Source organism: Rhodococcus sp. Leaf233, assembly GCF_001426165.1.
Classification (GTDB): domain Bacteria; phylum Actinomycetota; class Actinomycetes; order Mycobacteriales; family Mycobacteriaceae; genus Rhodococcoides; species Rhodococcoides fascians.
The window spans coordinates 400254-1117500 of the sequence record NZ_LMRO01000001.1 but is presented as its reverse complement, the minus strand read 5'-3'; the positions used below and the strand labels follow the sequence as shown (position 1 = coordinate 1117500).

The 717247-nt window shown below is 65.0% G+C and carries 706 protein-coding genes, 4 tRNA genes, 1 rRNA gene, 3 pseudogenes and 2 riboswitches (2 of these 716 only partly in view); of the genes and pseudogenes, 279 read left to right on the top strand and 435 right to left on the bottom strand.

Annotated elements, in window-relative coordinates:
• Together ASH04_RS05430 and ASH04_RS05425 are read right to left on the bottom strand one after the other, a co-directional pair.
• A 16S ribosomal RNA gene (locus ASH04_RS05430) occupies positions 1-359 on the bottom strand (it extends 1478 nt beyond the left edge of the window).
• Between the two features lie 878 nt (positions 360-1237).
• On the bottom strand, positions 1238-2647 hold the full coding sequence (locus ASH04_RS05425) for a plasmid pRiA4b ORF-3 family protein (protein WP_032364876.1): 1410 nt from the start codon (positions 2645-2647) through the stop codon (positions 1238-1240).
• A gap of 107 nt (positions 2648-2754) precedes the next feature.
• Between ASH04_RS05425 and ASH04_RS05420 the strand changes: the two genes are divergently transcribed.
• Positions 2755-3642, top strand: coding sequence for a LysR family transcriptional regulator (locus ASH04_RS05420; RefSeq protein ID WP_032364898.1), 888 nt, complete (start codon positions 2755-2757; stop codon positions 3640-3642).
• A 55-nt stretch (positions 3643-3697) separates the two neighbouring features.
• Here the strand turns inward: ASH04_RS05420 and ASH04_RS05415 are convergent, their stop codons facing one another.
• From ASH04_RS05415 to ASH04_RS05395, 5 genes and pseudogenes are all read right to left on the bottom strand, one after another.
• On the bottom strand, positions 3698-4396 hold the full coding sequence (locus tag ASH04_RS05415) for an SDR family oxidoreductase (protein WP_032364877.1): 699 nt from the start codon (positions 4394-4396) through the stop codon (positions 3698-3700).
• A 102-nt stretch (positions 4397-4498) separates the two neighbouring features.
• The gene (locus ASH04_RS05410; protein ID WP_057472880.1) at positions 4499-5047 is read right to left on the bottom strand and encodes an LpqN/LpqT family lipoprotein; all 549 of its coding nucleotides are present in this window, start codon (positions 5045-5047) and stop codon (positions 4499-4501) included.
• Between the two features lie 170 nt (positions 5048-5217).
• Positions 5218-6057, bottom strand: a complete 840-nt coding sequence (locus ASH04_RS05405) for an HAD family hydrolase (RefSeq protein WP_027497968.1) — start codon at positions 6055-6057, stop codon at positions 5218-5220.
• A gap of 28 nt (positions 6058-6085) precedes the next feature.
• Positions 6086-7304, bottom strand: a pseudogene (locus tag ASH04_RS05400) (metallophosphoesterase).
• Between the two features lie 101 nt (positions 7305-7405).
• Complete coding sequence (locus ASH04_RS05395) at positions 7406-12340, bottom strand: AAA domain-containing protein (RefSeq protein WP_057472879.1); 4935 nt, start codon at positions 12338-12340, stop codon at positions 7406-7408.
• Between the two features lie 216 nt (positions 12341-12556).
• Here ASH04_RS05395 and ASH04_RS05390 point away from each other — a divergent pair, with 216 nt between their 5' ends.
• The 3 genes from ASH04_RS05390 (at position 12557) to ASH04_RS05380 (ending at position 19737) form a co-directional block, all read left to right on the top strand.
• Positions 12557-13159 carry a dihydrofolate reductase family protein gene (locus ASH04_RS05390; RefSeq protein WP_057472878.1) on the top strand — a complete coding sequence of 201 codons (603 nt, stop codon included), beginning with the start codon at positions 12557-12559 and terminating at the stop codon, positions 13157-13159.
• A 14-nt stretch (positions 13160-13173) separates the two neighbouring features.
• A complete protein-coding gene (locus ASH04_RS05385; RefSeq protein WP_057472877.1) occupies positions 13174-13845 on the top strand; it encodes a TetR/AcrR family transcriptional regulator in 672 nt (223 codons plus the stop codon).
• 414 nt (positions 13846-14259) lie between these two features.
• Positions 14260-19737: an ATP-binding protein gene (locus ASH04_RS05380; RefSeq protein ID WP_057472955.1), complete on the top strand. Its 5478-nt coding sequence runs from the start codon at positions 14260-14262 to the stop codon at positions 19735-19737.
• Between the two features lie 139 nt (positions 19738-19876).
• Here the strand turns inward: ASH04_RS05380 and ASH04_RS05375 are convergent, their stop codons facing one another.
• From ASH04_RS05375 to ASH04_RS05360, 4 genes are all read right to left on the bottom strand, one after another.
• Complete coding sequence (locus ASH04_RS05375; protein ID WP_032383864.1) at positions 19877-20092, bottom strand: hypothetical protein; 216 nt, start codon at positions 20090-20092, stop codon at positions 19877-19879.
• Positions 20093-20188: 96 nt separating this feature from the next.
• Positions 20189-21064 (bottom strand): pseudouridine synthase, encoded by an 876-nt coding sequence (locus ASH04_RS05370; RefSeq protein WP_057472954.1) that lies wholly within the window; start codon positions 21062-21064, stop codon positions 20189-20191.
• Positions 21065-21067: 3 nt separating this feature from the next.
• Complete coding sequence (gene trhO, locus ASH04_RS05365; protein ID WP_057472876.1) at positions 21068-21910, bottom strand: oxygen-dependent tRNA uridine(34) hydroxylase TrhO; 843 nt, start codon at positions 21908-21910, stop codon at positions 21068-21070.
• A gap of 18 nt (positions 21911-21928) precedes the next feature.
• Positions 21929-23581, bottom strand: a complete 1653-nt coding sequence (locus ASH04_RS05360) for an alkaline phosphatase D family protein (protein ID WP_057472875.1) — start codon at positions 23579-23581, stop codon at positions 21929-21931.
• Between the two features lie 127 nt (positions 23582-23708).
• Here ASH04_RS05360 and ASH04_RS05355 point away from each other — a divergent pair, with 127 nt between their 5' ends.
• Both ASH04_RS05355 and ASH04_RS05350 read left to right on the top strand, forming a co-directional pair.
• Complete coding sequence (locus ASH04_RS05355; RefSeq protein ID WP_057472874.1) at positions 23709-25181, top strand: cryptochrome/photolyase family protein; 1473 nt, start codon at positions 23709-23711, stop codon at positions 25179-25181.
• 574 nt (positions 25182-25755) lie between these two features.
• The gene (locus tag ASH04_RS05350) at positions 25756-27183 is read left to right on the top strand and encodes an HNH endonuclease signature motif containing protein (RefSeq protein WP_057472873.1); all 1428 of its coding nucleotides are present in this window, start codon (positions 25756-25758) and stop codon (positions 27181-27183) included.
• 163 nt (positions 27184-27346) lie between these two features.
• Here ASH04_RS05350 and ASH04_RS05345 read toward each other — a convergent pair whose 3' ends face one another.
• Positions 27347-28393, bottom strand: a complete 1047-nt coding sequence (locus ASH04_RS05345) for an iron-siderophore ABC transporter substrate-binding protein (protein ID WP_032371648.1) — start codon at positions 28391-28393, stop codon at positions 27347-27349.
• 101 nt (positions 28394-28494) lie between these two features.
• Between ASH04_RS05345 and ASH04_RS05340 the strand changes: the two genes are divergently transcribed.
• Together ASH04_RS05340 and ASH04_RS05335 are read left to right on the top strand one after the other, a co-directional pair.
• On the top strand, positions 28495-29319 hold the full coding sequence (locus ASH04_RS05340) for an SDR family NAD(P)-dependent oxidoreductase (RefSeq protein WP_032371649.1): 825 nt from the start codon (positions 28495-28497) through the stop codon (positions 29317-29319).
• The gene (locus tag ASH04_RS05335) at positions 29316-29810 is read left to right on the top strand and encodes an SRPBCC family protein (RefSeq protein WP_027497982.1); all 495 of its coding nucleotides are present in this window, start codon (positions 29316-29318) and stop codon (positions 29808-29810) included. The genes ASH04_RS05340 and ASH04_RS05335 overlap by 4 nt, the downstream gene beginning before the upstream one ends.
• A gap of 3 nt (positions 29811-29813) precedes the next feature.
• Here ASH04_RS05335 and ASH04_RS05330 read toward each other — a convergent pair whose 3' ends face one another.
• Positions 29814-30323: a mycothiol transferase gene (locus ASH04_RS05330; protein WP_057472872.1), complete on the bottom strand. Its 510-nt coding sequence runs from the start codon at positions 30321-30323 to the stop codon at positions 29814-29816.
• A gap of 97 nt (positions 30324-30420) precedes the next feature.
• Between ASH04_RS05330 and ASH04_RS05325 the strand changes: the two genes are divergently transcribed.
• Positions 30421-31455, top strand: a complete 1035-nt coding sequence (locus ASH04_RS05325; protein WP_057472871.1) for an NADPH:quinone reductase — start codon at positions 30421-30423, stop codon at positions 31453-31455.
• Between the two features lies 1 nt (position 31456).
• On the opposite strand, the gene ASH04_RS05320 is transcribed toward ASH04_RS05325, so the two are convergent.
• Positions 31457-31930, bottom strand: coding sequence for a phosphoribosyltransferase (locus tag ASH04_RS05320; protein WP_027497985.1), 474 nt, complete (start codon positions 31928-31930; stop codon positions 31457-31459).
• A gap of 84 nt (positions 31931-32014) precedes the next feature.
• On the opposite strand from ASH04_RS05320, the gene ASH04_RS05315 reads away from it, so the two are divergent.
• The 3 genes from ASH04_RS05315 to ASH04_RS05305 all read left to right on the top strand — a co-directional run bounded on the left by ASH04_RS05315 (position 32015) and on the right by ASH04_RS05305 (position 34709).
• Positions 32015-32683 (top strand): class I SAM-dependent methyltransferase, encoded by a 669-nt coding sequence (locus ASH04_RS05315; RefSeq protein ID WP_082519158.1) that lies wholly within the window; start codon positions 32015-32017, stop codon positions 32681-32683.
• Positions 32684-32693: 10 nt separating this feature from the next.
• Positions 32694-33056, top strand: coding sequence for a VanZ family protein (locus ASH04_RS05310; protein ID WP_032401297.1), 363 nt, complete (start codon positions 32694-32696; stop codon positions 33054-33056).
• Positions 33057-33209: 153 nt separating this feature from the next.
• Positions 33210-34709: a stealth family protein gene (locus ASH04_RS05305; RefSeq protein ID WP_027497987.1), complete on the top strand. Its 1500-nt coding sequence runs from the start codon at positions 33210-33212 to the stop codon at positions 34707-34709.
• On the opposite strand, the gene ASH04_RS05300 is transcribed toward ASH04_RS05305, so the two are convergent.
• Entirely contained in the window at positions 34706-35617 is a 912-nt protein-coding gene (locus ASH04_RS05300; RefSeq protein ID WP_032371934.1) for a phosphodiesterase, read from the bottom strand. The two genes, ASH04_RS05305 and ASH04_RS05300, sit on opposite strands and share 4 nt — an antisense overlap.
• A gap of 158 nt (positions 35618-35775) precedes the next feature.
• Here ASH04_RS05300 and ASH04_RS05295 point away from each other — a divergent pair, with 158 nt between their 5' ends.
• Positions 35776-36585 carry an alpha/beta hydrolase gene (locus tag ASH04_RS05295; RefSeq protein ID WP_057472953.1) on the top strand — a complete coding sequence of 270 codons (810 nt, stop codon included), beginning with the start codon at positions 35776-35778 and terminating at the stop codon, positions 36583-36585.
• A gap of 69 nt (positions 36586-36654) precedes the next feature.
• On the opposite strand, the gene ASH04_RS05290 is transcribed toward ASH04_RS05295, so the two are convergent.
• Together ASH04_RS05290 and ASH04_RS05285 are read right to left on the bottom strand one after the other, a co-directional pair.
• A complete protein-coding gene (locus ASH04_RS05290; RefSeq protein ID WP_032375479.1) occupies positions 36655-37782 on the bottom strand; it encodes an acyl-CoA dehydrogenase family protein in 1128 nt (375 codons plus the stop codon).
• A gap of 16 nt (positions 37783-37798) precedes the next feature.
• A complete protein-coding gene (locus ASH04_RS05285; protein WP_027497991.1) occupies positions 37799-38974 on the bottom strand; it encodes an acyl-CoA dehydrogenase family protein in 1176 nt (391 codons plus the stop codon).
• A 78-nt stretch (positions 38975-39052) separates the two neighbouring features.
• On the opposite strand from ASH04_RS05285, the gene ASH04_RS05280 reads away from it, so the two are divergent.
• Genes ASH04_RS05280 through ASH04_RS05260 form a run of 4 tightly spaced genes read left to right on the top strand, consistent with a single transcriptional unit; the run spans position 39053 to position 42377 of the window.
• Positions 39053-39607, top strand: a complete 555-nt coding sequence (locus ASH04_RS05280; RefSeq protein WP_027497992.1) for a histidine phosphatase family protein — start codon at positions 39053-39055, stop codon at positions 39605-39607.
• 14 nt (positions 39608-39621) lie between these two features.
• Positions 39622-40104, top strand: a complete 483-nt coding sequence (locus tag ASH04_RS05275) for a RidA family protein (protein WP_027497993.1) — start codon at positions 39622-39624, stop codon at positions 40102-40104.
• Positions 40105-40143: 39 nt separating this feature from the next.
• The gene (locus ASH04_RS26045; RefSeq protein WP_072692235.1) at positions 40144-41634 is read left to right on the top strand and encodes an ABC transporter permease subunit; all 1491 of its coding nucleotides are present in this window, start codon (positions 40144-40146) and stop codon (positions 41632-41634) included.
• Entirely contained in the window at positions 41631-42377 is a 747-nt protein-coding gene (locus tag ASH04_RS05260; protein ID WP_032371654.1) for an amino acid ABC transporter ATP-binding protein, read from the top strand. Before ASH04_RS26045 ends, ASH04_RS05260 begins: the two co-directional genes overlap by 4 nt.
• 16 nt (positions 42378-42393) lie before the next feature.
• Here the strand turns inward: ASH04_RS05260 and ASH04_RS05255 are convergent, their stop codons facing one another.
• From ASH04_RS05255 to ASH04_RS05240, 4 genes are all read right to left on the bottom strand, one after another.
• Entirely contained in the window at positions 42394-44460 is a 2067-nt protein-coding gene (locus tag ASH04_RS05255) for a xanthine dehydrogenase family protein molybdopterin-binding subunit (protein ID WP_057472870.1), read from the bottom strand.
• Positions 44457-45470, bottom strand: coding sequence for an FAD binding domain-containing protein (locus ASH04_RS05250; RefSeq protein ID WP_032392502.1), 1014 nt, complete (start codon positions 45468-45470; stop codon positions 44457-44459). Before ASH04_RS05250 ends, ASH04_RS05255 begins: the two co-directional genes overlap by 4 nt.
• Positions 45467-45967, bottom strand: coding sequence for a 2Fe-2S iron-sulfur cluster-binding protein (locus tag ASH04_RS05245; RefSeq protein ID WP_057472869.1), 501 nt, complete (start codon positions 45965-45967; stop codon positions 45467-45469). Before ASH04_RS05245 ends, ASH04_RS05250 begins: the two co-directional genes overlap by 4 nt.
• A gap of 98 nt (positions 45968-46065) precedes the next feature.
• Positions 46066-47868 carry a DEAD/DEAH box helicase gene (locus tag ASH04_RS05240; protein ID WP_032364895.1) on the bottom strand — a complete coding sequence of 601 codons (1803 nt, stop codon included), beginning with the start codon at positions 47866-47868 and terminating at the stop codon, positions 46066-46068.
• A 277-nt stretch (positions 47869-48145) separates the two neighbouring features.
• On the opposite strand from ASH04_RS05240, the gene ASH04_RS05235 reads away from it, so the two are divergent.
• Complete coding sequence (locus tag ASH04_RS05235; protein ID WP_057472868.1) at positions 48146-49933, top strand: AMP-dependent synthetase/ligase; 1788 nt, start codon at positions 48146-48148, stop codon at positions 49931-49933.
• A gap of 106 nt (positions 49934-50039) precedes the next feature.
• Here ASH04_RS05235 and ASH04_RS05230 read toward each other — a convergent pair whose 3' ends face one another.
• A complete protein-coding gene (locus ASH04_RS05230) occupies positions 50040-50657 on the bottom strand; it encodes an alpha/beta hydrolase (protein WP_032375181.1) in 618 nt (205 codons plus the stop codon).
• An 81-nt stretch (positions 50658-50738) separates the two neighbouring features.
• Between ASH04_RS05230 and ASH04_RS05225 the strand changes: the two genes are divergently transcribed.
• A complete protein-coding gene (locus ASH04_RS05225; protein WP_057472867.1) occupies positions 50739-54188 on the top strand; it encodes a TM0106 family RecB-like putative nuclease in 3450 nt (1149 codons plus the stop codon).
• Here ASH04_RS05225 and ASH04_RS05220 read toward each other — a convergent pair.
• Positions 54158-55372, bottom strand: coding sequence for an alanine racemase (locus tag ASH04_RS05220; protein WP_057472866.1), 1215 nt, complete (start codon positions 55370-55372; stop codon positions 54158-54160). The two genes, ASH04_RS05225 and ASH04_RS05220, sit on opposite strands and share 31 nt — an antisense overlap.
• A gap of 83 nt (positions 55373-55455) precedes the next feature.
• On the bottom strand, positions 55456-56097 hold the full coding sequence (locus ASH04_RS05215; RefSeq protein WP_027498003.1) for a TetR/AcrR family transcriptional regulator: 642 nt from the start codon (positions 56095-56097) through the stop codon (positions 55456-55458).
• A gap of 75 nt (positions 56098-56172) precedes the next feature.
• Between ASH04_RS05215 and ASH04_RS05210 the strand changes: the two genes are divergently transcribed.
• Complete coding sequence (locus tag ASH04_RS05210) at positions 56173-57486, top strand: D-arabinono-1,4-lactone oxidase (protein WP_057472865.1); 1314 nt, start codon at positions 56173-56175, stop codon at positions 57484-57486.
• 61 nt (positions 57487-57547) lie between these two features.
• On the top strand, positions 57548-59035 hold the full coding sequence (locus ASH04_RS05205; RefSeq protein WP_057472952.1) for a molybdopterin-dependent oxidoreductase: 1488 nt from the start codon (positions 57548-57550) through the stop codon (positions 59033-59035).
• 1 nt (position 59036) lies between these two features.
• Here ASH04_RS05205 and ASH04_RS05200 read toward each other — a convergent pair whose 3' ends face one another.
• Together ASH04_RS05200 and ASH04_RS05195 are read right to left on the bottom strand one after the other, a co-directional pair.
• Positions 59037-59978 (bottom strand): adenosine deaminase, encoded by a 942-nt coding sequence (locus ASH04_RS05200; protein ID WP_057472864.1) that lies wholly within the window; start codon positions 59976-59978, stop codon positions 59037-59039.
• A 10-nt stretch (positions 59979-59988) separates the two neighbouring features.
• Positions 59989-60780: an enoyl-CoA hydratase/isomerase family protein gene (locus ASH04_RS05195; protein WP_032382504.1), complete on the bottom strand. Its 792-nt coding sequence runs from the start codon at positions 60778-60780 to the stop codon at positions 59989-59991.
• Positions 60781-60865: 85 nt separating this feature from the next.
• Between ASH04_RS05195 and ASH04_RS05190 the strand changes: the two genes are divergently transcribed.
• Positions 60866-62011 carry an acyl-CoA dehydrogenase family protein gene (locus ASH04_RS05190; RefSeq protein WP_027498008.1) on the top strand — a complete coding sequence of 382 codons (1146 nt, stop codon included), beginning with the start codon at positions 60866-60868 and terminating at the stop codon, positions 62009-62011.
• Between the two features lie 52 nt (positions 62012-62063).
• On the opposite strand, the gene ASH04_RS05185 is transcribed toward ASH04_RS05190, so the two are convergent.
• The 3 genes from ASH04_RS05185 to ASH04_RS05175 all read right to left on the bottom strand — a co-directional run bounded on the left by ASH04_RS05185 (position 62064) and on the right by ASH04_RS05175 (position 64617).
• On the bottom strand, positions 62064-63527 hold the full coding sequence (locus ASH04_RS05185) for a DHA2 family efflux MFS transporter permease subunit (RefSeq protein ID WP_057472863.1): 1464 nt from the start codon (positions 63525-63527) through the stop codon (positions 62064-62066).
• Complete coding sequence (locus ASH04_RS05180; protein WP_052054800.1) at positions 63524-64141, bottom strand: PadR family transcriptional regulator; 618 nt, start codon at positions 64139-64141, stop codon at positions 63524-63526. The genes ASH04_RS05185 and ASH04_RS05180 overlap by 4 nt, the downstream gene beginning before the upstream one ends.
• Before the next feature lie 272 nt (positions 64142-64413).
• Entirely contained in the window at positions 64414-64617 is a 204-nt protein-coding gene (locus tag ASH04_RS05175) for a cold-shock protein (protein ID WP_008714360.1), read from the bottom strand.
• A 194-nt stretch (positions 64618-64811) separates the two neighbouring features.
• Between ASH04_RS05175 and ASH04_RS05170 the strand changes: the two genes are divergently transcribed.
• The gene (locus ASH04_RS05170) at positions 64812-65555 is read left to right on the top strand and encodes a GNAT family N-acetyltransferase (RefSeq protein ID WP_082519156.1); all 744 of its coding nucleotides are present in this window, start codon (positions 64812-64814) and stop codon (positions 65553-65555) included.
• 63 nt (positions 65556-65618) lie between these two features.
• A complete protein-coding gene (locus ASH04_RS05165) occupies positions 65619-66632 on the top strand; it encodes a glutathione S-transferase family protein (protein ID WP_057472862.1) in 1014 nt (337 codons plus the stop codon).
• A gap of 9 nt (positions 66633-66641) precedes the next feature.
• Here the strand turns inward: ASH04_RS05165 and ASH04_RS05160 are convergent, their stop codons facing one another.
• Together ASH04_RS05160 and ASH04_RS27410 are read right to left on the bottom strand one after the other, a co-directional pair.
• Positions 66642-67022, bottom strand: coding sequence for a VOC family protein (locus ASH04_RS05160; RefSeq protein WP_057472950.1), 381 nt, complete (start codon positions 67020-67022; stop codon positions 66642-66644).
• Complete coding sequence (locus ASH04_RS27410; RefSeq protein WP_268793665.1) at positions 67019-67150, bottom strand: hypothetical protein; 132 nt, start codon at positions 67148-67150, stop codon at positions 67019-67021. The genes ASH04_RS05160 and ASH04_RS27410 overlap by 4 nt, the downstream gene beginning before the upstream one ends.
• A 97-nt stretch (positions 67151-67247) precedes the next feature.
• Between ASH04_RS27410 and ASH04_RS05155 the strand changes: the two genes are divergently transcribed.
• The 6 genes from ASH04_RS05155 (at position 67248) to ASH04_RS05130 (ending at position 78695) form a co-directional block, all read left to right on the top strand.
• Positions 67248-67967: a hypothetical protein gene (locus tag ASH04_RS05155; protein WP_057472861.1), complete on the top strand. Its 720-nt coding sequence runs from the start codon at positions 67248-67250 to the stop codon at positions 67965-67967.
• 43 nt (positions 67968-68010) lie between these two features.
• Positions 68011-68850 carry an LLM class F420-dependent oxidoreductase gene (locus tag ASH04_RS05150; protein WP_032365400.1) on the top strand — a complete coding sequence of 280 codons (840 nt, stop codon included), beginning with the start codon at positions 68011-68013 and terminating at the stop codon, positions 68848-68850.
• A gap of 107 nt (positions 68851-68957) precedes the next feature.
• Positions 68958-70016 (top strand): ATP-binding cassette domain-containing protein, encoded by a 1059-nt coding sequence (locus tag ASH04_RS05145; protein ID WP_032365399.1) that lies wholly within the window; start codon positions 68958-68960, stop codon positions 70014-70016.
• Positions 70017-70024: 8 nt separating this feature from the next.
• Complete coding sequence (locus ASH04_RS05140) at positions 70025-70783, top strand: hypothetical protein (protein ID WP_235579927.1); 759 nt, start codon at positions 70025-70027, stop codon at positions 70781-70783.
• Between the two features lie 251 nt (positions 70784-71034).
• On the top strand, positions 71035-74772 hold the full coding sequence (locus ASH04_RS05135; RefSeq protein WP_057472949.1) for an ABC transporter ATP-binding protein: 3738 nt from the start codon (positions 71035-71037) through the stop codon (positions 74770-74772).
• A 110-nt stretch (positions 74773-74882) separates the two neighbouring features.
• On the top strand, positions 74883-78695 hold the full coding sequence (locus ASH04_RS05130) for a multifunctional oxoglutarate decarboxylase/oxoglutarate dehydrogenase thiamine pyrophosphate-binding subunit/dihydrolipoyllysine-residue succinyltransferase subunit (RefSeq protein ID WP_080729385.1): 3813 nt from the start codon (positions 74883-74885) through the stop codon (positions 78693-78695).
• Positions 78696-78958: 263 nt separating this feature from the next.
• Here the strand turns inward: ASH04_RS05130 and ASH04_RS05125 are convergent, their stop codons facing one another.
• Positions 78959-79606: a TetR/AcrR family transcriptional regulator gene (locus ASH04_RS05125; protein WP_032371667.1), complete on the bottom strand. Its 648-nt coding sequence runs from the start codon at positions 79604-79606 to the stop codon at positions 78959-78961.
• Between the two features lie 69 nt (positions 79607-79675).
• On the opposite strand from ASH04_RS05125, the gene ASH04_RS05120 reads away from it, so the two are divergent.
• The 3 genes from ASH04_RS05120 to ASH04_RS05110 are packed head-to-tail and all read left to right on the top strand — an operon-like array spanning position 79676 to position 83043.
• On the top strand, positions 79676-81244 hold the full coding sequence (locus tag ASH04_RS05120; RefSeq protein WP_027498020.1) for a flavin-containing monooxygenase: 1569 nt from the start codon (positions 79676-79678) through the stop codon (positions 81242-81244).
• The gene (locus ASH04_RS05115) at positions 81241-82074 is read left to right on the top strand and encodes an SDR family NAD(P)-dependent oxidoreductase (RefSeq protein ID WP_057472859.1); all 834 of its coding nucleotides are present in this window, start codon (positions 81241-81243) and stop codon (positions 82072-82074) included. The genes ASH04_RS05120 and ASH04_RS05115 overlap by 4 nt, the downstream gene beginning before the upstream one ends.
• A gap of 12 nt (positions 82075-82086) precedes the next feature.
• On the top strand, positions 82087-83043 hold the full coding sequence (locus ASH04_RS05110; protein ID WP_027498022.1) for an alpha/beta hydrolase: 957 nt from the start codon (positions 82087-82089) through the stop codon (positions 83041-83043).
• Here the strand turns inward: ASH04_RS05110 and ASH04_RS05105 are convergent.
• A complete protein-coding gene (locus ASH04_RS05105; protein WP_027498023.1) occupies positions 82999-83892 on the bottom strand; it encodes a glycine betaine ABC transporter substrate-binding protein in 894 nt (297 codons plus the stop codon). The two genes, ASH04_RS05110 and ASH04_RS05105, sit on opposite strands and share 45 nt — an antisense overlap.
• A gap of 209 nt (positions 83893-84101) precedes the next feature.
• On the opposite strand from ASH04_RS05105, the gene ASH04_RS05100 reads away from it, so the two are divergent.
• From ASH04_RS05100 to ASH04_RS05085, 4 genes are read left to right on the top strand one after another with little or no spacing between them, the layout of a single operon-like run.
• Entirely contained in the window at positions 84102-85076 is a 975-nt protein-coding gene (locus ASH04_RS05100) for an ABC transporter substrate-binding protein (RefSeq protein WP_032365502.1), read from the top strand.
• Positions 85076-86227, top strand: coding sequence for an ABC transporter ATP-binding protein (locus ASH04_RS05095; protein WP_057472858.1), 1152 nt, complete (start codon positions 85076-85078; stop codon positions 86225-86227). Before ASH04_RS05100 ends, ASH04_RS05095 begins: the two co-directional genes overlap by 1 nt.
• Positions 86224-86886, top strand: a complete 663-nt coding sequence (locus ASH04_RS05090) for an ABC transporter permease (protein ID WP_032365390.1) — start codon at positions 86224-86226, stop codon at positions 86884-86886. Before ASH04_RS05095 ends, ASH04_RS05090 begins: the two co-directional genes overlap by 4 nt.
• Positions 86883-87575: an ABC transporter permease gene (locus ASH04_RS05085; protein WP_027498027.1), complete on the top strand. Its 693-nt coding sequence runs from the start codon at positions 86883-86885 to the stop codon at positions 87573-87575. Before ASH04_RS05090 ends, ASH04_RS05085 begins: the two co-directional genes overlap by 4 nt.
• A 79-nt stretch (positions 87576-87654) precedes the next feature.
• Here ASH04_RS05085 and ASH04_RS05080 read toward each other — a convergent pair whose 3' ends face one another.
• The 4 genes from ASH04_RS05080 to ASH04_RS05065 form a co-directional block, all read right to left on the bottom strand.
• On the bottom strand, positions 87655-88854 hold the full coding sequence (locus tag ASH04_RS05080; protein WP_032371946.1) for an NAD(P)-dependent malic enzyme: 1200 nt from the start codon (positions 88852-88854) through the stop codon (positions 87655-87657).
• A 245-nt stretch (positions 88855-89099) separates the two neighbouring features.
• Entirely contained in the window at positions 89100-89393 is a 294-nt protein-coding gene (locus ASH04_RS05075; protein WP_052053095.1) for a hypothetical protein, read from the bottom strand.
• Positions 89390-90004: a MarC family protein gene (locus ASH04_RS05070; RefSeq protein ID WP_027498030.1), complete on the bottom strand. Its 615-nt coding sequence runs from the start codon at positions 90002-90004 to the stop codon at positions 89390-89392. The genes ASH04_RS05075 and ASH04_RS05070 overlap by 4 nt, the downstream gene beginning before the upstream one ends.
• Positions 90001-90837, bottom strand: coding sequence for a PHP domain-containing protein (locus tag ASH04_RS05065; RefSeq protein WP_027498031.1), 837 nt, complete (start codon positions 90835-90837; stop codon positions 90001-90003). Before ASH04_RS05065 ends, ASH04_RS05070 begins: the two co-directional genes overlap by 4 nt.
• A 79-nt stretch (positions 90838-90916) precedes the next feature.
• Here ASH04_RS05065 and ASH04_RS05060 point away from each other — a divergent pair, with 79 nt between their 5' ends.
• Entirely contained in the window at positions 90917-92005 is a 1089-nt protein-coding gene (locus ASH04_RS05060; protein ID WP_027498032.1) for a magnesium and cobalt transport protein CorA, read from the top strand.
• Positions 92006-92080: 75 nt separating this feature from the next.
• Here ASH04_RS05060 and ASH04_RS05055 read toward each other — a convergent pair whose 3' ends face one another.
• Positions 92081-92674, bottom strand: a complete 594-nt coding sequence (locus ASH04_RS05055; RefSeq protein WP_174557311.1) for a suppressor of fused domain protein — start codon at positions 92672-92674, stop codon at positions 92081-92083.
• A 70-nt stretch (positions 92675-92744) separates the two neighbouring features.
• Between ASH04_RS05055 and ASH04_RS05050 the strand changes: the two genes are divergently transcribed.
• The 3 genes from ASH04_RS05050 to ASH04_RS05040 all read left to right on the top strand — a co-directional run bounded on the left by ASH04_RS05050 (position 92745) and on the right by ASH04_RS05040 (position 95875).
• Positions 92745-93461, top strand: coding sequence for a metallophosphoesterase family protein (locus ASH04_RS05050; RefSeq protein WP_027498034.1), 717 nt, complete (start codon positions 92745-92747; stop codon positions 93459-93461).
• Positions 93451-94314, top strand: coding sequence for a hypothetical protein (locus ASH04_RS05045; protein WP_027498035.1), 864 nt, complete (start codon positions 93451-93453; stop codon positions 94312-94314). The genes ASH04_RS05050 and ASH04_RS05045 overlap by 11 nt, the downstream gene beginning before the upstream one ends.
• A 124-nt stretch (positions 94315-94438) precedes the next feature.
• Positions 94439-95875 (top strand): MFS transporter, encoded by a 1437-nt coding sequence (locus ASH04_RS05040; RefSeq protein WP_057472857.1) that lies wholly within the window; start codon positions 94439-94441, stop codon positions 95873-95875.
• Between the two features lie 66 nt (positions 95876-95941).
• Here the strand turns inward: ASH04_RS05040 and ASH04_RS05035 are convergent, their stop codons facing one another.
• The 6 genes from ASH04_RS05035 to ASH04_RS05010 all read right to left on the bottom strand — a co-directional run bounded on the left by ASH04_RS05035 (position 95942) and on the right by ASH04_RS05010 (position 101954).
• Positions 95942-97111, bottom strand: coding sequence for an ABC transporter ATP-binding protein (locus ASH04_RS05035; RefSeq protein WP_032375493.1), 1170 nt, complete (start codon positions 97109-97111; stop codon positions 95942-95944).
• Between the two features lie 5 nt (positions 97112-97116).
• The gene (locus ASH04_RS05030; protein WP_027498037.1) at positions 97117-97950 is read right to left on the bottom strand and encodes a carbohydrate ABC transporter permease; all 834 of its coding nucleotides are present in this window, start codon (positions 97948-97950) and stop codon (positions 97117-97119) included.
• Positions 97950-98894 carry a carbohydrate ABC transporter permease gene (locus ASH04_RS05025; protein WP_032406323.1) on the bottom strand — a complete coding sequence of 315 codons (945 nt, stop codon included), beginning with the start codon at positions 98892-98894 and terminating at the stop codon, positions 97950-97952. Before ASH04_RS05025 ends, ASH04_RS05030 begins: the two co-directional genes overlap by 1 nt.
• Complete coding sequence (locus tag ASH04_RS05020; RefSeq protein WP_057472856.1) at positions 98891-100213, bottom strand: ABC transporter substrate-binding protein; 1323 nt, start codon at positions 100211-100213, stop codon at positions 98891-98893. The genes ASH04_RS05025 and ASH04_RS05020 overlap by 4 nt, the downstream gene beginning before the upstream one ends.
• Before the next feature lie 196 nt (positions 100214-100409).
• A complete protein-coding gene (locus ASH04_RS05015) occupies positions 100410-100898 on the bottom strand; it encodes a general stress protein (protein WP_027498040.1) in 489 nt (162 codons plus the stop codon).
• Between the two features lie 99 nt (positions 100899-100997).
• Positions 100998-101954, bottom strand: a complete 957-nt coding sequence (locus tag ASH04_RS05010) for an HpcH/HpaI aldolase/citrate lyase family protein (protein ID WP_057472855.1) — start codon at positions 101952-101954, stop codon at positions 100998-101000.
• 60 nt (positions 101955-102014) lie between these two features.
• On the opposite strand from ASH04_RS05010, the gene ASH04_RS05005 reads away from it, so the two are divergent.
• The 6 genes from ASH04_RS05005 to ASH04_RS04980 all read left to right on the top strand — a co-directional run bounded on the left by ASH04_RS05005 (position 102015) and on the right by ASH04_RS04980 (position 108365).
• The gene (locus tag ASH04_RS05005) at positions 102015-103289 is read left to right on the top strand and encodes a magnesium transporter MgtE N-terminal domain-containing protein (protein WP_027498042.1); all 1275 of its coding nucleotides are present in this window, start codon (positions 102015-102017) and stop codon (positions 103287-103289) included.
• A 20-nt stretch (positions 103290-103309) separates the two neighbouring features.
• On the top strand, positions 103310-103840 hold the full coding sequence (locus tag ASH04_RS05000) for a DUF1003 domain-containing protein (protein WP_045840756.1): 531 nt from the start codon (positions 103310-103312) through the stop codon (positions 103838-103840).
• A gap of 125 nt (positions 103841-103965) precedes the next feature.
• Positions 103966-104838 (top strand): lytic transglycosylase domain-containing protein, encoded by an 873-nt coding sequence (locus ASH04_RS04995; RefSeq protein ID WP_027498044.1) that lies wholly within the window; start codon positions 103966-103968, stop codon positions 104836-104838.
• Positions 104839-104908: 70 nt separating this feature from the next.
• Entirely contained in the window at positions 104909-106045 is a 1137-nt protein-coding gene (locus ASH04_RS04990) for an Mrp/NBP35 family ATP-binding protein (RefSeq protein ID WP_057472854.1), read from the top strand.
• A 92-nt stretch (positions 106046-106137) separates the two neighbouring features.
• Positions 106138-107595: an amino acid ABC transporter substrate-binding protein/permease gene (locus ASH04_RS04985; protein WP_027498046.1), complete on the top strand. Its 1458-nt coding sequence runs from the start codon at positions 106138-106140 to the stop codon at positions 107593-107595.
• Positions 107592-108365, top strand: coding sequence for an amino acid ABC transporter ATP-binding protein (locus tag ASH04_RS04980; protein ID WP_051365249.1), 774 nt, complete (start codon positions 107592-107594; stop codon positions 108363-108365). The genes ASH04_RS04985 and ASH04_RS04980 overlap by 4 nt, the downstream gene beginning before the upstream one ends.
• A gap of 162 nt (positions 108366-108527) precedes the next feature.
• Here the strand turns inward: ASH04_RS04980 and tatB are convergent, their stop codons facing one another.
• The 4 genes from tatB to sigE all read right to left on the bottom strand — a co-directional run bounded on the left by tatB (position 108528) and on the right by sigE (position 111570).
• Positions 108528-108992 carry a Sec-independent protein translocase protein TatB gene (gene tatB / locus ASH04_RS04975; protein WP_057472853.1) on the bottom strand — a complete coding sequence of 155 codons (465 nt, stop codon included), beginning with the start codon at positions 108990-108992 and terminating at the stop codon, positions 108528-108530.
• A gap of 18 nt (positions 108993-109010) precedes the next feature.
• Complete coding sequence (locus ASH04_RS04970) at positions 109011-110516, bottom strand: S1C family serine protease (protein ID WP_032383844.1); 1506 nt, start codon at positions 110514-110516, stop codon at positions 109011-109013.
• A gap of 84 nt (positions 110517-110600) precedes the next feature.
• On the bottom strand, positions 110601-110927 hold the full coding sequence (locus ASH04_RS04965) for a hypothetical protein (protein ID WP_057472947.1): 327 nt from the start codon (positions 110925-110927) through the stop codon (positions 110601-110603).
• 16 nt (positions 110928-110943) lie between these two features.
• Positions 110944-111570, bottom strand: a complete 627-nt coding sequence (sigE, locus tag ASH04_RS04960; protein WP_045840779.1) for an RNA polymerase sigma factor SigE — start codon at positions 111568-111570, stop codon at positions 110944-110946.
• A 239-nt stretch (positions 111571-111809) separates the two neighbouring features.
• On the opposite strand from sigE, the gene ASH04_RS04955 reads away from it, so the two are divergent.
• Positions 111810-112421: an O-methyltransferase gene (locus ASH04_RS04955; RefSeq protein ID WP_032365496.1), complete on the top strand. Its 612-nt coding sequence runs from the start codon at positions 111810-111812 to the stop codon at positions 112419-112421.
• 61 nt (positions 112422-112482) lie between these two features.
• Here ASH04_RS04955 and glgC read toward each other — a convergent pair whose 3' ends face one another.
• Entirely contained in the window at positions 112483-113697 is a 1215-nt protein-coding gene (glgC, locus tag ASH04_RS04950; protein ID WP_027498053.1) for a glucose-1-phosphate adenylyltransferase, read from the bottom strand.
• A gap of 76 nt (positions 113698-113773) precedes the next feature.
• On the opposite strand from glgC, the gene glgA reads away from it, so the two are divergent.
• Positions 113774-114937, top strand: a complete 1164-nt coding sequence (gene glgA / locus ASH04_RS04945) for a glycogen synthase (RefSeq protein ID WP_027498054.1) — start codon at positions 113774-113776, stop codon at positions 114935-114937.
• Here the strand turns inward: glgA and ASH04_RS04940 are convergent.
• From ASH04_RS04940 to ASH04_RS04915, 7 genes are all read right to left on the bottom strand, one after another.
• Complete coding sequence (locus tag ASH04_RS04940) at positions 114907-115785, bottom strand: methyltransferase domain-containing protein (RefSeq protein ID WP_057472852.1); 879 nt, start codon at positions 115783-115785, stop codon at positions 114907-114909. The two genes, glgA and ASH04_RS04940, sit on opposite strands and share 31 nt — an antisense overlap.
• Positions 115786-115942: 157 nt before the next feature.
• The gene (locus tag ASH04_RS26040) at positions 115943-116110 is read right to left on the bottom strand and encodes a DUF3117 domain-containing protein (RefSeq protein WP_008714277.1); all 168 of its coding nucleotides are present in this window, start codon (positions 116108-116110) and stop codon (positions 115943-115945) included.
• Positions 116111-116206: 96 nt separating this feature from the next.
• Entirely contained in the window at positions 116207-116815 is a 609-nt protein-coding gene (locus ASH04_RS04935) for a DNA-3-methyladenine glycosylase I (protein ID WP_057472851.1), read from the bottom strand.
• Positions 116812-117207, bottom strand: coding sequence for a DivIVA domain-containing protein (locus ASH04_RS04930; RefSeq protein WP_057472850.1), 396 nt, complete (start codon positions 117205-117207; stop codon positions 116812-116814). The genes ASH04_RS04935 and ASH04_RS04930 overlap by 4 nt, the downstream gene beginning before the upstream one ends.
• 55 nt (positions 117208-117262) lie before the next feature.
• The gene (locus ASH04_RS04925) at positions 117263-118192 is read right to left on the bottom strand and encodes a glucosyl-3-phosphoglycerate synthase (RefSeq protein WP_027498057.1); all 930 of its coding nucleotides are present in this window, start codon (positions 118190-118192) and stop codon (positions 117263-117265) included.
• Positions 118189-119049 carry a dihydropteroate synthase gene (gene folP / locus ASH04_RS04920; RefSeq protein WP_057472849.1) on the bottom strand — a complete coding sequence of 287 codons (861 nt, stop codon included), beginning with the start codon at positions 119047-119049 and terminating at the stop codon, positions 118189-118191. The genes ASH04_RS04925 and folP (ASH04_RS04920) overlap by 4 nt, the downstream gene beginning before the upstream one ends.
• Positions 119046-119483 carry an ester cyclase gene (locus tag ASH04_RS04915; RefSeq protein WP_057472848.1) on the bottom strand — a complete coding sequence of 146 codons (438 nt, stop codon included), beginning with the start codon at positions 119481-119483 and terminating at the stop codon, positions 119046-119048. Before ASH04_RS04915 ends, folP (ASH04_RS04920) begins: the two co-directional genes overlap by 4 nt.
• 54 nt (positions 119484-119537) lie before the next feature.
• Between ASH04_RS04915 and ASH04_RS04910 the strand changes: the two genes are divergently transcribed.
• A complete protein-coding gene (locus ASH04_RS04910) occupies positions 119538-120182 on the top strand; it encodes a TetR/AcrR family transcriptional regulator (RefSeq protein WP_051365251.1) in 645 nt (214 codons plus the stop codon).
• Here the strand turns inward: ASH04_RS04910 and ASH04_RS04905 are convergent.
• The 6 genes from ASH04_RS04905 to ASH04_RS26410 form a co-directional block, all read right to left on the bottom strand.
• The gene (locus ASH04_RS04905; protein ID WP_057472847.1) at positions 120172-121947 is read right to left on the bottom strand and encodes a long-chain-acyl-CoA synthetase; all 1776 of its coding nucleotides are present in this window, start codon (positions 121945-121947) and stop codon (positions 120172-120174) included. The genes ASH04_RS04910 and ASH04_RS04905 overlap by 11 nt on opposite strands.
• Positions 121948-122038: 91 nt before the next feature.
• Positions 122039-122602 (bottom strand): TIGR00730 family Rossman fold protein, encoded by a 564-nt coding sequence (locus ASH04_RS04900; protein WP_235579925.1) that lies wholly within the window; start codon positions 122600-122602, stop codon positions 122039-122041.
• Positions 122599-123369, bottom strand: coding sequence for a TIGR00730 family Rossman fold protein (locus ASH04_RS04895; protein ID WP_045840749.1), 771 nt, complete (start codon positions 123367-123369; stop codon positions 122599-122601). Before ASH04_RS04895 ends, ASH04_RS04900 begins: the two co-directional genes overlap by 4 nt.
• Positions 123370-123379: 10 nt before the next feature.
• On the bottom strand, positions 123380-124465 hold the full coding sequence (gene dapE / locus ASH04_RS04890; RefSeq protein WP_032365377.1) for a succinyl-diaminopimelate desuccinylase: 1086 nt from the start codon (positions 124463-124465) through the stop codon (positions 123380-123382).
• 10 nt (positions 124466-124475) lie between these two features.
• Positions 124476-125396 carry an SMP-30/gluconolactonase/LRE family protein gene (locus ASH04_RS04885; RefSeq protein WP_235579924.1) on the bottom strand — a complete coding sequence of 307 codons (921 nt, stop codon included), beginning with the start codon at positions 125394-125396 and terminating at the stop codon, positions 124476-124478.
• Positions 125397-125465: 69 nt separating this feature from the next.
• Positions 125466-125609, bottom strand: coding sequence for a hypothetical protein (locus tag ASH04_RS26410; protein ID WP_155288421.1), 144 nt, complete (start codon positions 125607-125609; stop codon positions 125466-125468).
• Positions 125610-125813: 204 nt separating this feature from the next.
• On the opposite strand from ASH04_RS26410, the gene dapD reads away from it, so the two are divergent.
• Positions 125814-126767: a 2,3,4,5-tetrahydropyridine-2,6-dicarboxylate N-succinyltransferase gene (gene dapD, locus ASH04_RS04880; protein WP_032383853.1), complete on the top strand. Its 954-nt coding sequence runs from the start codon at positions 125814-125816 to the stop codon at positions 126765-126767.
• A gap of 110 nt (positions 126768-126877) precedes the next feature.
• On the opposite strand, the pseudogene ASH04_RS04875 reads toward dapD, so the two are convergent.
• From ASH04_RS04875 to ASH04_RS04850, 6 genes and pseudogenes are all read right to left on the bottom strand, one after another.
• Positions 126878-127829: pseudogene (locus ASH04_RS04875) on the bottom strand (DUF222 domain-containing protein); the annotation flags it as partial.
• Between the two features lies 1 nt (position 127830).
• Positions 127831-128379: DUF222 domain-containing protein (locus ASH04_RS27110; protein ID WP_235579923.1), on the bottom strand; the 549-nt coding region annotated here is incomplete at its 3' end.
• A 118-nt stretch (positions 128380-128497) separates the two neighbouring features.
• Positions 128498-128866 (bottom strand): nuclear transport factor 2 family protein, encoded by a 369-nt coding sequence (locus tag ASH04_RS04865; RefSeq protein ID WP_235579922.1) that lies wholly within the window; start codon positions 128864-128866, stop codon positions 128498-128500.
• A 28-nt stretch (positions 128867-128894) separates the two neighbouring features.
• Positions 128895-129350: a 6,7-dimethyl-8-ribityllumazine synthase gene (locus ASH04_RS04860; RefSeq protein WP_032383855.1), complete on the bottom strand. Its 456-nt coding sequence runs from the start codon at positions 129348-129350 to the stop codon at positions 128895-128897.
• Between the two features lie 10 nt (positions 129351-129360).
• Complete coding sequence (locus ASH04_RS04855) at positions 129361-129792, bottom strand: DUF1810 domain-containing protein (protein ID WP_032375462.1); 432 nt, start codon at positions 129790-129792, stop codon at positions 129361-129363.
• A gap of 46 nt (positions 129793-129838) precedes the next feature.
• Positions 129839-130423 (bottom strand): TetR/AcrR family transcriptional regulator, encoded by a 585-nt coding sequence (locus ASH04_RS04850; protein WP_057472842.1) that lies wholly within the window; start codon positions 130421-130423, stop codon positions 129839-129841.
• Between the two features lie 61 nt (positions 130424-130484).
• Here ASH04_RS04850 and ASH04_RS04845 point away from each other — a divergent pair, with 61 nt between their 5' ends.
• On the top strand, positions 130485-131246 hold the full coding sequence (locus tag ASH04_RS04845) for an SDR family NAD(P)-dependent oxidoreductase (RefSeq protein WP_037219506.1): 762 nt from the start codon (positions 130485-130487) through the stop codon (positions 131244-131246).
• A 3-nt stretch (positions 131247-131249) separates the two neighbouring features.
• Here the strand turns inward: ASH04_RS04845 and ASH04_RS04840 are convergent, their stop codons facing one another.
• The 5 genes from ASH04_RS04840 to ASH04_RS04820 form a co-directional block, all read right to left on the bottom strand.
• Complete coding sequence (locus tag ASH04_RS04840; protein WP_057472841.1) at positions 131250-131735, bottom strand: CoA-binding protein; 486 nt, start codon at positions 131733-131735, stop codon at positions 131250-131252.
• Complete coding sequence (locus tag ASH04_RS04835) at positions 131732-133030, bottom strand: O-acetylhomoserine aminocarboxypropyltransferase/cysteine synthase family protein (RefSeq protein ID WP_027498073.1); 1299 nt, start codon at positions 133028-133030, stop codon at positions 131732-131734. The genes ASH04_RS04840 and ASH04_RS04835 overlap by 4 nt, the downstream gene beginning before the upstream one ends.
• 4 nt (positions 133031-133034) lie before the next feature.
• The gene (locus ASH04_RS04830; RefSeq protein WP_032390329.1) at positions 133035-133547 is read right to left on the bottom strand and encodes an OsmC family protein; all 513 of its coding nucleotides are present in this window, start codon (positions 133545-133547) and stop codon (positions 133035-133037) included.
• 190 nt (positions 133548-133737) lie between these two features.
• Entirely contained in the window at positions 133738-134397 is a 660-nt protein-coding gene (locus ASH04_RS04825; protein ID WP_057472840.1) for an SDR family NAD(P)-dependent oxidoreductase, read from the bottom strand.
• A gap of 47 nt (positions 134398-134444) precedes the next feature.
• Positions 134445-135845, bottom strand: coding sequence for an acyl-CoA synthetase (locus ASH04_RS04820; RefSeq protein WP_027498076.1), 1401 nt, complete (start codon positions 135843-135845; stop codon positions 134445-134447).
• Between the two features lie 17 nt (positions 135846-135862).
• Here ASH04_RS04820 and ASH04_RS04815 point away from each other — a divergent pair, with 17 nt between their 5' ends.
• Positions 135863-136285 carry a hypothetical protein gene (locus tag ASH04_RS04815; protein WP_027498077.1) on the top strand — a complete coding sequence of 141 codons (423 nt, stop codon included), beginning with the start codon at positions 135863-135865 and terminating at the stop codon, positions 136283-136285.
• Positions 136286-136298: 13 nt separating this feature from the next.
• On the opposite strand, the gene ASH04_RS04810 is transcribed toward ASH04_RS04815, so the two are convergent.
• The 5 genes from ASH04_RS04810 to ASH04_RS04790 form a co-directional block, all read right to left on the bottom strand.
• Positions 136299-136916 carry a LysE family translocator gene (locus tag ASH04_RS04810; protein ID WP_032390332.1) on the bottom strand — a complete coding sequence of 206 codons (618 nt, stop codon included), beginning with the start codon at positions 136914-136916 and terminating at the stop codon, positions 136299-136301.
• A gap of 141 nt (positions 136917-137057) precedes the next feature.
• Positions 137058-138161 carry a succinyldiaminopimelate transaminase gene (dapC, locus tag ASH04_RS04805; protein WP_057472839.1) on the bottom strand — a complete coding sequence of 368 codons (1104 nt, stop codon included), beginning with the start codon at positions 138159-138161 and terminating at the stop codon, positions 137058-137060.
• A 4-nt stretch (positions 138162-138165) separates the two neighbouring features.
• Positions 138166-138489: a ferredoxin gene (gene fdxA / locus ASH04_RS04800; protein ID WP_027498080.1), complete on the bottom strand. Its 324-nt coding sequence runs from the start codon at positions 138487-138489 to the stop codon at positions 138166-138168.
• 114 nt (positions 138490-138603) lie between these two features.
• Complete coding sequence (locus ASH04_RS04795; RefSeq protein WP_057472838.1) at positions 138604-139359, bottom strand: hypothetical protein; 756 nt, start codon at positions 139357-139359, stop codon at positions 138604-138606.
• A gap of 36 nt (positions 139360-139395) precedes the next feature.
• Entirely contained in the window at positions 139396-141936 is a 2541-nt protein-coding gene (locus ASH04_RS04790; RefSeq protein ID WP_268793664.1) for a bifunctional FO biosynthesis protein CofGH, read from the bottom strand.
• 134 nt (positions 141937-142070) lie between these two features.
• On the opposite strand from ASH04_RS04790, the gene ASH04_RS04785 reads away from it, so the two are divergent.
• The 3 genes from ASH04_RS04785 to ASH04_RS04775 are packed head-to-tail and all read left to right on the top strand — an operon-like array spanning position 142071 to position 144792.
• The gene (locus tag ASH04_RS04785) at positions 142071-142550 is read left to right on the top strand and encodes a PH domain-containing protein (RefSeq protein WP_032369653.1); all 480 of its coding nucleotides are present in this window, start codon (positions 142071-142073) and stop codon (positions 142548-142550) included.
• Complete coding sequence (locus ASH04_RS04780) at positions 142547-144064, top strand: PH domain-containing protein (protein ID WP_057472836.1); 1518 nt, start codon at positions 142547-142549, stop codon at positions 144062-144064. Before ASH04_RS04785 ends, ASH04_RS04780 begins: the two co-directional genes overlap by 4 nt.
• 26 nt (positions 144065-144090) lie before the next feature.
• Positions 144091-144792, top strand: coding sequence for a uracil-DNA glycosylase (locus tag ASH04_RS04775; protein ID WP_057472835.1), 702 nt, complete (start codon positions 144091-144093; stop codon positions 144790-144792).
• On the opposite strand, the gene ASH04_RS04770 is transcribed toward ASH04_RS04775, so the two are convergent.
• The 6 genes from ASH04_RS04770 to typA all read right to left on the bottom strand — a co-directional run bounded on the left by ASH04_RS04770 (position 144719) and on the right by typA (position 150937).
• Positions 144719-145171, bottom strand: a complete 453-nt coding sequence (locus tag ASH04_RS04770; RefSeq protein WP_057472834.1) for a hypothetical protein — start codon at positions 145169-145171, stop codon at positions 144719-144721. The genes ASH04_RS04775 and ASH04_RS04770 overlap by 74 nt on opposite strands.
• A 65-nt stretch (positions 145172-145236) precedes the next feature.
• The gene (locus tag ASH04_RS26860) at positions 145237-145395 is read right to left on the bottom strand and encodes a hypothetical protein (RefSeq protein ID WP_008714214.1); all 159 of its coding nucleotides are present in this window, start codon (positions 145393-145395) and stop codon (positions 145237-145239) included.
• A 27-nt stretch (positions 145396-145422) separates the two neighbouring features.
• Positions 145423-146316: an N-acetyl-1-D-myo-inositol-2-amino-2-deoxy-alpha-D-glucopyranoside deacetylase gene (gene mshB, locus ASH04_RS04765; protein WP_057472946.1), complete on the bottom strand. Its 894-nt coding sequence runs from the start codon at positions 146314-146316 to the stop codon at positions 145423-145425.
• 106 nt (positions 146317-146422) lie between these two features.
• Positions 146423-147118 (bottom strand): haloacid dehalogenase type II, encoded by a 696-nt coding sequence (locus ASH04_RS04760; RefSeq protein ID WP_057472945.1) that lies wholly within the window; start codon positions 147116-147118, stop codon positions 146423-146425.
• Positions 147115-148896, bottom strand: coding sequence for an ABC transporter family substrate-binding protein (locus ASH04_RS04755; RefSeq protein ID WP_057472833.1), 1782 nt, complete (start codon positions 148894-148896; stop codon positions 147115-147117). The genes ASH04_RS04760 and ASH04_RS04755 overlap by 4 nt, the downstream gene beginning before the upstream one ends.
• A gap of 103 nt (positions 148897-148999) precedes the next feature.
• The gene (gene typA / locus ASH04_RS04750; protein WP_032365354.1) at positions 149000-150937 is read right to left on the bottom strand and encodes a translational GTPase TypA; all 1938 of its coding nucleotides are present in this window, start codon (positions 150935-150937) and stop codon (positions 149000-149002) included.
• 175 nt (positions 150938-151112) lie between these two features.
• On the opposite strand from typA, the gene ASH04_RS26855 reads away from it, so the two are divergent.
• Positions 151113-151289: a hypothetical protein gene (locus ASH04_RS26855; RefSeq protein WP_094609726.1), complete on the top strand. Its 177-nt coding sequence runs from the start codon at positions 151113-151115 to the stop codon at positions 151287-151289.
• On the opposite strand, the gene ASH04_RS04740 is transcribed toward ASH04_RS26855, so the two are convergent.
• A complete protein-coding gene (locus tag ASH04_RS04740) occupies positions 151255-151680 on the bottom strand; it encodes a (deoxy)nucleoside triphosphate pyrophosphohydrolase (RefSeq protein ID WP_032365353.1) in 426 nt (141 codons plus the stop codon). The genes ASH04_RS26855 and ASH04_RS04740 overlap by 35 nt on opposite strands.
• 14 nt (positions 151681-151694) lie before the next feature.
• On the opposite strand from ASH04_RS04740, the gene ASH04_RS04735 reads away from it, so the two are divergent.
• Positions 151695-151976, top strand: a complete 282-nt coding sequence (locus ASH04_RS04735) for a 4a-hydroxytetrahydrobiopterin dehydratase (protein ID WP_032365352.1) — start codon at positions 151695-151697, stop codon at positions 151974-151976.
• Here ASH04_RS04735 and ASH04_RS04730 read toward each other — a convergent pair.
• Positions 151921-153138 carry a mannosyltransferase gene (locus ASH04_RS04730; RefSeq protein WP_057472832.1) on the bottom strand — a complete coding sequence of 406 codons (1218 nt, stop codon included), beginning with the start codon at positions 153136-153138 and terminating at the stop codon, positions 151921-151923. The genes ASH04_RS04735 and ASH04_RS04730 overlap by 56 nt on opposite strands.
• Before the next feature lie 301 nt (positions 153139-153439).
• Here ASH04_RS04730 and ASH04_RS04725 point away from each other — a divergent pair, with 301 nt between their 5' ends.
• On the top strand, positions 153440-154300 hold the full coding sequence (locus tag ASH04_RS04725) for an Rv1157c family protein (RefSeq protein WP_052073689.1): 861 nt from the start codon (positions 153440-153442) through the stop codon (positions 154298-154300).
• Positions 154301-154405: 105 nt separating this feature from the next.
• Here ASH04_RS04725 and ASH04_RS04720 read toward each other — a convergent pair whose 3' ends face one another.
• Positions 154406-155155, bottom strand: a complete 750-nt coding sequence (locus tag ASH04_RS04720; RefSeq protein WP_057472831.1) for a DUF1906 domain-containing protein — start codon at positions 155153-155155, stop codon at positions 154406-154408.
• Positions 155156-155380: 225 nt separating this feature from the next.
• Here ASH04_RS04720 and ASH04_RS04715 point away from each other — a divergent pair, with 225 nt between their 5' ends.
• Positions 155381-155959: a TerD family protein gene (locus ASH04_RS04715; RefSeq protein ID WP_057472830.1), complete on the top strand. Its 579-nt coding sequence runs from the start codon at positions 155381-155383 to the stop codon at positions 155957-155959.
• 123 nt (positions 155960-156082) lie between these two features.
• On the top strand, positions 156083-156904 hold the full coding sequence (locus ASH04_RS04710; RefSeq protein WP_057472829.1) for a hypothetical protein: 822 nt from the start codon (positions 156083-156085) through the stop codon (positions 156902-156904).
• Between the two features lie 62 nt (positions 156905-156966).
• On the opposite strand, the gene ASH04_RS04705 is transcribed toward ASH04_RS04710, so the two are convergent.
• Entirely contained in the window at positions 156967-158337 is a 1371-nt protein-coding gene (locus ASH04_RS04705) for a sialidase family protein (RefSeq protein ID WP_057472828.1), read from the bottom strand.
• Between the two features lie 193 nt (positions 158338-158530).
• Between ASH04_RS04705 and ASH04_RS04700 the strand changes: the two genes are divergently transcribed.
• Complete coding sequence (locus tag ASH04_RS04700) at positions 158531-159910, top strand: WS/DGAT domain-containing protein (RefSeq protein ID WP_057472827.1); 1380 nt, start codon at positions 158531-158533, stop codon at positions 159908-159910.
• Positions 159911-159983: 73 nt separating this feature from the next.
• The gene (locus ASH04_RS04695) at positions 159984-160856 is read left to right on the top strand and encodes a PE-PPE domain-containing protein (protein WP_057472826.1); all 873 of its coding nucleotides are present in this window, start codon (positions 159984-159986) and stop codon (positions 160854-160856) included.
• A 6-nt stretch (positions 160857-160862) separates the two neighbouring features.
• Here the strand turns inward: ASH04_RS04695 and ASH04_RS04690 are convergent, their stop codons facing one another.
• The 3 genes from ASH04_RS04690 to ASH04_RS04680 all read right to left on the bottom strand — a co-directional run bounded on the left by ASH04_RS04690 (position 160863) and on the right by ASH04_RS04680 (position 164219).
• A complete protein-coding gene (locus tag ASH04_RS04690) occupies positions 160863-161222 on the bottom strand; it encodes a VOC family protein (RefSeq protein ID WP_032365346.1) in 360 nt (119 codons plus the stop codon).
• 54 nt (positions 161223-161276) lie between these two features.
• Positions 161277-162230 carry an alpha/beta hydrolase gene (locus ASH04_RS04685; protein ID WP_032369664.1) on the bottom strand — a complete coding sequence of 318 codons (954 nt, stop codon included), beginning with the start codon at positions 162228-162230 and terminating at the stop codon, positions 161277-161279.
• Between the two features lie 75 nt (positions 162231-162305).
• Complete coding sequence (locus ASH04_RS04680; protein ID WP_057472825.1) at positions 162306-164219, bottom strand: alpha-amylase family protein; 1914 nt, start codon at positions 164217-164219, stop codon at positions 162306-162308.
• Between the two features lie 71 nt (positions 164220-164290).
• On the opposite strand from ASH04_RS04680, the gene ASH04_RS04675 reads away from it, so the two are divergent.
• Positions 164291-165250, top strand: coding sequence for an SDR family NAD(P)-dependent oxidoreductase (locus ASH04_RS04675; RefSeq protein ID WP_057472824.1), 960 nt, complete (start codon positions 164291-164293; stop codon positions 165248-165250).
• 6 nt (positions 165251-165256) lie between these two features.
• On the opposite strand, the gene ASH04_RS04670 is transcribed toward ASH04_RS04675, so the two are convergent.
• Positions 165257-165796 (bottom strand): hypothetical protein, encoded by a 540-nt coding sequence (locus tag ASH04_RS04670; RefSeq protein WP_057472823.1) that lies wholly within the window; start codon positions 165794-165796, stop codon positions 165257-165259.
• A 59-nt stretch (positions 165797-165855) separates the two neighbouring features.
• Positions 165856-167595: a helix-turn-helix domain-containing protein gene (locus ASH04_RS04665; protein WP_032365484.1), complete on the bottom strand. Its 1740-nt coding sequence runs from the start codon at positions 167593-167595 to the stop codon at positions 165856-165858.
• Positions 167596-167666: 71 nt separating this feature from the next.
• On the opposite strand from ASH04_RS04665, the gene ASH04_RS04660 reads away from it, so the two are divergent.
• Positions 167667-169040 (top strand): FAD-binding oxidoreductase, encoded by a 1374-nt coding sequence (locus ASH04_RS04660; RefSeq protein ID WP_057472822.1) that lies wholly within the window; start codon positions 167667-167669, stop codon positions 169038-169040.
• Between the two features lie 35 nt (positions 169041-169075).
• On the top strand, positions 169076-169636 hold the full coding sequence (locus ASH04_RS04655; protein WP_057472821.1) for a DUF2716 domain-containing protein: 561 nt from the start codon (positions 169076-169078) through the stop codon (positions 169634-169636).
• A gap of 50 nt (positions 169637-169686) precedes the next feature.
• On the opposite strand, the gene ASH04_RS04650 is transcribed toward ASH04_RS04655, so the two are convergent.
• Positions 169687-171033 carry an MFS transporter gene (locus ASH04_RS04650; protein ID WP_057472820.1) on the bottom strand — a complete coding sequence of 449 codons (1347 nt, stop codon included), beginning with the start codon at positions 171031-171033 and terminating at the stop codon, positions 169687-169689.
• A gap of 170 nt (positions 171034-171203) precedes the next feature.
• Between ASH04_RS04650 and ASH04_RS04645 the strand changes: the two genes are divergently transcribed.
• The 4 genes from ASH04_RS04645 (at position 171204) to ASH04_RS04630 (ending at position 175189) form a co-directional block, all read left to right on the top strand.
• Positions 171204-171971, top strand: a complete 768-nt coding sequence (locus ASH04_RS04645) for a metallophosphoesterase family protein (protein ID WP_057472819.1) — start codon at positions 171204-171206, stop codon at positions 171969-171971.
• Positions 171972-171975: 4 nt separating this feature from the next.
• A complete protein-coding gene (locus tag ASH04_RS04640; protein WP_057472818.1) occupies positions 171976-173145 on the top strand; it encodes a winged helix DNA-binding domain-containing protein in 1170 nt (389 codons plus the stop codon).
• A 137-nt stretch (positions 173146-173282) separates the two neighbouring features.
• Positions 173283-174185, top strand: a complete 903-nt coding sequence (locus tag ASH04_RS04635; RefSeq protein WP_057472817.1) for a glycosyltransferase family 2 protein — start codon at positions 173283-173285, stop codon at positions 174183-174185.
• Entirely contained in the window at positions 174182-175189 is a 1008-nt protein-coding gene (locus ASH04_RS04630; protein WP_057472816.1) for a polysaccharide pyruvyl transferase family protein, read from the top strand. The genes ASH04_RS04635 and ASH04_RS04630 overlap by 4 nt, the downstream gene beginning before the upstream one ends.
• Before the next feature lie 25 nt (positions 175190-175214).
• On the opposite strand, the gene ASH04_RS04625 is transcribed toward ASH04_RS04630, so the two are convergent.
• Positions 175215-175832 carry an O-methyltransferase gene (locus tag ASH04_RS04625; protein ID WP_027498114.1) on the bottom strand — a complete coding sequence of 206 codons (618 nt, stop codon included), beginning with the start codon at positions 175830-175832 and terminating at the stop codon, positions 175215-175217.
• A 315-nt stretch (positions 175833-176147) separates the two neighbouring features.
• On the opposite strand from ASH04_RS04625, the gene ASH04_RS04620 reads away from it, so the two are divergent.
• Entirely contained in the window at positions 176148-176438 is a 291-nt protein-coding gene (locus ASH04_RS04620) for a hypothetical protein (protein WP_052073673.1), read from the top strand.
• Between the two features lie 22 nt (positions 176439-176460).
• On the opposite strand, the gene ychF is transcribed toward ASH04_RS04620, so the two are convergent.
• The 3 genes from ychF to ASH04_RS04605 are packed head-to-tail and all read right to left on the bottom strand — an operon-like array spanning position 176461 to position 179218.
• Positions 176461-177540 (bottom strand): redox-regulated ATPase YchF, encoded by a 1080-nt coding sequence (gene ychF / locus ASH04_RS04615; RefSeq protein ID WP_027498119.1) that lies wholly within the window; start codon positions 177538-177540, stop codon positions 176461-176463.
• 12 nt (positions 177541-177552) lie between these two features.
• Positions 177553-178347 (bottom strand): TIGR03620 family F420-dependent LLM class oxidoreductase, encoded by a 795-nt coding sequence (locus ASH04_RS04610; RefSeq protein WP_057472815.1) that lies wholly within the window; start codon positions 178345-178347, stop codon positions 177553-177555.
• Between the two features lie 34 nt (positions 178348-178381).
• A complete protein-coding gene (locus ASH04_RS04605; protein WP_156394454.1) occupies positions 178382-179218 on the bottom strand; it encodes a helix-turn-helix transcriptional regulator in 837 nt (278 codons plus the stop codon).
• 102 nt (positions 179219-179320) lie between these two features.
• Between ASH04_RS04605 and ASH04_RS04600 the strand changes: the two genes are divergently transcribed.
• The gene (locus ASH04_RS04600) at positions 179321-180091 is read left to right on the top strand and encodes an SDR family NAD(P)-dependent oxidoreductase (protein ID WP_032407302.1); all 771 of its coding nucleotides are present in this window, start codon (positions 179321-179323) and stop codon (positions 180089-180091) included.
• Between the two features lie 22 nt (positions 180092-180113).
• Here ASH04_RS04600 and ASH04_RS04595 read toward each other — a convergent pair whose 3' ends face one another.
• Complete coding sequence (locus ASH04_RS04595; protein ID WP_158514267.1) at positions 180114-180416, bottom strand: CD225/dispanin family protein; 303 nt, start codon at positions 180414-180416, stop codon at positions 180114-180116.
• A gap of 194 nt (positions 180417-180610) precedes the next feature.
• On the opposite strand from ASH04_RS04595, the gene ASH04_RS04590 reads away from it, so the two are divergent.
• The 5 genes from ASH04_RS04590 to ASH04_RS04575 all read left to right on the top strand — a co-directional run bounded on the left by ASH04_RS04590 (position 180611) and on the right by ASH04_RS04575 (position 186437).
• The gene (locus ASH04_RS04590) at positions 180611-182884 is read left to right on the top strand and encodes a carbon starvation CstA family protein (protein WP_032407451.1); all 2274 of its coding nucleotides are present in this window, start codon (positions 180611-180613) and stop codon (positions 182882-182884) included.
• Entirely contained in the window at positions 182885-183055 is a 171-nt protein-coding gene (locus ASH04_RS26035; RefSeq protein WP_072692145.1) for a YbdD/YjiX family protein, read from the top strand.
• A 112-nt stretch (positions 183056-183167) separates the two neighbouring features.
• Positions 183168-184634, top strand: coding sequence for an AlkA N-terminal domain-containing protein (locus tag ASH04_RS04585; RefSeq protein WP_057472813.1), 1467 nt, complete (start codon positions 183168-183170; stop codon positions 184632-184634).
• Positions 184634-185128: a methylated-DNA--[protein]-cysteine S-methyltransferase gene (locus ASH04_RS04580; protein ID WP_057472944.1), complete on the top strand. Its 495-nt coding sequence runs from the start codon at positions 184634-184636 to the stop codon at positions 185126-185128. Before ASH04_RS04585 ends, ASH04_RS04580 begins: the two co-directional genes overlap by 1 nt.
• Before the next feature lie 70 nt (positions 185129-185198).
• A complete protein-coding gene (locus ASH04_RS04575) occupies positions 185199-186437 on the top strand; it encodes an AI-2E family transporter (RefSeq protein ID WP_057472812.1) in 1239 nt (412 codons plus the stop codon).
• A 6-nt stretch (positions 186438-186443) separates the two neighbouring features.
• Here the strand turns inward: ASH04_RS04575 and ASH04_RS04570 are convergent, their stop codons facing one another.
• Both ASH04_RS04570 and ASH04_RS04565 read right to left on the bottom strand, forming a co-directional pair.
• Complete coding sequence (locus ASH04_RS04570; protein WP_057472811.1) at positions 186444-189464, bottom strand: AAA family ATPase; 3021 nt, start codon at positions 189462-189464, stop codon at positions 186444-186446.
• Positions 189461-190651 (bottom strand): exonuclease SbcCD subunit D, encoded by a 1191-nt coding sequence (locus ASH04_RS04565; protein WP_057472943.1) that lies wholly within the window; start codon positions 190649-190651, stop codon positions 189461-189463. The genes ASH04_RS04570 and ASH04_RS04565 overlap by 4 nt, the downstream gene beginning before the upstream one ends.
• A 123-nt stretch (positions 190652-190774) precedes the next feature.
• On the opposite strand from ASH04_RS04565, the gene ASH04_RS04560 reads away from it, so the two are divergent.
• Both ASH04_RS04560 and ASH04_RS04555 read left to right on the top strand, forming a co-directional pair.
• The gene (locus ASH04_RS04560) at positions 190775-191941 is read left to right on the top strand and encodes a DNA recombination protein RmuC (protein WP_032375526.1); all 1167 of its coding nucleotides are present in this window, start codon (positions 190775-190777) and stop codon (positions 191939-191941) included.
• A gap of 20 nt (positions 191942-191961) precedes the next feature.
• Positions 191962-193068 (top strand): DUF6542 domain-containing protein, encoded by a 1107-nt coding sequence (locus tag ASH04_RS04555; RefSeq protein ID WP_057472810.1) that lies wholly within the window; start codon positions 191962-191964, stop codon positions 193066-193068.
• 30 nt (positions 193069-193098) lie between these two features.
• On the opposite strand, the gene ASH04_RS04550 is transcribed toward ASH04_RS04555, so the two are convergent.
• A complete protein-coding gene (locus ASH04_RS04550) occupies positions 193099-194106 on the bottom strand; it encodes a 4-hydroxy-3-methylbut-2-enyl diphosphate reductase (RefSeq protein WP_027498130.1) in 1008 nt (335 codons plus the stop codon).
• Positions 194107-194202: 96 nt separating this feature from the next.
• Between ASH04_RS04550 and ASH04_RS04545 the strand changes: the two genes are divergently transcribed.
• Genes ASH04_RS04545 through ASH04_RS04535 form a run of 3 tightly spaced genes read left to right on the top strand, consistent with a single transcriptional unit; the run spans position 194203 to position 196318 of the window.
• Entirely contained in the window at positions 194203-194820 is a 618-nt protein-coding gene (locus tag ASH04_RS04545; RefSeq protein WP_057472809.1) for a lipid droplet-associated protein, read from the top strand.
• Positions 194817-196079, top strand: coding sequence for an exodeoxyribonuclease VII large subunit (gene xseA / locus ASH04_RS04540; RefSeq protein ID WP_057472808.1), 1263 nt, complete (start codon positions 194817-194819; stop codon positions 196077-196079). Before ASH04_RS04545 ends, xseA begins: the two co-directional genes overlap by 4 nt.
• A 14-nt stretch (positions 196080-196093) precedes the next feature.
• Positions 196094-196318 carry an exodeoxyribonuclease VII small subunit gene (locus ASH04_RS04535; protein WP_027498133.1) on the top strand — a complete coding sequence of 75 codons (225 nt, stop codon included), beginning with the start codon at positions 196094-196096 and terminating at the stop codon, positions 196316-196318.
• Here ASH04_RS04535 and ASH04_RS04530 read toward each other — a convergent pair.
• Positions 196315-196884 carry a DUF4245 domain-containing protein gene (locus ASH04_RS04530; RefSeq protein WP_027498134.1) on the bottom strand — a complete coding sequence of 190 codons (570 nt, stop codon included), beginning with the start codon at positions 196882-196884 and terminating at the stop codon, positions 196315-196317. The genes ASH04_RS04535 and ASH04_RS04530 overlap by 4 nt on opposite strands.
• 135 nt (positions 196885-197019) lie before the next feature.
• Between ASH04_RS04530 and glpX the strand changes: the two genes are divergently transcribed.
• Together glpX and ASH04_RS04520 are read left to right on the top strand one after the other, a co-directional pair.
• Positions 197020-198060 carry a class II fructose-bisphosphatase gene (gene glpX / locus ASH04_RS04525; protein WP_027498135.1) on the top strand — a complete coding sequence of 347 codons (1041 nt, stop codon included), beginning with the start codon at positions 197020-197022 and terminating at the stop codon, positions 198058-198060.
• Positions 198061-198092: 32 nt separating this feature from the next.
• Complete coding sequence (locus ASH04_RS04520) at positions 198093-199496, top strand: class II fumarate hydratase (protein WP_032369679.1); 1404 nt, start codon at positions 198093-198095, stop codon at positions 199494-199496.
• A 153-nt stretch (positions 199497-199649) separates the two neighbouring features.
• Here the strand turns inward: ASH04_RS04520 and ASH04_RS04515 are convergent, their stop codons facing one another.
• Complete coding sequence (locus tag ASH04_RS04515; protein ID WP_032381336.1) at positions 199650-200507, bottom strand: acyl-ACP desaturase; 858 nt, start codon at positions 200505-200507, stop codon at positions 199650-199652.
• Positions 200508-200636: 129 nt separating this feature from the next.
• Between ASH04_RS04515 and ASH04_RS04510 the strand changes: the two are divergent.
• Together ASH04_RS04510 and ASH04_RS04505 are read left to right on the top strand one after the other, a co-directional pair.
• Positions 200637-202228, top strand: a pseudogene (locus tag ASH04_RS04510) (serine hydrolase).
• On the top strand, positions 202225-202632 hold the full coding sequence (locus ASH04_RS04505) for a limonene-1,2-epoxide hydrolase family protein (RefSeq protein WP_442971184.1): 408 nt from the start codon (positions 202225-202227) through the stop codon (positions 202630-202632). The pseudogene ASH04_RS04510 and the gene ASH04_RS04505 overlap by 4 nt, the downstream one beginning before the upstream one ends.
• 53 nt (positions 202633-202685) lie before the next feature.
• Here the strand turns inward: ASH04_RS04505 and ASH04_RS04500 are convergent, their stop codons facing one another.
• From ASH04_RS04500 to ASH04_RS04490, 3 genes are all read right to left on the bottom strand, one after another.
• Positions 202686-204011, bottom strand: a complete 1326-nt coding sequence (locus ASH04_RS04500; protein WP_027498140.1) for a PhoH family protein — start codon at positions 204009-204011, stop codon at positions 202686-202688.
• Positions 204012-204440: 429 nt separating this feature from the next.
• Complete coding sequence (glyA, locus tag ASH04_RS04495; RefSeq protein WP_027498141.1) at positions 204441-205724, bottom strand: serine hydroxymethyltransferase; 1284 nt, start codon at positions 205722-205724, stop codon at positions 204441-204443.
• 63 nt (positions 205725-205787) lie between these two features.
• Complete coding sequence (locus ASH04_RS04490) at positions 205788-206984, bottom strand: hypothetical protein (RefSeq protein ID WP_057472807.1); 1197 nt, start codon at positions 206982-206984, stop codon at positions 205788-205790.
• A gap of 126 nt (positions 206985-207110) precedes the next feature.
• Between ASH04_RS04490 and coaA the strand changes: the two genes are divergently transcribed.
• Positions 207111-208043 (top strand): type I pantothenate kinase, encoded by a 933-nt coding sequence (coaA, locus tag ASH04_RS04485; protein ID WP_027498143.1) that lies wholly within the window; start codon positions 207111-207113, stop codon positions 208041-208043.
• Positions 208044-208126: 83 nt separating this feature from the next.
• On the opposite strand, the gene ASH04_RS04480 is transcribed toward coaA, so the two are convergent.
• On the bottom strand, positions 208127-208909 hold the full coding sequence (locus ASH04_RS04480; RefSeq protein ID WP_027498144.1) for an isoprenyl transferase: 783 nt from the start codon (positions 208907-208909) through the stop codon (positions 208127-208129).
• A gap of 133 nt (positions 208910-209042) precedes the next feature.
• Between ASH04_RS04480 and trhA the strand changes: the two genes are divergently transcribed.
• Positions 209043-209708, top strand: a complete 666-nt coding sequence (gene trhA, locus ASH04_RS04475) for a PAQR family membrane homeostasis protein TrhA (RefSeq protein WP_032365322.1) — start codon at positions 209043-209045, stop codon at positions 209706-209708.
• 38 nt (positions 209709-209746) lie between these two features.
• Here trhA and ASH04_RS04470 read toward each other — a convergent pair whose 3' ends face one another.
• The 3 genes from ASH04_RS04470 to mca are packed head-to-tail and all read right to left on the bottom strand — an operon-like array spanning position 209747 to position 212918.
• The gene (locus tag ASH04_RS04470; protein WP_057472806.1) at positions 209747-211756 is read right to left on the bottom strand and encodes a thioredoxin domain-containing protein; all 2010 of its coding nucleotides are present in this window, start codon (positions 211754-211756) and stop codon (positions 209747-209749) included.
• Positions 211756-212046, bottom strand: a complete 291-nt coding sequence (locus ASH04_RS04465) for a hypothetical protein (RefSeq protein ID WP_032369685.1) — start codon at positions 212044-212046, stop codon at positions 211756-211758. Before ASH04_RS04465 ends, ASH04_RS04470 begins: the two co-directional genes overlap by 1 nt.
• On the bottom strand, positions 212043-212918 hold the full coding sequence (gene mca / locus ASH04_RS04460) for a mycothiol conjugate amidase Mca (RefSeq protein WP_176458524.1): 876 nt from the start codon (positions 212916-212918) through the stop codon (positions 212043-212045). The genes ASH04_RS04465 and mca overlap by 4 nt, the downstream gene beginning before the upstream one ends.
• 103 nt (positions 212919-213021) lie before the next feature.
• Here mca and ASH04_RS04455 point away from each other — a divergent pair, with 103 nt between their 5' ends.
• Positions 213022-213462, top strand: a complete 441-nt coding sequence (locus tag ASH04_RS04455; protein ID WP_027498149.1) for a DUF4307 domain-containing protein — start codon at positions 213022-213024, stop codon at positions 213460-213462.
• A gap of 223 nt (positions 213463-213685) precedes the next feature.
• Positions 213686-214180, top strand: a complete 495-nt coding sequence (gene greA / locus ASH04_RS04450) for a transcription elongation factor GreA (protein ID WP_027498150.1) — start codon at positions 213686-213688, stop codon at positions 214178-214180.
• 68 nt (positions 214181-214248) lie between these two features.
• On the opposite strand, the gene ASH04_RS04445 is transcribed toward greA, so the two are convergent.
• The 4 genes from ASH04_RS04445 to ilvA all read right to left on the bottom strand — a co-directional run bounded on the left by ASH04_RS04445 (position 214249) and on the right by ilvA (position 220433).
• Entirely contained in the window at positions 214249-215043 is a 795-nt protein-coding gene (locus tag ASH04_RS04445) for an ABC transporter permease (protein WP_027498151.1), read from the bottom strand.
• Positions 215040-216008, bottom strand: coding sequence for a daunorubicin resistance protein DrrA family ABC transporter ATP-binding protein (locus ASH04_RS04440; protein WP_027498152.1), 969 nt, complete (start codon positions 216006-216008; stop codon positions 215040-215042). The genes ASH04_RS04445 and ASH04_RS04440 overlap by 4 nt, the downstream gene beginning before the upstream one ends.
• A 55-nt stretch (positions 216009-216063) precedes the next feature.
• A complete protein-coding gene (locus ASH04_RS04435; protein ID WP_057472805.1) occupies positions 216064-219195 on the bottom strand; it encodes an arabinosyltransferase domain-containing protein in 3132 nt (1043 codons plus the stop codon).
• A gap of 74 nt (positions 219196-219269) precedes the next feature.
• The gene (gene ilvA / locus ASH04_RS04430; RefSeq protein WP_218017706.1) at positions 219270-220433 is read right to left on the bottom strand and encodes a threonine ammonia-lyase; all 1164 of its coding nucleotides are present in this window, start codon (positions 220431-220433) and stop codon (positions 219270-219272) included.
• Positions 220434-220569: 136 nt separating this feature from the next.
• Here ilvA and ASH04_RS04425 point away from each other — a divergent pair, with 136 nt between their 5' ends.
• From ASH04_RS04425 to ASH04_RS04415, 3 genes are read left to right on the top strand one after another with little or no spacing between them, the layout of a single operon-like run.
• Positions 220570-221508, top strand: coding sequence for a DUF6286 domain-containing Asp23/Gls24 family envelope stress response protein (locus tag ASH04_RS04425; RefSeq protein WP_057472804.1), 939 nt, complete (start codon positions 220570-220572; stop codon positions 221506-221508).
• Entirely contained in the window at positions 221508-222059 is a 552-nt protein-coding gene (locus ASH04_RS04420) for a hypothetical protein (protein ID WP_057472803.1), read from the top strand. The genes ASH04_RS04425 and ASH04_RS04420 overlap by 1 nt, the downstream gene beginning before the upstream one ends.
• A 20-nt stretch (positions 222060-222079) precedes the next feature.
• Positions 222080-222469 (top strand): hypothetical protein, encoded by a 390-nt coding sequence (locus ASH04_RS04415; protein WP_057472802.1) that lies wholly within the window; start codon positions 222080-222082, stop codon positions 222467-222469.
• A gap of 70 nt (positions 222470-222539) precedes the next feature.
• Here ASH04_RS04415 and ASH04_RS04410 read toward each other — a convergent pair whose 3' ends face one another.
• The 17 genes from ASH04_RS04410 to ASH04_RS04330 form a co-directional block, all read right to left on the bottom strand.
• The gene (locus ASH04_RS04410) at positions 222540-225065 is read right to left on the bottom strand and encodes a polynucleotide kinase-phosphatase (RefSeq protein ID WP_057472801.1); all 2526 of its coding nucleotides are present in this window, start codon (positions 225063-225065) and stop codon (positions 222540-222542) included.
• Positions 225062-226372: a 3' terminal RNA ribose 2'-O-methyltransferase Hen1 gene (locus tag ASH04_RS04405; RefSeq protein WP_235579921.1), complete on the bottom strand. Its 1311-nt coding sequence runs from the start codon at positions 226370-226372 to the stop codon at positions 225062-225064. Before ASH04_RS04405 ends, ASH04_RS04410 begins: the two co-directional genes overlap by 4 nt.
• A gap of 277 nt (positions 226373-226649) precedes the next feature.
• Positions 226650-227840 carry an elongation factor Tu gene (tuf, locus tag ASH04_RS04400; protein WP_032365471.1) on the bottom strand — a complete coding sequence of 397 codons (1191 nt, stop codon included), beginning with the start codon at positions 227838-227840 and terminating at the stop codon, positions 226650-226652.
• 102 nt (positions 227841-227942) lie between these two features.
• On the bottom strand, positions 227943-230045 hold the full coding sequence (gene fusA, locus ASH04_RS04395; protein ID WP_027498159.1) for an elongation factor G: 2103 nt from the start codon (positions 230043-230045) through the stop codon (positions 227943-227945).
• Positions 230046-230140: 95 nt separating this feature from the next.
• On the bottom strand, positions 230141-230611 hold the full coding sequence (gene rpsG, locus ASH04_RS04390; protein WP_003941856.1) for a 30S ribosomal protein S7: 471 nt from the start codon (positions 230609-230611) through the stop codon (positions 230141-230143).
• Position 230612: 1 nt separating this feature from the next.
• On the bottom strand, positions 230613-230987 hold the full coding sequence (gene rpsL / locus ASH04_RS04385; RefSeq protein ID WP_027498160.1) for a 30S ribosomal protein S12: 375 nt from the start codon (positions 230985-230987) through the stop codon (positions 230613-230615).
• 276 nt (positions 230988-231263) lie between these two features.
• Positions 231264-231806: a DUF3558 domain-containing protein gene (locus ASH04_RS04380; protein ID WP_057472799.1), complete on the bottom strand. Its 543-nt coding sequence runs from the start codon at positions 231804-231806 to the stop codon at positions 231264-231266.
• Positions 231803-232321 (bottom strand): DUF3558 domain-containing protein, encoded by a 519-nt coding sequence (locus ASH04_RS04375; RefSeq protein WP_027498162.1) that lies wholly within the window; start codon positions 232319-232321, stop codon positions 231803-231805. Before ASH04_RS04375 ends, ASH04_RS04380 begins: the two co-directional genes overlap by 4 nt.
• A 72-nt stretch (positions 232322-232393) precedes the next feature.
• A complete protein-coding gene (locus ASH04_RS04370) occupies positions 232394-233809 on the bottom strand; it encodes a guanine deaminase (RefSeq protein ID WP_057472798.1) in 1416 nt (471 codons plus the stop codon).
• Positions 233810-233855: 46 nt separating this feature from the next.
• The gene (locus ASH04_RS04365; RefSeq protein ID WP_027498164.1) at positions 233856-234479 is read right to left on the bottom strand and encodes a TetR/AcrR family transcriptional regulator; all 624 of its coding nucleotides are present in this window, start codon (positions 234477-234479) and stop codon (positions 233856-233858) included.
• 25 nt (positions 234480-234504) lie between these two features.
• Complete coding sequence (locus ASH04_RS04360; protein WP_057472797.1) at positions 234505-235257, bottom strand: enoyl-CoA hydratase family protein; 753 nt, start codon at positions 235255-235257, stop codon at positions 234505-234507.
• Positions 235257-236417, bottom strand: a complete 1161-nt coding sequence (locus tag ASH04_RS04355; protein ID WP_032386263.1) for an acyl-CoA dehydrogenase family protein — start codon at positions 236415-236417, stop codon at positions 235257-235259. Before ASH04_RS04355 ends, ASH04_RS04360 begins: the two co-directional genes overlap by 1 nt.
• Positions 236414-238390: an acetyl/propionyl/methylcrotonyl-CoA carboxylase subunit alpha gene (locus ASH04_RS04350; protein WP_057472796.1), complete on the bottom strand. Its 1977-nt coding sequence runs from the start codon at positions 238388-238390 to the stop codon at positions 236414-236416. Before ASH04_RS04350 ends, ASH04_RS04355 begins: the two co-directional genes overlap by 4 nt.
• Positions 238391-238397: 7 nt before the next feature.
• The gene (locus tag ASH04_RS04345; RefSeq protein WP_027498168.1) at positions 238398-239996 is read right to left on the bottom strand and encodes an acyl-CoA carboxylase subunit beta; all 1599 of its coding nucleotides are present in this window, start codon (positions 239994-239996) and stop codon (positions 238398-238400) included.
• A complete protein-coding gene (locus ASH04_RS04340) occupies positions 239993-241141 on the bottom strand; it encodes an acyl-CoA dehydrogenase family protein (protein WP_057472795.1) in 1149 nt (382 codons plus the stop codon). The genes ASH04_RS04345 and ASH04_RS04340 overlap by 4 nt, the downstream gene beginning before the upstream one ends.
• Positions 241138-242865 carry an acyclic terpene utilization AtuA family protein gene (locus tag ASH04_RS04335; protein WP_057472794.1) on the bottom strand — a complete coding sequence of 576 codons (1728 nt, stop codon included), beginning with the start codon at positions 242863-242865 and terminating at the stop codon, positions 241138-241140. Before ASH04_RS04335 ends, ASH04_RS04340 begins: the two co-directional genes overlap by 4 nt.
• A complete protein-coding gene (locus tag ASH04_RS04330) occupies positions 242862-243674 on the bottom strand; it encodes a TIGR03084 family metal-binding protein (RefSeq protein WP_032369698.1) in 813 nt (270 codons plus the stop codon). Before ASH04_RS04330 ends, ASH04_RS04335 begins: the two co-directional genes overlap by 4 nt.
• 94 nt (positions 243675-243768) lie before the next feature.
• Between ASH04_RS04330 and ASH04_RS04325 the strand changes: the two genes are divergently transcribed.
• Positions 243769-244842, top strand: coding sequence for an endonuclease/exonuclease/phosphatase family protein (locus tag ASH04_RS04325; RefSeq protein ID WP_057472793.1), 1074 nt, complete (start codon positions 243769-243771; stop codon positions 244840-244842).
• A gap of 7 nt (positions 244843-244849) precedes the next feature.
• Entirely contained in the window at positions 244850-245248 is a 399-nt protein-coding gene (locus ASH04_RS04320; protein WP_027498173.1) for an ASCH domain-containing protein, read from the top strand.
• A 241-nt stretch (positions 245249-245489) separates the two neighbouring features.
• Here the strand turns inward: ASH04_RS04320 and ASH04_RS04315 are convergent, their stop codons facing one another.
• Together ASH04_RS04315 and ASH04_RS27405 are read right to left on the bottom strand one after the other, a co-directional pair.
• Complete coding sequence (locus ASH04_RS04315; RefSeq protein WP_032399456.1) at positions 245490-246119, bottom strand: class F sortase; 630 nt, start codon at positions 246117-246119, stop codon at positions 245490-245492.
• Between the two features lie 49 nt (positions 246120-246168).
• Positions 246169-247593, bottom strand: coding sequence for an ice-binding family protein (locus ASH04_RS27405; protein ID WP_052061300.1), 1425 nt, complete (start codon positions 247591-247593; stop codon positions 246169-246171).
• Positions 247594-247999: 406 nt separating this feature from the next.
• On the opposite strand from ASH04_RS27405, the gene ASH04_RS04305 reads away from it, so the two are divergent.
• Complete coding sequence (locus ASH04_RS04305; RefSeq protein WP_032365304.1) at positions 248000-248677, top strand: TetR/AcrR family transcriptional regulator C-terminal domain-containing protein; 678 nt, start codon at positions 248000-248002, stop codon at positions 248675-248677.
• Positions 248678-248684: 7 nt separating this feature from the next.
• Here the strand turns inward: ASH04_RS04305 and ASH04_RS04300 are convergent, their stop codons facing one another.
• The 3 genes from ASH04_RS04300 to ASH04_RS04290 form a co-directional block, all read right to left on the bottom strand.
• Positions 248685-249410, bottom strand: coding sequence for an alpha/beta fold hydrolase (locus ASH04_RS04300; RefSeq protein WP_052061301.1), 726 nt, complete (start codon positions 249408-249410; stop codon positions 248685-248687).
• A 4-nt stretch (positions 249411-249414) separates the two neighbouring features.
• On the bottom strand, positions 249415-251127 hold the full coding sequence (locus ASH04_RS04295; RefSeq protein WP_045840698.1) for an MDR family MFS transporter: 1713 nt from the start codon (positions 251125-251127) through the stop codon (positions 249415-249417).
• A 92-nt stretch (positions 251128-251219) separates the two neighbouring features.
• On the bottom strand, positions 251220-252521 hold the full coding sequence (locus ASH04_RS04290) for an MFS transporter (RefSeq protein WP_371828235.1): 1302 nt from the start codon (positions 252519-252521) through the stop codon (positions 251220-251222).
• A gap of 79 nt (positions 252522-252600) precedes the next feature.
• Here ASH04_RS04290 and aroQ point away from each other — a divergent pair, with 79 nt between their 5' ends.
• The 5 genes from aroQ (at position 252601) to ASH04_RS04265 (ending at position 256952) form a co-directional block, all read left to right on the top strand.
• Positions 252601-253035 carry a type II 3-dehydroquinate dehydratase gene (aroQ, locus tag ASH04_RS04285; protein ID WP_032381310.1) on the top strand — a complete coding sequence of 145 codons (435 nt, stop codon included), beginning with the start codon at positions 252601-252603 and terminating at the stop codon, positions 253033-253035.
• Between the two features lie 79 nt (positions 253036-253114).
• Positions 253115-253885 (top strand): DsbA family protein, encoded by a 771-nt coding sequence (locus ASH04_RS04280; RefSeq protein WP_027498181.1) that lies wholly within the window; start codon positions 253115-253117, stop codon positions 253883-253885.
• A 20-nt stretch (positions 253886-253905) separates the two neighbouring features.
• Positions 253906-254478, top strand: a complete 573-nt coding sequence (locus ASH04_RS04275) for a vitamin K epoxide reductase family protein (protein ID WP_057472791.1) — start codon at positions 253906-253908, stop codon at positions 254476-254478.
• A 151-nt stretch (positions 254479-254629) separates the two neighbouring features.
• Entirely contained in the window at positions 254630-256123 is a 1494-nt protein-coding gene (locus ASH04_RS04270) for a C40 family peptidase (protein ID WP_057472790.1), read from the top strand.
• Positions 256124-256160: 37 nt separating this feature from the next.
• The gene (locus ASH04_RS04265; protein ID WP_442971183.1) at positions 256161-256952 is read left to right on the top strand and encodes an acyl-[acyl-carrier-protein] thioesterase; all 792 of its coding nucleotides are present in this window, start codon (positions 256161-256163) and stop codon (positions 256950-256952) included.
• Here ASH04_RS04265 and ASH04_RS04260 read toward each other — a convergent pair.
• The 7 genes from ASH04_RS04260 to ASH04_RS04230 form a co-directional block, all read right to left on the bottom strand.
• Positions 256856-258418 (bottom strand): AMP-binding protein, encoded by a 1563-nt coding sequence (locus ASH04_RS04260; protein WP_235579920.1) that lies wholly within the window; start codon positions 258416-258418, stop codon positions 256856-256858. The two genes, ASH04_RS04265 and ASH04_RS04260, sit on opposite strands and share 97 nt — an antisense overlap.
• A complete protein-coding gene (locus ASH04_RS04255; protein ID WP_027498186.1) occupies positions 258309-258956 on the bottom strand; it encodes an energy-coupling factor transporter transmembrane component T family protein in 648 nt (215 codons plus the stop codon). Before ASH04_RS04255 ends, ASH04_RS04260 begins: the two co-directional genes overlap by 110 nt.
• On the bottom strand, positions 258953-259633 hold the full coding sequence (locus tag ASH04_RS04250) for an energy-coupling factor ABC transporter ATP-binding protein (protein ID WP_027498187.1): 681 nt from the start codon (positions 259631-259633) through the stop codon (positions 258953-258955). The genes ASH04_RS04255 and ASH04_RS04250 overlap by 4 nt, the downstream gene beginning before the upstream one ends.
• Positions 259630-260748: a thiolase family protein gene (locus ASH04_RS04245; protein ID WP_057472938.1), complete on the bottom strand. Its 1119-nt coding sequence runs from the start codon at positions 260746-260748 to the stop codon at positions 259630-259632. The genes ASH04_RS04250 and ASH04_RS04245 overlap by 4 nt, the downstream gene beginning before the upstream one ends.
• The gene (locus tag ASH04_RS04240; protein WP_057472789.1) at positions 260748-261896 is read right to left on the bottom strand and encodes an AMP-binding protein; all 1149 of its coding nucleotides are present in this window, start codon (positions 261894-261896) and stop codon (positions 260748-260750) included. The genes ASH04_RS04245 and ASH04_RS04240 overlap by 1 nt, the downstream gene beginning before the upstream one ends.
• Entirely contained in the window at positions 261893-262444 is a 552-nt protein-coding gene (locus tag ASH04_RS04235; protein ID WP_239535631.1) for a biotin transporter BioY, read from the bottom strand. The genes ASH04_RS04240 and ASH04_RS04235 overlap by 4 nt, the downstream gene beginning before the upstream one ends.
• Before the next feature lie 158 nt (positions 262445-262602).
• Positions 262603-264753, bottom strand: coding sequence for an HNH endonuclease signature motif containing protein (locus ASH04_RS04230; protein WP_057472788.1), 2151 nt, complete (start codon positions 264751-264753; stop codon positions 262603-262605).
• 101 nt (positions 264754-264854) lie between these two features.
• Between ASH04_RS04230 and ASH04_RS04225 the strand changes: the two genes are divergently transcribed.
• Complete coding sequence (locus tag ASH04_RS04225; RefSeq protein ID WP_027498192.1) at positions 264855-265367, top strand: GNAT family N-acetyltransferase; 513 nt, start codon at positions 264855-264857, stop codon at positions 265365-265367.
• Here the strand turns inward: ASH04_RS04225 and ASH04_RS04220 are convergent.
• The 3 genes from ASH04_RS04220 to ASH04_RS04210 form a co-directional block, all read right to left on the bottom strand.
• Positions 265357-266304 carry a CPBP family intramembrane glutamic endopeptidase gene (locus ASH04_RS04220; protein ID WP_051365264.1) on the bottom strand — a complete coding sequence of 316 codons (948 nt, stop codon included), beginning with the start codon at positions 266302-266304 and terminating at the stop codon, positions 265357-265359. The genes ASH04_RS04225 and ASH04_RS04220 overlap by 11 nt on opposite strands.
• Before the next feature lie 104 nt (positions 266305-266408).
• Positions 266409-266660, bottom strand: coding sequence for a hypothetical protein (locus tag ASH04_RS04215; protein ID WP_027498194.1), 252 nt, complete (start codon positions 266658-266660; stop codon positions 266409-266411).
• A 34-nt stretch (positions 266661-266694) separates the two neighbouring features.
• Positions 266695-267336, bottom strand: coding sequence for a GAP family protein (locus ASH04_RS04210; RefSeq protein ID WP_161631823.1), 642 nt, complete (start codon positions 267334-267336; stop codon positions 266695-266697).
• A 66-nt stretch (positions 267337-267402) separates the two neighbouring features.
• Here ASH04_RS04210 and ASH04_RS04205 point away from each other — a divergent pair, with 66 nt between their 5' ends.
• Complete coding sequence (locus ASH04_RS04205; protein ID WP_027498196.1) at positions 267403-268008, top strand: TetR/AcrR family transcriptional regulator; 606 nt, start codon at positions 267403-267405, stop codon at positions 268006-268008.
• On the opposite strand, the gene ASH04_RS04200 is transcribed toward ASH04_RS04205, so the two are convergent.
• The gene (locus ASH04_RS04200; protein WP_057472787.1) at positions 267987-269192 is read right to left on the bottom strand and encodes an MFS transporter; all 1206 of its coding nucleotides are present in this window, start codon (positions 269190-269192) and stop codon (positions 267987-267989) included. The genes ASH04_RS04205 and ASH04_RS04200 overlap by 22 nt on opposite strands.
• Positions 269193-269254: 62 nt before the next feature.
• Between ASH04_RS04200 and ASH04_RS04195 the strand changes: the two genes are divergently transcribed.
• Together ASH04_RS04195 and ASH04_RS04190 are read left to right on the top strand one after the other, a co-directional pair.
• The gene (locus tag ASH04_RS04195) at positions 269255-269797 is read left to right on the top strand and encodes a GtrA family protein (protein ID WP_057472786.1); all 543 of its coding nucleotides are present in this window, start codon (positions 269255-269257) and stop codon (positions 269795-269797) included.
• A complete protein-coding gene (locus ASH04_RS04190; protein WP_032390682.1) occupies positions 269784-270317 on the top strand; it encodes a SixA phosphatase family protein in 534 nt (177 codons plus the stop codon). The genes ASH04_RS04195 and ASH04_RS04190 overlap by 14 nt, the downstream gene beginning before the upstream one ends.
• 6 nt (positions 270318-270323) lie before the next feature.
• Here ASH04_RS04190 and ASH04_RS04185 read toward each other — a convergent pair whose 3' ends face one another.
• Positions 270324-270524: a membrane protein gene (locus ASH04_RS04185; protein ID WP_027498199.1), complete on the bottom strand. Its 201-nt coding sequence runs from the start codon at positions 270522-270524 to the stop codon at positions 270324-270326.
• Between the two features lie 157 nt (positions 270525-270681).
• On the opposite strand from ASH04_RS04185, the gene ASH04_RS04180 reads away from it, so the two are divergent.
• From ASH04_RS04180 to ASH04_RS04170, 3 genes are read left to right on the top strand one after another with little or no spacing between them, the layout of a single operon-like run.
• Positions 270682-271281, top strand: a complete 600-nt coding sequence (locus ASH04_RS04180) for a hypothetical protein (protein ID WP_235579919.1) — start codon at positions 270682-270684, stop codon at positions 271279-271281.
• Positions 271281-272567: a sensor histidine kinase gene (locus tag ASH04_RS04175; RefSeq protein WP_082519153.1), complete on the top strand. Its 1287-nt coding sequence runs from the start codon at positions 271281-271283 to the stop codon at positions 272565-272567. Before ASH04_RS04180 ends, ASH04_RS04175 begins: the two co-directional genes overlap by 1 nt.
• A complete protein-coding gene (locus tag ASH04_RS04170) occupies positions 272564-273220 on the top strand; it encodes a response regulator transcription factor (RefSeq protein ID WP_057472784.1) in 657 nt (218 codons plus the stop codon). Before ASH04_RS04175 ends, ASH04_RS04170 begins: the two co-directional genes overlap by 4 nt.
• 13 nt (positions 273221-273233) lie before the next feature.
• Here ASH04_RS04170 and ASH04_RS04165 read toward each other — a convergent pair whose 3' ends face one another.
• Positions 273234-274556, bottom strand: coding sequence for an NAD(P)/FAD-dependent oxidoreductase (locus tag ASH04_RS04165; RefSeq protein WP_057472937.1), 1323 nt, complete (start codon positions 274554-274556; stop codon positions 273234-273236).
• Between the two features lie 131 nt (positions 274557-274687).
• On the opposite strand from ASH04_RS04165, the gene ASH04_RS04160 reads away from it, so the two are divergent.
• The gene (locus ASH04_RS04160; protein WP_032365455.1) at positions 274688-275623 is read left to right on the top strand and encodes a LysR substrate-binding domain-containing protein; all 936 of its coding nucleotides are present in this window, start codon (positions 274688-274690) and stop codon (positions 275621-275623) included.
• Here the strand turns inward: ASH04_RS04160 and ASH04_RS04155 are convergent.
• Positions 275599-276567 (bottom strand): MsnO8 family LLM class oxidoreductase, encoded by a 969-nt coding sequence (locus ASH04_RS04155; RefSeq protein WP_200937282.1) that lies wholly within the window; start codon positions 276565-276567, stop codon positions 275599-275601. The two genes, ASH04_RS04160 and ASH04_RS04155, sit on opposite strands and share 25 nt — an antisense overlap.
• Before the next feature lie 94 nt (positions 276568-276661).
• On the opposite strand from ASH04_RS04155, the gene ASH04_RS04150 reads away from it, so the two are divergent.
• Complete coding sequence (locus ASH04_RS04150; RefSeq protein WP_057472782.1) at positions 276662-277036, top strand: VOC family protein; 375 nt, start codon at positions 276662-276664, stop codon at positions 277034-277036.
• Here ASH04_RS04150 and ASH04_RS04145 read toward each other — a convergent pair.
• A complete protein-coding gene (locus ASH04_RS04145) occupies positions 277033-277983 on the bottom strand; it encodes an endonuclease/exonuclease/phosphatase family protein (RefSeq protein ID WP_057472781.1) in 951 nt (316 codons plus the stop codon). The two genes, ASH04_RS04150 and ASH04_RS04145, sit on opposite strands and share 4 nt — an antisense overlap.
• Before the next feature lie 136 nt (positions 277984-278119).
• On the opposite strand from ASH04_RS04145, the gene ASH04_RS04140 reads away from it, so the two are divergent.
• Positions 278120-279760 (top strand): GMC oxidoreductase, encoded by a 1641-nt coding sequence (locus ASH04_RS04140; RefSeq protein ID WP_057472780.1) that lies wholly within the window; start codon positions 278120-278122, stop codon positions 279758-279760.
• A gap of 23 nt (positions 279761-279783) precedes the next feature.
• Positions 279784-280350 (top strand): GNAT family N-acetyltransferase, encoded by a 567-nt coding sequence (locus tag ASH04_RS04135; protein ID WP_027498206.1) that lies wholly within the window; start codon positions 279784-279786, stop codon positions 280348-280350.
• 17 nt (positions 280351-280367) lie between these two features.
• Here the strand turns inward: ASH04_RS04135 and ASH04_RS04130 are convergent, their stop codons facing one another.
• Together ASH04_RS04130 and ASH04_RS04125 are read right to left on the bottom strand one after the other, a co-directional pair.
• Positions 280368-281987 (bottom strand): alkaline phosphatase D family protein, encoded by a 1620-nt coding sequence (locus tag ASH04_RS04130; RefSeq protein ID WP_057472936.1) that lies wholly within the window; start codon positions 281985-281987, stop codon positions 280368-280370.
• Positions 281988-282065: 78 nt separating this feature from the next.
• On the bottom strand, positions 282066-282560 hold the full coding sequence (locus ASH04_RS04125) for a MarR family winged helix-turn-helix transcriptional regulator (RefSeq protein WP_057472779.1): 495 nt from the start codon (positions 282558-282560) through the stop codon (positions 282066-282068).
• A 67-nt stretch (positions 282561-282627) separates the two neighbouring features.
• Between ASH04_RS04125 and ASH04_RS04120 the strand changes: the two genes are divergently transcribed.
• On the top strand, positions 282628-282990 hold the full coding sequence (locus tag ASH04_RS04120; protein WP_057472778.1) for a nuclear transport factor 2 family protein: 363 nt from the start codon (positions 282628-282630) through the stop codon (positions 282988-282990).
• A 52-nt stretch (positions 282991-283042) separates the two neighbouring features.
• Here the strand turns inward: ASH04_RS04120 and soxR are convergent, their stop codons facing one another.
• On the bottom strand, positions 283043-283480 hold the full coding sequence (soxR, locus tag ASH04_RS04115) for a redox-sensitive transcriptional activator SoxR (RefSeq protein ID WP_174557295.1): 438 nt from the start codon (positions 283478-283480) through the stop codon (positions 283043-283045).
• A gap of 67 nt (positions 283481-283547) precedes the next feature.
• Between soxR and ASH04_RS04110 the strand changes: the two genes are divergently transcribed.
• A complete protein-coding gene (locus tag ASH04_RS04110; RefSeq protein WP_057472935.1) occupies positions 283548-284933 on the top strand; it encodes an MFS transporter in 1386 nt (461 codons plus the stop codon).
• 17 nt (positions 284934-284950) lie between these two features.
• Here the strand turns inward: ASH04_RS04110 and ASH04_RS04105 are convergent, their stop codons facing one another.
• The 3 genes from ASH04_RS04105 to rpoB form a co-directional block, all read right to left on the bottom strand.
• Complete coding sequence (locus ASH04_RS04105) at positions 284951-285340, bottom strand: VOC family protein (protein WP_045840689.1); 390 nt, start codon at positions 285338-285340, stop codon at positions 284951-284953.
• Between the two features lie 167 nt (positions 285341-285507).
• Positions 285508-289464, bottom strand: a complete 3957-nt coding sequence (locus ASH04_RS04100; RefSeq protein WP_027498213.1) for a DNA-directed RNA polymerase subunit beta' — start codon at positions 289462-289464, stop codon at positions 285508-285510.
• 96 nt (positions 289465-289560) lie between these two features.
• The gene (gene rpoB / locus ASH04_RS04095) at positions 289561-293067 is read right to left on the bottom strand and encodes a DNA-directed RNA polymerase subunit beta (protein WP_032365281.1); all 3507 of its coding nucleotides are present in this window, start codon (positions 293065-293067) and stop codon (positions 289561-289563) included.
• Positions 293068-293476: 409 nt separating this feature from the next.
• On the opposite strand from rpoB, the gene ASH04_RS04090 reads away from it, so the two are divergent.
• The 5 genes from ASH04_RS04090 (at position 293477) to ASH04_RS04070 (ending at position 304566) form a co-directional block, all read left to right on the top strand.
• A complete protein-coding gene (locus ASH04_RS04090) occupies positions 293477-293851 on the top strand; it encodes a hypothetical protein (protein ID WP_057472777.1) in 375 nt (124 codons plus the stop codon).
• A gap of 123 nt (positions 293852-293974) precedes the next feature.
• Positions 293975-300397 (top strand): type I polyketide synthase, encoded by a 6423-nt coding sequence (locus ASH04_RS04085; RefSeq protein ID WP_082519152.1) that lies wholly within the window; start codon positions 293975-293977, stop codon positions 300395-300397.
• Positions 300394-301770, top strand: coding sequence for an aminotransferase class I/II-fold pyridoxal phosphate-dependent enzyme (locus tag ASH04_RS04080; RefSeq protein WP_032369719.1), 1377 nt, complete (start codon positions 300394-300396; stop codon positions 301768-301770). Before ASH04_RS04085 ends, ASH04_RS04080 begins: the two co-directional genes overlap by 4 nt.
• Positions 301767-303923: an MMPL family transporter gene (locus ASH04_RS04075; RefSeq protein WP_082519151.1), complete on the top strand. Its 2157-nt coding sequence runs from the start codon at positions 301767-301769 to the stop codon at positions 303921-303923. Before ASH04_RS04080 ends, ASH04_RS04075 begins: the two co-directional genes overlap by 4 nt.
• Entirely contained in the window at positions 303913-304566 is a 654-nt protein-coding gene (locus ASH04_RS04070; RefSeq protein WP_235579918.1) for an N-acetyltransferase, read from the top strand. The genes ASH04_RS04075 and ASH04_RS04070 overlap by 11 nt, the downstream gene beginning before the upstream one ends.
• Here the strand turns inward: ASH04_RS04070 and ASH04_RS04065 are convergent.
• From ASH04_RS04065 to ASH04_RS03990, 16 genes are all read right to left on the bottom strand, one after another.
• On the bottom strand, positions 304523-307093 hold the full coding sequence (locus tag ASH04_RS04065; protein ID WP_057472932.1) for an aminotransferase class III-fold pyridoxal phosphate-dependent enzyme: 2571 nt from the start codon (positions 307091-307093) through the stop codon (positions 304523-304525). The two genes, ASH04_RS04070 and ASH04_RS04065, sit on opposite strands and share 44 nt — an antisense overlap.
• A gap of 212 nt (positions 307094-307305) precedes the next feature.
• Positions 307306-308187, bottom strand: a complete 882-nt coding sequence (locus tag ASH04_RS26405) for a hypothetical protein (RefSeq protein WP_057472776.1) — start codon at positions 308185-308187, stop codon at positions 307306-307308.
• A 58-nt stretch (positions 308188-308245) separates the two neighbouring features.
• Complete coding sequence (locus ASH04_RS04055) at positions 308246-308923, bottom strand: hypothetical protein (RefSeq protein ID WP_032365277.1); 678 nt, start codon at positions 308921-308923, stop codon at positions 308246-308248.
• An 83-nt stretch (positions 308924-309006) separates the two neighbouring features.
• A complete protein-coding gene (locus ASH04_RS04050) occupies positions 309007-310254 on the bottom strand; it encodes an MCE family protein (protein WP_032365276.1) in 1248 nt (415 codons plus the stop codon).
• The gene (locus tag ASH04_RS04045) at positions 310251-311516 is read right to left on the bottom strand and encodes an MCE family protein (RefSeq protein ID WP_094692896.1); all 1266 of its coding nucleotides are present in this window, start codon (positions 311514-311516) and stop codon (positions 310251-310253) included. The genes ASH04_RS04050 and ASH04_RS04045 overlap by 4 nt, the downstream gene beginning before the upstream one ends.
• Positions 311517-311545: 29 nt before the next feature.
• Positions 311546-312826 carry an MCE family protein gene (locus tag ASH04_RS04040; RefSeq protein ID WP_032365274.1) on the bottom strand — a complete coding sequence of 427 codons (1281 nt, stop codon included), beginning with the start codon at positions 312824-312826 and terminating at the stop codon, positions 311546-311548.
• The gene (locus ASH04_RS04035) at positions 312826-313824 is read right to left on the bottom strand and encodes an MCE family protein (protein ID WP_057472774.1); all 999 of its coding nucleotides are present in this window, start codon (positions 313822-313824) and stop codon (positions 312826-312828) included. The genes ASH04_RS04040 and ASH04_RS04035 overlap by 1 nt, the downstream gene beginning before the upstream one ends.
• Positions 313821-314888, bottom strand: coding sequence for an MCE family protein (locus ASH04_RS04030; RefSeq protein WP_032369723.1), 1068 nt, complete (start codon positions 314886-314888; stop codon positions 313821-313823). Before ASH04_RS04030 ends, ASH04_RS04035 begins: the two co-directional genes overlap by 4 nt.
• The gene (locus tag ASH04_RS04025; protein ID WP_032369724.1) at positions 314885-316240 is read right to left on the bottom strand and encodes an MCE family protein; all 1356 of its coding nucleotides are present in this window, start codon (positions 316238-316240) and stop codon (positions 314885-314887) included. Before ASH04_RS04025 ends, ASH04_RS04030 begins: the two co-directional genes overlap by 4 nt.
• Entirely contained in the window at positions 316237-317097 is an 861-nt protein-coding gene (locus ASH04_RS04020; protein WP_032365270.1) for an MlaE family ABC transporter permease, read from the bottom strand. Before ASH04_RS04020 ends, ASH04_RS04025 begins: the two co-directional genes overlap by 4 nt.
• Before the next feature lie 5 nt (positions 317098-317102).
• Complete coding sequence (locus tag ASH04_RS04015; RefSeq protein ID WP_032365269.1) at positions 317103-317897, bottom strand: MlaE family ABC transporter permease; 795 nt, start codon at positions 317895-317897, stop codon at positions 317103-317105.
• A 5-nt stretch (positions 317898-317902) separates the two neighbouring features.
• Complete coding sequence (locus ASH04_RS04010) at positions 317903-319072, bottom strand: ATP-binding cassette domain-containing protein (protein WP_200937268.1); 1170 nt, start codon at positions 319070-319072, stop codon at positions 317903-317905.
• Between the two features lie 489 nt (positions 319073-319561).
• The gene (gene rplL / locus ASH04_RS04005) at positions 319562-319948 is read right to left on the bottom strand and encodes a 50S ribosomal protein L7/L12 (RefSeq protein ID WP_032365267.1); all 387 of its coding nucleotides are present in this window, start codon (positions 319946-319948) and stop codon (positions 319562-319564) included.
• An 81-nt stretch (positions 319949-320029) separates the two neighbouring features.
• Positions 320030-320611, bottom strand: coding sequence for a 50S ribosomal protein L10 (gene rplJ, locus ASH04_RS04000; protein ID WP_032365266.1), 582 nt, complete (start codon positions 320609-320611; stop codon positions 320030-320032).
• A gap of 332 nt (positions 320612-320943) precedes the next feature.
• Entirely contained in the window at positions 320944-321375 is a 432-nt protein-coding gene (locus ASH04_RS03995) for a class F sortase (RefSeq protein WP_052053114.1), read from the bottom strand.
• A gap of 197 nt (positions 321376-321572) precedes the next feature.
• A complete protein-coding gene (locus ASH04_RS03990) occupies positions 321573-322340 on the bottom strand; it encodes a CHRD domain-containing protein (RefSeq protein WP_032369727.1) in 768 nt (255 codons plus the stop codon).
• Between the two features lie 143 nt (positions 322341-322483).
• Between ASH04_RS03990 and ASH04_RS03985 the strand changes: the two genes are divergently transcribed.
• Together ASH04_RS03985 and ASH04_RS03980 are read left to right on the top strand one after the other, a co-directional pair.
• The gene (locus ASH04_RS03985; RefSeq protein ID WP_230073282.1) at positions 322484-323017 is read left to right on the top strand and encodes an RNA polymerase sigma factor; all 534 of its coding nucleotides are present in this window, start codon (positions 322484-322486) and stop codon (positions 323015-323017) included.
• Entirely contained in the window at positions 323014-323784 is a 771-nt protein-coding gene (locus tag ASH04_RS03980) for an anti-sigma factor domain-containing protein (protein ID WP_057472771.1), read from the top strand. The genes ASH04_RS03985 and ASH04_RS03980 overlap by 4 nt, the downstream gene beginning before the upstream one ends.
• Here the strand turns inward: ASH04_RS03980 and ASH04_RS03975 are convergent.
• Genes ASH04_RS03975 through ASH04_RS03955 form a run of 5 tightly spaced genes read right to left on the bottom strand, consistent with a single transcriptional unit; the run spans position 323766 to position 329394 of the window.
• Positions 323766-326060, bottom strand: coding sequence for an MMPL family transporter (locus ASH04_RS03975; protein WP_057472770.1), 2295 nt, complete (start codon positions 326058-326060; stop codon positions 323766-323768). The genes ASH04_RS03980 and ASH04_RS03975 overlap by 19 nt on opposite strands.
• A complete protein-coding gene (locus tag ASH04_RS03970; RefSeq protein WP_057472769.1) occupies positions 326057-327223 on the bottom strand; it encodes a hypothetical protein in 1167 nt (388 codons plus the stop codon). The genes ASH04_RS03975 and ASH04_RS03970 overlap by 4 nt, the downstream gene beginning before the upstream one ends.
• A complete protein-coding gene (locus ASH04_RS03965) occupies positions 327220-327960 on the bottom strand; it encodes a phosphatidylserine decarboxylase (protein WP_057472768.1) in 741 nt (246 codons plus the stop codon). Before ASH04_RS03965 ends, ASH04_RS03970 begins: the two co-directional genes overlap by 4 nt.
• Positions 327960-328157 (bottom strand): hypothetical protein, encoded by a 198-nt coding sequence (locus tag ASH04_RS03960; protein ID WP_057472767.1) that lies wholly within the window; start codon positions 328155-328157, stop codon positions 327960-327962. Before ASH04_RS03960 ends, ASH04_RS03965 begins: the two co-directional genes overlap by 1 nt.
• A 1-nt stretch (position 328158) precedes the next feature.
• Positions 328159-329394, bottom strand: coding sequence for an SDR family oxidoreductase (locus ASH04_RS03955; RefSeq protein WP_057472766.1), 1236 nt, complete (start codon positions 329392-329394; stop codon positions 328159-328161).
• Between the two features lie 236 nt (positions 329395-329630).
• On the opposite strand from ASH04_RS03955, the gene ASH04_RS03950 reads away from it, so the two are divergent.
• Together ASH04_RS03950 and ASH04_RS03945 are read left to right on the top strand one after the other, a co-directional pair.
• Positions 329631-331577 (top strand): CocE/NonD family hydrolase, encoded by a 1947-nt coding sequence (locus ASH04_RS03950; protein ID WP_057472765.1) that lies wholly within the window; start codon positions 329631-329633, stop codon positions 331575-331577.
• 10 nt (positions 331578-331587) lie between these two features.
• Positions 331588-332499 carry an alpha/beta fold hydrolase gene (locus ASH04_RS03945; RefSeq protein WP_057472764.1) on the top strand — a complete coding sequence of 304 codons (912 nt, stop codon included), beginning with the start codon at positions 331588-331590 and terminating at the stop codon, positions 332497-332499.
• Positions 332500-332570: 71 nt separating this feature from the next.
• On the opposite strand, the gene rplA is transcribed toward ASH04_RS03945, so the two are convergent.
• The 11 genes from rplA to ASH04_RS03890 all read right to left on the bottom strand — a co-directional run bounded on the left by rplA (position 332571) and on the right by ASH04_RS03890 (position 337269).
• Positions 332571-333290, bottom strand: a complete 720-nt coding sequence (gene rplA, locus ASH04_RS03940) for a 50S ribosomal protein L1 (protein ID WP_027498276.1) — start codon at positions 333288-333290, stop codon at positions 332571-332573.
• Positions 333291-333373: 83 nt separating this feature from the next.
• Positions 333374-333808, bottom strand: coding sequence for a 50S ribosomal protein L11 (rplK, locus tag ASH04_RS03935; RefSeq protein ID WP_008713829.1), 435 nt, complete (start codon positions 333806-333808; stop codon positions 333374-333376).
• Positions 333809-333873: 65 nt separating this feature from the next.
• Positions 333874-334710: a transcription termination/antitermination protein NusG gene (gene nusG / locus ASH04_RS03930; protein ID WP_032365254.1), complete on the bottom strand. Its 837-nt coding sequence runs from the start codon at positions 334708-334710 to the stop codon at positions 333874-333876.
• Between the two features lie 64 nt (positions 334711-334774).
• Positions 334775-335236, bottom strand: coding sequence for a preprotein translocase subunit SecE (gene secE, locus ASH04_RS03925; protein WP_057472931.1), 462 nt, complete (start codon positions 335234-335236; stop codon positions 334775-334777).
• A 30-nt stretch (positions 335237-335266) separates the two neighbouring features.
• Positions 335267-335339: transfer RNA gene (locus ASH04_RS03920), tRNA-Trp, on the bottom strand.
• Positions 335340-335529: 190 nt separating this feature from the next.
• The gene (gene hadB, locus ASH04_RS03915) at positions 335530-335955 is read right to left on the bottom strand and encodes a (3R)-hydroxyacyl-ACP dehydratase subunit HadB (protein WP_057472763.1); all 426 of its coding nucleotides are present in this window, start codon (positions 335953-335955) and stop codon (positions 335530-335532) included.
• Entirely contained in the window at positions 335942-336454 is a 513-nt protein-coding gene (hadA, locus tag ASH04_RS03910; RefSeq protein ID WP_048316186.1) for a (3R)-hydroxyacyl-ACP dehydratase subunit HadA, read from the bottom strand. Before hadA ends, hadB begins: the two co-directional genes overlap by 14 nt.
• Positions 336455-336545: 91 nt before the next feature.
• Positions 336546-336713, bottom strand: a complete 168-nt coding sequence (rpmG, locus tag ASH04_RS03905) for a 50S ribosomal protein L33 (protein WP_027498281.1) — start codon at positions 336711-336713, stop codon at positions 336546-336548.
• Between the two features lie 81 nt (positions 336714-336794).
• Positions 336795-336867: transfer RNA gene (locus tag ASH04_RS03900), tRNA-Met, on the bottom strand.
• A 63-nt stretch (positions 336868-336930) separates the two neighbouring features.
• Positions 336931-337003 (bottom strand) — tRNA-Thr (locus ASH04_RS03895).
• A gap of 183 nt (positions 337004-337186) precedes the next feature.
• Positions 337187-337269, bottom strand: a tRNA-Tyr gene (locus ASH04_RS03890).
• 175 nt (positions 337270-337444) lie between these two features.
• Here ASH04_RS03890 and ASH04_RS03885 point away from each other — a divergent pair.
• Positions 337445-337945: a YajQ family cyclic di-GMP-binding protein gene (locus tag ASH04_RS03885; RefSeq protein WP_027498282.1), complete on the top strand. Its 501-nt coding sequence runs from the start codon at positions 337445-337447 to the stop codon at positions 337943-337945.
• Positions 337946-338011: 66 nt separating this feature from the next.
• Here the strand turns inward: ASH04_RS03885 and htpX are convergent, their stop codons facing one another.
• Entirely contained in the window at positions 338012-338881 is an 870-nt protein-coding gene (gene htpX, locus ASH04_RS03880; RefSeq protein ID WP_057472762.1) for a zinc metalloprotease HtpX, read from the bottom strand.
• An 87-nt stretch (positions 338882-338968) separates the two neighbouring features.
• Entirely contained in the window at positions 338969-339988 is a 1020-nt protein-coding gene (locus tag ASH04_RS03875; RefSeq protein WP_032365250.1) for a polyprenyl synthetase family protein, read from the bottom strand.
• 294 nt (positions 339989-340282) lie between these two features.
• Between ASH04_RS03875 and ASH04_RS03870 the strand changes: the two genes are divergently transcribed.
• A complete protein-coding gene (locus ASH04_RS03870; protein ID WP_082519149.1) occupies positions 340283-341530 on the top strand; it encodes a geranylgeranyl reductase family protein in 1248 nt (415 codons plus the stop codon).
• 12 nt (positions 341531-341542) lie between these two features.
• Here the strand turns inward: ASH04_RS03870 and ASH04_RS03865 are convergent, their stop codons facing one another.
• The 4 genes from ASH04_RS03865 to ASH04_RS03850 form a co-directional block, all read right to left on the bottom strand.
• Positions 341543-342238 (bottom strand): demethylmenaquinone methyltransferase, encoded by a 696-nt coding sequence (locus ASH04_RS03865; RefSeq protein ID WP_057472760.1) that lies wholly within the window; start codon positions 342236-342238, stop codon positions 341543-341545.
• A gap of 14 nt (positions 342239-342252) precedes the next feature.
• A complete protein-coding gene (locus ASH04_RS03860) occupies positions 342253-343392 on the bottom strand; it encodes a glycosyltransferase family 4 protein (RefSeq protein ID WP_200937267.1) in 1140 nt (379 codons plus the stop codon).
• A gap of 63 nt (positions 343393-343455) precedes the next feature.
• Positions 343456-343881 (bottom strand): glutaredoxin domain-containing protein, encoded by a 426-nt coding sequence (locus tag ASH04_RS03855; RefSeq protein WP_057472758.1) that lies wholly within the window; start codon positions 343879-343881, stop codon positions 343456-343458.
• The gene (locus ASH04_RS03850) at positions 343874-344332 is read right to left on the bottom strand and encodes a hypothetical protein (protein WP_057472930.1); all 459 of its coding nucleotides are present in this window, start codon (positions 344330-344332) and stop codon (positions 343874-343876) included. Before ASH04_RS03850 ends, ASH04_RS03855 begins: the two co-directional genes overlap by 8 nt.
• Positions 344333-344387: 55 nt before the next feature.
• Between ASH04_RS03850 and ASH04_RS03845 the strand changes: the two genes are divergently transcribed.
• Positions 344388-344891 carry a DUF2505 domain-containing protein gene (locus ASH04_RS03845; RefSeq protein WP_057472757.1) on the top strand — a complete coding sequence of 168 codons (504 nt, stop codon included), beginning with the start codon at positions 344388-344390 and terminating at the stop codon, positions 344889-344891.
• Here ASH04_RS03845 and menD read toward each other — a convergent pair.
• Positions 344888-346498 (bottom strand): 2-succinyl-5-enolpyruvyl-6-hydroxy-3-cyclohexene-1-carboxylic-acid synthase, encoded by a 1611-nt coding sequence (menD, locus tag ASH04_RS03840; RefSeq protein WP_057472756.1) that lies wholly within the window; start codon positions 346496-346498, stop codon positions 344888-344890. The genes ASH04_RS03845 and menD overlap by 4 nt on opposite strands.
• Before the next feature lie 62 nt (positions 346499-346560).
• On the opposite strand from menD, the gene ASH04_RS03835 reads away from it, so the two are divergent.
• The 4 genes from ASH04_RS03835 to ASH04_RS03820 are packed head-to-tail and all read left to right on the top strand — an operon-like array spanning position 346561 to position 350527.
• A complete protein-coding gene (locus ASH04_RS03835; protein WP_032365245.1) occupies positions 346561-347148 on the top strand; it encodes a flavin reductase family protein in 588 nt (195 codons plus the stop codon).
• A complete protein-coding gene (locus tag ASH04_RS03830) occupies positions 347145-348209 on the top strand; it encodes an AbrB family transcriptional regulator (protein ID WP_032381386.1) in 1065 nt (354 codons plus the stop codon). Before ASH04_RS03835 ends, ASH04_RS03830 begins: the two co-directional genes overlap by 4 nt.
• A 49-nt stretch (positions 348210-348258) precedes the next feature.
• The gene (locus tag ASH04_RS03825; protein ID WP_057472755.1) at positions 348259-349107 is read left to right on the top strand and encodes a siderophore-interacting protein; all 849 of its coding nucleotides are present in this window, start codon (positions 348259-348261) and stop codon (positions 349105-349107) included.
• Positions 349108-349129: 22 nt separating this feature from the next.
• On the top strand, positions 349130-350527 hold the full coding sequence (locus tag ASH04_RS03820; RefSeq protein WP_027498295.1) for a DUF2252 domain-containing protein: 1398 nt from the start codon (positions 349130-349132) through the stop codon (positions 350525-350527).
• 84 nt (positions 350528-350611) lie between these two features.
• Here ASH04_RS03820 and ASH04_RS03815 read toward each other — a convergent pair whose 3' ends face one another.
• From ASH04_RS03815 to ASH04_RS03805, 3 genes are read right to left on the bottom strand one after another with little or no spacing between them, the layout of a single operon-like run.
• Positions 350612-351055 carry a DUF6918 family protein gene (locus ASH04_RS03815; RefSeq protein WP_057472754.1) on the bottom strand — a complete coding sequence of 148 codons (444 nt, stop codon included), beginning with the start codon at positions 351053-351055 and terminating at the stop codon, positions 350612-350614.
• 52 nt (positions 351056-351107) lie between these two features.
• Positions 351108-352079, bottom strand: a complete 972-nt coding sequence (locus tag ASH04_RS03810) for an o-succinylbenzoate synthase (protein ID WP_032375579.1) — start codon at positions 352077-352079, stop codon at positions 351108-351110.
• Positions 352076-352720, bottom strand: coding sequence for a PaaI family thioesterase (locus ASH04_RS03805; RefSeq protein ID WP_027498298.1), 645 nt, complete (start codon positions 352718-352720; stop codon positions 352076-352078). Before ASH04_RS03805 ends, ASH04_RS03810 begins: the two co-directional genes overlap by 4 nt.
• Positions 352721-352788: 68 nt before the next feature.
• Between ASH04_RS03805 and ASH04_RS03800 the strand changes: the two genes are divergently transcribed.
• The 3 genes from ASH04_RS03800 (at position 352789) to ASH04_RS03790 (ending at position 355292) form a co-directional block, all read left to right on the top strand.
• Positions 352789-353682, top strand: a complete 894-nt coding sequence (locus tag ASH04_RS03800; RefSeq protein ID WP_027498299.1) for a 1,4-dihydroxy-2-naphthoyl-CoA synthase — start codon at positions 352789-352791, stop codon at positions 353680-353682.
• Positions 353683-353688: 6 nt separating this feature from the next.
• Positions 353689-354810 (top strand): GGDEF domain-containing protein, encoded by a 1122-nt coding sequence (locus ASH04_RS03795; protein ID WP_235579917.1) that lies wholly within the window; start codon positions 353689-353691, stop codon positions 354808-354810.
• A gap of 101 nt (positions 354811-354911) precedes the next feature.
• Positions 354912-355292, top strand: a complete 381-nt coding sequence (locus ASH04_RS03790) for a VOC family protein (RefSeq protein ID WP_027498301.1) — start codon at positions 354912-354914, stop codon at positions 355290-355292.
• On the opposite strand, the gene ASH04_RS03785 is transcribed toward ASH04_RS03790, so the two are convergent.
• Positions 355289-356560, bottom strand: coding sequence for a sensor domain-containing phosphodiesterase (locus ASH04_RS03785; RefSeq protein WP_027498302.1), 1272 nt, complete (start codon positions 356558-356560; stop codon positions 355289-355291). The genes ASH04_RS03790 and ASH04_RS03785 overlap by 4 nt on opposite strands.
• Positions 356561-356665: 105 nt before the next feature.
• Positions 356666-357994: a hypothetical protein gene (locus tag ASH04_RS03780; RefSeq protein ID WP_235579916.1), complete on the bottom strand. Its 1329-nt coding sequence runs from the start codon at positions 357992-357994 to the stop codon at positions 356666-356668.
• A 177-nt stretch (positions 357995-358171) separates the two neighbouring features.
• Between ASH04_RS03780 and ASH04_RS03775 the strand changes: the two genes are divergently transcribed.
• The 5 genes from ASH04_RS03775 to menE are packed head-to-tail and all read left to right on the top strand — an operon-like array spanning position 358172 to position 361459.
• On the top strand, positions 358172-359344 hold the full coding sequence (locus tag ASH04_RS03775; RefSeq protein WP_027498304.1) for an inorganic phosphate transporter: 1173 nt from the start codon (positions 358172-358174) through the stop codon (positions 359342-359344).
• A 5-nt stretch (positions 359345-359349) separates the two neighbouring features.
• The gene (locus ASH04_RS03770) at positions 359350-359637 is read left to right on the top strand and encodes a hypothetical protein (RefSeq protein ID WP_027498305.1); all 288 of its coding nucleotides are present in this window, start codon (positions 359350-359352) and stop codon (positions 359635-359637) included.
• A gap of 26 nt (positions 359638-359663) precedes the next feature.
• Entirely contained in the window at positions 359664-359993 is a 330-nt protein-coding gene (locus ASH04_RS03765) for a DUF3349 domain-containing protein (protein WP_032369750.1), read from the top strand.
• A gap of 4 nt (positions 359994-359997) precedes the next feature.
• Positions 359998-360312: a DUF3349 domain-containing protein gene (locus tag ASH04_RS03760; RefSeq protein ID WP_027498307.1), complete on the top strand. Its 315-nt coding sequence runs from the start codon at positions 359998-360000 to the stop codon at positions 360310-360312.
• A gap of 10 nt (positions 360313-360322) precedes the next feature.
• Complete coding sequence (menE, locus tag ASH04_RS03755; RefSeq protein WP_057472753.1) at positions 360323-361459, top strand: o-succinylbenzoate--CoA ligase; 1137 nt, start codon at positions 360323-360325, stop codon at positions 361457-361459.
• A gap of 22 nt (positions 361460-361481) precedes the next feature.
• Here the strand turns inward: menE and aztA are convergent, their stop codons facing one another.
• Positions 361482-362132 (bottom strand): zinc ABC transporter ATP-binding protein AztA, encoded by a 651-nt coding sequence (gene aztA, locus ASH04_RS03750; protein WP_032365239.1) that lies wholly within the window; start codon positions 362130-362132, stop codon positions 361482-361484.
• A gap of 53 nt (positions 362133-362185) precedes the next feature.
• Between aztA and aztB the strand changes: the two genes are divergently transcribed.
• The 4 genes from aztB to aztD are packed head-to-tail and all read left to right on the top strand — an operon-like array spanning position 362186 to position 366418.
• Positions 362186-363067 (top strand): zinc ABC transporter permease AztB, encoded by an 882-nt coding sequence (gene aztB, locus ASH04_RS03745; protein WP_200937266.1) that lies wholly within the window; start codon positions 362186-362188, stop codon positions 363065-363067.
• Positions 363049-364272 (top strand): hypothetical protein, encoded by a 1224-nt coding sequence (locus ASH04_RS03740; RefSeq protein WP_057472752.1) that lies wholly within the window; start codon positions 363049-363051, stop codon positions 364270-364272. The genes aztB and ASH04_RS03740 overlap by 19 nt, the downstream gene beginning before the upstream one ends.
• Positions 364269-365195 carry a zinc ABC transporter substrate-binding protein AztC gene (gene aztC / locus ASH04_RS03735; RefSeq protein WP_057472751.1) on the top strand — a complete coding sequence of 309 codons (927 nt, stop codon included), beginning with the start codon at positions 364269-364271 and terminating at the stop codon, positions 365193-365195. The genes ASH04_RS03740 and aztC overlap by 4 nt, the downstream gene beginning before the upstream one ends.
• Positions 365196-365224: 29 nt before the next feature.
• The gene (gene aztD / locus ASH04_RS03730; RefSeq protein WP_027498312.1) at positions 365225-366418 is read left to right on the top strand and encodes a zinc metallochaperone AztD; all 1194 of its coding nucleotides are present in this window, start codon (positions 365225-365227) and stop codon (positions 366416-366418) included.
• Positions 366419-366466: 48 nt separating this feature from the next.
• Here the strand turns inward: aztD and ASH04_RS03725 are convergent, their stop codons facing one another.
• Entirely contained in the window at positions 366467-366847 is a 381-nt protein-coding gene (locus ASH04_RS03725) for a nuclear transport factor 2 family protein (protein ID WP_057472750.1), read from the bottom strand.
• Between the two features lie 5 nt (positions 366848-366852).
• Positions 366853-368409: an alpha/beta hydrolase gene (locus tag ASH04_RS03720; protein ID WP_057472926.1), complete on the bottom strand. Its 1557-nt coding sequence runs from the start codon at positions 368407-368409 to the stop codon at positions 366853-366855.
• A gap of 182 nt (positions 368410-368591) precedes the next feature.
• On the opposite strand from ASH04_RS03720, the gene ASH04_RS03715 reads away from it, so the two are divergent.
• From ASH04_RS03715 to ASH04_RS03705, 3 genes are read left to right on the top strand one after another with little or no spacing between them, the layout of a single operon-like run.
• The gene (locus ASH04_RS03715) at positions 368592-369371 is read left to right on the top strand and encodes a PIG-L family deacetylase (RefSeq protein WP_027498315.1); all 780 of its coding nucleotides are present in this window, start codon (positions 368592-368594) and stop codon (positions 369369-369371) included.
• On the top strand, positions 369308-370387 hold the full coding sequence (locus ASH04_RS03710) for an ATP-binding cassette domain-containing protein (RefSeq protein WP_441344380.1): 1080 nt from the start codon (positions 369308-369310) through the stop codon (positions 370385-370387). Before ASH04_RS03715 ends, ASH04_RS03710 begins: the two co-directional genes overlap by 64 nt.
• The gene (locus tag ASH04_RS03705; RefSeq protein ID WP_032365234.1) at positions 370384-371217 is read left to right on the top strand and encodes an ABC transporter permease; all 834 of its coding nucleotides are present in this window, start codon (positions 370384-370386) and stop codon (positions 371215-371217) included. Before ASH04_RS03710 ends, ASH04_RS03705 begins: the two co-directional genes overlap by 4 nt.
• Here the strand turns inward: ASH04_RS03705 and ASH04_RS03700 are convergent.
• Positions 371214-374483: a BTAD domain-containing putative transcriptional regulator gene (locus ASH04_RS03700; protein WP_057472749.1), complete on the bottom strand. Its 3270-nt coding sequence runs from the start codon at positions 374481-374483 to the stop codon at positions 371214-371216. The genes ASH04_RS03705 and ASH04_RS03700 overlap by 4 nt on opposite strands.
• Before the next feature lie 118 nt (positions 374484-374601).
• On the opposite strand from ASH04_RS03700, the gene ASH04_RS03695 reads away from it, so the two are divergent.
• Both ASH04_RS03695 and ASH04_RS03690 read left to right on the top strand, forming a co-directional pair.
• On the top strand, positions 374602-375852 hold the full coding sequence (locus ASH04_RS03695; RefSeq protein WP_057472748.1) for an Hsp70 family protein: 1251 nt from the start codon (positions 374602-374604) through the stop codon (positions 375850-375852).
• 47 nt (positions 375853-375899) lie between these two features.
• A complete protein-coding gene (locus ASH04_RS03690; protein WP_032375571.1) occupies positions 375900-376769 on the top strand; it encodes a 1,4-dihydroxy-2-naphthoate polyprenyltransferase in 870 nt (289 codons plus the stop codon).
• On the opposite strand, the gene ASH04_RS03685 is transcribed toward ASH04_RS03690, so the two are convergent.
• The 5 genes from ASH04_RS03685 to ASH04_RS03665 form a co-directional block, all read right to left on the bottom strand.
• Positions 376766-377146, bottom strand: coding sequence for a phage holin family protein (locus ASH04_RS03685; RefSeq protein ID WP_032390699.1), 381 nt, complete (start codon positions 377144-377146; stop codon positions 376766-376768). The two genes, ASH04_RS03690 and ASH04_RS03685, sit on opposite strands and share 4 nt — an antisense overlap.
• A 33-nt stretch (positions 377147-377179) precedes the next feature.
• Positions 377180-377683 carry a Clp protease N-terminal domain-containing protein gene (locus tag ASH04_RS03680; RefSeq protein ID WP_052053120.1) on the bottom strand — a complete coding sequence of 168 codons (504 nt, stop codon included), beginning with the start codon at positions 377681-377683 and terminating at the stop codon, positions 377180-377182.
• A 6-nt stretch (positions 377684-377689) separates the two neighbouring features.
• Positions 377690-377905: a hypothetical protein gene (locus ASH04_RS03675; protein WP_032365231.1), complete on the bottom strand. Its 216-nt coding sequence runs from the start codon at positions 377903-377905 to the stop codon at positions 377690-377692.
• A gap of 55 nt (positions 377906-377960) precedes the next feature.
• Positions 377961-378302: a hypothetical protein gene (locus ASH04_RS03670; RefSeq protein WP_057472925.1), complete on the bottom strand. Its 342-nt coding sequence runs from the start codon at positions 378300-378302 to the stop codon at positions 377961-377963.
• Between the two features lie 68 nt (positions 378303-378370).
• On the bottom strand, positions 378371-378871 hold the full coding sequence (locus tag ASH04_RS03665) for a MarR family winged helix-turn-helix transcriptional regulator (RefSeq protein ID WP_052061312.1): 501 nt from the start codon (positions 378869-378871) through the stop codon (positions 378371-378373).
• 74 nt (positions 378872-378945) lie between these two features.
• Between ASH04_RS03665 and ASH04_RS03660 the strand changes: the two genes are divergently transcribed.
• From ASH04_RS03660 to ASH04_RS03645, 4 genes are all read left to right on the top strand, one after another.
• Positions 378946-379854 carry an NAD(P)/FAD-dependent oxidoreductase gene (locus tag ASH04_RS03660; protein ID WP_032399446.1) on the top strand — a complete coding sequence of 303 codons (909 nt, stop codon included), beginning with the start codon at positions 378946-378948 and terminating at the stop codon, positions 379852-379854.
• A gap of 67 nt (positions 379855-379921) precedes the next feature.
• Positions 379922-381316, top strand: a complete 1395-nt coding sequence (locus ASH04_RS03655) for an HNH endonuclease signature motif containing protein (protein WP_057472747.1) — start codon at positions 379922-379924, stop codon at positions 381314-381316.
• A 25-nt stretch (positions 381317-381341) separates the two neighbouring features.
• On the top strand, positions 381342-383801 hold the full coding sequence (pepN, locus tag ASH04_RS03650; RefSeq protein ID WP_057472746.1) for an aminopeptidase N: 2460 nt from the start codon (positions 381342-381344) through the stop codon (positions 383799-383801).
• Positions 383802-383806: 5 nt separating this feature from the next.
• Entirely contained in the window at positions 383807-384118 is a 312-nt protein-coding gene (locus ASH04_RS03645; RefSeq protein WP_027498322.1) for a hypothetical protein, read from the top strand.
• A 6-nt stretch (positions 384119-384124) separates the two neighbouring features.
• Here the strand turns inward: ASH04_RS03645 and ASH04_RS03640 are convergent, their stop codons facing one another.
• Together ASH04_RS03640 and ASH04_RS03635 are read right to left on the bottom strand one after the other, a co-directional pair.
• On the bottom strand, positions 384125-385207 hold the full coding sequence (locus ASH04_RS03640; protein ID WP_057472745.1) for a PLP-dependent cysteine synthase family protein: 1083 nt from the start codon (positions 385205-385207) through the stop codon (positions 384125-384127).
• Positions 385204-385557: a DUF4229 domain-containing protein gene (locus ASH04_RS03635; protein ID WP_082519146.1), complete on the bottom strand. Its 354-nt coding sequence runs from the start codon at positions 385555-385557 to the stop codon at positions 385204-385206. The genes ASH04_RS03640 and ASH04_RS03635 overlap by 4 nt, the downstream gene beginning before the upstream one ends.
• 199 nt (positions 385558-385756) lie before the next feature.
• On the opposite strand from ASH04_RS03635, the gene ASH04_RS03630 reads away from it, so the two are divergent.
• The gene (locus ASH04_RS03630) at positions 385757-385972 is read left to right on the top strand and encodes a BldC family transcriptional regulator (RefSeq protein ID WP_027498325.1); all 216 of its coding nucleotides are present in this window, start codon (positions 385757-385759) and stop codon (positions 385970-385972) included.
• Positions 385973-386107: 135 nt separating this feature from the next.
• Positions 386108-386305 carry a membrane protein gene (locus tag ASH04_RS27100; RefSeq protein WP_027498326.1) on the top strand — a complete coding sequence of 66 codons (198 nt, stop codon included), beginning with the start codon at positions 386108-386110 and terminating at the stop codon, positions 386303-386305.
• A gap of 9 nt (positions 386306-386314) precedes the next feature.
• Here ASH04_RS27100 and ASH04_RS03620 read toward each other — a convergent pair whose 3' ends face one another.
• A complete protein-coding gene (locus tag ASH04_RS03620) occupies positions 386315-387604 on the bottom strand; it encodes a MinD/ParA family ATP-binding protein (RefSeq protein ID WP_082519169.1) in 1290 nt (429 codons plus the stop codon).
• Between the two features lie 4 nt (positions 387605-387608).
• Here ASH04_RS03620 and ASH04_RS27095 point away from each other — a divergent pair, with 4 nt between their 5' ends.
• Positions 387609-388139, top strand: a complete 531-nt coding sequence (locus ASH04_RS27095) for a hypothetical protein (protein ID WP_235579939.1) — start codon at positions 387609-387611, stop codon at positions 388137-388139.
• On the opposite strand, the gene ccsB is transcribed toward ASH04_RS27095, so the two are convergent.
• From ccsB to hemL, 6 genes are read right to left on the bottom strand one after another with little or no spacing between them, the layout of a single operon-like run.
• Positions 388121-389104, bottom strand: a complete 984-nt coding sequence (gene ccsB, locus ASH04_RS03610) for a c-type cytochrome biogenesis protein CcsB (protein WP_027498328.1) — start codon at positions 389102-389104, stop codon at positions 388121-388123. The genes ASH04_RS27095 and ccsB overlap by 19 nt on opposite strands.
• A gap of 3 nt (positions 389105-389107) precedes the next feature.
• The gene (gene resB, locus ASH04_RS03605) at positions 389108-390727 is read right to left on the bottom strand and encodes a cytochrome c biogenesis protein ResB (protein WP_032407367.1); all 1620 of its coding nucleotides are present in this window, start codon (positions 390725-390727) and stop codon (positions 389108-389110) included.
• Complete coding sequence (locus ASH04_RS03600; protein WP_032369910.1) at positions 390724-391533, bottom strand: cytochrome c biogenesis CcdA family protein; 810 nt, start codon at positions 391531-391533, stop codon at positions 390724-390726. The genes resB and ASH04_RS03600 overlap by 4 nt, the downstream gene beginning before the upstream one ends.
• 5 nt (positions 391534-391538) lie before the next feature.
• Entirely contained in the window at positions 391539-392129 is a 591-nt protein-coding gene (locus ASH04_RS03595) for a TlpA disulfide reductase family protein (protein WP_027498331.1), read from the bottom strand.
• The gene (locus ASH04_RS03590; RefSeq protein ID WP_027498332.1) at positions 392122-392784 is read right to left on the bottom strand and encodes a histidine phosphatase family protein; all 663 of its coding nucleotides are present in this window, start codon (positions 392782-392784) and stop codon (positions 392122-392124) included. Before ASH04_RS03590 ends, ASH04_RS03595 begins: the two co-directional genes overlap by 8 nt.
• Before the next feature lie 51 nt (positions 392785-392835).
• Complete coding sequence (hemL, locus tag ASH04_RS03585; RefSeq protein WP_057472742.1) at positions 392836-394155, bottom strand: glutamate-1-semialdehyde 2,1-aminomutase; 1320 nt, start codon at positions 394153-394155, stop codon at positions 392836-392838.
• Positions 394156-394272: 117 nt separating this feature from the next.
• Between hemL and ASH04_RS03580 the strand changes: the two genes are divergently transcribed.
• Positions 394273-394779: a pyridoxamine 5'-phosphate oxidase family protein gene (locus ASH04_RS03580; RefSeq protein WP_057472741.1), complete on the top strand. Its 507-nt coding sequence runs from the start codon at positions 394273-394275 to the stop codon at positions 394777-394779.
• Here the strand turns inward: ASH04_RS03580 and ASH04_RS03575 are convergent.
• From ASH04_RS03575 to ASH04_RS03560, 4 genes are read right to left on the bottom strand one after another with little or no spacing between them, the layout of a single operon-like run.
• Entirely contained in the window at positions 394776-395339 is a 564-nt protein-coding gene (locus ASH04_RS03575) for a hypothetical protein (RefSeq protein WP_057472740.1), read from the bottom strand. The two genes, ASH04_RS03580 and ASH04_RS03575, sit on opposite strands and share 4 nt — an antisense overlap.
• Before the next feature lie 53 nt (positions 395340-395392).
• Positions 395393-396082 (bottom strand): dethiobiotin synthase, encoded by a 690-nt coding sequence (gene bioD, locus ASH04_RS03570; RefSeq protein WP_057472739.1) that lies wholly within the window; start codon positions 396080-396082, stop codon positions 395393-395395.
• A complete protein-coding gene (locus tag ASH04_RS03565; RefSeq protein WP_057472923.1) occupies positions 396079-397212 on the bottom strand; it encodes an 8-amino-7-oxononanoate synthase in 1134 nt (377 codons plus the stop codon). The genes bioD and ASH04_RS03565 overlap by 4 nt, the downstream gene beginning before the upstream one ends.
• Before the next feature lie 39 nt (positions 397213-397251).
• Positions 397252-398538 carry an adenosylmethionine--8-amino-7-oxononanoate transaminase gene (locus tag ASH04_RS03560; RefSeq protein ID WP_442971182.1) on the bottom strand — a complete coding sequence of 429 codons (1287 nt, stop codon included), beginning with the start codon at positions 398536-398538 and terminating at the stop codon, positions 397252-397254.
• Between the two features lie 84 nt (positions 398539-398622).
• On the opposite strand from ASH04_RS03560, the gene ASH04_RS03555 reads away from it, so the two are divergent.
• Genes ASH04_RS03555 through ASH04_RS03545 form a run of 3 tightly spaced genes read left to right on the top strand, consistent with a single transcriptional unit; the run spans position 398623 to position 402233 of the window.
• Positions 398623-399969, top strand: coding sequence for a serine hydrolase (locus ASH04_RS03555; protein ID WP_057472738.1), 1347 nt, complete (start codon positions 398623-398625; stop codon positions 399967-399969).
• A gap of 46 nt (positions 399970-400015) precedes the next feature.
• Complete coding sequence (locus tag ASH04_RS03550) at positions 400016-400222, top strand: hypothetical protein (RefSeq protein ID WP_027498338.1); 207 nt, start codon at positions 400016-400018, stop codon at positions 400220-400222.
• Positions 400223-400265: 43 nt separating this feature from the next.
• Positions 400266-402233: an acyl-CoA dehydrogenase family protein gene (locus tag ASH04_RS03545; RefSeq protein ID WP_027498339.1), complete on the top strand. Its 1968-nt coding sequence runs from the start codon at positions 400266-400268 to the stop codon at positions 402231-402233.
• A gap of 14 nt (positions 402234-402247) precedes the next feature.
• Here the strand turns inward: ASH04_RS03545 and ASH04_RS03540 are convergent, their stop codons facing one another.
• The 15 genes from ASH04_RS03540 to ASH04_RS03470 form a co-directional block, all read right to left on the bottom strand.
• On the bottom strand, positions 402248-403045 hold the full coding sequence (locus tag ASH04_RS03540) for a cyclase family protein (RefSeq protein WP_057472737.1): 798 nt from the start codon (positions 403043-403045) through the stop codon (positions 402248-402250).
• Entirely contained in the window at positions 403045-404220 is a 1176-nt protein-coding gene (locus tag ASH04_RS03535) for a PQQ-dependent sugar dehydrogenase (RefSeq protein ID WP_057472736.1), read from the bottom strand. The genes ASH04_RS03540 and ASH04_RS03535 overlap by 1 nt, the downstream gene beginning before the upstream one ends.
• An 85-nt stretch (positions 404221-404305) precedes the next feature.
• Positions 404306-404509, bottom strand: a complete 204-nt coding sequence (locus ASH04_RS03530) for a heavy-metal-associated domain-containing protein (RefSeq protein WP_027498341.1) — start codon at positions 404507-404509, stop codon at positions 404306-404308.
• A 21-nt stretch (positions 404510-404530) separates the two neighbouring features.
• Positions 404531-404812, bottom strand: a complete 282-nt coding sequence (locus tag ASH04_RS03525) for a metal-sensitive transcriptional regulator (RefSeq protein ID WP_027498342.1) — start codon at positions 404810-404812, stop codon at positions 404531-404533.
• 16 nt (positions 404813-404828) lie between these two features.
• Complete coding sequence (locus tag ASH04_RS03520) at positions 404829-405080, bottom strand: hypothetical protein (protein ID WP_235579915.1); 252 nt, start codon at positions 405078-405080, stop codon at positions 404829-404831.
• Complete coding sequence (locus ASH04_RS03515) at positions 405077-405565, bottom strand: hypothetical protein (RefSeq protein ID WP_027498343.1); 489 nt, start codon at positions 405563-405565, stop codon at positions 405077-405079. Before ASH04_RS03515 ends, ASH04_RS03520 begins: the two co-directional genes overlap by 4 nt.
• Entirely contained in the window at positions 405555-405995 is a 441-nt protein-coding gene (locus ASH04_RS03510; protein ID WP_027498344.1) for a hypothetical protein, read from the bottom strand. Before ASH04_RS03510 ends, ASH04_RS03515 begins: the two co-directional genes overlap by 11 nt.
• 35 nt (positions 405996-406030) lie before the next feature.
• A complete protein-coding gene (locus ASH04_RS03505) occupies positions 406031-406204 on the bottom strand; it encodes a hypothetical protein (RefSeq protein WP_155288423.1) in 174 nt (57 codons plus the stop codon).
• Between the two features lie 81 nt (positions 406205-406285).
• Positions 406286-406924 (bottom strand): hypothetical protein, encoded by a 639-nt coding sequence (locus tag ASH04_RS03500; RefSeq protein WP_235579914.1) that lies wholly within the window; start codon positions 406922-406924, stop codon positions 406286-406288.
• Positions 406921-407895 (bottom strand): porphobilinogen synthase, encoded by a 975-nt coding sequence (gene hemB / locus ASH04_RS03495; protein ID WP_027498346.1) that lies wholly within the window; start codon positions 407893-407895, stop codon positions 406921-406923. Before hemB ends, ASH04_RS03500 begins: the two co-directional genes overlap by 4 nt.
• A 92-nt stretch (positions 407896-407987) precedes the next feature.
• Positions 407988-409550, bottom strand: a complete 1563-nt coding sequence (locus ASH04_RS03490; RefSeq protein ID WP_027498347.1) for a uroporphyrinogen-III synthase — start codon at positions 409548-409550, stop codon at positions 407988-407990.
• Positions 409551-409709: 159 nt separating this feature from the next.
• Positions 409710-410669: a hydroxymethylbilane synthase gene (hemC, locus tag ASH04_RS03485; protein WP_027498348.1), complete on the bottom strand. Its 960-nt coding sequence runs from the start codon at positions 410667-410669 to the stop codon at positions 409710-409712.
• The gene (locus ASH04_RS03480) at positions 410666-412063 is read right to left on the bottom strand and encodes a glutamyl-tRNA reductase (protein ID WP_032365215.1); all 1398 of its coding nucleotides are present in this window, start codon (positions 412061-412063) and stop codon (positions 410666-410668) included. The genes hemC and ASH04_RS03480 overlap by 4 nt, the downstream gene beginning before the upstream one ends.
• A complete protein-coding gene (locus tag ASH04_RS03475) occupies positions 412060-412872 on the bottom strand; it encodes a redox-sensing transcriptional repressor Rex (protein ID WP_027498350.1) in 813 nt (270 codons plus the stop codon). The genes ASH04_RS03480 and ASH04_RS03475 overlap by 4 nt, the downstream gene beginning before the upstream one ends.
• 155 nt (positions 412873-413027) lie before the next feature.
• Positions 413028-413309 carry a glutaredoxin family protein gene (locus ASH04_RS03470; protein ID WP_027498351.1) on the bottom strand — a complete coding sequence of 94 codons (282 nt, stop codon included), beginning with the start codon at positions 413307-413309 and terminating at the stop codon, positions 413028-413030.
• Between the two features lie 204 nt (positions 413310-413513).
• On the opposite strand from ASH04_RS03470, the gene ASH04_RS03465 reads away from it, so the two are divergent.
• Positions 413514-414449, top strand: a complete 936-nt coding sequence (locus ASH04_RS03465; RefSeq protein WP_045840673.1) for an HAD family hydrolase — start codon at positions 413514-413516, stop codon at positions 414447-414449.
• An 18-nt stretch (positions 414450-414467) separates the two neighbouring features.
• On the opposite strand, the gene ASH04_RS03460 is transcribed toward ASH04_RS03465, so the two are convergent.
• The 10 genes from ASH04_RS03460 to ASH04_RS03420 all read right to left on the bottom strand — a co-directional run bounded on the left by ASH04_RS03460 (position 414468) and on the right by ASH04_RS03420 (position 422792).
• A complete protein-coding gene (locus ASH04_RS03460) occupies positions 414468-414956 on the bottom strand; it encodes a GNAT family N-acetyltransferase (RefSeq protein ID WP_057472734.1) in 489 nt (162 codons plus the stop codon).
• 19 nt (positions 414957-414975) lie between these two features.
• A complete protein-coding gene (locus tag ASH04_RS03455; protein WP_027498354.1) occupies positions 414976-416025 on the bottom strand; it encodes a lysophospholipid acyltransferase family protein in 1050 nt (349 codons plus the stop codon).
• Positions 416022-417149: an NAD-dependent epimerase/dehydratase family protein gene (locus tag ASH04_RS03450; RefSeq protein WP_228139283.1), complete on the bottom strand. Its 1128-nt coding sequence runs from the start codon at positions 417147-417149 to the stop codon at positions 416022-416024. The genes ASH04_RS03455 and ASH04_RS03450 overlap by 4 nt, the downstream gene beginning before the upstream one ends.
• 184 nt (positions 417150-417333) lie before the next feature.
• On the bottom strand, positions 417334-417435 hold the full coding sequence (locus ASH04_RS26025; protein ID WP_003402602.1) for a 30S ribosomal protein bS22: 102 nt from the start codon (positions 417433-417435) through the stop codon (positions 417334-417336).
• 231 nt (positions 417436-417666) lie between these two features.
• Positions 417667-417903 (bottom strand): helix-turn-helix domain-containing protein, encoded by a 237-nt coding sequence (locus ASH04_RS03445; RefSeq protein ID WP_008713658.1) that lies wholly within the window; start codon positions 417901-417903, stop codon positions 417667-417669.
• A gap of 127 nt (positions 417904-418030) precedes the next feature.
• Complete coding sequence (gene proC, locus ASH04_RS03440; RefSeq protein WP_027498355.1) at positions 418031-418846, bottom strand: pyrroline-5-carboxylate reductase; 816 nt, start codon at positions 418844-418846, stop codon at positions 418031-418033.
• Between the two features lie 18 nt (positions 418847-418864).
• Positions 418865-419722, bottom strand: a complete 858-nt coding sequence (locus ASH04_RS03435; protein ID WP_032369773.1) for a thioesterase family protein — start codon at positions 419720-419722, stop codon at positions 418865-418867.
• 20 nt (positions 419723-419742) lie between these two features.
• Positions 419743-420585, bottom strand: a complete 843-nt coding sequence (locus tag ASH04_RS03430) for a sugar phosphate isomerase/epimerase family protein (protein ID WP_032365210.1) — start codon at positions 420583-420585, stop codon at positions 419743-419745.
• 12 nt (positions 420586-420597) lie between these two features.
• The gene (locus ASH04_RS03425) at positions 420598-421842 is read right to left on the bottom strand and encodes a hypothetical protein (RefSeq protein WP_057472733.1); all 1245 of its coding nucleotides are present in this window, start codon (positions 421840-421842) and stop codon (positions 420598-420600) included.
• Positions 421839-422792, bottom strand: coding sequence for a Ppx/GppA phosphatase family protein (locus ASH04_RS03420; RefSeq protein ID WP_057472732.1), 954 nt, complete (start codon positions 422790-422792; stop codon positions 421839-421841). Before ASH04_RS03420 ends, ASH04_RS03425 begins: the two co-directional genes overlap by 4 nt.
• A gap of 33 nt (positions 422793-422825) precedes the next feature.
• Between ASH04_RS03420 and ASH04_RS03415 the strand changes: the two genes are divergently transcribed.
• On the top strand, positions 422826-423623 hold the full coding sequence (locus ASH04_RS03415) for a hypothetical protein (RefSeq protein ID WP_027498360.1): 798 nt from the start codon (positions 422826-422828) through the stop codon (positions 423621-423623).
• Positions 423624-423689: 66 nt separating this feature from the next.
• On the opposite strand, the gene ASH04_RS03410 is transcribed toward ASH04_RS03415, so the two are convergent.
• From ASH04_RS03410 to ASH04_RS27515, 6 genes are all read right to left on the bottom strand, one after another.
• Positions 423690-424379: a response regulator transcription factor gene (locus tag ASH04_RS03410; RefSeq protein ID WP_027498361.1), complete on the bottom strand. Its 690-nt coding sequence runs from the start codon at positions 424377-424379 to the stop codon at positions 423690-423692.
• Complete coding sequence (locus ASH04_RS03405) at positions 424376-425548, bottom strand: sensor histidine kinase (RefSeq protein WP_027498362.1); 1173 nt, start codon at positions 425546-425548, stop codon at positions 424376-424378. The genes ASH04_RS03410 and ASH04_RS03405 overlap by 4 nt, the downstream gene beginning before the upstream one ends.
• A gap of 137 nt (positions 425549-425685) precedes the next feature.
• Positions 425686-426441: a phosphoglyceromutase gene (locus ASH04_RS03400; protein WP_032365206.1), complete on the bottom strand. Its 756-nt coding sequence runs from the start codon at positions 426439-426441 to the stop codon at positions 425686-425688.
• Positions 426442-426453: 12 nt separating this feature from the next.
• On the bottom strand, positions 426454-427617 hold the full coding sequence (locus ASH04_RS03395; RefSeq protein ID WP_051365418.1) for a low temperature requirement protein A: 1164 nt from the start codon (positions 427615-427617) through the stop codon (positions 426454-426456).
• A 228-nt stretch (positions 427618-427845) separates the two neighbouring features.
• The gene (locus ASH04_RS03390) at positions 427846-428214 is read right to left on the bottom strand and encodes a hypothetical protein (protein WP_057472731.1); all 369 of its coding nucleotides are present in this window, start codon (positions 428212-428214) and stop codon (positions 427846-427848) included.
• A gap of 42 nt (positions 428215-428256) precedes the next feature.
• Entirely contained in the window at positions 428257-428724 is a 468-nt protein-coding gene (locus ASH04_RS27515) for a DUF3558 family protein (RefSeq protein ID WP_442971181.1), read from the bottom strand.
• Between ASH04_RS27515 and ASH04_RS27090 the strand changes: the two genes are divergently transcribed.
• Positions 428621-428938, top strand: coding sequence for a hypothetical protein (locus tag ASH04_RS27090; protein ID WP_235579913.1), 318 nt, complete (start codon positions 428621-428623; stop codon positions 428936-428938). The genes ASH04_RS27515 and ASH04_RS27090 overlap by 104 nt on opposite strands.
• 19 nt (positions 428939-428957) lie before the next feature.
• Here the strand turns inward: ASH04_RS27090 and ASH04_RS03380 are convergent, their stop codons facing one another.
• The 5 genes from ASH04_RS03380 to ASH04_RS03360 form a co-directional block, all read right to left on the bottom strand.
• Complete coding sequence (locus ASH04_RS03380) at positions 428958-430157, bottom strand: lipase family protein (RefSeq protein WP_371828524.1); 1200 nt, start codon at positions 430155-430157, stop codon at positions 428958-428960.
• Between the two features lie 34 nt (positions 430158-430191).
• Positions 430192-431943 (bottom strand): CocE/NonD family hydrolase, encoded by a 1752-nt coding sequence (locus tag ASH04_RS03375; RefSeq protein WP_057472730.1) that lies wholly within the window; start codon positions 431941-431943, stop codon positions 430192-430194.
• Positions 431940-433148, bottom strand: a complete 1209-nt coding sequence (locus tag ASH04_RS03370) for a lipase family protein (protein ID WP_057472921.1) — start codon at positions 433146-433148, stop codon at positions 431940-431942. Before ASH04_RS03370 ends, ASH04_RS03375 begins: the two co-directional genes overlap by 4 nt.
• Before the next feature lie 91 nt (positions 433149-433239).
• Positions 433240-434682, bottom strand: a complete 1443-nt coding sequence (locus ASH04_RS03365) for an MFS transporter (RefSeq protein WP_057472729.1) — start codon at positions 434680-434682, stop codon at positions 433240-433242.
• Complete coding sequence (locus ASH04_RS03360; RefSeq protein ID WP_032390613.1) at positions 434679-436133, bottom strand: condensation domain-containing protein; 1455 nt, start codon at positions 436131-436133, stop codon at positions 434679-434681. Before ASH04_RS03360 ends, ASH04_RS03365 begins: the two co-directional genes overlap by 4 nt.
• 260 nt (positions 436134-436393) lie before the next feature.
• On the opposite strand from ASH04_RS03360, the gene ASH04_RS03355 reads away from it, so the two are divergent.
• Together ASH04_RS03355 and ASH04_RS03350 are read left to right on the top strand one after the other, a co-directional pair.
• On the top strand, positions 436394-437416 hold the full coding sequence (locus ASH04_RS03355) for an alpha/beta hydrolase (protein ID WP_057472728.1): 1023 nt from the start codon (positions 436394-436396) through the stop codon (positions 437414-437416).
• Positions 437417-437452: 36 nt separating this feature from the next.
• Complete coding sequence (locus tag ASH04_RS03350; protein ID WP_057472727.1) at positions 437453-438418, top strand: glucosyl-3-phosphoglycerate synthase; 966 nt, start codon at positions 437453-437455, stop codon at positions 438416-438418.
• Between the two features lie 176 nt (positions 438419-438594).
• Here ASH04_RS03350 and ASH04_RS03345 read toward each other — a convergent pair whose 3' ends face one another.
• From ASH04_RS03345 to ASH04_RS03300, 10 genes are all read right to left on the bottom strand, one after another.
• Positions 438595-440184 carry an AMP-binding protein gene (locus ASH04_RS03345; RefSeq protein WP_032365199.1) on the bottom strand — a complete coding sequence of 530 codons (1590 nt, stop codon included), beginning with the start codon at positions 440182-440184 and terminating at the stop codon, positions 438595-438597.
• 99 nt (positions 440185-440283) lie between these two features.
• Positions 440284-441552: an ABC transporter permease gene (locus ASH04_RS03340; protein ID WP_057472726.1), complete on the bottom strand. Its 1269-nt coding sequence runs from the start codon at positions 441550-441552 to the stop codon at positions 440284-440286.
• Complete coding sequence (locus tag ASH04_RS03335) at positions 441549-442769, bottom strand: ABC transporter permease (RefSeq protein ID WP_032365197.1); 1221 nt, start codon at positions 442767-442769, stop codon at positions 441549-441551. Before ASH04_RS03335 ends, ASH04_RS03340 begins: the two co-directional genes overlap by 4 nt.
• A complete protein-coding gene (locus tag ASH04_RS03330; RefSeq protein ID WP_032372349.1) occupies positions 442762-444264 on the bottom strand; it encodes an ABC transporter ATP-binding protein in 1503 nt (500 codons plus the stop codon). The genes ASH04_RS03335 and ASH04_RS03330 overlap by 8 nt, the downstream gene beginning before the upstream one ends.
• A gap of 18 nt (positions 444265-444282) precedes the next feature.
• Entirely contained in the window at positions 444283-445374 is a 1092-nt protein-coding gene (locus ASH04_RS03325; RefSeq protein WP_235579911.1) for a BMP family lipoprotein, read from the bottom strand.
• 77 nt (positions 445375-445451) lie between these two features.
• A complete protein-coding gene (locus ASH04_RS03320; RefSeq protein WP_057472724.1) occupies positions 445452-446882 on the bottom strand; it encodes a nucleobase:cation symporter-2 family protein in 1431 nt (476 codons plus the stop codon).
• A 57-nt stretch (positions 446883-446939) separates the two neighbouring features.
• Positions 446940-447446, bottom strand: coding sequence for a YbjN domain-containing protein (locus ASH04_RS03315; RefSeq protein ID WP_032365194.1), 507 nt, complete (start codon positions 447444-447446; stop codon positions 446940-446942).
• Positions 447443-448771, bottom strand: coding sequence for a D-inositol-3-phosphate glycosyltransferase (gene mshA / locus ASH04_RS03310; protein ID WP_032369922.1), 1329 nt, complete (start codon positions 448769-448771; stop codon positions 447443-447445). The genes ASH04_RS03315 and mshA overlap by 4 nt, the downstream gene beginning before the upstream one ends.
• A gap of 67 nt (positions 448772-448838) precedes the next feature.
• Positions 448839-449687: an alpha/beta fold hydrolase gene (locus tag ASH04_RS03305; RefSeq protein WP_032381243.1), complete on the bottom strand. Its 849-nt coding sequence runs from the start codon at positions 449685-449687 to the stop codon at positions 448839-448841.
• 11 nt (positions 449688-449698) lie between these two features.
• Entirely contained in the window at positions 449699-451000 is a 1302-nt protein-coding gene (locus ASH04_RS03300; RefSeq protein WP_057472723.1) for an ROK family transcriptional regulator, read from the bottom strand.
• Between the two features lie 332 nt (positions 451001-451332).
• On the opposite strand from ASH04_RS03300, the gene ASH04_RS03295 reads away from it, so the two are divergent.
• Positions 451333-452088 carry an SDR family NAD(P)-dependent oxidoreductase gene (locus ASH04_RS03295; protein WP_027498379.1) on the top strand — a complete coding sequence of 252 codons (756 nt, stop codon included), beginning with the start codon at positions 451333-451335 and terminating at the stop codon, positions 452086-452088.
• A gap of 70 nt (positions 452089-452158) precedes the next feature.
• Here the strand turns inward: ASH04_RS03295 and ASH04_RS03290 are convergent, their stop codons facing one another.
• From ASH04_RS03290 to ASH04_RS03280, 3 genes are all read right to left on the bottom strand, one after another.
• Positions 452159-453397, bottom strand: coding sequence for a L,D-transpeptidase (locus ASH04_RS03290; protein ID WP_200937264.1), 1239 nt, complete (start codon positions 453395-453397; stop codon positions 452159-452161).
• A 122-nt stretch (positions 453398-453519) separates the two neighbouring features.
• Positions 453520-455070 carry an MBL fold metallo-hydrolase gene (locus tag ASH04_RS03285; protein ID WP_027498380.1) on the bottom strand — a complete coding sequence of 517 codons (1551 nt, stop codon included), beginning with the start codon at positions 455068-455070 and terminating at the stop codon, positions 453520-453522.
• Positions 455071-455131: 61 nt separating this feature from the next.
• The gene (locus ASH04_RS03280; protein WP_057472722.1) at positions 455132-456148 is read right to left on the bottom strand and encodes a UDP-N-acetylmuramate dehydrogenase; all 1017 of its coding nucleotides are present in this window, start codon (positions 456146-456148) and stop codon (positions 455132-455134) included.
• Between the two features lie 58 nt (positions 456149-456206).
• On the opposite strand from ASH04_RS03280, the gene ASH04_RS03275 reads away from it, so the two are divergent.
• The 4 genes from ASH04_RS03275 (at position 456207) to ASH04_RS03260 (ending at position 459006) form a co-directional block, all read left to right on the top strand.
• Complete coding sequence (locus tag ASH04_RS03275) at positions 456207-456716, top strand: DUF2505 domain-containing protein (RefSeq protein ID WP_057472721.1); 510 nt, start codon at positions 456207-456209, stop codon at positions 456714-456716.
• A 45-nt stretch (positions 456717-456761) separates the two neighbouring features.
• A complete protein-coding gene (locus tag ASH04_RS03270; RefSeq protein WP_032365187.1) occupies positions 456762-457265 on the top strand; it encodes a DUF2505 domain-containing protein in 504 nt (167 codons plus the stop codon).
• Between the two features lie 77 nt (positions 457266-457342).
• A complete protein-coding gene (locus ASH04_RS03265; RefSeq protein WP_235579910.1) occupies positions 457343-458038 on the top strand; it encodes a class I SAM-dependent methyltransferase in 696 nt (231 codons plus the stop codon).
• Between the two features lie 62 nt (positions 458039-458100).
• Positions 458101-459006 (top strand): GNAT family N-acetyltransferase, encoded by a 906-nt coding sequence (locus ASH04_RS03260; RefSeq protein ID WP_057472720.1) that lies wholly within the window; start codon positions 458101-458103, stop codon positions 459004-459006.
• Positions 459007-459009: 3 nt separating this feature from the next.
• On the opposite strand, the gene ASH04_RS03255 is transcribed toward ASH04_RS03260, so the two are convergent.
• Positions 459010-459597 (bottom strand): type IV toxin-antitoxin system AbiEi family antitoxin domain-containing protein, encoded by a 588-nt coding sequence (locus tag ASH04_RS03255; protein WP_057472719.1) that lies wholly within the window; start codon positions 459595-459597, stop codon positions 459010-459012.
• 110 nt (positions 459598-459707) lie between these two features.
• Here ASH04_RS03255 and ASH04_RS03250 point away from each other — a divergent pair, with 110 nt between their 5' ends.
• Positions 459708-460454: an LmeA family phospholipid-binding protein gene (locus ASH04_RS03250; protein WP_027498387.1), complete on the top strand. Its 747-nt coding sequence runs from the start codon at positions 459708-459710 to the stop codon at positions 460452-460454.
• A gap of 61 nt (positions 460455-460515) precedes the next feature.
• Here ASH04_RS03250 and deoC read toward each other — a convergent pair whose 3' ends face one another.
• Positions 460516-461166: a deoxyribose-phosphate aldolase gene (deoC, locus tag ASH04_RS03245; RefSeq protein ID WP_057472718.1), complete on the bottom strand. Its 651-nt coding sequence runs from the start codon at positions 461164-461166 to the stop codon at positions 460516-460518.
• Between the two features lie 58 nt (positions 461167-461224).
• Here deoC and ASH04_RS03240 point away from each other — a divergent pair, with 58 nt between their 5' ends.
• The gene (locus ASH04_RS03240; protein ID WP_057472717.1) at positions 461225-462067 is read left to right on the top strand and encodes a class I SAM-dependent methyltransferase; all 843 of its coding nucleotides are present in this window, start codon (positions 461225-461227) and stop codon (positions 462065-462067) included.
• A 13-nt stretch (positions 462068-462080) separates the two neighbouring features.
• A complete protein-coding gene (gene purU / locus ASH04_RS03235) occupies positions 462081-462965 on the top strand; it encodes a formyltetrahydrofolate deformylase (protein WP_032365183.1) in 885 nt (294 codons plus the stop codon).
• Between the two features lie 10 nt (positions 462966-462975).
• On the opposite strand, the gene ASH04_RS03230 is transcribed toward purU, so the two are convergent.
• From ASH04_RS03230 to ASH04_RS03210, 5 genes are all read right to left on the bottom strand, one after another.
• Positions 462976-464001 (bottom strand): alpha/beta fold hydrolase, encoded by a 1026-nt coding sequence (locus ASH04_RS03230; RefSeq protein WP_080731889.1) that lies wholly within the window; start codon positions 463999-464001, stop codon positions 462976-462978.
• A 79-nt stretch (positions 464002-464080) separates the two neighbouring features.
• A complete protein-coding gene (locus tag ASH04_RS03225; RefSeq protein WP_032365181.1) occupies positions 464081-464374 on the bottom strand; it encodes a DUF2516 family protein in 294 nt (97 codons plus the stop codon).
• A gap of 67 nt (positions 464375-464441) precedes the next feature.
• Entirely contained in the window at positions 464442-465236 is a 795-nt protein-coding gene (locus ASH04_RS03220) for a heparin-binding hemagglutinin (protein ID WP_032365180.1), read from the bottom strand.
• On the bottom strand, positions 465229-465696 hold the full coding sequence (locus ASH04_RS03215; protein WP_027498394.1) for a helix-turn-helix domain-containing protein: 468 nt from the start codon (positions 465694-465696) through the stop codon (positions 465229-465231). The genes ASH04_RS03220 and ASH04_RS03215 overlap by 8 nt, the downstream gene beginning before the upstream one ends.
• A gap of 73 nt (positions 465697-465769) precedes the next feature.
• Positions 465770-467044: a DUF445 domain-containing protein gene (locus ASH04_RS03210; RefSeq protein WP_027498395.1), complete on the bottom strand. Its 1275-nt coding sequence runs from the start codon at positions 467042-467044 to the stop codon at positions 465770-465772.
• 140 nt (positions 467045-467184) lie between these two features.
• On the opposite strand from ASH04_RS03210, the gene ASH04_RS03205 reads away from it, so the two are divergent.
• Positions 467185-467862, top strand: a complete 678-nt coding sequence (locus tag ASH04_RS03205) for a TetR/AcrR family transcriptional regulator (protein ID WP_228139367.1) — start codon at positions 467185-467187, stop codon at positions 467860-467862.
• On the opposite strand, the gene ASH04_RS26850 is transcribed toward ASH04_RS03205, so the two are convergent.
• Positions 467859-468032: a hypothetical protein gene (locus tag ASH04_RS26850; RefSeq protein WP_167326064.1), complete on the bottom strand. Its 174-nt coding sequence runs from the start codon at positions 468030-468032 to the stop codon at positions 467859-467861. The genes ASH04_RS03205 and ASH04_RS26850 overlap by 4 nt on opposite strands.
• A 72-nt stretch (positions 468033-468104) precedes the next feature.
• On the opposite strand from ASH04_RS26850, the gene ASH04_RS03200 reads away from it, so the two are divergent.
• Positions 468105-468650 carry a type 1 glutamine amidotransferase domain-containing protein gene (locus tag ASH04_RS03200; RefSeq protein ID WP_176456693.1) on the top strand — a complete coding sequence of 182 codons (546 nt, stop codon included), beginning with the start codon at positions 468105-468107 and terminating at the stop codon, positions 468648-468650.
• A gap of 16 nt (positions 468651-468666) precedes the next feature.
• Positions 468667-469656, top strand: coding sequence for an iron-siderophore ABC transporter substrate-binding protein (locus ASH04_RS03195; protein WP_032365179.1), 990 nt, complete (start codon positions 468667-468669; stop codon positions 469654-469656).
• A 46-nt stretch (positions 469657-469702) separates the two neighbouring features.
• Here the strand turns inward: ASH04_RS03195 and ASH04_RS03190 are convergent, their stop codons facing one another.
• Positions 469703-470164 carry a PPOX class F420-dependent oxidoreductase gene (locus ASH04_RS03190; protein ID WP_027498399.1) on the bottom strand — a complete coding sequence of 154 codons (462 nt, stop codon included), beginning with the start codon at positions 470162-470164 and terminating at the stop codon, positions 469703-469705.
• Positions 470165-470196: 32 nt separating this feature from the next.
• On the opposite strand from ASH04_RS03190, the gene ASH04_RS03185 reads away from it, so the two are divergent.
• The gene (locus tag ASH04_RS03185; protein WP_057472716.1) at positions 470197-471054 is read left to right on the top strand and encodes a PPK2 family polyphosphate kinase; all 858 of its coding nucleotides are present in this window, start codon (positions 470197-470199) and stop codon (positions 471052-471054) included.
• Positions 471055-471133: 79 nt separating this feature from the next.
• Here the strand turns inward: ASH04_RS03185 and ASH04_RS03180 are convergent, their stop codons facing one another.
• The 4 genes from ASH04_RS03180 to aceA form a co-directional block, all read right to left on the bottom strand.
• Positions 471134-472174, bottom strand: coding sequence for an NAD(P)-dependent alcohol dehydrogenase (locus ASH04_RS03180; RefSeq protein WP_032365177.1), 1041 nt, complete (start codon positions 472172-472174; stop codon positions 471134-471136).
• A gap of 96 nt (positions 472175-472270) precedes the next feature.
• On the bottom strand, positions 472271-472552 hold the full coding sequence (locus ASH04_RS03175) for a hypothetical protein (RefSeq protein ID WP_205914000.1): 282 nt from the start codon (positions 472550-472552) through the stop codon (positions 472271-472273).
• 85 nt (positions 472553-472637) lie between these two features.
• On the bottom strand, positions 472638-473513 hold the full coding sequence (locus ASH04_RS03170) for a 3-hydroxybutyryl-CoA dehydrogenase (RefSeq protein ID WP_082519141.1): 876 nt from the start codon (positions 473511-473513) through the stop codon (positions 472638-472640).
• Positions 473514-473677: 164 nt separating this feature from the next.
• A complete protein-coding gene (gene aceA / locus ASH04_RS03165) occupies positions 473678-474967 on the bottom strand; it encodes an isocitrate lyase (protein WP_027498404.1) in 1290 nt (429 codons plus the stop codon).
• Positions 474968-475499: 532 nt separating this feature from the next.
• On the opposite strand from aceA, the gene ASH04_RS03160 reads away from it, so the two are divergent.
• Positions 475500-476348 (top strand): endonuclease domain-containing protein, encoded by an 849-nt coding sequence (locus ASH04_RS03160; protein WP_162247513.1) that lies wholly within the window; start codon positions 475500-475502, stop codon positions 476346-476348.
• Positions 476349-476434: 86 nt separating this feature from the next.
• On the opposite strand, the gene ASH04_RS03155 is transcribed toward ASH04_RS03160, so the two are convergent.
• Positions 476435-476839 (bottom strand): SPW repeat domain-containing protein, encoded by a 405-nt coding sequence (locus ASH04_RS03155; RefSeq protein WP_057472713.1) that lies wholly within the window; start codon positions 476837-476839, stop codon positions 476435-476437.
• A gap of 148 nt (positions 476840-476987) precedes the next feature.
• Between ASH04_RS03155 and ramB the strand changes: the two genes are divergently transcribed.
• Positions 476988-478400, top strand: a complete 1413-nt coding sequence (gene ramB / locus ASH04_RS03150) for an acetate metabolism transcriptional regulator RamB (RefSeq protein ID WP_027498407.1) — start codon at positions 476988-476990, stop codon at positions 478398-478400.
• Between the two features lie 17 nt (positions 478401-478417).
• Positions 478418-479191, top strand: coding sequence for an LLM class flavin-dependent oxidoreductase (locus ASH04_RS03145; RefSeq protein ID WP_057472712.1), 774 nt, complete (start codon positions 478418-478420; stop codon positions 479189-479191).
• A 26-nt stretch (positions 479192-479217) separates the two neighbouring features.
• Here the strand turns inward: ASH04_RS03145 and ASH04_RS03140 are convergent, their stop codons facing one another.
• Positions 479218-480213, bottom strand: coding sequence for an MBL fold metallo-hydrolase (locus ASH04_RS03140; protein WP_235579909.1), 996 nt, complete (start codon positions 480211-480213; stop codon positions 479218-479220).
• Positions 480214-480370: 157 nt separating this feature from the next.
• Here ASH04_RS03140 and ASH04_RS03135 point away from each other — a divergent pair, with 157 nt between their 5' ends.
• Both ASH04_RS03135 and ASH04_RS03130 read left to right on the top strand, forming a co-directional pair.
• Entirely contained in the window at positions 480371-481810 is a 1440-nt protein-coding gene (locus tag ASH04_RS03135) for a gamma-aminobutyraldehyde dehydrogenase (RefSeq protein WP_057472711.1), read from the top strand.
• Entirely contained in the window at positions 481807-483744 is a 1938-nt protein-coding gene (locus ASH04_RS03130; protein WP_032390633.1) for a primary-amine oxidase, read from the top strand. The genes ASH04_RS03135 and ASH04_RS03130 overlap by 4 nt, the downstream gene beginning before the upstream one ends.
• A 128-nt stretch (positions 483745-483872) precedes the next feature.
• On the opposite strand, the gene ASH04_RS03125 is transcribed toward ASH04_RS03130, so the two are convergent.
• The 3 genes from ASH04_RS03125 to ASH04_RS03115 all read right to left on the bottom strand — a co-directional run bounded on the left by ASH04_RS03125 (position 483873) and on the right by ASH04_RS03115 (position 485255).
• Positions 483873-484301 carry a hypothetical protein gene (locus ASH04_RS03125; protein WP_037219569.1) on the bottom strand — a complete coding sequence of 143 codons (429 nt, stop codon included), beginning with the start codon at positions 484299-484301 and terminating at the stop codon, positions 483873-483875.
• 223 nt (positions 484302-484524) lie between these two features.
• Positions 484525-485046, bottom strand: coding sequence for a hypothetical protein (locus ASH04_RS03120; RefSeq protein WP_057472710.1), 522 nt, complete (start codon positions 485044-485046; stop codon positions 484525-484527).
• A complete protein-coding gene (locus ASH04_RS03115) occupies positions 485043-485255 on the bottom strand; it encodes a helix-turn-helix transcriptional regulator (RefSeq protein WP_027498412.1) in 213 nt (70 codons plus the stop codon). The genes ASH04_RS03120 and ASH04_RS03115 overlap by 4 nt, the downstream gene beginning before the upstream one ends.
• Before the next feature lie 181 nt (positions 485256-485436).
• Between ASH04_RS03115 and urtA the strand changes: the two genes are divergently transcribed.
• From urtA to ASH04_RS03085, 6 genes are all read left to right on the top strand, one after another.
• Positions 485437-486714 carry an urea ABC transporter substrate-binding protein gene (urtA, locus tag ASH04_RS03110; RefSeq protein ID WP_057472709.1) on the top strand — a complete coding sequence of 426 codons (1278 nt, stop codon included), beginning with the start codon at positions 485437-485439 and terminating at the stop codon, positions 486712-486714.
• A gap of 72 nt (positions 486715-486786) precedes the next feature.
• Positions 486787-487671 (top strand): urea ABC transporter permease subunit UrtB, encoded by an 885-nt coding sequence (gene urtB, locus ASH04_RS03105; RefSeq protein ID WP_027498414.1) that lies wholly within the window; start codon positions 486787-486789, stop codon positions 487669-487671.
• Complete coding sequence (urtC, locus tag ASH04_RS03100; RefSeq protein ID WP_027498415.1) at positions 487668-488759, top strand: urea ABC transporter permease subunit UrtC; 1092 nt, start codon at positions 487668-487670, stop codon at positions 488757-488759. The genes urtB and urtC overlap by 4 nt, the downstream gene beginning before the upstream one ends.
• Positions 488756-489586, top strand: a complete 831-nt coding sequence (gene urtD / locus ASH04_RS03095) for an urea ABC transporter ATP-binding protein UrtD (protein ID WP_027498416.1) — start codon at positions 488756-488758, stop codon at positions 489584-489586. Before urtC ends, urtD begins: the two co-directional genes overlap by 4 nt.
• On the top strand, positions 489579-490271 hold the full coding sequence (urtE, locus tag ASH04_RS03090) for an urea ABC transporter ATP-binding subunit UrtE (protein ID WP_032373723.1): 693 nt from the start codon (positions 489579-489581) through the stop codon (positions 490269-490271). Before urtD ends, urtE begins: the two co-directional genes overlap by 8 nt.
• 11 nt (positions 490272-490282) lie before the next feature.
• A complete protein-coding gene (locus ASH04_RS03085) occupies positions 490283-490951 on the top strand; it encodes a GntR family transcriptional regulator (protein ID WP_032406497.1) in 669 nt (222 codons plus the stop codon).
• A gap of 47 nt (positions 490952-490998) precedes the next feature.
• Here ASH04_RS03085 and ASH04_RS03080 read toward each other — a convergent pair whose 3' ends face one another.
• Positions 490999-491919 carry an ABC transporter substrate-binding protein gene (locus ASH04_RS03080; RefSeq protein WP_442971187.1) on the bottom strand — a complete coding sequence of 307 codons (921 nt, stop codon included), beginning with the start codon at positions 491917-491919 and terminating at the stop codon, positions 490999-491001.
• A 111-nt stretch (positions 491920-492030) separates the two neighbouring features.
• On the opposite strand from ASH04_RS03080, the gene ASH04_RS03075 reads away from it, so the two are divergent.
• From ASH04_RS03075 to ASH04_RS03065, 3 genes are all read left to right on the top strand, one after another.
• On the top strand, positions 492031-492591 hold the full coding sequence (locus ASH04_RS03075) for a carboxymuconolactone decarboxylase family protein (RefSeq protein WP_027498420.1): 561 nt from the start codon (positions 492031-492033) through the stop codon (positions 492589-492591).
• Positions 492588-493352, top strand: coding sequence for a class I SAM-dependent methyltransferase (locus tag ASH04_RS03070; RefSeq protein WP_235579908.1), 765 nt, complete (start codon positions 492588-492590; stop codon positions 493350-493352). The genes ASH04_RS03075 and ASH04_RS03070 overlap by 4 nt, the downstream gene beginning before the upstream one ends.
• A 117-nt stretch (positions 493353-493469) precedes the next feature.
• Positions 493470-494519 carry a M48 family metallopeptidase gene (locus ASH04_RS03065; protein ID WP_057472708.1) on the top strand — a complete coding sequence of 350 codons (1050 nt, stop codon included), beginning with the start codon at positions 493470-493472 and terminating at the stop codon, positions 494517-494519.
• Between the two features lie 70 nt (positions 494520-494589).
• Here ASH04_RS03065 and lpdA read toward each other — a convergent pair whose 3' ends face one another.
• Positions 494590-496005: a dihydrolipoyl dehydrogenase gene (lpdA, locus tag ASH04_RS03060; protein ID WP_057472707.1), complete on the bottom strand. Its 1416-nt coding sequence runs from the start codon at positions 496003-496005 to the stop codon at positions 494590-494592.
• Positions 496006-496119: 114 nt separating this feature from the next.
• Here lpdA and ASH04_RS03055 point away from each other — a divergent pair, with 114 nt between their 5' ends.
• Positions 496120-498189 carry a prolyl oligopeptidase family serine peptidase gene (locus ASH04_RS03055; protein WP_057472706.1) on the top strand — a complete coding sequence of 690 codons (2070 nt, stop codon included), beginning with the start codon at positions 496120-496122 and terminating at the stop codon, positions 498187-498189.
• A gap of 2 nt (positions 498190-498191) precedes the next feature.
• On the opposite strand, the gene ASH04_RS03050 is transcribed toward ASH04_RS03055, so the two are convergent.
• From ASH04_RS03050 to ppk2, 3 genes are all read right to left on the bottom strand, one after another.
• Positions 498192-499208 carry an alpha/beta hydrolase gene (locus tag ASH04_RS03050; RefSeq protein ID WP_057472705.1) on the bottom strand — a complete coding sequence of 339 codons (1017 nt, stop codon included), beginning with the start codon at positions 499206-499208 and terminating at the stop codon, positions 498192-498194.
• Positions 499209-499335: 127 nt separating this feature from the next.
• Positions 499336-500169 carry an alpha/beta hydrolase family protein gene (locus ASH04_RS03045; protein ID WP_057472704.1) on the bottom strand — a complete coding sequence of 278 codons (834 nt, stop codon included), beginning with the start codon at positions 500167-500169 and terminating at the stop codon, positions 499336-499338.
• 1084 nt (positions 500170-501253) lie between these two features.
• Positions 501254-502198, bottom strand: a complete 945-nt coding sequence (gene ppk2, locus ASH04_RS03040; protein ID WP_045840630.1) for a polyphosphate kinase 2 — start codon at positions 502196-502198, stop codon at positions 501254-501256.
• A 281-nt stretch (positions 502199-502479) separates the two neighbouring features.
• Between ppk2 and ASH04_RS03035 the strand changes: the two genes are divergently transcribed.
• Positions 502480-502686, top strand: coding sequence for a PspC domain-containing protein (locus ASH04_RS03035; protein WP_027498428.1), 207 nt, complete (start codon positions 502480-502482; stop codon positions 502684-502686).
• 80 nt (positions 502687-502766) lie between these two features.
• On the opposite strand, the gene ASH04_RS26400 is transcribed toward ASH04_RS03035, so the two are convergent.
• A complete protein-coding gene (locus ASH04_RS26400; protein WP_155288427.1) occupies positions 502767-502922 on the bottom strand; it encodes a hypothetical protein in 156 nt (51 codons plus the stop codon).
• Positions 502923-503084: 162 nt separating this feature from the next.
• Positions 503085-504497 carry a glucose-6-phosphate dehydrogenase gene (locus ASH04_RS03030; RefSeq protein WP_027498429.1) on the bottom strand — a complete coding sequence of 471 codons (1413 nt, stop codon included), beginning with the start codon at positions 504495-504497 and terminating at the stop codon, positions 503085-503087.
• A 49-nt stretch (positions 504498-504546) separates the two neighbouring features.
• Here ASH04_RS03030 and ASH04_RS03025 point away from each other — a divergent pair, with 49 nt between their 5' ends.
• Positions 504547-505149 carry a hypothetical protein gene (locus tag ASH04_RS03025; RefSeq protein ID WP_057472703.1) on the top strand — a complete coding sequence of 201 codons (603 nt, stop codon included), beginning with the start codon at positions 504547-504549 and terminating at the stop codon, positions 505147-505149.
• Between the two features lie 28 nt (positions 505150-505177).
• Here ASH04_RS03025 and ASH04_RS03020 read toward each other — a convergent pair whose 3' ends face one another.
• Positions 505178-505750, bottom strand: a complete 573-nt coding sequence (locus ASH04_RS03020) for an isochorismatase family protein (RefSeq protein ID WP_032390641.1) — start codon at positions 505748-505750, stop codon at positions 505178-505180.
• A 21-nt stretch (positions 505751-505771) separates the two neighbouring features.
• Here ASH04_RS03020 and ASH04_RS03015 point away from each other — a divergent pair, with 21 nt between their 5' ends.
• On the top strand, positions 505772-506578 hold the full coding sequence (locus tag ASH04_RS03015) for an MOSC domain-containing protein (RefSeq protein ID WP_082519168.1): 807 nt from the start codon (positions 505772-505774) through the stop codon (positions 506576-506578).
• Here the strand turns inward: ASH04_RS03015 and ASH04_RS03010 are convergent.
• Genes ASH04_RS03010 through aspA form a run of 4 tightly spaced genes read right to left on the bottom strand, consistent with a single transcriptional unit; the run spans position 506543 to position 510712 of the window.
• Positions 506543-506863 carry a hypothetical protein gene (locus tag ASH04_RS03010; protein WP_057472701.1) on the bottom strand — a complete coding sequence of 107 codons (321 nt, stop codon included), beginning with the start codon at positions 506861-506863 and terminating at the stop codon, positions 506543-506545. The two genes, ASH04_RS03015 and ASH04_RS03010, sit on opposite strands and share 36 nt — an antisense overlap.
• Positions 506864-506921: 58 nt before the next feature.
• On the bottom strand, positions 506922-507842 hold the full coding sequence (locus ASH04_RS03005) for an asparaginase (RefSeq protein WP_057472700.1): 921 nt from the start codon (positions 507840-507842) through the stop codon (positions 506922-506924).
• The gene (locus ASH04_RS03000; protein ID WP_032399574.1) at positions 507835-509268 is read right to left on the bottom strand and encodes an amino acid permease; all 1434 of its coding nucleotides are present in this window, start codon (positions 509266-509268) and stop codon (positions 507835-507837) included. Before ASH04_RS03000 ends, ASH04_RS03005 begins: the two co-directional genes overlap by 8 nt.
• Positions 509269-509272: 4 nt before the next feature.
• Positions 509273-510712: an aspartate ammonia-lyase gene (gene aspA / locus ASH04_RS02995; RefSeq protein WP_027498436.1), complete on the bottom strand. Its 1440-nt coding sequence runs from the start codon at positions 510710-510712 to the stop codon at positions 509273-509275.
• Between the two features lie 102 nt (positions 510713-510814).
• Here aspA and ASH04_RS02990 point away from each other — a divergent pair, with 102 nt between their 5' ends.
• Together ASH04_RS02990 and argG are read left to right on the top strand one after the other, a co-directional pair.
• Complete coding sequence (locus ASH04_RS02990; protein ID WP_032386154.1) at positions 510815-511519, top strand: FadR/GntR family transcriptional regulator; 705 nt, start codon at positions 510815-510817, stop codon at positions 511517-511519.
• Between the two features lie 22 nt (positions 511520-511541).
• Positions 511542-512957, top strand: coding sequence for an argininosuccinate synthase (gene argG, locus ASH04_RS02985; RefSeq protein WP_032369815.1), 1416 nt, complete (start codon positions 511542-511544; stop codon positions 512955-512957).
• A gap of 68 nt (positions 512958-513025) precedes the next feature.
• Here the strand turns inward: argG and ligD are convergent, their stop codons facing one another.
• On the bottom strand, positions 513026-513973 hold the full coding sequence (gene ligD, locus ASH04_RS02980) for a non-homologous end-joining DNA ligase (protein WP_032373709.1): 948 nt from the start codon (positions 513971-513973) through the stop codon (positions 513026-513028).
• Positions 513974-514045: 72 nt separating this feature from the next.
• A complete protein-coding gene (locus tag ASH04_RS02975) occupies positions 514046-515512 on the bottom strand; it encodes a helix-turn-helix domain-containing protein (protein ID WP_051365423.1) in 1467 nt (488 codons plus the stop codon).
• A gap of 150 nt (positions 515513-515662) precedes the next feature.
• On the opposite strand from ASH04_RS02975, the gene ASH04_RS02970 reads away from it, so the two are divergent.
• The 4 genes from ASH04_RS02970 to ASH04_RS02955 are packed head-to-tail and all read left to right on the top strand — an operon-like array spanning position 515663 to position 518891.
• A complete protein-coding gene (locus tag ASH04_RS02970) occupies positions 515663-516706 on the top strand; it encodes an amidohydrolase family protein (protein ID WP_027498441.1) in 1044 nt (347 codons plus the stop codon).
• Position 516707: 1 nt separating this feature from the next.
• Complete coding sequence (locus ASH04_RS02965; protein ID WP_057472699.1) at positions 516708-517490, top strand: iron-sulfur cluster assembly protein; 783 nt, start codon at positions 516708-516710, stop codon at positions 517488-517490.
• A gap of 5 nt (positions 517491-517495) precedes the next feature.
• Entirely contained in the window at positions 517496-518521 is a 1026-nt protein-coding gene (locus ASH04_RS02960; RefSeq protein ID WP_057472916.1) for an NAD(P)-dependent alcohol dehydrogenase, read from the top strand.
• A 46-nt stretch (positions 518522-518567) separates the two neighbouring features.
• The gene (locus ASH04_RS02955; protein ID WP_032365151.1) at positions 518568-518891 is read left to right on the top strand and encodes a putative quinol monooxygenase; all 324 of its coding nucleotides are present in this window, start codon (positions 518568-518570) and stop codon (positions 518889-518891) included.
• On the opposite strand, the gene ASH04_RS02950 is transcribed toward ASH04_RS02955, so the two are convergent.
• Both ASH04_RS02950 and ASH04_RS02945 read right to left on the bottom strand, forming a co-directional pair.
• On the bottom strand, positions 518888-519790 hold the full coding sequence (locus ASH04_RS02950) for an alpha/beta fold hydrolase (RefSeq protein WP_057472698.1): 903 nt from the start codon (positions 519788-519790) through the stop codon (positions 518888-518890). The two genes, ASH04_RS02955 and ASH04_RS02950, sit on opposite strands and share 4 nt — an antisense overlap.
• Positions 519791-519820: 30 nt before the next feature.
• Positions 519821-520609 (bottom strand): RsiV family protein, encoded by a 789-nt coding sequence (locus ASH04_RS02945; protein WP_057472697.1) that lies wholly within the window; start codon positions 520607-520609, stop codon positions 519821-519823.
• 92 nt (positions 520610-520701) lie between these two features.
• Between ASH04_RS02945 and ASH04_RS02940 the strand changes: the two genes are divergently transcribed.
• On the top strand, positions 520702-521055 hold the full coding sequence (locus ASH04_RS02940; protein WP_032386150.1) for a VOC family protein: 354 nt from the start codon (positions 520702-520704) through the stop codon (positions 521053-521055).
• A 66-nt stretch (positions 521056-521121) separates the two neighbouring features.
• Here the strand turns inward: ASH04_RS02940 and groL are convergent, their stop codons facing one another.
• Positions 521122-522747, bottom strand: coding sequence for a chaperonin GroEL (gene groL, locus ASH04_RS02935; protein ID WP_008713461.1), 1626 nt, complete (start codon positions 522745-522747; stop codon positions 521122-521124).
• A gap of 406 nt (positions 522748-523153) precedes the next feature.
• On the opposite strand from groL, the gene ASH04_RS02930 reads away from it, so the two are divergent.
• Positions 523154-524635, top strand: coding sequence for an amino acid permease (locus ASH04_RS02930; RefSeq protein WP_027498447.1), 1482 nt, complete (start codon positions 523154-523156; stop codon positions 524633-524635).
• Positions 524636-524700: 65 nt separating this feature from the next.
• Here the strand turns inward: ASH04_RS02930 and ASH04_RS02925 are convergent, their stop codons facing one another.
• Positions 524701-525618: a serine/threonine-protein kinase gene (locus ASH04_RS02925; protein WP_032390649.1), complete on the bottom strand. Its 918-nt coding sequence runs from the start codon at positions 525616-525618 to the stop codon at positions 524701-524703.
• Between the two features lie 289 nt (positions 525619-525907).
• Here ASH04_RS02925 and ASH04_RS02920 point away from each other — a divergent pair, with 289 nt between their 5' ends.
• Positions 525908-527773: a BCCT family transporter gene (locus ASH04_RS02920; RefSeq protein ID WP_032365147.1), complete on the top strand. Its 1866-nt coding sequence runs from the start codon at positions 525908-525910 to the stop codon at positions 527771-527773.
• A 50-nt stretch (positions 527774-527823) separates the two neighbouring features.
• Here the strand turns inward: ASH04_RS02920 and ASH04_RS02915 are convergent, their stop codons facing one another.
• Positions 527824-528153 (bottom strand): winged helix-turn-helix transcriptional regulator, encoded by a 330-nt coding sequence (locus tag ASH04_RS02915; RefSeq protein WP_032365146.1) that lies wholly within the window; start codon positions 528151-528153, stop codon positions 527824-527826.
• A 79-nt stretch (positions 528154-528232) separates the two neighbouring features.
• On the opposite strand from ASH04_RS02915, the gene ASH04_RS27085 reads away from it, so the two are divergent.
• Together ASH04_RS27085 and ASH04_RS27080 are read left to right on the top strand one after the other, a co-directional pair.
• Positions 528233-528370: a hypothetical protein gene (locus ASH04_RS27085; protein ID WP_235579906.1), complete on the top strand. Its 138-nt coding sequence runs from the start codon at positions 528233-528235 to the stop codon at positions 528368-528370.
• On the top strand, positions 528371-528580 hold the full coding sequence (locus ASH04_RS27080) for a DoxX family protein (protein WP_235579905.1): 210 nt from the start codon (positions 528371-528373) through the stop codon (positions 528578-528580). It abuts the gene before it with no gap.
• Here ASH04_RS27080 and ASH04_RS02905 read toward each other — a convergent pair.
• The 5 genes from ASH04_RS02905 to ASH04_RS02885 form a co-directional block, all read right to left on the bottom strand.
• Entirely contained in the window at positions 528560-529162 is a 603-nt protein-coding gene (locus ASH04_RS02905; protein ID WP_057472696.1) for a DJ-1/PfpI family protein, read from the bottom strand. The genes ASH04_RS27080 and ASH04_RS02905 overlap by 21 nt on opposite strands.
• Before the next feature lie 8 nt (positions 529163-529170).
• Positions 529171-529848, bottom strand: a complete 678-nt coding sequence (locus ASH04_RS02900) for a GOLPH3/VPS74 family protein (protein WP_057472695.1) — start codon at positions 529846-529848, stop codon at positions 529171-529173.
• Between the two features lie 80 nt (positions 529849-529928).
• Complete coding sequence (locus ASH04_RS02895) at positions 529929-530273, bottom strand: UBP-type zinc finger domain-containing protein (RefSeq protein ID WP_032382254.1); 345 nt, start codon at positions 530271-530273, stop codon at positions 529929-529931.
• Positions 530270-531703 carry an ATP-binding protein gene (locus ASH04_RS02890; protein WP_057472694.1) on the bottom strand — a complete coding sequence of 478 codons (1434 nt, stop codon included), beginning with the start codon at positions 531701-531703 and terminating at the stop codon, positions 530270-530272. Before ASH04_RS02890 ends, ASH04_RS02895 begins: the two co-directional genes overlap by 4 nt.
• The gene (locus tag ASH04_RS02885) at positions 531700-533355 is read right to left on the bottom strand and encodes an FAD-dependent oxidoreductase (protein WP_032386146.1); all 1656 of its coding nucleotides are present in this window, start codon (positions 533353-533355) and stop codon (positions 531700-531702) included. The genes ASH04_RS02890 and ASH04_RS02885 overlap by 4 nt, the downstream gene beginning before the upstream one ends.
• A 484-nt stretch (positions 533356-533839) precedes the next feature.
• Here ASH04_RS02885 and ASH04_RS02880 point away from each other — a divergent pair, with 484 nt between their 5' ends.
• The 6 genes from ASH04_RS02880 (at position 533840) to ASH04_RS02855 (ending at position 539523) form a co-directional block, all read left to right on the top strand.
• A complete protein-coding gene (locus ASH04_RS02880; protein WP_155293710.1) occupies positions 533840-534616 on the top strand; it encodes a DUF1206 domain-containing protein in 777 nt (258 codons plus the stop codon).
• A 158-nt stretch (positions 534617-534774) separates the two neighbouring features.
• On the top strand, positions 534775-535239 hold the full coding sequence (locus ASH04_RS02875) for an SRPBCC family protein (protein ID WP_057472693.1): 465 nt from the start codon (positions 534775-534777) through the stop codon (positions 535237-535239).
• A gap of 88 nt (positions 535240-535327) precedes the next feature.
• Positions 535328-535597 carry a GlsB/YeaQ/YmgE family stress response membrane protein gene (locus ASH04_RS02870; protein ID WP_027498459.1) on the top strand — a complete coding sequence of 90 codons (270 nt, stop codon included), beginning with the start codon at positions 535328-535330 and terminating at the stop codon, positions 535595-535597.
• A 139-nt stretch (positions 535598-535736) separates the two neighbouring features.
• Complete coding sequence (locus ASH04_RS02865) at positions 535737-536453, top strand: phosphatidylserine decarboxylase (RefSeq protein WP_032365139.1); 717 nt, start codon at positions 535737-535739, stop codon at positions 536451-536453.
• Positions 536454-536460: 7 nt separating this feature from the next.
• The gene (locus tag ASH04_RS02860) at positions 536461-537315 is read left to right on the top strand and encodes a CDP-alcohol phosphatidyltransferase family protein (RefSeq protein WP_027498461.1); all 855 of its coding nucleotides are present in this window, start codon (positions 536461-536463) and stop codon (positions 537313-537315) included.
• Positions 537316-537336: 21 nt separating this feature from the next.
• Entirely contained in the window at positions 537337-539523 is a 2187-nt protein-coding gene (locus tag ASH04_RS02855; protein ID WP_057472692.1) for an AAA family ATPase, read from the top strand.
• A 57-nt stretch (positions 539524-539580) separates the two neighbouring features.
• On the opposite strand, the gene ASH04_RS02850 is transcribed toward ASH04_RS02855, so the two are convergent.
• Both ASH04_RS02850 and ASH04_RS02845 read right to left on the bottom strand, forming a co-directional pair.
• Entirely contained in the window at positions 539581-540333 is a 753-nt protein-coding gene (locus tag ASH04_RS02850) for an isocitrate lyase/PEP mutase family protein (RefSeq protein ID WP_032365137.1), read from the bottom strand.
• A gap of 60 nt (positions 540334-540393) precedes the next feature.
• Positions 540394-540804, bottom strand: coding sequence for an NUDIX hydrolase (locus tag ASH04_RS02845; protein ID WP_027498464.1), 411 nt, complete (start codon positions 540802-540804; stop codon positions 540394-540396).
• A 248-nt stretch (positions 540805-541052) separates the two neighbouring features.
• On the opposite strand from ASH04_RS02845, the gene ASH04_RS02840 reads away from it, so the two are divergent.
• Genes ASH04_RS02840 through mnhG form a run of 6 tightly spaced genes read left to right on the top strand, consistent with a single transcriptional unit; the run spans position 541053 to position 547454 of the window.
• Positions 541053-543902: a Na+/H+ antiporter subunit A gene (locus tag ASH04_RS02840; RefSeq protein WP_032406515.1), complete on the top strand. Its 2850-nt coding sequence runs from the start codon at positions 541053-541055 to the stop codon at positions 543900-543902.
• Positions 543899-544555, top strand: a complete 657-nt coding sequence (locus ASH04_RS02835; protein WP_032365135.1) for a Na(+)/H(+) antiporter subunit C — start codon at positions 543899-543901, stop codon at positions 544553-544555. Before ASH04_RS02840 ends, ASH04_RS02835 begins: the two co-directional genes overlap by 4 nt.
• Positions 544552-546195, top strand: a complete 1644-nt coding sequence (locus tag ASH04_RS02830; protein ID WP_027498466.1) for a Na+/H+ antiporter subunit D — start codon at positions 544552-544554, stop codon at positions 546193-546195. Before ASH04_RS02835 ends, ASH04_RS02830 begins: the two co-directional genes overlap by 4 nt.
• A 2-nt stretch (positions 546196-546197) precedes the next feature.
• On the top strand, positions 546198-546839 hold the full coding sequence (locus ASH04_RS02825) for a Na+/H+ antiporter subunit E (protein ID WP_230073398.1): 642 nt from the start codon (positions 546198-546200) through the stop codon (positions 546837-546839).
• On the top strand, positions 546836-547093 hold the full coding sequence (locus ASH04_RS02820) for a monovalent cation/H+ antiporter complex subunit F (protein WP_027498468.1): 258 nt from the start codon (positions 546836-546838) through the stop codon (positions 547091-547093). The genes ASH04_RS02825 and ASH04_RS02820 overlap by 4 nt, the downstream gene beginning before the upstream one ends.
• Positions 547094-547115: 22 nt before the next feature.
• Positions 547116-547454, top strand: a complete 339-nt coding sequence (gene mnhG, locus ASH04_RS02815; RefSeq protein WP_027498469.1) for a monovalent cation/H(+) antiporter subunit G — start codon at positions 547116-547118, stop codon at positions 547452-547454.
• Here mnhG and ASH04_RS02810 read toward each other — a convergent pair.
• The 5 genes from ASH04_RS02810 to ASH04_RS02790 all read right to left on the bottom strand — a co-directional run bounded on the left by ASH04_RS02810 (position 547420) and on the right by ASH04_RS02790 (position 551674).
• Complete coding sequence (locus tag ASH04_RS02810; protein WP_032365133.1) at positions 547420-548709, bottom strand: phosphatase PAP2 family protein; 1290 nt, start codon at positions 548707-548709, stop codon at positions 547420-547422. The two genes, mnhG and ASH04_RS02810, sit on opposite strands and share 35 nt — an antisense overlap.
• Positions 548710-548747: 38 nt before the next feature.
• On the bottom strand, positions 548748-549878 hold the full coding sequence (locus ASH04_RS02805; RefSeq protein ID WP_027498472.1) for a glutamate--cysteine ligase: 1131 nt from the start codon (positions 549876-549878) through the stop codon (positions 548748-548750).
• A gap of 1 nt (position 549879) precedes the next feature.
• Positions 549880-550602 carry a superoxide dismutase[Cu-Zn] gene (gene sodC, locus ASH04_RS02800; RefSeq protein ID WP_032365131.1) on the bottom strand — a complete coding sequence of 241 codons (723 nt, stop codon included), beginning with the start codon at positions 550600-550602 and terminating at the stop codon, positions 549880-549882.
• Positions 550603-550698: 96 nt separating this feature from the next.
• The gene (locus tag ASH04_RS02795) at positions 550699-551235 is read right to left on the bottom strand and encodes a LytR C-terminal domain-containing protein (RefSeq protein ID WP_230591907.1); all 537 of its coding nucleotides are present in this window, start codon (positions 551233-551235) and stop codon (positions 550699-550701) included.
• 103 nt (positions 551236-551338) lie between these two features.
• Entirely contained in the window at positions 551339-551674 is a 336-nt protein-coding gene (locus ASH04_RS02790; protein WP_032365130.1) for a DUF3263 domain-containing protein, read from the bottom strand.
• Positions 551675-551969: 295 nt separating this feature from the next.
• Between ASH04_RS02790 and ASH04_RS02785 the strand changes: the two genes are divergently transcribed.
• The 3 genes from ASH04_RS02785 to ASH04_RS02775 are packed head-to-tail and all read left to right on the top strand — an operon-like array spanning position 551970 to position 554364.
• The gene (locus ASH04_RS02785; RefSeq protein ID WP_027498476.1) at positions 551970-552572 is read left to right on the top strand and encodes a peptide deformylase; all 603 of its coding nucleotides are present in this window, start codon (positions 551970-551972) and stop codon (positions 552570-552572) included.
• An 8-nt stretch (positions 552573-552580) separates the two neighbouring features.
• Positions 552581-553552: an N-acetylglutamate synthase, CG3035 family gene (locus ASH04_RS02780; RefSeq protein ID WP_442971180.1), complete on the top strand. Its 972-nt coding sequence runs from the start codon at positions 552581-552583 to the stop codon at positions 553550-553552.
• 11 nt (positions 553553-553563) lie between these two features.
• Positions 553564-554364, top strand: a complete 801-nt coding sequence (locus ASH04_RS02775; protein WP_052053269.1) for an exodeoxyribonuclease III — start codon at positions 553564-553566, stop codon at positions 554362-554364.
• Between the two features lie 16 nt (positions 554365-554380).
• On the opposite strand, the gene ASH04_RS02770 is transcribed toward ASH04_RS02775, so the two are convergent.
• Together ASH04_RS02770 and ASH04_RS02765 are read right to left on the bottom strand one after the other, a co-directional pair.
• Positions 554381-554737 (bottom strand): GNAT family N-acetyltransferase, encoded by a 357-nt coding sequence (locus tag ASH04_RS02770; RefSeq protein WP_045840626.1) that lies wholly within the window; start codon positions 554735-554737, stop codon positions 554381-554383.
• Between the two features lie 114 nt (positions 554738-554851).
• Positions 554852-555178 carry a GNAT family N-acetyltransferase gene (locus ASH04_RS02765; RefSeq protein WP_027498479.1) on the bottom strand — a complete coding sequence of 109 codons (327 nt, stop codon included), beginning with the start codon at positions 555176-555178 and terminating at the stop codon, positions 554852-554854.
• 301 nt (positions 555179-555479) lie between these two features.
• Here ASH04_RS02765 and thiD point away from each other — a divergent pair, with 301 nt between their 5' ends.
• Positions 555480-556334 carry a bifunctional hydroxymethylpyrimidine kinase/phosphomethylpyrimidine kinase gene (thiD, locus tag ASH04_RS02760; RefSeq protein ID WP_032374726.1) on the top strand — a complete coding sequence of 285 codons (855 nt, stop codon included), beginning with the start codon at positions 555480-555482 and terminating at the stop codon, positions 556332-556334.
• On the opposite strand, the gene ASH04_RS02755 is transcribed toward thiD, so the two are convergent.
• The 7 genes from ASH04_RS02755 to thiO all read right to left on the bottom strand — a co-directional run bounded on the left by ASH04_RS02755 (position 556296) and on the right by thiO (position 562669).
• Positions 556296-557117, bottom strand: a complete 822-nt coding sequence (locus tag ASH04_RS02755; RefSeq protein WP_027498481.1) for an adenylate/guanylate cyclase domain-containing protein — start codon at positions 557115-557117, stop codon at positions 556296-556298. The genes thiD and ASH04_RS02755 overlap by 39 nt on opposite strands.
• A 36-nt stretch (positions 557118-557153) precedes the next feature.
• A complete protein-coding gene (locus ASH04_RS02750) occupies positions 557154-558620 on the bottom strand; it encodes a M28 family peptidase (RefSeq protein WP_027498482.1) in 1467 nt (488 codons plus the stop codon).
• A 25-nt stretch (positions 558621-558645) separates the two neighbouring features.
• Entirely contained in the window at positions 558646-559416 is a 771-nt protein-coding gene (locus ASH04_RS02745) for an ABC transporter permease (RefSeq protein ID WP_027498483.1), read from the bottom strand.
• Positions 559416-560378: an ABC transporter ATP-binding protein gene (locus ASH04_RS02740; protein WP_057472690.1), complete on the bottom strand. Its 963-nt coding sequence runs from the start codon at positions 560376-560378 to the stop codon at positions 559416-559418. Before ASH04_RS02740 ends, ASH04_RS02745 begins: the two co-directional genes overlap by 1 nt.
• 266 nt (positions 560379-560644) lie before the next feature.
• Positions 560645-561397, bottom strand: a complete 753-nt coding sequence (locus ASH04_RS02735; RefSeq protein WP_032374723.1) for a thiazole synthase — start codon at positions 561395-561397, stop codon at positions 560645-560647.
• Entirely contained in the window at positions 561390-561605 is a 216-nt protein-coding gene (thiS, locus tag ASH04_RS02730; protein ID WP_027498486.1) for a sulfur carrier protein ThiS, read from the bottom strand. Before thiS ends, ASH04_RS02735 begins: the two co-directional genes overlap by 8 nt.
• Positions 561602-562669: a glycine oxidase ThiO gene (gene thiO, locus ASH04_RS02725; RefSeq protein WP_082519167.1), complete on the bottom strand. Its 1068-nt coding sequence runs from the start codon at positions 562667-562669 to the stop codon at positions 561602-561604. The genes thiS and thiO overlap by 4 nt, the downstream gene beginning before the upstream one ends.
• 158 nt (positions 562670-562827) lie before the next feature.
• Between thiO and thiE the strand changes: the two genes are divergently transcribed.
• Positions 562828-563520, top strand: coding sequence for a thiamine phosphate synthase (gene thiE / locus ASH04_RS02720; RefSeq protein WP_027498488.1), 693 nt, complete (start codon positions 562828-562830; stop codon positions 563518-563520).
• A gap of 2 nt (positions 563521-563522) precedes the next feature.
• Here the strand turns inward: thiE and ASH04_RS02715 are convergent, their stop codons facing one another.
• Complete coding sequence (locus tag ASH04_RS02715; RefSeq protein WP_032365122.1) at positions 563523-564359, bottom strand: NUDIX hydrolase; 837 nt, start codon at positions 564357-564359, stop codon at positions 563523-563525.
• 85 nt (positions 564360-564444) lie between these two features.
• Between ASH04_RS02715 and ASH04_RS02710 the strand changes: the two genes are divergently transcribed.
• From ASH04_RS02710 to ASH04_RS02700, 3 genes are read left to right on the top strand one after another with little or no spacing between them, the layout of a single operon-like run.
• A complete protein-coding gene (locus tag ASH04_RS02710) occupies positions 564445-565749 on the top strand; it encodes a hypothetical protein (protein WP_032391271.1) in 1305 nt (434 codons plus the stop codon).
• A complete protein-coding gene (locus ASH04_RS02705; protein WP_032391270.1) occupies positions 565746-566717 on the top strand; it encodes a glutamate ABC transporter substrate-binding protein in 972 nt (323 codons plus the stop codon). The genes ASH04_RS02710 and ASH04_RS02705 overlap by 4 nt, the downstream gene beginning before the upstream one ends.
• A gap of 11 nt (positions 566718-566728) precedes the next feature.
• Positions 566729-569212, top strand: coding sequence for a serine/threonine-protein kinase (locus ASH04_RS02700; protein ID WP_155291187.1), 2484 nt, complete (start codon positions 566729-566731; stop codon positions 569210-569212).
• On the opposite strand, the gene ASH04_RS02695 is transcribed toward ASH04_RS02700, so the two are convergent.
• Together ASH04_RS02695 and pta are read right to left on the bottom strand one after the other, a co-directional pair.
• Positions 569209-570399 (bottom strand): acetate kinase, encoded by a 1191-nt coding sequence (locus ASH04_RS02695; RefSeq protein ID WP_057472688.1) that lies wholly within the window; start codon positions 570397-570399, stop codon positions 569209-569211. The two genes, ASH04_RS02700 and ASH04_RS02695, sit on opposite strands and share 4 nt — an antisense overlap.
• On the bottom strand, positions 570396-572513 hold the full coding sequence (gene pta, locus ASH04_RS02690; RefSeq protein WP_179274113.1) for a phosphate acetyltransferase: 2118 nt from the start codon (positions 572511-572513) through the stop codon (positions 570396-570398). Before pta ends, ASH04_RS02695 begins: the two co-directional genes overlap by 4 nt.
• Before the next feature lie 60 nt (positions 572514-572573).
• On the opposite strand from pta, the gene ASH04_RS02685 reads away from it, so the two are divergent.
• The gene (locus ASH04_RS02685; RefSeq protein ID WP_032369841.1) at positions 572574-573098 is read left to right on the top strand and encodes a nitroreductase/quinone reductase family protein; all 525 of its coding nucleotides are present in this window, start codon (positions 572574-572576) and stop codon (positions 573096-573098) included.
• Here ASH04_RS02685 and fgd read toward each other — a convergent pair whose 3' ends face one another.
• The 3 genes from fgd to ASH04_RS02670 all read right to left on the bottom strand — a co-directional run bounded on the left by fgd (position 573099) and on the right by ASH04_RS02670 (position 574843).
• Complete coding sequence (gene fgd / locus ASH04_RS02680) at positions 573099-574112, bottom strand: glucose-6-phosphate dehydrogenase (coenzyme-F420) (protein ID WP_027498496.1); 1014 nt, start codon at positions 574110-574112, stop codon at positions 573099-573101.
• Between the two features lie 63 nt (positions 574113-574175).
• The gene (locus tag ASH04_RS02675) at positions 574176-574508 is read right to left on the bottom strand and encodes a YidH family protein (protein ID WP_027498497.1); all 333 of its coding nucleotides are present in this window, start codon (positions 574506-574508) and stop codon (positions 574176-574178) included.
• Positions 574505-574843: a hypothetical protein gene (locus ASH04_RS02670; protein ID WP_057472687.1), complete on the bottom strand. Its 339-nt coding sequence runs from the start codon at positions 574841-574843 to the stop codon at positions 574505-574507. The genes ASH04_RS02675 and ASH04_RS02670 overlap by 4 nt, the downstream gene beginning before the upstream one ends.
• 117 nt (positions 574844-574960) lie before the next feature.
• Here ASH04_RS02670 and ASH04_RS02665 point away from each other — a divergent pair, with 117 nt between their 5' ends.
• Both ASH04_RS02665 and ASH04_RS02660 read left to right on the top strand, forming a co-directional pair.
• Complete coding sequence (locus ASH04_RS02665) at positions 574961-575215, top strand: hypothetical protein (RefSeq protein ID WP_057472686.1); 255 nt, start codon at positions 574961-574963, stop codon at positions 575213-575215.
• Positions 575216-575436: 221 nt separating this feature from the next.
• Entirely contained in the window at positions 575437-575649 is a 213-nt protein-coding gene (locus ASH04_RS02660; protein WP_057472685.1) for a hypothetical protein, read from the top strand.
• Between the two features lie 2 nt (positions 575650-575651).
• Here the strand turns inward: ASH04_RS02660 and ASH04_RS02655 are convergent, their stop codons facing one another.
• Complete coding sequence (locus tag ASH04_RS02655) at positions 575652-576347, bottom strand: GNAT family N-acetyltransferase (RefSeq protein ID WP_094643879.1); 696 nt, start codon at positions 576345-576347, stop codon at positions 575652-575654.
• A gap of 103 nt (positions 576348-576450) precedes the next feature.
• On the opposite strand from ASH04_RS02655, the gene map reads away from it, so the two are divergent.
• Positions 576451-577221 (top strand): type I methionyl aminopeptidase, encoded by a 771-nt coding sequence (gene map / locus ASH04_RS02650; protein WP_032391264.1) that lies wholly within the window; start codon positions 576451-576453, stop codon positions 577219-577221.
• An 18-nt stretch (positions 577222-577239) separates the two neighbouring features.
• Here map and ASH04_RS02645 read toward each other — a convergent pair whose 3' ends face one another.
• Positions 577240-577653: a GNAT family N-acetyltransferase gene (locus tag ASH04_RS02645; protein WP_235579934.1), complete on the bottom strand. Its 414-nt coding sequence runs from the start codon at positions 577651-577653 to the stop codon at positions 577240-577242.
• 279 nt (positions 577654-577932) lie between these two features.
• Here ASH04_RS02645 and ASH04_RS02640 point away from each other — a divergent pair, with 279 nt between their 5' ends.
• A complete protein-coding gene (locus ASH04_RS02640) occupies positions 577933-578412 on the top strand; it encodes a winged helix-turn-helix domain-containing protein (protein WP_032366689.1) in 480 nt (159 codons plus the stop codon).
• Positions 578413-578426: 14 nt separating this feature from the next.
• Here ASH04_RS02640 and ASH04_RS02635 read toward each other — a convergent pair whose 3' ends face one another.
• The 5 genes from ASH04_RS02635 to ASH04_RS02615 all read right to left on the bottom strand — a co-directional run bounded on the left by ASH04_RS02635 (position 578427) and on the right by ASH04_RS02615 (position 582229).
• On the bottom strand, positions 578427-578951 hold the full coding sequence (locus tag ASH04_RS02635; RefSeq protein WP_027494251.1) for a hypothetical protein: 525 nt from the start codon (positions 578949-578951) through the stop codon (positions 578427-578429).
• A gap of 54 nt (positions 578952-579005) precedes the next feature.
• Positions 579006-579221 (bottom strand): VOC family protein, encoded by a 216-nt coding sequence (locus ASH04_RS02630; RefSeq protein ID WP_157889861.1) that lies wholly within the window; start codon positions 579219-579221, stop codon positions 579006-579008.
• 41 nt (positions 579222-579262) lie between these two features.
• Positions 579263-580609 (bottom strand): LLM class flavin-dependent oxidoreductase, encoded by a 1347-nt coding sequence (locus ASH04_RS02625; protein WP_057472683.1) that lies wholly within the window; start codon positions 580607-580609, stop codon positions 579263-579265.
• A 12-nt stretch (positions 580610-580621) separates the two neighbouring features.
• Entirely contained in the window at positions 580622-581494 is an 873-nt protein-coding gene (locus ASH04_RS02620; protein ID WP_032366691.1) for an LLM class flavin-dependent oxidoreductase, read from the bottom strand.
• Between the two features lie 324 nt (positions 581495-581818).
• Positions 581819-582229, bottom strand: a complete 411-nt coding sequence (locus ASH04_RS02615; protein WP_032369850.1) for a nuclear transport factor 2 family protein — start codon at positions 582227-582229, stop codon at positions 581819-581821.
• 126 nt (positions 582230-582355) lie between these two features.
• Here ASH04_RS02615 and ASH04_RS02610 point away from each other — a divergent pair, with 126 nt between their 5' ends.
• On the top strand, positions 582356-584170 hold the full coding sequence (locus tag ASH04_RS02610) for an FAD/NAD(P)-binding protein (RefSeq protein ID WP_057472682.1): 1815 nt from the start codon (positions 582356-582358) through the stop codon (positions 584168-584170).
• A 29-nt stretch (positions 584171-584199) separates the two neighbouring features.
• Here ASH04_RS02610 and ASH04_RS02605 read toward each other — a convergent pair whose 3' ends face one another.
• A complete protein-coding gene (locus ASH04_RS02605) occupies positions 584200-584790 on the bottom strand; it encodes a TetR/AcrR family transcriptional regulator (RefSeq protein ID WP_032366694.1) in 591 nt (196 codons plus the stop codon).
• A gap of 93 nt (positions 584791-584883) precedes the next feature.
• Here ASH04_RS02605 and ASH04_RS02600 point away from each other — a divergent pair, with 93 nt between their 5' ends.
• Positions 584884-585903: an aldo/keto reductase gene (locus ASH04_RS02600; RefSeq protein WP_057472681.1), complete on the top strand. Its 1020-nt coding sequence runs from the start codon at positions 584884-584886 to the stop codon at positions 585901-585903.
• 1 nt (position 585904) lies between these two features.
• Positions 585905-586762: an LLM class flavin-dependent oxidoreductase gene (locus ASH04_RS02595; protein WP_057472680.1), complete on the top strand. Its 858-nt coding sequence runs from the start codon at positions 585905-585907 to the stop codon at positions 586760-586762.
• A gap of 24 nt (positions 586763-586786) precedes the next feature.
• Here ASH04_RS02595 and ASH04_RS02590 read toward each other — a convergent pair whose 3' ends face one another.
• The 10 genes from ASH04_RS02590 to ASH04_RS02545 form a co-directional block, all read right to left on the bottom strand.
• Entirely contained in the window at positions 586787-587722 is a 936-nt protein-coding gene (locus tag ASH04_RS02590; RefSeq protein WP_057472679.1) for an NADP-dependent oxidoreductase, read from the bottom strand.
• A gap of 37 nt (positions 587723-587759) precedes the next feature.
• Positions 587760-588884 carry an LLM class flavin-dependent oxidoreductase gene (locus ASH04_RS02585; protein ID WP_057472678.1) on the bottom strand — a complete coding sequence of 375 codons (1125 nt, stop codon included), beginning with the start codon at positions 588882-588884 and terminating at the stop codon, positions 587760-587762.
• Positions 588881-589621, bottom strand: a complete 741-nt coding sequence (locus tag ASH04_RS02580; protein WP_235579904.1) for a DUF1684 domain-containing protein — start codon at positions 589619-589621, stop codon at positions 588881-588883. Before ASH04_RS02580 ends, ASH04_RS02585 begins: the two co-directional genes overlap by 4 nt.
• Entirely contained in the window at positions 589618-590982 is a 1365-nt protein-coding gene (locus ASH04_RS02575) for an NtaA/DmoA family FMN-dependent monooxygenase (protein WP_048317248.1), read from the bottom strand. Before ASH04_RS02575 ends, ASH04_RS02580 begins: the two co-directional genes overlap by 4 nt.
• A 2-nt stretch (positions 590983-590984) precedes the next feature.
• Positions 590985-592064, bottom strand: a complete 1080-nt coding sequence (locus ASH04_RS02570) for an LLM class flavin-dependent oxidoreductase (protein ID WP_032388988.1) — start codon at positions 592062-592064, stop codon at positions 590985-590987.
• Positions 592057-593655, bottom strand: a complete 1599-nt coding sequence (locus ASH04_RS02565; protein ID WP_057472676.1) for a dipeptide ABC transporter ATP-binding protein — start codon at positions 593653-593655, stop codon at positions 592057-592059. The genes ASH04_RS02570 and ASH04_RS02565 overlap by 8 nt, the downstream gene beginning before the upstream one ends.
• Complete coding sequence (locus ASH04_RS02560; protein WP_057472675.1) at positions 593652-594548, bottom strand: ABC transporter permease; 897 nt, start codon at positions 594546-594548, stop codon at positions 593652-593654. The genes ASH04_RS02565 and ASH04_RS02560 overlap by 4 nt, the downstream gene beginning before the upstream one ends.
• Complete coding sequence (locus ASH04_RS02555) at positions 594541-595521, bottom strand: ABC transporter permease (RefSeq protein ID WP_032391251.1); 981 nt, start codon at positions 595519-595521, stop codon at positions 594541-594543. Before ASH04_RS02555 ends, ASH04_RS02560 begins: the two co-directional genes overlap by 8 nt.
• The gene (locus tag ASH04_RS02550) at positions 595518-597128 is read right to left on the bottom strand and encodes an ABC transporter substrate-binding protein (protein WP_057472674.1); all 1611 of its coding nucleotides are present in this window, start codon (positions 597126-597128) and stop codon (positions 595518-595520) included. Before ASH04_RS02550 ends, ASH04_RS02555 begins: the two co-directional genes overlap by 4 nt.
• 220 nt (positions 597129-597348) lie before the next feature.
• Positions 597349-597442: riboswitch (SAM riboswitch) on the bottom strand.
• A gap of 103 nt (positions 597443-597545) precedes the next feature.
• Positions 597546-598052, bottom strand: a complete 507-nt coding sequence (locus tag ASH04_RS02545) for a hypothetical protein (RefSeq protein ID WP_156394452.1) — start codon at positions 598050-598052, stop codon at positions 597546-597548.
• 370 nt (positions 598053-598422) lie between these two features.
• Between ASH04_RS02545 and ASH04_RS27075 the strand changes: the two genes are divergently transcribed.
• The 3 genes from ASH04_RS27075 to ASH04_RS02530 all read left to right on the top strand — a co-directional run bounded on the left by ASH04_RS27075 (position 598423) and on the right by ASH04_RS02530 (position 600788).
• Positions 598423-598632: a hypothetical protein gene (locus ASH04_RS27075; protein ID WP_057472673.1), complete on the top strand. Its 210-nt coding sequence runs from the start codon at positions 598423-598425 to the stop codon at positions 598630-598632.
• Positions 598608-600269, top strand: coding sequence for an HNH endonuclease signature motif containing protein (locus tag ASH04_RS02535; protein WP_235579903.1), 1662 nt, complete (start codon positions 598608-598610; stop codon positions 600267-600269). The genes ASH04_RS27075 and ASH04_RS02535 overlap by 25 nt, the downstream gene beginning before the upstream one ends.
• A 180-nt stretch (positions 600270-600449) precedes the next feature.
• Positions 600450-600788 carry a TfoX/Sxy family protein gene (locus ASH04_RS02530; RefSeq protein ID WP_032364963.1) on the top strand — a complete coding sequence of 113 codons (339 nt, stop codon included), beginning with the start codon at positions 600450-600452 and terminating at the stop codon, positions 600786-600788.
• A gap of 62 nt (positions 600789-600850) precedes the next feature.
• On the opposite strand, the gene ASH04_RS02525 is transcribed toward ASH04_RS02530, so the two are convergent.
• The 4 genes from ASH04_RS02525 to ASH04_RS02510 all read right to left on the bottom strand — a co-directional run bounded on the left by ASH04_RS02525 (position 600851) and on the right by ASH04_RS02510 (position 604122).
• Positions 600851-601375: a GNAT family N-acetyltransferase gene (locus tag ASH04_RS02525; RefSeq protein WP_052073639.1), complete on the bottom strand. Its 525-nt coding sequence runs from the start codon at positions 601373-601375 to the stop codon at positions 600851-600853.
• Positions 601376-601450: 75 nt separating this feature from the next.
• Complete coding sequence (locus ASH04_RS02520) at positions 601451-602425, bottom strand: ABC transporter substrate-binding protein (protein ID WP_057472671.1); 975 nt, start codon at positions 602423-602425, stop codon at positions 601451-601453.
• Positions 602426-602467: 42 nt separating this feature from the next.
• A complete protein-coding gene (locus ASH04_RS02515; RefSeq protein ID WP_057472670.1) occupies positions 602468-603265 on the bottom strand; it encodes an amino acid ABC transporter ATP-binding protein in 798 nt (265 codons plus the stop codon).
• Complete coding sequence (locus tag ASH04_RS02510) at positions 603262-604122, bottom strand: amino acid ABC transporter permease (protein ID WP_442971186.1); 861 nt, start codon at positions 604120-604122, stop codon at positions 603262-603264. Before ASH04_RS02510 ends, ASH04_RS02515 begins: the two co-directional genes overlap by 4 nt.
• A 213-nt stretch (positions 604123-604335) precedes the next feature.
• Positions 604336-604429, bottom strand: a riboswitch (SAM riboswitch).
• Positions 604430-604585: 156 nt separating this feature from the next.
• Here ASH04_RS02510 and ASH04_RS02505 point away from each other — a divergent pair.
• The 4 genes from ASH04_RS02505 to ASH04_RS02490 all read left to right on the top strand — a co-directional run bounded on the left by ASH04_RS02505 (position 604586) and on the right by ASH04_RS02490 (position 607378).
• Positions 604586-604987 (top strand): hypothetical protein, encoded by a 402-nt coding sequence (locus ASH04_RS02505; protein WP_032391246.1) that lies wholly within the window; start codon positions 604586-604588, stop codon positions 604985-604987.
• Positions 604988-605114: 127 nt separating this feature from the next.
• Positions 605115-605456, top strand: a complete 342-nt coding sequence (locus ASH04_RS02500) for a WhiB family transcriptional regulator (RefSeq protein WP_442971179.1) — start codon at positions 605115-605117, stop codon at positions 605454-605456.
• A gap of 90 nt (positions 605457-605546) precedes the next feature.
• Positions 605547-606305 (top strand): HAD-IIA family hydrolase, encoded by a 759-nt coding sequence (locus ASH04_RS02495; protein ID WP_068053998.1) that lies wholly within the window; start codon positions 605547-605549, stop codon positions 606303-606305.
• The gene (locus ASH04_RS02490) at positions 606305-607378 is read left to right on the top strand and encodes an isochorismate synthase (protein WP_057472668.1); all 1074 of its coding nucleotides are present in this window, start codon (positions 606305-606307) and stop codon (positions 607376-607378) included. Before ASH04_RS02495 ends, ASH04_RS02490 begins: the two co-directional genes overlap by 1 nt.
• Before the next feature lie 5 nt (positions 607379-607383).
• Here the strand turns inward: ASH04_RS02490 and ASH04_RS02485 are convergent, their stop codons facing one another.
• The 4 genes from ASH04_RS02485 to ASH04_RS02470 are packed head-to-tail and all read right to left on the bottom strand — an operon-like array spanning position 607384 to position 610485.
• The gene (locus ASH04_RS02485) at positions 607384-608607 is read right to left on the bottom strand and encodes an O-succinylhomoserine sulfhydrylase (protein ID WP_057472914.1); all 1224 of its coding nucleotides are present in this window, start codon (positions 608605-608607) and stop codon (positions 607384-607386) included.
• Positions 608604-609017: a rhodanese-like domain-containing protein gene (locus tag ASH04_RS02480; RefSeq protein WP_032364957.1), complete on the bottom strand. Its 414-nt coding sequence runs from the start codon at positions 609015-609017 to the stop codon at positions 608604-608606. The genes ASH04_RS02485 and ASH04_RS02480 overlap by 4 nt, the downstream gene beginning before the upstream one ends.
• A 45-nt stretch (positions 609018-609062) precedes the next feature.
• Complete coding sequence (locus ASH04_RS02475; protein WP_032382213.1) at positions 609063-609590, bottom strand: Rv0361 family membrane protein; 528 nt, start codon at positions 609588-609590, stop codon at positions 609063-609065.
• Positions 609591-609624: 34 nt separating this feature from the next.
• The gene (locus tag ASH04_RS02470) at positions 609625-610485 is read right to left on the bottom strand and encodes a TauD/TfdA dioxygenase family protein (RefSeq protein WP_032386106.1); all 861 of its coding nucleotides are present in this window, start codon (positions 610483-610485) and stop codon (positions 609625-609627) included.
• Between the two features lie 306 nt (positions 610486-610791).
• Here ASH04_RS02470 and ASH04_RS02465 point away from each other — a divergent pair, with 306 nt between their 5' ends.
• On the top strand, positions 610792-612177 hold the full coding sequence (locus tag ASH04_RS02465) for an FAD-dependent oxidoreductase (RefSeq protein ID WP_057472667.1): 1386 nt from the start codon (positions 610792-610794) through the stop codon (positions 612175-612177).
• A 66-nt stretch (positions 612178-612243) separates the two neighbouring features.
• On the opposite strand, the gene ASH04_RS02460 is transcribed toward ASH04_RS02465, so the two are convergent.
• Positions 612244-613113 carry an SMP-30/gluconolactonase/LRE family protein gene (locus tag ASH04_RS02460; protein ID WP_027494282.1) on the bottom strand — a complete coding sequence of 290 codons (870 nt, stop codon included), beginning with the start codon at positions 613111-613113 and terminating at the stop codon, positions 612244-612246.
• A 55-nt stretch (positions 613114-613168) separates the two neighbouring features.
• Between ASH04_RS02460 and ASH04_RS02455 the strand changes: the two genes are divergently transcribed.
• On the top strand, positions 613169-613915 hold the full coding sequence (locus ASH04_RS02455) for an amidohydrolase family protein (RefSeq protein WP_057472913.1): 747 nt from the start codon (positions 613169-613171) through the stop codon (positions 613913-613915).
• On the opposite strand, the gene ASH04_RS02450 is transcribed toward ASH04_RS02455, so the two are convergent.
• Entirely contained in the window at positions 613912-614394 is a 483-nt protein-coding gene (locus ASH04_RS02450; protein ID WP_057472666.1) for a DUF456 domain-containing protein, read from the bottom strand. The genes ASH04_RS02455 and ASH04_RS02450 overlap by 4 nt on opposite strands.
• A gap of 42 nt (positions 614395-614436) precedes the next feature.
• Here ASH04_RS02450 and ASH04_RS02445 point away from each other — a divergent pair, with 42 nt between their 5' ends.
• A complete protein-coding gene (locus tag ASH04_RS02445) occupies positions 614437-615132 on the top strand; it encodes a CPBP family intramembrane glutamic endopeptidase (RefSeq protein WP_156394451.1) in 696 nt (231 codons plus the stop codon).
• Here ASH04_RS02445 and purT read toward each other — a convergent pair.
• Complete coding sequence (gene purT / locus ASH04_RS02440; protein WP_057472664.1) at positions 615129-616325, bottom strand: formate-dependent phosphoribosylglycinamide formyltransferase; 1197 nt, start codon at positions 616323-616325, stop codon at positions 615129-615131. The genes ASH04_RS02445 and purT overlap by 4 nt on opposite strands.
• A gap of 95 nt (positions 616326-616420) precedes the next feature.
• Between purT and ASH04_RS02435 the strand changes: the two genes are divergently transcribed.
• Positions 616421-617497 (top strand): CaiB/BaiF CoA transferase family protein, encoded by a 1077-nt coding sequence (locus tag ASH04_RS02435; RefSeq protein WP_057472663.1) that lies wholly within the window; start codon positions 616421-616423, stop codon positions 617495-617497.
• 68 nt (positions 617498-617565) lie between these two features.
• On the opposite strand, the gene yczR is transcribed toward ASH04_RS02435, so the two are convergent.
• Positions 617566-619047: a MocR-like transcription factor YczR gene (gene yczR, locus ASH04_RS02430; protein WP_057472662.1), complete on the bottom strand. Its 1482-nt coding sequence runs from the start codon at positions 619045-619047 to the stop codon at positions 617566-617568.
• Between the two features lie 90 nt (positions 619048-619137).
• On the opposite strand from yczR, the gene ASH04_RS02425 reads away from it, so the two are divergent.
• Positions 619138-619662, top strand: a complete 525-nt coding sequence (locus ASH04_RS02425) for a methylated-DNA--[protein]-cysteine S-methyltransferase (protein ID WP_057472661.1) — start codon at positions 619138-619140, stop codon at positions 619660-619662.
• Between the two features lie 72 nt (positions 619663-619734).
• Here the strand turns inward: ASH04_RS02425 and ASH04_RS02420 are convergent, their stop codons facing one another.
• From ASH04_RS02420 to ASH04_RS02385, 8 genes are all read right to left on the bottom strand, one after another.
• Positions 619735-620175, bottom strand: coding sequence for an LGFP repeat-containing protein (locus ASH04_RS02420; protein ID WP_057472660.1), 441 nt, complete (start codon positions 620173-620175; stop codon positions 619735-619737).
• A 90-nt stretch (positions 620176-620265) separates the two neighbouring features.
• A complete protein-coding gene (locus ASH04_RS02415) occupies positions 620266-621855 on the bottom strand; it encodes a signal peptidase I (RefSeq protein WP_057472659.1) in 1590 nt (529 codons plus the stop codon).
• Between the two features lie 2 nt (positions 621856-621857).
• Positions 621858-622487, bottom strand: coding sequence for a SipW-dependent-type signal peptide-containing protein (locus ASH04_RS02410; RefSeq protein WP_057472658.1), 630 nt, complete (start codon positions 622485-622487; stop codon positions 621858-621860).
• Positions 622487-622996 (bottom strand): hypothetical protein, encoded by a 510-nt coding sequence (locus ASH04_RS02405; RefSeq protein ID WP_057472657.1) that lies wholly within the window; start codon positions 622994-622996, stop codon positions 622487-622489. Before ASH04_RS02405 ends, ASH04_RS02410 begins: the two co-directional genes overlap by 1 nt.
• A complete protein-coding gene (locus tag ASH04_RS02400; protein WP_057472656.1) occupies positions 622993-623616 on the bottom strand; it encodes a signal peptidase I in 624 nt (207 codons plus the stop codon). Before ASH04_RS02400 ends, ASH04_RS02405 begins: the two co-directional genes overlap by 4 nt.
• Before the next feature lie 11 nt (positions 623617-623627).
• Positions 623628-624167, bottom strand: coding sequence for a hypothetical protein (locus ASH04_RS02395; RefSeq protein WP_235579902.1), 540 nt, complete (start codon positions 624165-624167; stop codon positions 623628-623630).
• Positions 624168-624204: 37 nt separating this feature from the next.
• Complete coding sequence (locus ASH04_RS02390) at positions 624205-624759, bottom strand: alternate-type signal peptide domain-containing protein (RefSeq protein ID WP_057472654.1); 555 nt, start codon at positions 624757-624759, stop codon at positions 624205-624207.
• 431 nt (positions 624760-625190) lie between these two features.
• Positions 625191-626480 (bottom strand): adenylosuccinate synthase, encoded by a 1290-nt coding sequence (locus tag ASH04_RS02385; protein ID WP_027494295.1) that lies wholly within the window; start codon positions 626478-626480, stop codon positions 625191-625193.
• Between the two features lie 203 nt (positions 626481-626683).
• On the opposite strand from ASH04_RS02385, the gene ASH04_RS02380 reads away from it, so the two are divergent.
• The 3 genes from ASH04_RS02380 to ASH04_RS02370 all read left to right on the top strand — a co-directional run bounded on the left by ASH04_RS02380 (position 626684) and on the right by ASH04_RS02370 (position 628704).
• Positions 626684-627349 carry a hypothetical protein gene (locus ASH04_RS02380; RefSeq protein ID WP_052053266.1) on the top strand — a complete coding sequence of 222 codons (666 nt, stop codon included), beginning with the start codon at positions 626684-626686 and terminating at the stop codon, positions 627347-627349.
• Positions 627346-628119 (top strand): site-2 protease family protein, encoded by a 774-nt coding sequence (locus ASH04_RS02375; RefSeq protein ID WP_057472912.1) that lies wholly within the window; start codon positions 627346-627348, stop codon positions 628117-628119. The genes ASH04_RS02380 and ASH04_RS02375 overlap by 4 nt, the downstream gene beginning before the upstream one ends.
• Positions 628120-628236: 117 nt before the next feature.
• Complete coding sequence (locus ASH04_RS02370) at positions 628237-628704, top strand: pyridoxamine 5'-phosphate oxidase family protein (protein WP_057472653.1); 468 nt, start codon at positions 628237-628239, stop codon at positions 628702-628704.
• Here the strand turns inward: ASH04_RS02370 and ASH04_RS02365 are convergent.
• The 3 genes from ASH04_RS02365 to ASH04_RS02355 form a co-directional block, all read right to left on the bottom strand.
• Positions 628694-629623 (bottom strand): cation diffusion facilitator family transporter, encoded by a 930-nt coding sequence (locus ASH04_RS02365; RefSeq protein WP_027494299.1) that lies wholly within the window; start codon positions 629621-629623, stop codon positions 628694-628696. The genes ASH04_RS02370 and ASH04_RS02365 overlap by 11 nt on opposite strands.
• A 78-nt stretch (positions 629624-629701) precedes the next feature.
• Positions 629702-630796: an FUSC family protein gene (locus tag ASH04_RS02360; RefSeq protein ID WP_032371495.1), complete on the bottom strand. Its 1095-nt coding sequence runs from the start codon at positions 630794-630796 to the stop codon at positions 629702-629704.
• A 37-nt stretch (positions 630797-630833) separates the two neighbouring features.
• Positions 630834-631250 carry a DUF3151 domain-containing protein gene (locus ASH04_RS02355; RefSeq protein WP_027494301.1) on the bottom strand — a complete coding sequence of 139 codons (417 nt, stop codon included), beginning with the start codon at positions 631248-631250 and terminating at the stop codon, positions 630834-630836.
• Between the two features lie 148 nt (positions 631251-631398).
• Here ASH04_RS02355 and ASH04_RS02350 point away from each other — a divergent pair, with 148 nt between their 5' ends.
• Entirely contained in the window at positions 631399-632100 is a 702-nt protein-coding gene (locus tag ASH04_RS02350; protein ID WP_156394450.1) for an Rv0361 family membrane protein, read from the top strand.
• 63 nt (positions 632101-632163) lie between these two features.
• Here ASH04_RS02350 and fbaA read toward each other — a convergent pair whose 3' ends face one another.
• Positions 632164-633204 (bottom strand): class II fructose-bisphosphate aldolase, encoded by a 1041-nt coding sequence (gene fbaA / locus ASH04_RS02345; protein WP_027494302.1) that lies wholly within the window; start codon positions 633202-633204, stop codon positions 632164-632166.
• Positions 633205-633389: 185 nt separating this feature from the next.
• Here fbaA and ASH04_RS02340 point away from each other — a divergent pair, with 185 nt between their 5' ends.
• A complete protein-coding gene (locus tag ASH04_RS02340; RefSeq protein WP_371828753.1) occupies positions 633390-634130 on the top strand; it encodes a VTT domain-containing protein in 741 nt (246 codons plus the stop codon).
• 73 nt (positions 634131-634203) lie between these two features.
• The gene (locus ASH04_RS02335) at positions 634204-634869 is read left to right on the top strand and encodes a DedA family protein (protein ID WP_027494304.1); all 666 of its coding nucleotides are present in this window, start codon (positions 634204-634206) and stop codon (positions 634867-634869) included.
• Between the two features lie 83 nt (positions 634870-634952).
• On the opposite strand, the gene ASH04_RS02330 is transcribed toward ASH04_RS02335, so the two are convergent.
• The 4 genes from ASH04_RS02330 to ASH04_RS02315 form a co-directional block, all read right to left on the bottom strand.
• Entirely contained in the window at positions 634953-636089 is a 1137-nt protein-coding gene (locus ASH04_RS02330; RefSeq protein ID WP_057472651.1) for a glycoside hydrolase family 76 protein, read from the bottom strand.
• 62 nt (positions 636090-636151) lie between these two features.
• Positions 636152-636835 carry a TrmH family RNA methyltransferase gene (locus ASH04_RS02325; RefSeq protein ID WP_048316524.1) on the bottom strand — a complete coding sequence of 228 codons (684 nt, stop codon included), beginning with the start codon at positions 636833-636835 and terminating at the stop codon, positions 636152-636154.
• Entirely contained in the window at positions 636832-637494 is a 663-nt protein-coding gene (locus ASH04_RS02320) for a DUF6636 domain-containing protein (RefSeq protein WP_370878753.1), read from the bottom strand. Before ASH04_RS02320 ends, ASH04_RS02325 begins: the two co-directional genes overlap by 4 nt.
• 86 nt (positions 637495-637580) lie before the next feature.
• Positions 637581-638369 (bottom strand): SDR family oxidoreductase, encoded by a 789-nt coding sequence (locus ASH04_RS02315; protein ID WP_027494308.1) that lies wholly within the window; start codon positions 638367-638369, stop codon positions 637581-637583.
• A 90-nt stretch (positions 638370-638459) separates the two neighbouring features.
• Here ASH04_RS02315 and ASH04_RS02310 point away from each other — a divergent pair, with 90 nt between their 5' ends.
• The gene (locus ASH04_RS02310; protein ID WP_027494309.1) at positions 638460-638909 is read left to right on the top strand and encodes a hypothetical protein; all 450 of its coding nucleotides are present in this window, start codon (positions 638460-638462) and stop codon (positions 638907-638909) included.
• Here the strand turns inward: ASH04_RS02310 and ASH04_RS02305 are convergent.
• Entirely contained in the window at positions 638836-639531 is a 696-nt protein-coding gene (locus tag ASH04_RS02305) for a lysoplasmalogenase (protein ID WP_048317257.1), read from the bottom strand. The genes ASH04_RS02310 and ASH04_RS02305 overlap by 74 nt on opposite strands.
• 141 nt (positions 639532-639672) lie before the next feature.
• On the opposite strand from ASH04_RS02305, the gene ASH04_RS02300 reads away from it, so the two are divergent.
• From ASH04_RS02300 to ASH04_RS02280, 5 genes are all read left to right on the top strand, one after another.
• Positions 639673-640272, top strand: a complete 600-nt coding sequence (locus tag ASH04_RS02300) for an Rv1733c family protein (RefSeq protein ID WP_057472650.1) — start codon at positions 639673-639675, stop codon at positions 640270-640272.
• Between the two features lie 92 nt (positions 640273-640364).
• Complete coding sequence (locus ASH04_RS02295) at positions 640365-640826, top strand: MarR family winged helix-turn-helix transcriptional regulator (protein ID WP_094622811.1); 462 nt, start codon at positions 640365-640367, stop codon at positions 640824-640826.
• A complete protein-coding gene (locus ASH04_RS02290; protein ID WP_057472648.1) occupies positions 640823-642049 on the top strand; it encodes an MFS transporter in 1227 nt (408 codons plus the stop codon). Before ASH04_RS02295 ends, ASH04_RS02290 begins: the two co-directional genes overlap by 4 nt.
• Before the next feature lie 271 nt (positions 642050-642320).
• Complete coding sequence (locus ASH04_RS02285) at positions 642321-644168, top strand: hypothetical protein (protein ID WP_057472647.1); 1848 nt, start codon at positions 642321-642323, stop codon at positions 644166-644168.
• A gap of 97 nt (positions 644169-644265) precedes the next feature.
• Positions 644266-644763 (top strand): class F sortase, encoded by a 498-nt coding sequence (locus ASH04_RS02280; RefSeq protein WP_235579901.1) that lies wholly within the window; start codon positions 644266-644268, stop codon positions 644761-644763.
• Positions 644764-644821: 58 nt separating this feature from the next.
• Here the strand turns inward: ASH04_RS02280 and pyrE are convergent, their stop codons facing one another.
• From pyrE to clpB, 5 genes are all read right to left on the bottom strand, one after another.
• Positions 644822-645370 (bottom strand): orotate phosphoribosyltransferase, encoded by a 549-nt coding sequence (pyrE, locus tag ASH04_RS02275; RefSeq protein WP_032388970.1) that lies wholly within the window; start codon positions 645368-645370, stop codon positions 644822-644824.
• A 102-nt stretch (positions 645371-645472) separates the two neighbouring features.
• Complete coding sequence (locus tag ASH04_RS02270; protein ID WP_057472646.1) at positions 645473-646048, bottom strand: LemA family protein; 576 nt, start codon at positions 646046-646048, stop codon at positions 645473-645475.
• A gap of 57 nt (positions 646049-646105) precedes the next feature.
• Complete coding sequence (locus tag ASH04_RS02265; RefSeq protein WP_032382281.1) at positions 646106-647059, bottom strand: hypothetical protein; 954 nt, start codon at positions 647057-647059, stop codon at positions 646106-646108.
• Between the two features lie 125 nt (positions 647060-647184).
• Positions 647185-648108 carry a DUF5666 domain-containing protein gene (locus ASH04_RS02260; RefSeq protein ID WP_057472645.1) on the bottom strand — a complete coding sequence of 308 codons (924 nt, stop codon included), beginning with the start codon at positions 648106-648108 and terminating at the stop codon, positions 647185-647187.
• A gap of 102 nt (positions 648109-648210) precedes the next feature.
• A complete protein-coding gene (clpB, locus tag ASH04_RS02255; RefSeq protein ID WP_032364931.1) occupies positions 648211-650757 on the bottom strand; it encodes an ATP-dependent chaperone ClpB in 2547 nt (848 codons plus the stop codon).
• Positions 650758-650970: 213 nt separating this feature from the next.
• Here clpB and ASH04_RS02250 point away from each other — a divergent pair, with 213 nt between their 5' ends.
• Positions 650971-652134 (top strand): globin domain-containing protein, encoded by a 1164-nt coding sequence (locus ASH04_RS02250; protein ID WP_032386634.1) that lies wholly within the window; start codon positions 650971-650973, stop codon positions 652132-652134.
• 17 nt (positions 652135-652151) lie between these two features.
• Here ASH04_RS02250 and ASH04_RS02245 read toward each other — a convergent pair whose 3' ends face one another.
• The 3 genes from ASH04_RS02245 to ASH04_RS02235 all read right to left on the bottom strand — a co-directional run bounded on the left by ASH04_RS02245 (position 652152) and on the right by ASH04_RS02235 (position 653812).
• Positions 652152-652826 carry a hypothetical protein gene (locus tag ASH04_RS02245; RefSeq protein ID WP_156394449.1) on the bottom strand — a complete coding sequence of 225 codons (675 nt, stop codon included), beginning with the start codon at positions 652824-652826 and terminating at the stop codon, positions 652152-652154.
• A 106-nt stretch (positions 652827-652932) separates the two neighbouring features.
• Positions 652933-653214, bottom strand: coding sequence for a DUF2277 domain-containing protein (locus ASH04_RS02240; protein ID WP_032373673.1), 282 nt, complete (start codon positions 653212-653214; stop codon positions 652933-652935).
• 22 nt (positions 653215-653236) lie between these two features.
• Positions 653237-653812, bottom strand: coding sequence for a TetR/AcrR family transcriptional regulator (locus ASH04_RS02235; RefSeq protein ID WP_057472643.1), 576 nt, complete (start codon positions 653810-653812; stop codon positions 653237-653239).
• A 95-nt stretch (positions 653813-653907) separates the two neighbouring features.
• Between ASH04_RS02235 and ASH04_RS02230 the strand changes: the two genes are divergently transcribed.
• A complete protein-coding gene (locus ASH04_RS02230) occupies positions 653908-655305 on the top strand; it encodes a cytochrome P450 (RefSeq protein WP_057472642.1) in 1398 nt (465 codons plus the stop codon).
• On the opposite strand, the gene dinB is transcribed toward ASH04_RS02230, so the two are convergent.
• A complete protein-coding gene (gene dinB, locus ASH04_RS02225; protein WP_268793662.1) occupies positions 655306-656538 on the bottom strand; it encodes a DNA polymerase IV in 1233 nt (410 codons plus the stop codon). It abuts the gene before it with no gap.
• A 134-nt stretch (positions 656539-656672) separates the two neighbouring features.
• On the opposite strand from dinB, the gene ASH04_RS02220 reads away from it, so the two are divergent.
• From ASH04_RS02220 to ASH04_RS02210, 3 genes are read left to right on the top strand one after another with little or no spacing between them, the layout of a single operon-like run.
• Positions 656673-658946: a putative bifunctional diguanylate cyclase/phosphodiesterase gene (locus tag ASH04_RS02220; protein WP_057472641.1), complete on the top strand. Its 2274-nt coding sequence runs from the start codon at positions 656673-656675 to the stop codon at positions 658944-658946.
• Positions 658947-658957: 11 nt separating this feature from the next.
• On the top strand, positions 658958-659581 hold the full coding sequence (bluB, locus tag ASH04_RS02215; RefSeq protein ID WP_179274518.1) for a 5,6-dimethylbenzimidazole synthase: 624 nt from the start codon (positions 658958-658960) through the stop codon (positions 659579-659581).
• On the top strand, positions 659578-660627 hold the full coding sequence (locus ASH04_RS02210; protein ID WP_057472640.1) for a hypothetical protein: 1050 nt from the start codon (positions 659578-659580) through the stop codon (positions 660625-660627). Before bluB ends, ASH04_RS02210 begins: the two co-directional genes overlap by 4 nt.
• A gap of 4 nt (positions 660628-660631) precedes the next feature.
• On the opposite strand, the gene ASH04_RS02205 is transcribed toward ASH04_RS02210, so the two are convergent.
• The 3 genes from ASH04_RS02205 to ASH04_RS26390 all read right to left on the bottom strand — a co-directional run bounded on the left by ASH04_RS02205 (position 660632) and on the right by ASH04_RS26390 (position 662643).
• Positions 660632-661144 (bottom strand): DUF427 domain-containing protein, encoded by a 513-nt coding sequence (locus ASH04_RS02205; protein WP_032364925.1) that lies wholly within the window; start codon positions 661142-661144, stop codon positions 660632-660634.
• A 22-nt stretch (positions 661145-661166) separates the two neighbouring features.
• Positions 661167-661886: a DUF2637 domain-containing protein gene (locus ASH04_RS02200; RefSeq protein ID WP_057472639.1), complete on the bottom strand. Its 720-nt coding sequence runs from the start codon at positions 661884-661886 to the stop codon at positions 661167-661169.
• Between the two features lie 385 nt (positions 661887-662271).
• Positions 662272-662643: a hypothetical protein gene (locus ASH04_RS26390; protein WP_156394448.1), complete on the bottom strand. Its 372-nt coding sequence runs from the start codon at positions 662641-662643 to the stop codon at positions 662272-662274.
• Positions 662644-663117: 474 nt separating this feature from the next.
• Between ASH04_RS26390 and ASH04_RS02195 the strand changes: the two genes are divergently transcribed.
• Positions 663118-663699, top strand: coding sequence for a GNAT family N-acetyltransferase (locus ASH04_RS02195; RefSeq protein ID WP_057472638.1), 582 nt, complete (start codon positions 663118-663120; stop codon positions 663697-663699).
• Here ASH04_RS02195 and ASH04_RS02190 read toward each other — a convergent pair.
• Positions 663672-663974, bottom strand: coding sequence for a WhiB family transcriptional regulator (locus ASH04_RS02190; protein ID WP_032364923.1), 303 nt, complete (start codon positions 663972-663974; stop codon positions 663672-663674). The two genes, ASH04_RS02195 and ASH04_RS02190, sit on opposite strands and share 28 nt — an antisense overlap.
• Before the next feature lie 259 nt (positions 663975-664233).
• On the bottom strand, positions 664234-664794 hold the full coding sequence (locus ASH04_RS02185; RefSeq protein WP_032364969.1) for a gluconokinase: 561 nt from the start codon (positions 664792-664794) through the stop codon (positions 664234-664236).
• Positions 664795-664874: 80 nt separating this feature from the next.
• Between ASH04_RS02185 and ASH04_RS02180 the strand changes: the two genes are divergently transcribed.
• Positions 664875-665618: a FadR/GntR family transcriptional regulator gene (locus ASH04_RS02180; protein ID WP_027494331.1), complete on the top strand. Its 744-nt coding sequence runs from the start codon at positions 664875-664877 to the stop codon at positions 665616-665618.
• Between the two features lie 59 nt (positions 665619-665677).
• Positions 665678-668230, top strand: coding sequence for a trehalose-phosphatase (otsB, locus tag ASH04_RS02175; protein WP_057472637.1), 2553 nt, complete (start codon positions 665678-665680; stop codon positions 668228-668230).
• Positions 668231-668465: 235 nt separating this feature from the next.
• Here the strand turns inward: otsB and ASH04_RS02170 are convergent, their stop codons facing one another.
• The gene (locus ASH04_RS02170; protein WP_032364921.1) at positions 668466-669572 is read right to left on the bottom strand and encodes a LacI family DNA-binding transcriptional regulator; all 1107 of its coding nucleotides are present in this window, start codon (positions 669570-669572) and stop codon (positions 668466-668468) included.
• Positions 669573-669713: 141 nt separating this feature from the next.
• On the opposite strand from ASH04_RS02170, the gene ASH04_RS02165 reads away from it, so the two are divergent.
• From ASH04_RS02165 to ASH04_RS02140, 6 genes are read left to right on the top strand one after another with little or no spacing between them, the layout of a single operon-like run.
• Entirely contained in the window at positions 669714-670736 is a 1023-nt protein-coding gene (locus ASH04_RS02165) for a metal ABC transporter solute-binding protein, Zn/Mn family (RefSeq protein WP_032386084.1), read from the top strand.
• A 48-nt stretch (positions 670737-670784) separates the two neighbouring features.
• On the top strand, positions 670785-671618 hold the full coding sequence (locus tag ASH04_RS02160) for a metal ABC transporter ATP-binding protein (protein ID WP_027494335.1): 834 nt from the start codon (positions 670785-670787) through the stop codon (positions 671616-671618).
• Positions 671615-672493, top strand: coding sequence for a metal ABC transporter permease (locus ASH04_RS02155; RefSeq protein ID WP_027494336.1), 879 nt, complete (start codon positions 671615-671617; stop codon positions 672491-672493). The genes ASH04_RS02160 and ASH04_RS02155 overlap by 4 nt, the downstream gene beginning before the upstream one ends.
• A gap of 10 nt (positions 672494-672503) precedes the next feature.
• The gene (locus tag ASH04_RS02150) at positions 672504-673262 is read left to right on the top strand and encodes a LamB/YcsF family protein (protein ID WP_057472636.1); all 759 of its coding nucleotides are present in this window, start codon (positions 672504-672506) and stop codon (positions 673260-673262) included.
• Positions 673262-673864, top strand: coding sequence for a 5-oxoprolinase subunit PxpB (pxpB, locus tag ASH04_RS02145; RefSeq protein ID WP_057472635.1), 603 nt, complete (start codon positions 673262-673264; stop codon positions 673862-673864). The genes ASH04_RS02150 and pxpB overlap by 1 nt, the downstream gene beginning before the upstream one ends.
• Positions 673861-674715, top strand: a complete 855-nt coding sequence (locus ASH04_RS02140) for a biotin-dependent carboxyltransferase family protein (RefSeq protein ID WP_057472634.1) — start codon at positions 673861-673863, stop codon at positions 674713-674715. Before pxpB ends, ASH04_RS02140 begins: the two co-directional genes overlap by 4 nt.
• Positions 674716-674732: 17 nt before the next feature.
• On the opposite strand, the gene rlmB is transcribed toward ASH04_RS02140, so the two are convergent.
• From rlmB to ASH04_RS02115, 5 genes are read right to left on the bottom strand one after another with little or no spacing between them, the layout of a single operon-like run.
• Positions 674733-675716 carry a 23S rRNA (guanosine(2251)-2'-O)-methyltransferase RlmB gene (gene rlmB, locus ASH04_RS02135; RefSeq protein ID WP_027494340.1) on the bottom strand — a complete coding sequence of 328 codons (984 nt, stop codon included), beginning with the start codon at positions 675714-675716 and terminating at the stop codon, positions 674733-674735.
• Entirely contained in the window at positions 675716-677131 is a 1416-nt protein-coding gene (gene cysS / locus ASH04_RS02130; RefSeq protein WP_027494341.1) for a cysteine--tRNA ligase, read from the bottom strand. The genes rlmB and cysS overlap by 1 nt, the downstream gene beginning before the upstream one ends.
• A gap of 23 nt (positions 677132-677154) precedes the next feature.
• Positions 677155-677619: a 2-C-methyl-D-erythritol 2,4-cyclodiphosphate synthase gene (gene ispF / locus ASH04_RS02125; RefSeq protein WP_027494342.1), complete on the bottom strand. Its 465-nt coding sequence runs from the start codon at positions 677617-677619 to the stop codon at positions 677155-677157.
• Positions 677616-678281, bottom strand: coding sequence for a 2-C-methyl-D-erythritol 4-phosphate cytidylyltransferase (ispD, locus tag ASH04_RS02120; protein ID WP_057472633.1), 666 nt, complete (start codon positions 678279-678281; stop codon positions 677616-677618). The genes ispF and ispD overlap by 4 nt, the downstream gene beginning before the upstream one ends.
• A 35-nt stretch (positions 678282-678316) precedes the next feature.
• On the bottom strand, positions 678317-678805 hold the full coding sequence (locus ASH04_RS02115; RefSeq protein ID WP_027494344.1) for a CarD family transcriptional regulator: 489 nt from the start codon (positions 678803-678805) through the stop codon (positions 678317-678319).
• 288 nt (positions 678806-679093) lie between these two features.
• On the opposite strand from ASH04_RS02115, the gene ASH04_RS02110 reads away from it, so the two are divergent.
• From ASH04_RS02110 to disA, 3 genes are all read left to right on the top strand, one after another.
• Positions 679094-679702 (top strand): hypothetical protein, encoded by a 609-nt coding sequence (locus ASH04_RS02110; protein WP_032373655.1) that lies wholly within the window; start codon positions 679094-679096, stop codon positions 679700-679702.
• Positions 679703-679755: 53 nt separating this feature from the next.
• Positions 679756-681153, top strand: a complete 1398-nt coding sequence (gene radA / locus ASH04_RS02105) for a DNA repair protein RadA (RefSeq protein ID WP_057472632.1) — start codon at positions 679756-679758, stop codon at positions 681151-681153.
• A gap of 128 nt (positions 681154-681281) precedes the next feature.
• Positions 681282-682367, top strand: a complete 1086-nt coding sequence (gene disA / locus ASH04_RS02100; protein ID WP_027494347.1) for a DNA integrity scanning diadenylate cyclase DisA — start codon at positions 681282-681284, stop codon at positions 682365-682367.
• Positions 682368-682412: 45 nt separating this feature from the next.
• Here disA and ASH04_RS02095 read toward each other — a convergent pair whose 3' ends face one another.
• From ASH04_RS02095 to ASH04_RS02085, 3 genes are all read right to left on the bottom strand, one after another.
• Positions 682413-683282 (bottom strand): SCO6745 family protein, encoded by an 870-nt coding sequence (locus tag ASH04_RS02095; RefSeq protein WP_032371515.1) that lies wholly within the window; start codon positions 683280-683282, stop codon positions 682413-682415.
• A 15-nt stretch (positions 683283-683297) separates the two neighbouring features.
• Positions 683298-684044, bottom strand: a complete 747-nt coding sequence (locus ASH04_RS02090; RefSeq protein ID WP_057472631.1) for a hypothetical protein — start codon at positions 684042-684044, stop codon at positions 683298-683300.
• A 91-nt stretch (positions 684045-684135) separates the two neighbouring features.
• The gene (locus ASH04_RS02085; protein WP_027494350.1) at positions 684136-684762 is read right to left on the bottom strand and encodes a carbonic anhydrase; all 627 of its coding nucleotides are present in this window, start codon (positions 684760-684762) and stop codon (positions 684136-684138) included.
• 90 nt (positions 684763-684852) lie between these two features.
• On the opposite strand from ASH04_RS02085, the gene ASH04_RS02080 reads away from it, so the two are divergent.
• A complete protein-coding gene (locus ASH04_RS02080) occupies positions 684853-685737 on the top strand; it encodes an A/G-specific adenine glycosylase (RefSeq protein WP_057472630.1) in 885 nt (294 codons plus the stop codon).
• Here the strand turns inward: ASH04_RS02080 and ASH04_RS02075 are convergent.
• A complete protein-coding gene (locus ASH04_RS02075; RefSeq protein ID WP_057472629.1) occupies positions 685734-686543 on the bottom strand; it encodes an alpha/beta fold hydrolase in 810 nt (269 codons plus the stop codon). The genes ASH04_RS02080 and ASH04_RS02075 overlap by 4 nt on opposite strands.
• Positions 686510-687286 (bottom strand): alpha/beta fold hydrolase, encoded by a 777-nt coding sequence (locus tag ASH04_RS02070; protein WP_052068954.1) that lies wholly within the window; start codon positions 687284-687286, stop codon positions 686510-686512. Before ASH04_RS02070 ends, ASH04_RS02075 begins: the two co-directional genes overlap by 34 nt.
• Before the next feature lie 36 nt (positions 687287-687322).
• Between ASH04_RS02070 and ASH04_RS02065 the strand changes: the two genes are divergently transcribed.
• On the top strand, positions 687323-687634 hold the full coding sequence (locus ASH04_RS02065) for an antibiotic biosynthesis monooxygenase family protein (RefSeq protein WP_027494354.1): 312 nt from the start codon (positions 687323-687325) through the stop codon (positions 687632-687634).
• A 16-nt stretch (positions 687635-687650) separates the two neighbouring features.
• Here ASH04_RS02065 and ASH04_RS02060 read toward each other — a convergent pair whose 3' ends face one another.
• Positions 687651-689945 (bottom strand): putative bifunctional diguanylate cyclase/phosphodiesterase, encoded by a 2295-nt coding sequence (locus ASH04_RS02060; protein ID WP_156394447.1) that lies wholly within the window; start codon positions 689943-689945, stop codon positions 687651-687653.
• 173 nt (positions 689946-690118) lie between these two features.
• Positions 690119-690556: an OsmC family protein gene (locus tag ASH04_RS02055; protein WP_027494355.1), complete on the bottom strand. Its 438-nt coding sequence runs from the start codon at positions 690554-690556 to the stop codon at positions 690119-690121.
• A gap of 94 nt (positions 690557-690650) precedes the next feature.
• On the opposite strand from ASH04_RS02055, the gene ASH04_RS02050 reads away from it, so the two are divergent.
• Positions 690651-691850: a lipase family protein gene (locus tag ASH04_RS02050; protein ID WP_200937263.1), complete on the top strand. Its 1200-nt coding sequence runs from the start codon at positions 690651-690653 to the stop codon at positions 691848-691850.
• 254 nt (positions 691851-692104) lie between these two features.
• Here the strand turns inward: ASH04_RS02050 and ASH04_RS02045 are convergent, their stop codons facing one another.
• The 19 genes from ASH04_RS02045 to dacB all read right to left on the bottom strand — a co-directional run bounded on the left by ASH04_RS02045 (position 692105) and on the right by dacB (position 712348).
• Entirely contained in the window at positions 692105-694645 is a 2541-nt protein-coding gene (locus ASH04_RS02045) for an ATP-dependent Clp protease ATP-binding subunit (RefSeq protein WP_027494358.1), read from the bottom strand.
• A 273-nt stretch (positions 694646-694918) separates the two neighbouring features.
• Positions 694919-696442: a lysine--tRNA ligase gene (gene lysS, locus ASH04_RS02035; protein WP_057472627.1), complete on the bottom strand. Its 1524-nt coding sequence runs from the start codon at positions 696440-696442 to the stop codon at positions 694919-694921.
• 36 nt (positions 696443-696478) lie between these two features.
• On the bottom strand, positions 696479-696901 hold the full coding sequence (locus tag ASH04_RS02030) for a rhodanese-like domain-containing protein (protein WP_032364474.1): 423 nt from the start codon (positions 696899-696901) through the stop codon (positions 696479-696481).
• Positions 696898-697467, bottom strand: a complete 570-nt coding sequence (locus ASH04_RS02025; protein WP_080736027.1) for a cysteine dioxygenase — start codon at positions 697465-697467, stop codon at positions 696898-696900. Before ASH04_RS02025 ends, ASH04_RS02030 begins: the two co-directional genes overlap by 4 nt.
• A 161-nt stretch (positions 697468-697628) precedes the next feature.
• Positions 697629-698429 (bottom strand): type III pantothenate kinase, encoded by an 801-nt coding sequence (locus tag ASH04_RS02020; RefSeq protein WP_032373865.1) that lies wholly within the window; start codon positions 698427-698429, stop codon positions 697629-697631.
• Between the two features lie 4 nt (positions 698430-698433).
• On the bottom strand, positions 698434-698865 hold the full coding sequence (panD, locus tag ASH04_RS02015) for an aspartate 1-decarboxylase (RefSeq protein WP_057472908.1): 432 nt from the start codon (positions 698863-698865) through the stop codon (positions 698434-698436).
• 4 nt (positions 698866-698869) lie between these two features.
• Positions 698870-699778 (bottom strand): pantoate--beta-alanine ligase, encoded by a 909-nt coding sequence (gene panC / locus ASH04_RS02010; protein ID WP_057472626.1) that lies wholly within the window; start codon positions 699776-699778, stop codon positions 698870-698872.
• A complete protein-coding gene (locus ASH04_RS02005) occupies positions 699775-700689 on the bottom strand; it encodes a Rossmann-like and DUF2520 domain-containing protein (RefSeq protein ID WP_032364477.1) in 915 nt (304 codons plus the stop codon). Before ASH04_RS02005 ends, panC begins: the two co-directional genes overlap by 4 nt.
• Positions 700690-700803: 114 nt before the next feature.
• Positions 700804-702042, bottom strand: coding sequence for a DUF6779 domain-containing protein (locus ASH04_RS02000; protein WP_200937262.1), 1239 nt, complete (start codon positions 702040-702042; stop codon positions 700804-700806).
• Positions 702043-702132: 90 nt separating this feature from the next.
• Entirely contained in the window at positions 702133-702603 is a 471-nt protein-coding gene (locus tag ASH04_RS01995) for a DUF3180 domain-containing protein (RefSeq protein WP_156394446.1), read from the bottom strand.
• On the bottom strand, positions 702600-703109 hold the full coding sequence (gene folK, locus ASH04_RS01990; RefSeq protein ID WP_057472624.1) for a 2-amino-4-hydroxy-6-hydroxymethyldihydropteridine diphosphokinase: 510 nt from the start codon (positions 703107-703109) through the stop codon (positions 702600-702602). The genes ASH04_RS01995 and folK overlap by 4 nt, the downstream gene beginning before the upstream one ends.
• Positions 703106-703507, bottom strand: coding sequence for a dihydroneopterin aldolase (folB, locus tag ASH04_RS01985; protein WP_045841635.1), 402 nt, complete (start codon positions 703505-703507; stop codon positions 703106-703108). Before folB ends, folK begins: the two co-directional genes overlap by 4 nt.
• Positions 703504-704352: a dihydropteroate synthase gene (gene folP / locus ASH04_RS01980; RefSeq protein WP_200937261.1), complete on the bottom strand. Its 849-nt coding sequence runs from the start codon at positions 704350-704352 to the stop codon at positions 703504-703506. The genes folB and folP (ASH04_RS01980) overlap by 4 nt, the downstream gene beginning before the upstream one ends.
• A gap of 19 nt (positions 704353-704371) precedes the next feature.
• The gene (folE, locus tag ASH04_RS01975) at positions 704372-704998 is read right to left on the bottom strand and encodes a GTP cyclohydrolase I FolE (protein WP_082519163.1); all 627 of its coding nucleotides are present in this window, start codon (positions 704996-704998) and stop codon (positions 704372-704374) included.
• Between the two features lie 207 nt (positions 704999-705205).
• Positions 705206-708064 carry an ATP-dependent zinc metalloprotease FtsH gene (ftsH, locus tag ASH04_RS01970; RefSeq protein WP_057472623.1) on the bottom strand — a complete coding sequence of 953 codons (2859 nt, stop codon included), beginning with the start codon at positions 708062-708064 and terminating at the stop codon, positions 705206-705208.
• 307 nt (positions 708065-708371) lie between these two features.
• Positions 708372-708923, bottom strand: coding sequence for a hypoxanthine phosphoribosyltransferase (gene hpt / locus ASH04_RS01965; protein WP_027494374.1), 552 nt, complete (start codon positions 708921-708923; stop codon positions 708372-708374).
• Between the two features lie 11 nt (positions 708924-708934).
• Positions 708935-709888, bottom strand: coding sequence for a tRNA lysidine(34) synthetase TilS (tilS, locus tag ASH04_RS01960; protein ID WP_057472622.1), 954 nt, complete (start codon positions 709886-709888; stop codon positions 708935-708937).
• A 16-nt stretch (positions 709889-709904) separates the two neighbouring features.
• The gene (locus ASH04_RS01955) at positions 709905-710981 is read right to left on the bottom strand and encodes a zinc-dependent metalloprotease (protein WP_057472621.1); all 1077 of its coding nucleotides are present in this window, start codon (positions 710979-710981) and stop codon (positions 709905-709907) included.
• Positions 710978-712348, bottom strand: a complete 1371-nt coding sequence (gene dacB, locus ASH04_RS01950; RefSeq protein WP_052053284.1) for a D-alanyl-D-alanine carboxypeptidase/D-alanyl-D-alanine endopeptidase — start codon at positions 712346-712348, stop codon at positions 710978-710980. Before dacB ends, ASH04_RS01955 begins: the two co-directional genes overlap by 4 nt.
• 178 nt (positions 712349-712526) lie before the next feature.
• Between dacB and ASH04_RS01945 the strand changes: the two genes are divergently transcribed.
• Positions 712527-713018, top strand: coding sequence for an inorganic diphosphatase (locus tag ASH04_RS01945; protein ID WP_027494378.1), 492 nt, complete (start codon positions 712527-712529; stop codon positions 713016-713018).
• A 64-nt stretch (positions 713019-713082) separates the two neighbouring features.
• A complete protein-coding gene (locus tag ASH04_RS01940) occupies positions 713083-713541 on the top strand; it encodes a PAS domain-containing protein (RefSeq protein ID WP_027494379.1) in 459 nt (152 codons plus the stop codon).
• A 61-nt stretch (positions 713542-713602) separates the two neighbouring features.
• Here the strand turns inward: ASH04_RS01940 and ASH04_RS01935 are convergent, their stop codons facing one another.
• The 3 genes from ASH04_RS01935 to ASH04_RS01925 form a co-directional block, all read right to left on the bottom strand.
• Positions 713603-714679, bottom strand: coding sequence for a GGDEF domain-containing protein (locus tag ASH04_RS01935; protein ID WP_032369418.1), 1077 nt, complete (start codon positions 714677-714679; stop codon positions 713603-713605).
• A gap of 130 nt (positions 714680-714809) precedes the next feature.
• Positions 714810-715274 carry a MarR family winged helix-turn-helix transcriptional regulator gene (locus ASH04_RS01930; protein WP_032391341.1) on the bottom strand — a complete coding sequence of 155 codons (465 nt, stop codon included), beginning with the start codon at positions 715272-715274 and terminating at the stop codon, positions 714810-714812.
• A gap of 1 nt (position 715275) precedes the next feature.
• Positions 715276-716103, bottom strand: coding sequence for a crotonase/enoyl-CoA hydratase family protein (locus tag ASH04_RS01925; RefSeq protein ID WP_027494382.1), 828 nt, complete (start codon positions 716101-716103; stop codon positions 715276-715278).
• A gap of 120 nt (positions 716104-716223) precedes the next feature.
• Between ASH04_RS01925 and ASH04_RS01920 the strand changes: the two genes are divergently transcribed.
• On the top strand, positions 716224-716721 hold the full coding sequence (locus ASH04_RS01920; RefSeq protein WP_057472620.1) for a 2-oxo-4-hydroxy-4-carboxy-5-ureidoimidazoline decarboxylase: 498 nt from the start codon (positions 716224-716226) through the stop codon (positions 716719-716721).
• Between the two features lie 10 nt (positions 716722-716731).
• Here the strand turns inward: ASH04_RS01920 and ASH04_RS01915 are convergent, their stop codons facing one another.
• Both ASH04_RS01915 and ASH04_RS01910 read right to left on the bottom strand, forming a co-directional pair.
• Positions 716732-716956: a DUF6480 family protein gene (locus tag ASH04_RS01915; RefSeq protein WP_027494384.1), complete on the bottom strand. Its 225-nt coding sequence runs from the start codon at positions 716954-716956 to the stop codon at positions 716732-716734.
• Between the two features lie 28 nt (positions 716957-716984).
• A protein-coding gene (locus tag ASH04_RS01910; protein WP_179273890.1) for a TetR/AcrR family transcriptional regulator crosses the window boundary here: on the bottom strand, positions 716985-717247 show its end. Its footprint extends 382 nt past the window's final position; the window shows 263 of its 645 coding nt (coding positions 383-645); the start codon falls outside the window, past its right edge; it ends in the stop codon at positions 716985-716987.

The following is a 717247-nucleotide window of genomic DNA, read 5'->3' as shown; positions in this document are numbered from 1 at the left end:
ATCCCAGAGTGCAGGGCAGATCACCCACGTGTTACTCACCCGTTCGCCGCTCGTGTACCCCGATCTCAGGTCGGCTACCCGTCGTCGCCTTGGTAGGCCATTACCCCACCAACAAGCTGATAGGCCGCGGGCCCATCCTGCACCGATAAATCTTTCCACCACAACACATGCATGCTGTGGTCATATCCGGTATTAGACCCAGTTTCCCAAGCTTATCCCAGAGTGCAGGGCAGATCACCCACGTGTTACTCACCCGTTCGCCGCTCGTGTACCCCGAAAGGCCTTACCGCTCGACTTGCATGTGTTAAGCACGCCGCCAGCGTTCGTCCTGAGCCAGGATCANTGTTACTCACCCGTTCGCCGCTCGTGTACCCCGAAAGGCCTTACCGCTCGACTTGCATGTGTTAAGCACGCCGCCAGCGTTCGTCCTGAGCCAGGATCAAACTCTCCGTAAAAGACCTGCGAAACAACAGTCCCGAAAGACCGTGAATCAGTCAAAGACATCAAGTCAAATCACTAGCAAAAAAACTCAACTAGCATTTTCAAACAACACCCGACAACAACCACCACAAGCGGATGGCTGATACATCGAATGCTTTCACCAAATAAAATTCGGCACTGACATTCATCGACACACTGTTGAGTTCTCAAANACCCGACAACAACCACCACAAGCGGATGGCTGATACATCGAATGCTTTCACCAAATAAAATTCGGCACTGACATTCATCGACACACTGTTGAGTTCTCAAAGAACACGCACACACTCGAACCCCACGAACACACGATYCGTARGCCTCAAGGGCAACTGTTCCAGCCTATCCCAGCTTGGTCTCGGACACAAGGCCCGACTCTTGGGGGATAAAACCTGCCGAGCCACACGTCCAACCTCGTTCACCCAGTCCGTGAAGACCGGGTCGGTGTCCGTCGCTCTGACTCGACAAAAGTTACGCCACCAACCCCACACACGCAAATCGGCAGGTNGTAGGCCTCAAGGGCAACTGTTCCAGCCTATCCCAGCTTGGTCTCGGACACAAGGCCCGACTCTTGGGGGATAAAACCTGCCGAGCCACACGTCCAACCTCGTTCACCCAGTCCGTGAAGACCGGGTCGGTGTCCGTCGCTCTGACTCGACAAAAGTTACGCCACCAACCCCACACACGCAAATCGGCAGGTCAGGGCGCTGGAGACGCGTCGAGCCGGCCGAGACGGCACCGAACGCCTCGGAATCGGCGGTCAACTGGACAAAGCGTCGCGCGCAAATCGACGGGACCAACTCGGTGAGTCCGATACGGCTTCCCGAAAGTAGAAGCTCGGGCCATGGGCACCGATGAGGTCGAGAAAGCTCATGGTCGTCTGAGCAGCGAACTTGGCGTCGAAAACACCGGAATCCTCACTGGCCCAGCCTAATTCCGAGACCGTCTCGATCAGCATCTCGTTACGGTGGGCTGCTGAGGCCGATGCGGCCAGGGAGATCAGGAACAGCGTCGCGGCATCGGTCTCGTACGTCTCCCTCCCCAGCGGAAGCCGCGAGGCCGCATGGCGCCACATGCCGATCGGGTCGTCTGCCAGTGATTCGCCGAGCTTCGTGCGCAGCAGCCGCCCCTTCGCGATGCGGGTCAACCCGAGGTGTCGGACCGCCTCGCGCAAGTCGGTGACCTGATGGTGGTCGATCTCGCGGCTGCTCGACCCAACCCACCCCAGACCCCAATCGAGCTCGTCGCGGATCGCTGCCACGAAAGCGGGCTTGAGGTAGCCGGCATCGGTGAGGACAGCGCCGCCGTCGCCGACTTTTCGGAGAAACCAGGTGAGCTTGGCCATCGCGATCTCGGCAACCGGCAGGTCCACCGAGCTCTCGACGGTGAGCTCGCACCGGGGCAGCAACGCCATCAGTGACGGCACGTGGGTGGGTCGTACTCGGTCGAACAGTCGCCCGATGGCCGGTGCGGCCGCCACAGCTTCGGCGAGCGTCGACCTACCGACATCTGCCGATTGCAGCACGCGGTTGACTGCATCGACCTCGAAACGGGCCGGGTCGAACGTCGGACCCCACTGGGAGAGAAGTTCGGAGTGTTCGGGGTCGGACGAGTCTGCCGCGATGTCCAGCGCCTGGGTATAGCGCGACGGACCGCCCGAGGACTCGGGAGGACACGCGCGGGCACCGTCGAGACAGATCGAACGAAGGTCGTCGATATCGGAGTCCTCGTGTTCCAGCTCGACTGTGTGGGTCCACCCGTCACCGAAATCGTATTCGTACGTCATGACGGATCCCGGGTTCGTCAACACCTCGTCGACGCGTACCCGCTCCTCACTGGAGGCGTCGTCGTCCGGTTCGTCGTCGAGGGTCTCCTGCATTTCGAACCGTCGGGTCGCCCCCGCGGTTCTGACACTGAATGCGTGCAGGTGTCGGTCTTCCCAGCCCACGGCGATCTGCAGTACCGAATGCAACTCCGACAACAACAGATCCGATCGCACGCGCACTCGTCGCCAGATCGACGGCCGCGTGTGATCGATACTCACCCTCAGCACCAGATTCGCCAGGCCACGCGCGGCACCCTCCGTTGCGCTGGGTTCGGCCGGCTCGTCGGCTTCGGGGATATCCGGCACCACCGACAGGTGCCGAACGCGGCCGGTTCTGATCGACATTCCTACGACCCTAGCCGGATCGGTGCAGCAGACCCAGGTGTCACGAAACACCGCCGCTCGATCCTGTCCGGGCGGTAGTGCAGAGCAGTATCGCCTACCCTCGTGAGGTGCCGACTCTGCGCGCCTTGGAATGCTTCGTTGCCGTCGTCGACTGCGGCTCGGTCACCGCGGCGTCGACCCGACTACACCTGTCTCAGCCGGCACTGTCACATCAGTTGGCCGCCTTGGAGAACGAGATCGGTACCCCACTACTGCAGCGACTCCCCCGTGGCGTCCGCCCCACCCCCACGGGCCTTGCCGTCCTCGATGACGCCAGGGCGGCGCTGGCGTCCGCCGAACGGGTCATCCGCACCGGCAGAGCCTGCGCGGAAGGCTCGGAAGGTCGCCTCCGGTTGGGCTGCGTCGAAACGATGACCGTTCCCGTACTGGCTCCCACACTTCGCACCTGGGCACGTAAATACCGCGACGTCGACATCGAATTGACCGAATACAGCAGCGCCGACGTGATGGCCGACGCCGTTGCGCGAGGCGATTGCGACGTGGCAGTGGGCCCCGAGTCGACGCGCTTCGTCGGGGAGGTGGTCAAGATCGGTACCGAGGACGTGGTCGCGGTGGTCCCCGAGGGCCTCGACCTAACCGACCGGCCCGACCTGTCGTGGGCCGATCTGCTCGATCGGCCCGTGGTGCACTACCACCCGACCAACGGGCTCGCCGCCTGGATCGACGCCGAGGCCGCATCGAGCGAGGTGGTTCTGACCGTTGCCACCCGCACTCGAAGTGCCAGCACAGCAGCACAACTCGCTCGGGCGGGGCTGGGCATCGCACTCGTCCCGAGTACAGCGCTGCCGCCGAGGTTCGACGGAGTCGTCAAACCGCTGCGCCCGCCACTTCGCCGGACAGTGGTGGCCATGATCGGCTCCCCTACCGACGCCCTGGTGCAACGGTTTCTCACCGACCTCGCTCGCCACGGCATGCCGAAAACACGCGGACTATGACGCCTGAGTGACGACATGGGTTCGACGAGCAACCCGGCTCCAGTGTTCGGCTCGTTCAGCTCAGACGCCCACCGCCGTCGACATGCAGTGTTGTGCCGGTGACGAAGGTGGCGGTGAGGGCGTACAGCACGGTGGCGACCACATCGGCCGGTCGACCGACGCGTCCGGCAGGATTCGCTCGCGCCGTCTCCTCGAAGAACGATTGCTTGCCGTCGCCCATGGCGTCCCATGCTCCGGAGTCCACGATTCCCGGCGACACGGCGTTCACTCGAATCGGTGCCAGTTCTACCGCCAAAGCCTCGACGAGAAACGACACGGCACCGTTCGTCGTGGACATGATCGACAGCCCTGGCGCCGGCTTCCATGCGGCAACCCCCGAAAAGAACAGCAGCGAGCCACCTTCGGAGATGTGCCCACCGAAATGCTTGGCCAACAGGATCGGCCCGATCACTTTTGCGTCGAACGCTTTTCGGATATCGGCGACGTCGAGCTCACCTATGGGTCCGTTGGCATGATCGGCGGCCAGACTCACGACGTGATCGATCGCTCCGACAGTTGCAGCAGCTGCGGCGATGGATTCCTCGTCGCTCAGATCCACAGTCAGGGCGCTGGCTCGATCACCCAGCGCAGACACAACCCGTTCCACGACATCCGGCCGACGCCCGGCGAGCACGACGCTTCCTCCGCTGTCGATGATCTCGGTAGCAACCGCCCTACCGATTCCCGACGCTCCGCCGATCACAAGTACTCGCATGGTGTTTCACCTTTCGCTCGAATGGTTCGTCACCAGTCAAACGAAAGCCTGCCGGTTCTACAATCGCGATAACGAGGCCCTGCCATAGAAAACCCGAATGAGTTATGCCGCGGGAAGCGTCAGTCCGTCGTTGATCGCGGAGACGTCGAATGCGAGCGCATCCAGCTGAGACTCGAGCGTCGTCACGGTCAACTGGACCAAGTACTGAGCTCCCTCGCCGACCACTGCGTAGCGCGTCGTCACCGCAGCCTCGAGCCCTTGGGCGACGTAGGTGCCCCGAATGAACCGTGACGGCCACCCGACCCACGACGCCGTACTCGCCTCCCGCTCGACCCACCCGGGCATCGCGCGCCCGTCACCGAAACCCAACGCCATCAACGCTTCCGGGTCGATGGAGCGAGAGAGCTTCCCGACCAGCAAGACAGCATTCGGCGCGAAACCGTTCTCCACCAGGTTCGGCTCGACCGTCACTTGGGTCGCACCGGGAAACTGTGCCGGATCGAGCGTCTGCCACCCCGCGGGAACCGGCACCGTGATGCCGAGATCGGCCGCCGCAGCGCCGTCCAGCGGCAACACCTGCAGTGCATGAGCGTCGAGATACTCGGCGATCGTGGTGGGTTCGGACGGTCGGGTCGTGGGAGAGTCGTTCACTGCAGGCCCTTCGTGGTGGTCGATTCGGCACGACCGAGGCTACCGGCGTCCGCCGAACCTACCTCGACGACTCCACACAGCAGGGCACTGTTGTTCGGAGACAACGCGATCCGTGATGTCGGACCCAGGTGGGTCGAGGGCCGGTCGACCGAGAACAGTATCGCGAACGACTACCGCTGCACTCGACGCTCGGTGAGTTCTTCGAGATAGCGAGCAACCGCATCGTCGTCGTGCGAATGCAGTACACGATCGGCCACAGCGCGCACCGGCTCCGCAGCATTCGATGGACACAGCGCGGTACCGGCCCACGCCAGCATGGGAAGGTCGTTGCGCGCATCTCCCACCGCTGCCACGTCGTCCTGAGCTACGCCCCACTGTTCGCACAACTCCGCCAGAGCAGTGGCCTTGGATACCCCGGCGGCGGACATCTCGATGTACGGTGCCCCGGAGTGCGTCAGCTCCACACCGACGAGACCTGCCTCGGCCACCAACGCGTACAATTCCTCGCTCGGCGTATCACTGTGTCGTGCAACAATTTTGACTGTCGGCTCGATGTCGGCCGACAAACCGTCCTCCGACAGCTCCATCTCGTGCGGGTGGCGGTGATGGTCGGCGAAGACGCACAGCTCCGCGTATCGCGACTCGGCGACGAAACGAGTGGCTCCCACGGTTGCGAACGCCACGCCGGGAACCAGAGATCGGACAGCGGAGGTGACAGCCGCGACCGTCTCCGTCGGCACCGACCTGGTCGCGACGATGACCGGGCTGCCATCGGCAAGGTCCAGCACCACCGCACCGTTCGCTCCCACTGCCGTACCGGTGAACCCGCACGACGCCGCAAGCTCGGCGATGGAGTGCCGCGCCCGCGCCGTCGCCCACACCACCCGGATGCCTGCGGCTTCGGCCGCGGCCATCGCATCTGCCGTCCGCGCCGACACCGTTCGATCCGAACGAAGTAGCGTGCCGTCGAGATCGGTTGCGACTACCTGGATCTCTCCCGTGTGCCTCACCCGTCCGATACTGCCAGGTGCCGACGCGTCAGCCTGCCACCAACGTCAGGACCGAGATCTCACTCGGTGCGAACACCCGGAACGGCGGCCCCCAGAATCCCGACCCCCGACTGGTGTAGAGCTGCGTACGCGCTCCATGCCTGCTCAATCCGTGCACCACCGGCTGGTCCAGTCGAACCAATGCCGCGAACGGCCAGATCTGACCGCCGTGGGTGTGGCCGGACACCTGCAGATCGACGCCCGCTCGGACGGCGTCGCCGATCTGTTTCGGCTGGTGGGCCAGCAGCAACACCGGGATCGACGGATCGGCCCCGGCCAGTGCCCCAGCCAGATCGGCACCGTGGCCGGGGGCACCCGACCCTGCTGCCGTGGCGTCGTCAACACCGGCGATGACCAAGGCATCGTCACCTCGATGCAGCACGACATGACGATTGTGCAGCGCGTTCCACCCGATGCTCTGCATGTGGTCCAGCCACTCCTGCGCCTCACCGAAATACTCGTGATTACCGGTGACGTAGACGCGGGCGGCGGACGCGCGCATCGATTCCAGCGGCGCAGCCTGTTGCCTGCGCGTGGACACGGAACCGTCGGCAATGTCGCCGACGTGCGCGAGCACGTCCGGTTCGAGCGCGTTGACGGCGTCGGTCAGTCGCCTCGACCACACGGTTCGGTTCACCGGACCGAAGTGGGTGTCGGTGACCAGGACGACTCGCAGGCCGTCGAATCGGGCACCGAGCCGGGCAATGCTGACGCTCGTGTGCCGAACGCGCGGGGTCCGCATGGCCTCGTAATGGCCCCAGAGGGCAAGGCCGACGATCACTGTCGCCGTCGCCGCCGCCGTGATTCGCGACCGCAATGGATCGTCGACACCGGCCGCCCACAGCCCGAGCCTGAGCAACAGTGAGAGCGCCGACCATACGAACGCGATCCAGGCGAGACCCAGCAGGACGTCGCCGAGACGCGCCCAGGCGTCCTTCCTGTCCCCCTCGATGCCGGGCCGGTGACCGAGATACATCGCGGTGGGCAAGGCGAGCGCGGCAGCGATCACCAGTGCCGCGCCGAGCAGCCGAACCACCGGCGGCCACTGCGCCCCCCGCGAACAGCACGGTCCACATGGGCAGCCCGAACAGCACCGCACATACGGCAACAATCGTGGCCGGCAGCATGGTTCGCCGACGAAGTGTCCGTGCGGGCCGGGCCGGCGCAGCCCTGTCGTCGTGCCGCCCCTGCGTCTGTCGATCTGCCATCGGCGGAGACCCTCTTTGCTCGAACGTGCGCGAATACCGCGAACCAGACTACGACGGTAACGAGCTACACGCTGACGCGCCGCGACTGCTGCGGGCTACACCTACGGGCTGCGGCGCGTGGTGTATCCCCGCAGTCCGTTGAGAGGCAGTTGGTGCTCGGCGACCACCTCGTCGACCGAGCTCTCGGACTCCTCGACGCCACCACTCGATTCGACACCGTCGACCGCGCCCCGCACTTCTTCGGAGCTGTCGACCGAATCGGATGCACCCGGTCCGTCCGAGTCCGCATCTGCGGCACGCTCTTTCGGTGCTGTCGGGGGTGTGGACGCGCGCGGACCTCCGGTCGCGTCGATCGTGCTCGAACCGTTCGCAGCACCGGTTCCGTTGGTCGACCCCGACCGTCTGGATGTGCCGGTTCCGTTCGTGGTGTCGGTGTCGGCGGTGTTGTCGCTAGGTATGTCGAGGCGGGGCATCGTCCACAGAGACAGCACCGAATCATGCCGAACGGGTGCGTTCGTTCGTGTCGCAGCCTCGAAAGCCCCGGAATCGTCGAACTGCGAGGACTCGAGCGGTACCGGTGTCCAGGTCTCCTCGAACGCCGTTCCGCCTTCCGCACCAACGGCACCGGGCTTGATTCCCAATCGCGCGAGGGTGAACCACAGACTGTCGAGAGCACCGTCACGATCGAGGTGGTACTCCGATTCCCGCACGCGCCAGAACGTCCACCCGCATCGCTTGAGTTCCTGCTCGCGTTGCAGATCCGCCGATCGTTGCGCGGGGGTGGTCGAGAACGAATCGACGTCGCATTCGACGGCGAGGCGAGAGGACTCCCCCGTGACGACGAGCGCGATACGCCGATTGTTCACTTCGACACCGGGATTGACGTGGAAGCCACGCTCGACGAGGTCGTTGAACAGCTGCTGTTCCAGCAGCGTCTCGAACGGGGCTTTCCTGATCTCGCGCGAGACGTTCTGGGGCATCGGATCGGCGGGAGCGGGTGAGACCGACGTGACGTAGCCGAGCAGAGAGTTACGCAGGTCTGCTCGTTTGAGGCGATCGACGGTGACCGAATGGAACAGCCACAACTGATCCTGCGCCCGCGACGCGGCCACGTTGAACCGACGCTTGTACTGGTTCGAGGTCAGGGTGGCGAAGTTCTGATCCGGTGCTACCACCATCGACAGGAACACGACGTTGCGCTCGTCGCCCTGGAAGTCCGGTGGGGTGCCCACTCGCAAGCGGCGTTGTTCCCACTGTTCGATGCCGATACGTTTGATCAGCTCGTTGCGAATCTCGTCGACCTGCGACTGCCCCTGAAGCACAACGACTCCGAAGGTCGAGTCGTCGTACGCCGTATCGGCGAGGCACTCGGATATCTGCTCGGCGATGGCAATGGCCTCGGTCCGGTTGACGAGCGAGGCGTTCTTTCCGGTGACCGTCGCCCCGCGAACGTACGTGTGCCGAAGCGGCGGCAGGCGATCGGCACCGAACTGCCGCACCGGCACCAGTGGCGAGTCTCCGTAGAACTGCTGACTCGACCAATTGATGATCTCCGGCATCGAACGGAAGTGCTCTCGTAGTCGTACCACCTGACCGAACCGGGTGCGCAGCATCGAGAACAGACTCGACCGCGGTGTCAGCGTCGCCCGCACGTGCTCCGGTAGGTCCGGGAGATATACATCGAGGCGGTCGAACACGTCCTCGAGCGTGCCGGCCTGAGGGACATCGGCGGGCGCGCACTGCCGGTCGTCTCCCACCACGATCACCCGAGGCGCGAGGTACAGCAGGAACAGGCTCGTGATGTCGGCCTGGCTGGCCTCGTCGACGATGACGACGTCGAAGCTACCCGGCACCGGCGGAATCGACGCGAGCACCTGGGAGAGCGGCATGACCCATGCGGGCACCGCGCTCTGTGCCTCTCGCATCGCCGATCGTGCTGCGCTGCGGTAGGTTTCGGCGTACTTGCCGGCACCCGAACCGATACTGGAAATGTGCTCGCGGTAAGTCTGCAGTGCGCGAACCTCGACGGCCGTCATCCGCTGCAGGCTGTTGAGCCAGGCACTCGCGGCAGCGAGACGCGTCGTGAGATAGGCGATGTCGACATCCGCGGCGGCCAACTCCGCTTCCAGCTGCTGCTCGAGACCCCCGTGGTGCTGCTCACCGACCCATTCGCGCGCGCGACGCCACGCCCACGCCTTGGACAGCTGCCAACTGAGCTCGTCCCATTCCGGGTCTGCCGCGGTGTCCTTGACCAACTCGAACAGGGCCGGCGCGACTGCCGACAGTGTGGCCGACATCGACTCGAGCAGCAGCTGATTCTCCTGCTCCGCGCAGGCCTGAGCGTAGGCGGAGACCGCGCCCGCCAATTCCGCAGGATCGGCAGCGCCGAGGGCCGTCACCAGGTTCAGACCTTCGGGGGACGGTCCCGCGTCGATACGAGTGGCCACCGCGAACTGCAGAGCGTCCAGCTCGGCGCGGGCGATGTCGATGTCGACGCGCGCGGAGATGGCCGCAGCGGCTCCGGCTATCTCCTGAGCTTCGGCGAGGCTTCGAATCCACGGCGCAGCAGGCGACACCGTGTAGAGCCGGTGTACCAGCGCGTCACGAGCGGCAACCACTGCCGCTACGGAACGGAGCCGATCGGCGATCTGCGCAACGGTGTTGACGCGAATCGATCGAGGGCCGTCGAGGGGGACGACGATCGCCAGGTCGGCCAGCAACACCGCCGCCGTCTGCACGGTGTCGAGAGCCCGAATATGTTCCGCGACAAGCCGAGCGGCCATCGCACTCGTCGCCGGTTGCCCGTCGACGGTGGCGACGATGCCGAGAGCTTCGACGGTCTTCTGCTCCTCGCTACGCCGAAATCGCGGCTTCCATTCGATTCCCGATTCCAGCGCAGCTGCGAGCGCATCCATAGCCTGCAGAGTCGCAGCAGACGTGGACGAGCACTGCACGTCGTGCGCGCCGATGTACCGGTCGGACGCTGCGGCAGTGGCAACGAGGTCGTCGATTCCGCTGACCCGCGACCACAGGTGAGACGCTTCGCCGGACAGCACGGAGTCGGTCACCCGCGCATACGTGGCATCGAGCTCCGCGACCACTCGCACGCGAGCCGCCAATTCCTCGCAGAGAGAACGGATGTCGGACGAGACGGCAGGTTCGACGCCGCCCAGCAACGTGATGAGGTCGGCAGCCAGCGGCGGGACAGCGTCTATCGGCGTATGCACACGCCGGCACAGCGCTGCGAGTTCGGCCGAATTCGGCAGCATCGTTTCGGGACGCGGCAGCACCTGGCGCGATCGTTGCTCGCGGGCTCCGTCGGAGGTCGCAATCAGCGCTCGGAGTTGGTCGACCTGGGCACCGTCGAACGGTGGCCGGTCGGCGAGCAACGGCCCGGGCAGCCACTCGTGGGCGCCTTCGGCTGCTTTGACCTTACGTACGATCGACGCCACCGTGCCGTCGTAACCATCCGAAACATATTCGTGCACAACAGTTTCGGATTCGCGAAGGGCGCTGACACGGTTCAGCAGTTCCGTCCGACGAGCGAGCGCGGCCGCGCGGCGGGTGGTGAGCGCGTCGATCTTCTGCTGCTCACTGGCTTCGTCGAACGAGGTCTTACGCTCGGCGATCTTGGCGACGCTGCGATTCAGCTCGTCCGAACCACCACGGGAGAGGTCGGTGATCGAGACGCAGAGCTCCTGCAACTCGGGCGGCAGCTTGTCGCGCAGGACTCGCAAAGCTTGTGACTTTTCACTAGTGACCAGAACCCGCTGACCTCGCGCCAGCAGCCCGGACATCAGGTTCGCGATGGTGTGGGTCTTCCCCGTCCCGGGCGGCCCTTCGACGACCACACCGCTGTCGCGTCCGAGCCGTTCGATGATCTGCGACTGCTCGGCGTTGGCCGGCAGCGGAAACAGAGGATCTTCGGCCAGCGCCGCCGACGCGCCGGCTCCGGTCCGTTCGAGCCATGCCATCCGATCGGCCGGCTCGATCGCGTCGACCAGCTGCGCGAGGCCCAGCGGAACCGGTGAGTCGGCGGCGTCGAGATCGGCGATCATCTGCTCGTAGTACTCGACCAGCGCGAACGAGTCGCGGGTTCGGAGCACGAGTGCGGGCGAGACCGTCAGCGTTCGATCGTCGTCGATGTACGCGAGAGCTCCCGGGGGCCCGAGGCGATCGAGCACCTCGATCTCGTGACGGGAAACTCGCGTCGCCCACTCACGCAAGAATTCTTCGACGCCCTCACCGAGGGGCGAGTCGACGTTGCCGTGCAGCTTCTCGGCGAGAGCCACCGAGCCGGAGGTATCGAAGTCCTTCGATCCGGTGAGCAGCTGGCCGTCCTCGAGACGCGGGGTACTACCGGCGACCAGTCGAACCAACAGGTCGCCGGTCCGCACATCACGTTCGATTCCGGCCGACTGGGTGAGGAGGTGAGTACGCACGCTGCGCTGGGGGTCGGGGTTGCTCGACGTCAGCAGACCCGACGCCACCACCAGTTCGATCGACTCGGGGCGCGAGGCGAGCTCTTGCATCATCAGTTGCAATGCCTGGTACAGCGCTGCCTTGGGCCGCCGGTCTCGATCTTCCTGAGCCCACTGCTTCCAGGACTCCGAGTACTGCTCGAAAGCCTTCTTGATCTCGTAGGCCTTGCGAATATCGAAATCGGCGTCGGACTCCTGCGCCTCGCCGCGACGACGTGATGCCGCCGTCGACGCGTCGGCGAGCTCGATCTCGCGGTAGCGACTGTCACCGACGACCTGGGGATCGAGCCAACCCGTCAGAAGCGCCGGTGGCTCGGGCGGGTCGTCGACGGCGATGCGCGGTGCCCGAAGTACGACCCCGCCCTGGCCGGCCTTCGGGTCGAGACGAACCGAAATCTCACTGGAGTACAGCCACTCGACCTGGACATGATCGTCGAACCTCAGGACCGGATTCGACCGCGCCTCGACTATCTCGCGCAGGAAGCGCAACAGGCGCGCAACCCTGCTCTTGAGCTCGTCGTCGTATTCACGACCGGTAGCCGCTGCAGCCGTCACAGTTTCCCCACAAATGCTCGAATGGCCGTCCCGCCAGGGGACAGTGCTTACGCACCCGCGTCACAGTAGCCGTTGAAAAGCAGTTGTTCACCGGGGTCCGAGCACACAGAATGCGTTCTAGTGCTCGGTCACAAAGACCGACTTGGTTGCTTGGAACAACAACAGAAAACGCGGCCCGTCCGGACACGCACCGGCCGCCGATCGCAGGAGCGTCGCATGCCCAAGCTGGTCTACTACATCGCCGTCACACTCGACGGATTCATCGCCGCGCCCGACGGCACCTACGACTGCTTCGCGACCGAGGGTGATCACCTCGAGGCCATCGTGACCGAGCTGCCCGAGACGCTGCCGGTGCACGTCCGCACCGCACTCGGCATCGATGCCCCGCCGGCGCGGTTCGACACCGTGGTGATGGGCCGGGCGACCCTGCAACCCGCGCTCGACATCGGCATCACCAGCCCGTACCCCCATCTGCGGCAGTACGTGCTCTCCCATACGTTGCCTGCCGCGACGGACGCGACCGAGCCGATCGTCGGCCGGAACCCGATCGACCTGGTTCGAGAACTCAAAGCCGAGGACAGCGACGCCGACGTGTGGCTCTGCGGCGGCGGCCACCTCGCGGGGCAGCTCGTCGACGAGGTGGACGAGCTGTTTCTCAAGGTCTATCCCGTCGTGCTCGGCCGAGGCATCGGGCTGTTCGCGCCCGAGACCGGACCCGAGCAGCCGATCGCACGACGGTTCGAGCATCTGCACTCACGCCAGTTCGACAGCGGCGTGCGGTTCACCCGGCTGGTTCGCCCCGACGGCGGTGAGCGATGACGTATAAAGACTGAATGCCTGCCGCACCGGTGTCCGAAGGGGAGCAGCCGACTCGCCGGCCATCGACCCAGCGCGGGCTACGGACACGATCCGCACTGGTGGCAGCCGCCCGACGCGTGTTCGAGGACAGCGGCTACCTCGACTCCCGGCTGATCGACATCACCAGAGCCGCGCACTGCTCGGCTGGGACCTTCTACACGTATTTCACCAGCAAGGAAGAGATTCTGGCCGCGGTGCTCGAACAGGCCAGGGACGACATGCTGCACCCCGGCACGGAACGGGTGGACCCGCACGACGATCCCGCTGCCGTGATCGCAGCCAGCAATCGGGCGTACTTCGAGGCATATCGGCGCAACGCCAAGCTGATGGCACTGCTCGAGCAGGTCTCCAACATCGATCCCGACTTTCGCCGCCTGCGCCGCGAACGCGCCGACGCGTTCGTTCGACGCAATGCACGCAGTATCGAGAGCCTGCAGAAACGCGGCGTGGCGGATACCGACCTCGATCCCCTGCTCGCCTCCCGCGCGTTGTCGTCGATGATCAGTCGTCTCGCGTTCAACCACTTCGTCGTCGACGCCGAGGACGGCAATCCCGACGCCGACTACGAGGCGCTGCTCGCCACTGCGACGAGGCTGTGGGTCAACGCGTTGCGGATACCGGACAAGAGCGTCGGACACACCGGATGAACGCCTCCTCGGCAACCTGCTGCTCGTCCGAAACCGCCTTCGTCGACCTGTACCCGTCGGTAATGTACTCGCCGGTAGCCAGAGATGATGAGGAATCACGAATTATGCGTCCCGACAACGCTACTCGTGAGTACGAATCCGATGTGAGGCAGAGCAAAGAAAATGTCCAGTACGGAATGTGTTGTCACAGAATTGAATTGGCTCGTTCGTGATCAATCACACTCACCCCGAACGCCGTTGGCACGGCACAGGGCCCGGTTGCCGCTAGAATAAGTCGACCGGAGTGCTGCATGGGCGCAGGACCGGAGCCTGCGCAACGACCCGACAACCATCAAACGGACATGCCCAGCCGGACCCACCTCCCATCGAGTGCACCGACGCGATGTGCGCCTACACCGAGCGAAGAGAGATACGTTGTTCAAGCGGATTGCAGTAGTCAACCGAGGCGAGGCAGCAGTACGGCTGATCCGAGCCGTCCGAGAGCTCAACGCCGAACACGATTACGGCATCCGCACCGTAGCGCTGCACACCGAGGCCGAGAAGCGGGCCATGTTCGTCCGCCTGGCCGACGAAGCGGTCACGCTGCGTAAGCCGGCGAGCGGTTCGGCCTACCTCGATTACGGCGTGCTGGAAGCGGCACTGGTGGAATCCGGGGCCGACGCCGTATGGGTCGGCTGGGGCTTCGTCGCCGAGGACCCGACGTTCGCCGACCTGGTCGCCCGCCTGAACATCACCTTCATCGGCCCGTCCGCGGACGCGATGCGCCTGCTGGGTGACAAGGTCGAGGCCAAGATTCTCGCCGAAAAGGTCGGCGTTCCCGTCGCACCGTGGTCCGGCGGCCCCGTCGAGACCCGCGCCGACGCCCGTCGCCACGCCGCGGCGATCGGTTACCCGTTGATCATCAAGGCCCGCTCGGGCGGCGGTGGCCGCGGCATCCGCAAGGTCTTCCACGAGGACGAACTCGAACTGTCCCTCGAACGCACCCAGGGTGAGGCCGAGCGCTCGTTCGGCGACCCCGTCGTATTCCTCGAGCGTCTGGTCACCGATGCCCGGCACGTCGAGGTCCAGGTCATTGCCGACAGTCACGGCAACGTGTGGGCCCCCGGTGTGCGCGACTGCTCGATTCAGCGCCGCAACCAGAAGGTCATCGAGGAGTCCAGCTCCCCGCTGCTGACCAAGGAACAGTCAGATCAGCTGCGCGCCGCGTCGGCCGAGCTGGTCAAGGCCGCCGGATATCAGGGCGCGGGCACCGTGGAGTACCTCTACCAGCCCGAGCAGAAGATCTTCACGTTCCTCGAGGTCAACACCCGCCTGCAGGTCGAGCACCCGATCACCGAATACACCACCGGCATCGACCTGGTGAAGCTGCAGATCCTCGTCGCCGACGGCCAGGCACTGCCTGGCGACTGCCCGCCCGAGTTCGGTCACGCCGTCGAGGCCCGCCTCAACGCCGAGGACGCCGACAACGGCTTCGCACCGGCCCCCGGCACCGTCGAGCTGCTCAAGTTCCCCCTCGGCACCGGCATCCGCGTCGACACCGGCATCGCCCAGGGCGACGTCATCCCACCCGACTACGACTCCATGGTCGCCAAGGTCATCGCCTGGGGCCGCGACCGCAGCGAAGCGCTGGCGAGACTGCGCAACGCACTGCGCGAGACCACGGTCGTCATCGACGGCGGCACCACCACCAAGTCGTTCCTGTTGAGCCTGCTCGACCGCGAGGAAGTCATCTCCGCCTCCGCCGACACCGGCTGGCTCGACCGCACCGAAGCCGGTTCCCAGGTGGGGCCGACCGCCGTCGCCGACATCGCCATCATCGCCGCAGCGATCGATGCCTACGACGCCGAGGAAGGCCGCGAACGCACCTCGTTCCTCAACTCCGCTCGCGGCGGCCGCCCACGCGCGACACACGCCATCGGCCGCACCGTCGAGCTGAACTACCAGGGCCAGGCCTACAAGCTCGAGGTCGGCCAAACCGGCACGCACCGCTACAGCATCGAAAGCGACGGCATCGGCGAACTGCAGGTCGACGTCGAACGCCTCGGCACCTACGAAAGCCGCCTCGTCATCGGTGACCGCCGCTACCAGGTGGTCACTGTCGCCGGAGCCGCCCACTTCCTCGTCGAGGTCGACGGCATCAGCCATCAGATCTCCCAGGACGAGGCCGGGCTGGTCCGTGCGCCTGCACCCGCTGTCGTCGTCGCCGTCCCGGTCGCCGTCGGCGACGAGGTCGAAGCAGGACAGACCCTCGTCGTCCTCGAATCGATGAAGATGGAAACTGCCGTCCGGTCCCCGTACGCGGGCACCGTGCGTGAGGTCCTGGCCTCGGTCAACGGACAGGTCGACGCGGGAGCTGCACTGCTGCGCGTCGATCAGGCCGGGGAACAGAAGGTCTCCGAGCAGGCACCACGCGTGATGTTCCGGGGCGTCGACGATGCCGCGCAGCGTTCGCCGCAGCGTCGCGCACTGGACCGGCTCGACGAACTCGCAGCCCTCATCACCGGCTTCGACGTCAGCGGTGCCCGGGCTCGAAACCTGTTGTCCACCTACGAGACTCTGCGTGCCGAGGTGCCACGCGACGATTCGGAGCTGGTCACCGCCGAACTGGCGTTGCTGAACACCTTCGCCGACATTTGCGAGCTCTCCCGCAACCGTCCGACGATGGACGAGGAGAACAACGACGAGCGAGTCCACTCCCCCCGCGAGCACTTCCACTCGTTCCTGCACTCGCTCGACGCGGACGTCCAGGGTCTGCCGGAGTCGTTCCGCGCCAAGCTCACTCGCGCGCTCGCGCACTACGACGCTGCCATCGACGAGGGCCGAACCCCGGCTCTCGAAGAGGCCGTCTACCGTGTCTTCCTCGCCCTGCAGCGCATGGAGAACCAGGTTCCGGTGATCGCGGCCCTCCTCGGCCACTGGCTCAGCGACTCCTCCGCCCAGCCCGAGGCCACCCCGGCCATGGCCGAGGTACTCGAGCGCCTCATCGGTGCCACCCAGGCCCGCTACCCCGTCATCGGCGACGTCGCCCGCAACCTGCGCTTCCGGTTGTTCGACGAACCGCAGATCCGGATCGCCCGCGAGAAGGTCTACGACGGTGTCCGTGGCAGCCTGCAGTACCTGGCCGAGAACCCCGACGCAGCCGACTACTCGGCTCGTGTAGCCGCTCTCGTGGCGACACCGGAACCACTGATCGAGCTTCTGGCACAACGGATCACCGATCCCGGTGCTCTGCTCGAGGTGATCACCCGTCAGTACTACGAAATTCGCACCCTCGAGGATGTCAAAGCCTTCGACCGCGACGGTAAGCACTTCGTCACCGGCAACTTCGAGCTCTCGGGCGAACGACTGCATCTGATCTCGACCGCGACGGACTTCGACTCCCTCGCAACGACTCTCGACGCCGTCGAGGACATCGCCGGCCCGTCGCCGGAAAACCTTGCCGTCGATCTATACCTGTCGTGGCCCGACGCCCCCGCCGACGGCGACGTGCTCTCGGCCCGACTGCAGGAAGTTCTGGCCGCCCACTCCGGCTCCGGCCGCTGGCGCCGGGTCACGGTCACCGTGTTCGGCGCGGTCACGCGAAAGATGACGTACCGCCGCACCACGGTCGAGGGATCCGAGCCCCTCGCCGAGGACACCATCATCCGGGACATGCACCCACTCACCGGTCAGCGACTCGACCTGTGGCGACTGAAGAACTTCGACGGAGTTCGCCTGCCCGCCAGCGCCGGCACCTACCTGTTCCACCTGACGTCGAAGGCCAACCCGTCGGACGAGCGACTCGTCGCCCTCGCCGAGATCCGCGGCATCACAACACAATTGGACGACGCCGGAAACATCGTCGCCGTACCGGAGATCGAACGCACCGTCGCAGCCTGCCTCGACGGCATCCGCCGCGCACAGGCCGGACGCGGCAAGAAACGTCTCGACGCCAACCGCGTCGTGCTCTACGTCTGGCCGGTACTGAACGTGCCCGCCGACCGCATCGCCACCATCGCCCGGCACATCGCACCGCTGACGATCGGTGCAGGCCTCGAAGAGATCACCCTCATCGCTCGCCTGGCCGAAACACCGGGCGCGACGCCGCGCGAGGTCGCGTTGCGCCTGTCGTACCGGTCCGGTGCCGGCATCGTCGCCAAGGTGACCCCGCCGCCGACCGAGCCGATGCGCCCACTCGACGAGTACACCCAGAAGGTGCAGCGGTCCCAGGCCCGCGGCACCGTGTACCCGTACGAGCTGATTCCGTTGCTCAGCAGCAACGGCGGCACGTTCACCGAGTACGACTTCGACGCCGACGGCGTGCTCGCCCCGGTCGATCGTCCCTACGGCCGCAACTCCGCGGGCGTCATCGTCGGTGTGGCCACCACCCCGACCGCCAAGTACCCCGAGGGCATCACCCGCGTCGCACTCTTCGGTGACCCCACCAAGGCGCTCGGCACCGTCGCCGAGGCGGAATGCTCGCGGATCGTTGCGGCCATCGACCTCGCCGAACAACTCGGTGCCCCCGTCGAATGGTTCGCATTGTCCTCCGGCGCAACGATTTCCATGGAATCGGGCACCGAGAACATGGACTGGGTCTCGCGCGGACTGCGCCGCATCATCACCTTCACCCAGGCCGGGGGAGAGATCAACATCGTCGTCGCAGGCATCAACGTCGGCGCGCAGCCGTACTGGAACGCCGAAGCCACGATGCTCACCCACACCAAGGGCATCCTGGTGATGACCCCCGACAGTGCGATGGTGCTCACCGGAAAACAGTCCCTGGACTACTCCGGCGGCGTCTCGGCCGAGGACAACTTCGGTATCGGTGGCTACGACCGCGTCATGGGCCCCAACGGCCAGGCACAGTACTGGGCACCGAACCTGCGGGCCGCATGCGACATCCTGTTCGCTCACTACGATCACGCGTATGCCGCACCGGGAGAACGCTTCCCACGCCGTGCAGCCACCGCCGACCCGACCGAGCGCGACGTACGCACCTACCCGCACGTGCACCCGTCGAGCGACTTCACCACCGTCGGCGACATCTTCTCCTCGGTCACCAACCCGGACCGCAAGAAGCCGTTCGACATTCGCACCGTGATGCGCGCCGTGGTCGACCAGGATCACTCGGTGCTCGAGCGGTGGGCCGACATGGCCGACGCCGACACCTCGGTGGTGTTCGACGCCCACCTCGCCGGAATCCCGGTGAGTGTGATCGGTATCGAATCGCGAGCCATCCCCCGCAAGGGCTGGTTCCCGTCCGACGGCCCCGATCAGTGGACCTCGGGAACGCTGTTCCCGAACTCGTCGAAGAAGACGGCCCGCGCCATCAACGCCGCCAGCGGAAGCCGGCCGATCGTGGTGCTGGCCAACCTCTCCGGCTTCGACGGATCACCGGAATCGCTGCGCAACATCCAGCTCGAATACGGCGCCGAAATCGGCCGCGCCATCGTCAACTTCGACGGACCGGTCGTGTTCTGTGTCGTCTCGCGCTACCACGGCGGCGCGTTCGTGGTGTTCTCCGGAGCACTCAACGACAACATGGAAGTCCTCGCCGTCGAAGGCTCCTTCGCCTCCGTACTCGGCGGTGCCCCGGCAGCCGCAGTGGTGTTCACCCGCGACGTCAACGCCCGCACCGCAGCGGACGCCGACGTCAAGGAGCTCGAAGCACGACTGAACGCAGCCGAGGACGACGCCACCCGCTCGGCTCTGCGCGTCGAGCTGGCCACCGTGCGAGCGAACGCCCGCAACGCCAAACTGGGTGAAGTGGCAGCCGAATTCGAGGCCATCCACAACATTCAACGCGCACAGAGCGTCGGATCGGTGCACCACATCGTCCCCGCCGCCGAACTACGACCGCAGCTGGTCGCCGCCGTCGAACGCGGAATGGCGCGGTCGCTGGCGAAGTAGGGCTCAGGCTCCACGCACACGCGCGCGCGTTTGCTGGATGCGAGCGGAATGGTTACCTATTCCGCGAGCGTCCGGCGAACGCGCGCGCGTTTGATGGTTCAGGGGGTTTGTCGGTTGGGGGTTCAGTGCAGGGCGTGCGCTACCAGTAGGTCACGTCCGTTGCGACGATTCCGGTGCACTGTCCGGTGAAGATGGTCACCGAGCAGGCCTCCCACAACCGGGACAGATCCGAGAACAAGCTCGACACTCCGTTCGCGCTACCGGTGCTCGCGCTTCCGGTATCGGCCACGGCAACCGCTGGCGACGCTATGGCGATGACGGCAGCTCCCAACACAACAGCAATACGACGCTTCACGCAGTTCTCCTCTGTTCTTCCATCGGACATATCTGCTCGACACGCTAACCTCGCGCCCGAATTGTCACCATCGTCCGAACGAACGATTCCTGGGCGTCAGAGCTGGAGTTCTCGGGCGCTGGCGAATCGCCGCTGTTCGCCGGTGAGCGGGTCGATGAAGTCCAGTGCCCGGGCCAGGAGCTGCAACGGCCGAGTGAAGTCGTCGGCGGGAGTCGATGTGTACACCGGATAGTACGGATCGTTGACGATGGGAATCCCCAACGACGACAGATGGATTCGCAGCTGATGGGTCTTACCCGTCTTGGGAAAGAGCCGATAGCGGGCGAGGTCGCCGAGAGTGTCGATGAGCTCGATGCGGGTCTCACTGTTCGGCTCCCCCGGCTCCTCGTACGCCGTCATGACCCCGTGTTCCTTGAGGATTCGGCTCTGCACGACGCGCGGAAACCGCAGTGCTGCATCGAATCCTGCGACGGCCTCGTATTCCTTGGTGACGTTGCGTGAGGAGAAGAGTTCCTGATACGGCCGTCGGGCATGCTTGGTCTTGGTGAAGAGCAGCACTCCAGCGGTGGCGCGATCGAGTCGATGCGCGGGCGTGAGGTCGGGGCAGTCGAACTGCTTGCGCAGCCGCACGGTCGCGGTTTCGGTGACGTGCCGACCACGCGGGATGGTGGCGAGGAAATGTGGCTTGTCGACCACCAGCAGATCTTCGTCCTCGTGCAGGATGCCGATCTCGAACGGCACCGGAACCTCGTGCGCCGGAACACGATAGAAGTACACCTGGCTACCGGCGCGGTAGCGAGTGTCGAAAGTTATGGGCCGACTCTTCTCGTCCACCAGTTCGGCGTCGCCGATTGCCCGACGCCAATCGTCGTCGGGCATCTCACGTTCGAGATATTCGACGATGGTGGCGGACGGATCACCATGCGGTAGAAGCAGTCTCAGAGGCGCGAGACCGTCTCGAAAAGGCAGCATCACTCAGGCGCAGTCGAGACAGATCAACCGAAGCCCACGGCCGGCATCACCGTCGAAGTCCTGGTACCGCGACGTCGGGTTGCCGCAGGCACTGCAGCGACCGATGACGGCGGTGTGGTCGGAGAAGTTCTGTGCCATCCGCTTGTCGAAGACGAAGAGCGAGCCCTCCCAGAGCGCGTCGTCGCCGAAAGTCTCTGCGTACCGGACGATTCCGCCGTCGAGCTGATAGACCTCCTCGAACCCGCGAGCCACCATCAACGAGGACAAGACCTCACACCGCACTCCCCCGGTGCAGTACGTGACCACCGGCGACTTCTTCAGATGGTCGTAGGCACCGGAATCGAGCTGGGACACGAAGTCCTTCGTTGTCTCGACGTCGGGCACCACCGCGTTCTTGAACTTGCCGATCTGCGCCTCGAACGCGTTGCGGCCGTCGAAGAAAACCACGTCGTCACCGCGGGAATCGACGAGCTCGTGCACCTGCTGCGGGCTCAGATGAGCGCCACCGCCGACCACGCCATTGGCGTCGACCTTCAGTTCCCCTGGGGCTCCGAACGTGACGATCTCGTCGCGCACTCGCACGCTCAATCGCGGAAAGTCGTTGCCGAGGCCGTCGGACCACTTGATGTCGGCCGACTTGAAGGCCGGATAGCTGCGGGTGCCGCGGACGTACCTCTTGACGTCGTCGACGTCGCCGCCCACCGTCGCGTTGATGCCGTGTTCGGAGATGAGGATGCGTCCGGTCAGGTTGTTGGACGCGGCCAGCGTCTGCTGCCACAGCCGGATCGCCTCGGGATCTGGCAGCGGAGTGAACACGTAGAACAGGACGATTTTCGGTACAGCCACGCCGTCCAGTATGGCGGGTCAGCCCAGTGGCGGTGCCGCCGCCCGAAGCCGCTGGGTGCCGGAGTCGACGGTGTAGCCCGCTCCCCAGTACACGCCGGTCCGCGGATCCTCCTTGGCGGTGAGGAACCAGTGGTCCATCCGAGCCGCCGTCTTGGTGACCTCGAAGACGCCGAAACCGTGACTGTCGAGATCGACGAACTTCACGTGCTGGTTGAGCGCCTTGAACGCTTCCTCGGCGACCCGGCCCAGCGTGTGCGGCGGAGTGTGCGTCAGATCGTCGATGTTGGCCGAGCTCACCGAGGTGACGACGAGCTCGGTGGCAGCCGGTTCCGTCGTTGCATAGTGCGCTGCGTCGAGGGGTACCTCGCAGGCCCAAGCGGAGTGGATGTCGCCGGTGATGAAGACGGTGTTGTCCACGCCTGCATCGACGATCGCACCGAGCAGCTTGCGGCGGTCGGCCGTGTATCCGTCCCAGGGATCTGCGTTGTAGGGCAAGCCGCCCTCCGGGATTCCGAGGAGCGAGGTGACGGCCTTGGCTGCGTCTCGATCGAGCGGTGGGATCAGAGTGGGCGTGATCATCACCGGGTTGCCGACGATCTTCCACTGCGTCGGCGACGACACGATGCCGTCGGTGAGCCACTGCATCTGCTCGGCACCGGTGATGGTGCGGTTCGGTGAATCGACCTCGGGGCCGTTGAACGGCAACACCTGCTGCGAGCGGTAGGTGCGCAGATCCAGCATCGAGAGTTCGAGCAAGTTGCCGAACCGCAGCCTGCGGTACAGGTGACGGTTGGTGGCAGTGCCTGCTGCCCGGACCGGCATCCACTCGTAGTAGGCCTTCTCCGAATTGGCCTTGCGCGTGTACCAATCGCCCTCGGTGGCCGGCGTGTGGTTCTCGGCGCCGCCGTCGTACGCGTCGTTGGCCGACTCGTGGTCGTCCCACGTGCAGATCCACGGAACGTCGACGTGCGCTGCTTGCAGATCCGGGTCGGACTTGTACTGACCGTGCCGCTGGCGGTAGTCGGCAAGGGTGACGATCTCGTGGGTGGGCGAATGCTGCCGGACGACGCCGTCGCGCCCCGGAAAGCCGCCCGTCTCGTACTCGTAGATGTAGTCGCCGAGATGGACGATGGCGTCGAGGTCTCCCCTGGCTGCCAGGTGGCGATAGGCACCGAAGTAGCCCGATTCCCAGTTGGAGCACGAGACGACGCCGAAACGCATCGCATCGATGTCGGCATCGTTGGCCGGGGCGGTGTGCGTGGTCCCGACGGCCGACGCCGCGTCGTTCGTGCGGAAATCGTAGAAGTACGTGGTGTCTGCGCTGAGGCCGTCGACGTCGACTTTCACGGTGTGATCGGTATCGGGGCCGGTGGAGACGGTTCCGGAGGCGACGACGCCACTCATGTCTACGTTCCGGGCGATGCGCCAGGTGACCGATACCTGCGGGCCGACGCCGGAGCCCGGGGTGGCGTCGGGCGTGGGGGTGATGCGGGTCCACAGAATGATCGCGTCGGGCAACGGATCTCCCGATGCCACCCCGTGCAGAAAGCCTCGGTCGCTGCCCTGGGCGTGGGCGACCGCGGGCAGTGTCGTGACGACTCCGGCCACGGCAACGGCCACCGACGACGAGCGAAGAAACGTTCTTCTGGACAGCGCAGAATCAGCGGGCATCGGGTCAGTCCATGCGATGGATCGTCGGTGGTCAAGTAAGGCGCGCCTGGGTCGGCCACAGTGTTCACCGGCCGGCCATGCTGCGGACGCTGGTTTGCCGTCGTCGCTGCGGGAGAACACTCCGAGAATGGACGCTCTGTGGTTGTTCGGTGATCAGCTCGGCCCGCACTTCCACTCCGTGGACGAGCATGCCGAGCGGGACGTGCTGATGATCGAGTCCCGGCGCGTGTTTCGACGCCGGCGATACCACCGACAGAAGCTCCATTTGGTGTTGTCCGGGATGCGTCATCTGGCCGACGAGCTGGGTGATCGCGTCACCTACCTGCAGACCGAGACGTATCGCGAAGCCCTGGCCGAGTACGGCAAGCCCGTGGTGGTGTTCGAGCCCACCTCGCATGCGGCGGAGAAGTTCGTCGCTGCCTTGCACGAGGAGGGTCTGGTCTCGGAAATTCTGCCGACGCCGATGTTCGCGCTCCCCCGGGCCGAGTTCGCCGACTGGGCGGCCGAGCGCGGAACCTTTCGCATGGAGACGTTCTACCGCGAGCAGCGCAAAAGATTCGATGTGCTGATGGACGGTGCCGACCCGGTCTCTGGCAAATGGAACCTCGACGCCGAGAATCAGTCGCCACCCCCGAAGGGTCGGCTGACCCTGGGCGTGGAAGAACCGTGGTGGCCGACCGAGGATGCCATCGACGACGAGGTGCGTGCCGATCTCGATTCGTGGGAGCTGGACACCGTCGGTGTGGACGGGCCTCGCGTGTTTGCGGTGACTGCTTCCGAGGCGTCGGAAGCGTTGTCGCACTTCGTCAATTACCGCTTGGACGACTTCGGCAAATACGAGGACGCGGTGATGGCCGACGACTGGACGATGTCGCACTCGCTGTTGTCGGTCCCGCTCAACCTCGGTCTGCTGCAACCGTTGGACGTGGCGCACGCCGCCGAGGACGCCCATCGCGACGGCACCCCGCTGGCGAGCGTGGAGGGTTTCGTTCGGCAGATCCTCGGCTGGCGCGAATACGTGTGGCACCTCTACTGGCATATGGGGCCGGAGTACCTCGAACGGAACAAACTCGAAGCCCATGAGCCACTACCGGATTGGCTTCTCGAGTTGGACGGCGATGCGGTGGTCGCGAAGTGCCTCTCCAGTACCGTCGACGGCGTACGCGACCGCGGCTGGGTGCACCACATTCCGCGGCTGATGATCCTGGGAAACTTTGCGCTGCAACATGCCTGGGACCCACGAGCGTTGACCGAGTGGTTCGCCACGGCTTTCGTCGACGGATTCGCCTGGGTGATGCCGGTGAACGTCATCGGCATGAGCCAGCACGCGGACGGTGGACTGATCGCCACCAAGCCCTACGCCTCGGGTGGGGCGTACCTGAACCGCATGACCGACTACTGCGGCACATGCGAATTCAATCCGAAAAAGAGGCTGGGTGACGACGCCTGCCCCTTCACCGCCGGCTACTGGGCCTTCGTCCACCGACACCGCGAGATGCTGGCACTGAACCACCGCACCGTGCGACAGGTGTCGTCGATGAACCGATTGAACGACCTCGAGCAGGTGCTGGAACAGGAACGTCAACGCGAGGTGTACTGACGCGCCCTCGACTATCGCGAGTATCGACTCGGGAGGAGGCTCGGCGGCAGTGAGATCAGCCCTGCCTCGCGCGGCGTCGTGGGCACCGACTGCGCGACGCCCACCACGCCGGCTGAGACGCTGCCACGAGGACCGAGCGTGTTCCACCTGTCGCAGCCGACAGTGCATTCAGTCCGCCGCGCACAGAGGATCCCCGAACAACTGAGTAGAGCAGCAGAATTGGCAGATCGCTCGAGCGCAGGTTCGGGCGTCGCCGTCGGCGATACCGAGCGGACTCTTGGGGGCATTGCGCTCTGCACCGAATCGTCATCGCGAGATCACACCGCCGCAGAATTTGACGTCTCACCCCGGCTCGGTACTCGGGCAACGTTCGGGGTCGATGGGTCCGGTCCACATGCACCGATGCTCGGGTGTACTTCTCGTCGAAGTATCGCGGTCTTGTGCGGTCGCCGGAGAGATCGAGCCTTTACCATGCGCCACCGACAGGTTCGGATTATCGAATCCTTATGCACAGCAATAGTTTTCGATTGCACCATCATTGCGCATCGAACACCCGTTCGATACACTTATCTCCATGACCACGGAGATCTGGCAACTGAGCGAAAGCGAACTCCTCGCCGACGCTGCTGATGTCTCCCACAAGATCCAACTGCTCGAAGCACGGCGCATCGCCCTCGTCGCCGACATCGACACCCGCGTCAGCCGGGAGAAGCTCGGCTTCCCCGGACCCGCAGGGTGGCTGACTTCGACCACCCTCCTCACCCCGAGCAAAGCCACCAAGATCGTGGCCCTCGCCCGCGGACTGAAGAACTTCCCCGACATCGCCGACGCCGTGAACACCGGCGTCATGACCGTCGACCACGCCGCCCTGATCCTCACCTTCGCCGAAACACCACCGAAGAACCTCCCGCAAGAGGGTCGCGATATCGCCCGCACCGCGATGATCACCGCCGCCACCGGGCCTGGGGCACGCACCGACAAGATCCGTGAAGCGATCACCAAACTCGAAGACACCTACGGCAGCGACAAGCCGCCCCCTGAGGACACCGACCGCAACGAACTGTTCGCATCGAAGATGCTCAACCAACGCCTGTGCCTCAAGGCCGACTTCGATGCCGTCACCGCGGAAAAGCTCTTCACCGCACTCTCACCGCTGACCGAACCTCGGCCCGCAGCCGACGGCACCCCCGACGAACGCAGTCCTGCGAGGCGACGCGCCGACGCATTCGGGCAGATCCTCGACCACTACCTCGCTACCAAGGATCGCCCCACCGAGGGCGGTGAGAAGCCACACATCAACCTGCACATCCGGTTGCAGGACCTCCACAGCCTGAGCGGTCAGAACAGCGACGACATCACCGACGACGAAACCACCCGCGCTGCAGCAGAATCCGACAACGCCGATCCAGCCGACCCGGTGGACATCGACGCCGGCAACCCGATCCACTCCGACCCAATACGATCCGACCCGACCGAGTCGGACGCGGCGAATGAACTCGAGACCGACAGCGCTGCCGGACCGAGCCCGGATCGCGGCGCGTATCGCGACTTGTTCGGTGACGGCACGTCGGTCGGGTGGCTGCCCTGGATGGGACCACTCTCGCGCAACACCTCCCGCCAACTCGCCTGCGACTGTCTTCTCACCGCCATCGTCATGGACGAGAACGGCAACCCACTCAACCTCGCCCGCACCGCCCGCACCGTCACCGCGAAACAGAAACGCGCCCTCACCGCCCGCGATCACGGGTGCGCGTTCCCCGGCTGCGGCAAACCCGCAGCCTGGACCGAAGGCCACCACATCTGGCACTGGGCCGACGGCGGCCCCACCGACATGAACAACCTCGTCCTCCTGTGCGGATTCCACCACCGACTCATCCACCACAGTGACTGGGACGTGTTCATCGGCAGCGATCAGCACCCGTGGTTCGTACCCCCGTCCACCGTCGACCCCTACCGACAACCGAGACAATCCCACGCCCGAGCCGGCCCCCACATCGCCTGACCTCTCGAACGCACACCAGCCCCGCACCGAGAACACGGTGCGGGGCCGGAAGAGATTGTCGAGCTCGGCGTTTCGATCAGACACTGCGTGCTTCCTGCGCATGTAACACGACCTGCGTGAAGCCGATCCTGTTCGTCTCCGCTCCGATCGAGCGACCGGTGACCTACTTCGCGTCTAGCTTCGCGACCGCCTCGTCGATCATCGGCACGTAGCGCTCGAGTGCCCACGGCACTGTCAGCGGGTTGATGATCGACGACCCGGTGACGAAGGACTGATCCGTCGGCGCAACGACCGACCCACGGGACACGGCCGGAATCTGCTTGTACGCAGGCTGATTCTCGGTGTCGGTGCGGTTCTGCGGATCTGAGTAGAAGGTGAAGATCAGATCGGAGTCGTTCAACAGATTCGCGTTCTCCAAGCCGATCACCGACGAGTCGGTGCCCTCGGTCTCGTCGAGCGTGTTCACCACCGGATCGACCTGCAGCCCGAGACCGCGCACCATCGCGACGCGCTGCTCGTCGGCGAGGAACACTCCGAGTGTCCCGGGACCGGTGTTGTAGATATACGAAAAGCTCACGTCCGAATACTCGGGGTGCTGGGCCGCGGCGTCGGCGAAGCGGTTTTCGATCTTGTCGATCTCCTCGGCCGCCTTCTGCTCCTCGCCCATGGCCTTGCCGATGACGGTGATCTGGTCCTGCCACGTCGTGGTCCACGGCTTCTCCTCGTAGGCGACCACCGGGGCGAAGGCACTGAGCTTGTCGAACTGATCCTGCGTGACGCCGGACCACGGTGCCAGAATCAGATCCGGTTCGAGAGCCGCGACGGCCTCGATGTTCAATTCGGTTCCGCCCGTGAACTGCTGAGGAAGCTCGGCACCCAATTCGGTGACCGCGTCGTGCACCCACGGGAGGTAGCCGGTGTCGTCGGCACCCCAGGAATACTCCTCGACGCCCACCGGGACGGTACCCAACGCGATCGCCGTTTCGGCCGAGCCCTGGCCGAGCGTCACGATGCGCTCCGGCTTCTCGGTGATGACGGCCTGACCCAGCGCCGAATCGATGGTGACGGCCGCGAAGTCGCTGCCCGCCTGTGGTTCCTCAGCGGTATCGGTACTCGAACACGCACCGACCACAAGGGCCGACACCGTGAGCGCGGACAGCAGGGTTGCGCGGCGCGCAGTCCGTCGACCGGTCGGTGAAACAGAGAACATGATTACCTTTCGACAAGCAAAGGGACTTTAAAGTAACCCTAGGCTAACCTCTCATCCGGATTCAAATGCGCTGCACAGCGGGCGTTCGCTACGGTGGGGGCATGAGCCTTCCTCGCCCCGCACCCGACCGGACTGCCGTCGTGACCGGAGCGTCTTCCGGAATCGGTGCCGCCATCGCTCGCGAACTCGCCTCCCGAGGTCACGGAGTCACCCTCGTCGCCCGCCGCGCCGACAAGCTCGACGAGCTTGCGGACGAGCTCCGCTCGCGGGGAGTTCGCGCCGAGGTGCTCGCAGCAGACCTGTCCCATCGCGCCGCCCGCGCCGAATTGCTCGGGCGCATCACCGAACTCGGACTGATACCGGACATCCTGGTGAACAACGCCGGGCTGTCGACGCTCGGCCCGGTCGTCGAATCCGACCCCGAAGCAGAGATGAACATGATCGAGGTCGACGTGGTTGCCGTCGCCGATCTCTGCACTCGATTCCTCCCCGGCATGACCGAGCGACGACGCGGCGCTCTGCTGAACGTGGCCTCCACCGCCGCGTTCCAGCCGCTTCCCGGCCAGGCCGGATACGGCGCATGCAAGGCGTTCGTTCTCTCCTACACCCAGTCTCTGACCGGAGAACTGCGCGGAACCGGCGTGACCGCCACCGCGCTGTGCCCGGGACCGGTGCAAACCGGTTTCGGCGAGGCCGCGGGCTTCGCGAAAGACGACGCCGAGAAGGCACTGCCATCGATCATGTGGGTGTCGGCAGAAACGGTGGCCAAGACCGCCGTCGACGACATGACCAAGGGACGGATGGTGTCGATTCCCGGGCCCGCCAACCGCATCGGATCGATCTTCGCCCAGATCACTCCGCGAACATTGTTGGTGCCCATGCTCACTCGTATTCATCCAGGCCTGAAGAACGGCGCATCCTCATGAGCCGCGAGTTCACGGTGTCCGACAGCGTCGTAGTCAACGCCGACGCCGACACCCTCTACGCTGCGATCAGCGACCCCACCAAGATGGGCCGGTGGAGTCCCGAAAATACCGGTGCCACCGTGCACGATCCTCGCGAGAGCGCCTACGTGGGAATGGTATTCGACGGAACCAACAAGCGCGGCAGGGCGAAGTGGATCACTCGCTGCACCGTGACCGCAGCCGACCCGGGCAAGACCTTCGAGTTCCGCGTCCACGCCATTGGCAAGAGCGCTCCGAAGATCAAGGGCGCGAACGCAACCTGGCGATACGACTTCGAGCCGGTCGCGGGCGGCACAAAGGTCACCGAAACCTGGACCGACGACAGAACGAAATGGCCCGATGCCCTGGCGCTCGTGTTCGACAAGATCGTCACCAGCGGCAAGACGTTCCCGCAGTTCCAGCGTCGCAACATCCGAAAGACGCTGGAGAACCTGCAGAAGCGTTACGCCTGACGGCTAGGCCTGCCGGGTGTACAGGCCGAGAACGTACGACGCCTGCCCGGCATGCTGAAGGTCGTCGGAGACCACGGACACCAGGCGCGCACCCAACGTGACCGGCGGATCCCAGTTCTCGTCGACGATTCGGTCCAGATCGTCGGTCGAGATACCGCTCAGGTACGCAACGGTTTTCGAGTGCACGGCGTCGTGGTATTCGCGCAACAACTCGGCGCTCGAGGTGACCTGAGCCACGTCGGAGGACGATTGGCCGTACCCGATGTCGGACTTGTCGAACGGCAATCCGAAACGCTCGAACCACGAGTCCGACGTCCAGACCTGTTCGCTCCCGGCCACACCCGCGATGTGGTCGTCCTGCACACGCGTCAGGTGCCACAGCAACCACGCGATGCTGTTGGCATCGGCGTCGGGCCGATAGGTCAACGCGGCAGCGGGGAGGTCGTCCAACACCGAGTGAACGAGTTCCTTTATTCGACCGAATGCGTCGGTCAGCAGGTCGTTGTGGTTCATCGAGTACGCCTCTTTCGTCGAGCACTGATAGCCAGTCATGCATACCCCGATTGCCGCGAAGGGAACATCGGCGCCCTCCAGGCGCGTTGAACCCGGTATGACTTCTCCAGCAATTGTGTACACCCGCACCGGCGATTCGTCCGTCCTCGAACCGAAAGATCGCGAGGTGACCGAGCCGGCCGCAGGCGAAGTGCGCGTGCGCGTCGTGGTCTCGGGCGTCAATCCGACGGACTGGAAGAACAGGACCGGTTCCGGACCGGGCGAGAAGCTGGCGTTCGACGAGGTGGTTCCGAACCAGGACGGTGCCGGAGTGATCGACGCCGTGGGCCCTGATGTCGAGGGGCTGGCCGTAGGAGATCGCGTCTGGGTGTACCTGGCCCAGCATCAGCGCCCGACCGGAACGGCGCAGAAGTTCACCAACCTTCCCGCGTCCCGTGTGGTGGCTCTGCCCGACGGCGTCAGCTTCGACGTCGGCGCGAGCCTCGGCGTACCCGCGATGACGGCACACCGCGCATTGACGGTGTCGGAGGACGGCCCGTCTCGCTTGCATCCCGGGGCGTTGGAGGGCAAGTCGGTTCTCGTCGCCGGTGGCGCCGGTGCCGTCGGCCATGCCGCGATCCAATTGGCCCGCTGGGCAGGCGCGACCGTGGTGACGACCGTCAGCGGACCGGAGAAGGGCGCACTGGCCACCGCTGCCGGCGCGCACCACGTGGTGAACTACAAGACCGGAGACGCCGCCGCTGACATCCGCGAATTGGTGCCCGGCGGAATCGATCTGGTGGTCGAGGTCGCTCCCGCACAGAACGCCGCACTCAACGCGGCCGTGGGAGCGAACCGAGCATCCGTAGCCGTCTACGCCAACAACGGCGGCGACACCATCACCCTCGACGTCCGGCCGAACATGGTGCTCAACACTCGCTACCAGTTCGTGCTGCTCTACACCGTGGGCGACGAGGCTCTGCGCAACGCCGAGGCGGACGTCAGCGCAGCGGCGGCAGCAGGTGTGCTGGAGGTGGGCGAAGCCACCGGACTCCCTCTGCACCGCTTCCCGCTGAGCGAGACCGCGGCTGCTCACGACGCCGTGGAGAACGGAACCGTCGGCAAAGTGCTGATCGACGTCTCCACCGAATAACTCAGGTGATGACCGGCAACGTGGACCATGGGAAATTGATCCACTTGTCGGTCTCTCGCCACGAGTAGTCCGGCTGCACAATGGTTCTGGGCTTGGTGTAGATCACGGCCGACCGCACGTCGGCCGTGTGCGCCTTCAGTAGATCGATCACCAGCGCCAGGGTGCGGCCGGAATCGGCGACGTCGTCGACCACGAGCAGCTTCTTGCCGACGATCGCGTCGGTATCCAGAAGTGGTTCGAGCACAACAGGATCGGGCAAAGTCTCTTCGATATCGGAGTAGAACTCGACGTTGAGGGTGCCGGCAGCCTTGACGCCCATGGCGTAGGAGATGGCACCGGCAGGGATGAGTCCGCCGCGGGCGATCGCGATGACGATGTCCGGAACGAACCCGTCGCCCACGATCTTCTTCGTCAGGTCGCGCGAGGCGTCTCCGAAGGTCTCCCACGTCAGTACTTCGCGTTCCGGTTCGGTCATGACGGACTACTTTACCCAAGGCCAATTTTTGCCGAATGAGCAAATTCGTTTGCGCTCGGGGACGACAGCGGGCAGTCTCGAACCATGGCCGACCACACACCTGCGAACACTCATCCAGCCGACCCGACCCACCCGGAACCGGATTTCGAGAACGGTGCCTTCGACGAATCGTTCTGGGACAACCTCTACAACCAACGCACCGCCATCTGGAGCGGAAATCCCAACGCCGTGTTGGTACAGGAAGCGTCCGAGCTGATTCCGGGCCGCGCCCTGGACATCGGCTGCGGTGAAGGTGCCGACTCACTCTGGCTGGCCGGCGAAGGATGGAACGTGACCGGCGTCGACATCTCCGATGTGGCTCTCGGCCGCGCTCGCGCCGCACAGCAGGCACTCGGGTCACAGACGCTCGCGGTGGATTGGCGTCAGGAAGACGTACTGGACTGGACTCCCCCGGCCGCGGCGTTCGATCTGGTGTCGGTGCACTTCTTGCAGGTGCCGCCGGACGAATTGGAACTGACCACCCGCAGGTTCGCCGCGGCGGTCGCGCCGAAGGGCCGTCTACTGATCGTCGGTCACAGTCCCAGCGACAGCCACGCCTCGCAGCACCCGGCCAAGCACCGACTGTTCGCACCGGAACCGGTCGTCGCTGCGGCGGGCGACGGGTTCGAGGTGATTCACGCCGAACACCGCACCCGGACGACGCCGGACGGCGACGAGCGAATCGACACAGTGGTGGTGCTGCAGCGCCGGTAAACTCTTCGCAGTGATCTCGCAGTCGACGTACCGAATTCCCCTGGCCGTCACGTTCGTCGTCGCGCTGATCGTTCTCTTCACCCCCGCGTCCGGGGTGCCGTCCAGCTTTCAGCACAGCGACAAGATCATTCATTGCATCCTGTTCGCTGCTCTCGCCTACACCTCCCGACTCGCCGGCATCGGCTGGGTGAAGACCGCACTGTGGGTGTCGGCGTTCGCAGTGGTATCGGAGTTCCTGCAGGCGATCCTGCCGCTCGGTCGCTCCGGATCGGCCGCCGACGCACTCGCCGACGTCGTCGGTATCGCACTGGGCCTGGTCGCAGCGAGCAGGGTTCTACCGCAGCGCGTCCGAAAGGCACCGCACCTGCACTAGACTGAGACGGCACCGGGGTTCCTCGGCCAGCGCGAACACTCCGGAAGGAACGTCATCACCTCGTCTTCTGCCCCGCACGATATCTACCTCGTTCCACCGGAGCACGAGACCAACGATGCCGTCACCCGAGAATCCGACGCTGCCGCCGCGCGCTTGAGCGAACGGTCCGACGTCGTCAGCCACGACGGCCGCTACGCACTGACCATCACCTCGACCACCCCGCACCAGGCGATGGTCGAAGATCTGCTGTTCGTGCGCGCCGTGCTCGACGCCGCGCGGATCAAGTACCTACTGGTGCGCGGCAACGACGAGCGTCCCGTCATCGCCATAGAACTGGCCGCTCGCGAGGCACTGACCACGGCCCTGGTGCATGCCTGCCGCGCCGAGCCCTTCTACTCCAAGACCGTCGACGCCCGCGGAAAAGCGGTACTGGTAGCCGATGGCACCTTGTCGCCGTCGTCGAACGCGCGCATCGTGCGGCTCTACCGCCCACGTGTCGAGCCGTTCAGCGGGCTCTACTACGGCGCATCGACCGCGGTGCAGATCGAGCTGTGGTCGTTCTCACCGTCCGAGATCGTGCTGCCGATCGAGAACTCGCTCACTCGCCGCAACATCCGGCCCGACGAGGCCGTCCGCGGCACCGTCGAGCGCTTCGGCCGAACCTGGCCGACCATCGAGAACATGTTCGCCGACCACGCGTCGGACATCAATTTCGACATCGACATCGTGTTCTCGTGGGTCGACGGTTCGTCCGCGGAATTCCAGGCTCAACGCGCCCGCCGGATGGCGAACTACGTCGTCGGCGAAGGCGACGATTCGGCCGCCCGGTACCGGCAGATCGACGAGCTGAAGTACGCACTGCGGTCGATTCACCTGTACGCACCGTGGATCAGGCGCATCTTCGTCGCCACCGACTCCCCGAGGCCGGCGTGGCTCGCCGACCATCCCAAGGTGACGTTCGTGCCGAGCGAGGCGTTCTTCGTCGACACCTCCGTACTGCCGACGCACAATTCGCAGGCCGTCGAATGCCAGCTGCACCACATCCCCGGGTTGTCCGAGCACTTCCTGTACTCGAACGACGACATGTTCTTCGGTCGCCCCGTCAGCCCGTCGATGTTCTTCTCCCCCGGCGGAATAAGCATGTTCATCGAGGCGACGACGCGAATCGGATTGGGCTACAGCGACGCCGACCGCAGCGGCTTCGAGAACGCGGCACGCGTGAACCGACGGATCCTGCAGGACCGCTTCGGGATGACGACCACCCGGCACCTCGAGCATGCGGCAACGCCGTTGCGCCGCAGCGTGATGCAGGAAATGGAGAACGAGTTCCCCGACGAGTTCGCCTCCACCGCTGCCAGTGCATTCCGCGCGAGTACGAACATCTCGGTCACGAATTCGCTGTACCACTACTACGCGCTGATGAGCGGACGCGCCGTGGTCCAGAAGGATGCGAAGGTTCGGTACATCGACACCACGTCCGTCGCGGGTCTCGAGTTGATGGAGAAGCTGCTGCCCAAAAGATCGGTCGACTTCTTCTGCCTCAACGACGGCAGCTTCCCGGAGGTCGACCTCGATCTGCGCACGCGCACCGTGACGCAGTTCCTGGACAAGTACTTCCCCATCGTCGCCCCCTGGGAACGCACCCAGAACTAGGCGTCGCTGAACAACTTTCGACGGGCGCTGTCGGCAATGGTCACTCCCGCTGCGTCGAGCCGACGCGCGGTCTCCTCTGCCGACACTGCCTCTCCCACAGTGTCGTACGAGCCCGTCGGTACCACCGAATGGACGACGGTGTCGTCGTAGAGGTGAACCAGGTTGTAGCCCTGGGCTCCGTCGCGACCGCGCAACCCGCCGGCGGGGACATTGAGATCCTGGGTGTAGCACGTGGCCGACGCGACCGAGACGGGAATGCCCGCGAACGTCGCTGTCGTCGAATAGTGCAGATGTCCAGCGAGTATCGATCGCACGTCGCTGCCGCGCAGCACGTCCGCCAGGCGCGGCTGATCGATGAGCTCGACCAGAACTGCGAGATCGAGCACGGTCGGTACCGGCGGGTGATGCATCGCCAGGATCGTGCCGAACTCGGCAGGGGTTGCGAGAGTGTTTGCGAGCCAAGCCAATTGCTCGTCGGCGAGCTCACCGTGATGCTTTCCGGGGACGGTCGTATCCAGGGTGACGATGCGAAGCCCGTCGACGTCGTGCACGCGATCGATGGACTGCCCGCTCGGTTCGGCGTCGAGCAGGGTCCGACGGAACGTCGCGCGGTCGTCGTGATTGCCCATCGCCCAGACGATCTGCGCGCCGAGCTCCTCGGCCACCGGCTCGACCAGAGCGCGGAGCTTCTCGTAGGCGCCCGCCTCGCCCTTGTCCGTCAGATCACCGGTGAACACCAACGCATCGGGCCGCACCCCCGAGTTCCGAACATCGGTCATCACCTGTTCGAGCCGCAACTCACTGTCCACGCCGCCGTACAAGCGACCGCCGCCGTCGACGAGATGCGTGTCGCTGATGTGCAACAAGCAGTGATGGGGACGTGGGTACTCGGCCATCCGAGACTTCATCGAACTCTCGCTCACGATCGGACCTACCGTTTCACGATCACCCGGTCGGGCGAACGCCACTGCCACAAGCCAAGCATACGAGCGTTCACTGAGAAAAAGCTGGTCGAATCCGGACGGTGAACACCGTGGAAACTCCTGGCGTGTGGCAGGTTGAGAACATGACGTCTTCCAAGTGGACCTCCCTGCTCGCAGCCGCGGCACTGACCGTGGGCACGATGCTCGGGATCGGCGTGGCTCCGGCCGCTGCGCAGGGCCTGCCGACCGTTGTCCTCGTGCACGGTGCCTTCGCCGACAGCACCAGCTGGGACGGTGTCGCGGCCGACCTACGCGGCCGCGGCTACCCCGTCGTCACCGCCGAGAACTCACTGCGCGGCCCGGCGATCGATGCGGCCTCGGTGACCGACGTCGTCGAGAACATCGACGGGCCCGTGGTGCTGGTCGGCCATTCCTACGGCGGCACGGTGATCAGCAACGTGCACGCGGACAACGTGGAGGCTCTGGTCTACGTCGCGGCGTTCATGCCGGTCGAAGGCGAACCCGTCGCCCTCGAACTCGACCCGTTCCGATTCCCCGTGACGGCTCTGGTCCCACCGGTGATCGGGCTGTCTATCGTCGACGATTCGTCCAACCTGATCGGCAAGAACGTCGACTCGTACATCACGCCCGCGCTCTTCCGTCCGTTCTTCGCCCCCGACGTCACCGAGGAGCAGGCCGCCCGCATGGCGGCACATCAGAAGACCATCGCCGCCGGTGCCTTGCTCGAACCGAGCGGTGCGCCGTCCTGGGCGCATACGCCGTCGTGGGCGCTGATCCCCCAGCAGGATCAGATCATCCCAACCTCTGCCGAACGGTTCATGGCGCAGCGGGCCGGGGCCCGGGTGACCGAGGTGCCGGGCTCGCACGCCATCCTGGTCTCGAACCCCGCGGCTGTGGCCGACCTTGTGGTGCAGGCGGATTCGGGTAGCTGACGCGTCCGACAGACGACAACGGGCCCGACCACCTGGACGAGGTGGCCGGGCCCGTGTTCTTCTACCGGATCAGATTCCGATGAGGTCGTGATCGCCGACCTTGTCCGACAGGATGCGCAGGTGCTCGTCGGCCCCACCGAGAGTGTGCTCGATGGCCACGAGCCGACTGGTGTAGTGCCCGACGGGATATTCGGCCGTGACGCCGATTCCGCCGTGCAACTGAATTGCCTCCTGGCCGATCTTGCGACCGGAACGAGAGATCTGCAGTTTGGCGCGCGAGGCGATGGTCGTGTCGACATTGCCGTCCGCCAACGACATGGTGGCGTACAGGCTCATGCTGCGGGCCAGCTCGAGCAGCACGTACATGTCCGCCGCGCGGAAGGTGAGCGCCTGGAACTTGGCCAGCGGAACCCCGAACTGCTTGCGCTGCTTGAGGTAATCGGTGGTCAGCCGCAGCGCCTCCTCCATTGCTCCCACTGCCTCGGCGCACAGCGCGGCCTGTGCGCGCACCTCGGCACCGGTGATCGCCGCGGCTGCGTTCTCGGCCGAACCCAGCGGTTCTGCAGCAACGTCGGAGAATTCGATCTGCGCGGCGCGCTGACCGTCGTGGGTGGCGTACGACTTGCGGGTCAGCCCGGTCGCGTCGCCGTCGACGACGAACAATCCGGTTCCACCGCCGGGAAGCACGGCACTGACGACGATGACGTCAGCGCTGCCGCCGTGCGGAACCGGGTTCTTGACGCCGCTGATCGACCACGATCCACCGTCCTCGGTCGCCGTGGTGGCAACCTCGACGTTCGGCCAGCGGCTGCCGGATTCGTTGTGCGCGAACGCCAACATCGACGAGCCCTCGGCCACGGGTGGCAGAAGTCGCTTGCGCTGATCGGCTGAGCCGAGCTCGGAGATGAGCCCGCCGGGCACGAGAACGGCGTCGAGAATGGGCTCCGGCGCGAGCCGTCGTCCGACCTCGGTCATGACCGCCATGATCTCCACGGGACCGGCGTCCATCCCGCCGTCGTCCTCGCTGAACGTCAGACCCAGCAGACCGACCTCGGCCAGTTGCTTCCAGACGTCGGTGCTCCACCCCAGCTCACCGGCCACGATCTTGTTGCGCTTCTCGGTGTCGTAGGCGCGCGAAAGAACCTCACGGGTGGTGTCGCGCAGCAGTTTCTGCTCTTCGTTGAGTTCGAAATCCATGTCTTCAGATGCTCCCTTACAGTCCGAGAATCGCCGACGCGATGATGGTGCGCTGAACCTCGTTCGAGCCGCCGTAGATCGAGACCTTGCGATAGTTGAGGTAGTTCGGTACCGACCGCTGTGCCCAACCGTCGCTCTCGATGTCCTCGCCTGCCTCGTAGGGCAAGGAGTCCGGCCCGGCGATGTCCATCAGCAATTCTGTTGTGGTTTGCTGCAATTCGGAACCCCGCAGCTTCAGAATCGACGATGCCGGGTTCGGCTTGCCGTCGTCCGAGCTCGAGACCATCCGCAACTGGGTGAGCTCGAGGGCGAGCAGTTCGTTCTCCACCTCGGCCAGCTTGGCCGCGAACAGTGGATCCTCGAGCAGCGTCCCGGTGCCGACCTTCGTCTGCGCGGCGTGCTTCTTCGCCTGTCCCAGTCGAACTTTGGTGTGTCCGGCGCGGGCGACGCCGGTGCGCTCGTTGCCGAGCAGGAACTTCGCGTAGCTCCAGCCCTGGTTCTCCTCGCCCACGAGGTTCTCGGCCGGGACGCGGACGTTGTCGAAGAACACCTCGTTGACCTCGACGCTGCCGTCGACCAGCTTGATGGGACGCATCTCGATGCCGGGGGTGTTCAGATCAATGAGCAGGAACGAAATTCCGGCCTGCTTCTTCGGTGCATCGGGGTTGGTGCGTACCAACGCGAAGATCCAGTCGGCGTACTGGCCGAGAGTGGTCCACGTCTTCTGGCCGTTGACGATGTAGTCGTCACCGTCCCGAATGGCGGTGGTACGCAGCGAGGCGAGATCCGAACCGGCCTCGGGCTCGGAGAACCCCTGACACCACCAGATGTCGAGGTTCGCCGTCTTCGGCAGGAACTTCTCCTTGATCTCCTGCGACCCGAACGTCGCAATGACCGGGCCCACCATCGACGCGTTGAACGCCAGCGGCTCGGGTACCGAGGCCAGCTGCATTTCGTCGAGCCAGATGTGACGCTGGACCGCAGACCAATCGCGGCCACCGAACTCCGCAGGCCAGTGCGGTACTGCCAGTCCGTTCTCGTTCAGGATTCGCATGGTCGTGACCACTTCGTCCTTGCTCAACTCCTGACCCGTCGCGTTCTTCTCGCGAATCTCGGCGGGGATCTTCGTGGTGAAGAACGTCCGCATCTCGTCGCGGAACGCGGCCTCTTCTTCTGTCAGGGCAAGATTCATCGACAATCCTCCGTGCTCGTTCGCTTATCTCGGTATCGACCGTACTCCCTGGTAACTCTGGGATATTCTCCGCTCACTATGACTTTTCTGGCGCTGGTTCGGCACGGTGAAACGAACTGGAATTTGCACGGCCGCCTGCAGGGCTCTTCGGACATCCCTCTCAACGACACCGGACGAGCTCAGGCCCGCGAGGCGGGCTACGAACTGGAGTTCCGTACGTGGGATCACCTGGTCAGTTCGCCGCTGGTCCGGGCCGCGGAAACCGCCGACATCATCGGGACCCATCTGGGCCTGAACCGAACCGCCGAATTCCCGGATCTGGCCGAGCGTCACTTCGGTGACGCCGAGGGATTCACCGACTGGGACGCGTACTCGCATTGGCCGGACGGGCGATACCCGGGCCTCGAGCCACGATCGAATCTGATCGTCCGGGGCGTGCGAGCCGTCGACGAGATCGCCTCGCGCTACCCCGACTCCGCGGTGATCGCCGTGGCCCACGGTGGCGTCATACGAGCCATCTTCGACGCCATCCGTCGACGACACTCACCCCGCATACTCAACGCCGGTGTGTCCACACTCGAACACGACGGCACCCGATGGACGGTTCGCACCATCAACGGCGTTGCGGTCTGACAGGATTTTCGTTCATGGAGATCGAACGTCGCATCGCCGAACTCGGCTTCGAGCTGCCCGGTGAACCGAGCGCACCACCGGGATTCGAGTTCTCCTTCGATTGGGTTCGCGTGCGCGGCAGCCGCGTCTTCGTCTCGGGTCATTCGCCGCTCGCACCGGACGGAACCCTCGCCGGTCCGTTCGGTGCAGTGCCGTCCGAAGTCGACCTCGACGCCGCCACCGACGCCGCGCGTGACACCGCCCTCGCGGTATTGGGCAGCCTCGCCCGTGCCATCGGAGATCTCGATCGAATCAGCGCGTGGCTGACCGTCACCGGCTCGGTCAACGCCGATCACGGCTTCACTCAGACCACCACCGTCGTCAACGGGTTCTCCGATCTGGTGTTGGCGATCTTCGGACCCGAGGTCGGTGCGCATGCGCGGACTGCGCTGGGAGCGGCCGCATTGCCGATGAACAACACCGTCGTCGTGTCAGCGGAACTGGAGATCGACGGGTAGGTTTTTCTCCACTCGTCATTACAGCGAAAGCAGGCCTAGATGGTGCGCAGATCCACTCTGGTTCTGGTCGCGATTCTGATCGGCATACTCGGATTGTCCGGGTGTAGTTCGTCGTCGCAATCCCTCCTGGACCGAGTGCGCGACGACGGTGTACTCGTCGTCGGCACCGAGGGCACGTACAGCCCGTTCAGTTATCAGGGCGGGGACGGCCAACTCACCGGCTACGACATCGACGTCATCAACGCGGTCGGCGACGAACTGGGCGTCCGCGTCGACTTCGTGCAAACCCCCTTCGACTCGATCTTCGCCGGGCTGCAATCGCAACGCTTCGACCTGATCGCGAACCAGGTGTCGATCACCCCCGCCCGGCAGTCGACCTACGACCTGTCCAAGCCCTACACGGTGTCCGAAGGCCAGATTCTCACCGCCGCGAACAACACCACGATCACCTCGACGGCCGATCTGGCCGGCAAGACCACCGCCCAATCGTCGACGAGCAACTGGGCCGAGGTCGCTGCCGACGCGGGCGCGAACGTCGAGGCGGTCGAGGGATTCGTCCAAGCGGTCGCGCTCGTCAAGGACGGCCGGGTGGACGCCACCGTCAACGACTCGCTCGCCATCGCCGAATACCTGCAGCAGACCGGCGACACGGGAGTGCGGGTCTCCGGAAACACGGGCGACACGACGCTGCAGTCCTTCGTGGCCCGCAAGAACAGCGGCCTGATGGAGGAGGTCGACGCGGCCATCGACACCCTCCGTGACAACGGCACCATCGCCGAGATCTCGAAGAAGTACTTCGGCAGCGACGTCGCGGCACCGACCGCCGACACCGCGGCACCGGTGAGCGAGGACGCAGGAACCACTGCGACGTCGAAGATGCAGTTGGTACTCGACAACCTGTGGCCGATGCTGAAGGCGACGGTCACCATGACGATCCCGCTGACCGCCGTCAGTTTCGTTGTGGGACTGGTCATCGCGCTGGCCGTGGCACTCGCCCGGATCTCGTCGATCAAGCCCCTCGCCGCAGTGGCCCGGTTCTACGTCTCGATCATTCGCGGCACTCCCCTACTGCTGCAGCTGTTCATCATCTTCTACGGCCTGCCGCAGTTCGGCATCGTGATCTCGCCGTTTCCGGCGGCGGTCGTGGCGTTCTCGCTCAATGTCGGCGGCTACGCAGCCGAAGTCATTCGCGCTGCGATACTGAGCGTGCCCAAGGGCCAGTGGGAGGCCGCGCAGACGATCGGCATGGGATACCGAACCACGTTGCAGCGCATCGTGCTTCCGCAGGCACTGCGTACCGCCGTGCCGCCGCTGTCGAACACATTGATCTCGCTGGTCAAGGACACCTCGCTGGCATCGACCATCCTGGTGACCGAACTGCTGCGCGTCGCGCAGCTGGCGGCGGCTCCGACGTTCGACTTCTTCACGCTGTACTCCGTTGCCGCCCTGTACTACTGGGTGATCTGCATAATTCTCTCGTTCTTCCAAGGCAAACTCGAAGTCCGACTCGACAGGTACGTGGCGAAATGACAGACCTGCTGGAAGTATCCGCACTGAAGAAATCGTTCGGACCGATCGAGGTACTGAAGGACGTCTCGTTCACCGTGCCGTCGGGCACCGTCACCGTCATCATCGGGCCGTCCGGCTCCGGCAAGACCACAGTGCTGCGAACGCTCAATGCTCTCGACCGAGCCGATGCCGGCCTGATCCGCATCGGCGACGTGTCGGTCGACTTCGCCGAGCCCGTGGACGCCGCGCGACTGCGCCACTTCCGCGCGCAGAGCGGCATGGTGTTCCAGAGCCACAATCTGTTTCCCCACAAGACCGTGCTGCAGAACATCATCGAGGGACCGGTGATCGTCCAGAAGCGGTCCAAGGACGACGCCACTCGCGACGCACACGCGATCCTCGACCAGATCGGTCTCGACGCCAAGTCCGATCAGTACCCGTTCCAGCTTTCCGGTGGCCAACAGCAACGCGTCGGAATCGCCCGGGCCCTCGCCTTGCGCCCCAAACTGATGCTGTTCGACGAGCCGACCTCCGCACTCGACCCCGAACTGGTCGGCGAAGTACTGGGCGTCATCAAAGGCCTTGCCGCCGAAGGATGGACGATGGTGATCGTCACCCACGAGATCCGCTTCGCCCAGCAGGTGGCCGATCAGGTGTTGTTCCTCGAGAACGGCGTCGTCGTCGAACGCGGGACACCCGAGCAGGTTCTCGCGAACCCGACCGAGCCCCGCACCCGACAGTTCCTGCAGCGAATCTTGGCGTAGAGGGGCTGCGCCCGTTCTAGAGGTGCGGTAGCACCTTGTCCAGGGTGATCGGGAGGTCGCGGACTCGGACGCCGGTGGCGTTGTAGACCGCGTTGCCGATGGCTGCCGAGGAGCCCACCGCACCGATCTCACCGATTCCCTTACCGCCCATCGGTGCGATCTCGGTGTCGACCTCCTCGATCCACACGGCCTCGAGATCGGTGACGTCCGCACAGGCCGGGATGTGGTACTCGGCGAGGTCGTGGTTGGCGAAGCCGCCGAATTCGTGATCGACGACGCCGCTCTCCATCAACGCCATTCCGAGTCCGAACGTCATGCCGCCGATGAGCTGCGACCGGGCCAGCCGTGGATTCATCACCTTGCCGATGCCGAACACCCCCAGCATCCGGCGCACGCGCACTTCACCGGTGTCGACGTCGACTGCCACCTCGGCGAACTGGGCACCGAACGCCATGCGCGCCAGCTCTTTCTGGGCTTCGACGTCGTCGGATGTATCGGCCTCGGCGGAGTTACCCGGCTGCAACGGTCCCTGGTCCCGCAACGCGTTACAGACCTTGGTGACCGCCCAACCCCAGGAGGAGGTGCCCGAGGATCCACCGGCACCGGGGGCCTTGGGCAGAGCGCTGTCGCCCAGTTCCAGTGTGACGGCATCCGCGTCGACCTCGAGCGCATCGGCGGCAATCTGCCGCAGCACGGTCCGAGCGCCGGTTCCGATGTCGGATGCAGCGACGGACACCGTGATCGTGCCGTCCTGCTCGACGCGAGCCGCCGCGGTACTCGGCGAGATCAGCACCGGGTAACTCGCTGTGGCGACGCCCATTCCGAGCAGAGTATTGCCTGCTCGGCGTCGGCCCGGCGTGGAGTCTCGACGATCCCAGCCGAATTTCTCGGCACCCTCGCGCAGGCACTGCACCACACTGCGGGAGCTGAACGGATTCCCACTCGCGGGATCGACGTCGGGTTCGTTGCGGATCCGGAGCTCGATCGGATCGATTCCGGTGGCCGTTGCCAATTCGTCGATCGCCGTCTCGACGGCAAACATGCCGGGTGCCTCACCCGGGGCTCGCATCCAGCGCGGGGTGCCGACATCCAGCGACGCGAGCCGATGCGTTGTGGCGCGGTTGGGCGAGGCATAGATGTGCCGGGTCGATTCCGACGTCTGCTCACAGAACTCGAAGATCGTGCTCGTCTGTTGGAAGGAATCGTGAGCGATGGCCTGCAGCCTGCCACTCGAATCCGCACCGAGGCGAACGTGATTGAGGGTCGGGGTGCGGTATCCGACGACATCGAACAGGGCCTGCCTCGGTAGAACCAGCTTGACGGTCTTGCCGGTTGCTCGCGCCGCCATGGCAGCGAGAACTGCGTTGGGCCGAGTACTGCCCTTCGCTCCGAAGCCTCCGCCGACGTTCTCGGCAATCACGCGAACATTCGCGGGTTCCAGTCCGAACGCCGTGGCAAGATCCCCCTGAACGCCCGACGGTGCCTGCGTCGAATCCCAGACCGTCAGCACACCATCGGACCATTGCGCCGTGGTGGCATGCGGTTCCATCGGACTGTTGTGCATCGGAGCCGTCGAGTACCAGTTGTCGACGACGTGCTCGGCCGTCGTCAATGCAGCGTCCGGATCACCGACCGTGACGTCGGTGGGGAACCCAGCGTTGACGGACTCGGGCGCATACAGCGAGCTGTGATCGGCGCTCAGGGTGTTGTCGGGTGAGCGAACGTCGGCGTAACGCACCTGCACTCGGGCGGCAGCCGCGCGTGCATCCTGGAGGGTGTCGGCCAGAACGACGGCCACGATCTGGCCGCGGTAAGCAACGGAATTCGATTGCAGCACATGCAGTTCCGCATCTTCCACGTCGCCTAGCTTCTCGGCGTTGCCGTGCCACAGGAGCGCGTGCACCGACGGGCCCCCGTCAGCGAGTTCGACGTTCTCGACCGTCCCGACGGGAACCGTCGCGGGCACGTACCAGGCGTACACCTGGCCGGCGATCGGCGGCTGCTCGGCGGCGTAGCGCGCTCGGCCGGTGACCTTGTCGACGGACTCGGTGCGCTGAATCGACTGGCCGATCGATGCCGTCATGACCGATCTCCCAACTCTTCGTGTGTGCCCAGCTCTGCCAATTCCACCAGAGTGCGCGTCACCAGGTTCGTGACCAGCGGAACTTTGAAGGCGTTGTCTCGCAACGGCTCTGCTGCGTGCAGCTCCTCGGTGATCGCAGCCCGGAACGACGCCTCGTCGGGAGCGGTTCCAAGCAATGCATGTTCGGCGGTTCGGGCCCGCCACGGTCGGTGCGCAACGCCGCCCAGCGCAATCGACACCCCACGTACGATTCCGTCCTCGACGTCGAGCACAGCGCCGATCGACGCGACCGCGAACGCGTACGACTGCCTGTCCCGTACCTTCCGATACGTCGAGACAGTGCCGTCGGCAGCCTTCGGAATTTCGATGGCGGTGACGATCTCGTCTCGGGCGACAGTGTTGTCTCGCGTCGGATCATCGCCGGGCAATCGGTAGAACTCGTCCATCTCGAGTTTCCGTTCACCGTCGACTCCGCGGACGACGATGCGCGCGTCGAGAGCCGACAGCGCGACGGCCATGTCGGACGGATGCGTCGCCACGCACGACGACGAGGCTCCGAGGATGGCGAGGTTTCGATGCTCGCCGTTACGTGCCGGACAGCCCGAACCGGGTTCGCGCTTGTTGCACGGCTTGGATGCGTCCATGAAGTAGACGCATCGAGTGCGCTGGAACAGGTTTCCGCCGGTGGTGGCCATGTTGCGTAGCTGGCCCGAGGCCCCGGACAGCACTGCCCGCGAGAGCACCGGATACCGCTGGCGGACAACCGGATGCACCGCGAGATCGCTGTTGGACACCCCGGAGCCGATCCGCAACGCTCCGTCGTCGGCGACGTCGATGTCGTGCAACGGCAGTCGCGTCACATCGATCAACGCCGATGGTGCGGCCACACCCAGCTTCATCAGATCGACCAGATTGGTGCCGCCACCGAGCAACATCGCGTTCTCGTCCCCCGCCAGGCGTTCGAGAGCGTCGTCGATCGCAGTGGCGGTTCGGTACTCGAATGTTTTCATGACGCGTCCTGCACTGCGGGAACGATGTTCGCGTACGCACCGCAGCGGCACAGGTTGCCGCTCATGCGCTCGCGCACTTCGCCGGAATCGAGTTCGACATCGGTGGCCTCGAGGTCCTCGGTGACCGCACTGGGCCAGCCCTGTTTCGCCTCCTCGATCACCGCGACCGCCGAGCAGATCTGCCCGGACGTGCAGTACCCGCACTGGAACGCGTCACGATCGACGAAAGCCTGCTGCACGGGATGCAGAATGTCGCCGTCGGACAGTCCCTCGACGGTGGTGATCTCGCGCCCGACCTGCGCGACAGCAAACGTGAGGCAACTGTTGATTCGCCGGCCGTCGACCAGGACGGTGCAGGCACCACACTGACCGTGGTCGCACCCCTTCTTGGCCCCGACGAGATCCAGGTTCTCGCGAAGTGCGTCGAGCAGAGTGGATCGAGTGTCGCAGTCGATCTCACGATCGGTTCCGTTGACACGCAGAGTGACGTTGGTCATGCACGTGCGGATACCCGGGGCCCGAGCCACCAAACGCTCGAGCCGGCGGGTCGTGCGCGGAACTTCGTAGCAGGCTACGAAGTTCCGCGCACGTGGTGCTAGCGCTTGCCCTTGAACTTTCCGCCGCCGCGCGGACCGCCACTACGTCCGGGAGGACCGGAGTCGGGCTGCAGCTGAATCAACACGCCGCTGATGCGGGTGCGGCGCAGCGCCTCGACTGTCTCGTCGGCGAGGTCGGCGGGCAACTCGACCAGCGAATGGTCGGGACGAATGCTGATGTGCCCGAAGTCGCTTCGACGCAGACCGCCTTCGTTGGCGATGGCACCGACGATCGCACCGGGAGCAACGTGATGACGCTTACCGACGCTGATCCGGTACGTCGCCATTTCCTGGCCGGTCTTGCGGTGGTGCGAGCTGGCCGCATCCTCGTCGAACGTCCGCGGTGGCCGCGGCTCACGAGGCTCGCGGGGTGCCCGCGGCGGGGCGGGCGGCTCGGGCTTGAGCAGGAAGGCCTCGCCGTCGCGCGACTGGATGGCCAGCGCTGCCGCGATGTCGACCAAAGGCACGTCGTGCTCGCGCTCGTAGTCCTCGATGAGACGACGGAACAGCGCCAGATTCTCGTTGCCGAGGCTCTCGGTGATGGAGTCCTTGAACTTCGTCACACGTTGCGCATTGACGTCGTCGACGCTGGGGAGCTGCATCTCGGTGATGGGCTGCCGCGTCGCGCGCTCGATGGCCTTGAGCAGGTGACGCTCCCGGGGCGCGACGAACAGCAGAGCCTGACCGGCGCGACCCGCGCGGCCGGTACGACCGATGCGGTGCACGTAGGACTCGGTGTCGTGCGGGATGTCGTAGTTGATGACGTGCGAGATGCGGTCGACGTCGAGACCACGAGCCGCCACGTCGGTGGCCACCAGAATGTCGATCTGGCCGTTCTTGAGCTGGCCGATGGTGCGCTCACGCTGTGCCTGCACGATGTCGCCGTTGATCGCGGCGGCGGAGAAGCCCCGGGCGCGCAACTTCTCGGCGAGCTCTTCGGTGGCCTGCTTGGTACGCACGAACATGATCATGGCCTCGAACTCTTCGACCTCGAAGATTCGAGTGAGCGCCTCGAGCTTGCGCTGATGCGCCACCTGCACGTAGCGCTGCGTGATGTTCGGTGCCGTCGACGTCTTGGTCTTGACGGTGATCTCCACTGGATCGTGCAGGTACTGCTTGGAGATCTTGCGAATCGCGGCCGGCATCGTGGCCGAGAACAACGCGACCTGCTTGTACTCGGGAGTGTCGGAGAGGATGCGCTCCACGTCCTCCTGGAACCCCATCTTGAGCATCTCGTCGGCCTCGTCGAGCACGAGGTACTCGAGCCCGGACAGGTCGAGCGTGCCCTTCTCGAGGTGGTCGATGACGCGACCCGGGGTGCCGACGATGATCTGCGCACCCTTGCGCAGGCCGGACAGCTGGATCCCGTAGGCCTGGCCGCCGTAGATGGGCAGAATGTGCAGACCCGGGATGTGGGTGGCGTACTTGCCGAACGCCTCGGCCACCTGCAGCGCGAGCTCGCGGGTCGGTGCCAGCACCAGCGCCTGCGGCGTCCGACGCGAGACGTCGAGACGGGACAGGATCGGCACTGCGAACGCAGCGGTCTTACCCGTTCCGGTCTGCGCAAGGCCGACGACGTCATTGCCCGCCATCAACGGCGGGATGGTGGCCGCCTGGATGGGCGACGGGCTCTCGTATCCGACGTCGCGCAGGGCCTTCAGGACCCGCTCGTCTATTCCGAGATCGGCAAAAGTGATGTCGTCATCCGCTGTCGAAGAAGACTCACCTGCGTGGACGGGAGGGGAGGAACTCGTCTCGTCAGACGTCACGGCGGCATCCTGATCAGATTCTGAAGTGCTCATATACACCCGAGTTTAGTACCTGCCCGGCCCCCGCGACTCCTTCTGCGCTGATCAGGTGACGAAAACAGCGGTGATGGGGGCACGCACACACGGCCCTGCAAGGGCGACCCGACGGAGACACACGACCGGACACCGTTATGTTGTACCCCGAGTCACACTCACCTCCCCCGAAAAACGACCGAAAATTCACAAAGCGGACAACCTCGGTGGTGCGTTACGGACTCGGGTGTGATGAAATGCACAACTACCACGCTATTTATCCGTAAGGGGTCCAGCAGTGCGCGAATATTCTGTGCCGGCGTCATTCACCATTCCCGACGACGCATCCATGGCCGACACCGTCTTCCGGTACCAGAAGGAAGCACCGAACTTCGTCCCGTTCCAGCGCCTGGTGAACGGCACCTGGACCGATGTCACCGCGGGTCAGTTCGCCAAAGAGGTCACCGCGGTGGCCAAGGGCCTGATCGCGTCGGGCGTCGAACTCGGCGACCGCGTCGCCATTCTCAGCGCGACCCGCTACGAGTGGGTCGTCCTGGACTACGCCATCTGGACCGCCGGCGGATGCACCGTCGCGATCTACGAGACCTCGTCTGCAGATCAGGCGCAGTGGATCCTCGAGGACTCCGCGACCAAGCTGCTGATCGTCGAGACCGCGTCGCACGTCTCGAACCTGAAGGACGTCACCGACGGGGCCGCCGACTTGCGTGAGGTACTCCAGATCGACGGCGGAGCCATCGACGAACTGACCACCCGAGGCGCGGGAATCAGCGACGAGGACGTGCACACCCGTCGACACCAGGTCACTGCCGCCTCCCCCGCGACACTGATCTACACCTCGGGCACCACCGGCCGCCCCAAGGGTGTGCAGCTGACACACGCGAACTTCTACGCCGAGGTCCAGGCCACCCAGATCGCGCTGCACGACTCCATGCGCGAGGGCAACCGCACCTTGATGTTCCTGCCGATGGCGCACGTGTTCGCCCGCGCGGTGTCGTTCGGCTCGTTCGAGTCGAAGGTGACCGTCGGCCACACCTCGGACGTATCGACCCTGGTGGATCAGTTCGCCGTCTTCAAGCCGAACTTCATTCTGTCGGTGCCACGCGTGTTCGAGAAGGTCTACAACTCGGCCAAGCAGAAGGCGCACGACGGCGGCAAGGGCAGCATCTTCGACAAGGCCGCCGCGACGGCCATCGAGTGGAGCGAGGCCCAGGAGAAGGGCGGCGCAGGCCTGGTCCTCAACCTCAAGCACACCGTCTTCGACAAGCTCGTCTACTCCAAGTTGCGGGCTGCGCTCGGCGGCAACTGCGATCGTGCGGTCTCGGGCGGCGGCCCCCTCGGCGCTCGCCTCGGCCACTTCTTCCGCGGCGCAGGGGTACCGGTCTACGAGGGCTACGGACTGACCGAGACCAGCGCGGCCGTCACCGTCAACACCACCAAGGAACAGCGCGTGGGCACCGTCGGCAAGCCCATCGACGGCCATGCGGTCAAGGTCGCCGAAGACGGCGAACTGCTGCTCAAGGGGCCGGTGGTGTTCAGCGGCTACTGGCACAACGAGAAGGCCACTGCCGAAGCGATCGTCGACGGCTGGTTCCACACCGGCGACCTCGGCTCGATCGACCAGGAAGGCTTCGTCTCGATCACCGGCCGCAAGAAGGAAATCATCGTCACCGCAGGCGGCAAGAACGTCGCCCCCGCGGTGCTCGAGGACGCGCTGCGCGCCAACGCGATCATCAGCCAGTGCCTCGTCGTCGGTGACGCAAAGCCGTTCATCGGTGCGCTCATCACCCTCGACCCCGAAGCAATTCCGGGCTGGCTCGAACGCCACAACCTCGCTGCCGACATCCCGTTCTCGGAGCTGTCGAAGAACGCCGACCTCGTCGCCGAAATCGACAAGGCAGTGGCCGAGGCCAACAAGAAGGTCTCCAACCCCGAGCAGATCAAGAAGTACACGATCCTCGAGAACGACTTCACCGTCGAGACCGGCGAGCTGACTCCGACGATGAAGCTCAAGCGCAACATCATCCACACCGAACGTGGCAGCGACATCGAGGCCATCTACTCGTAGATCTCCCAGCACGAGTGCCGAAGGGCCCGACGCGAGCAATCGCGTCGGGCCCTTCGTCGTACAGCATGTGATCGTCAGTGCATGTGATCGTCAGTGCATATGGTCGTCAGTGCATGTGGTCGTCGAGGAATTCGGCGACCACCGTGGTCACGGCCTGGTGAATCTTTTCGTGCAGAAGATCGTGTCCGCCGTCCTCGAACTCGCGCAGGCTCGCCTGCGGAACGCGTCCGATCCATTCACGCACGGCATCGACCGGTGCCAGACGATCGTCGACGCCGTGCACGGCCAGCAACGGGATGACGTTGTCGGACAGGTCGTCGGCAGAACCGGTGACGGACTTGGGCGTGCCGCACAGGATTGCGCAGCGGACGGCCTCCGGATGCGCACCCAGCGCTGCGATGGCCGTCGCGGCACCGAGCGAGTGGCCCATCAGGGCGAACGACAGCTCGGGGTGCTCGGCCTCGGCGATGTCGATCAACTGCAGCGCGTTCTGTGCGAGACCGGGGATCTGTGCTGCGTCGGTCAGTTCACCCTCGGTCAGGCCGTGCCCCACGTGATCGACCGCCCACACGTCCACCCCACGCTCGTTCAGCAGCCGCGCGAAGCGGTGGTAGTGGGCGCTGTTCTGGCCGAGACCGTGCAGGAAAACGAGACCGAATCGAGCGTCGGCGACGGTCCAGGTTCGATAGTGGACAGCACCGGTGGCTCCGTCGAAAAAAGGCATTGAATCATTTTGCCTGTTCCCGCCGGCTTCCGCGCGCAACGTGACCGGTGCCGCTGTCGTGGGTCGCTAGGGTGGACGCTTGTGTTCCTCCTCGGCGATCAGGTCGTCTACAGCGCCAGCGACCTCGCTGCGGCGGCGTCCTGCGAATTCGGCCTGCTCCGACGACTGGACGCTGTCACCGGCCTGACCCCCCGGCAGAGCGTCGCAGCCGATCCGATGCTCGACCGCACGTCCACGCTCGGATTCGAGCACGAACGACGCCAACTCGAGGCGTTCGAGCAGCGTTTTCCCGGTGGCGTCCTGACCATGGACCGACCGGGCCGTACCGCACAGGAACTGGCGGACGCGGCGTGGGCGACCTTCACCGCCCTGACCTCACGCACGCCGGTGCTCTATCAGGCCGCCTTCTTCGACGGACGATTTCTCGGCTTCTGCGACTTCTTGGTAGCCGACGGTTCTCGTTACACCGTCTACGACACGAAACTGTCGAGACACGCGAAGGTGCCGGCGCTGCTGCAGTTGGCCGCGTACGCCGACGCCCTGCAGGCCGGGGGTATCACTCCGAGCGAGCAGGTCCATCTGATGCTCGGCGACGGCAGCGACTCCGCGCACGCACTGGCCGACATTCTTCCGGTCTACCGGCAGTCGCGAGCACACCTGCAGCACATTCTCGACGAGCATCACTCCGAGGGCACCGTCGTCGAGTGGTTCGATCCGCGGTATTCGGGATGCGGGCAGTGCGATGCCTGCACCGCCGAGGTGGAGCAGCATCGCGATCTGGTGCTCGTCGCCGGCATGCGCGGCAGCACCAGGGACCGGCTACTGGACGCAGGGATCTCGTCGATCGACGAGCTCGCCGAGTCGAGTACCCCGGTGGACGGCATGTCCTCCCGGACACTGGAGAACCTGCGGGCGCAGGCAGCCTTGCAGGTGCGCCAAGAGCGCAGCGGGGCAGCCGAATTCGAGATCCTCGACGCCGAGGCACTGGGGGTCATTCCCGAGCCCGACGACGGGGACATCTTCTTCGACTTCGAGGGAGATCCGCTGTACGCGGAGTCCGGTTCGTCCGACTGGGGTCTCGAGTACCTGTTCGGCGTCTACACCGCGGACGGCGACTTCCTGCCGTTCTGGGCTCACGACCGTGCGCAGGAACGTCGTGCGCTCATCGACTTCCTCGACTATGTCGCCGCCCGCCGAGCCGAGTATCCGAAGATGCACGTGTATCACTATGCGCCGTACGAGAAGACGGCTCTGCTGCGGCTGGCCGGCCGGTACGGAGTGGGCGAGGACGCCGTCGACGATCTGCTGCGGGAGAACGTTCTCGTGGATCTCTACCCCGTCGTACGGTCGGCTGTTCGGATCGGTGCCCGCTCGTACAGCATCAAGAAACTCGAACCGCTGTACATGCCCGCGGCCCGTGACGGAGACGTCACCGACGCGGCGGCGTCGATCGTCGAATACGCGCACTGGTGCGAACTGCGCGATCGAGGCAAGGACGCCGAGGCGGCAATTCTGCTCGCCGACATTGCCGAGTACAACCGCACCGACTGCGAATCGACACTGCGACTGCGTGATTGGCTGCTCGATCGGGCATCGGACGCCGGGGTGGCACCGCGGTCCCCGCAGCAGCTGGACCTCGAGGACGTCGTCGACCGCACCGCGACCCCACTCGAACTCGAACTGGCCGAGCACGCCGGACTGCCGTGGGATCGCACGCCGACGCAGCACGCGCTCGGATTGTTCGCCGGTGCCATCGGATATCACCGACGAGAGAACAAGCCGTTCTGGTGGGGCCACTACGACCGCCTGACCCATCCGCTCGACGAATGGGCCGACGCCGCGGACGTATTGAAGGTCGAGCGCGCCGAGCTGGTGCACGACTGGATGAAAACTGCACCCGGACAACGGGTGCTGCGTCGTCAGGTCAAACTGGTCGGGCACCTGAGCAACGGCGTGCTGTCCGGCTCGAAGGTGAAGCTGCTGTACGAGAACCCGGCCCCGGAGGGTTTGACGAAGCAGCAACCGACGCACCGGGCCACCACATCGGTCGAGATCGTGCAGACCGGGTACGAGGGAACCCTGGATGTGGTTGTCGTACAAGAGAATCTACGCAAGGGCGTGGAGGAGTACACCGATTTCCCAGTTGCCACCGCGCCCGAGCCGCCGCCGAACACCAAGCATCTCGAGCAGGCGATCGTCTCCGTCGCGACCGAGGTTCTCGGCGGGTTGCCGGAACTACCGCGTACGGCTGTCGCCGATCTGCTGACGCGCTCGACGCCCCGAACTCGTTCCGGCGCTGGCCTTTCCGTGGTCCACGACAACGACTACGCGCATGCGATCACGGCCGCGCTGCTCGATCTCGACAATTCGTACGTCGCGGTGCAGGGCCCGCCCGGCACCGGGAAGACCTACACGGCGGCGCGTGTCATCGAACACCTGGTGAACACACATCATTGGCGGATCGGGGTGGTCGGCCAGTCGCATCACGTGGTGAACAACCTGCTCGACACCATCGTCGGGGCCGGGGTCGACGCCTCGAAGGTGGGCAAGAAGGCCCCGACCGCGCACACCGTCGTGGACATCGCCGGATACTCGCACTTCGTCACCGAGGCCGACGAGGGCTGCGTCATCGGCGGCACTGCTTGGGATTTCTCCAACCCCGGCCGAATTCCACCCGGCTCCCTCGATCTACTCGTCGTCGACGAGGCCGGTCAGTTCTCCCTCGCCAACACCATCGCGGTCTCGGTATCGGCGCGCAATCTGCTGCTTCTCGGCGACCCGGCGCAGCTCCCCCAGGTCAGTCAGGGCACCCACCCCGAGCCCGTCGACGAATCGGCCCTGGGATGGCTGACGACCGGGCACGCCACCCTGCCCGCCGACCGCGGCTACTTCCTGGCGACGACGTGGCGGATGCATCCGGATCTGTGCGCGCCGGTGTCGATGCTGTCGTACGAGGGCAAGCTCGAATCGAACAAGGATGTGACACAGTCACGTTCGCTGTCGGGTCTGGAACCGGGCCTGCACGTCGTCCTTCTGGACCACCACGGCAATTCCACCGACTCGATCGAGGAAGCCGACGAGATCGTCACGCGGGTCCGGTCGTTGCTGGGTCGGCCGTGGGTGGACCCCGCACACGGCAGCGACCCGCGCCCGATGCAGCAGTCCGACTTTCTGGTGGTGGCGGCCTACAACGCACAGGTCGCCGTCATCGTCGAGCAACTCGCAGCCGCCGGACTCGACGAGGTGTCGGTGGGAACCGTCGACAAATTCCAGGGCCGTCAGGCACCGGTGGTCCTCATCTCCATGGCCGCGTCGGCCATCGAGGACGTGCCCCGCGGAATGGGATTTCTGTTGTCGCGCAACAGACTCAACGTCGCCATCTCCCGCGGTCAGTGGGCCGCGATCCTGGTGCGCTCGCGCGCGCTGACCCATTATCTACCGTCGACCCCGGACGGACTCGTCACGCTCGGCACGTTCATGCGGCTGTGCGAGAACGCACGTCAGCCGAACGCCATACCCTCGCCGCGGTAGGTGGGAACGGCGTCGACCGATCCGTCGGAATGAACCAGAGACAGGGTGTCGAACCGCTCGCACAACTCCCCGGCCTTGGCGTGGCGGAACCAGATTCGATCGCCGATGCGCACCTCCTCGGCCCCGCTCACCGGGGTCTGCACCTCTCCCGCGCCCTCGTTGCGCAGCAGTTTCAGGCCCGACGTGACAACGCCCGCTGCCCTCCTGGACCAGCCGACAGGTCGGGGTGATCGCGACCAGGATGCCGGGCCCGACGCGATGTAGCCGCCGCCGAACGCGGTGGCGATCCGCGGAGTCGGCTTGCGCACCACCGGCAGTGCGAAGAACAGCGAGGGTTCGGCCGAGAACGCGCGATACCGATCGAACAGGGTCGGCGCGAACAGACCCGAGCCCGCGGTGACCTCGGTGACGGCCGGATCCGCGGCAGAGAAATCGATCGACCCGGTACCACCGCTGTTGACGATCTCGAGCGGCCCGATCGCCGCGGTCACGGCGTCCACCACTGCTGTTCTCCGCGCACCGATCTCACGAGACGACAGCGACTTCATCAGCTCGACAGCGACGTTGGCGTCGGGAACACCGGCGATCTGTGCCTCGTAGAACATCAACCCCACCACCCGGAACCCCCGCGAGCGAGCCTGACGGGCGAACTGCGCCACCTGCTCCGGATCCCGAAGCGGAGAGCGCCTGACCCCGATGTGCAGCGGCCCCACCCGCAACGATGCGTCCACGTCGATACAGACGCGGGGCTTGAGTAGGTCGCTCCGCGCGGCGTCTCGGACGAGGTCCAGTTGCGCGACGTCGTCGACCATCAAGGTGATGCGTCCCGACAGCACGCGGTCGTTGACCACCTCGGCGAGCGCCGTTCGATCGACCGTCGGGTACCCCATCAGAATGTCGTCGACGCCGGCCCGCGCCAACCAGATCGCTTCGCGCAGCGAATAGGCCATCACTCCGGATACACCCTGCGCCGCGAGGACCCGATTCAACACGGCTCGGCACCGCACCGACTTGCTGGCGATCCTGATCGGTACACCGTTCGCGCGGGCACGCAGTGCTGCAGCATTGGCATCGAGAGCTGTCAGATCGACTGCTGCCGTAGGAGATTCGAGACCCTCGGTGGCTGCGGCAATGCGGGACAGCGGGGTCGTAGCGGTGGTGATGTCACCGGCGATCGAACTCATTCGGCACATTCCTTCGTCGTCGTTGCCGGGCCGACACAGTCAAACACTCCGCAGCCGAGAAGTCCCGTCGAGCGGTTTTCCACTCAGCGATCTTCTGCCTTCGCGGCGATCAACCCGGACAGGTCGTCGATCTGGGCCAACACTTCGAGATCGTCGCCGTCGACCAACCACCGCAGCACCAAACCGTCGAGAGTCGCCATCCCGAAGCGGGCGATCGACTCCACCGGTTCGAGCCACCGCGTGCCGGTGTGGTCGGAACAATTCTCGAAGAACAGCTGCGCCTCGGAATCCCGGATTCGATACTGCCCGCTGGCGATCTCGGCGGCCGTGGCCGAACCCAGTGCGCGATGCCGCAACAGATACGTCTTGATCTCGTACGCCAACAGCTGACGACCGTGCGATTTCTCAATAAGCAGCCACACCGCGCTCAGCCCGCTGTGCACCAGCTCGCGCAGCCCCCGAACACCGGGTAGTTCGTGTGTTCCGACCGCGCTGTCCAACGCGGCGTGCAGTATCTCGGTGACGTCGACGATGAGGTGCTCGCCCATCGCGATCACCAGATCCTGCTTGGTCTCGAAGTGGTATTGCACGATGCCTTTGGTGACGTCGGCATATTCCGACAGCGCCCGAACGGTGAGCGACTCGATACCGACCCGCTCGGCGACGTCGATTGCCGACTGCACCAGTTGTGCGCGGCGCACGTCGGCGGGCAGCCTCGATTGCATGACCCGATACTAGGTCGCGGTCGACATCTGTGCCTTGGATTGCCCCAGGGGAGCGCGCTGCGAGATAGTGTTTCGATGATCGAGCGGTCGTGGCAGAACTGGGCGGGCAATCAACATGCATTCCCGGCACGTCGAGCCGAGCCCTCGTCGGTCGAGGAGCTGCGTGCGATTCTGCGCGATGCCGCCGAACGGTCTCTGCCGGTGCGCTGCGTCGGGGCAGGGCATTCCTTCACTCCCATTGCCGTCACCGACGGTATCCAGATCGTCTTGGACGCGCTGAGCGGTATCGAATCCGTCGAACGCGCCGACGACGGATCTGCCCAGGTGACGGTGCTGGCCGGCACTCGACTCCGGGAGTTGTCGGCGCGGTTGTGGGAGCTCGGGCTGGCGATGACCAATCTGGGCGACATCGACGAGCAGTCCGTCGCCGGGGCCATCTCGACGGGCACTCACGGAACCGGTGCCGGATTCGGCGGCATCGCCACCCAGGTGCACGCGCTGGAGCTGGTGACCGCAGACGGACAGTCGGTGCAGTGCTCCCGAGACGAGAACACAGAACTGTTCGACGCGGCCCGCATCGGTCTCGGCGCTCTCGGCGTCATCACGCGTGTGACGTTGAACTGCGTCGCGGCGTTCGCGCTGCAGGCCGTCGAGACGCCGTCGACGCTGACGGCGACGCTGCGTGATCTCGATGCCACCGTCGCCGGCGTCGACCATTTCGAGTTCTATTGGTTTCCGCACACCGATCGGGTGCTCACCAAACGCAACACCCGCCTGCCCGGTGACACCGATCTGCGTCCGCTGGGCAAGGTGCGCTCATATCTCGACGACGAACTGCTGTCCAACACGGTCTTCGAGGGCCTCAACCGAGTGGTGACGCGAGTGCCTGCGTTGATTCCCAGGGTGAACGCGGTCTCGGCCCGAGCACTGTCGGCTCGCGAGTACACCGACCGCTCGTACCGGGTGTTCGCGTCGTCGCGGACGGTCAAGTTCGTCGAGATGGAATACGCCGTGCCCGTCTCCGAGATCGCCTGGGTGCTGCGCGAGGTGGATCGCTGGCTCGAGCGTTCGGCGATCTCCATCGCGTTCCCCGTCGAGGTGCGGTTCGCGGCCGCCGACGACATCTGGCTGTCCACGGCATCCGGGCGTCCGACGGCGTACATCGCCGTGCACCAGTACCACCGGCGTGATCACCGCGAGTACTTCGACGCTGTCGAAGCCATCTGCCGCAGCGTCGGAGGTCGACCGCACTGGGGCAAACTGCACTCTCTCGGCAGCGCCGAACTGCGTGATTCCTACGAACACTTCGACGACTTCCTGCGCATCCGAGATTCACTGGACCCGACGCAGCTGTTCCGCAACGACTATCTGGACCACCTGCTGTCGTGAGCGGTATCTCGTACCCTGCTACGAAATACCGCGCACGACGAGTTCGCTTACATTGGACTCGGTGAGCACAGGAAAACGCGCGCTGTCCGGCATCATCGCCGCCGGAGTCGTCCTCGGCGTCGGCGAATTGATCGCCGTCCCCATCGGACCGAACTCGTCACCACTGACGGCCGTCGGATCCTCGGCGGTCGACAACAGTCCGGCACCGGTCCGTGAATGGGCCATCGACACGTTCGGCACCTCCGACAAGCTCGCCCTGTTCATCGGCATGGCCGTGGTCATCGGTGCTATCGCCGCCGCGGCAGGAATCGCTCGCAAACCGATCGGGGCCGCGGTGTTCGCCGCCCTGGGCGTAATCGGCGTCCTCGCCGCGGTGACCCGACCCGACGCGACGGTGTTCTACGCAGTCCCGACCATCGGCGGCGTCATCGTCGGCATCGTCGTGCTGCACGCCCTCATCGGATCCGCCACCCCGGCGACCGACGGAATGAACCGACGCAGTTTTCTGACCCTCGCCGCCGGTGCCGCAGTACTCGGAGTCGTCGCAGGGACGGCCGGACGAATGCTCACCTCGGCGCGAGCGGTCACCGCCGATCGACTCGGCTTCATGCTCCCGACCCCGACGCCGCAAACGCCGATACCGGCGGGGGCGGACCTGAAGATCGACGGCCTCGCGTCGTACATCACCCCGAACGAGGACTTCTACCGCATCGACACCGCGTTGGTCGTGCCACGCGTCGCGTCGGATACGTGGTCGCTGCGGATCCACGGCATGGTGGACCGCGAGATCGAGTTGACGTTCGCCGATCTGGCGCAGCGTCAGGCGGTGGAGAAAACAGTCACGTTGACGTGCGTGTCCAACATCGTCGGCGGCGACCTCGTCGGCAACGCGACGTGGATCGGCTACCCACTGAAGGACATCCTCGAAGAAGCGGGTATCTCCCCCGACGCCGACATGGCCCTGTCGTCCAGCAGCGACGCCTTCACCGCGGGCACTCCCCTCGAGGTGCTGCTCGACGGCCGGGACGCACTGTTGGCCGTCGGGATGAACGGCGCCCCGCTACCCGTGGAGCACGGTTACCCGGCCCGACTGGTCGTGCCCGGACTGTACGGATACGTCTCGGCCACCAAGTGGGTCACCGACATCGAGATCACCCGATTCGACAAGGTGACGGCATACTGGACCGACCGCGGCTGGGGCGTACTCGGTCCGATCAAGACCGCTGCCCGCATCGACACCCCGCGCTCGGGCAGCTCCGTGTCCGCGGGAAAGACCGTGTTCGCGGGCGTCGCCTGGGATCAGCACACCGGCATCGAGGCCGTGGAAGTACAAGTGGACGAGGGCAATTGGGTGCCGGCAACCCTGTCGGAGGAGTACTCCAAGGACACGTGGCGGCAGTGGATGATCGAGCTCGACCTGCCGGCGGGCCAGCACGCGATCCGCGCCCGGGCTACCAACTCCGCCGGGGAGCTGCAGACCAACAAGACTGCAGACACCGTCCCCGACGGAGCAACCGGCTACCCGAAGATTTCGGTGACGGCGAACTGATTCAGGTTGTCGCGAAGCTGGCGCGAACCGAATTCTCCGCCAACTGTGTGCGCTCGTCCGCGGTCAGACCCATGCCCTCTTCCAGCGCGGAGAAGTTGTCGTCGACGTACCCGCCGAAATAAGCGGGGTCGTCGGAATTGATCGACACCGACAACCCACAGTCGAGCATCTGCCGTAGCGGCAACTGCGCGACGTCGTCGATCACCTTGAGCCGAACGTTGGACAACGGGCAGACGGTGAGCGGAATCTGTTCCTCGACAAGTCGATTCACCAACGCCTCGTCTTCCAGGCATCGCACGCCGTGATCGATGCGCTCGACCTTCAGCAGATCCAGCGCCTGCCAGATGTAGTCGGGCGGGCCTTCCTCACCGGCGTGGGCGACCACGTGCAGGCCCTCGGCGCGTGCCTTCGCGAACACGTCGACGAACAGCGACGGCGGGTAGCCGACCTCGGCGGAGTCGAGACCGAGGCCGATGATCGGTGCCTTCATCGCCAACAGGTCGTCGAGCAATTGGTTGGCGTGCAGCACCGGCTTGTCTCGCAGAATCGACGCGATCAACCCGCTGGTGACGCCGAATTCGCGCTCACTGGTCGCGCAGGCGTCGGCCAATCCCTCGACGACGGCCTGGAGCGGTACACCGCGCTCGGTGTGCGCCTGTGGATCGAAGAAGATCTCCGCATGCGTCACCCCGGCCTGCGCGGTGCGGCGGAAGTACGCGCGCGCCAGATCGGCGAAGTCCTCGGCGGTGCGTAACACGGCCATGTTCGCGTAGTACAGATCGAGGAAGGACTGCAGGTCGGTGAACTCGTACTTCGCCTGCAATTCGTCGATATCGTTGTACGGCAGCGTGATTGCGTTGCGCTCGGCAAGATCGAAGATCAGCGGAGGCTCGAGCGACCCTTCGATGTGGAGGTGCAGTTCGGCCAGTTGATCATTACTCACTCATACGATTCTACTTGCCGGTGTACGTCGCCTTACCAGGGCCGACCTCGAGGAAGCTCGTCACCGCACCGCGCAGATCCTCGGTCTCGAACAATGCGCCCGAGACCTCCGACGTGATGTCGTCCGCGTGCGCCACACCGCCCGAACGCCACGCGGCCACAATCTGTTTCGTCGCCGCATGGGCGACGGTAGGGCCGTCGGCCAGTCGGTGTGTCAACGCGAGCGCCGCGGCATCGACGTCGTCGTGGATCTGGTTGACCACGCCCCACTCCTTCAACGTCTGGGCGTCGTAGAGATCTCCGGTCATGACGAATTCACGTGCCCGACCCGACCCTGCCCGCTCGGCCAGACGCTGCGGTCCGCCCATCGACGGCGTCAACCCGACGACGGTCTCGACCAGACCGAACTTGGCCTTGGGCCCGGCGAGAACGATGTCGCAGGCCAGCGAGATCTCGAACGCCGCGGTGAGCGTCAAACCGTGCGCGGCGTAGATCACCGGGCACGGCAACGCCTCGAGCGGATGAATGATGCCGGCGAACAAACCACGCCACAGATCGGCGCCTTCGGCAGCAGACAATCCCTCGAACACGTGCACGTCGACGCCCGCGGAGTTGACCTTGCCCTCGGCACGCAGCAGCACCGCACGCGGCGGATTCGCGGCCAGATCGGCGACATTCGCGGCCACCGCGTCGAACATCGCCTGATCGAACAGGTTGAGGGGGCCGTGATCGAAGGTCAGGACAGCGACCTCGGCACCGGCCGCAGTGGTCGATCGAACGAGCGAGGTAGGTGCGTCAGCCATCCTCGCATAGTGCCACACGCGTTCCGGGGCGTTGTTACCAACGAGTATTGTTCGCGTATTAGCCGTTACCGAGAGGAACAAGTAAGTGAAGCGCAGCCTGTTCGAGTCCGACCACGACGACTTCCGCGCATCGGTACGCGAGTTCGTCACCAGGACCATCACGCCGGTGGAGGAGAAGCTGGTCGAACAGCGATACATCGACCGTGAAATCTGGCTCGAAGCAGGACGCAACGGATTCCTCGGCCTCGAAGTACCCGAGGAATACGGCGGCAGCGGAGCCGAGGACTACCGATTCAACGCCGTCCTCGGTGAGGAACTCGCCCGCTCGAGTGCCGCGGTGGCGTCGTGCTTCGGTATCCACGTCGACATCGTCGCGCCCTACCTCGTCAAGCTCACCACCGAGGAGCAGAAGAAGCGCTGGCTGCCCGGGTTCTGCAGCGGCGAGATCCTCACCGCCATCGCCATGACGGAACCTTCCGGCGGCTCGGACCTCGCCGCGCTGAAGACCACCGCCGTCAAGGACGGCGACGACTTCATCATCAACGGCTCGAAGACGTTCATCACCAACGGTAATTCCGCCGACCTCGTCATCGTCGCCACGCGCACCACGCCCGAGAAGAAGGCGAAGGGCATCACGCTGTTCGCCGTCGAGAACGGAACCGAAGGATTCACCCGCGGCCGCAAACTCGACAAGGTCGGCCAGCCCGAATCCGACACCGCGGAACTGTTCTTCGAGAACGTGCGAGTACCCAGCGCCAACATGATCGGCGAATTCGACGGCGGCTTCATCCACATGATGCAGCTGCTCCCCCAGGAACGCATCAGCTGCTCGGTGGCCAACCTCGGACACGTACGGCCCATTCTCGAAGAGACGCTGCAGTACGCCAAGGACCGCAAGGCATTCGGTCAGCAGATCGGCTCGCTGCAGTGGAACAAGTTCCTGCTCGCCGAGCTCGTCACCAAACTCGATGTGGCGCAGGCATACATCGACAACTGCATCGTCGCCCACGGCCAGGGCGAGCTGACGGCCATCGACGCAGCCAAGGCCAAATGGTGGAGCTCGCAGGTGCAGAACGAAATTCTCGACCACTGCGTCCAGCTGCACGGCGGCTACGGATTCATGAACGAATACCGCGCCGCCCGCGCGTGGAAAGACGCTCGCGTGACCAAGATCTGGGCCGGATCGAACGAAATCATGAAGGAACTGATCGGCCGGGATCTGGGGCTGTAGAGCGGCTTCGCCGCATGTGAGTGGAACTTCGTAGCAGGGGTCGAGGTTCCACTCACATGGGTTTCTTGAACGCGGGACGGGCGTAGAAGCAGACCGCGACCATGCCGACCAGGAGCACGACGGCGGGGAGGATCAGCGACTGCGCCATGGCGGTGGTGAAGCCGTCACGCAGCATCTCGGGCACTCGGCCCGCGAATTCGTTTGCCCCCGAAGCCGATCCACCGGTAGGTAGTTCGGCGGCCAAGCGCGATTGAATGAGCGCGCCGATGCCCGCGCTGCCGAGCACGGACCCGATCATGCGGGTGGTGTTGTAAATTCCCGAACCCGCGCCCGCCTGGCTCATCGGAAGATTACGAGTGGCCGTCGCTGCCAACGGAGACCAGATCAACGCATTCGCCACACCCATTGCAGCGACGGGGAGCAGCAACTTCCAGATGGCCGTCGTCGGCGTCATCTCGTAGGCGAACCACAGCAGCGACGCGGCGAGGATGAACAGTCCCGATCCGGCGATGTACCGCGGATGCGTCTTGTCGACGAGCTTGCCGATATTGGGTGCGAGCAGTCCGGTCAGCAGCGCCATCGGAACGAACAGCAGTGCCGACCGGGTGGGCGTCAGACCGGTGACGCTCTGCGCGTAGAACATGATCGGCAGCATCATGCCGGACATCGCGAAACCCATTGCGGCGATACCGATATTGGACAGCGAGAAGTTGCGGTCGCGGAACAGGGCCAAGGGCACCAGCGGCTCGCTGGTATTCACGGACTGCCAGTAGACGAACCCCGCGAAGACGAGCAGACCGACACCGATGAGAATCCACACGCCGGTACCCCAGTCGTACTTCTGACCCTCCTGGATACCGAAAACGATGCAGAAGAGTCCGACGGCGCTGAGCGCAACGCCTACTAGATCGAACTTGTGATCGTGGGTCGGTAACACCGGAACGAACTTCAGCGCCAACGCAATTGCGAGAATGCCCACCGGCACGTTGATGAAGAAGATCCATTCCCAGCCGAGCGAGTCGACCAGCACACCGCCGAGAATCGGCCCGACGAGCGTTGCGACGCCTGCAACGGCACCCCATGCCCCCATCGCCGTTCCGCGCTTTTCCGCCGGGAACACGCGAGTGATCACCGCCATCGTCTGCGGGGTGATCATCGCCGCGCCGAGGCCCTGAACCGCGCGGGCAGCGATGAGCATCTCAATCGATCCCGACAGTCCACACCACACGGACGCGAGGGTGAACAGCACCAGGCCGGCGATGTACAGATTCCGAGGACCGAACTTGTCGCCCAATCGGCCCGTGACCAGCAGTGGAACGGCGTAGGCGAGGAGATACGCGCTGGTGACCCAGATGACGTTGTTGATGTCGGTGTTCAGCCCGGTGAGGATCGCAGGTTGCGCGACCGCGACGATCGTCGTGTCCACCAGGATCATGAAGAAGCCCAAGCACAGTGCCCACAGCGCCGGCCACGGTCTGATCTCGTGCTGCGACGGGGCAGTCTCGACGGAATTCATGTAGCGCTCCCTATCCCCGAAGTCGGGTTCGTGTGATGTGCGGAGATGTGATGCGGCCAGTCGAGCTCGCCGCTGTCGATCCGATCAAGGTAGCGCGTCAGCCACTGCACTTCTGCGCGCAGCATGTGGTGAATGTAATCGATTCCGGCCCAATAGATTTCGGATATCTGGCGATCTGCTGCGAGCTGTTGATAGCCCGACAGTTCGTCGATGTCCGCGGTCAGGTCCACGATTCGCTCCCGCAACAGGGCGGTCGCGTCGGATGCGGGTAGGTTGTGCATTTCGGACAGGCCGAGGACGAACTGCGGGTATTCCCGCACCGGGGTTCTCAGAATTTCGGTCAGCCGATCGGTCAGCACGTGCCGTCCGGCCGAGGTGATCCGATAGGTGGTGCGCTCCGGACGGTTGCCACCCCGGTCGGTTCCGACCTCGTCGACCAGTTCCTGCTCGTGCAGACGTGCGACCGCGTGATAGAGCGAACCCGGGCGAATCTTGACGATTCGATCTTCCTTGCGGGAGAGCAGCAATTGATACATCTCGTAGGGATGCATCGGGCCCTCCGAGAGCAGAGCCAGAATCGAGACGCCCAGCGGATTGACGGTTCCGGCTCGCATCGATCCCCCTGTCACCTATCCCGCACGAATTATTCCAACTGGAATATAGGGCCGGCGGTAGCCTCGGAGCAACCCGGACAATGCGCCCACCAGGGGACAAAGGCGTCTTTCGACGCAGAATGGGCACCGACCGCGGTCGATGCCCTCAGCGAACAGACGAAGGCCGGATACTCGGAATTACTTCCGTGTATCCGGCCTTATCACCGAGTTTCTGGTGCTGAAAAAGTCTAGAGTTTCAGTCCACCAGGAGAAATCGGGTTACGAAGCTTGAATCAGATGGCGCGGACGCCGGTAGCCTGGGGGCCCTTCTGACCCTGGCCCACCTCGAACTCCACGCGCTGGCCCTCGTCGAGCGACTTGAAGCCGCTACCCTGAATCTCCGAGTAATGAACGAAAACGTCCGGTCCGCCACCATCCTGCTCGATGAAGCCGAAGCCCTTTTCGCCGTTGAACCACTTCACACTGCCCTGCGTCATTCTGTAAACCTTCTGTAAGCGAGCTAGATCTTCACGTCGAAGCTCTAATCTCAAAACCGAGTCTGCCATCTATCGGCGCTGAGCGAAACACCGGGGGCGAAAAAGTTCGAAAGATTGCTTTGGGACGGTGAAACAGAAATGCCGCCACAGCTGCCGCAGCCCGTCGGTTCAAGTGCCGTCGCTACTGTCGAACCGTGGAATTGCCTGCCTACGATGCCGACCGATTCGATCCCCACCGACTCGACATCGTCCGACTCGCCTGGTGCCGACGGCTGTCGTTGGACGACCGTGCCCTCGACACCACCGCGGACCGCGTCGAACATCGGACCGACACCGAGAACATCGTCGTACTCCGACTGGCGCAGACCACTCTGATCGTCGGTCCTTCCTGGGCCGTGGACGCCGCACGCGGCGTCGAGGGCCAGGCAGACACCGGTCGGACGTGGTTGTCGACGCTGCTGGGCGATCGCGTCGAGCAGTACGAGATCGACTCCCACACGCTGGCCTACGGATCCGAGATCGGCCACACCATCGACGTCCACGATCCGCTGATCTCCCACGACGCGGAGCACGCCCGCGCTCTGGCGGAGCACTGCAGCGAGGCCGACGTGACGGAGGCATTCGGCGAGCCGGTGTCGCGGCACTGGTTCACTTTGCTCGGAGACGACCGACCCGCGGATTCGGCGCGATCCCTGGCCTCGGCGGGGTACTCGGAAGAAAACATGATCCTGGCCGACATGCGCGTTCTCACCGACCCGGACCACCGACGACACGGATACGCCGCGGTCGTCGGGAGGCTCGCGACCAACGATGCCATCGACGACGGCCTGATACCGCAGTGGCGCGCGCGACCGGAGAACACGACCGCTCGACGCCTTGCCGCCCGGCTCGACTACGTGGAGATCGGTGCCTGCCACACCGCCGTGCGTCGAACCTAGGCGCTTGAATCCGGTCCGGACTGGGTAGCGTTCGTGAAACCGACCGATGTGAGGAGTTCGATCATGGCCGAGGACGCCACCTACGTGAAGCCGGGCGAGGAATTCAAGCGCGATACCAACTACATCCCGACGCGCATCACCGCCGACGGCCGGGACGGATACCCGGTGGAGCCCGGGCGTTACCGGTTGATCGCGGCGCGGGCCTGCCCGTGGGCCCATCGATCCATCATCGTGCGTCGACTCCTCGGACTCGAAGATGTTCTGTCCCTTGGCATTCCGGGTCCGACCCACGACCCGCGCAGCTGGAACTTCCAGGAGGAGCCGGGCGGCGTCGACTCGGTTCTACAGATCCCTCGGCTGCAGGACGCCTACTTCGCACGGTTCCCGGACTACGAACGAGGCATCACCGTGCCGGCGATCGTCGACGTTCCCACCGGCCAGGTCGTCACCAACGACTACCCACAGATCACCCTCGACCTCAGCACCGAGTGGACGCAGTACCACCGCGAGGGCGCGCCCGATCTGTACCCGGAGGCGCTCCGCGGCGAGATCGACGAGGTGGCCGATCTGGTGTTCAAGGATGTGAACAACGGCGTCTACCGCTGCGGATTCGCCGGCTCGCAAGAGGCATACGAGAAGGCGTACGACCGCCTGTTCGCTCGCCTCGACTGGCTCGTCGAACGGCTGTCCACCCGGCGGTATCTCGTCGGCGAGCACATCACCGAGGCCGACGTGCGACTGTTCACCACCCTCGTTCGTTTCGATCCCGTCTATCACGGCCACTTCAAGTGCAACCGCAGCAAGCTCACCGAGATGCCGGTGCTGTGGAACTACGCACGCGACCTGTTCCAGACCCCCGGATTCGGTGACACCGTCGACTTCGATCACATCAAGCGGCACTACTACGAGGTGCACATCGACATCAATCCGTCGGGCATCGTGCCGAAGGGGCCCGATCTGGCCGGCTGGCTCGAACCGCACGGACGTGAATCACTCGGCGGATCGCCCTTCGGCGACGGCACCGCGCCGCAGCCGCCGAAGCCGAACGAACTGGTCCCGCACGAGCACTGGGTGTAACAGTGACGGCTATGCCCCGGCGTAGGTACCGAAGCTCCAGTAGACCCCCTCGGCGTCGCGGCAGGTGAAGCCGCGGCTGCCGTAGTCCTCCTCGCGCAGGCCCTGCGTGACGGTGCCGCCCGCCGCGACGACGCGATCGTGGATGCCGTCGGGGTCGTCGGTGACGATGTAGATCGACCCGACACCCGGCGGCAATTCGCCGATGGCACTCCCATCGCGAACACTGCCCAGCATCACCCCGCCGCCGTCGGGCCAGCGCAGTTCCGCATGATCGACGCGGTCGCCTTCGCCGTGAACCGCGCGCTCCTCGAATCCCAACACGTCGACGATGAATCGAATCGCGTCGCGTGCGTTCTCGTACTTCAGAGTGGGCCAAACGTGTGTCGTCATGACGCCATACCTTCCTCGTCGGCCGCGCGGATCGTCACCGGCAACGCCGCTCGACAGAGTCTCGAACACGCCTGCACCCCGACGCGGCGCGCGCCACCGGACACCACCTCGCTCGCAGGAATCTGCACGCCACCAGTCTAAATTGCCCCGAACGTGTGCAACGAGGAATTCGCGGGTAACTCCCCCGACCAGCGTCACCGACGCTCGCAACCGAAAGAGGTATCGATGGCAGGCAAGAAGGACGACGCTCAGGTCGAGATCTCGAGCGGAGGCAAGCTCGAACGGGCCCTGGTCAACATCCTGGACAACGCCAGCCGCCTACAGGGACCCGCCGTCGACAAATACGTCGCGCACGTGCGTCGAGCACACCCGTACGACACCCCGGCCCAGATCATCGAACGGCTCGAGAAGCGATTCCTGCTGGCGGTCACCGGCAGCGGATCGGCAGTGGGAGGCGCAGCGGCGGTCCCCGGAATCGGTACGGTCGCATCGCTCGCCGCGGTCGGCGCCGAGACCGCCTTCTTCATCGAGTCGTCGGCTCTGCTGACGCTGTCGGTCGCATCCGTGCACGGCATTCCCGTCGAGAATCACCAGCAGCGACGCGCTCTGGTGCTGTCGGTGGCACTGGGCGAATCGGGCATGCAGATCGTTCAACGAACCGTGGGCAAGACAGCCAAGAACTGGGGCCCGCTCATCACCTCACGCATTCCGGGCGGCTCGATGTCCAGCATGAACAAATCGCTGGTGAAGAAGTTCGTCACCAAATACCTGGCCAAACGCAGCGCACTGCTGGTCGGCAAGATGCTCCCCGCAGGAATCGGCGCGGCGATCGGCGGCGCGGGCAACCGAGTGGTCGGCAAAGGCGTCATCAAGAACGCCCGTGATGCCTTCGGTCCGCCGCCCGCACGGTTCCCGGAAAATCGCATCATCGACCCGGACGAGTGAGAATGCCCGGAATCTTCGAGAGGCTGCTGCGTTGACTTCGAATATGACTTCCACACCTGAACTCGGCAAGTACGGCGTCTGGCGACTCCACTCGGCGTTCACGCCGGAGTTGTCCCGCGCCATCGAGTCCTTCGGCTACGGGACCATCTGGCTCGGAGGATCCCCGCCCGCGGACCTGACGACCACCGAGGAGATCCTCGACGCCACGGACACCATCGTCGTCGCCACCGGCATCGTCAACATCTGGTCCGATGCAGCCGCCGATGTCGCCGCGTCGTATCACCGCATCGAGAGCAAGCACCCCGGACGGTTCGTCCTGGGCATCGGTGCCGGTCACCCCGAGGCCACCCAGGAATACCGGAAGCCGTACGACGCGTTGGTGAGCTACCTCGACGACCTCGACGAGGCCGGAGTCCCGATGGAGCGTCGGGTCCTCGCCGCGCTCGGCCCCAAGGTGCTCGCGCTGGCCGCGAGCCGTACCGCAGGCGCGCACCCCTATCTGACCACTCCCGAACACACCCGTGAAGCCCGAGAAGCAGTGGGGCCGAACAAGATTCTCGCTCCCGAGCACAAGGTGGTGCTCGAGACCGATCCGGAGAAGGCACGCGCGATCGGTCGGCCACCGGTGAACAACCCCTACCTGCATCTGCGCAACTACACCAACAATCTGAACCGGCTCGGCTACTCGGACGAGGAAATCGGCGACGGCGGCAGTGACCGACTGATCGATGCCCTCGTCGCACACGGCGATGCCGACGCCATCGCTGCTCGACTCGACGAACACCTCACCGCCGGCGCGTCGCACGTGACGCTGCACGCGCTGCCCGACGACGCCGACCCGCTCGAGACGTACCGGGAGATCGCTGCGGCGTTGCATCGCTGAAACCGGGGTCATCCCGCCCGTCGGTCCCACCCCGTAACCTCGTGTACCGGTTGCCGCCAAGCAACCGGCACACGAGGTGCACCGACGGCCAGGGGGACACCGCACAGATGACCAGCTACTCGGCTCCGGCGCTGGAAGCGCAGGCTCTGACGAAACAATTCGGTACCGTTCGCGCGGTCTCGGACCTGAGCTTCGTCGTTCCACGCGGAACCGTCACCGGCTTTCTCGGGCCGAACGGCTCCGGCAAGTCCACGACACTGCGGATGCTGCTCGGCCTCGTCGCCCCGACTTCGGGCGTCGGCCTCGTCAACGGCGTTCCGTTTCGTACGGCGACCCACCCGGCCCGTACCGTCGGGGCCGTTCTCGACTCGCTGAGTTTGCACCCCAAACGCAGCGCCGAGCACCACCTGAAGATCTACACCGCGGCGATCGGGGTACCCGACAGCCGCGCCCTCGACGTCCTGAACCTCGTAGGTCTGGGCGACGCCGCGCACCGCGCAGCAGGCGGGTTCTCTCTCGGCATGCGTCAGCGACTGACGTTGGCAACAGCTCTACTCGGCGATCCCGAGATCCTCGTACTCGACGAACCCGCGAACGGCCTCGATCCCGAGGGGATCGCCTGGCTTCGAGACTTCCTCAAAGCGTTCGCGGCATCGGGGAGAACCGTCCTGGTATCGAGCCACATCCTGCGCGAGATCGAGCAGACCGTCGACACTCTCGTCATCGTCAGCGCCGGCACCCTGATGTACCAGGGATCCATCGCTCAGCTGCGATCCACCCGCCCGAGCCGCGTGCTCGTCGCCGCGTCCGACCCGGCGAAACTGGCTCTGGCATTGGCGTCCACCGGACTCACCGACACCCAACTGCTGCCCGACGGCCGCATCGGCGTCGCGGGTGCCGACGCTGCAACTGTCACGCGCATCGCGACCGACGCTGGGGTCACGGTCTTCGGCACCACCAGCGAACACGTCGACCTCGAGCAGGTGTTTCTCTCCATGACCACCGGTCAGTACACCGCAGCACCCGTCCAACCCACTGCATACGGACCGCCTCCGGGATACAGGCCGCCGCCTGGTTACGGGCCGCCGCCTGGATACAACCAGGGGTACTCACCGCCGCGACAGAACTACGGACCACCGCAGAACTGGACCGGGGGTTCGCGATGAACGCGCTGTTGACATCAGAGATCCGCAAGGTCACCACACTGAAGTTCTGGTGGGCGCTGGCGATCGCACCGATCGTTGTCGGCGTGTTCGCGTCCGTCATCACCTCGGTGATCGCGAACCAGCTGGGCGAGTTCGAGGAAGATCTTCAGATCGCCGGCGGAGTCGCCTCCATCGGCCTGTACGTCGCCGCCGGTGCCGCCATCCTGTTCGCCGGCATCTTCGGCGCAGTCAACGCCGGAACCGAGTTTCGACACAAGACCATCACCACCAGCTTCCTGACGGCCCGCGGCAGGGACGGCGTCGTTGCCGCCAAACTCATCGTCACCGCCCTGTTCGGCCTGGGGTACGGCCTCGTCGTGCTCCTGGCGAGCCTGGTGTGTCTGCTGATCTTCAGCCAACGAAAAATCGTCCTCGACGGCGCTTTCATCGGCGTCGTCGCGTCGTGCTTGCTCGCCGTGGTGCTGTGGTCGCTCATCGGAGCCGGGCTGGGGTTGCTGCTCAAATCCCCGACCTGGGCCGCCATCGTGCTCGTCGCCTGGCTGCCGTTCGGTGAAGGACTGCTGTCCCTGATTCTGTTCGGAGTCGGTTTCGGACCGGTGGCAACCGCGCTGCCGTCGAACCTGACATTGCCGACGATGGCCGCGACACAATTGGACGATGCGGGCGACCTCGCGTCGTGGCCGTGGGCTCCGCTCGGACTTGCCCTGTGGGCCGTGATCCTCACCGGTGGCGGTTGGTTCCTCGCCCGTACCCGGGACATCGACTGACCACCGCATCGGTGAGGATGTTCGCCCGATCCTGCTGTCGGTAGCCGGGTCTACCGTGTGAATCGATGGCACACAGCGAATACGTGAAGGATCGAGCAGGGTCGGGCAGCAATACGGGCAGTACCCGTCTGCTGGAAACCGACCCCGGCTCGTCCGGCGTACCCACCGACTCCCGGCCGACCACCGCGTCGTCGATCACCGCGTCGTCGATCACACGGCGTGGCTGGATCAGACGTCTGCTCGCGCAGTGCATGTTGCACCGGCGGACGGCACTCGGCGCACTGGGCGTGACGATGATCGCCGCCCTCATCGACATCTCGTTTCCGCTGCTGACGCGCCTCGCGATCGACGACGCCAGCGCAGGCAAGAACGACGTGATCGCCGGAGTCGCGATAGCCATCGCACTGCTGGGTGCTCTGCGATTCGCCTGCCAGTTCGGTCGGCGCATGCTCGCCGGTCGCCTGTCGATCGATGTTCAACACGACCTGCGGATGGACCTGCTGGCGTCGCTGCAGCGGCTCGACGGTCGTAAGCAGGACGAAATCCGAACCGGCCAGGTCGTGTCGAGATCGATCACCGACCTGCAGTTGGTGCAGGGTCTGCTCGCCATGGTGCCGCTGTCGGCCGGGGCAATTCTGCAGTTCGTCCTGGCCCTGGTCGTGATGGCCTACCTCTCACCGCTGCTCACCCTTGTCGCGGTCGTCATCGTTCCCGCGGTCAGCGTCGTCGTCTACCGAATGCGACCCACCCTCTTCGCTGCCACCTGGTCCGCACAACAGCGCGCCGCCGATCTGGCCCAGCACGTGGAGGAGACCGTCACCGGAGTCCGGGTGGTCAAGGGCTTCGGGCAGGAAGCGCGTGCGGTGGATCGCATCGAAGCTCTCGGGCGCAGGCTGTTCGCCGAACGCATGCGCTCGGCCCGCATCAATTCACGGTTCGCACCGACCATGTCAACCATTCCTCAGCTCGGACTGGTCGGCGTCATCGCTCTCGGCGGCTGGTTGGCACTGCACGGCCACATCACCATCGGCACCTTTCTCGCCTTCGCCACCTACGTGGCCACGCTGTCCGCCGTCACCCGAACCGTGTCGTCGGTGGTGATCATGGCGCAGCTCTCCCGCGCGGCCGTCGAGCGCGTCTACGAAGTGGTCGACACCGAGCCGACCGCACCGGAACCGGCGCACCCCATCGCACTGCCCGACGGCCCCCTCGGCGTCCACCTCACCGGCGTCACGTTCGGATTCGAGGCAGAGCGCAACGTTCTCAGCGACCTCGACCTGAGCATCGCCCCCGGGGAGACGGTGGCCGTCGTGGGACACGCGGGCTCGGGAAAGACCGCGCTCTCCCTGCTGCTCCCCCGCTTCTATCGCCCTACTCGCGGCCGGATCGCGGTGACCTCCGGGGACACGTCCATCGACATCGACGACCTGGATTCCGCGTCACTGCGCGAAGCGGTGTCGTTGGTCTTCGACGAGCCGTTTCTGTTCTCCGACACCATCGCCGCCAACATCGCGCTCGGCAGGCCCGAGGCAAGCGCGGAGGAGATCGAACACGCGGCTCGGCTGGCTCAGGCCTCGACCTTCATCGACGCTCTGCCCGAGGGCTACGACAGTCTCGTCGGCGAACGCGGCCTCACCCTTTCGGGCGGGCAACGCCAACGCATCGCCCTGGCTCGCGCCCTGTTGGTCGAGCCGCGGATTCTCGTCCTCGACGACGCCACCTCCGCCGTCGACGCCGAGACCGAGGCCGCCATCTTCGACGCACTGCGCGGCGTGCGTACCCGGGCGACCCTCGTCCTCGCACACCGCCGATCGACACTGACGTTGGCCGACCGAGTAGCCGTCCTCGACGGTGGACGCATCATCGACACCGGCACAGTCGACGAACTCGACGAGCGCTGCCCACTGTTCCGCGCTCTCCTCGCCGGCGGAGACGAGAACGAACACAGCGACGCCGCACCAGAAGCGCGCACGGAACCGTCGGCGGCGATGCTCTGGCCGGACGATGCTCTGGAAGCCGCATCGAACCCCGGTGCCGCGATGCCGCCCGCAGGTGCCGGAGGCGGAGGCACACACGGCGCAGCGATGGCCGGCGCATTCGGCTCGTTGGCACCGACGCAGGCCATCTCCGACGCGGTGGCAGCCCTACCGCCGGCAACGGAGGAACCAGGCGGATCGGGACAACAGTTGCGTCGACCCGACCCGGAATTCCGGCTCTCACGACTGCTGAGTCCTGTCCGGCTGCTGCTGGCAGGTGTCGTGGTGCTGCTGGCGCTGGACTCGATCGCCTCGATCGCCTTTCCCTCACTCGTCCGGTACGCAGTGGACAGCGGCGTGGCCCGCGGTGACTCCGACACCCTGTGGATCGCAACATCGATAGGCGTCGCCCTGGCTGCTGCCAGCTGGTTCGTGGTCTGCGCGACGACCGTGCTCACCGCACGAGCCGGCGAGCGGGTGCTGTTCGGATTGCGAGTACGCAGCTACGCGCACATTCAGAGACTCGGGCTGGACTACTACGAGCGCGAGCTGTCCGGGCGCATCATGACGCGAATGACCACCGACGTCGATGCGCTGTCGTCGTTCATCCAGACCGGCGCGTCCACGGCCGTGGTCAGCGTGCTGACCGTCGTCGGCATCGCGATCGCACTGCTCGTCACGGATACGACACTCGGGCTGGTGGCCCTGGCGGTCGTGCCGCCACTCGCCGTTGCAACCGTCGTCTTCCGACGCATCTCCTCGGCTGCGTACTCGACCTCGCGCGAACGCATCTCCATCGTCAACGCCGATTTCCAGGAGAACGTCACCGGACTGCGCGCAGCGCAGGCATACCGACGTGAGGAGTACGCAGCCTCTCGCTTCGCCGAACGCAGCAACCGCTACCGAGCGAGCCGGATGCGATCGCAGACCGCGATCTCGGTGTTCTTCCCGTTCATCACGCTGCTCTCGGATGTCGCGCTGGCCGTCGTCGTCTTCGTCGGTGCGCATCAGATCGCCACGGGCACCGCCACCGCGGGCACCCTGGTGGCGTTCGTGTTGTACCTCGGACTCCTCTTCGGCCCGATCCAGCAACTCTCGCAAGTGTTCGACGGCTACCAGCAGGCCCGCGTCGGCGTCGGCCGAATCGGAGACCTCCTACGCACGACGAGTTCGATCGAAACAGCGACAGCGACCGGGTCCGGTGCAGTCGTCGGCAATCGCCTGCACGCCGACATCGACCTCGTCGACGTCAGCTTTCGGTATGCCGGAGCTCACTCCGACGCGCTCAGTGAGGTATCTCTCAGCATCCCGGCCGGCACCACCGTCGCATTGGTCGGCCGCACCGGAGCAGGCAAATCCACCGTCGTGAAGCTGCTCGCTCGGTTCTACGACCCGACCTCGGGATCGGTACGCGTAGGTGGCCACGACCTCCGCGACTACCGGTTGTCCGACTACCGCCACCGGCTGGGCGTCGTACCGCAGGAAGCCCACCTGTTCACCGGAACCATCGCGTCGAACATCGCGTACGGCAGGCCCGACGCCAGCCGGGCCGACATCGAGAACGCGGCACGCTCGGTCGGGGCCCTCGACACCATCGCTGCACTTCGCGGCGGTATGCAGCAACCTGTCGGCGAACGCGGCCAAGGGTTGTCGGCCGGCCAGCGACAGCTGATCGCACTGGCCCGCGCCGAACTGGTGGATCCCGATCTACTCCTGCTCGACGAAGCGACCGCAACCCTAGATCCGGCCACCGAACGCAAGGTCCTCGAAGCCAGCAACGCCGTTGCGCGGACCCGCACCGCAGTGGTCGTCGCGCACCGATTGGCCACCGCCGCACGAGCGGATTTGATCGTGGTCGTCGACGGTGGTCGTATCGTGGAAGTCGGACGACATTCCGAACTTCGCAAACGGGACGGCTTCTACGCCACATTGTGGGCTGCAGCCGAAACGAACCGGGGGAATAATTCGATAGTCAACGGGGTCATCGACAACGAGGCCGATGGTTACCGGTGAGTACATATCACAGCTACGTCCCGGACGCACGCGATCTCGACCGGAGGTCTAGCCTGGAGTCGTACGCGCGCTGATCGGGAACGAAGACAGAAACGAGGCGAACTACTGCCGTGAGCAGCAGCTCTACTACCCAATTCGGACAAAATCAATGGCTGGTCGACGAGATGTACCAGCGGTTCAAGCAGGACCCGTCCTCCGTCGACGCGAGCTGGCACGAGTTCCTCACCGATTACGACCCCGAAGCCGTGATCGACGAGAACCCCATCTCCAACGGTAAGTCCGGTTCCAACGGCTCGGCCTCGAACGGCAGCTCGGCCAAGTCCGCTCCTCCCGCAGCACCCGCGCCTCCTGCGAAGCCCGCCGCCTCGGCCGCGAAGACCGAAGCCCCGAAGACCGAAGCTCCCAAGAAGACCGAAGCCCCCGCGAAGGCCGCAGCTCCCAAGGCTGCTGAATCCAAGCCTGCTCCGGCGAAGTCGGCCCCGGCCAAGCCGGCCGAGAAGAAGGCAGCCCCGGCCAAGCCCGCCGCTGCCGAATTCGGTGAAGAGTCGAGCAAGATTCTGCGCGGCGCAGCTGCGGCGGTTGCCAAGAACATGTCCGCCTCGCTGCAGATTCCGACAGCTACCAGCGTGCGAGCCATCCCGGCCAAGCTCATGGTCGACAATCGCCTCGTCATCAACAACCACCTCGCGCGTACCCGCGGCGGCAAGATCTCGTTCACGCACCTGCTCGGCTACGCCATCGTGCAGGCCGTCAAGGCGTTCCCGAACATGAACCGCCACTTCGCCGAGGTCGACGGCAAGCCCAACGCCGTCACTCCGGCGTCGATCAACCTCGGTCTGGCGATCGACCTTCCCGGCAAGGACGGCAACCGTTCCCTCGTCGTCGCGGCCATCAAGAACACGCAGGACTTCACGTTCACGCAGTTCTACAACGCGTACGAGGACATCGTCCGGCGTGCCCGCGACGGCAAGCTCACCGGCGAGGACTTCCAGGGCGTCACGATCTCGCTGACCAACCCCGGCGGAATCGGCACCGTCCACTCCGTCCCGCGCCTGATGAACGGCCAGGGTGCCATCATCGGTGCCGGTGCCATGGAGTACCCGGCGGAGTTCCAGGGTGCCAGCGACGAGCGTCTCGCCGAGTTCGGCGTCGGCAAGCTCATGACGCTGACCTCGACGTACGACCACCGCATCATTCAGGGTGCGGAGTCGGGCGACTTCCTCAAGACGATCCACAATCTGCTGATCAGCGACGAGTTCTACGACGAGCTGTTCCATTCGCTCAAGATCCCGTACGAGCCGATCCGCTGGCGCAAGGATCTGCCCGAGGGCACCGTCGACAAGAACACCCGCGTGCTCGAGCTCATCGCGGCGTACCGCAACCGCGGTCACCTGATGGCCGACACCGACCCGTTGCAGTTCACCAAGGACAAGTTCCGGATGCATCCGGACCTCGACGTGATCAGCCACGACCTGACGCTGTGGGATCTCGACCGCGAGTTCAAGGTCGGCGGATTCCACGGCAAGGACAAGATGAAGCTGCGCGACGTGCTCAGCGTCCTGCGCGACTCGTACTGCCGCCACGTCGGCGTCGAGTACACCCACATCCTCGAGACCGAGCAGGTCTCGTGGCTGCAGGAACGCGTCGAAGCCAAGCACGTCAAACCGACTGTGGCGCAACAGAAGTACATCCTCAGCAAGCTCAACGCAGCCGAGGCCTTCGAGACGTTCCTGCAGACCAAGTACGTCGGACAGAAGCGCTTCTCGCTCGAAGGTGCCGAGTCGGTCATCCCGATGATGGACTCCGTCATCGACCAGAGCGCCGAGTACGCCCTCGACGAGGTCGTCATCGGCATGCCGCACCGCGGTCGCCTGAACGTGCTGGCCAACATCGTCGGCAAGCCCTACTCGAAGATCTTCACCGAGTTCGAGGGCAACATGAACCCGGCTGCCGCACACGGCTCCGGTGACGTGAAGTACCACCTCGGCGCCGAGGGCACGTACATCCAGATGTTCGGCGACAACGACATCAAGGTCTCGCTCACGGCGAACCCGTCGCACCTCGAAGCCGTCGACCCCGTTCTCGAAGGCCTCGTCCGGGCCAAGCAGGACCTCCTGGACAAGGGCACCGGCCAGGGCGGTTACTCCGTGCTGCCGCTGATGCTGCACGGCGATGCGGCCTTCGCAGGCCAGGGCGTCGTCGCGGAAACGCTGAACCTGTCCGATCTGCGTGGCTACCGCACCGGCGGAACCGTGCACATCGTCGTCAACAACCAGGTCGGCTTCACCACCTCGCCTGAGTTCTCGCGCTCGTCCGAGTACTGCACCGACGTGGCCAAGATGATCGCCGCGCCGATCTTCCACGTCAACGGCGACGACCCCGAGGCATGTGCCTGGGTGGCTCAGCTGGCAGTGGACTTCCGTCAGAAGTTCCACAAGGACGTCGTCATCGACATGATCTGCTACCGCCGTCGCGGACACAACGAGGGCGACGACCCCTCGATGACCCAGCCGGCGATGTACGACGTGATCGACACCAAGCGCAGCGTCCGCAAGAGCTACACCGAATCGCTCATCGGCCGTGGCGACATCTCGCTCAAGGAAGCCGAGGACGCGCTCCGCGACTACCAGGGTCAGCTCGAACGCGTCTTCAACGAGGTACGCGAACTCGAGAAGTACACCCCGGAGCCCAGCGAATCGGTCGAACTCGACCAGCAGTTGCCGACCAAGCTCACCACCGCCGTCGACAAGGCCGTCCTGCACCGCATCGGTGATGCGCACCTCGACATCCCCGAGGGATTCAACGTGCACCCCCGCGTCAAGCCGGTGCTCGAGAAGCGTCGGGAAATGGCGTACGAGGGCAAGGTCGACTGGGCCTTCGGCGAACTGCTCGCACTCGGCTCGCTCGTGGACGAGGGACGCAACATTCGTTTCTCGGGCCAGGACACCCGCCGCGGCACGTTCACGCAGCGGCACTCGGTGATCATCGACCGCAAGACCGGTTCCGAGTACACGCCGCTGCAGAACATCGGCAGCGACAACCCCGGCAAGTTCATGGTCTACGACTCCGCACTGAGCGAGTTCGCGGCCGTCGGCTTCGAGTACGGCTACTCCGTGGGCAACCCGGACGCGCTGGTGATGTGGGAAGCGCAGTTCGGCGACTTCGTCAACGGTGCCCAGTCCATCATCGACGAGTTCATCTCGTCCGGTGAAGCCAAGTGGGGACAACTCTCCGACGTCGTGCTGCTGCTCCCGCACGGCCACGAGGGTCAGGGCCCGGACCACACGTCCGGACGCATCGAACGCTTCCTGACGCTGTGCGCCGAAGGATCGATGACCGTCGCACTCCCCTCGACCCCCGCGAACTACTTCCACCTGCTGCGTAGGCATGCGCGTGACGGAATCCGTCGCCCGCTGATCGTCTTCACCCCGAAGTCGATGCTGCGCAACAAGGCAGCAGTGAGCAACATCGAGGACTTCACCGACGGCAAGTTCCACTCGGTGTTCGACGAGCCCACCTACGACACCGGCACCGGCGACCGCAGCAAGGTCAAGCGCGTGCTGATGGTCAGCGGCAAGCTCTACTACGAGCTCCTCGCTCGCAAGCAGAAGGACAACCGCGACGACGTCGCCATCGTCCGCATCGAGCAGCTCTACCCCGTGCCGACGCGTCGAATCCGGGAAGCACTCGAGAGCTACCCGAACGCAACGGAATTCCGCTGGGTTCAGGAAGAGCCTGCGAACCAGGGTGCCTGGCCGTTCTTCGGTCTCGCATTGCCCGAACTCATGCCCGAAAAGCTGGTCGGCATCAAGCGCATCTCCCGTCGCGCCATGTCCGCACCGTCCTCGGGCTCGAGCAAGGTGCACGCCGTCGAGCAACTCGAAATCATCGACGAGGCCTTCAACAAGGTCGGCGAAGACTAGATCTCCGACAGCGACAAGCGGCCCACTCCTTCGGGAGTGGGCCGCTTTCGCCGTTTCTGGGCGCACCCGGGTTGGGATCAATGTGGGATTCAGTCGGTCAGACTGCAACAAAGCCGCATTCATTCGGCTGTGGCCTCGGCCGCACTTCGGATGAATGCGGGATTCAGTCGGTCAGACTGCAACAAAGGGACATTGATCCCAACTGGGGAGGACCTGCAACCGGGGAGGACGTCGAACCGGGGGGACGCACACTGGGGCGGGGCTCAGGCGTCGGCGTCGGCTCCCAGGAGCGCGGAGATCATGCCCGGGGCCAGGGCGACAGCAGGCAGGGCGTTGACGTTCAGGTCGATCAACTCGTCGCGGGTGATCTGTGGATTTCTGAGCCAGGTGATGGTGGCTTCTTCGACGAAGGCGATCCACCCGCGGACGGCGAGGTCGATGGTGGGGGTGACATCGACGTCGAGTTGAGCGAGTTGGACGAGAGTGCGATCGGCCATGGTGGTGCGGGTCTGCTCGAACACCTCGCGCATCTGGGGGTCTCCGCTTGCCGTGCCGCGGAGCAGGGAGATGAAGGTGTCGCGTTTCTCGCTGACGTAGTCGACGTAGTTGGCGATGGAGTCGCGCAGAATCTCGAAGGGTTCGAGGTCGGGGTCGGGTGCGGTCCGTTCGATCATCGACCGCGACGCCTCGCGGACTATTTCGAGGTGAAAGTCCTGCTTGGACGCGAAGTAGTGGAACAGTAGACCTCGGGAGACTCCGGCCTGATCGGCGATGTCCTCGACGGAGATCTGTTCGAGTGGCCGATCGGCGAGCATCTCGGTGCCGAGCTCGATCAGCTGCGCTCGTCGTTGCTGCGGACTGAGTCTGGTCCTTTTCGTCGTCGATACTCCAGCGCGGTTCACATCCGCCATGCAATCATCCTATTGAATAGTAGTCAATAACTATTGACTCACACTCAGTAAGCTTCTAGTCTGCTCTACATGAGTCTTCCCGTAACAGATACTTCGGACCGCGCAACGTCGCCGCGTCACGTCGATACGCTGATCATCGGCAGTGGTTTCGCCGGGCTCGGAGCAGCGATCAAGCTGACCAAGGCAGGCAAGAAGAATTTCGTCGTCGTCGAACGCGGCCACGATGTGGGCGGTACCTGGCGCGACAACACCTACCCCGGTGCAGCCTGCGACGTGCCCTCGCATCTGTACTCGTACTCGTTCGCGCTGAACCCGGAGTGGACTCGTTCGTTCTCCACCCAGCCCGAGATCCAGAAGTACATCGCCGGAGTTGCGCGCAAGTACGGCGTCATGGACAAGCACGTCTTCGGCACGGACGTGACGTCGGCGCGATGGAACGCCTCCACCAGCCGCTGGGACGTCGAGACGACCACCGGCAACTACACCGCCAAGATCGTCGTCTCGGCCGTCGGCGCACTGTGTGAGCCGAACCTGCCCGATATCAAGGGAATTCACGATTTCGAGGGCGACGTCTTCCACTCCGCTCAGTGGAACCACGACGTCTCGCTCGCCGGTAAGCGCGTCGCCGTCATCGGGACCGGCGCGTCGGCGATCCAGATCGTTCCCGCCATTGCAGGCCAGGTCGAGCACCTCGACGTCTACCAGCGCACCGCGCCGTGGATCCTCCCTCGCGCCGATCGCCCGTACACCAAGCTCGAGCGCTTCGCCTTCAAGCATGTGCCCGGCTTCCAGCGCCTCGCCCGCGCCGGCATCTACGCGATGCGTGAGACCCAGGTCGTCGGGCTGGCGAAGAACCCCGCGTTCATGAAGCCGCTGCAGTGGGCGTCGGAGAATCATCTGCGCACGCAGATCAAGGACAAGGCGCTGCGCGCGAAGGTGACTCCGAACTTCCGCATCGGCTGCAAGCGCATGTTGATCTCCAACGCGTACTACCCCGCTCTCGCGCAGAGCAACGTCGACCTCGTGACCGACGGCATCGCCGAGATCCGGAAGGGATCGATCGTCACCAAGGACGGCACCGAGCGCCCGATCGACGCACTCGTCGTCGCCACCGGCTTCCACGTCACCGATTCGCCTGCATACCAAGCCATCGTCGGCAAGGACGGCCGGACGCTGGCGCAGACGTTCGACGACGGCGGACAGCAGGGCTACAAGGGCGCCGCGGTGGCGAACTTCCCGAACATGTTCTTCCTCGTCGGCCCAAACACAGGCCTCGGGCACACCTCGATGGTCTTCATGATCGAGTCGCAGATCAACTACCTGGTCGACGCCTTGAACACCATCGACAAGCACGACATCGGGACCATCGAAGTGCGCAAGGACGTGCAGGACGAGTACAACGTGACTCTGCAGGACCAGCTCGCCAAGAGCGTCTGGATGAACGGTGGCTGCGCCAGCTGGTATCTGGACAAGCACGGAAACAACACCACCCTGTGGCCCGGGTTCACGTTCGAGTTCCGTCGTCAGACCAAGCATTTCGATCTCGATGCGTACCGTAGCGTCGCAACCGCAGATCTGACCTCCGCGTCGGCGAGCACGGCCGCCGGCAACAACACAGACAAGGTGTCCGCACGATGAGCACATTCACAGGCAAGGTGGCCGTCGTCACCGGCGCGGGTTCGGGAATCGGCCGGGCCCTGGCCCTCGAGCTGGCCGGACGCGGAGCCAAGCTCGCACTGTCCGACGTCGACACCGCCGGACTCGACGAGACGGTGCGCCGCGTCGAGGCACTCGGAGCCGAGGTGAAGTCCGATTTCCTCGACGTCTCGCAGCGCGAGACCGTGCTGGACTACGCCGAGGCCGTCGTCGCGCATTTCGGCAAGGTCAACCAGATCTACAACAACGCGGGCATCGCATACCACGGTGACGTGGAGAACTCCTCGTTCAAGGACATCGAGCGCATCGTCGACGTCGATTTCTGGGGCGTCGTCAACGGCACCAAGGCATTTCTGCCGCACATCAAGGCCTCCGGCGACGGCCACATCGTCAACATCTCCAGCCTGTTCGGCCTGTTGGCGATGCCGTCCCAGTCCGCGTACAACGCTGCGAAGTTCGCCGTCCGCGGATTCAGCGAGTCGCTGCGCATGGAGATGTTGATCGCGAAGGCTCCGGTGAAGGTGACCGTGGTGCACCCCGGCGGCATCAAGACTGCCATCGCCCGCAACGCCACCGTCGCCGAGAATTTCGACCAGGCCGACGTGGCGAAGTTCTTCGACAGCAAGTTGGCGAAGACCACCCCGATCGACGCGGCCAAGACCATTCTCAAGGGCGTCGAGAAGGGCCGGGGTCGCGTGCTCATCGGTTCCGACGCCATCGCGCTCGATCTGCTGCAACGCATCACCGGCTCGCGGTACCAGGGCCTGATCGCTGCGGTGTCCAATCGGGCCATGCCACGGTCGAAGAAGTAGGCGGGCCGCGTCGTGAAAGCCTTCTACGTTCCACTGCCGATCGTTGCGGCGGCGCTCAAGCCCTTCTATCGCCTCGCGCTGAATCCGCGTCTGTCCTTCCGGGCGCAGCGGGCGGTCCTCGAGGCCGCGGCTCCCGTGCAGACGCTCCCGCACGGGACCGTCGCGCAGAAGCTGACGCTCGCGGGCAGGCGAGCCGAGCGCATCACCGTCGGAGCCACCGAACGCGACACCGCCATCCTGTACCTCCACGGGGGCGCGTTCACGATCGGTTCGATCAACACCCACCGATCGCTCGCCGCCCATCTGGCCCGAGAGTCGGCCAGCGCCGTGTACGTACTCGACTACCGACTGGCCCCGGAGAACCCGTACCCGGCCGCGCTCGACGACGCCGTGGCGGCGTTCCGAGAACTGGTGCGTTCGCACGGCTTCACCCCGGATCGCATCGCCATCGCCGGTGATTCGGCAGGCGGCGGGTTGACCGTCGCGACGGCGAGGCGGCTGGTGGACGACGGCGCGAGGCCGGCAGCACTCGGATTGATCTCACCGTGGGTCGATCCGGGCGCACGCGACGCGGTCAAGCCGCGCGACCTGGTGGTCAACACCGGGTGGTCGAACTCCTCGGCCGACGCGTATCTCGGGGCGGGCGACCCGCTGGATCAAGGCTTCGCGCCGCTCCAGGGCAACCTCGATGAGCTGCCTCCGGTCGTCATGCACGTCGGGACGGACGAGGTGCTCTATCCGCAGATCACCGCGTTCGCGGACAAGCTGCGCCTGTCCGGCGTCGAACTCGAGTACATCGAGTACAAGAGGCTCTGGCACGTGGCGCATCTGCAGGCGTCGATCCTGCGGGAAGCAGCCGAAGCCGTCCAGCACATGGGTTCCTATCTGGGCCGCAAGCTCAGAGCAAAGCAGAAGTCCGACGTGTCAGAGGCTGTGCTCGCCGAGCCAGCGGCCGGCGACATCGCCTGACGCAGCACCCCCGCGGACCTCGCCGATCATGTCGGCGAGGTCCGCTGTCGTCAGCTCCCCCGCCACCACCGAGAACGACTTCACCGCGCTCTCGTCCAGCACACCGGTGCGGTACAGCGGAACGACGTTCTGCGCCGGATACACGTGATCGTCGTCGGGCAGAGTCGTCAGATCCTTGGCCAGCGGACCGAACGACGCAGTCCGAATCGCGAGAGCATCCACCGCACCGGAATTCAGGTCGTCGACGGCGAACTGCGCATCCGGGTACACCATGAACTCGGAGAAACGGGCCCCGGTGAAGCTGGGACTGCCCACACCCTCCATCCTCACGTCCATCGGATCGACCTCCCCCTCGACCGTTCCGACTGTCACGTCGTCCCGACGAAGAAATTCGGTCACCGTCGCGCCCTCGTCCAAGATCGCGTCTGGAGCGAGAGCAAGGGCCAATCGATCCTCGGCGGTTGCGTAGTCTCCCACCGACAGTCCGGCGGGCAGCGATCGGTTCAGCTCGGTGAACACGTCCTCTGTTTCGGTTGCCCCGGCCAGGGTGTCGAAGGTGCGCAACAGGTCCCCGGTCAGGTCGGGGATCATCGATACCTCGCCGCGGTCCAGCGCCGCGAGGTACGCCGTCCGATCCCCCAGGTTCTCGGCGACGGAGACCTCGGCTCCCGTCGACCGGAGTCCTCCTGCGTAGATCTGTGCGAGCAACCGGGAGAGGTCGGAATTCCCGGCTCCGACGACGACGGGCATGTGCCCAGGTTCGGCCCGGTCGGCCGCACTGCACCCACCGACGGAACCTGCAATAGTGACCGCGAGGGCCGCTGCCAGAATCGACGAACGCACTCTCATTTTCTCCTGTTCACTGCCCGTGGGGTTTACCGATCCCGACCGCGGGGCACAGATGCGAACGAGAGGGTAGTCGAACCAACCTTATGGGCACGGCGATGTCGACTACCATCCCGAGCAGCCCGAGTCCTGGTTCGGCGGTGTCCCCGGTGATCGGGCGGCACCCGTCGGAGTTGGGGCTTCGTCTGTGCCCGAACCGATGGAAGGACACCATGACCACCTCCCGAATCACGCGCGCGTTCTCCGCCCCGAAGGCAGTGGCGGCCGTTGCCGCGCTCGCCCTGTCGGTCACCGCACTGACCGCCTGCGGCGGAAATTCGGATCCGCTCTCGAGCGGAGGCGGCGAGAGCAACGACGACACGAACTCGATCATCGTCGGCTCGGCCAACTTCCCGGAGTCCGAGACCGTCGCGAACATCTACGCAGAAGCATTGCGCGCCAACGGTTTCGAGGTGAGCACCAAGCTCAACATCGGTAGCCGCGAGGCGTACATTCCCGCCGTCCGCGACGGCTCGATCGACCTGATTCCCGACTACACGGGCAACCTGCTCCAGTACTTGGACGAATCTGCCACGGCCACCTCGTCCGAGGACGTGCTGGCGGCACTGCCCGCCGCACTCGGCGACGACCTCTCGGTGACGGCCCAGGCACCCGGCGAGGACAAGGATGCCGTCGTCGTCACCCGCGCGACCGCAACCGAGCGCAATCTCAAGACCGTCGGCGATCTCGCACCGTTCTCTTCGGAGGTGACGTTCGCGGGCACGCCGGAATTCCAGGAGCGCGTCGGCGGACTGCCGGGCCTGAAAGCGAAGTACGGCCTGGACATCTCCCCCGGTAACTACGTGCCCATCTCCGACGGCGGCGGACCAGCCACGGTCGAGGCACTCGTGTCGGGCCAGGTCGTCGCGGCGGACATCTTCACCACCTCGCCTGCCATCGCGCAGAACGATCTCGTGGTTCTCGAAGACCCGGAGAACAATTTCGCCGCTCAGAACGTCATCCCGGTGCTGCGGACGTCCAAGCAGTCCGACAAGCTCACTCAGGTTCTCGACGCCGTCTCGGCGCAGATCACCACCGAAGAGCTCATCGCACTGAACACGTCGGTGTCCGGCGACCAGAAGGTCGAACCGGCTGCGGCGGCAACGGCGTGGGTCAAGGACAAGGGTCTGGACCAGCCGGTCAGCTGATGATCACCTTCGAGAACATCACCAAGACGTACCCGGACGGCACCACGGCAGTCGACTCGTTGGACCTAGTGATCCAGCCACACTCGTTCACCGTGTTCGTGGGGCCGTCCGGCTGCGGCAAGACGACGTCGATGCGCATGATCAACCGGATGATCGCGCCCACCTCGGGTGTCATCACGGTCGACGGCCGCAGCATCGCCGACACCGACGCGGTGAAGCTGCGCCGAGGAATCGGCTACGTCATCCAGAGTGCCGGGCTGCTGCCCCACCGTTCCGTCGTCGACAATGTTGCGACGGTTCCGGTGTTGAACGGTCAGTCCCGGCGCGCGGCCCGCAAGGCGGCGCTCGAGGTACTGGAACGAGTGGGCCTGGATCCGGCTCTCGCGTCCCGCTACCCGGCGCAGCTGTCCGGCGGGCAGCAACAGCGCGTCGGGGTGGCCCGCGCGCTCGCCGCGGACCCACCGATTCTGTTGATGGACGAACCCTTCAGCGCCGTCGATCCGGTGGTGCGTGAGGATCTGCAGACCGAGATGCTCAGGCTGCAGGCCGATCTGAAGAAGACGATCGTGTTCGTCACGCACGACATCGACGAGGCCGTGCGGCTGGGCGACCACATCGCAGTCTTCGGACCGCAGGGTCGTCTGCAGCAATACGACAAGCCCGAGACCGTGCTCGCGGCACCGGCGACGTCGTTCGTGGCGTCGTTCGTCGGCCGCGACCGCGGCTACCGAGGCCTGTCTTTCCGCTCCGCGCAGTCGGTGACGATGCATCCGATCCATACCGCGACCGAGGACGAAATGAGCACCCTGCGACTCGACCAGGGGCAGTGGGTTCTGGTCGTGGACTCCCAGCGTCGTCCCCTCGGCTGGATCGACGCCACCGGCGTCGAGAAGGTACGCGGCGGCGGCAGCCTGGACGAGAGCACCGCGGCCGGTGGGTCGCTGTTCCTCGAGGGCGGCGATCTACGGCAGGCGCTCGACTCGGCGATCTCGTCTCCGTCGGGAATCGGCGTCGCCGTCGATTCGACCGGTGCCGCCGTGGGTAGCGTCGACGGTGCGGAGATTCTCGAAAACCTGGCCGTACAGCGCAAGTCGGAGGACGAGGAGCGCAATCGCCACCACTTCGGCGCGACCGGGAACGACGCACAGTGACCTGGCTGTTCGACAACTTCGGCGTTGTACTCGGGTACACGAAGACACATCTGTATCTGTCGCTCGTGCCCCTGCTCATCGGACTGCTCATCGCCGTTCCGGTCGGCACCCTGATTCGCAATACGCGGTGGGTCCGCCGAATCACGTTGACGGTGGCCAGCATTGCGTTCACGTTGCCGTCACTGGCACTGTTCGTCACCATTCCTGCGGTCGTGGGACTGCCTGTGCTCGATCCGCTGAACGTGGTGATCGCACTGACGGTGTACTCCACGGCTCTGCTCGTTCGCGCGGTTCCGGAGGCACTCGATTCGGTTCCGTTCGCCGTCGTCGATTCGGCTCAGGCCATGGGCTTTTCGTCGTTACGACGGGCGGTGACCGTCGAGCTCCCCCTGTCCTTGCCGGTGCTCATCGCCAATATTCGAGTTGTCACGGTCACCAACATCTCGTTGGTCTCGGTGGGTTCGGTGATCGGTATCGGTGGTCTCGGCCAGCTGTTCACCCAGGGCTACCAACGTGACTATCCCGATCAGATCTTCGCCGGCATCATCTCGATCGTGTTCTTGGCGTTGATCTTCGACGCCGCCCTGTACCTGGTGGGCCGTCGACTCACGCCGTGGACCCGGCAGGGCAGCTCGTCGACGAGGAAGGCGCGCGCATGAATCTGTTCTCCGAAGCGTTCTCGTACATCCTCGACGGTGCCAACTGGGCCGGGCCGACGGGAATCGGCGCTCGACTGCTCGAGCACATGTGGTATTCGCTGTTGGCCGTTGTGCTTTCGGCCGCTGTCGCGATTCCCATCGGACTGATCATCGGTCACCTGCGCCGCGGCGAAGCGGTGGTCGTCGGACTGGTCAACGCTCTGCGCTCACTGCCGACTCTGGGTGTGTTGGTGTTCCTGGTCCTGGTGATCGGATTGGGTCTGATCCCGCCGATCATCGCGCTGGTCCTGCTCGGGATACCGCCGCTGCTGGCGGGCACCTACTCGGGAATAGCCAACGTCGACGCCCACGTGGTCGACGCCGCCCGTGCAATGGGGATGACCGAATCACAGGTGCTGCTGCGGGTAGAGATCCCCAATGCACTCCCACTGATCCTCGGCGGACTACGGAACACCACCCTGCAGATCATCGCCACCGCGACCGTTGCGGCCTACGTCAACCTGGGCGGGCTCGGTCGCTACATCTTCGACGGTCTCGCGCTCTACGACTACGGCCGGGTTCTTGTCGGGGCGATCCTCGTCGCGCTGCTCACACTCGTCGTCGACGGCCTTCTCGCCCTTGCGGTGTGGACGTCGGTGCCGGGAACCGGTCGCCTCCGGCGCATGCCGACCGGACTGGCAAAAGTCTGACGACGACTCACGCAAACTAAAAGCACCCCGAACCACCGGCCCGGTTAGGGCGGGGTTCGGGGTGCTTTTTTCTGTTTTCCTACGCGACGCCCTCGGCTCGCGCTGCTGCCGCAACTGCGTCCGCAACGGCCGGGGCGACGCGAGGATCGAGTGGGCTCGGGACGATTCTGTCCGCGGCCAACTCGTCGCCGAGAACCGAGAGGATTGCCTCGGCAGCGGCGAGCTTCATGCCTTCGGTGATACGGCGTGCACCGGCGTCGAGCGCGCCCTTGAACACACCGGGGAAGGCCAGAACGTTGTTGATCTGATTGGGGAAATCGCTGCGTCCGGTCGCGACGATGGCCGCGTACTTCCTGGCCACCTCCGGGTGGATCTCCGGATCCGGGTTCGAGAGCGCGAACACGATGGACTCGGGGGCCATCGAGGCGATGACGCTCTCGTCCACCTTGCCTGCGGACAGTCCCAGGAACACGTCGGCTCCGGCCAGCGCATCGCCCGGTCCCCCGCTCAGTCCACGAGGGTTGGTCCGTGCGGCAAGGTCGGCCTTGACACCGGCGAGGTCACCGCGGTCCGCCGAGACGACGCCCTTGGAATCGAGGACCACGACGTCGGAGATGCCGGCGGCGAGCAACATGTTCGCGCACGCAACGCCTGCAGCGCCTGCACCCGAGACGACCACTCGAAGCCCGGCCAGTTCCCGGCCCTGTACCCGTGCGGCACCCGTCAGCGCCGCAAGGACGACGATGGCGGTGCCGTGTTGGTCGTCGTGCATCACGGGGCAGTCCAGTGCCTCGACGACGCGTCGTTCCACCTCGAAACACCGCGGGGCGGAGATGTCTTCGAGGTTGACGGCTCCGAAACTGTGTCGCATGCGCACGATCGTCTCGACGATCTCGTCGACATCGTGGGTATCGAGCACGATCGGGATGGAATCGAGGCCGGCGAACTTCTTGAACAGCGCTGCCTTGCCCTCCATCACCGGCAACGACGCGCGAGGACCGATGTCGCCGAGGCCGAGCACCGCGGAACCGTCGGAGATGACGGCGACCAGTCGGTCGGTCCAGGTGTAGCGCTTGGCCAGCGCCGGGTCGGCGGCGATGGCACGGCTGACCTGGGCCACTCCCGGGGTGTAGGCGATCGAGAGATCGCGCTGGGTCTCGAGCGGCGCGGCCAACTGGACCGAAAGCTTGCCGCCGAGATGCCCGGCGAAGATCTCGTCGTCGGTGATCGCGGCCGCAACTGCCGATGGTGTTCCTGTGGTGTCTTCGACTGCCGTCACGGTGAAAGCTCCTCGCACTGTCGGCCTCGACGAGGCAACACGTGTCTACGAAGTGATTGATGCTCGAAAGGGTCGCGGACTACCGGAGGGCGCCAGTACTGGCTGCCGACTGCCGAAAAGCGCGTCTCGCACGTGCGGCGGGTGTGCCTGCACAGTCAACGATGGGCTGTAGCCGCATCGCTGTAACGGCCCAAGTGTGCCATACCGCCCACCGACCTGACCACAGAGTCAGAAACCAGCGTGAACTACTGCCACCATTGGGTCCACAGGACGAGACCGGTGACCACGAAGACCACGATCGCTCCGAGGAATGCGGTGAATCCGCGTCGGTGATCGGCGATCCGCTGCGCTGCGATGGCGACGACAGCGGCAACGATGTGCACGGTGACCGACAGCGCGCCCGGTCCCGGGTAGCCGCGGGACTGACCGAGATATTGGGTGACGCCGACGCCGATCGCCAGCACCAGCAGTCCGGCGGTGACGATGCCGCTCAGCCCGCGCAGGAAGCGCAGTCCGGCGCCCGCTCCGGCCCCGCTCATGCTCCGGCCACGAATCCGCGGACGGAGTCCGCGATCAACTGCACTGCGATGGCGGCGAGCAACAGGCCTGCGATGCGCGCCAGCAGCGAAATGCCGCCTTCGCCGAGCAGCCGGATGAGGACGGTGGAGAATCGTAGAATCACGAAGAACAGGACGTGAATCGTGATGATGCCCAAGGCAATTGCGAGCAACGAGCTCGCGTTGCCGTCGGCCTGACTGACGTAGACGATCACCGCGGCGATGGCTCCGGGGCCCGCCATCAACGGCGTTCCCAGCGGCACGAGTGCGACGTTGACGTCCTCGGCCGCCGCGTCGCCGCCCGCGCCCTTACCGGTGAGCAACGACAGCGCGATGAGCAGGAGCAGAAGTCCACCCGCGCCCTGCAGTGCCGGAATGCCGATGTGCAGGTAGCTCAGAATGGCCTGGCCGCCGATCGCGAACACCGAGATGACGGTGAGCGAGACCGCGGGTGCCTGCCATGCGGCCTTGTTGCGCACTTCCTTGCTCTTGCGTCCCACCAGGGACAAGAACACCGGAATCGCGCCCGGTGGATCCATGATCACGAACAGCGTGATCAGAACCGTCAGGTACAGCGTCACGTCGAAGTTCATGACCGGGCCGCCGCGATCAGTCGGTCGTACTGCTCCGGGTCGGTGGTGTACTCGCCCAGCTTCACGGTCTTGTTGGTGCCGTGATAATCCGAGGACCCGGTGACGATGAGGTCCAACTCCGCGGCCAACTCGGCCATCACCACGGTGTCCTCCGGCGAGTGGTCCATGTGGTGGACTTCCACACCGCCGAGCCCGAGCGGGGTGAGTTCTCGGATGTGGTCCAGATCCAGGATGCGTCCGCGCTTGCGGGCCCGGGCATGCGCGAGCACGCTGACGCCGCCTGCGGCGGCGATCATCTCGACGGCGACGTCGAGTGGAGTGTCGACCTTGCCCACGTAATACTTGCCACCCGTTGCCAGCGGACCGGCGAACGCCGCGTCCATGTCCGAGACGTAGCCAGCCTCGATCAGAGCCTGGCCCAGATGGGGACGACCGGCGGCCTCCCCGGCCGAGGCGAGAACCGCGTCGGGATCGATGGGCAGGCCGTCCGCGGCCATGTTCTCGGCGATGGCCCGCAGCCGGGTCACCCGCTCACCGCGCAGTCGTGCACGCTCGGCGGCGAATGCCTCGTTCTCGGGGTCGAACAGGTACGCCAGCAGGTGCACCGGGACGGGCGTGCCGTCCTCCCCACGACCGGTGCACGACAGTTCCATGCCGCGCACGAGCGTCAGGCCGGCAGGCGATGCGGCAGCGGCCTCGTCCCATCCGGCCGTGGTGTCGTGATCGGTGAGCGCCACCACCGACAGGCCCGCTGCCGACGCAGCGCGAACCAGCTCGGCCGGGCTGTCGGTACCGTCGGACGCTGTCGAGTGGGTGTGGAGATCGATGAGCACCAGAACAGTGTCCCAGGCGTACCGCCGTGATGTTCCGGGCCCACTGTTCTGTCGTTTTCCTGGCGTACGATTGCCCGCCATGCCGTCCCTTCCACCGCGTCCCTCACTGCCCTCGCTGCACCGACGAGGAAACAAGGCCGTTCCCGATTCGAGTCCACGGATACCGGTGCCGACGGCGCGCGCCATCGTCGACTGCGCTGTCTACGTCGACGGCTCACGGCTACCCGGCCGGTTCACTCACACTTCCGCGATCGCCGAAGTACGAGCCCGCGGCGAGGGGTTCGTCTGGGTGGGCCTGCATGCGCCGGACGACCGTCAGATGAACGCGATCGCTCAGTGTTACGACCTGCACGAGTTGATGGTCGAGGACACCGTGCACGCGCATCAGCGGCCCAAGCTCGAGCGATACGACGACGTCGCATTCCTCGTCCTGCGCACGGTCAAGTACGTCGAACACGAGTCGGTGACGACGGCGAACGAGATCGTCGAGAGCGGCGAGATCATGGTGATGGTCGGTCGAGATTTCGTCATCACCGTCCGACACGGCGAACACTCCGGATTGGCCGGCGTGCGCCAGCGCCTCGAGGACAATCCGGAGCAGCTCGCGCTCGGCCCGTCGGCGGTGCTGCACGCGGTTGCCGACCACGTCGTCGACGAGTACCTGGCCGTCACCGACTCGATCGAGAGGGACGTCGACGGCATGGAGGAGGAGGTGTTCTCTCCGCATCATCACGTGCCGATCGAGAACATCTATCTGCTCAAGCGGGAGGTCGTGGAACTGCGCCGGTCGGTGACCCCACTGTCGACGCCTCTCGCACGGCTGGTCCAGGAGCCCAGTGTTCCGAAATCCGTCCGGCGGTACCTGCGCGACGTGCAGGACCATCACACCACTGTCGCCGAACGTATCTCCGAATACGACGAGGTACTCAGCTCGCTCGTCGACGCCGCCCTGGCTCGGGTGACGATGCAGCAGAACCTCGACATGCGCAAGATCTCGTCCTGGGTGGCGATCGCGGCGGTGCCGACCATGGTGGCCGGCATCTACGGCATGAACTTCGACAATATGCCCGAGCTGCACTGGACCTATGGGTATCACACGATCGTCGCGATCGTCGCCTGCGTGTGCGTCGGTCTGTGGCGAACGTTCCACAAGAACAACTGGCTGTAGATTCCCACGCCAGGGACGAACTCCGACAGAAACGGGTAGCAACCGAAAGTTGACACCCTGTGCGCAGGAGCCCGATCAGAGGCTGGCTGCGGACCGGTTGGGGTCTCGAACGTCGATCCCCGCTTCCTTCCAGGCCTCGCGCAACGCATCCGCCCCGCGTAACCGCACCCAGGCGGCCTCGGTTCCGGTCAACGGCACCGCGGCGAAGAAATGAACCGGATCGAAAGGCTCCGGCAGCGGCAGGTCCGCAATGTCGCTCGGCCCGAGCAGCACGGCCGTGAACGGCGCGTTGGTCCACAGCGGCTCACCGAGATCGAGCAGGGCGTCCTCCACCAGCACGACGCCCTCCACCGCAGGCGAGGCCGCGAGCACGGCCAAGCTCTTGTGGACGCCCGACGCCACGCCTGCGCCACCGCGAAGGGTCAGTACCAGTTCGGCGCGAGGGCCACGGGACGGATCGGCGACCATGTCGTTCGGGTCTGCCATGGGATGACGCGAGCAGCCGAGGCTGACGTACCGCACCACCTCGGAGTCCGCTCCGAATCGCAGCACGTCCAGTGACTCCAGGCCGAGGAACGTCACGGACGCGGACGACGGGTTGTCGTCGCCGATCTCGGTCACCAGGTGTGCGCGTACCGCGGTAATGACACTCTCGCTCACGAGACCCATCCAACACCACCGGTGCCCGAGAAGTCCGTTCGGAGGTGCCACCGCGGACGAGGTGGGTACCGTCGTACCCGTGGTATCCGTTCTCGCTGTGTCCGACGAAACGATCGAATCTCTGTGGAGTCCGCAGGTGAAGTCGCTTGGCGTCGATCTGATTCTCGGCGCGGGCGACCTTCCGTTCGATTACCTCGAGTATCTGACCGATGCGTTGAACGCTCCGTGCGTGTTCGTGCCCGGCAATCACGACGCGGACCTGACGGGTTATTCGGCCGGGAAGGCCGGCTGGATGCGCGCCGGGCTGCCTGCCACCTGGCCGGGGCCGGTGGGTGCGATCAACGTCGACCGGCGGATCGTGTCCGCTGCCGGTCTGCGTATCGCCGGTCTCGGCGGGTCGATCCGCTACAACGGCGGACCCAATCAATGGACGCAACGTCAGCAGCGCAGACGCTCACGCACCCTCACTCGAACATTCGCGTGGAATCGCAACGTCCGCAAGGACGTACGGCCGGTGGACATTCTGCTCACTCACAGCCCACCCCTCGGAGTCGGCGACGACACCGACCCGGCACACGTCGGCTTCGACTGCCTGGACGAGGTGACGCGTCGGCTCTCCCCACAGTTGTTGTTGCACGGCCACATTCATCCACACGGCCACACCCCGGACGATCTGGCCCTGCACGGGGCGGCGGTGATCAACACCGTCGGATACACCCTGCTCGACGTCGAACCGGGTGGGCAGCGACAGCACGTCGAAGCACCGAGGATCGTGAGGCGCAGACATGGCACGTGACACCGGATTTCCGGCCGCCGACGCGGAGAACGACTTCACCCGCCAGCGTCGACGCGCCGACGTGGCGAGACTCGTCGGGTGGCTGCGGCGTCAACCCGACGACGTCAACACCATCCTGCCGTTCGACGAGGTGGTCGCTGCCCTCGGCAAGGTCGGTGAACGGCACCTGGGTCTGCAGGTCATTCGCGTCGAGACCATCGTCGGAAGTGTCGACCGCACCCGGGACTTCGACAGGTTCTTCAGGCCGACCTCGGCGCGGATCAGGGAACGCTGGCAGCGGTTGGCGGCGGCGCAGCGCCGCGGTGAAGCGATGCCGCCGATCCAGGTGTACCGCATCGGCGGCATGCACTTCGTCGTCGACGGGCACCACCGGGTGTCGATTGCGTTCGCGATGCATCGCACGACGATCGACGCCGTCGTCACCGAGATCATCACGCGTATCTCCCCCGAGGGCATCACCCGGCGCGGCGATCTGTTGATCAAGGATCATCGCCGCATCTTCCTGAGTCGCGTGCCCCTGGTGGGACGCGCACGCGAGGCGGTACAGGTCACCGACCCGTTCGATTACGCGCAACTGAGCGAGTCGGTGGAGGCCTGGGGATTTCGGCTGATGCAGGAACTCGGGGAGTTCGTCGACCGCGGAACGGTCGCACGACGCTGGTTCGGTGAGGAGTACCTGCCGGTGGTCCGCATGGTCCGGGCGGCCGAGATTCTCGAAGACCGCACCGATGCCGAGGCCTATCTGTGGATGAGCCGTGAGCGCTATCGGCTGGTGCGCGAGCACGTCTGGAACGACGAGATCGTCAGTGAACTCCGGCAGAAGGCCCTGGGGAAGCCCAACCGGACGCAGTAGCTCCTCCGAGGCACCTCGGCTCACACCGGGGAAACCGGTACCCGATAATTAATTAGATGCGTTCAACATTTTAGTTCGATCGGTTCGTATTTTCGGTTGTCATAGGTAACGAGGTAGCTCTTCCATGTCCACCCGCCGCACGCTGCTGCCAGGACTCTGTTTCATCGTCATGACCCTCGCCGTCCTGCAGACGATGGTCGTTCCCATCGTGGGCACCATCGGCACCCAACTGGGCGTCAGCACCACCGCTGCCGGGTGGGTGCTGACGGCGAACCTGTTGGCCGCGGTCATCGCCACCCCCGTCATCGGCCGACTCGCCGACCTGCACGGCAAACGCCCCGTGCTCATCGGCGTCCTGACCGTCGTGCTGGCCGGGTCGCTGCTGGCAGCGTTGACCGATTCACTGACCTGGCTGCTGGTCGGCCGCATTCTGCAGGGCGTCTCGTACGCCCTGTTCCCCATCGCCCTGGCGGTGTTGCGCGACGAGATGCCACCGCGCGCACTCGTCGGCTCGATGTCGATCCTGTCCGGCACTCTCGGCGTGGGCGGCGGATTCGGATTGGTGCTGACGGGGCTGCTCACGGCCAACGGTGCCGACTACCACCGCGTCTTCTGGCTCACCGTCGCCATCGTCGTGGTTGCACTCGGCATCGCGTGGTTCGGTGTCCCGGCCCGACCGCGCAGCGGCAGCGGGTCGGTCGACTGGTGGGGTGCCGTACTTCTGGCGGGCACACTCCTGCTGCTGTTCCTGGCCCTCACCCAGGGCCGGACGTGGGGCTGGGGTTCGGTGGCCACCATCGGATGCGCTGTCGCGGGCGTGCTGCTGGGAACCGTCTGGTGGATCTTCGAGAAGCGCATCGATGCCCCGCTCGTCGCACCCCGCATGCTCACTCACGGGCCACTGCTGGCCACCAACGTCGCCACCCTGTTCGTCGGCGTCGGAATGTTCGCCAACTTCCTGGCCTGCTCCTACTTCGTGCAGACCCCACGTGCCGTCGCCGGCTACGGATTCACGGCCAACGTTCTGGAAGCCAGTGTCGTGTACCTGCTACCCGGTGCAGCGGTAGGAGTGGTGGCCGCGGTGATCAGCGGTCGCCTCATCAGATCGTTCGGGCCGCGCCGAGTTCTCGTCGGCGGCGCGGTGATCGGCGTTCTCGGATTTGCGTTCGTCGCGGTGGCCCACGATCACACGTGGCAGCTCATCACCGCGGGCATCGTCATCAACACGTTCGTCAGCCTCGCGTTCGCGGCCCTGCCCAACCTGCTCATGGCCGAGGTCAGCGCGGCGGACACCGGCGTGGCCAACAGCGTCAACTCGATCGTGCGCACCGTCGGCACGTCGATCGCGAGTGCGTCGCTGTCCACCGTGCTGGCGATGTTCACCATCGACGGCACAAACGTGGCCCGCGAGAGCGCGTACACCGCAGCCTTCGTCGCCGGTGCCGTGGCCTGCGCCGTCGTCGCTGCGGCAGCCCTGGCCATCAGAAGCACCCCGGCAGCGCGGCAATCGGTGCGGGTTGCCGAGTCCGAACCGAACACCACGTCGAACGTGCCACTGTAGAGCCTGCGGCATGTGAGTGGAACTTCGTAGTGGGCTACGAAGTTCCGCTCACATGGGCGTAGCGCTCTACAACGTCAGGTTCGCACCCGACGCCTGGTCGAACACCGAGATCTTGCCCGGGTCGAACCACAGTTCCACCTGACCACCCTCGGCGGCCTTGGATTCGGCTGCCAGACGCGCGACCACCTGTGCGCCACCGAGATCGGCGATACCGGCATCGGCGGCCAGCTCCTGGAGTTCGCTGGACTCGACCTTGGCACCCTTCAGCGTGAAGTAGACGTACTTGTCGCTGCCCATGGACTCGAGCACGTCGACGGTTGCGGTGAAGGTGGCACCGCTCATCTTCTGGTAGCCGTCGATCAGTGCCGCGTCCTCGAAGTGCTCGGGACGGATACCGACGACCACCTCGCGGCCCGGGTTCTTGGCCTTGATCGCGTCCATTCGCTCGAGCGGGATCTCGATGTCGCCGAGGGCCGTGGACACTCCGTTCGAGGTGAGCTGTCCCGGAACGAAATTCATCGAGGGCGATCCTATGAAGCCGCCCACGAACAGGTTTCGCGGCTTGTCGTAGAGCTCCTGCGGAGAACCGATCTGCTGCACCAGCCCGCCGCGCAACACCACGACGCGGTCGCCGAGGGTCATGGCCTCGGTCTGATCGTGCGTGACGTAGACGGTGGTGGTGCCCAGACGCTTCTGCAGCCGCGAGATCTCGGCGCGCGTCTGGACTCGCAGCTTGGCGTCGAGGTTGGACAGCGGCTCGTCCATCAGGAAGGCCTTGGGGGTGCGAACGATGGCGCGTCCCATCGCAACTCGCTGTCGCTGACCACCGGAGAGGTTGGCGGGCTTCCGGTCGAGGTGCTGACTGAGATCTAGGATCTTGGCAGCCTCTTCGACCTTGTCGTTGATCTCGGTCTTGGAGAGCTTGGCGAGCGTCAGCGGGAAGGCGATGTTCTGCCGGACCGTCATGTGCGGGTACAGCGCGTAGGACTGGAACACCATCGCGATGTCGCGATCCTTCGGCGCCTTCTCGTTGACGCGCTCCCCCGCGATCCGCAGCTCACCGGACGAGATGTCCTCCAGCCCGGCGATCATGTTGAGCGTGGTGGACTTTCCGCAGCCGGACGGTCCGACGAGGATGATGAATTCGCCGTCGGCGATGGTGATGTCGACGTCGCTGACGGCAGCGGCGCCGTCCGGGTAGAGCTTGGTGACTTTGTCGAGAACGATTTCGGCCATGACGGTTATCCCTTCACTGCGCCGGACGTCAAGCCCGCCACGATACGTCGTTGGAAGAAGAGCACAAAAATGATGATCGGGATCGTGATGACGACGGCGGCTGCCGCGATCGATCCCGTGGGCTCCTCGAACTGAGAGCTACCGGTGAACTGCGAGATGGCCGCCGGGACGGTGACCGAACGTTCCGTCGCCGTCAGCGAGATGGCGAGCAGGAGGTCGTTCCAGGCGAAGATGAACACCAGGATCGACGCGGTGACGATGCCGGGTGCTGCCAGCGGGGCGATGACCTTGCGGAAAGCCTGTGCGGGCGTCGCTCCGTCCATCTTCGCTGCCTTCTCCAGCTCCCACGGGATCTCGCGGAAGAACGCGGAGAGGGTGTAGATCGCCAATGGCAACGCGAAGGTGATGTACGGGATAATCAGACCCGGCCAGGTGTCGAACAGCCCGAGCGAGCGCGAGATGTCGAACAGCGGTGTCACCAACGAGATCTGGGGGAACATCGCGATCAGCAGAGCCGCACCGACCAGGAGCTTCTTGCCCGGAAAGTCCAGCCGGGCAACGGCATACGCGGCCATGGTGCCGATCACGACGGCGATCACAGTGGTGATCAACCCGATTCCGATGGAGTTCACCAGCGCCGAGGTGAACTGGTTGGTGGAGAAGATGCCCTTGTAGTTCTCCAGAGTGAACGACTGCGGGATGAACTTTCCGTCGGCGATCGTGGCCGTCGATTTGAACGACAGGCTGATGATCCACGCCAACGGAACGAGCGCGTAGAGGAGGACGAGGACGTTGACGACCGTCCAACCGACCTTCTTGCGAGGCGTAACAGTGGTCATTACTTGCGGCCTCCGTCGTCGGATCCCGGTGCCGAGGCACCGAACAACTTGATGAACACGAACGCGATGATCGCGACGCAGAAGAAGATCAGGATGCTGATCGCCGACCCGAGTCCGAGGTTGAACGCGCCGAACAGGTTGTTGTAACCGAGAATCGACACCGATCCTGTCTCGTTGCTCCCTCGGGTGAGGACGTAGATGTTGTCGAAGATGCGGAACGCGTCGAGCGTGCGGAAGAGCACCGCGACGAGAATTGCCGGCTTCATCAACGGAATGGTGATCCGCATCAGCCGCGTCCAACCACCCGCTCCGTCCACCTCGGCGGCCTTGAGCAGATCGTCGGGCACCAGAGCCAGGCCTGCCAGCAGCAGCAGAGCCATGAACGGGGTCGTCTTCCACACCTCGGCCAGAACCACGATCGCGAGCGACGGGAACTGCTCGGTGAGTGGCGCGCTGCCGTCGGGCAACAGGTTGGCGAGATAACCGGTGCCCGGGGTCCAGGCGTAGTACCAGCTGTACGCGGCGGCGACGGTCACGATGCCGTACGGAATGAGCACCACGGTGCGGACGAGTCCGCGGCCGAAGATGGTGCGGTGCATGACCAGAGCCACTGCCAGACCGAGGATGAACTCGATGATCACCGAGATGATCGTGATGCCGGCGGTGACGCCGAATGCCGTCCACCAGTAGCCGTCGGACAGCACGGTCACGTAGTTGGAGATGCCGACGAATTGGCGATCCTCGGGGAACGCGAGGTTGTACTTCTGCAGACTGAGCCAGAAGGCGTAGACGATCGGGTAGCCGGTGACCGCGAGCATCAGGATCGCCGCGGGTGCGACGAGGAGCAATCCCAGGCGTCGTTCGGCTTTCTTACCGTCGGAGATGTTCTTCAGAGCCGCCTGCCGATCGGCGGGCTGCGGCTGCGATTGGGTGGGATCGCTCATGGAATCAACCCTTCGGAATTGACGGCCTTGCTGACCAGTTCTGCGAGCTTGTCCACGTCGGCAACCGGATCGATGTTCTGCGGCGGGTTGAGGGCATCGGTCAACAGAATCGAAATGCTCTGGTAGGCAGGCGAAACGGGCCGCACTGCCGCGGACTCGATGGAACCGAGCACCCCTTCCCATGCGGGATAGACGGCCTGGAACTCCGGATCGGAGTACAGCGACTTCAGCACCGGGGGCACGCCGCCGTTGACGGCGTTGTTGCGCTGATTCTCCTGGTTGGTGAGGCACTCGACGGCTTCCCAGGCGAGGTCCTCGTGCTGAGTGGTCTTCGCGACGCCGATGTTGAAGCCGCCGATGGTGACCTTGGCGGGCTCCCCCGCGTTCACCTCGGGGTACGGAGCACTGCGGAAGACCTCGGCGATGCGTGCATCCTGCTGATCGGCAGGCACATTCGCCAGATCGAGGAACGACACTGCCCCGGCGACGGCGTTCTCCTTCAGGCCGGGAAGCACGAACGGGTAGTTGACCTGGAAGGCCATCCGTCCCGACTCCATGCCGAGTCGCGCTGTCGCCTCGTCGCTCTGCGAGACCGAAGGATCGCGGCCGTCGGCCGTGGCCACCCGCTTGATGATCTCGAGGGCCTTCTCGGTGGCGGCGCGGTGCTCGGGAGTGTCGTTGAGGGTCACCGTCGTTCCGTCTTCGGCGACCACCGACCCACCCGCGCTCTCGAGCAGCGAATTGAACCAGACCATGAAGCCCTCGTACTGCTTGGCCTGCACACCGATCTGAGCGGGCTTACCGGCGGCCGCGTTGGCCTCGGCCACGTCGATCAGCTGATCCCACGTCTGCGGCGGGGTGCCGCCCGGCACCTCGTCGGGCCGGTACCAGAGCAACTGGGTGTTGGAGTTGAGCGGAACGGCGTAGAGCTGGTCCTGCCATTCCGCAGTGGCGAGCGGACCTTCCAGGGTCGACCCGTCGCGCAGCTTCGCCGAGAGGTCGTCCGGGACGGGCAATGCCCATCCGGCCTCGGCGAATTCGGCGGTCCAGACCACGTCGAGCGTCATCAGATCCAACGTCTTGTCGTTTCCGGCGAGACGCCTCGCGAGCTGCAGGCGCTGATCGTTGGCACTCTTGGGCAGCGTCCGCTGCTCCACCCGGTACCGGCCGTTGGAGGCGTCCGAACACACCTGTGCCGCAGCGGCGTACTGCTCTGCGCCGTCTGCGGCAGTGTAGAAGCTCAGAACCGGAACCGAACTGTCCGACGAACCACACGCTGCGAGCAACGGACTCGTCACCAGAGCCGCTGCCACCAACACCCCTATCCTCGTTGCTTTCCCACGCCTACGACCACGATGTCTCGGCACTGTCCCGCCTCCGTACGTTCGGTTACTCGCGCAGCCCTTGTGTCGGCACTGCCGTGCACGAGAGAAACGTAACCGAACTCACTGGCCTCGAGGGCGATTTGGGGCTATTCCGTTACCTGTCGGTTGCCTGGTCGTCCAACCGGTGTGATCAAATCGACAGTTTGGCGAGCAGGTCTCGTGCTTTCTCCGCCGTCCGAGGCTCGCAGATGACGTCGTAACGTCCGGCGACCAACTGCATGCTCGACGCGAAATCGCGCTGCCCCTTGGTGGCCGCGTACGGAATGGACGCCGAGATCAAACCGAAGATGATGCCGCCGCCGACGCCGATGAGCAGAGCTCCGAAGATGTTCTCGCTGAAGATGCCGAGGACCAGGCCGAGGAAAACCCCGAGCCACGCTCCCGAAACAATGCCTCCACCAATAACTTTGGGCCAGGTGAGGCGGCCGAGGACGCGTTCGACCTGCATCAGATCGACGCCGACGATGGTGACGTCCTGTACCGAGAATTCCTCGTCGGAGAGGAAGTCGACGGCGCGCTGCGCCTCGGCGTAGGTGGGGTAGGAACCGATGGGCCAACCGGACGGCGGCGTCGGCAGTCCTTGCCCTGGGCGGCCCGGCTGTGAGAGGGGATTGGTCATGACTCCATTGTGCCCCGAAACGGACTTTTCCGGTCGCTTCTGCAGGCTCCGCTCCGGCACCGTCACACCCATTGTTCGGCTCTCGGACAACCGCCTCGATCAGGAGATCGGCGGCTCGAACGTCGTCGTGCGTGTCAGACCGGCCGCGCGGCCCTTCGCCGAGACGACCAGCGCCATCTTGCGGCTCGCCTCGTCGATCATCTCGTCGCCGAGCATCACCGCACCGCGAGCGCCGCCCGCCGCCGAGGTATGGAACTCGTAGGCGTCGAGAATCATCTCGGCCTTGTCGTAATCGTCCTGTCGTGGCGCGAAGATCTCGTTGGCCGCCTCGATCTGCGTCGGGTGCAGCACCCACTTGCCGTCGAACCCGAGGCCGGCCGTCCGTCCCGCGGCCCGGCGAAACGCGTCGAGATCACGAATCTGCAGGTACGGGCCGTCGATCGCCTGCAATCCGTGCGTCCGAGCCGCCAGCAGGATCGTCATCAGAATGTGGTGATAGGCGTCGCCGGTGTCGTATCCCACCGGCTGTTCCCCGACGACGAGGGTGCGCATGTTGACGCTCGCCATCAGGTCGGCCGGCCCGAACACCAACGTCTGCACCCGGGGGCTCGCGGTTGCGATCTCGTCGATGTTGCGCAGGCTGCGTGCGCTCTCGATCTGCGGCTCGATGCCGATGGCCCCGACGTCGAGACCGTGCTCCTTCTCGAGCTGAGTGAGCAACAGATCCAACGCCTGTACGTGCGCGCCACCCTCGACCTTCGGCAACAGGATGGCGTCGAGATTTCCACCCGCCCCGGAGACGACGTCGATGACGTCTCCGTACGTCCACTGCGTCGTCCAGTCGTTCACGCGCACGACCTTGAGCTGATCGCCCCACCCGTCGGAGTTCAACGCGTCGACGATGCGTGCGCGGGCCTCGACCTTGGCGATCGGCGCGACGGCATCTTCGAGATCGAGGAAGATCGCGTCGGCAGGCAGGCCCTTGGCCTTGGCGATCATCTTGTCCGAACTGCCCGGAACGGCCAGTACCGATCGACGCAATCCCGAAGCACCCATCGAAAGCACTACCCCTGTCTGATTCACCCGCTGTATTGCCCTGCCTCTAACCTTGCCATCATGGCAGCACTGAGCAAGGTATTCGCGGCCAGGCTCGCCGGCCTCGGCGTCCTGGGCCCCGACGGCGAATCGATCGGGCGAGTGCGCGACGTGGTGGTCTCCATGCGCGTGGGCAGGGCACAGCCGCGAGTCCTCGGACTCGTGGTCGAATTGGCAACGCGCCGAAGAATTTTCGTCCCGATGCTACGAGTGACCAGCATCGAGCCCAACTCCGTCCAGCTCACCACCGGCAACGTCAGTCTGCGCCGATTCACTCAGCGCGCGAACGAGATTCTGGTGTTCGCGCAGATCCTCGACTCCAAGGTCCGCGTCGACGATCCCGAACTCGACGAGTTGCACGACACCGATTCCGTCGTCGTCGATCTCGGCATCGAGCTCACCCGAACTCGAGACTGGAAGGTCGCACGCGTGGCGGTGCGTAAGCAGCGCCAACGCCTTGCGCGGCGCGGTGCCATCCACGTCGTCGACTGGCAACACGTGCAGGGGCTCACGCAGAACGAACTGTCGATGCCCGACCAGGGTGTGGCGCAGCTGTTGATGCAGTTCGAGGACCTGCGCGCCGCCGACGTGGCGAATGCCATGCGCGAGCTCCCCGTCAAGCGCCGCATGGAGGTGGCGCGGGCATTGGACGACGAGCGCCTCGCCGACGTCGTCCAGGAATTGCCCGACGACGATCAGGTGGAGCTGATGCACTACCTCGGAGTCGACCGTGGTGCCGACGTGCTCGAGGCCATGGACCCCGACGACGCTGCCGACCTCCTCGGCGAGCTGCCCGAGACCGAAGCGGAATCGCTTCTGCGACTGATGGATCCAGAGGACTCCGCGCCGGTGCGCCGCCTGCTCGAGCACTCCCCCGACACCGCCGGCGGTCTGATGACGCCCGAGCCCGTGATCCTCACCGCGTCGACGACGGTGGCCGAGGCCCTCGCTCGGGTACGCAACCCCGACCTGACGCCTGCGCTGGCCTCACTCGTGTTCGTGGTGCGGCCGCCGACCGCAACACCGACCGGCCCATATCTGGGCTGTGTTCACCTGCAGCAACTGTTGCGAGAACCCCCGGCGAGCCTGGTGGGCGGAGTCGTGGACAGCGCACTCCCGCGGCTGTCCCCCGAGGACAGCCTGACCGCGGTGACGCGGTACTTCGCGACGTACAACCTCGTCTGCGGCCCGGTGGTCGACGACGAGGATCACCTGGTCGGGGCCGTGACCGTGGACGACGTCCTCGATCACCTGCTGCCCGAGGACTGGCGAGATCAGGAAGTGGCCGGACAGTGAAAGAAACAGCACGCCAGAGAATGGACACGCCGCGCGGTTCGCGGCTGTTCAACGTCAACTTCGACTTCGATCTCGGCAAGTCGGGTGAGAAAGCCGCCAGGTTCTTGGGCACCGGACGCTATCTGGCGATTCAGACCGGCATCGTCATCGTCTGGATCTTCCTCAACGTCGTGGCCGTCAATCTGCAGTGGGACCCGTATCCCTTCATCCTGCTCAACCTCGCCTTCTCGACGCAGGCCGCGTACGCCGCGCCGTTGATCCTGCTCGCCCAGAATCGGCAGGACGACCGCGACCGCGTCTCTCTCGAAGAGGATCGGTCGCGGGCTCAGCAGACCAAGGCCGACACCGAGTTCCTCGCGCGGGAGCTCGCAGCTCTGCGTATCGCCGTCGGTGAAGTCGCCACCCGTGACTATTTGCGCCGCGAACTCGACGACATCAGGGCGTTGCTGGAACAAGCGACGGGTCAACCCGCCAACGCACCGAAGAAGGCGCGCAAGAAAGCGGCCGCGCGCCTGGCCGACGACGCGTCGGGCGAGACCGACCCGCAATAGACCGCGCACCGCTCCGCGCCTGGTAACGGCCCGATAACGGAACAGTCTCGAATCAGGTACCCTCGATCCCGGTCATCAGGTCGGGCCCCGGAGATCATCCGGGGAAATCAGGAGGTACAGCGCGCGTGGGTCGTCACAGAAAAGCATCGAATTCCAAGGTTCGACGGAACTCGGTGATTGCTCTGGCAGGCCTCGTCCCCGCAGGACTCGTCACGGCCGCGACCAGCGCCGGAGCCACCGAATACATCCCGTTCGTCACCGCCAAGACGGCCCCGGCCGCACAGGAATCGAACTCCGTGGTCGAGACCCCGCAGCCGATCGCCCAGGACCAGCAGGCGCAGCCGGTGGCTCAGGCCGAGCTGCCGACACCCGCCCCGGTCCCCGCGCCCGCCCCGGCTCCCGAGATCCCGCCCACACCCGAGCTGCCCACCAACCTTGCTGTCAGCCCCATCGCGATCCCGGTCGTCAACGTCTCCGCCTACAAGAACGCCGAGCGCATCCTGGCCCAGCAGCAGCCCGGCTGCGGCATCAGCTGGACCGTCATCGCCGGCATCGGCCGCGTCGAGTCCACCCACGCCAACAACGGCAAGGTCGACGACTCGGGCGAACTGCACGAGCCCATTCTCGGGCCGGTTCTCAACGGCACCCTCGCCGGCAATCAGGTGATTCGTGACACCGACGGCGGCGCGCTCGACGGCGACACCCAGTACGACCGCGCAGTCGGCCCGATGCAATTCCTGCCCTCTACGTGGAACCTCTACCACGCCGACGGCAACGGCGACGGAGTCTCCGACCCACAGAACCTGTACGACGCGGCCCTGGCCACCGGTATGTACCTGTGCGACGACGGCACCAACGCCCGCGACCTGGCCTCGACCACCCGAGCAATCCTGCGCTACAACAATTCGATGGCCTACGTGGCGAACGTGCTCGCATGGTCGGCCGGTTACGCCACCGGCATCGTGCCCTCCTCGGACCAGCTGCCGCGGATTCACTGAATTCAACGCAGCACTAGATCGAGCTGCCCTGCTGTTCATCGGGAGTCGGCGCACCGCCTAGCATGAAGCAATGGCTGTACTGACCGAATCCGACGTTCGGACCGCGCTGACGAAGGTCATCGACCCCGAGATCCGTAAACCCATCACCGACCTCGGCATGGTCAAGAGCATCGACATCGCCGCCGACGGAGCCGTCGGCGTCGGCATCTACTTGACGACCTCCGGTTGCCCGATGAAGACCGAGATCAGCGATCGCGTGAAGAACGCCGTCGCCGACGTCGAGGGTGTGGGCACCGTGACGGTCGAACTCGACGTGATGAACGACGAGCAACGCACCGCACTGCGCAAGTCCCTGCGCGGCGATTCCGCCGAGCCGGTCATTCCCTTCGCGCAACCCGGATCGCTGACGCGCGTGTACGCGGTGGCGTCGGGCAAGGGCGGCGTGGGTAAGTCCAGCGTGACGGTCAACCTTGCCGCGTCCCTGTCCGCCCGCGGCCTGTCGGTGGGTGTGCTCGACGCCGACATCTACGGCCATTCCGTTCCCCGCATGCTCGGCAACGACGCGCGACCCACGCAGGTGGAGAAGATGATCATGCCGCCGCAGGCGCATGGCGTGAAGTTCATCTCGATCGCTCAGTTCACCGAGGGCAACACCCCGGTCGTCTGGCGCGGACCCATGCTGCACCGGGCCTTGCAGCAATTCCTCGCCGACGTGTTCTGGGGCGACCTGGACGTGCTCCTCCTCGATCTTCCGCCCGGCACCGGCGACGTGGCAATCTCTGTCGCACAACTAATTCCGAACGCAGAGATCCTCGTGGTCACCACCCCTCAGCAAGCCGCTGCCGAGGTCGCCGAGCGCGCCGGAGCGATCGCACTGCAGACGCGTCAGCGCGTCGCGGGCGTCGTGGAGAACATGTCGTGGCTCGAGCTGCCCGACGGTACCCGGATGGATATCTTCGGATCCGGTGGCGGACAGGACGTATCGGATCGCCTCACCAAGGCCGTGGGTGCCAAGGTGCCTCTGCTGGGCCAGATTCCGCTCGACACCGCCGTCCGTGAAGGCGGCGACGCCGGCACTCCGATCGTATTGGGCCACCCGAATTCGCCTGCGGCACAAGCACTCGAGGCGGTCGCCGGAAAACTTGCCGTGCGCGAGCGCGGACTGGTGGGAATGTCGCTGGGAATCGACACAACTCGGAAACTGTAAGGCAGGCGCTTATACCCGACAAACGACGCGGGGAACAGGGTTGGAGCCTTATGATTTGCCTTCAATCCTACTGTCGATAGAGAGTGGCCTTCATGAAGAAGCCGCATCGGGTCAGGCCGGTCGTCGTTCCGGTACTGATCGCACTGCTGATGACCCTGCTGGGATCCGTACTCGGTCCCGCGCTGGCGTCGGCCCAACCTGCCCCGCCTGCCCAGAATTATTCGATCGCGACAGACACCACGTTCGCGCCCTTCGAATTCCAGGACGAGACAGGCAAACTCGTCGGAATCGACATGGACCTGCTCGCGGCCATCGCCGTCGACCAAGGCTTCGACTACACCGTCGAGCAGGTCGGATTCGACACCGCACTCCAGGGCGTCACCAGCGGCCAGTTCAACGGAATGATCGCCGGCATGTCGATCACCGACGAGCGCAAGGCCACCTTCGACTTCTCCGATCCGTACTTCGATTCCGGTGTCCAGATGGCGATTCTGGATTCGAACGACGAGATCAAGGGCTACGAAGACCTGCGCGGTAAGTCGGTCGCGGTCAAGAACGGCACCGAGGGTGCGACGTTCGCGACGTCGATCGCCGATCAGTACGGCTTCACCATCCGCAGCTTCGACGACTCCGCGACCATGTTCGAGGAAGTGCGCACCGGAAACTCCGCAGCGGCCTTCGAGGACTACCCGGTGCTCGCCTACGGCATCACCCAGGGCAACGGCTTCAAGACGGTCACCGAGAAAGAAGCCGGTGCCAGTTACGGATTCGCCGTCGCCAAGGGCACCAACGCCCAATTGCTCGACCAGTTCAACACCGGCCTCGAAAACCTGCGCGCCAACGGCCAGTACGACGAAATTCTCGACACCTACCTCAACGCCGACGCGTCCACCGCCGACACCTCCATCCCCGGCCTGATCGCCAGCAGCTGGCAGTTGCTGCTCAAGGGTCTGTGGCTCACGATCGTGCTGACCGTCATCTCCATCGCCATCGCGTTGGTACTCGGCGGCATCTTCGGCCTGTTCCGCGTCTCGACCAACATCGTGCTCCGCGGCATCGGAACCACCTACGTCGACATCTTCCGTGGCACACCACTTCTGGTGCAGGCATTCTTCATCTACTTCGGCGTACCCGCGGCACTGAACTTCCAGATGTCGGCGTTCACCGCAGGCATCATCACACTCTCGCTCAACGCCGGTGCGTACATGGCCGAGATCGTCCGCGGCGGCATCCTCGCCGTCGACAAGGGCCAGATGGAGGCGTCCCGCAGCCTCGGCATCAGCTACCTCAAGTCGATGCGAAAAGTGGTGATGCCACAGGCAATTCGCACGATGATCCCGTCGTACATCAATCAGTTCGTCATCACACTCAAGGACACATCGCTGCTCTCGGTCATCGGCCTCGCCGAGCTGACGCAGACCGGTCGTCTGATCATCGCTCGCAACTTCGAGTCGTTCAACATGTGGCTCATCGTCGGCGTCCTGTACTTCATCATCATCATGGCTCTCACCAAGCTGTCGAACCGGCTCGAGAAGAGGATCAACAAATGAGCACCGAACTGACCAAGGACCTGCCGGTCGACAAAGGTCCGGGAACGAAGATCTCGATCAAGGCCCTGCAGAAGGCGTTCGGCGACAACACGGTTCTCAAGGGCATCGACGCCGAGATCGCCAACGGTGAAGTGGTCTGCGTGATCGGACCGTCCGGCTCCGGCAAGAGCACGTTCCTACGCTGCCTGAACAAGCTGGAAGACATCACCGCCGGATCGGTCGTCGTCGACGGAACCGACCTGACGGCGAAGAACGTGGACCTGGACAAGGTGCGCCAGAACATCGGCATGGTGTTCCAGCACTTCAACCTCTTCCCGCACATGACAGCCCTCGAGAACGTCATGCTCGCACCCGTCGAAACCAAGAAAATGACGAAGTCGCAGGCCAAGGACGCGGCCCTGCAGCTGCTCGAACAGGTAGGACTGTCCGAGCGTGCCGACTACAAGCCCGCCAACCTATCCGGTGGGCAGAAGCAACGCGTGGCCATCGCGCGGGCACTGGCCATGAACCCGTCGATCATGCTGTTCGACGAAGCCACCAGCGCCCTGGACCCCGAAATGGTCGGCGAAGTTCTGCAGGTACTGCGCGACCTCGCCAAGGGCGGTATGACGATGGTGGTCGTCACCCACGAAATGGGCTTCGCGCGTGAGGTCGCGGATCGAGTGATCTTCATGGCCGAGGGCGTCATCGTCGAAGAGGGAACACCCGACGAGCTGTTCGGGAACCCGCAGAACCCACGCACCCAGGACTTCCTGAACAAGGTGCTCTAGCCACTGGCCCGCCCGCTCCCGCCGCCCCGCCCCGCCGCGGATCAATGCGCCTTTGTTGCACTCAGAGCGACTGAATCCCACATTCATCCGACGGGGGGGCGCAGCGGTCGGGCGGGCGCAGCCTGCAGACTGGGTGGTTCGTCGGGCCGGTTGGGGCTATGCCTACGTGGCGTCCGCGTCGATGGGCGGGGTATCGCCCGCCGCGAGTTTCGGTTCGTTCTTGCTCATCGACACGGCTCCCCCGGATGTACTGCCCGAGGACACGCCGTTCTGCGGGGTGGGCCCGCCGACGTTCTTCGGCTTCGTCTCGAAGGGCTTGCCCTTGAAGGTGTCGTCCAGCGGGTTCTTGAAGACCGAGTCGTCGCCGTCGAGCAGGTGTTTGGTGATCACGGCTCGGGGTGTCATGCCGCGGAGTTGGTTGAGGTCGGCGAGGGGCTTACGCAGGTCCTCGAAGTCGGTGCCGAGCTCGTCCTTGAGTTGTTGGCTCGCGCCGTTGGCGTAGTCCTTGACCTGGCGGAGGGATTTGGACACCCAGCTGATGGCACCGGGGAGACGATCCGGGCCGAGGATGACCAGAGCTGCTACGAGGAGAATGACGAGCTCTCCCCAACCGATGTTGCCGAACACGGGTGCCAGCCTACGTCGTCAGTCGGAAACCGGCGTGACGGACAGGTCCACCAGCCGTCCGGAGCGGACGAGTTGCACCGGCACCGCCTGGCCGATCGTGGTTTCCTGCACCGCGACGACGAGCTCGTCCGCGTCCCCCACCGAGCGGTCGCCGACCTTGGTGATGACGTCCCCTTCGACGATTCCGGCTTGCTGGGCCGGCCCACCGGCCCGGACGTTGGCAACTTCTGCGCCGGCCGAGGTTTCGTTGATCACCGAACGCGCGTTGATCCCGAAATCCGGGTGCCGCATGACGCCGTCCCGAATCAGGGCCTGCGCTACTTCGGTGACCTCGTCGACGGGTATCGCGAAGCCCAGTCCCACCGATCCGCCGCTCTCGCTTCGGATGGCGGAGTTGATGCCGATGACGCGACCTTCGAAGTCGATGAGGGGGCCACCGGAGTTACCCGGGTTGATGGCTGCGTCGGTCTGTACCGCGTCGATGACGGCGTTGGTGTCGGTGCCCTCCCCCGACAGCGCGACGGGGCGGTCGAGCGCACTGACGATGCCCGAGGTGACCGTCTTGTTCAGGCCGAGCGGCGACCCGACGGCGATGACGTCCTGGCCGACGCGGACGTCGTCGGAGCGCCCGAGCTGAGCCTCGGTGAGGTTGCCGACGTCCGTCTTGAGTACGGCGAGGTCGGTCTTGGTGTCGCGGCCGACGATGCGTCCGGGCACTTTGGTGCCGTCGGAGAAGGTGACTTCGAGAGTCGACTTGTCTTCGTCGGATGCGGCGAGCGAGATCACGTGGTTGTTCGTGACGATGTAGCCCTCGTCGGCGTCGATCACGACGCCCGAGCCGGTGCCTCCGGTCTCGCCGAGGGTCACCTGAATGGAGACGACCGACGGCAGGACCGCGTCGGCCACCTTGCTGATCTGGCCGCGTGGGACGTCGTCGCCACTGGACTGGGTCAGTGTCACTTTCTGGCTGGTCAGTGCGCCGGTCACTTCGGCGGTCAGGCGGCCGAACAGTCCACCGACCAAGCCGATGACGAGGGCAACGACACCGAGTACGACGAGCGCCCGCACGGATACCGATCGCCCGAACAAGACGTCGCGCACGCCGAGCTTGGTTCCAGGAGGGAGTACAGGAGGTGGTGGGGTGTCGAGGGCCGCGCCGCCCAGCGACACTCGGGACGCGGGATCACGCCACGGATCGGCCGGAACCTGGGGGCCGGCGTCGGACTCGTCGACGGCGTCAGGGTCGCGCTGCAATGACTCGGTGGCGTCGTCGGGACGTCCGAAGGCCTCGGCCAGGACGGGGTCCGGCGGCCGGACCGACAGCCGGGAAGGCAGTTGTTCGTCGGGGCGACGTGGGGAGAACGAACCGCCGACGTCATCGGGACGTCCGAACACCGAGGCCGACACCGGATCGACGGTGGGTCGATGGACCGGACGCGGCGGCAACCGTGGACCTTCGTCTGCTGTGCCTGTGGTCTCGGTGCTGGTCGAATTCGATGTCACGCGTCCGGTTACCCCTCGCATACGTCGGTGTGAGAGTTCAGTATCACTCGAGCGGTCGGGGCAGCTCGATGCAGGTGAGGACTCGTCGGGCAGAAAACGCGGCGGTCAGCGTCGACGACGGCGCACGGCCTCGACGGACGCAATGAACGACCGCTTGGATCGAGCGGGCCCGTCTTCGCCTGCACAGGACGGAATCTGGCTCAGCAAACCGAGGAGCGAATGTGGCATCGACATCTCGCCTGCTCCGCGCAGCGCACGACGCGCCTGCTGCTGCGCCTCGACCTCGGCCGAGCATTCCGGGCATTCGGAGAGGTGGTGAGCGGCGCGGAGGTGAGCGGGCATTCGTAGTTCACCATCGACGTAGGCTGCGACGGCTTCACTGGCCAGATGTTCGGTGGAGCTGAATTGCCGAGGCTTGCGTGCCTGCGTCATCCAACCCTCCTCGTAGCTAGTGGACACTTGCGTGACCCGAGTCGACCTTCCCGTGCACTCGAAGGTACTCCCGTAGCGCGTGACGGCCACGGTGAATGCGACTACGAACCGTTCCGAGCTTGACGCCCAGTGTCGCACCGATCTCTTCGTACGACAGTCCTTCGATGTCGCACAACACGATTGCGGCGCGAAACTCGGGTGCCAGCGAATCGAGCGCAGACTGCAGATCCGGGTCGAGGCGAGCGTCGTGGTAGATCTGCTCGGGGTTGGGCCGGTCCGACGGAACACGGTCGTAGTCCTCGGGCAGTGCTTCCATGCGGATACGGCTGCGGCGACGAACCATGTCGAGGAACAGGTTGGTCGTGATGCGGTGCAGCCAGCCCTCGAACGTTCCCGGCTGGTAGTTCGACAGGGAGCGGAACACGCGGATGAAGGTGTCCTGAGTCAGGTCCTCGGCGTCCTGGGCATTGCCGGAGAGGCGGTACGCGAGTCGGTAGACGCGGTCGCCGTGTTCGCGAACGAGCTCGTCCCAGGACGGCATGGTGGAGTTCTCGCCGGTCGCATCGAACACTGCGGTGCCGCTGAGGTCGTCGGGGGTGGGCACGGACTCGGGTAGACGAGCGATGTCGCGATCGCCGTTGATCTTGTAAATAGTTGGATCCTCCTGCTCAGGACTGCGTACGTCCTTCTGATGCAACCGACGACTACCCTCGGATGTTCCAGCTCACACTTCGCAATCGAGACGGACCTGCGATTCCTCCATAGCCTGACCGACCCGCGTGTGGGTCCGGTATGAATCACCTGAGGCCCACCTGAGAATGTGTGCGTGAGATCGAGCCCCGGGCACGATAACCTCGGGACGTGCCGACCAACGCCGAGAAGATGCTCGCTTATGCCGAAGACTCCGCTCAGGAGGACGAGGTTCTGATCGCAGCCAGAGAGCGAGCCGTCGACCTCGGTGCCGCTCCGGTGCCGCCGTCCGTCGGTGCCATCCTGAGCATCTTCACTCAGATGCTCGGCGCGAAGACGGTCGTCGAAATCGGAACGGGCGCGGGAATCAGTGGCCTGTGGTTGCTCGACGGTATGCGTGCGGACGGTGTGCTGACCACCATCGACACCGAGCCCGAGCACCAGCGGGCAGCGCGAGAAGCATTCCGGGCAGGGGGAATTGCGCCGTCCCGCACTCGGCTGATCAACGGCTGGGCGTTGGACGTGCTCCCCCGATTGGCCGACGACACCTACGATCTGGTCTTCATCGACGCCAGCCCTGCGGACCATCCGCACTTCGTCGCCGAGAGCGTGCGGTTGCTACGCCCCGGCGGAGTTCTGGTGCTGCACAACGCATTGCTGGGTGGCCGGGTTGCCGACCCGACTCAGCGCGACGCGACTGCGGTGGCCGTTCGCTCGGCCGCGCGTGCCATCGCCGAGGACGAGCGCCTGACGACGGTGCTGCTCCCTCTGGGCGACGGGTTGATCTGCGCGTCGCGGGCATGACCATGTGAGTGGAAATTCGTAGCACGCTACGAATTTCCACTCACATGCCGCAGGCTCTGCTCTAGATCCAGACGCCCTTGCCGACGGAGACGACTCCCCCGGCACTGACGTTGAAGCGTTCCCGGTCGCGTTCGAGATCGACTCCGACGATTTCGCCGTCACCGACGACGACGTTCTTGTCCAGGATCGCGTGCCGAACGACGGCACCCTTGCCGATCCGGACTCCGGGCATCAGGACGCTGCCTTCGACGGTCGCGCCGCTGTCGATCATGACGTTCGAGCTCAGTACCGAGTTGCGGACGGTGGCGGCGCTGAGAATGCAGCCGGCACCGACGACGGATTCCTGAGCGAGGCCGCCTTGCACGAACTTGGCGGGCGGCAGATTCTCGGCCGATCCGCGGATGGGCCAGCGGCGGTTGTAGAGGTTGAAGATGGGATGCACCGACACGAGGTCCATGTGGGCGTCGTAGAAAGCGTCGATGGTGCCGACGTCTCGCCAGTAGCCGCGATCGCGTTCGGTGGCACCGGGAACGACGTTGTCGTTGAAGTCGTAGACCGAGGCCACGCCTGCTTCGACGAGCGCCGGGATGATGTCGCCGCCCATGTCGTGGTCGGAGTCGGAGTTCTCGGAGTCCGCCTTGATGGCATCGACGAGCACCTTGGTGGTGAACACGTAGTTGCCCATCGACGCATACGTGACGTCCGGGTCGTCGGGCGTACCGGGCGGCTGCGCCGGCTTCTCCAGGAACTGGGTGATCTTGCCGTTCTCGTCCGAGTCGATGCAGCCGAACGCGAATGCCTCGCTGCGCGGAACCCGGATACCTGCGACGGTGACGCCCGCGCCGGAGTCGATGTGCTGCTGCACCATCTGCTCCGGATCCATTCGGTACACGTGGTCGGCACCGAAGACCACGATGTACTCGGGGTCCTCGTCGTACACCAGGTTCAGCGACTGGAAGATGGCGTCGGCGCTGCCGGTGTACCACCGGGGGCCGAGACGCTGCTGTGCCGGGACCGGAGTGATGTACTCCCCGGCGAAACCGGACAGTCGCCACGTCTGCGAGATGTGGCGGTCCAGGGAATGGGACTTGTACTGAGTCAGCACGCAGAGCCGGAGGTAACCGGCATTCACGAGATTGCTCAACACGAAGTCGATGAGTCGGTAGGCGCCCCCGAAGGGAACGGCTGGCTTGGCTCGGTCCGCGGTCATCGGGTAAAGGCGCTTACCCTCTCCGCCGGCAAGCACAATCCCTAGTACGTGCGGTTGTGTCCTCACCCACCCAACCTATCCGCACCGAGAGAACCTTGCTACCAGTACACGCACAACTGCCGGGGAATGTAGGTTCGTTCACGTGCGAGTAGCGATGATGACCAAGGAATACCCGCCGGAGATCTACGGTGGCGCAGGAGTTCATGTCACGGAGTTGACCGCGCAGCTGAAGTCGCTGTGCGAGGTGGACATCCACTGCATGGGAGCTCCGCGCGACACCGCACAGGTGCACGATCCCGATCCGGCACTCGCCGGAGCCAACGCAGCACTGACGACGTTGTCGGCGGAACTGCGGATGGCCAACGCGGCAGCGGGAGCGGACGTGGTGCATTCGCACACCTGGTACACCGGGCTCGCCGGCCACCTCGCGGCCGAGCTGTACGGCGTTCCGCACATTCTCACCGCGCACTCGCTCGAGCCGCGGCGACCGTGGAAGGCCGAGCAGCTGGGCGGCGGTTACCGCATCTCGTCATGGTCGGAAAAGAACGCGGTGGAATACGCCGACGCCGTCATCGCCGTCAGCGAGGGCATGGCCAAGGACGTGCTCGACGCTTATCCGCGCCTCGACCCGAGTCGAGTCCACGTGGTGCGCAACGGGATCGACACCGAGCGGTGGTACGCAGATCACGGCACGTCGACTCTCGACGAGATCGGGGTGGATCCCAGCAAGCCGATCGTCGCGTTCGTCGGCCGCATCACTCGACAGAAGGGCGTGGGTCACCTCATCGCCGCGGCACACCATTTCGATCCGTCGATTCAGCTCGTCCTGTGCGCGGGCGCGCCCGACACTCCGGAGATCGCCGCAGAAACCGAACGCGCAGTGGCGTTGCTGGCCGAGCAACGCAGCGGGGTCTTCTGGGTCAAGGACATGCTCCCCACCGACAAGATTCGCCAGATCCTCTCCGCCGCAGCAGTATTCGTCTGCCCATCGGTGTACGAGCCACTCGGCATCGTCAACCTCGAGGCGATGGCCTGCGAAACCGCGGTCGTGGCGTCGGACGTCGGCGGCATCCCCGAGGTCGTCGACGACGGCCGCACCGGACGGCTGGTGCACTACAACTCGTACGAGCCCGACGTCTTCGAGCGAACCCTCGCCGACACCGTCAACGAGGTTGCCCTGGACCCCGCACTGGCGACCGCGATGGGCAAGGCCGGCCGCGAGCGGGCCGTTGCCGAATTCTCGTGGGCCTCGATCGCGAAACAGACCCTCGCCGTCTACAACGACGCGCTGGCGCGTCGGGGCTGAGAGATCTTTCGGTAGGTCGACACCGTCACCGACGCGGTGACCGGGACGGTGTCGGGCAAATCCTTCAACGCCACGGACCGCGCGTCGGGGTCACCGTGCCGAATCGACGGCCCCATACCGATGAGTTCCTCGATGTCGTTGTGCGAGAGCATCATCGAGTACTCGAGCGGGGTCTCGGCCACCGACCCGAACAGACCCGACAGCGACTCACCGAGCCGACGGGTCTTGTCCTCTTCGACGCCGATCAGCCCCAGCGGCCCGCGCAGCTCACGCTGATGCCGCGACGTCGGCGTGACGACCACCAACGTGCCGTCGTCGCCGAGAACTCGATGCAGTTCACCGGCATTGCGCGGCGAGAACACACACGTCACCGCAGACACGGCACCCGCCCGAATCGGTAGCCCGCTCCAGATGTCCGCGACGACGCAACCGAGCCGGGGATGCGACCGCGCGGCTCGGCGTGCCGCGAACTTGGACACGTCCACCCCGACCCCCAGCGCGGCCGGACGCGCGTCCAGGACACCTGCGAGGTAATACCCGGTGCCGACCCCGACATCGAGGACCACGTCCGACTCGGGCGGAACAGCCGCCGACACCGCCGCCGCGATGGGCTCGAAATGACCGGCACCGAGGAACTTCTCACGGGCTGTGACCATCTCGGCCGAATCACCGGTGAACTTGCCGCCGTCGCCTGTCAACAGGCTGACGTACCCCTGCCGGGCCACGTCGAACAAATGACCACGATCGCACCACAGACTTCGATCGGTCTCACCGAGACCCAGGCCCGACTCGACCTCACGGACGCGGCACTGTGGGCAGACCAGCAATTCGACGACGTCGGTCAGCATCGAACACCTCTTTCGTATCGAGACAGATTCTTCGGCACTCCCCCGGAAACGACCTGCCGATCACAACACCGCTGATCACAACACCGCTGAACACAACACAAAGCCCCGCTGGCCGGTGCGGCGAGCGGGGCTGAGCGATGATCGATCGACGTGGCGATCAGCCGGTGACGCCCTTCAGTTCGTCACCGAGTGCCGCGGCCTCGTCGGGGGTCAATTCGACGACCAAACGGCCGCCCCCCTCGAGCGGGACACGCATGACGATTCCTCGTCCCTCTTTGGTTGCTTCGAGGGGACCGTCCCCGGTCCGGGGCTTCATCGCCGCCATCCTCTGCTCCCTCCAGATCTGCGCCCACCTGCTCGGCGCCTCGGCCTAAAAGATAAATTCGTCGCGGGGCGACGGAGTGTCCTGTGCCATTCTTCCCTATCGCCGTCGATGGGGGGAACCTGAGTCGGTATTCGTGACCTGCACCCAACACCTCGACAGGTGATCGTCGACCATTCCGGTGGCCTGCATCAATGCGTAGGCGGTAGTCGGACCGACGAACCGTAGCCCGCGGCGTTTGAGCTCTTTGGCCAACGCCGTCGATTCGGGTGTCGACGCGGGCACGTCGGTGAACTCCGTGAGCCGCTGTGACCTGGGCTCCGGCGCGAAAGACCACAGCAGAGTGTCGAGATCGGTGTCGTCGAGGTCGACGATCGCGCGAGCGTTGCTCACCGCCGCCTCGATCTTGAGCCGATTCCGCACGATCGACGCGTCGCTCATCAATCGCTCCACATCGGCGTCGTCGAAGCGGGCCACTGCCTCGGGATCGAATCCGGCGAAAGCAGTGCGGAAGCTTTCCCGCTTGCGCAGGATCGTGATCCACGCCAGGCCCGATTGGAACGCTTCCAGACACAGGCGCTCGTAGAGCTCATTGCGGCCGTGCAGCGGCTGCCCCCACTCCGTGTCGTGATAGGCGCGATACAGCTCGTCGTCGGTGGCACCCCACGGGCAGCGCAGCTTGCCGTCCGGCCCCGCGACTGCGCTCACCGTTCGTCCGACTCGACCGTGCCTGTGACGCCCGAACTATCCGTGAGGCCCGCACTGTCTGTGAGGCCGGCATTGCCGGGCTGCCCCGACAGCGGGGATCGAGAACCCGACTCCTGCGCCGCGGACAGCCGTGACCGCAGCATGTCTATCTCGCCGCCCAGGCGCTCGAGAGCCCAGTCGACTTCGCTGGGCTTGTAACCCCGCAACGTCTGCTGGAACTTCAACGCGCGCACATCGGCACCGGTGACTCCTTCGGCCGGCAGCACTGTTGCGGTGGTTCCCTCGGGCAACGGCCCCAGCTCTTCACCGCGACCGAACACCGCTGCGGCGATGAAGAACAACGCCGCAGCGACGACTGCAATGACGATGATGTAGATCAACAGCGTCAACATGCCACGATCTTGTCACGGCTGTCCGACACGTCGGCTGGACGCACCTGGTGGTCGGTCAGATCAGCGAGTTCATCGCCGGTCGATCGGCCAACGAGACTTCGGTCGAGAACGGCTCGAACGAATCCCCGGCCACGCGGAACTGCATCAGTCCGGCACCGGAATCGACCATGCCGCACCGGTTGAGCATCGTTCCGACGATCTGCCGACTCATCGCCCCGAGTTCGACCAGCGGCCGATTGCGATGCTTTCGCACTCCCAGGTTCACCTGTCCGATGGCCTGCAGACCGAGCCGGTCGTATGTGTCGAGAAGCAGGCCGATCTCCACCCCGTAACCGGGCGCGAACGGCACCGCCGACAACAACTCGCGAGTGCCCGCGTACTCCCCGCCCAGCGGCTGAATCACGCCGGTCAGCTCCGGGCGCAGCGCCGCGAGCAAGGGTCGAGCCACCAACTCGGTGACGCGTCCACCGCCGTTGGCGTCCTCGGTGCCACTGACGCGAAGTGGACGTCGGTAGTAACCCTTGACGAGATGAATGCCGTCGCCCATCAGCAGAGGGCCGAGCAATTTCGGGACGAAGGCCGGATCGGGATTGATCAGATCGGAATCGACGAAGGCGATGAGGTCACCCGTCGACGCCGCGACCGATCGCCACAGCACCTCGCCCTTGCCCGGTACCGGATCGAGCCCCGGTACTGCCTCCTCGCGACTGATGACACGGGCACCGGCCGCTCTCGCGCGCACTGCCGTCTCGTCGGTCGAGCCCGAGTCGAGCACGATCAGTTCGTCGACGAGGCCACCGAGCAACGGGTGGATGGTGTCGATGACGGCAGCCACCGTCTGTTCCTCGTTCAGCGCCGGAAGCACCACGGACACCGTGCGGCCCGCCTTGGCGGCCTCGAGCTCGGCGATGGTCCATTCGGGGGTGTCCCAGCTGTTGGTCTCGGACCACATTCGGGTCACGTCCGTTCGATCGGCCAGTGTCATGCCAGCCCCCTGACCGTCCGCGCCGGGGTTCGTCGTCCCTGGATCGCTGCCACCATGTCGACGACTCTTCTGGTCGACGCAACCTCGTGCACCCGGAACATCCGGGCTCCGCCTGCTGCGGCCAATGCTGTCGCTGCCAATGTTCCCTCCAACCGGTCGGCGAGCTCTACCCCTAGAGTCTCGCCTACGAAGTCCTTGTTGCTCAGCGCCATGAGCACAGGCCACCCGGTGTTTACAAGAACGTCCACGCGACGCAACAACTCGAGCCCGTGATAGGTGTTTTTCCCGAAATCGTGGGTCGGATCGATCAGAATCGAATCTCTCCTCACCCCCTCCGCGACGGCATTGTCGGCAGCTGCGGTGACTTCCGCGATCACATCGGCCACGACGTCGGTGTACCGAACCCGGTGCGGACGGGTCCGCGGAACGGCACCGCCGGTGTGCGAGCAGACGATCCCGACTCCCTCGGCAGCGGCGACGCGCACCAACTCGGGATCGGCTCCGGCCCAGGTGTCGTTGATCAGATCGGCTCCCACACCGCAGGCCAGGCGAGCAACCTCGCTACGCCAGGTGTCGACACTGATCAGCAGATCCGGATACGCATCCCGGATCGCTTCGACGAACGGCACGACGCGGCGGATCTCCTCCGCCGCGTCGACAAGGTCACCGGGGCCTGCTTTGACGCCGCCGATATCGACCATGTCGGCACCCTCGGCGACAGCCCTGTTCACGGACGCCATCGCTGCATCGTCGGAGAAATTCGCACCCCCGTCGTAGAACGAGTCGGGGGTGCGATTGACGATCGCCATGACCAGAGCTCGATCGTCGGCGACCGGCTTACCGCACAGAGTGCTCATTCATCCATAGTGGCATTTCGGCGGAGGTGCCCGAGCGCGATGGTGTCGGCACCCACATTCGCCCAGTGCCGGGCACCACGTCCGTCGGCGTCGAGCTCGATGACGTGGAACTGTTCGAGCGCAACGGGCAGCCCCGAGGATGGCACGCCGAACAGAGGCGAGCCCGTGTGGGTTCCCTCCATCTCGACCCGCGCGGCGATTCGGTCTCCTTCCCCGAAGAGATCACCGATCGTCACGCGCAGGTCGGGCATCGCAGAACGGAACATCGCGATCGCGCCTTTGAGGTGTGCCGCCATATCCGGTTCGTCCTGTCCGAAAGCGTGCTGGTCGACAGCGCTCGGCGCGAGTGCTGCATCCACCGTCGAGAGATCACCCCGCCCGAATCCGTCCTCGAAGACCCGTCCCACTCGATCTTTCGCCTGTTGGATATCCATGACGCCCCGATTCGTTCAAGTGGCACTCGGATCAATATGCATATACTCGACCCGATGACCGAAAACGTCAAGAGGACCTACAACTCCGCCGTGCGGCAACAGCAGGCCGAAGGCACCCGACTCCGCATCATCGAGGCCGCGCGCGGACTCTTCCTCGCCCACGGATACGGCACAACCTCGGTCCCGTCGATCGCCGCCGCGGCAGGTGTCTCGGCGGACACCGTCTTCCACGTCTTCAAGAACAAGCGCACGCTGCTCAGAGAAATGGTGGATCTGGACATCGGCGGAGACACCGACCCGACGCCGATCATGCAGCGCTCATCAGCATCGGCCGTGCGCGACGAACTCGATCAACGCACGCAGCTCCGCATGTTCGCGTCAGGAATCGCCGAACAGGTCGCGCGAATCAGAGCGGTCGACGACATCTTGCTCAGCGCGGCTGCCGTCGACGAGGACATCGCAGCACTACGACGCGATATCCAGGACCGACAACGCAGATCGGCGATGATGCAGATCGCCGAGTGGATCGGGGCACGTGGAGATCTGGCCGTTGACCTCGAAACGGCAGGAACCACCATCTGGGCCCTGACCAGCCCCGAAATGCACCGAATGTTGTGCGAGCGGTCGGGTTGGACGACCGACCGCTACGCACGATGGCTCGAGGCCACCCTCGCCTCGAGCTTGCTGGTTACCCCTTAGGGGCCTTGCCGGCGGCAACCTCGTCGACGTAGCCGTCGTAGAACTTCTCGTAGCCACCGGACTTGCCGCGCAGCACGTGGAGTTCGCTGTCACCGTCTTCCTGGAACCCCAGCTTGCGTAGAGCGACCTTCTGGCTCTTGAACGTCGAGGTCTGCTCGAGGCTGTCGACGATGCGCACGAACAGCGGCACCGCGTACGTCGGCAGCTTGTCGTAGAGGTGCTCGGCGAACGACTTGCCGTCGAAGGACTCACCGTCGCGCAGGGTCACCGCAGCCATACCGGCCTTGCCGTCGGCACCCTCGATATCGACGCCGTAGACGACGGCACCGTCCACTGCCGGGTGGCTACCGAGTGCACCCTCGACCTGGGTCGTGGCGACGTTCTCGCCCTTCCAGCGGAAAGTGTCTCCCAGTCGGTCGACGAATGCGACGTGCATCCAGCCCTGCTTGCGAACGAGGTCGCCGGTGTCGAACCACGCGTCACCGTCTTTGAATCCGTCGCGCACCATCTTCTTCTCGGTGGCCTTGTCGTCGGAATACCCGTCGAACGGTGCCCGGTCGGTGATCTTGGACAGCAGCAGGCCCACTTCACCGTTGCCGACCTTGCGGAGCTTGCCGTCGTGGCCGCGCTTGGCCTTGCCCGACTCTTCGTCGTACTGCACCACGGCATACGGCAACGGGCAGATTCCGGCAGTCTTCTTCATGTTCAGTGCGTTGATGAAGGCGATGTTGCATTCGCTGGCACCGTAGAACTCCGCGACGCGGGAGATACCGAAACGCTCGGTGAACTCCTCCCAGATCTCCGGTCGCAGTCCGTTGCCGACGATCAGCTTGACCGAGTTGTCCCGGTCGGAATCCTTCTTCGGCTGCGTGAGCAGGTACCGGCAGAGCTCGCCGATGTAGGTGAACGCCGTGGCCTTGTTGACGCGAATGTCTTCCCAGAAGTTGCTCACCGAGAACTGCTTACCGATGGCCATCGTCGCGCCGCCGGCGAGCACCGAGGACAGCGTCACCGTCAGCGCGTTGTTGTGATAGAGCGGAAGACAGCAGTAGATGACGTCGTCGCCGCGCAGTCGCACGCCCATGTTGCCCAGGCCCGACATCGACTTGAGCCAACGGAAGTGGCTCATCAGGCTGGCCTTGGGCATGCCCGTCGTTCCCGAGGTGAAGATGTAGAACGCCTTCTCCTTGGCCTGGATCTCCGCGGTGACCGACGGGTTGGCCGTCGACGCCTTCGCGGCCAACTCGCCGAGCTCCTTCAGCGGCAACACCGACCCGACCTTGGGCTCGTTGTCCAGAGAATCCAGCGCTTCCTGCGCGTTCTCGTCGAGGACCAGCACCTTCGCTTCGAGAATTCCGAGGCTGTGCTCGAGCACGTCGCCGCGCTGGTTGTAGTTGAGCATGCCTGCGGTGGCACCGAGCTTCACGGCAGCCAGCGCCGCGAACAGCGCCTCGGGGCGGTTCTTGCTCAGCACACCGACGACGTCGCCGCGTACGACCCCCCGGTCGGTGAACACTGCGGCGTACTGATTGACCAGCGCGTTCGCATCCTTGTAGGAGATCGACTCACCCTCGAAACGGACGAACGGTCGAGTGCTGTTCTTGGCTGCCGCGTCCTGGAAAATCAGTCCGATGGAGACCTTGTGGTCCGGCTTGCGGGTGAAGCCCGCCAGCCCCTTGAGCAGGCTCGGCACCTCCGTCACCATTTTCGGCAACGCGACCGCGAGGTCGGTCACTCCGATTTTCTGACGGGCATCGACAGCCATGAGCTCCCCTTTGAGACGATGTGAGATAACTAACCCTACTAGAGAGTAACAACTTCCAGCACTTCGTCAGGCGGGCTCGGTTGGTGAACTTTCACAACGCGCCGCACACGTCCAGGGCCTCGTCGACAGAAGTGGTGCGCACGAGCGCGTCGAGGGCTCGTTGCTGCACGAACCCGGTGGAGCTCAGACCGTCGATCCACTGCATCAGGCCGTCGAAGTGCCCGAACGGATCGAGCATCACCATCGGCTTGCTGTGCATGCCCAGATAGCCGGCCGTCCACGTCTCGAACAGTTCTTCGAGCGTTCCGATGCCGCCGGGCAACGTGATGAACGCGTCGGCTCGGTCCTCCATGATCTTCTTCCGCTCACGCATCGTGTCGGTGACGATCAACTCGTCGGCATCGACGTCGGCGACCTCGCGGTGCACGAGCGCTTTCGGGATGACACCGACGGTGTTGCCTCCGGCTGCGCGTGTCGCCGCGGCCACCGCGCCCATCATCGAGACGTTGCCGCCGCCCGACACCAGCTGCCAACCACGTCGACCGATCTCGGTACCGACCTCACGCGCCAGATCGATGAACGACGCGTCGACCGGTCCCGATGCGCAGTAGACACACACGCTGATCCCCGAAACGCCGACCGACTGCACGCTCACTGCTGGGCCTCCCGGACGATGCGGACGGCCTCGTCGACGCTGTCGGTGCAATGGATGAGGTCGAGGTCCTTCTCGGACACCTTGCCTTCTTTCACGAGAGTGGTCTTGATCCAGTCGAGCAATCCCGACCAGAAGTCCTTGCCCAGCAACACGATCGGGAATCGTGTGACCTTCGCGGTCTGCACGAGTGTGAGCGCCTCGAAGAGTTCGTCGAGAGTACCGAAGCCTCCGGGCAGGCACACGAACGCTTGGGAGTACTTGACGAACATGGTCTTGCGTACGAAGAAGTATCGAAAGTTGACACCGAGATCGACCCAGTCGTTGAGGCCCTGCTCGAACGGCAGCTCGATGCCCAGTCCGATGGAGTACCCGTCGGCCTCGCTCGCGCCGCGGTTCGCGCCCTCCATCACACCGGGACCGCCGCCGGTGATCACGGCGAAGCCTTCACGCGCCAGGGCAGCTCCGAGTTCACGCGCCCGCTCGTATTCGGGATGGTCGACGGGTGTGCGCGCCGAACCGAACACCGTCACCGCTCGCGGCACCTCGGCCAGAGCACCGAAACCTTCGACGAATTCGCTCTGAATGCGCAGCACGCGCCAGGTGTCCGAGTGGATCCAATTGCCGGATCCGCGTTCGTCGAGCAATCGTTGGTCCGACGTGGACGTCTCGGTGTTTCGACCGCGGCGAAGTACGACGGATCCCTTGTGTTTGGCGGGCTTTTCGCTGCCGATCTGTTCGTAACTACCTGGGTCGTCGACGCTGTTCATGGCGTTCAGGCTATCCGGCGGAGAGGTAGCTCCGTAGAACCTGTGTCACGTGCGTGATCTGTTCGACCGGGACGCGCTCGTCGCGCTTGTGGGCGAGGTTGGGATCGCCCGGTCCGTAGTTGACTGCGGGTATGCCGAGGGCGGAGAACCGGGAGACGTCGGTCCAGCCGTACTTGGCCCGGAACTGTCCTCCCGCTGCCTCGATGAGGGCAGCGGCAGCAGGCTGGTTCAGCCCGGGCAGCGCACCCGGTGACGAGTCGGTCACCTCGAACCCGAGATCGAGTCCGTCGACCACCTCACGGACATGCTCGACGGCCTCGTCGACACTGCGGTCCGGTGCGAAACGGAAATTGACATCGAGCTCGGCGGCATCGGGGACAACATTGCCCGCCACCCCGCCGGCGATCCGAACTGCTTGCAGCCCTTCGCGATATACACATCCATCGATATCGACGCTGCGAGCGTGGTAGGCCGCCAGCCGATTGAGCACCGCACCGAACTTGTGAATGGCGTTGTCGCCCAACCAGGATCGGGCACTGTGCGCTCGGGTTCCCGACGCCGTCAGCCGAACACGCAGTGTGCCTTGGCAACCGGCTTCGATGAACCCGCCGGACGGTTCGCCCAGAATCGCGACATCGGCGTTCAGCCATTCGGGTAGCTCACGTTCGATGCGACCGAGACCGTTGCGTGAGGCAGCAATCTCCTCGCAGTCGTAGAACACCAGAGTCAGGTCGTGTGCCGGGTTGTCGATCGTTGCGGCGAGGTGAAGAAACACCGCATCGCCCGACTTCATGTCGACGGTCCCGCAGCCGTGCAGGATGTCTCCCTCGGCGCTCTCGTGCTCGCGCCGCGACGGGACGTTGTCGGCAATCGGCACGGTGTCGAGATGGCCGGCAAGCATCACCCGTGAACCCAGCCCGCGGTTGGTTCTGGCCAGGACGGCGTTGCCGCTCCGAATTATCTCGAAGCCTGTGGTCTGCTCGCGAAGTGCCTGCTCCACCTCGTCGGCGATACGCGCCTCGTCCTCACTGACACTGGGGATGTCCACCAGCGCCGCGGTGAGGTCTATCGGGTCGGCATGCAAATCGAGCGTCACGGCGACAACCCTAGGCTTTGGGCCCCGGAATCTCGCGGACCACGCCGTCGAAGCCTGCGCCGAACAATCTTCCGCTCGAAAACCCCTGCTCGGAGCGACCGTAGGAGACGACACTGGTCAACCGAGTACCGGTCCCGATCACGCAGGTGACCCCCGGAGCATCGATGCGGACGACGGAACCGCCTGCATTGAGCGGTACCACCGGACGGCCGGCGGCGTCGAGAGTGAGACCGTCCGGGGCAGCCAACGAGTCGAGCCCCTTCAGATCGAGCAGGTCTTCCGGTGCCGACGGATTTGCAATCGGAATTCGACTGACGCCCGCGTTCACGAAAGTCCGAGAGACGTAGAGATATTTCCCAGCGGCATCGAGCACCGCGCCGTTGGCGCTCGGCAAGCGCGCCCAGCTCGGGTCGACAGAACCGTCGGGGCTGATTCGGCCGATGAGCGAACCGAAGTCGTTGGTGGCGTAGACGGTTCCGTCCGCAGCAACGGCGAGTCCATTGGCAGCACTGAGTCCCTTCGCAAAGGGAGTGGCGGCAAGGGTGTCGATGTCGAGTCGAACGATGCCGGCGGCCTTGACGACGTCTCCGACGAATACACGGGGATCGGCACCGTAGCCGACCAGGAGCGTCCCGTCGGGCATCCACGCCAGAGCTCCGCCGCCGCCGCTGGGAACCTTCGCAATGGGATACGCGGGCTGTCCAGGTGCGTCGATGCGGTACACCCGGCCCGAGACGATATCGGTGACATACGCGCGGCCCGACCCATCGACGGCAAGGCCCTCCAGCGCAGCCCCAGGAATTTTCGCGACCTCTGCCGACTTCCCGCCGACGCCGGCGCAGTTGGGTGCGGCGGCTGCGGTACCGGAACCGGCTACCACGCCGGTCACCGCGAGGAGTGATGCAGCGACCACCGAGATTATCGAACGCATAGCTATTGACCTGCTCGATCTCATGGAATCCCCCGCCTACGGCGACCCCCTGTCAGCCGATGGGCATTTTTACCACGCCTCGGCGACAACCAAGCCGAAAGCGACTCCGAGAATGATGGTCGAAGCGAAGGTTGCCACCAACCCGGTGAACGACATCCCGTCGGCCATCATCGACACTGCTCCTCTTCCGAGCGAAATCCTGCGGGTGGTCATTGTCGTCACTCTGTCAGCCCACGGGCCCCGGGCCGGTCTCCGCGAATCCCGATGTGGTCACGCTCGTCAGCCGAACGGATAACGAACCGCCGTCGTGACCGAACCGGCGACTACCGCCGGTCGGTGTGCCCGGAAATCACCTGGGAACCTGCGGCGCCCAGTCACCGAACCACGCACGACGCACCACCGCGTATTCTTCGAGCCGTGAGTGCACAGGGAGCAACAGCAGTAGGTATTGCCAACATCACGACATCGGGCGTAGTTCTCGACACCTGGTTTCCGAGCCCGGAGCTCGGGTCCGATCTCGAGGCCGGCACGACTCGGCTCGAAGGATCCGACATCCCCGCGGAGCTGGCCGCGCTGGTCGGTGCGGACGAGGCGCGCGGCGTCGAGGTCGTCGCAGTGCGCACCAACATCGCATCTCTGGACGATGCTCCGATCGACGCCCACGACGCGTACCTACGACTGCATCTGCTGTCGCATCGCCTGGTCGAGCCGCACGGTCAGAATCTCGACGGACTGTTCGGACTGCTCGCCAACGTCGTCTGGACCAACTTCGGACCCGCAGCGGTCGAGGGCTTCGAGACTGTGCGTGCGAAGCTACGTGCCCGCGGCCAGGTAACCGTCTACGGCGTGGACAAGTTCCCGCGCCTGGTCGATTACGTCGTTCCCACCGGCGTCCGCATCGCCGACGCCGACCGTGTGCGCCTCGGTGCTCATCTGGCCAGTGGAACGACGGTCATGCACGAGGGCTTCGTCAACTTCAATGCAGGCACGCTCGGTAACTCGATGGTCGAGGGACGCATCTCCGCGGGCGTCGTGGTGGGTGACGGTTCCGACGTGGGCGGCGGTGCGTCGATCATGGGCACGCTGTCCGGTGGCGGCAAGAACGTCATCTCCGTCGGCAAGAGCTGCCTGCTCGGTGCCAACTCCGGACTCGGCATTTCACTCGGTGACGACTGCGTCGTCGAGGCGGGGCTGTACATCACCGCCGGAACGAAGGTCAGTGGACCGGATGGAACCGTGGTGAAGGCGGCGACGCTGAGCGGCAAGTCCAACCTCCTGTTCCGTCGTAACTCGCTCTCGGGTGCGGTCGAGGTTGTGCCGTGGAAGGGCACCGGCGTCGAGCTGAACGCAGCGTTGCACGCCAACGACTGAGAGCCTGATCGACTCCAATCGATCAGTCGGACAATCTCTTCCAGCCCCGCACCGTGTTTTCGGTGCGGGGCTGGTGTATTTGTGTGGGGCTGGTGCGTGTGTGCGCGGACCTATGCGATGTGGGGGCCGGCTCGGGCGTGAGATTGCCGGGGTTCTCGGTACGGGTCGACGGATGCCGGGGGTACGAACCAGGGGTGTTGATCGCTGCCGATGAACACTTCCCAATCGGAGTGGTGGATGAGTCGGTGATGAAATCCGCACAGGAGGACGAGGTTGTTCATGTCGGTGGGGCCACCATCGGCCCAGTGCCAGATGTGGTGACCTTCGGTCCAGGCGGCGGGTTTTCCGCAGCCGGGGAACGCACAGCCGTGATCGCGGGCCGTCAAGGCGCGTTTCTGTTTCGCGGTGACGGTACGGGCGGTGCGGGCGAGGTTGAGTGGGTTGCCGTTCTCGTCCATGACGATGGCGGTGAGAAGGCAATCGCAGGCGAGTTGGCGAGAGGTGTTGCGGGAGAGGGGTCCCATCCACGGTAGCCACCCGACCGACGTGCCGTCACCGAACAAGTCGCGATACGCGCCGCGATCCTGGCTCGGTCCGGCAGCGCTGCCGGTCTGGAGTTCATCCGCCGCGTCGGTGTCGATGGGATTGCCAGTGTTGATGTCGACCGGATCTGCTGCGTCGGTTTCGGATTCTGTTGCTGCGCGTGAGGTTTCGTCGTCTGTTATGTCGTCGGCACTGTCGCGGAGGTCGGTGAGGTCCTGCAACCGGATGTGCAGGTTCAGGTGCGGGCGTTCACCGCCTTCGGTGGGGCGGTTACTGGAGGCGAGGTATCGGTCGAGGATGTGTCCGAAGGCGTCGGCGCGTCGCCGTGCGGGACTGCGTTCGTCTTGGGTGCCGTCGGCGGCAGGGCGGGGTTCGGTCAACGGTGAAAGCGCGGTGAGCAGCTTTTCTCCGGTGATCGCATCGAAATCCATCTTCGCCACGAGACGTCCGTTGAGGGTTTTCGAGGCGAAGAGTTCGTTGCGGTCGGTGTCTTCCGGTGGTGGCTTGTTGCCGCCGTAGNGGTGATCGCATCGAAATCCATCTTCGCCACGAGACGTCCGTTGAGGGTTTTCGAGGCGAAGAGTTCGTTGCGGTCGGTGTCTTCCGGTGGTGGCTTGTTGCCGCCGTAAGTGTCCTCGAGTTTGGTGATCGCTTCTCGGATGCGGTCGGTGCGTGCCCCGGGCCCGGTTGCGGCGGTGATCATGGCTTTACGAGCGAGATCGCGGCCCTCTTGGGGGAGGTTTTTCGGTGGGGTTTCGGCGAAGGTGAGGATCAAGGCGGCGTGGTCGATGGTCATGCTGCCGGTGTTCACGGCGTCGGCGATGTCGGGGAAGTTCTTCATGCCGCGGCCGAGGGCGACGATCTTGTTCGCTTTGCTCGGGGTGAGGAGGGTGGTGGAGGTCAGCCACCCTGCGGGTCCGGGGAAGCCGAGCTTCTCTCGGCTCACGCGGGTGTCGATGTCGGCGACGAGAGCGATGCGCCGTGCTTCGAGCAGTTGGATCTTGTGGGAGACATCAGCAGCGTCGGCGAGGAGTTCGCTCTCGCTCAGTTGCCAGATCTCCGTGGTCATGGAGATAAGTGTATCGAACGTGTGTTCGATACGCAATGATGGTGCAATCGAAAACTATTGCTGTGCATAAGGATTCGCGAACCGGCACCTGTCGGTGGTACATGCTATGAGGAATGACCTACTGCACGACGGTCCCCTGGTGATACAGAATCGTCCACTCCCCTGCCTGTCGCTGCCAGAGTGTCGCTCGCCGGGTGCGTCTGTCCATCTGCAGCAGCGAGTACGTCAACAGGTACGTGTCCGAGGCGATCTCACGGACCTCGAATTCACTGGATTCCCAGTCGATACCGCGGTCGCCGAACGGGTCCTCTCGATAGCGCTTTTCGAGAACGGCCCAGACCTCGTCACGGTCGTATCGGGTACCGGACGCACCGACCTCCCAGAAATCGACATCGGTCAGACGATCGAAATCTTCACGCGTGATGCCGTACTCACGGCGGTGGAAAATGGGTTCACGCCGTTCGAGCTCCGCGAGCACGGATCGCACGTCGACCACCGGTCTGCCTGCGGCAGCGTCAGCCGATGGTTCCGAGCGAAGCCAGTGTCTTGACCACGGCGCGCGCGGCCTCGGCACCCTTGGTTTCGAGGTGCGCGGTGAAGAAGGCGTTGTGATCAGCGTGTTCGTGAAAGTGATGTGGAGTCAGGACCACCGAGAACACGGGGACGTCGGTGTCGAGCTGCACCCGCATCAGCCCGTCGATCACCGCCGTTTCGACGAAGTCGTGTCGGTAGATTCCGCCGTCCACGACGAGCGCTGCGGCGACGATCGCCGCATACTTTCCGGTTCTGGCGAGCCGCTGCGCGTGCAGCGGGATCTCGAATGCTCCGGGCACCTCGAAGACATCGACCGCGGTGTCGGCATGGCCCAACTGCTCGAGTTCGGCGGAGAAACCCACCCGCGCACGATCGACGATGTCCAGGTGCCAGGTGGCATGGACGAAGGCAATGGATCCGGCGAGTGGAGTGGTCATGGATGCGATGCTAGCGGTATCGCTCGTCGAGCAAGTCGAGTGTTGCGCCATCGAATTCGCCGGAGAAATACTTCTGCAACACTTCGACGAAAACGGACTGCCCCTTGGTAGCTTCTGCGAAAAGCGTCATGGACGAGTGCAGCTTCAGATTGTCCGGGTAACCGAAGATCTTGTCGACCGTGCTGCCCTCGACCGCAACAGTGAGCTGCGCGGCTTTCTTCAGGCGTGGCCCGAGAACTTCGTGGGACAGGTACAGCTCGGCCTCGGTCAGGTCTGCGATGCCGAAGTGCTGAGCGGTGGCACTGCGGCCCAGGCCGGCCAACTGCGGAAACACGAACCACATCCAGTGCGTCTGCTTCCGACCTGCCTTCAACTCCTTGACCACGACGTTCCAGACGGGATCCTGGGCGTCGACGAAGCGTTGCAGGTCGTATTCGGTCATACCGACAACTTAGCGACACAGGAGTGGAGCCCGCGGAATGACCCGGTCAGGTGAATCCGCGGAGCAGGGTGTCGACCGTGGCGTCGAGCAGGTCATCGGCAGGCATGCCGTCGAGGAGGTCGCCGGCGGCGAGCACGGCGAGTCCGTGGACGCTCGCGAACGCGACGCGGGCGAGGACGGCAGGCGATGCTTCGGTGATGACTCCCGCGTCCATCGCAGCGTGCAGCAAGGATTCCGTCGCCGCCATGCTTTTGTGCGCAACGTCTTTGAGTTGTTCGCTGGCCTCGGGGTGATGCTTGGTGCTGTACATGACGTCCAGTAGCTGTGGATGTTCGACGGCAAAGCCCAGGTAGGCGCGGGCGACACCACGAAACTTGGCCAGCAGCTCTCCCGGCCCGGTGGCCGCGTCGACCATTCGGCGATTCATTTCCTGAAAGCCGTGCAGCGCCAACGCATCCAGCAGTGCTTGCTTGTCGCGGAAGTGGCGCGCGGGGGCTGCGTGACTGACACCCACGTCTCGGGCCAACTGCCGCAGCGACAGCGCATCCACGCCGTCGCGGGCGATGCTCTGCTCGGCCTCCTCCAGGAGCACCGCGCGCAGATCACCGTGGTGGTAGCGCTCCGTTGCCATGGACTCACCCTAGGCGATGTTGGCGTTGACAACAATGCTGACAGTGCCTACATTTGCTCGCATGACATCCACAGCACTCATCACCGGGGCGAGCTCCGGCCTCGGCGAGGAATTCGCACATCGCTTTGCCGCACGCGGCGAGAACGTCGTCCTCGTGGCACGACGGGCGGACCGACTCGAGACACTTGCCCGCCGCATCGAAGCAGACCATGGCGTCACCGCGACCGCCGTCGCCATGGACCTGGGCGTGCCGGGCATCGGCGAGTCACTACGAAAGGCGTTGGCCGACAAAGGGGTAACACCCACCACGCTGGTCAACAATGCAGGATTCGGGACCCACGGGCGCTTTCGCGACGAGGATCCGGCGCGGGTGGCGTCGGAAATCGCATTGAACGTCAGCGCGCTGGTGGATCTGACACATGCGTTTCTGCCGAATCTGACCGGCGCGTTGATCAACATCGCGAGTACCGCTGCGTATCAGCCCACTCCGAACATGGCGGTATACGGGGCGACGAAGGCGTTCGTACTGAACTTCACCGAGGCGCTCGCCTACGAGTACCGCACGTCACCGCTGAAGATCCTCGCTCTCTCCCCCGGCCCGACGCGCACCGAGTTCTTCGACGTCGTCGGATCCGAGGATGCCGCAGTGGGCAACTTCCAGACCTCCGAGCAGGTGGTCTCGACGGCCATGCGCGCCTTGGACTCTCGCCGTACCCCTGCCAGCGTCGTGTCCGGTCTGTCCAACAAGATCAGCGCCGGCAGTGTGCGTCTCGCGCCACGATCGTTGGCCGCGATAATCAGCGGTCGCCTACTGAAGGCCTGACCCCTAACCCCGCGGTCGACGCGAATCGATCACTCCCGTGTCGAATCCGGCCAAGTGCAGCCCGCCGTGGAAGCGGGCGTGTTCGATCTTGAGGCACCGGTCCATGACGACGTTCAATCCCGCCGCCTCGGCGTCGTGGGCAACCTGCTCGTGCCACAACCCGAGCTGCAACCAGATCGTCTTCGCCTGCGCAGCAATGGTTTCGCTCAACACATCCGGGAGATCGTCGTACTTGCGAAAGACGTCGACCAGGTCCGGACTTTTCGGTAGATCCGCGAGAGTCGAATAGACGGTCGTTCCTTCGATGTCCGAGACCGTCGGATTGACGAGAAATATTTCGTAGTTGCTTGTCGAGGACAGATACCGATTGACGAAATAGCTTGCTCGCGACGGGTTCTTGGACGCACCGACGATCGCGACGGTTTTCGTCTCACGCAGGATCCGCTGACGGTCCTGAGCGGAGGGTCCCTGCCAGGTTCGTTCGCTCATGACCGCGCCTTCCCGGTTGCCAGCGTCAAGGCCTGATCGAGATCCCACAGCAGGTCCTCGCCGTCTTCGAGGCCGACACTGATCCGAATGAGTTCGGGCCCCACCCCCGCGCCGGCCAGTTGATCATCGCTGAGCTGTCGGTGGGTGGTGCTGGCCGGGTGGATGACCAGGGTGCGTACGTCGCCGATGTTCGCGACGTGACTGGCCACCTGGACGCTCTCGACGAACGTTCGGCCGGCGTCGCGACCACCTTCGATGCCGAATGCGAACACCGCGCCCGGACCCGAGGGCAGATATTTCGCGGCGCGATCGTGGTGCGAATGACTCTGCAATCCAGCCCATCTCACGTACTCGATGCGTGGGTCCGACTCGAGCCACTCGGCGACGACGCGCGCATTGGCCACGTGCGCGTCCATGCGCTGCGGCAACGTCTCGACGCCCTGGATCAGCGTGAAGGCAGAGTGCGGAGCCAGTGCTGCACCGATGTCGCGCAGTTGCTCACTGCGCAATTTGGTGAGAAATCCGTACTCCCCGAAGTTGCCCCACCACGACAGGCCCCCGTACGAGGCCACCGGCTCGGTCATCTGCGGGAACTTGCCTCGGCCCCAATCGAATCGACCGGACTCCACCACGACGCCGCCGAGCGTGGAGCCGTGACCGCCGAGAAACTTCGTTGCCGAGTGAATGACGATGTCGGCTCCGAACTCGATCGGCCGGCTCAACCACGGTGTCGCCATCGTCGCGTCGACCACCAGCGGGATCCCATGATCGTGCGCGACCGCGGCGAGACCCTCGAGATCGGCGATTTCACCGGAGGGGTTACCGATGACCTCCGCGTAGATCAACTTGGTCGAATCTGTTACCGCCGCCGCATAATCGGCCGGGTCCGTGCCGGGAACGAAGGTGGTCTCGACGCCGAAGCGCCGCAGTGTGACGTCGAGTTGCGTCACGGTTCCGCCGTAGAGTCCGGCTGCCGCGACGATGTGATCACCGGTGCCGGCCAGCGCGGCGAACACCGCGAACTCGGCCGCGAGCCCGCTGGCGAACGCGACCGCCCCGATGCCGCCTTCGAGGCTCGCGATGCGCTCCTCGAAGGCGGCGACCGTCGGGTTACCGATGCGGCTGTAGACGTTGCCGTACTTCTGCAGAGCGAACAGATCCCCTGCGTCAGCAGAATCCTCGAACACGTAGCTCGCCGTTTGATAGATCGGCACCGCACGCGAACCGGTTGCCGAGTCGGGCCGCGCGCCGGCGTGAATTGCTCTGGTACGCAGGCCGAATGTTCGCTCGCTCATGACGTCAGGCCGTTTCGAGGACGGTGTGGATCGGCGTGGGGTTACGCGTGAGATCCAGTACCGGGCAGTGATCGTCCACGGCCTGCTGCAATTCCTCGTACCGCTCACGGGTCTCGGGCCCGGTGACCGTCACGACGACGCGCACCTCACCGAATCCCGGCCGCACGTCGTCGTCGAACCCGAAGAAGCCACGTACGTCGAGGTCGCCCTCGGCCTTCGCCTTGATGTCGTCGACGATGATACCGAGCTTCTCGGCCCAGACGCGGTAGGTGACCACCTGGCAGGACAGCAGCGACGCGAGGTAGTACTCCACGGGATTGGCGGCCGTGTTCTCTCCGCCGAGGGCCGGCGGCTCGTCGACCTCGACGCTGAACTTGCCGAGTGTGACGGTGCTGGCGACGGCATCGTGCGCGGTGGCGGAGGCACGGAATACAGCGTGAGCGTTCTTCGCGTCGGCGCGTACTGCGTCGTCGGTGGCAGCGATGACGCCGCCGAGATGGGAGACAGATGTGGTCATGAGTGATCCTGTTCGTAGAAAGAGGTTGCCGGAACGACCCGAGGAGCGTGTGGAACTCGTCGGGGCTGGGTTCGATCGACAGTTACGAACAGGAAGAAGTGCAGACCAGGCACAGATCGATGGTGCGACGACGCACGAGCCTTCTGCCCGCGTCGGTCACATGTGTCTCGGTCACGGTGCCGACAATAGCCTAAGAGAACTGGTCTGCGCCGACGTCGGTTTCGTCGTCGGTGATCGCGGCAACGATCCGTGAGGCCACTGCCTCCGGCGTCAGGCCCTGCGGCAGTTTCGGTGCCTGCCCGGCGATCGGCCGCGTCGCCAGCCCCGTCTCGGTGTGCGGAGGCCGCACGTCGACGATACGGATCTTCGACTTCCGTGCTTCTGTGCGAACACTGTTCAGCAGCGCACTCGCCGCGGCCTTGCTCGCCGAGTAGGCACCCATATTGGGCATCGGCTTGTCTGCGACCACCGCACTGATGTTGAGCACAAATCCACCCTGATCCAGAGTGGTCAGCGCTTCACGCATGATGCGCAGCGGTGCCAGGTAGTTGAGCAACAGCAGCTCGTCGACGGTGTCGTCGTCCACCTCGGCGACCGAACCGAAGGCCACCACACCGGCGGCGATCACGATCCCGTCGAGACCGCCGTGGTGTTCGACGGCCTCCGCGACTACCGAGCGAGCCGAATCCGGCAGCGTCAGATCGGCATTCACCGTGTGATGCTCCGCGGACTCGAGACTCCGTCCGCTGATGGTAAGCCGCGCGCCGGCCTGGGCGAGTTGCTCGACGATCGGACCGCCGAGCCCACCACTGGCACCGAATACGAGAATGCGTGCGCCGTCCAGGTTCATGACTCGAAGCTAGCGCGTTGCACCCGACCCGCGCTCACAACGCGGAGTCAGCCGAGGAGCTTCTTCTGCACCTTGCCCATCGCATTGCGCGGCAGCGAGTCGACGACGCGAATCTCCCGGGGCCGCTTGTGGATCGACAGTTCGGTGGCCACCAGGTCGATGAGCACTCGATCCTCGACCTCGGTACCGACGACGAACGCCACGATGCGTTGACCCAGATCGTCGTCCGGCAGGCCGACGACGGCCACCTCGTCCACGCTCGGGTGCCCCAGCAACACGGTCTCGATCTCCCCCGCGCCGACGCGATAGCCGCCGGACTTGATCAGGTCGGTCGAGGCTCGCCCGACGATGCGGTGGAACCCGTCGGGCTCGATGAGCGCGACGTCCCCGGTGTCGAACCACCCGTCCTCGGTGTAGGTCTTCGCCGTCGCCTCGGGATTGTTCAGGTAGCCGTCGAACAACATGGGGCAGCGGATCTGCAATGCGCCGATGGATTCGCCGTCGTGCGGCAGGATGTCGCCTTTCTCGCCCAGCAGTCGGGTTTCGACGCCTGCGACGGGCAGTCCCACCGACCCCGGTCGACGCTCACCGTCGGCGCGGGTGCTGATGGTGATGAGGGTTTCGCTCATGCCGTACCGCTCGATGGGAGCCTGACCGGTGAACTCACGCAGCTTCTCGAACACCGGAACCGGGAGCGGCGCACTGCCGGACACCAATAGTCGGGCGTGGGCCAGAGCGCGGGCGGACGTCTCATCCGCTGCAACGCGCGACCATACGGTCGGCACCCCGAAATACAGAGAACCCCGCGCTGCCGCATAGAGCTCGGGAGTCGGTTTGCCGGTGTGGATCAACGGGCTGCCGACTCGCAGTGGGCCGAGCAACCCGAGAATCAGTCCGTGCACGTGAAACAGCGGAAGACCGTGCACCAGAGTGTCTTTCCACGTCCAGCTCCAGGCCTGCGCCAACGCGTCGAGCCCGGCCGCGATGGCGCTGCGAGAAATCAGCACACCTTTCGGTGGGCCTGTGGTGCCGGAGGTGTAGAGCACGAACGCGATCGACGACGGCTGCGGCTCGGGGTAGCTGTGCCACGACCGTGCGTGCTGACGCACCGGCAGAACCGTCAGACCCGCGGTGTCCGGCGGCGCTTCGCCGAGCCACGCCTGCGCACCCGAATCGCGGAGGATGTGCTCACGTTCGGCCGAGCCTGCATCCGGTGGGACGGGAACAACGGTGACGCCGGCAATCAACGCACCGACGACGGCGAGCACCGTTTTCACCGACGGCGTCGCGTGGATGGCGAGCCGATCTGCCCGGCCGATGCGCTCGGCAACGGAAGTCGCCGCTCCCAGGATGTCGGCACGAGAGAGCGAGATGCCGTCGATGGTGACGGCGTCGGGAATATCGTCTCCCCGCGCAACGGCGAGTGGGTTCAGTGAACGAAGCAGCACATGGCTACCGTACAGACATGGACGTGGACGGAATCGACACCGGCGACTACGCCGAGTACATGACGGTCGCCGCCGGTGACCTGCAGGCGGGTGTCTATCTGATCGGAACCGACGCCGAACAGGACGTCGATTCCGAAGACGACCTCGACCTGGACCTCGAGGACGAGGACTCCGACGACGAGGACATCGACCTCGCGCACGTCAGTGACGGGGCGCCGCGACTGGTCTACTCGGTGCAGTCCGACGATTTCTGGACGCGAGTGGAGTTGGCCGACCTCCGAGCGACTCAGCTCTACGAGGAGGCGCACGCGCGCAACCCCGAGGTCAACGCCGAACCGAAGCGGTTCACCACCGTCGAAGCCTTCGGCAGCAACGAATTGGTCTACATCCTGCGCATCAGGCGCGGCGGATGGGACGTCGGCGAGCCGGACCTCGACTGACGGCCCACCGCAACTAGGCCGAAGACGCCACCGTTCCGATTCCGAGGGCGACGAGGAATCCAGCGCTGATGCGGTCCAGCCAGTCGGTCACGGCCGGTTTACGCAGCAGCGTCACAGCGCGTGAGGCGAGAACGGAGAACACTCCCATCACCACGGCAGCGACAACCACCTCGACCAGACCGAGCGTCATGGCACCGGTGAACGTGACCACAGTGAGAAATTGCGGCACCACCGCTAGGTAGAACAGTCCGACCTTCGGGTTGAGCGCGCACGAGAGAACTCCGGCACCGAACGCCGACCACGCGGACGCAGCAACGGGCAGGAGCGGCTCGCCGTCCACCTTGTTCTTACGTCGCGCCCGGAAAGCCTTCACGCCCAGATACAGCAGGTACAACCCACCGAGAACTTTGACGACGCGGTATGCCGTCGCGGATTGCTCGACGATCGCCGCCAGCCCGACGGCGACCAGCACGGCCCAGAACAGTCCGCCGATCGCGACACCCATCGCTGCAGCGACGCCTGGCTTGAGGCCGCCGATGCTGTAGCGGAGCACCAGAAACGAATCCGGCCCGGGCAGAATCGCCAGCAGAAAGCACACACCGGCGAAGCTGAGCAGCAGGCTGAGGGTCATGGGTACATGAGAACACCCGCCCCGATCAGGGGCCAACTGAGCTCGGTGTCCACTATTCGTATCGAGAACCGGGATCCCGTCGATCGGGCCGAATAGTGGACACTCAGCGCACCACGACACTCAGCGCATCAGGAAGCTCGGCTAACCGCGCAGGCGAGCCGCCGCAGCCTCGATGCGTTCGTCCGTCGCAGTCAGTGCGATGCGGACGTGTTTGCCACCGTTCGGTCCGTAGAACTCTCCCGGTGCGGCGAGGATGCCGCGTTCGGCGAGCCAGTCGACGGTGTCGCGGCACGGCTCGTCGCGGGTGGCCCACAGGTAGAGCCCGGCCTCCGAGTGGTCGACGCGGAAGCCGGCTGCCTCGACGGCAGACTTCAAAGTCGTTCGCCGGGCGCGGTATCGCTCTCGCTGGATGTTCTCGTGCTCGTCGTCGGCCAGAGCCGCGGTCATGGCGGCCTGAATGGGGAGCGGCACCATCATCCCTGCGTGCTTGCGAACCTCGAGCAATTCGGCGATCAGGGAAGCGTCGCCGGTGACGAAACCGGCGCGGTAGCTGGCCAGATTCGAGGTCTTCGAAAGTGAGTGCACAGCAAGCAGATTGGTGTGATCGCCGTCGCAGACGCGCGGATCGAGCACCGAGACCGCATCGGCTTCCCAGGTCAGCCCCAGGTAGCACTCGTCGGAGACGACGATGGCGTCGCGCTCGCGGGCCCACTCGACGACCTTGCGCAGGTGCTCGACTCCGAGCACCTTGCCGGTCGGGTTCGACGGCGAGTTGACGAAGATCAGCAAGGCGCGTTCGGGGCCGAGACGATTCAGTCCGTCTGCACGAAGAATTCGTGCACCGGCGAGCAGAGCACCCACTTCGTATGTGGGATATGCCAATTCGGGGATGACGACCAGATCATCGGCACCCAGACCCAGCAGACTCGGCAACCAGGCGATCATTTCCTTGGTGCCGATGGCCGGAAGCACCGCGTCGGTCGAGATACCGGTGATCGAGTAGCGACGTTCGAGCGACGCCACCGCGGCCTCCCGAAGCGCAACGGTACCGACGGTCGTCGGGTACCCGGGCTCGTCGGCCACCGAGTTCAACGCGACCCGAATCACCTCGGCGACCGGGTCGACGGGCGTGCCGACGGACAGATTCACGATGCCGTCCGGGTGCGCCGACGCCTTCTCCTTGGCAGCGGTCAGCGAGTCCCACGGAAAGTCGGGCAGCGTCGCTGCCACCGCTCTGCGTGCCAAGGCGTCAGTTCTCGCCCATGGGAGGCAGAGCCTTGATGAACGGCGGGTCGTAGTCGGTCTTGCCGAGTTTCGCTGCGCCACCCGGAGATCCGAGATCGTCGAAGAAATCGACGTTGGCGCTGACGTATGCACTCCACTGCTCGGGCACGTCGTCTTCGTAGAAGATGGCCTCGACGGGGCACACGGGTTCGCAGGCTCCGCAGTCGACGCATTCGTCGGGGTGGATGTACAGCATTCGGTTACCCTCGTAGATGCAATCCACCGGGCACTCTTCGATGCACGCTTTGTCCAGTACATCTACGCACGGTTCTGCAATCGAGTAGGTCACTGCTGCTCTCCCCTCCTTGTATAGATCGTGGGCGCTCTCGCGCCCTCAGCATCCTAGTATCGCGGTCCGAACCTGGGGCAATCCGACCAGGGTGACCTCACCTGCTCCGGCCTGCTATCGCCGGAGCTGCTTCGCGGGCTGGGCCACCGAAGCCGACGCCGTCTTGTGGGCGGCGAGCCACTTGCGTCCCTGCTTGGCAGCGCGCGACAGTGCGCCCCGCTCACCGAGATATCCGGCGACGCCACCGACGAGCGGGATGGCTCCGAGTACCCGATAGAACCCGCGTGGATGCGGGCGCTTCTCCAACTCGCCTGCCACGTCACGCAGCACGTTGGCGATCTGCCACATTCCGCGCACCAGTGCGAACGGGCCGGATTTCGGCGATTCTTCCTCCTTCGCAGGAGCACTGTCGGCCAAGGATGTCAGGTCACGCTTGCACAGCACCGACCCGAGCAGCGCCACGTGCGTCTCGCGGTCGGTCACTCCGGATTCGCGAGCCACGGCGACGAGCACCATCGCCTGGTTGGCGAACCCGAGCAGATCCTGGATCGGCAAACGGTTGACCAGGATGCCGAAGACGCCGGGGAAGGCGACGGCGACAGTGTTGAGAGCTCCGATGCGATTGACCCACCACTGCGAACGAGCATCACTGTCGAGCTTTTCCCAGCCGGCGGTGCCCGGGAAGTCGGTGGTGTCGAACGCCTTGGCCAGGAAGTCGATGACGTTGTCGAGAGTCGAATCGTCCACGGAGGACTCGCGGAACGTCCGTCCTTTCAGTCCGATCGGGTCACGCGTGGCCAGGATGTCGAGCACGGGATGAATGATGGCGACGGCACTGCTCAGTACCGCGGCGACTCGACGGTCGTCCATGTCGGGCAAACTCCGTTTCGGGTAAAGACCTGTAGGTCAGATCAGGCCGGCGACCGACACCGCCGGTGCCGGGCCGTACGTGGTGGTGCGCTGACGAACCGGTCGTCCGATGCCGTCGGCGATCTCGTGCAGTTCCGCGACGGTCTTCTCCGAACCGTTCTGCGAACCCGCCATGCGCGAGATCGTCTCTTCCATCAGGGTCCCGCCCAGATCGTTCGCGCCTCCGTTCAGCATCGCCTGTGTACCCGTGATTCCCAATTTCACCCATGAGGTCTGAATGTTGTCGATACGGCCGTGCAGCATGATCCTGGCCAGAGCATGCACCGCGCGGTTGTCCCGATTGGTCGGGCCGGGCCGCGAGGCACCCGCCAGATACAGCGGCGACGACTGGTGCACGAACGGCAGCGGCACGAACTCGGTGAACCCGCCCGTCTTATCCTGGATCTTCTTGAGCACGTTCAGATGCCCGACCCAGTGCGACGGATTGTCGACGTGGCCGTACATCATCGTCGAGCTCGATCGCAGGCCCACCTCGTGCGCGGTGGTGATCACTTCGATCCACTCGGCTGCGGGCAGCTTGCCCTTGGTGAGCACCCACCGCACCTCGTCGTCGAGAATCTCTGCGGCGGTACCCGGAATCGAGTCCAGGCCGGCGGCCCGCAGCTCGGTGAGCCACTCGCGGATCGACTGGCCGCCGCGGGAGGCCCCGTTGACGATCTCCATCGGCGAGAACGCGTGCACGTGCATCGACGGCACTTTCGCCTTGACCGCACGGACCAGATCGGCGTATCCCGTCACCGGCAGTTCGGGGTCGATGCCGCCCTGCATGCACACCTCGGTGGCCCCGACGACGTGCGCTTCCCACGCACGGTCGGCGACTTCGGCGGTGGACAGCGTGAACGCGTCGGCGTCACCCTTGCGCTGCGCGAACGCACAGAAACGGCATCCGGTGTAGCAGATGTTGGTGAAGTTGATGTTCCGGTTCACCACGTAGGTGACGGTGTCCCCGTTGACCTGCTTACGCAGATCGTCGGCGAGCGCGGCAACGGCGTCCATGCCGGGGCCTTCGGCCGTCGCCAGTGCGAGGTACTGCTCGTCCGACAGACCGGCCGGGTCCTTCTCCGCTGCTGTCAATGCCGACACCAGGTCGCGGTCGACTCGTTCGAGACCGGTCAGATCGCGCACCTGCTCACGAATGGAATCCCAGTCGCCGAACGCATTCGCCAGATCCGAGCGCGTCTCGGTGTTGCGGCCCTGGGTGTCGATCTCGGTGTTCAGATCCACGCGTCCCGAGGACTCCCATTCCTCGTCCGGCTCCTGCCACGGCAGACCGGTCGGGTTGACGCCCTCGCGTGCCATCCCGGTCTCCGGGTCGGCCACTGCCCGCACGTGTGCCGAGATTCGCGGGTCGATCCACGGTGCACCGGCCAACACGTACTGCGGCTGCGCGGCAGTACGTTCCACGAGCGTGTAACCGGCGGCCGCCGACAACTCGGCGAGAGTGTCGAGGTTCGGCCAGGGCCGCTCGGGATTGACGTGGTCGGGAGTCAGCGGCGAGACACCGCCCCAATCGTCGACGCCTGCGCCGAGCAACGCGGCGGTCTCCTCCGCTGCGACGAGGTTCGGCGGGGCCTGAATTCGCATCGACGGACCGACCACCATGCGCGTCACCGCGATGGTCGCCAGGAATTCTTCGAGACCGGCGTCGGGCACCGACCGCATCGCGGTATCGGACTTGGCCAGGAAGTTCTGCACGATGATCTCTTGCACATGACCGAAAGACTTGTGCACCTTACGAATTGCCATGATGGACTCGGCCCTGTCCCGCAACGTCTCACCGATACCGACGAGGATGCCCGTCGTGAAGGGAATGTTGAGCCGGCCCGCGTCGGTCAGCGTGCGCAGCCGAACCTCGGGATCTTTGTCGGGACTGCCGTAATGCGCCTGCCCCTTCTCCTCGAACAGCCGACGCGAGGTGGTCTCGAGCATCATGCCCATCGAGGGGGCCACCGGCTTGAGGCGCGAGAGTTCCTGCCATGACATCACTCCGGGATTGAGATGCGGCAGCAGGCCGGTCTCCTCGAGCACCCGGATCGACATCGCGCGCACGTAGTCCAGAGTCGAGTCGTAGCCGCGTGAGTCCAGCCACGCCTTGGCCTCGGGCCACCGCTCCTCCGGCCTGTCGCCGAGCGTGAACAGCGCCTCCTTGCAGCCCAACTCGGCCCCCTTGCGGGCGACGTCGATGATCTCGTCGGGATCCATGAACATCCCGTGCCCGGCCGCATTGAGCTTGCCCGGCACCGTGACGAACGTGCAGTAGTGGCACTTGTCGCGGCACAACCGCGTGATGGGCACGAACACCTTGCGCGAATACGACACGGTCTTCGGACGGCCCGCCGACTCCAACCCGGCATCCCGTACCCGGGACGCCGACGTCATCAGATCCACGAGGTCGTCACCGCGAGCGTGCAGCAAGACGGTTGCCTCGTCGACGTTCAGCGACACCCCGTCGCGGGCGCGACGCAGAACGCGGCGCATGGCGGAGGCGGCTGGAGCGGTATCAGGCTGCGAAGTCACCAGTCGATCATGCGCCTTCTTGGTACGCACGTGCCACCCGCGGGTGGGCCTGCGGCCCTTGTGCGCGTTTTGCGTACCCGGAAGGGCGCACAACGCGCACGACGGGGCAGCGCTAGGTTTGTACCGTGACAACGATGACAGACCCACAGTGGCAGCCTTCTCCCCGTGCGCGTCTGCTCTGGACCCTGAGCGCCGGACTGCTGTGGCTACCGGTCTTCATCGCTCAGATCGTCTGGTTTTTCGTCGACTCGAACCGGACGTCGTGGCTGCACGTCACCGTCCTCGTCGTATCGGTCGTGCTGACCGCACTGCACCTCGCGATCGTGCCGCAGTGGCGCTACCGGGTGCACCGCTGGGAGATCAGCGACACCGCCGTGTACACCCGCACCGGTTGGCTCAGCCAAGAACGACGCATCGCCCCCATCTCGCGGGTGCAGACCGTCGACACCGAGCGCGGACCACTCGATCGCCTGCTCGGGTTGGCGACGGTCACCGTGACGACGGCATCGTCGGCGGGCGCGGTGAAGATCACCGCACTCGATCAGGCCGTTGCGGACGAGACCGTCACGCGACTGACCGATATCGCCGGCCGCACCGTCGGAGATGCCACATGACCGATCAGGCGGAGTTGCTGGCAGTCGAGGAGGAGCAGCCGTGGTTGCGCCTGGACAAGCGAATGTTGTTGGTGCATCCGGTGAACGAGGGCATCAAGATCCTGCCGGTACTGCTGATCTCGTTCTTCGTCGGCAGTCAGAGCGGTAATCACTACTGGAGTCTGGGCATCCTCGCGGTCGTCGTCGTGTTCGCGATTGCGCGCTGGTTCACCACCAGCTACCGGATCGGGCCGGTGCACGTACAACTGCGCACCGGCGTACTGCAGAAGAAAGTACTGTCCATTCCGCGCAACAGGATTCGGTCGGTCGACGTGGAAGCGAACGTACTGCACCGGGTGCTCGGCCTGTCCATTCTCCGCATCGGGACCGGCCAGCAGGCGGGCAAAGGCGAGGCTTTCGAGCTCAACGCTCTCGACACGTCTCTGGTGCCGGAGCTTCGCGGCGAACTGCTGCAGCGAGTGTCGGGCCGAACAACGCCGAGCGACGGAATGCCCGTTGCCGCAGCCGATCCCGGGGTCGAGATTGCACATTGGCAATTCTCGTGGGTGCGGTTCGCGCCATTCTCCATCACCGGCATCGTCACCATCGCCGCGGCAGTGGGCGTGCTGTTCCAGTACGGCATCGGACAAACGTTGGCGGAGACGTCGGTGATCTCGAACGGCGTCGAATCGGCGCAACGGTTCGGCATCGCCCTGTTCGTCGTCCTCGCACTGATTGTGCTCCTCGTGGTGTCCAGCATCTTCGCCTGCGTTCGATACCTGATCACCTACGGCAACCTGACCGTCACCGACCAGGGTCGCACCCTGCACGTCAGCCACGGGCTGCTCCGCACCCGTCAGTCGACCCTCGACCGCAAGAGACTGCGCGGCACTTCTCTGTCGCTACCACTACTACTGAGGTCGGTCGGCGGGGCTCGACTCGACGCCATCATGACCGGAGTGAGCGCCGAGAAGAAGGAATCGTCGCTGCTGCTCCCCCAGGCTCCGCGGGCCGAGGCGCTGCGCATGATGACCACGGTGCTCGGCGACGCAGGCATGCACGGCACTGCCGACCGCCCGCTTCTGCAGCACGGACCTGCCGCGCGGCGACGCCGCTACACCCGGGCCGTTCTACCGCTGCTCGTCGTCGCGGCCGGACTGGGAATTGCGCAGTCTCTCGGCGCACCGATCCCGATCCTCGCGTGGATCGCCGTGGCCGTGCTGTTCGTGGCCGCCGTCGGACTTGCTCAAGACCGCTACCGCGGCCTCGGGCACGCCGTCCTGCCCGGCTGGCTGATCACCCAGCACGGATCGCTCGACCGCACCCGGCACAGCCTCGAAGCCGGCGGCATCATCGGTTGGACGGTGCGCCAGACGTTCTTCCAACGTCGCGCCGGCGTGGCCACCGTCGTGGCAGCGACACCGGCGGGCGTCGGACGCTACGAGGTGGTCGACATACCCATCGAGAACGCGTGGGCCATGATCGACGCCGTCACACCGGGTGCCGGAGACATCTGGCTTCGACCCAGCACGTGAAAACGTAGCCGATAAAGAAGGAGCCGATGAAGAAAGAGCGCCCGCAGACCATCGCGCAGCTCGACCTGGCGGTGTCCCAGTGTCGCGCCTGTCCACGGCTGGTGCAGTGGCGCGAACAGGTCGCTGCCGAGAAGCGCGCCGCGTTCGCCAACGAAACATATTGGGGGCGAGCCGTTCCCAGCTTCGGCCCGGCCGATGCGTCGATGTTGATCGTCGGGCTCGCCCCGGCCGCCCACGGCGGCAATCGCACCGGACGGATGTTCACCGGGGACCGCAGCGGAGACGTGCTGTACCGAGCCATGCATGCCGTCGGGCTCGCCAGCCAACCGACCGCGACGCACATCGGCGACGGGCTGACGCTCAACGGAGTTCGTATCGCAGCCCCCGTGCACTGCGCTCCGCCGCAGAACAAGCCGACTCCCGCCGAGCGCGATCGGTGCCGCCCCTGGCTCGACGACGAATTGCGCTTGCTGCGTCCGCGACTGAAGTCGATTCTCGTGCTCGGGGCGTTCGGTTGGCAGTCGCTGCTACCGATTCTCGCCGCGAACGGGTGGGAAATACCCAGGCCTGCACCGAAATTCGGTCACGGCGTGCAGCTCGATCTGGGCACGATCACCGTGTTCGCCAGCTACCACGTCAGTCAGCGAAACACGTTCACCGGACTGCTGACTCCGACGATGATCGAGGACGTGCTCCGGAATGCGGGTCGGCACGCACGCTTGCTGTGATGGCTTTCATTCTGAACATGAACAGCAGCACACCGGCCGGCCCGGCACCGGCCACGATGAGCAGCATCGTGCGCCAGTCGGCCAGCAGCAGAACATCGTTGCCGGGGCCGCCGAACATGCACAGCACTACTGCGACGAGCCATCCGATCAGCGGCGACGCCACCCAGATCGGCCGTTCGGCGACCTTACGCGCGGCCAGAACTAGAGCGACGTTCGCGATGCCCCCGAGCAACGCGCTGATGGGAAACTGCACCGACCCCACGTAGGTCGGGAGGAAGAAGACCGACAGGATTCCGGACAGGAAGCCGTCGAACACCAGTACTGCGACCGTCGCCCACGACACCAGGGCGACAGTATTGGATGCGGCCTTCGAGATCATGCGCCCAATACTGCCTTGGCCCGGGTCGTTTCAGTGCACCGCAGTCGAAAACCGGGCACCGGCACTCAGGAAACCGGCGGATAGCCCAGCGAGGTGAGCAAGTTGCTCGCACCCATGGCGATCTGACCCAGAACGTACTGGTACAGATCTGCCTGTGCGCCGAACTGCGGCTTGAGAGAATCGACGAACGCGACGATTGCGTCCTGCACTACCCAGTTGTACATGTGTGTTCCGCCCCTGTTGTCATGAGATCAGTGATTCGGAACACAGCCTAGTACGCCCGCGAACAAGTCGTTCTCCCTGCCCGCCCCGTCGGAGCCGAGCACGCCCCGCACGAGTACGTACTGCTCGTCGAGCAGGATCGGCTGAACGATGTCGTTGGAGAGTGCGTACTCGGTACCCGAGGGCGCAACCGTCACCTGCGTGGCGTGCGCACGCAACGCGTCGGTCTTCGCGTCGAGCACACCGCGAACGTCGATGCTGGTAGTGATCATGTCCTCGGCCACACTCGGCAACTCGCCGTCGAGGGGCATGCGCCACCCCTCGGGGATATCGGCGATCGCCCGGAGTCCCGCGTCCAGTTGATCGCGGCCGGTGACGGTCCAGTAGAACTTCGCCACCTCCCACGGAGCTCCGGCCGCGGGATGGGCGTCCGTTCCACAGACCTCGACCGCCTCGGTCACCAGGGAGTGGACCTGCTGATGATCGGGGTGTCCGTAGCCACCCTCGGGGTCGTAACCGACGACGACCTGAGGCCTGAGTTCGCGGATCACCGACACGAGCGCCCCGAGCGCCTCCTGCCGGTCTGCGTTGACGAATGCGCGCGGTTTGAGAGCAGCCGGGGTTCCGGCCATTCCAGAATCTCGCCAGCGGCCGGCACCACCGAGGAAGCGGGGCGGGTTGCAGCCCAACGCCGCGAGTGCGCGATGTAGCTCCAGAATTCGGTAGCCACCGAGCTGATCGGCTCGGTCGACCACGAGATCGGCCCACGTATCGCCGATCACTTCACCCTCTTCACCGAGCGAGCACGTGAGCACGGTGACGTCCACGCCCGCGCGCACGTAATGGGCGATGGTCCCGCCGGTGGTGATGCTCTCGTCGTCCGGGTGCGCATGGACCAGCAGCAACCGCTGCGGCTGCGTCATCGCTTGTTCTGTCACAACCTGCTCTGTCACAACCTGTTCCGTCATGCCTCGTCGCTCGCTACTCGCTGTGTCATCGTTTGTCTCGGTCTCTGGGTCGGGCAGCCGTTCATTGCTCGCCGCGTCGCACGCCGAGCATTCGCGCCACATCCGGTAACGACTGCGCTGTCACATCGGCAGGCACGAAATGGTCGGGATAGGGACGGTTCTCGCGATCGAGCCACGCCGTCGACAGGCCTGCCCGGTGCGCACCGTCGATATCCCAGGGGTGCACGGCCACCAGCATCGCGTCGCCGGGTTCGACACCGCACTGCTCCAACGCGTAGCGGTAGGCATCGGCGTGCGGCTTCCACCGTCCGGCGTCCTCGACCGACAGCAGCAACTCGAAAGCACTCCGCACGCCGGCTCGTTCGAGCAGAGACTGCGCGAGCGACGCGGACCCGTTACTGAGGGTGATCATCCGAATACCAAGCGCTGCAAGCGCATTCACTCCGGCGACCACATCGGGATGCACCTCGAGCTCGGCGAAACCGGCCATGATGTGGTCCACTGCATCGTCCAACCGGCGATCGATCGCGGCATCGGACAGCAACGCCTCGAGCACACCGGAACCGACCTCGGCGAACGGCCGAGCGGTACCTGCGACCGCGAGCGCGAACCCGTCCCGCAGCACTCCTGCGAACCACGTCGGGAACAGGTGCTCGGGCGCTCCGACGTCGGCGAATCGCGCCGCCATGGGAGCCATATCGGACAGGGTCTCGTTCACGTCGAAGATGATCACCCGAGGCAAGCGCACGGTGTTCACCGGACCGTCCGGATCCACTTCGCGGCATCGGCGAAGATGCCGACCTCCACCGGCCCGGTCAGCGAGACGCCGGTGATACCCGGCACCGCAGCCACCACGGACTGGTCCTGCATGATCGGCAGCGTCGACGCCAGAGACCACAGCTTGGGTTCGATCTCCTCGGCAACGATCGTCGCGTCGACGCCGGTTATCAGGGCGCGGTCGATCGTCGGCTGCAATTCCGGAACACACAGACCGGACAGATTGCGCGGGGCGTCCACGCTGCCGCTGCTCCCCGGAGCCGGCTCGACAACACAGCCGAAGCGCGAGGCCAGGGCCGTTGCCGGGTCCACGCCCGCACTGGTCCACCCGACCACGGCGTCGACGTCGCCTTCGGTCAGCGCCGTCGAGTACAACTCGTCCGCGGGCAGCGGAGTGACGGTCGCGTCGATACCCGCACTGACGAGCTCGTCCGCGGCGGTGCCGGCCACGGCCAGTGCGATGTCGTCGTTCTCGACGGCGCCGATGACGAATCGCAGCGCGGTACCGCCGGCGTCTGCGAGTCGGGGCACTCCGGGAGCCGGCGCGCTCGTGGTCGGCGCGCTGGTGGTCGGTGGCGCAGCAGAGGTCGTGGATGCACTCGCGCTCGGCGTCGACGTCACGATCGCGTCGGGTGTCGGAACGAAGCCGGCGCGGCGAAGCAGGTCGAGGGCCGCGGTTCTGCCGATCGGGGCGGGTGCGGTCGCGGTGTAACCGGGGTCCGATGGCGACGACAACTGCGCTGCTGCTCGGCGATCCGTCGCCCCTCCTCCGGCCCCGACCGTGGCCAGCAGGTTCGGGTCCAGCAGACCCATGATCCCCTGCCGCACAAGCGACTCCGACATGTTCGGTGCTCGGCCGTTCACGGTCATCGACAACACTCGTGATTGGTGGATCGTGTCGGTGCGGACCCCGGGAATTGCCGAGAGTTGCGCGCGCGTCGCAGACCCACCCCGAACCTGTGCGATCTGCGCATCACTCGACCGCAACGAATCGGCCAACTGTGCGGGGGTGCCTCCGCGCCGAATGAGGATCTGGTCGGGCGAGGCGGGTTGGTCCCAGAATCGATCGTTGCGTTCCAGCAGAATCTCGTCCCGGCCCTGGTCGACGGTCTTGATGTTGAACCGCGAACCGGAGACCGGCACGTTGTCGGTGAGGCCACCCTCGAAGCCGCCGGGCGAATCCTTGAGCAAGTGGGAGGGCACGAGGTCGGCGAACAATCGCTGCCACGCCGGATACGGCGACTCGAGGGTGACGTCGACGGTCTTGCCGCCGCCCGAAGAGGCAACATCGCTGATCAGTGCGTAGCCGGCCGGATCGACGACGCCCGGCTGCGTGATCATCTGCTGCCAGAGGTACCGGAAGTCCTCGGCCGCGATGGGTGCGCTGTCGGACCACTGGGCCTCGTTGCGTAGCTGGTACCGGATGGTGAACGGAGACTGAGATGTCACTTCGGCGGAGATCAACAGCGACAGGTCCGGCTCCCACGTGGTCACGCCGGTGTCGGGGTTCAGGGTGGGGCGGAACGGGCTGGGCAGCACGAGCGAACTGACCGCAGCGGTGGCGGGCGACTGGTCGGCCAGCAGATGTGGGTTGAACCCGATGCCCACGTCGTCGATCGCCACGACTACGGGGTCGCCAGTCTTCGACGGCACGGTCGTCGTGGTGACCGGAGTTTCGACGCTCTCGATCGGTGGCGGTGGATCCGCGGTGCATGCGGTGAGTACCAGGGCAGTGGCGGAGGCCAGAACCACCGGCATCAGTACGTTACGCAACGAGGATCTCCTTCGTGATCGGCTACAGGTACGGCAGAAGCGACGTCCCACGATGGTGACACGTCGCTTCTGCCGTACAGGATCTGTCTTACAGAGCAGCCTTGTCGCGCGTCTTGCTGCGCGAACGCTCACGGGCGCGCTCGTTGGAATCGAGGTGCACCTTGCGGACGCGGACGACCTCCGGGGTCACCTCGACGCACTCGTCGCCTGCACAGAACTCCATGGCCATTTCCAGGTCCAGCTTCTTCGGCTTGGCCAGGGTCTCCATGACGTCGGCGGAGGACTGACGCATGTTGGTCAGCTTCTTCTCGCGAGTGACGTTGATGTCGAGGTCTTCCTGACGCGGGTTGATGCCCACGACCATGCCCTCGTACGTGTCTGCGCCCGGCTCGACGAAGAACGTGCCGCGGTCGGCCAGCTGGATCATCGCGAACGGGGTCACGGTGCCGTGACGGTCCGAGACGAGCGAGCCGGTGTGGCGGGCGCGGATCTCGCCGGCCCACGGCGCGTAACCGTGGAAGACGGCGTTGGCGATGCCGGTGCCGCGAGTGTCCGTGAGGAACTCGGTGCGGAAACCGATCAGGCCACGCGAGGGAACGATGAATTCCATGCGAACCCAGCCTGCGCCGTGGTTCGTCATCTGGACCATCTTGCCCTTGCGTGCGGCGAGCAGCTGAGTCACTGCACCGAGGTATTCCTCCGGTGTGTCGACCATCAGCTCTTCGAAGGGCTCGTGCAGCTTGCCGTCGACCTGCTGGGTGACCACCTGGGGCTTGCCGACGGTGAGCTCGAAGCCTTCACGACGCATCTGCTCGACGAGGATGGCGAGCGCGAGCTCTCCACGACCCTGGACCTCCCAGGCATCGGGGCGACCGATGTCGAGGACCTTGAGCGAGACGTTACCGATGAGCTCCTGGTCGAGGCGGCTCTTGACCATGCGCGAGGTGAGCTTGTGGCCGCTGACGCGTCCGACGAGCGGGCTCGTGTTGGTGCCGATGGTGACCGAGATGGCCGGCTGGTCGACGGTGATGCGAGGCAGCGCGACCGGGTTCTCCAGATCGGCGAGGGTGTCGCCGATCATGATGTCCGGGAAGCCAGCGACGGCGACGATGTCTCCTGCGACACCCTTCTCGCCGGGAACGCGCTCGACGCCGATGGTGTTGAGCAGCTCGGTGATCTTTGCCTTCTGGACGACGGGCTCGCCGTCGACCTCACGCATCCAGCTGACGGTCTGGCCCTTGGAGAGCTGGCCGTTGTGGATACGAACCAGGGCGAGGCGGCCGAGGAAGGCCGACGCGTCGAGGTTGGTGACGTGTGCCTGCAGCGGCGCGTCGACGTTGCCCTTGGGCGCGGGGACGTAGCTGAGCAGAACCTCGAACAGCTCGTCGAGGTTCTCGGCGTCGGGAGCGTGTCCGTTCTGGGGCTGGACCTTCGAGGCCTTGCCCTCACGGCCGGAGGCGTAGAGAACGGGGAGGTCGAGGGCGAGCTCGGCTGCCTCGGACGCTTCGTCGTCGAGATCGGACGCGAGGTCGAGCAGCAGATCGTGGCTCTCCGAGACGACCTCTTCGATACGCGCGTCGGGACGGTCGGTCTTGTTGACGACCAGGATCACCGGCAACGACGCGGCGAGCGCCTTGCGCAGCACGAAGCGGGTCTGCGGCAGCGGGCCCTCGGATGCGTCGACGAGAAGGACGACGCCGTCGACCATGGACAGGCCGCGCTCGACCTCTCCGCCGAAGTCGGCGTGGCCGGGGGTGTCGATCACGTTGATGACGGTGATGGTGCCGTCGGCATTGCGCTTGTGAACGGCCGTGTTCTTGGCCAGGATCGTGATGCCTTTTTCTTTTTCGAGGTCACCCGAGTCCATGACGCGGTCGATCGCTTCGGCACGTTCCTCGAACGCGCCGGACTGCCGAAGCATGGCGTCGACCAGGGTGGTCTTGCCATGGTCGACGTGTGCAACGATGGCGACGTTGCGAAAAGTAGTGGTGCTGTCGATGTTGTCTGCACTGCTTGGGGCGCTCACGCGAAAAATTCTCCTGGAGTCGAATGCGGGCTCTTGTTCGCTAGCGGGCTTATGTCGCTAGAGAAGCGCGCTGCACCGCGAGGTTCTCGCGACTGATCGAGTTTACCCGTAGTCCGGCAGTGCCCCGCGCCACCCTCAGGTCTGTGACCTGCGCCACCCATTAGTCTTGGTGCTCATGGGCAAGATAAAGGCCGCAGATGTCTCGGGGATGAAGCCCAAGAAAAAATGCTGCCGCAAGAAAGTTCGCTGCATCAAATGCCCCGTCGTGATCATGCGAATGAAGAAGTTGGAATCCGCGGGCGCGACCAAGAAAGACCTCAAGAAAGGTCTGAAGACCGCTCGGGCGAAGTGAGCAGAATTTCCTGTAGGTCCGGCAGCCACAGTCGGTCCGCATCGACCAGATCCACCGTCGGCAGCGTCGCGGCATCGACCCACCGTAGAGCCGAATGCTCCAGCGGCGCAGGGGTTCCCGAGACGATCGAGGCTCGGTAGGCCCGCAACACCATGCCACCGGGAAGTTCGACGTCTCCACTGAGCGCGGCACCGATCGAACACTCGACCCCCAGTTCCTCGCGTAGTTCGCGAGCCAGTGCGACGTCCTCGGACTCCCCCGGCTCGACCTTGCCGCCGGGCAGCTCCCACCGACCGGCCAACTCCGGCGGACGCGTTCGTTGCGCGAGCAGCAGACGACCGTCGTCGATCAACGCGGCCGCGACAACCACAGCGGTAGGGGTACCGGACATGCCACCATCTTTCTATGACCGAATTGCTGACCGACCGCGATATCGAGGACGCACAGCTCACCCACTGGACGGTGGCGGAGAAATCTCTGACTCGCACCGTCGAGCTGACGTCGTTTCCCGCCGCGATCGAGGTGGTGAACCGCGTGGCCGACGCCGCGGAGGCGGCGGACCATCACCCCGACATCGACATCAGGTGGCGGACGCTCACGTTCACGCTGTCCACGCACAGCGCCGGCGGTCTCACGCAGAAGGACGTGGATCTGGCGCGTCGGATCGATGCACTGATCGCGAATTGATGCGTCCCGCATAGGCGACCCAGCCGAGGAACAGGGCCGATCCGATCACGTCGACGGCACCGGCCCAGGCCTCGAGGCCGGGACGGGGAATGGTCCAGATCGATTCCTGGAAGAAGCTCAGCAACCAGGGCACCCCCACCGTGACCGTCACCAGCCAGTAGCCGGCAACGATCTTGGCTCCGGCGATATCGCGCAACGGCCCGTGCAGCAGCCAGATCACCATCGGAATCACCCAGATCCAGTGGTGCGACCACGAAATCGGCGACACCAACAGGCCCAGGAGTTGGACGATGACCAGGGTTCCCAGGTGGTCGCGGCGATCGAGTGCTCGCCATGCCAGCACAGCGAGGCCCACGGCGATCACTGCGGCGGCGATCCACAGCGGTCCCTGGCCGACGTCCTCGCCCACGATCCGGCTCAGAGCTCCACGCAGAGACTGATTCCAGACCGAGCCGACGGGTCCGATGCGGTCGGCATCGCCGAGCAACGTGGTGAAGTACGTGGCCGCCTGACGCCCCAGCACCGCGTAGCTGACCGCGACACTGAGTGCGAATGCCACCGCCGAGAACGCCGCGGCCTTCCACCGCCGAGTGGCGAGGAAGTACAGGCCCGTGATGGCCGGGGTCAGCTTGATGCCCGCGGCGAAGCCCACGAGTCCGCCCGCCACCCACCAGCGCGAGCTGCGTACTGCGAGTAGCGCGAGCAGCACCAGGAACACGTTGACCTGGCCGTAGTCGAGGGTGGTGCGTACGGGCTCGGACCACAGCCCCAGCGCGGTCCACAGCATGGCGATTCTCACCCAGTGGTTCTCGGCGGCCCGGTCGTCGCCGAGAACCATCGACAGGGCGAGCCGGACCACTGCGAACAGCGCGATCATCGTCGCGGCCTGCCAGACGATGCCGACCACCGTGAACGGCAGATAGTGCAGCGGGAAGAACACCAGGGCAGCGAACGGTGGATACGTGAACGGCAGTGGGAAGTCCGGGGTCTGCACCGAGTACGTGTAGTCGTACAGGTTGTCGCCGAGCAGCGCAGCGGAGCCTTCGACGTAGACGTGCAGGTCGACGAGGTTCATACCGTTGGGGGTGACGAACGCCCAGACGAATCGGCTGATCACCGAAACTGCCAGCAGAACGGGGGCCAGCCGAACAAGTCGGTTCACGGTGCGTGTGGTTCCGTTCGGTATCGATGCCGTTTATCGACAGCCGAGCTTATAGGGCGATCGATACCCACCCTAACCGTGCCGATCCGCTCGTAACATTTACATCACCTTTCACACTGGTAACTCGTGTAACACGCTATTGTTCGATTCTGCGGAGAATTCGCAGCGCGTGGCCCATAGAATCCTCGATAGAGTTCAGCCGGGGAGGACTGGACCTACTACGGCTGTACATCCGGGATCGCTCTACATAGAGTGACCCCTCGGGCACCGGCTGTCGCCGTGGACCTGCGTCATGATCAGAATGGGGAATATCACCGTGCTTCGTACTCGCGGAACGCGTCGCGTCGTCACAGCTCTGGCTGTGGCCGCAGCCGCCGCACTCGTTGTGCCGACCAGCGCATCCGCTCAGCCTCTGGTGCCCATGGCTCCGGCAGATCTGCCGGCTGCTCCGGCCGATCCCGCAGCGCTGATCGCCCAGTTCCTGCCCGCTGCCGGTGAACCCCTGCCCAACCTCTCCGACATCGAGGCACTCGCGTCCTTCGCGCCTGCCATCGTCGGTGCAGCTGCAGGACCGGCCGATGTGGGTGCCGCTCCCGCAGCAGATCTCCTCGGCCAGGCTCGCGCCCTTCTCGAAACCGCGCAGCTTCCGGACCAGGTCAAGTCGCTGCTGGAATCGGTCATCACCTTCCTGGACGGATCCGGCGGCGGCGGGCCCGAACTGCCCGCCGACGGCCCCGTCATCGCACAGTTCCTGTACCCGACCCTGGGCAAGGGCTGCATCTCCGACACCGCAGATTCCGTCGGAACCGCCTTGGCCGTTCCCGGACCGGCCACGTTGCCGCCCCCCGGACCGGCTGCAGGCCAGGCCGGTTTCGTGTTCACCGCCCTCGGCACCGCGCCTCTCGCCGCGCAGCAGTCTGCTCCGCTCACCGTGACGTGGCTCAACATCGACAACCGCCGATCGGGAACCCAGGACTTGACCGGCGCAGCCAAGATCAACGCCGACGGCCCCGCGACGTTGTCGGCAATCGCCGACACCGGCCCCGGTCGCGTGCTGTCCGTGGTGTCCGGATCGATCACCACTCAGTCCAAGGAAGACGCCGCAGCGCCGCCGCGCAGCTGCAACTTCCTGCCGACGATCGGCACGGTCTACGTTCCGTAGCTCACGAGACCACAGCAATTCGCCCCCGGCTTCCTCGAAGCCGGGGGCGAATTGTTTTCGTGCTTATTGGCCGGAGAAAAGACCACCGAATTACACGGATGGTATTCAGACGATGTCGGCACCGGATTTCGACCACTGGCCGTAATCGGACTTCAAGACATTGTTGATATCCACTTTCACTCCACCCACCGTGTCCTTGTCGATACGAATCTGGTGAATGTGCGCTTCGGGATGTACGAACCCCTTCGGGGTCCCCCAATTGTGCTGCCAATACCACTGGCCCAGTCCTGCGACGGACGCCAATTCGATGGTCGGAGAATTTGCGTAGATACCGGTGTTCTCCGCTCCGATCACCGACTGCCAGCCCAAGATGTACGGCGCGATGAGGGTGGCGAACTCGACGGCTGTCGGGTTGTCGTCGATCGATGCGTAGATCGGCCGATCGGACGGGCCACCGGCCGCCAGATGGAGCTCGAGTCCACGTTTCGCATGCTTGACGCCCGCAACGTACCCACCTCGCCAATCCGCGGTGGCACCCTTACCGAACTGGTAGTTCGAGACCACCTCTAGGCCGGCATCGGTGAGGGACTGCGCCTCCGACGCGGTCATCGGCTTGCCGACCATCCAGGTCGCGTCGGGACGCCGATCCGAGACGTAGCGGACAGCTCCGAGATGGCCTGCGCTCTTGATGGCCGACGCCGACGGCACGCCTCCCGCGTAGTCGACGAGCGTTCCCAGCCCCGCGTCGGCATGAGCGGTGGCCGAACCCCACGCAGCCAGGCCGACGGCGGCTGCGGAGCCGGCCGCGGCGTACTTGAACAGTTCACGTCGCGAAACCTGCACAAAATCTCCCATGCCGTTCGATTGCCACGGCGCGCCTACGTAACGAAACGCGCCGTCACTGCTACTTTTCGATGTTTTGTCGTATCCCATCACAAACACATGTGCACCGCCAGCCCCACTGCTCACACCCCACCCGCGTGGCTCGTCGTTCACACATGCAACTCGAGCACCGCGCCCGCAGTCATGAATAGGGTGGGGAGGACGAAGCACGAACGACGCGTGAAGGAGTGGTTGGATATGGGCGTAACACTCGCCAAGGGCGGAAATGTCTCGCTGACGAAGGAAGCACCGAACTTGACCGCGGTCACCGTCGGTCTGGGCTGGGACGTTCGCTCCACCACCGGCGGAGACTTCGACCTCGACGCGAGCGCGATCGGCCTCGGTACCGACAAGAAGGCGCTCAACGACAACTACTTCGTCTTCTACAACAACCTGCGCTCCCCCGACGGCGCGATCGAGCACACCGGAGACAACCGCACCGGCGAGGGCGAAGGAGACGACGAGAGCATCGACGTGGACCTTGCAGCACTGACACCCGAGGTGGATTCCATTGCATTTCCGGTATCGATTCACAACGCGGACGCGCTGGGGCAGAACTTCGGTCAGGTCGTCAACGCCTTCATTCGTGTGGTCGACAAGTCCGACGGCCGCGAACTCGCGCGCTTCGATCTGAGCGAGGACGCGTCGACCGAGACTGCGATGGTCTTCGGCGAGTTGTACCGCCGCGGTGCCGAATGGAAGTTTCGCGCAATCGGTCAGGGCTACGCGTCCGGCCTGGAGGGCATCGTGCTCGATTTCGGCATCGACGTCGGCTGACGCAGGGTGCGCGAGTCCGTCTCGATTGCACAACGGTCTACAGCTGAGCTTGTGACGCCAAGATGATGTGTGGTGATATCAGCGCACACGCAACATCAGCCACATAAGTCACAGGAGTCACACATGTCTCGTCGCCTCAGCCGTCTGGCGGGCGCGCTCGCGCTCTCCTGCGCGGCATTGCTCGCCGTTCCCGCCACTGCGGCAGCGGATCCGGCTCCCGCCGATCCGCTCGCCCGGGCGATCGCCGCATTGCAGGGGCAAGACGGTGCTTCGCTCGCCGCAGCGAATGCCATCGCCGACTCACGCACCCCGGTCGCCGAGAACACCTCCGCAGACCCCTTCGCGGCCCTCGACGCGGCCAACAAGGCTCTCACCGACTTCGGCATCACGCCGTTCTTCTACCCGACCGCTGCGATCAACTGCGCCGCCACACCGGGCGCGCCGCTCGGAATCGTGCCGGGCGTCGCCGGTGGTGCCGGCGGACCGTGGCCCCGGCTGACCGTGCCGCCGATCGCCACTCTGCCCGGCCTGCCCTCGATCCCTGTTCCCGAACTCAACGCGGTGAACAAGGGCGAGACGATGTTCGCATTCGTTCCGGCCGGCATCGTCAACGACTCGGCCGACAAGTCCGGCATGCAGGTGGCGTGGTTCAACGTCAACACCCTGCAGGGCGGCTTCGCAGACTTCGGCGGCCTGGTCACCACCATGGCCCAGTCGATCCTCGACAACTCCGGAATTCCGGCGGAGTTGAAGGACATGGCCCGGCCCCTCGTGGTCAACGCACTCAATGCGTTGCCCGCTGCCGGTGCACGCGCTGTCCCCGTGCAAACCGGATCGGGAACCGTTCTGGCCGCGGTGTTCGGCACCGTGAACCACAAGGCAATCGACGGCTCGGACAAGAGTTGCTTCTTCTTCCCGACGGTCGGCCTGGTGAACGTCGCCTGACTCAGGTCCAATCGAACGATCGAAAAGCCGTGCAGCTCTGCGCTGCACGGCTTTTCGCTGCATCAGGAGCGATCGATGCGGCCGAGCCGACCCAGAACCGCCTGCATCTCGGTGCGCCGCGCGCGTGCGGCCCAGGGACGCAAGCGGTTCCGCCCGCGCATCTGCATGACCGCTCCGGTCACGAGATCTCCGTTGGGCGCGAACCGGACCCGCACCATCTCGTCGAGAGATCGCCTGAAAACGGAGCCGGGGAAACCTCGACGGAACCCGTACGGAAACAGCGGAGCATCGGGTTCGTTGTACTTTCCACCGACGAAAACCGGTCCTGCAGTGCGGAAGTCGCGACTCTGCGCGATGAACCCGTGGAACGCGCGGCCGGCCTCACGCCCGTAATACGAAATTCCGACGCGCCCCGATCCGGTGGCGGTGATCGCACCGAACCGCGCACCTCGCACTCCAGGAGCGGACACCACGACGGGTCTCGACCAGCTGTTCGCGCCGTCGGAAGACCACGAAGCGTGCAGCAATCCGTCCCGGTCCGGCCACAGGGCGTACAGGGCGCCGTCGCAGTCGACAGCGACCGACTCTGGCAGTAGGTACCGGGAAGCGAGCAGCAGAAGGTGCAACGGGTTGTGATATTTGGCGAGCGCCGATCCGGGGACTATGCGGACATCCCAGGTCAAACCCTCGTCGCGGCTGACCGCGACCGCGAAACGACGGCCGTATCGGCCGCCGATGTAGACCGTGCCGTCCGGGCCGACGATACCGGTGCCGAATGCGACGTAGTCCGTACCGGGAAGTCCCGGAATGTTTTTCGGGTCGATGTCGAACCCGCCGGCTACCTCCCATTTGATCCCGCCGTCGTACGAACGCCAGATCACCTGGCGAGTGGCATTGATCAGCGGTCGCACCCGGAGGGCGAACGGCGTGGGAGCGGACAGGTACGTCACGCGAGCAGACGAGGGAGACGCGTCCGGTTGGGACACCCGAGGTCCGGCGAATACCTTGGCACCTGTCCTCGCCTTGGATGCCACCCTCCGGAAGCGCCACGTTTGACCTCGGTCGTCGCTGATTCCGAGGTCGAAGCCCGATCGAAACATGCGCGTCGGTGTCGAGTCGACGCGACCGGCGGTGAGAAACAGCCGGTCGTCGGCATCGTCGAAGTACATGTGCGCTCGGCGGCCGGTGTTCACCGTGCCGTCCGGCACCGATGCTCGCCAGGATTGTCCGAAATCGGAGGACTGCAGAATTCCGACGCCGTCGACGGTGTATGCCGGGGCGAGAAAGACGGTGTTGTCCGCGGCTGTTCCGAGAGTGCAGGCGGACGACCCGTATTCGGTGTAGGAGATATCGGTGGCGTAGTCGGCCGATGCTGCCGCGTTGGTCGAAAAGCGAAGCCCTGCTCGATATCCCGACGCGACCCGCGGTGTCACGACACCCGCCCGCGGCGGCGCGGGCGTCGTGTTATCGGGGCGCGGTGGTGCATTGGATCAGGCTAGCGTCGATTCACGCCGAAAACGCCGAGGCCGATGCAGAAGTCCTGGGCCGAACGTCGTGACAGCTCACAGAACGAAACCGGTCTGTTTCGAGACCGTCGACCGGCGATGCACGCCCTAAGCTTCCGGTGTGCCCTGTGCGATCGCCGAAACTCTGTTGTCGGGCTCTGCGCGTCTCCACCCGGTCGATGCGCAGGCGTACTGGATGGCGTCGAAGGTCCCCAGTGACCAGTTTCTGCTGTACTGCTTCGAGGGAGCGTGCGAACCTCTGGAGTCCACGGTGCGGCGGCTGCGCGTTCGCAGTGCAGCCATCGAGGTGCTGAGTCTGCGAATCACAGAGGTTCCGTTCGGTCTCGAGCGTCCGCACTGGACTGCGATGGACCCCGCCACGGACACGATCAGCGTTCACCCCGAACCCCGGACGTGGCAGGAGTGTCTCGACGCCGTCGCGTCGTCGTTCGAGCGTCAGGTCGACCCGCGACACACGGTATGGCATCTGCACCTGTATCCGAACGTATCGGGTGCTCCTGCGTGTGACGGGCCGAGTCTTGTTGCTGTTCTGCAACTGTCGCACGCAGCCGCGGACGGAACACTGGCCGCCCGAACTGCTCGCGAGCTGTTCGGTACACATTCCGTGCCCTCTCGGCCCGTTACACCGACTGCGGCACCCGCACCCCTGACCGCCGCCGTCGCCGCTCTGACTCTGCCTGTGCGAGTAGTGCGCATGGCTCGCGCCGGCATTCGGGCGCGACGCGACGCACTGCGATTGGAGGAACACACCGCGTCCGGTTCGGTCCCTCCTCCTGCACGTTCTCGCGCGTTGACGACTCTCGACGTTGCGCCTACGGACCGGACGGATCTGCGAACGATCGTGCTGCCCAAGTCGGCTCTCCAGTTCGCCGACACCTCGATCACCGTCACTGCTCTGACCGCCATTTCCGTTGCACTCCAACGGTTCCTCGGCGATTCGGACGATGCTTCGGCCGATCTCGCAGCCGAGGTCACCGTCGCACGGACGGCTGCAGTGGGCGCACGCAACAACTTCGGCAACGTCGGCGTCGGCTTGTTTTCGGCTGAACCGGACCTGCGGACTCGCAGCCGACTCGTGGCCGCAGACCTGGCCGAGCGCAGAGCGCGAGCAGGTCACCCGGTGTCGTTGACAGCCCGCGCATCTCAGAACGAGACAGAACGCCACGTCCCGGCATTCCTGGCGGCGTGGGGAGTCGCTCAGTTCGATCCGACTGCGGTGCCGCCGACCGTCACGGGCAACACTGTTGTCTCCAGTGTTTCGCGCGGTGCAGCGGACCTCACGCTCGGCGGCGGGCCCGTTCGATTCACGGCAGGGTTCCCTGCCCTCTCCCCTGCCATGAGCCTCACGCACGGCGTGCACGGTATCGGCGACACCGTCGCGATCAGCGTGACGTCCAACCGAGCGGCCGTACCGGATCCGGATCGCTACGAGATACTTCTGCGCGATGGCCTCGACGACGTACGTGCCGCGCTGAGTTGAACGCGTCAATGCCAGACAGTTCTCAGCATTTGTCGGGCGTTCGGCTCAGGTTCGTCGGCCACACTCGGTAACCATGAACCAGGAGCAGGTAACCGTACTCGCGGTCGGCGGCACCGGCGAATCGCGTCCGGCCGACCATCGGACCCGCGTCACCGGTCTCCTGTCGTGTGTCGTCGGCGCACTCGACGACCGTTTCGTCGGCCGCTGGGTGGGCTACCCGGCGTCGTACGGGCCCGTTGCGTTCGGGGGACTGAGCTACCGGCACAGCACCGAACTCGGAGTTCGTCGCCTGCGTCGCGCGATCGAGAACACCACTGGGCCTCTCGCTCTGATCGGATATTCGCAGGGAGCCACGGTCGTTCGCGAAGTACTGGGCCTCGTTCACGACGGAATCGTCGACGGCAGCCGCATCGTCGCGGCCGGTCTGGTCTCGGATCCACAGCAGCCGACCGGTGCGGTGCCCGGCTGCACCGGTCGCGGGGTTGCCGGAACCGGGCCGGCTCTGCCGGAGTCGATTCCCACCCATTGGATAGCTCTCGCGTCGGACATGATCTGCAACGCCAGCGACGACAGCCTCGTTCGCGACATCGCCGACCTGACGCGCTGGATGTCGTTCCGCACGCCCAAGACCTGGTTGCGCGAGCTCTGGCTACTCGTGCGCAGCAACAGCTTTCAGAACGCGACTCGCACTCGCCTACGACCGGCCCAGTGGGCGAAGGATGTTCGACGCCTCCGCACCGCGGCCACCGAGGTGTCCGGGTACCTACCCACCTCGCTCGGCTGGAGACGATGGGTGTGGACCAACTCGGGTGGCGGTCGGCACATCGCCTACGCGTCGGAGCCGTACGCAGACGGCCTCACCGGATGCCAGGTTCTCGCCCGCTGGCTCGGCGAGCAAGAGGATCAGCGGCTCGGCCGAGCTCTGCCCGCCGCGCAGGTCGCGTAACGCAGATCAGTCTCGCTTGCAGAGACAGAAGATGTGGCCGACCGGGTCTCGGTACACCCAGAACGACTCGTGCGCGTCGTCGATCAACGTCGCTCCGGCCTCGACGACGAAGTCGCGGGCCTGTTCCATCTCGTCGACGACGAAATCGAGGTGAATCTTGATGCCGTCGTTCGGCCAGTCGACCGGAGTGAAGTCGGGGGCCTTCTGGAAGGCCAACCGCAGTTCGCCCGGACCGTGGACGACCACCCAATCTCCGTCGTCGCGCACCGGTTCCCAGCCGAGGATCGTGCTGTAGAACCGGGCGAGCGTTGCCGGATCGGGACAGTCGAGAACCGTGTAGTCCACGGCGATGACGGGTGCATTCATGTCGGAATCGTAGCGAGAATCACCCGGGTCGGACTATCGATTACTCGCTGCCGATCAACCGCCGACTGCCGGGGCAATGGTCTCGAACCACGCCTCGTGCAGATGCTGCTGCCAGTGGTTCCACCAGTGCACGCCGGTGCCGGTGATCTTGACGTTGGGTCGACCGCCTGCGGCCTGCAACAACGGAACGAATGCCCGACTGCTCATGCCTGCGGCGGTTTCGAGCGGCACCATCTGCGCGAACTTGACGGGGTCGAAGCGGCTGCTGGCCGGGTTGAACACCGGGTCCGTCGCCGGTGAGCCGCTACCCGAGGAGACGAAGACTGCCGTGTTGCGCAACGCGCCGACATTGAGCGACGGATCGTTGCGGATCCAGTCTGCCGACGGCCAGGTACCCCACATGTTGCGCGCGTTGCCGCCCATCTCGCCGACGGCGACCGAGATGCCCTGAGCGAATCCGGGGCTGCTGGCCGTCGGGTAGCCACTGAACGACGCCACCGCCTTGTAGAAGTCCGGCCGGTGAGCCGCCAGGTTCAGTGCCGAGGTGCCGCTCATCGACAGGCCGGCCACGGCGTTGTTGACGTTGTCGCTACCGAAACGATCGGCCATGAAGGGCGGCAATTCCTGGGTCAGGAACGTTTCCCACTTCACCCGTCCGAGCTTGGGGTCGTCGCGCTGCCAGTCCGAGTAGAAGGTTCCGCCGCCGCCGAACGGAATGACCACGTTGACGTGCTTGTCGGCGAAGAAGCTCTCGACGTCTGTTTCGATGAGCCAACCGCTGTTGTCCTCGGGCGCACGCAGCCCGTCGAGCAGATACAGCGTGGGTGCAGGGCCGCCACCGGCAGCTCGGAGCACCTTGATCGGGATGTTCTTGTCCATCGACGGCGAGTAGACGTAGACCAGCTCGGAGTCGGCTTTCGCCACACCGGTCCCCATCAGCACCGTTGCCATCGTGGCGACCATGACCGCTACCAGAGCGAGCACCGTACTTCGTAACCGACCGCGCATCGAGATTGTCCCCTTGTTCGTATCCAGCCCCACCGTCCCGGGGAGGGTAACAGCTCGGTCACGGTAATGCGTCCTCTAGCGCGACGGGCTGTCGACGATCCACCAGGCCGCGTACGGCGGCAGCCATAACGATCCGTTCCCGTCGACCGCCAGGTCGTGCTGCGAGAGCACCTCGGTGGGGGCCGGGATGCCGAGCTCGATCAACTGCGCATGGGCGAACGGGCGGTGCTGAGAAGTGACGTTGTAGAGCCCCACCAGGGTGCCGCTGGGATGACGTCTGCGCACCACGAGCAGGCCGTCGTCGGATTCGGTCTGGACGTCGACCGGCGCCTCGGCGTGCAACATCGGTAGACCGGAGCGCACCTTCGCGATGCGAGCGATGCCGTCGAACACTCGTTGGGCGTCGCTCCCCTGCTGAAATCGGCCGGCGCGGTCGGCGTCGGTGACGCGGGGTCGATGCACCCATCTGTTGTCCTCGGCATGAGCTGGTTCGTCTGCCCAGTTCGGGTCTCCCGGGGAGCCGAGCTCGTCACCGCTCCACACGACGGGAATGCCGCCCCATCCGGCAATGATGGCGTGCGACAGAAAGATTCGCCCGAACGCGCCGTCGGGATCCAGGCGGGCCGGGCCCAGACCGGTGAGCGCGGCTGCGGTTCCACTGATCCGGCGATCCCCGGTGTCCGGATTGTACTGGAACACAAGCCCTTCGGCCCAGGAACCATCGAACTCGCCGGAGTACCAGTCGGCCAGAAAATGCCGATGGCCTGCACCCGACAGTCCGAGCGACGCTGCGTCACCGTCGTCGATGGCCCAGCCGATGTCGTCGTGGCATCGCACGTAGGTCACCCAGGTGCCACTCGGTGGCGTGGGCGGTAACGACGCCAGGGCATGACGCGCCAAAGCCGTACTGCCCGTCGCCAACATCGACCAGACCTGCACCATCAGCGAGTTGTGGTAGGCGATGTCCGATACTCGCCCGGTGTGTCTGCCCTGCCCCAGATACGGCAACAGATCGCGTGGGCCGACGATTGCTTCGGCCTTGAAGAGCGTTGCCGGAGCGGCAAGGCGAGCGGTCGCTCGGAGAGCCTGGGTGACCGCATGCACTTCGGGCTGGTTCTGGCAATTGGTGCCGAGCCGCTTCCACAGAAATGCGATCGCATCGAGGCGGAGCACTTCCACCCCGAGATTGGCCAGGTGCAGCACGATGCTCGCGAACTCCTCCAGCACAGCCGGATTGGCCCAGTTCAGATCCCACTGCCACTCGTTGAACGTGGTCCACACCCACTCGCCGAGTTCGTCGTCGAACGTGAAGCTGCCCGGCGCGAAGTCCGGAAATACCTCGGGGAGGGTGCGCTCGTAGGAATTCGGGGTCGTCCGATCGGGGTAGATCAAGAAATAGTCGCGGTACACGGGATCGCCGGCTCGCGCCTTGACAGCCCATTCATGTTCGCGAGCAACGTGATTGAGGACCAGGTCGACCACCATGCTGATACCACGTCCGCGCAAAGTCTCGGCGAGAGTACGCAGATCCTCGTTGGTGCCCAGATCTTCTCGCACCGCGCGATAGTCCATCACTGCGTAGCCGCCGTCGTTGTCGCCCGGCCGCGGTCGAAGCAACGGCATCAGATGCAGGTAGGTGACACCCAGATCGGTCAGATGATCCAGTCGTTCACCGACTCCGCGCAGCGTCTCGCCGTAACGGTCCACATAGCAGGCGTAGCCGAACATGTCCGGCTGCTGAAACCAATCGGGTTCGAGCAGTCGACGCTGATCGAGTCTGTGCAGATCCTCGGACCGTTCCGCGTACGCACGGGTGGCGATCTCCACGAGCGTGGCAGCCACTGCATCAGGGTCGGGGTAGACAGCCGTGACGGCGTCGTGCAGATCGGGAAACCACTGTTCGAGGCGGAGCTCGAACGTCTCGCGTCGATGGGCGGGCAGTTCGGCGAGGATGTCGCGGGTGACGTCTGAGACCGTGGTGTGCGCCATGGACTCATCATGGCATCGAGCAGTCGCTGCCGACGCGCATACATCCCGACTCCCTGGGGTACTGCCGCAGCATGTCATTGCTGAGCCGCACGGTGGACACGATTCTCGACAGAGCCGTCGTTCCCGGCTACTCCCGAATCGGTGCCAGGGTGCGTCGGCGATTCTGGGCCGCCGATCCGTTACCGTTCGCCTCCCCCATCGACATGGTGGTGACCGGCGCATCCTCGGGGTTGGGAGCAGCTACCGCGAAGCAGCTCGCCCGCCTCGGAGCGCGGGTGCACCTGGTCGGACGATCGGCCGAGCGACTCGACGCCGCCGCTGCTGCCATCCGAACCGAAGTGCCCGACGCCTCTCTCGTGGTGCGTGAGTGCGATATCAGCGATCTCGATTCGGTGGCGGCCCTGATCGCGGCATTGGCGTCCGAACTGACATCGGTGCATGCACTCGTGCACTGCGCCGGGGTGATGCCGGACGAGCGGCGGTTGTCGGCACAGGGACACGAATCCGCTTTCGCCACCCATGTTCTCGGACCGGTAGCACTGACGGTGGGACTGAGAGAATTGTTCGACGCCGGATCGCGGGTGGTGTTCGTATCGAGCGGCGGCATGTATGCGGTGCCGCTGCAGAACCCGGACTTCGAGTACGAGAACGGCAAGTACTCCGGCATGACGGCGTACGCCAGAACGAAACGAATGCAGGTGGTGGTGGCCGAGCAACTGGCCGAACGCTTTTCACTCGAGGACGATCCGGTGGTGCACAGCATGCACCCGGGCTGGGCGTCCACGCCGGGCGTCACCGGCTCCATGCCACTGTTCGATTCGGTGATGAAGCCCATTCTGCGCAGCGCCGACGACGGTGCCGACACCATCGTCTGGCTCGTGGCCGCCGATCCCGCGTTGACCAGCACCGGCACATTCTGGCACGACCGAGCGCCGCGGCCGACGCACTATCCCTCCTGGCGCGGAGATTCCGCGCGGGTGCGAGATGCATTGTGGGCGAATGTGGTCGAGGCAACGGGAATCGAGATCTGACGTCAGTTACGGCTCGACTGCCGGCCGCTTTCGCCCACCGACCACGTTCCGAACGAGTATCAGCAGTGTCAAGCTGGTACCCCAGCCCAGCATGCACAGGATGACGCCCACACCTGACTGCCCGGTGACGTCGGTGCTCGCGTCGATGCAGAACGCCGTCGAGAACCCAGCGGTCGTACCCAGCGCAGCGACGTGTCCGCCGGTATTCGCCCATCGCGACAGATGCGCGGCAAGCAGGCACAGCAACACCACCGTCGCCCCGCACGCGGCTACTTGCCAGGACGGGAACGCGTTCGGGGCCGGGAGACCCGGTCCACGGAACTCGCCCCGGTAGTCGGCAGACCAGCTCAGCCACCCTGCACACGCGACGAAACCCGCTGCGACAGCAATCGATCCGGTGGCCCACAGCCCCATAGATCCCTTCCCCGGCCCCTCTCTCAGTCTCGAGAACAGAGCCCACAGAAGGAGCGCCCAGAAGGTCGACGGCACGCCGACGAAAACGAAGACTATCCACAGAAACTGAGACCACGAAAAGTCGACTGCCATGACCCGACGCTATCCGACTCACCGCGAGCCTGGCCCCGATCCGAAGAGCCCGATCGACGTCACAGACCCAGCAGGTCGGCCGATCTGCGCAGCCGCATAAGGACCTGAAGATCGAGAGCATTGTCCGGGTCGCGCCAGTGCGTTCCGATCAGACGGTCGATGGCGTCGAGTCGTTGATAGAGCGTGTTGACATGCACCCCGAGAGCCGACGCGGTTGCCGAATGATGGCGTCCACGCGCCAGATAGGTCGAGAGTGTCTCCATCAGCGGAACCCCGCGCTTGTTCTGCTCGGCCAACAGCGGACCCAACTTTTCCTGCGTGAGTTCGTCGAGATGTTCACGCGCCAAGTGGCTGAGCAGAATTCGATAGATTCCCAGCCCCCGCGCCGAACATGCTTCCCCCTCGCGGCCGAGGGTGACCAACACGTCGACGGTCTGCCGAGCTTCCCGATAGCCCTTTGCCAGCGCCTCGGGTCCGGTGCTCGGCTCAGAGATTCCGACGGTGGTGCCGGCGAGGAACATCGGTGTGACCGTCGCCGAATCGCGCGCGGGCACCACCACGATCAGGCTCGAACCTTGCTCCGCGACAACAGATCCTGTCGGGAATCGGCCGAGCTTGGTTCTCGACGCACCCTGCGCGACGGCTACACAGTAGGACATGTCGGGGGCAAGTCCGGCCAAATGGAGTTGTCGCCGTTCGGCATCCGGAGTGGACGCCGGGTGCGAGAGCAGGTCCACCAGGAACGCATCCTGGGCGCGCCGCGCGGAATCGGCGGCGGCTCGCTCCTCGGCAAGTGACAGGGCAACTGCAGGCGCGGCTCGGTCGAGCAGCAGACGCGTCCTGGCATCGTCCGGTCCGATCGAGATCAGCGCGCCGAGGAATTGACCGGCTGCGGCCACCCGATGAGCCGTCATCGACGGCGTCGACACGGTGTCCTTGCCGTCGCCACACATGCGTAGCAGTTCGTCGACCTCCGCCGAGTGGACCGCCAGTGCCGCGGGAACCGCAGCGGCATCCGGAACGAAGTACGCCGGACGCTCGGTCAATACAGCAATCTCGCGCACCAGTGTTCGTACGCCGCCGCCGCGCAGGACCACCTGGGTCAACGTTCGGTCCCACTGCAGTGTCTGTTCGAGTTCGGCTGTGCGTTCGGATAATTCGGCATTCAGCGTCTCGAGCCGGTCGATGGTCCGAACGTTCTCGATGGCGATGGCCGCGTGCGCGGCCAGCGCCGAGAGCAGGGCGATCTCACTGTCTGCGAAGTCGCGTTCCTGGCGCTTGCATGCAAACAGTGCGCCGATCACTCGATCGCCCACCCGCAACGGCACGCCGAGCAGACCGCGCATGTTCTCCGAGCGGGCCGCGCTGTCCGCACCAGTAATGTGCTGGAACGCCGGCTCGCTCTGGTAGTCGGGGGTCCACGACGGCGACGCACTGCGCACGATGAGTCCGACGAGCCCTGCATCCTGTTCGAGCCGAAGACCGACGAGCCTAGGAGTCAGGGCTCCGCTGGTGACGTCGATGACGAACTCGTCTCCCTGTACGGACCCCATGTAGGCGAGGTCGACACCGAGAAGCCTGCGTGCCTGATCGACGACCTCTTGGAGAAGAGCACGGTTGTCGCGCACCGTCGTCAGTCGCACCGCGATGTCGTTGAGTGCCGCCAACTCCGTGCTGCGTTGACGTCGCTGATCCAGCAGGGCGCGTAGCCGGAGAGCTGCGTGCGCTTCGGCACCTGGAAATGCCTTCCGGTGCTCCTCGAGACGATCGATCGACGCGTCGTCGAGCAGAAGTTCCATCCATGACTTCTCCGCGGACATAGAGAGAACCTACATTGGCCGAGACCCAGCTCACAGCTAGAGTCGAGAACATGACCCTCGTCGAACAACTGTCCGAGGCCTTGCCCACCGATCGCATCGTGGTCGACCCGGACGTCATCGCCTCCTACCAGCACGACGAGGCGGAGTGGGCCCCGTATTCGCTGCCCGTTGCCGTCGTGCGTCCTCGTACCGCCGAGGAGGTGCAGACCGTCGTACGAGCCTGTCTCGCCCACGGAACGCCGATCGTCACTCGCGGGGCGGGCACCGGCTTGTCCGGCGGAGCCAACGCCACCGAAGGCTGCGTCGTGCTCGCGCTCGACGGGATGGACACCATCAAGGAGATCGACGTACTCGAGCGTTATGCCGTCGTCGAACCCGGAGTCGTCAACGATCACCTCAGAGCAGCCGTCGCAGAGCAGGGCCTGTGGTATCCGCCGGATCCAGCCAGTGCGCCGTGGTCGACGATCGGCGGCAACGTGGCCACCAACGCCGGTGGGCTGTGCTGCGTCAAGTACGGCGTCACCCGCGACTACGTCATGGGAATGCAGATCGTCACCGGTACCGGAGAATTGGTACGACTCGGGCGTAAGACCGCGAAAGGCGTTGCTGGATACGATCTTGCGGGTCTGATGGTCGGATCCGAAGGAACTCTCGGAATCATCACCGAGATCACGGTCAAGTTGCGCCCGCTGCAGGATCCACAACGCACCGTCGCCGGCTACTTCGACAGCATCGTCGATGCCGGACGTGCCGTGGCCGCAGTGGCCGCCGCCGGATTGACGCCGTCCGCGCTCGAGCTGATCGACAAGCAGTGCCTCATCGCCGTCGACGCCTGGAAGAACATGGGCCTGTCGGTCGAGGCCAATGTGGTGTTGCTCGGTCGGATCGACGATCCAGGGCTCATCGGAGACCAGCAGGCCGAGAAGATGCTGACGTGCTTCGACGAGGCCGGAGCCACCTGGTCTGCGGTATCGACCGATCAGGAGGAGGCCGACGCCCTGTTCTCTGCTCGGCGGTTGGCGTATCCCGCGATGGAGCGACTCGGACCGGTATTGACCGAGGACGTCTGTGTGCCGAAGAAGCATGTGCCCGACATGCTGTCGCGTATCGAACAGATCGGCCTACGATACGAGACGACGATCGCCAACATCGCCCATGCGGGCGACGGAAACCTGCATCCGTTGCTCATCACCCCGCACGACGACATCCCGGCGCGCGAGCGCGCGCAGGCCGCCTTCGCCGAGATCATCGACGCTGCACTGGAACTCGGAGGCACTGTCACCGGCGAACACGGCGTGGGACTGCTCAAGATGGACGGACTGGCACAGGAGCTGGACCCAGTTGTGCTGGACATGCACCGCGCAGTGAAAAAAGCACTCGATCCGCACGGAATCCTGAACCCGGGCAAGGTATTCGCACCCTGAGATCGCAGCCTCCCAAGCCCTGGGACGATGGACCTATGACTAGCAAGCTGACCATGGACTTCGGCTCTGCGTTGCCCATCGGGTGGACCGAACTCGACCGAAGCGTGACATCGGAGCATTGGTCGCTGTTCGACAAAAAGTTCGGGTTTCGGCCCGGGACCAAACCTGACTCGTGGCCGGCCATTGCTGAGCCTGCCCCGTCGATGACATTCGACCTCGACGCAGACACCGTACGCACGATGGCCTCGTGGTCTGCGAGAGTCGACGCAGTCAATGCGGAAGCCCTGCGCTGCTTCGTCACCGAATTTGCGGATGACCCCACGTTTGTGGTCCTGGACTGGCAACACCCCTGCTACAACTTCGATGCCCAAGCGCACGCCGATGCGGCCGAGAACGCCGAGTGGCGGGTACCCGTCTACCCGGACGGCGACTACTACATCTTCGCCCGCGACGAATTCACCGAGGGGACCTTCGGTCACCCGTGGGAACGCACCTTGTGTGTCTTCGGACCGCGCATGGTCGCCACCCTCGGGCGCACCTTGGCGACGTGGCTCCCCACGATCCGGGTCGACGGGCGACGGGTCGCGGATCGATAGCCGATCCGCTCGGCGTCGAGACGACTTGCCGCTCCGGATCCACTCGGTCGTCAGTGCGAGACCGGCGCTCCCGCATCACTGCTCGTGCTGTCACCCACCGTGCGACGGTGCAGCGCGAGCACCAGCCCGACGGCCACCATCATGACGCCGCCGACGACCCACAGTCCGGCGCGGGCGTTCCCTGTCGCGTCGAGTAGCCAGCCCGTCACGTACGGCGCGCCGAAGCCGGACAGGTTGCCCACCGAGTTGATGATCGCAATGCCCGCGGCCGCGCCTGCCCCGGTGAGGAATGCACTGGGCAGGTACCAGAACACCGGCAGCGCGCAGAACACTCCGACTGCGTTGACCGTCACGGCGATCATCGTGGTGAACGGCGAATCCATGTACAGCGCAAATGGTATGGAGACCGCGCCGATCAACGTGGGGATCGCGACATGCCAGGTGCGCTCACCCGTCCGGTCCGAATGCCTGCTCCACAACACCATGGCGAGGGCACCCACCGCGAACGGAACCGCGACGATCAGCCCAGTTGTCACGAGGGAGAAGTTGGCATCGAACGTCTTCTTGAAACCGGCGACGATGCTGGGTAGGAAGAAGCTCAGCGAATACAGGCCGTAGGTGATCCCGAAGTACACCAGTCCGAGCATCCATACCCGTGCGTCGGTGAGAGCCCGCTTGACCGAGCCGGTGATGTGCGCGCTCTTCGACGACCCCTCGGACTCCAATTCCGCTGTCAACCAACTCTTCTCGTCGTCGTCCAGCCATGTGGCCTGCGACGGCCGATCGGTCAGGTAGAACCAGGTGATCACCCCGAGAACGATTGCCGGGAGGCCCTCGAACAAGAACATCACGCGCCAACCGGAGAGTCCGAACAGTCCGTCCCAGTACTGAATGATCGCGCTCGACAGAGGCGCACCCAGCGCCGAGGAGACCGGCAGAGCCAACATGAACAGGCCCATCAGCCGAACTCGATAGGCCCGCGGGAACCACATCGTCATGTACAGCAGGACACCGGGGAAGAAGCCGGCCTCGGCGATGCCGAGAACGATGCGGAGTCCGTACAGCCAGCCCGCTGTGGGTACGAATGCCATGGCGGCGGCCACGATTCCCCACGAGACCATGATGCGTGCAATCCAGCGGCGCGCGCCGAACTTGTGCAGGGCCAGGTTGCTCGGCACCTCGAACAGCAAATAGCCGATGAAGAACAGCCCGGACGCCAATCCGAACATCGTCTCGGTGAGCCCCAGCTCGTCGCTCATCGTGAGCTTGGCCAGCCCGATGTTGGTGCGATCGAGATAGTTGACGAAGTAGGCCACCCCGAGGAACGGAATGATGCGTCGAGCGACCTTCTTGACCACCCTGGTTTCGATCTCGGGCTTCGTCGTGATTGCAGGCATGGGCTCGGCTTTCCATCGAACGGAAGTGACTTGGACCACACTAGGGAACCATCAGGCAAGGGTCTATGGAGAAACCACCCATCGAAGACGGAGATACGAGGGCGAAGTCTCCAACGCTCGACGAGGGTTGCCGTGTTGCAGTCGAATGCCCACGCTGCGATCCTGTGCTTGTGCGAGTAGCTCTCATTGCCGATATTCACGGCAACATCGCGGCGCTCGACGCCGTCCTCGAAGACATCGAACGGCAACGCGTCGATTCCGTGGTGAACCTCGGCGATCTGCTCTCCGGCGGACTGCATCCGCGCCGAACTGCGGATCGATTGATGGCACTGGGTTTCCCCACCATCGCCGGCAATCACGATCGCTACCTCCTCGAGCAGGAGCCCGATTCAATGGGCAGTTGGGATCGGCATGCCCACGATCGACTCGACGACGAGCATCGACGTTGGCTGGGTTCGCTCCCGTTCTCGCTGGAGCTGGGTAACGGAATCCTCGCAGTACACGGAACACCCACCGATGATCAGCAGTACTTCCTGCACTCGGTGGACCCTCACGGCTCTCGCGAGGCAACCGAGGTCGAAATCATCGAAAGGGCAGCAGGTTTCACGGACCGATCTGTCATCGCCTGCGGCCACACCCATCTGCAGCGCCAGTGGACACTCCCCAGCGGCACGCTCGTCGTGAATCCGGGCAGCGTCGGCGCGCCCGCGTACGACGACGATCAGCCCTACCCCCACGTCATGGAATCGGGGTCTCCACACGCCCGATACGCAGTGCTGGACGATCACAGCACGGGCAGCTGGACGGTGTCGTTCGAGCGCGTCGAGTACGACCACATCGGTGCCGCCGACGATGCCCGCGCGCACGGAATGACCGATATCGCCGACGCGCTTCTCACCGGTTTCGTCGGTCCCGCGCCACGCGAGCAGTCACACTGAGCCCGTGAAGATCACCGACGTCCAGCGGCGACAGCGGCTCGTGGCGCAGCACTTGTCCGACGCCCCGAGTGCGGAATCCGTGGTGTCGTCGTTGCTCGCACTGCATGCCACCGATCCCGCGACCGTGTATCTCTCCGTGCTTGCGCGCGCTCGATCGCTGGGACTGTCGGACGTTCGTGACGCGATGTACGAACGCCGTAGCTTGGTTCGCTTGATGGCGATGCGTCGCACGATGTTCGTCGTCGCGCACGACGACGTTCCGATGATCCACGCTGCCGCCAGCCTCGGAGTTGCCCGCACGATGCGAACCCGGTTGATCAAGCAGGTGTCGACGCTGCCGACCGAACCGGTGATCGACGACGTCGAATCCTGGCTCGCAGCAACCGAAGCCGAGACCGATGCCGTCTTGCGCTCGATGGGTACGGCGACCGGGGCGGAGCTGTCCGCAGCAGTACCCGGACTCAAGACCGCTCTGCTGCCGACCACGGACAAGGTGTACGACGTCAAACGCTATGTCACCTCCGAAGTCTTGGTGATGATGGCCGCGGAGGGGAAGCTGGTGCGGGTCGAGCCGCGCGGCGCGTGGACGTCGCGCCGACATGCCTGGGCACCGATCGATCAGTGGTGGCCCAACGGGATTCCCGAGTTGGACGAGCCCTCCGCCCGAGCCGATGTGGCCCGGCGCTGGCTCGACGTGTTCGGACCGGCGACCTTGGACGACCTGCAATGGTGGACGGGATGGAACAAGACGCAGACCCGTGGAGCGGTCGCCGAACTCGACACCGTGGCCGTCGAACTGGCCGAGGGTGACGGAATCATGTTGACCGACACAGTGTTCCAGGATCCCCCGCCTCGGGCGATGCTGCTTCCCGCCCTGGACCCCACGCCGATGGGGTGGAAGCACCGACACTGGTATCTCGGCGAACACAAGGCCCCGCTGTTCGATACCTTCGGAAATATCGGTCCGACCATCTGGTGGGAGGGGCGCATCGTCGGCGGATGGGCCGTGGATTCCAATGGTTCGGTGGTCACGGAAGTACTCGAGGACGTCGGGCCTGCGGCGTCGAAAGAGGTTGCAGCAGAGGCTGACCGGATCACCGCCCTGCTCGACGGTACCGCGGTGGTCCCGTCGTTTCCGACGCCGTTGGAGAAGAGACTGCGCGGAAAGTCGTAGCCATATCGGTCCGAGGTGACAGTCGAACTGTGTGTGTAAATGGCGGTGCCACACAACCCTTCGAGCTATGTGATCCCCACTCCTACGGTTGGGATGCCTAACCAAACAGCACCCGGATTTCGTTGTAGGGTCACAACGTGCCTATCAGTCTGGTTTCCATCGTCCTCCCCGTGTACAACGGTTTGCCCGAACTGAACGAGCAGCTCCACGCGCTTGCTGCGCAGGACTACACAGGCGATGTCGAGCTCATCGTCAGCGACAACGGCTCGACCGACGGCCTCCGCTCACATCTCGAAGAACTGTCTCTACCTCTGACGATGCGCATCGTCGACGCCTCCGCCAAGCGTGGCGTCTCCTACGCCCGCAACCTTGGCGTGGAAGCCGCGCGGGGCGACATCATCGCCTTCGTCGACCACGACGACGTCGCTTCTCCGACGTGGCTGACTTCCATGGTGCGCGCACTCGACAGCTACGACGCCGTGGGCGGCGCAATCGAACACGATTCCCTCAATCCGCCCGAGGTGACGGCGTGGCGAGACAACCCGCCGAACGGCACCCTGTTTCCCACCGCCTACCTGCCGTATGCCCCGGGAAGCAATTTCGCGCTGTGGAGGCGCGTCTTCGACGAGGTCGGAGGCTTCGACGAAGACCTCGTGGGCGGTGCCGAAGACGTCGACTACTCATGGAGGCTTCAGCAAGCAGGATTCACTCTCGGACATGCCGCGGATGCGTCGGTCGCCTACCGCATCAGAACTACGGTTCGTCGATCGTTCTTGCAAGGCCGCGCGTACGGACGCACGTCGTACCAACTGTCGACCAAGCACCGTGCTGCGGGCTGCCCTCATCCGTCGTCACTTGCCCGGATTCCCGCGCACACTGCGGCGATCTTGTATCTCGCGACAATTCGCAATCCGTGGTTGCCGAAGGTACTACGACCGATGCCCAGCGGTCTGTGGGCCCACTACATCGGAATCCACTACGGCGCACTCCGAATTCGGGTGGCCGCGCTCGGCCGCGGCCTGCGACGGAGTCCCCGATGACATACGAGATAGTCGACGCGATACGCGAAGAGACCATGGCCGTCCTGCGGCAGCATGCCAAACCCGGAGATCGGGTGGCTCACTTGGACTTTCCGAATCACTTCAATGCCGGTGACTCGCTCATCTACGCCGGTGAGGTCGAGTACCTGAAGCGGTTGGACGTGCACGTCGACTACGTGTCCGATCCGTTCACCCACAACCACGATCTGCTCGAACAACGAGTCGGTGATGGGACCCTGTTTCTGCAGGGCGGAGGAAATTTCGGTGACCGCTGGCCGATGGACCAGAAATTTCGTGAAGCAATCGTTGCGCGGTTTCCTCGCAACAAGATCGTGTGCCTGCCCCAAAGCATCGACTACTCCGACGCCGACGCCATGCACAGGACCGCGGCCCTCTACGCACAGCACCCGGACCTCACCCTCATGCTGCGTGAACAGCGTTCGTACGAGCTGGCGCTCGCCCATTTCCCGAACAACCGCGTCGAATACTGTCCGGACATGGCTTTCGGTGCCGAGATCGCACACAGCGCCGAAGGCTCTGCAGTGGACGTCGTGAAACTCGTGCGCGACGATTCCGAAAGCCTCGGTCATGCTTCGGTGAACGTCGACGCGTCGTCCGTCCAGTACGACTGGGGTCTGCACGGAAGGGATCTGGCGATCTCGACGGTGGTGACGCTGCCGACCCGAATCGCATACAACTTCCCCAAAGCGAATCGCCTGCTGTACCCCGCTCTCGTTCGCTCGTACGAGCAGACAGCGAAGCTCAACCTCCGTGTGGCGCAGCGCATTCTGAATCTGGCGCCCGTCGTGCTCACCGATAGGCTGCATGCGGCCGTATTGGCCGCGATGATGGGCAAGCGCGTCGTGGCGATGGACAACGCGAACAGGAAGGTATCCGGCATCTACGACGCCTACCTGCACCGGTTCGACAACGTTCAGTTCGCAGCGACACCCGACGCCGCCGCCGACATGGTTCGGCAGGCCGTGTCCGACAGTCGACGATGAACGCTGGTCGACACCCCGTCCGTTTTCAGAAGGGGTAACGGCCCTCGGCCCAGGCACGCGCGGCGGGAGGAGTCACCGCGTCGACGGGTTCGCCGTCGCGAAAGTAGTTGGTGTGCAGGATCCGACCCGCGTCGACTGCCTCTTGCCAGGCCTGCGTCGGACCTTCGCCGAACCAGAGCCACGGCGTGATGTCGTCCATGATGACAACCGATTCCGGGGTGGCGAGCGCACGAAGATCGTCGAGGTCTGCGCGGGCACCTTCCACAGAATGGTCACCGTCGATGAAGATGACATCGAAGCGCGCGTCCGGGTGTTGCTCGGCATAAGCCTTGATGGTGGTGTGCGAATCTCCCTGGATCAGGGTGTGTCGGCCCGGGAAGTGTTCGTCGACATGGGCTTTCGCGGCATCGCTGTACGCGTATGCGGCCAGATCGAAGGATACGACGGTCACGTCGGGAGAAGCCTCGAGGAACGCCCAACTCGAGAAGCCCGCATTGAACCCGACCTCGCAGATCGACTTCGTGCCTGGCCTTGCGGCCAGTGCCGATAGGTATCCGAGTTCCGATTCGTCGGCTCCACGCTCGAAAGGCTCCCCCGCTGTGGCGGTTCGATGCACCAACGACTCGAGGTATTCCAGGCCCATCCATGTCCTCCTGTTCGACTGCTTCGGAGCGTAGCCGACGGTCGATCGTGCGCGCAGACGACAACTGCCACCTGGCCGACACCGATGTCTGTAGCGTTCGCACCAAATGACTTTCCGTTCGTGGAATTGCCATCGCGGGCTTGGCAATCGGAGTGATCGAACTGCTCGCGGTCGCTACTGTCGTATACGGTTTCGGATCTCTCACGCCAAAGCACGCCAGCATCCGTCGAGACAATTTTTCCGTACTCCTTACCGGCTACCGCACTCTTCACGGTTCCTCCCACTACGGAGCCACCGACTCCGGTCGAGACCACTGTGGACGCGACCGAGGCCCCCTCCGCCTCACTGCCCGAGGTGGACGGACCATGCGATCCGGGCGTCGACAATCACGGAACCTCCGCCGATGGCACGTTCCTGAAGTGCACCTATGCAGGGTCGACTCGCGCGCATTGGGTGCAGTCGGCACCGATCATCGACGGCAATGCGGAGCCAGGGTCGGAATGCGACCCCGCAGCGAGAGGGATTGCGGTCTCGCCGGACGGATTCGACATGTTCTGCGTCTCCGACGGCGCGAACGGTGGCGGCTATTGGTCACCCGGACCGTAGGCGATCTGCGGATCGACGGCCGTCAGACGTTGAAGCGGAACTCCACCACGTCGCCGTCGGACATCACGTAGTCCTTGCCCTCGATGCGCACCTTGCCCGCGGCTTTGGCCGAGGCCATCGAACCTGCGGCGACGAGGTCGTCGAAGGACACGATTTCGGCCTTGATGAAGCCGCGCTCGAAGTCGGTGTGAATGACGCCTGCGGCCTGGGGTGCGGTGTCGCCCTGGTGAATTGTCCACGCGCGGGCCTCTTTCGGGCCTGCGGTGAGGTAGGTCTGCAAGCCCAGGGTGTGGAAGCCGGCGCGCGCCAACGCGTCGAGACCGGGCTCGGTCTGACCGACGGATTCGAGCAACTCGGCTGCCGATTCCTTGTCGAGTTCGAGCAATTCCGACTCGATCTTCGCGTCGAGGAACACCGCGTCGGCGGGCGCGACGAGGCGGGCGAGCTCGCCGATCTTCGCGTCGTCGGTCAGCACCGACTCGTCGGCGTTGAACACGTACAAGAACGGCTTGGTTGTGAGCAGCTGGAATTCACCCAACAACTCGAAGTCCAGCTTGGCCTTCGCCGAGAACAGCGTCTTGCCGTCGTTCAGAACGGCCTGCGCGGCCAGAGCCGCATCGAGCGCCGGCTTGCGGTCCTTCTTGATCCGCACCTCTTTCTCGAGGCGCGGGATCGCCTTCTCGAGGGTCTGCAGATCGGCGATCGCGAGTTCGGTCTCGATGACCTCGATATCCGCGGTGGGGTCGACGCGACCGTCGACGTGCACCACGTCGTCGTCGGCAAAAACGCGAACGACCTGGCAGATGGCGTCGGCCTCACGAATGTTGGCGAGGAACTTGTTGCCCAGGCCTGCGCCCTCGGACGCACCCTTGACGATGCCGGCGATGTCGACGAACGACACCAGCGCGGGCACGAGCTTCTCCGAACCGAACACCTCGGCAAGCTTCTCGAGCCGAGGGTCGGGCAGCGCGACCACGCCGACGTTGGGCTCGATGGTCGCGAACGGATAGTTCGCGGCCAGCACATCGTTGTTGGTCAGTGCATTGAAGAGAGTGGACTTGCCGACGTTGGGCAGTCCGACGATTCCGAGGGTGAGGCTCACGGTCTATGGAGTCTACTTTGACGGCACGGCCAACTCGGACAGTGCCCGGCCAGCGTCGATACTCGATGCGCCGAGTGGCGCCAGAACTACGTGATCCGCGCCGGCAGCGTGGTGAGCGGCCACCCGCTCGGCGATGTCGTCGACACTCCCCCACACCACCAGGTCGTCGACCAGACGGTCGCTGAGATCCTCGACATCCGCGTCGGTGAACCCCATGCGGAGGAAGTTCTGCCGATAGCCGGGAACGGTTGCGAGGAAGCTCAGCGGCTCCCGAGCTGCAGCGCGTGCTCGATCCGGATCAGACTCGACCACGACGAACTGGTCGACCACCAACGTCGACACACCGAGCGCACCGCGCGCGTGCGACGTCCACTCGGGCGTCACGAGCAACCCGATCGCGCCGGCCGCGCGGTCGCGAGCCATCTCCAACTTCTTCGGCCCGAGCGCCGCGAGCAGCGTCTGATCCGCTGGTACCGCGAGTTCGTCGAGGTACCTATGCAACTCAGCGAGAGGTCGAGCACTCTGCGGCCCACCGAGACCGAGGACGAATCGACCGGTGTCCGAGAGCTCGTCGAACAGTGTTCCGGTCTGTGCAGGTGAGTACACATCGACCGGCACGATCCCCGGAACGACGGTGGCGGTCTCGGTCGCGTGGATCAGATCGGCCAGCCTGCCGAGCCGATCGAGCTGCCCGCCCGGCAGCCAGAACGAGGTGAATCCGAGTGATTCCAACGCGCGTGCCTCATCGAGATACGACGATGACACGTCGATGGAAATGCCGATTGAGCCGAGCCCCAATGTGTCCATGGCTGCGACGCTAGAACCTGAAGCGTTGTTCAGGTCAAGAGGTGATCGCCGAATTCGGGTCCCAGCTCGCCAGGATCGGCAGGACTTTCGCGGTGCTCGATTCTTCCTCGACGGTATAGACGATCAGACTTTGATCCTGTGCGCTCGGCGAGGTCAGAAACTCGATCCCGAATTGCAGGGTGCCCGCCGCCGGGTGCTGAATGATCTTGGTTGCACCTGCGAATTCGGCGACCTCGTGATCGCTCCACCATTGCTCGAAACACGGCTCGGACGAACGCAATTCGTCGATCAGCGCATTCAACTCCGAATCCCCTGGCCGTCGGGCAAGCTCGCGGCGCAGTGCCGCAACCGAGGCCGCCGCGAACTGCGACCAATTGACGATTCGCTCGCGCGCAATGGGATTGCGGAACAAATAGTGGAACAGCGAATCCTCTGCGGACGACTGCAGACTCAACACCGCACGAACCAGCGCATTGCTGGCCAGGATGGTTCCCGAGCGCCCGAGCAGTAACACCGGCACGTGATCGAGCGCCCGCATCACCTGGAGTAATCCCGGATCCGGTCGCTCCGGGGCGCTGCCGACCGGCACAGCCGGAGATGCGAGATCGAGCAGATGCGCGGACTCCACCCGGTCGAGTTTCAACGCCCGAGCAATTGCCCGCAGCACCTCGGGTGAGACGTTGGCCTGGCGACCCTGTTCGAGCTTGCTGTAGTAATCCGGACTCACTCCGGCCAGCGCTGCGAGCTCTTCTCGCCGCAGGCCCGGGACCCGTCGCGCACCGGGATAGGTCGGTACTCCCGCCTCGGCTGGAGTGATGCGGTCGCGTCGATCACGCAGAAACGCGCTCAGCGCCGACCTGTCGTTGTTCACGAAATCCACAGTAGCCACGCGAGCGATGGCCAACCTGGTCATGACAGACCTAGGTCGAACGACGCCTGGTCCGCCCGATTCCGCGACCGTAGACATGGCGTCATGACATCTTCCAGTTCCACACAACTCCATGGACGCACCGCCGTCGTCACCGGATCGACCAGTGGGATCGGTGCTGCCATCGCGCTCACCCTCGCCGCCCACGGGGCATCGGTGGTCGTCAGCGGCCGCGACGCCGAGCGCGGCAAAGCCCTGGCGGCCCGCATCTCGGAAGCCCGCGGCACAGCGGCATTCGTCGACGTCGATCTCTCCGGCAGCTACGACGAACTTCGCGAGTTCGCCGCCCGCACTACCGACGCCCTCGGCGGCCGCGTCGACATTCTCGTCAACAACGCCGGTATCTATCCGGCCACCGCGACAGCCGATCTTCCGGACGACCAGCTCGACGCCATGCTCGCCGTCAACGTCCGAGCACCGCACGTGCTCGTCGGTGAGCTCGCACCGGCCATGGCCGAGCGCGGCAGCGGAGTCATCGTGAACATCGGGTCGTGGATGGCCACGATGGGCAGTCCGTTCGCTGCGATGTACTCCGCCACCAAAGCCGCCGACGAGCAGCTCACTCGCAGTTGGGCCGCTGAGTTCGGCTCACACGGTGTGCGAGTGAACGCCCTCGCGCCCGGAGCCACTCTGACCCCGGGCAACGAGGATGCACGCCAGGTACTCGACGCCATGACGGCCGGAACCCCGGCAGGCACAGTGCTGTCGCCGCAGAACATTGCCGACGGTGTGCTGTTCCTGGTCTCGGACGATGCCGCGATGGTGCACGGAACCACGCTCTACGTCGACGGCGGAATTTCGGTCACCCGCGGGTGATCAGCACACCGCCGTCGACCCGTCACATGTTCGAAACGACCAAGCCGATGAACGCCAGGTAGAGAACGATGAAGACGCCGAAGATGATGAGGGACAGCTTGCCGAAGAACGCCGCGCGCTGCGACGAGTACTGCGCGCCCTGGACATCACCCATCGACCACAGTGGATGGACTTTCAACGCATGATTGAACGCGGGGATGGCCAGTGGCCAGAAGAAGATGACTGCCACCACTGCCCACCCTGCGTTCGACGCCGGCAGCACCGGCGCAAAGGGCTGCGCCGCGGGAAAGTTCTGCTGATGAGTTTGCTCGTACGGTCCCGACATGTGGTGTTCCCCCCGAATGAATGAAGTGATGACACCCGGTACGACGCAGCCCAGCACCATCCGGTTCCAGGCCGCCGCCACTCGGCGCACACGAGTGACCGCCGGGCGCACCGCGAAGTGTCGATTCGAGGACGTGCAAGTGCGTCACGCATAGGGTGATCGCAGTCACACCTGCGACCATGGAGACCCCACACATGTCACTGAAAGCGGCCGACGATCCACACGTCGAATTGCTGAAGACAGACCCCGACCTACCACCTGTCGGAGTCGTCGATTCCCATCCCATGACGCCGATCAAGCGTCTGATGCTCGTCGTGATCGGCCTGCTCGGCGGCGTCGCCTGGACGATCATCGCCATCGTCCGCGGCGAGAATCCCAACGCAGTCTGGTTCGTCATCGCCGCGGTGTGTACCTACATCTTCGCGTTTCGCTTCTACGCCAGACTGATCGAACGCAAGATCGTCTTTCCTCGCGACGACCGAGCCACGCCCGCCGAGATCTTGGAGAACGGCAAGGACTACATGCCGACGGACCGTCGGGTGTTGTTCGGCCATCACTTCGCCGCGATCGCGGGAGCGGGCCCCCTCGTCGGACCGGTTCTGGCGGCCCAGATGGGCTACCTGCCCGGCACCATGTGGATCATCATCGGCGTCGTGTTCGCCGGAGCCGTCCAGGATTTCCTGGTGCTGTGGATCTCGACGCGCCGCAACGGCCGCAGCCTCGGCCAGATGGCCCGTGACGAACTCGGAGTAGTCGGCGGAACCGCCGCGCTGATCGCGGTGTTCGTCATCATGATCATCCTGATCGCGGTTCTTGCTCTCGTCGTCGTCAACGCGCTCGCCGAAAGTCCGTGGGGCGTCTTCTCCATCGCGCTGACCATCCCCATCGCCCTGTTCATGGGTGTGTATCTGCGCTACCTGCGGCCGGGAAACGTCACCGAGGTCTCGCTCATCGGCGTCGTGCTGCTGCTGCTCGCTATCGTCGCCGGCGGCTGGGTCGCCGAAACCGAATGGGGCACAGACTGGTTCACCCTGTCCAAGGTGACGGTCGCCTGGCTGCTCATCGGCTACGGCCTGCTCGCCTGCATCCTGCCGGTGTGGTTGCTGCTCGCACCGCGTGACTATCTTTCGACGTTCATGAAGGTCGGCACCATCGCCCTGTTGGCCGTCGGAATTCTCATCGCCCGCCCCGAGATTCAGATGCCCGCCATGACCACCTTCGCCACCGAAGGCAACGGACCGGCATTCGCAGGATCACTGTTCCCGTTCCTGTTCATCACCATCGCCTGCGGTGCGCTCTCGGGTTTCCACGCTCTGATCTCCTCCGGCACCACGCCGAAGTTGCTCGAGAAGGAAAAGCAGATGCGCATGATCGGCTACGGCGGCATGCTCACCGAGTCGTTCGTCGCCATCATGGCTCTGATCACCGCATGTGTTCTCGATCAGCACATCTACTTTGCACTCAACGCTCCGGCCACTCTGACCGGCGGCACCCCGGAGACTGCGGCGACGTACGTCAACGGGTTGGGATTGAGCGGCGGAGACATCTCGGCGGCCGAATTGAGTCAGGCGGCAACCGATGTGGGCGAGGAATCGATCATCTCTCGCACCGGCGGCGCACCGACCCTCGCGTTCGGCATGTCCGAGGTTCTGCATCAGGTGTTCGGCGGCGAATCGCTCAAGTCGTTCTGGTACCACTTCGCGATCATGTTCGAGGCACTGTTCATCCTCACCACGGTCGATGCCGGCACCCGCGTCGCACGCTTCATGCTCTCCGACAGCATCGGCAACCTGCCCGGAGCCTCGGCCAAGAAGTTCAAGGACCCGTCGTGGCGTCCCGGTGCATGGATCTGCTCGCTGATCGTCGTCGCAGCCTGGGGCGCAATCCTTCTCATGGGAGTCACCGACCCCCTCGGCGGCATCAACACCCTGTTCCCGCTGTTCGGTATTGCCAATCAGTTGCTCGCCGCCATCGCCCTGACGGTGGTCATGGTGATCGTCGTCAAACGAGGTCTCTACAAATGGGCCTGGATCCCTGGCATTCCGCTCGCCTGGGACCTCATCGTCACGATGACGGCCTCGTACCAGAAGATCTTCTCCTCCACCCCGGCCATCGGTTACTGGACGCAGCATTCGCAGTTCCGTGACGCAAAGGAGCAGGGCCTGAGCAGCTTCGGCAGCGCAAAGACCCCCGAGGCCATCGACGCGGTCATTCGCAACACGTTCATCCAGGGCACCCTCTCGATCATCTTCGCGGTACTCGTCCTGGTCGTCGTCATCGCCGGAGTCATCGTGTGCGTCAGAGCCGTTCGCGGAGCTGATCTGCCGGACAACGAGGAGCCGGAGGTGCCATCGAAGATCTTCGGTCCTGCCGGATTCGTCCTCACCCCCGCCGAGAAGCAGATCCAGGCCGAGTGGGACGAACTGATCGATGCGGGCACCGTCCGACGCCCCGGGTCGGCGCACTAGATGCGCGGGCTGTGGTGGTGGATTACCTCGGTGATGGGTGATCACGATTACGACCGCTACGTCGCGCATCTGGCCCGGCACCACCCGGGCCAGGAGCCACCGACCGTGCGGCAGTACTGGAAAGACCGGCACGCGGAGGCGGACCGAAATCCGGGAGCTCGCTGCTGTTAGGGCTTCGCCGTCGTGCGCGTTTTGCGCCCCTCCAGGTACGCAAAACGCGCACGACCGCAGCCGCGTCCGATTTCCGCTAGCACTGGCGGGATCGCGCTGACACAGTAGGAGCATGAGCAGCGAACGGCAGGTGCAAGAACTGGACTTCGATCGGTGTTATCGCGCGGTCTCCTCGCGTGACGCGCGGTTCGACGGCCAGTTCTTCACCGCCGTCTCCACCACCGGCATCTACTGTCGACCTTCCTGCCCGGCGCGCACCCCCAAGCCCGGCAACGTCTCGTTTTTGGCCACGGCAGCAGCGGCCCAACAATCCGGCTACCGCGCCTGCCGCCGTTGCCAGCCCGACGCCACCCCCGGTTCCCCACGATGGAACATCCACTCGGATCTCAGTTCTCGTGCGATGCGGCTGATCTCCGACGGAGCCGTCGAGCGCGGGGGCGTCGACGGCCTCGCCAGCACCCTCGGCTACTCGAGCCGCCAACTGACTCGCGTTCTGACGGCAGAAGTGGGTGCCGGGCCGCTCGCGTTGGCTCGCGCCCATCGCGCGCATACCGCCCGCACGTTGATCCAGACCACCGACATGTCGATGGCCGACATTGCCTTCGCCGCCGGCTTCTCGAGCGTCCGCCAGTTCAACGACACCGTCAAAGAGGTCTTCGCCGTCGATCCGACGACCCTGCGGCGAGAAGCGCACCGCTCGGCCGTACCTACTGCGGGTGGCACCGTCACGTTGCGACTGCCCTACCGCCCGCCGCTGGACCGCGGCTGGGTCGAGTGGTTCCTGCGAGGCCATGTGGTCGAGGGCATCGAATCGTTTTCCGACGACGGCGAATACGTGCGTTCACTGCAGTTACCGCACGCTGCCGGACTGGTGGCACTGCGCATCCTGGACGGATTCGTCAGCGCCGCACTGACTCTGCAGGACATGCGCGATCTCGCTCCGGCCGTGGCCAGGATTCGACACCTGCTCGATCTCGACGCCGATCCGCTTGCCGTCGACGAAGCCCTACGCGCCGACCCCCAGCTCGCGCCGAGCGTCGAGGCCCATCCGGGCATCAGGGCCCTCGGGGTCGTCGACGGGGCGGAGATGTTGCTGCGCACCGTCATCGGGCAACAGATCTCGCTGAAGGCAGCGGCCACCCACACCGCCAGGCTCGTCGACGCGCTCGGGGCACCACTGGATTTCGGCGACGGACGAGTCGGACGGCTGTTCCCCGACGCTGCCGTCATCGCCGAACGCGGCCACGAGGTCCTCACCGGCCCGGCGGCTCGGGTCCAGACCGTCATCCGCGTCGCCGACGCCATCGCGTCGGGAACGGTGACATTGCACCCCGCGCGGGAGGGTCCCGATCTGGAACGAGAACTGCTCGCGCTCAAAGGAATCGGGCCGTGGACGGCCCGCTATGTCGTCATGCGACTGCTGGGCGACCCAGACGTTCTGCTCGACACCGATCTCGTTGTCCGCCAAGGCGCGCAGGCGCTGGACATTTCTTTGAAGAACTCCCAACGCTGGGCACCGTGGCGTTCGTACGTCTCGATGCACCTGTGGATCACCGCACTGGAAAGAAGGCAGGCATGATGACCACCTCCGCAACGCAGGACACCCCTATCGGTCCGTTCACCACCATCGTCGACGCCGATCAGCGTGTGCTGGCGTCGGGCTGGACCGCCGACGTCGAGGAACTCCGAGTGTTGATCCATCCGACGTTGCGACCCACCGATGTCCGCTCGGCGGCCGACCTCGGTGCCGTCACCGCAGCTGTCGACTCCTACCACCGCGGCGACGTCGACCGCATCGACGACATCGACGTCGCACAACGATCGGGCGAATTCCTGATGCACGCCTGGGACGTGCTGCGCACTGTCGAACCCGGAGCGCCGGTGACGTACTCCGCGTTCGCGGAACTGTCGGGACGGCCGACGGCGATTCGCGGTGCCGCGTCGGCGTGCGCGCGCAATGCCGCCGCCCTGTTCGTACCGTGCCACCGAGTGGTTCGGATCGGCGGTGCAGTCGGCGGATTCCGTTGGGGACTGCCGACGAAGAAGTGGCTGTTGGCCCACGAGGCGCTCTGACCGACACCGCGTCGGAGTGGGACGTTAAGGTTCTTCACGAACCGCCACCCGCCGAATGTGAGGACCCACCGTGACCGAATCGGCAGTTCCCGGCAGTACTGCGAAGCCCGCGAAGTCCGGACGAGATCGCGGGGACCTCATCGGAACCGGTGGCCTCTGGCTGGCGAAATGGTCGCTCATCCTGATCTCCATCGCGGCCGGCGCGTGGGTGTTCGGTTGGCTGATCGGTCATCTCTGGGTGATTCTGCTACCGGTTCTACTCGCGGTGATCGTGGCCACGGTTCTGTGGCCACCTGCGAAATTGATGATGCGCCTTGGTTTTCCGCCTGCGCTGGCATCGTCAGTGTCGCTCGTGGTGTTCTTCGTCGTGATCGGCGGGGTCATCACTCTGATCATTCCGTCGGTGGCCGAGCAGGCTCCCGAGTTGGTCGATCAGGCGTCGGGCGGCATCGGTCAGGTGCAGGACTGGCTCAAGGGACCTCCGCTCAACATCGGCGACGATCAGATCGACAATGCGGTATCGGCCATCGTCTCGCGGCTGCAAGACAGCGGCGACGTCATCGCGACCGGCGTGTTCAGCGGCGTCTCGGCAGCCGGTTCCATCCTCGTGACCCTTGCCCTGGTGCTCGTGCTGTCGTTCTTCTTCGTCAAGGACGGCCCGAAGTTCCTGCCGTGGCTGCACGGATTCTCCGGCGGCCGCGCGGGACGCCACCTCGGCGAAGTCCTCTCCCGCATGTGGGTGACGCTGGGCGGTTTCATCCGGACCCAGGCCATCGTCAGCTTCATCGACGCGTTCTTCATCGGGCTCGGATTGGTGATCCTCGGTGTCCCGCTGGCATTGGTGCTCGCCACCCTGACGTTCCTCGGTGGCTTCATCCCCATCGTCGGTGCGTTCGTCGCGGGCGCTCTCGCTGTGCTCGTCGCATTGGTGGCCAACGGTCTGACGACCGCGTTGATCGTGCTCGCGATCATCCTCGCGGTGCAGCAGCTCGAAGGCAACGTGCTGCAGCCGATCCTGCAGAGCCGCAGCATGAATCTGCATCCAGCGATCGTGCTGCTGGCCGTCACCGGAGGCAGCTCGCTGTTCGGGATCATCGGCGCGTTCCTCGCCGTTCCCGCCGCGGCGGTGGCTGCTGTGCTGATTCGCTACGTCTCCGAACAGATCGACGAGCGATCGAACGAGCCCGATCAGGACGAGCTCGAGGATCAGATCCCCGCACCCGAGGGACTGACCGACGAACAGGCCGGCCTCAAGGACGAGGACGAGGACGAGGACGAGGACGAGAAGGCTACGACGGAGAAGAAGTAGCTCCGATCAGGACGCAACGACCTGCAGTGTCGAGCCCGCGCGTCCACGCTTGACGTAGAGGCGGCTCGGAATGCGCTGACGCATTTCGTCGACGTGACTGACGACTCCGACGACGCGGCCGCCCGCACGTAATTCGTCGAGCACGGCCATCACCGATTCCAGCGTGTCCGCATCCAGAGTGCCGAACCCCTCGTCGATGAACATGGTGTCGAGAACGACCCCGCCGGATTCGGCGGCCACGACATCGGCGAGACCCAGCGCGAGCGAGAGCGACGCCAGAAACGCCTCGCCGCCCGAGAGCGTCTTGGCCGAACGCACCACACCGGTGTAGTCGTCGCGGATGTCGAGACCGAGTCCACCCCGCTTTCCGCGAAGGCCGGCCTCGTCGGAGTGCACGAATTCGTATCGACCCGAGGACATCCGACGCAAGCGTGCCGATGCCGACTCGGCGACGTCCTCGAGACGGGACGCAAGCACGTAGGACCGCAGCGACATCTTGCGTGCATTCTGCCCACGCCCGGCGACCACATCCGCCAGGTTGGCGAGCTCGTCGAACTCGGCGCGTTGCGGCGCGATGGCCGCAGCCGCGACGAACAGTTCGGCGACCAACCGCTCTAGCTCGTCCGCGCGTCGGCGACACTCGGCCACCTCCCCCGCGGCAACCTTCGCCTCGCCGTCCAATTCGGCGAACCGGGCACGCAGCGGATCCAGGTCGATCGGCGGTTGCCCGCTCTGGGCGACGATGCCGGGTTCGAGCAGCACGTGTTCGGCGTGTGCGCGACGCTCCTCTGCCAGACGAAGCTCGGTCTCGATCTGCTCGACGCGGTCCTTGGTGAGAACGGCATCTGCTGCTGCATCGACGGAATCGAAGTTCGATGCCGATACCCGTCGATCCAGTTCGCCACGCAGCGCGGCATGCTGCTCGCTGGCGTCGAGCCAGGCGATTCGTGCTTCCTGCAGTCGGCGGGCACCGTCGATCAGCTTCTCGCACTGGGCAATTCGCTCGGTCAACGATGTGCCTTCGGCAATTTCCTCGGCTACCGACGCTCGCATCTGCGCCACCGATCGCTCGGTGGCTGCGATGCGTTCGTCGAGCGCGCTGCGCCTGGCGACGAGATCCTGCAGCGTGACCGCCAGCGCATCCGACTCGGCGCGCAGCCGGCGCAGCTCGGTTGTCGCCGGGTCGAGGTCGGCGGCCCTCGCTCGGGCGTCTCGGACGGCAGTCGTCGCCGCATCGAGGGTGTGAGCAAGCTCCGCGGCGGAGGCTCCGCCCGTCCGGTCGTGCAGCAGATCGACCGCACGACTGGCGTCGGCGACGGCCGCGATCGACCGTTCCAGCTCGGCAGCGCATTTTCGCTCCGCGGCAGCGGCCTTGTCCTCCTGCGCTTTCGTGACCGTCGACGTGGCGGCAGCTGCCGGATTCGGATGCTCGGCCGACCCGCAGACGACACACGGCGCACCGGGCTCGAGGCGAGCAGCCAGCTCTGCGGCCATGCCGTCGATGCGGCGTTCGCGCAGCTCGAGCAAATGCTCCCAGGCGCTGTTGCGCGCGGTTGCAGCACGGTCCCTGACGCGTTCTGCCTCGACGAGAACAGCTCGGGTCCGCACCAATTCGAGGGCCGACTCGGCGGCCGCCTGAGCGCGGGCGCACCGCTCGTCCAGTCCCGGAAGCTCGGCAGCGGCCGCAGCTGCGCGCGCCACCCGCGCTTCCACAGCGGCGAGGGTCTCGGGAAGTGTCGCCTGTTTCGTCGCCGTGCGTTCGATGGCAGCAACGGTCTCGGCACGCTGTGCGCGCTGTTCTGCGAGCTCGGCGTCCAGCCGGTCGGCCTCACGGGCTGTTCCGAGCAGCGACTGCAGCCGTGCGACATCGGTGGTCCATGCTCGCACGAACTCGGCAACCACTGCTCGCTCGTCGGCCGGATCGGTTCGTAGCGGCGGCCACTGCAGTGCGTCGTGGAAGCGCCTGCCCTCTGCGGACGTCGGCAGTGCCTGTTCCGCGGCGGTCAGCGCTGTGGTGGCCGCATCTGCGGTGGTGGCGGCAAGGCGAAGATCGGCGACAGCGTCGGCGATGGGACCCGCAGCAGCAGAGTCGGCCAGTTCCGAGCGTCGCGCTGCTCGGGCGGCTTCGCCGTCCCGGTACTGCGCGAGTTGCTCTTCGGCGATGGCGCGTCGGCGCTGCAGGTCCAGGGCGCTGGTGGCCTCGGCCAGCGCGGCGGACGCACGCCCGGCCGCCGCGTCGACCAGCACCGCACGACCCTGAGCGAGAGTTCTGTTCTGCCGTGCACCGTCCAGAACTCGTGCCGCCCATTCGAGCGGATCCTGGGCCTGCTCACCGGGCGCGGCGTCGTCGGTGGACGGCTCGGGTACGCCCGCGGCCTGGGACACTCTGCCCAGCATGATGTCGATGGCCTGGTCGGCGTCGGCAAGACCGGCGGCCAATTCTCGACGCCGCTCAGCGAACCATTCCTCCACGTCGCCGAATCTGCCTGTGTCGAAAAGTCTTTCGAGTAGGTTTCCTCGCTCGTCGCTGTCTGCTCGCAGAAACTTCGCGAACTCGCCCTGCGGCAACAACACCACTTGAAAGAACTGATCGGCACTCATTCCGAGCAACCCGTTGACCGCGTCGCCGATCTCGTTGAGCCGCGTCAGGTTCTGCCCACGCCCATCGAGCCACGTGAGACTCGCCTTGGCATGCTGCTTGGTGGTGCCTGCAGTCCTGAGCTTGGGGCGCAGAAACTCCGGACTGCGCACGATCCTGATTCGTCGCCCACCGAGCGTTGCTTCGAGGGTCACCTGCGGGACGGCACCTGTCGCGGCGTGGTCGGACAGCAGCCTCTTGCCCTCCCGCCGCGCTCCGGGAACGGTGCCGTAGAGCGCAAAGGCAACGGCGTCGAGCACTGTCGTCTTCCCGGCTCCGGTCTGGCCGTGCAACAGAAACAACCCGTCGGCTCCCAGCGCGTCGAAATCGACCGTCTCCGTTCCCGCGAAGGGGCCGAAGGCGGTGATCTCGAGTGAGTGCAGCCTCATGCAGCGCCGCGGTCGACGGTGCTCGCCGGTGTGCGCGTGGATTCGGCCTCGCGCTGCACGGAAGCAAGTGCGCGCTCGAAGAGTGCGGACTCGGCTGCGGTGGGCGCGCTACGCATGTCCGTCAGGAACGACGTCGCAATCTCGAGGTCGCTGCGGCCGCGGACACGATCGCGATACCGAAGCCCCCCGTCGTCTTCGGGTCGACGCCACTCGAGATGGATCGCGTGCCGAAAACGCTGTTGCAGCAACCGCATTGCATCGATGGGACGTACCTCGTCGGTCAGCACCGCCGAGACGTAGTGGTCCTCGTATTCGGAAAAGGCTGCGTGAGTGGTCAATTCCTCGACCGTGCCCTCGATGCGGGCGAGACCGCGAACCACCGGTAAGTCCACTCGATCGACGCTGCCGAGCCCGTCGGCGTCGAGTTCGAGAATCCACACGGCCTTACGGTGCGAGCGTTCGCCGAACGAGTAGGGCAACGGGGAGCCGGAGTAGCGGACCCGCTCGGTGAGTGTCTGCGGAGAATGCAGATGACCCAGGGCCACGTAGTCGACGCCGTCGAATGCCGATGCCGGTGCGGTTTCGATTCCCCCGGACGAAATCGATCGCTCCGAACCTGTCGCTTCGCCGCCGACGATGAACGCATGCGCGAGGACGACGGACCGAACATGTTGCCCTGCTTCGTCTCTCGCTGCGAGGTCGGCGCGCACCAGGTCCATGGCAGCATCGAGCACCTCGGCGTGCGTCCGTGCCGCCGGAACGTCGAGTTCGACTCGGGTGGTCTCGGGCTCGAGGTACGGAATGCCGTAGAACGCAACCGATCCGTGCTCGTCGTCGACGACCACCGGGGTTGCGACGTTGCCGACCTTGGTCATCAGATGCAGTCCACCGGCCGAGGCGAACGCAGCTCCGGCACCCAACCGAGCGGGCGAATCGTGGTTACCCGACGTCGCGACGATGACGGCTCCGGCGGCTCTGATCGCTTCGAGTCCGCGATTGCAGACCACTACGGCATCCGCGCTCGGCACGGCGCGGTCGTAGATGTCACCCGGGACGACTACCACGTCGATCGACTGTGCGGCAACCAGTTCCGCGATGGACTCGAGCACTGCGCCCTGATCGGCCAACAGGTCGACACCGTGAAAGGTGCGACCTATGTGCCAGTCCGAGGTGTGCAGGATTCTCATGTCGACGACGCTATCGGCAACCACCGACAAACTATTCGAGGCTCGTCGGCCTGTCGGGCGTGAGCATCGACCCACAGCTCGTCTCGCCCGAACTTGTCGGTGGCGTGCTGCATCATCGGCACCATGAACATTCTCACCGCGCTCGGCCTGCTCGTCGCCCTCGCCATCGGCGGCGTGGTGGGGTGGCTGTTGCATGCCTCTCGGGTGGGTGATCGGGCCGTACGAGCGGAGGCACAGCTGGCGGCTCTACGCCAGAACGAGGCGCTGCTTCGCCAGTCGCTGAGCGCGGTGAACGAGGATTCCGCGCGGCGCAATTCGACTGTCATCGGCCAACAGGTGTCCCATCTGGTGGAGCCACTGCACGACGCCGTCGACGCCCTGGCCGAGCACGTGCGAGAAGTCGAGCACCACCGCATCAGGGCGTACGCGGGGCTGTCGGAACAGGTCACCGGAATGCATCGCGCGTCGATGCAGCTCTCCATGCAGACCGGACAACTGGTCACCGCACTGCGCGCACCGCAGATCCGAGGTCGGTGGGGCGAGATCCAGCTCGAACGGGTCGTCGAACTCGCCGGAATGGTCAAGCACTGCGACTTCGACACTCAGGTGAGCAAGGACGGCTTTCGACCCGACATGATCGTTCGCCTCGCCGGCGATCGGCAGATCGTCGTCGACGCCAAGGTGCCGTTCGCGGCCTACCTCGACGCCGCGCAGGACGAAGAACCCGGTGCTCGCGACAAACATCTGCGCCGCCACGCCAAGCAGTTGCGCACCCACATCGATCAACTGGCCGACAAGGCCTACTGGGAGGCGTTCGAGCCGACGCCGGAGTTCGTCGTCCTGTTCGTTCCCGGCGACCCGTTTCTCGACGCTGCGTTGACGTCGGATACGAGCCTGCTGGAGTACGCCTTCGGTCGGAACGTGATTCTTGCCACCCCGACCACTCTGGTCGCTCTGCTGCGCACCGTCGCGTACACCTGGAAGCAGGAGTCGATCGCCGAGGACGCGGCGCGGATCCACCAGCTGGGCCGCGAACTGTACGGCCGCATCGGAATCGTCTCGACACATCTCGACAAGCTCGGAGCCCACCTCGGCAAGGCCGTGGAGTCCTTCAACTCCACCGTCGGGTCGGTCGACAGCAGGGTGGGTGTCACCGCACGCAAGCTGCACGAGCTCGAGCTGTTCGACGCCGAACCGGTGGAGATCGCACGCGTGGACGAGCGTCCCAAGCTGTCCGATTCGTCCCGCTACCGGCACGACTTCGGTCATGTCAGCGATGCAGTGGGCTGAACTACGGCTAACCTCGAGGGGTGTCTACCTCCCAACGTGCCCGATCCGGGGTACCGCTGGATCACCGATCCATCCTCGCGACCCTGCCCGGCGTACCAGCGTGGGGTGCCGTTGCGATCGCCGCAGGGCTGACCTTTCTCGGATTTCTCATCGACGCCGCGCGTGGAACCGAGCTGACCGGTGCGTTCGCGTTCCTCTACATCCTCGGCTGCATCGCAGCGGTATTGCTGGTCCGCTACCGCGGACTGTTCACCGCGATGGTCCAAGCCCCGTTGATTCTGTTCGTGGCAGTGCCGCTGTCGTACCAGTACTTCACCGACAACGCGGGCACCAGCCTCAAGGACATCATCCTGAACGTGGCGATTCCGCTGGTCAACCGTTTTCCATTGATGCTGCTCGGCACCCTCGTGGCCGTCGGCCTCGGCGCCGTACGCATCGTGCTGAAGCGGCAGAACACGCACGCGCCCGCAGTTCGACGCAGCACGAAGACCGCCGACACCGCTCGGCGTCGCACGAAATCGGAAGACGCCCCTCGTCGAAGCACCAAGGCCGGAGACTCCGCTCGCCGGAGCCCGACCTCCGAGGACGACACACTCACCCGGGCACAGCGGCGAGCGCAGGAAGACCGTCCGTCACGCGCTCGTAGCCGTCGAGCTGCGGCGGACCGTGACGACGTGTCCGCGGTCGAGGCCACCGACATCGTGCCCGAGCCGTACGTGGGCCGTCGAGGAACCTCTCGCGCCGCAACCGACTCCGGTGCCGCGCCACGAAGGTCGGCAACACCCCCCGGGGCGACGCCCGGATACGCACGCCAGGCGAGTCCGCAGCCCGAGTACCAGCGGCCCTCCCGCTCCCACGCCCAGTACCCGCAGGATCGCACGCCCCCACCCGGCGTAGCGCGCCCATCGCGGCCCAAGCCGTCCGAGACACCGTATTCGACGGAACCTCGCCGGGAGCGTTCACCTCGGGTTCAGCCGCCGCGGGACGCCGTCGATCCGTACTCCAGCAGCGCTCGGCACACAGTCGAACCGGTTGTGAACGACGCGCCGCCGAACGTGCGCCGTGACGACATTCCTCCGCATCCGGTGCCGCAGGTTCGGTACCGCGACCGCCACGCCGACGACTGACCCCACCGACACCGGCCGGTCATGGACCGGTCAGCGTGCGGGGCGCAGCTCGCGGGGCAAGGAGAAGACCAGGGTCTCGTTCGCGGTGGTGACGGGCTGCACGTCCGCGTATCCGTGCTCGGCGAACAGGTCGATGACGCCCTGAACCAGGATCTCCGGCACGGACGCTCCCGACGTGATGCCGATGGTCTCGACACCGTCGAGCCACGCCAGGTCAATCTCTTTCGCGTAGTCCACCAGGTAGCTGGCCCGTGCGCCGGCACCGAGGGCGACCTCGACCAGGCGCACCGAGTTCGACGAGTTCTTCGAGCCGACGACGATCACCAGATCGCACTCCGGTGCCATCGCCTTCACCGCGACCTGACGGTTCTGCGTGGCGTAGCAGATGTCGTCGCTCGGCGGATCCTGCAAGGTCGGGAAGCGCTCCCGCAGCTTCGCGACCGTCATCATGGTCTCGTCGACGCTCAGCGTGGTCTGCGAAAGCCAGATCACCTTGTTCTCGTCGCGCACCGTGACGCTGTCCACCGACTCCGGGCCGTCCACGAGCTGGATGTGCTCGGGCGCCTCACCTGCGGTGCCCTCGACCTCCTCGTGGCCCTCGTGGCCGATGAGCAGAATGTCGTAGTCGTCTCGGGCGAACCGCTTGGCTTCCTGGTGCACCTTGGTCACCAGCGGGCAGGTCGCGTCGATCGTCCGCAGGTTCCGCTCGGCGGCAGAAGTGTGCACCGCAGGCGAGACACCGTGCGCCGAGAACACCAGCAGCGAACCCTCGGGCACCTCGTCGGTCTCCTCGACGAACACCGCACCGCGATCGGACAGCGTCTCGACCACGTGCTTGTTGTGCACGATCTCCTTGCGCACGTACACCGGCGCACCGTGCTGTTCGAGTGCCTTCTCGACGGTCTCGACGGCGCGATCCACGCCCGCGCAGTAGCCGCGCGGCTCGGCGAGAAGCACTCGCTTACCCCCGGCATGCGCGGTCGTGTGCGAGCCGGCGGAGTGTGCGATACCAAGATTCAAAGGAACGGCCGAAGACATACCTCCCAGGATACGTGTATCGCAGCAACCGGGTCATTCCGCAGGCCCTGGCCTGTCGGCTACCCAAAGACGACGACTTCGGGCAGTCTGGTGTGCATGACTCGACTCCCCTTTGCGGCGCGGGTGGCTGCAGGCGTCGCCGTGACCGTCGTGGAAGAGGCCCGCAAGCTTCCCGGTTCCGCGTTGATGTTGCCGATGACCGTCGTCAGCGAGGCGTTGGCGCGCGGCATGCGGCTGCAGCAGCAGGTGACAGCCCTCGCCATCAAGGGCGATCTGGTCATTTCGGCTCTGCCGGTGATCGGAACTCCGCGCGAGGAGCAGCCGTCGTGGGCGAGTTTCGACGAGGACGAGGACGACGCGTTCCCGGCCACGTCGAGGTTCGACTCCGCAGCAGTCACCGATGACGTCGATGTTCCCGACGCACCGGTGGCCGAGCCCATCGCCGCGAACGGACGATTTGCTCTGTACTCGACGCCTCCGCTGGACGAACCGGTGCAGGACACGTCGGCGAAGCCCGCAGCAGCTGCGACGAAGCCCGAAATCGTCGAGATGATCGACTTCGACACCCTTGCCCTGGCTCAGTTGCGCGCACGGCTGCGCACGCTGTCCATCGAGGATCTGGAAACCCTGCTCGACTACGAGAACGCGACGTCGGCTCGCGCACCGTTCCAGACCATGCTCGCCAACCGAATCACCACCGCCAAGGCGAAGTGAGCACTCCCCCCACTCAGTCCGGCCCCGCCCCATCCGGTGCGAGCACCGCCGAACAACCATGGCCGGTGCGCACCGTCGCGATGAAGGTCGCCGGGTGGATCGACAAACTCGGCAGCATCTGGGTCGAGGGTCAGCTGACGCAGATCAACGCCCGCCCTGGCACGCGCACGGCATTTCTGACTCTGCGTGATCCGTCGGCGGACATGTCGTTGTCGGTGACCTGCTCGCCGCAGCTGCTGGATCGTTCGCCCGTTCCGCTGACCGAAGGCGCGCGCGTCATCCTCTACGGCAAGCTGTCGTTCTTTACCGGCCGCGGCACCATTTCGCTGCGCGCCACCGATATTCGCGCTGTGGGTGTCGGCGAACTACTGGCCCGCATCGAACGGCTCCGGGCTCTGCTGGCGGCCGAAGGACTGTTCGACCCGCGACTCAAGCGTCCGCTGCCGTTCCTGCCCGGCACCATCGGGCTCATCACCGCTCGCGCCAGCGCAGCCGAGAAGGACGTCCTCACCGTCGCGCAGAGGCGTTGGCCCGCAGTGCGATTCGAGGTACGGAACACTCCGGTTCAGGGTCCACAAGCGGTGCCGGCAATCCTGGACGCGTTGAAGGATCTGAACGACGACCCGCGCGTCGACGTCATCGTTCTCGCCCGCGGCGGCGGTAGCGTCGAGGACCTGTTGCCGTTCTCCGACGAGGCACTGTGCCGAGCCATCTCACGGGCGACGACGCCGATCGTCAGCGCCATCGGACACGAACCCGACAGTCCCCTCAGCGATCACGTCGCCGACCTGCGCGCCGCCACCCCCACCGATGCCGCCAAGCTCGTGGTGCCCGACGCCATCGCCGAACAAGCGTTGGTCGCGGAGCTGAAGGCCAGAAGCGCTGCAGCGCTCCGCAATTGGGTGGAACGGGAGGCGCGCGGGCTGGAGATGCTGCGGCATCGACCCGTGTTGGCCGATCCATTGGCGGCCCTCGAACAGCGTCGCGAGGAAGTTCGGCGACTCGCCGAGGCAGCTCGCCGCGACGTGCAGCGCGAGCTGACCACCCAGGACACGCTCGTCGAACATCTGCGGGCGAGACTGTCGACGCTGGGGCCTGCTGCCACACTTGCCCGGGGCTATGCCGTCGTACAGCGGGTGGTGCCGGGTGCCGATCCCGAGGTATTGCGTTCGGTCGAGGACGCTCCGCCGGGCACACAGATCAGGGTGCGGGTGGCCGACGGTGCCGTCACCGCCGCAGTAATGGGCCGAGTGAAATGACAGAGGGAGATTCGATGAGCGAGAACGAAGACAAGCCGGTGTCCGAACTGGGCTACGAGGAAGCCCGCGACGAGCTGGTCGGCGTGGTGAAGATCCTCGAGCAGGGCGGGCTCGACCTCGACGCTTCCCTGGCCCTGTGGGAGCGCGGCGAACAACTGGCGACGCGCTGCGAAGAACAACTGGCGGGCGCACGCAAGCGCATCGAGACCGCGCTGGCGAGCACCGAGAACGACAGCTAGGGCGCGAGCGGTTCGGTGGCCTCGACCGCAGCCGCGAGAGTGGTGAATTCCTCGGTGTTCGCCGTGCCGCCCAACAGGATTCGCACGTCGCCGAAGTCCGAGACCCAGTAGGTGCGCGAGCCTTCCTCGCCGTACACGACCCAGTCTCGACCCGAGACGTTCTGCGCGCCCGACGCGTACACCGTCTCCCCGGCCACGAACGGCACCACCAGTTCCTCGGACGCGGCCGTCTGAGTCAGTTGCAGGTACGCACCCGATCCGGTGATGTATCCGACAGTCGACGCCGCTCCACCGCTGTCACCGGAAATGGTCGCGCGGCTGCCCGAATTGGGCGTCCATTCCTCGGGAACGACCGGATTGCGCACCGGGAAACCGATTTCGGCCGCGTCGTACTGCAGTGCCGAGTTCACGTCGAAGTTGGGAATGGGTCCCTGCTTGGGTCCACCCGGGCTCAACGAGCACTGACTGGCCACGCCTGCGATCAACAAACACGCAATGACCAGCGGAATCAGCGACCAGACCATGTCGCGGTTGTTGTTGAGAATCCGAGGTTTGCTGTTTGCCACATCTCCAGTATCCCCTCTGTGCGGCAGTGCTCGGTCGGCGCGTACCTCACAGTCGACCCGACCCCACCGCGGGCATCACAGAAGTGAGATAATCCTGCCTGGGTAACACCCCACCAACCAGGAGGCTACAAACCGATGACGGCCAGCACCGAGTCCACTCGCGCCATGGCGCCAGATCGCAACCTCGCACTCGAACTCGTCCGCGTCACCGAGGCCGGTGCGCTCGCCTCGGGTCGCTGGGTCGGTCGGGGCGACAAGGAAGGTGGCGACGGAGCAGCCGTCGACGCGATGCGTCAGTTGGTCAGCTCGGTCTCCATGCGCGGCGTCGTCGTCATCGGCGAAGGCGAGAAGGACGAAGCGCCGATGCTCTACAACGGCGAGCAGGTCGGCAACGGAAACGGACCCGAGGTGGACTTCGCCGTCGACCCCGTCGACGGAACCACCCTGATGGCCAAGGGCATGCCCAACGCCATCTCGGTACTCGCAGTCGCCGAACGCGGCGCGATGTTCGACCCCTCGGCCGTGTTCTACATGGAGAAGATCGCCGTCGGACCCGATTACGCCGACGTCATCGACATCACCGTCCCCGTCGCCGAGAACATCGCCCGCATCGCCAAGATCAAGAAGGGTTCCGCCTCCGACGTGACGGTGTGCATCCTCGATCGCCCCCGGCATGCCGAACTGATCCAGCAGGTGCGCGACGCCGGATCACGCATCCGGTTGATCTCCGACGGTGACGTCGCCGGCGCCATCGCCGCCGCTCGTCCCGACTCCGGCACCGACATGCTCATCGGCACCGGCGGAACGCCCGAGGGCATCATCGCGGCCGCCGCGATGCGCTGCATGGACGGCGCGATCCTGGGCCGTCTGGCACCCACGGACGACACCGAGAAGCAGAAGGCCATCGACGCCGGCCACGACCTCGATCGCGTCCTCGACACCAAGGACCTCGTCTCGGGTGAGAACGTCTTCTTCACCGCCACCGGCGTCACCGACGGCGACCTGCTGCGCGGCGTCCGCTACGCGGGCGGCGGAGCACACACCCAGTCCATCGTCATGCGCTCCAAGTCCGGCACCGTGCGCATGATCGACGCCTACCACCGCCTCGAGAAGCTGCGCGAGTACTCCTCGGTGGACTTCGACGCCGACGAATCCGGCCAGGCACCGTCCTTCTGATCCCCGAAACCACGACTGGCAAAGTAAGGCTCATGACGCAGACAGACGAACAGCAGTTCCGGATCGAACACGACACCATGGGAGAGGTTCGCGTCCCCATCGACGCGCTCTGGCGCGCCCAGACGCAGCGTGCGGTGGAGAACTTCCCCATCTCGGGCCGCCCGCTCGAGCGCACCCAGATCCGCGCGATGGGCCTGCTCAAGGCAGCCTGCGCGCAGGTCAACAAGGATCTCGGTCTGCTCGACGGCACATTGGCCGACGCGATCATCGCGGCAGCCAACGAAATCGCCGAGGGCAAGCACGACGATCAGTTCCCGATCGACGTCTTCCAGACCGGCTCGGGCACCAGCTCCAACATGAACGCCAACGAGGTCATCGCGTCGATCGCCAAGGCCAACGGCGTCGAGGTGCACCCCAACGACCACGTGAACATGTCGCAGTCGTCCAACGACACGTTCCCGACGGCCACGCACGTCGCCGCCACCGAAGCAGCCGTCACCTCCCTGGTGCCCGCGCTGCGGCACCTGCACGAGGCTCTGGTGACCAAGGCCACCGAGTGGAAGCACGTCGTCAAGTCCGGTCGCACCCACCTGATGGATGCTGTCCCCGTCACTCTCGGTCAGGAATTCGGCGGCTACGCCCGGCAGATCGAGGCCGGCATCGAGCGCGTCGAAGCCACCCTGCCGCGTCTGGGTGAACTGCCCATCGGCGGCACCGCCGTCGGCACCGGCCTCAACGCACCCGACGGCTTCGGCCCGAAAGTCGTTGCTGCTCTGGTGAAGTCGACGGGCATCGACGCCCTCACCGCCGCCAAGGATTCGTTCGAGGCGCAGGCCGCTCGCGACGGACTGGTCGAGGCATCCGGTGCACTGCGCACCATCGCAGTGTCACTGACCAAGATCGCCAACGACATTCGCTGGATGGGATCGGGACCGCTCACCGGACTCGGCGAGATCGCACTCCCCGACCTGCAGCCCGGCAGCTCGATCATGCCCGGCAAGGTGAATCCCGTTCTGCCCGAGGCTGTCACGCAGGTCGCCGCGCAGGTCATCGGTAACGACGCGGCAGTGGCCTTCGGCGGCGCATCGGGTGCCTTCGAGCTCAACGTCTACATCCCGATGATGGCCCGCAACGTTCTCGAATCCTTCAAGTTGCTCGCCAACGTCTCGGTGCTGTTCGCCGACAAGTGCGTCGTCGGCCTCGAAGCCAACGTCGAGCACCTCAAGACCCTCGCCGAGTCCTCGCCGTCCATCGTGACGCCGCTGAACTCCGCAATCGGCTACGAGGAAGCGGCCGCAGTCGCCAAGCAGGCATTGAAGGAAAAGAAGACGATCCGTCAGACCGTCATCGACCGCGGACTGATCGGCGACAAGCTCAGCGAAGCAGAACTGGACAAGCGCCTCGACGTCCTGGCCATGGCGAAGGTCAAGGACTAGTTTCGCTGCTCTATCCGCAGGACCCGCAGGACCCACTGCACCCTTGAACGCGCCCGCCCCCGGTTGGATCAATGTGGGTTTCAGTCACTCAGACTGCAACAAAGTCGCATTGATCCGACCGGGGGCGGGTCGCTTTCGAAAGGGGCCGAAACCTCAGGCCAGGTGCGCGAGTTCTTCGCGTGCCTTCAGGCCGTCCTCGCCCAGATCGGTGCGGTCGAAGATCTTCCAGCCTGCGAGCAACGGCTTGAACACCTTGTCGCGTTCCTGGTCGGCGTCGTAGATGCCGGCTTCGGCGAGGGCGGCGATGCTGCTGCCGCGGTCCGGAAGCTCGATCTCGGGGATCTTGAAGCCGTTGATACGGTCGGCCACTGCGCGAGCAGCCTGATCGGGTACGACAGCGAATGCCTCGTCGAGGATGCTGGCGAAGAATGCCGACTGCAGCTCGTCGTCGTCGGCGATTCTGCCGAGGATGGTGGCCAGCACCGGATCCTTGCCCAAAGCGATGGTGTTGCGGTTACGCAGGGCGGCGGCAGCTTCTTCGATTGCGAAGTGCGCCAGGATGTCGAGCAGCCGCTGGCTGGGCGCGTCGAATCCGAGGGTCATGTGTTCCATCCGCACTCGCTCGAGGGCGACCGGATCGACAGCGCGGGTGAGCACCAGGAAGTTGCGCAGCACGATCGACTGTCGGTTCTCTTCCGACGTCCAGCGGCCCGTCCACTTCCACCAGGCACCGAGGCCGGTGAGGGCGTGGGCCAGTTCCCGGTGGTAGGCGGGGAGGTTGTCGGCCACCAATACGCCCACCGTGGCGGACAGAATTTCGACGTCGCTCAGGTGCGACTGCTCGGGCGACCAATCCTCGCCGCCGAGGAACGCGAAGTTCTTGCCGTCGTCGAACGGCGCGAGCTCATGGGGGTGCCAATCACTCGCTGCCTCGATATGGCGTCGTAGATTCTCTTCGACCGCGGGCTCCAAACGGACCAGCAGATCACCGTCGGACAGGTTCGTAGACATGCGGTAACCGTAGCGCCTGCCGCCGAGCGTCCGACGTCGCGCCCCTGACCTCTGTGAATTCTCCTAACGCCAGGTCGTTGCGGGTCTATCCTCAGGTGCATCCAATCATCGACGTGAGGACTCCTCATGATGCGGTCGGGTCGAAATTTTCTGTGTCTTTCTGTCGTGTGCCCTCTGGTTCTGTTGGCAGGGTGCTCCGAAGACGCACCCACCGCAGACAGTCCACCGGCGTCCGAGCCGGTGCCGACCGAGGATCTGTCGCCCGGCCAGGTTGCCGGCGTCGACGTTCCGGCCGGTCGCGTCGACGATGCGGTCGGCAAGCTCGACGGTATCGCCGACGAACTGATGGCGTCGTCGAACATTCCGGGTATGGCCATTGCCGTCGTGCACGGTTCCGACGTCGTCTACTCGAAAGGCTTCGGCGTTCGCGAAATGGGCAAGGACGACCCGATCGACGGCGCACCGTGTTCCAGCTGGCCTCGCTGTCCAAGTCGGTGGGTGCGACGGTGGTCGCGTCACAGGTGGGAGCGGGTGTGATCGACTGGTCGACGCCGGTGGTCTCCGAGCTGCCGTGGTTTGCGCTGGACGATCCGTGGGTGACTCAGAACATCACGGTCGGCGACTTCTACGCGCATCGAAGCGGACTCCCAGAGCACGAGGGCGATCTACTCGAAGACCTCGGCTACGACCGGAGACAGATCCTCGAGCGCCTTCGGGAGGTGCCCCTCGATCCGTTCCGTTCCACGTATTACTACACCAACTTCGGGATCACAGCCGCGGCCGAGGCCGTCGCTGCCGCCTCGGGCAAGGACTGGGACACCCTCAGCGAGGACACGATCTACGGTCCGCTCGGCATGACCTCGACCAGCTCGTCGTACTCCGACTACATCGGCCGCGCCGACCGAGCGGTACCTCACGTCCTCGTGGACGGCGAGTATCAGGCCCGATACCAACGCGAACCCGATCCGCAGACGCCGGCCGGTGGCGTCAGCTCCTCGGTGAACGATCTCGCCAGGTGGCTGACGATGCTCATCGCCGACGGCACCCACGACGGGAAGCAGATCGTCGATCCCGACGCCCTCCTTCCTGCCAACAGCGCGCAGATCGTCTCGAGCCCGTCGACGACGGCGGATTCGCGCGCGGGCTACTACGGGTACGGATTCAACGTCTCCACCAGTGCAGCCGGCCGCACGACCGTCAGCCATTCCGGTGCGTTCGCGCTCGGGGCGGGCACGAACTTTCTCTGGATCCCGTCGCTCGACGTCGCCATCGTCGTACTGACCAACGCCGCGCCACTCGGCATCGCAGAAACGGTCACGGCCGAATTCGCCGACCTCGTGCAGTTCGGCGAGGTACGCGAGGACTGGCGAACGCTGTACAAGAATGCTTTCGCCGGTATGAGCGAGCCGGAGGGCGAGCTCGCGGGGAAGACCGCTCCGCCGAATGCCGCTGCGCCACAACCGCTCACGTCGTACACCGGGGTGTACCAGAACACCTACTGGGGGCCGGCGACCGTCGCGGAGGTCGACGGGAGGCTGGTGTTGACCCTCGGACCGAACTCGACTTCCTACGAGTTGTCGCACTGGGACGGTGATACCTTCGCGTTCGAGCCGACCGGTGAGAACGCACCGGACGGAACGATTTCTCAGGCGACATTCGAGGGGAACACGGTCACACTCGAGTTCTTCGACGGCGATGGATTAGGACGGTTCACCAAGTGACTGATACCCGACAAGCAACCGATATCGTGCAAAACCTGTTCGACGCGTTGAGGCTTCGCGAGACCGATCGCGCGCTGACGCTTCTCGACGAGAAAATCGTGTGGCACAACGTCGGGCTTCCGAAGGTACGCGGAACCTCGAACGTCGGCAGATTTCTGACGCTGCTGGCCAAGCCGGGTTACGGCTTCGACGTCGTCGTGCACAACATCGCGGCCGACGGAGATGTCGTACTCACCGAGCGCACCGACGTCCTGATCTGGCGTCGGCTCCGCGTCGAGTTCTGGGTGTGCGGAACATTCGAGCTGCGCGACGGCAGAGTAGCTGTGTGGCGCGACTATTTCGACAACGTCGATTTCCTGAGAGGTGTTGTGCGAGCAGTACTACGGGCTGCACTCGGCCGGTGACCCATGTGAGTGGAACTTCGTAGCAGGCTACGAAGTTCCACTCACGAGGGGCGTCAGGCCCCTGACGGACCGAATTCCTCGAGCATTTCGGTCACCAGTGCAGCGATCGGTGAACGTTCACTGCGAGTGAGGGTGATGTGCGCGAAAAGCGGGTGCCCCTTGAGCTTTTCGATGACGGCAGCGACGCCGTCGTGTCGTCCGACCCGCAGGTTGTCTCGTTGCGCGACGTCGTGGGTGAGCACGACACGTGAGCCCGACCCCAGTCGGGACAGGACCGTGAGCAGCACATTGCGCTCGAGTGACTGCGCCTCGTCGACGATCACGAACGAATCGTGGAGCGATCGGCCACGAATGTGCGTCAGCGGCAACACTTCCAGCATTCCGCGGGCGATGACTTCTTCCATCACCTCGGGGCTCGCGAGTCCTTCGAGGGTGTCGAAGACAGCCTGGCCCCACGGGCCCATCTTCTCACTCTCACTGCCGGGGAGGTAGCCGAGTTCCTGCCCACCGACGGCGTATAGAGGCCGGAAGACAACAACTTTCCGATGTGAGCGACGTTCGAGGACGGCCTCGAGTCCGGCAGTGAGAGCCAGTGCGGACTTACCGGTGCCGGCCTTGCCGCCGAGCGAGACGATGCCGATGCTCTCGTCGAGCAGAAGATCGAGCGCCACACGCTGTTCCGCCGAACGACCGTGCAGGCCGAACGCCTCACGCTCGCCGCGCACGAGCTGCAGCTGCTTGTCGGGCGTGACGCGTCCCAGTGCACTCTGCCGTCCGGCAAGCAGTCGAACTCCGGTGTGACACGGCAAGTCTCGGGCCTCGACGAGATCGATGACACCGTCGTTGAACAGGGTGTCCACGGCATCGGAGGGCACCTCGAGCTCGGTCATACCGGTCCAACCGGACGGCACGACGTCGTGAGCGTGGTACTCGTCGGCGGGAAGCCCGACAGCACCGGCCTTGACGCGCAGCGGGATATCTTTGCTGACCAACACCACATCTTTGCCCTCGGCCGCCAGATTCAGGGCGCAGGCGAGGATTCGAGAATCGTTGGAGTCGGTACGGAATCCGACGGGAAGCACCGACGGATCGGTGTGATTGAGCTCGACTTGCAGTGTGCCGCCGGACGTTCCGATGGGGACCGGCTGATCGAGTCGGCCGAATTCTACGCGAAGGTCGTCGAGCATGCGCAAGGATTCCCGCGCGAACCATCCCAGTTCGTGATGGTGGCGTTTGCCCTCCAACTCGCTGATCACGATCAACGGAAGTACCACATTGTGCTCGGCGAACCGGATGACTGCCCACGGATCCGACAGCAGGACCGAGGTATCGAGCACGAATGTCCGAAGAGGGGCGGAAACGGAGCGTGAAGTGGTCACGTGGGGCTCCTACGTTTGCGCGGCACCGCGCAAACTCTGTCGCTCGGCCGGTCGGGTCCGATGTGTCAGGTGACACGAGGACCGGGTACCGGCCCTCTCGCGCTCACTAGCTCAGTCACGTATCAGAACCTCCCGCACAGGCAGCTTCCCCGCTGCCTGTTACTGCCGACGGTACCGCCGAAATCCGGTATCGGCTCGCTGGAAGTCTGGCGTGTCGGTGAACAACGCGTTACGGCCGATTCGCCCCAGGTCGGCGGGACGTTCGGTGCCGAGACCGCCCTCCCCCTTCGGATCAATGTGGCTTTGTTGCACTCAGATCGACTGATAGCCACATTGATCCGACCGGGGGCCAGCGTGAAAGAACCACTGCAGACGTCCGAACGATGCAATGGTCCATTGACGCGACCGGGGTGGGCAGGAAAGCCAGGGTCAGCCCAGCAATCCCCAGTCTTCGAGGCCCTCGTACAACGGCTTGCTCTGTGCCAGTTTCACGACGCGTTCTTTCAGGGCGTCGGTGGCCTGCCCGGTGGCCAGGGCGGTTGCGATGATGTCGGCGACCTCGGTGAACTCGGCTTCGCCGAATCCGCGGGTGGCGAGTGCGCCGGTGCCGATGCGCAGGCCGGAGGTGACCATGGGCGGGCGTGGGTCGAAGGGCACGGCATTGCGGTTGACGGTGATGCCGACCTCGTGCAGGAGGTCTTCTGCCTGCTGGCCGTCGAGCTCGGAGTTGCGGAGGTCGACGAGGACGAGGTGCACGTCGGTGCCGCCGGTGAGGACGGAGACGCCCTTGTCGGCGACGTCGGCGCCGGTGAGCCGCTCGGCGAGCAGCGACGCGCCGAGGAGGGTGCGTTCCTGACGTTCCTTGAACTCGGGCGTCGCAGCGATCTTGAAGGCGACGGCCTTCGCGGCGATGGCGTGCATCAGCGGCCCACCCTGCTGGCCGGGGAACACGGCGGAGTTGAGCTTCTTGGCCCATTCCTTCTTGGCGAGGATGATGCCGGAGCGCGGTCCGCCGAGGGTCTTGTGCACCGTCGAGGACACGACGTCTGCGTAAGGCACGGGTGAGGGGTGCACGCCTGCGGCGACGAGTCCGGCGAAGTGCGCCATGTCGACCCAGAGCAGTGCGCCCACTTCGTCGGCGATGGAACGGAACGCAGCGAAGTCCTGGTGGCGCGGGTAGGCCGACCAGCCGGCGATCAGCACCTGGGGCTTGGCGGCGATGGCCTGCTTGCGCACCTCGTCCATGTCGATGCGGTGATCTTCTTTCGACACCCCGTAGGACTCGACCTCGTAGAGCTTGCCCGAGAAGTTGAGCTTCATGCCGTGGGTGAGGTGGCCGCCGTGGGCCAGGTCGAGGCCCATGATCTTGTCGCCCGGGTTGATCAGTGCCATCAGTACCGCGGCGTTGGCCTGCGCACCGGCGTGCGGCTGCACGTTGGCGAACTCTGCACCGAAGAGTTCCTTGGCGCGATTGCGGGCGAGGTCCTCGACGATGTCGACGTGCTCGCAGCCGCCGTAGTAGCGGCGTCCGGGGTAGCCCTCGGCGTACTTGTTGGTCAGGACGCTGCCCTGGGCCTGCAGAACCGCGCGGGGCACGAAGTTCTCCGAGGCGATCATCTCGAGGGTGTCGCGCTGACGTCCCAGTTCACCTGCCATCGCCGCGGCGACCTCGGGATCGAGCTCGGCCAGTGACAGGTTGTTGACGTCAGTCATAACAGGAGTCTCCAAGGGACAGCAGAGTAAGGGGGCATCAATAAACAACGGACCTGGGCCAGTTTACGAGACGCGTACTGCGCCCGGTGTCAGTGGCTCGTCGAGCAGTCTGCCGAACAGCTGTGCCCGCTCACTGGCGGTCTCACCCTGGTCCAACCAGCCGGCGAGAAGCTTGTAGCCCTCGACGTAGGTGCTGATGTACGCCCGCCACAGCGGCGAGGACAGAAAGCGCAGACTGTGCCGTGCGCGCTGCGGCGAGGCAAGCGACCATCGCTCCAGGTAGGCGGCCACATCGTCCTCGCTCTTGTGCTGATCGTGCAGCAACAGCGCGGCGTCCTGGCGAACCCCCAGCAGTTGGCTCGACGCCGCCGAGAGTCGCTCGGCCTTGTCGCCGTCGAATCGCAGTCCGAGGTCGGCGTAGATTTCTTGCGCCCACGCGCCCCAGCCTTCGCCGACGATCGCCCCGAGAGCGTGGTCGGCGAGCCCCTCGGCCATCAGGCACTGCGGGGTGTTGACCACGAACAATGTCTGCTCGAGTTGTCCTGCACCGACGAGCCCCGTCTCCTTGCGGCAGTGCTCGGTGTGGTGGCCGGGGTAGGACTCGTGCGCGATCAGGTGGGGCAGGTTGGCCATCTGCTGTTCGATGTCTGAGTTGATCGCGACGGTGGACTGAAAGTTGCCGAGGTAGTAGTTGAAGCCGGACCACGGCTTGTCGCCGACTACCTCGTACGTCACCTTCTCGTTCTCGGGCAACGAGTATTCGGCGCGGACACGGTCGCGCAGCGCGGACGAGAACGCCTCGACGCAGTCCTGCAGTCGATCCGCTGGAATGACGTCGGCGCGGCGGTGGGCGATCAACCGTTCGCTCAGCGAGCCGGGTCCGGGGAGCACCTCGTCCATCTTGCGATGCGCCTGCAGGTACTGGTCCTGATCCCCCGGTGCGATTCGAACGTCGAAGTAGGCGTGGACCTCGTCGACGAAGCCGATGTTCTCGCCTGCGAACTTGCGCGCGGAGCATTCCAACGCCCGCAGGTGGACGTCGAGAAACGTCCGGCGTTCCGCTGTCAGTTCGACGTTGCCGAGCTCGGCGCGCAGTGTCTGCGCTCGACGGACGAGCTCACGCGGCTCCGGCACCGGGGCGTTCTCGGTGATTCGACGCAGTTCGGGATCACCGGTGTACGCGTCGACGAAACCGTCTTCGAGTCGGTCGAAACTCAGGCCCAGCAACAGGTATTCGCGAACCAGGGAAGCAGCATCCATATCCGAACCCTAGTACGGCGAACGACCCCGCCCGTGCGCGGTGGACAGGCACCGAGCACAATCTGGAACCATGCGACTCGCGCCCGACAGGAGCACCGCCGAATCCTCAGCAGCTCCGATGCTCAGGTGGCGTGCGTGAGCGAGTCCAGTCCGTACGTCGAGTTCGACCGTGTGCAGTGGCGCACGCTGCGTCAATCCACACCGCTGGTACTCACCGAGGAAGAACTGGTCGGCCTGCGCGGTCTCGGTGAGCAGATCGATCTGGACGAGGTGGCCGAGGTCTATCTGCCGCTGGCCCGACTGATTCATCTCCAGGTGGCCGCGCGCCAGCGGTTGTTCGCGGCGACGGCCACGTTCCTCGGTGAGAAACATCCCGATCGACAGGTTCCGTTCGTCATCGGCGTAGCGGGCAGCGTCGCGGTCGGTAAATCCACCACTGCCCGTGTGCTGCAAGCACTCCTGGCCCGGTGGGATCACCATCCCCGCGTGGACCTCGTCACCACGGACGGTTTCCTGTATCCGACGGCCGAGCTCATGCGCCGAGGGATCTTGCACCGCAAGGGCTTTCCCGAAAGTTACGACCGACGCAAGCTGCTCAGGTTCGTCACCGAGGTCAAGTCCGGAACCGAAGAGGTGGGCGCGCCGGTCTATTCGCACGTGTCGTACGACATCGTCAAAGGCCAGTACCACATGGTTCGCCAGCCCGACATCCTGATCGTGGAGGGGCTCAACGTACTCCAGACCGGACCTAGGCTGATGGTCTCGGATCTGTTCGACTTCTCGATCTACGTCGACGCTCGGATCGAGGACATCGAGAGCTGGTACGTCAAACGATTTCTGGCGCTACGCAAGACCTCGTTCACCGACCCGTCCTCCCATTTCCATCACTATGCAGGATTGTCCGACGATCACGCGCAGATCGCGGCCGAGGATCTGTGGCATTCGATCAACCTGCCGAACCTGGTGGAGAACATTCTGCCGACGCGTCCGCGAGCAACCATGGTGCTGCGCAAGGACAACGACCACGCGATCAACCGGCTGCGCCTGCGAAAGTTGTAGGTCCAGGTCGTGAGTGGAAGTTCGTAGCAGGCTACGAGCTGGAGTGGAGCCTGCGGAATGACCAGACGGTCCAGCCGTGCACGTCAGATACCGAACCGGCGGTGCCGTGCGGCGAAGTCGCGGAGTGCGCGCAAGAAGTCGACGCGACGAAATTCCGGCCAATAGGCCTCGGTGAACCAGATCTCCGAATATGCGCTCTGCCACAGCAGGAAACCGGACAGGCGTTGCTCTCCCGAGGTGCGGATGACGAGATCCGGATCGGGCTGCCCCGAGGTGTACAGGTGACTGTCGATACCGTCGACGTTGATCGAGGCCACCAACTCGTCCCCGGTGATGCCCTCGGCGATCTTCTCGGTGACCAGCGACTGCACGGCGTCGGCGATTTCCTGACGACCGCCGTATCCGACGGCGACATTGACGTGCGTTCCGGTTCGGCCCTCGGTGCGCGCAGCCGCCTCTTTGAGCCGACGTGAGGTCGATGCAGGCAGCAGATCGAGAGTGCCGACGAGTTTGACGCCCCAGTTCATCTCGGGTCCGCAGATCTCCTCGACGACGTCGGTGATGATGTCGAGCAGCGAATCGAGTTCGTCGGCATCCCGTCGGAGGTTCTCGGTCGAGAGCAGATAGATGGTGGCCATCTCGATTCCGGCAGCGTCGCACCAGCCGAGCATCTCGGCGATCTTGAGCGCCCCCATGCGGTGGCCGTGCGCGACGTCGGTGAACCCGTTCTCCCGTGCCCACCGCCGGTTGCCGTCACACATCACCGCGACGTGCCGCGGGTGCTGCACACCCTCGAGCTGACTCAACAAACGCCGCTCGTACACGTTGTAGAGAACGCCGCGCACCTTCTGCGGAATGATCACCACTACTTCGTCACCGCTGCTCTCATCACCACGGAGGATCACCTTACGCCGACGTCTTCGAGCGGGCGGCCGGTACAGTAGCGTCCGAACCTACGGTTGCGTAGGTTCACTACGGCGGAACGGGAGGTCATCTTTCATGACGATGTTCGGACTGGACGAGATACCCGTCAAACCACGCATGCGTGGCTGGATTCACCTGTACGCCTTCGGCGTCGCGGTGGTGTGCGCGATCACCCTCGTCACCATGGCGTTCAGCCTGGTGTCGGTCAGCGCAGGCATCGCGACGGGAATCTATTCGATCACCGTGTGCGGGGTGTTCGGCGTCAGCGCCACCTATCACCGCGTGCACTGGAAGACCACCGCGTCGCAGATCTGGATGAAACGCGCCGACCACTCCATGATCTTCCTGTTCATCGCCGGTAGCTACACCCCGTTCGCCGTACTGGGTCTGCCGGCCGCGACAGGACGAACTCTGTTGATCGTCGTGTGGATCGGAGCGATCTGCGGGGTGGCTCTGAAGATGCTGTGGCCCACCGCTCCCCGCTGGGTCGGGGTACCGCTGTATCTCGTGCTCGGCTGGGCCATCGTGCCGGTCGCTCCCACCCTGATCGAGCACGTCGGCTTCGCACCGTTCCTGCTGCTATTGGTCGGCGGCATCTTCTACAGCGTCGGGGCGATCCTCTACGCCACCAAGTGGCCGAATCCGTGGCCCACGACATTCGGCCATCACGAGTTCTTCCACGCAGCAACGGTGTTGGCGGCAATTTGCCACCTCGTGGCAGTGTGGCTCGTCCTGTTCTGACGACGCGTCGGAAGGCTCGGAACACCGCGTCGGCGACGTCACTTCCGCAGTGCGGCCGCCAGATCCTCGACCGACGTCACAGGCCGGTCGCAGACGAATCCGCGACACACGTACGCCGTTTCCTGCCCGTCGACGGGCGGTCGGCCCGTCAGCAGCGCAGACGAGTCGGCCGATCCTGCGACCACCACGGAACCTCCGGGTGCCAGCGATCGCGCGGCGGCGAGCAACTCACCGCCCGGTGCGAGCGACACGGCGACCTGAATCGGGCCGCGCACCGACGCCTCGGCCACGGCCAGCCAGTGACCACCCGACCTCGGGGCGCGTTCGAGGATGGCCGCTGCTCGTGCGAGCGAGGCAGCGGCCAATTCTGCGTACCGTGCGGACGATTCGTGATCGACGAGGGCGGCCGCGGTGAGCAGCGCCTCAGCCATCGTCGACGCTCCCGACGGAGTCGCACCGTCGATCGGATCCCGCGGCCGGGTCACCAGGGTCTCGGCATCGTCGGCCGTGTCGAACCAGCTGCCGGCGTCGTCGGGATCGGCGAAGTGCTCGATCGCAGCGTCGAGGATCGTCGTCATCCGCCGGGTCCAGACCGCGTCGCCGGTGGCCTGGAACAGCGTGGCCGCGGCCACGGCGAGGCAGGCGTAGTCCTCGAGCACTCCGGTGGCCTCACCCACTGCGCTACCGAGGGACGCCCGCCGGACACGTCCCGATTCGACGTGAGTGGCGAACAGTTGCTCGCCGCATTCGACGGCCGCGTCGACCCAGGTCGGTTCGTACGCGCCGGTTCCAGCCTCGGCCAATGCGGTGATGGCCAGTGCGTTCCACGCGGTGACCACCTTGTCGTCTCGACCGGGTTGCGGCCGCGACGCTCGAGCCGCCGACAACGCGTTCCGGATGCGGGCGAACCGGTCGTAGTCCTCGGGCTCGGCGGGCAGTTGCAGCACGGACATACCGGCCTCGAACGTGCCGGCGGAATTCACCGCGAACAGGCCCGCAGCCCATACACCGTCTTCGAAACCGAGGGTGTCGACCAGCTGCTCGGGCGTCCACACGTAGGTCAGACCTTCGACTCCTTCGGTGTCGGCATCGAGCGCCGACGCGAAACAGCCGTTGGCCGTGCGCAATTCACCGAGCAGGAATCGTGCGGTATCCGACGCCACCCGACGCACCAGCGGATCATCGTCGACCCGGGCGGCGTGCGCGTAGAACCGCAGCAGCAGCGCATTGTCGTAGAGCATCTTCTCGAAGTGCGGAACGATCCATTCGGCGTCGACCGAATACCGTGCGAAGCCGCCGGCGAGTTGGTCGTACATGCCTCCACGCGCCATTGCCGCCGCGGTACGTCGAACCACGTCGAGTACCTCACCGTTGCCGGTGCGCTCGTAGTGCCGGAGCAGACCCTCGAGCAGTGCACCCGGTGGAAACTTCGGTGCCCGGCCGAAGCCGCCGTACGTGGTGTCCTCGTCGGCGCAGACCGCCGCGACGGACGCGGCCAGAAAATCGGCGTCTATCGGTCGTCCGCCGGCCGGAATTCCGGAGCTCTGTTTGCGTAGTTCGGTGACGATGGCCGCGGACGCGTCGAACACCTCCTGTCGCCGGGTGGACCAGGTATCGGCGATTGCGGTCAGTAATTGTTCGAAGGAGGGCATCCCCTGGCGCGGGGCCGGTGGGTAGTACGTCCCGCAGTAGAACGGTTCGGTCTCGGGTGTGAGGAAACAGGTCATCGGCCAACCGCCCTGACCGGTCATCGCGACAGTGGCGTTCATGTACACCGCATCGAGGTCGGGGCGTTCTTCCCGATCGACCTTGATGCACACGAAGTGCTCGTTCATCAGGGCCGCGGTGGCCTCGTCCTCGAACGATTCGTGTGCCATGACATGACACCAGTGGCACGCCGAGTACCCGATGGACAACAGGATCGGGACGTCGCGATCACGCGCGGACTGCAGTGCCTGCGGTCCCCACTGCTGCCAGTGCACCGGATTGTCCGCGTGCTGACGCAGATACGGACTGGTGGATTCGCCCAGCGTGTTCGCGTCGAGCATCAGGGTTCGTCGGAGACAGCTGGTTTGTCGGAGACAGCGGGTTTCGGACGGCTGGTGTCCGGTTGTGGGCTCGGCGTGATGCCCCCACGATCGGTGCCCTCGTCGAGCGCCTGATCCAGCGTGGGATCTTCTTTCTCGAACGTCGTGGGCAGACGCTTGATCTTCTTGTTCATGGACCAGATCAGCAGCGCCGTTCCGACCAGCAACGCCACGAGGATCACCAGACCGATCGGCGACGACTTGCCGAACTCGGGCCCCGTGGGCTGCTGGGCGAGGATCGACACGATCATTGTTCGGTCTCTTCTATTCCCGCGAACAGATCGGTCTCGGGCAGTGACGTGGTCACGCGGGTGCGGGCGAGCTCGAACTCCTCGGTGGGCCACAACTTGCGTTGGACGTCCACCGGCACCGCGAAGAACGCTCCGTTGGGATCGATCTGCGTCGCATGGGCTCGCAGTGCGTCGTCGCGCTGCTCGAACCAGTTGCCCACGTCGACCTGCGTGGTGATGCGCTCCATGATCTCGTCGCGCTGACCGTCCCACCGCTTCAGCCAGTCGACGAACGGGCTTTCCTCGCCGCGATCGATGAACCAGTCGTGGAAGAGCTGCATGCGCTTACGCAGGAAACCGTGCGAGTAGTAGAGCTTGAGCGGAGTCCACGGCTCACCCGCATCGGGGAAACGCTCGGGATCGCCCGCGGCTTCCCACGCGGCCATCGAGACCTCGTGGCAGCGGATGTGATCGGGATGCGGGTAGCCACCGCGTTCGTCGTAGGTGGTGATGACGTGGGGCTTGAAGTCTCGAACCACCTTCACCAACGCCTCGGTGGACACCTCCAAAGGCACCAGCGCGAAGCAGCCCTCGGGCAGCGGCGGCAGCGGATCGCCCTCGGGGAGTCCCGAGTCCTCGAATCCGAGCCACGTCTGCTGTACCCCGAGGATGCGCGCGGCCTCGGCCATCTCCTCGCGTCGAACCTCCCTGATCCGTTGGTGGACGCCCGGAATGTCCATCGCCGGATTGAGGATGTCCCCTCGCTCGCCGCCGGTGAGCGTGACGACCAGAACGTCGTGCCCTTCGGCCGCATAGCGGGCCGTGGTCGCAGCACCTTTGCTGGACTCGTCGTCGGGATGGGCATGCACTGCCATGAGCCGCAGTCCGGACACGTTCTTCCTCACCTCGGATTCGCCTTGTTCTTGCCTGCCCTATAGTTCCACCTGACGCCGACATGCCCCCAGCGGCACCCCCGATTTCACTCCGAGAGCTGACATGACCAACGCACTTCCCGCAGGTAGATACCCGTCGGGTTCCGGTCCGAGCGGCATTCGGCGAGCTCCGAAACGTGCGACGAAGATCGCACTGGTGGCACTGGTCCTGCTGGTCGGGCTCGGCGTGGCCTACTACGCGTACACGAAATTCTCGGTCAAGCCCGTCGAAGGCAGCCAGCTTTCGTTCGACATCGTCGACGAGAGCACGATGTCGATCCGATTCAGCGTCACCCGAGAGAACCCGGAGCAGCCGGCGGTGTGCATCGTCCGCGCTCGTTCTCGCGACGGTTCCGAGACGGGACGGCGCGAGGTGTACATCCCACCGGAGTCCTCCTCGACCACGGTGGAGCTCACCACCGACGTGACGACGTCGTCCCCACCCGCCGTCGGAGACGTGTACGGCTGCAGCCTCGATGTTCCCGAGTATTTACGAGCCCGATAGGCGAAGAGCCTGTTCGTGGTAAGCTCGGGTCGTACACGGCTGCCGCACAGGTGCCGTGTATTGCTGCATTGCGGGCAGGGTTACCTGCGTCAACGATGTCGACGGCTCCAGGATGCGGGCCGACCAAGGGGATCCATCCATTGGAGTCCCCTCTTCGTTGCGTGCCCTACCGCCTAGAAACCGGAATCGAACTCGAGATTCCGACTACGAGGGAGTGATCGAGATGACCGAGACCCAGGTGACCTGGCTTACCCAGGAATCACACGACAGGCTCAAGAGCGAACTCGACCAGCTCATTTCCAATCGCCCCGTCATCGCCGCCGAGATCAACGAGCGTCGCGAAGAGGGCGATCTGAAGGAGAACGGCGGCTACCACGCTGCGCGCGAGGAGCAGGGCCAGCAGGAAGCACGCATTCGTCAGCTGCAGGAACTGCTCAACAACGCGAAGGTCGGCGAGGCGCCCACCCAGTCGGGCGTGGCTCTGCCCGGATCCGTCGTCAAGGTCTACTACGACGGCGACGAGTCCGACACCGAGACCTTCCTGATCGCCACCCGCGAAGAGGGTGCCCGCGACAGCAAGCTCGAGGTGTACTCCCCCGCGTCCCCGCTGGGTGGATCGCTCATCGACGCGAAGGTCGGCGACACCCGCGAGTACACCCTGCCCAACGGCAAGACCATGAAGGTCACGCTGGTCAGCGCAGAGCCGTACCACACCTGATTCGAGTCTTTTCTCGAACAACACCCCCGGTCGCTCAGCGGCCGGGGGTGTTGTCGTTTCGGACGATCTCAGGCAGTCATCGTCTTCTGGTACTTGCGGACCGACAGCGGCACGAACACCACGAGCATCACCACGACCCAGATCAACGTGTACAGGACCGGGTTCTGCAGCGGCCACACCTCGGGCGGTGGGGCCATCGGATTGGTGTTGCCGAACTGCTCACGCACGGCCAGGGTCACCGACGAGATGGGGTTCCATTCCGCGATGGTCTTGAGCACGCTCGGGAAGTTGTCGATCGGCACGAAGGTGTTCGCGATGAACGTGAGCGGGAAGATCACGATGAACGACGCGTTGTTGAAGATCTCCGGGGAGCGCACGATCAGTCCCACCAGAGCCATCACCCACGAAATCGAGTACGCGAACAACAGCAACAGCACGTAACCGAGCAGAGCGTCGAAGAACGACGACGTGATGCGCCAGCCCACGATAAGTCCGGTGATGGACATGATCGTGATGGTGACGACGTTGTTGCCGACGTCGGCGGCCGTCCGCCCGATGACGACGGCAGATCGCGCCATCGGCAGCGACCGGAAGCGGTCCATGACGCCCTTCTGCAGATCCTCGGCCAGTGAGGATCCGGTGATGGACGCACCGAAGATCATCGTCTGAACGAAGATGCCGCCCATCAGGAAGCTCTTGTAGTCGATACCGGGTACGTCGATGGCACTGCCGAAGACATAGGCGAACAACAGCACGAACATGATCGGTGACAGCGTTGCGAAGAACAGCAGATCGGGAACTCGCTTGAGCTTGATCAGGTTTCGCTTGGTGATGATCGCCGAATCCAGGAGAACGTTGCTCATTTCTCTTCCTCCGCAGCCTCGGGCTCGCCGGTGGTCTGACCGGTCAGAGACAGGAACACATCGTCGAGGTTCGGCCGTCGCAGACCGACGTCGACCACCCCGATCCCTGCAGCTTCCAGACGGCTCAACGCCGTGGACAGATCCTTCGATCCACCGTTGACCGGCATGACGATCCGTCCCACCTGTTCGTCCAGGGTGGGCGGCTCGACGCCGATCGGGGTCAGGATCTCCTTGGCGCGATCGGCCTGAGATCGGTCCGTGAGTACGAATTCGATTCGCTCGCCGCCCGTTTGGGCCTTCAGCTCGTCGGCGGTGCCGCGCGCGATGATCTTGCCCTTGTTGAGGACGATGATCGAATCGGCGAGCCGGTCCGCCTCCTCGAGGTACTGCGTCGTCAACAGGATCGTCGTTCCGTCACGGACGAGATCTGCGATGAACTCCCACATCGTGATTCGGCTGCGGGGGTCGAGACCGGTGGTGGGTTCGTCGAGGAACACCACCCGTGGCCTGCCGATCAGACTGGCCGCGATGTCGAGTCGGCGACGCATGCCTCCGGAGTACTGCTTGGCGGTGCGGTCGCGTGCGTATTCGAGGTCGAATCTGCTCAGCAGCTCGTCGGCGCGTTTCCTCGCTTCGGCCTTGCGCAGCCCGAACAGTCTGCCGACCATCTCCAGATTTTCGTACCCGGTCAGATACTCGTCCACGGCCGCGAACTGGCCCGTCAGGCCGATCGTCCCCCGAACCTCGTTGGCTTGCTTCGCTACATCGAGCCCGAACACCCGCGCCGAACCGGACGTTGCCTGCAGCAGAGTGGCCAGGATCCGCACCGCCGTCGTCTTGCCCGCACCGTTGGGGCCGAGCACACCGAGCACCGTGCCCTCGGGAACCGTGAAATCGATCCCGTCGAGCGCGACGTTCTTCCCGTACCGAAGTACCAGGTTCTCTACTTCTATAGCGTTCGCCATGGCCCTCTCCCCGTTTCTTCCACTGTCGGTATAAGGACTTCCGAACGCGTAGAGATTAACCGGTTTTGATGGGACCGGGCGTCCACAGGCCGGAACGCTGGATCTCGGTGGCTGTGATCTTCGCCGGCTGAGCCGATCGGTCGTACGGTGTGTACTGCTCGATCGATCCCCAGTCGCGATCCCAGTCCCCGTCCAGGTACGACGGGATGGTGCGGGCCGAGGCAACGACATCGATCCATCCGAGCGGGCCGCCACCGAAATGGTCCTGCCATGCGTTGGTGATGACGGCACCGCTGCGGTCCGGCAACACCCGGTACTGCGGAACTTCGGCAACCCCGAGTCGGTGATCGAACGGATGCTGACACGGAAAGTTGAAGCCCACCTCCCAGTCCAACAGCACCGGATTCTCGCGCCCGACCACCTCGTTCAACGTCTGGGTACGCGGCACCCGCGGCGGGGTGACCGCGAGCCACTGGTCGGGGTCACGGTCGGTGTCACTCAGTATTAAACGAATCATGTTGCTGCCGGCGGGAATCAGGTCCATCGGCACCCGCAGGTTGCGCCACGACGGCGTCGGGCCGATGTCGATGGGCGTCACCCGCCCCTGCGCCCGGCCGTCCACTCCGTACTCGAGTTCGAGGTTCTGGCCGTAGGTGACGATGCCGTCGGAGTTCACCGAGCGGATGCGTCCGGCCGCGGCAATGGAGACGAGCTGACCGGGGTCGGCGGGCAGCGCGTACCAGCCGGTGGTCAGGGTGGCGGGAGTGTCCGATCCGAACGACCCCAGTACCGGCACGGTCGCAGGGTCGAGGCCGTACGGCAGTGCACTGCCCCCGGTTCCGGCTCCGGTGGTCGACGTCGGCTGTTGCTGATCCTCGGTGTCGACGGTGTTCGAGGTGCCCGACGCCGAGGATTCCTTGTCTGCGGTGAGGTCCCGCGCAACCCCGTCCGGGGTGAAACCGTCGTTCTCGGCCCCGAGAGCAGCGAAGGCGTCGCCGCTGACCGGTTGCAGCACATCGGCATTCGGGTTCGTCTCGAGCAGCACGTCGTTCGCAAGTCCACACGTGTTGCCGGCCAGCGCCGACAGGTTCGATTTCGCGACCGAGTACGACGGCCACTGAGCCACCGCGCCCTTGACCATCGATGCCACGGCCAGCAGCACCATCAGACCTGCGGCCAAGGCGATCGGTGGCACCGACCACCATCGCGCCATCGGCTTGTCGGCGCGGACGTACGGCGCACGCAGATGGAACCACACGGCGGCGACCAACAGCAGTACCGTCAGGCCGAGGAACATCGTCGAGATGCCGAGACCGGCCACGAGAATCGGCTTGTCCCAGAACGGAACTCCCCACGCCGAGACGTACCAGTAGCCGTTGGTTCCGGTGAAGGCGACCGCCGTCAGGAACGACACGGCCGCTGCGAACAGCAACCGGTTGCGCCGCGAACGGAGCACCGCTGCGCCGGTTGCCACGGCCGCGAGCACCGCAACCGAGGCCGCGAGCCCGGCGAACACGCCGAAGTGATGCGTCCATTTGGTGGGGGTGATCATCATCAACGCCATGGCCCCGACGGTGATGCCGACGATGCGTCGAGCGGGTCCGGTGGCGGTGCCGGGAATCTTGCCGCCCTTGCGCAGCATCGCGATCACCACCGCGATCAGCGAGACGACCATGACGAACACCCCGAACCGACGCGCCAGCGAGCCGTCGATGTCCATGTTCATCAGCCACTGGTAGCGCAGGTACTCCTCGAACCACGCCTGGCTCGGCCCGGCCGCAGTGTGCACCCGCTGCATCTCGAGCATGCCGGCCACGGTCTGATTCCCGAACGCGAAGACGAGTACCACGGTGCCCGACGCCACCAGCGGGGCGAGCAGTGTTGCCGCGCCGAGTGTAGTGGTGCCGAACGCGCGGGCGCGGGCGACGACGATCTGAATCACCGGCCGGGCACCGGCAATCAGTGGCGCGAAACAGATGAAGCCCGACGGTGCGCACGTGACCGTCAACGCGGCGATCAGAATCGCCGCCGCCGCAGGCAGCAGTCGCCGTGTCGCGATGGACCGCTCCACCGAACACCACGTCAGCAACACGCCCAGAGCCACGAACGGCTCCGGGCGCAGACCGTTGTTGTACGGCAACCAGAACGCCAGCATCACCAGCCCGCCGGTCCACAACGCAGTTTTCGACGCGCGGGCAGCGGCACCGAACCGCGGGATCACCTCACGACTGAGGACGAGCCAGACGACGACGCCGCAGATCAACGTCGGGATCCGCATCCACACACTGGCCGTCGACACGTGCGAGAGGAGGGTGAACATGTCGTACAACGGTGTGCCGAACGGTGTTTCGGGCACCCCGAAGTAACGGAAGTAGTTGGCCATGTACCCGGCGTGATCGGCCGTGCGTGCCATGCCCAGTTGATAGCCGTCGTCGGAGGTGTTCGCGCCGATGACGTGCCACACCAGCAGCGTCCCGATCACCACCGCGTCGGCCGGCCCGAAGCTCCACCAGCGACGCGGCAGGAACCGGCGGGCGCGACGGCCGTCGGACAGATCGAGGCGGTGCAGGGCCACCAGCGATATTCCCGTGGCGAGCACTCCGACGATCATCGCGAACCACTTCAGCGCGCTGGGCGTGGAAGAAAACCTACTGTCCAGCTCGGCCTGCAGCTGCAGACCGGGAACGTTGCCCTGCAGATCACTGAACACTCCGACCAGCTGGGGCCGCACGTCGCCCTCACGGGAGACGGTGTCGTCACCGGTCAGTCCGACAGTGGTCGCGGTGCCGTTCGAGGTGATCGTCAGCAAGCAGTCGCCCGCAGTCGATGGGCTCAGTTCCGCGACCGGCTTCTCGAGCAGGACCGAATCGCGCAGCGTCACCTTCAGTTGCGACGTCTCGCCGCCGGTCACCTCGGCGACGAGACCGTAGCGATAGGCGTCGGGCGATCCCTTGGGCGAAGTGGACAGCAACAGGCCGCCGTCGGAGAGACCGGCCGCGGCTGCACAGGGAACGGTCGCGTCGACGCTGATCGGGGTGTAGCCGACGAGCGGAGCCTCGACATTGCCGACGGTGTCGCTCTGCGGCCAGGTCAACGACGACTGTTGTTGTTCGATCGGCAACAGCGGTATCGAGATCGTCAGCAGGATTCCCACCAGTGCGGAAACGATCGCGACGAGCCGTGCCATGCAAACTTCTCCCACCGATGTCCTGGTCCAGGTCGCTGATCAAGGTACCAGTGCGACCTGTGTGAACCCGGCCGTCAGTTCTCGACCTGCACCGCATATCCCGCTGCGCCCAGGGCGTCGAGCACCGTGCCGCGGTGATCGGGTCCGCGTGTCTCGACGGTCAACATGACGTCGACTTCCTCGAGGCCCAAGCGTCCGCCGGTGCGGGAATGCACGACGTCGACGACACTCGCACCGGCGTCGCGCACGACCCCCAGGACGCCGGTGAGCCCGCCGGGCTTGTCCGAAATCGTCACCCGCACTGCCAGATAACGTCCGCCGGCCCGAAGTCCGTGGGTGATGACATGTGTGAGCAGCAGCGGATCGATGTTTCCGCCGGAGAGCACCGCGCACACCGAACCGGTCAGGCCCAATTCCTCGGCCGAGTGCGTCATCAGCGCTGCCACCGCAGCGGCACCGGCCGGTTCGACGATGAGCTTCGCTCGTTCGATGCACAGCACCAAGGCACGGGACAGCGCGTCCTCACTGACGGTGACGACGTCGTCGACCCAGCCCTGCACATGATCGAACGGCACCGACCCGGGGAGACCGACAGCGATGCCGTCGGCCATCGTCGACATCGACGTCAGCGCGATCGGGTGGCCCGCCTCCAACGACGCCGGCCACGCGGCCGCGCCCTCGGCCTGCACGCCGATTACTCTGACGTCCGGTTTCGTCAGCTTCACCGCAGCAGCGACCCCCGCCAACAGTCCCCCGCCGCCGGTGGGGATCACGATGGTGCCGACATCCGGCATCTGCTGCAGCAGTTCGGTTCCGAGCGTCGCCTGCCCGGCGACGATATCGAGGTGGTCGAACGGGTGGATGAGCGTGGCACCGGTACGGTCGGCGAATTCCCGTGCCGACGTCAGAGCCTCGTCGACGGTATTGCCCACCAGATGAACCGTCGCGCCGTACGCCTTGGTGGCGACGAGTTTGGGCAGCGACACTCCGACCGGCATGAACACCGTCGAGGTGATCCCCACCTGCGACGCGGCCCACGCGACACCTTGAGCGTGGTTGCCTGCGCTGGCCGCCACCACGCCTCGGGCTCGCTGGTCGGCGTCGAGTCGGGCGATGCGGTTGTACGCCCCGCGCGGCTTGAACGATCCGGTGCGCTGCAGGTTCTCGCATTTGAGGCGCACCTCGTGACCGGTCAGGTCGGACAGAATCCGTGACGCGACCACCGGCGTCCGGCGCATGACCGGCTCCAGCAACGCCTCGGCCGAGGCAATATCCGACGTGGTCACCCGAACGATTTCCGACACAACCGCAGTATGCCAGGAAGAATTGCGCCGCCGATCCGGCCGAGGTGCACCGCGTCACTACAGTTGTGGAGTGCAACACCACAGTGCCCGCGACGAGTCGCGCGGAAGTCTGGAGATCAAACACCGTGCGCTGTCGAGAACGGCCATCGCGGCGGCATCGAAGGACCCTCGGGTCACCCGCACCACCGGCGGCATGTCGCGTTTGACCGGCCGCGAACTTCCCCGAGCCGACGTCACCCTCGGAGAAGACACAGTCTCGGTCAACCTCTACATCGGAGTGCGCTGGCCCTCGCAGATCACCGACGTGACCGAGTCGGTTCACCGCACCGTCGAGGCCGCACTGGCGACGATGACCGGCGTGCACGTGCATCGGGTGAACGTGCTGGTGTCGGATACCGCGCTGGACCGTACGGCGCGCGGTCCCACGAACGGTGTTGCTGCCGATGATGTTGCTGCAGCGGTGGTTTCACCTCGACCACCCACGGCCGGTCCCGCGGCGATGCCGGTGGCGCTGGTGTTCGGGTTCGCCCTCCTCGCCGTGGCGTTCGTAGCCGGCCGCGAATTCTTCATCGCTCAGGGACACCTGGACGGCAGTCCATGGATCGCCGATGCCGTGCACTGGGTTTCGCAACTGCACTGGCAGGGGTGGATGATCGCGCCCGCCGTCGGATCGATCGTCGTCGGTGCACTCTTCGTCTTCGCGGGCGTCAAACCTCGGACGAGAACTCATTCGGGATTGGGCGGCCCGACGCCCACCGTCTGGGCCACGCCGACCGACATCGCTCGATTGTGCAGTGCTGCAGCGCAGTCCACCCGCGGAGTCGTGGACGCGCATACCGTCGTCACACGCAGGAAGATCGAGGTCCGGGTGCAGCGAGATCGAGCTGTTTCTCCGGACAGTGCCGACGCTGCCGTGCGCGCTGCCCTCGGTCCGGTACTGTCCGTCGCCGCGGGTGGGCGGCGTCTGACGGTGCTGCACTCGGTGTCGCAACCGACACGGGTGTCGTAGTGAAAACCTTTGTCGCAGGGGTGGATCGACTCGTTGCCGTGATCGCGGGAGCCACTCTCCTCGCCGGTGGAGGCTTCGCACTTGCGTGGCACTACGACGTTCCGTGGGCACGGGAGACGCTCTCTCGTTTCGAGCGTGCTCGTATTGCCGAACTGCCGCAGCAGGGTTGGTGGGTACCGACTCTGGCAATCGTCGTCGCGGTGGCCGTCGTCGCGGCGCTGGTGTTGTTGATCGGCAACTTCTCACCACGCACGACCGGAACGGCGAGCGTCATCGAGGAGCCACACTTCTCGGCGCATGTGGACCTGAGTGCGATCGCGTCGGGCGTGGCGGCGGAGTTGGCGCAGTTCCCTGGTGTCAGACGGGCCAGGGGAACTGCCATCGACGACCGAGGTATGCCCACCATCACCATATCGGTCTATGCTGCAGCCGATTTCGACGTAGTCGGCTTCATTGCCGAAGCCGAGTCTCGCGCTGCGTTCGTGGCACGGTCTCTGGGCGGCGCGAATGTGGCGACACGCGTCCAACTGCACATCGACAAACGGACCTGACGTCACGTTACGGTGAATCCATGACGGCATCGACGCGTAGCAGATTCGAGCGATGGTCCGGCGGAATGCCCCTCTCTGTCCCGGTGGCATTCGGAGCAGTACTGGTGATTGCCGCGTTCGCCTCGAAACTCGGCGACAGTTCCCTCTACTTCTACGTCCCTCTGGTGTTCGCGATGACTGGGACGATGATCTGGCTCAACGCCCGTCGTGCACCCGATCGAATCGGCCTGCTCCACGCCGCTGTTGGATCAGCACTGCTGATCGGATGTGGCATCGTCGTCGCGGTCTGCGGACTTGCCGGAGGCGTGATGCTGGACTCGACCACCTTCTGGGCATCGATAGCGGTGAGTGCGGCAATCGCAGCACCCATCGGTGCCGGAATCACACCGTTCTCGTCGCCGCGGGCCTGAGTGCGGCTTCGCCGCAGTGGTGTGGCTATGTGCCCCAGATGGCGCATAGCCACACCACTGCCGCAGGCACCTACAACCGCGGGTCCACCGGCTCCGATTCCAGTGCGAGTACCGCGAACACGGCCTGGTGGATGCGATACAACGGTTCACCACGCACCGATCGGTCCAACGCCTCCATGCCGAGCGCGTATTCGCGTAGCGCCATCGACTGCTTGTGTCCCACGTTTCGGTTACGCAGTGCAGTGAGTCGATTAGGGTCGGTGTAATCCGCACCGTAGATCAGCCGCAGGTACTCCCGGCCACGAACCTTCATGCCGGGCTGCATCTTTCCGCGCGGCATGTTGGCCGCCGGTTTGACGACCATTCCCTCACCGCCCTGTGCCGTCAACTCCTCCCACCATGTCACCCCTGCCGCAACCGAATCCGACGACGACAGATCGACCTCGATCCGACGCGTCGTCGTGAACAGCTTCGGCGCAGTGGCCACCAGTCGATCGGCCAGTGCAAGGTGCCATTCGTGCGGGCGGTCCGCATACGTGCCGGCGTCGGAGGCCAACAGCTGGAACGGGGCGAGACTGACGCCTGCCAGTCCATCCGTCGGCCAGCTGTACCGCCGATACGCAGCAGTGAACTCGGCGAGGTTGCGCTGCCGAATCACGTTCCGTTCCTGCAGTTCGGACACGGCCAGGCCGCGCGAGGCCGCCCGAGCGAGCACCGACTCCTCGGCCTCGAGATTCGCCCGGGACACGGCCGCAGGTGCCGCATACTCGGACTTGATCAGGCCCTCCGCCTTGGCGGACCACGGCATCAGTTCGCAGTCGAGAACCAGCCAGTGCGAGGACAATTCGTCCCACACGCCGGCCCCCTCCAGAGCGTCGGCCACCCCAGCGATCAGCACCCCGGTCACGGTCTCGTCGAACACCGGCCGACCGGTCCGCGTGTACGCGGTGCCGAGGACACCGTCGGGAGCGTCGAACTTCGCCCGAGCGGTGTCGGCATCGCGACACACCACGACGACCACCCGCGAGCCCATGTGCTTCTCCTCGCAGATCACCGTCGACGCACCGAGCGCCCGATACGCGTCGAATGCCTCCGTCGGGTACTCGAGATAACCCTCTCGTTCCGAGGTACGACTCGGTGCCATCGTCGGCGGAAGGTAGTGCAGCCACTGCGGAGCCAAGGCGAACCGGCTCATCACTTCCAATGCGCCCGCGGCATTCTCCGGCCGAATCGACACACGCCCACGCAGCGCAGTCTCCACTCCGGTCGGTCCGATGACGTCCGACAGATCCAGCGACGACGACTCCCGAACGAACCCACCCAGCGGCCGGGTCGGCTCGTACCAGACCTGCTCCGCCGGCACCGAGACAACCTCCCGCTCCGGATACCGCAGTGCCGTCAACTTGCCGCCGAAGACACACCCCGTGTCCAGACACGCAGTGTTGTTCTCCCACTGCACCTCCGGCACCGGAGTGTGTCCGTACAGCACAGTCGCCGACCCGCGATAGTCCTGAGCCCACGGATACCTCACCGGCAGCCCGAATTCGTCGGTCTCGCCGGTGGTGTCGCCGTACAGGGCGAAGCTACGTACTCGGCCCGACGCGCGGTTGTGGTACTTCTCGATCAACCCCGCGTGCGCAACGACGAGTCTTCCGCCGTCGAGCACCAGGTGTGCGACGAGACCATCACAGAATTCGAGCACCTCGCGGCGGAACTCGTCGGTCTCGCCGTCGAGCTGCTCGAGTGTCTCGGCCAAACCGTGTGAGGCAGTGACTTTCCGACCTCGCAGCGCCTTGACGAGCTTGTTCTCGTGATTGCCCGGAACTGCCAGTGCTGCGCCGCTTCGCACCATCCCCATCACGAGCCGCAGCACACCGACCGAATTCGGCCCACGGTCGACGTAGTCCCCGACGAACACCGCCGTTCGACCCTCCGGCGGCGTTGCACCGACTGCCCTACCGTCTGCGTCGCGCTCGAGCGTGTAACCCAAAGTCGTGAGCAGGCTTTCGAGCTCCGACAGACATCCGTGAATGTCGCCGATCACATCGAAAGGCCCGGAAAGCTCCCGGCGGTCGCTACGCAGCGGGGTACGAACGAACGTCGCCGACGCCACCGCGTCGACACCGTCGAGGACATGAACCGAGCGAAAGCCTTCTTTGGACAGCCCTCGCATCGAGCGCTGCAACTGGGACTGCTGGCGGCGCAGCACGTCTCGGCCGAACGTCCTGTCGCTGCGGTCCGCGTTGCGCTGTGCGCAGACCGGTTCCGGCACGTCGAGCACGACGGCAACCGGAAGGACATCGTGCTCACGAGCCAGTGCGATCAGGGCCTTGCGAGCCGCCGGTTGCACGTTGGTGGCGTCGACGACGGTGAGCAGACCGGCCCGCAGCCTGGTTGCGACGAGAAATTCCAGGAGCGCGAACGCGTCCTTCGTGGCGCTCTGCAGGTTGGGGTCGTTGCTGACCATCCCTCGACAGGCATCACTCGACACGGTTTCGTACGGGCCGAACCGGTCTGCAGCGAAGGATGACTTCCCTGATCCACTGATGCCGACGAGGACGACGAGGGACAGGTCCGGAATCTCGTAGGTACTCACTGGGACTGCTCCTCTCTGGTGAATATCGCTATCTGGGTAGGGCCACCGAGCACGTCGTCGACGGGTCCGATGCGGTCGAAGCGAACCGTGTAGGCGTGTGCGTCCGCCACCGACGTCGCCCACTGCTCGAATTGGGCGCAGGTGAACTCGAAACGGTGATCGACGTGCCGAAAAGCCCCGGCGTCGAGGCCCGGATACAGCACGTTGTATTCCGAGTTCGGCGTGGTGACGAGCACCGACCTCGGACGGGCCTCTCTAAATACCGAGCGCACCAACGCCGGAAGGCGTTCGAGATCGATGTGCTCGATGACCTCCATGAGCACCATCGCGTCGAATCCCTGCAACCGCACGTCGCGATAGGTCGCCGACGACTGGAGCAGTTCGATGCGTCCACGCTGCCGATCCGACATCTCGTCGAGCCGGAGCCTGCGCTGCGCCTTCGCCAACGCACGATCACTCACGTCGGCACCGAGTATCCTCTCGATTGTGTTGTGTGCCAGCAACTCACGCAACAGACGACCCTCGCCGCAACCCATGTCGATGACCGACTTTGCACCGGCATCACCGAGTGCAGCCAGCACCGCGTGTAGTCGCTGCTCGGCCAACGTCGGATCCCGTGGGCTGACAACCTCTTCGGGTGCATCGGGGACCAGACGATCGAGTGCGGACTCGACGAGCTCCCGGCGGTGCGCAAGATATCGGGCGGCGATCAACGACGACTCCGGGTGATCGCCGAGCCAATCACCCGCTGCCCGAACGAGTTTGTCCGCCTCGTCCTCACCGACCCAATAGTGCTTGGTGTCGTCGAGCACTGGCAGCAGTACGTACAGGTGCCGCAGCGCAGCCGACAGGGTGAAGGTGCCGGTGAGTACCAGATCCACGAACTCGGAGTCGCCCCAGTTCGGCTGCGTCGAATCCAGTGGGATCGGAGTGGCCTCGACATTCCATCCGAGGGGACCAAACAGCCGAGGCGCAAGATCAGTCGCACCGCGCGACGGCGCGGCCGGCATCGTGACGATCAAATCGATTGCTGCAGAGACCAATTCGGGTCTTGTGGTACAGACGCCTGCCAGCGTCTGCTTGAACAGGCGAGACAACGCCACAGCAAGCCCTGATGCGGCCGGACTCTTGCCGTCTGTGGCGTCGAGCAGTACTGCAAGGGTTGTCCGCTTTGCCGAGACCTCGGGATACAACACCGTGGTCTGGCCCATGGGCAGGTTGCGAGTCTGTACGCGATCGGGGTGCTTGTGCAACAAATACCCGATATCGGAGGCGTCCGGGAAATCGGTTGTGGCATTTGCAGTCACGGTCAGTAGCACCGCAGCGACGTTACGGGACAGCCGCGTCCGATGCGTCCCATTTTTCGGTCGTGTACTCCCCTCTACCCGCCGGATCAATGCGACTTTGTTGCAGTCTGAGCGACTGAAACCCACATTGATCCCGACGGGAGGGCCGTCCAACGGGAGTGCCACAAAAGGAGGCCGCACATTGAGGAGGTCGCACATTGAGGAGGTCGCGTGCACACGCAAAAGCGGCACCCACCAGAAGGTGGGTGCCGCTTTCGTAGAGCTGGGTGAAGCTAGATCACTTGATGATCTTCGTGACGCGACCGGCTCCGACGGTACGACCGCCCTCACGGATTGCGAAACGCAGGCCGACGTCCATGGCGACCGGCTGGATCAGCGTGACGGACATCTCGGTGTTGTCACCGGGCATGACCATCTCGGTGCCCTCGGGGAGGGTCACAACGCCCGTAACGTCCGTGGTACGGAAGTAGAACTGCGGGCGGTAGTTGTTGAAGAACGGCGTGTGGCGGCCGCCCTCGTCCTTCGAGAGGATGTAGGCGTTGCCCTCGAACTCCGTGTGGGGAGTCGTGGTGCCGGGCTTGATGATGACCTGTCCACGCTCGACGTCTTCGCGCTTGATGCCACGAACGAGGAGGCCGACGTTGTCGCCTGCCTGGCCCGAGTCGAGCAGCTTGCGGAACATTTCGATTCCGGTGACGGTGGTCTTGGTCGAGCCGGGGCGGATGCCGACGATCTCGACCTCTTCGTTGACGTTGACCGAGCCGCGCTCGATACGTCCGGTGACCACGGTGCCACGGCCGGTAATGGTGAAGACGTCCTCGACGGGCATGAGGAACGGCTTGTCGGTCTCACGGACGGGGTCCGGAACCGAGTCGTCGACGGCCTGCATGAGCTCCAGAACCGACTCGCCCCACTTCTCGTCACCCTCGAGTGCCTTGAGTGCGGAGACCTTGATGACCGGTGCGTCCTCGTCGAACTCCTGCGAAGCGAGGAGCTCGCGGACCTCCATCTCGACGAGCTCGATGATCTCGTCGTCGTCGACCATGTCGGCCTTGTTCAGTGCGACCAGGATGTACGGCACGCCGACCTGGCGGGCCAGGAGCACGTGCTCGCGGGTCTGCGGCATCGGGCCATCGGTAGCTGCCACGACCAGGATTGCGCCGTCCATCTGTGCCGCGCCGGTGATCATGTTCTTGATGTAGTCGGCGTGACCCGGTGCATCGACGTGCGCGTAGTGGCGCTTGTCGGTCTGGTACTCGACGTGGGAGATGTTGATCGTGATACCACGAGCCTTCTCCTCCGGAGCCTTGTCGATCTGATCGAAAGCCGAGGCCTCGTTCAGGTCCGGGAACTTGTCGTGCAGAACCTTGGTGATTGCAGCCGTCAGCGTCGTCTTACCGTGGTCAACGTGACCGATGGTGCCGATGTTGACGTGCGGCTTCGTCCGATCGAACTTCGCCTTCGCCACTGTGTGTCCTCCTGGACTGATCTGTGCGGGCCCCGACGGGGCACGCACGCGTATGTGTTGTTACTTATTACAGGTCGAGCGTGGTCCAGCAAACGAAGAGAATTACTCTCCGTTGACCTTCGCGATGATTTCCTTCGCTACGTTCGCGGGAACTTCTGCGTACGAATCGAAGACCATGGAGTAGTTAGCGCGGCCCTGCGTCTTCGACCGAAGGTCTCCGATGTAGCCGAACATCTCCGACAGCGGAACCAGTGCCTTGACGATACGGGCACCGCTGCGTTCCTCCATGGCCTGGATCTGACCACGGCGGGAGTTCAGGTCGCCGATGACCTCACCCATGTAATCCTCGGGCGTGATGACCTCGACGGCCATGACGGGTTCGAGGATGACGGGGCTGGCCTTGCGGGCGGCTTCCTTGAACGCTTGTGAGCCGGCGACCTTGAAGGCCATTTCCGACGAGTCGACGTCGTGGTACGCACCGTCGAGCAGTGTGACCTTGACGTTGACCAGGGGGTATCCGGCGAGAACACCGTACTGCATGGCGTCCTGTGCACCGGCGTCGACCGAGGGGATGTACTCCCTGGGCACACGACCACCGCTGACCTTGTTCTCGAACTCGTACGTCGCGCCGTCTTCGCCCTCGAAAGGCTCGAGCTTGATGATGACCTTCGCGAACTGGCCGGAGCCACCGGTCTGCTTCTTGTGCGTGTAGTCGTGCTTCTCGACCGTCTTGCGGATGGTCTCGCGGTACGCAACCTGCGGCTTGCCGACGTTGGCCTCGACCTTGAACTCGCGACGCATACGGTCGACGAGGATGTCGAGGTGGAGCTCGCCCATGCCGCCGATGACGGTCTGGCCGGTGTCCTCGTCCAGCTTCACCGAGAACGTGGGGTCCTCTTCGGCGAGCTTCTGGATGGCTGTTCCCAGCTTCTCCTGGTCGGACTTGGTCTTGGGCTCGATCGAGACCTGGATGACCGGGTCCGGGAAGCTCATGGACTCGAGGATGATCTGGTTCTGCGGATCGCAGAGCGTGTCACCCGTCGTGGTGTCCTTGAGGCCGATGACGGCGTAGATGTGACCGGCAGACGCGGTCGCGATCGCGTTCTCCTTGTTGGAGTGCATCTGGAACAGCTTGCCCAGACGCTCCTTCTTGCCCTTGGTCGAGTTGATGACCTGAGCGCCGGAGTCGACCTTGCCCGAGTACACCCGGACGTAGGTCAGCTTGCCGAAGAAGGGGTGCGTCGCGATCTTGAACGCGAGAGCCGCGAACGGCTCGTCTGCGGACGGCTTGCGAGTGATCTCCTTCTCCTCGTCGCCGACGGCGTGTCCGATGGTCTCGGCAACGTCGAGGGGAGACGGGAGGTAGTCGATGACCGCGTCGAGCATGGGCTGAACGCCCTTGTTCTTGAACGCGGATCCACACAGGATCGGGTACAGCTCGCTGTTGACCGTCATCTTGCGGATGGCGCCCTTGATCTCGTCGATCGTGAGCTCTTCGCCGCCGAAGTGCTTCTCCAGAAGCGCTTCGTCGGACTCGGCCACGGTCTCGAGCAGCTGCGTGCGGTACTCGTCTGCGCGCTCCTTGAGGTTTTCCGGGATCTCCTGGATCTCGTACTTCTCGCCGAGCTTGGTCTCGCCACTCCACACGAGAGCCTTCATCTGCACGAGGTCGATGACGCCCTCGAACTCGTTCTCTGCACCGATGGGCAGCTGGATGACCAGCGGCTTGGCACCGAGACGATCGATGATGGTCTGCACGGTGTAGTAGAAGTCCGCGCCGAGCTTGTCCATCTTGTTGACGAAGCAGATACGCGGCACGTCGTACTTGTCGGCCTGACGCCACACCTGCTCGGACTGCGGCTCGACACCTTCTTTGCCGTCGAACACTGCGACAGCGCCGTCGAGGACGCGGAGCGAGCGCTCCACCTCGACGGTGAAGTCGACGTGACCGGGGGTGTCGATGATGTTGATCTGGTTGTCGTTCCAGAAGCACGTCGTGGCAGCAGAGGTGATCGTGATGCCACGCTCCTGCTCCTGCTCCATCCAGTCCATGGTGGCTGCGCCATCGTGAACTTCACCGATCTTGTAGGAGATACCGGTGTAGAAGAGGATGCGTTCGGTAGTGGTGGTCTTGCCGGCATCGATGTGGGCCATGATGCCGATGTTGCGGACCTTGTTGAGGTCGGTCAGCACGTCCTGTGCCACGAGTTAACCCGCCTTGGTGTTGGAAGAGGTATTGCCTGAGCTGATCAACGCTCCGGCGGCATCGGAAAGTTCCGAACACCGCCCGAGCGAGGAGATCACCAGCGGTAGTGGGCGAACGCCTTGTTGGCTTCGGCCATCTTGTGAGTGTCTTCGCGGCGCTTCACAGCGGCACCGAGGCCGTTGCTGGCGTCGAGCAACTCGTTCGCCAGACGCTCGACCATGGTCTTCTCGCGACGAGCGCGCGAGAACGTGACCAGCCAGCGCAGTGCCAGCGTGGTGGAGCGGCCGGGACGAACCTCGACGGGCACCTGGTAGGTGGCACCGCCGACGCGTCGGCTGCGAACCTCGAGGGCCGGCTTGACGTTGTCGAGTGCACGCTTGAGCGTGACGACGGGGTCGGTGCCGGTCTTCTCGCGAGCCTGCTCGAGCGCCTGGTAGACGATGCGCTCTGCGGTCGACTTCTTGCCGTCGAGAAGGATCTTGTTGACGAGCTGCGTGACCAACGGCGATCCGTAGACCGGGTCGTTGATCAGCGGCCGCTTGGGTGCTGGGCCCTTGCGTGGCATATCAGCTCTTCTCCTTCTTGGCTCCGTAGCGGCTGCGAGCCTGCTTGCGGTTCTTGACACCCTGGGTGTCGAGCGAGCCGCGGATGATCTTGTAACGCACACCCGGGAGGTCCTTCACACGACCGCCGCGAACGAGCACCATCGAGTGCTCCTGCAGGTTGTGGCCCTCACCGGGGATGTATGCGGTGACCTCTACCGAGGTGGTCAGGCGAACACGCGCGACCTTACGGAGAGCGGAGTTCGGCTTCTTGGGGGTGGTGGTGTACACGCGAGTGCACACACCACGGCGCTGGGGACTGCCCTTGAGGGCAGCGGTCTTCAGTTTCGCGACCTTGTCGGTGCGACCCTTACGGACCAGCTGGTTGATCGTTGGCATAAACCGGCTTTCTTCGTGTCGATAAACAGGGATCTAGCAGTTGGAGCAAGAGAACACTGCTCCTCACCCATGACGTCTCCGCGGGTCTCTTGCACCCCGCGGTCGGGTGTGTCGCATACCCCCACACGTCCAGCCGGTTGCGCGCTCTCGAGACGAACGTGCGCACGGCTGTACCTCGCATAGGCACACAAACGGTCCGGCCAGGCCGGACACGACCCATAACGATACCCGGCGGCGCGGCCTCGGGTCAAAACACCCTTCGCTCTGATACGCAACCTATCTACTCAGGTTGAGTGTGAGGTCTGCCAGCTTCGCTGCGGCCTGGCAGGGATCGGGGTGTGCGACGCCCGGACGGTACTGCACCCACCACCCGAAGATGCCCGCCTGGTCCGCTCCGGCCGACACTCCACACGAGTCCGGGTCGTTCGGGCGTTGAGCCTGTATTGCCTTGCGGCCCTGCACTGTTGTGTCGCTGACGGTGTACGTCATCTTCTCGTCGGCCGCCCGCTCGGCGGCCAGGGTGCCGGACTCGAACCAGTTGAACGTCACCTTCACAATGCCCGCGGAACCGATCAGATCCCATCGGCAGATCGCTCCGAAGAAGCCACGAGCGATGTCGTCGGCTCCGGTGGCATCGGCGATCTGGTCGTCGGAGACGGCATCGCACTCGGTCAACAACTTGGTGAATTCTTGGTTGCCCGAGCCTGCATAGGACTGGGGCTTGGCCGTGCCCTCGACCGTCAGAGAGCAACCGGCCGCGAGCAGCAGGGTCGCTGCGGCGGCGAAAACCCGTCTCGAAGTACTTGCTCGAGATTTCATTGCTTACGCTCCACGGTCAGCTTCGCCAGTTCGTTCCCGACGTCGCACGGCGGGCGCGCCGGGATCTGTTCGGAGTAGGTGACCGACCAATGGAAGAAGTCGTCGCCGAATTGCACACCGATCTCGCACAACGGGCCCTGCTCGGCTTCGAATCCGGGGTTGCCGTCGATGGCGATGTCCTTGGCCGGACGGCCGATCAGTTCGGACCCGGCGCGTTCGCGGCCGATCGGACTGCCGCGATACCAGGAGAAGCTGACACTCGGTCCGCTGATGGCCACGGTTTCCCATTGACAGCCGACGGAGTTGCGGGTGACTTGGGCAAACGGTCCGGCACCGAACGCGGCCTGCACCTCGGCGTCGCTGATCGATCCGCATTCGCCGAAGAACGGGCCGGGCTCGTACGCGGCCTTGCTCGTCGACGGCTCGGGCGCGGTATCGGCGGCGTCGGTATCCGAGCCACCGCAACCTGCGATCAGCGCGGCGACCGCGGTGATCACCAGTGTCACTCGCTTCATGCCGTCCTTCGCGTGCTGGTCCGATGCTGCAGTTCGCGTCGCACCGAACCTACCAATCGAACAGGGCAGCGGTCATGTGCCGTGCACAGCGCGTCCTTGGACGTACACACCCACGATGGCCGGCTCTCGCATGGCCATCAGCAGGGCGAACAGGGTCTGGTCGCGGGCCAGCTCGGGGTCCTCGGCCCGCACGCCGTGGTCGACGGCCGCGGCCAGCTGCGGCCACGCGTCGGGATCGACGACGACGAAGTCCGCCTCTTTCCCCACGTCGAAGTTGCCGATGCGCTCCTCCATGTCGAGTGCACGTGCCCCGGCGAGCGTCCCGGTGAACAACAGTTCGGCCGGATGCAGCGACAGGCCTGCGTCTCCCGGTTCGGAGATGTGCACCTTGAACGCGTCGGCCAGTACCTGCGGGAGCAGCCACTCGTCACCGCCTCCGAAGTCGGACCCGATGGCGATGTTCACCCCGGCGGCGACGGTTCTCTTCCACGGCATCGTGCCCGAGCCCAGGAACTGCTGCGAGGTGGGACAGTGCGCGATGGAAGTACCCGTCTCGGCCAACCTCGTCAGTTCCGCGTCCTCGCAGTGCACCGCGTGCGCCAGAATCGACCGTCGACCCAGCAGGCTCTTGCCACCTAGCTGCGAGCCCGGCAGGAACTTGCCGTCGTAGGTGTCCAGGTAACTCTCGACCTGGTACGCACCCTTGGTGGCGTCGATCTCGCCGGTGCCCGGTCGGTTGTTCTCGTTGAGGTGCGTGTGAAAGTAGACGCCACGTGCCCGCACCGAGTCGTAGAGCTCGCCGAGGTTCCTCAGCGTCTCCGTGGTCACCGACAGAGAAAAACGCGGTACGACGGCGACGTGCAGCATCGCGGTGTCGACATCGCCGGTGTCGGCGGCGTGCCACTTCTCTATCTCCTCGGACACCAGGCGGATCGCCTCGTCCTCACCGGTGATCAGCGCGTGCGCCGACGCGGGGCCGGTGGTCTGGATCCCGCGGCCACTGACGATGCGCAGTCCGTGCTCGAGCGTCTCGGAGAACAAAGAATCCTGTGCGTGCGGGAATGCCGATCCGAACACCATGGCCTGCGTCGTCCCAGCGCGAATGCGTGCTGCGCAGAAGTCGCGCGCGGCCGCCGCCGCGAATTCCGGATCGGCGAATCGTGCTTCGGACGGAAAGATGCACGTGTTCAGCCATTCGAGCAATTGCCCGCCGCCGTAGGAATCGCCGGCATAGGTCTGTGGGAAGTGGATGTGCGTGTCGACGAATCCCGGCAGTAGGAAGCCGGGCCGATGATCGAACACATCCGAATGAGCGTAGTGCGTTGGTAGAGAATCGAACTCGCCGCAGTACTCGATCCTGCCGTCGCCGCCGACCACGAGGGCACCGTCGGGAATGGACACCAACGCGGTTGCGGCCTCGAGCACCGTGGGCGAGCCCGCGATGTGAAAGATATGGCCACGGTGGACGCGTGCGGAATCGGAAGTCACGAGCCGACTCAAGCACAGGTCGATCGGAACTGCAGATCGTGCGCGTCTAGTGCGCTACCGCTCCTACGGCGGACAGCCGCGCGTTCAGCGAGGCATCGAGCACATCGGCCCAGGCTCGCACGATTTCGACGCGGCGACGCGCGTCGTCGGTCAGGACGTCCGCGAGACCGAGCCCACGCGCCAGGTCGAGCGTCGCCTGGACCAGACGGTGGGTGACGGGATCGTTGTCGTCGACTCCGAGGTTCTCGACGGCCATCGTGTGTGCTCGACGACCGAATCGCTCTTCGAGTGGGACGATCCGATCACGCAGTTCCGGATCGGCCGACGCCGCCGTCCAGACCTGCAGCGCCGCTTTGAACATCGGACCCGTGTAGTACTCGACGAGCCTCTCCACCACCAGTTTCGTTCGGCCGGGTCCGGGCGGAATCTCCTGTGCCTCGCGGCGAGCATGGTCCATCCGAGTGTCGAACATGTACTCGAGTGCCCCGGTGATGAGGTCCTCACGCGTCGGGAAATGGTGTTGGGTGGCACCGCGAGAGACGCCGGCGCGCTCGGCGACGACCCCGACCGTCGTTGCGCTCCAGCCCTGCTCGGCGAGCGAGTCGATCGTCGCCTCGAGCAGTCGCTGACGCGTCACCCTGCTGCGATCCTGCTTGGGTTCGCGCGCCATCACCATCTCCCTGCTCCTTCTCGACCTACTTTTCGGCAGCCCAGGACGGCGGCCTCTTCTCCAGAAAGGACATCATCCCCTCTCGGGCTTCCTCCGATGCAAACAACCTGGCCGATTGCTCGGCGACGGCCGTTCCGCGCTCGTCGATCTCGCGTCGGATCGCGGCGGTGGTGAGCTGTTTGGACTCGGCCAAGCCCTGCGGCGAGCACTTCCTGAACATGATCATGTAGTCGGCCACCGCGGCCGCGGGAACGGCGTCGGCCACGGTGACCAGACCGATCTCCTGGGCCGTGGCACCGTCGAATGTTTCCCCGGTGAGGAAGTATCGACTCGCCGCCCGGGAGGTCAATCGCGGCAGCACGGCGACGGAGATGACCGACGCCGCCAGTCCGAGGCGAACCTCGGTCAGCGCGAACGAGCTTTCCGGTCCGGCAATGGCGACGTCGCACGCCGCCACGAGCCCCATCCCGCCTGCCCGCACATGACCATCGATCTGTACGACGACGGGTTTCGGGGTGTCGATGATCAGCCGCATCAGATCCAGCATCTGCCGAGTCCGGAGCTCCGGCGACGCCCCGGCTTCCCGGAGATCTGCACCGGCGCAGAACGTCGTACCGGTGTGACCGAGCACGATCGTTCTGATGTCGTCGTCGTGCGCCGCAGCGATGAGGCCCGCTGTCAGCTCCTCGACCAACATTGACGACAGCGCGTTTCGGTTCTGCGGCGAATCCAACGTCAAATACGCTGTGTCCTTGCCCGACTCGACGAGAACGGCCATCAGTAGCTTCTCGGCAGGCCGAGCGAGTGCTGGCTCACGAAGTTCAGGATCATCTCCCGGCTCACCGGAGCAACGCGGGCGATACGGGCGGCTCCGAGCATCGCAGCCAATCCGTATTCACTGCTCAACCCGGCACCACCGTGGGTTTGGATCGCCTGATCGAGTGCCTTGATACTGGCCTCGGCAGCAGCGTATTTCGCCATGTTCGCGGCCTCGGCGGCACCGAAATCGTCGCCGGAGTCGTAGAGCACCGCGGCCTTCTGCATCATCAATTTCGCCAACTCCAGCTCGATCTTGCACTGCGCCAACGGGTGCGCCAAGCCCTGGTGAGCGCCGATCGGCGTCTTCCAGACCGTCCGCTCGTTGGCGTATTTGACCGCCGCGTCCAGAGCGTATCGACCCATACCGACAGCCATCGCAGCACCGAGAATGCGCTCGGGGTTCAGTCCGGCGAACAACTGCATCAGGGCAGCGTCGGCCTCACCGACGAGTGCCTCGGCAGGCAACCGGACGTCGTCGAGGAACAGCACGAACTGATGATCGGGCTCGACGATGTCCATCTCCATCTGCGTCTTCTGCAGTCCCGGAGCGTCGGTGGGCACGATGAACAGCGCCGGCTTGAGCTTGCCGGTCTTGGAATCCTCGGTGCGCGCCACGATCAACACGGCGTCGGCCTGATCCACGCCCGAGATATAGATCTTGTTGCCCTTCAAGATCCATTCGTCACCGTCGCGACGCGCCGTGGTGGTGATCTGGTGCGAGTTGGATCCGGCGTCGGGCTCGGTGATGCCGAACACCATGATCTTGGAACCGTCGGCAAGGGCGGTGAGCCACTCCTGCTTCTGGTCTGCCGTGCCGTACTTGCCGATGATGGTGCCGCAGATGGCCGGGCTGACGACGACGAGCAGTAGACCGGCACCGTGCGCAGCCAACTCCTCCTGTACGAGCGCGAGTTCGTAGATGCCTGCGCCGCCGCCGCCGTATTCCTCGGGCAGATTGACCCCGAGGAAGCCGAGCTTGCCCGCCTCGTTCCACAGTTCGGTCAGTGGCTCACCTTTGCGCGCCTTGGGCAGCACGTAGTCGATGTAGTTGTAGCGCTTGCCCAGTGACGAGACTGCGTTGCGCAGACCCTTCTGCTCTTCGGTTTCGATGAAACTCATGCTTGCTCCACTCCCTGCTCGGTGACTACTGGCGTGTCGGTGACTACTGCCAAGACCTGTCCTACCTCGACTTGCTGACCCTGCTGCACGTTCAGTTCGGTGAGCACACCATCGGCGGGTGCAGTCACGGTGTGCTCCATCTTCATCGCCTCCAGCCACAGAATGGGCTGGCCTGCGGTGACGGTATCGCCCTGCGCAGCAGCAATTCTGATGACGCTGCCCGGCATCGGCGCGAGCAGTGATCCGGCCGCCACCTCGTCGGTGGGGTCGGTGAACCTCGGTGCCCGAGCCAATCGGACGGGGCCCAGAGAAGAATCCACGAACACGTCGGACCCGTAGGTGCTCACTGCGAAGATACGACGAATACCGTTGTCGTCCAACGTCACCGAGGTCGGTGTGTGCTCCACCAGTTCGACACCCTCCACCGAGGAGGCGAGTCCGCTGCGTCCGATCGAGTATTCGACGGTGATGTCGTTGTACGTCTTGCGCTGCGGTTGCGACCGGAGATTGCGCCAGCCGCCGGGTAGACCCCGGTTCACCCGAGCTCGCGAGACGTTGCTCGCTGCGTCGGCCAGGGCAGCCGCGAGCGCCGACAGTTCCTCGGCCCGGCCGTGCGCGATCGGCTGAGCCAGGACATCGAGGCCGTGCGTGTCGAAGAAGGCTGTATCGGTGTCGCCCGCCAGGAACGCCGGATGGCGCAGAATGTTGACCAGCAGATCGCGATTGGTCTTCAGGCCGTGAATGGTGGCGTTCTGCAGTGCTTTCGCCAACAGAGTCGCCGCTCGGTCCCGTGTCGGGGCGAAGGAGATCACCTTGGCGAGCATGGGGTCGTACTGCGTTCCCACCACGCTGCCCGTCTCGACGCCGGAATCGACTCTGATGTATCCAGCTTTGTCCGACACCTCGAACTGCGCACCGGAGATATCGAATCGGTGCACGGCACCGCTCTGCGGCTGCCAGTCCTGAGCCGGATCCTCGGCGTACAGCCGAACCTCGATCGAGTGTCCCCGAGTCGTGGGCTGTTCGGCCGGTAGCCGCTCCCCCGCCGCAACCTGGATCTGCAGCGCAACGAGATCGAGACCCGTCGTGCATTCGGTGACCGGATGCTCCACCTGCAAGCGGGTGTTCATCTCGAGGAAGAAGAAGTTTCCCTTTTCGTCGGCGAGGAATTCGACGGTGCCTGCGCCCTCGTAGCCGATGGCCTCGGATGCCAGTGTGGCTGCCTCGAACAGCTTCTCGCGCATGCCGTCGATGCGTTCGACGAGCGGCGACGGAGCTTCCTCGACGACCTTCTGGTGCCTGCGTTGGATCGAGCATTCACGCTCGCCCACCGTCCACACCGTGCCGAATCGATCGGCCATGACCTGAACTTCGATGTGCCGCCCGGTTTCGATGTACCGCTCGATGAACACCGTTCCATCGCCGAAGGCCGACAGGGCTTCTCGTCCGGCTGCCTCGAGCTCCGACTGCAGTGCATCGAGACTGCGGACGATACGCATCCCCCGACCGCCGCCGCCCGCGGACGCCTTGATCAGTACTGGCAGCTCGTTCTCGGTGACCGACTCGGGATCGAGTCGAGTCAACACCGGCACTCCAGCGTCGGCCATCATCTTCTTGGACTCGACCTTCGAGCCCATCGATTCGATGGCCTTGACGGGCGGTCCGATCCAGGTCAACCCGGCGTCGAGTACCTGCCGGGCGAATTCGGCGTTCTCGGAGAGGAATCCGTATCCCGGATGCACCGCGTCGGCTCCGGCCTGCACCGCGGCGGCGATGATCAATTCTCCGCGCAGGTAGGTCTCGGACGGGCTCTGCCCAGGCAGGCGCACAGCGGAGTCCGCCTCACGCACATGGGGAGATGCCGCGTCGGCGTCGGAGAAGACCGCGACGGTATCGATGCCCTCCGCGCGGCAGGTGGTGAAGACGCGTCGGGCGATTTCGCCGCGATTGGCCACGAGGACTTTGTTCAGCATGCGGGCATCACATCCGGAAGACACCGAAGTTCGCGGTGCCTTCGATCGGGGCAGAGGCGATGGCCGACAGGCACATTCCCACTACCGTGCGGGTGTCACGGGGATCGATGACGCCGTCGTCGTAGAGGCGTCCGGACAGGAACATCGGCAACGATTCGGCTTCGATCTGATTCTCGATCATCGCGCGCAGTCCGGCATCGGCCTCCGCGTCGAACGCTTGACCGCGAGCTTCTGCGGCGGCGCGTCCGACGATGGAGATGACGCCGGCCAGCTGTGCGCCACCCATGACGGCGGATTTGCTGGACGGCCAGGCGAAGAGGAAGCGAGGATCGAAAGCACGGCCGCACATGCCGTAATGGCCGGCTCCGTAGGACGCCCCGAGCAGGATCGAGATGTGCGGCACCTTCGAATTGGAGACGGCGTTGATCATCATCGATCCGTGCTTGATCATGCCGCCTTCCTCGTACTCCTTGCCGACCATGTAGCCGGTGGTGTTGTGCAGGAACAACAGTGGCGTGTTCGACCGGTTGGCGAGCTGGATGAACTGCGTCGCCTTCTGTGATTCCTCGCTGAACAGCACGCCGCGTGCGTTGGCGAGGATGCCGATCGGGTAGCCGTGCAGCTCTGCCCAACCGGTGACGAGCGAGCCGCCGTACATGGGCTTGAACTCGTCGAAGTCGGAACCGTCGACGATGCGGGCGATGACCTCACGGGGATCGAACGGGATCTTCAGGTCGGTGGGGACGATGCCGAGCAGATCCTCGGGATCGGCGAGTGGCTCGATGACCTCGGTGCGTGGCTCGGGCCCCTTCTTCTTCCAGTTCAACCGGGAGACGATGCTGCGTCCGATGCGGATGGCGTCCTGCTCGTCGACGGCGAAGTAGTCTGCGAGACCGGACTTCCGGGCGTGCATCTCGGCTCCCCCGAGTGACTCGTCGTCCGAATCCTCACCGGTGGCCATCTTCACCAGGGGCGGCCCGGCCAGGAACACCTTGGATCGTTCCTTGATCATGACGACGTGATCGGACATGCCGGGAACGTAGGCACCGCCCGCAGTCGAATTACCGAACACCAGGGCGATGGTCGGAATGCCGGCCGCCGAGAGCTGCGTCAGATCGCGGAACATGCGTCCGCCGGGGATGAACACCTCTTTCTGCGTGGGCAGGTCGGCACCGCCCGACTCGACGAGAGAGATCACCGGCAGTCGGTTTTGGGTGGCGATGTCGTTGCCGCGGAACCCCTTCTTCAGGGTCCACGGGTTGCTGGATCCGCCGCGGACCGTGGGATCGTTGGCCACGATGAGACATTCGACCCCGCACACGACACCGATACCCATGACGGTGCTGGCACCGACGGGAAAGTCGCTGCCCCACGCCGCAAGTGGGCACAGTTCGAGAAACGCGGAATCCTCGTCGATCAACAATTCGATGCGCTCACGGGCGAGCAGCTTGCCACGCTTCTTGTGGCGATCGACGTACTTCTGACCGCCACCGAGCAGCGCCTTGTCGTGTTCGGCGTCGATCTCGGCCAGTTTGGTGTGCATGGCCTCGGTGGCACCGGTGTACTGCTCCGATGCGGTGTCGAGAGTGGACTTCAGCACGCTCATGCCTGATACCCCAATCGTTTTGCGGCAAGGCCGGTGAGAATTTCGGTGGTTCCGCCGCCGATACCGAGGATGCGCATGTCGCGGTATTGCCGTTCGACCTCGCTCTCGCGCATGTACCCGAGTCCGCCGAAGAGTTGGACGGCTTGATTGGCCACCCACTCCCCGGACTCGACGGCCGTGTTCTTGGCGAAGCAGACCTCGGCGATGAAGTCACCGTCCTCCTGCATGGACCGCTCGACGAGGGAGCGGGTGTACACGCGAGCGATGTCGATCTTGCGCGCCATCTCGGTGACGGTGTTCTGTACGGATTGCCGTGCGATGAGCGGCTTTCCGAAGGTCTCGCGATCACGGACCCACTGCAGCGTCAGATCGAGGCACCGCTGCGCGCTGGCGTAGGCCTGAGCGGCGAGAGCGATACGCTCGGTGAGAAATGCCTGTGCGATCTGGACGAAGCCACTGTTCTCGGCACCGACCAGGTTGGCCACCGGAACCCGGGCGTCGACGAAGGAGAGTTCGGCGGTATCGGAGGCGCGCCACCCCATCTTGTCGAGCTTGCTGGTGACCTCGAAGCCCGGTGTGCCCCTTTCGACGACGAGGAGCGACACTCCGGCTGCCCCCTCGCCTCCCGTCCGGACTGCGGTGACGACGAAGTCCGCACGGCACCCCGAGGTGATGTAGGTCTTCGACCCGTTGACGACGTAATGGTCTCCGTCTCTGACCGCCTTGGTCCGCAGATGACCCACGTCGGAGCCGCCGCCCGGCTCGGTGATCGCGAGCGAGCCGATCTTCTCCCCCGCCAGCGTCGGCCGCACCCACTTGTCGATCTGCTCAGGATCTCTCCAGGCAACCAAGTGCGGCAACGCAATTCCACAGGTGAACAGAGAAGCGAACAGTCCGCCCGACGCGCCGGCCTGGTGCATCTCCTCGCAGATCAGCACCGCGTCCGCAAGATCACCGCCGTCGCCGCCGACGTCCTCGGGAAACCCTGCGCCGAGCAAACCGAGAGCGGCCGCTTTCTTGTGCAGCTCGCGCGGGATCTCACCCTCGGTCTCCCACCGATTCATGTGCGGCGCAATATCCTGCTCGACGAAACTGCGAACGGTCTTGCGCAGCTGCTGACGCTCCGGCGTCGTCCAGATGCTCATACGAGTGCTGCTTTCTTGTCGGGTCGTTCCGCAGGCTCCACTCCTGTGAACACGAGTGTTTCGGGGATGTCGATGTGCCGCGACCGCAGCCACTCACCGAGCCCCTTGGCCTGTGGATCGAATCTGGCCTGCGATGCAACGCCCTGGCCGAGAATGCCGTCGATGACGAAGTTCACCGCCCGCAGGTTGGGAAGTACATGCCGAGTGACAGTGAGTTTTTCGGCCTCGGGCAACACCGTCTTCAGGGTCTCGACCGTCAATGCGTGGACGAGCCAGGCGAATTCGTCGTCGGTGCGCACCCACACTCCGACGTTGGCGCTCCCACCTTTGTCTCCGCTGCGGGCGGCGGCGATGGTACCGAGTGGTAGTCGGATGGTGTCCTCGGCGGCTCGCGGTGCCGGCAGTTGCGGTTCGACCAGCGATTCCAGGACTCGCGTCTGTGCCGAGGGTGCGATGCTGCGTTCGGTGCCGTCGGCCAGGTGGGCCATATGCGGTACGTCGTGTGCGTCGACGAAACCTGCGGTGAACACCCCATACGGGGCTCCGTTTCCGGGCGGTGCGGTGACCGAGAAGCCCGGGTAGCTGGCGAGCGCGAGTTCGACCGCCACAGCCGAGAACTGGCGTCCCACCGCGTCGGGGTTACTGTCGCGGGCGACGCAGCGCAGCAACGCGCTTGCGGTTTCCTCGGTCTCGGCGTCGGGCTTGTCGGTACGCACCAGAGTCCAGTCCAACTCGGTCGGTCGGGCGGGCAACCACGACTCGAACTGCCGTTGCGCCAGTTCGGCTTTGGCCTCGATGTCCAGGCCGGTCAACACCATCGTGAATTCGTTGCGGAAGCCGCCGAGTGCGTTGAGCGAGACCTTGTAGGTGGGCGGCGGCGCTTCTCCGGTGACCCCGCTGATCGATACTCGATTGCTGGACTCCTGCGCCAGGACCGCCGTGTCGATGCGCGCGGTGACGTCGGGGTTCGCGTATCGGCCACCGGTGATCTCGTACAGCAGTTGCGCGGTGACGGTACCGACGCTGACGGCACCGCCGGTGCCCTCGTGCTTAGTGATGACGGAGGATCCGTCGGCTTCGATCTCGGCGATCGGGAACCCGGGACGGGACATGTCGGCGATCTCGGTGAAGAACGAGTAGTTGCCGCCGGTCGCTTGAGTACCGCACTCGATGACGTGGCCCGCGATGACTGCGCCGGCCAATGCGTCGTAATCGGTTGTCGACCAGCCGAAGTGAGCGGCGGCGGGGCCGACGATGACACTGGCGTCGGTGACGCGACCGGTCACGACGACGTCGGCACCAGAGTTCAGGCATTCCACGATTCCCCATGCACCGAGGTATGCGTTTGCCGTCAGCGGGCTGCCGAGGCCGAGTTCGCCTGCCCTGCCGAGGAGGTCGTCGCCGTCCACGTAGGCAATCTTCGCGCCGGAATCGAGCTTCTCCAACGCCTCGACCAGTCCGCGCGGATTGAGTCCGCCGGCATTGGCGACGATCTTCACGCCCTTGTCGAGTGCCAGTCCGAGGCAGTCCTCGGCCTGCCGCAGAAAGGTTTTGGCGTAGCCACGGGTCGCGTCCTTCATTCGGTCGCGTCCGAGGATGAGCATGGTCAGCTCGGCGAGGTAGTCACCGGTGAGGTAGTCGAGGTCTCCTCCTTCGAGCATCTCCCGCATCGCGGACAGTCGATCTCCGTAGAAACCGGAGCAGTTGCCTATACGTACGGTCATGCTTTCTCGCGTCCTGCCTTGTCTCGTCCCTGTCCGGGAGGGCCTGCGAAGGCTTGGGCGATGGTGAGCCAGTGTGCGGCATCGGCCCCGTCGGCTCGAACGTCCAGGTCGTCGCGGTGTGCGCGCTGAGTGACGAGAAGGCAGAAGTCGAGTGCAGATCCGGTGACACGCTGTTCTGCGTCGTCGGGACCCCACGTCCACACTTCGCCCGAGGGTGCGGTGAGCTCGACTCCGAACGGTTCCGCCGGCGGAGTCTGCTCGTTGACGGCGTAAGCGAAATCTCGTGTCCGGACGCCGATGTGTGCGACTCCGCGGATTCGGTCGGTCGGCACGCGAGTGACGCCCAGCGCATCGGCGACATCCTGTCCGTGGGCCCACGTCTCCATAAGACGGGCGGTGGCCATGGACGCGGCACTCATGGGCGGCCCGAACCACTGGATCTTGACCCCCGACGGGACCTGCTTCAGCGCGTCCGTCATGGCGTGGCGGCGGGTTCGCCAGCTGCTCAACAGTTCCGGATTGCCCGCTTCCTCCTCGGCGGCGTCGTCGACGAACCCGGTGGGGTTCTCCCAGGCCTTTTTCAGCGTGCGGGCGAACTCCTCCTCGGCCGCGGTATCACCGGACGCTGCGGATGTGGTTCGCTCCGCGACGTGATCCGTCCACGACAGGTGCGCGATCTGATGTGCGATCGTCCAGCCCGCCGCCGGAGTAGGTGCCGCCCAGCGTTCGGGTGCCAACTCGGCCACCAGCGCGTCGAGGTCGTCACCCTCGGCACGGAGATCGCCGACGAGTGAGTCGAGGTCTGCCATGGGACCAGCTTCACAAAGGCACGAGAAAAAAGCAAGCACGCTTGCTTTTTAATTCGTAACCTTACGTTCGCTTGCCGTCTCTACGGTCGGAAACGTGAAAACGTCGAGACTTGTGGCCGTCGCCGTTACCCTCGCCTTCATGACTGCCGGCTGCTCCACCACGGACCCGTCTACTGCAGACCCGACCCCCGACGAACCGTCGAGCATCCGGGTGGCGACGTTCAACGCCAGTCTCAATCGGTCCGCGGCCGGACAGTTGGTCACCGACCTGAGCGCGGAGAACGCCCAGGCTCGCGCAGTAGCCGACGTGATCTCCGCGAACTCACCGGATGTCTTGCTGGTCAACGAGTTCGACTATTCGGGGTCCGATGGCCCCACCCTCTTCAACGAGAACTACCTCGACGGGCAGTACCCGTTCTTCTTCACTGCTCCGGTGAACACCGGCGTCGACTCGGGACTCGACCTGGACGGGGACGGCGCACTCGGTGGCCCCGGTGACGCCTGGGGATTCGGACAGTTTCCCGGTCAGTACGGCATGGTGGTGTACTCGAAGTTCCCGATCGACACCGGTTCGGTACGCACGTTCCAGAACTTTCTGTGGAAGGACATGCCGAACTCGCTGTTACCGCGCGACTATTACGGAGAGAACGCAGACGCGCTTCGACTGTCCAGCAAGTCTCATTGGGACGTGCCCGTCGACGTGAACGGGAAGGCGCTGCACGTGTTGGCCTCGCATCCCACTCCCCCATCCTTCGACGGACCCGAGGACCGTAACGGTAAGCGCAATCACGACGAGATCCGGTTGAGCGCCGACTACATTTCCGGTGCCGACTACCTCTACGACGACAACGGCGTGCGAGGCGGACTCGACGAGGGAGCGTCGTTCGTGATGATGGGCGACCAGAACAGCGATCCGGTCGACGGCGACTCCGTGGCCGGTGCCATCGCACAGGTTCTGGATCTTCCGCGGGTTCGAGATCCGGCACCCACGTCCGATGGACATGGCACGGACACAGCCGATTTCGCTGATCCGACGCCGGGTGACCTTCGGGTGGACTACGTGCTGCCGTCGGACGATATGACCGTGCGCGACTCGCAGGTGTATTGGCCCGATCAGGCCGAGCACCCGTCGGACCACAGACTGGTGTGGGTAGACCTCGAAATATGATGCGTGAGTGACCGATCTGCCGATTGTCGAGTTCGCCTACCCGGGCCCACTACGGGACACGCTGGTTGCGGCCGTGCTGTCCGGCGCGAAGACCAGCACGGCAAGCCTGTTGGCTCAGTACACCGACGAGGAGCTGCCGAGGGTCGGCGAACGCGGTGCGGTGGTGAATTCGGCGGGTGCCGTGGTCGGGGTCATCGAGACCACGGCCGTCGATGTCGTTGCGCTGAGCGATGTTCCGCTGCAGCATGCGCTCGACGAGGGTGAGGGATACGCCGATGTGGCGCAGTGGCGTGCCGGACACGAAAGATTCTGGCAGTCCGTCGAAGTCCGCGAGGAGCTGGGTGATCCGAATTTCACGGTGAACGACGACACTCAGGTGGTGCTGGAGCGATTCGAGCTGACATGAAGGTCTGCCTGTGCCGCTATTACCACAGCCTGAAGACCATGGGCCTGTGGACTCCGGTCATGCTTGCTGATGGCGTCGAATTCTGGGTCTCCAATGCCGGCACCACTGCCGTCACCGTGCCTGCAACTACGCAGCTCGCAAATCACGGGCACCTTCCGACCGTCTACCGCAGACCCCAAGGCGCGGAACGGCAGGTAGTTTCATCGACCTCGAACTCGAGCCGGGCTAGGAAGGTAGAGCGTCAGACCCGATCCGCGTAGACGACGATGTTGTCCTCGTAACTGGCGACATCCGAATCGAATTGGCCACCGCATGTGATCAGACGCAACCCTGGGTGGTCGAGATCGCCGTACACCTTCTGGGTGGGGAAGGCATCTTTCGGATACTGCTCCACAGCGCTGACGACGAACCGGACCGTACTTCCATCCTCGGCAGTGACGGACACATCGTCTCCCTGCTCCAGTTCGCGGAGTCGGTAGAAGACACCCGGGCTACCGGCCCAATCCACGTGGCCGGCAACGATCGACGGTCCCAGCTGACCCGGGATCGGCGATCCGGTGTACCAGCCTGCGGGAAAACCGCCCGGCGGGACCTCCATTTCTCCATCGGGATTCAACCCGAGGTCCATCACATCGGAATCGACACCGATCGCGTCGATCTCGATACGTTCGGGCGGAGATGCGACACCATCGGCCGAACCACCGCTCTGGGCAGGGATCGAATTGGGTTGAGCGACAACGTCAGCCGATGTCGCCGCTGACGTTCGAGTCGGAGCGGGTTCATCGACGGGTGTCGCACACCCCGACACGAGGGCCACCACCATCAGGCAGGCTGCCGCCGCAGCCCGCACTGCAACCCGGCGGCGGGTCACAGTGCGGGAAACTTCTGCAGCAGTATAGATCTCACTGTTCACGTGTTACTCAGCGACGACGACGACTGAGCGCCAAGGCCGAAACCCCGCCTGCAGCAAGGACCGCAAGCACACTCAGCATCGATGTCATCGACGATGCATTCGGCCGCACGCTGGTGCTGCCATCGCCCGTTTCGACTCCACCGTTGGGAATCTGGGTGATCTGGCCACCGGGGTTGTACGTACCCGGCTGATCAGGGCCGCCCGGCTGATCGGGAGTGCGCGGCTGATCCGGAGTGCGCGGCTGGTCCGGGGTGTTGGGCTGGTCCGGAGTGCGCGGCTGGTCCGGGGTGTTCGGCTGGTCCGGAGTCCGAGGCTGGTCCGGGGTGTTCGGCTGATCGGGAGTGCGCGGCTGGTCCGGAGTGTTCGGCTGATCCGGCGTGTTCGGGTTTTCCGGCACGTTCGGGATACCCGGAATCGGCGGAAGCGTGATGCCGGGGATCGGCGGCAGACCCGGAATCGGGGGTACTTCGATGACGATCGGCGGCGTACCGCCACCATCACCCGGCGTACCGCCGCCGCCACCCGGGGCGGTCGTCGTTGTCGTGGGTGCCGGTGTCGTTGTCGTAGGCGCCGGCGGTGTGGTCGTCGTGACCGGAGGCGTCGTGGTCGTGACCGGAGGGTTCGTGGTCGTGACCGGCGGTTCGGTGATCCCACACTCTGCGTTGCTGATCGTGTTCGAGTCGAGGGTGACTGCGCCGGTCAAAGCCAAGAGTCGTCCCCGCACATCGGCATCCGTCGTCGCGGTGATCGACGCCTGCGCCATGACCGTGCCGACGAAATCGGTGCCGGTGCCGAGAGTGGCCGAGCTTCCCACCTGCCAGAACACGTTGCACGGGCTGGCCCCGTTGATCAGTGAGACACTGCTGTTCGAGCCCGTGATGAGAGTGGATCCGGCTTGGAAGATGAAGACCGCAGCGGAATTGCCTTGCGCATCGAGCGTCAGAGGCAGAGATCCGGTCAGTCCGAGTGTGTCGCCCTTGTACAGACCGGCATACCGAGTGGTGCCGCCCAGCTCGACGGGGACCAATTCAGGACCCGACCTGTTGGCAGCGTCGGTGTATGCAACCTGCAGAGCAGCTTTCGCATTCAATGCTCGTTCGTTCTTGTCATCGATCACGCCGTTGGTAATTTGGCCCTGCAGCAGTCCGCTGACGCTCGAAGGATTCCCGTCACCTGGGCTCACACCCACGGAGCCGTTGATCACAGATCCACCCGCATCGGTCACGGTGGAGCCGGCAAGAATTGCGTACGGATCTGCGGCACCGAGACCGACGGTGGGGACGACGACAGCAGGTGATTGAGCGTCGGCCGAAGAGGCGTTGACCAGCATGAGCGCGCTGGTTGCCAGTGCGACGGTACCGACGAGGGGAATCAACGCCGAGCCCTTGCGTCGGGATGTGGACGGCGCAGGACGGTGTTGCGGAGAGTACATGGTGTGTACCGATCTGCTCGAGGAGATGCGTGCGAGGCTTGTTGCCGCACAACGCGTTATGAATATCGATTCCCCCGACGAGATTCGACAGAATTTGAGATGTCACGCGACGGTCGACGATGGTCACTGGAATTCACCAGGGGCGTCGAGGTCTCGCGGAATCCGTAGATCGGTGGCGTCGCCGGCTGGCTGTTCAACTGCGCGACATGAGTAGAGGGGGCGCGGAGGCTCGTGGCCCACTCCGCAACAGCGAGTTTCCCCGTATCTCTACGGTGTAGAACTACAGCACACCATGTGTAAGGTCTGGGGTCAAGCGAAAAGCGTTGGTGAACAATAAGATTGTTTGTCGACCGAAAGCCGATCGGCGTGCCGCTTACTCGAATACCGACATCGGCGGAGCAATGTGATGACCCCCTCGGATCGCAGTAGCCACAACTCTAGGGACAGAATCGACCACGAATTCGTCGTGTCGGCCGCCCTCGCCATCATCGACGACACCGGACTCGACAGCCTGACCATCCGCAGCCTGGCTGTCTCGATCGATCGCGACCCCATGACCGTGTACCGGTACGTCGCCACCAAGGAAGCACTACTCGACGCCGTTGCCGATTCGATTCTCGGAGACCTCGTGTCGGTGGACGGATCGGACACCGATTGGCGACGTCAGCTGACGATCTTCGGCCGGCACTATCGCGAACTCGCCTTGGCACACCCGCGCGCGGCCGTTTTGCTGGCGACTCGGCCCCGGTCCACTCCGCTGGGCCTGGGCACCACCAGGTCCCTGATGTCACTCGAAGGCATATTGAGCCTGTTTGCCACCGCGGGATTTACTGTCCCCGAGGCGCTCTCGGCCTACCGGTTGCTGATGTCGATGCTCCGCGGTCACGTGCTCAGTGAAACGCAGGAGACGACGGACAACCCGGACGAGACCGTCGACAGACTCAGCCTCGCGTTGCGCAGACTCCCGATCGAGGACTTCCCGATCATGTCCGTACTGCCGCCACTCATCACCGCATACGACGGTGCCCGCGAGCTCGATCGCGGATTGAAGGCCCTGTTCGACGGCCTGCGTCACACACCGTGACCACGGATCAGGCTCGGCGAATGGGCGCGAACGTCTGCACTGCATCCCGGGTGAAAAAGTCCAGCAATATCGCATTGGACAACGCGGGCTTCTCGACCAACACACCATGCGAGGTACCCGGGACAATTGCCAGCTCGGCGACCGGCATACTGCGGTAGAACTCGGCAGCATGCTCGATGCTCACCTCGTCGTCGTCACCGATCATCACCAGAGTGCGCACCGACAACGCGGCGAGATCGCTCGCAGTCAGTGCGGGATCTGCACTGTGCATATCGTCGAGCCGGCGTACGAAATCGCTACGGTCGGCGTCGCCGAGTCCGGACAGCCCGCCGCCCCAACCATCGCGATGAAAGACACTCGCGACGCAGGCGAGACGATCCACCAGATCCGGGCGTTGCAGTGCGACCAGTAGCGCTACGACACCGCCGTCGCTGCACCCGGCCAACCGCGTCCGTCGCCCGACGACCTGCTCGATGAACGCAATGGTGTCGTCGACCATGTCCGAGAACGTCAACTCGGAGGAGAGACCAGGCCCGGAAACATCCGGGGTGCGGCCATGCCCTCGACGTTCGGGGGTGAGCACCCGAAACGCCGAGGACAACCCGGCGACAGTGACATCCAGCGCTCGCGCATCAGCGCCCCCAGGATGGAGAAGGACCAGCGGTTCCCCGTCGCCCACCTCGGCGTACCAGGTGTCCACCGAGCCGAGCCGAACCCAGTTCTCCGAATTCACGCCATCAATGTAGACCCGTGCCCACATCGTTCGCTCGCTCTTCGTCGCGTTCCTGCTGAGCTGCCGCCAGACCCGACATCGTGCGCAGCGGCACCTCCTTGAGGAAGAGCACCAGGACGAATCCGAGGAGCATCAGGATCGACACGGCCAGGAACACGTAGTCCATCGCGTCGGAGAAGCCGATGCGGAACGGCTCGGCGAGCGCGGGATCGAGCTTCTGGATGAACGAACTGTCCTGCAAGGCACTACCGGCAACGGATGCATCACCCGAGGCGATGGCCTTCGCGAACCCCGACTCCAACGGATCGGCACTGGTGGCCGCGCTCTGCACGGCCTGCTGGAACGCGGGCGTCGAACTCGCGGCGACCAACGCATCGCCGGTCTTGGGCGTCAGCTGCGTGAACAGCATCGACAGGAACACCGCCACGCCGACCGTCGCACCGATCTGACGGAAGAACGTTGCCGCCGAGGTGGAGACGCCCATGTCCTTGGGCGGCATCGCATTCTGGATGGCCAACGTGAGCGGCTGCATCATCGAACCGAGACCGAGACCGAACACACCCATCACGACCATCGTCTGCCACAACGGAGTGTCGGCGTGCACGTAGTGGAACGTGAACATGGCGATCGCCATCAGCGCAGTGCCGACGATCGGAAAGATCTTGTACCGCCCCGTCTTCGAGATGATCGAACCCGACACGATGGACGCGATCATCAAAGCGCCGACGAGCGGCAAGGTCTGATAACCGGCGAGAGTCGGCGAGGAACCCTTGACCACCTGCAGGTACTGCGGCAGCAACGAGATGCCGCCGAACATGGCTGCGCCTGCGATGACACTGACGGCAATACACAACGAGAACAACGGGTTTCGGAAGAACCGCATGGGGATCAAGGCGTCGTCGCCCATCTTGATCTCGGCGAGAACGAACGCGATGACGCCCACGATGCCGATCCCGAAGCACAGCAGTGCCCGCGGCGAACTCCATCCCCAGACGCGGCCCTGCTCGGCGATGATCAGCAGCGGCACGAGCCCGACGCTGAGAAGCACTGCGCCCCACCAGTCGACGCGGGCCTCGCGGCGGTAGACCGGCAGGTTCAGCACCCGCCAGACGACGACGAGCGCGATGATGCCGAGCGGAACGTTGATGTAGAAGACCCAGCGCCAGCCGGTGATGCCGAGAATGGACGACTGCCCGGCCAGCAGACCGCCGATGACCGGCCCGAGCACACTGGACGTACCGAACACCGCCAGGAAGTAACCCTGATACTTGGCCCTCTCCCGCGGGGGCACGATGTCGCCGATGATCGCCAACGCCATCGACATCAGGCCACCTGCACCCAACCCCTGCACGGCCCGGAAAGCTGCGAGCTCGTACATCGATGTCGCGATGCCGCACAGCATGGACCCGACGACGAAGATCGAGATGGCCGTCATGAAGAACGGCTTGCGCCCGTAGAGATCGGAGAGCTTGCCGTACAGCGGCGTCGAGACAGTGGACGTGATCAGATATGCCGTTGTCACCCAGGCGAGAACGGAGAACCCGTTCAGGTCGTCGGCGATAGTACGTACCGACGTGGACACGATGGTCTGATCGAGAGCCGCCAGGAACATACCCATCATCAGGCCCGACAGAATCGTCATGATCTCGCGGTGCGAGTACTCGCCACTCACCGCACTCGCTTCACGCTCGGCGGTCGCTTCAGGCTCGCTTACCATCTCTTTGTTTCACCTTTACGTAACGTTTGCTTGTGTCCTACAACGATATTCGGACCACCAGCATGCTCGTAGAAAGCCGACTAAGCAAAGGTTTATTTGCGGCGCATCCGGTCTCGGACCTCGCGCATCGTGTGCGGGTGGATGCCGTCGGCCGCGAGCACCTTGCGCGTCTTGCGCCGCGTCGCCAGCACCCCGATGATCGCGATGATCCACACGGGAAACTGCACCAGCATCGCGACCCGGAAACTGTCGAAGTCGTAACCGCCCATGGCGTCGAGAATCCACCCGATCGCCGCGATGACCAACAGCGATGCCAGGAAGCCGCCGATGTTGACCATCCCCTGAGCCGTCCCCAGATTGGCACTCGGATTGAACGTGCGGGCGAGGTCGAATCCGATCACCGACCCGGGCCCACCCACGGAAATCACCACGACGAGCAGAACGAGCAGCCACAGCGGCGCAGGTCCGGGCAGCGACAGCACGATGGCCCACATCGTGGCGTTGCTGACCATGATCGCCAGCACCAGCCAGGACCGACGCATCGGGTAGCGCCCGGTGAGCAAACCGAGCACGATGCCCGACGCCACCGCCGACAGCACCGACAACGTCAGCAGCGCTCCGGCCGTCGACGCCGACAATCCCTGAGCGGTGGTCATGTACGGCACACCCCACAACAGGGCAAACGTGGTGATCGAGAACTGGGTCCCCATGTGCGAGAAGAATCCGAGCCGGGTCCCCGGTCGTCGCCACACCTCGCCGATGGAGTCCAGCGTCTGCCGCAACGACGTCGGCTCCGGTTCCGGAGCAGTGCTGTCGTCGGGACGATCTCGAATCAGAGCGAGCGAGAGGACGAGTGCGAGCAAACCCAGTGCCGCCGCGCTACCGAAAGCGAACGTCCACCCCGGCCCGTTCAACAGAATCAGAAACGGCACGGCCGAGAGCACCTGCCCGAGCTGACCCAGCAGCCCGGTCAACTGGGACACGATCGGCACCCGCCGCGGCGAGAACCAACGCGGCACCAGACGCAGGACCGAGATGAACGTCAGCGCGTCGCCGATGCCCACGAATGCACGTGCCGCCACCGCGACCGGCAGCGATTCGGTGAGCGCCAACGTGATCTGCGCCGACGCCATGATCAGCGCACCGGCGGCGATCATCTTGCGCGAACCGATCCGATCCAGCAGCACTCCGGCCGGAATCTGCATCGCCGCGTACACGACCACCTGCAGCACCACGAACGAGGACAACAGAGACGGGGAGATCGAGAACCGGTCCGCGGCGCTCAGCCCGGCGACCCCGAAGGCCGTCCGATGCAGCACCCCGATGACATACGCGAAGACACCGATGCCCCACACCACCCATACGGTTCTCCCCGTACTCACCGTCTTCCCAATGCTCACGGGGCAATTGTGTCAACCACGCTGTGGAATGATCGGACCCGGTAGTTCGTAGAGCAGGAAAGCGAGTGACGTCATGGCCAAGCAAGTGCTGGTGCTCAACGGTCCGAACCTGAACATGCTCGGCACCCGTCAGCCCGAGGTGTACGGCAGCGCCACCCTCGTCGACGTCGTCGCCCTGTGCGAGAAGACCGCCGCCACACACGGACTCGACGTGAAAGCAGAGCAGTCCAACCACGAGGGACAGTTGATCGACTGGATCCACGAGGCACGCGGGGTGGCGTCGGGCATCGTCATCAACCCCGGCGGACTGACCCACACGTCGGTGGCGCTGCGTGACGCACTCGTCATCCCCGAGGTCCCGATCATCGAGGTGCACATTTCCAACGTGCACGCCCGCGAGGAGTTCCGGCACCACTCCTACGTCTCTCCGATCGCCAGCGGAGTCATCGCCGGACTCGGCATCGACGGATACCGATTCGCGATCGAACGACTCGCAGCTCTTATCTGATACTGCTCTTATTTGATACTGCACTTGTTCGACACTGCTCTCATCTGACACTCAGGTTGTCCTGCATAAACTGGTCGCCGTGAACACCAGCAACAAGGCATCGAGAGACGGCAGAGCGTCCAAGGACATCCGGGCAATGCAGAACGGCGACAAGAATCGTCGAACGCTGATCCAGATCGTCGTCGCGGTCGTTCTCATCGCACTCGTTGCAGCCATTGCTCTGTTCATCGTCAACAAGGATTCGACGTCGGGTGAGGCATCTCCCGACGCGAGTTCCACATCGGGCCCGCAGCTGACGCCCACGTCGCTCACCGCGAACGGTGCCATTCGTTTCGGCAACCCCGATGCCACCACTGTCGTCAGCGTCGTCGAGGACTTCCAGTGCCCGGCCTGCAAGGCATTCGAGTCGGTCAGCGGATCGACTCTGCAGCAGCTGGCCGACGCAGGCAACGTCGCCGTCGATTACCGTCCCATCTCCATTCTCGATCGCTTCTCGAACGGCACGATGTACTCCACCCGTGCTGCGAGTGCGTCGATCTGCGTCGCCGAGAACGATCGGGACAGTTGGATGAACTGGCACAACTCGATGTTCGCCGAGCAGCCCGCCGAGAACGGCAACGGTCTGCCCGACGACAAGCTCGTCGAGATCGCCGCCGCAGCCGGTGCCGACTCCCCCGCCACCGCGTCGTGCATCACCGACGGCAGTTACACGGACTGGGTCACCACCCAGACGCAGACCGTCATCGGCGAGGGCATCAACGGAACGCCGAGCGTCCGTGTCAACGGCACCGACGTCGCCACCCCGACACCCGAGAACATCCTCGCTGCCGCCGCGGCAGCCGGAAACTGAGCAGCAACCGGTAACCGACCATGAGAACTCGCGCCGGCGCTGCAGTCTTCACACTCTTCAGCGCACTGGGGCTCCTCGCCGCACTGACCCTGACGATCGAACGATTCAAGCTCCTCGAAGACGCGTCCTACGTTCCGTCGTGCAGCCTGAATCCGGTGCTCTCGTGTGGGTCGGTGATGGTCACGAAGCAAGCCGCTCTGTTCGGATTCCCCAATCCGATCCTCGGAATCGTGGCGTTCTCCGTCGCCCTCGTCGCCGGTATCCTGTGGCTCGGCCGCGTCGAACTCCCGCACTGGTTCTGGCTCGGACTCAGTGCCGGTCTGCTGCTCGGCGAAGTGTTCGTGCACTGGCTGATCTTCGAGAGTCTCTACGAGATCGGTGCCCTGTGCCCGTACTGCATGGTGGTGTGGGCGGTGACGATGCCACTGTTCGTACTGGCTCTGAGCCGACTGATCAGCACCGGCTCGAACACCACCGGAACGATCGGCCGTCTTTTTCTGGAGTGGCGGTGGACGCTGCTCGCCGTGTGGTACGCAATCGTCGTCGCGCTCATCGGAATCCGGTTCTCGGACTATTGGGCCTCGTTGCTCTGACAGTTTCGTTGCTCTGAGTTTCGCTGCTCTGACAGTTTCGCAAAACTCATGAGTCGATCGGCTGCACCGTGCATGATGGTTGCAGCACCCGGGTGAGTCTGATCACAGCTCCTGGCTCGGGGAAGAACGATCGAGTAACAGGAGTCGAAGCATGGCAGGCGATCCCTTCGCAGTCATCGTTGCCGTCATCGTGTCTGCCGCAGGCGCAGTCGCCGGAACGGACGCCCCAGCTCCACTGCAGAATCAGGCGGTGAAGGATCAGGCAGCCGCGGTCGCTGCCGCTGCCGAGGACCAGGGCAAAACGATGTCCGACCAATGGGCAGACCTGATGGGCACCATGCCCGAACCCGCCGCTGACGTCGCAGACCGGACCCTGAACGACGCCGCCGAGGGACTACTGACCGCCGTCGAACCGATGCTTCCGGACATGCCCACGGTTGCCGAGATCGAGACGCCGGAAGCGCCCACAGCAGTGACGCCCACAGCAGCCTCGCCCGCAGTGGGAATGGCTGCGGGTCTCACACCGGCGGCGATCACGCCGAGCGCCCCGCTACCCTTCAGTGTTTTTTCGTCGAATGCGGCATCCAGCGCCGTCGCCGGGCTCGCCACCGGCGCTCTGCAATTCGCCGGCCGCACGTACACCGCCGCCGACATCGCGACCCAGACGGCGTTCATGGCGTCGGCCGAAGCCATTCGGCGAGCACTCTTTCCCGGTCTACCCGTCACGTTCACCGGCATCAATGTCGGTCCGATCGGTTTGGGCGCGGTGGGAGCGATCACCGCGTTCGTTCCGTGGTTGCAGAAGGCAGGCAACATCTGCGGCGGCGTCAAGGCCACAACGATTGCCGCACTCTATGCCGCCGAGAACGGATTTCGATACGGTCCGACAGCTCCGGTATCGAGCACCGGCGCACAGGGACCCGGCCAGTTCATGCCGGGAACGTGGGCAACCTACGGCAAGGACTACGACGGCAACGGCGTGGTCGACGTCAACAGCATCGGCGACTCGGTCATGGCGTCGGGAACGATGCTGTGCGACATCTATGGACAGGTCGACGGCTGGAAGCGCGACGGCAAGGTCTCGGGCGACACGACGGACCTGACCCTCGCCGGATACAACGCCGGAGCGGGTGCAGTGTTGCGCTCGGGCGGAATGCCGTCGGGGTCAGTCGATTACGAGACTCAGACCAAGCCCTACGTAGCGCGCATCCGGGCCACCGAGGCCCAGTTCGCTGCCATCCTCACTCCGTTCGCCGGGCTCGATCTCACTGGAATGGGCGGGCGGGCAGTGCAATTGGCGATGGATTACCTGGGCCTGCCGTACGTGTGGGGCGGCGGAAACATCAACGGACCGTCCGGCGGCGGATTCGACTGCTCGGGCCTGACGTCCTACGCACTGTTCAAGGCCTCGGGCGGAAAGGTCACCCTGCCGCGTACGTCGGAGACGCAGTGGAACGTGGGCACCGAGGTGCCGATGGCCCTCGCCCAGCCGGGCGATCTACTGTTCGGCAACTGGGGCGCGGCGGGCCCGGGACACGTGGCGATCTACATGGGCAACGGGCAGATGGTGCATGCGCCCACCACCGGTGACGTGGTGCGGGTGGCACCGGTGTTCGACGGGATGCGAGCTCGCCACATCCTCTGACGGGTATCACGTGGGTCCACCCGCGTACAGTGCGGACGTGACCAATGCACGCGTGGAACCGGCCGGCTTCGACGACGAACTGGCACCCGAGCCGCCGCCCGGTGAAGGCTTCGAGACGAGCTGGCCGGTACGTACCGGCGACATCGACCCCAACAACCGACTCCGGTTCGACGGTGTCGCGCGCTACCTCCAGGACATCGGCACCGACAATCTCGACGCCACCCCTCTGGGTAAGACCGACCCGATGTGGATCGTGCGACGCACCGTCATCGACGTGTTCGAGCCCATCCACTTTCCCGACCGCGTGCACCTGCGGCGCTGGTGTTCCTCGATGTCGACGCGCTGGTCCAACATGCGGGTGGCGGTGACGACCCCCAAGGGCGGTCGCATCGAGACCGAGGGCTTCTGGATCAACATCAGCAAGGACACCGGCATGCCGACGCGCATCAGCGACGGGGCACTGGAGATGCTGGCCAAGACCACCGATCAGCACCGCTTGCGCTGGAAGGCGTGGCTGACCGAACCCGTACCGTCGCAATCCCAGGACGATATCGAATTCCCCTTGCGCGCAACCGATATCGACCCCTTCAATCACCTCAACAACGCGGCGTACTGGCACGCTGTCGAAGAACTGCTGGTGGACTTGCCGCACCTGGCCGCAGCGCCCCACCGCGCCGTCATCGAATACCTCACGCCCGTACTGGCGAACGAACGCGTGACGCTACGTCACCGCTACGAGGGCGGAGCGCTGACCGTCTGGTTCGTCGTCACCGGAGCCTCGGGCGAACAGACGGTCCGGACCGTCGCCAAGGTTGCACCCAAGGCCTGACGATCGAGCTTGCCGCGCGGGGTGCGCGGCAAACCGTCGACGATCGCGATGACGACGGGAAGACTCGGGTCGGGTAGCAACGAACGCAGGTGGCGCCGTATCTGCGCCACCGTCGGTGAATCATTCTGTGCTACAACCACTCCGGCGACCGGTATCTCCCCTGCTCGGTCATCGGGCAGGCCCAGAACTCCGGCATCGAGAACACCGGGGACCGACAACAGCGCCGCCTCGATCGGGGGCAACTCGACCGTGAGGCCGGCTCGAACGATCGTCTCGCTGCCGCGGCCGAGCAAGGTCAACCGGCCCTGGTCGACGCTGCCGCGATCACCGACCGTCATCCACCCGTCGACCGGTCCGTCCGTCAGGGTGGTGTGCTCACCCACCCGACTCAGATAGCCGTCGAACAGCATGTCGCTGCGCACGTGCAGCAGTTCTCCCCTGGTCTCCACCTCGACGCCGTCGAACAGCGCTCCCTCGATCCCCGCCCCCTCGATCCCCGCGCCCTCGGACGTTCGACGGTCGTAGGAGACGAAGCTCAGTTCCGACGCGCCGTAGAAGTGCGTCATGGTCGCGTTCGGTAGCACCGTGGCAAGTGCCGCCCGACCCGACTGCGGCCATCTCGCCGCAGACGAGAGCACCTCGCGGACGCTGGGGTACTGCACGTTCGACCGCGCGATGTCCCAGGCGATCGTCGGTACCGAATACAAGTGTGTCGGAACATCTCCGAGAGCAGCAGCCGCCGTGCGCAGGTCCACCGTCGCGCCGCGAGTAAGCCCGTGCAACGCACCGTAGAGAAAGTGCGTGTGATCGAGAGTTCCCGATGCAGACACTCTGTCGCCCGGACCGAGATCGAACAGAGAATCGGAACGGTCGAGCGTGGCCGCCCAGGACGCCTGATCACGAACGAACAATTTCGGTGGGCCGGTGGTTCCGGAGGTGATGCCCACGAGCAGTTCGGCGCTGCGTGCCGGCGGATCGATGCGCGCAACACGGTCGCCGGCGAGCTGCTCGGGTGCCAGCACCACGTCGGCACCCCACCTGTGCAATCGTGCGTGCTGACGCGGATGCGCCACGATGAGCGACGGTGCAGTGACCGACATCGCGTCGACGAATTCGCCGGGTAGCAGATGCCGATGCAGCAGAACGACACTCACGCCGGCATGCATCGCGGCCGCGACGACGACCAGCGAGTCGATGTCCGACGTCGGCAAGACCGCGATTCGATGCATCCCGGCGATCGAAGCGGCCGCACGTTCCACCCGACGCCACAGATCCCGGTACGTGATCCGACCGGTCGCGTCGACGATCGCGATGTCTGCCCGATCGCAGTGCTGCGCTATCCGCGCGGTGAGAAGATCACTCGTCATCTGCACCGTCGTCATCCACACCGTCGTCGTCCACACCGTCGTCGTCAACACCGCGCGCAACGAGGGCATCACCCATCGCATCGGCAGTACGGAGCGCACGCACCAACACCGGTGTGGCCAGGGCCGTCATCGACCACTGCAGGCCGCGGGCCTTTCGGGCCTGCGACACTTCCTGCACGATCGACGCCAACAACGGTATGCAGCGAATGGCAAGGGCGAGAAGCAAACCGATTCGATCCGGGTCGACGCCGAAGCGGCGGACGGGACCGAGGGCTCGGGTGACGGTATCGAGCATGTCGGTGACCCGGGTGGTCAGCGTGACCAACGCGGCCAACGCGACGGAGACGATCAGCACTCCGCAGACCACCACTGCGCGTTGCCAGGTGGTGATGATCACCTGGAACACGCCAATGATCAGCAGCATCCACAGCACCGGACGTAGTTGCGCCAGAGCTACTTTCGCAGGGATGCGGGCGACCGCGAACAGTACTGCGACCATTACGGCAACCACGCCGACCTCGAGCGGTGTGCGTGCGAGAATCACCGTCGCCAGAATGGCAACGATCAGCGCCAGCAGTTTCGATCCCGGACTCATCCGATGCAGCAACGAATCACCGGGGCGGTAGAGACCGATCATCCGATCAACTCGCGGTAGGCCGGGACCGCGGCAGCCGGGGTGCCGTCGAATGCAATTCGCCCGTCGTCGATGACGATGACGCGCTCGAAACCGTCCAGCAACGCCAGCTGATGAGTCACGACGATGACCTGCTGGTCCATCGAATTCAAGGCGTCTGCGACGACGCGGCCGTTACGCAGATCGAGCAACGTCGTCGGCTCGTCCGCGACGATCACCTCCGGCCGCCGGATGAGGACGGCCCCGATGGCGAGCAACTGCTTCTGCCCACCGGACAGCAGATGAGCAGGGTGGTCGCGGTGCCGATCGAGTCGAAACCGGACGAGCATCTCGTCGACACGCTCGGCCACCTCGGTCTTGCTGAGCCCGGACCTCCGCAGCGAGAACGCGAGATCCTCTGCGACGGTGGGCATGACGATCTGAGAGTCGGGATCGGTGAACACGAAGCCGACCTTCTTGCGGACCTGCGCGCCCTTCTTGGCCGCGTCTATTCCGTCGACCGTGACCCGGCCGGTATCGGGCTTGATCAACCCGTTGATCATGCGGGCCAGCGTGGATTTTCCCGATCCATTGGACCCGATGATGCCGATACGGCGTTCGTCGAATTCGAGATCGATGCCGCGCAACACCTGCCGCTCGCCGAATGCGTGAGAGATGTTCTCGAAGGCGACCGTACTCATGACACTCTCTCCACCAGCATTGCTATTCCCTGCCCGCCGCCGATAGCGCAGGCCGCCAGCCCCAGCGCAGGGCCTCCGGGCTGCAGCATACGAGAGAGCAACCGCACCAACAATATTGCACCCGACGCTCCCCACGGATGCCCCATTGCGATGGCACCACCGTCCGGGCAGATGCGGTCCTCGTCGATGCCGAGCTCGTCCGCGACGGCAAGCACGACCGACGCGAAGGCCTCGGTGATCTCGACTGTTTCGATGTCGCTCAGCGCCACCCCGGTGCGGGCGAGCAGTTTGGCGATCGCGGGTACCGGTCCGAGCCCGGGAAGGGCAGGATCGGACCCGGCAACAGCGCTGCCGAGAATGCGCAGCGCCGGCATGCCCGCGGCTCGCTCGAGGGTGGTCATTGCCAGAACGGCTGCGCCGTCGGAGATTCCACACGAATTACCGGCGGTCACGGTCCCGTCCGTGCTGAACGTGGGGCGTAGCCTGCCCAGGCGCTGCGTCGTCATATTGGGCCGAATGCGCTCGTCGGTAGCCATGTTGTTCACAGCCACGATTTCCGCGGAGAAGTCGTACGCTGCCGCTCGGGCGAAAGACCTTGCGGCATAGGAATCCTGGCGTTCACGACCGATCCCGCGACGCTGCGCGAGATCATCCGCCGCAACACCCATGTCCGGGTCGTCGAACCCGTCGGGTGCGAACGGCGCTCGGGTGTAGCGGACCGGCTCCGCGTCGCCGACGGGCGGCCAGAACCGCCACGGGCTGGTACTCGCAGATTCGACTCCCCCGGCCAGAATCATCGTCTCGTCGCCGCTCCGGATGCGCGACGCGGCCTGGGCCAACGCGTCCAACCCGGATCCGCACTGGCGATCGACGGTGACCCCGGGGACGGCGAACCCGAGCCCGGCACCCAACGCCGCCACTCGGGCGACGTCACCGCCTGGGCCGAGGCAGTTGCCGAGAATCACGTCGTCGATCGGAACACCGAGCGGATCGATCTCTGCAGCAACAGCTTTCAGAACCGGTACCGCCAAGTTAGGTGCCGTGACATCGGCGAACCCGTGCCCTGCAATGCCGATCGCGGTGCGTTTACCCGTGACAACAACGGGTGTGGGCATCACGCCAGTGCTCCTCTAGCCAGCAGTGCCCCGCGTGCGATTTTTCCGCTGGCGGTGCGGGGCAACTGCTGTACCACCGTCCACCGCCTCGGTAGTGCCTCTTTGGTCATGATCGCTCGGGCATCGGCGCGCACCACGTCCAGATCGCGTGAACCGTCGAGTTCGACGACGGCAGAGACTGTTTCGCCGAGAACGGAGTGCGGAGTGCCGATCGCCGCGGCGGCGAGGACGCCGTCGATCGAGACCAGAATTCGCTCGACGTCCTCGGCGATCACGGTGGTGCCGCCGACGTTGATCGCCGCATCTCCGCGCCCGTGGACGACGAGTTCCCGGCCACGCACGTCGGCCAGGTCGCCGACGGCGAACCAATCATGTGCACTCCAGGCGGCGTAGGGGGACCGCACAAACAGGTAACCGTCGTCGGTGCGCACCTCGACGTCGCGAAGCAGTACCAGCGTCGGCTGCTCACCCACGACCCTCGCTGCGATCAAGGACAACTCGGCGGCCCCATAATATTCGACCAGTCTCACGCTGTCCGGAACAGACTGAGCTGCAACGGAGTCCAGCATCGTTCCAGCAACGACCGCGATCCGAAGGTGCGGCATCCGCGGAGCGACGTCCCGCAACACCGCAGGGACCGCATGTACCACCGTGGCCCGCGCACGGTCGTCGGTGACACAGGCACCGAGCCACAGCGCATGCAGTGCCGCGAACAGATGCATCGTGGCGTGCAGGGGTCCGGTGATCGCTATCGAATCGGTGGGACGGATGCCGGTGATGTCGGTGAACTCGGCGAAGCTGTCGACCCACGACGCCGCGGTCCGCGCGAGCGGCTTGGGCCTGCCGGTGGAACCGGAGGTTGCAACCAGCAGGAAGGCGTCGGGGTCGGGGTCGCCGCTGCGTTCGGGCCTGGCGGCCGGGTCCTCGACTCGCACCGCGCACCCCTGCCGAGCCGCCGCGACAACACAGACCAACGCGTCCGGCAGATCCAGTGCTGATGCGTCGTGTGATTGGGCGTCGTGTGATTGGGCGTGTGCCGGGAGGTGAGGCCACTGCTCGACGGCGGCGTCGAGTTCGGCGTAGGTGAGACTGCGACCGCGCCAGACGATGGCGGTGTCCTGGTCTCGACCTCCCAGCGTAAAGGTCACCTCTTGATCAGTCCCGGGTAAGCGCGGTGCACGCTCTTGGCGACGACCGTGGCGACGACGACCTTCGCGATGTCGCCGGGCAGGAACGGTCCGTTGGTGGTGATCGCGGCCCAGAGCCCGACGTCGGTGCGGAGCAGCAATCCGATGGTGCCGAAGATGTAGATGACGAGGATCCCGCCGACGGCGTTGATCAGCAGTCCGAGCACGATCGAGTACTTCGGCAGGATGCGGGCGGTGAGCCAACCGATGATCAGCGCTGCGGGAATCCAGCCGATCAGGTATCCGACGGTGGGGCCGGCCATCGCCGCGAGGCCGGTGCGTCCGCCCGCCAGCAGCGGCAGGCCGATCATTGTCAGGGCGAGGAACACGAGTACTGCGGCCGTGCCCTTGCGTGGTCCCAGAACTGCGCCGGCCAGGATGATGCCGAGGGTCTGCAGGGTGATCGGGACTCCGGAGAAGCCCACCGTGATCGATCCCGGCAGTCCGAGCGCGGCGATGAGCGCCGCGAACACCGCGATCTGCGCCATGTCGCGGGCGGAGACGTTCATTCGACCGACCTTACGGCTCGGCGGGCGAGTACTGCTGTCGATACCTGACACGGTGGCTCCTCGAGGAAGGGGCGATCGCCTGCCCCAGATACTTGAACGGCGTTCAAGGTAGCAGGTGCGTGGCCTTGACCACCTATCGGGCACCGGCAGGCCCGGCGTCAGAAGGGCGCGGGATCGTATCGACTCCAATCCTGTCGTATGCGTGCGTGTACAACGCGGCAATGCTCGAGATAGGCCCGCCTCTTCTCTGCGAGCCTCTTCCTTGCCGAGTCCGTCGAGGCAGCACGGAAGTCCGCGAGCGTCGGGGGTGCGGACCCGCTGTAGTCGAGTTCCCATCGGGTGGGTTCGGACAGGGACGTCACCTTCCCTGAAGACCGCTTCCGACGTCGGCTGCGACCCGCGTGCGATCCTATCGAGAAGTCCGGCAACGTGATCGAGCGCAACCCGAGCGAGTTCGACCACAGAATTACCCCTCCGGCCACCATCGCCGCCGACCACGTTTTCGAGGTCTTCGCCTGATGATGGAACACGCACACCGGTTGAAGATTGGTCACGATGGTCCAACCTCCCCGCCGCGGATCGTCTTGGTCGAACGGCACCAGATGATCGACCTGGCACCGCGCCGACGGCACGTCGCAACGGGGGAACGTGCACGTGCGATACGCGGCCCGAACGGCAGCAGCGACGCGGGCACTGGGTCGATAGGTCACCGCAGCCTGAGACGGACTGCGCTCCCCGCCGTGGCCGTCGGGAAAGATGCCCCGAGCACGCTCGGGCTTCTCGGCAATCCATGCGAGCCACCGCGCGACCAGCCCATCGCGGACAGACTCCTCCCCCAGCACAGGGGCTGCGGGTGAATTCGCGCAGTCACCTGCCCCGCGTATCGACGGAAGCTCGCCGGCAGCGCGCACGCGCCCGATGCCCACCACTCGACGTAGCAACAAACCGGTCGACAACCGCAAGCCTGGGTCGTGCCCGCTGTCCGGGTACTTACTGCTGCCCGGGTCTCGACCGCTGCACTCACCGCGCTGCGAGCCTCCAACGCCGTCCGGGCCTCTTCCGCGACGGTCGTCCTGGTCGCCGGCGCCTGGACCCGCGTCGCCGTCGGGACCGGAATCGCCCTCGGAACCGCCATGGCCGTCGGGACCGGAATCGCCGTCAGGGCCGGACTTGCCATCAGGATTCACGTCGTTCGGGTCACCGCCATCCGGCCCTCTGCCAGACGGTCCTCCACCTTTCGGGTTACCGCCCTCAGGGCCGTCGTCGCCCTCGCCCTCGTCGCCCTCACCGTCGTCGCCGCCCTCACCGTCGTCGCCGTCGTCGCCGTCGTCGCCGTCGTCGTCGTCGTCGTCGTCGTCGTCGTCGGAACTGTTTCCCTCGGGTTTGAGCATGTCGACCAACTCGGTCAGCATGGCCTGCCATTTCGCGTCGGTGGCGACGATGCGCGCCACCTCCGGATCGATGGGCGTCCCGTCCGCCAAGGACGCGGGATCCGAGGACAGTCCCAGCAGCGTCTCCACCGCCACCACGATCTGAAGGAGATGCCCGCGCCGAGGAGGGAGATCATCGGTGCCACCCGCAACCGGGCAGTCGTCGCCCAGATCGCACTGACAGGCCAGCGAATGTTCGCCGTGTAGCAACGCCATCAGTCCCGCCGCCCGCAGCATCCCCGTCGACCGCGGATCGTCCTTGCAGACAGTCCCCACAATCTCGACGATGAGCGCATCCGCTTCGGCCGCCTCGAGATGCGTGATTTTTGCGATGAGCGACGAAATACCGCCGGGACCGGTGCGGTCGATCCGCACTCCGACTTCCTCCGACTTCGCGGTCTCGCGAGCCTGCGCAGCGCCGTCCGGATCGGCCCTCATCCACAACCGCCAGATTCGGTTCCGCAAGGCCTGCGGACGCATTCGGCCCCCTGCGGCGCAGACCTCGTATTCGATTGTCGAGATGGTCTCGTCACTGGCGCGATGCAACACCGAGGTTATGGTGACTACCGTCGACCAGTCGAAGCTGCCGGTCACGAAACGCAAGGCCGTCAACGGCATTCGATGTAAACGCTCGGCGACATCGTGCATCACCGACGCATCGCGACGCGTGCCGGTCATCGTCACGGCCAAGTCGCACAAAGCGCCGCGAACGGTCTCGCCAGGGTCCCCACCGTCGGATTCGGCAGCCTCCAACCGCATTTCGAGCACGTCGCAGTACGCCAGGACGGTCCCCGCCCGGGCAAGATTCTCCTGGACACGGCTGAGCGCGATGACATCGAGAAACCCCGCAATACAGTCATCGACCGACGGCGTCTCCACCGCTCCCCACCCCCGGTATCGAACATGTATTCGATAGTACGAGAGGGGTCCGACAAGAAAATTCGATTCGGTCACCGAGTTCGGGCCGGTATAACGGCACCATGCGCAGCTACTCGATTCGTGACATCCGGCCCGGCGACGAGCAGCAGATCGGTACAGCACACGTTGCGATCTGGAAGGCAACGTATGCGGGAATGATCAACGGTGCGAAGTTGGATGCGATGAGGCCCGCGCACCGCATCGAACGGTGGCAGCAGATCATCGCCCATCGCGACGAGTCGTCGGCGCGTGGAGTTCGCACCCGATGTGCAGTCGACGTTGGCGACTCACGCATTGTCGGCTTCGCGACCGGAGGACCCCCGCGCGACGAAAATCCGCCTGCACACAGGGAATTGTGGTCGTTGAACGTTCTGCCCGAACACCACGGCACCGGCATTGCACTGGCGTTGATGAACGACGCACTAGGTGAGGACACTCCCGCTGCGTATCTGTGGGTGGCCGCCGCCAACGAGCGCGCGATCGCCTTCTATCGCAAGAACGGGTTCGAGCTGGACGGCGAAGCCCGCTTCGACCCGACGTGGGAATGCCACGAGGCGCGCATGGTCAGGGCTTGACGGGTGGTTCGTTTCTGGATCGGTCGGAGTTCGCGTTCTCGGGATTCAGCACGACGTCGGTCACCACAGGCGTCGTGTCGACAGCCCGATCGTTGGAACGGACAGCCACCGTGTTCGGCAGGAACGCATCGAGGGCGCGGGGCGTGATCCACCACAGCAGGGCCGCGAACAGGATCAAAATGTTGATCCACTGCAGCACCGTCGCCGAATTGTCGGACGGAATCACCCGGTCGAAGACCTGGATGTTCATCACGAATCCATGAATGAGGATCAGCACCCACAATCGCCGATATCGGTAATACACCCACACCGCCGCCGCGCCCCATATGGCTGCCCACAGGAATCCGCCGCCGCCGAAATACAGGTACAGGAAGCCCCGCAACGTTGCCGACAACCCCATGATCGCCCAGATCGGCATCCTGCCCACCAACAGCAGAACCGGCAGAGCCACCAGAATCGGCTCCTCCCTCAGACCGACAGCGAGCGCGGAAACGACTGCAAGCCAATCCGATTCGACAGAGGCAGGGATAGAGAACCCGAACCGGACGATATTCAGTCGCGACAATACGAGCACTATCGCCGACGCCGCGCCGATCGCAGCACACCAAGTCAACGCAGCCTCGCGCGCGGAGCCATGCCGCAGAGGCAGCACCGCCGGCAAAGTCCGTCGCCGCGCGAGATGCACCGCGCCGATCGCGATCGCCCCCACAACGACCTGCAGTGCGCCGACCGCGAGATCGGTCCACTGATCGTGCATCGTGAGGATCGGTGCCGGCGCATGCGGCTCACGAAAACGCCACAGCGCACCCACCAAGCCGATGAAATACACGACGACCCACCCGACCACCAGAGCCGCAACCATCACGGCGGTACCGGCAGCGGTCAGACCACGCCGAGGCGAGCGAGCACGAAGACCCGCGTCGACACCGGTCGTCACCAGACCACCACCATTCCGCTCGATACAGATCGCCGAACAGCTTGTTTATCACGCCTCGGCCGAGAAATCAGTATGGTCCCGGCGATACGAACCGGCGGTGCCACTCACGGCCGGGTGTCACGGTCGGACTCATCGCTCGAATCTTTCGTGCCGACGATGTCGTCTCGCAGTTCCGCGAGCAGCCCCTTCCTCGGGGTGCCGCGACGCGATTCCCATACGTCGACCATCGCGAGCACCACCAGAACACAGCCGATCGGGCCGCCCTGGAACCAGGAGAACTGCAGGTCCCAGAAGAACAGCGCCAGCACAGCTCCGACGACGATCACGACGATGCTGCCCGCCTCTCGTACCTTCATCGCTTCCCTTTCATCGATTCGGACCACAACCAGGTCAGACCAGATTCAGTTCGATCGCCGCATTCGCGGCCAGTAGCGCGCCCACCACGATCGACACCGTTGCCGCTACGTCGCCGGTCCAACGGTCCACGCGCCGCACCAGCGGTCGCGTGACCGACGAAATACGCTCCTGCGCAACCACTCCGACAGCCAGCAGGACGAGGGCAGGCGACAGCATCACAAGCACGTAGGCCGCCAGAATCGACACCGAGGACAACCGCCCCAGGTCCGCATCTCCCACGATGGCAACTGCCGAAAAGTAGGGCAGCATCGTCGCCACCTCCACCGCGCCCACAGCGACCGCGAGCAGAACAACCCCGCGAACACTTCCCGGGGGCCGCGTCCACCACGCACTGCTGGGGACTCGACGCCGACGGTCGCAGACCACCCCCACGAGCAGGACTACAACACCCACCGCCAACCGAATCCACGCGTCACCAGGAATCGCCACCCTCAGGCCGTCGGAGGCCGCCCAGACGGCGATACCGACCCCGAGGTACAGCAGCCCCAACACACACAGATGGAGCAGAACGACACCTGCCCGAAACGACGGCCGCAGCATCATCCACAACGGAACTGCAAGTGTCCCGACTCCGATGCTGTCCACCAGCGCAAGCCCGGCGAGCTTAAATAACACAGCTGTACCGTAACACGGTTTCAGCACAGTCGTGTCGAAAAAACGCTCTCGTGCTAGAACAGACCGATGCCGAAGATCGTCGACCACGACGCACGCCGAGCGGAGATCGTCGCCGCCGTGTGGCGCGTCATCGAACGAGCAGGAATGAACGGGGCGACGGTACGCAGCGTCGCTGCCGAAGCCGGCGTCTCCCCTGGATCACTGCGGTACTACTTCTCCGATCAAGGAGAACTTGTCCTCTTCGCGGCCGAGGCCATGACGCAACGCGTCGTACATCGGTTGGAGGAACATCCGGCCGGCGGTGACGGCCTGGTTCGCGCGATCCGAGTCCTCGAGGAATTACTGCCACTCGACGAGGACCGCCGCGCCGAGGCATCGGTGTGGCTGGAAGCGCTCGTGCGTGCCAGATTCGACGAGCGACTAGCCGCCCTCAAGACGGCCGGGTGGTTCGGCAGCCGTTACCTCTGTCGGCTCGCGTGGGCGCACCTGCACGATCTCGATCGACCGAACTCCCCCGCATTCACATTCGACAGCACCGTCGACGAATATGCCGCGGCCGAACTGCATACCTACATCGACGGACTGACATTGCAGGCGGTGACGTATCCCGAGCAACTCACGGCCGACGAGGTACGTCGGTTGTTGCGCACTTATCTGGAGCCGCAGTCCTGAACCGAGTCCACGGGAAATTTGCGGCCGTAGAGCCACCCGATCACGGCGACCACGACGCCCGCGGCAGCGATCGCGGCCAATACCGACCCGAAGCCCGATGCCTCGACGACCCGCCCGACCACCAACGGTGCCAGCAGAAATCCGGCACGCGAGATCAGCGAGACGGTCGAGATCGCCGCAGCCGACGAGACGCCGGGAAGCCGTCCGGCCAGGCTGAACACGATGGGAAACAGCGGACTCGACCCCAGGCCGGCGACCGCGAACGCGGCAATGACCAGAACAGGCACGTCGACGGCGAGCACCGACAGCCCCGCGATGCCCGCAAATGCGACCGCAACCAGCGCTGCGCCACCCGTCAGTACCGACGACGGTCCGAACCGATCTACGATCCGGTCACCCACCAGGCGTCCCACCAACATGGCCACCGAGAACGCGACGAACGCCAGACCGGCAGCGCCAGGACCGGCCCCCTGCTCGGTCGTCATGTACACCGCGCTCCAGGACTGCGGGAAATCCTCCATCAGGCCGGCCAGCAGAACTACCGCGCCGAGCATGGCCAGCGCCGCAATCGGACGGCCGACGGCCGGCTGAGGAGTTGGGCCGTCGGCGGACTCATCCGGCCGCGCATCCGGACCCAACAGACCCCGGCCGACCGCCGCGAGCGCAAGAACCAGCACCACGGCGACGCAGGCGAAGTGCACTGCGACCGGAAGGCGAGCACCCGCGGCCGCAGAACCCGCCACTCCGCCCACCACCGCCCCGACGCTCCACGCGGCATGAAAGCCACTGAGCAGAGATCGACCCGCACGCTCCTCGACCAGCACTCCCTGAGCATTCATGGAAATATCCATCACCGCGTCGGCCCCGCCGAGCAGGACCAGAGCTGCCAGCAGCGTCCACCACGACACCGCCACAGCGGGGAGCACGAACGCACCGCACAACAAGAGTCCCGACGCGAGAACAGCCCACCGACTGCCGAATCGGTGAACCAGCACGGCGGCAACGGGTGCTGCGGCAAGCCCGCCGACACCGACCCCTGCAAGTGCGAGACCTAGCGTGGCAACATCGATGGACAACGAGTTCTGGATCTCGGGAATGCGGGGTGCCCAGTTGGCGAACACCGCGCCGTTGACGAAGAAGACGATCAGAACGGACAAGCGAGCACTGGTTTTCGGGCGGCCCATAGTGCCGCGAGCCTATCGTTGATGGGACTACCCAACCCGTTACTCGAGGTAACGTCGATGGGATGCATGTGTCCGACCGCCTCACCGACCACGTTCCCGAGAGTTGGCTCGCGCCCCTCGTCAAGCACGCCGAGGCTCTGAAGTTCCTCATCGTCGGAGCAATCACCTTCGTCGTCACCGTCGTGCTGTTCTTCGGCTTGAAGTGGACGATCCTGCAGGACAAGCCGGTGACAGCCAATGTTCTGGCTGTGCTGATAGCGACGATCGTGTCGTACGTTCTCAACCGGGAATGGTCGTTCACTGCCCGCGGCGGACGACGTCGCCATCACGAAGCAGCGCTGTTCTTCGCCGTCGCCGGGACCGGTCTGGCCATCAACCAATTGCCGCTCTGGGTGTCGAGTTACGTGCTGGATCTGCGCGCTCCCAACGTGTCTTTCATCACCGAGAACATCGCGGACTTCGTCAGTGGCTCCATTGTCGGCACCCTGCTCGCCACCGCCTTCCGGTGGTGGGCAATGCGGAAGTTCGTTTTCCCCGAGCCGGTGAACGTCGTTCAAGACGAGGTTGCCCTGACCGTTTACGGTGGACGGCATGGCGACCACTAGGACCCTCGTGCTGATGCGGCACGGCAAATCCGGCTACCCCGACGGCGTGCCCGACCACGAGCGGCCACTGGCTCCACGCGGCCAACGGGAAGCAGGACTGGCAGGAGCCTGGATCACCGAGCACGTCGGCTCCGTCGACGCCGTGTTGTGCTCGACGGCTCTGCGGACTCGCGAGACCTTGGCCGCCACCGGCCTCGGCGATGCACCCACCCGCTTCGAGCGAGACATCTACGGTGGTTCGGCCGACGAAATCATCGACGAAATCAAACTGGCGGACACCTACTTCGACGACGTGACTGTCTCGACACTGTTGGTCGTCGGACACGAGCCCGGAATTCCGTGGACGGCACTCGAACTGGCCGTCGACGACGACACCGACGTGGCCCGCGAAGTGCGACACCGCTTTCCCACCTCGGCGATCGCTGTGCTGACCACCGAATGCAGCTGGGCCGAGCTGGCAGCAAGTACCGCCACGATCACCGAATTCTGCATCCCCCGCGCCGATTCCGACGGCGCGTAGACCCGACTAACGGTTCCGGAGATACAGGTAGCCGGCACCGCCTGCGGCGATCAGAAGAATCAGCGCGGCGGGAAACCCGAGAAGCCACCACACCACCGCGAGCACCACCAATGCAGGTGCGGCGGCAATCAATGCAATACCGGGATTCTCGCGAACCGTTTCCAGCGCGGACTGTGCATGGACTCTGTCGATCTTCTTGCCTGCCATCGTCGACTCCCTTTTCGTGTCCCGTATGCGTAATTTCCACACTAGCGCGGCCTACTACGACTTTCGGTGGACCGCCGCGTCGTACGTCGGTAGGAATCACCAGCTACGACGCCTCGGCAGGGTGTCGCATCAGAGTCGACTCGCGTGAGATCGGCCCATGGACAATCCAATTCTGCTCACCATCGCCGTCTGCGAAGTCGGGTTCTGGGTGCTGGTCCTCGGCGGCCTGTGCGTGCGCTACCTGGCTCGGATGCGGCGAGCCAGCACCGTCGTGCTGGCTCTGCTTCCGATCCTCGACCTCGTCCTCGTCGCTGCCGTCGCCGTCGACTTGCATCGCGGCGGGGAGGTCGAGTTCGCTCACCGTCTCGCCGGTATCTACCTCGGTTGGACCCTCGTGTTCGCACACTCCACTGTGGCCTGGCTGGACGTGCGCTTCGCCCACCGGTTTGCGGGAGGACCGGCACCGTCCACGCCACCCAAGACCGGACCGCAGGCCTACCGCAACGAGATCCGAGGATTCGTGAAATGGCTGTGCGCTGCGGCAATAGCACTGGCTATCACCTACGTGCTGGCGGCCACCGTGGCAGACTCGGATCAGGCAGCAGCGTTGAAAACAGTGGTGCAACCGCTCGGCGTCATCACGTTCTTCTGGTTCGTCACCGGACCGCTGTGGGTGCTGGGAACCAAGAGCCCTGGGCGCTCGAAAGATACTGCAGTAGTCTCGAAAGACACTGCAGGAGAACGGAGTCGACGCTGATGATGGGCAGGTCCCGGATACCGAACACGTTCCGCCCTTCCTGGCGGCCCCGTAATCCGGTGGTCCTGCCCGTCGAGATGCTGCTGGCCACCGTCGTCTACGCCGCATTCCAACTCTCGACGGGCATGGTCGGCGACACCAGAGACGAACTCGTCGAGAGCCCGGCCCTGATCACGGTAAGTGTCGTCGCAGTACTGGCGATGACAGCGGCGACCTGCGTCCGCCGGACCTACCCTGTCTTCTCGTACTCGGCTGTGGTCGCGATCAGCGTGGCACTCATCCTCGTATTACCCGAGCGCACTTTGGGTTTCACTCCCCTGTACTGGTTCGCCATCGCCGCGTTGGCAATTCGCGTGAGCGGCCCTCGACTCTTCGTTCCCCTCGGCGCAGGATTGATACTGGAGATCCTGGTCAGCGTCGATACACGCCTGTCCTTTCCCGACGCCGCAGCCGGACCTGGCGGCACCGTCGGAGTGGTGGCCGAACAGATCGCCAACCTGGCCATCAACTACACGGTGCTCATCGCGCTGGGTAAGTACATCGCACGTGGCCGGGCCCAGGAACTGGAGAGCGAGGCGGCACTGGGGCGGGCCGAATCGGCGCACCGGGAACGCCTGGAGACAGCTCTGGACAACGAGCGGCGCACCATGGCACGCGAATTGCACGACGTCGCAGCCCATCACCTCACCGGCATGCTCATCCAGGCCAAGGCTTCGAAGACTCTCATCACGAGCGACCCCGAGCAGGCACGCGAACTACTCACCGGCGCAATCGGACACGGTCAACGCACCCTCGACAGTCTCCGCCAAATTGTCGGCATCCTGCGCCCGACCGACAATGACGGCGGCGCACCACAGCCCATGATCTCCGATATCACCGACCTCGTCGAACAGTCTCGAATGTCGTTCGCCTCCATCGACTTCGAGGTCACCGGCGACGCAGCCCGAATGGACAGCGCGGTGCAGTTGACGTGCTTTCGCATCGTGCAGGAGTCACTGTCCAATGCTCGACGCCACGCGCCCGGTTGCGCCGCGCGGGTCCAGGTCAGCACTGGAGCAACGAATGTCGAGGTGACCGTTTCCAACACGATTGCCTCCCCCACCTCCGGTCATGACGATTCCTCGGGTCAGGGATTCGGCATTCCCGGCATGCGGGAGCGAGCAGCCCTGTTCGGCGGGACGCTGAAGGCCGGGCCGAATGAGCTCGCCGACGGCAGAGGCTGGGTGGTGCGCGCGCAACTACTGGTCGACGGCAAGATCTCTCGCCCCGACGGGGTACCGGCATGATCAGAGTACTGATCGTCGATGATCAACCCGTGGTTCGGCAAGGATTCGAGCTGTTCCTGGCCGGCAATTCCACCATCGAGGTCGTCGGACACGCCTCGTCGGGACGTCATGCCGTGCAACAGGTCTCGGCGCTGCAGCCCGACGTCGTACTGATGGACATTCGGATGCCGAACGGCGACGGACTCACCGCGACACGGGAAATCCTGGCGCGATTCGACGATGTTCGCATCATCGTCGTCACCACCTTCGATCTCGACGAGTACGTGTTCGCCGCACTCGACAGCGGTGCATCCGGATTTCTGCTCAAAGACGCAGATCCGGACGAGCTCATCGACGCCGTGACGACCGTCGCCGCCGGCGGAGCGGCCCTGTCGCCGCGCGTCACCCCGCGGTTGATGGCGGAGTTCGCGCGACGCGGGGCACCACAGCGATCGGCGAGAAGCACTGCCCCACAACACGATCTGAGCCTCCGGGAGATGGAGGTGGTGCAATTGCTCGCGACAGGGCTGGGCAACAGCGAGATCGCCCGATCACTGCGACTCGAGCAGAGTACGGTCAAGACCCACATCGGCAACATCTGCCGCAAACTCGAGGTCAGCACCCGAGTGCACGTGGTGATCTGGGCCTACCGCAACGGTCTGGTGAGCAGCTAGCCCTATCCGAATCCTAGGCCGCCGAACGTTCCTCGTCGTCCGATGTCTCGTCGGCTAGTTCGAGCATCGACCCGGATTTGTCGGTGTACTGGAAGTGCGGTCGCTTGTCGCCGATGTACGACGTCATCCACGACACCACTGCAACGTAACGATTGCGGAAGCCCACCAGGTACATCAGGTGCACCGCGAGCCACATCAACCAAGCGATCGGTCCGGACATGTCGACCTTGCCGAACAACCGAGCCACCGCACTGAATCGGCCCACGATCGACATGCTGCCCTTGTCGACATACTTGAACGGCGTTCCCGCGTCGACCTTTCCGATGATCGTCTTGGCTACGTGGCGGCCCTGCTGCATCGCGACCGGCGACTGTCCCGGCAGCTTGTGCAGCGAGGTCACGTCGCCGATCGCGTAGATGTCCTTCGCGGTACCGACGGTGAGGTCGTCGTGCACGAGCAACCGACCGGCCCGATCGGTCTCGCACCCGGTGCGCTCGGCGATCGTCGCCGCCAGCTCACTGGCCTGAACGCCGGCCGACCAGATCACGGTCTTGGCCGGGTAGGTGCGCGAGGTCTTCGTGTCGACGTCCTGCACGGTCACGACGTCGTCGGCGATATCGGTCACCATGGCACCGGTGACGACGTCGACGCCCGACTTCTCGAGCTTGGTGCGGGCATAGGCACTGAGCTTGCCGCCGAAAGCGGGGAGTACTTCTTTCACACCGTCGACGAGGGTGACCGTGACGTCGTCGGGTCCGATATCGGGGAACGAGCCTGCGAAGTAGCGGTGCGCGAGATCCCGGATCTGGCCGGCCAGTTCGACGCCGGTCGCGCCTGCACCGACGACCACGAAGCTGAGCAGCTCCTTGCGTACGTCGAGATCGGTGGTCTGGTGCGCCTTTTCGTAGCAGCTCAGAATCTGCTCACGCAGGGCGATTGCGTCGTCGACGGTCTTGAGCGCGAAGGTACGGTCCTTGAACTCGTCTCGGCCGAAGTACGCCTGAGTGGCTCCGGTGGCGACGATCAGGCGACCGAAACCGATGGTGTGGCGTTCGCCGCCACCGACGTAGGTGACCTGATGGCTCTCGGGATCGACGTCGACCACTCGGCCCAGACGCACATCGGCCGAGTCGTACTGCGCGAGAATGCGCCGGATCGGCGGGGCGATCTCGCCCGTCGAGATCATCCCGGTTGCTGCCTGGTAGAGGAGCGGCTGGAACAGGTGCTCGGTGGTGCTGGAGATCAGAGAGAACGTCACACCGGCCTTGCCCAGAGCCTTGGCCGCGGCCAACGCTCCGAATCCCGAACCCACGATGACGACGTCGTACGTTTTCACAGCACTTCCCTTTCCGAGCACACATTTCTTGTAGATCGAAGAACTACCTCCATGAAACTCCGCCGTTCCCGCGCTATCAACGCGAAAGTTGAAATAGCATCCATGAGCAGAACTCATGAATGGAGGTCGCCGTGGAGCTGCGGCAACTGAAGTACTTCCTCGCGGTCGGGGAAGAACTCAACTTCTCCCGTGCCGCCGAGCGGTGCTACGTCTCGCAGTCGGCGATCAGTCTGCAGATCTCCAAGCTCGAACGCGAGATCGGTGAGCCGCTGTTCGAGCGCACCTCACGTACAGTCCGATTGACCGTCGTCGGAGCACAATTGGTGTCCATCGCCCGCCACATGGTGGAGCTCGAACAGGCAGCGTTGGCGCTGACGACCAGGCGTCGAAACCAACTCCGCCTCACCGGAAACATGACGTTTGCCGCGAACGCCATCTCGGCAATCGTCGCGGTACGCGAACGCCATCCCGACGCCGAGATCGACTTCGTTCTCAAACGATTCGCAGAACAGATCGAAGCGGTGACGTCGGGTGACTGCCAGGTGGCACTGATCCGCGGCAGCGTCGAACGCTCCGGTCTGCACGTCACCGAGCTGTGGACCGAGGACCTCGTCGTCGTCCTCGCAGAGGGCCATCCCCTGGCCGGGGAACCCAACCCGAGCCTGAGCCAACTCGCCGAATACCCACTGCTGCTACCCAAACGAAGCGAGCAGATCCTGTTGCACCGCGTCATCGAACGCGAGATGAAACGGAGTGGACTTCCGCTGACCTTCGGACCGCCGGTGGCGTCCGATCACACCGCGAGCGCCGAACTGCTCAACCACCCGCAATGCTGGTCGATCCTCTACGCCAGCACGGCCGAGAGCACACCAAAAACCGGCCTCGTTTTTCGCACCGAGGCCGACCGTCGGCTGCGACTACCGGTCTCGGCAGTGGTCGACGCGACCGTGCCGGCCACCGACATTCAACGCGATCTGGTTGCCGCGCTGGCCGATACGGCACCGGCCCAGCCGACAGCTCCGGTTCAGCCCACAGCTCCGGTTCAAGAAACAGCGGCGGAGAGCTGAGCGAAAGCGGCGTCCGCGGCGAACAGTTCGGCCCGGTCGAACGTCGACGTGGAGGCCATGATCTCGTCCGCTCCGGTGCGCTCGATCAGCTCGTCGAGCCGGGGCCGGACCTGCTCGGCCGTGCCGAGGATGGTTGCATCCAAGGACGATTCGATCCGATCTCGGGTGCGCGGCGTCCACCGCGTTTCGTCGATCGACGAGGCGGGTTCGAGCGCCGGAAATTCGCCCTCGCGCCGCGATCGCGCCATCGCCCATGCCTCCGGGAGTGCGAGACGGCGCGCGTCTGCCGCGTCCGCGGCGATCGTCACATCGAGCGAGACGATCACGTACGGATCCGACAGTTGCGAACTCGGCCGAAAGTGCTTGCGATACAGCGCCAGTGGGTCGTCCCCGCGCAACACCGGACCACCGACGACCACCGGCAGCCCGGCGCGGGCGGCGACCTCGAGCCCGGCACCGGTCGCGAGCACGAACATCGGCGGCGGCGCGGTTGCCGGCCGCGCAGTCACAGGACCGGACCCGTCGAGATACGACCGCAGTTCGGCGACGTCGGCCTCGAACGTATCCGGGGCGTCACGGTCTCGACGCAGGGCAGCGCGCACCGGCTCGGTGAACCCGAGCGACCGCCCGACGCCCAGGTCTACCCGACCCGGAAACAGCGACTCCAGCATCAGAAACTGCTCGGCCACGATCAGCGGTTGATGGTTCGGCAGCATCACCCCGCCGGATCCGACGCGAATGCGCGAGGTCTGCGACGCCACCGCCGCTGCGAGAACTGCAGGCGCGCCCGAAGCGATGCCGGGTACCGCATGATGCTCGGCCACCCAGAACCGGTGCAGCCCGAGCTTTTCGGCGTGCACGCCGCGTTCGACGGTGTGACGGAGCGCCGCGGCGTCGTCGACGCCTGCCCTCGTGCGGGATCGGTCGAGCAGTGATAAGAACACATCAGCTGCAACCGGCGAGGCGTCGGGCATATTTCTCGGAACGACCAGTTCATCGCGGACCGAATATGTCCGCAATGGGGCTCATCATTGCTTCATGACTCTCACCATGACGATCGAACTCATCACCGTCCCTGTCACCGACGTCGACCGCGCCAAGGAGTTCTACACCTCGATCGGGTTCGATGCCGACCACGACGCACGCCCATGGGAAGGCATTCGGTACGTCCAACTCACTCCCCCGGGATCGGCGTGCTCCATCGCCATCGGCGAGGGCATCACCGACGCCGAACCCGGTGCCGGCGCAGGCATTCTGATGGTCGTCGACAGTGCCCAGGAGGCCTACGACCACCTCACCGCTTTGGGCCTGACCGTCGAGGAGCCGAAGGACGAGGGCTGGGGAACATTCGTGTACTTCGCGGACCCCGACGGCAACAAGTGGTCGCTGCAGCAGTTGCCGGCCCAGCCCTAGCTCGGAAAGCCCTGGTTCGGTAAGAAAGCCAATCGCGCCAGGATGCCGCGGTGGTCGGAGCCGGGGACGGTCACGGCCTCGACCGACCGAACTCCCATGTCTGCCACCAGAACATGGTCGATGGCAATGACCGGCGGGTGCCAGGTGTGCGCCGGATACGTCCTGAGCATGCCGGCTCCCGTGGCCACCGCGGCGTCGACGAATCGGCCGTCCTGCAGGTCGCGGTAACGCCGGTGGTCCTGCGTGGCGTTGAAATCCCCGGCCACCACGACGGGTCCGTCGTCGGCGGGGATCTTGGCCAGCAGCTGCCGAAGCAGCCCGAGCTCACGTACCCATTCGGACGGCTCCCGCGGCCACGGCGGAACAGGATGCACCGCGAACACCAGCGGCCGACCCGGCATCTGCACCCGAGCCGACAGCAGTTCGGTCACGAAGCCGTCGTGCCGCTGCTCGTCGGCGAGAGGAAATCGGCTGTAGATGCCGGTTCCGTTGCCTCCGGGTCCGGCGCTGACGTGGGCGTGCGGTAACAGCTCGGACAGCCTGGGTCGAAGACTCGCATCTGCCTCGGGCGTCAGCTCGACGAGAGTGAGCACATCCGGCCGATGGTGTTCGATGAGCGCGATCAACGCATCCGGATCGGCCTGGCCCAGCCAGATGTTGGCGTGCAACACCGTCAGGTCCGACTCGCTCGGCCTCCGGGCGACGCGGCGGTAGCCGAGCCGGAACTGGGTCGCGACCGCCGCGGCAGAGACCGCCGATCCTGCCGTCAGCCCCCACCCACCGAAGGCCACACCAGCCAACACAGTTCCGGGGACGGCCGCGAGCATGAGGACATGTGCCAAAGCCGCAGCGACCGCCATCGGCTGCGCACGTCCGTCGACCAGGTGCGCGACGACCCCGATAACCGCCACGACGAGCAGTAATACAGCCACCGATGCCGACACCATGAGCGGAGTCTGGCAGGCAAACCTGAGGCCGAGCTGGGAGCCGTCCCGAAATACGACCGGACCGTTGGCTTTCTTGTCGCAAACACGACAGAATCGGGAGCGCTGTCCGCGAGGTGTCCGAGGGGGAAGTACTGCCGTGAATAGAAGGCAACTGTTGCGGTTGGCCGCTGCCGGAATGCTCGGTGCCGCTGCAGCCCCGGTCCTGAGTTCGACCGGACTGGCCGGATCCCCCGTCGCCGGCGCTCTGCCGATCGGAGCAGACCGCATCCGGTCGCTGGTACCCGAACTCTTCGCCGACCCTCCCCGGCCACCGGACCACTCGCCCGTCATCGTCATCGGTTCCGGCTTCGGAGCGAGCGCCGCCGCCCTACGCATGGCCCAGGCCGGCACCGCGGTGACCGTCCTCGAGCGCGGACTGCGCTGGCCGCGCGACCCCTGGCGCGAAATCTTCACGGCGGACATGACGGCCGACGGCCGCGGACTGTGGCAGCAGAACTCGTTCACCAACATCACCGGTCTCCCCGTCGGACCGGTCGATCTCTTCGGCGGTGTCCTCGACACCACCCGCTACGAGAACCTCTCGGTCTGGCGCGGCGCGGCCGTCGGCGGCGGATCCGTTGTGTACACCGGCGTCACCATCGCACCGAACAAAAAATTCTTCGACCTCTCGTTCGGCGGACGCCTGAACTACGACGAGATGGCAGCCACCTGGTATCCCAAGGCCCGTTCCATGCTCCGGCCGTCGGCGATGCCCGAGGACGTCTACAACAGCCCCAACTTCGCTCACTCACGAACCTGGAACGATCACGCCCGCCGTGCAGGCTTCCGCCCCGAAGCAGTCGACGGCAACTGGAACTGGAACGTCGTGCGCGACGAGATCGCCGGCCGCTCCCGGCCGTCCGCGACCGTCGGGGAAAGCACTTTCGGTAACTCCAACGGTGCCAAGCACGACCTGACCCAGAATTACATCCCCCAAGCCGAAGCCACCGGTAACGCGACGGTGTGCCACAGCCACCGCGTCGCAGCGATCGGCAGCGAATCCGGCGGCCGCTACCGCGTCGACATCGAACGCCTCGACCCGTTCGGCAACATCGTCGAGACCCGGACACTCACGTGCGACACCCTCGTCCTCGGGGCCGGATCCATCGGTACCACCGAACTGTTGATGCGCGCACGCACCACCGGCGCATTGTCGAACCTCAACGAATTCGTCGGCACCGGCTGGGGCACCAACGGCGACGCCTCGATGACGAGATCCCTCGGACCGATGTCTGCCGGCCCTCAGGCTGCACCCTGCGCATCCCGCATCGTCGACGACTCCGGACTGCCCCTGACCGTCGAGAACTGGTACACCCCAGGCGTTCCCGTGAACATGGGCTTCCTCGGCTCACTCGGCATGACCATCGACCCGTTGCGCGGAAACTTCGGATTCGATTCCGCCGCAAACAGATTGACCCTCAACTGGCCCAAGGGTGGCAGCCGCGACACCGTCGAAGCCCTACGCGCCGTGCAGAATCGCATGGCGCAGGCCGGCGGCACCATCGTCGCCGCCGAACCGTTCACCCGCGATGTCGACGACACCTTCACCGCGCACCCCCTGGGCGGCGCAGTACTCGGCGACGCCACCGACGATTACGGTCGCGTCAAGGGCCACCCCGGGCTCTACGTCGTCGACGGTGCCCTGATCCCGGGCAGCACCGGTGCCGCCAACCCGTCACTGACCATCACCGCACTCGCCGAACGCAACGTCGCACAGATCATCGCCGACGGGCGCTGAGCCGTCTTTCCAGAGGTTTACCCATGCACCATCCCGCCACCCGACTCGCCGAAAACCACGATCTGACAACAGCGGCCGACACACTGCGCGACGCATTTGCCGACTACCCATGGACGCGATGGGTGATCCCGGCCGAGGACTACCTGGCCACGCTGCAGGAACTCCAGCAGCTGTACCTACAACATGCGCATCGACACGGAATCGTATTGCTCACCGCCGACTACGCCGGGGTCGCTGCACTACTGCCCGCGGATGCCCCTCCACCCGGTGACGAATCCATCGCGCGGATCATCGAGTTACACGGAGATCGGATCGACCGACTGTCCTCCAGCGACGCAGCACCGGGGTCATGGACACTGGAAACGCTCGGCGTGCAACCGCATCGGCAAGGGCACGGGATCGGCGGACTACTGCTCGAGAAGGCCGTCGAGGAGGCACAGCAACGTGGTGCCTCCGGGTTGGCCTTGGACACATCGGATCTGCGCAACGTGCGCCTGTACGAGCGGGCCGGGTTCCGTGTTTCGAGCCACGCCACACCGAGTGAGGGGCCCGAGGTGTGGTCCATGATCCGAACATTCGGCACGGGATGAGCCTGCGGCACCAGGCGCTACCCCAGCTGGATCTCCGGCCGCCCCTCGGGAACGGTGACCGTCATGGCCGTGCGAACCGGCTTACCCGGCGTCGACACGGCATCGAGAACCCTTACATCCGAACGCCATTCGGTGGGTGTCAGGGTGCTGCGCAGGTAGCCGCGACGGGCATTTCCGTACTTGACGTGGGGTGAACCGTCGGCGATCGCAGCACCGGTCTTGTCGATGTCGGCACCGTCCTTGCCCGACGCGATGGACGTGGTGGCGATCTCGACTCCCTGTAACGGCGAGACCTGATCCTGGTAGTCCCGTCGCAACTCCGAGACGATCGTCCGGTGGATGTCGCCGACGATCGACGCCACGTTCTTCGTGCCACGATCCCTGGCTCCGTCGAGAATTCGATGCCGGGACGCTTCGTAGCCGCTCCACGGATCCATGCCGACCTTGCGGTCGTTGCCCTGCCCCTGCGCGAGATCGGACATGACGGTCTGGTGCGCCAGGAAGTTCCACCTCGACGGCGACGCGAATCCGTCGAGGATCCATTGTTCCTGTGCCGCACCGGTGATGGTGCGCGCCGGATCCGCCGTCTCGGTGTCCTGCGCGTGCTCACCGTCTCCATGAGCCTGATCGCTGCGGTACTGCCGGGTGTCGAGCACCGAGAAGTCCACCAGATCACCGAACGAGAACCGGCGATAGACCTTCATGTCCGGGCCGACGGGCCGCAGGTTCGCGCGCACCGGAGTATTCTCCCACCACGCCTTGAACGCATCGGCCCTGCGTAGCAGGAACTCTCGTGGATCGTCGTTGTCCTGGCTGATCTGCGAGGCCCAGTTGTTGTCCACCTCGTGGTCGTCGAACGTCGAGACGAACGGTGCCGACGCATGTGCCGCCGCCAGATCCTCGTCTGCCTTGTACAGGGCGTACCTATCGCGATAATCGGCCAGCACCATGGTTTCTCGGGCCGCCGACTCGGTGCGCGGCTCGCCCGCCCGCGCACCCTCGTTCTTGATCGCGTACTCGTAGATGTAGTCGCCCAGAAAGAACACCACATCGAGATTCGAGGCCGCCAGGTCCTGGTACGCACCGAAGTAGCCGTCCTCCCATTTCTGGCACGAAGCCCAGGCGAAATCGAGGGTGCTCAGCGGCTGCCCAAGTGCGGGTGCAGTTTTGGTGCGACCGACGGGACTCGCATGTGGGCCGACCAGGAAACGGTAGAAGTATTCGCGCGCCGGCTCGAGCCCGCGCACATCGACGTGAACGGACCAACCGTCGAATTCGGTTGCCAGCTCGATACCCTGCGCTGCGATACGACCGAACTTTTCATCGGCAGCGATCTGCCACTGGACCGGCACCACGCCGGGCGTCATGCCGCCCAGCGGGGCGAACGGATCGGTGGCGAGTCTGGTCCACAGCACCACCGAATCGGGCAACGGATCGCCGGAGGCAACACCGAGACGGAAGGGATAGTCGGGGGTGATCACCGACTGCGCACCTGCAGTCGCGGATGTCCCCGCGAGCTCGGGCGTGAAGGCCAGCGCCCCCACCAACGCACTCCACGTCAGAAACTGTCGACGTGTGGCCCCGGCCCGCAGAGAAATGTCGCGACCGATCCTGACGTCGTTACCTCGGTTCACCATTGTCCGAGACTCTCGTGCGACCGACAACTGCATTCGTCATCGATCCGACGGGCAGGTGAACTTCGTGTGTCGCCTCCGTCACTGCGGCCGCGGCAGTGTCCCGTTGGCTCGCAAGTGGTCTCGCAGACGAGTGAGAAGCGGTTCGAGAGTGGCGATGTCCTCGGGTGCGAGCCCGTCGAAGAACAATCGCCGAACCACGTCGACGTGACCCGCCGCCGATGCGTCCAGAGCGGCCCTGCCTGCCTCGGTGAGGACTGCATCCGTGGCCCGTCCGTCGGTAGTCGAGACAGCGCGATCGGTGAGCCCTCGTGCGGACATCCGCGCGAGGTGATGGGAGGCCCTGCTGCGCTCCCAGCCGATTTCGGCGGCCAGTTCGGTCACCCGGCGACGACCGTCGGGACTGTCCGCCAGTGCGACCAGCACCGAATAGTCGGCCAGGGAAAGACCGTGATCCTCGGTCAGCTGCCGGTTCATCTCGAATGTCATCTGCAGCGACAACCCCATGTAGGCGCGCCACGCCGATTCCTCGGTGGGCGTCAACCACGGAGTGCTTTCGGCATTACTGGGTGACATGTCACGTACTTTCTGCGATGCTGGGTCCGGGGCACCGAACCCCCACCACCAACCCTAGGGGCACACCATGGATCGCAGCACTCCCGCAGAGCTGGCACGCCGCAACGTCGTCGAAGTATTCAACACGAACGACGACGCGAAACGACGCGAACTCATCGAGTCCATGTATCATCCGGACGCGGTCTTCTACGACGCCGAGAACACCGCCACCGGGAGAGAGTCGGTCATCGAGGCGATTCGAGCGCTGGTCGGTCCGTCCGAGGGTCTGACGTTCGCCGTCACCACCGAGCCCACCGCCCTGGGTGACGTTGCCCGAATCTCCTGGGCACTGTCGCCGCCCGACGCCCCCGCCGTAGTCTCGGGCCAGGACTTCGTCGTCGTGAAGGACAACCTGATCACCGAGCTGTACACGTTCATCGACCAGGCATAACCGACCAGACATAGACGGCTACCCGAAGGGCTCGCCACGGCCGACGTACGCGTCAGATGAGCCGCGCCCCGGGGCCCGCCTTGCCCAGCTCGTCGCCTGGATTGAGCAGACTGCATTTGTTCAGGGAGAGACATCCGCAGCCGATGCAGCCGGTGAGTTGCTCCTGCATCCGCGCAATCGACTGCTTCCGATCCTCCAACCGCTGGTTCCATGCAACCGAAATCTTGGCCCAGTCGCGCTTGTTCGGGGTGCGCCCCGACGGTAGGGACGCAAAGACCTCAGCCACCTCGGCAAGCGGTATTCCGAACCGCACCGCCACCTGAATCAGCGAGATCCGTCGAATCGCGTGACGGGGAAACTTTCGGACGTTGCCTGCCGTCCGCTCGGCGGGAACGAGCCCGAGAGTCTCGTAGTACCGGACCGCAGACACTGCGGCACCGGTTCTGGCCGCGACCTCCCCGATAGACAACAGTTCGTCACTGATACGGATCATGCTGCCTCCCAGCCGACACGACGATTTGACCTCGAGTGCACTCGAGATCCTAACCTTCCACACCATGCACTCCCCCACCGAATCCACGACCGGAACCTGGCGACAGCTACTCGGCGCTCGCTACATCGGCACCGCAACCGTTCTCGCCGGCGGCGTCGCGCTGTACGCCACGAACGTTTACCTGACGACCAGCCTGCTTCCCACAGCCATCGACGAGATCGGCGGCCAACGCTACTACGCTTGGACTGCAACGGTTTTCCTCGTTGCGTCCGTCATCTCCTCGATGTTGGTCAGCAAAGTTCTGGCCGCCCGCGGACCTCGCGGTGCCTACCTGATCGGCCTGACGGTCTTCGCTCTCGGCACCGTCGTGTGTGCCGTCAGCCCCACTATGGAACTCTTACTGGTGGGCCGCACAATTCAGGGCGCAGGAGGTGGCCTACTGGCCGGACTCGGCTACGCAGTCATCAATGCCGCACTGCCGCAACATCTCTGGACGCGAGGTGCGGCTCTGGTCTCGGCCATGTGGGGTGTGGGAACGTTCGCCGGACCGGCCGTCGGCGGCATATTCGCGCAATTCGGAGCCTGGCGAATGGCCTTCGGTGTGCTCGTTCTCGCAGCTCTGGCCATGGCCGCCCTCGTCCCGCGAGCACTGCCCGCCCACACCGCTGATGCCACCGAACCCAGCCCCGTACCGACACTGTCGCTGACCCTGCTCACCACAGCTGCCCTGCTGGTGAGCATCGCCGGCGTGGTCTCCAACCTCGCGATCACCGCCGCAATGGTCCTAGGAGGAGTACTCCTGCTGATCGCCTTCGTGGCCGCCGACCGTCGCGCACCGCACGGCGTGCTCCCCCCGTCGACCTTCGGCGCGTCCGCACTGAAATGGATATACCTGGCCATCGTCGTCCTCGCCGTCGCGTCCACGGTGGAGACCTTCATCCCACTGTTCGGCCAACGTCTCGCTGGATTGGCACCGCTGGCCGCCGGATTCCTCGGAGCCGCACTGGCGCTCGGGTGGACCCTCGGCGAGATACCGAGCGCGTCGGCCACCGCTCCACGCGTCGTGCGACGCATCGTCATCGCCGGCCCGATCCTCGTCGCCGCCGGATTGTGCATCGTGGCAGCGTTTCTCACCGACCAGGCAGGTCCCGGTTCGATCACCACGTGGGTAGTGGGTCTGCTCGTCGCGGGCGTCGGAATCGGGATCGCGTGGCCACACTTGGCCGTCGGTGCCATGACATCGGTCGCCGAACCGGGCGAAGGCGCACGAGCCTCGGCCGCCATCAACACTGTTCAGCTGATCGCCAACGCCTTCGGAGCAGCTCTGGCGGGTGTCCTGGTGAACCTCGGAGAACCGTCGACGCTGCGATCGGCGCAGTTGCTGCTGTTCACCTTTGCGGCGCTGGCATTCATCGGTGTTGCAGCGGCGGCGCGATCGCAGCGCGCGTAGGTCGTCGGCTGCCCGGATCAGGTCTGGACGACCCAGATCGAATTGCCGTCGGGATCTCGCAAGGCGAACATCGGCGGCACGCCGTCCACCTCTTCCATGAAGTCGTCGAGATCGACGCCGCCGAGAGCGCTGAGCCGCTTGTGCTCGGCCGCGACGTCAGCTGTCTCGACACCGATGGACCCGCCACCGGGCGTACCTCCCATCGGCGGGTTGAGGGCGAGCCGCGCCGTCGAACCCGGCGGGGCCACTTCCAACCACCGGTATTCACTCTCGGGACCGAAGCGCAGATCACCGCGAATCTCGAACCCGAGAACGCGGGAGTAGAAATCGAGGGCTGCGTCCTGATCGGCGACGGTGAACATGGCCACGCCGATGTTCACGATGGTGCTGGGTGTTTGCTCGGTCATACCGGTACCGACCCGAGTGCCGCGGGAAACTCACCGCGCCCCCTCCACATAGAACAAAGCCCCGCACCGACCGAAGTCGATGCGGGGCTTTGTTGGTCACGCCCTGTCGTCGTGAGTGGAAACTCGTAGTGGGCTACGAAGTTCCGTGCACGTGCGACGGAGTCGCTCTAGCGGTATTCGTTGGAGAAACCGTAGTCGTCGAGCGGCACTGCAGCACCGGTTCCCTGGCCGAAGCCGTCCGGGCTGTAGTACTGATCGTCGTACGACGGCACCGCGTATGCCGCGGCACGCGCCTCTTCGGTCGGCTGCACCGTGATGTTCCGGTACCGGTTGATGCCGGTACCAGCCGGGATGAGCTTACCGATGATGACGTTCTCCTTGAGACCTATGAGCTTGTCCGAACGGCAGTTGATAGCCGCATCGGTGAGCACACGAGTGGTCTCCTGGAAGGACGCGGCCGAGAGCCACGAGTCGGTGGCCAGCGACGCCTTGGTGATACCCATCAGGACCGGACGTCCGGCTGCGGGCTCGCCACCCTCGGAGACGACGCGACGGTTGCTCGACTCGAATTCGCTGCGCTCGGTGAGTGAACCGGGCAGGAATTCGGTGGAGCCGCTGTCGATGATCGTCACGCGACGGAGCATCTGGCGCACGATCGTCTCGATGTGCTTGTCGTGAATCGACACACCCTGCGACCGGTACACCTCCTGGACCTCGTTGACGAGGTGGATCTGCACCTGACGGGGACCCATCACGCGCAGGACCTCGTGCGGATCGGCAGCACCTTCCATGAGCTGCTGGCCGACCTCGACGTGGTCACCGTCCGCCAGAAGGCGCTCGGTGCCGTCGTCGTGCTTGAAGACGCGCAGACGCTGACGCTTGGAGAGCTTGTCGTAGACAACCTCTTCGCCGCCGTCGTCCGGGACGATGGTGATCTTGTAGAAACGATCGCCGTCCTCGAGCTGGATGCGTCCCGACACGTCCGCGATCGGAGCCTTGCCCTTCGGCACACGTGCCTCGAACAGCTCCTGCACGCGAGGCAGACCACCGGTGATGTCATCTCCGGCGACACCACCCTGGTGGAAGGTACGCATGGTCAGCTGGGTTCCGGGCTCACCGATGGACTGTGCGGCAACGATACCGACGGCCTCACCGATGTCGACCAGCTTGCCGGTGGCCATCGAACGGCCGTAGCAGGTGGCGCAGACGCCGGTTCCGGTGGTGCAGGTCAGCACCGAGCGAACCTTGACCGACGTGATGCCCGCAGCGAGCAGCGCGTCGATGGCCGGGTCACCGAGATCGTGTCCACGAGCGACGATGACCGTGCCGTTCTCGTCGACAGCGTCGTTCGCCAAGGTGCGGGCGTACGTGCTGGTCTCGACGTGAGCGTCGCGGATCATCTTGCCGTCGGCGGTCTTCTCGGCGATCGTCGTGACGATGCCGCGCTCGGTGCCACAGTCGGTTTCCCGAACGATGACATCCTGCGAGACGTCGACCAGACGACGCGTCAGGTAGCCCGAGTCGGCGGTACGAAGCGCCGTATCGGCCAGACCCTTACGAGCACCGTGCGTGTTGATGAAGTACTCGAGGACCGTCAGGCCTTCCTTGAAGGAAGACTTGATCGGACGCGGGATGAACTCACCCTTCGGGTTCGTCACCAAGCCCTTCATGCCGGCGAGCGAGCGAACCTGAGTCATGTTTCCGGCTGCGCCGGACTTCACGATCATCGGGATCGGGTTGTCGTCGGGGAAGTGGGCCTCCATGGCCTTACCGACCTGCTCGGTCGCGTCCTGCCAGATCTTGACCAGTGCGGAGTTGCGCTCGACCTTGTCGAGTGCGCCACGCTGGTACTTCTTCTCGATCTGATCGGCCTGAGCCTCGAAGGTCTCCATGATCTGCGGCTTCTCCGGCGGCACGAGGACGTCGGAGATCGAGATGGTGACACCCGAACGCGTGGCCCAGTAGAAGCCTGCGTCCTTGAGTTTGTCGACGGTCTGCGCGACGACGATCATCGGGTAACGCTCGGCGAGATCGTTGATGATGGTCGACTGACGCTTCTTCGGCATCTGCTCGTTGACGAACGGGTAGTCCGCCGGAAGCAGCTCGTTGAAGAGCACGCGTCCCAGAGTGGTCTCCGCGGTCCATGCATCGCCGCGGTTCCAGCCCTCGGGGAACAGCTCGTTCTCGATGTCACGCGGCGGGCGCTGCGTGGTGAGACGAACCCGAATCTGCGACTGCACGGTCAGCGATCCACGATCGACGGCCATCTGAGCCTCGGCCGGGGAGGAGTACGCCCCGAACTCGGCCTGATCGGTCGATGCGTCGACGCGCTCGCCGACAGCACCGGCATCGAGACGTGTCAGGTGGTACAGACCCGTCACCATGTCCAGACGCGGCATGGCGAGCGGACGGCCCGATGCCGGCGAGAGGATGTTGTTCGACGACAGCATCAGCACGCGTGCCTCGGCCTGAGCCTCGGCGGACAGCGGGAGGTGGACAGCCATCTGGTCACCGTCGAAGTCGGCGTTGAACGCCTCACAGACGAGCGGGTGCAGCTGGATGGCCTTGCCCTCGACGAGCTGCGGCTCGAACGCCTGGATGCCCAACCGGTGCAGGGTGGGTGCACGGTTCAGCAGCACGGGGTGCTCGGCGATGACCTCTTCGAGAACGTCCCACACCTGCGGACGCTGACGCTCGACCATGCGCTTGGCCGACTTGATGTTCTGCGCGTGGTTCAGATCCACCAGACGCTTCATCACGAACGGCTTGAACAGCTCGAGTGCCATCAGCTTCGGCAGACCACACTGGTGCAGCTTGAGCTGCGGGCCGACGACGATGACCGAACGGCCCGAGTAGTCGACGCGCTTGCCGAGGAGGTTCTGACGGAATCGTCCCTGCTTGCCCTTGAGCAAGTCGGACAGCGACTTCAGCGGGCGGTTACCCGGTCCGGTGACCGGACGTCCACGACGGCCGTTGTCGAACAGGGCGTCGACCGACTCCTGCAGCATCCGCTTCTCGTTGTTGACGATGATCTCGGGAGCACCGAGATCGATCAGACGCTTGAGGCGGTTGTTGCGGTTGATGACGCGGCGGTACAGGTCGTTGAGGTCGGACGTCGCGAAACGGCCACCGTCGAGCTGCACCATCGGACGAAGCTCCGGCGGGATGACCGGGACAGCGTCGAGAACCATGCCCATCGGCGAGTTACGGCCGGCCTGGAACGCAGCGACGACCTTCAGACGCTTGAGCGCGCGCAGCTTCTTCTGACCCTTGCCACTGCGGATGGTCTCGCGAAGAGATTCCGCCTCGGCATCGATGTCGAAGGTCTGCATGAGCTTCTGGATGGACTCGGCACCCATGGCACCGGTGAAGTACTCGCCGTACCGGTCGATGAGCTCGCGGTAGATGAGCTCGTCGACGATGAGCTGCTTGGGAGCGAGCTTGGTGAACGTGGTCCAGATCTCTTCGAGACGATCGAGCTCACGCTGCGCGCGGTCACGGAGCTGACGCATCTCGCGCTCGCCGCCGTCCTTGACCTTGCGGCGCACGTCGGACTTGGCACCCTCGGCTTCGAGCTCGGCGATGTCGGCTTCGAGCTTCTGCGCACGAGCCTCGAGATCGGCGTCGCGCTGATCTGCGACGGCCTTCTTCTCGACCTCCATCTCGGCCTCGAGCGTCGAGAGCTCGTTGTGACGGAGCTCGTCGTCGACCGTGGTGATGACGTATGCAGCGAAGTAGATGATCTTCTCGAGATCCTTCGGAGCCAGGTCGAGCAGGTAGCCCAGACGCGACGGCACACCCTTGAAGTACCAGATGTGCGTGACCGGAGCGGCCAGTTCGATGTGGCCCATGCGCTCACGACGAACCTTGGCGCGAGTGACCTCGACGCCACAGCGCTCACAGATGATGCCCTTGAAGCGGACGCGCTTGTACTTGCCGCAGTAGCACTCCCAGTCCCGAGTGGGGCCGAAGATCTTCTCGCAGAAGAGGCCGTCCTTCTCGGGCTTGAGCGTGCGGTAGTTGATGGTCTCCGGCTTCTTGACCTCGCCGTAGGACCACTGACGGATGTCGTCCGCAGTGGCAAGGCCAATGCGAAGTTCATCGAAGAAGTTGACGTCGAGCACGTAACTTCCTTTCCCCGTTATGGGTGTTGTGCTGGAAGAGCAAATGAGAGAAACGCCTGCCGGATCCGCACTGGGCGGATCCGGCAGACCACAGAACTACTGAGCGAGGTCGTCGACCGTGGCAGCTTCGTTGCGGGAGAGGTTGATTCCCAGGTTGGCTGCGGCACGCTCGAGGTCTTCGTCGTCACCGTCGGCCATCGTGATGGCAGCGCCGTCCGAGGACAGCACCTCCACGTTGAGGCACAGCGACTGGAGCTCTTTGAGGAGCACCTTGAAGGACTCGGGGATACCGGGCTCGGGAATGTTCTCGCCCTTGACGATCGCCTCGTACACCTTCACGCGGCCGACAACGTCGTCCGACTTGATGGTGAGAAGCTCCTGCAGCGTGTACGCGGCACCGTAGGCCTGCATGGCCCAGCACTCCATCTCACCGAAGCGCTGTCCACCGAACTGGGCCTTACCACCGAGGGGCTGCTGCGTGATCATCGAGTACGGCCCGGTCGAACGAGCGTGGATCTTGTCGTCGACCAAGTGGTGCAGCTTGATGATGTACATGTAGCCCACCGACACCGGGTACGGGAACGGCTCGCCGGAGCGGCCGTCGAACAACGTGGCCTTTCCGTCGGATCCGACCATCTGCTCGCCGTCGCGGTTGGGGATCGTGCTCTCCAGCAGGCCGGCGAGCTGATTCTCCTTGGCACCGTCGAACACCGGGGTGGCGATGTTGCTGTCGGCCGGAGCCGCCAGCATCTCCTCGGGCAGGCGTTCGGCCCAATCGGGCTTGCTGCCGTCCGCGGCGATCTGCACGTTCCAACCGGTCTTGCCGATCCAACCCAGGTGGGTTTCGAGGACCTGACCGATGTTCATACGACGCGGAACACCGTGGGTGTTGAGGATGATGTCGATCGGGGTGCCGTCGGGCAGGAACGGCATGTCCTCCTGCGGGAGGATCTTGCCGATGACGCCCTTGTTGCCGTGACGGCCGGCGAGCTTGTCGCCGTCCTGGATCTTGCGCTTCTGAGCCACGTAGACGCGGACCAGCTCGTTGACGCCGGGAGGCAGATCGTCGTCGTCGTCGCGCGAGAAGACGCGGATGCCGATGACCTTTCCGTTCTCGCCGTGCGGAACCTTGAGCGAGGTGTCGCGAACTTCGCGAGCCTTTTCACCGAAGATGGCGCGCAGCAGGCGCTCTTCGGGGGTCAGCTCGGTCTCGCCCTTCGGCGTGACCTTTCCGACCAGCACGTCGCCGTCACGAACCTCGGCACCGATCCGGATGATGCCGCGCTCGTCGAGGTCTGCGAGGACCTCGTCGGAGACGTTCGGGATGTCGCGAGTGATCTCTTCGGCACCGAGCTTGGTGTCGCGAGCATCGATCTCGTGCTCCTCGATGTGGATCGAGGTGAGAACGTCCTCTTCCACGAGGCGCTGCGACAGGATGATCGCGTCCTCGTAGTTGTGGCCCTCCCACGGCATGATCGCCAGCAGCAGGTTCTTGCCGAGAGCCATCTCACCGTTCTCGGTGCAGGGGCCGTCGGCGAGGACCTGGCCGGACTCGACGCGCTGTCCCTCGTCCACGATCGGACGCTGGTTGGCGCAGGTGCCCTGGTTGGAACGCGCGAACTTGCGCATCCGGTAGGTCTTGCGCGATCCGTCGTCGGCCATGACCGTGACGTAGTCGGCAGAGACCTCTTCGACGACACCGGTCTTCTCGGTGATGACGACGTCACCGGCGTCGACAGCGGCACGCAGCTCCATGCCGGTACCGACGATCGGAGCCTCGCTGCGGACCAGCGGGACAGCCTGACGCTGCATGTTCGCGCCCATCAGGGCACGGTTGGCATCGTCGTGCTCGAGGAACGGAATCATCGCGGTGGCGACGGACACCATCTGACGAGGCGAGACGTCCATGTAATCGATGTCGTCGGACGAGACGAACTCGACCTCTCCACCCTTACGACGAACGAGAATCTTGTCCTCGATGAAGTGACCCGAATCGTCGACCGGGGAGTTCGCCTGCGCGAGCGTGTGGCGATCCTCCTCGTCGGCGGTCAGGTAATCGACCTCGTCGGTGACCTTGCCGTCGACGACCTTGCGGTACGGGGTCTCGATGAAGCCGAACGGGTTGACGCGTGCGTACACCGAGAGCGAACCGATCAGGCCGATGTTCGGGCCTTCCGGGGTCTCGATGGGGCACATGCGGCCGTAGTGCGAGGGGTGCACGTCGCGGACCTCGAGGCCGGCGCGCTCACGAGAGAGACCGCCGGGTCCCAGTGCCGACAGGCGACGCTTGTGCGTCAGACCCGACAGCGGGTTGTTCTGGTCCATGAACTGCGAGAGCTGGGAGGTTCCGAAGAACTCCTTGATCGCAGCGACGACGGGACGGATGTTGATCAGGGTCTGCGGCGTGATCGCCTCGACGTCCTGAGTCGTCATCCGTTCGCGCACGACGCGCTCCATGCGGGACAGGCCCACGCGGATCTGGTTCTGGATGAGCTCGCCAACGGTGCGCAGACGACGGTTGCCGAAGTGGTCGATGTCGTCGACCTCGACCGGAACCTCGACGCCGTCGGGTGCGGTCATCGAGGTCTCACCTGCGTGCAGACGCACGAGGTACTCGATGGTCGCGACGATGTCTTCCTCGGTGAGGGTCGACGCCACGATGGGCTGACCCGAGTTGAGGCCGAGCTTCTTGTTGATCTTGTAGCGACCCACGCGAGCGAGGTCGTAGCGCTTGTCCTTGAAGAACAGGTTCTCCAGCAGGGTCTGCGCCGACTCCTTGGTCGGCGGCTCGCCCGGACGCAGCTTGCGGTAGATGTCGAGGAGAGCCTCGTCGGTACCGGCGGTGTTGTCCTTCTCCAGCGTGGCCATGAGGATCTCGGAGAAGCCGAAGCGCTCCGTGATCTGCTCGGTGGACCAGCCGAGAGCCTTCAGCAGCACCGTGACGGGCTGACGACGCTTGCGGTCGATACGGACACCGACGGTGTCGCGCTTGTCGACGTCGAACTCGAGCCAAGCACCGCGGCCGGGGATGACCTTGACGCTGTGCAGGTCCTTCTCGGTGGTCTTGTCGATCGAGTGATCGAAGTAGACGCCCGGAGAACGCACCAGCTGCGAGACGACGACGCGCTCGGTGCCGTTGATGATGAAGGTGCCCTTGTCGGTCATCATCGGGAAATCACCCATGAAGACCGTCTGGCTCTTGATCTCGCCGGTGTTGTTGTTGATGAACTCGGCGGTGACGAACAGCGGAGCCGCGTACGTCATGTCCTTGTCCTTGCACTCATCGGTCGAGGCCTTGACCTCGTCGAATCGTGGGTCGGAGAAGGAGAGCGACATCGAGCCCGAGAAGTCCTCGATCGGAGAGAGCTCGGTCAGGATGTCCTCGAGTCCGCCGGAGACACCACTGTCTCCACGGGCGGCGGCACGGTCGCGCCAACTCTGCGCACCTACCAGCCACTCGAACGAGTCCGTCTGTACATCGAGGAGACCGGGTACCTCCAACGGCTCGCGAATGTTCGCGAACGAAACCCTCCTCGGGGCTCCCGGTGTTCCGACAACTGCCTTGGTCTGGCTAGAGACTGCCAAGATGCGTCCTTCCAGCACCTCACGCGGGTCGCGCCGTTCTGTCAACCGAAACGACATGGCGACCGCCGCTGTATCTGTTTGCTATATGTGGGGCGAATTTCGGCTGGTCGCAACCAGACCGAATCCCCATCACAGCGGCCCGAAAACGTGCTTTCGGGTAACAGTGATCGAGAGGTGGACAGGAGGCAGCCAGCGCAACGTCCAAAGGTACCCCAAATGTGCGCGCAGCGCAACGGGGGCATCAAAAGTAACACCCGAGGTCCGTTCTCGCACCGAGTCGAGCAAAGCGTGTCGCCACGCCGGCTCGAACAGGTGTGCGCCCGATACCGCAAGGGGGTGCTCCTGACGACAAGAGTGAACCTTGCGCCTCCCTTCGTCAAGAGGTCCGCGGGAAACCGGCGCATCGACCCGGCCCGAGGCGACCGATGTGACGACTGACACAGACGCGCTTCTGCCGGCCCTCCCGACCGACACGGAAGCTGATCAGCCCTGCAGTTCACTCCAGCTGTTCGCCTCAGCCGTTCATCCCGCCGATCGCGGCGACCCGGACGAATCGCTACCGAGGGATCTGCTGATCGACATTCGGTGGATCGGGACTCCGGCGACTGCGACCCGAGCCGAGTTGCGGACCGCGATTCCGCGATTCCGCGTGAGCTTCCAGATCTTTCGCGGCAATCACGAAAGATATTGGTGGAACACGCATTTCATTTGCAACGACAACGGTCGAGCCGTGATCGACCATGCAGACCGACCCGATCGACGCAACCCCTCGGTTGCTATGGAAATCCGGCCCGCGGTCTGATTGTATTCACTTTGTCGCAACGGGGGTCGTCGACGAGGGGGTTCGATTCGTCGACGCGCGTCTTTTCTTTTGCGCAACAAACGCATTCGCACAACACAACTCTTTGTCTCTCGGGGGGACAGCATGGTCGCGGTGGCAGTGGTCGGAATCGGATGCAGATTCCCAGGCGGGGTACACGATGGCCCCAGCTTCTGGAAGTTCATGCTCGACAAGGGCGACGGCATCGTCGACATACCCGCGGACCGGTGGAACGCCGATCGCTTCTACGACCCGAATCCCGACGCGCCGGGACGCGCCTACACCCGACGCGGCGGATTCCTGACCCAGTCGCTGTGGGACTTCGACCCCGAATTCTTCGGAATGTCGCCTCGCGAGGCCTCGGTGACCGACCCTCAGCAACGTCTCCTACTCGAAGTCGCCTGGGAAGCGCTCGACGACGCCGGGCACGCAGGCCGGGTCAGCGGGCAACCGATCGGAGTGTTCGTCGGCGGATTCACCAACGACTCGGCCGGGCTGCGCACATCCAGTTCCGCACGCGCCCAAATCAATTCGCACAGCGCCACCAGTTCCTCGCATACGTTGCTCTCCAACCGCATCTCGTTCGCGCTCGATCTCGTCGGACCGTCCATGACGATCGACACCGCATGCTCGTCGTCCCTCGTCGCCGTCCACCAGGCCGTCCGCGCACTCGAGCGCGGCGAATGCACCATGGCCCTGGTCGGCGGAGCCAATGCGATGTTCCGCCCCGAGACGTTCGTCTCGATGTGCAAGGGCAGGTTTCTCTCGTTCGACGGCCGATCGAAGTCCTTCGACGCCGCCGCCGACGGATACGGCCGCGGCGAAGGCGCGGGCATGGTGCTGCTCCGCCCCCTGGCGGATGCGATCGCGGACGGGGACCGGATCTATTCGGTGATTCGAGGTTCCGGCGTGAACCAGGACGGGCGCACCATCGCCATTCCCGTCCCCAATCCCGTCTCGCAACACGCACTCGCCACCCGAGTGTGCGCGGAAGCAGGAATCGAACCCGGACGGGTCGGCTACGTCGAAGCGCACGGCACGGGAACCGCAGTAGGAGACCCACTCGAACTCGAGGCGCTCGGCGGAGCCTACGGCGTGGTCGACGGACGCGAAAGCCCGCTGGTGGTCGGTTCCATCAAAGCCGCGATCGGGCATACCGAAGCGGCCGCGGGCATTGCCGGCCTCATCAAATCGGCATTGACGCTGCACCATCGGACCATCGTGCCGCAGGCGTGGCTGCACACGCTCAATCCGGCAATCCCGTTCGACGAGCTGAACATTCACATTCCGGTGGCCGTGGAACCCTTCGCCGATGCAGACCCGTACGTGGCCATCAACGGCTTCGGATACGGCGGTACCAACGCGCACGTCGTGATGTCTGCGGCACCGGCCCAGCCCGACGCGCCGGCCACCGGACCTGCGAACGACACCGTCGAACTTCGGCTGTTCCCCGTCTCCGGACGGACCGACACGGCCGCACGTGCGTCCGCCGCGGCATTCGGAACCACGGTGCAGGATCTGATCGATTCCGGCCGCGCGGACGAACTACCTGCGCTCACCTCGGCCGCGTGGTCGCGTCGAGCCCACCACCCTGTCCGGGCCGCACTCCCCTACACCGATGCAGACGACTTGCTCGGCACCCTGGTCTCGTTCGCGGGCGGCAGTGGGTCGACCGCCCACACCGTCGTCGGCCACAGCGCGGCGCCGGTGTTCGTCTTCAGCGGCATGGGCCCGCAGTGGTGGGCCATGGGCCGCGAACTGCTGCTCGCGGACGGCGAATTCGCCCGTGTCGCACGGCTCGTCGATGCTGCGTTCGTCGACATCGCCGGTTGGTCGATCATCGAGGAATTGACCCGGGACGAAGACGCATCCCGGGTCACAGATACCTCGATCGCGCAACCGGCGAACTTCCTCGTCCAGGTCGCTCTCGTCGCCGAGCTCGGTTCCCTCGGTATAGCACCGACCACGGTCGTCGGACACAGCGTCGGCGAGGTCAGCGCCGCCTACGTCAGCGGAGCACTGAGCCTCCACGACGCCCTGCTCGTCAGCTACCACCGCGCCCGATTGCAGGCCACCACAGCAGGCTCCGGCGGCATGCTGGCCGTCGGATTGTCCGAGAACGATGCCCTGGCCCGGATCCAGGAGCACGGCGTGTCCGCGGAGATCTCGGTGGCCGCGATCAACAGCCCGACCGCGGTCACGTTGGCAGGCGACACAACCACATTGGCAGCATTCGCCGAGATACTCACCGGCAGCGGAGTTTTTGCCAAGATGCTGCACGTCGAGGTGCCGTACCACAGCCACCTCATGGATCCCATTCTGGCGCAGATCGATTCGGCCCTGCACACCATCGATGCACAGGTCCCTGGCCTCGCGCTGTACTCGACGGTCACGGCAGAGCGCGTCACCGGCGCAGAATGGAACTCGAGCTACTGGTGCGACAACGTTCGACGCCCGGTGCGTTTCGCCGACACGATGGCCGCTCTCATCGCCGACGGCCACCGCGTCTTCCTCGAAGTCGGCCCCCATCCGGTGCTCTCGGGCAATATCAGGGAAATCCTGATCCGAGCCGGCGAGACCGGAACGTCGATCGGAACGTTGGTCCGTGGGGCGGACGACCGATCGAGCCTGACGGCCGCAATCCAGGGTCTGTACGCGAGCGGCTCCTTCGACGGCTCTGCAGCCGTATCGCCGCACAGGGAGCTGCCCGCATACCCGTGGCAACGCACACGCTGCTGGTCCGAGCCCGAATCCTCGATTCTCGACAGGTTCGGCGCCCCCGACACCTACCCCCTGCTCGGCGAACGTTCGGACGAGGCCGGTTCCCACTGGAGCGTCGAACTGGCCGTTGCCCAACTTCCGTGGTTGCGCGATCACGTCGTCGACGGTCTCGTGCTGCTACCCGGTACCGCATACCTCGACGCCGCACTGAGCGCCGCGGCCGCGCGGACCGGACATCCCGAGGCCGCAGCCGAGAACGTGGAGTTCGTCGCCCCGCTGGTGATCGACGCCGACGACGTTCCCGTTCTGCAGATCTCGGTGGAGGACTCGACGAGAAGATTCGTGCTGCGCTCGCGGTCGGCGGCCGACACCCAATGGACCGTCAACGCCACGGGCCGCCTCGTGGAGGGGCGATTCGACGCCCCGTTCGTCGCCGCTGAGATCTCTGACGCCGCCGTCGAGATCACCGGAGACGCGCTGTATCCGCTGCTCGCCGCGGCCGGGTTGCACTACGGACCGGCCTTCCAGGGCATCGTCTCCGCCCGAATCGACACCGACACAGTCGTCGCCGTCATCGACGCCGGCCGTCACTCCGGCTCCCGTCACCTGGTGCATCCCGCGGTACTGGACACCGCGCTGCAATGCGTCGCTGCACTGGCCGGCACAGCTGCACTGGCTGGAACAGCGCTGGGTTCGTCGGCTGCCGCCGGGGACCGCAGCGGCGCAGTGGTTCCGGCCACCATCGCGTCCGTCCGCAGGTACGGACCGATTCCCGACCATGCCGTCGTCGTGGTGCGGCGCACGGGAACCGACCCGATGCGAGCCGACATCACGGTGACCGACGACGAGGGCCGGGCCGCGGTCGCGTTGGGCGGCGTCGAATTCAAACCGATAGCGCCGCCGCAGTCGCTGCACACCGAACTGGACCGGTTGTTCTACGAACCGGTGTGGGAATTGCGGGACAACCGCGATGCTCCGATGCCCGCAGCAGACACCGATCGCGACTTCGCTCTGGTAGTCGTGCTGGGCGACGCCGCAGCCGACAGCCGAGCACACACGCGCGCCGAGGCCATCGCCCGCGCCCGCCGAACATCGGTGGTGTTGGCGCAGAACACCTTCGACGCCACCGACCTGACCAGAATCCTGCGTACCGGCCTCGAGGCCGACGGTGTCGACCGCGCCACCGTCGTCGCCGTCGCCGGCGAGTTCGCAGACCCGGCGTCGGCCGTACACGCCCTGACCACCATCGCACGCACCGTGCAGAACGCGCTGTACGGCGACTCGAACGGGCCGGCCTCCGAGCCGGGGTCCGTCACCGCGGTGATCGTGACCGAGAAGGCCTTCTGCATGCCGGGCGATCCCGCCGGCGCGCACTTGACCCACTCCGGCCTCGTCGGTGCCCGACGGTCACTGCGCAACGAACAATCCCCTGCCGCGTGGCGTCTGGTGGACACCGAAGCCGACACCGATGTCGAGCAGGTGGTGACCGAGACGATCGCGTTCGGGCCCTACGCAGGCGACGATGCCGACGAGGTGGCTCTGCGCCAGGGTTCTCGATGGGCGGTGAGGCTGCGCAGCAATTTGCGTGACCACCTGGCGCTACGCGATACACCCGCCACGCTACTGGACCGGGAGGCGTCCTTCGCGATCGAGGCTCCGGCATCGAAGATGTTGTCCGATATCGCCTTTCGCGCGACAGCGCGCATGGAGCCCGGCCCCGGCCAGATCGAGGTTCAGGTCCGCGCAATCGACATCAACTACAAGGATCCGCTCAAGGTCATGGGAGTGCTGACCGAGCGCGAACTCGCGGGCACCTACTTCGGCACGACACTCGGGCTCGGCGGACTCGGTGTCGTGACTCGCGTCGGACCGAATGTGGACGGCATCGCACCGGGCGATCACATCGGTTTGTGCTCACGAAACATCATGGCGCGCTTCGTCACCCTCGACGCCGACGAAGGGGGCTCGGCGAAAGTACCGTCCGACTGGGAGTTCGGGTGGTGCTCGTCGATCCTGCCGCTGATGTGCGCGCGATTCGGCCTACTCGATCTCGCCCGAGTTCGACCCGGCGAGACCGTCCTGATCCACGGTGCCGCGGGCGGATTGGGATTGGCCGCAATCCAGGTCGCCCGCGGACTCGGAGCAGTGGTGATCGCGACCGCAGGAACCGAGGAGCGGCGGGCAGTCGCAACCGAGGCCGGTGCTCACCACGTGCTCGCGTCCAGATCACTGAACTTCGCCGACGACATTCGTGTGCTGACCGACGGACGAGGCGTCGACGTCGTCTACAACTCCTCGCCGGGTGAGATCATGGCCCAGAACCTGCATGTGGCAGCAGAATTCGGCCGCATCGTCGAGCTGGGTAAAGCCGACATCTACTTCGGCGGCGTGCTGGACCTCGCCCCGTTCGATCGCAATCTCACCTTCTTCGCCGTCGACATGGACCGAATGTTCGAGTTCAAACCGGCTCTGGCGCGGCAGGTCACCGAGGCCGTCATCGCGGGCTTGGTGGACCGCACGTACACACCATTGCCGTACACGACGTACCCGCTCGCTCGCGTGGCCGACGCGTTCGACGCTGTCGTGCGCTCCACTCACACCGGCCGCGTCGTACTGTCCTTCGACGACGACATGCCCTCGGTCCGGCCCGAGGTCCCGACCGTACGCATCGATCCCACGGCCGCCTACATCGTCACTGGTGGATTCGGCGCCTTCGGAATGGCGATCGCGCGCTGGCTCGTCGCAGAGGGCGCACGACACCTCGTACTCGTCGGGCGCAGCGGAGCAACCACCGAGACCGCCATCGCGGGAGTCGCCGCGTTCGAGGCAGCCGGAGTACGAGTGGTCGCCGAACGCGTGGACATCTCGCACTACGACGCAGTGGCCGAACTGATCGGACGGACCGTCGCCGACGCCCCACTCGGCGGGGTGTTCCACACCGCAGGGGTGGTGGACAACCTGCCGGTTGCGAACATCACCGAGCAGTCCGTTCGCGAAGTGTTCGCGCCCAAAGTAACCGGCGCACTGAATCTCGATCGCGCACTCGACGTTGCCGGAATCGATCCTGCGATCTTCGTCCTGTTCTCCTCGATGAGCAGCCTCAGCGGTGGCACCCCGCAGGTGTCCTATTCCGCCGCCAACTCGGTGCTCGATGCACTCGCCTGGTCCCGGCGTGCCCGCGGTAAGTCGGCATTGACGGTCAGTTGGGGCGCGATGAGCGGAGGGGGCATGGCGGAAACTGCGGAGGAGGTGGTGCGCTACCTCGACATGCTCGGCTTTCGCAATGTCGACATGGACGCAGCGGCCCGCTATCTGGGCGAATGCCTGACACTGGATCTCCCGCACGTGGCCGTCGTCGGAATCGACTGGGAACAATGGGGTATCGCCAACCCCGCGTCCGCGCACATCCCACGCTTCGCAGCGCACATCGCCGCAGCGAGCACCGGCGGGTCGGGCGTCACCGCACTGCACGCCGAAATACTCGCGCTGCCCGAGGACCAACGCGCGGACGTGCTGACGTTCGTTCTGGCCGAGCAGCTCGCTGCCGTCATGGGCATCGATCCGGATGCAGTCGACACCTCGACACCCTTACCGGAACTGGGCCTCGACTCACTGATGGCAGTCGAATTCGCCGCTCGGGTCGGCAAATCCGTGGGTCTCGAAATGTCGGTGCTCGAGTTCGGGCGTGGTCAAGGCCTTGCCGCGATCGGAGCGAAACTCGCTGCGAGCATCACCAGGAATGCCGCCGCGGGTAACACCGCATCTACCGTGCCCCCGTCCGCCCCTCTGGAAGCGGTCGCACCATGAGCGTCGATTCACGAGAGATCGCTCGCAGGCTGCTCGCCCGCGGCGGGTACTCCACGGTGAACGTGGACACCGGCCCCGAGTCGATCGGCCGTGGACCCACAGCCGCCGAACCTGCCGCTGCCGGGCACGGTAAGGGGCAGCGAAGCGGGTCTCTGGCCGATCATCCCGACGTCGCGGCGACCACCGCACAATTCGACGGAGTCGATCGAATGTTCGCGGAACTCGGTGTGCCCAACCCGCTCTACCTGCCGCACGACGGCACGGCCGGCGCGACCATCCGACAGCTCGACCGCGACATGATCAACTTCGGCAGCTTCAACTACCTGGGCCTGAGCTCGGACCGGCGCGTCATGGACGCAGCCAAGGACGCGATCGATCGTTACGGAACCTCGGTGTCCGGCAGCCGCATCGTGAGCGGCCAGATTCCGCTCTACGAGGAGTTCGAGTCGGCGCTCGCCCGCATCTACGACGTCGACGACACGGTGATCACCGCAAGCGGGTACCTCACCAACGCCGCCGCGGTCGGCTACCTGCTGGGCAAAGGTGACCTGGCAGTGTGCGACACCCTGGTCCACAGCAGCATCGTCTCGGGGACCGAATGGGCAGGGTGTCGACGAGTGTTGTTCCGTCACAACGACCCCGATGCACTCGAGGCGATACTGAAGATGTCGCGCGGTAGTTTCGCACGCGCGATGGTGATCCTCGAAAGCCACTACAGCATGGACGGCGACGTCGCCGTACTCCCCGAGTTGATCGCCGTGGCCCGGCGTTACGACTGCGCCGTGATGGTCGACGAAGCACACGCGTTCGGCGTACTGGGTCAGCGCGGCCTCGGCATCCGCGAACTCTACGACCTGCCCGGCGACGCCGTCGACCTGTGGATGGGAACCATGTCCAAGGCCCTCGGCAGCGTCGGCGGGTTCCTGGCCGGCTCCCGCGAGCTGATCCGCGGATTCAAGTACTCCGCACCGGGATTGAGCATGTTCACCGCCGGACCCGCGCCGTCCGCAGTGGCAGCGGCGAACATGGCGCTGAACGTGCTCACCGCCGAACCGGACCGTGTCGAACGCCTGCGCGAGAACGGCCGCTATGCGTTCACCCGCGCACGCTCTCACGGGTTCGACACCGGGACCGCCGAGGGCACGTCCATTCTGCCGATCGTCATCGGCGACACCCAAGGAACCGTACTGGCCTGCGTCGCACTGTTGCACCAGGGCATCAACGTCAACGCCATCACCTATCCCTCGGTACCGGTGGGCCAGGAACGGCTTCGGTTCTTCCTCTCGAGCGAACACACGCACGCACAGATCGACGCCGCGTTGACCGCACTGGCGTCCTTCGTCGACGGCGTCGGCGCCCCGGGTGCGTCGTGACCACCGGCACCGGACCGGTCGACTTCGTCGTCGAACGTGCGCGGTGGGTACTGGTCACCGTGGTCGCGCTCGTGTTGGCCGCGGGTGCGTGGGGCATCGGTGTCGTCGACGAACTGAGCCTGGGCGGGTACACCGACCCGGCCAGTGAATCGGCCGAAGTGGACGCGTTGGTCGAATCGCGTTTCGGCCGAAAGGTTCCCGACGTCGCGGTGGTCTACACCCCGACGGACGGACGCTCGATCGACGACATCGGCAACACCGTTCTCGGTCGCCTCGACGACATCGACGACGGACTGCTCGCCCGCGCTCCCATCACCTACTGGACCGTGCCGGACGCGTTCGCGTCGGGTCTGCGATCGTTCGACGGCCGGTCCGCACTCGCGGTCCTGACGCTGACCGGCGACGAGGACCGACGCGTCAAGACCTACCGGGACCTTCGCGCGGAGTTGACGATCGACGGCGCGACCGTGCAGTTCGGCGGCTTCTCGGCCATCGCCGACGCCTACAACGAGCAGGCGCGAGCGGATCTGGTGCGGGCCGAGACAATCACGTTCCCGATTCTGCTCGTCCTGCTGCTTTTGATATTCGGCGGACTCGTCGCTGCCGCAACGCCGTTGGTCATCGGCGGCATGAGCGTCGTGGCATCGCTCGCCGTACTGCGTGCACTGAACGAGGTCACCGAAGTATCGGTGTTCGCCACCAATATCGCCTCGCTCGTCGGACTCGGGATGGCCGTCGACTACAGCCTGTTCGTCATCACGCGTTTCCGCGAGGAACTACGCGACGGCCGAGACCCGGCAGATGCGGTGCGCCGCACGATGTTCACCGCAGGCCGCACCGTGGCGTTCTCGGCCCTGTTGCTCGTCTGTGGGTTCGTGGGCATGCTGATCTTCCCGCAGTCGATGATTCGATCTCTCGGCTTCGGCGGCATGGCCGCGGTGGCCGTTGCTGCCGTCATCTCACTGACCGCACTGCCCGCAGCGCTCGCGATCCTCGGACACCGTATCGACTCGTGGAGTTGGCGCAGAGGCGCTATCGACCGAGGCGACGCACGCGCCCAACGGTTCTGGGGCACGGTCGCAGACCGCGTCATGCGCAGGCCGGTGCTCGTCGTCGTAGCCATTTTCGCGATACTTGCACTGCTCAGTGCGGCGATTCTCGGTGCCCGGTTGGGCGATCTCGACCACACGGGCCTCCCTTCCGACGCGTCCGCGAAAATCGCCACCGAGAAGCTGTTCACCGAATTCCCGCTCGCGAACACCGGTGTCACCGTCCTCGTCGAATCCGACACCGACTCCCCACCGAGTCCCGCAGCGGTCGACGAAGTGACCAGAGCGGTCGACGCGTCACTCGGTGTCGTTGCAGCAGTCCCCGGCGGAACCGTGGACAACCTGACCGTCGTCGACGCCATCATGAGCTCACCCGATCGCACGTCAGGTGCCCTGGAGACACTGGACTCCATCCGGTCGATCCCGGCCCCGACCGGGACGACACTGCGCGTGGGCGGCGGCACCGCGCAGAGCCAGGACGGCATGGACGCCATCTACGCGACGCTTCCGTGGATGCTGACCATCATGGTTCTCGCCACGTTCGTGATGACGACGGTGGCGTTCCGGTCGATCGTGCTCAGCGTCAAGGCAATTGCGATGGCATCGATCAGCCTCGGTGCCACCTTCGGAGTGCTCACCTGGATCTTCGTCGACGGTCACGGTGCCGAGTGGATCGGCGTCACCCCGGGGCCGTTGCAGTCGACGATGAGCATCCTCATCATGGCCGTGGTGTTCGGCCTGTCCACCGACTACGAGATCTTCCTGCTCTCCCGCATCGTCGAAGCACACGATTCAGGAGCCACCACCCGGGACGCCGTCCGCATCGGTGCCGCCCACACCGGACGCGTCGTCACGGCCGCCGCGCTACTGCTCATCACAGTCACCGCATTCTTCTCGCTGTCCGAACTCGCCATGATGCGGCTCGTGGGTATCGGCATCATCGTCGGTCTCGTCATCGACGCCACCATCGTGCGCATGATGCTGGTGCCCGCGCTCGTCGCATCGATGGGCAACGCCAACTGGTGGCTGCGCCCCACCCCAAAGCGACCGCAGGCCACACCACGTCCGCACTCGCCCGCAGAGGAGACCAGCCGTGCCCATTGAGATCCGAACGGCCACCACAGCAGACATCACGGAGATGTCCACGATGATGGCACGCGCCTTCCAGGACGACGACCCGGTCAATGAATACTTCTTCCCGGACGCGTCCAGCCGCCCGAGCAAACAGCGGCGCATGATGGCCGCACTGATCCGCCACCGCTACATTCCCGCAGGTGGGGCCGACCTCGCCGTCGAGAACGGCCGCATCGTCGGAGTGTCACTGTGGCATCCACACGACGCCCCCGCGACACCGCGGTGGCGGCAGCTGGTGTCCGGTCCACATCTGTTGTGGGCCATGGGTTCCGGCACCCGGGCCGGCATCGAGATGGATCGGCTCCTGACCGAGAACTCCCCCGCCCCCGACGCTGTGCTGTGGGTCTACCTCGGCGTCGAACCGTCCACACACCGATCCGGCGTCGGTGCTGCGCTGTCGGCCCACGTGCAGGCGCGCACCGATCGCGAGGGCCGACCTCTGTACGGAATCTGCAAGGAGGGCAACCTCGGATTCTGGACCGCGATGGGCTTTGTGCCATGGGGAACCGCCCGCATCGGCGCGGCGGGACCGGAGGTCCACCTGCTCTCGAGACCTCCGGCCCGGTCACCTAGTGAGCGTCCTGACGCCACCGGGTGGCCTCGGCGAGCGTGAAGCCGTGAACGTCGGCCAGCGCACCCAACCGTTCGACATTCTCACCGTCCAGAGTGGTGCCGATGCTGCGGAGGTCGAATTCGCCCGACAATGCGATCAGCATCGTCTCGGCCATGCACGCGTACGTCAACCCCGGAGCCAACCCGTACGTCAAACCGAAATCCGAGCCCGACGGCACCCGCACGATTCCTCCGTCGAACACCGTCACGTCCGGCCGTTCACCGCGGACGTCCCGGCCGATGTTCGGTGGCTGCGCCACGTCGCAGACGATGGCACCCTGCATCAGGTCCGTCGGATCGATCAACGACTGCGGAGCCGATGTCGCCGCGATGACGATCAACGAATCACGCACAGCAGCAACAGGATCGGTGAAGAATTCGATGTGTCGCGATCGGATCAGATCGTCGAGATCGCCGTCGACCTCGGCGGCAGCCACCGCCAGGTCACCCGAACCCCCACCGGCACTCGCCACCATCTCCTGCGCCGCAGCCCACAACTTCGGCGCGATCACCGAGTTCTCGCCGCGCCTGCCCACCAACGCGATACTGCCGACCTCACCGGCCAATTGCTTACCGATGGTCCGTCCGATCGCCCCACCCGCACCGAGAATCGTCACCCGCGCGCGAGCGACATCGATACCCCGTTCCTGGCATACACGTCGGACGGCCCGCAGACTCGCGGCCGCGGTGAAGGTGTTGCCCGTCGTGATCGGCCGAGATGTCGCACCGAGACCCAGCCCGTTTCCGGTGATCACCGACGAGTACCCGCCGAGTCCGACCACGGTTGCCCCGCGCGAGATCGCGAGTTCGACGGCTCCGCCCACCACTGCCAGCGCACGCTCGGTCGGCAGCTGCAGCAGCTGCTGGGAGGTGTACGGCAGCCCGATCAGGTCGCCGTGCGCAGTTGCGTCTCCGAATCCGGACACCCGCCCGCTGCCGATGACGAACGAGGCCGGATCGAGCTCGGACGTCGACGCGGCGAATCGCTCCAGCAAGTCCTGTCTCTCGGCATTGTCGAACACCTCGAGCGCAGGATCGAACGCAGCGAAGAAGCCGAGATCGAGAGGATGGGCGATGAAGGCGAAGCGTCGATCGCCCGGCCGTACCGCGATGTCGGGAGTACGGCCCGGACGCAATGCCGTGAGCGCCGCGGGAGTGGCGACAGTCGGACGCCCGAGCAGATGTCCGAACAATCCGTCCATGTCCCCTTCGGCCGCGTAGCCGAGCGCGCGATCGAGGGCAGCGACCAGACGCGAGCATGCCGACGACGAGACCGTCAACGGTGGTTCGATACGAATCACCCTGTTGCCGAACAGAGTCGGAGCCACGCGAATGCCCTCGACGTTGAGCAGATACGAGCAGATCACCGCGGACAGGTTGTGCTGATCCGCGATCGAACCGAGCAGCGACTGCCGTCCGACGAAGTTCACATCCGCGGTGAGTTCGATGCCCAGCAGTAATCCGCGACCACGTACCTCGGTGACCACTGAGGGGTACTTCTCGGCCAGGCCGGCCAGATCGTTCTTCAGCTGTCGTCCGAGCGCGGCAGCTCCGGTGACCACCGCGCAGTCGTCTCGGGTCAACTCCTCGAGCACGGCCAGGCCGACCCGTGCGGCCAACGCGTTGCCCGCGAACGTCGACGTGTGGCGAAGCGCGAAACTCTCCCCCACCAGCTCCGGGCGGCACAGCACCGCGCCCACCGGCACGATCCCGCCGCCGAGCGCTTTCGCGAGAGTCAGAATGTCGGGAACCACGCCCTCGTGCTCGGCTGCGAACATCCGGCCGGTCCGGCCGAGTCCCGTCTGCACCTCGTCGAGCGCGAGCAACACACCGTGGCGGTTGCAGATCTCCTGGACCTGCCGCAAGTAACCGTCGGGCGGGCACACCACGCCGCCCTCACCCTGAATCGGCTCGACGAGGAACACCGCATAGTGATCCGGCGCAGCCGCCAGAGCCGCGTCGAGTGCCTCTGCATCGCCGAACGCGATGTGGTCGAATCCCGATACCGGGGCCCCGAATCCACTCTGGTACTTGATATTTCCTGTCGCCGACAGCGCCCCCAGCGTCTTGCCGTGAAAACTGTTCCCGGTCGTCAGCACCCCGAGGCGGCCGGTATGGGCCCGCGCGATCTTCAGCGCCACCTCGGTCGCTTCGGTGCCACTGTTGACGAACGTCGTACGCGTCAATCCCTCGGGTGCGATTCTCCCCAGACGATCCGCCAGTTCACCTGCGGCGGTGAGCACCGAGGGCTGCACGAAGATGGGCTCGCCGCTGCACCGAACATCGTTGATCGCCTGCCAGATCGGCGTCGGCCCGTGCCCGAACGGCAGCGCCCCGTAGGCACCCGCGAAGTCCAGATACCGACGGCCCGCAGAATCGAACAGCACGGTGCCGTCGCCGCGGACGTACTCGCGATCGAGATTCAGTGCAGTCAGCAGTCGGTACAACTCGGGATTGACGCTGCCCGCAAATCCCGAGCGACCCGACCGCTCGGGTACTACAGATACATCGATTGTCGTGTCAGTCATGACCAGCATGCTCCGTTTTCATCGGATCCATCCCTGGCCGTCGAGCATCGAATGGTTGTCCCGAACAACCAGGGCTCGCCCCAAGCCAGGACGCAAACGCGATGGTAGACCTGGCCAGGGACACCGACGGAGACCGTGAAAACAACGAAAAGCCCCGTCCGAGCAGCGCTGACGCTGCATCGGACGGGGCCGAAGTATCGACCAGCCAGGGTCTACTGGTCGTCGATCGCCGACAACTTCCAGGTGCCGTCGATCTTCTCCATGTTGACCGTCAGAGGGCCTTCCGCACTGCCGGAGGCAACGCCGTTCTGAGTCGCGCTGATGTTGACGTTCGCGATCAGTTCGGCCTTGTCGTCCTCGAGTCGCGAGACGCCGATATCGGTGACCATTGCCTCGGTGCCGGTATCGGTTTGCACCACAGCAGATTTGGTGGTGTCGGCGGTGGAGTTGAACTCGTCGAGCATCGACTGATTGAGCACCGCCCGCGCCGCATCGAAATCTGCATCGATCGTCTCGGCCTTGTACGTGTACAGGGTCTGCAGAGCGTCGGTAGCTGCCGACGTCACCTCTTGCGTCGCCGAAGAATCCACCCACGCCTTGTTGTCGATCGTCGCGAACGGCTTGAATGCAGCGACGGCTGCGAAAGCACCGAGAACCACGGCGATGACCGCGACCACGATCACGTGCTTGAACCCGATACCCGACGCCGATTTCGGCGATTCGGTCGTCTCGGTCGTCTCGGTCGAGGTCGAGGTGGGCGCGACCGGTTTCTTCAGCCCGGCCCTGGACGGGCGCGACTTGTCCTGCTGCGTGTCGACGGGCTGCGTCTCGGCCGGTTGTGTCGTGACCGTATCCGTCTCGACCGGATCTGTCTTGTCCAGTCTGGGCTTTTCCGACGCGGGTGTGGTGCCGACGGCTGTCTCGGCAGCCGTGGTGTCGGGTGCCGCTGTCTCGGGTCCCGTTGTGTCGGGTGCCGCTGTCTCGGGTGCCGGTGCGTCGGTCTCGGCCGACGTGGGCTTGGCGGTGCCGGCTACCTTTCGCCGTACCTTGCTGGTGGTCGTGGGGGGAACGATCTTGCGACGCTGGGGAGGCACTGCAGAACTCCTTCGAGGCTTACTTCTGTACAGATGGACGACGGCGCTGCCGGCAAACTCAGTTGCCGCCGGTGTTCGGCTGGGGGGCCGGCGTCGCTTCCGTACTGGGGTCGACCGCGTTGGGGTCGGTGGGACCACCCGGTTCCGTCGGAATGACGGGATTGGTGTTCGGGTTGTCGAGAGAGATCCGCGAACCGATGGGATCGACCTTGTTGGTCTTCCACACCCCGTCTACGTCTTCCATGGCCATCCGCATGGTCAGCTTGCTGCGCTCCACCCGGTCGGGCCAGGTGGTGGTCGTGGCGATGACGACGAGCGCCGTTGCGGTGTTCTCGTCGGTGCTCAGCTCGGTGAGAGTGCCGTGCAGCACCTCGGCCTCGCTCTTGGCACCGGACTGACGAACCTGATCGGTGATTCCCGAACGGGTCTGCTCCAGATCGTTGAGCATCAGATCACCGGTGATCGAGGACTTCATGTTGTCGAACGACTGGTCTATGTTGGCTGCATCCACAGTGTTCAGGTTGACCGCAGCCTGCTGAGCGCCGGTGAGCGCCGCATCGCGGGTGTCGGCGGTGGGCTTCTCACTCAACAGCGCCGTGCCCCAGCCGTATCCGAAGAACACGGCCGCTGCGAGCGCCGCCACGGCAATCACCGTGACGACGGCCAACAGAATCTTTGCTGTCTTGCTTGACCCTGGAGTCGCGGGCGACTCCAGGGTTTCGGTGCTCGAGTTCACACTGTCACCCTACTACTCGGTAATATCCGGCCGAACCGCTCTCGGCCCGATAGTAGTGCTGAGCAGCAGTTCCTTCGGTCCCGCTACTTCGGCGTGACGCCGAGGAGCGGTGCCAACTGGGTGGCGATGGGGTTGAGGTTGAGCTTCTCGGGATCGACCTTGGGCTTGAGGTCCCACGGCTGCGGCACGTCCGGATCGGCGAACACGATTCGGTTCGCGCTACGGACACCGGTGACGCTGCCCTGCGGCGTCGCGCAGTTCGCGTCGAGGTTCAGTGGGTAGTTCTCCCGAGTCTCGTCGAAGTTCGGATTCTTCCGCTTCTCCTCGTCCAGGATGGCCTGGCTGCCCTCGTAGCCGACGGTGCACGGCGGCGGGTTGTTGGTTTCGAGCAACAGACCCTGATGGATAGTGCCGTCGTTCGGGACGATGGTCGAGATACCGGCACCGAGTGCAGGCAGGAACGTCAGGAACGGACGGAGCGCGACCGTCCGCGGCTCGGCCTGAGCCGCGACCAGGGCCAGATTGTTGATATCGGTCGTCAACGCCGGGCCTGCATCGGTGATGAGACCACCGACCTGGTCTCCGGCAGCAGTTCCGGTATCGATGAGACGACGGATATCGGGATCGCTCGACTTCAGCTGAGCCGTCACCTGATCCAGGCTCGTGCTGAATTCGCGAATCAGATCCGACTGCTCGGATTGAGTGTCGAGCACCGGCACCGCGTCACGAACCAGCGACAGAGTCTGCGGCAGAGCCTCGTTGGCCGACTCGGAGATGTTCCCGAGCGAATCGACCAGAGACTGCAGGTCGTTGCCCTTGCCGTCGAACGCGACACCGAGCTCGTTGACCACATTGGTCAACGTGTCCAGCGGCACCGACCTGACCAAGGTGTTCGTGTTCGCGAGCACGTCCTCCACCGGAACCGGCGTGGCGGTGTCGGCCTGTGCGATTTCCGAACCGTCCACCAGGAACGGACCCTGATCGGACTGCGGCTGCAGGTCGACGAACTGCTCGCCGATCGCGGAACGGTTCGCAACGACGGCCTTGGTGTCGGCCGGGATGTCGGGTCCACCGTTGTCGAGTTTGAGCGCCACCCGGACACCGTCCGACGTCAACTGCAGATCGCCGACGGTTCCGACCGGCACACCGCGGTACGTCACCTCGGCATTGGAGAAGATGCCGCCGGAGTCGGCCAGGTTGAGTGCGACCTCGTACTGCCCGAACCCGAGCATGTTGTCCAGGCGGACGTACTTGCCACCGACGTAGATCAGCCCGAGCAGGGCGACCACGACGAACGCGACCAACTGAAAGCGAACGAGCTTCGATCTCACTGTCCAACTCCGAATCGTTCGAGCAGATCGGTCACGGGAGCCAACGGGTCGAACGGTGCAGGCTCGGCAGCACCGGCGGCCTCACCCGTAGGCGCACCCGGTCCGGGAACCGGCGACGGAATGATGGGCGGCAACGGCAGCAGCGAGATCGTCGGCCAGCCCGGACGCGGGCCGTTTCCGTTGTAGTACGGATTCGACGGATCCACGACCGGCAACGTGTTGCCGTACTTCGGCTGGATGTAGACCGGATCGCCCTCTCCCACACCGAAGTTCCGCAGCGCCGTACCGATCGAGAGATCCAGCGAGAGGAACAGGTTGGCCGAGTTGCCCTCAATGATCTTCTCGGTGCCGTCCGCGAACGGCAGTGTCGGGATCACCGCGAGTGAGGTGACGACGTCGTCCGCGGAATCGGCCAGGGCCTGCAGCGTCGGACGCAGTGCACGCAGATCTGCGATCAGGTCGTCCTTGGAGCGATCGATGACATCGGTGCCGACGGCCCCGAGTCGATCGAGTGCCCCGAGCATCTCGGTGAGCTGCGGACGTTGCTTCTCGAGAACTTCCGTCGCGATCGGCAAATCTTTGAGTACTGCGTCGATCTTGTCGGTCTGCGAGTTGACGCGACCACTGAGAGTGTCGAGACCGTCGATGGCGCGGGTGATGTCGTCGCGCTGCTGATTGAGACCGTCGATCAACGTATTGGCCTGCTGCAGAAGCTCTTTGGTCTTGCCTTCGCGACCGTCGAACGCCGTGCTCAGCTCTTTGACGATCGGCGAGAGCTGCCCGACGCCGCCGCCGTTGAGCAGCAGCGACAGGGCACCGAGTACCTGCTCGATGTCGGTTGCATGGCGGGTGCGATCGAGCGGGATCGTGGCACCGTCCTGCAGACGTGCAGCCTCTTCGTCACCGGGAGGTGCGGAGAGCTGCACGAACTTCTCACCGAGCAGGTTGGTCTGCTGCACCGACGCGATCGCGTTGGCCGGCAGATCCACGTCGGAGTTCAGGATGACGTTGACATCGGCGGTCCACCCGTCGTTCGGCACCGAGATGGAGTCGACGCGACCGACGGGAACACCGTCGACCTTGACGGTCGACTGCGGCACCAGGTCCAACACATCGTCGAACTGCACCGTCAGATTGAACGGGTTGTCGCCGACGTCGGCACCACCGGGCAGCGGGATGGCATAGATGCCGGCCGACGAGCACGCGCCGGCAGACAGCGCCACCACGCACAACCCGGCTCCGAGGGTCAACGAACGTTTCACGCGAGCTCGATTCCGATTCACAGAGGTCATCACTGTCCTCCCCCGATGAGCGACCTGTCGAGACCTGGCATGGTGGTGGACCCCAGTCTCGGCGAGACGTTGCCCGGCACGGTGCCCGGCACGGACACGTTCTGCTCGATGTCGTTGGTGAGAACCCCGAACGGCAACACAAGCCGATTCTGGTCGGCAAGAGGAGCCTGGATCATGGTGGTGATGTTGGCGCACTGATCGATGATCGGCTGAATCTGCGCACCGAGCGCCTCGAAACGCGGGTCACCGGGTACCAGCTTGCCGAGGTCGAGCAATCGGCAGACGGTTCCGAGCGGATCCTGGGTCTCGTTCTGCAGATTGGCACGCGAGGCCAGCGTGCCGGATTCTGCGTCGTAGGCGTTGACCAGGTTGCTGATGGCCAACGGCAGCAGCGTCAGAGTTTGCACGAGCTGCTCACGGTTGTCGGCGAGGGTCTGAGTGGGGACCACCAGACCGTTCGCTGCGGTGGTCAGCTCGGTCCGGTTGTCCGCCACGAACGTCGCCACGTCACCGAGGGACACCGAGAGCTGCTGCAGGGCGGCTCCCAGGTCCTCGCGCTGGCCCGACAGGAAGCCCGTCAGATCGGCGAGCTGACTGTTGAAGTTACGAACCTGCTGATCGTTGACGGCCAGCGCACTGACGAAGGTCTGCAGATTCTTGATCGTGTCGAAGACATCGGAGCGCGAGTCGCTCAACGTACGGCCGGCAGCCGAGAGCTGAGTGATGCTGTTGCCCAACGCTTCGCCGTTGCCGTCGAGGTTCGCCGCACCGGTGTTCACGAGGTCGGTGAGAGCGCCGTCCTTGTTCGCGCCGTCCGGACCGAGAGCAGTGGACAGATCGTTGATCGACTTGTACAGCTCGTCGACCTCGACGGGAGTGGCAGTGCGATCACGGCCGATCGTCGTGCCGCTGGCCATGGTGTCGCCGCCGGTGTAGACGGGCGAGAGCTGGACGTAACGATCGGCGACAAGCGACGGGGTGACCTGAACGGCCTTCGCGTCGGCCGGAATGTCGATGCCGCGATCGACTCGCATGACGACCTCGACGTCCTCACCCAACGGCGTGACCGATTCGACGGTACCCACCTTGACGCCGAGAACTCTGACCTCGGATCCAGAGTAGATGCCGATCGACTTGTCGAAGTAGGCGGTGATCTTGGTCGAACCGGCCCTGGTGAACAGCCACCAGCCGGCGACGGCCAGAACCAGCGCCACGATCACGACGACCGCGATCAGTGCGAGCTTGTTCTTGTTCCTCGGTGCTGCCTGAGTCTCTGTCATCAGTTCCCCGCCAACGTATCGAGCGCGGGCTGGCGGTAACCAGGTATCAACGGAACTCCGGGTGGGGTGAGGTTGGCCAGAACGATGTCGAGCCATCGTCCGTTACCGGTCACGTTGGTGTAGAGCCGGATGAACGGCTCGTACAGCTTCAGCGCCCGGTCGAGATTGTCGTTGTTGCGTTGCAGGATGTCGATGACGCCGTTGAGCTGTTGCAACATCGGGTTGATGATTGCCTCGTTGTCACGGACCAGACCGGTCAACTCCTGCGACACACGTTGTGTGCCGGTGAGCAGCTGGGAGATGGCCTGCTGCCGATTGTTGAGCTCCTCGAGCAGTGGACCCGCATCGGTGATCAGTTTGTTGAACTGCTCGTTGCGGTCGGCCAGCACCTTGGAGGTCTCGCCGGTGGCTGCGAACAACTTCTTGAGTTCCTCGTCGCGGCTGGCCACTGTCTGCGACAACCGAGTCACGCCGTCGAGCGAGGCTCTGATGTTGGCCGGGGTCTCGGAGAACGCGTCGGACAACGTCCGCATGCTGGTGGCGAGCTGGTCGGTGTCGATGTCGTTGATCGTCGACGCCGCCGCCGAGAACGCGTCGATGACGTCGTACGGAGAGGTGGTGCGCGCCAACGGAATCGGATCTTTCGGGCTCAGGGTGTCCGAGCCACTCGGATCCAGTGCCAGGTACTTCTGCCCCAGCAGAGTCTTGATAGCGATGGCCGCTCGCGACTCGTTGCCGACCCAGGCGTCCTGCACCGTGAAGTCCACGAGCACCCGGTCGCCGTCGAGCCGCACGTCGGTGACCTTGCCGACCTTGACCCCCGCGATACGGACTTCGTTGGACGGCTTCAGACCTGCGGCTTCACTGAACTCCGCGGTGTACACCGAACCTGCACCGATGATCGGGAGACGGTCGAGGAAGAAGACCGACATCGTGGCGAGCAGGATGATCGCGATTCCCAGTGCCCCGATGGTGGCCGGACTACGTCGAGATGTCATTGCTTGATCCCCCCAGCTTTGCAGCGCTCTGCCGAGTTCGTGTACAGGGGCTGATTGACGGTCGGAAGCCCGGTCGGCAAATTCAGGTTCGGCGAATACCCCGGTCCGGCGACGATGTCGATACCGCAGAGGTAGAACGTGAACCAGGATCCCTGCTGAGCCGTACGAATCAGCTTGTCGAGCTTGACCGGCAGATTTCCGAGGACCGCGTCCACGTCGGCGCTGCGTCGATTGATGGTCTCCGACAACGTGTTCAGCGCTGTGACCGAACCCTGGATCGACGGCCGTGTCGGCTCGAGCAGGTCCGCGGTGGCGTTGGTCAGTCCGGCCAGCGAGGTCACGGCCGAGCCGACGACGTCGCGGTCGGCCGACAGGCCCGACACGAGCTGCTGAGTGTTGACGATGAGGCTGTCGAGCTGCCCGTCGTTCTGGTTGACCGTGGCGAGCACGTTGTTGAGGTTGGTGATGACCTGACCGATGACCTGATCCTTGTCGGCCACGGTGTTGGTCAGACTCGCAGTGTTCTTGACCAGTTCGTTGATGGTGCCCGATTCCCCCTGGAACACCTGGATGATCTGGTACGAGAGCTTGTTGACGTCATCTGCGCTGAGCGTGGTGAACAGCGGGCGGAATCCGTCGAACAGAGTCGTCAGGTTCACCGCGGGCTTGGTGCGCTCGAGAGGAATGGTCGCTCCCCCGGTGATCTTCTTGCCCTGATCGCCCGAACCCTGCTCGATGGCGATGTAGCGCTGACCGACCAGGTTGCGGAAGCGAATGGTGGCAGTCGAACTCGCCGGCAGCCAGTCGCGACTGCTCAGCGTGAAGTCGACCTTCGCCTCTCGTTCGTTGGCGATCTCGATCTTGTCGACCTGCCCGACGCGAACGCCGGCGATTCGGATCTCGTCACCCTCGTTGAGCGAGGTGACATCGGTGAACAAGGCCGAGAACTTGGTGCCGCCACCACCGCTCGAGTTCGCGATGGTGAAGGCCAGGGTGGCCGTGGCGATGATCGTGATCACGGCGAACACGACCAACTTGATGATCGGCGCGAGAAGGCCTCTCATGGCACGGTCACCTCCACTCCTCTCAATGCCGGTGCGCCGAGTGCGGCGGCCCACGACGGAACAGTCTCTGGTGCAACACCACTCGCTTGTCCGTAAATGACGGCAAGGGTGTCACGCTCGAAGTCCGAGCCCTCGTAGCTCGCGGGCTGCGCAGACGCGGAGACAGCGGGAACGATGGAACTCTGAGCCGACTTCGGTGGGCCCTGCCCGGGGATCTCCTGCGGGCCGGGATTACGGGTCGGTACCTGGTAGGACCCGTCGTTGACCGAACCTCCCGGGTACTGCGGGAAGAACTCTCCCGGTGCTGCCGGCTCGAAGCAGGTGGCTCCGCGGTCGTCGAACAGCCGTGGCTCGTCCTGGTTCGGCAAGTAACGGCCCTTCGGGTTGACGAACGATGCGGACACGTTGATTCCGGGGTACTCGTCGCCCTCACCGAGGACGATCTTGCCGCGCCTGGCACCTTCGGCGAACTGACTGAAGGTGCAGCCGAACGTCGGCGAGAACTCGGCCAGCAAATCGAGGGCCTCTCGCGAGTTCGAGGCGAGACCGATCAGATTCTCGGAGTTGACCTGCAAGAAATCGGCGGTCGTGTTCGATGCCGACGTCAGCGAGCCGTAGAGCGTCTCGAGGCTCGACTGCCGCTCGACGACCGTATTACCCGTCGTACGCAGGTTGTCCAGCGCCGAGATCAGCTCCGGTGCCGCGTCTGCATAGGTCTGGGAGAAGTCGGCCAGACCCACCAGCGTCTGCTGGATGTTCGGCAGTTCGGTGTTGAGACCGGAGACGACATCGGTCAGATCGTCGATGGTCTGTCCGAGCTGCTCGCCGCGTCCGCTCAGGCCCTGTGCCAGTGACCCGAGGGTATTGGCGAGGTCCTGCGGCGGGATGGCTTGCAGCAACGGCAGCAACCCGTCGAGCAGCTGCCCGACCTCGATCGCGTTGCCGCTGGTGTCCTGTCGAAGAACGGTGCCGTCGGAGATCGGCGACGCCGAATCGTTCTCGGGCACGATCAGCGAGACGTAGCGCTCCCCGAACAGGGTCTTCGGCAGTAGCCGCGCAGTGGCATTCGACGGGATCAGCGGAGCCTTGTCCGGATCGATGGCGAGCTGCGAGGTGACGACGCCGTCGACGGTCGACGCCGAGCGCACCTCGCCGACGATCATTCCGCGCACCTTCACATCTGCGTTCATCGGCAGAGCGTTGCCGACCGAGTCGGTTTCGAGGCTGACGTTGACGACCGATTTGAACGTCTTGTTGTAGGAGGTGATGCTCCATCCGAGAAACAGGATGAGTACCAAGAAGAACGCAAGTCCGAGCAGTACTCGCTTCAGTCGCGACGGCGAGTCGATCATCCGGCAACCCTCACTGTGGTGGTCGTGCCCCAGATGGCGAGGCTCAGGAAGAAGTCCAGTACCGCGATCGTGACGATCGCCGTACGTACTGCGCGACCCACCGCGACGCCGACGCCTGCCGGTCCGCCGGAGGCGTGGTAGCCGTAGTAGCAGTGGATCATGATCAGCACGAACGCGAAGATGAGCACCTTGAGGAAGGAATACAGCACATCTTCTGGAGGTAGGAACAAGTTGAAGTAGTGGTCGTACGAGCCGGACGACTGCCCGTTGAAGATCGTGCTGATTCCGCGGGAAGCGACGTACGAGGCAAGCAGACCGACGATGTAGAGCGGGATCACCGCAACGAATCCGGCGATCATGCGGGTGGTGACGAGGAACGGCACGCTGGGCACTGCCATGACTTCGAGTGCGTCGATCTCCTCCGAGATACGCATCGCGCCGAGCTGGGCGGTGAAACCACAACCGACGGTGGCGGACAGTGCAAGCCCGGCCACGATCGGTGCAATTTCACGGGTATTGACGTAGGCGGACAGGAAGCCGGTCAACACCGAGCTGCCGAGCTGTTCCAGGGCGGCGTAACCCTGCAGACCGACGACGATGCCGGTGAAGCCGGACATCATCACGATGACACCGATGGTGCCGCCGATGACGGCGAGCGCGCCGCTGCCGAAGGTGACCTCCGCCAGCAGGCGGAGAACCTCCTTCTTGTAATGGACTGCGGTCTTGGGTATCCACCCGATGGCCCGCAGATAGAACGACATCTGCTCGCCTGCGCGATCGAGCACGTTGAGCGGGGCATTGCCGACGCGCTTGACGCGCATCAGCGTGCGGTCACCGCGACCTCTGGCGATCGTCATCGCGGTTACGCTCCCTTCGCTGGTACGACCTGGAGGTAGACCAGGGTGAGAATGAGGTTGGCGAAGAACAGCAGCAGGAACGTGATGACAACCGTCTGGTTCACAGCTTCACCGACACCCTTGGGGCCGGGGTTGGGATTCAGGCCCTTGTACGACGCGATGATGCCGGCGATGAGACCGAAGATCGCCGCTTTCGCTTCTGCGACATACAGATCGGGTAGCTGAGCCAACGCGGAGAACGACGCCAGGTAGGCACCGGGGGTACCACCCTGCAGGATCACGTTGAAGAAGTAGCCACCGACGATGCCGACGACCGAGACGAGTCCGTTGAGCAGCAGCGCCACGAGGATCATGGCCAGCACTCGCGGAACGACGAGGCGGTGAACCGGATCGATTCCCAGTACACGCATCGCGTCGATCTCCTCGCGAATGGTGCGAGAACCGAGGTCGGCGGTGACGGCAGAACCGGCCGCACCGGCCACCAAGAGGGCGGTCACGATCGGACTGCCCTGCTGGATGACGGCGAGCACGCTGGCAGCACCGGTGAACGATTCGGCACCGAGCTGCTTGATCAGCGAACCGGTCTGCAGCGATACGACCGCGCCGAACGGAATGGCGACCAGAGCCGTCGGCAGAATCGTCACGCTGGCGATGAACCAGGCCTGCTCGATGAACTCACGGAACTGGAACGGCCTACGAAAGGTGTTTCGGACCACCTCGACGAACAGTTCGACGATATTGCCCGCTTGTGTCAGAGCGGCGTTCGCGGGCGCGAACGCGGACTTCTTCGATCCCCCCATGTCTGCTATTGACCCCGACCTTGTGTTGGAGCTTGGTAGCCCTGCTGATCATGTTCTTGGTCGTAGCCTTGCTGGCTGTACCCCTGTTGGTCGTAGCCCTGCTGGCTGTAACCCTGTTGGTCGTAGCTCTGCTGGTCGTAACCCTGCTGGTCGTAGCCCTGCTGGTCTGCGTACGCCGGGTAACGCTGCCCCGAGTCGGTGCTGTCGAGGCTCTCCTGGATCGCGACCTGAGCGCTGTGCGGCAGGGTGTGCATGATCTGGCGCACCCGCTCCTGCCTGCGTCCGACGGCCTGGCGCACCGGCGTACCCGGGGTGGCCTTCATCTGCGGCACGATGCCTTCGACGTCGTCGACGCCACCGGCGTGGTGACCGGCGTCGACCATGGCCTGCTCCTGCGCCATCTGCGCCTCGTCCTTCTCTTCCGACATTCCGATCGGCCCGATCATCGTGCCGTTCAGGAATTGCTTGACCACCGGCTCGTCACTGGTGAGCAGCACCTCACGGGGGCCGAACATGACCAGCTGACGACGGAACAGCATGCCGATGTTGTCGGGGACCGTTCGAGCCAGATTGATGTTGTGCGAGACGATGAGGATCGTGGCATCGATGTTGGCGTTGATGTCGATCAATGTCTGCGAAATGTACGTCGTACGAACAGGATCGAGGCCGGAGTCCGGCTCGTCGACGAGAATGATCTCCGGGTCCAGCACCAGCGCGCGGGCGAGGCCGGCACGCTTGCGCATACCACCGGAGATCTCACCGGGCAGCTTGTCCTCGGCACCGAGCAGACCCGTCAGTTCGAGCTTCTCCATGACGATCTTGCGAATGTCGGACTCGGACTTCTTGGTGTGCTCGCGAAGCGGGAAGGCGACGTTGTCGTAGAGGTTCATCGAGCCGAACAGGGCACCGTCCTGGAAGAGCACTCCGAACAGCTTGCGGATCTCGTAGAGCTCACGCGAGGAGCACTGCAGGATGTCGGTTCCGTCGATGAAAATCTTGCCCTGCTCGGGGCGAAGGAGACCGATCAGCGACTTGAGGAAGACCGACTTACCGGTACCGGAAGGACCGAGCAATGCACTGACTTCACCCTTCGGCAGAGTCAACGTCACGTCCTGCCAAATCTTCTGTACACCGAAAGACTTGGTCAATCCTTCGACCGAAACCTCGACTCCCACGCTGACCTCCACAATTCATACACATCGACCCGGATGTGGGTTGCGTCACTGTATCCCATGCACGTGTCCGCTCCGACACAGGAGCTTACCGCCCAGTAAGAACTTCCCCGAGTCAGGCTGTAGAGCTTGCATCAGTGTGGCTCATCTCACGCGAGCCGGTCGGGAAGTCGCCCGAACTGTGACAAGTCCCTGCCGTCGGATTCTGTGACAAGACACAACTGCACCCGGCCGAGACCATTCGGAAAGCTTCGGACTTCGGCGTTCACGAGTAAACAGTGACGCGTTGCCGATGTCCCGGGATCGAGAAGACTCCGTGATCGGTCACAACGCAGCGCGATGCGATCCGCATCGAACACAGGAGAAGGCTCCATCGAACGCAGGAGCAGCCCTCCCCCGAACACAGAAAAGGGCCGCCCTCACCGAAGTGAGGACGGCCCCTTCTGTGCGCTCGATGTTGAGAGCGCGAAGTACGACTGCAGTGAAGCGGTCTTACTTGACGGAGATCTTTGCGCCGGCAGCTTCCAGCTTCTCCTTGGCAGCCTCGGCTGCATCCTTGGCGACCTTCTCCAGGATTGCCTTCGGAGCGCTCTCGACGAGGTCCTTGGCTTCCTTCAGGCCGAGGCCGGAGACGACCTCACGGACGACCTTGATGACCTGGATCTTCTTGTCGCCGGCCGACTCGAGAACGACATCGAACTCGTCCTGCTCTTCGGCTGCCTCAGCCGGAGCGCCTGCTCCGCCTGCTGCTGCAACTGCGACGGGAGCAGCTGCGGTGACCTCGAAGGTCTCCTCGAATGCCTTCACGAACTCGCTGAGCTCGAGGAGGGTGAGCTCCTTGAACTGGTCGAGCAATTCTTCGGTGCTGAGCTTCGCCATGGTGGCGGTCCTTCCTGTAAGTACCTGGCCGCTGATCCGCGACATGGTGTTGGTGTGGAGCTGTTCGCTAATGCCAGCGGATCAGCTTTCGGCGGGAGCTTCCGCCGGTGCTTCTGCTTCTGCAGGGGCCTCGGCTGCGGCAGGTTCGCCGGCAGCCTTCTTCTCCTGCAACGCGAACGCCAAGCGGGCGAACTGCGATGCGGGAGCGTTGAACAGGCCTGCAGCCTTCGACAAGTTGCCCTTCATGGCGCCGGCGAGCTTGGCCAACAGGATCTCGCGAGACTCGAGGTCTGCGATCTTGTTGATCTCGTCCACGGACAGCGTTGCGCCGTCCATGTAGCCGCCCTTGATGATCAAGGCCTTGTTGTCCTTCGCGAAGGCCTTGATGGCCTTCGCAGCGTCGACCGGCTCGCCCTTGATGAATGCAATGGCGGTCGGTCCGACGAACAAGTCGTCGAGGCCGGTGATGCCGGCATCGGCAGCTGCGCGCTTGACCAGGGTGTTCTTGGCGACGGAGTACGTGGCACCTTCGCCGAGCGCACGCCGGAGCTGAGTCAGACCGGAAACCGACAGGCCACGGTATTCCGTGACGACGGCAGCCGTCGAACCCTTGAACTGGTCGGTGATCTCCGAAACTGCGGAGACCTTTTCGGGCTTTGCCATACTTCGCCTCCTCTCGTGGGAAGTTGTGTCGATCGCGAGAGGGCCGGAAAACGACGAACGCCCCGGTGCAGGAAGCACACGGGGCGTGAACAAGTGGCAGCCGAAGCTGCACGACAGGTTCCCTACCGCGTTCTCCTGCGTGGGCCGTCCGAAGCGATCTCGGACCTTCAACCGCACACCTGTCAGGAAATTTCCCTCGAGAAGGCGGTGACCAACGGTCTTGGGTAGAACTTGATTGGGCGGAACGAAAGAAATGCACGCACTGCGAGCACATTCCTTCTGGACCGTCGACCAGGCTACAACACCTCGGGGGTCAACTCCAAAACGATCGGCTACTGCCGCACCCCGTAGACGACCAGGTTGCGTTCGTAACTGCCCACGGTCGCATCGAAATCGCCCGAACAGGTGATCAACCGGATCTCGTCGCCGGGCACCGCGCCGAACACCGACGCCGTCGGGAAGTCCGCCTTGCCGTGGTCGCCGATGCGCTCGATCCGATAGTCCGCTCGGCCACCTGCTTCGTCGCCGACCGTGACGATATCGCCCGGGTTCAGATCCGACAGCCGATCGAACACCGCAGGCCCGGTAGTCGAGTCGACATGCCCGGCGAACACCGTCGGACTGCCGATCCCACCGGGTCGGCCACCGCCGGTGAACCACCCGACGTCGTCGTAGTCGGTGGGTACCTCCATCTCGCCGCTGTCGGCAATACCCAGGCCGACGAGCCCCTCGTCGAGCGCGATGGCAGGAATGCTCAGGCGCATCGGGATCGGCCGATCCCCCACTACGCCGGACAGTTCGGGCGAGGGCACGGGCACGGGCGACGAAGAGGACACCGTCGGGGCCGGCTCAGGTTGTGACGACGGTGGCGGCGGTGGCGACGCACCACATCCCGTCACCACCGCCGTCAGAACCGCAGCCGTCAGAACCGCGGCCGCGAGTGCAGCCCGCGTGGGGAGCTTCAGCTCTGCACCCCGCGGGTGCGCCGTGCCACCAACGTCACGCCCGCGACAGCCATCGCGCCGAGGGCTACCGCGCCGACGACGGGAGCTGCGGAACCGGTCGCCGAATCGGATGCCGCGGCGAGCGCCGCGCCGCCACCTCCGGTTGCTACCGATCCGACCGGAATCCGGGTCAGCTGTCCTCGGACCGCTCCGGCCGAGAAGTCGACGGTGTGGGTGTCGGCCGCGAAGCCTGCTGGGTCGGCTTCGATCCGGTCCAACGTGAATCCGGTACCGCTGTCTGCATCGGCACCGGCCGGGGTCAGACCGGTGGTGAACGGACCCTGCATGCAGCCGTTGCTGTTGCGCGGGCCGTCCCCGACGGGGGTCGGGTTCGGGAACGCGAGGCGCGGCGGTCCCGCTGCACCTGCTGCGGCCTGGTGGATATGAGTAGCCGTCTTGGCCGGGCTCATGTAGTCACCTGTCACACCGTTCAGCGAGATGTCGTAGCAGATGATGTCGAGGTCGGAATTGATCCGCAGCGTGAAGGTGCCCATCGCGCCCGGCTGACCCGGAGTGGCCACGCCGTCACCGTTCAGAACCTGATCGGGCGTGGCCATCGCGGTGAATGCGCTGGTGAAACTGTCCGGTTCGGCGACCGGGGTGTCGGCAGCGGCCGGGCCCGCCGAGAACAGCAGCAGCGCCGCCGCGGTGGCCGTACCGCCGACGAGTGCCGTGGCGGATCTACGAACGGACGCCGCCCGGCGTGTAGTGGAACGTGTGATCATCTCGTGTGCCTTCCATGAAAGTATCGGGCAGGCGAGCCCGTACACGGTGTACGACGGTCGGCGCGTAGATGTTCAAATATCAGTAAAGAAATATTCCAGTCTTGGATATGAACGCCTGCGGGGCCGCAGACGTAATCACTGTCATGAGCATCGGGAGCGTGATCGAGCTGAACTTCGATGTCGCGGCCGCATACGACCAGCACGCGTCGGAGATGCTCGGTTACGCCGTCAATGCCCTCCGCGATCGAGCCCTCGCCGAGGATTGTGTGCAGGAGACGTTCCTGCGGGCCTGGCGGGCCAGAGCGCGCTTCGACCCGAGCCGAGGTTCACTTCGCACGTGGCTCTTCGCGATCGAGCGAAACGTCATCGTCGATCTCGTTCGGTCCCAGGCGAGAGTGCCTGCGACGACATCGGACCGGCCCGACGAGCACGAACGCGGACCGAGCGCCGTCACTCGCGACACCACCGCCGACACCGACGAGCGGCTCCGCATCATCGCGGCACTGGCACAGCTCTCGCCCGACCACCGCGAGGTCGTCGTGGCCGTGCACGTATCCGGAAGCAGCTACGCCGAACTGTCGGAATCGACCGGAGTGCCGGTACGCACGCTCCGCACCCGCGCCTTCTACGCCCTGAAGGCACTACGCAGAAACCTCGACAGAAAGGAGGACCGATGACAGCCTCACCCAATCGGCGAGCAGAGCTGATCGCTGCAGCAGTCGGCGACGATCTCGACGATGCCGAAGCCGACGAACTTCGCGCGCTGGCCGCGTCGGACCCCACGGTCGACACCGAGATCGCTGCACTGCGCGCGACGACGGAGCAGCTCGAACGCCGGGGCCCGAACCTGCCGTGGCTCGACTCGACTCCGCCGCCCGGACTCCGCGAGCGAATCCTGGCCGCCACCCAGAACGCCGACAACACCGAGAACACGGTTGCCCCTGAGCGTTCGGACAGCTCCGGATTGCAGCCGGTCGCCAGGCCGCGGTTCGGGGTCAGAAACGGGTCGGCCGGGTTGGCCGCTGCCGCAGCGCTCGTCGGTGTCGTCGTCGGCAGTGCAGCAGTACTGGGCATCGACGCATACCGCTCCGAGCCCGGTGAACCCCAGGTCGTGGTCACCGGACCACCAGGAACTCTCGGGGCCTACGAGGAAATATCGTTCACCACCAGCGGACCGACTGTCGACGTCGAAGGCGGTCTCGTCGCCCACACGTGGGGAACGGAAACCGTCCTCGAAATGGACGGCGTCTCCGACGGCGGTCCGTACGACGTCGTTCTCGTCGACCGATCGGGCGTCGACCGGCCGTCCGGCACGTTCCTCGGCAGCACCGTCACCATCGAGTGCCGGATGAATGCCGCCGTCCTGCGCGGCGACGTCGCCGAGATCGAGATCAGGGGTTCGGACGGAGTCGTACTCGCGTCGGCTCAGGTGCCGTCTGCCTGAACGCTTGTCTCGGAACGCAATCCGGGCCACCAGTTTCGCTCGCCGAACAGCTTCATCATCGCCGGCACCATCATCATGCGCACCAGAACCGCGTCGAACAAAACGGCGACAGCGAGCGCGAACCCGAACTGTTGGAGTTCGAGGACATCGGCAGTGAGGAAGCTGGCGAACACGGCGATCATGATCGCGGCCGCAGCAGTGATCGGCCTGGCGGTGTGCTCGAGGCCGTCGACAATCGCGGTGTCGTTGGCGCTGGTGTCGTTGGCACTGGTGTCGTTGGCACTGGCGTTGTTCACGCTGTGTCGGTTGCGATGTGAGACGAACACCTCGCGCATCCGGCCGATGAGAAACACCTCGTAATCCATCGAGAGACCGAAGACCACGGCGAACACGGTGACGGGCAGATACACCTGGATGTAACCCGGACTGTCGAACCCGAGTAGCGACGATCCCCATCCCCACTGGAACACCGCCACCGTCGCACCCAACGCCGCGCCGGTGACGAGCACATTCATGGCGACCGCCTTGATCGGAATCACCACGCTCCGAAAGACGATGCCCAGGTACACCAGCGAGAATGCCAGCACCGCGAACACGACCCACAGGAATTTGCTCGAAATCTCCTGGGAGGCATCGACGACGAGGGCGGTGGTTCCGCCGACCGATACGGTGGTGCCGTCGCGGTCTGCGGCAACAACTGCCTGCGACCGGATCGACGCGACCAGGTCGGAGGCCTCGGTCGAGTCGATCGGCACCGCGGGCACCACGATCAGCAGCGTGCGGCCGGAGTCCTGTTGCACCAGGGCGTAATCGACGCGACCGTCGGCTCGGATGTCGTCGGCGAAGGCCGCGACCGTGGCCGCCTGCGCCGGTTCGAGGGGACGGTCACCGCTGCCGGTGAAAACGACGGTGATCGGCGAAATCGTTCCAGGAGCGAACTTCTCGGTGAGGACCGTGTTGGCCCGGCCGCTCGGCTCCGCGGCAAGGGCGTCGGCTCCGAGGTCCACCCCGTACTGGATGGTCCCGATCGGCACCAGGGCGGCCAGCAGCACGGCTGCGGTGACGGCCGTGTAGCGCCACGGGCGTTCGATGACGTGTCGCGCCCACCGTGACCACCACGTGGGTATCGCGGCATCGTGCTCACCGACCGCCGGAGGCTGAAACCTCTGCGGTAGCGACAGTGTCGAGATTCGCGGGCCGAGGACCGCGAGAATTGCCGGTAGCAGCGTCCAGGCCACCACGACGACGCACGCCACCGTCAGCGCTACGACGAACGAAATACTCTGCACGGCAGGAACATCGACGATCGCCAGAGCACCGAGCGAAATGAGTACGACCAGACCGGAGATGACGATCGTGTGGCCCGCCGTTCCCATCGCGGCCCCGACGGCCGCATTCGTACGCCCCTGACCCGTGGCGTCCCCCGGCAGCGTGGTGCGGTCCATTTCCTCTCGAAATCGGCTGACGATGAAGAGCGCGTAATCGATGCCCAGACCGAGACCGAACATCGACGCCACCGTCGTCACGAGGACATCGAAGGTCATGACGTGCGAGAGCAGCGAGAACACTCCGAACGCCGCCAACACTCCGATGCCCGTGGTGACGAGCGGCACGATGCCGGCGACCACGGATCCGAGAGCCAGGATCAACAGCACGAATGCCAGTGGTAGGCCGATACTTTCGGCCCGGACAGCGTCCTCGGACTCGACTTTGGTCAGATCGACGGTCATCGGCGAGTATCCGGTGACCGCCACGTCGATACCACCGTCGGATGCCCCGTCGATCAGCATCTGCAGTCGTTCTGCTGTCGCTATCCGGTCACGAGGGTCGCCGCCGACACCGACGAAAGCCAGTGCCGACGTTCCGTCCTCGGAGATCTGGGGCACGAATCCGGCCGTCTCGTAGGGATCGACGACCCGCAGCACATCCGGGGATTGCCGCAGCGCAGAGACGGTCTCGCCAACGCGTTCGCGGAAAGCGGGATCTGCGACGCGGACCCGATCCGACGTGAACGTGACGACGAGCTGCTCGGACCCGAACGAGGAGAAGTGCTGTTCGACGAGCGCGTCGGCGCGACTCGATTCGGTACCGGGGACGGAGAAGTTGGCTCCCACCAACGAGTTCTGCAGTGCCGGATAGAGCGCAGCAGAACCCACCGCGATCAGCAGCCAGACGGCCAGCACGAGCCACCTGTGACGGCCGACCGTTTGCCCCCAGCGGTCACCGATGCCGAGCCTGGTCTGCGCACGGTCGAGCACCACCGTCCGATCGATCATGGCCGAGGCAGCTCGAGATCGCGGTTGTAGATGCGGTACGTCCGGTGCGGAGTCTGCTCCATGCGGGTCAGCACCGATCCCTTCATCCAGGGGCTGTCGTCGAGCACCGGCGCTGCCTCCACCCGGGTGTAGCCGAGATCGCGCATCCGCACCGACAACTCCATGATCAGCAACGACGACACCGCGCGATCGGGGCAGTCCGGATCGACGAACAGCATGTCCACCCGCACCCCGTCGATGACGTCCGTTCGGCTCGGCTTCTTGACGTGCCACAGCGTCACCAGGTCTCGCAGCCACCGCGACTTCAGGTGCGCGGCCTTGGCCGCGGCCTGATTGACGTCCGGGATACCCATCAGAAATCCGACGGGCTTGCCGTCCAGCTCGGCCAGCAGGGTGAGCCGTCGATCGAGGACCGGGAGCATCATCCTCAGCAACTCGAACAGTTCCACGAACGACAGCGGTGAGAAACCCCAGAAGTTCACGAACGTCTTGTTGTAGAGATCGCGCACGATGCGCGCGTCGCGGCGAACCGTTCGGTACTTCATCGAGCGGAACGTCACTTCCGAACGCGCCTTGATCTTCTCGAAGATCTGCATGTGCCGCGCATATTCGGGGCGGTTGTAGATCACGCACGGGTCGTCGAACAGGTAGCTGTAGAAGTCCTTGATTCCCACGAGCCCCCACTTCTCGAAATGGGCTGCGTAGTAGAGAGGGTTGTGCGGCATGCCCACCAACGGAAGGGCGGGCTCGTCGTCGACGACGATGCCCGCGCTGTAGAACATCGACGGACCGAAAGGCCCGGACATCGCTCCGAGCCCACGCGCGGCAAGCCACGCCGCCGCGGCGTCGAGCAGGCCGGTGGCGACCTCGTGATCGTCGACGGCCTCGTAGAACCCGAAGAAGCCGATGGATTCACCGGTGTACTGGGTGAAGCTCGTGTCGTGGATGGCCACGACTCGGCCGACGACGACCCCGTTCTCGCGTGCGAGGAAGGCCGCGATATCGCGGGTCGACGCGATGGCGACCGGCGGCGAAATCAGGATCCGATCGAGATCCATGGGTTCGTCGGGCAATCGGTACGGATCACCCTGGTAGACGAGATCGGAGACAGCCTTGAATTCGTTCCAGTCCTGGGTGGACTCGACCCGGTCGACAGTGATCATCGTTCCTTCTCACATGAAGTGTTGTCTGCCACCGGGATCGGTGAGCGGGCGACGACGCTCTCCCCCGCGAACACGTACTGGCCCGGTCGGACGGTGATGGTTTCGGCGAGAGCGTCGGGGACGAACACGTCGCACTGAGACCCGAAGCGGATCATCCCGTACTGCTCGCCGCGTTCGACGGTGTCGCCGACGGCGACGTGCGCGACGATCCGGTCGACCCACAGGTCCGCTATCTGTGTCACCGTCACCACCGACCCCGACGAATGTTCGATGGAGATGGTGAGCCGCTCGTTGCTCAGTATGTAGTCGCACCCCTCGTCGTACGGGGTGCGCCGCGTCAACAGGTTCGCTCCCACTCGCGCCATCGACTTGTTGAACGGTGCCGCGGAGCGATGACGCCGCATACCGATGGTGCCCGAGATCGGAATCCTGTTGCGGTGCACGGAGTATTCGGACATGTAGATCCCGACGAGGTATCCGCTCTCGGTCGCTGCCACACCCGCGATCTCGTCGAGCGGAATGGTTCTGCCCTTCTTGACGGCGAATGCCGTCGAACCCGCGTCGACGCGTTTGACGTACGTGACGAACCCGTCGGCGGGTGCCACCACCGACTGCGGATCGGCCGGCGGAACGCGATGCGGGTCTCGGAAGAAGAACCGGGTGCGCCAGTACAGGAACACCCCGAACGGTGCCGCCACGGCGACACCCACACCGACGAGTGCTCGCCCGAGCGACATCAGAGATGTCGCTGTTCGTCGATGCTCTCCGACCAGGTCACGAACGCGTCCGCTGCCCGGTGTCGCAGCGCACCGGGCAGCAGCCCGATAGCTGCACACACGACGTAGAAGCCAACGGAGAGAACGGCATTGGTGACCTCGTGGCCGAGGGAGAGTTCCCGCAACCGCGCCGAGGTCGGCTCGAATCCGTCTGCCACGTCAGTTGACGACAGGGGTGAGCGTCTTGAGCTGGGCCTTTTCGAAGTACAGCTCGAAGAGCCTGCGGTGATCGCACCAGGAGGTGTCGTGGTCGACGGGCAGGATGGCCTCGGGCTTGTGCACCAGCCGCATGAGCTTGTCGATGTTGTCGGCGAGCATGGTCTCGGCGAACCGAGGAGAGATACGGACGCTGACGCGTTCGACGAACTCGTCCCAGCTCACCAGGTCGAGGCCGAGGAGCTCGGCATACAGATCGTGTCTGTAACCGGTCGGGTTACTGGGCAACAATCGGGTGAGCGGGTGGCTCCGCAGTGCGTTTCCGGCCATGACGTCGCACATCACGTCCACCGGGACGTAGTTCATTCCCGGCCCGTCCCAGATCGCGCCGGCGGCGATCGCCAACTCCACGATGCGCCAGAAGCTGTAGACGCGGCCCGGATCGAGGCCCAGGTCGGTACTGCCGAGGATGTAGGGGGCCTCGGCCAGGGTGACCGAATACGTGTCCGACATCGACAACCACCCGAGCAAGGTGGCGTTGACCCACTTCATCTGGGCGTACCCGGAGTACCACCACGAGTCGGGACGACGGAAGTCCTCGGGCTTCTGATAGAGATGCGCGCCGATGCTGCCGACGTAGGTCAGATGCTTACGGGCCGAGGTGATGCTGAATTCGAGGATGCGCAGCACGCTGACGAACCAGTCGTCCCGCAGCTCGGCGTAGCTCTCGGTGTAGTCGGTCGAGCTGGCGCAGTTGAAGATCTGGCCCACACCGGCGGCCAGTTCGAAGTACCCGGCCTTGTCCAGACCGAAGCGGAACGAGGTCGGCGTGCCTTCGACGATCCGAATCTTGTCTGCATCGACCGTGATCTCGTACTGATCGAACGTGCGCTGGAGTCGCTCGATAGCCGACTCCTCCTCGGTGGGTCGAACCACGGCGTACACGACGTCGACGGCGGAGTCCCGGGTGAGACGGCCGATCAGATGCGCGCCGAGAAACCCGTTCGCTCCGAACACGAGCGCAGTGTCGGTACGCGGTGGTGCCATGCTCGCGACGCGGCGACGAGTCTCCTCGTCGATGAACGGCCGCAGCGCGGTGGGATCGCCGTTGCTGAGGGCAACGACATCGGCGTACTTGCCGGCAAAGCGTAGCCCCGGGCATTCGCTGGTGATCAGTGCGTCCGCGTGCGGCCAGATAGGCCGTTGCGATCCGTCTCCGAACAGTGCTTCTACGTGCATTCGTACTCCCCTGCAACGGTCGGTGTCCCACATCACTCGGACGGGCAGACGTTAACAACGCAGCGAGCGTCGTAGTCGCTGGTTTCGAAAGTCTGGTACGCCCCACAGCAACGCTCAACCGGCGTTGAGAATGTTCCCAACAAAACACAGAACTGAAGCCGTCTCGTTGGAGCACACCACGACCGATTCGCGTTCCACAGGACAAAGAGGGTCGTTCGAAGGTCTAATCGTTCTCCATGACCGCCGTCGAGCCCCACCCCCTCCTGAGACCCCCGCGCGACCCCAGCGGCGGCGAGGCCGCGCAGGCCTGGACAGCGATCACGGCGCAGGCTCCGCAGTACCCACGAGTGTCCGTCTCGGCCGACGTGCGCATTCCGATGAGCGACGGAGCGGCCCTACGCGCATACGTCTTCCGCCCTGCCGATGCGTCCGGGCAGCCGGTACCGGGGACGTTCCCGACGGTCCTGAACCTGACGCCCTACAACAAGCTGCTGATCAAAGGCATCGATACGATCCTCGAAACACCGATACTCGGCCGAGCCATCAGGAAGTTCTCGTCGGCGTTCGACCTGACCGGTACCGCGTTCGACGGCATCACCGAAATCACCCGTGTGGTCGCGGGCGGAGCCGCGGATCTGTTGTCGGTCAACCGCCACCTCGTTCGTAGCGGGTACGTCCAGATGATCGTCGACGTTCGAGGAACCGGAAGCTCCACCGGCACCTGGGACGTGCTGGGCACCCGAGAACAACTGGACTCGATCGAAGTGATCGAGTGGGCGCGCCGGCAATACTGGTGCAACGGCAGAATCGGTATGGCAGGCATCTCGTACTCTGCGATCAACGCACTGCAGGCGGCGGCCAAGAGACCCGACGGGCTCGACGCGATATTCGCCGTCGAAGGTTCGGTGGACATCGTTCGCGAGATCTTCGCAACCGGAGGCGCGACCTCGGCGTTCATTCCCCTGTGGCTCGCTGCTGTCAACGGACTCAAATGGGCACCTGCGGTGAGAGGAATCGATACCGTCGCCTGGCTTCGCGATCGCGTCCGTTCACCTGCGACCGACCTGTTCGATCTGGCCAAAGGCTTTGTCGCGGGCAATGATCCACGAATCTACGACGACCCGTACTACGACACCATCGACGCCGTCATCGAGGACATCACCGCACCGACCTTTCTCTACGGCTGCTGGCACGACATCTTCGGCAGCTCCGCCCCGGACATCTACAACCGACTCGCTCTCGAACGCGGCTCCAAACAACTACTCGTCGGCGACGGCTACCACGTCAATCCCGGAATCGGCTTCGGCGAACCGGGATTCCCACCACGACTGGACGTACTCGAGCGAGCGTGGTTCGACAGGTGGCTGTGCGACATCGACAACGGAATCGAGAACTACGGGCCGGTCACCCTCCGACAACAGGGCGGCAATTGGACTGCGCACGGCCGCTTTCCGGCTCCCCAGGCACTGTCGCGCAGGCTGTATCTGTCGGCCGAAGCGTCGAACACCGCCGCCCACGCCGCCGGCGACGGCAGCCTCGCCTCCGAGCCGTCCACGTCGTCCGGCGTGCTGACCGTACGTCCGTCCCTGCGTGCCGTCGTATCCCGGGACACCACACAGGTTCTCGCCGGTGTCACGGCTCTACTGGGCGGCGGCTTCACATACGACAACCGATTCGCCGAAAGTGCCGCCGCCACGTTCACCACCGAACCCGCCCGCGCGGACGCCGTGCTGTCGGGGCCGATGAACCTGCATCTGCGCGTGATCTGCCATGCCCGAGAAGCATTGTGGGCGATCATGATCTGCGACGTCGCCCCCGACGGTAAGTCGACCGTGCTGAGCAACGGGGCGTTGCTCGCGTCTCGCCGAGCCGTGGACGACGAGCGATCACTGTTCGCACCGAACGGCGACTACACCCGGCCGTACCACCCGCTCACCAAGGCCGCTGTGCTGCCGGTACCCGTCGGGCAGCCCATCACACTCGACATCGACATTCTCGGCACCGAAGCTGTGATCGCGACGGGTCATCGCCTCCGGGTGGCCGTATTCGCCACCGACGCACCACGGTTCATCCCCATCCTGCCGGACCTCGTTCGCACTCGACTGAAACCGCAGGACATCGCGATCGACCCACACGATCCCAGTTACCTGGTGGTTCCGGTGCTGGGCGCCCCCGACTGGTAGGAACGAGAACATGAGAATCGAACAAGGCATCGCGCCGTCGAACTCCATCGACATCGCGTACGAGGACATGGGTTCGGTCGACGACCCCGCCGTACTGCTGATCATGGGTCTGTCCGCGCAGCTGACGCTGTGGCCCATGGACTTCTGCACGCGTCTCGTCGACGCCGGCTATCGGGTGATCCGCATCGACAACCGCGACATCGGGCTGTCGACGAAGATGACGGGCAGGAAGGTGCACGGCTGGCAGATTCTTCGGCTCCTCCGGCACGAACTGGGAATGTCGTCGGACGTCCCGTACACGATCGTCGACATGGCCGCCGATGCGGTCGGCGTACTCGACCACCTCGACATCGACTCCGCGCACGTCGTCGGCGCTTCGATGGGCGGCATGATCACGCAGGTGTTCGCCGGTAGCTACCCGCAGCGAACCAAGTCCGTGTCCATTCTGTTCTCGAGCACCAACGAGGCATTCCTACCACCGCCGGATCCCCGGGCACTACTGCCGTTGATCGGTGGCGTCGGCAAGGACGCCACGAAGGACGAGATCATCGCGCATTCGGCGAAGACGCTGTCCACGATCGGCTCCCCCGGGTTCCGGACCCCGCTCGAGGAACAGCTCGAGATCGCCCAGGTGATGTACGAACGCAACTACAACCCGTCCGGAGTCATTCGGCAGATGGCGGCCATCACCGGTACCGGCAGCCTCAAGCCCTACGCACAGAAGATCGACGCACCGACGACCGTCATCCACGGGACCGCGGACCGACTGGTGCGGCCGGCCTGTGGCAAGGCCATCGCCCGGGCGGTTCCCGGCGCGGAGCTGACCCTCATCGAGGGCATGGCACACGACATGCCGGCCGCGTTGCTCGACCGGATCAGCGGCCTCGTGCTGGCCAACTTCGCTCGCGCGAACGCAGCCTAGATCTCGGCAGGACAGAACGACGAAGGCCGGCCTCCCACAGGGAGACCGGCCTTCGTTCGGAACTGAAGAAATTACGCGTTCGCGTCATCCTCAAGGAGGTTGCGAGTGCGATTGGGATCGACCTGGACGCCGGGTCCGGTGGTGGTCGAAACGGTGACCTTCTTGACGTAGCGACCCTTCGCCGACGACGGCTTCGCACGCAGGATCTCGTCCAGTGCGGCACCGTAGTTCTCGACCAGCTTGGTCTCGTCGAACGAGGCCTTGCCGATGACGAAGTGCAGGTTGGCCTGCTTGTCGACGCGGAAGTTGATCTTTCCGCCCTTGATGTCGTTGACGGCCTTGGTCACATCGTTGGTGACCGTGCCCGTCTTCGGGTTCGGCATCAGGCCACGCGGTCCGAGGACACGGGCGATGCGGCCGACCTTGGCCATCTGATCGGGGGTCGCGATAGCGGCGTCGAAGTCCAGGAATCCGCCCTGGATGCGCTCGATCAGATCTTCTGCACCGACGACGTCGGCTCCTGCTGCCTCGGCTTCAGCAGCCTTCTCACCAGCGGCGAAAACAATAACCCGAGCGGTCTTGCCGGTGCCGTGGGGAAGGTTGACGGTGCCGCGCACCATCTGGTCTGCCTTGCGGGGGTCGACGCCGAGTCGCACTGCGACCTCGACGGTGGGGTCGAACTTGCTCGACGCGGTCTCCTTGGCCAGCTTGGCGGCTTCCAGAGGCGAGTAGAGGTTGTCCTGGTCGATCTTGGCGGCCTGCTCGAGGTAGGCCTTACTGCGCTTTGCCATGTCTTACTGTCCTTCGTTCGAGTTCAGAGTGGTTGACGAGCCTGGCCGGCTCTCCCACGTGTGATGCCTGGAGAGGCTGAAAATCAGCCTTCGACCGTGATGCCCATCGAGCGAGCAGTGCCGGCGATGATCTTCGCGGCCTGATCGATGTCGTTGGCGTTGAGGTCTTCCTGCTTGGTCTTGGCGATCTCGCGCACCTGATCCATGGTCACCTTGGCGACCTTGGTCTTGTGCGGCTCGCCGGAGCCCTTCGCCACGCCTGCAGCCTTGAGCAGCAGTTTGGCGGCGGGAGGAGTCTTCAGCTTGAAGTCGAACGTACGGTCCTCGTAGACCGAGATCTCGACGGGCACGACATTGCCGCGCTGCGACTCGGTCGCGGCGTTGTACGCCTTGCAGAACTCCATGATGTTGACGCCGTGCTGGCCCAGTGCGGGGCCGACGGGCGGTGCCGGGTTGGCGGCGCCGGCCTGGATCTGAAGCTTGATGATCCCGGCTAGCTTCTTCTTCTTCGGGGGCATGTCTTGTTTCCTTGTATTCGCTCGGGTTTCTTGCGGTTGCTACTGCAAGTCTGTGCGGTCGGCTTCTAGATCTTGGAGACCTGGGTGAAGCCGAGCTCGACCGGGGTTTCACGGCCGAAGATCGATACCAGCACCTTGAGCTTCTGCTGCTCTGCGTTGACCTCGCTGATGCTGGCCGGGAGGGTCGCGAACGGGCCGTCCATGACGGTGACCGACTCGCCGACCTCGAAGTCGACCTCGATGGTGGGCTTCGACGTGGTCTCGCTGCCCTGCTCGGCAGTGCCTGCGGCCGCTTTCGCGTCCTTCTTGGCACCTTCCTGAGGCATGAGGAACTTGACGACCTCGTTGATGGTCAGCGGCGACGGACGTGACGTCGCGCCGACGAAACCGGTGACGCCGGGAGTGTTGCGAACCGCACCCCAGGACTCGTCGTTCAGTTCCATGCGGACCAGGATGTAGCCGGGCAGAACCTTGCGGTTGACCTGCTTTCGCTGGCCGTTCTTGATCTCGGTGACCTCTTCGGTGGGAACTTCCACCTGGAAGATGTAGTCACCGACGTCGAGGTTCTGCACACGGGTCTCGAGGTTGGCCTTGACCTTGTTCTCGTATCCGGCGTAGCTGTGAATGACGTACCAGTCACCGGGAGCGCGGCGCAGAGCCGCCTTCATCTCGGCAACGGGGTCTTCGGGCTCTGCAGTGACGTCGACGTCAGCGGTGACCTCGGATGTCTCGTCACCTTCGGCGGGAACGTCGTCCCCGGCGGCAGCGGCGACGTCGGCCTTGATTGCTTCGTCCGTCTCGCGGTCCTGAGCGGCCTGCTCCGCTTCGAGGCCCTGCTTGGTCGCCTCGACATCGGCGTCGAATGCGGCCACTTCGGTGGCGTCGTTGTGCGGCGTGCTCACGTCAGCACCCTTTCTCTAGTTCCTGCTCGGTTCGATCGTCGAAAGTCACGGCAACTGCGTTCGGTCAACCGAACAGCCAGCCGACGCCCTTGATGAACAGCAGATCGAGGCCACTGATGAACGCGACCATGAACGCCAGGAAGACGAGCACGACGGTGGTGTAGGTGACCATCTGCTTCTTGTTCGGCCAGATGACCTTCCGAAGCTCGGCGACGACCTCGCGGAAGAACTGCAGCAGACGCAGAAACACATTCGGCCGCTTGTCGAGCTTGGCCTTGCCGGATCGAGCCTTGCCCGGAGTGGCCTTCGCGGGCGCGGCCTTCGTCATCGACACGCCGGCGGCGCTGCCACGGGACCTGCCGGACGCACGCTTGCCGGTGGGAGCCACTGCGCCTGCAGCGGCATCATCTGCGGTTGTGTCAGCATCGGAGAGACGGCCCTCGGAGCCAGGTGCGACGTCGTCTGGAGCCGAGGAGTTCTCGAACTCCTCCGATCGACCGTCGCGCTTACCGCGCTCCTCGCTCACGTCGTTCCTCTCAGTTGCTGACACCTTGGGCAGGGGCGACAGGACTTGAACCTGCAACCTACGGTTTTGGAGACCGTTGCTCTACCAATTGAGCTACGCCCCTTCGGCCGAAAACTTCTCGGCCGCTCTGGTGTCCACCCGACGCATTCACGCGAACCCACACAACCTCCGAGGAGGACGCGGGCAGCGCACAGCGCTGGATTACCCCAGAAATCTCAGTGTACTGCACACCCTTCGGAACAGATAAATCCCGTCGTTCCGGCAGCTCGGTGGCCGTCCGGATCGACCCATCATCAGGCCAAGCGAACCGTAGCGGTCGCTCGTCCGAAAATCTTCTTGCCCTCGAACTTCGCCACGATAGCGATGACGGCAGTTCTCTCGTCCGCATCCACCGACTTGATCTTGCCGGAGAACTCGACCGCAGCCGCGGAGTCCTCGGACACGTAGACCGAGCTGGTGAAGCGAACGTTGTATTCGGTGACCGCACCGGGATCACCCAGCCACGACGTGACGAACCCGGCACCGAGGCCCATCGTCAGCATGCCGTGCGCGATCACGTTGTCCAGGCCGGCCAGGCGAACGACCTCGTCGCTCCAGTGAATCGGGTTCGGATCTCCCGACACACCCGAGTAGTTCACCAGATCGCCGCGCGTGAGCATGACCACTCGCTCCGGCAACTCGTATCCGACGGAGACGTCGTCGAAGCTACGAAGCGCCATGCATGATCACTTCCTTGACCGCGTGCGCGATGTTCTCGTCGACCTCGCCGCCGGTACGCGCGACGATGGTCGTCCACGTCGTCTGCACGACCTCGCCGTTCTGGTCGGTGACGATGTTCTTGGTGGTCATGATGTCGCTGCCACTCATCTGCCGGAACGACTCGAGGTGCACATCGCACACCAGTCGATCGCCGACCTGAATCGGGCGGTGAAATTGCAGCCGCTGATCGGTCTGCAGAATCTGGCTCGGGTCGTACCCGGTGATGACCTCTTTGAACATCCGCGTCTGCGCGATGATGCCGACCAGCGAAATGAAGGTCAAGGGCGCGAGGAGACCGTCGTAACCGAGGCCCTTCGCTGCGTCCTCGTCGTGATGCGCGGGATGGAAGTCCTGGACCGCACGCGCGTACTCACGGACCTTTTCGCGGCCGACCTCGTAGAAGTCGTCGACGCGGTAATGAAAACCGACCATGGACGCCGCGTGAGCGGATACATCCATGGCCGGAATTTCAGATGATGCCGCAGCATCGTGTGGTGCTTGTGACACGGTGGAAACGACCTTTTCTACCCTTACAGAAGGGCAGTTGGACCTAGCGAGACTCGCGGTGCGCCCGGTGCGTGCCGCAGTTGGAGCAGAACTTCTTCAGCTCGATGCGGTCGGGATCGTTCCGACGGTTCTTCTTGGTGATGTAGTTGCGGTGCTTGCAAACCTCGCAGGCCAAGGTGATCTTGGGCCGCACATCGGTGGAGGAGGCCACTGGACGCCTACTTTCGGGTAAATCTGATCTGGGTCAATCAGGACTGTTCATGCGTGCTACTTGCCGTGCTTGCCTACTGTGTAGCGGTGACCGGACTTGAACCGGCGACGCAACGATTATGAGTCGTTTGCTCTACCAACTGAGCTACACCGCCTCAGGTGCTCATCGTCCACCATCCCACGAACGGGAGCGCGACGTCGAGCCATCCAATCCAGCGAGCCCCCTAACGGAATCGAACCGTTGACCTTTTCCTTACCATGGAAACGCTCTACCGACTGAGCTAAGGGGGCGGGTGACTACGGGAACTCTCGTTCCGCAGGCTCCACCTCAGAACACGAACAAGCCGTGCGCTGAAGCCTTCAAGAGGTTACACATTCCGAGCACCGACTGCCAAATTGCGAGGTCAGCGGCCCTGATATGTCCTCTTCACATGGAAACCCCAGCGAGAAAATTTCTCGCCGGGGTTCCAGGTGTGGCAGATGTAGGATTCGAACCTACGTAGGCATAAGCCGACGGATTTACAGTCCGCTCCCATTGGCCGCTCGGGCAATCTGCCGTGCTGCGATCGAAGTCCGTGCTGGTCTTCGGCGCGGTGAGAAGAATACAACGAACGTCCCCCCGGAACGCAAACCGGGTGGATACGGTCGGTAGCGGGCCGATAAAGTCCCAACGGGATGTGGACCGACACCACCGCAGAAACAAATTTTCGATTCGACTGGAGAGTGTGAGAAGTGGCTGATTCGTCCTTCGACGTAGTGAGCAAAGTCGACCGGCAGGAAGTGGACAACGCTCTCGGACAGGCCGCGAAGGAGCTGGCGACCCGCTTCGACTTCCGAGGATCGGACACCAGCATCGAGTGGTCCGGCAGTGGCGAGTCCGAGACCATCGTCATCACGTCCGAATCCGAGGAGAAGGTCAAGGCAGCTCTGGACGTCTTCAAGGAGAAACTGATCCGACGCGACGTATCGCTCAAGGCTTTCGAGACCAACGACCCGGCCGCGTCCGGCAAGGTCTACAAGGTCACCGGCAAACTCGTGCAAGGCATCAGCACCGAGAACGCCAAGAAGATCTCCAAGAAGATCCGCGACGACGGCCCCAAGGGCGTCAAAGCGCAGATCCAGGGCGACGAGCTGCGCGTGAGCAGCAAGAAGCGCGACGACCTGCAGGCAATCCAACAGTTGCTCAAGAACGAGGACTTCGGCATCGCCCTGCAGTTCGTCAACTACCGGTAGAGCGCCGCATGTGAGTGGAACCTCGTAGCAGACTACGAAGTTCCACTCACATGCCGCAGGCTCCGCTCAGTACGGCCGATGGCCGGCCATCCGCTCGAGCCGTTCGATTCGGTCGGCCATCGGCGGGTGGGTGGCGAAGAGCGCGCCCGCCTTGTCGCCGATGCGGAACGGATTGGCGATCATCAGATGCGACTCCGCGGCCAGCCGCGGCTCGGGCGGCAGCGGTGCCAGCTGCACCCCCTGCTCGAGCTTTCGCAGTGCCGACGCCAGCGCCAACGGGTCGCCGGTCAGCTCGGCACCGGACTGGTCGGCCTGATACTCCCGAGAACGAGAGACCGCGAGGCGAACCAGGCTGGCCGCAATGGGTCCCAGCATCGACACCAACAGCAGCGCGAGCGGGTTCGGTCCCCCGTTGCCGCGTCCGCCGAAGACGTTGGCGAAGAAGGCCAGGTTCGCCAGACCCGAGATGACCGACGCCATGGCACCGGCCACCGACGAGATCAGGATGTCGCGGTTGTAGACGTGCGACAGTTCGTGTCCGAGCACCGCTCGAAGTTGCCGCTCGTCGAGGATCCGAAGAATGCCCTCGGTGCAGCACACGGCTGCGTTGCGCGGGTTCCGCCCGGTGGCGAACGCGTTGGGATTGTTGGTCGGGCTCACGTACAGCGCGGGCATCGGCTGATGCGCCGTTGTCGCCAGTTCCCGCACGATCCGGTACATCGCCGGCTGTTCGAGCTCACTCACCGGCACCGCGTGCATCGACTTCAGAGCCATCTTCGCGCTGTTGAAGTACGCGTAGCCGTTGACGCCGACGGCCAGCACGATCGACCCGATCAGAATCATCGAGTTACCGAACAACGACCCGATGAAGACGATCAGCGCAGACATCCCGACCAGCAGGCCGAATGTCTTCGCACCGTTGGCGTAACTGTTCATCGTGACGGGTGCCTCCTCGTACCGGGTGTTCCTACCCGATTCAACGACGGCACCCCGACGTGCAGTTCCCGACCACCGAGTGGGCGACTACCCCACGCGTTCGACGGTGTAGTTCACCAGTCGGCCCAGGGCGTCGTTGGCCGGTCCCTGCGGCAGCAGTGCGAGCTCGGCGTGGGCGCGGTCGGCGTACTCGCCGAGGGTCTTCTTGGCCGCGACCATGCCGGGTGACCGCTGCAACAGCTCGAGGGCCTCGGTGACCAGGGCATCCTCGGTGACCGGGCCGGCCAGGATCTCGCGGAGGCGGTCGCCGTCGGCACCTTCCTCGCGGAGCGCGAACAGCACCGGGAGGGTGTGCACTCCTTCCCGCAGGTCGGTGCCGGGAGTCTTACCCGACTGCTCGGTGGCCGAGGAGATGTCGATGATGTCGTCGGAGATCTGGAACGCGGTGCCGACAGCGTCACCGAGGCGCTCGAGGCGTCCCACGTGCTCGGCATCGCCGCCACTGAACGTGCCGCCGAAGCGCCCACAGGAGGCGATGAGCGACCCGGTCTTCTCCCACACGACCTTCAGGTAGTGCGCGATGGGATCGTCGGTGCTCTTGGCCCCGATCGTTTCGCGCATCTGCCCGGTGACCAACTCGGCGAAGGTCTCGGCGATGATGCGGACTGCGTCGGGTCCGAGGGTGGACACCAGACGCGACGCATGTGCGAAGAGGTAGTCGCCCGCGAGAATGGCCACACTGTTGCCCCAGCGTGAGTTCGCACTCTCGGCTCCGCGGCGCATCGACGCCTCGTCCATGACGTCGTCGTGATAGAGCGTCGCCAAGTGCACCAGCTCGACCACGGTGGCGGCGGTGACGATCGCCGGATCTGTCGGCGACGGCCCCAGCTGGCCGGTCAGCACGGTGAACAGGGGTCGGAATCGCTTGCCGCCGGCCTTCGCCAGGTGCAGAGCAGCCTCGGTCAGGAACTCTTCGCCGTCGGACAGTTCGCTGATCATCAGCTCTTCGACGCGCGCGAGACCGTCGGCGACGGATCGAGCGAGCTCCGGGTCACCCAGGTCGACTCCGGCAACGACCGTTACTGCGGTCGCGTCGTCTGTACTCACGATGTTGATCCCTGTCCTGTCGTCGGCGTCGAGCGGCGATGGATGACGGAAACTGCTGCTCGGGTACTACCGTAGTGAACCTAGTGTGCACACTCGCACGACGGTGCCGCCCACCACAGGTGACTATTCCCTCACCGAACCGAGCCCGAGTCGCTTCCCGACGCGGCCTGCAGGGCCAATGAGTGAACGACGTCACCGCTCCGACGGTGAACACCCCCGATGAGCAGGGCCTCAACAACGGTCGACCGAAGGCCCTGACGGCGCAGCACCGCGGCAGTCGGGATACTGGGATCTGTGACCTCATCCAACCCGGCCCTGCCCTCCTCGACCGATGTGTTGGTCGTGGGCGCGGGCCCCGCAGGATCGTCCGCGGCGGCGTGGGCAGCGCGTTCCGGCCGCGACGTCGTACTCGCCGACGCGGCCGTCTTTCCCCGGGACAAGACGTGCGGCGACGGGCTGACTCCGCGCGCGGTCGCCGAACTCGATCGGTTGGGCTTGGGTGAATGGGTTCGCGGTACCGCGCGCAATCGCGGGTTGCGCCTGAGTGGGTTCGGCCAGGAACTCGAGCTCGAATGGCCGAGCAGATCTTTCCCGGCCGTGGGTAGTGCCGTCCCGCGAACCGAGTTGGACGACCGCATTCGCCGCGTTGCCGTCGACGCCGGGGCTGTGATGGCCGAGGGTGCCAAAGCGGTGTCCGTCACCCGCGACGGAAATGCGGTCCGTTCGGTGACGCTGCAGACCGGCGAAGGCAGCCACGACATCGCGTGCCGCACTCTGATCGTCGCCGACGGCGTCCGGTCCACGCTGGGCAAGCAACTCGGACGCCAGTGGCACCGCGACACCGCGTTCGGCGTCGCCGCCCGCGCGTACATCACGTCTGCTCGTAGCGACGACGAATGGATCAGCTCGCACCTCGAACTGCGCGACGGCGCAGGCACGCTGCAGCCCGGCTACGGATGGGTCTTTCCACTGAACGACGGCAACATCAACATCGGCGTCGGCACGCTGGCCACTGCCACCCGGCCCGCACCGGGAGCCCTGCGTCCCCTGCTGGACCTCTACACCCAGCAACGGCGGTCGGAATGGGAACTGACCGGCGAGCTGCGGTCGGTCGCGTCGGCGCTGCTGCCGATGGGCGGGGCGGTCTCCGGCGTCGCGGGGGTGAACTGGGCGATCATCGGCGACGCCGCAGCGTGCGTGAACCCACTCAACGGTGAGGGCATCGACTACGGACTCGAAGGCGGCCGCATGGTGGTCGACCTTCTCGATCACGCGGACCTGACCGACGCCTGGCCGACCCTGCTGCGTGAGCACTACGGTCAAGCCTTCTCCATTGCTCGACGCCTCGCCGGACTGCTGACCGTGCCGAGGTTCCTGCCCGCAGCGGGCCCGGTGGGCATGCGCTCGCGGGCACTGATGAAAGTCGCGGTCCGGTGCATGGGCAACCTGGTCACCGAGGCCGACAGCGACCTCGTCGCTCGTACGTGGCGAACCGCAGGAACCACGTCACTGAAAATCGATTCGCGGCCGCCGTTTTCGTAGCCGCGTGCAGACTCAGGGCCGAATCGCCTTGTGCAGAGCCACGATTCCGCCGGTGAGGTTGCGCCACTGCACGTCGGTCCAGCCGGCGTCGGCGATGCGCTGAGCCAACTGCTCCTGGGTGGGCCACGCGCGAATGGACTCGGCGAGATAGACGTAGGCGTCGGGGTTGCTGCTCACTGCGCGAGCGACTTTGGGGAGCGCCTTCATCAGGTACTCCATGTATGCCGTGCGGAACGGGCCGAAGACCGGGGTGGAGAATTCCGAGACCACAAGACGCCCACCGGGTTTGGTGACTCGGGCGATTTCGCGCAGACCTGCATCGAAGTCGGAGACATTGCGAAGGCCGAACGAGATGGTGGCGGCGTCGAAACTGGCGTCGGCGTACGGAAGTGCCATCGCGTCACCGGCGACCATCGGCACTCCGCGGGCGAGTCCGGCTCGGAGCATGCCCTTGGAGAAGTCGGTGGCGACACACCAGGCCCCGCTGCGCCCGAGTTCGACCGTGGAGACGCCGGTGCCGGCGGCGAGATCCAGGACCCGCTCGCCAGGCTTCAGGTCGAGGGCTCGGCGGGTCAGCTTGCGCCAGCTGCGGTCCTGGCCGAACGACAGAACGGTGTTGGTGATGTCGTAGCGGCGGGCGACGCCGTCGAACATCGACGCCACCTCGTGGGGCTCTTTTTCCAGGGTTGCGCGCGATGTCGTGGCCACGAACTCCAGCTTACTCAGGCTGCTTCGGTCACCCGTGGCGCTGTGATGCCTTGCACGTCGTAGTAGTGGGAGATCAGCTCGTCGCAGATGGCAGGCCAGGTGCGGTGCAGAACAGATCGGCGGGCGGCGTTGCCGAAGCGGGCACGGGTGGTGGGTTCGGCGAGGGCGCCGACTGCACTGGGCAGCAGCTCGGTGAACTTGTCGACCGGCAGTAGGTAGCCGTTGCGGCAGTGCGAGACCAGATCGCGGGGTCCGCCGGCGTCGGGCCCGATGACGGGGACTCCGCTGGCGAGGGCTTCTTGGACTGCCTGACAGAAGGTTTCGTGTTCGCCGGGGTGGACGAAGATGTCGAAGCTGGCGTAGGCCTGCGCGAGTTCGTCGCCGCCGAGTTGCCCGGTGAAGATCGCATTCGGCATCAGTTCGCGCAGGGCCGCCGTATCGGGACCGCCGCCGACGATCACCAGCTGGATCGACGGATCCGTGGCCAGCACGGCAAGCCGCTCGACGTGCTTCTCCGGCGCGAGCCTGCCGACGAACCCGACGATCAACTTTTCGCCTGCTCCCCATCGGCCGCGAAGGGTGGCCGACGCGGCCGAGGGCGCGAACCGAACCGCGTCCACTCCCCTGGCCCACCGGTGTACGCGCGAGATGCCGTGCTGCTCGAGAGCGTCGACGGCCGAGGTGGACGGTGCCAGAGTGCGGGCCGCTCCGCGGTGCAGTCTCCTGGTCCAACGCCACGCGGCCTTCGAGGTCAAGCCGAGGCCGTAGCTCGCGGCGAATCCTGCGACATCGGTCTGGTAAACGGCGACGGCAGGCACGTCGAGGCGGTTGGCGGCGGCCAGGCCGCCCGCTCCGAGCAGGAACGGGGACGCCAGATGCACGACGTCGGGCGCGAAGGTCCTTAGCGCCGAGACCATCCCGAGGCCAGGAACACCGACGGGTAGGGAGCTGACCTTCGGCACCATCACGGACGGCACTCGGTGGACCGGGACGCCGTTGTGCCAGGTCGCCGCTCGCGGTCCCGACGGGTTGTCCGGGGCGACGACGATGGCGTCGTGCCCGGTCTTCTCGAGATGTTCGAGGACACGGATCACCGAGTGGGTGACGCCGTTCATGTTGGGTAAGAACGATTCCGCAACGATGGCTACTCGCACGGTCCTCAGTGTGGGTGGCCACGCGGTCGCCCAGGCATGGACAACGTTACGTGTGGGCCAACGTCACACGAATTGCTCGACGACCCACGAGGGACTCGGGTTGGTGCGGTGTTCGGTGCCCACGAACACCGTCGGAACCGTCTCGTTCCCGTCGTTCACCGACCGAACCCGCGCTGCGGCAGCAGCATCTGCTCGGATGTTCGTCCACACGGCCTTCTTTCCGCGGAGCAACAGCGCAACCCGCAACCGAAGGCAGAAGATGCAACCGGGACGCCAGTAGATCAGCGGCACCGATTTCTCGGTGGCGAACACTCGAGACGCGTCGTCGGATGCAGAGCGCGGATACAGCACCGGAGTCGTCAGAACGAGCAGAAACACCACCACGAGCACCATGATCACGATCGAGGAGGCGACGTTGCCGAAGTTCACCAACGCGAACCCGGCCACCGCGGCGACAGCAGCGATGACCCACTGCCTGGCATTACGCATCCTGTACCTCCTTGCGACGTAACCAGAACAACGCCGGCCCGGCGATGAGCCAGGTGACGACGATGACCGATCCGGCAGGAACGATCGCTACCGCGGCGTCACGGCCGGCGACACGCACCAGCAGGTCGCTGTCGCTGTCGTTGTCGTCGGAGTCCGCCTTGTAGTACTCGACCTCGATGCGTTGCCCCACGACGAGATTGGTGGGGTACAGCACGCCGAGTCTGGGGTTGTGGGTCACGCCGTCGGGGGTGATGAAACTGACCGCCGAACGCAATTTGCCCGCCGACAGCACCTCGGCCGTCGCGACGCCCTTGTCGGAGTCGATGGTGACGTCGTTTCGCCAGGCACCGACCACCAAGAGGACCGACAGAACCGAGACGGCGACCGCGACCACGAGCACGACCAGCCGGATTCTGTGCAGAGTTCGGCTGCCCCTCTCGGTGTCGGTCACAGCATTCAGGTTACTTCGCGGCCGGTTCGCCTCCGCTCCGGTAGCCTCTGTGCTCATGTCGCGCAGCTTCGAGTTCACCGTCGAATCGTCCAATCCGCCCGCTGACGTGCACGCCGCACTCACCAGTGAAGACCAGTGGGCCGCCCGCTTCGCCAAGGCGAAGAAGACGGACGGGTACGAGATGACCAAGCACGACGACGGCGGCTTGACCGTGGACATCACGGAGGAGGTCGGCACGTCCGAACTGCCCGGGTTCGTCACGAAAGTCATCAAGGGCAAGCTGATCGTCTCGCGTACCGACCACTGGGGTCCGCTCGAAGGCGACCACGCCGAGGGCACGCTGGTCGGCGGCACCACGGGTCTACCCGCGAAAGTGAACGGCACCCTCTCGCTTCGCCCCGACGGCACCGGAGCGAAACTGGTCGTCAAGGGTGAGTCGACGGTCAAGATTCCGCTCGTCGGCGGCAAGATCGAAGACCTGATCAACAAGATGATCAAGGACATGATCGATCAGGAAACCGGCGAAACACTCGAATGGGTTGCTGCGCAAAAGAATTAGAGACGGGCCCGGATCGCTGCGTGTAGGTCGCGCAGCCCGGACCGTTCCGTGGTCACTTCCAGCACCCTGATTCCCGTGGCATGGCCGGTGAGTTCGGTGGCCAGATCGGCCAAGTCGACCAGGTGGTGCTCCACGCGGTAGGCCCCGCACAACGCTCCCAGGTCCATTCCGTGCGGTGTTCCGAACACCCGCTCGAACACACCCGCGTACTGCGGGTCGCCCTGTTCGAGAAGCTCGAAGATGCCGCCGCCGTCGTCATTGGCAACGACGATCGTCAGATCGTCCGGACGCGGCTCGCCGGTGCCGATGAGCAGACCGGCCGCGTCGTGCAGGAACGTCAGATCTCCCAGAAGCGCCACGGTGCGGCGCTTTCCGGCCATCGCCGCACCGATGGCCGTCGAGACGGTGCCGTCGATGCCGGCCACGCCACGATTGGACAGAACCTTCACGCCCGGGATCGGAGTGGAGACCAGGGCCGCATCGCGCACGGGGTTGGAGGCTCCGAGCACCAGCTGATCTCCGGGCTGCAATGCCGACATCACCGCGTCGGCAACGTGCAGCCCCGTCGGCTTGGGATGCTCTCGAAGTTGTTGGTGCACAGCCTTTTCGGCGCGTTCCGATACGGCAGCGCATCGTGCGATCCACGCGGGATCGGGTGCGCCGGTGGTCACGGCACGCGTGCCGGTGGCCAGTACGTTGCCCGAGACGTCGGGCCACCGCGGGCCGGTGGTGAGCGCGATGACGTCCACCGCCGGATCCGCGAGCAGCGCCGACACCTGCCGGTGCAGGGTCGGGCGGCCGGTGATGACGGCTTGACGCGGCTTCAACTGCGCAAGAGCCAAGGGATGCAACGCAATTCCGTGCAGTGGCGCGGTCGGCTCGGCAACGGTCGGCAAGCCGGCGAGCTCAGGACGAACGGCTCCGCCGTGCCCGGACACGACGACGGTGTCGACCGACAGATCGAGTTCGACCGGCACGTCGAGGGTCGCCTGGGTGGTCGAGGTCCACGGCATCCCGTCGGGACGTCCTTCGGGCCGGGCCCCCGGATCGCCGAGGGCGGGGACCAACGGTTCACGCAGTGGAATGTCGAAGTGCACCGGTCCGGCGTTGCCCGAGCGCGCACCCCGCGCAGCGGCGATGACTCGCGAGACCGCGCTTCGCCACTGACTGTTCTGCTTGGGTCCTTCCTCGGCGAGCCCGAGGCTGATCGTTGCGCGGACCTGCGACCCGAACAGGCCCAACTGCTCGATGGTCTGGTTGGCACCGGTGCCGAGCATCTCGTACGGCCGGTTGGCACTGATGACGATCAGCGGGATCCGGGCGTAGTTCGCTTCGAGCACTGCGGGCCCGAGGTTCGCCACCGCTGTTCCCGACGTCATCACCACCGGGACAGGTTGGCCGCTGCCCAGGCTCAGTCCGATGGCCAGGAATCCGGCGGTCCGCTCGTCGATCCGCATGTGCAGTCGTAGCCGTCCGGCCGCGTCTGCTTCCTCCAGAGCGAAGGCCAACGGGGCGTTGCGCGAGCCGGGACAGAGCACGACGTCTTCGATCCCGCTGCGCGCCAGTTCGTCGACGACTGCAGTGGCCTGAGCGGTGGACGGATTCACAGTTTCCAGAGTGTCAGATGCTCCGGTCGGCCGCCGCAACCGGGCTTTGACAGTATTGAGACGTGCGTACAGTCTTCCGGCCCGACGAGGTCTCCTCCCGCCGCTTCTACCAGCTACTGACCGCGTCGGTGGTCCCCAGGCCCATCGCCTGGATCTCCACGGTCTCGGCCGACGGTGTGGCGAACCTCGCGCCCTACAGCTTCTTCACCGTCTCGTCCGTGGAACCGCCGGTCGTCCAGTTCACGTCCGTGACCCGCAAAGACAGTCTGCGCAACATCGAGGCCACCGGCGAGTTCGTCGTCAATCTGGCCACGGCACCGTTGGTCGATCAGGTCAACGGCAGCTCGGCGAGCTTCGAGCACGGCGTCAGCGAGTTCGAGGCCGTCGGCATCGAGAGCGAACCCAGTGCGATCGTCACGCCGCCGCGGGTAGCTGCCGCCCCGATCGCCATCGAAGCCACGCTGCACCGCGTCGTCGAGGTGGGAAACTGCTTCGTCGTCATGGGTAGCGTCGTCGCAGTGTCCGTTCGACCTGAATTTCTCGCCGAGGACGGCCTGCCCGAGTTCGAGACCATCGCTCCGCTCAGTCGACTCGGCCGTACCGAGTGGGGACTGCCGCCCGAGGTTCGCGAGATCGAGCGACCTTCTTGATTCGCTGGCTGCTGCTGGTTCTCGTCACGGTCGCACTGACCGTCGGGGCCGATGCACTCGGTGTGCCGTCGGCTGCGTTGTTCGTTGCACTGTTGGTGGCGATCGTGTTCGCGCTCGCCGGGTGGGCTCCGACGACCGGAACCGAGCGAGCGCCGCTCCCCCGCAGACTCGGCATGGCGGCGCAGGCAATCCTCGGCGTCGAGATCGGCACGCTCGTGCAGAGCGACACTCTGAGCTCGCTGGGCGATACCTGGCTGCCGGTACTGCTGGCATGCATCGGCACCCTGTTGCTGTCGATCGCGGCCGGCGCGCTGCTGGGGCTTCGTAAAGACATCGATTCACTGACCGGCTCCTTGGCGCTGGTCGCAGGCGGAGCCTCGGGATTGGTGGCGATCACCCAGGAGTTGGGCGGCGACGAACGCGTGGTCGCGGTGGTGCAATACCTGCGCGTCGTGCTGGTGACCACAACGCTGCCGCTGGTCGCAACCCTGGTGTTCGACGCCCAACCCGGACAATCGTCGGTCACCGCCGACGTGCACGAGGCGCTGTGGATCGATCTTGCGTTCGTACTGATCTGCGGCGTCATCGGGGTAATGCTGGCCAAGGCGATTCGGCTGCCCGCCCCCGCCCTGCTCGGCCCGCTGATGATCGCCACGCTCGCCGACGTGCTCGGCGTCTCGTTCGACGCGTCCGTCCCGACGCTGTTGCTGTGGGCGGCGTACATCGTCATCGGCTGGCAGGCCGGACTGCGATTCACCGTCGCCAGCTTGAAGTCGATCTCGCGGGTCCTGCCCGCATCGCTGATGTTGATCATCGCCGTCACCGTCTGCTGCGCGATGCTCGGCCTGTGGCTGGCGTCCGCGACGGGGACGAGCGGCTACGAGGGATACCTCGCGACCACTCCCGGCGGGGTGTACGCGGTGCTGGCCATCGCCGCGTCGACCGGGGCGAACGTCACCTTCGTCGTGGCCGCCCAGGTGATCCGCGTGTTCATGATGTTGTTCGCAGTACCCGTCGGAGCCAAGGTGGTCCAGCGCTACCGGCGCGGTCGGCCCGAGTGAGAGATCGACGCAACCTCATCGCAGCTTAGGGTCGGCTAACCTGTGCTGCATGGGTAAGTACCTCAAACCGGAGAACCCCGCGTTCTACCGCCTGACCGTGCTCGGGAGCGACCGAATCAGCCCCAGCTTCATCCGGGTGACCCTCGGCGGCGATTCGTTGTCGAACTTTCGCTACATGGGCTACGACCACTGGTTTCGCCTGTTCCTGCCGCAGCGGGGCCAGGACGAGCCGCGCATCCCCAGCGCCACCTCGATGCTCTGGTACGCCCAGTATCTGACGTTCTCCAAAGACACCAAGCCGGCGGTCCGCAACTACACGGTCAGCCGATACCGCGCTGCGGGAGAGGGCACGTACGGCGACGGCCCGGAGCTGGATGTGGACTTCGTGGCGCACGGCGAAGTAGATGGAGCCGGCGGAACCGGTGGTCACAGTGGTCCGGCGTCGTCGTGGGCTACCAGGGCGGTCCCAGGCGATCGCGTCGCGATCTTCGACGAAGGCCGCATCTACACGTTCGAGGGACAATCGAGCTGGCAGTTGCTCGTCGGCGACGAGAGTGCTGCCCCGGCGATTCTCGGCATTCTGCGGTCGTTGCCGGCCGACGTTCGGGTCAAGGCCTTCGTCGAAGTGCCCACCGAGGCCGACATCCAGAAGCAGGACGTGCACGCAGGCGTCGAGATCGAATGGATCGTGCGCCCCAACCCGCTGGCCAAGCCGGGCGAGGCCGCGTTGGCCGCGGTGCAGAAAGCCGAGCTTCCGGACGGCGATCCGTTCGTCTACGTAGCAGGGGAACAAGGGCTGGCGACGGGCCTGCGTAGATACCTGGTGAACGAGCGTTCCGTCCCCAAGTCTCGGATCTGCTTCACCGGATACTGGAAGTTCGGTAAAGCCGCCCCGTAGCCCTCGATTAGTGTGACTTCACATGCCCGGCTCCGGAAAAGGTCATACCGTCGTCACCGACTCGGCAGCAGTCGACAGCGCGCCGTACGCATCGTTGCGTGCGCGGCCACTCCCCCGAGCCGAACGATACGAGCTGGGTCGACGCCTGCGCGACAAGGTCCCGATCGCATCGCTGGGCGACTGGACACCGCCACCGGATCGCCCGGACCCGGTGCAGCAGATCGAGTACTCGCACCAGGGCCGGATCGAATGGCTCATCCCCACGCGCCTCGAGCGCATGGTCGAATCCCCGTACGGCTTCCTGCGCGGGACGGCCATCGTCATGGCCCGTGACGTCGCGATGCTGCCGTCCACCGGCATCAACCCGGTGATCAGCGGCGACGCCCACCTCGGAAACTTCGGCTTCTACGCCTCCCCCGAACGCGACCTCGTCATCGACCTCAACGACTTCGACGAAGCACACCCGGGTGCCTGGGAATGGGATCTACGACGCCTCGCCGCGAGCATCTGGGTGGCCGGCCGTCAGAACGGACGCAGCGAGGATCGGTGCCGCGATGCCGTCGCCGCCTGCGTGTCCGCGTATCGAATCGAGGTCGCGCGCCTCGCCGACGAACCGCTGATGTCGCGGTCGTTCCAACGGTTGACGGCCGAGAAACTGCAACGGGACGCCACCGCGGGATCGTTGCGCAAGGAGATCAAACGCGCCACCAAGAAAGCGCGTCGACGCACCAGTGACCGCGTCCTGCCGCGATTCACCGAGGAACACGAGGGCACTCGCAGGATCGTCGAGGAGCCGCCGATCACCACCCGAATCTCGGCCGAGGACGAGGAATTGCTGGCCGTCGGACTGGACGAATACCTGCTCACTCTCACCCCGCATTGGCGTCGGGTGCTGGGGGGATACACGTTGATCGACGTCGCGCATCGCGTCGTCGGAGTCGGCAGTGTCGGGCTCCGGGCGTACGTGGCACTGCTCGAAGGCACCAGCGCGGACGACGTCGTGTTCCTGCAGCTCAAGCAGGCCAGACGGTCGGTGCTCGCGCCATATGTGCACGGCGAATCGGCCTGGCACGACCACCAGGGACAACGCGTGGTGGAGTACCAGCAGGATCTGCAGACGGTCAGCGATCCACTGCTGGGGTGGTGCACGATCGCCGGACGGCAGTACTACGTGCGGCAGTTCCGGAACATGAAGGGGACGATCGATCTCTCGTCGATCGATGCACCCGCGCTGGTGGACTACGCGCGGGTGGTGGGGCGACTACTCGCGAAGGGACACGCTCGCACCAGCGGCGCGTCGATGATCTCGGGATACACGGGCGATTCCGATGAACTCGACGTCGCACTGTGCCGATTCGCGCGGCTCTACGCCGACCAAACCGAGGCCGATTGGGAGCGATTGAGCGCTACGCGCATGTGAGCGTGGAGCCCTCGGGTCGTTCCGCGGGCTCCACTCCCACCTCGTACCCTGCTACGAATTTCCACTCACATGCGGCGAAGCCGCTCAGGCGTGCTTGGCCACCAGATCGCCGACGCGCGGCAGTGCCTCGGTGACGTTCTTCTTCGCCGAGCCACGCAGGCTGCCGTAGAACTTCTTGACGACGGACTTGTCCGTCTCCTCGATGCGCGCATCGGTGACCGAGAGCAGAGCGTCGGACGCGGCATCTCCGTTGGCGGCGAGATACTCACCGAACGTGCCCTGCGGGGCAGCGTTGTACGACTGCCAGAACGGATCGAGCTTGTCGACGAAATCGGGCCACAGAGCCGAGACCGCATTGTCGATGGAGGACGGACCGACCTTCTTCACTGCGCCGTAGCCCCCCTTGACCGCGAGGCCACTCGCGCCCTTCTTGTCGGCTACCTCGGCGTCGATCAATGCCAATACGTCGACGCGCAGAGCGTCGGCCTTCGACTCGTCGAGCAGCGAATCCTTCAGTGCAGCAACCACTTCGAACTTCCTCCCAGATGTGTCGGCGGCCCCACGCGGACCGGGCGCAACACTACCGCAGCAGTGCGTGGCAGCGTCGCACTCGCTCGATCCACCACTGCGTGCGCTCGGCGTCGGCACCGAGTTCGATCAACGCGTGCGGATCCGGCTCGACGCTCTGGACCGGATACGTTCCGTCGACCACCTCGGGTGCCGGTGCGACGTCGCGAACGAACAGACTGCCCGTCCCCAGTCCGCAGGCGAATTCGAGATGCGGCAGCGCGGCGGCAGCGGCGAGCCCCGAGGCGATGCCCACAGCCGAATCGAGTGCACTCGACACGACCACCGGCACGCCGTACTCCCCCAGTTCGCCGGCCAGTTCGAGCAGTGCGCGCATGCCACCGAGCGGAGCGACCTTGAGTACCGCGATGTCCGCGCCGCCGGCCCGCACGACCTTCATCGGATCCTCGGCCCGACGGATGCTCTCGTCCGCGGCCACCCGTACTCCCGGAGCCCGGCGGCGCAGCTCGACGAGCTCGGCAACCGTGGCGCACGGCTGCTCCGCGTATTCGAGTGGCCCGTCCGCAGTGAGAGCAGCCAACGCAGTGACTGCCTCGTCGACGGTCCAGCCCCCGTTGGCGTCGATCCGCACTCGCGGCACCAGCTCGCGCACCGCACGAACGCGAGCCACGTCGTCGGCCAGGCTCTGCCCCTTCTCGGCCACTTTCACCTTCGCCGTTTCGGCCCCGGGTGAGCGGCTCAGCACGCCCGCCACATCGGAGGCGTCGACCGCGGGCACGGTCGCGTTGACCGCGATGCGTCGACGCACCGCATTCGGTGGGCCCTCCCACGCGGCCTCGATCGCCGACGCCAACCACGGGGCGGACTCGACGTCGTCGTACTCGGGGAACGGAGAGAATTCACCCCACCCACCGGGACCACGAATCAACATCACCTCACGGGTGGTGATCCCACGGAACTTCGTCCGCATCGGCATCGAGAGCACGTGCGCACCGTCGAGCAGATCGTCGATCGGGGGAATCATTGCTGCCCCGGGAGCAACTGCACCATCAGTGCCTCGCAGTCGGCGAGCAGGTTGCCGTCCAGATCCGTCAGCCTCGCGCTGATGAACGTCTTACGACCCTCCACCTTGTCCACGGCACCCTCGACGACCAACTCGGTGTTCAGGGGGGTCACCTTGCGGTAGTTGATGTGCAGATATGCGGTCCGGCTGATGGGCCGACCGTAGGCGTGCTGGATCAGGCCGAAGAGGTCGTCGAACAGCAGCGGAAGGGTGCCGCCGTGCGCGGCGGCGTTGCCACCGAGGTGGAAGCGACGGAACATGCCACGGCTACGGACGCCGTCGGCTGCGAATTTCTCGATGATCCACGGCGGCAGCAGCAGCGAACCACGGCCCGGCAGAGCAGGTACCCGCCCCGCGGTCTGCTTGCCTTCGGCGACCACGTGCGGCTCCAACAACTCGATCAATTCTCGAGTCTTGCTCGCGGCTGCCTCGGTGACGTCTGCGGGCAGCGACGTGGACACCGCGAGATCCTGGACCGTGCGCAATGCCTCGAGCAACTGTCCGTATTCCGGCCCCACCTTCGCCGGAACGAAACGCGGGAAGCCGCCGTGGTGGTCGTAATCGGGGTCGGAACTGCGGTCGAGCTGCATCGGATCGGTCATGACCTGCACGCTAGCTGCATCACCCGGCCGCAGCGGATTCAGCCCTCGCCACCGTTAAGCTGGCCCACGTGACCTTCACTCCCGCACTGTGGCGTCCCGTTCCCGGCTTCGAAGATCTGACCGACATCACCTATCACCGCCACGTGTCCGACGCGACCGTGCGGGTGGCGTTCGATCGTCCCGAGATTCGCAACGCTTTTCGGCCGCACACCGTCGACGAGCTGTACCGCGCGCTCGAACACGCTCGCGTGAGTTCGGACGTGGGAACGGTGCTGCTCACCGGAAACGGGCCGAGCAGCAAGGACGGCGGCTGGGCGTTCTGTTCCGGCGGCGATCAGCGCATTCGCGGACGAAGTGGCTACCAGTATGCGGACGGTGAAACGGCCGAGACGGTCGACAAGGCTCGCGCGGGCCGTCTGCACATTCTCGAGGTGCAGCGGCTGATCCGCTTCATGCCCAAGGTCGTCATCTGCCTCGTCAACGGGTGGGCAGCGGGTGGCGGGCACAGCTTGCACGTGGTGTGCGATCTGACGCTCGCAAGCCGCGAGCATGCTCGCTTCAAGCAGACCGACGCCGACGTCGGCAGCTTCGACGGTGGTTACGGCAGTGCGTACCTGGCCAAGATGGTCGGCCAGAAGTTCGCCCGTGAAATCTTCTTCCTCGGCGAGACGTACTCGGCCGAGGAAATGCACCGCATGGGCGCGGTGAACAAGGTGGTCGATCACGCCGAACTCGAGAACACCGCCATCGAGTGGGCCGCGAAGATCAACGCCAAGTCGCCGCAGGCGCAGCGGATGCTCAAGTACGCGTTCAACCTGCAGGACGACGGTCTCGTCGGCCAGCAGTTGTTCGCCGGTGAAGCCACCCGGCTGGCGTACATGACCGACGAGGCCGTCGAGGGACGCGATGCGTTCCTGGAAAAGCGCGAGCCCGACTGGTCGCCGTTTCCTCGATATTTCTGACGCTTCGTGACCCCGAACTCACATCACCGCGATCGCGGTACTGCCGCGGGTGCTCTGTGGGCCTGGTTCACGCAGCCGTACGACTACCGCTGGATGGCGGACTTCCAGAACTCGCGGCCCACCGGAAAGCTCATCCGATGGGTGATGGCAATCCTGACGCTGAACTACGGCGCTCTGGCGGTGGTGGCCCTCTTCTCCGACGGTGCCACGCGGAACGCCGCGGCAATCGGCTGGAAGGCATTCCTGGTCGTCATGGCGGTGGCGGTCGCGGCCGCGTGGATCGTCAAGCCGTTCCCGGGTCGCCTCGGGGTGGTGGCATTCGCGGTGTTCGCCGATCTGGGCACCGCGTCGTCGATCCTCGTCAACCCGATCGCCGACGCGATCCTGACGTGCGCGCTGTTCGCCGTCATCGGCACCTTCTGCACGTTCTTCGTCAGCCCACGGTGGCTGGTGGCTCACCTGATCTTCTCGGTGGCGTGCACCGTCGCTGCCGCGGCGGCGACGTACCGCACCGGCGACGTGGACGTCGCGTCGCTGATCTTTCGGACCGACGTGGTGTTGCTCGCGATCGCCGGGGTGCCGCTCACCTCGCATCTGTTGGTCACCGTGTTGACCGACGACGCCCGTAGTTCGTTGCTCGACCCGCTCACCGGGTTGCTGAATCGGCGCGGGCTCGAATCGGTGATCCACGACGTCTGGTTGCTCGGCCGCGAGGAGGATCGCTGCTCGGCCGTCGTGGTCGTGGACATCGACCGATTCAAAGCCGTCAACGACGACTACGGGCACGAGGAGGGAGACGCCGTCATCGTTCGCGTCGCCGAGCGTCTGGGCGCACACATGGGGCGGTACGGCGTGATCGCGCGCACCGGCGGCGAGGAATACCTCGCCGTGGTCTCGACGTCGCGCCTGCACATCGATGCGTTGATCCACGGTGTTCGACGAGCCATGCGTGATCCCGACGACGGCGTCGCCGTGACGGTCAGTGTGGGGGCAGCCATCCTGCACGCGAGTTCACCCCTGTGGGAGCAGAACCTCGACCTCGTGACGCGGGCGATGCGGGTGGCGGACTCGATGATGTACGAGGCCAAGGCAGCCGGCGGAAACCGGATCGTCACGACGGTGCTGTGATGCCACTGATCGATGCCACTGATCCGGGTCGTTCCGCAGGCTCCACTCTCGCTGTGACCATCCTGCGGCAGTGATGGTCGGTTGCGTGATATCCATGCGTGGTGGACATCCTCGCTGCACGTACCATCCTGCGCCCGGTCGACTACCGGAAGACCCTCGAGTTCTATCGAGACGGCCTGTCTCTTGCGGTGTGCCGTGAATATCCCGGCGGCACGGTGCTGTTCGCAGGCCAAGGACTGATCGAGATCGCAGCGCACGGTGGCACCGAGGAGCCGGGATCGTTCTCCGGGGCACTGTGGCTGCAGGTTCGCGACATCGATTCTGCCACAGCGGAATTGGAGCAGGCCGGCATTGCGATCGTGCGGGCGGCGACCACCGAACCCTGGGGGCTCATCGAGATGTGGATCGAGGATCCCGACGGAATCCCCATCGTGCTGGTGCAGATTCCGCAGGACCACCCACTCCGCCGGGATACTCGCTAGCCACCCGAGACGGTTCGCAGTACCGCCGACGCCGATTGCGGCCTCGACCACAGATATCCCTGCGCCAGAGTGCATCCGAGATCGAGAGCGGCGTCGGCCTGAGCTCGACTCTCGATCCCCTCGACGATCATCGTCAGCTCCAGATCCTTGGCGACCGAGGCCAACGACTTGATCATCGCCCGACCGGCCACGGTGTCGATGAACCGCGTCAGATGTCCGTCGATCTTGATGCCGTCCGGTTGCAACGTCACCAAGCGTTCGAGAGACGACCAGCCGGAGCCGAAGTCGTCGAGCAGGACGCGGAAACCCAGCCGGTGCACGTCGTCGATGTGCTTGCGCAACAACGGCCCTGGCGTCACCGACGAGGTCTCGGTGAGTTCGAGCGAAATGGACTTCGGCGACACCTCGGTCGACGCGATCGCACGTTCGAGTTGGCCGACGCCGTCCGGATGCGCCAGATGACGTCCGGAAATGTTGACGGTCAGCCGCAGGTCGGGTCGGTGTACGTGCCACTTCTTCATCTCCGCGGCTGCCTGCGCGAGCACGCTCAGATCCACGTCGATGATCAGTTCACTCGCCTCGGCGAACGGCACGAAGTCCGCGGGCACCACCAGACCCCGAGTGGGATGGTGCCAGCGCGCCAATGCCTCGAAGCCGACGATCTCCTCTGTCCGTAGGTCCACGATCGACTGGAACCACGGCACGATGTGACCGTCGGCGAGGGAGTCGGCAATGTCGTTGTCGCTGCCGAGTCGGGTGGATCCCGAGCCGACCCGCCGATGCAGATCGAGCTGCTCTTCGAGGACGGACGCGAACTGTTCGAGCTCCTGCATCTGGTCGTTGGAGAGGGGCCTCGAAGTGCGGTCGAGCAGACACAGAGTGCCGATCACCAGACCTTCTCGTCCGCGAAGCGGAACCGAGGCATAGGACTCGATGCCGTTCTCGTCGAGCAGCGCGCGTTGCCGGGTGGTGGCATCGACCCGGCCGTGGGCGACGACCGCAGGCACTCCCGTGCGCACCACGTCGTCGCACAGGGTGTCGGCCCGCACCACGGTGGACATCGGCGGACCGCCGATGTTGACCAGTGTGTACTGGGTGTCCTCGTCCAACACGTTCAGCTGGGCGATGGCGAATCCGACACTGCGTGCCGCGAATTCGACGGTGGAGCGCAACGCGGGTGTGGTTGCTTCCAGATCGAGGTAGCGGCGAGCCGAGTCGCTCTGCCGCCGGGACTGGGAGCGTGCGGTGTCGTGCACCTCACCGTCCACCAGCATCTCCTCGCAGCCGACATCCGGGCACGCTCTCGGCCCGGGTGGAACCGAGTTTAACCGTGCACGAACGGCAGACCGCAGGCAAACCCCATCTCGAGCTCGTCACAATGACGGAAAGCGTGTGTGCAGGAGCCGATGACGCAACACAGCCGCGGCCACCCGTGCGCCTTCGTCGGTTGCGACGCGGTTGTCGGCCGAGCGGAACGCTCCGAGAGCGTCGAGTTCTGCGATCAACGTGTCCGCCAGAGTCTCGGCGTGCTCCGACTCCGGCTCCTCCCCCGCATGGGTCCATCCCTCCGCACGCAACAGTCGAGCCGAATCGTCGGCCGTCGCCTGCGCGTCGGCGATGTCGTTGCCCAGGATCATCCGGGCCAGGAGAACCTCAGCAGCGATCGAGTCGGGGTGGTAGTCGCTGCCGACGATTCCCCCGGTGAGCACGCGCCACAATCCGTCCGAGCTCAGCTGCCGGGTGCGCGTCGTCGGAACCAGCCTGCCTGCGGATCGACGCATCAACCGAAGTCGCATCACCAGACGCCGGAGAGCGAGAACCTTGTCGGTATCGAGTTCGCGTCCGACGAACTGCGGACGCTCGGCTACCGGAAAGACAGTGCGAGCGATCCGCGCCACCAGATCGTCCGGCAGATACCCGGCATCGGTCAGCGCCACGCCGTCGCCGATGCACCCGATGAAGCTTTCGAGTCTGCGCACGCACCCGTACACCGGCTCGACCGCCTCGTGCAGCGCCTCGCGCAACCCCAGGTACAGCTCGGCTCGTGGAGCGCTGTAACTGCTCCACAGTTCGATGCGGTGGTCGAGAAGTTGTTCGAGCAGAACGTCGTCCGTGCCGTTCTTGCCCTGCTCCGAGGTCAGCACCGCGTCGGTCACGCCGCGACGACGCGTCGCCCGTGCGGTGACTCCCAGCGGCCTGCCACCGGGCTTCGACGGCTCGAACTCACCGGCAATGGTCGCCACTTCGAGTGTCTCACCGATCTTTTCGACGATGGCCCGCTCGACCCCGGTCGGAGCGTCCTGCCACGTCACCAACTCGGTGTCGACTGCTCCGATACCGGATTGCTCGGTGGCGGCGCGATACTGCTGCAGCCAGATCGCATCGTCGGTGGCACGTACGAGCTCGTCCGTCACGCCGCTGCGTGCGATCTCCGCATACGCGACGCGTCCCAGCCGCCCGAGCAGATCCCCGAGCGCTCGGGCGATGTCGACGGCCCGATCGGGGCCCTCGGCCGCGTGGCGCAGATAGATCCACAGAAATGTCTGTACGGAATGCTGTGTCGGCCCCGCAGGCGGCGACACCGCGGCCAGTCCGTCCCACCCGAGCCGGGCGTCGGCAGCAAGAGCCGGATCGACGGAATCGAAGTACGACAGGGCGGCCGACACCGCATCATCCATACCCGATCCCTTCACGTCGTCCACTGTTCCACAATGCTTCGACCGGAGGAGACCACCGCCGTGCGCTACGCCACAGACGAAGTGGACATATAAGGCAAAAAGGTGAACTGAAGGTGAACTGGAGACGACTTCGCGGCACCCGAGAAGAACACTTCGCAAGAAATTTCCGCGAATGGCAGTTCGTGTCCCACACTTTCCACCGTGAGCGCTGAATTTCTCGTACTTCTCGTGGTGGTCGTGACGGCCCTGGCCTTCGACTTCACCAACGGTTTCCACGACACCGCCAACGCCATGGCGACGTCGATCGCAACGGGGGCATTGAAGCCCAAGGTCGCGGTCACCCTGTCTGCCGTCCTCAACCTGGTCGGCGCCTTCCTGTCCGTAGAGGTCGCAGCCACCGTCGCGAAGGGGATCGTCAATCTCGGCGACACCGGCGGCCAGGCCCTGCTGACCATCATCTTCGCCGGCCTCGTCGGCGGCATCCTGTGGAACCTCGCCACCTGGCTGCTCGGCATCCCGTCGAGCAGCTCGCACGCACTGTTCGGCGGCCTCATCGGTGCCACCATGGCGGGCCTGGGAACCAGCGGCGTCGTGTGGGACGGGGTGTGGAGCAAGATCGTGTTGCCCGCCGTGCTGGCCCCCATCGTCGCCGGCCTCGTCGCCACCGTCGGCACCTGGATCATCTACCGCATCACCAACGCAGTTCCCGAGAAGTCCAAGGAGCGCGGATTCCGGTGGGGCCAGATTGGTTCGGCCTCACTCGTCTCGCTCGCCCACGGCACCAACGACGCCCAGAAGACGATGGGCGTGATCTTCCTGGCGCTCGTCGCGTACGGAACCGTCTCGCCGGACGCCGAGATGCCCCTGTGGGTCAAGGTCACGTGCGCCCTCGCCATCGCGTTGGGCACCTACCTCGGCGGCTGGCGCGTCATCCGCACCCTCGGTAAGGGCCTCGTCGAGATCGCATCCCCGCAGGGCATGGCAGCCGAGTCCTCCTCTGCCGCAATCATTCTGACGTCGAGCCACCTCGGCCTCCCGCTCTCGACCACGCAGGTCGCGACCGGCTCGATCCTCGGATCGGGACTCGGAAAGCCCGGTGCCGCCGTGCGCTGGAACGTCGCAGGACGCATGGCCGTCGCCTGGGTCATCACCCTGCCGCTCGCCGGCGTGGTCGGCGCTGCATGCTGGCTGCTCGCCCACACGATCGGCGGTCTGCCCGGCATCCTCGTGGTCTTCGCCATCCTCGTCGGCCTGGCCACCGTCATGTACATCCGCTCGCGCCGCGAACCCGTCGATCCGGACAACGTGAACGCCGAATGGGACGGCGGACTCGTTCCTGCCGCCGCCGAAACCGACTCCCCCGCGAAGGTTTGAACATCATGGAAACCCTGAAGCACACACTCGATTCGCTCTGGCAGGTTGTTCTCGTCGGCCTGCTGCTCGGTGCCGGACTGCCCGCGATCTTCGCTTTCGGACTCAAGGCACTCTCGGTCGGCGAGCCCTCGGACGAGGCCACTGCCTCGGGCACCACACGCGTGGCCCGACCCGCAGTCGCCACCGCCGCGGCCGTCCTCTGTTTCGCAGTGGTCGTCGTCGCGATCGTGGCCGGAATTCTCTTCATCATGAAGAACTTCCTCGACAGCACATTCGGCATCTCCGTCTTCTGACACACCCGAGAAGGGGTACAGCTCTCATGACCGACTCCACCAAGACCGCATTCCCGGCCTCGGTGCTCGAATGGCTCCGAGCCGGATACCCCGAGGGCGTTCCGCCCAAGGACCGATTCCCGCTCGTCGCCCTTCTGCGCCGCGCCGCACTCACCGACGCTCAGGTGCAGGAGATCGTTCTCGAACTCGTCTCTCCCGCCAACGGTGCACTCGACGACGGTGCCATTTCGACCGAGGAGATCGCGACGTACATCCGCGACCAGATCGACGCCGAGCCGACGGCCGAGGACATCTCCCGTGTCTCGGCACGACTGGCCGCCGGTGGCTGGCCGCTCGCGGATCCGGCTGCCCTGTAAGACCATGGCGGTCCCGTCGTTTCTCCACTCGATCGTCGAGTGGCTCCGCGGTGGGTATCCCGACGGGGTACCCGAAGCGGATTACGTTCCCCTCCTTGCCCTTCTGAATCGGCGACTGTCCGACGACGAAGTGCAGTCGGTGATGGATGCCCTCATCGCCGACGGCCAGCTACCTGCCGACAAGGCAGGAATTTCCGTCACCATCACCAAGGTCACCAACGAGCTGCCTAGAGAAGAGGACGTCAATCGGGTGCGCGCGAACCTCGCCGCCGGGGGTTGGCCTCTGGCCGACCCGTTCACGATCCGGCGCAAGGACTAATCTCGCCAGTGTGCTCGAGAGCGTTCCCATTCCAGCAGGCTCGGCCGCGGCAGACATCCTGCCGCGGCTGAGCCGTCTGCTGGCCGGCGACGGCCCGGCCGTCCTCCCCGTCCCCGCCGACGATCCACGCGAGATCCGACGCCTGCACGACGCGTTGGCCCCCGGAACCCCCATCGACGATGACGTCGCATTGGTCGTCGCGACGTCGGGGACGACGGGAATTCCCAAGGGTGCCATGCTGTCTGCGTCCGCACTGGTCGCGTCGGCGACGGCAACCGAGGAGCGCCTCGGCGGCCCCGGCTCGTGGCTGCTGGCTCTGCCCGCACACCACATCGCCGGGATGCAGGTGTTGCTGCGCAGCGTGCTCGCCGGCACGTCGCCGGTGATCATGGACGTCTCTGCCGGCTTCGACCCGGCCGCCTTGGTCGAGGCCGTGGGACGGATGTCGGGTCCGCTGCGCTACACCTCCCTGGTGCCCGGCCAGTTGGTCAAAGCACTCGAGAACCCCGAGGCCACTGATGCACTGGCATCGCTGGACGCCGTGTTGCTCGGCGGCGCTGCCACGCCGATTCCGTTGCGCGAGAGAGCCCTTGCCGCGGGCGTTCGATTGGTACGCACCTACGGCATGAGCGAAACCGCGGGCGGCTGTGTGTACGACGGAGTTCCGTTGCACAGCACCGTCGTTCGGATCGACGACGGACGAGTGGTTCTGGGCGGGCGGACTCTGGCCTCGGGCTATCGCGGATTACCCGATCACCCGGCGTTCGCCGAGCCGGGATGGTTCCGCACGGACGACGCAGGCACGATGATCGACGGGGTGCTGAGCATCACCGGTCGACTCGACGAGGCCATCTCGACGGGCGGCTTGACCGTCGTACCGCAGGTGGTCGAAGCCGCGCTGGCAACGCATCCCGCTGTCCGCGAGTGCGCTGTCGTCGGATTGGCGGATGAGCGCCTCGGCCAGAAGGTGGTGGTAGCAGTGGTTGCCTCTGCGCCGGTGACGTTGGCGGAGTTGCGCTCTCACGTCGAGCAGTCGCTCGATGCCACCGCTGCACCGCGGGAGCTGTTCCTCGTCGACGCACTGCCGACGCGGGGTCCGGGCAAACTGGACCGCGCGGGATTGCGAGCCGCGTTGGCAGCGCGGTGAGAGCACCCGACGCGCGTATCCGTCAGGACACGATTCGACCGTCCTCGAGTCGCACGACTCGGTCGGCCGCGGCCAACACCTCGGGATCGTGAGACACACACGCAACGGCAACTCCGCGCATCGTCTCCTCACGCATGACGGCTCGAATCCGTTGTCCACTAGCGGCGTCGAGACCTGTCGTGGGTTCGTCGAGCAACAGGAGATCGGCCCGGCGGGCCACACCCTGAGCCAGTAGGGTGCGCTGACGCTGCCCTCCGGACAGGTCGGCGAACGGCATGCCGGTCAGTTCCGCGATGTCGAGGCGCTCGAGGGCGTCGCGCACCGATGCCCGAGCCTCGGTGTTCATCGGACGCCACCGGCCGAGGCGTCCCCACGCACCCACTGCCACGACGTCCCAGACGGTCAACGGCAACCGATCCGGCACAGCAGCGCGCTGCGGAACGAATGCAATTGCGCGAGTTGCGCTTCGGGTCCCGCCCGTCAGTGGCCGGGTGCCGGCGACCACCTCGAGCAACGTGGACTTGCCGGCACCGTTCGGCCCTGCGATGGCCGTGAGCCGACCGGGTAACAGGTCCAGATCGACGCCTGCGAGTGCCGTGTGGCCGGAGAACTCGACGCGGACGCCCCGGAGGCGAGCGAACTCGGACGACGCGCTGACAGCTGAGGTGTTCACATTGCCACTATACGATTTTGAATATCGTTATCAATCTCATTAGGCTCCCGAATGTGCCATTTCAGACAATCGACGCGCTGTTCGAGCCGTTCGCCCTCGGTTTCGTACAACGCGCCCTGTTCGGCGGAGCCCTGGTCGCCGTGCTGTGCGGGGTGGTCGGAACGTGGGTCGTGATCCGCGGCATGGCATTTCTGGGTGAGGCGCTCGCACACGGAATGCTGCCCGGTGTCGCTCTCGCGACCGTTCTCGGAGTTCCGGTGATGATCGGCGGCGCACTGAGCGCGGTCGCCATGAGCCTCGGGATCACCGCGCTGCAACGCCGCGGAACACTGTCCTACGACACGAGCATCGGGATGTTGTTCGTGTCCATGTTGGCGCTCGGCGTCATCGTCATCTCCCACTCGGGGAGCTTCGCCACCGACGCCACGTCCATTCTGTTCGGCGACATTCTTGCCATCTCGCACACGGACCTCTATCTCCTGGCAGGAGCGGCCGCACTCGGAGTCGCCGTCGCGGCGCTGTTTCATCGACCGCTGGTCGCCGTTGCGCTGGACCCCCGAATTGCCTCGGTGCTGGGGCTCGGGCCGCGCTCGGCCCAGGCAGTTCTCGTCGCACTCGTAACGCTGGCAGTCGTCGCGTCGTTTCAAGCCGTCGGCTCGCTGCTGGTCGTCGGACTGTTGCTCGCCCCTGCCGTCGCCGCCGGGCAGTGGACCACCCGCATTCCCACTCGAATGCTGGTGGCGGCCGTCCTCGGCGTGCTGTCCGTGTTCGGCGGCCTGCTGATCTCCTGGCACGCGGCCACCGCCGCCGGTGCCTCCGTGGCGGCGACCGCGATCGCGGTGTCCGGCCTGTCGTACGCGATACGCAGTGCCGTCACCGCCATCCGTCCTCGCCCCACTTCACCCGAAAGGAACACGTGCGCACCCGCATCCTGACCACCACAATCGCCGTCGGTGCCCTCGTTCTCGCATCGACGGCTTGTTCCTCGGAGACGAACCTGCCACGCACAGACGAACCCGCAGTCGAAGGCCACGGGGCAATAGCCGGTGCCGCCGAACTCGCCGAACCGCGGCTCGGGCTCACGTCCGTGGACCCGACGGGGCGGGTGTCCCATCTCGATCTGCTCGACGACACCGTCACCGATCTCGGGACCATCGGAGCCCCGCAGGCTCTGCACACCGACGGCCGCTACCTGTTCGTGCAGACAGACGCGGGCGTCGAGATCGTCGACAGCGGGGTCTGGACCTGGGACCACGTCGACCATTTTCACTACTACCGCAGCGAGCCTCGACTGCTCGGCACGGTCGGCGGCTCAGGTACGGCAACCGTTGCCACGTCCAACCTTTCGACTTCGGGAGGTACCGGACTGTTCTTTGCCGACTCCGGCGAGGCTGTGCTGCTCGACACCGAGGCCCTGTCGAAAGGCACAGTCGTGGAACGATTCCGAAAGGTCACCACGCCCGGTGCCGGAATGGTCGTTCCCGTCGGCACTTTCGCGCTCGTGACCGAAGGATCCGGACCGTCGACCTCGGTCGTCGGATACACCGCCGACGGCGAACGCACCGGGCCGGTCGAACCGTGCCCGCAGGCCCGCGGCACGATCACCACCAGGGTCGGTGCCGTGATCGGGTGCGCAGACGGCGCACTGCTCGCCTCGGCCACCGGTGACGAGTTGGCGGTCGAGAGAATCCCCTACCCGGCCGGCACCACTGCCACGGCAGCGACGTCGTTCGACAACCGCGAGGGCCGCCCCACGGTCGCAGGTTCTGCCGGTGCAGAGGGCATTTGGATGCTGGATACCCGCGAACGGTCGTGGTCCCTACTCCCGGCACCGGCACCCCTGGTGCACGTCACCGCCGTGGACGATGCGGACGAGCACGTGCTGGCCCTCACCGAGGATGGCCGAGTCCTGGTATTGGACGGCAACAACGGAGCAATTCTGGCCGAAACCGAACCGCTGGTGGCCGAATCACTCGAGGCCGGCGCGTCCCCGACTCTCGTCGCCGACGATCAGCGCGCCTATCTCAGCGCCCCGACCGAACGACGGCTGTACGAGATCGACTACGCCGACGGTGCCCGCACAGCGCGGACCTTCGACACCGCCACCGAACCGGCCTTCACCGCGGAGACCGGACGATGACGAGCGGACGCGTCAGCCGCTTCTCATCGGCAGTGGCGGTGGCCGCAGCAATCGGACTGTGCCTGAGCGGCTGCTCCGCCGACGGTGACGACCGCCCGGTGGTGATCGTGTCCACGAACATCCTCGGCGACGTCGTGCAGCAGCTCGTCGGCGACGAGGCAGACGTGGTGACGCTGATGAAGCCGAACGCCGACCCGCATTCCTTCGAGATCTCGGCGCAGGAAGGTGCCCGCCTACGCACGGCAGACCTGATCGTCTCCAATGGTCTCGGCCTCGAGGAAGGTCTGCAGCAACACCTCGACGAGGCAGCGGCGGAGAACGTGCCCACCTTCGTCGCGGGCGACGCCATCGACGTCCTCGAGTACACGGAATGGGACGCCGCAGGCAGTCCCGATTCGCACTTCTGGACCGATCCCGCGCGCATGACAGCCGTCGTCGATGCCCTCGAGCCGGCGCTCGCCGGGTTGGACGGTGTCGATTCTGCCGAAATCACCGACCGCACAGCAGGTTATCGGCTGCAGTTGAAGGGGCTCGACGACGACATGAGCGCCACCTTCGCTGCGATCCCGGATCAGCGCCGCGCACTCGTCACCAATCACCATGTATTCGGTTATCTCGCAGACCGTTTCGATTTCACGGTGATCGGGGCAGCCATTCCCGGCGGCACCACCCTGGCGGCACCGTCTGCTTCCGATCTGGCCGAACTCGTCGGAGCCATCGAGAAGACCGGTGTTCCCGCGATATTCGCGGAATCGTCTTCTCCGGATCGTCTCGTCCAGGCCTTGGCGAGTGAGGCCGACATTCGTGTCGCTGTGATCGAACTGTTCACCGAATCCCTCACCGCACCCGACGGCGGTGCCCCCGACTACCTCACCATGATGCGCGTCAACACCGAGCGCATCTCCGATGGACTCGCCAGCTGACCGATTCGTCACACAGAAAAGGAACAATCATGCGTATCAACGATTTTCGAAGGGCCAGCGTCACCGCGCTCGCCCTCGGTGCGGTAGCGACCCTGGCGGCGTGCTCCTCCGGCACCACCCCCGCCGCCGAATCCACAGCGATTGCGGCCGGGCCACGGGTCGCAGTGTCCTACGAAGGCGGCCTTCGGGTGCTCGACGCCGACACGTTCGAGACCGTCGCTGATTTCGACTCCGAGGAGTACACGCGCCTCAACCTCGCCGGTGACGACCGCAACGTCATGGTCACCACGAGCGAGGGCTTCCGTGTGCTCGACACCGCGGCCGGGACGACCGAGCAACCGCAACTGACCGACACCGTCTTCGAAGCCGAGAAGCCCGGTCACGTCGTACGACACGGCGGCAAGACCATCCTGTACGCCGACGGCACCAGCGACACCACGATCTTCGACACCGCAGCGCTCGAATCCGCAGACGGGCTTCCGGAGACCGAGAGCATCCCCGGTGTCGACGCGCACCACGGCGTCTCGATCGTCCTCGAAGACGGCACGTTTCTCACCACGGTCGGGAACTCGAACGGCCGCACCGGCATCGAGGTTCGTGACGCATCGGGAGCGGTCGTCGCCAAAAACGATCAGTGCCCCGGCGTCCACGGAGAGGGAACAGCGGAAGGCGAGATCGTCGTCTTCGGTTGCGAGAACGGCGCTCTGATCTACGACAAGGGCCAGATAACCAAGCTCGACGCTCCGGACCAGCCCTACGGACGGACGGGCAACGCGTACGTGAGCGAGACCAGCCCCCTCATCGTGGGAGACTACAAGGACGACCCGGACGCAGAGGGCTCACTCCTGCACGCGGTCACCGTCATCGACCCCGCGGCCAAGACCCTCGACGTCGTGAAGCTCCCCGACGGTGCCGAGTACACCTGGCGCGGAGTCGCCCGAGGCCCCGGCGACCTGGCCTACATCATCGGATCGGACGGCGCAGTCCACGTATTCGATCCGACGACAAAGACATTCACCGCCTCGTACCCCGTCATCGACGCCTGGGAAGGTCCCGCGAAATACCAGGACGCCCACCCCGGCATCTCCATCGCGGGTGACACCGCCTACGTCACCGAACCGGCCGGCAACAGCATCCACGCCGTCGACCTCACCACCGGAAACGTCACCGAGAGCAAGCAACTCGATGTCACGCCCAACGAATTCGTCGTCGTGACTGCCTGACCCTGCAACCCGGGGACGCAGAAATCCACTCTGTGTCCCCGGGTTCGGCTACCCCGTCCGATCCGGCGGACCGTCGACCACAGGTGTGCCTTGGTGATGCATCAGTTCCCATCCATCGGAGGTGCGTCGCCAGATCGACGATCGACGGGCTCGACGTCCCGACCGTCGTGACGTCCACTGCACCAGAACGACACCCACGTCCAGTATCCGTCCGGAGAGATCGTGGACCTCGATGATGCCGTCGGCCGCACTTTCTCCGCCCAACAGCTCGAGTATCGACTGCTTGGTCCACACCACCCCCGACGCTCCGATCTCGACGAAATCGTCCGCGAGCAGAGCCACGAGTCTGCTTCTGTCACCCCGTGTCTCGGCACGTTGCAACTGCCGCTCCAGCTCCAACACCTGGCCGACCTCGTCGTTCTCCGGCACCGATGTCAACCCGCCATTTTCTCGTACAGTCGCTCCACGTCGGCGTCGGACCATCCCGCCGGTTCGAGGATGTCGGCCCACATGCGCACTGCGTCGGCTCCGTAGCTGTGGCCGTGCCCGTCGTCGACGTCGGTGGAGAACACCTGGTCGAAGGTCAATTGCCAGAACGTCACGAACGGGAACCACTGCACTCCCGGATCGACGTCGGTGCCGCGGGGTTCCCGCAGCCAGTCGGGCCTGCCGAGGATCAGAGCGGGTGACCACCACACGATCGGGTCGGATGCGTGCTGCCAGTATACGATTCGCGGCTGTTCCCACGGACCACCGATGTCGAGATCCCCGGACGAACTCGCGAATCGCACGTGCTCTCCGCCGTCGATGACAGGCAGGATCTCGCGGGAACCGGCGTCGCGTCCGCTCGTGATACGCGCCCACTGAGGCGTGAAATTGGGGTTGCCGACCCACAGAGCACCGTCGATGCGCGCGATCATGTCCTGCGCACCGCTGAATGCATCCTGCCCGCCGTAGGCACCGAGGCTCTCGCCGAACAACACCAATTTGGGTCGTGAATCTTCCGGGAGTTCGCTCCACACCGCGTAGATCGCCTCGAACAGGGCTCGTCCGGCATCCTGCGGGGTCTGCCGATCGGCGAGAAATGCCATCGGGCTCGGCAGGAACGAGTACTGCATCGACGCAATGGCCGAATTTCCGTCGTACAGATACTCGAGAGGGCCGGCGACGGATTCGTTGACCCAGCCACGTCCGGTGGTGGTCGCGACACCGAGCACGGCCCGTGAGAATGAGCCGGTACGTTCGAGTTCGGCCACCACCCGCTCTGCCACACCCTCGACCGTTTCGGCCGATTCGACACCGGCGTACACGCGGATCGGTTGCACTGCAGGCCTTCCGGTGAAGTCACTGATCTCGTCGGGCGATGCCCCGGAGACCACGAAGCGTCGCCCCTCCTGACCCAGCGAATCCCAGTCCTCGTTCGACGCATCGGACCCCGACAGTTCTGCTGCATCAGGCTTTTCCACACCCTCGTGGTTGCCGCGGTCGGCGGTCGACGCCGACTTCTCCGCGACGGCCACGATCCCCCGGATCAGGGCACCGTTGACGGCGAACACCACCAGCAGGGCAACGACGATCACGCTGGCGATCCTCGCCACCGGCCTCGGCACGTACTGCTTGCCCCATCGCGTCAGTGCCCGAGTCGCTCTGCGCAGCAGGCGGCCGAGAGCAATCACCGCCACCGCTACCACCAGCGAGAGCACCAGCACCGCGACGTAGAGCGGCCGGCCAGGATCCTCCACGCCGACCAGCTTGCGCACGATCTGCTGCCACCACGAACCGAGGATCAGGAAGAGCGGAATCACCACCACCGCAGCCGCGGCCAACGCCCACCACCCACGTCGACGCCACTGCTCCGACCAGTCCGGTGACACTCCGCAGCGCCGGACCACCCAGGCAACGAGGCACCCCACGCCGTACCCGATCGCGACGCTGATCCCCGTGGCCACCGCCTGCAGGTACCACACACGAGGTAGCAGAGACGGAGTCATCGACAGCGCGAAGAACACCAGAGCGAAGACGATCCCCACCGGATGTAGTGCGCGACAGTACCGATCCGCTCGCGAATCCCGCCAATACGAACGTATCGAGGCCGACCGCCGTGTGGTCACCCATAGATCGTATTGGCCCGCCGACTGGGCCGCACCCACTTCGACGTGCAAGCATTCACGCCATGAGTGTTCTGGTCTGCTTCCACGCGCATCCCGACGACGAAGTGTTCGGCACGGGCGGCGTCATGCGGCTCGCGGCCGACGCCGGCCACCGCGTCGTACTCGTGACGGCCACCGACGGTGCCGTCGGCGAATATCCCGACGGCATCCTCGCCGACGGGGAGACGTTGGCCGCGCGCCGACACATCGAATTGGACCGTTCGGCTGCCGTCCTGGGGGTCGCGCGCGTCGTTCGCCTGCACTATGCCGATTCCGGAATGGCCGGCACGCCGGAGAACGGCAACCCGGAGGCGTTCTGCAACGTCGACGTCGACACCGCGGCTGGGCGATTGGCCGACGTGTTGCGCGAGGAGCAGGCCGACGTCGTCACCATCTACGACCCGAACGGTGGATACGGCCACCCCGACCACATTCAGGTGCACGTCGTCGGCAAGCGCGCCGCCGAGATCGCCGAGACGCCGTACGTGTACGAGACGACCACCAACCGTGACCACATGCGCAGGTTGATGGAAGCCAATCCCCACTGGAGCGAAGAGGCGTCACCACCGGACATGGAGTCGTTCGGACTGCCGGAAACCGAAATCACCACTGTCGTGGACGTGTCGAGCGTCATCGCGGCCAAGCGGGCCGCGATGGAAGCGCACGAAACGCAGGTCGGCGATTTCGGGCCGTTTCTCGCAATGCCGATCGAACAACTGACCACTGCGTTCGGTCTCGAATGGTTCCGCAAACTGCGGGGCACCGGCGGGGTCGGACTGACAGAGACATCGTTGCCGCTCTGACGAGACAGCTGCTGCAAGCGCGACGTATGCGTCGTGCAAGCGGTCGGGGCGATCGTTGTCCCATGACCACACCAGCTATCGAGGCCGACGGCCTCATCAAGACATTCGGCAAGCAACGCGCGGTCGACGGCGTCAGCCTGACCGTCCCAACCGGGGCGGTCTACGGCGTCCTCGGCCCCAACGGCGCAGGTAAGACCACCACGGTCCGCATGCTCGCCACCCTCCTTCGACCCGACGGCGGCTCAGCCCGAGTTTTCGGCCGAGACGTCGTCGCCGACGCCACCGCGGTCCGGTCGTTGGTCGGCGTCACCGGTCAGTACGCATCGGTGGACGAGGATCTCACCGCAACCGAGAATCTGGTCGTCTTCTCACGGCTCCTCGGCCTGAGCCGCCGCGACAGCAAAGCCAAGGCCGTCGAACTCCTCGAGGAATTCGGGTTGGCGGACGCAGCGTCCCGACCCTTGAAGTTGTTCTCCGGTGGCATGCGGCGGCGCCTCGATCTGGCCGCGAGCCTGATCTCGGCACCGCCGTTGCTGTTCCTCGACGAGCCGACCACCGGTCTCGACCCCCGCACCCGAGCCCAGATGTGGGACACCATCCGCCGGCTCGTCGCGGCGGGCTCGACAGTTCTACTGACCACTCAGTACCTGGACGAGGCCGATCAACTGTGTGATCGCATCGCCGTCATCGATCATGGCCGCGTGATCGCCGACGACACCGCCGACGGGCTCAAGTCTTCGGTAGGCACCTCCGCACTGTCACTGACTCTCACGGATCGAAACCAGATCGACGACGCCCGAGCTCTGGTCGCGAAGCAACTGGGCACAGAAGTGTCAGTCAGCCCCGAGTCCGCTCGTCTGACAGCACCCATGACCGACACATCGATCACCCCCGACATCTTGATTCGCCTGCGCGACTTCGGCATCGACGTCAGCGAAATCACCGTCACCAAACCCAGCCTGGACGAGGTATTCCTGACCCTCACCGGCAAGAGCGCAGACGAGGACGCAGCATGACCACTACTCTCACTCCGCAACCGTCGACGTACATCGACCCCGCCGACCGTCCGGTCGTCCGACACATCGGCCTGGCCCGCACCGTCGCCCAGTCCGCCACCATGGGATATCGCGGGCTGCTCAAGCTTCGCCACAATCCCGAACAACTCACCGACGTGGTGCTACTACCGGTGATCTTCACCCTGATGTTCAGCTACATCTTCGGCGGCGCGGTTGCCGGCGACGTCACGTCCTACCTGCCGATGATCGTGCCCGGAATCCTGGTACAAACAGTCATCACTGGTTCCGTCGTCACCGGCACCCAGCTGCGAGAAGATATGGACAAGGGTGTCTTCGACCGATTCCGATCTCTCCCGATCGCCCGAATCTCCCCGCTTGCAGGAGCATTGATGGCCGACGTCATCCGCTACCTGATCGCGGCTGTCGTCTGTTTCCTCACCGGGTTCGCGATGGGTTACCACCCGGCCGGAGGATTTCTCGGCCTCGCCGGAGCCGTCCTACTGGTGATGTTCTGCGCCTGGGCGATCAGCTGGATATTCGCACTGCTGGGCACCCTGATGAGCAAAGCCTCCTCGGTCCAGGGCATCTCGATGCTGGTGCTGTTCCCGCTGACGTTCCTGTCCAACGCCTTCGTCGACACCTCCACGATGCCGAGCTGGCTCCGGTCCTTCGCGAACATCAACCCCGTCTCGCACCTGGTGACCGCGGTGCGCGAGCTGGCGAACAACGGGCACTTCGGTATCCACGTCGTGTACTCACTCGTCGGAGCCGTGGTCATGGTCGCCGTCTTCGCCCCACTGACCGTGAAGTCGTACATGCGCAAGGCCTAGGACACGGGTAGCGAACTCAAGATCTCTTGCAGTGCAGCATGTCTGGTGATACCAGCAGCCCGCGCGATACCGGCATCGACCGTAGGGTCACCGACAATCGCGCGGGCCGCGGCCACGTGCCGATCGATGCGCATCGACGGAAAGTCCTGGCGACCCACCGCCCGCTGCGACGCCGCCAACAAGCGCAGACCCAACTCTGAGTCCCCGCAGTGCACCTCGAAAGAACCCACCGCGCAGGCGACGGCACCGAGCATCGGGATATCGTGGAAACCGCTCGGCATCAGCTTATTCCACGGTGTGCGCACCAGCTGCTCCACCGCGCCGCGCACATCCTCGGCACGTTCGTGCAACACATGTGCGCCCACGGCTGCGCACACCAGGATCGACATGAACGGATCCGTCGGATCGTCCGACGGCCACCCACCCATCGCCAGCGCCTCACGAAACAGCGTCAGCCCCTGCTCGATCGAACCGTCCTCCAGATCCGCCGCGGCTCGCGCCGCGGTCAACGACGCCGACGTCGACCTCTGTTGAGCTCGATCCCATCGAGCACCGACACCGTCGCCCTCACGTTCCGTTTTTTCTGCACCCCCATCGAGAACCCACTCCGGTTGCCCCGTCGACGAGGATAATTCGTCGATCAGCGTCCGAGCCTCGGCAGTCTGCCCCGCGCCGGTCAAGGCCATCGCGAGAAAGGTTCGGGTCTGCACACTCTCCTCGTACGCATGCATCTCCCACATCACGTCAGCGGCCGTGCGGTAGTACTCGGCCGCGCGAGCGTGGTCACCGGACAGACCGTACGAGCTCGCCAACGTCTGCGACGTCGACCCGACCGCCCACAGGTCGCCGCGTCGACGAGCGATACTCAACGCGCGCTCACCGTCCCTGATCGACTCGAACAGTCGACCCGAGTTCTGCGCGAGCATGGAGCGAACCACGTACGCGTTGCACCGCACATCCTCATGTTCGGAACGACTGGCGCGGGCCAGTTTTCGGGCCAGCCCGCGGCCGCCCGTGTGATGGACCACCACCTCGGAATTGAACCTCAGACCCGGCGACATTCCGGGCCTGGTGCGCAGGAGATGCCGTAAGTCGATCCGCATCCTCGCCACCTGGCGCAGGTTCCCGCCGTAGGCGAAGTGCGCCACCAAGACCAGCAGGCACATCGCGGCATTGTCGTCGGGTGCCCCGGCAAGGCCGCGGCGCATACTGTCCTGCACTCGGCCGGCCCAATTCAGCACCTCCGCGTGCGCGCCGCGCATGGCCCAGAAATAGCCCAACACCGAGAACAGGGTGCACACGTTGGCCGAAACATCATGCGCGAAGGAATGTCTCATCACCGACAACAAATTGTCGTGCTCGGCCTCCAACACCAGAACCATCTCGGCCGGTTGTCCAGCAGAGTAGCCCGTGGACACCCGAACCGCGACGGCCTCGGCCCACAAGCGCATCCGCGCGGCGACGTCGGCCGCCTCTCTGCTGACGTCGAGCTGCTCCTCACCGTACTCACGGACCGTCTCGAGCATGTGATAGCGGATTCCCGACTGCGTTTCGGCAACGGAGAGCAAGGACTGATCGACCAACCCATCGAGTGCAGCCGAAACATCCTCGACGTCGGCCCATTCCGCGACCCGGCGTGCGGCATCGAGATCGAAGCCCGCCGGAAACCGACACAGACGCCGCAGCGCCGCCTGCTCGATGGGTGCGAGCAGATTCCAACTCCAGGCGATCACCGCATGCAGGGTCCGGTGCCGTTCGGGCCTCGTCCGATCGACCGAACGTAGCAAGACCAAACGCCGGTCCAATCTGGCGGCGATGTCCTCCACCGTCATTGATTTGACCCGCGCCGCAGCCAATTCGATCGCCAGCGGCAACCCGTCCAACGATCTGCACAACCGCGCGACCGCATCGAGATCGAGCACCACAGAAGGGCGAACCGCGCGTGCCCGAAGGCAGAACAGTTCGATGGCAGGCGAATTCGGACCGGTTGACCCCAGAGGCGGCAGCGGATACACCGTTTCCGACGTCGACCCGATCGGAGAACGTGAGGTCGTCAACACGGTCACCGCATCGGTCGCCGAGACCAGCTTGTCCACTACCGCCGAAACCTCGTCGATCACGTGCTCGCAATTGTCGAGAACGAGCAGACCGGGTCGGGCCGAGAACACGTCGACCAGGCGTTCCTGAATCGAATGTATCCGAGCGACCTGCAACCCTCCCACCAGGTAATCGGCCTCGGCCAGACCGAGGGTCGCAGCCACGGCGGATGCCACGTCCTCTCCGCTGCGGAGCGAGGCCAGCTCGACGAACGCAACCGGCATTCTCGCAGCAGCCCGACGTCCGAGCGCGTGAGCGATCCGCGTTTTTCCCGCCCCACCGGGCCCGAGCACGGTCGTCACGCGCGAGCCGGCCAGGACTCGTTCGATCGCGACGAGATCGTCGTCTCGACCGATAAGGGCATTGGGTGCGGCACGCAATCCTATGGTGTGCAACACCTTCGGGGCCGCATCCATCCGTCCGAGAATGTCGGCGTTCACAGCCGCCGCCGCGGGCGACGGATCGGTTCCCAACCGCTGTGACAATTCGGTTCGCAGCGACGCGAACACCATCAACGCATCGTTCGATCTACCTGCGCCGTGCAGAGCCCGCATGAGCTCCACGGCAGCGCCCTCGTCCGCTGGATCGGCCGTGACCCGAGCTCTGACGAGCGGGATCACCTCGCCGAATCGTCGCAGCCCTAGCAACGCGGCTATCCGAAGGGATGTCAGGGCAGCCCCCACCACGTCGGCCTCGACGCGCACGGTTTCCGGTGGCTCGCCGCGCCACAGGCCCAGCGCCTCGGTGACGGTATCGAGGGCCTCCTGACAGTGCCCGTCTTGGAGCATGCTGCCCGCTGCCCCAGCCAGCGCCTGCGCACGGCCGAGGTCGGTGTCCTCGGCACCGAGGACCAACCGATAGCCCCCAGGGCCGCCGGCCAGTGCACCCTCGGGCAACACCGACCGCAACCGAGAGATCTGCGTCTGTAACGCGTTCTTGGGAGATCGAGGCGGTTCGTCGGGCCACACGTCGTCGATGAGAGTTTGCGGTGATCGCGCCCGCCCCGGATGCAAGGCCAGAGACACGAGCAGGGACTGCGCTCGCGCACCGGGAACCGGCACCGAACGGCCGTCGATCGCCGCGGTGACCACGCCGAGAAGCCCCACCACCGGTTTGTCGGTCGTGGGGTCCGTCGTATTGGGGTCGGAGATGTCACTGCGCACTGACATCAGATCGTAGGCCGCCCGTCGAACACCCTCGACCTGACGTTCGGATTGTTTTGGACCTCTAATCAAACCTCGAGACGGTACAGTGTCCACGTCGCCGTACAGGAGAGGCCGGTTGGAGATGCGTTCGTCGGTAGGTGTGTCCCTGGGAACGTGCGGCATCCGCACGTCTCGGACGACCGAAGACGGCACGTGGACAGACGCCGCTCCCTTCGACGACTGGCAGCTCTCCCCCTCCCCCGAGGACGTCGCGCGGGTCGTTCGCGGAATCGTCGACCGCCCGGACGCGCCGCAATCACTGGGCATTGCGTACCGGACCGCCGACGAGCGTGATCGCATCACGAAGGCTCTGGCCGAGGAATACGTCTCGGACGTACATCTGATCGACGAGACCGACGCTGCTCTCGAGTACCTCCGTCCCGGCCTGGCCAGCCAGCACCGCACCATCGCCCTGTTCGACGCAGGCGAGACCGGTGTCGACATAGACATCGTCGACGTCGAATCCGGCCGCTCCTATGGCTCGACTCGTACGACAGCAATCAGCGGAGCCTCGTTCGATGCGGTGGTTCGGGAACACATACTGGGCCTCGGCATCGTGCGGGAGCCGCACACACACGACGAGGACACTGCTCTGACGGCATTCTGCCGTGGCATCAAAGAGGCACTGTCCACGCACGAGACCACCAGCACGCCCGACGGCGAACACATTCTTCTCGAGCGCCACATCTTCGAGCTGTCGATCGCCCGGGCCACCGAACAGGCGGCCACCACGGTCCGCCAACTGGGGCTCGAAGCCGAGTTCTATCCCGACGCCGTCATCGCCATCGGCGGTACGAGCAATGTCCCCCTGGTCCGCACGACACTCGAACGGTTTCTGCAGCTGCCGATCATCGTCCCCGAGCAACCAGAACTCGTCGTTGCAGGTGGGGCGGCCGTGCACGCTGCACGCGTCGACGTCGACCGCATTGCACCGGTCGTCTCGCACCGACCGGCGCTGGCGCGGCTCGGATTGATCGCGCTACCGATCGTGGGCGTCATCGCTGCCGTCGGACTGTTCTCGGGCCTGAGTTCCGAGAGCGAAGACCAACCGCTGAGCACCCCTGCCAGCGTGGACGAGGGCATCCGGCAGACCACGACACCCTCGGCTGCACGGACCACCACCGCCACACCGTCACCGACCCCGGACATCCCGGCCCCGCCGCCGACGTCAGCTGCACCACCTCCGGCCGCCGACAGCGTGCCGTACGTGCAGTATCAACCGCACTACAACCCGCCGCCACCGCCGCCCGCTCCGACGGTGCCGCTACCGCAGATCCCCGGAGTCCAAATGCCTGTCATCCCGCTGCCGGTACTGCCGCGTCTGCCGTTCTGACCGGCCGCGTCCGCACCCTTCCGGCAGATACGGAAAGATCGTCGCTCATGGCCACCACAGCACAATGGATCGAAGGGGCGCGACCCCGAACGCTCCCCAACGCTATCGCCCCCGTCCTCGTCGGCACCGGTGCAGCCGTGTCCCTGGACGCAGGCGTGTGGTGGAAGGCTCTACTGGCACTGATCGTCTCGTTGGCGCTGATCGTGGGCGTCAACTTCGCCAACGACTACTCCGACGGAATCCGCGGCACGGACGACGACCGAGTCGGCCCACTCCGACTCGTCGGCTCCAAGGCCGCCTCGGCAGGAGCCGTCAAACGGGCAGCCATCGGCTGCTTCGCGGTCGGTGCCGTCGCAGGTCTTGTCCTGGCCGCCACGAGCGCTTGGTGGTTGGTGATCGTCGGCCTGATCTGCATAGCCGGTGCCTGGTACTACACAGGCGGCTCGAAGCCTTACGGCTACAGCGGATTCGGCGAGATTGCCGTGTTCGTGTTCTTCGGACTCGTCGCCGTGCTCGGCACCCAATACGTGCAGGCCGAGCAGATCGACTGGGCGGGCGTGCTGGCCGCGGTAGCCGTCGGATCTTTCTCCAGTGCCGTACTCGTCGCGAACAATCTTCGGGACATCCCCACCGATACCGAATCCGGAAAACGGACGCTCGCAGTGCGATTGGGCGATACCCGCACACGCTATCTACACCTGGCACTGCTGGTCGTCCCGTTCGCCATGACGGTCGCGCTGATCGCCCGAACCCCATGGGCCCTGGTCGCTCTGCTCGCGCTACCCCTCGCTGCGCGCGCCAATTCGCCGGTTCGCGGCGGTGCTCACGGCTTCGAATTGATACCGGCGCTGCGTGATTCGGGACTGGCAATGCTCGTCTGGGGTGCCGCTACCGGTGTGGCGCTGGCGTTCGCCTAACGCTTCTCGGGCACGAATGCGCCCAGCAGAAAGTTCACGATCGAGATGATGATCGCGCCCCAGAACGCGGCCGCGAAACCGACGATCTCGAGGCCGTAACCGGTCTGCGACGACAGCCACCCCGTCAACATCAGCATCAACGCGTTGATCACGAGAGTGAACAGCCCGAGGGTGAGAATCAGCAGCGGCAGTGACAACAGCTTCACCATCGGCCTGATGAACGCGTTGACGATCGTCAACACGGCCGCAATACCGAGCAGGACCACGATGTCCCACCCGTCACCGCGGCCCGAGCTGGTCACGGTGATGCCGTCGACGAATTCGTTCGCAACCCAGATGGCGACGGCATTGATCACGAGCCGAATCAGAAAGTTCATGGCGCCCATCGTAGAGTTCGGGCCCGCTCGGAGCTATGTCGTGCGAACCAGCAGGACGGCGTCGCGCAGATCGTCCAGGCTGCCGCGAACACTCACGAGCTCGGTGAACGATGGATCGGCACCTGCGATCACACCGAGAAGCATGTGCTCGACGCCGATCTCCCTGTCCCGCAATCGGACGGCCTCCTTCAAGGCCAGCTTCAGCGCTTCCTTGGCCGACGGCGCGAACGGCAGGTGAGAATCGTTCGAATGGTCGACGTCTCCGAACCCCACCGCAGTCTCGACGGTGTCGATCACGTTGTGAAGGTCGATGCCGATGGACCGTAGGGCCCGGGCGTCCCTCGACAGCACGTCCTCGAGCGCGTTGTCGAGGGTGAACCCCGCCTCGGCCAGCGCGGACCCGAGCGGTTCGTCGGTCTTGTCGAGCGCACCGAGGAACAGATGAATGGGTTCGACCCGCTCCGAGTGCAACGTCCGGGCGTGCAGCCGGGCACTGATGACGACCGCCCTGGCCTGTGTGGTGAATCGCTCGAACATGGTTGTCTACCTTCCCTTTCCGCCGTGCTTCTTGTGAACGGCCTGTCTGCTGACACCCAGCGAATCCGCTATCGCCTGCCACGCCCATCCCTGATTCCGCGCATTGCGAACCTGGACGGCTTCCAGACGTTCGAGTAGACGGCGAAGTGCGGCTACGGCACGCAACCCCTCCCCCGGATCGGAACTGGCGGCCGCGGCGGCCAATGCAGTGGCTTCGGTCATGGATGTCAATGTAGGTTGACGGAAAGGGGGTTGTCAACCTTTATTGACACGCAAGTCAGTGGTCCACAGTGATATCGACGGACACCCGCCCACGGTCGTCACGGGTCGCCGTCGCGAGCCCGGAGTACCGGACACCGCCGAGGTCGACATCGACACGACCGCCGCCGTCCACGAAATTTCGCCACCAGTTCTTCTTGTCCGGCATAGCCACCCTGACCTTCAGGTGCTCGCCCTTCCAGCTGATCGCAAGCGGCAATGTGATCCTCTTGCCGGACTTCCGGCCGGTGTAGGTCGAAATGCCCATCGAGCGTCCGAGCACCCTGTCGAGCACCGGTGCCTTCATCACGACCATGAAGACCTTGTTGAACCCTGCCGCCGACTTCTGAAATGTGTTCATCGTGTCCGCCTTACGAATCGCCCCGCACGTGTTGGCGAGCGTAGCCGTGACACAGGCCGACGGGAACGTCACCGAGACGGCAGACCGGACTCCATCGACTCGGCGAGCGTGGTCAGGGCCTCGAGAACACGGTTTCGACGTGCACCCAACACATCGAACAATCGTCCGTGCGCTTCGAGCTCTCGGGGAAATACATCATCCACGATGCGCCTCCCCTGATCGGTCAGGGTGATCGACGCAGACCGTCGGTCTTCGGCGCTGGGCACGCGCTGCAGAAAGCCGCGGCGTTCGAGCTTTCCGAGCGTCTTGCTCACACCTGCGCGGGTCATGCCGAGCAGCTCCGCCAACCGCGCTGCCGTCACCGGTTCGATCGCGTAACGCAGGGGCACCATCAATTCCACCTCGGCGACGGATACATCGGCCGCGGCGTATATCGGTTCGACGGCCACGTCGAGCAGCGCGACGATGCGCTTGATCTCGGCCACCACCTGCATCGGCGAGGTGTCCAGCTCCGGGTTGAACTCGGCCCACCGTGCACAGGTCAGCTCACGAAGCGAGGCATCGGTCATCGGCACCACCAATATCGTTAACTAGTTGACAGTTCTGCTACGTTCACAACATATCCCACCACCGAGGAGGCATCTTGACGTACGACACCGTGGTAATCGGTGGCGGCCCAGCCGGACTCAGTGCCGCGACACTTCTGGCTCGCGCCCGCCGAAAAGTGATCGTTGTCGACGCCGAAGAACCACGCAACGCGCCTGCCGACCATGTTCACAACTTCCTCTCGCGCGATGGTTCCACACCCGAGGAGTTGCATCGGGCTGGATGCGAGGAAGTCCTCCGATACGGCGGAGAAATTCTGCGCGGCAAAGTAATTGAACTCGACGAGGGATTCGAGGTCCGCCTCGAGGGCGGCGAGTCCCGGCACTCGCGGTCGGTCTTGGTGGCCACCGGGCTTCGAGACGAACTGCCCGATATCCCCGGCGTTCACGAACAGTGGGGCTCGGGAGTGCTGCATTGTCCGTACTGCCACGGCTACGAAGTTCGGGATCAGCCGATAGCCGTGGTCGGCGGATCCAACCGACCGTTCACGATCCACCAGGCGTCGCTGATTCGCCAATGGTCGGACGACGTCGTCTTCTTCACCAACGGCATCGAACTGAGTGAAAACGAACGCCTTCGACTCGACGCGCGGTCCGTCGGAATCGTCGACGTACCGGTTGCTCGAATCGTTGTGCAGGACGGTCGCGTCATAGGCATCGAGCTGACGAACGGGACCGTCGTTCCTCGAACAGTCGTGTTCGTCGGGCCGACGTTCGTTCCGAACGACGCGCTCCTGCGATCGATCGGATGCACTCGCCTCGACAACGGCTGGGTGGCCACCGACCCGACCGGGCTCACCAGCGTCGACGGCCTGTGGGCTGCGGGGAACGTCTCGGATTCCCCCGCCCAGCTCATCAATTCGGCAGCAGCAGGATCGAAGGCTGCAATCGCCATCAATCACTACCTACTCGAACTCGATGTGACCCGAGCCGTCAGCGCGGTCTGACGCCTCCTGCCAGCGCCGAAGAATGTGTCGGTGCCCTGTTCTACACTTGCCGCAGTGGATCGAATACGTGTTCGATCTTCAGTCGCTGGGGGGTGACATGGGGCTACGGAAAGCGGCGTGGGTGACGGGGGACCATTCTCCGCTCGCCGACGTTCTGGGAGCGCGACGGACGATCAACGCTGCCGTCGCTTCGGAACTTGCTCTGCTGGACGAGTATGTCCGCAGCCGAACGGCCGGCGCGTCACCGTGGGACACCGGGGTCACCGAGAAAGATCTGTTCAACTCGGCAGTCTGTGAACTGGCGGCGGCTCTGTCGTCCACGTTTGCCGCCATCAACAACAAGGTGCAGATGTGGCGTCAACTGCGCCCTCTCGTGCGTCAGGGCTTCATCGACGGTGCCCTCGATCTGGAGCGAGTCAGAACGATCCACGATCATCTACTTCATGCCCGTCCGGAGACGGCCGTTGCCCTGGAGACCGAGATTCTCAAGGCCGCCCGGGAGATGGCACCGGGAGCTCTGGGCCGCGAAATCGATCGACTGCTCATCGAGGCCGACGCCGACTGGGACCGTGCGGTACGCAAGCGTGCCGCACGCACCGAGAAGCGAATCCGCCTTCGTCGCCGGGCACGAGGACTGTCGAGCCTGACCACACTGATGACCGACGGCGAAGCCGACGAACAACTTGCGCGGATCGACGCCGAGGTCATACGCCTGCACCCGGAGGATCCGCGGTCGGACGACCAACGACGGGCCGACGCTCAGACCGCCTTGATGCGCGGGGAGACACTGCTGTGCGAGTGCGCGACATGCCTGACGCCGCGCGACGGCGACAGGGCCCCCGAGCACGATGATCCGGACACAGCGGACAACGAACCATCGGACACCGACTGCGCCGCAACCGACGGAACACGCAGCGGCAGTTCCACTTCCGCTGCACCGGGGGACGAGCCGCCGACGAGCCAATCACCGAACACGATCCCACCGGACGCACCGCCACCCAGGCTTCCCACGCCCGGCTCTGTGAATACCAGAGCTACCCGATCGCGGCCGGGTGGGGGAACGCTGATCGAACGGTGGCGTGCCACCGTCGGGGACGACCCCATCGGGATCCACGCCTTGTACCCCGACGGCCATGGGGGCATGAAACTCCCGCCGCCAGGCGCGCTGAGCTATACGCCCAGTCGAGCTCTCGCGGCGAAGGTTCGAGCCGAGAACCCGTACTGCCTGCATCCTGGCTGCAACGTGCCCTCGGAACGATGCGACCTCGACCACATCGTCGAATTCGACCGACACCGCCCCGAGAAGGGCGGCTGGACCATCCTCACGAACATCGGTCCGCGCTGTCGGCTCCACCACAACCTCAAAACGCGCAAACTTTGGCGCACCGAACTGCTTCCGGATGGAGTGCTACATATCGTCGATCCACTCGGACGTCACTACTTCACCCCACCCGCCCTGTGAAAAACAATCACCTAGGGTTGGTTCGGTGAGCACCGCGAATCTGACCCGAACCGAAACTCGCAGGCGATCGCGCCACATAGACGGGGTGAAGTATCTCGTCGATCTGAACCTCCTGCGCGCCGAGGACACGGACGTCGACACCTTCGAGTCGGTGACGACCATCGAATTCGATGCGACGACGGCGGCGACATGGGTCGATTTCATCGGTGCGTCCGTGGACGAGGTCACCGTCAACGGCACCGCTGCGCAGGTCGATTACGACGGAGCCCGCATTCAACTGGTCGGACTCGCCGACCACAACGTCGTTCGGATACGGGCACGCGGGCGGTACAGCAGGTCGGGTGAAGGACTCCACCGCTTCGTCGACCCTGTCGACGACAACGTCTACCTGTACACCCAGTACGAACCTGCCGATGCGCGACGGGTGTTCGCGAATTTCGAGCAACCCGATCTGAAGGCCTCGTTCACGCTGAGGGTCACAGCGCCCCCGGCATGGACGGTCCTGTCCAACCGCGCGGGAGTCACCGACGGCACAGTCACCACGTTCGCCCCGACGCTGCCCATATCGACGTACATCACCGCGGTTGCGGCCGGGCCTTACCACGGTGTCGAATCGTCCTGGACTCGAGGCGATCTGACTGTCCCGCTCGGCGCGTACTGCCGCGCATCCCTCGCCGAGTATTTCGACGCCGAGGACATCTTCGACATCACCGAGCGTGGCCTGGACTTCTTCCACGACAAGTTCGACTATCCGTACCCGTTCGGTAAGTACGACCAGATTTTCGTCCCCGAATACAACCTCGGTGCGATGGAGAACCCCGGTCTCGTCACGTTCACCGAATCGTACGTATTCCGTTCGGCGGCAACCGAAGCCCAGTACGAGGCTCGGGCGAACACGATTCTGCACGAGATGGCGCACATGTGGTTCGGCGACCTCGTCACGATGCAATGGTGGGACGATCTGTGGCTCAAGGAGTCGTTCGCCGACTACATGGGTGCGTACGCGTCGGCCGAAGCCACCCGGTTCACCGATGCCTGGGTCAGTTTCGCGAACCGCCGAAAGGCGTGGGCCTATTTGCAGGACCAGCTTCCCACCACTCACCCGATCGTCGCCGACATCACCGACCTCGAGGCAGCCAAGCTCAACTTCGATGGCATCACCTACGCCAAGGGCGCAAGCGTGCTCAAACAGTTGGGGGCGTTCGTCGGTGCCGACGCCTTTTTCGCAGCGTCCCGCAACTACTTTCGTACGCATGCCTTCGGTAATACGACCCTGACGGATCTCTTGAGCGAGATGTCCACCGCCAGCGGGCGAGACCTCGAGACCTGGGCGGGCGCATGGCTGCAGACCACCGGCGTGTCCACACTGACTTATACCGGCGACGCCGTCGAGCAGACGGATCCGCGTCCGCACCGCATCGCGGTCGGGCTCTACGATCCGGACGAGGCCGGAAATCTCACGAGGACCCACCGCTACGAACTCGACATCACCGACTCGCGAACGCCCGTCGACTTCCCCGATTCTGCGCTGGTTCTGCTCAACGACGACGATCTGACCTACGCCAAGATCCGATTCGACGAGCGCTCCACCGCCACCGTGAGGACCTCCCTCGATCGCATCGTCGATCCCCTTGCACGAGGGCTGGTGTGGTCGGCACTGTGGAACTCCACCCGGGACGCCGAGCTCTCTGCGATCGAATACCTGGACATCGCAACCAGATTCGCGCCAACCGAACCCAAGATCGGGTTGCTCTCCGCAGTCACGGCCAACGTCGCGTACACTCTCGCGCACTACCTCCCCGAAGACCGACGGGACGAGCCCACCCGGCATTGGCTCGAAGCGTCGTGGCGGCAGCTGCAGTCGAGCGAACCCGGAAGCGACGCGCAGTTGGTGTGGGCGCGGGCGGTCGCATCGGCTGCGCAGCTCGACGACTTCCTGGCCGACGATCTACGCTCCCTGCTCGATGGCACCGCGACCATTGCCGGGCTGAGGCTGGACCCCGATCAGCGCTGGGCATTCTGGCTGGCACTCGCCGCCACCGGACACGCAACTATCGCAGAGCTGGATACCGAACTCGGTTCGGACGACACACTTTCGGGGCGCACTGCCCACACCGCGGCGGCGACGGCGATCCCTGACGCCACAGTCAAAGCGAGCGCGTGGACTTCCATCACCGAGCGCGACGACGTGTCCAACGATGTTCTCGACGCCTACATCACCGGGTTCGGGGCGGGTCACCGACCGGACCTCACTCAACCGTACGAGGACCGGTATTTCGAGTCCATCTCCTCGTTGTGGACCTCACGCAGCATCGAGATCGCACGGAGGATAGTTGTTCGCCTCTTTCCTCAGCAATTGTCGACCGACAGTGCAGACGTGTGGCTCGCCGAGCACGAGTGGGCACCGGCTGCGTTGCGGCGCTTGGTGATCGAGCAGAGAGATCACCTGGCCCGGAGTTTGCGCGTGCAGGCTCGGCTAGGGTGACGATCATGTCCGACCATGATGCTCGACGTTCGTTCGCCACATCCGCTCTCGCCGCAGGCGGCTTGCTCGGCGGCTTCGCTGTTGCTCGCCGGTCGCACAATCGCCAACTCGGCGGAGCAGTGCTCGCTGCAGTCGGCGTTGTCTGCACCACGCAATGGCAGAAGTCGTCGGGCTCGGCTCGTGCCGGCGCACTGCTCGGGACGTACCTCGTGGCGTTCGGTGCGTCGCACCCGCTCGCGAAGAAGATCGGTGCGTGGCCGGCCGTCGGGACGGTCGCCGCTGTCACTGCGGTGACGTCGATGGTCGTGACCTGGTAGATCTGCTCAGAACACCCCGGTGCGGATGAACTGCTCGAGCGCGGCGGTCGGTTCGACGAGATCCATGCCCTGGCCCGCGACCCAGGTGTCGTCGAAATAGGTTTGCGAATAACGGTCTCCGCCGTCGCACAACAACGTCACCACACTGCCGGTGCGTCCCGCGGCAATCATCTCGGAGATCAATCCGAAGGCACCCCAGATGTTGGTGCCGGTGGATCCTCCCACTCGTTTACCGATCGCAGCCGAAGTGAATCTCGCGGCCGCCACCGACGCAGCGTCGGGCACCGCGATCATTCGATCGATCACCTGGCCGACGAAGGACGGTTCCACCCGCGGTCGCCCGATGCCTTCGATACGTGAGGACTTACCGGTCTCGAAACTCGCGTCACCGGTTTCGTAGCCTCCGATGAAGGCCGAATTCTCTGGGTCCACCACAGCCAAACGCGTTGCGTGTCTGCGGTATCGGATGTATCGACCGATGGTGGCGCTAGTTCCGCCCGTTCCCGCGCCTACGACCACCCAATCGGGGATGGGACATTTCTCGAGCCGGAGCTGATCGTAGATGGACTCGGCGATGTTGTTGTTTCCTCGCCAATCGGTGGCCCGTTCGGCGTGGGTGAACTGGTCCATGTAGTGGCAGTCGGGTTCGGCTGCGAGCCGGTGCGCTTCGGTGTACATCTCACCGGGGTGGTCGACGAAGTGGCAGCGCCCACCGTGCGATTCGATGAGGGCGATCTTGGCGGGACTTGTACTTCTGGGCATGACTGCGACAAATTTCAATCCCAGCAGGCCGGCGAAATATGCCTCACTGACCGCCGTGGAGCCGGACGACGCCTCGACGACCGTGGTTCGCGCGGTGACCCAGCCGTTGCAGATCGCGTACAGAAACAGCGATCGCGCCAGCCGGTGTTTGAGGCTGCCGGTGATGTGAGTGGATTCGTCTTTGAGGTACAGCGATATTCCCCATGCGGCAGGCAGTGGATAGCTCAGCAGGTGTGTGTCGGCACTGCGCTGAGAATCGGCTTCGATCAACCGGACTGCGTTGTCGACCCACTCACGCGATCCGGAGTGGTCCACCGATGTGGTCACTTGCGGCCGTCTTCACCGCGCAGCTTGGACTGCAGGTCCGCGCGAGCGGTGCGTCGGTGTTCGTCGACCGCAGCGATGGACTCGTTGACGCGGATGCGCATCTGCTTGAACAGAAGCAGGGACAACGGCAGCGAGATGAGGACGCCGAAGATCGCGGCGACGAGGATCGGAACCTCGATGCCGAAGAGTAAACCGACACCGATGATGATCGCGGCAATGACGATGACGAGCGCCAGACGCGCGAACGTGTACACGGCGAGATTGATGGCAAGGGACTTCTTCGCAGAACGGCCGGGCGTGGGGTTTCCGCTGGTCGGGTCGCTTCGGTCGGCATTCGTCGCATCACTCACGAGCTCAAGGTTACCGGGCCGTGCAGGGCTTCCCACCCACCCCTGGCGTGACCGATTTGTCCATTACCTCCCCTTTACCAACCTTGTATCAGTCGAGTACCTAGGGGTCCGAGTGCAACCATGGGGCTCACAACACCGCAGACCGATATCTCCGGTTCGACGCAAATGCACAGAACCGCACCGTAGGAGGACACGACAGATGAGCGCACCCACGTTCCACAAAGCTCAGGACTCACTTCTCACACCGGGTCAGGTAGCAGCGCTTTTTCACGTCGACCCCAAGACCGTGACTCGCTGGGCGCACGCCGGACGTCTTGGATCGCTCCGCACTCCCGGCGGACACCGTCGCTTCCGCGAAACCGAGGTCATGCAGCTGCTGACTTCTCTGACGACCGAAGCCGGCGTACAGCACTGAGACAGGCCATTCGGCGCAGTTTCGGCAACGACCTCCGCACCCGTACGAACTCATCGAACATTCTCAGGAATCTTCGACGCTCGACGGGTGCGGAGGTCGTTGCATGACGGCTACCCTCGTAGTAGGAGGTGCGTCGTGATCTATCTATTGGCGTTGATCGGTTTGGTGGCAGTGATTGTGCTGCTGTGGAAGGCATTCGGACCCAGCACGCAACCTGAACCCCCGCGGACTGTCGGGCCCGATGACGATCCGGAATTTCTCTGGAAAATCAACCGGGACGCTCGTCGCGGAGGCAAGGACGGGACCGACGCCGGCACTGAAGTCGGCGAATAAAGTTTCCGATCAGCTGCGGCGAGAAGTAGTGGGCGAGGCCGGAAAGCCTGCTGCCACCGCCGCAGCTACTTCGAGGAGTGCCTTTCGCGTGCGTCCACGAAGCCTGCTCAGTTCGATCTCAGCCCCCTCCTCCAGATGCGGGTCGAACGGAATCGTCCGAACCTGAGCGCATCGCTGCTCGAAATGCTCGACCACCTTCTGCAAGTCGACTTTTCCCGCCCTCGGTCTTACCGCGTTGACCACCGCCACCGACGTGGCCACCAATTCTCGATAGCCATGAGCATCCAGCCAATCCAATGTCGCCGACGCGCTCCGCGCCCCGTCCACAGACCCTGAGCTGACGACGACCAGAGTGTCCGCGCCCTCGAGAATGCTTTCCATCGCCGAATGCATCAATCCGGTGCCGCAGTCGGTGATGACGATGCTGTAGAACTTCTCGAGCAGTGTCACCGTTCGGTCGTAGTCGTCACCGCTGAATGCCTCGGACGCCGCCGGGTCCGAATCGGAGGCCAGCACCTCCAGCCGATGGACGTTCTGTGAGGTGTAGGCCCGAACGTCGCTGTAGCGCTCCAAGGAATCCATGTCTCGCAATAGATTTCGGACCGTCGCCGTCGTTTCCGACGGTACTTTCTGCCCCAGCGTTCCGCGGTCGGGGTTCGCGTCGATCGCAATCACGCGGTCACCGCGGATGTCCGCGAACGTCGAGCCCAACGTGGCCGTTGTCGTCGTCTTTCCGACCCCACCCTTCAACGAGAGCACCGCGACGCGGTAGCACCCCACCAATGGTCGATCGACCTGCGCGGTCAATTCGAGGCGTCGCTGTTGCGCCGGACTGTTCCCCACATCGATCCGACCACCGGACATCAGATACAGCGCACGACGCCACCCGGCCACCGGAGCGACACTTGCCGACCTGATCAGCAACGAATCGCCGAGGTCGGCCGCCGACATCGGCTGCGACAGCGGTCGATGATCCGGCTGAACGACAGCAGCCACGGCAGGAACCACAACAGGAACATGGCCGGGCAACATCGGTTGCGGCCACGAACCGGGTTGCGGAGCCCACTGCCCATACCCCTGACCCTGCCCATACCCCTGCCCATGCCCATGCGTCGGCCAGCCGTTCTGGGCCTGCCACTGATTCTGGGCTGCCCACTCGTTGTTCGGCTGCCAATATTGCTGGGGCACAACAGCATTCGGGGGCAAAACCACCCCGTTCTGCGGCTGGACAGGGTGCTGACCCTGTTGCCCAGGCGGCTGCGGCTCGCCCGTGGGCCGAGTCGGCGGACCAGGGAGCATGGCCGTGTCGGACGAAACCGGTGGCACAACCGGTGGACCCGACGCTTCGGGCATCGTCGGCATCTCGTCGGTCGGTGGCGTCACCTCGACGGGTGGAGTCGACATTGCCGCGACAACAGGAGTCGGGCTCGGAGCATCCGCGGGCGGCATGGCGATGGGGGTGGATCGGAACGGTTCACGCTCCCCCGAAACCCGAGACTCCCCCACAACCCGAGAAGACCCCGCAGTCTCAGCAGACCCCGCAGGCTCGGCAGACCCCGCAACCCCCGAAACTTCCCCAACCTCGGCAGACCCGACAACCGGGGTCTCGGTCACCACCGGCTCCGGCGTGTTCGGGGGTTCGTCGTCGTCCATCGGTCGGACGGGTTGCCAATTGTTTCCGTGCCGATCGGCCATGACCGATTTCCCCCCACTGTGCGTCCCGCGTCGAGTGCCGGCTCGGATGTCTCCCCCATCGAGCCGGATCGGACGCTACCAGCTGCGCGTCGGCAGCGGAGCGTGTGGAACGCGCAGAGGTCAGTTCAGTCCTGCGTAGCTGTGCAGACCGGAGACGACCATGTTGATGATGAAGAGGTTGAACAGCATGGCAGTGAATCCACCGACGTTGATCCACGCGGCGCGGGTGTTTCGCCAGCCGGAGGTGGCGCGGGCGTGCAAGTAAGCGGCGTAGATGATCCACGTGATGAAGGACATCGTTTCTTTGGGGTCCCAGCCCCAGAAACGTCCCCATGCGGCCTCGGCCCAGATCGCGCCGAGGATGACGCCGGCTCCGAACAGCGGGAAGGCGACGATGGTCGTCTTGTAGGCGAGTCGGTCGAGGGCTTGGGCGTCGGGGAGCTTGGAAGCGAAGCGGCCCCAGAATCCCACGCTCTCCTCGCCGAGGGGCTGTTTGATGCGCAGCAGGAACAGCAGGCTCGCGACTCCGGAGACCAGCAGGATGCCGCTGCCGACGCTGACGATGGTGACGTGGATGGGCAGCCAGTAGGAGCGCAGCGCCGGGACGACGGGTGCGGCGTCTGCGTAGAGCTTGGTGGCGGCGAAGAACATCAGCACGATGATGGGTGCGAGGACGAACACCAGCATCGGGCGCATCGTCTTCTTGCGCAGCACCACCACGGAGGTCAGTGCTGCGGCAGCGGTTGCCATGGTGACGAACTCGTACATGTTGCCCAGCGGGAATCGGTGGGTGGCGAATCCGCGGAGCACGACCGAGGCGATGTGTAGGACGAGGGCCGGTGCGAGCAGCGCGAAGCCCATGCCTGCGAGGCGCTCGGACAGCGGGCGCTTGGGTGCCTCGATGACGCGTCCCGGGCCGGAGGACGCAGCCTGCGACGACGCGGTCACGGGGGCTCCGGCACCGACGAGCTCCTTGGCCTGAGCGGCCGTCGCCTTGGCGGAGGCGTACTGAGCGATGAGCAGGACGAATGCGAGCACGTAGATGGTGAAGGCTGATTCGAACGACCAGTCGCTGTACTGCGAGAGTGTCTCGTTGATCGGCATCGGTCAGTTCTCCTGTTTCGAGGTGTCGCCGAGCAGGCGGGTGCACAGGCGGTCGAACTCTTCGCCCCACCCCGCCTGATCGGTGCGTGCAAGTCCGCCGAGTTCTACTACAGTACGTCGTGAGTCGCCGTCGGCGGTGAGTCGGACCCAGATTCTGCGACGTTTGATCACCAGTGAGACGAGCAGTCCGCCCATCATCGTCAGCGCGAACACCAGGACCCAGGTCTGAGCCGGGTCGTGCGAGACCTGCAGGTTGACGAATTCCTTCGCCCCGTCGAATCTGACGACGGTGCCGTCGCTGAGTGTCGCCGACTCCCCGGGCATGAGGTTGACGCGGTCCTGCTTGACGAGCCTGCCCTGGGCGATCATTTCCTGATCGAGCGAGAAGATGGACTGCGGGAGTCCGGTGTCGAGTCCGGTGTCGCCTTTGTAGATGTCGATGGCGACGGCGGGGTCGTTCATCGCCGGGAAGCTCGACGACAGCAGACTGCCGTGGAACGACGCCGTCGGGGCGAACAGTCCTTCGATGGCGATCTGGTTCTTACGCCGGTCCAGCGCGTCGGGGTAGAGGCCACCGGGTGGGTCGACTCGCAGTACCCCGCTGGAGAGGAATGTGGTGGCGTCCGTCGGCTGCCATTGGATGGTGTCGGTGCGGGTCTCGCCGTTCGGGAACGTCACCGTGAACGTGGGCGCGTAGCCGTGGCCCTGCAGGTAGACGCGGTCGCCCGCGACCCGCAGCGGATGGTTGACCTGCAGTCGGTCGTCCTGCCAGTCGTTGTTCGCCAGATCTTCGCCGGCCTGGTACTGGATGTTCGAGGTGAACATTTCCGCCTGGCCGTTGTCGAGGTAGTCCGCCTGAAAATCCTTGACTCGCAAGCACAACGGCTCGAGGTCGGTGCCGTCGACGAGGTTGCCCGCCCGGAACGAGTCGTAGTTGGCAGGCGTGGAGGTACAGAATCCGGGGCCGTCGTCGGCGATGACGATGCGGTTTCCCTCGTAGCCGAGCAGCTTGCCCATGGCGATCGCGGCCAACAGTCCGACGAGCGAGAGGTGGAACACGAGGTTGCCGAGTTCGCGAACGTAGCCCTTCTCCGCCGAGAGCGTCACTGCCCCGCTGCCCTCGGACCGTTGCGCGACGCGCCACCCACGCAGCTGAGTACGGACCTGGGCTGCGATCTCCTCGGGTGCGCCGTCGACGTCGTACCGGGTGTGGTGCGGCAGGCGCGAGAGGTTCCGCGGCGCACGAACGGGCTTGGTACGCAACTGTTTTGCGTGCTCGATGCACCGCGGCAGGATGCAGCCGATCAGGGAGACGAACAGAAGTGCGTAGATCGCGGTGAACCAGAAGCTGCCGAACACGTCGAACAGTTCGAGCTTGTCCATGATCGGACCGAGGGTCGGGCGGTCCGCGATGTATTGGTCGACCTTGCCCGCGTTGAGGCTGCGTTGCGGTACCAGGGCTCCGGGCACGGCGGCGAAGGCCAGCAGGAACAGCAGCACCAGTGCGGTCCGCATACTGGTGAGCCCGCGCCAGGTGTTGCGCACCACGGCCACGGCCTTACCGAGTACGGATTGCTTGTGCGGCGGCGACGCTTCTGTCCGCTCCTCGGTCTCGGCGGTCATATCGGCAACACCACATCGGAGACGAAGGCGTCGCGCACCCAGCCGACGAATTGATCCCAGGCACCGGTGACCAGTGCAATTCCTACCGCTATCAACATGATTCCGCCGAACACCTGTATCTGTCGTGCGTGTGTACGTAGCCAGCCGACGCCTCGCAGTGCGCTGACCGATCCGAACGCGAGGATCACGAACGGCAATCCAAGACCGAGGCAGTACGCCACGATGAGGGTGACTCCGCGGGCAGCCGTGGCACCGTCGGTGCCTGCGGCGAGCGAGATGACGCCGGCGAGGGTGGGCCCGAGGCACGGGGTCCAGCCGAGTGCGAACACTCCCCCGAGCAAGGGCGCTCCGGCGAGGGAGCCGATCTGCTTCGGCTCGAACCGCACATCGCGCTGCAGCGCGGGAATCAGTCCGACGAACACCAGGCCCATGGCGATGGTGACGACGCCGCCGATTCGCATGAGCAGTTCGCGGTTGATCGCCAGCACCGAAATTGCGCCGAACACCGACGCGGTGGCGAGAACGAACACCACGGTGAATCCGAGGACGAACAGCCCCGCGGCTCCCGCGACGCGCAGCCGACCGCTGCGCACCTTCGTCTTGACGGCCGCTTCGTCGGCGCTGACCGCCGGTGCGTCGGCTCCGACGACCCCGGCGAGGTACGACAGATATCCCGGAACCAGCGGTACGACGCACGGTGATGCGAAGGAGACGAGCCCGGCCAGGACGCAGGCTCCGAGGGCCAGCAGCAGCGGCCCGGAGGCCGCAGCTTCCTGGAAACTCGCGCCGACGCCGGCTAGGTACATCTCGCTCACGGCTGCACAGGCTCCTCGGCTGCCACGCGCTCGACGACGGGCTGCAGGTCCTCGACGAGCAGTTCACGCAGGAACACTGCGGCCACGCGGTGCTGTCGATCGAGCACGATGGTCGTCGGAATGACAGAGGTCGGAACGCCACCGAGCGCGGTCAGGGTGCGCATCGGCGGGTCGTAGATCGAGGAGTACGTGACGTTGTTGCTGACGACGAAATCCTGTGCTGCGGTCTGTGATTCGTCGCGCACGTTGATGCCGAGGAATTCGACGCCGGAGGCTTTGGTGGCCTCGTAGACCTTCTCGAGGTCGTCCGCTTCTCCGCGGCACGGTCCGCACCACTGACCCCAGACGTTGAGGACGACGACGTCACCCTCGTAGTCCGACAACGAGGTCGTCTTGCCTTCGGTCATCAGGTCGGGTCCGGAGAGTTCGCCGAGTGCGCCGCGGTCGGACGGCGGATCGTAGAAGATTTCGGTCTTTCCGCCGGGCGAGACGAACTGGAAGGTTCCGCCCTGAGCAACCGCGTCGGTGCCGGTCGAACAGCCGGCGACGAGGGCCACAGCGGCAACCGCGAGCAGTAACCTACGCACCGGTGATCCTCGGGTCGGATGCTCCTGCTGGCTCGGAGTAGACGAGATCGACGAGCTGATCGCCCTCGTAGACCAGTGACGTCAGCGACGCGAGTCCACACTGGCGATTGCGCGGGTCGTGCCAGAGCCGGTCGCCCTGGAGGAACCGGCGCAGCGTCCAGACCGGGAGTTGGTGGCTCACGCAGACGGCCTCGTGCCCGACGGCTGCGACTCTGGCCGCGTTGACGGCGGCGAGCATGCGGTGCGCGATCTGCAGATACGGCTCGCCCCAGGACGGGGTGAACGGGTCGCGCAGCTTCCACCAGTGCCGAGGCCTACGCAGGGCTCCGTCGCCGACGGCAACGCGCAGCCCCTCGAACTCGTTACCCGCCTCGATGAGATTCTCGTCCTCGGACACCGTCAGGCCGTGGGCTGCCGCGATCGGGGCAGCAGTCTCCTGGGCGCGTTGCAACGGCGACGCGACGACGTGGGTGATGTCGTGACCGGCGAGCGCATCTGCGACGGCCTTGGCCTGGGACTGGCCGGTGACCGACAGCTTGAAGCCGGGCAACCGCCCGTAGAGGATGCCCTTGGGGTTGTGCACCTCGCCGTGCCGGAGGACGTGCACGATGGTGCGCGTCGTCGAGTGCGGATGTGTTGCGGGGGCCTCGGTCACGTCGGGGTCCTGTTTCTCGCTAGTCGGGTGGTGATCACTTCTGAGTGGACGTCACAGTGGTGCTACAGCGGCTGCCGCAGCCTTCGCGGCAGCCGGGGCCGCGTCGGCGATGATCTCGAAAGCTCGATCGTCGAGAGCAGCCGAGACGAACCATGCCTCGAAAGCGCTCGGCGGCGGGTACACCCCGCGAGAGAGGAACGCGTGAAAGAACGCCGGGTAGCGCCACGTCTGGGCAGCCTTGGCCTGCGCGTAGTCGGTGACGGGTCCATCGGCGAAGAACACACTCACCATAGTGCCCGCGAACTGCACGTGGTGGTCGACGCCTTCGGCGGTGAGAGCATCGCCGAGCAGTGTTCCGAGTCGCTGTGAGTTGGTCTGCAGCTTCTCGTAGACGGCGGCGTCGGCCAGTTGCAGGCTCGTCAGGCCGGCTGCGACGGCGACGGGGTTTCCGCTGAGGGTGCCCGCCTGGTATACCGGCCCGGCCGGTGCGAGGTAGGCCATGACGTCCGCGCGGCCACCGAATGCTGCGGCCGGTAGTCCGCCGGACATGACCTTGCCGAAGGTGTAGAGGTCGCCGGCGACACCGTCGATGCCGTACCAGCCTGCGGCGCTGACACGGAATCCGGTCATCACCTCGTCCATGATCAGCAATGCGCCGCGCTCGGTCGCGAGTCGGCGTAGTCCCTCGTTGAAGCCGGTGACCGGCGGGATCGCGCCCATGTTGCCCGCGGCGGCCTCGGTGATGATGCACGCGATCTCGCCGGGATTGGCGTCGAACGCGGCGGTGACGGCGTCGAGGTCGTTGTAGGGAATGACGATGGTGTCCGATGCCTGAGCGCCGGTCACTCCGGGTGACGTCGGCAGTCCGAAGGTGGCCAGTCCCGAGCCCGCGTCGGCCAGCAGGGCGTCGACGTGGCCGTGGTAGCAGCCGGAGAATTTGAGGATCTTGGTGCGACCGGTGAAGCCGCGCGCCAGACGCACCGCGCTCATCGTGGCCTCTGTGCCCGAATTCACAAGGCGAACCTGGTCGACGGGGCCGACGCGGCGCACGATTTCCTCGGCAAGTTCGATTTCGCGCTCGGTGGGTGCGCCGAACGACAGTCCGGTTGCGGCCGCCTTCTGGACTGCCTCGACGATCGCCGGATGGGCGTGTCCGTGGATCATCGGACCCCAGGACGAGATGAGGTCGACGTAGGACTTCCCGTCCGCGTCGGTCATCGTGTATCCGCTGGCCTGCGTGATGAAGCGTGGAGTGCCGCCGACCGATGCGAACGCACGCACCGGAGAGTTGACGCCACCTGGAATCACTGTGCTCGCGCGGGCGAAGAGTTGGGCCGATACGGGGGCGTCGTTGCCGTCAGGAACAGTCACGACTTCCAGTGTCCCAGGTTCTGCGAAATCACCAACTACAGGGCGTAATAATCACCGAAACGGGGAGTCGGCCTGGTTTCGGCGATTGAAGACCCCTGCCCCGGGTATTTACTTTCGATGACAAACACCGATGGCGTCACCAAGGTCGCCGAATTGATGTCCGAAGCCGGACTCTGCATGTTCACCACCGTGGGCCGAGACGGCCACCTCATCTCGCGACCGATGGCACTGCAGGAAGCCGAGTTCGACGGGGACCTGTGGTTCTTCGCAGCGCAGGACTCCAGAAAGGTACGCGACATCGCCGCCGACCCGACGGTCAACGTCTCGTTCCAATCCGGTCAGGGCTGGGTGTCACTGTCCGGTACCGCTGCGGTCGTCGAGAACAAGGCCAAGGCGGAGGAGCTGTGGAATTCTCGGGCGGCCGCGTGGTTCGAGAAGAACCCCGATTCGCGTGAGGTCGCGTTGATCCACGTGGCCGCCGAAGGTGCCGAGTACTGGTCCACCCCGGGCTCGAAGGTGTCGACCCTGCTGGCCTACGCCAAGGCGAAGATCACCCACGAGCGTCCGAAGCTGGGCGAGAACGACGTGGTCGAACTCGAACTGCCCAATACCTCGACGAGCTAGTTCCGCTCGTGCCGGGCTGCCGTCGGGGGCAGGTCCGGATTACCGGTCACCCCATGCTGTCCTGCCTCGGACCCATCGGTACTCGCGTTCCGATCGACAGTCGCATTCCGATCGGCACTCGCGTTCCGATCGACATTCGCGTTGTGCTGCGCACCGAGGTCCCGATCCGCGCCCGCGTCGCGGCCGAGGTTGTGGTCACCGGTCACCTTGCGGTCGCCCTTCACATCTGGATCGATGTGGTTCGCGCGCTCGAACTGTGAGTTCACTTCGTCGCGTGATGCCGCCGCGACTCCCTGGTGAGACTGGGCCTGCTGAGCAAGTTTCTCTGCCTCGGCAGCTTTGACGTCCGCCTCCGCCTGGGCGCGGCGTGCCTTGGCCTCGCTCTCGCGGGCCTGCAGTTCACGCTCCTCGACGACGGTCGCCTGATCGGCCGCCTTCTCGCGAAGGTGGTTCGCTTCCAGCCTCTTTCGCTCTTTGCCCTTGCGTGCCACAACCAGGGCGACGGCAACGACCAACACTACGACTACTACTGCAACGATGATCCACAACGCGGTGCTCATGATGGAACTCCCGATCTGTTCCGACTGCCGAAGTGGCAGACGTTCCGAGCCGGTTACCCGAGTAATGAGCCGGCAAACTCGCCGAACTTCGTGCAGGCGAGCGCACCGAAGTCCTTCTCGTCCAGCGCGGCGGCCCCGTTCGGCACACACGCCAGGAGCTCGACGCCCGTCACGAGCGGCAACTCCTCCACATTGACCCGCGCCGCCAGATCTGGTTCGGTCGGCCACGATCCGATCACCAGGCCCGCACATGTCACACCCGCTGCGCGCACCGCGGCGACGGTCAGCGCGCTGTGGTTGAGCGTCCCCAGCTCCGCCCCTGCCACGATCAGGACCGATGCGCCGACGGCGCCGGCGACATCGAGTGCGGTGAACCCGCCGGCACCCAGGCGCACCGCTACCCCGCCCGCACCCTCGACCACGACGAGATCGTGAGCCTCGTCGAGGACTCGCACCGCGTCGACGACGTGGTCGAGTTCGAGCATCGACCGACCCGAACGGCGTGCTGCGACGTCGGGCGCGAGCGGCTCGGGGTACCGCACCAGCTCGATCCCGCGGATGCCCGAAAGACGTTCCACCACATCCATATCCGACTCGTCCAGGCCGTCGTCACCGACTCCGGTCTGCGCCGGTTTGCACACCGCCACTGTCCGGCCCTGTGCCCGGGTTGCGGCCGCGAGCGCCGCGGTCACCACGGTCTTGCCGACGCCGGTCGACGTTCCGGTGACGAGAAGAACCGTCATCCCGACACCGCCGCACGCAACACCGTCGAGAGAACGGACGTGGCACGGTCGATATCGGTGTCGCTGAGGTCGGCGCGCGCGGTCAAACGCAGCCGAGATGCGTTCGCGGGAACCGACGGCGGCCGAAAGCACCCGACGCGCACGCCCAGGTTCAGACACTCCCCGGCCGCGCGGACGGCACGCACTGCGTCGCCGAGCACTACCGGAACCACCGCCGACGCCGTCGGCGATACACCGGCGGCCACCGCCAGTTGCCCTGCCCGCCGACCGATCGCAGCGACCCGATCGGGTTCGCTGCGCAGCACCGCCAGCGCTGCCGATGCCGCGCCGACCGCGGCCGGGGCGAGCGCGGTATCGAAGACGAAACTGCGCGCACTGTGCAGTACCTGGTGCCGTACCGACGCCGGCCCGAGCACCACCCCGCCCTGCGATCCGAGCGCCTTGGACAGCGTCGCGGTGATCACCAGGTCCGGCAGTCCCGCCACACCGGCGTCGTGCACGGCACCGCGCCCACCGTCACCTCGGACGCCCAGCCCGTGGGCTTCGTCGACGATCAGCACCGCGTTCCATCTCCGGCAGGCTGCGTACAGCTCGTGCAGCGGCGCGAGGTCGCCGTCGGCGCTGAAGATCGAGTCGGTCACCACGAGCGCGCGAGATTCCGTTCGTTCGCGGAGTAACTGCTCGACGTGCTCGACGTCGCGATGCCGCGCCACGGCCACCCGCGCCCGAGACAGACGGCAGGCATCGATCAACGACGCGTGCGACGCGGCGTCCGAGATCACGACGGAGTCGCGGTCGGCGAGCGCGGTGACGACTCCGAGATTGGCGGTGTAGCCGGACGAGAAGACCAGTCCGGTCTCGGCACCGACGAAGTCGGCAAGGTCCTGCTCGAGCTGTTCGTGGGCGGTGGTCGTGCCGGTGACCAGTCGAGATCCGGTGGACCCGGCACCCCACCGACGCGTGGCCGCGCAGGCCGCGTCGACGACGTGCGGATGTCGAGACAGGCCGAGGTAATCGTTCGACGCCAGGTCGAGTGTCGAATCCTCGGGACTGCGAGCGTGGACGACGCGCTCGAGCCCGGCCGCGCGACGGTCGTATGCGGCGGCGTCGAGCCAATCGAGTGCACTCATGTCCACGACCATACTTGAACAGTGTTCAAGCATGGGTGTTCAAGTATGGTCGCGCGCCACCGCCACCATGGCACTGGCAATGGCTGCCACATCGGCCTCGGTACAGACATACGGCGGCATCGCATAGACCAACCTGCCGAACGGCCGCAGCCAGACACCTGCGTCCACGGCGACGGCCGTCGCACGTGCCATGTCGACCGCGCCGGTCAGTTCGATCACCCCGATTCCGCCGAGCACGCGCACGTCGGCCACGCCCGGGAGCGACCGGGCCGGCTCGAGCCGTTCGGTCAGCACGTCTGCGACGGCGGCGACCTCGGCGCGCCAGTCGCGCGAGAGCAGCAGCTCCACCGACGCCACCGCGATCGCGCAGGCCAGTGGATTGCCCATGAACGTGGGCCCGTGCATCAGACCGCCCGCCTCACTGCTCGACACCGTCTCCGCCACCTCGGTGGTGCACAGCGTCGCCGCCAGCGTCATGTAGCCGCCGGTCAACGCTTTGCCGACACACATGATGTCGGGTGCGATGCCCGCGTGATCGGCGGCGAACAGCTCACCGGTGCGGCCGAACCCGGTGGCGATCTCGTCGAAGATCAACAGCACGCCGTACTCGTCCGCGAGTCGGCGCAGTGCGAGCAGCAGACGTGCGTCGTGGAAGCGCATTCCGCCGGCACCCTGCACGATCGGCTCGACGATGATCGCGGCTACGTCGTTCGCATGCGCCGCGAGCACCTGCCCGAACTCGGCGACGTAGGCGGCGATACCCGCCGCATCGGACGCGGCGGGTGGCGCGGGCGCGAACACCTGCTGCGCCAGCACACCGGTCCACAACCTGTGCATCCCGCCGTCCGGATCGCAGACACTCATCGGCGCGAACGTGTCCCCGTGATAGCCGCCCCGCCACGTCAGCAACTTCGTACGCCCGCTCTCACCCCGCCCACGCCAGTACTGCAATGCAATCTTCACCGCGACTTCGACGGACACGGACCCGGAATCTGCGAGGAACACCTTGTCCAGCCCGGCCGGCGTGATCGAGACCAGCAGCTCCGCCAATCGCGCCGCCGGCGCATGAGTGAGGCCTCCGAACATCACGTGACTCATGCGGTCGAGCTGGTCTCGCGCTGCCGCGTCCAGCACCGGATGCCGGTAGCCGTGCACCGCCGCCCACCACGAACTCATGCCGTCGACGAGTTGGCGGCCGTCGGCCAACGTCAGTCGAACCCCGGAAGCGCTGTCGACGACCAACGGTGTCGTCGTCGACGGAAACCCGCTGTAGGGATGCCAGAGATGCTCGGAATCTATTCGACGGACGTCGTCTGAAGTAAGCACGCCAGAGCACACTGCCACAGCACCCGACCGGCCGTACCGAGACTGGGCGGGTGGCGAAATGTCCGAATCCTTTAGCATTGCGACATGACGACGCGCACCGTGACGAGACTGGCAGGGGTGGTCGTGGCCGTAACTCTGACGCTGTCCGCCTGCGGGGGACCGTCCGAAACGCCGACGCCCACGACCACCACGGCACCGGCGTTCGCGATCGACACCTCGACGCCGCTGGGCGCGATCAACGACCGAATTCTGCAATGGATCAACGCCGACGCCGCCCCGGATCCGGCGGCGGTGGACGCCGTCACCGGCGCGGAGCTGGCGGCAGCACTCGAGCCGATGGGCGGGCTCGTCACCCCTCTCGAGCAGTTGCGCGCCGGGGCGCCGAACGTGGCGACGGGTTTCGAGGCCGGCCCGGACAGCGCCGTTCTTCGCTTCACCACCGCCGGCATTCCGGCCACGATCACCACTTCCCTCGGTGCCGACGGCACGCTCGACGGCATTCTGGCCAGTCCGGAAACTCAGACGATCTCGTCCTTCGACGAGCTCGATGCTGCCCTGTCGAAGGTGGCTCCGAATTACTCCTACAGCGCGTCTCGTCTGAACGGCGGTGAGTGCGAGTCGGTGTACTCGGTCAATGCCGACGCGATGCTTCCGCTGGGATCGGTGTTCAAGCTGTACGTTCTCGGTGCGCTGACCGACGAGATCGAGGCGGGCAGCGTGCGATGGGACGAGCAGCTCACCATCCGCGACGAGAACAAGAGTGCGCCATCGGGTGAGCTGCAGAACCGCCGCGACGGCACGACGGTGTCGGTACGCGAGGCCGCGGAGAAGATGATCTCGCTGTCCGACAACACCGCCACGGACCTGCTGATGGAACGCCTCGGTCGGGGCCGCGTCGAGGCTCAGCTCGCCACGATGGGTCATCACGATCCCGCGGCGATGACGCCGATGATGGACACCCGACAGTTCTTCGTCATCGGATTCGGGAATCCGAACCTTCGTTCCGAATGGGCGGACGCGGACGCCGACGCTCGCGAGCAGCTCCTCGAGCAAGCCGATTCCCGGCCGCTGGACATCGACTTCGAGAATTTTCTCGACAACCCGGCATCGGCCGACGGCGTGGAGTGGTTCGCGAACGCGCAGGACGTGTGTGCGGCCATGGGGTACCTGGCAACCGGCCCGTCGGCGGAGGAGAACCGTCGGATCCTGGCCATCACCCCGGGTGTGCAGCTCGATCCCGCTCGGTGGCCGTACTCCGGCTTCAAAGGCGGAAACGCTCCTGGCGACCTCGCCGCGGCGTTTTTGACAACCGACGCCTCGGGGCAGGACTGGATCGTCACCGAGCAGTTCCGGGCGGACGGTGCCATCGACCTGATCCCGTCCAGCTACGCGTTCCTGGTTGCGCAGGAAGCTTTCGCTCTGTTGAAGTGAGTGGGATTTGTAACACTGGTGTTACCGCTGGATTACACTCGTGCCCGTGGAGGCACAACACGAACCGGCTCAGCAGGCGTGGCCGACGGGCTTCAAAGAGTTCCTGGTCTGCGAGTTCACCGACTTCAGTCCCCTGGTGACCAGGGCCATGGAGGACAACTGCGCGTCGCTGTTCCACGACGGTCCCTACGGCAGATCCGGCTTCTGGCGGACCTTCCGGGCCGTGTTCCGAGAATTCGTCTGGCCGGTCTGAAGTTCCGGGCCTCACGGGCCGCGGCAAAAGGTTACCGTCGAGTATGGCAACCACAACGGATCACCTTCGGAACACTCTGGACGGCCGCTGGCGTGATGTGAAGAACGAGGCGCGCAAGCAACTCGCGCGCGACGAGTTCCGCCCGCATTACACACCGAATACCGTCATCGCCCGCACCAAGGCGCTCGAGCAGCTCAAGCTTCTCGCCGCGGCCGGGGCTGCCGACAACGGCTTCAAGAAGGAACACGGCGGTACCGGAGACGTCGGTGCCGCGGTGACGATGATCGAAATGCTCGCGATGAGCGACCTGTCGTTGATGGTCAAGGCCGGGGTCCAGTGGGGACTGTTCGGCGGTGCCATCGAGAACCTGGGTACCGAGCGTCACCACGAGGCGTACGTACCGAAGATCATCAACCTCGAGTTGCTGGGTTGCTTCGCCATGACGGAGACCGGACACGGCAGTGACGTGCAGTCTCTCGAGACGACGGCGACGTACGACCCGAAGACCGACGAGTTCGTGATCAACTCACCCACTCCGTCCTCCCGCAAGGACTACATCGGTGGTGCCGCCGAGACCGCGACCGTCGCTGCCGTCTTCGCGCAGCTGATCACCGCAGGGCCGGGCGAGGAGCCCGAGGGCCACGGCGTGCACTGCTTCTTCGTACCGCTGCGGGACGAGAACGGCGACGATCTCCCCGGCGTGACGACCTCGGATTGTCAGTACAAGGGCGGACTCCCCGGCGTGGACAACGGCCGACTGATGTTCGACCATGTCCGCATTCCGCGGGACAACCTGCTCAACAAGTACGCCGACGTCTCTGCCGACGGCACGTACACCTCCCCCATCGAGAATCCGTCCAGGCGGTTCTTCACGATGCTCGGCACGTTGATCCGCGGGCGCGTCACAGTCGGTGGCAGCGCTGCGGCCGCAGCTCGTGTCGCCCTCGACATCGCGACGCGATATGCGTTGCAGCGCAGGCAGTTCGCTGCCCCCGGTTCCGATCAGGAAGTGCTGATCATGGACTACCTGGTGCATCAGCGTCGACTCTTCCCGCTCATCGCCAAGTCGTACGCACTGCAGTTCGCGCAGAACGAGCTGGTGTCGAAGATGCACGAGCTGCAGACTGCGGACAACCCGGATGCCGAGGAGCAGCGCGAGCTCGAGTCGCGTGCCGCCGGCCTCAAAGCCGCCAACACCTGGCACGCCACTGCCGCGATCCAGGAAGCACGCGAGGCATGTGGCGGCGCTGGCTACCTGGCCGAGAACCGGCTGATCTCACTCAAGGCCGACACCGATGTATTTACCACCTTCGAGGGTGACAATCACGTGCTCACGCAGTTGGTGGCCAAGGAACTGCTCACCGCGTACGCGGACGACGTGAAGTCGATGAGCCCGGTCGAGTGGGTCAAGTTCGCAGCCGACATGGTCGGCGATCGCGTCGTCAAACGCACTGCGGCGCAGGCGATCATGCAGACCATCCTCGATCGGCGTCAGGACAACGAAGAGGAGGGGTCGCTGTTCAATCGCGGCACCCAGGTCAAGATGTTCGAGGATCGTGAGGAGTATCTGCTGTCCACGGTCGCGCGCCGTCTGCAGTCGAAGTCGAAGGAGAGCAGTTCGTTCGACGCGTTCAACGCGGTACAGGACCACGTTCTGCACGCTGCGAGCGCCCACATCGACCGCATCATCTTCGAGGCCTTCATCGCCGGTATCGAGTCGTGTGAGGACGCGACCACCAAGGACCTGCTCGAGGAGGTCTGCGATCTCTACGCCCTGTCGGTGATCGAGGACGACAAGGCCTGGTTCATCGAGCATCGCTACCTGTCCACCGAGCGCTCCAAGGCAGTGACTCGCGCGATCAACGAGCGGTGCCGCACCCTGCGTCCGCATGCGGAGTTGCTGGTCGACGGCTTCGGAGTGCCCGAGGCTCTCGTCGGTGCCGCGATGCTCGGCGAGCCCGGAGCGGGAACCGAGGAAGAACCGGCCGGGAACCCCAGCCACGCGCACTGACGCGTAGTCGGGGTTCAGCCGGGAGAGATCGCGAAGACCCGGCAGGGACCACCGGTCGCGCCCGCGTGCTTCGGTGCGCCGACGACGACCGTGGCCCCTGCCGGGGGCACGGCATCCAGATTCGCCAGTGCCTCCACTCCGTATCGGCCTGCGCCGAGTACCGCTGTGTGCGCTGGATAGTCGCGGTCGCTCATCCGATCGAGACTGAGCGTGTCTACCCCGATTCCGACGACGTTGCGCTCGCGCACCAGCATCCGTGCCGCGTCACCGCCGAACCCGGGTGCGGCACGTTCGGCGAGACGGTCCTGCCATCGACTGTGCATGACCACCAGTGCGCGATCGGGTATCCGTCCGTGCTCGAACTCCCATCGAGCGATGTCCTCGGTCGTCACGACCGATTCCGGATCCGACGCGGCCCGCGCGGAGATGTCCAGCACGACCAGCGGGGCGATCAGGTCTTCCAGCGGCAGGATGTCGGCCGTCGCACCGCCGCGCACTCGATGCGCGGGGGCATCGATGTGCGTGCCCGTGTGCTCGTAGTACGAGAGCTTGTTGACGAGAAAGCCGCCCAACTCATAGGCGGCGACCGGGTGCATCGAGAACGGTTCGTTACCCGGCCACACCGGAAACGTCGGACTCAACGTGTGCGTCAGATCGATCAGTCGACCCGCGGGGATCGCCACTGCGACCGCCGGTGCGGCGCCTGCAGCACCGCCCGCCGCGACCGTCAGAGCAGCTGCCCCCAACGACCCGAACAGCGCCCTACGTCCGATCCTGCGGTGAACAGACTCGACGACTTCGGGGCCGCACATCAGTCGGCAGCAGGGGTGACGAGCAGAATCTTGTCGTCGGATCCGTTGTCCGTGGTGAGCAGGAAGGCTCCGTCGCTTCCGAAGCTGGTGAGCGAGCGCAGCCGACCGTAGGTACCCACCAGGGCGTCGGCTTCGTCGACGTAGTCCGTGCCGTCCTCGGACAGCTTGAGGAACACGAGCTTCTCGCCCTGCTGACTCGACACCACTGCGGAACCGTTCCAGGAGCCCCATCCCGCGCCGTTGGCGAACGTCAGGCCGGGCGTCGCGATCGTGGGACTACCCGAACTCCACACCGCCGCGCGGGCCCCGGGCACCCGGGTGGGATCGGTCATCGGCACCGACTCGTCGTAGACGAACGGCAGCCGATCCGGCCGGTAGCCGTAGTTGCCGCCGGGGACCAGTAGGTTGAGTTCGTCGTCCCTGGTGGTTCCCTGCTCCACCTCGTAGATGTCTTGAGTGCCGGGCCGTATCGCGAGCCCCTGTACGTTCCGATGACCGAGCGTGAAGACACGTCCGGGTGCATCGGCCGCCGCCGAGCCATCGGCGTTGATGTGCAACACCTTGCCGCCCAACGAGTTTCGATCCTGCGGCACCGACGGCGACGCGGTGTCGCCGGTTCCGATGTACAGGGTGCCGTCGGGGTGGGCCAAGATGCGGCAACCGCCGTGGCGACCACCGTCGGCGACGGGGATGTCGTCGACGAGTGTGCCGGTGCGCGTCAACTCGGTCCATGCGGAGTCGACGGTCCACGACACCACGGCGATGTGGTTGTCGGTGCCCCCGCCCGCACTACCGGTGCCCGCACTGCCGGCACCTGTTCCCTGACCCTGCACGCCCTGGCAGGTGTAGATGGTTCTGGATGTGGCGAAGTCCGTCGCCAGTGCGATGCCCATCAGGCCTGTCTCGCCCGACGCGTAGAGATCGCCGAGATCCGCGTCGAGCTCGCGAGTGGCACCGCCGACATCACGAATGACGAATCGCCCCGCTCGCTCGCCGGTCAGCACCGTCCCGTCGGGGGCAACCACGGCATCCCACGGTTTCGCCAGCCCGTCGAGGACGGTGGTGACCGTCAGGTCGGGCAGTGGATCGGCCTGTGCCGTCGCTCCCGTCGAGCATGCCAGCGTCAGGAAGACGCTGGCGGCGAGTACACCGGAACTGGACACCAGCTTGTTCATCCACACTCCTGACGACGATCGGCCACCAGCCCGATATGACCGGTATCACACGATCATAGACACACCGAGGAGATGGCCGACGCAGTCAGGACGCGATTCGGTAGCCGGCTTCTTCGATCGCGGCGTCGACGGCAGCAGCGTCGAGTTCCGCGTCACTGCTGATCACGACGGCTCCGGTGTCGACGTCCACATCGACGCCCGTGACGCCCGGAACCTCGGACACTTCTTCCTTCACCGACGCTGCGCAATGCGCGCACGTCATACCCTCGACGGAGTAGGTCGTCTGCATTTTGTTACCTCCTGTGCCTGGTCAGGAACGAACGAGACGCGCAATGGCCTCGGACGCCTCTTTGACTTTCGCGTCTGCTTCGGGTCCGCCCTGCCGCGCGGCGTCGACGACGCACCCGGCGAGGTGGGCGTCGAGCAGCTTCAGCGAGACGGACTGCAACGCCTTCGTCACCGCAGATACCTGGGTGAGAACGTCGATGCAGTACCGGTCGTCGGCAACCATGCGTGAAATGCCGGCCACCTGCCCCTCGATGCGACGCAGTCTTTTCAGCAGGTCGTCCTGTTCGGCGCTGTAGCTGCTCATGCCGTCGATCATACCCCTACCCGGTATGGGAAGGTTCGACCGTCAGCAGGCGACGGACGCCATCGATGGCAACCAGTCCCCCGACGATCACCGCCAGGGCGGCGACCGCAATCCACGACCCCGAGTAGTACGTGCCCGTGTACGCCGGAGACACGTCGGGAACGGCGGCGAATTCGGTGGTGCGTACGCCTGCCTTCCAGCACACCACCGCGCAGATCACGGCGACCACAGCGAGGACGAGTTCCACCCAGCCGACGGACTTCCTCACACGTACTCCTGCTTCGCCGTCTCGAGTGCGGCGCGTAGACCGTCGTCGTCCTTTGCCCACGCTTGCACCAGTCCGCCGCCGACCAGTCGCAGCCCGATGCCGTGCCGTTTGCGCGGCACCCCCGAGAGCTCACCGAGAACGCGTGCGGTTTCCCACTTCTTCGGCTCGTATTCGCCGTCCTCGTACTCGGCAGGCGGGAAGATCTCCGTGATCTCGGCGACGTCGACGGTCTCGGTCCCCTGGCGCAGCTGCCGGGTGGTCAGCTCGACGCTGACATGCATCCGGGCCGCGCGGAGCTGTACGTAGGTCAGTCCGACGAGAATGAGCGAGAACAGCGCCAGGGCGAACCAGTGAATCACCGGTCCCGACGCCAGCTCGACTGCGAGCACCACCAGACAGAACGCGGGGCCCCACAGCAGGGCGCGCCAACGGCCACCGGGCTCGTGGAACAGAACGGGGTCGGTGCCGCCGAGATCATTGCTCACGAACGAACCACTCTCGCGCCGACGGGCGATACACCAGCACCGATGCTACGACCAGTGCGATCGTGATGATCAGCAACACGAACGGGAAGACCAGCGCGGCGAAGGTCAAGAGCAGCGCGGTGGCCCCGGACAGCGCCACCAACGCCCGTCGGAACCGTCGGTCGCCACCTCGGACGGGGCCCGACATCAGCCCCACTGCCAGGCCGACCACGCCGAAGATGACACCGAGACCTCGGAACACGGTCAGAAAAGAGTCGATCTGTTCGTCGCTCGCACCGCCGTCGGTGAACGACGCGCGGATCTGATCGACGGGCAACGTGAGCGCGATCATGCAGACGACGATCAGCATCACTGCCGACGCCAACCACAACCAGTACGCGGTGGAGACCACCCGGGGACGAACCATCGATTCGTCAATGTCAGCACTCACGCTCGACATACTGCCACCGCGCGGTGGCACGGAGTTCAGCCGGCAGAGATTCCCAGCGCCATGATGGCGATGGCCGCCGACACGGCGAGCAGCAGACCGAGCAATGCCCACCCGGGCCTGCCGTTCTCGGCGGGACACGCGTTGCTCTCGGCCGCCGCGATCGACTCCGGGAGGGCACGACTGGGCGGCACCGGAATGTTCTCTGCCATGTTCGATCCGATCACTCGATACGTTTATCGAAAGTGATGGTAGTCACACCGCCGGGCTCGGCGCGCGGAACACGCTCGAAATCAGCGCTTCCGCGAGGACAGGAAGTACTCGTTGGATTCCTTGCGGTGCATCAGGTAGATCGCACCCGCAGCGAGCACACCTTGGCCGATGCTCAGCACGCTCATGACGATGTTCATCGCACCGGTACTCGATGCGATCGCGAACAGGTCGAGAATCGTGGTGAACACGGTGATCGAGCCGATGACGGTCAGCAGCATGCGCGCCCACATCTTGCCGGCACGCATCCGCTTCACCCAGAACAGGAACAGGGCACCGAATCCCACGACGACGAACAGCGTCACGACGAGCATCACCGTCACCATCGACTGCGTGGACTCGACGGTCATGTCCGCCGCCGCACCCTGTGCTGCGAGGTCGTCGAGCAGAGACTGCGCGAATTCCGCGCGTGCGCCGAACAGCGTCCACACCGAGTACAGCGCCGAGATCGCACCGATCAGCGCAACTCCCCACCACAGGTGCCGGGCAGTCTCCACATCCACCGGTGCCGGGCGAGCGGACGGCTCGAGCTCGGGACCGGACTGAGGGAAGCCGTGTTCGAGCTCCCAGCGCTGCCAGTCCGGTTGCAACGGAGGATTGTTCGGCACGTTGCTGTCAGGATTGTTACCGTCCGCGTTGTTGCTCGGAGGAAAATCGTTCACAGCCAGCCCGCCACTTCGGTTGCCCAGTAGGTCAGTACGACATCTGCACCGGCGCGCCTGATGCCGACGAGCGATTCGAGGACCGCGGCGTCCCGGTCGATCCACCCGTTCTGGGCAGCGGCGGTGATCATGGCATACTCCCCCGAAATCTGGTACGCCGCAACCGGAACCGGTGACATCTCGGCCACGTCGCGGAGAATGTCCAGATACGACATCGCCGGCTTGACCATCACCATGTCGGCACCCTCGGCAAGATCGAGCTCGACCTCGTGGGTCGCCTCACGGCGGTTGGCCGCGTCCTGCTGATACGTACGACGGTCGCCCTGCAGCGACGAGCCGACCGCTTCACGAAACGGTCCGTAGAACGCAGACGCGTACTTCGCCGAATACGCCAGCTGCCCCACCTCGACGTGGCCGGCCGCATCGAGTCCAGCACGAATGGCACCGACCTGGCCGTCCATCATGCCGCTCGGCCCGAGCAGATGCGCTCCGGATTCCGCCTGCGCGACGGCCATGTCGACGTAGCGCAGCAACGTCGCGTCGTTGTCGATCGAGCCGTTCTCGCTCAGCACACCGCAGTGGCCGTGCGAGGTGAACTCGTCGAGGCAGGTGTCGGCCATGATGACCGTCGAGTCACCGAGATCGGCTTTCAGACGGGCCAGGCCCCGGTTGAGGATCCCGTCGGGATCCGTTGCCCCCGAACCGTTCTCGTCCTTGTCCTCGACCTTGGGGACACCGAACAACATCACGCCGCCGACACCGGCTGCGACTGCTTCCTCGGCGGCCCTGCTCAGCGAGTCCAGCGTGTGCTGGAACACTCCGGGCATCGAGCTGATCGCGCGGGGCTCGGAGATGCCGTCGGCGACGAACATCGGCAACACCAGATGCCGTGGCTGCAGAGACGTTTCGGCCACGAGGCGGCGCAGTGCCGGAGTGCGGCGAAGGCGTCGGGGACGGTCGGTGGGGAACAAGCGAACCTGCCTCACTTGGTTCGTCGTGCGCGTTGTGTGTGGCCAGAGCTACGCACAACGCGCACGAGGCGCATCAGCGCCTGTGTGACTTCTTACCGCCTGCGTGACTTCTTGCGCGGTGGCGGCAGTGCACCCTCGGCTCGCAGCCGAGCCGCGTGTTCTGCCAGTGCCTCGACCAGCGGTCCGACCTGAGCCGACTCCGGCTGCACGTCCACGCGCAGACCGAACTCGACGGCCGTCTCGGCGGTCTTCGGGCCGATGCACGCGACGAGCGTGCGAGCATGCGGCTTACCTGCGATGCCGACCAGGTTCCGCACGGTGGAGCTCGAGGTGAAGCACACCGCGTCGAATCCACCGGTCTTGATCATCTCGCGGGTCTCGGCGGGGGGCGGCGCTGCCCGGACGGTGCGGTAGGCCGTGACGTCGTCGATCTCCCAGCCGCGTTCGCGCAGCCCTTCGGCGAGCGTCTCGGTAGCAATGTCGGCGCGCGGCAACAGAACTCGATTGACCGGGTCGAAGACCTCGTCGTACGGCGGGAAGTCCTCGAGCAGTCCGAGCGAGCTCTGCTCCCCCGACGGAACGAGTTCGGGATTGATGCCGAACGAGCGCACCTTGGCCGCGGTTGCCTCACCGACACAGGCGATCTTGACGCCGGAGAACGCACGCGCGTCCAGGCCGAATTCCTCGAACTTCTCCCACACCGCGCGAACGGCGTTGGTCGAGGTGAACACGACCCACTGGTAGCGGCCGTCGACCAGGCCCTTGACGGACCGTTCCATCTGAGCCGGGCTGCGCGGGGGCTCGACGGCGATGGTCGGAACTTCGATGGGGATGGCCCCGTGGGTGACGAGGCGATCGCTCATCTCGCCGGCCTGGTCCTTGGTGCGCGGCACCAGCACGGTCCAGCCGTACAGTGCGCGAGACTCCCACCAGGACATCTTGTTTCGTCCGGAGACGACCTTGCCGACGGTGACCACCAGAGATCCGACGAGCTCGGATCCCGCGTCGTTGAGGGTGGCCAGTGTGGCCTCGACGGTGCGCTGCTGACGGGTGGTGCCGCGCACGGTGATGGCTGCAGGTGTCTGCGGTGCCAGGCCGTGTTCGACGAGGGCACTGGCGGTTTCGGCCAGGTGCCCCGCCGTGGCGTGCAACACCAGCGGGCCGGGAGCAGCCGCGAGTGCAGCCCAGTCGACCTCGCCGCGAACGTCCGCTTCGGTGTGGCCGGAGCCGAGTGCCATGCCTGCGTAACTGGGTACCGCGGAGCCCGAAGGCAGACCGGGCAGCACCTCGAACGGCACGTGAGTGCGGGCCACGGCACTGACCTCGGCGATCACCGAGTCGGTGGTCAGCGGATCTCCCGAGACCAGACGCACCACATCGTGGCCGTTCTTGGCTTCGGCGAGAAGGGTTTTGGCGACCTCGGCGGGCTCACCCAGTGCCGGGCGCACCTCGACCCCGTTCTCACCCGTCTCGGCGTCGCGAGGGACGTCGGCACCGACGAGAGCGGTGACACCCTTGTCGACGTCGGGATCGGTGAAAGCGAGCTCGGCCGCTCCGAGCACTTCCCGTGCCCGGACCGTGAGCAGAGCCGGGTCACCGGGCCCGGATCCCACGAACAGGATCCGCCCGTTGGTGTTCTTGCGGACTGGGCTCATCGGTTGTTCTCCAGTGCTGTCTTGTATGGGTACTGCAGTTCTATCGGGGTTGCGGTGCCCCGTTTGGGAATCAGCCGGGCAGTGGCGATCGACTCTCTTCGCACTACGGGACGGGTCGCCGCGCGTTTGGCGCGTCCGCGAACGGGTGCCGTTATTGCCCTAGACATGAGATCCGCCCTGTGCTGGTTCGGTGACCGAAACGAGTTCCCGTGCACCGAGGTCGAGTAGTTCGCGGGCCAGTTCGCGGCCCAGTTCCTCGGCCCGGTCGGGTGACCCGACGATCGACGCGCGAATGGTGTCGCTGCCGTCGATGGCCGCGACGCAGCCGCGAAGCGACAACTCGTCGAAGATGCGGCCGTCCTCGTCGATGGACTCGACGACCTCGGCGATCGCACCCACCGGCGCGGTGCAGCCGGCTTCGAGTTCGGCGAGCAGTCCGCGTTCGGCGGCCACTGCCGCCCGCGAATGTGCATCGTCCAGTGTGGCGATGGAGGCGGCGAGATCGGTGTCGCCACTGCGGCATTCGACGGCCAGTGCACCCTGTGCGGGAGCCGGCAGCAACTGCACCGGATCGAGCGCTTCGGTGACGACGTCCAACCTGCCGATACGGGCCAGTCCCGCCCGCGCGACGATGACGGCGTCGAGCTCACCCGAGGCCACCTTGCCGATGCGGGTGTCGAGGTTGCCGCGCAGGGGTCGAACGTCCAATCCCTGTCCGAGAGCACGCAATTGAGCAATCCGGCGAGGCGCGGAAGTACCCACCTTCGCGTCGGCCGGCAGCTCACCGAGCACGAGCCCGTCGCGGGCCACCAGTGCATCGCGGGGATCTTCACGCGCCGGAATGGCAGCGATGGTGAAGCGCTCGTCGGCGGCGGTCGGCAGATCCTTGTACGAGTGCACGGCGATGTCGACGGTGCCGTCGGCCAGGGCCTCACGCAACGCCGCGGTGAACACCCCGACGCCGATGGTCTGCACCGGTGCTGCCGACAGGTCGCCTGCGGTCTTGACGATCACCAGTTCGGCTTCGACTCCCGCCGCAGCGAGAGCCACCCGAACCGTATCGGCCTGAGTGGTCGCGAGAAGGCTTCCGCGAGTACCGATCTTGACGACGCCGGTCATTCCTGATCACCCTCGGCGGTGGTTCCGGGGCGAAGATCGGTACGGCTTGCCGTGAAGTCGTCGACCAACTCCAGGGAACCGATTTCCATCGGAGTCGCCACGGCCTCGACCGAACCAGGGCTGAGCTCGAACAATTCGCGCAGCGCCGCAGCATAGGAATCTCCGCCGGGAGTGCTGGCGAGCTGCTTGACGCGCACCGTCGGTGAATGCAGCAACTTGTCGACGACGCGGCGCACGGTGCGGGCCACTTCGTCACGCTGCGGGGAGTCGAGCCCGGGCAGCCGCGACTCGAGCCGCAGCAGTTCCCCCTCGACCACCTCGGCGGCGCGCTGACGCAGCGCTGTGACGGTGGGGGTGACCTCGGCAAGTCGTTGTCCCGCAAGGTAACCCGAGAGCTCGTTGGAAACGATCTCGCGCGCGGCCGACGCGTCGTTCGCGGCAGCTCCGGCAGCGGGGTCGCGCTGCAGGGATTCCATGTCGAAGACGGTGATGCCCGGCAGACCGGAGACGGCCGGGTCGACGTCGCGCGGCAGTCCCAGGTCGCAGATCACGAGCGGCCGGTCTGCGTCGCGGCGGGCGAGTGCGAGGTGGGCGTCGGCGATGGAGACGACGGCCCCCACCGCACCGGTACAGGTGACGAGGATGTCGGCGGCGGCCACTGCGTCGGCCAGGTTCTCGAGCGCGACCGAGGAGGCGGTGATTCCGTTCGAGACGGCGTTTTCGGCCAGGTGGTCGGCTCGTTCGCGGGTGCGGTTGACGACGGTCAGCGAGTCGATTCCGGCGCGGCCCAGGTGTGCGACGGCGAGTCCGCCCATCGCTCCTGCGCCGAGGACCACCGCGGTGCGGCCGCGGAGCGAGCCGCCGAACACGTCTGCGGCGCGGTCGAGAGCGACGGACACCACCGAGGCTCCGGCGGCGTCGATGCCGGTTTCGCTGTGCACGCGCTTGCCGACTCGCAGAGCCTGCTGCGCGAGTTCGTGCATGACGCGGCCCGATGCCTGCTGACCGTCCGAGGCGGCGTAGGCCGATCGAATCTGGCCGAGGATCTGCTGCTCTCCGATGACCATCGAGTCCAGGCCACTGGCCACGGCGAACAGGTGCTCGACGGCTGCCTCGCTGTACCGAACGTAGGCGTGCTTGGTCAGGTCGGCGATTTCGAGGCCGGAGTGCTCACCGAGAACTTCGCCGACGGCGGTCAGTGCGCCGTGGAACGCGTCGACGACCGCGTAGATCTCGACGCGGTTGCACGTGGAGACCACCATGACCTCGGAGATGTTTCCGCTGGCCATCAGTTTGTCGGTCAGTTTCGGGCGATCGGTGTCCGTGATGGCGACACGCTCGAGGACTGCGACGGGAGCGCTACGGTGCGATATCCCGACGAGAAGGACACTCACGGTGCAATCACCGATCCGTTTCTTGTCGAACTGTTGACTGGGCTTGGATTACCGGCGATGCGCGGGCCGTGACTGCGACCCAGACGCGAGGTGGAGGGCAGTGGTGACGCCGACACGGGCGTCGGCACCGGGGCTGTCACGATCGTCGGCCCGGACACGTTGCGGGAGCTGTTGAAGGACAGAACCTGCATCTCGACGGCCAGGTCGACTCGGCGTACCTCGACGTGGTCGGGGACGTCGAGCACCATCGGCGAGAAACTCAGGATGCACTCGACTCCGCCCGAAACGAACCGGCCCGCCACCTGGTGGACGGCCTCGTCGGGAGTGGCGATGACACCGATGGTCGCCTCGAGTTCGCGGCAGGCGTCTTCGAGCTCGTCGATATGCCGAACGGTGAGTCCCTCGACCTCGGTGCCGACTCGCGCGGGGTCGTTGTCGAACAGGCCGACCATGGTGAATCCGCGACGTGCGAAACCGCCGTATCCGGCGAGGGCCTGACCGAGGTTGCCCACACCGGCCAGTACGACGCGGTGGCCACGGTCGAGCCCGAGAGCACTGTCGATCTTGGCGCGCAGGCGCGCGACGTCGTAACCGACTCCGCGCACACCGTTGGGTCCGAGGAACGAGAGATCTTTGCGCAATTTCGCAGATCCGACGCCTGCTGCGGTGGCAAGCTCTTCACTCGAGACGATGAGAACGCCTTCGTCTGCAAGGATCGAGAGGACCCGCAGGTATGTCGCCAGACGAGTGACCGTAGCCTGAGGGATGACCCGCTCTACGCCGCTGGGCGACGGGCGCTCTTCGGTCACGTCTGGGGCTCCTCGTCCGAACGGCGTCGATGCCGGTCTTCACGCTGATCCTGCGTTCGTGTCTATTTCACGAATGCTGTTCACACCACGGTAACTGCTTGTGAACGAATGAACAAAGTTGCGCATACCGGCCCTCACCTGCACACGGAGAGCAATCACACGTTCTTAGGGTGCCCTGCCCGGCCCAGATCGGCCCGCAATCGGGGCACGTCGACCTCCCAGTAACTGTGCTCGACACCGTCGAGTAGCACCACGGGCACTCGGTCGCCGTACTCCGCGCGCAGGTCAGGCGATTCGGCCGCGGCCTCGTCCACGTCGATGACCGTCACGGCGACGCCGAATTCGGCGCACACCTCGTGGAGCACCGCGGACGCGTGGGTGCAGGAATGGCAACCTGCGCGGGTGAGAAGTGCCACGCCGGACGGAGTCGTTTCCATCCGTCCACTCTGACATGCCGGCAACAGAGACGAAGGTCACAGCTGCGCGGTGCGTCGGGAACTGTTCATCGTCGGTAGGTGCCGTCGTGCGACGCTCGTGTCGGACGCACGCATTAGGCTGCGAGTGACGTACTGGCGAGGGAGGTGGACGTGGTGACTGACGGGGGCACAGACCTGCCGATCGAGGACACGCCCGATGTCGACATGGTCGACACGAACGATCCGGACGGGGACAAGCAGCGCAAGCGGCGTATTCGCCGGATTCGCAATCCGTTCGGCCCGTCCGATGCGGAGGTACGCGCCAACGTCGCGGGTGAAGCGAGCGCCGATGCCGCTCTCGCCCTGCAGGTCGAGTCCGAGGGAGCGGTTCCCCGCGATCTGACCGCAGCCGCCTTCTTCGACGTGGACAACACCATGGTGCAGGGCGCGTCGATCATCCACTTCGCGCGCGGGCTCGCCGCCCGAAAGTACTTCACCACGGGCGACGTCGCCCAATTCGCTTGGCAGCAAGTCAAATTCAGGGTCAGCGGCAAGGAGAACAGCGAGGACGTGGCCAGTGGCCGCGAGAAGGCGCTCTCGTTCATAACTGGTCGCCCCACTGCCGAGCTGAGCCGGCTCGGCGAGGAAATCTACGACGAGATGATCGCCGACAAGATCTGGGCGGGCACCCGTGCCCTCGCCCAGATGCACCTCGACGCAGGTCAGCAGGTGTGGCTGGTCACCGCCACTCCCCTCGAACTGGCGCAGATCATCGCGAAGCGGCTGGGCCTGACGGGCGCGCTGGGAACTGTCGCCGAGAGTAAGGACGGCGTCTTCACCGGCCGTCTCGTCGGCGACATCCTGCACGGCATCGGCAAAGCTCATGCGGTGCGGTCGTTGGCCGTACGAGAAGGCCTCAACCTCAAGCGGTGCACCGCGTATTCGGACAGCCACAACGACGTGCCGATGCTGTCCCTCGTCGGTACTGCCGTCGCGATCAACCCCGATCCGGACCTGCGTGAGCTGGCGAAGAACCGCGGCTGGGAGATTCGCGACTATCGCACCGGACGCAAGGCCGCCAAGATCGGTGTTCCCACTGCGCTGGCCCTGGGCGCGGTGGGCGGCGGTCTCGCCGCGGTGATCGGTCGCCGCAAGGCCTGACCTCGCCCGTCCGTCGGGTCAGAGCGTCAGTTGCATCAGGGTCAGGTCCAGCCAGCGCCCGAACTTGACCCCCACCTCCGGCATCTGTCCGACGCGAACGAAGCCGAACTTCTCGTGCAGTGCGATGGACGTGGTGTTCTCGGATTCGATGAACCCCACCAACACGTGGACGTCGCAGCCTCGGGCCCGGTCGATCAATTCGCTCAGCAGGGCACTGGCCAGGCCGCGGCGATAGAAGTTGCGGTGGATGTACACCGAATGTTCCACCGAGTGCCGGTAGCCGCTCTTGACTCGCCACTGGCCGTACGACGCGTAGCCGGCGACCCGGCCGTCGACCTCCGCGGTGAGTACCGGGTACCCGGCAGCGATCCGTCCCTCGAACCACGCTGTGCGATCGGCGAGGTCCACCTGTTCCTCGTCCCAGATGGCGGTGGTGTTGGCGACCGCATCGTTGTGGATGTCGAGAATGTCGGGGAGGTCTTCTACCGTGGTGTCGCGAATATGCACTGGCAGAGGATAACCCGAGCTATCCGAGAAAGACGTTGCGTCTCTTGGCAAGCAGTCGGTACAACGTGTGCTGAATGGTTTCGCGCACGTGGTCGGTCAGCTCGAAGAGCACCATCGGATCCTCGAACGCGGTGGCGTCGTAGGAGTCGGTGTGGATGGGCTTGCCGAACTCGATGTACCACTTCGACGGCAACGGAATCAGGCCCAGCGGCCCGAGGTGCGGGAAGAACGGTGTCACCGGGAAGTACGGCATCCCCATCAGTCGTGCCAGCGGGGCGATGTCGCCGATCTTCGGGTAAATCTCCTCGGATCCGACGATGGAGCACGGAATGATCGGCGCACCCGTTCGCAGCGCAGCCGAGACGAAGCCGCCGCGGCCGAACCGCTGCAACTTGTACCGCTCGCTGAACGGTTTGCCGATGCCCTTGAAGCCCTCCGGGAACACGGCGGCAACTTCCCCGGTGCGCAGCAGCCGCTCCGCGTCGGGATTGCACGCCAACGTATGCCCGGCCTTGCGGGCGATCGTGCCGACGCCGGGCATCTCGAATGCCATGTCGGCAGCCAACATTCGCAACGGCCGGTGGGCAGGGTGATGATCGCGCACGGCAACCGACGTCATCAGCGCGTCGACCGGTACGACTCCGGCGTGGTTGGCCACGACGAGCGCACCTCCCTCAGCGGGGATGTTCTCGATGCCCTTGACCTCGACGCGGAACCACTTGTCGAACAGCGGACGCAGCAGCGGCAGCCAGACGGCATCGGCGAAGTGCGGGTCGTAGCCGAACTCGTCGACGCTGTAGTCGCCGGCCAGGCGTCGACGCACGAACTCGGCGACCGAGGAGATCTGGTCGACGATCGCGGTCTTGGTGTCGTCGATCATCGACAGCACGGGTGCCGCTTCTGCGGCGATCGTGGCCGCAGAAGCGGCGGGGGTCGGGTCCACCAGCGGCGTCGGCTCACGTGGATCGGCGTAGGCCGATGGGTGCCGCTCGCGTGAACCCTGCGCTGCGCGGGCGGACCGGGCGGACGCGCCGCCGTGCAAGGGAATGACTTTGGCCACGTCGCTCACCTGTCCGCTCCGGATTCTCGCGCCGTGTCGGCACTGCCGAGCGAGGCCAGTACGCGCGCCGCGGACGCCCCCGTGTCGACGGCCCCGAGCAGCCGATTCTCGATCGCGTCGACCCATTCGGTTCGGACGACCGGCCGAAGAGCCGCGCCGCGCACGAAGTCGTCGAACGCCTGGACTGTGGTCCACCGAGGCTCGAACCCGAGCACGGACCGCATCCGTGTGGTGTCCAGCCCGCAACCGAAATGGAAGTAATCGAGTTGCTCGGTGGTGAATTCGCGCATCATTCCGCCCATGAGTGCCCGCCCCACGCTCTTGAACAGTGGAAACGGCACCGGAACCTGCACTCGACCGGCACGTCGAATCGCCTGCGAGAGCATGATGGTGCCGTCGGCACCGATGTTGAACGTGCCTGCAGGCCCGCCGATGGTCGCGCGTTCGAGGGCCGCAAGGGCGTCTTCCTCGTGCAACAGCTGCATGCGCGCGTCGCGTCCGACGATGCTCGGGATCAGCGGTGACGTCATGTACCGCGAGATGGTGCCGTTGAGCCGCGGGCCGATCAGTGGGGCCATACGCAGGATCGATACCGCGATATCCGGGCGACGACGACCGAGTCCGCGAATGTAGCCCTCGATGTCGATGGTGTCCTTGGCGTACGCGCCGCTCGGTGGGCGTCGGGCACTCATCTCCTCGGTGAATTTCACCGGATCCTTGGCGCTGCATCCGTATACCGAGGAGGACGACCGCAGGACCACCTTCTCCACGGTCGGCGACTTCTGGCACACCGCGAACAGCTGCATGGCTCCGATGACGTTGAGGTCTTTCATCGTCGCGCGACCGCCGGATTTCGGGGGCTTGGCGACCGTGGCCGCATGCACGACGGTATCGACGCCGGCGTTACGAATCACCTTGCCGATCAACGGGTTTCGAATGTCGGCACGAACGAATTCGGCGCGACCCATACGTCGCAGCAGATCTTTGCTCGGAGATTTCTCGTCGACGGCGATGACACGTTCGATGCGAGGGTTCTGAGCGAGCCGGGTGACGAGGTATCCGCCGAGGAATCGACTGGCACCGGTCACGAGCACCACCCGGGGCGCGGCAACACCACGATCGCTCGGACTCACTGCGCCTCCCCAACTTCGGCTCCCGTGCCGAGCCTACTGGATCGACAGGTTTCCGCGAGGTCTGAAAGGAAAGGAGGCCTGGAAGGAAAGGAGGTCCCGAGAGGAAAGGTGCCACTCGCCTTCGAACGAGCAGAGCCCGCCACCGATGGTGACGGGCTCGGCCGTGAAGCAGATGACGGCAGGCTTATTTGCCGAGTTTCCTGCGCTGCACGCGGGTACGACGAAGCAGCTTGCGGTGCTTCTTCTTCGACATGCGCTTGCGACGCTTCTTGATCACTGAACCCATGCGGGTGTCCTCACGTTCTTCTCTAGCGTTTTCGCGCACGCCGTTTGCGTACGCCTACCTGACAACCAAGCCCGAAGGCTTCGAGCCAACAACCTTGGTCACCGAGCTGGCGCTGGGGCCACGTACTCGCCCACGGCTGCACACCGGCTGGCTGGCACGACGAACGCCAATCCTACCGGTGTGAGCCGTGACTTACGAAACCGGCCCGGTCTTACGACCTAGCTACGTGCACTAGCCTGCGTCGAAATACGAGGTCTCGAGATAGTCGTGTACCGCCTTGGCGTGCACACGAAAAGATCGACCCACCCGTACCGCGGGCAGCTCTCCGCCGTGCACCAGTCGGTACACGGTCATTTTCGAAACTCTCATCAGAGTCGCCACCTCGGCGACAGTGAGGAACTGTGTTCCGGCCAAAGCCGGTTGACCGTCCGGGGACGAACCCTTGGACGGCTTGTTTATAGACGCCATCAATCCACTTACCTCCGGCACGTCTCATGCGGCAGGCTTCCCCTCCTGCCGAACAGACACGCACGTGCTGCCCCCGAGCCTATAGGGACGGATGGGGTTACTGCGACGGGTGTGGGGAAAAGATTTTTTATTCTGCTGTGATGCCCATCTCAATCGATCGGGCGTTGGCTGCACCGAGAGCATCGAAAAACGCAGCTCGGAGGCCGTTTCGCTCCAATTCGCGCACCGCCGCGGCGGTCGTTCCGCCCGGGGAGGTCACGGCGTACCGAAGCTCGCTGGCGGACTCGTCCGAGCGATCCAGCATCGCTCCCGACCCCACCATCGTCTGTGCGACGAGTGCAGACGCGACATCCCGGCTCAATCCCAGGCCCACTCCCGCGTCGATCATGGCCTCGGCGACCAGGAAGAAATAGGCCGGACCGGACCCGGACACGGCCGTCACCGCATCGAGCTGATGTTCCTTGACGACGACGACCTTGCCGACGGCCGACAGGATGGAGCGCACGAGCTCGAGGTGCTCGGCGCGGGCGTACTTTCCCGGGGCCAGCACACTGACGCCCTCCCCTACCAGCATGGGGGTGTTGGGCATGACCCGTACGACCGGGAATCCGGCGGGGAGCTTGGGCTCGAACTTGGCGGTGGGCACGCCTGCGGCGAGCGAGACGATGAGTTGTTCGCGGTCACCGTCGAGCTCGATCTTGGTGATCTGATTCAGTGCGCCCTCGACGTCGGCCGGCTTGACCGCCAGCACGATGACGTCGGCTCCCTCGGCCGCGTCGGCGACACTGGCGGTCAGCACTCCGAAGTCCTTCGCGATCTCTTTGGCGCGCGGCTCGGACTTCTCGGCGACCACGAGGTCGCGCACGGCATGACCGGCCTCGAGGAGTCCCGCAATCAATGCCTCGCCGATCCGTCCGCCACCGATCACTGCAATTCTCGTCATACGGCCAAGCCTGCCATGTCAGTTCGAGCGCGGCACCATCGCCAACTGTCGGCTCTGCACCACCACCGCACCGGTCGAGTCGAGTATCAGGTGGTCCTCCTCGAACCAGGTGCTGCCGATGACGGAGCTGGTCGCTGCCACTCGCAGCCACCCCGGAGCCGGGCGGCGACGCAGATATGTCGTCAGCTGGACCGTCGGTGCCCAGCCGAACATTCCGCGGTTCATCGTCACCGGGGCCGAGATGTCGCCTGCCATCAACGCGAAGAGCACCGACGTGTCGGCGTCGGCTTCGTCGCCCGCGAAGGGGCGCACCCACAGTCGAATTTCGGCCTCACCCTGCTGACCGGTGAGAAACGATGCCGACGACGGTTCGATCCGCATCTCGCAGCCCTTGGCGACGTGCACGATCGACGCCATGGGGTGATCGCCTGCCACCGCGAGGGTGTCCGCAGGAGGCTCCGCGGCCATCGACGTCAGCGACAACGGGGTTTCGTGGTTCGGTTCCTCCGAGTCGGGCCGACCGAGGGTGACCACCGCCCGCACTGCGACACGTCCGGCCTGAGTCAGCTCGACGTCGACGTGCGAGACCTGCCTGCCGCGCTTGCGCACGATCGTCGTGAGCGCCACTTCGCCTGGGTCGGGCGCGGCCAGATAGCTGACGCTGACGGCCAGCGGCTGGATCTCGACCTGGGCCGGGTCGATCAGCACGATCTGCTGACGCGCCGCGGCCGCGCAGATGGCGAGCATCGCCCCGCCGTGCACTTTGGGGCCGATGGTCCAGGTGGAATCGATCGCACCGGCGAAGGACGCGGTGTCGGCGGAGACGTCGAGTGGGACCAGTGTGGTTGCGGCCCGGAACGGGCTGGTGGAACTCATTCCGGACAACTTACCGGCAGTCAGGACAGGTGTGCGCGGGCGAACTGCAGCGCCTGGTCCAGCATCGACGAACGCTCGGGCACCGTGCGCGCATTCTGAGTGTTGATCTCGATGACGGCTTGGCCGTCGAATCCACGCCGCACCAGTTCGGTGCAGACCTGGGCGCAGGGCTGGCTGCCGTGCCCCGGGATCAGGTGCTCGTCCACGGACGCGCCGCGGCCGTCGGCCAGATGCAGATGCGCTATCCCGTCGCCCATACGGTCGAGCATCTCGAGTGCGTCGGAGCCCGCCGTCGCGGTGTGCGAGAGGTCGAGTGTGTAGTGGCCGTGACCGACATCGGTCGGGTCGTACGACGGCGAGAACGCCGACAGCGCCGCTCCCGGGCCTCCGCGTCGTTCCAGCCGCTGGGCGGATTTCTCCTTGCGCCCGAAGAATCTGTCGGCACGCATCGGGAACATGTTCTCCACTGCGACCACGACGTGGGAGTTCGATTCCAGTTCCGCCACCTGATCGGCGAATCCGTCGCTGTACTTGCGCTGCCAGCGGAACGGCGGATGCACGACGACTGTCGCCGAACCCAGCTTCTCGGCCACTTCGACCGACCGGGCCAGTTTGACGATCGGATCCGATCCCCACACCCGCTGTGAGATCAGCAGACACGGCGCATGGATGGCCTGCACCGGTATCGAGTACTCACGTGACAGCGCAGCCACCGCATCGACGTTCTGACTGATCGATTCGGCCCACACCATCAGTTCGACGCCGTCGTAACCCAGATCGGCGGCGTAGCGAAACGCTGCCTCGGTGTTCTGCGGGTACACCGAGGCCGTGGACAATCCGACCTTGATTCGCTTCGCCGCCATCGTTGTCGAAACTCAGCCGGTACTGAGCTGGAAGGCCAACGGACCGAGCGTGACGAACACACCGACGGCTATGGCAATGACGATCGAGACCAGATCGTCGGTACGCCGGAGAATCCTCACCACCGCGACGAGACCCACGATCACCAGAACCGACAGCACGAGCGCCACCCACGGCAACACGTCCCACAGCTGCTCGAAGCCCTTGAACAGCAGCGCACCGACGACGATCGACACCACGGCCTGCCCGATGAGCACCAGCCACTGCCGAACCGCGCCGCCCTTGCCCTTGACCGGCGCTTTGTCCTTGCTCGCCGTGTCCTTGCTCGCCATGTCCTTGCTCGCCTTGTCCCTACTCGCCGACTTGCGTCGATCGGCACGCGAGCCGGTACTCGCGGTGTCGGCGGTCTTCGGGTCGGCGGTCGTCGAGTCGGCAGGGTCGTCGTCGGTGGTCGGCTTCGTGAGGTCGACTACCTCGGGTATGACCTGAGTGCCGGCCTCGTCGGCCGATTCATCAGTGGCCTTCTCGTCAGCGATCTTCTTGTCGGCGGTCTTTTTGTCGGCGGTCTTCTTGTCGTCGACCTCGTTGTCGCGCGTGACGCGCGGGGTGACCGCGGTCTTCGCCAGGTCGTCCACTTCGACGAGAGCGGCATGTGGGCTCTCCACCAGCGGCGCACGCGAGGTGACGTCGGTCTTGGGTTCGGCGGATTCGGTCGAACGCGGCGGCTGGAATCCCGCCGATCGACGGGCCCGTCCCTGCTCGGCCTGGGTCGACCCGTACGGGCGTCGCTCCGATCCCTGCGCGGCAGGAGCAGCGGGCCGCAACCCGCGCGCGGTGTCGTCGTGAGATCGATTGAGCAGGTCTCCGGCGACGGTCGTGGAGCCCGACAGCAGTTCCGGTTCGGGCTGCTGCTTGTCGCGCTTGCCTGCCGGTTGGTACGGGGTCGGGCGGGTGCTCTGGGGCCGGGCCGGTTGCGGCCTGGACGACGTGGTCGTGTTGCCGTCGGATGCACTGCTCGTGGGCTCGTTCGCAGCGGTAGCAGGAGCTTCGTCCTGCGGCTCGTCGACGACGGGTGCGCTGCGGTCGCCGGGTTCGTCACGAACGACGGGAATCTCCCCGGTCAGTTCGGCCACGGAGATGCCGCCCTTGACGCCTCGCCGGCGTCGCCCTCCTGCCGTCAGGTTGGTCTTCTGGCCGTTTCTGGCCAACAACTCGGCGACCGAGATCTGCCCGGTGTCTTCCGGGTTGGCGTCGCTCATCTCGAACTCACCACCAGATCGCCGTCGGCTTCGGTGTCCAGCTTCCTCAAAATCAAACCTTCCCTCAGCGCCCACGGACAGATCTCGAGTGACTCCACCGACAGTGCCCGCATGCTCGCCTCCGCTACCAGCGCCCCGGCCACCAGTTGTGGTGACCTGTCGGCACTGATGCCTTCCAATTCTGCACGGTCGGCGGCCGTCATCCGCGATATGAACGCGATGAGTTGCCTCAGACCGCTCGCCGTCAGCGTTCTCGTCACTCGCGGACCGGCCGCGGAAGGCGCAGCACCGGTCAAGCGAGCCAACGAACGAAATGTCTTCGACGTTCCCACCGCGCGGTCCGCGTCGCCCGCAGCCAACAGTTCCTTGGCCGGTGTCGCGAGTTCGGCATCCAACCAGTCACGAAGCACGGCGATACGACGCTTTCCCGGAGGATCCTCGTCGAGCCAGTCCCGGGTGAGGCGACCGGCACCGAGCTGCAGGGAGAACGCCACGTCGGGATTCTCGTCGCTGCCGCTGGTCAGTTCCAGCGATCCGCCGCCGATGTCGAGTCCGAGGATGCGCCCGGCGCTCCAGCCGTACCAGCGGCGCACGGCCAGGAACGTCAATCTGGCCTCGTCCACGCCCGACAGGGTTTCCAGGGCCACTCCGGTCTCGGCGAGAACCCGCGCGAGAACGTCGTCGGAGTTGTAGGCGTCGCGCACCGCGGAGGTGGCGAACGCCATCAATTCACTGCAACCCGACCGAGCGGCGATGGCGGCGAACTCACGCACCTCGTCGACGAGCCGATCGGCACCCGCAGGAGTGATGTTGCCGAACGCGTCGGTGTTCTCCGACAGGCGCAACGTCGCCTTGCTCGAGCTCATCGGCGTCGGGTGTGCGCCACGGTGTGCGTCCACTACGAGCAGATGCACCGTGTTGCTACCGACGTCGAGCACCCCTAATCGCACAACCCCACGGTACTGGGTCTACCGTCGTCGTTTGTGACAGCAGGTCGTGAGCAGCAGTCGTTCGCTGCAGAGGTCGAGTTGGATTTCCCGCGAGAATGGGTCGAGTTTCCCGACCCCGACAATGCCGAACATGTCATTGCCGCCGATCTGACGTGGCTGTTGTCCAACTGGACCTGCGTCTTCGGTACCCCCGCCTGCCAGGGCACCGTCGAGGGTCGCCCCGACGACGGATGCTGTTCGCACGGCGCGTTCCTGTCCGACGAGGACGACAAACGCAAGCTCGACGAGTCGGTGAAGTTGCTCACGCCGCAGGACTGGCAGCTGATGGACAAGGGTCTGGGCAAGAAGGGATACGTCGAGTACGACGATCTCGACGACGAACAATCTTTGCGTACGCGCCGCTACAAGGGTGCGTGCATCTTCCAGAACCGACCCGGGTTCGAGGGTGGCATCGGGTGCGCACTGCATTCGATGGCGCTGCGCAAGGGCATCGAGCCGCTCGAGGTCAAGCCCGACGTGTGCTGGCAGTTGCCCATCAGGCGCACCCAGGATTGGGTGACGCGGCCCGACGGCTCCGAGATTCTCAAGACCACCATCGGCGAGTACGACCGACGCGGTTGGGGCGAAGGCGGACTCGATCTGCACTGGTACTGCTCCGGCTCACCCGACGCGCACGTCGGAGCCAAGCAGGTGTTCGAGTCGTACAAGCCGGAATTGACCGAGCTGCTCGGCAAGGCTGCGTACGAGGAGTTGGCGTCCCTGTGCAAGCGTCGCCGTGGCCTCGGTCTGATTGCCGTACATCCGGCCACTCGTGAGGCCCAGCGCCGGTAAGTGCCTCCGGCAGTGGTGTGGTTAAGTGCCGCAGGGGGCGCTTAACCACACCACTGCGCGCAGGCTCTACCCCTCGAGCTTGTAGCCCAGACCGCGCACGGTGACGAGATGCTCCGGCTTGGCCGGGTCGGTCTCGATTTTCGACCGCAGTCGTTTGACGTGCACGTCGAGAGTCTTCGTGTCGCCCACGTAGTCCGCACCCCACACTCGGTCGATCAACTGGCCCCTGGTCAAGACCCGGCCGGAGTTGCGCAGCAGGTATTCGAGCAGGTCGAACTCCTTGAGCGGCAACGTGATCTGATCGGATCCGACCATCACCACATGCCGTTCGACGTCCATCCGCACCGGCCCGGCTTCGAGCACTCCGGTGTCGGTGCCGCCGTCGACCTCGGCGTCACTGCCGCGGCGCAGTACGGCGCGGATACGAGCGATCAGCTCACGAGCCGAATACGGCTTGGTGACGTAGTCGTCGGCACCGAGTTCGAGCCCCACGACCTTGTCGATCTCACTGTCACGCGCGGTCACCATGATCACGGGAACGCCTGAGCGCGAACGCAATTGCTTGCACACGTCGGTGCCGCTCATTCCGGGAAGCATCAGGTCGAGCAGCACGATGTCCGCGCCGGCACGATCGAATTCGGCCAGAGCCGACGGTCCGTCGCCGACGACGGTGGCCTCGAACCCCTCTTTGCGGAGCAGGAAGGCCAGTGGATCGGCCAACGACTCTTCGTCTTCCACGATCAGAACGTTGGTCACTGATTCTCTCTTTCTGTAACCGCGGCGTCGTCTTCTTCTTCGAAGTACGCGGGGATCTGGAGGGTGAAGGTGGATCCGGTGCCCAGCTTGCTCCACAGCGAGATGCTGCCGTTGTGGTTGGCTGCGACGTGTTTGGCGATGGCAAGGCCGAGGCCTGTCCCGCCGGTGGCCCGCGACCGAGCTTTGTCGACGCGGAAGAATCTCTCGAAGACGCGTTCCTGGTCCGCCTTGGCGATACCGATTCCTCGGTCGGTGACGGCGAACGCGACGTTGGAGCCGCGCAATGCCCTACTGACCGAAACGGGCGAACCGTCGGAGGAGTACGCGATCGCGTTCTGGATGAGATTGGCGAGCGCCGTCACCAGTAGCGCCTGGTCGCCGAGTACTTCGAGCCCGCTCGGGTGGTCGGTGGTGACGGAGATGCCCGCGTTCTCGGCAGCGAGTTTGGACCGGTCCATCGCCTCGTTGACGACGGTGTCCACGTCCACCACTTCCAGGTCGGGCAGTTTCTCGGCCCCCTGCAGACGCGACAGTGCGATCAGCTCGGTCACCATGTTGCCCAGGCGCTTGGATTCGGCGACGACCTTGCCGCCGAAGTGCCGGACGGAGTCGGGATCGTCGGCGGATTCGAGCAGCGCCTCGGCCAGCAGGCTCATGGCACCGACCGGTGTCTTGAGTTCGTGACTGACGTTGGCCACGAAGTCGCGACGCGTGGCCTCCATCCGTACCTGCTCGGAATCGTCGTCGGCGAAGAGAACGACGAACCGTCGGTCCTCTTTGCTGAGAAGTCTCGCGACGCACCGGACGGCGATCTTGTCGCGGCCGGGCCGGGGGGCCTTTGCACTGAGATCGACTTCGACGGGATTGCCGTCGGACAGCACTTTCGTCGCCGCGGCCCACGCCCGCTCGTCGATGGAACGGTTACGCACCAGGCCGAGCTCCTCGGCCCGAGGATTCGACAACACGACGTCGTGAAATTGATCGACGACGGCGATACCGCTCTCCGACGCCAGCACGATGAGGTCCAGGACCTGCGACATCGTCAATCCGGAGGTGGCGCGGCGACGCTCCGAGTGTCGAGTGTTGAGGTACGGGATCAGAACACCGCCGACGAGGTATCCCACGAAGGCCGCGGCAATTGCCAGTAGTACGGCCGATGCAACACTCACACCGGAATCGTACGTTCGATGGACGGCTCACATACGCAGGGTGCAGGCATTTCCCTGGTCGTCATAGCCCTCGTCGGCAGTGTTCTTCGTTCGTTCACCTGCAGTTTCGACAAACTGCCGGTTTGTGCGTGGCGGAGTTACTTACCGCCCTGGTTTGCCACGGCAGCCGCACCCGCAGCCGCTGCTTCCGGATCCAGGTAGGTGCCACCCGGATTGGTCGGCTTCAGCTTGCCGTCGACCTCGGTGAGGTCGTACTGCAGTGGGATGCCGGTGGGGATGTTCAGTTCGGCGATGTCCGCGTCGGAGATCTCGTCGAGGTACTTCACGAGTGCACGCAGCGAGTTGCCGTGTGCGGCGACGAGCACGTTCTTGCCGGCCTTCAGATCGGCGACGATCGTCTCCTCGAAGTACGGGATGAGCCGTTCGACGACGTCGGCGAGGCATTCGGTCAGCGGAACGCTGTCCAGGTCGGCGTAACGGGGATCGGCATCCTGGCTGAATTCGCTGCCGACCTCGATGGCGGGTGGCGGGGTGTCGTAGCTACGACGCCACAGCATGAACTGCTCGTTGCCGTACTTGTCCTTGGTCTCGGCCTTGTTCAAGCCCTGCAGTGCGCCGTAGTGCCGCTCGTTCAGACGCCAATCGCGCACGACGGGGATCCAATGCCGCTCGGCCGCGTCGAGCGCGAGGTTCGCGGTGCTGATCGCGCGGCGCAGCAGCGAGGTGTACAGCAGGTCGGGCAGGACGCCCGCCTCGGCGAGGAGCTGGCCGGCGCGCTTACCCTCGGCCTCGCCCTTCTCGGTCAGTCGCACGTCGACCCAGCCGGTGAACTGGTTGGACGCGTTCCATTCGCTCTCGCCGTGACGAAGCAGAATCAGGGTTCCGATACTCATGTGGTCAGTTTCTCATGCGGGACGCTGGGGAGTGGAGCCTGCGGAACGACCTAACGCTGGGGGTCGTGGCCCGCGTGCGACGAGCACGCCGACGACGACGATCATGACGACCGCGGTGAGGGTGATCGGGATGGGAATGATCGGGTCGAACAACACGAGCACGGCACCGACCGGAACTGCGATGTTGACGACGCGATCCGCGTGGGCGCGGATGGCGATCAGCCAGACGCCGAGGACGAATATCGCAATCGGCACCGTGACGGTGAACGACGCGGCGACGTCGCCGAGCTTGCTGTGTTCGGTGAGCACATCGATCTCGACCTCGATGCCGGCCGAGAACGCGCCCGCCGCGGCGAAGATGAAGTAGTGCGTGTAGCCGTAGATCAGCGAGTTGCCGAACTTTCCGATGGCCCGGTGATGCGGCGGCCAGAAGTAGATCCACCACAGACTCGCGGTGACGACGAGGGTGAGGACGGAAATCGAGATCAAGGGTGCCAGCGCCGTCTCGTCGTGCAGCGCTTCGATGATGGCGTTGGCCGATGCGAGCAGACTCTCGCCGAGCAGTATCAGCGTGAACAGCCCGTAGCGTTCGGTGATGTGATGCGGGTGCCATGGCGTCGACCCGCTGCGTTCGGCGATCAGTGGAACCGCCATTTCCGCCGCTGCCAGGACGAAGAACAAGACGACGGCGGCTGTGCCGTCGAACAGCACCAGCCAGAGAATCCACAGAACTTGAACGCCCGCAATGCCTGTCGCGTATGTCAGTGCGGTCTTCTTGTAGTCACCGGTCCGAGACGCTCGAACCCATTGCGTCACCATCGCCACGCGCATCACGACGTAGCCGAGCACTACGACCGCAAAATCCTTGTCCACGAACGCCGATTCGACTCCGGCGGCGAGCACCAGCACACCGGCCATCTGCACGACGGTCAGCGTTCGATACAGCCAGTCGTCGGTATCGAAGGAGGTGGCGAACCACGTGAAGTTCATCCACGCCCACCAGATCGCGAAGAACACGAGGGCGTAACTGAGCAGACCGTCGGCGACGTGGTTCTCGGTGAGCGCGTGATGGAGTTGCACCGCCGCGATACTGACGGCCACGACGAACACGAGGTCGAAGAACAATTCGAGTGGACTCGCCGCGCGATGCGGTTCGTTCGGATCGCGCGGACGCATCTGTACCAGCCGGGCCGTGGAAAGATTCACGAAGGCAGAGTAAGGCATCCGATTCGCGAATGTTGTCGTGATTGCGTTGCCGTAGTTGCCTTTACGGACATTTCGGGCAGGGTCGACGGTATGGCGTTGGCGATTCACGGAACCTCCCACCCTTTGTGACGACCGCGCGCCGGGGTTCCGCGCATAGCGGGGGTGCGAGGTCCGGAGAAAGGGTGTGAGGTTGCGGGACTAATCCCCCAGCGCCGCCCCGATCTCGCCGACCCGAGCGCCCACGCTCTGATCAACCTCTTCGGTGTCGACGAAATAGCGCCGAAACACCGAGCGCATCAATTCGATGACCTCGATGTGTTGCCTGATCGCAACAGCCGCCGACCGTTCCTCACCATCGGCCAGTCGCTTGAACTTCGCACCCAACATCTGAGCTGACGGAAGGGTGCCGAACGCGCGGGTATCGACTAGCCACTTCGTCTTCTCCAACATCTTTTCGAGGTGCAAAACGTACTCCGCGCAGACTCTGTCGCATTGAAACGCGACGCCCTCTGGAATTTGCAGCTGACCCGACTCAGCATTCGAAGCAAACTCCTGCCACCTCAGCATTGCGACGCCGAGTTCATTCGACTCTGACCCCACTGTGCCCCCCTATCGGCTCGACGGCGGCAACGATGAGCGAAGCGCTTCTCCAACGCGCCCGATCTCGACACAGGGATCGCCCTGCGGTTCGCGAGAGGCGCGCCCGTCGAGAATGAAGTAGACAATCCCCCCAGCCACTTCGTAAGCGAGACCGCAACTGACTTCGTCGTAGTTCGCAGTTCGCTGGAACTGAACAGCTCCGGAGCTATCGACCACGGCAAACTCGTCGAACTGGTCATTCGTCTTCAAGTACGCGAGATCGTGGTCGGACGAGAACACTCCGAGGAAATACCAAGAACCCGGGTCGGGGTCTCTCCAGGAGCAAATCTTCCAATCGAGGGATATCGGGGCGTCTCCGAACAAATTCGTGGTCTTGCTCCCCACATCCAATCCCGCGGCCTCGACGGCATTGTCCGGGATGGTGCATGGATCCCAGGGCTCGGTGGCGATCGGCGCAACGCTGGTCGACGTCGGCAACGCAGCATTCGGTGCACTCGGCGTCGACTCACCACATCCGGCGACCAGCATCATCAGTCCGACCACACCCGTCACCCAGCGCCCTGTTGCTCTCACAACTGGTTGGACGCGGCGAGCCCCGACTCGGTTCCCCGGCAACCTCACACCCTTACTACCGACTGCGCGCCCCCGCTCACTCGAGAGCAAGGGCGCGCAGTCGACAAATGCTGTGTGAGGTCACCACCGAGCGGACATCAGCCGCAGTTCGACGGTGCCGGCTCCCCTCGGAATCGTGCGTCCACGTACGCGTAGGCCTCGGGCAGTCCGACGATCGATCCGCTGAAGTGCTCGGCGAGTGGATACGCCCGGAACTGCACGGTTGCCCCGGCTGCACAGTAGCGGTCGACCGTCTCCTTCACCGGCGCGTAGGGGGTGATGAAGTCGTTGATGCCGTGCCAGATGTACACCGGGGCCGTGGGGACGCCGTCGTAGTCGACGAGACTGTTCTTCTTCAGTACCGCCTGCGCAGAGGGCAGGGACGCGATGTCGACGTTCGACAGATCTCTTGCGCTCTTGAACGCTCCGCCGATGATGATGGGGCGCCTGCATTCGTTGCTCACGCGATCTCGCAGGGCCAGGCCCGCTGCATTCAGGTTCTCCGAGACGGGGAATTCCGTCGGGTATTCACGTTCGAGTCCGAGTGATGCCGCGAGTGCCATTCCGAAGGCGGGGTGGGGAATCGCGCTGTAACCCAGGTTCTGTGCGATCAATCCCAGGTCGGCCGGGGTTCCACCGTGCACGCTGGCCACGATGTTCAGCTCCGGCGCGTAGGTGGGTGCCATGGCACCGGCCCACGAGGTCGCCAGTGCACCTCCCGAGTAACCCAGCAAAGCAACGGGACTGTCCTTCAGCGGCAACTGCTCGAAGTTCTGCACGGCCCGCACACCGTCGAGCGTCAAACGACCTTCGTACTCCGCGGCTCCGTAGGCTCCGGTCGGGCCGAGGTAATCCGGCACCGCAACCGCCCAACCGCGGGCGACCATACCGACGTACAGGCTCGGCGCTTCACCGATCTCGTACGTGAAAAGACCATGCGATGGTGCACATTTGACGCCCAGGGCATTGATGACGGCTTGATAGGACACCAGTGGGGTTCCCGCGCCCTTGCCTCGCGGCATCAGCACGGTCGTCACCGCGGCGACGGGTGCACCTGCGGAGTTGGTGGACCGATACTTGAGTTGCCAGATGTCGGTGTTGGGGTACATCCAGGCGTCGGCCCGTCGGCTGGCCAGGATGTCACCCGGCGCGTGATCGGCGATGTCGGCCGGTGCCGCGTAGAAGACGTCCGGATCCGGGGCCGTCGGCGCGGGAGCCGCCGAAGCTGTTGTTCCCACTGCGAACAGGGACGCGCAGAGTGCCACCAGGATGGACCCCAGGGTAAAGAATTTTCGGATCACAGCGAGCCTTTCGGGTGAGCAAAATCGAAGATCACGGGACTACGGGAAGAGAGAACTGGTTGATCGGATCCGTCGAGGACACGGTGACGTCCGCTGGGCCCGGCCCACCTGCGAAGGACGGATCCGACGCGGTGATCTCGACGGCGACGCGGTGACCGCGGTCGAATCGATGGACGATGCTGGGCAGCGAGATGGTCACCGGTTCACCGGATCCGGTGAGTACGGCGGGTGCGAGAAGTCCGTGAATCGGGCTCCGCGCACCGTCGGGTGCTACGTCGAGCACGGTGACGAAGACGGTCGCGGGACCGGACACCGTGGGACCGATGGACAGTTCCGGTGCGCCGACGACGTCGATGGGTTCGGTCAGTGGCGGCGTCGTCCAGTTCGCGGCAGAGCCGGGTAGCGAGACCCGCGGCACGGGCAACTCGGCCGCGAGATTCGGCAGTCCGAACGTGGTGGGTATCGGCGCACCTGCACCCCGAATCGTCTGCGTCCACACTTCGTTCGACGAATCCCCCTCCGCCAGTGATCCATTCGACAAACGGAACGTGCGGCGAGCACCGACGGGAAATGTCTCGGATTCGACGTAGGCCGGCGACGCGACACCGGTATAGGGCACCCAGTCCCGGAAGTAGGTGAAAGCCGGTCCTGGGTCGACGTCACGATCCTTGAGGTGTCGGTCGAGCCAATTGCCCACCAGTGCCGCTTCGTGCTGAGTGAACGGGTCGGGGGCCTTGATGTCGAACTCACCCGGATAACCCTTGCGATCGTTGTGTCCCCACGAGTGCCAGACCATGGACGTTTCCACTCCCCGCGCCCGCAGGGCCTCGAATGTAGCTGCGGCCTCGTCGAGACTGAACAGCGAATCCTTCTGCCCCTGCGTGAGCAACACCGGCACATCGACTCGATCGAGATAGTCGACGGGCGAGACATGACGCATCGCCGCCAGAGTTCCCAGGTCGGGTTCGCGATTGGCCGTGAAGGCGGACGCGGCGTCGCACACCCACTGGGCGTAGTTCGGGCACCCCTGTGCCCGTGCCGGATCCACGGCGTATCCGCCCGGTCCGGTCAGAACGGCACCGGCGGCCAGAAATGCCGAACCGAACACGCTCTTGACCGGCCCGACGGATCTGCGGCCGGCCCCGTCCGGTGCCAACGACCGCGCCAGATCGTTCCAGGTGATCATCGACGCGACGGTGTCCAATCGTGGATCGACCGATGCCGTCGCCAATCCCGTTGCGCCGGCGTAGGAACCGCCGAGGTAGCCGACGCGCGGGTCACCCGGTGCGTCGAGGCGAACGACATCCAGTGCGGGGGCGGCCACCGTCCGTGCGGGATCGGTGAACACCCCGCCGCTCGCACCGGCGAGATAGCCGATCAGAGCCGATGCGGCCATGCCGTCGTAATCGGGATCGGCGAAGTAGATCTTGCATGTCGAGCCGCCGAAACCCAGAGCCGAGTACGTCAGAACCACGTAGCCGTGAGTGGCGAATCTGGCAGCGGCACCGGCCTGGTCGTCCTTGGATCCGCCGAAACCGTTGCTGGTCAGAATGGCTGGAGCTCGGTGGTCCGGTCCCAGCCCGACAGGAACGTACACATCTCCGACGACGGTGCAGTGCTGGTCGTGTTCCGGCCCCACTACGACGTCGAAGTACCGAGTCTGCACCGAGAAGTCGCCGAGCGTCTGCGGTGCCAGGACCGGAAGATCCGCTGCATATCCGGGCGCGGAAGCCGCGACCAGTGCCGTCGTCACAGCAGCGACGACGGTTGCCAGTCGTCTCATCGGAGGCAGTTCGTCGGCGGCGCGACACCCCGGAACCTGTTGTCCAGGAATGTCAGTGCCGCGGGAAGGCCCTCGAACGCAGCCTGGATGTGCTGCGGTGCGTGCACGACGTCGAACTGCAGTGTGGCACCACTCGCGCAGTACCGAGCAGCAGTGTCACGCAACGCACCGATCGGAATGAGCGGATCGTTGTCGCTTCCCCACAGCAGTGTGGGTGCCGTCGGCACACCCGCGTACTTGACCAGACTGTTCTCGTCGATGATCTGCTGCGCCTCGGGGCTGTCCACCAACGACGTAGTGGTCGAGACCGCCAGCGCGCTCTTGAAGGCTCCGGTCGCAAGGATCACCGGCGTGCACGCATTCGACACCTGATCCTTCAACGCCAGACCGGTGGGATTGAGCTGCGCGGTGATCGGCAGGCGATCCGGGTATTCACGTTCGAGTCCGAGGGCGGCCGCGAACGCGAGACCGAATGCCTGATGGGGCTGAAAACCCAAGGCGCGAGCGATGTTGTCCAGATCCGCAGGCACACCTCCGGCTGCGGCACCCACGATGTTCAGCTCGGGTGCATAGCTGGGAGCGAGCGCCGCGGCCCACGCCGTCGCCATACCGCCGCCGGAGTAACCGGCCATGCCTACCGGGCTCGCTGCCAAACCGAGTTCCGGCACGCGCTGTGCGGCGCGGACGCCGTCGAGCGTGATCTGTCCGCCCAACTTGGCTGCGCCGTACGCACTTTTCGGCCCGAGGTGGTCCGGTACCGTCACGGTCCATCCACGCATCAGCGCGAGGTTGAGGAATTCGCGTTCCTGCACACCGGTCGTCGGGTCGGCACCGAACAGGGACTCCGACGGTGCGCACTGCAACCCGAGCGCGTTGACGAACGGCTGATACGACAGTAGAGGCCCACTGGGTGCGCGGTTCGTCGGTGCCAGAACGGTTGTCACTGCGGCGATGGCGTCGCCTCGGGAATCGGACGACCGGTACTGGAGCTGCCAGATGTCGGCACCGGGATACAGGGGGCTCGAAAACCGCCGACTGGCAACGACATCGCCGTTGTTCTTCCCGTTCAGGTCCGCAGCCGCCGCATACAACGTGCCGGGTACCGGGGCCGGATCACCGGGCGCAGCCGACGCATGGGGAGCAGATACGAACAACAGCGACATCAACCCGACGACGAGTGTCGAGGTCACGAGGGTGCGAAACATGGTGTAACTCTTCTCGATTTCGATCGGCCCGAACTCCTGGTCCGGGTGAGACATTGTCGGATACTGTTGCGGAACAATCACTTACGAATATTCACGGCACACCCTGGGAGACCATCGACGAGCTGCGTTCGACGACGCCGCGGGGCAGCGCGGCCGCGAATGCGGTGGCCACCACCATGGTCGCGGCCAGCCCGAACAACACCGTCCGCTGAGACGCCAGATAGTCCGCGGCAACCGGCTCCGCAGGAAGCAGACCGAAGTACAGGGCCCCGGACACCGCGGTTCCCACAGCCGATCCCACTTGTTGGACGGTCGGCAGAATTCCCGATGCCGAGCCGATGGCATGCGGGGCCACCCCCGCGACGATGGTGCTCTGCAACGGCGCGATCACCGACCCGAGACCCGCGCCGAGTACCCCGAGCGGCGCGACCGCCCACCAGGGAAAGCCGGCACGGTCCAGATATTCGGTGGTGACGCCGAGAACGAGCAGAGCCAGTCCCATGGCAGCCGCGCCGGCCGCAACGACGCGAGAATCCCAGTGGTGGAACGAGATCGGCGCGCTCACGGAAGCGAGCACTGCCCCGAGCGCGAAGGGAACAGTGATCGCACCGACCGTCGACGCGCTCTCACCCAATCCGGATTGCAGTGTCACCGACATCGTCAGAACGAACCCGGTGAAGGTCCCGTACACGAGAGCCGATACTGCGCATCCCACGGAGAATCCTCGCTCACCGAAGACGCCGATGTTCACCATGACGTGTGCTCCTGCAGCACGTCGACGACGCTCCCACATCGCGAACCCGGCCAGCGTCGTCAGACCGAGCGCAGCCGCGGGCAACGCTGCGGCGACACTCGAGCTGATCATGACGGGACAGACGATCAGCAGGGCCCCGATCGACCACAGGACGGCACCGACCGGGTCGAACCGCCCGCCGTGTCCGGCCGGGACCTGCTCGGTACCCGATGCCACGAACCTGCGGCCGAGAACGACCGCCGCCGCCGCGATCGGGACGTTGATCAGAAACAGTGCTCGCCAACCGGTTCCGAGGATGTCGAGGTGCAGCAGCGCTGCGCCGATGGACGGCCCGGCGAGCCCGGCCAGCCCCGCGGTGCCACCGTACAGCGCGAACGCGGTGGTGCGCCGCGTGCCGGAGTAGGCCGCTGTCACGATCGCCACCGTCTGCGCCGACATCGCCGCTCCCGCGAGCCCCTGCAGCACGCGAGCGAGGACGAGCAGTTCGACCGTGGGCGCGTAGGCGCAGAGCACCGATGTCACGGCGAACAGCGCAGTGCCGGTGACGAATACCGTTCTGCGCCCGAACACCTCACCTGCGCGCGCCATCGTGAGCAGCGCGCAGGCGAAGGCGAGCAGATACGCCGTCGGGATCCAGACCTGCTGGGTGCCCGACGCGTCGAGGTCACGCGCGATCGTCGGCAACGCCACGGTGACGGCGGTGACGTCGATCATCTGCATCGTGACGGCCAGCAGGCAGGCACCCAGCGTCAGCCACGACCCGCGGCGAGGGAGCGTCATACCCTGCTGACGTCCGGAAGCTCGTGGGCCAACACGTGAGCCTCGGGTGGCTGTGGGATGTAGTCGCCCTTGTCGACCACGGCGGCGTAGATTTCGGAGATCTTGGAGAAGTACAGGTCGATCGAACGATCGGCCTCGTCGGTGCCCGGGTACAGGAACTCGACGCCGGTGTGGTCCTCGAAGCGGTTGATCCACATGAAGACTTCCTCGGAACTGCCGCGGTTGCCGTACAGACCCGCTCCCGCCGCATCCAATTCGGCTTCGCCCGGCAACTTGCGAACGTCGACGTACGAGATCATCGGCGCGGTCCATCCCGGCTGCGTCGTGATTCCGTGTTCCGGCAAGGCCAGCTCGAGCACCCGGTGGTACGAGGTGTTCGCCAGCAACTTTCCGGAGTCGAATGCTGCCTGTGCGAGCACTGCGAGGGTACGGAACGTCGGCTGCTCACCGAGGTCGAATTGCACCGGAATCAGGCTCGAATACCACCCGATCGACGCGAATTCGCCCGGGGTCGCCCGCGTGCTCTTGGGCGTCAGACCGAGGTAGCTGCCCCGGCCGGCGAGCTCGTACTCCGCCAGCGCTGCGGCGGCGAAGATTCCGCCGATGAACTTGACTCCCACGGCTGCACACGCCTCGTCGACTGCCTGCGCGGTGGCACCGTCGAACAACGGGAACGAGCTGTGCGAGGTCCGCGTGTAGTCGATGCTGCTGCGTCCCAACGGAAGTGGGAACGTCGGCAGATCGCCCCCGTTGTCGGTGACCAAGTCGATCCAGGTCCGAACCGCAGGGCTCTCGAGAGTTGTCGCGTCGCTCTCGAGGCGTTCGCGCTGGCAGTACTCGAGGTAGCTGCCCGGGGTGAACAGGCCGTCGGACTCCCCCGTCACCGCGTTGCGATAGAGCTGGCGCAGTTCGTAGTAGGTCAGGGCCTGCGAGATGCCGTCGGTGTCGAGGTGATCGACCGCCGCGTACACCACGAAGTGATCGTCGTGTTCGATCGTTCCGAACGAGAAGCAGTCCCAGCTCTCGGGACCGGGCGTGCTGTCCTGCACGTGACGCCGAATGGCCTCGGAGTCCGCAGGCGTTCCGAAATCGGTCGCTTCGAGCGCGATGTCGGCGACGTCGACGAGGTGGCGCGTCGAACCCTCGGCCGTCGTCGAGAACCAGCTACGGAACGAATCGTGTCGGGTGACGAACGTGTTGAATGCTCGTCCCATCGCGGTGCGGTCCAGCGTGCCTTCGATCTTGAACGTCACCAGGCACAGCCGGGAGAATCGGAACGACGATCCCCGGTTGCGGTAGGCGGCTTCGAGATACGCCTGCTGGATGTGCGAGGGCGGTGCCGGGTGAACGGGCGCAGCCGCGGCAGCAGCTCGTGAGGCGACGGTGGGTGACCACGTGGTGAGCGGTCCTGGAGCGGGCTTCCACTCGTCGATGAGTCCGAATGCGACCACGACACAACCTTTCGAAGGAGACAGAGCGATTCGACGCGGCGAGGTGCGTCGGAGGGGCCAGTGCATCACCCGGGCAGAGGCCGAGAAACCCCGTCGACGAGCATTTTGGAAAATTGACAACGATTCGCGGGATATCTGTGTCAGAACTGAAGGATCGTCAACATTGTTGTCGACACCAGTGATCCGCATTACCGTCCAAAGGCACATCGCGCTCGCCGGAGATTTGTCGTGCGTGGCTCCCACAATGTCAGGAACCGTTGATGCCCAGTCGATTTCGCCTCGGTCAGGCGACCTTGTCGGCGCTGAGTGTGCTCGCTACCGCCGTCGTTCTCCTATCGATCACGACGGGGTCGGCTTCCGCCGACACCGTCTCGTCGGTGGTCGGCGTCGAGGGAGTCGCCGACCGACGAGACATCGTGTGGGTGCATTCGGCAGCCATGGACCGCGATATCCAGCTCGACGTATTTCGGTCGGCTCAGCCCGGTTCACCCACGCTCTATCTACTCAACGGGGCGGCGGGCGGTGACGGGGGAAGCAGCTGGTTCGACCAGACCGACATCGCCGGCTTCTTCGGAGACAAGAACGTCAATGTGGTGGTTCCGCGGGGCGGCGCTGCGAGCTATTACACCGACTGGTTGAACGACGATCCGGTACTGGGCCGAAACATGTGGTCCACCTTCCTCGGTCGCGAACTTCCTCCGGTGATGGATGCTCTGCTCGACGGCAACGGGGCCAATGCGGTCGCCGGTATATCGATGGCAGGCACGTCCGTTCTGCAGTTGGCCATCGCCCATCCCTCGGTGTATCGATCCGTCGCCGCGTTCAGTGGATGCGCACGCACCAGCGACCCGGTGGGTGCCATGTACGTCAGGTCCGTCGTCGAGGCCCGCGGCGGTGGGTCGACCGCCAACATGTGGGGACCACAGGGCAGCGCCGACTGGATTGCCAACGACCCCTACGTCAATGCCGAGGGGCTGCGCGGCATGGCCGTCTACATCTCGTCCGGAACGGGAGCGCCCGGTGCGTTCGACGTGCCGGGCGGCCCCGGTATCGGCAGCGATTACGGCAAGCTCGCCCAACAACTCGCCGTCGGCGCAGTGATCGAAGCGACGACCGATGTGTGCTCGCAACAGATGCAGAAACGGTTGCAGGAGTTGAACATCGAGGCCACCTACAACTTCCGACCCAACGGGACCCATTCCTGGGCCTACTGGCAACAGGATCTCCACGATTCGTGGTCGGTGATCGCACCGTCGTTGGGGCTGCCGACCGGCCCGTCCTGAGCCGTGCACTCCTCGAGCGATGACGAAGGAAAAGCGATGAACCGAACCGACGTTGCGGGCACTCCGGCTCTGGCTGCCACCTGGGCCCGCTCACCGTGGCCACTGGCAGACATCATCCGGGCCAAACGTGGCCGGACCGTCTCGGTCGTGCTGCCCGCTCTCGACGAGGAAGAGACCGTCGCCGGCGTCATCGCCTCGATGACTCCCCATCTGGGCAGCCTGATCGACGAGCTGGTGGTGCTGGATTCGGGATCGACCGACCGCACCGCGGCGCGGGCCCGCTGCGCCGGTGCCACCGTCGTCTCCAGGGAGGCCGCCCTACCCGGCACACCCGTGGTTCGCGGCAAGGGTGAAGCGCTGTGGCGCGGAGTGGCCGCCACCTCGGGCGACCTCGTGGTGTTCGTCGACTCCGATCTGGTCGATCCCGGTTCGCACTTCGTTCCCTCCCTCGTCGGTCCACTGGTCATGTCCGACGACGTCGAGTTGGTCAAAGGCTTCTACCGTCGGCCGCTGACGATCGGTGACACCACCGACGAGGACGGCGGCGGCCGCGTCACGCAGCTGACGGTACGTCCTCTACTGACGGCGCTTCGGCCCGAACTCGCCGGCGTCTTCCAACCGTTGGGCGGGGAATACGCCGCGACTCGTCGCCTCCTGGAAGCACTTCCGTTCGCCCCCGGCTACGGAGTCGAGATCGGTGTACTGCTCGATACGTGCGACCGGTTGGGTATCGGCGCGATCGGCCAGGTCGGACTGGGAACCCGACGGCATCGAAATCGGCCGACGTCGGAGTTGGCTGTCATGAGTCGGCAGATCATCGCCACGATGTTCTCGCGCCTGGGCCTGAGCGATTCCGGAGCCGGGTTCACCACGTTCTCCACCACCGGAACTCAGCTCTCGATGAGCGTGGCACCGTTGTCTCTCGTCGACCGTCCCCCACTGACCACCCTGGACGAATACAACCGCCTCACCCGATGCCCGGCGATGAGTCTACCCGGCTGATTCGAGCGCGGTTCCACGACAACCTCACACCCCTGCTACCGACTGAGCGCCCATGTTTGCGCCCGAGGAGGGTCGCGCGGTCGGAAAAATGGGTGCGCACTATCGAAACGTCTGCGCCACAACACAACACCCCGCCCCACTGAGTGTGGGACGGGGTGTTGTCGTGGAACGGAGTATTACTTTCCGGCCTCCGCGGCCCGCAGATCCTTACGAAGAATCTTGCCGGCCGCAGACTTCGGCACGATGTCGATGAACTCGACGCGTCGGACCTTCTTGTGCGGGGAGACGCGCTCGGCGACGAACGCGATGATGCCCTCTTCGTCGATCGTGGCACCCTGCTGGCGGACGACGAACGCCTTGGGGATTTCCTCGCCCTCGTCGTCGAGAACACCGATGACGGCCGCGTCGGCGATTTCCTCGTGCGTGAGCAGCAGCGCCTCGAGCTCCGCCGGGGGCACCTGGTAGCCCTTGTACTTGATCAGTTCCTTTAGGCGGTCGACGATGTAGACGACACCCTCGTGGTCGGCGACGGCGATGTCGCCGGTGTGCAGGTAACCGTCGGAGTCGAGGGTCTCCGCGGTGGCGGAAGGATTGTTCAGGTATCCCGCCATCACGTTCGGTCCCTTGACCCACAGCTCGCCCGGCTTGCTCAATCCCTCTGTGGGCAGCTCGATTTCCTCGAGCGTGCCCGGGTCGACGAGCTTGTTCTCGGTGTTGGCCAGTGGCTGGCCCACCGAGCTGAGCGGCATGTCGTCGCGATCGAACGGGATCGCGTGGCTGACCGGGCTGAGCTCGCTCATGCCGTAGCCCTGACGCACCCGCGTGTTCAAGCGCTTGGCGACGGCCTTGCCGAGCTCCTCGTCCAACGGGGCCGCGCCGGAGAAGATGGTGTGCACGCTCGAGAGGTCGTACTGATCGATCATCGGGTGCTTGGCGAGCGCGACGGCCACCGGCGGGGCGATGAACAGGTAGGTCAGCTTCTGGTCCTGGATGATGCGCAGGAACTCGACGAGGTCGAACTTCGGCATCGTCACCAGATGCGCGCGCAGCTTGAGGGCGATGTTGAGCAGCACCGTCAGGCCGTAGATGTGGAAGAACGGCAGCAGCGCCAGGATCGCGTCGTTGCTGTCGATGCCCACGCGCGGTTCCATCTGGGCCACGTTGGCGACGAGGTTGCGGTGCGTGAGGATGACGCCCTTGGGCACACCCGTCGTGCCGGACGAGTACGGCAGCACGGCAACGTGCGTCGCCGGATCGAACGAGACCTCGGGAGCAGGCGCGCCCTGGGTGAGCAGGTCCCGCAGACTCGGGTGGCCCTCGGCACCGTCGAGCACGATGACGTGATCGGCGTCGATACCCACCTTGTCCGCGGCGGCCTTGGCCTGCGGGTACAGCGGGGAGACGGTGAACAGGAACTTCGCGCCGGAGCCGGTGAGCTGCTTGGCGATGTCCTCGGCGGTGTAGAGCGCATTGATCGTCGTCGCGGTTCCGCCGGCACGCAGAATGCCGTGCAGCACCGAAGCGAATGCGGGGACGTTCGGCGAATGCAGTCCGACGACGTCGCCGACCTCGAGCCCACGGGCAGCGAGCGCCCCGGCGATCGCGTCGACCTGGCCGATCAGGCTCTTGTAGGTGGTGACGTCACCCGACGTGCCGTCGATGAGCGCAGGCTTGTCCAGATCGGACTCGGCGATGGACCCGAACAGGAAGTCGTAGACGCTCAGATTCGGGATCTCGACGTCGGGAAAGGGACTGCGGAAGCTCATGGCTCTCCTTCGAAAAACTGCGGCAACAATGATCGAACCTTACAGTGAAAGCGGTCACATCGGACAGCGACCCTACCGCTGAGTCAGATGGCGAAACCGTCAACTCCTGGACGCGTACGGTTTGCCCGCCGCGGCCGGTCCTCGCACGTGGCCCACCAGGCCGGCGACGGCGAAAATGGTGACCACGTACGGCAGCATCAGCATGAACTCGCTCGGCACCGGGGACCCGATGATGCCCAGTACGTTCTGCAGATTCGACGCGAATCCGAACAGCAATGCGGCCAGGGTGGCGCGCACCGGATCCCATCGGCCGAAGATGACCGCGGCGAGTGCGATGTAGCCGGCACCTGCGGTCATCTCCTTGCCGAAGGCTCCGACGGACCCGAGCGTGAAATACGCACCGCCGAGCCCGGCGATGGCACCGGCGAGGCAGACGTTCCAGAACCGCGTTCGGGCCACGTTGATTCCGACGGTGTCGGCGGCTTGCGGATGCTCACCGACGGCACGTAGTCGCAGACCCCACTTGGTATGGAACAGACCGAAGAACACCAGGGCCACGGCGATGTACATCAAATAGACGATCAGTGTCTGTCGAAACAGCACCGGACCGAGGATCGGAATCTGCGAGAGCACCGGAATGTCGATGCGCGCGAAGCGCGGTGGCGAATTCAGCGTCTCGGCGTTCTTGGTGAGCACCACCGAATACAGGAAGCTCGTCAGTCCGACGACAAGCACGTTGAGCACCACACCGACGATGACCTGATTGACGAAGTAGCGAATCGAGAACACGGCCAGCAGAGACGCCGTCAGTGCGCCTGCGACCAGAGCGGCGAGCAAGGCCACGTAGGTCGAACCGGTGATCGACGCGATGACGGCGCTGACGAAAGCCCCTGCCAGCAGCTGCCCCTCGATGGCGATGTTGATGACGCCGACACGCTCGGAGATCACTCCGCCCATCGCACCGAAGATCAGCGGTGTGCTCAAAGCGACTGCGCCGATGAGCAATCCGGGTACGGGGATCGTCTCCCCGTCCGCGGCCCACGCGAGGAATCCGAACACGAACAGCACTGCGAACACGGCGAGCAGCCACAGCGGCGTCGACCGATAACGCGACGCCAACAGCGCCGCGTAGCCGGTGATGACGGCCAGTAGTACCACCACGACCAGGCCGGCGCCGTACGACGGTACGCCGACGGCGGGCAGTGCGAAGAAGTCGTCTTCCGAGGCCAGCGCGAATGTACTGGTGCCCGAGCCTTTTCGGACCACGAACAGCACCAACGCCAGCAGTGTCACGACCCCGAGGATCGTGGGCACCTTCCAACTACGACCGAGGACCGTCTCTGCGGGTGAGTCGACGGAGGTGGTCACAGTGCACCCACCTTCGCGGTCTCGGCTTTGGCGAGTTTCTCTTCACCGGGTTTGGGCAATCGGAACACCGCTCGCACCAACGGCGGTGCGGCGATGAACAGCACGATCACCGACTGCACGACGAGCACGATGTCGATGGGTACGCCCTCGGCCGCCTGCATGGCGAACCCGCCGGCCTTGAACGCGCCGAACAGGATTCCCGCGAAGAAGACGCCCCACGGTTTGGATCGCCCGAGCAGGGCCACGGTGATGGCGTCGAATCCGATACCGGCGTCGATGTCGGCACTGAAGCCGGTGGTGACCGTACCGAGCACCTGAGCGACGCCGGCCAGGCCGACGAGAGCTCCGGAAAGGATCATCGCGTAGAGGTAGATGCGGTTGACGTTCATTCCGGCGACGCGTGACGCGTGCGGGTTCTCACCGACGGCACGGAATCGGAATCCGAGGCTCGATCGTTCGAGCAGCCACCACACCGCGACCGTCACGAGGATGACCAGCACGAACCCGAGATGCAGGTTGTACTTGTCGCCGAACAGCTTCGGGAACACGGCCGTCGATTCGATGGGGGCCGTCTTGGGATTGTTCGATCCCGGAGCCTGCAGCGCACCGGGGGTACGCAGCAGGTACGAGATGAGATAGAACGCAACGTAATTGAGCATGATCGTGACGATCACCTCGTGAGCACCGGTGCGGGCCTTGAGAAATCCGGCGATGCCGCCCCAGACCGCGCCGCCGACAACGCCTGCGACGACGGCCACCAGCAGATGAATGCCGGCGGGCAGGCTCACCCCGAAACCGACCCAGCCCGCACACGCGGCGGCGATGAGCATCTGGCCACGACCACCGATGTTGAACATACCGACTCGAAAGGCAAGGGCCACACCGAGTCCGGCGACGATGAGCGGTGTCGCGAACGTCAACGTCTCGGTCAACGGCCGGATGCCGTTCTCGAACCCCGGACGACGGAAGTTGTACACCGACCCCTGGAACAGCGACGAATACGCGCCGGACACCGAATCCCAGATCGCCGTCAGCATGTCCGACGGACGGGAGAAGAAGTAGCCTGCCGATTCCTGGACGCCGGAGTTGGTCGCGGCAATGAGGACGGCTCCGACGATCAGCGCAAGCAGGACCGCGAGAACCGAGATGATGGCACTGCCGGTGAAGATCTGCCGAAGTACGACATGAGCTTTCGACGGCTGCTCGGTCTCACTCACCGCGCTCGCCGCCCATCATCAATCCGAGTGTTTCGCGGGACGTATCCCCGGGGACGATTCCCACGATTGCTCCTCGATACATGACGGCTATGCGGTCGGCCAGTGCGGCGACCTCGTCCAGTTCGCTCGACACCACGATGACCGGGATCCCGGAATCCCGGGTGGCGACGATGCGCTTGTGTACGAATTCGATGGATCCCACGTCGATTCCGCGAGTGGGCTGCGCGGCGACGAACAGTCGCAGATCGCGGCTCAGTTCGCGTGCGAGCACCACCTTCTGCTGGTTACCACCGGACAGGCGTCCGACGGCGGTTCCGATTCCCGGTGCCCGCACGTCGAATTCGGTCAGTTTCTCCGACGCGAACGTGTCGAGATACTCCCGCTGTACCGCTCCGCGCCGCACGAACGGCTCGCTGATGGAGCGGTCGAGCATCAGGTTCTCGGCAATCGAGAACTCCCCCACCAGGCCGTCGACGGTCCGGTCCTCGGGCACGAACCCCACGCCGGCGTCGAGCACCTGCTGAACTGTCGCCCCGACGAGAGAGCGGCCGTCGAGGGCGATCTTTCCGGATACGTTCTCCTGCAAGCCGAGTAGCGCCTCGACGAATTCGGTCTGCCCGTTGCCCTGCACGCCGGCAATGGCGAGGATTTCTCCCGCGGCGACCTCGAGACTGATGTCGTCGACGGTCTTGTTGCCCTGGGCGTCGAACACCGACAGGTTCTCGACGACCAATGCTGCAGCACCCGGCTCGGCCGGTTCCTTCGAAACGGTCAGCTGCACATCACGTCCCACCATCAACGCGGCGAGTTCGGTGTTGCCTGCCGTCGGCTTCGCTTCGCCGACGACCTTGCCGAGCCGGATGACGGTGATCTTGTCTGCTACTTCGCGTACTTCACGGAGCTTGTGGGTGATGAACACGATGGTGGTGCCCGACGCCGCAAGTTCCCGCATGATCCGCATCAGATCGTCGGTTTCCTGCGGCGTCAGCACGGCCGTGGGCTCGTCGAACACGAGCACCTTGGCTTCTCGAGAGAGCGCCTTGACGATCTCGACCCGCTGCTGCACGCCGACGGGGAGATCGTCGACGAGAGCATCGGGGTCGAGGTCGAAGCCGAACCTCGCGGATATTTCTCGTACCAGCTTTCGTGCTGCCACGAGGTCGAGTCGTCCACCGAGCGAGGTGGTTTCGTTGCCGAGCACGATGTTCTCGGCCACGGTGAACACCGGAATCAGCATGAAGTGCTGATGCACCATGCCGATTCCTGCAGTCATCGCCTCGCCCGGTCCGGCGAAGTTCTGCTCGACGTCGTCGAGCAGGATCTGGCCCTCCTCGGCGCGGTACAGGCCGCTGAGCACGTTCATCAACGTGGACTTGCCTGCGCCGTTCTCACCGAGGAGGCAGTGGATCTCGCCGGATTCGACCGTCAGATCGATGTGATCGTTGGCGATCAACGAGCCGAATCGTTTGGTTATACCGCGAAGTTCGAGCTTCATATCCCTTTACGACCGAGGCTACTTGGGTGCCGACGGCGATTCGACGGTGATGGACCCGTCGACGATGCCGGCCTTGATCGTGTCCAGTTCGCCCTGCAGCGCGGGGTCGACCTGTGACTCGAAGTCGTGGAACGGCGCGATGCCGACGCCGTCGTTCTCGAGCGTGCCCACGTACGGGCTGTTGTCGAACTTGTCTGCACCGGAGTTGGCCACTACCTCGTCGACACTGGTCTTGAGGCCCTTGGTCACCGAGGTGAGCAGCAGGTCGCCGACCGACGGGTCCGACTCGAAGACGTCGGCGTCCGCACCGATCAGTGCGACCGGACGAGAGGAGTCCCGAATGGCCTGCGCCGCACTCTGATAGATGGGTCCACCGACCGGGAAGATGACGTCGGCGTTCTGGTCGATCAGGCCCTGGGCGGTGTTCTTGGCGACCTCGTTGGCGGTGAATCCACCGGTGAACGAGCCGTTCTGGGAAGGCACATCCCAGCCGATGACGCGGACTGCCTTGCCCTTCTGCTCGTTGAAGTAGTTCACACCGTCGGCGAAACCGTCCATGAAGATGGTGACGGTCGGCAGCTGCGAGCCGCCGAAGGTGCCGACGACTCCGGTCTTGCTGTAGCTGGCGGCGGCGTAACCGGCCAGGAATGCCGACTGCGACGCGTCGTAGGTCAGCGGCTTGACGTTCGGCAAATCGATCGAGGAGTCGTCGATAATCGCGAAATCGATGTCGGTGTTGGCCTCGGCCGCGACCTTGGTGGCGTCGGCCAGGTCGAATCCGACGGTGACGATCAGGTTGCAGCCCTGATCGACGAGGTTGTTGATGTTGGGGGCGTAGTCGGTGGGCGACGCGGACTCGACGGTGCGCGGCTCGACGCCGAGCTCGCCTGCAGCCTCGGTGAGTCCCTCGAATCCGAGCTGGTTGAACGACTTGTCGTCGAATCCGCCACTGTCGGAGACCATGCAGGGCAGGAAGTCACTCGAGCCGCCCCCGCCCGATCCTTCGTTCTCGGGTGCGGATCCACAGCCTGCGATCAGGGCGATGGCACCGAGCGACGCGACGCCGCCGAGTGCTGCCTTCCGCGTACTCGTGCGGGTAACGAATGACAAGATGTCCTCCAATATCGATGTGTGTTTCGTCTGTTTCGGGACGGTACTCGCGCGAACCTGGGTGCGCAGGATTTCACTCAGGTATCGGACTCGGGCGTGACCTTGCCGGGCAAGGTTCCGCCTTCGCCGAGTACCCGTGCTTCGTCCTCGCGCACCATCACTGCCGGGCCCGCGGCGACCACCGATGGATTCGACGGCGTACCGGGCTTGAATACGTTGAAGAATACGTTGAGCACCACTGCGACAATGCTTGCGGCACTGATTCCGGAATGGAACACCGTGACGAACCAGTCCGGGAACTCGTCCCAGAAGTCGCTCGCAACAACAGGAATGAGACCGAAAGCCAAGGTCACCGCCACGATGACGACGTTGGCGTTGTTGTCGTAGTTCACCTTGCCGAGGGTGCGGATTCCACTGGCGGCGACGGTTCCGAACAGGGCGATTCCGGCACCGCCGAGCACGGGCAGCGGAACCACGCCGACCACCGCCGCGAGAACCGGCGAAAGACCCAGCAGCGCAAGCACGCCGCCGCCCAGGGCGACGACGAAGCGGCTCTTGATGCCGGTCATCGCAACCAGTCCCACGTTCTGTGCGAACGCCGTCGCCGGGAACGTGTTGAAGATGGGGGCGACGGCCGAGGAGACCATGTCTGCGCGCAATCCGTCGCCTACACGTCGGGAGTCGACGTCGGTTCCGACGACCTCTCCCACGGCCAGGATGTCGGCCGTGGTCTCCACCATCACCACCAGGATCACGATCGTCATCGACACGATCGCACCGACGGCGAAGATCGGCGAGCCGAAGGCGAACGGGGTGGGCACCGCGACCACCGCGGCGTCCCCGACGCCGCCGAAGTCCGTCTTGCCCACGATCAGTGCTGCGATCGTCCCGACGACGAGCCCGAGCAGGATGGACAGGCGCGAGAGCACCTTGATCTTGGTCATCACCAGCACCGCGAGAAGGGTGAACATCGCCAGTCCGATGTTGCCGGGGTCCAGGTACTGGGGGTTCGGCGCACCGCCCACCATCTCCTGGCCGGTGATCCAGCGTGCGGCGACCGGCATCAGCGACAGCCCGATGACGGTGATGATGCTTCCGGTCACCAGGGGTGGGAAGAAGCGGACGATCTTCGAGAAGAACGGGGCGATGGCCAAACCGATCAGCGCGGCCACCAGGACGGCCCCGAGGACCGTGCGGAGCCCGGTTCTACCGTCCTCGGCGCTGCCGATGATGGTCAGCACCGTCGACACCGATGCAAACGAGATGCCTTGCACCAGCGGCAGTTGCGAGCCGAAGAAGGGAACTCCGACGGTCTGCAGCACGGTCGCGACGCCACTGACGAGCAGCGCGCACGAGATGAGCAGCGCTTGATCGGCCCCGGACAGTCCCGCTGCTCCGCCCACGATGATCGGGACGGCGATGACACCGCCGAACATGGACAGAATGTGCTGCATGCCGTAGCCGAACATCTGCAGCAGCGGCGGGCGAGTGTCCTCGGGCCTGGTCATGACCTCAGGCTAGGAACCGGACGTTACCGAGGGCAATACCCAGCCGTTTCCGGCGAGTTACGGATGTTCCGGCTCGTCGCTGCTGCCACTGGCCACCAGGTGCTCGAACGCCTTCAGATTCGCGAGCGATTCACCGCGTGACACACGCCAGGCCCATTCGCGCTTGATCGACTCCGCGAAACCCAGCTCGAGCAACACGTTGAAGTCGCCGTCGGCGGCCTCGAGGGTCTGACCGAAGATCCGATCGAGTTCGTCACCGTCGACGGCGCGCAACGACATTCGGCCCACCAGGTAGATGTCACCGACCTTGTCGATCGTGTAATGCACTCCGTACAGCCGACGGTTGCGACGCAGCAGGTATTTGTAGACGCCCTCGAAGTTTTCGTCGGGCTTGCGGCAGACGAACGCCTCGATGCGCACCCCGTGGTGTCCGACGGTCAACATCGTCGTCGTCTTCAGTTTGCGTTCCCCGGGCAGTTCGACGGTGAACACCTCGCCGCGCCGCGTGTAGTCCAGTTCGCGATCCTTCAGGACCCGGTCGATCAGTTCGGCGGTTTCGCTCATGCAGTCACTGCTCCCGATCTGCGCAATTTCGACAATCCTCGGACTCGTCGCGGCGAGAATTCACTGGGTGCCTCGCCTCGATCGAAGTGGAATCGGGCCTGCCGGTAGCTCTCGATCAGGCCGTCCGCGGTGTGTTCCCACGAGAAGTTTCGCGCATGGAGCGGTGCGGCAATTGCCATCTCGGACAACGCCGCTCGATCGACGAGCATCGACGCCAAGGCGTCGGCCCAGTCCGTGATGCGGTGTCCCTGCACCAGTCGCCCGGTTTCACCGGATCGCACCGCGACACCGAGCCCGCCGACATCTGCTGCGAGAACCGGTGTTCCACAGGCCTGGGCTTCGATCGCCACCAGACCGAACGATTCGTTGTAGCTCGGCACCGCCACGAGATCGGCGGCTCGGTACACCTGCGCCAGGCGCGCGGACGGCTGCGGCGGCATGAACGTCACGTGCGGGGTGATCCCGAGCGTATCGGCCAGATCGATCAGACTGTCGGGTCGGTCCAACCCGCTGCCGGACGGCCCGCCGACGATCAGGATCCGCAGCGGCATGCTCGGATGTCGTTGCAGCACTTCGGCAGCCGCTGCGACCAGAACGTCGGGGGCCTTGAGCGGTTGGATCCGCCCGACGAACGCGACGACGGCCTCGTCCTGCGAGAGTCCGAGTGCGGCACGTGCGGCCCGCTTGTCTCCCGGATTGTATTGAGCCAGATCGGCTCCCGGGGCAACCACGTCGATCGACTCCTGCCGAGCCCCGTAGATCTCGACGAGCGATTTCGCTTCCTCGGTGGTGTTGGCGATCAATCGATCGGCCTCGGCGACCACCTGCTGCTCACCGATCTGACGGGCCGCGGGCTCGGGTGCATCGCCTTGAGCCAGGGACGCGTTCTTGACGGCGGCGAGAGTGTGCGCCGTGTGCACCAACGGCACTCCCCAGCGGTCACGTGCCAACCACCCCACCTGACCCGACAGCCAGTAGTGCGAATGAACCAGGTCGTAGTAGCCGGGCTCGTGCCGAGCTTCCTCGCGGAGCACCCCGGCCGCGAACGCACACAGTTGAGTGGGCAGGTCGTGTTTGTCCAGACCCTCGAACGGCCCCGCGACGATGTTGCGTACCAGCACCCCGGGAGCGGCCTCGACGACCGGCGCGTCGCTCGACGACGTCGCGCGGGTGAATATCTCGACCTCGACGCCGCGTTCGGCCAACTGCTTGGCGCTCTGCAGTACGTAGACGTTCATTCCCCCGGCATCGCCCGTTCCGGGCTGCGCCAGCGGGGAGGTATGCAAGGACAACACAGCGACCCTGTTCAGCCGGCGTCCAGTCACTTCTTCAGCGTGCACGCCTCCACATTACGTCGCCACGTCTGCCGCTTCGCACGGCCTGCGCTTTTGCTCACCCGTCCAGACCGTCGACGAATTCGCTCACCTCGCCGAGAAAGCGCTCGGGATCGGCGACGAACGGGCCGTGGTCGACGCCGTCCCAGTACGACGCGCCGGCTCCGGGAATGAGGTCCGCGGCGTGCCGACCGGCCGAGACATCGACGACGGTGTCGTCGGTTCCGTGCAGCACGAAGGCGGGGACATCGAGGTTGCGCAGCAGCTCGTCGTGGCCGACGGCCCGATCGAACAACGCGGCGCGAACCCTCGGCCGGGTGGACAGGGTCAGCCCGAACAGGGCCTGCGCCTCGGTGCCCTTTCCCTCGACGGGGCCTGTCAACGCATTACCGAAACTACCCAGCGCCTTGATCGCGATACGCGGTTCCTCGGCCATCGCCCCGGGAATTGCCGCCCGCATGGCCGTGCCCACCCGTCCGCCTGCCTCGCCTCTGCCGATACTCGTGATCGCGCCCACGAGCACGATGCCCGCGATCGCGTCCGAGCCGTGAGTCGCGAGATAATCGCAGATCACCAGCCCGCCGTACGACCACCCCAGCAGCACTGCGCCCGCCGTGATGTTCTCGGCGTCCAGCACCGCGGCCACGTCCCCGGCCCAGATCTTCGAGTCGTCGTATCCGGCCTCGGGGGCATCGGAGTAGCCGTGGCCACGCAGGTCGACGGCGACGACGCGGTAGCGCGACGAAAGATCGGCCAGCAGCCCGTCGCCCCAACACGCCGAACTCTGCGCCCACCCGTGCAGCAGAACCAGCGGTCTCGCCGCCGGGTCACCGGTGACGCGGTAGACGATGTTCGTTCCGTCGATGCCGGTGGCCTGCCGAACCGGTCCTGCTGCAGGGGTGCTCATGTGGGGTCAACTTACGCGGCTGCTCGGCGCATCGAGGCCAGTGGATCCGAGTACAGGGAACTGAGCGAAACCACCGTTGCGGCGAACTCCTGCACCCTGTCGCCGAATCCGGTGACCCGAATGTCCCTGCGCGGCAACGTCGAATTGGCGGCGAAGGCCTCCCCCACGTGCGGAATCCCTGCGGGATACGCCGTGAACGCCTGGCCACCGAGTACCACTCGATCCGGATTGAACATGTCGCGTAACAGGGCGACCGTCCGACCCAACGTGACGGCCCGTTCGACGAGCAAGTCCCTGGCCGCCTCCGAGCCGTCGGTCGCGGCTCGGTACACGGCGGAGATAGTCGGCCGGGCTCCGCGGGCTACGCTCGCGAAAATTTTGCGGTCGATCGCCGCGGTCACTATCGCGCGATCGCTGACGGCCGCTTCGAGGCAGCCCCGGTTGCCGCAGCTGCACAGCACCGACGAGCCGGTGGGCAGGTGAGCGATCGACCCGGGTCCGCTGGACGGAGTGTGCACGCGGCCGTCGATCGTCAGCGCCATGCCTGCGCTTTCGCGTGCATAGAAGTAGAGCGAGGTGCCGGTGCTGCTCGACGGAGCAGCGGCGTCCGATACGCGGGGCGCGAGCAGAAGTTCCGACGCCGCCATCGCTTCGACGTGGCCGGAAACAGAGATCGGTAGCCCCAACCCACCGCCGATGACACCCGCCACCTGGGCGTTCTCCCAGCCCAGCCGCGGATGATCGACAGTGCCCGTCGTCGTGTCGACACGGCCGCCGAGGGCAACCCCCACCCACAGTGGGGTGCGCCGATGCCATCTGCCGGCGAAGGCCCCGGCGCTGCGGGTGATCGAAGCGAGCGCTGCATCGGCGGACCCGCTCGGCGTGGGAATCTCCACAGCCCCCAGGATCTTTCCGCGCGGGTCACTGACGATGATTCCGGTGACGACGGCACCGATATGGATCCCGATGGTCGAGAACGGCTCGTGATTGACCTCGAACGGCACGCGGGGTCGTCCGATCGCACCGGCGGCCGTGAGGTCCGCGCGCTCGCGCAGCAATCCGACGCCGAGCAGAGCAGACACCTGACGATTGACCGTGGCAATGCTCAAACCCGTTGTGCGCGCAGCACTGTCACGCGAGATCGGGCCCTCGACGCATGCGACCCGCAGTACCGACGCCGCGGGACTGTCGGCAATCCGAAGATCGGGCGCGACGAGCTGGACCCGCGATCGCAGCGGGGCGTGGGAGGTGGACCGCGCCGGCGAGCGCAGCGCGGTGGGGCGAGAGTGGTGGTGCAGCGTGGATACGGACATCCGTCGTGTTCCTCAGCAGTGGAAACCTCCGTCTCGTGTAAGACGTCGACGAAGGTGCGAAGTGATGCAGGTCAAGGGGTGAGGCGGACCGGGGAGGTCCACGTCACGCGAATCGACTGCCCGTAGCGCGAGAAGGCTAGAGACAGGTTCCTTGGCCGAGACAACACAATTCCCGAGGAAGCGGGAGGCGAGACCCGAGGGACGCGGTCACATAGGTGACCCGCATCGCGGTGGTCTCGCTGGCGGACATGAACCCAAAATTAGCACTCGAAGCCCGATTGTCCAATCGGGCCCGTCCGGATGCGCTGTTTCTCCCGAACTAGAATTTCTCCATGACCTCGCCCGAACACATCGCACCCGATACCCGCATCGCCGTCGTCACCGGAGCGAGTTCCGGCATCGGCGCGGCCACCGCGCGCCAACTCGCCGCCGACGGATTCCACGTCGTCATCGGCGCACGCAGGCTCGACCGACTCGAAGAACTGGCCTCGGAGATCGGCGGCACCGCCCTGGAACTCGATGTGACGGACGAGGATTCGGTGGCCGCCTTCACCGCCGTCATCCCCCGCGTCGACGTCCTGATCAACAATGCCGGTGGCGCGAAGGGATTGGCCCCGGTGATCGACGCCGACCTCGACGACTGGCGCTGGATGTGGGAGACCAACGTTCTCGGCACACTCCGCGTCACGAAAGCGTTGCTGCCCAAGCTGATCGATTCCGGAGACGGCCTGATCGTCACCATCACCTCCGTCGCGGCATTCGAGGCCTACGACAACGGCTCGGGCTACACCTCCGCCAAACATGCTCAGGCCGTACTGCATCGGACGCTGCGCGGCGAGCTGCTCGGCAAACCGGTGCGGTTGACCGAGGTCGCACCGGGTGCCGTGGAAACCGAGTTCTCACTCGTCCGCTTCGACGGTGACGCGGCCAAGGCCGACGCGGTCTACCAGGGCATCACGCCGTTGGTCGCGAGCGACATCGCGGAGGTGATCGGCTTCGTCGCCTCCCGCCCGTCGCACGTCAATCTCGATCAGATCATCATCAAGCCACGCGATCAGGCCGGTCCGGGGCGCTTCTCCCGTAAGTAGTAGTGCGCTGCGCGCAGTGGTGCGGTTAAGTGCCCCCTGGGGTACATAACCGGACCACTGCTGTAGGCACTCACCCAGCGGGCGCAGGTGCCGTTGTCGTCGCGGGTGCCGTTGTCGCAGGCGTCGTCGTTGCTGGTGCCCCGCCGGCAGGGAGCGCCGACATCGACTCCCACGTCGACCAGTCGATGGCCCAGTCGTACAGGTCACCGTCCGCTGCGGAGAGGTCGATGCGGGTGCCGGTGACCTCCACCGGGTCGCCGTACATCGCCGTGCCGAAGTACTGCTGCGCGTCCTCCGTCGAGAGGTTGATACATCCGTTCGTGACGTTCGATGCGCCCTGCACGCCGGTGGTCAGTGGGTTGGCGTGGATGAACTCGCCGTTGTTGGAGATGCGCACCGCCCAGCGTTCGCGCACGTTCTCGTAGAACGGCGGGTTCGACATCAGGAAGTCCTCGTGCTTCTCGGTGACGACGTGGATGCCGCTGCGGGTGACGTTGCGATCCTCGTTGCCCTCGCCGTAGCTGACGGGAATGTCCATGATCGTCGCGCCGTCGCGGACCACCTGCATGCGGTGGCTGGTGGCGTCGGCGACGACGACCTGACTGCGTCCGATGCTGAAGTTGAGGGTGACGTCGTCGGCCCCGTAGGCACCGTCGCCGTAGTTCACGCCGTAGAGCTTGGCGTTCACCGAGACCGTCGTGCCGGGCGTCCAGTAGTTGGTGGGACGCCAGTGGATGCGCGAGCCGTTGTCGTCGGGGAACCACGCCCAGGCACCGGGCGTCGGCGGGTTGGTGGTGACGGTCAGCGCCTTCTCGACGGCTGCCTTGTCCTCGATCGCCGAGTCGAACTGCAGGATGATCGGCGCTGCAATGCCGACTTCCTGGCCGTCGCCGATGTTGGTGCTCACCGAGGTACGGCTGTCCGGTTCGACGGTGGTGAAGCTGCCCTCGATCGGCACGGTCTTGTTGTCCGCGCCGACGGCGGAACCGGACCACGTGTATTTCACCCCGTACCCGAGTGGCTCGGTGACGGCGTAGGACGCGTTGTCGGGTGCCAGTGCCCCCTGCACGACCTTGCCGTCCGGGTTCGTCAATTCGACCTGGGTGAGCGTTCCGTTCGTCACCGACACCGAGATCGGTGCCACCGGGCTGACGTCGGTGGCACCTTCGGCCGGGTTCTGCGTGATCTGCGCGACGGGCGCTGCCTCGGTCGTCGGTGCCGAAGCACCGGGGCTTTTGTCGCCCGATCCGACGGTGCAGCCGGCTACTAACGCAACCAGTGCGACGAGCACGGTGACCAACCACACCATGCGCGTCCGTTTTGTCTGTTCTACCTGCTCATGCACGTTGTCCAACGTACCTGCGTCTGCGAACTACCCCACATTTCCCACTGTTTTTGGGGGCAGTCTCACAGCGAACCGTCGACGACGAGTCAGAGCTTCTGCGAGCGCAGCTCGTGTCCCTTCGACGTCAGGCAGCGGCCCGAGTCCAGGTTCCAGTCCCAGCCGTGCAGGTTGCAGGTGAGCTTGTTTCCCTCGACGATGCCGAACTTCGTCAGGTCCGCCTTCAGGTGCGGGCAGCGACGTTGAATTTCGTAGCCGCCCATCGTGATGGTGGCGGTGTCGTCGTGCGCCTCGGAGAACCAGCCGTCCGCGTAGGCGATGCGTTCGTCGGTGAGGCACTTGAAGAACGTGTACAGGAACTCGTTGTACCCGCCTACGCGTCGGGCCCGGAACCGGGTGGACAGGAAGATCGAGTTGACCCAGTCCGGCTCCTGATCACGCACTGCGGTGCGTACGAGTTCTGGCGGGATGGTGAAGCTGTAACGGAATTTCTCGTTCGAGATCGGTTCTCGGACAATCCTTTTCGGGAAGTCCAGCACAACTGTCTCGTCGCCCATCGTAATTCCGACGGGGTAGCCGATGCCGTCGCAGATCAGATCCGTCTGCGCCATGATCGGCTCGAACAGTCCGCGCAGCGGCTCGAGCAGCGGCTCACCCTCGGCCGGTGCCCAGCCGGCCTTCTCGGCTGCGATGACCGACGCCTGACGCTGGGCGTAGGCCTCGATGTAGTCGGCTTTGCCGGTGGTGAAGATGGCTTCGGCGTCGGCCGTGGGGATGGGATGCTCGTGGGACTTCAGATCCGAACCCTCGAATGTGGCCGTCGTGCCCGGAATCATCAGCAGACCCTTGTCGTGGCCGTGCAGTCGCATCTGCTCGAGAAACACCATCTGGTCCGGGAACACGTTGGCCGGGTCGCCGTAGACGTCGTTGAGCGAGCGCAGTTCGTCGTCGAGGAAACACGGCGGGCCCGCGGACGGAATGACCCAGGTGGAGCCGACCTGCTCGATGTACTGACGCGCACGATCCATCTGTCGCTGACGTTTCTGGATACCGAAGTTCCGCTTCGCACGCGAGACCATGTCGTAGACCATCGGGTACCAGATCGCGCCCGAGTACTGCAGCATGTGGACGTCGACCGGACCGAACTGCTCGGTCATCATGTCCAGGTCCACCGGCCGCGCGTCGTTCATGTTGAACGCGACGGTCTTCCCGTCGGACACCACCAGGCCCGAGTCGCCGATCGGGCCGTCGGCAGGCGCGCGGAGCGCGATGATCATGATGTCGAGATCACCCTTGGGCCCGGTCAGCGTGTGCTTGACCGAGTCGGTGGTCTCGTAGAACTTGTGGAAGCCGAGCTTCTCCAGCTCGTGCTTGAGATCGAGCACCGGGTAGTCCGGCAGCAACACCGTCGCGTCCTTGTTGACGTGTTCGGCCAGGTTGCGGGGATCGAAGTGATCCTTGTGCAGGTGCGAGACGTAGAGGTAATCGCAATCACCCAACTCGTCCCAGTCCAGGCCCGAGTTGTCGGGGAAAGGGAACCACGACGCGTAGAAGGACGGGTTCACCCACGGATCGCACAGGATGCTCCCCGCCTCGGTCCGAATATGGAATCCCGCGTGCCCCACGCTGGTGACCTGCACTGACTTACCTCCTACGAGCCGAACTCTCGAATCTCCATCGTATGCGCCGTTTCGAGCGTCCCTAACCCAGAGCGCAGTTGACGAGGTCACACTCGGGGGTCAGCGTGACCCCGTACTTCTCTCGCACACCGTCTCGGACGTGCGCGGCAAGAGCCATGATGTCCGACGCGGCGGCCCCACCCCGGTTGGTGATCGCGAGTACATGTTTGGTCGACAGGGCCGCGGTACCGCGGCCGAACTCGGTGCCGTAGCCCCGCGGGAATCCCGAGTTCTGAATGAGCCAGGCGGCCGGAATCTTCGTGCCGGCCGGGTCGGGAAAGCTCGGCGCGTGGGTTGCCTGCTCCGGCACCTCCGGCAACACCGGGTTGAGGAAGAACGACCCCACGCTCCACGTGTCGTGATCGGCCGCATCCAGCACCATTCCACGCTCACCGCGCAGCGCGAGCACTGCTGCGCGTACGTCCGGCACCGGAACGACGTCGCCGATCTGCACATCGAGCCGCTCCGACAACGCGGCATAGCGCACCGGCAGCGATTCGGTGGTCTTCTTCAGCGCGAACGTCACGTCCAGAATCACGTAACGCGACGATCGCTTGAACACCGACGACCGATGCGTTCCGAATCCGCACTGCTCGGGCGTCCACACCGAGGTCTCCTGCGTCTGCCGGTCGTAGACGGTGAGGCTGTGCAGCAATTCCGACGTCGACGCGCCGTACGCGCCGACGTTCTGAATGGGCGTCGCGCCCGTCGTTCCAGGAATCCCCGACAGCGCTTCCATCCCGGACAGACCCGCATCGATCGTCGCCTGCACGACGGCATCCCACTCGACACCGGCGTCCACGGTCACCCGCTCGCCGTCGATCTCCAACCGCGAGCCGGTCACCCGAACCACACGGCCGTCGAACCCGTCGTCGCCGACGACCAGGTTGGATCCGCCGCCGATGACCAGCACATCCGTCCCTGCACGGTCCGCGTCACGCACCAGGGAGACCAACTCGTCAGCGTTCGTCGCGACGGTGAATTCACGGGCTGGGCCGCCCACCCGGATGGTGGTGAGTTCGGAAATTGCAGTAGGCACGGACTCTCACGCTACCGGTCGCGCACGAACGTCCTCAGTCACCCGGTAACCTGCGGGGATGCCTCGCCCTATTGAGCACAGCTCGACTGTGCCCGCCTCCGCCGACAAGGTCCACGCAGCGCTGACGTCCGAGCAGTACTGGAAGGACCGCATCGAGCAGATCGGCGGCCCCGGTGCCAGCTTGAAGAGCGTCACCGTCGGCGACGGCACCATCGACGTCGTCATGGCCCAGTCGGTCCCCGAAGAAGAGCTGCCGTCCGCGGTCACCGCCTTCAAGAAGGGCGACCTCATCATCGAACGCACCGAGAGCTGGGGACAGTTCGACGGCACCCACGCCGCGGGCACCTTCGGAGCCACCGTCGAAGGAGCACCCGCGCGCATCACCGGCACCACCAGCCTCGACGGCAAGGGCGAGACGACCACCGTCGCGCTGGCCGGCACCACCGAGGTCAAGGTCCCCATCTTCGGCGGGAAGATCGAAGCGATGATCAGCGAGCAGGTCCTCGCCCTCATCGACAACGAGCAGGACTTCACCGGTAACTGGATCGCCGCGCAAGCAAGCAGCTGAGCCTGGTCGTTCCGCAGGCTCCACTCCTGGGTAACCTGGCGCACTATGGCTCGCCGAATGAACTACTCCGCCCGGTTCACCCACTCGACGCAGCAGGTCTATGCAGCGCTGTCCAGTCGCGAGCACTGGGACGCGCGCATCGAGGAGATGCGTAAGTATTCGGAGAACGAGCTGAAGAGCTTCGAGGTGTCCGACGCCGGAATCGACATCGTGATGCACCACGTCATCCCCCGTACCGAACTGCCCGACATCGCACAGACGGTGATGAAGAAAGACATGGTCATCACCCGCAACGTGCATTTCGACGCGTACGGAGAAACCACGGCGGGGCACTACGACGCGTCGATTCCGGCCGGACCCGGCTCACTGAAGGGCACCACGTCACTGTTCCCCACCAACGGTGGCTCGACGCTGCGCACGTCCTCCGAAGCCAAGGTGTTCCTGCCGTTCATCGGCGGCAAACTCGAGCAACTGATGCTCGTCAACCTCATCGACCTGTGGCGCGGCGAGGGCGAAGTGACCGCCACCTGGCTCGAGAAGAACGCCTAGCCCTGAACAAGCCTGAGGGTGTCATCACCCGCGGCACCACCGGCATCAATCGGTTGCGTCGCAGCGACCGGTGGTTGATGCACGATCCCGATGTCCGACGCGTCCTGCGCGAATCACCGGACCCCCTCGTCGTCGACCTCGGGTACGGGGCGATGCCGAACACGACTCTCGAACTCGCGGGCCGACTTCGAACCGTCAGGCCCGATCTCCGAGTCACCGGTCTGGAAATCGATCCCGCGCGGGTGGTCGAAGGAAGCGGCGGCGTCGAATTCGCCCGTGGCGGTTTCGAGTTGGCCGGACTGCGACCGAATCTGGTGCGGGCCTTCAACGTGCTGCGGCAATATCCCGAGGACGCGGTTCCCGGTGCCTGGCACCGCATTCTGTCGGGCCTGGCACCCGGCGGCCTGTTGGTCGACGGCACGTGCGACGAACTCGGTCGACGCTGCGCGTGGGTGCTGCTCGACGCCGATGGGCCGCGATCTCTGACTCTGGCCTGGGACCCGTTCGATATCGAGATGCCGTCGGACATCGCGGAGCGGCTTCCGAAAGTGTTGATACACCGCAACATCGAGGGCGAGCTGATCCACGATGTGCTCCGCCGAGCCGACCGCGCGTGGTCGGTCTCGGCACCACTGGCCCCGTTCGGCCCCCGACTGCGTTGGCGGGCGGCATTGAAAGTGCTTGCAGAGCAAGGACTCCCGGTAACACTCCCCCGCCGCCGCATGCGAGACAACGTGCTCACAGTGCCCTGGTCGACGGTCGCCCCGAGGTGACCGACCCTGCTGCGAAAGAAAACCGCATGAAGCCACCTGGCCCTCTCACGGTGAGGCCGTGTGTGCGCGACGACCTCGAGGTCCTCGAGCAGTGGCGCACTGTGGATCCAGTCGAGTGGGTCGATTCGGCTCGCCTCCACGAGGATATGGCATCGGGCAATTACCGGTTCGAGTGGATGTGGCTGGCCGAACGCGCCGGTCGTCCGGTCGGGCGCGCGGTGTGGTGGGGCCGTTCCGACGCAACGAGCCCGGTCACCCTCGACTGCTTGTCGGTCGCCCCGGACGAGGAGAGACCGGACGACGTCGGCGCTGCCCTGGTCGGTGCCGCCCGTGCGGCGTTCGATCGCAGCACCGCACTCGAGTTCAATGTCGATGTGCCGGTGGGGAACTCGATGGACGATTCCCTGTCGCGGGCGTTGGCGTGGCGCGCATCGGCTGCACACAGGGGCGGTTTCACCCGCACGACCGAACGCGTCTCGTTCGCCCGGACGGCTGACGCCCCGCGGCCCGAGACGTCGACCCGACTGCGCTTTTCGGCGGGCACCGATGCAGAGTTCCTCGAGGTGTTCGAAGCCGTCGCGGCCGGAAGCCTGGACTCCCATACTCGAGAGATGGTCGCCGAGCACGGCGTCGCCGCACTCGCCGCGGACGATCTCGCCTTCTATGGTTCGCTACCGGGTCGGCGGGAGTCCTGGCAGATCGCCGGCCGACTCGACGGCACGACGGTGGGCTTCGTCGTCCCGACCAGAAATGCCTACGACGCGGCGATCAGCTATCTCGGGGTGCTCCCCGAGCATCGTGGTCAGGGCTATGTCGACGATCTACTGTCCGAGATGGTCCGGATACACCACGACGACGGGCAGCACCGCATAGTCGGAACCACCGATGCAGCGAACGCACCCATGCGAGCGGCCTTCGAGCGCGCAGGCTTCGTCGTCACCCGCACCCGGATCGTGCACGCGGGCTAGCGATCACGTACAGGCGGACAGTGCCAGTTCGACGCGTTCGGCCACTCGATCGGTGCTGCTGCCGGCCTCGGAGTACAGCGCCTGCGGGTCGACGCGACCGATAGCCACGGCGTCGCCCACCACCTCGTCGAGGGTGATCTGCGAGATGCCACCTGCGGCGAGGTCGAGGACCGTGCGTACGGGAGTGGTGATGTTGAACGTGCCGGCCGATTCGACGTCACGCGGCTCGAGCCGCAGTCGATGCACTGCCAGGCGAGTGTCGGTGAGTCGTAGGTCGCCGAACGCGCAGAGATGTACGAACTGCGGGTGCAGGTGTCCGAAACCGTGCAATTCGGCGGCGCTCTGGTGTGAGATCACTGCCTCGCCGCCGAACCACGCGCACCACATGGCGAACACTTCGAGTTCGCTGTGCGGCCACTGTCCGAGCCGAAACAGGTTGCGCTCGACGCGAGTCCACGTGGACGTGGCCAGGTTGACGCGCACCATCGCAGAGTCGAAGCCGAGTTCACCGGCCTGTTCGGCGGTGAAGTAGCCGTCCTGCCGGGTAGCGAGCGAGTGCAGCTCCTGCGCACTCGGTCCTATCGTGCTCATGCAGCAAGAGTACGTCAGAATGTGTTACACATCACAAACTTTCGAATCGAATCCCCGGACTCGGCGAGTTTCACAGAGCTTGCTCAGAAACTTCGGGAAGACTGCCGGGAATGACATCCTCAGCCAGGCGCAGCACAGTACCGCTGATCGCAGTCTCCGTTGTTGTCGTCCTCCTCGTCGCCGTCATCGGCGGAGAACTGTTCGTTCGGCAGCAGATCAAATCCTGCCTCGCCGGCCAGCTCGAGTCCGAGCTGGGCAGCCAGGTGGAGGTGGGTCTCGGCTTCAAGCCGGTCTTGCTGTCCTTGGTCGACAAGAAGGTCTCGTCGGTGACCGTCGACAGCGACGATGCTCGATTCGGCCCGGCCGAGGGCATGGTCGTGCACGCCGAGGCGAACGATCTGAACCTGACCCAAAGCGCCGACTCGGGCGGCACCATCGGTAGCTCGAGTGCCGACATCTCGTGGTCGACCGACGGCATCACCCGCACCCTGCAGAGCCAGGGCATCGGTGCCATCGTCTCCGGGGTCACGTCCGACGCGTCGGCGGGCACCCTGGAGTTCGCCGTCGGCGCGCTTGCGAAGCTGACCGTCAAGCCGCAGGTCACGGGCGGCAAGGTCGACGTCCAAACCGTCGACGCATCGATTCTGGGCCTGGGAATCCCCACCGATCTGGTCGATTCCGTCGTCGGCGTGCTCACCGACAGCCTGCAGGCGTACCCGCTGGACATGGCTCCGACGTCGCTGACCGTCACCGACTCCGGCATCGAACTCGCCCTCGAAGGCGGCCAGTACACCATCCCGGCCACCCAGCAGAACCAGAATCAGCAGACGCCCGAGGGTTGCTCGCTGGTTGCGTAATCCATGTGAGTGGAACTTCGTAGCCCACTACGAGTTTCCGTGCACGTGCGACGCAGTCGCTCTAGTTCAGCCCGTCCAACACCGCGCGGGTCCCCGATAGCCCCAACCGCGTGGCACCGGCGTCGATCATGGCCAGGGCAGCATCCGTGGAGCGGATGCCGCCGCTGGCTTTGACGCCCAATCGTCCGCCGACGGTCTCGGCCATCAGCCGCACCGCCTCGACGCTCGCGCCGCCTGCGGGATGGAATCCGGTGGATGTCTTGACGAAGTGCGCTCCGGCCTTCTCCGCGGCGCGGCACACTTCGACGATCGCCTCGTCGGTGAGCGCTGCCGATTCGATGATCACCTTGAGTACGGCGTCGCCGATGCCTTCACGGACGGTCACGATGTCGGCCAGAACGGCGTTGTAGTCCCCCGCGATGGCCGCGCCGACGTCGATCACCATGTCGACCTCGTCGGCACCCTGCTGCACGGCCAGTCGCGCCTCGGATCCCTTGATCAACGAATGATGCTTACCCGACGGGAATCCGGCCACCACAGCGGTGAGCATTCCCTCGGCGCGAATCGGCAGCATCGACGGGGAGACGCACACCGCGAGCACTCCCAGCTCGCGGCCTTCCTCGATGAGGGCCTCCACATCGGCGGCCGTGGCCTCCGGCTTGAGCAGGGTGTGATCGACCATTCCGGCGAGGGCGGCGCGGGTGAGTGTCATGAACCCAGCTTTTCACAGCACCGCATGTCGCGGCCCTGTCGGTCTACCATTCTCGGCTATGGACGCAGCCTCGCTCGCCGACACGTTCAACGCCACCAGCAGGGAGTTCGACGCGGTGACGCCGCTGGTCTGGGGCCCGGCCGGGCAGTCGCTGACGTTCGCTCTGGGGCTGCGATCCGGCGACGCCGTACTGGACGTGTGTTCCGGCACGGGGGCGTCGGCGCTTCCCGCCGCGGCAGCTGTCGGCCCGGACGGCCTGGTCCATGCCGTCGACCTCGCCGACGACCTGCTGGAGGTGGGCCGGGTGAACGCCACCGAGCGCGCCCTACGCAACATCGACTTCGTCGTCGCCGACGCCACTGCCTGGGAACCGCCGTCGACCGTTCCCTACGCCGGATACGACGCCCTGGCGTGTTCGTACAGCATCTTCTTCCTGCCGAATCCCGAGCGGGACTTCTCGCGTCTGGTGTCGCTGGTCCGGCCTGGTGGCGGCGTCGGGGTGACGGTGTGGCGTCAGGGCGCAATCGAGGCGTTCTCCCGTGCGTACTTCGAGGTGATCGCAGCACATTCACCGTCCACCGAGCAGGTGGGCCGCCTCGCGCAGGAGGGGTACGACAAGCACCCGATCCGGCGCATGGAGACGGCCGATCTGCTCGGTACGTGGCTCGCGGCGGCCGGTACGACGGACGTCCGGGCGGTCGAGCTGAGTAATCATGTACCCGCCACGGAGTCGTTCGTGTGGAGCTTCGTGTTGGGCAGTGCTCTGCGCGGCGCCCTCACCCCGTTCGACGACGCAGCCGTCGGGCGGATTCGAGCGGACTTGTTCGCGTCGCTGACCGAGCGCGGCATCGATTCGATCGATCTCGGGACACTGGTGGCAACCGGGTTGCGAGCGCCCTGAGAGAATTGCCCTCATGAGTTCTTCCGTGTCCGAGGATCGCCGCTACGTTCTGTCCCTCGGTTGCCCAGACAAGACGGGCATCGTCGCCCGTATCTCCACGTTCCTCGCCGAGGTCGGCGGCTGGATCGTCGAGGCCGCCTATCACGCCGATCCCGATACCGGTTGGTTCTTCACGCGTCAGGCCGTGCGGGCCTCGTCGGTGAGCATGAGTGTCGAGGATCTGCGTGCCCGCTTCGCCGAGGTGGCTGCCGAGCTCGGCCCGGAAACCGAATGGGCACTGCATGATTCGGGCGCACCCAAGCGAGTCGTACTGCTGGTGAGCAAGGAAGCACACTGCTTGCACGATCTCCTGGGCCGCGCGGCCGGCGGGGAGCTACCCGCTCAGATATCGGCGGTGATCGGCAACCACAGGTCGCTCGAGCCCGTCGCTGCGGCGCACGGAACACCCTTCCATCACGTCGAGTTCGCGAAGGACCCGTCCGAGCGCGGACCGGCTTTCGAGGAAGTCCGCTCGCTCGTCGACTCCTACGACCCGCACGCGGTGGTGTTGGCGCGCTTCATGCAGGTGCTGCCCGAGTCGCTCTGCGAGCACTGGGCCGGTCGCGCCATCAACATCCACCACAGCTTCCTGCCGTCGTTCGTCGGTGCTCGGCCGTACCACCAGGCGTTCGCCCGTGGCGTCAAGCTCATCGGCGCAACGTGCCATTACGTGACCGCCGAGCTCGACGCGGGACCCATCATCGAGCAGGACGTCATCCGCGTCGACCACTCCGACGAGGTGACCGACATGGTGCGTCAGGGGCGCGACATCGAGAAGCTGGTGCTCTCCCGCGGCCTGCGCTGGCACCTCGAGGATCGCGTCCTGGTGCACGGACGCAAGACCGTGGTGTTCAGCTAGACCGTTAGGGTCACAGGTTCCGCAGGCGAACCACTTCGGCGTTGAAGTCGTCGATCGCTTCCACCGAGCTCATGTGACCGATTCCGGGGATCACGATCAGTCGGCTCAGGTGATCGTGGTCGTCGAGTGCTCGGGCGAGCTTGCGCGCGTGCACGGGCGGGGTCAGTCGATCCGCAGATCCGACGAGCACGCTGGTGGGCACGGACATGTTCTCGAGCGCCTCGCGGATGTCGAGGTCGCTCAACGCAGCGCCCCAGATACCCCGGGTACGCGGCGCGCACTCGAGCACGATCTTCTCGCAGAACGCCACCTCGGCGGGCGTGGCACCGGGGGCCATCGAGATGTACTTGATGGCTTGGCGGGTCACCGGGGACGGCCGTAGCGGTAGCGCCGAGCTCAGCACAGCGCGTCCCACCGGAGCGGGTACCCGTGGGAAGCGCTGCGGCAACGGGATGACGGTGGTCTCTCGGACGAGGGAATCCGTCGCCGTGCTGGCGAGCAGCACGGCGCTGACCAGGCGGTCGACCTGATCGGGGTAATTTCCGGCCCACGCCATGATCGACATGCCGCCCATACTGTGCCCCACCAGGACGGTCTTGTTGTCCTCGGTGACGGTGGCCGAGAGAACGGCCGACAGGTCGTCGGCCAGTACGTCGGGGCTCAGCGGACGCGTTCCGACGTCGCTGCGCCCGTGTCCGCGCTGGTCGTAGACGATGACGCGGTAGCGACCTGCGAGCGCATTGATCTGCGGAAACCAGTAATCGGCCGAGCAGGTCCAACCGTGACTGAACAGGACGGGTTCGGCATCGGGGTCACCGTAGCTGCGCACGTGCAGGTGTGCGCCGTCGTCGGTGACGACTTCGGTGACGGTCGGCTCGGCCGTGGGATGCTGCAGCAACTCGTCCGGCTGCACGTCCGTGGTCTTGGTGAACGAATGCAGTCGACGTCGCCGAACGACGAAGGCCCCGATGCTCGCGGCAGCGGCGATGCCTCCGACTCCGAGCAGCGAACGTTCGATTACCTTGCGTGAAACCACTGATATTCCCCTCTACCTGTGACCCCCGAGCGGGTGCGGTAGAGGTTACGCCCAGCGCCGAACGGGCGCCGAAGCCCCTCTACCAGCGCGGTCCGCGCTGAATGCCGTCGAGCTTGGGACGCACGTCCACCAGGTACACGCAGACTGCGACGACACCGATGATGCCCAGGAAGCCGATGACGCCCGAGACAAGGATCAGCAGCAGACCGACGAACAGGATTGCGAGCCAGGCATTCTTGGTCAGCTTGTCCACGGCCGGAAAAGCGTCCGAGCGCTGACGTAGTGCGTGGAAAATCGCGTAGGCCGCTCCTGCCACTCCGAGTAGCTGGAGGAAGGTCAGGATATAGAAGCTGAAACTGCCTGCGATGCTCACAGGCGACAGTGTACGAGAAACGACCCCTGCACCGTGCGGTGCAGGGGTCGTTTTCTTTACGAGTGCTTTAGCTGGTGGTCTTCTTGGCCGGAGCCTTCTTGGCAGCCGGTGCCGGTGCGGTCTTCTTGGCGGCCGGTGCCGGGGCAGCCTTCTTGGCCGGTGCCGGAGCAGCCTTCTTGATCGGTGCGTCGGCGGTGCCGCGGGTCTTGGATTCGACCTTGCCTGCCACGCCGCTCACCTTGTCGGACGCCTCTACGGCCTTGTCCTTGGCTTCGTCGCCGGCTTCGTCGATGTTCTCGGCGAGCTCGTCGGCGGCCTCGGAGATCTCGTCGGCACCTTCGCGAACCTTGTCCGACGCGATGCCGGCCAGAGCTGCGGCGCGCTCGCCGACCGCGCGGGTCTGCGATGCGACAGTTCCGAGAGCGTGCTCGGTGAGGTCGACGACATCGTTGGCGGCGGAGTTGGCGCGTTCGAGGCCTTCTTCGACTGCCGGGGTGCGGCGGATGCGCTCGACGGTCTCTTCGCCGCGCTCGGCGAGCGAGGTGTACAGGTCGGACGCGACCTTGAGGTACGCCTCGGCTACCTTGCGAAGCTCGTCCGGGGTGAAGCGCTCGCGGAGCTCGGCGATCTCGTCGGGCAGCTCTGCGGGCAGGTTCGTCAGGCGCTCGCGGAGCGACTCGACGCCCTCGGTGACCTCGTCGGAGAGGTCTGCGATGCGAGCGTTGACCTCGCTGGTCCGGCTCTCGGCGCGCGAGCGCACCTGTGCCACGACGTCTGCGACGGCCTGGACGACTGCGTCGCCGGCACCGACAGCTGCGTAGATCGGAGTCTTGACGTTCTCGAAGTTCTTGGAATCAGACATCTGGTGTCTCCTGTTCGTCGGTTTCGGGCTCTTGCGTCGACTCGTTCTCACGACAGAACGAGTCGTAGATCTCGATCAGCACTTGCTTCTGCCGTTCGGTGATGTGCTCATCGCCGAGCAGAGCTTCGCGCACCGGACCGTGGGGACGCGCTTCCAAGATCCCGGCCCGGACGTACAGCACCTCGGAGGAAACGCGCAGACCCTTGGCTATCTGCGCAAGCACTTCTGCGGACGGATTGCGTAGTCCGCGTTCGATCTGGCTCAGATACGGGTTGCTCACTCCGGCCCTGCTCGCGAGCTGCCGCATGGATACTTGTGCGGCTTCTCGCTGGGACCGGATGTAGCTTCCGATGTCCTGGGCTGCAGTCGTGACGACTGCGGCGACAAGGTCTCCGGCCTCGGCGACCACCTGCGTCGCCTCGGTCGCTTTGGCGACCAGATCCCCCTCGTTCTCGGCCATCTCGGCCTCCTGGTTTCGGTGTCCTACTGGACGGTACCGAAGGGTGCTAACTATTGCAAGCACTCTGCTAGCACTAGTGCCCGAAGATCAGATCGGAGACGGTGTAGATCGCCAGGCCTGCGATGGAACCAACGACGGTGCCGTTGATCCGGATGAACTGGAGATCCCGTCCGACCTGCAGTTCGATCTTCCTGCTCGCTTCCTCGGCGTCCCAGCGCGCGACGGTGTCGCCGATGATCGTCGTGATCTCGTCTGCGTAGTTGGCAGCGATGTAACGGGCCCCACCCAGCAGCCATCCGTCGGCTTTTCCGCGCAGTTCGTCGTCGTCGCGCAGTCGAATGCCGAAGTTGGCCGTGTTCTCCTTGATCTTGTTGCGCAAAGTACTCGTCGGATCGTCAACCGACTCGGTGATCAGACGCTTGGCCACCTTCCACGTCGACGCGGCGAGCCCGGTGATCTCCTCGCGGCCCATGATCTGTGCCTTGAGCTTCTCGGCCTTCTCGATGGTGGCCGGATCGTTCTGCAGATCGTTGGCGTAGTCGACGAGGAACTTGTTCGCCGCCAGGCGCACCTCGTGTTCGGGATTGGAGCGGATCTTCCACGTGAACTCGACGAGTTCCTTGTAGACCTTCTCCCCCAGCAGCGTGTCGACGAACTTCGGCGACCAGTTGGGCGAGTCCCGGGCGACCACACGATCGATCATTTCCTGGCTGCCCAGTGCCCACTGATGAGCCCGCTCGGCCAGCATGTCGATCAGCGGCAGCTGACGGTTCTCGCGAAGCAGCTCGTCGAGGATGCGGCCGATCGGCGGACCCCATTGCGGATCGGCCAGTCGGCGCACGATGGTGCTGTCGATGACGGCGGTGATGTCCTCGTCGTTGAGCACGTCGACCACGCCGTGCAGCACCGTTGCCGCCTCGGCCGCCACCCGTTCCGCATTGTCGGGTTGGGCGAGCCAGGTGCCGAGCCGCAACGGCACCTGAGCCGACGCGACCTTCTCCGAGACGACCTCGGGCGCGAGGAAGTTGCTACCGACGAACGAGCTCAGGCTGGCACCGAGCTGGTCCTTCTTCTTCTTGATCAGGGCCGTGTGCGGAATCGGAATGCCCAGCGGATGCTTGAACAGGGCCGTCACTGCGAACCAGTCCGCCAGCGCGCCCACCATGCCTGCCTCCGACGCCGCTCGGACGTACCCCACCCATGCCCCGGCCCCGGTGGATTCCTGCCAGCGGCAGAAGAGATAGACGATCGAGGCGAAGACGAGGAATCCCGTCGCGACGGTTTTCATCTTGCGGAGGTCGCGACGCTTGGTCTCGTCGTCGAAGTTCATGAGCTGCACACCCGACATTGTGCCCAGAATCGCAACCGATCAACCGGGCACGGCCCCCTCCTGTGTCGCACCCGACGCATAAGGTGGGTGACGTGGTGAAAAATAGTGCGGCGGCAGCCTCGGAGGACGCCCCCGAGGCGGACGCGGACAAGCCCAAGATCGAGAAGCCGGACGGCCGCAAGCGTCGATGGCGAGAGCACAAGATTGCCCGACGCGAGGAGCTCGTCGACGGTACGTTGGCCGCGATCCGGCTGCGTGGTCGCGAGATCGGGATGGACGAGATCGCGTCGGAGATCGGTATCTCGAAGACGGTGCTCTATCGCTATTTCACCGACAAGAACGATCTGACCAGCGCGACGATGTCTCGATACGTCGAAACCACCCTCGCGCCGCGCATCTACTCCGCGATCTCCCACGAGCTCGACGAGTACGAACTGACCCGGGTGGTGGTGACCGCCTACGTCGAGACGGTGGCCACCGATCCCGAGGTGTACCTCTACGTGATGGCCAACAACGCCGGCAACAACCGGGACGTGGTGGCCGAGTCCGAGCGCATGATCGCCGAACTCCTCTCCACCGTGTTGGGTGAGCGGCTGCGCCAACGCGAGATGGATTCGGGCGGCTCGGTGCCGTGGGCGTTCGCCATCGTCGGCGCAGTCCAGTTGGCCACGCACTGGTGGATCTCGAACAAGTCCATGTCCGCCGATGACCTGATCGACTACCTCTGCATGATGATGTGGGGCGGCATCCACGGCGTGGCCATGGCCGACGGCTCACCGGCCAAGTTCAAGTCGCAGCCGCATCCTCTGGTGGACGACGAGCCGGGTAAGTCCTAGCGCTCGTCGTATTCGTCGTCGAGCGGAACTTCGGTGCGTTGTTCGATGACGTCCGTGGCGTCGGCCTCGACGGGGAGATCGCCCGCATCCGGCTCGTCCGGTTCGTCCGCGATCGGCAGATTCTGCTCGACGCGATCCTCGGTCGGAGATTCGATCGGTGATTCGCTCATGTGTCCATTCGTACCACTGCCGCGCACACGGTTCTCGTTTGAAACTCGATCGCGCCGGTAATCCGAACGAGCATGAGCAACGAAACATTGTCCGGACGCCGCATTGCCGTTCTCGCCACCGACGGTGTAGAGCAGGTCGAGTTGGTGCAGCCCCGTGAAGCCGTCGAAAATGCCGGTGGCACAGTCACATTGGTGTCGCTCGATCACGGCGACATCCAAGCGATGAACAGCGACGTGAACGCAGGCGACACGTTCAGTGTCGACAAGATCGCGGGCGAGGTATCGGTCGACGACTTCGACGCGTTGATCCTGCCCGGCGGCACCACGAATCCCGATCAACTGCGCGTGGATGCGGACGCAGTGGAGTTCGTGCGCGCATTCGTTCAGGCGCGCAAACCGGTCGGAGTCATCTGCCACGGCGCGTGGACGTTGGCCGAAGCAGACGTACTGAAAGGCCGCACGCTGACGTCCTACCCGAGCATTCGGACCGACCTTCGTAACGCCGGTGCCACCGTCGTCGACGAGGAAGTGGTCGTGGACGGCAATCTGGTGTCGAGCCGCAACCCCGACGACCTGCCTGCCTTCTGCGCGAAGATCGTGGAGCACTTCCGCGCTTGATAGGTTAGCGTGCCCTATGCGCATTTCTCGATCTCTGGCCCTGCCTGCGGCAGCCGTGGCCCTCGCCCTGACCCTGACCGCGTGCGGATCCGGTAATTCCGACGACGGCGACCCGGCCGATTCGGCTGCTGCGGGCACCGTCGTCACCGACATGTTCGGGGAGGTCGAGGTGCCGGCCGACCCCCAGCGAGTAGTTGCGCTCGGCTGGTCCGACGCCGAAACCGCATTGGCTCTCGGCGTGCAGCCCGTCGGAGCCAGTGACTGGCTCGGCGTCGGCGGCAACGGCCTCGGCCCCTGGGTCACCGAAAAGTACGACACCGACCCGACGATCCTGGCCACCTACGACATCGACGTCGAATCGGTCGCCGCCCTGGCACCGGACCTGATCCTGTGGACCAGGAGCACCAACGACAAGGCCGTGTACGACCAGCTGTCCGACATCGCCCCCACTGTCGCGGCACCTCCGGGAACCGACGTCGCCTACGGCACCACATGGGACGGGCAGACCGAGATCGTCGCCGAGGCGCTCGGAAAAGTCGACGAAGGCAAAAAGCTGATCGACGACACCAAGACCCAATTCGCCGAGACCGTGGCTGCCAACCCGGAATTCGCCGGCAAGTCCGTCGCCGTCGGCACGCTGTACAGCGGCCAGAGCGGGGCCTACGTACGCGGCGACACCCGAGTCGACTTCCTCGAAGCACTCGGACTGACGAACGCCCCGGCCATCCAGGACCTCGCCCAACCCGGGAAGTTCAGCGTCGACCTGTCCGAGGAGAACATCGCGAACCTCGACGCCGACCTGACCGTCATGTTCCCCATCGGCAGCGGACCCGAGGTCATCACCGAGAACCCGCTCATCCAGGGACTCCCGTCGGCCCGCGACGGACGCCTCGTCGTGCTCGGTGACACCGACCTGTCCAACGCATTCTCGGCCGCCTCGGTCGCGGGAACCCGATATGCATTGGACAACGCAGTGCCACTGTTCGCAGCACCACTGAAGGCCTAGCTCACACCCGCCCGGGAGGGCTTGCGACACTCTTCCCGGGGGCTTGTCACACTCTCCCGGGCGGGAAGCCACCCGCGGCGATCGGGCCCCAGGTGTCGATCGTGATGCGGATCAACGACTTTCCCTGCTTCACCATCGCCGCGCGGTACTCGTCCCAGTCCGAGTGCTCACCGGCGATGCTGCGGAAGTACTCCACCAGAGGCTCGACGGCGTCGGGGAGATCGATGATCTCGGCCGTCCCGTCGACCTGGACGTAGTCGCCGTTCCAGTCGTCGCTGTGTACCAACACGGTGACGGCCGGCGTGCGGCGGATGTTGTGCACCTTGGCGCGCTCGGGGTAGGTGGCGATGACGATGCGGCCTTCCGAGTCCACGCCTGCGGACACCGGGGAGACCTGCAGACCGTCGTCGCGCTTACGCGTGATCAGGGTGTGGTGGTGCCGCGGAGATACGAATTCGAGCAGTTGCTCACGCGACACAGTCTCGGCTTTTGCGATGGTAGGGGCCATGAATCCCATGGTAGAGAAGTAGTCTTCCGCCTATGGCCGACAAGTCGAAACTGTGGACGCTCTCTCCCGTCGATGTGCTGCGCGCCAGTGCCTCTCCTCGTGTGGAGGACATCGATTTCACCGCCACTCCGGCGTTCGACGGCGCGAAAGCGCACGGCAACGACGCGCTCGAGCAGCGCGGTGCGGTGCTGGCGGCGCTCCAGGAAAAGCTCTATGCCCACGGGCGCGCGGGCGGCACCAAGTCGGTTCTGCTCGTGCTGCAGGGCATGGACACTGCGGGCAAGGGCGGCATGGTCAAGCACGTCATCGGGATGGTCGATCCGCAGGGCGTCGACCTCGCGTCGTTCGGGGTGCCGACCCAGGAGGAGAAGCAACACCACTACCTGTGGCGCATCCGCAAAGCTCTTCCGCGCGCAGGCCGAATCGGGGTGTTCGATCGGTCCCATTACGAGGACGTTCTCGTCGTCGCAGTCCACGACCTCGTACCACGGCAGGTGTGGGAGAAGCGATTCGACGAGATCAACGCCTTCGAGAAGGAGTTGGTCGACGAGGACACGGTCGTCGTCAAGGTGGCCTTGTTCGTCTCGGCCGACGAACAGAAGAAGCGACTGCAGGAACGGCTGGATCGACCCGAGAAGCACTGGAAGTACAACCCGGGCGACGTCACCGAGCGTGGTTTCCTGCCGCAGTACCGGACGGCGTATCAGCGGGTTCTCGATCGCACGGATACCGACCACGCACCGTGGTACGTCGTCCCGTCCGACCGCAAGTGGTACAGCAGACTGGCCGTCACGGAAATTCTCATCGACGCGCTCGAAAAGCTCGATCTCGATTGGCCCGCAGCCGATTTCGATGTCGAACACGAGAAGCAGCGACTCGCCGAGAGCTGAACCCCCTTCGAAGGCGTGAATGGTCCATCGACCCCCGTCTGGGCAGGTCGATGGACCATTCACGCGTCCAAGGAGACAGTTACAGCGTGGCTGCGTCGATCACGAAGCGGTAGCGCACGTCGGACTTGACGACGCGGTCGTAGGCCTCGTTGATCTTCTCGGCCGGGATGACCTCGATCTCGGCACCGATGTGGTGCTCGGCGCAGAAGTCCAGCATTTCCTGGGTCTCGGCGATGCCGCCGACCATCGAGCCCGCGAACGAGCGACGGTTGGTCAACAGGGCGAATGCCGGGATCTCGAGGGGCTTCTCGGGAACACCGAGCTCGACGAGGGTGCCGTTGCGGGCCAGCAGTCCCAGGTACTTGCCCATGGGCAGGTTGGCCGAGACGGTGTTGAGGATCAGGTCGAACTTGCCCTGCAGATCCTTGAGAGCGGTGGTGTCCTTGGTGGCGTAGTACTCGTCGGCACCGTAGGCCTTGCCGTCTGCTTCTTTCGCATCCGTCTGGCTCAGCACGGTGACGTGCGCGCCCATGGCGTGAGCGATCTTGACGCCGATGTGTCCGAGGCCGCCCATACCGATGATGGCGACCTTCTTGTCGGGGCCGGCTCCCCAGTGCTTGAGGGGCGAGTACAGCGTGATGCCTGCGCACAGCAGCGGCGCTGCGACGTCGAGTTCGACGCCTTCCGGGATTCCGAGTACGAACTTCTCGGTGACGACGATCTGGGTGGAGTAGCCGCCGTTGGTGAACTCACCCTCGTAGGTGGTGGAGTTGTACGTCTGGACGACGCCCTTGGTGCAGTACTGCTCGTCGCCGTCGAGACATGCCTCGCACTTGCCGCAGGAGTCGACGAAGCAGCCGACGCCCACGCGGTCGCCGACCTTGCGGGTGGTCACCTCGGAGCCGACCTCGGCCACGATGCCGGCGATCTCGTGTCCGGGAACGACGGGGTACGTGGTGCCGCCCCACTCGTTCCGGGCGGTGTGGATGTCGGAGTGGCAGATGCCCGCGAACTTGACGTCGATGAGGATGTCGTGCGGTCCGACTGCACGTCGCTCGATCGTCGCCTTCTCGAGCGGGGCGTCCGGAGCGGTGGCCTGGTAAGCGGTAGCTGAAGTCATATCTACATTGCTACCTACGCATCTGTGTAAGCGCAACACAGCTACCGCTACGACCAGGCTATTCCTGCTCCGAACGAGTCGTTCGCAACAGTAACGTCAGCTGTTCTTGGCGATATTGACGCCGAGCCATCCAACATACGCTGCCAGACCGACCAGTCCGATCTTGCGGGTCTTGGGGTACGCGATCGCCACGCCGACGGCCAGTTCTGTGGCCCCGTTACGACTGATCCAGGTTCGAGTGTCCTTGGGGAACGGAAGCTTGGTGATTCCCTCGAAGGCCTCCGGCACCACGAAATGGGCCGCGCCTGTTGCGGCCAACCCGATTCCGAATGCCTTGGGCACCAGACCGTTCGACTTCTTGGACTTGCTCACTGACATGCTCCCTGGGATCGATGGATTTGCACCGGCAGACCGACAATAGCGCTCGGCAAGCCGCTGCGCGGCGACCCGCCCGAGACGCCCACTACTTTGCTACGCGGCCGTTCTCGTAGCGGTAGAACCCGGCCCCGGTCTTCTTGCCCGTCTGTCCCGCCTCGACCATGCGCAGCAACAGCGGCGGTGCCGCGAACAGCGGCTCGTCGAATTCCGAATACATGGAGTCGGCAATGGACTTGACGGTGTCGAGACCTACGAGATCCGCGAGCGCGAGCGGTCCCATCGGGTGTGCCAAACCCAGAACCGTCGCTTTGTCGACGTCTTCCTTGGTGGCGAATCCCGACTCGACCATGCGGATCGCCGAGAGCAGATACGGAACGAGAAGTGCGTTGACGACGAAGCCCGAGCGATCCGCGGATCGCACCACCTGCTTGCCGAGAACATCTCCGGCGAAGGCTTCGGCGCGGTCGGCCACCGCATCGGACGTTGTGCTCGTGGTGACCAGCTCGACGAGTGGCAACACCGGTACCGGATTGAAGAAATGAAGTCCGACGACGCGCTGCGGTGCCGTGGTGGCCGACGCGAGCGTCGTGATCGGAATGGACGAGGTGTTGGACGCGAGCACGGCATTCGCGTCGGACACCACCGCGTCGAGTTCTGCGAATATTGCCGACTTGACCTTTTCGTCCTCGAGGACTGCTTCGACGACGAGTTGGCGGTCTGCGAAGTCCCCGAGGTCGCAGGTGAACCGCAACCGGGAGGCGGCGTGTTCTCGTTCGCGCTCGGTGATCTTGCCGCTGCTCACTCCGCGGTCCAGTGATTGCAGGATGCGACTGCGGCCGGCCGTCGCCAGTTCGCGAGTCTGTTCGTAGACCGCCACGTCGACGTGCGCGCGGGCGCAGACCTCTGCGATTCCCGCACCCATCTGTCCGGCTCCGACGATCCCCACCCTCTCCACCGTCACAGCAAACTCCTAGCGAATAATGTTGCACCACAACAGCTTAAAGCGAGATGAGGGTAACCCTTCCGGGGTACGCCCAGAACCCAGGCGATACAAATCAGGCGGCCCGCAGCGAAACGCTGGGGCCGCCTGACTAGTGCGCTGAAGTTCCGGGGAGGCGGGCTAGCTCAGTGGAACTGGCCTTCTTCGGTGGAGCCCTTCAGTGCTGCCGTCGAGGTGTTGGGGTCGACGGTGGTGGCGATGCGGTCGAAGTAGCCCGCGCCGACCTCACGCTGGTGCTTGATGGCGGTGAAGCCACGCTCTTCGGCAGCCTTGAACTCGCGCTCCTGCAGGTCGACGAACGCGGTCATGCCTTCGCGGGCGTAGCCGTGTGCCAGGTCGAACATGCCGTAGTTGAGCGAGTGGAAGCCCGCGAGGGTGATGAACTGGAACTTGAAGCCCATGGCGCCGAGTTCCTTCTGGAACTTCGCGATGGTGGCGTCGTCCAGGTGTGCCTTCCAGTTGAACGAAGGCGAGCAGTTGTAGGCGAGCAGCTGGTCCGGGAATTCGCTGCGAACCGACTCGGAGAACTTCTTGGCGACCTCGAGGTCCGGGACGCCGGTCTCCATCCAGATGAGGTCTGCGTACGGTGCGTAGGCCTTGGCGCGAGCGATGCAGGGCTCGATGCCGTTCTTGACGCCGAAGAAGCCTTCTGCGGTGCGGGTTCCGTCGAGGAACTCGCGGTCACGCTCGTCGACGTCGGAGGTGATCAGCGTGGCTGCCTCGGCGTCGGTGCGGGCGATGATGACCGAGGGGACGTCGGCGACGTCCGAGGCCAGACGGGCGGAGGTCAGGGTGCGGATGTGCTGCTGGGTGGGGATGAGCACCTTGCCACCGAGGTGGCCGCACTTCTTCTCCGATGCGAGCTGGTCTTCCCAGTGCACGCCGGCAGCGCCGGCCACGATCATGGCCTTCTGCAGCTCGTACGCGTTCAGTGCGCCACCGAAGCCTGCTTCGGCGTCGGCCACGATGGGTGCAACCCAGTTCTTGACGGACGTGTCGCCCTCGATCTTGGCGATCTCGTCGGCGCGCAGGAGTGCGTTGTTGATGCGACGGACGACCGACGGAACCGAGTTGGCCGGGTAGAGGCTCTGGTCCGGGTAGGTGTGGCCCGAGAGGTTGGCGTCGCCGGCGACCTGCCAGCCGGAGAGGTAGATCGCCTGGAGGCCGGCGCGAATCTGCTGCACGGCCTGGTTGCCGGTGAGGGCACCGAGCGAGTTGATGTAGTCCTCGTTGTTGACGAGATCCCACAGGATCTCGCTGCCGCGGCGAGCGAGTGTGGCTTCTTCGACCACAGTGCCCTGGAGGTCGGAGACCTGCTGCGCGGTGAAGTTACGGGTGACGCCCTTCCAGCGCGGGTTGGTGTCCCAATCCTGCTGAATCTCGGCGGTGGTCTTCGGGGTGCCGGTGGTCGACATCGGAGCTCCAGTCTCTTCTCTGCTTCTCGGCCTGCCGCGAGACGAATCTTCACATCGTTGCCAGGCCCTTCTGGTGTACTCCAAAACAATGGCACACCCGAAAACAGGCGTCTACCAGTTGTTAGTGCCAATCTTGGCTAGCTTTCCAGAGCCCTTTGCTAAGTCTGCAAATTTTTGGGGCTCACATACCTCACTGATCGGGCGGCGTGGTTACTCGTCGGTAGCGACGAATCCCCAGTTGGTGAACGGAATGAACAAAATTCTTTACGGGACGCTTGTACGGTTTGAATCGAGCGTCTGAATCGAGTCAGAAAACAGCTTGGTAGTGATGGACGTCACACACGCTTTGTCTCACGATGTGGACGCTGCACAAGGTGCTCCACTCGCGATCTCTCGTTGGAGAATCCCCCGTGCGAGTGCGTCGAGTGGAGCAGGAATTGCACCATCCACAAGCCATCGGCCATGCACAGGCCATTCCATTTCCCCAGGTCGATTGATCATCGCCCCACAACGACGCGCCGATGCTGCAGCAATGACACGCCAGAACCCCGCAGGCTCCACTCCCACCACTTGGGGGGATCTCGTCGCCGCAGGGATTCACCCCAGCACCATCTCGCGTCGCTTCACCCGCGTCCTGCCGACGGTCCATATGCGCGGGGAGCCGTCGACGATGGACCGTTGTCGGGCGATCACGCTGTGGCGACCCGACGCCGTCCTCAGTCATCGATCGGCCGCGTACCTGCGCGGCTGGACCACCGAACCGACAATGCTCGACGCCACCGTCCCCCGAACTGCGCGGCTGAGACCTCCGTCTTGGCTTCGGCTGCACCGTCGCGACATGGACTCCACGCTCGTCGACGAGGTCGCGGCGCTGCCCTGCACCATCTCTGCGCAGACGATGCTCTATTGCCTGGCGCTACTCCCCCGCCCCGATGCCGAGTTGCTGATCGACGAGCGCCTGAAGTTCGGAATGGACCCGGCTTCGCTGCTCTGCCTACTCGACCGCTTCCCGGGTCGGCACGGGAACGTCGAGCTGGCTCGTCAGGTGCGGCTCGCGGTATCGAGATTTGCGTCGGAGCCCGAGCGCGCCCTGGGCCGCGCAGTGCATCGACTCGGCCTGCGCCTGGAGATGAACGCTGCAGTCGGTCCGTTCGTGTGTGATTTCGTCGACCGCCGCAGCCGAACGATCATTGAAGTCGACGGTCGCGAATTCCACAGTGCAGCAGCCGTATTCAGCAAGGATCGCCGACGACAGAACGCGCTGATCCTCGATGGTTGGTTGGTGCTGCGCTACTCGGCATTCGATGTGCTCACTGCACCCGATCGCGTTGCGGGCGAAATCGCGTCGGTTGTCAGGCGGCGCCGGGCATCGCGGCGATGACTGCACACAATGCTCCACTCACTGGGCCGCACACGAGATTCATCGCGCCTGTCCCGGGAAGTGGATCATCAGTTGCAGAGAAGGGCTCAGATGCGAATGCCGGTGCGTTCGTCGCTGGAGGCCACTACTCGCGAGGTGACCGGCACCCGGCGCGATGCGATGACTCCCAGCGCACCCATGGCGGCGATCACGAGTCCGCCGACGATGGCGAACAGGTCCGCGGCCAGCAATCCGGAGGGGAATACCATCAGCGCGGGCGAGACGGCGAGCAACACACCGAGGCCGACGTGAGTCCAGTGACTCTGCCTGGACGCGGATCCGATGGCCCAGAGCGCCGACGATGCCGCAAGGATGCCGAGCACCAGGATGGCTCCGGTGACTTCTTGGTCGCCCTGGACGGGAAGCCAGACGGTGGAGGCGACCAGAACGGCTCCGGTGACGAAGACGACGACGTCCCTGACGATTTCCGATGTGCGCTGACGATTGGACATGACCGCTCCTCGAGGTGCGTGGTGAATAGCTCGTATATCGGTATACGCCTTTACTTCGGCTAATGTTCCCGACGGTCACCGAATCGTGACCCAGCAGCTAGTTGCGAACGGTGTTAAGGCAATTCTTCGCAGGCGTAGCCTGGCAACCGTGTCCAAGACTTTCGTCGGCGTTCGCCTTCGGCAGCTCCGCAGTGAACGCAGCATGAGCCAGGTATCTCTGGCGCAGAAGCTCGGCATCTCGGCCAGCTATCTCAACCAGATCGAGCACGACGTGCGTCCGTTGACGGTTCCGGTACTGCTGCGCATCTCGGAGGTCTTCGGCGTCGACACATCGTTCTTCTCCTCCGAGGACGACACCAGGTTGGTTGCCGAGTTGCGCGAAGTCGCACTCGATCAGGACATGGGCATCGACGCAGATCCGCACGAGATCGCGCAGATGGTCAGCTCGCACCCACAGCTGGCTCGGGCGATGGTCAATATGCATCGCCGATACCGCAATACGACGGCTCAGCTGTTGGCAGCGACCGAGGAACGATTCTCCGACGGCAGTGGCAGCGGCTCGATCAGCAAGCCGCACGAAGAGGTGCGCGACTACTTCTATCAACGACAGAACTATCTGCACGAATTGGATACCGCCGCAGAGGCATTGACGTCGAGAATTCGGTTCCATCGCGCCGATGTGGGCGGTGAGATCGCGAAGCGGTTGCGCACGGTGCACGACGTGCAGATCGTCAATCGCATCGACCTCGGTGAGAACGTGTTGCATCGGTTCGACCCGCAGACAAGGGTATTGGAGATTTCGCCTCACCTCTCCGGCGGGCAGAAGGTGTTCAAGTTCGCTGCCGAGCTCGCGTATCTCGAATGCGGTGATCTGTTGAACAAGATGGCCGACGAGGGAAACTTCACGAGCGAGGCGTCGAAGAAGTTGGCGGTGCTCGGGTTCGCCAACTATTTCGCGGCCGCGACGGTGTTGCCGTATCACCAGTTCCACGATGTCGCCGAGGATTTCCGATACGACATCGAGCGGCTGTCGGCCTTCTTCTCGGTGAGTTACGAGACCATCTGTCACCGTCTCTCCACGCTGCAGCGCCCCGAGATGCGCGGTGTGCCGTTCTCGTTCGTCCGGGTCGATCGCGCCGGCAACATGTCTAAACGACAGTCCGCCACCGGCTTTCACTTCTCCTCCAGCGGCGGCACGTGCCCGCTGTGGAACGTGTACGAGACGTTCGCGTATCCCGGCAAGATCATGACGCAGATCGCCGAGATGCCCGACGGCCGCAATTATTTGTGGATCGCACGAACGGTGGAACGCCGCGCCGCTCGATACGGGCAGCCCGGCAAGACTTTTGCCATCGGCCTCGGTTGCGAACTGCGCCATGCCGGACGGCTCGTCTATGCCGATGGACTGGACGTGCAGGGCTCGGCGGTCGCAACTCCGATCGGAGCGGGTTGCCGGGTCTGCGAACGCTCGAACTGCCCGCAGCGTGCGTTTCCGCCGCTCGGCAAGGATCTCGACATAGACGAGCACCGAAGCTCGGTGTCCCCGTACCTCGTTCGCTGAGTAGAAAGAGAATTCCCATGACCCGAATCGGCGTTGTACTCCGGCCCGAGATCGCCCCGGAGGCGCTGGTCGACGCGGCTCGCGCAGCCGATGCCGCGGGCGTCGACGAGATCTGGCTGTGGGAAGACTGCTTCTTCTCCGGCGGGCTGTCCACTGCTGCACTGATTCTCGCGAGCACCGATCGCGTGAACGTCGGCATCGGGGTGTTGCCCACTCCGATGCGGAACGTGGCGTCGACGGCCATGGAGATCGCGACCGTCGCTCGGGTCCATCCGGGCCGGCTCCGCGTGGGACTCGGCCACGGCGTCCAGTCGTGGATGGGCCAGATCGGCGCACGAGTGCAGTCTCCGCTGACGTTGCTCGACGAGCAGATGACAGCCCTCACCGCTCTCCTCGCGGGCGAGAGCGTCACCACGCAGGGTCGGTACGTCTCACTCGACAATGTGCAGCTCGATTGGCCTCCGCTGCAGGCACCTCCACTGCTCGTCGGGGCCACGGGCCCGAAAACCCTTGCTCTGAGCGGCCGCAGGAGTGTCGGCACCATTCTCACGAGCGAGACGGACCCGGATCAGCTGCGGACTGCCGTCGGGCATATCGCCGCGGGGCCGGGTCACGACATCGTCGTCTATGTCGCCGTCGGATCCGATTCCGATGCCGCCATGAGCAACCTGCAGCGCTGGATCGATGCGGGCGCGACCACTGTTGTACTCGAACCGTCTGCACAACAACCGGATCCGACCCCACTGTTCGCGCACGCCGCGTCCTTGACGACGGAGTTAGGAGCCCAGTAACCAACAGCCTCACCGAAAGGCTGACACTAGCGCTCCCGCAGATACCGTCCCGCGTCGGCGAACGCGCGTGCTCGACGCGTCAGCGTGGGTGGCGCAGCGGGTTCGCCTCGCCACAGGCGGTAGAGCGTGCTCATGCTGAGGATGAGTCGCTCGGGCGAATCCCAGTGCGCGTAATGGCCGAATTCGGGTGATTTGAGCAGGTTCAGGGCGGCCTCGGTGGAGCCGAGGCCCGCGTCGAAGCACGCTCGTCCGGCCTCGGCCACCCAGGTCCAGTAGCTGCGCACGGCGCGTATTTCGTCGGTGCCGCACAGGGGTCCGTGGCCGGGGACGTACACGTCGGCGTCGAGTTCGAGGAGGTGGTCGAGGGCGTCGATCCAGTTCTGCAGAGGGCCGTGCCAGAGCACCGGGGTGGCGTCGATGAAGAGCAGGTCGCCCGCGAACACGACCCCCACGTCCGAGAGGTGCGCGATGAGATCGCCTTCGGTGTGCGCCGGACCGAGGTAGCGCAGGTGCACCGATCGTCCTGCGACATCGATGGTTTCGGTGGTTTCGAAGGTGTGATCAGGCAGGCGGGGCAGCGCCGACGGAAACAGCGCATCGCCGCGAACACGGTTCATGTAGGAGCCCATGGCACCGATCGGTCCCGGCACCCAGCCGACTGCCTTGCCGAAGGACGCGAATGCGGATACTCCCTTCGGCGGGGTCTCCTCCTTCATCGCGTGCAGCGACGCCGCACTGGTGGTGATCCGTGCGGAGGCGGGCACGCTGTCGTTTCCCCACCAGTGATCACCGTCCGAATGCGTGTTGAGGACCTCGGTGATCGGTGCGGCGGCAACCAACTCGGCGGTGCCGGCGGCAACCCGCTCGGCCCAGTTCACGTCCCAGACGGTGTCGATCAGCATCGACGCCGAACCGGGTGCCACGACGAGCCCGGTGTTGGTCTGCCCCCAACTGCCCGGCGGACGCATGAAGGCCCAGGTGTCGTCGGCGATCTGCTGGTATCCCACCTCGGTGTTTCGCACTGCCACAGGCTATCCGCTCAGCATCTCCTGTACTTGCTTGTTCTTCTGACGTTTCGTCCTGATTACTCGCATCGTCGTGTACATCTTGTCGGGTGGCAAAGTCTCGCCCGTGGGTGCAGGCTTTGCAGAACCGAAATAGTCGACGCTAGGGGTTGTGATGACGGTGCCTGTCCTGCAGAACTACATCGACGGGGCATTCGTGACCCCCTCGGGTACCGAGATGCTCGATGTCGTCAGTCCGGTGGACGAGTCGGTGGTCGCTCGAGCCCCGATTTCCGATGCTGCCGATGTCGACGCCGCAATGTCGGCTGCCGCCAAAGCTTTCGAGACCTGGGGCAAGACGACTCCGAGTGAGCGGCAGAAGGTACTGCTGAAGCTCGCCGATGCCATCGAGGCCCACAGCGACGAGATCGTCGAGGCGCAGAGTCGTAACACCGGTCAGCCGAAGGCCACCATCGCCGCCGAGGAAGTCACCGTCGGAGCAGATCAAATTCGATTCTTCGCCGGGGCTGCCCGGATGCTCGAAGGCAAGTCGGCCGGCGAGTACATGGACGGGTTCACCTCGTACGTACGCCGCGAGCCGATCGGCGTCGTGGGGCAGGTGACGCCGTGGAACTACCCGTTCATGATGGCGATCTGGAAGATCGGGCCTGCGCTGGCAGCCGGCAACACCGTCGTTCTCAAGCCGAGCGACACCACCCCCGAGAGCACCCTGGTGCTGGCGAAATTGTCGAAGGGCATCGTCCCCGACGGCGTGCTGAACATCGTGCTCGGCAACGGCGGCACCGGCGCAGCCATCGTCGAACACAAGACGCCCGGCCTGGTCTCGATCACCGGTTCGGTGCGGGCAGGCATCGCCGTCGCCGTCGCCGCTGCCAAGCAGCTCAAGCGCGCGCACCTCGAACTGGGCGGCAAGGCACCGGCCATCGTGTTCGACGACGTCGACATCACCAAGGCCGCCGACGGCGTCGCCGAGGCCGCGTTCTTCAACGCCGGCCAGGACTGCACGGCGGTCACTCGCGTGTTGGTACACGAGTCGGTACACGACTCGCTCGTCGACGCACTCGTCGCCAAGGCGAAGACACTGAAGGTCGGATTGCCCGACGACCCCGACACCTTCCTCGGCCCGTTGAACAACGTCAACCACTTCGGCCAGGTCAGCTCCAAGGTCGACGGTATCGGCGCGCACGCCACCATCGTCACCGGCGGAAAGCGCATCGGCGACAAGGGATTCTTCTACGAGCCCACGATCATCACGGGCGTGCAGCAAGCCGATCCCATCGTGCAGGAGGAGACGTTCGGCCCGGTGCTGACGGTGCAGAAGTTCTCCGACGAGTCAGAGGCGATCGAACTTGCCAATGACGTCGACTTCGGTCTCGCGTCGAGCGTCTGGACGTCCGATCATGCTCGCACGCTTCGCATTTCGGCGGCTCTGGACTTCGGTGCCGTCTGGGTCAACTGCCACATCCCGTTGGTGGCCGAGATGCCGCACGGTGGCTTCAAGTACTCCGGCTACGGCAAGGACCTCTCGGCCTACGGCGTGGACGATTACACCCGCATCAAGCACGTGATGAGCTCGACGGAGACCATCGCATGACATTCCATCCCCTGGACCCACTCTCGAGCGACGAATTCTCTACCGTCGCCGAGGTTCTGGGCCGGGAACACGGTGTCGGCGACGGGTGGCGATTCGCCTCGATCGAGATGATCGAACCGTCCAAGTCCGAGGTCGCCGCGTTCGATGCGGACGGTACCGTCCCCGCCCGTCGCGCAGTCTCGGTGGTGTTGAACCGCGCCGAGAACAGCACGTTCAAAGCCGTGGTGTCACTGGACAACAGGAGCACCGAATCCTGGACCCACATCCCGGACGTGCAGCCCAACTTCACCGTCGACGAGTGGGAAGAGGCCGACGCGGCGCTGCGTGCACACCCCGATGTGATTGCCGCGCTTGCCGATCGCGGGATCACCGATCTCGATCTGGTGTTCATGGACACCTGGACGTACGGCGAGGCGGTGACGCCCGAGAAGTACAAGGGTCGACGCCTGGGCTGGTCCGACACGTGGGTCAAAGCCGCAGAGGGTGCCAATCCGTACGCGGGGCCGGTGGGCGGCTTCCACTGCGTCATCGACGCCAACACGATGGAACTGCTCGAAATCGAGGACACCTACCGCGTCGAGCGGCCGGAGATCATGGGCGAGTATGTACCCCGCCATATTCCGGAGCGCATCCGTAACGCCAGCAGCCGTCCGCCGCTGAAGCCGCTCGAGATCACCCAGCCGGACGGCCCGTCGTTCGAGCTGGACGGCAACAAGCTGACGTGGCAGAACTGGTCGCTGCGTGTGGGGTTCAACTACCGCGAGGGCATGACGCTGCACGCCGTCACCTACGACGACAACGGGAACACGCGATCCGTCGCGAACCGAATGTCGTTCGCGGAGATGGTCGTTCCGTATCGTGACCACACCGAGGACCACTATCGGCGCACCGCATTCGACATCGGCGAGTGGGGCCTGGGCTTCATGACCACCTCGCTCGAGCTCGGCTGCGATTGCCTCGGTGAGATCCGGTACCTCGATGCCGTGCTGCACAACAGCAAAGGCGAGCCGTACACGATCACCAACGCGATCTGCATCCACGAGGAAGACAACGCGGTGCTGTGGAAGCACGTCGATCACGACGCCGGGGCAGAGGTGCGTCGGATGCGCCGTCTCACCGTCAGCTTCCACGCCACCGTCGCCAACTACGAGTATCTCGTCTACTGGCGCTTCTATCAGGACGGCAACATCGAGTGCGAGGTGCGCGCCACCGGCATCATGGTCGTCACCCACTTCGAGGAGGGCGGCACCCATCCGTCGGGCACGCTGATCGACAATCGCACGTATGCGCCGTACCACCAGCACTTCCTGGTCGCCCGGCTCGATCTGGACATCGACGGCACCGAGAACACCGTCTATTCCAGCCAGACCCAAATGGTTCCGATGGGTCCCGACAATCCGTACGGCCTGGCCCTGACGCAAGTGAACACCCCGCTCACCACCGAGTCCGAGGGCAAGCAGGATTACGACTGGAACACGCAGAAGGCATGGAAGGTGGTCAACGACAACGTCACCAACGGTCTCGGCACCCGGCCCGCGTACAAGTTGGTGCCCGGCTCGGCGATTCCGGCGATGTTCGATCCGGCGTCGCCGATCTTCCAGCGTTCCCAGGTGATCGGTCACACCGTATGGGTCACGCCCAATTCACCCGACGAGCGTTGGCCCAGTGGCGAGTTCGTCAATCAGAGTGGCGTCGACCATGGCCTCCCCGAGTGGACCGAGAAGAACCGTTCGATCGAGAACACCGATGTGGTGGTCTGGTACACCTTCGGCATCCATCACATCACCAGGCCCGAGGACTGGCCGGTGATGCCGTCCGACACCGTCTCGTTCTGGCTCAAGCCTTTCGGCTTCTTCGACCGCAACCCCTCGCTCGACGTCGCACCATCGGAGCCGAAGCACTGCCACACCGATCCCGGCAGCACCTGTCACTGACTGGCGCGACCTGACGGCAGCGAGGACCGACAACGAAGCGAAGCGGCGCGTAGCTCACCTGAGCTACGCGCCGCTTCGCTGTGTTGAAATGACCGGGCCTTGCGTCCCGCCTAGGAGCTGTGTCCGGCCTACGAACTACGTCGGACCTCGAACTGCTCGCCGACGACAGCAGTCTGCGATTCGGTGACGCAATCCAGGCGTCCGTCCAGACGCAGCGAGACGTTGTACTCACCCGGCTTGAGCGCGAACGTGGTGATGGAGATGCTTGTCGCGTTGTCTTCCACGACGACGCGTGGGCTCAGCGACAGCATGCCGTTGTGCAGGACCTCGCATACCTGACCCGGAAAAACGTTGTCCACATCGACGGTGATGGTTCTGGGGCCGCCCAGAACCTCGATCGTGGGAGTGCTCGACCCTACGAGTCTGAGGTAGCTCTTTTCTCTGCGCACGGTCTCGACTTCCCTGTTTGCATGCTCCACCGGAGGGTGGACGCCCGACACGGTCTCGTTGGTACTTCGTGGCGCGACGGAGGACGGATTGGTATTACACGTCGTCATCGCCGTCCACCCGAGCCTCCCTTTACATCGAACGTGCATCCGTCCGCGTTACCGAAACCGCCGCCGAACAGCACCCCTACAGCCGCAACACCGAGAAATCGCGATGTCATCGGTCAGAACATACCCTCCGGCCTGCAAATCTGCGAAACGGAGACGGTCCAACCGAAGCCTTTACGCATCCTTGCACCCTGTAACAGATCGTGCGACACATTCGAGACCCAATTCATTCGTCCGTATCGAAAGCCCGCTGCTCGGCCAGCTCGGCGGCATGCTCGGCCTTTCGTTGCCGGAGCTGATGCATCTTCACACCCACGACTACGGCAGCCAGGCCCACGGGTGCACCTATTGCGGCTCCGATCGCGACAGACCCGAGGTCACCGCCACCGTAATGAGCAAGCAGACGAATCATTGCGCCGCCGCCGGTGAGAAAAAGCAGCACGCCCGCCAATGCGATTCGAGCGCGCCGGAGTTCCTGCGAGGTGTACATGTCGATCCCCCGCGCGCGGGCGTATGCCAACACCACGTTCGCGACGGCCGTCAGAGCCACGAAGATTCCCAATGCCACCCAGGCCCCGGTGACACCCGCCGCGAAGGGCAGTACAGCGCCGGCGATCATTCCGATCCACAGCAGGGACTGAAATCCGACGGCCGAGGCCTCGTTCCAGATGTCGCGTTGCAATTCGTCGGCGTAGAAGTCGTCGTCCAGGTCTCCCACGAAGCGGGCAGCTTTGGTGAATGCGCTCATGTTCGTTTCCCTTCGTCGTCGCCGAACAGTGTTTCGACTGTCGTGTCGAGTGCTCGGGCCAGTCGCAGTGCCAGGTACACGCTCGGTGCGTAGTCGCCGCCCTCGACGGAGACGATGCTCTGCCGGCTGACTCCGCAGATGGTGCCGAGTTCGGCCTGCGTGATGCGTGCCTGTTTGCGATGCGCGCGAACGTTGTTGGATCCGGGCATGACAAAAAGTCAACTCTGCTTGGCATGAAATGTCAAGCAGTCTTGTCATTCGCTCGCCTTTACCTGCTCGTAACGCGAGAAACAGACTCGTCACCGCAGAAAATACCAACGCAATAAGTTGCCTTTACTGTTCGCAATCGCGAATACATCTCCGTATACACACTTTCCGAAAGGGCCGTAGATGCCTGCTGTCTCGAAGCGCATGTCCGTCAAGCGCGTCATGGTCGTTCCCGCAGCACTGGCTGCATTGAGCCTGGTTGCCACTGCCTGCGGTAGCAAGGCGAGCGACCCCACCACCGCCGAGGGCGGCGGAGGCTTGTCCACCTCGTGTGTGGACACCTCCGGTGACACCATCAAGGTCGGCTCGCTCAACTCCCTGTCCGGCACGATGGCGATCAGCGAAGTGACAGTGCGTGATTCGATCGCACTGGCCGTCGAGCAGATCAACGCGGCCGGTGGCGTCAACGGAAAGCAGATCGAGGTCGTCGCAGAGGACGGCGCATCCGAGCCGACCGTGTTCGCCGAGAAGGCCGAGAAGCTGATCAGCAGCGATTGTGTCGCAGCCGTTTTCGGTGGCTGGACGTCATCGTCGCGCAAGGCGATGCTGCCGGTGTTCGAGGACAACGACGCTCTCCTCTACTACCCCGTGCAGTACGAGGGCCTCGAGGCGTCGAAGAACATCTTCTACACCGGAGCCACCACCAACCAGCAGATCATCCCGGCCCTGGACTACCTGAAGGAGAAGGGCGTCAAGTCCCTCTACCTGGTGGGCAGCGACTACGTGTTCCCGCAGACCGCCAACCGCGAGATCAAGGCGTATGCGGCCGCCAACGGTATCGAGATAAAGGGCGAGGATTACACCCCGCTCGGTTCGACGGACTTCTCCACCATCGTCAACAAGGTGCGCTCCGCCGACGCCGATGCCGTGTTCAACACGCTCAACGGTGATTCCAACGTTGCATTCTTCCGTGAGTACACCAACGCCGGCCTGAAAGCTGCTGACATGCCGGTCATCTCGGTGTCCATCGCCGAGGAAGAGGTGGCGGGCATCGGAGCCGCGAACATCGCGGGCCAGCTGACTGCCTGGAACTACTACCAGACCGTCGACAGCCCGGAGAACACCAAGTTCGTCGCCGACTACAAGGCGAAGTACGGTGCCGACAAGCCCACCTCGGACCCCATGGAAGCCGCGTACACCTCGGTCTACCTGTGGAAGAACACCGTCGAGAAGGCAAATTCGTTCGCGGTGGCCGACATTCAGGCCGCAGCCGACGGTGTCAGCTTCGCCGCTCCCGAGGGCGAGGTCGTCATCGACGGCGACAACCACCACATCTCCAAGACCGCCCGCATTGGTGAGATCCGGCCCGACGGCTTGATCTACACGGTGTGGGAGTCCCCCGAGGCCATCGCTCCCGACCCGTTCCTCGAGACCTACGACTGGGCCTCCGACCTCAACTGACCACCACCCATGTGAGTGGAACTTCGTAGCCTGCTACGAAGTTCCACTCACATGCTCCGAAGGAGCTCCCCCATGGACGTCGTGATCGGACAGTTGTTCACCGGCCTGTCGATCGGATCCATTCTCTTGCTCGCCGCCCTCGGGCTCTCACTGACGTTCGGTCAGATGGGCGTCATCAACATGGCGCACGGCGAGTTCATCATGGCCGGCTCGTACACGGCTTACGTAGTGCAGCAGATCGTCTCGACCGGCGGCGCATCACTGTTCATCTCCCTGATCGTCGGCTTCCTCGTCGGCGGCGCAATGGGTGTGCTGCTCGAGGTGACGCTGATCCAGCGCATGTACCACCGTCCACTGGACACCCTGCTCGTCACGTTCGGCGTCGGGCTGATACTGCAGCAGCTCGCTCGCGACATCTTCGGTGCCCCGGCGGTCAACGTCGTCTCGCCGGAATGGCTCAGCGGCGGCGTCGACATCCTCGGTGCCGTGGTGCCCAAGACCCGAATCTTCATTCTCGTCCTCGCGGTCGTCGCCGTTGTCGCACTGTCGATCGCGCTGAAGAAGACCGCAATGGGTCGACGCATCCGCGCGGTGGTGCAGAACCGCGATCTCGCGGAAACCTCGGGCATCTCGAGCCGCCGGACCGACATCTCGACGTTCTTCCTCGGCTCCGGTTTGGCGGGTGTCGCGGGCGTGGCACTGACTCTGATCGGATCCACGAGTTCCACTGTGGGACAGAGCTACCTGATCGACGCTTTCCTGGTGGTCGTCGTCGGTGGACTCGGCCAGATCAAGGGCGCGGTGATCGCCGCCTTCGCCCTCGGAATCCTCAACTCGTTCATCGAATACAGCACCACGGCCTCTATCGCCAAGGTCATCGTGTTCGTCCTCATCGTGATCTTCCTGCAGGCCCGCCCACAGGGCTTGTTCGCCGTCAAGACAAGGAGCCTGGTATGAGCGAGTTCATCGCCAAGCGCGGCGCTCTGCTGGGTTTCGCGCTCGCCGCAATCCTGTTGTTCGCTGTGGCGCCCGCCGTCCTCAGCGACTTCCGGTTGAACCTCTTGGGCAAGTTCATCTGCTACGCAATTGTGGCTGTCGGTATCGGATTGGCCTGGGGCCGAGGCGGAATGCTCACCCTTGGCCAGGGTGTCTTCTTCGGCATCGGTGCCTACATCATGGCCATGCATCTGAAGATTTCCGACGCCGATCTGCGCGGCGACGCGGTACCGGACTTCATGTCCATCGCCGGTATCCGTGAATTGCCCTCGTACTGGCTGCCGTTCACCTCGCCCATCACGACGATTCTGGGCATCCTGTTCGTGCCGGCACTGGTGGCGCTGGTGCTCGGCCTCGGCGTGTTCAAGCGTCGCGTCAAGGGCGCGTACTTCGCGATCCTCAGTCAGGCACTGGCCGCCGCCTTCGCGATCCTGCTCATCGGACAGCAGACCACCGGTGGATCCAACGGGCTCAACAGGTTCCGCACGTTCTTCGGGTTCAACCTCAACGACCCCGCCAACAAGCAGATGCTGTTCTTCATCGCTGCCGGCGTACTGCTCGTCGTCGTCGCCATCACCCGCCAGCTGATGTATTCGCGCTACGGCGAACTACTGGTCGCCGTCCGCGATCAGGAAGAGCGAGTGCGCTTCCTCGGCTACGACCCGGCGAACGTCAAGATCGTCGCGTACGTCGCCGCAGCGTTCTTCGCCGGTCTCGCCGGTGCGCTGTTCGTCCCGATCGTCGGCATCATCTCCCCCAACGACGTCGGCATCGTTCCGTCCATCGCGTTTCTCATCGGCGTCGCCATCGGCGGCCGCACCACCCTGCTCGGCCCGGTTCTCGGCGCGCTCGGAGTCGCGTGGGCGCAGACCACGCTGTCCGAGCAGTTCCCGTCCGGTTGGACGTATGCGCAGGGCCTGCTGTTCGTCGTGGTCGTCGGATTCTTCCCCGCCGGCATCGCCGGACTCTTCGCACTGCGCAAGCGAAAGAAGGAGCCCGAATCGGTCCCCGAGGCCAGCGCGGAACCAGAGAAAGAGCTCGCACGATGATCCATGTCGAAGGCCCGCAGCCCACGTTCGGCGGCAACGCCGGCATGTCCAGTCAGTACCTCGAAGTCCGTGATCTGACAGTCAGTTTCGACGGCTTCAAGGCCAACACCAACGTCGATCTGACGCTGATGCAGGGCGATCTTCGCTTCCTCATCGGCCCGAACGGAGCCGGCAAGACCACGCTGATCGACGCCATCACCGGTCTCGTTCCGGCCACCGGCTCGGTCACCAAGTCCGGAGTGGAACTGCTGGGCAAGAAGGTGCATCAGATCGCCCGGCTCGGTATCGGTCGAACCTTTCAGACGGCCAGCATCTTCGAGAATCTGACGGTATTGCAGAACCTGGATATCGCCGCCGGGTCCGGCCGGTCGGTACTGACGATGTTGCGCCGTCGGGCATCGGTTCTGCCGCAGATCGAGGAGGCCCTCGAGACGATCGGTCTGACGGCCCAGAGAGACAAGGCCGCAGGAATTCTGGCGCACGGCCAGAAGCAGTGGCTCGAGATCGGAATGTTGTTGGTGCAGAACGCCGATGTGCTTCTGCTCGACGAGCCGGTCGCCGGCATGAGCCACGAGGAACGTGAGGAGACGGGCCAGCTGCTGCAACGCATAGGCGGTGAACGGACCGTGGTGGTGGTGGAGCACGACATGGACTTCATGCGGATGTTCGCGACCTCGGTGACAGTACTGGCGGCCGGACGCGTTCTGGCCGAGGGCACCGTGGCCGAGGTGCAGGCCGATCCGAAGGTTCAGCAGGTCTATCTCGGCACCGCCGCGGCGGGCGAGGAACTCGAGCACATTGCAGAAGAGGGAGCCGATCATGCTTGAACTGGTCGACGTCAGAACAGGTTACGGCCGCAGCGAGGTCGTTCACGGTGCGTCGCTGACGGTTCCGGCCGACGGTGTCGCGGCGGTGATGGGCCACAACGGTGCGGGCAAGACGACGCTGCTGCGCGCGGCGGTCGGGCTGTTGAAAGTGAACTCTGGCAAGGTCATGTTCGACGGTGAGGACGTCAGTGCGTTGCGGCCCAGCGCCCGCGTCGCCCGCGGACTGGCCTACGTGCCACAGGGCCAGCAGTCTTTCGGTCAGTTGACGACAGCGGAGAACCTGCAGGTGGTGGCCGACGGGCGCAAGCGCGGCAAGGCACTGATCGACGAGGCACTCGACCTCTTTCCGGCGCTGAAGGAATTGCTGAATCGCAGAGCCGGCCTGCTGTCCGGCGGCCAGCGCCAACAGCTCGCCATCGCAAGAGCCTTGATCACCGAACCGCGGATGCTGATTCTCGACGAGCCGACCGAGGGCATTCAGCCGTCGGTCGTCGCCGAGATCGAGCGCACCGTCATCGAGCTCACCCGCCGCGGCGGTCTCGGAGTTCTGTTGGTGGAGCAGCACATCGGCTTCGCATTGGAATCTGCCCAGAAGTACTACATTCTCGAGGCCGGCCGGATCACGTCCACCGGTGTGGGCGGATCCGATTCCGAAGCCGACGTGCGCGCAGCCATGGCGATCTGACCGGGCTTATCGTGCCGCGCAAGGACCTTCGCGAGAAGGTCTATTCGTCACTGCGCCGGGATCTGATCTCCGGTGCGATCGGCTCCACGGAACGGCTCGGCGAGGAGCGTCTCGCCGAGCTGTACGGCGTCTCGCGCACTCCTGTGCGGGAGGCGCTGGCACGTCTGCAAGCCGACGGTCTGGTCGTGCGCGACGAGGCCGGTCTGCATCCCTATCGTCCCCGGCTCGGCGACCTACCGGATCTGTACGAACTGCGGTCGACTCTCGAGTCCCGCGGAATCACCCGCTCGACGCCGCAGTCCTTCGATCGGGCAGCCTTGTCGGCGTTGGCGGTGACGTGGGCCGGGTTGCGGGCGCACCCACCGGAGACCACCGACGACATGGTCGCCATGGACGAGCAGTTCCATGTCGCGTTGTCGGCCGCGTCTGGCAATGCGGCTCTGACCGAGGCCCTGTGCGCCGTCAACGCCAAGGTGCGGCCCGTGCGTATTCTCGGTGGTCTCGACGCGTCGGCCGTGGTCTCGGCGATCGATGAACATCTCGCGATCGTCGAGCACCTACTGGCCGGGCAGCTGGACACGGCGCTGGATACGCTTGTTGCACATATCGATTCGTCCCGCGACCGAGTGGTCGAGCGCGCCCGTCAGGCCGCGGCACTGGCCGGCGCGGTCCGAATCTGACGCGTCAGTTGGCATCCGACAGGAGTGGAGCCTGCGGAACGACCCAACTAGTCCGACAAGATTCGGTCGATGTCGTCGAGCACGGTTTGTCCGCCCATGGGCCCGACGCCGGTGATCCAGTACGACAGGTCCACCGCATGCGGATTGGGCAGTGTCGCAGCGTTAGCGGTGATCGACGCCGGGATGGCGGCGGGGTCCGACGGGTTGTCGGCGGTGACGACGATCAGGTCCGCTGCCGCCTGAGCCGCGAGCTCGGGCGAGAGGTCGACCGAGATCTCGTCGGCCCATTCCGGCCGCGGCGGGGTGGTGAATCCGGCGCATTCGAGCGTGCTTCCGGCGAACGACGACGGCCCGTACAGGGTCAGCTCACCACTTCGCGGCCTGATCAGTTGCGCTGTTTTCCCGGCGGTGTCGTGCTTTTCGGCGATCTGGGCGCACCGGTCGTCGTATGCGGTGAGCAGTTCCTCGGCCTTCGCCTCCTTGCCGAGAACGCGCCCGACGAATCGGACACTGTCGCGCCACGGATCGGACTGGGAGGCGATGAACACCGTCGGCGCGATGGCGGAGAGTTGGTCGTAGTACTGCGCGTGCCGAGTCTCCGTCCCGAGAATGAGGTCGGGTTGCGCGGCAGCAATGTCCTCGATGGTCGGTTCGGCCACCGTGCCGACCGTGGCGATGCCGGCCGCTTCCGTACCGAGATAGGCCGGCACACCGGCGGTTTCGCTGAGCACCGCCGTGCCGACGGGCACGATGCCGAGCGCGACCGTGGTGTCGAGTTCCACCGGTTCCAGGGTGACGACCCGCAGAGGATTGTCGGGAACGTCGATCGAGCCTCGAACGGTCTCGACCGTTCGAGTCGCTTCGCCGGCGGACCCGTCGGCGGTATCGGCCGACGAGCATGCCGTCGCTCCTGCCGCCACCGCGAGCGCGGTGATGGCCAACGCTGTCAGACCGAGCTTGAACTGCACCACTTCGAGGGACCTCCGGGTAGAACAATGCGAGACACAAAAGAGGTTAGCCTACCCTGCAAGGCGTTGCGAACCGCGTCCCCGGACGGCGGAGCTACCAGTCGGTAGGATGTGATCGTGACCACTCCTCGCATTCCGTCCGGTACCGCCCGCACTCTCGGCCCCGTCAACTGGGTCATCTGCAAGGTCATCGCCAAAGGCGCGGGAGTACCCAACCCCCACCTGTTCACCACTCTCGGTCGAACCGGTGGCCTGTACCGGGCGTGGCTGTTCTACAGCGGCCATCTGATGCCGGGCGGAAAGATCTCCCGCAAGGAATCGGAAATGGTGATTCTCCGGGTGGCGCACCTGCGCGAATCGGCATACGAGATGGACCACCACATCCGCCTGGGCCGTCGAGCCGGCATCGACCGAGACCTGCTCGAGCTGATCATGACCGGCCCGCACGCCCCTGGGCTGTCGACTCGCTACCGCACCATCCTCACTGCCGTCGACGAGCTGATCGAGACCAAGACGCTCACCGACGCCACGTGGTCCGAACTGGCGACCCAGTTCGACGAACGTCGCCTCATCGAATTCGTCTTGCTGGTCACCCAATACGACGGGCTCGCAACCACATTGGGCACCCTCCGCGTCGAACGCGACTACGGCGACCGGCCGCCACGACGATGAACGAGACACCCGAGACTGCACTGCGCCGCGCTCTGGCGATGATCGAACCGGAGTCGGTCCGCACGAGCGCCCGGATCGACGGCGGCTACGTCGAACTCATGGGCAACGCCAAAGCCCCCAATCCGACGATGGCCAGCCGAGCGATGAACAACCGCGGTGTCGCGGCGATCTACGAGAACATCTGGCGACCGTTCGGAGTATCGATGATGGGAATCGGCGGGCTGCCCATGTCCGCCGAACGCGCCAAGGCCGTCGCCGACTTGCGGTTACACGGGCCACAGCGAGTCCTGGACGTCGCCTGCGGCCCCGGCAACTTCACCAGATTCCTGTCCGAGCAGCTGACCGAGGACGGTATCGCCGTCGGCTTCGACATCTCCGAGGCCATGATCGCTCGCGCAGTGCGCGACAATCGGGGGCCGCGTGCGGCGTACGTTCGCGGCGATGCGGCCGAACTCCCGTACGCCGACGCGACATTCGACGCCGTATGCTGTTATGCCGCACTGTATCTCGTGCCACATCCACTGCAGGTGGTCGACGAGCTCATCCGCGTCCTGCGACCGGGTGGTCGCATCGCCATCATGACCAGCTGTGAACTGGGCCTGGCACCGCTGCGTACCGTCGTCGGCCTGGGATCTGCCGCCGTCGGGGTACGCATGTTCCCGAAGGGGCAGTTCACCGAGATGTTTGCTGCTGCGGGCATGACCGACATCGAGCAGGACATCCGCGGTCTCGCCCAATTCGTCAGTGCCACCAAGAATTAGCGCTACCGACCCTGCTACACCCCCGGCAATGCGAGACCTGACCGTGGTCAAGAACGAACCGGAAGGGCTTTTTACTGATACTTTGGCAAACAGACCGATCAGACTGGGAGCCACACAGTGACACACGCACCGGACCGTACTCAAATCGAGTTTCCCGATATCTCTTCTCGCACTTGGGAACACCCTTCGGACCGAGCAGCCTTGGTCACTCTTCGTACCCTCAAGGGCTTCGACACGGTGCTGCGAACGCTGTCCGGACTGCTGCGCGAGAGACAGCATCGCCTGATGTACTTGGCTACCGCGGTGCGTGTCGACGAACGCCAGTTCAAGGATCTGAACGATCTTCGAGCCGATTGTGTGCAAATTCTCGGCGCGGAGGAAACTCCGGAGCTGTTCGTGGTTCAGTCGCCGATGGTCAACGCGTTCACCATCGGGATGGATCGACCGTTCATCGTTCTCACCACCGGCATGCTCGACATCATGACCTACGAGGAACAGCGATTCGTCGTCGGCCACGAACTGGGCCACGCCCTGTCCGGCCACGCGGTGTACCGCACCGTTCTCATGCACCTGATGCGCCTCGCCGGCACGGTCGGCTGGGTTCCGGTGGGCGGCTGGGCCTTGCGCGCGGTCATCGCGGGACTGATGGAATGGCAGCGCAAATCCGAATTGTCCGGCGACAGAGCAGGTTTGCTGTGCGGACAGGACGTGCACACCGCGATCAGCGTGCAGCTCAAGTTGGCGGGCGGCGCACGTATCAGCGAAATCGACGTCGACGCCTTCCTCGCTCAGGCCGCCGAGTACGAGGCCAGTGGAGACCTGCGCGACGGCGTGCTCAAGCTGCTCAATCTCGAACTCCTCTCGCACCCGTTCTCGGTGCTGCGAGCTGCGGAACTGAAGAAGTGGGTCGACAGGGGCGAGTACGCGGCGGTCCTTCGCGGCGACTACCCGCGCCGGTCCACCGACCACGAGGCCAAGGTGTCGGAGGAGTTCCGTAACGCGGCCCGCACGTACAAGAACAACTTCGACACGTCTGAGGACCCGCTGATCAAGACGGTCCGCGACATCGGCAGCGGCTTCACCGGTGCCGTCGACGCCGTCGGCAACGGAATCGGCGACGTGGCATCGGACATCAAGGGCCGATTCGATCACTGGCGAAAGTCCTAGCACCCCAGAACGAAGCGAACGGCGGCGACCACCGAGGTGGTCGCCGCCGTTCGTCGTTCTACAGCAGAGATCAGAAGTTGATCATGTGGCCTGCGAGGCCGTGGATCGCTTCCTGCAGTGCCTCCGACAGCGTCGGGTGCGTGTGGACGTTGCGGGCCAGCTCGTTGACCGTCAGGTCCCACTTCTGGGCCAGGGTCAGCTCCGGCAGCAGCTCCGAGACGTCCGGTCCGATGAGGTGGCCACCGAGCAGCTCACCGTACTCGGTGTCGGCGATGAGCTTGACGAAGCCCGTCGCGTCGCCCAGGCCGTGTGCCTTGCCGTTGGCGGCGAACGGGAAGTTCGCGACCTTGATGTCGGATCCACGAGCCTGCGCTTCTTCGCGGGCCTGGTCCTCGGTCAGACCGAAGCTGGCGACCTGCGGCTGGCAGAACGTGGCGCGTGGCATCATCCGGTAGTCGTCGATCGGCAATGTCTCTGCGCCGCCGATGGTTTCGGCAGCCACCACGGCCTGCGCCTCCGCCACGTGGGCGAGCTGGAGCTTGGCGGTGACGTCGCCGATGGCGTAGATGTGCGGGACGTTGGTCTGCATCGTGTTCGTGATGCCGATGGCACCGCGATCGGTGAGCTCGACACCGGTCTTCTCGAGACCGAAGCCCTCGACGCGAGGGGCGAATCCGACGGACTGCATCACCTTGTCGACGGTGAAGGTCTCGCTCTCACCGGACTTGTTGTGCTTGATCTCGACGGTGACCTTGGAGCCGTCGTCGTCGATGCTCTGCACACCCGCGCCGGTGATGACCTTGACGCCGAGCTTCTTGTACTGCTTCTCGATCTCCTTCGAGACGTCCTTGTCCTCGTTGGGGAGCGCGCGATCGAGGAACTCGACGATGGTGACGTCGACTCCGTAGTTCTTCAGGACGTACCCGAATTCCATACCGATGGCACCTGCGCCGACGATGAGGATCGAGCCCGGCAGATCCTTGGTCATGATCTGCTCTTCGTACGTGACGACGTTCTTGCTGAGCTCGGTTCCCGGGAGCAGCTTGGTAGTGCTGCCGGTCGCGATGATCGCGTTGTCGAACGTGATCGTCTCGGTGCCGCCCTTGGACAGTTCGACCTCGATGGTGTTGGCATCGGTGAACGTGCCCTGGCCGTCGTACTCGGGGATCTTGTTCTTCTTCATCAAGAAGTGGATGCCCTTGACGCGTCCGTCCGCGACCTTGCGGCTGCGGTCGAATGCTGCGCCGAAGTCGAAGGATGCTTCACCCGAGATACCGAACAGCTTGGCCTCTTTGGTGAAGAGGTGCGCCAGCTCGGCGTTACGGAGAAGCGCCTTCGAGGGGATGCAGCCCACGTTGAGGCACACACCGCCCCAGTACTTCTTCTCGATGATGGCAGTGCTGAGTCCGAGTTGTGCCGCGCGGATAGCAGCGACGTACCCACCGGGACCGGCTCCGAGGACAACGACGTCATAGTGTGAGGTCACGAGTCCCCAGCGTAGTCGTGCCCTCCGACACTGTCTCGACCTGGTCTTCGTTACCAGCCGGTAGCCTCGCACGCGTCCTGCACCCGACCGCACGTGTGCTGCTAGAACTGTGCCATGGCTTTCTCGGACGACCCGTACCTCTGGCTCGAAGACGTCACCGGCGACGACGCACTCGCGTGGGTACGCGAGAAGAACGAGGTGACGATCCAGGCGCTGGCAGGCGAGCGTTTCGACGCCACCGTGGCGGGTGTACGCGAGATTCTCGACACCGATGCGCGGATTCCGTACGCACGCAGGCGCGGGCAGTTCCTCTACAACTTCTGGCGCGACGCCGAGCACATCCGCGGGGTGTGGCGGCGCACCACGATGGACGAGTACCGCACGGACGAACCCGCATGGGACGTCCTGCTCGATCTCGATGCCCTGGCCGCCGACGAGGGCGAGAACTGGGTATGGGGCGGCGCTCAGGTACTGCGCCCCGACCAGCTGCGCGCTTTGGTGACGCTGTCCCGAGGCGGTGCCGACGCGACGGTGGTACGCGAGTTCGATCTCGACTCCCGCACGTTCCGCGCTGGGGAGGACGGCGGTTTCACGCTGCCCGAGGCCAAGACCGACATCGGCTGGATCGACGCCGACACCGTCTTCGTCGGCACCGATTTCGGACCGGGGTCCCTGACCGAATCCGGCTATCCGCGGATCACCAAGAGATGGCACCGAGGCACCCCGCTCGCCGACGCGGAGACCGTCTACGAGGGCGAATCCCAGGACATTTCGATCTCCGCGTGGCACGACCGCACGCCCGGATTCGAGCGCGACTTCGTGCAGCGGTCCACCGACTTCTACAACTCCGAGACCTACGTGCTCGACGGTACGGCGGTGACCCGCATTCCGACGCCGACGGACGCATCGACCTCGGTCCACGAGAACTGGCTGCTGGTTCGGACGATGACCGAGTGGACCTACGACGGCGTCACCCATCCGGCGGGCGCTCTGCTCGCGGCCGACTTCGACGAATTCATGAGCGGCACAGCATCTCTGGCGGTTCTGTTCACTCCGGACGAGCACACGTCCCTGCATCAGTACGCGTGGACCGAGAATCATCTGCTGCTGGTGACGCTGCAGGATGTCCGTACTCGTCTGCATGTGCTCACCCCTCGTGCGCGTTTTGCGTACCTGGAGGGGCGCAAAACGCGCACGACGGAGTGGGACACGGCCACCGTCGACGGGCTGTCGGAGTTGGCGTCGACCGAGATCATCGGTACGGACGCCGAGGAGAACGGGGACGAGTTCTTCCTCGGCTCCTCGGGTTACCTCACCCCGGCCACGCTGCTGGTCGGCACGGTCGGCGGCGCGCTCGAGGTACTCAAGCAGGCTCCCGCTTTCTTCGACGCGGACGGCATGACCGTGCAACAGTTCTTCGCGGAGTCGGACGACGGCACCGCGATCCCCTACTTCGTCGTCCGACGCGGCGACGCAGGCCCCGGCCCCACACTGCTGTACGGCTACGGCGGCTTCGAGATCTCGATGACGCCCGGCTACAGCGGAGCGATGGGTCGAACGTGGCTCGAGCGCGGCGGCACCTACGTCGTTGCCAACATCCGCGGCGGCGGCGAGTACGGACCGTCCTGGCACACCCAGGTATTGCGGGCGGGCCGGCATCTGGTCCACGAGGACTTCGCCGCGGTCGCCCGCGACCTGGTGGCCCGCGGGATCACCACCGCCGATCGCTTGGCCGCCCAGGGCGGCAGCAACGGTGGCCTGCTGATGGGCATCATGGAAACGAAGTACCCGGAACTGTTCGGGGCGTTGGTATGTCAGGTCCCGCTACTGGACATGAAGCGGTACCACCTGTTGCTCGCGGGAGCATCCTGGGTGGCCGAGTACGGCAACCCCGACGACCCCGCCGAATGGGAGTTCATCTCGCAGTACTCCCCGTACCAGAACGTCGTGGCCGCGTCCGAGCGGAAATACCCACCGATACTCATCGCCACGTCCACCCGAGACGATCGAGTCCATCCCGGACACGCGCGCAAGATGGCTGCGCGGCTGGCCGAGCTCGGTCAGGACGTGAGCTACTACGAGAACATCGAGGGCGGCCACGGCGGGGCGTCGGACAATGCGCAGCTGGCGTTCAAGACCGCACTGACGTACGAGTTCCTGTGGCGGCAGCTCGAGAGCCGGTGATGTCAGACGGCCAGAGCCTGCTCGAACATCGGCCAGGAATTGTGGAGATCGTCCTGCCAGTATCCCCAGGAGTGCGTGCCGCGTTCCCGTAGCTCGAAATGAGCTGGGATATCCAGCTTTTGGAGCGCGCTCTTCAGTCGACGGGTGCAGTCGCCGGTCGCGACCTCGATGGCACCGCCCACCACCATCTGGTTCAGCAGCACGAAACCGGGGCCGTTGGTGTTGGTTCCGTCGAAGGTGTCCGATGCCCCCGCCAGGCCACTGCCGTTGGAGATGTACAGCGCGGTGCCGCGCAGCTTGTCGGCGTTGACGACAGCGTCGTTGTGCACCCAGTCGGGGTCGTCGTCCGCGCCCCACATGTTCTTCACGTCGGCTCCGAGCGCCATCGATACGACGGTCTTGACGTACGCGCGACCCAACGGATCGGTGGTCGAGGCGCAGCCGCTGTAGGAGCCGACCGCCCGGAAGAGACCGGGGTTGTGTGCCGCCAGATTGAGCACCGACGTCGCAGCCATCGAGATTCCGGCAATGACGTTGCGGCCGTTGGTCTTCAGCAGCTGGTCGACGAGTGGAGGCAGTTCGCGGGTCAGGAAGGTCTCCCACTTGTTGCGGCCGAGCACGCGATCGTCGTGCTGCCAGTCCGTGTAGTAGGAGTAGGCCCCGCCGACGGGAGTGACCACATTGGCGTTCTTGTCCGCGAAGAACGACACGACATCGGTCTGGGTGTACCAGTCCATACCGTCCACCCCACCGCCCGCGCCGTTCAGCAGGTACACGGTGGGGCTCGGTTTCGCACGGTCCGGAGAACGAAGAATCTTCAGCGGGATGGTCCGATCCATCGCGGCCGAATGCACGAACGCCGTCATGGCGACGGCGTCGGCCTCCTCCGTACGCACCACGTACGACGTCGACGCGTCGGGCGCGGCGAGGGCCGTGCCCTGCGCGGCCGACGCAGCGATACACGCGGCCACGAGCACACCCCTACCGATCCGACGAGCTGTAGCCCCCAGGCCGTTCATACACGTGCTCGCTATCTTCGGCAGAACAGAAGTTGAGTCACTAGCGTTGTACACCAGAACGGGCGCGGAGTTGGAACTTATCGCATGAATTAATCCAAACGACCGTATCGTTCGGCACGGGGTTGTGTCAGCGGTGCATCCACCGCTCGACCAGGTCGGCCACCGCGGTGGGATTGCGGATCCACCCGTTGTGGCCCAGCGGCTCGTCGATGTGTTCGGTGGTGATGTCGGCGTTGGCAAGCTTGGCCGTCAGATTCTCCATCGAACCCTTGGGTGCCAGATCGTCGCCCTCGATGGTCACTGCCAGCACCGGTAGGGTCAGCCGGCCCATCCGTTCCTCGTAGTCGATGTCGGCACCGGCCGGCTCGATCGAGCCCGTTCGGGCGAACCTCGACCAGTCGTCGATCAACACTCGTGATTGACGGCCGAATCCGCCGACCCCGATGCGGTCCCCCGGCCAGAATCCGGCGATGTTGCTGGTGATCGCCATCGCCGCCGCGCCGAAGTAGAGCGGGACCCCGCGAGTGGTGCCGAAACCGCGGTGGTACGGCGACCCGGATGCCACCAGGATCAAGCCACCGAGCCTGCCTCGAATTCGGGCGGCGTACATCGCGCCCAGTTGTCCGCCCATACTGTGGCCCAGCAGATACGGGGTTGCGGCGGGGAACTGCTCGCGCACCACCTCGAAGATCGCCGGAAAGTCGACCGACACCAATTCCTGATATCCGTACCTGCTAGACGAACTCGGCTTCGGCTTACTGTCCCCCTGGCCCCGAAGATCGCCGATCGCAGCATGAAATCCGCGTGCGACGAGCGCTTCGGCGAACAGCCGGTAGTAACCGCCGGGTATGCCGAGACCCGGGAGAACGACGATGACGGGCGCATCGTCTCGGCCCTCACTCGCAAACAGCGTCACCGGCACCGTCGAACCGTCGGGCATCTGAATCGGAACCGTCTGCATCGGCCAACCCTATGACGGTGCGACCGCACCTTCCCCAGGGCACTACCTCACAGGATGATCGGGTGGTAGCTACCGGTCGACCAGCTGAACCAGAACAATTGACTGTTGATGAATCCGACTACGGCTTCGAGCATGGCACCACCTCTATTACCGTCGATACCGAGCGCATCGAGGATGAGGTTCAGGTCTACCCGGTCGGCGGCGAATCATCGACCGCTGGAGGATATTTCGGTCGAACGAATGACACTTCGAAACCACGAAAACCGGGCCCGACGGTAGTCGGGCCCGGCTTCGGGGTCGCGCTTCAGCTGGGGAGCGTGCCGGGGATGTTGACGACCGAACCTGTTCCTTCGGAGCTGCCGACAGCGAGCAACTGCAGCAACAGCGAGAGAAATTCCATCAAAACTCCTTCGAGAGAGGGGGATTCGCCGCCGACGCGGCGTCGCGAGCCTTACTGTTCATCGATTCGGCTCCGGTCGGCCGTCCTGGCCGAGGCCTACGGCGCGGAGCCGGGATGTCAGTCGGAGGAAGAACTGATACCCGAGAAGAGCTGGATGAAGATTGCCAAGAGGTCACCGAGTTCAGCGGACATGCGACAGGCTCCTTGTTGTTCGAGGGATGTGCAGATCGAACGTGACGGTCGTCACTCGATTATCTCTGCATGAAGATTTCTACCCGAACGGATAACGTTTCGTACACGCATTGGCATCGAAAAGTCAGAAATCTTGGTGAGCTGTCACAAAACGGTCACGGAGACGAAAAGTCGCGGCCGCCCCCGACAGCGACCGCGACTCGTGGACCGACGAATTACGCGGCGCTACCCGACGTCAGCACGCCGACGATCTGCTCGACGATCGCGTCGACGATGCCGTCGTAGACTCCGGTTGCAATGTCGGTGATGAACTGCGCAGCTGAACCCATGAGAACTCCTGATGCTCGTCTCTTCGTACAGCCGTAGGTAATACGGCCTACCACTTTCCTACCGCAACCACCGGCGCGGTGCACAACGCGGCACGAACTCGCTGCGCGGATACCGAAGCGACGCAGGACGTTCACCGAGCAGACCCCGGTATGTAGCCCAGAATTATTCTCCGAGCACGTCTTTCGCGCGTCCGACGAGCAGCGGGTCTGTTTCGCCCACGATCTCGGAGTCCTTGTTGGCGTAGTCGAACTTGTTGAGCACGAACCGCATCGCGTTGATCCGCGCGCGCTTCTTGTCGTTGCTCTTCACCACGGTCCACGGTGCTACGTCGGTATCGGTGGCGCGGAAGTTCTCTTCCTTCGCAGCGGTGTACGCATCCCACTTGTCCAGTGACGCAAGATCCATCGGCGACAGTTTCCACTGCCGTACCGGATCCACCTGCCGGATCGCGAAGCGAGTGCGCTGCTCGTGCTGCGACACCGAGAACCAGAACTTGGTCAAGCTGATGCCCTCGTCCACCAACATCTGCTCGAACAGCGGTGCCTGCCGAACGAATTGTGCATGCTGCTCCTCGGTGCAGAACCCCATGACCCGTTCGACACCGGCACGGTTGTACCAAGACCTGTCGAACATCACAATTTCGCCGGCCGCAGGCAGATGCCCGATGTACCGCTGGAAATACCACTCCGTCGACTCCCGCACCGACGGCTTCTCCAACGCGACGACGCGTGCGCCGCGGGGATTGAGGTGCTCCATGAACCGCTTGATCGTGCCGCCCTTACCGGCGGCGTCGCGACCCTCGAAGATGATGACGTGGCGTCGTCCGGTGTCCTTGGACCACATCTGCAGCTTGAGCAGTTCGATTTGCAGCAGCCGCTTTTCGAGTTCGTACTCGGCGCGGGTCATACGCTCGTCGTAGGGGTAGTTCTCCCGCCACGTGTCGACGACGTGACCGCCCGGTACCGTCAGCAGCACCGGGTCGTCGTCATCGGAGTCGTCGACGACGAACCCCGAAGTATCGGCAAGATCCACGGCGGTCGTGATGTCCCGCACGTCGCTGAGATTCTTGCGTGCAGCCACGCCGTTGCGGAGATCGAAGTCGGTCATGCGCCGAAAGTTAGTGCTCATCGGTGACCGGTCCATGGCGATTCGGTGAACACCGAGCGCAACCGGACGCATCGGACACGCTTCCGGTCTGCAAGGGGGACGGACCGGAAGCGACCGACACATCCGACCGTAATCCTCGCGCCGACAACAGGTCGAGTGTCTGCGTCGTAAAAGTCACCGAACTTGTTCGGCGACCCCTTTCTCGATCGTTCGATTCTCCGGGTCGATATGGGTGAAAGCCCCGATGTGCCCACAGGCGTCGGCGACGCAGACTTCTCACCATGACATTCGAGAGCAATTCCCCCAGAGAATTCACCCTGTCCAACTCGCAGAAGATGATCGGAGGCGTCTGCGGCGGTATAGCCGACTACTTCGGTTGGGACGTCAACCTCGTTCGCGTCGCCACCGTCGCCGGTGCAGTGCTGAGCGGTGGCACAGTCGTGCTGATCTACCTGGCGGCCCTGATGCTGATGCCGCGCCGCCCGTGAGCTCCCGCCACCGCGGAAAGGCCCCGCATCCTCGCCGGTGGAGGAACGGGGCCTTGCCGTCGGACTTCGCGGAATGGGGCCTAGCTGGAGCCGAAGCTACCGGTGCTTCCGCCGAGCAGTCCGTCGAGAAGTTCACCGAGACCATCGGTGAGGCCACCGGTGATGGGTCCGGTGATGCCACCGTCTTCGCCGCCGCCGAGGATGGGCAGGAGGCCGGTGAGGAGATCGAGGAGCATGGGTAAGCCTTTCGAAAGACACGTCGTGGCCCGAGCCGGAGGGTGACCAGGCCACAGGAACATAACGTTCCAGACGCGATCCATTCCATCGTTTCGGACAAAAAGGACCCACCGGCTGTTTCGGGGCTCGAAAGCCGACCCGGTTCTTCACCGTTCCGGTGATCAGTCCTCGGTTTTCCCGGTGATCAACCAACCGCAGGGCGCAGCCAGATCGTCGGCTTCCGTCGGTCCCATCGAGCCCGGCGCATAGTTCTTCACCGCGGGCGGATCGTTCAACAGCGGCGCCGCCACCTCCCACACGTGGGCCAGGCCGTCGGGTCTGGTGAACAGCGATCGGTCCCCGTTCAGTACATCGAGGATCAGCCGGGAGTACGGGCTCAACGGCTCCGCGTCGGGCACCGATTTCAGCGGCAACGACAGATGTCCGACGGACAGGTCGAAATCCGGTCCGGGTTCCTTGACCGTCATGGCGATATCGATGCTGCCGTCACCGGACAGGTCGAACGAGAGCACCGCGCCGTCTTCGGGCAGCGTCGACAGTGGACTGTCGGCGGGCTTGCGGAACACCAGCGACACCCGCTGCGCTCCGGCACCGAGCATCTTGCCGGTACGAAGCAGGAACGGCACCCCACGCCAGCGATCGGTATCCACCCACAGCTTCGCGGCCACGAACGTGTCGACCGTCGAATCCTCGGCAACGCCGTCGACGTCGCGGTAGCCGTCGTACTGCCCCAGAACCACCTCGTCGGTGTCGAGTGGACGGAACTGCCCGATGACCGTTTCGCGAGCCGACTGCAGATCCTCGGCCTTCAACGATGCAGGGGGTTCCATGGCCACCTCGGCGGCCACCTGGAACAGATGGGTCACCAGCATGTCCAGAACGGCACCGGTCTCGTCGTAGAACTCGGCGCGGTCGTCGATGTCGAGTGTCTCGGGCACGTCGATCTGCACGTGCTCCACGTGTTCCGAGTTCCAGATGCCGCTGATCATGCCGTTGGCGAACCGCAACACGTGCAGGTTCTGCGTTGCTTCCTTACCGAGGAAATGGTCGATGCGATAGACCTGTTCCTCCTTCACGACCTCGTGCACGGCCTTGTCGAGTTCCTCGAAGTTGTGCTGCGAGGTGCCGAAGGGCTTCTCGTACACCACTCGGGAACCCTCGGCCAGATCGTGTGCACCGAGGGCCTTCGTGTAGTCGACGAACGTGCTCGGCGGCAGCGCGATGTAGTGCACCAGCTGTGCGTCGTCACCGATCTCTTTCCTGGCGTCGGCGACGACGTCAGGGAGCTTGCCGGGATCGTCGACGGTGAAGCCGTTGCCCGCGAATCGGATTCGCTTCGAGAACGCCGACCAATCGTCGTCGGCCACGTTCTCGGCGAACTCGTCGAGCACATCTTTCACGTGGTCGCGGAACTCGTCGTCGGACGAGTCCTTACGACCGTTGCCGATCAGGATCCATTTCTCCGGCAGCAGGCCTTCGACGTGGAGTTGGTAGAACGACGGCAGAACCATTCGCTTCGCGAGGTCTCCGGTCGCGCCGAACAGGACGAATACAGTGGGTTGCGAGGACGCCATGACCTCCACTATGCACCGCGTAGTGCTACCTAGGTGAGAGTGCACGAAGATGACCAGATCACGGTTTCACGGAGAGATCTACGGGGTAGGTACGACGTCGGGAGTGCGCATCGTCGTCGGACACTGGACGCGCTCACCCCTCGGCGAATTCACCGATGTGATGGTCCAATTCGCGGACGGTCGACGCCTACTCGTGGCACCGAACGAGGCAGTACGTGAATTCGTCACGGCGACATACTCGTTCGATTCCACCGAGCTGGTACCGGTCACCTTCTCCGACCAGCCCGACGGCTGGCGGTCCGTCGTCGCCGCGGATCTGTCGCTACGCATTCGAGTGGCCGGACCGACGGTTCTCGGCCGCGCCCTGAGCCTCGTCCCCGACGCCGTGTCCACCGCACCGTGGTTCTGCACGATCAGCGACCCCATCGCCCGAGTGATACTGCGCGGAGTGCGAACTCGCGGCAGCGCCGGCGGAGGCAGGCGCGAATACTACGGAGCCAGGCACCAGCACCGCGTCGTCGACGTCGTCGCATCCTGGCAAGGAGAGGACCTCGGCTCGCTGACGCCCGTCACTCCCCCGGTGACGTTCGGTTTCGGCAGCACCCCCGCGGCACCGTCGGTCACGTCCATCACCACCACGATCGACTCGTAGACCACTGCTGTTTCACACCACTGCTGTTTCACACCACTGCTGCTCCGACTTCGCGGAGTTCGTCGAGAGCCGCTGCGGAGGTCTCGGGAGCGACCCCGGCCACCAGATCGGTGAGAACCCGAACGTCCAGGTGCTGTGCCACTGCATCTTTCGCCGACGCCAGCACGCAGTAATCGGTGGCGAGACCGACGATGTCGACGGCCGTCACCTCGTTGGCGGTCAGGATCTCGGACAGGGGTGTTCCGTCCTCGGTGACGCCTTCGAACGCCGAGTACGACGGTCTGCCCTGCCCCTTGTAGACATGCACGTCGACGCTGCCGGTTCGGTAATCCGGGTGATATTCCGCGCCGACCGTTCCCGCGACGCAGTGCACGGGCCACGTGGTGACGAAATCCGGGGCAGCGTCGGTGGCGAAATGTCCACCGTTGTCGCTGTCGCCGTCGTGCCAGTCGCGTGAGGACACCACGAGGTCGTAGTCGTCGCCGCTCCGGGCGAGGTACGCGCTGATCCTGCGCGCCACCTCCCCACCGCCGACCACGGCCAGAGCACCACCCTCGGTGAAATCGTTCTGAACATCGACTACCAACAGAGCACGAGTCATGTGTCCCAGTATCCTCGACGGGTGCGCGTGTCGTCTCTGGTGACCTATCCCGTCAAAGGATGTGCCGGTACGGCGCTGGACTCGGCCCGGGTGAGCGCAGCCGGTCTCGAACACGATCGAGCGTTCATGATCGTCGACTCCGACGGCTCGTTCCGCAGCCAACGCACCGATCCCGTGCTGGCCGTCGTTCGATGCTCGGTGGAAAACGGCTCACTGACACTGCGCCACGAGAGCGCAGGAAGCGTCACCGCCGTCGTCGATCGTGATTCCGCGGACCGCGGGGTCACGATGTTCGGCGCGCCGCTGCGGGGCATCGACCAGGGCGACGACATCGCCGCCTGGCTCACCGACGTCATCGGCGAGCCCTCACGCCTCGTCGCCGCGCCCCGCGATCACGGCCGCGTCACCGACGGAATCCGTCCCGGCTCGGCCCATTTCGCCGACAGCGCCGCCGTCCACATCCTCTCGACCGCCACGCTGGCCGGTCTGAACTCCCGCCTCGACGCCCCGCTGCCGATCGACCGATTTCGGCCCAACATCGTCGTCGACGGCTCGCAGGACGCTCATGTCGAGGACGAAGTGCGCGACATCTCGATCGGCGACGCACGATTGGCGTACACGAAGCTGGCGATCCGCTGCGCCGTCACCACGGTGGAGCAGAGCACCGGTGTTCGCACCGGACCCGAACCTCTGCGCACTCTCGGCACCTACCGCCGGGCCCGGCAGAAGGGTGTCGCCTTCGGTTCGAAGTTCTCGGTGATCGAGGAAGGAACCATCTCGGTCGGGGACGAACTACGCGTCGAGACCTGGGGCGAGTCGGAGCTGTAACTCGAACGGCATGTGGTTCGCCCACCCGTTTCGAGCTCGCAGCCGAAGATGCTGTTCTGCACCGAGTTCGACGCGTCGCCGCCCGGTGCCGAGTGCGGACGTCGTGCCGCGGTACCGAATGAATGCGGCGAGCTCGTGGCCACCCGGTGCCAGCTCGTAGGTCGACGGTTCCGACCACGACTGGCGATGCTCCACGCCGTCGATCGTCACGAACGGCCGCGCCAGCGTGCGCACCAAGGACGCGTTCACCCAATGTGGAGCGAACTCGATCTCGATCGTGCTCACGTCACGCCTCCCTGGTGCGCTGAGTGTCCACTATTCGGCTCCGTAGGCGGGATCCCGCCTACGAGAAGCAATTGTGGACAACTACGTCAGTGGCTCCAGTGGCGACCAGCGCCGCCAACTGGATGCGCGCCTGTCCGGCCCGGAGTTCGCGAGAGAAGACCGCACCGGCGTCGAGCAGATCGTGGCCGCCGCCTCCGCCGCCGTACGTCGGCGAGGTCTCACCGAACGGCACCCGCGTCGTGACGACCACGTGCAGCCCGGCAGCAACGGCCTCTTTCACCGCGTGCACCACCAGAGCGTTGGTGTTACCCGAGCCCAACGCCTCGAGCACGATGCCCGACGCCCCTGCTTCGCGACAGGCATCGATCTGCACCCCGTCCGCGCCCGGGTACAGGGCCACGACGTCCACGCGCACTCCCGCGACGGGCTGCCACCGCAGCGGGTCCGGCCTCGGCACTGCTGCCGACCGAAAGGCGTCGAGTTCGGAAGTGTGCTTCTTGATCGCCCCGCGGGCCGGCAGTACTCGTCCGCCGAACGCGATCAGCACTCCCTGCTCGGACCGCGCCGCCGTCACCGCGGCGGCGATGTTGCCGGGGCCGTCCGGGTCCGGATGATCGGCGGTGCGTTGGGCCCCGGTGAACACCACCGAACGCGCGTCGTCGTGGAACAGGTCGACGTACAACGCCGACTCCTCCATGGTGTCGGTGCCGTGCAACACCACCACTCCGGCGCAGCCGTCCTCGTCCAACGCGTCGACCACGGCAGTACGAATGGCGTCGAGATCGGCGAGGTCCAGGGCGGAGCTGTCCTTCGACATCACCTCGCGCACCACCACGCCGTCCATGTCGACGCCCACGCCTGCGACCGGCCGAGAAACCCCGTGCTCGTCGCGACTACTGGCGATCGTCCCACCGGTGGTCAACAACGCGACGAACTCAGCACTGTCGGGTCGTTCCGGCAGGCTCCACTCCTCAGTCATTACGGGCGGCTACCTCTCGAATTCTGTTGCGGCACATGTACCATCCGGCGATCAGCATCGGCGCGATGAGCAGGATGGACGCGACGGTCCATGTACCGACGGGTTTGTCGAAGGCCATCAGTACCAGTACACACGCCAGAAAGCCTAGCGTTGCGTAGCCGGTGTACGGGGCACCGAACAACCGGAACGCAGGCCGGGTGACCGCGCCGGTCTTGGACAGAGACCAGAACTTGAGCTGGCACGCCACGATGACGGCCCACGCGCTGATGATGCCGAGCGCAGCAAGGTTCAGCACGATCTCGAACGCCTGCGCCGGGACGACTGCGTTGAGGACGACCCCGAGCAGCGTCACCACCGACGTCAGTGCGATGCCGCCGTACGGAACTCCCTGCTTGTTCATGCGGGCCGCGAATTTCGGTGCCGAGCCGGCGACCGCCATCGAATGCAGGATGCGACCGGTGGAGTACAGCCCGGCGTTGAGAGACGACAGCGCTGCGGTGAGCACGACGAGGTTCATGATCGCGTCGGCACCCTCGACGTCGATCGCTCCGAAGAACGTGACGAACGGGCTCTCCCCGGCCTGATACGCGGTGTACGGCAGCAACAGCGAGAGCAGCAGCACCGAGCCGACGTAGAAGACGACGATGCGGACGATGACGGTGTTGATCGCCTTTGGGATGACCTTCTCGGGGTTCTGCGTCTCTCCGGCGGCGGTTCCGACCAATTCGATGGAGGCATAGGCGAATACGACGCCCTGGATCACGACGATCGCCGGAAGCAGTCCGTTGGGGATGAGACCGCCGTTGTCGGTGAGGACGCTCAGACCCGGAGCCTGACCGTCGATGGGGGTACCGAAGATGACGTAGTAGGTGCCGATCGCGAGGAACGTCACCAGGGCCACGACCTTGATCAGCGCGAACCAGAATTCGAGCTCACCGAACACCTTGACCGACACCAGGTTCAGACCGAGAACCAACACCAGGCCGGCCAGCGCGAACACCCATTGATCCACGTTGCCCAGTGGTGCCCAGTACTTCTTGAAGAAGTTCATGTACAGCGCCACTGCCGTCACGTCCACGACGGCCGTCATCGCCCAGTTCATCCAGTACAACCACCCGGCCGCGAACGCGACCTTCTCACCGAAGAACTCGCGGGAGTACGAGACGAACGATCCGGACGAGGGGCGGTGCATCACCAGCTCACCCAGTGCGCGCAGGATCAAGAATGCGAAGAATCCGCACAGTGCGTAGACCAGAACCAACGCGGGCCCGGCGTCGCGCAGTCGCCCACCGGCACCCATGAACAGGCCGGTGCCGATCGCGCCGCCGATGGCGATCATCTGAATCTGGCGCGGGGCCAGCTCTTTTCGATACCCCAGCTCCTCTTCGCTGAAGGCCTGCTTCTGGGTCGGGTTCTCGGTGCTCATCGCATTACCTCGTCGACGTCTCGGGAGCAACGGAATGCTCGGTGGGAGCCACCCGCAGGTTCGCGAGATGCTCGGGGCTCAGCAGTCGATCCAGCTCTTCTCGGGCCAGCAGACCCTTCTCGAGCACCAGATCGACGACGTTGCGGCCGGTGACCAGCGCTTCCTGCGCAATGGCCGTCGACTCCACGTACCCGAGATACGGGCTGAGCGCAGTGACCAGACCGATGGAGTTCTCCACCCGCTCGCGCAGCAGATCGACGTTCGCGGTGATGCCGTCGACGCACCGATGCGCGACGGTGCGGCACGCCGCACTCAGGTGCGCCATACCGTCGGACAGGGATTTGACGATGATCGGCTCGAAAGCGTTGAGCTGCAACTGCCCTGCCTCGGCGGCCATCGTGATGGTGACGTCGTGGCCGATCACCTCGTAGGCAACCTGATTGAGAACCTCGGGTATGACGGGATTGACCTTGCCGGGCATGATCGACGAACCCGCCTGCATCGGAGGCAGATTGATCTCGTTGAAGCCCGCGCGCGGCCCGGAGGACAGCAGTCGGAGGTCGTTGCAGATCTTCGACAGTTTCACTGCGACGCGCTTGAGCACACCGGACAGGTGCACGAACTGACCGACGTCCTGGGTTGCCTCGATGAGGTCCGTTGCGGTGACCAACGGCAAGCCGGTGATGGTGCGCAGGTGCGCGACGGCCGACTCGGTGTATCCGGCAGGAGCATTGAGGCCGGTACCGATGGCCGTGGCCCCGAGGTTGATCTCGTGCACCAGCAGTGCTGCCTCTTCGAGCCGTGAGCAGTCCTCGTCGATCATGATCGCGTAGGTGCCGAACTCCTGGCCGAGCGTCATCGGCACCGCGTCCTGCAGCTGGGTGCGGCCCATCTTGACGACGGTGGCGAACTCGCTTGCTTTGCGGGAGAACGAATCTCGCAGGACCTTCATCGATGCGATCAGCTCGTGCACCGCGAAGATGGTCGCGATGTTCACCGACGTCGGATACACGTCGTTGGTGGACTGCGAGGCGTTCACGTGCTCGTTGGGGTGCAGCATCGAGTAGTCACCGTGCGCGTGGCCGAGGATTTCCAGGGCACGATTGGCGATGACCTCGTTGGCGTTCATGTTGGTCGACGTCCCCGCGCCACCCTGAATGACGTCGACGACGAACTGTTCGTGCCACTGGCCGTCGAGAATTTCCTGGCACGCGGCCCGGATCGCTTCCCCGCGGGTGGCGTCGAGGATTCCGAGGTCCTGATTGGCCGCCGCGGCCGCCCACTTCACGGCTGCGAGCCCGCGGACGAGGTGGGCGTTGGTGGAGATCGGCCGCCCCGTGATGGGAAAGTTCTCCAGCGCACGCAGGGTATGAATCCCCCAGTAGACGGTCATCGGAATCTCGCGTTCGCCGAGAAGGTCTTTCTCGATGCGGGTATCGGCCACGGTGGGTGCGCTCCTTCAGGGGGTGTCCAGCTGTCCGGCTGTCTGACAGGTAGAGTGTGGCGCAGAACACCTCGTCGGTCAACCCCGGGATAGGATCACTGCATGAACCTGTCGGACAGCTGGGCAGTCAGTGCGCCCACCAATGCCCGCATGAGCGCCGCCGAGGCCGTCTTCGCCGACCTGCGTGCTGCGATCTCGTCGGGGAAGCTCCCCGTCGGGCAGAAGCTGCCGTCCGAGGCGGCGCTGGCCGCGAGGCACAGCGTCAGTCGTTCCGTCATCCGCGAGGCTCTGCGCTCGTGCCACGCGCTCGGCCTGACCGAAACCAAGACGGGCCTCGGCACCTTCGTCGTCCGCGACCGAGTGGGTAGCGACCTCGACATCGGCAATTACGAGGCCCGCGAACTCATGGAGGCCCGCCCCCACGTCGAGGTACCCGCAGCCGGGTGGGCGGCCGAACGACGCACCGACGACGAGTTGGCGGTTCTCTCCGGCCTCGCCGACGAGATGCGTTCCGAGGACGACCACGAGGCCTGGGTCCTGTTGGACGCGCAATTCCACACCGCCATCGCGCGGGCCAGCAGAAACCGCGTGTTCGAGTCGATCGTCGTCGACATCCGGGACGCCTTGACGCGGCAGTCCGAAACGTTGAACCTCGTCGCCCACCGGCAGCAGCAGTCCAACGTCGAGCACGACGCCATCGTCGCCGGCATCCGATCCGGCGAGTACGACGCAGCAGCCCGCGCCATGACCGCCCACCTCGACGCCGTCCGTGGTGCAGTGGAGTCGCTCGCCGATCGGCCCAGCTGACCGTACGACTAAGCTGCTGGCCGTGACGAAGGTACTGAACTCCCTCCCGGTCGGTGAACGAATCGGCATTGCATTCTCCGGTGGTCTCGACACCTCGGTGGCCGTGGCGTGGATGCGCGAGCACGGCGCGATCCCGTTTGCCTACACCGCCGACATCGGCCAGTACGACGAGCCGGATCTGTCCGACGTACCCGCCCGCGGCCTTGCGTACGGCGCCGAACAGGCCCGGCTGATCGACTGCCGCGAACCGCTGGTCGAGGAAGGCCTCGCGGCACTGACCTGCGGCGCGTTCCACATCCGATCGTCATTGCAGACGTACTTCAACACCACTCCCCTCGGCCGCGCGGTGACCGGCACGCTGCTCGTGCGCGCGATGCAGGAGGACGGCGTCTCCATCTGGGGCGACGGCTCGACGTACAAGGGCAACGACATCGAGCGGTTCTACCGTTATGGCCTGCTCGCCAACCCCGAGTTGCGCATCTACAAGCCGTGGCTCGACGAGGCATTCGTCGCCGAACTCGGCGGCAGGCACGAGATGTCGCAGTGGCTCACCCAGCGCACCCTCCCCTACCGTGACTCGGCCGAGAAGGCGTACTCCACCGACGCCAACATCTGGGGTGCCACCCACGAGGCGAAGCGTCTCGAATACCTCGACACGTCCCTCGAGATCGTCTCGCCCATCATGGGTGTCCGCTTCTGGGATCCCGAGGTCGAGATCGCAGCCGAGGACGTCACCGTCGACTTCGAGCGAGGCCGTCCCGTTCGGATCAACGGCAAGTCCTTCGACAGTGCCGTCGACCTGGTGATGGAAGCCAACGCCATCGGCGGACGCCACGGGCTCGGCATGTCCGACCAGATCGAGAACCGGATCATCGAGGCCAAGAGTCGCGGCATCTACGAGGCCCCGGGCATGGCACTGCTGCACATCACGTACGAGCGGCTCGTCAACGCCGTCCACAACGAGGACACCATCGCCTCGTACCACAACGAGGGCCGCCGCCTCGGGCGCCTGCTCTACGAGGGCCGCTGGTTCGATCCGCAGGCACTCATGCTGCGCGAGGGCCTGCAGCGCTGGGTCGGCAACGTCGTCACCGGCAGCGTGACGGTTCGCCTGCGCCGCGGTCAGGACTTCACCATCGTGGACACCCAGGGCAGCAACTTCAGCTACCACCCCGAGAAACTGTCGATGGAACGCAGCCAGGGGCAGGCCTTCTTCCCCGGCGACCGCATCGGCCAGTTGACCATGCGCAACCTCGACATCGCGGATTCGCGCAGCAAACTCGAGCAGTACGCCGCTCAGGATCAGCTGACCGCCTGGGGCGACCTGATCGGCGAACTCGCCCCCGGTGGAGCCGACGCCATCGCCGCCAGCAGCGCCGACAACTCGGTGGACTCCGCAGCCCTCGACCACGCCGCAATCGAGTCCGGCACCGACTGACTTCTGGCTGCCGAACTCGAAGTTATGGACGGATTTCTGCCGATTTCCGTCCATAACTTCGAGTTCGGCTACTCCTCGGGCTCCGTCAGGCCCTGATGCTCGTCGCGTTCCGCCCATTCGAGTAGCTCGTCGATTGCGAACACCGCGTCGTCGATACCCGCATGTAGGTCGCCCAGTTCGGCGTATCTGGCCGGTACGGTGAAAATCGTGAACTCGCGTGGATCGACGTCAGGTACCTCGGCCCACGAAATGGGTGTCGACACAGTCGCCCTCGGGTTTCCCCGCACCGAATACGCGCTGGCGATCGTGTGGTCGCGGGCATTCTGGTTGTAATCGACGAACAACTTCGACGGGTCGCGATCCTTGCGCCACCACGTCGTCGTCACGTCCTCGGGTGCGCGGCGCTCCACCTCCCGCGCGAATGCCAGTGCGCCCCTTCGCAAGTCCTTGAAGCCGTGGGCGGGGTCGATGCGAACGTAGATGTGCAGGCCGTGACCGCCCGAGGTCTTGGGCCAGCCGACTGCGCCGAGGTCATCGAGCACGTCCTGCACGACACCGGCGACGCGTTGCACCCGATCGAAGGGGCAGTCGGGCATCGGATCGAGGTCGATGCGCCATTCGTCGGGCATCTCGACGTCGGCGCGGCGCGAGTTCCACGGATGGAACTCCACCGTCGACATCTGCACCGCCCACGCGACGTGCGCCAATTCGGTCACGCACAGCTCGTCCGCGGTGCGGTTGTAGCGGGGAAACGTCACCTCGACGGTCTCCAACCACGGCGGGGCTCCGTGCGGCACCCGCTTCTGGTGCACCTTCTCGCCGGCGAGGCCCTTGGGGAACCGGTGCATCATGCACGGCCGCTCCCGCAACGCGCGGACGATGCCGTCGCCGACGCTCAGGTAGTAGTTCACCAGGTCCAGCTTCGTGGCACCGCTCTCGGGGAAATACACCCGATCGGGGTTGGAGATGCGCACCGTGCGCGTACCCACCTCGAGTTCTATTGCCGGAGATGCCATACCAGCGACACTAGATGTACCCGCGGCCGCGCGCGCTCGGAAGTCGGAGTTTTTCTCGCAGGTCCACCGAAGCTACGTGTGGGAACGCAGCGTGATGCCGTAGCGGTCTCGCTTGCGGTAGATCGTGGCCCGACTCATTCCCAGTTCCTCGCCCGCCTGGTTCATCGTGATGCCGGGCCGGCTGAGTACTCGAATCATCTCGTCGCGCTCGAACGTCTCGATTCGTGTCAGACGTTGCGTGGTGCGCGAAAGCACTTCGGGCGGAAGATGATTGACGCCGACGACGTCGGCGCGGACCGCCGCCTCGTGCATCACCGTCGCCAACTCGGTGACGTTTCCCGGCCACGAATATCCGACGAGGGCTCGTTCGGCGTCGCCGGTCAGGCTGACCTCGCGTCCACGCGCCCGCAATGCCAGATGCCGAGCGAGCGGAGCGATGTCCTCGGGCCGATCGCGCAGCGGCGGGACCTCGACGACCGAACGCACCAATTGCGCCAGGGCAGCGGGAACAGCGTCGTAATCGGAGGCCGTGAGGGTGACGGGCACGCCGTCACCGACGCGAGAGATCAGTTCCGCCAACGCGTCCGCCCCTCGCGCCGGCAGCCGGTCCACGTCGCGGACGATCACGGCGGTGTCCGGCTTGGGCAGCTCGGGCGTCCACAGATCCAGCCAGGCGTCGACGTCGCGCGCCGCCGGAACTCCGGCACTCAGAATTCGACCCCGTGGGCGGATGGTACGCAGCGCTCGGGCCAGAATCGTGGCACGTCCGGTTCCCGGTTCTCCTACCAGCAGGACCGAATCATGTTGGCTCAGAGCTGTTTCGGAGGACGCGAGAGCCTGATTCCACCGCGTCGACAGTGTCGGGACGCTGCCCGCGCCCGGCCGACCCGATGACGCTTCGACGCGAAAGACCGTCCCACGTGGCGCTGGACGCGCGTGCTGTCCCTGCGCTCGCGCGAGCATCATCGCCGCGGTGTTCCCTGCCGCCGACTGAGCAAGGGCCAGCAGCAGATCCGTCGACGACTCCGACCACGTGGTGAGGTTGACACAGCCCTCCACGGTGCCCGTCATCGGGTTCAGCACCGGCGCCGCGGCGCAGGTGTACCCGGTGAGCGAAAGCGAGTAATGCTCCGAGGCACGCACCACTGCGGGAATTCGATCGGCGAGCGCGAGGGCGAGGCCGTTGGTGCCCGCCTGATTCTCGCCGTAGGAAAACCCGGGGGCCAGATGCACACGGTCGAGCGCTGCCAACAGCTCGCGGTCCGCGCTCACTCGATCGAGCACCAGACCGTCGGCGTCGGTCAGCATCATCGACACCGGCTCGTTCGCCAACGTGTCGCGCAGTCCGTCGAGCACCTCGCGCCCACATCGGTAGAACAGCGATTCGCCGTCGTAGGTGCCCGAAAATGCTGGTACGACGTCTTCGAGTGGCACTCCGAATTCCTGGCTTCGGTGCCACGATGCGAGCAACCGATGCGACACGGCAGCGAGGGGCTCCGAGTGCAAGCGGGCCCGTACGAGACCCTCGGGATCTGCCATGTGATTCAGGTTACATTCGCTGGTCGCCATGGATCCGAAACCAGCGTCTCGAATTGAGACATCGCGCTACTTCGTCGAGCCTCCGCCGCGCCTACCGTCATCCACAGATCGCTTGTGACAGACGTCACGCACAGTCTCTGGAGGTCAGCCATGTACAGCAAGAACGGCGAGAACTACTTCATCGTGGACGCCCACGTCGCGCTCTGGGATGCGCGGCAGGAGAACCAACGCAACATCCACGGCAAGCAGTTCATCGACTGCTTCTACGACTACCACCGCAATCTCTCCCCCGAGAGCGAGCTGTGGAGTTACGAGGAGTACCTCTACCAGGGCGGCGATCGGTTGATGCGCGACCTGTTCGAGATCGGATACGTCGACCACGCCATCTTCCAGCCCGCTCACCTGGGCGAGTTCTACCACCGCGGGTTCGGCCAGACCGACGAGGCATCGGCGCTCGCTGCAGCTCACCCGGACAAGCTCACCTACAACCACCACTTCGACCCACGCAACGGCGAACGTGGCCTGGACCAGCTACGTGCCGACGCAGAACGCTTCGGGCTCAAGGGCGTCAAGCTCTACACCGCCGACTGGCACGGCGATTCTCGTGGCTACAAGCTCGACGACGACTGGACTCGGCGTTACCTCGACGTGTGCCGCGAGGTCGGCATCAAGAACATCCACGTGCACAAGGGACCCACCATCCGTCCGCTCGATCGCGATGCGTTCGACGTCGCAGACGTCGACCACGTGGCCACCGACTTCACGGATCTGAACTTCGTCGTCGAGCATTGCGGCCTTCCGCGACTCGAGGACTTCTGCTGGATCGCCACCCAGGAACCCAACGTGTACGCCGGCCTCGCGGTCGCCATCCCGTTCATGCACACGCGGCCGAAGTACTTCGGTCAGATCATGGGCGAGCTGCTCTACTGGCTCGGCGAGGACCGCATCTTCTTCTCCTCCGACTACGCGCTGTGGACGCCCAAGTGGCTGGTCGAAGGATTCGTCGACTTCCAGATCCACGAGTCCCTGGACGAGTACGCGCCGATCACGCTCGAACAGAAGAAGAAGGTGCTCGGACTGAACGCCGCCAAGCTGTACGACATCCCGGTGCCCGCCGAGCTGCAGCTGCCTGACGCGAACGAAACCGAGACCGGACCGCGTCAGCCCGAGCGCGCCGATCTCGCGGCGGTGTGAGATGACGGTCGTTGCAACCCTGTCGAGGCACGACGAGGCCTACGCCGCGCTCGGCGTCGTCCTGGATCCCGAATTGGACGAGCCCATCACCGATCTCGGGTTCGTGCGGTCCCTCGAGGTCGACGACGGCACCGTCCACGTTCATCTGCGGTTGCCCACGTCGTTCTGCTCACCGAATTTCGCGTACCTGATGTCGGGCGATGCGAAGGACGTGTTGACGGCACTGCCGTGGACCGAGCACGTTCTCGTCGAACTCGACGATCACCACGACTCGGACAAGATCAACGCCGGGCTCGCCGCCGACGCGGGATATCGGGGCACCTTCGGGCACGAGGCAGAAGAGGACCTCGACGAACTACGAGCGACGTTCCGCCGCAAGGCGTACGTGGCGGCGATGGAACGGTCGCTCATGGCGTGGTTGCGCGCCAATCCCGACTCGACCGAGAACGACCTGGTCGCAGTGGTTCTCGGAGACCTACCGGATGATCGCACCTCGACCGCGCTGCTTCGCCGACGCGAGGCTCTCGGCCTGCGGACCGATCCGGCCGCACCGGCACTAGTAGATCATGCGGGACGCCCGCATACCGGCGACCTGACGATGGTGATGCGACGCGCCCGCGCCACCCGAGTCTCGATCGACGGCAACGCCCACTTCTGCCGCGGATTGCTGCAGACCCGCTACCCCGGCGCAGAGGAACAGCAAGTCCCCCGCGAAGAGGGCGCGTTCGTTCCTCTCACCACTCTCACTGTCCCCCTCCGCACTACACAGGAGCATGTTTCATGAGTTCGATGCGCGCCGTCCAGGTCGTCGGATATCACAAGAATCTGGAGATGACCGAGGTTCCGATTCCGGAAGTACAGGGCCCACTCGACGTCATCGTCAGGATCGGCGGTGCCGGCGTGTGCCGTACCGATCTGCACATTCTCGAAGGCCAGTGGGCCGAGAAATCCGGCGTCACACTGCCTTACACGATCGGCCATGAGAACGCCGGGTGGGTCCACGCCGTCGGCTCGGCCGTCACCAACGTCCGCGAGGGCGACAAGGTGATTCTGCATCCACTCGTCACGTGCGGGTTGTGTCGGGCGTGCCGCTCGGGCGACGACGTCCACTGCGAGACGAGCGATTTCCCGGGTATCGACACCAACGGTGGATACGCCGATTACCTACGGACCAATGCGCGAACCGTCGTCAAGATCGATGATTCACTCGAACCGTCCGCAGTCGCTGCGCTTGCCGATGCCGGCCTGACGGCATATCACGCGGCCGCGAAGGCGGCCCGGCGTCTGACTCCCCGCGACAAGTGCGTCGTCATCGGAGCAGGCGGCCTCGGCCACATCGGCATTCAGGTACTCGAGGCACTGTCGCCCGCCGAGCTGATCGTCATCGACCGCAATGCCGACGCCGTGAAACTGGCGCTCACCTTGGGGGCCGATCACGCGGTGGTCGCCGACGGCAGTCAGGTCGATCAGGTCATGGAACTCACCGGCGGCTTCGGCGCCGAGGTGGTACTCGATTTCGTCGGCGAGAACGGTTCCACGGCAGAGGGATTGGCGATGACCAGGCGGGCCGGCGATTACCACGTCATCGGGTACGGCGAGAACGTCGACGTGCCGACCATCGACCTGGTGTCGGCGGAGAAGAACATCGTCGGCAATCTCGTCGGGTCCTACAACGACCTGTGCGACTTGATGTCCCTCGCCGCCCGTGGTGCCGTCAACCTGCACACGCAGACGTACGCCTTGGACGACTTCCAGAGCGCCATCGACGACCTCGACAGCGGACGGGTTCGCGGCCGCGCGATTCTCGTACCGTGAAATCGGGTACAACCCAGATTCGTCACTACAACCACAGGGAGCAACGTTGATCTTCATCACCGCCAAGTTCAAGGTCAAGCCCGAGCACGCCGACAACTGGCCCGAGATCTCACGCGATTTCACCGAAGCCTGCCAGGCCGAGGAAGGATGCCTCTGGTACTTCTGGTCCCGCACCCTCGACGACCCCACCGAGTACGTCCTCGTGGAGGCGTTCAAGGACCCGGATGCCGGTGCCGCCCATGTGAATTCGGATCACTTCAAGCAGGCCCAGAAGGATCTTCCGCCGTACCTGGTGGAGACGCCGAAGATCATCAGCCAGGAAGTAGACGGCACCGACTGGAACGAACTGGGCGAACTCGCGGTCGACTAGTTCCTTTCGCGATCCCGGATCACCTGGCCGAGCGTCATGACGGCGTCGGCGAACTGCCCCGGCAACTCCTGGGGCGGGTTGTGGCCGCACTCGACCTGACGAACATCGATCAGGTCGCTGAAGTGCGCCGCGTGGTCCGGGCGGCCGTACAGCGAGGCGACGGTGTCCTCGGTCGGATCGATCACGACCGTGGGCACCGTGATCGCCGGTTGCCGTGTCAGCAACTCCTGCGTCGCGGCGTAAGCGGCGTCGCCCGCCTCGATGCCGTATCGGTGCCGATAGGAATGCACGGACACGTCCACGAAGTCGGGGTTGTCGAACGAGGGCGCGGTGGCCGCGAATTCGGAGTCCCCGAACCGCCATGTCGGCGACCAATCCGTCCACAGAGTCTGGGCGATTTCGGCGCGGTAGGCCGCGAGCCCGGCCCTGCCGCGCTCGGAGTGCAGGTAGTACTGATACCAGTACCGCTTCTCGAGGTGCGGCAGCACGGGCGTGGATACTGCCGCCTCGATGTCCTGCACGAGGTACCCGGACACGCTCACCAGACCGGACACCAATTCCGGCCACAGCGCGGCGACGACGCACGCCGCTCGGCCACCCCAGTCGTAGCCGGCGACGATGGGGTCGTTCAGCTCCAGGGCGAGGATCAGCTCGCGGAGGTCGTGGCCGATCGCAGCCTGTTCACCCGAGCGCATCGTGCCGGCGTCGACGAAGCGAGTCGGTCCGAAGCCGCGCAGGTAGGGCACCACCACGTCGTAGCCGGACTGAGCGAGCAGCCTGGCGACGTCGCCGTAACTGCGCGGGTCGTACGGAAACCCGTGCATCAGCACCACCGATCGGCCCGACGGATCACCGACGCGGTCGTACGCAACCTCCAGCACCCCTGCGCGAATCATCATGGGTCCATGCTCGCATTGCCGGGCTGAGGGTCAGCTGCTCAGCACGTCCTCCATGCCGGGAGCGAGGACATCCGACAGGTCGGTCCAGGGGATCGTGATCGTGACGAGGCCGATGCCATAGGCCCCCACCTGGTAGTCACCGAAGTGAATGTTCATACCTTCCGGCGATGCCGTCCAGTTCCCGAAGTTGGCCACCGTCGGTTCGATGCCCGAGCGCTCGAAGCTGCCGCCCGCGCGGGTGGTCGGAAGAATCTCCGCTGCTCGATCGGACAGTCGAGACAGGCCGGCATCGAGGTCGGTGAAGGCATCACCGAGGGTGATCGGCTGTGCGGTATCGGCGTCGATCGTCACGGTCGCAAGCAGTGAATTACCGTGTGCTCCGGGCGGCACGGCGATCCAACTCGTGATCTGTTCGGCACTGATCACGCGCCGCCCGACGTGGGTCGTACCCGTCGAGTAGCCGTCGCTGAGAGCGAAGTCGTTCCCGTAATCGCGGTCGATCTGATCCTGCAACGCCGCGCGCATCGACTCGTTGAATTCGGCTGTCACGGCCGGATTGCCGCCGCTCAGCTGTGGAATCGCGACGTCGTAGGTCGCACGCGCTGTCGATCCGGTGATGCGCGTACTGCCGACGACGTACGGCTCGGCGGCACTCGAGGTAGTGGTTGGCGTTGTAGTCGTCGGCGCGGCTCCATCGATGGTGGCGGTGACATCGGTTGTGGTCGGTGCAGACACGGGCGTGGCAGTTCCGGAGGTGGAGCAGCCTGCGAGGGCCGCTGCCAGAGCGAGTGCGACCGTCATCGAGCGGATTCGCGTCATGCCCCACACTAACCACCGAACAGCCGGCAACTCCGCTGCTAGCGTCGAACCTCCCGGGTCTCCGACCGGCCCACGTTCGGAAAGGGAGTTCGATGAAAACGACGAGCATCATCACCAACCTGCGGGTTCCGGACGTCGACGAGGCCAAATCGTTCTACACCGAGTTCCTCGGTCTGAAATCCGAGGAGTTCGATATGGGGTGGGTCGCGCGGCTGTCGTCACCCGATCGCCCGGTGAGCGTTCAGCTGGTGACGAGCGACCGGAGCGCACCCGAGGATTCGGTGATGTCGGTGCACACCGACGATGTCGATGGCGCGTACGCCGAAGCGCAGAAACTGGGCTACGAGATCGTGCACCCATTGACGACCGAGCCGTGGGGTGTGCGCCGCTTCTTCGTTCGCGCTCCCGACGGCAACGTCGTCAACATCGCGTATCACCAGGACTGACTACCGCACACGAAAAAGCCCGACCCCCTCGAAAGGGAGTCGGGCTTTTTCAGCGAGGGGCTGGACTCAGAAGTCCATGCCGCCCATGCCACCGGTCGGATCGCCAGCGGGCGCTCCGGCCTTCTCGGGCTTGTCGGCGACGACGGCCTCGGTGGTGAGGAACAGAGCCGCGATGGACGCTGCGTTCTGCAGTGCCGAGCGGGTGACCTTGACCGGGTCGTTGATGCCTGCAGCGAGCAGGTCCTCGTACTCGTTGGTCGCGGCGTTGAGGCCGTGACCTGCGGGCAGGTTGGAGACCTTGTCCGCAACAACGCCGGGCTCGAGGCCTGCGTTGAATGCGATCTGCTTGAGCGGGGCGGACAGTGCGACGCGAACGATGTTCACGCCGGTTGCCTCGTCACCGTCGAGCTTGAGGTTGTCGAGTGCGGGCGCTGCCTGGAGCAGTGCCACGCCGCCACCGGCGACGATGCCTTCTTCGACGGCTGCCTTGGCGTTACGCACGGCATCTTCGATGCGGTGCTTGCGCTCCTTGAGCTCGACCTCGGTTGCCGCTCCGGCCTTGATGACTGCAACGCCACCGGCCAGCTTGGCCAGGCGCTCCTGCAGCTTCTCGCGGTCGTAGTCGGAATCGGAGTTCTCGATCTCGGCGCGGATCTGGTTGACGCGACCGGCGATGGCGTCGGAATCTCCCGAGCCCTCGACGATGGTGGTCTCGTCCTTGGTGATGACGACCTTGCGTGCCTGACCGAGCAGCTCGAGTCCGGCGGTCTCCAGGGAGAGGCCGACCTCTTCGCTGATGACCTCGCCACCGGTGAGGATGGCGATGTCGGCGAGCTGCGCCTTGCGACGGTCACCGAATCCGGGAGCCTTGACGGCGACGGACTTGAAGGTGCCACGGATCTTGTTCACCACGAGGGTGGAGAGAGCTTCGCCCTCGACGTCCTCGGCGATGATGACGAGCGGCTTGCCGGACTGGATGACCTTCTCCAGCAGCGGCAGCAGGTCCTTGACGGTGCTGATCTTGGAGCTGACGAGCAGGATGTACGCGTCTTCGAGGACGGCTTCCTGACGCTCTGCATCGGTGGCGAAGTACGCCGAGATGTAGCCCTTGTCGAAGCGCATGCCCTCGGTGAGCTCGAGCTGCAGGCCGAAGGTGTTGGACTCCTCGACCGTGATGACGCCTTCCTTGCCGACCTTGTCCATTGCCTCGGCGATGAGCTCGCCGATGGACGGGTCGCCTGCGGAGATGCCAGCGGTAGCAGCGATCTGCTCCTTGGTGTCGATCTCCTTGGCGGACGCGAGCAGCGACTCGGTGACGGCTGCAACAGCCTTCTCGATGCCGCGCTTGAGGCCGAGCGGGTTCGCGCCGGCTGCGACGTTGCGCAGGCCTTCACGGACGAGTGCCTGAGCGAGAACGGTAGCGGTGGTGGTGCCGTCGCCTGCGACGTCGTCGGTCTTCTTGGCGACCTCCTTGACGAGCTCGGCACCGATCTTCTCGTAGGGATCTTCGAGCTCGATCTCCTTGGCGATGGAAACACCATCGTTGGTGATCGTGGGAGCTCCCCACTTCTTCTCGAGTACGACGTTGCGACCCTTGGGGCCCAACGTCACCTTTACTGCGTCGGCGAGGGCATTGAGGCCTCGCTCGAGGCCACGGCGTGCCTCTTCGTCGAACGCGATGATCTTGGCCATTGCGAAGTGATCCTCCGGATTGGGGGTGACACATTGCTGGCCGAGCTCGGTGCCCGCGACGGACGACCAGGGGTGTCGTTGATTCCCCGGCCTCACCGTGTCCCGACCTGGCACTCACGTGTCGAGAGTGCCAACTGCATTTCTAGCACTCGCCCATGGTGAGTGCAAGGTCGTCCGCCGCCGGCGAACCGCCGCACCCCCCATGCTCGACGCCACCGCGGGACGCAGGTGCCGAGCAGATGCTCGGCCGAGCCGGTATCCGTCACACACTGTTCACACCTGTACGCATTGTTAACATCCGAATACTGTGCATCGGACCCGTGACGCTAATACCGTTGAGCGACAACGGTTTCGACACCCGAGAAATTCGGACAAACCCCCGCAAAAGCGACAGTGAGGATCGAATATGTCCGATACGGTCGACACGTCGTACGACAACTCGGCGATGGACCACGAGGAAGAGGGCTACCACAAGGGCCTCAAACCTCGACAGTTGCAGATGATCGCGATCGGTGGCGCAATCGGCACCGGCCTTTTCCTCGGCGCAGGCGGACGCCTCGCCAGTGCCGGGCCTGGCCTGTTCCTCGCCTACGCCCTCTGTGGAATTTTCGTCTTCTTCATTCTCCGCGCCCTCGGCGAATTGGTGTTGCACCGCCCGTCGTCGGGCAGCTTCGTCTCGTACGCTCGCGAGTTCTTCGGCGAGAAGGCCGCATTCGTCGCCGGGTGGATGTACTTCCTCAACTGGGCGATGACGGCCATCGTCGACGTCACGGCCATCGCGACCTACATGCATTACTGGGGAAGTTTCGAGGTGATTCCGCAGTGGGCCATCGCGCTGGTCGCACTGGTTCTGGTGATGAGCCTGAACCTGGTGTCGGTCAAGTGGTTCGGTGAAATGGAGTTCTGGGCGGCCATGATCAAGGTCATCGCGCTGGTGACCTTCTTGATCGTCGGCATCGTCTTCTTGGCCGGCCGCATCCCCGTCGGTTCCGAGATGCCCGGAATCAGCTTGATCACCGACAACGGCGGCCTGTTCCCGTCCGGCGCGTGGCCCCTGGTCATCGTCATCTCGGGTGTCGTGTTCGCTTATGCCGCAGTGGAACTGGTGGGGACCGCGGCCGGCGAGACCGAGAACCCGGAGAAGATCATGCCGCGGGCGATCAACTCGGTCATCGCCCGTATCGCACTGTTCTACGTCGGCTCGCTGGTACTGCTCGCACTACTGTTGCCGTACACCGCATATCAGGCCGGTACCTCGCCGTTCGTGACGTTCTTCTCGAGCATCGGCCTCGGCGGCGCGGGCACCATCATGAACATCGTGGTGCTCACCGCGGCGCTGTCCAGCCTCAACGCCGGTCTCTACTCGACCGGCCGAATTCTGCGGTCGATGGCGATGAACGGCAGCGCACCGGAATTCACCAAGAAGATGACCAAGGGCGGAGTACCGTTCGGCGGCATTCTGCTGACCTGCTTCATCACACTGTTCGGTGTCGCCCTCAACGCCATCGCCCCGGGCGAAGCGTTCGAGATCGTGCTGAACATGTCCGCACTGGGCATCATCGCCAGCTGGGCAACCATCGTGCTGTGCCAGATCCAGCTGTACCGCTGGTCCAAGAAGGGCATCCTGAAGCGGCCCAAGTTCCGTCTGTTCGGTGCGCCGTACACGAGCTACGCGACGCTGGTCTTCCTGTTCGGCGTGCTGGTCCTGATGGCCTTCGATGCCCCGATCGGCTCGTGGACCATCGCGACCCTCGTCGTCATCATCCCCGCACTGATCGGCGGCTGGTTCCTGGTGCGCACCAAGGTGCTCTCGGTGGCCGAAGAACGAATGGGCTACACCGGCCAGTACCCGGTGGTGGCCAACCGTCCGACCGAACCGGAGGAGTGACCCTTCCCAACCCCCTCTCGAGCCAGGGCCCCGCATCGACCCGATGCGGGGCCCTGCTCATGGAGTCACGAAAACCTGAGCCATCGCGAGCGGGTGAACGGTGAGCGTCGCGCCGGCGGCTCCGGCACTCCGGCAGAAACAGCAGCAGCCACGGCATCGGCAAGCTCCACGCAGGTCTGGAATCGATCTGCCGGGTCCTTGGCCAACGCGCGTGCGACCACCGCGTCGAGACCCCGCGGCAGTGATCGCCGACGCCTCGTCACCGCAGGCGGTTCGGCCGACAGATGGGCGGCCGTGATCGCGAGCGGCGTGGCCAACGGGTACGGCGTTCGCCCGGTCAGCAATTCGACCAGCGTCGCCCCCAATGCGTAGACGTCGGTCTGCGCGCTCAGCACTCCCCCGCGAAGCAGTTCCGGTGCCGCGTAGTGGATGGACGCCAGTACAGTTCCGCCGACGACCAGCGGCGTCGAGTCGTCGACCAGACGCGCAATTCCCCAGTCGGACAACAACACCTGCTCGTACCCGTCCACCCGCTCGGTGGAGATGAGGATGTTCGACGGCTTGACGTCGCGGTGCAGGACGCCGTTCGAGTGGGCGTAGTCGAGGCCCTTGGCCACCTCGGCGACGATGCGTGCCACGCGGGAGACGTCGAGAGCGATCTGACCGCGAGCGACCAACCGCGCCGCGCTGTACCCGTCGACGTAGTGCATCGACATCCACAACTGGCCCTCGAACTCACCGTGTTCGTGCACCGACACGATGTTCGGATGCACCAGCAGCTCGGCCACCGTGGCCTCGGTCCGAAATTTGGTGCGCAGTCGCGGCGAGCGCGAGGCGTCGCGGTCGAGGATCTTCAGAGCTTCGAGCCGATCGTGTCCGCGGCCGAGTACGAGGTACACCTCACTCATGCCGCCGACCCCGAGGCGACGCTGCACCCGGAAGCCGGCGAACTCCGCACCCGGCTGCAGCTGGCCGGGATTCACGGAATCTCCTGTGCAGCAGTGCTACTCGCGGCACATCGACTCCACAAGGGGACGACCGGGCGAGACCGCAACATCGACAGAACTGTAGTCCGTTCGGGTGCTCGCGGCGACTCGGCAGACTTTCGACGCGGGCCTGTCTCCCCAGCTCACCGGCTCGGTCACGTTTCGCCGCCCGCGCCGACGTCGTTTATGGTGATTACCGGTACTTGACCAAAACAAGGGAAAAAGAACGGCATACCGATAGTGGTCAGCCGATCACCTCGACTCGAGTTGTAAGGAAGTCAAGTAAGTGAAAGCAGTAAAGGAAGCGTGGGGCGGCCTGCTCAAGCCGGTTTTCGTCCCCGCATCTATCGTCATTTTTGTGATGATCACCTTCTCGGTGATCTATGCCGGCACTGCCGCCGACGCGTTCGACAAGCTCAACAACGCCATCACCAGTGGCGTCGGCTGGTGGTACATCCTGGCCACCACCGGTTTTGTGGTGTTCGCGCTGTACTGCGGCCTCAGTAGGGTCGGCAACATTCGCCTGGGCCGCGACGACGAGAAGCCGGAGTTCGGCGTCCTGTCCTGGTTCGCGATGCTCTTCAGCGCCGGCATGGGTATCGGCCTGGTGTTCTACGGCGTCGCCGAACCTCTCTCGCACTACGTCACGCCACCCGAAGCCGGGGGCATTCCCGGCAGCACCGACCCGGCCGCCCGTCAGGCGATGGAGCTGACCCTGTTCCACTGGGGTCTGCACGCCTGGGCGATCTACGTCGTGGTCGGACTCGGGCTGGCCTACATGACGTACCGCAAAGGACGCCCACTGTCCGTGCGCTGGTTGCTCGAGCCGCTGCTGGGACGCAAGCGCATCGAGGGCGGCATCGGCCATGCGATCGACTCCGTCGCCATCATCGGCACGTTGTTCGGTGTGGCCACCTCGCTCGGATTCGGTGTGCAGCAGATTTCGGCCGGTCTCGAGTACCTGGGTTGGGTCGACACCAACAACTGGGTGACGGTCCTCATCATCGCCGGCGTCACCGGCCTCGCCACGTTCTCTGTCGTATCCGGCGTCTCACGAGGGCTCAAATGGCTCTCGAACATCAACATGGGAATGGCCGCGGCGCTGGCCGTCTTCGTTCTGATCGCTGGACCGAGCCTGTTCCTCATGCAGTCCTGGGTGCAGAACCTCGGCGGCTACGTCCAGGCGTTGCCCGAGTTGATGCTGCGCACGTCGCCCTTCTCCGACGATGGCTGGGCCGGTGCCTGGACCATCTTCTACTGGGGCTGGTGGATGAGCTGGGCACCGTTCGTCGGCATGTTCATCGCCCGCATCTCACGCGGCCGTACCATCCGCGAATTCGTGTTCGGAGTGCTGCTGGCACCGACCATCATCGGTTCGCTGTGGTTCACGATCTTCGGTGATGCCGGCATTCTGCGTCAGCGGGACAACGGTGACCTGCTGGTCGACGGTGCCGTCGACACCAACACGAGTCTGTTTCAGCTGCTCGACACGTTGCCGTTGGCTACGATCAGTAGCGTGCTGGCGATCTTCGTCATCGTGTTCTTCTTCGTGACCTCCTCCGATTCCGGCTCGTTGGTCATCGACATCCTCTCCACCGGCGGTGACCTCGAGCCCCCGAAGATCACCCGCGTGTACTGGTCGATTCTCGAAGGCGTGGCAGCAACGGTGCTGCTCCTGATCGGCGGGACAGGATCGTTGACGGCCCTGCAGACGATGTCGATAGCCACGGCAGTACCGTTCTCGATCATCCTTGTGCTCGCATGCATATCGATGCTCAAGGCCTTCCGCTACGACGTCGCCACCACCCCGCGGTACTTGCGCGTCACCGCGACACCCGATGTGGGGCAGGACGAGCCTCAGGCAGCACCGGTGTCACCGGCGGTACGCAAGCGAGTGAGTGCCGGAATTTCGTCGACATTCTCCGGCCTGGCACCGTCTCGAGAAGGGGTGACGCCGCCGCGCACGGACGGCAGCGTCGTGCTGGCGGTGCACGAGGTGCCCACCGAACAACTCGAGATTCACCCCGAGACGGGTGCGGTCGAGTACTCCGGTGACAACGCACCGGTCGATCCCCTGGGCGGCGAAGTGTTCGACACCCAGGAGTTCGCAGATTCGGCCGAAGGCCAGAACGTCAGCAAGAACGCGGACTGAGCACCTTCTCAACCACCGATCTCTGGCCCTCGCGACATTGTTCGCGGGGGTCAGAGGTTTTTCGAAGCCCAGTCGGTCAATGCTTGCAGGGACGGCAGCAGCGCCGCACCGGACGGCGTCAGGCTGTACTGCACCGAGAGCGGCGGTCCGTTGTCCACTGTTCGCTGGACCAGGCCGGCCTTGCCGAGCTCACCGAGCCGCTCGGACAGGACCGAATCGCTGATACCACCGACGGCCCGGCGTAGGTCCGCGAATCCCATCGACCCGTTCATCAGGGTGGCCAGCAGAATTCCGTTCCATCGCTTGCCGAGGAAGCCGAACGCTTTGGTCAGGGCTCCGTCGCAGGCACGAGGTTCGTGAGTGGGTTCGTTCGCGGCCATGACCCCACCGTACCGAAGTGCTACTGTCTGCCTTGCCACTTCTGATTCACTAGTGGCCTCAGAAATGAAAGCAGGGCTCATGTTCATCGCAACAGTCGTCGTGTCGGTGCTGCTGGCCGTGGCACTCACGTTCTCCGCCGTCGGAAAGCTGACGCGCAACCCCTCCGTCGTCCCGATGCTCGAACAGGTGGGCGTGCCCGCAGACAAGATTCCGTAGTTGGCCTACGCGGAGATCCTCGGTGCCATCGGCCTGCTCGTCGGCCTGTTCGCATGGCCGATCGGGGTCGCGGCAGCCATCGGCGTCATCGCGTACTTCGTCGGAGCAGTCGTCGCGCACCTGCGCATCAAGGACAAGGAATTCGGTCCGGCGGCAGGCCTGGCCGTGTTCGCCGTCGTTGCCCTGGTCCTACGGGTGCTCAGCGCCTGACCAGTCGTAGTCCATCTGGCCCGCGGTGGCGAGAGCCTGATCGGCGCTCGTCCACCGCGCGACCAGATGCAGCGCAAGGTCCAGGCCTGCACTGATACCGGCCGACGTCGCCAGATCACCGTGGTCGATGTATCGAACTCCCTCGTGCACGGCCAGCGCGGGCCAGCGGGTGCGCAACAGGTCGAGGTCCTCCCAGTGCGTGGTGACCGGACGCGAATCGAGCAGGCCCGCCGCGGCGAGAACGAAAGCACCGGTGCACACCGATGCGACAACTTCTGCGGTGGGTCGAAGTCGCTGCAGCCACTGAAGCACTCGGCCGTCCGCTTCGACCGCGTCGACGACACCGCCGGGAACCAGGACGAGGTCGTAGGTCCGTGGATCGTCGATCGTGGTGTCGACGCCGATCCTCATCCCACCTCGCGCGCGTACCGCTGCGTCGTCGAGCCCGACGAGCGTCATGTCGAAAGGCACCGCGCTACCGGCACGTTGGGCCACCCGATTGGCCACCGAGAACACCTCGAACGGCCCGCAGGCATCGAGCACCTCGACGTCGTCGAACAACAGAATCGCAATACTTCTCATTTTCGCCCTCAGCTGCTCGTGGTCGAAACGATGACGGGCACCATGATCGCTGCCGTCACCGCGGCATTGACGTCCGAGACCGCTTTGCGGACAGCTGCACCCGCCCACTCACCCTCGGCGATCTGCTTGGCCCTCGTCTTCAGCACCTTCTTGTCGGCATCGACGATGACCTTGTGCGTCAGATCGACTGCCGAGATAAGTGAGATCAGAGCAGCCGAATGCGGCGTCGGCGTTGTGCCGTCGACGAGAGCGCTCCGCAGTGCATCCCGCAGCACCTTCTCCCGCGAGGTGTCGCGAGCCGGCCACGTCGTCGTCGGGAACAGCCCCCAGACCTTGTCCTGCTTCTCGGTGACGAAGCCCTGCGCGACCAGACGCGCAGCCAGTTCCTTCGCCAGATTCTTCTGCGACTTCTCGATCACCTTCTGCGGCTTCATCGGCCGCGACGCCGTTGCCACCAGATCGAACACCCGGCGCAGCAACGGGTCTGCGGGCGGATCTCCCGCGACGACGACGTGGTCCTTCTTGGTCTGCTCACCGGGACCGGTGATGCGGAGCGACCCGCCCAGGGCGAGCTCGACGACCAGCGCACCCGCGAGAACACGGGGCAACTTGGTGGAATCGGCCGATGGCTTGCCCGATTCTTCGTCGAGCAACAACAGCAGCAGGTCCTCCGCAATCAAGGTCATGCTGCGAGATTACCCACAGTGCGCGCTGGATTTGCGGTGTTCATCCGGGCGAAATCGACTGTTCAGTCGGCCCAGCCCACTCAGTTGATCAGACTCTGCCAATTCGAGGGCACCCGTTCACGGGGGCCCGGAACCGTCTGATCGAGCGGATGATGTTGCGGCGGAGCAAGTTCGGGCCCGTCGTACATCTGCTCGTCCTCGTAGTTGTAGAACCAGTCCTCACCGGGCTCGTAGCTGCGCACGAACTGGTGCCGAGTGGATTCGGCGTGCTTGCTGGCGTGCTGCGACGGAGACGAATCACAGCACCCGATGTGCCCGCACTGCGCACATCGCCGCAGATGCACCCACCACCCCTGCGTCTGCGTGCACTCCACGCAGCCCGGGCCGGACGGCGGGACTGTCGGATCGATACCGTCGATTGTCATAATGCCTCCTCGATTGCTGGATGAACGGGCAGTCGCACGATGAATCGGGTGTCCCCCGGCTGGGACACCACTCGCAGATCGCCCTGATGTTTCTTCACCACGATCCGCCACGAGATGTCCAGACCGAGCCCCGTGCCCTCACCGACGGCCTTGGTGGTGAAGAACGGCTCGAATATTCGCGACCGAATATCCTCCGGCACACCGGGTCCGGTATCGCACACCTCGATCTGCACCTGATCGTCGTCGAGAAGTGTGCGGACGGTGAGCGTGCCGCGGCCCTCCATGGCCTGCACCGCATTGTCGATCAGATTGGTCCATACCTGATTGAGCTCGGCGGCATACGCGGGAATGGGAGGTACCGACGGGTCGTATTCCTTCACCACGCGGATATCGTCACCGATCTTGCGCCCCAACATGATCAGCGTGCTGTCGAGCAGTTCCCGTACGTCGACGGTCTGGTAGGGCGCTCGATCCATCTGCGAGTACTGCTTGGCCGCGCCGACCAGAGTGGAGATCCGAGTGGTCGAATCCGAGATCTCGTTCATCAACAACTCGGTTTCCACCGTGTAGTTGAGCCACCTGATCGCCCCTTCGAGCATGGCCGGATCCCCCACCGTCGCCGACACCCGATCCAGCCACGGCACGTCGAGACCCGCCGAGACGAAAGTGGGGGCCAGATCCCATCCCCCGTCGATTCCGTTGTCGTCGAACCACTCTCCGAGCTCGTCCTCCCGGTCCGACGCCTCCATGGCCGTCAACTTGGGCGCCTTGGCCACCAACTCCACGGCCTCGTTCTGCAGTCCGACCAGATGCGACAAGCTCGAGCGATCGAGAGTCCCGCCGGCAATCATTGCCAATTTCTGCCGCATGTGCGCCACCCGATTTCGCAACGCGGACGTCGCCCGCACCGCGGCCGCGGCCGGATTGTTCAGCTCGTGCGTCAACCCGGCCGACAGAGAACCCAACGCCAACAAGCGTTCTCGCTGCTCGACGACCTGCTTGGTGTTCTGGTTTCCGAAGAACAATCCCTCGAGCAGATGGAGGGCCATCGGGAACCACTCGCGCACGATCGAGGCGAAGCAGTCGGCATCGAGGACGAAGAACCGGGACTGCGCGGTCACCCGCATCGAACCCTGGTAGGTCTGCGGTACTCGATCGCCCAGATACGCCTGCCACGCACCGGCATACACCCCGCGCTGCGAGGTGCGATTGACCACCAGGTCTTCCCCGCCCGAGAGCTTCGAGAGCACCACCGAGCCCTCGATCAACACGTAGAAGCACGTCGCTGGGTCGCCCTCCGCGTACACCGGCCCCGGCTCGATCGTTTCGATACGGCCGTCTCGACACAGCTCGGCGAGCTGTGCGTCGGTGAGCTGCTCGAACAAGAACAGCGTCCGCAACTCCTCCGGATCGCACAGGGGCGCGTTCACGGATTTGCCAGGTATCTGTGCACCAACATCACGGCCATCGCTCCTTCTCCCACTGCCGAGGCAACCCGCTTGGCCGAGTCCGACCGGACGTCACCGGCCGCGAACACTCCCGGCACGCTCGTCTCGAGGTGGTGCGGCAACCGCGCGGGTGTCCACCCGGCAGGACCGCGGCCGTCGACCACCAGATCGGGGCCCGTCACCACGAATCCGTGATCGTCACGCACGAGCACGCCGTCGAGCCAATCGGTCCGCGGTGCCGCGCCGATGAACAGGAACAGGTACTGCGCGTCCACCGTCGTCGTCTCGTCGGTTGCCCTGTTGTGCAGCGTGATCTGCTCGAGGTGCCCGTCACCGGAGACGCCGACGACCTCGGTGCACGGCCGAACGCTGATCTTCGGGTTCTCCTCGATCTGCTTGATGAGGTAGTACGACATCGATGCCTCGAGGGACGCCGCACGGATCAGGATCGTCACCGACCTCGCGCCCCGCGAGAGATAGACCGCCGCCTGGCCTGCGGAGTTCGCGCCGCCGACGATGAAGACGTCCTGCTCGGCGCAGCGAGCTGCCTCGGTCATCGCCGATCCGTAGAACACTCCGCGACCGGTGAAGTCGTCGATTCCGGGGGCCTCCAACCGGCGGTAGGCGACGCCGGTGGACAGGATGATCGTCTGGGCGCTGATGCTGCGGCCGTCGGCGAACCGCACGGTCCGCGCAGCGCCGTTGGTCTCCAAGGCCACGACGTCCTGCGTGGTGACCACCTCGGCACCGAACTTCAGCGCCTGCCGCCGAGCCCGCTCCGCGAGTTGTGCACCCGAGACGCCGTCGGGAAAACCGAGGTAGTTCTCGATGCGTGAACTCTGCCCGGCCTGCCCGCCCGTCGCGGTGCGCTCGATCAACGTGGTGCGCAGGCCCTCGGACGCGCCGTAGAGCGCAGCGCCGAGTCCGGCCGGGCCGCCGCCGATGACGACGAGGTCGTAGAACTCTTCCGACGGCGAGACCGTCAGCCCAAGGCGGTTGCCGAGCTCGGCATCGGACGGCTCGATCAGCGCGTCACCTTCGGTGGTGATGACCACCGGCAGCCGGTCGTCTGCCACTCCGGCCGCGGCCAACAGCCGCGCACCCTCGGATTCGTCGGACATGTACCAGCGGTACGGCAGTTGATTGCGGGCGAGGAACTCCCTGATCTCCGAGGACCGCGCAGACCAGCGGTGACCGACGATCTTGGTGTCCTCCACGGCCCGGTGGTCGTACGCACACCAGGCTTCGAGCTGAGCGTCGAGGACGGGGTAGAGCTTTTCCTCGGGTGGATCCCACGGCTTGAGCAGGTAGTAGTCGAGATCGATGACGTTGATGGCGTCGATCGCAGCGTCGGTGTCGGCATAGGCGGTGAGCAGGATTCGCCGCGCCGTCGGGAACAGATCCATGGCCTGTTCGAGAAATTCCATGCCGCTCATGTTCGGCATGCGGTAGTCGGCCAACAGAATCGCGACCGGAGTGCCGCGCAACGTCAATTCCTTCAGTGCATCGAGCGCCCCGGCACCGGATTCCGCGCGCACGATGCGGTACTGCTCGCCGTACCGGCGGCGCAGGTCGCGGGCGACCGAACGCGATACTCCGGGATCGTCGTCGACGCTGAGAATGACCGGTTTCATGACCCTCCAGGACTGGTGCTCGTCAACCTCATGAGCATGCCACCACCGGACCCCCTATGGGAGGTGAGTGACGGCGTCGAGCCTGGGAACAGCAGGGTCAGATTCGGCCGCGCCTGATCAGATCGATCTCCTGCGGGGTGAGCAGCCGCTCGAGCTTCTCGGCAGGCCAGGTACGCGGACTGCCGCTCATCCTGGCGGTCTTCAACAGGGGCAGATCACTGCTTGTACGACGCATTATCGACTGTAATTTCACGGTGGATCACTCCGAACAATTTCTTCGTTGGTCCCGACACTCCGCTTGCTACATCGATCAGTGTCCGCCCGGCGTTAACGCCGGGCTGGGATCTCGTACGGCGTTTCGCGCCGAAAGACCGTTTCTCCCCGCTCTACGTGGGGTAAACATCGGCCCACATCAACTGATCGGGGAACGTTCGTGAACACGTCGGGAAAATCCACGTCGGGACATTCGGGAACAGGAAAATCACTGGCCAATTCGGTTCAGGACAACGGTGCATTCGAGAAGGCGGCCCGGGCCGGCCACTTCGTCAGCGGAGTGCTGCACATCCTGATCGGGTACATCGCCATCCGATTGGCGTTCGGTCAGGGCGGTAACGCCGACCAGTCCGGAGCACTCGCAGAACTGGCCGAGAAGCCCGGCGGCAAGATCGCACTGTGGGTTGCCGTCGTCGCGTTCGTGGCACTGGCCCTGTGGCGCATCGTCGAGGCCATCGTCGGCAAGAAGTCCGATTCCGACGAGGGCAGCGCGATGGATCGACTGAAGGCGGCAGCGCTGGCCGTCGTCTACATCGCCTTCGCATTCTCTACCTACGGTTTCGCGACCGGATCCGGTAAGTCCAGTGGGCAACAGAACGCCGGCTACTCGGCGCGACTGATGGAATCCGGTGGCGGCAAGCTCGTTTTGATCGTCATCGCCCTGATCGTCATCGGCGTCGGCGGATACCACGTCTACAAGGGCGTCTCGAAGAATTTCCTCGACGACCTCGAAGGCAGTCAGAGCGGAGCGGTCGTGAAGCTTGGCATCGCCGGATACGCGGCCAAGGGCACGGCGCTCGTGGGGGCGGGAATCCTCGTCGTCGTAGCGGTACTGCAGTCGGACCCGTCGAAGGCCACCGGAATCGACGGTGCCGTCAAGACCCTGGGAGCCCAGCCGTACGGGCAGGTTCTGTTGATCCTCGCCGGCGTGGGAATCGCTCTGTACGGCCTGTATGCATTCGTTCTGGCTCGCCGCGCTCGCATGTGAGCAGGAGTGGAGCTCGCTTCGCTCGCATGTGAGTGGAAGTTCGTAGTGGGCTACGAGGTTCCACTCACATGGTGGCCGAGTGTGGTCACGGCCACATAGGATGCACACGATTGGTGTGACGATCAGTTGCAGCTATTCCTACAACCCGGAGGCCCACGTTGAGCAAGACCCTCGAAGCCACGATCGACATCGATGCCAGTCCGCAGGCCGTGTGGTCGGTCGTCTCGGACCTACAGCGCATGGGCGAGTGGAGTCCGCAGTGCAAGAAGATGAAGGTCTTCGGCGGACCCGTCGGCAAGGGCACCCGAACGCTCAACATCAACCGCAAGGGCCTGCTCGTGTGGCCGACCAGCGCCAAGGTCGTCACCTTCGAGCCGAACAAGGCACTGGCGTTCCGCATCGTCGAGAACAAGACGATCTGGTCGTACACGCTCACTCCGACGGCAAACGGAACCACCGTCGTCGAGAAGCGGGAAGCCCCCAGCGGCACCTCGGCCGTGTCGTCGCTGCTGGTCAAGCGGATCCTCGGCGGGATCGACGAGTTCGATGTCGAGCTGGTCGAAGGCATGAACAGCACGCTCCGACGCATCAAGACCGAAAGCGAAAAGTCGAGCCGAAAATAACTTTTCTCAGGAAGGTTTCAGGTTTGTTACCCCTGGGCATCCATGGTTTCGACAAGCAATCGATACACACGGAAAGTGGGGGCAACACATGTTGGGTCTCGGAATCATCGGCTGGATCATCATCGGCGGTCTCGCCGGCTGGATCGGCAGCAAGATCATGAAGACCGATGCTCAGATGGGCATCATCCTGAACATCGTCGTCGGCATCATCGGCGGCCTCATCGGTGGATACCTGCTCAAGGTCTTCGGCGTCGACGTCGAAGGTGGCGGCCTGATCTTCAGCTTCATCACCTGCATCCTCGGTGCATGCATCCTGCTGTTCCTGGTCAAGCTCGTGACCGGTCGCAGCCGCGTCTGATTTCACTCGCACTTCCCGACTGCCGGGGCCGCTCACGTACTCTGTGAGGGCCCCGGCAGTCGTTTTGTTCGCCGTCCGATCAGCTCCCGGCGTCCAATCCCTGCCCGCATCCGAGCTCGCCCGACAGTAAGAGGAGACCGTGGCACGCCGTCCCGCCCCGATTGATCAACCACCCCGCACGGGAGTGGCTCACATCGTCGACCTGGTTCGCGAAACGGTTCCACCGCTGCACCCCGCCGGACTGCCCTTCGTCGGTGGTCCCCTGGCCGTCGCAGTGCTCGGCCGTCGGTCGAAGTGGGTCCGCAATGCCGGGCTCGTCGCCGCCGGAGCCTGCGCCACCTTCTTCCGCCACCCGTCGCGCGTGCCGCCGAACCGCCCCGGCGTCGTCGTCGCTCCCGCCGACGGTTTGGTCACCCTCGTCGACACCGCGATCCCGCCCGCCGAGCTCGATCTCGGTGCACAGCCCGTGCCGCGAGTGAGCATCTTCCTGTCCGTTCTGGACGTGCACGTGCAGCGTGTTCCCGTCGGCGGACGCGTGGTCGAGGTCGTGCATCGCCGCGGCCAGTTCAAGTCCGCAGACCTGGCCGAAGCCAGTGAGGTCAACGAGCGCAACAGCATGCACATCGAGACCGAATCCGGTCACCACGTCGGCGTGGTGCAGATCGCCGGTCTCATCGCTCGACGCATCGTCAACAACGCGAAGGTCGGAGACGTGCTCTCCATCGGCGACACGTACGGCCTGATCCGATTCGGCTCCCGCGTCGACACCTACTTCCCGGCCGGGACGACGCTCCTCGTCGAACGCGGCCAACGAGCGGTCGGTGCCGAGACGGTACTCGCCGAGCTCCCCCAGTAGAAACGACATGATCACCAGACGCGCCAAGCCGCCTGCTGCTATCCGTCTGCTTCCGTCGGTCGTCACCATTCTCGCGTTGTGCTCCGGGCTGTCGGCGGTCAAGTTCGCTCTCGACGGTCAACTCGGAACCGCACTCGCGATGATCGGTGCCGCTGCGATACTCGATGCACTGGACGGCCGCATCGCTCGTCTGCTCGACGCCACCAGCAAGATCGGTGCCGAGCTGGATTCTCTGTCCGATGCAATCTCGTTCGGCGTCGCGCCCGCCCTGGTGCTCTACGTGACTCTGCTCGAGGGCAGTAGTGGCGGTTGGATCGTCGCACTGGTGTACGCCGTGAGCATCGTGCTCCGCCTCGCCCGGTTCAACACCCTGCTCGACGAGGACGACACCCCGGCGTACGCCCGCGAGTTCTTCACCGGGGTCCCCGCACCCGCAGGTGCACTCATCGCGCTCGCCCCGATCGCTGCATTCGAGGAATTCGGCGACGGCTGGTGGGCCTCGTTCTACGTCGTCGCCGGCTGGTCGATCCTCACCGCAGGCCTGATCGTGAGCACCATCCCCACTCTCGCGCTCAAGACGGTCTCGGTGCCACCGCGCTTGGCCGCCGGTTTGCTGGTGTTGGTCGCGCTGCTCGCTGCCGCGCTCATCACCTTCCCGCTGGTCCTGCTGATGGGATTGGTGTTCGCCTACCTCGTACACATTCCGTTCGCGGTGCGCTCGCAGCGCTGGACGGCTGCACGCCCGTACACGTGGGATGCGAAGCCGGCCGAGCGTCGCGCGGAACGCCGCGCCATTCGACGGTCGCCCGGCAACGCGCGCCGGTCGCAGGCGCGTCTGGGACTTCGCCGACCGCGCAGCTGACGACCCCATTAGGTTGGACGTGTGACCGAATCCCGAACCCCCGAGCTCGTTCTCACCACCCGATTGAACACCTCGGCCGCCGACGCCAGGCGAGGCGTCGTCCGACTCCATCCCGAGGTCTTGGCGGCGCTCGGTCTGCGGGAGTGGGATGCCGTCTCGCTCATCGGTTCTCGGCGTACGGCTGCGGTGGTTGCCGAGGCTCCCAACGGAATCCCGCAGGGTACCGCGCTACTCGACGACGTCACGCTCTCCAACGCCGGACTACGCGAAAATGCCTCTGTGGCAGTCGCTCCCGTGACGGTCTACGGGGCGAGAACCGTCACGGTCACCGGATCGGCCCTGGCCACCGGTTCCATCTCCGACGCCACCCTGCGCCAAGCGCTACTCGGCAAGGTCCTCACCGTGGGCGACACCGTGTCGCTCCTCCCCCGCGATCTGGGGCCCGGCACATCGACGTCGACGGCCACGCAGGCACTGTCGCGAACGTTCGGGGTGGCGTGGACGACCGAACTGTTGACGGTCTCGGCCGTCGAACCCTCCGGCGGTCCCGTGAGCGTGCAACCCAATTCTGCGGTGAGCTGGGGACGCGGCACGGTCGCCTCGGGATCACCCGAATCGGCCTCGGCCACATCGGTTCCGACGCCCGGAGCTGCGGCCCCGCCACGCGTCAGCGCAGCCGACCTGGTGGGTATGAGCACTGCACAGGCCAAACTCACCGAGTGGCTACGACTGGCGCTCGACGAGTCGGAACTGCTCGCCACCCTCGGCGCATCTCCGCATCTGGGTGTGCTGATCACCGGCCCCGGCGGAGTGGGCAAGACGACGTTGGCACGCGCCGTCATCGGCGAACGGCGATGCGTCGTGCTGGACGGGCCGTCGATCGGCGCATTGGAGGCGTCGGCTCGCGTCGAACGCGTCACTGCTGCGGTGGACGAACTGACCGGCTCGGGGGTGCTGCTGATCACCGATGTCGACGCGTTGCTGCCGTCCGATCCGGAGCCTGCGTCGACGTTCGTCCTCGATGTGCTGCGCCGTGCCGTCGACACTCCCGGCTTCGCACTGATCGTGACGACGGCACATCCCGAGGCCACCGACGCCAGAGTGCGTGGGCAGGATCTGTGCGATCGCGAACTGACCCTCACTCTCCCCGATGCCGCCGGTCGCAGAGCGTTACTGGAGCATCTACTGAAGAAGGTCCCTCAGGAAGATGTCGACCTTGTCGAAATAGCCTCACGGGCACCGGGTTTCGTTGTCGCCGATCTCGCTGCCCTGGTGCGCGAAGCGGCGCTACGAGCGGCTGCGCGGGCATCCAACGATGCCACCGCCGCCTCACTGATGCACGACGACCTGATCGGCGCGTTGCAGGTGATTCGGCCGTTGTCGCGCTCGGGTGCCGAGGAATTGGCGATCGGCAGCCTCTCCCTCGAGGACGTGGGAGACATGGTCGAGACCAAGCAGGCCCTGACCGAGGCCGTATTGTGGCCGCTGCGTCATCCGGATTCGTTCGCGCGCTTGGGCATCGAGCCACCGCGAGGGGTTCTACTGTACGGCCCACCCGGATGCGGCAAGACGTTTCTGGTGCGCGCCCTGGCCAGTTCGGGCCAGCTCAGCGTGCACTCGGTCAAGGGCGCGGAACTGATGGACAAATGGGTCGGGTCCTCGGAAAAGGCTGTGCGCGAACTGTTTCAGCGCGCCCGCGACTCCGCCCCCTCGCTCATCTTTCTCGACGAAGTAGACGCCCTCGTACCGCGTCGCGGGCAGAGTTCGGATTCCGGTGTCGGCGACCGAGTGGTCGCGGCACTGCTGACCGAGCTCGACGGCGTCGAACCACTGCGCGACGTCGTCGTTCTCGGCGCAACGAACCGGCCCGATCTGATCGACCCGGCTCTACTGCGGCCCGGCAGGCTCGAGCGCCTGGTCTTCGTCCCGCCGCCGGATGCCGATGCGCGAGTGGACATCCTGAAGGCGTCGGGCAAGTCGATCCCGCTCGCCGAGGATGTCGATCTCGAAGCCCTCGCACGCGATCTCGACGACTACTCCGCCGCGGACTGCGCGGCCCTGCTGCGCGAGGCCGCACTGACGGCGATGCGTCGGTCGATGGACGCAGCAGACGTCACCGCCGAGGATGTCGCCACCGCTCGGGCGACGGTCAAACCGTCACTCGATCCCGAGCAGGTGGCGCATCTGCGGGCTTACGGGAGTGCCTAGCGGCAGTGGTGTGGTTATGCGCCCTCCGCGGCACATAACCACACCACTGCGCAGCACTTACTTCCAGCGGGCCAGAACTTCTTCGGCGCGCTTGGCGAGCACCATCTGGAAGATCGGGCCGAAGCTGATGCGACCGACGCCGAGGGAAGCGAAGTGCGAGAGGTCGCCCTCGGCGGGGTTGGCGATGGCGTTGATGGGCAGCGGGAGTTCTTCGGCGAGACGCTTGTAGTCGTCGTCGTTGTGGAAGCCGACGGGGTAGAGCGAGTCGGCACCGGCAGCGGCGGCCAGTTTCAGGCGTGCGATGGCGCGGTCGACGCGATCGTTCTCGTCACCGATCTGCTTGACGAACAGGTCGGTGCGGGCGTTGATGACGACGTGGACGTCGGTGGCGTCTGATGCCGCGCGGAGGGCTCCGACGAAGTCGGCGTGTTCCTGTGCTTCGCGGAGTCGGCCGCCCTCGCTGTGGACGGTGTCCTCGATGTTGAGGCCGACGGCTCCGGCGGAGATCAGTCCGTCGATCAGGCGCTTGGGGTCTTCTCCGTAGCCGGATTCGATGTCGACCGAGAGCGGTGCGTCCACGGCGGCGGAGATCTGGGAGATGCGGGTGAGCAGTTCGTCGAAGGTGATGCCCTCGTTGTCGGGCTTGCCGATGGAGTCGGAGACGGGGTGGCTGCCAACGGTCAGTGCAGTGAAGCCGGCGGACACGGCGAGGTTGGCGGACCAGGCGTCCCATACGGTCGGCAGGACGACCGGGTTGCCCGGCTGGTGCAGCTCGAGCAGGGTGGTGGCCTTCTGGGACAGGTCGGTCATGGAGACTCCTTCGCGGCGGTTGTGGAGAACGTACGTTCTCCCACATCCAACATACGCGCTTCAGTCGATCAAATCGAGGGCCTTCATTCGGTCGAACACCATCAACGACCCCGGGGCGACATCGGGCATGGCGGCGTACTCGTCGCGAGTGAAGTACCGAATCTCGGCGATCTCGCTGGTCGGCGTCGGCTCGTCGGCAAGATCGGCGAGAAAACACGTGATCTCGAGCGGGGTGCCCATCGGATGGCCCCAGGCCTGGCACTCGAACACTCCGAGCAGCCGAACGTCGATGACCGCGGCGTCGAGTTCTTCCCTGATCTCGCGGTGCAGCGCCTGCTCGGGCGACTCGCCGGGATCGATCTTGCCGCCGGCCATGTAGAAGGCAGATTTGCCCGTCGACCGCGTCTGAAGCATGCGGCGGTGGCGAACGTACGCAAGACCGGCGGTGCGAATGGGTCTCGGTTCACTCATCGACGATCGACTCTCTCTATAGGAAACGTCCGGTTTGTACCGCATGGCACGCCGTCGACCACGCAAAGTAGGATGGAAACCGACAAACGTGCCCGCCACCGTTCGGTGGTCGGTCCGCTATTTCTCACAGACCGAGTCTTCGGAGACCCAGGTCGATTTCACACACAATTTCAAGACCCTACTCATCGCCGCCCTACGACCACCGCCCCGGCCCGAAAGCCGAGGCGACCGAGACGACGGAGTGATTTTTGCTCGCTATTCTTCTTGCGCATGCCGCCGCCGCGCTGCTCGCGCCGCTTCTCGTCCGGTGGTGGGGACGTACTGCATTCTTCCCTTTGGCCCTGGTGCCACTGCTCAGCCTGATCTGGGTGTTCGGCAACTGGAACACCGACCAGAAGCTGCACATCGAATGGGTTCCCGGCCTGTCGATGGACATCGACATGCGCTTCGATTCGCTCGCCGCCATCATGTCGTTGCTCGTTCTGGGCATCGGTTCGCTGATCCTGCTGTACTGCGCGCGCTACTTCGAGGACGACGAGCCCAGGCTGGGCCTGTTCGCCGCCGAGATGGTCGCGTTCTCCGGAGCCATGTTCGGTCTGATCACCAGCGACAACATGCTCGTGCTCTACATCTTCTGGGAAATCACGACGGTGTTGTCGTTCCTGCTCGTCGGTCACTACGCAGAACGCGCGTCGAGTCGGCGCGCCGCGACGCAGGCTCTGCTCGTCACCACCGCAGGTGGTCTGGCGATGCTGGTGGGCATCATCGTCCTCGGCCAGGCCGCTGGGTCGTACAACCTGTCCGACGTCGTCGCGAACGCCCCGGGCGGCTGGCTGCCCGGAGTGGCGATCGTGTTGATCCTCATCGGCGCACTGAGCAAATCGGCCATCGTGCCGATGCACTTCTGGCTGCCCGGTGCCATGGCCGCGCCGACGCCGGTCAGTGGTTACCTGCACGCCGCCGCGATGGTCAAGGCCGGTATCTACCTGGTCGCGCGCCTCGCTCCGGGTTTCGCGGACTCCGGTCCGTGGCGCGCCACGGTCATCAGCCTCGGCTTGCTCTCGATGATTCTGGCCGGGTGGCGAGCACTGCGTGCATTCGACCTGAAACTGATTCTGGCGTTCGGCACGGTCAGCCAGCTGGGCTTCCTGATGGTCCTGGTCGGCATCGGATCCGAGAAGGCCATGTTGGCCGGTCTGACGATGGTGATCGCGCACGCGATGTTCAAGGCCACGCTGTTCATGGTGGTCGGCATCATCGACCACACCACCGGCACCCGAGACATTCGTAAGCTCGCCCACCTGGGCAAGAAGGCCCCGTGGCTCGCCGCCATCGCAGCGCTCGCGGCGGCGAGCATGGCCGGACTACCACCGATGATCGGCTTCGTCGGCAAGGAAACAGCCCTGTCGGCCGTGATCAGCACGCCGACGCTCGACCCCACGGTCGCGGCTGTCGTCGTCGCGGGCCTGGTGATCGGCTCGATTCTGACGGTCACCTACAGCATTCGGTTCGTCTGGGGCGCGTTCGCCCGCAAACAGCTCAAGCGTCCGAGCCCGTCCGTCAGGGCCATGCATGCACCCTCCGCATTGTTCCTCGCCGCGCCCGCGTTCCTCGCCGTTCTGGGTCTGATCGCCGGATTCACGTCCTCGGTCGTCGACCACATCGTCAGTCCCTACGCCCGAACCCTGCCGTCGTACGGGCAGGAGCCTTACCACCTGGCGTTGTGGCACGGGTTCAACCTGCCGCTGGCGCTGACCGTCGTCGTCGTCACCGGCGGCGTCGGGCTGTTCATCGCACACCGGGTGGTCAACCGACTCAAATTCGAGCATCCGCCGCTCGGTAACGCAGACCGCATCTACGACAACGTGCTCAAGTCCATGGACACCCTGTCCATTCGCTTGACCGGCACCACGCAGCGTGGTTCGCTCCCCCTCACTCAGGGCACGATCCTGCTGACGCTGGTGCTGCTGCCGATCATCGTGTTGATCGTCGGCCAAGAACCCGGCCTGGATTACACGCTGTGGAACACCCCGCTGCAGCTGGTCATCGGAGTGATCATGATCGCGGGTGGCCTCGGCGCGACAGTGATGCGCAACCGTCTGGCCAGTGTCATTTTGGTCGGACTCACCGGGTACGGCTGCGGCGTCATCTTCGCCATCCATGGCGCTCCCGACCTCGCCCTGACTCAGTTCCTCGTCGAGACGCTGACCCTCGTGGTGTTCGTCCTGGTACTGCGCAAACTGCCCGCCGAGGTCGACGACCGGGGCTCGGCAGGTTCGCGTGGCCCCCGCGCCGCACTCGCCGTCGCCGTCGGAGCGACCGTCAGCGTGCTCGGCGCGTTCGCGATGAACGCCCGCAGTGCCGCGCCGGTCTCACTGCAGTTCCCCGAGGCCGCGTACGAGCTCGGCGACGGCAAGAACATCGTCAACGTGATCCTCGTCGACATCCGCGCCTGGGACACACTGGGCGAAATCTGCGTACTCCTCGTCGCCGCGACGGGCGTGGCCAGCCTGGTGTTCCGCAACCGGCGGTTCGGCAGCGCTCCGCGGGTGTCCGACGCCCCCGCATCGTCGTCGGACACGAACGACGCGGCGGAGACGACGTGGCTGCTCGGCGGCGATCTGATCGATCCGCGGCATCGTTCGTTGATTCTCGAAGTCACGACGCGGTTGATCTTCCCGACGATCATGGTGCTGTCGATCTACTTCTTCTTCTCCGGACACAATGCCCCCGGCGGCGGTTTCGCCGGTGGTCTGACGGCGGGCCTCGCGCTGGTGCTGCGGTATCTCGCCGGCGGCCGGTACGAGCTCGGCGAAGCGGTCCCGATCGACGCAGGCAAGATCCTGGGTCTCGGGTTGATCTTCGCGGCCGGCACGGCGGTGGCGTCGATGTTCCTCGGCGCTCCGGCACTGTCGTCGGCGACGTTGGAAGTGACACTGCCGATTCTCGGTGACATCAAGCTGGTCACCGCATTGTTCTTCGACCTCGGTGTCTATCTCATCGTGGTCGGGTTGGTACTCGACGTGCTCCGCAGTCTCGGAGCGCGTCTCGACGCACAGGTGGAAATGCAGAGCCAAGGCCGAGTGAGTGCCCGATGACCGCAGATGTCGGAATGCTCGTCATCGTCGGCGTTCTCGTCGCATCGGGTGTGTACCTGCTGCTCGAACGCAGCATCACCAAGATGCTGCTCGGTCTGCTGCTGTTCGGCAACGGAGTCAATCTGTTGCTGCTCACCGTCGGCGGCCCGGCAGGTACCCCGCCTATCGTCGGTCGAGACAACTCGCTGCACCAGAACATGGCCGATCCGCTGGCTCAGGCCATGATCCTGACGGCGATCGTCATCACCATGGGTATCGCCGCCTTCGTGCTCGCGCTGGCGTATCGATCGTTCACGCTCAACACCAAGGACGACCTCGAGAACGACCCCGAGGACACCAAGGTCTCCCAGCGCCGTTCGATGGCCGAAGCACCGGACCGCGACCGTTCCGACGACCCGGTCACCGGTGAGCCGAGCTTCGGCGGCGACGCTTTCGACTCGAAGGGCAATCCGATTCCGCTCGAGCAGATCAGGAACCTCGAAGACCTGGAGTGCTACGAGGATCTGCACGACGGCGACTTCGACAACGACGACGACAACCCCCAGCTCCGCGGTCTCGACGGACTCGACACGGCCGAGAAAGACGACAGCCGACCGGAGCACCCCAGCGCTGACGACACCAGCACCGACGACACGAAGGGAGACGACAAGTGACGATCTCCCCGGGCGTGATCGATGCCCTGACGCCGCTGCCCGTGCTCATCCCGATGCTCGCCGCGGCCTTGACGCTGGTGCTGGGACGTCGCCCCCGCGCGCAGCGTTTCATCACTCTCGCCGCGCTGACCGCGGTGGTCGCGATTTCGTCGATGATGCTCTACCTCGCCGATCGCGATGGGACCAGCGCACTGCAGGTCGGTGGCTGGGATTCACCACTGGGCATTTCGCTGGTGGTGGATCGACTTTCGGCGATGATGCTCGTCGTCTCGTCGATCGTGTTGCTCGCGGTCATGGTGTACTCGATCGGCCAGGGCATCCGCGACGGCAGTGAGAATCAGCCGGTCTCGATCTTCCTGCCCACCTATCTGGCCTTGACCGCAGGCGTCTGCAACGCGTTTCTCGCCGGCGACCTGTTCAATCTGTTCGTCGGATTCGAGGTGTTGCTCGCGGCGTCGTTCGTCCTCCTCACTCTCGGTGCGAGTGCCGACCGGGTCCGCGCCGGCGTGTCCTACGTGATGGTCTCGATGGTCTCCTCGCTGATCTTCCTGATCGGCATCGCACTGGTCTACGGTGCCACCGGAACACTGAATTTGGCCCACATCGCAGTGCGGATGGACGACATCCCGTCCGGCACTCGTACGGCCATCTTCGCGGTGCTGCTCGTTGCGTTCGGCATCAAGGCCGCGGTGTTCCCGCTGTCCACGTGGCTGCCCGACTCGTACCCCACGGCCCCGGCTCCGGTCACCGCGGTGTTCGCCGGCTTGCTGACGAAAGTCGGTGTCTACGCGATCATTCGCGCGCACACGCTGCTGTTCCCGGACGGCTCGCTCGACAACGTTCTGATGGTCTGCGGCCTGCTGACGATGCTCGTCGGCATCCTCGGCTCCATCGCACAGAGCGACATCAAACGACTGCTCTCGTTCACTCTGGTCAGTCACATCGGTTACATGATCTTCGGCGTCGCGCTGTCGACTCAATCGGGACTGTCCGGCTCGATCTACTATGTGGCCCACCACATTCTGGTGCAGACGACCCTGTTCCTCGTCGTCGGCCTGATCGAACGTCAGGCCGGTTCGTCGTCACTGCGACGGCTCGGTGGATTGGCCGCGGCCAGCCCGGTGCTGGCCATCGTCTTCCTGGTGCCGGCCCTCAATCTCGGTGGTATTCCACCGTTCTCGGGGTTCATCGGCAAGGTCGCCCTGCTGCAGGCCGGCAGCGACCAGGGCAGCGTACTGGCCTGGTTGCTCGTGGCCGGCGGCACCGTCACCAGCCTGCTGACGCTCTACGTGGTTGCTCGTGTCTGGACCAAGGCGTTCTGGCGAGCCCGCGCCGACGCACCGGAAGGCGACCTCGCGGACAACAGCCCCTCTGCCCTGCTCGACGATTCCTCGGACATCCAGTTCGGTGACCGCGAGGATGTGGGCCGGATGCCCGCCTTCATGTTGATCCCGACGATCGGCCTGGTCGTCGTCGGTTTGGCGATGACGGTATTCGCCGGGCGCATCATCGACATCAGCGATCGGGCGGCGGCGGATCTGCGGGATCGCTCGGTGTACATCGACGCGGTGCGGGGAGCCGAGTTCGTCGGCGATCAGGCCTACGAACAGGCACGCGCAGACGAGGAGGGCACCCGATGAAGATGAACCGTTCCTTCCTGCTGCGGATCTGGACACTCGGATGGTTGACGGCTATCTGGGTTCTGTTGTGGGGCAACGTCTCTGCGGCCAACATCCTCGGCGGACTCGCGGTCGGCCTGCTCATCATGGTGCTGTTGCCGTTGCCGCGGGTGCCGGTCGAGGGACGCATCCACGTGTTCTCGCTCGTCAAGCTCGCAGTCGTATTCCTCTATTACGCAGCCGAATCCAGTGTCAGCGTGGCGTGGTTGGCGATCCGCCCGAAGGCACCGCCGGTCACCGGTGTGCTGCGCTGCCGCATCGCCATCAAGTCCGATCTGGTGCTCACCCTCTTCGTCGACGCGATGAATCTCGTTCCGGGAACGATGGTCCTCGAGATCGATCGCACCCGACGCCTGCTGTACGTGCATGTGCTGGACATGGGCACGCAGAAGGCAGTCGACGGGTTCTACACGTACGTTCGGAACCTCGAGAAGCTGTTCATCGCGGGATTCGAGCGCGACTCCGATTGGAAGCCGAGCCCCCTGCATTACCAGGAGTACGAGCAGTACCACGGGGTTCTGGGCGACGATCCCGAATCGGGCGATCTCGATACCCCGCGCGACGACAAGAGGACCGACGACAAGAGGAAGGGGGACTGGTCGTGACCGTAGTACTGGCGATCGCAGGCGCGCTGCTGATCGCCGCCGCGATCCTCACCGCATTCCGGTTGCTCGACGGCCCGAGCACGTTGGACCGCTTGGTCGCGATGGACACCATCCTTGCCGTGTCGATGTGTGGGCTCGGTGTGTGGGCCGTCTACAGCCGCGACACCACGCTGGTGCCTGCCATCGTTGCGCTGTCCCTGGTCAGCTTCGTCGGGTCGGTCAGCATCGCACGGTTCAGAGTGAGGGACGAATGAACGACACAGTGAGGGGCGAACGATGACCGCAGCCCAGTGGATTGCATCTGTCTTCATCCTGTTGGGAGCGCTGTTCGCCTTCACGGCCGCGGTGGGCATCGTGCGTTTCCCCGACACGCTCTCGCGCATGCACGCGGCCACCAAGCCGCAGGTGGTCGGGTTGATCATGGTGCTGGTCGGCGCGATCATCAGCCTGCGCGGCAATGTCGACATCTGGATGCTGGTGCTGGTCGGCATCTTCACTCTCGTCACTGCTCCGGTGATTGCGCACACCGTGGGACGCGTCGCCTACCGGGAACAGCGCGGGCGCGACGGCCTGCTCATCGTCAACGAGATGGAACCGAACGAACCCGATCAGTGAAGCGCGAGCGATCGGCGAAGAACGCGGTATGGAATCCGAACGCCATGCCGATCAGAATTCCGAGCACGAGCGGACCGAACACCAGTGGGTTCGCGGCGAATTCCTCGGCGAGGTAGCGGTAGCTCAGCAGTAGGGCGGCCATCGCGACGCAACCGTAGGTCACCAGCGTGATCCGGTCGCGGTCCCATCCCCGTTCCGGGTCGCGCAGCAAAGATTCGATGGTGAGGCACAGGACCGCGCCCGCCACCAGGTCGACGCCGTAGTGGTAACCGAATCCGAGCGTCGCAGCCAGTGTTCCCAACAGCCACAGTGTGCCGCCGGTGCGCAGCCACCAGGGGCCGCGTCGGGAATGGATGAAGATGCTCAGAGCCCACGCGGTGTGCAGGCTCGGCATGCAGTTGCGCGGCGTCTGCGAGTCGAACGGGATCTCGCCGAGGCTGCCCGAGAGCGAAACCGACTGCGTCGGCCACGACTCGAACGCGAACATCGGGCCCACCACCGGGAACAGCAGGTAGAACACCGGTCCGACGAGTCCGATGAGCAGGAACGTGCGGAACAGGAAGTGTCTCGGCCACGCTGAGCCCGCGGCGACCCCACGCAGTTGGTACAGCGCAACAATGATCGCCGCGACGGGGAGCTGAATGTAGATCCAGTGCAGCGTTCCCTCGGCGACCGGGCCGAGTCGGTCCAGAATGCTGCCGAGCACCCAGGACGGATTTCCCAGCGCATGATCGGCGGCGTATGCGTATTCGTCGAGAACGTAGGGCCGGACCAAGGTCGTGATGTGCAACCAGGCATCGCCGGCCTTGGTCGCGAGCAGCAACAGTGCGCCGAGGGCGACGCCGCGCATCGCCCGAGCGTCATGGCGCCGGACGACATGGAACGCGAGCGCGACCAGCACCAGCGACGGCCCGTTCCCGACGGTCGGTGGCACATCGAACAGATACCGGCCGCCCAGTACGACGGCATCGAGCGCGGCAGCGACGGCCAGTACGCGCAGGCGGGACGAGCTGTTCAGACCTACCGTGGCCAGGACGAGCGCCGCCCACGGCAGCGACATCGACTTCGGTGTTCCGAACATGTCGTTCCACATGCTCGGCAACGGGCCGGGGAAGTTCCATTTCCACGCGACGACCTGCAGCGTCAGCAGAAACGCTGCGACAAGGACCGCACCGACGATCAGAGGACGAACAGAGTCCTCACGTGTCGCATCGACCTCGACGCTCTCGACGTCCCCCTGCAGCACGCCGTTGATCGTAAACGCTGAGTGAACACAAAATTAAATACAGAGGGTCACGATTGGAGATCGGTGACCAACGACTCCACGACGGCACGTAGATCGCCGCCGGATTTCGCGGCCACTGCACGCTGGCGTTGATACGAGGCACCGAGGCGGGGAATGTCGGCCACCGCGGCAAGCTCGTCGACGCAATTCAACCGGACCGCCGTCGGAGTCAACTTCTCCAGTAAGTCGTGCAGATCATCGGTGACCAGCCGCTCGTTGCTGTCGGCGTCGAGAATGATCTCGGCGTCGAGGCCGTACCGGGCAGCTCGCCACTTGTTCTCCTGGACGTGCCACGGCGGGATCGTCGGCAGGGTCTCGCCTGCTTCGAGTCGTTCGTCGAGATGCACGATCAGGCAGTGCGTCAACGCGACGAGGGCCGCGAGTTCACGCTTGGTCGATGCGCCGTCGCACACCCGAACCTCGATGGTTCCCCACTTCGGAGCCGGGCGGATGTCCCAGTGCATGCCCCCGAGCTGCTCGATGACGCCGGTCTTGAGCTGATCACGAACGAATCCCTCGAACTGCGACCAGTCGTCGAACTGAAACGGCAGACCGGCCGTCGGCAACTGTTGAAACATCAGTGCTCGGTTGCTGGCGTATCCGGTGTCGTTGCCCGCCCAGATCGGCGACGACGCCGACAGTGCCAACAGATGCGGGTATTGCAGCAGCAACGAGTTGAGGATGGGAAAGACCTTGTCGGGAGAGGACACCCCGACGTGGACGTGCACGCCCCAGATGAGCATCTGTCGGCCCCACCACTGGGTACGCGCGATGAGCTCGTCGTAGCTCGGGGAGCTGGTCAGCTGCTGCGTCGACCATTCCGCGAACGGGTGCGTCCCGGCCGAGAACAGATCGATCCCCAGAGGATCCGCGGCTCGGCGCACCAGGTCCAACGAGCCGCCGAGGTCCTCCATGGCCTCCCCGACGTTCTCGCACACTCCGGTGACGAGTTCGACGGTGTTGCGCAGCAGTTCCTTCGTCACCCGAGGCGTGTCTCCGGCGAGGTCACGAACGCCGTCCATGACTGCCTCGGCGGAGTTGACGAGATCCCGCGTGCTCTTGTCGACCAGCGCAATTTCCCACTCCACGCCGAGCGTGGGTCGCGGAGAACTCGCGAAGTCGATCCGGGGAGCGTTCAAACTACTTCAGTACCGCGCACGCCGCCCGAGCACCGGCATCACCGGTCATCAGGGTCGCCATGTCGGGTACCGCAGCACCGTCGGGCAACGTGTACCGCGGCGGGATGTTGGCGAAGTTGTCTGCGCCCTCGTGCACGATGACCGACGTTCCGGCACCACCGGCGCGCAGGTCGTCCAGCGTGATCGCATCGGTGGTGGTGACCAGGCGGCCCGTGCCGTCCTCGCCCACCTGGATCGACGACAGGTCGCCGCTGGAGGGGTGTTCGGTGCGTCCGTCGACCTGCAGGTGACCACCCGCAGAGAGGAAGTTGCCCGGCTCACCGCCGGTAGGTGCCACCGAGTTGGGCTCGCAGGCCCCGACGGTGTGGACGTGGAAGCCGTGGAAGCCCGGCGTCATGTTCTCGACCTCGGCCGTGACGGTGAGCTTCTCGCCCTCCGACGCGAACGACACGGTGCCCACCTCGGCACCGGACGCGTTGCGGAGCACGCCCTCGATCATGTTCTCGGAGCTGCCTTCCGAGCCACTCTCTGCCCGACCGTCACCGGCGACTGCGGCCGCGGACGGGTCTGCTTCACCGGTCCACACCGGCGGCACCGTGCCGGGTGTGTCGGACGCGACCTCGCCGTTGCTGCAGGCGGAGAGCCCGAGAGCGGCGATCGCGAGGACCGGGGCCACGTAACGCAAAGAGCGGGTCGCAGCAGTGCGTCGCTTGAACAGGTCCATCGAAGAGTGCTCCTCTTTCGGGCAGGGTGAAGGGCTTGCAAAATCATAACGTGCCGACCGATTCGGCCGAACCGGACAGGTTGTCATGCCGGCGAGTTACTGCGTCACGATGACGACGACACCCGCGGTGGATTCGAGTGAACTTGGTTTGGGCTCGGCCGGAATGCCGAGTTGGGTGGCGATCGTCTGCGCTGCCTGCTGCTCACCGGTGTCGGTGCCGTAGTACACCGCGGTCTGGGCGAACTGGGCTTCGCTGAAGTTGCCGGTCTCGGCGACCGTCCAGCCCTCGGCGGTGAGTGTGCTCGCAGTGCCGGCGGCGAGCCCGGAGACGTTGGAGTTGTTGAGCACGCGCACCTCGACATCGGCGGCGGCGCGAGAGGTGGTTGCTGCGGAGGACGTGGTCGACGACGCGGCAGGAGCCTGCGCGGCGGGAGCTTGGGTACCGGGAGCTTGCGCCACCGGAGCGGCAGCCGTCGTCGTCGCGGCAGCGGGCGCCTCTGCGGCGGCATCCTCGGAATCGGAGCCGGTCAGAGACAGTGCACCGACCGCTGCGAACAGGATCGCGAGCGAGATCAGCACCATGGCCAGGGCACGGAGGGGTGGCCCGGTCTGTTCCGGGTTGGGGCTGCTCACGTACTCGACCCTAGCCGACCGTCGATCGAGACCTTTTCAACGGAGCTTGCACCTTCCCCAGGGAGCAACATCTCTCGGCAGAGTCGAAACCCGGCGCGGGGGATCAGACGTCGAAACCGAGCCGACGTGCGGCGCGGGCCTTCTGCCTGCTCGCACGCAAACGGCGCAGTCGCTTGACCAGCATCGGGTCTGCGGCAAGGGCTTCGGGACGATCCACCAACGCGTTGAGGATCTGGTAGTAGCGGGTTGCCGACATGGAGAAGAGTTCCTTGATCGCCTCTTCCTTGGCCCCGGCGTACTTCCACCACTGGCGCTCGAAGGACAGGATGTCGTGCTCTCGTCGGCTCAAGCCGTCCGCACCGACTTCGTTCGGATCGTGAGAGCCGTCCGATCCCGGTTGCTGAGACTGGTTCGAGTCACGCGCTGCTGCGCCGTCCATCCCACTCCTCGACTTCTCGACTCCCCTGGGCCCGTGCGACAACCGACCCCGAGGAAATCTGCTTCCCCCAGTGCTGCCGGCACCCGTACGAGTACCGACCGAACTTCGAGCGAATTACACAGTTGTACTTCGGGGATCATTCAACCACGTTCGACCGCCCGGACCCGGCTCCCGCGAGGTACTCGCGCGTGGCGTGTTCGTCGACGACCGAACCGTCGGTGCGACACTCGTCCACCGGCTCCGCTCCCGACGGGCCGGTGGGTGGGCCGGGCGTCACCCACTATCCTTGTCGACCATGGCAATTCTTCCCATCCGGATCGTCGGCGATCCGGTGCTCCACACTGCGACCGATCCCGTCACCGAGTCGCCGGCCGAGCTCGCCGAGCTGATCGCCGACATGTACGAGACGTTGGCGGCTGCCAACGGCGTCGGACTGGCCGCGAACCAGGTGGGCGTCGGTAAGCGTCTGTTCATCTACGACTGCCCCGACCAAGGCGCGGACGGCAAGGTGTTCCGCCGCCGCGGAGAGGTCGTCAACCCGGTGCTCGAGACGTCCGAGATTCCCGAGACGATGCCCGACCCCGACGATGACGACGAGGGGTGCCTCTCGGTCCCCGGTGAGCAGTACCCCACCGGTCGGGCCGACTGGGCGCGAGTGACCGGTACCGACGCCAACGGCGATCCGGTGGACATCGAGGGCCGCGGGTTCTTCGCCCGGATGTTGCAGCACGAGGTGGGTCACCTCGACGGCTTCCTCTACACCGATGTGCTCATCGGTCGCCACGCGCGAGCGGCGAAGAAGGCGATCAAGCGCTCCGGGTGGGGCGTCCCCGGCCTCAGCTGGGTGCCGGGCACCGTCGACGACCCCTTCGGCCACGACGACGAGGACGAGGACTGATCACTGCCGTGACCGTTCCGCCGGGGACGCGGGTGATGCTGCGGTACCGACTGCCACCCGGCCACACCCATCCGATGACGGACGTCATCGGGGAATTGGTGTCGGCCGACGCGGTCGCGGTGTCGGTCCGCGCCAAGGACGGCGCTCTGGTCCAGGTGGCCGCCGATCGCATAGTGGCCTTGAAGCCGTTGGGCCCCAAACCTGTTCGCACCTCGGAGATTCGGGCTCTCGAGGCGGCCGCGGCCGATGGGTGGCCGGGTGTCGAACAGGAGTGGATCACCGGCTGGCAGTTGCGATTCGGGCACGGCTTCACCGGGCGCGCCAATTCGGCCGTGCCTCTCGAGCCCGGCGCAGCAGCAGATTCCGAGACGGTGGCCGCGATCTCCGCCCGCTACGACGCACGAGGACTGACGCCGATCCTCGCCCTCCCCGACCGTCTCGCGACCGCACCGGCCGGCTGGTCGACGTTCAACGAGACCGTCGTCATGGCGGCGGACATCTCGAATCTGGTTCTACGCGAAGGCGACTCGCCTGTCACCGTCACTCCCGAACCGACCGCCGACTGGTTGAGTTCTCTGCGCTACCAAGGCCGAGAGGCGACGACGGGTGCTGCCGAGGTGGTCTCGGCGGTGCGCAACGGAACTCTCGGTTTCGGCGCGATCGGGAACGCAGGAGTCGGATCGATCGCAGTGGGCCGAGCGGCCGTCACCGCGGCCCCGGACGGTCGGTCGTGGGTGGGCTTGACCTCGCTCTGGGTGTCCCCCGAGCATCGCCGCAACGGTCTCGGCACGCTGATTTGCGGTGAGTTGGTGCGGTGGGGACGCGAGAACGGCGCCACGCACGCATACCTTCAGGTGGCCGTCGACAACACCGATGCCCAGTCGCTCTACCGCGATCTGGGATTCGGCGAGCATCACCGCTATCGCTACGCGCGCCCGGACGACGCGATCGGCCGCGAGCCTGTCGGACGCGTTCTATAGGGTTCCTTCCCGTGCGCTTTGCTACCTGGAATGTGAACTCCGTCCGCTCTCGGCAGGATCGAATCGTCGATTGGTTGCAGCGATCCGACGTCGACGTGCTGGCGATGCAGGAAACCAAGTGCAAGGACGCACAGTTTCCGTACGAGCGGTTCACCGAGATCGGCTACGAGGTTGCCCACGTCGGGCTCAGTCAGTGGAACGGCGTGGCGATCGCGTCGCGCGTCGGCTTGGACGACGTGCAGGTCGGCTTCGAGGACCAGCCCGGGTTCAGCAAGGATCCCGAGGTCGAGGCCGCAGACGAGGCCCGCGCCATCGGAGCGACCTGCAACGGGGTGCGTATCTGGAGCCTGTACGTGCCGAACGGCCGCGAGCTTGCCGACCCGCACTACACCTACAAGCTCGAGTGGCTCGCGGCACTGAAGGCCGACGCGCAGGCGTGGGTGGCGGCGGACCCACAGGCGCAGATCGCGCTCGTCGGCGACTGGAACATCGCTCCCACCGACGACGACGTGTGGGATCCCGCCCTGTTCGAGGGCAAGACTCACACCTCGCAGCCGGAGCGTGATGCCTTCGCGGCATTCTCCGAGGCCGGTTTCACCGAGGTGACGCGGCAGTTCACTCCCGAGCCCAGGACGTTCACGTACTGGGACTACACCCAGCTGAGATTTCCGAAGAAGCAAGGTCTGCGCATCGACATGGCGTTGACCTCACCTGCTCTGACGGCTCGCGTGACCGGCGCATCGATCGATCGCGAGGAGCGCAAGGGCAAGGGTGCCAGCGATCATGCTCCGGTGATCGTGGAGATCGACTGAGCCGCGGTCGTCTCTGCTATTCGACGACCAGGTCCAAGAACTCCGGGTGCTGCGCCAGGTAGCGACGGACGTAGGTGCAGATCGGCACGATGCGCCAGTCACGGTCGCGCGCGGTGTTCAGCGATGCGCGAACGAGCACCCCTGCCCAGCCGCGGTCGCCGTATTCCTCTTTGACGACCGTGTGCATCAGCGCGACGACCGATTCGTCGCCGGCTGCGTCGTCGCCATCGCCGAACCGATAGCCGAGGATGCCGACGAGATCGTCGTCGACGAACAGATCGAATCTGTTGTGATCGGCGTTGTCCTCGATGCGGACCGAGGGGCGCTCGACCGGAATCGCCGCGTCGGAACGGCGGTGAATAATGTGACTCATGTCACTTATGAGACCAGAGTTGCTCGAGTGTCGCGGGGAAAGTGCACCGATCGACGCCGAGTCGAGTCCTTTACGTAACCAGCCGTGGCGTGACCGGCCGGGCAGTGCGAGTACTCAGAGAGCGACGAGCATGTCGTTGTACTCGGGGTTGGCTGCCGCGAAGCGCTGCACGTAGGTGCAGACCGGCTTGACCTTCCAGCCGTAGGACCGCGCGCTGTCGAGGGCGCGGCGAACCAGAATGCCGGCCAAGCCTTGATGACCGAAGTCCTCGGTGACGACGGTGTGCATGAAGGAGACGACATGCGTGCGTGTCGCACGGGCTCCGTTTCCTTCGACTTCGAAGAATCCGACGATGCCGACGAGGTCGCCGTTCAGTCGAAGCTCGAAGCGATTCTGGTCTTTGTTGATCGAGACATCAGCACTGGGAGAACTCGCAAGCATGGACGCCTCCTTTGCTGGGTGTGGAGTGGTGGAGGAACTTCGGAACCGAGACGGTATGTGACGTGCACCACTATTAAACATGCGCGAGGTGGGTCTGTCACCTTTTCTACCAACAAACCTTCGGATGCGTAGGTTTGTCCATCGATCCCGAACCGGATGCTGGTACAGCTCATAAGTGTCCCCGTGCGCCGTTGTGATACAACAACATTCAAAGTGTCACCATGTTTTCACCAACATTCACCTCCGGCGTCTCGCCTGCCGAGACCCTGCCGATCGCGGCCCGCCGGTACTGTCGTCTCTCGTGAAGTTCCTACCGCTCACGCCCAACGGCGAGACTCCCGTCCGCGCGCTGACGATCGCCGGAACCGACTCCGGCGGCGGTGCCGGAATCCAGGCGGACAGTCGCACGATGGCCATGTTGGGCGTGCACGCATGTGTTGCCGTCGCGGCGGTGACGGTCCAGAACACCGTCGGCGTCACGGGCTTCCACGAGATCCCGCCGGAGATCGTCGCGGCTCAGGTTCGCTCGGTGGTATCGGACATCGGCGTCGGCGCAGCGAAGACCGGGATGCTGGCGTCCACCGCGATCATCGAGGCGGTCACGGCCGTGTGCACCGAGGTGGGTATCGGCCGCGACCACCCGGTTCCGCTCGTCGTCGACCCGGTGTGCGCGTCCATGCACGGTGACCCCCTACTGCACGCCGAGGCGCTCGACGCCATCCGGCACACGCTGTTTCCCATCGCCTCGCTGGTGACTCCCAACCTCGACGAGGTTCGGTTGATCACCGGCATCGATGTCGTCGATGACGCCGGCGCGCGTCGCGCCGCCGAGGCGCTGCACGGATTGGGCGCGCAATGGGCCCTGGTCAAGGGCGGTCACCTCCGCACCTCGACCCACAGCACCGATCTACTGTTCGACGGCGACACCTTCCTCGAATTCACCAGCGAACGCATCGACACCGGCAACGATCACGGCGGCGGCGACACCCTCGCGGCCTCGATCGCGTCGGCGCTGGCCCACGGATACTCGATGCCCGACGCGGTGGCGTTCGGCAAGGAATGGGTCACCCGTTGCCTCGCCGCGTCCTACGACCTCGGTGCGGGCCACGGCCCGGTGTCACCGCTGTGGCGATTGCACGAGTCGGAGAATGCGTAGGTCGTCGGGTGCGCCCTTGATCTTCGGCGCGAAGAAACTGCGCCGATAGGGCTTGGCGACTACGTGCAACGCGTCGAGCACCTCCGGTGACACGGCGTCGAGTGCGGCGGCCGAGATCATGATGTTGCCGTTTCCGCCGGTCTGCATGACCCGCGCTGCGACGGTGACGTCGACACCGAGCCAGTCGGAACCGACCTGACGCGGGCTTCCGGTGTGGATTCCGACGCGCATCGTCGGGGTGTAGCCGTCGACGTTCACGCTGGTGAGGGCCTCGCGCGCCGCGAACACGGCGTCCACGGCTTTGCCCGCATCGGCGAACACGGCCATGATGCCGTCGCCCAGCCGTTTCACGACGTGCCCGCCGCGGAACACGACCTCGGGTTCGACGGCTTTGGAGACTTTACGGAGCAACGTCAATGTGGCGGTATCGCCGGCGCGCAGTGACCACGACGAGAATCCGACGAGATCGGTGAAGACGATCGTGACGTCCTCGTCGCCGCGGCCCCGACCGGCTCGCTCGAGGATGGCCTGCCACACCTGGAGGGCACCGAGGCCGAGTTCGCGGGAGGCACCCGGTTCGTCGTCGAGTCCGTTCGCTGCCAGGAACCGATCCGCCACCCGCGCGACGGCCAGTGCGCGTCCCGGGCCGTCGATCGACAGCGGATCACCGAACGTGGGGTCACCGGGTAATGCGCGACGCACACGCCGAACCGCCCCGACGACGGTGGGCGCTCGGTTGGTGGTGCGGACCCACTCCACCACCGAGGAGACGACTGCGTTCACAGCATCGAGCGTAACTCACGGTTACACATACTTCCCTTACCCTTCGGCGCGTGCGGCCTCGCGCGCAGCCCCGACCGGTACTCCGTTGGGGCCTTCCACCGACTGCGCGTAGACACCGATGCCGTACGCCACGGCGGCACCGTTCTTCGCCAGCGCCGCGCGGTCGACGTTCGCCAGGGTGTCCTGATCGGTGTGGTAATTCTCGTCGAACGTCTGATCGGCCGTGCCACCCCACTTCGCGGCCTGCTCGGCGGTCTTGTTCTCGTCCGCGCCGCTGAAGACGCCGCCTGCGGGGATGCCGACCTCGATGAACGGCCCGTAGTCGGATCGACCGTCGAAATCCGTACCGTCGACGGCGATACCGTCGGCCGCCAAATGCTCGACGAACGTGCGCTCGATGGCGTCGGATCCGGCCGGTCCCGCGGGCTCACCGACCTGGTCGGAGTCGTCGCCGTCGTAGGCGAGGTAGCCGGGGTTGTGCGAGCCGATCATGTCGAAGTTCAAGTACAGCGCGATGTTTCGCTTGTCCTCGTCGGACAGGCCCTCGACGTACTTTGTCGAACCGACGAGCCCGTTCTCCTCGGCACCCCAGAATGCGAACCGGACCGCGTTGGTCACCTCGGGCGCACTGCCCATCTGCAGAGCAGTCTCGAGCACGGCGGAGGTGCCGGTGCCGTTGTCGTTGATGCCCGGGCCCTCTGGGACGCTGTCGAGGTGGGCGCCCGCGACCACCACGTTCTCGGTCGAGCCGGTGGTGGTCTGCGCGATGATGTTGCGGCTCGTGGTCGACTCGGTCGTCGTGACGAGCGTCAACGTGACATCGGGGGCCGCGAGGACCGCTGCCCCGTCCTCCTGGCTGACACCGCCGGTCGGAATCTTCGCGGTCTCGGAATCACCGAGCGTTCCCGAATCCAGTGGTCCGGGTTCGTTGTTGACGATGATCGCTGCTGCCGCACCCAATTCGGCGGCGACGGTCTGCTTCGCACCGAACGGGCACACCCCTCGCGGCACGACTGCCACCGCTCCCGTCAGGTCGAGACCGGCGTAATCGGTTGCCTCGCACCCGTCTGCCCCGGCGGGAGCGCCGACGACGCGTGCGGTGATCCCCTCGGCGGACGTGGTGGGCGAGTAGCTGAGCGCGAACACCGGAATCTCGGTGCCCGCGAGCGAGAGGGTTTGCGTCTGCGCCTCGAAGGTGTCGAAATCGAATTCGGGAGTGGTGACGTCGAATCCGGCCGATTCCAGTTGGGAGACAACGTAATCGACACTCGCGTCGTATCCGGCAGTCCCGGCCGCGCGGTTACCGTCGTGCGCGGCGGCGATGTCCTCTAATTCCTGCAGGTGCCCGACGAGGGCATCCTCGGTGACCGCTTCCGACAGTCCGGCCCCGTCGGGTGTCGCGAAAACTCTGGCCGGTTCCTCGTCCCCCGTACCGGAGGAGGACGAGCAACCGGCCAGAATCAGGACAGTGACGGCGCTACCTGCAAGCAAGGAAATCCGCATAGCGGACACCCTACCCAGGCAGGTGTCAGGCGTCCCGGCGATTGACGACGAACACTGCCACTCCGAAGATCACCGCGGTGAAGACGACGAAGTAGATCAGGCTGCCGACGGGTCCCCAGTGGAAGTCCGTTCCCGCGGATCCGCCGAGGAAATGGTCGGCGTTCTTGAACGGCAGGAACGGCTGAATCTTCTCGCCGACCTTCGGGATGATCCCGACGAGGTTCTCGATGAGCAACGGCCACAACAACAACACGGCGATGGCACCGGCGGACTGGCGAATCAGCGCACCCACGGCAACGGCCAGAACGATCTGCACGAACGCCAGAATTGCGGTGCCGTAGACGACGCGCCAGGTGCCGTCGACGTCGAAGCTCAGCAATGCGCCGGCTTCCTCACCGGCGATGGATTTGGCCAGGAACAACGCGCCGAAGGCGAGAACCAACGACAGCACTGCCCCGTACACGCCGACGATCAGTGCCTTCGCACCGAGCACCGAGGCCCGGTTGGTGATCGCCTGGAACGTGGTTCGGATCAGGCCGAAGCGGTATTCGCTGGTGACGGTGAGTGCACCGAGGATCATCAGCACCATGATGCCGAGTCCGCCGACGCCGCTGCCGACGACGTCGTATGCGGTGGTCGGTGGCAGACCTTCCGGCGCATCCGGGCCGACGGCGGTCTTTGCGGCCCAACCCAGGATGGCTCCGAACCCGAGGCCGAAGACCACCACGATCGCGCTGCACCACCACGGCGACTTGGTCGAGGTGAACTTGATTCTTTCTGCTGCCAAGACGCCCATCAGAGTGCACCGCCCATTGCTTGCTGAGTGTTCTGGTCTTCGGCTCCCGAGCCGTGATATTGCACTGTGTCTCCGGTGAGTTTCATGAATGCTTCCTCGAGCGAGCCGCGCTGAGAGGCCAACTCGTGCAATGTGATTCCGGCCCGGCCGGCGAGGTCGCCGATCGCGTCGGTGGTGGAGTTCAGCACGACGAGCGAGGGCTGCAGTTCGTCGGACTTGTCCGGCTCACGCACCGTGAGGCCGGCGGTGGTCAGCACCTGACGTAGGCCGTCGAGTTGTGGGCTGCGCACGCGTACCGAGGCCTCGGAGGCATGGTCGATGAATTCCTGCACCGGGGAATCCGAGATCAGCTTGCCGCGTCCGATGACGATGAGGTGTTCGGCCGTCTGCGCCATCTCCGAGAGCAGGTGGCTCGACACCAGGACCGTGCGGCCCTCGGCTGCCAAGCGCTGCATGAACTTTCGGATCCAGACGATGCCCTCGGGATCGAGTCCGTTGACCGGCTCGTCGAACAGCAACACCTTGGGGTCACCGAGAAGAGCGCCGGCGAGACCGAGCCGCTGCGACATGCCGAGCGAGAATCCGCCCGCATTCTTCTTCGCGACCTCGGACAGGCCCACCAGCCGCAGCACCTCGTCGACGCGGGACTTGGGGATGCCGTTGGACGCGGCCATCCATTCCAGGTGCGCACGCGCAGACCGGTTGGGGTGCACCCATTTGGCGTCGAGCAGAGCGCCGACGGTACGCAGTGGCTGCTTCAGGTGGCTGTAGCTCTTGCCCTCGATGGTCGCCGTCCCCGAGGTGGGGCGGTCGAGCCCGAGAATCATCCGCATCGTGGTGGACTTGCCCGCACCGTTCGGTCCGAGAAAGCCGGTCACGATGCCGGGTTTGATGGTGAAGGTGAGGTTGTCGACCGCCGTCACCGCTCCGTACTGCTTGGTCAGTCCTGTCACTTCGATCATGGGACAACTGTCCCCGATCGACGGCGTCTCCACATCGCCCCACAGTCGCGACTTGCATCATCCTTTTGGATGACACAGACCCTGAGACAGCCGAGGCCTGGCTGGGTCACGCGGTCGCAGAAGCGCGGCCGCAAATGCGCGCGCGTTTGCCAGATGCGCGGGGATTCGCCCTTGTTTTCGCCACTATTCTGCGCGCGTTTCGCAAACGCGCTCGCGTTTGCGAAATACGCAGCACCACACAAAGCGCTGCGCCGCCGACGCAGCCGCTACATCGGTGAGCTTGCCTGCGCCCAGAATCGTTTCGGGATGCGGCCTGCATGTCGGGCCTGGTAACCCGCCGCCACCGCATGTCTCATCGCCGACGCCATCAGCGCCGGGTCCTTCGCGCGGGTCACCGCGGTGGCGAGCAGCACTGCGTCGCAGCCGAGTTCCATCGCGAGGGTTGCGTCGCTGGCGGTGCCGATGCCCGCGTCGAGGATCACCGGCACCCCTGCGGCCTCGACGATCATCTCGATGTTGTGCGGGTTGGCGATGCCGAGGCCGGTGCCGATGGGTGAGCCGAGCGGCATGACGGCCACGCAGCCGATGTCTTCGAGACGTTTGGCCAGTACCGGGTCGTCGGTGGTGTACGGCAGCACCTGGAAACCGTCGTCGACGAGTTGCTCTGCGGCCTTGACCAATTCGATGGCGTCGGGCAGCAGGGTTCGCTCGTCGGCGATCACTTCGAGTTTCACCCAGTCGGTCTCGAGCGCCTCGCGGCCCAGCTGCGCGGTGAGCACGGCCTCGGCCGATCCTCGACACCCCGCGGTGTTCGGCAGCGGAGCGATGTTCAGCCGGCGCAGCAGATCGAGCACTCCCGTCCCACCCGCGGCGTCGACGCGGCGCATCGCGACGGTGGTCAGTTCGGTTCCCGATGCGACGAGGGCTTCCTCGAGGACGGCGAGGTTGGCCGCTCCCCCGGTGCCGGTGATGAGCCGGGACGTGAAGGTGCGATCGGCGATGGTGAGTGCGCTAGCCACCCTGAACCGCCGTGAGAACGTCGATGGTCCAACCCTTTTGGACGTCGGTGGTGTCCCATCGACTCTTGGGCAGCACGGCACCGTCGACGGCGACGGCAATGCCTTTCTCGGGCAAGCCGAGGAATTCGAGCAGCCGACGCATGGTCATGTCCTCGGTGAGCAGGTGGTCCTCGCCGTTGACGGTGATGCCGATGGCAACCTGTGTCATGGTGTCCTTTCGATTCGAGAAGAGTCGATCTGTGAGAAGCGTTCGGGTGAGGCCGCTTTCGCCTCGGGCAGCGTCTCGCCCGATATCAGCGCGGCGACGGCGTCGGCGGTGATCGGCGCGAGCAGAATGCCGTTGCGGCCGTGCCCGGTAGCGACGATCACGTTGTCGGCGAGTCTGCCGATCAACGGCAGTCCGTCGGGGCTCATCGGCCGTAATCCTGCAGCGGTTTCGTACAGTTCGTACTCGCCGATACTCGGCATGAGTCGTTCGGCGTCGGCTATCAGGTCTCGTACCCCCGCCACGGTGACCTGGGTGTCCTCACCGGATTCGTATTGTGTTGCGCCGACGACCAATCCGTCGCCGCGTGGCACCAGGTACACGGGGCGGCCGTGCACGGTTCCGCGAATGGTGCGGTGCGGCGGCGGTGCGGCGCTGGGCCTACGACGCAGCCGCAGGATCTCGCCTTTCACCGGCCTGACCGGCAGCGTCGGCCACAGTGCGGCGCAGCGCGAACCGGCGGCCAGGACCACCTGATCGGCGTCGGGAATTGCGTCGACCGAGGTTGCCACGAACTCCACTCCGGCGTCGAGACATCCCTGTTGGAGCGCCGTAACCAGGGCCCGATTGTCGACGGACAGCTCGGTCGGTGCCAACAACCCGAGCCGAATGTTCTGCGCCAATGCAGGTTCGAGTTCACGCACCTGCGCGCGGCCGAGAATCTCGAGCTCGTGTCCCTGCTCGCCCACCCATTCGGCGATCGTGCGCAGGTCGGTGGCGTCGGCGGAGTCGAGGGCGACGGTCATCGATCCGGTGGCCGAGAACACCCCCGGGCCGGGGAGGCGTCCGGCGAAGTCCGGCCACCGCTCGAGCGACGCGGCACCGAGCCGTAGGAGTTCGTGTTCACCGGGCCACCCCTCGGACAGCGGGGCCAGCATGCCCCCGGCGACCCACGACGCGCCTCGACCCAGCGCAGGATCGTGCACCACCACCCGATGGCCGTCCTCCGCCAGTCGTAGTGCCGTCGACAGCCCGATGACGCCTCCGCCGATAACGACGATATGCACGCGATTCACGTCCTCACTCCCTGCGCCCGCATGATCGGGTTCAGGTATTGACGGTAAGGGCGGCGAACCCACTCTCAACCCCACGATCCCCGGGACTCCCGCGATATGTCGGCCACTCCGTCGTCGGTCGCGGCTGCCATGAGAATACAGTTCGTTTCGTGCACCCAACTCAGACCGTCCGCAACCAGACTCCTCGCGAGCGTCTTGCGTCCGCTCGCCTCTACCTGTGTACCGATGCCCGACGCGACAAGGGCGATCTCGCGCAGTTCGCCGAGGCCGCGTTGTCCGGTGGCGTCGACATCATCCAGCTGCGCGACAAGAACTCCGCCGGTGAGCGCCAGTTCGGGCCGCTCGAGGCCAAGGACGAGCTCGCTGCGCTGGCGATTCTGCTCGCGGCCACCAAACGTCACGGTGCCTTGCTGGCCGTCAACGACCGCGCGGATCTGGCGCTGGCGTCCGGTGCCGACGTCCTGCATCTGGGCCAGGGCGACCTGCCGGTGCACTACGCGCGCCAGATTCTGGGCCCGGACGTGGTGATCGGACGCTCGACTCAGAACCGCGCGCAGTCCTCGCTCGCCGCCATCGAGGACGGCGTCGACTACTTCGCCGTCGGTCCGGTGTGGCCGACGCCCACCAAGCCCAACCGCTCGGCCGCCGGCCTGGAAACTCTGCGGGCCACCGCGGATGCGTTGCCGGAGCGCCCGTGGTTCGCCATCGGCGGCGTCGACGCGACCAATGTGGATCAGGTTCGAGCGGCGGGAGCCGAGCGCATCGTGGTCGTTCGGGCGATCACCGAGGCACGTGATCCGCAGGCCGCTGCGCGCGCGCTGGTACAGGCGCTACAGAACTGACGTCACAGCCAGGCGAGCACGGCAGACGGCGAGAGCACGTGCACCGCGCCGGGCAGTCGATTCTGGAGTCCGCGGTCGGCGGTGACCAGCGCGGTCAGGTCTGTCGATCGGTGGGCCTGATCTGTGAGGGTGTCGTCGCCACTGCCGTCCGCGAGGATCACCGGGATGCGCGGATCGTCGACAACGGCGTCGCGCGCTTGCCCCTCGAGCACGGCCTCGATGCGGGTGAGCCAGCCGTACTGGCCGCTGGGTAGTTCCACCGTGCGCGGCAGTGTCGCGGCCAGCGACGTCAACAGTGCGCCGGTCGAGCCGGCGCGGTCCTTCCACCAGCCGTCGGGCCGGGAGCCGAGGACGTTGGCGGTGTCGAGCAGCACGCGCAGCGGCTCGGTACGCAGCGACGGCCAGCTCGACGCGAAACCCGGGTGCAGTGGCAGCTCGCCGACGATGGACTCCGGCACCCACCGCAGTTCCGTGCTCTCGCCGTTCGGGACGGTGGCCAGCGGGTGATCGGTGTCGGCGATGACCGTGGTGTACGACCAACCGCTCGGGACTGCGGCGGTGACACGCTCGCTGCGCACGCTCAACTGTTCGGCCGAGATACCGGCTTCCTCGTGCGCCTCGCGGACCGCCGCGTGCTCGGTGCTCTCGTGCGAATCGCGAGCCCCGCCCGGCAGGGCCCACGTTCCGCCCTGGTGACTCCACAACGCGCGGTGCTGCAGCAACACCATCGGTTCGCCCGCATCGGAGGGCGCACGGAGCAGCAGACCGGCGGCACCGTGCTTGCCCCAGTGCCGAGAACCGTTCTCACCGATCACCCAACCGTCCCCGTCACCGCGCATGCTCCCCACCCTAGGTGAACCGCCTCGCCGCAGTGACTGTGCTGTAGTGGCTGCAGTGCGGTCCGCCTGCTTATATGCTCGATGCGTGATCGCGGCCGGCATTACTCCCTCTGCTGCCGTCCCCCCGACAACGGCACCCCACGTCGGTGCCGCTGCAGGCAAGCCACCGGTTCGATACACGATGCGTTCGACGCCTGCGCGGTTGGTCGCGATGGGTACCGCGCTGGTCGTCTTGGCGCTGACGGTCGGAAATCTCGCGTCCACGGCGGTGACCGATCGAGTCGACACTCTCGGGACACTGCTGGTGCGCACCGAGCCGTTCGCCAACTCGGCTCAGAATCTCTACGGTGCCCTGTCGGTGGCCGACGCGGCGGCCGCGTCGGCATTCATTGCCGGTGGGCTCGAGCAACCCGAAGTACGTGACCGGTACTCGCAGGCATTGGGTGAGGCGTCGTCGGAATTGATCGCCGCGTCCGCCGGGGTCACCGACAAGGACGAGGCCACCAGCGCAGTGCTGACTCAGATCGCTACCGGGTTGCCGGTGTACAGCGGGCTGGTCGAGACGGCGCGAGCGAACAATCGCAGCGGGAACCCGGTGGGTGCGGCATATCTCGGCGAGGCGTCGACGATGATGCAGTCCAGCCTGTTGCCGCTGGCCGAGAAGTTGTACACCGAGCAGGCCTCCCGCGTCTCGGCCGATCAGGAGAGGTTCACCAGTCCCCCGTACTTCGCGATCGGGTCGGTGGTGTTCCTGTTGCTGATGACCGGTCTCGCTCAGTGGTACCTGTCCCGGACGACGCGTCGCACACTGAATGTCGGTTTTCTCGGTGCCACGGCCGCTCTGGCGGGCTTGCTCGGGTGGATGTTGGTGGTGGGGTTGATCTCGTCGATCGCCACCGACCGCGCGATCGACCGCGGGGTGGCGCCGCTGAAGTCCTACACGACGGGTTTCATTCTGGCCCAGCAGGCCAGGGCGGACGAGACACTCGACCTGGCCCGCCGCGGTGGCAGCCAGGATTACGGACAGTCGTTCGCCGGCAACGTCTCTCGGCTCGCGGACATGTTCGAGGGCGACCCCGAGGTGACCGAGGCCCTGAACAACTGGTCGGCCTCGCATGCGCGGATCGATTCGGCGCTCGAGGTGGGCGACTTCAACGGTGCGGTGTCGATAGCGACCGGATCGGGTGATTCGGATTCGGCGGCCGCGTTCAATGCTCTCGACAGTGTGCTGGTCGACGGGATCGACAGTGCTCGAGGCGAACTGCGCTCCAACATCGACCGATCGGTCTGGGTCCTGTCGGGTTTGTCGAACGGTGCGTACGTGCTGACGGTCGTGGCGTCGGTGGCGTTCGGTGTCGGCCTGTTCCCGAGGTTGCGTGAGTACCTGTGAAACGTCTGCTCGCTGCCGGCCTCGTCGCGACTGCCCTGCTCGTCGGGTGCTCGCCGCCGGAAAGGATTGCGGCACAGACTGATACGACGTTCACCGAACCCCCTCTGCCCGACGGTGCCGCCGTCGCAGCTCGGCCCACCGAAACACCGGCGGACGACGAGTGCGCCCGCCCCACGGCCAGTCTGCGGCCGCTACCGACCGGCACCGACGTGCCACTGCCTCCGCAGCCGACCATCGATGCACTCCGCGCCAAGGGTCGCCTCGTCGTCGGCCTCGACACGGGCAGTAACCTTTTCAGCTTTCGCGACCCCATGACCGGGCAGCTGGTCGGGTTCGACGTCGACATCGCTCGGGAGATCTCACGCGACCTGTTCGGAGACCCGAACCGGTTGGACTTCCGAATTCTGACGTCCGCACAGCGCCTCGAAGCTCTGCAGGACTCGACGGTGGACATCGTGGTGAAAACCATGACGATCACGTGCGCCCGGCGTAAGGACGTCCAGTTCTCCACCGTGTACTTCCAAGCGCAGCACCGAGTTCTGGTGGTGCAGGGCTCGGGTATCCGTGGGGTCGGGGATCTGGCGGGCAAGCGGGTGTGCGCGGTGGAGGGCACCACGTCGCTGCGTCGCCTGCAGCGGGTGCAGCCGGCCGCGACCGTGGTGACGGTGCCGATGTGGTCGGATTGCCTGGTGGTACTGCAACAACGACAGGTCGACGCCATCAGCACCGACGACGCCATCCTGGCCGGACTTGCCGCACAGGACCCGTACCTCGAGATCGTCGGCGACAGTCTGAGCCCGGAACCGTACGGCGTGGGCATCAACAAGAAGAACGAGGATCTCGTGCGCTTCGTCAACGGAACGTTGGCACGCATCAGGTCCGACGGCACCTGGAACCGCATCTACAACAAATGGCTGACGGTGCTCGGCCCCTCCCCCGGTCCACCCACCGCGTCGTACAGCGATTAGAGGCGCACGTCATGGACGAGGACGAACAGCAACCCACCGCTCCCGCGCAACGCACGCAGGCGGTGTCACGGGATCAGCTCACATCGACGGACGGCGTCGAACGCACGCAGGCGGTCTCGCGGCCGGAAGCCACGCCGACCGACGGCGTCGAACGCACGCAGGCGGTGTCCCGGTCGCCGATCGACGATCGAACCGCACCGACTCCGGGGCCGAATTCGCCGGTAGGTGAGGACAACTCGAAATCTGCGGTTGCCAAATCCTCAGCGGCCAAATCCGGCATGTCGCAGAGCGCGTCCACTCGAGCCAGGACCGGTCGATCTCGGTCCGGTCGCTCCCGCAGTACCGGCATTCGGCGTCGCCTCGGCGGCGGCCTCGTGGAGGTTCCGCGGGTGGAGCCGATCGATCCGGCGACCGCGGTGATGTCGGATCCTACGGTGCCGCAGCACAAACGGTTCTGTTGGAAGTGCAACGCCAAAGTGGGGCGCAGCGAACCGGGAGAGCCCGACATCTCGGTGGGCGTGTGCCCGCACTGCGGCACCACCTTCGATTTCACTCCGCTGCTCGAGCCGGGTGATCGAGTGGTGGGCCAGTACGACGTTCAGGGCTGCATCGCGCACGGCGGTCTGGGGTGGATCTACCTGGCCATCGACCGTAACGTCAGCGACCGCTGGGTAGTACTCAAAGGCCTACTGCATTTCGGCGACGAGGAAGCCCATGCGGTCGCGGTCGCGGAGCGTCAATTCCTCGCCGAGGTAGCGCATCCCGGCGTCGTCAAGATCTACAACTTCGTCGAACAACCCCGCGGCGACGGCACTTCCGTCGGCTTCATCGTCATGGAGTACGTGGGTGGTCGTTCGCTGCGCGACATCCTGACCGCGTGCGGCGACGACGCCCGCATGCCGGTCGAGCAGGCGCTGGCCTACGTACTCGAAGTGCTTCCGGCACTGGGTTATCTGCATTCGATCGGGCTGGTCTACAACGATCTCAAGCCCGAGAACATCATGGTCTCCGAGGACCAGATCAAGTTGATCGACCTCGGCGCGGTCGCGGGCATCGAGGATTACGGCTACCTGTACGGCACGGTGGGGTACCAGGCACCGGAGATCGTGAAGACCGGGCCGACGGTGGCGTCGGACATCTACACCGTCGGCCGCACCCTCGCGGTGCTGACGCTGGACATGCCGTCGAAGAACGGCAAGTACCTCGACGGCCTGCCCTCCGTCGCAGAATCGGAAGTGCTGCAGCAGTTCCCGTCGCTGCATCGCCTGCTGCTTCGAGCCACCAACGCAGACCCGACGCGGCGGTTCCGGTCCGCCGACGAATTCGCGGGGCAGGCGACCGGCGTACTGCGCGAGATCCTGGCGATCCGGACGGGCGTCGAGCGGCCCGGCCTGTCCGCGGTGTTCAGCCCGCCGCGTACGACGTTCGGTACGGAGCAGTCGGTGGGTCGTACCGATACCTACGTCGACGGCAAAGTACGCCACGAGCGCATGACGGCAGCCGAAGTGGTTGCCGCACTGCCGGTTCCCCTGGTAGATCCCAACGATCCGAGCGCTCCCCTGCTGGCTGCCGCCGTGCACGTCGAAGCTCAGCAGACTCTGGACTCGCTCCAGCATGCCAAGCGGAACGGCATCGAGCGGGTGTCGGCCGGTACGTCAGGTGCCACCGGTTCCGCGCCCGCGGGAGCGAGCCTGGAGATCACCCTCGCCGAGGTCAAGGCGCACCTCGATCTGGGGCACGTCGTGGAGGCCACCGACATCCTGTCGAAGGTGCAATCCGAGGATCATGCCGCCGATCCGTGGCGGGTGCAGTGGTACGCCGGATTGATCGCCTTGCTGCACCACGAATACGATTCTGCGTTCACGAGTTTCGACAACGTGCTCGGAGCGATGCCCGGCGAGCTCGCGCCCAAACTCGCGCTCGGTGCCACGTCGGAATTGTTGGGGCATGTCGCGCTCGGCAACGACGAGGACGCCGAGAAATGGCGGGCCAGAGCCGAGGGCCTGTACCGCGCTGTGTGGCGCACCAACAGGGGCATCGTCAGCTCGGCGTTCGGTCTGGCCCGGCAGCTGCAGCGCCGCGGTGATCAGACCGGTGCCATCGCGGCACTGGACCAGGTGCCGATCAGCTCGCGGCACTACTCGATGGCACGGATGACCAGTGTGCTGACCTTGCTGATGGATCGCTCGCGCGCCGAGCTGTCCGAGGCCGATTTCCGCTCTGCCGCACGGCGAGTGGCGCTGCTCCCCAAGGCGGAGAGCCGAGCACTGCAGATGCGGACGCTGGTGCTCGCGATGGCCTTGGACTGGATCGTCTCCGGCCACGCCGCCACGGCCGAACGGGAGCCGATTCTCAGCGTCCCGTTCACCGAGGACGGATTGCGGCGTGGCACCGAGAAGGGGCTGCGGGCGTTGGCCCGCAACGCCACCGATCGCGCGCATCGCTTCTCACTGGTGGACCTGGCGAACGCTATCCGGCCCCGTTCACTGTTCTAGTCGCCGTCACGAACCAGATCGTCCGTCGCCCGAGCGATCGCCAGCTCCTCGTTGGTCGGCACCACCAACACGGTCACGGTCGACGAGTCGGTCGAGATGACCCGAGCCTGCTTGCTGCGCACTGCATTACGCTCCGGGTCGATCTCGATGCCGAATCCCTCGAGGTTCGCCAGGGCGTCGGCACGCACGGCGGACGCGTTCTCGCCGACACCCGCGGTGAACGTGATGACGTCGAGCCGGCCGAGTCCGAGCATGTACGCGCCGATGTACTTGCGCAGTCGGTGAATGTAGACGTCGTACGCCAGCCGCGCGGAGGCGTCGTCGTCGTCGATCCGTTGTTGTAGTTGCCGGAAGTCGTTGACCCCGGACAGTCCGATCAGTCCGGACCGCCGGTTCAGCAAGGCATCGATATCGTCGACGCTCATACCTGCGCTGCGGCGCAGATGCATGATGACGCCGGGGTCGATGTCGCCGCTGCGAGTACCCATGACGAGTCCTTCGAGCGGGGTCAGGCCCATCGAGGTGTCGACTGCCTTGCCCCCGGAGACCGCCGATGCCGAGGCTCCGTTGCCCAGGTGCAGGACGATCTGGTTCAGGTCTGCGAGATCGCGTCCCAAGAACTGCGACACCTGGTCCGAGACGTAGTGGTGCGAGGTGCCGTGAAAGCCGTAGCGCCTGATGTCGTGCTCGGCGGCGACGGTCGCGTCGATGGCATAGGTCGCGGCTGCGTCGGGCAGCGAGTGGAAGAAGGCCGTGTCGAACACCGCCACGTGCGGGACGTCCGGCAGCTGCTTCCTGGCAACCTCGATGCCGAGTACGTTCGGCGGATTATGAAGCGGTGCAAGACTGCTCAGGTCCGAGATCTGCTGCACAACGGCGTCGTCGATGATCGTCGGACGGTAGAACACCGTTCCTCCGTGGACGACTCGGTGCCCGACGGCGGTGACGTCGGACCCCAGTTCGATGCCGGCGTCGGCAAGCATCTCGAACGCGAGAGCCAACCCGTCGCCGTGGTCCTCGATGTGCTGTGTTCGCTCGGCGCTCTCGCCGCGGTGGTCCAGTTCGACGCGCCCGTCGGATTCACCGATGCGCTCGACGAGACCACTGGCCAGCGATTCGCCCGAATCGGGATCGACCAGTTGAAATTTGACCGAGGAGGAACCCGAGTTGACGACGAGGATGCTCACGCCTGTGCCTCCTGCTGGGAGATACCCTGCGCCTGAATGGCGGTGATGGCGACGGTGTTGACGATGTCCTCGACCAGTGCCCCACGCGAGAGGTCGTTCACGGGCTTGCGCAGGCCCTGCAGTACCGGCCCGACAGCGACGGCACCGGCGCTGCGCTGAACGGCCTTGTAGGTGTTGTTGCCGGTGTTGAGGTCGGGGAAGATGAACACCGTCGCGCGGCCTGCCACGTCGGAATCCGGCAGCTTCGATTTCGCGACCGACGGCTCGATGGCCGCGTCGTATTGAATGGGGCCCTCCACCAACAGTTCCGGGTTACGTTCGCGCACGATGGCCGTCGCTTGCCGCACCTTGTCGACGTCGGCTCCCGAGCCGGATTCGCCGGTGGAGTACGACAACATCGCCACTCGCGGTTCGATACCGAACTGGGCCGAGGTCTGCGCCGAGGAGATGGCGATGTCGGCCAATTGCTCGGCCGTCGGGTCCGGCACGACGGCGCAGTCGCCGTAGGCCAGTACGCGATCGGACAGGCACATCAGGAAGATCGACGAGACCGTCGACACGCCCTCGGTGGTCTTGATGATCTCGAACGACGGCTTGATGGTGTGCGCGGTCGTGTGCGCCGCTCCCGACACCATGCCATCGGCAATGCCCTTGTGCACCATCATGGTTCCGAAGTAGGAGATGTCGGCCATGATCTCGCGGGCACGCTCGATCGTCATCCCCTTGTGCTTGCGCAGTTCCGTGTACTCCTGCGCGAATTCCTCGGCGTAGTCACAGTTCTTGGGGTCGAGGATGGTCGCCGAATCCAGATCCACTCCCAGTTCCGATGCACGACGTCGAATCGGGCCTTCTTCGCCGAGGATCGTGAGGTCCGCGACCTGGCGTTGCAACAGCCTTCCGGCGGCCCGCAGAATCCGGTCGTCGCCGCCCTCGGGGAGCACGATGTGCTTGCGATCGGCACGCGCTCGATGGATCAGCTGGTATTCGAACATCTGCGGCGTCGTGATGGTCGGGATGGCGATATCGAGCCGTCCCAGAAGGGTTTTGGCGTCCACCCGCTGCTCCATCAGGCCCAGCGCGGTGTCGACCTTGCGCTGAGAACCGACGGCAACACGGCCACGGGTCTGCGCCGCAGCCGATGCGGTGTCGAAGGTTCCGAGCTCGGTGGTCAGAATCGGCAGTCTCGGACCGAGACCGGCGACCAGTCGTGCGATTGCCGGGTGCGGTTCGATGCCGCCGTTCATGATGATGCCGGCGAGGGACGGAAAACCCTCCGCCTCATGAGCATTGACGAGTGCGAGAAGTACGTCGGACCGGTCTGCCGGCGCGATGACGACGACACCTTCGGTGAGCCGCTCCAGAATGTGCTCGGCCGTCATACCGCCGACCATCACCCGCATCGCTTCTCGCTGCAGCAACGACGAGTCGCCGCTGTAGAGCGTTCCGTCCACCGCGTCGAGCAACTCCGCCATGGTCGGCGCGACGAGCAACGGGATCTCGGGAAGGCTCCACGCAGGAACGTCGACCGACGCCAATGCGTCGGTGACGGCGTCCAACTGATCCGGATCGCACCGGTTCGCCACGATCGCGGCGAGATGGGCGTGGTGCTGCCGCAGTTCGGCCTGGCACAGCGCCGCCAACTGAGCAATCTCGTCGGGGGTTCGATCGGAGCCACGCAGCGCGAGGAGCACGGGGGCACCGAGATTGACCGCGATGCGCGCATTGAAGCCGAGTTCACTCGGGCTGCCGACGTCGGTGTAATCGCTACCCACGATCACCACGGCGTCGCACTGCGCAGCCACCTCGTGATACCGACTGACGATCTCGCTCAGCGCCGCATCCTGATCGGAATGCACCTGCTCGTAAGTGACCCCGAGAGACTGCTCGTAACTCAGATCGGCGGTCGTGTGCTCGACGAGCAATTCGAGAATGTAATCCGGCTCCTCCGTCGAGCGAGCGATAGGCCGAAACACACCGACCCGGGCCGTCGTCGCGGCGAGCATCTGCAGCACACCCAACGCAATCGTGGACTTGCCGGAGTCGCCTTCCGGTGACGCGACATAAATACTCGAGGGATACATGTCAGCCGTCTCGGCGCCGGTGGACTCAGCCATGGCCGCCAGCTTAATGGTTGGGGTGTTGACACCGAGCACAGTCGGGTTGTCCCATGAGCCATGGCCGAATCACCGTTTCCGGATGTTCGTTGGGGCAGCGAGACATCGTTCATCCGCAAGCCCGCCGTCAAGTTCGCGTCGACCAAGCCCGGTTCGTGGGTGATCAGAAACCTCGCAGGCGTCGACCGCTGGTTGTTGACCAAGTCGAACGGCCGATTCACCGTCCTCGGACCGATCGCTGCCCCGGTGGTGTTGTTGACCACCACCGGACGCAAATCCGGTAAGCCGAGGACGAGTCCGCTGTTGTACTACCGGGAGGGTGATCGGATCTTCGTCGTCGGATCCAATTTCGGCCAACAACACCATCCGGCATGGACGTCGAATCTTCTGGCCGATCCGAAGGCCGTGGTGGCCATCGGCGGCAGGAAAATACCGGTGACGGCCACCCGAATCACCGGCGACGAGAAGGCGCGTATCTACCGACAGTTCGACGCGATGGTCGAGGTGTACGGCGAGTACGAAACCAGGACCGACCGAGACATGCGATTGTTCGCACTCTCGGCCGATCCCCGCACTTCGACGTAACTAGCCGAGCTTGCGCAGGCGCGGTGCCAGATCCTTCTCGAACAGCTCGAGGAAGCGCTTCTGGTCGTGTCCGGGCGCGTGGAACACGAGGTGGTTCAGGCCCGCGTCGGTGTACTGCTTGACCTTCTCGACGGCCTCGTCCGGGTCCGACGCCACGATCCAACGCTTGGCGACCTGCTCGATCGGCAGCTCGTCGGCGGCTTTCTCCATCTCCATCGGGTCGTCGATGGAGTGCTTCTGCTCCGGCGTCAGAGACAGCGGAGCCCAGAAGCGACAATTCTCCAGTGCCAGTTCGGGATCGGTGTCGTAGCTGATCTTGATCTCGATCATCTTGTCGATCTCGCCGGCGTCACGCTCTGCCTTGCCTGCACCCTCTTCGACAGCCGGGAGGAGCTTGTCGGTGTAGAGCTCCATGCCCTTGCCCGACGTGCAGATGAAGCCGTCGCCCGCGCGTCCCGCATATCGCGCGACGACGGGTCCGCCGGCGGCGATGTAGACGGGGATGCCGCCCTCGGGGACGTCGTAGATCGACGCGCCCTTGGTCGTGTAGTACTCGCCCTCGAAGTCGACGCGATCGCCGAGCCACAGCTCGCGCATCAAGCGAACCGACTCACGCAGTCGTGCGAAACGCTCCTTGAACTCCGGCCATTCGCCGGTGAACCCGGTGGCGATCTCGTTGAGCGCCTCACCGGTTCCCACTCCGAGCATGATGCGCCCGGGGTAGAGGCAGCCCATCGTGGCGAACGCCTGCGCGATGACCGACGGGTTGTAGCGGAACGTCGGCGTCAGAACGGACGTCCCGAGCTGGATCGTCTTAGTGCGCTCGCCGACGGCCGTCATCCAGGCCAGAGAGAACGGGGCGTGGCCGCCCTCGTGACGCCACGGTTGAAAGTGGTCACTGACAGTCGCGGAGTCCATACCGTGTTGCTCGGCGAGAACACCGAGTTCGACGAGCTCCCGCGGCCCGAACTGCTCCGCCGATGCTTTGTACCCGAGCTTGAGACCCTGCGCCACGCCGAACTCCTGTCGTTGGTCGTCTAGTACTTCGATTGTGCACCTGTGGCGATTGGCGGTGTGCTACTGGATCCCCAGAACAGTGACCACCGCAGCCAATACTGCTACTGCGCCGATGCCGACCGCGAAGATCCACAGGTCCCGGGACTCGGGCATGGGCGCTCCGCTCTCGAGGGCGGCACGTACACGCATCCATCGCCGCAGTCCGATGACGGGTGCGGCGGCCGCGAGGCCGATGAGAATCAGGCCGAGTGCAGTCCGAACCCAGCCGGTGCTGAATCCGGGAACCAGGTGAACGATTGCGATCCCGCCGGCGAGCAACCCGAGCGAGGTTCTCAGCCAGGCAAGAAAGGTGCGTTCACTGGCGAGGGTGAACCGCTCGTCGGGACGCGTCACGCTGGAGCGGTGATGCGTTCGCGAATGAGTCGGGAAACGAGTTCAGGATCGTCGGGGGTGAAGACCGGCGAGATGCGGCGGATGGTGAGCACCACTGCAGTGTCCTTCTTCGGACGCATGACGTCCAGCGGGAGCCACTGGTCGGTTGTCGACGCGCCCCACAGTCGCCAACGTCCGTTCCAGTTGCCCAGCACGGCGGTGTCGACGGCGCGAATGTCGCCGTAGGGGACGAACTTCTCGATCGCGAACGGAAAGTAGTAGTGCCGCAACGTGACCCCGCTGTCGTCCACGCGCACGAGACCGTCGTCGTAGTGGACCGTGGGTGTTGTTCGCATAGTTAACGGTAGGCCTGCTCGGGACGCTCTCGCAACCGTGATCTCGAAACCTGTCGGTGGGTCGAGATACTCTTTCTTCGGTTCGAACGCACGTTCTGAACTGGGGGTCACCGGGGGGTGAAAAATGCCCGAAAGATCGCTGCCTGCTACGACTTCCACCTCACCTGCATCGCGCAGGATGCGAAGCATCGGCAGTACAGCCGGTACGGACGCACCGAAATGGCACTCGCGTTGAGCTGCTCCGCCACCGTCGCCGAAGCGTACGTGTCCGTCGGCGTGGCGCTGCACACCCGGCTTCCTCTGCTGAAAGCCGCATTCGAGGCCGGTGACATCGACCTCCCCCGCGCGACCCACTCACCGACCGAGCCCTGATCTACAGACCCGACGCCCTCACCACCGCCGCCGTACGACTACGCGATCGCCACTGCCGCTTCCCCGGCTGCCACCGACCCGCCACACGCTGCCAACTCGACCACGTCAACCCGTTCGACCACGCCAATCCCCTCGGCGGCGGCTGGACCACCGTCAACAACCTCCAATGCCTCTGCGAATACCACCACAGCGTCAAAACCGCAGGCTACTGGACCGCCGTCATGCTCCCCGGCGGCGCCATCCTGTGGACCTCCACCTCGAAGACCACCCGAATCACCCTGCCAGCCAACGGAACAGCCGTACCCATCATCGGCAACGACCTCCGGCCGTACATCCCCACCAAACCCAGACGATCAGGCGTCATCGCCTACCCCGACAACCCGACCCCCGAGCCAGAACCGACCAACGAAGAAGACGAGGAGCCGCCATTCTGACCTCAGACGTCGGCCGCTCGTTCCGGCGTTCTCACCAGCGTCAGCTGCGAGGTCTGGCGCAGAGAGAATCCGATGGAGAGGTACAGCTCGATAGCGCGGATGTTCGTCGCGGCGGCATGCAGGAAAGGCTCGTCGCCTCGGGCCCTGATGCCGTGACCGACCGCGCGGACCAGCTCGGTGGCCAAGCCCTGTCCGCGATGAGCCGGGTCGGTACACACTGCGCTGATCTCGGTCCACCCCGGCGGACGCATGCGCTCCCCTGCCATCGCGATCAGAGCGCCGCCTCGTCGGATACCGAGATACGTGCCGAGTTCGCGGGTGCGAGGAAGGAACGGGCCCGGCTCGGTGCGTCGCACGAGATCGAGCATCTCGGGCACGTCGTCGGCTGTCAGTTCTACCGCCTCGGCCAACGGCCGAGTCTCGAGTTCGGTGCCCACGAGTTGAACGATCCCGAAGCTGTCGACCACGGACCACCCCTCGGGCACATCCAGCACCGGCCCCCGCAATCCCACGATGCTCCGCGGCCCGAACAGCACTGCGATGTCGTCCCAATCCCGTGGCTGCAGAACGTCGGGATGCGCCAGAAAGGGCGAGACCTGGGGATCAGCGCGAATCACTCGGCCGCGCGTGATCGCAAACCGCGACAGCGGACCACCGAGGGAGGTACGAATGGGATCGTCGAGAGGGTGAACAGACACGTCGGTCAGCGTCCCATGTCGGGCTCGGTCAGTTGCTCACGACCCACTCCGTCACCAATACTTATACCGGTATAGTTATTCGCATCGAACCGAAAGGCATTCCGTGATCGAAATCCTGCCCCCGAGCAAGATTCCCCTTGCCCGTGAAACCGGTGCACTCGTCGCCGAAATTCTCGAGACCGTCCGCGAACGCGCGACCGTCGGCACCAACCTGCTCGAGATCGACGAATGGACCAAGGACATCATCCTCGGGGCGGGGGCGACGTCGTGCTACGTCGATTACGCGCCGTCCTTCGGGCGCGGACCGTTCGGCCACTACATCTGCACGTCGGTCAACGACGCTGTGCTGCACGGTTTACCGCACGACTACAACCTGGCCGACGGCGATCTGCTGACGCTCGATCTTGCCGTGATCCTCGGCGGCGTGGCATCGGACTCGGCCATCAGTTTCGTCGTCGGCGAGAACAAGCCGGCAGAGAGCCTGGCGATGATCGATGCCACCGAACGAGCGTTGGCCGCGGGTATCGCCGCGGCACGTCCGGGCAACAAGATCGGCGATATCTCCCACTCCATCGGGACGGTTCTTCGCGAAGCCGGCTATCCCATCAACGTTCAGTTCGGTGGTCACGGAATCGGGTCGACCATGCATCAGGATCCGCACGTATCCAATACCGGCAGGCCCGGCCGCGGCTACGGCCTTCGCCCCGGCCTGATGTTGGCGCTCGAGCCCTGGGTGATGGCGGATACCGACGAGCTGGTCACCGACCCCGACGGGTGGACATTGCGCAGCACCACCGGTTGCCGCACCGCGCACAGCGAACACACCGTCGTCATCACCGACAGCGGGGCCGAAATCATGACCCTACGTTCGTGATTCTGCGTCGGTAGTGAGTTACAAACGCTTCTCGAAGGTGTTGGAGAACGGCAGCAGTTCGTACGGCGGAAACACCGGGATGCGGGTGTAGCCGCTCTTCTCGTACAGCCGCACCGCGTCGGGCTGACGATCACCGGTCTGCAGAATCAAACGCCGCAATCCCTGGTCGCGGGCCGCACTCTCGGACGCCTGCAGCAGCGCGGTGGAGACTCCCGACCCACGGTGATCAGGATGAACGAACATTCGCTTCAGTTCGAGGTCGGGGCCGTTCCACCGCAGAGCGGCATGCCCGACGGCCTGCTCGACGTTCTGCGCATCGCACCGATAGACGACGAACGTGCGATGCACGTCGCCTTCGTTCACGGCATTGGCCTGCGTCTTCGCCATCAAGGCCGCTGGGTCCGCGTATCGGGGACCCACCTCCGATGCCATTGCTGCACGGAGCGATTCGGCGTCGGGATGGTTCCAGTCGACGGCGCGGGTGACGAGGTCTGTTCGGGACTGCGCTACATCGGTCACGCTCGATCGGACCATGCGCTACGGGCCGCCGTCAACCGCTGCAATCACGGTGAGTTTATTGCTGGTGCGATCAGTCGTCGTCGTGCACTGTGACAGCGTGAACACGAACTGTCGCTGCCCACGCTGACCATCCGACCTCCCCACCGTCGACAGCACTTGTCACAGTCGACACTTGTCACAGGAGCCACAGCCATGAGCACCGAAGCGACCGTCGTTCTTCGCATCTCCGATTCCGGGACGTCATCCTTGCAGGGATTGACTCGACCGCAGTTGCACGCCCTCGCCGATGCTCTCCGCGTCGCCGCCAAAAGCTATGCACCACATGCCAAGATCCTGACGCGTTTCGACGTCCGGGTGAACGAACTCAACGCTCCCCTTGTCATCGACCTACCCGCGCGCGATGTGGTTCTCGCCGGCAAGAGCGTTCGGTTCAGCCACACCGAGTTCGAGATCTTCGCCTATCTTGCCCAGCATCCTCGTGTCGTGGTGAACAGATCCGAGCTGAGTGACTCGAACGGCGGCCGCAGTGTCGACGTCCATCTCTCCAGGGTGCGAACCAAACTCGGGCAGTACGGCCGACTGATCACGACGGTCCGCGGCACCGGCTACCGATTCGACCCCGAGCCCGGAATTCGCGTCATCACCGAGCCGTCGGTGCTGCGCAGCGCCTGAGATCAGTTACACGACTACCGCGTCAGTGCTGCTGTTCGACGTCGACGGTTGCGCCGTACCACCACGAACACGAGCAACGCGACCAGAACCACCGCGATGATCGCGCCCAGTGCCGTCGCGCCACGGAAGCCGGGTGCGCTGGTATCGAGGGTGCGTTCGCCGGCGTGGGCGGCGTTGCTGGTACCCAGAACGATGGTCAGAGTCAGCAGGTTCGGGATGGCGGTGACGACTGCGAGAATCACCGATCCGATCGCCAACTGCTTTCCCGCCCTACCCTTTCGGACCGACCACGCACTCCAGAAGAACATCAGTGGCGCGAACGTGCAGACGATTCCGAACAGCAGGCCCCACAGAATTCCCTTGGTGAACGTGCGATCAGCCAGGCTCTCGACGCGCAGGCTCCACCACCGCGGCAGGAACGCCGCCAGAACGAAGTAAGCGATCAACAGAAGAACGACGCCGGCACCGAGCAGGATGCCGCGCCGCTTCCAATTCGCCGAGCTGGTCGACGGTGCAGGCGTGGTCGGGTCAGCAGTCATAGGCCCATGGTAGAGCGTTCACGTTTCCATCGGACCCGACCCGAGACCTGATCGTTAGCTTCGACCGGAGATGCGGTCGAAGTCCAATCGAAAGCCCTCGGGAGCTCTCGCGTTGTCGATGACACAGAAGCGGTTGCCTTCCGTATCCGCCAGTACGACGAAATCGGCGCCATCCGGATACCGCCACTCGACGGTAGTCGCACCGAGGGACAGCAATCGCGTCACTTCCCGCTTCTGCCCCGCCGTATCGGGCGCTCCCAGAACCAGCACCTGATCAAGCTACCGCTTCCCGTCCGCCGCGTGACGTATTTTTACGACGCCCGCGCACGGTCGGAAACAGCGTCACCGTCCAGGCCCAGGTGTCCCCGCAACGTCGTCGAGGTGTATTCGGTCCGGAACACCCCTCGCTCCTGCAATGCCGGGACCAATTTGTCGACCAGATCGCCGATGGCGTCGCGCAAGTGGTACGGGTTGATGTTGAAGCCGTCGACCACACGGTGACGCACGAGGGCTGCCCAGTGGTCTGCCACTGCCGCAGGGGTTCCCGAGTGGAAGCGCGACGCCGGCGACACTTCGAGCACCAACTCTCGGATGGACAGCCCTTTCTCTTCCGAGAGGGCTCGCCATTGCGCGATCTGAGTCAGTTTGCCGGTCCGAGCGTCGATGGACAGCGTGCCGCGTGACGGATCCAGCTCGGCGTCCACCGGATCGATGTCGGGTAGTGGGCCCTCCGGGTCGTACGCCGAGAGGTCCTTGCCCCAGTAGTGCTCGAGAAAGGCGATGGCTCGAACACCGTTGTGCGCGTTGGATCGAAGCCACCGAACCTTTTCTTCGGCCTCGGCTTCGGTATCGCCGAGTACGACGGTCACCCCGGGCAAGATCTTCACGGCATCGGCCGGTCGGCCGTAGGCAACCGTCCGGGCACGTAGATCTTTGGCGTAGGCCACCGCTGCGTCGTAGGCGTTGTTGGCCGAGAAGACGACGTCGGCGTGCCGGGCTGCGAGGTCCCGTCCTCCCGGCGAATCGCCGGCCTGGAACAGCACCGGCCTACCTTGCACACTGGACCGAACGTTGGGTGCCGCAACCGTTTCGAGCAGATCGGTGTGGAACTCCACAGGAGAACCTGCCCAATACTGCTTCGCCAGTTCGACCACCTGGGTGGCGCGCTCGTAACGGCGTTCGTGCTCCAACCACCCTCCGCGCCTGAAGTTTTCACCCGTCCAGGCGTTGTCGGTGGTGACGATGTTCCATCCGGCGCGCCCGTCCGACAGTGCGTCCAGGGTGGCCAACCGACGAGCCAACTCCACCGGGATGCTGTACGTGGTGTTCTGGGTCGCGACAAGTCCGATGCGCTCGGTCACCGACGCCAGAGCCGCCAGTTGCGTGATGGCGTCAGGCCTGCCGGCGATGTCGGTGGAGAGAATGTCGCCACGGTTTTCTCGGATACGTTGACCGTCCCCGAGGAAGAACGCGTCGAACAAACCGCGTTCGAGTGTGCCGGCGACTTCGACGAACGTGTCGGTGGCCACTTGATCGGGGGCGTTCGGATCCTCCCAGACCGTCTGCGCGCCTATCCCTGGATAGAACACGCCCAGATGAATCTGCGCGTTCTGGTCGAACGGTGCGCCGGTGTCCGGATGATGGTCGATGATGCCCATGACAGCTCTTCTCTACTCGTGCGCAGCCGCGGCGTAGCGGCTGACCGGACGCGGCAACCCCAGGTTCTCCCGCAGCGACAGTCCCGGCGTCGGTCGACGAATCAGATGTGCCGGAACGGCAAGCTCTTTCAACGCCGCACCACCGAGGTGCAGCCGGACGCCGTCGACGACACCGGCGAGGGCCTCGGCCTTCGACAGGTGGTCGATATCGGCGAACACCAGCGCGGCTCCGTCGCGGCGAGCGGCGTCGGCCTGCTCGCCGATGCCGTCCCCGCGTACGAGTGCGACATCGAGCAGATCGGTGACTCCCAGGTCGGCGTCGCCGATGACGACGACCTGCCCCTGCGGCGGACGAGGAGTGATCAGTGGCCCTACGACGTCGAAGAATTCGCCCTCGAAGCGCACGTGATGCACGCGAGCGGGATCGAGATACCGGCCGGACTCCGCGTCTCGAACGACGGCGTCGTCTTCCCACGAATCCCACAGCCGCCGCGCCACGTCGATGACGTCCCGCACTTCGGCGGTGGTCTCGGAGCGGACCTCGGATCCGACAGCCGCGTGAGTGTCCGCGCTGTTGTCGACACCGACCACCCAGGCCCCGCGGCCGTGCGAGGCGTGGTCCACACTCGCGAGTTGTGTTGCGAGAAAGAACGGTTCGGTCGTCAGAGTGTGGACCGTGGGAGCCAGGCCGAGGGTGGACGTGGTGGAGGCGACGAATGCCGCACGAGTACCTGCATCGAGGCGCTCGCGTGAGGAGACCAGCGAATCACCGAAGGTGACGAGGGTGAAGCCGGCGCGTTCGGCGTCGGCGACGTTCTGCTTCAGGAGCGCGGGTGTCTCGTCGAACCCGTCGAGTTCGACGGCGAAGTACAACGTCTCGGTCATCCTCGGTTCAGCCCTTCGCGCTCATCGTGTTCCTGCTTCCTGTACCGACGATCTTCACCGGACGGCTCAACCACGAGTTCCGAAGTCCAGCGCCGCGGCGGTGCAGGCAGGGTGAGCTCCGAGTCGATCGATCAACGCCGCTGCCAGTGCTTTCAGCCAGGTCATACGTGGACCCTAGGTTCATCAGCTGTAGAGCACACCCGTTGCGATCACGCTGATTCGAAGGACGTAGATGCCGGTACGTAGACGCGCAGTGTCAGCACGAGGTCACCGCTCTCGCGGGCCCGGACCACCTCTCTACGGTCACCGATCAGGTCGTGCGACCTACGTCGACCTCCACGAGGACCCGGTTTCACGCTCGAAGACCGGCCGCACATCCACGGTGTCGTAGACGATGGACAGTGCAGTGATGCGTCCGTTCTCGTCGAGTTCGGCGACGTCGACCACGTCGAACGGGGCCGCCACACCCGAGGGCAGTCTCCAGTCGAAATGAAACCAGAACGTGACGAGTCGAGCGCCTTCGGACGTACGACCTTCGGCGACGCCCTTCGAGGTCAGCGTCGCACCCGAGGTGTCCGCGAAAAGCGCGCGATAGAAGTCGGATGCGGGCGTCGGTCCGTACAGCGGCGAGTGCACAACCGCACCGGGTGCGAACAGAGTCAGGACCGCATCGACGTCGGCCCGTCGAAGTGCATCGAGGTACTGCTCGACCAAGTGGTCCGCGGACGAGTTCATGAAGCAAGGGTAGCCGACCGCCAGGACGCAAGACATTCGCTCATCGTGATTTTTTGCCCCTGCAGCAACGACTTTCGGCGTGTGCATACTTCTCGTAGTGGGACAGTGTCAGATGGAGGGCCGCCGGTGAAATCGTTCACTATCGCCATTGTGGGTGCGGGTCCGCGCGGCACCGGTGTACTCGAACGACTGCTGGCGCGCCGGTCCGATGCGGAGCTGCACATCCACGTCGTCGATCTGTTCCCTCCGGGGGCCGGTCGCATCTGGCGTAGCAGTCAACCACCGCTGCTGTGGATGAATTCGGTGGCCGCTGACGTCACCATGTTCACCGACGACACCACCGTCGTCGACGGTCCGATCCGCCCCGGTCCGACGCTGGCGCAGTGGGTTCTGGAACATGCCGACACCCTGCGCCAGGACCCCGAATTGCGGGACGAACTGCGCGATTTCGGTCCGCATTCCTTCGCGTCGCGGACTCTACAGAGTCGCTACCTCAGCTGGGTGTTCGAGCACGCCGTTGCCGACACCGACACGCACGTTCACGTTCATCGAGCACGGGTGACGGACCTGACCGCCGACCAGGTACTGCTACTCGACGACGGATCGACCATCCGCACCGATGCCGTGCTCTTGGCACAGGGACATCCGGATGCGCTTGCATCGCATCGTGAATCACAGCTCGATGAGTTCTCCCGAACCCATGGGCTGACGTACATCGGCCCCGGATACACCGCAGATCTCGATCCCAGCCGAGTGCCTGCGGGAGAACCGTTGCTGATTGCCGGGCTCGGATTGGCATTCATCGACTGGATGGTGTTGCTCGCGGAAACTCGCGGTGGATCGTTCGCCCGCAACGCGGACGGCGTGCTCGAGTACACCGCCTCCGGCCGCGAACCGATTCTCTATGCGGGTTCGCGGCGCGGAGTTCCGTACCACGCGAAGATCTCCTACGACATCGCCGCGGCGCGCCCGCCCCTCCCGAAGTTTTTCACCGCCGACGCCTTCCCCGGCCACGGCCCTCTGCACTTCCGCGACGAAATCTGGCCGCTCGCATCCAAAGAACTGGCCTGGGCTCATTACTACGAGTTGTTCACGGCCCACCCCGAGCGAACAGTCGGCTCCTGGCCGGAGTTCGAGATCGGATTGAGCGAGATCACCTGGGGATCGCAGGAACTCACCGCCTTCGTGGAGCAATTCGTTCCGAAGGACGAGGACCGCATCGATCTGGCACGGCTCGACAAGCCCTTTGCCGGACGGCGTTTCGATGGACTCGACGAGGTACGTACCGAGCTGCAGACCTACATCGAGACGGACCTTCGTCGTCGAGCAGATCCCTACTACAGCTCGGATGCCGCCGTCTTCTCGGCACTGCTCTCGGTGTACATGACCATCGGAGAGTTGTTGCGACGCGGGCGCATTCGGGCGCAGTCGGTCGCAGACGATGTGGAAGGGTGGCTGCACTCGTTCTTCAGTTTCGTCGCGAGCGGTCCGCCACCGGAACGGCTCGAACAACTCCTGGCCCTCAGCCGGGCGAACATCGTTCACTTCCTCGGCCCCGATGTCACCTTCTCCCCGGAGAACGGGTCGTTCGTCGCCCGTAGCTCTGCACACGATGTGGTGGTGCACGCCGACACTCTGATCGACGCGCGCTTACCCGTCGCAACGATCGCCGCCGCCGGAGACGAATTGCTTCGCACCCTGCATGCGCGCGGCGACATCACCGACATCCGCGCCACCGAGCACAGCGCAGCGAAAGTAGCAGTCGACGGGCGCTCTCGATTGATCACCGCGTCGGGAGAGGTTGCCGAGAACCGCTACGCGGTGGGTCCGTGGGTCGCCGGACACACGTGGTCGAGCGCCTTTCCGCGGCCGAGGACCAACGCCGGGTTCTTCCGACACAACGACCAGCTCGCGGCAGAACTACTGCGGCACAGCCGCTGAACCGTCGGTCGGCCGAACAACGGACCGGATCACGGCGCGATGCGCAGTCCGGCGATCAGCACCCGCGCCATCTTGCGGGGATCGTAGCGGCTGTCCGTGGGACCGATGCACAGGTTGCCGACCGCCCGCATCAACTCCAATGCGGTCTGCCCCGGGGCGATCTCCCCCGAGTCCGCAGCGGCGTCGAGCAATGACTCGCACACCGGAACCAGCCGGTTCAGGAAGTAGCTGTGCAAGGTCTCGAATCCGGCGCTGTCCGACTGCATGGCCTCGGCCAGACCGTGTTTGGTGACCAGGAAGTCGACGAACCGATCGATCCAGAGCACCAACGCCGCGTGCGGTGATTCGCGGCCGGCGAGAAGCTCCTGACCGGCGACGGCGCAGGCCTCCACCTGATGTCGGAAGACGGCGACGACGAGGTCGCCCCGCGTCGGGAAGTGCCGGTAGATGGTTCCCACGCCGACGCCGGCCCGCCTGGCGATATCGCGCACCGGGACTTCTACTCCCGACTCGACGAACGCAGCCGCCGCTGCGTCGAGCAGGGTCGCTTCGTTGCGCCTCGCATCCGCCCGCTTTCTGGGCTGCTCGGCTTCGGCCTCGGTCACTGTTCCTCCAGCCATCGACAAACGGAACAACGTTCCGTATGTTTGTTTACGGAACGTTGTTCCGCTTACTCGCAGAGTAACCCCTCCAGAGGCCACAAGGAGATCCCGATGCAATACCGCACACTGGGACGCACCGGCGTCCAGGTCAGCACTCTCTCGCTCGGCGCGATGAACTTCGGTGCCATCGGACGCACCACGCAAGACGAGGCAACCGCGATCGTCGACGCCGCACTCGAGGGCGGTATCAACCTCATCGACACCGCGGACATGTACAGCCAGGGACAATCCGAGGAAATGGTCGGCAAGGCGATCGAAGGTCGGCGCGAGAACATCGTGCTGGCCACCAAAGTGTTCAACCCCATGGGCGACGAACGCAATCATCAGGGCAGCTCCCGCCGCTGGATCGTCACCGAACTGGAGAACAGTCTGCGCCGACTCGGTACCGATCACGTCGACCTCTACCAGATACACCGCTGGGACCCCACCACGAGCGACGAAGAAACCCTCTCGGCGCTGACAGATCTGCAGCGTGCCGGGAAAATTCGATACTTCGGCTCCTCCACCTACCCGGCTTACCGAATCGTGCAGGCGCAGTGGACCGCACGGGAGCACCGTCTCGGGCGGTTCGTCACCGAGCAGCCGCCGTACTCGATCCTGCAGCGCGGCATCGAATCCCACGTCCTCCCGGTCGCGCAGGAGTACGGATTGGGCGTGCTCGCGTGGAGTCCCCTGGCGGGCGGCTTCCTCTCCGGAGCCATCCGGGCCGGGCGAGAGGCCACCACCAACCGCTCGGCGATGATGCCCGAGCGATTCGGCACGGACACTCCCACGGGACGGGCCAAACTCGACGCCGTCGAGAAACTGGTCGGCGTTGCCGACGAAGCCGGACTGACACTGATCCAACTCGCACTCGGTTTCGTGACGGCTCATCCGGGAGTCACCAGCGCGATAGTCGGGCCGCGTACCGTCGAGCACCTACACTCGCAGCTCGCTGCCGCCGACACCGTCCTCCCGGCCGATGTCCTCGACAGAATCGACGAGATCGTGGCTCCAGGAGTCGATCTCGCGCCGGACGACAAGTTCGACACTCCGCCGGCACTGCTCGACGCCTCCCTGCGGAGACGCTGACATGGTCAGCTACGGGATCATGACCCCTCCCCAGAACGTCTCCTACGCCGACCTGCTCCGGGTGTGGCGCGAGGCAGACGGCATTCCGGAAATCGAGCACGCGTGGCTGTTCGATCACCTCATGCCCATCGGCGGTGACCTCGACGGCCCGATCTTCGAAGGCTGGACCATGCTGTCCGCATTGGCCGCTCGTACCGAGCGGTTGCGATTGGGAATCATGGTCACCAGCAACCGCATTCGTCCACCCGCGATCCTCGCGAAGATCGCCACTACGGTCGACGCTGTCTCGCACGGGCGGCTGGACTTCGGCATCGGTGCCGGATCACGGCCGAGCGTGCCGATGGCGAGACGGGAGTACGACGGGAGCGGGCTGCCCTACAGCGACGCTGCGAACGCTGTTGCGCGACTGGGTGAATCGATCACGGTGATTCGTAGGCTCTGGACCGAGAGCGAACCCTTCGACTTTCACGGCAGCCACGTCGACCTCGTCGGGGCGTTCCAGAATCCGAAACCGATTCAGCGACCGGGCCCGCCGATCGTGATCGGCGGCCGGGCGGCAGGAGTGCTGCGCCTCGTCGCCGAACACGCCGACGTATGGAACATTCCCGGTGGGGACCTGGCCGACGCACTGGACAGAGGCAGACTACTCGACCGGTACTGCGCCGAGATCGGGCGCGATCCAGGGGCGATCACCCGATCGATCGCTCTCGGGGTGTCGTTCGAAGAACCCGAGAGGTTGAGAAACGACATCGGCGACGCGGTGGCCGCCGGATTCGATCATGTCGTTCTCATCCTCCCCGGCCCCTATCCCGACGGCATCGCGCAGAGAGTGACCGAGGCGTTCATCGATCGCTCGTAAGAACCCGTGCGCCGGGCCTTGTCCTCACGGAACCAGAACGAACTTTCCACGCGGGTGCGTCGACTGCAGTTCGGCATGCGCCTTCGCCACGTCCTCGAGCGGGAAGGTCTTGGCAACCGTGACCTCGAATACGCCTGCACCCGCCTGCTCCAGCAGCACCGGGGATGCGAGGCGTCGACGCTCCATACTGACCGGCCCACCAACGGTGAGGAACCCGTCTGCCGAAGCTCGTCCGAAGGCGGCCGTGCTGACCAATCTCGCTCTGTCCGTCAGTAATTCGAGAGAGACGTCGACGGCCTCGTCGGTGCCCACCGTGTCGATTGCCGCATCCACCCCATTCGGCGCGGCTGCTCGTACCCGGTCGATCAGTCCGTCGCCGTACTCGACGGGCTCGACACCGTAGGACCGGAGCGCGTCGTGGTTCTGTTGGCGCGCAGTCCCGATGACGGTGGCCCCACGCTCCAGAGCGAGCTGAGCCACCACGGACCCGACGCCGCCCGCCGCCCCGTGCACGAGAACGGTGTCTCCGCTCTCGACACCGACGGATTCCAGTGCGTCGTAGGCAGTTCCAGCCACGGCGAGTACACCCGCAGCAACGTTCCAGTCCAGGGCTTCCGGCTTCGGAAACACGAACCGCGCGGGAACCAGAATTCGCTCGGCGTACGTACCGTTCTGGCCGGAGACAACCACCGCGTCGCCGACGGCGACAGGACCGACCGGCCCCTCGACGGTTCCGCCGACCGCCAGCACGATGCCCGACGCCTCGCTGCCCAACGCGATCGGAAGCTTCGACGCGTCGGTGCCGAATGCACCGCTGTAGCTCTTGTAGTCGAAGGGGTTGACGCCAATCGCTTTGACTTCGACTAGAACCTGGCCCTCGGATGGTTCAGGCAGCTCTCGTTCGACGATCTCGATGACGTCCGGTCCACCGTAGGACGCTGCAACTGCAACTCGTGTCATGCGCGGTACAACGGTCACCACGACGCAAATGTTCCGCTCAGATCCGCAGGCGCGGCAGTCCCCATTCCCTACCGAGCAATTCGTACGAGCGCAGCCGGTCCGCATGGTCGTATGTGACCGAGGTGAGCACGAGTTCGTCCGCATCGGTCGCTTCCTGCAGGGCGTCGAGCTTCACCGCGACCGTCGCCGCAGATCCGACGATCTGAGTGTCCACTCGATCAGCGACGAGCTCGTATTGCTCGCCGGTCAGCGGTGCCACGTTCTTCGGATCCGGGTACTCGATCGCACCTCGACCGCTGCGAATGCTGTGCACCCATTGCGGGAAAGACGCTGCCAGCTCACGGGCCTGCGAATCCGTTTCTGCAACAACCACATCGGCCGACACCGCCACGTACGGTGAGGACAACCGGGCCGACGGCACGAAAGCACGGCGATACTCGTCGATAGCCTCGAGAGTCGTCCCCGGGCTGAAGTGATAACTCGCCGCGAACGGCAGACCGCGGGCACCGGCCTCACGGGCAGTCGGCCCAGCGCTGCTGCCGAACAGCCACAGCGCCACATCGGCCCCGACACCCGGGCGTGCCGTCAACGGCACCCCGTCGCGCTCGTAGCTACCGGCAAGCAGCGCAACAAGGTCGTCGAGTTGATCGACCAATTCCGGGACCTCAGCGTGCGGCTGCTGCAGCGCAGCCAGAGACGCAGCCAGCAGCGGGGTCGTTCGCGGGGTCGCCGCAGCGGGCGCCACTGGGAACAGTCCACCGTGTTCCGATGACACCGCGTGCTCGGGCGCAGCCTGCTGTGCACCGGTCAGGGCTGCTGCTCTGCGCTGCCCGGATCGACCCACACCAAGATCGATACGACCCGGATACAGCGCGTCCACCGTTCCGAAGGACTCCACTACGGCAGCAGCTGTCGTGAAACCGAGCTGGACCGCAGCCGATCCGACACGAATGCGGTTGGTGGCAGCCGCAATCAAACCCACCAGTACGGCAGGCGCAGAACTGGCCGCAGCGACGAAGTGATGCTCGGCAACCCAGTAGCGCTCGTAGCCCCACTCTTCGGCCTGTCGTGCCAGATCGAGCGAATTCCGGAGCGCCTGAGCAGTGCTCGACCCAGCGCTGATCGGTGCCAGGTCGAGAACGGACAGCGGCACGCGCGTCATCCGGGCGTCTTCTCCCCTGCTTCGACAGCCACCGTCAGCCGGTTCTCCGCCGGCGCGACCGGGCACGTCGCGTAGTCGGTGAACGCGCACGGCAGGTTCGCTGCTCGGTTGAAATCGAGTGTCACGGAGCCATCCTGGGGTTCCGCCACAGCAAGGATCCGCGCTGCCGGGTACGTGGTGACCCCGCTCGTGGCATCGGTGAACAGAACCTTCAAACCAGTGTCGTTGCCGCCGAACGCAACCAACTGCTGGGCTGTACCGGCCAGCTCGAAATCGAGGGTGCCCACCGCAGTGTGGTGGTGTTCGAGACCCTCGACCACGGCACCTGTCGTCACGGTGACCGGGGCGTCGTAGGGCGTGAACGTGGCGCGGGCCACGAACTCCTCGCTGGGTTCGTAGGCCGGTATTCCGTTGTAGGACTGCAGGGTCGAAGCTTTCGGATCGTGGACCCGTAGCGCCACCGCGCCGGTGCGGCGGATGACCTCGATACGGCGTTCACCGTCGTCGACGAGGATCCCGGGCGCACCCTCCACCGGATTCAGCGTCGTAACACCGTCCACCCCCTCGACGGTCACCGAGTCCGAGTCGGCCCGCCATCGACCGGGCAGATCGGCTACGATCTCCAACTCGTCGGTGAGCCAATACAATCCGGCCAGCGACAACCATCCCAATGGATCGCCGTAGGACGCTTCCCGGTCCGCATGCCACTGTTTCCAGTCCTGCTCGAATCCACTCACGATGCTCGCACTCCTTCACGCTGTTGGTACGGGTGACGCAGACCGAGGTGATCACGCAGCGTGTTCCCGGTGTACTCGGTACGGAAACTACCGCGATCCTGCAGTTGTGGGACGACTTTGTCGACGAACTCGTCGAGCCCGGCCGGTGTGATGTGCGGGACGAGGATGAACCCGTCGCACGCATCGTTCTGGACGTAGCTGTCGATGTCCTCAGCTACCTGTGCCGGCGTTCCGACGAACTGCTGCCGGGTCGTCACCGCGATGATGAGCTCCCGGATGCTCAGATTCTCGGCCTCGGCACGCTCACGGTACTGCTGCGCAAGGGTTCTCGGGTCACCGTGGCGAGCGCGACCACGGGTGATGCTCACGTCACCACTCGGCTCGACGTCGGGCAGCGGTCCGTCCGGGTCGTACTCGGACAGGTCTCGTCCCCACACCTGCTCCAGAAACGAGATAGCAGTCTTGCCGCTGACCTGCTGGTGCCGAATATGGTCGGCCTTCTCGGCTGCATCCTGGGCCGAGTCCCCGAGGACGAACGTCGCGGCGGGCAGCACCTTCAGGTCTGCGTGCTCGCGGCCGTATTTGGCCAACCTTCCCTTGACGTCGGTGTAGAACTTCTGACCGTCCTCCAGCGTCCCGTGGATGGTGAAGATCGCATCCGCCTTGGCCGCACCGAACTCACGACCTTCGTCGGAATCGCCGGCCTGCAACAACACCGGGTGTCCCTGCGGACTGCGCGGCAACGTGAAGCGGCCCGTCACATCGAATTGAGGACCCGAATGCGAGACCGTGCGGATCTCGGATTCTCGGCCGAAGACACCTCGATCCCGGTCGACGACGAACGCATCGGACTGCCACGAATCCCAGAACTCTCGGGCGACGTCGATGATCTCGTTCGCTCGCACGTAGCGGTCGGCCCGGTCGAGGTAGCCACCGCGTCGGAAGTTCTCTCCGGTGAACGCGTCGGACGAGGTCACCATGTTCCACGCCGCGCGCCCGTCGGACAGGTGGTCCAGCGAAGAGAACTGCTTGGCGAGCTCGAAGGGCTCGTTGAACGTGGTGTTGATCGTCCCGGCGAGTCCGAGCTTCGTCGTCACCGATGCCAACGCGTTCAACACCGTGAGCGTGTCCGGACGGCCGACGACGTCGAGATCGTGAATCTTGTTGCGATGCTCGCGTAATCGCAGACCTTCGGCGAGGAAGAAGAAGTCGAACAGCCCACGCTCTGCGGACTCGGCCAGGTGGACGAACGAATCGAATTCGATCTGGCTCTTCGACGCCGGGTCGGTCCAGACGGTGGTGTTGTTGACGCCAGGGAAATGCGCGCCGAGGTGGATCTGCTTCTTGGTCCGCTTCGAGATCGTCACCGACTGTTCCTTTCGGGTGCTGCAAAACGATTTGTCGGACGAGCCAGGCCGAGGCGCTCGCGCACCGTCGCTCCGGTTCTGCTGTCCGTGGCCGGGAGTGTCTTCACTCCCGACGGAAGCGCGAGCGGCACGAGGGTGACCCCGTCCAGTCCCGCGGATTCGGCCGCTCCGAGTAGCAAGTTCAGCCCGGCGACGTCGCCCACGTACTGCAGCGATTGCGGCGTACGTACCCGGCCTGCCCAGTTGTCGAGCTGCGCCAATTCTTCGGCCGCGGTCTCCGACACCAAGGTCTCGACGTCGAGTAGCACGAACACGTCCACCGGGTCGCGGCCCTCGGCCACGACGGCCCGTCGAACACGCGCCGCGAGGGCAGCTGCGCCCTCGATCGAGTCTGCAGCAATCCGCACGATGTCCGCTCTGGCGGCCGCTACCGCGGTGGATTCGGCGGAGTGGGCGCGCACTGCTACCAGTGGCTGTCCTTGAGGTGACCTCGGCGTGATGGACGGCCCTTTCACCGAGAAGTGCTCACCTTGGAAGTCGATGTAGTGCAACTTGTCTCGGTCGACGAACCGACCCGTCGCAGCGTCTCGAATCTCGGCGTCGTCCTCCCAGCTGTCCCACAGCCGAGTGACGACCTCGATGGCCTCGTCGGCCTCCTGCCACAGGCTCTCTTCGTCCTGCTCGCCCTTACGCCCGAACAGTGCTGCCTGCTCCGCGCCGCCGGACACCTCGACCTGCCAACCTGCGCGACCGTGTGAGGCGAAGTCCAGACTCGCGATCTGCTTCGAGATGTGGAACGGCTCGGTGTGGGTGACGGTGACCGTCGGGATCAAACCGATGCGTTCGGTGAGCGCAGCAGCCCGGGCTGCCACGGCAACCGCCTCGAGAGTCCGGGAAGCGAAGGAGTCTGCGAGAAAGACCAGATCGATCCCGGCCCGGTCTGCCGCGCGAAGCTGATCGATCCAGAATGCCGCGGTGAACACTTCCTCGGCGCGAGAATCCTGTCGCCGCCACGCCTGTGGATGTGCGCCGGTTCCCCTCGGTTCGATTGCCGTGACGAAAAGCTTGTCAGACACCGGTACCCACTCTCTGTGTCGCTGTTCCTGGGATGGCCGCGAGCAACTCGCGGGTGTATTCCTGCTGGGGGTTGTCGAATATCGAAGCGGTGCTGCCGTATTCGACGATTACGCCCGACTGCATCACAGCCACGGTGTCGCTGATCTGGCGAACCACGGCCAGGTCGTGCGAGATGAACAGATAGCTCAGACCGAACTCGGATTGCAGATCGCCGAGCAGCGAAAGAATTTGTGCCTGCACCGACACGTCCAAGGCCGATACGGGCTCGTCGAGCACCACCACCTCCGGTGCCAACGCCAGTGCCCGAGCGATTGCGACGCGTTGACGCTGACCACCCGACAACTCGGCCGGGCGACGCGCCAGGTGGTCACTGCTCAGAGCCACTTGGTCGAGCAGTTCCGCGGCACGCGCCGAGCGGTCTCGCGACGTCCCGATCTTGAACGCGTCCAGCGGTTCTCGCACGATCTCGCCGACGCGCAACTTCGGGTTCAGTGATGCGTACGGGTTCTGATAGACGATCTGGACTCGACGCCGCAGCTCCCGACTCGCCGTGCCACGAAGGCCGGTGACATCGATTCCGTCGAACGTGACCGTGCCCACGGAGGGTGTTTCCAGGCCGATCGCGATACGCGCCAGGGTGGACTTCCCCGAACCGGATTCGCCGACGACAGAGACGGTTCGACCCCGCTCGACCGTGATCGTGGCGTCTCGCACCGCATCCAGGTGAACGCCTCGTCCGATGGCGAAGCGCTTCGACACCGACGAGACGGACAGAATTGGATCGCCCGCACCCGTCCTGGCCGGACGGAGCGTCGAGTTCAGAGACGGCGCGGCCGCGAGCAGCTTCTGTGTGTAGGGATGGGTGGGGTTCGCCAACACCTCTGCAGTCGGACCGGTTTCGACGATCTCACCACCACTCATGACGACCAGCCGGTCGGCGCGATCGGCCGCAACGCCCAGATCGTGCGTGATCAACAGAACTGCAGCACCCGTCTCGGCAATTCGGGCGTCCAGATGGTCGAGGATGCGTCGTTGCACGGTGACGTCCAGGGCGCTGGTCGGTTCGTCGGCGATCACCAGTTCGGGGCGGCACGCGAGAGCGATCCCGATCAGTACCCGCTGCCGCTGCCCACCGGACAGGTCCTGCGGGTACTGGCGTGCCCGCACCTCGGGGTTGTCGAGGCCCGCGTCGGTGAGAATGCGGATTGCCTCGAGCTTCGCGGTACGCCGATCTGCCAACCCGTGCACACGCAGCACCTCGGCCACCTGGTCTCCGACGCGTACGACGGGGTTCAGTGAGGTGGTCGGATCCTGCGGGACGAGCCCGATATGCCGACCGCGCAGGCGATTCAGTGTCTTGTCCGATGCGGTGTCCAGGCGCCGGCCGTCGAAGGTCACCGAGCCACTTCGGATCCGGCCGTTGCCGGCCAGCAAGCCGATGACCGCGTGGGCCGTGGTGGATTTTCCCGAACCGGATTCGCCTACGACGGCCAGTACCTCGCCGCGTTCGACGGTGAACGAAATTCCGCGCACGGCCGTCGTCGTGCCGTAGCCGACCGTGAGGTTGTCGACTTCGAGGATGGGGCTCATTCGGATCGCCTCTCGAGTGCGTGCCCGAGACGGTGCGCGGACAGCACGACTGCCACGATCACCAGGCCCGGCAAGGTGGTCATCCACCAGGCGGTGGCGAGGAAGTTCCGACCCTCGGAGATCAGCGATCCCCACTCCGGTGTGGGCGGAACAGCGCCGAATCCCAGGAAGCTCAACGCCGAGACCGCCAGGACCGCCATACCGAATTCGACTGCTGCGAGGGCAATCACGGGACCGTACGAGTTGCGGAGGATGTGTCGGCGAAAGACGTCGAACCATCGCACACCCGAGGCGTACGCCGCCTCGACATACAGCGATCGACGCACACGCAACACCTCCGACCGCATGACCCGGGCGAAGTTGGCGATGAGGGTGACCCCCACGGCGATGGCAACGTTGACGGTTCCGAAGCCGAGCGCTGTGACCAGGGCCAGCGACAGCAGCAGCGTCGGAATCGAGAGCAGCACATCGACGATGCGCATCAGCACGGCGTCGACGAGGCCCCCGACTGCCCCGGAGATCAGGCCGACGAGCGATCCGACGACCAGTGCGATCCCGACGGCGAGCAGTGTCGCGGTCAACGACAGACCGGAGCCGTGCACCACGCGGGTGAAGACGTCACGGCCGATGTTGTCGGTGCCGAACCAATGTGCCGTGCTGGGGGCCTGGAGCTTGTCGGCGGGCACGCCCACCAACGGGTCTCCGCTCGCGAACACGGAGGGGAAGAGTGCGAATCCCAGCGCGAGCAGCAGCACGAGCGCGGACAAGGTAAGCCACACGTGCTTCAGGGCGTCCGTCAGAACCCGGCGACGCCGAGCTGTCGACGGCACCGGCTCTGCCTCGAGCAACGCCTCTGCCCGAACCTCGCGGTCACGAATCAGAATGTCAGACATGAGCTTTCTCCGGTTCCGCGACCGCGCGCGCAGGCTTGTACTCGCGCACGATGCGCGGGTCTATCAGCGGATACAGCAGGTCCACGGCCAGGTTCACCACGACGAACACCAGCGAGGTCAGCACCACGATGCCCTGCACCACCGGAATGTCCTGGGCCAACACCGAGGTCTGGGTCAGCCGTCCCACTCCGGCCCGCGAGAAGACCGTCTCGACGACGACCGATCCGGCGAGCAGCGTCCCCACCAACACACCCGCGATCGTGAAAGCCGGGATGGACGACAGCCGCGCTATATGCCGCGTCTGCACCCGTAGCCGCGAGACGCCCTTGGCGCGAGCAACATCGACGAACGGCTGCTTCCAGGTAGTCGACATGCTGGTGGCCAACACCTGAGCGATGACCGCACCGGTCGGCAATGCCAATGTGACCGCAGGCAACACCAGTGCAGCCGCCCCGGCGTCACCGAAGGCCGGGAACCACCTCAACTGGAACGAGAACAGTTGCAGTAACAGCAGTCCCACCCAGAAGGTCGGTACAGCCACCCCGAGCGGCGGGAGTGCGAACAACAGATTTTTCAGCCACGGCGTTCGGGTGTACGTCGCGGCGTACGCCAGTGCCGACCCGAACACGACCGCCAATACCAGTGCGGTGCCTGCGAGGCCGAGCGTGCTCGGCACGGCATCGAGGATCGCCGTCGTCACCGGCTGTCCGGTGGCGATGGACAATCCGAAATCGCCCTGCACAGCCCCAGACAGCGAATGCCAGTACTGCACCCACACCGGCTGATCCAAACCGTAGCGGGCCTGCAATTCTGCGACGGCCGCCGCGTCGACCGGTGTGCCCGAACCGGCAGAGTCGACAGCGAGACTGACCGGGTCCGACGGCAGCAGGAACAGCACGCCGAACGAGATGGTGAACGCGGCCCACAGCACTGCCACTGCCTGCAGTACGCGCTGCCCGAGGTACCGGATCATGCGCTCAGCCAGGCATCGAAAAACTGCAGTCGAGCGGAGGCCTCGAACTTCAGGTCCTGCACTTTCGACGCCGCGCCGACGGCCTGCGACAGTTCGATCGTGGGGATCCACAGTCCGTTGTCGAGCACCTGCTGCTGAGCGGTGGCGAGGATGTCGTTGCGCGCCGTTGCATCGGTGGTCGAGAGCTGATCGGTCAGCGAAGCATCCAGATCAGGAATCGTGCTGCGCGCGTTAAGGTTACGTCCGTCGACGGCGAACGTGGTGCGCAGAATGTCGCCGTCGGCGCGGGTGCTGTTGTAGTACGTGGAGTCGTAGTCCTTGGTGCCCTGACGTGCTGTCGCCTCGGACGTCGAGACCAACTCGAGCTGCAGGTCGACGCCCACCGCACGTAGCTGCTGCTGCGTCAACTCCAGGATCGCCTGGTTGCCAGCGAACACTGCGGAGTACATGACCTCGAAACTCAGCCTCTGCCCGTCCTTTTCACGGATTCCGTCGGCACCGGGAACCCAGTCTGCGTCGTCGAGCAGCGATTTCGACTTCTCGGGATCGTAGGTGACATCGGCGAGTTCGACGTAACCTGGGGTAGCGCTGGCCAACGTGCTTGTCGCCGTGCGGAAGTCGGGCCCGAGGACGGTATCGACGAGTTCCTGACGATTGATCGCCGGTACCAGGGCCGTCCGGACGGCGGGGTCTTGCAGCGCCCCGCGAGTGACGTTGGGCTGAATGCCGAACGGAACGCCCGGGTTGGATGTAGTCAGAATTCGGCCGCCGGTCGCTTCGATCTGCGGAGCGTCCTGCGGCAACGCGTCGCTGACAGCGTCCAGCTGATCGGAGGACAAGCTTCCCGTGCGGACGCCCGACTCGGGCACGATGGTGAAATCGATGCGATCGAGATAGGCCTCGCCGGTATGACCGAATACCGCTGAACCCCAGTTGTATCCGCTTCGCTTGGCCAGAGTGACTGAACGGTCCTGCTGGTAATCCGCGTAGGTGAACGGTCCCGATCCGATATTGGTACCCAAGCACCGCGACTCGGCCGACTGCGCCGAGGTCGCGATGGATTGAATTCCGAGCTGAGGTGTCGAACTCGCCTGCAGGAACTGCGCATTCGGTGCTGCGAAGTCGATGCGCACCGTCGAGGGGTCGACCACCGTGGCGCTCTGATAACCGGTCAGATAGCTCGCCGCCAACGGTGCCTTCGCTGCGCCGAGGCCGATGATCGCGTCGAAATTCGCCTTCACCGCCGCCGCGTCGAGCACCGTGCCGTCACTGAAGGTGACGCCGTCCTTCAGCGTGAATGTGAAGGATTTCGCATCGGCACCCACGTCCCACCGCTCGGCCAGCCACGGTTCGATCTCACCGGTTTCGGGGTTCTGATCGGTGAGTGAATCGACGACCTGACGGGTGACGTAGATGGTCTGGTTGGTGCCGGACTGGGCGGGATCCGAGCAGGTCGGGGCCCCGGACAAGCCGTAACGCAGAGTTCCGCCGGGCTGGGCCGGACCGGCGTCGGCGGCCGTGGTGGCGGCACCACCGGCGCATCCGGCGAGGACTGTGGCCGCAGTGGCGATCAGGCCGGCCACCAGGAATGCAGGACGAGTGGACACGTAGGCGTCTCCGATATCTGGTCGATCGCGCGCACGATCCCGCATCCGAGCTGGGTGTGCCCAGGAAGGAGTGCGCGCAGATGATGAGGTGAGGTGTGAAGTACGAGTTGTGACGAAATGTCAGCTGCGACAGGTCGAACCGTTGAGGCGGCACAGATCGACATGGAGACGGCGGCAACCGTTGACGAAGCCTGCGGCAACTCGGGTGTTCACGTGCAATCCTCCATCGGTCCCGGCGGTAGCACCCTCACCCGACGAGCGGGGGGTTGCTGCGACGTCATAGAGCCAGGTCTCTCGGTCGCTCTGGATGGTCCTACAGTTTCCGATACTACGAGAGCATCGCCCCGGTTGCCAACCGGGGTAGGAAAACCCGCCGATAGTAGACGCGAGAAGCGCGGTCGGACCGACGCCTACCGTTCAGACGGCCAGCGCCAGTCCAGCGCTCCCACTCGCGCAAGATCTCGAATCATCATGCGACGCAACTTTGTTCAACTCTGGCGCATTCACGCGGTGCACCCAGTAGTCGATCGCTTCGCCCGCATGAGCGAATCGGACGAGGACGTCCATGCAGAGCCAGGTCGCGACCGAGAAGTCCTGTTCCGCACCGTCGAGACCGATCAGTGTCAATTCTTCTCCCACAGCAAGCAACGCGCGATCGATATCGGAACCGCCGGGGCCGAGCCACGCCAGTGCTCGTCCGAGTAGCGCCCAGTCTCCGGTGGTCACAGGCTCATCGGCCGATTGTCTGCACAGTTCCGCAGCCGCAGCGAGAGCATCCGCCACCGGATTCGACACCGAACCGTGGAGCTCAGCGAGAATGCCGCGATCGGAGTCGACCAGATCGGCCATGTAGCGCCAGCGGGCAGGAAGCGCCGCGCCCTCTGGCCACAGGTCGGCGGTGCCGAACTGGAGACGGGTGATCATGTCCTTGGGCGAACTGCACGAAAGCGCGGAGCCACACGAGTCGTTCATGTCGATCATCCCCACTGGGTCAACACACAACATTGGACACCGGCTCGACAGTCGCGTTCGGAGATACCGTCGAGCAGTGGCTTTCGTCACCGATGCGAGCAACGCTGCTGTGGTCGTTACGTCCGCCTTGGGGGATATTGAACGCCGCCACCAGCATCTTCGCGACTCGTGGTTGTACAAAACCGACAACGTCACACTTTTGGTCCATATGTAATTGGCCGCATAGTGCCGTGCTCCGACTCCAGCTGGGCCGCAGCGACAGCCCAATGATGCGGGAACGTACGTTCGAATACTTGTCGGTGGGTCGCGGTAGATTCTGTTCATGCTTTCGGGGGACGGCGGATCAGGGGTGGACGGCATCGAGACGGTGCCGCCTGCCCCTGACGTGTCCGACCCTGTCTTGGCTGGGTTGGTCGAGGCGGTGGAGTCGGCGGTCGCGGAGTTGGCGGGGCAGGCGTCGGTGGCGTGGTCGAATGCCGACCGGCGTGCGGTGATCCAATCCAACGCATGGAAACTGTGTCGCGGTCTGTGACGGCGTACTCGCACACCTGGCTCAACGAACTGATCGCACAACACGGCCTCGACGTCTATCCGGGTTCGGTGCCGTGCTCGGTGGCATGGATGCTGCGGATCACCCCACGCGCGGCCGGGGCGCGAGTACGTCTGGCTGCGGAGTTGGGTGACCGCACCGCATTGTCCGGCGAAGTGCTGCCTCCGTTGTTGCCGCACACCGCTGCAGCAGTGCGGGCAGGGTTGCTCGATGCCCAGCACGTGCAGATGATCCGTGAATTCTTCAAGCATTTGCCGTCGAGTGTGGATCCGCAGACCCGCGATCGCGCCGAACAGCAGTTGGTGGGCTTGGCGTCGACGAGGCGGCCCGACGACTTCGCGCCACTGGTGGCGCACCTGGACTCGATCCTCGACCCCGACGGCGACTTCGACGAGAACGAGGACGAGGACAAGAACGCGAACCCGAGGCCACGGAAACGGGATGCGTTCTTCTACCTCGGTGAGCAGGGTTCCGACGGGATGTCCGAGGGGACGTTCTGCGTCGACTCCGAGCTACGCGCCTACCTCGAAGCCCTGTTCTCGAAAGCCGCGAAACCCGGTGTGAACAATCCTGCCGACCCGACATCGGTCGTCCACGAGGATGAAGCTGACAGCAAGTCCACTGCAGAGCAGTCCGAGCCGACGTCCGAGCCGTCGTCCGGTGATGCCGGGTCGAGCGATGCAGGCCTGTGGGATGGGACGACCCGCAACGGGGACAGTGACTGCAGTGACGAGGACTGCGGCGACGAGGACTGCTGCGAAGGCGACTGCGGCGAGTGCGACGGTGACGACTGTGGTTGCGGCACAGGGTCCAACGGCACAGCTGCAGCCAAGGACGCAGCGGCACCCAAGGACACCAACGACGACGCAGGCTCCGACAGCACTGCTGAACCCGGCGGCCACGCCGACGCCGACGCATCGGACACCGCTGCTCGCGACGCTGCCGCCGCGCGGGATCGACGCACCCAGAACGAACGCCGTCATGATGCACTGAAGATGGCGCTCCGGCACACCCTCGCCTCCGGCACCCTCGGCACCCACCGCGGGCTGCCCGTCACCGCCATCGTCACCATGAGTTCGAAAGACCTCGACGCTGGCTGCGGCTACGCCATGACCGCCACCGGATCCCGCGTCTCGATCCGCGACGCCATCCGCATGGCTTCGCACGCCCACCACTACCTCACCATCTTCGACGACAACGGCAGAGCCCTCTACCTCGGCCGATCCAAACGCATCGCCTCCGCCGACCAACGCATCGTCCTCATCGCCCGCGACCGCGGCTGCAGCTTCCCCTCCTGCACCCGCCCCGCGACCTGGTGCCAAGCGCACCACCTCGACGACTGGGTCGAGGGCGGACCCACCGACATCGACTCCGTCACCTTCGCCTGCGACATGCACCACGCACTCGTCGGCACCGGCCCCGGAAAGTGGGCAACCACCAAAACCACAGCAGGACACCGCTATCCGGGCCGCACCCTGTGGCACCCACCCACCGGGATGGACCCCACACGCCGTGGTCTGATCAACCACGCACACCACCCCGAGGAAGTCCTGTACCCACCCGACCACCACAGCGACACGGGCGACACCGGCGACGAGGAACCACGACAACCCGCATGACGACCCACACCACCACCACGGCACAGCTCTGCCTGTCGCACCACCCGGCCATCGACACAGCCCTGCCTCCGGCAGGACTGCAACGCAGATACCGAATCCCCCGTTGCGTCGACCCACAGTTGCGCTCGACACGACCAGGGGGTTCCATCGATACAACCATCTCAGGAGGAGTACGAGCGCATGGCGTACGACGAGCTTCTTGCGGACCGCATCCGCGACGCTCTCTGGGACCAGGAGAGTCTGCGTGAGCAGAAGATGTTCGGCGGTCTGGCGTTCATGGTGCGAGACAGAATGGTGGTGTGTGTCGGCACCGAAAACCGTGCCTTGCTTGTTCGTGTGGACGGGGTACGCGAACCCGAATACCTCCAGCTCGATGGGGCCCACCATGCCGTCATGGGCAAGGGGCGGTCGATGGGTGAAGGCTGGATCACCGTCGATGCAGAAGCGCTGACGAGCGAACAGGCACTGCAGTTCTGGGTCGGTGCAGCTCTGGAACACCACGCCGACACGTCGGGCTGACAAACATTGCTCGGCGACACCGCACCCCACTCGGGCCGTAGTCGGGCATCACTGAACCGGGCTCATTCGAGACTCTTCTCGAAGGGGTGCGATCCGACTGTTCTGGACGGCAGACTTCGGTCGTAGAGCGGGGTGTATCCAGCTGCCAGGTACAGCGCAACGGCCTCGGGCTGATTCCAGCCAGTCGTCAGGTAGACCCTGCGATATCCGCGATCACGTGCGCTGCGTTCCAGCTCGGCCACGACGAGTCTGCCGAATCCCCTGCCGCGGTGCTCTTTCGATGTCCAAATACGTTTCAGCTCTGCGGTTTCCGAGTCGTATTTCCGGTACGCACCTCCGGCGACAGGAACGCCATCGGCCAAGGCAATTACCAACACACCATCCGGCGGTGCGAACTCCCGGGCAGGATAGGACTTCAGTTCCTCGTATTGGACACCGGGGCTCCGGCCGTACCGGGACGAATATTCGATCGCCAGTTCTTGCAGCAGGGGCATCGCCAGCCGATCGTGCTGATCGACCTCGACGAAGTCCACGCGTCCTGGACCCGTGTCAGCACTGCGAATGTTGACATCGAACGTCGCGCTCATATGCTTCCTGTCTCGATTAACTGTCGACCAGATCAGCGACCAGCTTCCCGGCCGACGGCACCTCTGCTCAGTTGTCTAACCTTCCTTGCGGGGTAGCCCGGGCGGGTTGATGACGGACTCGGTCACTGCCTCGGACTGCAGGCCCCAACGATCGATCACCTTCTGATAGCTGCCGTCCTCGATGGCGTGGTTCACTGCGTCCTGCACGGCGTCGATGAGCCCGTTGTCCTTCTTGGTCAGTACTGCTATCTCACCCTGCAGCGCATCTCCGGCACCCGAGAACGTGCCGATGATCTTGGTTTCACCACCGGTTGCCGCGTGATAAACCGCGGACGGATTCGGTCCCAGGTACCCGTCGATACGGCCCGACCCGAGCGCCAGGTAGTAGTCGGACGTGTTCTGGTAATAAGCGATCTCGGCGGGAGCCAGACCCTCGGCTACGTTCTGCTCGTTCCAGTCGACCAGCAACTGCTCTTGGTTGGTACCGGAGCCGACCCCGATCTTCTTTCCTGCGATGTCCTGACGCTTCTCGACTGTCCAATCGGTGTCCTTCTGCGCCTCGAAAGCGAGGTTGTCCAGTCGATAGGTCGCGAAGTCGTACTTGTCCTTGCGCTCCTCGGTGACGGTGACATTGGAGATGAACACGTCGTTCTCGCCGGAGTCGATCTTCACGAAGTTCTGCGACCAATCTGCGACCTGAAGATCGACGTCGAGACCGAGAATGTCGGCGATCAGGTACGAGAAGTCCACCTCGGACCCCACGATGGTGGTGTCGTCGGTGGCGTAGAAGCGCAGCGGCGGTGCGGTACCGCCCGACCCGGTGACGATCAGCGTGCCGCGATCACGAATCGCTTGCGGCACTTCGGCTGCGATGTCGTCGACCTTCTCGGCGCGAACGCGGTCGGCCTGCTCGGGTGATAGATCGAACGTTCCGCCGTCATCGGTGACGACCTGAGATTCGGCAGTGGGTTCGCTGCATGCTGTCGCAGTGAGTGCCAGGACAGCGAATGCGGATGCTACTACCGCGAGCCTACGAGATGATCCGGACATGACTTTCCCCGTTCGTGGGTGCAGGTGAAGTGTGAGTGAAAGCTAGAGAACGTGAGCGAGGAACGACTTGGTGCGTTCCTCCTTGGGTGAATCGAGAAGCTCTGCAGGAGAGCCTTGTTCGACGATGACGCCGCCATCCATGAAGACGACGGTGTCGGCGATCTCGCGGGCGAACCCGACCTCGTGCGTGACGATCACCAGGGTGGCACCATCGCGTGCCAGGCCGCGGATGACCTCGAGAACCTCTCCCACCAATTCGGGGTCGAGCGCTGACGTCGGCTCGTCGAACAGAATCACTGTGGGACGCAGGGCAAGTGCACGCGCGATGGCGACCCGCTGCTGTTGTCCGCCGGAGAGTCGTCGCGGATAATCATGGGCTTTCGCGTGCACCCCGACTCGTTCGAGGAGAGCCAGCGCCTCGGGTTCGACGTCGGAACGCGTGCGCTTCTGCGCAGAGATCGGGGCTTCGATGACATTCTCGAGGACCGTCAGGTGAGGAAACAGATTGAAGTTCTGGAACACGAAACCGATCTGGGAACGCTGCCGCAGAATCTCCTTGTTGCTGAGTTCGTGCAGTTTGTTGCCTCTGCGCCGATATCCCACCAGATCACCGCCGATCCGGACGGTGCCCTGGTCCACCTTCTCCAGATGGTTCAGAGCGCGCAGCAGGGTCGACTTGCCCGAACCCGAGGGGCCGATAATCGCGGTCACCTCACCGGGACGTACGAGGAGGTCGACGCCTTTGAGCACCTCGAGCCCGCCGTAGGACTTGTGGACGCCGCGCACCTCGACCGCGTATCTCGTTGCGGCAGTGGATGTGGAGGCATCGAGAGTGGTCATCGGGTTGCCCCTCTCGGCGCGAAGTTGACGTTGGAGAGCTTGTGGCGTATCTGCTGGATCGGCGTCAGCGGAATGTTGCGTACCGCGCCCTTGGCGTAGTGCCGCTCGACGTAGAACTGCACGATCGAGAGCACCGACGTCAGAATGATGTACCAGACGGTCGCGACCATGAGCAGCGGAACCACGCGCCCGTTGCGTCCGTATATGACTTGCACCTGATAGAACAATTCGGCAATGGCCATCACCGACACGATCGACGTGCCTTTGAACAGACTGATCACCTCGTTGGCCGCGTTGGGGAGAATCCCTCGCATCGCCTGCGGCAGAACGATCTTGAAGAACTCCCGCCTCTTCGGAATACCCAGCGCTGCTGCAGCTTCGAGTTGCCCCTGGTCCACGGAGATGATGCCGGCCCGAACGATCTCGGCGGAGTAGGCCGCTTGGTGCAGGGCCAGGCCGATGATGGCCGCCGTCGATCCACTGATGACGCTGTTGACGTCGAATTGAAAGAAGCTGGGACCGAACGGAATTCCCAAAGACAGAGTCTGGTACAGGTACGCAATATTGAACCAGAACAGAAGCTGCACGATCAACGGGATGGAACGGAAGGCCCAGATGTAGAACCAGGAAATAACCTGCAGCACAGGATTGTCGGACAGCCGGGCCACCGCCAGGCCGATACCGATGGCGAAACCGATCAGCGTTCCCCAGAAGGTGAGCTGGATGGTCAACCACAGCGCCGACATCACCGATGCTGCAGTGAAGTACTGCGCGAAGGTGCCCCAATCCCAGCCGGGGTTGGTGACGAAGCCGTGCAGGAACTGACCGACCACGATCAGCGTTGCGACCGCGATCACCCAGCGCCACGGGTGCCACGTGCGTGCAACGACGAGTTGTTCGTCGGGAATGTCGTCCGTCGTATCCGCAACGGGTCGAGAGTCGAGTTGAGTCACCGGAACCGCCGGGTCGGATGGGCAGCGATCATCGCTGGGTTGCCTTTCGAAGATTTCGTGCTGTGAGTACGCCGATCGGTCAAGCGTGCGTACAGATACAGATGTTCATCGGGCGTGCCTCCATCGGTCCTGGCGGTAGCACCCACACGCCGTAGGGCGGGGTTGCTGCGACGTCATCGAGCCAAGGTCTCTCGGTCGCTCTGGATGGTGACAGGAACGTACAGAACAATCTATCGAAACGTCAAGTGCACGTGCGCATTCGGTTACAATCACGATGATTTCAACCCTTGCCACCGGCGCAACCGCCCCCGGGTTGGATCTGTGGAGGGTCGGCGAACTCCACCACCCTCGTGCGAGAATTCGACCCATGCACGTGTGGAAAGCCAGGATCGGTGGCGATGGCTTTCGAAAAACGCCGCGCTATCGGCAGCTGAACGCAGCGAGTGTCGTCTTTCTCGGTTCGCTGGTCGTGATCGGCACGTTTCGGGCGGCCGACACGTCCGATTCGATACGTCTGGCCACTCATAGCGCCATCCTCGTTGCGGTCGCAGCCGCAATTCTGTACGCGCTCAGGCGAACCGACCGAGAGCCGACGTGGCTCCTTCCCCGTACGACACTGATTCTGTTCGGTCTCGGCAGTCTCGTGTGTGTCGTCGCAGGCGACTATTTCCCTGCCGTGGTTGCCGCGATCCAGGCTGTGATCCTTCCGCTGTTCATGCTGGACGACCGAGTGAACGCCCTCTATCGGTACACCCCCGACGTGTCCTGAACCGCGACCTCGAATCACCCTGATTCCAACCCTTGCCTCGCGCCCGCGACGCGGCGAGAGTTCCTGGCGAATGGCCTTGTGCGGGAGCAGTCTCGCGCAGCGTCGACGAAAGGAATGGGTCGCCACGATGCCGAACGAATCTGCCTCGTCCAAGAACACCGCAATCGCCATGATCGAACGCAGGATTTCCTCGTCTGCCGCCGAATCCTGGGACTGGCAGCTCGACGCACTGTGCCGGGGTCAGGACTCGGAGATCTTCTTCTCCCCCTCCGGTGAGGGGCGAACGGCGCGTCGCCAACGCGAGGATCGCGCCAAGCAGGTGTGCGCAGGCTGCGGAGTGCTCGACGCCTGCAAGCGGTTCGCGTTGGCGGCCAACGAACCGTTCGGAGTGTGGGGCGGCATGACGGCCCGCGAACGGCTGGTGCATCGGGCCAACTCGCGACGCGACCACGAGCGGCGGGCAAGTTAGGCCGCGACCAGAAGATGGTCCGCAGGTCGCCGGATGGTCCACAATGGAGGGGTGACCGATATCGAGAAGCCCCTGCCGTGGACGTACCTGATGGACATGGACGGAGTTCTGGTCCACGAGGATCACCTGATCCCCGGTGCCGACACGTTCCTCGCCGAGCTGCAGGCCAACGAGATCCCGTTCATCGTGTTGACGAACAATTCGATCCGCACCCCACGTGACCTGCGCGCACGTCTCGCATTCACCGGCTTGGACATTCCGGAGAAGTCGATCTGGACCTCTGCTCTCGCCACCGCGACGTTCCTCGGCAATCAGCGGCCCGGCGGCAGTGCGTACGTCGTCGGCGAGTCCGGCCTGACCACCGCGCTGCACGACATCGGCTACACCCTCACCGACTCCAGCCCCGACTACGTGGTGCTCGGGGAGACCCGAACGTACTCGTTCGAGGCCATCACCACCGCCATTCGTCTCGTCGAGAAGGGTTCGCGCTTCATCGCCACCAACCCCGACGCGACCGGTCCGTCGCGCGAGGGTTCGCTGCCCGCGACCGGTTCGGTCGCCGCACTCATCACCAAGGCCACCGGCAAAGAGCCGTACTACGTGGGCAAGCCCAACGCGTTGATGATGCGTTCGGCTCTACGCGCCATCGGCGGGCACTCCGAGAACACTCTGATGATCGGCGACAGGATGGACACCGACGTGCTGTCCGGCCTGGAAGCCGGATTGCAGACCATTCTGGTGTTGACCGGTATTTCGACCGTGCAGTCCGTCGAGCAGTACCCGTATCGTCCGACAAAAGTGCTCGATTCCGTCGCAGACCTGGTGGGCCGCACACAGAACCCGTTCTGATGAAACTCCGATTCGTTCTGTCTCGGCAGGATCATCACGTCGTCGGCTTGGGAGTGCAGCAACAGTTTCCGGACGTCGCCGACGCAGTCGCGGCGGTACAGCAAGGCCGAAACGTCGTCGGGGTACTGCCTTTCGACATGTCCGACGCCACCGCGCTGATCGAGCCGGCGGAGTTCTACCGACGCGCCGGTGCGTGGGCGGTACCGGACGCACAGCCGCCGCTTCCGTCCATCACCGTCGTACGCCAGATCCCCGACCCGGGCGTGCACGTCGAACGGGTACGTGAGGTCGTGCGGCGTGTGAAAGCCGGTGTCGCCGAGAAGATCGTGCTCGCACGAGCGATCGAACTGGCCGCCGAGTCGCCCATCGATCCGTCAGCGGTGTTGAGCGCGTTGGTGACTCGCGATCCGATGGGAAACGGCTTTTTCGCAGACCTCTCGCCCACAGACGAGCCCGGCAGACATCTCGTCGGCGCAAGCCCCGAACTGCTGGTGCGCAAACGCGGGAACGTCGTCAGCTGCCATCCCTTCGCCGGGACGGCCGCGCGCTCCACCGACCCCGACGAGGACGCGCGTATCTCGGCGGCACTGGCGGCCAGCGCGAAAGACCAGGCCGAGCATCGCTTCGTCGTCGACGAGATCAAGGCAGCACTGGCGCCGTTCTGCGAGACACTGGACGTACCCGCGACACCTCAGCTGAGCAGCACTCCGCAGCTGTGGCACCTGTCCACGCCGATCGTCGGTACGTTGGCCGACCCGTCGACGTCGGCCCTCGACCTCGCATTGGCGCTGCATCCCACCGCTGCCGTCGCCGGTGTTCCCCGCGCCGCCGCGATGCGAGCGATCACCGAGATCGAGGGATCACGCGGCTTCTATGCCGGTGCGCTCGGATGGACCGACGGCAGCGGGGACGGTGAATGGATGGTCGCGATCCGGTGCATCGAACTCACCGCGGACGGCCTGTCCGGTACCGCCACAGCCGGCGGCGGCATCGTCGCCGACTCGGACCCCGACGCCGAGCTGGACGAAACCACGGCAAAGTTCAGAACGGTACTCAGCGTCTTCGAGAACTGACCCAGCTACTTCAACGCCTGGTCCAGATCCCCGATCAGGTCCTCGGTGTCTTCGAGACCGATGGAGATCCGCACGACGCCATCGGTGATGCCCACTGCGGCACGACCTTCCGGCCCCATCGCGCGGTGCGTGGTGGTGGCCGGGTGGGTGATGAGCGTCTTGGAATCGCCGAGGTTGTTCGAGATGTCCACGATCTTCAGGCCGTCGAGCAACTCGAAAGCACGCTGCTTGCCTGCGCCCTCGGGGGCATCGAGCTCGAACGTGACGACCGTGCCGCCGCCCGACATCTGCGACGTCGCCAGCTCGTACTGCGGATGTGACGGCAGGAACGGGTATTTGACCCACCGCACCGCCGAATGCCCTTCGAGGAATTCGGCGATCTGCAGCGCGGAGTTCACCGAATGCCGCACGCGCACCGGCATGGTCTCGAGTCCCTTGAGCAACGTCCACGCGTTGAACGGGCTCAGGGCAGGCCCGGTGTGCCGCATCAGCGTCTGCACCGGACCGTCGATGTACTCCTTCGATCCCAGGATCGCACCGCCGAGTACCCGGCCCTGACCGTCGATGTGCTTGGTGCCGGAATACACCACCACGTCGGCACCGAGTTCGAGACTGCGCTGCAGCAGAGGCGTCGCGAACACGTTGTCCAACACCACCGTTGCGCCGGCGGCGTGCGCAATCTCGGACACCCGCCTGACATCGACGAGCGACTGCATCGGATTGGACGGGGTCTCGAAGAACACCGCGGTCGTCGGCACCGACAGCGCCTGCTCCCACTGCTCGAGGTCCTCGCCGTCGACGAAGACGGTCTCGACGCCCCAGCGCGGCAGAATCTCGTTGCACACCACGAAGCAGGAACCGAAAAGGCTACGCGCAGCGACCAATCGATCACCGGCCTTCAACAGTGCGCCGAGCGCGGTGAACACTGCCGACATTCCACTCGACGTGCCGAAACACGCCTCGGCACCCTCGATCAGCCGCAACCGCTCCTCGAACATCTTGACCGTCGGGTTGCCGTAGCGCGAGTACACGAAATGATCGATGTCACCGGTGAACGCCCGCTCGGCGGCACCGGCACTCTCGTAGACGAAACCCGAAGTGAGATACAGCGCTTCGGCGTTCTCGTCGAAGCCCGATCGCATCAGACCGCCGCGAACTCCCAGCGTTCCCTGACCCACACCGTCGGGTAGCGGCTTCTGAAAACCCCCGCCTCTGGGAATGTTCGTCACGACTGCCTCCAGGGCAACCCGACCGCACGCCACCCCACGGCACCGCGGTGGCCGTCGGCATCGGTGGCGCCTTCGAAACCGTCGAGCACGTTGTAGGACGGGCCGATTCCCGCAGCCGTGGCGGCCTCCGCCGCACCGATGGATCGCTGACCGGAGCGGCACAGGAACACCACCGGCCGATCGCCGTCCACGCCTGCCGCTTTCAGCTCGTCGACGAAGTCGGTGTTGCGAGCGCCGTCGGGGTAGCTCACCCACTCGATCAGGTGGGTCGGGCGATCGATGCCGGAGGTGTCGGGTACGCCGACGTACTGCCACTCGGCGTGCGTGCGGACGTCGACGAGAACGGCATCGGGGTTGCTCTGCAACAACTCCCACGCCGCCTGCGGGGTTATGTCACCTGCGTAGGTCACTGGATCAGCCTTCCGTCACTTGCTGTTACGACACACATACCGAGATCAGACATTGCACACCAACCAGGTGTCGTTCACCCGCACGAACTTCCATTTGTCGTCGGTCTGCGCTCCGGATTTCTCTTCCTTCAGCGGTACCGTGACGACGCCGCGGTCGCCGTTGACCTCGTACCCCGTGGGCACTCCGTCGATCGACGTCTCGCCGTTGCGTTCCACGTCGCCTGCGCGGTCGGTGCGGTACTGGGCGTCGTCGCCGGGAATCAGGCGCTCGACCTGATCGGCGCACGTGTTCGCACGCAGCAGATCCGCGTCGCCGGTGTTCTGTGCTTCGAGGAAACCGTCGACGGCGTCAGTGAGCAACTGCGCCTGCGTCACGTTGTCCTCCGCGGGGGCGAACTTGGACGCCGCGAAGATGCCGACGAGCAGCACGACGACGATGCCCGCGGCAATGATGAACGGCCACGCGGTGGGCGGACGCTGCTCACCGGAGTCGGCAGCCGCCTGAGATGCGTTGTTGCGCGCTTCCTCACGACTGTCGACCCACTGCTGCCTACGTTCACTCCACGACGCCATGTAGGCAATCTTCCTCGATCCGACGTGCCCGGAACTACCGGGGTCCGACGGGAATGTCGCCGCGCAACGTGATGCGGTGCATCTTGCGGTGCTCGGTGCCGTAATCGCGGTTGGCGTAGTGCGAGGTGCTGCGGTTGTCCCACAGCACCAGATCTCCCAGACGCCAACGGTGGCGCACGATGTGCTCGGGCTTGGTGAGGTGCGCGTACAGCAGATCCAGGATTCCGCGGCTCTCCGCCTCCGAGACGCCCACGATGTGGGAGGTGAAACCCGGATTGACGAACAACCCCTTGCGGCCGGTTTCCGGATGCACCCGCACGACGGGATGTTCGACGGGGACCAGCGCGGTCACTTCCTTGCCGTCCCACACGTTGCCCTTACCGCCGCGCTTCTGCGCGAGGTAGTAGCCGAACTCGCGGTTGCCGTCGTGAATTGCGGTGAGCCCGTCGATCATTCGGCGAACCGGCGCGGACAGGGACTCGTAGGCGAGTTGACTGTCGGCCCAGTTGGTGTCGCCGCCGTGCGGCGGTAGTACGACGGGCCGCAGGATCGACCCCATCGGCGGGCGCTCCATGAATGTCACGTCGGTGTGCCAGACGTCGGCGAATCCGTTGTCCTGGCTGTCGAGGGCGTAGACCTCGGGGGCGACGTGACCACTGTCGTGCACGGGGTGCCCGGCAGTGAGGTCACCGAGTCGGCGCCCGAACTCGATGTGGCCTGCGTCGTCGATCGACTGACCTCGCAGCACGAGAACCTTGTGCTCGACGAGAGCTCGGCGGACGGCGTGGATCTGCGCATCGGAGGCCGACGCGACATCGAGGCCGATGACTTCGGCACCGAAGCTCGGGCCGAGCTTGTCGAGCGTGAGGGTGGCGGTCTGTTCCAGGGTGGTCATGTGTCCTCGAATCTGTGCACGGCGAAAGGGCTGACTCAGGCAGCGCTGCCGTCGAAAGAGGGATCCCGTCCCGGCGGATCTTGCCCGGGAGAGGGGTTGGGCGTCGGGTCAGGTCACCGACAACACATGTTGGTGCAGGTGCGACAGAAGTCGACGGTGAACCGTCGGACCAGGTATGTCGTCTGCACGGGTCAATTCCTACCGGAACCCGGGGAATACGGCAAGTTGCCCACTGCCCCAGCTCAGGTTGTCCTTAATTTATGCTGGGGTGTCCGCACTTCCCTCGAAGAAGGTAGCTCGCTGCACATGACTGATCAGACTCGTCCACTCCGCGTCGCCATCGTCGGTGCCGGACCGGCAGGCATCTACGCCGCCGACGCGCTCATGAAGTCCGACCACAATGTCAGCGGACCGGGCGTGAGCATCGACCTCTTCGAGCGGATGCCGGCCCCGTTCGGGCTCATTCGCTACGGCGTTGCCCCTGACCACCCACGCATCAAGGGCATCATCACCGCCCTGCACAAGGTGCTCGACAAGCCTCAGGTTCGCCTGCTCGGTAACATCGACTACGGCACCGACATCAACCTCGACGACCTGCGTCGCTTCTACGACGCCGTCATCTTCTCCACCGGCGCCAACGCGGACCGCGCACTGAACATCCCCGGCATCGACCTCGACGGCAGCTACGGCGCCGCCGACTTCGTCTCCTGGTACGACGGCCACCCCGACGTGCCGCGCACCTGGCCCCTCGACGCCGAGAAGGTTGCCGTCCTCGGTGTCGGCAACGTCGCCCTCGACGTCGCACGCGTGCTGGCCAAGACCGGCGACGAACTGCTCCCCACCGAAATCCCGGCCAACGTCTACGAAGGCCTCAAGGCCAACAAGGCTCTCGAGGTGCACGTCTTCGGCCGCCGCGGACCGGCTCAGGCCAAGTTCACCCCGCTGGAGCTTCGCGAGCTCGACCATTCGCCCAACATCGAGGTCATCGTCGCACCCGAGGACATCGACTACGACGAAGGCTCCGAGCAGGCTCGCCGCAGCTCAAAGCAGATCGACATGGTCGCCAACACCCTGCAGGACTGGGCCATCCGCGACGTCGGCGCTCGCCCGCACAAGCTGTTCCTGCACTTCTTCGAGTCCCCGCACGAGGTACTCGGCGAGGACGGCAAAGTCGTCGGTCTACGTACCGAACGCACCGAGCTCGACGGCACCGGCAACGTCCGCGGCACCGGCAAGTACAACGACTGGGACGTCCAAGCCGTCTACCGCGCCGTCGGCTACCTCAGCCAGAACATCAGCCAGCTCCCGTTCGACGAGCAGGCAGGCACCATCCCCAACGAGGCCGGACGCGTCGTCGAATCGCCGCACTCCACCACGCCCGTACCCGCCACGTACGTCACCGGCTGGATCAAGCGCGGACCCGTCGGCCTCATCGGCCACACCAAGGGCGACGCCAACGAGACCGTCGCGAACCTGCTCGAGGATGCGCCGAGCTTCGCCGGTGCGGCCGAGCCCGATCTGGATGCCGTCACCTCGTTCCTCGAAGGCAAGCAGGTTCCGTTCACCACCTGGGACGGCTGGTACCGCCTCGACGCCCACGAGCGTTCACTCGGCGAGCCCGAGGGTCGCGAGCGCGTCAAGGTCGTCGAGCGTGAGGACATGCTGAAGGCCTCCGAGCCCGACAAGGCCTGAGTGCCTGCGGCAGTGGTGTGGTTGAGTGCCCTCTGCGGCACATAACCACACCACTGCCTTCGGCACCTACACCCGAACCGCCAGCAGCTTTCCCTCGGTTTCGATCTTGCGTTGATGCTCGTTGAAATCGGGTGCGGCGCAGACGAACAGCGTGCGGCCGTCGGATCCGCCGAGTCCGCACGCGAACACTCCGAGATCGAAGTCGAGCTGCTCGAGAACCTCTCCGCCCGGCGCGACGTGCAACACGCGCTGACCGAGTGCGTCGGCGATCCACATCGTGCCGTCGGTGTCGATGCAGCAGCCGTCGGCGGCCACCTTCACCTCACTCATGGCCGTTGCCATGTCCGTCGACGACGGCAGTTCACCGAACGTCGCCCAATCACGCCGCTCCCCCAGTGATCCGTCCTCGGCGATGTCGAAGGCACTGACCCGGTTCCCGACCGTCTCGTCGACGAGCAGTTCACCGGAATCGGTGAACGCCATTCCGTTGGGGAAGTACAGATCCGAGGCCACGACGTGCGCGGACCCGTCGGGATCGACGCGAATCAGATCGGCCGTCTCGACGGGCGCGAAGTTCATCAGATCGAACCCGAAATTGCCGATGTACGCGCGTCCCTGCGCGTCGACGAGCATGTCGTTGAGGTTCGCCTTCACGTACGTCGACAGATCGGCATGGACGGTCAGCGAACCGTCGTGCTCGCGCAGTAGCAGTTTGTAATCGCGCATCGAGACGATCAACAGCCGCCCGTCGGGCAGCCAACCGAGGCCCGACGGCTGATTGGGCACCTCGGCTTCGACTCGCACATCGGAACCGTCCTCGAGGGCGGATACGACGCGATGGCTGTAGAAGTCCGATACCCAGATCCTCCCGTCGTGCCAGCGTGGACATTCGAAATACGTGTATCCGTCGAGAACGACGGTGGTCTCCGGTTTCATATTTCGCATTCAAACACCGAGCCAGGTCGCCGCGACGGCGAATCGGCGAGCTGGCATGCTGGGACCCGTGTTCGACGCCCACCTACACATCATCGACCCCAGATTTCCGCTGATCGAGAACCAGGGATACACGCCGGATCCGTACACCGTCTCGAACTATCTCTACGACGTCGACGGGCTCGGGATCACCGGCGGTGCCGTGGTCACCGCATCGTTCCAGGGCACCGATCAGAGCTATCTGCTGGCCGCACTGGAGACGCTCGGACGCGGTTGGGTGGGGGTGGCCCAGCTCGATCCGGGGTGCACCGACGAAGAAATCGTCGCCCTCGACGAGGCTGGCGTGCGGGCGATGCGATTCAACCTCAAACGCGGTGAGACCGACGTCGAGATGCTCACCACGCAGGCCCGACGAGTGCACGAACTGGTGGGCTGGCACGCCGAGCTGTACGTCGACGCGTCGTTGCTGCTCTCGCTCGAGCCGATCCTCGCGAAACTACCGGCGGTGAGCATCGACCATCTGGGACTGTCGACGCAGGGACTTCCCTATCTGTTGAACCTCGTCGACCGCGGAGTACGCGTCAAGGCAACGGGATTCGGCCGCGTGGACCTCGACATCGTCGACACCCTTCAGCAGATCCACCGTGTGAACCCGGAGGCACTGCTGTTCGGCACCGATCTGCCCGGTACGCGAGCCCCACGGCCGTTCTCCGAGACCGACATCGACATCATCTCCGGGGCCGTCGGCGGCGACCTCCCCGCTGTGCTCGACGGTAACGCCCGGGCCTGGTATCGGGTCCCCTAGATCAGTACTGCTCCCCCGAGCCACACGGCCGAGGCGAGCAACGCGCCGAAAAGCTCCACCAGGATCGACAGCCCGGCCGCCTTGGTCGCATGCACGGTCGATCGCCAGGCCTCGGAATGGTTGCGGTGCCTGGGAAGTTCGGCCACGTAGACGCCGGCGCTGAAACCGATGAACAGGCCCACCACGGGAATGACGAAGAAGCCGACGATGCCGAGCAGGCCGCCGACGATCAGCGACCGCATCGGCACGCCGGCCTCGCGCATCCGACGGCCCGGCCAGGTGTACTTCACGACGCCGCTCAGAACCAGCAGCACCGTCGCGATGCCGAACACCGTCCACGCGGCGGTGCCGCCGGTAACCCACGCCCACACCGCAACAGCCGCGAAGATCAAGATGGTGCCCGGCAGGACGGGCACGACGATGCCGACGAGTCCGACCAGAATCACCAGGCCGACCAGTATTTCTCCGAGAGCGCTCATGGTGGTCAAGTGTGCACGCCGATCGCCGGTAAGTTGACGCCTGTGCCCCGAACCGCGACTTTCGAACGTCCTGTTTCCGGCGGCGACGCCCTGCTGTCCATCGGCAGCCTGCTCATCGGTGCCATCGCTGTGGTGGCCGCGGTCGTGCTTCTCGTCGGTGTGTCCGACCTGAATTGGGTACTCGGCTACGCCATTCCGCTGGCGACGGCGGTGTTCGCAGTTGCCTTGTGGCAGTCGCTGAGTCGCCGCGGCTGGACGTGGAAGGATCTGCAGCTCACGTCGGGTCCACGATCGCTGTGGCACCTGCTGTGGGAAGTACCCGTCGCGTGGATCGCCGCCATGGGCGTCGGCATCGCACTCGCCGGCGCCGTCGACATAGCTCCCGCCTCGGATGCCGGCGGAAGCGCGTCGACTCTCGATGCACTCGACGTGGGTGTGGTCGCCGGAACCCTCACCATCGTCTGCACTGTGCTGATCGCACCGGTACTCGAGGAAGTCCTCTTCCGTCGGGTGATCTTCGGGTGGTTCGACACCCGAACACGATGGCAGATCGCGGTTCTCGGATCCGCGGTGTGCTTCGGGGCCGTCCACGTGCTGCCCGCCATCGCGCTGATCATGGTCTGCATCGGCTCTGCTGCGGCCCTGCTGGTTCGGCTGCACCGATCGTTGATTCCGGGCATCGCACTGCACACGATGAACAACGCCCTTGCTACCGCCGCGGTGGTGGCCACAATCTAGACGGTCGGTCGAACCTTGCCTGCTGCCTCGCGGGCCCGGCTTCGCGCGGTCTCGATATCCGACGCGGTGGACACCGCAACACCCATTCGCCGCCGGACGAAGCTGGCGGGCTTGCCGAACAGCCGAAGGTCGGTTTCGGGAACCGCGAGGGCATCGGCGACGCCTTCGAATGCGATGCCGTCCGCATCGACGCCGCCATAGATGACCGCCGACGCTCCCGGCGAGAGCAGCGTCGTGTCGATCGGCAGCCCCAGAACGGCGCGGGCGTGCAGCTCGAACTCCGAGAACCGTTGCGTACGAAGCGTTACCAGGCCGGTGTCGTGTGGCCGGGGGCTGACCTCGGAGAAGTACACGTTGTCGCCCTGCACGAACAGCTCCACGCCGAACAGACCCCGACCGCCGAGTGCCGTCGTGATTCTCTCGGCCACCTCACGCGCCGACGCGAGAGCGGCGTCGGACATCGGTTGCGGCTGCCAGGATTCGATGTAGTCGCCCGACTCCTGCAGATGGCCGATCGGCTCACAGAACGACGTTCCGTCGGTCGCGCGAACGGTCAGAAGTGTTATCTCGTAATCGAAATCGACGAATCCCTCGACGATGACGCGACCCAGGTCGACTCGACCGCCCTTCAACGCGTAGTCCCAGGCCGTCTCGACGTCGGCTTCGGTTCGTACTACCGACTGCCCCTTACCGGACGAGGACATCACCGGCTTGATGACGGCGGGGAAGCCGATGTGGGACAACGCTTGTCGGACCTCGTCCAACGAATCGGCAAACGCGTACGGCGAGGTGGGCAGACCGAGTTCCTCGGCCGCGAGCCGCCTGATTCCTTCGCGATTCATCGTCAATTGTGTTGCGCGCGCGGTCGGAATGACCACCGAGCGTCCTTTGGCCTCCACCTCGGCGAGCGCATCGGTGGCAATGGCCTCGATCTCCGGGACGACGAAGTCCGGCTGCTGAGCGTCGATCAGGGCCAGCAGCTCTTCGGGGTTGCTCATGTCGATCGTGTACGCGTGATGCGCCACCTGATGGCCCGGGGCGTTGTCGTAACGGTCGACGGCGATCACCTCGACGCCGAGACGCTGGAACGCGATGATGACCTCTTTGCCCAGCTCACCTGCTCCGAGGAGCATGACCCGGGTGGCACCGGGAGTCAGTGGAGTACCGATGCGGACGGGATCTGGGGCAGTCACAGCCTTATTATCCACACCCACATCACTTGGACGCCCTAGTACACGTTAGTCTCCATTCACAATCGCAGCTGACGAGTCGGAACGAGGCAACAAACGTGGCTAACACTGGTGGACCGCTCGCAGGGCTCCGCGTCGTCGAGCTCGCAGGGATCGGGCCCGGCCCGCACGCAGCGCTGCTGCTGGCCGACCTCGGCGCAGACGTCGTCCGCGTCCAGCGCGCCGGACAGGTCTCTCCACACGACCACCAGCTGCGCAGCCGCACCATTGTCGAAGCGAACCTCAAGGATCCCGCCGACATCGAGAAGGTGCTCGGCCTGATCGAACGCGCCGACGTACTGATCGAGGGCTTCCGCCCCGGCGTCACCGAACGACTCGGACTCGGCCCCGACGACGCCCTCGCCCGGAACCCCCGCCTGGTCTACGGCCGCATGACGGGCTGGGGGCAGGAAGGCCCCTGGGCACAGACCGCCGGCCACGACATCAACTACATCTCCGTCACGGGCGTCCTCAACGCCATCGGCCGCGACGGCGAGCGGCCGGTGCCACCGATGAACATGGTCGGTGATTTCGGCGGCGGATCGATGTTCCTCGTCTTCGGCATCATGGCGGCACTGTACGAGCGACAGAATTCGGGACAGGGCCAGGTCGTCGACGCGGCCATGGTCGACGGCACCGCAGCACTGTCGCACATGATCTGGGCCTGGCGAGGCGTCGGAGCATGGAGCGACGACCGCGGCGTCAACCTGCTCGACACGGGCGCGCCGTTCTACGACACCTACGAGACGTCCGACGGCAAGTACATGGCGGTCGGGTCCCTCGAACCACAGTTCTACGCTCAGCTCGTGACCGGTCTCGGCCTCGCAGATGCAGACCTGCCGTCACAGATGGACAAGTCGCGCTGGCCCGAATTGCGCGAGAAGTTCACCGCGACATTCCTGACCAAGACCCGCGACGAATGGGCCGCGATCTTCGACGGCACCGACGCCTGCGCCTCCCCCGTCCTCACCTTCGCCGAGGCCCCGAGCCACCCGCACATGAAGGACCGAGACTCGCTCATCGAAATCGGTGGCGTGACGCAGCACCGTCCGGCACCGCGGTTCTCCCGCACCGAAAACGGAGTCCCGACGCCACCGCCCGCCACGGCGACCGACATCGCATCCGTCTGGGCGTAATTCTTGCGCCGAACTCGAAGTTGTGGATGCTTTTCGGCTGATTCTCGTCCATAACTTCGAGCTCGCGGTCAGAACACCAGGGCCGGCTGTTCGGATTCGACGCTCGGTGCCAAGGCTCGGTACGCCGCGGCGGTGGCTGCAACCGCAGCCCGAAGCTCCTGCGGCTCACGGGTGTACGGCAGCCGGAGGTAGCGCTCGAACGCACCCTCGACCCCGAACCGTGGGCCCGCGGCCAACACAGCCCCGAACGCAGGCGCAGTAGCGGCGAGCGCACTCGACACCGGAGCGGGGAGCTGAAGCCACAGCGACATCCCGCCCTCCGAGCGTCGGTACTTCCACTCCGGAACATGTTCGGCCAGAGCATCTTCGAGCACATCTCGACGCTCGCGCAGCTGGGATCGACGGACCTCCAGAGCAGGTTCGGCATCCTGCAGCAGGAACGACGACGCCAGTTGATCGACGATCGAGGTACCGAGGTCGTGTGCTGCTCGCGAGCCGGCGAGCTGCGACACGAGCGATGGATGCGCTCTGATCCATCCGATGCGCAGACCGCCCCAGAACGACTTCGACGCCGACCCGATCGTCACGATGTCCGATCCCGACACCCGCCCGAACGATGCGACCGGTGGCGGCGGTGGCGCGTCGAGCCACAGGTCTACCATGGTTTCGTCGACGATGAGCGTCATTCGGGTGTCTCGGGTGATGCGCGCGAGCTCGGCGCGCCCCTCCGCGTCGAGCACCTGCCCGGTGGGGTTGTGGAAGTCGGGAATCAAGTACGCCACCTTGGCGGCGGTTTGCCTTGCTGCACTGCGGATTCCGTCGAGATCCCAATCCCCTTCGACGGGACGGACCGGCACCGGCACCGGCCGGGCACCGACACGCCTGATGGCCTCGAGTGCATTGGGATACGTCGGGTGATCGATCAGGACGCGATCACCGGGCGCGGTCAACGTACCCAGTAGTAACCGAACCGCCTGCTGCGCACCCGAAGTGACCATGATCTGGTCGGCAGTGGTGGGCAATCCACGCTCGACGAAACGCTGCGCGATGGCCTCCCTCAACACTGCGAGTCCGATGGGCTCCATACCGTGAGTGGGCAGATACGTCGGAAGTGCTTGTAGCGCAGACTCGTACGCTGCCGTCATCGTTCCGTCGGCCGCCGACATGGCCGCATGACTCATGTCCACCACCGGACCCGACGGCGACGTCGACTGAATCAACATTCCGTTCGGTGTCGGCGCGGCAGGCAACGCCACGGTGCTGCGCGATCCTTGTTTGCTGATGAGATAGCCCTCGTCGCGCAGCACCGAATACGACGAGGTGATCGTGGTGCGACTCAGGTCGAGAGCAGCCGACAGATCGCGTTCACTCGGCAACCCGACACCCAACGGGATACGGCCGTCGTGAATGAGCAGTCGAACCCCGTCTGCGAGAGCCCTGTACGTGGGACGGGTGGCCTTGCGCCTGCCGGATCCATCGGCCGACGCGTCGCCGCGCCAGCTTCCGAGATCTCGTGCCAGCGACGTTGCATTGAGCACTCTGGAGGCCATACAGCCCATATTCACCCACTGGCATCGAACTTTCAAGTCCATTGGGCGTTCGACTGGACTGCCTGTAGGCGTCCGGTGGATACTCGACCCATGCCGAGCAGCACCCTCTTCGACACGGCCATCGGGCGATGCGGTCTTGCCTGGAGCGCGGACGGCGTGATGGCCGTGGCACTACCCGAGCCGTCGGACGAGGCGATGCTCGATTACCTGGCCGGCTTCGCCGCTGAACTAGGTCCGGTCGACGCTCTCGCCGAGGACGCGATCGATCGAATCGTGGCGCTCCTCGCCGGGCGCGCCGTGGACATGAGCCCGATCCCGTTGGTGCTCGAGGTGTCGGCGTTCGACGCCTCGGTCTACACCGTGTGCAGCGCGATTCCCCGGGGCGCAACGCTGACGTACGGAGACATCGCGCGTCGACTCGGGGTGCCGGGCGCGGCCCAGGCGGTGGGCGGGGCACTGGGCCGAAATCCGATACCGATCATTGTTCCGTGTCATCGCGTGCTCGGCGCGGGCCGAGAGGTAGGCGGCTTCTCCGCTCCCGGCGGGGCGAATACGAAACAACGAATTCTCGGCATCGAAGGCGTCGCCGGATTCGACGAGCCGACGCTGTTCTGAATTCATCGGCAATCGATAAAGATACTTCTCGACCGAATAAATAGATGAAAAACAGGACTGAAGTTGGCTTTGTCAGCCAGATATGCCGACCGAAGACATCGAGGCGTCGACAACGGAGACCGTCGCGGCGTCGGGACCCGGACTGACATCGGAATCCTCTTCTCTACCGCCGATGGTGAATGCGCCCGTATCCGGCAGCCAGCCGATCGCTCCCCGCTGGAACAGGTTGTACCGCCCGGAACCGGTGGGTGTCGGGCGCTCGTTGCTGATCGGATAGCCAAGTGCGCCATAGGGTCCCCCGTGACCGAGGTACCAATCCAGTATCGGACCATGCACCTCGTGTGCACCACCCTCGGGGAGGGCGAACACCATCGCGTGGGTGAACTCCAACATGCCGCCCCCTTGCGGACCGAGCATGAATTCGCCGGTCTGCGCCCCGATCCACGAGTGTTCGTAAGCAAACCGATCGAATTGGTAGCTGAAAACTTCCAAGCCATTGTAATTTTCAGTCATCGACCGGCCCTCCGTCGCTTTACTTGGCCTCGATTATCCACCCGTTGCGCAAATGCGCACTTCGATTCGGAGATATATGTGGCGTCTCAGCTATTGGAGAAGCGCCAGAATCTCGGCGGGGACCTCATCCGTCGCTTCTGGGTCGACCACCGTTCGGGACCAACTGCCACCCGACGCGTCCAACCGAATCAGCTGATTCGGTCCGAGCAACCACAGCTGATCCCCGGCTGACCAGTTGACGCCATAGCCGTACGCCTCGCTGGAAGTAGCGGGAGCGCTGTACTGAACAGTGCCTGCGGTGTCGACGATCTGCAGCGTCGGAGAGCCGTCGAGATCGACGACACGGGCAGTCGAGGCACCCGATGGGGACGTCGTTGGGGTGGACAGAGGCGCGGGAGACGGCGAGGTGGTCGTGGTGGATGTAGTGGTCGGTGGTAGTGGAAGCGGTGCGGGAACTGTGGTTGTCGTCGTGGTCAGCGGAACTGTCGACGTCGTTGTCGGGGGAACCGTGGTCGTCGTTGTCGGGGGAACAGTCGTTGTCGACGCAACCGGTGGTAGCGATTCTGTGGTGGTCGCCGCCGCTGCCGGCGCGCTTCGAGCTGCAACGCCTGCCGAACCCGCGACTCCACACACCGCGGAGGGCAACAGCACAATGACCGCACTGAAGTCGATCGTGAACGTTGCACTGGGAGCTGACGAGCGTGTCCCGGACACCGCCTGTACGCGAGCCGTATACGTTCCGGTGAGGGGCGCAAGATTGAGAATTGCACCGTTCTCCACGTCGCGGGTGATGTTCCCCGTCGCGGCGGTGGTACTGATCGGGATCACGATGTCCGCTGATCCCGACTTGGTGAGAGTCAGGCGGTAGGTATAGCCGGCACCGGCCGTGGTCCACGACAGCGTGACATACGGCAGCAACCCGATGCCGAGAAGCGACCTCGTTTTGTTGGTGCAGCCGAGGGGACCTGGTGCGGGTATCAGTCCGGTGGTGAAGCTGCCGCTCGTCGCGGTGGCTGTATCTGTGCCTGCAGCGAGGGTCGTCGGGGTGTTCGATGCCGTGATCGCCACAGCACCTACGCATGCGATGGCAAGTATCACCGGCAGGGGCGACCTGCTGTGCCGTCCAGGCGGTGTTTCGGATGCCTCGGACGGCCGGTTGCCTGCGGAGCGCTCCCCGCGCGGTCTCCACGCCAACATCAACAACGCACCCACGGCGATGCCACCCAGGAAAACCGCGATCGGTCCGCTCAGCCACGCGACCGCATAGCCGAGTTTGTCGACGCTGAAGAAGACGCGTCGAGCGTCGGACACGATGTACGACTCGACGTCAGGGTCTGCATTGGCGTCGCCCTTGAGAAACAGCTGAACGCTGCCGGTTCCGACCGCACCGATGTCGACAACGCGGTGTGTGATGCTGCTGCCACCTGCATTGGTGACGTTGACGATGTCACCGATCTGGATATCGTCGGCGGGTGTCTTCTTGCTCAGAGCCAACGCGCCTGTGTCGATCGCGGGCGACATGGATCCGGATCTGAAGATGAGCGGGGTGATCCCGAAGAACACTGCTGCCAAGGCGAAGAGAACGCACACCAAACCCACGAACGCCCCTGCACTGAGAGCGAGTTCACGGAAAATGCGGGCTCTGCTGTTCGGCGCAACCACACTGTCGTCGGCGACCATGTCTACACCGATGTCGCGGTCAGTGTGTAGGTGATGGTGCCCGATTGGACAGCGGACGGCGAGGTGGCCGTCGACGGCATGGTGACCGAAATGCACAGCTGGTCCTGGCCGTTCAACGGCAAAGACCGAGTCAAGTTACCGACCGTCGGTGTGGTCTGCTGGAACAGCTTCGAGGTGCCGAGGCCGGTCACAGTACTCAGCAGCGTGCCCGTGCATACCCCGGCGGACGGCGATCCGGTGTACACCGACGAATTCAGCACGCCGCCCAAAGTCGAGTTGGTCGAGACAACCGAAATCGTGTAAGTGTTCGCCACAGAACCTGTTGCGTTGGTGACCAACAGCCCTGCTGCGACCGTATCGCCTGGGAACATGGCAGTCTTCGTCAACGACGTCGAAAAATCGGTCGGATTGTTGTCCACCGCAGGATTGCCGACCTTGATGTCGAGCTTGCCCGTGGTGAAGGTGCCCGACGTTACCGTTGCCGTATCCGACCATGCAGCAAGAGTTCCCACTGTGCCGAGTCCGAGCACCATACCGATCGACATGATTGCTCGGGCCCGCGCGCTGATCAGCGCAGCACCGATCCGGCGGAGTACCACCGCGAATCCGACTGTGTCGTGATGACGCGCCATCAGGGCTGCGCCCCTTCCTGATCGGGCCCTCGGCTTGCGAAATCCGAGCACGCAGAGCTGGTGCCGTCACTCCACCGAAGAACGAGGTCGATTTCGGCAGAGGAGTTTCGAGTATCGTTTCCGGCCGTATCGGCCATGGTGATCGTTGCGTCGATCCGCTTCTGTTCACCTGCGGATACATCGACCGGTGCGCAGGCTCCGAAGGCTCGGCCGGCAATGGACACGCTCAGCGCGCGGGCAAAAGCCGAATCATCGCTGTCCACGATCACCTGAAGTCGTCCGTCTCTATCGGTCCCGTTGTGAACGTGAAACTCCGACGTCCGGCTGTCGCCCGGCACCCACCGCACATCCTTGTCCACCAGGGGCTCGGCCAGGCTCTGCAGCCACAGCCGACCGTCGGTGCTGTAAGTGACGAATTGAACCGGCCGCGCGGGACCGGCCCCGATCAGCACAATGATTGCAAGGAACGCAGCTCCAGCGGCGCTGACCACAACTGCATTGTTCATCATGGCGCAGCGGGCTCCTTCCGCTTCTTGCGATGATCGACGGCGGCACCGGCGAACATGAACAGTGCGTACCCAGCCAGAACGACCACCACTGCGGCGACGGCGTACTTTCGTTGCTCACCCGTCATCCATCGACTGACGTAGCCCATGAAAGGAACTGCGTACCAAAGCTCTCCGCGGATCTGTTCCGGACGCACCGGAATCTCGTCGGCCACCCCGTTGTTGTCACCGCGGGTTATGAATCGCAGTTCACCGGTGCCGCTTCTCTCGGTGGCAACAATGCGGTGTGTCACCACGTCCGGCTTGCCGGACTCGAGCTGATAGGTGATCACCGAACCGACTCCTAGTTCGGCCGGATCGACGGTCTCGATCACCACCATCGTTCCCGGCGGATAGCTCGGTTTCATCGAACTGGTGAGAATCGTGTACGGCATCGCACCGGAGATACGCGGAATCACAACGGCAGCCAGCAATATCGCCAGCACTGCGAACAGCAACAGGTAGGACGCCGCGCGCTTGATCCACCACCACAGCCCGGCGTGCTCTTGGTCGTCGGTCGCGCCCGTCACGTCGACGACTGCACATTCCTCCGTCACGTCGTCGAGTCGACTCGAGTTGTCCATCGGTCGATGTGTCATCGCGACTGCGCCAGAAACGAGAACTTCACCTGCGAGGACGAACTTTGAGTAGAGCTGTCCAACAGCGTCATTCGAAGGCAGAGAACTTCAGCAAGCCCGACTCCGAGTTGGCGAAAAGCGGGGCTCGCCGGCGCCTGGGCTCCAGTGAATGGACCATTGTAGAGAGCCTCGACAGTGCCCGACGGCACGCCGATGGCCGGGCAGTTCGTCACTGCGGTGACTTTCGACGCGGTGAGGGTGAAGTTCAGCGAACCAGTCTGAGAAGTGCTGTTCAACCTGTATCTCATCGGCACAGTTCCGCTGTTACGCACCGAGAGTGGGGCCTGCGAGTAGCCCCCTGGACCAATGTTGGTAGCTCCCAGGATTGTGGGAAGTTGATACAAGAAGTCGTTCACCTCAGCACCCGACGTTCCAACTTTGATGTCGAGCGTGCCGGACCGAATGGTGCCGCCGCCCAGGGTTTCTCGATCGCGCCACAGCGCGCCCGTCGCCTGCGCCGATCCGAAGATCACCACAAGGACGGACGCGGCTGCCAACGCCCAGTATCGTGCGTGCTTCAAGTCGAACTTCGGCTCAGGTTCGAGACTGCTCGAGCTTCAGAGCAAAGGCTGCGAGGTTGATGGACTGGTTTTGTGCGTCCTGATTCTCAGTGCCCGGGTCGAAGGTGAATCTGACGCTGACCGCGACGTTCTGGTCCGCTGAAGTGATCCGAGTCTTGGCACCGGTGGTCGGCAGCGTCGTACTACCCGAGGTGGCCGTGACAGAGGTGGTGATCTTCGATCGCAGCAACGCGTCGCCGGTGATGGCAGAGGTATCGGCGCTGAGGTCGGCGAGTAGGTTGTTACCGCTGGCCTGAATGGTGAAACTTGCCGTGTACTCGACGATGTCACCAGGCACGATCAGGAACGTAGCAGGGTCGATCACTTTCGGGTTTCCGGCAACATCCGGGGAGACATCTCGCCACTGAGGCGCGGGAGTGGCAACAGGGGCCAGGCTGAGATCACCGGACGTGATGGTCCCTCCGCCCAAGGTCTCCTGATCGCTCCACAGTGCATAGGATCCCAAACCGCCGAGCAGCAGAACCGCCGCCGCGCCCGCCGCTACAGCGCCTTTGGTTGCCTTGTTCATTGTTTCAACTTTCTTCGGTGGCCCTGACGAAGAGGGCGGTTGAGGACCCCAACGGGTCGGTGCCCCTTGTGTCAAAAGGGCTGCGCAACAGGGTGCGTCGATCATTGTTTCTCCTAAACCGGGCGGTCTGTTACCCCTATTGGGATAAAAGTCCGAGAGTTTTCTTATGCCCGATTTTGTGGACCGACTCAATACGGGCAGTTACATCTACAACACGACTGTAAAGATGAAACGTTTCCGGAATCGGCCGAATCGGACTTCACGCCACGTCTGGACAGTGGCCTGAACCCGAAGAGACGTCGGCGGTTCAACGCGAAATCCGACCTGAAGTTTCTTTGTCCCGATCGGCGAATTCAGTGGCTTCGGACCGCAGGAAGACAGCAAAAAGCCCCGAGGCAGTGCGCCTCGGGGCTTTTCGATAACGGGTTCGGCTACCGCAGGATGTCTCGACGGACGATGGTTTCGTCGCGGCCCGGTCCCACACCGATGCACGACATGTACGCGCCCGACAGTTCCTCGAGACGCAGGACGTAGTTCTGCGCGTTGATCGGCAGTTCCTCGAATGTCCGGGCACCGGAGATGTCTTCCCACCAACCGGGCATCTCTTCGTAGATCGGCTTCGCATGGTGGAAACCGGTCTGCGTCATCGGCATTTCGTCGTGACGGACGCCGTCGACGTCGTAGGCGACGCAGATGGGGACGGTATCCAGACTGGACAGCACGTCGAGCTTGGTCAGGAAGTAGTCGGTGATGCCGTTGACGCGGGTGGCGTACCGAGCGATGACCGCGTCGAACCAGCCCGTACGTCGGGCACGACCGGTGGTGACGCCCACCTCGCCGCCCTGCTTGGCCAGGTACTCACCGTGGTTGTCGAACAGCTCGGTCGGGAACGGACCCGAACCGACACGCGTCGTGTAGGCCTTGAGGATGCCGAGGACCGTGGTGATCTTGTTCGGGCCGATGCCGGAGCCGACGGACGCACCGCCTGCCGTCGGGTTCGACGACGTCACGTACGGATAGGTGCCGTGGTCGACGTCGAGCAACGTGCCCTGCGATCCCTCGAGCAGAATCGTGTCGCCGCGCTCGAGCGCTAGGTTGAGCTGCAGGCGCGTATCGGTGATGCGGTGCTTGAAACCTTCGGCCTGCTCGAGCACCTCGTCGACGACCTGCTGTGGGTCCAACGCCCGGCGGTTGTAGATCTTCGAGAGCACCTGGTTCTTGAATTCCAGTGCAGCCTCGACCTTTTGAGTCAGGATCTTCTCATCGAGCACATCCGCCGCACGCACTCCGACGCGGGCGAGCTTGTCCTGGTAGCACGGGCCGATGCCGCGCCCGGTGGTGCCGATCTTCTTGGCTCCGAGGAAGCGCTCGGTGACCTTGTCGATGGCCACGTGGTACGGCATGATCAGGTGCGCATCGGCGCTGAGCAGCAGGTTCGACGTATCGACATCGCGCTTCTCGAGGCCGTCGAGCTCGGTGAGCAGCACACCCGGATCGACGACGACACCGTTACCGATGACGTTCTTGACGCCCGGCGTCAGAATTCCCGACGGGATCAGGTGCAGTGCGAACTTGTCTCCGTTGGGAAGAACGACGGTGTGGCCGGCGTTGTTGCCGCCTTGGTAGCGAACCACCCACTGAAGTCGTTCGCCGAACAGGTCGGTGGCTTTGCCTTTGCCTTCGTCGCCCCACTGGGCGCCGATCAGGACTATCGCCGGCATGTGCTCTCCTACGTTGCTTTCGTGCAAGGACGTGCTGCAGATGTACTCGAGCGAATGCAGCAGTCACCATTCGTCGCAGGCGCGACAGTGGCCGGGGGAACAGTCTAGCCGAGGCGGTGAGCTGGCCCGCATGCCGCTACGGTCGACGCCGAACGAGGGCACTATGGTCGTGACGAGGATTCATCGGAAGATCTAGGAGCGCCGTGACACCGTTCGTTCTGCAGTGCGGCAACCCGCTGCTGCCGATCACGCTGACCGACGTCCCACTGCGCAACGCCGACGCAGTACCGACCGACGACGACTGCAGCGCGATCTTCTCCGACATCGAATCCGCTCCCGAGCCACGCATCATCGTCCTGGGCGACGATGCATCCCTCGCCGCGCTGCTGACGCGCCTGATGCGCACCGAACGGCTGCACGTCGAGGTCGCGTTCGTGCCGGAGAACGCAACCGATGCCGCGCACATCTACAAGCTGGGCACCGGGTCACGTGCCGCCAAGGTCGCCCTGACGGGTACGGCGTCGAGCACACCCCTCATCCGCGACGATGCAGGCAAGGCCGTCGTCGGGAGGGCACTGCTCGGCGGTGCCGACGGAACCGACCTCGAAGGCGAGGCGTACGTCGACGACACCCGGTTGTTCTCCGGCGTCGTGCCCGGAGTCGAGGTGGCTCCCACCCCGGACATGCCCGGCCTCCGCGCACGCGTCGTCGGCCGTCGCCGATTTCTGCCGCGCCGCTGGGTCAGCGGCCGCGCCATGCAACTCGGCTCCCCCGCCGCCGAACTGACGCGCGACGGCATCGCCGGCGGCAAGGCGGTGAAGCGGTCGACCTTCTACCGCCACCATCAGGAGTGGTTGCTGGTCCGATGACCGTTCCGGTGCGGCGAAGTCCCGTACTGCCGAGCCCGATCTTCGTCGCGGTGCTCGCCGTCGCCGGAATCGGTGGCGCCCTTGCCTGGACGGCGGACGACGTCACGTCCGTCGCCGCGCGCATCGGAGTGTTCGTGCTCGTTCTCGCCGGGTGGATCGCGTCGGTCTGCCTGCACGAATTCGGCCACGCCTACACCGCGTTTCGAGCCGGTGATCGCGAAGTCGAGCTCCGCGGCTACCTGACCCTGAACCCGCTGAAGTACACCCACCCGCTGCTGTCCATCGTTCTCCCGGTGGTGTTCATCGCGATCGGTGGGATCGGCCTGCCGGGCGGTGCCGTCTATCTGCGCACCGGGCAGTTCTCGGCGTCGACCCAGCGGCGCATCGCACTGGCCGGCCCGTTCGCCAATGCCGTTCTCGCCGTTGTTCTTCTGACGGTCATCAAGCTGTTCGGTACCGACGGCACCAACGCCGCCTTCTGGTACGGGCTCAGCTTTCTGGCGTTTCTGCAGATCATGGCTACGATCCTCAACCTGATCCCGGTGCCCGGACTCGATGGCTACGCAGCCCTCGAACCCTCGCTCTCACACACCACCCGAGCGTCGCTGAACCAGTTCAAGGGATACGGAATTCTCGTCCTCGTTGCTCTGCTTTTCGTGCCGGCCGTCAACGCCGTCTTCTTCGGAGCGATCTACACCCTGTTCGGATTGTCGGGGGTCCCCGAGTTCTTCGCCGGAAACGGCAACTACCTGATGCGATTCTGGATCTGACAGGTCCAGCGGGAAACACTGCACGGTATCGAACGCGATCGGCGGGATTCCGAATATTCGGGCAGGTTCCGTGCATTCCTGCCCAATACTGTCGGTGGTCGATCGCATAATGTGCGCATGACGACGTGGAACCAATTCTCGGCAGCGGCCCCGACTCTCGCGTCCGCGGTGCGGGCTCGATTCACCGCGCACAAGCACCATGTTCTTGCGACGCTACGAGCAGACGGCTCACCGCGCGTGAGCGGAACCGAGGTGGAGTTCGTGGACACCGGGGTGCTGCGACTCGGATCGATGCTCGGTGCCGCCAAAGCGCGAGATCTTCAGCGCGACGGCCGGTTCGCACTGCACAGCAATCCCGGCCATCACTCGATGGAGGGCGGCGACGCAAAGATCAGCGGAATCGCCGCAGAGATCACCGATCCTGCTGTGCTGCAACCGATATTCGACGCGGCTCCCGGCGAACTCGTGCCGTATCACGTGTTCGATCTCGACATCGGCGAAGTGGTACTGACATCCCTGGTGGACGATCACATGCAGATCGACGTCTGGCGCCCGGGAACCGAGGTACGCACCGTCACCAGGTGAGCTCTTCCTTGCAGGTTCGGCCGTGTGCGGTCGGCTCGACCTGCACGGTGGCGTGGTCGAGTCCGTAGGTAGACAGCAGTGAGCGCGCGCGATCGAGCACCATCGACGACGACCCCTCGCATTCCAGGTGCACGGTGGCCACGTCCATTCCGGTGGTCAGGGTCCACACATGTAGGTCGTGCACTCCCGTCACTCCGGGAAGGGCGCTCAGATCTCCGGTCAGCGCGTCCACGTCGACATCGGCAGGACTCGCCTGAGTGAGGATGCGCAGTGCCGACCCGGCGAGCTTGATCGCACGCGGAACCACCCACAGCGAGATGAGCACGCCGACGACGATGTCGACCCAGGTCCACCCGAACACCAGCATGAGCACACCGCCCACCAACACACCGACGCTGCCGACGGCGTCGGCCAGCACCTCCATGTAGGCACCGCGAACGGCGAGAGAGTCCTTCGCATCGCCGCGGATGAGCATCATGACGACGATGTTCGCGGCAAGACCGGCCGCAGCGGTGAGAATCAACGGAAGACCGGGGATCTCGGGCGCATCGCCGATGCGAGATATCGCCTCGTACATGATGAACGCCGCAACGCCCAGCAGCAGAACAGCATTCGCGATCGCGGTGAGCACCTCGGCACGGTGCCAACCGAATGTCCTTGCCGCTGCGGCACTTCCCTTTCGCGCAAGGACGAGAGCGATCAAGCCCATCGACATCCCGAGTACGTCGGTGAGCATGTGGCCGGCATCGGCCAGCAGACCGAGCGAGCCGATGGCCAGCGCCACGGTCAGTTCGACCACCAGGAACACCACCAGAACGGCCAACGCCACGATCATCTTGCGAACCCGAGATCTGGGCGGTCCCGCGCCGTCGGGCGAATGACCACCCACGCCGTGGCTGTGTCCGTGACCCGCGCCCATGACTCCCCCTCGTGACTGCAACGACTTCAGGCAGTCACCATATGCGTACATACGCATATATGCAACGGTGTGCTCGGGTCACAACTCCGGCGGGACGTGCGGATGCTTGACCGTCGGCGGCAGAGTCGCCAACGCAGAGATGCGCTTGAGCCCGGCGACCTGCAACAGATCGACGATGATCGACCGCAACTGAGCGAGCACCACCGTCGCCGACAACCCGGCGTTCGAGATCAGTTCCGGCTTCGCTCCGGCAGCGACCGACCGCAACACCCGCGCGGCCTCCGCCGCATCCGGTTTCTGCCCCGGATCGGCGAGAATCATTTGACGTAGGACTTCCACCGCATGCGCCAGCTTCTCCACCTCGTCGACCACCCGCGGGTCCAGAATTTCGTCGTCGCGCACCAAGGTCAACGACCGCCGTGCCAGCACCCGAATATTGCGAACAGCGTTGTCGATGGGGTCGGCTGTCGCCGCCAGGGCCGCCAACCGAGTGCGATGATTCCAGTACATCGGAGAAATGCGCGCGATCTCCCGGCCGCCCTTGAGATCGGTCCGCAGAGCATCGATTCCGGACTGCGTCGCCCGAGCCTTGCGCAACGCATCCTCGATGGGCTTCGGGTCGTTGGCCACCAACCCGTCGGCCACTTTCTGCAACACACTCGCCGCAGTCGCCAACACGTTCGCCGCATCCTTACGCGCCCGCCACACCGGATGCGTCGGAATCAACGCCACGATCGCGATGCCCACCAGACCACCGACCAACGCGTCGACCATGCGGTTGGGGCCACCCATGTTGCCGGGCGGAATGAGGGTCGCCACCAGCACCGCGGATGATCCGGCCTGCATCGCGATGATGGGTCCGCCGTCGAGGAACACCGCAGCCGACATCGCCAGCACGACCACCAGCGCAATCTGCCACGGCCCACTGCCGATCAGGGAGATCAACAGATCGCCGACGCCGATGCCGACCGTCACGCCGGCCACCAGCTCGGCCGATCGGCGCAACCGCGCCCCGAGGGACACACCGAGCGAGACGACGGCCGCAATGGGCGCGAAGAACGGACGTTCGTGACCGACGAGGTCCGTAGCGACGAACCACGCGACCCCGGCCGCCAACGCGCACTGCACGATGGGCAACAACGACAACCGCAGCCGCTCGGTGCCCGCCTTCATCCGGGTTCGGCCACGCGCCCGGCTCGCGCGGGCCCGATCAGCCCAGGCCGAGCGCTTCCGCTGCTTTGGGGTCACAGTCTTCGAGGAGGTCGAGGCAGCGGGCGTACTCGTCGTGCTCGCCGATGTCGCGGGCGGCTTTGGCGAGGACTGCGACGCATCGGAGGAATCCGCGGTTGGGCTCATGGCTGTACGGGACCGGCCCGAATCCCTTCCATCCGTTACGACGCAACTGGTCCAGACCTCGGTGATAACCGGTACGCGCATAGGCGTACGCGGTGATGGTGGCACCCGATTCGAGAGCGGCCTCGGCGAGATACGCCCACGCGATCGACGCCGTCGGATGGGCCGCAGCAACCGTCTCGGGAGCCTCGTGATTCAGCAGTGCGGATTCGGCCTCGTCGTCGCCGGGCAACAGCGTTGGTTGAGGTCCGAGCAGATCACCGAAAGAAGTCATGGCGCTCATTGTGCCCCTACGTCACCCAATCGTGTCCGAACACCCCCGGCGGCGCTCACGCTGCGCTGCACACGCGGTCGATAGGCTGCCAGCTGACGAAATTTCGGACTTACAGCTTTCGAGGAATTCGGTGAACGAGGGAGAACGCATGTCGGACGAGAAGAACAATGCGACCCCCGAGGCCGACACGACCAAGATCGACCTGAACAAGAAGAAGCCGGCCGACGAATCGACGGACGCCCCCACCGAGAAGATCGCTGCACCTGAAGCCGATTCGCCGGTAGCTGCGCCTCGAAAAGCCGAGCCCCAGAAGATCACGCCCAAGAAGATCGCGCCCAGAAAGATCGAACCGCAGAAGGCTCGGCCGCAGCAGGTCGGACCACGCCGCGTCGGACCGCCGGCTGCGGAACCGAACAAACCGAGTCACAAGAAGTGGTGGGCGGCTCTGGTGGCCGCGGTAGTCGTGATCGCGGCAGTGGCCGCCGGTGCGTACCTGCTGATCGACCGCACGAGCGTCGAAGACTCCCCGGAAGCGCAGATTCGCACGACGGTCGAGTCGTTCACCAGGGCGCTGGCCGCTGGAGATCTGGCCACGCTGCGCAGCACGTCCTGCGGAGACCTGGCGACGTTCTATCGCGACATCCCGGACACGGAGTTCGCCGACGTGCATCGGGTGTCCGTGGAGCAGGGCAACATCCCGACCGTCGACAGCATCGACGCCATCCAGGTCACCGACGACACCACGGCGATCGCTCAGGTCATCGCCCACACGGACGCCAACCCGAACGATCGCTCGCCGCGCACCTTCGACCTGAGCCTCGACGGCGATCAGTGGAAGGTGTGCAGCTGAGTACCCATGTGAGTGGAACTTCGTAGTGGGCTACGAGGTTCCGCTCACATGGGGCGCAGCCGCTTATCCGGCGCTGACGCTGCGTCCGGCCGACTTCAGGTCGTTGCAGGCCTCGATCACACGGGCCGTCATTCCGGCTTCTGCCTTCTTGAGGTAGCTGCGCGGGTCGTAGGCCTTCTTGTTGCCCACCTCGCCGTCGATCTTGAGCACACCGTCGTAGTTGGAGAAGAAGTGTCCGGCGATCGGGCGGCTGAATGCGTACTGGGTGTCGGTGTCGACGTTCATCTTCACCGTTCCGTACTCGAGCGCCTCTTCGATTTCGCTCTTCGCCGAGCCCGATCCGCCGTGGAAGACGAAGTCGAACGGCTTCGAGCCCGATGCCAGGCCGAGCTTCTCGCTGGCCACACGCTGACCGTCGGCGAGAACGGACGGCTTGAGCTTGACGTTGCCCGGCTTGTAGACGCCGTGCACGTTGCCGAACGTCGCCGCCAGCAGGTAGCGCGAGCCGGCGTCTCCGGCACCGAGTGCCTCGACGGTCTTGAGGAAGTCCTCGTTCGACGTGTACAGCTTGTCGTTGATTTCTGCCTCGACGCCGTCTTCCTCGCCGCCGACGACACCGATTTCGATCTCCAGGATGATCTTCGCGGCCGCAGCGCGGGCCAGCAGATCCTTCGCGATCTCCAGGTTCTCGTCGATCGGCACGGCCGATCCGTCCCACATGTGCGACTGGAACAGCGGGTTCTTGCCGGCGTCGACGCGCTCCTGCGAGATCGCGAGCAGCGGACGCACGTAGGTGTCCAGCTTGTCCTTGGGGCAGTGGTCGGTGTGCAGCGCGATCGTGACGTCGTATTCGGCGGCCACGACGTGGGCGAACTCGGCGAGCGCGACAGCGCCGGTGACCATGCTCTTCACACCCAGGCCGGAGCCGAATTCTGCGCCGCCGGTCGAGAACTGGATGATGCCGTCGCTACCCGCGTCGGCGAAGCCTTTGATGGCGGCGTTGATGGACTCGGAACCCACACAGTTGATTGCCGGGAAGGCGAACTTGTGTTCCTTCGCCCGGCCCAGCATCTCGGCGTAGACCTCGGGAGTTGCGATAGGCACGGCGTCATTCCTCCATTGAAAGTTCGATTGTGTCCTGTGCAGTATGGCAACCTCCGCGCTCGGTGTCGTGCGTACCCGCTCACGTCCCTCTCGGGTGGTTGTCCGTCGAGGGGTGCCGAACAGGCCATCGAGTTCACGGTCGGCCGACACCGACTGTTCAGGAGTTGCCGGTTTCGGCCGGTAGTGTGGGCGCGGTGAGTCTTCTTGCTGCTTCGGAATCGGTGACGACGAATCTGGCCCTGTTGCCCGGTTTCCTCGATCCGGTGAACCTGCTCAATTCCTTCGGTCACTGGGTCCTGATCGGTCTGCTGCTGGTGGTGTTCATCGAGTCCGGCCTGCTGTTCCCGCTGCTGCCCGGCGACTCGTTGCTCTTCACAGCCGGCCTGATCGCGGCGTCGAAGTCCACCGAGATCGAGCCATTCGCGTCCATTTGGACGCTGGTCATCCTGATTCCCATCGCGGCGATCCTCGGCGACCAGGTCGGTTTCCTCATCGGCACCAAGGGCGGTGCTGCCCTTTTCAAGAGCAACGACGCCCGGTTCTTCAAGAAGAAGTACATCGACGAGTCGCACGTCTTCTTCGAGAAGCACGGCCCGATCACGATCATCCTGGCGAGATTCGTACCCATCGTGCGGACGTTCGCGCCGGTCGTCGCCGGTGCGTCGCACATGAAGTACTCGCTGTTCCTGACGTACAACGTCGTCGGCGGCATCCTGTGGGGCGCGGGTGTCACGGTTCTGGGGTACCTGCTCGGACAGATCGCGTTCATCCGCGACCACGTCGACATCATCTTCCTGCTGATCGTCGCCGTGTCCGTACTGCCCATCGTGATCGAGGTCGGCAAGCGCATGATCAAGGCCCGCAAGACTCCACTCGGGGAAGCAGCCGACGCGATCGAAGCCGACGCCCCGGACTCCAAGTCCTGATCGAGAAATTCCGAAAGCGATCGAGCCCGTGTCACTGAGCGCCACAGCATTGACCGCCACCGCACTGCAGACCGTGTCCACCGAGGCCGTCGGCAGTTTCGGACCGCTGCAGTCGGCAGGTCCGCTGGTCGTGTGGGTGATCGTGATGGCATTCGTGTTCATCGAATGCGCGGTGATCATCGGCCTGTTCCTACCCGGTGACTCGATGCTTATCACGGCGGGCATCGTCATGGCGACGCACGCGTCGGGCACCGGCCACATCTGGGCTCTCTCGGTCGGTGCGATGGTTGCGGCGATCGCGGGCAACCAGGTGGGATACATGATCGGCCACCGAACCGGTTCGACGCTGGTGGCCCGCAAGAACGGCAAGTACCTCAACACCAAGAACCTGCACAAGGTCAATCTGCTGCTGGAAAAGCACGGATTCTGGGCGGTTCTCGTCGCGCGTTGGATCCCGTGGGTGCGCACGCTGTGCCCGATGGTCGCCGGGGCGGCGAAGATGGATCACCGTCGCTACACCATCGCCAGCACTCTGGGCGCAATCATCTGGGCACCGGTGCTGCTGCTCGTCGGCTTCTACTTCGGCTCGTTCATCCAACGCATCCCGTGGCTGATGCCCGCGGTGCTGATCAGCATGATCGTGCTGCTGGTCGTCGGAACGGGTCTGGGCATCTGGCAATACCGCAAGGAAATGGCGCGTCCCGAAGAGACGATCGTCGTCGACGAGGTTGTTGAGTAGTAGCCCGGAGCGATTTAAAAACCAGCGGGAGTGCAGCCTGCGGAACGACCTAGAAACCGCGGGAGTGCAGCCTGCGGAACGACCTAGAATCCACCAGCGCAGACGCGGTAGGCCGCTTCCATGAGCATCCAGCCACCGAGTTGGACGGACAGGTCGCGTTCGGGCACCTCGGACGGTCGGACCGTTCCCTCGGCGAAGGTGGCGATGTGCAGGCCCTGCCCCGGGAATCGTGCTTCGCGGGTCCAGTCGGCACCGAACAGTGGGTTGTCCTCCACTTCGAGTCTGTTCTCCCATGCGGCCTCGGCCGAGGCGAGGACGATTGCAGCGGCGACCTCTCGTGCCCGGTCGTCGGCGTCGGTGTCGCCGGGTAGTTCGGTGGCCACCAATGCGAGGTAGCGCGCGAGGATCGGGTTGAACAGGCCCCCGTCTCCCCCGCCGCCGCCGGTGATGACGAGGTTGCGGGTGAGGTGGTTCTCGACGGCGTCGACCAGAGCGTGGACGCGCTGCGCGTGCCTCGGCTCGCCGAGACGGAGTGCGAGTTCGGTTTCCAGGCCGAGTGCGACGCCCTGGCAGTAGCTGTAGATCGCGCGTTCGACCTCGCCGGACTTGCCCGCGTCGACGAGGGCGCGGGTGGAATGCATGCCGTCGAGAATCAGACCGGTGCGCGAGTCACGCAGGGTGCGGTCCATCCAGTCCGACATCTCCTGGGCCCGCCAGAGCCGACCGGTGCGGGCGAGCATGATCGCGGCCGGGCCGTTGGCAGGCGCGTTGTAGAAGTCGGATTTCTTGCGCCACGGGATGCCGCCGCCTTCGGCCGGAGCCCAGGCGTCGAACAGTTCCATCTCGATCTGCTGGATGCCGCTGCGATTTCCGACGAAGTGCTGACGCTGCGCACGTTCGAGGGCCAACCCGAGCCAGGCCATGTCGTCGTAGTAGTTGTTGGTCCAGCCGGTGAGGTTTCGGGTGCGGTGCGCGCGGGTGATCTTCGTCAGGCGTCGTCGACGTTTTGTGGTGAGTTCGCGGTCGGCGGCATCCACTGCGCAGTCGAGCAGGTGTGCCTGCCACCAGTAGTGCCAGCGCAGGAAGGCACGCTCACGCTTGACGGGCGGCCACGCGACGACTCCGAGCGCCGTACCGGGCAGTCCCCACAGCCGACGCATGTGCCGTGCGACGACGGCCCCCTCCGCAGCGTCGGCACGCTGCGACCACAACTCCTGCATACCCGCAATCCTGCCACTACCGTTGCCGAACCGTTACATCCCGTCCTGGTAAGGCCCTGTCTTTACCATGCGGTATCGAGATCGGCGTGGCGACGAATCCACGAGTGCATCGCAATCCCGGCCGCAACACCGGCATTGATGCTGCGTGTCGACCCGAACTGCGCGATCGAGACCGTCATGGACGCGGACTCCCGCGCACTCTCGGAGACGCCGGGACCCTCCTGACCGAACAGCAGCAGGCAGTTGCGCGGCAATTCTGCCGTTTCGATCGGCACCGAGCCCGGGGTGTTGTCGACGGCGACGACGACGAGTCCCTGGTCCTCGGCGAACGCCATCAGCGCCTCCACCGAATCGTGGTGGTGAATGTGTTGGTACCGGTCGGTGACCATCGCGCCGCGACGGTTCCATCGACGCCGCCCGACGATGTGCACCGCCTGCGCGGCGAAGGCGTTGGCCGTGCGCACCACCGTGCCGATGTTCGCGTCGTTCGCGAAGTTCTCGATGGCGACGTGCAGTGAATGACGGCGCGTGTCGATGTCGGCGACTATGGCCTCGCGTCGCCAGTATCGATATGCGTCGACGACATTGCGTCGATCACCGGCGGCGAGCAGTTCGGGGTCCAGTCGCGGGTCGTCGGGCGGCGGCTCGTCGTGGGTGTCCGACCACGGGCCGACGCCGTTCGGGTTCTCACCCCATTCGGTGGGACCGGCTTCGGCCGGTTGGCCGTCGATCTCGTTCTCGCTCAATAGATTTCGTTACTGTCGGGCGCGATCCGGAATCCGTGACCGGTGGCGTCGTTCGCGCACGAGATACCGTTCTCGGCCGAGGTGCAGGTGTAGCCACCCTCGGCGATGGTCGCACCGACAGCCAGCGGCGGATCCATCGACTCGCCACCCGAGGTGTACACCACTCCCCCGGAACACATGAATGCCGCGGGACCGTCGTTGGTCACGCGAATACCGTTGCCCCAGTTGATCATGCAGTCGTCGGGCCGCGGCGGGACCGGGGTGGTCGTGCCTTGACACCCGGCCTCGGTGCGACTCGACAGCGGCACGATGCCGCATTGAAACAGCCCGTCGGGCGAAGTGAAGTAATAGGCCCCGCCGATCGCGGCGTACGTCGTCTGCGGCTCCGCGACCGGTGGGGGTGGTTCGACCGGCGGGGGCGGCGGCGCTTCCGACGTGGTCGTCACCGGCGGCGGAGTCGTGGTCGGTGCGGTCGTCGTGGTGGTCGGCACGGGGGTGGTGGTCGACGACGGAGGCGGCGCTTGCGCAGCCGACTCGCTACTGCAGCCGGTGAGTACGAGCGCCGACCCGATCCCGACCGCGACCGCCCACGCCCGCACCGTTCCGAATCGCACTGTCCCGAATTGTCTTGTCCTGCTCGACCGCACCGTGCTCAGCATGAAGAAAACCCGACCCACCTTTCGACACCTACTGCTCGAAAGACAGACGATACCGGCGCAGCGCCGGCATCGTCCGGTGCGGCGTTCTAGGTGTGGCTCAGACGGCGGTTGACTTCACGGGTGAGCCACGCAGGCGAGAACCGTGAACCGAGCGAGAGCGCCTTGGAGGGCAGCCCGACCGGGAAGTGCACCTTGTGCAACCGGCGCTTCACCGGACGGGTGGCGTCGAAGATCGCGTCGGACACATCTTTGACGGTGAGCTTGATGCCCAACGAGCTCGTGGTGCCCGTCGAGATCTTCTCGGTCATCGCCGTCTGGACGAACAGCGGCCACATGGCCTTGACCGCGATGTCGTACTTGCTCCATTCGAGATCCAACGCCTCGGTGATGCCGCGCACCGCGAACTTGGATGCGCCGTACGTCACCAACTCGGGCTGACCGTAGATGGCCGAGGCCGAGCACAGGTTGACGACCTGCGCGCCCGGGGTGTCCCTGAGGTAGGGGAATGCAGCGTGGGTGCCGTAGACGACGCCGTTGACGTTGATGTCGATCTGGCGGCGATGCACCGAGAGCGGCATGTCTTCGAAGGCCCCTGCAGCGAGGATCCCGGCATTGTTGATCAAGATGTCGAGTCGACCGTCACCCTCGGCAACGAACTCCTTCAACCGGGTTTCCCACTGGTCGGAGTTGGTTACATCCAAAGTACCGGTGAACACCCGACCGCTGAGCGAAGCAGCTTCCTTGCCGAGTGACGCCAAACCGGTCTCGTCGATGTCGTACGCACCGACGAGGTAACCGTTGGCAGCGAACTTGAGTGCCGTTGCACGGCCGATGCCGGCCGCGGCACCTGAGATGAAGACAGTTGGTCGAGTCACATCGATCACCGTACATGTAACCCTACTTACGAGTAACCCCCAATCTCCGATCGATCGAACGCCGTCTCCCGACGGCACAGGAGTACCGAAGTGAACGACTCGAGGATCGTGCGAGCCGTCGTCGTCGTGGCGATCGGCTATTCGATAGTGCTGGCAGTCTGGATCGGCTGGCTCGTGGACAAGACCCCGCCCGGCACGTTGCCGTACCAGTTGGCAGCCCTGGTGGCCGGATTCGGCGCGGCCCTCGGCCTGGCCATGATGATCGCCGGACGCCCCACGCGCGAGCAGAAGGATCTGATCGAACACGGCGTCGAGGGGTGGGCGACGGTGGACGCGATCCGGCGCATCGACGACGACACCGCCGAGCTCGACCTGGAGTTCACCGTGCCGGGCTCGAGCAGCTACTTCGGCAAGATCGTCTACGGCATCCCCCGAGCCGACACCGCACACTTCGAGCCGGGCACGGTCATCGCCGTTCGAGTGGACCCGGCCCATCGAGAGCGTGTTCTGCTGCTTCCCCGTCACGGCGTCGACGAGTAGTGGCCAGGGCGTCGACGAGGAGCATCTGAGCGGCCACGTACGTGGACAGGATCACCGCCTCCGCCGTACGGCGCTGCCGTTCGTCGGTGAGGAACAGTCGTCGGTGGACGATCAGCGCGTCGGACAGCGTGAACAGGATGCCGCCCACGACGAGCCGGCGATCACCTCCACGCGAGACCGACCGCGCAGACAACGTCGACGTCGTCGCGAGCACGCCGCCGTAGGCCGACAGGGTCGGGGCAACCGCCGGTTGGCGTCGAGCCAGCAGGATCGACGCGGCCAGCCAGCCCGCGTATCGCGGAACGGCGTCCAGCAGAACCGGTCGCGCACCACGACGCCACAGCAGAAACGTGTAGCAGCTCTGCATGACTCCGAATGCCGTGGCACCGAGTTCGAGCGCCGAGTCGTCGTCCGGGTCGATCAACAGCACGTCGCCGATGGTGGCTGCGACCAGCCCCGTCGCCAGCACCCGGTCGTGTACCGGATCGAGGGCGGTGGCCAATGCAGGAACGATCAGCGGCTTGGCGATCTTCTGCAGCCGTGCCGAGCCCGTCCACGCCCCGAGCACTGTCACCGCACCTGCTACCGACGCGGCAACGCGGGCACATCCCACCCGATCGATGTTCACTTCCGACCTTTCCGGGGCGAATCCGTCATAACGACCGTCACATGTGACCCTGACCCCTATCGCTTGATACTCGCAGTGAGCGTGGGCATCGTGGACAGGTCGGTCGGATCATTTTCGAAAGCACTGGGGACCATCATGCGCCGCAAACTCACCGGGCACACTCGCATCGCAGGTGACGAGGTCGCCGGCTACCCCAATCCGCTTCTCCGCGCCTGCGACCTTCGCCAGGCACAGATCAAGCGCTGGGTCGTCACCCTGTTGATCGTCATGGCGCCGTTCTCGCTGTGGATCGGCACCGGTGCCTACTCCGAGCAGCAGCAACGACTCGATGAGCAGCGCACGTCGATTCACCAGGTGACGGCCACCACGACCGATGTCGCAACCGTGGCACCGACTGCCGCGACCAGCTTCGACTCCACCAACGGTGCCGCCGTGACGGCCGTTCCCTCGCAGTGGGTCTACCGAGGCGTCGAGCACACCGGCCGCGTCAGCGTCGACACCGGGTCGCCGGTCGGTACGACCGCTCAGATCTGGGTGAACGACGCCGGCGAGCTGAGCCTGCGGCCACTGACCTCGTCGGATGTCGTCGCTGCCGCGATCTTCAGTGCTGTCGGAAGTTGGATCCTGGCGGCCACTGCGCTGATCGGCTTCTACTACGTCATGCGCTTCCGTTACGACGGGCGCCGAAACGCCGAGTGGGATCGCGAGATCGCCGATCTACTGAGTCGACACTGACCGCTCTCTTCCCCCGAGCTCACCCCACCCGATTTCAACGGCCGGCGAGCCTCGCGTTGCGATAGATAGTTAGTGTATGTAACAATAAACCGGTGAGCCATTCCCACGACGACCTCAAAGATCTGGTCTCGGAGCTGGTCACCAGTTCGTCACGCTTCGTTCGCTTGGCTGCCCGATTCGGCAGCGAAGAATGGCCCAGAGCGTGGATGCGGGCACTGTCGCTGCTCGAGGAGTATCAGCCCCTGCGCATCAGCACCTTCGCCGAGTTGGACCGATGCTCGCAGCCCTCGGCCACGGCACTGCTCGCGAAGTTGGGCAAGAACGGCCTGGTGACCAAGACGTCCGACCCCGACGACTCGAGGGCCGTGCTCGTCGAGATGACCGAGGCCGGCCATCGGTGGCTCGCCGCGAGTCGCCGTCACATCGTCGACGGACTCGTCCCGTACCTGTCCGACCGAGACCCGGAACAAATCCAGAAATTGACCGACGGCCTGAGCGAGCTTCGCAGCATCCTCGAACCCGTCGATCGCGAAAAGAGAGGAACTCTTTCGTGACCACCAGCACCTCCCCCGACAGCCTGCTGAAGCAACCGCGCGCAGTGTGGGCCGTCGCGTTCGCCAGCGTCATCGCCTTCATGGGCATCGGTCTCGTCGACCCGATCCTCAAGCCGATCGGCGAACAACTGCACGCCTCGCCGTCTCAGGTGTCGCTGCTGTTCACCAGCTACATGCTCGTCACCGGCGTCGCGATGCTCATCACCGGCGTCGTGTCCAGCCGATTCGGACCCAAACGCACGCTACTGGCCGGCCTGGCCGTCATCGTGGTCTTCGCCGCCCTCGCCGGCATGTCCGGTTCCGTCGGCGAGATCATCGGATTCCGCGCCGGCTGGGGACTGGGCAATGCCCTGTTCATCGCCACGGCACTCTCGACCATCGTCGGTGCAGCATCCGGCGGCGTCGCTCGCGCGATCATCCTCTACGAGGCCGCACTGGGCATCGGAATCGCGACCGGCCCGCTGGTCGGCGGCCTACTCGGCGGATTCAGCTGGCGCGGACCGTTCTTCGGCGTCGCGGTACTGATGGCCATCGCGTTCATCCTGCTGATCGTCATGCTCCCGGACACCCCCAAGCCCGCGCACACCACGTCGATCCTCGACCCGTTCCGGGCACTGCGACACCGCGGACTGCTGACCGTCGGCATCACCGCACTGCTCTACAACTACGGCTTCTTCACCCTGCTGGCGTACACCCCGTTCCCCCTGGACATGGGCACCTACTCGATCGGTTTCATCTTCTTCGGCTGGGGCCTCTGCCTGGCCGTGGCATCGGTGTTCATCGCACCGAGACTGCAGCGGGCCTACGGAACGCTGAACATGATGATGCTCTCGCTCCTGCTCTTCGCCGTCGACCTCGGCGTCATGGCGATGTTCACCGAGAACAAGACCGTCCTGATCGTCGGAACCGTCGTGGCCGGCCTGTTCCTGGGCGTCAACAACACTCTGATCACCGAGACCGTCATGATCTCGGCACCGGTGGAGCGCTCGACCGCGTCGGCGGCCTACAGTTTCGTCCGCTTCACCGGCGGTGCCGCCGCTCCCTACCTGGCCGGCAAGCTCGGTGAATCCAACATGCACGTCCCGTTCTGGGTCGGCGCGGCCTGCACGGCCCTGGCCATCGTCGTCCTGGCGACCGGCCGAAAAGTCCTCTCCCACGTGGACGAACACGAGCCGGCACCACACAGCATCGACGAAGCCCGCGCGGTGACAGTAGGCGACTGAGCCTTCCGATCAACCGCTGGATCCGACGGCCGAGAGCATCACTCTCGGCCGTCGGCGTGTATCAATGGCCTCATTCGTCACATCCGTCTCATCAGTAACACTTTGGTAACCAATACCTCAGTAAAGGACTTTTCGGTTCGATGTACCGTCCGGTTGGTTTACGGTCACGTCATCACGGTTGTTCGTGTGACTCACCAACAACACTCGTTCCGCGTGGGAGGACGGGTGCGCGCAGCTCACTGCTGCCACTGACCGAAGGGCCACAATCTCCATGTCGCAGAAGTCGATCGCCAGGTCCAAGAAGGCGCGCCTCGCCGCAGCCGGGGCCGCCATGGCACTGTCCCTGTCCATCGCCGCACCGGGAATCGCCAGTGCTCAGGAGCCCAGTACGCCGGAAAGCTCCGAGGTTCAAGCACCGGCGGGCGAAGAATCCGAAGGCGTCGAACCCGCCGCTCCCACAGGCCAACAGGGTGCCGCAGTAGAAGGATCGGGCACCGCAACAGCCGAAGGACAGATCGACGCTCCTGTCCCGGCCGTCACGTCCGAGGACGCAGCCGCGGCCGCCGCAGCCGCAGTCCCGACACCCGAAGCCCCCTCCGCCGTTCGTCCACTGCCGCAGATCACCGGCGGCGTCGTGTTCAACGAAGACGGCACGGCCACAGTCAATCTCGACGTCATTCCGCAGTTGTCCGACGCCGAGAAGAAGGCGATCGCCGACGCCGAGGCCGCCAGCAAGGAAGCCGCAGCCGCATCGGCTGCCGCCCAGGTACGACTCGAGACGGCCAAGGCAGCCGAGGCCACCGCGAGCACCGACGCCACCAAGGCAGAAGTTGCTGCTGCCGAGGCAGACGTCAAGGCCAAGGCCGCCGTCACGGCCGCCTCGAACGCCAAGGTCGAGAGCGCAGCAGCGAGCGCAGCGGTCACCGCAGCGAAGAACACCGCTGCCGAACTGAAGACCAAGGCCGACGAAACCAAGGCCGCCGCCGACAGCGCTGCAACAGTCGCAGCCGAGGCAGAGGCGAAGGCGAAAGAGCTCGAAGCCGCAGCCGTCTCGGGCGACCCCGAGGCCACCGCCGCAGCCGAGGCGGCTCGCGCAGACGCCGACGCGAAGGCCGAACTCGCCGCCACCGCCAAGGTCGAAGCCGACGCATCGAACAAGGCGCTCGCGGATTCCGTTACCGCTGTTCAGGATTCGTTCAAGAACTTCAACCTCACCAAGGTGACCGCTGCAGTTCGCGCTGCCGCTGCCACTGCCGCGAAGTCGCTGGCACTGAACATCGAGGCTCAGACCGCTGCCGCAGTGGCTGCAGTGGCCGAGCAGAACGCGAAGAACCTCGAAGCCGCAGCCGAGGCCGCCGCAGGTGAAGACACTGCATCCGAGAAAGCCGCAGCCGACGCCCGCACTGCAGCCGACGCAGCAAAGGCCGATGCCGACGCCAAGGCCGAGGCGGCAACCGCTGCCCAGGCTGCACTCGATTCCGCGCCGTCGGACGCCGATGTCGCCGAGTTGCAGGCCAAGGCCGACGCAGCCGCAGCGGCACTGGTGACGGCGAATACGGCCGTCGAGACGGCGAACGCCGACCTGCAGGCCAAGACCGACGCAGCCGCGACCGCCAAGACCAAGGCCACGGAGGCAGCAGCCACGCTGAAGACGGCTCAGGACGCCGCAACGGCCGCCAAGACCGAAGCCGACGCCAAGGCGAAGGCCGAGGCCGATCTCAAGGCCGAGGCAGCCGAATTGGCAGCCAGCGGACCGAAGTTCGAGTGGACCATCAACCTCGGCAACACCGTGAAGGAAGACGTACCCGTCACCGAGGTCGACGAGAACACCGTCGTCGTCGACAAGACCGGAGTCTCGCTCGTCGGCGTCAAGAACGAGGACGGATCCTTCACCGTCGCGGACTACTTCACCACCGACGACAACGGCGTCGTCAGCGTGGCCGGAGAGCTCCCGCCGGTCGATCTGGCACTCGGCGATTCCTCGAACGAGGCGTCGGGCGCTTCGGACAGCTCGTCGAACACCCCGGTGATCCTGGCCGGTGTCGGCGTGGTCGTCGTCGCAGCTGCCGGTGGCGCGTTCTACCTGCGTCGCCGCAGCTCCACCGATGCCACCTCGTAACACCCGCTGGCTGTGGACGGCGATCCTGACGTTCGTTCTTCTCGTATCAGGTTGTGCGAGTGACGAAGTCGGGATCGCCGCACCCGATCGTTCGCCGGTGCAGTCACAGATCTCGGGGGCTGCACCGACGGGCGATGTCGCCCCCTCTCGACCGGAGTACATCGAGCTGCGCTCGGCGGACGGGTCGACCTATCTGAGCAGTCCCATTCATCCGGACCCCCTCTATCGCGGCGGGGAAAGCGGGCAGGTGCTGAACCCGGTGGACGAACTACCGGCCTGGTGGGCCGAGAGTGGCATGCCGGGCACCTCGACCGAGCAGACGGTAGTTGTTGCCGGACACAACTATTCGAAGCGGGACGCCCCGTTCAAGGCATTGCGGGTGGTAACCCCTGGCGACACCGTTGTGCTGCGTACCTCGAGCGGCACCTTGGAATACGCAGTCGAAACCGTAGGACCCCTGCCGAAGGGATCACTGTTGGCAGACAACGAACTGCGCAAATCGGTACCCGGTCGATTGATCCTGGCCAACTGCGACGTCCAAGGCGGCGAGCCTACCGACGACAACTTCGTCGTCGTCGCGCAGTTGATTCGCTGAAACAGGCTTGTAGACAATCACTGTCGCGGCCGGGCCCCCGGTCCGGCCGCGACAGTGGCTACAGACCGAGGTCTGCCAAGCCCAGCAGTGATCGGTATTCCAGCCCTTCGGCGGCGATGACCTCGTCCGCACCCGTCGCCCGATCCACGACAGTGGCGACCCCGACCACCGTCGCGCCCGCGTCGCGCAGGGCTCGAACTGCGGTCAGGGGCGAATTGCCGGTCGTCGTCGTATCTTCCACCACCAGAACACGTTTGCCGACGATGTCCGGTCCCTCGATCTGACGCTGCATGCCATGCGCCTTCGCCGCCTTGCGCACCACGAACGCGTCGATCGGACGACCCTCGGCATGCATGATGGACATCGCCACCGGGTCTGCGCCCATGGTCAAACCGCCGACCGACGCGAAATCCCAGTCGGCGACGAGTTCGCGCATCAGCGAACCGATCAATGCACCTGCGCGATGATGGAGGGTCGCCCGACGCAGATCCACGTAGTAGTCGGCTTCCTTGCCCGAGGACAACGTCACCTTCCCGTGCACGACGGCGAGCTCTTTCACCAGATCGGCCAGTTCCTGCCTGTCCGAATTCGCAGCGCTGTCAGCCATGTTCGGGTTCCTCTCGTCGTGCCATGAGGCGGTCGGGTCGGTACGAACTTACCCACCGAGATTCTCGACCACCCGCACCCGGGTACTGGGCGCAGCGCTCCCCTACGCGGCGACCTCGGCGGCGCGGTGCTCGTTCAGGGACTCCTTGGTTTCGACGAACGGTTCGGGCGCGGTCACCGATCGAGCCTTCGCGACCAGCGACGAGGGGAACGATCCGACGGCCTCGGACAGCTGATACGCCGTGTCGTTGTACACCCGCACCGCGCCGGCAATCCGCTTCTCGGTGACCGTCAGGTCGCCGGCCGGCCCCTGGAACGCCCAGTTGCCGACGACACTGCGGCGCGCTTCGGCGTCGTCGAGAACCGCATGGAAGGCGGCGGACAGAGCGTTCTCGGCTGCAGCCTGCGCCTGCAGGCCCAGTCCGCGATCACGGACTGCCTTGGACCACGAACGCGCTCCGGCGAGCTGACGCAGCAGGTCGCCCGACAGGTCCGCCGACTCGGCCGCAGTCAGAAACGGTTGCAGTTGCTCGTATCGACGCTCGAGCTCGATGTCGACGAGCCGTGCGCTCTGCTCGGCCAGACCGCGGTACCGCGCGAGGCGGCGCACCACACTCAGGACGTAACCGAGAACGACGAGTACCAGCACGAGGACCACAACGCCCGAGAAAACCGTCACGAGGTACGAATTTAACGGTGCCCAGCCGCCGAGGCCGGTAGGCACGCCCGAGAATGATCAGGGTTGGTTGCGTCGCCGATCCGCATCGAACGGAATCGGACGGGACACGGGCGGACGCGGCACCGGTCGCACCGGATTCACCGATCGCGTGGCCTGCGGTCCGCTCTGATCCGGCCTCGGTGGACTCGGCCGTCGAGTCGCCTCCTGCGGACGAGAATCGGCAGCAGGACTTCTCGTCTCCACACCGCGAGGCTCGACACTGCGCGGCTCCACACCGCGCGGCGGGACGTTCCCGGACTGCTGGTTGCGGGGCGGCCCGACGCGCGGTTCCTGCACCAACGGTCGACCCGGATCGCTTCGATCACGAACGGACTCGCCGCCGCCCGGACGCGAGCCGTACACGGCGCTACCGCGGACCGGCGGCAGAACGTGAAGCATCCCCGACAGTCGCGCCACCGCATCGATCGCGGCATCCCAATCGCGCCCCGAGCTGGTCAGGGGCATCGATCCGAGAGTCCAGTCCTGTTCACTCCACAACAGCTGCAGATTCTCGGGAATCGACTCGGTGAACGCCGCCATCCGCTGGTCACAGACACGACGAGCGATGTCGACGTCGGTGGCGAACACGACTCGCGGTCCGATGGACCCGAGCAGTTGCATGTCCTCGTCGCGCGGAGGTGGCGTCGAGCGGGGTCTCAGGTCGATATCGACATCGGAGCCGACGGAACGCTGCACGGCCACGATGGTGCCCGTCTCCTCGACGTCGAAGAGTACGAACTCCTCACCACGCCGAACTCCGGTGACGACACCGAGAGCCACATCGAACTCGGGCTTGGACAGCGCGGCGCGCGAGAACTGGGTGACCAGCTCCCGGTCGTGGGGTCGGTACTCGTACCCCTGGGCCTTGGCCCACATCTGCCGAACCCGACCGGATCTATCTCGCTTGGATCGGTCGATGTAGAGCAGCGCTGCTGCGCCCACGAGTGCAATTACCGCCAGGCCGAACCACATTGCCGTCATCGCGAACCACCTTAATCGACTTCCACCTCGCGCCCGTCCACGGCCGCCGACTCCTGTGAACGGTCATAGGAGCCGCACGGAGAGCTGCGGGTCATTCCGCAGGCTCCACTCCCGCCTTACCCCCCGAGCTTGGGGGTCTCGATGATGACGTTCGCACGGATGATTCCGTCCTCGACGGCCTCGCCCTGCACCACGACGAAAGCACCGACGGCCAACGACGCGAGATCGCGACCGGACAACGAGATTATCTGGGTCTGCGGTGTGGTTTGCACTGTGACCGGAGCGCCGTCGAGGCCGTCGAGCGTAAGAGTCGAACCGTCGTTGGCGTTGATCGTTCCCACCGACGAGCCGAGCTGGCCGAGGATCTCGGGAATGCCGCCCGGGATGAGCTCGGGTGTGGTTGTCGCACCCGATTCCGTGGGCCGCGGCGTGGTCGTGGGCGCGCTGGACGGCGAGGGCCGGATGGAGGTGGACGGTGCCGCGGCGGTGGTGCCCGGTTCGTCGCGCCCGCCGCTCAGAAACGCAATCCCGAACGAGACGACGATGACGAGCACAACGAGCCCGATCAGCGCCAGAACCCACGGACGGGGCCCCTTACTGCCGGAATCGACGCTGTTCGGCTCCTGCGGCGGCGGCGCACCCCCGAACTGCTGGGTGCCCCCGAACTGCTGTGGTTGTCCGAACTGCTGGGTGTGACCGTACTGCTGGGTGTGACCGTATTGCTGGGTGTCGTATCCCGGGGCCTGTCCGTAGGCCTGGTTCGCGGCCGCCTGCTGCGCCGGGTCGAAGGGCGGGAACGCCTGCGTCGGCTGGTAGCCCGGTGGGTACGCCTGCGGGCTCGGATTGTCATAGGCCTGGGTCGGATACGCCTCCGTCGGCTGAGCGCCCGGATACTGCTGGGCATCCGGATACTGCTGGGCGTCCGGGTACTGCTGGGCACCTGGGTGCCCGTAGTCCTGGGTCGGCTGGGATGACTCCGGCTGCTGCGCCGCGTCCTGATCGCGATCTCGAGGTGCTCGCGGGTCGTCCGGATCTGTCATTCCACGAGGGTACCCACGCCGAGAACGTCGACAGTGGCTACCGACAGCAGGCCCGCACGAGGTCTCGTGCGGGCCTGCTCCGGCTGGTTGCCGGCTCGGGCGTTAGCCCAGGATGAGCCGTTCGCCGTCGGGGCTGACGTTGACGGGCACCACGTCGCCGTCGTGCACGTCGCCGGCGAGGAGGAGCTTCGCCAGCTGGTCGCCGATTGCCTGCTGAATCAGTCGGCGAAGCGGTCGAGCACCGTACAGCGGGTCGTAACCGCGTACGGCCAGCCACATCTTGGCCGGCGACGACACGTCGAGAGTCAGTCGACGAGCTGCCAGACGGTTCGCGAGGAAGCCGAGCTGGATGTCGACGATCGACTCGAGCTGGTCCTCCGACAGTGCGTCGAACACGACGACGTCGTCGAGCCGGTTGACGAACTCGGGCTTGAACGAGCGCCGCACCGCGTCCATCACTTCGTCCTTGGTACCGCCGGCACCGAGGTTCGAGGTGAGGATCAGGATCGTGTTGCGGAAGTCGACCGTGCGGCCCTGACCGTCGGTGAGCCTGCCCTCGTCGAGCACGGCCAGCAGGATGTCGAACACATCCGGGTGAGCCTTCTCCACCTCGTCGAAGAGCACCACCGTGTACGGACGCCTGCGTACCGCCTCGGTCAGCTGCCCGCCGGCCTCGTAGCCGACGTAGCCCGGAGGGGCACCGACGAGCCTGGCGACGGCGTGCTTCTCGCTGTACTCACTCATGTCGATGCGCACCATCGCGCGTTCGTCGTCGAAGAGGAACTCCGCCAACGCTTTCGCGAGCTCGGTCTTACCGACGCCGGTGGGTCCGAGGAACAGGAACGAGCCCGTCGGACGGTTCGGGTCGGCCACCCCGGCGCGGGCCCGTCGGACGGCGTCGGACACCGCTTGCACTGCATCTTTCTGTCCGACGACTCGCTTGCCGAGTTCGTCTTCCATCCGCAGCAGTTTGGCGGTCTCGCCTTCCAGCATTCGGCCGGCCGGAATTCCGGTCCACGCCGCCACCACGTCGGCGACGTCGTCCGGGCCTACCTCCTCCTTGAGCATCACGTCGCCCTGCGCAGGTGAGTCCTCGGTCTTGGCCGCGAGCTCCTTCTCCAGGGTCGGGATCCGGCCGTACCGCAGTTCGGCGGCCTTGCCGAGATCACCGTCGCGTTCGGCACGATCGGATTCTCCGCGCAGGTTCTCGAGTTCTTCCTTCAGCGCCCGCACCGAGTCGATGGCGTTCTTCTCGTTCTGCCACCGCGTGCTGAGCTCGGCCAGCTTCTCCCGCAGGTCGGCGAGTTCCTGACGCAGTTTGTCCAGCCGGGCCTTCGATGCGTCGTCGGTCTCCTTGGCCAGGGCCATCTCCTCGATCTCGAGGCGACGGACGGCTCGCTCCACCTCGTCGATTTCGACGGGACGCGAGTCGATCTCCATGCGCAGACGCGATGCAGCCTCGTCGACGAGGTCGATCGCCTTGTCCGGCAGGAACCGGGCCGTGATGTACCGGTCGCTGAGGGTCGCGGCGGCCACCAGGGCGGAGTCCGTGATGCGGACGCCGTGGTGCACCTCGTAGCGTTCCTTGAGTCCGCGCAGGATGCCGACGGTGTCTTCGACCGACGGCTCCCCGACGTAGACCTGCTGGAAGCGGCGTTCGAGGGCGGCGTCCTTCTCGATGTACTTGCGGTACTCCTCGAGGGTGGTCGCGCCGACGAGTCGGAGCTCGCCGCGAGCAAGCATCGGCTTGATCATGTTGCCCGCGTCCATCGCCGAGTCGCCGGTGGCTCCTGCGCCCACGATGGTGTGCAGCTCGTCGATGAACGTGATGACCTGACCGGCGGAGTTCTTGATGTCGTCGAGCACGGCCTTGAGCCGCTCCTCGAACTCACCGCGGAACTTCGCGCCGGCGACCATCGAACCGAGATCGAGGGATACGACGGTCTTGCCTCGCAGGCTTTCGGGTACGTCGCCGGCGATGACGCGTTGTGCGAGTCCTTCGACGATGGCGGTCTTGCCGACACCGGGTTCACCGATCAGAACGGGGTTGTTCTTGGTTCGCCGGGACAGCACCTGGACGACACGCCTGATTTCGGTGTCGCGGCCGATGACGGGATCGAGCTTGCCTTCTCGGGCGAGCGCCGTCAGGTCGGTGCTGTACTTCTCCAGCGCCTGGTAGGTGTTCTCCGGATCCGCGCTGGTGACGCGGGCACTGCCGCGGACCGCCTGGAACGCGTCGCGCAGCTCGTTGGCTCCGGCACCATGGCCGGAGAGGAGCTTGGCGACGTCGTCGTTTCCGGTCGCGAGACCCACCATGAGGTGTTCGGTGGAAACGAACTCGTCGTCCAGTTCGGTGGCCAGGTGCTGCGCTGCGGTGATCGCGGCGAGGGTTTCACGGCCGAGTTGCGGAGTGGTGGTCGAACCGGATGCCGAGGGCAGGCGGTCGACGAGGTTCTGCGCTTCTCGACGCACCGTTGCGGGGTCGACGCCGACGGCCTTCAGCAGTGGTGTGGCGATGCCGTCGGTCTGATCGAGCAACGCCACCAACAAATGTGCCGGACGAATATCCGGGTTACCGGCCGCGGATGCGGCCTGCAGTGCAGCGGAAAGTGCTGCCTGCGACTTCGTGGTGGGAGTGAAACTGTCCACCGGTCACCTTCTTTCCAGTGTGGGGTTCGAGCGTGTCGCTGGGTACAACCATAGACAAGTTGAGTCTGTTCCGCTCAACCTTAGTTTTTCTCGTGCGCGTTTTGCGTACCTGGAGGGGCGCAAGACGCGCACGAGGGCGCAGCCCTGATGCGCGAAAGTCTCGATCGGTCTACTTTGGTGACGGTCGAAGGTGTCAATCGGTGGGGGTGGAGGTTGCTCGACGCACGCACGGTCTCCCTGGTCCGCACCGGATTCAAGTCGGTAGCGGCTGCACCGAACGGTCCCGAACAGCTGTCCCGGTCGTTCTACGCTCACCTTTTCGCCGAGTATCCCGACTTCCGTTCCCTGTTCCCGGCATCGATGGACGCATTGCGCGAGCATTTCGTCCTGGCACTGGGGTACATCTTCGACAATCTGGACGACGCCGACCGCGTCGAGCCGTTCCTCGAACAGCTGGGCCGGGACCACCGCAAGCACGGAATTTCCGGGGCACATTTCCGGGCGGGGAGTTCGGCGCTGATCAGCGCCTTCCGGAGCTTCGCCGGCACCGAGATGTGGACCGACGAGGTCGAGACCGCCTGGCGAGACGCCCTCACCGTGGTGAGCAACGCGATGGCCGCCGCCGCCGACAACGACGAGCTGCCCCCGTACTGGAGCGCGACGGTCGTCGAACATCACCGCCTGCTCGACGACCTGGCCGTGGTGCGACTGAAGACCGACGGGGAGATTCCGTACTTCCCCGGCCAGTACGTCAGTGTGCAGATTCCGCAGCGGCCCAAACTGTGGCGCTACCTGTCCCCTGCCATTCCCAGCAACCCCTACGGCGAGATCGAGTTCCATGTTCGACGCGTATCCGGGGGCTGGGTATCACCGGCGATGGTCACCGAAACGACTGTCGGCGACCGTTGGCTGATCAGCCCGCCGCTGGGCGGCATGCACGTCGATCGCACGATCGGCGAGGACGTGCTGATGATCGCCGGGGGCACCGGTTTGGCACCGTTGCGCGCGCAGGTGATGGAGATGGCCCAGCGCAGCACCAATCCGCGGGTGCATCTGTTCGTCAGTGGGACGTATCCGTGCGACCTCTACGACCTCGACACACTGTGGCAGCTGTCGTTGTCGAATCCGTGGCTGACGGTGGTGCCGGTGACCGAGGAGCTCGAGGATCCGTGGTGGCATTCGGGTCCGACGCGCGAACTCCCGTGGGGCATGCATCATCGGCTGCACGGCCCGGTGGGCAAGGTGGTGACCCGGTTCGGCTCGTGGGCCGATCGGCAGATTCAGATCTGTGGATCGCCGTCGATGGTGCGCACCACGCTGTATGCACTGCGCAAGGTCGGTACGCCGATGGAGCACATTCAGCACGATCCGTTCTGACTGCGCTACAACACTTTTCAGCCGGAGATCGACCGCGGCGGGAGGTCCTCGACGATGCCACCGACGACCAACCGCGGTGTCCAGCTCTCGGTGACGAGCCTGCCGTCTCCGGTGATGATCGCCTCGGGATCGGGGTCGACGAGAATGGGGTATCCGGTGTCGGACGTAGCTCCGACATTCTGCACCAACAGGCCGTTCTCGATGGTGTAGTACACGTGCACCGGGTGCAGGTCGGAGTCGAAAGCCCAAGGGCGGCCGATGAATATCACCGCGTCGCCCGTGTCGTCGAACACCGATACGGAGCCGTCTCGCTCGAGCCGCAACTCCCACCACGCAGGCATGGATGCGGTGAACTCGAATCGATGCGGAGCCTGGGCCTCGAGCAGGTGAATCATCAACAACGCACCCTCGCGTGGGTCTCGTTGCGGCACAACCACTTCGAACGATCCACACTCGTAGAATCTGGATCCGAACGGTCCCGGTACGCCTACGCCGAGCTCGTCGGCGATGGCCAATTCCAGGCGGATCGAACCGGATCCGTTCTCGGCCCGCAAGGTGATGCCCTCGGAAGGATGGGGCATCGGGGACTCGTCGCGGGGCGCGTAGGACAACACCGCTCGCAGCAGCGGCTCGGCGACCTCGGCGTCACCGTCTCGGGAATCGAACGTGCGTCGTCGTCGTCGATCGGTCATCGTCACCCCCTTTGCCTGACTCGACCAGTTTGCCACCCTCGACCCCGATCGCGCGTCCGATTCTGCGGAAAACCATCCATTCGATGCAGTGGTCTGCTAGCGCGCGTCAGGCCCCGGCAGCCGCCTTGGCGGCAATCCGCGCCTGCACTTCCGGACGCCTGAGCGGAGGCACCGTCGGAGGTGGCTGCCGCCGGTCCGGCAGGGCGTCGAGCAGCCGATGCGTCGTGGCCGTCACCTCGGCGACTGCCGTCTCGAACGCGTCGCGGGTGGCGTCGGACGTCTTCTGCACTCCGCTGATCTTGCGGACGTACTGACGCGCCGCAGCCTCGATCTCGTCGTCGGTGGCGTGTGGTTCCAAGCCCCGCAGGGTGGTGATGTTTCGGCACATTCCCCGACGATAGACCCGCAGGTCACACCTCGAGAAGACCTGCGATCGCCTTCAGGCACAGCTCGCGAACCTGTTCCCTCTTCAGAGTCCTGCGCTCCACCCAGTCGTGACAGACCGCGCGGACGAATGCCACCCACCCTCGGAGCGCGGCCCGGATCATCTCGTCGTCGTGGAACTCGTCCGGCAGCGCGTCGAGAATGCGTTGCTGCTGGATGTCGAACTCGCGCGTGAGGATGTCGTTGATGCGGTCGTCTCCGAGCAGCGCGCCTCGATTGACCGCTCGGACGCCGTGCGCATGCTCGTCGGTGTAGGCGATGTAGGCGTCGAGTCCGGCGGCTATCTGCTCGAGGACCGGCAACGACGGGTCCGGGGCGGTGACGGCGAGGTTGCGCTCGGATTCGGTGCGCACGATCTCGACGAAGAACTCCCGTTTGGACGGGAAGTAGTGGTACATCAGACCCCGCGAGACCCCGGCCAGGTCTGCCACTTCCTCGATCCACACGTCCTCGTAGGGACGTTCGGCGAACAGGGTCGACCCGATCTCGACCAGCTGCGCACGCCGCTGCTCCGGTGTCATGCGTTTTCGAGGTGTGGTCATGGGGTTTCGAACCTTACTTGACACGAGTTCAACGGTGAGTACGGTCACTATTTGACACCGGTTCAACGAGTCGGTTCGGGGACTGAGGAGCGGCCATGTCGACGGGATTTGCACTACGAGACGGCGTACTACCGCATCCGCCGTATCGATTGCCGATACTGGGCGACGTCATCGGCGTCGACCCGCGCTCGCCGATCCAGGATTCGACCGCTCTGGCCGCCCGGCTCGGACCGATGTTCGAGCGCCACATTCTCGGCAAACGCTTCGTCTTCGCCTCGGGTGCAGACGTAGTCGGCGATCTGTGCGACGAACACCGCTTCGAGAAGTTCCTGCCGCCGGGCGTCGAACGCCTACGCGACATCGGTGCCGACGGCCTGTTCACCGCCTACAACCACGAGCCCAATTGGCAACGGGCCCACGATCTGCTGCGGCCGGCGTTCACCGCCGGAGCCATGCGGGGCTACCACGACATCATGGTGAACGTCGCGGACGATCTGATCGAGCACTGGACCGCACGTTCACGCGACGCGTCGACGACCGACGTGTCCTCGGACATGACGAAGCTGACACTCGAGACCATCGGACGCACCGGATTCAGCTACAGCTTCGGCTCGTTCACCCGCGCCGAACCACACCCGTTCGTGTCCGCGATGGTCGGCGCACTGACGTACAACCAACGGCGGGCGTTGGTATCGATCCCGGCGTTCGCCGCGCCGCTGTTCGCCCGATCGGACCGCCGATACGAGCAGAACAAGAAGTACCTGGCCGAGGTACTCACCGACGTCGTACGTACTCGTCGACAGTCCGACGGGGACTTCACCGACCTACTGCAGATCATGATGGACGCGGCGCGCGAGGCCGACAACCCGAATGCATTGAGCGAAGCCAACATCGGCCACCAGATTCTGACGTTCTTGATCGCCGGGCACGAGACCACCTCTGGTGCATTGTCTTTCGCGCTGTACTTCCTGGCCACCCACCCCGAGGTCTTCGAACGTGCCCGGGCCGAGGTGGACGAGATCTGGGGCACCGACAAACCGGAGTTCGGCCAGGTCCCCAAACTCCGGTACGTTCGCCGAGTCCTGGACGAATCACTGCGTCTGTGGCCGACGGTTCCCGCGTTCGGACGCGGCGCACGAGCCGACACCGTCATCGGCGACGGCTACCCCATGGCGGCAGGAGACTGGGCGATCGTGCTCGCGACGGCCCTGCATCGAGATCCGGTGTGGGGCGATCGGCCGGAGAAATTCGACCCCGACAACTTTCTGCCCGCCCGTATCAAAGCTCGGCCGGCGCACGTGTACAAGCCCTTCGGGACGGGCGAAAGAGCGTGCATCGGAAGGCAATTCGCCATCCATGAGGCCGTACTGGTACTCGGAACCGTCCTGCAACGCTTCGATCTGCAGGCCGACCCGTCGTATCGACTGAAGGTCACGGAGCGGCTGACCATGATGCCCGAGGGCTTTCGGGTGCAGCCGACAGTGCGCACGTAGTCAGTCCGGCAGCAGCGGTACCGATACCCCCGGGTCTCGTCCGAGCAGTACCCCGCGCGTCAGCGACGTCGACCCGAACTTCTTGTGCACCCCGTCCAACGCACGGTCGAGTGCCGACGCCTCGGGTGGTCTGCGTACCGAGGGGGCGTCGAACTGCAGTTCCAGTTGCTCGGCTCCGCCCCTGTCGATGCTCGAGACCGTCACCCCGACCAGAGTGATGCCCTTCTCCGCGACCAGCGGAGCCGCCTCGTGCAGCAGCTCGAGTGCGGCATCGAGGATGTCCCGGGTGTCGGCGGTGGCGCGATCGAGGGTGTGCGATCGGGTGGCCCGGGTGAAATCGGCAAACCGCAAGCGCAACATCACGGTTCGGCCGGTCCGCTGCGCGCCCCGCATTCGGTGCGTGACGCGATCGACGAGGCCGATCAACGACGCCTCCACCTCGGCCGCGTCGTGCCGCCCGCGGCCCAGGGCCCGCTGGGCACCGATGGAACTGCGCGACTTTCCGGGCTGCACGCGGCGCGGATCTCGTCCCATGGCCAGTGCGTACAGGTGCGCTCCTGCGCCCTTTCCCAACACCGAGGCCAGCGATCTCTCGCCGTAGGCCGCGATGTCTCCCACGGTTCTGATGTCGAGTACGTGCAGCTTTTCGGCGGTGACCTTGCCGACGCCCCACAGCCTTTCGATGTTCAGCGGGTGCAGGAACTCGAGTTCACCACCGGGTGGCACCAACAGCAGCCCGTCGGGTTTGGCGAACGCACTGGCCACCTTCGCCAGGAACTTGGTGGTGGCAATCCCGACGGTGATCGGGAGCCCTACCTGTTCGGCGACGTCGCGGCGCAGTTGCTGCCCGATGTCGAGTGCGCTGCCCGCTATCTTGCGCAGGCCTCCGACGTCGAGAAAGGCCTCGTCGATGGAAATTCCCTCGACGAGCGGCGTCGTGTCGTGAAAGACGTCGAACACGTCCTTGCTCGCCTGGGAGTACGCCTCCATACGCGGCGGCACCACGATCGCCTGCGGACAGACCGCCCGCGCCTGCCCACCGCTCATCGCGGTGCGTACCCCGAAGGCCTTGGCCTCGTAGCTGGCCGCGAGTACCACTCCCCCGCCGACGATCACCGGTTTTCCCCGCAGCCGCGGATCGTCTCGCTGCTCCACCGAGGCATAGAAGGAGTCGAGATCGGCATGCATGATGCTCGCTTCCCCGCTCTTCGCCTTTTCGGCGCTCGACTCCACGTTTTCATGCTCCCACGAGGCACCGACATCCCCGTTACCTGCATCGAGCCCGAAAAACACCCCGAGAAAGTGACCCAGGTCACCTGATGTGCCATTGTTGAGTCGTCGGATCACGCGAACGGCTGGAGACAACTGTGACGGCCTGGTGGCGGTGGTACGGAGCACTCGGCGTACTCGGCTGCATCGCCTACTTCGCGGTGCCCGACTCCGTCTGGTCGCAATCGATCTTCGTCGTGGTCGGGGCGTCCGCCGTCGCCGCCACGATCGTGGGAACCAGGCTGAACCGTCCGCGCAACCGAACCGCCTGGTGGAGCATCGCCGCGGGCACCGCGGTGTGGGTGCTCGGCGACATCGTCTACGAGTGGCTTCACGCCGGCGGAGGCGTCGTGCCCTATCCGTCGCTCGCCGACGCGCTCTACCTCGTCGGCTACCCGATCTACGGTTTCGGACTGTTCCTGCTGGTCCGGCACAAGTGGCGGGCGAGCGAACGCGGCCACATCGCCAACAGCGCTATCGTGATGGTCGCATTCGCACTGCTCACCTGGGTTTTTGCGGTCCAACCATCGCTGGACGGGGACGGTATCTCCGGCGTTGCCGGGCTGGTCGACGTCGCCTATCCCGCGATGGACATCTTTCTGCTCGGGTTGCTCGCCCACTTCGTCGGCTCTCGTCAGTGGCGGGCACTGTCCTACCGACTGCTCACCGCGGCGGTGGTCCTGCTCGTCGTCACCGACACCGCCAACAACTTCTCCATCGTGTCCGATTCCTCGGCCGACCGCTCGCTGCTCGACGCGGGGTGGACGCTGTCCTACGTGCTCATCGGCGTCGCCGCACTCCACCCGTCGATGCGGAGAATCACCAGCCCCACCATCGAATCCGACGCCCACCTGATGGCGTCGTTCACCACACCGTCCGTCGTCGTGCTGACCGCCGCCACGCTCACCGCCCCCGCCGTGATGGTCGTCGAAGTCGTGCGCGAGAAGCCGATCGCACAATGGGGATGGGCGGTCATGCTGTGCGCGGGCATTCTGGTGGTCCTGGTGATCCTGCGCATCACCGACCTGCTGCGGCTGCTGCACACCCAGACCGTTCAGCTCCGCGCCGTCGCCGACACCGACCACCTCACCGGGCTGGCCAATCTGCGCGCCCTCGAACACCGGATCTACGGCAACGCCGGTGAATCGACATTGCTGACGGTCGACATCGACCGCTTCACCGAAATCAACGACACGTTCGGACGGGGCCTCGGAGATCAGGTGCTGGCCGCCGTCGCCACCCGTCTGCGCACGGTGGGCGATGACGCGATCCTGTTGGCACGCTTGGCCGGTGACGAATTCGCGCTGTGCGGTGAGTCGGATTCGATGGATCCCGCGGCCCTCGCCCGCGACATACTGGAACAATTCTCGACGCCGTTCGAGGTGGGCAACATGTCGTTGCTCATCGAAGCGAGCGTGGGGGTAGCGACGAACGCCCCGGCGCGCGTCGCCGAGGACGACGCCACACCCGACCGTCTGGTGCAACGCGCCGACCTCGCCGTGCAGGCCGCGAAGACCGTGCAATCGCGCGTCGCGTACTACGACCGGTCCATGGACCGGGACAAGAGCGAGCAGTTGATCATGCTGGGCGAGCTCACCGCCGCCCTCGCGTCGGATCAACTGAGACTGCGCTATCAGCCCCAGGTCGACCTGGACTCGATGACCGTGGTGGGGGTCGAAGCCCTGCTGCGTTGGCACCACCCGAGCGGAGACATTCTCTCTCCCAGCGCATTTCTGCCCACGGCCGAGCACACCGGACTGATCCGCCCACTGACCCGCTACGTCCTCGAGCAAGCCCTGGCGGAACGACAGCGATGGGCGGCATCGGGCCTGCACCTGCGCATGGCCGTCAACATCTCCACCCGAAACCTGTTCGACGACAGCCTGATCTTCCACGTGTCCCGGGTCCTGTCCGAGTTCGATTGTCCTGCTGAGCAGTTGACCTTGGAGGTGACCGAGAGCTCCGCGATGACCGACCCCGCCGGTGCCACCGAGGTGCTGGCCGGTCTGCACGCCATGGGAGTGCAGGTCGCCATCGACGATTACGGCACGGGCTACAGTTCTCTGGCCTACATCGAGCGCCTCCCGGTCCAGGAACTCAAGATAGATCGAACGTTCGTCAGCGGAATGTCGCACAACGCCACTCACGCCGCCATCGTTCGCTCGACCATCGAACTGGCGCGCACACTGGGGCTGTCGGTGACCGCAGAAGGCGTGGAGGACGAAAGGACGGTATCGGTGTTGCGTGAGCTGCGATGCGGACGGGCGCAGGGCTTCCATCTGGGCCGCCCCACCCCCGGCGAGCACCTGCCCGCCCTCGTCTACGAACTGAACGAGAACCTGAAAACTGTTATCGGAGAACGGATATCATGACCGAAGCCACACTGTCGGTATACGCGGCCATTCGATCTCGCCGCGACGTGCGAGCCGAGTTCGACGGAACCGTCGTCGACGACGACACCTTGCGCCGCATCCTCGGCGCAGCGCATCAGGCACCGAGCGTCGGTAACACCCAGCCCTGGGATTTCGTGGTGGTCCGCAAACCCGACACGTTGAGCGCCTTCGCCGCACACGTCGCCGACTGCCGACAGGACTTCGCGGACAAGCTCGACTCCGAGCGCCGACAGACGTTCGATCCCATCCGTATCGAAGGGATCGAGACCAGCGGCACCGGAGTGGTGGTCACGTACGACCCGAACCGGGGAGGCCCGCACGTCCTCGGTCGCGACACCGTCGACGACACCGGATTGTTCTCGGCAGTACTGGCCATCGAAAACCTCTGGCTCGCAGCGATAGCCGAGAACGTCGGGGTCGGCTGGGTGTCGTTCTACGACGAGGCGTACCTCACCGAACTGCTCGACATCCCCGCCCCGGTGCGTCCGATCGCATGGTTGTGTGTGGGCCCGGTCGAGTCGTTCCAGGAGGTACCGGATCTCGAGCGATTCGGCTGGCGCACGGGGCGTCCACTGGACGATGCCCTGCACTTCGAGCAGTACCGCCGATCGTGAAAACCGCTCTCACCGCGGCGACGGTCACGTGCCTCCTGCTCGTGGGGTGCTCTCCTGCCCCTGACGAATCCCCCTCGCCGGCAACCACTCCGGCAACAACTCCGGCAGCCGAACCGGCCCAGGCACCCGATTCTGCCGATCCCGTCGGAACTGTCGTTCCGCTCCCCGGGGCTCCCGAGGGCATCGTCGTGGGGACGTCGGGCATCGCCGCCGCCGGAGTACGCGAGCCCGACGGCGTGGTGCTGTTCGACGCGGCGACGGGTGCCGTCCGGCAGATGGTCCAGACGACGGGCGCACCCCGGCACCTGTCGCTGGCAGGTCTCGACGGCCCGGTCCTGGCCCCGCTCGAAGGCAGTGACGAACTACTCGAAGTGGCGCTGAACGACGGCGCGATCCTGTCCACGGCCACGGGTGTCGGACGCCAACCGCACGACGCGGTGCTCACCTCCGGCGGCACGATCGTGGCTACCAACGAGATGGGCGGCGGGGTGATCTTCCTGCGCGAGGGATCGGTCTTGTCGGAGCTACCGCCGGGCCCGGTCCAGCCCGGTGGCGCTGCCGCTCTCGGCCCGTACGCCGCCGTCGCAGACGTGCAGGGCAACGGTGTGTGGGTCTACGACGGCGCGACCCAGCGGGAGGTGGCGCAGGCCCCGATCGGCGTCAAGCTGACCCACGCCGTGACGGTGAACGAGACAACAGCCGGGTTCGCCGACACCGACGGCGGAACCGTTCTTCTCGCTTCGGTCGACGCCGCGGGGAGTATTCGCCAGACCGCGTCGGTCGAGGCCCCGGGAAATCCGTACGGACTTGCCGTCGACCGCGACCGGGCAATGTTGTTCGTGACGTTGACCGCGTCGAATCTGCTGCGCGTGGTCGATGTTTCGGACGTCTCCGCACCGCGAATCCTGGGCGACGTCCCGACCGTGACACAGGCCAATTCCGTTGCCGTGGACCCGCGCACCGGGGACGTGCTGGTGACCGGTAGCGACCCCGGCGCAACGAGTTCGATTCAGATCATCCCCCGCGCCGAGCTACCCGCGGGGTGAGTGATCACCAGCCGTAGGAGCCCGGGATGCCCTTGAACGGGCCGACCACGTCGTCGGTGATCCAGCCCTCGTAGAAACCGCCTTCTTGCGGCCGGACCGCCTCGCCGTCGATTTCGCAGTCGAGTCGGCTGGGTGAGAACGCGAGGTAGCCGGCGATCTCGGCGAACCGCGGTGTCGGGTTCTCGTAGCTCCACCCCGCGGCCGGGGCGACGGCATCTCCGCCGTGCACGTCCCAGTACGTCGCCGCGCCCTTCCATTCGCAGTGCGTCGAACGGGCCTCGGACGGCGTCAACGCACCCGGAACCACGTCTGCGGGCGAGATGTACCAGGTGGGCGGATGGCTGGTTTCGAGCACTCGGTACGCAGCGGTGGTGCGCGCGACCACCTCGCCGCCGAGCCGGACGACCAGCGAACGGTTGGAGGACTCGAGCTTCGGTGGACGGGGGTAATCCCACACCGACTCCTGACCAGGCTTCGGCTTCTCGGGAACTACGGATCTCGGCAGATTCTGGCTCATCACTCGATGGTGCCACCGGATGTCACGGAGCGTCGACGGGATAGAGATCGTCCACCCGTTCCTCGTCGAGAATCCAGCGGTCGACGTCGTCGAGAGGTTCGACCGTACGCACGGAGGTGACCGGAATATCGCGCGCCGGCACCTCGCGACGAACGTCCTCGACGGGTGCGGCCGGTACCGGGGTGGATGACACAGCAGACGCGGGCTCAGCCAGTTCCGGTCTCGGTTCGATCCCGGTCTGCAGCGGCACCACGTCGGCGGCCACGGTGTCGTCGTCTGCCTGCGTGAGGCTTCGGGCGTCGTCCGGGATCTCTGGATTGTTCGGCAGTTCGGCCGGTACTCGGACGAGGATGCCGAGTCCGTGGGTCGCGGCCAACAGACTGACCGGGGCGACCGTCGCAATGGCCGCCGACAGCGCCGGATGCAGTGTTCCGGCGTCGGAAATGAAGGCGTGCATGGCATTTGCGCCGATACTGACCAGAGCTGCCGTGATCAACACGCCCCAGAAGAAGCGTCGACCACTGCGTTGTTCCTCGAATTGGGCGAGTGCGATGACGGAGATCGTAGCCTGCAGGATGGTGCCGTCGACGATCACCGGCCACAGCCACGACAGTGATCGCGGGACGCCCGCCATCGTGGCGAGATCCCACAGTGCGGCGAAACTCAACACGAACGACGCGATTCCGATGACGGTGGTGATGACGACCGCACTGACGAGCGTCGCACGCAGGACCTTGTTCATGGGTCGTCATGAAACACGAGCCCACCGACAGGTTCGGCGACGAGCACGCTGGTGGCCCCGAATCCAGTGCGCAGATCACGTCCGGCACCGTGTGCTGCACTCCACCCCGATACTTCCGATCACGGCTCGGACGAGTGAACGCTCGATGATAACGAGGCAATCCGCTTCCAGACTGCGCCTCCGTCGCCCCACCTTTTCCACATTCGGACCATGTATCCAGCTGGAAGCAAAACCATTATGGCCACCAAGGAGCACAACGCCAGGGATGGACCCCTGCGACTGAGCGTGCGAGAGCGTCGAGCAACGCAATGGAGATACTGCCCTAGTGCGCGATCCGCCACCGATATTGTGAGATCAGTAGATCGGAGTACCGCGGAATCGGAAGTCATACAACATCGAGAAGCTGGTTGATCTCCGCGACGCGTTCATTCAGCGCATCACCCTCACTCCGCACACGAAGTACCACGGCAATCGTGTCTCTCAATGTCACTGAAACTGAGGGCTTTTGGTCCCTGAAATCGATCGAGACGGCAATTGGCAAGTTACGCCGCCCGAGAGCTAGCGATGTTCCCAACATTCGGTAAATGGCTATGTTGCCGGCGTTGATCCGGGCTGACGTCTCGCTTACACGCGTCACTTTCCCGTCCAGAGGCTCCAGCGCAGCAATGATGCGATCTATCGAGGTGCCTTGTGGTATCCGCGACCCGACCTTGATCGGGGCAGGAATTTGCGATGAATTGATCAGTGGTGCTGCCATCTCGCATCCTCTCGCTTGTACACCCCGCCGCCAACACATCGGCCGTTGCCATTGCCCACCACGCAACCGGTTTCGTGGAGTGGAAGAGCGAAGCCGCCGGCGACGGAAGCGGGCGTTTGCGGTTGCGGCTGAATAGGTTCAGCCGAGGCTCATTGCACTCCCGCCATGGCCAGTGCGGGAACGGCAACCCCGATGAATACTCCCCCGATAGCTCGTCTGACCTGCATGTTTACTCCTCGAGAAACATGAGTTGTTTCGTGCTTCTGGACGCTTCGAACATAAAACGGCATATACGTCCGAGACAAGGGTTTGAGCCAAAATAGTTCGCCAAGGTATCGAAGATTTGAAACCTGAAGCACACCCCATGCCGCTCAACTCCCGTTTCGGCTTCGACTCGAGCGGCGTTGTGCTCGACCTCATCGAGGACCGAGAATGAAAGGCTGATCGGCGGGAAAGAGTGGAAAGGTATCGCCAATGACTATGACCAGTGCCCCGTGGCGTCATCCCCAGCCCCAGCTGTCACGACTTCGCCTGGACGCAATTCCCGCGGAGATGCTGCATGCCTTGGCAACGGGACAGTCGATTCCCGCATCACACCACCGTGTTTCGCCCTATCTCGCCGGGGTCGAATGCCGCAGCCTGTGGCGGAGGAGAAGCGAGCAGATCATCGACATCCCCGGTGATGCATCGTGGATCACGCGGCTGATGGTCGACCCGAACGTCGCCATGCCAGTCGGCGTGGCCGGCTTCCACGGAGCTCCCGACGAGACGGGGATGGTGGAGATCGGGTACCGAGTCGATCCTGAGTTTCGTCGACGAGGCCATGCCCGACGTTCGGTAGAAACCCTTCTCGCCGTTGCACGGCAACACAAGAACGTGCGTACTGTTCGCGCCACCGTCAGCCCGAACAACACGCCCTCGCTGGCCCTCATCGAGAGCTTCGCGTTCATCGAAGTGGGTGAGCAATGGGATGACGAGGACGGCCTCGAGATCGTCTACGAAGTCTCCGCAGCACCGGCACAGCAGGATCAAGCGGTACGAACGGCTCCGCGGTAGAAGTCTGCGCGATCGTGTGCAGACATTCCGCCCCACACGCCGTACGGCTCGTTCGCTTCGAGTGCGTGCTGACGGCATTGCTCGAGCACCGGGCACCGGCCGCAGACCTGCTTGGCGGTCTTTTCCCGCGTGGCGCGGGCACGGCCTCGCTCCCCCTCGGGATGGAAGAACACGGACGAGTCGAGACCACGACACAGACCGTCGAGTTGCCAGTCCCAGACATCTGCATTGGGAACGGGAAGTTGGACCGGCCTGGCGGGTGCGCCTCGCACCATGAGCTGTCTCCTCACTGAAAAGTGAACAAGCTCACCTTCTCGCATTCGTCGTACTTTTACAAGTCCTTTCGGTCATTCGTAGTACTTAAAATCAAGCGCGCTTGCTTGGAATATGCACTTACCGGACACTCCGCCCCGGACCTCTGCGCTGTTTCGGCCCCCGGGTGTGGATCAATGTCCCATTGCCGCACTCTGACCGACTGAATCCCGCATTGATCCGAACCCGGGTGGGGAGCGAGAGGACCAAGGCAGGCAGCACTCAGTGGCTTTCGGACATTCCTGCGCGTTTTTCGAGTTCGACGAGGACGTGTTCGGCGATCTTGGTCGGCGGCGGGCCGATGTCGACGACGATGGCGTTCTCGTCGTCGCCGAGGGGTTCCAGTGTCGAGATCTGGGTGTCGAGCAGCGAGGACGGCATGAAGTGGTCCATCCGTGCATTCAGACGCCCGCTGATTCGGTCCTTGGTTCCGGCCAGATGCACGAAGATCACCGGTGCCCCGTCCCTGGCCCCTGCGCTCAGTACGTCCCGATACGACCGTTTGAGTGCCGAGCACGTCACGATTCCCGATCGTCCCGTGCTGGTGTGGTCGGTGATCCACTCGGCGATGATGTCGAGCCACGGCCATCGGTCCTCGTCGGTCAGGGGCTGACCCGACGCCATCTTCGCGACGTTGGCGTCCGGGTGCAGGTCGTCGCCCTCTTGGAGGTCCCATTTCAAGGCTCCGGCGAGGATGCCTGCCACGGTTGATTTGCCCGATCCGGATACCCCCATCACCACGAGAACCGGATGGTGCGCTCTGCCTGTCTTCTCTGCTGCCATGCCTCGATACTGCTCCATCCGGTGCATCGGGATCGGACAGACGCGAGAAACCGGGCAACCCGTGGGACGATCGATCGGACATGACCGAGACCAACGATTTTCGCCAACTCCACGATTCGGTGCTCGACGAGCTCGGGCGCGACATAGTGAGTGGCGCGATCCCGAGTGGCACCCGAATCTCGGCCGACGACGTCGCCGTGCGGTTCGCCGTATCGCGAACCGTGGTGCGCGAAGTCGTTCGTGTTCTCGAGTCGCTGGGCCTGCTCACCGTTCGGCGACGCGTCGGCATCACGGTGCTGGGTTCGCAGAACTGGAACTCCCTCGACCCGGTGGTCATCCGCTGGCAACTGGCCGGGCCTGCCCGCGCCGAGCAGCTGCTGCTGCTCAGCGAACTGCGGTCGGGTATCGAACCTTTGGCAGCCAAACTCGCTGCCCACCGAGCCACCCCCGAGCACTGCGGGGCGCTCACCGCTGCCGTCATCGGAATGTCGTCGACGTCGCGGTCCGCGGACTCGGAGGCCTACCTCGAACACGACTGCAACTTTCACCGCACACTGCTGGAGGCGTCGGGCAATCCCATGTTGCGGTCGATGTCGGACATCGTCGTCGAGGTACTCGCCGGACGCACCCGCCATGCCTTGATGTCGCGGCAAGCAGACCCCGAGGCCATTCGCTTGCACGGAGTGGTCGCGTCCTCCATCCAGTCCGGTGACGCCGACGCCGCCCAGCGAGCGATGTTGGCCATCGTCACCAAGTCCGCGAGGTCGATGTCGGCTGCTTCCGGTGTGACGCCGTCGCCCGGTCTGGTTCCCGACCAGCAGTGATGCACCGGGCGCACGAAGCCAGGTACGCCGAGACGAGGTTCATCGCCTAGATTCGACGCGTGACTGCTCTCGAATTGCCGCTCGAACTTCGCCGCGCACTCGTCGGAGTCGCTCGGACTCCGCGCTTGCTCGTCGCGTCCGATTACGACGGAACCATGGCTCCGATCGTCTCCGACCCGCAGAAGGCCTTTCCGCACCCCGAGTCCGTCAGCGCCATGCGCGGGCTCGCCTCCCTCGCCGGCACCAACGCTGCGGTCATCTCCGGCCGCGCTCTTCGCGATCTCGCGATCCTCTCGCGATTGCCGTCCGAGGTGCAGCTCGTGGGCAGCCACGGCAGCGAGTTCGACGCCGGGTTCGTCAACGCCATCGACGACGACGCCAAGAAGCTCCTCACCGTCATCACCGGCGAGCTCCAAGCCATCGCCGACGCCCATCCGGGCGTGAGTATCGAAACCAAGCCGGCCAGCGTCGCACTGCACGTGCGCAACGCCGAGCCCGCCGCGGGCGAGGAAGCCCTGGCCGCCGTGCGTTCCGGTGCTGCCGCACGCGACGGCGTCCAGGTGACCGAAGGCAAGTCCGTCATCGAGCTGGCCGTCATCATCACCGACAAGGGCGTCGCCCTCGATATCCTCAGACATCAGGAAGCCTCCACTGCCGCAGTCTTTTTCGGCGACGACGTCACCGACGAGAAGGCATTCGGCCACCTGCACGGACCCGACATCGGGGTCAAGATCGGACCGGGCGATACTCTCGCCGAATTCCGTATCGACAGCACCGAGCACGTGGCACTGGCACTGGCGTTCCTGCTCGAGGAGCGTCGGCAATGGCTTTCCGGAGCGGACGCCCCACGCATCGAACGACTGACGATGTTGGCCAGCCCCAACGCCGTCGCGCTGCTCACTCCCGATGCCGACGTCACCTGGCTCTGTCACCCCGAGCCCGATTCGGCAGCGGTGTTCGCGCACCTGCTCGGCGGCGATCAGGCCGGACACTTCAGCATCGGACCCGTCCGCGCATCGCTTCCGTTGAGCCAGCAGTACGTGGACGGCACGATGACCGTGCAGACCAAGTGGGCCAGCCTGCAGGTCACCGACTACCTGCCGCACGACATCGGCCAGGGCCAGACCGCGCTGACCCGCGTCATCACCGGTAAGGCACCGGCCATCGTCACGTTCGCGCCGCGTCCGGAGTTCGGAAAGGCTTGGGCGTCACTGGAACCCGACGTCGACGGACTGCGCATCCTCGGCACCGCGGACCCGATGGTCCTGCGCAGCCCCGGTGTCACCTGGAACATCGTCTCCGACGGATCCCAGCAATCGGCCCACGCCGAGGTCGACCCGTCGAACGGGCCGATCGTTCTCGAATTACGGCTCGGCACAGACGATCTGAGCGAGCACCCGTGGCCCGAGGTCGAACGGCGTCGAGCATCGGAGTCGTACTGGAAGGACTGGGCCGACGGCCTGAATCTGCCGCCGCTCAAGCGCGACCTGATGAAGCGATCGGCCCTGACGCTGCGCGGCCTCGTGCACGCCGAGTCCGGTTCGATCATGGCCGCCGCCACCACGTCACTGCCCGAAGACATTGGTGGAGTGCGCAACTGGGATTACCGATACTGCTGGCTGCGCGACGCAGCATTGACCGCGACCGCACTGGTCGACGTCGGATCGACAGCCGAGGCCGAGAACTACCTGTCGTGGATCCACGGGGTACTCGAATCGGTGTCGGGACCCGAACGCCTGCACCCGCTCTACACCATCTGGGGCCTGGGCCTGCCACCCGAGGCCGTCATCGACGAGCTGCCCGGCTACGCGGGTTCACGTCCGGTCCGCGTGGGAAACGCTGCCAACCAACAGGTTCAGCTCGACGTCTTCGGGCCCATCGTCGAATTGGTGTCCGCCCTCGCACACGCCCGCAAGGCCGCGGGGTCCGAGAACGGCCTCTCCGACGACGACTGGGACCTCGTCCGCGCGATGGTCGAAGCCGTCGAGCGACGCTGGTTCGAACCCGATCACGGCATCTGGGAGATCCGAGACAATCCCCGCCACCATGTCTACTCGAAGGTGATGGGCTGGACGACGGTGGACCGCGCCATCGGTCTGGCCGAAACCTTCGGCCGCACAGCCGAATCGAGCTGGTCCGAGCTTCGTGACACCATCCGAGAAGAAGTGCTCGCCAACGGTTGGAACGACGAAGTGCAGTCCTTCACCGCCGCATACGACGGCACCGACCTCGACGCCGCGACGCTGTACATCGGCCTGTCCGGACTGATCGAGCCGTCGGACCCGCGTTTCGCAGCCACCGTTACCGCAACCGAAGCCGAACTGCGCAGCGGATCGACGGTCTACCGCTACCGCCACGACGACGGTCTTCCCGGCGGCGAGGGCGGATTCCACCTCTGCGCAGCGTGGCTCGTCGAGGCATACCTGCTGGTGGGCCAACGCGCCGAGGCCGAGGCTCTGTTCGCTCAACTCGTCAGCGCCGCCGGACCGACCGGACTGCTCAGTGAGGAATACGACCCGATTGCCGAACGATCGCTAGGCAACCACCCCCAGGCCTACAGTCACCTTGGTCTGCTGCGCTGCGCGAGATTGCTCAGCGCTCAGCCTGCATGACCCCCCGCCCCGCCTCGCGCACCCGGTTCACTCCTCCCCAGTTGGGATCAATGCGCCTTTGTTGCAGTCAGACTGACTGAAATCCACATTCATCCCGAACGGGGTTCCAACCGACACTGAATGAATGTGGCTTTGTTGCACTCTGAGTGACTGAAACCCACATTGATCCCAAAAGGGGCGCAGATCTGGGGCGCAAATCTGGGGCGCAAATCTGGAGTGAGCGCGCGAGGACAGCTCAGGCGATTGCGGGCGGTTGAGCCGGCGGCGGTGCTGCGGTGCGGCCGCGGAAGAGTTCGGTCGGGAGGGTTTCGGCGGCGACGATGCCCGAGTGCGAGGACGAGAGCACCAGTTTGCCTGCGCGGCGGCCTTTTTCCTCGGCGTCCTGGCGCACGGTGGTCAGGTTCTCGCGAATGGCGTCGGAGATGCCGTCGAATCCGGTGACCGAGAGTTGGCTCGGCACATCGATTCCCGAGACTCTGGCGAAGTTGAGTGCACCGAGGGCGATGACGTCGGTGGTGCAGAGCAGTGCGGTGGTCTCGCGGTTGGCCTGTAGTGCCTGGGCTGCGGCGGAGTGGCCGGAGCGCACGGTGTGGTCGAATCGTTCGACGACGGTGAGGGTGTCGGGGTCGAGTCCGGCGTCGATCATCGCGGCCTGGACTCCGGCGATGCGTTCACGTTGGACGTGGAAGTGACTGTCGGCCAGCCGCCCCGGGGGTACGACGCCATCGCGGCGGTCGCGTCCGAGCCGCATGCACAGCACTGCAAGATGTTCGTGTCCCAGCGAGATCAGATGTGCGGCGAGCATTTTCATGGCGACGCGGTCGTCGATTGCGACGAGGGCGGCCTCGGGGATGTTGCGGGGTTGGTCGCACACGACGATCGGTAGGTGTCGTTCGCGCACTGCGGCCAGGTAGGGGTCGTCGTCGGCGACGGAGTAGACGACGAACCCGTCGACTCCTGCTTGTTGGACGACGGCTGCGGCTTGGACGTCGTCGCGTTCGGCTCCGGCGGGGATGAGCAGCAGCCCTTGTCCTGCGGCCTCGCAGGATTCGGCGAGACCGGCGAGGAAGCTCATGGCGGCGGGGTCGCGGAACGAGTAGCTGAGGGCTTCGGTGAGCAGTAGTCCGATGGCTCCGGCTTTGCGGGTGCGCAGCGATCGCGCGACCGGGTCCGGGCCTGCGTAACCGCGTCGCTTGGCTGCCTGGAGAACGCGTTCGCGCAGTTCGGGCGAGAGTTGATCGGGTCGGTTGTAGGCGTTCGAGACGGTGGTTCGCGATACCTTCAGCTCGGCTGCGATCGACGCCAACGTCGCTTGACGTCGGGGCTCGCTTGACCTGGCCATAACCGGGACGTTAGTCCCACACCACGCTGCAGTGAAAATCGAGGTTGGGCTCGTCCGATTCGATACCGAGCCCGCCCGAGAGCTAGAGTACAACGGTAACGGTTTCCATTAGCGTCAAGCCCTGCCTTCAGGAGTACATCGATGTCGTCCTTCCACCGCCCGTCTCGGGTCAAGAGCTCGGCCCTCATCGGCCTGACCTGCGCTGCCGCGCTGGCACTGACCGCGTGCAGCTCGAACGAGCCGACGAGCACCGAGTCCGCTCCGGCCAACCCCGTCGACGGTCCGATCACGATCGTCGCGTCCACGAACGTGTGGGGCAGCGTTGCCGAGGCCGTTGCGGGCGACCTGGCCACCGTGAAGTCGATCATCGCCGACCCGTCGGCAGATCCACACTCGTACGAGGCGAGCCCCGGTGACGCTGCCGCGGTTGCCGAGGCGTCCTTGGTGGTCTACAACGGCGGTGGCTACGACCAGTTCATCGAGGACATCCTCGGCTCCGAGGGCAAGGACGTGCCGTCCGTCGATGCCTTCACGTTGCTCGACGCGGACCACGATCACGACTCCGAGACGACGTCCGAGGCAGCAACAGAGTCCGCAACCGAGCCCGCGACCGAAGACGGCCACTCGCACGGTGAGGTCAACGAACACGTCTGGTACAACGCCGAGGTCGCAGCGCACACCGCCGAGGAGATCGCCGACAAGCTCGGTCAGCTCGACCCGGACAACGCCGCGCAGTACACCGCCAACGCCGAAACGTTCCATGAGCAGATCCACGCCATCACCGACGTGACGGACCGGATCGCCGCCGAGTTCCCGAACGCACCGGTGGCACAGACCGAACCGATCGCGCACTACCTCCTCGAGGAGTCCGATCTCGACGACCGCACTCCCGAGGACTTCAAGGACGCCATCGAGGAGGGCAACGACCCGTCGCCCGCATCGATCGCCTCGACACGGGATCTGTTCACGTCCAAGTCCGTCCGCGCGCTGGTCTACAACACTCAGACCGAAGACGCTGTCACACAGGACATTCGCACCACCAGCGAGGCTGCGGGCATCCCCGTCGTCGAGGTCACCGAAACTCTGCCCGCCGGGATGACGTTCATCGAGTGGCAGACCAAGGCCGCGACGGACCTGCAGGCCGCGCTCAGCACCAACCCGTGAGCCGATCCGCCTCCCGAACGGTGGGCAGCTGATGGAAAGCTGTAACGCATGCCTGCTGTAGAACTGCGCGATGCCGGACTGGCCTTCGGCGACCGCACACTCTGGCAGAACCTGGATCTGTCCGTCGCGGCGGGCGAGTTCGTCGCCGTCCTCGGCCCCAACGGGTCGGGTAAGACGTCGTTGCTCAAGGTGCTGCTCGGTCAGAACCACCTCACGTCCGGCACCGCTTCGATCGGCGGCAGTCCCGTTCGCCGCGGCCAGTCGGGCGTGGGGTACGTCCCCCAGCAACGCAACATCGACGACGATCTGCCGCTACGCGGACGCGATCTCGTCGGTCTGGGCTGGGACGGCCACAAATGGGGCATGGGACTGCGCGGCATGCGGCAGCGCAAGGAGACGGTGCAGCGCGCCATCGATCAGGTCGACGCCAATTCCTTCGCCGGCGCACCGGTCGGCTCGATGTCCGGTGGTGAACAGCAGCGACTGCGGATCGCCCAGGCACTCGTCGGCGATCCGTCGGTACTGCTGTGCGACGAGCCCCTGCTCAGCCTCGACCTCGCCAACCAATCGTTGGTCTCCGGCCTCATCGATCGCCGACGGCGGGAGCACGACACAGCCGTGCTGTTCGTGACGCACGAGATCAACCCGATCCTTCCGCTCGTCGACCGCGTCGTCTACATCGTCGACGGCCGGTTCCGGATCGGGACTCCCGAGGACGTCATGACCACCGAGGTGTTGTCCGAGCTGTACGGCACCGAGGTCGAGGTGCTGAAGGTTCGCGGCCGGCTCGTCGTCGTCGGAACCGGCGACTCGATCGATGCGCTCGGCTCGGCCGGCGCCCACCACCCACCCGTACCGCACGACGGAGAAGACAAGGCATGAACGAGAAGGTTCTCGACGCATTCTCGAAAATGCTCGACTTCGACACCACAGCGAATCTGCTGAGCTACGACTTCGTTCAGCAGGCGTTGATCGCCGCTGCCATTCTCGGCTTGCTCGCCGGCGCGCTCGGACCGCTCATCGTCAGTAGGCAGTGGGCCTTCGCGGTGCACGGATCGAGTGAACTCTCCCTCACCGGTGCGTCCGCAGCACTGCTCGTCGGTATCACCGTCGGACTCGGGGCCATCGTCGGATCCGTCGTCGCCGCGGTGATGTTCGCCCTCCTCGGCAACAAGGCCCGCGACCGCGACTCGGTCATCGGCGTCATCATGTCGTTCGGCCTCGGCCTGTCGGTGCTGTTCATCTGGCTGTACCCGGGCCGAACAGGCACCAGCTTCTCGTTGCTCATCGGCCAGATCGTCGGCGTCGGGCAGAGCGGAATCCAGCTGCTGCTGGTGTGCGCCGTCCTCGTGCTGATCGTCCTCACCGTCGTGTACCGGCCGCTGCTGTTCGCCAGCACCGACCCCGAGGTGGCCCTGGCCCGCGGCGTCCCCGTTCGCGCACTCTCGGTCGTGTTCGCCGTACTCGTCGGTGTTGCCTGCGCACTTGGCGTGCAGATCGTCGGCGCGCTGCTGGTGCTCTCGCTGCTCATCACGCCTGCCGCGGCCGCCGCGCGGGTCACGGCCAGCCCGCTGAAGGCGACGCTGCTGTCCATCCTCTTCGCCGAGATCGCCGCTGTCGGTGGCATCTTGCTCTCGCTCGCTCCGGGGCTCCCGGTCTCGACTTTCGTCACGACCATCTCGTTCGTCATCTACCTCCTCTGCCGCGGCATCGGGGCAACCCGCAAGGCCAATTCCGGACGGCTCGTCGCCGCCTAGACTGTCCAAGGTGACGGCCATCGATCTCAACGCCGATCTCGGCGAAAGCTACGGTGCGTGGACTCTGGGCGACGACGACGCGATGCTCGCAGTGGTGTCCAGTGCCAACGTCGCGTGCGGCTTTCACGCCGGTGATCCGACCACTCTGCTGGGCACGTGTCGCTCGGCTGCGAACGCAGGCGTGCGGATCGGGGCTCAGGTCGGCTATCAGGACCTCGCCGGATTCGGTCGACGCTTTCTCGACGTCGCCCCCGCAGACCTCACCGCCGACGTGATCTACCAGATCGGTGCCCTCGACGGCCTTGCCCGAGTGGCCGGTTCGGCCGTCACGTACGTCAAACCGCACGGTGCGCTGTACAACGCGATCGTGCATCACCGCGAGCAAGCGAAAGCCGTCGCCGAGGCAGTAGCCGCGTACGACCCGCACCTGCCGGTACTCGGACTGCCCGGTTCGGCATTCCTCGACGAAGCCGAACGCGTCGGGTTACGCACGGTCGCAGAGGCTTTCGCCGATCGCGCCTACACCCCACAGGGAACTCTGGTCTCGCGCTCGGAACCGGGAGCCGTGCTCAGCGCCCCGGAGGCGGTCGCCAAGCGGGTACTGACGATGATCACCGACGGTACGGTCGAGGCGGTGGACGGCACAACGGTCGAAGTCCGCGCCGAATCGATCTGCTTGCACGGCGACTCCCCCGGCGCAGTGGCGATGGCGAATGCCGTGCGGGATCTGTTGCGCGTCAACGCTGTCGATATCACACCCTTCGTCTGATGCGCCTCCTACCCGCAGGCGAGAACGCGCTGCTGATCGAGTTCGCCGACCTGCCCGAGACCATGTCGTACCACCGGTCCATGGTCCGCGAACGGCCGGACGCGGTCGTCGATCTGGTTCCTGCCGCCCGCACCGTGCTGGTGATCTTCGACGGGGCATCGGCACCGATACTCGAGTGGGTCGCGGCGCTGGAACCCGCTGTCGACGACCCCACTCCCGCATCCGAGGCGGTCACGATTCCCGTCACCTACGACGGCGCTGATCTCGACGACGTCGCCCGCCTGACGGGCCTGTCCACCGCCGAAGTGGTTGCAGCGCATACGGAACAGACCTGGACGGTCGCGTTCGGAGGCTTCGCGCCCGGCTTCGGCTACCTCGTCGGCACCGACACCCGACTGCACGTGCCGCGGCGTGATTCACCGCGCACCAGCGTCCCGGCAGGCGCAGTGGGTCTGGCCGGCGAGTTCTCCGGCATCTACCCGCGATCCTCACCCGGGGGATGGCAGTTGATCGGCCGCAGCGACGTGACGCTGTGGGACAGCGAGCGCACTCCACCTGCACTGCTCACACCCGGCACCACCGTCCGATTCGAGTCGACATGAAGACCCTGACCGTCCTGCAGACGGGACCGCTGTGCACCGTCCAGGATCGTGGACGACGTGGCCACGCGGCGGTGGGCGTCGGACGATCCGGTGCAGCGGATCTCCGTTCACACGATGCGGCAAACCGTCTGGTGGGCAACGACTCCGGAGCCGCCACCCTGGAAGTCACGTTCGGTGGCCTGCAGGTCCGAGCCGAGTTCGACGCCGTCATGGCCGTCACCGGGGCGCACGTGATCTGCCGCGTGGACGGCACCGTGCAGGGACTGCATTCGACGCTCGTGGTCCGAGCCGGGCAGGAGTTGACTCTGTCGCCGCCCACATCAGGTCTGCGCAGCTACCTCGCCGTCCGAGGAGGCGTCGACGTCCCTCCGGTTCTCGGCAGCAGATCGACGGACACGATGTCGGGCCTCGGGCCCGATCGACTCTCCCCCGGGACGGTGCTCCCGGTCGGCGACGCCACAGACCAGTGGCCTGCAACGGATTTCGTAGTACCGAACCCGCTCGAGCAGACACTGCACATCACGTTCGGCCCGCGCGAGGACTGGTTCACCGAGCATGCCCGATCGGTTCTGGTGCAGCAGCCATGGACGGTCACGCAGGATTCGGATCGCGTCGGCATCAGGCTCGACGGCGCGGAGCCCTTGACCCGCGCGGTCGACGACGAATTGCCCAGCGAGGGAATGGTTCTCGGGGCACTGCAGGTACCGCCATCGGGACAGCCGGTGTTGTTTCTCGCCGACCATCCCGTCACGGGCGGCTATCCGGTGATCGCCGTCGTCACCACGAACGATATGTCCACCGCTGCGCAATTGACCCCGGGAACGCGGATCCAGTTCCGCGCTGCCGGTTGATCAGGCCCCGCGCAACCTCAGCCTCGACGCTGACGCGCGATGTCGGCCAGCACGACGCCGGCCGCGACGGAGGCGTTGAGCGACTCGACCGGCCCGGCCATCGGAATCGACAGGATGTGGTCGCAGGTCTCGCTGACCAGACGGGAGAGGCCCTTGCCCTCGGAACCGACGACGATGACGACCGGTCCCTTACCGTCGAAGGTGTCGAGGTCGGTGTCGCCGCCTGCGTCGAGGCCGACGACGGTGACGCCCTTGGACTGCCAATCCTTCAGTGTACGAGTCAGATTGACCGCCCGCGCGATGGGCAGTCGGGCTGCGGCACCGGCGCTGGTGCGCCATGCCACCGCGGACACGCTGGCGCTGCGACGCTGCGGAATCACGACGCCGTGGCCACCGAACGCGGCCACCGAACGCACGACGGCACCGAGGTTACGCGGGTCGGTGATGTTGTCGAGCGCCACCAGCAGTGCGGGTTCCTGGTGCGTGCGCGCGTTCGAGATCAGATCGTCGGGGTGCGCGTAGCGGTACGGCGGCACCTGCAGGGCCAGGCCCTGGTGCAGTCCGTTGGCGCTGAGCTTGTCCAGATCGGAGCGGGGAACTTCGAGGATGGAGATCCGTGCGTCGCCTGCGCGCTGCACGGCTTCCTTGAGTCGATCGTCGCTGTCGGTGCCGACGGCAACCCACAGGGCGGTGGCGGGCACGCCTGCACGCAGGCACTCGACGACCGGGTTGCGCCCGAGTACCACCTCGGGACCGTCTTCGGCCTTACGTCCGGCCGGGCGTCCACCCGCGCGTCCTCCGGTGGTAGCGCCGCGGTTCTGCGCGGACTTCTCGGCGAGCTTGGCCCGACGCGCTGCGGGATGCTTGGTGCGCTCGGAGGCGGGGGGCGTCGCGCCGCGGCCCTCGAGGCCCTTACGACGCTTGCCTCCGGATCCGGCGACCTGTCCCTTCTTGGTGCCGTCCTTGCGGATTGCGCCGCGCCTACTCGAATTGCCTGCCATCACAAACCTGCTTCGTCGGTCTTGCTCGTACCCAGCGACCATTCGGGCCCGTTGGGTGTATCTGTCACATCGACTCCGGCCTGCGCCAGTCGATCGCGTATCTCGTCGGCGACGGCCCAGTCCTTGGTCGCCTTCGCCGTTGCCCGACGCTCCAGCTCGGCCTCGACGAGAACGCCGAGTGCACCGAGAGCTGCTGCGTCCGAACCACTGTCGCTCGACCAGTGCGGATCGAGGGGGTCGACACCGAGGATGTCGAGCATCGCCCGCACGCTGCCCGCATGCTCCACGGCTGCCGGTAGATCACCGGACTCGAGGGCGGTGTTGCCGAGGGTGACGGTGGCGTGAATCTCGGCCAACGCTTTGGGCACTCCGAGATCGTCGTCGAGAGCCGCGGCAAACCCGGCGGTCCACTTGCCCATCGGCACGTCACCGGCGCGTTCGACGGCTCGCCGGACGAATCCTTCGATGCCCCGGTACGTCACCGCCGCGGTCTCGAGCGCAGTGTCGGAGTATTCCAGCATCGAGCGATAGTGCGCGCCACCGAGGTAGAACCGAAGTTCTTGCGGCCGAACCTTTTTGAGCACGTTGGGTACCGAGAGGACGTTGCCGAGAGACTTGGACATCTTCTCGCCGCCCATCGTCACCCAGCCGTTGTGCAGCCAGTAGCGCGAGAAGCCGTCGCCGGCCGCCATGGATTGAGCCCGCTCGTTCTCGTGATGCGGGAACACCAGATCGAGTCCGCCACAATGGATGTCGAAGTCCGCGCCGAGGTACGTCTCCGCCATCGCCGAGCACTCGAGATGCCAGCCGGGACGGCCTGGGCCCCACGGCGTCGGCCACGAGGGCTCGCCGGGCTTGGCACCCTTCCACAGCGTGAAGTCGCGAGGATCGCGCTTGCCCTCGGCAACGCTCTCACCCTGGTGGACGTCGTCGAGCTTGTGACCGGACAACGCGCCGTAACTCGGGAAACTCTGCACGTCGAAGTACACGTCTCCGCACGAATCGGCGTACGCGTGCCCACGCTCGATCAGCCGCTCGATCATCTGGACCATCTGAGTGATGTGGCCCGTCGCACGCGGTTCGGCGGACGGCGGCAGCACACCGAGTCGGTCGTAGGCCCAGGTGAACGAACGCTCGTACGTTGCCGCCCACTCCCACCACGGACGACCGGCGTCGCGCGCCTTGTTCAGGATCTTGTCGTCGATGTCCGTCACGTTGCGAACGAAAGCGACGTCGTAGTCGTGTGCCAACAGCCAGCGGCGCAGGACGTCGAACGCCACTCCGCTGCGTACGTGGCCGATGTGAGGCTCACCCTGCACCGTTGCCCCACACAGGTACACCGATACATGGCCAGGGACCAAGGGGGTGAATTCCCGCAGGGCCCTCGTCTCGGTGTCGTGTAGGTGAAGGGTCACGACCAGCAATGCTACCGGTGGTTTTACCTCGTCATGACAAGTGCGGTCGCGACGGCCGCGATTCCTTCGCCGCGACCGGTCAGCCCGAGCCCATCGGTGGTGGTCGCGGACACCGACACCGGGGCGCCGAGCACACCCGACAGAACGTCCTGCGCCTCGACGCGGCGCGGTCCGATCTTGGGCCGATTACCGATGATCTGCACCGCAGCGTTGCCGACCGCAAACCCGTCGGCGTCGAGCAACCGTCGTACCTCGGTCAGCATCGCGGCTCCACTGACCCCGTCCCACTCCGGACGCCCGGTGCCGAAGACCGACCCCAGATCGCCCAGGCCCGCAGCGGACAGCAGGGCGTCACACAGCGCATGCGCGGCGACGTCGCCGTCGGAGTGGCCCTCGAGCCCGTCCGCGTCCTCGAAGAGCAGTCCGGCCAGCCAGCAGGGTCGGCCGGGAGCGATGGGGTGGACGTCGGTGCCGATGCCGACTCTCATAGGAGCGCCTCTGCCAGTAGTAGGTCGTGCGGAGTGGTGATCTTGAATGCGAGCGCGTCGCCGACGATGGTGTGCACCGTCTCGCCGATGCGCTCGACCAGTCCCGCATCGTCGGTGGAGATGTCGGTAGCGGCGGCATAGGCGCGACGCAGGACGTCGGCGTCGAAGCCCTGCGGGGTCTGGACCGCACGCAGACTCGCGCGATCGGGCGTGCCGACCACAGCGCCCATGAGGTCGACTTCCTTGACGGTGTCGACGACAGGCAGCACCGGGATGACCGCTGGGCGTCCGGCTCGGACCTCGGCGACGACGCGGGCGATCAACGCGGGCGGGGTGAGAGCGCGAGCGGCGTCGTGGACGAGCACGACGGAAGCGTCTCCGACGACGGCGAGACCGGCGCGCACCGAATCGGTGCGTTCGCGGCCGCCTGCCACGACGATGACGTCGTCGCCGACGAGCCCGCGGGCCGCGTCGAGCAGATCGACGGGCACGATGACGACGATGCGGTCGACGGCACCCGAGGCACGCAGTCCGTCCACGGATCGCGTGAGAAGAGAGTCGGCACCCAGACAGACGAAAGCCTTCGGCTCGTCGTGTCCGAGCCGAAGGCCTTTACCTGCTGCGGGTACCAGGGCGACAACGTCGCCGGCGGTACCGTTCACGCTACGAAGCTGCTCATTCTGCGAAGCTGCTCACTCTACGAAGCGGTGGCGAGAACTTCGTCGAGCATGGTGTCGGCCTTGGCCTGGTCGGTTCCCTCGGCCAGTGCCAACTCGCCGACGAGGATCTGACGCGCCTTGGCGAGCATCCGCTTCTCGCCTGCCGACAATCCACGATCCTGTTCGCGACGCCAGAGATCACGAACGACCTCTGCCACCTTGTTCACGTCACCGGAAGCCAGCTTCTCCAAGTTGGCCTTGTAGCGACGCGACCAGTTGGTGGGCTCTTCGGTGTGCGGTGCGCGCAGCACCTGAAAGACTTTGTCGAGGCCTTCTTGCCCGACGACATCGCGAACGCCGACGTACTCGGCATTGTCCGCGGGGACTCGAACGGTGAGGTCGCCTTGCGCGACCTTGAGAACCAAGTACTCTCTCGGTTCACCCTTGATGGTGCGTGTCTCTATCGCTTCGATCAGCGCCGCTCCGTGATGGGGGTAAACGACGGTGTCTCCGACCTTGAAAATCATGTGACAAGTGCCCCTTTCGATTTATCCAGAATACCACGCCCAATATCAACGGCGCAGGTCAGGGGCACAGTGCTGCCGAATCAGGGGTTGACACAGACCGTTCGACGTGTATCCGATGCCACATTTCGGCCGCGGTCGTAACACCCCCGTTCCGTGCGGAAGGCTGCCCTACCTGGCGCATCGTGAGCAGTGGCGGACCCCACGAGCGGTCGGTGGACGAGAACTACTACTCTGCCTAGTGGACGAGATGGACCGAGCCGGCCCGGCACCACATGGAGGACGACCGAAGTGACTGCAATCGACACTGCGACACCGCTTGGCCGCCATCGCAGAACGGCCGCCGCCCTCGCGCTTCTCGCTGGTGGCACCCTCGTACTCACCGCCTGCGGCGCAGGTCAGATCTCGCAGACGGCCACTCAGGTCGCGGCGGTCAACGGCAATTCCGTCGACGTCGGAGACATTCAGCTTCGCAACGTGCACGTCGTGTACCCCTCCTCCGAGGAGTACAGCATCGAGCCCGGCGGCACCGTCGAGCTCGGGTTCACGGCCATCAACGCCAACCCCGCCGTGGCGGACGAGCTGACCGGGATCTCCTCTCCCGAGGCTCAGGTCACCATCGTCGACGAGGCAGAACCGGGCAGCACCGAGATCGCTCCGCTGACCGCGCTCGGTGCCGGATCACCCGCCGACACGCAGCTGGACGATCCTCTGCTTCCGATCCAGCTCATCAAGGTCGAGATGGCCGACATCAGCGAGAACGTGCGCCCGGGCCTGACGCTGCCGGTCACCTTCGAGTTCGCGAATGCGGGCGATGTTGTCGTCAACGTCCCCGTCGACGCCGGTCACGAACTCGAGCGCTCCGAAGAGGCAGTCTCCGAGCACAGCGGCGGGCACTGACCCCTCCGTACGAGGTCACCGGACCTGTCGGTGCCGATCGTTAGGCTTCCGACGTGGTCAAACTGAAGTCGAGCTACCGCTGCTCCGCGTGTCATCATTCGGTCTCCAAGTGGGTCGGTCGGTGTCCCGAATGCGGCGACTGGGGCTCGATGGACGAGGTCCAGGCCACCGCGGCACCACTCACGTCGCGCGCAGGTGCATCGGCGCTGCGCTCGGGCGGCGGCGCCATGATCCCGACGACGCCCGCAGCTGCACTGACGACCATCAGCAGCGCAACCTCGCAGGCGAACACCACCGGCATCGAGGAGTTCGATCGTGTCCTCGGCGGCGGTCTGGTCCCCGGTTCGGTCGTTCTGCTGGCCGGTGAGCCGGGCGTCGGCAAGTCGACGCTGCTGCTCGAGGTGGTGCATCGGTGGGCGCGTTCGGCTCCCGACCGCCGCGCGCTCTACGTCACCGGTGAGGAATCGGCAGGGCAGGTTCGGCTGCGAGCCGACCGTACCGGCGCGGTGCACGAGCGCGTCTTTCTCGCCGCCGAGTCCGATCTGGCAACCGTGTTCGGACACGTCGAACAGGTCAAGCCCAGCCTGTTGATCGTCGATTCGGTGCAGACGATGCTCGCCGCCGACGTCGACGGCGTCATCGGCGGTGTCACTCAGGTCCGCGCCATCACCAGTGCGTTGACCACGCTGGCCAAGACCACCGGAGTCGCCGTTCTGCTCGTGGGGCACGTGACGAAGGAAGGCGCGGTGGCAGGCCCACGCTCGCTCGAACACCTCGTCGACGTGGTCCTCAACTTCGAGGGCGACAAGCACTCCACGCTGCGCATGATTCGCGGCGTCAAGAACCGGTTCGGTGCCTCGGACGAGGTGGGCTGCTTCGAATTGCGGGAGACCGGAATCGTCGGCATCAGTGACCCGTCCGGGCTGTTCCTGCATCACCGCAACGACGCCGTCCCCGGGACCGCCGTCACCGTCACGATGGACGGCAAGCGGCCGCTGCTGGCCGAGTTGCAGGCACTGATCGTCGACACCGCGATGCCGTCACCGCGACGCGCGGTCAGCGGACTCGATCACGCCCGTGTCGCGATGATTCTGGCCGTCCTGGAACGCCGGTGCGGGGTGAAGGTGTCCAAGGCCGAGGTCTATGCCGCGACGGTCGGCGGGATGCGCACGAGTGAGCCGTCCGCAGATTTGGCTCTGGCGGCTGCGGTGGCGTCGGCGGTGCGTGATCAACCGTTGCCCGCAGGAATGGTGATTCTGGGGGAAGTGGGGCTCGCCGGCGAGGTACGACGCGTTGCCGGGCTCGGGCGCCGCCTCGCCGAGGCAGCCAGACTGGGGTTCAACTACGCCATCGTCCCCGAGGACGCGGGCCCCATCCCGCCCGGCATCAAGGTCAAAACCGTCACCAACGTCGGTGAGGCCCTGACGTACACGCGTATGCGGCCGGTATGACACCGGGCGGTACCCTTTACGGCGCTGCCCGTGTGCAACGGCGTGGCCCGCATTCGGCGGCGCGTTAGTCTTTGTTGGGCACGAGCTCCAGATCTGCCGCATGCCGTTACGACACGAGGGGGTTGGCCATGGAAGGCGCCGCGCAGTCCCCGGCGTTACGCGAGACCATCGCTCGACTGGCACCGGGCACCGCCCTGCGGGACGGTCTCGAGCGAATCCTGCGCGGCCGCACCGGCGGATTGATCGTCCTGGGCTACGACGAAGAGGTCGAGGCCATCTGCGACGGCGGGTTCGAGCTCGATGTCGAGTTCGCGCCGACACGACTGCGCGAGCTGTCGAAAATGGATGGCGCAGTAGTGCTTTCGACCGACGGGCAGCGCATCGTTCGGGCCAATGTTCAGCTCGTCCCGGACCACAAGATTCCTACCGTCGAATCCGGCACCCGACACCGCGCAGCCGAGCGAACCGCGATGCAGACCGGGTATCCCGTTGTCTCCGTAAGCCAGTCGATGAGCATCGTCAGTGTCTACATCAGCGGCATCAGGCACGTCGTCGAGGGCTCGGCCACCATCCTCTCGCGCGCCAATCAGGCCGTCGCCACGCTCGAGCGATACAAGGCCCGGCTCGACGAGAACACGCGTCAGCTCTCGGTCGTGGAGATCGAAGATTTCGTGACCCTGCGCGACGCGTTGACCGTCGCGCAGCGCCTCGAGATGGTGCGACGGGTGTCGGTGGAAATCGAGCAGAACGTCCTCGAGCTCGGCACCGACGGCCGTCAGCTCGCTCTCCAGCTCGAAGAGTTGTTGGGCGACAACGACATCGACCGTCAACTGATCGTGCGCGACTATCTCGCCGGCAACGAACCGTCGAGCACCACCGGCGTGGAGAAAGCGCTCGCGGCGCTGGACAAGCTGACCGATGTCGACCTGTTGGACCTGACGACTCTGTCCCGGGCATTCGGTTATCCCGCGACCATCGAAGCGTTGGACACCCCGATGAGTCCGCGCGGTTATCGCGTACTGACGCGAGTGCCGCGGTTGCAGTTCAGCCAGATTCACCGACTCGTGGGCGCATTCGGCACTTTGCAGGGCCTGCTGGCCGCCACCGCAGCCGATCTGCAGTCGGTCGACGGCATCGGCGGCCTGTGGGCCAGGCACATTCGAGAGGGGCTGTCGCGCTTGGCAGAGGCCTCGATCTCCGGGCCCTACGACTAGGAAGCGCTACGACCGAGACCCGGAACCACTGGGAACCGGTAACGCCTACCGCTTCTTGGTCCCCGGGAGGAAACCAGCGTCGATCACGGCTTTCACGTAGGGCCGTGCGCTCGTGATCAGCTGCTCCGCATCCGGAACGGTCTTCCACACTGCCGAAGCCATGGCGTCGGTGCGATCCTCGATGTGCCGATCGAGAGCGGTGCCGGCCTCGGTCAACGTCTCCCCCTCGGCAGAAGTGGTGAGCAGCCCCCGGACGGCGAGTCGTTCTGCAGCCGAATCCCATTCGGTCTCGGACCACTGTCGCGTCAGCTGTGTGATGCGCTTGCCGAGCGCTCGGCGCCCGGGCTGCGGTGTCGGGCGGACGGCTTCGTGGAACACCGCTGCTTCCGCGGGGTCGAGTTCCGCGTCGATCAACGCGGCGAGGTGGCCGTCGCCCCGCCACTCACGCAGCACGGTGATCGAATGCCACAGGGCGAGATGAGGCACGTCGGGTCGTTCGGTGGAATGCCATGCTGCTGCGAGAGGACGGCCGGCGAAGGACGCCGCGTCGCCGATGCTGCGCAACCGCTCCGCGATGGTCGCGAGATCGGGCTCGGAGGCCAAGGAACCCAGTGCTGCGCCGAGGACGGAGTCGAGCAGTGCCCACCGACGATCGGACACTGCATCCAGACCGACGGCCACAGCGGCCGGCCACGCCTGCTCGATCAACACCGGGTTGAAGTTGTAGAACGCAGCCGCGACGACGCTGGGCGCGCACGGACCCATCGGCGCGGCCCTCGCGCCCACGTACCAGGCATGACCGTCGAGTCCGGTGTCCTCGTACGCAGATCCGAGTTCAGGATTGAAGTACGCGGTCACATGGAAGGGTTCGAGCGTCGTGTAGGCCGCTCGGGCAAGCGCTGTCGGGGTGGTCATGAGATTCGACCGTACTCAGCCGGTGATGTTGAACGGTTCCGGCACGCTCTTGAGTTCGCCGAGCTGTGCGATGGCCTGGTATGCACCGACGCCGACCGGGACGCGCTCTTCACCGCAACCGGGAACCGAGTTGGTGCCCGACCACTTCACCGTGAAGCCGGCCTGCTCACCGGGCTTGAAGGTTCGCAGATCCGACGCAGCGTTCGGGAAGCAGTCGATGTTGGACCAGATGCGCTGATTGTCGAGCGTGTAGACGAGCGCCTGCTGCAGCCCGGCACCGACGTCGCGTTGGCACTCCGCTGACCCGATGTTGGTGATCACGACGGTGAACACGGGCTCTTCGCCGAGGCGATAGGTGGCCTTCTCGGGCGTCACCTTGATCGCGAGGGACTGATCCGGGCACTGGTTGGCGAGAGCCGGAGCGGGCGCACCACTGGTCGTTGCTGCTGTCGTGCCACCGCCGGCTGCGGAGTCGGTACCGCCGCCCGAACCACCGGACCCACCGGAACCGCCCGATCCCTCACCCGAACCACCGGAGCCACCCGAACCACCGGGCGTGGCAGACGAGCTGGGCGACGGCAGCGCGGACGTGGTCGCCGGAGCTGCGACCCCGGCCGGAGCGGCCTCGGGGTCGTCGGAACGACCGCTGAGCGAGGCGATGAACCACACGATCAAGCCGAGGACGACAACGGCCGCACCGATGGCGAGTGCGCGGCGTCGCCAATAGATTTCGGGAGGCAATGGCCCGGTCGGTTCCAACACGAATCAACCGTATGCGGCCGAAGCCACGCTATCCCTGAGCCCACGCGGCGTGTCGCACCGGCGAACGGGCTTTCGGGGGCTGCTCGACCGTTCAAGCGGGCTGTTCGCCGATGTCGCCGATGACCTCGCGAAGCTGCGCACGCCCCTTGGACAGCTGGTACGTGAGTCCGACGATCGCCAGCTCGCCGGCTTCGACCTTCTCGGCGACGATGCGCGAACGCTGCATCAGCAGGTTGCCGGTTTCCTGGACGTGGCGCGCCTCGAACTCGTCGACGGCTTCGTGGCCGTCGCGTCGGGCCGAGAGCACCGACGGGGTGACGCGCTCGACGACGTCGCGGATGTAGCCGCCGGGCACGTCGCCGCTCTCGAGTGCGTCGACGGTCGCCTGGACGGCACCGCAGTGGTCGTGTCCGAGCACGACGATCAGCGGTGCATTCAGGACCGCGACGCCGTACTCGATGGAGCCGAGAACGGCGGAATCGACGACGTGGCCGGCGGTACGAACGACGAACATGTCGCCGAGGCCCTGATCGAAGATGATCTCGGCGGCGACGCGTGAGTCGGCGCAGCCGAACAGGATGGCCCCGGGGTGCTGAGCGCTCTCGAGCCGGGCGCGGTCCTCGATACCCTGCGACGGATGCAGGACCTCTCCGGAGACGAACCGTTGGTTGCCTTCCTTGAGTGACTTCCAGGCAGCGATCGGATTCGAAGCAGGCATAGCTCTCATTGTGCACGCGCAGCGGGTTACCGGCGAGTCGGGTTCACTACTGTTGGTACCCGTCACAGACACGAGAAGAAGGGCGCACAGTTGCCGATCGATCCCGAGGCCCTGCTCGGATGGTTCGATACCGACGGACGCGACCTGCCGTGGCGTCGTCCGGGAGTGACCGCATGGCAGATCCTGATGAGCGAAATCATGCTGCAGCAGACGCCCGTCGTGCGGGTGGCTCCCATCTGGGAGCAGTGGGTGCAGCGGTGGCCGGTCCCCTCGGCGATGGCCGCGTCTTCGCAGGCCGAGGTGCTGCGGGCGTGGGGGAAGCTGGGATATCCGCGTCGCGCATTGCGTCTGCACGAGTGTTCTCGGGTGCTTGCCGAGGACTACGGCGACGAGGTTCCGCATGATGTCGACACCCTGCTCGGCCTGCCCGGCATCGGGGCCTATACGGCCAGGGCGGTGGCGACTTTCGCGTACGGCCAGCGAGTTCCGGTGGTGGACACCAATGTTCGACGCGTCGTCGCGCGTGCGTTGCACGGCAACGCCGAGCCTGGAAATCCCTCGACGACAAGGGATTTGGCCGACGTCGAACAACTGCTTCCGGTCAGCGTGCCCCGCGCCGCCCGATACTCGGCGGCGTTGATGGAGCTCGGTGCGCTCATCTGCACCGCCAAGAATCCGGCGTGCCTGCTGTGCCCACTTCCCGAGTGCGCCTGGATCGAGGCCGGGCGGCCTGCGCACACCGGCCCGGCGAAGAAGGTGCAGAAATTCGCCGGAACCGATCGACAGGTACGCGGCAAACTGATGTCGGTCCTGCGGGAGAGCACCGGGCCGGTGGAGCGGGCTCAGCTCGACATCGTCTGGCCCACCGACCCAACCCAGCGTGACCGCGCGTTGGACTCACTGTTGACCGACGGCTTGATCGAGCAGACCGAATCGGGCTTGTTCGCGCTGGCCGGTGAGGGTTCGGACAGCTAGGACGCCAGAAACTCCACCAGAGTCGCATTGACCGCATCGGGTCGTTCGAGGTAGCCGAAGTGGCCCGTATCGGCGATTTCGACGTAGCGCGCACCGGGTATCGCCGCCGCTACTTCACGACACTGCTGCACCGGGATGAGCCGGTCGTCGGCGAATCCGACGACGAGCGACTTGGCCGAAATTCGGCGATACGCTGTCAATCTGTCTGTGCCGGCACGCATTTCGAGTCCGATCTGTGCCCGCATACCGGCCGTCTTCTTGCCGCCGGAGTATTCGAGCACCGCCAGCCAGTCGCCGATCGCTGCCTCGTCGGCCAAAGTCTTGGGCGAGAAGTTCTGCATCGCAGTCATCGCCGCCCGGTACGAGGCCGGAAGTTCGACTCCGGCGTCGAACAGATCTTTCTCGCCCTTCGTCAGCTGCTGACGCATCGTCGTGTTCCTGCCGTAGGTGGCCATCATCACTGCGTGCGACACCAGATCCGGCCGCGCCAACGCCAATTCCTGGGTGACGCGTGCGCCCATCGACGTGCCGACGACGCGCACCTTTCCGCCGCCGAGATGTTCGATCAAGGCGGCGGTGTCTGCGACCAGGTCGTCGAGCGTCATCCCGCGCGCACACTCGGACGACGGTGCGATACCGCGATTGTCGAATGTGACCACGCGATATCCACTCTTCACCAGCGCGGGAACCTGATGGGTTCGCCAGACGCGGCCCGGGCTTCCCGTTCCCATCACCAGAACCACGAGCGGTCCGTCACCGGTGACGTCGTAGTTCAGGTCGATTCCGTTGAGCTGTGCGAGCGGCATTCGGATGATCCTAGTGTGCGCAGGAACCCCTCGACGGCGTCGCGATACCGCTCCGGGGCTTCGTCGTGAACGAGATGCGCCGCACCCTCGACTCGGACGTACACCGATCCGGGCTTGGCCGAGTGCATTCTGCTCATCTGTCCGGCAGGCGTGATGGTGTGCTCACCTTCGATCAACAGAACCGGAGCACGGACGGCATCCCATTCGTTCCAGAAGTGCCGCGTCCCCCACTCCTGCGAAATGGCCTCGAACGTATCGACGTCACCGTGCAGTCGCCAGCCGTCGTCGCTGAGCTCGAACGAATCCAGAAAGTACTGTCCGGCAACATCTCCGAAGAAGGCGCGTACCGCGTCGGCGTCCGGGAACGGTCGCGGCCACGCCCGGATCATCGCCGCCCAGCCGTCCGCCGTTCGACCGCGAAAGTCCGGCGCGATGTCTTCGACGACGAGCGCGGTGACCAGATCGGGTCGCCGCGCAGCCGCACACCAGCCGTGCAGCGCTCCCATCGAATGACCGACCAGCACACTGGGACCCACCGTTTCGAGGTGCTCGATCAGGTCGTCCACGAACGCCTCGGTCGTCAGTTCGGGCGGCGGAGGCCGACGGTGGCCCGGGGCGTCGTAGGTGTGCACCCGCCCGAATTCTCGGAGCCACGGAATCTGGCGTCGCCACGTCGCCGCACTGCCCATCAGCCCGTGCAGCAGCAGTATCGAACGGCCGGATCCACCCTCGTCGTAGAGCATCACCGCCGAGCATATCGGCGGGGTAGTCTCCCGAGAATGGCCATTGTGAAGATCAACGCGATCGACGTACCCGAGGGCGCAGGCCCCGAGCTCGAGAAGCGCTTCGCCGCGCGTGCCGGAACGGTCGACGGTTCGCCCGGTTTCCTCGGGTTCCAGTTGCTCCGTCCGGTCAAGGGCGAGACACGCTATTTCGTCGTCACCCAGTGGGAGGACGAGGAGTCGTTCCAGGCCTGGTCCGGTGGCCCGTCACGGCAGGCGCACGCAGGTTCCGGCGAGAGCAAGCCGGTCGCGTCGGGCGCGTCACTGCTGGAGTTCGAGGTCGTGCTGGACGTGCCCGCCACCTCGTGACGACGCAGTTCGCCCGTCAGATGGGCTGACGGGCGAGCTCCCACTCCAGTCTGGTGGGCGTATCGGAATCGAGCTTGTGCACGGCGTCGAACAACAGCTCGGCAGGCATCGGGCGACCGAGGTAAAAGCCTTGTGCCGCATCGCAACCCAGCCGACGAAGGGCGTCGAGGGTGCCTGCATCCTCGACGCCCTCGGCCATGATTCGCACACCCAGACTGCGGGCGAGGTCGATGGTCGAGCGAACGATGGACGCGTCGGTGTCGTCGGAGTTCATCTTCGAGACGAACGAGCGGTCGATCTTGAGGGTCTGCACCGGCAAGGTCTGCAGGTACGCCAGCGAGCTGTAGCCGGTCCCGTAATCGTCGATGGCCAGAGTCACCCCCAGGCTGCGCAACGAGGTCAACGCAGCCACCGATCGCACCGGGTCGGTCATGGCGGTGGTCTCGGTGACCTCGAACTCCAGGGCGTGCGCTGGTACCGAGTGTTTCGCCAGTGCCGCGGCGACCTGTTCGGTGAGTGTCTCGTCGAGAAGATTCCGAACCGAAAGGTTCACCGAGACAGACAGAGTGATGCCTCGCCGTCGTAGTGCGCTGCACTGCGCGAGTGCCTCGTCCAGTACCAGCGCGGTGATGGCGGGCAACATGCCGGTGCGCTCGGCATCGGGGAGAAACGTCGACGGCCCGATCAGACCCTCGCGCGGGTGCAGCCACCGCAGCAGAGCCTCGACCCGATCGACGCTGCCCGACTCGAGATCGAGACACGGCTGGAAGAACACCCGGAGCTGATGGTCACGGATCGCCGTGTCGAGCTCGCCCAACAGTCGCATCTGATCGTGTCGGTTTCGGTCCATGTCGGGCTCGTACAGACCGATGCGAGCATGGCCTGCCTTCGCGGACGTCAACGCCACATGAGCTCGCTGCAACATCGCTTCGCCGTCGACGCCGTTCGTCTCGGACGCTCCCGAACACTCCTCGAACGCCGCAATCCCTACCGCCGCGTCGAGGGCGACGTTGATGTCGTGCACGAACATCGTTCTGCTGACCGCGAATTGGAGCCGATGAGCCATCTCGAAGATATCGGTCCTGCCCGGCAGCCGACGCATCGCCACGACGAACTGATCGCCTCCCAACCGTCCCACCAGATCGTCGGACCGCACCGAGGCGACGAGGCGATGTCCGATCTCGCGGAGCACGCTGTCGCCCACGCTGTAACCGAAGGTCTCGTTGATCTGAGCGAAACGGTCGATGTCGACCACGAGCGTGAAGACGTCCGATTCGCCGCGCGTGGCGAGCATCGTGTCGAGCCGCTCCCGAAGCAGCCTGCGGTTGCCCAGTCCGGTAACGGCATCCGTTCGTGCCACGTTCTCGAGCACCGAAGCCTGCCTGCGCAGCGTGCCGAGGAAGCAGGCCATCCTGCCGCCGACCAGGGATATGACCAACGCAGAGGACAGCACGATCACCCAACCCCACTGCGCGACGGGCACTCCGCGAGCCAGTTGCACGGCCATGGCCGCCGGCGTGACGGCAACCGCGAGACCCAGACCGACGAATCGTGCTCGCCCGAACCTGAACGGACTGGGCCGCTCGATGCGTGCGACCGCCCGCTCCGGCACGAACAGCGCAACGACTCCGAAGCACACGTAGGACGCCAGCCACAGCGTGTTCGGGATCAGCGAGCGGTAGAGCTCGACATCGTCTATCCGAGAGTAGGTGGCGAAGTCGGACACGGTTAGAAGCACTGTGCCGATGGTGGCAGCCACGACCGAGATTCCGGTCGAACGCGTCAACAGATAGAGACTGCCGATGAGAGTGAGCAAGAACGCGTCGATGGTCAGGTAGACGGTCGCAGGCAGGAACGAGAGCATCGAGGCCAGCGACCCCGTCCAGTCGCCGGGAACGACGAACATCCACGCGGCCAGACCGACGCCCACCGCGACCACCAGACATTCGAGGAGCTCTTCCAGACCGAAAACGAGCCCGTTCTCGTCGGCCGCACGCGCGAATCCCACAGCAATGATCACGTACCCGGCCAGAAACAGGACGTCCGCGGCCGAGAAGGTCGAGACCCGACCGCCCCCGTACTGCATCAGGGCGACCAAGCCGTCGCCCACGCCCCAGCAGCCGACACCGAGGGCCATGTACTTCCATGTGCGCCGATCCGGACCGTTCTCGCGCAGGTACCGATAGACGAATGCCGCCATTGTGGCCAGGACCACGATTGCATAGACGATGTCGCGGGGTAATCCCTGCGGGGCTGCAGCGTGCGCTGCGACTGCGAGGGCACCCAGGCCTAGGAAGCGCGTCCACAACATGGTGGGCACATCCTTCCTAGGCTGGTCGTTACATTCCCCGAAGGTATGCAACAGCCGATCTAACCCGATGCTTGACCTCGATTCGGCACCGAACCATCCGTGGATGGGTCGATTCACGAACTATTTCAAACCTGACGACTGTTCGCCAGTCTCACATCGGGTGATCCGTTCGATCAGCCTTCGAGCGCGGCGTCCAGCGTGATCTCGACACCGGTGAGAGCCTTGCTGACCGGGCAGGTCTCTTTCGCTGCCTGCGCTGCCTTCGCAAACCCGTCGGCGTCGAGACCGTCCACCTCGCCGCGGACGGTCAATTTGATACCGGTGAGCTTGAAACCGGGCTGATCCGGACCGAGCGAGACATCAGCGGTCACTTCGAGACTCTGCGGAGTACCGCCTGCTTCGGCGATCAGCGCCGACAATTGCATCGCGTAACAGCTCGAATGAGCCGCCGCGATCAGTTCCTCCGGGCTGGTGGTGCCGTCGGCGTTCTCGGCGGCACGCTTGGGAAACGACACGTCGAACGTCGCTGCACCCGAACTGGACAGCTCCACCTGGCCGGAACCTTGTTCGAGAGTTCCATTCCATGCGGTGCGTGAGGTACGTGTTGGCATCGAACCGAGTCCTTTCGTCGTCGACCCTTCATAGGGCCGATACTCAGGCTAACGTCGGCGGGGTGACCGGGCCATCGAGTGCGGAGATCTCGAGATGACGAACGAGCGAGCCACCAGTTGCCTGCGGCGAACAGCGATGATCGTGGCGGCGGCGCTCGTCTGGGGTGTCACGCTGTCGGCACCCGTCGTCGCCGATCCCCTGTCGGACTTCTACGACCTGCCGGTGGAATCGACGGCACATTCGCCCGGCGATGTGGTGCGAGTACGACCGATGAACTCGCCCAAAGGTTTCGGACTCGGCTTCGACATCGAACGAATCCTGTACACCTCCACAGATACGCACGGCGAACCCATGACCGTCTCCGGGTACACGATGACCCCCACCGCGCCGTGGCCCGGCCCCGGACCGCGACCGGTGATCGCCTACGCGCCCGGCACATCCGGGATGGCCGATCGCTGTGCCGGATCGGCGGTTCTCGGCACAATCGGCTCGTCCCCCGCCATCCTGCCGTTACTGCTGGCCGGCTATCGCGTCGTAGCGACCGACTACCAGGGACTCGGCACTCCGGGCGGGCACACGTATCTGAACCGTCTGGCCTCGGGACACGCGTTGCTCGACGTAGCGAGAACCGCCGACGATGACGCGCCGGTGGTGCTGTACGGGTACTCGGAGGGTGGGTTCGCATCTGCGGCCGCTGCCGAACTTGCCAATGGGTATGCCCCCGAGCTCAACATCGTCGGCGCGTATGTCGGTGCGCCACCGGCAGATCCGACGCTCAACATCGAGCCCCTCGACGGCACCACACTCGGCAGCGCCGTCCTGTTCGCGGTCGACGGCATGAGCAACGCATACCCCGAACGTGCCGACGACATCCGAAGCGTGTTCGACGCCGACGGCACCGCACTGCTGGACGCCGCGCAGAACTGGTGCAGCACCGACCGTGCAGCGAACGACACCGTCGACACCAGCGAACTCACCCGAGACGGACGCCCACTCACCGCCCACCTGAACGACCCCGGAATCGTAGACGTGATCGATGCGAACACCGTCGGCCGAATCGCACCGAGCATGCCGGTCTACCTGTCGCACGGCGTCGCGGACGACGTCGTACCGATCGAGCAGTCCCGCACTCTGCTCGAACGCTGGCAGGAGCTCGGTGCCGACGTCACCTACCGCGAATACGACTTTCCGGTCGTCCCGATAACCGGCGCGAATCATGCACCCGGAGCCCTGGCCGCATACACCGACATATTGCCCTGGATCGCGGACCTCGTTCACGAAAGCGACGCCTGATCTCAGCACCGTAATCAGGGTCTTCACCGAGGCTTCTGCGCGGCCCGGGCCTGGATCAATGCGCCTTTGTTGCAGTCTGACCGACTGGAACCCACATTGATCCGGGGGGGTGGGTGGCGGGCCGGGGGTGGGTGGGGGTGCGCGGGCGGGTGGGGGTGCGCGGGCCGGGCGGGCGGGTGAGTGGGTTGGCTTGTGGACATACGACAACGGGCGACCCTCCGAAGAGGATCGCCCGTTGTGTGGAGCTGTGAAACTTACTCGCTGTCGCTGTCTCCGGCGGCCTTGGCCAGATCGACCGGGACCTCGTCGGGGACGATGATGGCTTTCTTCTCACCGCGGAACGTGAACTTCGCGTCCTCGCCAGCGCCTTCGCCGTCCCAGTTCTCGACGTCGACCAGGATGATCTGGCCGGCTTCGATTTCGCCGAAGAGGATCTTCTCCGACAACTGGTCCTCGATCTCGCGCTGGATGGTGCGACGCAGTGGCCGCGCACCCAGGACGGGGTCGAATCCGCGCTTGGCGAGCAGAGACTTCGCCTTCTCGGTGACCTCGATCGCCATGTCCTTGTTCTTGAGCGCACCTTCGACTCGGTTGAGCATGAGATCGACCATCTGGATGATCTCGTCCTTGGTGAGCTGGTGGAACACGACGATGTCGTCGATACGGTTCAGGAACTCGGGGCGGAAGTGCTTCTTCAGCTCGTCGTTGACCTTGAGCTTCATCCGCTCGTAGTTCGATCCGGTGCCTTCGCCCGAGGAGAATCCGAGGCCGACTGCCTTCGAGATGTCCGAGGTACCGAGGTTCGAGGTGAAGATCAGCACGGTGTTCTTGAAGTCGACCGTGCGTCCCTGGCCGTCGGTGAGACGGCCGTCTTCGAGCACCTGCAGGAGGGTGTTGTAGATCTCCTGGTGTGCCTTCTCGATCTCGTCGAACAGCACGACGGAGAACGGCTTGCGGCGGACCTTCTCGGTGAGCTGGCCACCCTCTTCGTATCCGACGTATCCGGGAGGAGCACCGAACAGACGCGACGCGGTGAAGCGGTCGTGGAACTCGCCCATGTCGATCTGGATGAGCGCGTCGTCCTCGCCGAAGAGGAAGTTCGCGAGTGCCTTCGACAGCTCGGTCTTACCGACACCGGACGGGCCGGCGAAGATGAACGAGCCCGACGGGCGCTTCGGGTCCTTCAGACCTGCACGGGTACGACGGATCGCCTTCGAGACGGCCTTGACTGCCTCGACCTGGCCGATGATCCGCTTGTGCAGCTCGTCTTCCATGCGGAGCAGACGAGTGGTCTCTTCCTCGGTGAGCTTGAAGACGGGGATGCCGGTCCAGTTGCCCAGAACCTCGGCGATCTGCTCGTCGTCCACCTCGGCGATGACATCGAGATCACCGGAGCGCCACTGCTTCTCACGCTCGGCACGCTGACCGACGAGGGTCTTCTCCTTGTCGCGCAGGTTCGCAGCCTTCTCGAAGTCCTGAGCGTCGATGGCCGATTCCTTCTCCCGGCGCGCGTCGGCGATCTTGTCGTCGAACTCGCGCAGGTCTGGCGGCGCGGTCATCCGGCGGATGCGCATCCGCGCGCCCGCCTCGTCGATGAGGTCGATTGCCTTGTCGGGCAAGAACCGATCGTTGATGTACCGGTCGGCCAGTGTGGCGGCCGCGACGAGTGCACCGTCGGTGATCGAGACGCGGTGGTGTGCCTCGTAGCGATCGCGCAGACCCTTGAGGATCTCGATGGTGTGCTCGACAGTCGGCTCGCCGACCTGGACAGGCTGGAAACGACGCTCGAGTGCGGCGTCCTTCTCGATGTACTTGCGGTACTCGTCGAGGGTGGTGGCACCGATGGTCTGCAGTTCGCCACGAGCCAGCTTCGGCTTGAGGATCGACGCTGCGTCGATGGCACCTTCGGCGGCACCTGCGCCGACGAGCGTGTGCAGCTCGTCGATGAACAGGATGATGTCGCCGCGGGTGTTGATCTCTTTGAGCACCTTCTTCAGGCGCTCCTCGAAGTCACCGCGGTAACGGCTGCCGGCCACGAGTGAGCCGAGGTCGAGGGTGTAGAGCTGCTTGTCCTTGAGCGTCTCGGGGACCTCGCCGTTGACGATTGCCTGGGCCAGGCCCTCGACAACTGCGGTCTTACCGACACCGGGCTCGCCGATGAGAACAGGGTTGTTCTTGGTACGACGCGACAGCACCTGCATGACGCGCTCGATTTCCTTCGCGCGACCGATGACCGGGTCGAGCTTGCCTTCGAGCGCGGCCTGGGTGAGGTTGCGCCCGAACTGGTCGAGAACCAGTGACGTCGACGGGGTGCCCGCCTCGCCGCGGCCGCTGCCGCTCTCGGACGGCTCCTTGCCCTGGTAGCCCGACAGCAGCTGGATGACCTGCTGGCGCACGCGGTTGAGGTCGGCTCCGAGCTTGACCAGAACCTGAGCTGCGACGCCTTCGCCTTCGCGGATCAGGCCGAGCAGGATGTGCTCGGTGCCGATGTAGTTGTGGCCGAGCTGCAGTGCTTCACGCAGGCTGAGCTCGAGTACTTTCTTGGCGCGCGGAGTGAACGGAATGTGACCGGACGGAGCCTGCTGGCCCTGGCCGATGATTTCCTCTACCTGGCTGCGAACTCCTTCGAGGGAGATGCCCAGCGACTCGAGAGACTTTGCTGCAACACCTTCACCCTCGTGGATGAGGCCCAGCAGAATGTGCTCCGTGCCGATGTAGTTGTGGTTGAGCATCCGGGCTTCTTCTTGAGCCAGGACGACAACACGCCGCGCGCGATCGGTGAACCTCTCGAACATCGCTCTCCCTCACTTCTCGGTGGGTGGTAGCTCGCCCACCAGTTCTTCCAGCGCCGCAGTGTCCTGAACACTCGGTCGCTTGTGCATTCGAAGGTAAGACTGTGTCTCACTGTAGTTGGCCGACGTGACGAACGCCGACCCTCCACCCCTGAAATACTGCGTATCCGGCAACGAGACGGACCGCCTCGTGTGCTTACTGTTCATAACGCAGGCACTTTGCAAAACGTTTCCCCATCGCTGTCCGCTGCTGGCGAACAGCTTTCTGCGCTCCGATCAGGCCTGCGACGGCTTGACGATCGGAAACAGGATCGTTTCTCGGATACCCAGCCCGGTCAACGCCATCAGCAGACGGTCGATTCCCATACCGGTTCCGGTGGTCGGCGGCATGCCCTGCTCCATTGCAGCGAGGAAGTCCTCGTCGAGCACCATCGCCTCGTCGTCACCTGCTGCAGCCTGACGCGCCTGGTCCTCGAAGCGCTCGCGCTGGATGATCGGGTCGATCAGCTCCGAGTAGCCGGTCGCCAGCTCGAATCCACGAACGTAGAGATCCCACTTCTCGGTGACGCCCGGCTTGCTGCGGTGCTGACGCGTCAGCGGCGACGTCTCGACGGGGAAATCACGGACGAACGTCGGTTCGGTCAACGCGTCGCCCACCTGGTGTTCCCACAGTTCCTCGACGAGCTTGCCGTGGCCGTAGATCGAGACGCCGTCCTTGCGGGGGACGTCCAGCCCGACCTTGTCGGCGATCGCGAGCAGTTCGTCGACGGTGGTGTCGGGGGTGACGTCGAATCCGAGCGACTCCGACAGCGACGGGTACATCTCGAGCGTCGTCCATTCGCCGCCGAGATCGTAGGAGGTGCCGTCGGGCAGGGTGACCACGGTGGATCCGAGTGCGGCCACCGCCACTTCCTGGACGAGTTCCCGCGTCATCTTCGCCGAGTCGTCGTACGTGCCGTAGGCCTCGTAGGTCTCGAGCATCGCGAACTCCGGCGAGTGCGAGGAGTCGGCACCTTCGTTGCGGAAGTTGCGGTTGATCTCGAAGACCTTCTCGATGCCGCCGACGACGCAGCGCTTGAGGAACAGCTCCGGCGCTATGCGCAGGTACAGGTCCGTGTCCATCGCATTGGAGTGGGTGACGAACGGCCGGGCCGCGGCACCGCCGTGCAGCGTCTGCAGCATCGGGGTCTCGACCTCGAGGAAGCCGCGACGCTCGAGTGCGTTACGCAGTTCACGAACGACGGCGATGCGCTTGCGGGCGGTCTCTCGGGCCTCCGGACGCGTGATCAGATCCAGGTAGCGCTGCCGGATCCGCGTCTCTTCGCTGAGTTCCTTGTGCGCGACGGGCAAGGGCCGCAACGACTTCGATGCGATCTGCCACGCGTCGGCCATCACCGAGAGCTCACCGCGACGGGAGCTGATGACCTCGCCGTGGACGAACACGAAGTCGCCCAGGTCGACGTCGGCCTTCCACGCTGCGAGGTCGTCCTCGCCGACACCTGCCAGGCTGATCATGGCTTGGAGCTGGGTGCCGTCGCCCTCCTGCAGGGTGGCGAAGCACAGCTTGCCGGTGTTACGGACGAAGATCACGCGGCCGACGACCCCGACGATCAGGCCGGTCGTCGTGTCGGCGTCGAGCTCGGGGAACTGGGTGCGGATCTCGAGCAGCGAATGGGTCCGCGGAACCGACACCGGGTACGCCTCGACCCCGCGCTCGAGCAACGAAGCGCGCTTGGCGCGACGAATCCGTAGCTGCTCCGGGGTGTCGTCGGCCGGCTGGGTAGAAGCTGTATCACTCACGCGCACACACTTTACAGTCCGAGACTGTCGAGACAATCAGTGCGCTGCGACGGCCTCGGCCTCGCGAACGCAGTGCTTGGCCTGCGTCAACACCCCGAGCAGCCCGGCCGACTTCAGTGCCTGATAGCCGCCGACCAGATCGGTGGCCTTGTGCAGACCCAGCAGCTTGAGCGACGCGGCCGCGAGCGAGGAGGTGTAGCCCTCGGAGCAGATGACGATCCACTCGACGTCGTGGTCGGTGGCGATCGCCAGCCGCGCGTCACTGGTGGGATCGAGACGCCATTCGAGGACGTTGCGTTCGATGGCCAACGCACCGGGCAGGGTGCCCTCGACTGCGCGCTGCGCCTGCGGGCGAATGTCGACGACGACCGCGCCGCGGTCGACAGCGTCACGGAGCTCGAAGACGGTCATGCGATCGATGGTCTCGCGAGCGGATTCGAGCATTTCGACGATGGTCATCTCGTGGCCTTCTCGGGTTCGGCGGTGAGCTCGCTGCGGGTACGGCGCAGCGTGGCGCGCTCGGTCACTTCGTAGTACGACATCGCCGTCAGCGGCGGTGAGTAGGCGTGCACGCTGAGGGTGGGCCCGGTCGTGCTCGACGCCGGATCGTGCATCACGTCGTGCACCCATCCCAACGGGAAGGCTGCCTGATCTCCCGCGTCGAGATGACGTTCCTTCAGTTCGGTTCCCGCCCAACGGTATTCGAGCAAAGAACCACTCAGGACGGTCAATGCACCGAGCGATCCGGCGTGATCGTGCAGTTCGGTGGATCGCTCGGGAACCCAGCTGATCAACCAGACGTCGAGATCGTCGTCGGAGTGCAGGCGAGTGGCCCAACGCTCGTCTGTGGGCCACTGTCCACCGCCGGGAAGCAGGTGGTCGAAACGCCCTTCTAGGACGTCCGATGCGCCCTGATCGGTGATGCGCAGCAGGTCGGGAGGACGCAGCCGAGTCGGCAACGTCGAGACCGACCGCGAGGTCGAACGGGGTCGGGTGGGTGCAGAAAATACAGGTGTGGAAAGCATGAAGCTCTACTCCAGGGGTGTGTAACGAACGAGGCAGCGGTCAGCCTCGACAACACTCCTGGGTGGCCATGCACGTCATCACGCCGACGATTCTGACACACGAACGCCCGACGCGCTACCCCGCTTCACCGAAACACTCAGCGTGGCCGCCGCTGAAACATTCAGCGTGGCCGCCGCTTTGCCATGTTGCGTTCGTAGACCAGTCGAAGTCCTTCGAGCGTCAGGTCGGGTTCGTGATGCTCGATGGTCGTCGACTCGGGCAGGATCAGCGCAGCGATGTCCCCGGTACCGATGACCGCGACGTCGGTGCCTTTGACCTCCGGCACCTCACGTCTGATGCGTCCGACGAGCCCGTCCACCAGGCCGGCGAAACCGAAGATGGTGCCCGCCTGGATGCACTCGACGGTGTTCTTGCCCAGCACCGACCGCGGCCGCACCATCTCGACCTCACGCAGCGTCGCGGTGCGAGTCGACATGGCCGAGGCCGAAATTTCGAGACCGGGCGCGATCGCCCCGCCAAGGAACTCGCCCTTGGCCGAGACCACGTCGACACACGTGGTGGTCCCGAAATCCACCACGATGCACGCCGAGTCGTACAGATCATGTGCGGCAAGGGTATTGACGATGCGATCGGCCCCGACCTCTTTGGGATTGTCGACCAGCAGCGGAACCCCGGTCCGCACACCGGGTTCGACCACCACGTGCACTACGTGATCCCAGTAGCGCACGAGCATCGTCCGCATCTCGCGCAGCACGGACGGCACCGTGGACAGAGCAGTCACCCCGGTGATCTGCTCGGCCTGTTCGCCCAACAACCCCCGCAGCATGAACGCCAGCTCGTCGGCCGTCACATGGGGGTCGGTTCGAATACGCCAGTCGCGCAGCAGTTTCGAGTGATCCCCGGTGCCGGTGAAGAGCCCGACCACCGTGCTGGTGTTGCGTACATCGATTGCGAGAAGCATCGAGTCAGACCAGCACGGAGTCGGCCCGCAGATCTCGCGGCGTGATCAGACCCGAACCGGCGGGCGCATGAGCCGGGTCGCTGCCGAGCTCGACCGGCCGGTTCTTGTCGTCGACGAACACCACCCGTGGTGAGTAGTCGGCAACCTCCTGCTCGTTCATGACCCCGTAGGCGATCAGGATGACCAGATCACCCGGATTCACCAAATGCGCTGCGGCCCCATTGATTCCGATGACGCCACTGCCCCGCTCGCCGGTGATCACGTAGGTCTCCAGCCGCGCACCGTTGTCGATGTCGACAATGGTGACCTGCTCGCCTTCGAGCAGATCGGCTGCTTCCATCAGCTCCTGATCGACGGTCACCGAGCCCACATAGTGCAGGTCCGCGTGCGTGACGGTGGCGCGATGGATCTTGGACTTCATCATGGTACGAAACATCGTGTCACTCTCCACTTTTCGGATCGTCCGGGTACTCCAGAAAGCCAGTGCCGACGGCGACACCGACGTTGTCGATCAATCTCGTGGTACCCACCTTGGCCGCCACGAGCAGTCTGCCGTCCCCACGTTCGGGAGCCGGGCCGAGATGCGGGTCGCGCACCTCCAGATAGTCGACCTGCACCAGTGGTGCCTCGTCGAGGACGGCACGCGCGGTGGCGATGATGGCCTCGACTCCGCCGGCCGCAGCGTGCGCCCCGGCCACGAGTGCAGCCGACAACGCCACTGCAGCGTCACGCTGTTCGGCATCGAGATACCTGTTGCGCGAGGACAGCGCCAGACCGTCCTGCTCGCGAACCGTCGGGACTCCGATGACCGCGACGTCGAAGTTCAGGTCTCGCACCATCTGCCGGATCAGCGTCAGCTGCTGGTAGTCCTTCTCCCCGAAGTACGCCCGATGCGGAGCGGCTATCTGCAGCAGCTTGGCCACGACGGTGAGCATTCCCGCGAAATGCGTTGGCCTGCTGGCACCTTCGAGTTCACTACCGAGCGGACCGGGATGGACCGTGGTGCGCGGTCCGGACGGGTACATGTGCGACGCGGACGGCGCGAATACCAATTCCACGCCCTCACCGCGGAGCAGTTCGACATCGGCGTCGAGGGTCCGCGGATAGGCGTCGAGGTCCTCCCCCACGCCGAACTGCAGTGGATTGACGAAAATCGACACGATCACGACCGCGCCGGTGAGCTTCGCCTGGCGCACCAACTGCAGGTGGCCGGCATGCAGTGCACCCATGGTCGGCACCAGAGCGACCTGCTTGCCGACGCCACGTAGGGCCTTGGACACCGACGTGATCACCGCGGGATCGTGGTGAACCGTCAACTGCCCCTTCGTGTAGCTGCCCGCGAGGGTCATCGCTTCCCTTCCAGAATCTCGATCAGATCGGCTGCGGCACCGATACGTTGGGCGGACCGCAGCGACAGCGCACGGTAACCGGCGGCGATCCGTGGATCGACGGCCTCGAGCACTTCGAGGTGTTTGCCCACAGCCGCGGTATCGCCTCGGGCCACCGGGCCGGTCAGTGCGGATTGTCCGTTGCGCAGCGCATTGTCCAGTGCAGCTTCGAGCAGCGGAGCCAGAACGCGCTCGGGCACACCACGTTCGGCATCGGATCCAGGAAAACCCGGACCGGCCAACGCAACTCGCAGTGCCTCGACCGCGTCGACGACCAACGTCACGAGGTGATTGCTGCCGTGAGCCAACGCCGCGTGGTAGAGCGCCCGGTTGCTCTCGGGCACGTGCACCGGCTCGCCGCCGATCTCGAGGACGAGGGCTTGGGCTACCGCATAACCGATCTCGTCGCCCGCGGTGATGCCGAAGCACGCGGCCGTCATCCGGTCGGTGTCCTCGGGTCCGCCGCTGAATGTCATGGCCGGATGTATTGCCAACGGAACCGCGCCAAGGGCAGCCAACGGCTCCAGTACCGCGACGCCGTTCGCGCCGGAGGTGTGCGCCACCAACTTGCCCGGCGCGACCGCCCCGGTCGCGGCGAGACCGGCGACGATCGAGGCCAGTTCGTAATCCGGTACCGCCAGAATCAGCAGTTCGGCGCGACGGGCAACCTCGTCGACAGGCAGAATCTGCGACTCGGGCAATCGATCACGTACTCGCGCGATGGATGCGTCCGATACCGCGGCGGCACCGACGACAACGTGTCCGACGCGTTCGAGCGCCTCACCGAATGCCGTACCGACCCGACCGGCGGAGACGACACCCACGGTCAAGCGAGCCGGAGACAGACCACCAGTGAACCCTGATGAGGTCACCGAAATTTTCCTCTCGTTCGTTCCAGTCCCGCTCGGCGGGTACCAGACGTCCTGCAGGGAACAATAGCGACAGCGGCACCGAACGTGCCATGGGAAACCGGTGTGATCTGGTTCTCAGTCTGCGCGACGGCGACGGCGACGCGTGCCGGCGTCGGTGGTCGTCGTGTCGGCCGAATCGCCGCCTGCCAGCCCGGCCATGATCTCGGCGACGGAACGGCCGTTGGAGTGCGCGCCGGACGCCTCCTCGGGGGATTCGGCGCGCCTGCGTCCGCGTCGTGGTGCATCCGCCGTCTCCTCGGCAGGCGTGTCGTCGACGCGGTCGGCTGCGAAGAACGCATCGGCCGAATCGCGCAGCGATCGGCGAGACTCCGGGTACGTGGCCTCTTCTTCGGCCGATTCGGACTCGGGGGCCTGCTGAGCCTGTGCCTCCTCGACAGGTTCGGCGTCCTCGACCGCTGCTGATTCGGCCGGTTCGGATTCGGCCGCGGGTCGACGCGTCTGCTCGAAGTTGTATGCGGTGAACGGCGAGGTGGGCGGGCTCACCCGACCGGCCGGCCTCGGTGCCCCGTAGGGGCGGGACTGCGCGGCCGGCGGCTCGGTGCGGTCGTTCTGCCCGGCGTCGGTGACGTCGTCGGAACCCTCCGGTGCAGAACCCTGCTCGGCAGACGCGTCCTGTGCGTACCGGGAATCGGCTTCAGCCGCGGTCGCGCGGGGCATTTCGTCCGGATCCTCGGGGTAGACCACCGACGTCTCGGCGGTGACCGGCTCGTCGTAGGGCGTACCCACGCCGTTGAAACCGGGGCCTGCGGGTCCGTTGCCGTTGCCGCCACCCCGTACGTACAACCCGGACGGTGCGGGCTGATAGCTGTCGTAGCCACGGCCACCGAGTTCCTGCATCCGCATCGCCTCGGCGCGCAGTGCGACCCGTTCGGTCGGTAGATTGCCCTCGAAGAGCACCTGCAGGTTCTGGCGCAGCGCGGCCAGTTCGTTACGCAGCGCAGCGACCTCGTCCGATTCCATCCGCGTCTCGTTGCGCACCCGGGCTTCGACGCTCATCTCGTACTCGCGTCGGGCCGAGATCTCGCGGGCGAGCTGCAGTTCGTAGACGGTCTGTAAGTCCTTGGCCTTGGTCTGATCCGCGGCCGCTTCCCTGCGGTACTTCGTCATCGCGAACGCACCGATCACCGCGGCCCACAGCGCCGAGAGCACCCCGACGCGCATCCACTGAACGCTTTCGCTGAACAACAACAGCACACTGGCGACGATGCCGAACACGACGAGCGCCGCGAGGAACAGCTGGCTCGCACTACGCCGCTTTCGGCGTCCCTTCTTGGCGCGAGTCTGATCTGTCATGTTCTCAAGGGTAACCGGCCTGTCGGTCGCATCTGGTCATCCCCGACCGATCACGTACACAACGAAGGTAACGATCGAGGGACGGATACGTTATCGGGAGCGCTCGTCGTCCCGATCTTCCGGGGTGCGGCAGCACTGCTCCAGCCACACCGCGGCGGCGACGACGGCCAAGCCCGCGACGAGGGCCACGATCGCTCCGGCTCGGTCCGCCGACGCCGCTCGCACCGTTGCCGCTCGCGGCAATACGTACACCAAGAAGCCGACGCACACCCCCACCAGAGCGGTTCCCACCAGCAACGACGCCTTCGCCAACACCAGCGCCCGGAAGACCGTCAACGGATGCAGGTCGTGCAGACCGGTACCCACTCGATGCTCGGCGATGCGATTGCGGACGATCACCGCGGTCACCACTTCCACCACCGCGACCAGATACAGCGACGCTCCGGCGTACACCGGGATCGGCGGAAACGAACCGTAGAAAACCCGCACCAGCAGCCACGTGCCCACTGCGGCGATCAGAAACAAACCCAAGACATCCCAGAGCTTGGTGGGATTGGTCACCACAGTCGATCACCGTCGTCGTCGAGACGGACGACTCCCACTCGCTCGTCGGCACTCAGTCGCTCGAGCAGCTCGGAGACCGGCACGTCCACCCCGCCGACCCGAAGTGTGGCGTCGGGCTCGACGTCCAGCCACGGCAGCAGCACGAACGCGCGCTCGTGCGCACGGGGATGGGGAAGAATCAGGCGCGGGTCCTCACTGATGACGTCGTCGCACACGATCACGTCGACGTCGAGGCTGCGGGGTCCCCAACGCTGCACTCGAACGCGGTCCGCTGCCTCCTCGAGTTGCTGCGCCAGACGCAACCAGTCCCACGGGCCGTAGACATCGTCCTCGGCCACCACGATCGCGTTGAGGAAGTCCTGTTGCTCGACGCCACCCCACGGAGCAGATCGATGCACGGCCGAGCACGCCACCACGCGCGAACCCAATTCCGTTGTGACAGAACGCAAGTGGCTCATCGAGTCGCCGATGTTGCTGCCGATCGACAGCACTGCACGGCTCACTTTCGCTCCCGATAGGCCACCACGGCAACGTCGCCGAACGTCAGGGGAATGGGAGCCGACGGCTTGTGCAGCACCACCTCCACCGCGTCGACTCGGGAGTCGTAACCGAGCACCACCTCGGCGATCTCGGCGGAGACCGTCTCGATCAGATCCCGGGACGGGCCCGCTACGACCGCCGCGGCATGTTCGGCCAGCTCGCCGTAGTGCAACGTCCGAGTCAGATCGTCGGTCTCGGCCGCGGGCGAGAGATCCATCCAGACGGTGATGTCGACGACGAAGTCCTGGCCGTCTCGCTTCTCGAAGTCGAAGACACCGTGATTGCCGCGGACGGTCAGCCCGCGCAATTCGATGCGGTCGCCGCGACGAGTCCCTGCAGCGGCACTGTTGATCTCGCTCATGCGCGACCACCCTGCCATGCCCGCACGACGGCCACCGCGTCGAGTGACGACCGGACGTCGTGCACCCGCACTCCCCACGCGCCGCCGGCGACGGCGAGAGCAGAGACGACGGCCGTCGCGATCTCCCGGCCGTCCGGTGGACGCGGTGAACCGTCGGGTTCGGCGAGGAGCGAGCCCAGAAAACGTTTGCGGGACGCACCCACCAGAACCGGGAAACCGGATTCCACCAGGGTGGGCAGTCCGCGCAGCAGCTGCCAGTTGTGCTCCGCGTTCTTGGCGAATCCGAGGCCCGGGTCCAGCACGATCCGCGACGCGTCGACCCCGGCGCTCACTGCGTGGTCGACCTGCTCGAGCAGTTCGCGGCGAACGTCGGCGACCACGTCGTCGTAGTGATCGGCCGGACCGGTGTGCCGGAACGTCGAGTCGGCGGCCCGCCAGTGCATCAGGATCCACGGCAGCCCGCCTTGCGCGACCACGCCGGCCATCGCGGGGTCGGCTCGACCGCCCGAGACGTCGTTGACGATCGACACCCCGGCCTCGATCGCCGCAGCGGCGACGTGTGCGCGCATCGTGTCGACGCTGGTGCTCACGCCTTCGGCGGCCAACGCCGAGATGACCGGTACGACGCGCTGCACCTCGACAGACGGGTCGACGCGGTCCGCCCCGGGGCGCGTGGATTCCCCGCCGACGTCGACGATGTCGACTCCCAGCCGATGCATCGCCAGACCGTGTTCGACGGCCGCGTCGATGTCGAGGTAGCGACCGCCGTCGGAGAACGAATCGGCCGTCACGTTGAGAACGCCCATGACGATGGGCGCAGCGGGATCGGAGCGCGCGAGAATCATCGTGATCGGACCGGAACCGTCATTTCCGGAGGATCAGGTCCAAGGCTTCCGAACGCGATGCCGCGCTGGACTGCAGCAGACCCCGGACCGCCGAGGTGGTGGTGCTGGCACCGGGCTTGCGGATACCGCGCATCGCCATGCACAGGTGCTCGGCCTCGATCACGACGATCGCACCGCGTGGGTCGAGCTTGCGCATCAACGCGTCGGCGATCTGGCTGGTCAACCGCTCCTGCACCTGGGGACGCTTGGCGTACATGTCCACCACGCGGGCCAGCTTCGACAGACCGGTCACCTTGCCGCTCTTGCCGGGGATGTATCCCACGTGGGCGACGCCGTGGAACGAGACCAGGTGGTGCTCGCACGTGGAGTACATGGGGATGTCGCGAACCAGAACCAGTTCTTGATGGCCTTCGTCGAAGGTCGTGTTCAGCGCGGTGTCCGGATCGGTGTAGAGGCCGGCGAAGATCTCGCGGTAGGACCGGGCGACACGAGCCGGGGTATCGAGCAGGCCCGGGCGGTCGGGATCCTCACCGACGGCGATGAGCAACTCGCGTACCGCGGCCTCCGCGCGGGGCTGGTCGAACACCGCGCCCGTGGCATAGGCCACCGTCTCCGCGATTCCCTGCTGCGGGGCGGCGGATTGCACGGCTGCTGGGACTTCTGCCGAGTCGCCTGTCGACTCGTCGGTCCTGTTGACTGACACGAGAACGTACCTCCGGTTGGGCTCCGCGAATGTGGCAGCTGGGCGGGCGTGCTGCTCGGTGTGAACGGCTCGCCGACGAACAACAGCACGGGTTCGAAACGACGCACTGGGTCGACCGTCACGGTCGACCCAGTCAGCCTAATGATCGGACTAGCGGTGTGAGCCGCCCGGTCCTTCCCACCGTTGGGTGCGTGGGCCGGCGTCGCCGTCGTCGTTTCCGTGACCGTCGCTGTGCTCACCCTGCTGAGACTCCTCCGACGAACCATGAGCGGGTCGATCGTCTCCGGGCAGCGGGTAGTTGTGCGAGCTTTCCGGAACCTCCCACGTGGGAGTCGACTCCGGCGCGCCCTCGGAATTCTCGCCGTAGGGAGGCTCGTGCCGGGACGTGCGACCGTGCTCCCCGGCGTCCGGCCGGAACGGATCCGGCTGGTACTGCGGCGGCTGATACGACTGCTGCGGCTGCTGCGGGTCGTACGACTTCTGCGGCTGGGGCGGCTGGTAGGACTGCGGCTGCTGATACGTCGGATGCTGACGGTAGCCCTGATCCGAGTCCTGTTCACGCGGAGGCTGGTACTGAGCCGGCGGCGTGGACGGGCCTTGGTAGCGCGGCACCTGTGGCTGATCGCGCGGCGGCCAGCCGGGTGCCGACCAGCCGGCGGGAGCGCCGTAATCGGGGCCCGAACCATTGGGACCCGATCGGGGCTCGGGCCGGCGATAGCCCTCGGAGTATCCGCCGCCCGTGGTCGGCCCGCCGTAGCTTCCGTTGGCAGGACCGCCGTTGGTAGCGCCGTTGTAGCCGCCGCCATTGTTGCTACCGCCGTTGTAGCCGCCGCCGTTGTTGCTACCGCCGTTGTAGTCGCCGGGGGCAGGCGCGCTTCGTCGACCGGCACCCGTGTTCGGTCCGAGCTCGCCGGTGCCGGGTGCGCCGTTGCTGGGTGCGCCGTTGGTGGGTGCGCCGTTGTAACCGTTGTTGCCGTTCTGCTGCCCACCCTTGGTCAACTGCGGCGACCCGGCGTAGCTGGGCTGCGGAAACTGTTGCGGTGGAAGCTGTTTCGGTGCAGGTGGCACCGGAGGCCACGGCTCGCCGCGCTCGGCTGCGAGCTCGCGAGGAGTCTTGACCGGCGGCTTGTCCGACGGCTTACGGTCACCGAAGTCGTTGAACAGCGTGATGCGCGGGCGCTTGGTGACACTGTGGAAGATCTTCTCGAGGTCCTTGCGGGTCAGCGTCTCACGTTCGAGCAGCTCGGAGGCAAGGGTGTCGAGCAGGTCGCGGTACTCGTTGAGGATGGCCCAGGCCTCGGTGTGCGCGGCTTCGATGAGCTTGCGCACCTCCTCGTCGATTTCGCGTGCGACCTCGTGCGAGAAGTCGGACTGCTGTCCCATCGAACGACCGAGGAACGGGTCGCCCTGTTCCTGTCCGTAGCGAACGGCACCGAGCTTGCTGCTCATGCCGTACTCGGTGACCATCGCGCGGGCGATCTTGGTGGCCTGGTCGATGTCCGAGGACGCTCCGGTGGTCGGCTCGTGGAACACGAGCTCTTCCGCGGCGCGTCCACCCATGGCCATCACCAGGCGTGCGATCATCTCCGACCGCGTCATCAGGCCCTTGTCGTCCTCGGGGACCGTCATCGCGTGGCCGCCGGTGCGACCGCGCGCGAGGATGGTCACCTTGTACACGGGCTCGATGTCGGGCATCGCCCATGCCGCGAGCGTGTGGCCACCCTCGTGGTACGCGGTGATCTTGCGCTCGTGCTCGCTGATGATGCGGCTCTTGCGGCGCGGACCACCGACGACGCGGTCGACGGATTCTTCGAGCGACGCCTCGGTGATGACGGTGCCGTTCTCACGAGCGGTGAGCAGTGCGGCTTCGTTGATGACGTTGGCCAGGTCTGCACCCGACATTCCGACGGTTCGCTTGGCCAGACCTTCGAGGTCGGCATCCTGCGCGACGGGCTTGCCGGCCGAGTGCACCTTCAGGATCGCTCGACGGCCGGCCAGGTCGGGGGCACCGACGGGGATCTGACGGTCGAAGCGGCCCGGACGCAGCAGGGCCGGGTCGAGGATGTCGGGCCGGTTGGTGGCGGCGATGAGGATGACGCCGGTGCGCTCACCGAAGCCGTCCATTTCGACGAGCAGCTGGTTGAGCGTCTGCTCGCGCTCGTCATGTCCGCCGCCCATGCCTGCGCCGCGCTGGCGGCCGACGGCGTCGATCTCATCGACGAAGATGATGCAGGGGCTGTTCTGCTTGGCCTGCTCGAACAGGTCGCGCACGCGGGATGCACCGACGCCGACGAACATCTCGACGAAGTCGGAGCCGGAGATGGTGAAGAACGGGACGCCCGCCTCGCCTGCGACGGCGCGCGCCAGCAGCGTCTTGCCGGTTCCGGGAGGGCCGTACAGCAGGACGCCGCGCGGAATCTTGGCACCGAGGGCCTGGTAGCGCGCCGGGTTCTGCAGGAAGTCCTTGATTTCGTAGAGCTCTTCGACGGCCTCGTCCGCGCCCGCAACATCGGCGAACGTGGTCTTCGGCATGTCCTTGGTCAGCTGCTTGGCCTTGGATTTGCCGAAGCCCATGACACCGCCGCGGCCGCCACCCTGCATACGGCTCATCACGAAGATGATCACGCCGAGGATCAACACCATCGGGAGGATGAGCAGCAGGAACGAGCTGAACCAGCTCTCCTGGGTGACGGTGGTGTTGTAGCTGTTCAAGCCCTGCGAGTCGACCTTGTCGAAGATCTGCTCGGACGCCGAGTCCGGATACTTCGCAATGATCTGCTTCTCGTTCTCCGTGGCGTCGGAGGCCTCTTTGAGGGTCAGCCGAATCTGCTGCTCACGGTCGTCGATCTGCGCGGACTCGACATTGCGGTCGTCGAGCTGGGCGATCGCCACCGAGGTATCGACCGACGTCCAGTTCCGCGTGTCGTTACCGAAGTAGCTGAAGGCATAGATCACCAACAGAATGCCGAAAACGATGGCGAGATTTCGTATTACTGTCTTCCGATTCATACAGCTTCAGCCGACTCGGCCGTGTCCTTTCAGTCCGCTCCCGCGCGCTGGCTGCTCCCTGCCCGCCGGATACTCCAGGCTACCGCGAGACTCGGACATCGGACTCGCTCTTACCTGGCGCTCTGCGTCCACGCGCCTGTCGGCGTCGACGCTTCTTCCCCTCCAACGACTGCACTCCCCCGGCAGTTCCCCGTGTATCGCCGCACACTATCCGGATCGATGGACCATTGCATACGTCTCGGCGCGGCAATGGTCCATTGACGGACGGTCCAGCGCAGCGACACGGGCGGAACCGAAAGAACTCGGATCAGCTGTACACCTTCGGGTCCAGCAGACCGATGTACGGCAGATCGCGGTATCGCTCGTTGTAATCGAGGCCGTAGCCGACGACGAACTCGTTGGGGATGTCGAAGCCCACGTTCGCGACCTCGACGTCGACCTTGATCGCGTCGGGCTTACGCAGCAACGTCACCACCGACAGCGAGGCGGGCGACCGGGTCGCCAGGTTGCGCTTGAGCCAGCTCAGTGTCAGACCCGAGTCGATGATGTCCTCGACGATCAGCACGTGGCGTCCGGTGATGTCGCGGTCGAGGTCCTTGAGAATCCGGACGACGCCGGAGGACGACGTCGACGAGCCGTAGGAGCTCACCGCCATGAACTCGAGCTGCGCCGGGATGGGCAGAGCCCGCGCGAAGTCGGTCATGAACATGATCGCGCCCTTGAGAACGCCGACCAGCAGCAAGTCGCCTTCGGGAGCACCCTCGGGATACCGCTTGGCAATTTCCTCTGCGAGTTCCGCGGTCCGTGTTTTGATCTGTTCCTCGGAAATGAGAACCGATTCGATGTCGCCCTCGTACACGGGGTTTCCCTTCATTCGTTCTCCAGGCCGACGCTCAGCCTGCCATGCCGACGCGAGCACACCAACCTCGCCTCCGGCGTTCCCCCAGGCAGCGCAACTCCGCCCTGCCCGGTCCAGCGCACGACGAGCGCATCGACAGCGCGGATCTGACGGTCCGACAACGACGTCACACCCCGGCCGAGGAGCCAGCGCCGCACCACTCGGCGGCGGATCGCAGGGTCGGACGATTCGATCACCGAGACGTCCAACTCGCGCGTGTTCGGATCGACGACGGACGCGGCGATGGCGTCGAGCACCCGGCCGTCGTCCTGCAGCTGCTCGGCCGTGCGGGCCAGAGCCGAAGCGACGCCCCCACCGAGCACGTCCTCGAGCAACGGCAACACCTCGTGGCGTAGTCGCACCCGGGTGAAGTCGGGATCGAAGTTGTGCGGATCCTCGAACGGTTCGAGTCCCAGCTCCGCGCACGCGGCCCGCGTCACAGCGCGTCGCACCCCGAGGAGCGGCCGACCCCACGGGTCGTCGAACGCTGCCATTCCGGCGATGGACCGCGGCCCCGAGCCGCGACCGAGGCCCAGCAGCACCGTCTCCGCCTGGTCGTCGAGAGTGTGCGCCACCAGCACCGAGGCATCACCGCGCGCGGCGTCCAATGCGTCGTATCGGGCTCGGCGAGCGGCGGCTTCCACCCCACCCGTACCCGCCACGGTCACCGTCAGCACCCGCGCATCGGCGACGCCCAGCAACAGGGCACGCTCGGCGGCGACGGCAGCCACCTCGGCCGATCCCGCCTGAAGCCCATGATCGACGATCAGCGCCGTCACGTTCGAAGCCTCGGCTGCGGTCGCCGCAGTGAGCGCCAGTGAATCCGCACCACCGGACAGCGCCACCGCTACCGGGCCGGGATGCGCCGCCAACCAACCCCGCACCGCTCGCCGAACCTCCAGCAACGCCGGAGACTCGGGCAGCATGGGTCGTTCCGCAGGCTCAGCCAAGGACTCGCGCGACCCACGCATCCGGGTCCTCGATCTCCGACAGCAACGGCAGAGTGTCCGGCCCGGTCCACACCGTGTTGAAGCGTTCCATTCCCACCGAGCCGACGACGTGATCCACGAATGCCTTGCCGCGTACGTATTGCGCCATCTTCGCGTCCATCCCGAGCAGTGTGCGCACGACGCGTTGCACGGGGTTGACCTTGCGTTGGCGTCGCCGATCGAACGCGCGGCGGATCTGCACCACCGACGGCACGACGGCCGGTCCGACGGCGTCCATGACGTGGTCGGCGTGACCTTCGAGCAGTGTTCCGAGAACGAGGAGACGGTCGATCGCCTGCCGCTGCGGCTCGGGTTGGGTCGCGCGCAGCAGACCGATGATGCCGGCGTCCTCGGCGGATCCGGAGGGATTCTTCCTGGCCTTCAGAGCGCCGCTCAGCCGAGTGAGAACATCGGACATCGGCTCGTCGGTGCCGTCGGAGAGCAATCCGACGTTGTCCCGCATGTACTGCCCGAGCCACGGCGCGGAGGAGAACTGCACTCGGTGGGTCACCTCGTGCAGGCATACCCAGAGTCGAAAATCACTGGGTGAGACGCGAAGTGCACGTTCGACGGCGATCACGTTGGGTGCGACCAGCAGCAGGGTGCCGCTCTCACCGGTGAACGGATCGTACTGTCCCAGAATGGCACTGGACAGGAACGCGAGCATGGCGCCGGCCTGCAACCCGGCGGGCTTGCCACCGAGCAGTCCGGTCGGGGGTGTCTCGTTCTCGTCCCCGGTGAGATGCTTCATCGACGCAGCCGCCGCTGCGATCCATCCTGCTCGATCGACCACCTGGGCGTCGGGCACCGGCAGACCGTCGGCCAGGCCTGTCGTCTCCCGCACCGGACCCTCGGCCCGAATCGATGCTGCGGCAAGCTCTTCCACGGCTGCGGCGGCGGTGTATCGCGAGGTGGCCGGCCCCGGGCGGGCCAATCTCGCTCCGGCCTTCGCGGCCACCGCCCAGTCGACTGCGCCGGCGAACCCGGACGTGGCGTCGTTGTCGTCGGCGGTTGCTGTTTCGGTGCTCATCGGCAACCACACATTCTCAGGGTCGATGCGACGGCATCGAGGGCGGGTCGACTGACATCGGGTGGCCGGTCGTTGGACATCAGGGCGAACGTCAGGATCCGACCGTCTACGTCGACGACGTATCCGGCCAAAGCGCTTGCAGCGGAGAGGGTTCCGGTCTTCGCGCGAACCCAGCCGGCACCGGTGCGATCACCCGAGGCGTACCGATCGGACAGCGTTCCGGTGGCACCGGCGACCGGTAGGTAGTCGAGCATGGGCCGCAGTGCCGGTTGACCGCTCCCGGCTGCCGACGTCAGCACCTGATCGAGCAGGCGCGCGGGAATCCTGCCGTCGACCGACAGTCCGCTCGCGTCCTGCAACGCCAGACCCGCCATGTCGAAGCCGGCCGAGAACAGGGTCTGGCCGATGGACGCCACCGCCCCGGAAAAGCTTGCCGCCGTGTTCATCTCGAGCGAGAGTTCTCGGCCCACCGCTTCGGCCAGCACGTTGTCGGACCGATAGATCATCTGCTGCAGCCGATCCCGCAACGGGGCCGACTGCACCGATGCGATCTGATCGGCACCCTCCGCCGCCTTGCCCGTCGTCACCGCAGCGGGGTCGACGCCGAGTCCCGCGGCGAGGGCGCGGCCGGCATCGAGGGCAGGCGTGGTGCTGCGCGGCGATTCGTCGACGAGGGGGTTCGAGCGGCCGCCGTCGAGCATGATCGGTTCGATCGGGGTGATCGATCCGGCGGCGATGTCGGCCGGGAACCAGCCCTGGGCCATCGTGTCGCCGGAGTAGATGGACGTGTCGACGCTGATGCTGCGCACTGCGGTTCCGCTGCGACGGATCTGCTCCACCAGGTCGTCGATACGCGCCGCTCCCGGATAGAACCCGGTCGTACCCACCGGCAGGGCGGTGAGCGTGGGGTCGCCGCCGGCGATCAGCACGATGTTGCCCTCACCGCTGCCCTGGACCACCCGGGTCGCGACGCGGTGGTCGGACGGAAGCGCGAGCATCGCGGCCGCTGCCGTGAGCACCTTGGTCGTCGATGCGGGAGTCATGGGCGTGTCGGGATTCTGCGACCACAGGATCTGGCCGGTCTGCGCGTCGGCCACGGTTCCGGTGAAGGTGCCGAGCGCGGCGTCGTCCACCACGGGTGCCAACGCGCCCGCGAGACCGGCTGCGCTCGGCACCGGGGCGGAGTCGGGGAACGCGGTGATCGACGGGTTCGGCAGCACCGTCTCGGGTGGGGGTGCGATCGCGGCGTCGGCACTCTCGGAGACCCTGGGTAGCACCAGAGCGGCGGTCGTGACGGCAAGGACCACGACGAACACCGCGCACAGCGTGAGGATCAACCGCTTCTTCCTGCGTCTGCGCCCCGCCATGGGACCGAGGAATCGCCGTGTCAGCCCCGCCACCGTTCCTCCGTCATTGCCGTGGTCGTACCCATGATCATCGAGTCAACAGTATCCTCGGGTCCGGTAGCCTTGCGCCGCCACCATAGAGACATTCGCAAACCACTCGAGCCCGCTCGGGCTCGAACCAAGACAGTGAGGACTGCACGTGTCGTTCGACGTCACCATCGAGATCCCCAAGGGGCAGCGCAACAAGTACGAGGTCGACCACGTCACCGGACGTGTTCGCCTCGACCGCTACCTCTACACCGCGATGGCGTATCCGGCCGACTACGGCTTCATCGAGAACACCCTGGGCGAGGACGGCGATCCGCTCGACGCGCTGGTGCTGCTGCCCGAGTCGGTGTACCCCGGTGTCATCGTCGAGGCCCGCCCGGTGGCCATGTTCAAGATGGTCGACGAAGCAGGCGGCGACGACAAGGTGCTGTGTGTGCCGGCCGGCGACACCCGCTGGGATCACATCCAGGATCTGAGCGACGTCTCGACTTTCGAGCTCGACGCGATCAAGCATTTCTTCGTCCATTACAAGGATCTCGAACCCAACAAGCACGTCACCGGTGCAGACTGGGTGGGTCGCGCAGAAGCCGAGGCCGAAATCGCTGCGTCCTTCAAGCGTTTGACGGACAATCCGGGTCACTGATCCTTTCGGCATCACAACACCTCGTTTCGGCCGTGAGCCGACGAACCACAGTTTGGGGAGACGTATGACCGACAGCACTTCCAACGGCACCGCCGGTGATCGGCGCAATCTGGAGTCGCGGCCGATATCGGACCCGACCCAGTTCCCCGATCTGCCGGTGACCGTCGTTCTCGACCGGATCCCGGTACCGATTCTGGCTGTCGATCCCACCGGTGCCATCGTGTTCGCGAACGAGGCCTTCGACGATCTGTTCGGACTCGACCGGACAGAACGAGAGGACTTCCACCTGCACGACATCTTCCCGGATCGAGCTCCGGAGGGCGTGAACGTCGCGGAGATGTTCCTGACCACCGTCGCCACCCGTGCGGACTCCCTGTGGCGGATGACCGACAAGACCGGCGACATCGTTCAGGTGCGGGCCAGCAAGTCGATTCTCAGGCGCACCGAGGACACCATCGTGCTCGTCGCGTTGGAGGATTTCACCGACCAGCTGTGGAACGACCCGAAGAGCGCTCTGCGCTGACGGTTCGAATCGTTCTCCCCAGAACGTTTCCCGGGAACGACCAACGGTGTACACCGGCATGTCAGGTGCCGGTGTACACCGTTGCTTTGTTTCCACCCGCGTGTTTCGACTCGTACATCGCTGCGTCGGCGTCGAGCAGTCCGTTGTGCATCAACTCGGCCGACTCGTAGGACGAATCGGCCGACCGCCACCGGCCGGCATCGAGTATCGCGACCCCGATGCTGACCGTCACCGGCACGTCGTCGCCTGGATCGTGCACCGCCTCGCGAATGTCGTCGGCCAGGTGTTTCGCGGAGTCGGCGTCGACCGGAACGGCAATCGTGAACTCTTCACCTCCGGTCCGCGCCACGCACGGACGTCTACCGGTGACAGCGCTCAGCCGCCGCGCTGTCCGACGAAGAACCCGGTCACCCATCGCGTGGCCGAAGGTGTCGTTGACCCGCTTGAACTGGTCCAGATCGACCACCATCAACGCCACGGATTCAGTGTCGGCCAATCTGCCCAGCATCCGCTCGAGCCGCAGTTCCAGACCGCGCCGATTGAGCAGGCCCGTCAAGGAGTCGGTGTTGGCGAGGTCGAGCTGGCGTTGGATGACGGCGCGAAAGGCGAGCACCGAGTTGACCACAAGCACCGTGACGAGAGCGCGCGCGACGATCGAGGCCGGGTCGTCCGGGCGTTCGAGGACGGCCAGAACCGCGAGCAGCAGAATGACGGCGTTGACGAACGCCGTATGAAATTTCAGTACGTTGCGGCGGGAGAAGTACGCGATGTAGGTGCCGATCACCGAGAACAGGGCAGCCCCGTACAGAGCCAGGTCCCGGTCCGCAAAGGTCAGCAGTAGCCCCGACACCCCCACGTCCGCATAGATCACGAACCATCCGGGCATGTGCGAGGCGTCCACCGACCGTAACCACCACCACGCTCCCACCGGCAGGGTGGAGAGCAGCACGATCGTGCAGATCAGCACGGCCGTCGTGCCCACCGGACCGTCGTCCGACAGCATGATGATCGCGCCGATCACGCCGAACGACGGGACGAGCACTGCGATACCCCTGGCCACGCGACGCTCGAGCCGGATCGAGCCCGATCGGGGTCCGATCTCGGACGACGGGGAGGGTAGGTCGTGATCGGTTGGCATCGCGTCCCCTCCGTCCGTTTCGAGCAGTCCGAGCATCCGCGTACGACGGCGTCGCGCCCCGGCCGTCGAGGCAGGGCTCGAGCGTACGAAACGACTCGACCGTCGGCACCGAGTTCTCGGAGTCCGAGGCTCAGACGTTACCCGGGCGTTGAGTGGGCAGGTCCGGTCTGATGGTCTCGTAATCGGTCAAGAATCGGTCCAGCAGACCGACCAGCGTCGCCCGATCCTCCTCGGCCCATCCTTCGATGACTCGTCCGAGGTTCTCGGTGCGGCGTTGCTGGATGGCGGCTGCAGCTTCCTCACCGGACGGGGTGACGGCCAGAACGAATGCCCGCCCGTCACGTTCGTCGGGTACCCGAGCGACGTGTCCTCGCTCGACCAGCTGGCCTACCTGCCTGCTGACCGTGGACGGGTCCGAGTTGACCATCGCGGCGAGCTCGCTGGACCGCATCGGTCCGTCGCGCAGCAGGCGGAACAGGCATACGTAGGCGGCACCGTCGACGCCGCCCGAGGACGAGATCTGCGCGATGTTGCGCTCCCGAATCCGCTGCAGCCGAACCAGCTGTGTACCCAGCTCTTCGGCGAATTCGACCACGTCAGCTACCGGTGAATTGGGCCGGACGCTTCTCGAATACCGAGGTGATGGCCTCGGTGAGATCGTGCGAGGCGAGGAAAGCCGCGTTCCAGGCCGCGACGAATCTCAGCGAGTCGTCGACGCTCGCCGACCGGGAATGGTCGAGGACGGTCTTGATGCCCTGCACCACCAGGGGCGGGTTCGCAGCAATGGCCGCGGCGCACTCGCGGGCGGCCGCGAGGACGGCATCGTGGTCCTCGAACACGTCGTTGACCAGGCCGATCTTCTCGGCGCGCGCCGCGTCGATGTCCTTGCCGGTCAACGCGAGCTCACGCAGGTGGCCGTCGCCGATGATTGCGGGGAGTCGAGCGAGAGATCCCATGTCGGCGACGATCGCGACACGCACCTCGCGGACGCTGAATTTCGCGTCGGCGCTGGCATATCGCACGTCGGCGGCGGTGATGAGGTCGACGCCGCCACCGATGCACCAACCCTGCACTGCGGCGACGACGGGCTTGCGGCAGTCCGCCACGGCGTTGACGGCCTTCTGCATCGTCTTGATGGTGTCGTGGAACGTGGTCCTGGGTCCGGCGAGTGCTTGGTCGGCCATCAGCGGTCCGAACGTTCCGGCCATGGCCGGCAGGTCGAGACCGTAGGTGAAGTTCCTTCCGGAGCCCGCGAGAACCACGGCCCGTACCTCTGGATCGGCATCGAGTCGGTCGAACAGTTCTGGGCATTCGCTCCAGAAATCAGGGCCCATGGCGTTGCCCTTGTTCGGCCCGAGAAGTGTCACGTGCGCGATGTGGTCTGCGATCTCCACAGAGAATGCGGTCCAGTTCCGTTCGGTCATGCCTGCGAGCCTAGCGGCAGACGCAGCAGTACCCACAGGGCGTGTTACGCCGAGTAACGTCTGCGCTAAGAGCCTGCTCAGCTATGGCAATGGCCGACTCCGGTCCCCCATCATTCATGCATGTTGATGCATCAGGGGTTGGGTCTCGAGGCATTCAACGATCTGCCGCGTCGCAAGGCGGTACACGCGCTCTACGAGTGTTGTTGTTCGGTTGCCTGGGCCTCACGCCTCGCGGACGGCCGCCCGTACCGGTCGCGGGACGAGTTGTTCACTGCGGCGGCCGCCGAGCTGAACGAGTTGTCCGACAACGTCATCGACGCCTTGGCCGCGACGCTGCCCGAGCCGAACAAGATGTGCACGGCCATGGACGCAGAATCACGTAGCGCCCTGGGCACCGCGGCGCGCGCGTACGAATCGAAATTCGGCTGGCGGTACGTCTCGAACCTGATGATGACTCCCGACGGTTTCGAACCCAGGGACGTGCTGATGGAGCTCGGCCACCGACTCGACAACGACGAACCGACCGAACGGCTGGTCATGCGCAGAGAGTTGATCGCGATCGATCACCGCCGCCTCGGCCGACTGTTGGGTCCTGAAGGCGGCTGGCCGCCGTACTGATATCGCGAGGTCAGCCGAAGAGGCCGACGACTCGGCCGATCAAGCCACCGGCGATCACGATTGCCAACAATGCCACCAGAACGATGACGACGATCGGCATCACTCGGCTGCGCTGCGGCGGTTCGTGGTTGGGCCCACCGACTGCTGTCTCGGCTGGAGGAGTATCGCCCGGCGTCACGCTACCGCCCGCTTCGAGGCCGGCAGTCTCATCGGGTTCTGGATTCTGAGCAGTCATGAACCCGGAGTACCCGGTAGCGCAGCCCTCAATCGAGCTGTGCTCTGGCTATCGCTCCGGCGAACAGTTCCGACACGGCATCGGCAATGACGGACCGGTCGATCTCCTCCGGATCCACCGAATGTTCCACGGCCAATCCGGAGATCAACGCAGCCAAGGACATCGCGAGGCGTCGAGCATCGAACGCCTCACCCACACCCCACTGCACCGCTCGATCGGCGATGAGTCGTTCGAGCTCGGAGCGGAGGGCACGACGGTCGGTGCGGTAACGCTCGGCAACCACCGGGTCAC

What these genes read in the sequence shown, in the direction of transcription:
- ASH04_RS05425 (WP_032364876.1), bottom strand. Translation starts at nt 2,647, where the DNA reads ATGTCGATCAGAACCGGCCGCGTTCGGCACCTGTCGGTGGTGCCGGAT.
- ASH04_RS04910 (WP_051365251.1), top strand. Translation starts at nt 119,538, where the DNA reads ATGACCGAAAACGTCAAGAGGACCTACAACTCCGCCGTGCGGCAACAG.
- ASH04_RS02770 (WP_045840626.1), bottom strand. Translation starts at nt 554,737, where the DNA reads ATGAGTCACATTATTCACCGCCGTTCCGACGCGGCGATTCCGGTCGAG.
- ASH04_RS04200 (WP_057472787.1), bottom strand. Translation starts at nt 269,192, where the DNA reads ATGGGCCGCCCGAAAACCAGTGCTCGCTTGTCCGTTCTGATCGTCTTC.
- ASH04_RS26860 (WP_008714214.1), bottom strand. Translation starts at nt 145,395, where the DNA reads ATGTACAACTGGGTAGTGCAGGACGCAATCGTCGCGTTCGTCGATTCT.
- ASH04_RS05220 (WP_057472866.1), bottom strand. Translation starts at nt 55,372, where the DNA reads ATGAGTTCGATCGCCGGTGACATCACCACCGCTACGACCCCGCTGTCC.
- ASH04_RS02355 (WP_027494301.1), bottom strand. Translation starts at nt 631,250, where the DNA reads ATGACTTCTTTCGGTGATCTGCTCGGACCTCAACCAACGCTGTTGCCC.
- ASH04_RS04680 (WP_057472825.1), bottom strand. Translation starts at nt 164,219, where the DNA reads ATGGCGCACACCACGGTCTCAGACGTCACCCGCGACATCCTCGCCGAA.
- ASH04_RS02360 (WP_032371495.1), bottom strand. Translation starts at nt 630,796, where the DNA reads ATGAAGGCGGGCACCGAGCGGCTGCGGTTGTCGTTGTTGCCCATCGTG.
- ASH04_RS05115 (WP_057472859.1), top strand. Translation starts at nt 81,241, where the DNA reads ATGAGCACATTCACAGGCAAGGTGGCCGTCGTCACCGGCGCGGGTTCG.
- ASH04_RS03180 (WP_032365177.1), bottom strand. Translation starts at nt 472,174, where the DNA reads ATGACTTCAGCTACCGCTTACCAGGCCACCGCTCCGGACGCCCCGCTC.
- glyA (WP_027498141.1), bottom strand. Translation starts at nt 205,724, where the DNA reads ATGACTGACGTCAACAACCTGTCACTGGCCGAGCTCGATCCCGAGGTC.
- ASH04_RS04600 (WP_032407302.1), top strand. Translation starts at nt 179,321, where the DNA reads ATGACATCTTCCAGTTCCACACAACTCCATGGACGCACCGCCGTCGTC.
- ASH04_RS05120 (WP_027498020.1), top strand. Translation starts at nt 79,676, where the DNA reads ATGAGTCTTCCCGTAACAGATACTTCGGACCGCGCAACGTCGCCGCGT.
- ASH04_RS04965 (WP_057472947.1), bottom strand. Translation starts at nt 110,927, where the DNA reads ATGACGCAGGCACGCAAGCCTCGGCAATTCAGCTCCACCGAACATCTG.
- ASH04_RS02600 (WP_057472681.1), top strand. Translation starts at nt 584,884, where the DNA reads ATGCAATACCGCACACTGGGACGCACCGGCGTCCAGGTCAGCACTCTC.
- ASH04_RS02825 (WP_230073398.1), top strand. Translation starts at nt 546,198, where the DNA reads ATGAACCGTTCCTTCCTGCTGCGGATCTGGACACTCGGATGGTTGACG.
- ASH04_RS03945 (WP_057472764.1), top strand. Translation starts at nt 331,588, where the DNA reads ATGAGAATCGAACAAGGCATCGCGCCGTCGAACTCCATCGACATCGCG.
- ASH04_RS02790 (WP_032365130.1), bottom strand. Translation starts at nt 551,674, where the DNA reads ATGGACGGCGCAGCAGCGCGTGACTCGAACCAGTCTCAGCAACCGGGA.
- ASH04_RS04195 (WP_057472786.1), top strand. Translation starts at nt 269,255, where the DNA reads ATGCATGTGTCCGACCGCCTCACCGACCACGTTCCCGAGAGTTGGCTC.
- ASH04_RS04520 (WP_032369679.1), top strand. Translation starts at nt 198,093, where the DNA reads ATGACGCAGACAGACGAACAGCAGTTCCGGATCGAACACGACACCATG.
- ASH04_RS05085 (WP_027498027.1), top strand. Translation starts at nt 86,883, where the DNA reads ATGAATCTGTTCTCCGAAGCGTTCTCGTACATCCTCGACGGTGCCAAC.
- ASH04_RS03070 (WP_235579908.1), top strand. Translation starts at nt 492,588, where the DNA reads ATGAACGAGACACCCGAGACTGCACTGCGCCGCGCTCTGGCGATGATC.
- ASH04_RS02300 (WP_057472650.1), top strand. Translation starts at nt 639,673, where the DNA reads ATGCGCCGCAAACTCACCGGGCACACTCGCATCGCAGGTGACGAGGTC.
- ftsH (WP_057472623.1), bottom strand. Translation starts at nt 708,064, where the DNA reads ATGAATCGGAAGACAGTAATACGAAATCTCGCCATCGTTTTCGGCATT.
- ASH04_RS02235 (WP_057472643.1), bottom strand. Translation starts at nt 653,812, where the DNA reads ATGACCACACCTCGAAAACGCATGACACCGGAGCAGCGGCGTGCGCAG.
- ASH04_RS03210 (WP_027498395.1), bottom strand. Translation starts at nt 467,044, where the DNA reads ATGTCGGGTGTGCAGCTCATGAACTTCGACGACGAGACCAAGCGTCGC.
- ASH04_RS02965 (WP_057472699.1), top strand. Translation starts at nt 516,708, where the DNA reads ATGACGGTCGTTGCAACCCTGTCGAGGCACGACGAGGCCTACGCCGCG.
- ASH04_RS04810 (WP_032390332.1), bottom strand. Translation starts at nt 136,916, where the DNA reads ATGACCCTCAGCCTGCTGCTCAGCTTCGCCGGTGTGTGCTTTCTGCTG.
- ASH04_RS05145 (WP_032365399.1), top strand. Translation starts at nt 68,958, where the DNA reads ATGACCAGCTACTCGGCTCCGGCGCTGGAAGCGCAGGCTCTGACGAAA.
- ASH04_RS04120 (WP_057472778.1), top strand. Translation starts at nt 282,628, where the DNA reads ATGGATCGCAGCACTCCCGCAGAGCTGGCACGCCGCAACGTCGTCGAA.
- ASH04_RS01955 (WP_057472621.1), bottom strand. Translation starts at nt 710,981, where the DNA reads ATGAGCACCGAAACAGCAACCGCCGACGACAACGACGCCACGTCCGGG.
- ASH04_RS04180 (WP_235579919.1), top strand. Translation starts at nt 270,682, where the DNA reads ATGGACAATCCAATTCTGCTCACCATCGCCGTCTGCGAAGTCGGGTTC.
- ASH04_RS02900 (WP_057472695.1), bottom strand. Translation starts at nt 529,848, where the DNA reads ATGACCTTGATTGCGGAGGACCTGCTGCTGTTGTTGCTCGACGAAGAA.
- ASH04_RS05060 (WP_027498032.1), top strand. Translation starts at nt 90,917, where the DNA reads ATGCCGTCCCTTCCACCGCGTCCCTCACTGCCCTCGCTGCACCGACGA.
- ASH04_RS04255 (WP_027498186.1), bottom strand. Translation starts at nt 258,956, where the DNA reads ATGATCGGTCTCTACCGCCCCGGTGATTCGTTGCTGCATCGGATGAGT.
- ASH04_RS04595 (WP_158514267.1), bottom strand. Translation starts at nt 180,416, where the DNA reads ATGTCGGGACCGTACGAGCAAACTCATCAGCAGAACTTTCCCGCGGCG.
- ASH04_RS02420 (WP_057472660.1), bottom strand. Translation starts at nt 620,175, where the DNA reads ATGACTGAAAATTACAATGGCTTGGAAGTTTTCAGCTACCAATTCGAT.
- ASH04_RS02850 (WP_032365137.1), bottom strand. Translation starts at nt 540,333, where the DNA reads ATGACCGACCTGTCCCAGAAGGCCACCACCCTGCTCGAGCTGCACCAG.
- ASH04_RS02750 (WP_027498482.1), bottom strand. Translation starts at nt 558,620, where the DNA reads ATGCGGATTTCCTTGCTTGCAGGTAGCGCCGTCACTGTCCTGATTCTG.
- ASH04_RS02635 (WP_027494251.1), bottom strand. Translation starts at nt 578,951, where the DNA reads ATGACTGCTGACCCGACCACGCCTGCACCGTCGACCAGCTCGGCGAAT.
- ASH04_RS05055 (WP_174557311.1), bottom strand. Translation starts at nt 92,674, where the DNA reads ATGGGTCTCGTGAGCGAGAGTGTCATTACCGCGGTACGCGCACACCTG.
- ASH04_RS03630 (WP_027498325.1), top strand. Translation starts at nt 385,757, where the DNA reads ATGAGCGCACCCACGTTCCACAAAGCTCAGGACTCACTTCTCACACCG.
- ASH04_RS03000 (WP_032399574.1), bottom strand. Translation starts at nt 509,268, where the DNA reads ATGAGCACCGAGAACCCGACCCAGAAGCAGGCCTTCAGCGAAGAGGAG.
- ASH04_RS02960 (WP_057472916.1), top strand. Translation starts at nt 517,496, where the DNA reads ATGCGCGCCGTCCAGGTCGTCGGATATCACAAGAATCTGGAGATGACC.
- ASH04_RS03760 (WP_027498307.1), top strand. Translation starts at nt 359,998, where the DNA reads ATGGCGGTCCCGTCGTTTCTCCACTCGATCGTCGAGTGGCTCCGCGGT.
- ASH04_RS02740 (WP_057472690.1), bottom strand. Translation starts at nt 560,378, where the DNA reads ATGATCGAAGTGACAGGACTGACCAAGCAGTACGGAGCGGTGACGGCG.
- ASH04_RS05005 (WP_027498042.1), top strand. Translation starts at nt 102,015, where the DNA reads ATGGCAGCACTGAGCAAGGTATTCGCGGCCAGGCTCGCCGGCCTCGGC.
- ASH04_RS02700 (WP_155291187.1), top strand. Translation starts at nt 566,729, where the DNA reads ATGGACGAGGACGAACAGCAACCCACCGCTCCCGCGCAACGCACGCAG.
- ASH04_RS26390 (WP_156394448.1), bottom strand. Translation starts at nt 662,643, where the DNA reads ATGGCAGCACCACTGATCAATTCATCGCAAATTCCTGCCCCGATCAAG.
- ASH04_RS02470 (WP_032386106.1), bottom strand. Translation starts at nt 610,485, where the DNA reads ATGACCACCCTGGAACAGACCGCCACCCTCACGCTCGACAAGCTCGGC.
- ASH04_RS04610 (WP_057472815.1), bottom strand. Translation starts at nt 178,347, where the DNA reads ATGGACACATTGGGGCTCGGCTCAATCGGCATTTCCATCGACGTGTCA.
- ASH04_RS01920 (WP_057472620.1), top strand. Translation starts at nt 716,224, where the DNA reads ATGTTGATGCATCAGGGGTTGGGTCTCGAGGCATTCAACGATCTGCCG.
- ASH04_RS05100 (WP_032365502.1), top strand. Translation starts at nt 84,102, where the DNA reads ATGACCACCTCCCGAATCACGCGCGCGTTCTCCGCCCCGAAGGCAGTG.
- ASH04_RS03195 (WP_032365179.1), top strand. Translation starts at nt 468,667, where the DNA reads ATGCGCATTTCTCGATCTCTGGCCCTGCCTGCGGCAGCCGTGGCCCTC.
- aceA (WP_027498404.1), bottom strand. Translation starts at nt 474,967, where the DNA reads ATGTCGACCACCGGCACCCCGAAGACCACCGCCGAGATTCAGCAGGAT.
- ASH04_RS04725 (WP_052073689.1), top strand. Translation starts at nt 153,440, where the DNA reads ATGGGGAATATCACCGTGCTTCGTACTCGCGGAACGCGTCGCGTCGTC.
- ASH04_RS02265 (WP_032382281.1), bottom strand. Translation starts at nt 647,059, where the DNA reads ATGTGGTTCGGCCTGGCGGTAATTGCACTCGTGGGCGCAGCAGCGCTG.
- ASH04_RS04015 (WP_032365269.1), bottom strand. Translation starts at nt 317,897, where the DNA reads ATGGGGGGATCGAAGAAGTCCGCGTTCGCGCCCGCGAACGCCGCTCTG.
- ASH04_RS05370 (WP_057472954.1), bottom strand. Translation starts at nt 21,064, where the DNA reads ATGCTGCCTTTTCGAGACGGTCTCGCGCCTCTGAGACTGCTTCTACCG.
- ASH04_RS26855 (WP_094609726.1), top strand. Translation starts at nt 151,113, where the DNA reads ATGGGCAAGATAAAGGCCGCAGATGTCTCGGGGATGAAGCCCAAGAAA.
- ASH04_RS05345 (WP_032371648.1), bottom strand. Translation starts at nt 28,393, where the DNA reads ATGTTCTCTGTTTCACCGACCGGTCGACGGACTGCGCGCCGCGCAACC.
- thiS (WP_027498486.1), bottom strand. Translation starts at nt 561,605, where the DNA reads ATGACACAGGTTGCCATCGGCATCACCGTCAACGGCGAGGACCACCTG.
- ASH04_RS02060 (WP_156394447.1), bottom strand. Translation starts at nt 689,945, where the DNA reads ATGTTGTGGACGCGCTTCCTAGGCCTGGGTGCCCTCGCAGTCGCAGCG.
- ASH04_RS03190 (WP_027498399.1), bottom strand. Translation starts at nt 470,164, where the DNA reads ATGGCCCCTACCATCGCAAAAGCCGAGACTGTGTCGCGTGAGCAACTG.
- ASH04_RS03685 (WP_032390699.1), bottom strand. Translation starts at nt 377,146, where the DNA reads ATGAACTTTCTGATTCGGCTCGTGATCAATGCCGTCGCCATCTGGGTT.
- ASH04_RS03175 (WP_205914000.1), bottom strand. Translation starts at nt 472,552, where the DNA reads ATGTCAGTGAGCAAGTCCAAGAAGTCGAACGGTCTGGTGCCCAAGGCA.
- ASH04_RS05285 (WP_027497991.1), bottom strand. Translation starts at nt 38,974, where the DNA reads ATGAATCTTGCCCTGACAGAAGAAGAGGCCGCGTTCCGCGACGAGATG.
- ASH04_RS03265 (WP_235579910.1), top strand. Translation starts at nt 457,343, where the DNA reads ATGCACGATCCCGATGTCCGACGCGTCCTGCGCGAATCACCGGACCCC.
- ASH04_RS02165 (WP_032386084.1), top strand. Translation starts at nt 669,714, where the DNA reads ATGTCGTCCTTCCACCGCCCGTCTCGGGTCAAGAGCTCGGCCCTCATC.
- ASH04_RS04245 (WP_057472938.1), bottom strand. Translation starts at nt 260,748, where the DNA reads ATGCCCACACCCGTTGTTGTCACGGGTAAACGCACCGCGATCGGCATT.
- disA (WP_027494347.1), top strand. Translation starts at nt 681,282, where the DNA reads ATGGAAGGCGCCGCGCAGTCCCCGGCGTTACGCGAGACCATCGCTCGA.
- ASH04_RS02555 (WP_032391251.1), bottom strand. Translation starts at nt 595,521, where the DNA reads ATGATCCGGTACCTCGGGCAGCGCGTACTGCAGGCAGTGGCAGTGCTG.
- ASH04_RS03300 (WP_057472723.1), bottom strand. Translation starts at nt 451,000, where the DNA reads ATGTCCGTATCCACGCTGCACCACCACTCTCGCCCCACCGCGCTGCGC.
- bioD (WP_057472739.1), bottom strand. Translation starts at nt 396,082, where the DNA reads ATGACGGTTCTTCTCGTCACCGGAACGTCGACCGGCGTCGGCAAGACC.
- ASH04_RS04250 (WP_027498187.1), bottom strand. Translation starts at nt 259,633, where the DNA reads ATGAGTACGGTCGCCTTCGAGAACATCTCTCACGCATTCGGCGAGCGG.
- hemC (WP_027498348.1), bottom strand. Translation starts at nt 410,669, where the DNA reads ATGACCGGCGTCGTCAAGATCGGTACTCGCGGAAGCCTTCTCGCGACC.
- ASH04_RS03215 (WP_027498394.1), bottom strand. Translation starts at nt 465,696, where the DNA reads ATGGCCGAGAACGAGGGGGATCTGGTCGCCAAAGCGACCGAGGCGACG.
- ASH04_RS03675 (WP_032365231.1), bottom strand. Translation starts at nt 377,905, where the DNA reads ATGACCGAAGCCACTGCATTGGCCGCCGCGGCCGCCAGTTCCGATCCG.
- ASH04_RS05175 (WP_008714360.1), bottom strand. Translation starts at nt 64,617, where the DNA reads ATGACGCAGGGCAGTGTGAAGTGGTTCAACGGCGAAAAGGGCTTCGGC.
- ASH04_RS03345 (WP_032365199.1), bottom strand. Translation starts at nt 440,184, where the DNA reads ATGAGCTTCCGCAGTCCCTTTCCCGACGTCGAGATCCCGAATCTGAGC.
- ASH04_RS03555 (WP_057472738.1), top strand. Translation starts at nt 398,623, where the DNA reads ATGACGACGCGCACCGTGACGAGACTGGCAGGGGTGGTCGTGGCCGTA.
- ASH04_RS03690 (WP_032375571.1), top strand. Translation starts at nt 375,900, where the DNA reads ATGGCCACCACAGCACAATGGATCGAAGGGGCGCGACCCCGAACGCTC.
- ASH04_RS27075 (WP_057472673.1), top strand. Translation starts at nt 598,423, where the DNA reads ATGCTTTCGGGGGACGGCGGATCAGGGGTGGACGGCATCGAGACGGTG.
- ASH04_RS02365 (WP_027494299.1), bottom strand. Translation starts at nt 629,623, where the DNA reads ATGGGCGCGGGTCACGGACACAGCCACGGCGTGGGTGGTCATTCGCCC.
- yczR (WP_057472662.1), bottom strand. Translation starts at nt 619,047, where the DNA reads ATGGCCTCCAGAGTGCTCAATGCAACGTCGCTGGCACGAGATCTCGGA.
- ASH04_RS02595 (WP_057472680.1), top strand. Translation starts at nt 585,905, where the DNA reads ATGGTCAGCTACGGGATCATGACCCCTCCCCAGAACGTCTCCTACGCC.
- ASH04_RS03995 (WP_052053114.1), bottom strand. Translation starts at nt 321,375, where the DNA reads ATGCGCCTGAGCATTCCTGCCATCGCGCTCGACGAGGGGCTCGTCGGC.
- ASH04_RS04150 (WP_057472782.1), top strand. Translation starts at nt 276,662, where the DNA reads ATGACTCTCACCATGACGATCGAACTCATCACCGTCCCTGTCACCGAC.
- ASH04_RS02030 (WP_032364474.1), bottom strand. Translation starts at nt 696,901, where the DNA reads ATGACCATCGTCGAAATGCTCGAATCCGCTCGCGAGACCATCGATCGC.
- ASH04_RS02860 (WP_027498461.1), top strand. Translation starts at nt 536,461, where the DNA reads ATGATCACCAGACGCGCCAAGCCGCCTGCTGCTATCCGTCTGCTTCCG.
- ASH04_RS04860 (WP_032383855.1), bottom strand. Translation starts at nt 129,350, where the DNA reads ATGACCACTCCACTCGCCGGATCCATTGCCTTCGTCCATGCCACCTGG.
- ASH04_RS02000 (WP_200937262.1), bottom strand. Translation starts at nt 702,042, where the DNA reads ATGACAGATCAGACTCGCGCCAAGAAGGGACGCCGAAAGCGGCGTAGT.
- urtD (WP_027498416.1), top strand. Translation starts at nt 488,756, where the DNA reads ATGATCCATGTCGAAGGCCCGCAGCCCACGTTCGGCGGCAACGCCGGC.
- ASH04_RS04560 (WP_032375526.1), top strand. Translation starts at nt 190,775, where the DNA reads ATGAACATTCTCACCGCGCTCGGCCTGCTCGTCGCCCTCGCCATCGGC.
- ASH04_RS04625 (WP_027498114.1), bottom strand. Translation starts at nt 175,832, where the DNA reads ATGGGCCTGGAATACCTCGAGTCGTTGGTGCATCGAACCGCCACAGCG.
- ASH04_RS04660 (WP_057472822.1), top strand. Translation starts at nt 167,667, where the DNA reads ATGACCCTCGTCGAACAACTGTCCGAGGCCTTGCCCACCGATCGCATC.
- ASH04_RS04215 (WP_027498194.1), bottom strand. Translation starts at nt 266,660, where the DNA reads ATGAAGGTACGAGAGGCGGGCAGCATCGTCGTGATCGTCGTCGGAGCT.
- ASH04_RS03525 (WP_027498342.1), bottom strand. Translation starts at nt 404,812, where the DNA reads ATGAGCAGCTACAGCGCCGAACAGGACGACCTGCTGAAAAGACTGCGT.
- folB (WP_045841635.1), bottom strand. Translation starts at nt 703,507, where the DNA reads ATGAGCGAGATCAACAGTGCCGCTGCAGGGACTCGTCGCGGCGACCGC.
- ASH04_RS03580 (WP_057472741.1), top strand. Translation starts at nt 394,273, where the DNA reads ATGACAAACACCGATGGCGTCACCAAGGTCGCCGAATTGATGTCCGAA.
- ASH04_RS05135 (WP_057472949.1), top strand. Translation starts at nt 71,035, where the DNA reads ATGTTGCACCGGCGGACGGCACTCGGCGCACTGGGCGTGACGATGATC.
- ASH04_RS04585 (WP_057472813.1), top strand. Translation starts at nt 183,168, where the DNA reads ATGAGCAGCGAACGGCAGGTGCAAGAACTGGACTTCGATCGGTGTTAT.
- ASH04_RS05105 (WP_027498023.1), bottom strand. Translation starts at nt 83,892, where the DNA reads ATGAGAGTGCGTTCGTCGATTCTGGCAGCGGCCCTCGCGGTCACTATT.
- urtC (WP_027498415.1), top strand. Translation starts at nt 487,668, where the DNA reads ATGAGCGAGTTCATCGCCAAGCGCGGCGCTCTGCTGGGTTTCGCGCTC.
- tilS (WP_057472622.1), bottom strand. Translation starts at nt 709,888, where the DNA reads ATGCTGCCCGAGTCTCCGGCGTTGCTGGAGGTTCGGCGAGCGGTGCGG.
- ligD (WP_032373709.1), bottom strand. Translation starts at nt 513,973, where the DNA reads ATGGCATCTCCGGCAATAGAACTCGAGGTGGGTACGCGCACGGTGCGC.
- ASH04_RS03965 (WP_057472768.1), bottom strand. Translation starts at nt 327,960, where the DNA reads ATGTCGCTCGGGCGAGCACTCGTCGGTGTGGGTGTCGCCGTGGCGGCA.
- ASH04_RS02605 (WP_032366694.1), bottom strand. Translation starts at nt 584,790, where the DNA reads ATGGCTGGAGGAACAGTGACCGAGGCCGAAGCCGAGCAGCCCAGAAAG.
- ASH04_RS05015 (WP_027498040.1), bottom strand. Translation starts at nt 100,898, where the DNA reads ATGACCAATCCCCTCTCACAGCCGGGCCGCCCAGGGCAAGGACTGCCG.
- ASH04_RS04715 (WP_057472830.1), top strand. Translation starts at nt 155,381, where the DNA reads ATGGGCGTAACACTCGCCAAGGGCGGAAATGTCTCGCTGACGAAGGAA.
- pyrE (WP_032388970.1), bottom strand. Translation starts at nt 645,370, where the DNA reads ATGGCTGACAGCGCTGCGAATTCGGACAGGCAGGAACTGGCCGATCTG.
- ASH04_RS05150 (WP_032365400.1), top strand. Translation starts at nt 68,011, where the DNA reads ATGACTTCCACACCTGAACTCGGCAAGTACGGCGTCTGGCGACTCCAC.
- ASH04_RS03670 (WP_057472925.1), bottom strand. Translation starts at nt 378,302, where the DNA reads ATGAACACATTTCAGAAGTCGGCGGCAGGGTTCAACAAGGTCTTCATG.
- ASH04_RS03025 (WP_057472703.1), top strand. Translation starts at nt 504,547, where the DNA reads ATGACCAGATCACGGTTTCACGGAGAGATCTACGGGGTAGGTACGACG.
- ASH04_RS03365 (WP_057472729.1), bottom strand. Translation starts at nt 434,682, where the DNA reads ATGACGCTCCCTCGCCGCGGGTCGTGGCTGACGCTGGGTGCCTGCCTG.
- ASH04_RS04025 (WP_032369724.1), bottom strand. Translation starts at nt 316,240, where the DNA reads ATGATCGACTCGCCGTCGCGACTGAAGCGAGTACTGCTCGGACTTGCG.
- ASH04_RS05185 (WP_057472863.1), bottom strand. Translation starts at nt 63,527, where the DNA reads ATGAATTCCGTCGAGACTGCCCCGTCGCAGCACGAGATCAGACCGTGG.
- ASH04_RS02020 (WP_032373865.1), bottom strand. Translation starts at nt 698,429, where the DNA reads ATGCTTCTCGCAATCGATGTACGCAACACCAGCACGGTGGTCGGGCTC.
- ASH04_RS05325 (WP_057472871.1), top strand. Translation starts at nt 30,421, where the DNA reads ATGACTTCTCCAGCAATTGTGTACACCCGCACCGGCGATTCGTCCGTC.
- ASH04_RS04330 (WP_032369698.1), bottom strand. Translation starts at nt 243,674, where the DNA reads ATGGCAGACCTCGACTCACTCGTCGGCGATCTCCGTGCCGAGGGTGAC.
- ASH04_RS02495 (WP_068053998.1), top strand. Translation starts at nt 605,547, where the DNA reads ATGGACATGGACGGAGTTCTGGTCCACGAGGATCACCTGATCCCCGGT.
- ASH04_RS02460 (WP_027494282.1), bottom strand. Translation starts at nt 613,113, where the DNA reads ATGAAACCGGAGACCACCGTCGTTCTCGACGGATACACGTATTTCGAA.
- ASH04_RS04630 (WP_057472816.1), top strand. Translation starts at nt 174,182, where the DNA reads ATGACATACGAGATAGTCGACGCGATACGCGAAGAGACCATGGCCGTC.
- ASH04_RS04685 (WP_032369664.1), bottom strand. Translation starts at nt 162,230, where the DNA reads ATGCGCGGTCGGTTACGAAGTACGGTGCTCGCTCTGGTAGCGGTCATG.
- ASH04_RS05195 (WP_032382504.1), bottom strand. Translation starts at nt 60,780, where the DNA reads ATGGCTGACGCACCTACCTCGCTCGTTCGATCGACCACTGCGGCCGGT.
- ASH04_RS05360 (WP_057472875.1), bottom strand. Translation starts at nt 23,581, where the DNA reads ATGCCCGCTGATTCTGCGCTGTCCAGAAGAACGTTTCTTCGCTCGTCG.
- mnhG (WP_027498469.1), top strand. Translation starts at nt 547,116, where the DNA reads ATGACCGCAGCCCAGTGGATTGCATCTGTCTTCATCCTGTTGGGAGCG.
- ASH04_RS04465 (WP_032369685.1), bottom strand. Translation starts at nt 212,046, where the DNA reads ATGATCGTGTCGATCCTCGCCCAGCAGCCCACGGGGCCCGAGTTCGGC.
- ASH04_RS05255 (WP_057472870.1), bottom strand. Translation starts at nt 44,460, where the DNA reads ATGACGGCATCGATCGGCCAGTCGATTCAGCGCACCGAGTCCGTCGAC.
- ASH04_RS27405 (WP_052061300.1), bottom strand. Translation starts at nt 247,593, where the DNA reads ATGTACTCTCCGCAACACCGTCCTGCGCCGTCCACATCCCGACGCAAG.
- ASH04_RS03320 (WP_057472724.1), bottom strand. Translation starts at nt 446,882, where the DNA reads ATGACCAGGCCCGAGGACACTCGCCCGCCGCTGCTGCAGATGTTCGGC.
- aztD (WP_027498312.1), top strand. Translation starts at nt 365,225, where the DNA reads ATGCGTATCAACGATTTTCGAAGGGCCAGCGTCACCGCGCTCGCCCTC.
- ASH04_RS04130 (WP_057472936.1), bottom strand. Translation starts at nt 281,987, where the DNA reads ATGGTGAACCGAGGTAACGACGTCAGGATCGGTCGCGACATTTCTCTG.
- ASH04_RS03680 (WP_052053120.1), bottom strand. Translation starts at nt 377,683, where the DNA reads ATGTTCGAGCGATTCACCACACAGGCCAGGGCGGTCGTCATCAGTGCC.
- ASH04_RS04065 (WP_057472932.1), bottom strand. Translation starts at nt 307,093, where the DNA reads ATGACTGACACGACAATCGATGTATCTGTAGTACCCGAGCGGTCGGGT.
- ASH04_RS03400 (WP_032365206.1), bottom strand. Translation starts at nt 426,441, where the DNA reads ATGAGTATCGGAACCCTGATTCTGCTTCGTCACGGCGAGAGCGAATGG.
- ASH04_RS03020 (WP_032390641.1), bottom strand. Translation starts at nt 505,750, where the DNA reads ATGACTCGTGCTCTGTTGGTAGTCGATGTTCAGAACGATTTCACCGAG.
- ASH04_RS03765 (WP_032369750.1), top strand. Translation starts at nt 359,664, where the DNA reads ATGACCGACTCCACCAAGACCGCATTCCCGGCCTCGGTGCTCGAATGG.
- ASH04_RS04145 (WP_057472781.1), bottom strand. Translation starts at nt 277,983, where the DNA reads ATGGTGTCGGCATCGGTGGCTGTATTACTGCTCGTCGTGGCGGTTATC.
- ASH04_RS05040 (WP_057472857.1), top strand. Translation starts at nt 94,439, where the DNA reads ATGTCCACCCGCCGCACGCTGCTGCCAGGACTCTGTTTCATCGTCATG.
- ASH04_RS05350 (WP_057472873.1), top strand. Translation starts at nt 25,756, where the DNA reads ATGACCACGGAGATCTGGCAACTGAGCGAAAGCGAACTCCTCGCCGAC.
- ASH04_RS03130 (WP_032390633.1), top strand. Translation starts at nt 481,807, where the DNA reads ATGACATTCCATCCCCTGGACCCACTCTCGAGCGACGAATTCTCTACC.
- ASH04_RS02585 (WP_057472678.1), bottom strand. Translation starts at nt 588,884, where the DNA reads ATGACGCGCGTGCCGCTGTCCGTTCTCGACCTGGCACCGATCAGCGCT.
- ASH04_RS02375 (WP_057472912.1), top strand. Translation starts at nt 627,346, where the DNA reads ATGACCGTTCCGGTGCGGCGAAGTCCCGTACTGCCGAGCCCGATCTTC.
- ASH04_RS03530 (WP_027498341.1), bottom strand. Translation starts at nt 404,509, where the DNA reads ATGCAGACGACCTACTCCGTCGAGGGTATGACGTGCGCGCATTGCGCA.
- ASH04_RS04360 (WP_057472797.1), bottom strand. Translation starts at nt 235,257, where the DNA reads ATGGCCGTTCTCGTCGAGTCGGGCAAGGACACAGCGTATTTGACGTTG.
- ASH04_RS03315 (WP_032365194.1), bottom strand. Translation starts at nt 447,446, where the DNA reads ATGAGCGAAACCGCCGAACTGATCGACCGGGTCCTGAAGGATCGCGAA.
- resB (WP_032407367.1), bottom strand. Translation starts at nt 390,727, where the DNA reads ATGACCGCCGAGACCGAGGAGCGGACAGAAGCGTCGCCGCCGCACAAG.
- ASH04_RS05000 (WP_045840756.1), top strand. Translation starts at nt 103,310, where the DNA reads ATGGACACGCCGCGCGGTTCGCGGCTGTTCAACGTCAACTTCGACTTC.
- ASH04_RS02785 (WP_027498476.1), top strand. Translation starts at nt 551,970, where the DNA reads ATGGCAATTCTTCCCATCCGGATCGTCGGCGATCCGGTGCTCCACACT.
- ASH04_RS03330 (WP_032372349.1), bottom strand. Translation starts at nt 444,264, where the DNA reads ATGAAGCTCGAACTTCGCGGTATAACCAAACGATTCGGCTCGTTGATC.
- ASH04_RS05215 (WP_027498003.1), bottom strand. Translation starts at nt 56,097, where the DNA reads ATGCAATCGAGGCTGCCCGCCGACGTGCGCCGCGCACAACTGGTGCAG.
- ASH04_RS04990 (WP_057472854.1), top strand. Translation starts at nt 104,909, where the DNA reads ATGGCTGTACTGACCGAATCCGACGTTCGGACCGCGCTGACGAAGGTC.
- groL (WP_008713461.1), bottom strand. Translation starts at nt 522,747, where the DNA reads ATGGCCAAGATCATCGCGTTCGACGAAGAGGCACGCCGTGGCCTCGAG.
- ASH04_RS03470 (WP_027498351.1), bottom strand. Translation starts at nt 413,309, where the DNA reads ATGGAAACGACTCCGTCCGGCGTGGCACTTCTCACCCGCGCAGGTTGC.
- ASH04_RS03535 (WP_057472736.1), bottom strand. Translation starts at nt 404,220, where the DNA reads ATGAACAAGCTGGTGTCCAGTTCCGGTGTACTCGCCGCCAGCGTCTTC.
- ASH04_RS02320 (WP_370878753.1), bottom strand. Translation starts at nt 637,494, where the DNA reads ATGCTGAGCACGGTGCGGTCGAGCAGGACAAGACAATTCGGGACAGTG.
- ASH04_RS03290 (WP_200937264.1), bottom strand. Translation starts at nt 453,397, where the DNA reads ATGGTGTGGTTGGTCACCGTGCTCGTCGCACTGGTTGCGTTAGTAGCC.
- ASH04_RS03505 (WP_155288423.1), bottom strand. Translation starts at nt 406,204, where the DNA reads ATGGCAGAGAACATTCCGGTGCCGCCCAGTCGTGCCCTCCCGGAGTCG.
- ASH04_RS03430 (WP_032365210.1), bottom strand. Translation starts at nt 420,585, where the DNA reads ATGGCGGCGAAGCGAATCAAGGTCGGATTGTCCACGGCCTCGGTGTAC.
- ASH04_RS04035 (WP_057472774.1), bottom strand. Translation starts at nt 313,824, where the DNA reads ATGACATCTCGACGTAGTCCGGCCACCATCGGGGCACTGGGAATCGCG.
- ASH04_RS04895 (WP_045840749.1), bottom strand. Translation starts at nt 123,369, where the DNA reads ATGAACAGCGTCGACGACCCAGGTAGTTACGAACAGATCGGCAGCGAA.
- sodC (WP_032365131.1), bottom strand. Translation starts at nt 550,602, where the DNA reads ATGGACCTGTTCAAGCGACGCACTGCTGCGACCCGCTCTTTGCGTTAC.
- ASH04_RS03255 (WP_057472719.1), bottom strand. Translation starts at nt 459,597, where the DNA reads ATGAGCACGATAGGACCGAGTGCGCAGGAGCTGCACTCGCTCGCTACC.
- urtA (WP_057472709.1), top strand. Translation starts at nt 485,437, where the DNA reads ATGCCTGCTGTCTCGAAGCGCATGTCCGTCAAGCGCGTCATGGTCGTT.
- ASH04_RS03950 (WP_057472765.1), top strand. Translation starts at nt 329,631, where the DNA reads ATGACCGCCGTCGAGCCCCACCCCCTCCTGAGACCCCCGCGCGACCCC.
- pta (WP_179274113.1), bottom strand. Translation starts at nt 572,513, where the DNA reads ATGGCTGAGTCCACCGGCGCCGAGACGGCTGACATGTATCCCTCGAGT.
- ASH04_RS03980 (WP_057472771.1), top strand. Translation starts at nt 323,014, where the DNA reads ATGACAGCCTCACCCAATCGGCGAGCAGAGCTGATCGCTGCAGCAGTC.
- ASH04_RS02160 (WP_027494335.1), top strand. Translation starts at nt 670,785, where the DNA reads ATGCCTGCTGTAGAACTGCGCGATGCCGGACTGGCCTTCGGCGACCGC.
- ASH04_RS03220 (WP_032365180.1), bottom strand. Translation starts at nt 465,236, where the DNA reads ATGTCTGATTCCAAGAACTTCGAGAACGTCAAGACTCCGATCTACGCA.
- ASH04_RS04125 (WP_057472779.1), bottom strand. Translation starts at nt 282,560, where the DNA reads ATGTCACCCAGTAATGCCGAAAGCACTCCGTGGTTGACGCCCACCGAG.
- ASH04_RS01925 (WP_027494382.1), bottom strand. Translation starts at nt 716,103, where the DNA reads ATGACCGAACGGAACTGGACCGCATTCTCTGTGGAGATCGCAGACCAC.
- ASH04_RS04815 (WP_027498077.1), top strand. Translation starts at nt 135,863, where the DNA reads ATGGACGTGGACGGAATCGACACCGGCGACTACGCCGAGTACATGACG.
- ASH04_RS02055 (WP_027494355.1), bottom strand. Translation starts at nt 690,556, where the DNA reads ATGCCAACACGTACCTCACGCACCGCATGGAATGGAACTCTCGAACAA.
- ASH04_RS05275 (WP_027497993.1), top strand. Translation starts at nt 39,622, where the DNA reads ATGGAGATCGAACGTCGCATCGCCGAACTCGGCTTCGAGCTGCCCGGT.
- ASH04_RS04590 (WP_032407451.1), top strand. Translation starts at nt 180,611, where the DNA reads ATGTCACTGAAAGCGGCCGACGATCCACACGTCGAATTGCTGAAGACA.
- ASH04_RS02200 (WP_057472639.1), bottom strand. Translation starts at nt 661,886, where the DNA reads ATGAACAAGGTCCTGCGTGCGACGCTCGTCAGTGCGGTCGTCATCACC.
- glpX (WP_027498135.1), top strand. Translation starts at nt 197,020, where the DNA reads ATGACGGCCAGCACCGAGTCCACTCGCGCCATGGCGCCAGATCGCAAC.
- ASH04_RS04970 (WP_032383844.1), bottom strand. Translation starts at nt 110,516, where the DNA reads ATGCGAGGGGTAACCGGACGCGTGACATCGAATTCGACCAGCACCGAG.
- ppk2 (WP_045840630.1), bottom strand. Translation starts at nt 502,198, where the DNA reads ATGACCGACTTCGATCTCCGCAACGGCGTGGCTGCACGCAAGAATCTC.
- ASH04_RS04580 (WP_057472944.1), top strand. Translation starts at nt 184,634, where the DNA reads ATGACCACCTCCGCAACGCAGGACACCCCTATCGGTCCGTTCACCACC.
- ASH04_RS05030 (WP_027498037.1), bottom strand. Translation starts at nt 97,950, where the DNA reads ATGACCACTGTTACGCCTCGCAAGAAGGTCGGTTGGACGGTCGTCAAC.
- ASH04_RS04825 (WP_057472840.1), bottom strand. Translation starts at nt 134,397, where the DNA reads ATGAACCTGGACGGCGCACGCATTCTCGTATTCGGTGCCAGTGGTGGG.
- ASH04_RS02370 (WP_057472653.1), top strand. Translation starts at nt 628,237, where the DNA reads ATGACGACGTGGAACCAATTCTCGGCAGCGGCCCCGACTCTCGCGTCC.
- ASH04_RS04905 (WP_057472847.1), bottom strand. Translation starts at nt 121,947, where the DNA reads ATGGCTGTCGATGCCCGTCAGAAAATCGGAGTGACCGACCTCGCGGTC.
- ASH04_RS03425 (WP_057472733.1), bottom strand. Translation starts at nt 421,842, where the DNA reads ATGAGCGACGCCAACCCGGAAGACACCGGGCAGATCTCGGTCGCCGAG.
- ASH04_RS02285 (WP_057472647.1), top strand. Translation starts at nt 642,321, where the DNA reads ATGTCGCAGAAGTCGATCGCCAGGTCCAAGAAGGCGCGCCTCGCCGCA.
- rplJ (WP_032365266.1), bottom strand. Translation starts at nt 320,611, where the DNA reads ATGGCAAAGCCCGAAAAGGTCTCCGCAGTTTCGGAGATCACCGACCAG.
- ASH04_RS02045 (WP_027494358.1), bottom strand. Translation starts at nt 694,645, where the DNA reads ATGTTCGAGAGGTTCACCGATCGCGCGCGGCGTGTTGTCGTCCTGGCT.
- ASH04_RS03710 (WP_441344380.1), top strand. Translation starts at nt 369,308, where the DNA reads ATGGTTCCGCAAACTGCGGGGCACCGGCGGGGTCGGACTGACAGAGAC.
- ASH04_RS05230 (WP_032375181.1), bottom strand. Translation starts at nt 50,657, where the DNA reads ATGCCTTTTTTCGACGGAGCCACCGGTGCTGTCCACTATCGAACCTGG.
- ASH04_RS03435 (WP_032369773.1), bottom strand. Translation starts at nt 419,722, where the DNA reads ATGAGTTCCACCAGCCCGTTCCGGGCCGCAACCACACTGGTCCCACTC.
- ASH04_RS02170 (WP_032364921.1), bottom strand. Translation starts at nt 669,572, where the DNA reads ATGGCCAGGTCAAGCGAGCCCCGACGTCAAGCGACGTTGGCGTCGATC.
- ASH04_RS03990 (WP_032369727.1), bottom strand. Translation starts at nt 322,340, where the DNA reads ATGATCACACGTTCCACTACACGCCGGGCGGCGTCCGTTCGTAGATCC.
- ASH04_RS02450 (WP_057472666.1), bottom strand. Translation starts at nt 614,394, where the DNA reads ATGAGCGCTCTCGGAGAAATACTGGTCGGCCTGGTGATTCTGGTCGGA.
- ASH04_RS03350 (WP_057472727.1), top strand. Translation starts at nt 437,453, where the DNA reads ATGAACCGAACCGACGTTGCGGGCACTCCGGCTCTGGCTGCCACCTGG.
- ASH04_RS05330 (WP_057472872.1), bottom strand. Translation starts at nt 30,323, where the DNA reads ATGAACCACAACGACCTGCTGACCGACGCATTCGGTCGAATAAAGGAA.
- ASH04_RS02565 (WP_057472676.1), bottom strand. Translation starts at nt 593,655, where the DNA reads ATGAGCCCCATCCTCGAAGTCGACAACCTCACGGTCGGCTACGGCACG.
- ASH04_RS02025 (WP_080736027.1), bottom strand. Translation starts at nt 697,467, where the DNA reads ATGCTTTCCACACCTGTATTTTCTGCACCCACCCGACCCCGTTCGACC.
- ASH04_RS05010 (WP_057472855.1), bottom strand. Translation starts at nt 101,954, where the DNA reads ATGGGTGCTTCGGGATTGCGTCGATCGGTACTGGCCGTTCCGGGCAGT.
- ASH04_RS03645 (WP_027498322.1), top strand. Translation starts at nt 383,807, where the DNA reads ATGTCCGACCATGATGCTCGACGTTCGTTCGCCACATCCGCTCTCGCC.
- ASH04_RS02400 (WP_057472656.1), bottom strand. Translation starts at nt 623,616, where the DNA reads ATGGACAACTCGAGTCGACTCGACGACGTGACGGAGGAATGTGCAGTC.
- rplK (WP_008713829.1), bottom strand. Translation starts at nt 333,808, where the DNA reads ATGCCCCCGAAGAAGAAGAAGCTAGCCGGGATCATCAAGCTTCAGATC.
- ASH04_RS02530 (WP_032364963.1), top strand. Translation starts at nt 600,450, where the DNA reads ATGGCGTACGACGAGCTTCTTGCGGACCGCATCCGCGACGCTCTCTGG.
- ASH04_RS02990 (WP_032386154.1), top strand. Translation starts at nt 510,815, where the DNA reads ATGAACCTGTCGGACAGCTGGGCAGTCAGTGCGCCCACCAATGCCCGC.
- ASH04_RS04675 (WP_057472824.1), top strand. Translation starts at nt 164,291, where the DNA reads ATGTCATTGCTGAGCCGCACGGTGGACACGATTCTCGACAGAGCCGTC.
- ASH04_RS03055 (WP_057472706.1), top strand. Translation starts at nt 496,120, where the DNA reads ATGGCTTTCTCGGACGACCCGTACCTCTGGCTCGAAGACGTCACCGGC.
- ispF (WP_027494342.1), bottom strand. Translation starts at nt 677,619, where the DNA reads ATGAGAGTCGGCATCGGCACCGACGTCCACCCCATCGCTCCCGGCCGA.
- rpsL (WP_027498160.1), bottom strand. Translation starts at nt 230,987, where the DNA reads ATGCCAACGATCAACCAGCTGGTCCGTAAGGGTCGCACCGACAAGGTC.
- ASH04_RS02405 (WP_057472657.1), bottom strand. Translation starts at nt 622,996, where the DNA reads ATGATGAACAATGCAGTTGTGGTCAGCGCCGCTGGAGCTGCGTTCCTT.
- ASH04_RS04855 (WP_032375462.1), bottom strand. Translation starts at nt 129,792, where the DNA reads ATGACCGAATACGACCTGCAACGCTTCGTCGACGCCCAGGATCCCGTC.
- rplL (WP_032365267.1), bottom strand. Translation starts at nt 319,948, where the DNA reads ATGGCGAAGCTCAGCACCGAAGAATTGCTCGACCAGTTCAAGGAGCTC.
- ASH04_RS02525 (WP_052073639.1), bottom strand. Translation starts at nt 601,375, where the DNA reads ATGAGCGCGACGTTCGATGTCAACATTCGCAGTGCTGACACGGGTCCA.
- ASH04_RS04355 (WP_032386263.1), bottom strand. Translation starts at nt 236,417, where the DNA reads ATGAGTTTCATCGAAACCGAAGAGCAGAAGGGTCTGCGCAACGCAGTC.
- ASH04_RS04350 (WP_057472796.1), bottom strand. Translation starts at nt 238,390, where the DNA reads ATGCTGAACAAAGTCCTCGTGGCCAATCGCGGCGAAATCGCCCGACGC.
- ASH04_RS02070 (WP_052068954.1), bottom strand. Translation starts at nt 687,286, where the DNA reads ATGCTCTACGACGAGGGTGGATCCGGCCGTTCGATACTGCTGCTGCAC.
- ASH04_RS02535 (WP_235579903.1), top strand. Translation starts at nt 598,608, where the DNA reads ATGGAAACTGTGTCGCGGTCTGTGACGGCGTACTCGCACACCTGGCTC.
- ASH04_RS03355 (WP_057472728.1), top strand. Translation starts at nt 436,394, where the DNA reads ATGCCCAGTCGATTTCGCCTCGGTCAGGCGACCTTGTCGGCGCTGAGT.
- ASH04_RS05385 (WP_057472877.1), top strand. Translation starts at nt 13,174, where the DNA reads ATGCCTGCCGCACCGGTGTCCGAAGGGGAGCAGCCGACTCGCCGGCCA.
- ASH04_RS02190 (WP_032364923.1), bottom strand. Translation starts at nt 663,974, where the DNA reads ATGGTGCGAGGCGCACCCGCCAGGCCGGTCCAACTTCCCGTTCCCAAT.
- ASH04_RS05300 (WP_032371934.1), bottom strand. Translation starts at nt 35,617, where the DNA reads ATGAAGTCTCGGATGGCCGAGTACCCACGTCCCCATCACTGCTTGTTG.
- ASH04_RS05240 (WP_032364895.1), bottom strand. Translation starts at nt 47,868, where the DNA reads ATGAGCACTTCAGAATCTGATCAGGATGCCGCCGTGACGTCTGACGAG.
- ASH04_RS02590 (WP_057472679.1), bottom strand. Translation starts at nt 587,722, where the DNA reads ATGACACGAGTTGCAGTTGCAGCGTCCTACGGTGGACCGGACGTCATC.
- ASH04_RS27085 (WP_235579906.1), top strand. Translation starts at nt 528,233, where the DNA reads ATGTTCATCGCAACAGTCGTCGTGTCGGTGCTGCTGGCCGTGGCACTC.
- ASH04_RS05260 (WP_032371654.1), top strand. Translation starts at nt 41,631, where the DNA reads ATGACAGACCTGCTGGAAGTATCCGCACTGAAGAAATCGTTCGGACCG.
- ASH04_RS02095 (WP_032371515.1), bottom strand. Translation starts at nt 683,282, where the DNA reads ATGACCACCCCGACAGCGCTTGCCCGAGCGGCCTACACGACGCTCGAA.
- ASH04_RS03715 (WP_027498315.1), top strand. Translation starts at nt 368,592, where the DNA reads ATGAGTGTTCTGGTCTGCTTCCACGCGCATCCCGACGACGAAGTGTTC.
- ASH04_RS04565 (WP_057472943.1), bottom strand. Translation starts at nt 190,651, where the DNA reads ATGAGAATCCTGCACACCTCGGACTGGCACATAGGTCGCACCTTTCAC.
- ASH04_RS05160 (WP_057472950.1), bottom strand. Translation starts at nt 67,022, where the DNA reads ATGACGACACACGTTTGGCCCACTCTGAAGTACGAGAACGCACGCGAC.
- ASH04_RS04845 (WP_037219506.1), top strand. Translation starts at nt 130,485, where the DNA reads ATGACATCCACAGCACTCATCACCGGGGCGAGCTCCGGCCTCGGCGAG.
- ASH04_RS02625 (WP_057472683.1), bottom strand. Translation starts at nt 580,609, where the DNA reads ATGGGCATCATCGACCATCATCCGGACACCGGCGCACCGTTCGACCAG.
- ASH04_RS03970 (WP_057472769.1), bottom strand. Translation starts at nt 327,223, where the DNA reads ATGATCACTGTCGACCGGGTCGAGTCCACCCAGGACTGGAACGAATTC.
- ASH04_RS03250 (WP_027498387.1), top strand. Translation starts at nt 459,708, where the DNA reads ATGACATCCTCAGCCAGGCGCAGCACAGTACCGCTGATCGCAGTCTCC.
- ASH04_RS03600 (WP_032369910.1), bottom strand. Translation starts at nt 391,533, where the DNA reads ATGTACCTAGCCGGCGTCGGCGCGAGTTTCCAGGAAGCTGCGGCCTCC.
- ASH04_RS03820 (WP_027498295.1), top strand. Translation starts at nt 349,130, where the DNA reads ATGCCCGGCTCCGGAAAAGGTCATACCGTCGTCACCGACTCGGCAGCA.
- ASH04_RS03005 (WP_057472700.1), bottom strand. Translation starts at nt 507,842, where the DNA reads ATGACTGAGGAGTGGAGCCTGCCGGAACGACCCGACAGTGCTGAGTTC.
- ASH04_RS02515 (WP_057472670.1), bottom strand. Translation starts at nt 603,265, where the DNA reads ATGACCACTCTCGATGCCTCCACATCCACTGCCGCAACGAGATACGCG.
- ASH04_RS02645 (WP_235579934.1), bottom strand. Translation starts at nt 577,653, where the DNA reads ATGGCATCGGAGGTGGGTCCCCGATACGCGGACCCAGCGGCCTTGATG.
- ASH04_RS02620 (WP_032366691.1), bottom strand. Translation starts at nt 581,494, where the DNA reads ATGACCGAGACGTTGTACTTCGCCGTCGAACTCGACGGGTTCGACGAG.
- aztC (WP_057472751.1), top strand. Translation starts at nt 364,269, where the DNA reads ATGACGAGCGGACGCGTCAGCCGCTTCTCATCGGCAGTGGCGGTGGCC.
- ASH04_RS02520 (WP_057472671.1), bottom strand. Translation starts at nt 602,425, where the DNA reads ATGTCCGGATCATCTCGTAGGCTCGCGGTAGTAGCATCCGCATTCGCT.
- ASH04_RS04435 (WP_057472805.1), bottom strand. Translation starts at nt 219,195, where the DNA reads ATGGCACGGCTCGTCGCGATCGTTTCCGCACTGGTGGGAATCCTGCTG.
- ASH04_RS02155 (WP_027494336.1), top strand. Translation starts at nt 671,615, where the DNA reads ATGAACGAGAAGGTTCTCGACGCATTCTCGAAAATGCTCGACTTCGAC.
- ASH04_RS05320 (WP_027497985.1), bottom strand. Translation starts at nt 31,930, where the DNA reads ATGACCGAACCGGAACGCGAAGTACTGACGTGGGAGACCTTCGGAGAC.
- folP (WP_200937261.1), bottom strand. Translation starts at nt 704,352, where the DNA reads ATGATTCTCGCGCGCTCCGATCCCGCTGCGCCCATCGTCATGGGCGTT.
- ASH04_RS03295 (WP_027498379.1), top strand. Translation starts at nt 451,333, where the DNA reads ATGACCTCGCCCGAACACATCGCACCCGATACCCGCATCGCCGTCGTC.
- ASH04_RS05315 (WP_082519158.1), top strand. Translation starts at nt 32,015, where the DNA reads ATGGCCGACCACACACCTGCGAACACTCATCCAGCCGACCCGACCCAC.
- ASH04_RS02505 (WP_032391246.1), top strand. Translation starts at nt 604,586, where the DNA reads ATGCACGTGTGGAAAGCCAGGATCGGTGGCGATGGCTTTCGAAAAACG.
- deoC (WP_057472718.1), bottom strand. Translation starts at nt 461,166, where the DNA reads ATGACACTCACCCGCGCCGCCCTCGCCGGAATGGTCGATCACACCCTG.
- ASH04_RS02945 (WP_057472697.1), bottom strand. Translation starts at nt 520,609, where the DNA reads ATGACGCGAATCCGCTCGATGACGGTCGCACTCGCTCTGGCAGCGGCC.
- ASH04_RS03770 (WP_027498305.1), top strand. Translation starts at nt 359,350, where the DNA reads ATGGAAACCCTGAAGCACACACTCGATTCGCTCTGGCAGGTTGTTCTC.
- ASH04_RS03955 (WP_057472766.1), bottom strand. Translation starts at nt 329,394, where the DNA reads ATGCACGTAGAAGCACTGTTCGGAGACGGATCGCAACGGCCTATCTGG.
- urtE (WP_032373723.1), top strand. Translation starts at nt 489,579, where the DNA reads ATGCTTGAACTGGTCGACGTCAGAACAGGTTACGGCCGCAGCGAGGTC.
- ASH04_RS02545 (WP_156394452.1), bottom strand. Translation starts at nt 598,052, where the DNA reads ATGATCACCCGTCTCCAGTTCGGCACCGCCGACCTGTGGCCAGAGGGC.
- ASH04_RS05070 (WP_027498030.1), bottom strand. Translation starts at nt 90,004, where the DNA reads ATGAACTTCGACGTGACGCTGTACCTGACGGTTCTGATCACGCTGTTC.
- ASH04_RS04470 (WP_057472806.1), bottom strand. Translation starts at nt 211,756, where the DNA reads ATGCTCGACGCGAACACGCTGGGCGAATCCACCAGTCCGTATCTGCGT.
- ASH04_RS03620 (WP_082519169.1), bottom strand. Translation starts at nt 387,604, where the DNA reads ATGCTCCCTGGTCCGCCGACTCGGCCCACGGGCGAGCCGCAGCCGCCT.
- ASH04_RS02560 (WP_057472675.1), bottom strand. Translation starts at nt 594,548, where the DNA reads ATGTCTGACATTCTGATTCGTGACCGCGAGGTTCGGGCAGAGGCGTTG.
- ASH04_RS02950 (WP_057472698.1), bottom strand. Translation starts at nt 519,790, where the DNA reads ATGATGATTCGCGCAGGGGTGCTGGAGGTTGCGTACGACCGCGTCGGT.
- ASH04_RS02180 (WP_027494331.1), top strand. Translation starts at nt 664,875, where the DNA reads ATGACCGAGACCAACGATTTTCGCCAACTCCACGATTCGGTGCTCGAC.
- ASH04_RS03045 (WP_057472704.1), bottom strand. Translation starts at nt 500,169, where the DNA reads ATGCAGACGGTTCCGATTCAGATGCCCGACGGTTCGACGGTGCCGGTG.
- ASH04_RS02845 (WP_027498464.1), bottom strand. Translation starts at nt 540,804, where the DNA reads ATGAGTGAACCGAGACCCATTCGCACCGCCGGTCTTGCGTACGTTCGC.
- ASH04_RS03160 (WP_162247513.1), top strand. Translation starts at nt 475,500, where the DNA reads ATGACACGCCAGAACCCCGCAGGCTCCACTCCCACCACTTGGGGGGAT.
- ASH04_RS04770 (WP_057472834.1), bottom strand. Translation starts at nt 145,171, where the DNA reads ATGATCTCGAAGGCCGCATCCAATACTGTCGCCCTGGTGTCGTGGGCG.
- ASH04_RS05095 (WP_057472858.1), top strand. Translation starts at nt 85,076, where the DNA reads ATGATCACCTTCGAGAACATCACCAAGACGTACCCGGACGGCACCACG.
- rplA (WP_027498276.1), bottom strand. Translation starts at nt 333,290, where the DNA reads ATGGCAAAGCGCAGTAAGGCCTACCTCGAGCAGGCCGCCAAGATCGAC.
- ASH04_RS03030 (WP_027498429.1), bottom strand. Translation starts at nt 504,497, where the DNA reads ATGGCGTCCTCGCAACCCACTGTATTCGTCCTGTTCGGCGCGACCGGA.
- ASH04_RS03975 (WP_057472770.1), bottom strand. Translation starts at nt 326,060, where the DNA reads ATGATCGATCGGACGGTGGTGCTCGACCGTGCGCAGACCAGGCTCGGC.
- ASH04_RS03305 (WP_032381243.1), bottom strand. Translation starts at nt 449,687, where the DNA reads ATGAGCACCCCTGCAGCAGGACCGGTTCGGCAGGCCACCGGCATCGAC.
- ASH04_RS05075 (WP_052053095.1), bottom strand. Translation starts at nt 89,393, where the DNA reads ATGAGCGGGGCCGGAGCGGGCGCCGGACTGCGCTTCCTGCGCGGGCTG.
- ASH04_RS02085 (WP_027494350.1), bottom strand. Translation starts at nt 684,762, where the DNA reads ATGCCTGCTTCGAATCCGATCGCTGCCTGGAAGTCACTCAAGGAAGGC.
- ASH04_RS03545 (WP_027498339.1), top strand. Translation starts at nt 400,266, where the DNA reads ATGGCAACCACAACGGATCACCTTCGGAACACTCTGGACGGCCGCTGG.
- ASH04_RS04740 (WP_032365353.1), bottom strand. Translation starts at nt 151,680, where the DNA reads ATGTCCGGTACCCCTACCGCTGTGGTTGTCGCGGCCGCGTTGATCGAC.
- ASH04_RS04305 (WP_032365304.1), top strand. Translation starts at nt 248,000, where the DNA reads ATGACCCCCTCGGATCGCAGTAGCCACAACTCTAGGGACAGAATCGAC.
- ASH04_RS26850 (WP_167326064.1), bottom strand. Translation starts at nt 468,032, where the DNA reads ATGAGCGAATCACCGATCGAATCTCCGACCGAGGATCGCGTCGAGCAG.
- ASH04_RS04985 (WP_027498046.1), top strand. Translation starts at nt 106,138, where the DNA reads ATGAAGAAGCCGCATCGGGTCAGGCCGGTCGTCGTTCCGGTACTGATC.
- ASH04_RS05035 (WP_032375493.1), bottom strand. Translation starts at nt 97,111, where the DNA reads ATGGCCGAAATCGTTCTCGACAAAGTCACCAAGCTCTACCCGGACGGC.
- ASH04_RS04270 (WP_057472790.1), top strand. Translation starts at nt 254,630, where the DNA reads ATGGCAGGCGATCCCTTCGCAGTCATCGTTGCCGTCATCGTGTCTGCC.
- urtB (WP_027498414.1), top strand. Translation starts at nt 486,787, where the DNA reads ATGGACGTCGTGATCGGACAGTTGTTCACCGGCCTGTCGATCGGATCC.
- ASH04_RS03810 (WP_032375579.1), bottom strand. Translation starts at nt 352,079, where the DNA reads ATGATTCCCCCGATCGACGATCTGCTCGACGGTGCGCACGTGCTCTCG.
- ASH04_RS02390 (WP_057472654.1), bottom strand. Translation starts at nt 624,759, where the DNA reads ATGAACAAGGCAACCAAAGGCGCTGTAGCGGCGGGCGCGGCGGCGGTT.
- aroQ (WP_032381310.1), top strand. Translation starts at nt 252,601, where the DNA reads ATGGCCAAGCAAGTGCTGGTGCTCAACGGTCCGAACCTGAACATGCTC.
- ASH04_RS02140 (WP_057472634.1), top strand. Translation starts at nt 673,861, where the DNA reads ATGAAGACCCTGACCGTCCTGCAGACGGGACCGCTGTGCACCGTCCAG.
- ASH04_RS26025 (WP_003402602.1), bottom strand. Translation starts at nt 417,435, where the DNA reads ATGGGTTCAGTGATCAAGAAGCGTCGCAAGCGCATGTCGAAGAAGAAG.
- ASH04_RS02195 (WP_057472638.1), top strand. Translation starts at nt 663,118, where the DNA reads ATGACTATGACCAGTGCCCCGTGGCGTCATCCCCAGCCCCAGCTGTCA.
- ASH04_RS03665 (WP_052061312.1), bottom strand. Translation starts at nt 378,871, where the DNA reads ATGACCGATGCCTCGCTTCGTGAGCTGACCTGTGCACGGTGGGCCGAG.
- ASH04_RS04535 (WP_027498133.1), top strand. Translation starts at nt 196,094, where the DNA reads ATGAGCGAGAACGAAGACAAGCCGGTGTCCGAACTGGGCTACGAGGAA.
- ASH04_RS03240 (WP_057472717.1), top strand. Translation starts at nt 461,225, where the DNA reads ATGGACGCAGCCTCGCTCGCCGACACGTTCAACGCCACCAGCAGGGAG.
- ASH04_RS26035 (WP_072692145.1), top strand. Translation starts at nt 182,885, where the DNA reads ATGCGCGGGCTGTGGTGGTGGATTACCTCGGTGATGGGTGATCACGAT.
- ASH04_RS02050 (WP_200937263.1), top strand. Translation starts at nt 690,651, where the DNA reads ATGACGAACGAGCGAGCCACCAGTTGCCTGCGGCGAACAGCGATGATC.
- ASH04_RS04105 (WP_045840689.1), bottom strand. Translation starts at nt 285,340, where the DNA reads ATGACCGAGCAAACACCCAGCACCATCGTGAACATCGGCGTGGCCATG.
- proC (WP_027498355.1), bottom strand. Translation starts at nt 418,846, where the DNA reads ATGACGAGAATTGCAGTGATCGGTGGCGGACGGATCGGCGAGGCATTG.
- ASH04_RS02640 (WP_032366689.1), top strand. Translation starts at nt 577,933, where the DNA reads ATGAGCACCGAAGCGACCGTCGTTCTTCGCATCTCCGATTCCGGGACG.
- ASH04_RS05355 (WP_057472874.1), top strand. Translation starts at nt 23,709, where the DNA reads ATGGACGCTCTGTGGTTGTTCGGTGATCAGCTCGGCCCGCACTTCCAC.
- ASH04_RS04930 (WP_057472850.1), bottom strand. Translation starts at nt 117,207, where the DNA reads ATGTTGACGCTGTTGATCTACATCATCGTCATTGCAGTCGTCGCTGCG.
- ASH04_RS02930 (WP_027498447.1), top strand. Translation starts at nt 523,154, where the DNA reads ATGTCCGATACGGTCGACACGTCGTACGACAACTCGGCGATGGACCAC.
- ASH04_RS04170 (WP_057472784.1), top strand. Translation starts at nt 272,564, where the DNA reads ATGATCAGAGTACTGATCGTCGATGATCAACCCGTGGTTCGGCAAGGA.
- ASH04_RS05165 (WP_057472862.1), top strand. Translation starts at nt 65,619, where the DNA reads ATGGCCGAGGACGCCACCTACGTGAAGCCGGGCGAGGAATTCAAGCGC.
- ASH04_RS02075 (WP_057472629.1), bottom strand. Translation starts at nt 686,543, where the DNA reads ATGCCGCTCGCACAGCTCAACGGAATCGACCTGAACTACGACGTCACC.
- ASH04_RS02615 (WP_032369850.1), bottom strand. Translation starts at nt 582,229, where the DNA reads ATGAACTCGTCCGCGGACCACTTGGTCGAGCAGTACCTCGATGCACTT.
- ASH04_RS04415 (WP_057472802.1), top strand. Translation starts at nt 222,080, where the DNA reads ATGACGGCATCGACGCGTAGCAGATTCGAGCGATGGTCCGGCGGAATG.
- ASH04_RS02260 (WP_057472645.1), bottom strand. Translation starts at nt 648,108, where the DNA reads ATGACAGATCCGGACGACCCGCGAGCACCTCGAGATCGCGATCAGGAC.
- ASH04_RS03035 (WP_027498428.1), top strand. Translation starts at nt 502,480, where the DNA reads ATGACATTCGAGAGCAATTCCCCCAGAGAATTCACCCTGTCCAACTCG.
- ASH04_RS03375 (WP_057472730.1), bottom strand. Translation starts at nt 431,943, where the DNA reads ATGAGACGACTGGCAACCGTCGTCGCTGCTGTGACGACGGCACTGGTC.
- ASH04_RS04735 (WP_032365352.1), top strand. Translation starts at nt 151,695, where the DNA reads ATGACCGAATTGCTGACCGACCGCGATATCGAGGACGCACAGCTCACC.
- ASH04_RS04840 (WP_057472841.1), bottom strand. Translation starts at nt 131,735, where the DNA reads ATGAGCGAACGAACCTGGCAGGGACCCTCCGCTCAGGACCGTCAGCGG.
- ASH04_RS01935 (WP_032369418.1), bottom strand. Translation starts at nt 714,679, where the DNA reads ATGCCAACCGATCACGACCTACCCTCCCCGTCGTCCGAGATCGGACCC.
- ASH04_RS04340 (WP_057472795.1), bottom strand. Translation starts at nt 241,141, where the DNA reads ATGAGCATCTGGACGACGCCGGAGCGTCAGCAGCTGCGCAAGACCGTT.
- ASH04_RS03270 (WP_032365187.1), top strand. Translation starts at nt 456,762, where the DNA reads ATGGCTCGCCGAATGAACTACTCCGCCCGGTTCACCCACTCGACGCAG.
- ASH04_RS04940 (WP_057472852.1), bottom strand. Translation starts at nt 115,785, where the DNA reads ATGCTGACCGACGTCGTCGAATTGCTGGTCTGCCCACAGTGCCGCGTC.
- ASH04_RS05045 (WP_027498035.1), top strand. Translation starts at nt 93,451, where the DNA reads ATGGCACGTGACACCGGATTTCCGGCCGCCGACGCGGAGAACGACTTC.
- ASH04_RS04445 (WP_027498151.1), bottom strand. Translation starts at nt 215,043, where the DNA reads ATGAGCAACGTTCTCCTGGATTCGGCGATCATCACCAAGCGAAACCTG.
- htpX (WP_057472762.1), bottom strand. Translation starts at nt 338,881, where the DNA reads ATGAACAGTTACGCCAACGGTGCGAAGACATTCGGCCTGCTGGTCGGG.
- folP (WP_057472849.1), bottom strand. Translation starts at nt 119,049, where the DNA reads ATGAGCACTCTGTGCGGTAAGCCGGTCGCCGACGATCGAGCTCTGGTC.
- ASH04_RS04185 (WP_027498199.1), bottom strand. Translation starts at nt 270,524, where the DNA reads ATGGCAGGCAAGAAGATCGACAGAGTCCATGCACAGTCCGCGCTGGAA.
- ASH04_RS02940 (WP_032386150.1), top strand. Translation starts at nt 520,702, where the DNA reads ATGAAAACGACGAGCATCATCACCAACCTGCGGGTTCCGGACGTCGAC.
- ASH04_RS04830 (WP_032390329.1), bottom strand. Translation starts at nt 133,547, where the DNA reads ATGACCACATCTGTCTCCCATCTCGGCGGCGTCATCGCTGCCACCGAC.
- ccsB (WP_027498328.1), bottom strand. Translation starts at nt 389,104, where the DNA reads ATGCCGATCAACGAGACACTCTCGCAGTACAGCGACTGGTCGTTCGAA.
- ASH04_RS01915 (WP_027494384.1), bottom strand. Translation starts at nt 716,956, where the DNA reads ATGACTGCTCAGAATCCAGAACCCGATGAGACTGCCGGCCTCGAAGCG.
- ASH04_RS04375 (WP_027498162.1), bottom strand. Translation starts at nt 232,321, where the DNA reads ATGAAGCGAGTGACACTGGTGATCACCGCGGTCGCCGCGCTGATCGCA.
- ASH04_RS05280 (WP_027497992.1), top strand. Translation starts at nt 39,053, where the DNA reads ATGACTTTTCTGGCGCTGGTTCGGCACGGTGAAACGAACTGGAATTTG.
- ASH04_RS04655 (WP_057472821.1), top strand. Translation starts at nt 169,076, where the DNA reads ATGACTAGCAAGCTGACCATGGACTTCGGCTCTGCGTTGCCCATCGGG.
- ASH04_RS04295 (WP_045840698.1), bottom strand. Translation starts at nt 251,127, where the DNA reads ATGGTAAGCGAGCCTGAAGCGACCGCCGAGCGTGAAGCGAGTGCGGTG.
- ASH04_RS04650 (WP_057472820.1), bottom strand. Translation starts at nt 171,033, where the DNA reads ATGCCTGCAATCACGACGAAGCCCGAGATCGAAACCAGGGTGGTCAAG.
- ASH04_RS04720 (WP_057472831.1), bottom strand. Translation starts at nt 155,155, where the DNA reads ATGGGAGATTTTGTGCAGGTTTCGCGACGTGAACTGTTCAAGTACGCC.
- ASH04_RS03445 (WP_008713658.1), bottom strand. Translation starts at nt 417,903, where the DNA reads ATGGCGTCTATAAACAAGCCGTCCAAGGGTTCGTCCCCGGACGGTCAA.
- panC (WP_057472626.1), bottom strand. Translation starts at nt 699,778, where the DNA reads ATGACCCTCGCGGGCAGCTACACGAAGGGGCAGTTGACGGTTCACCAC.
- ASH04_RS04570 (WP_057472811.1), bottom strand. Translation starts at nt 189,464, where the DNA reads ATGAGGCTGCACTCACTCGAGATCACCGCCTTCGGCCCCTTCGCGGGA.
- ASH04_RS02870 (WP_027498459.1), top strand. Translation starts at nt 535,328, where the DNA reads ATGTTGGGTCTCGGAATCATCGGCTGGATCATCATCGGCGGTCTCGCC.
- ASH04_RS26040 (WP_008714277.1), bottom strand. Translation starts at nt 116,110, where the DNA reads ATGGCGGCGATGAAGCCCCGGACCGGGGACGGTCCCCTCGAAGCAACC.
- ASH04_RS02660 (WP_057472685.1), top strand. Translation starts at nt 575,437, where the DNA reads ATGCTCCCCGGCGGCGCCATCCTGTGGACCTCCACCTCGAAGACCACC.
- ASH04_RS04380 (WP_057472799.1), bottom strand. Translation starts at nt 231,806, where the DNA reads ATGAAATCTCGAGCAAGTACTTCGAGACGGGTTTTCGCCGCCGCAGCG.
- ASH04_RS04835 (WP_027498073.1), bottom strand. Translation starts at nt 133,030, where the DNA reads ATGAGCGAGCGAACATTCGGCCTGCGTACCAGAGCAATTCACGCCGGC.
- ASH04_RS03720 (WP_057472926.1), bottom strand. Translation starts at nt 368,409, where the DNA reads ATGACTCCGTCTCTGCTACCTCGTGTGTGGTACCTGCAGGCGGTGGCC.
- ASH04_RS04980 (WP_051365249.1), top strand. Translation starts at nt 107,592, where the DNA reads ATGAGCACCGAACTGACCAAGGACCTGCCGGTCGACAAAGGTCCGGGA.
- ASH04_RS04955 (WP_032365496.1), top strand. Translation starts at nt 111,810, where the DNA reads ATGCTCGCTTATGCCGAAGACTCCGCTCAGGAGGACGAGGTTCTGATC.
- ASH04_RS02885 (WP_032386146.1), bottom strand. Translation starts at nt 533,355, where the DNA reads ATGAAACCGGTCATTCTCAGCGTCGACGACGATCCCGGAGTATCGCGT.
- ASH04_RS05290 (WP_032375479.1), bottom strand. Translation starts at nt 37,782, where the DNA reads ATGGATTTCGAACTCAACGAAGAGCAGAAACTGCTGCGCGACACCACC.
- ASH04_RS02205 (WP_032364925.1), bottom strand. Translation starts at nt 661,144, where the DNA reads ATGAGCCAGAATCTGCCGAGATCCGTAGTTCCCGAGAAGCCGAAGCCT.
- hadB (WP_057472763.1), bottom strand. Translation starts at nt 335,955, where the DNA reads ATGGCGCTTCGTAGCTTCGACGACGTCTCCGTCGGATACGAGTTGCCG.
- ASH04_RS03575 (WP_057472740.1), bottom strand. Translation starts at nt 395,339, where the DNA reads ATGAGCACCGCGTTGTGGATCATCGTTGCAGTAGTAGTCGTAGTGTTG.
- ASH04_RS02065 (WP_027494354.1), top strand. Translation starts at nt 687,323, where the DNA reads ATGGCCATTGTGAAGATCAACGCGATCGACGTACCCGAGGGCGCAGGC.
- greA (WP_027498150.1), top strand. Translation starts at nt 213,686, where the DNA reads ATGACCGAGACCCAGGTGACCTGGCTTACCCAGGAATCACACGACAGG.
- ASH04_RS03490 (WP_027498347.1), bottom strand. Translation starts at nt 409,550, where the DNA reads ATGAGCCCAGTCCGCAAGAACACCAACGGGCGGATCCTGTTCGTGGGA.
- ASH04_RS02500 (WP_442971179.1), top strand. Translation starts at nt 605,115, where the DNA reads ATGCCGAACGAATCTGCCTCGTCCAAGAACACCGCAATCGCCATGATC.
- ASH04_RS05025 (WP_032406323.1), bottom strand. Translation starts at nt 98,894, where the DNA reads ATGAGCGATCCCACCCAATCGCAGCCGCAGCCCGCCGATCGGCAGGCG.
- ASH04_RS26400 (WP_155288427.1), bottom strand. Translation starts at nt 502,922, where the DNA reads ATGCTCCTCGATCTCCTCACCGGCCTCCTGCCCATCCTCGGCGGCGGC.
- ASH04_RS03540 (WP_057472737.1), bottom strand. Translation starts at nt 403,045, where the DNA reads ATGTGCGGCCCCGAAGTCGTCGAGTCTGTTCACCGCAGGATCGGACGT.
- ASH04_RS04235 (WP_239535631.1), bottom strand. Translation starts at nt 262,444, where the DNA reads ATGAACGTCTCCGCCCGCGACATGGCGCAGATCGCGGTGTTCGCGGCG.
- ASH04_RS04205 (WP_027498196.1), top strand. Translation starts at nt 267,403, where the DNA reads ATGCCGAAGATCGTCGACCACGACGCACGCCGAGCGGAGATCGTCGCC.
- rpsG (WP_003941856.1), bottom strand. Translation starts at nt 230,611, where the DNA reads ATGCCACGCAAGGGCCCAGCACCCAAGCGGCCGCTGATCAACGACCCG.
- ASH04_RS02425 (WP_057472661.1), top strand. Translation starts at nt 619,138, where the DNA reads ATGCCGAGCAGCACCCTCTTCGACACGGCCATCGGGCGATGCGGTCTT.
- ASH04_RS04110 (WP_057472935.1), top strand. Translation starts at nt 283,548, where the DNA reads ATGCACTCCCCCACCGAATCCACGACCGGAACCTGGCGACAGCTACTC.
- ASH04_RS05125 (WP_032371667.1), bottom strand. Translation starts at nt 79,606, where the DNA reads ATGGCGGATGTGAACCGCGCTGGAGTATCGACGACGAAAAGGACCAGA.
- ASH04_RS02415 (WP_057472659.1), bottom strand. Translation starts at nt 621,855, where the DNA reads ATGGTCGCCGACGACAGTGTGGTTGCGCCGAACAGCAGAGCCCGCATT.
- ASH04_RS03115 (WP_027498412.1), bottom strand. Translation starts at nt 485,255, where the DNA reads ATGCCCGGATCCAACAACGTTCGCGCGCATCGCAAACAGGCACGCATC.
- ASH04_RS04850 (WP_057472842.1), bottom strand. Translation starts at nt 130,423, where the DNA reads ATGGCAACGGAGCGCTACCACCACGGTGATCTGCGCGCGGTGCTCCTG.
- ASH04_RS03805 (WP_027498298.1), bottom strand. Translation starts at nt 352,720, where the DNA reads ATGACCGATCCGATGCAGCTCGACCGCAGTTCCGACCCCGATTACGAC.
- ASH04_RS02970 (WP_027498441.1), top strand. Translation starts at nt 515,663, where the DNA reads ATGTACAGCAAGAACGGCGAGAACTACTTCATCGTGGACGCCCACGTC.
- ASH04_RS05390 (WP_057472878.1), top strand. Translation starts at nt 12,557, where the DNA reads ATGCCCAAGCTGGTCTACTACATCGCCGTCACACTCGACGGATTCATC.
- ASH04_RS04085 (WP_082519152.1), top strand. Translation starts at nt 293,975, where the DNA reads ATGGTCGCGGTGGCAGTGGTCGGAATCGGATGCAGATTCCCAGGCGGG.
- ASH04_RS03855 (WP_057472758.1), bottom strand. Translation starts at nt 343,881, where the DNA reads ATGCGTAATGCCAGGCAGTGGGTCATCGCTGCTGTCGCCGCGGTGGCC.
- ASH04_RS04020 (WP_032365270.1), bottom strand. Translation starts at nt 317,097, where the DNA reads ATGACGATCGCCAGAGGTCGCGGTGACCGCACGCTGATGCGCGTCAAG.
- trhA (WP_032365322.1), top strand. Translation starts at nt 209,043, where the DNA reads ATGACGATGTTCGGACTGGACGAGATACCCGTCAAACCACGCATGCGT.
- ASH04_RS05180 (WP_052054800.1), bottom strand. Translation starts at nt 64,141, where the DNA reads ATGCGAGCCGGAACCGTCAATCCGCTGGGCGTCTCGATTCTGGCTCTG.
- ASH04_RS02895 (WP_032382254.1), bottom strand. Translation starts at nt 530,273, where the DNA reads ATGACAATCGACGGTATCGATCCGACAGTCCCGCCGTCCGGCCCGGGC.
- ASH04_RS04710 (WP_057472829.1), top strand. Translation starts at nt 156,083, where the DNA reads ATGTCTCGTCGCCTCAGCCGTCTGGCGGGCGCGCTCGCGCTCTCCTGC.
- ASH04_RS03565 (WP_057472923.1), bottom strand. Translation starts at nt 397,212, where the DNA reads ATGAGTGCACTCGATTGGCTCGACGCCGCCGCATACGACCGTCGCGCG.
- ASH04_RS03845 (WP_057472757.1), top strand. Translation starts at nt 344,388, where the DNA reads ATGTCGCGCAGCTTCGAGTTCACCGTCGAATCGTCCAATCCGCCCGCT.
- rlmB (WP_027494340.1), bottom strand. Translation starts at nt 675,716, where the DNA reads ATGGCAGGCAATTCGAGTAGGCGCGGCGCAATCCGCAAGGACGGCACC.
- ASH04_RS04440 (WP_027498152.1), bottom strand. Translation starts at nt 216,008, where the DNA reads ATGGCGAACGCTATAGAAGTAGAGAACCTGGTACTTCGGTACGGGAAG.
- ASH04_RS03125 (WP_037219569.1), bottom strand. Translation starts at nt 484,301, where the DNA reads ATGACGACGTGTAATACCAATCCGTCCTCCGTCGCGCCACGAAGTACC.
- ASH04_RS04785 (WP_032369653.1), top strand. Translation starts at nt 142,071, where the DNA reads ATGACAGACCCACAGTGGCAGCCTTCTCCCCGTGCGCGTCTGCTCTGG.
- ASH04_RS03200 (WP_176456693.1), top strand. Translation starts at nt 468,105, where the DNA reads ATGAGCAACGAAACATTGTCCGGACGCCGCATTGCCGTTCTCGCCACC.
- ASH04_RS04695 (WP_057472826.1), top strand. Translation starts at nt 159,984, where the DNA reads ATGAACCAGGAGCAGGTAACCGTACTCGCGGTCGGCGGCACCGGCGAA.
- ASH04_RS02490 (WP_057472668.1), top strand. Translation starts at nt 606,305, where the DNA reads ATGAAACTCCGATTCGTTCTGTCTCGGCAGGATCATCACGTCGTCGGC.
- ASH04_RS02455 (WP_057472913.1), top strand. Translation starts at nt 613,169, where the DNA reads ATGCTGGGACCCGTGTTCGACGCCCACCTACACATCATCGACCCCAGA.
- ASH04_RS04755 (WP_057472833.1), bottom strand. Translation starts at nt 148,896, where the DNA reads ATGCCGGTGGTTCTGGCCTCCGCCACTGCCCTGGTACTCACCGCATGC.
- ASH04_RS03370 (WP_057472921.1), bottom strand. Translation starts at nt 433,148, where the DNA reads ATGTTTCGCACCCTCGTGACCTCGACACTCGTCGTCGGGTTGATGTCG.
- ASH04_RS05250 (WP_032392502.1), bottom strand. Translation starts at nt 45,470, where the DNA reads ATGAAAACATTCGAGTACCGAACCGCCACTGCGATCGACGACGCTCTC.
- ASH04_RS02835 (WP_032365135.1), top strand. Translation starts at nt 543,899, where the DNA reads ATGACCGCAGATGTCGGAATGCTCGTCATCGTCGGCGTTCTCGTCGCA.
- ASH04_RS05245 (WP_057472869.1), bottom strand. Translation starts at nt 45,967, where the DNA reads ATGACCAACGTCACTCTGCGTGTCAACGGAACCGATCGTGAGATCGAC.
- hadA (WP_048316186.1), bottom strand. Translation starts at nt 336,454, where the DNA reads ATGGATGTATCCGCTCACGCGGCGTCCATGGTCGGTTTTCATTACCGC.
- ASH04_RS04690 (WP_032365346.1), bottom strand. Translation starts at nt 161,222, where the DNA reads ATGAATGCACCCGTCATCGCCGTGGACTACACGGTTCTCGACTGTCCC.
- ASH04_RS04915 (WP_057472848.1), bottom strand. Translation starts at nt 119,483, where the DNA reads ATGGATATCCAACAGGCGAAAGATCGAGTGGGACGGGTCTTCGAGGAC.
- ASH04_RS03275 (WP_057472721.1), top strand. Translation starts at nt 456,207, where the DNA reads ATGCCTCGCCCTATTGAGCACAGCTCGACTGTGCCCGCCTCCGCCGAC.
- ASH04_RS02670 (WP_057472687.1), bottom strand. Translation starts at nt 574,843, where the DNA reads ATGCGAACAACACCCACGGTCCACTACGACGACGGTCTCGTGCGCGTG.
- ASH04_RS03705 (WP_032365234.1), top strand. Translation starts at nt 370,384, where the DNA reads ATGACCACTACTCTCACTCCGCAACCGTCGACGTACATCGACCCCGCC.
- ASH04_RS05295 (WP_057472953.1), top strand. Translation starts at nt 35,776, where the DNA reads ATGACGTCTTCCAAGTGGACCTCCCTGCTCGCAGCCGCGGCACTGACC.
- ASH04_RS02915 (WP_032365146.1), bottom strand. Translation starts at nt 528,153, where the DNA reads ATGGCCGCGAACGAACCCACTCACGAACCTCGTGCCTGCGACGGAGCC.
- ASH04_RS02715 (WP_032365122.1), bottom strand. Translation starts at nt 564,359, where the DNA reads ATGCGCGGTGACGGGGACGGTTGGGTGATCGGTGAGAACGGTTCTCGG.
- ASH04_RS02975 (WP_051365423.1), bottom strand. Translation starts at nt 515,512, where the DNA reads ATGGCAGATCCCGAGGGTCTCGTACGGGCCCGCTTGCACTCGGAGCCC.
- purU (WP_032365183.1), top strand. Translation starts at nt 462,081, where the DNA reads ATGAGTTCTTCCGTGTCCGAGGATCGCCGCTACGTTCTGTCCCTCGGT.
- ASH04_RS26410 (WP_155288421.1), bottom strand. Translation starts at nt 125,609, where the DNA reads ATGACCACCCGCAGGATTTCGCTCGGAAGAGGAGCAGTGTCGATGATG.
- ASH04_RS04040 (WP_032365274.1), bottom strand. Translation starts at nt 312,826, where the DNA reads ATGACAGAGACTCAGGCAGCACCGAGGAACAAGAACAAGCTCGCACTG.
- ASH04_RS02465 (WP_057472667.1), top strand. Translation starts at nt 610,792, where the DNA reads ATGACTGATCAGACTCGTCCACTCCGCGTCGCCATCGTCGGTGCCGGA.
- ASH04_RS04780 (WP_057472836.1), top strand. Translation starts at nt 142,547, where the DNA reads ATGACCGATCAGGCGGAGTTGCTGGCAGTCGAGGAGGAGCAGCCGTGG.
- ASH04_RS03120 (WP_057472710.1), bottom strand. Translation starts at nt 485,046, where the DNA reads ATGAGCGCATTCACCAAAGCTGCCCGCTTCGTGGGAGACCTGGACGAC.
- ASH04_RS02765 (WP_027498479.1), bottom strand. Translation starts at nt 555,178, where the DNA reads ATGCTTGCGAGTTCTCCCAGTGCTGATGTCTCGATCAACAAAGACCAG.
- ASH04_RS02685 (WP_032369841.1), top strand. Translation starts at nt 572,574, where the DNA reads ATGGCCGAATCACCGTTTCCGGATGTTCGTTGGGGCAGCGAGACATCG.
- ASH04_RS03050 (WP_057472705.1), bottom strand. Translation starts at nt 499,208, where the DNA reads ATGAACGGCCTGGGGGCTACAGCTCGTCGGATCGGTAGGGGTGTGCTC.
- ASH04_RS02745 (WP_027498483.1), bottom strand. Translation starts at nt 559,416, where the DNA reads ATGGGCGTCTTGGCAGCAGAAAGAATCAAGTTCACCTCGACCAAGTCG.
- ASH04_RS02905 (WP_057472696.1), bottom strand. Translation starts at nt 529,162, where the DNA reads ATGAGAAGTATTGCGATTCTGTTGTTCGACGACGTCGAGGTGCTCGAT.
- ASH04_RS04080 (WP_032369719.1), top strand. Translation starts at nt 300,394, where the DNA reads ATGAGCGTCGATTCACGAGAGATCGCTCGCAGGCTGCTCGCCCGCGGC.
- ASH04_RS03825 (WP_057472755.1), top strand. Translation starts at nt 348,259, where the DNA reads ATGGGTAAGTACCTCAAACCGGAGAACCCCGCGTTCTACCGCCTGACC.
- ASH04_RS04455 (WP_027498149.1), top strand. Translation starts at nt 213,022, where the DNA reads ATGACCAACGCACTTCCCGCAGGTAGATACCCGTCGGGTTCCGGTCCG.
- ASH04_RS04030 (WP_032369723.1), bottom strand. Translation starts at nt 314,888, where the DNA reads ATGAGAGGCCTTCTCGCGCCGATCATCAAGTTGGTCGTGTTCGCCGTG.
- ASH04_RS02350 (WP_156394450.1), top strand. Translation starts at nt 631,399, where the DNA reads ATGTCGGACGAGAAGAACAATGCGACCCCCGAGGCCGACACGACCAAG.
- ASH04_RS26045 (WP_072692235.1), top strand. Translation starts at nt 40,144, where the DNA reads ATGGTGCGCAGATCCACTCTGGTTCTGGTCGCGATTCTGATCGGCATA.
- ASH04_RS02385 (WP_027494295.1), bottom strand. Translation starts at nt 626,480, where the DNA reads ATGCCGGCGATAGTCCTGATCGGCGCCCAGTGGGGCGACGAAGGCAAA.
- ASH04_RS04175 (WP_082519153.1), top strand. Translation starts at nt 271,281, where the DNA reads ATGATGGGCAGGTCCCGGATACCGAACACGTTCCGCCCTTCCTGGCGG.
- ASH04_RS04335 (WP_057472794.1), bottom strand. Translation starts at nt 242,865, where the DNA reads ATGACCGTACGTATAGGCAACTGCTCCGGTTTCTACGGAGATCGACTG.
- ASH04_RS03145 (WP_057472712.1), top strand. Translation starts at nt 478,418, where the DNA reads ATGACCCGAATCGGCGTTGTACTCCGGCCCGAGATCGCCCCGGAGGCG.
- ASH04_RS04275 (WP_057472791.1), top strand. Translation starts at nt 253,906, where the DNA reads ATGAGAACTCGCGCCGGCGCTGCAGTCTTCACACTCTTCAGCGCACTG.
- ASH04_RS04550 (WP_027498130.1), bottom strand. Translation starts at nt 194,106, where the DNA reads ATGTCTTCGGCCGTTCCTTTGAATCTTGGTATCGCACACTCCGCCGGC.
- ASH04_RS03395 (WP_051365418.1), bottom strand. Translation starts at nt 427,617, where the DNA reads ATGCGTCCGCGCGATCCGAACGAACCGCATCGCGCGGCGAGTCCACTC.
- ASH04_RS04795 (WP_057472838.1), bottom strand. Translation starts at nt 139,359, where the DNA reads ATGGACGACCGTCGAGTCGCCGCGGTACTGAGCAGTGCCGTCGCCATC.
- ASH04_RS03985 (WP_230073282.1), top strand. Translation starts at nt 322,484, where the DNA reads ATGAGCATCGGGAGCGTGATCGAGCTGAACTTCGATGTCGCGGCCGCA.
- ASH04_RS02330 (WP_057472651.1), bottom strand. Translation starts at nt 636,089, where the DNA reads ATGCAGGAGTTGTGGTCGCAGCGTGCCGACGCTGCGGAGGGGGCCGTC.
- mshB (WP_057472946.1), bottom strand. Translation starts at nt 146,316, where the DNA reads ATGACGCAGCCGCAGCGGTTGCTGCTGGTCCATGCGCACCCGGACGAC.
- panD (WP_057472908.1), bottom strand. Translation starts at nt 698,865, where the DNA reads ATGTTTCGTACCATGATGAAGTCCAAGATCCATCGCGCCACCGTCACG.
- ASH04_RS04365 (WP_027498164.1), bottom strand. Translation starts at nt 234,479, where the DNA reads ATGGCGCGCGAACCCAAGCAGGATCGCAGCAGGGTGACGCGTCAGCGA.
- ASH04_RS04490 (WP_057472807.1), bottom strand. Translation starts at nt 206,984, where the DNA reads ATGGATGCTGCTTCCCTGGTTCGCGAATACCTGTTGCTGGGCCTGAGT.
- ASH04_RS04225 (WP_027498192.1), top strand. Translation starts at nt 264,855, where the DNA reads ATGCGCAGCTACTCGATTCGTGACATCCGGCCCGGCGACGAGCAGCAG.
- ASH04_RS03465 (WP_045840673.1), top strand. Translation starts at nt 413,514, where the DNA reads ATGGTCGACACGAACGATCCGGACGGGGACAAGCAGCGCAAGCGGCGT.
- ASH04_RS04665 (WP_032365484.1), bottom strand. Translation starts at nt 167,595, where the DNA reads ATGGAACTTCTGCTCGACGACGCGTCGATCGATCGTCTCGAGGAGCAC.
- ASH04_RS03135 (WP_057472711.1), top strand. Translation starts at nt 480,371, where the DNA reads ATGACGGTGCCTGTCCTGCAGAACTACATCGACGGGGCATTCGTGACC.
- ASH04_RS02240 (WP_032373673.1), bottom strand. Translation starts at nt 653,214, where the DNA reads ATGTGCCGAAACATCACCACCCTGCGGGGCTTGGAACCACACGCCACC.
- ASH04_RS05415 (WP_032364877.1), bottom strand. Translation starts at nt 4,396, where the DNA reads ATGCGAGTACTTGTGATCGGCGGAGCGTCGGGAATCGGTAGGGCGGTT.
- ASH04_RS04135 (WP_027498206.1), top strand. Translation starts at nt 279,784, where the DNA reads ATGCACCATCCCGCCACCCGACTCGCCGAAAACCACGATCTGACAACA.
- ASH04_RS04190 (WP_032390682.1), top strand. Translation starts at nt 269,784, where the DNA reads ATGGCGACCACTAGGACCCTCGTGCTGATGCGGCACGGCAAATCCGGC.
- ASH04_RS02245 (WP_156394449.1), bottom strand. Translation starts at nt 652,826, where the DNA reads ATGACCGATCGACGACGACGACGCACGTTCGATTCCCGAGACGGTGAC.
- ASH04_RS02230 (WP_057472642.1), top strand. Translation starts at nt 653,908, where the DNA reads ATGTCGACGGGATTTGCACTACGAGACGGCGTACTACCGCATCCGCCG.
- ASH04_RS04345 (WP_027498168.1), bottom strand. Translation starts at nt 239,996, where the DNA reads ATGAGCGTGCTGAAGTCCACTCTCGACACCGCATCGGAGCAGTACACC.
- ASH04_RS04925 (WP_027498057.1), bottom strand. Translation starts at nt 118,192, where the DNA reads ATGACACTGGCCGATCGAACGGACGTGACCCGAATGTGGTCCGAGACC.
- ASH04_RS01940 (WP_027494379.1), top strand. Translation starts at nt 713,083, where the DNA reads ATGACCGACAGCACTTCCAACGGCACCGCCGGTGATCGGCGCAATCTG.
- ASH04_RS05155 (WP_057472861.1), top strand. Translation starts at nt 67,248, where the DNA reads ATGGCAGGCAAGAAGGACGACGCTCAGGTCGAGATCTCGAGCGGAGGC.
- ASH04_RS02115 (WP_027494344.1), bottom strand. Translation starts at nt 678,805, where the DNA reads ATGATTTTCAAGGTCGGAGACACCGTCGTTTACCCCCATCACGGAGCG.
- ASH04_RS03700 (WP_057472749.1), bottom strand. Translation starts at nt 374,483, where the DNA reads ATGTCAGTGCGCAGTGACATCTCCGACCCCAATACGACGGACCCCACG.
- ASH04_RS04885 (WP_235579924.1), bottom strand. Translation starts at nt 125,396, where the DNA reads ATGCGTTCGATAATCTCGGTGGTCGCTGCATCACTCCTCGCGGTGACC.
- ASH04_RS05335 (WP_027497982.1), top strand. Translation starts at nt 29,316, where the DNA reads ATGAGCCGCGAGTTCACGGTGTCCGACAGCGTCGTAGTCAACGCCGAC.
- ASH04_RS03155 (WP_057472713.1), bottom strand. Translation starts at nt 476,839, where the DNA reads ATGTCCAATCGTCAGCGCACATCGGAAATCGTCAGGGACGTCGTCGTC.
- ASH04_RS05340 (WP_032371649.1), top strand. Translation starts at nt 28,495, where the DNA reads ATGAGCCTTCCTCGCCCCGCACCCGACCGGACTGCCGTCGTGACCGGA.
- ASH04_RS03185 (WP_057472716.1), top strand. Translation starts at nt 470,197, where the DNA reads ATGGCCGACAAGTCGAAACTGTGGACGCTCTCTCCCGTCGATGTGCTG.
- dacB (WP_052053284.1), bottom strand. Translation starts at nt 712,348, where the DNA reads ATGGCGGGGCGCAGACGCAGGAAGAAGCGGTTGATCCTCACGCTGTGC.
- ASH04_RS02185 (WP_032364969.1), bottom strand. Translation starts at nt 664,794, where the DNA reads ATGGCAGCAGAGAAGACAGGCAGAGCGCACCATCCGGTTCTCGTGGTG.
- ASH04_RS02410 (WP_057472658.1), bottom strand. Translation starts at nt 622,487, where the DNA reads ATGGCGCGTCATCACGACACAGTCGGATTCGCGGTGGTACTCCGCCGG.
- ASH04_RS02475 (WP_032382213.1), bottom strand. Translation starts at nt 609,590, where the DNA reads ATGGCGTCGTGGAGTGAACGTAGGCAGCAGTGGGTCGACAGTCGTGAG.
- ASH04_RS04515 (WP_032381336.1), bottom strand. Translation starts at nt 200,507, where the DNA reads ATGTCTACGAACCTGTCCGACGGTGATCTGCTGGTCCGTTTGGAGCCC.
- ASH04_RS03695 (WP_057472748.1), top strand. Translation starts at nt 374,602, where the DNA reads ATGCGTTCGTCGGTAGGTGTGTCCCTGGGAACGTGCGGCATCCGCACG.
- ASH04_RS04545 (WP_057472809.1), top strand. Translation starts at nt 194,203, where the DNA reads ATGACTCGACTCCCCTTTGCGGCGCGGGTGGCTGCAGGCGTCGCCGTG.
- pxpB (WP_057472635.1), top strand. Translation starts at nt 673,262, where the DNA reads ATGCGCCTCCTACCCGCAGGCGAGAACGCGCTGCTGATCGAGTTCGCC.
- ASH04_RS05210 (WP_057472865.1), top strand. Translation starts at nt 56,173, where the DNA reads ATGATCGAGCGGTCGTGGCAGAACTGGGCGGGCAATCAACATGCATTC.
- ASH04_RS04775 (WP_057472835.1), top strand. Translation starts at nt 144,091, where the DNA reads ATGAAGAAAGAGCGCCCGCAGACCATCGCGCAGCTCGACCTGGCGGTG.
- ilvA (WP_218017706.1), bottom strand. Translation starts at nt 220,433, where the DNA reads ATGCGCCGGACGCCGGTGGTCGCGTCACGGATTCTGTCCGACCTGACC.
- ASH04_RS03390 (WP_057472731.1), bottom strand. Translation starts at nt 428,214, where the DNA reads ATGCTGAGGTGGCAGGAGTTTGCTTCGAATGCTGAGTCGGGTCAGCTG.
- ASH04_RS04670 (WP_057472823.1), bottom strand. Translation starts at nt 165,796, where the DNA reads ATGGCAGTCGACTTTTCGTGGTCTCAGTTTCTGTGGATAGTCTTCGTT.